The organism is Mycobacterium shinjukuense, from assembly GCF_010730055.1.
Lineage (GTDB): Bacteria > Actinomycetota > Actinomycetes > Mycobacteriales > Mycobacteriaceae > Mycobacterium > Mycobacterium shinjukuense.
Genome location: NZ_AP022575.1, coordinates 519043 through 1441788, shown reverse-complemented (window position 1 = coordinate 1441788; position 922746 = coordinate 519043). Strand labels below are relative to the sequence as shown.

The 922746-nt window shown below is 67.8% G+C and carries 761 protein-coding genes, 12 tRNA genes, 3 rRNA genes, 1 other RNA gene, 54 pseudogenes and 1 riboswitch (2 of these 832 cut by a window edge); of the genes and pseudogenes, 307 read left to right on the top strand and 524 right to left on the bottom strand.

Annotated features, from left to right (window positions below; all coding sequences use genetic code 11):
* From G6N20_RS06445 to G6N20_RS06425, 5 genes are all read right to left on the bottom strand, one after another.
* A protein-coding gene (locus tag G6N20_RS06445) for a macro domain-containing protein (protein ID WP_083049129.1) crosses the window boundary here: on the bottom strand, window positions 1-205 show its 5' portion. Its footprint begins 290 nt before the window's first position; only the first 205 of its 495 coding nucleotides appear in the window; the start codon lies at window positions 203-205; its stop codon lies beyond the left edge, outside the window.
* Between the two features lie 37 nt (window positions 206-242).
* The gene (locus G6N20_RS06440) at window positions 243-611 is read right to left on the bottom strand and encodes a DUF5615 family PIN-like protein (protein ID WP_083049039.1); all 369 of its coding nucleotides are present in this window, start codon (window positions 609-611) and stop codon (window positions 243-245) included.
* Complete coding sequence (locus G6N20_RS06435) at window positions 608-1021, bottom strand: hypothetical protein (protein WP_142272061.1); 414 nt, start codon at window positions 1019-1021, stop codon at window positions 608-610. The genes G6N20_RS06440 and G6N20_RS06435 overlap by 4 nt, the downstream gene beginning before the upstream one ends.
* Window positions 1022-1151: 130 nt before the next feature.
* Window positions 1152-1469, bottom strand: a complete 318-nt coding sequence (locus G6N20_RS06430; protein WP_158084762.1) for a hypothetical protein — start codon at window positions 1467-1469, stop codon at window positions 1152-1154.
* A 53-nt stretch (window positions 1470-1522) separates the two neighbouring features.
* Window positions 1523-2905 carry an adenylate/guanylate cyclase domain-containing protein gene (locus G6N20_RS06425; RefSeq protein WP_083049046.1) on the bottom strand — a complete coding sequence of 461 codons (1383 nt, stop codon included), beginning with the start codon at window positions 2903-2905 and terminating at the stop codon, window positions 1523-1525.
* Window positions 2906-2939: 34 nt separating this feature from the next.
* Here G6N20_RS06425 and G6N20_RS06420 point away from each other — a divergent pair, with 34 nt between their 5' ends.
* Genes G6N20_RS06420 through G6N20_RS06410 form a run of 3 tightly spaced genes read left to right on the top strand, consistent with a single transcriptional unit; the run spans window position 2940 to window position 4944 of the window.
* Window positions 2940-4226, top strand: a complete 1287-nt coding sequence (locus G6N20_RS06420; protein WP_456320131.1) for a competence/damage-inducible protein A — start codon at window positions 2940-2942, stop codon at window positions 4224-4226.
* A 36-nt stretch (window positions 4227-4262) separates the two neighbouring features.
* Window positions 4263-4520 (top strand): ribbon-helix-helix domain-containing protein, encoded by a 258-nt coding sequence (locus G6N20_RS06415; protein ID WP_083049052.1) that lies wholly within the window; start codon window positions 4263-4265, stop codon window positions 4518-4520.
* Window positions 4507-4944, top strand: a complete 438-nt coding sequence (locus G6N20_RS06410; protein WP_083049054.1) for a type II toxin-antitoxin system VapC family toxin — start codon at window positions 4507-4509, stop codon at window positions 4942-4944. Before G6N20_RS06415 ends, G6N20_RS06410 begins: the two co-directional genes overlap by 14 nt.
* A gap of 29 nt (window positions 4945-4973) precedes the next feature.
* Here the strand turns inward: G6N20_RS06410 and G6N20_RS06405 are convergent, their stop codons facing one another.
* Window positions 4974-6236, bottom strand: coding sequence for an MFS transporter (locus G6N20_RS06405; RefSeq protein WP_142272062.1), 1263 nt, complete (start codon window positions 6234-6236; stop codon window positions 4974-4976).
* A gap of 102 nt (window positions 6237-6338) precedes the next feature.
* Between G6N20_RS06405 and G6N20_RS06400 the strand changes: the two genes are divergently transcribed.
* Window positions 6339-6740 carry a phage holin family protein gene (locus G6N20_RS06400; RefSeq protein ID WP_083049057.1) on the top strand — a complete coding sequence of 134 codons (402 nt, stop codon included), beginning with the start codon at window positions 6339-6341 and terminating at the stop codon, window positions 6738-6740.
* A gap of 222 nt (window positions 6741-6962) precedes the next feature.
* Window positions 6963-7391 carry an anti-sigma factor antagonist gene (locus tag G6N20_RS06395; RefSeq protein ID WP_083049059.1) on the top strand — a complete coding sequence of 143 codons (429 nt, stop codon included), beginning with the start codon at window positions 6963-6965 and terminating at the stop codon, window positions 7389-7391.
* 34 nt (window positions 7392-7425) lie between these two features.
* Here the strand turns inward: G6N20_RS06395 and G6N20_RS06390 are convergent, their stop codons facing one another.
* The 7 genes and pseudogenes from G6N20_RS06390 to G6N20_RS06360 all read right to left on the bottom strand — a co-directional run bounded on the left by G6N20_RS06390 (window position 7426) and on the right by G6N20_RS06360 (window position 12717).
* A complete protein-coding gene (locus G6N20_RS06390; protein WP_083049061.1) occupies window positions 7426-8388 on the bottom strand; it encodes an FAD-dependent oxidoreductase in 963 nt (320 codons plus the stop codon).
* Between the two features lie 23 nt (window positions 8389-8411).
* The gene (locus tag G6N20_RS06385; protein WP_083049064.1) at window positions 8412-8888 is read right to left on the bottom strand and encodes a hypothetical protein; all 477 of its coding nucleotides are present in this window, start codon (window positions 8886-8888) and stop codon (window positions 8412-8414) included.
* Between the two features lie 240 nt (window positions 8889-9128).
* On the bottom strand, window positions 9129-9278 hold the full coding sequence (locus tag G6N20_RS06380) for a hypothetical protein (RefSeq protein ID WP_158084763.1): 150 nt from the start codon (window positions 9276-9278) through the stop codon (window positions 9129-9131).
* A 66-nt stretch (window positions 9279-9344) separates the two neighbouring features.
* The gene (gene katG, locus G6N20_RS06375; protein WP_083049066.1) at window positions 9345-11588 is read right to left on the bottom strand and encodes a catalase/peroxidase HPI; all 2244 of its coding nucleotides are present in this window, start codon (window positions 11586-11588) and stop codon (window positions 9345-9347) included.
* A gap of 36 nt (window positions 11589-11624) precedes the next feature.
* A complete protein-coding gene (locus G6N20_RS06370; RefSeq protein ID WP_083049069.1) occupies window positions 11625-12068 on the bottom strand; it encodes a Fur family transcriptional regulator in 444 nt (147 codons plus the stop codon).
* Window positions 12069-12233: 165 nt separating this feature from the next.
* Window positions 12234-12356, bottom strand: a pseudogene (locus G6N20_RS21060) (hypothetical protein); the annotation flags it as partial.
* 91 nt (window positions 12357-12447) lie between these two features.
* Complete coding sequence (locus G6N20_RS06360) at window positions 12448-12717, bottom strand: EF-Tu/IF-2/RF-3 family GTPase (protein WP_083049074.1); 270 nt, start codon at window positions 12715-12717, stop codon at window positions 12448-12450.
* 199 nt (window positions 12718-12916) lie between these two features.
* Between G6N20_RS06360 and G6N20_RS06355 the strand changes: the two genes are divergently transcribed.
* Both G6N20_RS06355 and G6N20_RS06350 read left to right on the top strand, forming a co-directional pair.
* Window positions 12917-13285, top strand: a complete 369-nt coding sequence (locus G6N20_RS06355; RefSeq protein WP_083049077.1) for a hypothetical protein — start codon at window positions 12917-12919, stop codon at window positions 13283-13285.
* On the top strand, window positions 13285-13440 hold the full coding sequence (locus G6N20_RS06350; protein ID WP_158084764.1) for a hypothetical protein: 156 nt from the start codon (window positions 13285-13287) through the stop codon (window positions 13438-13440). Before G6N20_RS06355 ends, G6N20_RS06350 begins: the two co-directional genes overlap by 1 nt.
* Here G6N20_RS06350 and G6N20_RS06345 read toward each other — a convergent pair.
* On the bottom strand, window positions 13424-14437 hold the full coding sequence (locus G6N20_RS06345; RefSeq protein WP_083049135.1) for an NADP-dependent oxidoreductase: 1014 nt from the start codon (window positions 14435-14437) through the stop codon (window positions 13424-13426). The two genes, G6N20_RS06350 and G6N20_RS06345, sit on opposite strands and share 17 nt — an antisense overlap.
* Window positions 14438-14578: 141 nt before the next feature.
* Between G6N20_RS06345 and G6N20_RS06340 the strand changes: the two genes are divergently transcribed.
* Window positions 14579-14785, top strand: a complete 207-nt coding sequence (locus G6N20_RS06340; protein WP_083049079.1) for a hypothetical protein — start codon at window positions 14579-14581, stop codon at window positions 14783-14785.
* A gap of 25 nt (window positions 14786-14810) precedes the next feature.
* Here G6N20_RS06340 and G6N20_RS06335 read toward each other — a convergent pair whose 3' ends face one another.
* Window positions 14811-15635: a glycoside hydrolase family 16 protein gene (locus tag G6N20_RS06335; RefSeq protein ID WP_083049082.1), complete on the bottom strand. Its 825-nt coding sequence runs from the start codon at window positions 15633-15635 to the stop codon at window positions 14811-14813.
* 162 nt (window positions 15636-15797) lie between these two features.
* Window positions 15798-16403 (bottom strand): TetR/AcrR family transcriptional regulator, encoded by a 606-nt coding sequence (locus G6N20_RS06330; protein WP_083049085.1) that lies wholly within the window; start codon window positions 16401-16403, stop codon window positions 15798-15800.
* An 87-nt stretch (window positions 16404-16490) separates the two neighbouring features.
* Between G6N20_RS06330 and G6N20_RS06325 the strand changes: the two genes are divergently transcribed.
* Window positions 16491-17540, top strand: coding sequence for a M48 family metallopeptidase (locus G6N20_RS06325; RefSeq protein ID WP_083049087.1), 1050 nt, complete (start codon window positions 16491-16493; stop codon window positions 17538-17540).
* Here the strand turns inward: G6N20_RS06325 and G6N20_RS06320 are convergent.
* The 4 genes from G6N20_RS06320 to G6N20_RS06305 form a co-directional block, all read right to left on the bottom strand.
* Window positions 17509-18669 (bottom strand): hypothetical protein, encoded by a 1161-nt coding sequence (locus G6N20_RS06320; RefSeq protein WP_083049090.1) that lies wholly within the window; start codon window positions 18667-18669, stop codon window positions 17509-17511. The two genes, G6N20_RS06325 and G6N20_RS06320, sit on opposite strands and share 32 nt — an antisense overlap.
* A 48-nt stretch (window positions 18670-18717) precedes the next feature.
* Complete coding sequence (locus G6N20_RS06315) at window positions 18718-19812, bottom strand: PPE family protein (RefSeq protein WP_269474194.1); 1095 nt, start codon at window positions 19810-19812, stop codon at window positions 18718-18720.
* A 67-nt stretch (window positions 19813-19879) separates the two neighbouring features.
* Window positions 19880-20179 (bottom strand): PE family protein, encoded by a 300-nt coding sequence (locus G6N20_RS06310; protein WP_083049096.1) that lies wholly within the window; start codon window positions 20177-20179, stop codon window positions 19880-19882.
* A 239-nt stretch (window positions 20180-20418) separates the two neighbouring features.
* A complete protein-coding gene (locus G6N20_RS06305) occupies window positions 20419-21114 on the bottom strand; it encodes a cutinase family protein (protein ID WP_232065447.1) in 696 nt (231 codons plus the stop codon).
* A 102-nt stretch (window positions 21115-21216) separates the two neighbouring features.
* On the opposite strand from G6N20_RS06305, the gene mmaA2 reads away from it, so the two are divergent.
* Window positions 21217-22080, top strand: a complete 864-nt coding sequence (gene mmaA2 / locus G6N20_RS06300; RefSeq protein WP_083049100.1) for a cyclopropane mycolic acid synthase MmaA2 — start codon at window positions 21217-21219, stop codon at window positions 22078-22080.
* Here the strand turns inward: mmaA2 and G6N20_RS06295 are convergent.
* Entirely contained in the window at window positions 22044-22385 is a 342-nt protein-coding gene (locus tag G6N20_RS06295) for a hypothetical protein (protein WP_232065446.1), read from the bottom strand. The genes mmaA2 and G6N20_RS06295 overlap by 37 nt on opposite strands.
* Window positions 22386-22405: 20 nt before the next feature.
* Here G6N20_RS06295 and G6N20_RS06290 point away from each other — a divergent pair.
* Window positions 22406-22654 (top strand): annotated as a pseudogene (locus G6N20_RS06290) (SAM-dependent methyltransferase); the annotation flags it as partial.
* A gap of 14 nt (window positions 22655-22668) precedes the next feature.
* Here the strand turns inward: G6N20_RS06290 and G6N20_RS06285 are convergent.
* Entirely contained in the window at window positions 22669-24153 is a 1485-nt protein-coding gene (locus G6N20_RS06285; protein WP_083049104.1) for an APC family permease, read from the bottom strand.
* A gap of 120 nt (window positions 24154-24273) precedes the next feature.
* Here G6N20_RS06285 and G6N20_RS06280 point away from each other — a divergent pair, with 120 nt between their 5' ends.
* Complete coding sequence (locus tag G6N20_RS06280; protein ID WP_083049138.1) at window positions 24274-25077, top strand: enoyl-CoA hydratase-related protein; 804 nt, start codon at window positions 24274-24276, stop codon at window positions 25075-25077.
* Between the two features lie 49 nt (window positions 25078-25126).
* Here the strand turns inward: G6N20_RS06280 and G6N20_RS06275 are convergent, their stop codons facing one another.
* Window positions 25127-25771 (bottom strand): cutinase family protein, encoded by a 645-nt coding sequence (locus G6N20_RS06275; protein ID WP_083049107.1) that lies wholly within the window; start codon window positions 25769-25771, stop codon window positions 25127-25129.
* A gap of 161 nt (window positions 25772-25932) precedes the next feature.
* On the opposite strand from G6N20_RS06275, the gene G6N20_RS06270 reads away from it, so the two are divergent.
* The 6 genes from G6N20_RS06270 (at window position 25933) to G6N20_RS06245 (ending at window position 30870) form a co-directional block, all read left to right on the top strand.
* On the top strand, window positions 25933-27600 hold the full coding sequence (locus tag G6N20_RS06270) for a PecA family PE domain-processing aspartic protease (protein ID WP_163662848.1): 1668 nt from the start codon (window positions 25933-25935) through the stop codon (window positions 27598-27600).
* Window positions 27601-27712: 112 nt separating this feature from the next.
* The gene (locus G6N20_RS06265) at window positions 27713-27961 is read left to right on the top strand and encodes a type II toxin-antitoxin system Phd/YefM family antitoxin (RefSeq protein ID WP_083047821.1); all 249 of its coding nucleotides are present in this window, start codon (window positions 27713-27715) and stop codon (window positions 27959-27961) included.
* Window positions 27962-27964: 3 nt separating this feature from the next.
* Window positions 27965-28360 (top strand): type II toxin-antitoxin system VapC family toxin, encoded by a 396-nt coding sequence (locus G6N20_RS06260; protein ID WP_083047823.1) that lies wholly within the window; start codon window positions 27965-27967, stop codon window positions 28358-28360.
* Window positions 28361-28483: 123 nt separating this feature from the next.
* On the top strand, window positions 28484-28720 hold the full coding sequence (locus G6N20_RS06255) for a type II toxin-antitoxin system Phd/YefM family antitoxin (protein WP_083047825.1): 237 nt from the start codon (window positions 28484-28486) through the stop codon (window positions 28718-28720).
* 20 nt (window positions 28721-28740) lie between these two features.
* Window positions 28741-29130 carry a type II toxin-antitoxin system VapC family toxin gene (locus tag G6N20_RS06250; RefSeq protein WP_232065445.1) on the top strand — a complete coding sequence of 130 codons (390 nt, stop codon included), beginning with the start codon at window positions 28741-28743 and terminating at the stop codon, window positions 29128-29130.
* Window positions 29131-29430: 300 nt separating this feature from the next.
* Window positions 29431-30870 carry an FAD-binding oxidoreductase gene (locus G6N20_RS06245; protein ID WP_083047829.1) on the top strand — a complete coding sequence of 480 codons (1440 nt, stop codon included), beginning with the start codon at window positions 29431-29433 and terminating at the stop codon, window positions 30868-30870.
* 23 nt (window positions 30871-30893) lie between these two features.
* Here G6N20_RS06245 and G6N20_RS06240 read toward each other — a convergent pair whose 3' ends face one another.
* Complete coding sequence (locus G6N20_RS06240; protein WP_083047831.1) at window positions 30894-32618, bottom strand: PPE family protein; 1725 nt, start codon at window positions 32616-32618, stop codon at window positions 30894-30896.
* Window positions 32619-32847: 229 nt separating this feature from the next.
* A riboswitch (cobalamin riboswitch) is annotated at window positions 32848-33065 on the bottom strand.
* 162 nt (window positions 33066-33227) lie between these two features.
* On the opposite strand from G6N20_RS06240, the gene G6N20_RS06235 reads away from it, so the two are divergent.
* Both G6N20_RS06235 and G6N20_RS06230 read left to right on the top strand, forming a co-directional pair.
* A complete protein-coding gene (locus G6N20_RS06235; RefSeq protein ID WP_083047833.1) occupies window positions 33228-34214 on the top strand; it encodes a 1-aminocyclopropane-1-carboxylate deaminase/D-cysteine desulfhydrase in 987 nt (328 codons plus the stop codon).
* A 109-nt stretch (window positions 34215-34323) separates the two neighbouring features.
* On the top strand, window positions 34324-36078 hold the full coding sequence (locus tag G6N20_RS06230) for an adenylate/guanylate cyclase domain-containing protein (protein WP_158084753.1): 1755 nt from the start codon (window positions 34324-34326) through the stop codon (window positions 36076-36078).
* Between the two features lie 59 nt (window positions 36079-36137).
* Here G6N20_RS06230 and G6N20_RS06225 read toward each other — a convergent pair whose 3' ends face one another.
* Together G6N20_RS06225 and G6N20_RS06220 are read right to left on the bottom strand one after the other, a co-directional pair.
* Window positions 36138-36467 (bottom strand): type II toxin-antitoxin system PemK/MazF family toxin, encoded by a 330-nt coding sequence (locus tag G6N20_RS06225; RefSeq protein ID WP_083047838.1) that lies wholly within the window; start codon window positions 36465-36467, stop codon window positions 36138-36140.
* Window positions 36464-36724 (bottom strand): annotated as a pseudogene (locus tag G6N20_RS06220) (type II toxin-antitoxin system antitoxin MazE5); the annotation flags it as partial. The gene G6N20_RS06225 and the pseudogene G6N20_RS06220, both read right to left, overlap by 4 nt.
* Before the next feature lie 74 nt (window positions 36725-36798).
* Between G6N20_RS06220 and G6N20_RS06215 the strand changes: the two are divergent.
* The 3 genes from G6N20_RS06215 (at window position 36799) to G6N20_RS06205 (ending at window position 38161) form a co-directional block, all read left to right on the top strand.
* Window positions 36799-37062, top strand: a complete 264-nt coding sequence (locus G6N20_RS06215; RefSeq protein WP_142272001.1) for a hypothetical protein — start codon at window positions 36799-36801, stop codon at window positions 37060-37062.
* Window positions 37059-37442: a type II toxin-antitoxin system VapC family toxin gene (locus G6N20_RS06210; protein ID WP_232065444.1), complete on the top strand. Its 384-nt coding sequence runs from the start codon at window positions 37059-37061 to the stop codon at window positions 37440-37442. The genes G6N20_RS06215 and G6N20_RS06210 overlap by 4 nt, the downstream gene beginning before the upstream one ends.
* A gap of 290 nt (window positions 37443-37732) precedes the next feature.
* Window positions 37733-38161 (top strand): cellulose-binding domain-containing protein, encoded by a 429-nt coding sequence (locus tag G6N20_RS06205; RefSeq protein WP_083047840.1) that lies wholly within the window; start codon window positions 37733-37735, stop codon window positions 38159-38161.
* Here G6N20_RS06205 and G6N20_RS06200 read toward each other — a convergent pair.
* Window positions 38158-38511, bottom strand: coding sequence for a hypothetical protein (locus G6N20_RS06200; RefSeq protein ID WP_142272002.1), 354 nt, complete (start codon window positions 38509-38511; stop codon window positions 38158-38160). The genes G6N20_RS06205 and G6N20_RS06200 overlap by 4 nt on opposite strands.
* Window positions 38512-39024: 513 nt before the next feature.
* On the opposite strand from G6N20_RS06200, the gene G6N20_RS06195 reads away from it, so the two are divergent.
* Both G6N20_RS06195 and G6N20_RS06190 read left to right on the top strand, forming a co-directional pair.
* Window positions 39025-39231, top strand: a complete 207-nt coding sequence (locus G6N20_RS06195) for a DUF2191 domain-containing protein (protein ID WP_083047844.1) — start codon at window positions 39025-39027, stop codon at window positions 39229-39231.
* Complete coding sequence (locus G6N20_RS06190; protein WP_083047846.1) at window positions 39222-39644, top strand: PIN domain-containing protein; 423 nt, start codon at window positions 39222-39224, stop codon at window positions 39642-39644. Before G6N20_RS06195 ends, G6N20_RS06190 begins: the two co-directional genes overlap by 10 nt.
* 494 nt (window positions 39645-40138) lie before the next feature.
* On the opposite strand, the gene G6N20_RS06185 is transcribed toward G6N20_RS06190, so the two are convergent.
* From G6N20_RS06185 to cmtR, 6 genes are all read right to left on the bottom strand, one after another.
* The gene (locus G6N20_RS06185; protein ID WP_083047848.1) at window positions 40139-40573 is read right to left on the bottom strand and encodes a type II toxin-antitoxin system VapC family toxin; all 435 of its coding nucleotides are present in this window, start codon (window positions 40571-40573) and stop codon (window positions 40139-40141) included.
* Window positions 40574-41106: 533 nt separating this feature from the next.
* Complete coding sequence (locus tag G6N20_RS06175; protein ID WP_083047852.1) at window positions 41107-41505, bottom strand: type II toxin-antitoxin system VapC family toxin; 399 nt, start codon at window positions 41503-41505, stop codon at window positions 41107-41109.
* Window positions 41492-41737 carry a hypothetical protein gene (locus G6N20_RS06170; RefSeq protein ID WP_083047854.1) on the bottom strand — a complete coding sequence of 82 codons (246 nt, stop codon included), beginning with the start codon at window positions 41735-41737 and terminating at the stop codon, window positions 41492-41494. The genes G6N20_RS06175 and G6N20_RS06170 overlap by 14 nt, the downstream gene beginning before the upstream one ends.
* A 247-nt stretch (window positions 41738-41984) precedes the next feature.
* Window positions 41985-44300 (bottom strand): cation-translocating P-type ATPase, encoded by a 2316-nt coding sequence (locus G6N20_RS06165; RefSeq protein WP_083047856.1) that lies wholly within the window; start codon window positions 44298-44300, stop codon window positions 41985-41987.
* Window positions 44287-44577: a DUF1490 family protein gene (locus tag G6N20_RS06160; protein WP_083047858.1), complete on the bottom strand. Its 291-nt coding sequence runs from the start codon at window positions 44575-44577 to the stop codon at window positions 44287-44289. Before G6N20_RS06160 ends, G6N20_RS06165 begins: the two co-directional genes overlap by 14 nt.
* Window positions 44578-44579: 2 nt before the next feature.
* A complete protein-coding gene (gene cmtR, locus G6N20_RS06155) occupies window positions 44580-44948 on the bottom strand; it encodes a Cd(II)/Pb(II)-sensing metalloregulatory transcriptional regulator CmtR (RefSeq protein ID WP_083047860.1) in 369 nt (122 codons plus the stop codon).
* Window positions 44949-45095: 147 nt separating this feature from the next.
* Between cmtR and G6N20_RS06150 the strand changes: the two genes are divergently transcribed.
* The 6 genes from G6N20_RS06150 to mhpA all read left to right on the top strand — a co-directional run bounded on the left by G6N20_RS06150 (window position 45096) and on the right by mhpA (window position 52375).
* On the top strand, window positions 45096-46493 hold the full coding sequence (locus G6N20_RS06150) for an NAD(P)-binding protein (RefSeq protein WP_083047862.1): 1398 nt from the start codon (window positions 45096-45098) through the stop codon (window positions 46491-46493).
* 10 nt (window positions 46494-46503) lie between these two features.
* On the top strand, window positions 46504-47259 hold the full coding sequence (locus G6N20_RS06145) for an acyl-[acyl-carrier-protein] thioesterase (RefSeq protein ID WP_083047865.1): 756 nt from the start codon (window positions 46504-46506) through the stop codon (window positions 47257-47259).
* The gene (locus tag G6N20_RS06140; protein ID WP_083047867.1) at window positions 47259-48593 is read left to right on the top strand and encodes an acyltransferase family protein; all 1335 of its coding nucleotides are present in this window, start codon (window positions 47259-47261) and stop codon (window positions 48591-48593) included. Before G6N20_RS06145 ends, G6N20_RS06140 begins: the two co-directional genes overlap by 1 nt.
* Window positions 48594-48711: 118 nt before the next feature.
* A complete protein-coding gene (locus G6N20_RS06135) occupies window positions 48712-49848 on the top strand; it encodes a VOC family protein (RefSeq protein WP_083047869.1) in 1137 nt (378 codons plus the stop codon).
* Window positions 49845-50795, top strand: a complete 951-nt coding sequence (locus G6N20_RS06130; protein WP_083047871.1) for a fumarylacetoacetate hydrolase family protein — start codon at window positions 49845-49847, stop codon at window positions 50793-50795. Before G6N20_RS06135 ends, G6N20_RS06130 begins: the two co-directional genes overlap by 4 nt.
* A complete protein-coding gene (mhpA, locus tag G6N20_RS06125) occupies window positions 50792-52375 on the top strand; it encodes a bifunctional 3-(3-hydroxy-phenyl)propionate/3-hydroxycinnamic acid hydroxylase MhpA (RefSeq protein WP_232065443.1) in 1584 nt (527 codons plus the stop codon). Before G6N20_RS06130 ends, mhpA begins: the two co-directional genes overlap by 4 nt.
* On the opposite strand, the gene G6N20_RS06120 is transcribed toward mhpA, so the two are convergent.
* From G6N20_RS06120 to G6N20_RS06060, 13 genes are all read right to left on the bottom strand, one after another.
* On the bottom strand, window positions 52294-52710 hold the full coding sequence (locus G6N20_RS06120) for a type II toxin-antitoxin system VapC family toxin (RefSeq protein ID WP_083047873.1): 417 nt from the start codon (window positions 52708-52710) through the stop codon (window positions 52294-52296). The two genes, mhpA and G6N20_RS06120, sit on opposite strands and share 82 nt — an antisense overlap.
* Window positions 52711-52713: 3 nt before the next feature.
* The gene (locus tag G6N20_RS06115) at window positions 52714-52986 is read right to left on the bottom strand and encodes a type II toxin-antitoxin system Phd/YefM family antitoxin (protein WP_083047875.1); all 273 of its coding nucleotides are present in this window, start codon (window positions 52984-52986) and stop codon (window positions 52714-52716) included.
* Between the two features lie 25 nt (window positions 52987-53011).
* A complete protein-coding gene (locus tag G6N20_RS06110; RefSeq protein WP_083047877.1) occupies window positions 53012-53377 on the bottom strand; it encodes a MerR family transcriptional regulator in 366 nt (121 codons plus the stop codon).
* Between the two features lie 176 nt (window positions 53378-53553).
* On the bottom strand, window positions 53554-54453 hold the full coding sequence (locus tag G6N20_RS06105; protein ID WP_083047930.1) for a universal stress protein: 900 nt from the start codon (window positions 54451-54453) through the stop codon (window positions 53554-53556).
* A gap of 103 nt (window positions 54454-54556) precedes the next feature.
* Window positions 54557-55441 (bottom strand): universal stress protein, encoded by an 885-nt coding sequence (locus G6N20_RS06100; protein ID WP_083047879.1) that lies wholly within the window; start codon window positions 55439-55441, stop codon window positions 54557-54559.
* Between the two features lie 57 nt (window positions 55442-55498).
* Entirely contained in the window at window positions 55499-56440 is a 942-nt protein-coding gene (locus G6N20_RS06095) for a formate/nitrite transporter family protein (protein ID WP_083047880.1), read from the bottom strand.
* 40 nt (window positions 56441-56480) lie between these two features.
* Window positions 56481-57026 carry a flavin reductase family protein gene (locus G6N20_RS06090; protein ID WP_083047882.1) on the bottom strand — a complete coding sequence of 182 codons (546 nt, stop codon included), beginning with the start codon at window positions 57024-57026 and terminating at the stop codon, window positions 56481-56483.
* Complete coding sequence (locus G6N20_RS06085; RefSeq protein WP_083047884.1) at window positions 57023-57292, bottom strand: hypothetical protein; 270 nt, start codon at window positions 57290-57292, stop codon at window positions 57023-57025. The genes G6N20_RS06090 and G6N20_RS06085 overlap by 4 nt, the downstream gene beginning before the upstream one ends.
* Window positions 57289-57912 (bottom strand): RNA polymerase sigma factor, encoded by a 624-nt coding sequence (locus G6N20_RS06080; protein ID WP_083047886.1) that lies wholly within the window; start codon window positions 57910-57912, stop codon window positions 57289-57291. The genes G6N20_RS06085 and G6N20_RS06080 overlap by 4 nt, the downstream gene beginning before the upstream one ends.
* 13 nt (window positions 57913-57925) lie before the next feature.
* Window positions 57926-58993 carry an acyl-CoA dehydrogenase family protein gene (locus tag G6N20_RS06075; protein ID WP_083047888.1) on the bottom strand — a complete coding sequence of 356 codons (1068 nt, stop codon included), beginning with the start codon at window positions 58991-58993 and terminating at the stop codon, window positions 57926-57928.
* On the bottom strand, window positions 58990-59460 hold the full coding sequence (gene cynS / locus G6N20_RS06070; RefSeq protein WP_083047890.1) for a cyanase: 471 nt from the start codon (window positions 59458-59460) through the stop codon (window positions 58990-58992). The genes G6N20_RS06075 and cynS overlap by 4 nt, the downstream gene beginning before the upstream one ends.
* A gap of 10 nt (window positions 59461-59470) precedes the next feature.
* Window positions 59471-59995 (bottom strand): OsmC family protein, encoded by a 525-nt coding sequence (locus G6N20_RS06065; protein ID WP_083047892.1) that lies wholly within the window; start codon window positions 59993-59995, stop codon window positions 59471-59473.
* A gap of 170 nt (window positions 59996-60165) precedes the next feature.
* Window positions 60166-61668 (bottom strand): aldehyde dehydrogenase family protein, encoded by a 1503-nt coding sequence (locus G6N20_RS06060; RefSeq protein WP_232065442.1) that lies wholly within the window; start codon window positions 61666-61668, stop codon window positions 60166-60168.
* Window positions 61669-61827: 159 nt separating this feature from the next.
* On the opposite strand from G6N20_RS06060, the gene G6N20_RS06055 reads away from it, so the two are divergent.
* From G6N20_RS06055 to G6N20_RS06040, 4 genes and pseudogenes are all read left to right on the top strand, one after another.
* Window positions 61828-61998 (top strand): hypothetical protein, encoded by a 171-nt coding sequence (locus G6N20_RS06055; RefSeq protein ID WP_163662620.1) that lies wholly within the window; start codon window positions 61828-61830, stop codon window positions 61996-61998.
* Entirely contained in the window at window positions 61973-62296 is a 324-nt protein-coding gene (locus G6N20_RS06050) for an ArsR/SmtB family transcription factor (protein WP_083047898.1), read from the top strand. The genes G6N20_RS06055 and G6N20_RS06050 overlap by 26 nt, the downstream gene beginning before the upstream one ends.
* Window positions 62293-62775 (top strand): annotated as a pseudogene (locus tag G6N20_RS06045) (SRPBCC family protein); the annotation flags it as partial. The gene G6N20_RS06050 and the pseudogene G6N20_RS06045, both read left to right, overlap by 4 nt.
* Window positions 62764-63405, top strand: a complete 642-nt coding sequence (locus G6N20_RS06040) for a maleylpyruvate isomerase family mycothiol-dependent enzyme (protein ID WP_083047932.1) — start codon at window positions 62764-62766, stop codon at window positions 63403-63405. The pseudogene G6N20_RS06045 and the gene G6N20_RS06040, both read left to right, overlap by 12 nt.
* 33 nt (window positions 63406-63438) lie before the next feature.
* Here G6N20_RS06040 and G6N20_RS06035 read toward each other — a convergent pair whose 3' ends face one another.
* The 10 genes from G6N20_RS06035 to G6N20_RS20630 all read right to left on the bottom strand — a co-directional run bounded on the left by G6N20_RS06035 (window position 63439) and on the right by G6N20_RS20630 (window position 86839).
* A complete protein-coding gene (locus G6N20_RS06035) occupies window positions 63439-64509 on the bottom strand; it encodes an ABC transporter ATP-binding protein (RefSeq protein WP_083047900.1) in 1071 nt (356 codons plus the stop codon).
* Between the two features lie 5 nt (window positions 64510-64514).
* On the bottom strand, window positions 64515-65357 hold the full coding sequence (locus G6N20_RS06030; protein WP_083047902.1) for a carbohydrate ABC transporter permease: 843 nt from the start codon (window positions 65355-65357) through the stop codon (window positions 64515-64517).
* Window positions 65344-66270, bottom strand: coding sequence for a carbohydrate ABC transporter permease (locus G6N20_RS06025; RefSeq protein ID WP_142272006.1), 927 nt, complete (start codon window positions 66268-66270; stop codon window positions 65344-65346). The genes G6N20_RS06030 and G6N20_RS06025 overlap by 14 nt, the downstream gene beginning before the upstream one ends.
* An 11-nt stretch (window positions 66271-66281) precedes the next feature.
* Entirely contained in the window at window positions 66282-67598 is a 1317-nt protein-coding gene (locus G6N20_RS06020; RefSeq protein WP_083047906.1) for an ABC transporter substrate-binding protein, read from the bottom strand.
* 419 nt (window positions 67599-68017) lie between these two features.
* Window positions 68018-68815 carry a nuclear transport factor 2 family protein gene (locus tag G6N20_RS06015; RefSeq protein WP_083047908.1) on the bottom strand — a complete coding sequence of 266 codons (798 nt, stop codon included), beginning with the start codon at window positions 68813-68815 and terminating at the stop codon, window positions 68018-68020.
* A complete protein-coding gene (pncA, locus tag G6N20_RS06010; protein WP_269474171.1) occupies window positions 68815-69387 on the bottom strand; it encodes a pyrazinamidase PncA in 573 nt (190 codons plus the stop codon). The genes G6N20_RS06015 and pncA overlap by 1 nt, the downstream gene beginning before the upstream one ends.
* A gap of 39 nt (window positions 69388-69426) precedes the next feature.
* Complete coding sequence (locus tag G6N20_RS06005; RefSeq protein ID WP_083047936.1) at window positions 69427-70932, bottom strand: carboxylesterase/lipase family protein; 1506 nt, start codon at window positions 70930-70932, stop codon at window positions 69427-69429.
* Between the two features lie 110 nt (window positions 70933-71042).
* On the bottom strand, window positions 71043-73694 hold the full coding sequence (locus G6N20_RS06000; protein WP_083047910.1) for a sugar epimerase family protein: 2652 nt from the start codon (window positions 73692-73694) through the stop codon (window positions 71043-71045).
* Window positions 73695-73704: 10 nt separating this feature from the next.
* On the bottom strand, window positions 73705-86166 hold the full coding sequence (locus G6N20_RS05995; RefSeq protein ID WP_163662845.1) for a type I polyketide synthase: 12462 nt from the start codon (window positions 86164-86166) through the stop codon (window positions 73705-73707).
* 322 nt (window positions 86167-86488) lie between these two features.
* Window positions 86489-86839 (bottom strand): hypothetical protein, encoded by a 351-nt coding sequence (locus tag G6N20_RS20630; RefSeq protein ID WP_083047912.1) that lies wholly within the window; start codon window positions 86837-86839, stop codon window positions 86489-86491.
* A 169-nt stretch (window positions 86840-87008) separates the two neighbouring features.
* Here G6N20_RS20630 and rbpA point away from each other — a divergent pair, with 169 nt between their 5' ends.
* A complete protein-coding gene (gene rbpA / locus G6N20_RS05985) occupies window positions 87009-87344 on the top strand; it encodes an RNA polymerase-binding protein RbpA (RefSeq protein WP_015293389.1) in 336 nt (111 codons plus the stop codon).
* A gap of 25 nt (window positions 87345-87369) precedes the next feature.
* Here rbpA and lnt (G6N20_RS05975) read toward each other — a convergent pair.
* The 3 genes and pseudogenes from lnt (G6N20_RS05975) to G6N20_RS05965 form a co-directional block, all read right to left on the bottom strand.
* Window positions 87370-90026: pseudogene (lnt, locus tag G6N20_RS05975) on the bottom strand (apolipoprotein N-acyltransferase).
* On the bottom strand, window positions 90019-91551 hold the full coding sequence (locus G6N20_RS05970; protein ID WP_276003750.1) for an amidohydrolase: 1533 nt from the start codon (window positions 91549-91551) through the stop codon (window positions 90019-90021). Before G6N20_RS05970 ends, lnt (G6N20_RS05975) begins: the two are co-directional and overlap by 8 nt.
* Before the next feature lie 91 nt (window positions 91552-91642).
* Complete coding sequence (locus G6N20_RS05965; protein WP_083047920.1) at window positions 91643-92140, bottom strand: FxsA family protein; 498 nt, start codon at window positions 92138-92140, stop codon at window positions 91643-91645.
* Window positions 92141-92212: 72 nt separating this feature from the next.
* Here G6N20_RS05965 and G6N20_RS05960 point away from each other — a divergent pair, with 72 nt between their 5' ends.
* On the top strand, window positions 92213-92908 hold the full coding sequence (locus G6N20_RS05960) for a dienelactone hydrolase family protein (protein WP_163662842.1): 696 nt from the start codon (window positions 92213-92215) through the stop codon (window positions 92906-92908).
* A 90-nt stretch (window positions 92909-92998) separates the two neighbouring features.
* On the opposite strand, the gene vapC is transcribed toward G6N20_RS05960, so the two are convergent.
* From vapC to G6N20_RS05935, 5 genes are all read right to left on the bottom strand, one after another.
* Window positions 92999-93397, bottom strand: a complete 399-nt coding sequence (vapC, locus tag G6N20_RS05955) for a type II toxin-antitoxin system VapC family toxin (RefSeq protein ID WP_083049904.1) — start codon at window positions 93395-93397, stop codon at window positions 92999-93001.
* Window positions 93394-93591: a type II toxin-antitoxin system VapB family antitoxin gene (locus tag G6N20_RS05950; protein ID WP_083049906.1), complete on the bottom strand. Its 198-nt coding sequence runs from the start codon at window positions 93589-93591 to the stop codon at window positions 93394-93396. Before G6N20_RS05950 ends, vapC begins: the two co-directional genes overlap by 4 nt.
* A 60-nt stretch (window positions 93592-93651) precedes the next feature.
* Window positions 93652-94836, bottom strand: coding sequence for a class I SAM-dependent methyltransferase (locus G6N20_RS05945; RefSeq protein ID WP_232065503.1), 1185 nt, complete (start codon window positions 94834-94836; stop codon window positions 93652-93654).
* A 165-nt stretch (window positions 94837-95001) separates the two neighbouring features.
* Window positions 95002-95850, bottom strand: coding sequence for a class A beta-lactamase (gene bla / locus G6N20_RS05940; protein ID WP_083049968.1), 849 nt, complete (start codon window positions 95848-95850; stop codon window positions 95002-95004).
* A gap of 46 nt (window positions 95851-95896) precedes the next feature.
* A complete protein-coding gene (locus tag G6N20_RS05935; protein WP_142272098.1) occupies window positions 95897-96316 on the bottom strand; it encodes a F420-dependent biliverdin reductase in 420 nt (139 codons plus the stop codon).
* A 29-nt stretch (window positions 96317-96345) separates the two neighbouring features.
* On the opposite strand from G6N20_RS05935, the gene G6N20_RS05930 reads away from it, so the two are divergent.
* Window positions 96346-97095, top strand: coding sequence for an SDR family NAD(P)-dependent oxidoreductase (locus G6N20_RS05930; RefSeq protein WP_083049911.1), 750 nt, complete (start codon window positions 96346-96348; stop codon window positions 97093-97095).
* Between the two features lie 84 nt (window positions 97096-97179).
* Here the strand turns inward: G6N20_RS05930 and sigC are convergent, their stop codons facing one another.
* The gene (gene sigC, locus G6N20_RS21055) at window positions 97180-97734 is read right to left on the bottom strand and encodes an RNA polymerase sigma factor SigC (protein WP_232065502.1); all 555 of its coding nucleotides are present in this window, start codon (window positions 97732-97734) and stop codon (window positions 97180-97182) included.
* A gap of 165 nt (window positions 97735-97899) precedes the next feature.
* Window positions 97900-98535 (bottom strand): annotated as a pseudogene (locus G6N20_RS21050) (DUF2275 domain-containing protein); the annotation flags it as partial.
* Between the two features lie 127 nt (window positions 98536-98662).
* Between G6N20_RS21050 and G6N20_RS05920 the strand changes: the two are divergent.
* Window positions 98663-98818 (top strand): hypothetical protein, encoded by a 156-nt coding sequence (locus G6N20_RS05920; protein ID WP_158084773.1) that lies wholly within the window; start codon window positions 98663-98665, stop codon window positions 98816-98818.
* A gap of 24 nt (window positions 98819-98842) precedes the next feature.
* On the opposite strand, the gene G6N20_RS05915 is transcribed toward G6N20_RS05920, so the two are convergent.
* The 4 genes from G6N20_RS05915 to G6N20_RS21735 form a co-directional block, all read right to left on the bottom strand.
* Window positions 98843-100321, bottom strand: a complete 1479-nt coding sequence (locus G6N20_RS05915) for a hypothetical protein (protein WP_083049915.1) — start codon at window positions 100319-100321, stop codon at window positions 98843-98845.
* Window positions 100322-100646: 325 nt separating this feature from the next.
* Entirely contained in the window at window positions 100647-100823 is a 177-nt protein-coding gene (locus tag G6N20_RS21740; protein ID WP_269474193.1) for an Imm61 family immunity protein, read from the bottom strand.
* Window positions 100769-101167: an Imm61 family immunity protein gene (locus G6N20_RS05910; protein ID WP_269474170.1), complete on the bottom strand. Its 399-nt coding sequence runs from the start codon at window positions 101165-101167 to the stop codon at window positions 100769-100771. Before G6N20_RS05910 ends, G6N20_RS21740 begins: the two co-directional genes overlap by 55 nt.
* Window positions 101164-101505, bottom strand: a complete 342-nt coding sequence (locus tag G6N20_RS21735; protein ID WP_083049974.1) for a glycohydrolase toxin TNT-related protein — start codon at window positions 101503-101505, stop codon at window positions 101164-101166. Before G6N20_RS21735 ends, G6N20_RS05910 begins: the two co-directional genes overlap by 4 nt.
* 426 nt (window positions 101506-101931) lie before the next feature.
* Here G6N20_RS21735 and G6N20_RS05900 point away from each other — a divergent pair.
* From G6N20_RS05900 to G6N20_RS05865, 8 genes and pseudogenes are all read left to right on the top strand, one after another.
* A pseudogene (locus G6N20_RS05900) lies at window positions 101932-102111 on the top strand (DUF5631 domain-containing protein); the annotation flags it as partial.
* 86 nt (window positions 102112-102197) lie between these two features.
* Window positions 102198-102737, top strand: a complete 540-nt coding sequence (locus G6N20_RS05895; RefSeq protein WP_083049917.1) for a hypothetical protein — start codon at window positions 102198-102200, stop codon at window positions 102735-102737.
* Window positions 102727-104883, top strand: coding sequence for a DUF5631 domain-containing protein (locus tag G6N20_RS05890; protein ID WP_083049919.1), 2157 nt, complete (start codon window positions 102727-102729; stop codon window positions 104881-104883). The genes G6N20_RS05895 and G6N20_RS05890 overlap by 11 nt, the downstream gene beginning before the upstream one ends.
* The gene (locus G6N20_RS05885; RefSeq protein WP_083049921.1) at window positions 104880-105842 is read left to right on the top strand and encodes a hypothetical protein; all 963 of its coding nucleotides are present in this window, start codon (window positions 104880-104882) and stop codon (window positions 105840-105842) included. Before G6N20_RS05890 ends, G6N20_RS05885 begins: the two co-directional genes overlap by 4 nt.
* Window positions 105835-106808, top strand: a pseudogene (locus G6N20_RS05880) (hypothetical protein); the annotation flags it as partial. The gene G6N20_RS05885 and the pseudogene G6N20_RS05880, both read left to right, overlap by 8 nt.
* Before the next feature lie 71 nt (window positions 106809-106879).
* Window positions 106880-107194: a DUF2563 family protein gene (locus G6N20_RS05875; protein WP_083049926.1), complete on the top strand. Its 315-nt coding sequence runs from the start codon at window positions 106880-106882 to the stop codon at window positions 107192-107194.
* Window positions 107176-109143, top strand: coding sequence for a putative alpha/beta hydrolase (locus G6N20_RS05870; RefSeq protein ID WP_083049928.1), 1968 nt, complete (start codon window positions 107176-107178; stop codon window positions 109141-109143). Before G6N20_RS05875 ends, G6N20_RS05870 begins: the two co-directional genes overlap by 19 nt.
* Window positions 109124-109681: a hypothetical protein gene (locus G6N20_RS05865; protein WP_083049930.1), complete on the top strand. Its 558-nt coding sequence runs from the start codon at window positions 109124-109126 to the stop codon at window positions 109679-109681. Before G6N20_RS05870 ends, G6N20_RS05865 begins: the two co-directional genes overlap by 20 nt.
* 330 nt (window positions 109682-110011) lie before the next feature.
* Here the strand turns inward: G6N20_RS05865 and G6N20_RS05860 are convergent.
* Window positions 110012-110350, bottom strand: a pseudogene (locus G6N20_RS05860) (IS982 family transposase); the annotation flags it as partial.
* A gap of 324 nt (window positions 110351-110674) precedes the next feature.
* Entirely contained in the window at window positions 110675-111799 is a 1125-nt protein-coding gene (locus G6N20_RS05855) for a M24 family metallopeptidase (protein ID WP_083049935.1), read from the bottom strand.
* 272 nt (window positions 111800-112071) lie between these two features.
* On the opposite strand from G6N20_RS05855, the gene G6N20_RS05850 reads away from it, so the two are divergent.
* The gene (locus G6N20_RS05850; RefSeq protein WP_083049937.1) at window positions 112072-113031 is read left to right on the top strand and encodes a 5'-3' exonuclease; all 960 of its coding nucleotides are present in this window, start codon (window positions 112072-112074) and stop codon (window positions 113029-113031) included.
* Between the two features lie 3 nt (window positions 113032-113034).
* On the opposite strand, the gene G6N20_RS05845 is transcribed toward G6N20_RS05850, so the two are convergent.
* The 7 genes from G6N20_RS05845 to pafA all read right to left on the bottom strand — a co-directional run bounded on the left by G6N20_RS05845 (window position 113035) and on the right by pafA (window position 121230).
* On the bottom strand, window positions 113035-113802 hold the full coding sequence (locus G6N20_RS05845) for a DUF4333 domain-containing protein (protein ID WP_083049939.1): 768 nt from the start codon (window positions 113800-113802) through the stop codon (window positions 113035-113037).
* Between the two features lie 51 nt (window positions 113803-113853).
* Entirely contained in the window at window positions 113854-116565 is a 2712-nt protein-coding gene (locus tag G6N20_RS05840; protein ID WP_083049941.1) for a DEAD/DEAH box helicase, read from the bottom strand.
* Window positions 116566-116589: 24 nt separating this feature from the next.
* The gene (tatC, locus tag G6N20_RS05835; RefSeq protein ID WP_083049976.1) at window positions 116590-117450 is read right to left on the bottom strand and encodes a twin-arginine translocase subunit TatC; all 861 of its coding nucleotides are present in this window, start codon (window positions 117448-117450) and stop codon (window positions 116590-116592) included.
* A 108-nt stretch (window positions 117451-117558) separates the two neighbouring features.
* The gene (gene tatA / locus G6N20_RS05830; protein WP_083049943.1) at window positions 117559-117822 is read right to left on the bottom strand and encodes a Sec-independent protein translocase subunit TatA; all 264 of its coding nucleotides are present in this window, start codon (window positions 117820-117822) and stop codon (window positions 117559-117561) included.
* 67 nt (window positions 117823-117889) lie between these two features.
* On the bottom strand, window positions 117890-118858 hold the full coding sequence (locus G6N20_RS05825; RefSeq protein WP_083049944.1) for a helix-turn-helix transcriptional regulator: 969 nt from the start codon (window positions 118856-118858) through the stop codon (window positions 117890-117892).
* Window positions 118855-119853, bottom strand: coding sequence for a helix-turn-helix transcriptional regulator (locus tag G6N20_RS05820; RefSeq protein ID WP_083049945.1), 999 nt, complete (start codon window positions 119851-119853; stop codon window positions 118855-118857). The genes G6N20_RS05825 and G6N20_RS05820 overlap by 4 nt, the downstream gene beginning before the upstream one ends.
* A gap of 18 nt (window positions 119854-119871) precedes the next feature.
* Window positions 119872-121230 (bottom strand): Pup--protein ligase, encoded by a 1359-nt coding sequence (pafA, locus tag G6N20_RS05815; RefSeq protein ID WP_142272100.1) that lies wholly within the window; start codon window positions 121228-121230, stop codon window positions 119872-119874.
* A 126-nt stretch (window positions 121231-121356) separates the two neighbouring features.
* Between pafA and G6N20_RS05810 the strand changes: the two genes are divergently transcribed.
* Window positions 121357-122901 (top strand): HNH endonuclease signature motif containing protein, encoded by a 1545-nt coding sequence (locus G6N20_RS05810; protein ID WP_083049949.1) that lies wholly within the window; start codon window positions 121357-121359, stop codon window positions 122899-122901.
* A 26-nt stretch (window positions 122902-122927) separates the two neighbouring features.
* On the opposite strand, the gene G6N20_RS05805 is transcribed toward G6N20_RS05810, so the two are convergent.
* The 7 genes from G6N20_RS05805 to dop all read right to left on the bottom strand — a co-directional run bounded on the left by G6N20_RS05805 (window position 122928) and on the right by dop (window position 128907).
* A complete protein-coding gene (locus G6N20_RS05805; protein WP_083049951.1) occupies window positions 122928-123362 on the bottom strand; it encodes a type II toxin-antitoxin system VapC family toxin in 435 nt (144 codons plus the stop codon).
* Window positions 123363-123446: 84 nt separating this feature from the next.
* On the bottom strand, window positions 123447-123701 hold the full coding sequence (locus tag G6N20_RS05800) for an antitoxin (RefSeq protein ID WP_083049978.1): 255 nt from the start codon (window positions 123699-123701) through the stop codon (window positions 123447-123449).
* A 57-nt stretch (window positions 123702-123758) separates the two neighbouring features.
* On the bottom strand, window positions 123759-125288 hold the full coding sequence (locus G6N20_RS05795) for a PE family protein (RefSeq protein WP_083049953.1): 1530 nt from the start codon (window positions 125286-125288) through the stop codon (window positions 123759-123761).
* 143 nt (window positions 125289-125431) lie between these two features.
* On the bottom strand, window positions 125432-126226 hold the full coding sequence (gene prcA / locus G6N20_RS05790; protein WP_083049955.1) for a proteasome subunit alpha: 795 nt from the start codon (window positions 126224-126226) through the stop codon (window positions 125432-125434).
* Complete coding sequence (prcB, locus tag G6N20_RS05785) at window positions 126223-127116, bottom strand: proteasome subunit beta (RefSeq protein ID WP_083049957.1); 894 nt, start codon at window positions 127114-127116, stop codon at window positions 126223-126225. Before prcB ends, prcA begins: the two co-directional genes overlap by 4 nt.
* Window positions 127113-127307 (bottom strand): ubiquitin-like protein Pup, encoded by a 195-nt coding sequence (locus G6N20_RS05780; protein WP_083049979.1) that lies wholly within the window; start codon window positions 127305-127307, stop codon window positions 127113-127115. Before G6N20_RS05780 ends, prcB begins: the two co-directional genes overlap by 4 nt.
* 103 nt (window positions 127308-127410) lie before the next feature.
* On the bottom strand, window positions 127411-128907 hold the full coding sequence (dop, locus tag G6N20_RS05775; RefSeq protein WP_163662839.1) for a pup deamidase/depupylase: 1497 nt from the start codon (window positions 128905-128907) through the stop codon (window positions 127411-127413).
* Window positions 128908-129560: 653 nt separating this feature from the next.
* Between dop and G6N20_RS05770 the strand changes: the two genes are divergently transcribed.
* Both G6N20_RS05770 and G6N20_RS05765 read left to right on the top strand, forming a co-directional pair.
* Window positions 129561-130754: a hypothetical protein gene (locus tag G6N20_RS05770; RefSeq protein ID WP_083049960.1), complete on the top strand. Its 1194-nt coding sequence runs from the start codon at window positions 129561-129563 to the stop codon at window positions 130752-130754.
* Between the two features lie 10 nt (window positions 130755-130764).
* Window positions 130765-131406: a hypothetical protein gene (locus G6N20_RS05765; RefSeq protein ID WP_083049981.1), complete on the top strand. Its 642-nt coding sequence runs from the start codon at window positions 130765-130767 to the stop codon at window positions 131404-131406.
* Window positions 131407-131409: 3 nt separating this feature from the next.
* On the opposite strand, the gene arc is transcribed toward G6N20_RS05765, so the two are convergent.
* The gene (gene arc / locus G6N20_RS05760) at window positions 131410-133239 is read right to left on the bottom strand and encodes a proteasome ATPase (protein ID WP_083049963.1); all 1830 of its coding nucleotides are present in this window, start codon (window positions 133237-133239) and stop codon (window positions 131410-131412) included.
* A gap of 232 nt (window positions 133240-133471) precedes the next feature.
* Here arc and G6N20_RS05755 point away from each other — a divergent pair, with 232 nt between their 5' ends.
* The 3 genes and pseudogenes from G6N20_RS05755 to G6N20_RS22390 all read left to right on the top strand — a co-directional run bounded on the left by G6N20_RS05755 (window position 133472) and on the right by G6N20_RS22390 (window position 135996).
* Window positions 133472-134017: a hypothetical protein gene (locus G6N20_RS05755; RefSeq protein ID WP_083049982.1), complete on the top strand. Its 546-nt coding sequence runs from the start codon at window positions 133472-133474 to the stop codon at window positions 134015-134017.
* A 10-nt stretch (window positions 134018-134027) separates the two neighbouring features.
* Complete coding sequence (locus tag G6N20_RS05750; RefSeq protein WP_083049965.1) at window positions 134028-134321, top strand: DUF503 domain-containing protein; 294 nt, start codon at window positions 134028-134030, stop codon at window positions 134319-134321.
* A 110-nt stretch (window positions 134322-134431) separates the two neighbouring features.
* Window positions 134432-135996 (top strand): annotated as a pseudogene (locus G6N20_RS22390) (PE family protein).
* A 17-nt stretch (window positions 135997-136013) separates the two neighbouring features.
* On the opposite strand, the gene trmI reads toward G6N20_RS22390, so the two are convergent.
* Window positions 136014-136856 (bottom strand): tRNA (adenine(58)-N(1))-methyltransferase TrmI, encoded by an 843-nt coding sequence (trmI, locus tag G6N20_RS05730; protein WP_083046930.1) that lies wholly within the window; start codon window positions 136854-136856, stop codon window positions 136014-136016.
* 73 nt (window positions 136857-136929) lie between these two features.
* Here trmI and G6N20_RS05725 point away from each other — a divergent pair, with 73 nt between their 5' ends.
* Window positions 136930-137775, top strand: a complete 846-nt coding sequence (locus G6N20_RS05725) for a RecB family exonuclease (protein WP_083046914.1) — start codon at window positions 136930-136932, stop codon at window positions 137773-137775.
* Window positions 137776-137811: 36 nt separating this feature from the next.
* Here the strand turns inward: G6N20_RS05725 and G6N20_RS05720 are convergent, their stop codons facing one another.
* From G6N20_RS05720 to metH, 5 genes are all read right to left on the bottom strand, one after another.
* Complete coding sequence (locus G6N20_RS05720) at window positions 137812-139200, bottom strand: FAD-containing oxidoreductase (protein ID WP_083046913.1); 1389 nt, start codon at window positions 139198-139200, stop codon at window positions 137812-137814.
* The gene (locus G6N20_RS05715) at window positions 139197-139679 is read right to left on the bottom strand and encodes a DUF4126 family protein (RefSeq protein ID WP_083046912.1); all 483 of its coding nucleotides are present in this window, start codon (window positions 139677-139679) and stop codon (window positions 139197-139199) included. The genes G6N20_RS05720 and G6N20_RS05715 overlap by 4 nt, the downstream gene beginning before the upstream one ends.
* A 76-nt stretch (window positions 139680-139755) precedes the next feature.
* A complete protein-coding gene (gene hisG / locus G6N20_RS05710) occupies window positions 139756-140610 on the bottom strand; it encodes an ATP phosphoribosyltransferase (RefSeq protein ID WP_083046911.1) in 855 nt (284 codons plus the stop codon).
* Window positions 140611-140612: 2 nt separating this feature from the next.
* Entirely contained in the window at window positions 140613-140894 is a 282-nt protein-coding gene (locus G6N20_RS05705) for a phosphoribosyl-ATP diphosphatase (protein ID WP_083046910.1), read from the bottom strand.
* Window positions 140895-140932: 38 nt separating this feature from the next.
* Complete coding sequence (gene metH, locus G6N20_RS05700) at window positions 140933-144445, bottom strand: methionine synthase (protein ID WP_408632559.1); 3513 nt, start codon at window positions 144443-144445, stop codon at window positions 140933-140935.
* 195 nt (window positions 144446-144640) lie between these two features.
* Between metH and G6N20_RS05695 the strand changes: the two genes are divergently transcribed.
* Window positions 144641-145522, top strand: coding sequence for a PAC2 family protein (locus G6N20_RS05695; RefSeq protein WP_083046908.1), 882 nt, complete (start codon window positions 144641-144643; stop codon window positions 145520-145522).
* A gap of 58 nt (window positions 145523-145580) precedes the next feature.
* Complete coding sequence (locus G6N20_RS05690; RefSeq protein WP_083046907.1) at window positions 145581-145859, top strand: hypothetical protein; 279 nt, start codon at window positions 145581-145583, stop codon at window positions 145857-145859.
* Window positions 145860-146158: 299 nt separating this feature from the next.
* Here the strand turns inward: G6N20_RS05690 and G6N20_RS05685 are convergent, their stop codons facing one another.
* From G6N20_RS05685 to G6N20_RS05670, 4 genes are read right to left on the bottom strand one after another with little or no spacing between them, the layout of a single operon-like run.
* On the bottom strand, window positions 146159-147358 hold the full coding sequence (locus G6N20_RS05685) for an FAD-dependent monooxygenase (RefSeq protein WP_083046906.1): 1200 nt from the start codon (window positions 147356-147358) through the stop codon (window positions 146159-146161).
* A 28-nt stretch (window positions 147359-147386) separates the two neighbouring features.
* Complete coding sequence (locus G6N20_RS05680) at window positions 147387-148268, bottom strand: SDR family oxidoreductase (protein WP_083046905.1); 882 nt, start codon at window positions 148266-148268, stop codon at window positions 147387-147389.
* 24 nt (window positions 148269-148292) lie between these two features.
* On the bottom strand, window positions 148293-149549 hold the full coding sequence (mshC, locus tag G6N20_RS05675) for a cysteine--1-D-myo-inosityl 2-amino-2-deoxy-alpha-D-glucopyranoside ligase (RefSeq protein WP_083046904.1): 1257 nt from the start codon (window positions 149547-149549) through the stop codon (window positions 148293-148295).
* Between the two features lie 49 nt (window positions 149550-149598).
* A complete protein-coding gene (locus G6N20_RS05670; RefSeq protein ID WP_232065441.1) occupies window positions 149599-150387 on the bottom strand; it encodes a 3'(2'),5'-bisphosphate nucleotidase CysQ in 789 nt (262 codons plus the stop codon).
* Window positions 150388-150485: 98 nt separating this feature from the next.
* Here G6N20_RS05670 and G6N20_RS05665 point away from each other — a divergent pair, with 98 nt between their 5' ends.
* Window positions 150486-150716 (top strand): CopG family transcriptional regulator, encoded by a 231-nt coding sequence (locus tag G6N20_RS05665; RefSeq protein ID WP_083046902.1) that lies wholly within the window; start codon window positions 150486-150488, stop codon window positions 150714-150716.
* Window positions 150716-151144: a TA system VapC family ribonuclease toxin gene (locus G6N20_RS05660; protein ID WP_083046901.1), complete on the top strand. Its 429-nt coding sequence runs from the start codon at window positions 150716-150718 to the stop codon at window positions 151142-151144. Before G6N20_RS05665 ends, G6N20_RS05660 begins: the two co-directional genes overlap by 1 nt.
* Before the next feature lie 25 nt (window positions 151145-151169).
* On the opposite strand, the gene G6N20_RS05655 is transcribed toward G6N20_RS05660, so the two are convergent.
* The 5 genes from G6N20_RS05655 to G6N20_RS05635 form a co-directional block, all read right to left on the bottom strand.
* Window positions 151170-151985 (bottom strand): SCO1664 family protein, encoded by an 816-nt coding sequence (locus G6N20_RS05655; RefSeq protein WP_083046900.1) that lies wholly within the window; start codon window positions 151983-151985, stop codon window positions 151170-151172.
* Window positions 151969-152556, bottom strand: coding sequence for a DUF3090 domain-containing protein (locus G6N20_RS05650; protein WP_083046899.1), 588 nt, complete (start codon window positions 152554-152556; stop codon window positions 151969-151971). Before G6N20_RS05650 ends, G6N20_RS05655 begins: the two co-directional genes overlap by 17 nt.
* 75 nt (window positions 152557-152631) lie before the next feature.
* Window positions 152632-153324 carry a histidine phosphatase family protein gene (locus G6N20_RS05645; protein WP_083046898.1) on the bottom strand — a complete coding sequence of 231 codons (693 nt, stop codon included), beginning with the start codon at window positions 153322-153324 and terminating at the stop codon, window positions 152632-152634.
* Window positions 153321-154151, bottom strand: coding sequence for an undecaprenyl-diphosphate phosphatase (locus G6N20_RS05640; RefSeq protein WP_083046897.1), 831 nt, complete (start codon window positions 154149-154151; stop codon window positions 153321-153323). Before G6N20_RS05640 ends, G6N20_RS05645 begins: the two co-directional genes overlap by 4 nt.
* Window positions 154152-154302: 151 nt before the next feature.
* Complete coding sequence (locus G6N20_RS05635; protein ID WP_083046896.1) at window positions 154303-154605, bottom strand: hypothetical protein; 303 nt, start codon at window positions 154603-154605, stop codon at window positions 154303-154305.
* Between the two features lie 171 nt (window positions 154606-154776).
* On the opposite strand from G6N20_RS05635, the gene G6N20_RS05630 reads away from it, so the two are divergent.
* Genes G6N20_RS05630 through G6N20_RS05620 form a run of 3 tightly spaced genes read left to right on the top strand, consistent with a single transcriptional unit; the run spans window position 154777 to window position 157099 of the window.
* Window positions 154777-155742: a YncE family protein gene (locus tag G6N20_RS05630; protein WP_083046895.1), complete on the top strand. Its 966-nt coding sequence runs from the start codon at window positions 154777-154779 to the stop codon at window positions 155740-155742.
* A complete protein-coding gene (locus tag G6N20_RS05625; RefSeq protein ID WP_083046894.1) occupies window positions 155739-156005 on the top strand; it encodes a DUF5703 family protein in 267 nt (88 codons plus the stop codon). Before G6N20_RS05630 ends, G6N20_RS05625 begins: the two co-directional genes overlap by 4 nt.
* 20 nt (window positions 156006-156025) lie before the next feature.
* Window positions 156026-157099 (top strand): quinone-dependent dihydroorotate dehydrogenase, encoded by a 1074-nt coding sequence (locus G6N20_RS05620; RefSeq protein WP_083046929.1) that lies wholly within the window; start codon window positions 156026-156028, stop codon window positions 157097-157099.
* Between the two features lie 13 nt (window positions 157100-157112).
* Here G6N20_RS05620 and G6N20_RS05615 read toward each other — a convergent pair whose 3' ends face one another.
* Window positions 157113-157643 (bottom strand): YbhB/YbcL family Raf kinase inhibitor-like protein, encoded by a 531-nt coding sequence (locus G6N20_RS05615; RefSeq protein ID WP_083046893.1) that lies wholly within the window; start codon window positions 157641-157643, stop codon window positions 157113-157115.
* 54 nt (window positions 157644-157697) lie between these two features.
* Complete coding sequence (locus G6N20_RS05610; protein ID WP_142271941.1) at window positions 157698-159053, bottom strand: M20/M25/M40 family metallo-hydrolase; 1356 nt, start codon at window positions 159051-159053, stop codon at window positions 157698-157700.
* A gap of 114 nt (window positions 159054-159167) precedes the next feature.
* On the opposite strand from G6N20_RS05610, the gene G6N20_RS05605 reads away from it, so the two are divergent.
* Window positions 159168-159253, top strand: a tRNA-Leu gene (locus G6N20_RS05605).
* A gap of 23 nt (window positions 159254-159276) precedes the next feature.
* Here the strand turns inward: G6N20_RS05605 and G6N20_RS05600 are convergent.
* From G6N20_RS05600 to G6N20_RS05530, 15 genes are all read right to left on the bottom strand, one after another.
* Window positions 159277-159606, bottom strand: coding sequence for a hypothetical protein (locus tag G6N20_RS05600; RefSeq protein ID WP_083046891.1), 330 nt, complete (start codon window positions 159604-159606; stop codon window positions 159277-159279).
* 85 nt (window positions 159607-159691) lie between these two features.
* The gene (gene wag31 / locus G6N20_RS05595; RefSeq protein ID WP_083046890.1) at window positions 159692-160459 is read right to left on the bottom strand and encodes a DivIVA-like cell division protein Wag31; all 768 of its coding nucleotides are present in this window, start codon (window positions 160457-160459) and stop codon (window positions 159692-159694) included.
* A 252-nt stretch (window positions 160460-160711) separates the two neighbouring features.
* Window positions 160712-161002 (bottom strand): YggT family protein, encoded by a 291-nt coding sequence (locus G6N20_RS05590; protein WP_083046889.1) that lies wholly within the window; start codon window positions 161000-161002, stop codon window positions 160712-160714.
* 132 nt (window positions 161003-161134) lie between these two features.
* On the bottom strand, window positions 161135-161791 hold the full coding sequence (locus G6N20_RS05585) for a cell division protein SepF (protein WP_083046888.1): 657 nt from the start codon (window positions 161789-161791) through the stop codon (window positions 161135-161137).
* Between the two features lie 65 nt (window positions 161792-161856).
* Window positions 161857-162630 (bottom strand): YggS family pyridoxal phosphate-dependent enzyme, encoded by a 774-nt coding sequence (locus tag G6N20_RS05580; RefSeq protein WP_179961544.1) that lies wholly within the window; start codon window positions 162628-162630, stop codon window positions 161857-161859.
* 17 nt (window positions 162631-162647) lie between these two features.
* Complete coding sequence (gene pgeF / locus G6N20_RS05575) at window positions 162648-163355, bottom strand: peptidoglycan editing factor PgeF (RefSeq protein WP_163662833.1); 708 nt, start codon at window positions 163353-163355, stop codon at window positions 162648-162650.
* 32 nt (window positions 163356-163387) lie between these two features.
* Window positions 163388-164527, bottom strand: a complete 1140-nt coding sequence (gene ftsZ, locus G6N20_RS05570; protein WP_083046926.1) for a cell division protein FtsZ — start codon at window positions 164525-164527, stop codon at window positions 163388-163390.
* Between the two features lie 195 nt (window positions 164528-164722).
* Window positions 164723-165592 carry a cell division protein FtsQ/DivIB gene (locus G6N20_RS05565; RefSeq protein WP_083046887.1) on the bottom strand — a complete coding sequence of 290 codons (870 nt, stop codon included), beginning with the start codon at window positions 165590-165592 and terminating at the stop codon, window positions 164723-164725.
* Window positions 165589-167025 (bottom strand): UDP-N-acetylmuramate--L-alanine ligase, encoded by a 1437-nt coding sequence (gene murC, locus G6N20_RS05560; protein WP_276003763.1) that lies wholly within the window; start codon window positions 167023-167025, stop codon window positions 165589-165591. Before murC ends, G6N20_RS05565 begins: the two co-directional genes overlap by 4 nt.
* A gap of 38 nt (window positions 167026-167063) precedes the next feature.
* A complete protein-coding gene (gene murG / locus G6N20_RS05555; protein ID WP_083046885.1) occupies window positions 167064-168245 on the bottom strand; it encodes an undecaprenyldiphospho-muramoylpentapeptide beta-N-acetylglucosaminyltransferase in 1182 nt (393 codons plus the stop codon).
* Window positions 168242-169771, bottom strand: coding sequence for a putative lipid II flippase FtsW (gene ftsW / locus G6N20_RS05550; RefSeq protein ID WP_083046884.1), 1530 nt, complete (start codon window positions 169769-169771; stop codon window positions 168242-168244). The genes murG and ftsW overlap by 4 nt, the downstream gene beginning before the upstream one ends.
* Window positions 169772-169777: 6 nt before the next feature.
* Window positions 169778-171220 (bottom strand): UDP-N-acetylmuramoyl-L-alanine--D-glutamate ligase, encoded by a 1443-nt coding sequence (gene murD, locus G6N20_RS05545; RefSeq protein WP_083046883.1) that lies wholly within the window; start codon window positions 171218-171220, stop codon window positions 169778-169780.
* Between the two features lies 1 nt (window position 171221).
* Entirely contained in the window at window positions 171222-172301 is a 1080-nt protein-coding gene (mraY, locus tag G6N20_RS05540) for a phospho-N-acetylmuramoyl-pentapeptide-transferase (RefSeq protein WP_083046882.1), read from the bottom strand.
* Entirely contained in the window at window positions 172298-173812 is a 1515-nt protein-coding gene (locus tag G6N20_RS05535; RefSeq protein ID WP_083046881.1) for a UDP-N-acetylmuramoyl-tripeptide--D-alanyl-D-alanine ligase, read from the bottom strand. Before G6N20_RS05535 ends, mraY begins: the two co-directional genes overlap by 4 nt.
* The gene (locus G6N20_RS05530; RefSeq protein WP_142271935.1) at window positions 173809-175392 is read right to left on the bottom strand and encodes a UDP-N-acetylmuramoyl-L-alanyl-D-glutamate--2,6-diaminopimelate ligase; all 1584 of its coding nucleotides are present in this window, start codon (window positions 175390-175392) and stop codon (window positions 173809-173811) included. Before G6N20_RS05530 ends, G6N20_RS05535 begins: the two co-directional genes overlap by 4 nt.
* Window positions 175393-175767: 375 nt before the next feature.
* Here G6N20_RS05530 and G6N20_RS05525 point away from each other — a divergent pair.
* Window positions 175768-176778, top strand: a pseudogene (locus tag G6N20_RS05525) (IS256 family transposase); the annotation flags it as partial.
* Between the two features lie 145 nt (window positions 176779-176923).
* Here G6N20_RS05525 and G6N20_RS05520 read toward each other — a convergent pair.
* From G6N20_RS05520 to G6N20_RS05495, 6 genes and pseudogenes are all read right to left on the bottom strand, one after another.
* Window positions 176924-180190 (bottom strand): annotated as a pseudogene (locus G6N20_RS05520) (helix-turn-helix transcriptional regulator); the annotation flags it as partial.
* Between the two features lie 137 nt (window positions 180191-180327).
* Window positions 180328-182358, bottom strand: coding sequence for a peptidoglycan D,D-transpeptidase FtsI family protein (locus G6N20_RS05515; protein WP_083046924.1), 2031 nt, complete (start codon window positions 182356-182358; stop codon window positions 180328-180330).
* Window positions 182259-183263 (bottom strand): hypothetical protein, encoded by a 1005-nt coding sequence (locus tag G6N20_RS05510; RefSeq protein ID WP_083046878.1) that lies wholly within the window; start codon window positions 183261-183263, stop codon window positions 182259-182261. Before G6N20_RS05510 ends, G6N20_RS05515 begins: the two co-directional genes overlap by 100 nt.
* On the bottom strand, window positions 183263-184402 hold the full coding sequence (rsmH, locus tag G6N20_RS05505) for a 16S rRNA (cytosine(1402)-N(4))-methyltransferase RsmH (RefSeq protein ID WP_142271934.1): 1140 nt from the start codon (window positions 184400-184402) through the stop codon (window positions 183263-183265). Before rsmH ends, G6N20_RS05510 begins: the two co-directional genes overlap by 1 nt.
* A gap of 1 nt (window position 184403) precedes the next feature.
* Complete coding sequence (mraZ, locus tag G6N20_RS05500) at window positions 184404-184835, bottom strand: division/cell wall cluster transcriptional repressor MraZ (RefSeq protein WP_083046876.1); 432 nt, start codon at window positions 184833-184835, stop codon at window positions 184404-184406.
* Between the two features lie 362 nt (window positions 184836-185197).
* On the bottom strand, window positions 185198-185608 hold the full coding sequence (locus tag G6N20_RS05495) for a DUF3040 domain-containing protein (protein WP_083046875.1): 411 nt from the start codon (window positions 185606-185608) through the stop codon (window positions 185198-185200).
* 278 nt (window positions 185609-185886) lie between these two features.
* Here G6N20_RS05495 and G6N20_RS05490 point away from each other — a divergent pair, with 278 nt between their 5' ends.
* Window positions 185887-186531: a GNAT family N-acetyltransferase gene (locus G6N20_RS05490; protein ID WP_083046874.1), complete on the top strand. Its 645-nt coding sequence runs from the start codon at window positions 185887-185889 to the stop codon at window positions 186529-186531.
* A 157-nt stretch (window positions 186532-186688) separates the two neighbouring features.
* Entirely contained in the window at window positions 186689-187336 is a 648-nt protein-coding gene (gene lppM, locus G6N20_RS05485) for a lipoprotein LppM (RefSeq protein ID WP_083046923.1), read from the top strand.
* Here the strand turns inward: lppM and G6N20_RS05480 are convergent.
* Window positions 187333-188238: a mycobacterial-type methylenetetrahydrofolate reductase gene (locus G6N20_RS05480; RefSeq protein ID WP_083046873.1), complete on the bottom strand. Its 906-nt coding sequence runs from the start codon at window positions 188236-188238 to the stop codon at window positions 187333-187335. The genes lppM and G6N20_RS05480 overlap by 4 nt on opposite strands.
* 287 nt (window positions 188239-188525) lie before the next feature.
* Between G6N20_RS05480 and idsA2 the strand changes: the two genes are divergently transcribed.
* Window positions 188526-189596, top strand: coding sequence for a bifunctional (2E,6E)-farnesyl/geranyl diphosphate synthase (idsA2, locus tag G6N20_RS05475; protein ID WP_142271933.1), 1071 nt, complete (start codon window positions 188526-188528; stop codon window positions 189594-189596).
* A gap of 3 nt (window positions 189597-189599) precedes the next feature.
* Entirely contained in the window at window positions 189600-191123 is a 1524-nt protein-coding gene (locus G6N20_RS05470; RefSeq protein WP_083046872.1) for an alpha-(1->6)-mannopyranosyltransferase A, read from the top strand.
* On the opposite strand, the gene G6N20_RS05465 is transcribed toward G6N20_RS05470, so the two are convergent.
* Complete coding sequence (locus tag G6N20_RS05465) at window positions 191110-191514, bottom strand: Rv2175c family DNA-binding protein (protein WP_083046871.1); 405 nt, start codon at window positions 191512-191514, stop codon at window positions 191110-191112. The two genes, G6N20_RS05470 and G6N20_RS05465, sit on opposite strands and share 14 nt — an antisense overlap.
* A gap of 112 nt (window positions 191515-191626) precedes the next feature.
* On the opposite strand from G6N20_RS05465, the gene G6N20_RS05460 reads away from it, so the two are divergent.
* Window positions 191627-192838, top strand: a complete 1212-nt coding sequence (locus G6N20_RS05460) for a protein kinase domain-containing protein (RefSeq protein ID WP_083046870.1) — start codon at window positions 191627-191629, stop codon at window positions 192836-192838.
* Window positions 192839-192854: 16 nt separating this feature from the next.
* On the opposite strand, the gene G6N20_RS05455 is transcribed toward G6N20_RS05460, so the two are convergent.
* The 3 genes from G6N20_RS05455 to G6N20_RS05445 all read right to left on the bottom strand — a co-directional run bounded on the left by G6N20_RS05455 (window position 192855) and on the right by G6N20_RS05445 (window position 195157).
* Complete coding sequence (locus G6N20_RS05455; protein ID WP_083046869.1) at window positions 192855-193145, bottom strand: hypothetical protein; 291 nt, start codon at window positions 193143-193145, stop codon at window positions 192855-192857.
* A 51-nt stretch (window positions 193146-193196) separates the two neighbouring features.
* On the bottom strand, window positions 193197-194585 hold the full coding sequence (locus G6N20_RS05450) for a class II 3-deoxy-7-phosphoheptulonate synthase (protein WP_083046921.1): 1389 nt from the start codon (window positions 194583-194585) through the stop codon (window positions 193197-193199).
* Window positions 194586-194665: 80 nt separating this feature from the next.
* On the bottom strand, window positions 194666-195157 hold the full coding sequence (locus G6N20_RS05445) for a polyadenylate-specific 3'-exoribonuclease AS (RefSeq protein ID WP_083046868.1): 492 nt from the start codon (window positions 195155-195157) through the stop codon (window positions 194666-194668).
* A gap of 85 nt (window positions 195158-195242) precedes the next feature.
* Here G6N20_RS05445 and G6N20_RS05440 point away from each other — a divergent pair, with 85 nt between their 5' ends.
* Window positions 195243-196523 (top strand): glycosyltransferase 87 family protein, encoded by a 1281-nt coding sequence (locus G6N20_RS05440; RefSeq protein WP_083046867.1) that lies wholly within the window; start codon window positions 195243-195245, stop codon window positions 196521-196523.
* On the opposite strand, the gene G6N20_RS05435 is transcribed toward G6N20_RS05440, so the two are convergent.
* The 5 genes from G6N20_RS05435 to G6N20_RS05415 form a co-directional block, all read right to left on the bottom strand.
* Window positions 196520-197263, bottom strand: a complete 744-nt coding sequence (locus tag G6N20_RS05435) for a lysophospholipid acyltransferase family protein (RefSeq protein WP_083046866.1) — start codon at window positions 197261-197263, stop codon at window positions 196520-196522. The genes G6N20_RS05440 and G6N20_RS05435 overlap by 4 nt on opposite strands.
* A gap of 85 nt (window positions 197264-197348) precedes the next feature.
* Window positions 197349-197744: a hypothetical protein gene (locus G6N20_RS05430; protein ID WP_083046920.1), complete on the bottom strand. Its 396-nt coding sequence runs from the start codon at window positions 197742-197744 to the stop codon at window positions 197349-197351.
* The gene (locus G6N20_RS05425) at window positions 197741-199018 is read right to left on the bottom strand and encodes an ArsA family ATPase (protein WP_083046919.1); all 1278 of its coding nucleotides are present in this window, start codon (window positions 199016-199018) and stop codon (window positions 197741-197743) included. The genes G6N20_RS05430 and G6N20_RS05425 overlap by 4 nt, the downstream gene beginning before the upstream one ends.
* Window positions 199015-199449, bottom strand: coding sequence for an SRPBCC family protein (locus G6N20_RS05420; protein ID WP_083046865.1), 435 nt, complete (start codon window positions 199447-199449; stop codon window positions 199015-199017). The genes G6N20_RS05425 and G6N20_RS05420 overlap by 4 nt, the downstream gene beginning before the upstream one ends.
* 104 nt (window positions 199450-199553) lie before the next feature.
* Window positions 199554-199943 carry a polyketide cyclase / dehydrase and lipid transport gene (locus tag G6N20_RS05415; protein WP_083046864.1) on the bottom strand — a complete coding sequence of 130 codons (390 nt, stop codon included), beginning with the start codon at window positions 199941-199943 and terminating at the stop codon, window positions 199554-199556.
* Between the two features lie 185 nt (window positions 199944-200128).
* Here G6N20_RS05415 and G6N20_RS05410 point away from each other — a divergent pair, with 185 nt between their 5' ends.
* On the top strand, window positions 200129-201931 hold the full coding sequence (locus G6N20_RS05410; RefSeq protein WP_083046863.1) for an AMP-dependent synthetase/ligase: 1803 nt from the start codon (window positions 200129-200131) through the stop codon (window positions 201929-201931).
* Window positions 201932-202000: 69 nt separating this feature from the next.
* Here G6N20_RS05410 and pimB read toward each other — a convergent pair whose 3' ends face one another.
* The 4 genes from pimB to G6N20_RS05390 all read right to left on the bottom strand — a co-directional run bounded on the left by pimB (window position 202001) and on the right by G6N20_RS05390 (window position 205622).
* Window positions 202001-203143 carry a GDP-mannose-dependent alpha-(1-6)-phosphatidylinositol monomannoside mannosyltransferase gene (pimB, locus tag G6N20_RS05405; protein ID WP_083046862.1) on the bottom strand — a complete coding sequence of 381 codons (1143 nt, stop codon included), beginning with the start codon at window positions 203141-203143 and terminating at the stop codon, window positions 202001-202003.
* A gap of 43 nt (window positions 203144-203186) precedes the next feature.
* The gene (locus G6N20_RS05400; RefSeq protein ID WP_083046861.1) at window positions 203187-204005 is read right to left on the bottom strand and encodes a hypothetical protein; all 819 of its coding nucleotides are present in this window, start codon (window positions 204003-204005) and stop codon (window positions 203187-203189) included.
* A gap of 49 nt (window positions 204006-204054) precedes the next feature.
* Window positions 204055-205206, bottom strand: coding sequence for a peptidoglycan hydrolase RipC (gene ripC, locus G6N20_RS05395; protein WP_083046860.1), 1152 nt, complete (start codon window positions 205204-205206; stop codon window positions 204055-204057).
* 161 nt (window positions 205207-205367) lie between these two features.
* Window positions 205368-205622 (bottom strand): hypothetical protein, encoded by a 255-nt coding sequence (locus G6N20_RS05390; RefSeq protein ID WP_083046859.1) that lies wholly within the window; start codon window positions 205620-205622, stop codon window positions 205368-205370.
* Window positions 205623-205734: 112 nt separating this feature from the next.
* On the opposite strand from G6N20_RS05390, the pseudogene G6N20_RS05385 reads away from it, so the two are divergent.
* Window positions 205735-207630, top strand: a pseudogene (locus G6N20_RS05385) (DEDD exonuclease domain-containing protein); the annotation flags it as partial.
* Here G6N20_RS05385 and trpD read toward each other — a convergent pair.
* Entirely contained in the window at window positions 207568-208671 is a 1104-nt protein-coding gene (gene trpD / locus G6N20_RS21045) for an anthranilate phosphoribosyltransferase (protein ID WP_158084746.1), read from the bottom strand. The pseudogene G6N20_RS05385 and the gene trpD overlap by 63 nt on opposite strands.
* 162 nt (window positions 208672-208833) lie before the next feature.
* On the opposite strand from trpD, the gene ctaE reads away from it, so the two are divergent.
* Genes ctaE through qcrB form a run of 4 tightly spaced genes read left to right on the top strand, consistent with a single transcriptional unit; the run spans window position 208834 to window position 213201 of the window.
* Window positions 208834-209445: an aa3-type cytochrome oxidase subunit III gene (ctaE, locus tag G6N20_RS05375; RefSeq protein WP_083046857.1), complete on the top strand. Its 612-nt coding sequence runs from the start codon at window positions 208834-208836 to the stop codon at window positions 209443-209445.
* Window positions 209446-209489: 44 nt separating this feature from the next.
* Window positions 209490-210341, top strand: coding sequence for a cytochrome bc1 complex diheme cytochrome c subunit (qcrC, locus tag G6N20_RS05370; protein WP_083046856.1), 852 nt, complete (start codon window positions 209490-209492; stop codon window positions 210339-210341).
* A complete protein-coding gene (qcrA, locus tag G6N20_RS05365; RefSeq protein ID WP_083046917.1) occupies window positions 210338-211537 on the top strand; it encodes a cytochrome bc1 complex Rieske iron-sulfur subunit in 1200 nt (399 codons plus the stop codon). Before qcrC ends, qcrA begins: the two co-directional genes overlap by 4 nt.
* Entirely contained in the window at window positions 211534-213201 is a 1668-nt protein-coding gene (qcrB, locus tag G6N20_RS05360; RefSeq protein ID WP_083046855.1) for a cytochrome bc1 complex cytochrome b subunit, read from the top strand. Before qcrA ends, qcrB begins: the two co-directional genes overlap by 4 nt.
* Here qcrB and G6N20_RS05355 read toward each other — a convergent pair.
* The 4 genes from G6N20_RS05355 to ctaC form a co-directional block, all read right to left on the bottom strand.
* Window positions 213198-213830, bottom strand: a complete 633-nt coding sequence (locus G6N20_RS05355) for a DUF2561 family protein (protein WP_083046854.1) — start codon at window positions 213828-213830, stop codon at window positions 213198-213200. The genes qcrB and G6N20_RS05355 overlap by 4 nt on opposite strands.
* On the bottom strand, window positions 213830-214783 hold the full coding sequence (locus G6N20_RS05350) for an MmpS family transport accessory protein (protein WP_083046853.1): 954 nt from the start codon (window positions 214781-214783) through the stop codon (window positions 213830-213832). Before G6N20_RS05350 ends, G6N20_RS05355 begins: the two co-directional genes overlap by 1 nt.
* Window positions 214784-214960: 177 nt before the next feature.
* A complete protein-coding gene (locus G6N20_RS05345) occupies window positions 214961-215380 on the bottom strand; it encodes a cytochrome c oxidase subunit 4 (protein ID WP_083046852.1) in 420 nt (139 codons plus the stop codon).
* Between the two features lie 14 nt (window positions 215381-215394).
* On the bottom strand, window positions 215395-216510 hold the full coding sequence (gene ctaC, locus G6N20_RS05340) for an aa3-type cytochrome oxidase subunit II (RefSeq protein WP_083046851.1): 1116 nt from the start codon (window positions 216508-216510) through the stop codon (window positions 215395-215397).
* Between the two features lie 143 nt (window positions 216511-216653).
* Between ctaC and asnB the strand changes: the two genes are divergently transcribed.
* Window positions 216654-218645 carry an asparagine synthase (glutamine-hydrolyzing) gene (gene asnB / locus G6N20_RS05335; protein WP_083046850.1) on the top strand — a complete coding sequence of 664 codons (1992 nt, stop codon included), beginning with the start codon at window positions 216654-216656 and terminating at the stop codon, window positions 218643-218645.
* Window positions 218646-218711: 66 nt separating this feature from the next.
* Here the strand turns inward: asnB and G6N20_RS05330 are convergent, their stop codons facing one another.
* The gene (locus tag G6N20_RS05330; protein ID WP_083046849.1) at window positions 218712-219686 is read right to left on the bottom strand and encodes a carbohydrate kinase family protein; all 975 of its coding nucleotides are present in this window, start codon (window positions 219684-219686) and stop codon (window positions 218712-218714) included.
* A 178-nt stretch (window positions 219687-219864) separates the two neighbouring features.
* Between G6N20_RS05330 and G6N20_RS05325 the strand changes: the two genes are divergently transcribed.
* Window positions 219865-220557 carry an Rv0361 family membrane protein gene (locus G6N20_RS05325; protein WP_083046848.1) on the top strand — a complete coding sequence of 231 codons (693 nt, stop codon included), beginning with the start codon at window positions 219865-219867 and terminating at the stop codon, window positions 220555-220557.
* 31 nt (window positions 220558-220588) lie between these two features.
* Here the strand turns inward: G6N20_RS05325 and G6N20_RS05320 are convergent, their stop codons facing one another.
* Together G6N20_RS05320 and G6N20_RS05315 are read right to left on the bottom strand one after the other, a co-directional pair.
* A complete protein-coding gene (locus tag G6N20_RS05320) occupies window positions 220589-220945 on the bottom strand; it encodes a HesB/IscA family protein (RefSeq protein WP_083046847.1) in 357 nt (118 codons plus the stop codon).
* 67 nt (window positions 220946-221012) lie between these two features.
* Window positions 221013-222089 carry a glycerate kinase family protein gene (locus G6N20_RS05315; protein ID WP_142271937.1) on the bottom strand — a complete coding sequence of 359 codons (1077 nt, stop codon included), beginning with the start codon at window positions 222087-222089 and terminating at the stop codon, window positions 221013-221015.
* Between the two features lie 159 nt (window positions 222090-222248).
* Between G6N20_RS05315 and G6N20_RS05310 the strand changes: the two genes are divergently transcribed.
* From G6N20_RS05310 to G6N20_RS05290, 5 genes are all read left to right on the top strand, one after another.
* A complete protein-coding gene (locus G6N20_RS05310; RefSeq protein WP_083046845.1) occupies window positions 222249-222950 on the top strand; it encodes a DUF3043 domain-containing protein in 702 nt (233 codons plus the stop codon).
* A gap of 26 nt (window positions 222951-222976) precedes the next feature.
* On the top strand, window positions 222977-223525 hold the full coding sequence (locus G6N20_RS05305; protein WP_083046916.1) for a bifunctional adenosylcobinamide kinase/adenosylcobinamide-phosphate guanylyltransferase: 549 nt from the start codon (window positions 222977-222979) through the stop codon (window positions 223523-223525).
* The gene (gene cobT, locus G6N20_RS05300; RefSeq protein WP_083046844.1) at window positions 223522-224571 is read left to right on the top strand and encodes a nicotinate-nucleotide--dimethylbenzimidazole phosphoribosyltransferase; all 1050 of its coding nucleotides are present in this window, start codon (window positions 223522-223524) and stop codon (window positions 224569-224571) included. The genes G6N20_RS05305 and cobT overlap by 4 nt, the downstream gene beginning before the upstream one ends.
* Window positions 224568-225317, top strand: coding sequence for an adenosylcobinamide-GDP ribazoletransferase (locus tag G6N20_RS05295; RefSeq protein WP_083046843.1), 750 nt, complete (start codon window positions 224568-224570; stop codon window positions 225315-225317). Before cobT ends, G6N20_RS05295 begins: the two co-directional genes overlap by 4 nt.
* A gap of 109 nt (window positions 225318-225426) precedes the next feature.
* Window positions 225427-226971 (top strand): hypothetical protein, encoded by a 1545-nt coding sequence (locus tag G6N20_RS05290; RefSeq protein ID WP_083046915.1) that lies wholly within the window; start codon window positions 225427-225429, stop codon window positions 226969-226971.
* Here G6N20_RS05290 and G6N20_RS05285 read toward each other — a convergent pair.
* From G6N20_RS05285 to gcvT, 3 genes are all read right to left on the bottom strand, one after another.
* Window positions 226897-228003, bottom strand: coding sequence for a branched-chain amino acid aminotransferase (locus tag G6N20_RS05285; protein ID WP_083046842.1), 1107 nt, complete (start codon window positions 228001-228003; stop codon window positions 226897-226899). The genes G6N20_RS05290 and G6N20_RS05285 overlap by 75 nt on opposite strands.
* A gap of 110 nt (window positions 228004-228113) precedes the next feature.
* A complete protein-coding gene (ltrA, locus tag G6N20_RS05280; protein ID WP_197745493.1) occupies window positions 228114-229280 on the bottom strand; it encodes a group II intron reverse transcriptase/maturase in 1167 nt (388 codons plus the stop codon).
* 765 nt (window positions 229281-230045) lie between these two features.
* The gene (gcvT, locus tag G6N20_RS05275; protein ID WP_083046577.1) at window positions 230046-231149 is read right to left on the bottom strand and encodes a glycine cleavage system aminomethyltransferase GcvT; all 1104 of its coding nucleotides are present in this window, start codon (window positions 231147-231149) and stop codon (window positions 230046-230048) included.
* A 44-nt stretch (window positions 231150-231193) separates the two neighbouring features.
* Here gcvT and G6N20_RS05270 point away from each other — a divergent pair, with 44 nt between their 5' ends.
* Window positions 231194-232294 carry an adenylate/guanylate cyclase domain-containing protein gene (locus G6N20_RS05270; protein WP_083046576.1) on the top strand — a complete coding sequence of 367 codons (1101 nt, stop codon included), beginning with the start codon at window positions 231194-231196 and terminating at the stop codon, window positions 232292-232294.
* Window positions 232295-232305: 11 nt separating this feature from the next.
* Window positions 232306-233853, top strand: a complete 1548-nt coding sequence (locus G6N20_RS05265; protein ID WP_083046575.1) for a leucyl aminopeptidase — start codon at window positions 232306-232308, stop codon at window positions 233851-233853.
* Window positions 233854-233856: 3 nt separating this feature from the next.
* Here the strand turns inward: G6N20_RS05265 and G6N20_RS05260 are convergent, their stop codons facing one another.
* Window positions 233857-235638, bottom strand: a complete 1782-nt coding sequence (locus tag G6N20_RS05260) for an SDR family oxidoreductase (RefSeq protein WP_083046574.1) — start codon at window positions 235636-235638, stop codon at window positions 233857-233859.
* 154 nt (window positions 235639-235792) lie between these two features.
* Between G6N20_RS05260 and sucB the strand changes: the two genes are divergently transcribed.
* The 5 genes from sucB to G6N20_RS05235 all read left to right on the top strand — a co-directional run bounded on the left by sucB (window position 235793) and on the right by G6N20_RS05235 (window position 240985).
* Entirely contained in the window at window positions 235793-237523 is a 1731-nt protein-coding gene (gene sucB, locus G6N20_RS05255) for a 2-oxoglutarate dehydrogenase, E2 component, dihydrolipoamide succinyltransferase (RefSeq protein ID WP_083046573.1), read from the top strand.
* Between the two features lie 4 nt (window positions 237524-237527).
* Window positions 237528-238439, top strand: coding sequence for a TIGR01777 family oxidoreductase (locus G6N20_RS05250; RefSeq protein ID WP_083046572.1), 912 nt, complete (start codon window positions 237528-237530; stop codon window positions 238437-238439).
* Window positions 238440-238520: 81 nt separating this feature from the next.
* The gene (gene lipB / locus G6N20_RS05245) at window positions 238521-239273 is read left to right on the top strand and encodes a lipoyl(octanoyl) transferase LipB (protein ID WP_083046571.1); all 753 of its coding nucleotides are present in this window, start codon (window positions 238521-238523) and stop codon (window positions 239271-239273) included.
* Window positions 239270-240205, top strand: coding sequence for a lipoyl synthase (lipA, locus tag G6N20_RS05240; protein ID WP_083046570.1), 936 nt, complete (start codon window positions 239270-239272; stop codon window positions 240203-240205). Before lipB ends, lipA begins: the two co-directional genes overlap by 4 nt.
* Before the next feature lie 27 nt (window positions 240206-240232).
* Window positions 240233-240985, top strand: coding sequence for a DUF4191 domain-containing protein (locus G6N20_RS05235; protein WP_083046569.1), 753 nt, complete (start codon window positions 240233-240235; stop codon window positions 240983-240985).
* 12 nt (window positions 240986-240997) lie between these two features.
* Here the strand turns inward: G6N20_RS05235 and G6N20_RS05230 are convergent, their stop codons facing one another.
* The gene (locus G6N20_RS05230) at window positions 240998-241420 is read right to left on the bottom strand and encodes an RDD family protein (protein ID WP_083046568.1); all 423 of its coding nucleotides are present in this window, start codon (window positions 241418-241420) and stop codon (window positions 240998-241000) included.
* Window positions 241421-241647: 227 nt separating this feature from the next.
* Between G6N20_RS05230 and glnA the strand changes: the two genes are divergently transcribed.
* Window positions 241648-243084: a type I glutamate--ammonia ligase gene (gene glnA / locus G6N20_RS05225; protein WP_083046567.1), complete on the top strand. Its 1437-nt coding sequence runs from the start codon at window positions 241648-241650 to the stop codon at window positions 243082-243084.
* Window positions 243085-243156: 72 nt separating this feature from the next.
* Here glnA and G6N20_RS05220 read toward each other — a convergent pair whose 3' ends face one another.
* From G6N20_RS05220 to G6N20_RS05190, 7 genes are all read right to left on the bottom strand, one after another.
* A complete protein-coding gene (locus G6N20_RS05220) occupies window positions 243157-244014 on the bottom strand; it encodes a TIGR03619 family F420-dependent LLM class oxidoreductase (protein WP_083046566.1) in 858 nt (285 codons plus the stop codon).
* 64 nt (window positions 244015-244078) lie between these two features.
* On the bottom strand, window positions 244079-247063 hold the full coding sequence (locus tag G6N20_RS05215) for a bifunctional [glutamine synthetase] adenylyltransferase/[glutamine synthetase]-adenylyl-L-tyrosine phosphorylase (protein WP_083046565.1): 2985 nt from the start codon (window positions 247061-247063) through the stop codon (window positions 244079-244081).
* A gap of 35 nt (window positions 247064-247098) precedes the next feature.
* Complete coding sequence (locus G6N20_RS05210; protein ID WP_083046564.1) at window positions 247099-248439, bottom strand: glutamine synthetase family protein; 1341 nt, start codon at window positions 248437-248439, stop codon at window positions 247099-247101.
* A gap of 138 nt (window positions 248440-248577) precedes the next feature.
* On the bottom strand, window positions 248578-250137 hold the full coding sequence (locus G6N20_RS05205) for an alpha/beta hydrolase (protein ID WP_142271885.1): 1560 nt from the start codon (window positions 250135-250137) through the stop codon (window positions 248578-248580).
* Between the two features lie 62 nt (window positions 250138-250199).
* Window positions 250200-251891 (bottom strand): aa3-type cytochrome oxidase subunit I, encoded by a 1692-nt coding sequence (gene ctaD, locus G6N20_RS05200; RefSeq protein ID WP_083046562.1) that lies wholly within the window; start codon window positions 251889-251891, stop codon window positions 250200-250202.
* A 239-nt stretch (window positions 251892-252130) separates the two neighbouring features.
* Window positions 252131-253687, bottom strand: a complete 1557-nt coding sequence (locus tag G6N20_RS05195) for an alpha/beta hydrolase (RefSeq protein ID WP_083046561.1) — start codon at window positions 253685-253687, stop codon at window positions 252131-252133.
* A 37-nt stretch (window positions 253688-253724) separates the two neighbouring features.
* Window positions 253725-254360, bottom strand: coding sequence for a TetR/AcrR family transcriptional regulator (locus G6N20_RS05190; protein ID WP_083046560.1), 636 nt, complete (start codon window positions 254358-254360; stop codon window positions 253725-253727).
* A 128-nt stretch (window positions 254361-254488) separates the two neighbouring features.
* On the opposite strand from G6N20_RS05190, the gene G6N20_RS05185 reads away from it, so the two are divergent.
* Window positions 254489-255547: an alpha/beta fold hydrolase gene (locus G6N20_RS05185; RefSeq protein WP_158084745.1), complete on the top strand. Its 1059-nt coding sequence runs from the start codon at window positions 254489-254491 to the stop codon at window positions 255545-255547.
* Between the two features lie 7 nt (window positions 255548-255554).
* Here the strand turns inward: G6N20_RS05185 and G6N20_RS05180 are convergent, their stop codons facing one another.
* On the bottom strand, window positions 255555-256886 hold the full coding sequence (locus G6N20_RS05180) for a WS/DGAT/MGAT family O-acyltransferase (protein WP_372516266.1): 1332 nt from the start codon (window positions 256884-256886) through the stop codon (window positions 255555-255557).
* A gap of 192 nt (window positions 256887-257078) precedes the next feature.
* Here G6N20_RS05180 and panB point away from each other — a divergent pair, with 192 nt between their 5' ends.
* Window positions 257079-257924, top strand: coding sequence for a 3-methyl-2-oxobutanoate hydroxymethyltransferase (gene panB / locus G6N20_RS05175; protein ID WP_083046557.1), 846 nt, complete (start codon window positions 257079-257081; stop codon window positions 257922-257924).
* 25 nt (window positions 257925-257949) lie between these two features.
* On the opposite strand, the gene G6N20_RS21725 is transcribed toward panB, so the two are convergent.
* Window positions 257950-258081: a hypothetical protein gene (locus G6N20_RS21725; RefSeq protein ID WP_263992171.1), complete on the bottom strand. Its 132-nt coding sequence runs from the start codon at window positions 258079-258081 to the stop codon at window positions 257950-257952.
* 122 nt (window positions 258082-258203) lie between these two features.
* On the opposite strand from G6N20_RS21725, the gene G6N20_RS05170 reads away from it, so the two are divergent.
* Entirely contained in the window at window positions 258204-259733 is a 1530-nt protein-coding gene (locus G6N20_RS05170) for a CYTH and CHAD domain-containing protein (protein WP_083046556.1), read from the top strand.
* 23 nt (window positions 259734-259756) lie between these two features.
* Here the strand turns inward: G6N20_RS05170 and rnpB are convergent.
* An RNA gene (gene rnpB, locus G6N20_RS05165) (RNase P RNA component class A) lies at window positions 259757-260174 on the bottom strand.
* A 97-nt stretch (window positions 260175-260271) separates the two neighbouring features.
* Here rnpB and G6N20_RS05160 point away from each other — a divergent pair.
* Window positions 260272-260982, top strand: coding sequence for a 2OG-Fe(II) oxygenase (locus G6N20_RS05160; RefSeq protein ID WP_083046555.1), 711 nt, complete (start codon window positions 260272-260274; stop codon window positions 260980-260982).
* Window positions 260983-261122: 140 nt separating this feature from the next.
* On the opposite strand, the gene G6N20_RS05155 is transcribed toward G6N20_RS05160, so the two are convergent.
* Genes G6N20_RS05155 through G6N20_RS21720 form a run of 4 tightly spaced genes read right to left on the bottom strand, consistent with a single transcriptional unit; the run spans window position 261123 to window position 264236 of the window.
* Window positions 261123-262232 carry a bifunctional RNase H/acid phosphatase gene (locus tag G6N20_RS05155; RefSeq protein ID WP_083046554.1) on the bottom strand — a complete coding sequence of 370 codons (1110 nt, stop codon included), beginning with the start codon at window positions 262230-262232 and terminating at the stop codon, window positions 261123-261125.
* Window positions 262229-262966: a zinc ribbon domain-containing protein gene (locus G6N20_RS05150; RefSeq protein WP_083046553.1), complete on the bottom strand. Its 738-nt coding sequence runs from the start codon at window positions 262964-262966 to the stop codon at window positions 262229-262231. The genes G6N20_RS05155 and G6N20_RS05150 overlap by 4 nt, the downstream gene beginning before the upstream one ends.
* Complete coding sequence (locus G6N20_RS05145) at window positions 262963-264108, bottom strand: Nif3-like dinuclear metal center hexameric protein (RefSeq protein ID WP_083046552.1); 1146 nt, start codon at window positions 264106-264108, stop codon at window positions 262963-262965. The genes G6N20_RS05150 and G6N20_RS05145 overlap by 4 nt, the downstream gene beginning before the upstream one ends.
* Window positions 264105-264236, bottom strand: a complete 132-nt coding sequence (locus tag G6N20_RS21720) for a hypothetical protein (RefSeq protein ID WP_263992170.1) — start codon at window positions 264234-264236, stop codon at window positions 264105-264107. Before G6N20_RS21720 ends, G6N20_RS05145 begins: the two co-directional genes overlap by 4 nt.
* Window positions 264237-264464: 228 nt before the next feature.
* On the opposite strand from G6N20_RS21720, the gene G6N20_RS21715 reads away from it, so the two are divergent.
* On the top strand, window positions 264465-264587 hold the full coding sequence (locus G6N20_RS21715) for a PIN domain-containing protein (RefSeq protein ID WP_263992169.1): 123 nt from the start codon (window positions 264465-264467) through the stop codon (window positions 264585-264587).
* A gap of 15 nt (window positions 264588-264602) precedes the next feature.
* Here the strand turns inward: G6N20_RS21715 and G6N20_RS05140 are convergent, their stop codons facing one another.
* The 3 genes and pseudogenes from G6N20_RS05140 to G6N20_RS05130 all read right to left on the bottom strand — a co-directional run bounded on the left by G6N20_RS05140 (window position 264603) and on the right by G6N20_RS05130 (window position 266890).
* Complete coding sequence (locus G6N20_RS05140; protein WP_083046550.1) at window positions 264603-264995, bottom strand: type II toxin-antitoxin system VapC family toxin; 393 nt, start codon at window positions 264993-264995, stop codon at window positions 264603-264605.
* A 124-nt stretch (window positions 264996-265119) separates the two neighbouring features.
* Window positions 265120-265222, bottom strand: a pseudogene (locus G6N20_RS21925) (antitoxin); the annotation flags it as partial.
* 45 nt (window positions 265223-265267) lie between these two features.
* Complete coding sequence (locus G6N20_RS05130; protein WP_083046548.1) at window positions 265268-266890, bottom strand: PE family protein; 1623 nt, start codon at window positions 266888-266890, stop codon at window positions 265268-265270.
* Between the two features lie 285 nt (window positions 266891-267175).
* Between G6N20_RS05130 and G6N20_RS05125 the strand changes: the two genes are divergently transcribed.
* The 4 genes from G6N20_RS05125 (at window position 267176) to G6N20_RS05110 (ending at window position 270009) form a co-directional block, all read left to right on the top strand.
* Window positions 267176-267808, top strand: a complete 633-nt coding sequence (locus G6N20_RS05125; protein ID WP_083046547.1) for an HAD-IA family hydrolase — start codon at window positions 267176-267178, stop codon at window positions 267806-267808.
* A gap of 55 nt (window positions 267809-267863) precedes the next feature.
* Window positions 267864-268298 carry a low molecular weight protein-tyrosine-phosphatase gene (locus G6N20_RS05120; protein WP_232065499.1) on the top strand — a complete coding sequence of 145 codons (435 nt, stop codon included), beginning with the start codon at window positions 267864-267866 and terminating at the stop codon, window positions 268296-268298.
* The gene (locus G6N20_RS05115; RefSeq protein ID WP_083046545.1) at window positions 268298-269098 is read left to right on the top strand and encodes an SURF1 family cytochrome oxidase biogenesis protein; all 801 of its coding nucleotides are present in this window, start codon (window positions 268298-268300) and stop codon (window positions 269096-269098) included. The genes G6N20_RS05120 and G6N20_RS05115 overlap by 1 nt, the downstream gene beginning before the upstream one ends.
* Before the next feature lie 95 nt (window positions 269099-269193).
* The gene (locus tag G6N20_RS05110; protein WP_083046544.1) at window positions 269194-270009 is read left to right on the top strand and encodes an oxygenase MpaB family protein; all 816 of its coding nucleotides are present in this window, start codon (window positions 269194-269196) and stop codon (window positions 270007-270009) included.
* A 15-nt stretch (window positions 270010-270024) separates the two neighbouring features.
* Here the strand turns inward: G6N20_RS05110 and G6N20_RS05105 are convergent, their stop codons facing one another.
* The 5 genes from G6N20_RS05105 to G6N20_RS05085 all read right to left on the bottom strand — a co-directional run bounded on the left by G6N20_RS05105 (window position 270025) and on the right by G6N20_RS05085 (window position 271953).
* Complete coding sequence (locus G6N20_RS05105; protein WP_179961543.1) at window positions 270025-270222, bottom strand: hypothetical protein; 198 nt, start codon at window positions 270220-270222, stop codon at window positions 270025-270027.
* A 51-nt stretch (window positions 270223-270273) separates the two neighbouring features.
* Window positions 270274-270345 (bottom strand) — tRNA-Val (locus G6N20_RS05100).
* 52 nt (window positions 270346-270397) lie between these two features.
* Window positions 270398-270859, bottom strand: a complete 462-nt coding sequence (locus tag G6N20_RS05095; RefSeq protein ID WP_083046542.1) for a peroxiredoxin — start codon at window positions 270857-270859, stop codon at window positions 270398-270400.
* Complete coding sequence (locus tag G6N20_RS05090; protein WP_083046541.1) at window positions 270859-271281, bottom strand: DUF3052 domain-containing protein; 423 nt, start codon at window positions 271279-271281, stop codon at window positions 270859-270861. The genes G6N20_RS05095 and G6N20_RS05090 overlap by 1 nt, the downstream gene beginning before the upstream one ends.
* An 81-nt stretch (window positions 271282-271362) precedes the next feature.
* Entirely contained in the window at window positions 271363-271953 is a 591-nt protein-coding gene (locus tag G6N20_RS05085) for a hypothetical protein (RefSeq protein ID WP_083046540.1), read from the bottom strand.
* A 160-nt stretch (window positions 271954-272113) separates the two neighbouring features.
* Between G6N20_RS05085 and aceE the strand changes: the two genes are divergently transcribed.
* From aceE to G6N20_RS05050, 7 genes are all read left to right on the top strand, one after another.
* Window positions 272114-274906, top strand: coding sequence for a pyruvate dehydrogenase (acetyl-transferring), homodimeric type (aceE, locus tag G6N20_RS05080; protein WP_083046539.1), 2793 nt, complete (start codon window positions 272114-272116; stop codon window positions 274904-274906).
* Between the two features lie 53 nt (window positions 274907-274959).
* Window positions 274960-276276 (top strand): PucR family transcriptional regulator, encoded by a 1317-nt coding sequence (locus tag G6N20_RS05075; RefSeq protein WP_083046538.1) that lies wholly within the window; start codon window positions 274960-274962, stop codon window positions 276274-276276.
* Between the two features lie 159 nt (window positions 276277-276435).
* Window positions 276436-277356: an ACP S-malonyltransferase gene (locus G6N20_RS05070; RefSeq protein WP_083046537.1), complete on the top strand. Its 921-nt coding sequence runs from the start codon at window positions 276436-276438 to the stop codon at window positions 277354-277356.
* 68 nt (window positions 277357-277424) lie between these two features.
* Complete coding sequence (gene acpM / locus G6N20_RS05065; protein WP_083046536.1) at window positions 277425-277772, top strand: meromycolate extension acyl carrier protein AcpM; 348 nt, start codon at window positions 277425-277427, stop codon at window positions 277770-277772.
* Window positions 277769-279019 (top strand): 3-oxoacyl-ACP synthase KasA, encoded by a 1251-nt coding sequence (gene kasA, locus G6N20_RS05060; RefSeq protein WP_083046535.1) that lies wholly within the window; start codon window positions 277769-277771, stop codon window positions 279017-279019. Before acpM ends, kasA begins: the two co-directional genes overlap by 4 nt.
* A 93-nt stretch (window positions 279020-279112) precedes the next feature.
* Window positions 279113-280366, top strand: a complete 1254-nt coding sequence (gene kasB / locus G6N20_RS05055) for a 3-oxoacyl-ACP synthase KasB (protein WP_083046534.1) — start codon at window positions 279113-279115, stop codon at window positions 280364-280366.
* A 41-nt stretch (window positions 280367-280407) separates the two neighbouring features.
* Window positions 280408-281829 carry an acyl-CoA carboxylase subunit beta gene (locus tag G6N20_RS05050; protein WP_083046533.1) on the top strand — a complete coding sequence of 474 codons (1422 nt, stop codon included), beginning with the start codon at window positions 280408-280410 and terminating at the stop codon, window positions 281827-281829.
* A 69-nt stretch (window positions 281830-281898) separates the two neighbouring features.
* On the opposite strand, the gene G6N20_RS05045 is transcribed toward G6N20_RS05050, so the two are convergent.
* Window positions 281899-283437, bottom strand: coding sequence for a glycerol-3-phosphate dehydrogenase/oxidase (locus G6N20_RS05045; protein WP_142271879.1), 1539 nt, complete (start codon window positions 283435-283437; stop codon window positions 281899-281901).
* Entirely contained in the window at window positions 283437-284006 is a 570-nt protein-coding gene (locus G6N20_RS05040) for a TetR/AcrR family transcriptional regulator (RefSeq protein ID WP_083046531.1), read from the bottom strand. Before G6N20_RS05040 ends, G6N20_RS05045 begins: the two co-directional genes overlap by 1 nt.
* A 47-nt stretch (window positions 284007-284053) precedes the next feature.
* Between G6N20_RS05040 and G6N20_RS05035 the strand changes: the two genes are divergently transcribed.
* Genes G6N20_RS05035 through G6N20_RS05025 form a run of 3 tightly spaced genes read left to right on the top strand, consistent with a single transcriptional unit; the run spans window position 284054 to window position 287131 of the window.
* Window positions 284054-285643 (top strand): FAD-binding oxidoreductase, encoded by a 1590-nt coding sequence (locus G6N20_RS05035; protein ID WP_083046583.1) that lies wholly within the window; start codon window positions 284054-284056, stop codon window positions 285641-285643.
* A complete protein-coding gene (locus G6N20_RS05030; protein ID WP_083046582.1) occupies window positions 285643-286557 on the top strand; it encodes a diacylglycerol kinase in 915 nt (304 codons plus the stop codon). The genes G6N20_RS05035 and G6N20_RS05030 overlap by 1 nt, the downstream gene beginning before the upstream one ends.
* A gap of 55 nt (window positions 286558-286612) precedes the next feature.
* Window positions 286613-287131, top strand: coding sequence for an Rv2253 family sensor-like surface protein (locus G6N20_RS05025; RefSeq protein WP_083046530.1), 519 nt, complete (start codon window positions 286613-286615; stop codon window positions 287129-287131).
* Between the two features lie 6 nt (window positions 287132-287137).
* On the opposite strand, the gene G6N20_RS05020 is transcribed toward G6N20_RS05025, so the two are convergent.
* The 3 genes from G6N20_RS05020 to G6N20_RS05010 all read right to left on the bottom strand — a co-directional run bounded on the left by G6N20_RS05020 (window position 287138) and on the right by G6N20_RS05010 (window position 289686).
* Window positions 287138-287650, bottom strand: coding sequence for a DUF3145 domain-containing protein (locus G6N20_RS05020; protein ID WP_083046529.1), 513 nt, complete (start codon window positions 287648-287650; stop codon window positions 287138-287140).
* Between the two features lie 143 nt (window positions 287651-287793).
* Window positions 287794-288612 (bottom strand): serine hydrolase domain-containing protein, encoded by an 819-nt coding sequence (locus G6N20_RS05015; protein ID WP_083046528.1) that lies wholly within the window; start codon window positions 288610-288612, stop codon window positions 287794-287796.
* Window positions 288613-288624: 12 nt separating this feature from the next.
* Window positions 288625-289686, bottom strand: coding sequence for a class I SAM-dependent methyltransferase (locus G6N20_RS05010; RefSeq protein ID WP_083046527.1), 1062 nt, complete (start codon window positions 289684-289686; stop codon window positions 288625-288627).
* Window positions 289687-289881: 195 nt separating this feature from the next.
* Between G6N20_RS05010 and G6N20_RS05005 the strand changes: the two genes are divergently transcribed.
* Together G6N20_RS05005 and G6N20_RS05000 are read left to right on the top strand one after the other, a co-directional pair.
* A complete protein-coding gene (locus tag G6N20_RS05005) occupies window positions 289882-290967 on the top strand; it encodes an S-(hydroxymethyl)mycothiol dehydrogenase (protein ID WP_083046526.1) in 1086 nt (361 codons plus the stop codon).
* Complete coding sequence (locus G6N20_RS05000) at window positions 290967-291590, top strand: MBL fold metallo-hydrolase (RefSeq protein ID WP_083046525.1); 624 nt, start codon at window positions 290967-290969, stop codon at window positions 291588-291590. The genes G6N20_RS05005 and G6N20_RS05000 overlap by 1 nt, the downstream gene beginning before the upstream one ends.
* Window positions 291591-291670: 80 nt before the next feature.
* On the opposite strand, the gene G6N20_RS04995 is transcribed toward G6N20_RS05000, so the two are convergent.
* Both G6N20_RS04995 and lnt (G6N20_RS04990) read right to left on the bottom strand, forming a co-directional pair.
* On the bottom strand, window positions 291671-292369 hold the full coding sequence (locus tag G6N20_RS04995; RefSeq protein ID WP_083046524.1) for an SHOCT domain-containing protein: 699 nt from the start codon (window positions 292367-292369) through the stop codon (window positions 291671-291673).
* A complete protein-coding gene (lnt, locus tag G6N20_RS04990) occupies window positions 292362-293870 on the bottom strand; it encodes an apolipoprotein N-acyltransferase (protein WP_372516264.1) in 1509 nt (502 codons plus the stop codon). Before lnt (G6N20_RS04990) ends, G6N20_RS04995 begins: the two co-directional genes overlap by 8 nt.
* 82 nt (window positions 293871-293952) lie before the next feature.
* Between lnt (G6N20_RS04990) and G6N20_RS04985 the strand changes: the two genes are divergently transcribed.
* Window positions 293953-294900, top strand: coding sequence for an SDR family oxidoreductase (locus G6N20_RS04985; protein WP_083046581.1), 948 nt, complete (start codon window positions 293953-293955; stop codon window positions 294898-294900).
* Here the strand turns inward: G6N20_RS04985 and G6N20_RS04980 are convergent.
* Entirely contained in the window at window positions 294888-296792 is a 1905-nt protein-coding gene (locus G6N20_RS04980) for an Hsp70 family protein (protein WP_083046522.1), read from the bottom strand. The genes G6N20_RS04985 and G6N20_RS04980 overlap by 13 nt on opposite strands.
* Window positions 296793-296985: 193 nt before the next feature.
* A pseudogene (locus G6N20_RS04975) lies at window positions 296986-297244 on the bottom strand (hypothetical protein); the annotation flags it as partial.
* Between the two features lie 193 nt (window positions 297245-297437).
* Between G6N20_RS04975 and G6N20_RS04970 the strand changes: the two are divergent.
* Together G6N20_RS04970 and G6N20_RS04965 are read left to right on the top strand one after the other, a co-directional pair.
* Complete coding sequence (locus G6N20_RS04970; RefSeq protein ID WP_083046521.1) at window positions 297438-297776, top strand: MmpS family transport accessory protein; 339 nt, start codon at window positions 297438-297440, stop codon at window positions 297774-297776.
* Between the two features lie 101 nt (window positions 297777-297877).
* Window positions 297878-299182, top strand: coding sequence for a cytochrome P450 (locus tag G6N20_RS04965; protein WP_083046520.1), 1305 nt, complete (start codon window positions 297878-297880; stop codon window positions 299180-299182).
* On the opposite strand, the pseudogene G6N20_RS04960 reads toward G6N20_RS04965, so the two are convergent.
* Window positions 299145-300321, bottom strand: a pseudogene (locus G6N20_RS04960) (sulfotransferase family protein). The gene G6N20_RS04965 and the pseudogene G6N20_RS04960 sit on opposite strands and share 38 nt — an antisense overlap.
* A gap of 17 nt (window positions 300322-300338) precedes the next feature.
* The gene (locus G6N20_RS04955; protein WP_083046519.1) at window positions 300339-301745 is read right to left on the bottom strand and encodes a cytochrome P450; all 1407 of its coding nucleotides are present in this window, start codon (window positions 301743-301745) and stop codon (window positions 300339-300341) included.
* A gap of 417 nt (window positions 301746-302162) precedes the next feature.
* Between G6N20_RS04955 and G6N20_RS21040 the strand changes: the two are divergent.
* The 5 genes and pseudogenes from G6N20_RS21040 to G6N20_RS04930 form a co-directional block, all read left to right on the top strand.
* Window positions 302163-302435, top strand: a pseudogene (locus G6N20_RS21040) (type II toxin-antitoxin system death-on-curing family toxin); the annotation flags it as partial.
* 82 nt (window positions 302436-302517) lie between these two features.
* Window positions 302518-303045 carry a nitroreductase family deazaflavin-dependent oxidoreductase gene (locus G6N20_RS04945; protein ID WP_083046518.1) on the top strand — a complete coding sequence of 176 codons (528 nt, stop codon included), beginning with the start codon at window positions 302518-302520 and terminating at the stop codon, window positions 303043-303045.
* Entirely contained in the window at window positions 303042-306104 is a 3063-nt protein-coding gene (locus G6N20_RS04940; RefSeq protein WP_083046517.1) for an ATP-binding protein, read from the top strand. The genes G6N20_RS04945 and G6N20_RS04940 overlap by 4 nt, the downstream gene beginning before the upstream one ends.
* 81 nt (window positions 306105-306185) lie before the next feature.
* Window positions 306186-306437, top strand: a complete 252-nt coding sequence (locus G6N20_RS21920) for an excalibur calcium-binding domain-containing protein (RefSeq protein WP_083046516.1) — start codon at window positions 306186-306188, stop codon at window positions 306435-306437.
* Between the two features lie 147 nt (window positions 306438-306584).
* A complete protein-coding gene (locus tag G6N20_RS04930; protein WP_083046515.1) occupies window positions 306585-307964 on the top strand; it encodes an FAD-binding oxidoreductase in 1380 nt (459 codons plus the stop codon).
* Window positions 307965-307968: 4 nt separating this feature from the next.
* Here the strand turns inward: G6N20_RS04930 and G6N20_RS04925 are convergent, their stop codons facing one another.
* The 4 genes from G6N20_RS04925 to G6N20_RS04915 are packed head-to-tail and all read right to left on the bottom strand — an operon-like array spanning window position 307969 to window position 309807.
* Complete coding sequence (locus tag G6N20_RS04925; protein WP_232065436.1) at window positions 307969-308448, bottom strand: type II toxin-antitoxin system VapC family toxin; 480 nt, start codon at window positions 308446-308448, stop codon at window positions 307969-307971.
* Window positions 308354-308584: a FitA-like ribbon-helix-helix domain-containing protein gene (locus G6N20_RS22115; protein ID WP_083046513.1), complete on the bottom strand. Its 231-nt coding sequence runs from the start codon at window positions 308582-308584 to the stop codon at window positions 308354-308356. Before G6N20_RS22115 ends, G6N20_RS04925 begins: the two co-directional genes overlap by 95 nt.
* Before the next feature lie 47 nt (window positions 308585-308631).
* Complete coding sequence (locus G6N20_RS04920) at window positions 308632-309321, bottom strand: mycothiol-dependent nitroreductase Rv2466c family protein (RefSeq protein WP_142271883.1); 690 nt, start codon at window positions 309319-309321, stop codon at window positions 308632-308634.
* A gap of 51 nt (window positions 309322-309372) precedes the next feature.
* A complete protein-coding gene (locus G6N20_RS04915) occupies window positions 309373-309807 on the bottom strand; it encodes a protease inhibitor I42 family protein (RefSeq protein WP_083046511.1) in 435 nt (144 codons plus the stop codon).
* Between the two features lie 319 nt (window positions 309808-310126).
* On the opposite strand from G6N20_RS04915, the gene G6N20_RS04910 reads away from it, so the two are divergent.
* Both G6N20_RS04910 and G6N20_RS04905 read left to right on the top strand, forming a co-directional pair.
* Window positions 310127-310975, top strand: a complete 849-nt coding sequence (locus G6N20_RS04910; protein ID WP_083046510.1) for a sulfurtransferase — start codon at window positions 310127-310129, stop codon at window positions 310973-310975.
* A gap of 95 nt (window positions 310976-311070) precedes the next feature.
* Window positions 311071-312225, top strand: coding sequence for a MalY/PatB family protein (locus G6N20_RS04905; RefSeq protein ID WP_083046509.1), 1155 nt, complete (start codon window positions 311071-311073; stop codon window positions 312223-312225).
* A gap of 138 nt (window positions 312226-312363) precedes the next feature.
* Here the strand turns inward: G6N20_RS04905 and G6N20_RS04900 are convergent, their stop codons facing one another.
* Window positions 312364-312525: a hypothetical protein gene (locus G6N20_RS04900; protein WP_158084743.1), complete on the bottom strand. Its 162-nt coding sequence runs from the start codon at window positions 312523-312525 to the stop codon at window positions 312364-312366.
* Between the two features lie 146 nt (window positions 312526-312671).
* Here G6N20_RS04900 and G6N20_RS04895 point away from each other — a divergent pair, with 146 nt between their 5' ends.
* On the top strand, window positions 312672-313121 hold the full coding sequence (locus tag G6N20_RS04895; RefSeq protein ID WP_083046507.1) for a DoxX family protein: 450 nt from the start codon (window positions 312672-312674) through the stop codon (window positions 313119-313121).
* Here the strand turns inward: G6N20_RS04895 and G6N20_RS04890 are convergent.
* From G6N20_RS04890 to G6N20_RS04875, 4 genes are all read right to left on the bottom strand, one after another.
* A complete protein-coding gene (locus G6N20_RS04890; protein WP_083046506.1) occupies window positions 313081-314556 on the bottom strand; it encodes an Ig-like domain-containing protein in 1476 nt (491 codons plus the stop codon). The genes G6N20_RS04895 and G6N20_RS04890 overlap by 41 nt on opposite strands.
* Window positions 314557-315139: 583 nt before the next feature.
* The gene (gene ppsA / locus G6N20_RS04885) at window positions 315140-317416 is read right to left on the bottom strand and encodes a phosphoenolpyruvate synthase (protein ID WP_083046505.1); all 2277 of its coding nucleotides are present in this window, start codon (window positions 317414-317416) and stop codon (window positions 315140-315142) included.
* Between the two features lie 8 nt (window positions 317417-317424).
* Complete coding sequence (locus G6N20_RS04880) at window positions 317425-318933, bottom strand: bifunctional aminoglycoside phosphotransferase/ATP-binding protein (RefSeq protein WP_083046504.1); 1509 nt, start codon at window positions 318931-318933, stop codon at window positions 317425-317427.
* 4 nt (window positions 318934-318937) lie between these two features.
* A complete protein-coding gene (locus tag G6N20_RS04875) occupies window positions 318938-319813 on the bottom strand; it encodes a universal stress protein (RefSeq protein WP_083046503.1) in 876 nt (291 codons plus the stop codon).
* A gap of 153 nt (window positions 319814-319966) precedes the next feature.
* On the opposite strand from G6N20_RS04875, the gene otsB reads away from it, so the two are divergent.
* Entirely contained in the window at window positions 319967-323653 is a 3687-nt protein-coding gene (gene otsB / locus G6N20_RS04870; RefSeq protein ID WP_232065435.1) for a trehalose-phosphatase, read from the top strand.
* 24 nt (window positions 323654-323677) lie between these two features.
* On the opposite strand, the gene G6N20_RS04865 is transcribed toward otsB, so the two are convergent.
* The 7 genes from G6N20_RS04865 to G6N20_RS04835 all read right to left on the bottom strand — a co-directional run bounded on the left by G6N20_RS04865 (window position 323678) and on the right by G6N20_RS04835 (window position 331241).
* On the bottom strand, window positions 323678-325321 hold the full coding sequence (locus G6N20_RS04865; RefSeq protein ID WP_083046579.1) for a sensor histidine kinase: 1644 nt from the start codon (window positions 325319-325321) through the stop codon (window positions 323678-323680).
* Between the two features lie 185 nt (window positions 325322-325506).
* Window positions 325507-326289 carry a universal stress protein gene (locus tag G6N20_RS04860; RefSeq protein WP_083046502.1) on the bottom strand — a complete coding sequence of 261 codons (783 nt, stop codon included), beginning with the start codon at window positions 326287-326289 and terminating at the stop codon, window positions 325507-325509.
* A 68-nt stretch (window positions 326290-326357) separates the two neighbouring features.
* Entirely contained in the window at window positions 326358-327338 is a 981-nt protein-coding gene (locus G6N20_RS04855; protein ID WP_083046501.1) for a 1-phosphofructokinase family hexose kinase, read from the bottom strand.
* A 40-nt stretch (window positions 327339-327378) separates the two neighbouring features.
* Window positions 327379-329415, bottom strand: coding sequence for an erythromycin esterase family protein (locus G6N20_RS04850; protein WP_083046500.1), 2037 nt, complete (start codon window positions 329413-329415; stop codon window positions 327379-327381).
* 25 nt (window positions 329416-329440) lie between these two features.
* A complete protein-coding gene (locus tag G6N20_RS04845; protein ID WP_083046499.1) occupies window positions 329441-329872 on the bottom strand; it encodes an Hsp20/alpha crystallin family protein in 432 nt (143 codons plus the stop codon).
* Window positions 329869-330231: a hypothetical protein gene (locus G6N20_RS22110; RefSeq protein WP_372516263.1), complete on the bottom strand. Its 363-nt coding sequence runs from the start codon at window positions 330229-330231 to the stop codon at window positions 329869-329871. The genes G6N20_RS04845 and G6N20_RS22110 overlap by 4 nt, the downstream gene beginning before the upstream one ends.
* Before the next feature lie 26 nt (window positions 330232-330257).
* Window positions 330258-331241 carry an Acg family FMN-binding oxidoreductase gene (locus G6N20_RS04835; RefSeq protein WP_083046498.1) on the bottom strand — a complete coding sequence of 328 codons (984 nt, stop codon included), beginning with the start codon at window positions 331239-331241 and terminating at the stop codon, window positions 330258-330260.
* Between the two features lie 177 nt (window positions 331242-331418).
* Between G6N20_RS04835 and acsA the strand changes: the two genes are divergently transcribed.
* The 7 genes from acsA (at window position 331419) to G6N20_RS04800 (ending at window position 337531) form a co-directional block, all read left to right on the top strand.
* Window positions 331419-333224, top strand: coding sequence for an acetate--CoA ligase (acsA, locus tag G6N20_RS04830; RefSeq protein WP_083046497.1), 1806 nt, complete (start codon window positions 331419-331421; stop codon window positions 333222-333224).
* 29 nt (window positions 333225-333253) lie between these two features.
* Entirely contained in the window at window positions 333254-334186 is a 933-nt protein-coding gene (pdhA, locus tag G6N20_RS04825) for a pyruvate dehydrogenase (acetyl-transferring) E1 component subunit alpha (protein WP_232065498.1), read from the top strand.
* On the top strand, window positions 334183-335157 hold the full coding sequence (locus tag G6N20_RS04820; protein ID WP_083046495.1) for an alpha-ketoacid dehydrogenase subunit beta: 975 nt from the start codon (window positions 334183-334185) through the stop codon (window positions 335155-335157). Before pdhA ends, G6N20_RS04820 begins: the two co-directional genes overlap by 4 nt.
* Window positions 335157-336269 (top strand): dihydrolipoamide acetyltransferase family protein, encoded by a 1113-nt coding sequence (locus G6N20_RS04815; protein WP_083046494.1) that lies wholly within the window; start codon window positions 335157-335159, stop codon window positions 336267-336269. The genes G6N20_RS04820 and G6N20_RS04815 overlap by 1 nt, the downstream gene beginning before the upstream one ends.
* Before the next feature lie 6 nt (window positions 336270-336275).
* The gene (locus tag G6N20_RS04810) at window positions 336276-336515 is read left to right on the top strand and encodes an acyl carrier protein (protein WP_083046493.1); all 240 of its coding nucleotides are present in this window, start codon (window positions 336276-336278) and stop codon (window positions 336513-336515) included.
* Window positions 336516-336530: 15 nt separating this feature from the next.
* A complete protein-coding gene (locus G6N20_RS04805; protein WP_083046492.1) occupies window positions 336531-336959 on the top strand; it encodes a pyridoxamine 5'-phosphate oxidase family protein in 429 nt (142 codons plus the stop codon).
* Between the two features lie 140 nt (window positions 336960-337099).
* Window positions 337100-337531 (top strand): hypothetical protein, encoded by a 432-nt coding sequence (locus G6N20_RS04800; protein ID WP_179961542.1) that lies wholly within the window; start codon window positions 337100-337102, stop codon window positions 337529-337531.
* A gap of 12 nt (window positions 337532-337543) precedes the next feature.
* On the opposite strand, the gene G6N20_RS04795 is transcribed toward G6N20_RS04800, so the two are convergent.
* The 6 genes from G6N20_RS04795 to G6N20_RS04770 are packed head-to-tail and all read right to left on the bottom strand — an operon-like array spanning window position 337544 to window position 342965.
* A complete protein-coding gene (locus G6N20_RS04795) occupies window positions 337544-337996 on the bottom strand; it encodes a hydrogenase maturation protease (RefSeq protein WP_083046490.1) in 453 nt (150 codons plus the stop codon).
* Window positions 337993-339285 (bottom strand): Ni/Fe hydrogenase subunit alpha, encoded by a 1293-nt coding sequence (locus tag G6N20_RS04790; protein WP_083046489.1) that lies wholly within the window; start codon window positions 339283-339285, stop codon window positions 337993-337995. The genes G6N20_RS04795 and G6N20_RS04790 overlap by 4 nt, the downstream gene beginning before the upstream one ends.
* On the bottom strand, window positions 339282-340040 hold the full coding sequence (locus G6N20_RS04785; RefSeq protein WP_083046488.1) for an NADH-quinone oxidoreductase subunit B family protein: 759 nt from the start codon (window positions 340038-340040) through the stop codon (window positions 339282-339284). The genes G6N20_RS04790 and G6N20_RS04785 overlap by 4 nt, the downstream gene beginning before the upstream one ends.
* Window positions 340041-340886: an FAD/NAD(P)-binding protein gene (locus tag G6N20_RS04780; RefSeq protein WP_083046487.1), complete on the bottom strand. Its 846-nt coding sequence runs from the start codon at window positions 340884-340886 to the stop codon at window positions 340041-340043.
* Window positions 340879-341994, bottom strand: a complete 1116-nt coding sequence (locus G6N20_RS04775) for a 4Fe-4S dicluster domain-containing protein (protein WP_083046486.1) — start codon at window positions 341992-341994, stop codon at window positions 340879-340881. The genes G6N20_RS04780 and G6N20_RS04775 overlap by 8 nt, the downstream gene beginning before the upstream one ends.
* Window positions 341991-342965: an Acg family FMN-binding oxidoreductase gene (locus G6N20_RS04770; protein ID WP_083046485.1), complete on the bottom strand. Its 975-nt coding sequence runs from the start codon at window positions 342963-342965 to the stop codon at window positions 341991-341993. Before G6N20_RS04770 ends, G6N20_RS04775 begins: the two co-directional genes overlap by 4 nt.
* A 148-nt stretch (window positions 342966-343113) precedes the next feature.
* Here G6N20_RS04770 and G6N20_RS04765 point away from each other — a divergent pair, with 148 nt between their 5' ends.
* Window positions 343114-344085 (top strand): aldo/keto reductase, encoded by a 972-nt coding sequence (locus G6N20_RS04765; RefSeq protein ID WP_083046578.1) that lies wholly within the window; start codon window positions 343114-343116, stop codon window positions 344083-344085.
* On the opposite strand, the gene htpG is transcribed toward G6N20_RS04765, so the two are convergent.
* The 10 genes and pseudogenes from htpG to G6N20_RS04715 all read right to left on the bottom strand — a co-directional run bounded on the left by htpG (window position 344072) and on the right by G6N20_RS04715 (window position 356447).
* Window positions 344072-346018 (bottom strand): molecular chaperone HtpG, encoded by a 1947-nt coding sequence (htpG, locus tag G6N20_RS04760; protein ID WP_083046484.1) that lies wholly within the window; start codon window positions 346016-346018, stop codon window positions 344072-344074. The genes G6N20_RS04765 and htpG overlap by 14 nt on opposite strands.
* A gap of 31 nt (window positions 346019-346049) precedes the next feature.
* The gene (locus tag G6N20_RS04755) at window positions 346050-347000 is read right to left on the bottom strand and encodes an amidohydrolase family protein (RefSeq protein WP_083046483.1); all 951 of its coding nucleotides are present in this window, start codon (window positions 346998-347000) and stop codon (window positions 346050-346052) included.
* Window positions 346997-347725 (bottom strand): enoyl-CoA hydratase/isomerase family protein, encoded by a 729-nt coding sequence (locus tag G6N20_RS04750; protein WP_083046482.1) that lies wholly within the window; start codon window positions 347723-347725, stop codon window positions 346997-346999. The genes G6N20_RS04755 and G6N20_RS04750 overlap by 4 nt, the downstream gene beginning before the upstream one ends.
* A gap of 72 nt (window positions 347726-347797) precedes the next feature.
* Window positions 347798-348193, bottom strand: coding sequence for a type II toxin-antitoxin system VapC family toxin (locus G6N20_RS04745; protein WP_083046481.1), 396 nt, complete (start codon window positions 348191-348193; stop codon window positions 347798-347800).
* Window positions 348190-348453 (bottom strand): antitoxin, encoded by a 264-nt coding sequence (locus G6N20_RS04740; RefSeq protein WP_083046480.1) that lies wholly within the window; start codon window positions 348451-348453, stop codon window positions 348190-348192. Before G6N20_RS04740 ends, G6N20_RS04745 begins: the two co-directional genes overlap by 4 nt.
* 35 nt (window positions 348454-348488) lie before the next feature.
* A complete protein-coding gene (locus G6N20_RS04735; protein WP_232065497.1) occupies window positions 348489-349355 on the bottom strand; it encodes an alpha/beta hydrolase in 867 nt (288 codons plus the stop codon).
* Window positions 349307-352057: a DUF4349 domain-containing protein gene (locus G6N20_RS04730; RefSeq protein WP_083046478.1), complete on the bottom strand. Its 2751-nt coding sequence runs from the start codon at window positions 352055-352057 to the stop codon at window positions 349307-349309. Before G6N20_RS04730 ends, G6N20_RS04735 begins: the two co-directional genes overlap by 49 nt.
* Complete coding sequence (locus tag G6N20_RS04725; protein ID WP_083046477.1) at window positions 352054-352707, bottom strand: MerR family transcriptional regulator; 654 nt, start codon at window positions 352705-352707, stop codon at window positions 352054-352056. Before G6N20_RS04725 ends, G6N20_RS04730 begins: the two co-directional genes overlap by 4 nt.
* Before the next feature lie 81 nt (window positions 352708-352788).
* Window positions 352789-354256: pseudogene (locus tag G6N20_RS04720) on the bottom strand (HNH endonuclease signature motif containing protein).
* A gap of 367 nt (window positions 354257-354623) precedes the next feature.
* Entirely contained in the window at window positions 354624-356447 is a 1824-nt protein-coding gene (locus G6N20_RS04715; protein WP_083049544.1) for a hypothetical protein, read from the bottom strand.
* 81 nt (window positions 356448-356528) lie between these two features.
* Here G6N20_RS04715 and G6N20_RS04710 point away from each other — a divergent pair, with 81 nt between their 5' ends.
* Window positions 356529-356666, top strand: coding sequence for a hypothetical protein (locus G6N20_RS04710; protein WP_163662830.1), 138 nt, complete (start codon window positions 356529-356531; stop codon window positions 356664-356666).
* A gap of 40 nt (window positions 356667-356706) precedes the next feature.
* Here G6N20_RS04710 and G6N20_RS04705 read toward each other — a convergent pair.
* The 4 genes and pseudogenes from G6N20_RS04705 to G6N20_RS04690 form a co-directional block, all read right to left on the bottom strand.
* Window positions 356707-356783 (bottom strand) — tRNA-Ile (locus G6N20_RS04705).
* A gap of 5 nt (window positions 356784-356788) precedes the next feature.
* Window positions 356789-357117, bottom strand: a pseudogene (locus G6N20_RS04700) (tyrosine-type recombinase/integrase).
* Between the two features lie 338 nt (window positions 357118-357455).
* On the bottom strand, window positions 357456-358628 hold the full coding sequence (locus G6N20_RS04695) for a Fic family protein (RefSeq protein ID WP_083049540.1): 1173 nt from the start codon (window positions 358626-358628) through the stop codon (window positions 357456-357458).
* Between the two features lie 619 nt (window positions 358629-359247).
* The gene (locus G6N20_RS04690; protein WP_083049535.1) at window positions 359248-359760 is read right to left on the bottom strand and encodes a nitroreductase family deazaflavin-dependent oxidoreductase; all 513 of its coding nucleotides are present in this window, start codon (window positions 359758-359760) and stop codon (window positions 359248-359250) included.
* Window positions 359761-359917: 157 nt separating this feature from the next.
* On the opposite strand from G6N20_RS04690, the gene G6N20_RS04685 reads away from it, so the two are divergent.
* On the top strand, window positions 359918-362551 hold the full coding sequence (locus tag G6N20_RS04685; RefSeq protein WP_083049533.1) for a cation-translocating P-type ATPase: 2634 nt from the start codon (window positions 359918-359920) through the stop codon (window positions 362549-362551).
* A 19-nt stretch (window positions 362552-362570) separates the two neighbouring features.
* Here G6N20_RS04685 and G6N20_RS04680 read toward each other — a convergent pair whose 3' ends face one another.
* Both G6N20_RS04680 and G6N20_RS04675 read right to left on the bottom strand, forming a co-directional pair.
* Window positions 362571-363944 carry a TldD/PmbA family protein gene (locus G6N20_RS04680; protein ID WP_083049530.1) on the bottom strand — a complete coding sequence of 458 codons (1374 nt, stop codon included), beginning with the start codon at window positions 363942-363944 and terminating at the stop codon, window positions 362571-362573.
* Window positions 363941-365458, bottom strand: a complete 1518-nt coding sequence (locus G6N20_RS04675) for a TldD/PmbA family protein (RefSeq protein WP_083049527.1) — start codon at window positions 365456-365458, stop codon at window positions 363941-363943. The genes G6N20_RS04680 and G6N20_RS04675 overlap by 4 nt, the downstream gene beginning before the upstream one ends.
* A 33-nt stretch (window positions 365459-365491) precedes the next feature.
* Here G6N20_RS04675 and G6N20_RS04670 point away from each other — a divergent pair, with 33 nt between their 5' ends.
* From G6N20_RS04670 to G6N20_RS04645, 6 genes are all read left to right on the top strand, one after another.
* On the top strand, window positions 365492-366364 hold the full coding sequence (locus G6N20_RS04670) for a carbohydrate ABC transporter permease (RefSeq protein WP_083049525.1): 873 nt from the start codon (window positions 365492-365494) through the stop codon (window positions 366362-366364).
* Entirely contained in the window at window positions 366351-367172 is an 822-nt protein-coding gene (locus tag G6N20_RS04665) for a carbohydrate ABC transporter permease (RefSeq protein WP_083049522.1), read from the top strand. Before G6N20_RS04670 ends, G6N20_RS04665 begins: the two co-directional genes overlap by 14 nt.
* Window positions 367169-368491 carry an ABC transporter substrate-binding protein gene (locus G6N20_RS04660; RefSeq protein WP_083049519.1) on the top strand — a complete coding sequence of 441 codons (1323 nt, stop codon included), beginning with the start codon at window positions 367169-367171 and terminating at the stop codon, window positions 368489-368491. The genes G6N20_RS04665 and G6N20_RS04660 overlap by 4 nt, the downstream gene beginning before the upstream one ends.
* A gap of 285 nt (window positions 368492-368776) precedes the next feature.
* On the top strand, window positions 368777-369424 hold the full coding sequence (locus tag G6N20_RS22105; protein ID WP_083049516.1) for a PE family protein: 648 nt from the start codon (window positions 368777-368779) through the stop codon (window positions 369422-369424).
* A 129-nt stretch (window positions 369425-369553) separates the two neighbouring features.
* A complete protein-coding gene (locus tag G6N20_RS04650) occupies window positions 369554-369832 on the top strand; it encodes a hypothetical protein (RefSeq protein WP_083049513.1) in 279 nt (92 codons plus the stop codon).
* Between the two features lie 57 nt (window positions 369833-369889).
* The gene (locus G6N20_RS04645) at window positions 369890-370312 is read left to right on the top strand and encodes an NYN domain-containing protein (RefSeq protein WP_083049511.1); all 423 of its coding nucleotides are present in this window, start codon (window positions 369890-369892) and stop codon (window positions 370310-370312) included.
* Here G6N20_RS04645 and G6N20_RS04640 read toward each other — a convergent pair.
* From G6N20_RS04640 to G6N20_RS04585, 12 genes and pseudogenes are all read right to left on the bottom strand, one after another.
* Window positions 370248-370880, bottom strand: a complete 633-nt coding sequence (locus tag G6N20_RS04640; RefSeq protein WP_083049509.1) for a CAP domain-containing protein — start codon at window positions 370878-370880, stop codon at window positions 370248-370250. The genes G6N20_RS04645 and G6N20_RS04640 overlap by 65 nt on opposite strands.
* Before the next feature lie 14 nt (window positions 370881-370894).
* Window positions 370895-371272 carry a DUF732 domain-containing protein gene (locus G6N20_RS04635; RefSeq protein WP_083049552.1) on the bottom strand — a complete coding sequence of 126 codons (378 nt, stop codon included), beginning with the start codon at window positions 371270-371272 and terminating at the stop codon, window positions 370895-370897.
* Window positions 371273-371282: 10 nt separating this feature from the next.
* Window positions 371283-371765, bottom strand: coding sequence for a hypothetical protein (locus G6N20_RS04630; protein WP_083049506.1), 483 nt, complete (start codon window positions 371763-371765; stop codon window positions 371283-371285).
* Window positions 371762-372334 carry a mammalian cell entry protein gene (locus G6N20_RS04625; RefSeq protein ID WP_083049503.1) on the bottom strand — a complete coding sequence of 191 codons (573 nt, stop codon included), beginning with the start codon at window positions 372332-372334 and terminating at the stop codon, window positions 371762-371764. The genes G6N20_RS04630 and G6N20_RS04625 overlap by 4 nt, the downstream gene beginning before the upstream one ends.
* On the bottom strand, window positions 372301-373755 hold the full coding sequence (locus tag G6N20_RS04620; protein WP_083049500.1) for an MCE family protein: 1455 nt from the start codon (window positions 373753-373755) through the stop codon (window positions 372301-372303). Before G6N20_RS04620 ends, G6N20_RS04625 begins: the two co-directional genes overlap by 34 nt.
* Entirely contained in the window at window positions 373756-374895 is a 1140-nt protein-coding gene (locus G6N20_RS04615) for a virulence factor Mce family protein (RefSeq protein WP_083049497.1), read from the bottom strand. It lies immediately after the preceding gene.
* An 11-nt stretch (window positions 374896-374906) separates the two neighbouring features.
* Window positions 374907-376088: pseudogene (locus tag G6N20_RS04610) on the bottom strand (virulence factor Mce family protein); the annotation flags it as partial.
* The gene (locus G6N20_RS04605) at window positions 376085-377317 is read right to left on the bottom strand and encodes an MCE family protein (RefSeq protein WP_083049492.1); all 1233 of its coding nucleotides are present in this window, start codon (window positions 377315-377317) and stop codon (window positions 376085-376087) included. The pseudogene G6N20_RS04610 and the gene G6N20_RS04605, both read right to left, overlap by 4 nt.
* The gene (locus G6N20_RS04600; protein WP_083049549.1) at window positions 377314-378342 is read right to left on the bottom strand and encodes a virulence factor Mce family protein; all 1029 of its coding nucleotides are present in this window, start codon (window positions 378340-378342) and stop codon (window positions 377314-377316) included. Before G6N20_RS04600 ends, G6N20_RS04605 begins: the two co-directional genes overlap by 4 nt.
* Window positions 378339-379607 (bottom strand): MCE family protein, encoded by a 1269-nt coding sequence (locus tag G6N20_RS04595; RefSeq protein WP_083049489.1) that lies wholly within the window; start codon window positions 379605-379607, stop codon window positions 378339-378341. Before G6N20_RS04595 ends, G6N20_RS04600 begins: the two co-directional genes overlap by 4 nt.
* A gap of 4 nt (window positions 379608-379611) precedes the next feature.
* Entirely contained in the window at window positions 379612-380427 is an 816-nt protein-coding gene (locus tag G6N20_RS04590; RefSeq protein WP_083049487.1) for an ABC transporter permease, read from the bottom strand.
* Window positions 380428-380436: 9 nt separating this feature from the next.
* A complete protein-coding gene (locus tag G6N20_RS04585; RefSeq protein ID WP_083049546.1) occupies window positions 380437-381216 on the bottom strand; it encodes an MlaE family ABC transporter permease in 780 nt (259 codons plus the stop codon).
* A gap of 508 nt (window positions 381217-381724) precedes the next feature.
* Between G6N20_RS04585 and G6N20_RS04580 the strand changes: the two genes are divergently transcribed.
* Window positions 381725-382117, top strand: coding sequence for a limonene-1,2-epoxide hydrolase family protein (locus tag G6N20_RS04580; protein WP_083049485.1), 393 nt, complete (start codon window positions 381725-381727; stop codon window positions 382115-382117).
* A 55-nt stretch (window positions 382118-382172) separates the two neighbouring features.
* On the top strand, window positions 382173-383420 hold the full coding sequence (locus G6N20_RS04575) for a TetR/AcrR family transcriptional regulator (RefSeq protein WP_083049482.1): 1248 nt from the start codon (window positions 382173-382175) through the stop codon (window positions 383418-383420).
* A 158-nt stretch (window positions 383421-383578) separates the two neighbouring features.
* Here the strand turns inward: G6N20_RS04575 and G6N20_RS04570 are convergent, their stop codons facing one another.
* From G6N20_RS04570 to G6N20_RS04545, 6 genes are read right to left on the bottom strand one after another with little or no spacing between them, the layout of a single operon-like run.
* Window positions 383579-384349: a glucose 1-dehydrogenase gene (locus G6N20_RS04570; RefSeq protein WP_083049480.1), complete on the bottom strand. Its 771-nt coding sequence runs from the start codon at window positions 384347-384349 to the stop codon at window positions 383579-383581.
* A 3-nt stretch (window positions 384350-384352) separates the two neighbouring features.
* Window positions 384353-385429 (bottom strand): 3,4-dihydroxy-2-butanone-4-phosphate synthase, encoded by a 1077-nt coding sequence (locus G6N20_RS04565; protein WP_083049477.1) that lies wholly within the window; start codon window positions 385427-385429, stop codon window positions 384353-384355.
* The gene (locus tag G6N20_RS04560; protein WP_083049474.1) at window positions 385426-385956 is read right to left on the bottom strand and encodes a flavin reductase family protein; all 531 of its coding nucleotides are present in this window, start codon (window positions 385954-385956) and stop codon (window positions 385426-385428) included. Before G6N20_RS04560 ends, G6N20_RS04565 begins: the two co-directional genes overlap by 4 nt.
* Entirely contained in the window at window positions 385953-387023 is a 1071-nt protein-coding gene (locus tag G6N20_RS04555) for an alpha/beta fold hydrolase (protein WP_083049472.1), read from the bottom strand. The genes G6N20_RS04560 and G6N20_RS04555 overlap by 4 nt, the downstream gene beginning before the upstream one ends.
* A gap of 22 nt (window positions 387024-387045) precedes the next feature.
* Complete coding sequence (locus G6N20_RS04550; protein ID WP_083049469.1) at window positions 387046-389574, bottom strand: FAD-binding oxidoreductase; 2529 nt, start codon at window positions 389572-389574, stop codon at window positions 387046-387048.
* A 2-nt stretch (window positions 389575-389576) separates the two neighbouring features.
* Window positions 389577-390686: an LLM class flavin-dependent oxidoreductase gene (locus tag G6N20_RS04545; protein ID WP_083049466.1), complete on the bottom strand. Its 1110-nt coding sequence runs from the start codon at window positions 390684-390686 to the stop codon at window positions 389577-389579.
* Between the two features lie 224 nt (window positions 390687-390910).
* On the opposite strand from G6N20_RS04545, the gene G6N20_RS04540 reads away from it, so the two are divergent.
* The 4 genes from G6N20_RS04540 (at window position 390911) to G6N20_RS04525 (ending at window position 394765) form a co-directional block, all read left to right on the top strand.
* Window positions 390911-391867, top strand: a complete 957-nt coding sequence (locus G6N20_RS04540; protein ID WP_083049463.1) for an enoyl-CoA hydratase — start codon at window positions 390911-390913, stop codon at window positions 391865-391867.
* Window positions 391868-391883: 16 nt separating this feature from the next.
* Window positions 391884-393113 carry an acyl-CoA dehydrogenase gene (locus tag G6N20_RS04535; RefSeq protein ID WP_083049460.1) on the top strand — a complete coding sequence of 410 codons (1230 nt, stop codon included), beginning with the start codon at window positions 391884-391886 and terminating at the stop codon, window positions 393111-393113.
* A gap of 1 nt (window position 393114) precedes the next feature.
* Window positions 393115-394206 (top strand): acyl-CoA dehydrogenase family protein, encoded by a 1092-nt coding sequence (locus G6N20_RS04530; protein WP_083049457.1) that lies wholly within the window; start codon window positions 393115-393117, stop codon window positions 394204-394206.
* 382 nt (window positions 394207-394588) lie between these two features.
* Window positions 394589-394765 carry a hypothetical protein gene (locus G6N20_RS04525; protein ID WP_158084766.1) on the top strand — a complete coding sequence of 59 codons (177 nt, stop codon included), beginning with the start codon at window positions 394589-394591 and terminating at the stop codon, window positions 394763-394765.
* Window positions 394766-394802: 37 nt separating this feature from the next.
* Here G6N20_RS04525 and tpx read toward each other — a convergent pair whose 3' ends face one another.
* Both tpx and G6N20_RS04515 read right to left on the bottom strand, forming a co-directional pair.
* The gene (gene tpx, locus G6N20_RS04520) at window positions 394803-395300 is read right to left on the bottom strand and encodes a thiol peroxidase (protein ID WP_083049454.1); all 498 of its coding nucleotides are present in this window, start codon (window positions 395298-395300) and stop codon (window positions 394803-394805) included.
* 142 nt (window positions 395301-395442) lie between these two features.
* Entirely contained in the window at window positions 395443-396216 is a 774-nt protein-coding gene (locus G6N20_RS04515) for a YqjF family protein (RefSeq protein ID WP_083049451.1), read from the bottom strand.
* Window positions 396217-396369: 153 nt separating this feature from the next.
* Here G6N20_RS04515 and G6N20_RS04510 point away from each other — a divergent pair, with 153 nt between their 5' ends.
* Window positions 396370-396849, top strand: a complete 480-nt coding sequence (locus tag G6N20_RS04510; protein ID WP_083049448.1) for an MPT63 family protein — start codon at window positions 396370-396372, stop codon at window positions 396847-396849.
* 157 nt (window positions 396850-397006) lie between these two features.
* Here the strand turns inward: G6N20_RS04510 and G6N20_RS04505 are convergent, their stop codons facing one another.
* From G6N20_RS04505 to G6N20_RS04490, 5 genes and pseudogenes are all read right to left on the bottom strand, one after another.
* Window positions 397007-398884: a fatty acyl-AMP ligase gene (locus G6N20_RS04505; protein WP_083049446.1), complete on the bottom strand. Its 1878-nt coding sequence runs from the start codon at window positions 398882-398884 to the stop codon at window positions 397007-397009.
* Between the two features lie 727 nt (window positions 398885-399611).
* On the bottom strand, window positions 399612-400985 hold the full coding sequence (gene ltrA / locus G6N20_RS04500) for a group II intron reverse transcriptase/maturase (protein ID WP_163662827.1): 1374 nt from the start codon (window positions 400983-400985) through the stop codon (window positions 399612-399614).
* Between the two features lie 636 nt (window positions 400986-401621).
* The gene (gene lipD, locus G6N20_RS04495; RefSeq protein WP_083052590.1) at window positions 401622-402905 is read right to left on the bottom strand and encodes a lipase LipD; all 1284 of its coding nucleotides are present in this window, start codon (window positions 402903-402905) and stop codon (window positions 401622-401624) included.
* A 64-nt stretch (window positions 402906-402969) separates the two neighbouring features.
* Window positions 402970-403090: pseudogene (locus G6N20_RS21910) on the bottom strand (serine hydrolase domain-containing protein); the annotation flags it as partial.
* A gap of 351 nt (window positions 403091-403441) precedes the next feature.
* Entirely contained in the window at window positions 403442-404338 is an 897-nt protein-coding gene (locus tag G6N20_RS04490; RefSeq protein WP_083052592.1) for a lysophospholipid acyltransferase family protein, read from the bottom strand.
* A 54-nt stretch (window positions 404339-404392) separates the two neighbouring features.
* Here G6N20_RS04490 and G6N20_RS04485 point away from each other — a divergent pair, with 54 nt between their 5' ends.
* The 4 genes from G6N20_RS04485 to G6N20_RS04470 all read left to right on the top strand — a co-directional run bounded on the left by G6N20_RS04485 (window position 404393) and on the right by G6N20_RS04470 (window position 411454).
* On the top strand, window positions 404393-404860 hold the full coding sequence (locus tag G6N20_RS04485; RefSeq protein ID WP_083052594.1) for an SRPBCC family protein: 468 nt from the start codon (window positions 404393-404395) through the stop codon (window positions 404858-404860).
* 477 nt (window positions 404861-405337) lie between these two features.
* Entirely contained in the window at window positions 405338-410590 is a 5253-nt protein-coding gene (locus G6N20_RS04480) for a PPE family protein (RefSeq protein WP_163662824.1), read from the top strand.
* Window positions 410591-410825: 235 nt separating this feature from the next.
* Complete coding sequence (locus G6N20_RS04475; RefSeq protein ID WP_083052515.1) at window positions 410826-411035, top strand: type II toxin-antitoxin system VapB family antitoxin; 210 nt, start codon at window positions 410826-410828, stop codon at window positions 411033-411035.
* Window positions 411023-411454: a PIN domain nuclease gene (locus G6N20_RS04470; RefSeq protein ID WP_083052516.1), complete on the top strand. Its 432-nt coding sequence runs from the start codon at window positions 411023-411025 to the stop codon at window positions 411452-411454. Before G6N20_RS04475 ends, G6N20_RS04470 begins: the two co-directional genes overlap by 13 nt.
* Before the next feature lie 23 nt (window positions 411455-411477).
* Here the strand turns inward: G6N20_RS04470 and aceA are convergent, their stop codons facing one another.
* Window positions 411478-413778 carry an isocitrate lyase ICL2 gene (aceA, locus tag G6N20_RS04465; protein WP_083052517.1) on the bottom strand — a complete coding sequence of 767 codons (2301 nt, stop codon included), beginning with the start codon at window positions 413776-413778 and terminating at the stop codon, window positions 411478-411480.
* Window positions 413779-414013: 235 nt separating this feature from the next.
* On the opposite strand from aceA, the gene G6N20_RS04460 reads away from it, so the two are divergent.
* Together G6N20_RS04460 and G6N20_RS04455 are read left to right on the top strand one after the other, a co-directional pair.
* Window positions 414014-414223: a hypothetical protein gene (locus tag G6N20_RS04460; protein ID WP_083052518.1), complete on the top strand. Its 210-nt coding sequence runs from the start codon at window positions 414014-414016 to the stop codon at window positions 414221-414223.
* 783 nt (window positions 414224-415006) lie between these two features.
* Window positions 415007-415498: a hypothetical protein gene (locus G6N20_RS04455; RefSeq protein ID WP_083052526.1), complete on the top strand. Its 492-nt coding sequence runs from the start codon at window positions 415007-415009 to the stop codon at window positions 415496-415498.
* Here G6N20_RS04455 and G6N20_RS04450 read toward each other — a convergent pair.
* On the bottom strand, window positions 415444-416811 hold the full coding sequence (locus G6N20_RS04450) for an HNH endonuclease signature motif containing protein (RefSeq protein WP_163662821.1): 1368 nt from the start codon (window positions 416809-416811) through the stop codon (window positions 415444-415446). The two genes, G6N20_RS04455 and G6N20_RS04450, sit on opposite strands and share 55 nt — an antisense overlap.
* 439 nt (window positions 416812-417250) lie before the next feature.
* Between G6N20_RS04450 and G6N20_RS04445 the strand changes: the two genes are divergently transcribed.
* Window positions 417251-418255: a zinc-binding dehydrogenase gene (locus tag G6N20_RS04445; protein WP_083051194.1), complete on the top strand. Its 1005-nt coding sequence runs from the start codon at window positions 417251-417253 to the stop codon at window positions 418253-418255.
* Window positions 418252-418848, top strand: a complete 597-nt coding sequence (locus G6N20_RS04440) for a YbhB/YbcL family Raf kinase inhibitor-like protein (RefSeq protein ID WP_083051197.1) — start codon at window positions 418252-418254, stop codon at window positions 418846-418848. The genes G6N20_RS04445 and G6N20_RS04440 overlap by 4 nt, the downstream gene beginning before the upstream one ends.
* Before the next feature lie 74 nt (window positions 418849-418922).
* Here G6N20_RS04440 and G6N20_RS04435 read toward each other — a convergent pair whose 3' ends face one another.
* The 3 genes and pseudogenes from G6N20_RS04435 to G6N20_RS21025 form a co-directional block, all read right to left on the bottom strand.
* A complete protein-coding gene (locus G6N20_RS04435; protein WP_083051199.1) occupies window positions 418923-419801 on the bottom strand; it encodes a universal stress protein in 879 nt (292 codons plus the stop codon).
* Window positions 419798-421252, bottom strand: a complete 1455-nt coding sequence (locus tag G6N20_RS04430; protein ID WP_083051239.1) for an amino acid permease — start codon at window positions 421250-421252, stop codon at window positions 419798-419800. The genes G6N20_RS04435 and G6N20_RS04430 overlap by 4 nt, the downstream gene beginning before the upstream one ends.
* A 63-nt stretch (window positions 421253-421315) precedes the next feature.
* Window positions 421316-421456 (bottom strand): annotated as a pseudogene (locus tag G6N20_RS21025) (arginine deiminase-related protein); the annotation flags it as partial.
* Window position 421457: 1 nt separating this feature from the next.
* Between G6N20_RS21025 and G6N20_RS04420 the strand changes: the two are divergent.
* Window positions 421458-421685 (top strand): annotated as a pseudogene (locus G6N20_RS04420) (Lrp/AsnC ligand binding domain-containing protein); the annotation flags it as partial.
* Between the two features lie 17 nt (window positions 421686-421702).
* On the opposite strand, the gene G6N20_RS04415 reads toward G6N20_RS04420, so the two are convergent.
* Window positions 421703-422557 (bottom strand): CbiQ family ECF transporter T component, encoded by an 855-nt coding sequence (locus G6N20_RS04415; protein ID WP_372516388.1) that lies wholly within the window; start codon window positions 422555-422557, stop codon window positions 421703-421705.
* Window positions 422524-424485, bottom strand: a complete 1962-nt coding sequence (locus tag G6N20_RS04410; RefSeq protein ID WP_276004139.1) for an ATP-binding cassette domain-containing protein — start codon at window positions 424483-424485, stop codon at window positions 422524-422526. Before G6N20_RS04410 ends, G6N20_RS04415 begins: the two co-directional genes overlap by 34 nt.
* Window positions 424486-424692: 207 nt before the next feature.
* Here G6N20_RS04410 and G6N20_RS04405 point away from each other — a divergent pair, with 207 nt between their 5' ends.
* A complete protein-coding gene (locus G6N20_RS04405; RefSeq protein ID WP_083051208.1) occupies window positions 424693-425175 on the top strand; it encodes a MarR family winged helix-turn-helix transcriptional regulator in 483 nt (160 codons plus the stop codon).
* A 39-nt stretch (window positions 425176-425214) separates the two neighbouring features.
* Here the strand turns inward: G6N20_RS04405 and G6N20_RS04400 are convergent, their stop codons facing one another.
* The 3 genes from G6N20_RS04400 to G6N20_RS04390 form a co-directional block, all read right to left on the bottom strand.
* Complete coding sequence (locus G6N20_RS04400) at window positions 425215-426375, bottom strand: esterase-like activity of phytase family protein (RefSeq protein ID WP_142272170.1); 1161 nt, start codon at window positions 426373-426375, stop codon at window positions 425215-425217.
* A 381-nt stretch (window positions 426376-426756) separates the two neighbouring features.
* Window positions 426757-428262 (bottom strand): nitrate/nitrite transporter, encoded by a 1506-nt coding sequence (locus tag G6N20_RS04395; protein WP_083051212.1) that lies wholly within the window; start codon window positions 428260-428262, stop codon window positions 426757-426759.
* A 212-nt stretch (window positions 428263-428474) separates the two neighbouring features.
* Window positions 428475-428951, bottom strand: coding sequence for an LppP/LprE family lipoprotein (locus tag G6N20_RS04390; RefSeq protein WP_083051215.1), 477 nt, complete (start codon window positions 428949-428951; stop codon window positions 428475-428477).
* 140 nt (window positions 428952-429091) lie between these two features.
* On the opposite strand from G6N20_RS04390, the pseudogene G6N20_RS21020 reads away from it, so the two are divergent.
* The 3 genes and pseudogenes from G6N20_RS21020 to G6N20_RS04380 all read left to right on the top strand — a co-directional run.
* A pseudogene (locus G6N20_RS21020) lies at window positions 429092-429672 on the top strand (molybdopterin-dependent oxidoreductase); the annotation flags it as partial.
* Window positions 429673-429788: 116 nt separating this feature from the next.
* Window positions 429789-430277, top strand: coding sequence for a molybdopterin oxidoreductase family protein (locus G6N20_RS21015; RefSeq protein ID WP_232065429.1), 489 nt, complete (start codon window positions 429789-429791; stop codon window positions 430275-430277).
* A 27-nt stretch (window positions 430278-430304) separates the two neighbouring features.
* The gene (locus G6N20_RS04380; protein WP_083051244.1) at window positions 430305-431945 is read left to right on the top strand and encodes an NAD-dependent malic enzyme; all 1641 of its coding nucleotides are present in this window, start codon (window positions 430305-430307) and stop codon (window positions 431943-431945) included.
* A gap of 34 nt (window positions 431946-431979) precedes the next feature.
* Here G6N20_RS04380 and G6N20_RS04375 read toward each other — a convergent pair whose 3' ends face one another.
* The 3 genes and pseudogenes from G6N20_RS04375 to G6N20_RS21900 all read right to left on the bottom strand — a co-directional run.
* Complete coding sequence (locus tag G6N20_RS04375; protein WP_083051218.1) at window positions 431980-433539, bottom strand: DHA2 family efflux MFS transporter permease subunit; 1560 nt, start codon at window positions 433537-433539, stop codon at window positions 431980-431982.
* 103 nt (window positions 433540-433642) lie between these two features.
* A pseudogene (locus G6N20_RS04370) lies at window positions 433643-434358 on the bottom strand (aminotransferase class V-fold PLP-dependent enzyme); the annotation flags it as partial.
* A gap of 11 nt (window positions 434359-434369) precedes the next feature.
* Window positions 434370-434684 (bottom strand): annotated as a pseudogene (locus tag G6N20_RS21900) (hypothetical protein); the annotation flags it as partial.
* Window positions 434685-434899: 215 nt separating this feature from the next.
* On the opposite strand from G6N20_RS21900, the gene G6N20_RS04360 reads away from it, so the two are divergent.
* The 5 genes from G6N20_RS04360 to G6N20_RS04340 all read left to right on the top strand — a co-directional run bounded on the left by G6N20_RS04360 (window position 434900) and on the right by G6N20_RS04340 (window position 438844).
* Window positions 434900-436111 carry a TQXA domain-containing protein gene (locus G6N20_RS04360; protein WP_083051220.1) on the top strand — a complete coding sequence of 404 codons (1212 nt, stop codon included), beginning with the start codon at window positions 434900-434902 and terminating at the stop codon, window positions 436109-436111.
* The gene (gene cysK, locus G6N20_RS04355; protein WP_083051222.1) at window positions 436108-437040 is read left to right on the top strand and encodes a cysteine synthase A; all 933 of its coding nucleotides are present in this window, start codon (window positions 436108-436110) and stop codon (window positions 437038-437040) included. Before G6N20_RS04360 ends, cysK begins: the two co-directional genes overlap by 4 nt.
* A 2-nt stretch (window positions 437041-437042) precedes the next feature.
* Entirely contained in the window at window positions 437043-437750 is a 708-nt protein-coding gene (gene cysE, locus G6N20_RS04350; RefSeq protein ID WP_083051225.1) for a serine O-acetyltransferase, read from the top strand.
* A 10-nt stretch (window positions 437751-437760) separates the two neighbouring features.
* On the top strand, window positions 437761-438192 hold the full coding sequence (locus tag G6N20_RS04345) for a thioredoxin family protein (RefSeq protein WP_083051247.1): 432 nt from the start codon (window positions 437761-437763) through the stop codon (window positions 438190-438192).
* A gap of 199 nt (window positions 438193-438391) precedes the next feature.
* Window positions 438392-438844, top strand: a complete 453-nt coding sequence (locus tag G6N20_RS04340) for a DUF4395 domain-containing protein (RefSeq protein ID WP_083051227.1) — start codon at window positions 438392-438394, stop codon at window positions 438842-438844.
* Window positions 438845-439009: 165 nt separating this feature from the next.
* On the opposite strand, the gene G6N20_RS04335 is transcribed toward G6N20_RS04340, so the two are convergent.
* Entirely contained in the window at window positions 439010-439336 is a 327-nt protein-coding gene (locus tag G6N20_RS04335) for a DUF732 domain-containing protein (RefSeq protein WP_083051229.1), read from the bottom strand.
* Window positions 439337-439457: 121 nt separating this feature from the next.
* A tRNA-Asn gene (locus tag G6N20_RS04330) sits at window positions 439458-439530 on the bottom strand.
* Window positions 439531-439695: 165 nt separating this feature from the next.
* Between G6N20_RS04330 and G6N20_RS04325 the strand changes: the two genes are divergently transcribed.
* Complete coding sequence (locus G6N20_RS04325) at window positions 439696-439989, top strand: hypothetical protein (RefSeq protein WP_083051232.1); 294 nt, start codon at window positions 439696-439698, stop codon at window positions 439987-439989.
* A gap of 12 nt (window positions 439990-440001) precedes the next feature.
* Here G6N20_RS04325 and dnaG read toward each other — a convergent pair whose 3' ends face one another.
* Window positions 440002-441936, bottom strand: a complete 1935-nt coding sequence (dnaG, locus tag G6N20_RS04320) for a DNA primase (protein ID WP_142272167.1) — start codon at window positions 441934-441936, stop codon at window positions 440002-440004.
* Window positions 441937-441946: 10 nt separating this feature from the next.
* Window positions 441947-443218: a deoxyguanosinetriphosphate triphosphohydrolase gene (locus tag G6N20_RS04315; protein ID WP_083051235.1), complete on the bottom strand. Its 1272-nt coding sequence runs from the start codon at window positions 443216-443218 to the stop codon at window positions 441947-441949.
* Between the two features lie 65 nt (window positions 443219-443283).
* Between G6N20_RS04315 and G6N20_RS04310 the strand changes: the two genes are divergently transcribed.
* Window positions 443284-445290: a TPM domain-containing protein gene (locus G6N20_RS04310; RefSeq protein ID WP_083051237.1), complete on the top strand. Its 2007-nt coding sequence runs from the start codon at window positions 443284-443286 to the stop codon at window positions 445288-445290.
* A 150-nt stretch (window positions 445291-445440) separates the two neighbouring features.
* Here the strand turns inward: G6N20_RS04310 and G6N20_RS04305 are convergent, their stop codons facing one another.
* From G6N20_RS04305 to G6N20_RS04280, 6 genes are all read right to left on the bottom strand, one after another.
* A complete protein-coding gene (locus G6N20_RS04305; RefSeq protein WP_083052703.1) occupies window positions 445441-445725 on the bottom strand; it encodes a WXG100 family type VII secretion target in 285 nt (94 codons plus the stop codon).
* Window positions 445726-445763: 38 nt separating this feature from the next.
* Window positions 445764-446060, bottom strand: a complete 297-nt coding sequence (esxJ, locus tag G6N20_RS04300; RefSeq protein ID WP_163662691.1) for a type VII secretion system ESX-5 protein EsxJ — start codon at window positions 446058-446060, stop codon at window positions 445764-445766.
* A gap of 143 nt (window positions 446061-446203) precedes the next feature.
* Window positions 446204-446536: a hypothetical protein gene (locus G6N20_RS04295; protein ID WP_142272247.1), complete on the bottom strand. Its 333-nt coding sequence runs from the start codon at window positions 446534-446536 to the stop codon at window positions 446204-446206.
* Between the two features lie 237 nt (window positions 446537-446773).
* Complete coding sequence (locus G6N20_RS04290; protein ID WP_083052555.1) at window positions 446774-448300, bottom strand: alkaline phosphatase family protein; 1527 nt, start codon at window positions 448298-448300, stop codon at window positions 446774-446776.
* Window positions 448301-448443: 143 nt separating this feature from the next.
* Window positions 448444-449982: a phospholipase C gene (locus tag G6N20_RS04285; RefSeq protein ID WP_083052554.1), complete on the bottom strand. Its 1539-nt coding sequence runs from the start codon at window positions 449980-449982 to the stop codon at window positions 448444-448446.
* Between the two features lie 233 nt (window positions 449983-450215).
* Window positions 450216-451778, bottom strand: a complete 1563-nt coding sequence (locus G6N20_RS04280; RefSeq protein WP_179961517.1) for a phospholipase C — start codon at window positions 451776-451778, stop codon at window positions 450216-450218.
* Between the two features lie 468 nt (window positions 451779-452246).
* Between G6N20_RS04280 and G6N20_RS04275 the strand changes: the two genes are divergently transcribed.
* Window positions 452247-452969: a GAP family protein gene (locus tag G6N20_RS04275; RefSeq protein WP_179961516.1), complete on the top strand. Its 723-nt coding sequence runs from the start codon at window positions 452247-452249 to the stop codon at window positions 452967-452969.
* 137 nt (window positions 452970-453106) lie between these two features.
* Here the strand turns inward: G6N20_RS04275 and G6N20_RS04270 are convergent, their stop codons facing one another.
* The 7 genes from G6N20_RS04270 to G6N20_RS04240 form a co-directional block, all read right to left on the bottom strand.
* Complete coding sequence (locus G6N20_RS04270; RefSeq protein ID WP_163662818.1) at window positions 453107-454282, bottom strand: PPE family protein; 1176 nt, start codon at window positions 454280-454282, stop codon at window positions 453107-453109.
* Window positions 454283-454570: 288 nt separating this feature from the next.
* The gene (locus G6N20_RS04265; RefSeq protein ID WP_083052694.1) at window positions 454571-454855 is read right to left on the bottom strand and encodes a WXG100 family type VII secretion target; all 285 of its coding nucleotides are present in this window, start codon (window positions 454853-454855) and stop codon (window positions 454571-454573) included.
* A 10-nt stretch (window positions 454856-454865) separates the two neighbouring features.
* On the bottom strand, window positions 454866-455162 hold the full coding sequence (gene esxJ / locus G6N20_RS04260) for a type VII secretion system ESX-5 protein EsxJ (protein WP_083052697.1): 297 nt from the start codon (window positions 455160-455162) through the stop codon (window positions 454866-454868).
* Between the two features lie 102 nt (window positions 455163-455264).
* On the bottom strand, window positions 455265-456467 hold the full coding sequence (locus tag G6N20_RS04255) for a PPE family protein (protein WP_163662815.1): 1203 nt from the start codon (window positions 456465-456467) through the stop codon (window positions 455265-455267).
* Between the two features lie 288 nt (window positions 456468-456755).
* A complete protein-coding gene (locus G6N20_RS04250; protein ID WP_408632557.1) occupies window positions 456756-458636 on the bottom strand; it encodes a PPE family protein in 1881 nt (626 codons plus the stop codon).
* A 185-nt stretch (window positions 458637-458821) separates the two neighbouring features.
* Window positions 458822-460705, bottom strand: a complete 1884-nt coding sequence (locus G6N20_RS04245) for a PPE family protein (protein WP_408632556.1) — start codon at window positions 460703-460705, stop codon at window positions 458822-458824.
* A gap of 205 nt (window positions 460706-460910) precedes the next feature.
* A complete protein-coding gene (locus tag G6N20_RS04240; protein WP_232065428.1) occupies window positions 460911-462290 on the bottom strand; it encodes a glycine--tRNA ligase in 1380 nt (459 codons plus the stop codon).
* 209 nt (window positions 462291-462499) lie between these two features.
* Between G6N20_RS04240 and G6N20_RS04235 the strand changes: the two genes are divergently transcribed.
* On the top strand, window positions 462500-462904 hold the full coding sequence (locus G6N20_RS04235; protein ID WP_142271866.1) for an ArsR/SmtB family transcription factor: 405 nt from the start codon (window positions 462500-462502) through the stop codon (window positions 462902-462904).
* Between the two features lie 85 nt (window positions 462905-462989).
* The gene (locus tag G6N20_RS04230) at window positions 462990-463382 is read left to right on the top strand and encodes a Fur family transcriptional regulator (protein WP_083046341.1); all 393 of its coding nucleotides are present in this window, start codon (window positions 462990-462992) and stop codon (window positions 463380-463382) included.
* A 154-nt stretch (window positions 463383-463536) separates the two neighbouring features.
* Here the strand turns inward: G6N20_RS04230 and G6N20_RS04225 are convergent, their stop codons facing one another.
* From G6N20_RS04225 to recO, 3 genes are read right to left on the bottom strand one after another with little or no spacing between them, the layout of a single operon-like run.
* On the bottom strand, window positions 463537-463983 hold the full coding sequence (locus tag G6N20_RS04225) for a hypothetical protein (RefSeq protein ID WP_083046340.1): 447 nt from the start codon (window positions 463981-463983) through the stop codon (window positions 463537-463539).
* A complete protein-coding gene (locus G6N20_RS04220; RefSeq protein ID WP_083046339.1) occupies window positions 463983-464876 on the bottom strand; it encodes a decaprenyl diphosphate synthase in 894 nt (297 codons plus the stop codon). The genes G6N20_RS04225 and G6N20_RS04220 overlap by 1 nt, the downstream gene beginning before the upstream one ends.
* Before the next feature lie 2 nt (window positions 464877-464878).
* A complete protein-coding gene (recO, locus tag G6N20_RS04215; RefSeq protein ID WP_083046338.1) occupies window positions 464879-465667 on the bottom strand; it encodes a DNA repair protein RecO in 789 nt (262 codons plus the stop codon).
* Between the two features lie 61 nt (window positions 465668-465728).
* Between recO and G6N20_RS04210 the strand changes: the two genes are divergently transcribed.
* On the top strand, window positions 465729-467183 hold the full coding sequence (locus G6N20_RS04210; protein ID WP_083046337.1) for an amidase: 1455 nt from the start codon (window positions 465729-465731) through the stop codon (window positions 467181-467183).
* On the opposite strand, the gene era is transcribed toward G6N20_RS04210, so the two are convergent.
* From era to hrcA, 8 genes are all read right to left on the bottom strand, one after another.
* A complete protein-coding gene (gene era, locus G6N20_RS04205; protein ID WP_083046336.1) occupies window positions 467180-468079 on the bottom strand; it encodes a GTPase Era in 900 nt (299 codons plus the stop codon). The two genes, G6N20_RS04210 and era, sit on opposite strands and share 4 nt — an antisense overlap.
* A 64-nt stretch (window positions 468080-468143) precedes the next feature.
* Entirely contained in the window at window positions 468144-468494 is a 351-nt protein-coding gene (locus tag G6N20_RS04200) for a cytidine deaminase (protein ID WP_083046335.1), read from the bottom strand.
* Window positions 468457-469764 carry a hemolysin family protein gene (locus tag G6N20_RS04195; RefSeq protein ID WP_083046334.1) on the bottom strand — a complete coding sequence of 436 codons (1308 nt, stop codon included), beginning with the start codon at window positions 469762-469764 and terminating at the stop codon, window positions 468457-468459. The genes G6N20_RS04200 and G6N20_RS04195 overlap by 38 nt, the downstream gene beginning before the upstream one ends.
* The gene (ybeY, locus tag G6N20_RS04190) at window positions 469761-470294 is read right to left on the bottom strand and encodes an rRNA maturation RNase YbeY (RefSeq protein ID WP_083046333.1); all 534 of its coding nucleotides are present in this window, start codon (window positions 470292-470294) and stop codon (window positions 469761-469763) included. The genes G6N20_RS04195 and ybeY overlap by 4 nt, the downstream gene beginning before the upstream one ends.
* Window positions 470295-470312: 18 nt before the next feature.
* On the bottom strand, window positions 470313-471359 hold the full coding sequence (locus G6N20_RS04185) for a PhoH family protein (RefSeq protein WP_083046332.1): 1047 nt from the start codon (window positions 471357-471359) through the stop codon (window positions 470313-470315).
* A 114-nt stretch (window positions 471360-471473) separates the two neighbouring features.
* Window positions 471474-472235: a 16S rRNA (uracil(1498)-N(3))-methyltransferase gene (locus tag G6N20_RS04180; RefSeq protein WP_083046331.1), complete on the bottom strand. Its 762-nt coding sequence runs from the start codon at window positions 472233-472235 to the stop codon at window positions 471474-471476.
* A gap of 21 nt (window positions 472236-472256) precedes the next feature.
* Complete coding sequence (gene dnaJ / locus G6N20_RS04175) at window positions 472257-473405, bottom strand: molecular chaperone DnaJ (protein WP_083046330.1); 1149 nt, start codon at window positions 473403-473405, stop codon at window positions 472257-472259.
* Window positions 473406-473477: 72 nt separating this feature from the next.
* Window positions 473478-474509, bottom strand: a complete 1032-nt coding sequence (gene hrcA / locus G6N20_RS04170; RefSeq protein WP_083046356.1) for a heat-inducible transcriptional repressor HrcA — start codon at window positions 474507-474509, stop codon at window positions 473478-473480.
* 178 nt (window positions 474510-474687) lie between these two features.
* On the opposite strand from hrcA, the gene G6N20_RS04165 reads away from it, so the two are divergent.
* A complete protein-coding gene (locus G6N20_RS04165) occupies window positions 474688-475002 on the top strand; it encodes a type II toxin-antitoxin system VapB family antitoxin (RefSeq protein WP_083046329.1) in 315 nt (104 codons plus the stop codon).
* Window positions 475003-475120: 118 nt separating this feature from the next.
* Window positions 475121-476548 (top strand): SagB family peptide dehydrogenase, encoded by a 1428-nt coding sequence (locus tag G6N20_RS04160; protein ID WP_179961515.1) that lies wholly within the window; start codon window positions 475121-475123, stop codon window positions 476546-476548.
* On the opposite strand, the gene G6N20_RS04155 is transcribed toward G6N20_RS04160, so the two are convergent.
* The 4 genes from G6N20_RS04155 to G6N20_RS04140 are packed head-to-tail and all read right to left on the bottom strand — an operon-like array spanning window position 476497 to window position 490579.
* A complete protein-coding gene (locus G6N20_RS04155; RefSeq protein ID WP_179961541.1) occupies window positions 476497-479970 on the bottom strand; it encodes a non-ribosomal peptide synthetase in 3474 nt (1157 codons plus the stop codon). The genes G6N20_RS04160 and G6N20_RS04155 overlap by 52 nt on opposite strands.
* Window positions 479971-480025: 55 nt before the next feature.
* Window positions 480026-484579, bottom strand: coding sequence for a non-ribosomal peptide synthetase (locus G6N20_RS04150; RefSeq protein WP_083046326.1), 4554 nt, complete (start codon window positions 484577-484579; stop codon window positions 480026-480028).
* Window positions 484576-489615 carry a non-ribosomal peptide synthetase gene (locus G6N20_RS04145; protein ID WP_083046325.1) on the bottom strand — a complete coding sequence of 1680 codons (5040 nt, stop codon included), beginning with the start codon at window positions 489613-489615 and terminating at the stop codon, window positions 484576-484578. The genes G6N20_RS04150 and G6N20_RS04145 overlap by 4 nt, the downstream gene beginning before the upstream one ends.
* A 25-nt stretch (window positions 489616-489640) precedes the next feature.
* Entirely contained in the window at window positions 489641-490579 is a 939-nt protein-coding gene (locus G6N20_RS04140; protein WP_083046324.1) for a methionyl-tRNA formyltransferase, read from the bottom strand.
* A gap of 171 nt (window positions 490580-490750) precedes the next feature.
* On the opposite strand from G6N20_RS04140, the gene G6N20_RS04135 reads away from it, so the two are divergent.
* The 3 genes from G6N20_RS04135 (at window position 490751) to nbtC (ending at window position 495906) form a co-directional block, all read left to right on the top strand.
* Complete coding sequence (locus G6N20_RS04135; RefSeq protein ID WP_083046323.1) at window positions 490751-491509, top strand: thioesterase II family protein; 759 nt, start codon at window positions 490751-490753, stop codon at window positions 491507-491509.
* Between the two features lie 2 nt (window positions 491510-491511).
* Window positions 491512-492822: a beta-ketoacyl [acyl carrier protein] synthase domain-containing protein gene (locus G6N20_RS04130; protein ID WP_372516323.1), complete on the top strand. Its 1311-nt coding sequence runs from the start codon at window positions 491512-491514 to the stop codon at window positions 492820-492822.
* Between the two features lie 81 nt (window positions 492823-492903).
* The gene (gene nbtC / locus G6N20_RS04125) at window positions 492904-495906 is read left to right on the top strand and encodes a nocobactin polyketide synthase NbtC (protein ID WP_232065495.1); all 3003 of its coding nucleotides are present in this window, start codon (window positions 492904-492906) and stop codon (window positions 495904-495906) included.
* Between the two features lie 15 nt (window positions 495907-495921).
* Here nbtC and G6N20_RS04120 read toward each other — a convergent pair whose 3' ends face one another.
* Window positions 495922-496137, bottom strand: coding sequence for an MbtH family protein (locus G6N20_RS04120; RefSeq protein WP_083046320.1), 216 nt, complete (start codon window positions 496135-496137; stop codon window positions 495922-495924).
* The gene (mbtG, locus tag G6N20_RS04115) at window positions 496118-497404 is read right to left on the bottom strand and encodes an NADPH-dependent L-lysine N(6)-monooxygenase MbtG (RefSeq protein ID WP_083046319.1); all 1287 of its coding nucleotides are present in this window, start codon (window positions 497402-497404) and stop codon (window positions 496118-496120) included. The genes G6N20_RS04120 and mbtG overlap by 20 nt, the downstream gene beginning before the upstream one ends.
* A gap of 195 nt (window positions 497405-497599) precedes the next feature.
* Between mbtG and G6N20_RS04110 the strand changes: the two genes are divergently transcribed.
* The 4 genes from G6N20_RS04110 (at window position 497600) to G6N20_RS04100 (ending at window position 503393) form a co-directional block, all read left to right on the top strand.
* Window positions 497600-499240: a (2,3-dihydroxybenzoyl)adenylate synthase gene (locus G6N20_RS04110; protein ID WP_232065427.1), complete on the top strand. Its 1641-nt coding sequence runs from the start codon at window positions 497600-497602 to the stop codon at window positions 499238-499240.
* Window positions 499241-499416: 176 nt separating this feature from the next.
* Window positions 499417-499575 carry a hypothetical protein gene (locus G6N20_RS21010; RefSeq protein WP_158084739.1) on the top strand — a complete coding sequence of 53 codons (159 nt, stop codon included), beginning with the start codon at window positions 499417-499419 and terminating at the stop codon, window positions 499573-499575.
* Window positions 499576-499699: 124 nt separating this feature from the next.
* Window positions 499700-501523: a PE family protein gene (locus tag G6N20_RS04105; protein ID WP_163662806.1), complete on the top strand. Its 1824-nt coding sequence runs from the start codon at window positions 499700-499702 to the stop codon at window positions 501521-501523.
* A 298-nt stretch (window positions 501524-501821) separates the two neighbouring features.
* The gene (locus tag G6N20_RS04100) at window positions 501822-503393 is read left to right on the top strand and encodes a PE family protein (protein ID WP_083046354.1); all 1572 of its coding nucleotides are present in this window, start codon (window positions 501822-501824) and stop codon (window positions 503391-503393) included.
* A gap of 200 nt (window positions 503394-503593) precedes the next feature.
* Here G6N20_RS04100 and G6N20_RS04095 read toward each other — a convergent pair whose 3' ends face one another.
* Together G6N20_RS04095 and G6N20_RS04090 are read right to left on the bottom strand one after the other, a co-directional pair.
* Complete coding sequence (locus G6N20_RS04095; RefSeq protein WP_083046317.1) at window positions 503594-504610, bottom strand: acyl-ACP desaturase; 1017 nt, start codon at window positions 504608-504610, stop codon at window positions 503594-503596.
* A 206-nt stretch (window positions 504611-504816) separates the two neighbouring features.
* Window positions 504817-506169, bottom strand: a complete 1353-nt coding sequence (locus G6N20_RS04090) for a salicylate synthase (RefSeq protein WP_083046316.1) — start codon at window positions 506167-506169, stop codon at window positions 504817-504819.
* Window positions 506170-506517: 348 nt separating this feature from the next.
* On the opposite strand from G6N20_RS04090, the gene G6N20_RS04085 reads away from it, so the two are divergent.
* Both G6N20_RS04085 and G6N20_RS04080 read left to right on the top strand, forming a co-directional pair.
* On the top strand, window positions 506518-506742 hold the full coding sequence (locus tag G6N20_RS04085) for a hypothetical protein (RefSeq protein ID WP_083046353.1): 225 nt from the start codon (window positions 506518-506520) through the stop codon (window positions 506740-506742).
* Between the two features lie 254 nt (window positions 506743-506996).
* Complete coding sequence (locus G6N20_RS04080) at window positions 506997-508220, top strand: sodium-dependent bicarbonate transport family permease (protein ID WP_083046352.1); 1224 nt, start codon at window positions 506997-506999, stop codon at window positions 508218-508220.
* Between the two features lie 8 nt (window positions 508221-508228).
* Here the strand turns inward: G6N20_RS04080 and hemW are convergent, their stop codons facing one another.
* A complete protein-coding gene (hemW, locus tag G6N20_RS04075; protein WP_083046315.1) occupies window positions 508229-509401 on the bottom strand; it encodes a radical SAM family heme chaperone HemW in 1173 nt (390 codons plus the stop codon).
* A gap of 348 nt (window positions 509402-509749) precedes the next feature.
* On the opposite strand from hemW, the gene G6N20_RS04070 reads away from it, so the two are divergent.
* From G6N20_RS04070 to G6N20_RS21005, 4 genes are all read left to right on the top strand, one after another.
* The gene (locus G6N20_RS04070) at window positions 509750-511414 is read left to right on the top strand and encodes a nitrite/sulfite reductase (protein ID WP_083046351.1); all 1665 of its coding nucleotides are present in this window, start codon (window positions 509750-509752) and stop codon (window positions 511412-511414) included.
* Window positions 511411-512151, top strand: a complete 741-nt coding sequence (locus G6N20_RS04065; RefSeq protein WP_083046314.1) for a phosphoadenylyl-sulfate reductase — start codon at window positions 511411-511413, stop codon at window positions 512149-512151. The genes G6N20_RS04070 and G6N20_RS04065 overlap by 4 nt, the downstream gene beginning before the upstream one ends.
* Window positions 512148-512885: a sirohydrochlorin chelatase gene (locus tag G6N20_RS04060; RefSeq protein ID WP_083046313.1), complete on the top strand. Its 738-nt coding sequence runs from the start codon at window positions 512148-512150 to the stop codon at window positions 512883-512885. The genes G6N20_RS04065 and G6N20_RS04060 overlap by 4 nt, the downstream gene beginning before the upstream one ends.
* A 311-nt stretch (window positions 512886-513196) precedes the next feature.
* On the top strand, window positions 513197-513601 hold the full coding sequence (locus G6N20_RS21005) for a hypothetical protein (protein ID WP_232065426.1): 405 nt from the start codon (window positions 513197-513199) through the stop codon (window positions 513599-513601).
* Window positions 513602-513651: 50 nt separating this feature from the next.
* On the opposite strand, the gene G6N20_RS04050 is transcribed toward G6N20_RS21005, so the two are convergent.
* From G6N20_RS04050 to G6N20_RS04030, 5 genes are all read right to left on the bottom strand, one after another.
* On the bottom strand, window positions 513652-514728 hold the full coding sequence (locus G6N20_RS04050) for a sulfate/molybdate ABC transporter ATP-binding protein (RefSeq protein ID WP_083046350.1): 1077 nt from the start codon (window positions 514726-514728) through the stop codon (window positions 513652-513654).
* An 11-nt stretch (window positions 514729-514739) separates the two neighbouring features.
* Window positions 514740-515558 carry a sulfate ABC transporter permease subunit CysW gene (gene cysW / locus G6N20_RS04045; RefSeq protein ID WP_083046312.1) on the bottom strand — a complete coding sequence of 273 codons (819 nt, stop codon included), beginning with the start codon at window positions 515556-515558 and terminating at the stop codon, window positions 514740-514742.
* Entirely contained in the window at window positions 515555-516448 is an 894-nt protein-coding gene (gene cysT, locus G6N20_RS04040) for a sulfate ABC transporter permease subunit CysT (protein ID WP_083046311.1), read from the bottom strand. Before cysT ends, cysW begins: the two co-directional genes overlap by 4 nt.
* Window positions 516445-517488, bottom strand: a complete 1044-nt coding sequence (locus G6N20_RS04035; RefSeq protein WP_083046310.1) for a sulfate ABC transporter substrate-binding protein — start codon at window positions 517486-517488, stop codon at window positions 516445-516447. The genes cysT and G6N20_RS04035 overlap by 4 nt, the downstream gene beginning before the upstream one ends.
* A 386-nt stretch (window positions 517489-517874) precedes the next feature.
* Window positions 517875-518078, bottom strand: a complete 204-nt coding sequence (locus tag G6N20_RS04030; RefSeq protein WP_142271860.1) for a hypothetical protein — start codon at window positions 518076-518078, stop codon at window positions 517875-517877.
* Window positions 518079-518224: 146 nt separating this feature from the next.
* Here G6N20_RS04030 and G6N20_RS04025 point away from each other — a divergent pair, with 146 nt between their 5' ends.
* Window positions 518225-520267, top strand: a complete 2043-nt coding sequence (locus G6N20_RS04025; RefSeq protein ID WP_083046308.1) for a glycoside hydrolase family 15 protein — start codon at window positions 518225-518227, stop codon at window positions 520265-520267.
* 79 nt (window positions 520268-520346) lie between these two features.
* Here G6N20_RS04025 and lepA read toward each other — a convergent pair whose 3' ends face one another.
* Window positions 520347-522197, bottom strand: a complete 1851-nt coding sequence (gene lepA / locus G6N20_RS04020) for a translation elongation factor 4 (protein WP_372516351.1) — start codon at window positions 522195-522197, stop codon at window positions 520347-520349.
* 116 nt (window positions 522198-522313) lie between these two features.
* Here lepA and G6N20_RS04015 point away from each other — a divergent pair, with 116 nt between their 5' ends.
* Window positions 522314-522916, top strand: a complete 603-nt coding sequence (locus G6N20_RS04015) for a type II toxin-antitoxin system PemK/MazF family toxin (protein ID WP_083046307.1) — start codon at window positions 522314-522316, stop codon at window positions 522914-522916.
* Between the two features lie 141 nt (window positions 522917-523057).
* On the opposite strand, the gene G6N20_RS04010 is transcribed toward G6N20_RS04015, so the two are convergent.
* Window positions 523058-523486: a CBS domain-containing protein gene (locus tag G6N20_RS04010; RefSeq protein ID WP_083046348.1), complete on the bottom strand. Its 429-nt coding sequence runs from the start codon at window positions 523484-523486 to the stop codon at window positions 523058-523060.
* A 182-nt stretch (window positions 523487-523668) separates the two neighbouring features.
* Between G6N20_RS04010 and G6N20_RS04005 the strand changes: the two genes are divergently transcribed.
* Together G6N20_RS04005 and G6N20_RS04000 are read left to right on the top strand one after the other, a co-directional pair.
* Window positions 523669-524511 (top strand): ribonuclease Z, encoded by an 843-nt coding sequence (locus tag G6N20_RS04005; protein WP_083046306.1) that lies wholly within the window; start codon window positions 523669-523671, stop codon window positions 524509-524511.
* A 237-nt stretch (window positions 524512-524748) separates the two neighbouring features.
* A complete protein-coding gene (locus G6N20_RS04000) occupies window positions 524749-526167 on the top strand; it encodes a PE family protein (protein ID WP_083046305.1) in 1419 nt (472 codons plus the stop codon).
* On the opposite strand, the gene G6N20_RS03995 is transcribed toward G6N20_RS04000, so the two are convergent.
* From G6N20_RS03995 to G6N20_RS03985, 3 genes are read right to left on the bottom strand one after another with little or no spacing between them, the layout of a single operon-like run.
* Window positions 526164-527003, bottom strand: coding sequence for a transglutaminase family protein (locus G6N20_RS03995; protein WP_083046304.1), 840 nt, complete (start codon window positions 527001-527003; stop codon window positions 526164-526166). The two genes, G6N20_RS04000 and G6N20_RS03995, sit on opposite strands and share 4 nt — an antisense overlap.
* On the bottom strand, window positions 527003-527980 hold the full coding sequence (locus tag G6N20_RS03990) for an alpha-E domain-containing protein (protein WP_083046303.1): 978 nt from the start codon (window positions 527978-527980) through the stop codon (window positions 527003-527005). The genes G6N20_RS03995 and G6N20_RS03990 overlap by 1 nt, the downstream gene beginning before the upstream one ends.
* Complete coding sequence (locus tag G6N20_RS03985; RefSeq protein ID WP_083046302.1) at window positions 527980-529650, bottom strand: circularly permuted type 2 ATP-grasp protein; 1671 nt, start codon at window positions 529648-529650, stop codon at window positions 527980-527982. The genes G6N20_RS03990 and G6N20_RS03985 overlap by 1 nt, the downstream gene beginning before the upstream one ends.
* Window positions 529651-529773: 123 nt before the next feature.
* On the opposite strand from G6N20_RS03985, the gene rpsT reads away from it, so the two are divergent.
* A complete protein-coding gene (rpsT, locus tag G6N20_RS03980) occupies window positions 529774-530037 on the top strand; it encodes a 30S ribosomal protein S20 (RefSeq protein ID WP_083046301.1) in 264 nt (87 codons plus the stop codon).
* 4 nt (window positions 530038-530041) lie between these two features.
* Here rpsT and holA read toward each other — a convergent pair whose 3' ends face one another.
* The 4 genes from holA to G6N20_RS03960 form a co-directional block, all read right to left on the bottom strand.
* On the bottom strand, window positions 530042-530995 hold the full coding sequence (gene holA / locus G6N20_RS03975) for a DNA polymerase III subunit delta (protein WP_142271865.1): 954 nt from the start codon (window positions 530993-530995) through the stop codon (window positions 530042-530044).
* A gap of 51 nt (window positions 530996-531046) precedes the next feature.
* Window positions 531047-532561, bottom strand: a complete 1515-nt coding sequence (locus G6N20_RS03970) for a ComEC/Rec2 family competence protein (RefSeq protein ID WP_083046347.1) — start codon at window positions 532559-532561, stop codon at window positions 531047-531049.
* Window positions 532562-532617: 56 nt separating this feature from the next.
* Window positions 532618-533508, bottom strand: coding sequence for a ComEA family DNA-binding protein (locus G6N20_RS03965; protein ID WP_083046299.1), 891 nt, complete (start codon window positions 533506-533508; stop codon window positions 532618-532620).
* Window positions 533509-533831: 323 nt separating this feature from the next.
* Window positions 533832-534962, bottom strand: a complete 1131-nt coding sequence (locus tag G6N20_RS03960) for a GNAT family N-acetyltransferase (RefSeq protein WP_232065494.1) — start codon at window positions 534960-534962, stop codon at window positions 533832-533834.
* A gap of 183 nt (window positions 534963-535145) precedes the next feature.
* Between G6N20_RS03960 and G6N20_RS03955 the strand changes: the two genes are divergently transcribed.
* Window positions 535146-536195 carry an NAD(P)H-dependent amine dehydrogenase family protein gene (locus G6N20_RS03955; protein WP_083046297.1) on the top strand — a complete coding sequence of 350 codons (1050 nt, stop codon included), beginning with the start codon at window positions 535146-535148 and terminating at the stop codon, window positions 536193-536195.
* 192 nt (window positions 536196-536387) lie between these two features.
* Window positions 536388-537911, top strand: a complete 1524-nt coding sequence (locus G6N20_RS03950; RefSeq protein WP_083046296.1) for a PecA family PE domain-processing aspartic protease — start codon at window positions 536388-536390, stop codon at window positions 537909-537911.
* Window positions 537912-537931: 20 nt separating this feature from the next.
* On the opposite strand, the gene G6N20_RS03945 is transcribed toward G6N20_RS03950, so the two are convergent.
* The 5 genes and pseudogenes from G6N20_RS03945 to nadD all read right to left on the bottom strand — a co-directional run bounded on the left by G6N20_RS03945 (window position 537932) and on the right by nadD (window position 541289).
* Window positions 537932-538762, bottom strand: coding sequence for a DegV family protein (locus G6N20_RS03945; protein ID WP_083046295.1), 831 nt, complete (start codon window positions 538760-538762; stop codon window positions 537932-537934).
* Window positions 538763-538854: 92 nt separating this feature from the next.
* Window positions 538855-539595 (bottom strand): annotated as a pseudogene (gene octT, locus G6N20_RS03940) (diglucosylglycerate octanoyltransferase); the annotation flags it as partial.
* Window positions 539585-540280, bottom strand: coding sequence for a glucosyl-3-phosphoglycerate phosphatase (gpgP, locus tag G6N20_RS03935; protein WP_083046294.1), 696 nt, complete (start codon window positions 540278-540280; stop codon window positions 539585-539587). The gene gpgP and the pseudogene octT, both read right to left, overlap by 11 nt.
* Entirely contained in the window at window positions 540277-540657 is a 381-nt protein-coding gene (gene rsfS, locus G6N20_RS03930; protein ID WP_083046293.1) for a ribosome silencing factor, read from the bottom strand. The genes gpgP and rsfS overlap by 4 nt, the downstream gene beginning before the upstream one ends.
* Window positions 540654-541289, bottom strand: a complete 636-nt coding sequence (nadD, locus tag G6N20_RS03925; RefSeq protein WP_232065493.1) for a nicotinate-nucleotide adenylyltransferase — start codon at window positions 541287-541289, stop codon at window positions 540654-540656. The genes rsfS and nadD overlap by 4 nt, the downstream gene beginning before the upstream one ends.
* Before the next feature lie 152 nt (window positions 541290-541441).
* Between nadD and G6N20_RS03920 the strand changes: the two genes are divergently transcribed.
* On the top strand, window positions 541442-542488 hold the full coding sequence (locus G6N20_RS03920) for a class I SAM-dependent methyltransferase (protein WP_083046291.1): 1047 nt from the start codon (window positions 541442-541444) through the stop codon (window positions 542486-542488).
* A gap of 10 nt (window positions 542489-542498) precedes the next feature.
* Here G6N20_RS03920 and G6N20_RS03915 read toward each other — a convergent pair whose 3' ends face one another.
* The 5 genes from G6N20_RS03915 to G6N20_RS03895 all read right to left on the bottom strand — a co-directional run bounded on the left by G6N20_RS03915 (window position 542499) and on the right by G6N20_RS03895 (window position 549844).
* A complete protein-coding gene (locus G6N20_RS03915) occupies window positions 542499-543938 on the bottom strand; it encodes a vWA domain-containing protein (RefSeq protein ID WP_083046290.1) in 1440 nt (479 codons plus the stop codon).
* Between the two features lie 13 nt (window positions 543939-543951).
* Window positions 543952-544827 carry an AAA family ATPase gene (locus tag G6N20_RS03910; protein WP_083046346.1) on the bottom strand — a complete coding sequence of 292 codons (876 nt, stop codon included), beginning with the start codon at window positions 544825-544827 and terminating at the stop codon, window positions 543952-543954.
* An 18-nt stretch (window positions 544828-544845) separates the two neighbouring features.
* Window positions 544846-546117, bottom strand: coding sequence for a glutamate-5-semialdehyde dehydrogenase (locus G6N20_RS03905; RefSeq protein ID WP_083046289.1), 1272 nt, complete (start codon window positions 546115-546117; stop codon window positions 544846-544848).
* Window positions 546118-546371: 254 nt separating this feature from the next.
* Complete coding sequence (locus G6N20_RS03900) at window positions 546372-547775, bottom strand: mechanosensitive ion channel domain-containing protein (RefSeq protein WP_083046288.1); 1404 nt, start codon at window positions 547773-547775, stop codon at window positions 546372-546374.
* Window positions 547772-549844, bottom strand: a complete 2073-nt coding sequence (locus G6N20_RS03895) for an adenylate/guanylate cyclase domain-containing protein (protein WP_232065492.1) — start codon at window positions 549842-549844, stop codon at window positions 547772-547774. The genes G6N20_RS03900 and G6N20_RS03895 overlap by 4 nt, the downstream gene beginning before the upstream one ends.
* Before the next feature lie 675 nt (window positions 549845-550519).
* On the opposite strand from G6N20_RS03895, the gene G6N20_RS03890 reads away from it, so the two are divergent.
* From G6N20_RS03890 to G6N20_RS03880, 3 genes are all read left to right on the top strand, one after another.
* Entirely contained in the window at window positions 550520-551389 is an 870-nt protein-coding gene (locus G6N20_RS03890; protein ID WP_083046286.1) for a ribokinase, read from the top strand.
* Window positions 551389-552009, top strand: a complete 621-nt coding sequence (locus G6N20_RS03885; RefSeq protein ID WP_083046285.1) for a methyltransferase family protein — start codon at window positions 551389-551391, stop codon at window positions 552007-552009. Before G6N20_RS03890 ends, G6N20_RS03885 begins: the two co-directional genes overlap by 1 nt.
* 163 nt (window positions 552010-552172) lie before the next feature.
* The gene (locus G6N20_RS03880) at window positions 552173-552595 is read left to right on the top strand and encodes a DUF6188 family protein (RefSeq protein WP_083046284.1); all 423 of its coding nucleotides are present in this window, start codon (window positions 552173-552175) and stop codon (window positions 552593-552595) included.
* A gap of 40 nt (window positions 552596-552635) precedes the next feature.
* On the opposite strand, the gene G6N20_RS03875 is transcribed toward G6N20_RS03880, so the two are convergent.
* The gene (locus G6N20_RS03875; RefSeq protein ID WP_083046283.1) at window positions 552636-554678 is read right to left on the bottom strand and encodes an NAD(+) synthase; all 2043 of its coding nucleotides are present in this window, start codon (window positions 554676-554678) and stop codon (window positions 552636-552638) included.
* On the opposite strand from G6N20_RS03875, the pseudogene G6N20_RS03870 reads away from it, so the two are divergent.
* Window positions 554678-555054: pseudogene (locus G6N20_RS03870) on the top strand (Sir2 family NAD-dependent protein deacetylase); the annotation flags it as partial. The gene G6N20_RS03875 and the pseudogene G6N20_RS03870 overlap by 1 nt on opposite strands.
* A gap of 143 nt (window positions 555055-555197) precedes the next feature.
* On the opposite strand, the pseudogene proB reads toward G6N20_RS03870, so the two are convergent.
* The 10 genes and pseudogenes from proB to G6N20_RS03820 all read right to left on the bottom strand — a co-directional run.
* Window positions 555198-556316: pseudogene (gene proB, locus G6N20_RS03865) on the bottom strand (glutamate 5-kinase); the annotation flags it as partial.
* On the bottom strand, window positions 556313-557755 hold the full coding sequence (obgE, locus tag G6N20_RS03860) for a GTPase ObgE (protein WP_083046281.1): 1443 nt from the start codon (window positions 557753-557755) through the stop codon (window positions 556313-556315). The pseudogene proB and the gene obgE, both read right to left, overlap by 4 nt.
* Before the next feature lie 102 nt (window positions 557756-557857).
* The gene (gene rpmA / locus G6N20_RS03855) at window positions 557858-558124 is read right to left on the bottom strand and encodes a 50S ribosomal protein L27 (RefSeq protein WP_083046280.1); all 267 of its coding nucleotides are present in this window, start codon (window positions 558122-558124) and stop codon (window positions 557858-557860) included.
* A 14-nt stretch (window positions 558125-558138) separates the two neighbouring features.
* Window positions 558139-558450, bottom strand: a complete 312-nt coding sequence (gene rplU, locus G6N20_RS03850) for a 50S ribosomal protein L21 (protein ID WP_083046279.1) — start codon at window positions 558448-558450, stop codon at window positions 558139-558141.
* Window positions 558451-558658: 208 nt separating this feature from the next.
* A complete protein-coding gene (locus G6N20_RS03845; RefSeq protein WP_083046278.1) occupies window positions 558659-561613 on the bottom strand; it encodes a ribonuclease E/G in 2955 nt (984 codons plus the stop codon).
* A gap of 323 nt (window positions 561614-561936) precedes the next feature.
* A complete protein-coding gene (gene ndk, locus G6N20_RS03840) occupies window positions 561937-562347 on the bottom strand; it encodes a nucleoside-diphosphate kinase (RefSeq protein ID WP_083046277.1) in 411 nt (136 codons plus the stop codon).
* A gap of 279 nt (window positions 562348-562626) precedes the next feature.
* Window positions 562627-563022 (bottom strand): DUF4233 domain-containing protein, encoded by a 396-nt coding sequence (locus tag G6N20_RS03835; protein ID WP_083046276.1) that lies wholly within the window; start codon window positions 563020-563022, stop codon window positions 562627-562629.
* On the bottom strand, window positions 563019-564461 hold the full coding sequence (folC, locus tag G6N20_RS03830; protein WP_083046275.1) for a bifunctional tetrahydrofolate synthase/dihydrofolate synthase: 1443 nt from the start codon (window positions 564459-564461) through the stop codon (window positions 563019-563021). Before folC ends, G6N20_RS03835 begins: the two co-directional genes overlap by 4 nt.
* Window positions 564458-567109, bottom strand: coding sequence for a valine--tRNA ligase (locus G6N20_RS03825; RefSeq protein WP_083046274.1), 2652 nt, complete (start codon window positions 567107-567109; stop codon window positions 564458-564460). Before G6N20_RS03825 ends, folC begins: the two co-directional genes overlap by 4 nt.
* Before the next feature lie 68 nt (window positions 567110-567177).
* Entirely contained in the window at window positions 567178-568437 is a 1260-nt protein-coding gene (locus tag G6N20_RS03820; RefSeq protein WP_083046273.1) for a saccharopine dehydrogenase family protein, read from the bottom strand.
* A 78-nt stretch (window positions 568438-568515) separates the two neighbouring features.
* Here G6N20_RS03820 and G6N20_RS03815 point away from each other — a divergent pair, with 78 nt between their 5' ends.
* Window positions 568516-569679 carry an FAD-dependent oxidoreductase gene (locus tag G6N20_RS03815; RefSeq protein WP_083046272.1) on the top strand — a complete coding sequence of 388 codons (1164 nt, stop codon included), beginning with the start codon at window positions 568516-568518 and terminating at the stop codon, window positions 569677-569679.
* 76 nt (window positions 569680-569755) lie between these two features.
* Here the strand turns inward: G6N20_RS03815 and G6N20_RS21000 are convergent, their stop codons facing one another.
* A complete protein-coding gene (locus G6N20_RS21000) occupies window positions 569756-570307 on the bottom strand; it encodes a transglycosylase family protein (protein WP_142271857.1) in 552 nt (183 codons plus the stop codon).
* 212 nt (window positions 570308-570519) lie between these two features.
* On the opposite strand from G6N20_RS21000, the gene G6N20_RS20620 reads away from it, so the two are divergent.
* A complete protein-coding gene (locus G6N20_RS20620; protein WP_179961514.1) occupies window positions 570520-570975 on the top strand; it encodes a hypothetical protein in 456 nt (151 codons plus the stop codon).
* A 250-nt stretch (window positions 570976-571225) separates the two neighbouring features.
* Here G6N20_RS20620 and mobA read toward each other — a convergent pair whose 3' ends face one another.
* The 5 genes and pseudogenes from mobA to clpX form a co-directional block, all read right to left on the bottom strand.
* Window positions 571226-571831, bottom strand: a complete 606-nt coding sequence (gene mobA / locus G6N20_RS03800; RefSeq protein ID WP_083046270.1) for a molybdenum cofactor guanylyltransferase — start codon at window positions 571829-571831, stop codon at window positions 571226-571228.
* 1 nt (window position 571832) lies between these two features.
* Entirely contained in the window at window positions 571833-572924 is a 1092-nt protein-coding gene (locus G6N20_RS03795; protein WP_083046269.1) for a 2-oxoacid:ferredoxin oxidoreductase subunit beta, read from the bottom strand.
* Window positions 572912-572995, bottom strand: a pseudogene (locus G6N20_RS20995) (hypothetical protein); the annotation flags it as partial. The gene G6N20_RS03795 and the pseudogene G6N20_RS20995, both read right to left, overlap by 13 nt.
* 1 nt (window position 572996) lies before the next feature.
* Window positions 572997-574958, bottom strand: a complete 1962-nt coding sequence (locus G6N20_RS03790) for a 2-oxoacid:acceptor oxidoreductase subunit alpha (RefSeq protein WP_142271864.1) — start codon at window positions 574956-574958, stop codon at window positions 572997-572999.
* Between the two features lie 279 nt (window positions 574959-575237).
* Window positions 575238-576518 (bottom strand): ATP-dependent Clp protease ATP-binding subunit ClpX, encoded by a 1281-nt coding sequence (gene clpX / locus G6N20_RS03785; protein ID WP_083046267.1) that lies wholly within the window; start codon window positions 576516-576518, stop codon window positions 575238-575240.
* A 288-nt stretch (window positions 576519-576806) separates the two neighbouring features.
* Between clpX and mmuM the strand changes: the two genes are divergently transcribed.
* Window positions 576807-577712 (top strand): homocysteine S-methyltransferase, encoded by a 906-nt coding sequence (mmuM, locus tag G6N20_RS03780; protein WP_083046266.1) that lies wholly within the window; start codon window positions 576807-576809, stop codon window positions 577710-577712.
* 20 nt (window positions 577713-577732) lie between these two features.
* Here mmuM and clpP2 read toward each other — a convergent pair whose 3' ends face one another.
* From clpP2 to G6N20_RS03760, 4 genes are all read right to left on the bottom strand, one after another.
* Entirely contained in the window at window positions 577733-578368 is a 636-nt protein-coding gene (gene clpP2, locus G6N20_RS03775) for an ATP-dependent CLP protease proteolytic subunit ClpP2 (protein ID WP_083046265.1), read from the bottom strand.
* Window positions 578365-578949 carry an ATP-dependent CLP protease proteolytic subunit ClpP1 gene (clpP1, locus tag G6N20_RS03770; RefSeq protein WP_142271863.1) on the bottom strand — a complete coding sequence of 195 codons (585 nt, stop codon included), beginning with the start codon at window positions 578947-578949 and terminating at the stop codon, window positions 578365-578367. Before clpP1 ends, clpP2 begins: the two co-directional genes overlap by 4 nt.
* Window positions 578950-579081: 132 nt before the next feature.
* The gene (gene tig / locus G6N20_RS03765; RefSeq protein WP_158084738.1) at window positions 579082-580467 is read right to left on the bottom strand and encodes a trigger factor; all 1386 of its coding nucleotides are present in this window, start codon (window positions 580465-580467) and stop codon (window positions 579082-579084) included.
* A 34-nt stretch (window positions 580468-580501) separates the two neighbouring features.
* Window positions 580502-580578: transfer RNA gene (locus G6N20_RS03760), tRNA-Pro, on the bottom strand.
* A 134-nt stretch (window positions 580579-580712) separates the two neighbouring features.
* Between G6N20_RS03760 and G6N20_RS03755 the strand changes: the two genes are divergently transcribed.
* Together G6N20_RS03755 and G6N20_RS03750 are read left to right on the top strand one after the other, a co-directional pair.
* Window positions 580713-580783: transfer RNA gene (locus G6N20_RS03755), tRNA-Gly, on the top strand.
* Between the two features lie 33 nt (window positions 580784-580816).
* Entirely contained in the window at window positions 580817-582001 is a 1185-nt protein-coding gene (locus tag G6N20_RS03750) for a serine hydrolase domain-containing protein (protein ID WP_083046262.1), read from the top strand.
* A gap of 410 nt (window positions 582002-582411) precedes the next feature.
* Here the strand turns inward: G6N20_RS03750 and G6N20_RS03745 are convergent, their stop codons facing one another.
* Both G6N20_RS03745 and G6N20_RS03740 read right to left on the bottom strand, forming a co-directional pair.
* Window positions 582412-583230, bottom strand: coding sequence for an Fpg/Nei family DNA glycosylase (locus G6N20_RS03745; RefSeq protein ID WP_083046261.1), 819 nt, complete (start codon window positions 583228-583230; stop codon window positions 582412-582414).
* A 9-nt stretch (window positions 583231-583239) separates the two neighbouring features.
* Window positions 583240-583719, bottom strand: a complete 480-nt coding sequence (locus G6N20_RS03740; protein ID WP_083046260.1) for a ribose-5-phosphate isomerase — start codon at window positions 583717-583719, stop codon at window positions 583240-583242.
* Window positions 583720-583846: 127 nt separating this feature from the next.
* Here G6N20_RS03740 and G6N20_RS03735 point away from each other — a divergent pair, with 127 nt between their 5' ends.
* Together G6N20_RS03735 and G6N20_RS21710 are read left to right on the top strand one after the other, a co-directional pair.
* Window positions 583847-584023, top strand: coding sequence for a hypothetical protein (locus G6N20_RS03735; RefSeq protein WP_163662612.1), 177 nt, complete (start codon window positions 583847-583849; stop codon window positions 584021-584023).
* Window positions 584024-584170: 147 nt separating this feature from the next.
* Complete coding sequence (locus G6N20_RS21710; RefSeq protein ID WP_263992226.1) at window positions 584171-584293, top strand: hypothetical protein; 123 nt, start codon at window positions 584171-584173, stop codon at window positions 584291-584293.
* 163 nt (window positions 584294-584456) lie between these two features.
* Here G6N20_RS21710 and G6N20_RS03725 read toward each other — a convergent pair whose 3' ends face one another.
* From G6N20_RS03725 to sepIVA, 11 genes are all read right to left on the bottom strand, one after another.
* Window positions 584457-586931: a [protein-PII] uridylyltransferase gene (locus G6N20_RS03725; RefSeq protein ID WP_083046259.1), complete on the bottom strand. Its 2475-nt coding sequence runs from the start codon at window positions 586929-586931 to the stop codon at window positions 584457-584459.
* A 57-nt stretch (window positions 586932-586988) separates the two neighbouring features.
* On the bottom strand, window positions 586989-587327 hold the full coding sequence (gene glnB, locus G6N20_RS03720) for a nitrogen regulatory protein P-II (RefSeq protein ID WP_012393592.1): 339 nt from the start codon (window positions 587325-587327) through the stop codon (window positions 586989-586991).
* Entirely contained in the window at window positions 587324-588757 is a 1434-nt protein-coding gene (locus tag G6N20_RS03715) for an ammonium transporter (protein WP_142271855.1), read from the bottom strand. Before G6N20_RS03715 ends, glnB begins: the two co-directional genes overlap by 4 nt.
* Window positions 588758-588899: 142 nt before the next feature.
* Window positions 588900-590165, bottom strand: coding sequence for a signal recognition particle-docking protein FtsY (ftsY, locus tag G6N20_RS03710; RefSeq protein WP_083046258.1), 1266 nt, complete (start codon window positions 590163-590165; stop codon window positions 588900-588902).
* Window positions 590166-590198: 33 nt separating this feature from the next.
* Entirely contained in the window at window positions 590199-593810 is a 3612-nt protein-coding gene (gene smc / locus G6N20_RS03705; protein ID WP_083046257.1) for a chromosome segregation protein SMC, read from the bottom strand.
* A gap of 11 nt (window positions 593811-593821) precedes the next feature.
* A complete protein-coding gene (locus G6N20_RS03700; protein WP_083046256.1) occupies window positions 593822-594103 on the bottom strand; it encodes an acylphosphatase in 282 nt (93 codons plus the stop codon).
* Entirely contained in the window at window positions 594090-594503 is a 414-nt protein-coding gene (locus tag G6N20_RS03695) for an OsmC family protein (RefSeq protein WP_083046255.1), read from the bottom strand. Before G6N20_RS03695 ends, G6N20_RS03700 begins: the two co-directional genes overlap by 14 nt.
* 64 nt (window positions 594504-594567) lie before the next feature.
* Entirely contained in the window at window positions 594568-595434 is an 867-nt protein-coding gene (mutM, locus tag G6N20_RS03690) for a DNA-formamidopyrimidine glycosylase (protein WP_083046254.1), read from the bottom strand.
* 339 nt (window positions 595435-595773) lie between these two features.
* Complete coding sequence (rnc, locus tag G6N20_RS03685) at window positions 595774-596490, bottom strand: ribonuclease III (RefSeq protein ID WP_083046253.1); 717 nt, start codon at window positions 596488-596490, stop codon at window positions 595774-595776.
* On the bottom strand, window positions 596487-597092 hold the full coding sequence (locus G6N20_RS03680) for a YceD family protein (protein WP_083046252.1): 606 nt from the start codon (window positions 597090-597092) through the stop codon (window positions 596487-596489). The genes rnc and G6N20_RS03680 overlap by 4 nt, the downstream gene beginning before the upstream one ends.
* A gap of 38 nt (window positions 597093-597130) precedes the next feature.
* Window positions 597131-597868 carry a cell division protein SepIVA gene (sepIVA, locus tag G6N20_RS03675; protein WP_083046343.1) on the bottom strand — a complete coding sequence of 246 codons (738 nt, stop codon included), beginning with the start codon at window positions 597866-597868 and terminating at the stop codon, window positions 597131-597133.
* 180 nt (window positions 597869-598048) lie between these two features.
* Here sepIVA and G6N20_RS03670 point away from each other — a divergent pair.
* The 11 genes and pseudogenes from G6N20_RS03670 to G6N20_RS03620 all read left to right on the top strand — a co-directional run.
* Window positions 598049-598525, top strand: a pseudogene (locus G6N20_RS03670) (thioesterase II family protein); the annotation flags it as partial.
* Between the two features lie 691 nt (window positions 598526-599216).
* Window positions 599217-600968, top strand: a complete 1752-nt coding sequence (gene fadD26, locus G6N20_RS03665; protein WP_083046251.1) for a long-chain-fatty-acid--AMP ligase FAAL26/FadD26 — start codon at window positions 599217-599219, stop codon at window positions 600966-600968.
* Window positions 600965-606525, top strand: a pseudogene (locus G6N20_RS21705) (type I polyketide synthase). Before fadD26 ends, G6N20_RS21705 begins: the two are co-directional and overlap by 4 nt.
* Entirely contained in the window at window positions 606522-611093 is a 4572-nt protein-coding gene (locus tag G6N20_RS03655; RefSeq protein ID WP_163662802.1) for a type I polyketide synthase, read from the top strand. Before G6N20_RS21705 ends, G6N20_RS03655 begins: the two are co-directional and overlap by 4 nt.
* Window positions 611093-617587, top strand: a complete 6495-nt coding sequence (locus tag G6N20_RS03650; protein ID WP_083046832.1) for a type I polyketide synthase — start codon at window positions 611093-611095, stop codon at window positions 617585-617587. The genes G6N20_RS03655 and G6N20_RS03650 overlap by 1 nt, the downstream gene beginning before the upstream one ends.
* Window positions 617584-623010, top strand: a complete 5427-nt coding sequence (locus tag G6N20_RS03645) for a type I polyketide synthase (protein ID WP_083046831.1) — start codon at window positions 617584-617586, stop codon at window positions 623008-623010. Before G6N20_RS03650 ends, G6N20_RS03645 begins: the two co-directional genes overlap by 4 nt.
* A complete protein-coding gene (locus tag G6N20_RS03640) occupies window positions 623007-627407 on the top strand; it encodes a type I polyketide synthase (protein WP_083046830.1) in 4401 nt (1466 codons plus the stop codon). Before G6N20_RS03645 ends, G6N20_RS03640 begins: the two co-directional genes overlap by 4 nt.
* 11 nt (window positions 627408-627418) lie before the next feature.
* Window positions 627419-628408 (top strand): ATP-binding cassette domain-containing protein, encoded by a 990-nt coding sequence (locus G6N20_RS03635; RefSeq protein WP_083046829.1) that lies wholly within the window; start codon window positions 627419-627421, stop codon window positions 628406-628408.
* On the top strand, window positions 628405-629274 hold the full coding sequence (locus G6N20_RS03630) for an ABC-2 transporter permease (protein ID WP_083046828.1): 870 nt from the start codon (window positions 628405-628407) through the stop codon (window positions 629272-629274). Before G6N20_RS03635 ends, G6N20_RS03630 begins: the two co-directional genes overlap by 4 nt.
* Window positions 629271-630101, top strand: coding sequence for an ABC transporter permease (locus tag G6N20_RS03625; protein ID WP_083046827.1), 831 nt, complete (start codon window positions 629271-629273; stop codon window positions 630099-630101). Before G6N20_RS03630 ends, G6N20_RS03625 begins: the two co-directional genes overlap by 4 nt.
* Before the next feature lie 34 nt (window positions 630102-630135).
* Entirely contained in the window at window positions 630136-631380 is a 1245-nt protein-coding gene (locus G6N20_RS03620; RefSeq protein ID WP_083046826.1) for a phthiocerol/phthiodiolone dimycocerosyl transferase, read from the top strand.
* Between the two features lie 16 nt (window positions 631381-631396).
* On the opposite strand, the gene pks2 is transcribed toward G6N20_RS03620, so the two are convergent.
* A complete protein-coding gene (pks2, locus tag G6N20_RS03615) occupies window positions 631397-637687 on the bottom strand; it encodes a sulfolipid-1 biosynthesis phthioceranic/hydroxyphthioceranic acid synthase (protein ID WP_083046825.1) in 6291 nt (2096 codons plus the stop codon).
* Between the two features lie 373 nt (window positions 637688-638060).
* On the opposite strand from pks2, the gene fadD28 reads away from it, so the two are divergent.
* Both fadD28 and G6N20_RS03605 read left to right on the top strand, forming a co-directional pair.
* On the top strand, window positions 638061-639803 hold the full coding sequence (gene fadD28, locus G6N20_RS03610; RefSeq protein WP_083046824.1) for a fatty-acid--AMP ligase FAAL28/FadD28: 1743 nt from the start codon (window positions 638061-638063) through the stop codon (window positions 639801-639803).
* Window positions 639757-642459, top strand: coding sequence for an MMPL family transporter (locus G6N20_RS03605; RefSeq protein ID WP_269474167.1), 2703 nt, complete (start codon window positions 639757-639759; stop codon window positions 642457-642459). The genes fadD28 and G6N20_RS03605 overlap by 47 nt, the downstream gene beginning before the upstream one ends.
* Before the next feature lie 42 nt (window positions 642460-642501).
* On the opposite strand, the gene G6N20_RS03600 is transcribed toward G6N20_RS03605, so the two are convergent.
* The 6 genes from G6N20_RS03600 to G6N20_RS03575 all read right to left on the bottom strand — a co-directional run bounded on the left by G6N20_RS03600 (window position 642502) and on the right by G6N20_RS03575 (window position 656057).
* The gene (locus G6N20_RS03600; protein ID WP_083046823.1) at window positions 642502-643197 is read right to left on the bottom strand and encodes an LppX_LprAFG lipoprotein; all 696 of its coding nucleotides are present in this window, start codon (window positions 643195-643197) and stop codon (window positions 642502-642504) included.
* A complete protein-coding gene (locus G6N20_RS03595) occupies window positions 643194-649574 on the bottom strand; it encodes a type I polyketide synthase (RefSeq protein ID WP_083046822.1) in 6381 nt (2126 codons plus the stop codon). The genes G6N20_RS03600 and G6N20_RS03595 overlap by 4 nt, the downstream gene beginning before the upstream one ends.
* Window positions 649575-649591: 17 nt before the next feature.
* A complete protein-coding gene (locus tag G6N20_RS03590) occupies window positions 649592-651712 on the bottom strand; it encodes a p-hydroxybenzoic acid--AMP ligase FadD22 (RefSeq protein WP_083046821.1) in 2121 nt (706 codons plus the stop codon).
* A gap of 75 nt (window positions 651713-651787) precedes the next feature.
* The gene (locus G6N20_RS03585) at window positions 651788-652426 is read right to left on the bottom strand and encodes a chorismate--pyruvate lyase family protein (protein ID WP_083046820.1); all 639 of its coding nucleotides are present in this window, start codon (window positions 652424-652426) and stop codon (window positions 651788-651790) included.
* A 142-nt stretch (window positions 652427-652568) separates the two neighbouring features.
* Window positions 652569-654296, bottom strand: a complete 1728-nt coding sequence (locus tag G6N20_RS03580) for an AMP-binding protein (protein WP_179961540.1) — start codon at window positions 654294-654296, stop codon at window positions 652569-652571.
* A gap of 612 nt (window positions 654297-654908) precedes the next feature.
* The gene (locus G6N20_RS03575) at window positions 654909-656057 is read right to left on the bottom strand and encodes an LLM class flavin-dependent oxidoreductase (protein WP_083046819.1); all 1149 of its coding nucleotides are present in this window, start codon (window positions 656055-656057) and stop codon (window positions 654909-654911) included.
* Window positions 656058-656171: 114 nt separating this feature from the next.
* On the opposite strand from G6N20_RS03575, the gene G6N20_RS03570 reads away from it, so the two are divergent.
* The gene (locus G6N20_RS03570; RefSeq protein WP_083046839.1) at window positions 656172-656984 is read left to right on the top strand and encodes a phthiotriol/phenolphthiotriol dimycocerosates methyltransferase; all 813 of its coding nucleotides are present in this window, start codon (window positions 656172-656174) and stop codon (window positions 656982-656984) included.
* Between the two features lie 66 nt (window positions 656985-657050).
* Window positions 657051-658307, top strand: a complete 1257-nt coding sequence (locus tag G6N20_RS03565; RefSeq protein ID WP_083046818.1) for a saccharopine dehydrogenase family protein — start codon at window positions 657051-657053, stop codon at window positions 658305-658307.
* A gap of 19 nt (window positions 658308-658326) precedes the next feature.
* On the opposite strand, the gene G6N20_RS03560 is transcribed toward G6N20_RS03565, so the two are convergent.
* Both G6N20_RS03560 and G6N20_RS03555 read right to left on the bottom strand, forming a co-directional pair.
* Window positions 658327-659121, bottom strand: coding sequence for a class I SAM-dependent methyltransferase (locus G6N20_RS03560; RefSeq protein ID WP_083046817.1), 795 nt, complete (start codon window positions 659119-659121; stop codon window positions 658327-658329).
* A 128-nt stretch (window positions 659122-659249) separates the two neighbouring features.
* Window positions 659250-660494: pseudogene (locus tag G6N20_RS03555) on the bottom strand (glycosyltransferase); the annotation flags it as partial.
* A 431-nt stretch (window positions 660495-660925) separates the two neighbouring features.
* Here G6N20_RS03555 and G6N20_RS03550 point away from each other — a divergent pair.
* From G6N20_RS03550 to G6N20_RS03540, 3 genes are all read left to right on the top strand, one after another.
* Complete coding sequence (locus G6N20_RS03550; RefSeq protein ID WP_232065490.1) at window positions 660926-662101, top strand: permease; 1176 nt, start codon at window positions 660926-660928, stop codon at window positions 662099-662101.
* An 81-nt stretch (window positions 662102-662182) separates the two neighbouring features.
* Entirely contained in the window at window positions 662183-663109 is a 927-nt protein-coding gene (purU, locus tag G6N20_RS03545) for a formyltetrahydrofolate deformylase (RefSeq protein WP_142271928.1), read from the top strand.
* A 225-nt stretch (window positions 663110-663334) separates the two neighbouring features.
* Window positions 663335-663520, top strand: a complete 186-nt coding sequence (locus G6N20_RS03540; protein ID WP_083046813.1) for a hypothetical protein — start codon at window positions 663335-663337, stop codon at window positions 663518-663520.
* 266 nt (window positions 663521-663786) lie between these two features.
* On the opposite strand, the gene coaD is transcribed toward G6N20_RS03540, so the two are convergent.
* The 6 genes from coaD to G6N20_RS03510 all read right to left on the bottom strand — a co-directional run bounded on the left by coaD (window position 663787) and on the right by G6N20_RS03510 (window position 670979).
* Window positions 663787-664269 (bottom strand): pantetheine-phosphate adenylyltransferase, encoded by a 483-nt coding sequence (gene coaD / locus G6N20_RS03535; protein WP_083046812.1) that lies wholly within the window; start codon window positions 664267-664269, stop codon window positions 663787-663789.
* Between the two features lie 85 nt (window positions 664270-664354).
* A complete protein-coding gene (rsmD, locus tag G6N20_RS03530; protein ID WP_083046811.1) occupies window positions 664355-664921 on the bottom strand; it encodes a 16S rRNA (guanine(966)-N(2))-methyltransferase RsmD in 567 nt (188 codons plus the stop codon).
* A gap of 72 nt (window positions 664922-664993) precedes the next feature.
* Window positions 664994-668377, bottom strand: a complete 3384-nt coding sequence (locus G6N20_RS03525; protein ID WP_083046810.1) for a pyruvate carboxylase — start codon at window positions 668375-668377, stop codon at window positions 664994-664996.
* A gap of 12 nt (window positions 668378-668389) precedes the next feature.
* Window positions 668390-669016, bottom strand: coding sequence for a vitamin K epoxide reductase family protein (locus tag G6N20_RS03520; protein WP_083046809.1), 627 nt, complete (start codon window positions 669014-669016; stop codon window positions 668390-668392).
* Window positions 669017-669019: 3 nt separating this feature from the next.
* The gene (locus G6N20_RS03515) at window positions 669020-669781 is read right to left on the bottom strand and encodes a DsbA family protein (RefSeq protein WP_083046808.1); all 762 of its coding nucleotides are present in this window, start codon (window positions 669779-669781) and stop codon (window positions 669020-669022) included.
* A 79-nt stretch (window positions 669782-669860) separates the two neighbouring features.
* Window positions 669861-670979, bottom strand: coding sequence for an alpha/beta hydrolase (locus G6N20_RS03510; protein WP_083046807.1), 1119 nt, complete (start codon window positions 670977-670979; stop codon window positions 669861-669863).
* Window positions 670980-671248: 269 nt separating this feature from the next.
* On the opposite strand from G6N20_RS03510, the pseudogene G6N20_RS03505 reads away from it, so the two are divergent.
* Both G6N20_RS03505 and G6N20_RS03500 read left to right on the top strand, forming a co-directional pair.
* Window positions 671249-671446 (top strand): annotated as a pseudogene (locus G6N20_RS03505) (aldo/keto reductase); the annotation flags it as partial.
* Window positions 671447-671451: 5 nt separating this feature from the next.
* Window positions 671452-672297, top strand: coding sequence for an aldo/keto reductase (locus tag G6N20_RS03500; protein ID WP_083046838.1), 846 nt, complete (start codon window positions 671452-671454; stop codon window positions 672295-672297).
* Between the two features lie 14 nt (window positions 672298-672311).
* Here the strand turns inward: G6N20_RS03500 and G6N20_RS03495 are convergent, their stop codons facing one another.
* From G6N20_RS03495 to G6N20_RS03485, 3 genes are read right to left on the bottom strand one after another with little or no spacing between them, the layout of a single operon-like run.
* The gene (locus tag G6N20_RS03495; RefSeq protein WP_083046806.1) at window positions 672312-673025 is read right to left on the bottom strand and encodes an HNH endonuclease family protein; all 714 of its coding nucleotides are present in this window, start codon (window positions 673023-673025) and stop codon (window positions 672312-672314) included.
* The gene (gene recG / locus G6N20_RS03490) at window positions 673022-675241 is read right to left on the bottom strand and encodes an ATP-dependent DNA helicase RecG (protein ID WP_083046805.1); all 2220 of its coding nucleotides are present in this window, start codon (window positions 675239-675241) and stop codon (window positions 673022-673024) included. Before recG ends, G6N20_RS03495 begins: the two co-directional genes overlap by 4 nt.
* 2 nt (window positions 675242-675243) lie before the next feature.
* Window positions 675244-676899 carry a DAK2 domain-containing protein gene (locus G6N20_RS03485; protein ID WP_083046804.1) on the bottom strand — a complete coding sequence of 552 codons (1656 nt, stop codon included), beginning with the start codon at window positions 676897-676899 and terminating at the stop codon, window positions 675244-675246.
* A 304-nt stretch (window positions 676900-677203) separates the two neighbouring features.
* Between G6N20_RS03485 and rpmB the strand changes: the two genes are divergently transcribed.
* On the top strand, window positions 677204-677398 hold the full coding sequence (gene rpmB, locus G6N20_RS03480) for a 50S ribosomal protein L28 (protein ID WP_083046803.1): 195 nt from the start codon (window positions 677204-677206) through the stop codon (window positions 677396-677398).
* A 48-nt stretch (window positions 677399-677446) separates the two neighbouring features.
* Here rpmB and G6N20_RS03475 read toward each other — a convergent pair whose 3' ends face one another.
* Window positions 677447-678130, bottom strand: a complete 684-nt coding sequence (locus G6N20_RS03475) for a uracil-DNA glycosylase (RefSeq protein ID WP_083046837.1) — start codon at window positions 678128-678130, stop codon at window positions 677447-677449.
* A gap of 54 nt (window positions 678131-678184) precedes the next feature.
* Window positions 678185-679153: a thiamine-phosphate kinase gene (locus tag G6N20_RS03470; RefSeq protein ID WP_083046802.1), complete on the bottom strand. Its 969-nt coding sequence runs from the start codon at window positions 679151-679153 to the stop codon at window positions 678185-678187.
* Window positions 679154-679235: 82 nt separating this feature from the next.
* Here G6N20_RS03470 and G6N20_RS03465 point away from each other — a divergent pair, with 82 nt between their 5' ends.
* Window positions 679236-679814 (top strand): DUF3515 domain-containing protein, encoded by a 579-nt coding sequence (locus G6N20_RS03465; RefSeq protein ID WP_179961512.1) that lies wholly within the window; start codon window positions 679236-679238, stop codon window positions 679812-679814.
* 8 nt (window positions 679815-679822) lie between these two features.
* Here G6N20_RS03465 and G6N20_RS03460 read toward each other — a convergent pair whose 3' ends face one another.
* Both G6N20_RS03460 and G6N20_RS03455 read right to left on the bottom strand, forming a co-directional pair.
* Window positions 679823-680944, bottom strand: coding sequence for a D-alanine--D-alanine ligase family protein (locus G6N20_RS03460; RefSeq protein ID WP_083046801.1), 1122 nt, complete (start codon window positions 680942-680944; stop codon window positions 679823-679825).
* Window positions 680945-681021: 77 nt separating this feature from the next.
* The gene (locus G6N20_RS03455; RefSeq protein ID WP_083046800.1) at window positions 681022-682041 is read right to left on the bottom strand and encodes an NAD(P)H-dependent glycerol-3-phosphate dehydrogenase; all 1020 of its coding nucleotides are present in this window, start codon (window positions 682039-682041) and stop codon (window positions 681022-681024) included.
* 136 nt (window positions 682042-682177) lie between these two features.
* On the opposite strand from G6N20_RS03455, the gene cofC reads away from it, so the two are divergent.
* The 3 genes from cofC (at window position 682178) to mutT1 (ending at window position 686181) form a co-directional block, all read left to right on the top strand.
* Complete coding sequence (gene cofC / locus G6N20_RS03450) at window positions 682178-682828, top strand: 2-phospho-L-lactate guanylyltransferase (protein WP_083046799.1); 651 nt, start codon at window positions 682178-682180, stop codon at window positions 682826-682828.
* A 111-nt stretch (window positions 682829-682939) separates the two neighbouring features.
* The gene (locus G6N20_RS03445) at window positions 682940-685144 is read left to right on the top strand and encodes an RNA degradosome polyphosphate kinase (protein ID WP_179961511.1); all 2205 of its coding nucleotides are present in this window, start codon (window positions 682940-682942) and stop codon (window positions 685142-685144) included.
* Window positions 685145-685218: 74 nt separating this feature from the next.
* A complete protein-coding gene (gene mutT1 / locus G6N20_RS03440; RefSeq protein ID WP_083046797.1) occupies window positions 685219-686181 on the top strand; it encodes an 8-oxo-(d)GTP phosphatase MutT1 in 963 nt (320 codons plus the stop codon).
* 70 nt (window positions 686182-686251) lie between these two features.
* On the opposite strand, the gene G6N20_RS03435 is transcribed toward mutT1, so the two are convergent.
* The 3 genes from G6N20_RS03435 to leuC form a co-directional block, all read right to left on the bottom strand.
* Window positions 686252-686911, bottom strand: coding sequence for an HU family DNA-binding protein (locus G6N20_RS03435; protein WP_083046796.1), 660 nt, complete (start codon window positions 686909-686911; stop codon window positions 686252-686254).
* Window positions 686912-687133: 222 nt separating this feature from the next.
* A complete protein-coding gene (gene leuD, locus G6N20_RS03430; protein WP_083046795.1) occupies window positions 687134-687730 on the bottom strand; it encodes a 3-isopropylmalate dehydratase small subunit in 597 nt (198 codons plus the stop codon).
* A 25-nt stretch (window positions 687731-687755) separates the two neighbouring features.
* Window positions 687756-689171 carry a 3-isopropylmalate dehydratase large subunit gene (leuC, locus tag G6N20_RS03425; protein ID WP_083046794.1) on the bottom strand — a complete coding sequence of 472 codons (1416 nt, stop codon included), beginning with the start codon at window positions 689169-689171 and terminating at the stop codon, window positions 687756-687758.
* A 49-nt stretch (window positions 689172-689220) separates the two neighbouring features.
* On the opposite strand from leuC, the gene G6N20_RS03420 reads away from it, so the two are divergent.
* Complete coding sequence (locus G6N20_RS03420) at window positions 689221-689922, top strand: IclR family transcriptional regulator (protein ID WP_083046793.1); 702 nt, start codon at window positions 689221-689223, stop codon at window positions 689920-689922.
* 106 nt (window positions 689923-690028) lie between these two features.
* Window positions 690029-690541: a pyridoxamine 5'-phosphate oxidase family protein gene (locus tag G6N20_RS03415; RefSeq protein WP_083046792.1), complete on the top strand. Its 513-nt coding sequence runs from the start codon at window positions 690029-690031 to the stop codon at window positions 690539-690541.
* 1 nt (window position 690542) lies between these two features.
* Here G6N20_RS03415 and G6N20_RS03410 read toward each other — a convergent pair.
* The 4 genes from G6N20_RS03410 to G6N20_RS03395 form a co-directional block, all read right to left on the bottom strand.
* Window positions 690543-690615 (bottom strand) — tRNA-Glu (locus G6N20_RS03410).
* A gap of 39 nt (window positions 690616-690654) precedes the next feature.
* Window positions 690655-690726, bottom strand: a tRNA-Gln gene (locus G6N20_RS03405).
* 127 nt (window positions 690727-690853) lie between these two features.
* Complete coding sequence (gene gltX, locus G6N20_RS03400; RefSeq protein WP_083046791.1) at window positions 690854-692326, bottom strand: glutamate--tRNA ligase; 1473 nt, start codon at window positions 692324-692326, stop codon at window positions 690854-690856.
* On the bottom strand, window positions 692323-693120 hold the full coding sequence (locus G6N20_RS03395; protein WP_083046835.1) for a fumarylacetoacetate hydrolase family protein: 798 nt from the start codon (window positions 693118-693120) through the stop codon (window positions 692323-692325). Before G6N20_RS03395 ends, gltX begins: the two co-directional genes overlap by 4 nt.
* Here G6N20_RS03395 and G6N20_RS03390 point away from each other — a divergent pair.
* A pseudogene (locus G6N20_RS03390) lies at window positions 693016-694209 on the top strand (MFS transporter); the annotation flags it as partial. The gene G6N20_RS03395 and the pseudogene G6N20_RS03390 overlap by 105 nt on opposite strands.
* A gap of 181 nt (window positions 694210-694390) precedes the next feature.
* Here G6N20_RS03390 and G6N20_RS03385 read toward each other — a convergent pair.
* From G6N20_RS03385 to G6N20_RS03375, 3 genes and pseudogenes are all read right to left on the bottom strand, one after another.
* Complete coding sequence (locus G6N20_RS03385; protein WP_083046790.1) at window positions 694391-695401, bottom strand: 3-isopropylmalate dehydrogenase; 1011 nt, start codon at window positions 695399-695401, stop codon at window positions 694391-694393.
* A 14-nt stretch (window positions 695402-695415) separates the two neighbouring features.
* Window positions 695416-697002 (bottom strand): phosphoglycerate dehydrogenase, encoded by a 1587-nt coding sequence (serA, locus tag G6N20_RS03380; protein ID WP_083046834.1) that lies wholly within the window; start codon window positions 697000-697002, stop codon window positions 695416-695418.
* Window positions 697003-697100: 98 nt separating this feature from the next.
* A pseudogene (locus G6N20_RS03375) lies at window positions 697101-698440 on the bottom strand (HNH endonuclease signature motif containing protein).
* Window positions 698441-698832: 392 nt separating this feature from the next.
* Between G6N20_RS03375 and G6N20_RS03370 the strand changes: the two are divergent.
* Window positions 698833-698946 (top strand): annotated as a pseudogene (locus G6N20_RS03370) (ABC transporter permease); the annotation flags it as partial.
* A gap of 293 nt (window positions 698947-699239) precedes the next feature.
* On the opposite strand, the gene ilvC reads toward G6N20_RS03370, so the two are convergent.
* From ilvC to G6N20_RS03355, 3 genes are read right to left on the bottom strand one after another with little or no spacing between them, the layout of a single operon-like run.
* Window positions 699240-700241 carry a ketol-acid reductoisomerase gene (ilvC, locus tag G6N20_RS03365; protein ID WP_083052044.1) on the bottom strand — a complete coding sequence of 334 codons (1002 nt, stop codon included), beginning with the start codon at window positions 700239-700241 and terminating at the stop codon, window positions 699240-699242.
* A gap of 31 nt (window positions 700242-700272) precedes the next feature.
* Window positions 700273-700779 (bottom strand): acetolactate synthase small subunit, encoded by a 507-nt coding sequence (gene ilvN / locus G6N20_RS03360; protein WP_083052041.1) that lies wholly within the window; start codon window positions 700777-700779, stop codon window positions 700273-700275.
* Entirely contained in the window at window positions 700779-702635 is a 1857-nt protein-coding gene (locus tag G6N20_RS03355) for an acetolactate synthase large subunit (RefSeq protein WP_083052038.1), read from the bottom strand. The genes ilvN and G6N20_RS03355 overlap by 1 nt, the downstream gene beginning before the upstream one ends.
* A 316-nt stretch (window positions 702636-702951) precedes the next feature.
* Here G6N20_RS03355 and G6N20_RS03350 point away from each other — a divergent pair, with 316 nt between their 5' ends.
* The gene (locus G6N20_RS03350; RefSeq protein ID WP_083052050.1) at window positions 702952-703290 is read left to right on the top strand and encodes a PH domain-containing protein; all 339 of its coding nucleotides are present in this window, start codon (window positions 702952-702954) and stop codon (window positions 703288-703290) included.
* Window positions 703291-703740: 450 nt separating this feature from the next.
* Here G6N20_RS03350 and G6N20_RS03340 read toward each other — a convergent pair whose 3' ends face one another.
* Window positions 703741-704583, bottom strand: a complete 843-nt coding sequence (locus G6N20_RS03340) for a DoxX family protein (protein ID WP_083052035.1) — start codon at window positions 704581-704583, stop codon at window positions 703741-703743.
* A 232-nt stretch (window positions 704584-704815) separates the two neighbouring features.
* Here G6N20_RS03340 and G6N20_RS03335 point away from each other — a divergent pair, with 232 nt between their 5' ends.
* Window positions 704816-705937, top strand: coding sequence for a PQQ-dependent sugar dehydrogenase (locus tag G6N20_RS03335; protein WP_083052032.1), 1122 nt, complete (start codon window positions 704816-704818; stop codon window positions 705935-705937).
* Window positions 705938-706064: 127 nt separating this feature from the next.
* On the opposite strand, the gene G6N20_RS03330 is transcribed toward G6N20_RS03335, so the two are convergent.
* Genes G6N20_RS03330 through gatC form a run of 5 tightly spaced genes read right to left on the bottom strand, consistent with a single transcriptional unit; the run spans window position 706065 to window position 711092 of the window.
* Window positions 706065-706664 (bottom strand): flavin reductase family protein, encoded by a 600-nt coding sequence (locus tag G6N20_RS03330; protein ID WP_083052029.1) that lies wholly within the window; start codon window positions 706662-706664, stop codon window positions 706065-706067.
* A gap of 49 nt (window positions 706665-706713) precedes the next feature.
* Entirely contained in the window at window positions 706714-708234 is a 1521-nt protein-coding gene (gene gatB, locus G6N20_RS03325; RefSeq protein WP_083052026.1) for an Asp-tRNA(Asn)/Glu-tRNA(Gln) amidotransferase subunit GatB, read from the bottom strand.
* Between the two features lie 29 nt (window positions 708235-708263).
* On the bottom strand, window positions 708264-709295 hold the full coding sequence (locus G6N20_RS03320; RefSeq protein ID WP_083052023.1) for an ATP-dependent 6-phosphofructokinase: 1032 nt from the start codon (window positions 709293-709295) through the stop codon (window positions 708264-708266).
* A 19-nt stretch (window positions 709296-709314) separates the two neighbouring features.
* Window positions 709315-710796, bottom strand: coding sequence for an Asp-tRNA(Asn)/Glu-tRNA(Gln) amidotransferase subunit GatA (gene gatA, locus G6N20_RS03315; RefSeq protein ID WP_083052020.1), 1482 nt, complete (start codon window positions 710794-710796; stop codon window positions 709315-709317).
* Window positions 710793-711092: an Asp-tRNA(Asn)/Glu-tRNA(Gln) amidotransferase subunit GatC gene (gatC, locus tag G6N20_RS03310; protein ID WP_083052018.1), complete on the bottom strand. Its 300-nt coding sequence runs from the start codon at window positions 711090-711092 to the stop codon at window positions 710793-710795. Before gatC ends, gatA begins: the two co-directional genes overlap by 4 nt.
* A gap of 84 nt (window positions 711093-711176) precedes the next feature.
* Here gatC and G6N20_RS03305 point away from each other — a divergent pair, with 84 nt between their 5' ends.
* Complete coding sequence (locus G6N20_RS03305; RefSeq protein WP_142272205.1) at window positions 711177-711833, top strand: ACT domain-containing protein; 657 nt, start codon at window positions 711177-711179, stop codon at window positions 711831-711833.
* Window positions 711834-711840: 7 nt separating this feature from the next.
* On the opposite strand, the gene G6N20_RS03300 is transcribed toward G6N20_RS03305, so the two are convergent.
* Both G6N20_RS03300 and ligA read right to left on the bottom strand, forming a co-directional pair.
* The gene (locus tag G6N20_RS03300) at window positions 711841-712269 is read right to left on the bottom strand and encodes a tautomerase family protein (RefSeq protein ID WP_083052016.1); all 429 of its coding nucleotides are present in this window, start codon (window positions 712267-712269) and stop codon (window positions 711841-711843) included.
* Window positions 712270-712275: 6 nt separating this feature from the next.
* A complete protein-coding gene (gene ligA / locus G6N20_RS03295) occupies window positions 712276-714366 on the bottom strand; it encodes an NAD-dependent DNA ligase LigA (protein WP_083052014.1) in 2091 nt (696 codons plus the stop codon).
* Between the two features lie 159 nt (window positions 714367-714525).
* On the opposite strand from ligA, the pseudogene G6N20_RS03290 reads away from it, so the two are divergent.
* Window positions 714526-715145: pseudogene (locus tag G6N20_RS03290) on the top strand (PE family protein); the annotation flags it as partial.
* Between the two features lie 8 nt (window positions 715146-715153).
* Here G6N20_RS03290 and G6N20_RS03285 read toward each other — a convergent pair.
* On the bottom strand, window positions 715154-716167 hold the full coding sequence (locus tag G6N20_RS03285) for a uroporphyrinogen decarboxylase/cobalamine-independent methonine synthase family protein (protein WP_083051756.1): 1014 nt from the start codon (window positions 716165-716167) through the stop codon (window positions 715154-715156).
* 93 nt (window positions 716168-716260) lie between these two features.
* Here G6N20_RS03285 and G6N20_RS03280 point away from each other — a divergent pair, with 93 nt between their 5' ends.
* On the top strand, window positions 716261-716893 hold the full coding sequence (locus tag G6N20_RS03280) for a sensor domain-containing protein (RefSeq protein ID WP_083051692.1): 633 nt from the start codon (window positions 716261-716263) through the stop codon (window positions 716891-716893).
* Between the two features lie 277 nt (window positions 716894-717170).
* On the opposite strand, the gene G6N20_RS03275 is transcribed toward G6N20_RS03280, so the two are convergent.
* From G6N20_RS03275 to G6N20_RS03230, 10 genes are all read right to left on the bottom strand, one after another.
* A complete protein-coding gene (locus G6N20_RS03275) occupies window positions 717171-717461 on the bottom strand; it encodes a WXG100 family type VII secretion target (RefSeq protein ID WP_083051695.1) in 291 nt (96 codons plus the stop codon).
* Window positions 717462-717494: 33 nt separating this feature from the next.
* A complete protein-coding gene (locus tag G6N20_RS03270) occupies window positions 717495-717788 on the bottom strand; it encodes a WXG100 family type VII secretion target (RefSeq protein WP_083051698.1) in 294 nt (97 codons plus the stop codon).
* 64 nt (window positions 717789-717852) lie between these two features.
* The gene (locus G6N20_RS03265; protein ID WP_083051701.1) at window positions 717853-719142 is read right to left on the bottom strand and encodes a PPE family protein; all 1290 of its coding nucleotides are present in this window, start codon (window positions 719140-719142) and stop codon (window positions 717853-717855) included.
* Window positions 719139-719453, bottom strand: a complete 315-nt coding sequence (locus G6N20_RS03260) for a PE family protein (RefSeq protein ID WP_083051704.1) — start codon at window positions 719451-719453, stop codon at window positions 719139-719141. The genes G6N20_RS03265 and G6N20_RS03260 overlap by 4 nt, the downstream gene beginning before the upstream one ends.
* A 258-nt stretch (window positions 719454-719711) precedes the next feature.
* Window positions 719712-720815, bottom strand: a complete 1104-nt coding sequence (gene mnmA, locus G6N20_RS03255; protein WP_083051707.1) for a tRNA 2-thiouridine(34) synthase MnmA — start codon at window positions 720813-720815, stop codon at window positions 719712-719714.
* Window positions 720816-721994 carry a cysteine desulfurase family protein gene (locus G6N20_RS03250; protein ID WP_083051710.1) on the bottom strand — a complete coding sequence of 393 codons (1179 nt, stop codon included), beginning with the start codon at window positions 721992-721994 and terminating at the stop codon, window positions 720816-720818.
* Window positions 721995-722070: 76 nt separating this feature from the next.
* On the bottom strand, window positions 722071-722916 hold the full coding sequence (locus tag G6N20_RS03245) for a lysophospholipid acyltransferase family protein (RefSeq protein ID WP_083051713.1): 846 nt from the start codon (window positions 722914-722916) through the stop codon (window positions 722071-722073).
* On the bottom strand, window positions 722913-723776 hold the full coding sequence (locus G6N20_RS03240; RefSeq protein WP_083051716.1) for a GNAT family N-acetyltransferase: 864 nt from the start codon (window positions 723774-723776) through the stop codon (window positions 722913-722915). Before G6N20_RS03240 ends, G6N20_RS03245 begins: the two co-directional genes overlap by 4 nt.
* A gap of 100 nt (window positions 723777-723876) precedes the next feature.
* Window positions 723877-724833 carry an electron transfer flavoprotein subunit alpha/FixB family protein gene (locus G6N20_RS03235; protein WP_083051718.1) on the bottom strand — a complete coding sequence of 319 codons (957 nt, stop codon included), beginning with the start codon at window positions 724831-724833 and terminating at the stop codon, window positions 723877-723879.
* A gap of 75 nt (window positions 724834-724908) precedes the next feature.
* Window positions 724909-725709, bottom strand: a complete 801-nt coding sequence (locus tag G6N20_RS03230; RefSeq protein ID WP_083051721.1) for an electron transfer flavoprotein subunit beta/FixA family protein — start codon at window positions 725707-725709, stop codon at window positions 724909-724911.
* 230 nt (window positions 725710-725939) lie between these two features.
* On the opposite strand from G6N20_RS03230, the gene G6N20_RS03225 reads away from it, so the two are divergent.
* The 4 genes from G6N20_RS03225 (at window position 725940) to G6N20_RS03210 (ending at window position 730398) form a co-directional block, all read left to right on the top strand.
* The gene (locus tag G6N20_RS03225; protein WP_083051724.1) at window positions 725940-726740 is read left to right on the top strand and encodes a class I SAM-dependent methyltransferase; all 801 of its coding nucleotides are present in this window, start codon (window positions 725940-725942) and stop codon (window positions 726738-726740) included.
* Window positions 726737-728314, top strand: coding sequence for a 1,4-alpha-glucan branching protein domain-containing protein (locus G6N20_RS03220; RefSeq protein WP_083051727.1), 1578 nt, complete (start codon window positions 726737-726739; stop codon window positions 728312-728314). Before G6N20_RS03225 ends, G6N20_RS03220 begins: the two co-directional genes overlap by 4 nt.
* 94 nt (window positions 728315-728408) lie before the next feature.
* Window positions 728409-729653, top strand: a complete 1245-nt coding sequence (locus G6N20_RS03215; protein WP_083051730.1) for a glycosyltransferase family 4 protein — start codon at window positions 728409-728411, stop codon at window positions 729651-729653.
* Window positions 729654-729855: 202 nt separating this feature from the next.
* Entirely contained in the window at window positions 729856-730398 is a 543-nt protein-coding gene (locus tag G6N20_RS03210; protein ID WP_083051733.1) for an anti-apoptotic protein, read from the top strand.
* Window positions 730399-730434: 36 nt separating this feature from the next.
* Here the strand turns inward: G6N20_RS03210 and G6N20_RS03205 are convergent, their stop codons facing one another.
* Window positions 730435-731172, bottom strand: coding sequence for an acyltransferase (locus G6N20_RS03205; RefSeq protein WP_083051737.1), 738 nt, complete (start codon window positions 731170-731172; stop codon window positions 730435-730437).
* Window positions 731173-731376: 204 nt separating this feature from the next.
* Between G6N20_RS03205 and G6N20_RS03200 the strand changes: the two genes are divergently transcribed.
* Entirely contained in the window at window positions 731377-732618 is a 1242-nt protein-coding gene (locus G6N20_RS03200; RefSeq protein ID WP_083051759.1) for an outer membrane protein assembly factor BamB family protein, read from the top strand.
* A gap of 41 nt (window positions 732619-732659) precedes the next feature.
* On the opposite strand, the gene G6N20_RS03195 is transcribed toward G6N20_RS03200, so the two are convergent.
* From G6N20_RS03195 to ctaD (G6N20_RS03160), 8 genes are all read right to left on the bottom strand, one after another.
* Complete coding sequence (locus G6N20_RS03195; protein WP_083051740.1) at window positions 732660-733346, bottom strand: esterase; 687 nt, start codon at window positions 733344-733346, stop codon at window positions 732660-732662.
* Window positions 733347-733417: 71 nt separating this feature from the next.
* Entirely contained in the window at window positions 733418-734668 is a 1251-nt protein-coding gene (locus G6N20_RS03190; RefSeq protein ID WP_179961510.1) for a THUMP-like domain-containing protein, read from the bottom strand.
* A complete protein-coding gene (locus G6N20_RS03185) occupies window positions 734602-735585 on the bottom strand; it encodes a class I SAM-dependent methyltransferase (RefSeq protein WP_083051743.1) in 984 nt (327 codons plus the stop codon). The genes G6N20_RS03190 and G6N20_RS03185 overlap by 67 nt, the downstream gene beginning before the upstream one ends.
* Before the next feature lie 10 nt (window positions 735586-735595).
* Window positions 735596-736360: an enoyl-CoA hydratase gene (locus tag G6N20_RS03180; protein ID WP_083051747.1), complete on the bottom strand. Its 765-nt coding sequence runs from the start codon at window positions 736358-736360 to the stop codon at window positions 735596-735598.
* Window positions 736357-737184: an NUDIX hydrolase gene (locus G6N20_RS03175; RefSeq protein WP_083051750.1), complete on the bottom strand. Its 828-nt coding sequence runs from the start codon at window positions 737182-737184 to the stop codon at window positions 736357-736359. The genes G6N20_RS03180 and G6N20_RS03175 overlap by 4 nt, the downstream gene beginning before the upstream one ends.
* Window positions 737181-738044 (bottom strand): ABC transporter ATP-binding protein, encoded by an 864-nt coding sequence (locus G6N20_RS03170; protein WP_083051753.1) that lies wholly within the window; start codon window positions 738042-738044, stop codon window positions 737181-737183. The genes G6N20_RS03175 and G6N20_RS03170 overlap by 4 nt, the downstream gene beginning before the upstream one ends.
* A gap of 70 nt (window positions 738045-738114) precedes the next feature.
* On the bottom strand, window positions 738115-739350 hold the full coding sequence (serB, locus tag G6N20_RS03165) for a phosphoserine phosphatase SerB (protein WP_083049554.1): 1236 nt from the start codon (window positions 739348-739350) through the stop codon (window positions 738115-738117).
* A 53-nt stretch (window positions 739351-739403) separates the two neighbouring features.
* Window positions 739404-741125, bottom strand: a complete 1722-nt coding sequence (ctaD, locus tag G6N20_RS03160; RefSeq protein WP_083049648.1) for an aa3-type cytochrome oxidase subunit I — start codon at window positions 741123-741125, stop codon at window positions 739404-739406.
* Between the two features lie 191 nt (window positions 741126-741316).
* On the opposite strand from ctaD (G6N20_RS03160), the gene G6N20_RS03155 reads away from it, so the two are divergent.
* Both G6N20_RS03155 and G6N20_RS03150 read left to right on the top strand, forming a co-directional pair.
* Window positions 741317-742396, top strand: coding sequence for an iron-siderophore ABC transporter substrate-binding protein (locus G6N20_RS03155; RefSeq protein ID WP_083049557.1), 1080 nt, complete (start codon window positions 741317-741319; stop codon window positions 742394-742396).
* A 90-nt stretch (window positions 742397-742486) separates the two neighbouring features.
* Window positions 742487-743527 carry an NAD(P)-dependent alcohol dehydrogenase gene (locus tag G6N20_RS03150; RefSeq protein ID WP_083049560.1) on the top strand — a complete coding sequence of 347 codons (1041 nt, stop codon included), beginning with the start codon at window positions 742487-742489 and terminating at the stop codon, window positions 743525-743527.
* Here the strand turns inward: G6N20_RS03150 and G6N20_RS03145 are convergent.
* The 7 genes from G6N20_RS03145 to G6N20_RS03115 all read right to left on the bottom strand — a co-directional run bounded on the left by G6N20_RS03145 (window position 743516) and on the right by G6N20_RS03115 (window position 750594).
* Entirely contained in the window at window positions 743516-743890 is a 375-nt protein-coding gene (locus tag G6N20_RS03145; RefSeq protein ID WP_083049563.1) for a DUF3349 domain-containing protein, read from the bottom strand. The genes G6N20_RS03150 and G6N20_RS03145 overlap by 12 nt on opposite strands.
* Window positions 743891-744049: 159 nt before the next feature.
* Complete coding sequence (nrdF, locus tag G6N20_RS03140; protein WP_083049651.1) at window positions 744050-745024, bottom strand: class 1b ribonucleoside-diphosphate reductase subunit beta; 975 nt, start codon at window positions 745022-745024, stop codon at window positions 744050-744052.
* Between the two features lie 173 nt (window positions 745025-745197).
* Window positions 745198-746760, bottom strand: a complete 1563-nt coding sequence (locus G6N20_RS03135; protein ID WP_083049567.1) for a flavin-containing monooxygenase — start codon at window positions 746758-746760, stop codon at window positions 745198-745200.
* Between the two features lie 120 nt (window positions 746761-746880).
* Window positions 746881-747615: a TetR/AcrR family transcriptional regulator gene (locus tag G6N20_RS03130; protein ID WP_142272078.1), complete on the bottom strand. Its 735-nt coding sequence runs from the start codon at window positions 747613-747615 to the stop codon at window positions 746881-746883.
* A 130-nt stretch (window positions 747616-747745) separates the two neighbouring features.
* Complete coding sequence (nrdE, locus tag G6N20_RS03125) at window positions 747746-749908, bottom strand: class 1b ribonucleoside-diphosphate reductase subunit alpha (protein WP_083049572.1); 2163 nt, start codon at window positions 749906-749908, stop codon at window positions 747746-747748.
* Window positions 749878-750336 carry a class Ib ribonucleoside-diphosphate reductase assembly flavoprotein NrdI gene (gene nrdI / locus G6N20_RS03120; RefSeq protein ID WP_083049575.1) on the bottom strand — a complete coding sequence of 153 codons (459 nt, stop codon included), beginning with the start codon at window positions 750334-750336 and terminating at the stop codon, window positions 749878-749880. Before nrdI ends, nrdE begins: the two co-directional genes overlap by 31 nt.
* A gap of 18 nt (window positions 750337-750354) precedes the next feature.
* Window positions 750355-750594: a redoxin NrdH gene (locus G6N20_RS03115; RefSeq protein WP_083049578.1), complete on the bottom strand. Its 240-nt coding sequence runs from the start codon at window positions 750592-750594 to the stop codon at window positions 750355-750357.
* A 482-nt stretch (window positions 750595-751076) separates the two neighbouring features.
* Here G6N20_RS03115 and G6N20_RS03110 point away from each other — a divergent pair, with 482 nt between their 5' ends.
* Window positions 751077-751658 (top strand): diacylglycerol-binding protein, encoded by a 582-nt coding sequence (locus G6N20_RS03110; RefSeq protein ID WP_083049582.1) that lies wholly within the window; start codon window positions 751077-751079, stop codon window positions 751656-751658.
* A gap of 50 nt (window positions 751659-751708) precedes the next feature.
* Here the strand turns inward: G6N20_RS03110 and G6N20_RS03105 are convergent, their stop codons facing one another.
* Complete coding sequence (locus G6N20_RS03105; RefSeq protein WP_232065423.1) at window positions 751709-752278, bottom strand: NAD(P)H-dependent oxidoreductase; 570 nt, start codon at window positions 752276-752278, stop codon at window positions 751709-751711.
* Between the two features lie 89 nt (window positions 752279-752367).
* Here G6N20_RS03105 and G6N20_RS03100 point away from each other — a divergent pair, with 89 nt between their 5' ends.
* Together G6N20_RS03100 and G6N20_RS03095 are read left to right on the top strand one after the other, a co-directional pair.
* Window positions 752368-752982 (top strand): TetR/AcrR family transcriptional regulator, encoded by a 615-nt coding sequence (locus G6N20_RS03100; RefSeq protein WP_083049591.1) that lies wholly within the window; start codon window positions 752368-752370, stop codon window positions 752980-752982.
* Window positions 752946-754043 (top strand): DNA polymerase IV, encoded by a 1098-nt coding sequence (locus tag G6N20_RS03095; protein WP_083049594.1) that lies wholly within the window; start codon window positions 752946-752948, stop codon window positions 754041-754043. Before G6N20_RS03100 ends, G6N20_RS03095 begins: the two co-directional genes overlap by 37 nt.
* Before the next feature lie 59 nt (window positions 754044-754102).
* On the opposite strand, the gene G6N20_RS03090 is transcribed toward G6N20_RS03095, so the two are convergent.
* Window positions 754103-754984 carry an SDR family oxidoreductase gene (locus G6N20_RS03090; protein ID WP_083049654.1) on the bottom strand — a complete coding sequence of 294 codons (882 nt, stop codon included), beginning with the start codon at window positions 754982-754984 and terminating at the stop codon, window positions 754103-754105.
* A 49-nt stretch (window positions 754985-755033) separates the two neighbouring features.
* On the bottom strand, window positions 755034-755684 hold the full coding sequence (locus tag G6N20_RS03085; protein WP_083049657.1) for a TetR/AcrR family transcriptional regulator: 651 nt from the start codon (window positions 755682-755684) through the stop codon (window positions 755034-755036).
* 120 nt (window positions 755685-755804) lie between these two features.
* On the opposite strand from G6N20_RS03085, the gene G6N20_RS03080 reads away from it, so the two are divergent.
* Both G6N20_RS03080 and G6N20_RS03075 read left to right on the top strand, forming a co-directional pair.
* Window positions 755805-757283 carry a cytochrome P450 gene (locus G6N20_RS03080; protein WP_083049598.1) on the top strand — a complete coding sequence of 493 codons (1479 nt, stop codon included), beginning with the start codon at window positions 755805-755807 and terminating at the stop codon, window positions 757281-757283.
* Window positions 757284-757521: 238 nt separating this feature from the next.
* Complete coding sequence (locus G6N20_RS03075) at window positions 757522-757704, top strand: hypothetical protein (protein ID WP_142272080.1); 183 nt, start codon at window positions 757522-757524, stop codon at window positions 757702-757704.
* Between the two features lie 309 nt (window positions 757705-758013).
* Here the strand turns inward: G6N20_RS03075 and G6N20_RS03070 are convergent, their stop codons facing one another.
* Window positions 758014-758985: a sensor histidine kinase gene (locus G6N20_RS03070; protein WP_083049604.1), complete on the bottom strand. Its 972-nt coding sequence runs from the start codon at window positions 758983-758985 to the stop codon at window positions 758014-758016.
* A gap of 429 nt (window positions 758986-759414) precedes the next feature.
* Window positions 759415-761580 (bottom strand): acyl-CoA dehydrogenase, encoded by a 2166-nt coding sequence (locus G6N20_RS03065; RefSeq protein WP_083049610.1) that lies wholly within the window; start codon window positions 761578-761580, stop codon window positions 759415-759417.
* A gap of 139 nt (window positions 761581-761719) precedes the next feature.
* On the opposite strand from G6N20_RS03065, the pseudogene G6N20_RS03060 reads away from it, so the two are divergent.
* Together G6N20_RS03060 and G6N20_RS03055 are read left to right on the top strand one after the other, a co-directional pair.
* Window positions 761720-761978, top strand: a pseudogene (locus tag G6N20_RS03060) (ATP dependent DNA ligase); the annotation flags it as partial.
* 136 nt (window positions 761979-762114) lie between these two features.
* On the top strand, window positions 762115-764403 hold the full coding sequence (locus tag G6N20_RS03055) for a carbon starvation CstA family protein (RefSeq protein ID WP_142272081.1): 2289 nt from the start codon (window positions 762115-762117) through the stop codon (window positions 764401-764403).
* A gap of 283 nt (window positions 764404-764686) precedes the next feature.
* On the opposite strand, the gene G6N20_RS03050 is transcribed toward G6N20_RS03055, so the two are convergent.
* Window positions 764687-765385 (bottom strand): MspA family porin, encoded by a 699-nt coding sequence (locus G6N20_RS03050; RefSeq protein ID WP_083049660.1) that lies wholly within the window; start codon window positions 765383-765385, stop codon window positions 764687-764689.
* 186 nt (window positions 765386-765571) lie between these two features.
* On the opposite strand from G6N20_RS03050, the gene G6N20_RS03045 reads away from it, so the two are divergent.
* From G6N20_RS03045 to G6N20_RS03035, 3 genes are read left to right on the top strand one after another with little or no spacing between them, the layout of a single operon-like run.
* Window positions 765572-765841 carry a hypothetical protein gene (locus G6N20_RS03045; RefSeq protein ID WP_083049615.1) on the top strand — a complete coding sequence of 90 codons (270 nt, stop codon included), beginning with the start codon at window positions 765572-765574 and terminating at the stop codon, window positions 765839-765841.
* 9 nt (window positions 765842-765850) lie between these two features.
* Window positions 765851-766741: an enoyl-CoA hydratase/isomerase family protein gene (locus G6N20_RS03040; protein WP_083049618.1), complete on the top strand. Its 891-nt coding sequence runs from the start codon at window positions 765851-765853 to the stop codon at window positions 766739-766741.
* Window positions 766742-766768: 27 nt separating this feature from the next.
* Window positions 766769-768175 carry an amidase gene (locus G6N20_RS03035; RefSeq protein ID WP_083049620.1) on the top strand — a complete coding sequence of 469 codons (1407 nt, stop codon included), beginning with the start codon at window positions 766769-766771 and terminating at the stop codon, window positions 768173-768175.
* 246 nt (window positions 768176-768421) lie between these two features.
* Here G6N20_RS03035 and G6N20_RS03030 read toward each other — a convergent pair whose 3' ends face one another.
* The 7 genes from G6N20_RS03030 to idsB form a co-directional block, all read right to left on the bottom strand.
* Window positions 768422-769243 carry a hypothetical protein gene (locus tag G6N20_RS03030; RefSeq protein ID WP_083049623.1) on the bottom strand — a complete coding sequence of 274 codons (822 nt, stop codon included), beginning with the start codon at window positions 769241-769243 and terminating at the stop codon, window positions 768422-768424.
* A 753-nt stretch (window positions 769244-769996) separates the two neighbouring features.
* Window positions 769997-770575 (bottom strand): hypothetical protein, encoded by a 579-nt coding sequence (locus tag G6N20_RS03025; protein ID WP_142272082.1) that lies wholly within the window; start codon window positions 770573-770575, stop codon window positions 769997-769999.
* Window positions 770576-770651: 76 nt separating this feature from the next.
* Window positions 770652-772208, bottom strand: coding sequence for a glycosyltransferase family 87 protein (locus G6N20_RS03020; RefSeq protein ID WP_158084769.1), 1557 nt, complete (start codon window positions 772206-772208; stop codon window positions 770652-770654).
* Entirely contained in the window at window positions 772205-773734 is a 1530-nt protein-coding gene (locus G6N20_RS03015; protein WP_142272083.1) for a prenyltransferase/squalene oxidase repeat-containing protein, read from the bottom strand. Before G6N20_RS03015 ends, G6N20_RS03020 begins: the two co-directional genes overlap by 4 nt.
* A 321-nt stretch (window positions 773735-774055) precedes the next feature.
* Entirely contained in the window at window positions 774056-775813 is a 1758-nt protein-coding gene (locus G6N20_RS03010) for a 1-deoxy-D-xylulose-5-phosphate synthase (protein WP_372516326.1), read from the bottom strand.
* A 29-nt stretch (window positions 775814-775842) separates the two neighbouring features.
* Complete coding sequence (gene ispH / locus G6N20_RS03005) at window positions 775843-776832, bottom strand: 4-hydroxy-3-methylbut-2-enyl diphosphate reductase (RefSeq protein WP_083049638.1); 990 nt, start codon at window positions 776830-776832, stop codon at window positions 775843-775845.
* Window positions 776832-777884: a geranylgeranyl diphosphate synthase IdsB gene (gene idsB, locus G6N20_RS03000; protein WP_083049641.1), complete on the bottom strand. Its 1053-nt coding sequence runs from the start codon at window positions 777882-777884 to the stop codon at window positions 776832-776834. The genes ispH and idsB overlap by 1 nt, the downstream gene beginning before the upstream one ends.
* Before the next feature lie 972 nt (window positions 777885-778856).
* Between idsB and G6N20_RS02995 the strand changes: the two genes are divergently transcribed.
* From G6N20_RS02995 to G6N20_RS02985, 3 genes and pseudogenes are all read left to right on the top strand, one after another.
* Window positions 778857-779180 (top strand): DMT family transporter, encoded by a 324-nt coding sequence (locus tag G6N20_RS02995; protein WP_083049663.1) that lies wholly within the window; start codon window positions 778857-778859, stop codon window positions 779178-779180.
* A complete protein-coding gene (locus G6N20_RS02990) occupies window positions 779177-779737 on the top strand; it encodes a TetR/AcrR family transcriptional regulator (protein WP_083049645.1) in 561 nt (186 codons plus the stop codon). Before G6N20_RS02995 ends, G6N20_RS02990 begins: the two co-directional genes overlap by 4 nt.
* Before the next feature lie 705 nt (window positions 779738-780442).
* Window positions 780443-781873: pseudogene (locus tag G6N20_RS02985) on the top strand (IS3 family transposase).
* Between the two features lie 198 nt (window positions 781874-782071).
* On the opposite strand, the gene brnA reads toward G6N20_RS02985, so the two are convergent.
* From brnA to G6N20_RS02965, 4 genes are all read right to left on the bottom strand, one after another.
* Entirely contained in the window at window positions 782072-782308 is a 237-nt protein-coding gene (brnA, locus tag G6N20_RS02980) for a type II toxin-antitoxin system BrnA family antitoxin (protein WP_083051536.1), read from the bottom strand.
* Entirely contained in the window at window positions 782298-782504 is a 207-nt protein-coding gene (locus G6N20_RS22100; protein ID WP_083051539.1) for a BrnT family toxin, read from the bottom strand. The genes brnA and G6N20_RS22100 overlap by 11 nt, the downstream gene beginning before the upstream one ends.
* Before the next feature lie 178 nt (window positions 782505-782682).
* Window positions 782683-782755, bottom strand: a tRNA-Ala gene (locus tag G6N20_RS02970).
* A gap of 610 nt (window positions 782756-783365) precedes the next feature.
* The gene (locus tag G6N20_RS02965) at window positions 783366-784565 is read right to left on the bottom strand and encodes a L,D-transpeptidase (protein WP_083051542.1); all 1200 of its coding nucleotides are present in this window, start codon (window positions 784563-784565) and stop codon (window positions 783366-783368) included.
* Between the two features lie 242 nt (window positions 784566-784807).
* Between G6N20_RS02965 and G6N20_RS02960 the strand changes: the two genes are divergently transcribed.
* Window positions 784808-784883 (top strand) — tRNA-Lys (locus G6N20_RS02960).
* An 83-nt stretch (window positions 784884-784966) separates the two neighbouring features.
* On the opposite strand, the gene G6N20_RS02955 is transcribed toward G6N20_RS02960, so the two are convergent.
* Window positions 784967-785194 (bottom strand): DUF3618 domain-containing protein, encoded by a 228-nt coding sequence (locus tag G6N20_RS02955; RefSeq protein WP_083051545.1) that lies wholly within the window; start codon window positions 785192-785194, stop codon window positions 784967-784969.
* 113 nt (window positions 785195-785307) lie between these two features.
* On the opposite strand from G6N20_RS02955, the gene bcp reads away from it, so the two are divergent.
* Window positions 785308-785781, top strand: coding sequence for a thioredoxin-dependent thiol peroxidase (bcp, locus tag G6N20_RS02950; RefSeq protein ID WP_083051548.1), 474 nt, complete (start codon window positions 785308-785310; stop codon window positions 785779-785781).
* Here bcp and G6N20_RS02945 read toward each other — a convergent pair.
* The 5 genes and pseudogenes from G6N20_RS02945 to G6N20_RS02925 form a co-directional block, all read right to left on the bottom strand.
* A pseudogene (locus G6N20_RS02945) lies at window positions 785759-787107 on the bottom strand (M20/M25/M40 family metallo-hydrolase); the annotation flags it as partial. The gene bcp and the pseudogene G6N20_RS02945 sit on opposite strands and share 23 nt — an antisense overlap.
* Before the next feature lie 763 nt (window positions 787108-787870).
* Window positions 787871-788263 (bottom strand): holo-ACP synthase AcpS, encoded by a 393-nt coding sequence (gene acpS / locus G6N20_RS02940; RefSeq protein ID WP_083051554.1) that lies wholly within the window; start codon window positions 788261-788263, stop codon window positions 787871-787873.
* A 115-nt stretch (window positions 788264-788378) separates the two neighbouring features.
* A complete protein-coding gene (locus tag G6N20_RS02935; RefSeq protein WP_083051557.1) occupies window positions 788379-797660 on the bottom strand; it encodes a type I polyketide synthase in 9282 nt (3093 codons plus the stop codon).
* A gap of 507 nt (window positions 797661-798167) precedes the next feature.
* A complete protein-coding gene (locus G6N20_RS02930; protein WP_083051560.1) occupies window positions 798168-798890 on the bottom strand; it encodes a DUF1906 domain-containing protein in 723 nt (240 codons plus the stop codon).
* A 133-nt stretch (window positions 798891-799023) separates the two neighbouring features.
* Window positions 799024-799449: a nuclear transport factor 2 family protein gene (locus tag G6N20_RS02925; RefSeq protein ID WP_083051563.1), complete on the bottom strand. Its 426-nt coding sequence runs from the start codon at window positions 799447-799449 to the stop codon at window positions 799024-799026.
* 252 nt (window positions 799450-799701) lie between these two features.
* Here G6N20_RS02925 and G6N20_RS02920 point away from each other — a divergent pair, with 252 nt between their 5' ends.
* From G6N20_RS02920 to G6N20_RS02905, 4 genes are all read left to right on the top strand, one after another.
* A complete protein-coding gene (locus tag G6N20_RS02920; protein WP_142272184.1) occupies window positions 799702-800310 on the top strand; it encodes a TetR/AcrR family transcriptional regulator in 609 nt (202 codons plus the stop codon).
* A gap of 179 nt (window positions 800311-800489) precedes the next feature.
* Window positions 800490-800936: an MmpS family transport accessory protein gene (locus G6N20_RS02915; protein ID WP_197745492.1), complete on the top strand. Its 447-nt coding sequence runs from the start codon at window positions 800490-800492 to the stop codon at window positions 800934-800936.
* Complete coding sequence (locus G6N20_RS02910; protein WP_083051572.1) at window positions 800933-803812, top strand: MMPL/RND family transporter; 2880 nt, start codon at window positions 800933-800935, stop codon at window positions 803810-803812. Before G6N20_RS02915 ends, G6N20_RS02910 begins: the two co-directional genes overlap by 4 nt.
* Before the next feature lie 424 nt (window positions 803813-804236).
* Complete coding sequence (locus G6N20_RS02905) at window positions 804237-804464, top strand: ribbon-helix-helix domain-containing protein (protein WP_232065422.1); 228 nt, start codon at window positions 804237-804239, stop codon at window positions 804462-804464.
* Window positions 804465-804818: 354 nt separating this feature from the next.
* On the opposite strand, the pseudogene G6N20_RS02900 reads toward G6N20_RS02905, so the two are convergent.
* Window positions 804819-805094 (bottom strand): annotated as a pseudogene (locus G6N20_RS02900) (type ISP restriction/modification enzyme); the annotation flags it as partial.
* A gap of 382 nt (window positions 805095-805476) precedes the next feature.
* Between G6N20_RS02900 and G6N20_RS02895 the strand changes: the two are divergent.
* A complete protein-coding gene (locus G6N20_RS02895; RefSeq protein WP_232065421.1) occupies window positions 805477-806313 on the top strand; it encodes an IS30 family transposase in 837 nt (278 codons plus the stop codon).
* A gap of 27 nt (window positions 806314-806340) precedes the next feature.
* Here the strand turns inward: G6N20_RS02895 and G6N20_RS02890 are convergent, their stop codons facing one another.
* From G6N20_RS02890 to G6N20_RS02880, 3 genes are all read right to left on the bottom strand, one after another.
* Window positions 806341-807597 carry an HNH endonuclease signature motif containing protein gene (locus tag G6N20_RS02890; RefSeq protein WP_163662793.1) on the bottom strand — a complete coding sequence of 419 codons (1257 nt, stop codon included), beginning with the start codon at window positions 807595-807597 and terminating at the stop codon, window positions 806341-806343.
* Window positions 807598-807943: 346 nt separating this feature from the next.
* Window positions 807944-808180 carry a hypothetical protein gene (locus G6N20_RS02885; RefSeq protein WP_083050670.1) on the bottom strand — a complete coding sequence of 79 codons (237 nt, stop codon included), beginning with the start codon at window positions 808178-808180 and terminating at the stop codon, window positions 807944-807946.
* Window positions 808173-808967 (bottom strand): hypothetical protein, encoded by a 795-nt coding sequence (locus G6N20_RS02880; protein ID WP_083050667.1) that lies wholly within the window; start codon window positions 808965-808967, stop codon window positions 808173-808175. The genes G6N20_RS02885 and G6N20_RS02880 overlap by 8 nt, the downstream gene beginning before the upstream one ends.
* A gap of 123 nt (window positions 808968-809090) precedes the next feature.
* Here G6N20_RS02880 and G6N20_RS02875 point away from each other — a divergent pair, with 123 nt between their 5' ends.
* Window positions 809091-809447, top strand: a complete 357-nt coding sequence (locus tag G6N20_RS02875; RefSeq protein ID WP_083050664.1) for a type II toxin-antitoxin system prevent-host-death family antitoxin — start codon at window positions 809091-809093, stop codon at window positions 809445-809447.
* Between the two features lie 63 nt (window positions 809448-809510).
* Window positions 809511-810074, top strand: a complete 564-nt coding sequence (locus G6N20_RS02870; RefSeq protein ID WP_232065419.1) for a zeta toxin family protein — start codon at window positions 809511-809513, stop codon at window positions 810072-810074.
* 309 nt (window positions 810075-810383) lie between these two features.
* Here G6N20_RS02870 and G6N20_RS20970 read toward each other — a convergent pair whose 3' ends face one another.
* Together G6N20_RS20970 and G6N20_RS22095 are read right to left on the bottom strand one after the other, a co-directional pair.
* A complete protein-coding gene (locus G6N20_RS20970) occupies window positions 810384-810650 on the bottom strand; it encodes a hypothetical protein (RefSeq protein WP_232065418.1) in 267 nt (88 codons plus the stop codon).
* 205 nt (window positions 810651-810855) lie between these two features.
* Window positions 810856-811413 (bottom strand): annotated as a pseudogene (locus G6N20_RS22095) (SNF2-related protein); the annotation flags it as partial.
* A gap of 14 nt (window positions 811414-811427) precedes the next feature.
* Here G6N20_RS22095 and G6N20_RS02860 point away from each other — a divergent pair.
* From G6N20_RS02860 to G6N20_RS20615, 5 genes and pseudogenes are all read left to right on the top strand, one after another.
* Window positions 811428-811814 carry an anti-sigma factor antagonist gene (locus tag G6N20_RS02860; protein ID WP_083050688.1) on the top strand — a complete coding sequence of 129 codons (387 nt, stop codon included), beginning with the start codon at window positions 811428-811430 and terminating at the stop codon, window positions 811812-811814.
* 136 nt (window positions 811815-811950) lie between these two features.
* A complete protein-coding gene (locus G6N20_RS02855) occupies window positions 811951-813915 on the top strand; it encodes a SpoIIE family protein phosphatase (protein ID WP_083050656.1) in 1965 nt (654 codons plus the stop codon).
* Window positions 813916-814316: 401 nt separating this feature from the next.
* Complete coding sequence (locus tag G6N20_RS02850; RefSeq protein ID WP_083050653.1) at window positions 814317-815102, top strand: hypothetical protein; 786 nt, start codon at window positions 814317-814319, stop codon at window positions 815100-815102.
* The gene (locus G6N20_RS02845; protein WP_142272141.1) at window positions 815099-815767 is read left to right on the top strand and encodes a hypothetical protein; all 669 of its coding nucleotides are present in this window, start codon (window positions 815099-815101) and stop codon (window positions 815765-815767) included. The genes G6N20_RS02850 and G6N20_RS02845 overlap by 4 nt, the downstream gene beginning before the upstream one ends.
* A 169-nt stretch (window positions 815768-815936) precedes the next feature.
* Window positions 815937-816041: pseudogene (locus tag G6N20_RS20615) on the top strand (PE domain-containing protein); the annotation flags it as partial.
* 81 nt (window positions 816042-816122) lie between these two features.
* On the opposite strand, the pseudogene G6N20_RS22090 reads toward G6N20_RS20615, so the two are convergent.
* The 5 genes and pseudogenes from G6N20_RS22090 to fabG form a co-directional block, all read right to left on the bottom strand.
* Window positions 816123-816270 (bottom strand): annotated as a pseudogene (locus G6N20_RS22090) (cytochrome P450); the annotation flags it as partial.
* Between the two features lie 91 nt (window positions 816271-816361).
* The gene (locus tag G6N20_RS02835) at window positions 816362-817384 is read right to left on the bottom strand and encodes an LLM class F420-dependent oxidoreductase (protein WP_083050648.1); all 1023 of its coding nucleotides are present in this window, start codon (window positions 817382-817384) and stop codon (window positions 816362-816364) included.
* Between the two features lie 440 nt (window positions 817385-817824).
* Window positions 817825-818190 (bottom strand): hypothetical protein, encoded by a 366-nt coding sequence (locus tag G6N20_RS02830; RefSeq protein ID WP_083050645.1) that lies wholly within the window; start codon window positions 818188-818190, stop codon window positions 817825-817827.
* Between the two features lie 111 nt (window positions 818191-818301).
* Window positions 818302-818559: pseudogene (locus G6N20_RS02825) on the bottom strand (GntR family transcriptional regulator); the annotation flags it as partial.
* 189 nt (window positions 818560-818748) lie between these two features.
* Window positions 818749-819495: a 3-oxoacyl-ACP reductase FabG gene (fabG, locus tag G6N20_RS02820; RefSeq protein WP_083050639.1), complete on the bottom strand. Its 747-nt coding sequence runs from the start codon at window positions 819493-819495 to the stop codon at window positions 818749-818751.
* A gap of 74 nt (window positions 819496-819569) precedes the next feature.
* On the opposite strand from fabG, the pseudogene G6N20_RS02815 reads away from it, so the two are divergent.
* Window positions 819570-819925, top strand: a pseudogene (locus tag G6N20_RS02815) (acyl-CoA dehydrogenase family protein); the annotation flags it as partial.
* Window positions 819926-819928: 3 nt separating this feature from the next.
* Here the strand turns inward: G6N20_RS02815 and G6N20_RS02810 are convergent.
* Window positions 819929-820090: pseudogene (locus G6N20_RS02810) on the bottom strand (aminoglycoside phosphotransferase); the annotation flags it as partial.
* Between the two features lie 38 nt (window positions 820091-820128).
* Window positions 820129-820212, bottom strand: a tRNA-Leu gene (locus tag G6N20_RS02805).
* A 3-nt stretch (window positions 820213-820215) separates the two neighbouring features.
* Between G6N20_RS02805 and G6N20_RS02800 the strand changes: the two genes are divergently transcribed.
* Genes G6N20_RS02800 through G6N20_RS02790 form a run of 3 tightly spaced genes read left to right on the top strand, consistent with a single transcriptional unit; the run spans window position 820216 to window position 821810 of the window.
* Complete coding sequence (locus G6N20_RS02800; RefSeq protein WP_308206055.1) at window positions 820216-821046, top strand: LAGLIDADG family homing endonuclease; 831 nt, start codon at window positions 820216-820218, stop codon at window positions 821044-821046.
* Window positions 821047-821070: 24 nt separating this feature from the next.
* Window positions 821071-821463 carry a hypothetical protein gene (locus tag G6N20_RS02795; RefSeq protein WP_083050633.1) on the top strand — a complete coding sequence of 131 codons (393 nt, stop codon included), beginning with the start codon at window positions 821071-821073 and terminating at the stop codon, window positions 821461-821463.
* A complete protein-coding gene (locus G6N20_RS02790; RefSeq protein ID WP_083050631.1) occupies window positions 821460-821810 on the top strand; it encodes a DUF3817 domain-containing protein in 351 nt (116 codons plus the stop codon). The genes G6N20_RS02795 and G6N20_RS02790 overlap by 4 nt, the downstream gene beginning before the upstream one ends.
* Here the strand turns inward: G6N20_RS02790 and rdgB are convergent.
* The 11 genes from rdgB to clpS form a co-directional block, all read right to left on the bottom strand.
* Entirely contained in the window at window positions 821807-822406 is a 600-nt protein-coding gene (rdgB, locus tag G6N20_RS02785) for an RdgB/HAM1 family non-canonical purine NTP pyrophosphatase (protein WP_083050629.1), read from the bottom strand. The genes G6N20_RS02790 and rdgB overlap by 4 nt on opposite strands.
* On the bottom strand, window positions 822403-823182 hold the full coding sequence (rph, locus tag G6N20_RS02780; RefSeq protein WP_083050626.1) for a ribonuclease PH: 780 nt from the start codon (window positions 823180-823182) through the stop codon (window positions 822403-822405). Before rph ends, rdgB begins: the two co-directional genes overlap by 4 nt.
* A gap of 32 nt (window positions 823183-823214) precedes the next feature.
* Complete coding sequence (locus G6N20_RS02775; protein ID WP_163662790.1) at window positions 823215-823994, bottom strand: cyclic nucleotide-degrading phosphodiesterase; 780 nt, start codon at window positions 823992-823994, stop codon at window positions 823215-823217.
* A gap of 71 nt (window positions 823995-824065) precedes the next feature.
* Window positions 824066-824881, bottom strand: coding sequence for a glutamate racemase (murI, locus tag G6N20_RS02770; protein ID WP_083050620.1), 816 nt, complete (start codon window positions 824879-824881; stop codon window positions 824066-824068).
* On the bottom strand, window positions 824878-825549 hold the full coding sequence (locus G6N20_RS02765) for a rhomboid family intramembrane serine protease (protein ID WP_179961509.1): 672 nt from the start codon (window positions 825547-825549) through the stop codon (window positions 824878-824880). Before G6N20_RS02765 ends, murI begins: the two co-directional genes overlap by 4 nt.
* Entirely contained in the window at window positions 825540-826511 is a 972-nt protein-coding gene (locus G6N20_RS02760; protein WP_083050676.1) for a cysteine synthase, read from the bottom strand. Before G6N20_RS02760 ends, G6N20_RS02765 begins: the two co-directional genes overlap by 10 nt.
* Window positions 826512-826520: 9 nt before the next feature.
* Window positions 826521-826802 (bottom strand): MoaD/ThiS family protein, encoded by a 282-nt coding sequence (locus tag G6N20_RS02755; protein ID WP_083050617.1) that lies wholly within the window; start codon window positions 826800-826802, stop codon window positions 826521-826523.
* A gap of 10 nt (window positions 826803-826812) precedes the next feature.
* Entirely contained in the window at window positions 826813-827268 is a 456-nt protein-coding gene (locus G6N20_RS02750; protein WP_263992205.1) for a M67 family metallopeptidase, read from the bottom strand.
* Complete coding sequence (locus tag G6N20_RS02745) at window positions 827265-828305, bottom strand: P1 family peptidase (RefSeq protein WP_083050614.1); 1041 nt, start codon at window positions 828303-828305, stop codon at window positions 827265-827267. The genes G6N20_RS02750 and G6N20_RS02745 overlap by 4 nt, the downstream gene beginning before the upstream one ends.
* 10 nt (window positions 828306-828315) lie before the next feature.
* Window positions 828316-828903 carry an oxidative stress transcriptional regulator AosR gene (aosR, locus tag G6N20_RS02740; RefSeq protein WP_083050611.1) on the bottom strand — a complete coding sequence of 196 codons (588 nt, stop codon included), beginning with the start codon at window positions 828901-828903 and terminating at the stop codon, window positions 828316-828318.
* Between the two features lie 25 nt (window positions 828904-828928).
* Window positions 828929-829234 carry an ATP-dependent Clp protease adapter ClpS gene (gene clpS / locus G6N20_RS02735; protein WP_083050608.1) on the bottom strand — a complete coding sequence of 102 codons (306 nt, stop codon included), beginning with the start codon at window positions 829232-829234 and terminating at the stop codon, window positions 828929-828931.
* 76 nt (window positions 829235-829310) lie between these two features.
* Here clpS and G6N20_RS02730 point away from each other — a divergent pair, with 76 nt between their 5' ends.
* Window positions 829311-830657, top strand: a complete 1347-nt coding sequence (locus tag G6N20_RS02730; protein WP_142272143.1) for a nicotinate phosphoribosyltransferase — start codon at window positions 829311-829313, stop codon at window positions 830655-830657.
* 40 nt (window positions 830658-830697) lie between these two features.
* A complete protein-coding gene (locus G6N20_RS02725; RefSeq protein ID WP_083050602.1) occupies window positions 830698-832674 on the top strand; it encodes an ATP-dependent DNA helicase in 1977 nt (658 codons plus the stop codon).
* Here G6N20_RS02725 and G6N20_RS02720 read toward each other — a convergent pair.
* Window positions 832661-835246 carry a glycosyltransferase family 1 protein gene (locus G6N20_RS02720; protein ID WP_083050599.1) on the bottom strand — a complete coding sequence of 862 codons (2586 nt, stop codon included), beginning with the start codon at window positions 835244-835246 and terminating at the stop codon, window positions 832661-832663. The genes G6N20_RS02725 and G6N20_RS02720 overlap by 14 nt on opposite strands.
* A 134-nt stretch (window positions 835247-835380) precedes the next feature.
* Between G6N20_RS02720 and G6N20_RS02715 the strand changes: the two genes are divergently transcribed.
* From G6N20_RS02715 to G6N20_RS02705, 3 genes are all read left to right on the top strand, one after another.
* Complete coding sequence (locus tag G6N20_RS02715; RefSeq protein WP_083050597.1) at window positions 835381-837465, top strand: alpha-1,4-glucan--maltose-1-phosphate maltosyltransferase; 2085 nt, start codon at window positions 835381-835383, stop codon at window positions 837463-837465.
* Window positions 837466-837492: 27 nt separating this feature from the next.
* Entirely contained in the window at window positions 837493-839679 is a 2187-nt protein-coding gene (glgB, locus tag G6N20_RS02710; RefSeq protein WP_142272142.1) for a 1,4-alpha-glucan branching protein GlgB, read from the top strand.
* A gap of 155 nt (window positions 839680-839834) precedes the next feature.
* Entirely contained in the window at window positions 839835-841334 is a 1500-nt protein-coding gene (locus G6N20_RS02705) for a PE family protein (protein ID WP_163662787.1), read from the top strand.
* 43 nt (window positions 841335-841377) lie between these two features.
* Here G6N20_RS02705 and G6N20_RS02700 read toward each other — a convergent pair.
* Window positions 841378-842169 (bottom strand): annotated as a pseudogene (locus G6N20_RS02700) (co-chaperone YbbN); the annotation flags it as partial.
* Between G6N20_RS02700 and G6N20_RS21700 the strand changes: the two are divergent.
* Both G6N20_RS21700 and G6N20_RS02695 read left to right on the top strand, forming a co-directional pair.
* Window positions 842147-842269: a hypothetical protein gene (locus tag G6N20_RS21700; RefSeq protein ID WP_263992204.1), complete on the top strand. Its 123-nt coding sequence runs from the start codon at window positions 842147-842149 to the stop codon at window positions 842267-842269. The pseudogene G6N20_RS02700 and the gene G6N20_RS21700 sit on opposite strands and share 23 nt — an antisense overlap.
* 183 nt (window positions 842270-842452) lie before the next feature.
* A complete protein-coding gene (locus G6N20_RS02695) occupies window positions 842453-844264 on the top strand; it encodes a PE family protein (protein WP_163662784.1) in 1812 nt (603 codons plus the stop codon).
* Window positions 844265-844291: 27 nt separating this feature from the next.
* Here the strand turns inward: G6N20_RS02695 and G6N20_RS02690 are convergent, their stop codons facing one another.
* Together G6N20_RS02690 and G6N20_RS02685 are read right to left on the bottom strand one after the other, a co-directional pair.
* Window positions 844292-845206: a thioredoxin family protein gene (locus G6N20_RS02690; protein ID WP_163662781.1), complete on the bottom strand. Its 915-nt coding sequence runs from the start codon at window positions 845204-845206 to the stop codon at window positions 844292-844294.
* Between the two features lie 158 nt (window positions 845207-845364).
* Entirely contained in the window at window positions 845365-846546 is a 1182-nt protein-coding gene (locus G6N20_RS02685) for an acetyl-CoA C-acetyltransferase (protein WP_083047719.1), read from the bottom strand.
* An 81-nt stretch (window positions 846547-846627) separates the two neighbouring features.
* Here G6N20_RS02685 and mce point away from each other — a divergent pair, with 81 nt between their 5' ends.
* Window positions 846628-847083 carry a methylmalonyl-CoA epimerase gene (mce, locus tag G6N20_RS02680; protein ID WP_083047721.1) on the top strand — a complete coding sequence of 152 codons (456 nt, stop codon included), beginning with the start codon at window positions 846628-846630 and terminating at the stop codon, window positions 847081-847083.
* A 9-nt stretch (window positions 847084-847092) separates the two neighbouring features.
* Here the strand turns inward: mce and G6N20_RS02675 are convergent, their stop codons facing one another.
* Entirely contained in the window at window positions 847093-847380 is a 288-nt protein-coding gene (locus G6N20_RS02675; protein WP_083047723.1) for a bifunctional DNA primase/polymerase, read from the bottom strand.
* A 22-nt stretch (window positions 847381-847402) separates the two neighbouring features.
* Window positions 847403-848074, bottom strand: a complete 672-nt coding sequence (gene nucS, locus G6N20_RS02670; protein ID WP_083047725.1) for an endonuclease NucS — start codon at window positions 848072-848074, stop codon at window positions 847403-847405.
* A 44-nt stretch (window positions 848075-848118) separates the two neighbouring features.
* Here nucS and G6N20_RS02665 point away from each other — a divergent pair, with 44 nt between their 5' ends.
* The 3 genes from G6N20_RS02665 (at window position 848119) to G6N20_RS02655 (ending at window position 851845) form a co-directional block, all read left to right on the top strand.
* Window positions 848119-849744: an adenylate/guanylate cyclase domain-containing protein gene (locus G6N20_RS02665; protein WP_083047727.1), complete on the top strand. Its 1626-nt coding sequence runs from the start codon at window positions 848119-848121 to the stop codon at window positions 849742-849744.
* A gap of 98 nt (window positions 849745-849842) precedes the next feature.
* Window positions 849843-851351 carry a DNA-3-methyladenine glycosylase 2 family protein gene (locus G6N20_RS02660; RefSeq protein ID WP_083047729.1) on the top strand — a complete coding sequence of 503 codons (1509 nt, stop codon included), beginning with the start codon at window positions 849843-849845 and terminating at the stop codon, window positions 851349-851351.
* A complete protein-coding gene (locus G6N20_RS02655; protein WP_083047731.1) occupies window positions 851348-851845 on the top strand; it encodes a methylated-DNA--[protein]-cysteine S-methyltransferase in 498 nt (165 codons plus the stop codon). The genes G6N20_RS02660 and G6N20_RS02655 overlap by 4 nt, the downstream gene beginning before the upstream one ends.
* A gap of 42 nt (window positions 851846-851887) precedes the next feature.
* Here the strand turns inward: G6N20_RS02655 and rrf are convergent.
* The 4 genes from rrf to murA form a co-directional block, all read right to left on the bottom strand.
* Window positions 851888-852001: ribosomal RNA gene (gene rrf / locus G6N20_RS02650) — 5S ribosomal RNA — on the bottom strand.
* Window positions 852002-852092: 91 nt separating this feature from the next.
* Window positions 852093-855208, bottom strand: a 23S ribosomal RNA gene (locus tag G6N20_RS02645).
* 288 nt (window positions 855209-855496) lie between these two features.
* Window positions 855497-857029: ribosomal RNA gene (locus tag G6N20_RS02640) — 16S ribosomal RNA — on the bottom strand.
* The 16S, 23S and 5S rRNA genes sit together here, the layout of an rRNA operon.
* Window positions 857030-857300: 271 nt before the next feature.
* Complete coding sequence (gene murA, locus G6N20_RS02635; RefSeq protein ID WP_083047733.1) at window positions 857301-858557, bottom strand: UDP-N-acetylglucosamine 1-carboxyvinyltransferase; 1257 nt, start codon at window positions 858555-858557, stop codon at window positions 857301-857303.
* A 69-nt stretch (window positions 858558-858626) separates the two neighbouring features.
* Between murA and G6N20_RS02630 the strand changes: the two genes are divergently transcribed.
* Window positions 858627-859247 (top strand): cob(I)yrinic acid a,c-diamide adenosyltransferase, encoded by a 621-nt coding sequence (locus G6N20_RS02630; RefSeq protein ID WP_083047735.1) that lies wholly within the window; start codon window positions 858627-858629, stop codon window positions 859245-859247.
* Window positions 859248-859250: 3 nt separating this feature from the next.
* Here the strand turns inward: G6N20_RS02630 and G6N20_RS02625 are convergent, their stop codons facing one another.
* The 22 genes and pseudogenes from G6N20_RS02625 to argS all read right to left on the bottom strand — a co-directional run bounded on the left by G6N20_RS02625 (window position 859251) and on the right by argS (window position 880956).
* Complete coding sequence (locus G6N20_RS02625) at window positions 859251-859694, bottom strand: DUF2550 domain-containing protein (protein ID WP_083047737.1); 444 nt, start codon at window positions 859692-859694, stop codon at window positions 859251-859253.
* A 7-nt stretch (window positions 859695-859701) separates the two neighbouring features.
* Window positions 859702-860067: a F0F1 ATP synthase subunit epsilon gene (locus G6N20_RS02620; protein ID WP_083047739.1), complete on the bottom strand. Its 366-nt coding sequence runs from the start codon at window positions 860065-860067 to the stop codon at window positions 859702-859704.
* Window positions 860068-860098: 31 nt separating this feature from the next.
* Window positions 860099-861553, bottom strand: a complete 1455-nt coding sequence (gene atpD / locus G6N20_RS02615; protein ID WP_083047741.1) for a F0F1 ATP synthase subunit beta — start codon at window positions 861551-861553, stop codon at window positions 860099-860101.
* 29 nt (window positions 861554-861582) lie between these two features.
* Window positions 861583-862494, bottom strand: coding sequence for a F0F1 ATP synthase subunit gamma (locus tag G6N20_RS02610; protein WP_083047743.1), 912 nt, complete (start codon window positions 862492-862494; stop codon window positions 861583-861585).
* 18 nt (window positions 862495-862512) lie between these two features.
* Window positions 862513-864162, bottom strand: coding sequence for a F0F1 ATP synthase subunit alpha (gene atpA, locus G6N20_RS02605; protein ID WP_083047744.1), 1650 nt, complete (start codon window positions 864160-864162; stop codon window positions 862513-862515).
* 46 nt (window positions 864163-864208) lie between these two features.
* Complete coding sequence (locus G6N20_RS02600) at window positions 864209-865549, bottom strand: F0F1 ATP synthase subunit B/delta (protein ID WP_083047746.1); 1341 nt, start codon at window positions 865547-865549, stop codon at window positions 864209-864211.
* A 7-nt stretch (window positions 865550-865556) separates the two neighbouring features.
* Window positions 865557-866081 carry a F0F1 ATP synthase subunit B gene (locus tag G6N20_RS02595; protein WP_083047749.1) on the bottom strand — a complete coding sequence of 175 codons (525 nt, stop codon included), beginning with the start codon at window positions 866079-866081 and terminating at the stop codon, window positions 865557-865559.
* Window positions 866082-866113: 32 nt separating this feature from the next.
* Window positions 866114-866359 carry a F0F1 ATP synthase subunit C gene (locus G6N20_RS02590; RefSeq protein WP_003406686.1) on the bottom strand — a complete coding sequence of 82 codons (246 nt, stop codon included), beginning with the start codon at window positions 866357-866359 and terminating at the stop codon, window positions 866114-866116.
* 50 nt (window positions 866360-866409) lie between these two features.
* Window positions 866410-867162 (bottom strand): F0F1 ATP synthase subunit A, encoded by a 753-nt coding sequence (gene atpB, locus G6N20_RS02585; protein ID WP_083047751.1) that lies wholly within the window; start codon window positions 867160-867162, stop codon window positions 866410-866412.
* On the bottom strand, window positions 867155-867661 hold the full coding sequence (locus G6N20_RS02580; RefSeq protein ID WP_083047753.1) for an ATP synthase subunit I: 507 nt from the start codon (window positions 867659-867661) through the stop codon (window positions 867155-867157). Before G6N20_RS02580 ends, atpB begins: the two co-directional genes overlap by 8 nt.
* A 250-nt stretch (window positions 867662-867911) precedes the next feature.
* Window positions 867912-869105, bottom strand: coding sequence for a UDP-N-acetylglucosamine--decaprenyl-phosphate N-acetylglucosaminephosphotransferase (gene rfe / locus G6N20_RS02575; protein WP_083047755.1), 1194 nt, complete (start codon window positions 869103-869105; stop codon window positions 867912-867914).
* Between the two features lie 100 nt (window positions 869106-869205).
* Window positions 869206-869859 carry an L-threonylcarbamoyladenylate synthase gene (locus tag G6N20_RS02570; protein WP_083047757.1) on the bottom strand — a complete coding sequence of 218 codons (654 nt, stop codon included), beginning with the start codon at window positions 869857-869859 and terminating at the stop codon, window positions 869206-869208.
* Window positions 869856-869954 (bottom strand): annotated as a pseudogene (locus G6N20_RS22085) (hypothetical protein); the annotation flags it as partial. The gene G6N20_RS02570 and the pseudogene G6N20_RS22085, both read right to left, overlap by 4 nt.
* Window positions 869955-869956: 2 nt before the next feature.
* The gene (gene prmC, locus G6N20_RS02565) at window positions 869957-870886 is read right to left on the bottom strand and encodes a peptide chain release factor N(5)-glutamine methyltransferase (RefSeq protein ID WP_083047759.1); all 930 of its coding nucleotides are present in this window, start codon (window positions 870884-870886) and stop codon (window positions 869957-869959) included.
* Entirely contained in the window at window positions 870886-871959 is a 1074-nt protein-coding gene (gene prfA, locus G6N20_RS02560; RefSeq protein ID WP_083047761.1) for a peptide chain release factor 1, read from the bottom strand. Before prfA ends, prmC begins: the two co-directional genes overlap by 1 nt.
* A gap of 98 nt (window positions 871960-872057) precedes the next feature.
* Entirely contained in the window at window positions 872058-872300 is a 243-nt protein-coding gene (rpmE, locus tag G6N20_RS02555) for a 50S ribosomal protein L31 (RefSeq protein WP_083047763.1), read from the bottom strand.
* Window positions 872301-872473: 173 nt separating this feature from the next.
* On the bottom strand, window positions 872474-874267 hold the full coding sequence (gene rho, locus G6N20_RS02550) for a transcription termination factor Rho (protein ID WP_083047765.1): 1794 nt from the start codon (window positions 874265-874267) through the stop codon (window positions 872474-872476).
* Window positions 874268-874527: 260 nt separating this feature from the next.
* Window positions 874528-875475, bottom strand: a complete 948-nt coding sequence (gene thrB, locus G6N20_RS02545; RefSeq protein ID WP_142271998.1) for a homoserine kinase — start codon at window positions 875473-875475, stop codon at window positions 874528-874530.
* Window positions 875476-875480: 5 nt separating this feature from the next.
* Window positions 875481-876563, bottom strand: coding sequence for a threonine synthase (thrC, locus tag G6N20_RS02540; RefSeq protein ID WP_083047767.1), 1083 nt, complete (start codon window positions 876561-876563; stop codon window positions 875481-875483).
* Window positions 876560-877885 (bottom strand): homoserine dehydrogenase, encoded by a 1326-nt coding sequence (locus tag G6N20_RS02535; RefSeq protein WP_083047769.1) that lies wholly within the window; start codon window positions 877883-877885, stop codon window positions 876560-876562. The genes thrC and G6N20_RS02535 overlap by 4 nt, the downstream gene beginning before the upstream one ends.
* A gap of 3 nt (window positions 877886-877888) precedes the next feature.
* Window positions 877889-879307: a diaminopimelate decarboxylase gene (gene lysA / locus G6N20_RS02530; RefSeq protein ID WP_083047771.1), complete on the bottom strand. Its 1419-nt coding sequence runs from the start codon at window positions 879305-879307 to the stop codon at window positions 877889-877891.
* Entirely contained in the window at window positions 879304-880956 is a 1653-nt protein-coding gene (gene argS, locus G6N20_RS02525) for an arginine--tRNA ligase (protein WP_158084752.1), read from the bottom strand. The genes lysA and argS overlap by 4 nt, the downstream gene beginning before the upstream one ends.
* 113 nt (window positions 880957-881069) lie before the next feature.
* Here argS and G6N20_RS02520 point away from each other — a divergent pair.
* Window positions 881070-881142 (top strand) — tRNA-Arg (locus G6N20_RS02520).
* A 237-nt stretch (window positions 881143-881379) separates the two neighbouring features.
* Complete coding sequence (locus G6N20_RS02515) at window positions 881380-884115, top strand: PE family protein (protein WP_083047807.1); 2736 nt, start codon at window positions 881380-881382, stop codon at window positions 884113-884115.
* A 112-nt stretch (window positions 884116-884227) separates the two neighbouring features.
* Here G6N20_RS02515 and G6N20_RS02510 read toward each other — a convergent pair whose 3' ends face one another.
* Window positions 884228-884887, bottom strand: coding sequence for a winged helix-turn-helix transcriptional regulator (locus G6N20_RS02510; RefSeq protein WP_083047775.1), 660 nt, complete (start codon window positions 884885-884887; stop codon window positions 884228-884230).
* 78 nt (window positions 884888-884965) lie between these two features.
* Here G6N20_RS02510 and G6N20_RS02505 point away from each other — a divergent pair, with 78 nt between their 5' ends.
* Both G6N20_RS02505 and G6N20_RS02500 read left to right on the top strand, forming a co-directional pair.
* Entirely contained in the window at window positions 884966-886762 is a 1797-nt protein-coding gene (locus tag G6N20_RS02505) for an MFS transporter (protein ID WP_232065488.1), read from the top strand.
* Between the two features lie 98 nt (window positions 886763-886860).
* A complete protein-coding gene (locus tag G6N20_RS02500) occupies window positions 886861-888297 on the top strand; it encodes a DUF2254 domain-containing protein (protein WP_083047777.1) in 1437 nt (478 codons plus the stop codon).
* A gap of 124 nt (window positions 888298-888421) precedes the next feature.
* Here the strand turns inward: G6N20_RS02500 and G6N20_RS02495 are convergent, their stop codons facing one another.
* Both G6N20_RS02495 and G6N20_RS02490 read right to left on the bottom strand, forming a co-directional pair.
* Window positions 888422-888958: an NUDIX domain-containing protein gene (locus G6N20_RS02495; RefSeq protein WP_083047781.1), complete on the bottom strand. Its 537-nt coding sequence runs from the start codon at window positions 888956-888958 to the stop codon at window positions 888422-888424.
* Window positions 888959-888989: 31 nt separating this feature from the next.
* Window positions 888990-889457, bottom strand: a complete 468-nt coding sequence (locus G6N20_RS02490) for an SRPBCC family protein (protein ID WP_083047784.1) — start codon at window positions 889455-889457, stop codon at window positions 888990-888992.
* 99 nt (window positions 889458-889556) lie between these two features.
* On the opposite strand from G6N20_RS02490, the gene G6N20_RS02485 reads away from it, so the two are divergent.
* Window positions 889557-891350 carry an NAD-binding protein gene (locus G6N20_RS02485; protein WP_232065417.1) on the top strand — a complete coding sequence of 598 codons (1794 nt, stop codon included), beginning with the start codon at window positions 889557-889559 and terminating at the stop codon, window positions 891348-891350.
* A 152-nt stretch (window positions 891351-891502) separates the two neighbouring features.
* Here the strand turns inward: G6N20_RS02485 and G6N20_RS02480 are convergent, their stop codons facing one another.
* The 6 genes and pseudogenes from G6N20_RS02480 to G6N20_RS21895 all read right to left on the bottom strand — a co-directional run bounded on the left by G6N20_RS02480 (window position 891503) and on the right by G6N20_RS21895 (window position 898048).
* Window positions 891503-891985: an Rrf2 family transcriptional regulator gene (locus tag G6N20_RS02480; protein WP_083047788.1), complete on the bottom strand. Its 483-nt coding sequence runs from the start codon at window positions 891983-891985 to the stop codon at window positions 891503-891505.
* A gap of 31 nt (window positions 891986-892016) precedes the next feature.
* Window positions 892017-892745: a 3'(2'),5'-bisphosphate nucleotidase CysQ gene (locus G6N20_RS02475; protein ID WP_083047790.1), complete on the bottom strand. Its 729-nt coding sequence runs from the start codon at window positions 892743-892745 to the stop codon at window positions 892017-892019.
* The gene (gene cysC, locus G6N20_RS02470) at window positions 892742-894595 is read right to left on the bottom strand and encodes an adenylyl-sulfate kinase (RefSeq protein ID WP_083047792.1); all 1854 of its coding nucleotides are present in this window, start codon (window positions 894593-894595) and stop codon (window positions 892742-892744) included. The genes G6N20_RS02475 and cysC overlap by 4 nt, the downstream gene beginning before the upstream one ends.
* Window positions 894595-895573, bottom strand: a pseudogene (gene cysD / locus G6N20_RS02465) (sulfate adenylyltransferase subunit CysD). The gene cysC and the pseudogene cysD overlap by 1 nt, the downstream one beginning before the upstream one ends.
* Before the next feature lie 104 nt (window positions 895574-895677).
* On the bottom strand, window positions 895678-896169 hold the full coding sequence (locus tag G6N20_RS02460; protein WP_083047809.1) for a beta-class carbonic anhydrase: 492 nt from the start codon (window positions 896167-896169) through the stop codon (window positions 895678-895680).
* Between the two features lie 286 nt (window positions 896170-896455).
* Window positions 896456-898048, bottom strand: a complete 1593-nt coding sequence (locus tag G6N20_RS21895) for a PE family protein (protein WP_083047795.1) — start codon at window positions 898046-898048, stop codon at window positions 896456-896458.
* Between the two features lie 343 nt (window positions 898049-898391).
* Between G6N20_RS21895 and G6N20_RS02450 the strand changes: the two genes are divergently transcribed.
* From G6N20_RS02450 to G6N20_RS02435, 4 genes are read left to right on the top strand one after another with little or no spacing between them, the layout of a single operon-like run.
* Entirely contained in the window at window positions 898392-899369 is a 978-nt protein-coding gene (locus G6N20_RS02450; RefSeq protein WP_083047811.1) for an ABC transporter permease, read from the top strand.
* Window positions 899366-900268 carry an ABC transporter permease gene (locus G6N20_RS02445; RefSeq protein WP_083047797.1) on the top strand — a complete coding sequence of 301 codons (903 nt, stop codon included), beginning with the start codon at window positions 899366-899368 and terminating at the stop codon, window positions 900266-900268. Before G6N20_RS02450 ends, G6N20_RS02445 begins: the two co-directional genes overlap by 4 nt.
* The gene (locus G6N20_RS02440; protein WP_083047799.1) at window positions 900265-902130 is read left to right on the top strand and encodes an ABC transporter ATP-binding protein; all 1866 of its coding nucleotides are present in this window, start codon (window positions 900265-900267) and stop codon (window positions 902128-902130) included. The genes G6N20_RS02445 and G6N20_RS02440 overlap by 4 nt, the downstream gene beginning before the upstream one ends.
* Before the next feature lie 7 nt (window positions 902131-902137).
* A complete protein-coding gene (locus G6N20_RS02435) occupies window positions 902138-903814 on the top strand; it encodes an ABC transporter family substrate-binding protein (protein WP_372516321.1) in 1677 nt (558 codons plus the stop codon).
* On the opposite strand, the pseudogene G6N20_RS02430 reads toward G6N20_RS02435, so the two are convergent.
* The 4 genes and pseudogenes from G6N20_RS02430 to G6N20_RS02415 all read right to left on the bottom strand — a co-directional run bounded on the left by G6N20_RS02430 (window position 903784) and on the right by G6N20_RS02415 (window position 910433).
* A pseudogene (locus tag G6N20_RS02430) lies at window positions 903784-905054 on the bottom strand (alpha/beta hydrolase). The gene G6N20_RS02435 and the pseudogene G6N20_RS02430 overlap by 31 nt on opposite strands.
* Window positions 905051-906637 carry a GMC family oxidoreductase gene (locus tag G6N20_RS02425; RefSeq protein ID WP_083047815.1) on the bottom strand — a complete coding sequence of 529 codons (1587 nt, stop codon included), beginning with the start codon at window positions 906635-906637 and terminating at the stop codon, window positions 905051-905053. The pseudogene G6N20_RS02430 and the gene G6N20_RS02425 overlap by 4 nt, the downstream one beginning before the upstream one ends.
* A 20-nt stretch (window positions 906638-906657) precedes the next feature.
* Entirely contained in the window at window positions 906658-909285 is a 2628-nt protein-coding gene (locus G6N20_RS02420) for an AAA family ATPase (RefSeq protein ID WP_163662777.1), read from the bottom strand.
* Complete coding sequence (locus G6N20_RS02415) at window positions 909282-910433, bottom strand: metallophosphoesterase family protein (protein ID WP_083047803.1); 1152 nt, start codon at window positions 910431-910433, stop codon at window positions 909282-909284. The genes G6N20_RS02420 and G6N20_RS02415 overlap by 4 nt, the downstream gene beginning before the upstream one ends.
* 221 nt (window positions 910434-910654) lie before the next feature.
* Between G6N20_RS02415 and G6N20_RS21890 the strand changes: the two genes are divergently transcribed.
* From G6N20_RS21890 to G6N20_RS02405, 4 genes are all read left to right on the top strand, one after another.
* Window positions 910655-910807: a hypothetical protein gene (locus tag G6N20_RS21890; RefSeq protein WP_179961508.1), complete on the top strand. Its 153-nt coding sequence runs from the start codon at window positions 910655-910657 to the stop codon at window positions 910805-910807.
* Entirely contained in the window at window positions 910804-910950 is a 147-nt protein-coding gene (locus tag G6N20_RS21885) for a hypothetical protein (protein ID WP_179961507.1), read from the top strand. Before G6N20_RS21890 ends, G6N20_RS21885 begins: the two co-directional genes overlap by 4 nt.
* A 102-nt stretch (window positions 910951-911052) precedes the next feature.
* Window positions 911053-911166, top strand: a complete 114-nt coding sequence (locus tag G6N20_RS21880) for a hypothetical protein (RefSeq protein WP_308206062.1) — start codon at window positions 911053-911055, stop codon at window positions 911164-911166.
* 66 nt (window positions 911167-911232) lie between these two features.
* Window positions 911233-911715 (top strand): SixA phosphatase family protein, encoded by a 483-nt coding sequence (locus G6N20_RS02405; RefSeq protein ID WP_083047817.1) that lies wholly within the window; start codon window positions 911233-911235, stop codon window positions 911713-911715.
* Window positions 911716-911730: 15 nt separating this feature from the next.
* Here G6N20_RS02405 and G6N20_RS02400 read toward each other — a convergent pair whose 3' ends face one another.
* Window positions 911731-913950, bottom strand: a complete 2220-nt coding sequence (locus G6N20_RS02400) for a PE family protein (RefSeq protein ID WP_163662774.1) — start codon at window positions 913948-913950, stop codon at window positions 911731-911733.
* Between the two features lie 151 nt (window positions 913951-914101).
* Here G6N20_RS02400 and G6N20_RS21690 point away from each other — a divergent pair, with 151 nt between their 5' ends.
* Window positions 914102-914230: a hypothetical protein gene (locus G6N20_RS21690; protein WP_263992203.1), complete on the top strand. Its 129-nt coding sequence runs from the start codon at window positions 914102-914104 to the stop codon at window positions 914228-914230.
* 198 nt (window positions 914231-914428) lie between these two features.
* Here G6N20_RS21690 and G6N20_RS02395 read toward each other — a convergent pair whose 3' ends face one another.
* Window positions 914429-914971, bottom strand: coding sequence for a DUF3558 domain-containing protein (locus G6N20_RS02395; protein WP_083052449.1), 543 nt, complete (start codon window positions 914969-914971; stop codon window positions 914429-914431).
* Window positions 914968-915480 carry a DUF3558 domain-containing protein gene (locus G6N20_RS02390; protein WP_083052460.1) on the bottom strand — a complete coding sequence of 171 codons (513 nt, stop codon included), beginning with the start codon at window positions 915478-915480 and terminating at the stop codon, window positions 914968-914970. The genes G6N20_RS02395 and G6N20_RS02390 overlap by 4 nt, the downstream gene beginning before the upstream one ends.
* Window positions 915481-915682: 202 nt before the next feature.
* Between G6N20_RS02390 and G6N20_RS02385 the strand changes: the two genes are divergently transcribed.
* The 4 genes from G6N20_RS02385 to G6N20_RS20750 all read left to right on the top strand — a co-directional run bounded on the left by G6N20_RS02385 (window position 915683) and on the right by G6N20_RS20750 (window position 920502).
* The gene (locus G6N20_RS02385; RefSeq protein WP_083052450.1) at window positions 915683-917425 is read left to right on the top strand and encodes an ABC transporter ATP-binding protein; all 1743 of its coding nucleotides are present in this window, start codon (window positions 915683-915685) and stop codon (window positions 917423-917425) included.
* Window positions 917422-919329 (top strand): ABC transporter ATP-binding protein, encoded by a 1908-nt coding sequence (locus G6N20_RS02380; protein ID WP_083052451.1) that lies wholly within the window; start codon window positions 917422-917424, stop codon window positions 919327-919329. The genes G6N20_RS02385 and G6N20_RS02380 overlap by 4 nt, the downstream gene beginning before the upstream one ends.
* Before the next feature lie 95 nt (window positions 919330-919424).
* Window positions 919425-919757 carry a DUF732 domain-containing protein gene (locus G6N20_RS02375; RefSeq protein ID WP_083052454.1) on the top strand — a complete coding sequence of 111 codons (333 nt, stop codon included), beginning with the start codon at window positions 919425-919427 and terminating at the stop codon, window positions 919755-919757.
* 367 nt (window positions 919758-920124) lie between these two features.
* Entirely contained in the window at window positions 920125-920502 is a 378-nt protein-coding gene (locus G6N20_RS20750) for a hypothetical protein (protein WP_197745491.1), read from the top strand.
* Here G6N20_RS20750 and G6N20_RS20415 read toward each other — a convergent pair.
* The 3 genes and pseudogenes from G6N20_RS20415 to G6N20_RS22080 form a co-directional block, all read right to left on the bottom strand.
* A complete protein-coding gene (locus tag G6N20_RS20415) occupies window positions 920475-921155 on the bottom strand; it encodes a LamG domain-containing protein (protein ID WP_170300367.1) in 681 nt (226 codons plus the stop codon). The genes G6N20_RS20750 and G6N20_RS20415 overlap by 28 nt on opposite strands.
* 132 nt (window positions 921156-921287) lie before the next feature.
* Window positions 921288-922132 (bottom strand): annotated as a pseudogene (locus G6N20_RS20410) (PE family protein); the annotation flags it as partial.
* A 231-nt stretch (window positions 922133-922363) separates the two neighbouring features.
* Window positions 922364-922746 (bottom strand): annotated as a pseudogene (locus G6N20_RS22080) (glycoside hydrolase family 64 protein) (it continues 1568 nt past the right edge of the window).

The window sequence follows — 922746 nt, the reverse complement described above, 5'->3', positions numbered from 1 at the left end:
GCAGGTCACCGGCCGTGGTCTCGACCGCCTCACCGAGTCCGATCGGCGCCTTCTCGTACGATTCGCGCTGCACGTCCGGGCCGCCCGCGCGAGAAATCGCCGCCGCCACGCCGCCGGCATGCCGAAGCTGGGTATTGGCCGCGTTGGTGATCGCGTCGACCTCAAGCTTGGTCACGTCAGCCTGCAGCACCTCTAACTCGATCATGGCCCCCATTCTCGCGCAGTCGGGGACGTCAGTGGCGCTATGTGCCTGGCAGTGGGCCGACCCAGCGTTCACTCCCAGCGATTCCGTCCGGGTGGGTGCGCAGTATGGCTTCGATCGCGGCGGCCAGGGCGGGCACAGCAGAACGGGTACGTGCGCGCGCCGACGGCAGCAGTATCAAGCCGGGGTGTGTTCGGCCCTGCGCGAGCCGCTCGGCCACCAGCGGGCGAAAATCCTTGATGTTGTTTGTGACCAATGCACGACCTTCGTCGCTGGCAACCTCGAGTACGGTCCGGTCGCTGCATCCGATCAGGTCGTCGCGATCGGCGACGGCGAGTACGCCATAACCGGCTTGGCGCAGCAACGCTGCGATGTGTGGGGAGAGCTGCTCGTCCAGTAGTGCCTTCACCCGCGCAGCGCCCGCTCGCCGGCCGCGATCGCGGCGAGCCCACGCTCATACTCGGCCTCATTGAGCTTGATCTCGGTGTCGATCTCGGCGCGATACTCGCCGTAATAGGCGACTGCCGCCTCCACCAGCCCGGCTGGGATCCGCAGGTACTCGGCGGCCTCGGTGATCGACCCCTCGTTGTCGCGGACCGTGGCGACGACCTCCCAGACGTCTAGCCCGCGTCCGATCAGGCTCGCCCGCCGCCCGCTCGGCCCGTCGAGAAACTGAATCAGCGGATGCGCATCGTGGCGCAGACCTTCCTCAACATAGCGCTGCGCCAGGGTGCGTTCAGGCATGTGAGCGCGACGCGCCCGCTCGCTAAGTCGCTGTCGCATCCCCGGAGCCAGTCGCAAGGTGTAATGATCGGTCACACCGTCACGATACAGCGTGTCACGCTGTGGCACACAATGCCGACGCGCACCGTCGAACCACCGTCGGCGGCTTCAGGTAGCGTGACGTGATCAACGAAAGTTCAGCGGCTCGGGGAGGCAGGCGGATGGCTCAACATCGTGCTCCAGTGCTGGTGCGAGCCGCATGACCGGCGGTGCGGGCGGGCCCGGCGGCCGGGGCGGCGCCGGAGGCCACGGCGGCGCCGGTGGCAAGGGCGGGGCAGGCGGTCGGGGCGGCCGCGGCGGTGACGGTGGCCCGGGTGGTCGCGGTGGGGACGGCGGCCGTGGCGGTGATGGCGGCATGGGTGGGGCGGCTGGCCCCGGCGGTCAGCCCGGCGAGGGTGGCGAGGGTGGCCCCGGCGGCGCACCCGGTCCCGGTGGTCAGCCAGGACAGCCCGGCCAACCCGGTCAACCCGGTCAACCCGGTCAACCCGGCACGCCCGGCACCGACGGCCAGCCCGACAACTAACCTGTCAGGGCCCGTTAGCGGCCCGAGCCGGCGGTCACGTCCGCGCGCTCGAGCGCGTACAGCCGCCAGTGGCCGGGCACCCCTTTGAGTTCGCGCTCGCCGCGGTCGGCGAACCGGTAGCGTGATCCGGCGACGATGTCGCGCACGGTCGAGGACACCAGCACCTCGCTGGGTGCCGCCAGCGCCGCGACGCGGGCGCCGATGTGCACCGTCATGCCGGCGACATCGTCCCCCACGGCGCCGCGTACTTCGACCTCGCCCGCATGGATGCCGACCCGCACCTCGATGCCCAGCACGCTGACCGCGTCGACGATCTCGCCGGCGCACGCGATCGCGGCACTCGGGCTGGTGAACGTGGCGACGAATCCGTCACCGGCGGTGTTGACCTCACGTCCGCCGAAGCGCTGGATTTCGTGGCGCACGATGTTGTCGTGGTTGTCCAGCAGGTCGCGCCACCGGTTGTCACCGAGCTCGGCCGCGCGTGCGGTCGAGCCGACGATGTCGGTGAACACGATCGTGGTCAGGACACGCTCGGTGACGGAGCCACCGCGCACCCCGGTGATGAACTCCTCGATTTCGTCGAGCATCGGCCCGGTGTCGCCGACCCAGTAGAGCACATCGGCGCCCGGTAGCTCGACCAAACGCGATCCCGCGATGTGCTCGGCGAGATAGCGACCGTGTCCGACGGGGATGTAGGTGGAGTCCACCCGGTGCACAATCAACGTCGGCGCTCTAATGCGTCCCAAGCTATCTCGAACATCGGCCTCGGCCACCACCTTTGAGACGGCACGGGCCAAGCTCGGCGGTCCGGCTCGGTTGCCTGCGAGATCCCACCAGGCCCGGAACGCGTTGTCCCGGGAGACGCTGGGAGCCACGAAGGCGAGCACGTCGAACCCCTGCTCGACGGCATCGGGCTCCAGCGCCACCGTCAGGAACGGGTGAGCTTGATGGGCCTTGGCGCCCACCGGGTAGTCGGGGGCCCACAGCGTGCGCGCCGAGCCGTTGATGACCACCAGGCCGCGGACCCGCTCGGGGTAATCGGCCGCAATGACAAGGCCGTTCATGGCGTGGAAGCTCGGCGCAAAGATCGTCGCCTGCTCACAACCGACCGCATCCATCACCGCGATCGCGTCCTCGGCCCAGAACTTGGGGCCCAGCATGGTCATCGCGGCCACCCGGGACGACAAACCGATCCCGCGATGGTCGAACCGAATCACCCTGCTGAACGATGCCAGCCGCCGGTGGAAGCGGTACAGCGACGGCTCATCGTCGATCGAGTCGATCGGCACGAACGGTCCCGGCAACACCAGCAGATCCGTGGGACCGTCACCCAGCACCTGGTAGGCGATGTCGATATCGCCGCACTTGGCGTAGCGAGTGCGCGGAGCGTGCGCCACGGCACCAGGCTAGTTCATGCGTAGGCTCATGGCAGTGAGCGCACGCGCGGGCATCGTGATCACCGGAACCGAAGTCTTGACCGGGCGGGTCCAAGACCGTAACGGTCCCTGGATCGCCGATCGACTCCTGGAGCTCGGTGTCGAGCTGGCGCACATCACCATCTGCGGTGATCGCCCCGCCGACATCGAGGCGCAGCTGCGCTTCATGGCGGAGCAGGGCGTGGACCTGATCATCACCAGCGGCGGCCTCGGGCCGACCGCCGACGACATCACCGTCGAGGTGGTCGCGCGTTTCTGCGGCCGCGACCTGGTGCTGGACGACGCGACCGAGCAGAAGATCGCCGACATCCTGCATTCCCTGATGGCGCGCAATCCCGGCCTCAAAACTGGCGTGGTTCCGGGCAATTTCGAGTCGATCCGCGCTGCCAACCGCAAGCAGGCCATGATCCCGGCCGGATCGCAGGTGATCGACCCGGTCGGCACCGCACCGGGTGTCGTGGTACCCGGAAAACCGGCCGTGATGGTGCTGCCCGGACCGCCGCGCGAGCTGCAACCGATGTGGCGGAAGGCCATTCAGACACCCGCGGTGCAGCGGGCGATCGCCGGCCGAACGATCTACCGGCAGGAGATCGTGCGGATGTTCGGGCTGCCCGAGTCGGGGTTGGCCCAGACACTGCGCGCGGCCGAAGCCGCCATCCCCGGTTTCGACGCGCTCGAGATCACCACCTGCTTGCGCCGCGGCGAGATCGAAATGGTGACCCGCTACGAGCCGGATGCCGCGGACACGTACGCGCGCCTGACCCGGCTGCTGCGCGACCGCCATGGCGAGCAGATCTACTCCGAAGACGGCTCACACGTCGATGATCTGGTCGCCCGATTGCTGGAGGGCCGCCGGATAGCGACCGCGGAATCCTGCACCGCGGGGTTGCTGGCGGCACGGCTAACCGAGCGGCCCGGGTCGTCTAATTACGTCGCGGGCGGTGTGGTGGCCTACTCCAACGAGGCTAAAACGCAGCTGCTCGGCGTCGACCCGGCACTGATCGCGGCGCACGGGGCGGTTTCCGAACCGGTGGCGCAGGCCATGGCTGCCGGCGCGCTGCAACGCTTCGGCGTCGACACCGCCATCGCAATCACCGGCATCGCCGGGCCCGGTGGGGGAACGACGGACAAGCCGGTGGGCACGGTCTGCTTCACGGTGATGCTGGGCGACGGCCGGACGGTCACGCGGACCCTGCGGCTTCCAGGGAACCGATCCGACATCCGGGAGCGCTCGACCACGGTGGCCATGCATCTGCTGCGGCGCGCCCTGAGTAGGCCCTAGCATCTTTATGTCTTTATGTGATGCTATGATGTCACAGTGCGCACGACGATCCGAATCGATGACGAGCTCTACCGCGAAGTGAAGATGCGGGCCGCTCGTTCGGGGCGCACCGTGGCGGCGGTCCTGGAAGACGCGGTGCGCCGTGGTCTCAACCCGTCTGACCAACGTGCTGGAGGTCGCTACACGCTCCGGGCGACCGGTAGCGGAGGGCTTCGACCCGGGGTGGATCTGTCGTCCAACGCCGCAATCGCCGAGGCAATGGACGAAGGCGCACCGGTCGATGCTTTGCGTTGACGTCAACGTTGTCGTGTATGCGCACCGGGCGGACCTTCCCGAACATTCGCACTATCGGCGGCTGCTTGAGCACCTGGCCAATGGCGACCAGCCGCTGGGCCTACCCGACCTGGCACTTGCCGGCTTCGTGCGGGTAATGACCAACCGCCGGATCTTCGCCGCGCCGACGAGCCCGACCGAGGCGTGGCGGGCGGTCGAGGGCTTGCTTGCTGCGCCCGCAGCCATGCAACTTCGGCCAGGACAGCGTCACTGGGGATTGTTTCGGCAGCTAGCTGACGACATCGACGCCCGCGGTAATGACATCGCCGACGCATATTTGGCCGCCTACGCGCTGGAGAACAATGCGACCTGGCTCAGCGCGGACCGCGGCTTCGCACGATTCAACCGACTGCGGTGGAGCCATCCGCTGGACCTCGACATCTGACGCCACGACGGCCACCGACGCCGCCGAGATCACGTCAATTTCCCTGGGAGCAAAGCACTTTCGGCGGTGCCGAAGCGGATTCCGGTGGCGTCCTTGCCAACCGCCGTCAGTGTTGCGACCGCGAGCAGCACCGGCACGGTCGTCGCGGCCAACGCGAAGGGATAGCCTTGGGATTCGGCCAGACGTTCCTGAATGGGCAGGTTGAACGCGGCCAGCAGGTTACCGAGCTGGTAGGTGACGCCGGGGTAGAAGCCGCGGATCGCGTCCGGCGACAGCTCGGTCAGATGCGCCGGGATCACCCCCCACGCGCCCTGCACACAGACCTGCATCAAGAACGAACCTAGGCACAACATCGCGGCGGTGCGGGAGTAGGAGAGCAGCGGCACGATCGGCAGTCCCAAGACCGCGCAAAAGACGATGGTGTAGCGGCGGCTGAAACGCTGTGACAGCGTGCCGAAGACCAGCCCGCCGATGATTGCGCCGACGTTGTAGCCCACCACGATCCATCTGGCGGTCACACTGTGCAGGCCGGCACCGTGGTCACTGGTCGCGGTCAGAAACGTCGGGTAGACATCCTGAGTACCGTGGCTCATCCAGTTGAAGGCGGTCATCAGCAGCATCAGGTAGCAAAACCGGCGGACAATCGCGCCGTCGCGCAACACGTCTCGGATGCTGGTCTTGGTGACCCTCAGGCGATCTTGTGCGGCTTCCCATACCTCGGATTCCTTCACCCGATATCGGATGATCAGGCTGATCACAGCCGGAACGATGGACAAGCCGAACAACCAGCGCCACGACAGGTTCAGCCAGTTCATCACCACCAGCGATGCCACCGTGGCCAGCAAATAGCCGACCGCGTAACCCTCCTGCAACAGCCCGGAGAAAAATCCCCGCCGCCCGCGGGGCACCTTCTCCATGGCCAGCGCGGCACCCAGCCCCCACTCACCGCCCATACCGATGCCGTACAGCAGTCGCAGGATCACCAACACGGTGAAGTTGGGGGCGAACGCACACAGAAACCCGACCGTCGAATAGAACGTCACGTCCACCATCAGCGGGACTCGCCGCCCCACCCGGTCGGCCCACAGCCCGAACAGCAGCGCTCCCACGGGCCGCATCGCCAGGGTAGCGGTGGTCAGGAAGGCGACTTCGGTCTTGGTGTGGTGGAAAGTCTTTGCGATGTCGGCGTAGACCACCACCACGAGGAAGTAGTCGAACGCGTCCATCGTCCAGCCCAAGAACGCCGCGAGGAACGAGTTTTTCTGGTCACTGGTCAACCGCTGTGTTGTCACGTCTGCATCGTGCAGCACGCGGTGGCGCGCCGCGAGGCGGGGCAGTCGGCCTGTCGCGGCGCGTATGCCCAATCAGCGCCACCGTCATGGCAGGATCAGCGCATGGTGGCGTTTTTGGTGCGCGCGGCACTGACCGGCTTCGCGTTGTGGGTGGTCACTCAATTTGTCCACGGGATGCGCTTTGTTGGTGGCGACAACACGGTCCAGCGGATCGGGATAATCTTCGTGGTCGCGCTGCTCTTCGGTGTGGTCAACGCGATCATCAAGCCGATCGTGCAGATTCTGTCGATCCCGCTGTACCTGCTGACCCTCGGCCTGTTCCACATCGTCGTCAACGCGTTCATGCTGTGGATCACCGCTCGCATCACCGAAAACACCACGCACTGGGGGCTGCAGATCGACCATTTCTGGTGGACCGCGATTTGGGCGGCGATCCTGTTGTCGATCGTGAGCTGGCTGCTGTCGCTGCTGATTCGTGACGTCCGGCGACTCACCCGGGAGTGACCAGCGGCCCGGCGGCCGGCCAGCGCCGGCGAAATTTCGCGTGCGACATCCTAGGTTGTCAGCCCATGTTGCACATATGCTTACCAAGACTGCACACCACGGTTGCCCGCTAGCACATGCCCAACGACGACCCGGCTCAACGGTAGGACGACGACACCCCTCTCGCCTTCCCCCATTGGAGGGCATTCCTTGACGGCACACGACGACGGGAAACGGCAGAAGATGAACACAGTCGCGGTCGGATCATTTCCCGGTCCCGCGAGCGCGCGGCTGAGTTCACAGCTTAGCGACCCGCACAGCGGGCTCCGGGCGGTGACCCAATGCACCGGTTCGGCGGTGGTGGTGCAGGTGGGCGGCGACATCGATGCCAGCAACGCGACGATCTGGCAGCGGTTGGTGAGCAGAAGCGCCGCCATCGCCATTGCGCCCGGCCCATTCGTCATCGACGTCCGGGAGATCGATTTCATGGGTTCCTGCGCGTACGCCGTGTTGGCGCAGGAGGCGGTGCGGTGTCGCCGCCGCGGCGTGAGCCTGCGCCTGGTCAGCAGCCAACCGATCGTGGCCCGCACCATCGCCGCGTGCGGACTGCGCCGCCTGATCCCGCTGTACACCACGGTCGAAACCGCGCTGTCGCCGCCGTCCGGCGGGTAGCGCGCGGCCCGGGGCAAGGCGGCGCGCCGACCCCTCAGCCCGCGCTGACAAGGCGAACCACCTCCCGCGCGCAACCCCACGACAAGGTGACGCCATCACCACCGTGGCCGTAGTTGTGCACGCACCGCGCCCGTCCGATCGGCTCGGCTTCCACCCGCACCGATGGCCGTTCCGGACGCAGCCCGGTGATCGTCTCGATCACCGATGCCTCGGCCAGCCGTGGTTGAATCCGGCGGCAGCGTCGCAGGATGCGCTCGGTCACCTCCGGCTCCGGGGTGGTGTCCCACCTGCCCGGGATGCCGATGCCGCCGCAGACCACGCGCCGCGGGTGGGGGAAGTAGCAGACCCATTCCGGGCCGCCGGTGCGGTCCATGAACAGTCGGTCCAGACCGGGATTGGTGAGCACGACGTGTTGGCCGAACCGCGGCCATACCGTGTCGTCCCCGGCCAGCTCGCGTGCGCCCAGGCCAGCGCAGTTGACCACGATCGGGGCGACATCGGCGACCTCCGCCAGCGACCGCACCGGGTGCAGTTCGATGTCACCGCCGGCCGCGGCCAGTCGTTCGGTCAGGTAGTCGAGGTAGCGGGGCATGTCAATCATCGGCATGGTGGCCACAAACCCGGCGTCGAAGCCCTCAGGAATGTCGGCCGCGTCAGCCGGGCGCAGGTCCGGGAGCAACTCCATTCCGGCGGGCGGCGCGCCGTCCTCGGTGCGATCGCCCACGCTCAGCGCCGGTGCCATGCGCACCCCGCTGCCGGGGTCCTTGGCCAGCTCGCGAAACTCGCGCAGTGACCGCTCCGTCCACCCCGGCGTCTTGGCGGCCGGCTCGAGCGGTCGTGGCCCCCAGACCGCACCGGCCACCGCCGAGGTCGTGTGCCGCGGCATCGCGGCCGTCCATACGGTAACCGGGAAACCCGCTTCGGCCAGGCACACGGCCGAGGTCAGCCCACTGACGCCGGCACCAACGACCACGGCCCGTCGCACCCCGATGGTCACAGCTGGACGGTAGCCCAAGCCCGTCAGGGCTGAGGCACTCGCTCGCCGATCGGACCGAGCAATCCGTTGAGGATGTCGAGATTGGTCTGCAGTTGCGCACCTGCCGCGGGTCCGGGCGGCTCAGCGGGTGCGGTGCCGTCACCGCCGGTGTATTGCCAGGGCTGGCAACCGTGCGTCTTGAACGCCTTGTCGCTCGCCTCGATCTGCACCACCTGCGGCTTCTTGCTCATGGCGTTGTCCAGCAGGGCCCCGTCCGGGTTGCCCATCCGCTTCCAGTAGCAGGTGCCGTTGCCGACGGGTCCCGCGGTGCTGTACGTGCCGGGCGCGATGTCGGTCCCGACCGCGTACGTGCCGTCGTGGTCGATGGTGGTCTTCGGTGCGGGCGGTGGCGTCGGCTGCGGATCGGCGCCGGCCGCGCCCGCAAGCCCCACCCAGCCCGTGAGGATCAGCCCGGCGGCGGCACATCGTGCCGCACCACGTGCGGATGGCTGGGAGCGCATAAGCCCGAAGCCTACCGGGACGGGCGGGCCATTTCATGTGCGCAGCCATTCGGCGGCGCGGGAATCGACTCACCCCGCCGCAAAGCGGTGCCTGGTTCCCACCGCGGATTGGCTCACCCGGTCGCCGTAGGCGTCGGCGAGCGCGCGCACCGCGCGCCATCCGGTGCAGTGCCCGGGCAATGATATGGCCGATCCCGAACGGCGCCAGCGCCGCCGCCGTGTCACCGATGATGCGCTCCATCACCCCACCAGGTGCACACCGCCCACGACCACATGGATCGGGATGCCGGGAATGCGGTTGACCACCGGCCAATGTCCGCGCAGCTGGTCGGGGGAGGGGACCTTTTCGGTGGGTATCACCCGCCCGTTCGCCCCGACAACAGCCGGCACCCCGCGAGCGGCGTCGGCTCGCGGAGTGCCGTATGCTGTTGTGGACCAACGGTTTTCAGCGATCGATCACCGGCTGGCCAGATCGAACCGGTCGGCGTTCATCACCTTGTTCCACGCGGCGACGAAGTCCTCGACGAACTTCTGCTGTGCGTCATCGGCGCCGTAGACCTCGGCCAGGGCACGCAACTCCGAGTTCGCCCCGAAAATCAGGTCCACTCGGCTACCGGTCCATTTCACCTCGCCGGTGGCGCGATCCTTGCCGACATAGGTGCCGTCATCGGCGGCCGACGGCTCCCACTCGATGTTCATGTCGAGCAGGTTCACGAAGAAGTCGTTGGTCAACGCGACCCCGCGGGTCGCGGAAGCCTCAGTGAAGACGCCCAGCGGTGACTGCTGGTAGTTCGCGCCCAGCACACGCAGCCCACCAACCAGTACCGTCATCTCCGGCGCGCTGAGCCGCAGCAGGTTGGCCTTGTCGAGCAGCATGTACTCGGCGGGCAACGGGTTGCCCTTTCCGAGGTAGTTGCGGAAGCCGTCGGCCTTGGGCTCGAGCACCGCGAAGGATTCCACGTCGGTTTGCTCCTGCGACGCGTCCGTGCGGCCCGGTGCGAACGGCACCGTGATGTCGTAGCCGGCGTTCTTGGCGGCCTGCTCCACGGCGGCGGCGCCGCCGAGCACGACGAGATCGGCAAACGACACCCTGGTGTTGCCGGTCGCGGCGGAGTTGAACGACTCCTGGATCCCTTCCAGGGTGCGAATCACCCGAGCAAGCTCGTCGGGTTGGTTGACCTCCCACCCAGCTTGCGGCTGCAGCCGGATGCGGCCGCCGTTGGCACCGCCGCGCTTGTCGCTGCCGCGGAACGACGACGCCGCCGCCCACGCGGTCGAAACCAGCTGTGAGACCGTCAAACCCGAAGCCAGGATCTGGCTCTTGAGGGTGGCGATGTCGGCCTCTCCGACCAGATCGTGGGTGACCGGCGGGACCGGGTCCTGCCACGGCATGGTCTCCTTGGGGACCAGCGGTCCGAGGTAGCGGACGATGGGCCCCATGTCGCGGTGGATCAGCTTGTACCAGGCCTTGGCGAACTCGTCGGCCAGTTCCTCGGGATGCTCCAGCCAGCGCCGGGTGATCCGCTCATAGATCGGGTCAACCCGCAGCGACAGGTCGGTGGTCAACATCGTCGGGGCACGCTTCTTCGACGGGTCGAAGGGGTCAGGGATGGTGCCCGCGCCCGCGCCGCCCTTCGCGACGTACTGGTAGGCACCGGCGGGACTCTTCGACAACTCCCACTCATATCCGTACAGGATCTCGAGGAAGCTGTTGTCCCACTTCGTCGGGGTGTTCGTCCAGACGACCTCGAGGCCGCTGGTGATCGCGTCCTTTCCGACTCCGGTGCCATACGAGCTCTTCCAGCCCAGGCCCATCTGCTCGATCGGCGCGGCCTCGGGCTCGGGACCGACCAGATCGGCGGGGCCGGCGCCATGCGTCTTGCCGAAGGTGTGACCACCGACGATCAGCGCCGCCGTTTCGACATCGTTCATCGCCATCCGGCGGAACGTCTCACGGATGTCCACCGCCGCCGCCATGGGATCCGGGTTACCGTTCGGGCCCTCCGGGTTCACGTAGATCAGCCCCATCTGCACCGCGGCCAGCGGGCGCTCCAGATCCCGCTCACCGCTGTAGCGCTCGTCGCCGAGCCAGGTGGTCTCCTTGCCCCAGTAGACCTCGTCGGGCTCCCACTGATCGACTCGGCCGAAGCCGAACCCGAACGTCTTGAAGCCCATCGATTCCAGCGCGCAGTTGCCGGCGAAGACGATCAGGTCGGCCCAGGAGAGCTTCTTGCCGTACTTCTTCTTCACCGGCCACAGCAGCCGGCGCGCCTTGTCCAGGCTGGCGTTGTCGGGCCAGCTGTTGAGCGGCGCGAACCGCTGCATGCCGGCGCCGGCACCGCCGCGGCCGTCGTGGATTCGGTAGGTGCCCGCGGCGTGCCACGCCATCCGGATGAACAACGGCCCGTAGTGGCCGTAGTCGGCGGGCCACCAGGGCTGCGAGGTGGTCATCACCTCTTCGATGTCGCGCTTGAGGGCGTCCACATCGAGCGTCTGGACCTCCGCGGCGTAGTCGTACTCCGGACCCATCGGATCGGCGACCGCCGGGTTCTGGTGCAGGATCTTCAAATTCAGCTTGTTCGGCCACCAGTATTGGTTCGCGTCACCCTCGACGGGGTACTTCATACGACCGACGACGGGGCAACCGCTCGCGGCGGCTTCGGTGTTGGCTTCCGCAATGGGCGGCTGTTGCTCAGGCACGGCATTCCTTCCAGGGGTGGGTGTGTTGGGCTGTGATCACGGGTGTGATCGCGACGTGTCTGGTGTCGAGCAATCGGGGCACAGGCCCCAATAGATGACTTCGGCCTCGTCCAGCACGAAGCCGTTGTGGTCCGAAGCGGTCAAGCAGGGCGCCTCGCCGACCGCGCAGTCGACGTCGGCGATGACACCGCACGACCGGCAGACGACGTGATGGTGGTTGTCGCCGACCCGGGACTCGTAGCGGGCGACCGAACCCAACGGCTGGATCTTGCGCACCAAGCCCGCGGAGGTCAGGGCGTGCAGCACGTCGTAGACGGCCTGCCGGGACACCTCGGGCAGGACGGAGCGAACCGCTGCGAAAATCGTCTCCGTGTCGGCGTGCGGATGCGCGTCCACCGCCTCCAGCACAGCAACGCGCGGACGGGTGACGCGCAGCTCGGCCATCCGCAGCTGCTCGGCGAAATCCGACACCGACGACACCCTTCCACTATGACGCCGTTTTCTGGACTCAGTCAAGTATAGTCGCCGACAGTTTTGCCGCTCGCCCCGGGTGGCGCGACGGGTCCCGGCAGAGATTGCGCCGGTCAGTCAACTCGCCCGACCGCAGCGGGCAACGTCCGCGCCCTCGTCGACCGGCTGGCCCAAGGCACCGATCACCGAGCCACCGGCGTACAGCAGCGGAAGCGACGTCAGCGGCAGGGGAGCCGTCAGCAGCAGGGCGGGCACCGGCACACCGCCGCGGTTGAGTCGTCGAAACACCGCCGGGGCGCTGCGCAACATCCTCGTCGGGGTATTCACGAGGATGCGGCACGGTTTTTGCGCGCCAGCCAGCGGATCGCAAGGCCAGCGGGTCGTTTCCCTATGCCAGAAAATAGCCCGCAGATGTGATCACGTCTCCAGCGGCAAGATCGCCGTTTGTGAGCCTTTTGAAGAGCAGTCCGACATGGTCGCCGGCCTTGGCGGTGTCCAGCTTTTTGCGGAACGCCTCGATAGCGTCCACCCGCACACCGGGTCCATCGTTGATCCTCACCTCGTCGCCGACGCGCAGCTCGCCATATTCCACACGCCCGGTCGCCACCGCACCACGACCGCGGATGACGAACACGTCCTGGACCGTCATGCGAAACATGTCGGCTACGGTACTCGCCCGATCCCCCCCGCGCGCGCATCGCTGCACTGGCCGGCCCCGGCGAGGTGTTGACTCGCCGCAGCGTGCACGCCCTCTCAAGCCGGATCGGGCCTGATGTTCGAAAGCCCTGGCCCGCAACGGCTCAAGGGTCTGCCCGACGAAGTCGACGGCTACCGCGTCGCTCCCGTACGCTCACCCCATGGGCTGGTTCGAGCGAGCGAGGAAAGCCAGTGCGGGCCAGCGGGTCACGCGGGCCGACAAGCGGCGGGCGGTCGAAAGCTTCGCCGAACTCGACGCGCTCAACGCCGAACGAGAGCGGCTGATGCGCGAGGGCCTGGCGGGCGTGGCAACCATTGTCGGCATTCGTCCACAGGTGGGCACCACCGTGCTGGGTTGCTGGCATGAGTTGGTGCTGGAGGTGCGACTGCCGGACCGCGACCCATATCGGGCCACGCGGCGCATTGCGGTCGAGCTGTCGACGGCCCCGCATATCAACATCGGCGCCCAGGTGCCGGTGCGAGTCGATCCCCGGGACGACTCGAAAGTCCTTGTCGTCGACGGGTTGTAGTGCCCGGACTAACCGGTCAGGGTCAGCAGTTCCTGCGCAAGTTGCTCACCGCGGTCTTCCTCGAGGAAATGCCCGGCACCCTCGATCCGTACCTGCTCGCCCGCGGTGCGAATCAGATCGCAAAAGGCTTGCCCCGACCTAGCCAGACGTTTTGACCACGAGCTTGCCGACGTTGGTGCCGTCGAACAGCATGTTGATGGCGGTCGGCAACTGCTCGAAGCCCTCGACCACGGTCTCGAGCGGGGTGAGCCTGCCCGTGGCGATCAGGTTCGCGATCTCGCCGATCGCCTCCGGCGCGCGGTCGAAGTGGTCGAGCACGATGAAGCCCTGCAGCGTGACACGCTGGATGAGCAGGTTGGCGAATGCCCGCGGCCCGGGCGGCGGTTCGGCGGAGTTGTAGCCGGAGATCAGGCCGCAGAGCGCGACACGCGCCCGGACGTTCAGACGCGCGAAGACCGCGTCCATGATGTCGCCGCCGACGTTTTCGAAGTCGACGTCGATGCCGTCCGGCGTGGCCGCGGCGAGCTGGGCGGCCCAGTCGTCGGCGCGGTGGTCGACGGCCGCGTCGAAGCCGAGCCGGTCAACCAGCAGTGCGCACTTCTCGCGGCCGCCGGCGATCCCGACGACGCGGGCGCCGCCGGCCTTGGCCAGCTGGCCGGCGACCGACCCGACCGCGCCGGCCGCGGCGGAGACGACAACCGTCTCGCCAGGCTGTGGCTTGCCGATATCGCGGATCCCCACCCAGGCGGTGAGCCCCGTCATCCCCAACGCTCCGAGATAGACGCTGGGCGAGACACCCTCGGCGACCTCAACCGGGAATAACGGCATCGCGTCCGAGGCGACCGCGTATTCCTGCCAGCCGACCAGACCCTGCACGATCTGCCCGACCGGATAATTCGGGTTCTTCGACTCGACGACCTCGCCGAGCCCGCCCGCCCGCATGACCTCACCGATGCCGACCGGCGGCAGGTACGTCGGTGTTTCGTTGATCCACGCGCGGTTGGTCGGGTCGAGCGAGATCCAGTCGACGCGCACAAGCGCCTCGCCGTCGCCGATTTCGGGGACCGGCGCCTCGGTGAGTTCGAAGGTATCCGGACCGATACGTCCGATGGGGCGTTGGCGGAGGAGATAGCGACGGTTTCGATCGGGCACGAGCGCACCGTACCGGACGCCACGGCGGCCGTGCGCTGACCGCGCGGTCACCGCGATCGCGCACCCGCAGCGCGCATATTCACGGCAAATTCACACCTTAGGACACGGTTTGATCACAGCTTTGCTGGGCATCCTCGTTACGTGGCAAAGGCATCCGAGTCCACCGTGATTGATCTGCAGTCGCATCCGGTGTGGCGGGCAGCCCAGCGGCGTGAACGTCAGCTCCTGGAAGACATGCGGCGCCACCCGGCGTATCAGGGCCGGCTGCGCGCCGCCGCAATGGGTGGCGACCACGCGCTGGGTGCGCGCAACCTCGGTGCCGCCACCAGCCCCGACGCCCCGGCCTGAGGTTCCCCGGAAGGCTTCGCGGCCACTACCAGACACGCACCCAGTCGACGAGCATCTGGGCGGGGTAGGACCCCGGACCGGGGTCGCCCCCGCCGGAACCGGCAACCGCAAGGTTCACCACCGGCGACATGGTGTATCCCGGGTCGTTGAACGGCCAGTCCGGCAGCGAGTTCGCCGCAACCGTGAAGTACGGTTGGGCGCCGTCGACGTAGTCCTGCCAGAACCGGATGCCGGCCTCATCCCATTGGCATCGCCAGGTGTGCCACCCACCGTCCAGCGCGATCCGGTGCGTCTGCCATTCGGAGCCGTTTGATTTCGCATGCACCGTAGTGGCCGAGGGCCAGTTGCCGTTGCCGTACCACTCCAAGATGTCGATTTCGCCGCGGTCCTCGTGGGACAACCACCAGGCGGGCCAGCAACCGGCGGTGAGGCAGTCGAGCTTGATTCGGGCTTCCCAGGTGTGGCCGACGCCGCCGCGCCACAGGCCTTGGAGTTTGCCGCTGTAGTACGTGCCGCCATCCTTGGCGGCCCGGATGACCAGGTTGGACTTGCCATCGAGGAAGACGTTGTGCCGATCGTCGCGATATTGCCCGACATTCTCGGGCCTTTCCCAGTACGTGGGGTCCTTCATCGTTTCGCGGGCGCGCGCCACCGCCCACTTCGACGCATCGGGGGCCGAGCCCGCGGGGCCGTCGAATTCGTCGTGGAACAGGTAAGTCACGGATTGGCCACTGGGCGACGGCGCGGCGGGCGGGCGAAACCGATCCGCCCGGGCTCGCGGCGCCGGGGCCGCGGCTGCCAGCAGGCCGATACCCAACAGCAGCATGCTGCGACGATCCATCTCGGGCATAACCCAGGCACGATAGCAGCCAACGGTGTATCGCGCCGGGTGGTGAATCGGGTCCACCGCCGCCTGGTGGCGGCTGGGACCCGCCGTGGCTACCGCGGCCGGCCGGTCGGCCTGGATCGGCTGCTGGCCGATCTGGCCGCGCGGCTTTCCGGCGCTACCGGGTCATGCACAAGTCATGGGGGGTGGCGCGGCGGCGCCGGGTCGAAGAACCTTGTCGATCATGGTTCGCGTGATCTCCCCGGGGCTGCGACCGCCCAGCGTTTGGGGCATGACCAGCGAGGTGAACAGCACCCCGTGGTAGAACGCGCCGAGCAGCTCCACGTCGTGCCGCGACGGTTCGCCGCCGTTGACACGGTGCGCCTCATGCGTGAGCCTCATGGCGTTTTCGGAAATGCGGTCAAGCTCCCGACGCAATTCGGGCTTTCGGGCGCACTCCAGCGCCAGCTCGAGCATCGCGAGGTAACGCCCGGGAAAGCGCGTCAGGGCGTGCTCGACCACGTCGCCGAGAAAGTCGGCGACGGTGACACCGTTGCCCGCGTGCCGGGTCCGTAGCTCGGCGATCAACGCGAAGTGAAGATCGACGATGCGCGCAACCGTGGCAGCCACCAGCGCTTCGCGGGAACGAAAGTAATTGGACGTGGTGCCCCGCGGTACCACGGCCGCCTCGTCCACCGCACGGTGCGAGAGGCCATGCAGGCCGTGTTCGGCCACGATCTCAATGGCGGCGTCGACAAGCTTGTCGCGCCGTTGCTGATTGCTCGGTGGCACCCTATTACTCCCACCATCGGCGTATCACTACGGGAATAGTAACGCTGGCGTAGTGTAAAGGTTGGCTTCTATCGAGGGGAGCGCGCCATGTCTCAGGTACCCGCCACCGCCCGCACCGTGTTCCCCGGGATCAGCTCGAGCGCGTGGGAGCACCCCGCCGACCGGACCGCCCTATCGGCGTTGCGTCGGCTCAAGGGCTTCGACCAGGTGCTGAAGTTGCTGTCGGGGATGCTGCGGGAGCGCCAGCACCGGCTGCTCTACCTGGCCAGCGCGGCACGCGTCGGACCACGCCAATTCGCCGACCTCGACGAGCTGCTCAACGAGTGCATCGACGTCCTGGACGCGCCGGCGAGACCCGAGCTGTTCGTCACCCAGTCGCCGATCGCGGATGCCTACACGATCGGGATGGACCGGCCGTTCATCGTGGTCACCTCGGGGCTGTATGACCTGATGACACACGACGAGATGCGGTTCGTGGTGGGCCACGAGCTCGGCCACGCCCTGTCCGGTCACGCGGTGTACCGCACGATGATGATGCACTTGCTGCGCGTGGCGCGGTCGTTCGGGTTCATGCCGGTCGGTGGCTGGGCGTTGCGGGCGATCGTGGCGGCATTGCTGGAATGGCACCGCAAGTCGGAACTGTCCGGAGACCGCGCCGGGCTGCTGTGCTGTCAGGATCTGGACACCGCGCTTCGGGTGGCGATGAAGCTCGCCGGCGGCAACCGGCTGAACAAGCTGGACTCGGAAGCGTTTTTGGCCCAAGCCCGGGAATACGAAAAATCGGGCGACATGCGTGACGGGCTGCTCAAGCTGCTCAACCTGGAGTTGCAGACCCACCCGTTTTCGGTGCTGCGGGCCGCCGCGTTGACCACGTGGGTGGATGGCGGCGGCTACGGCCGGGTGATGTCGGGCGATTACCCACGACGAGCCGACGATGACCAGGCCTCCCTCTCCGACGACCTGGGCGCGGCCGCCCGGCACTACAAGGACGGCTTCGACCAATCCAGCGACCCGCTGATCAAAGGCATTCGCGACGGCCTCGGCGGGTTTGTCGACGGCGTGGGGCGGGCCGCCACGAACGCCGCCGACTCGTTGGGGCGCAAGCTCAGCGAATGGCGGCAGCCGGGATCGAGGTAACCTCGGCCGGTTCGCCGACCCACGCGGCAAACACCGGCACGCCCGCCCACGGATCGTCTCGTCGGCGGCCACGCGCCACCGCCACCACCGCATAGGGGTGGCCGAAGCGCAGCGTCGCCGACCGCGACCGCCGCGAGGTCGCCATGGCACTGCGCAGCGCGACCGCGGTGACCGCGGCGGCCTCGAACCCCCACCGGCCGTAGCGGGCCAGCGCGGACTGCCTGGCCGCGATCTCGGGCGGCACCGACGCCGCCATCGCCAGCGCGCGGCCGGCGGCTCCGAAGCCAAGGCCCGCATCGACGGTCAAGTCGTGGTCCGAGGCCGCGTGCCACGCCGGTAACACCACGCGGATGTGATCGCCGCCGGGCCGGCGATCCTCGGTGATCGTCCAAAACTCGCCGTCGCCGAGCGGCATGTCCGACAGTTCACGCCGACGCACCGTGCGGCCGGTGGCAGCACGGCGCGCGATGTCGTGCGCGGCGGCCAGCACCGCCTCAAACCCAGCATCTTTGCTTGCGATCACCGAGGTGACCTGCAGGGCATCGGTGGCGGCCGCGGTGTGCACGGCGACGGTGCCTAATTCCGCGACGTCGGTGAGATAGCCGTCGGCGCCGCTGAGGGTCAGCGCCGCGGTAACCTGCGCGCTCCAGGGGGAGTTCAGCTCAGCGGCATCGGTGACGTCGTAGGGCCGAACCCAGCCGATGCGGGTCGCCAGCGCGCTGGCCAACACTGCCGTCATGCCGGTGACATCGACCGGGAACCGCTCGATCAGGCCGTCGGAGTGAGTGCGCGCCCAGTCGTCGGCGTCGGCCTGGGTGGGGACGGGCCCGGTGTGAACCCCCGCGGGCAGACCACCGGGCCAACTCCCCATGGTTTCCAGGCCCCAGACCGCCAGCGCGCCCCGAATGGCATCGGGTGGGTCGGCGATCAGGTGGTCCAGCGCCCGCCGAGCCCGCCGGGCGTCGGTACCGAGGATCTCCTCGATTTCCGCGCGGACCGCACCTCGGGCCACCGGCGCCACCAGAGCCAGGATCAACCACGCACCCAGCGGCGACGAAACCGAGTGCACGCCCGCGTGCAGCCCAGCGAACCGGTGGGCATAGGGTGTGATCAACGGTCCGACCTCCATGGGCCGCACTGTAGTCAGCACATGGCCGGGCGTCCTGGAATGATGCCGTTATCCGGCGGCGGGCGGTCGGGCCATCACCGCGGGCTTGAACCCGTAGGTCGGGAGATTTCGCCCGCCAAGGCTTCCGAACATCGGCCCAAACGGGGTCATCGGCACGGGGTGGATTCCGTCCGCGGCGGCCGGTGCCGCCGCGGCGCTGGTCAGCGCCGCCAATGCCGGGTTGGTCACGGCGGTCACCGGAGCCCAGCTGGGCGGCACCGACAGTGCCCCCAGCGGAAGCGCGCGCCCCAGGCTCGCCGCCACACCCGCACCCTTGCCGGCAATCCCGGAGGTGGCCGCACCCAGCGCCTGGGCCGCGCCTTCGGCGGCCTTGACCGCGGAGGCGGCCGCCGGAGCCAGGCCCTTCATGAACGCCGCCAGGGCCACGATCGCGTTGGTGCTCTGCGCCGTTGACGTCGCTGCCGGCATGAACGGCGCGCAGTACTTGGTGTACAGCGCGATGAGGTCGTCGATCGGGCTGCTGGAGAAGGGCGCGGCCAGCGTCTTGAGCGCGCCGGTAACCGCCGAGTGCACGCCCGCCGGCAACTCCGGTGCCCCGGTTGGGGCGCAACTAGCCTCGGCGACGGCGACGGCGGCGGCCTGGCCAGCCAGCCCGGCCGGGTTGGTCACCTCCGCCGGCTCCTCGAAATCGGTCAACGTCGCCGCCGCCGCCGACGCGCTCGCATAGCCGTACATCGCCGCCGCGTCCTGAGCCCACATCTCGACGTACTCCGCTTCGGTGGTCGCAATGGCCGCGGTGTTTTGTCCCAAGATGTTCGTCGCGATCAACGACGCCAGCAGGGCGCGGTTTGCCGCGATCACCGGTGGGGGCACCGTCAACGCGAACGCGGCCTCGTGTGCGGCGGCGGCGGCCGCCGCCTGGCTGGCAGCCAACTCGGCCTGCTCCGCGCTGCTGTCCAGCCAGGCCACATACGGTGCCGCGGCGGAAACCAGCGCCGCTGACGCCGGTCCCAGCCACGGACCGCTGGTCAGTCCGGAGATCACCGATCGATAACCCGCCGCGGCGGCGTGCAGATCGGCGGCCAGCCCGGTCCAGGCCGCCGCAGCGGCCAGCAAGGAGCCCGACCCCGGACCCGCATACATGCGCGCGGAGTTGATCTCGGGTGGCAGTACTCCGTAATCCACGTTTGCTACCTATGTGATCAACCTACTAATTTGCCGCCGCTGCGTTTGCCGCCTCGGTGGCGGCGTATGATCCCGCACTGGCCGCCAAGGTGGCCGTCAGCGACTCGTGAATCGCGACCGCACGAGCGCTCAGCGCCTGATACCGCTGGGCATGGGCGGCGAACCGGGCCGCGGTCAGCGCGGAGACCTCGTCGGCGGCCGCCGGAACCACCGAGGTGGTCGGGCCGGCGGCGGTCGCGTTGCCGACGCTCAGCGCGGCGCCGATCGACTGGAGGTTGCTGGCGGCCGCAGACAGTAACTCCGGATACGCAGTGACGAACGACATTGGGGTTTCCTTCGGCGACACGCGGGTCCAGGTCGAACACGTCGATGTGTTCGCGTGTCCGAGACCGTACGAAAGGGGCGTCCACGGCGGCAACAAGCCCGATCCGGCCACGCGGTCCTGAACTTGACGTTTCCCCAATATTCATCTTGATTTTTTGTCACGCGGCCTTGGTGGCGATTACGCCACCTCGGTCGATGCGGCCGGCGCCGACGTCACGGCACCGTTCGCTCAGCGGCGCGTCACAGCTTGCTGGCGACGAAGTCGGCGGCCTGGTTGGCCATGCCCGCCTGGACGTAGGCATTGGCGAGATGTTGTGGCCAATTCTCTTTCCAGGTGTTCGGGTCGGCCGGATTGCAGACGGGATCGGCACCGTGGCACAGCTCGATGGTCCTGTCGTTGTACACCGGGTTGAAGTTCGTAATCGGTCCCACCCACTGGCTGCCGTTGCCGAACAACGCCACGGCCGCGATGTGTTGGTCGGCGCCGGGCGGAAGGGGGCTGTCGAAACCGAACGCCGACATCGGTACCGCGAGGACCACGTCGGTGACCGCGGCACCGAGCGAGTAGCCGCCCAGCACCAAGCGGGTGTCCGGGCAGTTGTTGACCATGTACTGAATGTGGCGGCTCATGTCGTTGGCGCCGAGGTCGATCTCCGAGTCGGCGGGGTACTTCACCGCGTAGCTGCCGAGGCTCTTACCCCCAGCCCTGGCGCCGAGCGCGTTGATGAACGCAGTGCCGAGTATGCCCGGCCCGGGCGATTCGAATCGGCCGCGAGCGAACACGACCTCCACCTGCGGACACCGTGCCGCGGCCGCTGAGCCCGCGGCCCCCGGCGTCCCGGGCGGTAACACGGCGGCAGCGACGGCAAGAGCGGCTGCCACCAAGGCCGCCGCGACACCAACATCAACCGATTTGCGGGTAGGCAAGGCGCGCACGCGATGATGGTAGCCATTGGCGCCGGGTGCGGTCGGGGATATCCTCGGAGCGGTTTGGTGCCCTGGAGCGGTCGTCGGTCCGGAAAGGCAGAACATCAAGTCATGGCCAACGAGCTGACGCCGCATTTCGCGGACGTGCAGGCGCACTACGACTTGTCCGACGACTTCTTCCGGCTGTTCCTGGATCCGAGCCAGACCTACAGTTGCGCCTACTTCGAACGCGAGGACATGACGTTGGAAGAGGCCCAGATCGCCAAGATCGACCTGGCGCTGGGCAAGCTGGGCCTGCAACCGGGCATGACGCTGCTCGACGTCGGCTGCGGCTGGGGCGCCACCATGCGCCGCGCGATCGAAAAATACGACGTCAACGTCATCGGCCTGACGTTGTCGAAGAACCAGGCCGCCCACGTCCAGACGCTGTTACACCAGCTGGACAGTCCACGCACCACAAGGGTGCTGCTCAACGGCTGGGAACAATTCGACGAGCCGGTCGACCGGATCGTGTCGATCGGCGCGTTCGAGCATTTCGGCCACGACCGTCACGCCGACTTCTTCGCGCTGGCCCACAAGATCCTGCCGGCCGACGGCGTGCTGTTGCTGCACACCATCACCGGGTTGACCAGACAGCAGATGATCGACGCCGGCCTGCCGCTTACGTTGTGGCTGGCGCGTTTCCTCAAGTTCATCCAGACCGAGATCTTCCCGGGCGGCCACCCGCCGACGATCGAGATGGTGCAGGAGCAGTCCGCGAAGGCGGGTTTCAAGCTGACCCGCCGCCAGTCGCTGCAGCCGCACTACGCCAAGACGCTCGACTTGTGGGCCGCGGCGCTGCAGGCGCACCAGGAGGAGGCCATCAGGATTCAATCCGAAGAGGTCTACCAGCGCTACCTGAAGTACCTGACCGGCTGCGCCAAGATGTTCCGGGTCGGCTACATCGACGTCAACCAATTCACCCTCGCGAAGTAGCGGTCGGCGGTCTCGATCGGCACGTCAGGGACGTTTGATGATGCGTGCCGCCGCCTCGACCACCGCGGCGCGACGGGTGGCGATGAGGTCCGCGTCGGTGTTGCCGTATCGGGGTCGGGCCCGTGTGCCCAACTCAAGGCGATCGCAAAGAGGAGGACCAGCAGCTGCTGCGGCTCCCATGTGGGGTCGACATGTCCCTCGGCCTGCGCGCGTTCCAGGGCGGCGATGCCCCGATCGGGCGCGCGCTGGCCGTCCACCTCCGGTTGGGCGAGCGGGAAACCCTCCAGTTGTGCCCAGGTGATCATCCGCAGGTGCTCGGGCCGGCGTTTCGTTCATGCTGTCGTCGGCGCTGTTACTACCGGTGCACCTGTTGCTGCTGCCGTGGGCCCCGCTGCGGCCGGGCCTGCACGACGGCTTCGTCAGCGCCTTGCGGGCCTACAGCCCATCGGCGTTCAAAGCCCTTGGCCGCGTTGCCGATCCCGGGATGCGGGTGGAAGTCCTGGCACCACCAACCCGGCTCGGACCGCCGTCGGTCACCGTCTGCTCCCGTCCGGGCGCCGCCGAGCATGTCTGATGGCACAGACCGCGCTAACAAGCCCGCGGCGCGTCGTCCGTACGCCTCAGGATCGTGTAGTAGTGGCGATAGGCGATCGCCGGCACGACGGCAAAGGTGATGACGACCAAGCTAATCGAGTAGTAGTTGGGGTTACCCGCCGACAAGAAAATCGAGCGAAAGTCGAACGACACGGCCAACCCAATCGACACCAAAACACCGACGATCGGTAACACATTGTCGGTAAAGGCATTTCGTTTTACCGCCGCATGCTCGGCAGCCCGGGAGCGCGCCAGCGCCATGAGCGCGATCGGCACGATGATGAACTGAACGAATCGGGCGATCACCGACAGGCCGGTGAGGTTGATGATGTCGAACCGAAGCGACAGCGGAAAGGCGAGCGCCAGGAACGCCGTGATCGCGAAGGCGACCATCGGTACACCGAAACGGTTCTTGCGCGACAACCTGGTCGGCAGAACACGCCTGTCGGCCAGTGCGGTCCAGAGCCGGGGAGCGCCGAACGAGGCGGCCACGTTGATGCCGAACATCGACGCCAAGGCGCCAACCGTGACGATCGTTCGAAAGGTATCGTTTCCGACGGCCGCGGCCAGCTTCACCGTGTCCTGGGAAGCGACGATCTGGTCGGCGCCCAGCAGCATCGCCACCGTCAACGCCGACAGGTAGATGACGCCGACGGCGACGAATGCCAGTGGTATGGCCCGCGGGAGGGTTCGCTCCGGTGCATCCATCTCCTCGGCCGCGTTCGCGATCGACTCGAACCCGGTGAATGCGTACAGCGCGACGATCGTGGCAAGCGCCAGGCTCGAGACGGTGCTTGTGCCACCCTCGACCACACCCAGCAGCCAGTACGGGGTCGGTTCGTACACCGCCTGAGACGTTCCATAGTTGTTCACGTGCCCCACCACGATGATGACCAGCCCGCCGACGACAAAGAACGAGAGCGCAAACACCTTTCCGAGCGTGGACGTTGCGTTCGCCCACTCGATCGCCCGATTGCCAAACAGGTTGATAGCCAACAGCACACCGATAAAGGCAAGAAACGTCAGTGTCTTCGCGCCGAGTAACCGGTCGCTGTCGGCCCAGTCCCTCCCTGGGAAGGCCACCCGCAAAAACGTCGAGACGAACACGGAGGCCAGTACTCCCCAGGCGATGGAGGCCGTAATCGCGTGGGTGACACCGACATAGATGCCGATCCTGGGCCCGAAAGCGGCCGTCGTATACGCATAGGAGGCCCCGTTCGTTGTGACATACCGCGCCGCCGTCGCAAAGACGACCGCCATGAGACCGGCAAACAGACCGGCCAGCGTGTACGCAACCGGTGCGAGCGGTCCGGCGAGTTTGATCACCGCTCCGGGAGTCAGGAAGATGCCCGCTCCGATGATGGCGTTGATCCCGAGCATGACGACGCTCCAGAAGCCGAGCTTGCTGATCGCACATCCTCCCGTCCGCGAACCGAGCGCCGCACCAAGGGTTAAGCACCGAAACAGAAAGCGTGCCATGTGTTGGCCGTGACACGACACGCCCACTCCAGGGGCTATACAAGATACATAAATGTATGCGATACTTCGATGTATAAGATGCCAACGCGACCGTTTCTCCGCTGCGTAAGGATGGTGACGATGCCGTATGTCGACGTCGACGCGCTGACTTCGGTGGCGGGCCTGTCCGTGGGCCTGGCCGGGGGTGTGCTGTCGGTGACCCTTGATCGCCCGGAATCGCTCAACTCGCTGACGGTGCCCCTGCTGACGGCCATCGCGGATGCGCTGGAGGACGCTGCCACCGATCCGCGGGTGAAGGTGGTGCGCCTGGACGGTAAGGGCCGCGGCTTTTGTTCCGGGGCGAGCATGATCGTCGACGACTGGCATGGCGTCGGCCCGGCGATCAACCTCACCGAGCAGGCCAATCGCGCGGTGCGCGCGATTACCATGCTGCCCCAGCCGGTCGTTGCCGTCGTACAGGGGCCAGCAGCCGGCTTGGGTGTCTCGTTGGCCTTGGCATGCGACCTCGTGTTGGCTTCTGAGGACGCGTTTTTCACCCTCGCCGCCACCAAGATGGGGCTAGTGCCCGACGGCGGTTTGTCGGCGACGCTGGCCGCAGCGGCCGGCCGGGCCCGGGCGATGCGGCTGGCGCTGCTCAACGAGCGGCTACCAGCGGCCGAGGCGCTGGCCTGGGGTTTGATCAGCGCGGTTCACCCGCCCGCCGACCTTGAGGGTGAGGTGGACAAGGTGATCCAGGCGTTGCTCAGCGGTCCGGCGGCGGCGTTCGCCAAGGCCAAGTACGCGATCAATGCCGCCACCCTCACTCAGTTGGGGCCAGCGTTCGAACATGAGGTGCAGGAACAGACCGTGTTGCTGCGCTCGGATGACTTCGTCGAGGCAGCAGCGGCATTCCGGCAGCGCCGCCCGGCCGCGTTCAGCTGCTGAGACCGCGCATTTCCGGGGACCACACCCGCCCGATGTCGCGGGCGGTGACCTAGGAGAGCCGGTTGGCCGCGAATGTCGCTGCTTGGCTTGTCATGCCGGACTGTATGTACGAAACGTGCGCCATGATGTTCGCGCCCGGGGAGCAGATCGGATCGTCGGGAGCACACAAATCGATGGTCTTGGGGAGGTACGGCGGGCTGGTCGTCGGCAACGCCCCGCCGCCCCACAACATGCGCGAGAAGCCACTGGACGGCTCGCCGAACAGGGCGACCGCGGCGACATGATCGGCCACCGCGGGCGGCATCGCCGAGGTGGACAAATTGATCACGGTCGCGCCCTGGGAATATCCGCCCAGCACGATCTTGGTGTTCGGGCAGCTGGCGACGATGTCCTGAACGTGCGCGCTCGCGTCGTCGGAGCCGCTGGTCGCGCTCCGGTGGTAGTCGTCGTTGGCGGGGTAATTGACCGCGTAGACCCCGACCGACCGTCCCTTGACCTGCGAGCCAAGCGAGTCAACGAATGCCTGGCCGACATCGCCCAGACCGGGATCCTGGTGGGTGCCGCGAGCGAAAACCACCGCGACGTCAGAACATGGGTCAGCCGACGCGGCGGGACCGTCGATGGGCCCGCTCAGCAGCGCCCCCGTCGTCACCACCACGACACCAACGATGTGAGCAAGGCCGCGTGCAATCATCCTCACATGCTGACATATGGCCGTCGGCGGTGCCGTCCGCGGTCCGGCCCGAGCCGCCGGCGACGACCCGGCGGGGGAGCGGTACGTGAAAACGGAGATGCCGGACCAGGAACTGGATACGCTAATGCACACGGATCGGCGGTTGACGTGAAGGGAGCGGCGTGTCACTTCTAGTCGTGGCTCCCGAGTCGTTGATGTCGGCGGCGACGGCCTTGGCGAACATCGATTCGGCGCTGACCGCGGCCAACGCGGCGGCCGCCGCGCCCACCACCGGGCTCGCGGCGGCCGCCGCCGATGAGGTGTCGGCGGCGGTGGCCGCGCTGTTTGCCGGGTTCGGCAAGGAGTATCAGGCGCTCAGCGCCCAGGCCAGCGCGTTTCATCAACAGTTCGTGCTGGCGTTGAATTCCGGGGCCGAATGGTATGTGGCCACCGAGGCCGCGATCGCGCCGCAGTTGCAGACGGCGCAGCACGATCTGCTGGGCGCGGTGAACACACCCACCCAGGCGTTGTTAGGGCGTCCGCTGATCGGCGACGGCGCACCCGGGACGGCCGCCAGGCCGAACGGCGGGGCCGGCGGGCTGTTGTATGGCAACGGCGGCAACGGCTATTCGTCAATGGTGTCGGGGGTCGGCGGGGGGGCCGGCGGCGCGGCGGGGTTGATCGGCAATGGGGGCGCGGGGGGTGCCGGTGGGCCCAACGCCGCCGGCGGGGCCGGCGGTAACGGTGGCTGGCTGTTCGGCCACGCCGGGCCCGGCGGGGAAGGGGGCGTGTCGACCGTCGCCGGTATGCCCGGTGCGGTCGGCGGACCCGGTGGTGTCGCGGGCCTGTTGGGTGCGGGCGGCAGGGGTGGTGCCGGAGGCCTCGACGACGTGTTGAACCCGTTGAATCGTGGCCCTGGCGGCACTGGAGGTCACGGGGGCTGGTTGTGGGGTCCGCACGGGGTCAGTGGCCCGGGTGGGGACGGCAGAACCGTTGCGATGCCGATCATCAACGGCGCTCATCCGGTGGTCTACACCTCGGTCAACGGCGGACCGAGCACGCCGGTGCTGGTTGATACCGGATCCGCCGGTCTTGTCGTCTTACCCAAAGACGTCGGGGGACTACCGGGAATATTGCGCATGGGCCTGCCCACCGAGCTCAGTGTCAGCGGCTACAGCGGGGGCCTGGTCTATGTCTTCGCCTCCTACACCACCACGGTGGATTTCGGCAACGGCATCGCCACCGGGCCCACCAGTGTGAACGTCGTGCTGTTCTCGTTGCCGACATCGCAGTACGCCGTTTCGGCATATGTCAGGGCGTTTTTCGCCAATCCGACGACGACCCCGTTCGAGGCCTATTTCGATCCCGCCGGTGTGGACGGGGTTTTGGGGATCGGGCCCAACGCGGTGGGCCCGGGGCCCAGCATTCCGACCATGGCGTTGCCGGGCGACCTCGGTGAGGGCGTGCTCATCAACTTCCCCGACCGTGAGCTGCGGTTCGGCCCCAACCCGCTACCTGCCCCCGACGTCGAGATTGTCGGAGCGCCGATTGCCACGCTGTACGTGTCGGTCAATGGCGGTGCTCCCATCCCCGTGCCCTCGATCATCGATTCCGGCGGCGTGACCGGAACCATCCCGTCGTATGTGATCGGGTCCGGAGCCCTGCCGGCGAACACCGACATTTCGGTCTACACCAGTGGCGGTGATCTGCTGTACTCGTTCAACACCAACGATTACCGCCCAACGGTCATCTCCTCGGGCCTGATGAACACCGGGTATCTGCCCTTCGCGGCGCGGCGGGTGTACATCGACTACAGCCCCGCCGGCGTCGGGACGACCATCTTTGATTGACCGGCGCCTTAGCCGGACTCGTAAACCGCCGAAGTTCAATCCTCGACCGCTGCTGGACAAGCGTGCGCCCGGACCTGTAGCACGCAGTAGCATATTTCGCTACACTGGCAGGATGTCTCGAACCATCGCCCAGCGCGAATTGCGCAACGACAACGCCAAGGTGATCGATGCCGTGTCGGCGGGCGAAACATTTGTCGTCACACGCAACGGCGAACCGGTAGCCGAGCTGCGTCCCATCAAAGCCGGCCGGCGCACCTTTGTTTCCCGCGACGAGGTCGCTGCCTCGGCGGGGGCCGGGATACGCATAGATCCTCGGCGCTTCCGCGCTGATCTGGACCGGTCAATCGACCAAAGCCTGTGAAACATGACGGCCGGACTTCTTGACACCTCTGTGGTCGTCGACTGGCATGATCCGGCCGTGGTCGCGGCCCTGCCCGATCAGATGGCGATATCTGCGATCACCGCCGCCGAATTGGCCGCCGGTCCTCATCTCGCTGCAACCCCGCTGGAAGCGGCGAAGCGCCAAGCTCGATTACAGGAAGTGGAATCGATGCTCGAGCCCATCCCGTTCGACACAACCGCGGCCAGAAGCTACGGCCTGGTCGTCGCCGCGATCATCGGGGAAGGCAGGAGGCCGCGGAGCCGGTTCGCCGATCTCCTCATCGCCGCGACGGCACACGCCAACCGCTTGGACCTCTACACCCGAAACGCCGGCGAGTTCTCGGGTTTAGCCGAGCTCGTTCGTGTCATCGCCATCTGAACACAGGCGTCGACCACAACACGCTCGACCGCGGGCATATGACGCCGCCCAGCTGCCCTGCCCGGATCACGTGGCCGAACACCGGCACGCGTGACTTGTCTCACCGGTGATACACTTACGGTCATGGGTTCGGTGACGGTGCGCGAGTTGCGCAACAGCGGGGGAGAGGTCCTCCGCCGCGTCGAGCGCGGCGAGCGCATCGTCGTCACCCGCGACGGCACACCGGTGGCCGAACTGCGCCCACTGCCGCATCCAAGCGTCAGCCCAGCCGAGCTCATTCGTCGCCGTAGGCATCTCCCGAGGGTGAATCCCGACGCGTTGCGCCGCGATATCGACAACCTGATCGATCCGTCGCTGTGAGTGGGCTGCCAACGCGCGGAATGCTGGACACCTCCACGGTGATCCTTCTCGGCCAGATCGCTGACCCGTCAGCCCTTCCCGACGAATCGGTGATCAGTGCGATCACCCTGGCCGAGTTATCCGTCGGCCCGCACGTCGCCCGCGGCGACGAGGAACGCAGCGCACGCCAGCAGCATCTGCAGCAGGCCGAGGCAGACTTTGAGGTTCTTCCTTTCGACGCCGACTGCGCGCGAGCATTCGGTGGGGTCGCCGCGGCGCTGCGGTCATCGGGGAGAAAACCGGCAGCACGCGCTTACGACGCATTGATCGCTGCGAGCGCGATCGCTCACGGCGTCGCGCTCTACACGTGCAACCCACACGACTTTGCAGGGATCCCGCGGTTGGAAATTCGCCCGATCTGGTGGCCATAACCGCGGCTGGCTCCTCGGGCCGCTGTGCCCGCATTGGGTCTCGGAGTTCTGATAGGCGGCTTCAGGCGTCGCAACGTCCTCATCTGCCCCACGTGTACCCGGAACTGACCCACCTACAAAGTGCCCGCCTAGCAGCGACAACCACGGTTGTCGCTGGTAGGCGGGCGCATCGCAGATCCCTACCGTGCCGAAACGCGCGAGGCGGGTGAGACAAGACCCGCGACACGTGATGCGGCACCGCGATTTTTGTCGCCCCGTGGTTGACAATGCCGGAGATGACGCAATCGCGGGAGCCCGACGTTGGCGCATGAGATCTCACGCCAGACGTTCCTGCGCGCTGCCGCCGGCGCGTTGGCCGCCGGCGCGGTATTCGGTCCGGTCCGGGCTACCGCCGATCCGAACACCCCCGACTGGGACGGTCTTTCCGCGGCCATCGGCGGGCGAGTGTTACGGCCGGACGACGGCGCCCAATTCGCAACGGCCAAACAGGTTTTCAACACCAACTACAACGGCTCGACGCCGGCGGCGATCGTCGGCCCGACCTCGGCGGCCGACGTGCAAAAGGCGATGGCATTCGCTGCTGCCCACAACCTCAAGGTCGCTGCCCGCAGCGGCGGACACTCCTATGTGGGCGCGTCCACCGCGGACGGAACCATGGTGCTCGACCTGCGCCAGTTACCCGAGGAGATCAACTATGACAGCGCCAGCGGACAGGTCACGGTGACGCCGGCGACCGGTTTGTATGCGCTGCACCAGGCGCTGGCCGCGGCCGGCCGGGGCATCTCCACGGGCACCTGCCCGACGGTCGGTACCGCGGGACACGCCCTGGGCGGCGGGCTGGGCGCCCAATCCCGGCACGCGGGCCTGATGTGTGACGCACTGACATCGGCGTCGGTGGTGCTGCCCGGCGGCGAGGCGGTCACCGCATCGACCACCAACCACCCCGACCTTTTTTGGGCGCTGCGCGGCGGCGGCGGTGGCAACTTCGGGGTGACAACGTCGCTAACCTTCACCACGTTTCCCACCGCTGAGGTGGACGTGGTCAACCTCAATTTCCCGCCGCAGTCGTTCGCGCAGATCCTGCTCGGTTGGCAGAACTGGCTGCGTACCGCCGACCGAAGCAACTGGGCGTTGGCGGAGGCCACCACCGACGCGCTGGGCACGCACTGTCGCATCATGGCGACCTGCCCGGCCGGGTCGGCTGGCAGCGTGGCCGGCGCCATCATCGCAGCGGTCGGCATGCAGCCGACCGGGACCGAGAATCACACCTTCGATTACCTGGGCTTGGTGAGGTACCTGGCCGTCGGGAACCTCAACCCGTCGCCGCTCGGCTATGTCGGCGGATCCGATGTCTTCACCACGATCACCCCGGCCGTCGCCCAGGGGATCGCCTCGGCGGTCGATGCGTTTCCGCGCCCGGCCGGTCGGATGTTTGCGATCATGCATGCGCTCGACGGCGCCCTCGCCAGCGTGGCACCGGGGGCCACAGCCTTTCCGTATCGGAAGCATTCCGCGCTGGTGCAGTGGTACGTCGAAACCGCCGGTTCGCCGGCGGCCGCGACCAGCTGGCTCGACACGGCGCATCACGCGGTGCAACCGTATTCGGTTGGCGGCTATGTGAACTATCTCGAGGCAAACCAGCCGGCCGCGCGGTACTTCGGCGCCAACCTAGCTCGACTGACCGCCATCCGGCAGAAGTATGATCCGGGCCGGATCATGTACTCGGGGCTGACCTATTGATGCCGGCCGAAGGTGCCCAATCGTCAGCTGTCGTCGGCCGGCGGCGCCGGGTCGGCCTCCCAGGTGCTCGGCGTCAGCGGCACGCGCCGGCCGTCATCGGACGCATCGCCGGCCAGCGTGATCAACCCGGCTGCCGGTGCGGCACCGGCCTTGCCGGCGATGCCGGCAAACCCTAGCCTTCCCCCGCGCTGGTCGGACGCGGCCGCAGCGGTGACCCGCTCCCAGCCCGCCTTCGAGTCGGGCGCGTCCTCTGAGTCCAAATCCATGTACTCGTAGCCGCGGTCCAGTTGCCCGACCTTCTCCCGCCTACGCCGCCGCGGTCGAGCCTGCTGCTGCGGCGTCGGCGCGACGGCCGGGATTTCGGTGCTTTCGGGTTCCGGCGCCTTCTTTCGGGCGCGGGCGCTTGCGGACCTCCTGGCATCCGCGTTCAGGCCACTCACCAGGTAGCCGTAGCTCTCCATCCCCACACCCACACCGGCGCCGGTCACCGACGGCGGTGCGCTGGTCGGTGGCGCCGGCGGCCCGGGAGCCGGGGCCGGCGCGGTCGCCTCCACGGGTGTCGGTGCCGGCGACGGGGGAGAGGTCGGGATGCTCGGGGCCAGGGCCGCGAGCGGCGGCGTGACGGGAGCCGTGACGGCTGGCGCCGGTGGCGGCACGGCCACCAGCGCCGCCAAGCCCTTGGCGCCGATCGGCGCCAGCACAGCGCCGGCGGCCAACGGCGCCAACGGGCTGGTCAGCAGGGGCACGACAACCGTGAGCAGCGCCGCAGTCTGCTCCAGCAGGGTCTTTAGCAACGCGATGGTATCGGTGATGATCGTGCCAATGGCTTCGATGGTGGTGAACAGAATGGTCAGACCGATGGTCGCGGGATTACCCGAAGCGAATGCCGCTGCCAGATCTGCCCCGATAAAGGCGAAGGTTTCTGACAGCAAGGCGACATAGGTACCGATATCCATCGGGTAGCCCAGGGCGAACGCGATGTTGAGCGGGCTGAGATAGGTAAGTGGATTACCGAGAATGAGCAGGTAAGGATCAAATCCGGAAAACAGCGCTTGCAGGAAAGGGATGTTCGCCAGCCAATTTATTAATGGTTGAATGACGTTGTTGTAGAAGTCGATATACCCGATATCCTGCAACCATTGCAGGAACTGGTTTTGTCGGTCGGGCGGTAGCGCCAACGACTCTGCGGTCGCGGCTGCCTGCGCGTCGGCTTTCATGATCTGGGGGGCCGGGATGGCCTGCGGTGTGGAGGCCACCGCCGCGGTCGAGACCGCCTGATAGGTGGTCATCACGGTGGCGGCCTGGATCCACATCCGCACGTAGTCGGCCTCGTTGAGCGCAATCGGGATCGTGTTGACGCCAAAGAAATTGGTTGCCACCAACACCGCGTGCGCGGCGTGATTGGCGGCCAGCTCAGCCAAGGTCGGCATTGCGGCCAGGGCGGCGGTGTAGGCGGCGGCCGCGGTTTCCAGTCGACTGGCTATCGCGGCGCAATCGGCGCTGGCCTGCATCAGCCACGCCAGATACGGCGCGTGGGCAGCCACGTAGGTCACCGAGGTCGGACCTTCCCAGGCTCCGAGTTGCACGCCGCTCAACAGGGCGGACAACTCGTCGGCCGCCTCGGCGTAGGCAACGCTGAGCGAGTTCCACTGGCCCGCAGACGCCAGCAACGGACCGGCTCCCGGGCCGCTGATCAGCAGCGCCGAATGCACCTCCGGTGGCGATGCCAACCAGATCGGGGCGGTCATCGATCACTGCCGGCGAACAGATACCGGCTGACGCGGCGCATGCCCGGGAAGCTCCCGGTGAGGGCTCGATGAGGTGCCATCAACGTCCTCCGATACGACGGGCAATGCCCGGTCGCCCTGGGAGACGTTCAGCCGCTAGAGCCGATCAGCGGCGCCCCCACAGCGGCGCCGCCCTGCTGCTAGCTCATGGCCATCCGCCCAATCCGCGAGGCGACGGGCGCCGGACACACCGCGCCCGGCGCAGCTGGCAGGTCTTCGGACTCACAGGCACACACCGAAACGGCGCTCCTACTGGCCGTCGCTTCCCGGTCCCAGGGCCGTGGACCAGTGCCGATGACGGCGGTCGTTCCTGCATACCGCTGCGGGACAGTCCCGGATTCACACCGGGTTCCCTCTCATGACGAATCTGTCGAACCGCCATTCGATGCCGACGACACTCAATGACGCCAGCAAACCAGCCGCAACCGCTAGATTACTCGACGTGCATGCGTTTGGGCCAATGTCCGCAGGTAAGTCACAGGCGGCCCGCAGGGGACCATCGGCGCTTTTCCCGATGGTGGCCCGATCCCCCGAATCCGGCCGCAACGTGTCCTCGCCAATCCCCACCGCATGACCGGCTACCTCCACGAGCGCTTTCCGGCGTTGCGCGACACACTCGAACGCGTCGCCCTCGGTAGCGGGCCCACGCCCGTGCGTCGACTCGACCACCTGCCCAACTGCGCGTCGGTTTGGGTGAAAGATGACGGTGCCTACGGCAACGGCGGTTGGGGGGGCAACAAAGTCCGCAAGCTGGAATGGCTGCTGCCCGAGGTCAAGCGCCAACGCCGACGCACCATCCTGACCGTCGGCGGGCTGGGCACCAATTGGGGGCTAGCGACCACGCTGTACGCCCGGGAGTTCGGCCTGCACACCGCCCTCGCCCTCATCGACCAACCGGTCGACGAGCACGTCGAGGCCCAGCTCCAACGCCTCCGCGCATCCGGCGCCGACATCTATCTCACTCACAGCACAACGCGCACGGTCGTGGCCGCACCGTACCTATACCTGCGTCACCGCCGGCCCTACCCGCTGCCTGCCGGCGGGTCGTCCCCGCTGGGGGCCCTCGGGTACGTCGAGGCGGCGCTCGAACTCGCCGCACAGATACGGGCCGGCGCCATCCCGGCACCATCGTGCATCGTCACCGCGGTCGGATCGGGCGGCACGGCCGCCGGCCTATACCTGGGCCTTGCGCTTGCCGGACTCACCGACACCCGGGTGATCGGCATCGTCGTCAACGACAAGCTGCGCCTGGATCACCGATCGGTTACCAGTCTCGCCCGTCGGGCGGCACGCCTGCTGCAACGCCGCGGTGCAATCCTGCCGCAAAGCCACCTGCCAGCGGACCGGTTGACCCTGCTGCGCGACTGGCTCGGCGCGGGCTACGGCCACCCGACAAGCCGGGGCGCACGCGCATTGAAACTCGCGCACGACACCGAGCACCTCGACCTCGAGCCCGTCTACACCGCCAAAGCGATGGCCGCGCTCCTCGACCTCGCCGCGAGCGGCCGGCTACCCGACGGACCCACGCTCTACCTCCACACATACGGGCCCCGCTAAACCACCCTGGCGGCGCGACACGTGGCGTTTGCCCACCGGTCTAGAGTTCGAGGCGATGCGTCGCACGTGGACCTGGACATTCGCCCTGCCGCCGGATGAGTTGTGGCCGGTGCTGGCCGATACCAACCGGTTCAACGAGGCGATCGGGCTGCCGCCCTACACACTCGAGGAGACACCGCAAGCCAACGGTACGGTCCTGCGCCGCGGCCGGGGCACGGTGGCGGGGTTCACAGTGGAATGGGAGGAAAAGCCGTATGAGTGGATCTCGGGACGGCATTTCCGCCAGTCGCGGGTGTTTGCCAAGGGCCCGTTCCGCCGCTTCGGCCCGGTGTTCGATCTCGAGCCGGACGGCGAAGGGGGCTCACACGTCACCTACGCCCTCGAATGGGAGCCGCTGAGCTTGGTCGGCCGCCTCTTCGGCGCGCGGCTAGCCACCCGGGCGGGCGAGACGGTGGGAAAGCGCATCGTCGAGGCGGCCGCCTTTGCTCGCGGCCACCGCGCACCCGAGCGCCTGACACCTTTCGTGTTGTCTGAGCCCGAGCTACCCTACGGTGCGCGCCAGCGGGCCGCGGCGATGGCACGCGAAATCGACCGCAGCCCTTACGGTAACGGGCTCGGCGGGTGGCTCGCCAACCTTGTGCTGCGGGGCATGGCGAGCGACCTCACCCGTCTCCGACCCAAGGCGCTGGCCGCCGATTTGGGCCTGCCCGCGCGCGCGGTGACCGAGGCTTGCCTCGCCGGCGTGCGGGCGGGGCTGCTCGGCATGAAGTGGGATGTGCTCTGCCCCAACTGCCGCGGAGCCAAGGTCAGCGTCCCTACGCTCGCCGAGCTGCCCCACGGCGCGCACTGTTCGTCGTGCAACATCGACTACGATCGCGACTTCGAGCGCAACGTCGAGCTGACGTTTGCGCCGGCCCCCATGGTGCGCCCGCTGCCGGGCGGCGGTTTCTGCCTGTCCGGTCCGATGGAGACGCCACATGTGGCGGTACAGGTTCTGCTGAGTCCGGGGGAGCGGCGCACCGTGGCCGCCGACCTTCCCGCAGGCTCCTATCGCCTACGCACACTCCATCCCGGCGGCTTCGTCGACGTCGAGTACGAGTCCGGGGCGTTTCCGGGCCTGCGCATCACCGGGTCGGGCGTCGAGGTGCTCAACGTCGCGGATCGGCAAGACACGCCGGGAGGCGTCACATTCGTCAACGATGCCGATTTCGAGCTGGCGGCCTTGGTCGAGGAGCGAACCTGGGTGCGCGGCGCGCTGACGGCGCCCGAAGCGATCTCGCTGCAGGCCTTTCGCGATTTGTTCGCCGAGGCGACGCTGCGGCCGGGCGACGATGCCGGGGTCAGCCAGGTCGCGCTGCTGTTCACCGACCTGCGGGGGTCGACCGCACTCTACGAACGCGTCGGCGATGCCACCGCCTATAACCTGGTGCGCGAGCATTTCACGCTGCTTGCGGCGATCGTGCGAGACCATGACGGCGCGGTGGTCAAGACCATCGGTGACGCCGTCATGGCCGCATTCACCGATCCGGCGCAAGCGGTCCGCGCGGCGCTCGCCATGCAGGCAGGCATCGCCGCGTCGGCGCATTCCGGAAGCGACCTGGTGCTGAAGGTAGGCGTGCATGCCGGCCCTAGCGTGGTCGTGACGCTGAACGACCGTCTGGACTACTTCGGCTCGACGGTGAACATGGCCGCGCGTCTGCAGGGCCAAAGTGCAGGCGACGACATCGTGCTGTCGCACGCCGTGGCCGCCGATCCCGCGGTCCAGCAGATCGTGGCCGAGGTGCCCCAGCGCCGAGAGACGGTCACGCTCAAGGGCTTCGCCGCACCCGTCGGTTTCGTGCGCCTGTTGACCCCGCGAGGTTGAGTGGCACCGATACGTCGGCGCGACGAATTCGGCCGATGAACTGATCGCGTGCGAGGACCTCAGCCAGTGCAGTCGACTGCAACCGCAAGGGCCGCGCAGATCGCGCGCATCCGGGTGTCGGCGAGGCGACCCAGCCGTCCGACCAACACTGCGATCGAGACACTTTCCACCGAGTCCAGATTCACCGCCGAACGCCGCGGGATCGGATCGACCTCAGGTTCAAGAAGAACCTCGCTTGCCAGCCCTCGGATGGTCGTGGTGCACGGAGCGACGAGCGCGCGTCGTAGCCGAGGGATCGCCGCATCACGCGACAGCACCACAACCGGGCGTCGACCTATCTCGGCAATCTCACACCACCACACCTCTCCGCGTGCCGGCAGTGCGCTCACGAGGCCCCAGCGGCTCGCCGCCACGATGCTAGATCGCCCCACTCATCGGGCTCATCCGCCGGATGCTCGTCGTAGGCGGCGTAGCTCGCGTCCACCTCGGCCGACCGATAACGAGCGAGCAAGGCACCGAGAGCCTCATCGATGAGGGCGGCGTCAGTGATGCCTACCCGCAGGCCGCGCGCACTGCGCAATAGCGTGGCGTCAACCGTGGTGCTCAACCGTATGCGGTTCATGCGGTTCATGCCACAACTATGCCACCGATGTGCCACGCGTACGTGGCCGAGGAAGTAAGTAGGTGTACCACCCGGCGAAAAGTGGTACACTTATGTGGATGCCGACCACCCGTCCCCGCTACCAAGTAACCGAAACCCCAGAGGTAGCTCAGGCGTTGGACCGGGCCGCCAAGCGATGGCCCGGCGAGCCCCGTTCCACGCTATTGCGACGCCTGATCGAGGTGGGCGGCGGCATCCTCGAGCGCGATGAGCGCGCGGAGGACGGGGCACACCGTGCCGCCGTGTTGGCAAGCAGTGGCCGCTACCCTGAGGCGTTTGGGCCTGACTATCTGGCCGAGCTTCGGGCGGACTGGCCCACGTGATCGCGCTGGACGCGAGCGTGCTGATCGCGCATTTGAACCCCGGCGACCCTCATCATGAGGCGGCTACCGCGATTCTGCTTGCCGGCACACCTGGACAGATGCTGGTGCACACCATCACCCTGGCGGAGGTCCTCGTCGGTGGCGTCCGCGTGGGGCAGGGAGCATCGATGCTCCACGATCTGCGTTCCGCCGGCATCGTCGTTGCCCCGCACGACGATGGCGAGCCGCTGCGTCTCGCCGAACTACGCGCCAGCAGCGAGCTAAAGCTGCCTGATTGCTGCGTCCTGGACGTCGCAATTCATTACCAGGCAAGCCTCGCCACCTTTGACGACGCGCTCGCTGTCGCGGCACGCAAACGCAGCGTGCCAGTCCAAACCTGAGTCCCGCCGAACCACGCGAAGAAACGCCGTGTCGGAACATTCGACTCCGGGCGCGGTAGTTGGCGCGGTAGCTGACGAAGGCGTCGTCATTGCAGTCTTTTACTGGTAACCCGCCATATTCGATTCCGCCGGGCTCCCGCCCAACCGGCCGGCCGCGCCAGCCAGGCCGATCCATGGTTCAGGGTGGATCGTGGCCAAAATGTCATGACGGTTTCGGTTGAGCAAAGTTACTGCAGCTTGCTTGCGAAGGGGCGGCCGATAGCGCCCGTGTGGCTTTAGTGTTGGCCACTATGGCCGGACTGAACAATTGCGTGAAGCGCTGGCGGACAGCGCTTCACGCAACCGTGTCGGCATTGCTAGCTGCCATCCTCGGACTCGCCATCACCCCCGTAGCTCATGCGGCTGCGGCCACGGCGACGTTGTCGGTGACATCGACGTGGCAGACCGGTTTCATCGCCCACTTCACCATCACAAACTTGAGCACGGTGCCGCTAACCGACTGGAAGCTTGAATTCGACTTGCCGGTAGGCGAATCCGTCTCGCACACGTGGAACAGCACCCTTGCGCATTCTGGCACGCACTATGTTCTCACCCCCGCGAATTGGAATCGCATCATTGCACCCGGTGGTTCAGCCACGGGCGGCTTCAGGGGCGTGCTGACCGGTTCCTACTCGCCACCCCAGAATTGTCTGCTCAACGGGCAATATTTCTGCACCTAGAGGGCCTCGCTGCCACCGCTGATGACGCTCGTCGAAATTCCCCAGATGTGCTCACCGAAGTTCCCCATCCGAGGGCAGGGATCAGCGTAGCGGTTCTCGGGCGGCTGCTGCGGCGCGGCGGAGGCTGTCAGCGGCGGCTTGGTGGTCACGTAGCCGGTAGGAGTCGCCTTCGAGCTGTAAAGCTCGAGCCCGAGCGAAGCCGCGAGGAATGTGACTGCAGTTAACTGAACGATCAACCCGAGCGCGCGGACCTTCTGGCTCACGTTGGTGCGGACAGCGTGATCGGCCGATTGCGACCACTCCCGGTAATGGGCAACGAGGTACGACGAGACGGAGCCATCCGTTCCCACACGTACCTTATACCCCTCCATCACCAGCCCGCACGCCGGGCACCCCATCCATCATCATCTCGCCGGACCGTCGTCCGTGGACCCAGATAAGGCTGGGCGCCGGCACGCCACGCTTGCTGTCTTCGACCCCTCAGCACTTACGGAGGCGTCACATGATTTGAACCGCAACGTCTTTGCCTCGCTCCGCGCCGACCCAGTATGCGGCGGATCCTCGTCGGCCTCGAGGTCGTTCGTCCTCGCTGCGCTGCGGGCGCTCCACCTCGACCCCGACTGCGGTCCACCGCCCCTCAACACGGAGCGGGGAGCACGGGCCAAACAACAACGACCAACCCGGATCCACCTTTTCGGGGGTCCCCAACACAGATAAGGGGGCCGCCTACCCAAGCGTGCGACACACACCGTATCGGTTGTGAAGACTTGGGCAGTGCTAAATCACACCGGATTTTCCTCGTCCATGAACCTTTGAAGTATATACTGGCTGGGCAATGCATATATACGCAAGATGGGGGCGGCATGCCCAAGAGATTGATCGACCTCGACGATGAGCTCCTGGCAGCCGCGCAGCGAGAACTAAGGACCACTGGAGTATCAGACACCGTGCGGATCGCGCTGCAGCAAGTGGCGGCCAAGTCCGCGCGGGCCCGCCAGATCGACTGGCTTGAACATGGCGGGCTTGAGGGCATGGCCAATCCGGATGAGCGCGGGGAAGTGTGGCGCTGATCGCCCGTTATCTCATCGATACCAGCGCCGCCGCGAGGATGCGCCACCCAGAGGTATCGCGGCGCCTGCGACCACTTATCGAAGGCGGCGTGGTTGCGACAACAGCGTCGCTGGATGCCGAAGCGCTCTACAGCGCCCGCGGCCCGGCCGAATACGAACAGCTCTGGGCGGACCGCCGCGACGCCTACGAGTATCTGCCGACCAATGACGAGCATTGGCAGACCGCACTGGGCGCACAGCGAGCATTGGCGCGAACCGGCCAACATCGAGCCGTCGGCATGGCCGACCTGCTTACCGCCACCCTCGCGGCTGCAGACCAACTCACCGTTGTCCACTATGATGCCGACTTCGAAACGGCGGCGACGGTATTGGCGTTCCAGCACCGCTGGGTGCTAGCACGCGGGAGCATCTAATCAGATGAGCCCTTTGTTCATGGATAATGTCGATTATCCATGAACTGTGCGGGAACTCGCCATGGTTCGAATCCGCCGTATAGTTACGTCCTAGTGGGGTTGACCCGTAATGGTGGACACAGGGTCAGGCGGCTTGTGCCGTCTGAGTGAGTCGGTTTTCGAACTCGACCGGGGAAATCATACCCAGCGGCCGGAGCGCACGCCCGTATCGTCGTCACAGTCGAAGGGCGCGATCTTTATCCAACTTCGCCGTTGTGGGCCCGCAGCAGCTGCCCGAAGTCGAGCCTTCGCGAGTAGTGACGTAGCGGACGGGGGGGCCAACGCCGCCTGACCGGCCAGCACATCCTGGTCCTCGACGGTTACCTGACATAATGTCGCTTATCGGCATTGAGTTGCCGCGGCAGCGGAGGCACGACTCCTTAGCCTGAATCCGTGGATGGTCTCCGTGGCCTTCCTCGACGTATCTTTCGTTCGCTCACTCGTGAGTTTTGCCATTAGCGCGAAATCGGCGATAGCAGTTCGTAGTCGGCACCGAGCAGTCGATATGTCGGTTCGGCCCGTCGGTCGCACGTGACGAGGGGCAGCTTGTGCTTACGAGCAGCCGCACCCACGAGACCGTCGTACAGCGCGCCGCCGGCCAAGCCCGCTTCCGCGAACTCCCGCAATAGACCCTTCGTATCCGCGGCGGACAGGAAGCGAGACTCCGGAAAATTGGTCTCCTCAAGGCGCAGTGCCGCAACCGGACTCAGGCGCTGCGGCGGCCGCAGTCGCGTCAGTACCGACAACAGCTCCACCGCGGCATGCCCCGACAGCCCACGTCGGCATGCGAGCAGCCTTGCTCGAGCGGCAAGGTGAAATGGGTTCTCGCGCTGCACCAGCGCAAGGGCCGCGCTGGTGTCGACTAGGGCATGTTCAGCGCTGGTCGGCAAGCCGTAACTCCCTAACCGCGTCGGCATCAAGCGCTGGCCCGCCACTGGGAAGGAGGAGTAACCCGTCCTCTTCGACAAGGTTGTCGGCTACCACGCTTTCGATCCGGATAGCAGCCCCATCCAGCGATACCTCCACCTCACCCGAGATGATGCCCGACTGTTCGCGTAGTGACTTTGGGATCACCAAACGACCGGCCTTATCGATGGTAGTCCGCACACCATTAAAATACCATAAACTTGGTAACCATGATTTCGCTGGAAACCACCTCCCCGACACGGACTTCGGCGTCCGGCGCCGCTGTTGTCGTTGGCGCCGCCTAGACCACGCCTAGACCAGCACTGCCGGGCTCATCCCCAACTAGCCCGCGATCGCCTTGATCGCCGACCACCGGGTGTCGTAGTCACCGGCGTGCTCGAAGACCAAGTCGCGGGCGATGCAGCAGTGCAGACGTTGGGACGCGACCGAACGCCGCACCTCCTCAGAGGTTCGTCATGGTGACGTTGCGTTGGGGCACCCGTTTGGTCAGCGACGATCACGCGATGCCTAGGACTTCGATCCGGCAGGTGGGCCCGTGCGCGCGGGCCAGTCGTTCGTCCATCGTCAGCAGCGTTGCATCGAATACCTCCGCCAGCGCCACGTAGAACGCATCCCATCCCCGCACCGAGTCTCGCAGCTCCCAGGCCCGCTCCAGCAGCCACCGATGCCCGATACGCTCGCCCGGCCAATCCCGCAAATCGGCGACCGCCTGACTTGCGGCTGTGCCGTCCAGGTGCCCCTTGAGGTACTGGGCGCGGATCACCCCCATCACCTCGACGTCAACCACATGTGGCGCCGCCTGATCGGTATCGGCGGCCAACCGGGTCGCGATCGCACCCGCCCGGGGGGTGTCCGCTACGACCTCGAACAGGCACGAGGCATCAACGACGAGCATCCGGCCACTCGCCACGCCACTCGTCCAAGGTCGCCAGCACCTCGGCCGTGGACACCGCTGAGGGCCGCCGCCCGGTGCGCGCCAGCCACTGCGCCACCGACGGCCGGGCCGCCAATCGGGCCGCCTCACGGCGCAGCAATTCCGGCACCGTGATCCCCTCCTCGCCGGCGCGACGCAGCAGGCCGGCATACACCTCGTCGTCGATGTCGCGAATCTGAACCGTCTTAGGCATATTCGCATATTATCATGCATATTCGCATGTCCTGGTGCCAATAGGTAGCACCAACGGAGAGAATCGGCCAGCCCGCATTTCGTCACTGTGACGTTTTGTGCCGACGCCCGAAAAACTTCCCCGCGCAGCGGATCGACCCCATCGCACACCGGAAAACCGGCCGGTGGAACACGGTTCGGCGCCGCCGGGTGGGCTCGCCACTCAAACCGCGTCGCACCGCGCGCGCCGACAACACCCGGATCCAATGTCACCGTGATGTGTCGCTTCGTTGGCTACGGCACGGGGTCGGCACCAGCGGCGTGATGCGTCCGGCGCGCACGCCGTTGGCGATCACGATCACCTCGGTGAGTTCGTGCACCAGCACGACCGCGGCCAGGCCGAGGGTTCCGAACAACGCCAGCGGCATCAGCACGGTGATGATGGTCAGCGATAGCCCGACGTTTTGCAGCATGATCCGCCGGCAGCGGCGGGCATGGTCCAACGCTTGCGGCAGGTGACGCAGGTCTTGGCCCATCAGGGCAACGTCGGCGGTTTCGATGGCGACGTCGGTTCCCATTGCGCCCATCGCGATGCCCAGGTCGGCGGCGGCCAGGGCCGGAGCGTCGTTGACGCCGTCGCCGACCATCGCGGTGGGTCGTTGGGCGCGCAGCCGGCCGACCAGCTGGGCCTTGTCCTCGGGGCGCAACTCGGCATGGACGTGCTCGATTCCGGCTTGGGCCGCCAGGGCGGCGGCGGTGGCGTGGTTGTCGCCGGTGAGCATCGTCACCCGGTAGCCGGCGGCGCGTAGCCCGGTGATGACTTCGCTGGCTTCGGGACGCAGTTCGTCGCGCACGGCGATGGCGCCCAGCAGCTGATGGTCGCGTTCGACGAGGACCGCTGTGGCCCCAGCGTGTTGCATGCGCGCCACCCGCTCGGCCAGGTCGGCCGGGTCGAGCCAGCCGGGCCGCCCCAGGCGGACGGCATGCCCATCGAGATGCCCGGTCAGTCCGGCCCCGGGGATGGCCTGCACGTCGCTGGCGGCGGCGGTCGGTGCCGGGGTTGCGGCGAGAATGGCGGCGGCCAGCGGGTGTTCGCTTTGGGCCTCCAACGCGGCGGCCACCGCCAGCACCTGCTCGCGGGTGACGCCGTTGGCGGTCGCGACGTCGATGACGGCGGGCCGGTTGGCGGTCAACGTTCCGGTTTTGTCCAGCGCGATGTCGCCCACGGTGCCCAGGCCTTCCAGCGCGGCGCCGCCCTTGATGAGTACGCCGAGTTTGGCGGCGGCGCCGATGGCCGCCACGACCGACACCGGCACCGCGATGGCCAGCGCGCACGGGGAGGCCGCGACCAGCACCACCAGAGCGCGTTCGATCCAGACCAGCGGGTTACCCAACACGCTGCCAGTCGCGGCGATCAGCGTGGCGGCGATCATGATGCCGGGCACCAATGGTCGCGCGATGCGATCGGCCAGCCGCTGACCAGCGCCCTTGCGGGCCTGTTCGGCTTCCACGATGTGCACGATCCGCGCCAGCGAGTTCTCCTCGGCGGTCGCGGTGACCTCCACCTGCAGCACGCCGGCGCCGTTGATCGACCCGGCGAACACTTCGTCACCGGGCCCGGCCTCCACCGGCACCGATTCGCCGGTGATCGCCGAGACGTCCAGCGCGGTGTGCCCGGCACGAATGATGCCGTCGGTGGCGAGGCGTTCCCCGGGCTTGACGATCATCTGCTCGCCGACGCGCAGATCGGCCGTGGCGACGGTGGTTTCGGCGCCCCCCCGCAGCACCGTGGCCCGATCCGGCACCAGTGACAGCAGGGCCCGCAGGCCGCGCCGGGTGCGCGCCACCGCGTATTCCTCCAAGCCCTCGCTGATCGAGAACAGGAATGCCAAGGTGGCCGCCTCACCGACCTGACCCAGTGCGACGGCGCCGGCCGCGGCGATGGTCATCAAGGTGCCCACGCCGATGCGGCCCTCGGCCGCTCGCTGGAGGCTGGCCGGCACGAACGTCGAGGCCCCGACCGCCAAGGCCAGTGCCTTGAGTCCCAGCGCGACCGGCCCGAGCGGACCGGCCCAGGCGGCAATCGCCCCGGCGGTCCACAGCGCCCCGGACACCGCGGCTCGTCGCAGCTTCCAGACGTGCCAGAGCCCCTCGGGTGCACGGTCCTCGTTGTCATCGTGATCGCACCCGCAGGCGTCGCGGCCCGACACGTCGCGGCGCCGACCCGACCGCGTGCGCGCGGTCCAGTCGATAACCTTCCGCACGACACCGACCCGGCGGATATCGGCCGAGTGCGGGGCCCGCGCGGGCACCGTCACCGCGGGAAGCTGGGCGGCATCGGCGATCGCCGCCAGCATCGCGGCGGTGTCGCAGCGCCCCCGCGAATACCAGATCACCACCGACGCCGTTCGCGGATACGCCTGCACGGCCCGCACGCCGGGCAGCCGGCCAATCGTGTCCTCGATGGCGACGGCTCGGACCGCGTCGAACCGAAACCCGGTGGCGTGCACCCGCATCCGCCCGGCCGCGGCGGACACAACGGTCAGCAGGACGTCGGTGTCCGGGCGCGCATCAGCGGTCAACATCGGCTGCCTCGGTGGTCGCGGTCGGGGCCGACTGCCAGGCGTCTTCACCGATGCGTTCGCGAGCCTCGGCAACCACGTCAGCGATTTTCAGCCGGGCCGACTCGGCCGCCACCGCCGCGCCCCGGGTTCCGCGCAGACCCCATTCCGTCGCGGTTACCGCGGCTCGCCGAACGGGAGCCGTGCCGACCGCCGTGCGCAGCGCTTGATAGGCAGTCACCCCGACCAGCCCGGTCGCTACCGTGCCGGCCGCCTTCACCAAAAGCGCATGGGAAACCACTGTCAACTCCTCCTGTTCTGATCGGCTGTGGTCACGAGCGCCTCCGACGTCGCGTGCTCGGTGACGCAGGGTTGGTCGGTATCCACCGCCAAGACGACCTGGACCAACTCCCCCAGGGCACGGGCCAGGTGACTGTCGGCCAGCGCGTACCGGACCTGCCGGCCCTCATAGGTAGCGATCACCAGCCCACAGCCCCGCAGGCAGGACAGGTGGTTGGACACGTTGGAGCGCGTCAACCCGAGGTGGGAAGCCAGCTGGCCCGGATAGCACACCCCATCGAGCAGCGCCACCAGGATCCGGCAGCGCGTCGGATCGGCCAACGCCCGGCCCAGCCGTGCCAGTGCCGATTCCCGGGTCTCACACGTCAGCATAAATAAAACTGTACAGCTGAGACTGATATAACAGCAAGAGCTGAATTGTTTCGCGCCGGACCGCGGACCGGCACGCGCGCCGCCGACCCGGTCAGGCGCTATCGTGGCGCAACAGTCGTTCACCGAAGCGGGTGCACAGGGAGGGCCATGAAAGCCATCGACGCCGACTATCTGGTGGTCGGTGCCGGAGCCATGGGTATGGCGTTTACCGATACGCTCATCACCGAATCCGAGGCGCGTGTGGTGATCGTCGACCGAGCGCACCAGCCGGGTGGACACTGGACCACCGCCTACCCGTTCGTGCGACTCCACCAGCCGTCGGCATACTACGGCGTCAACTCAAGACCGTTGGGCAACAACACCATTGACGCCGTCGGCTGGAATCGCGGACTGAACGAACTCGCTCCCGTCGGGGAGATATGCGCCTATTTCGACGCCGTCATGCAGCAGCAGTTTCTTCCCACCGGGCGGGTGGAGTACTTCCCGATGAGCGAGTATCTCGGCGACGGCCGGTTCCGCACGCTCGGGGGCGCGGACTACGCCGTCACCGTCCAGCGGCGGATCGTCGATGCCACCTATTTGCGCGCCGTCGTGCCGTCCATGCGGCCCGCGCCGTACTCGGTGGCACCGGGCATCGATTGCATCGCGCCCAACGAACTACCGAAGTTCACCACGCGGGACCGGTACGTGGTCGTCGGTGCCGGCAAGACCGGCATGGACGTCTGCCTGTGGTTGCTGCGAAACGGCATTGGCCCGAGGAGGCTGACGTGGATCAGGCCGCGCGATTCCTGGCTGATCGACCGGGCGACGTTGCAGCCCGGGCCGGCGTTCATCAAGCAGTTCCGGGACAGCTACGGTGCCACGCTCGAGGCCATCGACGCCGCAACGTCGATCGACGATCTGTTCGCCCGGCTCGAGGCCGCCGGCACGTTACTGCGCCTGGACCCCGCGATACGTCCGACCATGTATCGCTGCGCGACGGTGTCACAGCCCGAATACGACCAACTGCGCCAAATCGACGATGTGGTGCGGCTTGGGCACGTGCAGCACATCGAGCCCACCACAATCGTGCTCGACGGCGGATCGATCAACTCCTCACCGTCGGCCCTGTACATCGACTGCACCGCCGACGGGGCGCCGCAACGTCCGGCGAAGCCGGTTTTCGACGGCGATCGGCTGACCCTGCAGGCGGTGCGCGGATGCCAACAGGTGTTCAGCGCCGCGTTCATCGCCCACGTCGAACTCGCCTACGACACCGACGGCGTGAAAAACGAACTCTGCACACCGATCCCGCACCCCGACCGCGACCTGGACTGGATGCGACTGACGCACTCCGACCTGTGTAACTTCGCGCGCTGGCTAGCCGATCCCGACCTGACGGACTGGCTCAGCTCGGCGCGGCTGAACCTGCTCGCCGGACTGCTCCCACCGCTGTCCCACAAGCCGCGGGTGCGCGAACGGGTGGTGTCGATGTTCCAATCGAAACTCAATAGCGCCAGCGACAAACTGGAGAAGCTGCTCGGCGATCACCGTGCCGACGGGTAAAGGAGAGGCCGTGCCCCACGACGCCGACGTCGACGTGCCCCTTGCCGAGCCGCCCAGCTCGGGGTACGTCTACCAAACAGGCTGGCGGTTGGCCACAACCGATATCGACGAGCACAAGAGGCTACGCCTGGACGGTGTCGCTCGCTATGTCCAAGAAGTCGGCGCCGAGCACCTCGCCGATGCCGGACTGGCCGAAGTCCATCCCCATTGGATCGTGCTGCGCACCGTGATCGACGTCCTCGAACCCATCGAAATACCCAACGACATCACCTTCCGCCGTTGGTGCGCAGCGCTTTCCACCCGATGGTGCAACATGCGTGTTCAACTGGCGGGTTCGCACGGCGGACGAATCGAAACCGAAGGCTTCTGGATCTGCATGAACAAGGACACCTTGACGCCGTCTCGTCTCACCGACGACTGCATCGCACGTTTCGGCAGCACCACCGACAACCACCGGCTCAGGTGGCGCCCCTGGCTCACCGAGCCGATCACCAATGGCACCGAAACACCATTTCCGCTGCGGCGCACGGATATTGATCATTTTGAGCATGTCAACAACACCATCTACTGGCAAGGCGTGCTCGAGATCCTCAGCCAGATGCCGGCCTTGGCGGCAGCGCCTCATCGCGCCGTACTGGAGTACCGCAGCCCCATCAGGTTTGACGAACCGGTCGTGATTCGTGCCGACCAGCGCGACGACCGCGTCCGGATGCACTTCGTCGTCGGCAACGACGTGCGCGCGGCCGCTTTGGTGCGCAAGATTTGATGCCCGGGGACAAGGCAGGCACCGCTCGACCGGTCCGCGATCTCGCGGTCGACTACTACCGGGTCTCGGGCGTGGTCCTTATTGTGCTGGGGCATTGGCTGGCCGGGTCGGTAACCTATCACGACGGACGGTTCGGCCGGCAAAACCCGCTGGTCGACCAGCCCTGGACGCAATGGCTGACCTGGCCTTTCCAGGCGGTCCCGGTGTTCTTCCTGGTGGCCGGCTACGTCGGGGCGGTGTCGTGGGCACACCGTCACGACGCCGGCGGTGTATCGCGGCAGGCCTGGCTGCGGCATCGACTGGCGCGGGTGCTGGGACCGACGGCGGTGTACGTCGGGCTGATCTCGGCAAGTGTGGTGGCGCTGCGGGCCTGCGGCGTGGCCGGCTCCGTGCTGCAGTATGCCGGGTGGGCGGTGGCGATGCACTTGTGGTTCCTCGCGGTCTACCTCGTGGTGGTCTCTCTGACGCCCATTGCGATTGCCGCGCAACACCATTGGGGACTCGTGGTACCGACGGCGCTGGCGGCCGGAGTAGCGATGGTGGACGCGGCTTCGATCGCGGCCCACATACCGCACCTCGGCTGGCTCAACTACCTGCTGTGCTGGGGGATGCTCCATCAGCTCGGAATCGCCTGGCACGAAGGGTCGTTGGCGGGTCGCAGACCGCTGCTGCTGGCGGCCGGATCGGCGGTCGCGTTGGCGATGCTGATCTGGCTGGGCCCCTACCCGGTCAGCATGATCGGCGTTCCCGGCCACCCGGTGCAGAACACGACACCGCCGTCGTTGGCGATGGTCGCGTTCGGCTGTACGCAGGCCGGGGTCGCGGTGGCGCTCGCACCCACACTCAACCGAGCGCTGCGCTGGCCACGCGTGCGGCGCATGCTGTCCGTCACCAACACCAACGTGATGGCCCTGTACCTATGGCACATGGTTCCCGTCGTGATCGTAGCGGTCGTCGGGTACCCGACCGGGCTGTTGCCGCAACCGGAGCAAGGAACCGCGGCGTGGTGGCTGGCCCGGTTGGAGTGGGAGGTCATCCTGAGCCTGGTGACGGCGGTCGAGCTAGCGTTGTTGTGGTGGCTACGGCGCTTTTTCGTGGCGCCATTGCCCATGATTCGGCTCCCGCTGACAGACCGCTGGGCCGAACCGGTCTTGCTGTTCGGTGCCGCGCTGGCGGCATACTCCCTCTCGTCGATCGCCGGTGCGGGCTTCGCTCCGTCCGGGGATTTCCCGTGGCCGACCGCGCTGCTTTTCGCGGCCGGGCTGGTTCTGGTGGCGTGCCGGCCCACCGAGGCCACCGAGCGGTCGGTCGATTCCACGTCTGGGTTGCGATAAACGTTGCCCGCACATCGCTGGCGTGAGCTGGCTAAAGTCATCACTTCTGAGGATTTCATCAGAAATACTTGACTGAACTATACGTCTTATGTGACGATTTCGTCAGTTAACTGGGGAGATGGTGGTGGACTCGGTGATCGGCACCCACAAGGACCTGCACAGCGAGCGAGGTGCCCGACCGGGCGAACACCCCGGCCGGTCGCGCAACCCGGTGATCAAAGTCGCCGACATTGCCTGGCTGGAGTTCGAGAAGCCGGATCTGACCCGCACCGAGGCGTTTGCCCGGGCCTTCGGTTTCCAGACGGCACACCGCGGTCCCGATGAGCTTCAGTTGCGCGGCACCGATGCCGGAGCGCCCTGTGTCATCGTGCATCGCGGCCCACGCACCCGATTCAGCGCGGTGGCATACCGGGCCTGCGACGAGGTCGACGTGCTGCGACTGGCCGACAAGACCGGCGGTAGCGTGCGCCCGCTGCCGGAGGCCATCGGCGGTGTGTCGGTCGACCTGGTGGACCCCAGCGGCATCCCGGTGCGCGTGGTCGCCGGCATGAACGAGCTGCCGGAGCTGCCGGGGCAACGGCCGCACGCGGTCAACGTCGGACATGACCTGCGGCGCGCCAACGCGACTCAGCGCCCCCCACGGGCACCCGCGCGGGTACAGCGCCTCGGTCACCTGGTGCTGCAGTCGACGAGGTACCAGCAGGCGCTGAACTGGTATCTGGACAACCTCGGGATGATCGTCAGCGACTTCCTGTTCTTTCCCGGCCAGCGCCGACGGGGGCCGACGATGGGTTTCATCCGCTGCGATCGCGGGGCCACCCCCGCCGATCACCACACACTGGCGCTGGCGCTCGGCCCGGCCAACCGCTACGTGCACTCGGCGTACCAGGTCAGCGACCTCGACGCGCTGGCGGCCGGCGGCGAATACCTCAGGGAAAGCGGCTATTTCCGATCCTGGGGAATCGGCCGCCACACTCAGGGCAGCCAGATCTTCGACTACTGGCGCGATCCCGACGGCTTCTTGGTCGAGCACTTCACCGACGGCGACATGTTCGACAACACCCTCGAACCCGGCTGGGCACCGTTGACCGCATCCGGGCTGGCCCAGTGGGGACCGCCGGCAACCACAGACTTTCTCGGTATTGCCCCGAAATCGGCCTGCCGCGAACTGGTTTCGATGATCACCGCGCTGCGCGCCAGCAACGAGTTCGATATCAACCGCCTGATCGGCCTAGTGAAGGTACCCACCCTGTGACAATCTCCATACTGCACACCGCCGAGGGCTGGTGGGTCGAGAACCCCACCGGCGCAGCCAAGATCGCCACCACCGCGACCACCACCGCCCAGTTGCTGGCCGACCGGGCCGCGATCGAGGCCGCCGCGGGCAAGGCCGACACCGGGGCCGGCTCCGTGGCCGTCGAAAGCTTGCGGTTGATCTCGCCGGTCACCCGGCCGTGCCGGGTGGTGGCGCAAATGACCAACTTTCGATCGCATGTCAAGGATGCCGGCATGGACCCGACCTCGGTTCCACTCACCTTCTTCCGCAAGGCGTCCGCGTCGATCGGTGGGCCGTTCGACGACATCGTCAAACCGGCCCATGTCCAACTGCTCGACTATGAGGTCGAAATCGGGTTGGTGATCGGACGCGCAATCCCGGTCGGCACCACCATCTCCGACGCGGACCTTGCCGACGTCATCGCCGGTCTGGTCGTCGCCAACGACGTGTCGGCGCGCGACATCCAGCTCCCCCAAACCCAGTTCTACGAAGCCAAGTCCTACCCGACATTCACCCCTCTCGGGCCGAAGCTGGTGCTGCTCGGAGCCGACGAACTCAAGCGCTTCGGCGATTTGCGACTTCGCCTGAGCGTCAACGACACCGAGCGGCAAAACGCACTGGTCGAGGGCGACATGCTGTATCGGCCGCTACCGGCGCTGCAGGCGCTGACGCAATTTCAGGAGCTCGCCGCCGGTGACCTGGTGCTCACCGGCACGCCGGCCGGCACCGCGCTGAGCGCTCCGCCCAAGGCGCTGGAGCTCATCGGAAACCTGTTGCCGCCAGCCATCAAATGGAAGGCGTACTTCAAACGTCAAGCCGGCAATCCGAAATACCTGCGGCACGGTGACATCGTGCAAGCGTCGGTAGCCACCGACGACGGGGCCATCGACCTGGGAACCCAGCGCACCGCCGTGCGCTACGCGTGAACACCAACCAGATCCCGCAGGTGCCCGTCGTCATCGTCGGCGCCGGGCCGACCGGCATCACCGCGGCCACGCTGCTGGCCCAGTACGGCGTCGGGTGCCTGGTCCTAGACCGCTGGCCCGGGGTGTATCCGCAGCCCCGCGCCGTTCATCTGGACGACGAAATCCACCGCATCATCGCTCGTCTCGGCATCGCCGACGAGTTCGCCGCGATCTCGCGACCCACGCTTGGACTGCGGCTGCTCGACAACCGATCCCACCGATTTCGGGTCCTGGCCGAATTCTACCGGGACCCGGCCCGCAGCATCCACGGCTTCCCGCAGGCAAACATGTTCGACCAGCCGGAACTGGAGGCCCTGCTGCGGACGAACCTCAAGCGCTACCCATTGGCCGAGTTGCGCGGAAACGCCGAGGTTACCAGGATTTCCGAGGACGGGGCGCGGGTGTGCATCACCTTCACCGACAAATCCGACGGCCACGTTCACCACGTCACCGCCGACTACCTGCTGGGGTGCGACGGCGCGAACAGCCTGGTGCGCAACCATATTGGCGCCACCATGCGGGATTTTCACTTCGAACAACGCTGGTTGGTCGTGGACGTGGCCACCGATACCGACCTGCGCCAGTGGGAGGGCGTGCACCAGGTATGCGATCCGGTTCGCGCCGGCACCTACATGCGTATCGGGCGGGCACGCTACCGCTGGGAGTTTCGGTTACTGGCCGGCGAACGTGCCGACGACTTCAGCACGCTGGCCGCGCTGCGACCCCTCATCGCACCGTGGACCGCCGACATCCCCGCCCACGAGCTGACGCTGCTTCGCGTCGCCGAGTACACCTTCCGTGCGCAGATCGCCGACCGGTGGCGCCGCGGCAACATTTTCCTGCTCGGTGACGCGGCGCACCTCACTCCCCCGTTCATCGGTCAGGGCATGGGGGCCGGACTGCGTGATGCGATGAACCTCGCCTGGAAAATCGCCGCGGTCGCCAGCGGCGCCCTGCCGGCGGAGGTGCTCGACAGCTACCAGCGAGAGCGCAAACCGCACACCCGGAAGCTGATCTGGCTGGCGCTCAGCGTCGGTTGGTCGATGACCGGCGGCGGTAGCTTCGGCAACCTCGTGCGACGCGCGGTGCTGCCCCGGCTGCGGCTGATCCCCGGCCTGCGCGACAAGATCGTCGACTCCACCACGCCCGCGCTGCACCGTTCCGCGTTGGTGTGCAGGCCCCGCCGCCCGCGCCAACTGGCCGGCACGCTGTGCCCGAACCCGGTGCTGCCCGGTGGCCAACGACTCGACGACGTGATCGGTGCCGGCTTCGCCGTCATCACCGTCACCGCGCTCAGCGCGGACCAGGAAGCCGCGCTGCGGGAGCGCGGAGTGGCGGTGCTGGTCGTCTCACCCGGCAGTGCGCTCGGGAAGTGGCTGCGCCGCGGCCGTGCCACGGCCGCGCTCATTCGACCGGATCGAACCGTGCTGCGCACCGGACACGACAACACGGCTTTCTTTCACCCGGATGGTGTGTTCGCTCCGGGTGCGACCACGGTCATCCGCAGGGCGGCGGCGGCCTCCCCGAGGCGGCCGTCGTAGGTAACCAACGCGGTCAACGGCGCAACCGATGCGGCGGCTTGCGCAGTGGCCAGGTGTATCGCGTCCAGCGAACGCAGCGTGGGGTCGGGGTAGGCCGCCGCGGTGGCGCGAATGACCGAGTCGACTTCGAATCGGTCCAGCCTGGCCAGCAGGGCGGGCACGGCGGCCAACCCTTCCGGGGCGACCGCCCGGATGGCTCTGGGCAGCTCAACGTCGGCCAAAGCGGATGTTATCCATCGCATGTCGGTGCGTTGATCGAGCCAGTCACCGAGCGCGTCAGACTCGACTTCGATGCGAATCAGCTTGACCAGCGCCGAGGTGTCCAGGTAGATCACGGGCTAATATCGTTCCTCGGCCCGCATGCGCCGCAACAGCGTGCCGGCGTCCAGACCGCCACGCATCGGAATCGTGGGACGAGGCGCCGGGCCATGCACTGTCGCCGGTTGCACCCTGCCGGCACCGATCAGCGCGTCGAGCGGGCCGGCGGAAGCCGGGATTATTCGGGCGATTACCTGGCCGCGCTCGGTAAGGGTGATCTCTTCGCCGCGCTTCACGCGGGCCAAAACCTTGGACGTCTCTTGGTTGAGCATTCGTATGGATATTTCACCCATGCCACCAATGTACTACATATACGTTCTACAAATCCGTGGCCGCTTGGGACCGCGCCGCTTTCGCGGCGTTGCGCAGGCTTCGGTTGGTTGATCGCAGGTCGACATTGGCCGCGGAGAGAGCCGCATTGTCGTCTTCGAGGTCGAGGATGCGCGCGATCCCGGCCAGGTTGACTCCGGCTTCGACCAGCGCGCTGATGCGCCGCAGCCGGGCCAGGTCGTCGGCGCTGTAGCGCCGAGTTCCGCCCGCGCTGCGCGCCGGTTTGACCAGACCGTGGCGTTCGTAGAGGCGAAGCGACTGAACCGCGATGCCGGAGAGTTCGGCGGCCACCGAGATGCCGTACACCCCATGGTTGGGTGCGGGTGCGCCGCTATCGACGGGACGGTCGGTCACCGAGCCATCTCCTTACCGCATGCAGACAAACCTGTCCACCACACCTGAACTGTTATGTCCGACGGCATTCGATTAAAATCGATGTCTATTCACATAATAAATCATTATTCATGAAGAGAGATTAGTCGGAGCGCGGCCCGCCGCTGCTGGGTACCGAGGGGCACACCTGGCCCGGCTTAGGACGGCCGTGCCACGATCACCGGCATCCGGACGGCGTGCACCACGGCGTTGCTCACCGAGCCCAGGAGCATACCGGTAATGCTCCCCCGACCGTGACTGCCGACCACAACGAGCTGCGCCGATTCCGACCTTTCGACCAGCTGCCGCGCCGGGCGATCACACACCACCACCCGGCACACCGTCACATCCGGATAGCGTTCCTGCCAGCCCGCCAGCCGCTCGGCGAGACTGAGCTGGGCTTCCGCCCGCACCGTGTCCCAGTCCAACCCCGGAAGGTCGACGACCTCCAGGTCGCTCCACGCGTGCAGCGCGATCAGCTCGACACCGCGCCGCGACGCCTCGTCAAAGGCCACCGCGGTGGCGAGCTCCGAAGCCGGCGACCCGTCGATGCCCAGCAGCACCGGAGCGCTCTGCGGATGCGGCATCAACGGATCTTCGTCGCGGATGACGGCGACCGGACAACGTGCGCGCCGCAGCACGCTCGAGCTGACCGAACCCAGCAGGACCCGGGCCACCGCTCCCCGGCCCGAGGAACCCACCACCAAGAGCTCCGCCTCACCTGACATTTCGGCTAGCGTCGGCGCGGGGGCGGAGAATACTACCTCACCCTTGACGGTGAGCTTGCGGTCTGTCGGCACGGCTTCCTCGGCGATCTTGACCGCCTCGGCGACGATCCGGCGGCCCTGGTCTTCCAGCCATACCCCCGCGGAATCGGGGTAGGGCAGGTTCGGCCAGGTCGCCACGCCCGTGTTCACCACGTGGACCACGGTCAGTGGAACGTTTCTCAGCACCGCGTCCCGGGCCGCCCAACACACGGCGGCGTTGGATGCGGACGATCCATCGACTCCGACGACAACGCCGAGGGCCTTAAGGGTTGTGGTGTCGGTTGCAGACATTTCGTTCTCCCTCTCTCCTACCCCGACGCTACGAACCGCACGGTCGCCGGCCATGAGGCTTTGGTCCTCGATCACGTGGCCATCAGACCTTCGCCGGTCGGCGTTAGCTGGGGCGGACGACGATCACCGGAACCTTCGCCGAGTGGGCCACCGCGGAGCTGACCGAACCGAGCAGCATGCCGGGAAATCCCCCGCGGCCGCGACTGCCCACCACCACCAGTTGGGCACGCTCGGCCCCCTCGAGCAGCCAGTGGGCCGGCTTGTCGCAGACCAGCGATCGGCGCACGCGCACATCCGGGTACTGCTCCTGCCAGCCGGCCAGCCGTTCGGCCAGGACCTCCTCCCCTTCACGTTCGCGGTCGCGCCAGTCCATCCCGAGGACCGGAAATACCCCGACGTCACTCCAGGCGTGCAACGCCACGAGTTCTACGCCGCGGCGGGAGGCCTCGTCGAACGCCAGTGCCGCCGCGGCATCCGACGCCGGCGATCCGTCGATACCCACCAGCACGGCCGCCTGGGAATCCGCGGCGGTGCCCGCATCGGCATGAATGACCGCGACCGGACAGTGCGCATGGTGCAAGAGCGCGGTGCTGATCGAGCCCAGCAGCAGACGACCCAACGCACCCATACCCTGACTACCCACGACGATCATCCAGGCCTGCTGGGAAGCGTCGATGAGCGTCGGCACCACGTTGGCATAGACCAGCTCGGTCCGCACCTTCGGCGACTCGGCTGCACCCACGCTGGCGGTCAGCGTCTTGCGGGCTTGGTCGATGACCTGGCGCGCCCGGTCTTCCTGCCAGTGCGGCATCTCGGCATAAAGTTGGCCCACCGGCCATCCGACCACCACCGGGGCAACCGCGTGCAACAAGGTGATCGGCGCTCGACGCATGACGGCCTCGCGCGTTGCCCAGACCACCGCCGCGTCGGATTCGGCTGACCCGTCGACCCCCACGAGTATTCCGTATTTCGTTGCACTATCCGACATTTCACGCTCCTTTGCAGCCAGCGAACCGACCCTGAGCGATGGCCGTCGGCCTCTACGCTATAAGACGGCGGTATCGCGGGGCAGGGCCGTTGGACTCCACTTGCCGCCACCGACGTCGGCTATCCCGCGCGGCTGCAACTGGCCGATCAGGAAAAACGGTACCGCCACAAAAAACGTGCCGCCGACGAGATTGCCCGCGCCGGTGACGCAGATATTCGTCAGCAAGCCGTGACTGCCCAACCCCCAACCGATTGCGGTATGCGGTGCCGAGGAATGAAACGCGCTGAGCAACATGGGAAGTCCAAGAAACCCGACGTTGGCGATAACGTGCTGGGTGCCGCCCATCACGAACGCCGACGGTCCGTAAAAGGCAAAACCCATCCGCGCCACGTCGCTGCGGGCTTTGTAGTACAAGCACATCGCGGTTTGCAGAAACCAGGTGCACAACACCGCCAGCAAGAACGCGGTCCAGAAGGGTTGGCCGGTCTTCTCGACGCCCACCGTCGCTGCTCGCCCCGCGAAGGTGCCCAGGTATGGGCCGCCGGCGGCAGCGCACACCGTGACAAACACCAAGGCCCCAACCAGATTGCCGGCCGCGCCGATGACCAGTAGCCGTAGGTAGCCCCGCCAGCTCAGGCGGCGCTGCAGCACCGCGAGGAAGCCGGCGGCCATGTCCGCGGTGATCAGCGACATCCCCGAGACCAGGATGAGCACGAAGGACATGCCGAACGCCAGGCCCATTAGCAGGCTGGCAATGCCCGGCGTGCTCACCCCGGTGCTGACAACCAACGACAGCAGGGTGCCGAACCCCACCATCGCCCCGCCGACCACCGAGCGCATCAGAAATGCCCACGGATGCGCCGATTTCTGCAACGCCATGCTGGCTATTCGGCACACCATGGCCGCGACGCTCAGTGGCTCGAACGGATCCTCGATGGATCGGTCGGTGATCGGCGGTTCGGCCAGGCAAGGGTCGGCCGCCGCGGCGGGCTGGGACATAGGCTCACCCTTTCGTGCGACACCGAAAGCCCTGCGCTACTTACGAAGCCACGGCGTTGACGGCCGTAACCCAGTCGTGCATCCGCCCCGAGTGGTACAGCAGCGGCAAGGCGCCGCTGCGGTGAACGGCACAGGCGCGAATGAGCAGGATGACATGGTCGCCGGCGTCGTATATCCGGTCGATGACACCCGTTACCGAGGCGGCGGCGCCGGCAAGTATCGGGCAGCCTCGCTCGTCGGTGTCGAATTGCACGCCTTCGAAACGGTTCTCGACCTTGCTGGCAAACCGGCGCGCCAGGTGGGCCTGGTCGCGCGCGAGAACGTTGACCGCGACCGCAGTGCCCATGCGGAACGCCGGCAGGCTGCCCGCGCTGCGTGCCACGCACTGCAGCAGCAGCGGCGGGTCGATCGACACCGAGGCGAACGAACTGATCGTCATGCCGACCCGCCGGTCTCCCAAGCGGGTTGTCAGCACGGTGACACCGGACGGAAAGGCGCCCATGGCGTCACGCATCGATGCGGCGTCGACGGGTCCGCCCAGTGTCCATGACTGTTCGAGTGGCGGCAGCGGCGCGTTGGTGTTCATCCGGGTTGGCCTTTCCTGAGGGTGTTGATCGTGCCGAGGACCCCCACAACGTGCTCGTCGGTGAGCTTCTGCCCGTCATAGACATGGTTGAGCAGGATCTTGAGGTCGCGCATTTGCTGCAGATACACCAGGCACGGCGGGCATTCATCGAGGTGTTTGGCCACCACCGCGCCCCACGTCTGCGGGTCGGAGTCGACCAGATCATCGACGAGCCGCACAAAGTCGACGCAATCGATTGCGGGCACTGTGTTGTCGTGGACGGTCATCGTTGATACCGCTTTTCCAATTCGTTTCGAAGGTTTCCTCGGGCTCGATAGAGCAGCGCGCGCTGCGCCGCGGCGGACAGTTCGAGAATGTCGCCGGCCTCCTGCGCGGACGTACCGACGAGGTCTCGGAGGATGACCAGCTGTCGTTGCCGCATCGGCAACGCGTCCAGTGCCTCCCGCACGTGGTCAACGAGTTCCTGGGCCACCGTTTGGTCCTCCGGGAGGAATCGCCGAGACGGTGGAACGCGCCAGTGCCCGGCGTCGGGGTGACCGGCCGGGTGCATGCGGCCGGACAGCGGGTCGGCGTCTTCGGTGGCCAGCAGCTCGTGCGCGCGGATCCGCGTCTCGCGGCGCCGGTGCCGCGCCGCGGTGTTCTTGACGATCCCGAACAACCAGGTGGCCACCGAAGAACGCCCCTCGAACGAGTCCGAAAACTTCAGCACCTGCACCCATGCTTCCTGCACGGCTTCTTCGGCCACCGATGGTGAATTCACCATGGTGCAGGCAAAATTCACCATCGGCCGGTGGTAGTCGCGCACCAGGGCGGTCAGCGGGATCCCGCCGACCTCGGGTTCAGGATCCGTGGGCGGCTGGCACCCGCCGCCCGCCGTCGGAGTCACCGCTGACCGTCACTCAACAGCACCCGCCGAGTTCCCAGCGCAGCTGAGCTTCGGAGGGCGACTGGACGGGAAGGAACGCGGCCTCCCGGTAGCGCCGGCTCGCCGGTGTCCTGCTGGCGTAGCCCTTCCCGCCGGCGGTCCGGATCTCCAAAGCGGCACAGGCGCTGGCGATCTCGGCTGCCGTCAGCCGCAATGCCAGTAGCTCTTTGTTGTTGGGCGGTTGCATTCCGCCGATCGCCGAGGTCAAACTCGCCAACGTCTTCTCGGCCAGGGCCAGCTTTCCCGCGATCAGATCGACATCGGAGCTAAAGACGGAGTTCACTCCGGTCAGGCCAAGCTTGCACTGTGCCATCGCGGTCTTGGCCAGGCCAAGGCACATGGCCGATTGCAGGACCAGGAAGGTGGGGCGGACCGCGTCGAGAAACCCGTCGAAGTCCGTGGACAGCACTTGCTCGGAGGTGATGTAGGCATCGTTGAGCTCCAGATACGACGACGCCGTGCTATCCATTGCCAACAGCTTGAAGCGATTGCCCACCGTGACGCCCGGCGTGGTCAACGGCAGAGCCACGATCAGTTTGTCGCCGCGCTCGGTTCGGGCCGCGGTGACCAACATCGAGTCGTCGTAGAGGTTGCTGGCCCACCTGATGCAACCGCCGAGCTGGTAGCCCCCCGGGGCCGGTGTGGCCGTGAGTTCTAGGCTTCCGCAACCGGCAGCGTCCTTGAAGGCCGCGGCCATGCCGGTCACCCCCAGCGCGGTCCCGGCCAGCAACGGCTTGACCGCGGCCGTGCTGAATAGTGTTCCGGCCGTGAGCAGATACTCCACCACCATCCGGCTGGCCCACACCGCGAACCCGGTGCTCATGCACTCGCCGGAGATCACGCTGATCACCTCGGCCATCTGCGGAAGCCTGCCATCGGCGTTGCCCGGGGCGCCCACCCCGAGCAGACCGGCGGCACCGAGCATCGTGAAACTGCGTCGGGCATTGTCCTGGCCGCGGTCCAACGCGTCGGCGTGGGCACGAATGTCTTCCAGCAGCTCCGAATCGAACAGACCGATCGCGCCATCGATTGTCGCGGTCACGGCAATACCTCCTGTTCGGTGTGATTCCATCGGTAGTCGAGAAATTTGCCGTCGAAAATGACAATGACGCGATCACCCTGCGGATCCGGACGACGTTCGACGCTCATGCGGAAGTTGATCGCGCTCATGATCCCGTCACCGAATTCCTCGGTGATCAGCTCTTTGATCGCCGGCCCGTACACCGACAGCGCCTCATGAAACCGGTGAATCGTCGGATCGGCCGACACCGACGGGTCACTTCCCCGATAGGGCACCATCTGCAAGATGGTGACGGCATCGTCACCGAGGTCAAGCAGCGCTGCCACCGTCGCGGCGTCGGCGCTCGACAGTGGATGCTGGCCGAGCAGGGCTGCCACCGTCCACACCCGATCCTTTCCGATTGCCTCGGCGATCCTGGCCCAGCTCAAGCCCTTGTGCAGGCGCGCCCGCCTGATGACCTCGGCGAGCCGCGTTCTGGTATGGGTCACGTCGGGAGTCCTAGCCGATTGCCAGGGTGGAGTCGACGGTGACTGGACGGCGGAACGTGTTCACCACGGGCGACCACGCGATCGCGTTGTCGTGGATCTCCTTCAGTGTCGCGTCGTCGGCATCGCCGGCCAGGGTTACCGTGCAGCGAACCGCGCTGAAGCCCAGGACTTTGCCCTCCGGGGTGTCACCGACCCCCCAGACGGCGGAGATGTCGATATCACCGGCCATCTCGACCTCGATCTTGGTCAGGGTGACACCACGGTGGGTGGCGTTGGCCAGTAGGCCGACCGAGATGCACGACCCCAGAGCGGCCAGCGTGGTCTCCGAGGGATTGGGCGCCGAATCATCGCCCAGCAGCGCGGGCGGCTCCCCGACCAACATCGGGGCCAGGTCGCGCACATAGGTCATGTTGCGGAATCCGGACTCACACACCGTGCGGGCCGTCAGGGTCTTCTTGCCGGTGCCCGGGTCGGCCTTGGCACGGCACGACAGCCGGTCAAGGCCCTCGGCATCGATGACAAGCGCGTCGGTCATGGACTTTCTCCGTTTCTCCAGCGATGGTCTTCATGGCCTTAGTGCACGGCGCACGCCACAACGTGACGGGCAGCGGAAGTGATTTACGCCATCGAGACGAACGTCACATGGGCGAAACCACGACGGCGGGAGGCGCGGGATGCTGGACGCCGTCGGCCGCTGGCTGGGCGTCAGCCCCGATTCAGCAGGCGCAGCAGTCGGGCGAAAAGCCGGCTGCGCCAGGCGGTGTAGGGGTACATGTGCGGGTCCCAGCCGGGATTGATGCGCGAGATAAACAGCGACTGGTGGCGGCAGTACTTTCGAATTCCGCCGGCGCCGTGTCGATAGCCGATGCCCGAACCCGGCTTGGCCCCGCCCATCGGCAGTTCCAGCGCGGTGTAGTTGAGCAGCGCATCGTTGATCGTGACCGCGCCGGCGTTGATCCGACGCGCCACCGCTTCGGCGCGCGCGGTGTCTCGGGAAAACACCGCCGCGCACAACCCGTACTCCGAGTCGTTGGCCAGCCGGATCGCCTCCTCGGCGTCGGCGACCTTCATGATCGGCAGCGTCGGACCGAAGGTCTCCTCGCGCATGCAGGCCATGTCGTGGTTGACATCGACGAGCACCGTCGGTTCGTACCAGTAGCCGGTGGTTCGCCCGCGCTTTCCCCCGGTGAGGATCTTGGCGCCGCGTGCGCGCGCATCCTCGACGTGGCGTTCCACCGTCTCCACTTGCGGTGGAAAGGTCAGCGATCCGACGTCGACCGTTCCGGGTCCGGTGGGCACACCCTGGCGTATCGCGCGCACCTTGTCGGTGACCCGGGCGACGAATTCGTCATAGACCGGTGCCTCGACATAGCAGCGCTCGATCGAGATGCACGTCTGCCCGCAGTTGAACATCGAGTAGTAGGCCGCGTGGTTGGCCGCGCGTTCGATGTTGGCGTCGGCGAGCACGATCATCGGATCCTTGCCGCCGAGTTCCAGCGATGCCGGGATCAGCCGCTCGGCGGCGCGCATGGCGATCTTGCGGCCGGTGGCGGTCGACCCGGTGAACATGATCATGTCGACCTCGTCGACCACCGCCGCGCCGGTGGCCCCGCGTCCGGTCGCCACCGCGAAGACGTCCGCCGGCAGCCCGCACGCGGCCAGGCCCTTTGCCAGGAAGAGCGATGTCAACGGTGTTATTTCCGAGGGCTTGAGGATGACGCTGTTGCCGGCGGCCAGCGCCGGTATGCAGTCGCCGAACGAGTTGGTCAGGGGGTAGTTCCACGGACCGATAACACCGACCAGCCCGACCGGGCGGTACCGCAGGACCAGCCGTTTGTTCTTGACGAAGATCGATGACGAGTGGATCCGCTCGTCGGCAAGGTAGCGCGGCGCGTGATCCGCCCAGAAGCCGAATGCCGCTGCACCGTAAGATAATTCGGCGATCTGAGCGTCTTCGTAGGCCTTGCCGGTCTCCGAGCAGATGGTGCGGACCAGCTCATCGGCGTTGTCCATGATCCAGCGCTGCATCCGCTTGAGCACCTTTGCCCGCCCGTCGAACCCTAGTGCTTCCCATACCGGTTGGGCGGCGCGGCCGCGCCGGGCCAGCTCGGCGACCTGCTCGGGTGTCATGTCGGGCACGTGCGCGATCACCTCGCCGGTGGCGGGATTCTCCACCGCGATCTGCCGGCTGCCGTTGTGGTCGTCCATCATGCCTCCCTCGGGGTGTTCACTGCGGTGTGTCCTTGGTGCTGGTCGCGGCGCTCGGGCCGTTGGCGGCGCGCGGAACCGAGGAGGCCGACCGTTGGAAGGTTAACCGAGCCGGCCCACACGATCGACGTCTCCGCCCGACCATTTTTTGATCTGGCCATGTCTGATCTGGCCATGTCTGATCCGGCCATGTCTGATCCGGCCATGTCCGATCCGGCCATGTCCGATCCGACCATGGCCGGACCCCGCGCCGACATGGGCGCGGCATTGCCGACCAACATCGGTAAGTATAGACTTACGGTTCGTGACCGCTTACCGATGTACCGGTGAGGCGTGGCAGGCCCTGGCTGACGGGACCCGGCGGGCCATCGTGGAACGCCTGGCGCATGGCCCATTGGCCGTCGGGGAATTGGCCCGCGACCTTCCCGTCAGCCGGCCGGCGGTGTCACAGCACCTCAAGGTGCTCAAGTCGGCCGGGCTGGTGTGCGATCGCGCCAGGGGAACCCGTCGCGTCTACCAGCTGGACCCGGCCGGGCTCGACGCACTGCGCGCCGACCTCGACCGGTTCTGGACCCAGGCCCTGGCCGCCTACGCGCATACCCTCGACATCGAAGGAGATGGCTCATGACACCCCGGCGAACCGCTGTTCATCACCGTGTTGTCGTCAACGCCTCGATCGAGCGCGCGTTCGAGGTGTTCACCGCGCGGTTCGGCGACTTCAAACCCCGCGAGCACAACCTGCTTGCCGTCCCGATCGCCGAGACGGTGTTCGAATGCCATGCGGGAGGCCATATTTACGATCGTGGAGTTGACGGGACCGTGTGCCCATGGGCGCGCGTGCTGGTCTACGAACCACCCACCCGGGTGGTGTTCACCTGGGACATCGATCCGGCCTGGCAACTGCAACGCGACCTATCCAAGACCAGTGAGGTCGAGGTGCGCTTCACCGCCGAGTCCCCGCGGCGAACGCGGGTGGATCTGGTACACCGTCACCTCGACCGCCATGGTCCGGGCTGGGAGTCGATCGCCGACGGCGTGGACAGCGCTGACGGGTGGCCGCGGTACCTGGACCGCTATGCCGGCCTGGTGCGCCACATGACCCGCCCCGGAGATGGCGCACCCGCCGCCCTGATGGACATGGCCCGCGCCGAGCGTGCCGAGCTGGTGGAGTTTTTGGCAACGCTCACACCGCAGCAGTGGGCCACACCCAGCCTGTGCGACGGCTGGAGCGTCAAAGACGTTGTCGCGCATATGTTCAGCTACGAAGATCTCAACGCATTCGGGTTGGTCAAGCGGTTCATCAAGGGCCGGGTGGTGCGCGCCAACGAGGTCGGCGTGCACGAGTTCGCCGCGCGGAGCCCGGATGAGTTGCTCGACTATGCCGGTCAACACCTGCAACCACGCGGGCTGACGGCGGGTTTCGGCGGCATGATCGCTCTGCTGGACGCCATGATCCACCACCAAGACATCCGGCGCGCACTGGGCCGGCCCCGCACCATCCCCGCCGAGCGGCTCACCCGCGTTCTGTGGCTGACGCCGAGGAACCCTCGGCTTGGCGCTCGGCCACGAATCAAGGGATTGCGCCTGCGCGCCACCGATGTCGACTGGGTACACGGCCGCGGGCCCGAGGTAACCGGCCCCGGCGAGGCACTGCTCATGGCGATGGCCGGCCGGCCCGCGGCCCTGGCTGACCTCTCGGGTCCCGGGACGGCAACGCTGGCCCAACGACTGGAGTAGCCGGTGATGGCCGGCCGCCGGCGCCGGATCCGCTCAGCCGAGGCGACGCCCGTCGACACCGAAAAAGTGCAGGTGCCCGGGCTGCGGATGCAGCCGCACGCGGGTGCCCTTGTCGGGCGGATCGCGCCCGTCGGTGCGCGCCACGACGGGTTTGCCGACGACCTTGCCGGATCCGCTGATCCGGCCATACAGGTAGGCGTCCGCCCCGAGCTCTTCGACCACGTCGACGTCCATCTCGACACCCAGACTGCCCAGCTCGAAATGCTCGGGGCGCACCCCGACGACGACCTCGGCCGCCCTGCCGGCGATCTCACGCGGCACGGGGATCAGCCAGTCTCCCAACGAGACCGCGGAATCCACGACGGGGAGGGTGAACAGGTTCATCGCCGGAGATCCGATGAAGCCGGCGACGAACACGTTGCCCGGACTGCGGTACAGCTCGCGCGGCGCGGCGCACTGCTGCAGCACGCCGTCGCGCAACACCGCCACCCGGTCGCCCATGGTCATGGCCTCCACCTGGTCATGGGTGACATAGACCGTGGTGGTGCCGAGTTGGCGCTGCAACGCCGCGATCTGGTTGCGGGTCTGCACGCGCAGTTTGGCGTCCAGATTCGACAGCGGCTCGTCCATCAGGAACACCTGCGGCCGACGCACGATCGCGCGGCCCATCGCCACCCGCTGCCGCTGGCCGCCGGACAGGTCCTTGGGCTTGCGATCCAGATACGGTTGCAGATCCAGCAGTTTCGCCGCGGCCAGCACGCGCTCGCGGATCTCGAACTTCGAAATGTTGGCGACTTTCAACGCGAAACCCATGTTCTGCGCCACCGTCATGTGGGGATACAGGGCATAGTTCTGGAAGACCATCGCCACGTCGCGGTCCTTGGGCTCGACGTTGGTGACGTCGCGGTCGCCGATCCGGATGCTCCCGGAATCCAGCGATTCCAGGCCGGCCACCAGCCGCAGCGAGGTCGTCTTGCCGCATCCGGACGGCCCGACCAGGACCACGAACTCGCCGTCGCCCACCATCAGGTCCAGGCGGTCCAGGGCGGGGCGATCCGTGCCGGGATACCGCCGCGTGGCCCGCTGGAAACTCACCGAAGCCACCGGCGTTACCCGCCCATCCCGGTCACCGCGATCCCGCGGACAAAGGAGCGTTGCGCGGCCGCGTAGAGCACGACCAGGGGCAGCAGGATCAGCATCGAGGCCGCCATCAACACCGGCCAGCGCGCGACGTATTCGCCGCGCAGCCGAACCAGGCCAAGCGTCAGCGTGGCCAGGCTATTGCGCTGGATCATCAACAGCGGCCATAAAAAGTCATTCCACACGGTGACCCAGGTGAGCACGCCCAGCACCATCACCGCGGGTCTGGCGTGGGGCAACAGAATTCGCCAGTAGATCTGCCAGGGCGAGCAACCGTCCAGAATCGCGGCCTCCTCCAGATCGGCGGGCAGGGTGCGGAAGAACTGTCGCATCAGATAGGTGCCGAACGCACCGCCGAACAACCCCGGCACGATCATCGCCCAGGGTGTGTCGACCCATCCCACCGTCCGCATGAGGATGAACTGCGGGATCACCGTGACGGTCAACGGCACCATCAACGTGCCCAGGTACACCACGAACAACGTCTCGCGTCCGCGAAACTCGAGTCGCGCGAACGCGTATCCGGCCAGTGAGCAGAAGAAGACCTGCCCGGCCGTGACGCATCCGGCATACAGCACGGTGTTGAAGAACATCCGCCAGAACGGCATCAGCGCGAACACCGCACGATAGTTGGACCACTGCGGGTGCGACGGGAACAGCGTCGCCTCGCTCACCTCACCGTCGGTCTTCAACGAGCCCGACAGCGCCCACAGGATCGGGAACAGCGCACACCACGCGATCGCGATCAGCGCGGCGTACACCACGATGCCGCGAAAGACGTTGCGCTGGACCACTCGATCAACCCAAACCACGGGAACCCTCCCAGGAACGTCGCCGGGTGATCCGAAACTGCAGCACGGTCAGCACCAACAGGATCGCGAACATCACCCAGGCCAATGCCGAGGCATACCCGAACTCCAGGAACGAAAAGGCGTGCTGGAACAGCATGATGCCCAGCACATACGTCCCGGTTTCCGGTCCGCCGTTGGCGCCGGTGAGGACGTAGACCAGGTCAAACGCCTGGAACGCGTGGATGATCGAGATGACCACCACAAACGAGATCGACCCACGGATCAGCGGCACCGTGATGGACACGAACTGGCGAACCTCGCCGGCGCCGTCGATCTTGGCGGCCTCGTAGACGTTGTCCGGAACTCCCTGCATCGCCGCCAGCAAGACCACGGTGGCGAACGGCACGCTGCGCCACACGCTGACCAGGCAGAGCGCCACCATGGCCCAGTGGGGTTCGACCAGCCACGGGATGGGTCCGATCCCGATCCAGCCGAGCATGATGTTGAGCAGCCCGTCGTCGGTGTTGAAGACGAACTGCCACACCACCGCCATCACCACCGACGAGATCGCCAGCGGCAGAAAGACGATGGTGCGAAAGATGCTGATGCCCTTGACTTTCCGGTTCAGCACCCCGGCGACAAGAAGGCTGATGACGACGGTGGGCAGCACGCTGCCGAGGGTGAAGATCGCCGTATTGCGCACGGCGATGAGAAACAGCGGGTCGGAGGTGAACAGGTTCTCGAAGTTCGCCAGACCCACGAACCGCGGCGGCGTGAACAGGTCCCACCGCTGCAGACTCATGTACAGCGAGAAACCCAGCGGAAACAGCAGGAACACCATCACCGCGGCCAGGTTGGGGGCGACGAACAGCCGACCGGCGCGCGCGCGTCGTCCCGGGCGGCGGGTGCCCTTCGGGGCCCGCGCGGTGGACATGCCGGTCGCGGTCATGGGTTGCGCAGCACCTCGTCGACGGCACGTGCCAGCCCGGTCAGCGACGTCGCCGGCCGGGATCCCCGCAGCACGGGCCCGAAGTTGCGATCCATCAGCGCGTTGATCTTTTCCCACGCCGGGGTGATCGGCATGCCCGCCGAGTGGTCCGGGCCGTCGGTAAGCACGCTGAGGTTGCCGAGCCGCCGGTGCGCGCCGGCGAATCCTGCGGATGTGATCGCAGACCGCAGCACCGGTACGAACAGGCTGGATTCACCGATCAGGGCCTGCCCGACGGGGCCGGTGGCGAACTTCACGAACTCCCAGGCCTGCTCCCTGCGTCGACTGGTCGCCGCGATGGCGAGCCCGGTCACGCCGATATTCGAGCACGCGGCGCTCGCGCGGGGACCCATGGGCAGCGGCGCGACGTCGAAGTCCAGGCCGGCGGCCCGATCGAACGTCGGGTAGCGCCAGTGCCCAGCGAGCGCCATCGCGGCCTTGCCCACCGAAAACAGGTCCGCCGTCGACATCGACTGCTGGTCGGAGATGCTGGGGGCCACCCGGTACTTGTTGATCAGATCGGCGTAGAACTGCACGGCTTCGATGAAGGCGTGGTCGTCAAAGTTGAGGTGGGTCGGGTTGACCCGCGGGGTCGACCACGGCACACCGTTGTTCATGGCGAACAGCCCCGCCGAGTAGACCGCGACCCATGCGTTGACGAAACCCCATCGCGTGACCCGCCCCGACCCCTCGCGCTGGGTCAGTGCCCGGGCGGCGTCCAGGAACTCGGCGAAGCTCCACGAGCGTTCCCAGTCGCCCGGCGGCGGTCGCACCCCCGCCTCGTCGAAGAGCTGTTTGTTGTAGTACAGGTAGTTTCCCGACCATTGCTCCGGAAAAGCGTACTGGCCACCGTTGAACGTGAAGGTGTCGTACAGCGCGGGGATGCCGTCGGCCTTCAGTTCCGCGGCGAACGCGTGGTCGCGCGCCAACAAGGTGTTGAGGTCGAGCAACACCCCCCGGTCGGCCAGCTCGGCGTAGGTCAGTTCCCATGCCATCAGCACGTCGGGGCATTTTCCGCCCGCGCAAAATGTCGACAATTGCTGCATGACGCCCGGTCCCGACAGCAGCGGGCGCACCGTGATGTCGGGGTGACGGCGCTGGAATTCGTTGACGACGCGCATCCGGGGACGGATCTCGTCCGGATTGGCCGCGAAGAAGAAGGTCAGCGCGTCATCGCCGGACCCGCAGCCCGCGGCCCACGGCGCCAGCGCCGCGGCGGTGAGCGCACCCGCGCCGCGCAGCAGGGTCCGCCGCCTCAACGGCTCATCGAACATGACGCTCCCGATTGTGGGCCCCGACCGCGGTGCCGACCAGCGGTCTCGCTCGTAGGTTAGTCAGGGGGTTGGAACCAGCGCCGCCCATGCCGCCGGCGCCGCCACCGCCGAGACCCCACGTGCGCGGCTGTTGGCGACCCGGTGCGCACGGTGCACGTTCCCTGTTGTCACACCTGCCTCACGCGTTTCGGCGCGGTAGGGATATGCGATGCGCCCGCCTAGCAGCGACAACCGTGGCTGTCGCTGGTAGGCGGGCACTGTGTATGTCGGTCAGTTCCAGGTACACGTGGGGCAGATGAGGAAAGTGCAACGCCTGGAGCAGCCTGTCAGAACGCCGAGACCCCCCGACGAACTTACGAACGAGCGAGACCACTGGTCCTTACTACTCGATCCGGGTGTGGTTCGCCCCCCGGGCCCGGTCAGGCCGGAAAGTAACGAATACGGTTGATGTCGTTGCCCCGCCAGGCCAGCTCGGCGAACAAGATGCCCCGCCCGTGATCCGTAGCCAGTGAGACCGTGACCGTGGGCCCGGCCCCGGTCATCTTCGACCACCGCCCCCCGCGGAGCTGTTCGCCGAGTTCGGCCAGGTCGAGCACGTCGTCGTCGCCCAAAGTTATTGCCGCAGAAGGTGACAGCACACGCCGCCCGGCGACGTTGTCGCCCCGCACGACCGCGTCGAGGAAGGTCTCCACCAGCGTCTGGTGCCGCGCACCCGCCCGGCGAAAGCCCGCCATGAAGCCCGCGGTGCCGCGCAGGCCCTGGTTGCCGATCAACCCACGGGAGAGTTTCAGGGCGGGCGCCATCGCCGGCGATCCGCGTCGCAGGAACTGCAGCATCATCGCCGGCAGGTCCCAGTACGCCCGGAGTTCGGCGATCTTCCACTGGCCGTTGACCTCTCGCAGGTCGTATCGCAGGAAGGCGGGAACGAACATCGTGACGCCCGGACCCATCGCCACCTCAAGTTCGACATCGCGCACCACGACCGAGCCGCAGACGATGTCCAGGTCGCGGTGGAACGTGATGTCGCGCGGACCGATGAAGGTGTCGAAGAACAGGCCGATCTGCTCATGCCCCACGTGCGGCCGCGAGCCCACCGGGTCTTCCACCCGGCCGTCGCCGGTGAACAGACCTACCCAGCCGGCCCGGTCGTGCGCCGCGGCCGCCCGTGGCGACCGCTCGACCGCGGCCAGCAGGTCGTCCCGCTTGGGCAGCGTCATCAGCGGCTTCCGACCAACGTGATGCTGGCGGCCCGCATGTCGTGCAGCGCCCGTTCGGTCGTTTCCGCCGACACACCCGCGGTCAGGTCCAGCAGCACCCGGGTGGCAAAGCCGGCCCGGGCCGCGTCTTCGGCGGTGCGACGCACGCAGTGGTCGGTGGCCAGACCAACCACGTCGACCTTATCGACCCCCCGTTTCCGCAGCCACTCCAGCAGCGGTGTCCGGTTATCGTCGACGCCTTCGAAGCCGCTGTAGGCCGCGGAATAGGCACCCTTGCGGAAGACGGCCTCGATGGGGCCGGTGTCGAGGTCGGGGTCGAACTCGGCCCCCGGGCTGCCCGCGCGGCAATGCGGTGGCCATGACGTCGCAAAGTCCGGGTGATCGGAAAAGTGGTCGCCGGGGTCGATATGGAAGTCCTGGGTGGCCACGATGTGCTGGTAGCCGGGCCCGGAAGCGAGATAGTCGTTGATCCTGCGGACCACCGCGTGGGCGCCGCTCACCGGCAGCGAGCCGCCCTCGCAGAAATCGTTTTGGACGTCGACGATGATCAACGCTCGCACGATGTCCACCATATCGCCGTGGTGCCGCCGGACCGTGGGCCCGTCGGCGCGTCAGCGTGCCAGGGTGAAGCCGTCCCAGGCCATCCGGCGATGCCGATGCGGATCAAACTCGATGCGGCATTTGCGGTCGAACACCATGACGGCCCGGTCGGTGTGGGTGTGGGCCGGCCAGTCGTCGCCGGGCACCCCGGTTCGGCTGAACTCCCGCCACCGTCGTTGCACCTCGTTGCTGACGCGCAGCGCGGCACGCCGATCGGCCGCCGCGGTCAGCAGGGCGCCGAACCTGGTGCGGTAGATGTCGAAGACGGCGAACAGCTCGGTGGCATGGGTGGCGCCCAAACCCGACCAGCGCAGTGTCCGCGGTGCGTAGTCATAGCGGTACAGATACGTCGGCGCGTGGACGCCGTGCGCCTCGGCGATCTGCCAGGCGGCCGTGCCGAAGGCGAAATCACCACCGAGCTGGATGCATGCTTGCGGCTTGGGATAGTTCGGGTAGGCGGCGGTAATGCGTTGGCGGGCAGCCGGTTCCACATTGGCCAGCAGCTCTTCGACCATGGCTTCATTGGTCGGCAACATCCCCAGGAAGCGGGTGAACAGCCGGCCCTCTTCGGCGTTGGTTCCCACGATGAGCGGCACTTTGTGCGCCCGTCCGTGTCGCATCGCCTCGACCGGTTCCACGGGCAACACGTCGTCGCCGAACACCGGACCAAGCGGGAAGGCGCCCAGCCGTTTCTTCATGCCCTGCTCGATCAGCCGGTGCTGCGCCGCCACCAGATGTCCAGCCGATGCGGTCATCAGCGCGCCGGCCGCGTCCCGGGTGCGCACGCCGAGCAGACGGACGAAGCGGGCGGCGAATTCGGCGGCGATCTCGCGCGAACGCACCATGCCGGACGCCGGGCTTTCCGAGATCACCCGGGCGAACAGGCCTTGGGCGGCGGGCACCGCCAACAGCGTGGCGGTGATGTGCGCGCCGGCGCTTTCGCCGAAGATGGTGACGTTGTCGGGGTCACCGCCGAATTCGGCGATGTTGTCGCGAACCCAGCGCAGCGCCAGCACCAGATCGCGCAGGTACACGTTGCTCTCGAGGGTGACGTCCGGGGTGGACAGCGACGACAGGTCCAGGCAGCCGAGGGCGCCGACGCGGTAGTTGACCGACACGTACACGCAGCCGCGGCGTGCCAGCGCAGCGCCGTCATACAGCGGGGTGGCCGAGCTGCCCAGGATGTACCCGCCGCCGTGAACGAAGAACATGACCGGCAGCGGTTGGGTGGTCGGTTGCTCGGGTGTGACGACGTTGAGGGTGAGGCAGTCCTCGCTCATGGGCTGGTACTTGCCGATCCCGAGCATGGTGTAGCGACGCCGCTGGGGTGCGCAGTTGGCGAACGCGTGGCAGTGCCGCACACCCGGCCAGGGCTGCGCGGGTTGCGGCGCCCGGAAGCGCAGCGGCCCCACCGGTGGCCGCGCATACGGGATGGAGCGCCAGCGGTTCACGCCGTCGCGCGTGAAGCCTTCCACGATCCCGGTGGCCGTGCGTGCACGGACGGTGCGCTCGTGCATGACCCCGACGGTAGCCGACTCGTCGGGGACCCGACCAAGCCGGCAGCCGTTCGGGTGCCTGCGGTCGGTGCCGCCGCCCGACGGGGTGGGCACGGCGTTTGGCTGCCGACCTACGGGGCGTCCTCGTCGCCGTCATCGCGAAGCCGTATCTCCGGGTCGGACGCCGCGTCGAGCACCCGAATCTCGCCCGTCGTGCCGTCGACCTCGACCAGGGCGCCCGGCGGCAACAACCGGGTGGCCCCGGCCACGTCGACCACACAGGGGAAGCCGAACTCGCGGGCCACCACCGCGGCATGTGACATCGGGCCCCCGAGCTCGGTCACCACGGCCGCCGCATAGCAGAAGGCGGCGGTGTATCCGACATCGGTGACCTGCGCGACCAGGATTTCGCCGGGCCGCAGGTCGTCGAGGGTCTCCGGACGCACGATTCGCACCCGGCCACGCACTTTGCCCCCGCACACCCCGACTCCGCGCAGGGTGTCCCCGCCGGTCAGTGCCGTCGCCGATGCGGCCGACGGCCGCCAGCTCCCGCTGAACACCGTGGGTGGGACCACAGCAACCAGCCTGCGATGTTCGGCCCGCCGCCGCGCCACCAGCGCCGAAACATCGGCCGGGAGCGCATCGAGTTCGTCAACCAACAGGTAGAACACATCGTCGACGGCGTCGACGACACCGGCATCGGCCAGCCGGCGCCCATGCTCGCGCAGCAGGGCGCGCAGCACCCAGATGGCGCGCACCATCTTGTCGCGGCGCACTTCGCGATCGCGCAGTTGCCGCGCGGCCAACAGCGCAACGGGCTTGGCCCGCACCGGAATCACCGGACGGGTGGGCTCGGCGTCGGCCGCCGCGGGTGGGGCGTCCAACGCTTTGGCCACCATCCGGACCAGCAATTCGGGATCATCGCTGTAGCTGGTGGAGAGCATCTCGACCTCCGCCGGCCCGCGGTGCCCGATCAGCGCCAGCTCGGCTCGCACCGCCGCATGAAACTGCGGCGCCTCGACGGCCAGCTTCTTTAGGCGCTGGCCCGGTTCGGCCAGCAGCCGAGTGACGGTCGGGTCGCGCCGCGCGGCCGCCGCCAGCCGCCGCACCGCTGCGACCGACCGCGCACTGGCTAGGTCCGGCCCGGCCGTCGGTGCGGTGTCTTGCCCGCACAGCGCGCGCAACAACACGTTGTACGCGGCGCACAGCATGAACGAGCCCGACGCCAGCAGCCATCCGTGCACCACGTGATCGCGCGCCAACAGGATCAGGCTCCGCAGCCGGCCATCGTCCAATGCGGTCAGCTCGTCACCGGCCAGCCGCTCCAACCGGTTGACATCGGCCAGATAGTCCCGGGTATCGCGGGACGAGCCCGCGCTCAAGCCGATCAGGTTGACGCCGAACACCCCGATGTTGCGGACGGTGCGCACCAGCCTGCGCGCCCGGCGGGATTGCGATGACGGCGGACGCTGGTCGCCGAAGATCGGCAGCGAGGCCATGCTGGGGCCGAAGAACCCGCTATTGCGGACGATCGTGGCGGGTTTGGCGAACGGCACGGTCTCGGCCATGAAATGCGCCGAGGTGATCGCCCCATAGAGCCGGTGGGCGAACACCGCGACGGTGCGCATGGCGATTTCGCGCTGGATCACCCCACCCGGCCGCAGCCGTTCGGCGATGGCGACCCCGCCGGCACGCAGGCCGCGCACGGTGACCGACGCCGACGACGGCGAGAACGGGCCGGGCAGCGCCTCGGACAAATTGGTGGCCAGAAACGTGGGGAATCGCGGATCGATCGGCGTGTCAAACTCGCCGTTATCCCCTTCTGGGCCAGCCAATCTGGGAACAACGCCATCCGCCGACGGGGTGTCGACGGCGGGCAGGTCCGTGACATTGGCCAGCCGCCAGGGCAGCGAAATCGTGCGGCTGCCCACGGCGAGCCGGCCGCGCACCGCCAGTGCGAAGTCCTCAACACATTCGTCGGCGCTGAAGGCCGGCCGGAATCCCCACCGGTCGCGCAGCCGCGTGGTGTCCATCAGCGGCGCGCCCCGCACCAGGTCGGCCAACGACGCGACCCGGCTCCGCAGCGCCGCGGGGCGAATCGGTACGACGGGCCGGCCCAGCGCGGCCGCGATCTCTCGCCACGTCAGCTCGCCGGGGGCCGCGAGATTGACCGGTCCGCTGCCGATGTCGGCGTCGAGGGCGGCACGGGTTAACAGCCGAAGCGCGTCGTCGGTGTGCACCACCTGCAGGACCCGGTCGACGGACCCGGCGGGCAACACCGGCTGGGCAAACAGCTGGCGCACCCAGTTATCGACGTTTCGGCCGACGACGAGTGCGCAGCGGATGGCGACCCAGTGCAGCCCCGAGTCCGCCAGCAGCTGCTCGACGCGGGCCTGGTGCCTGCCTTCGGTGCACACCGGGGCCGGGTCCTCGTGTTCGCCGGCCGGCGCCGCGGTGGCTGCATAGACGTGCGCCGAGGAAGTGAACACGATTCGCCCGGCCCCGGTTTCGGCCATCGCCTGCAGAACGTTGGCGGTACCACCGATATTGACCTGGGCGTCTCCGCCGTGGGCCCACGCGCAGTGCACGACGACATCCGCACCCGCTATCGCCCGCCTGACCGCGACCGAGTCGCGGATGTCGCCGGCGACGAAATCGGCCGAGCTTGGCCAACTTTGCGGTCGATGACGGGCGATGCCGGCGACATCGTGGCCCCGGCTGAGCAGCCGGGCGACGAGGCCGCGACCGAGCACTCCGCTGGCCCCGGTGACCGCGATCCGCACGCCGACGCGCCTACTCGTCGTCGTTCATGAACGCCACGGTGACCAGGTCGTCGAGGTCCATGTCGGCGATGTCCTTCTCGGGGTCCCCCTCCGGGCCGGGTGCCTGACCGTTCCCGTCGGCTTCGTTTGCCAACGCCAACAGCAGGTCCAGCACGCCGGCCTGCCGAAGCCGCTTGACCGGGATGGAGGCCACGATGCGTTGCAAGTCGGCGTCCTCGGGTGCTGGGGCGACGGGCGCGTCGTGCGGTGCCGCGCCGACCAGCTCGCGATGCATATACCCGGCCAGCGCGACGGAATTCGGGTAGTCGAAGATGAGGGTCGGCGAAAGCGACAGGCCGGTGGCGGATTTGAGCCGGTTGCGCATCTCGACCGCGGTCAGCGAATCAAAGCCCAGCTCCTGAAACGCCTTGCCGGGGTCGATTGCTTCGGCGCTGGTGTTGCCCAGCACGGTGGCGATGTGCGAGCGCACCAGGTCCAGCAGGACGGCGTGCTGTTCGTCTTCGGGTAGCCCTTCCAGGCGTTGCAGGAGTGCTGATTTCGACTTGGCGGCGGCCAGCGAGTCGTCCACCTGGCGCCGGGCCGGCGCGTTGATCAGATCGACGAACATGGGCGGCAACGTGCCGCCGTCGAACTTGACCCGCAGCGCGGCGAGGTCGATGTGGGCGGGCAGCATGAACGGTTCGTCGACGATCATGGCGGTGTCGAGCAAGGCGAGGGCTTCGTCGCAGGACATGGCCACGATGCCGTCGCGGGCGAACCGTTTGAAGTCGACGGTCGCCAACCCGCCGGTCATGGCGCTGGCCTGATCCCACAGCCCCCACCCCAGCGAGATCGCCGGCAGCCCGTGGGCCCGCCGGTGCGCGGCCAGCGCGTCCAAGAACGAGTTGGCGGCCGCGTAGTTGGCCTGGCCGGACGATCCCACCAGCCCGGCCATCGACGAAAACATCACGAACGCCGCGACATCCAGATCGCGGGTGAGCTCGTGCAGGTTCCACGCCGCGTCCACCTTGGCCCGCAGCACCGTTTCCATCCGTTCGGGAGTCAGCGAGGTGACCACCGCGTCGTCGAGCACCCCGGCGGCGTGAACCACCGCCGACAAGGGACGCTGCACCGGAATATCGGCGATGACCTTGGCCAACGCCGCCCGATCGGCCGCATCGCACGCCACCGCCTGCGCCTGCGCGCCGGCATCCCGCAACTCGGCCACCAACTCGGCGGCACCCGGCGCATCCGGGCCGCGGCGGCTGACCAGCACCAGCTGACGCACCCCGTGCCGAGTCACCAGATGACGGGCCAACGCCGAACCCGCCATCCCGGTCCCGCCGGTGATCAACACCGTGCCGGCCGCCCACGCGCCGGGCATCCTCATCACGACCTTGCCCACGTGCCGCGCCTGGCTCAGATAGCGCAACGCCGCGGGCGCTCGTCGCACGTCAAACGTCGTCACCGGCAACGGCCGCAGCACGTCCTCACCGAACAGGTTGGCCAGCTCGGCCAGGATCTGCCCGATGCGGTCCGGCCCCGCCTCGAAGAGGTCGAAGGCGCGGTAACGCACACCGGGGTGCTGTTCAGCGACCGTGCCGGGATCGCGGATGTCGGTCTTGCCCATCTCCAAGAACGTCCCGCCGAACGCCACCAGGCCCAGCGACGCGTCCACGAACTCCCCGGACAGCGAGTCCAACACCACGTCCACGCCGCGGCCACCGGTGACCGCCCGGAACTTGTCCGCGAACTCCAGGCTGCGCGAATCAGCGATGTGGTCGTCGTCAAAACCCATGGTCCGCAACGTGTCCCACTTGCCCTTGCTAGCGGTGGCGAACACCTCCAACCCCCAATGACGGGCCAGCTGCACCGCCGCCATGCCCACCCCCCCGGCGGCGGAGTGCACCAGTATCCGCTGCCCCGACCGCACCGACGCCAGGTCGGTCAGTGCGTAGTATGCGGTGGCGAACACCACCGACGCGGTGGCGGCGGAGGTGTAAGACCACCCGCTGGGCACCTTGACCAGCAGCCGGTGGTCGGTGACAGCGATCGTGCCGGTGCCTTCCGGGAACAGGCCCATCACCCGGTCACCGACCGCGAAACAGCCATCCCGCGTGGCCGCTGCCGTGGCTGCCTCGATGACGACGCCGGACCCCTCGACGCCCAGGACCGCGTCCGGGTCCGGGTAGAGCCCCAGCGCGATCATGACGTCGCGGAAGTTGGCGGCAACGGCGGACAGCGCGACCCGGACCTGCCCGGGCCGCAGCGGTGCGTCGGCGTCGGGAATCGGCTCCAGCCGCAGATTCTCGAAGGTGCCGGCGGTGCTCATCGCCAACCGCCACGGCCCGTCACCCGGGGGCACCAGCAGCCCGCCAACCGCGCGGCTGCCGCGCACCCGCGCGGTGTAGACCTGCCCGCCCCGCCACAACACCTGCGGCTCGCCGGCGGCGAGGACCGCGGCCATGGCGGCATCGTCAAGGGCCGCATCGGTGTCGACGAGCACGATCCGCCCGGGATGCTCGGTCTGCGCCGAGCGCACCAATCCCCACACCGCCGCGCCCGCCAGATCGGTGATGTCTTCGCCGGGCTCCCCCGGCAACGCCACCGCGCCGCGCGTCGTCACCAGCAACACCCCCGGCTCATCACCGGCCAGCCACGACCGCAACACCTGCAGCACCGCGGTCGTGGCCGCATACACCCCCGTCACCACGTCGCCGGCGACCGGCACCGACTCGAACACCATCGCCGGCGCCGGCCCCGGCTCCGCCGGGGCCAGCGGTTGCGCCGACCAGACCACCTCGAACAGCCGGTCGGGCGCCGAGCGCGACACCGCGGCCCGCAACTGCCGATCGGTCACCGGCCGGGCCCGCATCGCGGCCACCGACAGCACCGGCAAGCCGAGCGCATCGGCCAACTCGATCGACACCGCCGTGGGGGTGCCGCCCGGGTGCGGGCCAGCACCCACCGGCGCGATCCGCGCCCGCACCGCCGAGGCGCCCGCGGCGTGCAACGACACGCCGTGCCAGGAGAACGGCACCATGACCGAGCCTTCGGGAACCTCGGCGCCGTCGGCGCTCAAGATCACCGCGTGCAACGCCGCGTCCAGCAGCACCGGATGAACCCCGAACCCGGTGACCGACACCGCGGCGTCGGCGGGCAGGCCCACCTCGGCGAACACTTCGTCACCGCGGCGCCACATCGCGGTCAAGCCCCGGAACGCGGGCCCGTACCCGTAGCCGCGCGCGGCCAGCCGCTCGTACCCGTCGGCGACCTGCACCGGCACCGCACCGGCCGGCGGCCACACCGACAGTGCCGCGGCCGGACCCGGTGACCCGGCGCTCAGCGAGCCCTCGGCGTGCAACAGCCAGGGGGCACCGGCCTCGGCGCGCGAATACACCGCCACCGCACGGCCGCCCGATTCCTTGGGACCACCGACGACCACCTGCACCGCGACCGGCCCGCTGGCCGGCAAGACCAGCGGCGCCGCCAACGTCAGCTCGTCGACCACCCCGCAACCCACTTCGTCGCCGGCGCGGATCGCCAATTCCACAAAGCCCGCGCCGGGGAAGATCACCACGCCGCCGACGGCGTGGTCGGCCAGCCAGCCCTGCACGCTGAGCGATAGCCGGCCGGTCAGCACCACCCCACCCGAGGCCGGCAGCTCGATCACCGCGCCCAGCAGCGCGTGCTCGCCGGCCGCCAACCCCAGCCCGGCGGCGTCGGCCACACCACCGTCACCGGATAGCCAGAACCGTCTGCGCTCAAAGGCATACGTGGGCAGCTCCACGAAGTTGGCCGCGCCGATCGTGGCCCGCCAGTTCACCTCCATGCCGGCGACAAACCCCCGTGCGACGGCGTTGAGCAGGGTCTCCGGCTCGGGGCGGTCCTTGCGCAGCGCCGGCATGGTCATCACCTCGGCGTCGGCCAGCGACTCGTCGATCGACGCGGTCAAACCGCCGCTGGGGCCGACTTCGAGGAAACGGCTGGCGCCGGCCGAGTGCGCGCAGCGGACGCTGTCGGCGAATCGCACCGGTTCCCGAACGTGACGCTGCCAGTACGCCGGCGACGCGAAGTCGTCTCCGGCCGGCTGGCCGGTCACATTCGAGATGACCGGGATGGTGGCCGCCCCGATGGTGAGTCCGGAAGCGACCGCGCCGAATTCGTCGAGCATCGGCTCCATCAACGGGGAGTGAAACGCGTGCGAGACGGCCAGTTGGTGCACTCGGCGGCCGTCGGCGCGCAGCCGATCGGCGATGGCGACCACCGCGTGCCGCGCCCCCGAGATCACCACCGAGGCGGGACCGTTGATCGCCGCGATGCCGACCTCGGGGGTCAGCAGCGGTTGCACTTCCTCTTCGGTGGCCGCCACCGCGACCATCGCCCCGCCGGCCGGCAACGCCTGCATGAACCGGCCGCGAGCGGCCACCAGCACCGCGGCGTGCTGCAGCGACAAGACCCCCGCGACGTGAGCGGCCGACAGCTCACCGACCGAGTGGCCCATCACGAAATCGGGTCGTACGCCCCAGGATTCCAGCAGCCGGTACAAAGCGACCTCCACCGCGAACAGCGCGGGTTGGGCGAATTCGGTGGTGTTCAGCAGGTTTTCGTCATGGCCCCACATCACCTCGCGAAGGGGACGCAGCAGATGCTGGTCCAGCTCGCCCACCACCGCGTTGAACGCCTCTGCGAAAACCGGGTACGCGGCGTGCAATCCCATTCCCATGCCCAGGAATTGGGAGCCTTGGCCGGGGAAGACGAAGACGGTCTTGCCCGCGGGCTGGGCGACACCGCGCACCACCGTGGCCCCCTCGGCACCGGCGGCCAGCTCATCCAGGCCCGCCAGCAACCGGTCCCGATCCGCACCCACCACCACGGCCCGATGCGCAAAGACCGAACGCCCCGCCAACGACCAACCCACATCGGCAACATCCAGCGTGTCGTGGCAGCGCACATGCGCCGCCAACCGCGCCGCCTGCGCACCCACCGCCGCCGGCGACTTCGCCGAGACCACCCACGCCACCACCGGCGGCCTAGGCCCAGCCTCCCGCGCCGACACCCCCGGCGCCTCCTCGAGAATCACATGCGCATTGGTGCCGCTGATCCCAAACGACGACACCCCCGCCCGGCGCACCCGACCCGCCGCCGGCCACGGCCGCGGCTGGGTCAACAACGCCACCGACCCCGCCGACCAATCCACATGCGCCGACGGCGCATCCACATGCAACGTCGCCGGCAACAACTCATGGCGCAGCGCCAACACCATCTTGATCACCCCGGCCACCCCCGCCGCCGCCTGGGTGTGACCCATGTTCGACTTGATCGACCCCAACCACAGCGGCTCGCTGCGCCCTTGCCCATAGGTGGCCAACAACGCCTGCGCCTCGATCGGATCCCCCAACGTGGTCCCGGTGCCATGCCCTTCCACCACGTCCACCTCGCCCGCGCTCAACCCCGCATTGGCCAACGCCGCCCGCACCACCCGCTGCTGGGAGGGACCATTGGGCGCGGTCAACCCATTGGAGGCACCATCCTGATTGACCGCCGAACCGGCCACCACCGCCAACACCGGATGCCCCAACCGCCGCGCATCCGAGAGCCGCTGCAGCACCACCATGCCGCCGCCCTCGGAGAATCCGGTGCCGTCGGCGGCCTGCGCGAATGCTTTGCACCGCCCGTCCGGTGACAGGCCGCGCCAGCGGCTGAACTCCACAAAAATGTCGGGTGTGGCGTTGACGGTGACGCCGCCGGCCAGGGCCAGGTCGCACTCGCCCGACCGCAGCGATCCCACCGCCAGGTGCAACGCCACCAACGACGACGAACACGCCGTATCCACCGACACCGCCGGGCCCTCCAACCCCAGCACATAGGCCACCCGGCCCGAGGCCACACTCGCTAGCTGGCCGGTCAGCCGGAAGCCTTCCACCGGCTCGGCGGAGAACATGCCGTAGCCTTGCGTCATCACCCCGGCGAACACACCGGTGGCGCTGCCCCGCAACCCCCCGGGGTCAATCCCGGCCCGCTCCAACGCCTCCCAGGAGAGTTCGAGGAGCATCCGTTGTTGCGGGTCCATCGCCAGCGCCTCGCTCGGACCCACCCCGAAGAAGGCGGGGTCGAAGTCGGCGACACCGTCGACAAAGCCGCCGGTGCGGGTGTAGCAGGCGCCCGGCACGTCGGGATCGGGGCTGTACAACCGGGCCAGGTCCCAGCCGCGATCGCCGGGGAACTCCGTGAGCACGTCGCGACCGTGGATCAGCATGTCCCACAACGCCTCGGGTGAATCGACCCCGCCCGGGTAGCGGCACGCCATTCCCACGATCACGATCGGATCGTCGCCCGCGGCACGCGCCGCGGGCGAGTGTTCGATTTGTTCTGGGACGCCGGCAAGTTCGGTGCGAAGGTATTCGGCCAGCCGGTTGGGGGTCGGGTAGTCGAAGATGAGCGTGGGGGAAAGCGCCAGGCCGGTAGCGGATTTGAGCCGGTTGCGCATCTCCACCGCGGTCAACGAGTCAAAACCCAACTCCTGGAATGCCTTGTCCGGGTCGATGGCCTCGGGCGTGACGGTGCCCAGCACGGTAGCGATGTGGGAACGCACCAGGTCTACCAGGACGGCCTGCTGTTCGGGCTCGGAAAGCCCCTGCAAGCGGTGCGCCAGAGCCGATTTCGATTTCGCCGCCGCCAGTGAGTCGTCAACCTGACGACGCGTGCGCGCAGTGATCAGATCGGTGAACATCGGCGGCACCGCCATCGCGTGGGCTCGCAGTGCGGTCAGGTCGATGCGGGCGGGCGCCAAAAATGGTTGGTCGACGATCAGGGCGGTGTCGAACAGTTCCAGCGCCTCGTCGGTTGACAACGCCAGGATCCCGTCGCGGGCCAACCGGGCCCGGTCGGCGACGTCCAACCCCCCGGTCATCTCGCTGGCCTGATCCCACAGGCCCCAGCCCAGCGACATGGCCGGCAAGCCCTGGGCGCGCCGATGCGTGGCCAACCCGTCCAGGAAGCCGTTGGCCGCCGCATAATTGCCCTGCCCCGAGGACCCCAGCAGCCCGGCCATCGACGAAAACATCACGAACGCCGACAGATTCACGTCCCGGGTCAGCTCGTGCAGGTTCCAGGCCGCGTCGACCTTGGCCCGCAGCACCGCGTCGACCCGCTGCGGCGTCAGCGACGAAATCACCGCGTCGTCGAGCACTCCGGCCGCGTGAACGACCGCCGACAGCGGGTGCTGCGCGGGAATATCGGCGATCACCTCGGCCAACGCCGCCCGATCGGCCACATCACAGGCCACCACCCGCACCCGCGCACCCGCGGCGCCCAGCTCGGCGAGCAACTCGGCGGCCCCCGGCGCGTCCGGGCCACGCCGGCTGAGCAACACCAGCTGCCGCGCCCCGTGCCGGGCCACCACATGGCGGGCCAGCGCGGCGCCCGCCATGCCGGTGCCGCCGGTGATCAGCACGGTGCCGGCCGCCCAGGCGTCCGGCATCGTCATCACCACCTTGCCGACATGGCGCGCCTGACCGAGATACCGCAACGCCGCGGGTGCCCGCCGGATATCGAACGTCGTCACCGGCAACGGCCGCAGCACGCCGGCGTCAAAGAGCTTGGCGAGTTCGAGCAGGTACTCGTGCATGCGGGCACGGCCGGGTTCGAAGAGATCGAAGGCCCGGTAGCGCACCCCCGGGTATTGCTGTGCGATGACGTCGGGGTCGCGGATGTCGGTCTTGCCCATCTCCAAGAACACCCCGCCCGGGGCGACCAGGCGCAGTGAGGCGTCCACGAATTCACCGGCCAGCGAGTCCAACACCACATCCATGCCGCACCCACCGGTGACCGCCCGGAACTTGTCCTCGAACTCCAGGCTGCGTGAGTCGGAGATACGGTCGTCGTCAAAGCCCATGGCCCGCAACGTGTCCCACTTGCCCTTGCTCGCGGTGGCGAACACTTCCAGACCCAGGTGCCGGGCCAGCTGGGTGGCCGCCATGCCCACCCCGCCGGTGGCGGCGTGCACCAACACCCGCTGGCCCGGCTTGACGTCAGCCAGGTGCACGAACGCCAAATACGCGGTGGTGAAAACCGCTGATACGGCGGCGGCTTCGGCGTATGACCAGTCGGCGGGCATCGGAAGCAACAGCCGAACGTCGCCGGCCACCAGCGTGCCGCTGCCGTCGGGGAAGAATCCATAGACCGAGTCGCCCACCGCGAACTCGGTGACTCCCGGGCCAACCTCGACGACCACACCGGCGCCTTCGCCGCCGAGCAGCGCGTCATGGGTGAACATGCCCAGGGTGATCATGATGTCGCGGAAGTTCGCGGCGATGGCGCGCAGCGCCACCCGAACCTGGCCCGGCGTCAACGGTGCGCCGGCGTTGGGAACCGGCTCGAGGCGCAGGTTCTCGAAGGTTCCCGCGCTGCTCAGGCCCAACCGCCACGGCCCGTCACCCGGCGGCGCCAGCAGGCCGTCGACCGCCCGGCTGCGGTGCACCCGCGGGGTGTAGGCCTGCCCACCCCGCAGCACCACCTGCGGCTCGCCCACGGCCAATGCCACCGCCACCGTCGTATCGTCCAGCGGCGCATCGGAATCGACCAGCACGATCCGGCCGGGGTGTTCGGTCTGCGCCGACCGCGCCAGCCCCCATACCGCCGCACCCGCCAGGTCGGTGACGTCCTCGCCCGGCAGCGCCATCGCGCCCCGGGTCGCCACCACCAGCACTCCCGAGTCACGCTCGGCCAGCCAGGACTGCACCGCGGCCAGTGCCCGATGCGTGCGTTGGTATGTTGCGGACACCGGATCTTCCCCGGCGGCAACGGATTCGAAGACTTCGTAAGACGATGTAGCGGCGGCACTGGCGGCCGCGGGTAACCAGACCACCTCGAACAGCCGGTCGGGGCCCGCACCGGACAGCGCGGTGCGCAGTTGCCGCTCGTTCACCGGGCGGACGATCATCGTAGCCACCGACAGCACCGGCAGCCCCAGCCCGTCGGCGAGCTCGATCGACACCGCCGACGGACCCGTCGGCGCGATCCGGGCCCGCACCGCCGACGCACCGGCGGCGTGCAACGACACGCCTTGCCAACAGAACGGCAGGACCAGGTCGGCATCGTGGCCGGCTTGGCCGGCCAGTGCGGCCGCGTGCAGCGCGGCGTCCAGCAGCGCCGGATGCACCCCGAACCCGGCGACCCCGCCGGCCGCCTCCGGAAGCCTCACCTCGGCGAACAGCTCCTCGCCGCGTGCCCACATCGCGGTCAAGCCTCGAAACGCCGGACCATACCCGTACCCGCGCGCCGCCAACCGCTCGTAGCCGCCCGCGACGTCGAGGGCGACGGCCCCCTCCGGCGGCCACACCGACAAGTCCGCGCCGGGCTCGACGTTCCCGGCGCGTAATGTCCCCTCGGCGTGGCACACCCACACCGCGGCCGCGGCGGTGCGCGAGTAGACCGACACACCGCGCCGGCCCGACTCGGCCGCGGCGCCGACCACCACCTGCACCGCAACCGATCCCGACGCCGGCAGGGTCAACGGGGTCCGCAGGGTGAGCTCGTCGACCACCGGGCAGCCGACTTCGTCGCCGGCCCGCACCGCCAATTCCACAAAGCCCGCCCCAGGGAACACCACCATGCCGGACACCGCGTGATCGGCCAACCAGCCCTGCGCGCCGGGTGACAACCGCCCGGTCAACACCACCCCGCCCGAGGCGGGCAGGTCGACCACCGCGCCCAGCAACGCGTGTTCGCTGACACCCAGCCCCAAGCCGGAAGCGTCGGCACCGGTGCCCTCGGCGGAGAGCCAAAACCGATGCTTCTCAAAGGCATACGTCGGCAGCTCGACAAAGCCCGCCCCGCCCAGCATGCCGCGCCAATCCACCGCCACGCCCGCAACGAAGGCGGACGCCGCCGAGAGCAGGAATCGCTGCAGCCCGCCGTCCGCACGGCCCAGCGTGGGGACGACGATGGCCTGGGCGTTACCGCCAGCGCAGTCGGTGACTGTTTCTTCGATGCTGGCGATCAGCGCCGGATGCGGGCTGGATTCGACGAACGTGCGGTAGCCGTGCTCGCAGGCGTCGCGCACCGCCTGGTCGAATCGCACGGTCTGGCGGATGTTGCGATACCAGTAGTCGGCATCTAAACCCGCTGTGTCCAACCGGGTTCCGGTCACCGTGGAGAAAAAGACGGTGCGCGCGGAGCGTGGCTCGATGCCGGACAACGCGGCGATGAGCTGCGCGCGGATCGTCTCGACCTCGACCGAATGCGAGGCATAGTCCACCTCGATCAGGCGGGTGCGCAGCTCGTTGTCGGCGCACAGCCGAATCAGTTCCGCCAGCGCACCCACGTCACCCGACACCACGACCGCCGACGGGCCGTTGACGACGGCGATGCTCAACCGATCACCGAACGGCGCCAACAACTCCCGCGCCCGCTCGGCGCCGCACGCGATGGACACCATGCCGCCCGGGCCGGCCAGTCCGGTGAGCAGCGCGCTGCGCAGCGTCACCACCTTGGCGGCATCCCGCAACGACAGCGCACCGGCAACGTAGGCAGCGGCGATTTCGCCCTGGGAATGGCCGATGACGGCATCAGGACGGACCCCGACCGATTTCCACAGTTCGGCCAGCGACACCATGACCGCGAACAGCACCGGCTGTACCACGTCCACGCGATCCAGTCCCGGCGCGCCCGCAGCGCCACGCAACACGTCGGTCAGCGACCAGTCGACAAACTCCGCGAAGGCCTGAGCGCATGCCTGCATCTGCTGCGCGAATACCGGTGCGGTATCAAGCAATTCGACACCCATGCCGACCCATTGGGAGCCTTGGCCGGGGAAGACGAAGACGGTCTTGCCCGCGGGCTGGGCGATACCGCGCACCACCGTGGCCCCCTCGGCACCGGCGGCCAGCTCATCCAGGCCCGCCAGCAACCGGTCCCGATCCGCACCCACCACCACGGCCCGATGCGCAAAGACCGAACGCCCCGCCAACGACCAACCCACATCGGCAACATCGAGGCTGTCATGGGCCCGCACATGCGCCGCCAACCGCGCCGCCTGCGCACCCACCGCCGCCGGCGACTTCGCCGAGACCACCCACGCCACCACCGGCGGCCTAGGCCCAGCCTCCCGCGCCGGCACCCCCGGCGCCTCCTCGAGAATCACATGCGCATTGGTGCCGCTGATCCCAAACGACGACACCCCCGCCCGGCGCACCCGACCCGCCGCCGGCCACGGCCGCGGCTGGGTCAACAACGCCACCGACCCCGCCGACCAATCCACATGCGCCGACGGCGCATCCACATGCAACGTCGCCGGCAACAGCTCATGGCGCAGCGCCAACACCATCTTGATCACCCCGGCCACCCCCGCCGCCGCCTGGGTGTGACCCATGTTCGACTTGATCGACCCCAACCACAGCGGCTCGCTGCGCCCTTGCCCGTAGGTGGCCAACAACGCCTGCGCCTCGATCGGATCCCCCAACGTGGTCCCGGTGCCATGCCCTTCCACCACGTCCACCTCGCCCGCGCTCAACCCCGCATTGGCCAACGCCGCCCGCACCACCCGCTGCTGGGAGGGACCGTTGGGCGCGGTCAACCCATTGGAGGCACCATCCTGATTGACCGCCGAACCGGCCACCACCGCCAACACCGGATGCCCCAACCGCCGCGCATCCGAGAGCCGCTGCAGCACCACCATGGCCCCGCCCTCGGACCAGCCGACCCCGTCGGCGGCCTGCGCGTAGGGCTTGCACCGGCCGTCGGGGGCCAATCCGCGGTGCCGGCTGAACTCCACGAAGACGGTCGGTGTGGCGTTGACGGTGACGCCGCCGGCCAGGGCCAGGTCGCACTCGCCCGACCGCAGCGATCCCACCGCCAGGTGCAACGCCACCAACGACGACGAACACGCCGTATCCACCGACACCGCCGGGCCCTCCAACCCCAGCACATAGGCCACCCGGCCCGAGGCCACGCTGGAGGTCATGCCGGTCAGCCGGTAGCCCTCGATCTCCTCGGCCAACATGCCGTAGCCACCGACGATGAGTCCGGCGAACACGCCGGTCGCGCTGCCCCGCAACCCCCCGGGGTCAATCCCGGCCCGCTCCAACGCCTCCCACGACAACTCCAGCAACATCCGATGTTGGGGATCCATCGCCAGCGCCTCGCTGGGCGCAATCCCGAAGAAGGCGGCGTCAAAATCCGCCACCCCGTCCACGAAGCCCCCGGTGCGCGCGTAGGTCTTGTGGCGCGCGTCGGGGTCCGGGTCGAACAGCCCGGCCAGGTCCCAGCCGCGGTCGGTGGGAAACTCGGAGATCACGTCGCGACCCTCGGCCAGCATGTGCCACAGGCCCTCGGGCGAATCGATGCCGCCGGGGAAGCGGCACGACATTCCGACGATCGCGATCGGCTCGCTGGATCGCTGCAACAGCGCGCGGTTGGTGCGCTTCAGGCGTTCAACCTGGCCCAGTGCTTTGCGCAACGCTTCGGTCGCATGCTGGAGTTGATCACCCATTACTGACCTCGCCTAACCCTCGCCCGACAGTGGCCGTATCCAACCCCGCACGCGGCTTGCGCCGTGCCCCGGCAGTTTGCTGTACGAAGCGACCTCGTCGTTCGTTTCGACCAGTGTGCTGCGCTTCGACCTAAGGATGTCGCTGGTGAGTATCGCCAACTCCGGCAGGATTTCAAAACGTCCGAAACTTCCAGCTACCCAACGGACGGCTGGCCATCGGTGCGCCCGCGCAAGATCCCGCCGTCCATTGCCGCGACTTTACCGTCTTCCACAAAGCCGGCCGCCATCGGCCCGTTGGGTGCCCAGCGCGCAGGCGACGCGGTCAGACGCCCACTCGACGCCACCCGTCGGCGGCCCTGGCGGCCCGGACCAGCTCGTCGCACAGCTCACGCAGCTCGCCGGCCCCGGCTCCCTCGGCCAGCGCGATGGCGACATCCTCAGCCGCGCACCGCACCTGGTACACGCGATCCGACAGGTCGGCCGCCTCGTCGGCGGACAGCACCACCGCGTCGGCGGGCAGGGCCATCCCCTCCCCGCGGGTCATCATGGCCCGCTGCTCGTACGCCCGCTGCCGGCAAGACTGGCGGCAGTACCGGCGGCGGCGGCCCAGGCCGACGTCGGTCACGTCGCGGCCACACCAGCGGCACGGCTGGGGCCGGGCGCGGCGCGTCATGCCTGCCGACTTTAGTCCGCCACGGCCCCCGATCCCGGTATCATTGAGGGTCGCGTTGCGGCGTGCCGCGCATCGGCCGGGGAACTAGGCGGCACATCGCGACGTTTGCCAAGCGGAGATAGTCAGCACAGGAGCCCAGCAGCTCACCGGATCCAGAGGAGTAGCGGATATGGCTGATCGCGTCCTGAGGGGCAGTCGCCTCGGAGCCGTGAGTTATGAGACCGATCGCAACCACGACCTGGCACCGCGCCAGATCGCTCGGTACCGCACCGAAAACGGCGAGGAGTTCGAGGTTCCGTTCGCCGACGATGCCGAGATTCCCGGCACCTGGCTGTGCCGCAATGGGATGGAGGGCACCCTGATCGAGGGTGACCTGCCCGAGCCGAAGAAGGTCAAGCCGCCGCGCACGCATTGGGACATGCTGCTGGAGCGCCGGTCGATCGAAGAGCTGGAAGAGCTGCTCAAGGAGCGCCTCGAGCTCATCCGGTCACGCCGCCGCGGCTGATCCCCCTGGCGGGCCACCAGCCGGCTTAGGTGCCGTCGTGTGCCCGGCCCGCGCGGGCCCGGTCGCGTCGGCCCCCACGCCTGCCCTGCAGGCCCCACCGAGTGACCTTGACCAGCGCCTCACGGATGTTGGATCCGCTCATCTTCGACACCCCGATCGCACGCTCGGTGAACGTGATCGGCACCTCCACGACGACGTACCCGGCGTTCACCGTGCGCCAGGTCATCTCGATCTGGAAGCAGTAGCCCTTGGAGTCGACGCTGTCCAGATCGATCGTCTCCAGCACTTCGCGCCGGTAGGCCCGATAGCCGGCGGTGATGTCGTGGACACCGATGCCCAGCGCCAGCCGCGAATAGGTGTTGGCCGTCTTGGACAGCGCCAGGCGCCGCCATGGCCAGTTGCGCACCGTGCCCCCGTGCACATAGCGCGAACCGATGGCCAGGTCGGCTCCCGCGTCGACGGCGTCCAACAGGCGGTAGAGCTGCTCGGGCGCGTGGCTGCCGTCCGCGTCCATCTCGACGAGGACCGCGTACCCCCGGCTCAAACCCCAGGCGAATCCTTCCAGGTACGCCGCGCCCAGGCCGGCCTTGGCCGTGCGATGCAACACATGGGTGCGACCCGGATCGGTCCGGGTCAGCTCGTCGGCGAGCTGGCCGGTGCCATCGGGGCTGCTGTCGTCGACAACCAACACGTGCACATCGGGGCAGGCGTCCTTGACCCGCCGATGGATCAGCGGCAGATTCTCCCGCTCGTTGAAGGTGGGAATGATCACCAGGACGCGCTGGCTGGGACGGTCGCGCCCGGCCTGGGACGCAGGCTGGCCAGTGGTCATGTAGCTCCTTTGTCTCGCCCGAGGTCACATCGGTCGCCCTGGTCGGGTACCGGGGTGTCCTCGGATCCGCTCCGGGGCGGATCCGAGTCGTCAGAGTCGCCCGGTGGACTGGACCGCCGACGAGTCGGACGCGGGAACCACCCATTGTGCCGCATCGCGACGAGAATGACCGCTCCGGCCGCGCCGACCAGGATCCACTGCACGGTCGCACCCCAGCGGGTCGCCGGGGTCAACGTCGTCTTGAGGCGCACCTGGATGTCCAGATACGCGGGCTCGAAGAAATCCGTGCGCACCAGCTCGCCGCCGTCGGGCGCGATCACCGCGCTGATCCCGGTGGTGCCGGCCACCACGACGTAGCGATCGTGCTCGACCGCGCGAACCTTGGCGAACGCCAGCTGCTGCTCACTCATCGCCTTGTTGAAGGTGGCGTTGTTGCTGGGCACGGTCAGCAGCTGGGCGCCGCCCAGGATCGACTTTCGCGGCGCGCGGTCGAAGATCACCTCCCAGCAGGTGGCCACGCCGACCGGCACCCCGGCGACCCGCACCACCCCCGAACTCGGCCGTGGGACGAAATAGCCGGCCCGGTCGGCATACCCGGACAAATGCCGAAACAGCCAGCGCATGGGCAGGTACTCGCCGAACGGCTGCACGATCGCCTTGTCGTGGCGCTCGGCCGGTCCGGTGACCGGATACCACACGAGCACCGTGTTGGTGTATTCCGGGGTCTCTTGCAGGGGGCCCGCGGCGTCCAGCACGGTGCCGACCAGGATGGGCGCGCCGATCGCCCCGGCCGCCGCCGAGATCTGCTGCGCGGCGTCGGGATTGGCCAGCGGATCGATGTCCGAGGAGTCCTCGGGCCAGACCACGAGCTGGGGTTGCGGGGCCAGTCCGGCGCGAACGTCCTCGGCCAACCGCAGCGTTTCCCGGACGTGGTTGTCCAGCACCGCTCGGCGCTGCGCGTTGAAGTCAAGACCGAGCCGGGGCACGTTGCCCTGCACGACCGCGACGGTGACCGTGGGCTCGCCGCCCGATCCGGCTCCCGCGTGCCGCACCTGCGGCCAGACGAGGACGGCGGCCAACAACACCAGGCAGATGCCAACGCCCGGCAACAGCACCGCGGGCGGCTCGCCGGCGTCGGTGGCGCCCTGTCCTCCGGTTCGCCACCACCGTGCGATTTCCACCGCGATCGCGGTCAGGCCGCTGCCCACCAGCACGATCGCCGTCGACAGCAGCGCCACACCGCCCAGCTGGACCAACGGCAGCAGCGGGCCCTCGGCTTGGCCGAACGCCAGCGAACCCCAGGGAAATCCGCCGAACGGGCCGATCGACTTCAACCACTCCTGCGCCGCCCACAGCACCGCGAACCAGATCGGCCAGCCGGGCAGCCGGCGCACCACGACGGCGAACAGGCCGAAAAGACCCGGAAACAGTGCACACACGGTCGCCAGCGCCAGCCAGGGCGCGGGGCCCACCAGCTTGCCGATCCACGGCAGCAACGGCCCATAGAACGCCAGACCGAACACCAGGCCGTAGCCCAGCCCACCCACCGGCGTGGTGGCGCGGTGGATCAGCACCCACGCCAGCAGCGCGATGGCCACGATGGCCGCCCACCACCAGTTGGTCGGTGGAAAGCTGGCGTACAGCAGCAATCCGCCCACGACGGCCACCACCAGCCGGGGCAGCCGTGGCCGCAGCGCGGCCCAGGCCGCGGGCAGGCGCGCCACCAGCCCGCCAGCCAACCCCGTCAGGGTCCTCTGCGCCGCCGTGCCCAGCCGAGCCGCCACGCCCGGACCGCTGGGCACGTCTGTGGCCGCGAGGTCGTGCGCGGGGTCCTGCCCTTCGCTAGCCATGGATGACCGCACCTCGATGCACCGTCTGCCGGCAACGCGGCAAGGCATCGGTCGCCTTCAGCGACGGCAGGGCGGGCACTCGGGAACGCGGATCGGTTGACCAGCGCTGGACGCCGTCACGCGGTGCGGCGACGTCAAGCGCTTCGACCTCCCACACGGCATACGAGGCGAGCGCACCCGGCGCCAGGGTCCCGGTCGTTGCGTCGCGGACGCCACCGGCCCGCCAGCCGCCGCGGGTGGCGGCGGCGAACGCGGCCCGTGCCGACAGCGCGCTGCCGGGCGCGTGGTGATTGACCGCCGCGCGCACGCTGGCCCACGGATCGAAATCGGTGACCGGTGCGTCCGAACCAAGGGCGAGGGGCACGCCTTGGGATGCTAACAGCGCCAGCGGGTTGAGCCGGCGGCCACGATCCCGGCCAAGGCGCCGCGCATACATGCCGTCATCACCGCCCCACAGCGCATCAAAATTGGGCTGCACGCTGGCGATGACGCCCCACGCGCCCAGCCTGGCGGCCTGCTCCGCGGTGACCATCTCCAGATGTTCCAGGCGGTGTCCGCAGCCTGCGACGGCGACCACCCCGAGCTTGGTCACGACCCGCTCGAACGCCGCGACCACCGCGGCGACCGCGGCGTCGCCGATGACGTGGAAGCCGGCGGTCACCCCGGCCTCGGTGCACGCCCGCACGTGTGCCTCGATGGCATCGACGTCGAGGTGGCAGGTGCCGACGTGGCCGGGTGCGTCGGCGTATGGCTCGTGCAGCCAGGCGGTGCGCGACCCCAACGCCCCGTCGACGAACAGATCACCGGCCAGCCCGCGGGCACCGGTCTCGGCCACCAGCGCGCGCGCCTGCGCGGGCGTGGTCACCGCCTGGCCCCAGTAGCCGATCACCTCGACGCCGTGGTCGAGGGCCCGCAGCCGCAGCCAGTCGTCCAGGCCGCCGATGTCGGGGCCGGCGCATTCGTGCACCGCGACGATGCCGGCCGCCGCGGCGGCCCGCAGCGCCGCGGCCCGCGCTTCGGCGAGCTGCGCGTCGGTCAGCAGGTCGCGCGCGGCGGCCCGGACCAGGTGGTGCGCGTCGCCGGTCAGCGGCCGCTGGGCGCTGTGCCCGGCCGCCGCGGGGAGCCCGGGAATCAGCCGCCGCAGCCCGGACGAGGCCAGCGCGGAGTGCACGTCGACCCGCGCCAGGTAGGTCGGCCGGTCACCCAGCACCGCGTCCAGCTCCGCCGTGCTGGGCGCGGTGTTCTCCGGCCACGCCGACTCGTCCCAGCCGTGACCCCAGATCGGCTGCCCCGGGTGGGCGGCCGCGTGGTCGGCGACCATCCGCAGGCAGTGCGCGCGTGAGCGCGCCGGCCGCAGATTCAGCCCGGTGAGCGTCAGCCCGGTCGCGGTCAGGTGGATGTGGCTGTCGACGAATCCCGGCGCCACGAAGCCGCCGTCGAGATCCTGCACCTCGGCGTGCGGGAACTGGCCGCGGCCGACGTCGTCGCTGCCCAGCCAGGCGATCACCTCGCCGCGCACCGCCATGGCGGTGGCGTCGGGGTGGGTCGGGCTGTGCACCCGGCCGTTCACCAGCAACGTGGTGGGCGTTTGCGTCACACGGCCAAGCTACGCGTGCCTACTGACGGCGCGCGGAGGCCTCATCGCCAATGGTCGCCGACGGCAGGCTGGGCGGCGCGACGTCGTGGACGTCGATGACCTCGCCGTCGATGTAGTCGCGGCCATCGCCGCCCACCGGTACGTCGGCGGCCGACGGCGCATGGCCCAGCAGACCGCGGGTCGCGGCGGCGGCCAGCCCGGTGCAAGCGACCGCCCGGACCGGCGGCACCAGAAGCAGCAGCCCCAACGCGGTGGTGGCCACACCCGGAACGAGGACCAGAACCGAGGCGACCGAGATCAGAAACCCGTCGCCCAACGCGCTGCGCGGCGCGCCGGATCGCAACCGCAGCAGCCGACGCGCCAGCTGCAACCCGCCCAGTGGGGCCAAGACCGTGACGCCCAGGAGAAAGGTGCCCAGCAGTACCAGCGCGGTCCAGCCGAACCCGATCGTCGCCGCCAGCCCGACCAACACCATGAGCTCGACGACGGCGTAGCCAAGCAGCAGCCGACCCATCATGTGACGCCAACGTCTGCCGGCCACGCCGGAGTTCCTCGGGTGGGAACGTCACGGCTGCAGTTAGATGTCGGTATGACGACGATCGAGATCGACACCCCGGCCGGACCGATTGATGCCCTGCTCGACATCCCGTCGGGTGAGGGCCCGTGGCCGGGAGTGGTGGTGGTCCACGACGCTGTCGGCTACCCGCCCGACAACGAATCGATTTCCCAGCGCATCGCCGCGGCGGGCTACCTGGCGCTCACGCCCAATATGTATGCCCGTGGTGGCCGCGCCCGGTGCATCACCCGAGTGTTTCGCGAGCTGCTGACGAAACGCGGTCGCGCACTCGACGACATTCTGGCCGCCCGCGACCACCTGCTGGGGATGCCCGAATGCTCGGGCCGGGTCGGCATCGCCGGCTTCTGCATGGGCGGTCAGTTCGCGCTCATCATGGCGCCCAAGGGTTTTGGTGCCGCCGCGCCGTTCTACGGCACGCCGCTGCCCCGCCACCTCAGCGAGACGCTGGAGGGGGCGTGCCCGATCGTGGCCAGCTTCGGCAGGCGCGACCCGCTGGGTGTCGGGGCCGCCGACCGACTGCGCGCGGTGACCGACGCCAAGCACATCACCGCCGATATCAAGGCCTACCCGGGCGCCGGGCACAGCTTCGCGAACAAGCTGCCCGGCCAGCCGCTGGTACGCATCGCCGGGTTCGGCTACAACCACGCCGCGACCGAAGATGCGTGGCGGCGAGTTTTCACGTTCTTCGGCGAACACCTGGGCGGTTAGCGTGCGGTCACCCGCCGAGCAGACGCAAAAGTGCCCAAAACCGGCCGGTTTTGGGCACTTTTGCGTCTGCTCGCGCGGGGCGGCGGGCCCTCAACCCGTCCAGATCCGAAGCGGCGTGCAGCTGGCGAGGCGATCGAAATCCTCGTCGGCGTGCAGCAGCGGGGCACCGGTACGCACGCAGGGAGCGGCGATCAAACAGTCCAACGTCTTACGGATGGTCACGCCGGCGCGTCGTGCCGCCCGGTACAGCCTGGCCGAGAGCACGAAATCATCAAGGTCCTGCAGCCGCAGGATCGGGAAGGCGCGCAAATGACGCTCGACCAGCGCCGCCTCCCGATCCGACCGCAGCCCCTGCAGCACCTCGGTCAGGATGACGTCGGTGAGCGCGACAGGTTCGCCCGATCGGATCAGCTCGACACAGCGTTGGGCCTGTGGGGCGGGGGTGCCATTCAGGACGTCAATCCATACGCTCGTGTCGACGACAATCACGACCGGCCACGACGACTCTCAGCCAGGTCTCCGTCCCAATGCACCTTCCCGCGCAGGTCAAGCACGCCGATCTGGCGATGCCGGGCGACCAGTTCACGCAGTGCCAGATTGACGGTATCGCGCTTCGTCCGCGTCCCAACCAGGCGCTGGGCCTCGCGCAAAACGTCGTCGTCGATGTCGATATTCGTCCGCATACACATTAATTTACACCATCTGATGTGTAAGGCCCGACGCGCACGATGAGCCGATCACGTTCACCCCGCGTCGATACCCCGGGTAGCGTTCAGCGCCATCGCGACAAAATCCAGGCGCCACAACGACTGAAACAGCATGCGGCCGAATTCCTCGAGCTCGGCCGTGCTGGCTGCGGGTGAGTCGCCACTCTGCCGTACGCGCTCGACGATCTCCCCGATGGTGCGCCGGCCGTCGACCTGCCGCAGAAACCGCAACTGATCCGGCTTGGGTGTCATACGCCAGCCCGGCCAATACATTTCGGTGCCGGAGACACCGCAACGCGTGCGCATCAGCGGAACATAGTCAAGGCAATCACGTGTCGAAAAGTCAATGGTGTACTGCTCTTTGGGCCGGTCTGGCCGGCACGCCATGAAGAGATGCGAGCCGTTCAGCGTCTCCAGTCGTTCCATCACCGCCCACATCGTGATCTCGGACAACGCGTTCACCGCCGCGTAGAACTCGTTGTCCGGCACGAAAAAGTCGTGCGGGTAGTACGGGGTCTTGTGAAACCATCCCTGGAACACCAGTCCGGCGGAGGTGACCAGATCGACGCACTCGGCCACGGTGTAGCTGCGCTGGCGGCCGTGCAAAAACGTATCGACCAGCGCGGCATCGGAGAGCAAATCCCGCGCCTTCTTCAGATAGCTACGCACCGGATGATACGGCGGCACCACCGAGATCGCCTTCTTCACCAGGGCGATCGACGCCGCGTCTTGCTGAAACCCCATGTCGCGGAAGGCCGATTCCAGCAGTTCGACCCCGACCCGCCCGTACTTGCCGTAAAGCATGGCGGCGATCACGCCGTCTCGCCGCAGGCATTGGGCGAGCGCGTTCATGCCGGCCTGCGGATCTGCCATGTGATGTAGGACGCCGGTGGAGACGATGAGGTCGAAGTCCAGGCCGAGCGTCGGCAGCTCTTCGATGGGCAGTAGCCGCAACTCCAGGTTGGCCAGTCCGTGCTTGTCTTTGAGGTATTGCTGGTGGTCCAGTGACGGCTGGCTGACATCGACCGCCACCACGTTGGCGGCACGGTTGGTGAAGGCAAAGATGGCGGCCTGGTTGGTGCCGCAACCGGCGATCAGAATGTCAAGGTCGGGCCGGTATTCCCGGTCGGGCCAGAGGATCCGGTGCGAATACGCCGGGTCGAACCATTCCCAGTTCGCCGATGTCCACGCCGCCAGATCCGCTATCGGGTGCGGGTACATCCACCGCTGGTACTGGCGGGAGACAACGTCGGCCCGAGGATCCTCGTTCACTTCAGCGCAAACTCCTTCGGTTACCGCCACCGCGGGAAACATCAAGCTTGCCACGGCGATGATCGCCCCAAACCCGCGGCAACGTCCGCGCGGCACCCATGGCCGCGCGAACGCTCAGCCGAGCGCCTCGGCGATGCGCGTTGCCGCTGCGGCGATCAGCGCTTCGCTGGGTTGTGCGTCGTAGCCGCCGGTCACCCGATCGGACATGATGGCCACCACCTGGGCGGCCCCGCCGGGGGACCAGACCACGGCGACGTCGTTGGCGCGTCCGTAGTCGCCTGTTCCGGTCTTGTCGATCACCTTCCAGTCGGCGGGAAATCCGGCGCGGATGCGCTTGGCGCCGGTGGTGCTGCGCGCCAGCCAATCGGTGAGCATGGCCCGCTTGTCGGGGGGTAACGCGTCACCGAGCGCAAGCTGTTGAAAGACAAGGGCGATCGCGCGGGGCGTGGTGGTGTCGCGGTGGTCTTCGGGCGGGTTGCGGTTGAGTTCCGGCTCTTCCTGGTCCAGCCGGCTGGCCTGGTCGCCCAGGCCGCGCAGGTAGCTGGTAAACGCCGCGGTGCCGCCGATATCGGCCAGCAGGAGGTTGGCGGCGGTGCCGTCGCTGTAGCGTATCGCCGCCTCGCACAGCTGCCCGACGGTCATCCCGGTGTCGACGTGCTGTTGGGTGATCGGTGAGGTCGACCGAATGTCGTTGCTGGCGTAGGTGATCACCTTGTCCAGATGGGTGAGCGGAAACTGGTGCAGCACCGCGGCCACCAGCGGGGCCTTGAACGTGGAGCAGAACGCGAATCGCTCATCGGCGCGATAGGCGATGGCGGCGGTTGCCCCGCTGGCGGGCACGTAGACCCCAAGCCGGGCTTGGTATTTCCGCTCGAGTTCGGCAAAGTGGCCCGTCAAATCCGGCATTGGCCGCACCGACGTCGCCGTGGGACGATCACGGCCCGCGCAGCCGATCAACGGCATGAGCAACACCAGCAGCAACTCGCGCCGGGCCAGACCGGTGCCGGGGCTACCCACCGCTGCGATCAAGCAAATCCGCCGACCCCAGCACCCGTTCCACCCGGACTTCGATGACGACGCGTCGCGGGTTGGGCCGTGGCGTGCGGTAGCGCTGCGCGTAGCGCAACTCGGCGTCGCGGACGGCGCCGATGTCGGTGTTCACCGCGGCGCGGCCCTCCAGCGACAACCACCGGGCACCGTCGACCTGGCTGAGCACGGCGATGCCGCCACGATCGGCGTTAACCGCCTTCTGGGAGCCACCGGTGGTGATCACCCGAGCGATATGGGTTTGGGGATCGAAGGTGAAGCCCACCGCCACCACATGCGGTGAATTGTCGGCCCGCAGCGTGGTCAGCATGGCCAGATGGCGTTCGGACAGAAACGCCAGCGCGTCGTCGCTGAGCCGGGTGGTGGTGTTCGCCATCGCCACCCACGCTAGCGCAGGTGATAATCGCAGCCGTGGACGACACGGGCGCGGGTCCGGTGGTAATTTTCGGCGGGCGCAGCCAGATCGGCATCGAACTCGCGCGGCGCCTGGCCCCGGGGGCGACGGTGGTGCTGGCCGCACGTGGCGCCAACCGGCTCGACGCCCAGGCGGCCGCCCTGCGCGAGGCGGGGGCGGCCAGGGTGGACACCAGGGAATTCGACGCCGATGACGTTGCCTCCCACGGTCGGCTGGTCGCCGCGATCGTCGCCGAGCACGGCCCCATCGGCATCGCGGTGCTGGCCTTCGGGATCCTCGGCGACCAGGCCCGCGCCGAGCGCGACGCCGCGCATGCGGTGGCCATCGTGCACACCGACTACGTCGCGCAGGTCAGCCTGCTCACCCAGCTGGCCGCCGCGATGCGCACGGCCGGACGGGGAACCCTGGTGGTGTTCTCCTCGGTGGCCGGGGTGCGGGTGCGTCGCGCCAACTACGTCTACGGGTCGGCCAAGGCCGGGCTGGACGGCTTCGCCAACGGGTTGGCCGACGCGCTGCACGGCACCGGGGTGCGGGTGCTGATCGTGCGGCCCGGGTTCGTCATCGGGCGGATGACGCAGGGCATGACGCCGGCACCACTGTCCAGCACCCCCGAGCGGGTCGCCGCCGCCACCACGCGTGCGCTGGCTAAGGGCAAGCGCGCCGTCTGGGTCCCGGGGGCGCTGCGGCCGGTGTTTTTCGTGCTGAGGCTGCTGCCGGCGTTCGTCTGGCGCAGGATGCCGCGATGATCCGCACAACGCGTGCCGTACCTGGTGCCGGCCCGCCAGCCGCGGGATCCAGCTGCCGCGTCGTCACCGGCTGGTGCTGTCCCGCTAACCGGTCAGGTCGTCGCGGTCGGTGTCGGCGAGCAGCGCGTCGCGGGCGCGGGCCACCCGGGATCGGATGGTGCCCACCGGGCAGCCGCACACCGCGGCGGCGTCGGCGTAGGACAGGCCGAGCAGCTGCGTGAGCAGTAGGGCTTCGCGCTGATCGCTGGTGAGCTGGGCGATCATCGCGGTGACCTCGACGAGGTCTTCGAATCCACGGGAGTGGCGATCGCCGTCGAGCAGGTGTTCGGTGTCGGCCCCGTGGGCGGTACGGGGCCGCGATTGGAGCTGGCGGATGTGGTCGGCGACCACCCGGCGCGCGATGGCCAGCAGCCAGGTCCGGGCGCTGGAGCGCCCGGCGAACCGGTGAATGGCGCCGATCGCCCGCAGGAACGTCTCTTGTGTGAGATCGTCGGCGCTGCCCGCGTCGGACAGATAGGTGACAAAACGCCACACGTCTTGCTGGGTGGCCTTGATAAACGCCTCGAGCGCTTGCGCGTTCCCGTCTGCGGCCGCCAGGGCGAGCGCGGTCACGGCCTCGTCGTCGCTGGACGCGGTCATGGGCATCCACCTTAAACGGGACGGCTCGCGCTGCATACTACGGGTTGTCGTAGCGCGGTTGATCGGCCAGAAATGCCCCCGGTGTCGACCGCGCGTCGCGGCCGGGGATTGGGCAGCGGCGTCGGTTTCGGCGTCGGCCGGCCGCGACCCGGGCGCCCCGCTGCGATCTCGCGCGACCAGCAATGCGAACACCACGCCGACCAGCACGGGCACATGGCTGGCGATGCGCGCGCCGGTGACCTCACCCCGCCACGCGTCAAATGCCACGTAGGCCATGAGCGCCGCGGCATATGCACCGGCGATCGCGGCCACGCCGACCGCCGCGCGAGGCCATATGCCGGCGGCGATCATGGCCACTCCCAGCGCCAGCAGCCAAGCGGTGGATTCGTGCAGCAAATGCGCGCCGGTCATCATCGCGCCATGTCCGTGGTGAGGCATGATGCCGAAGTCGATTCCGCTGATTTGGGCCGCCGCTATCGCCACCTGGAACACGCCGATGCCGATCAAACCCCATCGGGCATGGCCATAGTTGAGCCGAGGCAACCAGCGCCGGTAGGCCGGCACGCGGGCGACGCCGGCGGTTGCCATGATCCTGTCGGCCAGGTCGGGTGCCGGAACCGTGTCCACGGTCGCGAACCGACGGGTCTGCGCGGCCGCACCGATCAGCCAGGTGCGGCAGCGGCGGCACGATTGCAGGTGGGCGTCGACCTGCTGCGCCAGCACTTCTGGACGCTCGCCGTCCAGCCGCGCAGACAACGCTTCACGCGCAACCTCACACCGCACCCCAGCATCGTCGCGCATGGCTGCGCCGTCCGCAAAGAAAGGAGCGGCTGAAACTCTTCATGTCCGGCGACCGAAGGGCAGCCCTATTGATAATGACAATCGTGTTCAGTACGCTCGGCCCGTCACCGACGAAAGGAACACATTGATGGACAGGAAGACCAAGAAGGTTGCGCTCACGGCTCGGGTGCTGGCTGCGGTGGCGGCCGCGACGTTTGCGGCGTCGACACTGTCGGCGTGCGATGCCCTGTACGCCCAGCTGCACGGGATCATCCCGCAGGACCACAGCGGCCACGACCACTGAGTTCGAGAAGAGTCCTGCGCCAGCTCATGACGGCACCACGAAGTTCACCCAGGCGCCACCGGCGGCCCCGGCCACGGAGTGCAGACCCGCGTTCTGGTCCCCCGTTCGAGGCAGGGCGAAGTCCGCGCCGATGGCGGCGCAGGCTGATGCAGCCCCAGCGAACGCCACCAAAGCCGTCACGGGCCAGGTGCCTGTCGCGTCCCGGCAGGCCGCGGGGTGCGCGTCCCCGCACGGCGCGGCGACCCAGCGACCATCGGCTCCCTGCAGGGTGCAGGTTCCGGCACCCGCTCGGGGTTCGTCCGGTGCCCAGCTCCACAGCGACGCCTGGATCCGCCCGTCCTCTGGCAGCAGCTGGTCGAGGCCGAGCAGATTGACACCGCAGTCCGTCATCGCCTGCACCTTCGGCGGTGTGAGCGCCTCGGGGTTGGCGGGTGGCCGGGTCGGGTCGGCCAGGGCCGAGACCAGGGTCGAGTCCTCGTAGTAGCGGACCAGGCGTGCGGCGTAGACGGCGCCGCCATAGGTGGCATCGCACGCCGGGTACGGCTGGTAGCGGGAGGTCGAGCCGCCCTGCACTTCTCGGCCGGCCCAGTCGAAGACGTCGGCCGACCAGCTCGGCACACAGGAGCTGACGCGCACCACCCGTGCGCCGGATGCCCGGACGTCGTCGCGCGACGCGTCGAGCGGGAACTTTACGCAGCCGTTGGCGGCGCGCTGGCCCGGGTCGGGGTGGTAGATGAGGCTCGTTCCGTTCGGACGCCGCAACACATGGTCGAGGGTGGCGACCGCCGACGCGTAGGCCGCGGCGTTCTCCAGCTGGTCCTCGATGAGCAGCAGGATGACCTCGTCGGTGTGCCCGGGTGTGTTCAGCCAGTTCGCAATCTGCGGCAGCACGTTGGCGAACGAGGGTTCGACGGTGCAGCCCAGGTTCGCGTTCTTCGGTCCCAGCCCATGACACACGGTGACGGCAGGGGCCCCGTGGAGCTCTAGCCGTGGGACATAGTGCAGGTCCAGCTCGATGCTGCGGACGTCGATGTCCAGCTGCTGGGTCAACGAGAGCTGCTGGTTTGAGTCGGCGTGCGAGATGGTGAACGAGTCGCTGAGGCTGTTAAACGAGTTATGGGTGCCCAGCCACTGAGCGTCGCGCATAGGCAACGGGTCTTGCAGCGCGTACTGGAACCGCGCCGTTCGGTGCACCCATGACTGCAGGTAGGCGTCCCGCGCCGCTTGGGTCACCCGGTGGGCGAGCGGAAGCCCGCACCGCGTACCGGGTATCCCGACGCGGCGGCACTCCGCGGCGACCGCGTCGGCGAACTTGCCGAGCGCGACACACGGGATGGCGATCGGACTGATGGCGTCGCATGGCGCCGTGGGCGGGGGTCGAGTGCCCACCTCCCCGGCATCGGCGACCACCGGTGCGGCCGTCGTCAACACCACCACGACAGCGCTGACGACGACCGCGCTCTGCACGCTCTGCACGCTCTGCAGCCATCGGGCGCGGGGCATGGGCCACTTTGGCACAGTTCCACGTTGCTGCCGAGAGATGTTGTCGAAGTGATGCAATGCTTTGACCGGTGCGGTGACGGCCGGCCGTGGGGCTGACCGACTCGCGAGGTCGACGGCTGGTGACCGTCATTGGAGGGCCGGGCGGTTCGACGAGAGCGATGGCCCGCGGGCCGAGTCGCGGCATGGCCAGCGCTACCGCAACCCGCGGGCCAATCCGAGCCGGATGGTCATCAACGACCCAGTGGGCGGGTGCCGGGATTCTCGGTTCCGCTTGACCAGGGCGAGTGGTTCTCGCGATCGGTTGGCTTGGTTCGATGTTCCACTGTCATGTTGGTGGCGTGAACAATGGCCCACCGTCGGGATCAAGGAACGAATCCTTTGTGACATCGATGGTAACGTCGATATAGTGCGACAATTCGACTAACCTATCAGCTGCAGCAATTGCCATCACCGTTCCAGTAGCATCCAGAAGAGCATCTCGTTCACGACCAGCAAAAACAATCGTGGCGATACTATAGCCCTCTTGTAATTCGTTGGCAAAAAAAATGGCTTTCGTACGCGTTGGAGGCCATAGATACTTCGAACCGACCCGCCAAACCGCCCGTAGAGGTATCTTTCAAGAATTGCCATCGATACTGTGCCGAAGTGAAAATTCTCGGCATCCATCCGCTGAGACGATGTGATAACATAATAGCCGTCGACGACACTGATAAAGTAGCAGATTTCGCCGCCCTTATTCCAAATAACGGTCCGGCCATCGTCGGTTTTCGATCCTTGGATAATGTCCAAACCGGCGAGCTGGATCCAGTCCTGTAACTCACTTGAAAGATCCACGCTGATGGTCACGGTAGCAACACTCCTGGACCAAGTAGCTCCTCCACACTTCTCGCCTCACCCTGGGCGTCCAAGATCCGCACCTGGAGCGATCCGCCCGGTTGACCAAGCCCGGGTGCGACCTCCGATACTTCGATGCTCCACCCCTCTGGGAGCCGACCCAGGGTATAAGTTCGATAGGGATCGCCGAGCGAATTGACGTGAAGGGCGTGCTCTTCCCATGATGAAGCGTGTCCGTTTTTCATGACAGCTGAGTACGCCCCTTCATCGTCACCGACCCGGTCGAGTAGCGAGCCGTATTCCTGCACAAACTGTCGGGCATCGCTATAAGCGATTCGCGTTCCTGGCATCGCGCCAGACTCGGTCTTGGGTAGCTGCCGGCCGAGGTTTTCCAGCTCTGCGGTCAGGGCCTCGGCTTGTCCGGCTGATATCACCTAACGCACGACCAGCGCCCGCGAGCTCCCCAACCTGGCCGGCGACTCTGCCGCCGCGCCCAACCGCGCCCGCGGCCTCCGCGCGTTCGACAGCCGCCCCGGCGCCACGCGCGCCCGCTGTCACACCCTTGGTGCCGGAGCCGCCGCCCCACCGCCCACAAAGAGTGTTGCGATGTCGAAAAGGTTCCCGCCGGCCCCTAATCGCGGCCGATCCCGACGCCAATCGTCAAGGTGCAACAGCCCCTTAACCATCTGCATATCGGCTTCCGCGGCGTCTTGCGGGTTGACAAAGTGATTGATCAGGCCGGTTCTGGTCATGTCCTGCCAGGTGGCCGCCGCCCCGGGCCCACCCTGGCCGAAGCGGTGCGCCGCCGCGACGGACTGCCCCGCATCGCCCACGCCGTGGCGGTGGCCGCCACCCGCAACTACGGCGTGCCCGACAACGAAGCCGACCTACTCCACCACAAAGCCACCCAGATCCGGCAATCGGTGCTGGCCACCTACCCCAACCACGACGTCGCTGGGCTGGCCACCGCCGGGGTCGCCACCGAACGCGGCTGACGTGCAGTGGAGTGCGCAGACACGGCCGCTGCAATAGCCTTACTCGGGTGACAAGCACCCCCCCACCCACCACAGGACAGTGGACACCGACCCATCCCCCTGCGCCGCCGCGTTCACGCAACAAGCTGGCGGTGGCCTTGGCCGCTGTCGCCGCCTTGCTGGGCACCGCAGCTTTGGTCGTGGCACTGATCGCGTTGACGCGCCCGACGACCAACAGTCCAATTACTGCCCCGGGAACAACGAGTCCGCCGACATACACCGCCGCAGAAACCGCCGCCGCACACCAGAAACTGTGCGAGGTCTACAAGCTAGCGGCGCGTTCAGTCCAGATAGATACCCACAGCGGCAACCAGGCGCTTGCGGGAGTTTCAACAGTGAACGGGGCACTGATGCTGGAGCAGGCAGTGAATGCGGCCCCGGCGCTCGCAGCCGCCGATCGAGCTGCAGCGCTGACGCTGGCTGAGGCGTTCACCAATGCCAATGCAATGGGTAGCTTTGGAACCCGTGACGACCCGGCTTGGCAGGCAGTGGTCGATGATGTCAACGCCAAGGATGCGCGGATGAAAGCCGTGTGCGATGGCGGCTGACCTGCCACCCGGTAGGTGGTCGGCGCTCTTGGTCGGTGCGTGGTGGCCCGCCCGACCCGACGCACCGATGGCAGGCGTTACCTATTGGCGCCAGGCGGGGGAACTCAAGCGCAATGAGGCAAGCGACCTGCAAAACGAACGATCACAGTTGTCGCGCAATCGGGGCCGCACCGCGGACGACTTATTGGAGCGGTATTGGCGCGGCGAGCAGCGGCTGGCCACCATCGCCCACCAGTGCGAGGTGAAAAGCGACCAAAGCGATCGTGTCGCGGACGCGGTGAACTATTTGCGCGATCGACTGACCGAGATCGCACAGTCCGGCAATCAGCAGATCGATCAGATCCTTGCCGGCAAAGGACCGATCGAAGCCAAAGTTGCCGCAGCAAACCTGGTCATCGAGCAGTCGAACGCCATGGCCGACAGTGCAGGAGCGACAGCGATGTCGAACATCATCGACGCGACACAGCGAGTGCTCGATGAGACCATCGGTGGTGGCGCCCGCAGCTGGCTACGTGATCACGGCGTGAACCTCGACAGTCCCCCGCGACCCCGCCCGATCACCGCAGAGGACTTAGATTCCCGGTCGGCAGGGCCACCACCAGAAGCGTCAGCGTTTGGCGGCGATCGGAGTCCTCCGCCTGCACCACCGGCGGCTGACGACGTGCCAGAGATCTCACCGGCAGCATTAACGTACGGCTCAGATCGGAGGCCTCCGCCTGCACCATCGCCGGTTGACGGCGTGCCGGAGATCTCACCGGCAGGATTAGCGTACGGTTCTGATCGGAGGCTGGTGCCGTGGCCATCGCCTTCGCCCGTTTCGCCACCCCTGCCCCCCGGCGCTCCCTCGGTTAGCGTTGGTGGCCCGTCGCTGCCGGCCGGTATGCCCTCAGCGGCGGCGCCGACCGCGCCGATATCCCCGCAGTCGTTGAGTCAGTCGTTTGCTACCGGGATGATGGCGGGCGCACCGGCGGCCGCCGGTGGGGAGTCGTTGTCGGCGGGGGCGGTGCACGCGGCCTCCGAGCCGTTGGCTCCTGCGGTGTCGCCCGCTGCGGCTCCCGTCGTGCCCGCGCCGACGGTCGCAGCCGGTGTGGCCGGTGTGGCGCACATCCCCGACAGCGCCGCGGCTCCCGGCCCGGCGCCGGTGGCGCCACCCACAGCCGACAGCGCCAGCGGCATGACCACGGTCGCGCCAGTAATGACCGGCGGCCCGGCAGGATCGCCGGCCCCGGTGGCCGCCGCCCCCGCGGGGCCGCTGCCCGCCTACGGCTCGGACCTGCGTCCACCGGTCGTGGCGCCCCCGGCCGCACCGCCAGCTCCGGCCGGTCCCGTATCGGGTGCCGCGGTAGCGCCATCGTCGCCTGCGGCGGGCGCTTCGGTGATGTCGCCGGTGGACAGGTCCGCCACGCAGGCCACACCCCCCAGTCCCCCCGCCAGCGGGGCATCGCCAACGGCCAGCGCCGCCGCACCGGCCACCGCCGGAGCCGCGGCCGGTGACACCTCCCGCCGAGCCGCCGAACAACAACGCCTGCGCCGCATCCTCGACGCGGTGGCCCGCCAAGAACCCCGGCTATCGTGGGCCGCCGGGCTGCGCGACGACGGACGCACCACACTGCTGGTCACCGACCTGGCCGGTGGCTGGATCCCCCCGCACGTTCGGCTGCCCACCCATGTGACCCTGCTCGAACCGACAACAAGGCGCCGCGACGCCAACGTCATCGACCTGCTGGGCGCGGTCACCCTAGCGGCGTCCCACCACCCCCACGGCTACCTCGGCGAACCCGACCCCGACACACCGGCGCTGACCGCAGACCGCCGAGCCCGCATCGCGCCCAAAATCGCCGAACTCGGGCCCACCCTGGCCGAAGCAGTGCGCCGCCGCGACGGACTGCCCCGCATCGCCCACGCCGTGGCGGTGGCCGCCACCCGCAACTACGGCGTGCCCGACAACGAAGCCGACCTACTCCACCACAAAGCCACCCAGATCCGGCAATCGGTGCTGACCACCTACCCCAACCACGACGTCACCGCGGTTGCCGATTGGATGCTGCTGGCAGCCATTAACGCCCTGATCGCAGGCGACCAGTCGGGGGCGAACTATCACCTCGCCTGGGCAATCGCCGCCATGTCGACGAGGAGATCCACATGACAATCCAGGTGTTTCCCGAAGACTATGGGGCCGCGGCCGGCAGGCCGGGTCCTGTACCCCTGGCCCCGGGACCCGTTCATCCCGGTGGAACATCGCCTGTCGAGGTCCTGATGTCGCTGTTTGGCTTGTCCACGAACGCCGATCTGGGAGACACGAACGCCGACATCGAGGGCGACGACGCCGATCGTCGAGCGCATGCGGCCGATGCCGCCCGCAAGTTTCCGGCCAACGAGGCCGATGCGGCGCAGCAGATGCAGGGGGTAGGCGCGCAGGGGATGGCGCAGATGATCCCGCAGATGGCATCAGGTATCGGCGGTGCGCTCAGCGGTGCGGCCGGCGGCCTGATGGGACCGCTGACACAGCTTCCGCAGCAGGCGATGCAGGCGGGCCAGGGTGCTATGCAGCCGCTGATGGGTGCGCTGCAACAAGCCCGTGGCGCTGACGGCCTGGAGGCCGCGGACGCGGCGCAGCTTGCGGACAGTGTCGAGCCCGAACCCGGTCTTGGCGGCGGCGCGGCCGGCGGCGCGGGAGGCGGCGGCATCGGCTCCGGCGGCGCAGGCGGCACCGCCCCGACCGGCTATCTGGGTCCGCCACCTGTGCCGATGTCGTCGCCGCCGACGACTCCTGCCGGGGCACCGGCGAGGTCGGCGTCGGTGCCACCGACCGGCGGCGCGCCGCCTGCGTCGGCACCGGCGGGCATGGCCGGTGTGCCGATGGTGCCGCCGGGCGCGATGGGCGCCGGCGGCGAAGGGAGCAAAGACAAGCCGGTCGAGAAGCGCGTGACCGCGCCTGCCGTTCCCAATGGCCAGCCGGTCAAGGGCCGGCTGACGGTGCCCCCGAGCACGCCGGTCACGAAACCAGGGGAGGGCAAACCCGTGGTCCGCAGGCGCATCCTGCTGCCCGAGCACAAGGGCTTCGGACGCATCGCCCCCGACGAGAAGACCGACCGGGGTGAGTGACGATTCGTCGTCGGCGTTCGATCTGATTTGCGCCGAGGTCGAACGCCAGTTGCGCGGCGGCGAGGCGCTCATGGATGCCCCGGCGGCATCCGAGTTACTACGCACCGTGCGGTATCAGCTCGACGCCCAGCCGCGGCCACGCGTCATCGCGCATGGCCCGCTGTATCAGGCCGTCACAGCGGCCCGCGCGCAGGTGTACGGGCGCCTGATGCAGCTGCGGCACACGCGCTGCGAGGTGCTCGATGAGCGATGGCAGCTACGGCCTACGGGTCAGCGCGATGTGCGCGCACTGCTGATCGATGTGCTGAACGTGTTGTTGGCGGCCAGCACCGCCGCAAGCGTGGAACGGGCGTACGCGTGTGCGGAACGGCAGGCGATGGCCGCCGCGGTTGTCGCCGAGATTTGCGGCGACGCGGCGGGGGTCGAGATGCAGCGCCACGCCGTAGACCGAGCCGCCTCCGATGCGATCGACGCGCTGGCGCGCGGCACAGGGGCTACCACGTATGCAGACTGCGTCCCGCCGGTCGATGTGATCCGCGCCGACGTTACCCGCCGCGTGCGTGGGGAGGTGTCGACCGATGTTGTCGCGGCGGGCCACCTGGTGATGGCTGCGCGACACTTGCTGGACCCCATGCCGGCAAGCGAACTCAGTTACGGTCCGCTGCTCGGCGGAGTGCACGCGGCCCGCAAATTGGTCCACGGACGCTTGGTTCAGCTCTGGCGGGCGCGCCGGGCGCTTACCAACGGTGACTGTGACCTGCGCGACGTTCGCACGCTGCTGGTCGATCTGGACAGCATTTTGCTGGAGACGCGTACCGCCGCAGCCATTGAGCAGGCGTACACGCGAACGGAAGGTCGGGCAATGGCCGCGGCGGTCGTCGCCGAGATTCGCTGCGACGCAATGGGTCTCGACGCCCAGCGCGACGTGGTACAGCGCGCCGCCGCCGATGCGCTGCACGCGTTGCAGGCGCTGAGAAAGCTGAATTGATCGGCAGATCAGAGGTAGTAGTCTGACACCAATTCCGAAGGGAGTAGCGGTGTTTGTCGATACCGGTTTGCTGCACTCGGGGGGCGAGGAGTCTCACCGTGCGGGTGAACATGCTCAAGATGGGGTTGATCGGCTGTCGCGGGGGCCATTGCTCTCGGGGATGTTCGGTGAATTTCGCGCGGCCCAGACGTTTCACGACGCGGTCGGTGTGGCCCACGCGCAGCAGGTGAAAGGCTTGCGGGCTCACCGGGAGGCACTGACCGCACTCGGCGGTAAGGCGCACTATGCTGCGGCGGGATTCACCGACATGGATGACCGCAACGCCGCGAACCTGCGGGCGGTGCGATGCGGCTCCGCTACATAAGCGTCCCGGCGCTGATCGCCGAGGCCGGCGGAGATCCCTGGGCGATCAATCACAGCCTGCAAGCCGGTCGCCCCGCCCAGATCGCCGATCTGGCGGAGGCCTTCCGCGCCGCGGGCCGATGCACCGCCGAAGCCAACGCAGCATTCGACCAAGCCCGTCGCCGCTTCGAAGCGGCCTGGAATCGCGAGAACGGCGAGCACCCGATCAACGACTCCGCCGAAGTCCAGCGAGTGACCACGTCACTGGGCGCGCAGTCCCTACAGTTGCCCAAGATCGGAGTCGACCTGGAAAACATCGCGGCGGCCCTGGCCGAGGCGCAACGAAGCGCGGCCGGGCAGATCGCGACCCTAGAGGGTCAGCTGCAGCAGGTCGACGACCGACTCGGCGAAGCGCTGGAATGGGAGGAAGACATCCACCTGACCGCGGTCAACAGATCGGCGCTGGATGCGCTGATCTCCGACCTTGAACAGCACGCCATTGACGACACCGCGTCAGCGCTAGGCCAACTCGAGTCAATACGCACCGGCTACTCGGGTTATTTGCAGAAAGCGCTGGCCACTTTGCGCACCGACGGCTATGACCCGGCAGGTATCCAGGGACTGGACGCGCCCCAATCGCCGGCCAAACCCGCTGAGCCGATACAGATTCCGCCAGCGGGCACCAGTGCGGAGGATGTGCACCGGTGGTGGACGTCGCTGACACCCGAGGAACGGCAACGTCTGGTCGCCGAGCGCCCGGAGCAGATCGGCAATCTCAACGGAGTTCCGGTCAGCGCGCGCAGCGATGCCAATCTCGCGGTCATGACACAAGATCTGAATCGGGTACGCGGCATCGCCAGCCGCTACGGCGTGCCGATGGACGACGTCGTGGGCGATCCGACGAGATACGGCCTGTCGACGAGCGATATCACCCGCTACCGCAACGCCGATCAGACGAAGCAGGGCCTCGACCAGGACGCCGGGGACCCCCTTCGTCCGCACCCCGTATACCTGTTCGCCTACGATCCAATGGCATTCGGCGGTAAGGGACGCGCCGCGATCGCCATCGGCAACCCCGACACCGCGAAAAGCACCGCGGTGATTGTGCCCGGCACCAGCAGCAGCGTGAAAGGCGGCTGGCTGCATGACAATCACAACGACGCGCTGAACCTCTTTGGCCAGGCCAACGCCGCCGACCCGAAAAACCCCACTGCGGTGATCGCGTGGATGGGGTATGACGCCCCGAACGACTTCACCGACCCGCGGATTTCCACGCCGATGCTGGCCCGAATCGGCGCTCACGCACTGGCGCAGGACGTCAACGGTTTGTGGGAAACGCACCTCGGCGGCGGCCAGCATGTCACCGTGCTGGGCCACTCGTACGGCTCGACGACCGTGGCCGACGCTTTCGCCTTGGGCGGGATGCACGCCAATGACGCTGTGCTACTGGGTTGCCCGGGAACCGACCTGGCCCGCAGCGCCGCGAGCTTTCACCTTGACGGCGGCCGGGTGTATGTGGGTGCGGCTTCCACGGATCCGATCAGCATGCTCGGGCAATCGGATGGCCTCAGCAGGTATGTGAACCGGGACAACATCGGCGGTCAGCTGCTCGGTCTAACCGCCGGTCTCGGTACCGACCCCGCTGGCGACGGATTTGGATCGGTGCGGTTTCGCGCCGAGGTGCCCAACTCCGACGGCATCAACCCCCACGACCATTCGCATTACTACCATCCCCGGAGCGAGGCCTTGCACAGCATGGCCGACATCGCCTCTGGCCACGGCGACGCGCTGGCATCCGACGGCATGCTGGCCCAACCACGCCATCAGCCGAGCGTCGCGATCGGCCTTCCAGGCCTGGGTTCGCTGGACGTCGACATACCGGGCACCCCGGCCAGCGTAGACCCGGAATGGAGCCGGCCCCCGGGATCTATTACCGACGATCATGTTTTCGATGCCCAACACCACCACTGATCGACGGCTTCTGCTGGCGCGGCAAGCACTGCGCGCCGCGGCCGCGGTCGTCGTCCTGTTGCTAGGAGGATGTGCGCTGGTGATGCACAAACCACATTCGGCGGGTTCCTCGAATCCATGGGATGATTCCGCCCATCCGCTCACCGACGATCAGACCATGGCCCAAGTCGTCGAGCCAGCCAAACAGATCGTCGCCGCCGCCGACTTACAGGCCGTCAGCGGGGGATTCTCGTTCGCTTCGTGCAACGACCAAGGCGATCCGCCCTATCAGGGCACCGTCAGGATGAGCTTCCTCTTGCGTGGCGACCCGGACGCGTACTTTCAACACGTCCGGGCGGCGATGATCGCTCACGGCTGGAACGACGGCGCCCCGCCGGGACAACACTTCCACGGTACAACCCTGCACAAAGACGGCGTGACCGCGAATATGAGCTTCTTCCCGTCCGACCACAGTTACGGAGAAGTCATCCTGTATGGCGAATGCCGCAATACGACCGACCACCACGGCGATGGTCGCTGGATTGACATCACCAACTGACTAGATGAGTGATTCCCACGCTAAGTGGTCCCGCTCGTAAGTTCGTTGGGGGTCGGAACCAGGGTGGCCCCGTGTGTCGCGGCTTGTGGCGAGCCGGTGGGCAAGGTGGACGTTCCCTGTTGTCTGACCCGCCTCATTGTTTCGGTGCGGCAGGCGTATGCGATGTGCCCGCCGTCGAGCGACAACCGTGGCTGTCGCTTGAAGGCGGGCACGTTGTATGCCGGCGGTACCGGGTACACGTGGGGCAGATGAGGAAGGTGTGTCGCCTGGAGCGGCCTGTCAGAACGCCGAGACGCCCGAGGACCTTATGGGCAAGACCACTTAGCGGAGTCAGTGGTCGTCGGCGATCAGCGATCGTTTCGCGTCTGCGTTGATGGTCCAGTTGCGCCAGATGCCAGCGGCGAGCGCCAGTAAAGGCGCCGCGATGCGGCGGTGGACACCGGTGGCGGTGCGGCCACCGTGACGCTTGAGTCCGAGCTGGTCTTTGCGGGTGTCGTAGACGGCTTGGATCCATTGACCCATGCCGGCGAGGTTGGCACAGCGGCGCTTCTTTTCGTCCTTGCGGTCGGGGCGCACCAGCAGCGGGTTCAGTTCTTCGGCGCAGTAGCGCTGCAACTCGGCGCCGGACGGGCCCTTGTCGGCCAACACGACCATGCCCTCGCGCAGGACACGTTGGGAGCAAGCGCCGCGCAGGACCTGCGCCACGGCCAACCACACCGGTTCGGCGTCGGTGAGCCGCTTCGGTCGGCCGGCACGGCGTCGCTTGGGTTCGACCGAGTGGTCGTCGACCAGCACGTCGAGTTCGGTGAGGAGGGGCATCGAGGTTCGTCGTCACCAGCGTCCATCCATGCCCTCCAGCCACATCCGCCACAAGCCCACACGCCAAGTGGACTCCTACCGTCGGTCCAACAATCGGCAACCGACCCCAAGAGCCCGTCCGGTGCGCCACAGTTGGGAATCACTCATCTCGTCGCCCCATGACAGGCGCTCACCTCAGGCGCGCACCACGAAAAGCTCACGCGGCCGGTTGTTGACCGACACCGCGCCGTCCTCGGTCACGATCACGACGTCCTCGATGCGCGCCCCCCACCGGCCCGGGAAATAGATGCCCGGCTCGATGGAAAACGCCATGCCCGCGGCCAGCGGCAGATGGTTGCCGGCGACGATGTAGGGCTCTTCGTGCACACACAGCCCGATACCGTGTCCGGTGCGGTGCACGAAATAGTCGGCCAGCCCGGCCTGGTCCAGCACGTCACGCGCGGCGGCGTCCACCTGCTCGGCCGTCACACCCGGGCGAACCGCGTCAAAGGCGGCCCGCTGTGCCCGCTGCAGTATCGAATACTGTTGGGCCACATCAGAATCAGGCTCGCCGATGCTGTAGGTGCGGGTACAGTCGGAGTGGTATCCGGGCCCGTAGGTCCCGCCGATGTCGACGACGACGATGTCACCCTCCCGCAACGCACGGTCCGAGCACCTGTGATGCGGATCGGCGCCATGCGGGCCGGAGCCGACGATGACGAATGCCACCTCTGAATGGCCTTCGGCGACAATCGCTTCGGCGATGTCGGCCGCGACGTCGGCTTCGGTGCGGCCCGGCGCCAGAAGCTCCGGCACTCGGGCATGCACCCGGTCGATCGCCGCACCCGCCTTGCGTAGCGCATCAATCTCGGCTTCCTCCTTGACCATCCGCAATTCACGCAACACGTTGGTCGCCAATACCGGCAGCACGCCCAGCATGATGGTCAGCGGCAGCAGGTGCAGCGCGGGTATCGAATCGGTGACGGCGGTCGCGGTGGGTGAGCCGCCCAAAGCCTCGGTGACCAACCGGTACGGATTGTCGCCGTCGACCCAATCCCGAACGCGCAGCCCCAATTCCGCGACAGCGGACTCCTGAAGCGAGGCCAGCTCCAGCCGGGGCACCACGACCGTCGGCTCCCCCGAGGCCGGCAGCACCAGCGCGGTGAGTCGCTCGAACGTGTCCGCGCGCGATCCGATCAGGTAGCGCAGGTCGTAGCCCGGGGTGATGACCAGACCACCCAGGCCGGCCTTGACGGTCGCCGCTCTTGTGGCGGCGAGTCGACGGGCGTACACCCGTGCGTCGAAGCGGCGAGCATCCATTACCGGTCAGGCTAGTGCTCAATTGCCCGGCTCCTCCTCACCCGCTTCGCGGCCGCATCGTCGCCAGGCTAGGCCCGCGCCGGCCTGGCAGGATAATCCGCGTGCCCGCCCCACGAGGTTCGACGAGTGGCGACCCGCTGCACCCGGCTCCGCCGCGTTTGCGATCGCCACGAGGTTCAACGAGTGGCGACCCGCTGCACCCGGCTCCGCCGCGTTTGCGATCGCCACGAGGTTCAACGAGTGGCGACCCGCTGCACCCGGCTCCGCCGCGTTTGCGATCGCCACTGGTGCTCCTTGACGGGGCCAGCATGTGGTTCCGCTCGTTCTTCGGGGTGCCGTCGTCGATCACCGCACCGGACGGTCGCCCGGTCAACGCCGTTCGCGGATTCATCGACTCTCTGGCCGTGGTGATCACCCAACAACGGCCCACCCGGCTGGCGGTGTGTTTGGACCTGGATTGGCGCCCGCAGTTCCGGGTGAACCTCATCTCGTCGTATAAGGCACACCGGGTGGCCGAAGCCGAACCCGCCGACCAGCCCGACATCGAGCAGGTGCCCGACGAGCTGACCCCGCAGGTCGAGATGATCGTGCAGCTGCTGGACGCGTTCGGGATCCCGACGGCGGGGGCCCCGGGTTTCGAGGCCGACGACGTGCTGGGCACGCTGGCAGCAAGGGAACGCGCCGACCCGGTGGTCGTGGTCAGCGGGGACCGCGACCTGCTGCAGGTGGTCGCCGACGATCCGGTCCCGGTGCGGGTGTTCTACCTGGGCCGCGGGCTTTCCAAAGCCAGGCTGTTCGGGCCCGCCGAGGTGGCCGAACGCTTCGGCGTGCCGGTGGAGCGGGCCGGCCCGGCCTACGCCGAACTCGCGCTGTTGCGCGGCGATCCGTCCGACGGTCTGCCCGGCGTGCCGGGCATCGGCGAGAAGACCGCCGCCGCCCTGCTGGCGCACCACGGCTCGCTGGAGCAGATCATGGCTGCCGCCGGCGACCCGAAATCGGCGATGGCCAAGGGATTGCGGACCAAACTGCTTGCCGGGTCGGCCTATATCAAGGCCGCGGACCGGGTGGTACGAGTCGCCACCGACGCGCCGGTCACGCTGTCCACGCCCACCGACAACCTGCCGCTCGTCGCCGCCGACCCCGCGCGCACCGCCGAACTGGCGGGGCACTATGGCGTCACGTCGTCGATCACCCGGCTCCACCGGGCGCTGGACACGCTGCCCACGAAGTAACGGCTACTGCGGCCGTCCGACCTCGTAGGTGCCCTTGTCGTCCTGGAAGGTCACCGTCACGTGCTTGGCGGCGCCGTCGATGCTGACGGTGCACTCGAAGGTGGCGCCCTTCTTGACGGTGGGGTCGGTGCCGTTGTTGCACTTGACGTCCTTGACGTTCTTCGCGCCGTACCCGGTGGTCTCGTCGGTCAGGATCTGCTGCACGCCGGCGTTGGCCTTGTTGACATCCAGCTTGGTGGTGACAAAGAACCCGGGCTCCCAAAAACCGAGCACCCCGATGACGGCGGCGAAAAGCAGCGCGATGGCGCCCACCACGCCGCCGATCAGCGCCATCGAACGCCTGGAAGCCTTGGCCGACTGGTCATAGGGGCCGTATTGCCCGGGGTACTGGCCCGGCTGACCGTACTGGCCGGGCTGACCTGGCTGGCCGTACTGGCCGGGCTGACCTGGCTGGCCGTACTGGACGGGCTGACCGTACTGCCCCGGCTGCGGGTACTGCCCGAACTGACCGGGCGTGCCGATCTGGGTGGCCTGCGTGCTGAAGTCGGACTGCCCATAGCCGGGCGCGGACGGCGGGTACTGCTGCGGATACGCCGGCTCGGCCGGCTGTTGGTAGGGCGGATACCCGGCGGGCGGGTACGCCGGGGCCTGCCAGCTCGCATCCTGGGGCGGCTGCTGCCACGGCGACCCCATCATCGTCGGGTCCGAGGAATGATCGGCGCCCTGGCCGGGCGGTTGCCACGGCTCCCTCGGTCCCTGCGGTCCGCTCATGATTTCTCCTCAGTCCGTTGCTGTCCTGTGTAACCGTAGCTGCGGCCCAGCCTACCCGGCGTCAACTGCGACGACGCCGCGCCGAACGTCATTGATGGCGCGCTTGGCGGTGGCCCGCAGCTCGGGGTCCGGGGCGGCGTTGCGGACCTGGTCCAACAGGTCGAGCACCTGCCGGCACCAGCGGACGAAATCGCCCGCCGACAGTGAGCCACCGCCATTGGCGTCGGCAACGGCCAGCGCGGCGGCCAGGTCACCGGTCCGTGCCCAGCGGTAGATGACGCCGACAAAGCCCTCGTCGGGCTCGCGACTCGGCCCGATCCGGTGTGTGCGCTCGTCGGCGCGCAACGCCGCGCACAGCCGCGCGGTCTGATGCAGCGCCTGCCGCAATCGCGGCGTGGGCGCCTCGGCGGTGACCGGGGCACCCGGGCCGTCCCCGCCGCGCGACTCGTAGAGCACCGCCGAGACCACCGCGGCCAGCTCGGCCGGTTTCAAACCCGCCCACGCGCCGGTGCGCAGGCATTCGGCCACCAGCAGGTCGCTCTCGCTGTAAATCCGCGCCAGCAACCGGCCGTCGTCGGTGACCCTCGGATCACCGGCCGGGCCCGCGATGAACTCCCGCTCGGTGAGCAGCCCGACGATCCGGTCGAACGTCACGGCCAGCGAGTTGGTGGCCGCGGCCACCTTCTTCTGCAGCTGCGCGTTGTCCCGCTCGATGCGCAGATACCGCTCCGCCTGGCGGATTTGGGCCTCCAGTCCTGGGGCGTTGTGCACGGGGTGACGCCGCAACCGCGCCCGCAACACCGCCAGCTGCGGGTCGGCAAACGCGCCGTCGGTGTCGTCGCGGGTGCGACCGGCGGCGGGAATCGCCAGCCGCGCGGCGGCCGAGCGCAGCGCCGAGGCCAGATCGCGGCGGACCCGCGGCTGACGGTGTTCCACCCGCTTGGGCAGCGCCATCGACCCGACCGGCGGCAGAGCGCCGGAATAGTCGGCCGACGAGATCCGCCCCGCCCATCGGTGTTCGGTCAGCACCAGCGGCCGCGGATCGGCGCTGTCGCGGGCGGCTTCCAATACCACCGCCAGCCCGCCGCGACGGCCGTGGGTGATGGTGATGATGTCGCCGCGGCGCAGCGCGGCCAGCGCATCGCTGGCCGCCTGCCGTCGATGCAGCCGAGACGCGCGGGCCCGGGAGCGTTCCAGGTCGGACACCTTGGCGCGCAGCCGGGCGTAGTCGAGGATCGGCGCATCCGGCCCGCCCAACTCGGCGGCGATCTCGTCGAGCATCCTGGTGCCGCGTTCGATTCCGCGGACCAGTCCGACCACGGATCGGTCGGCCTGGTACTGGGCAAACGACTGCTCCAGCAGCCGGTGCGCCTGTTCCGGGCCCATCCGGTGCACCAGGTTGATCGTCATGTTGTACGACGGGGCAAACGAGCTGCGCAGCGGGAAGGTGCGGGTGGAGGCCAGGCCGGCCACCTCGGACGGCTCGCTGCTGCCGTCGGCGGGGTGCCAGATCACCACCGCGTGACCCTCGACGTCGATGCCGCGCCGGCCGGCGCGTCCGGTCAGCTGGGTGTACTCCCCCGCCGTCAGCGGCAGGTGCTGCTCACCGTTGAACTTCACCAGCCGCTCCAGCACCACCGTGCGGGCCGGCATGTTGATGCCCAGCGCCAGGGTTTCGGTGGCGAACACCGCCTTGACCAGGCCGGCGGCGAACAGCTCCTCGACGGTGTGCCGGAATGCCGGCAGCATCCCGGCGTGGTGGGCGGCCAGGCCACGCAACAGCCCTTCTCTCCACTCGTAGTAGCCCAGCACCGCCAGGTCGGAGTCGGCGAGGTCGCCGCAGCGGTGGTCGATCACCTCCGCGATCTGCGCGCGCTCCTCCTCGCTGGTCAGCCGCAGCGGCGACCGCAGGCACTGGTTGACCGCGGCATCACAACCGGCCCGGGAGAAGACAAATGTGATCGCCGGCAACAGCCCTTGGGCATCCAAGGCCGCGATCACCTCTGGCCGCCCTGGTGGCCGGTAGAACCTGGGACGTCCGGAACCGCGACGGCGCGGCTGCCAATCCGCCATCCGGTCGGCCTCGCGGCGGTGCGCGATGTGGCGCAGCAGTTCCGGGTTGACGTGCGACTCGTCGAACAGGTCGAAAAGGCGCTTGCCCACCAAGATGTGTTGCCACAGCGGCACCGGCCGGTGTTCGTCGACCACCACCGTCGTGTCGCCCCGCACGGTCTGGATCCAACCGCCGAACTCCTCGGCGTTGCTCACCGTCGCCGACAGGCTGACCACCCGCACCTCGTCGGGCAGATGCAGGATGACCTCCTCCCACACCGGACCGCGCATCCGGTCGGCCAGGAAATGCACCTCATCCATCACCACATAGGAAAGTCCTTGCAGCGCAGGAGAATCGGCGTAGAGCATGTTGCGCAGCACCTCGGTGGTCATGACCACCACCGGCGCGTTGGCGTTGACCGACAGGTCACCGGTCAGCAGACCGATCCGGTCGCGCCCGTAGCGGGTCGTCAGGTCGGTATGCTTCTGGTTGCTCAGCGCCTTCAGCGGCGTGGTGTAGAAGCACTTGCCGCCGGACGCCAACGCCAGGTGCACGGCGAACTCGCCGACCACCGTCTTGCCGGCCCCGGTGGGCGCGCACACCAGCACCCCATGACCGCGCTCCAGCGCGGCGCACGCCCGCCGCTGAAAGTCGTCGAGCGCGAAGGGCAGTTCGGCGGTGAACCGAGCCAGCTCGGGCAGGTCGGTCACGCCGCCGCCCGGCGACGCTGACGGCTACGTGACGTCGTCATCGGATCCGCCGACGACCGACGGTGCCGGGATCGGCGAGGGCGGGTCGATGACCGACGCTTGGTCATCGGGGATCGCGGCGGCTTCGCGCTTGGCTTTCCGCTTGTCGTGCACCCGGGCGACCTGGATGGCGCACTCCAGCAGCACGGTCAGCGCCAGGCCCAGCGCCGTCATCGAGAACGGGTCGGAGCCGGGTGTGAACACCGCCGCGAACACGAACATCGCGAAGATCAGGCCGCGCCGCCAGGACTTGAGCCGCTGATAGGGCAGCACGCCCACCATGTTGAGCATCACGATCAGCAGCGGAAATTCGAAGCTCACCCCGAAGACCACCAACAGGTTCAGCAGGAACCCGAAGTACCGGTCGCCGGACAGCGCCGTCACCTGCACGTCGCTTCCGACGGTCAGCAGGAAGCCCAGCGCCTTGGACAGCACCAGGTAGGCCAGCACCGCGCCGGCAACGAACAGCACCGCCGCGGGGATCACGAACGCCGCCGCGAAGCGGCGCTCCTTCTTGTACAGACCGGGCGCGATGAACGCCCACAACTGGTAGAACCACACCGGGCAGGCCAGCACGATCCCGGCGGCCATGCCCACCTTGAGCCGCAGCATGAACTGGTCGAACGGCGCGGTGGCCAGCAACCGGCACTGGCCGTCGGCGCTGATATCGGCGCGCGCCGACGGCGGCAGCGCACAGTAGGGGTGGCGCAGCCATTCGCCGAGACTTTCCAGCCCGAAGATCGGATGCGAATACCACACGAAGCCGAAAATCGTGGTGATCAGGATCGCCGCCAGCGAGATCAGCAGCCGGACGCGCAGCTCGGTCAGGTGGTCGACGAGCGACATGGTGGCGTCGGGGTTGACGCGGCTGCGCCTCAGCCGCGGGTTGAGCCGTCTGAGCAGACCGAAGGCGCGTGCCGAGGCCCGGAAACCCACCGCGACGATGGTGCCGGGCTAGGCCGGCCGCGCCTCGGTCGGGCCCGGCTCAGGGGCGGCCGGCGGGTCGACCCGCTGCGACTGCACCGGCGTTGGGGGTGCCGAGGTGGTTTCCAGGGACGCATCGGCCTTGTTCTCGTTCTGCAGCTCACGGACCTCGGACTTGAAGATTCGTAACGACTTGCCCAACGAGCGGGCCGCATCGGGGAGCTTCTTGGCACCGAACAACACGATCACCACGACAGCGAGGATCGCCCAATGCCACGGACTAAGACTGCCCACTGTGATTACCTCCAGACGTTGACCCGATGGTACCGCAGCGGACGCGACCGGCCGCCCGGCCGCGCCGTCACTCCTGGCCGGCGGCCCGATAGGCGTGCAGCGCCGCCGTCGCGGCCGCACGCACCCGCTGCGCGAGCGACTCCGGTGCCAGCACCCGCACAGCCGACCCGAAGCCAAGCAGCTGCCGAGTCATCCAGTCGTCGGAGGCGTAGGTCATGGCCACCTCGCGGGAACCGTCGGGCAGTTCACGCAATTCCCGAATCGGGTAATAGTCGAACATCCACGACGCCGACGGCGCTAGCCGTAGCGTTGCCGACGGCAGGGCGGGATCGCCGTCGAACAACGACGTGTCCGGTGGCGCCTGCAACACCGGTTTCGGCGGCGCGGCCGGCTCCCCCAGTTCGGTGGCGTCGACGATCCGGTCGAAGCGGAACAGTCGCACCCCCTCGGCCTCCCGTGACCAGGCCTCCAGATAGCTGTGTCCGCCGATCACCAGCACCCGGACGGGATCCACCGTCCGGGTGCTCAACGTGTCATGCGACGCGGCGTAGTAGTCGATGGTCAGCGCCCGCTTGTTCCGCACCGCGGCGCGCACCGCCGCGGCGGCCGGGCTTTCGGCACGTGTCGGCTCGGCAACGGCGGCCACCGTGCCGTGCTGTCCGGCTGCGCCGGCCGCGGCCGCGATCTTGGCGATCGCGCTGCGTGCCGCCTGCGGGTCGACCACCCCCGGGACGTCCGCTAGGGCGCGCAGGGCCACCAACAGCCCGGTGGCCTCGGGCGAGGTGAGCTTGAGCGCGCGGTCGATGCCCGCCGAAAACGTCACCTCCACGGTGTCGCCGGCGAACTGGAAATCGATGAGATCACCGGGGCCGTAGCCGGGCAGCCCGCACATCCACAACTGGTTGAGGTCCTCCTCGAGCTGGGTGACGGACACCCCAAGTTCGGCGGCGGCCTCGGCGCGGGTGATCCGCGGGTTGGCCTGGAAATACGGCACCATGTTGAGCAGCCGCACCAGGCGGGCGGACACCGCGCTCACGCCGGTACCCCGGCCTGGGCGCGCAACCGGGCCAGCACGTCCTCGCGCAGCGACTGCGGCTGCAGCGCGATCGCGTCGGCTCCATAACCGGCGACCTCGCGTGCCAACCGGTCGCTGGACCCGATGTCGAGCTCGATCACCTCGCCATCGCGGCCGGCCAGTCGCCGGGGCCCGAGGGACCGTCCGGCGCGCCGCAGCGCGGTGGCTCGCCCGTCGGCGACCCACACCGTGGCCCGCGCACCCGTCGGCGTCTCGCTGACCGTTTCGGCCACGATCTTTCGCAGGTCCACGCCGTCGGGCACGATGACCGCGCCGGCCGGGCCGATCGACGTCACGTCGGCGCCGATCCGCGACAGCCGGAAGGTTCGGGTGGCGCCGCGGTCGCGGTCGTGGCCGACGAGGTACCAGCGGCCCTTCTCGGTGAGCACCCCCCACGGCTCGACGGTGCGACTGGTGTACGGCTCGGCGCGCGACGACCGATGCGGGAACCGCACCGCCTGGCCGGCATCGATGGCCGACAACAGGACTCCCAGAACGCCCTCAGACCCGCGCAGACCGGGCACGCCGGCCGCCGACGCGATGGCCACCGGGGACCCGGCATCCAAGGAATCGACGTCCACCCCGGCGGCCCGCAGCTTGAGCACGGCGCCCTGGGTTGCGGTGATCAGTTCCGGTGACTCCCACAGCTGGGTGGCTACCGCGACCGCGGCCGCCTCGTCCGGGGTGAGCTCCACCGGCGGCAACGCGTAGGCGTCGCGGTTGATGCGGTACCCCTCGCATGCGTCCAGGGTGGATACCCTGCCGACCTCGAGCGGGATGCCGAGGTCACGCAGCTCGGCCTTGTCGCGCTCGAACATCCGGGAGAACGCCTCAGCGGTGGGGCTGTCCGCGTACCCGGCCACGCCGGACCTGATTTTCTCGGCGGTGAGGTAGCCGCGGGTGGATAGCAGCGCAATGACCAGGTTTACCAGCCGTTCGACTTTCGATATGGCCATTCGCGTCAGGATAGGCGCCTACATGCTGGCGATCAGCCGCTTGACTCGCTCGTCGACCGCCCGGAACGGGTCCTTGCACAGCACGGTCCGCTGCGCCTGGTCGTTGAGTTTGAGATGCACCCAGTCGACGGTGAAATCGCGTCCCGCCGCCTGGGCGGCGCTGATGAATTCGCCGCGCAACCTGGCCCGGGTGGTCTGCGGCGGGTTGTCGACGGCGTCGGCGATCTCTTCGTCGGTGGTCACCCGCGCCGCCAGGCCCTTGCGCTGCAGCAGGTCGAAGACGCCGCGACCGCGCTTGATGTCGTGGTAGGCCAGATCCAGCTGGGCGATCTTTGGGTCGGACAGCTCCATGTTGTAGCGGTCCTGGTAGCGCTGGAATAGCTTGCGTTTGATCACCCAGTCGATTTCGGTGTCCACCTTGGCGAAATCCTGGCTCTCGACGGCGTCCAGCTGGCGACCCCATAGGTCGACGATCTGCTCGATCTGCGCGTTGGGTTCGCGGGTCTGCAAATGCTCGACGGCACGGGAGTAGTACTCCCGCTGGATGTCCAACGCGCTGGCCTGACGCCCGCCGGCCAACCGCACCGGCCGTCGGCCGGTGACGTCGTGGCTGACCTCGCGGATGGCGCGGATGGGGTTATCCAGGGAAAAATCACGGAAGGCGACTCCATTTTCGATCATCTCCAGCACGAGCGCGGCGGTACCCACCTTGAGCATGGTGGTGGTCTCGGACATGTTGGAGTCGCCGACGATGACGTGCAGCCGCCGGTACTTCTCGGCGTCGGCGTGCGGCTCGTCGCGGGTGTTGATGATCGGGCGGCTGCGGGTGGTCGCCGAGGAGACGCCCTCCCAGATGTGCTCGGCGCGCTGGCTCAAGCAGAAGGTGGCGGCCTTGGGCGTCTGCAGCACCTTGCCGGCCCCGCAGATCAGCTGGCGGGTGACCAAGAAGGGCAGCAGCACATCGGAGATCCGGGAGAACTCACCGGCCCGCACGATCAGATAGTTCTCATGGCAGCCGTATGAGTTGCCCGCCGAGTCGGTGTTGTTCTTGAACAGGTAGATATCGCCACCGATGCCCTCGTCGGCAAGCCGCTGCTCGGCGTCGATGAGCAGCTCTTCGAGCACCCATTCGCCGGCCCGGTCGTGCGTGACCAGCTGCACCAGGCTGTCACATTCGGCGGTGGCGTATTCCGGATGGCTGCCCACATCGAGGTACAGGCGCGCGCCGTTGCGCAGGAAGACGTTGGAGCTGCGGCCCCAGGACACCACGCGGCGGAACAGGTAGCGGGCCACCTCGTCCGGGGACAGCCGGCGGTGACCGTGGAACGTGCAGGTGACACCGAACTCGGTCTCGATGCCCATGATTCGCCGCTGCACCTTATCGAGGGTACTGGTTGTCTCACCGCGGTGGTGGGCATGCCGCGCCCATTCTGCGACGCCGACCCGCGCTGGGCGGACCCGCGGACGGTCATGTTGTCGGTGCCCCCGGGTAGTCTCGAACGTATGTGCGATACGCTGCTGCCGGACCCCGGGGAGCTGCGCAGTGCCGACGACCCCGCGCTGGTGGCCGCGATCGAGAACTGCGCCCGCGCTGAGGCCGCGGCGAGCGCCCGACGGCTATCGGCGATCGCCGAACTCGTCCGCCGACGCACAGGTGATGACGAGACGGCACACTGGGCCTGCGACTCCTGGGATTCCGCGGCCGCCGAGGTGGCCGCCGCGCTCGGCATCAGCCACGGCAGGGCCTCCGGGCAGATGCATCTCAGCCTCACCCTGAATCGGCTGCCCAAGGTGGCGGCGCTATTTCTGTCCGGACGGCTCAGTTCGCGGCTCATGTCGATCATCGCCTGGCGGACCTACCTGATTCGGGATCAAGAGGCGTTGCGACTGGTCGATGCCGCCCTGGCCGAACGCGCAGCCGAATGGGGACCGTTGTCGGCGTCCAAGCTCGAGCGGGCCATCGACGGGTGGATCGACCGTTATGACCCCGGCGCGCTGCGGCGTAGCCGTGCCACGGCCCGCAGCCGCGACGTGTGCATCGGCGCCCCCGATGACGAGGCCGGCACCGCCGCGTTGTGGGGCCGGCTATATTCCACCGACGCTGCGCTGCTGGACCGCCGGCTAATGCAGATGGCCCACGGCGTGTGCGACGACGACCCGCGCACCATCGCGCAGCGCCGCGCCGATGCACTGGGAGCGCTGGCCGCCGGCGCCGAACGGCTCGCGTGCGGCTGCGGCAATGCCGACTGCCCGTCCGGTACCGACCAGGACGAGCGGGCAACCGGCGTGGTCATCCACGTCGTCGCCGAGGCATCGGCACTGGGTGCTCAACCTGACCCACACCTGTCGGGCGAGGAGCCCCCATCGCGACCAATCACGCCGGACATGACCCTCGCCGAGGCGTTGGCCCCCGACCCCGAACCCGAACCGCCCGCCGGATCGTCGGTCAAACCGCCGGCAGCGCTGATCACCAACGGCGGTGTGGTGCCCGCCCCGTTGCTGGCGGAACTGATCCGCGGCGGCGCCAAAATCCGTCCGGTCCGCGATCCCGCCGACCTGCTAGCGGAGCCCGGGTATCGGCCTTCCACGGCGTTGGCTGAATTCGTCCGCGTCCGCGACATGACCTGCCGGTTCCCCGGTTGCGACCAGCCCGCGGAATTTTGCGACCTCGACCACACGGTGGCGTATCCGTTCGGCCTCACCCACCCTTCCAACCTCAAATGCCTGTGCCGTCTTCATCATTTGATGAAAACCTTTTGGACGGGTTGGCATGACCGGCAATTTGCCGACGGCACGGTCATCTGGACTGCGCCCAACGGCCGCACGTACACCACCCGCCCTGGCAGTCGCCTTTTCTTCCCCGCCTGGCACACGACGACCGCCGCACTACCGGAGACGCCAACAGCCGCGGTCAGTGACGACCGTCGCGGCGTGATGATGCCCCGGAGACGACGGACCCGAGCGGCCGACCTCGCCCACCGCATCAACCGGGAACGCGCCCTCAACGACGCCCATATCGGCGAACGCAACATGCCGCCGCCGTTCTGAGTAACCCGACTCCCCCTCGGACACCGTCACAGCAGCGCCGACGGGTGATCCCAGCGCACGTCGCCGAATCGGCCGAAATCGCTGTCGTAGGACACAATGCTGGCGCGATGCTCGACGGCGAGCGCGGCCAGGTGAGCGTCGTTGACGAGGTTGGCGCCAGCTCCCACCTGTGTCAGCATTCTCGCCAGGATGTCGGCGTGGCGGGCGGTCGGATTCACCAATACCGCGCTCGGTGCGGTCAGCCAGTCGGCAACCTGACCAATCGCGTCCTCCGGAGACAGCGGGCGGGGGAACAACCCCGGCCGGGTCACTAGCCGCACAAACGCCAACAACGGGACCCATGCGAATCCGATGCTGTCGCCACCGGATAGCGCGCCGTCGAGCCAGCGCAGGGACGGACGGTGGTGTTCGCTGGCGGTATTGACCGCATACAGCAGGACATTGGCGTCGACGATTTTCATGAACCGCTCATGACCCACACCGCTGACGATGCAGAGCGAAGCGATGAGGTGGGGGCACCTCCCGCTTGCGGGGGAGAGCGGCGCTCATGACCCGCGCCGCTGACGACGCACGAGTTCCTCGTCCTCGATGTCGGCCGCAAGCTGCAAGGCCCGGTCGAGATTGACCGCGGGGACACCCAAGTCTGCCGTGCGCGTGCTGAACCGGCGTGGCGCGGGCCGGCCGGAGGCGCCGTCTCGAATCGCGTCGTTGAGGGCTTTCTTGAAGGACACCTGCCGCTCGGCCATCCGGCGCCGCACCAACTGCTCGACGTCGTCGTCCAACGTCACCGTCGTCCGCATGTGTGACAGCATAGCATCAAGATCCTTGACAGCATGCTGTCAAGGACGGGGCTTGCCTCAGCCGGGTGGGCCGGGCGCGCCGGGCTGACCCAGCAGCAGCCCGCGGGTGCCGCCGGTACCCCCGAGCCCAGCGAGCCCGATCGACGTGCCGACTCCGCCCGCCGCACCCGCCCCACCGGCCCCACCATTGCCGACCAGAATGGCGTTGCCGCCGCGGCCGCCGGCACCACCGGTGCCACCGGCCCCGGTGGTGCCGGGCCCGCCCTGGCCAGCGGCCCCGCCGGCGCCACCATTGCCGTACAACCAGCCGCCGTTACCGCCGTCGCCGCCGGGGTTGCCGTTGCCGCCGATGCCGCCGCTGCTGACGGAGCCAGGCGCGCCCACCCCGCCGCTGCCGCCATTGCCGCCGTTGCCGATCAGCCGGGCGTCGCCGCCGCGACCGGCGCCAGTCCCGATGAACGGCAGCCCGCCATCACCGCCGTTGCCGCCGTCGCCGCCATCTCCGCACAGCCACCCGCCGGCCCCGCCAGCCCCGCCGTGGCTGCCCGGCGGGAGCAAATGCGGGCCCGCCCCGGCATCGCCGCCGTTGCCACCGTCGCCGCCGGTGCCCAACAGCCCGGCGTCGCCGCCCAGGCCGCCGCTGCCACCATAGCCGCCGAAGCCGTTCACGAAACCGCCGACGCCGAAGCTCCCACCGTCGCCGCCGGCGCCACCGGCCCCGCCATTGCCGTACAGCAGCCCGCCGGCACCGCCGAACTGGCCGAAGCCACCGTTGCCGCCACTGCCACCAACGCTGAGGCCGCCGACGCCGGGCGCACCGGCCCCGCCCTGACCACCGACCCCGCCGGCCCCACCGCTGCCGATCAACCCGGCCGCGGCACCCAAGCCGCCCGCGCCGCCGTGGCCGCCGGCACCACCTCCGGTGCCCGCGTCGGGGCCACCGGTCCCGCCGTTGCCACCGGCCCCGCCGGCCCCGCCGTTGCCATACAGCAGCCCAGCGGCGCCACCGTTGCCGCCACTACCGCCAGCGCCGCCAGCCGCACCAAGTGGGCCGACCGCGCCGGCGGCGCCCTTGCCGCCGTTACCGCCGTTGCCGATCAGCCCCGCCGCCCCGCCGTTGCCGCCGGCCACACCGGGGCTCGTGCTGTCCCCACCGTTGCCACCATTGCCGTACAGGATTCCGCCGGGCCGGCCGGGCTGGCCGACCCCCCCGACGGTTCCGCCGTCGGAGCCGTCGCCGATCAGCGGTCGCCCCAACAGGGCCTGGGTGGGCGCGTTCACCGCATTCAGCAGGCTCTGTTGGACGTTGGCGGCCTCGGCGCTCGCATACGCACCCCCACCGGCGGTCAAGGCCCGCACGAACTGATCATGAAACGCCGCGGCCCGTGCGCTGACGGTTTGATAGCTCAGGGCGTGCGCCCCGAAGATCGCCGCGATGCTCGCCGACACCTCGTCGGCGCCCGCGGCCAGCACACCCGTTGTTGGCAGCGCCACCGCCACATTCGCCGCGTCGATCGCCGACCCAATTCCCGCCAAATCAGCCGCCGCCGCCAGCAACGCCTCCGGCGCCACGATCACAAACGACATCTGGCACCTCCCATCTCATGGCGGAGCCGGTCGCAACAGATGAAGCGGCAGGAGCAAATTTTATCCCGGCCTGGGCGCCACTTCTGGGTATTCCCCAGATCCATGGGCGTCAGCGAAGCCGAACCGGCCGAACGGCTGGCCGTCTAGTCGGACGATTTCGCGTCCGTGGAGTCCTTGGACTCCTTGGCGGCCTTGGTTGTCTTGGATGCCTTGGCGGCCTTGGCGTCCGATTTCTGCAGCAGCGTTTCCAGCGCTGCTCCGGTGATCCGCCGAAACGCCCGCCGCGGCCGGTTGGCGTCGAGGATGGCGACCTCCAAGTTGGACACCCCGAGGCTGGGTTGACCGTTGCCCGAGGCCTCGGCGCTGCCCGCCCGCAGCGCCTTCAACGCGATCCGCAACGCGTCAGGCAGGTCGGCGTTCTCGGTGTAGGACTCCTTGAGCGCGTTGGTGATCGGCTCCGTCGTGCCGCCCATCACCACGAAGTGGGGTTCGTCGGCGATCGACCCGTCGTAGGTGATCCGGTACAGCTCGGGGGGTTTCGTCTCGCCATAGTGCGCGACCTCGGCCACGCACAACTCGACCTCGTACGGCTTGGCCTGCTCGGTGAAGATGGTGCCCAGCGTCTGGGCGTACACGTTGGCCAGCTGCCGGCCCGTGACGTCACGGCGGTCATAGGCATAGCCGCGGGTGTCGGCGAATTGGATCCCGCCGCGGCGCAGGTTGTCGAATTCGTTGAACTTGCCGGCGGCCGCGAAGCCCACCCGGTCGTAGAGTTCGCTGATCTTTTGCAGCGACCGCGACGGGTTCTCCGCGACGAACAGCACCCCGCCGGCGTAGGCCAGCACTACCACGCTGCGGGCCCGGGCGATGCCTTTGCGCGCGAGCTCGCTGCGCTCGCGCATGGCCTGCTCGGGTGAGATGAAATACGGGAAGCTCACTTCTCACCGCCATCGGGGCCGGAAGTGTCAGGGCCGGAAGTGTCGGGGCGCGAACGGCTTTCGATGATCTCGCGGGCCACTTCGGCAATCCGGCTGTCCGGCACGTCGGCGGCCCCGTCGGCGTCGATGGTGACCGCCGTGGGGAAGATGCCGCGGACCAGATCCGGGCCACCGGTGGCGGAGTCGTCGTCGGCGGCGTCGTACAGCGCCTCCACGGCTACCCGCAACGCCGAATCGGCGTCGGTGACCTGCGCATACAACTTCTTCATCGAGGATTTGGCGAACAGCGAGCCCGAGCCCACCGCCTGGTAACCCTCTTCCTCCATGTTCCAGCCGCCGGCGGCGTCGAACGAGACGATGCGCCCCGCGGTTAGTGGGTCGGACGCGTGGATGTCATAGCCGGCCAACAGCGGCAGCGCCACCAGCCCCTGCATCGCGGCCGCCAGATTGCCACGCACCATGATCGCCAGCCGATTGACCTTGCCGGCGAAGGTGAGCGGCACGCCTTCGAGCTTCTCGTAGTGCTCGAGCTCGACGGCGTACAGCCGGGCGAACTCGACGGCGACCGCCGCGGTGCCGGCGATGCCGGTGGCGGTGTAGTCGTCGGTGATGTACACCTTGCGCACGTCGCGACCGGCGATCATGTTGCCCTGGGTCGAGCGCCGGTCCCCGGCGATGACGACACCGCCGGGGAACTTCAGCGCGACGATGGTGGTGCCGTGCGGCAACCGGTCACCGACAGCGGCGGGGTCCGCGCCGCCGCTGATGCTCGCCGGTAGCAATTCCGGCGCCTGGCGGCGCAGGAAATCGGCGAAGGATGACAGGTCTACACCGGGGGTTCGGGAAAGTGCTGGGTTGACGGACAGGCGATCAGGCAACGGCCAGGTCACTGTCCGCCCTTTTGGACGTATGCGCGGACGAAATCTTCGGCGTTCTCCTCGAGGACGTCGTCAATCTCGTCGAGCAAGTCGTCGGTGTCCTCGGTCAGCTTTTCGCGACGCTCCTGGCCCGCAGCGGTGCTGTTGGCGAAGTCGTCGTCATCGCCGCCGCCGCCGCCGCGTTTGGTCTGCTCCTGAGCCATCGCCGCCTCCTGCTTCGTCATGGGGCCGCGGGTGCGCGTCACGCCCCCGCCGGTCTTTCTCTACCCTACCGGTCAACGCCGGTGTTTCCCGGTCTAACGAGCCCTAGCCGGTCAGTTGTTCCACCAGTTCCACGGCGCTGTCCACCGAGTCCAAGAGAGCCCCGACGTGTGCCTTGCTGCCGCGCAGCGGCTCCAGCGTCGGGATCCGCACCAGCGAATCACCACCCAGGTCGAAGATCACCGAGTCCCAGCTGGCCGCGGCGATATCGGCGCCGAACCGGCGCAGGCATTCGCCGCGGAAATACGCGCGGGTGTCGGTGGGCGGGTTGTCCACCGCGTTGAGCACCTGGTGCTCGGAGACCAAGCGTTTCATCGATCCGCGCGCCACCAGGCGGTTGTACAGGCCCTTGTCGAGCCGGACATCGGAATACTGCAGGTCGACCAGGTGCAGCCGGGGGGCCGACCAGTTCAGGTTCTCCCGTTGCCGGAAACCTTCGAGCAACCGCAGCTTGGCCGGCCAGTCCAACAGCTCGGCGCATTCCATCGGGTCACGCTCGAGCAGATCGAGCACGTGCGCCCAGGTTTGCACGATGTCCGCCGCCCGCGGGTCCGGGTCGCGGCTGTCAACCAGCTTGGCCACCCGGTCGAGGTAGATGCGTTGCAGTGCGAGGCCGGTCAGCTCACGACCGTCGACCAGGGCCACGGTCGCCCGCAGCGACGCGTCGCGGCTGATCGCGTGCACCGCGTGCACCGGCCGGGCCAGCACCAGGTCGGTCAGGTCGATGCCTTCCTCGATCAGGTCCAGCACCAGCGCCGTGGTGCCCAGCTTCAGGTAGGTTGACGTCTCGGCCAGGTTGGCGTCGCCGATGATGACATGCAGCCGGCGGTACCGGTCGGCATCGGCGTGCGGTTCGTCCCGGGTGTTGATGATGCCGCGTTTCAGCGTGGTCTCCAGCCCGACCTCGACCTCGATGTAGTCGGCGCGCTGGGACAGCTGGAAGCCGGGCTCGTCACCGGCTGGCCCGATGCCGACCCGACCGGAGCCGGTCACCACCTGCCGGGATACCAGGAATGGGGTCAGCCCGGCGATGATGGCCGAAAACGGCGTCTGCCGCGACATCAGGTAGTTCTCGTGCGCCCCGTAGGAGGCGCCCTTGCCGTCGATGTTGTTCTTGTACAGCTGCAGTTTGGCGGCGCCGGGCACGCTGGCGACGTGCCGGGCGGCGGCCTCCATCACGCGCTCGCCGGCCTTGTCCCAGATCACCGCGTCGAGCGGATCGGTGCATTCGGGCGCCGAATATTCCGGGTGCGCGTGGTCGACGTAGAGTCGCGCGCCGTTGGTCAAGATCATGTTGGCGGCCCCGACCTCGTCGGCGTCGACCACCGGCGGCGGCCCCGCCGAGCGGCTCAGGTCGAAGCCTCGGGCGTCCCGCAGCGGTGATTCCACCTCGTAGTCCCAGCGGGTGCGTTTGGCGCGCTGAATGCCGGCGGCCGCCGCGTAGGCCAGCACCGCCTGCGTCGAGGTGAGGATCGGGTTGGCGGTCGGGTCCGACGGCGACGAAATGCCATACTCGACCTCCGTTCCGATAATCCGTTGCATGCCGTAAAGCCTAGGCCCGGCGACGATGCGGGCCGGGGACGGCCCGCTGAGGAGCCGGGCAATCGGGACGGGCCCGGTGACGATGCGGGCCGGGGACCGGCCCGCTGAGGAGCCGGGCAATCGGGACGGGCCCGGCGACCCAGAACATCGGAGCGGGCCGGGGACCGGAGCGACCCCGCGTGCCGGCGGCCACTGGCGACCCGATGCGCCAGGTGCATGTTCCCTGCTGTCTCATTCACCTCACGCGTTCCGGCACGGCAGGGATGTGCGATGCGCCCGCCTACCAGCGACAACCGTGGCTGTCGCTGGTAGGCGGGCACTTTGTGTGTCGGCAGTACCGGATACACGTGGGGCAGATGAGGAAGGTGCAACGCCTGGAGCGATTCTCGCCCCGGCATTCGACCTTGGGCCTTCGATCGTGCCCGCCACACACGACGGTGCCCTATTGCCGGTCCGGACGGGACGCCATCACGGGGACTGGCCAACAAGCCGTTCGATATCCCCGCCCTGAACCCCGGCCAGAGCGTCGTCGTCGCACAATCCACGGTGTTCGACTACATCCGCAAGCGCACCGGCGGCACAATCGACGGAGATGGACCCGGAAAACTGATCAGCAGCAGGCGAAACGAGCACAACACAAGGGGTAAGCCGGCATGAGCCTTTCCGTCCGTCGCCCCCCGGCGGCCCGAGCATCGGCCATTGTGGAGGCTGAAAGCTGGTTCTTGAAGCGTGGTCTGCCGTCGGTGCTGACCATGCGCGGCCGGTGCCGTCGGCTGTGGCCGCGGTCGGCTCCCATGCTGGCCGCGTGGGCGGTGGTCGAGGGCTGCCTCATGGCGGTCTTCTTCGTCACCGACGGCGGCGAAGTCTTCATCAGCGCGACGCCGACGACAGCGCAATGGGTGATCCTGGCGCTGCTCGCGGTGGCTCTACCGCTGGCCGCCCTCGTCGGCTGGTTGGTGTCGCAGATACCAAGCGGGCGTGGCCAAGCGGCGGTGGCAACCACGGCGGTGGCCTTCGCGGCCACATCCGACGTCATCGAATCCGGCCCGATCCAGCTGTTGCGGACCGCCGTCGTGGTGGGCCTGGTGCTGCTGCAGACCGGCTGCGGCGTCGGGTCGGTGCTTGGCTGGGCGGTGCGGATGACGCTGGAGCACCTGGCGACGGTCGGCACGCTGGCGGTCCGGGCCCTGCCGATCGTGCTGCTGACGGCATTGGTGTTCTTCAACACCTATGTCTGGCTGATGGCCGCCAACATCAACGGCGAGAGGCTGACGTTGGCGATGGTTTTTCTGCTCGCCATCGCCGGGGCGTTCGTCGTGTCCAAGACGGTGGAACGGGTGCGTCCGCTGCTTCGCTCCACGGCGGTGCTGCCCGAAGGCAGCCAAAGCCTGGCCGACACACCCTTCGCGACGATGGGCGACCCCTCTCCCGGCTTCCCACTCACCCGGGCCGAACGCCTCAACGTGGTCTTCCTGCTGGCCGCCTCGCAACTCGTCGAGATCCTGGTGGTGGCATCGGTCGGCGCCACGATATACCTCGTTCTGGGCATGATCATTCTCACTCCGCCGCTGCTTCGGGAGTGGACGCACTACGACTCGATGACCACGACGGTGCTCGGCATGACGTTCCCCGCGCCGGATTCGTTGATTCGGATGTGTCTTTTCCTGGGCGCGCTGACCTTCATGTACATCAGCGCCCGCGCGGTCGACGACGCCGAGTACCGCGCGATGTTCCTCGACCCACTGATCGACGATCTGCACACCGCGTTGGCCGCCCGCAACCGCTACCGCGGCAACATCGTGGCGGCGCCCTGCGCCGGTGTTGACGCCGCCGACCTCGGTGATTAACTTCACCCTGGTGTCAGCCCCCGAAGCCGGAGATGCCGTGCGTGAACAGGTGACCGACATATCCGGCAAACGGTACGGGGAAGTCCTTCTCGTCACGCCCGGAGAGGCCGGTCCCCAGGCCACCGTCTATAACAGCTTCCCGCTCAACGATTGTCCGGAAGAGCTGTGGTCCGCGCTCGATCCGCAGGCCCTCGCCGCCGAACACGGTGCGGCCGCGGCCCTGCTCAACGGTCCGCGCTACTGGCTGATGAACGCCATCGAAAAGGCGCCCCAGGGCCCGCCGGTGACCAAGACGTTCGGCGGGATCGAGATGCTGCGCCAAGCCACGGTCCTGCTGTCGTCGATGAGCCCGGCGCCGTACACCGTCAACCAGGTCAGCCGCAATACGGTCTTCGTATTCCACGCCGGCGAAGAGGTCTACGAACTGCAAGACCCCAGGGGTCAGCGCTGGGTGATGCAGACCTGGAGCCAGGCGGTGGACCCAAACCTGTCCCGAGCCGACCTACCCAAGCTGGGCGAACGGCTCGACCTGCCGACCGGGTGGTCCTACCATCCGCGCGTGCTCACCAGCGAGTTGCGGATCGACACCACAACACGCGCGGCCCGCGTCCTGCAAGACGACCTCAGCAATAGTTATTCGCTGATGGCCTGACCCTCACAGGTACTGGCCGAGGTTGGATTCGGTGTCGATGGCGCGCGACGCGCTCGACGACTTGCCGGTGACCAGGGTGCGGATGTAGACGATCCGCTCACCCTTCTTGCCCGAAATCCGCGCCCAGTCATCCGGGTTGGTGGTGTTGGGCAGGTCCTCGTTCTCGGCGAACTCGTCGACGATCGAGTCGAGCAGATGCTGAATGCGCAGGCCGGGCTGGCCGGTCTCCAGCACCGACTTGATGGCGTTCTTCTTGGCCCGGTCGACGACGTTTTGGATCATGGCCCCGGAGTTGAAGTCCTTGAAGTACATGACCTCCTTGTCACCGTTGGCGTAGGTGACCTCCAGGAACCGGTTGTCGTCGATCTCGGCGTACATCCGGTCGACCACCTTTTCGATCATCGCCTTGATGCACGCCGCGCGGTCACCGTCGAACTCGGCGAGGTCGTCGGCATGCACCGGCAGGTCCTCGGTCAGGTACTTCGAGTAGATGTCCATCGCCGCCTCGGCATCCGGGCGCTCGATCTTGATCTTGACGTCCAGACGCCCGGGCCGCAGGATCGCCGGATCGATCATGTCCTCGCGGTTGGAGGCGCCGATCACGATGACGTTCTCCAGACCCTCCACCCCGTCGATCTCACTGAGCAACTGCGGGACCACGGTGGTCTCGACGTCGGAGGAGACCCCGGTACCGCGGGTGCGGAAGATCGAGTCCATCTCGTCGAAGAACACGATCACCGGCGTACCCTCCGACGCCTTCTCCCGGGCGCGCTGGAAGATCAGCCGGATGTGGCGCTCGGTCTCGCCGACGAACTTGTTCAGCAGCTCGGGGCCCTTGATGTTGAGGAAATACGACTTCGCCTCACGGGAGTCGTCGCCGCGCACCTCGGCCATCTTCTTGGCCAGCGAGTTGGCCACCGCCTTGGCGATCAACGTCTTGCCGCAGCCCGGCGGGCCGTAGAGCAGCACCCCCTTGGGCGGGCGCAGCGCGTACTCGCGGTAGAGCTCCTTGTGCAGGAACGGCAGCTCGACGGCGTCACGGATCTGCTCGATCTGGCGGGTCAGACCCCCGATGTCCTCGTAGCTGACATCGGGCACCTCTTCCAGCACCAGGTCCTCGACCTCGGCCTTGGGGATCCGCTCGAACGCAAGCCCGGCCTTGGTGTCCACCAGCAACGAGTCACCGGGACGCAGCTTGCGGGGCCGGGTGTCGTCGTTCAGGGCGTCCGGGACGCCATCGGGCAGGTCCTCGGCGACCAGCGGATCGGCCAGCCAGACGATGCGTTCCTCGTCGGCGTGGCCGACGACCAGGGCCCGGTGGCCGTCGGCCAGGATCTCGCGCAAGGTCGAGATCTCGCCGACCGCCTCAAAGGAGCCGGCCTCCACGACGGTCAGGGCCTCGTTGAGCCGAACCGTTTGGCCCTTCCGCAGCGACTTGGCGTCAATGTTCGGCGAGCAGGTCAGCCGCATCTTGCGGCCCGAGGTGAACACGTCCACCGTGTCGTCGTCGTGGGTGGCCAACAGCACCCCGTAGCCGCTGGGCGGTTGCCCCAGGCGGTCGACTTCCTCGCGCAGCGCCAGCAGTTGTTGACGGGCTTCTTTAAGAGTTTCCATTAATTTGGAATTGCGGGCCGCAAGCGAGTCGATCCGGGCTTCCAGTTGATGCACATCGCGGGCGGTGCGGGTCGGGCCCTGGTGTCCCACAGCGTTGTCCAGTTGCTCGCGCAGGATCGCGGCTTCACGCCGCAGCTGTTCCAGTTCGGCGGCATCTTCGCTGGCCAGCGGGATATCGCGGGGGGTGCTGAAGGCTTCAGAACGCTCTGAGTCACCCATGTTGCGCTCCTTCCCGCACCAGGGATGCCGTGACGAATACCTCAACGCTACCGGCGATCGGCGCGAAATGTGCGGAGTCAAATGGCCCTGAAGGCCTTTGAAAAGTTACAACTTTGGTCTCGCTGGTAATCTCTGCATCTACTCGGGCTGATTGAAACGATCTCGAAAGGATCGCTGTGTTCGCGAAATCCCTAGCCACGGGGGGTGTGACCGCCACTCCGTGCCGGTGTGGATGCACCGACACGTCCGGGTAGCGCTGAGCGCCCTCACCCTGGTGGCGGCGCTGGGCCTCGCGGGCTGTTCGCTTGGCGCGTCGAATACCTCGTCGTCGGCTGCGCCGTCAACACCGCCCGCCGCCGCGAGCGCGGTGGCGGCGCCGCCCAACACTGCCCTGCCTGCCCCCGAAGCGCTAACCGATGTGCTGTCCCGGCTCGCCGACCCGACCGTGGCGGGTATCAACAAGCTGAACCTCGTCGAGGGCTCAACCCCCGAGACCGCCGACGCGCTGGACAGGTTCACCACCGCCGCGCGCGACGGCGGTTACCTACCGATGACCTTCGCGGCCACCGACGTGGCATGGTCGGATAAGAACCCGTCCGATGTGACCGCCATCGTCGTCGTCACCACCGCCGCGGAGAACAACCGTGCTTTCACGTTCCCGATGGAGTTCGCGCCATTCCACGGGGGCTGGCAGCTGTCCAGGAAAACCGCGGAAATGCTGCTCGCGTTGGGCAATTCGGGCGGTGTGCGCCCGCCGGCGCCGTCTCCGACACCCTGAGCCCACCGGCATGTGGATTGGCTGGCTGGAATTCGACGTGTTGCTGGGCGACGTGCGATCGCTCAAGCAGAAACGGTCGGTGATTCGTCCCGTCGTGGCCGAGCTGCGGCGCAAGTTCAGCGTCTCGGCCGCCGAAATCGGCTCCAACGACCTCTACCGGCGGGCCGGCATCGGGGTGTCCGTGGTGTCCGCCGATCGCGGCCACGCGATCGACGTCCTCGACGCGGCCGAACGCCTGGTCGCCGCGCATCCCGAGTTGGAGTTGCTGTCGGTGCGCCGGGGCCTGCGCCGCAGCGAGGATTAGGCACAGCATCCGGCCAATGCCGAGACGTCCGGCGGGGACCCGGATACGCTGGCGTTAACCCACGATCCGACCGGCCCTCGATACGTGGGAATGGGGTTGGGAGGTGCCGTATGTCGTTTGTGATGGTGGCCCCGGAGACGTTGGTCGCGGCCGCGGCCCAGTTGCAGGGCATTGGGTCGGCGTTGAGTGCGGCAAACGCAGCGGCCGCCGCCCCGATCACCGCGGTGGCGGGCGCCGGAACCGATGAGGTGTCGGCAGCGGTGGCGGCGCTGTTTTCTGCGCAAGGCCAGGCCTATCAAAGGCTTAGCGCCCAGGCGGCGATGTTTCAGGACAGTTTCGTGCGGGCGCTGGCCGCTGGTGCGGGCTCGTATGCGGCGGCTGAGGCCGCCGCCGCTGACCCCTGCAAGACCTGTTGGGCGTGATCAACGCTCCGACCCAGGTGCTCTTGGGGCGCCCGCTGATTGGTGACGGCGCCAATGGCGCGCCCGGCACTGGGCAGGCGGGCGGGGCCGGCGGGCTGTTGTACGGCAACGGCGGGGCCGGTGGGTCGGGTGGGGTGGGCCAGCCCGGCGGGCCCGGCGGCGACGCCGGGCTGATTGGCGCCGGCGGGGCCGGCGGGGCCGGGGGGATCGGTGCGCCCGGCGGTGGCAACGGGGCGCCGGGGGGTCCCGGCGGTCGCGGCGGCTGGCTGTCCGGTCCCGGCGGGCCGGCGGGGGGTGTCGGCAGGGCGGCGGCGGGCAGGGCCGGAGGTGGGCGGGGGACCTGGGAGGCCTGGATGGTGGAAGGGGGGAATGGGGGCGGAAGGCGGTGGTGGCTGTGGGGCGGCAACAGCAGCGGACGGCGGCCGGCGGGACGCCGGGCTGACCGGCGACGGCGGCAGCGGCGGCAGCGGCGGCGACGGCAATACCGGCCTTACCGAGGGCGGCTTCGGTGGGGCCGGCGGGGCCGGTGGTGCCGGCGGCTGGCTGTACGGCAACGGCCGGTCGGGCGGCAACGGCGGCGCCGGCGGATTCAACTTCAACTTCTCCGCGTCCGGTGGGGCCGGCGGGGCCGGTGGCAATGCTGGGTTGCTGATCGGTAGCGGCGGAGCCGGCGGCCTCGGCGGCAGTGCCAACAACAGTAATAACGCCGCCGGGGACGGTGGGGCCGGCGGGGCCGGTGGTGACGGCGCGCTGTTCGGCAACGGCGGGCGGGCGGCAACGGCGGCAACGGTGGCGACGGTGGGCCCGGTGGTGGCGGGGACGGTGGGGCCGGCGGGGTCGGTGGTGGCGGCGGACTGTTGATCGGCACCGGCGGCCAGGGCGGGGCCGGCGGTACCGGCGGGGACGGCCCCTTCGCCGCTCGCGGACCTGGCGGTACGGGCGGCGGCGGCGGGGCCGGCGGCGACGGCGGGCTGCTGTACGGCAACGGCGGTCACGGCGGCGCAGGTGGCGCCGGCGGCACCGGCGGGAATGCCTTCGACGGCAAGGCCGGCGGCAACGGTGGGGCCGGGGGTGCCGGCGGCGACGCCCGGTTGATCGGTGCCGGTGGTGAAGGCGGTGACGGCGGCGCGGGGGGCACCAGCGCGACCGCGGGCGCCGGCGGGTTCGGTGGGCTCGGCGGGGTTGCTGGGGACGGGGGCCGGCTGAGCGGCAACACCGGCGAACCGGGTACACCCGGCGCGGACGGCGGCTGACAGGAAATCTGGGCGGCCTAGCCGTCGCGTCCTTCGCGCTTGCGCCCCAGCCGCGCCGGAGCCACTGCGCCCGGCGCCAGCCGGCGCGTGGTCACTAGGAACGCGGTGTGCCCGCGCATCGCATGCTGCGGGCGAACGGCCAGCCCCACCACGTTCCAGCCCCGCTGCAGGGTCTCCCACGCCCGCGGTTCGGTCCAGCGCTGCTGCGCCCGCAGCGCCTCCACCACCCTGGACAGCTGGGTGACGGTGGCCACGTAGATCACCAGCACACCGCCGGCGATCACCAGCCGCGCCACCGCGTCCAGCACCTCCCACGGCGCCAGCATGTCCAGCACCGCCCGGTCAACGGAGCCGTCGGGCAGCTCGGAGTCCGCGACGTCGCTGATGATCAGCTGCCAGTTGTCGGGCAGCTGGCCGCAGAAGGTTTCCACGTTGCGACGGGCGTGCTCGGCATGATCGGCGCGCTGTTCGTAGGAGATCACCCGTCCCACCGGCCCGACCGCCCGCAGCAGGGACAAGGTCAGCGCGCCGGATCCGGCGCCCGCCTCCAGCACCCGGGCGCCGGGGAAGATGTCGCCCTCGTGCACGATCTGCGCGGCGTCCTTGGGGTAGATCACCTGTGGCCCGCGGGGCATCGACATGACGTAGTCCACCAGCAGCGGGCGCAGCACCAGGAAGCCGGCGCCGCTGCTGGATTTGACCACGCTGCCCTCCACCAGCCCGAGCACGTCGTCGTGGGCGATCGAGCCGCGATGGGTGTGGAACTCGGCACCCGGGGTCAGCGACATCGTGTAGTGACGGCCCTTGGCGTCGGTGAGTTGGACGCGTTCGCCGACGGTGAACGGGCCGGTTGTAGGCACGCCGTCTAGGGTGCCAGCCGGCCCGCCGTCGCCGGTGCTCGGGGTTGTCGGCACCCCGCCCTAGGCTGCGGGCATGAGCGACCAGCCGGCGGCGCCGCGCCGTGCCATCCCCCGGCCGGCGCTGTCACCGTCGCGGGCGGCCGACTTCAAGCAGTGCCCGCTGCTGTACCGGTTCCGCGCGATCGACCGGTTGCCCGAGCCGCCGTCGGCGGCACAGCTTCGGGGGTCGGTGGTGCACGTCGCGCTCGAACAACTCTACGGCCTGCCCGCGGCCCAGCGCGGCCCGGACACCGCCGGCTGGCTCGTGCGGTCCGCCTGGCATCAGGTGATCACCGGGTATCCCGACCTGGGAGGTGGGCTGGACCCCGACCAACGTGCCCGGCTGCTCGACGACGCCCGTGTGTTGCTGTCCGGCTATTACCGGCTGGAAGACCCGACGCGGTTTGACCCGCAATGCCGCGAGCAGCGGGTGGAGGTCGAACTGGCCGACGGCACGCCGCTACGCGGCTATATCGACCGGATCGACGTCGCCGCCACCGGCGAGCTGCGGGTGGTCGACTACAAGACCGGCAAAGCGCCCCCGGCCGCGCGGACGCTGGCCGAGTTCAAGGCAATGTTCCAGCTGAAGTTCTACGCGGTGGCGCTGTTTCGTGCACGCGGCGTCATGCCCGCCCGGTTGCGGCTCATCTACCTTGCCGACCGCCAGGTGCTGGATTATTCGCCGGACCGCGGCGAGCTGCTGCGTTTCGAGAAGACACTGATGGCGATCTGGCGCGCGATCCAAACCGCCGGCGCGACAGGCGATTTCCGTCCCAACCCGTCCCGGCTATGCGAATGGTGCCCCCACCAACAGCGCTGCCCGGCTTTTGGCGGGACGCCCCCGCCCTACCCGGGGTGGCCGACCGAACCGGCGGCATGAACGGTGCTGCTGTCCAGCGCCGCTGCAGCCCGCCGGCTAGTCCAGCGGCGACAGCTCCTGCAGCATGGTGGGAACCAGCTCGCTGACCGTGGGGTGGATGTGCATCGTGCGCGACAGCGTGGTGTATGGCGCCTTGGCCGACATGACGTCCAGGATGGCATGCACGACCTCGTCACCGCCGACGCCCAGGATGGCCGCGCCCAGGATCTGGTGCGTGTCGGCGTCCACGACGATTTTCATAAAGCCTTGCGTCTCACCCTTTTCCACGGCCCTGCCCACCCTGGTCATTGGCCGCATGCCGACCAGCGCCCGACGGCCCGACGCGCGGACCTGGCCGACGGTCATGCCGGCGCGACCCAGCGGCGGATCGATGTAGAGCGCGTAGGTGGGGATGCGGTCACTGACCCGGCGCGGGTCGCCGTCAAGTAGGTTGGCGGCCACGATCTCGTAATCGTTGTACGAGGTGTGGGTGAACGCGCCCTTGCCGTTGCAGTCGCCCATCGCCCAAATGTGCTCGACGCTGGTCTTGAGCTGGTCGTCCACCGCGATGTAGCCGCGGGCGTCGGTCCGCACACCGGCCGCCGGTAGGCCCAGGTCGTCGGTGTTGGGTCGCCGTCCCACCGCCAGCAGCAGATGGCTGCCCGGGATCGGGGCCGCACCGGCGCGCGGTGTCAGTTCAAAACCCTTGTCGCGCTTAGTAACCCGAATATCGTCGGCGCCGACGACGATGTCGACGCCTTCGGCCTGCAGGATCTCGGTGATGGTCGCCGAGACGTCGTCGTCTTCGCGGGGCGCCAGCCGCGGGCCCCGCTGCACGATCGTCACCCGGGCCCCAAAGCGGCGGTACATCTGCGCGAACTCCAACCCGATGTAACTGCCGCCGACGATGACGAGATGCGCGGGCAGCGTGTCGAGTTCCAGGATCGACACGTTGGTGAGGAACTCCACCTCGCAAAGCCCGGGTATGTCGGGCACCACCGCGCGGCCACCCACGTTGAGGAAGATCCGGTCGGCCCGCAACAGCCGATCACCCACGCTGATGGTGTGCGGATCCTCGAAACGGGCGTGTCCGCGAAAGAGGCTGCAGCCGTCCATGCCGTCCAGCCAGGCTTCCACGCCCCGGCGGTCGCCGAGCATGATGCCGTCTTTGCGCGCCTTGACCTTGGCCATGTCGACGCGGATCGGACCGGTCCCGACGCCGTATTCCGCGCCGCGCCGGGCAAGATGGGCGGCGTGGGCGCTGGCCACCAGCGTCTTGGTGGGGATGCATCCGGTGTTGACGCAGGTGCCGCCGACGTGTTTGCGCTCCACCACCGCAACCCGCTGGCCCGCGGCGGTCAGCCGACCCGCCAGCGGTGGCCCCGCCTGGCCGGCACCGACGATGATCGCGTCGAAGGCCTGCGCCCCTGATAAATCCCGTGTCACAGGGCGGCCGCCGTCGCGACGATGGCGAACCCGCCCAGCACCGCGACCGAATCCTCCAGCAGCGCGATCGGCAGGTCGCGGCCACCATTTTTGGCCACCAGCCAGCGACGCGCCTGGTAGCCGCCCACGGTGCCCAGTACCGCGCCGACCACACCGGCGCCCAGCCCGCCCCACGGGTAGCCCCACGCGGTGCCGACGACCGCGCCGGCGAACCCGCCCGTGATGATCCGGAACGCGAATGCCGGTGTCGCGGTGCGTGCCGGTGTCCCGGGCAGCTTGTCGTGGACCAGTTCCGCGACCGCTAGCACGGTGAGGATCCCCACCGCCACCGCGGTGCCCACCCAGGCTGCCCAGGTTCCGTGCAGGTTGATCCAGCCGAGGAAGGCCGCCCAGCAGACCACCGCGGGAGCGGTGACCGAGCGCAGCCCGGCCACCACACCGATCAACAGAGCCAGCAGCAGCACGAGTACGTGGGTCACGGCGATCCCTCCCGAGGCCAAGATGGGGCCAAGATGATGAGCCGGACGCTAGCACAGCGATGCCCCCGCCACCCGATCAGAATCGGCAGAACCTGATGTCTGAAGCCAGAATCGCCTTTGCCCCAATGGCGGCCAGCTCGTCCATGATGCCGTTGACGTCCCGGCGCGGCACCAGTGCGCGGATGGCAACCCAGTTGGGGTCCGCAAGCGGAGCGATCGTCGGGGACTCCAATCCGGGGGTGATCGCCGTGGCTTGCGCCAGCGCCGAGCGCGGGCAGTCGTAATCGAGCATCAGATACTGCTGGCCGAATACCACACCCTGCACCCGGGCTACCAATTGAGCACGCGCCTCACCGTGGTCGCGGCGGTCGGGGTCGGCGCGCTCGATGAGCACCGCCTCCGAATCACACAACGGCTCTCCAAAGGCCACCAGATCGTGCAGGCTCAGGGTCCGTCCGGACCCCACCACGTCGGCGATCGCGTCGGCCACGCCGAGTTGCACCGAAATCTCCACGGCGCCATCGAGTCTGATCACCGTTGCGTCAATTCCCCTGGCGGCCAAATCCTTCCGCACCAGATTTGGGTAGGCGGTGGCGATCCGCTTGCCGGCCAGGTCGGCGATTGTCCAGTCCCGGCCGGCGGGCCCGGCATAACGAAAGCTCGACGACCCGAAACCCAGCGCCAAGCGTTCCCGCACCGGCGCACCGGAATCGCGCACCAGGTCCCGCCCGGTGATCCCGAAGTCGAGTTCGCCGGAACCGACGTAGATGGCTATGTCCTTGGGCCGCAAGAAGAAAAACTCAACGTTGTTGACCGGATCGAGGACGGTCAGGTCTTTGGAATCGGTGCGGCGCCGGTAGCCGGCCTCCGCGAGGATCTCGGTGGCCGGCTCGCTCAGCGCACCCTTGTTGGGCACCGCTACCCGCAACATGCTCACAGCTTCCGATAGACGTCGTCGAGGGACAGTCCGCGGCAGATCATCAGCACCTGCGTCCAGTACAGCAATTGGCCGATCTCCTCGGCCAGCGCATCGTTGGTTTCGTGCTCGGCGGCCAGCCACACCTCGCCGGCCTCCTCCAGAATCTTCTTGCCCAGGGCGTGTACCCCGCTGTCCAGCGCCGCCACCGTGGCGCTGCCGGCCGGCCGGGTGCGGGCACGATCGCCGAGTTCGGCGAACAGATCCTCGAAGGTCTTCACGGCCAGCGATTGTGTCACGTGCCGGCGAGCAAAGTCACGGCGGTTTAGCCGCGCGGTCAGACGTTGAAGTACTTGGCCTGCGGGTGGTGCAGCACAAACGCGTCGGTCGACTGCTCGGGATGCAGTTGCAGCTCCTCGGACAACGTCACGCCGATGCGTTCGGGGCCCAGCAGTTCCATCATCTTGGCGCGGTCCTCAAGGTCCGGGCACGCCCCATAACCGAAGGCGAACCGGGCACCCCGGTAGCCGAGCTTGAAATAGTCCTCGACGGCCTCGGGATCCTCGGCCGCCATCGTGCGGTCGCCGGCGAACGTGAGCTCCTCACGAATCCGCCGGTGCCAGTACTCGGCCAGCGCCTCGGTGAGCTGCACGCCGATACCGTGCACTTCCAGGTAGTCGCGGTAGGCGTTGGACGCGAACAGCTCGTTGGCGACATCGGCGATCGGCTGGCCCATCGTCACCAACTGGAACGGCAGCACATCAACCTCGCCCCGCTCGGCGGCCAGCTCGCGCGACCGGATGAAGTCGGCGATGCACAAGAACCGGCCACGCTGCTGGCGCGGGAATTGAAACCGGAACCGCACCGGGGCGTCGGGTTTGGGCTCGTCGAGCACCACGACGTCGTCGCCCTCGGATACCGCCGGGAAGTAGCCGTACACCACGGCGGCGTGTGCCAGGATGCCGTCGGTGGACAGCCGGTCCAGCCAGTAGCGCAGCCGCGGCCGCCCTTCGGTCTCGACCAGGTCGTCGTAGGACGGCCCGTCACCGCCGCGCTGGCCGCGTAACCCCCACTGGCCCAGGAACAATGCGCGCTCGTCAAGCATGCCGGTGTAGTCGGCCACCGCCAGGCCCTTGACGATCCGCGAACCCCAGAACGGCGGCACCGGAACCTCGATATCGGCCGCGACATCGGAGCGCTCCGGCACCTCAACCGGCTTTTCGGCCGCCTTGCGTTGCGCCGCAATGCGTTTGGAGCGCTCGTGGCGGGCCTTGCGCTCGGCTTCCTTCGCTCGGGCCGCAACCGCTTCGGGGCTGTTCACGTCGGGTGCCTCGCCCCGCTTGGCGCTCATGATGGTGTCCATTAACTTCAGACCCTCGAAAGCGTCTCGCGCGTAGTGCACTTCGCCTTGGTAGATCTCGGCAAGGTCGTTCTCCACATAGCTGCGGGTCAGCGCCGCGCCGCCGAGCAGCACCGGGAACTTTTCGGCGACTCCCCTGGTGTTCATCTCCTCGAGGTTTTCCTTCATCACCACGGTGGATTTCACCAGCAGGCCTGACATCCCGACGACGTCGGCGCTCTTGTCCTCGGCGACTTCGAGAATGGTGGCGATCGGCTGCTTGATGCCGATGTTGACCACCTCGTAGCCGTTGTTGCTCAAGATGATGTCGACCAGGTTCTTGCCGATGTCGTGCACGTCGCCCTTGACGGTGGCCAGCACGATGCGCCCCTTGCCCGAATCGTTCTCGGAGCGCTCCATGTGGGGTTCCAGGTAGGCGACGGCGGCCTTCATCACCTCCGCGGATTGCAGCACGAACGGCAGCTGCATCTGCCCGGAGCCGAACAGCTCACCGACCGTCTTCATGCCGGCCAGCAGGTGTTCGTTGATGATCTCGAGCGGCGGCTTGTGCGTCATGGCCTCGTCGAGATCGGCCTGCAGGCCGTTGCGCTCACCGTCGACGATGCGTTGCGCCAGCCGCTCGAACAGCGGTAGCTTGGCTAACTCGGCCGCCCGGGATTGTTTCGACGACGCCGCCGACACCCCTTCGAACAGGCGCATCAGCTCCTGCAGCGGGTCGTAGCCGTCGCGGCGCCGGTCGTAGATCAGGTCGAGCGCTATGCTGCGTTGCTCTTCGGGGATCCGGTTCATCGGCAGGATCTTCGACGCGTGCACGATCGCCGAATCCAGTCCCGCTTCCTGGCATTCGTGCAGAAACACCGAGTTGAGCACTTGGCGCGCGGCCGGATTGAGGCCGAACGAGATGTTGGACAGGCCCAGCGTGGTCTGCACGTTGGGGTGGAGTCGCTTCAGCTCGCGGATCGCCTCAATGGTCTCGATGCCGTCGCGGCGGGACTCCTCCTGACCGGTGGCGATGGTAAACGTCAAACAGTCGATGAGAATCGAGGACTCGTCGACCCCCCAGTTGCCGGTGATGTCGTCGATCAGCCGTTCGGCGATCGCCACCTTCTTCTCGGCGGTGCGGGCCTGGCCCTCTTCGTCGATGGTGAGCGCGACGACGGCGGCGCCGTGCTCGGCCACCAGCTCCATGGTCTTGGCAAACCGCGACTCCGGGCCGTCGCCGTCCTCGTAGTTGACCGAGTTGATGGCGCAGCGGCCCCCCAGGTGCTCCAAACCCGCCTGCAAGACCGCGGTTTCGGTGGAGTCCAGCATGATCGGCAAGGTCGACGACGTCGCCAGCCGGCTGGCCAACGCCTTCATGTCGGCAACCCCGTCGCGGCCCACGTAGTCGACACACAGGTCCAGCAGGTGCGCCCCGTCGCGGGTCTGGTCCTTGGCGATGTCCAGACACTTCTGGTAGTCCTCGGCGATCATCGCCTCGCGAAAACCCTTGGAGCCGTTAGCATTCGTTCGCTCCCCGATCACCAGCACCGAGGCGTCCTGGGCGAACGGGATGGCGGTGTACAGCGACGACACCGACGGCTCGTAGGTCACCTGACGCTGGCCACGCCGATTGGTTCCGTCGTTGAACTTGGCCACCGCGGCGGCCACCTCGCGGATGTGGGCCGGGGTGGTGCCGCAGCAGCCGCCGACCAGCGACAGCCCGAACTCGGCGATAAAACCGGACAGCGCCTCGGCCAATTCGTCGGGCAGCAGCGGATACTCCGCACCCTTGGCGCCCAGCACCGGCAGCCCGGCGTTGGGCATCACCGACACCGGGATGCGGGCGTGCCGGGACAGATGCCGCAGGTGCTCGCTCATCTCGGCGGGCCCGGTCGCGCAGTTCAACCCGATCATGTCCACGCCGAGCGGCTCGACGGCGGTCAGCGCCGCACCGATCTCGCTGCCCAGCAGCATGGTCCCGGTGGTCTCCACGGTGACGTGGGCAAACACCGGAATGTGCCGGCCGGCCCGGTTCATCGCCCGCCGCGATCCCAAGACCGCGGCCTTGAGCTGCAGCAGGTCCTGGCAGGTCTCCACCAGGATGGCGTCGGCGCCGCCGTCCAGCATGCCCAGGGCGGCCTCGGTGTAGGCGTCACGGATGGCCGCGTACTCGGTGTGGCCCAGGGTCGGCAGCTTGGTGCCCGGTCCCATCGACCCCAGCACGTAGCGCTTGCGCTCCGGGCTGGCCATCTCGTCGGCCACTCGGCGCGCGATCTCGGTGCCCTGCTGTGACAGCTCCCGGATCCGGTCGGCGATGTCGTAATCACCCAGGTTGGACAGGTTGCAGCCGAAGGTGTTGGTCTCCACGGCGTCCGCGCCCGCCTCAAAGTACCCGCGGTGGATCGTTTCCAGCACGTCAGGGCGGGTTTCGTTGAGGATTTCGTTGCAGCCCTCCAGGCCGCGGAAGTCGTCCAGCGTCAGGTCAGCGGCCTGCAACTGGGTGCCCATGGCGCCGTCGCCGACCAGCACACGCTGCGACAATACGTCGAGCAGGTCGGTGTCGTAGCGGCGTGCGTTCCCGGCGGTCACAGGGCAAGGATAGTCGGGCGATATCGATTCATCAGTCGTTGACAGCGCTCTGACAGCTGCCGGCGGCGTGTCCGGCCCGCGTTGTCGCCGGGAATAACGCCGTACGCTGATGCTGTGACCTCCCGAAATGCTGCGCCGGATGGCGGCCCAGCGCTGCCCGCACTGCACAACAGCGTGGTCGTGGCGGCGTTCGAGGGCTGGAACGACGCCGGCGACGCGGCCAGCGACGCGGTCGCCTACCTGGCCACCAGCTGGCAGGCGGCCCCGATCCTGGTGATCGACGACGAAGCCTACTACGACTACCAGGTGAATCGCCCGATCATCCGGCAGATCGACGGGGTGACCCGGGGGCTGGACTGGCCGGCGATGCGGGTGTCGCACTGCCGCCCGCCCGGCAGCGACCGCGACGTCGTGCTGATGTGCGGGGTGGAGCCGAACATGGGTTGGCGCAGGTTCTGCGACGAGCTGCTGGCCGTCATCGACAAACTCGACGTCGCAACCGTGGTGATCCTGGGCGCGCTGCTGGCCGACACCCCGCACACCCGACCGGTGCCGGTGACGGGCGCGGCCTACTCCGCCGAATCGGCCCGCCGGTTCGGCCTTCAGGAAACCCGTTACGAGGGCCCGACCGGCATCGCCGGGGTGTTCCAGTACGCCTGTGTGGGAGCCGGTATCCCGGCGGTGACGTTCTGGGCGGCCGTACCGCACTACGTGTCGCACCCACCGAACCCGAAGGCGACGGTGGCGCTGCTGCGCCGCGTCGAGGACGTGCTCGACGTCGAGGTACCGCTGGGGGACCTGCCGGCGCAAGCCGAGGCTTGGGAGCGCGAGATCACCGAGATGATCGCCGACGACGACGACCTGGCCGAGTACGTGCGGTCGCTGGAAGAGCACGGCGACGCCGCAATCGACATGAAAACCAGCCTCGGCAAGATCGACGGCGACGCGCTAGCCGCCGAATTTGAGCGTTACCTGCGCAGGCGTGGTAATCGGTAGTTCGCCCAATTCACAATCACGTCCGCACAGTGCTCCGACCAGGCTGCGAAGGCTCCCCATGCCCACCATCGAATCCGTCAGCTCCGACACCGTCGACACCCAGTCATATCCAGGCGTCAACGTCTTGTGCATGGTCATCACCGTCATCGCGGGATTCGACCGCATCGTCTACGGATCGGTGGTGCCCCTGCTGCTCACCGACCATACGTTGGGGATCACCGATGGCGAGACCGGCTTGATCGGCGGCCTGGTCTACATTGGCGCGATTGTGGGCGCCGGCCTGGCGCCCGTGGCGGCGGACCGACTGGGACGCAACGTGTATTGTGCGCGGCCATAGCCCTTTTCGCCGTGGGTGCCATCCTCACCGGGGCCTCGGTGAATGTGCTCACGTTGGCCATCGCGCGCTTGATCTCCGGTGTGGGTATCGGGGGATCACTGACGACGGCGATGACGGTCGCGCGCAACAGCTCGGCATCGCGGCGGCTTGGTGGGGTTGCTCATTTCAAACGCAATGCCATTCGTCGGCTCCTTCCTGGGCGCGGTCCTCGGTGGGTCGGCGATCGCCGCCGGCGGCGCGGCCGCGATTTTCACCGCCCGTCGCAATGGCATGCCCATCTGCGCGGCCCGTTTCGAGCGTCAGGAATCCGAGGAATCCTCGCTACCCCTGCGCAGCATGGCGATCACGGCGGTGGGCTCGCCGACCAGGGCGGCGCTCAGGTACCGATTGACCACCGGGAGCCAGGCCAGCCGCAGCGCGGCGCGGCGGATCCACAGCTGCGACGACGATGCCGGCAAGAACCAGTGGGCGGCGTCCCGGCCGCTCTTTTGCTTCTCCTCGGCCACCGGACGCCAGAGCCGCTCGTAGAAGTCCAACGCGCGGTCCACCGACGACGTCCGGCGCAGCTGCTCGGCCAGCACGTACGCGCCGGCCATGGCCAACGAAGCACCCTGGCCGGCCAGCAGGGACACCGCGGAGCAGGCATCGCCGATCAGCACCACCCGACCCTGACGCCAGCGCGGCATCTCGACCTGCGCGACCTGGTCGTAGTAGATGTCCTCCGACCGCGGGCATCGTTCCAGCGCCTCGGCCACCAGCCACCCCATCCCCGCGTAGGTGGTCCGGATGGCCGCGCGGGCGTCGTCCGGCAGCTGTGGATCGGGCGTGCGGTGCACCGCGAACACCGCGACCCGGCCGTCACGTAGCAGGTAGAAGCCCATCTGCCGGTCGATGGTGTCGGTGAGCAGAACCTTCGCGCCGGTCGCCTCGCGGATCCCCGGCGCATCGAAAACGAACGCGGCGGTGTGGAATCCGAGATACCGCAGATACCGTGGCTCCGCGCCGAACACCAACGCCCGCACCGTCGAGTGGATGCCGTCGGCGCCCACCAGCAGATCGGCGTCCAGCTCCTCGCCGTCGTCCAGCCTCACCGTCACCCCGTCGTTTCGGTGCGACACCTGACACACCGAGGCACCGAACCGCAGGTCCACGTTCCGGGGAAGGTTGTCCCGCAAGACTTTTTCCAGGTCGGGCCGCATGACGCTGCACAACCGGCCGTCCAGCGCCTTGGCGATCTGCCCATACGGCAGGCGTGCCCGCCGGTGGCCGTGCTGATCGACCAGGCTGGCTTCGGCGATGTGGTAGGCGACGTCGTGGATCGCAGGCAGGACGCCGATCGCCTCGGCGGCTTCATAGCCGGCACCGAAGAAGTCGATCATGTAGCCCTGCGCCCGGTGACCGCTGGACCGCTCCAGCAGGACAACCTCGGCGCCGAGCGTCGACATCCGCTCCGCGAGCGCAAGCCCGGCGATTCCGGCGCCGCAAATGGCCACCCTCACGGCGTCATCTGTTTCTGCGAGTGCTGGGCTATCGCTTCTCCAGCGCTTGGGTGTAGGCGCTGGTGTGCCGACCGAGGGCGGCCACCTCGGCATCCAGGCGGGGTACCAGCTCCGAGCAGGCCCTGCGGATGGGACGTTCGCCGAGGCGGGTGGACAGCACCGGCTTGAGCCAGCGGAACAGGGCCACCCAGCTCGGGCAGTACACCCGATCCTTACGGGCCTCGATGCCCTTGACGAACGCCGCCGCGCACTTATTGACCGACGTGGTCTTGTTCAACGGCCAGGGCAGCCATGTCAGGAATTCGTCGAACGCGGGCAGGTCGGCCTTGGTATCGCGAACCAGGGCGGTGTCGATCCAGGACATGTGCGCCGAGCCTACGCCGACACCGAGATGGGCAACCTCGAACCGTAGCGCGTTGGCCAAATGCTCGTTGCCGGCCTTCGACATGTCGTACGACGCCATGCCCGGAAGCGCCGCGAACGCCGCCAGCGATGAGACGATTAGCAGGTAGCCGCGGCGGTCGATGAGCGCGGGCAGGGTGGCCCGAACGGTGTAAAAGACGCCGAGCAGGTTGACGTCGAGCACCCGCTTGAACGCCTCCGGGTCGACCTGCCGCGCCGAGCCGTAGCTGGCGATGCCAGCGTTGGCGACCACGACGTCGATGCCGCCGAACTTTTCGACGGCCTGATTGGCCGCGGCCTGCATGGCGGGCAGATCGCGCACGTCGGCAACCACGGTGAGAACCCGGCCGTCGCCGCCGAGTTCGGCGCCGACTCCAGCCAGCTCCGCTTCGCCCAGGTCGGTCAGCACCAGCTTGGCGCCCTTGTTGTGCAGCCGACGGGCCACCTCCGCCCCGATTCCCCGGGCACCACCCGTGATGAAGACGACCTTGTCCTGCACCGATGTCATGATCGAAAACGTACCACCGGGCGCCTACAGGTCCACCCCCAGCAACGCATCGATCGCGGTTGCGACCGTTCGCGGCGCCCCCTCGTCATGGCCGCCGTACTCCAACGCATCGGTGGTCCAACCATCTAGTGCGGCAATCGCTTTGGGTGTGTCGAGATCGTCGGCGAGGTAGCGGCGCACCCGGGCGATGACGTCGGCGGCGTCCGGCCCGGCCGCCAGTGTGGTCGCGGTGCGCCAGCGGTGCAGCCGGGCGGTCGCCTCCTCGACGACGTGTCGGCTCCAGAAGCGGTCCGAACGGTAGTGCCCGGCGAGCAGACCCAGCCTGATGGCCGACGGCTCGACGCCCTGGGCGCGCAGCGCCGACACCAGCACCAGGTTGCCGCGGCTCTTGGACATCTTGTGCCCGTCCCAGCCGATCATCCCGGCGTGCACGTAGTGCCGCGCGAATCGCCGCTCGCCGGTGACGCATTCGGCGTGGGCCGCGGTGAACTCGTGATGCGGAAAGATCAGGTCGCTGCCACCGCCCTGGATGTCCAAGCCGCTGCCGACGCGACTCAGGGCGATCGCCGCGCATTCGACATGCCAGCCCGGCCGGCCGGGCCCAAACGGCGACGGCCAACTGGGCTCGCCGGGTCGCGCGGCCCGCCACAGCACCGCGTCGAGCTGGTCGGCCTTGCCGGACCGGCGGGGGTCGCCCCCGCGCCGCTCGAACAGCCGAAGCATGGTGTCGCGGTCGTAGCCGGACTGGTAGCCGAATTGCCGGGTGGCATCGGCGCGGTAGTAGACGTCGTGATGTTCCCCCATTTCCGGGTCGACGACATACGCAGCCCCGGACGCCAGCAGCTTTTCGATGAGTTCGACGATTTCGGCGATGGCCTCGGTAGCCAGGACGTATTCGTGTGGCGGCAGCACCCGCAGCCACCCCATGTCCTTCCGGAATAGGGCGACCTCGCGCGCGGCGAGGTCGCGCCAGTCGACGCCGTCCCGGTCGGCGCGCTCGAACAACGGATCGTCGACGTCGGTGACGTTCTGCACGTAGTGCACCTGGTAGCCGAGGTCCAGCCACACCCGATGGATCAGGTCGAACGCCAGATAGGTCGCGGCGTGCCCCAGATGGGTGGCGTCGTAGGGCGTGATCCCGCAGACGTACATAGTGGCCTTGGCGCCGGGCCCGGCGGCAGGTGTGACGGGGCGCACCTGACGGTCGGCGGTGTCGTACAGCCGTAGCTCCGGGCCCCGTCCCGGCAACGCCGGAACCGAAACGGACGACCAGGACTGCATGCCCACGACTTTAGGCGCGGCAATCAGGCCCAGCCCGGCGACGGCACACTTAAGCCCCGCAGCCCCGGATCGCACGGAGCAGGATCGGCGCCAACTCGGGGCGACACATCACCAGGTCGGGCAGGTACGGGTCGGCCTGGTTGTACCGCAGCGGCGAGCCGTCCAGCCGCGACGCGTGCAGGCCGGCGGCCAGCACGACCCCGGCCGGTGCTGCCGAATCCCATTCCCATTGGCCACCGGCATGGACATAGGCGTCGACGTCGCCGTCAACGACGGCCATCGCTTTGGCACCCGCAGAACCGATCGCCACGGGTTCGATGGCCAGCGTCTGCCGGATGCGATGCAAGACCGCCGGTGGCCGGGTGGTGCTGACGGCAATACGCAGCGTATCGGGGACGCCGACGTGGGCAGCCCGCGCGGTCACGGTGTCGGTGCGGTAGACCATGTTGCCTCGAGCGGGCAACGCCACCGCGGCGTCGGTGATCTGTGGCCCACCGTCGGTGTTGCGTTGCCACAGCGCGATATGCACCGCCCAGTCGTCGCACCCCCGCGTGCAAAACTCGCGAGTGCCGTCCAACGGGTCGATGATCCACACCCGGTCCGCATTCAGCCGCCCCAGGTCGTCGTGGGCTTCCTCGCTGAGCACCGCGTCACCGGGCCGCTCGGCCCGCAGCCGACTCAGCAGCAGCGAGTTGGCCTCGGTGTCACCGGCCTCGCCGAGCGCCCAGGGCTCCCCGAAACCGATCTCTTCGCGCACCGCCAACAACAACTCCCCCGCCTGCACGGCAAGGTCGGCGGCCAATTGCGCGTCCGTCGATTCGCCTGCGGCCGGGTTCACCGCATCAGTATGGCCGGGCGGGGCGCAGGGGCCGACCCGGGGATCAGGTGCATCATGATGCTCAGATATGCGCATTGCGATGCAGGTAGAATTGCCGGATGCGAACTACCGTCACCCTCGCCGACGACGTTGCCGCTGCCGTGCAGCGCCTGCGGCGCGAACGCGCGATCGGGCTGAGTGAGGCCGTCAACGAGCTGATCCGCATCGGCCTCTCGAAAAGGCAAGCCACCAAACGGTTTCGCCAGCAGACCCACGACATGGGCGTCGGAATCGATTACTCCAATATCGCCGACGCGATCGAAACTCTGGACGGCCCGGCAAGCCGCTGATGCTGATCGATGCCAACCTGCTGCTGTACGCCGTCGACCAACGCGCGGTATGGCACCACGCCGCGGTCGGCTGGCTTTCGGCCCAGCTCAACGGATCCCGTCGGGTCGGCTTGCCCTGGCAGAGCTTGGCCGCTTTCTTGCGCATCGGGACCCATCCGCGCGCCTTCCCGCGACCGCTGACGCCCGCCGCGGCATTCGATATCGTCGACAGCTGGCTATCCGTGCCGGTCGCGTGGGCCCCGGAACCGGGACCGGAATATGCCCGCATCCTCGGTCACCTGATCGTGGCCCACGACGTCAGGGGCAACCTGATTCCCGACGCGATGCTGGCTGCCTTGGCCATCGAGCACGGCTTAACGCTCTACTCCACCGATACCGACTTCGCCCGCTTTAGCGACCTGCGCTGGGAGAATCCCCTGCAACGCTGACTCGTCGCCCGGCAGAACCGCGACCTTAGAACGCCGGCCAGGGAATGGGGCGGTGGCGGTTGGGTCCGGGCATCACGGGATGGTCCAGCAGCGCCTGGGCGCGCCGGCGCAGCGCGGAAATTTCGGCACGGGTGATTTGCCCGGTCAGCCCGTCGGCCAGCGGACCGCCAAGGGCGTCGGTGAGCCCGGCCACCGCCTGCAGGGTGGGGTCGTCGATCGGCGTTCCGGCCCACCCCCACAGCACGGTGCGCAGTTTGTCCTGGACGTGCAGACACAGCCCGTGGTCGACCCCGTACACCTGGCCGTCGAGCCCGCACAGGATGTGGCCGCCCTTGCGGTCGGCATTGTTGATCAGCACGTCGAACACCGCCATCCGCCGCAGCCGGATGTCGTCGGCGTGCATCAGAACGACCTCGGCGCCGGCGTAATCGTAGGCGCGCAGCACCGGTAGGTAACCCGGCTGCGGCTTGCCGGCCGGAAACAGATCGACCAGGTCGGGGCCGGGCCGCGGATCGGAGTCGACCGCGTCACCGGGTTGCTGCACCCACAGCTGCAGCATGCCGGGTCCGGCGGGTCCATCCCGGATCACGGTGTAGGGCACGATGTTCCAACCCAACTGGGTCGACACCAGGTAGGCGCCGAGTTCACGGCCTGCCAGCGTTCCGTCGGGAAAGTCCCACAGCGGCTGCTCACCGGCGACCGGCTTGTAGACACAGTGCACGCTGCGGGAACCCAGCGTCGACTCGCACAGAAAGGTGGCGTTGCTGGCCGAGCGGATGCGTCCGAGGACCGTCAGTTCGCCGTCCCGCAACACCTCACGTTCGTCATGCCTCGGGGTCATCGTGCGAGCCGAGCAGCACGTCGCGCCGATAGCCGTTGGCGCGCGCGCAGATGTGTCCCTCCGGGTCCAGCGGTTCATGGCACAGCGGGCACGGCGGGCGTCCGGCCGCGATCACGCGGTAGGACCGGGTGGCGAACTGTCGCGCCGACTCCGGCGTCAGGAACACCCGCACCGCGTCCGGTCCCTCGTCGGTGTCGTCGAGCACCACCGAGGCGTCGAACTCGGTGTCGGTGACGGCCAGCAATTCGACCACGACGGTCTGCGCCTCGGAATCCCAGCCCAGTCCCATTGTCCCGACCCGGAATTCGGCATCCACCGGCATGATCAGCGGGCTGAGGTCGTCCACCTCGGTGGGCTCCGGGGGTACCGGGGTGCCGAATCTGCGGTGCACCTCCAGCAGCAGCGCCCCGATGCGGTCGGCGAGCACCGCGACCTGCTGCTTTTCCAGCACGACCGACACCACCCGGGAGTCGTGCACCGCCTGGAGGTAGAACGTGCGGTTTCCGGGCTGCCCTACGGTCCCGGCGACGAAGCGGTCGGGTGTTCGGAATACGTGGATTGCGCGGGCCATGGCACCTCCAAAATACCGGCTGTCGGTGGTGCCGTGCGATCCGTTTCCCGCCAGGCGCAGCCGGGGGTGGGGAAATCAGTCGCTGGAGCCGCCGACCACCGCGTCGCCGGGCGGTACCCGGGGCGCGGCCCACAATCCGGCCGACAGGCGCGCACCGGTGTGGTTGACATGCAGCACGAACGGCCGCAGCCGGGTGTAGCGCACCACGCTCACCGACCCGGGGTCGACACTGATCCGCTGAAAGCCGTCCAGATGCATGCCGTACGCGTCGGCGATCACCGCCTTGATGACGTCGCCGTGGGTGCAGGCCAGCCACAGCACGTCGCCGCCGCGCGCACCGCCATACTCCACGGCGAGCCGTCGATCGTGGTCGCGGACGGCGGCAACCGCGCGCGCCTGCACCTGCGCCAAACCCTCCCCGCCGGGAAAGACCGCCGCGCTGGGGTGGGCCTGTACCACCCGCCACAGCGGCTCGTTGACCAGGTCGCCGATCTTGCGGCCGGTCCATTCGCCGTAGTCGACTTCGGTGAGACGGTCTTCGATCACGGGCGGCAGGCACAACGCATCGGCGAGCGCCTCGACGGTGCGACGACATCGCAGCATCGGCGACGACACCACCGCCCGGATCGGCAGCTCACCGATGCGCTCGATCAGCCCGGCGGCCTGCTCCCGGCCGTTGTCGTCGAGGTCGACGCCCGCGCAGCGGCCGGCCAGCACACCGGCGGTGTTCGAGGTGGATCGGGCGTGGCGCAACAGGATGACGGTCATGTCGCCGCTATCGTCCCGGTCGCCAGCAAGACCACCACACCCGCCCCCACCAGCACCCGATACCCGACGAACCAATACATGTTGTGGCGCAGCAGAAACCGCAGAAACCAGGCCACCGCGGCCAGGCCGACGACAAACGCGATCACGGTGGCCACCAGCAGCTGCGCACCGGTGGCAGTCATCCCCACCGTCACCGGGTGGAAGGCGTCCGGCAGCGAGAACAACCCCGAGGCGAACACCGCCGGTATCGCCAGCAGGAAGCCGAATCGGGCGGCCAGCTCGCGGTCGAGTCCCAGAAACAGCCCGGCGCTGATGGTCGCCCCCGATCGGGAGACCCCGGGAACCAGCGCCAGGGTTTGGGCGACACCCACCGCCAGGGCGTCCCGCCAGTTCAGCTGCTCGATGTGCCGGCTCTGACGGCCCAGGCACTCGGCCAGGGCGATCACCCCGGAGAACACCACCAGCGCCATCGCGACCACCCACAGGTTGCGCGCGCCCGAGCGGATCTGGTCCTTGAACAACACCCCCAGGACGCAGATCGGGATGGTCCCGATGATGACGTACCAGCCGAGCCGGTAGTCGGCGGTGCGGTGCGCGGTGACCAGCAGCCCATTGCACCAGGCTTTGAGGATGCGCGCGATATCGCGCGCGAAGTAGACCAGCACGGCGGCTTCGGTGCCCAGCTGAGTGACCGCCGTGAACGAGGCGCCGGCGTCGTCGCTGAAGAAAATCCGCGAGGCGAACGCCAGATGTCCCGAGGACGACACCGGCAGGAACTCGGTCAAGCCTTGCACCACGGCCAACGAGATGACTTGCCACCAGGACATCGCCGCAACCGCAGACACGACGACGACCGTACCTGGTGATGCGAGCCGACACGTCGAACGTGCAACCACGGCGGCCAGTCCCGGCCTGTCCCCGCCACCAGTGCACGCTCGACGCGGCCCGCTGCCCCGGGCAACGCCGCGTGATAGCCAGCTAGCGTGCTACCGGCACGGCATGCGCGACGGAGTCGCGCACCGCGGCGGCCAGGCTACGCTCATCGGTGAGGTCGATGTCGACCAGGCTGCGGACCGCTTTGGCGACGACGTCCTCGGCCTGCGGAACCGGTCCGGCCACCCGTGGCCGGTAGATTTCGACGATGAGCGAGCGGTGCTCGATGTGGAAGGAAAAGCTGCGTCCGTCTCCGACTTGCCCGTACCCGCTGGCGAAGATTCCCGTCCACATATCTTCGATGGCAAACTCGTTGTCTGCGATATGCCGGTCAGCGGTGACGGTCATGGACCGAAGATACCTCCTCCATCCCCCGGTGCGTGGGCAACATGGCGAGATTGGCTGCACCAACGTTAATTAGAATTTCATGTGAAAGTAACCCCATACCAAGGCAAGTAGTTGCTAAAACTGCAGATTCAATTGTTTTACCAGCGTCTTTGGAGATTCGTCGTTTTGCTGATGGTGGTGACGGGGTGTTCGTCGACGCCCTCGACGCCGCCGACGATCGAACCCGCTGGGCCGGCCGTGTCGCCGCCGGTGTCCCGTGACCCGGCCGGCGTGGTGCGACCGCTGGGTGGTCACCCGCAGGCGGCGCTGTTCGACGGCGGCACACGCACGTTGGTGGTGCTGTCCCCCGGCGCCGACCCGTCCGCACCCGCCAGCATCAGCGTGTTCGACGATGCCCGGGCCGCGCCGCGGGTGATCGCCCTGCCGGGACCGGCGTCCGCGATCACCTGCGACGGCCGCGGCACGGCCTACTTGGCCACCCGGGGGGGCTTCTTCACCGTCGACCTGTCCGCCGGCCACATCGCCCGGGTCGACGTCGCCGACGCCGTCGAATACACCGCCATCGCGCGCCGGGCCGACGGCAAGCTGGTGCTGGGTAGCGCCGACGGCGCCGTGTCCACGCTCGCCGCGGACGCCACGATCACCAACCGGATCACGATCTTCGCACGCGTCGATGCCCTGGTCACGCACGGAAATACCGCCGTGGTGCTGGATCGTGGCCAGACGTCGGTGACCACGATCGGCGCCGACGGGGCTGCCCGGCAGGCGCTGCGCGCCGGCCAGGGCGCGACCGCCATGGCCGCCGATCCGCTGGGCCGGGTGCTGGTCGCCGACACCCGCGGCGACCAGCTGCTCGTGTACGGCGTCGACCCGTTGATCCTGCGCCAGGCCTACCCGGTGCGGCAGGCCCCCCACGGGCTGGCCGGATCCCGCGAGTTGGCCTGGGTATCCCAAACCGCGTCCAACGTCGTCATTGGTTACGATCTGTCCACCGGAATACCCGTGGAAAAGGTGCGTTACCCGACCGTGCAGCAACCCAACTCGCTGGCCTTTGACGAAACCTCGGACACCCTGTACGTGGTGTCGGGGTCCGGCGCCGGAGTCCAGGTCATCGAGCACGCGGCGGGTTCGCGTTGACCGCGCCGCGTCGCAGCCGGTTGCCCGCGGGCTGGGACACCGAGATGTCCGACGAGTACGAGTGGGCGCCGCTGCGCCTGCCGCCGGAGGTGACCCGGGTCAGCGCGACCACCCGGTTGTCCATCGAGGCCGAGTACCGCGGCTGGGAGCTGACGCGGGTGCGCCTCTACACCGACGGCAGCAGACGGGTGCTGTTGCGCCGCAAGAAATCTCGTCTAGACAACGCGGACACCAACCGCCGTCCCGACCAGCCGGCGCTGTGACCTTGGGCGACGGTCATCGGATGTATCGCCTGCTGCGCCGGCTGCTGTTTTTGGTTCCGCCCGAACGTGTCCACACGCTGGTTTTCGCGGTGCTGCGCGGCCTGACCGCCATCGCGGCGGCGCGCCGACTGCTGCGAGGGCTGCTGGGCCCCACCGATCCGGTGCTGGCCAGCACGGTGTTCGGGGTGCGCTTCCCGGGACCGCTCGGTCTGGCGGCCGGGTTCGACAAGGACGGCGCCGGCCTGACCACCTGGGGTGCGTTGGGTTTCGGCTACGCCGAGATCGGCACCGTCACCGCGCACCCCCAGCCCGGCAACCCGGCGCCGCGCCTGTTCCGCCTGCCCGGCGACCGCGCGCTGCTGAACCGGATGGGATTCAACAACCACGGCGCCGGCGCGCTGGCGATCCGGCTCGCGCGGCACCGGCCCGACATACCGATCGGGGTGAACATCGGCAAGAGCAAGACCACCCCGGCCGCCGACGCCGTCGACGACTACCGGGCCAGCGCGCGGCTGGTGGCCCCACTGGCGTCGTATCTGGTGGTCAACGTCAGCTCCCCGAACACGCCGGGGCTGCGTGACCTGCAGGCGGTCGAATCGCTGCGGCCCATCCTGTCGGCCGTGCAGGCCGAGGCCTCCAGAACCTCCACGCCGGTGCTGGTGAAGATCGCACCGGACCTCTGCGATTCCGACATCGACGACATCGCCGACCTGGCCGTCGAGCTGGGGCTGGCCGGCGTGGTGGCAACCAACACCACGGTGTCGCGCGCGGGACTGGTCACCCCGGGAGTCGCGGAGCTGGGCGACGGTGGCATCTCCGGACCGCCGTTGGCGCGCCGCGCCATCGAGGTGCTGCGCCGGCTGCATGCCCGCGTCGGCGATCGGCTGGCGCTGATCAGCGTGGGCGGTATCGAGAACGCCGACGACGCCTGGGACCGCATCACCGCGGGCGCGTCGCTGCTGCAGGGCTATACCGGGTTCATCTACGGCGGGGGCTTGTGGGCCAAGCACGTTCACGACGGGATCGCCCGCCGGCTGCATGACGGCGGGTTCGCCTCGCTGGGTCAGGCGGTCGGGTCGGCGGCTCGAACGTGACGCCGCGTGAGCTTTACTTCTGCTGGTAGGTCCCGTGGATCACCGCCCGGGCGATCGCGTGCTGGAACAGGTTGAACCCCAGATACGCGGGGCTGGCGTCGGCGGGGAGGTCGAGCCTGTCCAGCCGCACGGCGTGCACCGCGACGTAGTAGCGGTGCACGCCGTGGCCGGGCGGCGGCGCGGCGCCGACGTAGCGGCGTAGGCCGGCGTCGTTGACCAGCGTCAGCGCGCCGCCGGGCAGCTCCCGGCCGTCGCCCGCACCCTCGGGCAACTCGGTGACCTCGGCGGGCAGGTTGGCCACCGCCCAGTGCCAGAACCCGGACAGGGTCGGGGCGTCCGGGTCGTAGACCGTGACCGCGAAACTGCGCGTCTCCCCGGGAAATCCCGACCAGCTCAGCTGCGGACTGGCATCCCGTCCGCCCGCGCCCATGATTCCGCTGACCTGGGCTGTGGCCAGCGGCTGCCCGTCGGCGATCGAGTCCGAGGTCAGGATGAACGACGGGAGTTTGGGCAGCGCGTCGTAGGGGTCCGGCTTCGATGTCATGGTCAGTCCTCTCGTGTGATGGCGACTCGCCTCAATTTTTCCGACTACCTCGAACTAGCAGTGTGTCAACAGGTGGGTCAGCACCTCGGTGCCGAACCGCAGCGCGCCGACGGGTACCCGTTCGTCGACCCCGTGGAACAGCGAGGCGAAATCCAATTCCGGCGGTAACCGCAGCGGGCTGAAGCCAAAGCAGCGAATCCCCAAGCGCGCGAAGGCCTTCGCATCCGTCCCGCCGGAGAGCATGTAGGGCACGGTCCGGCCGTCGGGATCGACCGCGAGCACCGCGGCGGTCATCGCATCGACCAGATCCCCGTCGAAGCTGGTCTCATAGGACGGCAAGTCCGCGATCCACTCCCGGCTCACGTCGGGGCCGATCAACTCGTCGACCTCGGCTTCGAAAGCCGCCTGCCGGCCGGGCAGCACCCGGCAATCCACCACCGCTTCCGCGGTCGCCGGCACCACGTTGGCCTTGTACCCGGCTTTGAGCATCGTCGGGTTGGCGGTGTCGTGCAGCACGGCCTGCAGCATGCGCGCCATCGGGCCCAGCTTGTCGATCGCCCCCTCCAGGTCGGGCGATTCGGGGTCGAAGGTGAAGCCGGTCTCCTCGCTGACCGCGGCCAGGAACTGGGCGACGGTGTCGGTGCACACCAGCGGAAACCGGTGACGGCCCAGCCGGGCGACCGCTTCGGCGACGGCGGTGACCGCGTTGTGGTCGTGCACCATCGAGCCGTGTCCGGCCCGGCCCCGGGCGGTCAGCCGCATCCACTGGATGCCCTTCTCGGCCGTCTCGATCAGGTAGAGGCGGCGCTCACCGCCGTCGCGTCGGGGAACCGTCAGGGAAAAACCGCCGACCTCGCCGATCGCCTCGGTGACACCGTCGAACAAATCGGGCCGATTGTCGACCAGCCACTGCGAGCCATACCTGCCGCCGTGCTCCTCGTCGGCGAGGAAGGCGAACACCACGTCACGCGGCGGCACGATGCCGGCCTTGCGGAGCCTGCGGGCGACCACGACCATCATGCCGACCATGTCCTTCATGTCGACCGCGCCGCGGCCCCACACGTAGTCGTCTTCGATCGCACCGGAAAACGGGTGCACGCTCCATTCGGCCGGCTCGGCCGGCACCACGTCGAGGTGCCCGTGGACCAGCAGCGCCCCGCGGGAGCCGGCTTCGCCTTGGGCACCCGCCAACCGGGCGAACACGTTGCCCCGGCCGGGCGCACCGGATTCGACATATTCGGTCTGGTAGCCGACCTCGGCGAGCCGCTCGGCGATCCACTGCGCGCACTCGGCCTCGCCCTTGGTCGTCGCGGGTTCGCCGGTGTTGGTGGTGTCGAAGCGGATCAACCGGCTGACAACCTCGACAACATCGTCGCTCGGCTCGGTTGCCGCCGTGGTCTCGACCATCACAGTCACCTTTCCTATCACTCGCGGCGCCGCCCAGCCCCGGCCCATCCATGCCGAGCCCGGTTGGGCTGACGCTAGCCAATCCGATAGCCTTAGCTGCTACCCCGGGTGGGTCTTGTCCGAGTGGCGGAATGGCAGACGCGCTAGCTTGAGGTGCTAGTGCCCTACTCATGGGCGTGGGGGTTCAAGTCCCCCCTCGGACACGCTTTCGGCCCGCCGACGGGCGCTACCTGGTGCCCTCGTCGCCGCTGTGGTCGGCGGACACCGGTGACTCCTCGGTCGCTTCGGAACCGGTGTCGTCGGCGGCGCCAGCCTCCCCGGCGTCGGCCTCGTCCGGGTAATCGACGGCCTCCTCGACCTCCGCGGGCTCGTCGGACTCGGCGTGATCGCCGGCCGCATGGTGCTGACGCTCCCGGATCGCATCGACGATCAGCAGCACCACACCCAGCGCGCTGGCCCCGATGCACACCCAGGCCACCAACTCGTTGCTGGTGACGACCGCGAATACCAACGCGACGAGCCCGATCAGGGCCAGCACGAGCGCAATGATCAGCACGGGTCATCCTCCAGCCGGCGAGCAGCGACTGCCAAACCTACCAGGGCCCTGGAGCCGACCCGGAGTCTGACGCGCGACCGCCGATCTAGTTATTACCCCGATTGAACTGATCGAACCCACCGGCATCCGCGCTGGAATCGACCGGCGCCGCCGAGCCGCGCTGGCCGAGCTCCTCCAGCTGGGATTCCAGGTAGGTCTTGAGCCGGGTGCGGTACTCACGTTCGAACGTGCGCAGTTGCTCGAGACGGCCTTCCAGCACCGTGCGCTGCTGGTTGATGGTCCCCATGATCTCGGAGTGTTTGCGTTCGGCGTCGGCCTGCAGGGCGTCGGCCTTCTCTTGTGCCTGACGCAACTGAGCCTCGGACCGGCTTTGAGCATCGGCCAACATCGCGTCGGCGCGTTGCCGGGCCTCGGCGACCGTGACCTCCGCGGTGTGCCGGGCCTCGCTGAGGATCTGGTCGGCGTTGGCGCGGGCATCGGCCAACATCTTGTCCGACTCGGCCTTGGCCGTGCCGGTGAGCCGGTCAGCGGTGTCTTGCGCCAGGCTCAGGACGCGAGCCGCCTTCAGGGCCTGTTCCTCGGTCGTCCCCACCGCGGCCGGTTTGGCTTCCGGTTCGTAGACCGGAACTGCCTGAGCAACGGTGGGAGCGGCGCCGGGGCCACCGGCCGCGGCCAGCTCCTGGTCTAGCTCATGGATTCGTTGACGCAGATCGGAGTTCTCCTCGATGAGCCGCGTCAACTCGTTTTCCACCAGGTCAAGGAAGGCGTCAACCTCATCTTCGTTGTACCCGCGCTTGCCGATGGGCGGCTTACTGAACGCCACATTGTGGACGTCGGCAGGTGTCAGCGGCATTCTTTGTCCCCTCGAGTTCCTGGACGGTCAAACAATCTGGAAAGTGTAGAACGGTGCGGTAGCCGTCGTGCAACTACCGTCCATCCTGTCACACCAGACTCGGCGGTTGCCGATTGGACGAATAAATAAGGACCAATTTCAATCTCTAAGGCAAATAAATCACATTCCTTAGATTCGAAAATCGCACGCGCCAAACTTGTCGCCGAATCGTGGCCGAACCGTCGCCCAAACCCCAGCCCGGCGGCCTGCGGCTCACGTTGCGGCGCCGAACGCCAGCTGCATGCCGATGAATGCGATCAGCAGCAGCACCATGATGGACAGGTCGAAGCGGACCGCGCCGATGGTGAGTTGCGGGATCAGCCGGCGTAGCAGTTTCACCGGCGGATCGGTGACCGACATGATGAGCTCCAGTATTACCACGGTGATACCGGTGGGCCGCCAGTCACGGCTGAACGAGCGGATGAACTCGACGACCACCCGAGCGATCAGCAGCAGCCAGAAGACGAAGAGCCCAAACCCGAGGATCTGAAAAAACAGCGCCAACGAAAGCCCGACCTTACCGATGAGGATGTCAATATGCCGCCCGTGCGGGCGGCATGGGCAAGCCTACCGACTCACCGGACCAGGTGGACTCGCAACCCGGTGACCGCCGAGACCGCCAACCGGCGGTCGCGGCTATTGGTAAGCGTAGAAGCCGGTTTCGGCGATCCGGCGGCGCTCCTCGGGGGACACGTCGATGTCCGCGGGCGACAGCAGGAATACCTTGGTGGCGACCTTGTCGAACGAGCCGCGCAGCGCGAAGGCCAAGCCGGCCGCAAAGTCGACCAGCCGTTTGGCATCGGCGTTGTCCATCGAGACCAGATCCATGATGACCGGGGTGCCGTCGCGGAACCGCTCGCCGATGGTGCGGGCCTCGCTGTAATCCTTGGGCCGCAGCGTGGTGATCTTCGACAGCGGATGGCCTTCCTCGAACATCATCGCCATCCGGCGCGGGTCCATCGCCAGCGCACCGCGGGTGGAGCCGCGCAACCACGACCCGAACCGGGGCCGGGCCATCTCGGTGCGGTCGAACTCGCGGGGCGCAAAACGGGGTTCGTCGGGGTAGCCGCCGCGATAGCTGCTGGGCGGCGGATAGTCGGCGGGTTCGCGGAGGTCGCCACGCGGGTCCCGGCGGGGATCGTCGTAGTCGCGGCGTTCGTAGCGGCCGTAATCGTCGTCGAATCGGGACCGCGAATAGCCCCGCGAGGGCGCGCGGTCGTCGTAATAGTCGTCGTCGTAGTCCTCCATCGGAGCCATACCGAAGTAAGCCTTGACCTTGTGCAGTGTGCTCATCGTGTGACCCCTTCTAACCCTGGGAGAGTTGTTGCCTGTGATGAAGGTGTGACTACAGTGACTACTTACGGTGACCGTAACCGCCGAGGACCCATGAGTGCGGTACCGACACGCACACACGTCGAACCATGTTTGACGGCGATTTCCAGGTCCCCGGACATGCCGGCGGACAATCCGACCGCCGTCGGGAACGATTCGAGCACCCTGGCGTGCTCGCATTGCAGCCGGTCATAGGCCCGGTCGGGGTCCCAGTCCAGCGGCGGAATGCCCATCAGGCCAACCAGTTCCAGGCTCTGCGACTGCTGGACCTGCGCGCAGATCCGGTCAACGGCGCCAGGCTTGTTTAGGTCCACGCCGCCCCGGGACGGGTCGCCGTCCAGGCTGACCTGGACGTAGACCCGCAGCCGACCGTCGCGCCGACGCTCGGCCTGCGCCGCGGCAACCGCCCTCTCCAGCGCGGTCACTAGCCGCGCGCTGTCCACCGAGTGCGCGGTGTGCGCCCAGCGGGCCAGCGACCGGACCTTGTTCCGCTGAATCCTGCCCACCATGTGCCACTGGATGCCGCCGGAGCCCGCTCGCAGGGGAACCGCACACAGCCGCGCGAGTTCGACAACCTTTGCCGCGGCCTCCTGCTCTCGCGATTCGCCAACGGCCCGACAACCCAGCCGGGACAAAATCGCCACATCGGTTGCTGGAAAGAATTTGGTAATCGGCAGCAGTTGAATTTCTCCCACGTTCCGGCCCGCCGCCTCTGCGGCCGCGACGAGCCGCGATCGCACCGCCGCCAACGCGTGCATCAATTCCGATTGGCGCTCGCCCTCCGTGCCGGCGGCCGGCATCTCCACCACCATCGCGGTCATTCCATCCACACCAACGACGCCAGCCGCCCGGTGGGATTGCTGCGCCGATGACTGAAAAGGGTCGGGTCGGCCACCGTGCAGCGCGGGTCGACCTCGATGGACGTCACACCCAAATCCCTGAGTTGGCAAGCGATTCCGGCGCGAATGTCGAGAGCGGCGGTTCCGGCGGAGGTGGTGGCGCGGCTGCCCGGCAACGCCGCCTCGACGTCGTCGGCCATCTCCGGCGGCACTTCGTAGTTGCGGCCACTGACCGCCGGGCCCAAAAGCGCCGACATGTCGCCGGCGTGTGCACCCAGCTCCAGCATGGCCGCCACCGCCCGGGCCACCACACCGCGCTGCGCGCCCACCCGACCGGCGTGCACCGCCCCCACGACACCGGCGCGCGCGTCGGCCAGCAGAACCGGCACACAGTCCGCGGTCAACACGGCCAGCGCCAGTCGGGGCGTGCCGGTCACCAACGCGTCGGTGTCGCCCACCGCCGCCTCGCGCGGCCCGTCGACCACCGCCACCCGGACGCCGTGCACCTGGTTCATCCACAGCACGCGATCCCCGGTCAGGCCGATGGCCGCGGCCAGCCGGGCGCGGTTGGCCGCCACCGCCGCCGGGTCGTCGCCGACGTGATCGGCCAGGTTGAAGGTGTCGAACGGCGGCACCGACACGCCGCCGGCCCGGGTGGTCACCACCCGGCGGATGCGAACGCTCACCTGTTCAGTATCCGGAGTCCGTGGCCGGCCCCTCAGCGGCGCATGAAGGGTGGCACGTCGACGTCGTCGTCGTCGCCGCCGATGCTCAGGGTGGAGCCGTTGGTGTGGATCGGCACGCTCACCGCGTCGACCGGCTCGAACAGCGTCGAGCTGAGCTTGCCCGCCTTGGCCGACTCGATGCGGTGAGCGCCGCCGGTCTCGCCCAGCAACGGCTTGCGACCCGCGCCGTTGGCGTCGAAGCCGGCCGCGATGACGGTGACCCGCACCTCGTCGCCGAGCGAGTCGTCGATCACGGTCCCGAAGATGATGTTCGCGTCTTGGTGGGCGGCGTCCTGCACCAGCGAGGCCGCCTCGTTGATCTCGAAAAGGCCCAGGTCGCTGCCGCCCGCGATGGACATCAGCACCCCCCGCGCGCCCTCCATCGAGGCCTCCAGCAGCGGCGAGTTGATGGCGATCTCGGCGGCCTTGAGCGACCGGCCCTCTCCGCGGGCCGAACCGATGCCCATCAGCGCGGTGCCGGCACCGGACATGATGCCCTTGACGTCGGCGAAGTCGACGTTGATCAGGCCGGGGGTGGTGATCAGATCGGTGATCCCCTGCACGCCGTTGAGCAGCACCTCGTCGGCGCTGCGGAAGGCGTCCATCAGGGACACCGCGGCGTCGCCCATCTGCAGCAACCGGTCGTTGGGGATCACGATGAGGGTGTCGCAACTCTCGCGCAGCGCCGCGATGCCGGCTTCGGCCTGATTGCCGCGGCGCTTGCCCTCGAACGAGAACGGTCGGGTGACCACCCCGACCGTCAACGCACCCAGCTTGCGGGCGATGCTGGCGACGACGGGCGCCCCGCCGGTGCCGGTGCCGCCGCCTTCACCGGCGGTGACGAACACCATGTCGGCGCCGCGCAGCAGCTCCTCGATCTCGTCCTTGGCGTCCTCGGCGGCCTTGCGTCCGACCTCGGGATCGGCGCCGGCGCCCAGCCCGCGGGTGGAATCGCGGCCGACGTCGAGTTTGACGTCGGCGTCGCTCATCAACAGCGCCTGCGCATCGGTGTTGATCGCGATGAACTCCACACCCTTGAGGCCCTGTTCGATCATCCGGTTGACGGCGTTGACGCCGCCGCCACCGATGCCCACGACCTTGATCACGGCCAGGTAGTTGTGCGGGGGGGTCATCATTCGTCTTCCTCCCTGGTGGGGCGGTTCTCCGGCGGTGTGTCTGCTTGCAAAACTCTCAACCTCAACCATAGAGTTAGAGTTATGTCAAGTAGCTCCGTGTAACCAGAACCGTATGGTGATGACGCGGGCTAGCCGTGCAGGCGCGCCGAGGTGCGGCACGCATTTTTTGTGGGCGCGACCGGCTCTACGGCGCTATTTCACGGTCGGCAGATCGGGGCTGGACACGTCGTAGGTCCGCCCGGGCTGCGTCAACAGCGCCGCCAGCTTCTCGGCCTTTTCCTCGCAGCGATCGGTGGTCCCCCAGATCACCATCCGCCCGTCGGACAGCGTGAGGGTGATCGCGGACACCGACGGGGCCGCGATCCGGCCTACCTGGCCGGCGACCTCCGGACGCAGCAGGCTCAACACCTTGAGTGCGGCCAGGGTGGCCGGATCACTGGGACCGGGATCGGCGACATCGAGGTAGGGCAGCGCCGCGGGTGGCTGATCGGTCGCGAAGTCCACGCCGTCGCGGTCGAACAGGTGGGGGCCGTCGGGATAGTCCTTCACCACCACCGGAAGTCGCTCGACGATCGTGATCCGCAGCGCCGACGGGTACTGGCGCTGGACCCGCGCGCTGGCCACCCGCCGGATCGCGGCCACCCGGTCGGCGACGACGTTCGTGTCGATCTGCAGCAACGGCGTCCCGGGCCGTACCCGCGCCACGTCGATGACCTCCTCCCGGGTCACCGCCCCGGTTCCGGTGACCACGATCTCGCGAGCCGACATCACCGGGGTGAAATACAGCACCAGCGCGAGCGCGATCCCCACGATGACCGCCACCATCGTCGTCAGCAGCATTGTCAACCCGCGAACCACCCCGCGGGCAGCGGGTTTGGGGGGGGTGGGCTCGGTGGCGACCCGCCCGCGGCCTCGCCGCTTGGCCGCGCGACGAGCCTGCTCGATCGCGGCGGCACGAGCCTGGGCTGCGCGGCGCTCCGCCCGTTCGCGACGAGCCCGCCGGCGCGGGCCCTCGAATTCGGAGGAGGGCTCGGTCGGGCAGCCGTCGTCCGGCCCGGTCACCGCAACACCCCCGGCCGGCCGGGCGCGCCGCGATTGGCCCGCGCCCGCAGCGCGGTCAGGATCTCCGGCCCCAGCAAGGTCACGTCTCCGGCGCCCATGGTGACGATCACATCGCCCGGGCCGGCGGCCGCGGCCACCTGCTCGGCGACCGCCGAGAAGTCCGGGACATAGCGCACCGGGACGCCGACGTGCTCGGCGACGCTGGCGCCGCTGACACCGGCCAGCGGCTGCTCTCTGGCGCCGTACACGTCGAGGACGAACACCTGGTCGGCCGCGTCCAGCGCGCGGCCGAACTCGGCAGCGAAAGCCTTTGTCCGCGAATACAAATGGGGCTGGAAGACGACCAGCAGACGACCGCCGTCACTGTGCTCGAGCACGGTACGCACCGCCACCAGCGTCGCGCTGATCTCGGTGGGGTGGTGGGCGTAGTCGTCGAACACCCGCACCGCTGCGTGGCCGTCCCCAACGGCCCCCACCAGGTCGAACCGCCGGCGCACCCCCTCGAAACCGGCCAGGCCGTCGAGCACCACGTCGACCGGGGCGCCCACCTGCATCGCCGCCAGCAGCGCACCCAGCGCGTTGAGCGCCATGTGCCGGCCGGGAACCGAGAGCCGCATCACCCGCGGGTGCGGTTCGCCGGCCAGCTGGATGTGCGCGACCGCGTCGACACCCTGTTGCTCCCAGGACACCAACGTGGCCGCCAAGGTCTCCCCCCCGACCGGCGTGGAGCCGTAGCGCAGCACCCGAATACCCAGCTCGGCGGTGCGCTGGGCCAGCGCGGCTGCGCCGGGATCGTCGGTGCACACCACCAGCGCGCCCCCGGGCGCCAGCCGCTCCACGAACGAGTCGAACACCGCGACATAGGCCTGGGCGCTGCCGTAGAAGTCCAGGTGATCGGACTCGATGTTGGTGACCACCGCGACGTCGGGCGTGTATTCCAACAGCGAGCCGTCGCTTTCGTCGGCTTCGGCGACGAAGCAGTCGCCACTGCCGTGGTGGGCGTTGGTGCCGGCCTCGCCGAGTTCACCGCCGACGGCGAACGACGGGTCCCGCCCACAGTGCTGCAGGGCAACGATGAGCATCGACGTCGTCGTCGTCTTGCCGTGGGTGCCGGTGACCATCAACGCGGTCCGGCCGGCCATCAGCTTGGCAAGCACGACCGGGCGCAACATCACCGGGATGCCGCGGCGGCGGGCCTCGACCAGCTCGGGGTTGGTTTTCGGGATGGCGGCGCGGGTGGTGATGACCGCGGTCGCCCCGCCCGGCAGCAGGTCCAGCGCCGACGGGTCGTGACCGATGCGGATCAGCGCCCCCCGGGCGCGCAGCGCGTGCACCCCCCGCGACTCCTTGGCGTCCGACCCGGACACCAGCGCGCCGCGGTCGAGCAGGATGCGGGCGATGCCGGACATGCCGGCCCCGCCGACGCCGACCATGTGCACCCGCCGCAGCTCGGGCGGCAACGGCCCGCCGGTCACCGCCGTCTCCCGGCGGTGACCTCCCCGGCACGCGACCGCCGGGCCACATCCAGCGCCGCCCGGGCCACCTGGTGGGCGGCGTCGGGATGGCCCACCCGGGCGGCGGCCGCCGTCATGCCGGCCAGCCGCGCCGAGTCGGTGAGCAGCCCGACCACCTCCCGGGCCACCAGTCCCGGCGTCAGGTCGGCATCGGCGACCAGCATCCCGCCGCCGGCGTTGACCACCGGCAGCGCGTTGAGCCGTTGCTCCCCGTTGCCGATCGGCAGCGGCACGTAGATGGCCGGCAAACCGACCGCGGACACCTCCGCCACCGTCATCGCCCCGGACCGACAGATCACCAAGTCCGCGGCGGCGTAGGCCAGATCCATCCGGTCCAGGTAGGGCAACGCCACGTACGGCGGCTCACCCCGGGCAGGCTGGCGCAGCTGCAGGACGTTCTTGGGCCCGTGGGCGTGCAGCACCGAAACACCGGCGGCGGCCAGGTCGGCGGCGGCCGCGCAGACCGCCCGGTTCAGCGAGGCCGCGCCCTGCGAGCCGCCGAACACCAGCAACACCCGCGCGTCGGCGGCGAAGCCGAAGTGGGCCCGCGCCTGGGCCCGCAGCGCCGCGCGGTCCAGCGTGGTGATCGCCGCCCGCACCGGCACGCCGACCACCTCGGCGCGCCGCAGCCCCGAGTCCGGCACCGCGGCCAGCACCCGGTCGGCGGTGCGGGCGCCGACCCGGTTGGCCAGCCCCGCCCTGGCATTGGCCTCGTGGATCACCACCGGGATGCGCCGCCTGCGCCCGGGGATGCCGGGGACACCCCGTGCGGCCAGGTAGGCCGGCAGCGCCACATACCCGCCGAAGCCGACGACGACGTCGGCGTCCACCTGGTCAAGCACCGCCCTGGTCTCCCGGACGGCGCGCCACACCCGCGGTGGCAGCCGGGCCAGGTCGCCGCCGAGCTTACGCGGCAGCGGCACCGCGGTGATCAGCTCGAGGTGATAGCCCCGCTCGGGCACCAACCGCGTCTCCAGCCCCCGCGGGGTGCCCAGCGCGGTGATCCGGACCCGCGCACGCAGGGCGCTCAACGCGTCGGCGACGGCCATCGCGGGCTCCACGTGGCCGGCGGTGCCGCCGCCGGCCAGCACGACCGACAGCGATGGGCCGCCGGCCGGCTCCCTGACCGAGTCGTTCACCCGTAACGCTGACCTTCCAACGCGCGAACGCGCCGTGTATGACGCTGGCCGGCCCCCTGACTGACGCGGTGTCGGCCAGATCCATGATGCTCCCCCGCACGCGGGTGGGGCCCCCAGGCCGGCATCCGGGCGGTCCGGCCAGATCGGCGCGCACCCAAAGCGGCCGCTCGAGGTGCCGACGGCCGCCGGGGCTTGGCGACCGCCGGCCTCGAGTGCGGCCACGTGCGGTCGCGGAACGCCTCCAGCCGGGTCGGCACATACGGTTCCGGTGGCGGCAGCCGCAACAGCCGGTTCACCTTGTCGTCGCGTCCGGCCCGCAGCGCGGCCACCGCCTCCGGCTCGTGGCGGGCCGCGTTGGCGAGGATCCCGATCAGTGAAAGTGTTGCGGCCGTGGAGGTTCCTCCCGCCGAGATCAGCGGCAGCTGCAGGCCGGTGACCGGCAACAGCCCGATCACATAGCCGATGTTGATGAACGCCTGCCCGAGCACCCACAGCGTCGTGGTGGCGGTCAGCAGCCGCAGGAATGGGTCGGCCGATCGACGCGCGATCCGCATGCCGGTGTAGGCGAACAATCCGAACAGCCCCAGCAGCCCGAGCGCACCGACCAGGCCCAGCTCCTCGCCGATGATCGCGAAGATGAAGTCGTTGTGCGCGTTGGGCAGATAGTTCCACTTGGCCACGCCCTGGCCCAGGCCATCGCCGAAGATGCCGCCGTGGGCCAGCGCGAACTTCGCCTGCCGGGCCTGGTAACCGGAGTCCTGCGGGTCGTTGTCGGGGTTCAGCCAGGACCGCACCCGGTCGGACCGGTAACCCGCGGACACCGCCAGGATCGCCGCGGAGATCACGACCGCCGCCAGCGAGCTGAGGAACACCCGCAGCGGCAGTCCGCCGTACCACAGCAAGCCCAACAAGATGATGCCCATCGACACCGTCTGCCCCAGGTCGGGCTGCGCCACGATCAGCGCCAGCGCGACGACGGCCGCCGGCACCAGCGGGATCAGCATCTCGCGCAGCGACGCCCGCTCCATCCGCCGGGCGGCCAGCAGGTGCGCACCCCAGATGGCGAACGCGATCTTGGTCAGCTCGGACGGCTGCATCGACAACCCGGCGAACACGAACCACCCGCGAGAGCCGTTGGCCTCCTTGCCAATTCCGGGAACAAGCACCAGCACCAACAACACGATGGTGATCGCGAAGCCGGCGAACGCGATGCGGCGCATGAACCGCACCGACATCCGCAACGCGACATAGCACCCGAGCAGCCCAACGATGGTCCACAGCAGCTGTTTGCCGAAGATCACCCACGCCGAACCGTCGTCGTCGTAGGAGCGCACCCCCGAAGCCGACAGCACCATGATCAGGCCCAGGCTCGTCAGCAACGCGGCAACGGCGATGATCAGGTGAAACGAGGTCAGGGGTCGACCCAGCCAGGCGCCGAATCGGGTGCGCGGCTCGGCCCCTGGGGGTTGGGAACCGTCGGTGTCGTTGGTGCCCCGGCGCCACGGCCGGGTCAGCGCGCGACCCACACCGGCCTACCGGATCGCCGCGCGCACGGCGGCCGCAAACGCCTCGCCACGCTCGGCGTAGTCGCCGAACTGGTCGAATGACGCGCCGGCGGGCGCCAGCAGCACCGTGTCGCCGGGGGTGGCCATGTCCCGGGCGGCGGCCACGGCCGCGGTCATCACCCGGGCGCCCACGGAATCGCCGGAATCATTAACTTTTGTCACGCAAGCAACATCAGTCCCATACATATCAGCATCCTCGCCTGTCACAACCTGGACGACGGGGACCTTGGGCGCGTGTCGCGATAACGCCTCGGCAACCACCGCGCGATCTCGGCCGATCAGCACCGCACCGACCAGCCGGGACGCCATCCCGGCGACCTCGGCGTCCAGGGACGCGCCCTTGAGCAGACCACCGGCCAGCCACACCACCCGCGGGTAGGCCAGCACCGAAGCCAGCGCGGCGTGCGGGTTGGTGGCCTTGGAGTCGTCGACGTAGGTGATGCCGTCGGCGACGGCCACCACCTCGGACCGATGCCGGCCCACCCGAAACGACGCGATCGCTTCGGCGATCGCACCGGCGGGCACCCCGACCGAGCGGGCCAGCGCCGCCGCGGCCAGCGCATCCAGCACCCCGACCGGGCCCGGCACCGGTATCGACGCGACCGGGGCCAGCGCCAGATCGTCGGCGAACGCCCGGTCCACCAGGTGGCCGTCGCGCACCCCGAGCTCCCCGGCGGCCGGTTGACCCAGCCGGAATCCGACCCGCACCCGCGCCGGCGCGGCGTTCAGCAGGGCGGCCGCCCGGCGGTCGTCCAGCCCGGCCACCGCCACCCGGCCGGTCAGCACCCGGGCCTTGGCCGCGCTGTACTCGGCCATCGTGGGATGCCAGTCCAAATGGTCCTCGGCGATGTTGAGCACCGCGCCCGCCTCCGGGCGCAGCGAGGGCGCCCAGTACAGCTGGAAACTGGACAACTCCACGGCCAGCAGATCGGCGGGCTCATCGAGCATGTCCAGCACCGGACTGCCGATGTTGCCGCACAGCACGCTGCGGCGCCGGTCCGCGGTCAGCATGGCGTGCAGCATCGACGTCGTGGTGGTCTTGCCGTTGGTGCCGGTCACCACCAGCCAGCGCCGCGGCCGCCCGTAGCGGCCCGCCGCGTCCAGCCGCCAGGCCAACTCCACGTCGCCCCAGATGGGCACGCCCGCCGCCGCGGCCGCGGCCAGCACCGGCGCCTCGGGGCGGTATCCGGGACTGGCGACCACCAGGGCATACCGGGCGATCCGCGGGATCGCCTCGGAGGGGTGCGCGGTGGCCACCCCGCGTACGGCGTAGGGCCGCAGCATGGCCGGATCGTCGTCACACACCGTCGGCGTCGCACCCCAGCGCGCCAGCGCGGATTGCACCGCCTGACCGGTCACCCGCCCACCGGCCACCAGCACGGGCGCCCCCGGCGCCAGCGGATCGAGCATGTCAGGCACCGATGCCGGCCAGCCACTCGCCGTAAAACAGGGCCACGCCCAGACCGCAGGTGATCGCGGTGAGCAGCCAGAATCGGATGATCACCGTGGTTTCGGCCCAGCCGAGCAGCTCGAAGTGGTGGTGAAACGGCGCCATGCGGAACACCCGGCGGCCGGTGGTTCGAAAGGCCAGGATCTGCACCACCACCGAGGTGATTTCGGCGACGAACAGCGCGCCCAGCACCACCGCGAGGATCTCGGTCCGGCTGGTGATCGACAACCCGGCGATGACCCCGCCCAGCGCCAGCGACCCGGTGTCGCCCATGAAGATCTTGGCGGGTGCGGCGTTCCACCACAGAAAGCCGATGCAGGCACCGGCGGTCGCGGCCGCGATGAGCGCCAGGTCCAGCGGATCGCGCACGTTGTAACAACCCAGGCCGGGCGCGGTGACGCAGGCGTTGCGGTACTGCCAGAAGGTGATCAGCACGTAGGCGGCGGTGACCATCGCCATGCAGCCCGCGGCCAGCCCGTCCAGGCCGTCGGTGAAGTTGACCGCGTTGGACCAGGCGCTCACCACCACCACGCAGAACAGCACGAACAGCGCCGGAGCCAGCGTGACGGTGGCGATCTCGCGCACGTAGGACAAGTCCGCGCTGCCCGGTGTCAGGCCGGCGGGGTTGCGGAATTGCAACACCAACACCGCGAACAGCACCGCGGAGGTGATCTGCCCGACCGTCTTGGCGGTCTTGTTCAACCCCAGGTTGCGCGACCGGCGGATCTTGATCAGATCGTCGATGACCCCGACGCCGCCCAGCGCGGTGGCCAGGCCCAGCACCAGCAGACCCGACGCGGAGATGCCTTCGCCGTCGAACGCCAGCCCGGCCAGGTGGGTACCGACGTAGCCCGCCCACATGCCGGCCAGGATCGCCACCCCGCCCATCGATGGCGTACCGCGTTTGGTGTGGTGGCTGGGTGGGCCATCGTCGCGGATCTGGTGGCCGAATCCCTGCTTGGTGAACAACCGGATCAGCGCCGGGGTCAGCAGGATGGACACCGTCAACGCGATGGCGACGGCGATGAGGATCTGCCTCATGGACTTGCCGTCCGCTCACCGGCGCCGTCGGCGATCAGCGCGTCGGCCAGCGCCCCGAGCCCGGCCGCGTTGGACGCCTTGACCAGCACCACATCCCCGGGCCGCAGCTCGGCCCGCAGCAGGGTCAGCGCGGCGTCGGCGTCGGCCACGGTGACGGCCCCTCGGTCGGCCCCCCACGAACCCTCCATGACCGCTCCGTGGTGCATGGCGCTCATCGACCTCCCGGTTCCCACGACAACGAGTCGAGACACATCTAAGCGCACCGCGAGCCGGCCGATGCGATCGTGCTCGGTGATCGCGTCGTCGCCGAGCTCGGCCATCTCGCCCAGCACCGCCCAGCTGCGCCGGGCTCCCCGGGCGATCCAGGCCAGGGCCTGCAGCCCGGCCCGCATCGAGTCGGGGTTGGCGTTGTAGGAGTCGTCGATCACCGTCACCCCGTCGCCGCGGGTGAACACCTGCATCCGGTGTCGCGACACCGGCCCGGCGGCGGCAAGCGCGGCCGCCACCTGGTGGAGGCTGGCGCCGCACTCCAGGGCGGCCGCACCCGCGCACAGGGCGTTGGTGACCTGGTGGTCGCCGTATACCGCGAGCCGGACCTGGGCGTGGGCATTGTTGGCGTGCAGCGTGAAGCGCGGCCGGGCCAGCGCATCCAGGGACACCGGGCCGGCCCAGACGTCGGCGCCCCCCGCGCCGGTGCTCGGGGCGCGGCTGACCCGTACCACCCGGGCCGCGGTCACCTCGGCCATCGCCGCCACCGCCGGGTCGTCGACATTGAGGATGACCACACCGGATCGCGGAACCGCTTGCGGCAGTTCGGCTTTGGTTCGTGCGATGACCTCACGGGAGCCGAACTCCCCCAGATGGGCGGTGCCGACGTTGAGCACCACCCCGATCGACGGCGGCGCGATCCGGGCCAGCGCGGCGATGTTGCCGGGATGCCGTGCCGACATCTCCACGACCAGGTAGTCGGTGTCACGGGTGGCGCGCAACACCGTCCACGGATGACCCAGCTCGTTGTTGAAGGATCCGGGCGGGGCCACCACCTCGCCCAGCGGACGCAGCACCGCGGCCACCAGGTCCTTGGTCGACGTCTTGCCCGACGAGCCGGTGATCCCGACGATCCTCAGGCCCCCCGCGGCCAACTCCGCGGCCACCGCCTCGGCCAGCCTGGCCAGCGCGGCTAGCACCGCCGCGCCCGACCCGTCGGCGTCGTGGTCAAGCACCCCGGCCCCCGACCGCACGGCCGCGTCGGGCGGCACCACGATCGCCGGCACCCCGACCGGCCGGGCGGCCAGTACGGCGACCGCCCCGGCCGCGACCGCTGCCGCCGCGTGGTGGTGACCGTCGGTGCGCGCCCCCGGCAGCGCCACGAACAACCCGCCCGGGCCGACGGCGCGCGAGTCGAACTCGACGGTTCCGGTGACGCGCCGGTGCGCCGCGTCCTGGCCGGAGATATCGGCCAGCGTGCCGCCCACGATGTCGGCGATCTGGGCGACGGACAAGTCGATCATGCGCGCGCCTCCAGGGCCCGGGCCAGCTCCACCCGGTCGTCGAACGGGCGGACCCGTCCGCCGCCGTGTTGCCCGGTCTCGTGACCTTTGCCGGCGACGAGCACCACGTCACCGGGTCCGGCCCAGGCGACCGCGTGCCGGATCGCGGCCCGCCGGTCGGCGATCTCGACCAGCTGCGCCGCACCGCCGCCGGCGGCCGCCCCTTCCAGGATGTCGCGGCGGATCGCCGCCGGATCCTCGTCGCGCGGGTTGTCGTCGGTGACGACGACCAAATCGGCCAACCGCGCGGCGATCCGGCCCATGGGCGCCCGCTTACCGGGGTCGCGGTCGCCGCCGGCGCCGAACACCACGGCCAGCCGGCGGTCCGGGTGCCGCAGGGCGGTCAGCACCGCCCGCAGGGCTTCCGGCTTGTGGGCGTAATCGACCAGCGCAACAAAGTCCTGGCCGCGGTCGATTTCCTGCAGGCGCCCCGGTACCCGGGTCTCGCGTAGGCCCGGCGCCGCCTGTTCCGGGCTGACCCCGACCTCGTCCAGAATCGCCAGGGCGACAAGGCAGTTGGTGACGTTGTAGCGGCCCGGTAGCCGGATTCCGATGCGGTGGTGCACGCCGGCGGGGTCGACGGCGGTGAACTCGCCGCCCATGGGCGCCACGTCGCCGACGCGCCAGCGCGCGGGCCGGTCGGCGGCGCTGACGGTGATCGCGTCGCCGGCCCGCGCCGCCATCGCGCGGCCGGCCTCGTCGTCGACGCATACCACGACGGTGCGGGCGCGCAGCGTCGACGCCGGGTCGAACAGCGCCGCCTTGGCTTCGAAGTAGTCGGCCATGCTGGGGTGAAAGTCCAGGTGGTCGCGGGAGAGGTTGGTAAAGCCGGCGACCGCGAACCGGGTGCCGTCCACCCGGCCCAGTGTCAGCGCGTGACTGGACACCTCCATGACGACGGTGTCCACCCCACGTTCGGACATCGCCGCCAGCATCGCCTGCAGCGCGGGCGCCTCCGGCGTGGTCAGGGCGCTGGGAATGTCGACGCCGTCGATGCGAACGCCGATCGTGCCGATCAGCCCGGCGATGCGCCCGGCGGCGCGCAGGCCGGCCTCGACCAGATAGCTGGTGGTGGTCTTGCCCGATGTCCCGGTGATGCCGACGACCGTCATCCGCTGCGACGGATGCCCATAGACCGCGGCGGCCAGGCCGCCGAGCACGCGGCGCGGCGCGGGATGCACCAGCACCGGCACGGCCGCGAGCCGCCCGGCCATCTCGGCGACCCCGGCCGCGTCGGTGAGCACCGCGACCGCGCCGCGTTGGATCGCGTCCCCGGCGTAGCGCGCGCCGTGGGTGGTCGAGCCGGCCAGCGCGGCGAACAGGTCACCGGGCCGCACGTCCTGGGCGCGCAGCGTCACGCCGGTGACCGACACCTCGGGGGCGGTGGCCGGGTGATCGCGGCGATCGGCCGGCGCCGCGCCGGCCTGGGCCGCCAACGCGGCCAGCCGCACGCCGGTGACGGCCTTGGGGCGCAACCCAGTGGGCACCGACTCCACTTCCGACTCCACCTCCATCCATCGCCGAGCGCCGGGACCGGCCATGACACCCTACCTAGACACCGGGCGGGGCTACCGGCGACAACAGCGGCCATCAGCACAACCGCGTAGCACCGGCCGACACACCCTGAGTAGTGTGCGACCCCCACGGCTCAGATATACGTCGTTTGGCCGATGACTCTGGTCGGCGCGCGTCGCAGACTCGAAGCCCAGCGCGTCGTTCAAAGGAAAGCGAGCATTGAACGTCACCGCGGGGCAACGCTGCCTGCGCCGCCACCGTCGGGCAATCCCGTCATGACCACCATCGCGAACGAGGTTGTCCTCGACAGCTCGCCCCGCTAGATCGCAATCGGCTGCCGTTCGCACAGGGTCATCGCGTGATCCGTCGAACACCAGGCAGACCCCAAGGAGTTCTGCGCGATGAACAACCTCCGTCGCAACGCCGTGGAGACGTTGCTGGCCGACCGGCTCGCCATGGCGAGCCCCGACTTGCTGCGCGATCTGCTCTCGACGTTCATCCAAGCGTTGATGAGTGCAGAGGCCGACGCACTCTGCCACGCCGGTTACGGTCAGCGCACCCAGGTGCGCGCCAACAGCCGCAACGGCTATCGGCGTCGCGAGTTCGACACCCGCGTGGGCACGATCGAGCTGGCCATTCCCAAGCTCCGTGTCGGCAGCTATTTCCCGGACTGGCTCCTGGCGCGCCACCGCCGCGCCGAGCGGGCGCTCACCGATGTCGTCGCCGCCTGCTACCTGCTGGGTGTCTCCACCCGGCGGGTGGAGCGGCTGGCCGACGCCCTTGGGGTCATGGGCCTGTCCAGGTCGCAGCTTGCGGCGGTGGCTGCCGAACTCGACGAGACCGTGACGGCGCTGCGTAGCCGCCCGCTCGACCACGGCCGGTACCCGTTCATCGCCGTCGACGCGCTGGGCATCACGGTGCGCAGGCAAACACGCATCTGCGAGGCGCAGTTGTTGCTGGCCACTGGAGTCAACACCGGCGGCCACCGGGAGATGCTGGGCGCGCACCTCTCATCGGCCGACGGCGAGTCCGGTTGGCTAAGCTTGTTCCATGCGCTGATCACCCGCGGCCTGTCCGGGGTGGCCCTGGTGACCGGCGACTCCCATGCCGGCCTGCTGGCCGCTATCGACGCCACAATGCCAGGTGCGGTATGGCAACGCTGCATCACGCACTACACGACCAATCTGGTGTCGATCACCCCAACGTCGTCGCGGCCGTGGGTGCATGCCCTGCTGCACAGCATTTTCGACCAGCCAGACGCTGAATCCGTTGCGGCCCAATATGACCGGGTGATCGATGCGCTGGGCGAAAGGTTACCCGAGGTGGCCGGGCAGCTCACCGCGGCGCGCCCTGAGCTGCTGGCGTACACGGCGTTTCCCCGTGAGCTCTGGCGCCAGATTTGGTCCACCAACGGGTGGGGGGGCCGGACGCTCGAAACCCATCGCACGCCCCGCGGCGTTCGGTCGGCGAACTCAATCAGTGGACACTAGCGGTGCCGACCCCTGTGGCCCCGGCGGCCGCGCCGCAATACACCTCAGGCACGGCGTGCGATATCTCGGTGCGGTTAGCCGCCGCTTGGACGAGCTGGACGCGAGAGCTGAAGCCGAGTTTGGTGTAGATGTGGGTCAGGTGGGTTTGCACCGTCCGAGGTGAGACGAAAAGCCGGGTGGCAATGTCCTTGTTGGCCAATCCTTCCGTCACCAGTCGCACGACGTCGATCTCGGTGGGCGTAAGTGACTCCCAACCGGTGGCCGGCCGTTTTCGCCAGGAGCGGCCACGCTGCGCATACCCGATCGCCTCGTCGGTGGACAACGCCTCACCGGCCGCCCAGCAGCTGTCGAAGTCGCTCGCACCCATCGCATCCCGGAGCGCCGCCACCGACTCCTCATATCCGGCCTGGTGAATCGCGAAGCGGACCAAGCCGAATCGCCGCCGGATGGCCTCGGCCGCGCCGAAAAGCCTGGCCGCTTCCCGGTGATTGCCCGCGTCGCCGGCCAAACCGGCAAGGCATTCGAACACATCCGGCAGATCCACGTGCGCCCCGCTGTCGGCCGCGCAGGCGAGCGCCTTGTGTGCGTCACGTTCCGCTTCTGCCCGCTTGCCTTCGGCGATCGCGATCCTGGCGCGCGCCGTCAACGCCACCGTCAAATGCCGGCCGGTCATCGACTGCACGGCATCGTCGCACCAGCGTCGGGCCGCGACGAGATCCCCGTCGGCCAACGCAACCTCGGCATTGAACGCGCGCTGAGCCGCCGCCGTCTGGGGCATGGCCACGCTCAGGTTCTGCCAGGCCGCCTGGCTGGCATGCTTCGCCGTTTCCACGTCGCCCGACGCCAGCGCGGTGGTGGCCAACGCCGAATAGCCCATGCCCGCGAAGTACTCGCCCAGATCGGCAGCGGTGAGGGCCGCATCCGCTGCCGCCCGAGCCGCACTCGGCTCCCCCCGTAAGGAAAGGGCAAAGGACAGGCCCTGCAGGCTATTCGCCTTGTGCATGACTTCGTGAGCCGCCTCGGCCTCGGCGACGACCTCGCGGAATTGTGCTGCGGCCTGGGCCAGATCCCCCCGCATCAGTTGTGCGAACCCGAGACACCATCGGCACCACAGCGAATCGGATCGATCGCCGATGGCATCCGCCAGTTTGCGTCCCTCCTCGGCGGACGTGCGCGCCGCGATCGGGCAACCGGCCACCACCGCGTCGATTGCCTGAAACGTGAGGATTTGGGCCAGCCGCCACCGATCGTCAAGGGCGCGGGCGAGCTCGATCGCCTCGGCGAAGTACGGTGCGGCCACCTCGGCGCGGGCCACCGCCACGGCGACCAGCCCACAGGCCGTGAGCGTGCGGGACAGCAGCGTCGGGTCGTCGACCTCGCGCGCGATCGCCAGTGCCCGTTGGGCCTGCTCCATGCCCGCGGCGGCGTCGACGAAGATATCCAGCAGCGCCCTGTCGGCAAGCGCCCGCGCGCGCACCGCAGGCGCCACCTCGGTCCGGACGGTGCTCTCGTCGGCTTTCTCGGCGCCGAGGATGGCATCAAACCAGGCCCGCCCCTCCCGGATGCGGCCCCGGGTCATCCACACCGGCAGCAGCGCGGACGCCAGCGCCAAGGCCGGTTCGGCATCGGAATTCTCCCGGCTCCACCCGAAGGCGGCCCGCAGGTTGTCGATCTCGATCTCAGCCTGGTCGAGACGCTGGGCATAGTCCACCCGGCCCGGGTCGTCGAGCAGGGCCGCCAGCGCGGTGTAGTGGTCGCGGTGGCGCGCCCGGACGCCGTCGACCTCGCCGGCCTCATCGAGCCTTTCCAGCGCGTATTCGCGCATCGTCTCCAGCAGCCGGTAGTAGGTTCGCCCGCCCCTTTCCTCGGCCATCACCAGCGACTTATCGACCAGCAGGGTGAGCTCGTCGAGGACCTGATAGCGCTGAACATCACCACAACCGGCGACCGCTTGCGCGTCATCGAGAACAAAGCACCCTGCAAACACCCCTAGCCTGCGGAACAAGACGCGTTCGGGTTCGGTCAACAGCGCATACGACCAATCCACCGAGGCCCACAGCGTCTGATGGCGCCGCGACAAGGTACGCGCACCACCGGTCAACAGCTGAAATCGGTCACGCAGCCCATCGAGGATATCGGGCAGCGACAACGCCCGCACCCGCGCCGCAGCCAGCTCGATCGCCAGCGGCAAACCGTCGAGGCGCTGACAAATCTGGGTCACCAACGCACAGTTGTCATCGGAGAGACGGAAATCAGGCCGAACCCGCCGGGCCCGAAAGCTGAACATCTGGATGGCCTCATCAGCCAGCGACAGCGGCGGCACCCGGTAGCTCACCTCACCCGAAACGCGGATCGGCTCACGACTGGTCGCCAACAGCCGCACCCCCGGACACGCCCCCACCAGGGCCACCACCAAGACCGCGACCGCCTCGATCAGGTGCTCGCAGTTGTCCAGCACCAGCAACGCGCGCCGCCGACCAAGGAATCGCAGCACGGTGTCCGTCGTGGAACGGCCCGGCTGATCGTGCAGGCCCAGCGTGCGCGCCACCGTGATCGGCACCAGATCGGGGTCGGTGATCGGCGCCAGGTCCACGAACCACGCACCGCCAAACTCCCCGGCGACCTGGGCCGCGACCGTGGCCGCCAACCGGGTCTTGCCCACCCCGCCCGGGCCGGTCAGGGTGACCAGCCGGTTGTCGGCCACCAGCTGATGGACCTCACTGATCTGCGCGGTGCGTCCCACGAAACGCGTCAAGTGCACCGGGAGGCCATGAGCCGGCACGTCATCGGTGGCCCGCAACGGCGGAAAATCGACACACAGATCGGGATGGCATAGCTGGACCACCCGCTCCGGCCGCGGCAGATCACCCAGCCGATGAGTCCCCAGGTCAACCAGCCATGCCCCGTCGGGCAGCCGATCGAGGACCAGGCTCTCGGCGGTACCCGACAACACCGTCTGGCCCCCATGCGCCAGATCACGCAGGCGCGCCGTCCGGATCATGGTCGGACCGGCGTAGTTGCCCGGGTCGCGCGGCCGCACCTCTCCGGTGTGAATGCCGATGCGCAATCGAATCGGGGCCAGCGGCGCCCGCTGCAGGTCCACAGCTGCGGCCACCGCATCGGAGACGCGCGTGAACGCGATCACAAAACTGTCACCCGCACCCTGCTCGACCGGCCGTACTCCGTCATACGCGGCGGTCACGCCGGCCAACACTGCATCGAGGCGCTCGACCGCGGCGCTCATCTCCTCGGGGTGGGCATCCCACAGCCCCGTCGACCCCTCCACATCGGCTACCAGCAACGTCACCGTGCCCTGCGGCAGCGATTCACTCACGCCCAACATCGCGCTCCTCGGTCGCCCTAATGCTAGCTACCTCCACCAGGGCGTCGGGAGCCGTTTTGTCGAGTCGGTCGCGGGTGCGGCAGGCCCGACGTGCAGCCAATGACGGCGCACGGCAGGGCGCACCCGGCTCAGCTGGCCTGCAACACCAGCGGCGGTCCCGGGTCGGGTGACAGCGGGACGTTCTCGCGCTGCATCAGCCAGGCCGCGATGTTGTGGAACAGCGGGGCCGCCGAGTGGCCCGGCGAACCGTCGGAGTTGCGCTCCGGGTTGTCCATCATCAGGCCGATCACGTAGCGGGGATTGTCCACGGTGGCCATACCGGCGAAGGTGATCCAGTAGACGTTGTCGAAATAGCAGCCACAGCCGGGGTTGATCTGCTGTGCGGTCCCGGTCTTGCCGGCCATCTGATAGCCGGGAACCGCGGCCGCCGGCCCGGTGCCCTGCTGGTAGCCCATCGGGTCGTGCTGCACGACGGCGCGCAGCATCTGACGCACCGTCTGCGCGGTGTGCGCCGACACCACCCGGACCCCGTCGGGTCGCGGCTCTTCGGTCCGGGTGCCGTCGGGTGCGATGGTGGCCTTGAGGATCCGTGGGGGGATCCGCACCCCGTCGTTGGCGATCGCCTGGTACATGGCCGTCATCTGCAGCAAGGTCATCGAAAGCCCTTGGCCGATAGGCAGGTTCGAGAATGTGCTGCCCGACCACTGGTCGATCGGCGGCACCACTCCCGCGCTCTCACCCGGTAGCCCCACCCCGGTGCGCTGACCCAGCCCGAACCTGCGGACCATGTCGTAATAGCGCTCCGGGCCGACCCGCTGCGCCAGCATCAGCGTGCCGACGTTGGAGGACTTGCCGAACACACCGGTGGTGGTGTACGGCATCACGCCGTGCTCCCAAGCGTCGTGCACGGCGACGCCACCCATCTGGATCGAGCCGGGCACCTGCAGCACCTCGTCGGGGTGGGAGAGCCCGTACTCGATCACCGAGGACGCGGTGATGATCTTGTTCACCGACCCCGGCTCGAACGGCGAAGACACCGCCAAATTGCCCAGCTGCTTGTCGCCCTGCCGCCCGATGTCTTGCGACGGGTCGAACGTGTTGTCGTTGGCCATGGCGAGCACTTCGCCGGTCTTGGCGTCGAGCACGACGGCCGAGACGTTGCGGGCACCCGACAGGTTCTTTGCCTGCTGCACCTGCTGCTGCACATAGAACTGGACGTCGCTGTCGAGGGTGAGCTGGACGGTCGACCCGTGCACCGCCTTGTGCCGATTGCGGTAACTGCCGGGAATGACCACACCGTCTGACCCGCGGTCGTAGGTGACCGAGCCGTCGGTTCCGGCCAGCACGGCATCCAGGGCGTCCTCCAGGCCCAGCAGCCCATGGCCGTCCCAGTCGATGCCGCCAATCACGTTGGCCGCCAGCGAGCCGCCCGGATATTGGCGCAGATCCTGCCGCTCGGAACCGACTTCGGGATACTTCTCGGTTATCGCGGCGGCGATGGCGGGGTCGACGGCACGCGCCAGGTAGACAAAGGACTCGTTGCTGTGCAGCTTCTTCAGCAAGGTCGCGGCGTCGGGCTTGTTGTTCAGCTTTCCGGCGATCTCCTTGGCGATGTCGGTCAGCCGCTGCTGCGGGTCCGGTGCGCGCGCGGATTTCTGCCTGGCCTCCTCCAGTTGCTGGCGGATTCGCTTGGGCTGGAACGTCAATGCGCGTGCCTCGATGGTGAACGCCAGCCGGTCGTTGTGGCGGTCGACGATGGCGCCGCGTACCGCCCGTTCGACGTCGGTGACCTTGAGCTGGCCGGCGGCCTGGGCCCGCAGGTCGGCGGCGTGTGACACCTGCAGGAAGAACAGCTGCGTCGCGGCCACCATCAGCAACACGACAATCACCGCGTTGCCGGCCCGATGCCGGAACACGAACGACGCACCGCGGGTGGCCACGTCCACCGCCTGGCGGGTGCGCCGCTGCCGCGCCGAGCGACCCGCCGGGACCGGTTCGGCGGACCCGCGCGCGGGACGCCTGGACCGCCCCGGACGCGCCCGGCGGGTGTCGCCGCGACTCACCTGGGGATCCCTGGCGCGGTGGTGGCGACCGGGCCGAACTGCTCGCCGTTGACCGGCAGCGGCGCGGGGACCTGGAGCCCGCCCGGGGCCGGAGATGGTTGCGGCGTGGGCACTTCCGCCGGCCCCGGACCGGGGGGCTGCGGCAGCTGAGTCGGCCACGGCGCGGTGCCCAGCGTCGACGCACCGTCTGGAGCGCGCAGCAGGAGCTGCGGGCCGGGCCGCGCCGGCGGCGGGGGGTCACCCGGACCCGGTGACAGCCGGACGGGAACCTCGGGGGGGACGGCCGGCGGCTTGGGGGGCGGCGGCCCCTCGTCGGGCAGCTTGGTGTTCAGCGGCGGCGGCGGAACGCCGTCGGCCGGTTTGGGAGTGCCGACCACCACCCAACCACCGTCGGGGGCCGGCACCAGATGGGCGGTGTCCCTGGTCGGGATCATGCCCTGGTTGCGGGCCGCCTCGGCCAACGCCGGCGCGGATTCTGCCGCACGCACGTCGCGTTCCAGCGCCTCCTTCTGCTGTTGCAGCATCCGGGTCCGTTCCCGGGCGTGGCCCAGCTGGTAGGAGCGCTCGGCGGCGTCGGTGGACAACCACAGCGTCAGACCCAGTCCAACCCCGAGTGAACCGATGACCAGCACGACGAAGGGAACCCTGCTCGCCAACGTGCGCGGTCGCAGGTCGATCGCTGCCAGCCGCGCGGCCCATCGCTCAATCGGCTTGGGCCGGATGACTTTTGGTGCCTTGGCCTGGCGTGCCTTGGCTCGTGCCTTTGCCTGGACGGTGTTCTTGGGCCGGGCCGGCCGCTCGACCGGGCGCGGCAGCGGGCTGGTGTGCGGCCCCGACGTGGGCACCCGCGCCTCTCGATTCGGCGCGGTGGGCTTGCCGGCTCGGGCGCGACGCGATGACGCCGAGTCGGCCGCGGAGCGCCTGCCCGTTCGGACGGCGCCGTCGAGTCGGCTGCGACGATCGCCGTTGCGGCGTCTGGGCGCCTCGCGCTTGGCCTTCATCAACCGCCCTTCCCTATTCGTTGCAGTGCCCGCAACCGCACGGCGGCGCTGCGGGGGTTGCGCTCCACCTCGGCCGCGTCCGCTCGTTCAGCGCCGCGCGTCAGTGACCGGAATCGCGGCCCGTGGCCGGGAAGTTCGACCGGGAGTCCGGGCGGCGTTCGGGAGGCGACCGCCTCGGCGAACACCCGCTTGACCATCCGGTCCTCCAGCGATTGGTAGGCCAGCACCACGATGCGCCCGGCGACGGTAAGGGCCGCCAGCGCCGCGGGCAGGGCGCGGCTCAGCGACTCCAGCTCGTCGTTGACCGCGATGCGCAGCGCCTGGAACGTTCGTTTGGCCGGATGCCCGCCGGTGCGCCGGGCCCCAGCCGGAATCGCCTTGTAGAGCAGGGCAACCAGCTCGGCGGTCGAGGTGAGCGGGGCTCGTGCGCGCTGGCGGACGATCTGGGCGGCAATGCGGTGCGCGAATCGTTCCTCACCGTAGCGGCGCAAAATGTCAGCCAGTTCGGCCTCGTCGTAGGTGTTGACGATGTCGGCCGCCGTCAGCGCTGCGGACGGGTCCATCCGCATGTCCAGCGGCGCGTCCTTGGCGTAGGCGAATCCTCGCTCGGCGCGGTCGAGCTGCATCGACGAGACACCCAGATCGAATAACACGCCATCCACCGATTCCATTGCGCTGTAACCGGATTCGGTCAGCGCCGCGGCGAGGTCGTCATAGCGCGCGTGCACCAGCGTGAGCCGGCCGGCGAAACGCGCCAACCGAGCCCGGGCGATGTCCAAAGCGCTCGGGTCCCGGTCGAGTCCGATCAGCCGCAGGCCCGGCAGGGATGACAGAAACCGCTCCGCGTGCCCGCCCGCGCCCACGGTGGCGTCGACCAGGACCGCCTTCGATCCCGCCGGGTCGTATCGGGTCAGTGCCGGGGTGAGCAACTCGACGCAACGGTGCGCCAGCACCGGCACGTGGCCGAAATCAGCTGACCCGGAGCCAGATTCGTCAGCCATTGGGACACCTCCCCGGGTCTGGCGGTACCTGACGCGTGGCGTCCGTGCACCCTGGTCCCTGTCCGAAGGCACGAACCTGGCGTTGGGGAAGTACGCCAGGGTCGGTTCGGGCAGAGACCACGGTGCAGGGGCATGCACCTCAGAAGATGTCGCCGAGTGCTTCATCGCTGGCCGCGGAGAAGTTCTCTTCATGGATTTGCTGGTAGTTGTGCCAGGCCTGGGCATCCCAGATCTCGAGGTAATCGACCGCGCCGATCACCACGCAATCCTTAGACAGGCCCGCGTAGCGCCGATGGTCGGCCGACAGCGTGATCCGGCCCTGGCCGTCGGGATGTTGTTCGTCGGTGCCCGCTGCGAGGTGACGCAAAAACGCTCGGGCTTCCGGGTTGCTTCGCGGCGCCTTGCTCGCCCGGCGCGCCAGCAGCTCGAACTCCGCACGCGGGTAGACGGCCAGGCTGTGATCTTGGCTCTTGGTGACCATCAACCCCCCTGCCAATGCGTCGCGAAACTTGGCCGGCAACGTCAGCCGACCCTTGTCGTCGAGTTTGGGCGTGTAGGTGCCGAGAAACACCAGGCCACCTCCACCCAGGGTCGCTCCGACCTACCCGAACGCTTCAGCCACCATACCCCACAATCCCCCACTTTGCCCCATTAATGGGGTGTCGTGGCCGTGTTTCGCGGCCGATCCGTCACCCCACATCGGGTGCGGGCCAGTTCCAGCGCCCACCCAACACGCCAGCGATGTCAAGAAAACAGCATTTCAGAAGGCACTGACCGGTAGACGGGGTGGAAGTGGGGCCGAGTGGGGCCAATTTCGGGTGACGGCGCGTCACAACTGCGGCTCAGTACGGTCAACCCGGTGTGACAATGGGGCAGCCCAGACTGGTGACAATGGGGCAGCCTAGGCTGCCCGCCACATCGTGGCGCGTTCGGCTACTCGTCGAAGCGACGCCGGAACCGGTCCTCCATCCGGCTGGTGAACGAGCCACCGGCACCCTTGCCGCGACGTTGGCGCCCTGACCCGGACCCCGATCCCGGTCCGCCGTGGTCCGCCCTACCCGGCAGCCGGGGACCGGTGATGGCAAACACCACACCGGCGAACATCGCCACGAAGCCGAAAACACTGAGAATGGGGAAGCTTCCGATCATCGTGGCCTTGAACGCCACACCGGAAACCAGCATCCCCAGGCCGATGACGAACAACGCCGCGCCCTGCAGACGCCGCCGTGCGGTCGGCGCCCGAAAGCCCCCGCCACGGACCGTCGAGGCGAACTTGGGGTCCTCGGCGTAGAGAGCGCTCTCGATCTGGTCGAGCATCCTCTGCTCATGATCGGAGAGTGGCATACGTCCCTCCTTGCCGACAGACCGTCACGTAACTACCGATAGCATGCCGATGCCCGTTGTGGGGGCAACTAACTCAGATGATACGAGGTCGATCTGCGCCGTACCACTGGTTCGCGGGCGATTCTATCCGTCCGCGCACCGGTGACGCCGCAGGGACGCGTTGGGCCGCAATGGCCCTGCGGCCCCACACAGCGACCGCTCGTCGAGCCGCCCGCGCCACATCCGATACTGGTGGAGACGCACCGCGCCGGGTCAGTGTTTGAGGAGGACACCGCGAGTTGGCGATATTCCTCATCGATCTGGCGCCCAACGATATGGAACGCCGCCTCGGCGACGCGCTGCGTGTGTATGTCGACGCGATGCGCTACCCCAGGGGCACCGAGAACCAGCGCGCCGCCATGTGGCGGGAACATACCCAGCGGCGCGGCTGGCAGGCGGTCGCGGCCGTCGAGATAGCTTGCGACCACGCCACCGACGCGGTCGATCCAACGGCGGCAACGCGAGCCGGCGAGCGCGCCGGTCCCACGCCCGCCGAATTGCGCGGCGCGCCCATGCTCGGCGTTGCCTACGGCTACCCCGGGGCACCGGGTCAGTGGTGGCAACAGCAGGTCATCCTGGGCCTGCAACGCAGCGGCTTCCCACCCCAGGCGATCGACCGGTTGATGTCCAGCTACTTCGAGTTGACCGAATTGCACATTCATCCCCGTGCCCAAGGCCGTGGCCTCGGCGAGGCATTGACCCGCCGACTGCTCGCCGGTCGCCGGGAGCACCACGTCCTGCTCTCCACGCCGGAGACCATCGGTGAAGCCAACCGGGCGTGGCGGTTGTACCGGCGGCTGGGTTTCACCGACGTCATCCGCGGCTACTACTTCTCCGGTGACCCACGGGCGTTCGCGATCCTGGGCCGCGCGCTACCTCTATAACCCCCGCGCTACCGGTAGTACCCGCGTCCGCGACGGCGCGCCGACGCGGCCACACCGGGTCTGGCACGATGACCTGGTGCCTGCCAGCTCTGCCCCAATTCCAGCCCGAGGATCCCGGGCACTCAGTGCCCGGCCGCGCCGGGTGCTGGCCATCGCGATGCTGCTGATGCTGGTACCCCTGGCGACCGGGTGCTTGCGGGTCCGAGCATCGATCACCATCTCGCCCGATGACCTGGTGTCCGGGGAGATCGTCGCCGCGGCCAAACCCAAAACCAGCAAAGACATCGGTCCGCAGCTCGACAGCAACAACGTGGCGTTCGGCCAGAAGGTTGCCGTCTCGAACTACGACAGCGATGGCTACGTGGGGTCGCAGGCGGTGTTTTCCGATCTGACCTTCGCCGAGCTGCCGCAGCTGGCCAACATGAACTCCGACGCCGCCGGAGTCAGTCTGTCGCTGCGCCGAAACGGCAACCTGGTGATCCTGGAGGGCCGGGTCGATCTGACGTCACTGACCGATCCGGACGCCGACGTCGTGTTGACCGTCGCCTTCCCGGGACCGGTGACCTCCACCAACGGTGACCGGATCGAGCCCGAGGTGGTGCAGTGGAAGCTCAAGCCGGGCGTGGTCAGCACCATGACCGCGCAGGCCCGCTACACCGATCCCAACACCCGCTCGTTCACCGGGGCGGGCATCTGGCTGGGAATCGCGTCGTTCACCGCCGCCGGGGTGGTGGCCCTGCTGGCCTGGCTCGGCCGGGACCGCTCCCCCCGGTTCACCGCATCGGGCGACCAGCCGCCCAGCTAGAAATGGCTACCCCCGTTGTCGGGCGCCCAGTAGGCAAGCATCTCCGCGAAGGTCTCGAAAGCCGGACCGGAAACGCCATACGTTGCCTCGAGATGGACGCTGAGCGGAAAGCCCAGGTCGGCCACGCCGTCTATTACGCGCTGGTACAGCTCGACCATCAGCCGGCGCTTCTGAGCGGGTTCGCTAGCCGCCAACTTCTTCACGAATGCCTGCTCATCGGCCACCGCGGCGTTGCCCGGATCCTGGATCAGCCAACGGATCAGGCCGACACGGTCCTCGACCGCAGGCACGAAGCCGAACGACAGCAGGATTTCGGGCCGATGATCGGTGCTCTTGGCGAACTCGGTCAGGAAATCCACGATCGCGTCGGAATACAGCAACTGGGTCATGCCGTAGGTGGCGCCCCGCTGGCACTTGAAATCGAACCGGCCCTGTTCGCCGTCTCGGGTGGGGATCACGATCACGCCGCGGTTGGGCACCAACTCGCGATAGATCGACAAGGCGTCGGTCGGCGCCACGCCGCAGCCCTCGCCGTCGTTCATCGTGCGCGGCACGCCGACGAAGACCACGCCCTCCAGGCCAGCGGCGGACAGGTCGGTGAGTCGCTGGCGCAGGGATGACTCGTCCATGAATGCGGTGACCTGCGTGCACAGGCCGGCCAGGCCCGGCAACTCCGGCTTGATGATGGACCAGAAGTCCAGCACGTCCAGCTTGTGCCGCATCGGGACGGGACGATCGTCGTCCTCGGCGATCATCCCCGGAATCATCACGTGTCGGATCCGGCCGTCCAGGCCGGACTCGGCCGAGTACCGCAGCACTTTGCTTGCATCTTCCAGTGCCCGTTCTTTGCCACCGTCCACATTCGGTGGCACCAGCTCGAGCGCGATGGTGTTCAGCGTCACACGGCTCCTCTTCGTTCGATTCCTCATTCCCCGACCGCGCCACGCCGCGCATACCCTGTGGTGCTGGGCGGGCCAGCCACCCCAGGCCACCACGCCAGCATAGGGGCGCGGGGATACCACCCGCTTGCCGGCGAACAGCAAGTCGGCCTCAACAAAGTCTCGCCCACGTCGGGCACAAGCCGCCACCTAAGCCCAGGCAGAATACACTGTCGGGCCAGAGTAGATGCCGACCGGAAAGGGGCGCCGCGCTGAGCCACAATGCGCCGGCAGCACCGGCAACCGCCGAGTTGGCCAGCGCAATCACCGACCAACTGCGACGTTACCTGCGCGTGCGTCGCAGGGAGGCCGCCTACATTGCCGTTCCGGGGGGCGCCGACTACGACGTCTTGACGGCCTGGCTGGAAAGCTTCGCACTGCGCAGCGGCAAACGGCTGCGGCCGATCTTCGCTTACTGGGGCTGGCGCGCCGTGGCACCCGAGGAGCCCGCTGCCGATGTGCTGCTGCTGTTTTCCGCGCTGGAACTGCTGCACGCCTGGGCGCTGGTGCACGACGACGTCATCGACGCCTCGGCCACCCGCCGCGGCGGGCCGACGGCCCATATGCACTTCGCGTCGCTGCACCGCGAGCGGAACTGGCGAGGCCCGGCCGAGCAGTTCGGGATCTCGGCGGCCATCTTGCTCGGTGGCGTGGCGCAGGCCTGGGCCGATGACATCGTCTCCGAGGTCTGCCAGGCCGCCCTGTCACCCGACGCGGCGCGGCGGGTCCACCGCGTCTGGTCCGACATCCGCACCGAGGTGCTGGGCGGGCAATACCTCGACATCGTCGCCGAGGCCAGCGCGGCCGAGTCGATAGCCTCGGCGATGACCGTGGCCACCTTCAAGACCGCCGGCTACACGGTCTCCCGACCGCTGCAACTCGGGGTGGCGGCCGCCGCCGACCGACCCCACGTGGCGGCCATCTTCGGCCAGTTCGGCAACGACCTCGGGGTGGCCTTCCAGCTGCGCGACGACGTGCTCGGGGTGTTCGGGGATCCGGCGGTGACCGGCAAGCCGTCCGGCGACGACCTGAGGTCCGGAAAGCGCACCGTGCTGCTGGCCGAGGCCGCCGCCTTGGCGGAGGAGTCGGATCCGGCGGCGGCCCAGCTGTTACGGACCTCGATCGGCACGAAGCTGACCGACGCGCAGGTGCGCGAGCTGTGCGCGGTGATCGAGGGCGTGGGCGCACTGGCCGCAGCCGAGAGCCGCATCGCCGCGCTCACCCAACGGGCGCTGACCACGCTGGCGTCGGCACCCATCAACGCGGCAGCCAAGGCCGGGTTGTCCGAGCTGGCCAGGATGGCCACCGACCGGTCCGCTTGAGCGATGATTCCCAGTCCCACCCCGGAAGCCGACACTGCGGCTAAAGTATCTGTTGGTCAACGCCTTTCGCAATTCTGCGGGTTCGCGACGGCCCCGGAGGCCGGGCCGGCGCGGCTGGGTTTGCTGGCAGCGGCGCTGATCACCGCGGGCGGGCTGGGCGCGGGCAGCACCCGCCAGCATGACCCGCTGCTGGAATCGTTTCACCTGTCCTGGCTGCGCTTTGGCCACGGGCTGGTGCTGTCGTCGATGCTGTTGTGGCTGGGTGTGGCGCTCATGCTGATCGCGTGGCTGAGGTTGGGTCAACGTGTTTTGGCCCGGGCGGCCACCGAGTTCACCATGCGGGCCACCACCGCCTTCTGGTTGGCGCCGTTGCTGCTGTCGGTCCCCGTCTTCAGCCGCGACACCTACTCGTACCTGGCCCAGGGGGCGCTGCTGCGCGACGGCCTGGACCCCTACGCCGTCGGTCCGGTGGGTAACCCGAATCCGCTGCTGGACGATGTCAGCCCGATCTGGACGATCACCACCGCGCCCTATGGTCCGGCGTTCATCCTGGTCGCCAAGCTGGTCACGGTGATCACCGGCAACAACGTCGTCGCCGGAACCATGCTGCTGCGGTTGTGCATGCTGCCCGGGCTGGCGCTGCTGATCTGGGCCGCTCCCCGGCTGGCTCGCCAGCTGGGCGCCGACGGCCCCACCGCGCTGTGGATCTGCGTTCTCAACCCCCTGGTGCTCATCCATCTGATGGGCGGGGTGCACAACGAGATGCTCATGGTGGGCCTGATGGCCGCCGGCATCGCGCTGACCCTGCAGCGCCACCATGTCGCGGGCGTCACGCTGCTGACGGTCGCCACCGCGGTCAAAGCCACCGCCGGGCTGGCGTTGCCGTTCCTGTTTTGGGTATGGGCGCGTCATCTGCGCGCCGACCGCGGATACCGGCAGGTCCCGGCGTTCCTGGCGGCCGCCTTGTCATCCCTGGTGATCTGCGCGGTGGTGTTCGCGGTGTTGTCCGCGTTGGCCGGTGTCGGCCTGGGCTGGCTGTCCGCGCTGGCCGGGTCGGTGAAGATCATCAACTGGCTGACCGCGCCGACCGCGGCGGCCAACCTCATCCACGCCTTTGGCAGCGGGTTCTTCGCGGTCGACTTCTACCCGTTGCTGCGGGTCACCCGGCTCATCGGCATCACGATCATCGCGGTGTCGCTGCCGGTGTTGTGGTGGCGGTTCCGACGCGACGACCGGGCCGTGCTGACCGGCATCGTGTGGGCGATGCTGATCGTGGTGTTGTTCGTGCCCGCCGCCTTGCCGTGGTACTACTCCTGGCCGCTGGCGGTGCTGGCTCCGCTGGCCCAGTCACGGCGCTGGATGGCGGCGATCGCCGGGGTCTCGACGTGGGTCATGGTGATCTTCAAACCCGACGGCTCGCACGGCATGTATTCCTGGCTGCACGTCGGCCTGGCGACCGCGTCGGCGCTGCTGGCCTGGTATTCGCTGTACCGGGCACCGGAGCCGCGGGTCGCTAGTATGCCATAGCCTGCGCCCGGCGCACGACCTCGCGGGCCTGGTGGGCGTGCAGCGCATCCACCGGGCGGGCGTTGCTGATGGCGTCGCGCGATCCGTCGCGGGTGATGGTCAGCGACGGATCACGGGTAAACAGCCAGCGCACGATCTCGGTCTCGTGATAACCGCCGTCGTGCAGGATCGTCAGCAGCCCGGGCAGGCTCTTGACCACCTCACCGGAGGGGGTGAAGAACACCTGCGGCACGACCACACCGCCTGCGCGCCGCACCCCGACCAGCTGACCTTCCCGCAGCTGCTGGTGCACCTTGCTGAGCGGTACCCCGAGCAGCTCGGCCACCCGGGCCAAATCGTAGGTTGGTTCGTCGGGGTCGAGAACATCGTCGCCGGCCGGAATGCTGCCCACCGCGTCAGTGTAGAACCTGGTGGGTAGCCAAGTCCCCGATTGAGCCGAGGTTCTCCCCACCTACCATGGCCCAGTGGCTGCAGCAAGGACAGGCGACCCGTTGGTCGGCGCCATGCTGGATGGGCGTTACCTGGTCCAGGCCAGGATCGCCAGTGGCGGCACCTCCACGGTCTATCGGGGCCACGACGTCCGGCTGGACCGCCCCGTCGCGCTGAAGGTGATGGACCCGCGCTACGCCGGCGACCAGCAATTTCTCACCCGCTTCCACCTCGAGGCCCGCACGGTCGCCCGCCTGAAGGATCCCGGGTTGGTCGCGGTCTACGACCAGGGCCAGGATGGCCGACACACGTTTCTGGTGATGGAGCTCATCGACGGTGGCACGCTGCGAGAGCTGTTGGCCGAACGCGGTCCGATGCCCCCGCACGCCGTGGTGGCGGTGCTGCGCCCGGTGCTGGGCGGGCTGGCCGCCGCCCATCGGGCCGGCCTGATCCATCGCGACATCAAACCCGAGAATGTGCTGATCTCCGACGACGGCGACGTCAAACTCGCCGACTTCGGGCTGGTCCGCGCCCTCGCCGCCGCCGGAATCACCTCCACCAGTGTCATTTTGGGTACCGCGGCCTACCTGTCCCCCGAGCAGGTGCGCGACGGCAACGCCGATCCCCGCAGCGATGTCTACTCGACCGGGATTCTCACCTACGAATTGCTGACCGGGCGCACACCGTTCGCCGGCGACTCAGCGCTATCGATCGCCTACCAACGGCTGGATCACGATGTGCCGTGCGCCAGCACTGTCATCGATGGCGTACCAACCCAATTCGATGAATTTGTGGCGTGCGCAACCGCCCGCGACCCCACCGATAGATACGCCGACGCCAGCGAGATGGCCACGGATCTGAACGCCATCGCCGCGGAACTGGGGCTGCCCGACTTCCGGGTGCCCGCGCCGCGCGACTCCGCCCAGCATCGATCGGCGGCGGTGCACCACGGCCAGGTCGGCCAGCACCGGGGTGCCCGGGCGCCAGCCACCGCGCCGGGGCGCCAGCCGACCCGCCAGTTCACCCGCCCACCGGACGACTGGCCCGGGCCGGTCCCATCGGCGCACCCCGCGGTCGAGCCCGGCTCCCCCGACCGACACGGACACGACCGCGCACCGGCGGCAGAACGATTCGCCGGCATCGCCCTAGACGAATTCGTCTGGGCGCGACAGCACGCCCGACGCATGGTGCTGGTCTGGATCGCGGTCGTGCTGGCGCTCACCGGGCTGGTCGCGACCGCGGCATGGTCGATCGGCGGCAACCTCGGCGGCCTGCTCCAACTCTAACCTCGCAACACCGTCTTCAGAAGCGCACTTCGAGGTGGCACGTGACCGTGTAGGGGTAGCCGGCGCGCCCCCTGGTCTCGGTGAGGTCGAGGCGGTAGACGCCGTCGGGGCCCGTCGGGATCCGGCTCACCGACTGGTCGAATCCATCGATGCCCGATGCCGTCGTCTCACCGAGAAGCGCGGGCAGCCCACCGCTGGGGCACGGCCGAACCTGGGGGCGCCGCCACGACGCACCCACCACCTTCAGCTCGAGCGCTTCACCGGTCAGGCTGCCTTCGGCCGCGACGGTGGTCTTGCCGTCCGTCACGGTGTCCAGCGGACGGGACGGCTGGGTCAGCCGTTGGCGCGTCGGGCCGGGTCAGTCGCGCAACATCTCGGCGACCAGGAACGCCAACTCCAGCGACTGTTGGGTGTTCAGTCGCGGGTCGCACGCCGTCTCGTAGCGGCCGGCCAAGTCGTGGTCGGAAATGTCTTGCGCGCCACCGAGGCATTCGGTGACGTTCTCCCCGGTGATCTCGACATGGATGCCGCCCGGGTGGGTTCCCAGGGCTCGATGCACCTCGAAGAAGCCCTGCACCTCGTCGACAATGCGATCGAAGTGCCGGGTCTTGTACCCGGTGGATGATTCGTGGGTGTTGCCGTGCATCGGATCGCACTGCCAGATCACCTGGTGACCGGTGGCCTGCACCTTTTCCACGATGGGCGGCAGCAGATCACGGACTTTGGTGTTGCCCAGCCTGCTGACCAGCGTCAGCCGGCCCGGCTTGCTGTTCGGGTCGAGTCGTTCGACGTACTCGACGGCCAGCTCCGGGGTCATCGTCGGGCCCATTTTGACGCCGATCGGGTTGGCGATCACCTCGGCGAACGCGATGTGCGCACCATCGAGTTGCCGGGTCCGCTCACCGATCCACACGGTGTGCGCCGACAGGTCATACAGTTGCGGTTGCCCGTTTTCATCCTCCGACAGACGCAGCATGGCCCGCTCGTAGTCGAGCACCAACGCCTCATGGCTGGCATAGATCTCGGCGGTTTGCAGATTGCGGTCGGCCACACCGCAAGCGCTCATGAACCGCAACCCCCGATCGATCTCGGTGGCCAGCGCCTCGTAGCGGGCACCGGCCGGCGAGGTACGGACGAACTCCCGGTTCCAGTCGTGGACCAAGTGCAGCGACGCCAGACCCGACGAGGTCAACGCGCGCACCAAGTTCATCGCGGCGCTGGCGTTGGCGTAGGCCCGAACCAGCCGGGACGGATCGTGCTCGCGCGCCGCGGGGTCGGGGGCGAAGCCGTTGATCATGTCACCGCGGTAGGACTTCAGGCCCAACGCGTCGATCTCGGCCGACCGCGGTTTGGCGTACTGGCCGGCGATGCGGGCAACCTTCACCACCGGCAGGCTGGCACCGTAGGTGAGCACCACCGCCATCTGCAACAGGGCGCGGATATTGCCCCGGATGTGGGGTTCGGTGTTGTCGACGAACGTCTCGGCGCAGTCGCCCCCCTGCAGCAAGAACGCCTCACCCTGGGCAACCTGGGCAAGCAGCTCCTGCAGCCGGACGATCTCGGACGGCACCGTCACCGGCGGCACGCTTTCGAGCACCGTGCGCATCGGTATCGCCTGGTCGGCGGGCCAGCTGGGTTGCTGGGCGGCCGGCTTGGCCAGCGCCGCGTCCAACCGGGCCCGCAGGTCGGCGGGCAGCGGCGGCAACGTCGGCAGCTGGTCGATCGGGATGTCGACGGTCCAGTTCATCGGTCCATGGTAACCGTGGCCCGATGCCCGAGGCCGCCGGCTGATCAGCACGAACTCGCCATCAACTCTGGCTCGCACGGTCACCGGCCGCCGCCGGCGGAGGTGATGATTTGGTATCGGCGCAGCTGGTCCCGAGCGTCGACCAGCGCGTCGTGGACATCGCGGGGCCGCGGCGGCAGCGGCGGGCACCCGCGGTCCTCCCACAGCTGCCGCAGTTCCCGGGTGAAGCGGGGCAACGCGCGCGGCAGGCCGGTCATCGAGCCCCACAACTGGCACAGGGCCACGTGGTCGTAGGCCCCCACCCAAGCCCACAACTCGATGGGATCGGCGTCGTGCACGCCGAAGAACTCCTCGAGGTCCTGGCGGATCTGACTGCGCGAACGCCACACCGGCGAGGCCGGTGGCGGCAATTTGGGTAGCACATGGGCGCGCACCCAGCTGCCGGCGCGCTCGGGATCGAATTCGGTGGACACCGCGTAGTATTCGCGGCCATCCTCGGCGACCACCCCGATCGAGATCAGGTCGATGACGCGACCGTCCTCGATGAATTCGGTGTCATAGAAGTACCGCACGCAGGCAACGTAGTCCTCGGCCCCACCCGTGCGTCACGCTGCACGACGCGGCGCGCGCAACGCACCGATTAGGCTGTCGGGCGACATGACGAAATGGCAGGCGCCCGACGGGGGCGGTCGACTGGGGCGAGTCGGGGCGTGGGGCCTACTCGGGCTGGTGGCCGCCGCCGCCCTGGGCCACCTGGCCGGGCGACTGTTTGGGCACACGCCGTACCGCATCGACATCGACATCTATCAGATGGGCGGTCAGGCCTGGCTGGACGGGCGCCCGCTCTACGGCGGCGTGTTGTTCCACACACCCATCGTGGACCTGCCCTTCACCTATCCCCCGCTGGCGGCCATCGCGTTCAGCCCGTTCGCCTGGTTGCGGATGCCGGCCGCCAGCGTCGCGATCACGCTGGTGACGTTGGTTCTGCTGATCGTGTCGACCGTGGTGGTGTTGACCCGCCTCGACGTGTGGACCGCCTCCAAGCTGCTGGCCGGTCCGGCGTGGCTGCGCCGGTTGTGGCTGGCCGTGGTCATCGTGGTGCCGGCGTCGATCTGGCTGGAGCCGATCGACTCGAACTTCGCCTTCGGTCAGATCAATGTCGTGCTGATGACCCTGGTGCTCATCGACTGCTTTCCCCGCCACACGCCCTGGCCGCGCGGGCTGGCGCTCGGGTTGGGGATAGCGCTGAAGCTGACCCCGGCGGTGTTTCTGCTGTACTTCCTGCTGCGTCGGGACCACCGGGCGGCGCTGCGGGCGGTGGCGACGTTCACGGCCGCGACGCTGCTCGGCTTCGTCCTGGCCTGGCGCGATTCCTGGGAGTACTGGACCCGCACGCTGCACCACACCGACCGCATCGGTGAGGCGGCGCTGAACACCGATCAGAACATCGCGGGTGCACTGGCTCGGCTGGGACTCGGGGAGCACGAACGCTTCCCGCTGTGGGCGCTGGCCTGCCTGTTGGTGCTGGCGGCCACCGTTTGGGCGATGCGGCGGGTGCTGCGGGCGGGCGAACCGACGTTGGCCGTGATCTGCGTCGCCTTGTTCGGGTTGGTGGTTTCACCGGTTTCGTGGTCTCACCACTGGGTCTGGATGCTGCCGGCGGTGCTGGTGACGGGTGTGCTGGCCTGGCGGCGGCGAAACGTCGCGCTGGCCGTGGTCACCGCGGCCGGGCTGGCGTTGATGAGGTGGACACCCATCGACCTGCTTCCCAAACACCGCGAAACCACCGCGGCCTGGTGGCGTCAACTGGCCGGGATGTCCTACGTGTGGTGGGCGTTGGCGGTGATCCTGGTCGCCGGACTCACCGTTGCCGCCCGACTGACGACGAAGAGCCCACCGGCGCCCAGGCCGACCCCGGTCCCGGCCGCCAGCTGCTAACCGGCCGCGGTCTCCGGAATCCGCGCGGCCTCCGTGGAACCGGGATTGGCGCCGGCACGGGCCGCGCTGGCGCCGCCTTTGACGCTCGCGGCGTAGATGTCGACGTACTCCTGCCCCGACAACCCCATCAGCTCGTACATCACCTCGTCGGTGACCGCCCGCTCGATGAAGTGGTTACCGGCCAACCCCTCGAACCGGGAGAAGTCCATCGGCTTGCCGAAACGAACGGTGACCCGGCCGAACCGCAGCATCTTGCGACCCGGCGGATTGACGACGTTGGTGCCGATCATCGCCACCGGAATCACCGGAACCCCGGTCTGCAAGGCGAGTCTGGCCAGTCCGGTCTTGCCCTTGTACAGCCGACCGTCGGGCGACCGAGTTCCCTCGGGGTACAGGCCCAACAGCTTGCCCTGACCCAGCAGCCGCTCGGCGGCCTCCAACGCGGCCTGCGCGGAGTCGGCGTTGGTGCGGTCGATGGGGACCTGCCCGGAAACGCTGTAGAACCAGCGGTTGATCCAGCCCTTCAGGCCGGTGCCGGTGAAGTATTCCGCCTTGGCCAAGAACCAGATCCGGCGGCGCACGACCAACGGAAGGTAGAAGCTGTCCGCCACGGCGAGGTGGTTACTGGCGAGGATGGCCGGCCCGGAACTCGGGATGTGTTCCAGTCCTTCGACTTTCGGCCGACCGAGCAGGGTGAAGAGGGGGCCCATGAAAATGTACTTGAACAGGTAGTACCACATGGCCCTCCCTCTCGCCCACACCGGATGGCGTCTGGGCCAACTGTACCCATCCGCGATGGCTGCGACCACCTCGCGAGGTGGCGGCTCACTCGTGGAGGATCACCGGGATCGGCTGGTAACGCGGTTGTGCGGCGCCGTCACCGTTTCTGGTCTCACCGCCCGGGTCGCTGGTGAGACCGCCGCCCGGCGGGCCGTCCGGCGGCGGTTTCGCCGATTTGTCGATGTCGTCGACTATGGCGCGAATCACATCGAGCAAGGCGACACTGTGGTCGGCGATGACGGTCAGCAACGGGTGCTGCTCGCCGTTGACCAACGCGGCCAGCGCGCACACCGGACACCACACCTGCTGGCATTTGCCGGTCCCGACCCCGGCACCCGATGCGATCGTGGCCGCCGCCCGCACCGCCGGGTCGATCCCGTCCAGGATTGCCTGCGCAAGCCGGCGCAGCTCGGGCACGACATCGGTATGAACCCCGCTCATCGTGGCCATACCTCCGGATCCGGTCGAAAACGAACTGTCAGCTCACTGCCCCGCAGATGTGCGTCCAGCACCGTACACCGCCGCAGCACGGACGCCAACCGAATCCGGCGCCGCACACCGCCGGCGCTGATGATCAGGTCATCCTCGGATCGGCCCAGTGTCAGCGATCCGGGGTCGAGCTGGGGCAACGCTAACCGCAGTCGGTACACCGACGCCAGCCCCGACCCGGATTCCAGGTCGACGACGGGACGCAGCGGACCCGGTGGCGCGCCTCCGCGGCGTCGACGCGCGCTGTCGAGCAGTCCGGCCAGCGCCTTGGGGCCGATCGGCTCGCTGGCTACGTGGGGAACCAGCAACAGCGCCACGTCCCCGATGGTGGCGCCGAGTTCGTCAAGCACCCCGCGTTGCTCGGCGATGCGTTCGGCATACCAGTAGAACGCCGGATGATCGGGCAGGCTGCGGTACTCGTAGATCTCGTCTCGCACGAGAACCTGGTTGACCAGCAGCTCCTGGACCCGCACCCCCATCAACGCCAAAGATCCCAGCGTGCGGGCCGCCTCGGCGGCGACCACCCGCTCGGGGGTCAACACCAGGTGCGCACAGACCCGGTCGCCGTCGGTGAGCAACGCGCTGAGCCGCTCGACGCCGGCGCTGGTACGCTCCAGCAGTTCCACGACCGCGGCCGACCGAACGTCGTCGGCCGCGATGGCCAGCCGGCGGTGTCGTGGCCACGCGCGTTCCACGTACAGCGCGAACGCGGCGGGCAGCGTCAGCATCCGCAGCGCGTCCGCGGTCGAGGCGCAGTCGACCACGATCCGATCCCATCGTCCGGCCGCCGCCAGCTCACCCACGGCGTGCAGCCCGAGCACGTCCTGAACACCGGGCAACGCCGAAAGCTCCTCGGGGGCAATGCTGCTCAGCTCGGAGTCGGGAAATCGCCGGTCCAGGGCGTCGACCACGCCACGCCACCGGCCCTCGAGCAGGGCCAAGGTATCCAGTGCCAGCGCATCGAGAAATCCGCCGCCGGCGTCGGGGTCATCGGTGTCGAGATCGGCCACTACCCGCACGGGATCTGCGCGACCGGTCGGCGCCACCTCGATGCCCAGCACGTCGCCCAGCGAGTGGGCTTGATCGGTGGAAACCAGCAGCACCCGCTGACCGGCGCTGGCATCACAGACCGCGGTGGCAGCCGCCAGGGTGGACTTTCCTACCCCGCCTTTGCCGACGAAGAGACTGATCCGGGCCGGGCTGGGCGGCGCAACGGACTCCCTCAGCCCTCGACTCGCTTCTTCAGGTCCTTCAAGGCACCGTCGATCAACCTGCGTTCGGCCTTGCGCTTGAGCATCCCGATCATCGGGACGGCCAGGTCGACCGCGAGCTCGTAGGTCACCTCGGTCCCAGAACCCTTGGGCGCCAGCCGATATGAGCCTTCGAGCGACTTGAGCAGCGAGCTGGATTCCAGTGTCCAGCTCAGCGATTGGCGATCCGCCGGCCACTCGTAGGACATGATCAGGGTGTCTTTGAAGATGGTTGCGTCCATCAGCATCCGCGCCCGCTTGGGGTAGCCCTCGTCGTCAGCCTCCAGGACTTCGACTTCCTTGTACTCCGAAATCCATTCCGGGTAGGCCGCGATGTCGGCGATCGCCTTCATCACCTCGCCCGGACTCGCGTCGATGTAGATGGTCTGCGTCGTCTTGTCCGCCACTGGTTATTCCCTTTCCCCGCCATGCGGGTTGGCCCCCGGCTATCTGCGGGAGAACTGCGCCCTCCCGGCAGAAACGGTACTCTCCTGTGCCAACCCTGACCCGGTTAAACTACCGGAGAAACACCGATTGGGCGTGAGCTCTCCAGTGTCGTCTTCACCTCGAACGCCATTTTCTTGGCGGCTACCCGGCGACGGTGCGTCATTTTGGCCAGGTTCATCCTGGCCAGCTGCCAAGCCGCCACCCCGGACGGCTCGGCGTGCAAGAAGTAGTGCAGCACCACCCCGTCGAACGAGGGCTCCAGCCAGACCTCCATGCTGCCGGTCAGGGCGCCGGTAACGGCCCACCTGATGCCCTTCTCGGCGCGGTCCTCGATGACCTGCAGCCCCAGATCCGGCCACCACCGGCGCCAGCTTTGCCGATCGGCAATCGCGGCGCCCACCCGTGCTCCGTCAGCGGCGACATAGGTGTCGTCGGCGATTTGGATGCTGTACATCCCAACAGCTTCACACATACATTTCGGAGTTCATCGCACACCCCGGGGTAAACCCTCCGGCCCACCGCAACCGGGTCCCGCCCCGAACACGCGTCTTCATCTGAGCGAACCGCCGGATTAGGCTAGGCGACAGCAAGCCGGCCCGAGCAAACGTACGTCACAGCAGGTAAAGCGAGGTAAAAACGGTGCGTAAATTGAGCATTCCTGCGCAATTCTCCGTGGGCGAGCACGACAATGTCGCGGCGGTAGTTTTCCAGCATGAGCGCGATGATCCTGACCATGTCATCTACCAGCGCCTGGTCGACGGCGTCTGGACCGATGTCACCTGCGCTGAGGCGGCCAACCAGATTCGCTCGGCGGCACTGGGTTTGATCGCGCTGGGGGTGCAGGCCGGCGACCGGGTGGTCATCTTCTCGGCCACCCGCTACGAGTGGCCGATCCTCGATTTCGCGATCCTGGCTGTGGGCGCGGTCACCGTACCGATTTACGAGACGTCGTCGGCGGAGCAGGTTCGCTGGGTTCTGCAGGATTCCGAAGCGGTGGTGGCGTTCGCCGAGACCGACGCACACGCGGCAATGGTCACCGAACTCTCCGGCGACGCGCCCGCCCTGCGGGAAGTGTTGCAAATCGCTGGTTCGGGTCCGCACGTGCTCGACCGGCTCGCGGAGGCGGGCGCGTCAGTCGATCCGGCCGAGCTAACCGCCCGACTCGAGGCACTGCGGTCGCAGGATCCGGCGACGCTCATCTACACCTCGGGCACCACCGGACGACCCAAGGGTTGCCAGTTGACCCATTCCAACCTGGTCTACGAGATCAACGGCGCCAAGGCGTACCACCCGACGCTGCTGCGCAAGGGTGAGCGGCTGCTGGTCTTCCTGCCACTGGCCCACGTGCTGGCACGCGCGATCAGCATGGCCGCCTTTCACAGCAAAGTCACCGTGGGATTCACCAGTGACATCAAGAATCTGCTGCCGATGCTGGCCGTGTTCAAGCCGACGGTCGTGGTGTCGGTGCCGAGGGTGTTCGAGAAGGTGTACAACACCGCCGAGCAGAACGCCGCCAACGCCGGCAAGGGGCGGGTCTTCGCGATCGCCGCGCAGACCGCGGTCGACTGGAGTGAGGCATGTGACCGCGGAAGGCCGGGGCTGCTGCTGAGCGCCAAGCATGCGGTGTTCGACCGGCTGGTTTACCGCAAACTGCGCGCCGCACTGGGCGGCGACTGCCGCGCCGCCGTCTCGGGCGGGGCGCCGCTGGGTGCGCGGCTTGGGCACTTCTACCGTGGCGCCGGACTCACCGTCTACGAGGGCTACGGCCTGAGCGAGACCAGTGGGGGCGTCGCCATCAGCCAGTTCAATGATCTGAAGATCGGTACTGTTGGAAAGCCGTTGCCCGGCAACAGTCTTCGCATCGCCGACGACGGCGAGCTGTTGGTCCGCGGCGGCGTGGTGTTCAGCGGTTACTGGCACAACGAGCAGGCCACCGCCGAGGCATTCACCGACGGCTGGTTCAAGACGGGTGATCTTGGGGCCATCGACGAGGATGGCTTCCTCACCATCACCGGCCGCAAGAAGGAGCTCATCGTCACCGCGGGCGGAAAGAATGTCGCCCCGGCGGTGCTGGAGGACCAGCTGCGCGCGCACCCGCTGATCAGCCAGGCGATGGTCGTCGGGGACGCCAAACCCTTTATCGGGGCGCTGATCACCATCGACCCCGAGGCGTTCGTCGGCTGGAAACAGCGCAACAATAAGGCGGCCGACGCGTCGGTGGGCGATCTGGCCACCGACCCCGATCTGGTCGCCGAGGTGGACACGGCGATCAAAAAGGCCAACCTGGCGGTGTCGCACGCCGAGTCGATCCGCAAGTTCCGCATACTGGGGGTCGACTTCACCGAGGCCACGGGTGAGCTGACACCGACACTGAAGGTCAAGCGCAAGGTGGTGGCCGAGAAGTTCGCCGCCGAGATCGAGGCGATCTACGCCAAGGACTGATTGGGTGAGCAGACGCGAAAACCCCCGAAAGTAGGTCATTTCGGGGGCTTTCGCGTCTGCTCGCCATCCTTAGCCGCGTAACAGGCCGGCCAGCCGCTCGGCCAGCGTGTCCCAGCGCCACTGGGCCGTCACCCACCGCCGGCCGGCGGCGCCCATGGCGGCCGCCCGGTCGCGATCGATCAGCAACTCGGTGACGGCGTTGGCCACGGTGTCCACCGAGTTGCCGTCGACCACCAGCCCAGTCTTGTTGTGCTGCACCGTTTCCGGAGCTCCTCCGGAGTCGCCGGCGATCACCGGCACACCGGCCGCCGAGGCCTCGAGGAACACGATACCCAGACCCTCGACGTCCATTCCGGCGCCGCGGGTGCGGCACGGCATCGCGAACACGTCGGCCAGTGCGTGGTGGGCCGGCAGTTCGTCGGCCGGTATCCCGCCGGTGAACGTGACGTGGTCAGCCACCCCGCAGCCCCGGGCCAGCCTGCGCAGGGTGTCCAGGTAGGGGCCGCCCCCGACCACCAGCAACGCCGCCCCGTCGACCCGGTGGCGGATCGCGGGCAGCGCCTTGATCAGCATGTCCTGGCCCTTGCGCGGCACCAGCCGCGACAGGCAGAGCACCGTGGGGCGCTCGCCCAGCCGGTACCGCCGACGCAGCTCGGCCCGCGCGGCCGGATCGGGGCGGAACCGGTCGGTGTCCACGCCGGGAGGCAGGTATTCCAGCGACGCCACGGGCCCGAACGCGGACGCGAATCGGGACCGGGTGTAGCGGCTGACATAGGTGACGACATCGGTGCCCTCGCCGATCCGACGCAGCACCGACCGCGCGACCGGCAGCATCGACCAGCCCACCTCGTGGCCGTGCGTGCTGGCCAACACTCGGGCCACCCCGGCCTGCCGGGCACGCGGCGCCAGCAGCGCCAGCGGCGCTGCCGCGCCGAACCAGACGGTGTCGATGCCGTGCTCGGCGATCAGCCGGCGCATTCGGCTGTCAACCGTCGGGCCGGGCAGCATCAGCGCGCCGGGATGACGCACCACCCGATAGCCGGCGGCGCGGGCGGCGTCGTCGAACGCCTCGGCGCCCTTCCATGTCGGCGCGTACACCGTGACGGTATGCGATCCGGCGGACACCAGCCGCCCGACGAACTCCCCGAGGTAGGACTGGATGCCGCCACGCCGGGGCGGAAAGTCGTTGGTTACCAGCAGCACCCGGCTCACCTGGGTCAGGCTAGCGGGTCTGGGTCGAGCAGCCATGGCGGCTCTAGCGGGTCAGCCACCGCTGCCAGCGCGCCAGCAGGTCGGCCGGGTCGGCGCCGAGCACGCCGCGGAGCGCGGTGGGCAGATCGGGATGCCCGATTCCGCAGCTCGCCAGATAGAGCCGGCGCAACGTCGCGATCCCGTAGGTGTCTGCGACGAACCTGGCGAACAACCACGCTCGATCGTATGCCAGCCAACGCTGCGGCCCCGGGGTGTCAAGGTCGTCGTCCGACGGCAGCGACACCGGCTCGGCCACCGTCTCGGTGGGCACTTCGGTGTGCGGCCGGGCCACGAAATCGGCAACCCCCTCGGTCAGCCAGCGAGGCGCATCCAGGGCTGTGTCGGCCCGGGCCGCATAGTGAAAAAGCTCGTGGGTCAACACTATTCGTAACGCGCCTGCGCTCATGGCGGCCGCGCCGGGTGCTAACACGATGCGTTGATTGACCACCAGCCGACGGTCGGGATCGACGCGGTCGACCACGGTCACCGCCGCGATGTCGGCCCACTGCGACGCCGGGTCGCCGCCGGCGGCGACCCGAAACTGGTCGTCGGAGGCGACCGCCGCCACCGAGATGTCGTGGGACCAATCGTCGCCCCAGAACGCCGCCACCTCGTCGATCGCGACGCCGATGTCGGCCGCAACCCGCGCCAGCAGTCCATCGGTGAGCGGTCCGCCGAGGCCGAGCAACCGAACGGTGCGGCCGCCGACCACCAGCGGCGCCACCGCTCCGCCGTGCGCCGGCGCGACCGCCGGCCCGGCCGGGGGCACGGGTACCGACACACCCGCGATCAGCTCGATGAGAAAGACCCCGGCCAGCAGCATCCGAAACCGCCGGCGCCGCCCGTGCGGCCCGCGGGGACCGCGGGGGCCGTCAATAGCGACGAGCGTCGTAGATCGGGCCCGAGGAGTCCATCGGCACCACCCGCACCGGCTGGCCGAAGGTGGAGGAATGGACCATCAGGCCGTCACCGATGTAAATGCCGGCATGTGACGCGTCGGAGTAGAAGGTCAGCACGTCGCCGGGCTGCAGGTCCGACAGCGCAACCGGCTGCCCGCCGTGGGCCAGCGCCTGGCTGGAGTGCGGCAGCGCGATGCCAGCCTGCTGGAACGCCCACATCACCAACCCGGAACAATCGAACCCGCCCGGCCCGGCGCCACCCCAGGCGTACGGCGCCCCCACCTGTGTCAACGCGGCCTGCACCACGATCGCACGGTCGCCGCCGCCCCCGGGCGCGGCGAAGGGCCATCCGGGCATCATTCCGCTGAACGGTGGCGCCTCACCGGGGGCCGGCGCCCCGGCCGGCACGCCGGGCGCCCCTGCGTCGGGCGCCGGCCCGGGGACACCCGGAAGTCCCGCCGGGATCGGCCCGGGATCGGCCAGCGCCTCCCGCTGCCCAGGGCTCAGCGCCTGGTACTGCGACTTCACCACGGCGATCTGAACCTGCAGCTGACTCTGCTTGTGCTGCAGGCTCGCCCGCACCGCGGCGGCCTGTTCGGCGGCGGACATGGCATCGGCGGCCGACTTGGCGGACGCTCGCTCGGCCTTGGCGGCCTGCTCTCCGGCGGCCCGGAAACTCGCCATCTGGGTGGACATTTGATGCGCCATCACGCGCTGCACGGTGAGCCTGTCGATGAGCAGCTGCGGCGACTCGGCCGTCAAGATGGCGTCCATGCCGTCGGTGCGACCACCCATGTACATCGCGGCCGCGATCTTGTTGACCGAGGTCTGGAATGCGGCCAGGCGCGCCTTGGCGGCATCCAGCGCGGCTTGATCGTCGGCGTGCTTTTTCTCCGCGGCCTGCAACGCGGTCAACTTGGCGTTGAGGTCGAGCTCGGCGCTGTGCATCGCCTCGGTGGTCTGCTCGGCCTGCCGCGACAGCTCGTTGAGCTTGGCTAGCGCGTCATCGGCCGGATCGGCCATCGCGGCGGCGGCCCACACGCCGGACCAGACGGTGAAGCTCGCTAACGAACCGATGGTGCACCGCTTGATGGCGCGCGCGATCCAATGGCTGCAGAGCCTCAAGATTTGCTTCCTTAAACGGCCGTTCGACGCCTCGACGCCGAGCTGGGTTTAGGTCTCAAACAGGTTACGAAACGATATCGACGTTTGTCCAAAGGGGGGAGTTAAGAAAATGGCAAGATTTCTGTGATTATCTTGTGAACTTGGTTGGGCACGCCGCCACGCTAGGCGGCCCCGGACCCGCGGTCGCGGCGGATCGGCACCAGACGCAACCTGGGGGCCAATCCGGCCTCGGCCAGCACCTTCAGCGCCGCGTGCTCGTCGTGCGACAGGGTTTCCGGCGCCCCCAGCAGCACGCTGACCACGCAGTCGCGGCAGGCGGGCCCGCGCGCCGCGCACTCGTCGCAGTCGATAACCACGGGCGCCTCCGCATCGGGCGACGTGCCGCCCTGGCTCGCCGAACGGCTGCTCGCTGCCATCTGTCGGTCCTCTCGGTTTGGGGTCGGGCTTCGGTCGGGTCATCCGAACGCTAACCACCGGCACCGACACACCGCGCCCAGGCGGCGTGGCAACGCCCGACTGTCGGTGGGCATGCCTAACGTCGCGGCCATGGGTGCAACCGGCGCGACTCAGCTGAGCTTCGCCGAGCTGGCGGAGGCCCGGTCGGCGGCCTGGGATCCCGCCGACGAGATCCCGTTGCGCGAGACCACGTTCGTGGTGGTCGACCTGGAAACCACCGGTGGACGCGCGAGGGGCAGCACGGCAACTCCCCCCGACGCCATCACCGAGATCGGGGCGGTCAAGGTGCGCGGCGGCGCCGTTCTCGGTGAATTCGCCACCCTGGTCGACCCGCAGCGCGCCATCCCCGCCCCGGTGGTGCAGCTGACCGGCATCACCACGTCGATGGTGCGTGACGCCCCGACCATCGACGCGGTGCTGCCGATGTTTTTCGAGTTCGCCGGTGGCGCGGTGCTCGTCGCCCACAACGCCAGGTTCGACATCGGGTTCCTGCGTGCCGCGGCGCAGCACTGCGGTATCCCATGGCCGCGGCCCACGGTGCTGTGCACGGTCCGATTGGCGCGGCGGGTGCTCAGCCGAGAGGAGGCCCCCAGCGTGCGGCTGGCCGCGTTGGCACGCCTGTTCGCCCTCGCCGGCCAGCCCACCCACCGTGCCCTCGACGATGCCCGCGCCACCGTCGACGTGCTGCACGCCCTGATCGAGCGGGTGGGCAACCAGGGCGTGCACACCCTGGCCGATCTGCGCGGGTATCGGTCCGAGGTCACCGCGGCGCAGCGCCGCAAGCGGGTGCTGGCCGACGGCCTGCCGCACCGGCCGGGGATCTACCTCTTCCGCGGACCCTCGGGTGAGGTGCTCTACGTGGGCACCGCGGTCGACCTGCGGCGCCGGGTCGGCCAGTACTTCACCGGGGCCGACCCGCGTGGCCGGATGAGGGAGATGGTCGCCCTGGCCGATGCGGTCGACCACGTCGAGTGCGCGCATCCCCTGGAAGCCGGCGTCCGTGAGCTGCGGATGCTGGCCGCGCACGCCCCGCCGTACAACCGCCGGTCGAGGTTCCCGCACCGGTGGTGGTGGGTGCAGCTCACCGAGGAAGCGTTCCCCCGGCTGGCGGTGGTCCGTGCCCCGCGACACGACCGCGTCGTCGGCCCTTTTCGGTCCCGCGCGGACGCGGCCGAAACGGCGGACCTGCTGGCCCGGTTCAGCGGGCTCCGAACTTGCACCCAGCGGCTGGCACGCTCGGCCCTGCACGGGCCGGCGTGCCCCGAGTCGGACGTGGCGCCCTGCCCCGCCGGCCGTAACGTCACCGCCGAGCGGTACGCCGAGGCCACCAAGCGCGCGGCCGACTTGATCGACGGGCGCGACGACGACGCGCTGGCCGCGGCCGTGGACCAGATCACCGCGCTCGCCGAACGCCGGCGCTACGAGAGCGCCGCACGACTGCGTGACCGGGTCGCCGCCGCCGTCGAGGCGCTGTGGCGTGCCCAGCGGTTGCGTGCGCTGGCCGCCGTGGCCGAGCTGATCGCCGCCGCGCCCGACGGCCCCAATGCCCAGGGCGGCTGGCAGCTCGTGGTCATCCGCCACGGCCGGCTCGCCGCGGCCGGTAACGCCCCACGGGGGGTGCCGCCCATGCCGGTGGTCGAGGCCATCCGGGCCGGCGCACAGGCGGTGCTGCCGGCGGCTGGTCCACTCGGTGGCGCGCTGGTCGAGGAGACCGCGCTGATCGCCCGGTGGCTGGCCGCGCCGGGGGTGCGCCTGGTGCGGGTCACCGGCGCCAGTGGTGCCGAAGCCGACGCGGGGTGGGCCTCGCCCGTGCGCTCGGCGGGGGCCTGGGCGCGGTGGGCGGCGTCGGCGCGGTCGGCGCGGCTGGCCGCCGAACAGACCGGGGCGGGCTGCCATCGCTGGCGCTCAGACCTGCTGGCTGAACCGCACCCACCGCGCGAGCAGCTGTTCGGCCGCCCCGCTGTCGATCGCGGCGCCGGCCCGGCGCAAGCCGTCCTCCCAGGCCGGCAGCCACTCAGCGCGGCTGGATAGCCCGGCATGGGCCACCAGTGCACCGGCGGCGTTGAGCACCACGGCGTCGCGCACCGGCCCGCTGGCGCCGGCCAGCACGGCGCGCACTTGGGCGGCGTTGGTGTGCGCGTCGCCACCCCGCAGCTCGTCGAGCCCGGCGCGGGCGAACCCGAATCCCGCGGGATCCAATGTCAGCTTGTCCACGCTGCCCGCCTGCACCCGCCAGATCGTGCTCGTGGTGGTGGTGGTCAACTCGTCGAGCCCGTCGTCGCCGTGCACCACCAACACGCTGGACCGGCGCGCAGCGAACACGCCGGCCATCACCTCGGCGAGCTTGGCGAACGCGCAGCCGATCAAGCCGGCCCGCGGCTGGGCCGGATTGGTCAACGGCCCAAGCAGATTGAACACGGTGGGCACCCCGATCTCGCGGCGCACCGCCGACGCGTGCCGGTAGGAAGGATGAAACCGCGGGGCGAAGCAGAACCCGATCCCGACTTCGGCGAGGCTGCGGGCGACCTGGTCGGGTCCCATGTCGATGCGCACCCCGAGCGCCTCCAGCGTGTCGGCTCCCCCGGACAACGACGACGCCGCCCGGTTGCCGTGTTTGATCACCGGGACACCCGCGGCCGCCACCACGATCGCCGCCATCGTGGACAGGTTGGCCGTGTTGGCACCGTCGCCACCGGTACCCACCACGTCGACGGCGTCGTCGGGAACCGCTTCGACCGGCATCGGGCGCGCGTGGCCGAGCATGACGCCGGCTAGCTCACCGACCTCGTCGGCGGTGGGAACCTTCATCTTCATCGCCACGGCGAAGGCGGCGATTTGGCTGGGTCGGGCGTTGCCGGCCATGATCTGCTCCATCGCCCAGCCGGCCTGCCCGCGCGCCAGGTCTCGACCATCGGTCAACCGACGCAGGATCAGCGGCCACGACGGCACCGACTCGGCCGCCGCGCCGGGGGCCCGCCGGGACGCGGCGGCCTCGGATGACAGAGCCACCCGCCGATGGTCCCACGCGGACCGACCGTCTCCCAACCGCCGTTCGGCGGCCCGGCGGCGGCGACCCGGGAACCCCGCGAACACAACGGCGGGCACGACTCGCCGAACCGAATTACGGCCCCGGGTAGAGTTCGACAACTACAAAGCGTCATACTTGCGGATGTGACCAGCGCTGTGGGGACCTCGGGTACTGCGATCACGGCACGAATACATTCGCTGAATCGGCCCAACATGGTCAGTGTGGGCACCATAGTCTGGCTTTCCAGCGAGCTGATGTTCTTTGCTGGCCTGTTCGCGTTCTACTTCTCGGCGCGCGCCCAGGCCGGTGGCAACTGGCCGCCGCCGCCCACCGAGCTGAACCTGTACCAGGCCGTGCCGGTGACGCTGGTGCTGATCGCCTCGTCGTTCACCTGCCAGATGGGGGTGTTCGCGGCCGAGCGCGGCGACATTTTCGGGCTGCGCCGGTGGTATGTGATCACGTTCCTGATGGGCCTGTTCTTCATCCTCGGCCAGGCCTACGAGTACGTCCACCTGACGACTCACGGCACCACCATCCCCGGCAGCGCCTACGGCACCGTCTTCTACCTGGCCACCGGCTTCCACGGGTTACACGTCACCGGCGGCCTGATCGCGTTCATTTTCCTGCTGGTCCGCACCACGATGAGCAAGTTCACCCCGGCGCAGGCCACCGCCAGCATCGTTGTCTCGTACTACTGGCATTTCGTCGACATCGTCTGGATCGCGCTGTTCACCGTGATCTATTTCATTCGATGAAAGCCGGCGCCCGCCAAACGGTCCCGAGAATTAGGAGTGCTCGGTTGAACAAACTGAGGTTCGCCCGATCCGGTGACAGCACGTGGTCTGACCGTGCCCGGTCGCGCCGGCGTCTTCGTCGCCGGCTGTCGGGTGGACTGCTGCTGCTGATAGCACTGACCATCGCCGGCGGCCTGGCGGCCGTGCTGACCCCGACGCCGCAGGTGGCGGTCGCCGACGAGTCGACCTCGGCGCTGTTGCGTACCGGCAAGCAGCTGTTCGACACCTCCTGCGTGTCCTGCCACGGCGCCAACCTGCAGGGCGTGCCCGACCACGGGCCAAGTCTGATCGGCGTCGGTGAGGCGGCCGTCTACTTCCAGGTGTCCACCGGGCGGATGCCGGCCATGCGGGGTGAGGCGCAGGCGGCCCGCAAGGAGCCGATCTTCGATGAGGCCCAGATCGATGCGATCGGCGCCTACGTGCAAGCCAATGGCGGTGGCCCCACCGTGGTGCGCAATCCCGACGGCAGCATCGCGATGCGCTCGTTGCGCGGCGAGGATCTGGGTCGCGGCGGCGATTTGTTCCGCCTCAACTGCGCCTCGTGCCACAACTTCACCGGCAAGGGCGGGGCGCTGTCGTCGGGCAAGTTCGCGCCCGACCTGGGCCCCGCCAACGAGCAGCAAATCCTCACCGCGATGCTGACCGGTCCGCAGAACATGCCGAAGTTCTCCGATCGTCAGCTCTCCTTCGATGCAAAGAAGGACATCATCGCCTACGTGCGGACCGCCGCCGAGGAACGTTCCCCGGGTGGTTATGGGCTCGGTGGATTCGGCCCCGCCCCCGAGGGCATGGCGATGTGGATCATCGGGATGGTCGCCGCCATCGGGCTGGCACTGTGGATTGGGGCGCGGTCATGAGCGACGGTTCAATCGCGAAAGACATTGACCAGACCGGTGGTTCCGGCGAACCCGATGAGGGTGCGCTGGCCGCGATGTCGCATCAGGAGCTGCTGGAGCTGGGCGGCAAGCTGGACGGCGTCAAGATCGCCTACAAGGAAGCTCGCTGGCCGGTCGAGGGCACCAAGGCCGAGAAACGCGCCGCGCGGGGAGTGGCGCTGTGGCTTGTGCTAGGCGGCGTGTTCGGGCTGGCCCTGCTGCTGGTTTTTGTGTTCTGGCCGTGGGAGTACAAACCCAAGGACGCCGCGGGGAGCTTCGTGTACTCGCTGGCCACCCCGCTGTACGGGGTGACCTTCGGGCTGTCCATCCTGTCGATCGCCATCGGCGCGGTGCTATTCCAGAAACGGTTTATCCCAGAAGAGATTTCGATTCAGGAGCGCCATGACGGCGCGTCTCGCGAGATCGACCGCAAGACCGTGGTCGCGAACCTGACCGACGCCTTCGAAGGCTCGACGATCAAACGCCGCAAGCTGATCGGGCTGTCCTTCGGGCTGGGCCTGGGCGCGTTCGGCCTGGGCACGCTGGTCGCGTTCATCGGTGGCCTCATCAAGAACCCCTGGAAGCCGGTGGTGCCCACGGCCGAGGGGAAGAAGGCCGTGCTGTGGACGTCTGGCTGGACCCCGCGCTACCCCGGCGAAACCATCTACCTGGCGCGGGCCACCGGCGCGCACGGCGGACCACCGTTCGTCAAAATGCGCCCCGAAGACGTCGACGCCGGCGGCATGGAGACCGTCTTCCCGTGGCGGGAATCCGACGGCGACGGCACCACCGTGGAATCCCACGAAAGGCTCACCGCGATCTCGTTGGGCATCCGCAACCCGGTGATGCTCATCCGCATCAAACCCACCGATATGGGCCGCGTGGTCAAACGCCAGGGTCAGGAGAGCTTCAACTTCGGCGAGTTCTTCGCGTTCACCAAGGTTTGCTCGCATCTGGGTTGCCCTTCCTCGCTGTACGAGCAACAGACCTACCGGATCCTGTGCCCGTGTCACCAGTCGCAGTTCGACGCGTTGCACTTCGCCAAGCCGATCTTCGGCCCGGCGGCCCGCGCGTTGGCGCAACTGCCCATCACGATCGACGCCGACGGGTATCTGGTCGCCAACGGCGACTTCATCGAGCCCGTGGGACCGGCATTTTGGGAGCGCACCACAACATGAGTCCGAAACTGAGTCCTCCACTGAGTAACATTCCCCGGGTCGGCGATGTCTTGGCCCGGCAGGCCGAGGACGTCGACACCCGATACCACCCGTCGGCGGCGTTACGGCGTCAGCTCAACAAGGTATTCCCGACCCACTGGTCGTTCCTGCTCGGCGAGATCGCGCTGTACAGCTTCGTCATTCTGCTGATCACCGGCGTGTACCTGACGCTGTTCTTCGACCCGTCCATGGTCGATGTCACCTACAACGGCGTCTACCAACCCCTACGCGGGGTCGAGATGTCACGCGCCTACCAGTCGGCGCTGGAAATCTCGTTCGAGGTCCGCGGCGGCCTGTTCGTCCGCCAGATCCACCACTGGGCGGCGTTGATGTTCGCCGCGGCGATCATGGTGCACCTGGCGCGCATCTTCTTCACCGGGGCGTTTCGGCGGCCCCGGGAGGCCAACTGGGTGATCGGTTCACTGCTGCTGATCCTGGCCATGTTCGAGGGTTACTTCGGCTACTCGTTGCCCGACGACCTGCTGTCGGGTCTGGGCCTGCGCGCCGCGCTGTCGTCGATCACGCTGGGCATACCGGTGATCGGTACGTGGATGCACTGGGCGCTGTTCGGCGGCGACTTCCCCGGCAACATCTTGATCCCGCGCCTGTACGCGCTGCACATTCTGCTGCTGCCGGGGATCATCCTGGCGCTGATCGGGCTGCACCTGGCGTTGGTGTGGTTTCAGAAGCACACCCAGTTCCCCGGCCCGGGCCGTACCGAGCACAACGTCATCGGCGTGCGGGTGATGCCGGTGTTCGCGTTCAAGTCCGGCGCGTTTTTCGCCGCCATCGCCGGCGTGCTGGGCCTGATGGGCGGCCTGCTGCAGATCAACCCGATCTGGAACCTGGGGCCCTACAAGCCGTCACAGGTGTCGGCCGGCTCGCAGCCAGACTTCTACATGATGTGGACCGAGGGCCTGGCCCGGATTTGGCCGCCATGGGAGTTCTACTTCTGGCATCACACCATCCCGGCCCCGGTCTGGGTCGCGGTGATCATGGGCGTGGTGTTCATCCTGCTGATCGTCTACCCCTTCCTGGAGAAGCGGTTCACCGGCGACTACGCGCACCACAACCTGCTGCAGCGGCCCCGCGACGTGCCGGTGCGCACCGCGGTCGGTGCCATGGCGATCAGCTTCTACATGGTGCTCACGCTGGCGGCGATGAACGACATCATCGCGTTCAAGTTCCACATCTCGCTCAACGCGACCACGTGGATCGGGCGCATCGGCATGGTGGTCCTTCCGCCGTTGGTCTACTTCATCACCTACCGGTGGTGCATCGGGCTGCAGCGCAGCGACCGGGCGGTGCTCGAGCACGGCGTCGAGACCGGCATCATCAAGCGCCTGCCACACGGCGCCTACATCGAGCTGCACCAGCCGCTCGGCCCGGTCGATGACCACGGCCACCCGATACCGCTGGAGTACCAGGGCGCGCCCCTGCCCAAGCGGATGAACAAGCTGGGGTCGGCCGGGTCGCCGGGCAGCGGCAGCTTCCTGTTCGCCGATCCGATATCCGAGGATGCGGCGCTGCGTGCGGCGGCGCATGCCGCCGAACAACGTGCCCTGACCGCATTGCGCGAGCACCAGGACAGCATCCTCGGTTCACCCGACGGCGAGCACGGCTAACCCGATGTTGCCAACAGGCGGCGCAGCTGCCGAACGTGAAGCCACTCGAGCACCGGCAGTCCCGCGGTGATGACCCCGGCCAGCCCGTAGCTGACCCAAGACGCGCCGTCGTGACCGACGGCCATCAGATAGCTCGCCGCGGCCACTGCGATCAGAGCGGCACCGATGGTGCCCGTCAGCGCGACCGTCCCGCGTAACCAGACCCGGTCCACCGCCTCGCCGGACCACTCGGCGGCCGCCCCGTACGGGTTGACCGCGGCCGGCCGGGCCGGCCCGGCCGCGGTGCGCGGGGCGGGCCGGCCCGCCCCGCGGGACGCCACGACCGCCGTCCGGGCGACCGGCTCGGCCTCCCGGGCCATGCGGCGCGCCCGCAGCAACATTGGGATGGCGCCGGCGATGATCAGCGCGGAAACTCCGATGACGGCGTACAAGATCCAGGTGGTATGCGAGTTCCTGGCCATGCCGTGGAAACCCCGCCCCAGGTCCGCCAGGGCGACGGCGGCGGCCACGCTGACGCCCACCAAAAGCAGCCAAACCGCGGCGCAGGCCCCGATCAGGATGCGGTCGATGACGTCCGGCGGGACGATCGGGTCCGGCCCCCGCCGGTATGCGGAATACCTGCCGACCATCAGCAGCTCGTCTGCGGTGCGTCGTTGGTGTTCGACGACAGCACCGTTCCGTCGCTTGTGATGATGGAGCAGTTGAGCCTGCTGACCCGGAAGAGGCTGGACGCCTCCACCGAGCCCACCTCGGACTGCGAGATCGGTGTGACGGTCATCGACCACGGGATGTAGACGTTGTGCTGCGTTCGCCGCCGACCGGAGGCGTCGACGTAGGTCACCGAGATGATGTCACCCGGCGCCTTGGTGCCCGTGACCGAGTAGGTGACCTGCCGGGGACCGGCCAGCGTCGTGGTGGTGGCCGGTGGCGCAGCCGCCGGTGTCGTTGCGGTGCCGGTCACCGGCGGCGGCGCCGTCGTGGTGGCGGCGGTTGTTGGCGGGGGTGGCGGCGGGGGCGTCACGGTCACCGTCTGCGTCTCCGTCGCGGTCGGGATCTCGCTGGTCGGCGGTGGCGGGGGCACAGGTGAGGGCGGAGGTGGCGATGGCTTGGTGGTGATGATCTCGTCCTGCAAGGGCGGCGCCGACGAGGTGGTCATCGTGGTCGGACTGGCCAGCTTGCCGGAGCCGGTCCGGGTGACCAGTAGAGAGACCGAAACCACCAGCGCGACCGCGGCCAGGATGGCCGCCACTCCGACCACCCAGGGCCAGCGCGGAACGGTGGGCTCGTCATCGTCATCGGAGCCGTGGTAGCCGTCGTAGTCATAGAGCCCGAGATCGACCGGCACGTACGGGGCGCTGATGAATTGCTCGGACTCCGGCGCCGAGTAGGCGCGCGAATATGCGCCGGTCTCTCCGGGGACCGCGTCGGCGCTGTCGCCAAGGGGTACCAGCTCCGCGGCGTGCTCCGAGCCGTCCTCCCGGCCGGGCCGGTGGTCGTCACCGATGGCGTCCGGGTCGGCGCCGCGCCCACCGGCGGAGTCGAGTTCGTCCGGTTCCGGTTCTGGAGGTTTCGGCCCACTCATGTTCGCCTGCCCTGTCCAACTGCCTCAGCAGCGCGCGAAGCCCCGCGGCTGCATCCTTGCGCGCTCGGTGGATTCTCATGTGCCTGAAAAACCCTACCCAACCGGACGGGCCAGAGAAATCTCGGCAAACTGGCCACCGATCAACTGATGCCCCGATTGTGACCTTGTCGGGTCCGATCAGTGCTTCTCGGGGCCAACGTAGTATTCGAAGACCAGTCCGGCCGCCGAGGCGAGGATGAACACGACGCCGGCAACGATCAGCCACGGCAGCCATAACGCGATACCCGTCGCCGCCACCGAACCGGACAAGGCGACCAGGATCGGCCACCAACTGTGCGGGCTGAAGAACCCCAATTCGCCTGCGCCATCACTGATCTCAGCGCCTTCATAGTCCTCGGGACGGATATCCAGCCGGCGAGCCACGAACCGGAAGAAGGTCGCCACGATCAGCGCCATGCCGCCCGTCAGCGCCAGCGCGGTGGTGCCGGCCCACTCCACACCGCCGGTGGCGAACATCGAAGTCAGCACCCCGTACAACACCGCCGTCAAGACGAAGAAGACGGCGATAAACTCAAATAGTCTGGCCTCGATATGCATTCCGGTGTCCTAACCTATTGGCTCGGCGCTAATTCACCGCGGCGGGTGTCGAACGGATGGGTGGTCACCGCGAAGGGTGCCTGGTTGATCGCCTGCAGGGCCTCGGCGTTGGTCTTGCCGTCGATGCGTTGCTGCAGGAAAGCCTTGAAGTCGTTGGGGGACACCACCCGAACCTCGAAGTTCATCATGGAGTGATAGGTGCCGCACAGCTCGGCGCAGTGCCCGACGAACGCCCCGGTCTTGGTGATCTCTTCGATCTGGAAAACGTTGACGGAGTGGTTCGCTTCCGGGTTGGGCATCACGTCGCGCTTGAACAAGAACTCCGGCACCCAAAACGCGTGGATCACATCGGCGGAGGCCATCTGGAACTCGATGCGTTTGCCGGCGGGAAGTACCAGAACCGGGATCTCGGTGCTGGTTCCCAGGATCTCGACCTTGTCGAAGTTCAGGTACGTCCGGTCCTCGGTGTTGAGCCCGCGGACCGGCCCGACGCGTTCCTCACCGTGCTCGTCCTTGCCCTCCGGCTTGGATTCCATGGCACGTTTGCGGGTCTCATCGGCGCCGTCGTAGGTCAGGGTGCCGTCTTTGAAGTTCACCCTCTGATAGCCAAACTTCCAATTCCATTGGAAGGACGTAATGTCGATCACCACCTCGGGGTCCTTGGCCAGGTGCAGCATCTTCTCCTGCACCACCACGGTGAAATAGAACAACACCGAAATGACGAGAAACGGTATGACGGTGAGCACCAGCTCCAGCGGCATGTTGTAGCCGAATTGGCGGGGCAACTCGGTGTCGGATCTTTTCTTCCGGTGAAAGGCTGCGGACCAGAAGATGAGACCCCACACGATGAACCCGACGACCAGGGAGGCGATCACCGCCCCGATCCACAGTTCCCGGTTGATAGTTGCCTCCGGGGTGATGCCCTTCGGCCAGCCCAGGGCGAAAACCTCCGACCAGCTGCAGCCGCTCAGGGTGACGGCCAGCGCACCCAGCGTCCCGGCCAGCGCCACCAGGCGAAGTCGACGGGGCAGACGGCGGCCGGCCCGCACGCCGGGCGCGGGGCCGGCGGAACCGCGCTGAGACCTGCACTGCGACAAGCGTTGCGAACGACCTGGCTGGCGAGGTGTCACGTTGGCGCCTCCTGCTCGGATGTCGAATACTACGCAGCGTAGACCACGCCGATCCCGCGGGCGACGAGGCGGGCCCCAACGGGCCCGGTATTGGGGGCACCGGCATCCCACCAGCACCGCCGGGTGCGGCATACTGGGGCGCCGTGTGTGGTCTGCTGGCCTTCGTCGCGGCCCCGGCCGACGCTGCCGAGACCGACGGCCCCGATGCTGCCGGCCAGGTCGCCCTGGTGGCCCGAGCCGACGACGCGATCGCCCGCTCGTCGCACCTGATGCGCCACCGCGGCCCCGACGAGTCCGGCACGTGGACCGACCCGGGGGCCGCCGGCTCCCGGGGGGGCGCAGTGTTCGGGTTCAACCGGTTGTCCATCATCGACATCGCGCATTCGCATCAGCCGCTGCGGTGGGGACCGCCGGAGGCGCCCGACCGCTACGTGCTGGTGTTCAACGGCGAGATCTACAACTACCTGGAGCTGCGCGAGGAGCTCAGCGGCCGCCACGGCGCGGTGTTCGCCACCGACGGTGACGGTGAGGCGATCGTCGCCGGCTACCACTACTGGGGCGCCGACGCGTTGCATCGACTGCGCGGCATGTTCGCGTTCGCGTTGTGGGACACCGTCACCCGCGAACTGTTCTGCGCGCGCGACCCCTTCGGCATCAAGCCGCTGTTCATGGCCACCGGCGCCGGCGGCACCGCGGTGGCCAGCGAGAAAAAATGCCTGCTGGATCTGGCCGAGCTGGTGGGGTTGGACACGTCCCTCGATCACCGCGCGCTGCAGCACTACATCGTGCTGCAGTACGTGCCCGAGCCCGAGACGCTGCACCGTGGCGTGCGCCGGTTGGAATCGGGCTGCTATGCCCGCATCCGTCCCGGAGCGGCCCCGGAGGTCATCCGGTACTTCGTGCCCCGCTTTGCCGCCACTGCGATCACCGGCGACACCGAGCAAGCCCGCTACGACGAGATCACCGCGGTGCTGCAGGACTCGGTGGCCAAACACATGCGCGCCGACGTCACCGTCGGCGCGTTCTTATCGGGTGGCATCGACTCCACCGCCATCGCGGCGCTGGCCATCCGGCACAACCCGCGTCTGATCACGTTCACCACCGGTTTCGAGCGCGAGGGGTTCTCCGAGATCGACGTCGCGGTGGCCTCGGCCGAGGCCATCGGGGCGCGCCACATCGCCAAGGTGGTCAGCGCCGACGAGTTCGTCGGCGCCCTGCCCGAGATCGTCTGGTACCTCGACGAACCGGTCGCCGACCCGGCGCTGGTGCCGCTGTTCTTCGTCGCCCGTGAGGCCCGAAAGCACGTCAAGGTGGTGCTCTCCGGCGAAGGCGCGGACGAATTGTTCGGCGGCTACACGATCTACCGGGAGCCGCTCTCGCTCAAGCCGTTCGACTACCTGCCCGGCCCGCTTCGGCGGTCGATGGGCAAGGTGTCCAAGCCGTTGCCGGAGGGCATGCGCGGCAAGAGTCTGCTGCACCGCGGATCCCTGACCCTGGAGGAGCGTTACTACGGCAATGCGCGCAGTTTCTCCGACGCGCAGCTGCGCGATGTGCTGCCGGGGTTTCGGGCCGACTGGACGCACACCGACGTGACGGCGCCGGTGTATGCCGAATCGGTCGGCTGGGACCCGGTCGCCCGGATGCAGCACGTCGACCTGTTCACCTGGCTGCGCGGCGACATTCTGGTCAAGGCCGACAAGATGACGATGGCCAACTCGCTAGAGCTTCGGGTGCCGTTCCTGGACCCTCAGGTGTTCGCCGTCGCCTCCCGGTTGCCGCTGGGCGCCAAGATCACCCGCACCACCACCAAGTACGCGCTGCGCCGCGCGCTGGAGCCCATCGTGCCTTCCCATGTGCTGCACCGGCCCAAGCTGGGGTTCCCGGTGCCGATTCGGCATTGGCTACGCGCCGGCGAGCTGCTGGAGTGGGCGTATTCCCTCGTGGGCTTGTCGCAGGCCGGCGACCTCGTCGACTTAGCCGCCATACGACGCATGCTCGACGAGCACCGCACCGGCGCCAGCGATCACAGTCGCCGGCTCTGGACCATGCTGATCTTCATGCTGTGGCACGCGATCTTCGTCGAGGGCAGCGTGGTGCCGCAGATCAGCGAGCCCGAGTATCCGGTCCAGTTATGACCGCGAGCAGACGTAAAAGCCCCGAAAACCGTGGTTTTCGGGGGCTTTTACGTCTGCTCGGCAGCACTAGCCGAGCACGGCAGCGATCTCGGCGGCCGCGTCCTCACCGTAGGCGCCGGCCAACCGGGCCGACGCGACCTGACGGTCCCACTGCCACTGCTGGGTTCCGGTGGACTCCAGCACCAGCACCGCGACCAGTGAGCCCAGCTGAGCCGAGCGCTCCAGGCTCAGACCCGCGCTGCGCCCGGTCAGGAAACCGGCCCGGAAGGCGTCTCCGACGCCGGTCGGGTCGGTCTGGCTAAGCTCAGGCACCACACCGACGTGGATGGTGGTGCCGTCGGGCTCGACGATGTCCACGCCCTTGGGACCCAGCGTGGTCACCCGCAGCTGGATCTGCGACCTCACGTCGGCCTCCGACCAGCCGGTCTTGGACAGCAGCAGGTCCCACTCGTAGTCGTTGGTGAACAGGTAGGTGGCACCGTCGACAAGCTTGCGGATCTCCTCGCCGGACAGCCGGGCCAACTGCTGGGAGGGATCGGCGGCGAACGGCAGCCCGAGGTCGCGGCACTCCTCGGTGTGCACCAGCATCGCGGTCGGATCGTTGGGCGCGACGATCACCATTTCCGGTGTTCCGATCGCCGACACCACCTCGGCCAGCGAGATGTTGCGCGCCTCCGACATCGCGCCGGGGTAGAACGACGCGATCTGGGCCATCTCGGTATCGGTGGTGCAGACGAAACGCGCGGTGTGCGCGGTTTTTGAGATCAGCACGTGGTCGCAGTTGACCCCGTGGGATTGCAGCCAGGTGCGATAGTCGGCGAAGTCGGCACCGGCCGCACCGATCAACGCGACCTCACCGCCCAGCACACCGATGGCGAAGGCCATATTCCCGGCCACGCCGCCGCGGTGCACCACCAGGTCGTCGACTAGGAAGCTCAGCGACACCTTGTGCAGATGATCGGCCAGCAACTGCTCGGAGAACCGGCCAGGAAACCGCATCAGATGATCTGTCGCAATAGAACCCGTCACCGCGATGGTCACAAGTACTTCCGCCCTTCGTTCGTAAGGTCGTCTAGCCTACCCAGGGATCTCGGCCTGGCGCGCGGCACGGGCGCATCCGCGGCCGCCTCCAGCCGTTGCGCTAGCCTGCCTAGGGAGCTGACCCGGGTGCCGGCAGCCCCCGCTCGTCGTCTTGAGCCCACAACCGTAGGAGAAAACGATGGCCGGTCCGAACCCGCCGAACCACGTTGTCGGCGCCGACGGACCTCGCGAGATGCCGCCCTACCCCAAGTCCGAACCCTACCAGCCTCAGGCCCTGGAATTCCCGGACGAGCCGGGCGGCGACGCGGCCGCACCCCCGGCCGGCGGCTCGGCGCCGCCGCCCGCCAACTATCCCGGCCGGCTGCCACCGATGGCACGGCCCAGGCGGCGGCCCAAGCAGCTGTTGATCGGCATCCTGGCGGCCATCACACTGGTGGCCGGGCTCACCGCGGCGATCGTCTACGGGGTGCGCACCAACGGGGCCAACACCGGAGGCACGTTCTCGGAAGGCGCGGCCAAAACCGCGATTCAGGGTTACCTGAACGCGCTGGTGCGCCGGGATGTGGACGTCATTGTCCGCAACGCACTGTGCGGCATCTACGACGGCGTGAAAGACAAGCGGTCCGACCAAGCCTTGGCCAAGCTCAGCAGCGACGCGTTCCGCAAGCAGTTCTCCCAGGCCAACGTGACCTCGATCGATAAAATCGTCTACTGGTCGCAATATCAGGCCCAGGTGCTGTTCAGTATGCAGGTGACGCCGGCCACCGGCGGCCCGCCCAAAGGTGAGGTGCAGGGCGTGGCGCAGCTGCTTTTCCAGCGGGGCCAGATCCTGGTGTGCTCGTATGTGCTGCGCACCGCGGGACAGTACTGACCCGGCCGGCCCACGCGGCGCGGCTACCTGGTCAGTTGAAGGAATCCCCGCAGGCGCAGGAGCCGGTGGCGTTGGGGTTGTCGATGGTAAAGCCCTGCTTCTCGATGGTGTCCACGAAATCGATGGACGCGCCTTCCAGGTAGGGGGCGCTCATGCGGTCCACCGTCAATGTCACGCCACCGAATTCCGCGGTCAGGTCACCGTCGAGCGTGCGGTCGTCGAAGAAGAGGTTGTAGCGTAGCCCCGCACAGCCGCCCGGCTGGACCGCGATCCGCAGCATCAGATCGTCGCGTCCCTCCTGGTCCAGCAGGGACTTCGCCTTGGCGGCGGCGGCCTGGGTCAGGATCACGCCGTGGGTCTTGGCGTCTGACTCGTTCTGCACCGTCATTGCTTCTCCTACATGCCTCATCGTTTGGGGTGGGCCCGACCGTCGGGAATCCGGTCTGCCGGTGCTATCAACGGTACCCTGCGGAGCCGGGATTCCCGAGTCGCGCGGCAACCTCAGACGCCAAACCCATCAGCTGATTGGCCGCGTCGGCCAGCGCTAACCGCACCGAGCCCGCGTAATCGGCGATGGACAGCGCAGACATGATGCCCGATGACCGTATCGCGGACTTGTCCAGGTCCACCTGCCCGGCCAGCACAATCACCGGAATTCCCAACGGGCGGGCCCGCGCGGCGATCTCACCGACCACCTTTCCGTGCAGTGACTGCTCGTCGAAGCGGCCCTCCCCGGTGACGATCATGTCGGCTTCGGCCAAATCGTCGGCAAAACGGGTGTGCTCGGCGATGATCGCCGCGCCAGACTGGCATCGGCCACCGAGCGCCAGCAGACCGGCGCCGATGCCACCGGCCGCACCCGCACCCGGCTCGGCGCTGACATCCCGGCCGGCGGCCGCGTCCAGTTCCAGCGCCCACGCCTCGAGGCGGACTTCCAGTCTCGCCACGGTGGCCGTGTCGGCGCCCTTCTGCGGCGCGAACACCCTGGCCGCCCCCCATGGCCCGAGCAGCGGGTACTCGACGTCCGACGCGGCGATCAGCTCGACACCGGCCAACCGTCGACGAGCGGCGTCCAGGCCGCCGAGCTCGGCGATCATCCCCTGCCCGCCGTCGGTGCACGCGCTGCCTCCCAGCCCCACCACGATGCGCCGGGCCCCTTCCCGCAGCGCCGCGGCGATGAGCTGGCCCACACCCCTGCTGTGGGCCGCCAGCGCGGTCTCCGGCGTTGGCGGGCCGCCCAACAGCGACAGCCCGCACGCCTGCGCACATTCCAGGTAGGCCGTCGCCGAGACCGGGTCGTACACCCACTGGGCGGTCACCTCGGCGTCCAGCGGCCCGCACACCCGCAGCCGCCGCAATCCCCCTATCCGGCTGGCCAGCACCTCGACGAAACCGGGGCCGCCGTCGGACTGCGGGGCGACGATGAACGTGTCGCCCGGGCGTGACCGGGTCCAGCCGGTCGCGATGACCGCGGCGGCGTCCACCGCGGACAGGCTGTCGCCGTAGCAATCCGGGGCCACCAGGACCCGCATCGCGGGCAGCTGAAGCCGGCCGGGCGCGAGGCCGTCGGCAGCAGCATCCGAGACCAGCGAGCCGTCCATTACCAGCAAGAGTAGGACCAATGCGCCTGCGACGTTGCGGAACACCGGCACAATTCCGGGCGCGGGCCACCCGCGAAGTAACCTGGCCGTGTGAAGCTGCTGGGCCGCAAGAAGGGTCATCAACGAGGTGCCGGCGCACCCACCCAAGCCGGCGACGGTTCCAGTCCGGAGCCGGGGTCAGGGGTCGCGCGCGAGACACCCCGCGGATCGCGGACGACGGGCCCCAAGGGACGGCCGACACCCAAACGCAGCGAAGCCCAGCGCAGCGCGAGAAAGGGCCCGGTGGCGCCGGCGCCGATGACCGCCGCCGAGGCCCGGGCGCGGCGCAAGGCGCTGGCCGGTCCCAAACTCAGCCGCGCAGAACGCCGGGCCGAGCGGGCCGCGAGCCGGGCCCGGATGGCGCAGCGACGGGAACGCATGATGGCCGGCGAGGAGGCCTATCTGCTGCCGCGCGACCAGGGCCCGATCCGGCGTTACGTCCGCGACGTGGTGGATTCCCGGCGCAACCTGCTCGGCCTGTTCATGCCGTCGGCGTTGGCGCTGCTGTTCGTCATGTTCGCGGTCCCTCAGCTGCAGTACTACATGTCGCCGGCGATGCTGGTGCTGATGGCTCTGATGACGATCGACGGGATCATCTTGGGCCGCAAGGTCGCCACGCTGGTCGACGCGAAGTTCCCGAGCAACACCGAAAGCCGCTGGAAGCTGGGGCTTTACGCCGCCGGCCGGGCTTCGCAGGTGCGTCGGATGCGGGTGCCTCGCCCCCAAGTCGAGCGCGGCAGCCGTGTCGGTTGATGGTCGTCGGGAAGCCGCCTGACCCGGTGCGCACGCTGGTGCTCGGCGGAATCCGGTCGGGGAAGTCCCGGTGGGCGGAGCGGGCCGTCGCCGCGTCACTGCCGCCCGGCCAGCCGGTCCGCTATCTGGCGGCCGGGCCGGCCAGCCAGGACGACACGGAGTGGGCGCGACGGGTTGCCGGGCACCGCAACCGCCGGCCCGGGCACTGGTTGACCGTCGAAACCGACGACATCGTCACCCAATTGCGGGAGTCACCGCACACCCCGACGCTGGTTGACGACCTGGGCGCCTGGCTGACCCGCACGCTGGACCGCCACCACGCCTGGGACCACGGATCGCAGGACGTTGTCATCCAGCACACGATCGAGGACATGCTCGACGCGGTCGGCGGGTTTGCGGCAACCCTGGTGCTGGTCAGCCCGGAGGTCGGGCTGACCGTGGTCCCGGCCACCGCGTCCGGGCGCCGATTCGCCGACCAGCTCGGCGGCCTCAACCAGCGACTGGCCGCGCTGTGTGACCGGGTGGTGCTGGTGGTGGCCGGGCAGGCCGTACCGATCAAGCCGGCGTCGCCATGATCGGATTCGCACCGGTGTCACCGCCGGATCCGGCCGCCGAGGCCGCCGCCCGCGCCCGTCAGGACGCCCTGACCAAACCGCGGGGTGCGCTGGGTCGCCTCGAAGACCTGTCGGTCTGGATAGCGGCCTGCCAGGGTCGGTGTCCGCCGCGCCAGTTCGAGCGCGCCCGGGTGGTGGTGTTCGCCGGCGACCATGGCGTCGCCCGCTGCGGGGTGTCGGCCTACCCGCCCGAGGTGACCGCCCAGATGGTGGCCAACATCGACGCCGGCGGGGCGGCGATCAACGCGCTGGCCGGTGTCGCCGGGGCGACGGTGCGGGTCGCCGACCTGGCCGTGGACGCCGCTGCGCTGTCGGAGCGGATCGGCGCGCACAAGGTGCGCCGCGGCAGCGGCGATATCAGCGCAACCGACGCGTTGACCGACGAGGAGACCGCCCGCGCGATCGCGGCCGGCCAGCAGATCGCCGACGAAGAGGTCGACGCCGGCGCCGATCTGCTCATCGCCGGCGACATGGGCATCGGAAACACCACCGCGGCCGCGGTCTTGGTGGCGGCGTTGACGGACGCCGAGCCGGTGGCGGTGGTCGGATACGGCACCGGCATCGACGACGCCGGCTGGGCACGCAAGACGGCCGCGGTGCGCGATGCGCTGTTTCGGGTGCGGCCGGTGCTGCCCGATCCGGTTGCGTTGCTGCGCTGCTGCGGCGGTGCGGACCTGGCGGCGATCGCGGGCTTTTGCGCACAGGCCGCCGTTCGGCGCACCCCGCTGCTGCTCGATGGCCTGGCGGTGACGGCCGCGGCCCTGGTCGCCGAACGCCTCGCCCCCGGCTGCCGGCTGTGGTGGCGGGCCGGTCACCGATCCACCGAACCGGGTCATGGGCTGGCATTGTCGGCGTTGCGGCTGGAACCGATTCTGGACCTGCGGATGCGGCTGGGCGAAGGCACCGGCGCCACCGCGGCCCTGCCGTTGCTGCGCGCCGCGGTGGCGGCGCTGTCGACGATGGCGACCTTCGCCGAGGCCGGCGTCTCGACCCCTTCGCCCTCGTGATCCGTTCGCTGGCGGCCGCTTTCGCGTTCGCGACGGTGATGCCGGTGCCCGCGCGGTGGGCCATGGCGATGGGCCGTGGCCCCATGACCGCGTTGCCGGTGGTCGGCGCCGCCCTGGGCGCCCTGGCCGCGGCCGTCACCTGGGCCGGGGCCTGGGCGTTCGGCCCATCCAGCCCGCTGCCGGGCCTGCTCGCGGTGGCGGTCCTGCTGGTCGTCACCCGCGGCCTGCACATCGACGGCCTCGCCGATACGGCCGACGGGCTGGGTTGCTACGGGCCACCGCGGCGTGGGCTGGCGGTGATGCGTTCCGGGTCGACCGGGCCGTTCGGGGTGGCGGCCGTCGTCGTGGTCATCACGCTGCAGGGTCTGGCCTTCTCGGCGTTGAGCGCGGCCGGCAGCCTCGGAATCCTCGTGGCCGTCCTTGCCGGGCGGGTCGGCGCGGTGCTGGCCTGTCGCCGGTCGGTGCCGGCGGCCGAGGGCAGCGCCCTGGGCGCCCGGGTGGCCGGTACCCAGCCCGCGCCGGTGCTGGTGGGCTGGCTGGCGGTGCTGGTTGTGGTGTCGCTGCTGGCAGGTCCCCGGCCCTGGCACGGACCGGTGGCGGTCCTGGTGGCGGTGTCGTGCGGGGCTGCCCTGGCGGGGCACTGCGTACGCCGGTTCGGCGGCCTCACCGGTGACGTGCTGGGCGGCGTGATCGAGTTGACCACGACGGTCAGCGCCGTGACGTTTGCTGGCGTGGCTCGGTTTTAGCCGGCGGGTAGGCCGGGTGGGTGTCCCCCGATCGGGGGACAGACGAGTCGACGTTTGATGTCCGATTGGGGGATGGTTGTGGCCGCACAACACCGATAGCGTCTTCGCCATGCCCGCATCATGGCTGGTCAGGCAGGTATCCGCCGGCTCTGGCCCGCGCAACCCGTTTGGGCGGCTGGTTACCCAGGGGAGCTTCTACACCGCCGGGATGCAGCTGGGCAGCGGTGCCGTGGTGCTGCCGGTCATCTGCGCACATCAGGGCCTCAGCTGGGTGGCTGGGCTGTTGTTCCCGGCGTTCAGCATCGGCGCGATTCTCGGAAATTCGGTGTCACCGCTGGTGCTGCAGCGCGCCGGCCGGCTCCGGCACCTGCTCTTATCGGTGTTGACGGCGGCGGCGGCGGCCTTGGTTCTGCTGAACGCCGCGGTTCCCTGGAGTGGCGCGGTCGTCGCGGCGGTTTTCCTGGTGACGGCATCGGTCAGTGGCGCGCTGAGCGGGGTGTCCGGTGTCGCGTACACCGACATGATCTCCAGCAAGCTGTCCGCGTTGCGGCGGGGCGAGCTGCTGCTGACCCAGGGGGCCATTGGGTCGGTGTTGGCCACCGCCGTCACGCTGGTCATCGTGCCGATGCTGGCCCGTGGCGACGATATGGCGCGTTACCACGACCTGCTCCGGCTGGGCGCCGCCGGCCTGGGTTGCGCCGCCGTCGCGGCGCTGTTCGTTGGCCCGATGCGGCAGGCGTCGCCCACCGCCGCCCGCAGGCCGCTGCGAGACGTTTACCGTCAAGGCGTCGCGATAGCCCGCACGCAGCCGTGGTTTCGCCGGTATGTGATCACCTACCTGTTGTTCGCTCCGATCACCCTGGGCACCACGTTTTACAGCCTGCGCGCCGCGCAGACGAGCGGCAGCCTGCATGTGCTGGTGGTGCTGTCCAGCATCGGCTTGGTGGTCGGCTCGCAGGTGTGGCGGCAGGTGTACCGGGTGTTCGGCGTGCGCGGCATGCTGCTGGGCAGCGCGCTGCTCAGCATGGCCTCCGCGCTGCTGTGCATCGTGGCCGAGTGCTGCGGTCAATGGCACCACATGTGGGCCTACGGCACGGCGTTCCTGCTGGCGACGGTTGCCGCGCAAACGGTGGTTGCCGCGTCGATATCGTGGATCAGCGTGTTCGCCGCCGAGCGGCATCGCGCGACGCTGATCTGCTTCGGGTCGACGTTGGTCGCCGTCGAATCCACGGTGCTGGGAGCCGTACTCGGCGAGATCGCGCAGAAGCACACGACGATCTGGCCGGCTGTCGTCGTACTCACCCTGGCCGTCGTTGCCGCCGCCGCGGCTTGGCACGCACCGGCCCGAGGCGAGGTGCCGGCGCGCACCAGTCCGCCGGCCGCTATCGGGCAACCGCGTCATCCAAGCCGATCCCGGGTCGGCGAACACCGCATAGCCGGCTTCGCCGGCGTCGGGCATCGCGCTCACCGCAAGAACTTCCGCCGGGCATGCCAATGCCGCCGGCCCACGCCCTGCCCCACCGGGCCATGCTGCCGCTCAACCGCCCGCCGTCCAGACCCCGGCAAGCGCATCAGCGCGCTAGCCCAGCCGCGACATCCAGCCGTGGGTGTCAGCGAACGTTCCGTGCTGGATCCCGGTGAGCGTGTCGCGTAAGGCCATCGTCACTTCACCGGGTTGACCGTCGGCGATGGTGAACTCGCTGTCGCCGTACTTCACCCGTGCGACCGGGGTGATGACGGCGGCGGTGCCGCAGGCGAACACCTCGGTGATCTCGCCGGCGGCGGCTTTCTTCTGCCACTCGGCGAGGTCGATCTTGCGCTCCTCGACCGCGAACCCGGCGTCACTGGCCAACTGCAGCAAGGAATCCCGGGTGATACCGGGCAGCAGTGAGCCGGACAGCTCCGGGGTGACCAGGCGCGCCGAGCCGCCACTGCCGAGCACGAAGAAGATGTTCATGCCGCCCATCTCTTCGACGTAGCGGCGTTCGACGGCGTCCAGCCACACCACCTGATCGCAACCGTTCTGGGCGGCCTCGGCCTGCGCCAGTAGCGAGGCGGCGTAGTTGCCGCCGAACTTAGCCGCACCGGTGCCGCCCGGGCAGGCCCGCACATACTCGGTCGACACCCAGACGCTGACCGGCGTGATGCCGCCCTTGAAGTACGCACCGGCCGGCGAGGCGATCAACAGGTAGCGGTACTCCTTGGCCGGGCGCACCCCAAGACCGGGCTCGGTGGCGAAGATGAACGGCCGCAAATACAACGCCTCTTCACCGCCGGCGCGCGGCACCCAGGCGTTGTCGACGGCGATCAGCTGGCGCAGGGATTCGATGAACAGCTCGCTGGGCATTTCGGGAATGGCCAGCCGCCGAGCCGACGAGCGTAACCTGGCGGCGTTGGCCTCGGCGCGAAACGACACGATCGACCCGTCCGCCCAGCGGTAAGCCTTGAGCCCCTCAAACACCTGTTGGGCGTAGTGCAGCACGATCGCGGACGGATCCAGCTCGATCGGGCCGTAGCCGATGACCCGCGCGTGGTGCCAACCGGTGCCATCGGCGTAGTCGATCGACACCATGTGGTCGGTGTGGTATTTGCCGAAGCCAGGGTCGGCCAAGATGGCCGCACGCTCGGCCTCGGTCGCCGGGTGCTCCGCGCGGGAAACCGTGAACTCGAGGCAGCCGCTGGCCATTGGTAGTCAGGGGCGCGGTGTCCGCAAAGCGGATCCGTTTCCCCATCCCCCTTTCAATCCGTGCGTGCGGTTTTCCCGCACACGGCTTACCGATGATCTTCTGAACATGGTTACGCTGCCTTCGGGTAGCGGATGGTGCCACGCAAGCGGTGCAGGCCGTGCCCGTTGAACCACGCTTCGGTCCACTGATCGGCTTGTCCAGCACACAGATTGCGGCCCCGCTTCTTGACCATCAAGCGGAACAGCCGCCGCACCACGTACCGGTCGATCTGGCCGAATTTCTGGGCGGCGTTGCCGGTGCGAAAGTAGTTACCCCAGCCGCGCAGGATCGGATTCAATTCCGCAATCACGTCACGGATATCCAGCCCAACCCGATTGCGGCCGGTGCGATCACCCACCTTGGCCCGTAATCGGACCATCGCGCGCTGCGAGGGCCAGCGCTGCAGGTAGTAGCGCACAATACGGCGCTGCTCCCACAGCCGTCCCGACATGCGAGCCCGGAAGTGACAGCCCAGAAAATCCAGACCGTCGCGACCCTCCCTCAGATCGACCACCTTCGTCTTATCCGGATGCAGCCGCAACCCCAACGACGCCAGGATTTCCCCGACCGCCGCCAAGGCGTGCTCGGCTTGCGCCGCGCTGCGGCACAACACCACCCCGTCATCGGCGTAGCGCACCAACTCACCCACCCCACGGGCGGCCAGTTCGGTGTCGAGCAGATGCAGATAGATGTTGGCCAACAGCGGCGAGATCACCCCGCCCTGCGGTGTGCCCGCGACCGTCCGCTGGATCACCCCTTCGACCATCACTCCTGCCTGCAGCCACAAGCGCAGCAGTTTGAGCACCCGCCGATCCGAGACCCGCCTACCCACCTCAGCAAGTAGACGCTCATGGTCGATCTCGCCGAAGAAATTAGCGATATCGAACTCGACCACGAACTGGTAACCCTCGATGAACCCGGTCCGCAAGCGTTCCTTGGCCATCGTCGCCGACCTCCTCGGCCGAAACCCATACGAGCACGACAAAAAATCCGCCTCGAAAATCGGTTCCAACACAATCTTGGCCGCCGCCTGGACCACCCGGTCTCGCACCGTGGGAATCCCCAACGGCCGCAAACCACCCTGTGGTTTCGGGATCTCCACCCGACGCGCCGGCGCCGGACGGTAACGACCCGTGCGAAGGTCACAGCGCAACTCACGCAACATGCGGTCCACGCCGTAGTCCTCCACCGCAACCAGGGTGATCCGATCCACCCCGGCGCCTTTGTTGTTGCGCACCCGTTCCCACGCCTCCCACAGGACGTCACCCTGTAGATACGGTCATATAGGGCATGGAAACGCCGACCCTCAGACTGCTTGGCCGCAGCCCATAGCGCCCGTTGCAGTTGTCGCACTTTCACCGGCGAGACCACCAACGGCTCCTCGTCGGCTACGGCAAGCGATGGCTTGCCGGGGGAATTGGACCGAGCAAACCCGGTCATGCCCTTGCGCTTACCCGCTCCGCGCGCGTGATCAAAGCAGGGGCCCTTCCCTCCCGACGTGTCTCTCACGCCGATCAGCGGTACTACGACCCCCTCGGACTCCCGCTGCTCTCCAAGGGATTTCACCATCGGCTTATACCCCTGGTCTTTGCCCGACGCAGGCTGAGCAGACGGGCCTCTCCTGTTCCCGACTGAACTGTGTGCACGTGCCGCCCCGTACCCGGAAGGACCCGCCGAGCTAACCCCGGACCAGGGCTCGACGAACATAGGCCTTCGCCGTGACATGAGCGGCTCGGCTCCTCCGTTGTAAATCTGACGAGGCTGCAGGACTCGCACCTAACGGCACTACGGCCCGCGCACTTGCTCCCTCCAAAGAGGCTCTTGACACCCCGCTTAGCCCGCCGCCTCTCAACGACGAACCGGGGCCTGCTACCCGGCGCTCCGGTGCCTACCGGGACGGGACTCACACCCGCTAGTTCAGTCCAACTTGCAGGACGCAACATGGGCCGATTCTATCGGTGTGCGAACCGGATTTTGCTACCGCAGCCACCCGGCTGTCCTGCTAGCGGGTTTTCACCTCAACAAACGGGGGACGCACCACGTCGCAGTCGACCGCGCGGCCGCGCACGTCGACGGTGACGTGCTGTCCGTCCTGCACACCGGCATCGGTGTCGATCAGCGCCAGCGCGATGCCGCGCTGCAACGTCGGCGAGAACGTGCCCGAGGTGGTGACCCCGACGGCACGGTCCCCGTCCAGCACCGTGAGCCCAGGCCGCAACACACCCCGGCCGACCGTACGCAGCCCCCGCAGCAGTCGCCGTGGCCCCACCTCCTTCTCCGCGAGCAGCGCGTTGCGGCCGAAGAACGCATCCTTCTGCCAGCCGATCGCCCAGCCGCATCGGGCCTGCAGCGGGGAGATGTCCAGCGAAAGCTCGTGCCCGTGCAACGGGTAGCCCATCTCGGTGCGCAGCGTGTCGCGAGCACCCAGGCCGGCGGGCTCGCCGCCGGCCTGAAACACCGCCGCCACCAGCGCGTCGAACACCGCCGGGGCCGACTCCCAGGGGGGCAGCAGTTCGTACCCGTACTCGCCGGTGTAGCCGGTGCGGCAAACACGCACCGGAACCCCCGAGCACACCGAATCGGCGTAGCCCATGTAATCCATGTCGGTGGGCAGTCCCAGTGCGGCAAGCACCCGGTTGGATCGCGGCCCCTGCACCGCCAGCACCGCATAGTCGCGGTGCAGGTTGGTGATCGTCACCTCAGCCGGCGCGGCGGCCCGCAGCGCGTCGACCACGGCGGCGGTGTTGGCGGCGTTGGGCACCAGAAAAATCTCGTCGTCAGCGACGTAGTAGGCGATCAAGTCGTCGATGACACCGCCGGATTCGGTGCAGCACAACGTGTATTGCGCCTTGCCCGGTCCGATGCGACGCAGGTCGTTGGTGAGCGCGGAGTTGACGAACCGGGCCGCGCCGGGTCCCCGAACCAGCGCTTTGCCCAGGTGGCTGACGTCGAACAGGCCGACGGCGTTGCGGGTGGCGTTGTGTTCGCTGACGGTTCCGGCATACGACACGGGCATCAACCAGCCGCCGAACTCCGCGAAACTCGCGCCCAGCGCACGGTGGCGGTCTTCCAACGGTCCATGCTGCAATTCCGGCGCATCGGTCACGGCGTCCCACCCTAGTCAGCACGGCTGCTGGCACACTGGGGCAGGTGTCCGATTCCCTCGACTTCGACGCCCTGGCGGCTGCCGGGATCGCCAATCCGCGTGACCGGGCCGACCTGATCAAGTATCTGGACGAGCTTGGCTTCACGGTTGACGAGATGGTTGAAGCCGAGCGCCGCGGCCGGCTCTTCGGGCTGGCCGGTGACGTCTTGCAGTGGTCGGGACGCCCGATCTACACCCTGGTGACCGCGGCCGAACGGCTCGGGTTGTCCGCCGACGAAGTGGCACACGCCTGGGCGCTGCTGGGCCTGACCGTCGCCGGCCCGGATGTTCCCGCGCTGAGCCAGGCCGACGTCGACGCCCTGCAGACGTGGGTCGCGCTCAAGGCGGTGGTGGGTGAGGACGGCGCGTATGGCCTGTTGCGGGTGCTCGGCGCCGCCATGGCCCGACTTGCCGAGGCCGAGTCAACCATCATCCGCGCCGGGATGCCGGACATCCAGATGACCCATACCCACGATGAGCTCGCCACGGCGCAGGCCTACCGCGCGGCCGCCGAGTTCGTCCCGCGGATGGGGGCACTGATCGACACCGTCCACCGCCACCATCTGACCAGCGCCCGCACCTATTTTGAGGATGTCATCCAAGACACCTCGGCGAGCGTGACGTGCGGTGTCGGTTTCGCCGATCTGTCCGGATTCACCGCGTTGACCCAGACGCTCACGCCCGCACAGCTGTCGGAGTTGCTCAACGAGTTCGGCGCCACCGTGACAGATGTGGTGCACACCGACGGCGGCAGGGTGGTGAAGTTCATCGGCGATGCGGTGATGTGGGTAAGTCCGCAGCCCGAGCGGCTGGTGCAGGCCGCCGTGGATCTTGTCGGCCACCCCAAGGCGCGTGCGGCTCACCTGCAGGTCCGCGCCGGTCTTGCCTACGGCACGGTGCTGGCCATCAACGGGGACTACTTCGGCAACCCGGTAAACCTGGCCGCCCGACTGGTGGCGGTCGCGGCGCCGGGGCAGATCCTGGCCGCACCGGCCCTGCGGGACAAGCTGCCGGGCTGGCCCGCGATCGCCCGTGACCCGTTGACGCTGAAGGGTTTTGACGACCCGGTGACCGCCTTCGAATTGCGCGCATCGTCGCCCGACTAGGGTGGTTGGCCGTGGCCACCGCATTGGGTTACCAATCCCCCGCTGTCAACATCGCCACATCGCTGCCGAAACGCGGTGTGAGTTCTTCGGTATTGCTGGTGCCGGTCGTTTCGACCGGCGAAGAAGATCAGCCGGGCGCGGCCGTTGTGTCGGCCGAGCCGTTCCTGTCCGCGGACTCGGTGGCCGACATCGAGGCCGGTCTGCGGGCGCTGGAGGCCACCGGCGCCAGTGAGCAGGTGCACCGGCTGGTGGTGTCGTCGCTGCCGGTGGCCAGCGTGCTGACGGTTGGCCTGGGCAAACCCCGGCAGCAATGGCCGACCGATGCGATCCGGCGGGCCGCCGGTGTGGCGGCCCGGGCCCTTGGCAGTTCCGGTGCGGTGATCACCACGCTGGCCGAGCTGCCCGGCGACGGCTGCTGCTCGGCCGTCGTCGAGGGGCTCATCCTGGGCAGCTACCGGTTCAGCGCCTTCCGCAGCGCCAAGACCGCGCCCAAAGACGCCGGGCTGCGCAAGATCACCGTGCTATCCACCGCGCGAGACGCCAAGCCGCAGGGCGCGCACGCCGTGGCCGTCGCGACCGCGGTCGGCACCGCCCGCGACCTGGTCAACACCCCGCCCAGCCATTTGTTTCCCGCCGAATTCGCTAGGCGTGCACGAGAATTGGGAGAATCCGCGGGTCTGGAGGTGGAGCTGCTCGACGACAAGGCGCTGCGCAGGGCCGGCTACGGCGGGGTGATCGGTGTCGGCCAGGGCTCGTCGCGACCGCCGCGGCTGGTGCGGTTGACCCATCGGGGATCGCAGCTGGCCAAGAACCCGAAGCTAGCCAAGAGGGTGGCCCTGGTCGGCAAGGGCATCACCTTCGACACCGGCGGGATCTCGATCAAACCCGCCGCATCCATGCACCACATGACCTCGGACATGGGCGGGGCCGCCGCGGTGATCGCGACCATCACGCTGGCCGCCCGGCAGCGGCTGCCGATCGACGTGATCGCCACCGTGCCGATGGCCGAGAACATGCCGTCGGCCACGGCGCAACGCCCCGGGGACGTGCTGACCCAGTACGGCGGGACCACGGTCGAGGTGCTCAACACCGACGCGGAGGGCCGGCTCATCCTGGCCGACGCCATCGTTCGCGCCTGCGAGGACAACCCGGACTACCTGATCGAAACGTCCACCCTGACCGGCGCGCAAACGGTGGCACTGGGTGCCCGCATCCCCGGCGTCATGGGCAGCGACGAGTTCCGTGACCGGGTCGCCGCGATCTCGCAGCGGGTGGGCGAGAACGGTTGGCCGATGCCGCTGCCCGACGAACTCAAGGACGACCTGAAGTCCACGGTGGCCGACCTGGCCAATGTCAGTGGGCAACGGTTCGCCGGCATGCTGGTGGCCGGGGTGTTCCTGCGGGAATTCGTTTCCGATTCGGTGGATTGGGCGCACATCGACGTGGCCGGCCCGGCCTACAACACCGGCAACGCGTGGGGCTACACGCCCAAGGGGGCCACCGGTGTGCCGACCCGGACCATGTTTGCGGTGCTCGAGGACATCGCCGACAACGGGTAGCGGTCAGATGACCCGCAGGCGCGCGGTGCTGCGCAGCGCCTGCGGCAGCACCCGCGAAAGGCCGTAGAGCGCATAGGCTTCGGGCGCGACCGGCCGGATCGGCTTGTTCTTCTTGACCGCGGACACGATGGCGTTGGCGACCTTGTCCGGACCGTAGCGGCGCAGCGCGAACATCGTGTCGATCCGCCCCTGCCGGTCGGACACGCGCTCGCCGTCGCCGGCCGGCGCGTCGAACCGGGTGGCCCGGACGATGTTGGTGTTGATGACGCCGGGGCAGATGGTGGTCAAACCGACACCGGCGGCGTCGAGTTCGGCCCGCAGGCAGTCGGAGAACATGTTGGTCGCCGCCTTGGAGGTGCAGTAGGCGCTCAACGACTGGTTCGGGGCATAGGCGGCCATCGACGACACGTTGACGATGTGGCCGCCGGTGCCGCGCTCGACCAGGCGCCGGCCAAACGCCCGGCAGCCGTTGACCACGCCACCGAGGTTGACGGCCAGCACCCGGTCGAACTGTTCGGCCGGGGTGTCCAGGAAGCCCCCCGCCTGCCCGATACCGGCGTTGTTGACCACGATGTCGGGCACGCCGTGCTCGGCGCTGACCCGCTCGGCGAAGGCCTCGACCGCGTCGGCGTCGGACACGTCGACCACGTAGGCGTGCGCGACGCCGCCGCGCGCGGCGATTTCAGCGGCCGTCTCCTTGACGGTGGCCTCGTCGACGTCGCTGACCACCACCTCGGCGCCCTCCCGGGCGAAGGCGAGCGCGGTCTCCCGACCGATCCCGCTGCCGGCCCCGGTGACCGAGACCAAGGTGTCGCCGAAGCTCGCGCGCGCACGCCCGACCTGCGCGCGCAGCAGCGCGCGGCTGGGTGGTTTGCCTTCGACCAGGTCGGCGAGGTCAGCCACCGCGGCCGCCATCACCTGCGGGTGCGACATCGGCGAGAAGTGACCGGCTTTGATGTCGCGCCGCCACAGCCGTGGCACAAAGCGGGCCGTTTCGTCGTACCCGTGGGGCCGCACGTACGGATCGTTCGTGTTGACGATCAGCTGCACCGGAACGTCCACGACCGGAATGGCACGGGCGCGGCGGCTACCGGAAAACGCGCGAAAGTAGTTGGCGGGGTAGGTTTTCACCGAGCGAGCCGCGTCGCGGGCCAGCGTGGCGGAGTGGTGGATACGGTCGGCGGGGATGTTGTCGACCATATTGCGCCGGATGGCCGCGCTCGACAACGCCACCCGAAGCAGCAGCGGCGCCAGCACGGGCACCGAAAACAGCGCCATGTAGCTTAGGCGCAGCAACTGGCTCAGCGCCCGAAAGAAGGTCCGCGGGCGCCAGGGCCGGCGCAGACCGCCCACCAGGTAGCTGACCAGATGGTCCTGGCTGGGACCGGACACCGAGGTGAACGAGGCGACCCGATCCCGCGACCCCGGCCTGCCCAGGTACTCCCAGACGCCCACCGAACCCCAGTCGTGGGCCAGCACGTGCACCGGCTGGCCCGGGCTCAGCGCGGCGACGACCGCGGCGAAGTCGTCGGCGAAACGGGCCATGGTGTAGCCGGCCACGGGTTTGGGCGCCGACGACAACCCCACCCCGCGGTTGTCGTAACGGATGATGCGGAACCGCTTTGCCAGCAGCGGAACAACCCCGTCCCACAGCACGTGCGAGTCCGGGAAGCCATGCACCAGCACGGCCGTGGGACCCTGGGGGTTGCCGTCCTCGTACACCGCGATGCGGACCCCGTCCGCGCTGTCCACGAATCGTTGGGGGGCCTGTGAAATTGCTGGCATCGGACCTCCGTAACAAGGATGTTCGACGCGCCGCGCGGTCGAAGTCCCCTGGCTGTGTGCCTCATCCGGCACAGTGACAGGATAGTTTCGACATCCAGTTGGGTTTCCTACCCAGGTCGACCTGCGACCGACGACGATCGAGGAGTCAACAGCAATGGCGTTCTCAGTCCAGATGCCGGCACTTGGTGAGAGCGTTACCGAAGGGACGGTCACCCGTTGGCTCAAGCAAGAGGGCGACACGGTCGAACTGGACGAGCCGATCGTCGAGGTGTCCACCGACAAGGTCGACACCGAAATCCCGGCACCGGCCGCTGGTGTGCTGACCAAGATCATCGCCCAGGAGGACGACACCGTCGAGGTGGGCGGTGAACTGGCCATCATCGGCGGCCCCGACGAAGCCGCCGCGGAGGAAGAAGCGCCGCCCACACCCCGGCCCACGGTCGAGGCGGCACCCGCGGCCCAACCGCAACCGGAGGCCCGGCCCGAACCTGAACCCGAAGCGGCGCCGGCCCAGGCGGCCCCGCCGGCCCGCGGCGACGCGCGGCCGGTGCTGATGCCCGAACTCGGCGAATCGGTGACCGAGGGCACGGTGACCCGCTGGCTGAAGAAGGTCGGCGATTCGGTTCAGGTCGACGAGCCGCTGGTGGAGGTGTCCACCGACAAGGTCGACACCGAGATCCCATCGCCGGTGGCCGGCGTCCTCGTCAGCATCACCGCGCACGAGGACGACACCGTGCAGGTGGGCGGCGAGTTGGCGTGGATCGGAACCGCTGTGGGCAGCGTTATCGCGCCCGCGCCGGTTGCCGAGCCCGCGCTCGCGCCCGCGCCCGCGCCGGCGCCCGCGCCCGCGCCGGTTGCCGAGCCCGCGCCCGCGCCCGCGCCGGTTGCCGCGCCGGTACAGCCGCCACCGGTTGCCCGGCCGGAAGGCGGCGCCGAGGGTGCGCCGTATGTGACCCCGCTCGTGCGAAAACTGGCCGCCGAGAACAACATCGACCTCGCCACCGTGACCGGCACCGGCGTGGGCGGGCGGATCCGCAAGCAGGACGTGCTGGCCGCGGTTGAGCGGACAAAGGAAGCCGCCAAGGCACCCGCGGCCGCCCCGGCCGCACCCTCGGCGCCGGCGGCGAAAGCGGCGCCGGGGCCGGCACCAGCGCTGGCGCATCTGCGCGGCACCACACAGAAGGCCAGCCGCATCCGCCAGATCACCGCCAACAAGACCCGCGAATCCCTGCAAGCCACCGCCCAGCTCACCCAAACCCACGAAGTCGACATGACCAAGATCGTGGGGTTGCGCGCCCGGGCCAAGGCCGCGTTCGCCGAGCGTGAGGGGGTGAACCTGACGTACCTGCCGTTCATTGCCAAGGCGGTGATCGACGCCCTCAAGATTCATCCCAACATCAACGCCAGCTACAACGAGGACACCAAGGAGATCACCTACTACGACGCCGAACACCTCGGCTTCGCCGTCGACACCGAGCAGGGTCTGCTGTCCCCGGTCATTCACAATGCCGGCGACTTGTCACTGGCCGGCCTGGCCCGAGCGATCGCCGACATCGCTGCCCGCGCGCGCTCGGGCAACTTGAAGCCCGACGAGTTGTCCGGCGGCACCTTCACCATCACCAACATCGGCAGCCAGGGCGCCTTGTTCGACACCCCGATCCTGGTCCCGCCGCAGGCCGCCATGCTCGGCACCGGGGCCATTGTCAAACGACCGCGGGTGATCGTCGACAGCTTCGGCAACGAGTCGATCGGCATCCGTTCAATCTGCTATCTGCCGCTGACCTATGACCACCGGCTGATCGACGGCGCCGATGCCGGACGGTTCCTCACCACGATCAAGCACCGGCTCGAAGAGGCAGCGTTCGAGGCCGATCTGGGGCTGTGAGAACGTGGCCAAAGCCGTTGTCGCGATAGCGGGTTCGTCTGGCCTGATCGGCTCGGCGCTGACCGCGGCGCTGCGCGCAGCCGACCACCCGGTGCTTCGCATCGTGCGCCGGACGCCAGCGAATTCCGAAGAGCTGCACTGGAATCCGGAGAGCGGCGAGTTCGACGCCGACGCGCTCGCCGATGTCGACGTGGTGGTCAACCTGTGCGGGGTCAACATCGGTGCGCGCCGGTGGTCGGGGGCGTTCAAACAGAGCCTGCGCGACAGCCGGATCACCCCGACCGAGGTGCTGTCCGCCGCGGTCGCCGACGCCGGCGTGGGCACCCTGATCAACGCTAGCGCGGTGGGCTACTACGGAAACACCAGGGACCGGGTAGTCGACGAAAATGCCCCAGCGGGAACGGGTTTCTTGGCCCGGCTGTGTGTGGACTGGGAAGCCGCGACGCTGCCCGCCCAATACGCCGGCACCCGGGTGGTGCTGGCCCGCACCGGCCTGGTGCTGGCCCCGGCCGGCGGTGCGCTGCGGATGATGCGGCCGCTGTTCTCGGTGGGTCTGGGCGCCCGGCTGGGCAGCGGCCGGCAATACATGTCATGGATCAGCCTGGAGGATGAGGTGCGCGCGCTGCTGTTTGCCATCTCGCACCCCACGCTGTCCGGGCCGGTGAACATGACCGGGCCGGCGCCGGTCACCAACGCCGAGTTCACCACCGCATTCGGCCGCGCGCTCAACCGCCCGACCCCGTTGATGCTGCCCGGTTTCGCGGTGCGCGCCGCGCTTGGCGAATTCGCCGATGAAGGGCTGCTGATCGGCCAGCGCGTCATCCCCAGCGCGCTCGAGCAGGCCGGTTTTCGGTTCCACCACAACACGATTGGGGAGGCACTGAGCTACGCCATGGCGCGCCGTGACCCGGACTAGCAGGGACTAGCACCGCTGATCAGCGGGCCGGCCGCCGACTTCACCGCACCTGGCCCGCCGATCCCGGGTAGCCTCGTCGTTGTGACTGGCTCCATCCGGTCCAGCTCGGACGCGATCGACGTTCGCCAGCTCGGCACCGTCGACTACCGGGTCGCCTGGCAGCTGCAGCGCGACCTGGCCGACGCCCGGGTCGCGGGCGGCCCCGACACGCTGCTGCTGCTGGAGCACCCCGCGGTGTACACCGCCGGACGACGCACCCAGCCACACGAGCGGCCCGTCGACGGCACGCCCGGCATCGATGTCGTAGACACCGATCGTGGCGGCAAGATTACCTGGCACGGTCCGGGACAACTGGTCGGCTATCCGATCATCGGGCTGGCCGAACCGCTCGATGTGGTCGATTACGTTCGGCGCCTTGAGGAATCGCTGATCAAGGTGTGCGGCGATCTGGGTCTGGACGCGGTCCGGGTCGACGGGCGCTCCGGGGTGTGGCTACCGGGGCGCCCCGCTCGCAAGGTCGCCGCCATCGGCGTGCGGGTGTCGCGCGCGACGACACTGCACGGGTTTGCGCTCAACTGTGATTGCGACTTGGCCGCGTTTGCCACCATTGTGCCGTGCGGCATTACCGATGCGGGCGTGACGTCGTTGTCGGTCGAGCTTGGACACCGGGTCGGTGTCGACGAGGTTCGGTCGACGGTCGCCGACGCGGTTTGTGACGCCCTGGACGGCGTGCTGCCGGTCCGAGACCACGTGCCCGGCTCCTCAGCCCGCCGTTCCGGCGCGCATCGTCGTCAGGCGGGCCACATCGGCGCCCGCGTACCATCGGCGATGTGACTGTCACTCCGGACGGCCGCCGATTGTTGCGGCTGGAGGTGCGCAACGCCGCCACCCCGATCGAGCGCAAGCCGCCGTGGATCAAGACACGCGCCCGGATGGGACCGGAGTATGCCGCGCTGAAAAGCCTGGTCCGGCGCGAGGGCCTGCACACGGTCTGCGAGGAGGCCGGCTGCCCCAACATCTTCGAATGCTGGGAGGACCGGGAAGCCACCTTCCTGATCGGCGGTGACCAGTGCACCCGCCGGTGCGACTTCTGCCAGATCGACACCGGAAAGCCGGCCGCGCTGGACCGCGACGAGCCGCGACGGGTCGCCGAGAGTGTGCACGCGATGGGGCTGCGCTACGCCACCGTGACCGGTGTGGCCCGCGACGACCTGCCCGACGGCGGGGCCTGGCTGTATGCGGCCACGGTGCGTGCCATCAAAGAGCGCAACCCGCAGACCGGGGTGGAACTGCTGATCCCCGACTTCAACGGCGAGTCCCACCGGCTTGCGGAGGTCTTCGACTCCCGACCGGAAGTGTTGGCGCACAACGTGGAAACCGTGCCCCGCCTCTTCAAACGGATCCGGCCCGCGTTCAGCTACCGGCGCAGCCTGGACGTGCTGACCGCGGCGCGCGACGTCGGGCTGGTCACCAAGAGCAATCTCATCCTCGGCCTGGGCGAAAGCCCCGACGAGGTGCGCACCGCGCTGGCCGATCTGCGGGACGCCGGCTGCGACATCGTCACCATCACCCAGTACCTGCGCCCCTCGGCCCGCCACCACCCGGTCGAGCGCTGGGTCACACCGGACGAATTCAACGAGTTCGCACGCTTCGCGCAGGGGCTGGGCTTCGCCGGGGTGCTGGCCGGGCCGCTGGTGCGATCGTCATACCGGGCGGGCCGGCTCTACCGGCAGGCACTGGGCGCCGGACTCACCGCATCCGGTTGACCCGGTGGTTACGTATTCTTGATGACTATGGCCAAACCCCGAAACGCCGCGGAAAACAAGGCCGCCAAGGCCGCGGCAAAGGCCGCCCGCAAGGCCGCCGCTCGGCAGCGCCGCAGCCAGCTGTGGCAGGCGTTCACCATGCAGCGCAAGGAGGACCAGCGCCTGCTGCCGTACATGATCGGCGCCTTCCTGCTGATCGTGGGCGCGTCGGTGGCGGTCGGGGTGTGGGCCGGCGGCTTCACCATGTTCACGTTGATCCCGCTCGGGGTGCTGCTGGGCGCGCTGGTCGCGTTCATCATTTTCGGGCGCCGAGCCCAGCGAACGGTCTACCGCAAAGCCGAGGGTCAAACCGGCGCGGCGGCCTGGGCGCTGGAAAACCTGCGCGGCAAGTGGCGGGTGACCCCCGGCGTGGCGGCCACCGGCCACTTCGACGCCGTCCACCGGGTGATCGGCCGGCCCGGCGTCATCTTCGTCGGCGAGGGCTCGGCGGCCCGGGTCAAACCGCTGCTGGCCCAGGAAAAGAAACGCACCGCGCGGCTGGTCGGTAACGTGCCGATCTACGACGTCATCGTCGGGAACGGCGACGGAGAGGTTCCGCTGGCCAAGTTAGAGCGTCACCTGACCCGCCTGCCGGCCAACATCACCGTCAAGCAAATCGACACGCTGGAGTCGCGACTCGTCGCGCTGGGGTCGCGGACCGGCGCCGCGGTCCTGCCGAAGGGACCACTGCCCAGCACCGGCAGGATGCGCAACGTCGCGCGCACCGTGCGCCGCAAGTAGGCCGCGCCCGACTCAGCGCCGCACCACCGCCGTGCCGGTCAACCGGTCGTGTAACCCCCGCCCGTCCGCATCGGTGAACAACGGCGGAATCACCAACCCGATCAGCAGTCCTCGCGCGGCGAGCCGGCCCACCCCGACGGGCAGCCGGCCGTCCACCGACACCACCTGAAGGCCCAGCGTCAACTGCCCCGGGGTGAACCCGAACAGCCGCACGGCCAGCACGCCGAGGGCGAGCCAGACGAGCAGGATTCCCGTCGGCAGCATGGCCCGGGCGACCACGCCGACGCCGATCGCGAGCAATACCAGGCCGTAGGCGATCAGCCAGTCGATCAGCAGCGCCGCCAGCCGGCGACCCGTTGGGGCCAGTGAACCCGGCCCGGCCTGCGGCAAGCCGAGCGTCTGGCCCGGGTATCCGCCGGGCGATCGCGACGTCATCGACCCGGTCCGGTGAGCGGGGACCCCCGGTGCCGGTACGGCCCGCGCGCCCCGCGGAACGGACCAGATACGATCTTGCCGGCCATGGCTTCACAATAGGTCCCGGGGGCAGCCCGAGTTCTACCGTGGGCGCCGTGGTCAGTAACGTCTGCGCAACACGGGGTTGACTGGCGGGCAATATCGGCTCCATAGCGTCGGCCGCGGATTACCAAGTAAAGGAGCATTCTGTGACGGAAAAGACGCCCGACGACGTCTTCAAACTCGCCAAGGACGAGAAGGTCGAATACGTCGACGTCCGGTTCTGCGACCTCCCCGGAGTGATGCAGCATTTCACGATTCCGGCTTCGGCGTTCGACGAGAGCCTGTTCGAGAACGGCGTGGCCTTCGACGGCTCGTCGATTCGCGGCTTCCAGGCCATTCACGAGTCCGACATGCTGCTGCTGCCCGACCCGGAAACCGCGCGCATCGACCCGTTCCGCGAGGCCAAGACGCTCAACCTCAACTTCTTCGTGCACGACCCGTTCACCCTGGAGCCCTACTCGCGCGATCCGCGCAACATCGCCCGCAAGGCCGAGAGCTACCTGGCCAGCACCGGCATCGCCGACACCGCATATTTCGGCGCCGAGGCCGAGTTCTACATCTTCGACTCGGTCAGCTTCGACTCCCGCGTCAACGGCGCGTTCTACGAGGTGGACGCGATCTCGGGGTGGTGGAACACCGGCAACGCGACCGAGACCGACGGCAGCCCCAACCGCGGCTACAAGGTCCGCCCCAAGGGCGGCTATTTCCCGGTGGCGCCCAACGACCAGTACGTCGACCTGCGCGACAAGATGCTGACCAACCTGATCAACGCCGGCTTCATCTTGGAGAAGGGCCACCACGAGGTGGGTAGCGGCGGGCAGGCCGAGATCAACTATCGGTTCAACTCGCTGCTGCATGCCGCCGACGACATGCAGCTGTACAAGTACATCATCAAAAACACCGCGTGGCAGGCCGGCAAGACCGTGACGTTCATGCCCAAGCCACTCTTCGGCGACAACGGCTCCGGCATGCACACCCACCAGTCGTTGTGGAAGGACGGCAGCCCGCTGATGTACGACGAGACCGGGTATGCCGGTCTGTCGGACACCGCCCGGTACTACATCGGCGGCCTGCTGCACCACGCGCCGTCGCTGCTGGCGTTCACCAACCCGACGGTCAACTCCTATAAGCGGCTGGTTCCCGGCTACGAGGCCCCGATCAACCTGGTCTACAGTCAGCGGAATCGGAGCGCATGCGTCCGTATTCCAATCACCGGCAGCAACCCGAAGGCCAAGCGGCTGGAGTTCCGCAGCCCCGACTCCTCGGGCAACCCGTATCTGGCGTTCTCGGCCATGCTGATGGCCGGCCTGGACGGCATCAAGAACAAGATCGAGCCGCAGGCGCCGGTCGACAAGGACCTCTACGAGCTGCCGCCGGAAGAGGCCGCCAGCATCCCGCAGACCCCGACCCAACTGTCCGACGTGATCGATCGGCTCGAGGAAGACCACGAATACCTCACCGAGGGCGGCGTGTTCACGCCCGACCTGATCGAGACGTGGATCGCCTTCAAGCGGGAGAACGAGATCGAGCCGGTCAACATTCGCCCGCACCCCTACGAGTTCGCCCTCTACTTCGACGTGTAGGCCACCGACCGCGAGCAGACGCACAAGCCCCTACTTCGACCCCGAAATAGGGGCTTGTGCGTCCTGCTCGCGCTAGTCCAGCGCCAGCTCCTGGCGGAACCGCCGCATGCCGTCGATCTTTTCGGTCAGGCTGGCACCCGGCCCGGCGTAGAACATCCACGGCATGGTGATGACGCCGGTGATGCCACCATCTTCGGCCCGCCGATAGTCGGCCGCGGTGACGGCATCGGTGAGCGGCGTCAAAATGGTGAAATCGTCGAGTGGCAAACCATTTTCGCTGCGCAGTTGCCGCAGTCGGCCCGCCGCCTCGAGGGCGCGGTCGGTTTTGATCAGATCCCCGATCCAGCCGTCGTGGCGGGCGGCACGGCGCAACGCGGCCCCACTGAGCCCGCCGACGTAGATCGGTATCGGCGGTGGGGTCGGGCACATCTCCAGCCGCGGCGCCCGGTAGAACTGGCCGTCGAATTCGGTCCAGCCCGGCTTCCACAGCTCGCGCATCAGCTCGAGCATTTCGTCGGTGCGTTGGCCGCGACCCGCGAAGGGCTCGCCCATCAAGGTAAACTCCTCCTCGCACCAGCCCACCCCGATGCCCAGCTCCACTCGTCCGGACGCCAAAAGCGCTGCGGTGCCAATGGCTTTGGCGGCCGAGTAGGGATTGCGCATCGCCGGAATGTAGACCGTGGTGACGAACTTCAGCCGGGTGGTGAGCTGTGCAAGCGCGCCGACCAGCACCCAGGGATCGGGCCAGTCGGTGAACGGCTGCCACCGTCGCTGCCCGTCTTTGGTGTACGGGTACGGGGTGGCCAGCGTTTCCAGGTTGATGACATGATCCGGGATACCGATGCCGTGGTAGCCGAGTTCGTCGGCGGCCTTGGCGATCTCGACGATCTCCGCGGTGTTCAGAAAGGCGCTGCTGATATAGAACTTCATTCAGTTTCCCTGGCCCAGGCGGCGACTTCGAACGTCACGTCCAACTCCGACCAGCCTCCCCGGCTCAGCTTCCGAACACCTTGCGCACGACCGCTTTTGCGCGCCGCGTCACCCGCAGATAGTTGTCCAGGAACTCCCCGCCGTCGTCGTTGCGCCAGCCCGCGGCGACCGCGACCGCATTGAGCTGGCGTCCCGGTCCCGGCAGCTGATCGGTGGGCTTGCCGCGAACCAGCACCAGGGCGTTGCGGGCCCGGGTGGCGGTCAGCCAGGCCTGCCGCAACAGCGCCACCTCCTCGGCGGGGACCAGGCCAGCCGTGGCGATCACATCCAGGGACTCCAGCGTGGAGGTGTTGTGCAGGGCCGGGACCTGGTGGGCGTGCCGCAGCTGCAGCAACTGCACGGTCCATTCGATATCGGCCAGTCCCCCGCGCCCCAGCTTGGTGTGCGTGTTCGGGTCGGCGCCGCGCGGCAACCGCTCCGACTCGACGCGGGCCTTGATCCGGCGGATCTCGCGGACCGCCTCGGCTGACACGCCGTCAGGCGGATAGCGCGTCTTGTCGGCCATCAGCAGGAAGCGTTGGCCCAACTCCGCGTCCCCGGCGATCGCGTGCGCGCGCAGCAGCGCCTGGATCTCCCAGGGCCGCGCCCACTGGGTGTAGTAGGCCTCGTAGGAGGCCAGCGTGCGCACCAGCGGACCGTTGCGGCCCTCCGGACGCAGGTTGGCGTCGACCTCAAGCGGCGGGTCCACGCTGGGCGTCCCCAGCCCGGCACGGACCTGCTCGGCGATCGACGTCGACCACTTCACCGCCTGCGCGTCGGTGAAACCGTTGGCCGGCTCACAGACATACATGACGTCGGCATCCGACCCGTAGCCCAGTTCGGCCCCGCCCAGCCGTCCCATGCCGATCACCGCGATGGTCGCCGGGGCGCGGCCGTCCTCGGTCAGGTTGGCCCGGATCACCGCGTCCAGCGCGGCCTGCAGCACGGCCACCCACACCGAGGTGAGCGCGCGGCACACGTCGATGACGTCAAGCATGCCGAGCAGATCCGCCGAACCGATCCGGGCCAGCTCGCGACGCCGCAGGGAGCGCGCGGCCGCGATCGCCCGTGTCGGGTCGGGATGACGGCCCGCCGAGGCGATCAGCGCGCGAGCAACCGCGGCGGGCTCGGTCTCGAGCAGCTTGGGTCCGGACGGACCGTCGCCGTAGCTTTGGATCACCTCGGGGGCTCGCATCAGAAGATCCGGCACGTAGGTCGACGTGCCCAGAATGTGCATGAGCCGCTTGCCCACCGTGGGCTTGTCGCGCAACGTCGCCAGGTACCAACTCTGGGTGGCCAGCGCCTCACTGAGCCGCCGATAGGCCAGCAGCCCGCCGTCTGGGTCCGGGGCATACGACAGCCAGTCCAGCAGCCTGGGCAGCAGCACCGACTGCACCCGACCGCGCCGGCCGCTCTGATTGACCAGGGCCGACATGTGCTTCAACGCGGTCTGCGGGCCCTCGTAGCCCAGCGCCGCCAGCTGCCGCTCGGCGGCCTCCGAGGTCATGCCGCGGCCGGCGATTTCCAGGCCGGCCGGCCCGATCGACTCCAGCAGCGGCCGATAGAACAGCTTGGCGTGCAGCCGAGACACCCGCACGTTGTGGTGCTTGAGCTCCTCGCGCAGCACCCCCGCCGCGTCGTGCCGGCCGTCGGGGCGGATGTGCGCCGCCCGCGCCAGCCAGCGCATCGCCTCTTCGTCGTCGGCTTCGGGCAGCAGATGGGTGCGCTTGAGTCGCTGCAGCTGCAGTCGATGCTCGAGCAACCGCAGGAATTCGTAGGAGGCGATCATGTTCGCCGCGTCCTCGCGGCCGATGTAGCCGCCGGCACCCAACGCCGACAACGCATCCACCGTGGAGGCGACGTGCAGCGACTCGTCGCTGCGACCGTGCACCAGCTGCAGCAGCTGCGCGGTGAACTCCACGTCCCGCAATCCGCCACTGCCGAGTTTGAGCTCGCGGCCCCGGATTTCGGCGGGCACCAGCTGCTCCACCCGGCGCCGCATGGCCTGCACCTCGGCCACGAAGTCGTCCCGCTCACACGCCGTCCACACCATCGGCATCAACGCGTGCCGGTAGCGCTCGCCGAGTTCGGCGTCACCGGCCGCCGGGCGGGCCTTCAGCAACGCCTGGAACTCCCAGGTCTTGGCCCAACGCCGATAGTAGGCGGTGTGCGATTCGACGGTGCGGACCAGCTCCCCGCTGCGGCCCTCCGGGCGCAGCCCGGCATCCACAGCAAAAAACGTCGCCGACGCCAGCCGCATCATCTCGCCGGCCACCCGTGTGCTGACCGGGTCGGCGCGCTCGGCGACGAAGATGACGTCGACGTCGCTGACGTAGTTCAGTTCGCGGGCACCGCATTTGCCCATCGCGATCACCGCCAGCCGCGGCGGCGTGCGGTCGCCGCACACCTTCAGCTCGGCCAACCGCAACGCCGCCGCCAGCGCGGCGTCCGCGATGTCGGCCAGGTGGGCGGCCACCACGGTGAACGGCAGCACCGGTTCGTCCTCGACCGTCGCCGCCAGATCCAGTGCGGCCAGCACCAGCAGGTGGTGGCGGTACAGGGCGCGCAAGCGGTGCCCAACCAAGCCCGGCGCACCCGAGGCCTCCTCGACGCAGTCGTGAAACGCTTGGCGCATCCGGTCGGCCGACGGCAGTCCGATCTTGCCCCGCAACAGCTTCCAAGCCCGCGGGTGGGCGATCAGGTGATCGCCCAATGCCAGCGACGCACCCAGCACGGCGAACAACCGCCCGCGCAGGCTGCGGTCGGCCAGCAGCGCGTCGTTCAGCTCGTCCCAGTCACTGTCCGGGCTCTCGGACAACCGGACGAGCGCTCGAAGCGCCACGTCGGCATCCGGTGCGCGCGACAGCGCCCACAGCAGATCGATGTGTGCTCGGTCGTCGCGATCCCACCGCAGCTGCGCCAGGCGGGCGCCCGCGCGGGGGTCGACCAATCCGAGCCGGCCAACACTGGGCAGCCGCGGTCGCTGCGTCGCAGGCTTGGTCACGACCACGACGGTAGCGCACGACGCTGCCGCCCCGATGTGGGTTACAGCGACAGGTACGTCTTCAGTTCGTACGGCGTGACATGGCTGCGGTAGGTGGCCCATTCGGTGCGCTTGTTGCGCAGGAAGAAGTCAAAAACGTGCTCCCCCAAGGTCTCTGCGACCAGCTCGGATGCCTCCATCGCTTGCAGCGCGCTGTCCAGACTGGACGGCAACTCGCGGTAGCCCATCGCGCGACGCTCCTCGGGTGTCAGATCCCACACGTTGTCCTCGGCCTGCGGGCCCAGCACATAGCCCTTCTCCACGCCGCGCAGTCCGGCGGCCAGCAGCACCGCGAACGTCAGGTAGGGGTTGCACGCCGAGTCGGGGCTGCGAACCTCGATCCGCCGTGACGAGGTCTTGTGCGGCGTGTACATCGGAACCCGCACCAGCGCCGACCGGTTGGCCGCCCCCCACGAGGCGGCCGTGGGCGCCTCACCACCGTGCACCAGCCGCTTGTAGGAGTTGACCCACTGATTGGTCACGGCGCTGATCTCCGAGGCGTGCTCGAGGATGCCGGCGATGAACGACTTGCCCACATCCGAGAGCTGCAGCGGGTCGTCGTCGCTGTGGAAGGCGTTCACGTCGCCCTCGAACAGGCTCATGTGGGTGTGCATCGCCGAGCCGGGGTGCTGCCCGAACGGCTTGGGCATGAACGAGGCCCGCGCGCCCTCCTCCAGCGCGACTTCCTTGATGACGTAACGGAAGGTCATCACGTTGTCGGCCATCGACAGCGCGTCGGCGAAGCGCAGGTCGATCTCCTGCTGGCCGGGCGCGCCCTCATGGTGGCTGAACTCCACCGAGATGCCCATGAATTCCAGCGCCTCGATCGCGTGCCGGCGAAAGTTCAGGGCGGAATCGTGCACCGCTTGGTCGAAGTAGCCCGCGGTGTCGACCGGCACCGGCACCGAGCCGTCCTCCGGGCCGGGCTTGAGCAGAAAGAACTCGATTTCGGGATGCACGTAGCAGGAGAAGCCAAGCTCGTTGGCCTTGGTCAGCTGCCGGCGCAGCACGTGCCGGGGGTCGGCCCACGACGGCGAACCGTCCGGCATGGTGATGTCGCAGAAAATCCGTGCCGAGTGGTGGTGGCCGGAGCTGGTGGTCCAGGGCAGCACCTGAAAGGTCGACGGGTCGGGGTGGGCCACGGTGTCGGATTCCGAGACCCGCGCGAAACCCTCGATCGAGGATCCGTCGAAGCCGATGCCTTCCTCGAAGGCGCCTTCGAGCTCGGCTGGGGCGATCGCGACCGACTTGAGGAAACCGAGCACGTCTGTGAACCAGAGCCGGACGAAGCGGATGTCACGTTCTTCCAGGGTGCGGAGAACGAATTCCTTCTGTCGATCCATACCTCGAACACTATGCACGTTCTGTTAATTCCGTGTTACCGGTGCCCGGCCAGACACGTTGCGTGACCCGCCGCCAACGGGTGCCCGAGCTGACGATTTGGCCGTCAGCGGCGTTCGCCAGGCTCGCGGCGAGCGGTGTCAACACCGCAGGTTCGCCGGTGGCGCGGTCAGATCCAGGAAGTACCGCAGCGCCGCGGTGTCCACGCAGTCGTTGCCGGCGAACACCGCGGTGTGCTGGGTTCCGTCGAAGGTGATCAGCGGGGCGCCCAGTTGACGGGCCAGGTCCACCCCGGCCTGATAAGGCGTGGCCGGGTCGTGGGTGGTGGAGACGACGACGACCTTGCCCGGTGGGGCCGGCGGGGCGGGGTGCGGGGTCGAGGTTGCCGGCACCGGCCAGAGCGCGCACAGATCGCGAGGGGCGTTGCCGGTGAACTGCCCGTAGCTCAGGAACGCAGCGACCTCGCGGATCTTGCGATCGGCGGCCACCCAGGGCGCCGGATCCGTCGGCGTCGGCGTGTCGACGCAGCGGATCGCGTGGAACGCGTCCTGGTCGTTGTCGTAGTGCCCGTCGCGGTGGCGGCCTTCGTAGTCGTCGGCCAGCAACAGCAGGTCGCCGGCGTCGGTGCCGCGCTGCAACCCGAGCAGGCCGCTGGTCAAGTACTTCCAGTGTTGCGGGGTGTAGAGCGCGTTGATGGTGCCCGTGATCGCGTCGGCGTAGCTCAGGCCACGCGGGTCCGAGGTCGTGCCCGGCTTGGCGACCAGCGGATCGACCAGCGCGTGGTAGCGGTTGACCCACTGGGCCGGGTCGGTGCCCAGCGGGCAGGCGGCCGAGCGAGCGCAATCGGCCGCGTAGTCGTTGAAAGCGGTCTGGAATCCGGCCATTTGGTTGATGGTTTCCTCGATCGGGCCGATGGTCGGGTCGATCGCCCCGTCCAGCACCATCGCCCGCACATGGGTGCCGAACCGCTCCAGGTAGGCGGTGCCCAGCTCGGTGCCGTAGCTGTACCCGAGGTAGCTGATCTGCTCGTCGCCCAGCGCCTTGCGGACCATGTCCATATCGCCCGCGGCCGACGCGGTGCCGACGTTTGCCAGGAATTCCTGGCCCATCCGCTCGACACAGTGTTGGGCCAGCTCGCGGTAGACCTGCTCGATGTGGGCCACACCGGGCGGGCTGTAATCGACCATCGGGTCCTGCCGGAAGGCGTCGAACTCGGCGTCGGTGCGGCAGCGCAGTGCGGGGGTGGAGTGGCCCACTCCTTTAGGGTCAAAACCCACCAGGTCGAAGTGCCGGGCGATCTCGGTGTCCTTCAGTTCGGGTGCCAGTCCGGCGACCATGTCCACCGCGGACGCCCCCGGCCCCCCCGGGTTGACCAACAGCGATCCGATCCGCCGGCCGGTCGCCGGAATGCGGATCACCGCCAGCTTGGCTTGTGTCCCAGTGGGTTTGGCGTAGTCGACGGGCACGGGCACCGTCGTGCATTGCGCGCTGGGGATGTCGGTGGTGTCGCCGATCACCCCTCGGCACGATCCCCAGTTCTGTTGGGGTGCCGCGAGCGGCACCCCCTGGCCCTGGGTCTGACCGGTGTCGGGTTCCGGCGTCGCGCCGGCCAACGGCACCGCCGGCGGTGACCCGCCGAGCAGCAGTCCGAACGACAGCAGCGCCAAGCTCATCGGTCTCAGGCGCCACATGGCCGTCAATCGTCGCACCCACGAATACCTGTGACGCTGCGAAATGGTCACGCCTTGATCTCGTACCCCCACTAATGGCGGCCAACGTGGGCTTCGGCGCGCATCCGCGGCACCATGTGCGGATAGTGCAGTTCGAACGCCGGCCGCTCGGAACGGATGCGGGGCAGTTCGGTGAAGTTGTGCCGTGGCGGCGGGCAGCTCGTGGCCCATTCCAGCGAGTTGCCGTGGCCCCAGGGATCGTCGACCAGCACGGGTTCGCCGAAGCGCCAGCTCTTGAACACGTTCCACACGAAGGGCAGCACCGAGACGCCCAGGATGAATGCCCCCACCGTGGAGATGACATTCAGCGTTTGGTAGCCATCGGTGGGCAGGTAGTCCGCGTAGCGACGCGGCATTCCCGAATCACCCAGCCAATGCTGGACAAGAAACGTGGTGTGGAAGCCGACGAGGGTCAGCCAGAAATGCAGCTTGGCCAGCCGCTCGTCGAGCAGGCGTCCGGTCATCTTCGGAAACCAGAAGTAGACCCCCGCGTAGGTGGCGAACACGATGGTGCCGAACAGCGTGTAATGGAAGTGCGCCACGACGAAATAGGTATCGCTGATGTGAAAGTCCAGCGGCGGGCTGGCCAGCAGTACGCCCGACAGGCCGCCGAGTAGGAAGGTGACGAGGAAACCGATCGAGAACAGCATCGGCGACTCGAACGTTAACTGGCCCCGCCACATCGTGCCGATCCAGTTGAAGAATTTCAGCCCGGTCGGCACCGCGATCAAAAACGTCATGAACGAGAAGAACGGCAACAGCACGGCACCGGTGGCGTACATGTGGTGGGCCCACACCGCCACCGACAGCGCGGCGATCGACAGCGTCGCATACACCAGCGTGGTGTAGCCGAAGATGGGCTTACGGGAAAACACCGGGAAGATTTCGGACACGATGCCAAAGAACGGCAGGGCGATGACGTACACCTCGGGGTGTCCGAAGAACCAGAACAGATGTTGGAACAGGATCGCCCCGCCATTAGCAGGGTCATAGACATGTGCCCCGAGGTGGCGGTCGGCGGCCAAGCCGAACAGGGCCGCAGTCAGCAGCGGAAAGATCAGCAGCACAAGCACACTGGTGACCATGATGTTCCACGTGAAGATCGGCATGCGGAACATGGTCATCCCTGGGGCCCGCAGGCACACCACGGTGGTGAGCATGTTCACCGCCCCCAGGATGGTGCCCAGACCACCGACACCGAGGCCCAGAATCCACAGGTCTCCTCCCGCGCCGGGAGTGTGGGCCGCGTTCGATAACGGGGTGTAGGCGGTCCACCCGAAGTCTGCCGCCCCGCCCGGCATGATGAAGCCGCTCAAGGCGATCAACGCACCGAAGACGAACAGCCAAAACGACAGCGCGTTCAGGCGCGGGAACGCCACATCCGGCGCGCCGATCTGTAGCGGCAGCACCAGGTTGGCGAACCCGAAAACGACTGGGGTGGCGTAAAACAGCAGCATGGCGGTGCCATGCATGGTGAACATCTGGTTGTACTGCTCGTTGGACAGGAATTGCAATCCCGGCGCCGCGAGTTCGGCGCGGATGAACAACGCCATCAGCCCGCCGATGAAGAAGAAAACGTAGCAGGCGACCATGTACATCATGCCGATCATCTTGTGGTCGGTCGTGCTGATGATCTGGTAAATGAGATTGCCCTTCGGGCCGACCCGGGCCGGAAAGGGCCGCCGGGCCTGTAGGTCTGTGACGGACGGCGCTTCAGCGGTCATGGGTGAACTCCTAGGGGATCCGACGAGCGCCCTAGTATTTCCAGTCGGCGCCGCACGTACCTAGGGCCAAAGGTCCCCAAGAATCAGCGGTCCGACGGTCACTGCCGCGGACCTCGGATCCTCGGTCGGGTGCTAACAGGCCGCCCAGGGCGACCGCATGCTCTCACCAAACGTGTTGTCCGGGCGCTAAACCCGCCGAAATTTCGCCCTGCCGTCACGCTCGGCGAGGGTTCGCCGGGTCAGCACGTCGCGCCGGGCGGCGGCGTCGTGCCGGTGATCAAATACGCCGTCGCGTAGTCGTCGACGCAGGATTCGCCCTGAAACACCACGGTGTGCTGGGTTCCATTGAAGGTCAGCAACGCGGCGTGCAGCTGGTTGGCCAGGTCGACCCCGGCCTGGTACGGCGTCGCCGGATCGTGGGTGGTGGAAACCACCACGGTCGACACCAGCCCGGGCGCCGAGACCACATGCGGCCTGCTGGTCGGCGGTACCGGCCAGAACGCGCAGGTGCCCAGCGGCGCGTAGCCGGTGAACTTCCCGTAGCTCATGAACGGGGCGATTTCGCGTGAGCGGCGGTCTTCGTCAACGACTTTGGCACGGTCGGTAACCGGCGGCTGGTCAACACAATTGATCGCCACCCGGGCGTCGGTGGAATTGTTGTAGTGGCCGTGCGAGTCGCGACGCATGTACATGTCGGCCAGGGTCAGCATGGTGTCTCCGCGATGGTCGGCCAGCTCCGAGAGCCCGTCGGTGAGGTGATCCCACAGGTTCGGCGAGTACAGCGCCATGATGGTGCCCACGATGGCGTCGCTGTAGCTCAGCCCGCGCGGGTCGTTGGTTTTCGCCGGTCGGCTCACCGCGAGGTCGTTGGGGTCGACCAACGGATCGACCAGGCTGTGGTAGACCTCGACGGCTTTGGCCGGGTCCGTGCCCAACGGGCAGTTGGCTTCCTTGGCGCAGTCGGCGGCATAGTCGTCGAACGCGTCCTGGAAGCCCTTGGCCTGTCGCAAGTCGGCCTCGACGGGATCGGCGTTGGGGTCGACGGCACCGTCGAGGATCATCGCCCGCACCCGCTGCGGGTAGGCCTCGGCGTAGGCGGAGCCGATCCGGGTGCCGTACGAGTAGCCTAGGTAGCTCAGTTTGTCGTCGCCCAGGGCCGCGCGGATGGCGTCGAGATCCTTGGCGACGTTGACCGTGCCGACATTGGCCAGGAACGTCGTGCCCATCTTGTCAACGCAGCGACCGACGAACTGCTTGGTCTCGTTCTCCATGCGCGCCACGCCCGCCTGGCTGTAGTCCACCTGCGGCTCGGCCCGCAGCCGGTCGTTGTCCGCATCGGAGTTGCACCAGATCGCCGGCCGCGAGGACGCCACGCCACGCGGGTCGAAGCCAACCAGGTCGAACCGTTCGTGGACGCGCTTCGGCAACGTCTGGAACAGGCCCAACGCGGCCTCGATGCCGGATTCGCCGGGGCCACCGGGGTTGATCACCAGCGAACCGATCTTGTCCCCGGTCGCCGGGAAGCGAATCATCGCCAGCGTCACCACGTCGCCGTCGGGATGGTCGTAGTCGACGGGCACGGCGAGCTTGCCACACAGCGCGTTGCCGGGGATCTTCACCCCCGGCTTAGAGGAACGGCACAAGGTCCACTCCACCGGCTGGCCCAGCCCCGGCTCGGCCATCCGGGCACGCCCGCCGACCACCCGGACGCAGCCCGCAACCACCAGGGCCACGGCGAACAGCGCGGTCCCGAGCAGCAGCGTGCGCGCGAGTTGGCCGCGGCAACACAGGCACATGGCACCCTATGGTGCCAGAGCAGACCGCAGATCCTGGTCAGCGGCCGTCGGCGGGATCGGGCAGCGGCTTGCGGCACAGCTGGCGGGCCTCTTCGGCGGGCAACCCGAACATCGTCAACAAGTCCTCGGCGACTCGGTCGGTGGTTTGCGCCTCGTCCCGTTCCGGTTGTTGGTGCAGCAGCTGGCCGAGGCCTAGCAGCGCGCCCCCGGCGACCGCCATCGCCAGTTCCGGGTCCGCCACCTGGAATCTGCCGGCCGCGGCTGCCGCGGCGATGTCGCGTTGGGCGCGCGGCGCCAACCCGCGGTCGGCGGTGATCATGCCCAGCCCGTGACGGAGCACGACAAGGCTGTCAGGCCGGCGGAGCATCCGCCCGGTCAGCCGGAAGCTGAGGGCGAACGCTTCCGCCGGATCGTCGAGCGGCTCCGTCAGCGCGTCCAGCAGCGCGCCGTGGGCGTCCAGGGCTTCGTTGATGGCCGCCTCGAAGAGCTGTTCCTTGCTGTCGAAGTGGTTGTAGAAGGAGCCGACACCGACATCGGCGGCTTGGCTGATGTCTTGCACCGGTGCGTTGAACTTGCCGGCCACGATGAAGCTCTGCGCGGCCTTGATCAGGGCGGCGCGGGTGCGCTGCTTGCGCCGTTCGAGCCGGTTGAGCGGCTGGTCCCGGTCGTCCACGGGCGGCCTCCTCGGTCTGCGACGAACCTGATCGAGGATACCTCAATTATGAACGTTTCTTCAGAACTTATTGACTGACGATATCGTCGAGAGTGATGATATCTTCACTAGACCACGGAGGAGTGCCCATGACAACGCCGGTTGACCTGTCCTACACCGAACCGCCGCGACGGGCGATCGAACAGTTCGAGGTGGGGCTGGCGCAGGCCCTGCGATCCGCCGAGCAACTCATCGCCGCCCTCGGCGACGCCGCACCCGCCCAACCCAATCACGACGGTGATACCGAGCGGCTCGGCTCGGTCACCGCCGTCCATCGGTTCGTCGACGCGCCGGGCGACAGCGAAACCGTCCAATGGCATGTCGTGGAATCCGGCGCCCCCGCCAACCACACCGTGGTGTTCCTGCATGGGGTGCCGGACTCGTGGTGGCAGTGGCACTACGCCCTGGAAGGCCTCGGCCAGCGCTACCACTGCGTGGCGATCGATCTGAAAGGTTATGGTCAGTCCGACAAACGCAGCGGCGACTATCGCCAGGCCGGGGTCGCCGAACAGCTCGGCGCCCTGCTCGACGAGCTGGGGATCGGCGAATTCACGCTCGTCACCCACGATCGCGGCAGCCCGGTCGGTGACCACCTGGTCGCGGCGATGGGTGACCGGGTCCGCGGGTATGGCCGTGGCCAGCAACATCTTTGGCATCTGCACCCCCGCCTGCACCCGCAGGAGCAGCTGATGCAGGCCGCGGAGGCGCCCGCCATGCTGGGCGACGCCCGGCGGTTCGTCGCCACCGCCTACGCATGGCTCACCGAACGACCCGTCGCCCGGCACGACCTGCTGCGCACCATCGAGGAGTTCAGCCACCCCGGGATTGCCACCGCGGTGCCGCGCTACTTCCACTCCTCATCGTTTCGGCAGGAGTGGGTGGACCGTCGGACGCGACTCGTCCGATCCTGGACGGCTCCGGTGCTGCTGCTGCAGGGCGCCCACGACCCGCTGCAGCCGCGTGAGTTCTACGAGGATCCGGAGCTGGTGGCCATGCTGCCGCCGGGAAGCGACGTGCATCTGTTCGACACCGGTCACTTCTGGCCGTTCGAGGCGCCGCAGGCGACGGTCACCGTGCTGGCCGACTTCTGTGATCGCGTGACCAAGTCGTCACCGCGCGAGACGACGGTCGCCAGGCGCCACGAGTAGCCTTTCGCTATTTCGCGGCCGCGAGCAGTTCTTCCATCCCGACGGGGAATTCATCGGCCATCTCCCACAGGTCCGCAAGCAGATCCGGGCAGGAGATCAGCCCGACGTGCAGCTTGCCGTTCAACGACAGCACGGTGATGTTCAGACCCGAGCCGTGAAAGATCGGCCCCAGCGGATACATCGCCTTGACCTCACAGCCCAGCATGTACAGCGGTATCTGTGGACCCGGCACATTGGAGACCACCAGGTTGTGCACCGGCAAGCTCTCGGTCAGCCGGGTCCTGGCATAAACCCGCATGGCGACACCGAACACCGCCGGCGCGGCGAACTGTGACCAATCCTGCAATAGCGTGGCGCCGATGGCCGAACTGTGTTGTTTGGCAATCGAATTCGCGTCCGCGATGGCCCGCAGGCGCTCCGCCGGGTCGGCGATGTGGGTATGCAGGCTGGCGAACATGGCCGTGACTTGGTTGCGGCCGGGCCGATCGGATCTGCCGCGCACCGAGACCGGCACCGAGGCCACCAGCGAGGATTCCGGCAAGGCGTTTCGCTCCGCCAGGTATTGCCGAAGCACCCCGGCCACCAGCGCCATCACCACGTCGTTGACCTTGACACCGAAGCCGTCCTTGACCGTCTTGACGTCCTCGAGGTCCAGCTGGGCATAGGCGATGTTGCGCCGGCAGCTGATGCTGGCGTTGAACACCGTCCGCGGTGCCGCGAACGGACGCGCCATGGTCAGGCCTTCCCGGGCCCGCAGCACGGTCGAGACGACCGACGCCATGGTCTCGGGCACCATGTTGACCAGCTGAAGCGGCCGGGTGGCGAACCTGATCAGGCCGCCCGCGGCGATCTGCCAGCCACTGCCGCCGCCGACGCCGCGCACCGGATCCGGCGGCGGCGCGTCCGCTTCGGTGGTGCACAGCTGCGACAGCAGGTTGGCGCCGGTCACGCCGTCCACGCCGGCATGGTGCACCTTGGTCATCACCCCCAGTCGGCCCCGACGGTGGCAATCGGTGCCGGCCACGCCTTCGATGACCCACATCTCCCACAGCGGCCGCCTGCGATCCAACGGCAATGACGCGATGTGGCCGCAGACTTCCGATACTTCCGCCCGACCGCCCGGTGCGGGCAACCCGATGCGATGCACGTGGCGATCGATGTGGAAGTTCTCGTCTTCCACCCAGACCGGGTGGTCGAGGTTCAGCGGGGTGTTGGCAAGCTTCTCGCGGAACTGCGGCATGGCCCTGATCCGCAGCGACAACGCCTCGCGCAGCCTGTCGAACGTGTAGCCGCCCGGCATGGTCGCGGTGTCCAGCTCCATGATCGAGCAAACATGCATGGGTTGGGAGGAGGTTTCCAGGTACAGAAAGCTGGCATCGAGTCCACTGAGCCGCTGCATCCGCAGATGGTATGTCGATTGGGGGGGCCGGCGCTGCATCGGAACGCACCGGATGGCAGACTGTCAGGGTCAGACGAACCCGGGGACCCAGCGGGGCCACGAGGATCGACCCGACCACCACTAGGGACAGCAATGTCTGAACAGAACATCTATGGGGCCAACGCCTCCGACGCCGCCGCGCCTTCGACCAAGATCCGGATCCACCACCTGCAGAGATGGAAGGCCGAGGGGCACAAGTGGGCCATGCTCACGGCCTACGACTACTCGACCGCACGAGTCTTCGACGAGGCCGGCATCCCCGTGCTGCTGGTCGGCGACTCGGCCGCCAACGTCGTGTACGGCTACGACACCACGGTGCCGGTCTCCATCGACGAGCTGATTCCGCTGGTCCGGGGCGTGGCGCGGGGCGCCCGACACGCGTTGGTCGTCGCCGACCTGCCGTTCGGCAGCTACGAGGCGGGCCCCCCCGCGGCGCTGGCCGCCGCCACGCGTTTCATGAAGGAGGGCGGCGCGCACGCCGTGAAGCTGGAGGGCGGTGAGCGGGTCAGCGGGCAGATCGCATGCCTGACCGCCGCGGGCATACCGGTGATGGCCCACGTCGGATTCACCCCACAGAGCGTCAACACCCTCGGCGGCTTCCGCGTACAGGGCCGCGGCGACGCCGCCGAGCAGACCGTCGCCGACGCGATCGCCGTCGCCGAAGCCGGCGCGTTTGCCGTTGTGCTGGAGATGGTGCCCGCCGAGTTGGCCACCCTGATCACCGGCAAGCTCACCATTCCGACCGTCGGGATCGGGGCGGGTCCCAATTGCGACGGCCAGGTTCTGGTTTGGCAGGACATGGCCGGGATGAGCGGCGGCAAGACCGCCCGCTTCGTCAAACGCTATGCCGACGTCGGCGGCGAATTACGCCGAGCGGCCAGGCAATACGCCGAGGAGGTGGCCGGCGGGATGTTCCCGGCGCAGGAGCACTGCTTCTAGAGCTGGCATCGCTCCCGGAAGTCGGTCAGCCGCCGGCGACCACGCCAGCCGGGGCACGCTCGAAAACCAACATCGACCGCTCCTTTGCCAAGTACTCGAACAGCCATACCCGAAGCCGTCGCCCGCGCACACGATAGGCGGTTGAGGTGAACCGCATCGACTCAACATGCCACGAAGCCGCCCGGCCGGCCGGCAACCCCGATGTGGCAGTCTATGGGGGCCTGGCCATGCATATCGAGGATCCACGACCGCGGTGACGCGCTCTTACCGGAGGCGAAAATGCCTGCACAAGCGCCAAAGCCGGCGCGCCAACTGGAGGTCGAGCGCAAGTTCGACGTCGTCGACTCGACGGTGTCTCCATCGTTCGAGGGCATCGCGGCGGTGGCGCGCGTCGAAAGGTCGCCGGCCCAACGGCTGGACGCGGTGTACTTCGACACCCCAACCCAGGACCTGGCAGGCCATCGGATCACCCTGCGGCGGCGCACCGGCGGCCCGGACGCCGGCTGGCACCTGAAGTTGCCGGCCGGACCCGACGCCCGCACCGAGATCCGCGCGCCGATCGCCACCCCCGGGGGCGCCACCGCAGACGCCGCGCCCGCCGAGTTGCTGGACGTGGTGTTGGCGATCGTTCGCGACCGCCCGCTCGGCCCGGTGGCACGGATCACCACCCAACGGGAGAGCCAGATCCTGTACAGCGCCGAAGGTGTCGCGCTTGCGGAGTTCTGCGATGACCAGGTCACCGCGTGGTCGGCCGGAGCGTCCGACCGCCCCGACGCCGCCCTCGCCGAACAACGGTGGCGCGAGTGGGAACTGGAGCTGCTCGCCGCGAATGGGACCGCCGACCGGGACCTGTTGACCCGGCTGAGCAACCGGCTGCAGGATGCCGGCGCCGTGCCCGCCGGCCACAGCTCCAAGCTGGCGCGGGTGCTGGGCGCGACGTCGCCGAAAGCCGACACCCCACCGACCGACCCGGTGCATCGCGCCGTGGCCCAGCACGTCGAGGAGCTGCTGGTGTGGGATCGTGCCGTGCGTGCCGATGTACCCGACGCCGTGCACCAGATGCGGGTGACCACCCGCAAGATCCGCAGCCTGCTGCGCGAACCCGTGAATTCGTTGGGGATGTCCGACCGCGCGTGGGTTCTCGATGAACTGCGTGAGCTCGCCGCCGTGTTGGGGGTGGCGCGGGACGCCGAGGTGCTCGGCGAGCGCTACCGGCGCGAGCTGGACCGGCTGGCGCCCGAGCTGGTGCGTGGACCCGTTCGCGAACGCCTCATCGACGGCGCGCGGCGTCGTTACCAAACCGGGTTGCGGCGGTCGCTGATCGCCATGCGGTCGACGCGATATTTCCGTCTGCTCGACGCCCTCGACGCGATGGTGACCGAAAATCCGGTCGCCACGGTCGGCCAGAACCCGGCACCGGTGACCATCGACGCGGCTTACAAACGCGTCCGCAAGGCCGCCCAGGCCGCAACCGAGGGCGATCACGAGAGCGCACCCACCCCCGATGAGGCGCTGCACCGGATCCGCAAGCGCGCCAAGCGATTGCGCTACACCGCGGCGGCCACCGGCGCCGACGACGTGTCGCAGCAGGCCAAGGCCATCCAGACGTTGCTCGGTGATCATCAAGACAGCGTGGTCAGCCGGGAACATCTGCTGCGTCAGGCCCAAGCCGCGCACTCCGCGGGCGAGGACACCTTCACCTACGGTGTGCTCTATCAGCGGGAGGCCGAGCTAGCCGAAAGTTGTCGCCGGCGGCTCGGTTCCGCGTTGCGCATGCTCGACAGATCGGTTCGCAAAGCCCGGCGCTGAGCAAGCGGGCCATCCGGCGGTGGCGGACGAGTTGGCCTGTAAGCCGGATTCTGTTCCGCGCCGCCGCTGCTCGAGCAACGGCGGCGCGGCGGCGACCATCCATCTGGACACACCGTCACCGGGTGCCTCAAGCGGCCTACCCGCAGACTCGGGCGAGCAACCCTCGAACGTCTGCGCGACCGCACTGTTGATGCGGTCTTCTTGGCCTTGCTTCGGGTGGGGTTTGCCGAGCCATTCCGGTCACCCGGGATGCTGGTGCGCTCTTACCGCACCGTTTCACCCTTACCACCACGAGGGCGGCGGTTTGTTTTCTGTGGCACTTTCCCGCGAGTCACCTCGGATTGCCGTTAGCAATCACCCTGCTCTGTGAAGTCCGGACTTTCCTCGACCCGGCGCAGGCCCTCACGGGCCAACCCGGGCCGCGGCCGCCCGGCCAACTCGTCCGCCAGGAACACGGTACTCGCTGTGCGCCGTCGCGGCCAGCGGTCACCGCGGACCCTATCGTGGACACAGCGACGACAGGAAGTGAGGTCTGCCCATGCCCCGGTGGGAACGGCGGGTCGACTCCGCCGATTGGGACGAGATCACCGCCCGGGTCAACGAGTACGGCGGCGCGCTGTTGCCGCAACTGGTCACGCCCATCGAGGCGGCGCGGCTGCGCAAGCTCTACTCCGACGACAGCCTGTTCCGCTCGACCATCGACATGGCGCCCAAACGATACGGCGCGGGCCAGTACCGCTACTTCCACGCGCCCTATCCCGAGCCGATCGAGCGGCTCAAGCAGGCGCTCTACCCCAGGCTGCTGCCGATCGCCCGCGACTGGTGGGCCAAGCTGGGCCGGGCCACCCCCTGGCCGGACAGCCTGGACGAGTGGTTGGCCGCCTGCCACGCCGCCGGCCAGACCAGATCCACCGCCCTGCTGTTGAAGTACGGCGCCAACGACTGGAATGCGCTGCACCAGGACCTCTACGGGGAGTTGGTGTTTCCGCTGCAGGTGGTGATCAACCTGAGCGATCCCCACGCTGACTACACCGGCGGCGAGTTTCTGCTCGTCGAGCAGCGTCCGCGGGCGCAATCCCGGGGTACCGCAACACAATTGCCTCAGGGGCATGGCTATGTGTTCACCACCCGTGATCGCCCGGTGGCCTCGACGCGCGGTTGGACGGCCGTACCGGTGCGTCACGGTCTGTCGACCGTTCGTTCCGGAGAACGCTACGCGATGGGACTGATCTTTCACGACGCGGCGTAAACGGTACCGCGGGGGCGTTGCCCGGGCCGCCGGGTGCCCTACCCGCAGATGATGCCCAGCCAGGAAACCACGCCCGCCCGCGGCATTCCCAGCGGCGTCTGCTGATGTCGCGAAACTGCTTGTCCCGCATCGTCGCTGGGTCACAGATAGCCGGTTTGGTTGACCAGCCGCACCGACGAGCCGCCATCGGAATAGAACTCGGCGATGCTCAATGACGCCAGATCAAGATGCAGCCGGTACAGCACGCCCGCCCCGGCGTCCAACGCCAGTCGCAGCAGCATCTTGATCGGGGTGACATGGGAGACCACCAGCACCGTCCGGCCTTGATGCCCGGCGATGATCCGGTCGCGTCCCCGGCGAACCCGCCGCAGCACCTCGTCGAAGCTTTCACCGCCGGGGGGCTTTGCGCTGCTGTCGCGCAACCATCGCCGATGGAGCTCGGGATCGCGTGCGGAGGCCTCACCGAAGGTCAACCCCTCCCAGGCACCGAAATCGGTTTCGATCACGTCTTCATCGACGGTCACGTCCAGACCCAGAGCCCGGGCGGCGGTGGCGGCGGTGTCGTAGGCGCGTTGCAGTGGCGAGGAGATTATCGCCGAGATCCCGCCGCGCTGCGCCAGATAGCGTGCCGCCAAACCAGCCTGACGCCAACCGACTTCGTTCAGCGCCGGGTTGCCGCGTCCGGAATAGCGGCGTTGCGCCGACAGCTCGGTCTGCCCGTGCCGCAGCAGCAGCAGCCGGGTGGGCGCGTCACGGACGCCGGTCCATCCCGGTGCCGTCGGGGGTTCGGCGGTCTTGGGGGATTCGGCGACCGCTACCACCGATTTCTCGCCCCTGCGATCGGCGCGAGCCGCGGCGTCCATCGCCTCATTGGCCAACCGGTCGGCATAGGTGTTGCGGTCCCGCGGAACCCAGACATAGGTGATCCGGTGAAACCGCGACGCGAGCGCCTGAGCCTGGGCGTACAACTCCACCAGGTCGGGGTGTTTGACTTTCCACCGCCCCGCCATCTGCTCCACCACGAGCTTGGAGTCCATCACCACCGTCGCGTCGGTGGCGCCCATCTTGACGGCATCGTCCAAACCGGCGATCAGGCCCCGGTACTCGGCGACGTTGTTGGTCGCCCGGCCGATCGCCTGCTTGCTCTCGGCCAGCACCGTGGAGTGGTCGGCGGTCCATACCACCGCGCCGTATCCGGCCGGTCCGGGGTTCCCGCGCGACCCACCGTCGGCTTCGATGACCACCTTCACCGCTCAAATCCTTTGACCCGCAGCAAGATAGCGCCACACTCCGGGCAGCGGACCACGTCGTCCTCGGCGGCCGCCGAGATGCGGGCCAACTCGCCGCGGCCGATCTCGATGCGGCAGGCGCCGCACCGATGTCCCTGCAACGCTGCAGCGCCCGGCCCTCCCCCGGCACGCTGTCGTTCGTAGAGCGTCGACAGGTCGGGATCCAGCGCGGCGGCCAGCGCGTCACGTCGCGACGAACGCTCGTCCTTGGCCTGGTCGATCTCGGCGAGCGCGGCATCCAGGGCCTGCCCGGCGCTGCCCAGGTCGGTCTGCAACCTCTCGATGGTCGCCGACTCCGCGGTCTGCCGGGCCGCCAGCTCCTCGCGGCGCTCCATCACGTCCAGCAGCGAATCCTCCAAGCTGGCCTGACGACGGTGCAGGGTTTCGATCTCGTGTTGCAGGTCGGCCAATTGCTTGGCGTCAATCGCCCCCGCCGTCAGCAACGACCGGTCCCGGTCGGCGCGCCGGCACACCGCGTCGATTTCGGACTCAAAGCGCGACACCTGGGCGTCCAAGTCCTCCAACGCGATTCGTATGGCCGCCAGCCGGTCACTGGCTGCGGCGTGTTCGGCGAGCACCCGCTCGTAGGCCTCCCGCTGGGGCAGATGGGCGGCCCGGTGGGCAATCTGGGATAGCTCAGCATCCAGTTTCGCCAACTCCAGCAGCGAACGTTGCTGTGCTACTTCGGCTTTCATGAGTGATCACTCCCGGTCTCAGTGGCCGGGTGCACATTCCACGGGTCGGTGCAGATGGTGCACACCCGCACCGGCAACGATGCGCCGAAGTGGGACCGCAGCACCTCGGCCGCCTGGCCGCACCAGGGGAATTCGCTGGCCCAATGCGCGACGTCGATCAAGGACACCCGGGAGGCGCGGCGATGCTCGTCGGCGGGATGGTGGCGCAAGTCGGCGGTGACATAGGCGTGCACGTCCGCGGCCGCGGCGGCGCCCAGCAACGAGTCCCCGGCGCCCCCACAGACGGCAACCCGCGACACCGGCCCATCGGGATCGCCCGCGGCGCGCACTCCCCACGACGTCGGCGGCAACCCGGCCTGCACGCGAGAGACGAAGGCGCGCAACGGTTCAGGATGCGCCAGCGTGCCGATGCGACCAAACCCGGTGCCGGTCGGTGGTGGCACCAGCGCGAAGATGTCGAACGCCGGCTCCTCGTAAGGGTGCGCGGCGCGCATCGCCGCGAACACCTGCGCCCGCGTCCGCGCGGGCGCCACCACCTCGACCCGGTCCTCGGGCACCCGTTCGACGGCGCCGATGCCGCCGATGGCGGGTGATGCCCCGTCGTGGGCCAGGAACTGTCCGGTACCGGTGACGCTCCAGCTGCAGTGCGAATAGTCACCGATGTTCCCGGCGCCGGCCGCAAACACCGCCGCCCGTACCGCTTCTGAGTTCTCGGTGGGCACGTAGATCACCCACTTGTCTAGGCCGGCCGCGGCGGGCATCGGGTCGAGCACCGCTTCGACGCGCAGGCCAAGGGCGTCTGCCAGCGCGTCGGAAACGCCGGGCGCCGCCGCGTCGGCGTTGGTGTGCGCGGTGAACAGGGCACGCCCGGTTCGGATCATGCGGTGCACCAGCGCGCCCTTGGGCGTGCTGGCCGCGACCGTGTCCACCCCGCGCAACAGCAGCGGATGATGGGCCAGCAGCAGGCCCGCCTCGGGGACCTGGTCCACCACCGCGGGGGTGGCGTCCACCGCGACGGTCACCGAGTGCACCGCCTGCTCCGGGTCGCCGCACACCAGGCCCACCGAATCCCACTCCTGGGCCAGCCGCGGCGGGTAGGCCTGGTCCAGCACGTCGATGACGTCGCGCAGCCGCACACTCACCACAGCGCCTCGGCGATCGTCTCCGCTAGCCGCGGCGCCTGCGCCCGCACCGCCGCCGGCTGCCGGCGGCCCACCGGCCAGTGCGGGCGCCGCGCCGCCCGAAGCGGGCTCATGTCCAGAGTCGCCACAGCGTCAAACAGTAGTGGGCCGGTTCGCTGGCCAGGAATCCAGAGCACCGCCGCCGGCATCGCCCGGTGGGCCGTCTCGATCGGAATTCAGCGTAACCGCGACGCGCTCGCGATGCCGCCGGCCTTGGGGCGCTCCGAGCAAATCCTCACCACCGCCCTGGTTGCCGTCGAAACCTGGACGTTTTTGCCCCGCAAGACGGCCACCGCACGGCGCGGCACGACGAGCGGGTGTACTCCGTTGTCGACGCGACGAGTCTGCGGGTGCTGCGCGAGGGGCGCCTGCACGCGGCTTTGGCGCTCGACCGGGACTTCGCGGCGGCCGGGTTCGCGGAGGTCCGGACCAGCCGGTAGACCGGGCCGCGTTGTCTAGGCGGCGACGACCGCGACATCGTAGGCAGATAACTGGTCGTCCGCGCTGATGATCGTCAGATCCAGCAGCTGCGCCTGAGCGATGAGGACACGGTCGAACGGATCCCGATGGTGATCGGGAAGCTCGGCGGTGCGCAGCGCGTGCGCATGGTCGACCGGCAGCGGGGACGTGCCGGAGCGGCGCATTCGATCGGGCACGTAGCAGCCCGGTGGTTCGGGTAACGGGAGCTTGCCGAGGCGATACTTGATCGCGATCTCCCAGGCGCTGGCAGCCGACAGCAGAATGTTGTTGCGGGTGTCCGCAACGATTGCTCGTGTCCGGTCGCACAACCGGTTTGGGTCTGACTGCATCCATAGCCAAACATGGGTGTCGATGAGGTAGCGCTTCACCGATGAAAGCTTTCCACAACATCGTCTGGCAACGGAGCGTCGAAATCATCGGGGACGGTATACACGCCGTGATCGATGCCTAAGCGGCGAGTCTGTTGGGGATGGAACGGCACAAGCTTTGCCACCGGTACACCGCCGCGGGCAATCTCAACCTCTTGTCCGCCGTCGACCAGCCGCAGCAGCTCCGACAGGCGTGTCTTGGCCTCGTGAACGCCGACCCTGAGCGCAGTGGACTTAGTCATGAACTAAGTTTACCGGCAGGCAGACCGGTGTCAGGAAATGAGGCCCTCGATGTCGCTGATATTCGCTGCCAACGCCCGCCCGATGGCCAGCCCGCCCAGGACGCCTGCCATCGGCAGCAACGTCACGGTAGCGGTGAACGGATACCCGATCGCGTTAACCAGGCTGCCCTCCGCAAGCCCGCGCGCGAACTGGGTGGCGTCATATGCGGGCAAACCGACGACGGCCGACAAGGCCAGATCCGCCATCGGAAGCAGCAAGGCGTAGTCGGTCGAGACGATCGACGCAACCGCACCGGCTACGTCGTTGGGCGTCGGGACGACCAGACCCGTCGCCGGCGACGTCACACCCGGTGTCGACAAGGGCGGCACGGAGATCGGCGCCGAGGAAAGCTGCTGCAGGTCAGCCGCGAAGTCCCGGATGCCTTGTTGGCTGCCCGCCGCCAGCGCATCCACCACGGTGTCGAGGCTGACCGGCGGAAACAGCCCAAACGGTGTGGGCACATTCGCCGGGCCGGTCGAATAGCCATAGGCCGGGTCGCCGTAGCCCAAATTGACGATGACCCTCAGGTCCGGCTCGATCAGGCTCGCCAACGGCTTTCCCAGGATGGGGATCGCGCGCAGGGGAGCCAGCAACGGCAGATCCTCGGTGGGAATCATCTTGTAGGTGGTCATCGTCGGCCCCTGCGTCGGCAGGGTGACAGCCGAATCGATCTGCTCGGGCGTGAGCTGCGCATATCCGAAGTGCACGAAGCCGACACCCGCGTAAGCGTTGAGGACGGAGACGAAGTTCAGTGGGTACTGCGGGAAATCCGCGAAGCCATCGTATTCGCGGGTATAGATCGTCGTCGGGTACAGGTTATCCGGGGTCGCCCCGGCGAACGTCAGACCCAACGCCGGGAACGTCAACCCGGCGAAGCGTTGGAAGATGCCGCCGTTCGGGTTCATCAGATTACCGATCAGCACAAAATCGAGCTCTGCAGGGCTCGGAGCGTTGGGACCCAAGGCGGCAAGTTGCCGCATCTCCAGAGAGGCTATGACGGCGCTTTGGGAGTAGCCGAAGACGGTGACGTGGTTGCCGGCGGCGAGTTGCGCGTTGATCGCGGTGTCGAGAACGCTGACGCCATTCCGCACCGACATGTCGAAAACCAAATCCCTGACACCGGTCACCGGGTACAGCGCTGCCGGCGTGGCGAGGGCTTGCGGAATGGCGCCGGGCGCGCTGCGTTGGATGAACAGCGAGTTGACCGCGTCGACGTAGGCGGTTGTGGGCGTCGGGTTTGCGGTCCCACCCATGGCCAGCGCCACCAGCGGCTGGGCCGCTGCCGGCGACGTCACCGCGCTCACGGCGCCGCCGGCGTTCACCGCCCCCACGTTTGCCACCTCCGCCGCCAGGTAGGCACCCTGGGTGGCCAGCAGTGCGCGGGCGAACTCGCGATGAAAATCCGCCGCCTGCGCCAGCACCACCTGACACTCCCGGGCAAAGGTGTTGAACAGCCTTGCGGTGGCCGCGGACACGTCATCGGCGGCGGCCGCCGCCACACCGGTGGTCGTGCTGGCCGCGGCCGCGGTGGCCTCGTCGATCGCCGAACCGATGCCCGCGACCTCCGCGGCCGCCGCAGCCATCAGGTGCGGTTGCGCGCTCAGATACGTCATCGGCGGATCCCTTCGTCGGCCGGGCCATCGGGTGATGGCTCGCCGGCCGAGGTCGGCGGCGACTCGCTGACCACGAAAATACCTGGTGCGGGCCGCGGGTCAGCGCAGTTCGCCGCGATTGGCCGGTGGGCCGACAGGTACCCGTCGCCTGGGAGTTCGCACCAGCGCCGCATCAACGACAATGGCATCGTGACCGACACGACCGAGCACGCAGCCGATTGCCCTCGCCCTCCCGACGCGCGGGGGCGGGCGGCATCGGGTGCCGCCGATCGCCCGCCTCAGCTGGTGATTTTCGATCTCGACGGCACCCTCACGGATTCGGCCGACGGGATCGTCGCCAGCTTCTGCCACGCACTTGGCCGCATCGGGGTGCCCGTGCCCGACGGTGACCTGGCCGCACAGATCGTCGGCCCGCCGATGGACGAAACATTCCATGCGCTGCGGCTCGGCGAGCACACCGACGCCGCGATCGCGGCCTTCCGCGCCGACTACGGCACCCGGGGCTGGGCGATGAACAGCCTGTACGACGGGATCGGGCCACTGCTGGATGATCTGCGAGCGGCCGGCGTCCGGCTGGCGGTGGCGACCTCCAAGCTAGAGCCGACCGCACGGCGCATCCTCGCCCACTTCGGCCTGGAGCAGCATTTCGACGTCATCGCCGGGGCCGCCCCCGACGGCTCACGGCACAGCAAGACCGACGTGCTGGCCCACGCGCTCGCGCAGCTGCAGCCGCTGCCCGAGCGCGTGCTGATGGTCGGTGACCGCAGCCACGACGTCGACGGCGCGGCCGCGCACGGCATCGACGCGGTCGTCGTCGGCTGGGGCTACGGGCAGGCCGACTTTACCGGCTCGGGTCACGTCAGCGGCGTGACGCATGTCGCGACGGTCGATGAGCTGCGGAGGGCACTGGGTGTGTAGCTCGAAAACGCTGCATGTCACGTTCGTCTGCACCGGCAACATCTGTCGCTCGCCGATGGCCGAGAAGATGTTCGCCGACCAGCTGCGCCGGCGTGGTCTGTCCGACCGGGTGCGGGTGAGCAGTGCGGGCACCGGCAACTGGCATGTGGGCAACGGCGCCGACCCGCGGGCTACCCGGGTGCTGCGCGCCCACGGCTACCCCACCGAGCACCGGGCCGCACAGCTGGCCGCCGATCACCTGACGGCCGATCTGGTGGTGGCGCTGGGCCGCAACCATGTGTGGATGTTGCGCCAGCTCGGGGTCGAGGACGCCCGGATCCGGATGCTGCGCTCCTTCGATCCGCGTTGCGGTGCGCATCCCCTCGACGTCGCGGATCCCTATGACGGCGATCACGAGGACTTCGAGGAGGTTTTCGCCGTCATCGAGGCCGCCCTGCCCGGCCTACACGACTGGGTCGACCAACAACTGGCGCGAAGCGGCGACGGCTGATGCGTCGGCTGGGATTTTTGCTGCGGCCGGGCTGGCTGGCGCTGGGCCTGGTCGTCGTCGCGTTCAGCTACCTGTGCCTCACGGTGCTGGCGCCGTGGCAGCTGGGAAAGAGCACCAAGACCTCGCGGGAGAACCAGCAGATCCAACAGTCGCTCAACAGCCCGCCGGTGCCGCTGACAACACTGTTGCCGCAACAGGATTCGTCCGCTCCCCAGGCGCAGTGGCGCAGGGTCACCGCTACCGGGCGCTACCTGCCGGACGTGCAGGTGCTGGCCCGGCTGCGCGTCGTCGAGGGCGAGCAGGCGTTCGAGGTGCTGGCACCATTCGTCGTCGACGACGGACCCACCGTGCTGGTCGACCGCGGCTACCTGCGCCCGGAGCCGGGCTCGCGGGTACCGCCGATCCCCCGCCCGCCGGATCAGACCGTGACCATCACGGCGCGGCTCCGCGACTCCGAACCCGGGGGCAAGCAATCATTCTCCAGGGACGGCGTCCAGCAGGTCTATTCGATCAACACCGGACAGATCGCGGCGTTGATGCGCGTCCCGCTGGCCGGCTCCTACCTGCAATTGGTCGAAGGCCAACCCGGGGGGCTGCGACCGATCGGCCTGCCGCACCTGGATGCCGGGCCGTTTCTGTCCTACGGCATCCAGTGGATCTCGTTCGGCATCCTGGCGCCGATCGGATTGGCCTATTTCGGCTATTCCGAGCTGCGTGTACGCCGCCGGCACAGGCCGGCGCCGCAGCAGCCGATGACCGTCGAAGAAAGGCTCGCCGACCGCTACGGCCGCCGGCGGTAACGGCCAGCCCAACCGGCAGGGGCCGCCGTGTCGACGCAAACACCCCGGCAGCGTCTCAAACGTGGTGTACTCGAACCCGTGGGGCAGGATCCGCGATGAAGCGGCCCGCAACCCGGGTCGTCGACTTGGTGAACCCGGCCGGGTTGTTGTTGCCGGCCGCGAACGTGATCATGCAGCTGTCGCTGCCCGGCGTCGGCTATGGCGTGCTGGAAAGCCCGGTGGACAGCGGCAACGTCTACCGGCATCCGTTCAAACGGGCCCGCACCACCGGCACCTACCTGGCGGCGGCGACCATCGGGACGGCGACCGATCGCTCGCTGATCCGCGGCGCCGTCGACCTGGTGCACCGGCAAGTTCGGTCGACCCCGTCAAGCCCGGTGTCCTACAACGCGTTTGATCCCAAGCTGCAACTGTGGGTGGCCGCCTGTCTGTACCGCTACTTCGTGGAGCAGCACGAGTTCCTGTATGGCCCACTCGACGACGCCAGCGCCGACGCGGTCTACCGGGACGCCAGACGGTTGGGCACCACGCTGCAGGTGCCGGAGCGGATGTGGCCGCCGGATCGGGTCGCCTTCGACGACTACTGGAAGCGTTCGCTTGATGAGCTGCGGATCGACCCGCCGGTGCGCGAGCATCTTCGCGGGGTCGCCTCGGTGGCGTTTCTGCCGTGGCCGTTGCGGGCGCTGGCCGGGCCATTCAACCTGTTCGCGACGACGGGGTTCCTGGCACCGGAGTTCCGCGCGATGATGCGGCTGGACTGGTCGCGGACCCAGCAGCGCCGGTTCGACCGGCTGCTGGCGGTGTTGCGGCTGGCCGACCGGCTGATTCCGCACGGGGCGTGGATCCTCACCTACCGACTGTACTTGTGGGACATGCGGTTTCGCGCGCGACGGGGCTGGCGGATCGTCTAGGCCGCGGGCGCCAGCCTACTTCTGGGTCGCCTCCTGGATCAGCGCGCTGATCTTCTCGAGTAGTTCACGCATGTCGGCGCGCATCGCATCCACCGCGGCATACAGGTCCGCCTTGGTCGCTGGCTGCTGGTCCGACGACAGTGGCCGCACCGGCGGTGCCGACCGTCCCGCCGCGCTCTCGCTCTGAAAGCCGGGTACCTCGCCCACGCCCACGACACTGCCATATCCGCTCGTCACCGACAAAGCGGGCGCCCGCATAGCCGGTGGGCGCGGACGGGATCGAACCGCCGACCGCTGGTGTGTAAGACCAGAGCTCTACCACTGAGCTACGCGCCCCATGCCCGCCGCAGGCTACACGCCCGCGGACCAAGCACCCAAACGGGCCCGCTCAGCCTCTCAGGGCCGCCAACGCGTCCGTCCACAGCCGCTGATCTCGGGCCTCACCCGGCTGCTTCATTTCGGCGAACCTGATGATCCCCGAACGATCGACCACGAAGGTCCCGCGGTTGGAATAGCCCGCCTGGTCGTTGAACACGCCGTAGGCCTGGCTGACCGCGCCGTGCGGCCAGAAGTCCGATAACACCGGAAACAGGAACCCGCTCTGGGTCGCCCAGATCTTGTGGGTCGGCGGCGGGCCCACCGAAATGGCCAACACCGCGCTGTCGTCGTTGTCGAACTCGGGCAGGTGATCGCGCACCCGGTCCAACTCGCCCTGGCAGATCCCGGTGAACGCCAGCGGAAAAAACACCAGCAGCACGTTTTTGGCACCGCGGTAGCCGCGCAGCGTGATGGGCTGCTGATTCTGGTCGCGCAGCGTGAAGTCGGGAGCGACCGCTCCGACGTCCAGCATCAGCGCTTCCCGGCTCGAGACTTCGGCTGCACCAACCGACTGGCGCTCCAGTCGCCGAGGTTGACCGAGGAGGTCGGCATCAGGCCAGCGGTCGGGGCCGCCTCGGCGATCTCGGCGGGCAGCACGTGGCCTGGCCGGCCGGTCTTGGGCGTCAGCACCCAGATCACACCGTCTTCGGCGAGCGGGCCGATCGCGTCCATCAGGGTGTCCACCAGGTCCCCGTCGCCGTCACGCCACCACAGCAGCACGACGTCGATGACCTCGTCGGCGTCTTCGTCGAGCAGTTCGCCGCCGCAGGCTTCCTCCACGGATGCGCGGATGTCGTCGTCGGTGTCCTCGTCCCAGCCCCACTCCTGGACAACTTGGTCTCGTTGGATGCCCAGCTTGCGCGCGTAGCTGGGGCCGTGATCCGCCGCGACCACCGTTGAACCTCCCTTACGCAACCACACGACGTGCGATGGCAATTATCGTCGCACAACCACAACCGGGCCCGTCGCGCCGGCTCAGTAGTAGGGCATGCACAGTTTCAGCGCTTTTGTCTTGGTGTCGTTGAGCCGATCGACCCGCCTGTTGAACTCCCCGGTCGACGCGTGCGTGCCGATGGCGTTGGCCACCGCGCGGGCCGCGTCGGTGTACGCGTTGAGCGCGTCGCGCAACGGTGCCGATAGCGCTTCGTTGAGGCTGCCGGCAACCGCCGACGCGCTGTTGGTGAGCGCCTCGATGGCCGGGCCTTCGGTCGGGCCGGTGTTACGGCCCGCGTTGAACGCCGCGACGAAGGTGTTCACCTTGTCGATGGCGTCCTTGCTGGTGGTGGCAAGCGAGTCACAGGAGCCGCGAATCGCCTTGGTGGTCAGCGATTGTTGCCGCTGGGACTCCCGGACGCGCGACGTCGCCGACGAAGCCGACACCGACGCCGACACCGACGACCGGTAGGCGGGGGCGACGTTGGTGTCCGGCGTGGCCGTGCCTTCGGTGACGGCGGTGCACCCCACGATCACCATGAACAGCACCGCACTACAGCCCAGCGCCAGGGCACCTCGCCTGGGGAACTCCCCCCCGTGCCGGCGAGCGACGGCGCGCCATCCGATGAGCACGGCTCATGACGTTACCGGGTCGCGGCACCGATTTCGGCGGGCGGTCCGGACCCGCGAACGTCGGTAGCGACCGGACGGCGGCTATCCGCCCGGGTCATCGGTGCGGCACGATAGGAGACGACCACCCGCCGGATCGCCCGCCAACTACAGGAGCAGTGCGTTGACCACCCAGTTCGCGCGCCAGAGTCAGGCCAAAAACCCAAGCAGCGCAAGCGAACCCGACCGTGTTCGGGTGATCCGCGAAGGTGTGGCGTCCTATTTGCCCGACATCGATCCCGAGGAGACGTCGGAGTGGCTGGAGTCGTTTGACGAGCTGCTGGCGCGCTCCGGGCCGTCGCGCGCGCGCTACCTGATGCTGCGGCTGCTGGAACGCGCGGGCGAGCAGCGGGTGGCGCTGCCGGCGCTGACCTCGACCGACTACGTCAACACCATCCCGACCGAGCTGGAGCCCTGGTTCCCCGGCGACGAGGAAGTCGAACGTCGCTTCCGGACGTGGATCAGGTGGAACGCGGCGATCATGGTGCACCGCGCGCAACGACCGGGTGCCGGCGTGGGTGGCCATATTTCCACCTACGCATCGTCTGCGGCGCTCTACGAGGTCGGTTTCAACCACTTCTTCCGCGGCAAGTCGCATCCGGGCGGCGGCGATCAGGTGTTCATTCAGGGCCACGCCTCACCGGGGATCTACGCCCGCGCCTTTCTCGAGGGCCGGCTCACCGCCGACCAACTCGACGGCTTCCGCCAAGAACGCAGCCACGCCGGCGGCGGGTTGCCGTCCTATCCGCACCCGCGGCTGATGCCCGACTTCTGGGAATTCCCCACCGTGTCGATGGGTTTGGGCCCGATGAACGCCATCTACCAGGCGCGGTTCAACCACTACCTGCATGACCGCGGTATCAAGGACACCTCCGACCAACACGTGTGGTGTTTCCTGGGCGACGGCGAGATGGACGAGCCGGAGAGCCGCGGCCTGGCGCACATCGGGGCACTCGAGGGCCTGGACAACCTGACCTTCGTGGTCAACTGCAACCTGCAGCGCCTGGACGGCCCGGTGCGCGGCAACGGCAAGATCATCCAGGAGCTGGAGTCGTTCTTCCGCGGCGCCGGCTGGAACGTCATCAAGGTGGTGTGGGGCCGTGAATGGGACGCGCTGCTGCACGCCGATCGGGACGGCGCGCTGGTGAACCTGATGAACACCACGCCCGACGGTGATTACCAGACCTACAAGGCCAACGACGGCGCCTATGTGCGCAACCACTTCTTTGGGCGCGACCCGCGCACCAAGGCGCTGGTGGCCAACATGACCGACCAGGAGATCTGGAACCTCAAGCGCGGCGGCCACGACTACCGCAAGGTCTATGCCGCCTACCGCGCGGCCGTCGAGCACAAGGGACAGCCAACGGTGATCCTGGCCAAGACCATCAAGGGCTATTCGCTGGGCGCGCACTTCCAGGGCCGTAACGCCACCCACCAGATGAAGAAGCTTGCGCTCGAAGACCTCAAGTATTTCCGGGACGCCATGCGGATTCCGATCAGCGACGCCGCGCTGGAGGAAGACCCCTACCTGCCGCCCTACTACCACCCCGGCCCGGACGCCCCGGAGATTCGGTATCTGCTCGACCGTCGCCGCGCCCTCGGCGGCTTCGTGCCCGAGCGCCGGACCAAGGCCAAGGCGCTGACCCTGCCCGGGCGCAGCGTCTATGCCCCGCTGAAGAAGGGATCCGGACACCAGGAGGTGGCCACCACCATGGCGGTGGTCCGCACCTTCAAAGAATTGTTGCGGGACAAGGAGATTGGTCACCGAATTGTTCCCATCATTCCCGACGAGGCCCGCACCTTCGGGATGGACTCGTGGTTTCCGTCGTTGAAGATCTACAACCGTTTGGGCCAGCTGTACACCGCCGTCGACGCCGACCTGATGTTGGCGTACAAGGAAAGCGAGACCGGACAAATCCTGCACGAGGGCATCAACGAGGCAGGCTCGACGGCGTCGTTCACCGCGGTCGGCACCTCCTATGCCACGCACAACGAGCCGATGATCCCGGTCTACATCTTCTATTCGATGTTCGGGTTCCAGCGCACCGGCGACAGCCTTTGGGCCGCGGCCGATCAGATGGCGCGCGGGTTCGTGCTCGGGGCCACCGCGGGCCGGACCACGCTGACCGGCGAGGGTCTGCAACACGCCGACGGCCACTCACTGCTGTTGGCCGCCACCAATCCGGCGGTGGTGTCCTATGACCCCGCGTTCGCCTACGAGATCGCCTACATCATCGAAAGCGGGCTCGCCCGGATGTTCGGGCCGAACCCGGAGAACGTGTTCTTCTACATCACCGTCTACAACGAGCCGTACGCGCAGCCGCCCGAGCCGGAGAACTTCGATCCCGAGGGCGTGCTGCGCGGCATCTACCGCTACCACGCGGCCACGGAGCAGCGCGCCAACGCCGCGCAGATCCTGGCCTCCGGGGTGGCGATGCCCGAGGCGCTGCGGGCGGCGCAGATGCTGGCCGCCGACTGGGACGTGGCCGCCGACGTGTGGTCGGTGACCAGTTGGGGCGAGTTGAACCGCGACGGCGTGGCCATCGAGACCGACAGGCTGCGCCACCCCGACCGGCCGGCTCGCGTTCCCTACCTGACGACCGCGCTGCAGCACGCGCGCGGCCCGGTGATCGCCGTATCGGACTGGATGCGCGCGGTCCCCGAGCAGATCCGGCCGTGGGTGCCCGGCACCTATCTGACCCTGGGCACCGACGGGTTCGGCTTCTCCGACACCCGGCCCGCGGCCCGGCGCTACTTCAACACCGACGCCGAGTCGCAGGTGGTCGCGGTGTTGCAGGCGCTGGCCCGCGACGGCGCGATCGACCCGTCGGTGCCGGTCGCCGCCGCTCGGCACTACCGGATCGACGACGTGCGGGCCGCGCGGAAGCAATCCTCCGATCCCGGCGCCGGGGCGTAGCGCGCTCGGCTCGCTTAGTAGGAACTTCCAGAAATCGCGCGTAGCTTTTAGGCGTGACCAACAACCAATTCGCCCCGCTCGGGTCGCCGCTGGAACTGCTCGACACCGTGCCCGATTCCCTGCTGCGACGGTTAAAGCAGTATTCGGGCCGGCTGGCCACCGAGGCGGTCTCGGCCATGCAGGAACGATTGCCGTTCTTCGCCGAGCTGGAAGCCTCCCAGCGCGCCAGCGTCGCGCTGGTGGTGCAGACGGCGGTGGTGAACTTCGTGGAGTGGATGCGTGACCCGCACAGCAACGTCAGCTACACCGCGCAGGCGTTCGAACTGGTGCCCCAGGACCTGACCCGGCGGATCGCGCTGCGCCAAACGGTGGACATGGTGCGGGTCACCATGGAGTTCTTCGAAGAGGTGGTGCCCTTGCTGGCCCGCTCCGAGGAACAGCTGACCGCGCTCACGGTGGGCATCTTGAAGTACAGCCGCGACCTGGCATTCACCGCCGCCACCGCCTATGCCGATGCGGCCGAGGCGCGCGGCACCTGGGACAGCCGGATGGAGGCCAGCGTCGTCGATGCGGTGGTGCGCGGCGACACCGGCCCCGAGCTGCTGTCCCGGGCGGCCGCGTTGAACTGGGACACGACCGCCCCGGCGACGGTGGTGGTGGGCATCCCGGCGCCCGGGCGTGACAGCTCCAACGGCCCGGTTGTCAGCAGCGAACGCGCCAGCCAGGTGGTCCGCGACATCGCCGCTCGCCATGGCCGCGCGGCCCTCACCGACGTGCACGGCACCTGGTTGGTGGCGATCGTGTCCGGCCAGTTGTCGCCGACCGAGAAGTTCTCCAAGGACCTGCTGGATGCCTTCTCCGACGGCCCGGTGGTGATCGGGCCGACGGCGCCCATGCTCACCGCGGCCTACCACAGCGCCAGTGAGGCGATTTCCGGGATGAACGCCGTCGCCGGCTGGCGCGCCGCGCCGCGGCCGGTGCTGGCCCGCGAACTGCTGCCGGAACGCGCCCTGATGGGGGACGCATCGGCGATCGTGGCGCTGCACACCGACGTCATGCGTCCGCTGGCCGATGCCGGGCCCACGCTCATCGAGACACTGGATGCGTACTTGGATTGTGGCGGTGCGATTGAGGCCTGTGCCAGGAAGTTGTTCGTTCATCCAAACACCGTCCGCTACCGACTCAAACGCATCACCGACTTCACCGGCCGCGATCCCACCCAGCCGCGGGACGCCTACGTCCTGCGGGTGGCGGCGACCGTGGGCCAACTCAACTATCCGACGCATCATCCAACGCATCATGTGGACGTCGGAAACAGCGCGCCGCCCCAGCGTCCGCTCCCACTCAGCGGGGCTCCAGGCGGCTGGTAGCGACCCTACGAGCGGATAGTGATCGAGATGACAGGTCGCGGACCGATCTCAAACACGTAGCTTAGGGGGATGTTTTGTGGGGTGTATACAAAAACCTAAGACGAGGTTCATAATCTGTTAGACCGCGCAAAACCGTTTCCACAGTGTTCTCTTAGACACGTGATTGCGTTGCTCGCGCCCGGACAGGGTTCGCAAACCGAGGGAATGCTGGCGCCGTGGCTGGATCTGCCCGGCGCGGCGGCCCGGGTCGCGGCGTGGTCGCAGGCCTGTGGCCTGGATCTGGCACGGCTGGGCACCACCGCGTCGACCGAGGAGATCACCGACACCGCGATTGCGCAGCCCTTGATCGTCGCGACCACGCTGCTGGCCCACCACGAGCTGACCAGGCGAGGCGCGCTCGACGGCACAAACGTCGCTGCAAAGATGATCGTGGCCGGCCACTCCGTCGGTGAAATCGCGGCCTACGCGATCGCCGGTGTGCTGGCCGCCGACGACGCGGTCACGCTGGCCGCCGCCCGGGGCGCCGAGATGGCCAAGGCGTGCGCCACCGAGCCGACCGGGATGTCCGCGGTGCTCGGCGGTGACGAGACCGAGGTGCTGAGCCGCCTCGAGCAGCTCGACCTGGTTGCGGCCAACCGCAACGCCGCCGGCCAGATCGTCGCCGCCGGCCGGCTCACGTCATTGGAGAAGCTCGCCGAAGACCCCCCGGCCAAGGCCCGGGTGCGCGCGTTGGGTGTCGCTGGCGCGTTCCACACCGAGTTCATGGCTTCGGCCCTCGAAGGCTTCGCGGCTGCAGCGGCCAACGTGGCGACCGCCGAGCCCACCGCCACGCTGCTGTCCAACCGCGACGGAAAGCCGGTCCCGTCCGCGGCGGCGGCGATTACGACGCTGGTCTCTCAGCTCACCCAGCCGGTGCGCTGGGACCTGTGCACCGCAACGCTGCGGGAGCACAATGTCACGGCGATCGTGGAGTTCCCCCCCGCGGGCACCCTCAGCGGCATCGCCAAACGCGAACTTCGGGGGGTTCCGACGCACGCCGTCAAGTCACCCGCAGATCTGGACGAGTTGGCAAACCTGTAATCGCCGGCTTGCCCAGAAGCACCAAGGCACGTCAGTTCGATTTGCACACAACACGAAGGGAAGCAACTGTGGCCGTCACTCAGGAAGAAATCATCGCCGGTATCGCCGAAATCATCGAAGAAGTCACCGGCATCGAGCCGTCCGAGATCACCCCGGAGAAGTCGTTCGTCGACGACCTGGACATCGACTCGCTGTCGATGGTCGAGATCGCCGTGCAGACCGAGGACAAGTACGGCGTCAAGATTCCCGACGAGGATCTGGCCGGGTTGCGCACCGTCGGTGACGTGGTGGCCTACATCCAGAAGCTCGAGGAAGAGAACCCCGAGGCCGCCGAGGCGCTGCGCGCCAAGCTCGAGTCGGAGAACCCCGAGGCCGTTGCCAACGTCAAGGCGAGGCTGGAAGCAGAAAGCAAGTGACCAAACCTTCCACTGCCAATGGTGGTTACCCCAGCGTCGTGGTAACCGCCGTCACCGCGACGACGTCGATCTCGCCGGACATCGAGAGCACGTGGAAGGGACTTTTGGCCGGCGAGAGCGGCATCCGCGTCCTTGAAGACGAGTTCGTCGCCAAGTGGGACCTGCCCGTCAAAATCGGTGGGCACCTCAAGGATCCGATCGACAACCACATGGGCCGCCTTGACATGCGCCGCATGTCCTACGTCCAGCGGATGGGCAAATTGCTCAGCGGTCAGCTGTGGCAGGCAGCCGGCACCCCGGAGGTCGATCCGGATCGGTTCACCGTCGTCGTCGGCACCGGTCTGGGCGGCGCCGAGCGGATCGTCGAAAGCTACGAGCTGATGAACGCGGGCGGGCCGCGCAAGGTGTCCCCGCTGGCCGTGCAGATGATCATGCCCAACGGCGCCGCGGCCGTGGTGGGTCTGCAGCTCGGGGCCCGCGCCGGGGTGATCACCCCGGTGTCGGCCTGTTCGTCGGGCGCGGAGGCGATCGCGCACGCGTGGCGCCAGATCGTCATGGGCGATGCGGATGTCGCGGTCTGCGGCGGTGTGGAGGGTCCCATCGAGGCGCTGCCCATCGCGGCGTTCTCCATGATGCGAGCCATGTCGACCCGCAACGACGATCCCGAGGGCGCGTCCCGCCCGTTCGACAAGGACCGCGACGGCTTCGTGTTCGGCGAGGCCGGGGCGCTCATGCTGATCGAGACCGAGGAGCACGCCAAGGCCCGCGGCGCCAAGCCGCTGGCCCGGTTGCTGGGTGCCGGCATCACCTCGGACGCATTCCACATGGTGGCGCCCGCGGCCGACGGTGTGCGCGCCGGCAGGGCGATGGCGCGGTCGCTGGAACTGGCCGGCTTGTCGCCGGCGGACGTCGACCACGTCAACGCGCACGGGACGGCGACGCCGATCGGCGACTCCGCGGAGGCCAACGCCATCCGGGTCGCCGGGTGCGAGCGGGCCGCGGTGTATGCGCCGAAGTCGGCGCTGGGCCACTCGATCGGCGCCGTCGGCGCGCTCGAGGCGGTGCTCACGGTGCTGACCCTGCGCGACGGGGTCATCCCACCCACCCTGAACTACCAAACCCCGGATCCCGAGATCGACCTGGACATCGTCGCGGGCGAACCCCGCTACGGCGATTTCCGTTACGCGATCAACAACTCGTTCGGTTTCGGCGGCCACAATGTGGCGCTCGCGTTCGGGCGTTACTAAAGCACGACATCGCGGGCAGCGCGGCCCGAGGTGGGCGTCCCCCCGCTTGCGGGGGCGAGCCGGACAAGCACGGAAGGAACGTTGACAACACCGATGACGGAGCTGGTTACCGGGAAAGCCTTTCCCGATGTCGTTGTCACCGGCGTTGCCATGACGACGGCATTGGCAACCGACGCGGAGACCACGTGGAAGTTGTTGCTGGACTGCCAGAGCGGGATCCGTACCCTCGACGACCCGTTCGTGGAGCAGTTCGACCTGCCGGTGCGCATCGGCGGCCATCTGTTGGAGGAATTCGATCACCAGCTGACGCGGATCGAATTGCGCCGGATGGGCTATCTGCAGCGGATGTCCACCGTGCTGAGCCGGCGCCTCTGGGAGAACGCCGGCTCGCCCGAGATCGACACCAACCGATTGATGGTGTCGATCGGCACCGGGCTGGGCTCGGCCGAGGAACTGGTCTTTAGCTACGACGACATGCGTGCTCGCGGTATGAAGGCGGTGTCGCCGCTGGCCGTGCAGAAGTACATGCCCAACGGCGCGGCCGCCGCGGTGGGACTCGAGCGGCACGCCAAGGCGGGGGTGATGACGCCGGTGTCGGCCTGCGCATCCGGTTCGGAAGCCGTCGCCCGCGCCTGGCAACAGATCGTTCTCGGTGAGGCCGACGCCGCCATCTGCGGTGGCGTGGAGACCAGGATCGAGGCGGTGCCGATTGCTGGGTTCGCCCAGATGCGCATCGTGATGTCCACCAACAACGACAACCCCGCCGGCGCCTGCCGGCCATTCGACCGAGACCGCGACGGCTTCGTGTTCGGCGAGGCCGGCGCCCTGCTGCTGATCGAGACCGAGGAGAGCGCCAAGGCGCGCGGCGCCAACATCCTGGCGCGCATCATGGGCGCCAGCATCACCTCCGACGGCTACCACATGGTGGCGCCCGACCCCAACGGCGAACGCGCCGGGCACGCGATGACGCGGGCGATCCAGCTCGCGGGCCTCACCCCGGGCGACATCGACCACGTCAACGCGCATGCCACCGGCACCCAGGTCGGCGACCTGGCCGAGGGCAGGGCCATCAACCTCGCCCTGGCCGGCCACAGGCCGGCGGTGTATGCGCCCAAGTCCGCCCTCGGCCACTCCGTGGGAGCGGTCGGGGCGGTCGAATCGATCCTTACCGTGCTCGCGTTGCGGGATCAGGTGATCCCCCCGACACTGAATCTGGAAAACCTCGACCCGGAGATCGATTTGGACGTGGTGGCGGGTAAGCCGCGGCCCGGTGATTACCGGTACGCGATCAACAACTCGTTCGGATTCGGCGGCCACAATGTGGCGATTGCCTTTGGGCGGTACTAGCGCCACCACCCCCGCGGCACCACCGGAACAGGAGACCTGCGATGACACTCATGGCCCCCGAGGCGGTTGGCGAATCGCTCGACCCCCGCGACCCACTGCTGCGGCTGAGCAATTTCTTCGACGACGGCAGCGTGCAGCTGCTGCATGAGCGTGACCGCTCCGGGGTGCTGGCGGCGGCCGGCACCGTCAACGGTGTGCGCACCATCGGGTTCTGCACGGACGGCACCGTGATGGGTGGTGCCATGGGTGTCGAGGGCTGCGCGCACATCGTCGACGCCTACGACACCGCCATCGAGGAGCAGAGCCCGATCGTGGGCATCTGGCACTCGGGGGGCGCGCGGCTGGCCGAAGGCGTGCGGGCATTGCATGCGGTCGGGCAGGTTTTCGAGGCCATGATCCGCGCCTCCGGCTACATTCCGCAGATCTCGGTGGTCGTGGGCTTCGCCGCCGGCGGCGCCGCATACGGACCGGCGCTGACCGACGTCGTCGTGATGGCGCCGGAAAGCCGGGTGTTCGTCACCGGGCCCGACGTGGTGCGCAGCGTCACCGGCGAGGACGTGGACATGGCGTCGCTCGGTGGTCCAGAGACCCACCACAAGAAGTCCGGGGTGTGCCACATCGTCGCCGACGACGAGCTCGACGCCTACCAGCGCGGTCGCCGGCTGGTCGGATTGTTCTGCCAGCAAGGGCATTTCGACCGCAGCAAGGCCGAGGCCGGTGACACCGACATTCACGCGTTGCTGCCCGAGTCGTCGCGGCGAGCCTACGACGTGCGTCCGATCGTGACCGCGATCCTCGACCAGGACGTGCCTTTCGACGAGTTCCAGGCCAATTGGGCGCCGTCGATGGTGGTCGGGCTAGGCCGGCTGTCGGGTCGCACGGTCGGTGTGCTGGCCAATAACCCGCTGCGGCTGGGCGGCTGCCTGAACTCCGAAAGCGCAGAGAAGGCAGCGCGTTTCGTGCGGCTGTGCGACGCGTTCGGGATCCCGCTGGTGGTGGTTGTCGATGTCCCCGGCTATCTGCCCGGGGTCGACCAGGAGTGGGGTGGCGTGGTGCGCCGCGGCGCCAAACTGCTGCACGCGTTCGGCGAGTGCACCGTTCCGCGGGTCACACTGGTCACCCGAAAGACCTACGGCGGGGCCTACATTGCGATGAACTCCCGCTCGCTCAACGCGACCAAGGTGTTCGCCTGGCCGGACGCCGAGGTTGCGGTGATGGGCGCCAAGGCAGCCGTCGGCATTTTGCACAAGAAGAAGCTGGCCGCGGCACCCGATCACGAGCGCGAAGCGCTGCATGACGCGCTGGCCGCCGAGCACGAGCGCATCGCCGGTGGCGTGGACAGCGCGATCGACATCGGTGTGGTCGACGAGAAGATCGACCCGGCGCACACGCGCAGCAAGCTCACCGAGGCGCTGGCCCAGGCGCCGGCACGCCGCGGCCGGCACAAGAACATTCCCCTGTAGCGCACCACCCCTCGCGAGCAGACGCAAAAGCCCCCGAAAACCGGTGTTTTCGGGGGCTTTTGCGTCTGCTCACCCAACCTCGGCGAGGAACTCCTCGGCGACGTTGACCACCCGCTCGCGATCGCGCGGCACCAGACCGATCCGGGTCCGGCGATCGAGGATGTCGTCGACATCCAACGCGCCCTCGTGGGTCACGGCGTACTCGAACTCCGCCCGGGTCACGTCGATGCCGTCGGCGACCGGCTCGACGGGACGCGCACAGCTTGCCGTGGCAACGACATTGGCCGCCTCGGCCCCGTAGCGCGCCACCAGCGATTCGGGCAGGCCCGCATGCCCGCCGGCGGCCGGCCCGGGGTTGGCGGGCGCGCCGATCAGCGGCAGGTTGCGAGTGCGGCAAGCCGCGGCCGGCAGCCGCCGCAGGCCGATCGCGCGATTCAGCACATCCTCGGCCATGTAACGGTATTCGGTCAGCTTGCCGCCGACCACGCTGATGACCCCGGACGGCGACTCGACGACGGCGTGGTCGCGGGACACGTCGGCGGTGCGGCCTTCACCGGTGTCGATCAGCGGCCGCAGGCCGGCGTAGGCTCCGACGACGTCGGACGCCGCCACCGGGCTTTGCAACGCGGTGTTCACCGTGTCCAGCAGGAACCCGATTTCCTCCGGCGACGGTTGTGGCACATCGGGAATCGGGCCCGGAGCATCTTCGTCGGTCAGCCCGAGGTAGACCCGGCCCAGCTGCTCGGGCATGGCGAACACGAAGCGGTTGAGTTCACCGGGAATCGGAATGGTCAGCGCCGCAGTCGGATTGCCGAAAGCGCCGGCATCGAAGACCAGGTGGGTTCCGCGGCTGGGCCGCAGCCTCAGCGTGGGATCGATGTGCCCGCCCCACACTCCCGCGGCGTTGATGACCGCGCGGGCCGATACGTCGAACGCCTGCCCGGTGCGCCGGTCGGTCAACCGCACCGAGGTGGCGGTGGCCTGTGACGCCGCCACCTGGGTGAGGATCCGGGCGCCGTACTGTGCGGCGGTACGCGCGACCGCGATGACCAGCCTGGCGTCGTCGATCAGCTGGCCGTCGTAGGCGAGCAGCCCGCCGTCCAGGCCCGCACGCGCCACCGTAGGAGCCATCTGCACGACGCGCCGGGCCGTAATTCGGCGCGACCGGGGCAGCGTCGACGACGGCGTACCCGCCAGCATCCGCAACGCGTCGCCCGCGAGAAACCCGGTGCGCACCAACGCACGCTTGGTGCGACCCATCGACGGCAGCAGCGGTACCAGCTGCGGCATCGCGCGCACGAGATGAGGAGCGTTGCGCGTCATCAGGATTCCGCGTTCGATGGCGCTGCGCCGGGCGATGCCCACGTTGCCGCTCGCCAGATAGCGCAGGCCGCCGTGCACCAGCTTCGAACTCCACCGGCTGGTGCCGAACGCCAGATCGTGCTTTTCCACTAGGGCCACCCGCAGGCCGCGAGAGGCGGCGTCCAGGGCGATGCCCGCGCCGGTGATGCCGCCGCCGATGACGACGAGGTCGAGCGGCGCGCCGTCGGCCAGTGCCATCAGGTCGGCGAGACGGCGCGCGGCGTTGAGTGCGGTCGAGTTGGGCATCAGGACAGGTATCCGTTCAGGGTGTAGCTGAGTTCGGCGGCCAGGGCTTCGGAGTCGAGGACCGGCTTGACGATGTCGGCGGATTGAATGGTCGACTGGACGATCAGCAGCACCATGGTCGCCAGTTGGCGGGGGTCACCGGCGCGAACGCTGCCCGCTCGCTGTGCCACCTTCAGCCGGGCCACCAGCCCCTCGATCAGGAACTGCTGGCTGGCTCCGAGGCGCTCGGTGATGTACACCCTGGCCAGCTCCGAGTGCATGACCGACATGATCAGCTCGTCACGACGCAGCCGGTCGGCCACCGCGACCACCTGCTTGACCAACGCCTCCCGGTCGTCCCCGTCGACCGGCACGTCTTTCAGCGCGTCGGTGATATGCCGGGTGAGCAGCGTCGACATGATCGACCGGGTGTCCGGCCAGCGGCGGTAGACGGTCGGGCGGCTCACGCCCGCGCGCCGGGCGATCTCGGCGAGCGTCACCCGGTCGACGCCAAAATCGAGCGCACAGCTCGCCGCTGCCGCAAGGATGCGCTCGCCCGCATCCGAGGGAGCATTACTGATTGACAGCATATGTAATACTGTAACGCATGACGCACCTCGAGGAACTCGTTCCGCCGATGAAATGGAACGCGTGGGGAGATCCCGCCGCGGCCAAGCCCCTTTCCGAGGGCATCCGGTCGTTGCTGAAACAAGTTGTGGGCCTGGCCGACTCCGCTGACGTCGAGCTTGCGCCCGACCAGGTGAAGTTACGCCCGTGCGCCCTGTCGCCGGCGGATCAAGACGGGCTGGCCAACATCGTCGGCGCCGAGTACTTCCGCACCGCCGACCGTGACCGGTTGCTGCACGCCGGCGGCAAGTCCACCCCAGACATATTGCGCCGCAAGGACACCGGTATCCAGGACGCGCCCGACGCGGTGTTGCTGCCCGGCGACCCGGGCGGCGAGGACACCGTCGCCGACATCCTGCGCTACTGCTCCGAACACGGCATTGCCGTCGTCCCGTTCGGCGGCGGCACCAACGTCGTCGGCGGGCTTGACCCGGTCCGCGGTGACTTCGGCGCGGTGATCTCGCTGGACTTGCGGCGCTTCAACCGGCTGCACTGGATCGACGAGGTGTCCGGTGAGGCCGAATTGGGGGCCGGCGTCACCGGCCCGCAGGCCGAACGCCTGCTCGGCGAACACGGCTTCTCGCTGGGGCACTTCCCGCAGAGCTTCCAGTACGCCACCATCGGAGGTTTCGCGGCCACGCGCTCGTCCGGCCAGGGCTCGGCGGGCTACGGCCGATTCAACGACATGGTTCTGGGGCTGCGCATGATCACTCCGGCCGGGGTGCTGGATCTCGGTCGAGCGCCGGCGTCGGCCGCCGGCCCGGACCTGCGCCAGCTGGTGATCGGGTCGGAAGGGGTGTTCGGCGTGATCACCCGAGTTCGGTTGCGGGTGCACCGGATACCGGAGACCACCCGGTACGAGGCGTGGTCGTTTCCCGACTTCGCGACCGGGGTCGCGGCGCTGCGGGCCATCACCCAAACCGGCACCGGACCCACCGTCATCCGGCTTTCCGACGAGGCCGAGACCGGCGTCAACCTGGCCACCACCGAGTCCATCGGCGAAGCCCAGATCACCGGCGGCTGCCTGGGACTCACCGTGTTCGAGGGCACCACCGAACACGCCGAAAGCCGGCACGCCGAGACCCGCGCGGTGCTGGCAGCCCACGGCGGAACATCGCTGGGTGAGGGGCCGGCGCGGGCCTGGGAGCGCGGCCGGTTCGCCGCGCCGTATCTGCGCGACTCGCTGCTGGCCGCCGGCGCTTTGTGCGAGACGCTCGAGACCGCAACCACGTGGTCCAACATTGCCGCGCTGAAGGCAGCGGTCACCGACGCGCTCACCGGCTCGCTGGCCGAATCGGGCACCCCGGCACTGGTGATGTGCCACGTCTCGCACGTGTATCCCACCGGCGCATCGCTGTACTTCACCGTCGTCGCCGCACAGCGGGGCAATCCGATCGAGCAATGGCTGGCCGCCAAGAAGGCCGCGTCGGATGCCATCATGGCCACCGGCGGAACCATCACCCATCACCATGCGGTGGGCGCCGACCACCGCCCGTGGATGCGCCAGGAGGTGGGCGATCTGGGCGTGCGGCTGCTGTGCGCGATCAAGGCGACGCTGGATCCAGCCGGAATTCTCAACCCCGGCAAGCTGATTCCGTGATGCTGAGCCGGCGCGAGATCGGCAAGGTGACCGCGCTGACCAACCCCCTGTCCGGGCACGGTGCCGCGGTGCACGCCGCGCGGCTCGCGATAGCCCGGCTGCGGCACCGCGGCGTGGACGTCATCGAGATCGTGGGTGAAAACGCCAAGGATGCGCGCTATCTCGTCGCCGCGGCAATCGAGAAGGGCACCGACGCCGTGGTGGTCACCGGCGGCGACGGCGTCATCTCCAACGCGCTGCAAGTGCTGGCCGGCACTGATGTTCCGCTGGGAATCATTCCGGCGGGCACCGGCAACGACCACGCACGCGAATTCGGAATTCCCACAAAGGATCCCGAGGCCGCCGCCGATATCGTCGTGGATGGCTGGACGGAAACCACTGACCTGGGCCGAATTTGCGACCGAAACGGCGCGCACAAGTGGTTTGGCACCGTGGCGGCAACCGGGTTCGACTCCCTGGTCACCGATCGGGCCAACCGGATGAGCTGGCCGCACGGCCGGCTGCGTTACTACATCGCAATGCTGGCCGAACTGTCGCAGCTGCGGCCGCTGCCGTTCCGGTTGGTGCTCGACGGAACCACGGAGATCGAGTCCGATCTGACGCTGGCGGCCTTCGGCAATACCCGCAGCTACGGCGGCGGGTTGTTGATCTGCCCGGGTGCCGACCACCGCGACGGCCTGCTCGACATCACCATGGTGGCTTCGGAATCGCGCACCAGGCTGGTGCGCTTCTTCCCGACCGCGATCAAGGGCACCCACGTCATGCTAGACGAGGTGACCACCGCACGGGCCCAGACCATCGCCGTCGAGTGCCCCGGTATCAACGTCTACGCCGACGGCGACTACGCCTGCCCATTGCCGGCCGAGATCTCCGCGGTGCCCGCCGCGCTGCCGGTGCTGCGGCCCACCGGGTAACGATCGGGTCGCCGAACGCGACATCCTTGCCAAACCCGCTGACCAGGGAGGAACGATGTCGGGGTTTCGCAAGGGCGCGCACGTTGCGGTGGCGGCCGGGTCCCTCAGCGCCGCGCTGTGGCTGGCTCCGTCGGCGCACGCGGGTGAAGTCGCGTCATGGGATGGGCAGTACATTCTGACCCTCTCCGCCAACGCGAAGACCGGCACCTCCATGGCGGCCGGTCAACCCGAATATGCCCACCGGACCAGCGTCTCCATCAGCTCCAGCTGCTCGGCGGGCGTCTGTGTCGCCAGGGTGACTGACCCTCCCCCACCGAAAAATGAATCCATGCCGCGATCCATCGAATTCACCTGGAATGGTTCCCAATGGGTGCGCGAGATGAGCTGGCAATGGGACTGCCTGCTCCCCGACGGCACCATCGAATACGACCCGGCGAAATCCATCACGGTCTACACACCCGGCCAATACGGAATCCTCACCGGCGTCTTCCACACCGATATCGCCAGCGGCGCATGCAAGGGCAATGTCGACATGCCGGTGTCGGCAAAGCCGGTCTCGGTGCCGGTGAGCTAGGAGCCCTCAGCCCACCCCGCGGCTGAGCCAGGTCACCTCGCCGGCGTCACCGCCGTCGCGGTAGGCCTCGAGCGCCTCGTCCCACGCCGTCCCCAGCACCGAATCCAGCTCGGCGGCAAGGGTGTCCGCGCCATGGGCCATCATCGCCCGCAGCCTCATCTCGCCGACCATGATGTCGCCGTTGGCGCTCATCGATCCGCTCCACAAGCCCAGCTGCGGGGTGTGGCTGAACCGCTGGCCGTCGACTCCGGGGCTGGGATCCTCGGTGACCTCGAACCGCAGCACCGACCAGGAACGCAGCGCGTTGGCCAGCCGGGCGCCGGTCCCCACTGGTCCGACCCAGTTGGTGACGGCACGCAGCTGTCCGGGCATGGCCGGCTGCGGTGTCCAGGCCAGGTTCGCCGTGGCCTGCAGGGTCGACGACAACGCCCACTCGACATGCGGGCACACCGCCGCCGGTGACGCGTGGATGTACACCACGCCCGTCGTCACGTCGGCGAATTGGTTCGACGCGCGCATCTTGCTGCTCCTTCGGTTCCACGAGGGACGTCTTCCCCAACGACCTGGTGAACCCGACGAGCAGGATGCCGCCATGAAATTCTTGTGTCGTGCGTGTCTATTGTGCCTTGTGAGGCCCATGTTGCGCTAGTGTGCATTTCCTGTCAGTGGTACTCGGCCAGCACACGGTCGGAAATCGCCGGCCAGCGATCCAGTGCCCACTGGCCGAAATCGCGGTCGGTCAAGACCACCAGCGCCCGGTCCGCGTCGGGATCCGCCCAGATAAAGCCGCCCGATTGGCCGAAGTGGCCGTAGCTGCGCGCCGAGTTGCGGCTGCCCGTCCAGTGCGGCGATTTGGAGTCCTTGATCTCGAAACCCAGCCCCCAGTCGTTGGGCCGCTGGATGCCGTATCCGGGCAACACCCCGTCCAAGCCGGGGAACTGCACCGCGATCGCGTCGGCGTGCATCTGCGTCGAGACCGTCGACGGGCGCAGCAGGTCAGCGGCGAAGGCCGCGAGGTCGGCGACCGTCGAGGTGGCCCCGAACCCGGCGACCGCGGGCCCACCGTCGAGCCGGGTGGTTGCCATGCCCAGGGGTTCGCATACCGCCTCGGCCAGATAGCGGTCGAACGTGATGCCCGATTCCCGCTGCACCGTCTCGGCCAGCACGGTAAAGCCGTAGTTGGAATAGATCCGGCGGGTTCCGGGCCGCGCCAGCGCCTGCCCGGAGTGCATCGCCAGCCCGGAGGCGTGGGCCAGCAGGTGGCGGATCGTGGAGCCGGGCGGGCCGGCTGCAGTGTCGAGGTCGACGACACCTTCTTCGACGGCGATTTGCACGGCGCGGGCCACCAGCGGCTTGGTCACCGACGCCAACGCGAATACGCGCGCGGTGTCGCCGTGGGTGGCCAGCACCCCGCCGGGTCCGACCACCGCGGCGGCGGCGGCACGGACCGGCCAGTCGTCGAGAGCCTTCAGGGCAGCCATCGGCTGGGCGGGTCACTTCCGGGCGATGTAGTAGTTGTTCAGCACGTCCGACTCGATCTCGGCGACAGTGACCTCGTCAAAGCCGGCGTCGGCAAGCATCGAGGTGGCCCGCTGCCTGCCCCACACCGTCCCCAATCCCGCCCCGTCGAGAGCCAATGACACCGTCATGCAGTGCATCATCGAGGTGGTGTAGAGGTAGGTGCTCAGCGGCACACCGACATTGTCTTCCAGCCGGCTGGAAGCCTTGATGTCGACCATCAGCAGCACACCGTTGGGCCGCAGGGCGCGATAGACGTTTTTCAGCACCCGGGCCGGCTGCGCCTGGTCGTGAATCGCGTCGAAAGCGGTGATGAGGTCGTAGGTTTCGGCTTTGTCCAGCTCGGCGAGATCGTGGTTTTCGAAGGTCGCATTTTCCAGGCCGAGCCGGGCCGCTTCGTCGGTCCCGGTAGCAACGGCCTCGGCCGAAAAGTCGATGCCGGTGAACCGGCTCGCGGGGAACTCCCGCGCCATCAAGTTGACCGCGTGACCACTGCCGCAGCCGAAATCGGCCACGTCGGCTCCGGACCGCAACCGTTCCGGAAGGCCATCCACCAGCGGGAGCACCACATCGATCAGCGCGTGATCGAACACTTCACCGCTCACCTCGGCCATCAGCTTGTGGAAGCGTGGATACTCGCTGTACGGCACACCACCGCCCTCGCGAAAGCAGCGGATGACCTGTTGTTCGACCTCGCCGAGCAGCGAAACGAACTGGGTGATCACGGCGAGGTTGTCGGGCCCGGCCGCACGGGTCAACACGCCGGCGCGGTGGGCGGGCAACGTGTAGGTCGCGGTCTGGGCGTCGTAGTCGATGATCCGCCCGGTGGTCATGCCGCCCAGCCACTCCCGGACGTAGCGCTCATGCAGTCCCGCCGCCTCGGCGATCTGGTTGCTGGTGGACGGCGGAAGCCCGGCCATGGTGTCCAGCAACCCGGTCTGATGCCCAACGCTGACCAGGATCGCCAAGCCGGCGCTGTCGATGACCCCAATCATCCGGCTGCCGAAATCCTCGGCGGTCTCGGTCTCTTCGGTCATGTGCCGCCGCTCTCCCCCGCAAGCGGGTGGGGGTACCTCCCACTTGTGGGGGCGTGCCCCCACCTCATCGCTTCGCTCCGCATCGTCACCGGCGCGCATGTTCAGCGACGCTACACCGGGCCCGGCAGCGGCCCGCCGGCCCCGCCCGCGCCGAACACCGGACCGTGTGTTGTTCCGCGCATTAAGTTAGAGCGCATGACCCAGACAGTGCGCGGTGTGATTTCCCGCAACAAGGGCGAGCCCGTCGAGCTGGTGGACATCGTCGTCCCGGACCCCGGGCCCGGCGAGGCCATTGTCGACATCATCGCCTGCGGCGTTTGCCACACCGACCTGACCTACCGCGAAGGTGGCATCAACGACGAGTACCCGTTCCTGCTCGGCCACGAGGCCGCGGGCACGGTCGAAGCGGTCGGGCCGGGGGTGACCACCGTCGAGCCGGGCGATTTCGTGATCCTGAACTGGCGCGCCGTCTGCGGCCAGTGCCGCGCCTGCAAACGTGGCCGGCCCCGGTACTGCTTCGACACCTTCAACGCCGAACAGAAAATGACGCTGACCGACGGCACCGAACTCACCCCGGCGCTGGGCATCGGGGCATTTGCCGACAAGACGCTGGTGCATTCCGGCCAGTGCACCAAGGTGGATCCCGCCGCCGACCCCGCGGCCGCGGGGCTGCTCGGTTGCGGGGTCATGGCCGGCCTGGGCGCCGCGGTCAACACCGGCGCGGTCAGCCGCGACGACACCGTCGCGGTGATCGGCTGCGGAGGTGTGGGCGATGCCGCGATCGCCGGTGCCGCACTGGTCGGAGCCAAGCGGATCATCGCGGTCGACACCGATGACACCAAGCTGGACTGGGCCCGCAGCTTCGGCGCCACCCACACCGTCAACGCCCGCGAACTCAACGTCGTGGAGACCATTCGAGACCTCACGGGGGGTTTTGGCGCCGACGTGGTGATCGACGCCGTCGGCCGACCCGAAACCTGGAAGCAGGCCTTTTACGCCCGCGACCTCGCGGGCACCGTCGTGCTGGTGGGTGTCCCCACTCCCGATATGCGCCTGGAGATGCCGCTGCTGGATTTCTTCTCCCACGGCGGCGCGCTGAAGTCGTCGTGGTACGGCGATTGCCTGCCCGAACGTGACTTCCCCACCCTCATCGACCTGTACCTGCAGGGCCGGCTTCCGCTCGAGCGGTTCGTTTCCGAACGGATCGGGCTCGGCGACATCGAGCAAGCGTTCCACAAGATGCATGACGGCAAGGTGCTGCGCTCGGTGGTGGTGTTGTAGTGGCTTGCATTGAACGCGTCGTTACCCACGGAACCTTCGAACTCGACGGCGGCAGTTGGGAAGTCGACAACAACATCTGGCTGGTCGGCGACGACTCCGATGTCGTGGTTTTCGACGCCGCCCACGACGCGGCACCGATCATCGACGCCGTCGGTGGCCGCAATGTGGTGGCGGTGGTGTGCACGCACGGCCATAACGATCACGTGACGGTGGCTCCCGAACTGGCTGCGGCGCTCGACGCGCCCGTCCTGCTGCACCCCGGCGATGCCGTGCTGTGGCGGATGACGCACCCGGACAAGGACTTTCGTGCCGTCACCGACGGGGAGACGTTACTCGTTACCGGAACCGAATTACGCGCGCTGCACACCCCGGGCCACTCCCCGGGATCGGTGTGCTGGTATGCCCCTGAGCTGGACGTGGTGTTCAGCGGCGACACCCTGTTCTCCGGCGGGCCGGGTGCGACCGGCCGCTCGTTCTCGGATTTCCCGACGATTCTGCGGTCGATATCCGAACGCCTTGGCACATTGCCCGGTGACACCGTCGTGCATACCGGCCATGGTCACAGCACCACCGTCGGCGACGAGATCGTCCACTACGAAGAGTGGGTGGCCCGGGGCCACTAAACCTGGATCCGTGAGCGCGCGCAAAATGCCGGCTGCAGCGGCGTGTCGGCGTACAAACACGCGCACTCGCGGTGGTTGGGCTAGTACCCGTCGAGGATCCGTCGTTTCTCGGCCTCGAACTCCTCGTGGGTCAGCGCACCAGAATCACGCAGCGCTGCAATGGTTTTGAGTCGCTCGATGCTGACTCCATCATCGGTGGGTTCGTAGGCCGACATCGAGACGACGGGGGTGGCGACCCTGTGCCGGGTGCGAGCCAGCCAGATCACCGACAGCGTCAGATCGATCAAGCCGACGACGAACACGGCAACGAACACCCACACCAGATAGCCGTAGGAACTCCGGTGACCGAAGGCCAACCGCGGATTGATGTATCCGCCGACTTGGCCGTCGGTGGTGATGGTGTAGGTGCCCTCGACCGGAACCTGAGCCAGCCACACTCGCACATGCGCGTCGTTGTTGATTGTCGTTGTGCTGCCGATGCTTTCGGTCACCACGGGTTGCGGGACACCCTCGGGCGGGTTGATCGTGACGCCCAGCGGCGGCACCGGCAGGCCACCGCCACCGGTACTGCCGATAACCAGGGTGTGCAGGCTGACGGTGACCTCCCCGGCGGGCAACCGCAGGCTGCCCGAGCCCGGGATCGACACCTCGCCGTACGCGTTGTACTTGTCCAGAAAGAACGCGTTGAGCACCAAGGAGACGATGACGCCGGCCACCGCCACCATCACCATCAGCACCGCGGCGGCCAACGAAACCTTGGCGACCCGTCTGCTATTCATCCACGCAGTCTGTCACGGACGCGCGCATTCGACGACGCCCAAGCAGGCCATAGCTGAAAAACCCCGCAAGCACCACAACCGACGTCAGCGGCACCCAGTCCCCCAAGCGTTGGTACAACGTGGCAGTCGATCCCAACGGAACGCTGACCACGACGACACCCCTGAAGTCCGACGGGCACCACGCCAGCCGGCGCCCCCGCGGATCGAAGGCCGAGCTGTCGCCGGACAACCCGACATGCACCGCCGGGCGACCCACCTCGACGGCACGCACCGCGGGTTGACCGGCCAGCTGCGGTTGAGCCCAACTGCCCTGAAACGTCGAGGTGGAGCTCTGGTACACCAGTAGCTCGGCACCGAGCAGTGCGTCGCGGCGGGCCAGATCGGAGAACGTCGTCTCGTAGCTGATCAGTGGTCCGATGGCGAGGTGACCAGCGTGCAGCACCACCGGCCCGGGACCGCGCCGTCGGTCCACCGCAGCGGCCTTGCTGTGCCGGGTGATCCCGCCGAGAATCGGCCTCAGCGGTACGTATTCACCGAACGGCACCAGGCGGGTTTTGCGGTAACTGCCCTGTGCTCCGTGTTCGCCGACGAGCACCGCCGCCTTGTAGATGCCGCCCCCGGGTGCCGGCGCGTCGACGTTGACCAGAAGATCCGCACCCACCCGCCTAGACAGCTCCACCAGGCGGGCCAGGACCTCGGGGTGTGTGGTCAGATCCTGCCCCACGCTGCTTTCGCCCCAGACCACCAAGTCCGGCCGCTGGCCCGCGACGGTTGCGGTGATCACCTCACCGGCCGCCTCACGGGCGGCCGCATCGTCAATCACACCGGTCTGCACCAGCGCCACCCGGATCGGCGGACCGGCGGTGGGCGCCGGGCCCAGCAAGTACCACACCGGGCCGAGTCCCGCACACGCCACCGCACCACCCAGCGCGACGAATCGTGCCGGCCCTCGCGCCACGAGCGCGCTGGCGACGGCGGTATTGACAGCGACCACCAGAAGGCTGGTCAGCCACACTCCGCCCAAGGACGCCGATGCCAGGGTGACGGGCTGGTTCCACTGCGACCCGCCCAGCAGCGCCCAGGGACCGCCCAACGAGGGCCAGGACCGCACCGCTTCGGCGGCCACCCACACGCTGGGCACCACGACCAGCGCGGCGGCCGTGCGGCCGAAGGTCATCGGCCCCGACAACAGCCGGTGCACGACGCACCCCCACGGCAGCCACAGCGCCCCGAGTCCCACGGCCAGCAGCACCAGCAGCGGACCGACGCTGCTTATCAGCCAGTACTGGCTGGTCGCGATGAATCCCCCAAGACCCCACCAACCCCGCACCGCACCCGCCCACGGCGTCGGCGCGGCCCGCACCACCAAGAGCAGCGGAACGACACCGACCCACGCCAGCCACCACCACGCCGGCGCGGGAAACGCCAGCGCCGGTAGCGTCCCAGAGATCAACCCCGCCACCCAGCCAGGGACGCGCTGTCGAACCCAGTTGACGCCCATGACGATCAGCATGCCGCTCGGATTCGCTGACGGCGAGAAACGGAGCACACTGGACGGGCGCCACCGGAAAGGATTCATAAGCATGGCCAACGATCTGGTCGCCGCCGTGCCCGATCTGTGCGGGAAGCTGGCCGTCGTCACCGGGGCCAACAGCGGTCTGGGGTTCGGGCTGGCCCGCCGGCTGTCGGCGGCCGGCGCCGAGGTGGTGATGGCGATCCGCAACCGCGCCAAGGGTGAGGCGGCCATCGAGCAGATCCGCGTCACGGTTCCTGACGCCAAGCTGACCATCAAAGCCCTCGACCTGTCGTCGCTGGCCTCCGTCGCCGCCTTGGGTGAACAACTCAACTCCGAGGGCCGCCCGATCGACATCCTGATCAACAATGCCGGCGTGATGACGCCGCCGGAACGCGACACGACCGCCGACGGCTTCGAATTGCAGTTCGGCAGCAACCATCTCGGACACTTCGCGCTCACCGCGCACGTGCTGCCGCTGTTGCGCGCGGCGCAAGGCGCACGCGTGGTCTCGGTGAGCAGCCTGGCGGCCCGGCGTGCCCGCATCCACTTCGACGACGTGCAGTTTGAGAAGTCGTACGCGCCGATGGCGGCGTACGGCCAGTCGAAGCTGGCGGTCTTGATGTTCGCCCGCCAGCTGGACCGCCGCAGCCGTGCCGCCGGCTGGGGCATCACGTCCAATGCCGCGCACCCCGGGTTGACCAAGACCAACCTGCAGATCAGCGGGCCATCGCATGGCCGCGACAAGCCGTCGCTGATGGCGCGGTTGCACAAGACGTCATGGCGTTTTGCTCCGTTCCTGTGGCAGGAGATCGACGAAGGGATCCTGCCCGCGCTCTATGCGGCCGCCACGCCGCGGGCCGAAGGCGGGGCGTTCTACGGACCCACCGGGATTTACGAGGCCGCCGCTGGCGGCGTCCGGGAGGCCAAGGTGTCCGCGCGTGCCCGTAATGATGTTGACAGCCAACGACTTTGGGAGCTTTCCGAACGACTCACCGGTGTCACCTACCCCCAGTGACCGCGCGCTGCCGGGCGCGGCGTTAAGAGGCCGATCCCCGGCACCTGGGTGATCCCGGGAAGGCTAATTCCGGGGATGTGCGGAATGTCCGGAATCGGCGGGATCGGCGGAATCGGCGGCGGACTGGGCAGCGTCGGGGCCTGTGTCGTTCCGGGCTGTGTGGTCGCCGGTGGCTGTGTGGTCGCTGGCGGCTGTGTGGTCGCTGGTGGCGTGGTGGTCACCGGCGGCGTTGTCGTCACCGGCGGCGTGCTCGTCGTCGAGGGCGGGGCCGTGGTTTCAGTGGTCGGTGGCGGAGTCTCGGTCGACTGGGGTGGTGCCGCGGGTGCCTGCTGGGTAGGCGGTGGGGGTTGTTGGCTGCTTGGCGCCGGAGGCGGCGACGCCGGCTCGGGGGTTCGACCACCCGGCACAGCCGAAGCGGGCGCGGGTGAAGCCGGCACGGACGACGTCGGTGCGGGGGCCGTACTCACCCCCGGCGACCGCGTCGCTGGCTGGTCGCCGGAGCTCAACCCGATCGCCACCGCGGCACCCACCAGCAGCACCGCCACCGCCGAGCCGACGACGATCACCGCGGGCAGGCGATACCAGGGCATCACCGGGGGCGCGGACTCCGGCTCCGCGCGGGCGTCGCGGTCGAACATCAACTGCGGACGGGCGCCGGTGAACCGGGAACCACCGGCCCCGGTGCCAACCGTCAAGACGCGGGAGTCATCATCGGCCTCAGACCACGCCAGCGCGGGCTGCCCGGTCGAGACCGGCTCTGGGACCGATTCCGGCACCGGTGGCACCAGCGCCGGCGCGGTCGCCGACGCCGCCGGGTTCAGCACGGTCGCGCTGGTGTCTTCGGGCCCGCGCGCGGCCCGTAACGCGCCGCCGATCGCGGCCGTCAGCTGCGGACGTGGCGTGGTGATCACCGGAACACCGAAGTGTCCCGACAGCGTCGTGGTGACCGCCGGGATGTTGGCTCCACCACCGACGGAAACGATCGCCGCAAGATTCGCCGCGTGGATTCCGCTGCGCCCCAAGGCTCGTTCCAGGGCCGCGACGACCCCGTCCAGGGAACCGCGGATGGTGCCCTCGAGTTCGTTTCTGGTGAGCCGGATCTCCCCGAGCATCCCCGGCAGCCCGTCGACCAGGGTCGTCACCGTGCTCGACGACAGCTGCTCTTTAGCTTTTCGGCACGCGATCCGCAGCCGGGTCAGCGAGCCGATGGCCGGGGTACTGGACGGGTCGAACGAACCTGTGGCGGGCATGTGGGACATCACATAGGTCAGCAGCGATTGGTCGATCACATCGCCGGAGAAGTCGTGATGGCGCACGGTAGGGGCCACCGGCTGATACTCGCCGGCGGCATCGACCAGGGTGATGCTTGTGCCGCTGCCACCGAAGTCACACACCGCGACGATCCCGCGTGCCGGCATGCCCGGGTCGACCCGCACCGCAAACAGCGCCGCGGCGACATCCGGGATCACGGACAGCCGATGCGCCCCCTGCGACCACTCCGACACCCGGGTCAACGCCGCACCCAGCGCGTCCACCGCGGCGGACCCCCAGTGGGCGGGATGGGTCACCGCGACGCTGTCGGGCAGGGCGCGGCCGCCGGTGGCGGCATAGGCAAGTGCCCGCAACCCGTCGGCGACCAAGGCCTCGCTGCGGTGCGTCGAGCCGTCGGCAGCCACGATGCCGACCGGATCCCCCACCCGGTCCACGAAGTCGGAGATCACCAGGCCGGGCTCATCCAGCCGCGGGTTCTCCGACGGTACGCCGACCTCGGGCGGGCGCTGCCGATACAGCGTCAGCACGGGCGTGCGGGTGATGGCGTGGTCGGCAGTCACGGCCGCCAGGTTGGTGGCACCGATCGAAAGACCCAGCGCGGGCCGAGCTCCTTCTGCCATATGGTCCAATCCCCGTGTTCGGCGGCAATGCCCGAACGATCCCGCCGACCGCCAATCTATTCGGTTATACCTATAGCCAGTCTCTGCCTCGGCTATTCGTGAGCGCGACAACGACCCGGTCGGGGCCGTCCGGGCTGTTCAGGGCTGGTACCCGTACCGGGAATCAGCGGCAGCTCCAGCGCGGTGATCCAGCGCCGGCCCGTAGCAAGCGCGTGACCCAGAGAGATGTTCGCCTTGGCGTGCATCGCCGTGGGCCCGCAGTGCACCAGCGCGTCGGGTTTGAGCGCGATCAGGGCGTCGACGTCGTCGGTGGCGGTGATGCCCACCGGCGCTAGCCCGCGGATATCGCCGACGCCGCGACCGACCTTGTCGGGGTTGCTGACGCCAACCCCCTTCGATTCCGACATAGGTGCGTGGTGACATCGCATGTGACATCGCTTTTTTGGCAGCATGTCATGACCGGCTGCCGGTGCTGGTGTGACGGCTGGAACGCCGCGTGACCCCCGGCGCTAGGCCTGTGCTAGACCACGTCGAACCGCCCCCAAATACACCCGGCGGCAGCGGTATGCAACCCCTGGTGCGCCGTCTTCGGTGGTGACACGATGGGACACCATGACCAGTCGACTCGGAGCCAAGCTACCCCAGATGACGCGTCTTAGTGGGCCCTCGATCCTGTTGGCTATGGGTATGGGCCTCGCGGCCACGTGTGGTGTTGCAACCGCGGACGATCTCCCGCGGGTCCGCTACGAGGTGAGCGGCACCGGCATCGCCGAATTCATCTCGTACCAAACCGCCACCGGTCAGCAGCGAGCGACAAACGTGCCGCTGCCCTGGTCGACGGAGTTCACCGCGTTCGGTGGTCAGGTGTTCGTGCTCAGCGCGCAGGGGCCGGGCACCATAGCCTGCAGAATCCTGCTCGACGGCAACGTGGTGAATGACGCGAAGTCGACCGGACTTCCCGGAAGGGCCGTCTGCTCGCACTGACCAAAGCGCCGGCTCGCTGCGCGTCCGGAAAGACTGGCGGGCGGTCTAAGCTCGCCTGTGATGGGCGCTTCATCGGCGAAGCGGTAGCGAGGAGGATCGCGATGGGCCTCAAGACCGGCCCCACGGGCATTGCCACTCGGGTGAACGGGGCCGCACCGCCGAAGATTCCGATCAGCGACATTGATCTGGGGTCGCTGGACTTCTGGGAACTCGACGACGACATTCGCGACGGCGCCTTCGCCACCTTGCGGCGCCAGGCGCCGATTTCGTTCTGGCCCGCGCTCGAGCTGCCGGGGCTCGCCGGGGGCGCGGGGCACTGGGCGCTCACCCGCTACGACGACGTCTTCTACGCCAGCCGTCATCCGGACATCTTCAGCTCCAGCCCCAACATCACGATCAACGACCAGACACCGGAGGTATCCGAGTATTTCGGCTCGATGATCGTGCTCGACGATCCGCGACACCAGCGGCTGCGCTCGATCGTCAGCAGGGCGTTCACGCCGAAGGTGGTGGCCCGCATCGAGGCCTCGGTGCGGGATCGGGCCCACCGGCTGGTCGCGGCGATGATCGCCAATCACCCCGACGGCCAAGCCGATCTGGTCAACGAGCTCGCCGGGCCGCTGCCGTTGCAGATCATCTGCGACATGATGGGCATTCCCGAGGAGGACCATCAGCGGATATTCCATTGGACCAACGTGATTCTCGGCTACGGGGATCCCGATCTGGCCACCGATTTCGACGAGTTCGTCCAGGTTTCGATGGACATCGGCAGCTACGCCACCGCGCTGGCGGAAGACCGCCGCGTCGATCACCACGACGATCTGACCAGCAGCCTGGTGGAGGCCGAGGTCGACGGCGAGCGGCTGTCGTCGTCGGAGATCGCGTCGTTTTTCATTCTGCTGGTGGTGGCCGGAAACGAGACGACCCGCAACGCGATCAGCCACGGCGTGCTCGCGCTGTCTCGCTACCCGGAGGAACGGCACAAGTGGTGGTCGGACTTCGACCGGCTGGCGCCCACCGCGGTCGAGGAGATCGTGCGGTGGTCCTCGCCGGTGGTCTACATGCGACGCACCCTGACCCACGACGTTGCGCTGCGCGGCACCACGATGGCGGCCGGCGACAAGGTCTCGCTGTGGTATTGCTCGGCCAACCGGGACGAGTCACGGTTCGCCGATCCGTGGACCTTCGACGTGGCCCGCAACCCCAATCCGCACCTCGGCTTCGGTGGCGGGGGCGCCCACTTCTGCCTGGGCGCCAACCTGGCCCGGCGCGAGATCAGGGTCGTGTTCGACGAGTTGTGCCGCGAAATGCCCGACATCGTCGCGATCGAGGAGCCCGCGCGGCTGCTGTCACAGTTCATTCACGGCATCAAGAGGCTGCCCGTCGCCTGGACTCCGCCGGCCTGACACGACGAGGTGCCGGTTTACCGATACCCGTAGCGGTCGATGATCTCGCCCCAGCGCTCCTCGATGAGCGCACGCTGCTCGGCCGTCAGCCGGTAGCTGTTGGTTTGGTAATCCTGATGGTCGGCAAGGTATTGCCGCAACCGGGGCCGGTATCGCTCGAAGTCGCCCAATCCCAGGTGCTCGTAGAGCTGCCTCAGCTGTCCTTCGGGATCACTGATCAGATCCTCGTAGCGCAATTCGTAGAAGCGTGACGGATCAACGAGTTCTCGCCCTTCGTCCAACTTGCGATACAGGTCGACGTATGTGGCCATCACCTTGTCATCCAATCCCTGGAACGTCGGTCGTTGCAGGCCGTGCGTGCGGTACAGCGACTTGTGCAGGTGAATGGTTGAGGGAAAGACGACATGGGGATCGCGGACGATGTGGATGAACTTCGCGTGCGGAAACATGTCCAACAGCACCTTGATCCGGAAACTGTGCGTTGGGTTTTTCAGGATCACCGTCTTGCGACGGCGGAAATACACCTGCTGAATAAACCGGAAGAGCGTCCGTTTCCATTCTTCGAGCTCTCGCCGGGTCAACCGCTCCAAATCCAGATACCGCTCACACTGCGGCGGCCGGTTCGGGAACGCGATGGTCAGGTACGGCGACGGTTGCCCCTGCATGCACCACACGAACTCGTCTTCCTGCGGGTGACGCAAGCTCAGGTCCATGTTGTCCATGGCCCGATGCTTCGATACCAGGAATTCGGCGCACGGTGCGAACCACTCGGTCAGTAGAAAGTGGTGCGGCGCAAGGCATTCGTAACCCGTAGGACCGGTGTGGCGATCGTCGAGGACCAACAGTTCGTGCAGCAAGGTGGTGCCGGTGCGCCAGTGCCCGACGATGAAGATCGGCGGATCGGCGATCACCGTCTCGGCCACCCGCTTGTCGAACACGGCTTTCTGAACCCAACCCAGCAATGAATTGACGATGCTGAGAAACGTATAGAGGACGGCGAAGTGCCAGCGGCTCCAATGCACGGCGAATCGGTTACGGATCAGCAGGCGCATCCAGGCCGAGAAGTTGCAGCCGATCCACAGCGGTGCCGCCCACTCGTGCCACCAGGAAAATCGGCGCGCCGAGCGCGGCGCCTGCAGCGTGCGGGAGATCAGCATCATGGGGTTGCGCGGGGCGTCACGGCCACCCGTAGCCGGGTCAGCCCGCGAAGGTTGGCGTTGGTCGTCCAGGCCGGTGGCTCGACCACCGTTATCCGGTCGATGTTGGTGACGATCTCGCGCAGCACGGCTTGGCCCTCCATGCGCGCCAGCTGGGTACCGGGACACAGGTGAATCCCCGAGCCGAACGCGAGATGTCCGGTCGGGTTGCGGTCGGCACGAAACACATCCGGGTTGTCGTACTGGCGTGGGTCACGATTGGCCGCACCCCACGCCAGCAGCACCAGTGATCCCGCCGGAATGACGGCCTTTCCGACCGGATAATCGACCCGCGTTGTGCGGCAGATGTTTTGGATCGGCGATACAAATCGCAATTGCTCCTCGACCGCCGACGGGATCAGATCTGGCCGCTGCGCAAGCAGCCTGAGCTGATCGGGATAGTCGGCGAGGGTGAGAAACAGGGTGCTGATCATGTTCGCCGTGGTCTCATAGCCGGCAACCAGCAGCAGCACCGCAAAGAAGAACAATTCGTCGTCGCTGAGCCGACCATGCTCGGCATGCGCGGCAAGCTGGCCGAGAACGGTGCACTCCCGAAGCAGCCCGTTGTCACGCCGGTGAGCGAAGAACGCACGCAATCGCCGAAATCCGGTGAAGCCGTGCAGCAGCGAAACCAGCCCCGACACTGACAGGTTGACGTCGGTGATCCGAACCGCCTGATTGGACAGGCGGCAGAAGGCCGCCTCGTCCGATGCCGCCACACCCAGAACGTTGGTGATGGTGCGCATCGGCATCGGTGCGGCCACGGTGGCGACGACGTCCGCGGGCGTCTGGGTCAACAGCGCGCCGATCAACTCGCGGGCGGTCTGGTCGACCATCGGGCGCCATTTCTCCAGGGCACGACGCGCCATCGCCGGAGCCAGTTGCTTACGCATCCGGGTGTGCGCCGGTGGATCGGACGTGGGCAGGAACGGCAGCCGTCCCTGCGAAAAGGTGACGCCGCGGGCGCTGGACAACGCATCGTGGTTACGTGCGGCCTGGCGGACATCGGCGTATCGACTCAGGATGTAGACGTCCCGCTTGGGGTTGTACTGCACCCGCTCGCCGGCCAAAAGCTCGCGGTAATGCGGGTAAGGATCGGCGGCCGTCGCGGGATCAAACGGATCGAAGTCGGTGAGCTGCACATCCTTTCGGCCGCGGCTACCGACCAGCCGGGACCGGGCCTTGGCTGCGGCCCGGGCTGCGAGCGCCTTGGCGACGTCGGGGCCATAGGTTCGCACGATCCGCGCGTCCCGCCATGCCGCCGAGACGGTCATGTCCGGACCGGTCGGCCGGTCCGGCATGCCCTGCGCAACCGGGCATCGCCCCCCGCCCACCGCAACCTCGGAGGTGAACCGCGTCGCCGTCATCTCCCCCCCATTCCAGGCAGCAAGCGTTCTTAAACACCTGTAGGGTAATGGCGGCCGGGGTGTCAAGCAGACAGTTCGGCAACGCGGTTTGCAAACAGCGCGTAACGTTCGCCACGCCAGCAAGGGGCATTGACGTGCCGTCTGGCGGCTGTCAACCTGGCCTACCGGAGCGCGGACGGCGCTGGCCGGGCATCTTGGGCCGATGGGTTGTGGACCAACGAGGTGTCGACGCGCAAGTGCGGACGATCCAGCAACTCGACGGAGCCGGTCAAGTTTCTCCACGACAGCCGGCGGTCGATGCCCGTCGCGCACCCCCGACCGGGCGAACCTGCGAGCGCCACGTCCGCTACGTCCTCAGCGGACGCTATGGTGCCAACGACCGCACGACATCGGTCACCGGCGGTGAACGGTCATCTCCGCACGTCGGTATTCGATCGGGACGCCTGCCCAAGCCTGCACCTCAAGGCCGCCGCGCTCATGCACTCTTTGGCGCGGAATCACGTGCCGTCGACATGGAAACGAGCGACTCGCATGGACAGCCTGCCGGACATTCCTGGCGATCGACGGGCGTGGATCCGCGCTCCGCAGGACGACCGTTTCGAATTCGTCATCCAGGTCGCCGCGGGTATGATGCCCGATCTCGAGAAGATCGCCGAGCGACTATCCGCATGGAGCTACCCGGAGGGCTGAGTCGGGCGCCAGGGCTGGCCCTGTTGGCCGCGCGATGACAATTGACGCAGGCCCGCTGGCGTGGCAGGGGTAGGCTCAGCGGATGAGCAGGCGAGGATGGGCAGGCGTCCTACTCGCCGTCTTCGCCGGTGGTGTGGCGCCGATATGGTTGACGTTGTTGCTCAGGATCTTCCGACGAAACCGGGACCAGCTGCTCCGGTGTGGCACGTTTCGGACGTTCCTGAAGGGCTGCAACGACATGACCCGCAGCATCTCAGGGACCCGGCGGTCGTCGTTGGGGCTGCTCACCCACGTGGGGCGCCGCAGCGGGCGCAGCTACCAGACGTCGCTGGGCACGAACACCTTCGGTGACGGCTTCCTGGTGCCGTTGACGTACGGCGCGAGCACCGACTGGTACCGAAACCTGGTGGCCGCCGGAGTGGGCACGCTCACCTGGAAAGGTCGCAGCTATCGGGTAGAGCGGCCCGAGGTCATGTCCGGATCCACGCCGATGCGGGCGTGGCCGATGAGGTCGCGGATCATGTTGCAACTAGCCGGAATTCACGACTTCGTCTGGCTGCACCAAAGCCCGGTAAATGAGCGAATGCCGCACCGAGTGAGTCGGGTTTGACCGAGTTGCTGCCCACCGGAACGGTGACGCTGCTGTTGGCCGACGTCGAGGGCTCGACGCGGCTATGGGAAACGCTGCCCGAGCAGATGGCCGCCGCGCTCGCCCGGCTCAACCAGACGGTGACCGAGACCATCGAAGCCCACCATGGCGTGCGCCCGCTGGAACAGGGCGAGGGCGACAGCTTCGTGGCCGCGTTCGCCCGCGCCAGCGACGCGGTGGCCTGCGCCTTGGCGTTACAGCGCGCCTCTCCGGCACCGATCCGGCTGCGCATCGGGGTGCACACCGGCGAGATCCAGCTGCGCGACGAGGCCAACTACGCCGGTCCCACGATCAACCGCGCCGCACGGCTCCGCGACCTGGCCCATGGCGGCCAGACCGTGCTGTCGGGGGTCACCGAACTGCTGGTCATCGACCACCTACCCGACGGTGTGTGGCTGACCGAACTGGGCAGCTATCCGCTGCGTGATCTGCCGCGGCCCGAACGGGTGGTGCAGTTGTGCCATCCCGCCCTGCGCAACGAGTTCCCGCCGCTGCGCGTTCGCAATACGGTTGTCCTACATAATCTTCCGGCTCAACTGACCAGTTTCGTCGGGCGACGATCCGAACTGGCCCAGCTGCGTCGCATCGCCACCAGCAACCGGCTGGTCACCCTGACCGGGACCGGCGGCGCCGGCAAGACGCGGCTTTCCGTCGAGGTCGCCGCTGCGCTCAACACCGAGTTCGCCGACGGGGTGTGGTTTATCGGACTGGCTCCGATCACCGATCCCGTTGCGGTAACGGTCACCGTCGCACGCGCCCTGGACCTGCCCGATCAGCCCGGCCGCTCCCCCATGGACACCCTGCGGCATTTCATCGGCGAGAAGAGGATCCTGCTGCTGCTCAACAACTGCGAGCACCTGCTGGATGCGTGCCGGAGCCTGGTCGTCGAGCTGCTCAAAGCCTGCCCGCGGTTGACGATTCTGGCCACCAGCCGGGAACCACTCGGGGTGCCCGGCGAGCTGACCTGGCGGGTGCCATCGCTGTCGATCACCGACGAGGCCGTCGAGCTGTTCGCCGAACGCGCCCGCCATGTTCGTCCTGAATTCGTTGTGGACGAAGACAATATCGCGCTGGTGGAGGAGATCTGCCAGCGCCTCGACGGCATGCCGTTGGCGATCGAGCTGGCCGCAGCACGGGTTCGGGCGCTGTCGTTGCCCCAGATCGTCGATAGCCTGCATGACAGGTTTCACCTGTTGACCGGGGGTGCGCGGACGGCGGTGCCTCGACAGCAGACGCTGCGGGCTTCGATGGATTGGTCGCATGCGCTGCTCACCGAGCCCGAGCAAGTGTTGTTCCGCCGACTGGCGGTGTTTGCCGGCGGATTCGACCTGGATGCCGCCCAAACCGTGGGCGCCGCCAATGACGTGCAGCGCTACCAGCTACTCGACCAACTGAGCCTGTTGGTCGACAAATCATTGGTGGCCGCCGACGACACCGGCCAGGGAATGCGATACCGAATGCTAGAGACGGTACGCCAGTACGCCCAGGAAAGGCTGGACGAGTCGGGTGAGGCCGACCAGGTTCGCGCCCGCCACCGTGACCACTTCGCGGCCGCGGCCGCAGAGTTGGCGTCACGCGGCCACGCTTATGACGAGCAGCTGCTGGCCTGGGCGCGAGCCGAGATCGACAACCTGCGCGCCGCGTTCGCGTGGAGTAGAGCGAACTTCGACTTCGAGACGTCCCTGCGGCTCGTTTTGTCATTGCGCCCGTTGTGGTTACGGGGCGGTCGCGCCCTGGAGGCGCTGGCCGAGTTGGACGCCGGCCTGGCCGACGAGCGTAGCCCGAAGATGGCGCCGGCACTGTGGGCGCGCGCGGTGGCCCAGCGCAGCATCCTCGCCGCGTGGGTGGGAGTTCCGACGGACCTGGGGAAGACGCAGGAGGCCTTGGACATCGCGCGTGGGCTCGACGACCCAGCACTGCTCGCCCGAGCCCTGATCGCTCGCGGGATGCTTGCGCTCTACGGCACCGAGCCGTCGCGGCCGTACTTCGCCGAAGCGATCGATCTGGTCCGCACCGACGGCGACCAATGGGCCCTGTGTCAAATCTTCAGCTATCAGGCGACCGCGGGCTGTGTCGCCGGTGAACCGATCGCGGGTGGGGCGGCCGCCGGCGAAGGACTCGCCCTCGCCGACGCGATCGGTGACCGGTTCTTCTCGCGGGATTGCCGCGCGTGGCTGGGGTCCGCGCTGATGATGCGGGGAGAGCTCGCACAGGCCAGCCGGATCCTCGACACCGTGACCGACGAGGCCGAAGCGGCCGCGGACCACACCATGATGGTGTTCGGCCATGTTAGCCAAGCCGCGGTGCTCGCCTACCAGGGGCGCGCGGACGCCGCGCACACCGCGGCGCGATCCGCCCTGGCGGCCTCGGAGGCTATGGGCGGGTTCTCGGCGGACTCGGTGAATGCCGCGCTCGCTCAAGCCGCCTTGGCCTGCGGCGACGCCGTGTCCGCCCGACGGGCGTGCGAAATGGCCTGGCAGCACACCAATCCGCTGCGCGAAGCCTTCACCAGAAGCATCACTCCCATGGCCGAGGCGGTAGTGGCCTGCGGCGATCCGGCGACGGCGCGCCGCTGGGCAGACGACACCGTCGCGGTGGTCCAGGGCTGGCACAAGATGGTGGCGCTGACGGTACGGGCCGTTGCCGAGATCGCCCAGGGTGAGCAGGAACAGGCCGAGCACGACGCCCACGAGGCCCTGGCGATCGCTGCCCGCACCCAGGGGTATCTGCGGGTGGCCGACACCCTCGAGTGCCTCGGCCACCTGGCGTTCGACCGCGGTGCCCACTCGCACGCGGCGGGATTGTTGGGCGCGGCCCAAGCCATCCGACAGCGCATGGGGCATGCGCGCTTCCCGATGTATCAAGCCGGCCACGACGCCGTGCTGGCGTCTGTTCGGGAGGCATTGGGACAGAAGGACTTTGACCGCGCTTGGGCCACAGGTGCCGACCTATCCACCGAGGACGCGATCGCCTTCGCGCAACGCGGCCACGGCGAACTCGAGCGCAGCGGTTTTCGGTAGCTGTTCGGCGATTGTGTGCCCACCAATCCCCGCGTACGCTCCCAGACGTACGGTCAGGCATCCTTCACACGGAGCGGATCCATGACGGTTCGTACGCTTTGTGCGGCCGCAGCTATCGCGGCCGCCGCCTGCGGTGTGGCCGCAGGCGCCGCGCCGGCCGGCCGGGCGGAACCGGCCGACACAAGCTGCACCGAGATGAGCGCACACGGGACCTGTGTCTACCGGAATTGCACCGACGCGAAGGCGAACGGCAGATGCAACATTTCCCGCGATGACCCGGCCTATTGCCCCAAGCAGGACCGGGACAACGACGGCCTGGCCTGCGAGTGTTGAGCGGCGCGTTGTCGCGCCACGCAACGCGACCTCCCGCCGCACCCGACGTGGCCATACCAGCCGCACAGCTACCTACCGACCCCCCTGTGCCAGCTATAGAGTGAGTCGCTGTCGGCAGCTACCCAGCGCGAGAAGGTGAGGTCTTCGATGAGCGACATGGCGGCGCGGTTCGCGGAGATTGTCGGGAGCAACAACCTGCTGACCGGCGATGCGATCCCCGAGGACTATGCACACGACGAGGAGTTGACGAAGCCGCCGCAAAAGCCGGCCTACCTTGCCAGGCCGGCGAGCGCGGAAGAGGTTTCGAAGCTGCTGCAGGCCGCCTCGGAACGCGGCGTTCCAGTGACCGCCCGCGGGTCCGGGTGCGGCTTGTCGGGGGCGGCGCGGCCGCTGCCGGGTGGGCTGTTGATCGCTTTCGACCGAATGAATAAGGTCCTGGAGGTCGACGTGGTCAACCAGGTGGCCGTGGTCCAGCCTGGGGTGACGCTGACCGATCTGGACGCCGCAACCGTCGACCACGGGCTGGGCTACATGGTGTACCCGGGCGAGCTGTCCTCGAGTGTCGGCGGGAATGTCGGCACCAACGCCGGCGGGATGCGCGCAGTCAAGTACGGGATAGCCCGTCACAACGTGCTCGGGTTGCAGGCGGTGCTGCCAACCGGCGAGATCATCCGAACCGGCGGCAAAATCGCGAAGGTGTCCACCGGCTACGACCTCACCCAGCTGATTATCGGCTCGGAGGGAACCCTGGCCTTGGTCACCGAGGTGATCGTCAAGTTGCACCCGCGCCTCGAGCACAGCGCCAGCGTGCTCGCCCCGTTCGTCGACTTCGACCAGGTCATGGCGGCGGTGCCCAAGATCCTCGCCAGCGGGCTGGCGCCTGCCATCCTGGAGTACATCGACAACACGACCATGGCCTCACTCGTCTCGACCCAGAACCTGGAGCTGGGTGTTCCCGACAACATCCGTGACAGCTGCGAAGCGTATCTCCTTGTGGCGCTTGAGAACCGCTCCGCGGATCGGCTGTTCGAGGACATTGAGACCACGGGTGAGATGCTCGCGGAGTTGGGTGCGGTCGACGCCTACGTGCTCGAAGGAGGCTCGGCCCGTAAGCTGATCGAGGCGCGCGAGAAGGCGTTCTGGGCGGCGAAGGCGCTCGGCGCCGACGACATCATCGACACCGTCGTCCCGCGCGCGTCGATGCCGAAGTTCCTGTCCACCGCGCGCGGTCTGGCGGCCGCCGCCGGCGGCGCCGCCGTCGGTTGCGGGCACGCCGGTGATGGCAACGTGCACATGGCCATCGCGTGCAAGGATCCGGCGAAAAAGAAGAAGCTCATGACCGACATCTTCGCGCTCGCAATGGAGTTGGGTGGCGCGATCTCCGGCGAGCACGGCATCGGCCGCGCCAAGGTCCCCTACTTCCTCGAGCTCGAAGACCCGGCCAAGATCAGCCTGATGCGGCGAATCAAGCAGGGCTTCGACCCGGCGGGCATCCTCAACCCCGGCGTTGTCTTCGGCGACGCCTGAGCAGCTACCTGCCGCCGATGGCCGCGATCTCGCAGTGGACACCCGAAGCGCGTGACAGACGCGCGTCGGCGGTAACCAGCACGACCTGAAAAGCCTCAGCCAACGCAATGTATGCGGCATCGTACGGCGTAACGGTGTGCCGCAATTGCCATATTCGGTGGAGCAGCGGCCGATGCGAGAACCGACGCAACGGCAGATCCGCCAGATCGGCGACCGCACTGGCCGCCCGTCGAGCGGGCATCAGCCTCGCCGCAACCTGGCGGCACCACACCGAGACCACCTCGAGGTCGACGAGTTCGGGAGCCACCAGCGTTTCGCCCGCCAAGCGTTCCCGGGCATGTCGGCCGTCAGCCCGATCATCGCCCAACGCCACGGCCAATACGCTCGCGTCAACGACGATCACGTTCCGCCCGAACGTGATCAGCGGCGGCGTTAAACGACACCCGACCGCCACGGCGTGCGCCGAAGCGGTCGAAAACCTCATCCAGCGTGGGTTGATTCGCCTCGGCGATCAGCCGACTCCGAAGGTATTCCTGTAGTGATTGATGCGCGCGTGCGGCTCGCTCCCGGAGGACTCGGTGGGTGTCTTCGGGAACGTCCTTGATCTGTACGCTCGGCATGGCGCCATTTTGGCGCCGATAGCGCCACAATACAAGTGCGTTCGCCTCTAGCCTCCGGCGAGGCGGTCGATGTCGACGACCTCACCGCGATTGATGCTGACCCAATCGCGGCCGTCGAGATAGGGGCGCAGAGTCTGGGCGATCAGCTGAGCATCGGCCGATGACTTCGGCCGCTGAAGTTCGTATACGTGCGGCAGCCCGGCCATGCCGGTGACCACGTTCCATAGCTTCAGGGCGTCCTCGCCGGTCGGCGGATCCACCAGCACCGGGCCGAACAGGCACTGCCCGTTCATGAACAGCGTCGGCACGCCGAATCCGCCCGCGTCGACAACCCGCTGGTGTTCGGCACGGATCTCGTCGTGGGTGCTCGGATCCGCCAGCGCCGCGTCGAGAATCGTTGCTTCACAGCCGATTTCGCTCAGCAGACGTCGGGCGACCTCGGGGTCGTGCGGTTTGCCGCCCAGTGCGTGCAGCTGGTAACCGATAGCGGCGTACCACCGGTCGAGCAACGACATCTCCATTCGGCGTAGCAGCGCGCCGATCCGCATCAATGACCAGCCGTAAGACCAGTCGCGCTCCCACGGGTGTTTCTTGCCCTCGACGCGGTTGATCTCCTCCAGGCTGAAGAATCGCCAATTGACGGTGATGCCCAATCGGGTACGCACGTCGCGGATCCACACCGAGGTCTGGTAGGCGAACGGGCACATCGGGTCGAAGTGAAAATCCACCTCGGTGATCATCGGCTGACTCCTCTCCTACGCCCGAGGACGCACACCGCAGGCCGGTCGCTACTGCACTGTCACGTTCGCCGTGAAGGTGCATGTCGGCGAGGTATCGCCGCCGACGACGCTGGCATAACCGGCGACGATCGTGGTCTTTCCCGCCTTCAAAGCCGTGAACGTCCACACCTCGTTGCCCGGCGCTCCGACCCGATCGGTGTGTTGGCGCAGATACTCGTGGCCGGTTTGCTTCAGGATCGCGGAATCACCGATCTTCGGGTCGGCCGTCCACCGGTACGGGGTGCTGCGATTGGCCCCCAACATTACCTTCAGCGTGTCGCCCACCGACAACGTGACATCGCGGGTGATGGCGCTTTGCCGCAACACATCGTCCATCGAGACCTCGATGGTCTTGGTGGCTCCCTGGCTCGTGGTAGCGCAACCCGACCCCAACACCAGCGCTGCCGCAAGCACGGCGATGAGCACCGTCAGCCTGGTCTTCATCGGAACCACCCTTCGGATCGGTCCGCCTCTGCACAATAGTGCTGAGCCGAGCCCACGTCTGCCCGTGGTCCGGTAGCTTCGACGCCCATCCGCTCGACGCGGTCGAGGACTACGGGCACCGGCGGCGAGCTATGCTCGGCCCGGCCGACATCGACTGACGCGACACCGACCTGGCGCGCACGCCGCCACCTCCGCCGGCCGGTAGCACCATTCCGTGAGGTTCCCCGGCCGGGCCCGGGGTGGGACGGCCGGTCAGCGGAGGTGGGGCGGCGCGCGCGGTGACCGGCCGAATGGCTTAGCCTTCGATAGGCTCATTCGTGTGGGGGCACGCAATCAGGTCCTGATCAGCGCCGCAGAGCTGGCCGATTATATCCAATCCGGCAAACCGGTAACCATATTGGATGTGCGTTGGCGGCTCGACGAACCGGATGGGCGTCCGGCTTACCTGCAGGGTCACATCCCGGGCGCGGTGTATGTGTCCTTGGAGGACGAACTTAGCGATCACACGGTTTGCGGTCGTGGCCGACACCCGCTGCCGTCGGGGCGCAGCCTGCAGGCCGCCGCGCGTCGATGGGGCATTCGACGAGATCACCTGGTGGTGCCGTACGACGACTGGAATCGGGCCGGTTCGGCGCGCGCGTGGTGGGTGTTAACCGCGGCCGGGCTCGCCGACGTGCGCATCCTGGATGGTGGCCTGGCCGCGTGGCGGTCCGCCGGCGAGCGGTTGCAGACCGGCCCGGTAACACCCGAGCCCGGGAATGTGACTGTGCTGCACCATGATTTGTATGCCGGAGGCCGACCTACGTTGACGGCCGAACGATCCGGCAGCGTGACGCTGCTCGATGCGCGCGCGCCGGAACGTTTCCGCGGCGACGTCGAGCCCGTCGACAAGGTTGCCGGTCACATCCCCGGCGCGCGGAACCTGCCGAGCGGTGCGGTGTTGGCTTGCGACGGAACCTTTCTCGACGACGACGCGCTTGATCGCCTGCTGTCCAACCGCGGCATCGACCACGCCGACCCCGTGGGCGTCTATTGCGGCTCGGGTGTCACCGCCGCGATCACCGTCGCGGCGCTCGCGGCGGTGGGCCGTCAGGCAGCGCTGTATCCCGGCTCGTGGTCCGAGTGGAGTTCGGACCCAACCCGGCCCATCGCCCGCGGTGCTCGATAGCCGGGTTCGGCTGACTACCGTGGTTGTTCGTGAGCCCGATCCCTAATCCACTCGAAGAGCTAACACTGCAGCAGCTGCGAGCCCAGCGCACGAGCATGAAGTGGCGCGCGTACTCGGCCGACGTCTTGCCGCTGTGGGTCGCCGAGATGGATGTGAACCTGGCGCCGACGGTGGCCGAGGCCATCCATCGAGCCGTCGACAACGGCGACACCGGCTATCCGTATGGGACGGCGTATGCCGACGCGGTTGGCGAATTCGCTGCGCGGCGTTGGCAATGGAACGGGCTGGAGGTCAGCCGCACGGCCGTGGTCCCCGACGTCATGCTTGGCGTCGTCGAGATGCTCCGTCTGATCACCGACCGCGGTGACAGCGTCGTGGTGAACTCACCGGTCTACGCCCCGTTCTACGCCTTCGTGTCACATGACGGACGCCGCGTGGTCGAAGCGCCGTTGGCGAGCGACGGCCGCATTGATTTGGACGTGCTGGCACAAGCGTTTTCACACGCCCGCGGCTGCAGCGGCCGGGTCGCCTACTTGTTGTGCAATCCGCACAACCCAACCGGCTCGGTACACACCGCCGAGGAGCTGCGCGGGGTCGCCGAATGTGCCCGACGGTTCGGAGTCCGAGTGGTGTCGGACGAGATCCATGCTCCGCTCGTGCTGTCCGGGGCGCGATTCACCCCGTACCTGAGCGTCCCCGGCGCGGAAAACGCTTTCACCCTGATGTCGGCTTCCAAGGCGTGGAATCTGTGCGGACTCAAGGCGGCTCTGGCCATCGCCGGCCCCGAGGCGGCCGCCGACCTGCGCCGGATGCCCGAAGAAGTCGGTCACGGGCCCAGCCACCTGGGTGTCATCGCGCACACCGAGGCGTTCCGGACCGGCGGCGACTGGCTGGACGCGCTGCTGCGGGGTCTCGACGCGAACCGACGGTTGCTCGGCGATCTGGTCGCCCAGTACCTTCCCGGGGTGAAGTACCAATGGCCACAAGGCACGTACCTCGCCTGGCTGGATTGCCGAGGCCTCGGTTTCGACGACCCGGTCCCCGAGGGCCCGGCGGTGGTGTCCGATCTGTCCGGACCGGCCCGCTGGTTTCGTCACCACGCCCGGGTGGCACTCAGTTCCGGCCACGTCTTCGGAACCGGCGGCGCCGGGCACGTGCGCATGAACTTCGCGACCTCCCAAGCCATTTTGACCGAGGCCATATCACGGATGAGTCGGTCGCTGCGCGACCTTGCTGGCCAACGAGGTTAAACAAAGCGCGCTATCGACACGTGTCAGTATCGACACGTCAATGACGGAATATATCGATTGCGGTGCCACAGCCGCCCGACGCGCCTGGCCCACGGCGATTCCGTGCGGCCGCCCTCGATTCTGCAGATGGTCGCATGGCTACCGACGTTCGTCGTCGTCACCGGAATCGCGGGTCTGGTCACCGATTCCCTCGACGCCGTCCTCGGTGTCGTGCTGATCGTGGCCGGCAGCGTGGCCTCGGGGGTCATGGCGAAGGGACGATCCGACGCCGACCGGGTCGTCGACATCTACCAGCACCACGCCGCCAGCCAACGTAACGACCCGATGCGCGGGCACCCGCCCGGTCGATCACGTTTTCGCGGACTTGGCGCCCGGTCGCGCGCCGCCGAGAATGGCCGAAGCGTTTCGCCTCGGACGGCAACGTCGGCAGGCGACACAATGTCACCATGACCACCACACCGACAGTTGAGCGCGACCCCATCCAGCGGACCGCATACCGAATCGCGGCGCTGCTGATCGGCGTTGGCACCACCCACTTTGTGGTACCCAAGCCGTTCGACGAGATCATCCCCGCCGAGCTGCCCGGAGACCCGCGGTTGTACACCTACGCATCGGGAGCCGCCGAAGTATCCATCGGGACGCTGCTGTTGATGCGACGCACCCGGCGATTCGGCGCGCTGGCGGCCGCCGCGCTGTTCATCGCGGTCTTCCCGGCGAACATCAACATGGTCCGACTGTGGTGGCACAAGCCCTGGCCGATGCGCATCATCGCGTTGGCCCGGCTGCCGCTACAGACGCCGATGATCACCGCCGCGCTCAGGGTCTGGCGCAACAGCGCCGGTGCGGCGCCGTTCGTTACGGACCGGCCACGTTGTCGACGGTGTACTGGAAGGTGACCATCGGTGGGCTGTGATCCGATAGCGGCTCCCCTTGGGAATTGAAGAACTTCGGCGCCTCGTTGGCGTAGGCGGTGGCGTTCAGCGTCACTCCCTGGCCGCTCCGATAGAAGATCTTGTCGAGCAGCTCGCATTGGTTGCCGACCATGCACACGGGCGCGTTGGTCGGCGTGATGCCGCCGTACTCCAACTGCACCCAGGCGTCGGTGAGTCCATTGGCATTGGCAAAGGCGGTCACGATGCCTCCGGGCTCGGAGTACCGGGCGTTGAAGTCGCCGGTGACGATGACCGCGCGGCCCGCCGAGTTCTGCTGGATGTAATTGCTGATCTGGTTGAGGTTGTCGGCGGTGAACACCCCACCGCCGGTGTTGGTGTGCAGGTTGTAGAGGTCGATCGTTTCGCCGCCCGGCATTTGCAGCTGGCTGTAGCTGAAGCCCTTTGCGGTCAGGCAGTTGTCGGCGCTGCACTGCCACCACGTCTGCCGGTCAAGCCTCTTCACCTTGAACTGCGCGAGGGTGTTGAGCCCATCGGAGAAGGGCACACCGATGGGCCACAGCAAGGTCGGCGGGCTGGGCGGTGTTTGGCTGGCCATCGTGGACTTCTTGATCAGGAAATCGTGATAGGCGAAGTCCTCCTGGACGTTGGCGACATAGTAGGCGTTGAGCCGCTGGCCAATCTCTTTGGTGTACAAGAAGCGCGGCAGAATTGCGCTGGACAGCGGGAAGGGCAGCCCCGCGATGTTGTAGGTCAAGATGCTGAAGTCACCGCTGATGGTCGTGGTCGGGGTCGCGCCCACAAAGACGGTCACGGTGGCGACGTCGTCGTGCCCGTGAAAGGGACCCAGATACCCGGCGATACCATGCACGTGCAGGCTGGTGTCATCGCTGACGGCGACGGTGAAGGTGTCGCTGCCAACAAACGTCGGATCGGCGGTATAGGTGAAGCTGGCGGTTTGCTGGTCGATGGACACGATGCCGTGCTGCGGTCCACCGGGGGTGCCGCGCGGGTTCACCGAGAAGGTCATCCGGTTGCCGTCGGGGTCGTAGGCCTGAAACGCGACCGGCCCGGTGCTGCCGCCCATGGGGATGCTGACTTGTTGCGGGGTAGCGACGGGAGTGCGGTTGAAGATGACGGGCACAACTCCGTTACGCACCGCGGCCAGAAAGTCGATCACCGCATTGAGCAGATCGTCGGGGATGTTGGCGGGGTCGACCTGGTGCACGCTGGCCCCCGGCAGGCTGGCGCCGGGGATCGCAGCCCATGCGGTGTATGACCCACCCGAGGGTGCGGCCATCTCCGCCCACGAATCGCTGCCCGAGGAACCCGAATCCGTTGGGGCGCCATGACCGATCGCCGGGCAGGTCGCCACCGCCACCCCTACCCCGAGCACGCCCGCCAACGCCCCAACCCGGCCGATACCCCTGGCGAAACCCATGGATTCTCCTCGTGTGTCCACTGGTGAAGGCGTTGATCGGGTGAACGGTTGATGATTGTCGTGCCGGTAACGTGCAGCGAAGTGTGCAGCGTCGCCAAAGCGATTGTCAACACTGCCCTTTGGGCTCTCGCTGCCCTTCGACCCATGTTGCGGAATCATTCAGCACGTGACCCCACCCGCCGAAGTGACTCGCCGGCCGCAGCCGGCTCGCCCGCCGCGGCGTTTCCCGCAACCCTTGCACCCGGATCTCGGCCCGGCATTGAAATTCCAATGATTACAACACGATCCGAAGTCTCGGGATCCCCAGACGGACGATCGCCGCGCACCCAGGGTGCTCGCTTCCCGCGGGGAGGCTTGGGAGGCCCCTGACCGATGGGAGTCACCGCGCGCGGTGACGTTGGCTCGCCAGCCGATTCGGCACGACCTGCGTCGTGACCGAAGGTTGGCGAGATCGTAAGGCGGCCGCGCTCGTGTCGTGACGCCACAGTGGTTGTGCCGTGACCGAAATGCGGTCGAGCCGTGATGAATAGCCGAGGTTTGCTGCAAATGCGATCCAGCCCACCGACAACCGCTGACGTGGCGGTTACCCCCCAGCGCGCGCCGATTCCAGCAGCACCCGGCGCTCGGCGGCGGCCACCGCCCGCCGGGTGGCGGCGACCGCGTCCGGGTTGACCGACACCGAGGTGATGCCCATGCGCACCAGATGTTCGGCAAACGCCGGGTTCGTCGACGGCGCCTGACCGCACAACGACGAGGTGATGCCGTGCTTGCGCGCGGTCGCCACGATGCGGCCGATGGCATCGAGCACCGCGCCATCGGCCTCGTCGAACAGCTCGGCGCACATATCGGAATCGCGGTCGACCCCCAGGATCAGTTGGGTGAGGTCGTTGCTGCCGATCGACACCCCGTCCACACCCATCCCGATGTACTGCGGAAGCCAGTAGGTCACCGAGGGCACCTCGGCCATCACCCAGCGATGCAGGCCGCGTTGAGCGCCCAGCGGACTGGCATCGACCAGGGCAAGGCAGGCCTCCAATTCCCATCGCGTCCGCACGAACGGGATCATCAGATGCACGTTGGGGTTCTGCTCGCGCACCCGAGCCAACGCCTGCAGTTCCAGCGCGAACAGGTCGGGCTCCTTGACGTAGCGGTAGCACCCGCGATACCCGATCATCGGGTTGTGCTCGACCGGCTCGTAGGCTTCCCCACCGCGCAAGCCCCGGAACTCGTTGCTGCGGAAATCGGTGGCCCGGTAGATGACCGGCCGGGTGCCGAAGGCCGCGGCGATCCGACCGATGGAGGCCACCATGGCGTCGACCATCGTGTCCTGCTCGCCACGGGCCATCAGGTCGCGCGGATGTCGCCCGGAAAGCGCTTCGGTGAGGAGGAATTCGGCGCGCAGCAAACCCACACCGTCGGCGTCCTGCGCGGCGACGGCTTCGGCCGTGTCGGGCATGGCCAGGTTGACATAAATCTTGGTGCCGGTCGGTTCGCCGACGAGCGCGCTGGCGGGCGGTGCGGGCGGGGCGACCCGTGCCTGCGGGCCTGCGCTGCCGGCGCCGACGTAGCCACGGGAGCCGTTCACGGTGACCGTCTGCCCGTCATGCAGCACCGTCGTCGCGCCCCGCGCACCCACCACGCAGGGAACCCCGAGCTCGCGCGCGACGATGGCGGCGTGGCAGGTCATGCCGCCGGTCTCGGTCACCAGCGCGGCCGCCCGGCGGATGGCCGGCAGCCAGTCCGGATTCGTCATCGGGGCGACCAGAATTTCGTTGTCCTGCAACCGGTTGCCCTCCTGCGGGGTGTGCAGCACCCGCACCCGACCAGACGCCGAACCGGGCGCCGCGGGCAGTCCGCGGACCAGCACACCGCCGAATCCGTTGGTGCCCACCGTGGTAATGGGTCTTGCTTGCACCAGCCAGGTCTTGCCGGAGGCGATCGCCCATTCCACGTCTTGCGGGCAGCCATGGTGGGCTTCGGCGGCGATCACCAGTTCGGCGACCCGGCGCAACGCGTCGTCGTCCAGGACGCGCGCTTCGGCTTGTGCGGCACCCAATTCGACGATGGCGTCGTGGCCGTCGGGACCGCGCTCGATCTTGAAGGCCTGGTGGCCGATCTTGGCGTCGAGCACACGCAGCGTCTTCTTGTCGACGACATAGGTGTCGGGCTGGACCTTTCCGGACACCACAACTTCGCCCAAACCCACCGCGGCCTCGATGACGATATGGTCCCGCTCGCCGGTGCTGGGATCGATGCTGAACGCCACGCCGGCCCGTTCGGAGGCGACCATCCGTTGGACGACAACGGCCATCGCCGGATCGGCGACGAACCCGCGGCTGGCTCGGTAGCTGATGACCCGCGGGGTGAACAGCGAAGCCCAGCATCGCTTGACCGCTTCGACCAGGGCGTCCTCACCCGTCACGTTCGTCAGCGTTTGGTTCATCCCGGCAAAGGATGCGTCGCGACCATCCTCACCGGTGGCCGACGAGCGCACCGCCACCGCGCAATCGGGCCCCAGCGCCCGGTAGGACGCGAGCAGCTGGTCACGCACCTGGTCACTCAAACCGGCCTTGGTCACCAGGTTCTGCATGCGCTGACAAAGCTCCGCCAGCCGCGCGCCCGTGTCGACCTGCGCCAGTGCCTCGCGATGCAGGGCGGCAAGCTCCGCGGCGACTCCGCCGGCTTGCATCGAGGACAGGTAGCCGCTGCGCAGCACGACGAAGCCCGGCGGTACCGGAAGGCCGGCCGCGACCAGCTCGCCCAGGTTGGCCCCCTTACCCCCGGCCTCCTCGGCATCCTCGCGCAGACGCAACGCCGAGATGTCGGCGACATGGCTGGTGGCTAAGGTGTTCGCTGACATGGCTCCTCCTAAACGGCTTGACGCCAGAAATCGTGGGCCTCGCGCACCGAGTGGTCCAGCGGCCGCGCGGTGTCCATCCGGTGTGCGCTGTCCCAGCCGTGATAGTGCGCCGCTAACGCCGCGGCGATCTGCGGGGTCGCATCGGAACTGCCGGGCTGCCGGGTGGTGACCCGGCCGGCTGCGGTGTCGACCGCCGCGGTGCACCACAGTTCCAGCACCGCCGAATGCGTCTGGGCGGCAAGGCGATGAGCCTGCGCGCGAGTTCGCCGATCGCGCCAGCTGCCGTCCAGGATCACCGAGTGCCCATTGCCCAACCAGCCACCCGCGCGGCGCAACGCTTCCTGGTAGACGGTTGCGACGTTGTCCGGGCTGTACAACCCGGCGTTCAAGACCCCGGGATCCCCGGCAATGGTGCCCGATTCCCGTAGTTCCCGGCGTACGTCGTCGGTTGAGATAACCTGCGCGCCAACGTTTTCGGCAAGGGCGCGGGACAGGGTCGACTTGCCGGTGCCCGGGGCGCCGCCGATGAGCGCCAACCGGATGGCGCCGTCGCACAGGTGTTGGGTCGCCATGGCGAGATGCCGTGCGGCGTCCGCCGCGGCCTCCGGCTTGCCCTGCGACAGTCGCACACAGTCCACCTTCGCCCGCACCACCGCACGGTAGGCGATGTAGAAATCCCGCAGCGACGACGGCGCCCGGTCGCCCGAGTGCGCGAGGTAGCGCTCCAGGAAGTAGTCGCCAAGGTCTTTGCGGCCCAAGAACTCCAGGTCCATCGCCAGGAACGCGGCGTCATCGACGCGGTCGACGTGGCGCAGCGCGTCGTCGAACTCCAGGCAGTCCAGCAGCGCCGGCCGCGGGTGCACGCAGAAAATGTCATCGGCCAGCAGGTCGCCGTGGCCGTCGACGATGCAGCCTTCGTCGATGCGGCGGGTGAAAAGCGGGGCGCGGCCGGAGACGAATTCGGCGGCCAGGTGCGCGATGCGCTCGATCGACTCGTGCCAGCCTCCCGGGACCGTCACCTGCGGGTAACCGCGCAGCGCCGACAGGTTCTCCCGCCAGCGTTGGCCGATCGCGCGCCCCTCACCCTGGGCGCTGATCGCCGGCCCGCGGTCGGCGCGCTCGTGGAAGCGCGCCAGCACACCGGCGATGCCGTCCAGGACAGGCTGGACGGGCTGTCCGCGGCTGACCATGGACGCCAACCGCTCGTCGTCGCGATAGCGCCGCATGACGACGATCGGTTCCGCGGGACCCCCGCCGGGGTCGCTGAGATGGGCGACGCCCAGATAACTCGCGGCAGACAACCGGCTGTTCAACTCGACTTCCCGGAGACACGCGCGCTCGCGCCGCTGCGGTGTGCGGAAATCGAGGAAGTCGGTCACCACCGGCTTCTTCGCCTTGTACGCGCGATCGCCGACCAGCACCACCACACCCGTGTGGGTTTCGTGGACATCGATGTAGGGCACCGCGGCCGTGTTCGGTGACTCGGCGGGCCTTTCGGCGGTAATCGCGGCCTCCATTGCTCTAGGACGGCCGCGCAACGATGACCGGCGTGCGGACCGAGTGAACGACGGCATTGCTGACCGAGCCCAGCAGCATACCGCTCAGCCCGCCTCGGCCGTGGCTGCCCACCACGACAAGCTGAGCGGATTCCGACTCCTCGATCAGCTCGCGACCCGGGTGATCGAAGACGACGAGGCGGCGCACCTCGACATCCGGGTAACGCTCTTGCCAGCCCGCCAGATACTCCGACAGGCTCCGTTGTGCTTCCGATTTCCAATCCAGCCAAGGGCGTTCGAACACCGCGACGTCGCTCCAGGCGTGCAGTGCGGTGAGCCCGACGCGGCGGCGCGACGCTTCGTCGAACGCGATGGCGGCCGCGCGCTGCGACGCCGGCGAGCAATCGATGCCCACCAGCACGGGAGCCAGCTCGGGATGGGCCATCGACGGTTGCTCGTCGCGAATCACCGCGACCGGACAACTCGCAGTGCGCACCACCCCGGAACTGACCGAACCCAGCAGAACCCGGCCGACGGCGCCGCGCCCGGTGCAGCCCACCACCACCAGCTCTGCCTGCCGGGAAAGCTCGGCCAGTGTCGGCACCGGTGGTGAATACCTCAGCTCGCTGCCGATGGCGATCGGCCGGTCGGTCGCCACCACGTCTTCGGCGAGCTTGACCGCGTGCTGCAGCGCCTGTCGGCCGTCCTGCTCCTGCCATGCCGCCATGTCCGCCGACGCCATGTCCGGGCGCATCGGCACGGCCGCGTTCACCGCATGGACCACGGTCAGCGGGACATGCCGCAGCGCCGCCTCCCGCGCCGCCCAACAGACGGCGGCGTTGGACGCGGCCGACCCGTCGACGCCGACGACGATGCCATGACGTTTCAGGGGTGTGGACATTTCCGTTCTCCCTCGGTCTGCGCCCGCCATAGCAAACGCTATTTTCCAAATCGGCGCCGGTCGTGAGACTTTAGTCCCCAACCCCGTGGTCATCAGGCCTTCGTTGGTTCACTCGGTGTCGATCGGGGCCCGCGCTGTGGCATCGTCACAGGGGTGACCGACTGGCCCGCCGCCATCGACAGACGCCACCACGACGCGGTGATCTTCGGACTGGACGTGCTGGTCACCGACACCGCCTCGGGCGGTGTTCGGGTCTTCGACTCGACCGTCCCGGTGCTGCGCCGGCTGCGAGATGCCGGCGTCGCCACCGCGGTCTGCTCGCCCACCGGCAACACCGCGGCGGTGCTGCGCGCCGCGGGCGTCGACGAGTTCATCGGCCTGGCCGTCGGCGAAGTCGGCACCGAACCGGCGGTCCTGATCGACACCGCAACCCGCCTGGGGGTCCGGCCCGGTCGCTGCGTGCTGATCGCGCACGACCAAGCCGCCGTCCGGGCCGCCAGTGACGGCGGATTCGGCCTGGTTATCGCTCTTGACGGGCACCCCGACGAACTGCTGCCCCAGGGGGCCGACGCCGTGATCGCCGACCTCGCCGAGATCTCGGTGCGAAGCGGGGACGCGGCCCTGTCGACCATCCCCGACGCGCTGGGCGTGTACAGCCAATTGAAAGAGCTGGTGACCGCTCGCCGCCCCGCGGTGTTCCTCGACTTTGACGGCACGCTCTCCGACATCGTCGAGCACCCCGGGTCGGCGGTGCTGGTCGACGGCGCCGCCGATGCGGTGCGGGCGTTGGCCGCGCAGTGCCCGGTAGCCGTGATCAGCGGCCGTGACCTGGCCGACGTGCGCGCCCGAGTCGACGTCGACGGGCTGTGGTTTGCGGGCAGCCACGGTTTCGAACTGGTGGCCCCGGACGGCAGCCACCACCAGAACGCCGCCGCCGCCGCGGCGATCGACGCGTTGGCGCTGGCGGCCAACCGATTGGCAGCCGAACTCACCGATTTCCCGGGAACGGTGGTGGAGCACAAACGCTTTGCCGTCGCCGTGCACTACCGCGGTGTCGATCCGGACCACGTGGACGCGGTGATCGCGGCGACGCGTCGACTCGGACGATCCGCAGGCCTGCGAGCAACCACCGGCCGCCAGGTCATCGAGCTGCGGCCGAACATCGCCTGGGACAAGGGCCGCACGCTGCACTGGATGATCGACCATATGAGCCGCAGCGCGGGCGCCGCGGAGACCGTGTTGCCGATCTATATCGGCGACGACATCACCGACGAGGACGCGTTCGACGCCGTCCGCTTCGACGGCGTGGGAATTGTCGTGCGCCACGACGAGAACCGTGATCGACCCTCGGCGGCCTCGTTCAGCCTGGAAAACCCTTCCGCGGTCCGCGATTTCATCCAACGACTGGCGGCGGATCTAGGGAATGCGGCAGCCAGTCCGAGCGATCCGTGGCAGCTGGTCTACCAGGGCTACGACCCGGGCGACGAGCGGCTGCGCGAAGCGTTGTGCACCGTCGGCAACGGCTACGTCGCGACCCGCGGTTGCGCGCCGGAGTCCTCGGCATGCCAGGCGCATTACCCGGGCACCTATGTCACCGGGGTGTACAACACGCTGGCCGACCGGGTCGCCGGCCGGACCGTCGAGAACGAGAGCCTGGTCAACCTGCCCAACTGGCTGTCACTGACGTTTCGCATCGACGGTGGTCCCTGGTTTGACGTTGACGACGCCGAGTTGCTGTGCTACCGACAGACATTCGACCTGCGCCAGGCGACACTGACCCGCAGCCTGCGGTTCCGGGACCGCGCCGGCCGGATCACGGCGGTGGACCAGCAGCGGTTCGCGGCGATGCACGAACCCCATGTGCTCGCCATGAAAACCACGATCCGCGCCGAGAATTGGTCGGGCACCGTCGAGTTCAGATCCCTGCTGGACGCGGCCGTGCGCAATACCATGGTTGACCGCTATCGTTCGCTGTCCAGCACTCACCTCACGGCATCGGTGATCGACGAAATATCGCCCGGCTCGGTGCTCTTGCGAACCGAAACCTCGCAGTCACGCATCGCGATCGCGGTCGCCGCCCGCAGCACCGTGTGGCGCGACGATGCCCCAGCGGACGCACACTACGCGATCGTCCGCGAGCCCGGCCGCGGCGGTCACGATATCCGGGTCGCACTGGCCGCGGGGCGGTCGGTCACCTGCGAAAAAGTCGCGACCATCTTCACCGGCCGGGACACCGCCATCTCCGAACCGGCCAGCACCGCGCAACAGTGCCTGCACGGCGCCGGTCGATACGCCGATCTGCATCGTCAGCATGCCCGGGCCTGGGCCCGGCTGTGGGAGCAATGCAACATCGGCCTTGCCGACGGCACGGGAGCACTGGGGGTCCTCCGCCTGCATCTGGTGCACCTGCTGCAGACCGTTTCGCCGCACACCGCCGACCTCGACGCCGGCGTCCCGGCGCGGGGACTGCACGGCGAGGCCTACCGCGGCCACGTCTTCTGGGACGAGCTGTTCGTCTGCCCGGTGTTGAACCTGCGCCTGCCGAACGTGTCGCGGTCACTGCTGCGCTATCGATATCGGCGGCTTCCCGAGGCCCGCCGCGCGGCCCGCCGAGCGGGCTACCTCGGCGCGATGTACCCCTGGCAGTCGGGCAGCGACGGGCGTGAGGTGAGCCAGCAACTGCACCTCAACCCGCGGTCGGGCCGGTGGAATCCGGATCCCAGTGCGCGCGCTCATCACGTCGGCCTTGCCGTTGCCTACAACACCTGGCAGCACTACCAGGTGACCGGTGACCGGCAGTTTCTGGTCGATTACGGGGCCGAGATGTTGGTCGAGATCGCACGTTTCTGGGTGGGCCTGGCCAACTTTGACGACGGTCGCGGCCGCTACACCATCCGGGGAATCCTCGGCCCGGACGAGTTCCATTCCGGCTATCCGGGCAAGGAATACGACGGGATCGACAACAACGCGTACACCAATGTGATGGCGGTGTGGGCGATCTTGCGCGCGATGGATGCGCTGGCTCTGCTGCCGCTGCGGGATCGGCTCGAACTTGTCGGGAAGCTCGGTCTGACAACGCAGGAGCGTGACCGATGGGATCACGTGAGCCGGCGCATGTTTGTTCCGTTCCACGACAACGTGATCAGTCAATTCGAAGGCTATTCGGAACTGGCAGAACTGGATTGGTGCCACTACCGGCAGCGATACGGAAACATCCAGCGACTCGATCGCATCCTGGAGGCCGAGAACGACAGCGTGAACAACTACAAGGCCTCCAAGCAGGCCGACGCGCTGATGCTGTTCTACCTGCTGTCGTCGGAAGAGTTGCTGGGCTTGTTCGGCAGACTGGGCTACCATTTCGCCCCCGAGCAGATCCCGAAGACCATCGACTACTACCTGGCCCGCACCTCGCACGGGTCGACGTTGAGCGGTGTGGTGCATTCGTGGGTGCTGGCTCGGGCCAACCGCAACAACGCCATGGAGTACTTCCAGCAGGTGCTCGATTCCGACGTCGCCGATATCCAGGGCGGCACCACGGCCGAGGGAATCCACCTAGCGGCCATGGCCGGCAGTGTCGATCTGCTGCAACGGTGTTTCACTGGGCTGGAAACCCGCGACGACCGCCTGGTGCTGGGTCCCCAGTGGCCGGCAACTCTCGGTCCGGAATCGCTCGGCCCGATCGAGTTCCCGTTCGTGTATCGCGGCCATCGCCTGCACCTGCGGATCAGCGGTCGAACCGCGACCTTGACGGCGGAATCCGGATCCACCGGGCCCATCGACGTTGAATGCCGGGGTCGCGTCCACCGTCTGCTTCCGGGGCACACCATCGAGGTCGGCTGATCGGTGCCCGCGCGCGACCTCGGGTCAGGGGTCGGTAAGCGGAGCGGTCCAGTGCACCCGGGTGCCGCCCTCGGCGGGGCCGGTGATCTCGCAGCTGCCACCAAGTTGTTCAGCCCGATACGCCATGTTCGCCAGGCCGCTGCGGCGGGAATTGTCGACGGGCACGCCGCGGCCGTTGTCGATGATGTCGAGGGTGAGCAGGTCAGCAACATCGACCTCGACGGTCAGCCGGGAGGCGCCGGAGTGACGCAAAACGTTGCTGATGGCCTCGACCAGGACCGCTTCGGCCTGCTCGGCCAGTTCGCTGCCGACGGCCGTCATCGGCCCATGTAGGCGCACCGTAGTGACGATGTCCTGGTTCTCGGTCAGCTCGGCAACCACGCGCGCGATCCGGTCCCGAAAGCCGCCGTCGTGTCCCAGCGGGGAGCTCAATCGGAAGACGGCGGCACGGATCTCCTCGATGATGGCCTGCAGATCGTCGATCGTGCGGGTGAGCCGGTCGGTGACCTCCGGGGAACGTGCCCGGGCCAGCGTGCCCTGCAGATCCATTCCCGCGGCGAACAGCCGTTGGATGACATGGTCATGCAAGTCACGCGCGATGCGCTCCCGCTCGGCCAGGATGGTCAGCTGCCGCGCCTGCTCCTGGCCCGATGCGAGCACGAGCGCTATCGCGGCGTGGGTGGCGAAATCGCTCACCAGGTCGAGAAAGCCGCCGTCGAAGGGTGGCTGATTGGCGCCCCGGGCAATGGCGATCACCCCGACCACTTCCGCACGTGCGCGCAGCGGCATGATAATCGCGGGGCGCTGGGCGACATCGGTGAATTCCTGGCTGGGGTAGCTCAACGCCTCGGTGATCAGCGGCTCCCCGGACCGGAAAACGGCGCCGGAGGGCGAGCCGTTCACCCCAATCCGCTGACCGATCACCTCCTCGGCCTGCGGGCCCACCGCGGCGGACACGACCAGCGTGTCGACGTCGTCGGCGGGCAGGTCGGCGTCGACCGGAAGAAGCACAACCGCCTGCTCGGCATCGGTCAGGGCGCATGCGCGTTCAGCGATCAATTGCAGCGGCCGCGGCTGGTCGCTGGACAGCAGCGCGGTGGTGATCTCGCGGCTGGCCTTCATCCACTTCACCGCCGTGCGCTCGCGCTCGAACACTTGCGCATTGTCGACGGCCACCGCGGCCGCAAACGCCAGCGCGCGCGCGGCGAACTCGTCGGATGCCGAAAACACCACTCCCGGATCGACGTGGGCCAGATACAGGCTGCCGAACACCGCGCCGCGGATCGTGATCGGCACCCCGAGAAAGGCACGCATCGGAGGGTGGTGCTCGGGGAACCCGCAGGCGGCCGGGTGCGTGGTCAGATCGTCGAGCCGCAGCGCCGGGGTTTCGACCAGCGAGACACCCAGGATTCCCTTGCCCACCGGCAGCCGCCCGATTCGCGCGACGGTGTCGTCGTCCACCCCCGAGTGGACGAACGAGACCAACGTGCCCTCGGGGTCACGCACGGCCAGCGCTCCGTAGGGGGCCGCGGTCAATTCCCTGGCCGCGTGGACTATCCGACGCAGGGTTGCGTCCAGGTCAAGATCCGATCCGATCTCGACGATCACCCGCAGCAGTTGCTCCATCTGGTTACGCGCCGCCAGCAACTCGTCGAGCTCCGCGTGCATCTTGCGCACCAAACCGGGCTGGCCCAGACCGGCAAAGGCCGACCCGGGTACGTTGTTGGCCACCGCCGGGAACCTCCACGACACCCTTCGGCACGAGTTGACGCTGCGAGCAACGCCACAATGCCAGTGGCCAGCTTAATCAGGTTGGTGCCACCTGGCCATGGCCCGTCGCCGAACCTTCAGCGTCAGTGACGGACCAGCAGCACCGAGCAGTCGGGGTAGCCCAGAATCGGATGGCAATTCGGGGTGACGAGCCCCGGCAGCTGATCGGCGTCGGCCTCGCCCACCACGGCCAGATCGATTGCTCCGCTGTGACTCTCCGCGGCTCGGGCGCCGGTGCCGGAGGCCACGACCTGGACCGGGACGTCGGGGTACCGCCGCACCCAGCTGTCCAGCCGGCGATCGATCTGCCGCACGGTGGCGTGCCGGCGGCGGGCTTCCTCCATCGCCAGCCGCACGACTTCGTCATTGTCGGGTTCGTCGTTGAGCACGACGGCGATCACCCCGAGCTGGGTCGGCGATCCGTCGGGATTGGTGCGGATGATCGCCACCGGGCAGTGTGCCTGGGTCACCAGCGCGGCGGCGGTGGGGCCCAACGACCCGTCGGTCGCCCATCCCCGCCTGGAGGTGCCCACGCACACCAGGGCGGCGTGCTGCGACTCGGTGGTCAACACCGGCGCGGGATCCCCGGAGAGTATCGCCGTTTCGACCTCGACGGGTTTGCCCGCGCCGCGGGCGGCGCTCTGCACCGCGCACTCCGCCTCGGCCAGCACCGTTTCACCACGTTCGAGGTCCCACTCGGATGCGCCCGACCACCCGGTCTCCGGCCGCGTGCCCGGGATGACGTAGACCAGACGAAGGGGCAGATGCCGGCCATACGCCTCATCGATCGCCCACTTGGCGGCGTTTACCGCGGCTTGCGACCCGTTGACGCCCACGACCACCGACTTCGCGTCCAGCTGGTTCATGTTGGCTCCCTAGGCATTCGTTGTTCAGGCTAGTGCGGCGTGGCTCGTGACGGAGGGGTCGTTAGGCCTTAGTTGGGTTGCCGTTCGTCCTGGGGCTCGGCGGCCAGCTCGAACAACCTTTCCACATCCGCGCGTTCGCACACCGCGGTGCCAGGTGTCAGCAGCATGGCCGCACCCGCCGCAATTCCCAACCGAACCGACTTGACCAACGGCCATCCGCGGCACAACCCGACCGTGATCGCGGCCACCATCGCGTCCCCGGCCCCCACCCCGCTGCCCCCGCGCATCGGAACGGCCGGAAAACGCTGGCTGGTATGACGTGTCGCCAGCAGCGCGCCCTGAGATCCCAACGAGACCACCACGACCTGCGCGCGACCGCTTTCGATGAGTTCGTGTGCGGCGCGGAATCGGTCGGCCTCGGCGCGAAGTTCGCGTCCCACGCACTCGCGCAGTTCGCGCACGCTGGCCTTGAGGAGAAACACCCCCGAGGCGATGTGCCGCAGGCCGCCACCGGAGGTGTCCAGGATCAGGCGCACGCCCACCTCCCGGCACACCTCGGCGACCCGCTGATAGAAGTCGGCCGGCACGCCCGGCGGCAGGCTCCCGCTGGCCACCACGAATTCGGCCGACCGGGCCGCCATCCGCAGTTCCCGAAGGCATCGGTGTTGCTCCGGCACCGTCAGCGCAGGACCCGGAAGGACGAATCGGTACTGCTGACCCGTGCTGGTCTCGTTGACGGTGAAACTCTCCCGGGTTGCCCCAACGATCGGGATTTCGGCAAACGGCACCCCCGCATCGCCGAGCAGCCTGGTGATCAGGCCGCCGTGCGACCCGCCCGACGGAAACACCGCGAACACCGACGCGCCCAGGACCTGCGCGACCCGAGCCACGTTGATGCCGCCACCACCCGGGTCGTAACGCGTCGTCGAGCAGCGCAACTTCTCGGTCGGGCGCACGGTGTCGACGCTGGTGGTGACGTCGAGCGCGGGATTCATGGTCAACGTGACGATCCGCGGTCGCCTGGTGGCCGGGTCGGCCGTCGTCGTCATGTCCGTTGACTCCGCTCGTGGTTGGGACTCGGCGTGCGGGCTACAGGCCGCTGGGGTAGGTTTCCGGGGTCTCGCCGACGATCCACCGGCTGGTGGCCTCGAGGGGTTCGAGCGCCCGGGTCTTGTCGATGTGAATCATCGCGTCGAACTGATCGGCGGGGCGGACGTGGAAGTAGTGGCTTTGCCGTTCCGTCGCCGGCAGGTAGATCACCCCGATGGCCCGCCCCAACCGAACCACCGACAGCGGCTCCGCGGCCCGCTCGCTGAGCAACGACGACACCAGAAAAGCCTCCCGGCCGGTTTCGTGGAACAGCTCCTCGACGCTGCCGTCCAGCGCCGGTCGAACGGTCTTTCGTTCGGCGACGCCGCCCCACTCGCTGGCGGCGGTGACCGTGCCGGAGTAGGTGCTCAACCCGATCAGCCGGCACTGGTCGCCGTATCGTTGACGAACCAGCTGCCCGAGGGTGAGCTGTCCGTCGGCCCACACCTCCGTGGCCGTCGCGTCCCCGACGTGAGAATTGTGCGCCCACACCACGATTCGCGCCGACGGCACGTCACTGTGGCGGTCCAGGTGGGTCAGCAGCGCCTGCAGGGTCTGCGCCATGTGCTGATCGCGCAGGTTCCACGAGGTGACCCGCCCGCTGAACATCGCCCGGTAGTACACCTCGGCGTTGCGCACCGTTTGCGCATTCTGCTGGGCGTAGAACAGCTCGTCTTCGGCGAGCAGTCCGTCCCTGCGCAGATAGGCCAGCGCGTTGCGCTGCAGCTCGACCAATTGCTCGATGGCCTCACGTTCACACTTCGGACCGGCGCCGAACGCCGCCGAAAATCCATAGGCCTGACCGTCATCGGCCGACGTGTGGTCGAAGCAGGCGTAGCGGGCCCGCGCCCGGGCCGCCGCCGCCGGGTCGACCTTGTCGAGATAGCCGATCACCTCGTGCATCGACCGGTGAAGGCTGTACAGATCCAGCCCGTAGAACCCGGCCTGCCGCGCACCGTTGGACCGGTGGCGGTGGTTGTGGGCACACAGCCAGTCGACAAAATCCCGGACGACGGTGTTACGCCACATCCAGGCCGGGAACCGCTCGAACCCGCGCAGCGCCTCCTCGGCACTGGTGTCGGTGCCCTGGCCGCGAACGTAGCGGTTCACCCGGTAGGCGTCGGGCCAGTCGGCCTCCGCGGCAACCGCGCAGAAGCCCTTCTGCTGGATCAGCCATTTCGTGATCGCGGCCCGAGCCTCGTAGAACTCGTGCGTGCCATGCGAGCTCTCGCCGATCAGGACGATCCGCGCGTCACCGACCAGCCTTTCCAGCGCGTCGCGCGGCGGAACGCCGCCCGGGGCGTCGATGGCCACGCCGCCGATCACCTCGGCCGCCGTCGGCGCGGCGGGTCTGCCGGCCGAGGCCCCGGTCGTCGGGGTGGCCAGCAGGGCACGAACCTCCTCGTCGGTGACCTGGCGAAAGTCCCAGAACGACTCCCCGACCGCGAAAAACGGGGTGGGCATGGACGCGCAGACGACGTCGTCGACCAGCCCGGCGAACTCCCGGCAGGTGGATTCCGGGGCCGCCGGCACCGCAATCACCAGGTGCGCCGGCTCGGCGTCGCGCAATGCCTGCACCGCCGCGAACATGCTTGCGCCGGTGGCCAAACCGTCGTCGACGAGGATCACCGTCTTGCCGGCTACCGCGGCGGGCGGGCGCCCGCCGCGGTAGGCCGCCTCGCGCCGGACCAGCTCCGGGCCTTCCCGCTCGGCGATGTCGCGCAATTGCTGCGGCGTGATCCGCAATCCTCGCACCACGTCGTCGTTGACGACGACACGACCGCCGCTGGCCAACGCTCCGACGGCGAACTCTTCATGTCCGGGGGCGCCGAGCTTGCGGACGATGAAGGCATCCAGCGGAGCGTGCAACGCGGCGGCGACCTCCCATGCCACCGGGATGCCGCCGCGGGCCAAGCCCAGGACGATCACGTCGGGTCGATCGCGGTAGGCACTCAGCAGGGTCGCCAACACCTGGCCGGCCTCGCGGCGGTCACGAAATACCCGCCGCGAGCGCCGGACCTCGGCTGCCTTGGTCATGGCCGCCGCTCTTCCCCGCAAATCGTCAGTTCACGGAGTGCACCTGCACGTGCCGCTCGGCCGGCTTGGGCTCCGCAACGGCGACCGCGACGGTGAGGATGCCCTGGTCGTAGGTGGCTTCGATGGTGTCTTCGTCGGCGCCGGCCGGCAGCGACACGGTGCGGACGAATGTGCCGTAGGTGAATTCCGATCGCCCGTCGAATTCCTTCTTCTCGCTGCGTTCGGCTTTGATGGTCAGCTGCCCGTCGCGCACGGTGATGTCGATGTCTTTGGTCGGGTCGACACCCGGGATTTCCGCCCGTACCAGGTAGCGGCCCTCCTTCATCTCGTCCTCCAGCCGCATGATGCGGGTATCGAAGGCCGGCCGGATGCCGGCAAACGACGGGAAAGCCGCGAACAGCTCGGAAAACTCTGGGAAGAGCGACCTCATCTGACGCTGAACCGGAAGGGTTGTCATGGTTGTCTCCTCGATCTCGAAATCGTCGTAGTGACAATGTTCATCCGACCAGTCGGACCCGGTCGGCGATAGGGGCGGAAGTCCCCGGCTGACGGGCCGTTCGTCGGCGGTGCCGCGGCGCTCACCCCGGTCGCTTGGCCGATATGGGCCATGACACGGTCGAGGATGAGGCCGTAGGCATCGCCGTCTTCAGCAAGACGGACAAGTCCTCGACGGCGCAAAAAGCCCTCGATGCGCCGATCCAGCGACCAATCGCAATACACCGTCGTGTCGGCGTAGCCAGAGTCCAGGAATTGCGACGCGAGCATGTCAGCGTCGGAGTCGGTCAATAACGGCGGATCGCCCAGCGTAGAAGCCATTTCACCTCCTCTCGATGTGGGGCGGATCAGCGACGTATCTGCAGCACATCGCCGAGCGGCCGCCGTGGCGTCGGTTCCGGGACCGGGCCCGACGGCGCGATGCCGACCCGGATCAACACCTGGGGCACCGCTGCCCGGCCGTCGGTGAGGCCGCGAATGATGTCCCGACCGGCCGCCAGCTCCGTGATGTGGGTGACCGGGCACGTTGCCAGTCCTGCCAGGGTGCATTCCAGCAGCACGGCCGAGAGCGCCTGGCCGCACATGAGCGCGTCTGCGCGGGTGTTCCCGGCCGTGGACAGCAGCACGATCTTCGCGTGATCCGGCCTGCTCGCGGAGCTCCGCTCGGCCTGCCAGGAGGTGGGGAACAGACGGTTCACGTCGACCTCGTGGGCCACCGACCGCGATACCAGCGCGCTTTCGGGTATGCCTTCCGACTCCCGCAAAGGCGCTGTCCACCAACTCAGTTCGTGATGGTAGCTGTCGTCGTAGCGACGCAAGGACTCGGTCAGCCGAGCCGCTTGGGCCAACTGCGGTCGCACCTCGTCGCGCAACACCTCGAACGCGACCAGATCCGTGTCGAACGAGCCGCGCAGCAGGGGTTCCAGCGACGCCCAGTCCTTGGGTGCCCGGAACGGACGCCGATCGGTTCGGCGGTGCGTTATCGCGTCGGCGCGGTCGCGCCGGGCCTGGGCGACGTAGTCCATCGGGGCGAAGTCGATCGAAGCCAGGTGGTCGAGATTGTTCGGGTTGGGAAACCGGTCGACGTGGGTGTCCCGACCGATGGCGGCCATCGCGACCCGGAAGTGATCCAGCACGGCGCCGCAGCTGATGATCGCTTCCCGACCCGAGCTGTCCGCCGAGGCCACGACGCGGCGCGGATCGACGAACAGATCGACATTCGTACTGCTGGCCAGCCATCGCCACGGCTGGCTGTTGTGCAGCGAAGGCGCCCGGCACGCCAACTCGATCCGTTGGGCGATCACCTCGGTGTCGACCATCGTGGGGGTCATTGCGTTCACCTGCCTTCTGTCTGACTTCGACGCTGCGGCAGCGAACCTGGCCGCACCAGGGTCCTTGGTCCCCATCCTGAGGTCGTTGGACCCCGCGTCGATTGATGACTTTCGTCTCTGTTGCCGTCAACCGTGCCCGGAAAACGATGAAGACACCCGCACCGTTAGGACCCGTTCATGGATGTCATCCGCAAGACACCCCACGACCACCGTGTGCAGCCCAACCTCACCGACTACGCGCGCACGCGAGCACGGTTCCGCTGGTCGGATGTGCCGGCGCTGTGCGACGGCATGGCCGGCGGCGGATGCAACATCGCCTATGCCGCCCTGGACAGGCACGTCCGGCAGATCGGCCCGGTCGCGAACCGCACGGCGTTTCGGTTTGTCAGCGACACGGGTTGGGACGGCGCGATGTCCACCCGCGATCTCAGCTATGCGGAGCTGAGCCGGCTGGTGACGCGCTTCACCGGGGTGCTGCGCGCGCTCGGCATCGGCAAGGGCGACCGCGTGTTCACGGTCATGGGTCGCGTGCCCGAGCTGTACATCACCGTGCTGGGCGCGCTCCGCAACGGCAACGTCGTCTCACCGTTGTTCTCGGCGTTCGGGCCGGAGCCCATCGCCACCAGGGTAGCCATCGGACAAGCCGACGTGCTGGTCACCACCGGCGCGATCTACCGGCGCAAGATCGCCAAGATCCACCGCCGGTTGACGTCCGTGCGGCACGTGCTGGTCGCCGACGACGGCACACACGGCGACCCGCCGCCTGCGACGCTCGACTTCTGGCGCTGCATGGCCTCCGCCGACGAGACCGCGCCGGTGGCGTCCACGACCGCCGAGGACCCGGCGCTGCTGCACTTCACCAGCGGCACCACCGGCACCCCGAAAGGCGCCCTGCACGTGCACGGCGCGGTGACCATGCACTATGTCACCGGGTTGTATGCGCTCGACCTTCATCCCGACGACATCTATTGGTGCACCGCGGATCCCGGCTGGGTCACCGGGACCTCTTATGGCATTATCAGCCCACTGCTGCACGGGGTCACGTCGATTGTCGACCAGGCCGAGTTCGACGCCGAGCGGTGGTACCGGATCCTGCAGGACCAGGCTGTGTCGGTGTGGTACACGGCGCCTACCGGCATCAGGATGTTGATCAAGGCGGGCCCCGAGCTGCCGGCGCGGTTTCGTTTCCCGCGGCTGCGTTTCATCGCCAGTGTGGGCGAACCACTTAACCCCGAAGCGGTGTGGTGGGGAAAGCGGGTGCTGGGCTTGCCGATTCACGACAACTGGTGGCAGACGGAGACCGGTGGCATCATGATCGCCAACACACCGGCCTTCGACGTCAAGCCCGGCTCGATGGGCCGACCGCTGCCCGGCGTGGACGCATCCATCGTGCGCCACAACGACGACGGCACCACCTCGATCGTCGACGAACCAGACGTCGAAGGCGAACTCGCCCTCAAACCCGGGTGGCCGTCGATGTTCCGCGGTTATCTGCACGCCGAGGACCGCTATCGGCAGTGCTTCAGCGACGGGCTCTACCTCACCGGGGATCTGGCCAAGAAGGACGCCGACGGCTACTTCTGGTTCGTCGGGCGCAAGGACGACGTGATCAAATCCGCCGGACACCTGATCGGCCCGTTCGAGGTGGAAAGCGCGCTCACCGATCATCCGGCGGTGGCCGAGGCGGCGGTCATCGGCAAGCCCGATCCGACCGTCGGCGCGGTCATCAAAGCCTTTGTCACACTGAAAGACGGCTATGTCGGCGACGAGGATCTGCGGCTGGAACTGCTGGGTCACGCGCGCAGGCGGCTGGGAGCTGCCGTGGCACCCAAGGAGATCGAGTTCGCCGATTCGTTGCCGCACACCAGCAGCGGCAAGATCCTGCGGCGGCTGCTCAAGGCCCGAGAACTCGGCCTGCCGCAGGGCGATACGTCCACCGTCGAGCGGCCGACCGATCGTCAAGCTCAGGGGGTGTCGCCGTGATCGAGCTGGCGCGGGAACTGTTGTCGGACATGGTCCGCGTGCGCCGGATGGAGGAAAAGTGCGCGGAACTCTACGGCGCGGCCAAGATTCGCGGGTTCCTGCATCTCTACGTTGGCCAGGAGGCCGTGGCCGCCGGATCGCTGCGCGCACTGACCGACGACGACGCGGTGGTGGCCACCTACCGTGAGCATGCCCACGCGCTGCTGCGCGGCATCCCGATGACCTCGATCATGGCCGAGATGTTCGGCAAGCGGGAGGGCTGCTCGCGGGGCCGCGGCGGGTCGATGCACCTGTTCGACGCGTCCCGGCGCTTCTACGGGGGCCACGCGATCGTCGCCGGCGGCCTGCCGCTGGCGGTGGGCCTCGCGCTCGCCGACGCGATGCTGACGCGAAACCGGGTGACCGCGTGTTATTTCGGTGACGGGGCCGTGGCCGAGGGGGCGTTTCACGAGTCCTTGAACATGGCCGCGCTGTGGAACCTGCCGGTGTTGTTCTGCTGCGAGAACAACCTGTATGCGATGGGCACCGCGCTGCAGCGGGCGCAGTCGCAGACCGACCTTACCGTCAAGGCGGCGTCGTATCGCGTCCCGACGCTGGCCGTGGACGGCATGGATGTCCAGGCGTGCCATAGCGCCGCGCGGCAAGGCGCCGACCACGTCCGCGACACCGGTGGCCCGTTCTTCATCGAGTTCCGCACCTACCGGTTCCGGGCGCATTCCATGTTCGACCCGGAACTGTACCGGGACAAGGCGGAAGTCGAGCAATGGCGTCAGCGCGACCCGATCCGGCTGTTCACCGAGCGGTGCCTGCGCGACGGCGCGCTCACCGACGACGACGTGCGTGCGATCGAGGACTCGGCGGCCGCCGAGATCGAGGCCGCGGTCGCGTTCGCCGAGGCCGGAACATGGGAAGACGTAACGGATCTGGAACGCGACGTGCTGACACCGGAGCTGGCGCAATGAAAACGACCTACCGCACCGCCGTTCACGACGCGCTGCGCGATGCGTTGGCCGCCGACCCGCGGGTGGTGCTGATGGGCGAAGACGTCGGCCGCTACGGCGGAACCTACGCCGCGTCCAAGGGCCTGCTGGCCGAGTTCGGCCCGGACCGGGTGCGGGACACCCCGCTGTCCGAGCTGGGCTTCGTCGGTGTCGGAATCGGCATGGCGCTGGGCGGGTTACGCCCGATCGTCGAAGTGATGACGGTGAACTTCAGCCTGTTAGCGCTGGATCAGATCGTCAACACCGCCGCGGCGCTGCGGCACATGTCGGGCGGGCAGTTCTCGGTGCCGATCGTGGTGCGGATGGCAACCGGGGCCGGGCGCCAACTTGCCGCTCAGCACTCGCACAGCCTCGAGCCGTGGTACGCCCACATCCCGGGCATCAAGGTGGTGGCACCGGCCACCATCGAGGACGCCTACGGCATGCTCGCGCCCGCCCTCGCCGACCCGGATCCGGTGATCATCTTCGAGCATGTCCAGCTCTACAACACCTCGTCCGATATCGACGCGCTGCAGCCGACCGACATCGGCCGGGCGGCGGTGCGCCGCGACGGCGCGGACGTCACCGTGATTGCCTACGGCGGCTCGCTGCCCAAGGCGCTGGACGCCGCCAACGAGTTGGCACTGACCGGAATCGACTGCGAAGTCATCGATCTGCGGGTGCTGCGACCACTCGACGCCGACACCATCGCAGAATCGGTGCGAAAGACACACCGCGCGGTCGTGGTCGACGAGGCTTGGCGCACTGGCAGTTTGGCGGCGGAGATCTCCGCGCGAATCATGGAGGGCGCGTTCTACGACCTGGATGCGCCGGTTGCCCGGGTGTGCAGCGCAGAGGTTCCCATTCCGTACGCGAAACACCTGGAACAGGCGGCCCTGCCACAGCCCGCCACGATCGTCGCCGCCGTACGCGATTTGTTCGGAGAGCGGTGATGATCGAGTTCACGATGCCCGCTCTGGGCTCGGACATGGACGAGGGCACGCTCACCGAATGGCTGGTCAAACCCGGCGACCGGATCAGCCGCGGACAAGTGGTGGCGATCGTTGAAACCACTAAGGCCGCAGTGGAAATCGAGTGCTGGCAGGAGGGCACGGTCAACGAACTGGTCGTTGCGGCCGGAGAAACAGTGCAAGTGGGAACGGTATTGGCCACCCTGCTGGAACCCGGTGAGCGGGTGGCCGCGACACCGCCGACGACGCCGCACCGGCGCCGCTGGGTCTCACCCGCCGCGCGGCGCCTGGCCCGGTCGCTGAACGTCGACATCGACAACGTGCGCGGCACCGGTCCGCAAGGCGCGGTCACCCTCGGCGACGTCGAGCACGCCGCCAAGGAAGCCGCCACGAAGCCGGCAACCGAGACGACAGCGGCCGACCGCGCCGCCGCAATGCGAAGGTCCATCGCGGTCGCGATGAGCCGGTCCAAGCGCGAGATTCCGCACTACTACCTGGCCGACGAGATCCCGATGGAAACCTCGCTGACCTGGCTGAGCGCGCGCAATGCGCAGCGATCCATCACCGAGCGCGTGCTGCCGGCCGTCCTGCAATTAAAGGCGGTCGCCCGTGCCGCACGGCGATTCGGCGAGTTCAACGGATTCTGGCGCGACGGCGGGTTCCAGCCCGCCACCGCGGTTCATATCGGCGTCGCCATCTCGCTGCGCGGTGGTGGCCTGGTCGCGCCGGCCATCCACGACGTCGCCGACAAAAAGCTCGACGAGTTGATGGCCGACCTCACCGACCTGGTGGCCCGGGCACGCGCCGGCTCCCTGCGGAGCTCGGAGATGTCGGACCCCACCATCACCGTCACCAACCTTGGCGACCAGGGCGTCGACACCGTCTTCGGCGTGATCTACCCGCCCCAGGTGGCCCTGGTCGGTTTCGGCAAGCCGACGCAGCGGGTGTGCGTCATCGACGGCGGAATTCGGGTCGTCACCGCCGTGCGGGGCACCCTGGCCGCCGACCACCGGGCCAGCGACGGTCACCGCGGCGCGCTATTCCTGGCCGCGATCAACGAGCTGCTGCAGCAGCCCGACCTGCTGGAGAAGTGACGTGCCATGACAACAGACACTCGCACCGTGGTGCTGTCCGTGCTGACCACCATTGCCCCCGAGGTCGATGCCGACGAGATTCGCGACGACCTGCTGCTGCGCGATCAGGTCGACCTGGACTCGATGGACTGGCTGAACTTTTTGCTCGGCATCCACAAGCGGCTGCACGTCGACATCCCAGAGTCCGACTACGCGTCGCTGCGCACGCTCGACGATGTGGTTCGCTATGTCGAGAAGCACGCGTAAGAAAGGGGTGGGCCGATGTCGGCGGCCGGCGAAGGGGTCACCATCCTGCCAGAGCACGAATGCTGGGATCTGCTGAAAAGCGTGCCGATCGGGCGGCTGGTCACCAGCGTCGACAACAGGCCGGAGATCTTTCCGGTCAACTTCGCCGTCCAGCGCCGCACGATTCTGTTCCGCACCGCGGAGGGCACCAAGTTGACCAGCACCGCGATCAACAACCACGTGGTGTTCGAGGCGGACGACCATGGCGCCAGCGAGGGCTGGAGCGTGATCGTCAAGGGCGTGGCGCGCTCACTGCGCACCGATGAGGAGCTCGCGGAGGCCGGGCGGGCCCAGCTGCTGCCCTGGACGGCGCCGGCGAAAACGCACTACGTGCGGGTGCTGCCCGAGATGGTCACCGGCCGCCGGTTCCGGTTCGACGTGCCGGGGCGGGGCGAGCCGGGTTGACGAATGTCCCGAAGGCGCGGGACTTCGGGCCCTGATGCGAGGCCGTGATCACGTGCTCAGATTGCGGTAGGGGACGCAAAGCGTCTCCAATGTCGGGAGGTAAGACAATGAGCACCACACAATTGCAGCCCAGGACGCGGATGTTCGCTCGCGTGCTCGGCCCGTTCTCGGTCATCGTCTCGGTGACGGCGGTGGCCCGCGCGTCGACCATGCGAACACTGCTTTCGGAGTTCGAGGCGAGTTCCGTGTGGGCGTGGGTGACGGGCGCCTTTGTGCTGCTGGCCGGGCTGGTGGTGATCGCGCTGCACCAGTACTGGCGAGGCCTGGCGGCGATCATCGTGTCGCTGATGGGTTGGCTTTTCGCGCTGCGCGGACTGCTGCTGCTGGCGTTTCCGAACGCGGTCATGTCGATTGCCGACGCGACGATTGGCTTGACGGCCCTGTGGGTCAGCCTCAGCATCGTGTTCGCACTGGTCGGGGTGTACCTGACCTATGTCGGCTGGAGGCCCGCACCGGATCAGTCGCCACCGAAGGCGGACGCCGCGACCCGCGATCTGCCGCGCGCCGCGTGAACGCGCGATGCGCTACCCGTGGACGCGATGGATTTCGTCCACCACCACTCGGACCACTTCCAGCACGGCACCGGCCACGTGCGGTGTCAGGCCGACGCCCTGGCCGGTGTCGGCCACGTCGACGGTGAACACCACCAGCGCGCCGGGCACCCGGCCAAGCGCCCGAGCTAACGCGTAGGTCCGGGCGATGTCGATGCCGTGTGTGCTCAGCCCCTCGCATGCGGCCACGTCGCTCACGTCGCAGCGACGCACCCGGCCCGGCGTTGACCGGGTCACGACCGCCGCGTCGATCACCACCGCCAGCCCGGCGCCCGACCAGGCCTCGATCAGGCTCACCGGCTCCGCGATGTCGGTCACCACGCGAACGTCGGCCAGCGCCAATTCGTTGAGCGCCTCGGCGGCGACCACGCCCACCCCGTCATCGCGCCGGTAGCGATTGCCCAGGCCGACCACAACGGTGTTCACCCGCGCTGCACCGTCAGCGTCAGGAAGTGCGCGGAGCAGGAGATGCAGGGGTCGTAGTTGCGAATCACCCGCTCGCACAACGTGGTCAGCGCGGCGTCGTCGAGCTCCAGGTTGTCCGAGACCGCGCCGGCCAGGTCGGCTTCGATGGCCGCCTGGTTCTGCGAGGTGGGCGGGATGATCGTGGCCGCCGAAACCAACCCGTCGGTGTCGATCCGGTAGCGGTGATACAGCAGACCCCGGGGCGCCTCGCTGACACCGTGTCCCACGCCGGGCCGCGGCGGCACCTCGACGAACGGGCGCGCGGGCCGCTGGTAGTCATCGATGAGCCGCAGCGCCTCCTCGATCGCATACACCACTTCGACAGCGCGGACGATGATGCTGCGGAAGGGATTACGGCATTGTGCCGACAGCCCGGCCCGGGCGGCGGCCTGGGCGGCGATCGGTGTGAGCGCCGACGAGTTCAGCGAATACCGCGCCAGCGGCCCGGTCAGGTACCGGCCGCCGTCGAGGGTGGCGTGCAGGCCCGTGGAATGGGGCACCTGCGACTCGATCACGTGGTCGGTGAATTCGGCGACCGGAAACGACGGGCCGGCGCTGCGCGCGACGGCGCCATTCTCGATCGGGTACCGATCCGCCGCCGTAAGTGCCAAAAACTCGTGCTCGAGCTCCAAATCGGGAAACTCGAACCCGGACACCCAGTCGACCGTGGCCACCGCGTCGTCCAGCGCCCGGCGCAGCTGCTCGGCGATCGGCTGAAACTCGGAACGGGTTGGCACCGAATAGAATCCGCCCAACCGCAGGTTGACCGGGTGGATCGCCCGCCCGCCGATGAACTCCATCAGCCGGGTGCCCGCCTTCTTCAGCGCCAGCCCGCGTTCGACGGTGTCACGCTGGTCTCGGGCCAACGCGATCGCATCGGGGTAGCCCAGGAAGTCCGGCGCGTGCAACAGGTAGATGTGCAGCACATGGCTGTGGACCCATTCGCCGCAGTACAGCAACCGCCGCAACGCCACCAGGTCAGCGTCCACCTCGACGCCGCAGGCGTTTTCGATCGCATTGCAGGCGCTGACCTGGTAGGCGACCGGGCAGATTCCGCAGACCCGAGCCGTCAGGTCCGGCGGCTCGGTGTGGGCACGTCCCCGCAGGAACGCTTCGAAAAACCGTGGCGGCTCGTAGATGTTGAGCTCGACGCGTTCCAGCACCCCGTCCTTGAGCGTGACGTGCAGCGCCCCTTCGCCTTCCACCCGGGTCAGGGTGCCGACGTGCAGCGTGCGGGTGGACGGGGTCACGGGGTGCTCCGCTCGGCGGCGAAGCGGGCGACGTTGAATGTGGAGAACACCCGCTCGACATCGTCATCGGACATGCCGTCGCGGCGCAACAACGGAATCAGGGTCGCCATGTGCGGCGCCGCGGACGGGCCGAAGCAGCCGTAACAACCGCGCCGATGCCGCGGGCACAGCGCGCCGCAGCCGGCGTGGGTGACCGGGCCCAGACAGGGGGTGCCGTCGGCCACCAGAACGCACGTCACGCCACGCATTTTGCACTCGGTGCACACCGTCTTGGCCGGCAGCCGCGGTTTGCGTCCGATCAGCAACGCCGCCAGGGTGTCCAGCAACTGCCCGCGGTCGATGGGACAGCCCTGCAGCTGGTAGTCGACCTTGACGTGCGCCGACGCCGGCGTGGAGGTGGCCAGCGTGTCGATGTATTCGGGGTTGGCGTAAACCACCGAGGTGAACTCGGCGACGTCGGCGAAGTTGCGCAGGGCCTGCACTCCCCCGGCCGTCGCACACGCACCGATGGTGACCAACACCTTCGACTGCTCCCGGATCTCGCGGATGCGCAGCTCGTCGCGCCGGGTGGTGATCGACCCCTCGACCAGCGACACGTCATAGGGCCCGCCGACCATGGCGCTGGAAGCCTCGGCGAACATGGCGATCCGTACTTGTTCGGCGATCGTCAGCAGCTCGTCCTCGCAGTCCAGCAGCGTCAGTTGGCAACCGTCGCAGGAGGCGAACTTCCACACGGCCAACGTGGTTGGGCTCATCTACAGCTCCTTCACCCGCAGCAGCGGGCCGGCGATGTCGTAGCCGACGACGGGCCCGTCGCGGCACAGCAGCAATGGTCCCAGCTGACAGTGACCGCACCAGCCCACACCGCATTGCATGTTGCGTTCCAGTGAGACCCGAATGTCGTGGGCTGCCACGCCTTTGGCCATCAGCGCCTCGGCGCCTGACCGCAGCATCGGCTCCGGGCCGCACAGGAACGCCGTGGTGCGCTCGGGGTGCAAGGTCAGCCGACGCAGCGGGTCGGTGACCAGCCCGACGTCACCGCCCCAGCCCGGGGTCGGGGCGTCCACGATCCGATGGAGTTCGATCTGCGGGTCGCTGGCCCAGGTGTCGAGTTGGGCGGCGAACACGAAGTCCGAGCGTGACCGGGCACCCACGATCAGCATCACCGTGCCGTAGCGCGCCCGGCTCGCCAACGCACCCAGCACCGCCGGACGCAGCGGGCACAGCCCCACGCCGCCGGCGACCATCACCAAATCCCGGCCGGTGGCCTCGGCCAGCCCCCAGGCGGTGCCGAACGGCCCCCGCACCCCGACGACGGTGCCCGGCTGAGCGTCGTGCAGGGCACGGCTGACCGCTCCGACCGCGCGGATGGTGTGGGTGATCGAGCCGTCGGTGACGGTCGGGTCGCCGCTGATCGAGATCGCCGCCTCGCCGACCCCGAACGCGTAGAGCATCATGAACTCGCCCGGCTCCGGCGACCGCAGTGCCTCACCGACCGGCTCCAGGCACAACGTCGCCGAATCCGGGCTCTCCACAACGCGACTGCGCACCCGGTACGGCACGGGCGCCATGGCCGAGACGCCGGTCGCCCCGTCAGCCATCGCCGGCCATCTTGTTCATCTCCTCGGTGATGTCGATGCCGGTGGGGCACCAGGCGATGCACCGTCCGCAGCCCACGCAGCCCGACATGCCGAACTGGTCATGCCAGGTACCCAATTTGTGGGTCAACCAATGCCGGTAACGCGATGCGCCGGACCGGCGGACGCTGCCGGCGCCGTGGATGTAGGTGAAGTCGAACTCGAAACACGACGCCCACTGGCGCCAACGCTCGGCGTGCTCGCCGGTGAGGTCGCTGACGTCCTCGGTGCTGGTGCAAAAGCAGGTGGGGCACACCATGGTGCAGTTGCCACAGGTCAGGCAGCGACTGGCCACCTCGTCCCACTGCGGCGACTCCCGCGACCTGATCAACAGATCCCGCAGATCCGCCCGCGGCATCCGGCGGCCCATGTGCTGCGCCGCGGCTTCGACTTGGCAGCGCGCACCACGAACGTCGTCACCGCCGGCCGCCCGATGCGGTAGTGCGGCCAGCACCTCGGCGCCTTCCGGGGTACCGACGTCGACCAGGTAGCTCGGGGCCTGGCGGCCGTCCAGGCGTTCGGTGAGCGCAAGGTCATAGCCCGGCCCGACCGCCGGTCCGGTGCCCATCGACGCACAGAAGCACAGCCCACCCGGTTCCGTGCAGTTCACCGCGACCACGAAGAGCCGTCGTCGACGGCCGACAAACGAGTGGTCCGGGTATTCGCCACGGCCCAGCACCCGGTCCAGGGTCGCGATCGCGGCCAGGTCGCAGCCACGCACCCCGAGGAAGGCGTACCGCGGCGCTTCGGCGTCGGGCTCGGAATCGCCGACCCCGTCCCGAGTGCCGGCCCACAGCCGCTGCCGCGGAGGATGCAGGAACTGTTTCCACGACTGCGGCCCGGCCGAATGACCGAACGCCGCATCGTCGCCTCGACGACGGACCCGGTAGTGCCCCGGACCCACGTCAACGCCCCACCCACGCGGAAGGTCGTGCGCGGACTCGAGCTCGGCGAGCACGATCGCGTCATCGCGCAGCGTCGGACCGATCACCCGATAGCCCTGCTCGATCAGCAGCTCGACCAGTCGGTGCAGCCCGGCCGTGTCCAACAACGCGGTGGCGTCGCCGCTCATCGACACATCATCCGCCCATCGCGATCGGCCAGCCAGTCGACAAAGTCAGAAAGCTCGCGGCGAGGTGTCGACGGCAACGGGTCGGCGTTGATCGGGGCCCAGCCCACCCGAAGCAGCATCTGCGGATGGCCGGTGGCGCCGAAGACGTCACGGCGCACCGCTTCGCGTGTCTCGGCGACCTCCAATGGTTCGGTGACCGGGCAGCTGGCCAGTCCCAGCGCGGTCGCGGACAGCAGCACGACGCTGGTGGCCTCGCCCGCGCGCAGCCATGCCAACCTGTCGTCGGTCGGCGTTCCGAGCGCCAGAATCGCGGCGTTGTCGTCCTCGGGTGACGACCCGGACGGCATAGCCAGCGCGGGACCGGCAAAGAGCCGACCGGGCATCGCCGCGGCGGGGTCCCGGGCCGGCGTGCTGCGGGCCGCAACACCGACCACGCACGCCTGATACTCGGGGTTGCTCTCGTGGTTCCAGACGGATTCCGCGACAATCCTCTTCAGCTTGTCGGTGGCGTCGACTTGACGCAGCGCCACCCCGTTGCGCGCCGCGCGGGCGGCCATCAGTGCGATATCGCCCACCGACACCGGCCAGAAGCTGTAGTGCCGCCGATCGGTTCGCCGCCGCGGTATCGCCGCGGCCAGGATGATGTCGAGCCGATCGGCGGTGTGCGGACACACTTCGATCGCGGCAAGGTGACCGGGCTCGGCCGGATTGGGCAGCCGAGCCACCTTGGCTTGCCACCCGACCGCGGCCAGGGCCAACACGCAATGATTCAGCGTCGCACCGCAACTCACGATCAAATCCCGGCCGTCCGGGTCGGTGGTGGGCAGCCGCACGCTGGGGTCGAAGTACAGGTGCAGGCTCGTTTCGCCCACCTGCCACCGCCACGGCTGCGTGTTGTGCACCGACGGCGCCCGAGCGGCCAGCCGCAGCACCGTCCGGACCGTGCCGGCATCCGGAAAATGCGCGTTCATGGCCGTCGCTCCCGTTCCGTTAGTGGTGATGTCAACGATGGCGCGATCACGCCGGCAATACGAGAGCAGGGCGTCCCTAGTGGCTGATGACTTTGTGCCATTACGCGGCTATAGGGGCGAGCGCGCGTGGGCCGGTACGGTGGGCAACATGAAATATCTGGACGTCGACGGTATCGGCAAGGTGAGCCGGATCGGGTTGGGCACCTGGCAGTTCGGCTCACGCGAGTGGGGCTACGGGGACCGCTACGCCTCCGGCGCCGCCCGCGACATCGTGCGGCGTGCCCTGGCCCTGGGTGTCACGCTGTTCGATACCGCCGAGGTGTACGGCCTGGGCAAGAGCGAGCGGATCCTGGGCGAGGCGCTCGGCGACGAGCGCGACAAGGTCGCGGTGGCCAGCAAGGTCTTCCCGGTCGCGCCCTTTCCCGCGGTGATCAAGCAGCGCGCGCGAGCCAGCGCTCGGCGGCTGCGGCTCGACCGCATCCCGCTCTACCAGATCCACCAGCCCAACCCGGTGGTGCCCGATTCGGTGATCATGCCGGGCATGCGCGAGCTGCTCGACGGCGGCGCCATCGGTGCGGCCGGGGTGTCGAACTATTCGCTGGCCCGATGGCGAAAGGCCGACGCCGCGCTGCAACGCCCGGTCGTCAGCAACCAGGTGCACTTCTCGCTGGCCCACCCCGGCGCGCTCGACGACCTGGTGCCGTTCGCCGAACGGGAAAACCGCGTGGTGATCGCCTACAGTCCGCTGGCCCAAGGGCTGCTGGGCGGCAAATACGGTGTCGACAACCGGCCCGGCGGCGTGCGCGCGGTCAACCCGCTGTTCGGCCCGGAGAACCTGCGCCGGATCGAGCCGCTGCTGGCCACGTTGCGGTCGGTCGCCGCCGACGTCGGCGCCAAGCCGGCGCAGGTGGCGCTGGCCTGGTTGATCGGCCTGCCGGGCGTGGTCGCGATACCCGGGGCATCCAGCGTCGAGCAACTCGAGTTCAACGTGGCCGCCGCCGACATCGAGCTGACCGCGGATTCCCGGGATGCGCTCACCGACGCGGCCCGGGCGTTTCACCCGGTCTCGACGCGGCGCTTCCTCACCGACATGGTGCGCGAGAAGCTCAACCGTCGCTGAGTTGCAGCGTGCGCGCGAGCCGGTCGGCGAGCAGCTCGGCGAACCTGGCCGGGTCCTCGGGTGCGCCACCCTCGGCGAGCAGCGCCGTGCCGTACAGCAATTCCGCGGTCTCCGCGACGGCGGGATCGTCACCGCGGTCCTGGTGCGCTTGCCGCAGGGCGGTGATGAGCGGATGGGTCGGGTTGAGCTCAAGGATCCGCTTGCCAACCGGAACCTCCTGCCCGGAAGCCCGGTAGATGCGCGCCAACGCGGGTGTGATGCCAAAGGCGTCGGTGATCAGACACGCCGGTGACTCGGTCAGCCGGGTGGACAGCCGCACCTCCTTGACGTGCTCACCCAGCGTCTCCTGCAGCCAGGTCAGCAGGTCGGCGAAATCCTTCTGCCGCTCCTCGCGCTCGGCCTCGCTCTTCTCGTCGGCGGAGTCCAGGTCCAGCTCACCCTTGGCCACCGACTGCAGCGGTTTGCCGTCGAATTCCGGCACCATTCCCACCCACACCTCGTCGACCGGGTCGGTGAGCAGCAGGACTTCGTACCCCTTGGCCTTGAACGCCTCCAGGTGCGGCGACTTCAGGATCTGTTGACGCGTCTCGCCGGTGGCGTAGAAAATCTGCTTCTGGCCCTCCTTCATGCGCTGCACATACTCGGCCAGCGTGGTGGCCTGCTCCTCGCTGTGTGTGGAGGCGAACGAGGAGATCTGCAGCAGGGTTTCCCGGTTGTCGAAATCCGAGAGCAGGCCCTCCTTGACGACCCGGCCGAACTGGGTCCAGAAGGTGCGGTAGTCGTCGGGCCGCTCGGACTGCAGCTCCTTGAGCGTGGACAGCACCTTCTTGGTCAACCGGCGACGGATCGCCCTGATCTGGCGATCCCGCTGCAGCATTTCCCGGGAGACATTGAGCGACATGTCCTGCGCGTCGACCACACCCTTGACGAAACGCAGGTACTCGGGCATCAGCTGGTCGCAGTCGCCCATGATGAACACCCGCTTGACGTAGAGCTGGATCCCGACGTGCGCCTCCCGGTTGAACAGGTCGAACGGGGCGTGTGACGGGATGAACAGCAGGGCCTGGTACTCGAAGGTGCCCTCGGCCTTCATCGCGATGACCTCGAGCGGGTCGTCCCACGCGTGCGCGACGTGCTTGTAGAACTCCTTGTACTCCTCCTCGGAGACCTCGTCTTTGGGCCTGGCCCACAGCGCCTTCATCGAGTTGAGGGTCTCGGTTTCGACGGTGACGACCTCCTCGCCACCTTCCTCCGCAGCAGGGGTACGCCGCTCCACCTCCATCCGGATGGGCCAGGCGATGAAGTCGGAGTACTTCTTGACCAGGCTCTTGATCTTCCACGGCGCGGTGTAGTCGTGCAGCTCGTCCTCGGTGTCTTCGGGCTTGAGGTGCAGCGTGACCGACGTGCCCTGGGGAGCCTCGCCGCCGTCAACGGATTCGATGGTGTAGGTGCCCTCGCCGCTGGACTCCCACCTGGTGGCCTCGCTCTCGCCGGCCTTGCGGGTGAGCAGCTCAACCTTGTCGGCGACCATGAAGGACGAATAGAAACCGATGCCGAACTGGCCGATCAGCTCCTCCGAGGCCGCCGCGTTCTTGGCCTCACGCAATTGCTGACGCAGCTCGGCGGTGCCTGACTTGGCCAGTGTGCCAATCAGATCCACCACCTCGGCGCGCGTCATGCCGATGCCGTTGTCTCGGATGGTCAGCGTCCGTGCCGCCTTGTCCACCTCGATCTCAATGTGCAGATCGGAGGTGTCGACGTTGAGGTCCTTGTTCCGAAGCGCCTCCAGCCGCAGTTTGTCCAGTGCGTCGGATGCGTTCGAGATCAACTCCCGCAGAAACGAATCCTTGTTGGAGTAGACCGAGTGGACCATCAAATCCAGCAGTTGCCGAGCCTCAGCCTGAAACTCCAACTGCTCGACATGAGCGTTCATAGTTTCCTCCCGACGACATTGCGACTCGAATTTAGCGAGCTGCGATTCGGCGATGAGCCGGGGGGTCGAGCCGCAGCAGGCGAGCCGCGTTTCGCCAGAGCCAGTCCTCGAGGACGTCCCGCGGGACCGGCAGCGCGCGCATCTCGTCGCACAGTTGCCGATAGGGGCGGTTGATGAGAAAGCCGCCGGTGCCGTAGATCACCTTGTGTCGGATGGTCGTCTGCCCGAACCGCATCAGCGGTTCCCACCCGGCGCCCGGCGACGCGAAGTACTTGGGACGGTGCGCGGCCAGTTCCAGGTAGACGTTGGGGTGTTTCCATGCGATCAGGCATGCCTGCAGCACCCACGGGTAGCCGCCGTGGCTCATCAGGATGGCCAGCTCGGGGAAGCGGCAGGCAACGTCGTCGATGTGCCGGGGATGGCCGAGGTCGCTGGGCCGGCTCCGAGTCCAATTGGCGGACGTATGGATGGACAGCGGAACACCGAGTTCCACGCATTTGGCGTACCAGGGGAAGTAGGCGGGGTCGGATGCCGGGCGTCCAATCATGAACGGACGCAGGCTCAGTCCGCGGAAGCCACGTTCGACGACCCAACGCTCGAAGTCGTCCAGCGCTGTGGCTCCGGCCATGATGTCCGCGCCGGCGAACGGCAGGAACCGGTCGGGATGGCGGGCCGCCAGTGCGGCCACCGAGTCGTTGTGCACGAAAGTGACACCGCAGGTGGATTTCTCGTCGAATCCGGTGATCAGACTGCCGGTGATGCCGGCGGCGTCCAGGGAGTCCAGTATCTCGTCGTCGCTGCGGCGCAGGGATTCCGCGTATTCGCCGAATTGTTCGGCGGTGACCGTCGTCTTGGTGAACACCTCGAGGTACGACAGCAGTTCGGCGGGAAATCCGGCCCGCAGGTCATCGACGATCTCGGCGGACGGAACGAACGGTGCCCACATGTCGATGACGGGCACCGGAGGTTCCGGCGGGGTCACGGGGTGCTCCTCGGGCCCACCGCACCCCGCAAGAAGTCCTCGAAGACCGCGTCGTGCTCCACGGCGAAGGTCCGCTCGAACGTCGCGCCGGGACTGCTGATCAGGTAGCGCTTGGTGTACTCCAGCGCGGCCTGGGGGGCCTCGATGATGGCGCGTGCCACCGCCACAGCGTCGTCGAGCAGGCGCGCGGGTTCGCTGATGCTGTTGACCAGGCCGATACGCAGTGCCTCGTGGGCATCGATGCGCCGTCCGGTGAGGCACAGCTCGCGGGCGACGCCCATACCGACGATCCACTGCAGCGGCGTAAACAACGGCGGCGCACCGAATTTGATCTCGGGATGCCCGAACACCGCCGTGGCCGAGGCGATTCGAATGTCGCACAGCACGCAAAGGTCCATGCCGCCGGCCACCGCGGGACCGTTGACGGCGGCCACCAGCGGCTTGGGGAACTGCCACACCGCGAGGTGGTAGCGGCGCGAGCTGTCCCGGATGCTGGTCGCAAGATCGGCTTGCGCGAACTCGTCAAGATCGAAGCCGGCGCAAAACGTCGACCCGGCCCCGGTGAGCACGACCGCGCGGATCGCTGGATCCGATGCCCAGCCGTCGAGCTGTTCGGTGAGCTCGTCGCGCAGTTCGATCGAGAGCGCGTTACGCCGCTCCGGCCGGGACAGGGTGAGGGTCGCGACGCCGTCGTCGGCGACCTGGGTGGCAATATCCCGGCTCATCGCTCCTCCGAATCTGGTGGCTGATGAGGTGACCATACGTCGGGGGCACAACATGGTTGACACGTGATCGCTTCAGCCGAGGCGCGTGATCCCTGGGTAGGCGTCGAAGCCGCGGTCGAAGCTCATCAGCCGCCCAATGTCATAGCGCGCCATAACGGCCAGGTGCAGCGCCTCTCTGGCTGACAGGCTTTGGTAGCGCAACACGGTGTCCCTTGCGTTCTCGACGTCGGCTCGCTCGATCGGCAACACCTCGTCGACCACACCGAGGATGGCATCGAAGGCCGGCTGAATGGCCTGGCGTCGATCGATGGCCACGTAGCGATGGCAGATTTCCTGTAGCACCTCCGCGTCGGTGACCATTCGTTCGCCCGCGGACAGGGCCGACTCCAACAGCCGCTGAGCGTCGAGCTTGTGGGAGTGGGCGACACCCACCAGATACATCGGGATGTTGGAGTCGACCAGGATCACGGCGTGGTTCCGGGTAACGCCTCGCGTCCGCGGTCGATTTCCTCGAGCATCTCCTCGATGTCGGCGGTGGGGAACTCGTGACGTGCGGCCGCGCGGATGGCACGCAGTTTGGCGTCCAAGTCACCAGCCGGCTCGCGGTCCCGCGCCTCGCGCAGGGTGCGCCGAACCCACTCCGAGACCGTCGTGCGGTGCCGGCGGGCGATCTGTTGGAGCTGCTCCCACTCGTCTGCGTCCAGCAGAACCTGCAGCCGCTTACTCATATGATGAGTATAAATGTCGCATTGCTGACTCAGGTTCACCGTCCGAGCACCGGCGTCTCCACCAAGAAACCCCGGATCGCATCAAGCACCACACCCCCATCGAGCAGTTCGGGGTCGTTGTGACCCACACCGGGAACCATGACATAGCGCTTGGGCTCGGCGGCGGCTTCGACGAGCCGCTCGCTGAGCGCAGCGGGCACAATGTCGTCACGACCGCCGGCGATGACCAGGACCGGCGCGTGCACCGAGGCGATCCGCTCGACCGATGGGTAGCGGTCCAGCAGCAGCCAGCGCAGCGGCAGCCATGGGTAGTGCACCGCGCCGACCTCGGCCAGCGACGTGAACGGAGATCGCAGCACGAGTGCCGCCGGTGGCCGCTGCACCGCCAGCCCGACCGCCACCGCAGCGCCGAGGGATTCGCCGAAATAGGCGATTCGCTCCGGGTCGACATCGGCCCGGCCGGCCAGCCACTCTTGCGCGGCCTTGGCGTCGGCGGCCAACCCCTCCTCAGACGGCCGACCCGGGTTACCGCCGTAACCGCGGTAGTCGAACAGCAACACCGATAGGCCCATCCGATTCAGCGCGACCGCGAGCCCCGCACGCATCGACCGGTCGCCGGCGTTGCCGTTGCACACCAGCACCGCGGGCCCACGACCTCCCGAACCATGCGGGAAATACCAGGCGCCCAACCGCATTCCGTCCGGTGTTTCGACCACGACATCGCGGCCGGCGGGCAGCACGGAGGAAGCGGATGGCACCGGACCCGGCGACGGGAAGTAGATCAACCGACGCTGCTGCGACCAGATGAGCCCGATCACGCCCGACGCCACCAGCGCGACGATAGCAACAATCGTCAACGCCGAGCGCGGGCCCGCAGGAAAGACATGCGGCGCACCACCCAGACGACAACCCCCACCAGCACGGCCAGCAGCGGTATCCATGGCAGCAGGAATCCAACCGTCAGCAGGACGCCGTCGGCGGTGGCGAGCAGCGACCGCCACCCGCGTTCGAGCGCCCCAAGGAAACCTCGCTGCGGCACCGTCGGTTCGGCCGACAGGCGGACGTTGATCGTCGCGTAGGCAATCTCGTCGCCGAGCGCGGCCCGCTGTGCCCTCAGCGAGTCCAGTTCGGCCTGCCGTTGGGTCAGCGTCGACTCCGCGGCGAGCAGGTCGGCGGTGGTGCCCGCGCGACGCATCAGTTCCAGCAGTCGATCGACCGACGTCTGCAGCGCCTTGATGCGGGCATCGAGGTCGACGCGCTGGGCGGTGACGTCGGTGTGGCCGATCGACATCGACTCAACGGCCCCGAGTTTCTTGGCGTCGGCCAAGACCCCGTCGAGCCTGTCCGCCGGAATGCGCAACACGAGGTCAACCGCCGGCGACGACGACCCGGAGCGCTCCGATCGCGAGTCCGCTCGCCCGCCGGCGTCGGTGACCGCGGAGACCAGCCGGTCGGCCGCCTGGGTGGGCGCGGCGACGACCACCCGCAGCGATCCGGTGGTGACGATGTCGCGTTTGTAGGTGCCGCCTGGAGGGACCTGTGGTGGCGCGGGAGCCTCGGGCACGGTGACCGTACTCCCAGCAACGCCGGCCTTCGTCGCCGGAGCGCGGGCGACATCGGATTTGTCTTGATGCTCGCCGGCCACTACTTCATTGCGCGTTGTTGCGGAGGAGCCGTCCCGACTGAGCGACCAGGCCCAGCCGAGGCCGACCAGCACTACGCTAACCACCGCCATCGCCACCGCATGGCGCAGTTTGACCGTTCGTGCCTTCGGCCGTTTGCTGGCCGGAGCCGGCGCCTCGACGGGTTGCAGCACGCGGTGCAGCAGCGCACCCTCGGCAACTACTGGGCCGTGAGCGGCGACGTATGCCGTGAACCTGCACAGCACGCCAAACCGTATCGACGTGTCGATGATCCGCTTCGCCAAGTCCGCCGTTGCAGCCCAGGCGTAGCGGTCCTCGAGGTCGCGCAGGTGGGCCCGCGCCCACCGCGCGGTCACCGCCGGGGCGTTGCGTCGCTGTCCGGCGACGGTGGCCGACCAGTTCCCACCCTCGGGGGTGGTGCCGGTAAGGGCGAGCGAGCCGGCCGTGCTTCCCCGATAACGTCCCGTCATCACCAGCGGCACCCCCGGGAACAGGTCGGGCAGCCGAGCCGGGCTCGCGGTGTCGTCGATGATCTCCAGTCCCTCGCCGTGCGCCGCCAGCGAATAGGCGAGCGGCGTGCCGATGCGACGCATGATGGCCTGCATCGCCTCGTCGAGGCGGTCCTCGCTGTCCACCAGCTCGCAACGCCCCCCGCCTACGCTGGCCAGGCGTCGTAGGAATCCGGCGTTGACGGCCTGGTCGATGCCAATCGCGTGCACCCGCACCCGGTCACCGGACAGCTCACGCAGCAACTGGTCCTCGTTGCCCACCCGCCCGTCGGTGATGAGGACAACGACGGCGTCGCGGCCCTGCGCCCCCCGCACCAGGGCGAGAGCCTGCCGCAACGGCGCCAGCAGCTCGGTGTCGCCCCGCGCATCCACCCGGGCCAGGTGCTCGACCGCCCGATAGCGGTGCCGCTCACTGGCCTCGACCAACCCATCGGGCAAACCGGCGGGGCGATCAACCCGGTCGGCGAAGGTCAGCACCGCGAACCGGTCCGCGTCGGTGAGCGTGTCCACGATGCGGGCCGCGGCGCGGCGGGCGGCCATCATCGTCCAGCCGGCCATGCTGGCGGAGCGGTCCAGCACCAGCACCAGGTCTCGAGGGCGCGGCGGCGCCGTTGACGTCGGCGGCAGCACGGTGAGTTGATAGGTTCCCTCGTCGCCGTCCGCATCGGGAACCAGCACCAGCGAGGTGGTGACGTCGTCGGCGCCGTAGCGCAGCCGCAGGAGGAAATCCCGATTGGCCCGCTGTCCGGGTGCGACCCGGATTCGGCCGTCACCGGTGGACACCACGGGCAGGTTCGACCGCACCTCCGACAGCACACCGGGGGGGTCGACGCCGACGTCGATGGTCACCGGAACCGGATGCGGGTAACCGGGCAACAGCACGGGCGGGGTGATGCGCGACGCGTCGGGGACCGCGTCCGTGTCGTCGGCGTGGCCGTCGCCGACCGCGATACCGGTAACAGGGTCGCCCGGGATGTACCGCGGCGCAACCACAAGCGGGAAGCGAAACGTTGCCTCGCCATCCTCGTAGGCCAGGGGGTTGACCAGCGTGAGCGCGACGCTGACCCGTTGACCAGGCAAGATGTTGCCAACCCGGATGGTGAAAACCTCCGGCCGCTCCTCCTCGGCGATGGTGGCTCGCCGGCCCGACGTGATGGCGGCGTCGTAGGCTTGGCGGGCCGCCTCCCGCTCGCGCAGCCCGGCCTCCACCACCCGCCCGTCGGCGATCATCCGCATCCGGGTGACCGCGGCCCGATCGGGCAAGGGAAACACGTAGCTGGCTTCCAGGGGGACGTCAAAGGCGTTGACGAAGTCCTGCGTCAGCTCGACCAGGCTGGTGAGCCCGGTGATGTCCGCCCGCACGTCGATGCGCTCGAGCGGCAGGTTGCCCCGCTCGGTGCGCACAGCGCCCATCGTCTCGGCGTCGGTCATCGGCGTGCTGCGGACGGTCATGATGGGCTCCGTTCATCTTCATCGAGGGATAGCAGGCCCGACAGCAAGCCACGGTCGGCCAGCAGGTCCAGCAGTGGCCGAGCGGCCGCTCGGATCGCGTCGGCGTCGTGGTCGTCGGGTGGGCCGGCGCGATTGGCCGGCAACAGCAGCAGTGCCCCGCCCGGCAGGGCCACGGCGGAGAGCGCGGTAACGGTGTCAGCGCCGCCGCCGTTAGCGTTAGCCGACGGTTCGACGGCAGCGGGCGGATCGGCCCAGAAGCGGCTCCGGCGGCCCGGGCGTGTCGCCGGCGGCGGGCCCTGAGATGGGACCGACTCCGGTGTGATCTGGTCGTCGGGAATCGCGGCGACCCGACGCAGCGTGTCGTCGGTCGCCCCAGCCAGCTCGGCCTGGATCTCGGCGAGCGAGCGGCCCTCGGCCTGGCGGCGTTTGACGGCGACCACCTGCAGCAGGTGCCGGGTGCCGTAGCGCGCTGTGCGCCCCTGCATGGCTGGCCGGTCGACGAGTCCGGTCGTCGTGTACCAGCGCACCGCTCGCCGATCGGGCAGCTCCCGGACTCGGCCGTTGGGTGCTCCCGGGTAGGCGGGATCGGCCAGCGCGGCGGCGACCCGTCGCACCAGCTCGTCCAGCGTCCACCACGCCTGCTCGGCCATGCCTCGATACTGACACTGTCATAGTGACACTGTCAATGTTGGTCCGTGGCTCCCGCCGGGGGCCGACACGATCGGTACCGATCAAAACGGCGGGGGTTCGTCCTCGCGGGCGAGGCGCTCGGCGAGGAGGAAGTTCTTGCGGGCGATGCGGGCGGCGTTGCGTTTGCGCTCACCGGCGATGCGAGCGGCCCGGTCCTGGGCGCGGGTGCGGGTGCGGGTGGGCATCATCAGCCCACGCTGCGCGCCCGGCGCGCGGGTGGGCTCGGGGATGACCAACCGCCCGGTCGGCGTGCCCAGCGCCGGGAAGAACAACGCCCCGGCGGGTGTGGTGGTATAGGTGTGGCCGGTGGGCGCGGTGACAATGACGGTGCCGTCGGGCAATTGGCGATCCGCCCAGCCGCCCGCCCCGGCGTAGAAGGTTTTCAGCAGGTGATGCGCCGGGCAGTAAAGCTTGAGGTTCGACGGGTGGGTGGGCCCCACCGGGTACGCGATGGTGTGGTCGATCTGGCAGGCCGCGGCGGGTTGATCACAACCCGGAAACCGGCAGGTGAGATCGCGCCAGCGGATGAACTCGGCCAGCGCGGCCGAGGGCCGATACCCCGGCTCGGCCACCGGCGCCGGGATGCGCAGCGGCTTGCACTTGGCGCTCCCGGCGCAGCAGCGGCGCGGGCACCGCACCCAACCCGGGCAGATACCCCGGCGCCGTCGACGCACCGTCCACGGTGGCCTGCTCGGCCAGCACATGGATCACCACCTGGGCAAGGGGCGCCTGCTCGGCGCCCGCGGCCGGGCAGTGCTCGGCCCCGCACCCACAGACCAGCCGCGACTGCCCGCCGGCCAGCGCCAGCAGCGCATCGGCACGGCGGTGCGCGGCGGTGCGCGGATCATCGCGACACACCGTGGCCGCCAGCTGATCGAGCCGGCGATCCAGGGCCGCACCCTCGGTGATCTCCAGCTGACCCCAGATCCCAGCCATCCCCGCACCGGTGGGCCCGATGTCCACATAGCGGTCCTCGCGCGGCGCACGCGGCTCCCGCACCCCTGCGGGATCGAACTTCTCCACCCACATGTCGATGCGCTCGGTGAGCTTGGGCCCCGACATGCGCATCCAGCTGGGCGCGTGCCTAGCGAACGCCGCATCCAGCTTGCCGATCGCCTCGTCGTCAACGATGTCGCTGCGCGCCACCAGGGCGGCCATCATCCGAAAATCAATCGCCCCAGCACCAAACACCTCGGCCACCGTGGGCAACCGCTCCCGCAACGCGATGGCATAACGCAGCTGGGCCCCGGCGCGGCCCCGGCTGATCCTCAGCGCCGCCGAGATCTCGGCCACCACGTTGGCATGCCCATCGATGGCCCAATTGCTGCGCTCGGCATCATCTTCGGGGGCGCGACGGACATAAAGCTCACCCATCCAGGCCAACCGGCGCGCCGCCGCGCCGTTCTCCGCACGCGCGGCCGCCCCCAGCGCATCGACCACCGCGGCATCATCTAGCCCGGCGGCATCATCGAGGCCAACGCCGTCCTCGACCGGGCCCGGCCCCGCCACCTGCGACGACCCCTCCTGATCGAACATAGTTTCGATTCTACACGCCACCCCCGACAACCGAATCGGCTATCCACAGCCCGCCGCAGGGGACGACGAGGGATGGGGTCGGTCGGCGCGCCCTCGACACGCCATCCGGCGACGCGTGACACCGCCCCATTCACACCAGAGCGATGTGGCTGAGCATCGGACCACGCAGGCCGAGTCGGTGGCCCGAAAGCGTGAGACAACCCGCCACCCCCAGGCCGGGACCCCGGACACGATCCGCACGTCGACCCGGGGCGAAGACCGCGGAACGTTGTGCGACCCAACACCGTTCAGGGCCGCCCACCGAGCAACACAGTTTGGCTCAGCGTTGAGAATCGGTTCGTCACGGCGATGTCGGCGGCGCGACGACACCCCGGACATTGACGTCCCGCCAGATCGCAATCTCGCCGACCCTGTCGGGCGGCCGGCCGAACAGGTCGGTGAAGAACGCAATCATCGCCTGCCATGCCGGCATGGGCCCGACAATCACGTGGCGCACCCCGGTAAACCGGAGGGTGGCGGCGACCTGTGCGCGAGCTTCTCCCCGTGCCACGAGCGAGGTCTCGCCCTGCTGGATGGCCAGCATGATCTTGGACAGCCGCGTTGCCGGCGGTCCCGAATTCGTGCCACCGTCCGGCTGGGGCATGTACGCGTAGGCCTGGGGCATCCGCAGCCCATAATCGGCTTGGGCCGCCCACAACATCGGCGCGGCCTGGCCCCCGTTGAGGATATACGGTGCGACCAGGACTGTCTCGTCGGGCCCGATGTTGTGGCTGGCCCACGTGCGGAAGAAGGCGGGCGTGTAGGACGGCTGCCGTTGCAGCGGGGCGGGAAGGATCAGGACGAGCGTCGCGACCACGGTAAGCAGCCACCGCGCCGCGGATCGCGGAGCCAGGCGAGTCGCCCGGGCGGTGACGATCGCGACGATGACCGCGACGGCCAGCCAGGCGAACAGCGTGAAGCGGCCCGGCAGCACATGTTGGAGCAGCGGCAGCTTCCCGAAGGGCAGCCACGGCAGCGGTACGGGCAGAGCCTTATTGCCGATGTGCAGCCATGGCCCGAGCGAGAGCACGAAGAGCAACGCCCCGGTGATGCTCGCGACGCGGACCCGGAGGTCGTCCCAGCGGCGAACGGCCACGACCACCAGCAGGACGAGGAGCGGCGGGCCCAGGTAGCCCGTCGCCTCGTGATAGAGGCCGCTGAACTCACGGGACACGCGTGTCGCCGCGTCGGGGGCGAGAAGCTGGTATGGCGTCGGAAGGACGAGGTTCAGGAGGTCGGTCGAATACGTCTTGGGATCCTGGACAGGCCCGTTGATCCGTTGCGGTCCGAAGAACTGGACGGCCAGTGGCCAGGCCGCGAGCACGAGGAACGTCATCGTGGCGACCGCGAGCGCCGGGAAGAGCCGGGCCACTCCTCGGCGGCACCGCGCGCGGACCCGCCCGTCACGTCGCGCGACGGCCAGGACACAGACCAGTACCACGGCCGCCACCACGCTGGTGGCCAGTGTCTCCTCATTGATCAGGAGCTGCGTGGCGCCCAGGACTCCGAGCGCAACCCCCGCTTGCCACGGCGGCCTGCGCCGGGTCACCAGGAGCTCGTCGATGACGAGCAGGAACAGCGGCGGAACCCAGGCCGTGGCAAGGTTCAGGTGCAGCGCCGCGTGGGAGGCGATGTAGGGCGAGAAGGCATAAACCGCGCCACCGACCATCGGGCCGAGTCCGTCACCGGTCCAGCGGCGGATCGCGAGCCAAGCGGTGAATCCGCTGACGGCGATGCCGACGACCATGAGGACGTTGAACCCAAAGATTGGGCCACCGATCTTTGCCGGGAGCCAGCCCAGGAGCCCGAGGAGCGTCATCGGGGTGTTCCACATGAGGTTCACACCGTCGGGCGCACCGATCTGGGTGGTGAAGAACGGATTGAGCCCGTTGGCGAGCGCGTGGGGTGTCCAGCCCAGGTACCAGATCGCCTGCTGCTGGTCGCAGCAGTTGCCGGCCCAACCCGACCTTGGGTCGCTCCAGGCGCCGATGGTGAGGATGACGGCTCCGAGGAGGTAGACCAGGAACGCCGTGAGCCCCCCGAGGCGACCGCTGGTCCACCGCCGGAGCCGGGTAAGCGCATCGGCGTCCGCGCGCTCGAGCTCGATGGCGCGCGTTTCCCCCATCGCCGAGCGCGGCGGCGGTCTGTGTGGCCGTGTTGGCACGAGGCCCCCTTCCGGGAGAGCGCGATGTGCCCTATCGCGTCGATGGTGATCATCCTTGGCTTAGCGCAACAACACCCTTCAGCGGCAGCGTCGATTCAAGAACGCAAGATGGCGGATGGCATTGACCTCAACGACTTCTTCGCCGAGGCCAAGCGGTTCTTTGCCTACGCGCCGTCGTAGCCCACGCGCGCCTGTCCTGCCTTTGACCTGCAAGGCTGCTTGGTGGGGCGGGCGGGGCTCGAACCCGCGACCAACGGATTATGAGTCCGCGGCTCTGACCAACTGAGCTACCGCCCCTTGCGCTAACTAGCCGCGGATATGTTCTCCACCGCACTCTTGATGGCCCGCCCGAGCGCGTCTGCCACGCCCGCCAGGTCGTCGCTGAGGTGGCCGTAACGGTCCAAGGTCATGGCCGCCGTGGCGTGTCCGAGAAGCCTCTGCACGACCTTGACATTAGCGCCCCGCCGATCGCGAGCGATGCCGTGGTGTGCCTCAGCCCGTTCGGGACCAAGTCGGCTTCGACAAGGCCTGCACGGCGGTCGGCATGGCGCTCCCATACCGGCTCGGGGACAGGCACGTGACGCACCCGGTTGGTCTTCGTCGCCGTCTCGACGATCCCGGCCCCGGTCACAGACGTAGCCGATGAGCGAGTCAACTCCCGGTCCCCCACGTTCTCGCGACGCAGGGCCGCTGTCTCACCGAAGCGGAGTCCGCAGTGGCCGAGAACGAGGGTCAGCGTCTCGAATCGCTCCGTCGCCCTGGCGAGCTCAAGAAACTCGGCGGGGGTCAAGTAGCGTCGCTCCCGCTCGGTCGCTGTCGGCAGATCTTCGGTCCACGCACCTTACCTGACTCGCTGCTGACACTGAAGTGGAGCCAGATCATTCGCGATTCGACATGAAGAGGGCGATCATGCTTCGACGTCCGGGCAATAGTGTTGGATCGCAACGCAATGGATTTTTCACACGGCGGTCAGCCCCGCCGTCCGGCCCGTTCGGCGAACGCGTCGAGCGCGGCGAGCACTTCAGGAGAACGCCACACGCGGTTGCGGGGCCCGCTGGTCGTCTCGACGAGGATTCCCGCCTCGGTGAGCGGGTTGAGGTAGCGGTGAGCGTTGGTGGACTCGATGCCCAGCTCCTGCGCGAGTAGCGCAGCGTTGACGACCGGACGTCGGGTCAACAGATCAGCGACCTTCCACACCGCCGAGTCGGACCGCGCGGTGATCACGTCGTTCCAATTCTCCCGGATACCACGAATATCGGCGACCAGCTGACGCCCGTTCGCGATAGCCAGGACGCTGGCCTGTGAGAAGCGCTCGACAATCGGCGCGGCGTCACCGTCGCGGTAAGCAGTCAGCGCGGCGAAGTATGCGCCCGTGTCGGTCAGCAGCCCGGCCGAGACCGGCACCGTCACCTGGCGGGTCAAGCCTTTGTTGCGCAGCATGGCTTGCACCAGTGTGCGGCCCGCGCGTCCATTCCCGTCGGTGAAAGGGTGAATGGTCTCGAACTGTGCATGGGCCACCGCGATCTGCGGCAGTGCGGGAACGTCGGCGCGCTGCGCGAAGGCGATCAAGTCGTCAATCGCGCCGGGGACCAGCTCGTGGCGCGGCCCGACGAATGTCGCGCCGATGGGGGTGGAGCCACCGCCGATCCACACTGGCTCGGTACGGAATTCGCCTGGCGTATGGCGTGGCTCGTTGGCCATCAACGCGCGGTGCATCGCCAGGATGGCGTCGGCGTCAACAGTGTCGGACAGGGCGACCGCTGCTTGCATCGCAGCAGTGTTGGCGACGATCATCTCAGCGTTGCGCTTGGCCCTGCCACCAGGCAGCTCGGCCTCGGCGATAGCGCGGGCTGATGCGGTCAGGTTCTCGATCTGCGAGCTGGCGGCGGACTCTGACCGTAGCAACACAGCGGCAAACGGTGTGATTTCGCCTCCGAGTTCGACGTCGAAGCGCGTGATCTCGTGGCTGGCGGATTCGGCTTCTGCGAGCACGGACGGCGGCAGGTCCAAGACCAGCTCGGCAATGTCGACCGGCACGGCGGGGTGGTAGGTGCCGTACTTCGGCAGCACGGGGCTCGCGTACCGCATCCCCTGTGGTTCCCAACGTGCATCCTCGTAGGTGATGGGGCGAAGTGAAGTCATTGCTCCATTTTAACCTCATTTATCAGACTAAGTGAAGTTAATAACGTCAGTTGACTTCACTTAGTGCAGCCGTGCCTGTGCCGGACGCCGCGAGATCGCCGCATCTACCGCCTGGGTAGCGCGAAGGTCGCCCTCGACAACGACCGCCAGGCGGTTGCAGTGGCTAATCCGTCAGCGATCATCTTGGCCAGCTCGCCGGCCCGGGCGCCCCGGGCGCCGGTCAGCGCCGCGGCAGTGCTGGCGTCGAGACGCAACTCCTTCAGTCCGTCGCGACAGGAGCGCAGCGCGTTCAGGGCGGCAGCGGTGCTGACTATGGTGCCGCTGTTGCGTATCGAGAGCTGTCCAGCCGATACCGCAGTCGATACCGCAGTGCTTCCAGACCCGTCCAGCTCAGCCCAACGCGACAAGCCCATCGCCGCAGCTAGAAGCCGGTATATCCCGAACCCACCAACTCCAGCCAACGCAGCAAACGCCCAGGAACACCGATTATGAGTCCGCGGCTCTGACCAACTGAGCTACCGCCGCTAGGGCTATCCCGCTGTGCGCACAACCATCGACCCTAGCGCGCCAGCCGGCGCCGACAGACCCCAAACCGACGCGTCCGCGCCGCTCGAGACATTCAGCCGTCAACCGGCCGAAGCCGAAACACCCGGATCTCGCGGGGCGAGCAATTGGCCCGGTAGTTCTCGTAACCGTTGTAGAAGTCGACGGCGGTGGCCCACGCCGCCGCGCGGGCATCTCCGGTCAAAAGCTCGGCCCGGTACCGTCGGGGCGGGCCCTTGAACTCGACCGTGCAGTCGGGGTGTGCCAGCAGGTTGGCGCTCCAGGCCGGATGCGTGGCCCGGCCGTAGTTGGATCCGATGGCCAGCAGCCCGTCGGAGTCCGCGATCAACGTCAGCGGATGCGTGCGCGGCCGGCCGGATTTGGCCCCGGTCGACGTCAGCAGCCCGACCTTGTCGAACCCCATCGAGCTCACCCGGCCCTTGGTCCGAGGGATCAGCACCTTGTCGATGCGTGGCATCACGTGCAGACCGAATAGGTTGCCGGCCCGACTCATGGCGAAGCGCTCCATCAGCGCCTCATCGAGCCGTAACCGCCGACCGCGAAGCGGACTTTCCCGCCGAAACGCCATGGGTTGACGGTACCTGCCGCTGGCCCTTGGCGACGATGCGTGGTGCCGGGTTCGACGAGCGGACAATCCGGTGCGCCGCGGCACGCGTCACGCGCAACCGCCTCGGCGATAGCATTTCGGTCGCGCTGGTCGTCGAGAGCACGCATCGGGAGAAATCATGGCCGCTGTCACGGCGCCCGGGCTGACCACGGCGGAGGCCACCGCCCGGCGCAAGCGCGGCGGTGCCAACAGGCTTCCGGTGGCAAGCAGGCCCTCGATCGCGCGCCGCCTGCTCGACGAGCTGACGCACTTTTTCGCCCTGCTGCTGTGGGCGGCCGCGGCGCTCGCCTTCCTCGCGAAGCTCCCGCAACTCAGCGCCGCCATCATCGCGGTGATCGTGCTGAACGGCGTCTTCGCCTTGATCCAGCAAGCTCGGGCCGACCGGGCCGCCGATCGGCTCCAGGAGATGCTGCCCACCCGAGTCACGGTCTGGCGTGACGGTCGTCGGCAGCTGATCGAGGCCGAGGACGTGGTGGTCGACGACGTGCTGCTGCTGGAAAGCGGCGACCGGGTGCCGGCCGACGCCGTGGTCCTTGCCGAGAACCGGTTGCTCGTCGACTCGTCCATGCTCACCGGCGAGAGTGCGGCCGGTGCCGTGGCCGAGGGCGAAACCCTCTTCGCCGGCACGTTCGTCGTCGAAGGCGACTCGCGAGCCCGGGTCACCGCGATCGGCCCGCACACCCGCCTGGCCGGGATCGCCCGGCTGACGACATCCACCTCGAAACCCGACACCCCACTGACCCGCGGCCTGCAGGGCGTCGTGCGGCTCACGGCCGCGATCGCGGTCAGCGTGGGCGCGCTGTTCCTGCTGGTTTCGGTGCTCGTCGGCAACCCGATCCAGCAGGCCTTCGTGTTCGCGATCGGCGTCACCGTCGCGCTGGTCCCGGAGGCGCTGCTGCCCACGGTGACGCTGTCGCTGGCCTGGGGTTCGGAGCAGATGGCCAAACGGCAGATCCTCGTCCGCGACCTCGAGGCCGTCGAGACGCTGGGCTCCACGACGTTCATCTGCACCGACAAGACGGGAACGCTCACCCAAAACCAGATGACCGTGGTCGAGGCCTGGACGCCCGCCGGGTCGCTGACCGTCGAGGGCCCCGGCTACGCTCCGACGGCCGGATTGACGTGGTCCTCGGCCACCGCGGCGGACCGGGTCCGCGCGCTGGCCCTGGCCGGCGAACGCTGCTCCACCGGGTACGCCGACGAGGTGGCCGGGCGGTGGCGGGCCCACGGGGACCCCATGGAGGCGGCCCTGGACACCCTGGCCCGGCGCCTGGGCATCGACACCGTCGAGGACCGTCGCGCCGGTTCGGCCGAGCTGCGGTTCCCCTTCGACCCCCGGCTGCGCCGGATGGCCGTGGTGCTGGCCGACGAGATCGTGGTGAAGGGCGCGCCGGACGCCGTGCTCCCGCTCTGCGGCGACGACCCCGCGGCCCACCGGGCGATGGACACGCTCACCGCCCGTGGGCTGCGGGTGCTCGCCATCGCCGCCGGGCCGAGAAACGGCCATACTCCCCGGGATCTGAAGGACTGCGACCGGGGGTTGCGCCTGCTGGGCCTGGTGGCACTGGAGGATCCGCCGCGGGGCGAGGTCTGCGAGTCGCTGCAAGCCTGCCGAAGGGCGGGAGTGCGGGTGGCGATGGTGACCGGTGACCATCCGGCCACCGCGACGGCCATCGCCGACGAGGTGGGGCTGCGCCGCCGCGACTCACCGGTGCTCCTGGGCACCGACCTTCCCGAAGACGAGCAGCATCTGGCCGCGCTGCTCGACCACGACGGGGTGGTGGTCGCCCGGGTCTCCCCGGAGGACAAACTCCGCATCGCCCGCGCGCTGCGCTCGCGGGGGCACGTGGTGGCCATGACCGGGGACGGTGTCAATGACGCCCCGGCGCTGCACGAGGCCGACATCGGGGTGGCCATGGGCCGGTCGGGCACCGATGTCGCCCGTGAGGCGGCCGACCTGGTCCTGCTCGACGACTCCTTCGCCGGCATCGTGGCCGGCATCGAGCAGGGCCGTGCGACCTTCGTCAACGTCCGCCGGTTTCTCACCTACCACGTGACCGACAACGTCGCCGAGCTCGCGCCGTTTCTGGTCTGGGCGCTCTCGGGCGGCCTGTTCCCGCTCGCGCTCGGCGTGCTGCAGATCATCGCGCTCGACCTGGGCACCGACACCCTGTCGGCGGTCGCGCTTGGCGCCGAGCCGCCCGCCAAGCACCTGCTCGAAGACCCCCCGGTGGGCGGGCGGCTGATGAACCCCACCGTGCTGCGCCGGGCCTTCGGGGTGCTGGGGCCACTCGAGGCCGTCCTTTCGCTGGCCGCCTTCGTGGTGTCCCTGTTGGCGCTCGGTTGGCGTCCGGGAAATCCGTTTCCCACCGGGCAGCCGCTGGCGGCGGCCTCCGGCGCGGCGTTCATGACGGTCGTCTTTGCGCAGACGGCGAACGTCTTTGCCTGCCGATCCTCCTCGCGTTGGCCCGGAGCGCTGGGCTGGTTCACCAACCGGCTCCTGCTGCCGGCGGTGCTCATCGAGCTGGCCTTCTCCCTCGTCGTACTGTGGGTGCCGCCCATCGCGAGGCTGCTGGGCCAGTGGAACCCGCCGCTGTGGGGCTGGGTCGCCGCGCTGGCGTCGATGCCGGTCCTGCTGGCCGTCGACGCGCTGGACAAGCACCTGCGGTCGCGAAGAATCGGGTGCGCACCTCGGCGACGTCGTCGGCGACGAGGTGCGCCGGGGTCCAAATTAACGCATCCGTATATCTGACGGCGGCTGTTCGGCCGCATTACTGCGCCTGGCTGACCGAGGACATGTGAAAGTCCGGTATCCGCAGCGACGGCATCGCCGCCCGTGTCGCCCAATCCCCCCATTCCCGCGGCAGGGTCGTCTCGCTGACACCGGCCTCGGTGGCCCGCCGCAGCAGATCCAGCGGGCTCTCGTTGAACCGGAAGTTGTTGACGGCCGCGGTCACCTCGCCGTCTTCGATGAGGTAGACGCCGTCGCGGGTCAGCCCGGTGAGCAGCAGCGTGGTGGGGTCGACCTCGCGGATGTACCACAGCGTGGTCAGCAACAACCCGCGCTCGGTGGCCGCGATCATGTCGGCCAGCTCGGTCGACCCGCCCGTCATCACCAGGTTGTCGGCGGCGACCGCGACCGGGGCGTCGAATTTGGCGGCCGTGGCCCGCGGATAGGCCAGCGCGTTGATCACCCCGTCGCGGATCCACTCCACGTGGGCGATCTCCATCCCGTTGTCGAACACCGACTGTGTCTCCGAGGAGTTGCTCACCGCCACGAACGGCGTACACGCCAGGCCGGGCGCCATCGGATCGGAGAACAGCGTCAGCGGCAAGTCGGTGAGCCGCTCGCCCACCCGGGTTCCGCCGCCGGGCGCCGAGAACGCGGTCCGGCCCTCCTGCGCCCCCCGGCCGGCCATCGACCAGCCCAGGGAGATCATCAGGTCGGCCACCGTCGACGGCGGCATGATCGTCTCGTACCGTCCCGCCGGCAACTCGACGGTGCGCTCCGCCCACCCCAGCTTCATCGACAGCTCGCCGAGCAGCGAATCGGTTGGCACGTCGACGAAATCGGGCGTGCCCACGCCCGTCCATACGCTGGCGTCGCCGCGTTTGGCGTTGATCTCGATGGCGCCGGCGGGCTGGGTGTAGCGCCGGCGCAGCCCCGTCGAGGACGCCAGGAACGTCGTCGCGACGCTGTGGTGCGCATAGCCGAACAGCCGGTCGGGGCCGCGGAACGCCCGGTTCAGCCTGCCGACGACACCGTTGAAAACCTCCGGCCCGGTGCCGGGTATCGGCGCATCCCAGTCGGCCGGCTCCCCGCCGTCGCCGATCAACGGCGCGGCGTCGCCGGCTTCCGGCGCGCAGCGGGCCGCCTGCTGCGACGCCGCCACCAGTCCGGGGATCACCGCCGGGTCCACTTCGGCGGAGACCACCGAGCCGACGAACGCGCTATCACCCTGGCGGACAATAGAAATCACCGTCAGACCACGACTCACCGCGATGCCGTTGGTGGTCATCGTGTTGCCCGCCCAGCGCAGCGTGGCCTGCATCCGGTCGGTGACCAGCACCATGGTCTCGTCGGCCCGGCCCGCTTTTGCCGCCTCCTGCAGGACGAGGTTCACCAGGTGCTGCGGGGTGATCATCGGCCGCCCTCGGTACGGGTGTTGAGCACGTTGACGCCGCGGAACAGCGCCGACGGACAGCCGTGGCTGACGGCGGCCACCTGGCCGGGTTGGGCCTTGCCGCAGTTCATCGCGCCACCCAGCCGGAAGGTGGACGGGCCGCCGACGGCTTCCATGGAATTCCAGAAATCGGTGGTGGTGGCCTGATACGCGACGTCGCGCAACTGGCCGTACAGCTGCCCGTCGCGGATCCGGAAGAACCGCTGCCCGGTGAACTGGAAGTTGTAGCGCTGCATGTCGATCGACCACGACTTGTCCCCGACGACGTAGATGCCGTCGTCGACCCTGCCGATCAGGTCCGCCGTGGTGAGGTCGTCGGTGCCGGGTTGCAGCGAAACGTTGGCCATCCGCTGGATCGGGACATGGTGCGGCGAGTCGGCGTAGGAGCAGCCGTTGGAGCGCTGCTGCCCGAGCCGCAAGGCGAACACCCGGTCGAGTTGATAGCCCACGAACACCCCGTCACGCACCAGGTCCCAGCTTTGCGCGGCCACTCCCTCGTCGTCGTAACCGACTGTAGCCAAACCGAATTCGACGGTACGGTCGGCGGTCACGTTCATCACCGGGGAGCCGTAGCGCAAGCTGCCGAGTTTGTCCGGAGTGGCGAACGACGTTCCCGCGTAGGCCGCTTCGTATCCGATCGCGCGGTCGTATTCGGTTGCGTGGCCAATGGATTCGTGGATGGTCAGCCACAGGTTGGTCGGGTCGATCACCAGGTCGGTGGGCCCGGGCATCACGCTGGGCGCCCTGACCTTCTCGGCCAGCAGCGACGGCAGCTCGGCGAGCTCATCGGTCCAGTTCCACACCTCGTCGCCGGCCACCGCTTCCCATCCTCGCGCGGTCGGCGGGGCCAGGGTGCGCATCGAGTCGAAGCTGCCCGCCTGGGCGTCGACGGTCACCGCCTCCAGGGAGGGCATCACCCGCACCCGCTGCTGGGTAATCGAGGATCCGAAGGTATCGGCGTAGAACGTCTGCTCCTTCACCGACGTCAAACCGGCCGACACATGGTCGACGCCGTCGGCGTCCAGCAGCCGGGCGGAGTAGTCGCCGAGGACGGCGATCTTGTCGGCCGCGGGGATGTCGAACGGGTCGATCCGGTAGTTCGACACCCAGGTGGCATCGGTGTACACCGGCTCCGGCGCCAGCGTGATGCGCTCCTTGTTCAGCGGCGCCAGCACGGTGGCCACGTGCACCGCGCGGCGTGCGGTGGCCGCTGCGGCGTGCGGCGACAGTTCGGCGTGCGAGGCGAATCCCCACGTGCCGGCGACGATCACCCGGACCGCCAGACCGAGCTCGCGGCTGAGCACCGCGGTCTCCAGCTCACCGTCGCGCAGCTGGATGATCTCGCTGCTGATGCGGTGAATCCGCACGTCGGCGTGGCTGGCCCCGGCCGCGCTGGCCGCCGACAGCGCGGCGTCGGCCAACTGGTGGCGCGGCAGGTCCAGGAAGTCGGCATCGATCCCCCGCTTCGGTGTCACGGCTACACCGTAACGACCCGCTTTAATACATCCATGAGCGACGCGCCACGCCGAACCACCGCTCTGGCCTACGCCCTGCTCGCTCCCAGCCTGTTCGGCGTGGTCACCTTCTTGGTGCTGCCGATACTCGTGGTGGTCTGGCTCAGCCTGTACCGCTGGGACCTGCTGGGCCCGCTGCGCTACGTCGGGCTGGCCAACTGGCGATCGGTGCTGGCCGACTCCGGCTTCGGCGACTCGCTGGTGGTGACCGCGGTCTTCGTGGCGATCGTGGTTCCCGCGCAGACGATGCTCGGGCTGGGCGCCGCGCTGCTGTTGACCCGCGGGCTGCCGGGCACCACCTTCTTCCGCACGCTCTACGTCCTGCCGTGGATCTGCGCCCCGCTGGCGATCGCGGTGATGTGGCGCTGGATCCTGGCGCCCACCGACGGCGCCATCAGCGCGCTGCTGGGGCGTCGCATCGAATGGCTGACCAATCCCGACCTGGCCCTGCCGGTGGTTGCCGCCGTCGTCGTGTGGACCAACGTCGGATATGTCTCGTTGTCGTTCCTGGCGGGCCTGCTGGCCATCCCCGACGACATCCACGCCGCCGCCCGCACCGACGGCGCCAACGCTTGGCAGCGGTTCTGGCGCATCACCCTGCCGATGCTGCGGCCGACGACGTTCTTCGTGCTGGTCACCGGGATCGTCAGTGCCGCACAAATTTTCGACATCGTCTACGCGCTGACCGGCGGCGGGCCTCAGGGCCGCACCGACCTGGTGGCGCACCGCATCTACGCCGAGGCGTTCGGTTCGGCGGCCATCGGGCGCGCGTCGGTGATGGCGGTGGTGCTGTTCGTCATCCTCGTCGGCGTCACCATTGTCCAGCACGTGTATTTCCGCCGGCGGATCAGCTATGAGCTCACGTAGCGTGTCCAACCCGGTCATCTACGCCTGCCTGTTGCTGGGCGCGGTGATCACCTTGCTGCCGTTCGTGCTCGGCTTGCTGACCTCGTTCACGTCCGCGCACCAGTTCGCGACGGGCACCCCGCTGCAGTTGCCGCGGCCGCCCACCTTGGACAACTACACCGACCTGGCCGGCGCCGGCTTTGGCCGGGCGGCGGCGGTGACGGCGCTGATGACGGCGGTGATTCTGCTGGGCCAGCTGACGTTTTCGGTGCTTTCCGGCTACGCGTTCGCCCGGTTGCGGTTTCCCGGACGCGACGCGTTGTTCTGGGTCTACATTGCGACGTTGATGGTGCCGGCGACGGTCACGGTGGTGCCGCTGTATCTGATGATGGCGCAGCTGGGTCTGCGCAACACGTTCTGGGCCCTGGTGCTGCCCTTCATGTTTGGTTCCCCCTATGCGATCTTCTTGTTGCGCGAGCACTTTCGACTGATCCCGAACGACTTGATCAACGCCGCACGCCTGGACGGCGCCAACACCCTGGACGTGCTCGTGCACGTGGTGATCCCGTCCAGCCGCCCGGTGCTGGCCACGCTGACGCTGATCACCGTGGTCTCGCAGTGGAACAACTTCATGTGGCCGCTGGTGATCACCAGCGGCCGCAAGTGGCGGGTGCTGACGGTGGCCACCGCCGACCTGCAGTCGCGGTTCAACGCCCAGTGGACGCTGGTGATGGCCGCGACCACGGTCGCGATCGTGCCGCTGATCGTGCTCTTCGTCGCCGCCCAGCGGCACATCGTCTCCTCGATCGTCGTGTCGGGGCTCAAATGAGCCGCCCCCGCTTTTCCACGCTGGTCGCCGGGGCGCTTGTGCTGGTCTCGATGCTGTTGGCGGCGACGGCGGTGGTGTTGAACCGCGCGGGCGAGTCCAGCGGCGGCACGACCGTGGTGACGGTGCGGCTGTGGGCGCCGGTGATCGCGTCGGCCTACCGGCAATCGTTCGACGCCTTCAGCCGGTCGCATCCCCACATCGAGGTGCGCATCAACCTGGTCGCCTATTCCACCTACTTCGACACCCTGCGCACCGACGTGGCCGGAGGCAGCGCGGACGACATCTTCTGGCTGTCCAACGCCTACCTCGCCGCCTACGCCGATGGCGGCCGGTTGATGCGCATCGACGCCGACACCTGCGACTGGGAACCGGCGGTGGTCGATCAGTTCAGCCGAGGCGGCGTGTTGTGGGGGGTGCCGCAGCTGACCGACGCCGGGATCGCGGTGTTCTACAACGCGGACCTGCTGGCCGCCGCCGGCGTGGACCCTGCCGAGCTGGACGACCTGCGATGGAGCCCCGACGGCGACGACACGCTGCGCCCCCTGCTGGCCCGGCTCACCGTCGACGCCGACGGACACCCTGCGGGCACAGCGGGTTTCGACGAAAGACGGGTCCGCCAGTGGGGATACAACGCGGCCAACGACCCGCAGGGCATCTACCTCAACTACATCGGCTCGGCCGGCGGCGTGTTCCAGCGTCACGACGAATTCGCGTTCGACAACCCCGAGGCGGTCGACGCGTTCCGTTATCTGGTCGGCCTGATCAACGACGATCATGTCGCGCCGCCGGCCTCCGACACCAACGACAACGGCGATTTCTCCCGCAACCAGTTCCTGGCCGGCAAGATGGCGCTATTCCAGTCCGGCACATACAATCTCGCGGCGGTGGCCCGGGATGCGACCTTCCGTTGGGGAGTGGCGATGATGCCCGCCGGCCCCAAAGGCCGGGTGAGTGTCACCAACGGCATTGCGGCAGCAGGTAATTCGGCGTCCAAGCACCCCGACGCGGTGCGTCAGGTACTGGCTTGGATGGGCAGCAGCGCGGGCAACGCATATCTGGGCCGCCACGGCGCGGCCATCCCCGCGGTGCTGTCGGCCCAGCCGGTGTACTTCGACTACTGGAAAGCCAACGGCGTCGACGTCACACCGTTCTTTGCGGTGCTCAACGGACCCCGCATGCCGGCCCCGGGCGGTGCCGGCTTTGCGGCCGGCAACGAGGCTCTGCAGCCGTATTTCGACGAAATGTTCCTCGGCCGCGGCGATGTCGCGACGCTGCTCCGGCGGGCTCAGGCCGCGGCCAACGCCGCCGCGCGGCGTTAGACGATATGAAGGGCAGTTCATCCATCGAGCGCATCCCGAGGAGTTTGCCGGGCGGCTGTTGACGCATCTGTGAGGTGTCGGCCAAGCCGAGTGACTCAAGTGACTTCTGAGGCTCGTGAGGCGGATATTAGCGGGTTGGCTAACTTGATAGCGGGGCTAGAATTGTCTCATCGTCCAGCGCGCCCGGATCGGAGTTTGCGGCGGTTGTCGCGTCGCGGGCGTTTGGTTGGTACCGGTCATGACCAAGGGTTGTGTCCGCGCACAAAGACACAGGAGCAGCACGCCATGGATTCCATGTCACACGACCCGGCGGCCGCCGACATTGGTTCACAGTTAATCGACATCGGTAGCCAGGGCCTCAGCGCCGGTGCGACGGCGGCGGTGTCGGTGTTGACCGGCCTGGTCCCCGCGGGCGGTGAAGAGGTCTCGGCGCAGGCAGTCATGGCGTTCGCGCAAGAAGCCGCCTCGATGCTGGCGTCCAACACGGCGGCCCAGGAGGAACTCATGCGGGCGGGCGCGGCGCTGACCGACATCGCCCGGATGTACGGGGACGCCGACGACAACGCCGCCGGCGCGTTGACGTTCAGCGGTGCGGCGATTTCCCGTTCGACGGCCGGCGGAGCGGGCGTGAGCACCGGCGCTGGGCTGCTGCGCGCGGGATCGCTGCCCGGCGAAGCCGGCGCGGCGGCGCGCACGCCGTTGATGTCGCAGCTGATCGAGGCGCCCTCATCGCCGACCGCGTCGGCCGCCGCCAGCGCCGGATCGTCGGCGATGAGTGGCGCCGCGCCCTTGGGCAGCGGGATGGGTGCCGCGGGCGCCCCCGCCGGCGGTGCCGCCAAGCCGGGGTTGGCCTCGGCCACCGGCCCCGCGGACGAGGACGAAGGCGAACGCGACGGCCGCGTCGAGCTGCAACCCGGTGAGCGCCTGACGTAGCGGTATCGCGGGCCGGACGCTGTTTGTCGGCCGCCGGTCGGCGGCGACGATGTTGTCGTAATTCTCCTGCACGGTGGTGGGCAGGCGCGGTCTCCTACGCTTGTTGGGCAATCGTGAAGGAGGGATGTTGTGAACAACCCCGACATGGCCACCATCTTGCGGGAAATCAAGGTCCCGGAGCAGATGAAGGGCAGCCAGGCGCTCCGTGACTTTTTGCTCATCCATGTCGGCGACGAAGAATCGCTGGCCAGCCCGGAACGCCTCAAGCAGTTGAACGGGCTGCTCATCCTCTCCCACCTCGAAGTGGTCAACGCCCTCGGCGCGTTGGAAGAAAGAGCCGCACAGCGACACTACGAGAGCTTTCGCAAGGACATCACCAAGAGATCCGGGTGGCGTCGCTGGTTCTAAGTGTGCCGGCGCGCGGCTGACAGCCCGCACCGAGGCGACATCGTCGTACCGTGAGGTGTGCGCTGGATCGTCGACGCCATGAACGTGATCGGCAGTCGCCCGGACGGTTGGTGGCAGGATCGGCACGGCGCGATGGTCGCGCTGGTGCAGCGGCTGGACCGGTGGGCCACCGTCAAGGGTGACAAGGTGACCGTCGTGTTCGAGCGGCCACCGTCAACCGCGATCCGCTCGACGGTGATCGAGGTGGCCCATGCGCCCGAGGCTGCCGCCAACTCCGCCGACGATGAGATCATCCGGCTGGTGGCGGCCGACCCGCAACCGCATGACATTCGGGTCGTGACGTCGGACAGGGTATTGGCCGAGCGGGTGCGAAGCCTGGGCGCATCCGTCTGCCGGGCGGAGGGGTTCCGCGATCTCATCGACCCGGCGGCATCGCGGGCGGGGGGTACACCCCACGCAGGATCCACGGGAGCCAGCTGATGCCATATTCGATCTCGTCGCTGGCGTCGTAGTCGGGGCTCGGGTCGATCGGAACGTTTTCCCGCGAGGCAACCGGATCCGGTGGTCGGTCGGGCTGCCCGTAGACGGCCACCACGACGGTGCGATCCGGGCTGTTTTCCGACCACACCCCGATTTGGCTGTTGGCGCAATTGGACATGATCGCGAAATACGAAGGGTTGTAATACCACTGGTTGATCAACTCGATGCCGCTGATCGCCAGGGCGGGATTGATCGCCACCGTTTCGGCCACCTTGCCGTGGAAGCCGGCGGCGGTTGCGCGGTCTTGCGGGGTGGACCCGTCAGAACCGATGTCGTCGTTGAGGTTTCGGTTGTGCAGCACATCGAGGGCGTGCCATTGCGCGGCCAGTTGCAGCCGCGGGTTGATCTTGACGTCGTTGGTGCAGCCGGCCTGATGTTGCACGGTGTAGACGTTGGCGACCACGCCGTCGTTGAGCCGCTTGTTGTCGGCCCGCGCGGCGGGTGCAGCCCACACGGCGCCGGCGGCGATGGCCAACAAGGCAGACAGGGCCGATGCTCGACGCGACATATCAGTCCCTTTCTTCAGGGCCGTGGCCGATAGTGGGCCGCGGAGTTTCGCAGCTGCCAGATCAACGCGGGGCAGAGTTCGTTGACGGCCTGGCCGAGCAGATAGGAGGCCTGGTAGTCGTCGACGGTGTTGAAGTCGGCTTTGATCTCGCCGATGACCTGTGCATAGGTGCATCCCCGAGATACCTTGTCGCAGAGGCCATGTCCGTAGGTCAAGGCGGCATCGGCGTTGGCGAAGTCGTAGCCGGGACGCACCGTCACGTTGACCAGATAGGCCACCACGTCCGCGCGCGCACGCGGTGTCACCGCCGTCGTCAGCACACCGCATAACAGCGCACCCGCGAAAACCCCAGCCGCCAGAGGCTGGATGCGGTGAGACGACCGGCGGTGCATCATGGTGAGCTCACACCGGGTCGAATCGTGCGATCAGCCAACGCCCGTCGACCTTGTCGAGGGTGACCCGAACGCTGGATGCGGTGGTGCTCGGCGCGTCCTGGCCGACGGTGATGGTCTGGTTGACGAACAGCAGCACGACGGCGTGTTTTGCGGAAGCCGATACCGACGCCGCGGCCGAAACGGTGGCCGCGGCAGAGATCTGCTTTTGCTGCGCTCCGGGGATCACCACGTCGTGGGTCAGCTGCGTGTAGGCGTTCAGGAACGTACCGGTCAGCCCGCCCCGCGCGGCCTCCAGGTCGCGCTGCACGGTGTCGGGTCGGTAGGACAGCAGCGCGATGGTGCCGTCGGTCGCGGCCTGCACCGATTCCGCGCGGGCAACCGCGGCGTCGCGGACGGCGCCGTCTTGCCACTTCAGCACGCCCGCGGCAGATGCCAGCGCCAACGCCAGCCCGGGCAGTAGCCCGTAGGCGATCACCCGCGACCAGCTCATGGGACGAATCCGACATCGGACACCTTGACCTGGTCGCCGACCCGCTGCACGGTGATGCGCATTCGCCACGCTCGTGGAACCGGGTCGGCTTCGCCGGCGGTGGAGGTTTGCACGGACACCGCCACCAGCGCCTGGGCCGTGTCGGCGGTCTGCGTCTGCAGCCCGGCCTCGGTAATCGTGCCGACGGTGGTGGCCTGGGCTTGCTGAAGCACGTCGATGAAGGGCTGTGACCGCTTGGCGAAGTCGTTGTAGAACTCGCCGGTGGCGCCGTCTAGAATGCGGCGCACATCGGCCTCGGCGTGCCGCCAGTCGATCGTTGTCAGGTTCAGCGCGCCCTGGCGGGCCACTTGCAAAAACTGACTGCGCTGGGCCTGCGCCTGGCGTGCCTGCTGGACGCGAAATCCGCACCAGCACAACAGCATCGCCAACGCGACGACAACGGCCAAGCCGAACAGCAGCGCGCGCCGCGGTGCCGACATGGGTTTGGCTCGGGCCGGCGGCACGCCAGCCGCGTCGGCGGCCTCATCCGTCACCGTCAGCTGCCCGGCGGCAGCAGCATCGTTTGCCATGTCTTGTCCTTCGGCGCGGTTTGAGCCAGGTCGGATCGGGTGTACCGATGCCCATCGGGTCCGATGTAGGTGCCGGTGGCCGGGTCGTACTCGGCGGCGGCAAGGGGCAGCGGCGGTACCGACGGGGGCGGACCCGCAGCCGGACCCGGCGGCGACTGCGGGATGTCCTGACCGGACAACGTGGCGTTGGGGTCGCCCTTCCAGTTGTAGCCGTCGTTCAGCGGCACGTACGGTTCATTGCTCTCGCACAACTTCACCGTGGGTGCGCGCTTGCCCGGCACCGTCTCACAGGGGATGTTGCGGGCGCCGCGCACGTTGAGCGGCGAATCCTGCGGCACCCGGCAGTACAGATCGCCGGCCGGGCGGTCCGGGTAATCCTCGAACGTGGGGATGCGCTGCTGCTGGGCCGGCAGGAACCCGGTGGTGCACGGCGGTGGCAGGTTGAGGTTGAGGTTGAAGCTCAGATACTGACCCCGGTAGGCCTGCTTGGTGTTCAGGTTGGCCAGGATGCCGGCCTGTTCGGCGGCGATGGCCATGGGGAACACCACCAGCAGCTGTTCGATGTCGTTGTGGTAGGTGAGCGCCACCTGGCCCACGCTGACGAGGTTGGCCAGCAGGATCGGCAGGGTGGGTTGCAGGCGCTCGAGCAGTTGACGCATCTGCCCCAACGCCGGGCCGCCCCGGTCGATGAGATCGCCGACGGCCGCGTCGTGCGTGTGCAATTCCGTGGTGACGGTGGCCAGGTGTGCTGCCCAGGCCGTGATCGCATCCGAGGTGTGGGTCTGTGAGTCGAGCACCGGCTGGGCCCGATCGATCAGCGCCACCAGCGGTTCGAGATTCTGGCGCGCGTCGATCGCCAGCTTCGACGTTCCCGTGACCAGCCGGGATAGCTCGGGGCCGAGCCCGGCCACCGCGGTGTACGACTCGTCGATGACGGTCTTGAGGTTGTCTCGAGGTATCGCCGCCAGGGCGGTGTTCACCGCGCTGAGCAGAGCATTGATGTCCGGCGGCACCGAGGTGTCGGCCAGCGGGATGACGTCGCCGTCGGTCAGCGGAGGCGAGGTGGTGTTGCGGGGCAGCAACTCGACATAGGTTTCGCCGATCGCGGTGTGGCTGTGCACCTCGGCCTTGAGGTCCGACGGGATGTCAATGCCCGATTTCAGGGCCAGCACCGCTTGCACCCCGGTGTCGGTCAGCCGCACCGATCGCACCCGGCCCACCTCGAAGCCGCGGTAGGTGACGTTTGCGCTGTCATACAGTCCGGCGGCTTCCGGCAGCTCCATCGTCACCGTGTAGCGGCCGACACCGAACAGCATGGCCGGCAGCTTGACGAAGTGCAGAAACGTGACGGCCAGCACCGCCACCGAGATCACGGTGAAGACGGTCAGCTGAACGATGACCCGGCGCGGTAGATGCAGCATCTAGGGCCCCTGGTCCCCGTGGTAGGCGATTGTCAGCGGGTTGCCGGGGGTGCCCCGGTAGCCCGCGGTGCACGGGCTGGGGAACTGGCCGATGGTGCGCCCCCACTGCAGCTCGAGCTGGGTCAGGTGACACTCCCACCGGGTGCCGGTCAGCAGGCCCTGGTCGATTCGGCTCAGGGTGAGGTCGACGATCGCGGTCAGGTTTGCGTAGTCGCCGCGCTGGAAATTCTGGAAGGTCTCGTTCGGGAACGGGAAGGTGGCCAGCAGGGACAGTGATCGGGTCAGGGCCGGGCCGGCGTTGGCCAGCGACTCCAACACCGGTCCGACTTGCCGGAGTTCGGTGACCAGGTTCGCCTTGGTTTTGTTGACCGAGTCGACGGTCAGGGCGCTGAATTTGCTCAGTTGGTCGGCCGCCTCGACGAGCTTGTCCCGCTCATCGCTCAGCACCGCGAGCGCGTCGGGGATGGTCGTCAGGGCCCGGTCCAAGACGGGTTGCTGGGCGGCGAACCTGCCGACCAGGCGGTTCAGGCTGTCGGTGGCCGCGATGATGTCACCGGACTGGTCGTTGAGGTATGCGGTGAAGGTGTCCAGCTGCCCGATCAGGCCGCGCAGATCGGCTTGGCGGCCGCGGAACGCGGTGCTCAACGCCTCGGTGATGTCCTGTATCTGGCCCAGTCCGCCGCCGTTGAGCACCAGCGACAGCGCCGCCAACGTCTGCTCGGTGCTCGGATAGGCGCCGCCGTGCGACAGCGGAATGACCGAGCCGCCGCGCAGCTTGCCTTGCGGCGCTTCGCCTTTCGGTGGCGCCAGCTCGATATGATAAGAGCCCAGCAGGCTGGTCGTGCCGATCTTGGCGGTCGCGTTGGCGGGCAAGTCGACGTCGCCATCCAGGCGCATGGTCACCAGCGCGTGCCAGCCCTGCCGCTCGATGGCGGTGACGTGACCCACCGTCACGTCGGCGACCCGGACCCGCGAGTTCGGCTGGATGTTGTTGACATCGGGCAGCTGCGCCTGAATCACATAGGACCCCGGACCGTTGCCCTGGGTGCCGGGCAGCGGCAGCGAATTCAGCCCGCGCCAGCCGCAGCCCGATACCCCGGCCACGACCAGAACCATCACCAGGGTCCGGCTGGTTCTCATGAGCCGCCTCCCGGCGGAAGGTAATCGGGCCGCATCCAGTCCTCGCTGTAGGTGACCTCGTTGGGCCTGGCCTGTGCCCCGACGAACAGGTTCTCCCCCAGCGGCGGGAAGTTGTACTGGCGGTTCTTCACGATCGGCGCCAGGTATTGCACGCACAGTTTCGCCGCTTGCTCGCCGCCCAGCCGGGAGGCGGCCTGGATCGCGCCGCACAGGAAGGCGATCGGGTTGGCCATGTTGGTACCCGCCAGGGCACCGGTCAGCGCACCGTTGGCCGGTTCGAAGATGTTGTTGAAGTTCTGCAACACCGTCGGGCTGATGTGCAGCGTCTGCTTGATGTCATCGAGGCTGGCGACCAGCGCCGTGGTGATCGACGTCAGCTTGTCCGATGCGGTGCCGATCGCCTCGCGGTGCTCGGCGGCGAAGCTCGCCACCTCGGCCACGACCGCGTCGAGGTCTTCGGTCGCCGCTGCGATCTTGGTCGGGTCGTCGGCCAGCAGCGAGGACACCGCGGCCAGGTTGCGGTTGAGCTGCTCGAGCAGATCCGCGCTGTCGTGCAGTGCCGTCACCAGCGTCGACAGGTTCTTCACGCTGGCGAAGATGTCGCTGCTGTGGTCGCCGAGAGCGGACACCGCCTGGGACAGTTTGATGATGGTGTCGCGGATGGTGGCGCCTTGCCCACGTAGGTTGTCAGCGGCGGTGTTGATCAGCGCACCCAGCGTGCTCACGCCGCCCGGCTGGGTGGGCTTCAGCAGTTCGGTGAGCCGCTGAAGTTGCGCCCGCAGGTCGTCCCACTCGACCGGCACCGCGGTGCGGTCCTGCGGGATGACCGCGCCGTCGGCCAGGGTGGGCCCGCCGGTGTAGGGCGGCGTCAGCTGGATGGCCCGGCCCGTCACCAGTTGCGGTGACAGGATCGCCGCGGCGGCATTGGCGGGGACCTTGTGTTTGCGGTCGAACCAGAACGAAATCTTGGCGCGCAACGGTTGCGGTTCGATGCTGAGGATCTTGCCCACCGGCACCCCGCGAATGAGCACGTCGTCACCGGCGAACACGCCGTTGCTGTTGTCGAAGTAGGCGACCACGATGGTTCGGGCGGCGCCGTCGGCGGTGCGCATCGCGACGATGACGCCCGCGACGAGCACCAGAACGAGCGCGGTCGCCAGCACCGAGCGGGCATGTCGCAGCCTGATCGTCACGGCTGACCTCCGGGTGGCTGCGCGGGCGGCCCGGGCGGTGGGCCGCCCGGCGGCGGGGCCGGCGGCTCGGGCCGGACCGGATAGCGGGGATCGTCGGGATTGCCGGTGATCGCGTCGGGCAGGGTCAACCGCGGCTCGCCGCCCTGGCCGGTCCGCGGGTAAGGGATCGGCAACGGCGGGGTCCCGGGTTGACCGGTGGGCGGATCGGTCAGCTGCGAGGGCAGCAACGTGGCCGGGTCGAGCCCCAGATCGGAGAATGCGGCGCTGATGAACGGCTGCACGAACTGACCCGGCAGCAGGTTCACCACGTACGCCTTGAAGAACGGCCCCGACGACAGCGACTCGCCGAGCGACATGACATAGGTGTTGATCAGCGGGATGGCCCGCTGCAGCCGCTCCTTGCGGTTTTCCACGATCGCCAGCACCCCGTTGAGCTTGTCCAGCGCCGGCCGCAGCTGCTGGCGGTTCTCGGCGATGAAGCCCCGCAATTGTCGCGACACCGCGGAGATGTTCGCCCAGATTCGGTCCAGAGCGGCACTTTGGGTGCGCAGCTGCGCCAGCAGCGCGGTGGTGTCGCGCACCAGGCCGACGATGTGGTCGGTGCGCTTGGCCAGCACCCCCGTCGCCTTGGCCGCGTTGGTGAGCAGGCCGCGCAGTTGGGCGTCGCGCTCGTCGAGTGTCTGCGCGAGCCGGGCCACCCCCTGCATTGCGTCGCGGAATTCCGCCGGTGTATCGGCAAAGGTTTGCGCCAGGGTGGCCAACGAGTCGGACAGCTGGGTGGTGTTCAGGCCGCTGATCGTGGTGGCCAGCTCGCCAAGGGCGTCGGGCAGCTGGTAGGGCGATCGCGTCCGCTCGATCGGGATGGGTCCGTCGAGCTGGCCCGCTCCCCGGGGTGTGACGTCGAGGAACTTGCTGCCCAATAGGCCCTTGGTTTTGATCGCCGCCTCGGTGCGGTTTCCGAGCCGAACGTTGGTGTCCACGGTGAACGTGACCAGCACGCCGGGCCCGTCGAGTGAGATGCTGGCCACCTTGCCCACCGGATAGCCGGAGACCTCGACGGTGTTGCCGGTGCGCAGCCCCCCGGCGTCGGCGAAATATGCGGAGACGCTTGTGCCCCGGTGGAAAATCGGCAGGTGCTGATACTGCAGGGCGGCCAGCACCACTCCGGCAACGGCGACGATGCCGACGGTGCCGATGGCCAGCCGGTTGCGTTCGGCGAAGGATTTCATTTCGGCGCACACCGCCCGGTGACCTGACCGGCCAGCTTGATGTACACGGGCTGGCCGCCCTTGCCGTTGACCTTGAGCACGACATCGCACAGATAGAAGGCGAAGAAGTCGCCGTACATGCCCTGGCGGACCAGCGCCTGGTACTTGTCGGGCAGCGTGTTGAGCAGGTTGTCCAGGTAGTCGTGGTCAGCGAGCGCGATGCTTGCCACCCGGTCGGTCTCGCGAACCACCGTCGACAGCGGCGCGCGGGCTTGCGACAGTAAATCGGCGACCGATCCGGCGGCGGCGTTGGTGTGGGCCACCGCATTGGAGATGTCGGTCCGGCGTTCGGCGAGCCCGTGCACCAGCTGCGACAGCGACGTCACCGCCCGGTCCAGCCGGTCGCTTTGACCCCCCAGCGAGCCCAGCACCACGTTGAGGTTGTCGACGACCTGCCCGATGAGCCGATCCCGGTCGGCCAACGTGTTGGTCACCGCGGCGGCCTGCTCCAGAAAGGACGCGATCGTGGGGCCCTGTCCCTGAAACGCCTGCAACAGCTGTCCGCTCAGCGCGTTGACCTGCTCGGGGTTCAGCGCGCGAAACAGCGGCTTGAAGCCGCCGATCAGGGCATCCAGATCCAGCGCCGGCTGGGTGCGGGCCAGCGGAATCGTTTGGCCGGGGCTGAGAACGGCGAATCCGCCGGCCCCTTCCTCCAGTGCCAGGTAGCGGTCGCCGAACAGGTTGTCGTAGCGGATCACCGCCCGGGTTGCCTGGGTGAGGGTGACCGTGTCGTCCGCGGTGAACTCCACCCGCACGGTGGCGTCGGGGTTGATGGAGATCTTGGTGACCTTGCCGACCTCCACCCCGGCGATGCGGACCAGCTTGCCCTCCCGCAGATTGGACACGTTGGTGAACTCGGCGTAGTAGGTCTTGCCGTGACCGAAGCGCACCTCCCCGAAGACGGCGACCAGCAGGAACGCGGTCAGCAGGCACACCGCAAAAAAGACGCCTAGGCGCGCCACGACGCCCCGCAGGTTCTCCCTCATGGCGGCCCCCCGGCCACTGGGTCGGGCCCGATCGCCGGTCCGGGGATGCACTGACGGATCGACGGCGGCTCGGGCACCGCGCGGGTCACCGGGAAGTAGTCGGCCCAGCAGGGATGCCCGATGCCGGGGTTGGGTCGAATGTCGAGCCCGGTCCCCCAGCCGGTGTTGGTGACGAGCTGGCGCACCGGGAAGTTCGTGGTGGCATCGGGCAGTGATCCACACCCGGGCCGCCCGCCGGGACCACCCTTGGCCGCGACCAGCGGCAGGTTGTCGGGATAGACATAAGGGTCGTTGCCGAACAGCAGCGCGACGTCGAGTTGCAGCGTGCGGCCGTCGGCGCCGCCCCACGCCGCGTAGCCGCCGTTGTCGAGATACCACGTGGCGCCCTGCAGGAAGCAGGTGTACTCGGGGTTGTATTTGAGCAGCAGGTTCGTGGTCGGCTCGAGGATGTCGACCGCGCCGACGAGATTGTCCCGGCTGTGACCGAGCAGGTTGGTCCCGGCGTTGGCTAGGCCAATGACGTTGAGCAGCAAGGCATCCAGCTGTGTCGAATGGTTGACGACGGTGGCGCTGGTGGTGCTGGCGGCGTTGAGGATTGTCAGGATGTCCTGGGCGGCCGCGTCGTAGGTGTCTGCGAAGTTCTTCAGCGAACGCCAGTTGCCGCGGATGGTGTCGCTGCGCGCGTTGAGCGCTGCCAGCACCTGGTTGAGGTCGGTGGTGGCCTGGCCTATCCGCTCACCCTGTCCGCGCACGGCGTCGGCGACCGCGGTCAGCACCGCGTTCAGCTTGAGCGGATCGATCATGGTGAGCAGGTCGACGACGTTTTCGAAGACGGTGTTGATTTCGGTGCTGACGTTCTTCGAATGCAGGACCGCCCCAGCGGACAGCCGGGCACGACTCGGGGTCTGCGGCATCACCAGGTCGACGAACTTGGCGCCGAACGCGGTGGTGGCACTGATCCGCACCTCGACATTGGCCGGGATGTGGCGGATCTGATCGGGGTCGATCTCCAGTTCGAGGCTGGTCCCAGGGGTGTCGCCGCCGATGTGGCTGACCCGGCCGACCTGAACACCGCGCATCATGACCTTGGCGCCGGTGTCCATCACCAGCCCGGAGCGGTCGGCCGTCAGCGTTACCGGCACCGACGAGCGGAAGGTGCCGTTGAAGGACACCGCCGTCACCAGGACGGTCACCCCGATCGCCGCCAACAGGATCAGCGTCCACCACGCGTCGTGCAGACGGTGTCGACCCGGCCCGTGACCCATGGCACTAGCTCGCCAGGTGAAAGTTGGGCGACTGACCGTAGATGGCCAGCGTCATGATCACGATCGCGATCGACGCCACGACCATCGAGGCCCGCACGGCGCGGCCAACGGCCTCGCCAACCCCGGCCGGCCCACCGCGCGCGGTGTACCCGTAGTAGGTGCACACCAGCATGATCATGAGCGCGACCACGATCACCTCGAACGAGGACCAGAGCACGTCCGACGGGCGCAGGAACGTGTTGAAGTAGTGGTCGTACACCCCCGACCCCTGCCCATAGATGGCGGTGGTGCCGACGCGAGCGGCCAGATACGCGGTCATGAGCCCCACGCAGAACAGCGGGACGGCGACGGTCACTCCGGCCAGCACCCGGGTGCTGGCCAGGTAGCTGACGCTGCGGATACCGATCACCTCGAGCGCGTCGATTTCCTCGTTGATCCGCATCGCCCCCAGCTGAGCGGTGGCGCCGGCCCCGACGGTGGCCGCCAGCGCGACCATCACGGTTCCCGGCTGAATTTCGCGGGTGTTGAAAAAGGCGGACGCGAAGCCGGTCAGCGCCTCCACACCCACGGAGGCGAACTGGTTATAGCCCTGCACCGCCACGATCGCACCGGTGGTCATCGCCAAGAACCCGACGATGACGACCGTTCCGCCGATCACCGCCAAAACCCCAGTCCCCAAACCCATTTGGGCGATCACCCGCAGCAATTCGCCGCGGTAGCGCATGACGGCGTCGGGAATCCCGGCCAGCGTGCTGACATAGAACCGCATCTGCGAGCCCATCCGATTCCACTCACCCACAAACGTTTTCGTCAGCGTCATGGGTTCACCTCAGGACACCATGAACGGGATGCCGACGGCGGTGACGATGATGTTGATCACGAACAAGACGATGAAGGCGAACACCACGGTTTCGTTCACCGCCCTGCCGACGCCGGCCGGGCCACCGCCGACCGACATGCCCTGGTAGCAGGCGATCAGTCCCGCCATCAACCCGAACAACGTCGCCTTGATCATCGAAATGATGACGTCGACCGTGTGGGTCAGCGTGGTCAGACCGGTCACCCAGGCACCCGCGGAGACGTGCATGAGAAACACCGAGCACAAGAACGCGCCGATCAGACCCGTGGCCGTCACCACCGAACTGAGGGCCAGCGACACCGTGGTGGCCGCCAGCACACGGGGAACCGCCAGCGCCTGGATCGGGTTGATGCCCATGACCCGCAGCGCGTCGAGTTCCTCACGGATGGTGCGCGCACCCAGGTCGGCACACATGGCGGTGGCCCCCGCGCCCGCGACCACCAAGACGGTGACGATCGGGGCGCTCTGGTCCACCGTGAAGATCGCGCAGCCGGTGCCGGAAAAATCCGCGGCACCGATGTCGGTGAGCAGGACGTTGAAGAGGAACCCGGAGATCACCGCCCACGGGATCGTCATCAGCACGCCAGGCAGCGTCGACACCCGCGCCACGAACCAGCACTGCAGCAGGTATTCGCGCCACGCGAAAGGCGTCCGGAACATCAGCACGAATGTGTCCAGCGTCATCGCGAAGAAGTCGCCCATCGCGCTGACCGGCCTGGTGACCGCCGCTTCGTTGACCGCGATCACCATGGCGTCGCGCACCCCCGGACAGGTCGAAGTAGATCACAGACATTGCTGAGCGTACGCGGTCCGAGGCACAGATGTCCATAGCCGATACGCAGATTTGCCAGCAGTTCTGTAGTAAACTACGACGCAGAATGCTATAGCTGCTCCATGATGTATTTTGCTGGTATCTCAAAGTGTGCTCGCTGGCCGGGCAGAACCTCGCAGATCTCGGGGTTGGTCCGACCCCCGCCACCACCTCGCCCTCTCTGCAGCCGAGCCGTCGAGCGGCCGTGAGACCAGGTCGTTGAGTCAGCGGGGTTCTGAGGCCTCCGCACCGAGCGCCACGGTGGCGCGCGGGAGCGCTCCCCAAAGGCGGGCAGTGCAGTGCCGAAGATTCCGTCGGTCAATATGTCAATAGACGATACGGATGCTTGATAGCCGTTTGACCGATAAATCCCCAGGTAATAGCATATGGATGCTAAACGATGTATCTTGATAGTTCGATCATGATCACACCCGAGGAGATGTTTGCATGGCCGATACCCGGGCAGCCTGCGAGAAACTCGTCCGCGACTTTCTCGGGTCCTGGCAGGAGCGCCGCCTCGAATCGATCTGCAGCGGCTTTGCCGATGACGCGGTCTACCATAACGTGCCGGTCGAACCGATCGAAGGTATAGCCGCCATCCGCGCGATTTTCCAGACGTTCCTGGACGCGTTCTCCGATGCCAAACTCGAGATCCGGACGCTGGCGGCGGAACCCGGACTGGTGCTCGTCGAGCGTGTCGACCACTTCACCATGAACGATGGCCGCACCGTGGCGCTCCCGGTGACCGGCGTATTCGAGATAAAGAACGGCAAGATCACCCGCTTCAGCGACTATTTCGACCTTGCCGACTTCGAGCGGCAGAGCGGGATGAAGCTGTAGGCGATGCGGTTGGCAGGATTTCTGGCTCCGGCGCAAAAGAAGGGGGTTCGAGTCGATGACATCCGTCGCCCCACCCGTTAGGCGCCGCCCCAAGGACCGCAAGAAGCAGATTCTGGAGCAGGCCGTTGGGCTCTTCATCGACCGCGGCTTCCATTCGGTCAAGTTGGAGGACATCGCCGAGGCCGCGGGTGTCACCGCGCGCGCGTTGTACCGCCACTACGACAACAAGCAGGCGTTGCTCGCCGAGGCGATCCGAACCGGCCAGGATCAGTACCAGAGCGCGCGTCGCTTGACTGACGGCCAGCTGGAGCCGACCCCGCGGCCGCTGAACGTCGATCTGCCGGACCTGATCGCGGCGGCCGTCGCCTCCCGGGCCCTGACGGTGTTGTGGCAGCGCGAGGCCCGATACCTCAACGATGACGACCGTGCGGAGGTTCGCCGCCGCATCAATGCGATCGTCGCCGGCATCCGCGCCAACGTCCTGCTGGAGGTGCCTGACCTGAGCCCGCCGCATTCGGAGCTGCGTGCCTGGGCGGTGTCGAGCACGCTGACCAGCCTGGGCCGGCACAATCTGAGCCTGCCGGGCGAAGAACTGAAAGCACTGTGGCACCAAGCCTGCATGGCGGCCGCCCGGACCCCGGTTAGCTGTGTGCTGCAGCCACTCGACGCCGCTGCTGGCGCGCAGCACGACGACGATGCCGAATATTCGCGCTACGAGACTCTGTTGGCCGCGGGTGCACGACTGTTCCGGAAGAAGGGATATCCCGCGGTCAGCACCAGCGAAATCGGGAAGGGGGCCGGAATCGCCGGCCCGGGGTTGTATCGCTCCTTTTCGTCCAAGCAGGCCATCTTGGATGCCCTCATCCGTCGCCTCGACGAGTGGCGAAGCCTCGAGAGCATCCGTGCATTGCGCGCGAATTCCGAAGCGGCGCAACGGCTACGCGGGCTTGTCCAAGGCCATGTCCGGATCAGCCTGGACGCCCCCGACCTCGTCGCTGTCGCCGTCACCGAGCTGTCGCATGCCTCCAGCGAGGTGCGCGACGGCTACACCCGGAACCAGGCCGACCGCGAGGCGGTATGGATCGATCTCGTCCGCAAGCTGGTCCCCGAGACGACCGTCGCCGAGGCCCGACTGTTGGTCGCCGCGGCCATCAGCTTCATCGAGGATGTCGCTCGCACATGGCATCTCACGCGCTATGCCGGAATTGCCGACGAGATGACCGCCATCGCGTTGTCCATCCTGACCAGCCGGTCACCCCAACGTCAACCGGGTTCGTCGTCGTCTTCGGTCTCCCCGGCCTGAGCGCCAAGCTGATTGACCAACGCGTGCTGCGGGGCGCAGCAGCCGGCGCGCCGCGCGTTCCAGACGCTGCAAGGCCCGCAGTCGTTCGGGGGTGAAGACCTCGACGATCTCTTCGCGGCCGCTCGAAACTCGTGATAACGCGGGCGATGTCAGCGCGCTCACCACAACGCGGCGATGCTACCGCCGTCTGCGATCTGGGTGGTTCCGGTGATCATCGACGCCTCATCGGACAGCAGAAACGCCACGATGCCGGCCATCTCCTCGGGGGTGGCCATGCGGCCCTGCAAGCGAGCGATCATCGCACGGGCACCCCCCTCGCCGAGCGCGTCGTCGAACATTGCCATGGCGGTCTGCTGCATCGGGGTGTCGACGAATGCGGGCAGCAGGGCGTTGGAGCGAATGCCCGACGAGCGCAGTTCGGCGGCGGTGACGCGGCTGAGATGGCTGATGCCGGCCTTGGACATGCCATATGCCCCGGAGCCGCCCACCGCGACGTGGCCGGCCAGCGAAGACACGTTGACGATGGCTCCCCCGCCGCGCTCGATCATCTTCGGCGCCGCATGCTTGGTGCACAGCCATGCGCCGCGCAGGTTGATCCCGATGACACGATCGAAGTCCTCGACGGTGGTGTCGATGAGCGAAGCCAGATGAACGACACCGGCATTGGCGACCAGCTTGTCGACGCCGCCGAAGGCGGCGGTGCAGGCCTCGACCATGCCGACGACCTGCTCCTCGCGACTGACGTCAACCCGGTAACCCACGGCGCCAGAACCGATTTCGGCCGCAGCGGTGTCGGCGGCAGCTCCGTCGATGTCGGCGCACACCACCTGGCAGCCCTCGGTGGCCAGCCGCCGTGCGACCGCCAGACCGATCCCGGCGCCCGCGCCGGTCACGATCGCGGCCTTTCCGGCCAGGTCGGGATAGCTCATGGATCAACCCGCGGCCACCCATGTCCGGGCCGTTATGCCGCGCTCGCGGATGGCACCGAACATCACCAGGCCAAATCCTGGCATGTCGTCGGAGAGTCGCAGCGCATACACCCCCAGATCGCGCAGGATCCACGTCAGGGTGTCCGACATGAGATCACCGTGCGCCCGGTCGCCGCCGGCGAACAGACCGCAGGCCCGTGGCGGACCGGAGGGCCGCAGGTACACGACCACACCGCCGCCGTGGGCTGACATGCTCGCCATCGCGCCGCGGAGCTCCCCGCCGCATCGGCATTCCCGCGAGCCGAACACGTCGCCCGTCAGACACTCGATGTGCACGTGCAGCGGCACGGGCACACCGGCACTCACCAAACCCACGATCACTGCCAAATGCTCGCCGCCGCCGTACACATCACGAAAGCCGATCACGCGCGAGTCGCCAGCCCAGGTGGGCAGCGTCGCTTCGGTCAACCGGACCACCTGGGGCTCGATCCGCCGGCGATACGCCGCCAGCTCGCCGATCGAGACCACCGCCAGCCCATGCTCGACGGCGAATTCGACCAACTCAGCGCCCCGGGCCATCAGGGCGGGACGGCGCGGCGACACGATCTCGCACAGCGCCGCGACGCGTCTCCGTCCCGCGAGGCCGGCCAGGTCGACGGCCGCCTCCGCGGCCCCCCACCGACCCAGCACCCCGTGCACCCCGGTCCGCACGGGGACCACGTGGCCCGGACGAAGAAAATCCGAGGCGTTCGACTCGGCCGATGCCAGGGCGGCGATGGTGCGGGCACGATCGCTCGCCGAAATCCCCGTGCCGGTCCCGCGAACGTCGACCGACACGCAGTATGGGGTGTCGCGGTGGCACATGGGTGGCAGGTTCAGCCGCTCACAGTCGGCGCCGGGCAAGGCGACGCGGACATACCCCGCGGTGTGTCGGACGGTGAAGGCAACCAGCCGCGGCGTCGCGGCCTGGGCGGCGAAGACGAGATAGCCGTCACCATCGATGTCGCCGGTGAGGACGACGGGCCGCCCGGCCGCCACCGCGGTGATCGCGCGGCGCACCCGCACATCGGTGGTTCTCATCGGCGCTCCGGGGTGGGCGCGGCCAGACGGCGGAACCGGCTGGCGTAGAAGACGAGCGGCGGCGTGTCCGGATCGGCCCGCAGCGCACAGATCTCGAGCAGGGCGATCAGGTGATCCCCCGCCGGGATCTCGGCGTGCGGGCGGCAATCCAGCCAGGCGCCGGCCCCGTGGATGACCACGCCCCCGGTTGGCAACTCGCTCCAGAACACCTCGGCGAACCGGTCACCTTCCTTGCGCGACAGGCTCATACAGGCTTGGTCGTGGCCTTCGGCGAGCACGCTCACCCCCAGGTGTGGCCGGTGGCGCAGCCTCGGCCACGTCGTCGAAGAGTTCTGCACACAGATCGACACCAGCGGCGGGGCAACCGAAACCGACGTGAACGAGCTGGCCGCCATGCCGACCGGCTGGTCATCGACCATCGCGCAGACGGCGATCACGCCGCAGGGAAAACAGCCGAAGGCCCGCCGCAGCGCGACCTCGTCGAGATGATCGACGGTCTCCGGGACCATGTCGAAGGCGCAGCTCACGGCCGCAGCCCCGCCAGGAACTCGAGCAACAATCGGTTGGTCTCCTCCGGCGCCTCCTGCTGAATCCAGTGCCCAACGCCCGCGATCATGTGGGTGCCGCGGTAGTTCGGCATGACCTCGTGCGCACGCTCGAGGGCCTCCGCGCCCCAGATGGTGCCGACGTCATACTCTCCGCCGATGAACAGCGCGGGCGGGGTGAGCGGCTTGCCTTGCTGGTCGGCCAGGTCGTGCCAGTCGTTGTCGATGTTGTGGTAGAAGCTCAACGGCCCGCCGAAGCCGGAACGCTCGAATTCGCCGGTGTAGAAATCCAGATCGGCGGCGGTGAACCAGGCCGGCATGGTCTCCGGATAGACGAACGCGTCCTTGAGCCGGGCACCTTGGGCCATGCAGAGCGGGCCGGCGCGGATCACCTCGATCGGGTCCATGGACTCCAGGTCGACACCCGCGTCGACGGCCGCCTTGGTCGCCGCCATCATCCCCTCACCCGAAACCGTGTAGGTCAGCCCGAGCAGCCAGCCCCGCAGGTCTTCCTCGATCTCGGTGATGATGCCGTCCTGGGCCGCGAAATAGTCCTGATACCAGACCCTTCCGGGTCCGGCCAGCTCGAGGTGGTAGTCGTTGGGACGGCGCTCGCCGAACGGGCTGCCCGGCAGGCCGATCACGCCGCGACCGGCGAACGGAACGCTGACCCCGACCACGCCGGCACACCTGTCGGGGTGCAGCCAGGCGAAGGTCCAGGCCACCGGCGCACCCCAGTCGTGGCCGACCACAAAGGCCTTTTGCAGGGCCTGGTCCGCGCCGTAGCAGTCGATGACACCGAGGACGTCGCCGACCAATTCCTTGATGCGGTAGGCGGAATTCACGCGGTACTTCGACGAGCGTCCGTACCCACGCTGGTCGATGGCCACCACGTGGTAGCCGGCGGCCGCCAGCGCCGGAATCTGATGGCGCCACGAGTACCAGGACTCCGGAAACCCGTGGATGAGCACCACCAACGGTCCCTCGCCGTCCTCCACGGCATGTATCCGGGTGCCCCGGCAGCTCAAGATCCGATGAGCCTGCGACATCTTCGTCTTCCTTACCTCTCCCCTACCTCGAATCTCCGGCTCCCACAAGTTGATCCACGGGCTTTGGCGGCGTGCGATTTTCGTAGTTGCGGGCGATCAGCGTCTGCTGCCCCGACAAGCGAGTCCTCGCCCACTTGCCGAGCACGCGGCTGGCGATCCCGGGTCGCATCAGCGCCGACGGCGGCTTGACGAGGTGGACGACGGCCAAGAACTCGCGGTAGGCGTCGAGATCGTCGTGCACCAACTCCAGCACACGGTCCATGTACCAGGTGAGCACGCGGAAATAGAACGGGCGCTTCTTGTCCACGTCCTTCATCCAGTCGAAGCGCAGGTTTTGCTCTCGGATCACGAACCAGGCCGTGTCGGCCATCTTGGCGATCGCCCGGTAGTACCGGCGCGGCAGATCCGGATGGCCGGCGCCGTATTTGGCCAGCAGCAGCTGCATCTCCCGAACTTCCTTGAGCGCCAGGCTCATACCCAGACCCGACACCGGGTCGGCGCTGGTGTAGGCATCGCCCACCGCCAGCAAAGCCCGCGGCAGGTTGCGCTTCTTCTCGTAGCGCAGCCGCAGCATGTTGGGATAGCGGAAGTTGTAGATGGGCGAGGCCGGCTCCAGCCCGTCGATGTTCTCCCCGATGACCGGGGACGGCATCAGGTCGGCGAACGCGCGGAATTCCCGCGCGGTGCGCGGCGGCGAGTAGCAGTTGTACGCCACCAGGGACGTGGACAGGATGGTGCGCGAGCTGTCCGTGTAGTACTGCGCGGCGTAGGTGTCCTCGTAGGGCCGGTACGCGTAACAGATCACCATCACCTTGTCCTGCCACCGCCGCTCCGGCGGAACCCGGTGCTGCATCGTGGAGTAGAAGCAGTTGATGATGTCCTGCTCGGCCTCGGGAGCGCCAATGCCGATGCGGTCCAAGAACTCCGGCACGTGGGTGTTCTTGCCCGACGCGTCCACGACGAACTCGGCGGGCACCACCTGCAAACCGTCGCCTCCGTCGGCGTCGCCCCGGTCGACGGCGACGCCGACGACGGCGTTGTTGTCGCGGTCGAAGACGAGGTCGGCCACCTCCGATTCGTACCGGAATTCGATGCGAGGTTCGTCGTCGAGCCGGCGGCGCACACACCATTCGAGCAGCGGTCTTCCGGCGCAGACGATCTCGATGTCGCTGGTGCCGGGCTTCTTCCAGGTGCCGCCGAGCCGGATGCGGTACTGGGCCGCCATGTCGACCTTGAACGCGCCCTCGCGCACCATGTCGTCGACGATGCCGGGGAAGATGCGCTCCAGCTCGATCTGCCCGGCGGTCAGCAGGTGGTGCAGGTGCCAACCCTGTGCCGCGCCCGGCCTGCCCTCGCGGCGACGGTGCGGGCCGTCCTTCTCCAGCACGATGACGCGATCGAAGGTGTTGCTGAGCATCTTTGCCGCGGCGATGCCCGCGATGCTGCCGCCGATGACCACCGCGGTGCCGCGGCCGCGGCGGCGCACTTGGGCAATGTCCACGCCCGCGTAGTCCAGCCGCGCCGGGGCGCGCCGCCGCGCCGCCCCGCTGGCCACGAATTTCTCGTAGTACAACCCGACGCGGTGAAAGCCCTTGTGGTCCAGCCAGGTTCGGGCCGCGTCGACCATGGCGACCGGACCGCACAGATATACGTCGGCGTCTCCGCCGGCCAGCATCCGCGGGTCGAGCAGGTCGGTGACCAGTCCGGTGCGCCCATCCCAGCCGGCGTCCGGGTGCGCGACGATGACGTGCACCTCCAGGCCGGGAACGCGGCGCCGTAGCTCGGTGAGTTCGTCGAGCTTGCACAGGTCTTCGGTACGGTCGACCCCGTAGAGCAGGTAGACCGGGTGGGCGATGTCGGCATCCAGGCTCTGGGCCATCGCCAGGATCGCCGACAGACCCGTGCCGCCGGCGACCAGGATCACCGGCCGCGCGACGGGGCGCAGGTAGAAGTTGCCCTTGCTGCACCGCAGCGCGATGTGGTCGCCCGGTTGGGCGCGGTCGCGAAGATAGTTCGACATCACGCCGTCCGGCAGCAGCCGAATGATGAACTCGCACTCACCGCGGCCGTCGGCCGGATGGGCGTAGGAGTAGTTGCGCCAGGTGTCGGTGCCCGGGACCCGCAACTGGGCGAACTGGCCGGCCCGGTATCGCAGGGCTGCAGCCATGCCGGAGGCATCCACCCGCAGGATGGCGGTGCTGGGCGACACCAACTCGACCCCGGTCACCACACCGTCACCGGTGACCAGCAGGGCGGCGTTGTCGTCGACCGGATACTGCAGTTCGATGCGGCAATCAGAGGTGGCAAACGTCTGGCAGGTGAGGATCTTTCGCGCCGCCCGCTCCACATCGGACAGGCCCTCGGTGCGTCCCATCTGGTAGCGGCCGGCGGTGCAGGTGGCCACGCACGTGCCACATATCCCGCTTTGGCATTCGTTGACGATGGCCACGCCGTGTTCCTCGGCGGCATCCAGGATCGTCTGGTCGCACCGCACCGGCATCGTCTTGTGCGTGCCGTCCGAATAGCCGACGGTGACCTGACGAACCGCCATGGCTACACCACCGCGGTGGCCGGCTTGGTGGCGAGGCGGGCGTTGAGTCTGGGCATGACCTCGTGGGCCAGCAGCCGCAACGACTCCTTCCACGGGCCCGGGTTGTCGCTGTAGTCGAACCCGAGGATCAGCAAGTGGCCGAACCCACCGACCTGGTCGTAGGTGGCCTCGAGCTTGTCGACCACCGTCTGCACCGAGCCGACCACGAAGGTGTTCTCGGCGAGGTACTCCGGTGTCACCTCGTCATCGGGCACCGACGGATTGTGTTTGTAGAACTTGGTCATGCCGAACATCCGAAACGTCGGCAGCACATACTCACGCATGGCGCGTCCCATCGTGCCGTCCACGGCATACCGGAACGCCTGCTCGTCGGTCTCGGCCACCAGCACCTCGCGTACCAGCCGCCAATCGCGGCGATCCGGGGTTCGCCCGCTGCGCAGCGCGCCTTCCTCCACCGCGTCCCAGTGGGTGGCGACGTATTCGGTGTTGAGGTCCAGACTCATGGGGATGTAACCCCGTTCGCCGGCGAGCTTGAGGGTCTCCGAGCCGGCGCTGAACCCGGTGACGCCGATGGGCGGGTGGGGCTGCTGGTACGGCTTGATGTGGCGCCTCATCAGACCCTCGAACATCGGCGCGATTCCGTTGGCGTTCCAGTACTTTCCGCGATGCTCCCAGGGCTCGTCCTCGGTCCAGATGCGCAGCATGATCTCCAGCGCTTCCCGGGTCATTTCGCGATGCTCGCCGTTCTTGCCGTCCACGTCATACAGCGCCCAGTCACCGGGGATGCCGCTGGCGCCCACGCCGAGCATGAACCGACCCTGGGCGAGGTGGTCGAAATAGGCCACCCGGTGGGCCAACTCGACCGGATGATGGTAGGGCAACAAGTGCGCACCCGGGGCGAGCTTGATCTGTTGGGTGCGCAGCAGCGCCTGCGCCAACAGCAGATCGGGGGCGCAGATCGGCTCCCACGGCACGGTGAAGTGTTCGCCGACCCAGGCCTCCACGTAGCCGAGTTGATCGGCCAGCTCGATGACGTCCAGATCCCACCGGGTGGCGTCGTAGAGGGTGCGCTCCGGTGGATGGGCCGGCATGAGGAATATTCCGATCTCCATCGTCAACCCTTCCTGGTTGTACCGGTCGGATGCCCGGCGCGCTGCGGTGGCGCCCTTTGCGTATATCACAGTACTACCAAGATACTTCGTTGTACACAAGTGCTTCTTTGCATGGGAATTTGTCTATATTGATCGCTCTCATGTGCGTATTGGCTATGGACATGTTGGCTAAGGGGCGGGTAACCTCGCACAGGTCAGCCGTTCACGTCCAGTAAGGAGCGGACATGTTCGTCGGCGGGGTCGGTCCGGTCGATCGCCGGTCGGACGGGGAACGCTCCCGACGGCCCCGGGAGTTCGAATACATCCGCTACGAAACCATCGACGATGGGCGCATCGCCGCGATCACCCTGGACCGCCCGAAACAACGCAACGCCCAGACCCGCGGCATGCTGGTCGAGCTGGGCGCCGCCTTCGAACTTGCCGAGGCGGACGACACCGTCCGGGTGGTGATCCTGCGGGCCGCCGGCCCCGCCTTCTCCGCCGGTCACGACCTCGGATCCACTGACGATATCCGGGAACGCTCGCCGGGGCCGGACCAGCACCCCAGCTACCGGTGCAACGGGGCGACCTTCGGCGGGGTCGAGTCACGCAACCGCCAGGAGTGGCACTACTACTTCGAAAACACCAAGCGGTGGCGCAACCTGCGCAAGATCACCATCGCCCAGGTGCACGGGGCCGTGCTGTCGGCGGGGTTGATGCTGGCCTGGTGCTGCGATCTGATCGTCGCCAGCGAGGACACCGTGTTCGCCGATGTGGTCGGCACCCGGCTGGGCATGTGCGGGGTCGAGTACTTCGGACATCCGTGGGAGTTCGGGCCGCGCAAGACCAAGGAACTGCTGCTCACCGGCGACTGCATAGGCGCCGACGAGGCCCACGCGCTGGGGATGGTCAGCAAGGTGTTTCCCGCTGACGAACTCGCGACCAGCACAATCGAATTCGCGCGTCGGATCGCGAAGGTGCCGACGATGGCGGCACTGCTGATCAAGGAATCGGTGAACCAAACCGTCGATGCCATGGGGTTTTCCGCCGCGCTGGACGGTTGCTTCAAGATCCACCAGCTCAATCACGCGCACTGGGGCGAAGTCACCGGCGGCAAGCTGTCCTACGGAACGGTCGAGTACGGCCTGGAGGACTGGCGCGCCGCACCGCAGATCCGGCCGGCGTGCAAGCAACGGCCCTGACGCCTGGACGCGCGCAGTGGACGTCAGCTACCCACCCGAAGCGGAAGCGTTCCGCGACCGGATCCGGGAGTTTGTGGCCGAGCACCTGCCGCCCGGGTGGCCCGGACCCGGGGCGCTGCCGCCCCACGAGCGGGAAGAGTTCGCCCGGCACTGGCGGCGGGCCCTGGCCGGCGCTGGCCTGGTCGCGGTGTCCTGGCCGACGGAATACGGCGGCGGCGGCCTGTCCCCGATGGAACAGGTGGTGCTCGCCGAGGAATTCGCCCGCGCCGGCGCGCCCGAACGCGCGGAAAACGACCTGCTCGGAATCGACCTGCTGGGCAACACCCTGATCGCCCTGGGTTCCGAGGCGCAGAAGCGGCATTTCCTGCCGCGCATCCTCAGCGGCGAGCACCGGTGGTGCCAGGGCTTCTCCGAGCCCGAGGCCGGCTCCGACCTGGCCTCGGTGCGCACCAGGGGGGTGCTCGACGGTGACGAATGGGTGATCAACGGCCACAAAATCTGGACGTCGGCCGGCACCACCGCAAACTGGATCTTCCTGCTGGCTCGGACCGATCCCAGCGCTCCGAAACACCGGGGCCTGTCGTTTCTGCTGGTGCCCATGGACCAGCCCGGCGTCGTGGTCCGGCCGATCGTCAACGCGGCCGGGCACTCCTCGTTCAGCGAGGTCTTCCTGACCGATGCCCGCACCAGCGCCGGCAATGTCGTCGGCCGGGTCGGCGACGGCTGGTCGACCGCCATGACGCTGCTCGGCTTCGAACGCGGATCGCACATCGCCACCGCCGCCATCGATTTCGGCCGGGACCTGCAGCGGTTGCGCGAACTGGCCCGCGAGCGCGGCGTCCTCGTCGACCCGCGTATCCGGGATGGGTTGGCGTGGTGCTTCTCCCGGGTTCAGATCATGCGGTACCGGGGTTACCGTGGCCTCACCCGGGCCCTCAACGGGCAGTTGCCCGGCGCCGAGGCCGCGATCACGAAGGTCATCTGGAGCGAATACTTCCGCCGCTACACCGAGCTCGCCGTGGACATCCTCGGGCTCGATGCGCTGGGCCCGCAGGGACCGGGAAACGGCGGAGCACGGCTGGTCCCGGAGGCGGGCACGCCGAACTCCCCGGCCTGCTGGATGGACGAGCTGCTCTACGCGCGTGCCGCGACGATCTATGCCGGCAGTTCGCAGATCCAGCGCAACGTGATCGGCGAGCAGCTGCTGGGGCTCCCCCGGGAACCACGCCCGGAAGTGGTCGGCTGACGTGGACTTCCAGTACAGCACCGAACAAGACGCTTTCCGTGCGTCGCTGCGCGGCTTCCTTCATGATCAGGCCCCGCCCGCGCGGGTGCGGGAGATGGCCGGCGCGGGCGGACCCGACCGCAGGCTGTGGCAACGGATCTGCACCGAGCTCGAGCTGCCGGCGCTGCACGTCCCGCCGGAGCGCGGCGGAGTGGGTGCCACCCTGGTCGAGACCGCGATCGCGTTCAGCGAACTCGGCCGGGCGCTCACCCCAATTCCCTTTGCGGCCACGGTTTTTGCGATCGAAGCTATTCTGCGCATGGGCGACGACGAGCAGAGCAAGAGCCTGCTTGCCGGTCTGCTTACCGGCGAGCAGATCGGAACGCTCGCCGTCAGTGGCCACGACGTCGCGTCGGCCACCTCCGTTCGGGCCGTGCGGCGCGACGGTCGGCCGGCACTCACCGGCGAGTGCACCCCGGTGCTGCACGGTCACCTCGCCGACCTGTTCGTGGTGCCGGCGGTGGTCGACGGATCGATCGTCCCGCACGTCGTGGCGGCCGACGCGCCAGGGGTCACCGTCCGCCGGTTGCCCTCGTTCGACCTCACCCGGCCCGTCGCCACGCTACAGCTGGCGCGGTCCCCCGCCGAGGCGCTGACCGCCGGGACGCCCGACGATATGGAGCGGGTGCTCGACGTGGCCCGGGTGCTGTTGGCCGCCGAGATGCTGGGCGGCGCCGAGGCCTGCCTCGACCTGGCGGTGCAATACGCCGGGCGGCGAACTCAATTCGATCGACCGATCGGTTCCTTCCAGGCGGTCAAGCACGCCTGCGCCGACATGATGATCGAGATCGATGCGACCCAGGCGACGGTGATGTTCGCCGCGATGAGCGCAGCCGACGACGACGAGCTGGCGATTACCGCACCATTGGCGAAGGCGCAGGCAGCAGACACCTTCACGCTGTGCGCCGGCTCCGCCATCCAGGTCCACGGCGGCATCGCCTTCGCCTGGGAGCACGACCTGCACCTGTATTACCGCCGGGCCAAGACCTCCGAAGCACTCTTCGGCAGCAGCGCGCGACATCGTGCGCTGCTCGCCGATCGCGCCGGACTGTAGCCCCCACCGCAGGGCGATGACGCGGTCCGGTGGACGCACCGCCGCCGGCTGAAATGGTCCGACGGCTTGGGTGATGAGAAGTGCTTGTCTTTGTCAAGATATTTTACGCGCCAGTGTCAAATACTTTGACATACTTCAGGGCGCGGCAGCAATGGCGCATCGCTGACCTGGCAATTGAATTTTCCAAGTCCCGCCAACGATCCGAGGCCTTCGAAACTGCTTGTGTAACAAGACTATTCGATATCAGATCGAGACCGATGCCACCGCCGACCAGCTCGCTCCAGCGGTTTTGATTTTACCCAAAAGCCATTTTCAACGGATGGCGCCGATGATAGCTTGGAATTGCGCGCCGTGGTGCAACGGCGACCGAAAGGAACGCTCTATGAATGCGAGGAACAACATGACGAAGTTGGCAATGCGGGTGCTCGGCGGGGTGTTGGCGGTACTGGCTGCGTCGCTGATTGCGGGCTGCGCGGACTATCACCCGCTCCCAGACGGCAGAACTCCCCTCGGTATGGGCACAGCGGCGGTGGCGCCGCCAGAATTCGCCAACGAGTAGGCCCCACGTGGGCGGGACATCGAGTCGGCGTAGCAGCCTACTCGCGCAGTGCCGCCAGCGCGGCCTCGTAGTTGGGCTCTTGCCCGATTTCTGGCACCAATTCGGTGTAGGCGACGTTGCCGTCGGCGCCGATCACCACGATGGCCCGGGCAAGCAGCCCGGCCATCGGGCCATCGGCGATGGTGACCCCGTAGTCCTCGCCAAAGCCGCTCCGGAACGCCGAGGCCACCGTCACGTTGTCGGTGGCCTCGGCGCCGCAGAAACGCTTCTGGGCGAACGGAAGATCCTTGGACACGCACAGCACGGTGGCACCACTCGCGGCGGCGCGTTGATCGAAGGTCCGCACGCTCGTCGCGCACACCGGGGTGTCCACCGAGGGAAAGATGTTCAGCAACACGGGCTTACCCCGGAATTGGTCGCGGCTGATCGCCCCGAGGTCACCCCCGGTCAGTGTGAAGTCCGGGGCCGGTGACCCGACAGCGGGTAGCTCACCAACGGTATTGATCGCATTTCCACGCAGGGTTATCTGTGCCATGCGCACAGTCTGCCAAGGCCGCCAAGCCGGCGGTCGGTCGGGCTCGGTTGACCGTGCCTGTCCTCATCTGTGGGCCACATGACGTAGCCGACATGGCCGTGGATGTCTGTGAATGCCCGCAACGGCCCGTCCACGTGCGGTCCTACCGGACCGGGCAGGGGCGGCCGAAACGCGTGCGCACGCCGGGGGAAAACAGCGCACGCAGGCGGTCGCCCGCCGGTTGCACCCCGCTGGCGCCCAGCAGTTCGTCGTCCAGTTCGACGATCTCCGCCAAACGCATGGGCCAGGTTTCGTGCTCGTTGGGTATCCACCATGTCCGGCCGGCCTTGCGGGTGTGCGCGCCCCAGCGGGCGGTGAGCCACACCTCCAGCGGCGTGGGTTCAACCGCGTCGCCGACGCTGATCGTCAGTCGGCTGCGCAGTCCGCGTCGCGGCCAGCGCCGCACACTGTGATACGTGATCTGTTCGCCGGATTGCGTCATGCGCATCTTCGCCCACGTGTAGGGAACGCCCAGGCCGATCCGGGTAACGGGGACCACCGCCAGCCGCGCCGTTTCCAGCGACCGGAAGACGACCCCGTGTCGGCCGGCATCATCGATGGAGTACAGCCGGATGTTGGTCTCCAGGAAGCTGCCGAAATACGGAAGCGGCAGCGAGGTGCCCAATTTAGTCCTGTGCATGGCAAACGGCACCAGCCCGACGTAGGTCATGCCGTCGGCGAACACGTCGGGACGCGTCCCGGGTGGATACATGCCCTCGATTCGTTCGGGCCGCACCGGCCAATGCACGAAGGTCAGGTCACGCCAGCACTGATCGAAGGTCACCGGGCGGGGTAGCGGCGGCGCCGTTACCGGGTAACCCGCCAGGGCCGAGATATCGCCGGGTTCGGTGGGCGACGTGCCCGAAATAGCGGTCATCGCACCATCGTGGCACGCCCCGCAGGTGTTCGACAGCGCACGCGGGGATGAAGAAATGGCCATTGCCGGCTTAAAGTTGAGGGATTACATCGACGGATTCGATAACACGGATTCGGTAACGATGTAATCGCCCTAACGAGTAGTGGAGGACCAATGAAGATCACCACGACGATAAAGACGGCGGTAGCGGTCGGGGCCATGGCATCGGCGGCCGCCATTGCAGCGCCGATCGCATTCGCCGGCTATCCCATTGCCGGCAAACTCGGCAGTGAGTTGACCATGACCGACAGCGTTGGCCAAGTTGTCCTTTCCTGGAAGGTCAGTGACCTCAAATCCAGCACCGACACGATCCCGGGCTACCCGGTGGCCGGCCAGGTCTGGGAGGCCACCGCCACCGTCAATGCGATCCGGGGTGCGGTCACCCCCGCCATCTCGCAATTCAATGCACGTACCGACAGCGGCATCAATTACCGAGTGCTGTGGCAAGCCGCGACCGTGGACGGCATCAGCGGGGCCACCATCCCGCAGGGTGCCCAGTCGAGCGGCAAAATCTACTTCGATGTCACCGGTCCAGCGCCGACCATCGTTGCGATGAACAACGGGATGGAGGATCTGTTGATCTGGGGTCCCTAGGCCGGGGGAATGATGCCCATCGTGATCTGGTGGGCACATATCAGCTCCCGCAACGCATCCCAGAGAGATACGGCTCCACAGGCGCGGGCGGGTGGCGATGGTCGGCTTGACCGGGGTGGAATCGGCCCCCGATGGATTGATCACGCAGGTGAACCGGTCATGTCCGCGTGGTAGGTCGATCATCCTGCCGTCCGGTATGTCCCCACGCCCCATCGAGATATTGGGCGCGGCAGGCCAGCCGGGCCAGCTTGCCGCTGGTGGTCCGCGGGATGGCGCCCGCCGGTAGCAGGCGCACGTCGGCAACGTGCAACCCGTGCCGGTTCCAGATCGCCGCCTGTATCGCCGCGATCACCGGCTGCGGGTCGGCGCGACTGGTGCCCGCTGCGCGTTCGGCGATGATGACCAATTGTTGGCTACCGCCCCCAGCTGCCGGTACCGCGAAAGCCGTGACATATCCCCGTCGTACGGTCGGTGAAGCCTCTGCCGCGGTGGCCTCGATGTCCTGCGGATAGTGGTTGCGGCCGTCGATGGTCACCAGATCCGCGATGCGGCCGGTGATGTAGAGCTCGCCGTCGAGGTAGACCCCCAGATCCCCGGTCCGCAGCCAGGTGCCGTCGATCGTCGCGCCGTCGGCATGGCTGCCCTCGGCAAGCAGCGACCGTAACCTGGCCCCGAAGGTCCGCCGGGTTTGGTCGGGCCGTCCCCAGTAGCCTCGGCCGACGTTGTCGCCCTGCAACCAGACTTCGCCGACCTCACCGTCGCGCAGTTCCGTGCCCGCATCGGGGTCGACGATCACCGCCCACAAGCTGCGAGCCACCTGGCCACACGACACCTGCAGGACGGCGTTGGGGTCATCCGCCGCGACCCGCACGGCCCGACCGGCGCCCAGCCGCTCGCGGTCAAGATAGGCGACCGTCGGTTCGGCGGCGTGGTCAATGGTTGCGACCATCAGCGTCGCCTCGGCGATGCCATACGACGGTTTGAACGCGGTGCGCGGCAGGCCGTGGGGCGCGAACGCTTTGTTGAATGTCGTTATCGCATCGATGCTTACCGGTTCGGAACCGATGATCAGCACGACATTACTGAGGTCGATATCGTCGCCGTGGCTGGGCAGTCCGCGTTGGGCGGCCCACTCGTAGGCGAAGTTCGGTGCCGCGGTGACGACGCGGCCGGTCCGTGACCCGGCGGACAGCGCCTGGATCCACCGCAACGGCCGGCGCACGAACGCCGTTGGCGACATCAGGGTGGAGTGCCCGCCGTACACCGCTGGAAAGCCGATCATTGACAGGCCCATGTCGTGATACAGCGGTAACCAGCTGACGCCGTGGGTGTTTCGGTTCAGCAGGTCGATCGACAGGATCATCTGCACCAGGTTGGTACCCACCGCCCGGTGGGTGATCTCCACGCCGACGGGGGGCCGGGTCGCGCCCGAGGTGTACTGCAAGTGGCATACCGCGTCCAGGTCCAGCTCCACCGGGGCGAACAGTTCGGCCGCCGTGTCGGGTATCTGATCGATCACCAGGACTCGCGTCCCGTGCAGGTCGGCACGATGGTGCAAGAAAGCCTCGACGGCGTCTTGCGCCGCCGTCGTCGTCAGGACGACGGCGGGTTTGGAATCGCGCAGCGCGGTGTCCAGACGTTCGGCGTGGCCCGGCAGCTCCGGGGCAAACAACGGCACCGCGATGGTGCCGGCCTTGATGGCGGCGTAGTGGCCGGCGACGTAGTCGATGCCCTGCGGCGCGAGGATGGCAACCCGGTCACCGGGGCCGGCGAACCGTTGCACGTGTGCCCCGATGGCCCGCAGTCGGACACCGAATTGGGACCAGGTCACTTCCAGGGCATGTCCGTCGGCCGAACGGGTGTGGTCGAGGTAACGGTAGGCCACCGAATCGCCGACGTTGGCGACGTTGCGCTCGATGAGCGAGATCAGCGTGGCGTCCGGCGGCAACGCGATACCGCCGTCGGCATCCAGGCAGTCCTCGATCTCGAGCAGGCCTTGTGGCGCCGCGGAGTCCCGCCGGGAACCGTAATCCATTGGCCGGTCAGGGGCGCGGTGTCCACAGTGCGGACCCGTTCCCCCATCCCCCTTTCGATCCGTGCGTGCGGCTGTCCCGCACACGGCTTACCGATGATCTGCTGGACATGGTTACGCGAGCCGGGGCCTACCCGGCGCCCCGGTGCCTAGCGGGACGGGACTGCAGCCCGCTGGTCCAGTCCAACTTTCAGGACGCAACATAGCCGCAGTCTATAAACCCGCTGGCGCCACGAACCCGCACGCACAGTCTGGCGCGCGCTGACATCTGGGTCCGCAGCGTTCACCGATTTCCCTGATTGCTCGCCGTGATTTGCCGGACGGGGTCAGCGCCGCCCACAGCGCCACCAGATGCCGCGGCCGCCGCTGCACATTCGCTCCTTCGGAGCTGTCTGCCTGGCTGAGGCGTGCTGCAGTGCCGGGGCACTCGACGCCATGCCCACCATCCCGGACGGGGCCGTTTGCCGCGGGCTCGGCAGGGTGTGCGTCGCGGCAGCCGTTACAACGATCACGGACGCCAGCGCGGCCGCACCAACGGACACCCGCGGCCACCGACACGGTGACGGGGACCGGGTGGGCCCGGGAAATATCGGCGACGTCAGCCCTGCCGACGATCCCATTGGTAGTCAGGGGCGCGGTGTCCGCAAAGCGGATCCGTTTCCCCATCCCCCTTTCAATCCGTGCGTGCGGTTTTCCCGCACACGGCTTACCGATGATCTTCTGAACATGGTTACGCTGCCTTCGGGTAGCGGATGGTGCCACGCAAGCGGTGCAGGCCGTGCCCGTTGAACCACGCTTCGGTCCACTGATCGGCTTGTCCAGCACACAGATTGCGGCCCCGCTTCTTGACCATCAAGCGGAACAGCCGCCGCACCACGTACCGGTCGATCTGGCCGAATTTCTGGGCGGCGTTGCCGGTGCGAAAGTAGTTACCCCAGCCGCGCAAGATCGGATTCAATTCCGCAATCACGTCACGGATATCCAGCCCAACCCGATTGCGGCCGGTGCGATCACCCACCTTGGCCCGTAATCGGACCATCGCGCGCTGCGAGAGCCAGCGCTGCAGGTAGTAGCGCACAATACGGCGCTGCTCCCACAGCCGTCCCGACATGCGAGCCCGGAAGTGACAGCCCAGAAAATCCAGACCGTCGCGACCCTCCCTCAGATCGACCACCTTCGTCTTATCCGGATGCAGCCGCAACCCCAACGACGCCAGGATTTCCCCGACCGCCGCCAAGGCGTGCTCGGCTTGCGCCGCGCTGCGGCACAACACCACCCCGTCATCGGCGTAGCGCACCAACTCACCCACCCCACGAGCGGCCAGTGCGGTGTCGAGCAGATGCAGATAGATGTTGGCCAACAGCGGCGAGATCACCCCGCCCTGCGGTGTGCCCGCGACCGTCCGCTGGATCACCCCTTCGACCATCACTCCTGCCTGCAGCCACAAGCGCAGCAGTTTGAGCACCCGCCGATCCGAGACCCGCCTACCCACCTCAGCAAGTAGACGCTCATGGTCGATCTCGCCGAAGAAATTAGCGATATCGAACTCGACCACGAACTGGTAACCCTCGATGAACCCGGTCCGCAAGCGTTCCTTGGCCATCGTCGCCGACCTCCTCGGCCGAAACCCATACGAGCACGACAAAAAATCCGCCTCGAAAATCGGTTCCAACACAATCTTGGCCGCCGCCTGGACCACCCGGTCTCGCACCGTGGGAATCCCCAACGGCCGCAAACCACCCTGTGGTTTCGGGATCTCCACCCGACGCGCCGGCGCCGGACGGTAACGACCCGTGCGAAGGTCACAGCGCAACTCACACAACATGCGGTCCACGCCGTAGTCCTCCACCGCAACCAGGGTGATCCGATCCACCCCGGCCGCACCCTTGTTCTTACGCACCCGTTCCCACGCCTCCCACAGGACGTCACCCCTGCAGATACGGTCATATAGGGCATGGAAACGCCGACCCTCAGACTGCTTGGCCGCAGCCCATAGCGCCCGTTGCAGTTGTCGCACTTTCACCGGCGAGACCACCAACGGCTCCTCGTCGGCTACGGCAAGCGATGGCTTGCCGGGGGAATTGGACCGAGCAAACCCGGTCATGCCCTTGCGCTTACCCGCTCCGCGCGCGTGATCAAAGCAGGGGCCCTTCCCTCCCGACGTGTCTCTCACGCCGATCAGCGGTACTACGACCCCCTCGGACTCCCGCTGCCCTCCAAGGGATTTCACCATCGGCTTATACCCCTGGTCTTTGCCCGACGCAGGCTGAGCAGACGGGCCTCTCCTGTTCCCGACTGAACTGTGTGCACGTGCCGCTCCCCGTACCCCGGAAGGACCCGCCGAGCTAACCCCGGACCAGGGCTCGACGAACATAGGCCTTCGCCGTGACATCAGCGGCTCGGCTCCTCCGTTGTAAATCTGACGAGGCTGCAGGACTCGCACCTAACGGCACTACGGCCCGCGCACTTGCTCCCTCCAAAGAGGCTCTTGACACCCCGCTTAGCCCGCCGCCTCTCAACGACGAACCGGGGCCTGCTACCCGGCGCTCCGGTGCCTACCGGGACGGGACTCACACCCGCTAGTTCAGTCCAACTTGCAGGACGCAACATGTGCTCGATCGTAGTGACCTGCCGCCGCCCGCGAGCAGCCACGTTTGTCGCGCTGGCCTGGTGGCCACGCAGTGGGTCACGGTTCCGGGCTGCTCGCTAGATGCTTTACCATGCTGCGCCACAGCATATTTCAGGTCGCTTGGGCGGAAGCCGTCCGCCGTTGGCCAGGTTCGTAGTAGGGTGCGCCGAAATGCGGCACCTCGAGCGGATCAGCTTTGCGCGCGGCCACCACGGCACCGGTCAGCAACGGTGCGAGTCCCGCGAACGAGCCGACGTCGAACAACAGCAGCGTCAACAGGCGGTTGTGCACATAGCCGAATGCGCTGCCAGTCTCCGGATCGGCCCACCCAATCGTTCCACCGAGACCGATGTGGCCGTATCCCTCCAGCAACCCCGGGACGGGAGACGATTGGTAACCCTGGTGGTAGGTGAACGGCAGACCGAGGTTGAGATCCGGCCAGAGCTCGGACTTGCCCATCAGTCCCCGCACCGCCCCCGACGACAGCAACCGAGTTCCGTCGATGACCCCGTCGTTGGCGAGCGCCGCATACACCTTGGCCAGGGCGCGCGCGGTCACGACGCCGTTGACCGCGGGAATCTCACCGTCCAGAAACGGCATATCCCCTTGCAGCATTGACATGATGCCGGGGAAATAGACCGCGCCGAGCAATCCGGAAAACGACAACCCGGCCACTTTGGGGGCGATGAAATCCAGCAGCGGAGTGGGAATCTTGGTTTGGGGCAAAAGTGTTTGAGCCACCTTGGTGGGCGCGTCGGCCGGTGGACGGCCCAGGTGCAGGCCGTCGGTGTCGAGCGGGCGCGCCAGCTCGTCGCGGAACAGTTGGCGCATACCTTTTCCGGTGACCGCGCGGGCCAGCCCGGACAATAGCCATCCGTAGGTCACCGCGTGATAGGCCATCTGTCCGTGTGTACGGTCCAGCGGTGCGGCCGCCAGCTTCTCCTCCATCAGCAGGTGATCCATCACCTCCTTTTTGCCGACGCCCTTCAGATGGGAGAGCCCGGATCGATGGCGCAGCACGTCGCTGACGGTGATCTCGGACTTGCCGTTGGCGCCGAACGCGGGCCAGTAGTCGGCGACCGGCGCGTCGTACGACAGCAGGCCGCGGTCAACCAGCCGGTGAATGACGGTGGCCGCCAATCCCTTGGTCGCGGAGAACACCATCGCGCCGGTATCGGCCGTCCACGGCACCGTGCCCCGCCGATCGGACCAACCCGTCCACACGTCAACGACCTGCCGGCCGTCGATGTACACCGCCAGCGCGCCACCGCCGAACATCCGCCCGGGGTACAGCCCGGCGAAGGCTCGGATGACTCCGGCAAATCGTGAATCGCAGGCGCCCTGCACTCCGGGCGGTAGGCCATGGTCGGCGGTGAGGACGGACGGTCTCGCCATACCGTGAATGATTGCAGCCCGGGCAGGTCTTACCTAGCGCAGTCGCGGTTTCCTCCATCCTGGGCCGTCCCAGCACGTCGGCCTTGGCCTCCGGGATCCTGCTTGTCGACGTTGCAGGCGCCGGCCACCGACGTCCGTCGGTGGCCGCTGACGCCAAAAGCCGTGACCCATCCGGCCCAGGCACCGTCGGGAATCGGCGACCAGGTTGCGCCGAGCCCCGGTGGACGATTTCGCCGGGCAGCAGGTGTTGGCAGTGGAGTGCTCGTATCGGGTGCCGGGCTCGACGGCGCGCTCGGGTGAATTGTTTGGACACCGAGGCGATATCGAACACCGCGTCCGCCGTGATCTTGACGCCGGTCGCCGGCAGCCCGACACATCGGCCTTGATCGCCTCGTCCAGCACGGCCTGGCCGCCGCGGGCGGTGACGGTATTCGTGGTGGTGGTTGGGGCGGTCGGTGCGCCGGACCGGCCGCTGTCAAGAGCCCAGCAACAGCGCGATAGCGAGAAGGCTCAGAGCGCGCGCACCGGCTGCGCCGTCAGGCATCCGGGCGCAACAGCCGACCGACCACCGATCGATTCGGGTCGGCGTCACGCTCGGCCAGCATCAGCTGGATGCCCTCTTCGATCGCGGCCGCGGCACGCTCGCGCACCTTGCGTGCGGCGTTGTCGTCGTCGTCCCGTCCGGTGAACTCCGTGGTGCCGATCGGTTCGCCGAACCAGTAGTACTGCCGCTCGGGACGCGGCACCGGGGTCAGGCCGATACCCCGAACCAGCGGCGGCCCATCGGGTGTGCCGAGCAGCTTCTCTGCCAAGAACTGCACCGGCGCCATCAGCGGGGACTCGTTGTCGAGCAGAATGTCGATGCCGTGTTCGGCGCCCACCGAGGCGAACGGCACGATCGGATACCCGTGCTTGATCGCCAAGCGGGCGAACCCCAGCCGGTTCTTCCACACCAGTTTGTAGCGCTCGTTCTTGCGTTTGTTCACCTCACGACCGCCGCCGGGAAACACCATCACGAGCTCACCGCGCCGCATCAATTCGGAGGCGATCTCCCGGGTGCCCTCGACGACACCCAGTTGTGTCAGCGCGTCACGCCACCCCGGAATCTTGAAATGGGCGTGGTCGCCGAGGGATCGGACCATTCGCCCCCGCTCCCAGAGCTCGGCGGCCAGCAGTGGCGCGTCGACCAGGCCAAGCGTGTTGTGGTTGCCGACCAGCAACGCGCGTTTGGTCGGCACGTTGTCGATGCCATAGACCTTGGGTTTGATCAGCTTTCGCAGCGGCTTCATGACGCGCAGCGCCGCGGCGACGTCGGCCTGGGTGGGCGTAGGGGGAACTGAAGCGGGATCGGCGTTGGGCACATCGTGAGTATGCCCTCGGCGGCGCCCGCACGGGGTTGCTTTCACTGGCGCGCCGGACCGCGCGGTGCGCATCGTCGCGGTAGGGTACCCGGCAGCACGACGACGGGTGATCACAGGGAGTCAGGCATGTCGGGTCGCACATTTTCGTTCCAGGTAACCAGGACTTCCACCGCGCCGGCCGCCACGTTGTTCCGGCTCGTGACCGACGGTGGCCGCTGGTCGGAATGGGCCAAGCCGCTTGTCGTGCAATCGGGTTGGGTACGGCAAGGTGATCCGGCACCCGGCGGTGTCGGCGCGATCCGAAAGTTAGGGATGTGGCCGGTGTTTGTCCGGGAGGAGACCGTGGAATACGAGCAAGATCGTCGCCACGTCTACAAGCTGGTGGGCCCGCCGACGCCGGCCAGGGACTACACCGGCGAGGTGGTGCTGACGCCGAACGCGGCGGGCGGCACCGAGCTACGCTGGACCGGCTCGTTCATCGAGGGCACACGCGGGACTGGCCCGGTGATGAGGGCCGCCCTGGGTGGCGCCGTCCGGCTCTTCGCGAGTCGGCTGGTCAAGGCGGCCGAGCGGGAATCGGGTGGCGGGCGATAGCCTGCCGGCTCAACGGCTGCTGGGCCGCTATCGGCTGCTGGGCCGGGAAGTTGGCGACCTTGGACGTACCGGAACCATGGTTCGGCGCGAATTTCGCGTCCGCGTGGGCGCGGGCAGGGAAATTGCCCTGGCCGGTCGTGGAATCATTCGTTAGCGACACTAATATCACGCCTGCCTACGCGCAGAATCCCGCTGCTGTCCCGGAAAGTGTCCTCGTCGGCCGGAGTGCTCGATTTACATGGACGGGCGGAACTGCCGCCCTTCGGGCCCAATGTAAAATAATTTGGCAGTACGCCCGATAATCATCACGTTTAGGTAACGTTTTGCTCTCATTTTGATCAATTTCAAAAGGTGTATTTGATCGACACGTAGCGTAGCTCCCCTGCGAGATCATTTTGATGACCGAAGGTTTGGGGCCGGTATCTCGGTGGTCTTGAGCTGACGTTAGCACGATGCCACCCGAGGGAGGTTGCGGCGATGAACTTTTCGGTGTTGCCGCCGGAGATCAACTCGGCCCTGATATTCGCCGGTGCGGGGTCGGAACCGATGTTGGCGGCGGCGGCCGGCTGGGACGCGTTGGCGGAGGAATTGGCCTCGGCCGCAGCCTCTTTCGGCTCGATCACATCGGGTCTGGTCGGCGGCGCGTGGCAGGGTGCCTCCTCGGTGGCGATGGCGGCGATGGCGGGTCCGTATGCGGGGTGGCTGAGCGCGGCGGCGACCCAGGCCCAGCGGGCGGCCACCCAAGCCGGCGCCATGGTGGCCGAGTTTGAGGCGGTCCGGTTGGCGATGGTGCAACCGGCGCTGGTGGCGGCCAACCGTTCTGATTTGGTGTCGCTGGTGATTTCGAACCTTTTCGGGCAAAACGCTCCGGCGATCGCGGCGATCGAGGCCGCCTATGAGCAGATGTGGGCCCTCGATGTGGCCGCCATGTCTGCCTATCATGCCGGGGCTTCGGCGGTGGTTGCCGCGCTGACGCCGTTCACCCAGCCGCTGCAGGGTCTGGCGGGCCTGCCGGCCCAGCTGGCAGCGGCGCCTGCGGCCATAGCGGCCACCGTCCAAGCGGCCGTCGCGAGCGCCCCGACCATGAGCAACTTCAACGTCGGCTTCGCCAACGCGGGCTTTGGAAACGTGGGCAACGGCAACCTCGGCAGTTTCAGCCTGGGCGGCGGAAACGTCGGCAACTACAACATCGGGAGCGGAAACCTCGGCAGCTTCAACATTGGCAGCGGAAACCTCGGCGGCAATAACGTCGGCTTTGGAAACCTCGGCAGCAATAACGTCGGCTTCGGAAACGTCGGGCCCGGACTGACGGCAGCCCTCAGCAACTTCGGCTTCGGCAACACCGGCAGCAACAACATTGGTTTCGGGAACTCTGGTAACGGAAACATCGGCTTCGGCAACACCGGCAACGGAAACATCGGCATCGGGCTCACCGGCAACAACCAGCAGGGGCTCGGCGGCCTGAACTCGGGCACCGGCAATATCGGTTTGTTCAACTCCGGCACCGGAAATATCGGAATCGGCAACTCGGGCACCGGAAACTTCGGCATCGGAAACTCGGGCACCAGCTACAACACGGGAATCGGCAACTCGGGCGAGGCAAACACCGGATTGTTTAATGTTGGCATTGCCAACACGGGCATCGGCAACACCGGCAATTACAACACCGGCAACTTCAACCAGGGCAGCTTCAACACGGGTAGTTGGAACACTGGCAGCTCCAACACCGGCGGCTTCAACCCCGGCAACCTCAACACCGGCTGGGGAAACACCGGCACCGTGAACACCGGGGCATTCAACACCGGGAACTACAGCAACGGCTTCTTCTGGCGAGGCGACTACCAGGGCTTGATCGGCTTCGCCGGAACCATCACTATTCCCGCAGCCGGCCTGGACCTCGACGGCACCGGTCTCATCGGTCCGATCACCGTGCCACCGATCCATCTTCCCCCCATCGGCTTGGGTCTTAACAGCAATGGCGCTGTGGTCGGTCCGATCACCGTGCCGCCCATCCAAATTCCCCCGATCAACTTGGGTCTTAACAGCAATGGCGCTGTGGTCGGTCCGATCACCGTGCCGCCCATCCAAATTCCCCCGATCAACTTGGGTCTTAACAGCAATGGCGCTGTGGTCGGTCCGATCACCGTGCCGCCCATCCAAATTCCCCCGATCAACTTGGGTCTTAACAGCAATGGCGCTGTGGTTGGTCCGATCGCCGTGCCGCCCATCCAAATTCCCCCGATCAACTTGGGTCTTAACAGCAATGGCGCTGTGGTTGGTCCGATCGCCGTGCCGCCCATCCAAATTCCCCCGATCAGCTTGGGTCTCAACAGTTCCGGTGCCGGCGTCGGACCCATCACCATCCAGCCAATCAGCGTTAATCCGATTGGATTATCGCTGACGAGCAGCTCCCTAATCATCCCGATTGGCATTCCGCAATCCCCCTTTACATTCGGAATTTTCCCCTTCCCACCCTCCGAAGGCACCATTGGCCCATCCCAGATCGATCTGACGGTAGGCGGCATCACGGTAGGCGGTACCATCGGCGGCTTCAGCACCCCACCCATCATGGTTCCCGGAATCCCGTTGGGCATCAACGTGGGCGGCATCATCGGTGATCCGGTCAATGGCATCACCTTATTCCCGAACGGTTACACCCTTCCCGGAATCCCGTTGAGCATCAACGTGGGCGGCATCATCGGTGATCCGGTCAATGGCATCACCTTATTCCCGAACGGTTACACCCTTCCCGGAATCCCGTTGAGCATCAACGTGGGCGGCATCATCGGTGATCCGGTCAATGGCATCACCCTGTTCCCGAACGGTTACACTTTTCCCGGAATCCCGTTGAGCATCAACGTGGGCGGCATCATCGGTGATCCGGTCAATGGCATCACCCTGTTCCCGAACGGTTACACCCTTCCCGGAATCCCGTTGAGCATCAACGTGGGCGGCATCATCGGTGATCCGGTCAATGGCATCACCCTGTTCCCGAACGGTTACACCCTTCCCGGAATCCCGTTGAGCATCAACGTGGGCGGCATCATCGGTGATCCCGTTAACGGCATCACCCTGTTCCCGAACGGTTACACCCTTCCCGCGATCCCGTTGAGCCTGCACGTAACCGGCCCCATCGGCCCGATCAACATCCCAATCGATATCGCGGGAACCCCGGGCTTCGGCAACTCGACCAGCACGCCGTCTTCGGGCTTCTTCAACAGCGGCGCCGGCAGCGCATCGGGCTTCGGAAACGTGGGGTCGGGAACTTCGGGCTTCTGGAATGTTGCCGGGATCCTGGGGAATTCGGGTTCCCTCAACGTCGGGCCGCTGACATCGGGCATTTCGAACCTCGGCAACACCGTCTCAGGCCTCTACAACACAAGCACGCTGGGCCCGGCGACACCCGGCTTTGTCTCGGGCGTCGGCAACGTAGGCAGCCACCTGGCCGGATTCGTGCGCGACGGCGTGGCCGGGACGACCTTAAACTTCGGCGTCGCAAATCATGGCAGCCTCAACCTGGGTAGCGCAAACCTCGGTGACTACAACATCGGCAGCGGCAACGTCGGTAGCTACAACTTCGGCTTGGGCAACGCCGGCGGCAATAACTTCGGCTTCGGCAACCTCGGCGACAATAACTTCGGCTTCGGCAACGCCGGTAGCAACAACTTCGGGTTTGCAAACACCGGTCCGGGATTGACGGCGGCCTTGCAGAACATCGGCTTTGGCAATATTGGCAGCAATAACATTGGCTTCGGCAACAGCGGTAACGACAACTTCGGCTTCGGCAACACGGGCAATGGAAACGTCGGTGTCGGGCTGACCGGCAACAACCAGGTCGGGTTCGGCGGCCTGAACTCGGGCAGCGGAAACATCGGCTTCGGTAATTCGGGGACCGGAAACATTGGCTTCTTCAACTCGGGCACCGGAAACTTCGGCATCGGCAACTCCGGCAGCCACAACACGGGGCTGGGCAACGCGGGCAACGCCAACACGGGTTTCTTTAACGTTGGCAGCGTCAACACCGGCATTGCCAACACGGGCGGCTACAACACGGGCAATTTCAACACGGGCAGCATCAACACGGGGGACTTGAACCCGGGCAACACAAACACCGGGTACTTGAACCCTGGTGATTTGAACACCGGCTGGGGCAACGCGGGCGATGTCAACACCGGTGCCTTGATCTCGGGCAACTTTAGCAATGGCTTGTTGTGGCGGGGCGATTACCAGGGCTTACCTGGCTTCTCGGGCACAATCACCATTCCCCCAATCCCGCTGGGCGTCCATGTGACCGGTGGTGTCGGCCCCATTACCGTGCCTAACATTGATGTGCCTGCAATCCCGCTGAATATTAGCGCGTCGGGTACCGTCGGCGGGATCGGCGTGAATCCTGTTGTTATTCCTAACATTCCACTGGGTATTAGTGCGTCGGGCACCGTCGGCGCGATCGGCGTGAATCCTGTTGCTATTCCTAACATTCCACTGGGTATTAGTGCGTCGGGCACCGTCGGCGCGATCGGCGTGAATCCTGTTGCTATTCCTAACATTCCACTGGGTATTAGTGCGTCGGGCACCGTCGGCGCGATCGGCGTGAATCCTGTTGCTATTCCTAACATTCCACTGGGTATTAGTGCGTCGGGCACCGTCGGCGCGATCGGCGTGAATCCTGTTGTTATTCCTAATATTCCACTGGGTATTAGTGCGTCGGGCACCGTCGGCGCGATCAGCGTGGGTACAATCAATATTTCCGGAATTCCCGTGAGTATCGGTGTGACGGTACCCGTCGACGTCACTATTCGAGCAATTCCGTATAACGTCGCCCTGGTCGTTTCGGGCACCATCGGCCCCATCACGCTAACTCACTTTAACATTGGTCCCACGTTGACCGGCGGCACCGGCCCGATCGTCATCAACGGTGTCAATATTCCTCAGTTTGGCCTAAGTATTCCGCTGAGCGGCCAGGTCAATGGGTTTACGATTCCTGGATTCAATATTGCTCAGTTCGGTTTGAGTATTCCGCTGAGCGGCCAGGTCAATGGGTTTACGATTCCTGGATTCAATATTGCTCAGTTCGGTTTGAGTATTCCGCTGAGCGGCCAGGTCAATGGGTTCACGATTCCTGGATTCAATATTCCTCAGTTTGGCCTAAGTATTCCGCTGAGCGGCCAGGTCAATGGGTTCACGATTCCTGGATTCAATATTGCTCAGTTCGGTTTGAATGTTCCGCTGAGCGGCCAGGTCAATGGGTTCACGATTCCTGGGTTCAATATTGCTCAGTTCGGTTTGAGTGTTCCGTTGAGTGGGCAGGTCAATGGGTTCACCATCCCGGGAATCACCATTGGCGGGTTCCCCTTGAACGTTGACCTCAGCGGCGGCTTGGGGCCGATCAACATCCCGATCAACATCGGGGGCACCCCAGGCTTCGGCAACTCGACCAGCACGCCGTCTTCGGGCTTCTTCAACAGCGGTGGTGGCGGCGCATCGGGCTTCGGAAACGTCGGGGCCGGCATCTCGGGCTTCTGGAACCAGGTGCCAAACTCGTTGCCGGGAGGAGTCTCGGGTTTCTACAACGTCGGGCAACTGGCATCGGGTGTGGCGAACCTGGGCAACACCATCTCCGGTCTGTACAACACGAGCACGGTTGGCCTCGTGACGTCGGCGGTAACCTCGGGTATGAGGAACGTCGGCGAAAAGCTAGCGGGCTTCTTCCGCACCGGCACCGGGCCGTAATTTGGGGTGTGGCTCAGACATGGGATTCCGGTCGGCGAGCTTTCTCCACTGCCTTGGCATCGATTCGTGGGTCGCGACGCGGGCTGTGGCGGCGTTCAGCGGCGGGCCGCGGCTGGAATTCGACCGGTTTCGAGCCGACCTCAATCGGGCCGCCAGCGAGGACTGCTGACCGGACACCGCAGATATCACAGATGGTAACCTCCGGATATCTAGCGGTTGGACGCGGAGGTGACCAGTGACCCGTACCCTGATCGACACCAACGACGAACTTCTTAAACGCGCGCAAGCAGTGCTGGGCACCGTTACGAAAAAGGACACCGTCAACGCCGCGCTCGCGCAAGTGGTCGCCCTAGCCGCACGCCGGCAGTTCCTCGACGATGCGCGGCGCGGCGAGTTGGCCGACGCGGTCGACGAGGTCATGACGGATCGGGCGTGGCGGCGGTAGCCCGGTACCTGGCCGACACCAGCGCATTGGCGCGGCTGAACCGCCCCGCCGTGGACGCCGCGCTCTCCCCGCTCATCGAGACGGGCCAGGTCGCCACGTGCGGAATGGTCGAGTTGGAAGTGCTGTACTCCGCGCGCAATCCCGCCGACTATGCGCGCCGCCAGCAGCAGTTACGCGACGGGTTCGAGCGTTTGGCCATGCCAGACGAGGTGTGGCAGCGTGCGCTTGAGGTCCAGGCCGCACTCGCTCGGAAAAGTGCCCATCGCGGCGCCGCTCTCCCCGACCTGCTGATCGCAGCGACCGCCGAACGGCACGGCGTGACCGTGCTGCATTATGACCACGAGTACGAGCTGATCGCCGCGGTGACCGAGCAGTCGGTGCGCTGGATCGTCCCCAGCGGCACCGCAGACGGCACCTAAATGAGGCAGGTGGAAGCGCCCGCTTACCCTTCCTTGGCGATCAGCTTCCGCAGCGCGACGCGATCGGGCGTCAGCAGCTCGGCGATGCGCGGGTGGTTCACCTCGGCGACGATGATCTCGCCCACCTCCTGATTGACCTCGCTGAAGATGCCGTGGGATTTCATCTTCGAGGTCTGGTACAGGTTGTCGGCGGTGGGCGTGACGTAGTGCACCGCGTCGGCCTTGAAGCGGTGCACCAACCACAGGTGAATCAACGTCATCAACCGCTTCTGCCGAAGCTCCTCGCCGAACGTGTTCTGGTCGCGCACCAACAGGATGGTGCGGCCCCGTCGGTCCTGAATTGGTTGGAAGATCACGTTGGCCAGCTTCTGCTCGCCGTCACCATAGATGCCGAGCTCGAGCACCTCGGAGCCGGCGCGCTGTGGCCGAAGCTGTACGCGCAGTTTGTCTTTGAGCTGATAGTGGCCGCTCCACATGGCCAGCCACTCCTCCAGCAGCTTGCGCGGCACCTCGGTCTGGACCAGGTGCTGGTGCTGGGTCGATCCCTTGCCCATGGCCTTGGTGGTCGCCGTGCGTCCCGAGGAGGCGGCCAGCGCCGCGTCACTGCGCGGCCCGCCGACCAGGGTCTGCGGCGTGCGGTAGGGCGACTCGACCAGGCGCATCTTGCGTTGCAAGCGAGCCAGCGCCAGCATGCCGTCCTGTCGCAGCGCGGTGGCGAACTCCTCGGCGGCCACGCCGTCGATCTGGTGCCCGCCGTAGGTGATGAAGTTGAAGACGAAGCCCATCTTGCCCAGTTCCTCGGGGAAGTGCCGCATCTCCTCATCGGTCATGCCGGTGGTGTCCCAGTTGAACGACGGCGAGAGGTTGTACGCCAGCATCTGGTCGGGGAACTCGGCATGGATCGCCTCGGCGAACTGCCGGGCATCGGCGAGGTCGGCGGTCTTGGTCTCCATCCACAGGATGTCGGCAAACGGTGCCGCGGCCAGCGACTTGGCGATCGCATACGGTATGCCGCCGCGGATCTGGTAATAGCCTTCGGGGGTCTTCGCCAGCTCGCAGTCCCACGGCGGGTCCACGCCCAACTCCTTGGCTTTGGCCCGCGCGGCGTAGAGCGACGCGCTGGCCGCGAACGCCCGCCACTCCTCGGGGCGCATGCCGACGGGTTCGCCCTCGCTCTCACCGAATTCCAGGACGTCGGCCACGGCCTCGCCGTAGGTCATCAGCCCGGCGTCGTCCTCCCAGGCGGCCACGAACCGCGACTCCACCTGGTCGAAGAGATCGTCGATCGAGCGTTGACCGTTGTCCCGCCAGGCAGTGACGGTCTCGGAGACCAGGCCCATGATTCCTTGGCGCTCGAGCCAGGCGTTGGCCATCGCGTACTCGTCGTCGCCCAGCGCGTAGAGCAGGTGGCCGTTGAGCTCCTTGACGCCCAGCTCGTCGAAGCGCCGCAGCATCGCCAGGAAGCAGGACTTGTAGGACGGAACGTTGAGGTTGGTGGCGCCGAGGAGGAACGGCTGGTCACGCTCGTCGGCGCGGCTGTCGATCAGGTTGGCGGCCTCGGCGTCGGTGCGCGCGACGATGATGCCGGGCACTCGCATGATGTCGAGCTGGAACCGGGCGGCGTTGAGGCGCTTGATCTGCTCGTCCGACGGCACCAGCACCTTGCCGCCCTGATGGCCACACTTCTTGGTGCCCGGGCGCTGGTCCTCGATGTGATATCCCGGCACGCCGACCTCAACGAAGCGGCGAATCAGATTGCGCACGTGCGGATCTCCGCCGTGGCCGGTGTCGGCGTCGGCGATGATGAACGGGCGGAAGTCGTAGGCCGGGGTGGCGGCACGCTGCCGCTCGCTCATGCGCAGCCGCAGGTACTCCTGATTGCGGTCGGCGGTGAGCAGGGCGCGCACCAGCACCGCGGCATCGTCGGGCACCTGGCTCAACGGGTAGCTGGCGAGGTCGGGTCCCGGATCCTCGGTGGTGGAACCCTTCGCCGAGGTTGCCCAACCGCCCAGATAGATGGCCTCGATGCCCATCCGCTTCATGCTCACGGCCTGCCCCGGCGAGTAGGGCCCAAACGTCGTGATGCTCTTGCGCGCGGCGAAGAGTTCCCGCAGGCGCTGGTAGAAGGCCGTGGCCGCGTCGCGTGCCACGGTGTAGTCGGTGGGGATCGTGCCGCGTTGCTCCACCACCTGGCGGGCCGTGTAGAGCCGGGTGATCCCGGAAAAGCGTGGGCTGTCGAAGTAGTGCTGCGTTGCGGCGACGGCCTTCTCAAAGTCGTGCTCGAACGGCGCGCTGACCCCGGTGTCCGTTTCGGCGATGGCCATGGCCTTGTGCTCCTGTTCAGCCCCGATGCCCCTGACGGAGTGAGTCTATCCCCGCGCAGGTGAGCCAGATCATCGGCCAACAGCGCCCCAATTTGAGTCACACCGCGCGGCCGTTTCGGGATTAACGTCAGTTCATGGCACCACGACGGTCGCGGCGAGTGATCCGGACACCAGATCGGGGACTCAACCCGGTGATCGATCGACTCGGCCCCGGCTGCGTGCCGAGTTCGAGGAGTTGGCCAAATCGGAGCGCAAAATCCTTGCCGCCCTGGCAAAGCCGGATGCGGCGCGGCGGTTTGCCGCCGACCCCTTCGCCACGTTGACCGGGTTGCGGATCGAGGTGCCGCCGATCATCAAGCAGCGGCTCAAGGCGGCGTCGTTGACCGGTGACGCCCCGACCTGCATCGGCCGCGGTCCTTCCGGCTGCCGAACGGCCAAGTGGTGACCGCCACCGTGAACATCCGGTTCACCCGCGGGCCAGGGGGCGGGGTGAGCGATGCTCGGTGAGCAGACCACGGGTACGACCTGGTCATTGAATTCGCCGAGCAGGCGTATCAGCAGTTGCTCAGCGTCGTCTTCGACACCGGCGGCTTTCTGCTGGGCACCGTTCTGGGCGGTCTCGACATCCAGCTCGACCCCGCCACCCCGCTTTCGGTGACGGTTCCTTCGACCGGCCGAGCGGCCTTCCGGCCGCTGCCACCGACGTCGTCGACATCCGGGTGCTGCTCGGTGATGCCGGCGCACTCGGCTCCCCTCGCATCGTCGCCAGCCTCGACGTGGACACCAGCACCCCCGGCATCGACCTCGCCCGAATCGACCTGGCGCAGAAGCTGTAGCTGACCGAGATTGCGGTGGCGGGGTTTCCGATCCCCGGTCTGGATGGGCGGTTTCGCGCCACCTCTGACCGACAATCCGTTCAGGGAGTCGCTGCGCATCTACAGCGTGCGCGCCAACGAAGGCCGTTGGGCGGCCGTGCAGGCCATCGAGGTCACGTTCGACCACATCCGGTTCCGCTACATCACCTGGGAGAAACCGCTGGCGGCGATCCAGATCGTGGGTGGCTTTACCTGTCCGCCAAGCGTTTTCGGCACATTTGGTGAGGTCGCCAAGCCCGGCTCGGCGGTGTTCGTGCGCTCGCCCGCGTTGCGGGTTGACCTCGGGGACGGCACACCCGGCGCGCCCGTCCCAGCCGATCCGTGCGGGCAGTTGCGCGACGCGGCGGGCAGCATTGACCGCGTTCGAGAAGATTCGGACGCTGTCGCCGCTGGATCGGCGCATCGGCACGTTCGTCGGTACCGTGGTGCACCCGATGCGCCGGCAGGGCCGATTCGATGCCGGCACCAGCGGTCAACAGGGCCTGGGCGGAGGCGCGGTCGCGCACTACCAGATCACCGGAACCAGCCTGCTGCTGACGATCGACGCCACCGGACCCGTCGAAATGCTGCTGTCGGTCACCGTCGTCGACGAGGCAGCACATGCCGCTTCGGCCCAGCGCTGTGTGCACTACGAGCCGCCATGCTCCCGCCACGGCCGGCTGACGCCGACCCTGGTCGGACTACCGCAGCGCCTGGTTGACGAACTTCGATGTCGTCGAGGTCGCGACGCCCGCACCCGTCATCAGGTGAACGGCTGTCAATCAATGTCGGGCCGCAGTTCGGGCGACTTCTACGGACCGTCCTCGTCTTCTTCGTCGTGCAGGAGTTTTTCGGGGTGGAAGTAGTTATTGGTTCTGGGTTGTGCGTGGTCGAGGTGGGCGGGGGGAAGCCATTCGGTGGTGCCGTCGCGGTGTTTGCGGGTGGCCCATCCGCCGGTGGTGGCCAGTTGGTGATGCGGGCCGCAGGCCTGGGTGAGGTTGTTGATGTCGGTCTCTCGGCACTCGGAATAATCGGTGACATGGTGCACCTCGGTGAGGTAGCCCGGCACATCGCAATTGGGAAACGAGCAGCCGCGATCCTTGGCGTACAAGACTATTCGCTGGGCAGGGGAGGCCAGCCGCTTGGTGTGATACAGCGCCAGCTCGCGGCCGTGGTCGAAGATGCGCAGGTAGTGGTGGGCGTGGGCGGCCAGCCGGATCACCTCGCTCATCGGCAGCAGGCTGCCACCGCCGGTAAGCGCGTGCCCGGCAGCCGATTGCAACTCGGCCAGGCTGGTGGACACGATGATCGCCGCGGGCAGCCCGTTGTGTTGGCCCAGCTCCCCCGAGCACAGCAGCGCCCGCAGCCCGGCCTGCAACCCGTCGTGGTTGCGCTGGGCGGCGCTGCGGGTGTCGGCCTCGATCGCGGCCTGTGACGGGGTGCCACTCACACACGGGGTGGGGTCGGCGGGGTTGGCCATGCCGGGGGCGGCCAGCTTGGCCAACACGGCATCGAGGGTGGCGCGGGCTTCGGGGGTCAGGTAGCCGGTGATCGCCGACATGCCGTCGGCGCCCTGCTTGCCGAGGATGATGCCGCGGCGGCGGGCCCGGTCGGTGTCGCGGTAATTGCCGTCGGGGTTGAGGCAGTCGGCGAGTTTGGCGGCCAGCTTGTGCAGCTGATCGGGCCGAAACCGGCCACCCAACTGAGCCAGTTCGGCTTCGGCCTTCTCCCGGGTGGGCAGATCCACCCCGCTGGGCAGCTGATGCAGAAAGGCGCGGATGATCCGCACATGGTCGGGTCCGAGACGCCCGGCGCGTTGGGCTTCGGCGGTGGCGGGCAGCAGCGGCGGCAGGGGTTGGCCGGTCAGCGCCCGCCGCGGCCCCAGCTCGGCGGCCTCGCCGATGCGCCGGGCTGCCTCACCGCGGGTGATGCGCAACCGCTCGGCCAACGCGAAGGGGAGTTTGCCGCCCAGTTCGCTCGGGTCGGCCTGGTCGGCGAGCCTGTTGATGAACGGGTGCTCGACGGCGGGCAGGCGGCGGCGCAGCGTTTCGCAGCGTTCCAGCATGGCCAGGCACTCGCCGGTGGTCAACACCTCGATCGACAACTCCAGCGCCCGACCCAGGGCGGTGTCGAGGGCGTCGAACACCGCGACAACCTCCTCCCGGCTACTCGAATGCATGTTCGAATGCTATCACGGTTCGCCGACACACACCAGGGTTATCCACAGGCAAACGTGCCGTTGCGCAAGCGGTTTCAGTGGCCAGTGGGATCGTCGTGTTTGGAGTCCGCCGACCCCTGCATCGACGTCGATTCCGGGTGGTGGTGCCCGCCAGCGACGACAGCCCAGTCGGTGCATCGCCCAGGCATGTCAGCGTTCGTCCGCCGCCAGCGAGAGTGGTTGAGAACGCGTGCGGGCTCGCGGCCCCGCTGACGCCCGCGAGGTCGGTCGGATGGCACCGGCCCGGAGCGCCGGAGTCAATCACGTGAGACACGCTCGTAAACTCCGGGGTGGCACGCCATTGCTTTCCCCACGTTGGTGAGGCACTTTCAGAGTCGGGGTGCACAACCGACAGCGGACAGGCCTCGCTGACACAGCGTTCCCCGGCAAGGAGGAAACCATGCGCGCGGTCGTCATCACCAAACATGGCGACTCATCGGTCCTACAGGTGCAGCAGCGGCCCGACCCGCCGCCACCGGGCCCCGGTCAGCTGCGGGTCGTCGTTCACGCTGCGGGAGTCAATTTCGCTGACCACCTCGCCCGCGTCGGGTTGTATCCCGACGCGCCGAAACTTCCCGCGGTGGTCGGCTACGAAGTCGCCGGAACGGTCGAAGCCGTCGGCGACAGTGTGGATCCCAATCGGGTCGGCCAACGCGTCCTGGCTGGAACGCGCTTTGGTGGCTACTCCGAAATGGTCAACGTGGCCGCCACCGACGCGGCGGTGCTGCCCGATACGATGAGCTTCGAACAGGGCGCCGCAGTCCCGGTCAACTACGCGACCGCGTGGGCGGCACTGCACGGCTACGGGTCGCTGCGCACCGGCGAACGGGTGCTGGTGCACGCCGCCGCCGGCGGCGTCGGCATTGCGGCGATCCAATTCGCCAAGGCCGCCGGGGCCGAAGTGCACGGCACCGCATCGCCGGGCAAGCACCAGAGGCTGGCCGAGTTGGGTGTTGATCGCGCAATCGACTACCGCCGTGACGGCTGGTGGCAGGGTTTGGGCCGGTACGATCTGGTGCTCGACCCACTCGGCGGCACCTCTTTGCGACGGTCCTATCACCTGCTGCGCCCGGGCGGAAGACTTGTCGGCTACGGGATTTCGAACATGCAGCAGGGCGAGCGCCGATCTTTGCGCCGCGTGGCTCCGCACGCGTTGTTCATGGTGCGCGGCTTCAACCTGATGAAACAACTCGAGGAGTCGAAGGCGGTGATCGGCCTGAACATGCTGCGGTTGTGGGATGACCGGGGCACGCTCGAGCCGTGGATCACGCCGCTGACCCAGGCACTCGACGACGGGACGATCTCGCCGATCGTTCATGCGGCCGTGCCCTTCGCCGACGCTCCTAGGGCTCACCAGATTCTGGCGGGGCGAGAGAACTTCGGAAAGGTCGTGTTGGTGCCGTGATCCTTCACAGCAACATCGTGGCCGTTGCCGGGCTGGCATTCTTGGCAGCTCTGGCCGGCTGCGGTGGCGATGGTGGCGGTCCGGAGCGGTTGCCGTACGGGCCGAAAGCGACGACCGTCAGAGGGACTACGCCTGCGCCCGCCACCGAGTCATTGACGATCAGCAGTCCCGCGTTCTCTGACGGCGCGCCGATCCCGGCGCAATACAGCTGCAAGGGGGCCAATGTCGCGCCGCCTTTGACATGGACGGCCCCTTCGGGCGCGGCCGAACTCGCACTGGTCGTCGATGATCCGGACGCGGTCGGTGGCCTGTACGTGCACTGGATCGTGACCGGGATCGCCCCTGGCCCGGGTGCCACGGCGGACGGCCAGACTCCGGATGGCGGTCACAGCCTGCCGAATTCGGGCGGTCGGCAAGGATACTTCGGCCCGTGCCCACCGGAGGGCACGGGCACACATCACTACCGGTTTACCCTCTACCAGCTGCCTGCGGCGTTCCGATTGCCGCCAGGATCGACGGGAGTGCAGGCGGCGCAGGCGATCGCAGAGGCCGCCACCACGCAGGCTCGGCTCACCGGGACGTTCGCCGGCTGACGCCGCGGCATGCCCGGAATCCCCAGATGCCGAACCGGGTCACAGCCGGCCCCAGCCCAACCGACACCCAAGCCTTAGCCGGGCAGGACCAGCACCGGCACCGGGCTGTGGCGGATGATCTTGCCACTGTGCGAGCCGAGGAAGACCCGGGCGATATCGCCGCGGGCTGACGTGCCCAACGCCAGGATCTCGCCGTCCTCCCAGTCCGTCGTGTCAAGCGCCTGCTGCCAGCCGTTTCCGGTGACCACTTGCAGCACGACGTCGTCGCTAACCACACCGTCGGTTCTGAGTCTGTCCAGCATTTCCCAGGCCTGCGCCGCCCACGACTCCAACACCCACGACTCGGCGTGTAGCCCCACCTCCGGCGGATACATCGTGCGGCCCCGGGCCGCGAAGGTGATCACCCGCAACGGCACCCCGAACCGGTTGGCCAACTCAGAGCATCGCCGCACCACGTCAACGGCCTGCGAGGTCGCCGAATAGCCGCACGTCAGTCTGGTCAGCCGGGTGGCGTGCGAGCGGTACTGGCGAGGGCTGACGGCCACCGGCACCGGCGACGAATGCAACAGCCAGTCGGCGGTCGAGCCGATCAGCACCCGAGCCCGGCGACCGCCGGGGAATGATCCCAGCACCAGCATGTCGGCGTTGACCTCCGAAACCAGTTCGATCAGTCCGCCCGACACCGACCGGTGGGCGCTGTGGTGGTAGCTGACCTCGACCCCGTCGGCCAGTGTCTGCAGGTAACGCTGGGCCTCGTCGGCCGAGTCGGCGGCCAGCCGATCCGCCCATTGCTGGTATTCGGCGTCCACCCGGGCCATCGACGGCGTCGGCCACGCCTTCGGCACGATGGTCGCCACGATCAGCGCGGTCTTGAGCGTCCGGGCCGCACGGACTCCCAGGTGCAGCGCCGACGGGCCGACGCGACCGGCCAGGTAGCCCACCACGACGGTCACGGCATGTCCTCATGCGCTACCTCGTTGAGCGCGCTGTGGCGCCGACCCCACACCAGGTAGTAGGTCAATGCCACGGCCACCCATCCGGCGAACGCGACCCAGGTATACCAGTGCAGGCTGCCCAGCAGGTAGCCGCAGGCCAGCACCGACAGCACGGGGGTGACGGGGTAACCGGGCACGCGGAACCCGCGCGGCAGATCGGGCCGACGCACCCGCAGGATGATCACCCCGACCGACACCACGATGAACGCCGTCAGGGTGCCGATGGACACCATGTCTGCCAGGTGGCCCAGCGGTACGAATGCGGCCAGGATCGAGGCGACGAGCGCCACGATCACCGTGTTGTTCACCGGGGTCAGCGTGCGCGGATTCACCGCCGCGAACGGCGCTGGCAGCAGCCCGTCGCGACCCATCGCGAACAGGATGCGGGTCTGCCCGTACAGGGTGACCAGGGTGACCGTGAAGATCGAGATCACCGCGCCCGCCGCCAAAACGGTGCTCGCCCAGCGCCCGTGCGTGACGTTGTCGAGGATGGTGGCCAGCCCGGCCTCCTCCTGACCGGCGAAATCCTGCCACGGCTGGGTGCCCAACGCGGCGAACGCGACCAGCACATAGACCCCGGTGACGACGAACAGCGCCGCAATCAGTGCCCGCGGCAAGGTCTGTTGCGGGTTCTTGACCTCCTCCCCCGCGGTCGACACGGCATCCAAGCCGATGAACGAGAAGAAGATCGTCCCGGCCGCCGCACCGATGCCGGTGCCGCCGAAGGGGGCAAAGTCCTTGAAATGATCGCCCTGATAGGCGCTGAGCGCGATGAGCACGAACATGCCCAGCACGGCGAGCTTGATCAGCACCATGACCGTGTTCACCGTCGCCGACTCGCTGACCCCCCGGATCAGCAGCAGCGCGCACAGTCCGATCAGGACGACCGCCGGCAGGTTCACATAGCCGTGCTGTTGCCCCGGCTCCCAGTCCCACGGCGCGACCGACAACGCCTGCGGCAACTGGAATCCGAACACGTTGGTCAGCAGCTTATTGACGTAGCCGCTCCAGCCCACCGCGACCGCCGCGGTGGCCACCCCGTATTCCAGCAGCAGGCATGCGGCCACACACATCGCCACCGCCTCACCGAGCGTGGCGTACGCGTAGGAGTACGACGAGCCCGAAACGGGTACCGCCGAAGCCAATTCGGCGTAGCAGATGGCCGCGAGCCCGGCCGCCAAGCCAGCGATGACGAACGAGACGATCACCCCGGGGCCGGCCTCCGGCACCGCCTCCGCCAGCACGAAGAAGATCCCGGTACCGATCGTCGAGCCAACCCCGAACATGGTCAGCTGAAACGTGCCGAAACTGCGCTTGAGGCTGCCCGCACCCCCGGGCACGAGATGAGCGCCGTCCACCGGACGGCGCCGCAGCAGTTGCTCCTTGAGGCTGGTCGAAGTTGCCGGCACTTGCGCCTCCTGTCGCTGGATCAGCTGATTGTGACGTATCCGCGGCAACCCGGCAGCGAATCGTCATGGGTGGAGCTCCAGCGTGCAGCACTTTACCGATCCGCCGCCCTTGAGCAGCTCAGACAGATCCACGCCGACCGGCTGGAAACCCGCCTCGCGCAACTGTGCGGCGAAACCCGTTGCGGCACAGGGAAGCACAACGTGTTGCCACGGCAGGATCGCCCCCGATCAGCTGCGGGCGGCGTGGGTGGACATCCCCGAGGTGATCAGCGCGGCGACGGTGACCGGCGCCTCCGACGCGATCCTGCACGTGCTCGCCCGCGACATGCGCCACCTGGAGGCGGCCCTAGAGCGCATCCGGTCAAGCGCTGACGTCGAACGCAGCGAAAGCATCGTCGTGGTGTCCAACCTCATCGACCGCAGCCGGCCCTGACCGGCCCGCCGCGCGCCCTACGTGAGGTGGCAGATCAACTCGATTGCCACCGCCGCGCCGCCGGCCACCGCGGTGACCCCCAGGGTCACCCAGTCCGCGATCCTCGGCCGCACCGGCCGCGCGGACAGCTGACCGGTGCCGCCGCGGGCGGTGATCGCGTCGCCCATCTCGTCCGCCCGCCGCAACGTCACCGTCATCGCGGCCGCCAGCAGGTCGATCAGCTCGCGCGCGTGCCGCTGGCGACGAGCCTTGCGGCTTCGGGGTATCCGTTTGGGGCGCAGCCGGCGCGCGGCGTAGAGCACCTGGAATTCGTCGATCAACATCGGGAAGGCGCGCAGCGCCAGCGCCAGCGCCACCGCCCACTCGTCGACCGGGATCCGAAACACCCGCAACGGCCGGCCCAACGTCGCCACCGCAGGCCCGATTTCGGCGACGTTGGTGGTCCAGGACACCAACGCTCCCAGCGCGAGCAGCACGATCGACAACGCGGTGATCCGCAGAAAGTGCAACGCGCCGCCGAGTCCAAACTCGACCCCGGCCACCGATATCAGCGGAGCGCCGCCGGCCAGCGCGGCCGTCACACCGCCAATGCCGAGCACGATCCACAGCCAGCGAGGAACCGACGGCAGCGCACCACGCGGAATGTGTGCGATCCACGCGGCCGTCGCCACCAGGGCCGCCGCCATCCCGATCGTCACCCATCCCGGATAGAACGTCAGCAGCACCGAAATGCCGAATACCACAAGCAGTTTGGTGCCGGCCCACAGGTCGTGGATGGCCGACCCGCCCGGCACCGGCAGCAGCAGCACGACCGGGCGCGGGGGCCGGCGGGTGCCCGTCACGGCACGCCCCCCGTCGCCGGCGACGCGGATGCCAGCGCCCCGTCGCGCAGATGCAGGGTGCGCGGGCACAGCTCGTCCATCCCGGCGAAGTCGTGGGAGATGACCACCACCGTCAAACCCCGTTGCCGGCGCAGGTCGGCCAGCAGCCGCAACAGGCCGCGCTGACTGCCGGCGTCCAGCCCCGCCAGCGGCTCGTCGAGGATCAACGCCCGGGGCGACCGGGCCAACAATCCGGCCAGCACCACCCGGCGCATCTGGCCCCCGCTGAGCTGGTCGATGCGCCGCGTGCCCAGCGTGGGATCCAGCCCCACCACGCCCAGGGCCGCGGCCACCCGGTCTTCGTCCCGCGGCGAAAAACCTGCCGCGGAGGCAACTTCCAGGTCGACGCGGCTGCGCAGCAACTGCAGCCGGGCCGCCTGGAACGACAACGCGACCGCGCCGACCTGCTCGTGGGTGGGCCGCCCGTCAAGGAGGCAGGCGCCGGTCGTGGGAATCGTCAGCCCGGCCATGATCCAGGCCAGCGTCGACTTGCCCGACCCATTGCCACCATGGATCAGCACCCCGTCGCCCTGCTGCACCACGAAGTCGATATCGCGCAACGCGGTCTTGGCCCACGGGGTGCCGCTGCCGTATTCGTGGCCAACGCCGACGACTTCCAGCACCGGCTGATGCTCGCGGTGATCCTCCGCTGGCCGCGACGCGGTCACCGTCTCGACCGTGTCGGTGTTGTCCGGCGAATCGCTGAGGTTGATGGTGCGATCCGCGGATTCGGCCTCGCTGTTGTAGTGCGTGATGTGCACCAGCGCAGTGCGGTGCCGCTTCGTCAGGCCCGACAGCACACCCAGCAGCGCATCCCGGCCCCGCTGGTCGACCATGGTGGTGACCTCGTCGGCGATGAGCAGCGCCGGCTCCCGGGCCAAGGCCGCTGCCAGCGCAAGACGCTGCAGCTCACCGCCGGACAGGCTTCCGGTGTCGCGTTCGGCCAGTGCCTGCAGGCCGACCTCGCGCAGCAAGCGGTCGACATCGATCGTGGTGCCCGGCGGCAGCCCCCACACCACGTCGTCGGCAACCCGAGTGCCCAAGACCTGGCTTTCGGGATGCTGCAGAACAATCGCCGTGCCGCCCAGCCGGCCCAAACCCACCGCGCCCGGACGGTCCACGGTGCCCGACGTCGGTTCCCGACCGGCCAGGATCAGCATCAACGTGGTCTTGCCGGACCCGTTCGCGCCGGTGATCGCCACGTGTTCGCCGACCCGGACGTCCAGGCTGACCTCGCGCAACGCGTCTTGGCCGGCGCCGGGGTACCGGAACCGCACCCGGCCCAACCGCACCGGCACCGGACCGATCGGGGCACCCGGTTGCTCGCCGGCCGGGGCGTCCAGCATGTGCACGTCGGGGATGCCGCGCATGCGCTCCAACAAGCGCGACAACGCCCACCACCCGATCAGCGACACGATCATGATCCAGATGGCGAAATAGCCGAGCACCACCCACGGCCAGTGGTGCAGCGCCCCGGCGAAACACCGCCGCAAGCCGTCGGCGGCATCGGGCTGGCGCAGCCGGACCAGCGTGGCGGCGATCCCGTTCACATTCGCGGTCAGTACCTCGAAAATCAGGTGCCGCAACCTCGCCATGACGACCAACAAGCCGACCATGGCGGCGCCGAACGCCAGGCCGGCGATCAAAGACGAGGCGATCACCACGGGCGTGCCCCGGCGCTGGCGTTTGACGATGCCGGTCAACCCACCGCTGTAGGCACTGTGGGCGACCGCCATGAAACCGCCCAGCCCGGCGATCAGGAAGGAAATGACCCCGGCGGCGACCGTCGCGGCCACCAGCACGCGCGGCCGGTAGCGAAAGGCCAGCAACCCCATCGGGACGGTGCCCAGCAACGCCAATCCGGCGGCGAACGGGACGACGACGGAGATGATCGCGGTCACCGCGCACAGCGCCGCCATCACCGACGCTTGCGCCAATTCGCCCGGCCGCAGTGACCCGCCCCGGCGGCACGAACTGAGCGGGTCCGGAGCGGTCACTTCACCGATTGTGCCAGGCCCAGGCCCTAAACCGGCGCAGCACATCCGCCGGCCCGGGTAGCCGGGCAACGTGGTTGGTCTCGGCTAGCCCGAAGTTAATGGCTAGCAAAGCTCTGCAACGATGGGCGCATGAGTTCACCCGCCGACGCCAATCACGGCGAGGCCGTCGGACCTCAGCCGGGCCTGGGTGCTGACCTGCTGGCCGTGGTCGCGCGGCTCAACCGGCTGGCCACGCAGCGCATCCAGATGCCGTTGCCCGCGGCCCAGGCCCGGCTGTTGGCCACCATCGAGGCCCAGGGCGAGGCCCGGATCGGTGACCTGGCGGCCGTCGATCACTGTTCGCAGCCGACGATGACCACCCAGGTGCGCCGACTCGAGCACGCCGGACTGGTTTCGCGAACCGCCGATCCCGGCGATGCCCGGGCGGTCCGCATCCGCATCACACCCGAGGGCCTACGCACGCTCAACGCGGTGCGGGCAGACCGGGCCGCCGCGATCGAACCCCAGCTCGCCCGGCTCGAGCCGGCCGAGCGCCAGGTGTTGGCGGATGCGGTCGAGGTGCTGCGCCGCCTGCTCGACAACGCCGCCGCCACCGGCCGCACCACGCTGTGAACCGGGTTTGTCCGGTTCCGGCGGCGAACGGCGCAACGGTCACGACATCGCGTACAGCAGGAACTGGCTGGCCCGGCCGGGTGCGAAGTCGTTGTCGGCGACCAGCACCACCGATTGACGGCCATCGGGCAATGTGGGTCCCAAGGTGATGCCTTCGATGTTCGGCGCTGGCGACGACCCCGAAGTCGCCGACAGGTCGGCGGCCAGCGTCTTGCTCATCGGGGTCAGCGCGGCGCCCTGCATCGAGGGCATGGCCAAGACATCGGTGGCGGCGCCGACCTCGGCGCGGAACACCCGGACGACCGGGGGCACGGCTTTGGACCGTTCCACCACCAGAAACGTCGTGTCCGACAGCGCGACCAGATCGGAGACACCGTTGCGCTCGGCGGACCCGGCGGCCGGCTCCGTCGGGTAGGCGTATTGCGCGGAGGGCGCGGCGGTGGCGACGTCGAATTTGGTGATCCGGGTCAGCGCCCCGCGGTCGCCGGCGGCGACGGGCCCGTCGTTGTAACCCGGGGCCTCCATCGCGGCGAACAGCGACCGGCCGTCGGGTGTCAGCGCCAGCCCCTCCAGCGCCTGGTTGCGGCGCGGCCCGGTGGACTGGGCAGACATCGCCAGGTTGGGCGGCAAGGCGAACTCGCCCAGATAGCCCCCGTCCGTCCCGGCGATCCGAACCCAGGGGTCCGCCAGCACCGGTTCCCGATCGGTGAGCCGCTCACCCTCGGAGCTCCAATACAGCCGCTGCCGGGCGGCGTCGAACGCGATGCCCTCGGGGTCGGGCGGTACCACCGGCTCCACAAACGGCGTTGTGCCGTCCAGCTTCAGCGGCCTGAACGACTGACCGGACCGGTCCAGCAACGGGTGCATTCCGGTGATGGCGATGTCGTCGATCCCCTTGTCCGACAATGAAAGCCGCACCGTGAAAAACCTTGCGGGGCCCGTCTTGGAGCGGTCGTCGGAGAGCACGTAATAGATCTGGCGGCCGGCGTCGTAACTGATCCCGGACAAGCCGCCGATGGCCGCGCCGGCCACGGAGGCGTCGAACGGAACCTGAGCCTGCCCGAGGTAGCTCAGCATCGGCCGCGGGCCGCTGGCCGGGGCACCCGGATGCGCCGGTACGCATCCGGCCACGGCCACCGACGGTCCCAGACAGCACAGGGCAAGCAACGGGCCCAGCAATCGGCGCACGACAGCGGTCAGGCCGCCACCGTCGATCTGGTTGCTGGGTGTCAAGGTCGTTAGCCCTCGGTTGGCGATTTTCGGGACGCCGGCAACAGGTTACGGTCGGGTATGGCACCAGACACGATAGGCACCGCCGAACACCTGCGCAACGCGCTGGACGGGCGGTGGCGCGACGTGAACACGGTGATCGCCCGCGCCAAGGTGGCCGAGCAGATGCAGATCATGGCGGCCGCGGGGCGCGCACCGGTACCTGTCCACCGAGCGGGCCAAGGCCATCACCCGCGGCATCAACGATCGGTGCCGGGTGCTGCGCCCGCACGTCAGGACGCTGGTGGACGGGTTCGGCATCCCCGAGCCGCTGCGTCCCGCCGAGATGCTGCACCCGGCGAACCCGACCGGCTAAGCCGGCGCCGCAACGCGGACGAACGGTCGTCGCACATACACCTTCCAGGTCAGCACGGCGGCGGCGGCGTAGAACACCATGAAAATCCAGAACGCCGAGGTGGCGTTGCCGGTGCTGAGATAGGACTGGCGCAACGCCAGGTTGATCGCCACCCCGCCGAGCGCTCCGAATGCCGCCACCAGCCCGATGACCACGCCCGAGATGACCCGAGACCAATCACGGCGTTCGGCGTCATTGAGATCCAGTGAACGGCTGCACGACTCGAAAATCGTCGGGATCATCTTGTACACCGACCCGTTGCCCAACCCGGACAACACGAACAGCGCGAGGAAGCAGGCGCAGTAGCCGGCCATGGTGGCCCCGCCCGCCAGGCCGGCGTGCGGGCCCAGCAGGCGGTGCGGGTGCCGGTCTTCGACGGTGCCCGCGATGATCAGCAGGCCGGCCGTGAAGGCCATGGCAACAAACACCGCCAGGGTGAGCCGAGTCCCGCCGATGCGGTCGGCCAGGCGGCCACCGTAAACCCGGGCCAGGGCCGCCAGCAACGGTCCGACGAACGCGAGCTCGGCGGCGTGCAGCGCGCCGTGCGCCGCGGTTTGCCCGGAGGCCATCAGGTTCGTCTGCAACACCTGGCCAAACGCGAACGAGAATCCGATGAACGAGCCGAAGGTGCCGAGATAGAGCAGCGAGAGCAACCAGGTGTCGCGCGTCGACAGCACCGCCGAGATGATCGGCCGAAGCCGATCTGGCTTGACCCGGTGTTGCTCGACGTTGTTCATGAACAGCGCGGCTCCGACCGCGGCGATCGCCAGCAACACCGCGTAGGGTCCGCAGACCAGGTAGGGCTTGCCGTCGCCCACGGTGGCGATGACCAGCAGCCCAATCAACTGGATGGTCGGCACCCCGAGATTGCCTATCCCACCAGCGATTCCCAGCGCCGATCCTTTCAGCCTGTGCGGGTAGAAGGCGTTGGCGTTGCTCATCGACGCCGCGAAATTGCCGCCGCCCAAGCCGGTCAATGCCGCGCACACCAGATACGGCCACAGCGGCAGACCCGGATGGGCCAGCAACGCCATCGTGCCGATCAGGGGAATCAGCAGCACGCTTGCCGAGAACATCGCCCAGTTGCGACCGCCGAAGAGCGCGGTGGCCATTGAATACGGCATCCGCATGGCCGCCCCGACCAGGGTGGCGGTGGTGCCCAGCAGAAACTTGTCACCCGTGGTGAAGCCGTAGACATCTTGTGGCATGAACAACTCCATCACCGGCCACAGCGTCCACACCGAGTAACCCAAGTGCACGGTCACCACCGACCACAGCAGATTGCGCCGGGCGATGGTCTTGTTGCCGGCCTCCCACGCCACCGGATCCTCGGGGTCCCAACGGGATATGTGACGTGAGCCACCCCTGCGCCTGGCCGGCCCGGTGACAGCCGACCTGGGTTGCGTGGCAGCACCGTCAGTCCAGGGCGACTCCTCGCGCTTCGGCAATGTCAGCTGGTCCATCACCCTCCTTTGCAACCGGCGTCGTGCGTCCAGGCACGGGACTTCCAGCCTGCCAGGCTTTCGGCCGCTGGGCATTTCACGCACAGCCTGAACCTGCTGTAGAAGTCCTGAAGAACTCCTGAAGATCGGCCCCGCCCGGTTGCCTCGGCGCGGCGTGCAACGGCGCGCCGAGGCGCCGGACCATCGGCCCCGAAAGTCATTGCGCGCGACGGCTACTGATGCGGTATCGGCCCGAGCGCCTGCAGTTTGCCGTCCGAGCCGATCTGGAACGCCACGGTGCCGCTTCCGCTCGGACAGCACTCCTGATCGCCGCCGATGCGCCATTGGTAACGCACCGTCACGGTATCGTCGCCGGGGGGTAGCACGGTGATGTACGGCTTCGGGTTTGGGGTGGGTGAGCCCAGCGGGGTGTTGTGGTCGAAGAACAACAGCTGCTGAGGGGTGGACTCGGAGGCAATGGTTGGGACGATCTGCACCCAATGCAAGCGGCATTTCCTGGTATGCCCCCGGCCGATTTCGACCCAGGTAGATCGCGGTACCAGGATCGGAACCGCGGCGATGGCCTGTCGCACCGTTTCGGCGCTGGGCCCGTCGGAGTCCTGGCAGCTATCCCGCGGTGTAGCCACCGGCGGCGGCCGCTTCGCGGCGCAGCCAACGACCGCCGGGCCCGAAACCAGGCCCACAACCATCAGGGCAGCGCACAGCCGACGACGCACGTCGCGAGCCTAGCGAAGACTGTGAATGTCCCCCCGGTTTCGTCAAAACCCCAGGTGCGAGGCCTGGAACGGGCGGTCCACGGGTAACCTGGGCGCCGATCGGCTGGTCGACGATGACCCGGAGAGGATCGGAAGCCGGTCGAAGTTCTCTCGCTGATTCCACCGTCGGCGCCGAGCCCGTTGCGCGAGCAACCGATCCGCGAAGCGGGCGTCGTCACATCGCCAAATCAATAGGGCAGAACAACCATCCGGCCAATTTCGGCCGGTTGTGCACCAAGGGCACGACCACCGCAGAGATGCTTGCCGCACCCGGCCGGATGGAGTCGGCCTACCTGCGGGCAAACCGCGCCGAACCCTTTCAAGGCATTCGGTTGGACGACGCCATCACCCAGTGCGCCAACCGGTTACGGGCCATCATCGACGAGCACGGCCCGGATGCCGTCGCCGTCTATGTGTCGGGGCAGATGTCCATCGAGGCCCAGTACCTGGCGAACAAACTGACCAAGGGGTTCATCGACACCAACCAGATCGAGTCGAACTCACGACTGTGCATGGCCGGCGCCGTTCGGGCTACACCTTGTCACTGGGTGACGACGGCCCACCGGGCTCATATGAAGACTTCGACCACGCCGACGTCTATTTCGTCATCGGGGACAATATGGCTGACTGCCATCCGATCCTGTTCCTACGCATGATGGAGCGCGTCAAGGCCGGCGCCCAACTGATCGTCGTCGACCCGCGCCGCACCGCTACCGCAACGACGGTGTCAGCCAGACGCGGCTGGTTCGCGCGGACGGCCACCTGCCGCGCTTGGCGTTTCCGACCGCGAACGGTCGTGCGCTGTTCTTCGCCCGCCCCTACCTGCCGCCCGCGGAAATGCCGGACGCCGGCTACCCGTTCCTGCTCAACACCGGGCGCCTGCCGCATCATTGGCACACGCTGACCAAGACCGGCATGGTCGCCAAGTTCAACAGGCTCAACCCGGGCCCGTTTGTGCAGATCCATCCCGACGATGCCAACCGGCTTCAGATCCGCGACGGCGACGCGGTCGAAATCGCATCCCGGCGTGGCCGCGCGGTGCCGCCGGCGGTGGTCACCGACCGGGTGCGGCCAGGCGACTGTTTTGCACCCTTCCACTGGAACGACGCCTTCGGCGAATACCTGGCGATCAACGCCGTCACCAACGACGCCGTCGACGCGATATCGCGCCAGCCGGAATACCAGGCGTGCGCGGTCAGCCTCGCCAAGGTCACCCAACCGGGGCAGAAAGCCGCGAGCGCCTCGGTTACCGTGACGTGACGCGTCATGTCGGCGACGGAGGTTGCGATGAGCCAGGCCCGCGTGCCACGGATCCCGCCCGCGCTGGCCGCCCCCAGCCTCAATCGGGGGGTCGGCTTCACCCACGAACAGCGCCGACGGCTGGGGCTGACCGGACGGCTGCCGTCCGCGGTGCTCACGCTCGACCAGCAGGCCGAACGGGTGTGGCTCCAGTTGCAGAGCCTGGCCACGGATCTGGGCCGCAATCTGCTTCTCGAACAGCTGCACTACCGCCACGAGGTGTTGTACTTCAAGGTCTTGGTCGACCATCTGCCCGAGCTGATGCCGGTGGTCTACACACCCACGGTCGGCGAGGCGATCCAGCGCTTCTCCGACGAATACCGTGGCCAGCGCGGACTGTTTCTCAGCATCGACGAACCGGACGAGATCGCGAAAGCCTTCGAAACACTGGGGCTGGGACCCGACGACGTCGACCTGATCGTGTGCACCGACGCCGAGGCCATCCTGGGCATCGGTGACTGGGGTGTCGGTGGCATCCAGATCGCGGTGGGCAAGTTGGCGCTCTACACCGCCGGCGGTGGCATCGATCCGCGCCGCTGCCTGGCCGTGTCCCTGGACGTCGGCACCGACAACGAGCAGCTGCTACGGGATCCGTTCTATCTGGGCAATCGGCACGCGCGACGCCGCGGCCCGGAATATGACGAGTTCATCAAGCGCTACATCGAGACCGCTCACCGGCTGTTCCCGCGGGCGATGCTGCATTTCGAGGATTTCGGTCCGGCGAACGCTCGGATGATTCTGGCGACCTATGGTGCGGACTACTGCGTGTTCAACGACGACGTGCAGGGCACCGGCGCGGTGGTGGTGGCGGCCATCGACGGCGGTTCGCATATCACCGGCGTCCCGGTGCGGGATCAGACGGTGATCGTCTTCGGCGCGGGAACCGCCGGCATGGGGGTGGCCGATCAGATCCGTGACGCGATGGTCGCCGACGGCGCCACCGGCGAGCAGGCCACCTCGCGGATCTGGCCGATCGACAAGCACGGCCTGCTCTTCGACGACATGGCGGACCTGCGCGATTTCCAGGCGCCCTACGCCAAGAATCGCCATCGGTTGGGCGCCGGGGATCGGGTCGGGCTGCTTGACGCGATCAAGTTGGCCGCCCCCACGATCCTGCTCGGCTGCTCGGCGGTCTCCGGCGCGTTCACCCGGGAGGTCGTCGAGGCGATGACGGCAGCCTGCGAACGGCCGATGATCTTTCCGTTGTCCAACCCGACCTCGCGCATGGAAGCCATGCCGGCCGACATCCTGGCCTGGTCGAACGGCAAGGCCCTGATTGCCACCGGCAGCCCGGTCGCGCCCGTCGACCACGGCGGCGCCAGCTACACCATCGGCCAGGCCAACAATGTGCTGGTGTTCCCCGGCATCGGACTGGGCGTGATCGTCGCCGGGGCCCGGCTGCTCACCCAGGGCATGCTGCAAGCGGCAGCGAAATCCATTGCTCGCCAAGCTAATCCGGCCATGCCCGGGGATTCCCTGTTGCCTGATGTACAAGACTTGTGCGCGGTCTCGACGAGCGTCGCCGAGGCCGTCTATCGGGCCGCCGTCGCCGACGGGGTGGCCACCAAGACCCATGACGATGTCGGCCAAGCCATCCGCGACACCATCTGGCGGCCGGTGTACGACTAACCCGCCGGCGGGCCACCCCCGTCGATTCCGGGATTCAGCGATCGGCGGTGCCTGCAGTCGCGCGCTCGGCATCGCTGTCCGGGGTACGGACACCACGCGGAAACCAGCGCCAGCCGGCCAGGAACACGAAGACCAGCGATACGGTGGCGATGAGGAACGCCACCCGAATGCCGTCGAGGAAGTCATCTTCCGCAATCGCGACGGGGTCACGGTGTGCGATCTGCCGCGCCGGCACAATCGCGCCCACATGCGCTCGCGGGTTGGCGCTGTCGATGATGACCTCGGCGACGACGTGCCGCTGGACGGGATCGGGCACCGCGGGCACCAGATGGGGTTCGAGGGTGGCCGCGAGCCAAGCCGCCAGGAAAGAGCCCATGACCGCGAACCCGATCGTCGAGCCGATCGCCCGCTGGGCATTCATGATGCCGGCCGCCATCCCCGCGCGGTCCTGGGGCACCGCGGTCATGGCGATCGTGGTGATCGACGTCAGGCACAGCGCAAGGCCGGTGCCGCACAGGCCCAGTCCGGCCAGCACCAGGGACCAGCTCCGGTGCTCGCTGGCGATCAGCGTGAGCAGACCCAGCATCAACAGGCAGAGCCCCACGAGGATCGGGACCCGCGCGCCGATCCGGGCAACCAGTTGCCCCACCAGCGGCGACACGATGGCCAGGGCCAAGCCAAATGGGAGGATCAACACTCCGGTCACACTCGGGGTATAGCCACGCACATTCTGCAGGAACTGTGTGGTGAGCAGCAGCATCCCGTAGACAGCGAAGAACACCGTGCACATGGTTGCGATGGACACCGCGTACGAGGCGTCGCGGAACAAGGTCAGATCCATCATCGGATCCGATGACCTGCGCTCGCACCACAAGAAGAGAAACCAGCCGACGGTGGCCGTCGAGAACAGCGCGAGGATCCGCGGCGACGTCCAGCCGACCTGGGGGCCTTCGATGATCGCGCACACAAAGGTGCCCGTGGTAACGATGAACAACGTCTGCCCGGATAGATCGAAGCGCCGCGCCCGCCTGTTGCGTGACTCCTGGACGAAGCCCAGAGTCAGCAGGATGACGAGCGCGCCCACGGGAGCGTTGACGTAAAAGACGCTGCGCCACCCCCATTGGTCCACCAGCAGACCGCCGAGTGTCGGGCCCACCGTCACGCCGACACTGGCCAGGGCGGTCCAGATCCCGATCGCTCGCGCCTTCTGCGTCGGTTCCGGAAAGGCCGCGCTGACCAGAGCGAGCGAGGTCACGCTGACGATCGCCGCACCCAAACCCTGGACGCCCCGCGCGGTGGCTAGCACCGCGAGGGAGGGCGCCAACCCGCAAACGATGGACCCCGCCGTGAACAGGAAAACACCCGCCACGTACCAACGACGGCGGCCGTAGAGATCGGCGAGTGTTGCCGACGACATGATGAAGACCGCCATGCTGAGGCTATAGGCCGCCACCACCCACTGCAGTCCGTCCTCGCCCACAGCGAAGCGTTCCTGGATCTTGGGCAGTGCCACGTTCACGATCAGCGCGTCGAGGAAGATCATGAACAGGCCAAGACCCGTGGCGACCAGGGTGAGGAGCTGTGTGCGGTTCATGCGGTGCCCCAGTTCGCGGATTACTCGGTGGCGATCTGGAGATGAACTTTAGGCGGCGGCGCCTGCCGGGTCAGCTCGTTGTGCGGATTCGGTGCGCGGCGCTTCAGCCCAGGCTGGTGCCGCCCTCGGCGATGCGGCGCACCGCGTTGAGGAAGACGTCGATCTCCCGGTGGGTGTTGTAGAACGCAAACGACGGGCGAACCGTGGCTTCCAGCCCGAGCCGACGCAGGATCGGCTGGGCGCAGTGATGGCCGGCACGCACCGCGATGCCTTCGGCGTTGAGCGCCTTGCCGACCTCGAGCGGATCGCGTCCGGCCACAACGAACGACAACACGCTGGCCTTCTCGGTGGCGGTGCCCACCAGCCGCACACCGGGGATGTCGGCCAGGCGTGGGGTGGCGTACTCCAGCAACGCGTGCTCGTAGGCGGCGATGCGCTCGATGCCCACCCGCTCGACGTAACGCAGCGCCTCCCCCAACCCGACCGCATCGGCGATGTTGCCGGTGCCGGCCTCGAACTTGCTGGGCGGCCCCTGATACAGCGACCGTTCCAGGGTGACGTCGGCGATCATGTTTCCCCCGCCCTGCCACGGCGGGGTCTCGGCGAGCGCATCCTCGCGCCCGTAGAGCACGCCGATCCCGGTGGGGCCATAGATCTTGTGTCCGGAGAACGCAAAGAAGTCGACGCCGAGCTCGGCGACGTTGACCGGCAGATGCTGAATCGACTGGGCGCCGTTGATCGGGCGCCGTAGCGGTGACCCAACTCGACGATCTTGGCCACCGGCGTCGCGGTGCCCAGCGCGTTGGACACGGGCGTCGAAATCGTCCGCAGGTGTACTCGCGCGGGCTGGTCTCATAGTCGACGTAGGTCTCCGGCAGTGGTGCCTCGGTGCCGGCACCCGCTTCGGCCTTGACCGCGACCCGCTCCGGGTTGACCACCCGGTTCACCCGATAGATGCCGGCTTCCACCGGCACCCAGCCGAGCAGATGCAGCGACCGGCGCGGGGTGATCGTCGAAAGCTGCGGAACGGTCTTCGTAGCGTTGGCAAGCTATCTGGCGGCGAGATCGCCGAGCGCCTGAGACTCGTTTTGAGCCTCGTCGGGGGCGTTGGCGGTCCCCAGAACACCTTCAACCAGGGGAAACATCCGAAACCGCGGTCGATGCCCTATAGTGTGGGCCATGCAACAGGCCGTCCAGCTGCGATTGGTTCCCACGCGCTGCCTCGCCGTGCGCTGTTGTTGTTGTTGATTTTCTGACGCGCTAGCAATCGTCGCGCTCGTCCGGTTTGCGGGCGGTGCTCCGGTCCGCCCTCGACACGGCCCCGACGCGCGCACCACGTCTTCAGAAAGATCAACCACCCATGACCGTGTTATCCACACCGCGTCGCACGCGCGCGCCGGTGGCGACTTCTCGGCGGATTCTGGCCCGGCCCGTCACCGAACTCACCCGCATGACCCGCTACCAGGGCGGCACCTACTCGCACACGGTCGACCGGATCGTGTTCGCCGACGGCAGCTCGGCGCACACCGACCTGATCAAACTCAACCCGAACCTGCAGGCCTACTCGCTGGATTTCCATGGCACCGCACCCGACCAGCCATCGCTGCGCCACTCTTTCCCCACGCGTTCAACCGCGCAACTGAGCCAACAATTGCGCGACGCCGGCTACCCCCTGGGGCCGGCCAACATCAGCGAACACGAAGCGATCGCCGGAACCCAGGCGGCGATCTGGTATCTCACCAACGGCCTGGCCCTCGACACCCAACCGCTGAACGTGCCGGTCGGCATGCGCCGTTCGCACGGGGCAGCGATCACCTTCGAATTCGACGGCCACCCACAACTGGGCGGCTACTCGTTGCAGACCCAATCCATCACCGCCGTCGACGTAAAGTTACAGAAGTCGGTGGATGGCCTTGGTTGGCAAGACATTTCCGGCTCACAGTTGACCACGCGACCGGGTCGGGGCCGGTACCGACGCACCCTGGGCGTCGGCAGCACCCTGTCGGCCAGCAGCCACGGCAACCGAGGGCGCGGCTACCGCTACTATCGGCTGATCGCGACGACACCAGATGGCAGCACGCCCACCATCGACGATGTAGGTTTCTGGCTGACCGGTAGCCGCCACTATCGCAACGCCGACCGCGTCGTGCACCTCTACAACTACCTGCTGGCGGGGGCGGAGCAGGCCGTTCGGAAAACCGAGGAACCCCGACTCATCCCGACCGACGCGACCGCCGAATCCGATCTCATCGGCCCGTTCCGGGTGCGCATCCCGCTGCGGCTGAGTGCCGGCGCCGGCCACGCCATCGTTGACGTCGACGGCCGCGCGATCGACAGCACCGTCCACCCGGGCATCGACTTCTACCTGCGTCGCGCTCCCGGCACGTCGGCAATAACATTGACCGCGACCACCCCACGCCCCATCGGCGGGCGGGTGCTCACCGGGGTGGCGTCAGACGGCTCACCGCACCGGTTCACCCCGGTTGCCCTGACCGTACCCACGGACGTGATCATCGAATTCGACATCAGCTGGGACGAGGCCTGGTCCGACATTCTGAGAGAAGGCAGATGAGCATCGCGGAGAACATCACCCAACTAATCGGGAACACGCCGCTGGTCCGGCTTCAACGGGTCACCGAGGGCGCCGTGGCCGACGTCGTCGCCAAGCTGGAATCCTTCAACCCGGCCGGCAGCGTCAAGGACCGCATCGGGGTGGCCATGATCGATGCGGCCGAGCAGGCGGGGCTGATCAGGCCGGACACCATCATCCTGGAGCCGACCAGCGGCAACACCGGCATCGCGCTGGCGATGGTGGCGGCCGCACGCGGCTACAAGTGCGTGCTGACCATGCCGGAAACGATGAGCATCGAGCGTCGGATGCTGCTGCGCGCCTACGGCGCCGAGCTCATCCTCACCCCGGGCGCCGACGGCATGGCCGGGGCCATCGCCAAGGCCGAGGAGCTGGCCAAGACCGACGACCGATATTTCATACCTCAGCAATTCGAAAACCCGGCGAACCCGGCCATCCACGCGGTCACCACCGCGGAAGAGGTGTGGAAGGACACCGACGGCAAGGTCGACATCTTCGTATCCGGGATCGGCACGGGCGGCACCATCACCGGGGTGGCCCAGGTGATCAAGGAACGCCGGCCCTCGGCGCGGTTCGTCGCCGTGGAGCCCGCCGCGTCACCGGTGCTGTCCGGTGGACAGAAGGGTCCCCACCCCATCCAGGGCATCGGCGCCGGCTTTGTCCCGCCGGTGCTGGACCTGGGACTGGTCGACGAGATCCTCACCGTCGGCAACGACGACGCGCTCGACCTGGCGCGGCGGCTGGCCCGGGAAGAGGGATTGCTGGTCGGCATCTCCTCGGGTGCGGCCGCGTGGGCGGCGCTCGAGGTGGCCCGCCGGCCGGAGAACGCCGGCAAGCTGATCGTCGTGGTGCTGCCCGACTTTGGCGAGCGCTATCTGAGCACCGCGCTGTTCGCCGACTTGGGTGACTAGCGATGCTGGACGCGATACGGCGTGACATCCGGGTGGCCCGGGAGCGTGATCCGGCCAGGCCCACCGCGCTGGAGGTCATCTTCTGCTACCCGGGCGTGCACGCGGTGTGGGGCCATCGGATCAGCCACTGGCTGTGGGGTCGCGGGGCCCGGCTGGCCGCACGGGCGTTCGCGGAGCTCACCCGCATCCTGACGGGCGTGGACATCCATCCCGGCGCCGTGCTGGGCCACGGCCTGTTCATCGACCACGCGACCGGCGTGGTGATCGGAGAAACCGCGGAGGTGGGCGACGACGTCACCCTCTTTCACGGCGTCACCCTCGGCGGCACCGGCCGGGAAACCGGCAAACGCCACCCCACCATCGGCGACCGGGTGATCGTCGGCGCGGGCGCCAAGATCCTCGGCCCGATCAAGATCGGCGATGACAGCCGGATCGGCGCCAACGCCGTCGTGGTCAAGGAGGTCCCCTGCAGCGCCGTGGTCGTCGGGGTTCCCGGGCAGATCGTCAGCAGTCCCGGCCCCGCCAGCGCGGACGACTCGGTGCTGCCCGATCTGGTGGGGGTGGGCCTGCGGTCCCTGCTGATCCGGGTGGCCCGGCTGGAGGCCCGGGGCAACGGAAAGCAACCCGGCGCCCAGGCCGGCCCGCCGCCCGAACGCGTCATCCGGCCGCCGGAGGCCGGGGTGTGGCACGGCGAAGACTTTTCCATCTGAGGTGACCGATGTGAGCAGTGTTGTGCTCGCCGCGACCGCCACCCTGGCGGCATTGTCCAGCGCCACCGTGATCGGCGCGGTGGCCAATCACCGCTCGGGCGTTCTGCGGGCGGTCAGCCCCGGCACCGTCGCCGGGTCCGATCGGGACACATCGGACCTTGGCCTATCCACCACGGGGCCGACCGTCGTGCACTTCAGCGCCCACTGGTGCGGGCCGTGCGCCGCGGTGCGTCGCGTGATCGACCAGGTGTGCGCCGACCTGCCCGGGGTGGCACACGTGGAGTTCGACATCGACGCCAACCCGGTCGCCGCCCAGCGGTTATCGGTGCTCTCGCTGCCCTCCACGTTCATCTTCGACGTCGACGGGCGGCAGCGATACCGCACCGCGGGTGTGCCGAAGGCGGCCGATCTGCGGGCGGCGCTGCGTCCGCTGTTGGCTTGAGCGGCCAGTTACTGGGTAGCATCGCCACCATGTCCGCCCGTATGCAGCCGCGACTCAGCAAGCGCTGCCCGGTGGAGCTGTGCCGCGCCGCGGGTTGTTGGTGTCGCCGCATTAGCCGCTGAGCCGGCCGCGCCCACTCGTCGGCGCAACCGATCGTTTCAGTTCGTTGGCTGGTCCGACCCCGCGACAGGAGCGTGTGATGACGTCCGATACCGACCAAGTAGACGTGCGGGGGCCGCGGTTCGCCGCGTGGATTACCACCGCCATTCTGGTGGTGGCGCTGGCCGTGTCAGCGTTCAGCCAACCGGCCGCGGCGGTGATCCTGAGCGCCCAGGCCGCCGTGTTCGCGATCGGCGCGGCGCGGGGGCCGCGCCGGAGCCCCTACGGGCTGCTGTTCGCCAGGCTGGTGGCGCCCCGGCTGGGACCGGTCAGCGAACGTGAGCCGGTGCCACCGCTGAAGTTCGCCCAGCTGGTCGGGCTGGTCTTCGCGGTCATCGGGGTGGTCGGCTTTGCGGCGGCCGTCCCGGTGCTGGGCATGGTCGCGACCGCGTCCGCGCTGTTCGCCGCCTTCCTCAACGCCGCGTTCGGCATCTGCCTTGGCTGCCAGCTATACCCGGTCGTCACCCGGCTTCGCCGCCCGTCGGCGGCGTAGCGTCGAACGGGGGTCGGCCGGAGACGACCGCGACCGTCGGCTCCCCCGGAAGGACTCGAACCTTCAACCCTTCGATCACAGGTCAGCAGCGTAACAGAGTTATGTTCCGCTCCAACATGATTCAGATTAGGCGGGAAATGGCAACGGAGAATGGATTTTTCGTGATCATCGCGGGCCATGCTCGGGGCAGTAGATCGCGGTAGCGGCACCGGCGAAATGAGCAGCATCGTCGATGGTGTAATCGGGATTGTACTTGAGGATTTCGATCGCGCCACGCTCAAAAAAGGCATCGTTGACCGCATAAAACAGGCAAAGCGCCTTGGCCTGCTGGATCGCTTGCGCCGTACCCGGGTAGGGTACCTTGAACCAGTCGAGGGTAGTGATAAACGCCACGTCGTCGGAGCTGTCCGCTCGGGCCGACGCGATCGTTGCTGGACTCAGCGCGATCAGTGCTGCTGATGCTGCTGCGATGCATGCCAGCATGCAGGCCATGACATCGAGTTTAACGCGGTCCGCTGAAATTACACGCCTGTAATCTGCTGATTAGAGGTCTCTGGGGAGATCGTGAGAAAACCCGCCGAACAGCGTCGTCGGGCCGCACCACCCGGTACCGCTCCCCCGGAAGGACTCGAACCTTCAACCCTTCGGTTAACAGCCGAACGCTCTGCCAATTGAGCTACAGGGGATCAGCGGGCCCCGGCGAAGGCTGGCGCAGATCGCGGGACGACTCTAGCGTACTGGCATGCTCGCGCCCAACTAGCGGGATTGCGCGGGCCTCCCGGCAAGATGCGGCGCGCCCGCGCTCGGGGGCATGAGGCAGGATAGACGCAACATACGTCGGAGGGACCGCTTTGATCGGGTATGTCGCCGTGCTGGGACTGGGTTACGTGCTGGGCGCAAAGGCCGGGCGCCGCCGTTACGAGCAGCTGGTGGGCACGTATCGCGCGCTCACCGGCAGCCCCCTCGCCAGGTCGCTGATCGACGGGGGGCGTCGCAAGATCGCCAATCGGATCTCACCCGATACCGGATTGGTGACCCTGGCCGAGATCGACGATCGGACGGCCGTTCTCACCAGGCCAGCCGACCGGCCGGTGGAGCGCCCCGGCGACCACAGGGTCGAGCCGCAGGTGCACAGCGCGCGCTGAGGCGAACCCGCCTCAGGCGGTCAGATCGTCGCCGCTGGCCTGCTGCAGCAGGCTGCGCCGGTAGGCCTCCATGGCGACCAGGTCGCCGAACAGCGCGTGATACTCGTCGCCGTGTTCGATCGGCGACATGCGCTGCAACTTCGACTTCACCTCGGCGATCTGCCGGCCCACCCACACCTCCTGCAGGCGGGCCAGCACCCCGGCGATGTAGCGCGGCAGCTTGTCGTCCTCGACCCGGATCGCCTCCACCCCCAGCTCGGTGATCAGGCCCGCGGTCAGCGCCGACGTGGTCTGCCGGCGCACCGCGTCGAGCCATGGCGCCCCGGAGATGCCGGTCGCCGTGCCACCGGCGGCATCGATGGCGGCGCGAACGGCCGCATATCCGGGATGGGTGAAGCTTTCGACGGCCAAGCCGTCGAACACCGGGCCGGCCAACGCCGGGTACTGCAACGCCGATTTGAGTGCCTCACGCTGCGGCCACAGCGTCGGGTCGCGCGGGTCGGGACGAGCGGCAGCGGCCTCGGCGGCGGGCTGGTCGGCGGGCTCCGGCCCGGCCCGGCGGGCGGCCTTCGATCCCGGCCCACCCCGGCGGGAGCTCGTGGACGTCTTGGCTTCGCGTCGTACCCGGTCGACGACCTGCGCGACATCGGCCCAGCCCACCCAGCCGGCGAGCTGGCGGGCGTACTCGTCGCGCAGCGTGGGGTCCTTGATCTGGCCCACCATCGGCACGCAGCGGCGTAACGCGGCCACCCTGCCCTCGGCGCTGTCCAGGTCCATTTCGGCGAGCGCGGAACGAATCGCGAACTCGAACAACGGGGTTCGCCGCGCGACCAGGTCGCGCAGCGCGCCGTCACCGAGGGCCAGCCGCAGATCGCAGGGGTCCATGCCGTCTGGGGCCACCGCGACGAAGGATTGACCCGCCAAATTCTGCTCACCCGCAAACGCCTTGAGCGCGGCCGCGCGGCCGGCCTCGTCGCCGTCGAACACATAGATCAGTTCGCCGCGAAAAAAGCTGTCGTCCATCATCAGCCTGCGCAGCATCGCCAGGTGCTCGTCACCGAATGCGGTGCCGCAGGAGGCGACCGCGGTGGTGACCCCGGCCAGGTGCATGGCCATCACGTCGGTGTAGCCCTCCACCACAACGGCCTGATGTCCCTTGGCGATGTCGCGCTTGGCCAGGTCGATGCCGAACATCACCGACGACTTCTTGTACAACACCGTCTCCGGTGTGTTGACGTACTTGGCCTCCATCGGGTCGTCGTCGAACAGCCGCCGGGCCCCGAACCCGATCACTTCACCGGCCGAGGTGCGGATGGGCCACAGCAGCCGACGGTGAAACCGGTCGATCGGACCGTTCCGACCTTGCCGGGACAGGCCCGCGGCTTCCAGCTCCTTGAACTCAAAACCCATGCGCTGCAAATGCTTTGTCAGCGAGTCCCAGCCCGAGGGGGCAAATCCGCAGCCAAAGCGGCGGGCGGCCGCGGCGTCGAAGCTGCGCTCGGTGAGGTATTGCCGCGCCGGTGCCGCCTCGTCGGATTCGAGCGCCTGCGCGTAGAACGCCGCCGCGGCGGCGTTGGCGGCGATCAGCCTGCTGCGGCTGCCGCGGTCACGCCGCACGCTGGTGGCCGCGCCGGTGTAGCTGATGGTGTGGCCGATCCGGTCGGCGAGCAGTTCGACCGCCTCGACGAAGCTGACGTGTTCGATCTTCTGGATGAACGCGTACACGTCGCCCCCTTCGCCGCAGCCGAAGCAGTGGAAGTGGCCGTGATTGGGCCGCACGTGAAAGGACGGCGACTTCTCGTGGTGGAACGGACACAGGCCCTTGAGCGAGTCGGCGCCGGCGCGGCGCAGCTGAACGTAGTCACCGACCACATCCTCGATGCGGGCACCTTCGCGGATTGCGGCGATGTCGCGATCGGAGATCCTGGACCGACCTGGACTCGACACGGGGCTCAGTCTAAGCGTTGTGGCCGAGCTGACCGGCGTCGATGCGTTCCAGCCGACCCTCGGTGTAGGAGGCGATCTGATCGACGATGACCCGTAACCGGGCACCGTCGTCGGCGGCGGTGTTGAACGCGGCGGCAAACACCGGGTCGAGCGTCTGCGGTGCCCCGGAATAGAGCCAGTGGGCCACCCAGTGGATGCGTTCTCGCTGCCGGGCCTGTGCTTCCAGGTGCCGTGGGTCGCTCATGATGAACTGCAGCGCCAAGATTTTCAGCACCGCAACCTCGGCACGCACCAGGTCGGGCACCTGCAGGTCGGCCCGGAAACGCGCCAGCGGCCCCGGACCGGCCGCGGCGCGGGTGGTCGCGATCGCGGCCGACGCGAACCGGCCCACCAGCTCGCTGGTCAACCGTTTGAGCGCGACCGCCGCCGACAAGGTGGCGTCGTATTTGCCGACCGCGGCAACCACCGGCAACCTCGACAGCCGCCGGGCCGCTGCCATCAAGTCGTCGGCGCTCAGCCGGGCGAATTCGCTTTCCCCCAGCTTGGCCAGCGACGCGGCGTCGTCCTCGTCGGCGAGCACGCGCAGGTCGATGCGTTCGGAAACGACCCCGTCCTCGACGTCGTGCACCGAGTACGCCACGTCGTCGGCCCAGTCCATCACCTGTGCTTCCAGGCAGGTCCGATCCCTGGGCGCGCCGCGGCGGACCCAGGCCGCGGCCTCGCGGTCGTCCTCGTAGAACCCGAACTTGCGAGGCCCTGGTTCGGTCCGCGTCCACGGATATTTGGTGACCGCGTCCAACGATGCCCGGGTCAGGTTGAGACCCGCGCTAAATCCTCGTGCATCAAGAACTTTGGGCTCAAGGCTGGTCAGGATGCGGAAGTTCTGGGCGTTGCCCTCGAAACCGCCGCAATCGGCGGCGACTTCATCGAGCGCCCGTTCCCCGTTGTGCCCGTACGGCGGGTGCCCAATATCGTGTGCCAGACCGGCCAACTCGACCAGATCCAGATCGCAGCCCAGGCCGACCGCCATTCCCCGCCCGATCTGGGCCACTTCCAGCGAGTGGGTCAACCGGGTGCGCGGAGTATCGCCTTCGCGGGGCCCGACGACCTGTGTCTTGTCGGCGAGCCTGCGCAGCGCGGCGCTGTGCAGCACGCGGGCTCGGTCGCGGGCGAAGGCGGTGCGGTGCTGGCCCTCGGTCCCCGGCAACGCCGCGGTCTTCGGCGCCTCCCGCACCCGTCGCTGACGGTCGAAGTCGTCGTAGGGGTCTTGCTGATTCGTCATCACCGAGGCACAGTCTGCCAGGCAGATCGGATATGGGGACCGGGGCGCCGGGCTAGATTGGCCGTATGCGCATCGCTCGCCTGCTCGGCGTCATCCTGACGATCGTGGGCCTCACCGGAGGGGTGCTGCCGGCGCCACCGGCCGGCGCGCAACCACCATTCCGGCTGCCGGGCTACCTCACCGACGACGCGGGCGTGCTGACGGCTACCGGTCGCGCCGCGGTGACCTCAGCCATCGACAATCTTTACGCCGACCGGCACATCCGGCTCTGGGTGGTCTACGTCGACACCTTCTCCGACCAGGCCGCGGTGAGCTGGGCACAGCGCACGATGCAGACCAGCGAGCTGGGCAACGACGACGTGCTGCTGGCCGTGGCCACCACCAGCCGGGCGTATGCCTTCCTGGTGCCGTCCACGGTGCCCGGCGTCGGCCCAAGCCAGGTCGACAACCTGCGCCGCAATCACATCGAACCGGCGCTGCGCACCGGCGACTTCAGCGGTGCGGCGGTGGCCGCAGCCAACGGCCTCAACAAATCACCCAGTTCGGCGGGCCGGGTGACGCTGCTGATCGCGCTGGGCGTCATCGTCGTCGCCGTGGCCGTTCTGCTGATGGTGATGCGCCGCCGCGCCCGACGGCGGCGCGCCGACGCGTTGGCCGCGGCGCGGCGCGTCGACGCCACCAACCCGATGGCGCTGGCCGCCGTGCCGCTGGATACCCTTGACGACCTGTCTCGGGCGATGGTGGTCGATGTCGACAACGCGTTGCGCACCAGCGCCAACGAGCTCGCCCTGGCCATCGACGAGTTCGGCGACCAGCGAACGGCACCGTTCACCCAGGCGGTGAACAACGCCAAAGCGGCCCTTTCCCAGGCGTTCACCATTCGCCAGCAACTCGACGACGGCATCCCGGAAACGCCGGTCCAGCGGCGTGAGTTGCTCACCCGGGTGATCGTGTCGGCGGCGCAGGCCGACCGCGAACTCGAGTCACAGACCGAGGCCTTCGAGCGACTGCGCGATTTGGTGATCACCGCCCCGTCCCGGCTCGATCTGCTGACCCAGCAGTACGTCGAACTCACCACCCGCATCGCCCCCACCGAACAACGGCTCGCCGAGCTGCACAACGAATTCGGTTCCGCGGCACTGACGTCGGTCGCGGGCAACGTCAGCACCGCCCAGGAACGGCTGGCGTTCGCCGACCGCGCCATCGGCTCGGCGCGCGAACTGGCAACCCGCGCGGTCAGCGGACAGCAGACCGTCTTGGTCGATTCCGTGCGGGCCGCCGAGTCCGCTCTGGGGCAGGCCCGGGCGCTACTGGATGCGGTGGACCGCGCGGCCGGCGACATCCGCCACGCCGTGGCCGCGCTGCCGTCGGCGCTGGCCGACATCCAGGCCAGCATCCAGCACGCCAACGAGCAACTGCAGCGTGCGCATGGCACCGTGTCCGCGCACACCGGTGACCTGATCGCGGCGCGCGATGCGGCGGCCAGGGCGCTGGACGGTGCCCGCGGCGCTGGGCCCGACGATCCGCTGGGCGCGTTTGCCCGGCTGACCAAGGCCGACGCGGACCTCGGCCGGCAGCTGGCCGCGCTGGCCCAAGAGCGGGCCAACGCCGATCGGCTCAACCGGTCGTTCGAGCAGGCGTTGTTCACCGCTCAGTCGCGGGTGCGCGCGGTGTCCGACTACATCGACACTCGGCGCGGCAGCATCGGGCCCGAAGCCCGAACCCGGCTCGCCGAGGCAAAACGGCAGCTGCGGGCCGCCCGGGACACCCAGCCGACCAACCTGGCTGAGGCGATCAACTACGCCAATGCGGCGTCGACGCTGGCCGCCGACGCGCAGTCGCTGGCCAACGCCGACGTGCGATCGGCTCAGCGCGCCTACACCCGTGGCGGCGGCAGCGACGTCGGCGCGATCCTGGGCGGCATCATCATCGGTGACCTGCTCAGCGGGGGCCTGCGGGGTGGATTCGGCGGCTGGAGCCCCACCTCGTTCGGCGGCTCGGCGAACGCACCGGGCGGCTCGAGCTGGGGCCCATCTGACGGCGGCTTCATGGGTGGCGGTGGGCGGTTCTGACCCCAACCGGGCCACACCAGCCATCAAACCGCGCCCGCACGCGCAGGGGGCCAGTGGCCACCCGTGCGTGTGCGTGCGCGGTCAACCGGTACGGCTGGCGGACCGGCTAGCCACCGGTGCGCGCCCGCCGCGAACCACAGGTGCTCGGCCTTAGGCCCAGCTGGAGCCGACGGCGCTGTCGGTTTGCGCCATGTTGCTGCCGGCGGTCTGGATCTTTTGGCCGTGGGCGTTGGCCTGCTCGTAGATCACCTGGAAGTTGCGCCCCAACTGGGTGATGAACTCCTGGCAGGCCACCGACCCGGCGCCGCCCCAAAAGTCCCCGGCGGCCAGCACATCGCGCACGATCGCCTGGTGCTCGGCCTCCAGCGACGCCGCCTGCGCGCGAATGGTGGCGCCGTGGGCGTCCACATCGCCGAACTGGTAGTTGATGGTCATAGCTGATGTCCTCCTGAATCGAAGCCGACGGTCCGGTGCTAGCTGCTAAGGATCTGCTGCGAGGCCTGCTCTTGCTGCTCGTAGTTGTTGGCGTCGCGAATCAACCCGTCGCGCACCCCGTGCAGCATGTTCACGATGTTGCGAAACGCCTGATTCATCTGGGTCATGGTGTCCAACGAGGTCGCCTCGGCCAGACCGCTCCAGCCCGCACCGGAAATGTTTTGCGCCGACGCCCACATCCGCCGGGCCTCGTCCTCGACCGTCTGGGCGTGCACCTCAAACCGGCCCGCCATGTCCCGCATCGCGTGCGGGTCGGTCATAAAACGCGTTGCCATGTTGCTTGTCTCCTTGTTGCTACCTGAATTTACCTGGGACTACTCGTGCAGATTGATGTGCAGATTGACTGTTGCGATCGCCGACCGCGGGAACCTAAGTCGCCGATCACCGTAACCAACGACTGTCCTCTTCCCCCTCTCTCTCAACCGGCTGCCGGAGAGTGAGGTATCACGCTGGCGCTGCTGCGTGGCACTTCAAAGCGCGGTTCGGCGTTTTCGGCTTCCCACTCGCGCCACGCAGCCCAGCCCTCCCACTCGTCCTCCATGCCGGCGGCGACGGGCTCCGGATCCACCGCGCCGGGCACGAGGTCGGCGCCGGCGCCCTCCTTGGACTCCGACGCCCAGTGGTCATAATCGTCGGGTGGTACCGCCACGCCCCAACTCAGCGGAACTGACAAACCCCCGAGCAAGCCCGACTCACCCCGTTTCGCCGCCACCGCATCGGGCGGCAAGGGCGGGCCAAGAGGCAATAGCACGCCGTCCCCTTCCACTGCCATCCGAAACACAATCACCCGATGGCCACGCCGCACCACCGAGCACTCAGCATCGTAAGGCAATTTCGGCGAAATAATCCGAATTTCACCGAATTCTCTGCCGGGACACCCCGCGGGTTTGGACGGCACGCCTACCCACCCACGTCCGCGTGCCGCCGGGGGACGACAACTTCACGTCGACGGCATCATCCGGCCGGGCTGGTGGGCACCGTCGAGCGGCTAGCAGATGCCGCTGGGCAGGCCGCGGGCGGGTCCGGATTCCTGGCTCGGCATCGACTGCGGATACGGCACCCGATAGGGCAGCCCTTCGTTCACCAGTCCCAGCACCAGATTGGGCACACACGTGGCGACCTTCGGCAGCTGACGCACCGGGCGGTCCAGGTTTGGCGGCGACGGGTTTGGCGGTACGGCGAAATTGAATGCCGACGTCATATCGCCGGTCACGCTGGCCCGCCAGGCGGTCAAGTTGGGAACCGGCACCCCAAACCGCTTGCCGATCAATTGCAGCTGTGAGGTGTGGTCGAACCGGTCGTGGACCATCAAGCCACCCCGGCTGTAGGGCGAGATCACAAAACACGGGACCCGAAAGCCCAAACCGATGGGCCCGCGGATGCCGCCGGAGCCGTCGACCTTGTCGATGTCAACACTGTTGGGGATCCATTCGCCGGGCGTGCCCGCCGGCGCCGTGGGCGGTGTGACGTGGTCGAAGAAGCCACCGTGCTCGTCATAGGCGATGATCAGCGCGGTTTTCTCCCAGACCGCCGGATTACGGAGCAATGCTCGGATCAGATTCACGATCGTCCAGGCCCCCACCGCCACCGGGAACGAGGGGTGTTCGGACTCGACGGTGAGCGGGACGACCCAGGAGACCTGGGGGAGCCTGTTGTTGATGATGTCGCGGACAAAGTCGCCGGGGTAGCTCGGCGCGATGCCGTAGCGGGCCAGGTCGGACCTGGGGTCTGCCGCCTGCTTGAAACTGCCCACATAGCCGTTTCGGCTCAGCGTCGTGTCGTTGAGCCCGCCCAACAGCTTGCTGTTGTAGACCTTCCAGCTGATGCCGGCGTCGCTGAGGTTCTGCGGCATGATGCGCCAGGTGAAGGTCAACTTCGGCTGGATGGCGGGCTCGACGATCTGCGGCCCGCCTCGATCGCCGTCGGGGTTGACGGTGGCGCTGATCCAGTAGAGCCGGTTGGGCATGGTCCCGCCCAGAAGCGAGGAGAAGTACCGGTCGCAGATCGTGAACGTGTCCGCCAGCAGGTAGTGGATCGGTATGTCCGCACGCGCGTAGTAGCCCATCACCACCGGGGTGTTGGCCACCGACCGGGTTCTGGCTTGTGCCGCCAGCCAGCCATCGTTGGCGCCGCCGTTCCAGGACAAGTGTGCGGCAATCCACTGGTGGTCGGGGTCGTTGACGCATTCACCAACGCCGTTGGGCCCCCTGGTGGTATCGATGCGGTAGGGCAGGGTAATGCCGGCGGGGTCAAGCGACTGGGTCTGCGGATTCCAGCCGTGCTGCGCAAACAGCGGCGTCGGGGTGTCGAATCCGTCGACGGCGGAGAGCGTGCCGAAGTAGTGGTCGAACGACCGATTCTCCTGCAGGCACAACACGATATGCTCGATGTCGGTCAAATGGCCGGGACAGGGGCCGGCACCGTAAGCCTTTTCGATGACCGGGGCGGCCCAGTCCGTCAGAAACGCCGCGGCACCGGCACCGGTGGCCTTTGCCAGGAATTCCCGACGCGACATTGAAGCGAATGGGCTTCGACGCACCTCGCCCGTCCTCCTTCGTAACGCTAAACGGCGTACCGGATGCGAATTTCACGTACCGGCAATGATGTCGTTCAACGTCGCGCTACCCATCGAATTCGCTGCCATTGGAGAATCTTTACTCAGCACGGGCCGCTGGGAATTCCGCGGACGGGCGTGGTTTCCTGGGAGGGCATGGCTTGCGGGAATGGCACACGATAGGGAATGGATGTCTTCGTCGTCGTGCCCAACACCGCGTTGGGAACGCACTGCGGCAGCTTCGGAAGCGCCTGCAGCCGCGGGTGGTCCAGGTTGGGTTTCGAGGAGTTTGGCGGGACGGCGAAGTTGAACGCCGAGGTCATATCGCCGACGGTGGCGTTCCGCCAGGCACTGATGTTGGGCACCGGCACACCGAACCGCGCGCTGATGAACTTCAGGGTCGATGTGTGGTCGAAGGTGTCGTGGACCATCAGGGGGCCGCGGCTGAAGGGCGAAATGACGATGCAGGGCACCCGGAAACCCAGACCGATCGGGCCACGGATGCCACCGGATCCCGGCACCGAGTTGATGTCGGGGACGGTGACGAATTCGCCGGCCGTCCCCGGCGGCGGCGTCGGTGGCACCACGTGGTCGAAGAAGCCACCGTTCTCGTCATAGTTGACGATCAGCGCGGTTCGCTCCCACACCGCCGGGTTGGACAGCAAGATCCGAAGGACGTCGACGATCGCAACGGCGCCCACGTTCACCGGGAATGCCGGATGCTCCGACAGCAGGAACCCCGGCAGCACCCAGGAGACCTTGGGCAGCCGGTTGTTCTTGACGTCGGCGGCGAAGTCCACCGGGTAGGTCGGGGCGATGCCGAAGCGGGCCAGGTTCGACCGCGGGTCCGCGGCCTGCCTGAAATCATTGACCAGCCCGTTGTAGCCAACGACCGTATTGTTGAGTGCCCCCAGCAGCTTGTTCTGGTAGACCTTCCAGCTGATGGCGGCGTCTTCGAGGTTTTCCGGCATGATGCGCCAGCTGTAGTGCTGCAGCGGTTGGATGTTGGGCTCGACCAGCACCGGCCCGCCGTCTGTGCCGTCGGGGTCGATCCAGGCGCTCATCCAGTACAGCCTGTTGGGCGTGGTCCCGCCCAGCAGCGAACAGTGGTAGCCGTCGCAGACCGTGAAGGTGTCGGCCAGCAGGTAGTGGATGGGCAGGTCTTGGCGCGTGTAGTAGCCCATCGTCACGGGCACATTGCCCGGCAGCGCGCTGAACTGCGCCTGCGTCGGCAGCCAGCGGTCGTTGGCGCCGCCGTTCAGACACTCGTGCTGGGAAATCCAGCCATGGTCGGGGTCGTTGACACACTCGCCGGCGACCAGCGGACCCCGGGTGGTGTCGAAGCGGAACGGCAGCGTGGTGCCGGCGGGATCGACCGCCTGCGTCGCCGGGTTCCAACCCGTTTGCGCGAAAACCACCGGCGGGGTGAGGTCATCGAACCCGCGGACGCCAGATAGCGTGCCGAAGTAGTGATCGAATGACCGGTTCTCCTGCATCAACAACACAATGTGTTCGATATCGGTTAAATGACCCGGGCACGGCCCCGCACCGTAGGCTTTTTCGATTATCGGACCGGCCAATGACATCAAAGCCCCGGCCGTGGTGGCGGCGGCAGCCTTCGTAAAGAATTGCCGACGAGTCATTCCGTCGACCGGGTGCTCGCTCCCCACACGCCCTCCTTGCCCGCCGCCGCTTGCTGATCACGGTATAGTTACGATGACGGTCCGGACCGATACGCCGACCGGCGTGTCGGGCACGGCTTGTGTGTATTGCCAGCCAAGCCGCGCGCCGTTGTCGCGATCGTCGAGAGGTTTGCTCCCACAATTAACGCAAACGCGCGCCGACGGGTTCAGCAGAAACTAGGCGCGGTTTCCATTTAGCTGCAGAGCCCGCTGGGAATCCCGCGTACCGGCGTGGTTTCCTGGTTTGGCATGGACTGCGGAAAGGGCACCCGATAAGGAATGCTCGGTAGTACGCCGTCGGTGCTCCCCAGCACGACGTTGGGCACGCACTGAGGCAGTTTCGGCACGGCGGCCAGCAGCGGGTGACTCAGGTGGGGCTTGCCCGGGTTGGGCGGGCTGGCGAAGTTGAACGCCGAGGTCAAGTCGCCGACCACGCCGTCTCGCCAGGTGGTCAAGTTGGGGACCGGCACGCCGAAGCGTGCGCGAATCAATTTCAGCTGCGAGGTGTGGTCGAACGTGTCGTGGACCATCAGGCCGCCGCGACTGAACGGCGAAATGACGATGCAGGGGACGCGAAAGCCCAAGCCGAGCGGTCCGCGGATGCCACCGGACCCGGGAACCGCGTCGATGTCGGGGACCGTGACATATTCGCCGGGAGTCCCCGGTGGTGCGGTGGGGGGCGTGACGTGGTCGAAGAAGCCACCGTTTTCGTCGTAGCTGATAATCAGCGCGGTCTTTTCCCACACCGCGGGGTTGGAGAGCAAAATCCTCAGTGCCGTCACCATGGACACAGCGCCGAGGGCTACCGGCAGCGCGGGGTGTTCGGACTGGATGAACGGCGGAACCAACCAGGACACCTTCGGCAGCCGGTTGCCCTTGACGTCGGCGGCGAAGTCCACGGGGTAGCTCGGTGCGATGCCGAAACGGGCCAGGTTTGACCTCGGATCCGCGGACTGCTTGAAAGCCTGGACCAGCCCGTTGTTGCTGATGGGTGTGTTGATGAACCGTCCGGCGTCTTTGGCCTGGTAAACCTTCCAACTCACGCCGGCCTCTTCCAGGTTCTCCGGCATGATTCGCCAGCTGTACTGCTGCAGCGGCAGGAAGCCCGGTTCCACGAGCTGCGGTCCACCGTTGGTGCCCGCCGGGTCGATGTGGGCGCTGAGCCAGTACAGCCGGTTGGGCAGGGTGCCGGTCAAGAGCGAGCAATGGTAGCCGTCGCAAATTGTGAACGTGTCGGCCAGCAAATAGTGGATCGGGATGTCTTGGCGCGTGTAATAACCCATGGTCATGGGGACGTAAGGTCCCGCCCGGGTCACCGCCTGCGCCGGAAGCCAGTTGTCGTTGGCGCCGCCGTTCCATGCACGGTGCATCGCGGCCCACTGGTGCTCGGGGTCGTTGACGCATTCACCGTCCAGGAAGGGGCCTCGGGTGGTGTCCAGGCGAAACGGGATGGTGGTCCCTGCGGGATCCAGCGCCTGCGTCATCGGGTTCCAGCCCTTCTGCGCGAACGCCGGCGACGGGTCGTTGAAACCGCGGGTGCTCGAGAGCGTGCCGAAGTAGTGGTCAAAGGACCGGTTCTCTTGCATCAACAACACGATGTGCTCGATGTCGGTCAAATGACCGGGGCACGGCCCGGCGCCGTAGGCCTTGTCGATCACCGGGCCGGCATAGTCCGTCAGCAGCGCCGCGGCGCCCGCGCCGGTAAGCTTTGCCAAGAACTCTCGTCGTGACATTCCCACAAATGGGTTTGCGCTCACTGGACCTGCCTCCCTGCCCGCATGTGGAAATCACGGTATAGATGCGACGGTGGGCAATCGCGATACGACAGGCGGCGTGTCGCGCGCGGCCTGTCTGGCGACAGCAGATGCGAGCGCGTCGCCAGCAGGAGATCTGTGACCCCACCCGGCCGACGCCCTGGGTGCTATCGGCCGTCAACGGTTGCAGCACAACGCCATACGAAGGACGTTCCAAAAAATTTATCCAATCCTTTGTTCCTGATCGAACCCTCATAGAACCATTTCTCCGCCCGACTTCCGCACCCGCATTGGGGGCATTCTTCGAGGTCAGCGACCGGTCATCCGCTTTCGACGAGAGGGCATGTCACTTCGAGCCGTCTTACTTTGCCGCCAGACAAAATCCCGGGCTCGAGTAATTCGGTCGTGATCGGAAAATCGATGCCTAAAACGGGTTTCGCGACCCGCGGCGTCGCTGTAGCGTCCGGTGCCATGTGGGGCACGGTGCTGGTGTTGGCTCTGGTGGCGACCGCGGACCCGGTGCGAATCGGGATCAGTGTTCTGTTATCGTCGCGGCCTCGTGCCGCCGGTCAGCTGGTCGCGTTCTGGCTCGGCGGCATCGCAATCAGCGTGGTTCTGGCCGTGGGTGTGTTATTCGGGCTGCGCGACTACGCGCTCGCAGCCATGCACCGGGTGCAAAGCGCCGCCGCTGGCTCCACCGCCGGACACATTCAGATCGCGATGGGTGTGCTGGCCTTGCTCATCGCCGGACTCGCGGCTGGCGTCTTGCCACGTCACCGAGCGCGGCTGGGCGTGACCGGCGGCACCACATCTGCGCTGCGGGTGCTGACGTCGACCGCGGTCGCCAGATTGTCGCTGCGCGCGAGGGAGGCGTTGCAGGCCAGGCCGTTGCGGGTGGCGTTCATCCTCGGAATCGGGATGCTGGTGGACTTCAGGTTCCTGGCGGCGCTGACCGCCATTGTGGGCTCGGGAGCCGCTGTGGGCAGTCAGATCACTGCGGCCGGGGTGTACACCCTGGTGGCCTTGGCGTTCGTCGAGGTCCCGCTCGCCAGCCGGCTGGCGGCGCCGGGGAAGGCCGACCAGATCATGTCCACGGTGCAGGGTTGGGTCAAAGCTCGCCGACAACAGCTGTGCGCGGTGATCATCGCGCTGCTCGGGGTTCTGCTGATGACCAGCGGAATGGGGCATATCTGAGTCAGGTTCAGATCCGTTCTGGCTCGTGGGCATCGGCGTCGACAGGCAGCCCGTCCGCATACCGATCACCGAAGCGAAGCATTGGCGGCCAGCAGCCGCTACCACACGGTCGCCGGAGAACCTCCAACCGGTCGGCGCTATCCGACGCCGGTCCGCGGGATCACGCTGGGGCGCGACTGCACCACATGCGCACCCGCGCCACCGCGGCCCATCATGCCCGGGGGCATACCGGCCCCCGCGCCGCCCATACCCATCGGCATCGGCATCATTCCCATGCCACCGGTTCCGGCGGCCCCCGCCTGCGCCAACTCAGCCGGCAGCGCGCCCAGCCCCGACATCGCCGAGCTGGCCATCGCCTTGGGCACCGACCCCTGCCACGTCGGCGGCACCGACATCGACCCCACCAACCGCGCCTTACCGAGCTCGCCCGCCGCGCCCGCACCCAGACCCGCACCACCCAGACCCTTCGGGGTGGTGTCCCCGACAAACTTGGGCGTCTCAGCACCCAGCCCGGCCGCCGCCGCATTCGCCAACCCGGCCGAGCCCGCGTTCGCCGACTGCGCCGCATTCATCAGCGGCCCCAACATCATGCTGGCCGGATACATCGCCATCTGCGCCGCCGACAGCATCGACTGCACCGGCATGCCCGCCACCGCAGATTGCGCGGCCGTCACCATGGCCGGGGCCGCCAGCAGCGCACCCTCGGCCACCGGAGACACCGCCGCCGTCGCCGCCGCCGCCATCCCGGCAACCTGCGCATTGACCTGACTGGCCAACCCGGCCAGTTCCAGCGGCGGCACGCTAAACGGCGTCAACATCGAGGCCACCGACACCGCCCCGGCCTGATACCCCACCATCGCGGCCACATCCTGGGCCCACATCTCCACATAATCGAACTCGGTGGCGGCAATCGCCGGAGTGTTCTGACCCAACAGGTTGGTCGCCACCAACAGCCCCAACAACACCCGATTGGCCGTCACCGCCGCCGGATGCACCGTGGCCAACAACGCCGTCTCAAAGGCCGTCGCCGCCGCCCGCGCCTGGCTGGCCGCCAACTCCGACTGCCCAGCCGCCGCGCTCAACCAGCCCACATACGGCGCGGCCGCCGCCGCCATCGCCACCGACGTCGGACCCGCCCACGGCCCACTGGTCAACCCGGCTACCACCGAATCAAACGACGCCGCCGACGCCCGCAAATCCGACGCCAGCCCCTCCCATGCCGCAGCCGCCGACAACAACGGACCCGGCCCGGCACCGGCAAAGATTCGTGCCGAGTTAATCTCCGGCGGCAACCAGGCGAATTCCGCAATCATCGCAACCCCACATCTGTCAGCCGCATCACCGGCTCCGACGAATACTGACAACGACCGTACATGGGCGCAAACCCACCGACGGATCGTAAAACAATCCGCACCAAAAGTCCGCGCTTTTCCCAAGATCCTGACACCAGGTTGCCATGATCCTGGCGTTAGGCATTCGGTTCGGGAATCAGTTTGGTGACGTTGCCCGGCGGAAATGGGTGTCTCTCAGCGCGCGCACCCGTTCCCCGGTGTCATCCGCTCCCGCGGATTGTCGGCCATGCCTCGCGACGCCAAGGAAGATCAGGCCCAGCTCGAACCCACCGCGGAGTCGGTTTGCGCCATGTTGCTGCCGGCGGTCTGCACCTTCTGCCCGTGCGCGTTGGCCTGTTCGTAAATGACCTGGAAATTGCGGCCCAATTGGGTGATGAACTCCTGGCAGGCCACCGACCCGGCACCGCCCCAGAAGTCCCCGGCCGCCAGCACATCGCGCACGATCGCCTGGTGCTCGGCCTCCAACGCCGCCGCCTGCGCCCGGATCGTGGCGCCGTGGGCGTCCACGTCGCCGAACTGGTAATTGATCGTCATAGCTGATGTCCTAACTGCTCAAGATCTGCTGGGATGCCTGCTCTTGCTGCTCGTAGTTGTTGGCGTCCCGGATCAGCCCGTCGCGCACCCCGTGCAGCATGTTCACGATGTTGCGAAACGCCTGATTCATCTGGCCCATGGTGTCCAGCGAGGTCGCCTCGGCCAGACCGCTCCAGCCGGCACCGGAAATGTTTTGCGCCGACGCCCACATCCGCCGGGCCTCGTCCTCGACCGTCTGGGCGTGCACCTCAAACCGGCCCGCCATGTCCCGCATCGCGTGCGGATCCGTCATAAACCGAGTAGCCACCACACCCGTCCTTTCCCAATCCGTTCACAATCAACCACATGCGGCGCCACCAACGTGGCGCATCAGGGCCCAACACACAGGCCCCGACCAATCACCCCCGCCCTATCCGATGCCGGTCCGCGGGATCACGCTGGGGCGCGACTGCACCACATGCGCACCCGCGCCACCGCGGCCCATCATGCCCGGGGGCATGCCGGCCCCCGCGCCGCCCATACCCATCGGGAAAGGCATCATTCCCATAGGCGCACCGACGGCCCCCGCCTGCGCCATCTCAGCCGGCAGCGCGCCCAGCCCCGACATCGCCGAGCTGGCCATCGCCTTGGGCACCGACCCCTGCCACGTCGGCGGCACCGACATCGACCCCACCAACCGCGCCTTACCGAGCTCGCCCGCCGCGCCCGCACCCAGACCCGCACCACCCAGACCCTTCGGGGTGGTGTCCCCGACAAACTTGGGCATCTCAGCGCCCAGCCCGGCCGCCGCCGCATTCGCCAACCCGGCCGAGCCCGCGTTCGCCGACTGCGCCGCATTCATCAGCGGCCCCAACATCATGCTGAGCGGATACAGCGCCGTCGGCGCCGCCGACAGCACCGACTGCACCGGCACCGCTGACGCCATCGATTGCGCCGCCGTCGCCACGGCGGGGACCGCAGTTGTGGCCCCGGCCAACAGGGTCGGAACGCCCTGCACCGCCCCCTGGGCCCCCAGGACCACGGATTTGCCCAGCGCCGCACCGGTCCCGAGAACGGTACCCACCTGGGAGGCGAATCCCACCAGATCGAACGGCGGCACGCTGAACGGCGTCAACGTCTCAGCCACCGACACCGCCCCGGCCTGATACCCCACCATCGCGGCCACATCCTGGGCCCACATCTCCACATAATCGAACTCGGTGGCGGCAATCGCCGGAGTGTTCTGACCCAACAGGTTGGTCGCCACCAACAGCCCCAACAACACCCGATTGGCCGTCACCGCCGCCGGATGCACCGTGGCCGACAACGCCGTCTCAAAGGCCGTCGCCGCCGCCCGCGCCTGGCTGGCCGCCAACTCCGACTGCCCAGCCGCCGCGCTCAACCAGCCCACATACGGCGCGGCCGCCGCCGCCATCGCCACCGACGACGGACCCGCCCACGGCCCACTGGTCAACCCGGCTATCACCGAATCAAACGACGCCGCCGACGCCCGCAAATCCGACGCCAGCCCCTCCCATGCCGCAGCCGCCGACAACAACGGACCCGGCCCGGCACCGGCAAAGATTCGTGCCGAGTTAATCTCCGGCGGCAACCAGGCGAACTCCGGAATCATCGCAACCCCACATCACTCACCGACTACGGTCACGCACGGACGCGAGCCCATCGCTGAATTGTAAGACAACCCACACCAAAAGTACCCGCCTTCGCCGAATCCGCCATAGCCCACTACTGACCATCGTTAACCACTGTCTGCCCACCGAGAATGAGACCCCACGCAAGCCCATCACCGGTCGATGCCGCCGCATGTGCGCACGTCAGACCTCACCGATCGGGCACCGGCGGACACCGGAACGACCCCTTCGGACGTTCACCTGCGGTTGATGCGACAACCCCCATCGCGCTACAGGAAATTCTTGAAGAAGCCCGAGAGCCCATTTCCGATGACCAGCAGACCCGAGCTGCCGGTTCCGGAGTTCAAAATGCCCGAAGTCATGACGCCCGCAATGGCGAAGCCCGCGTTCTGGACAGCCGCATTGTAGAAGCCCGCGTTCCCATAACCCGTGTTCAGAATGCCTGAGTTGCCACCGAACAATAGGGTGGTGCTGGTATTGACGTAGCCCGAGTTACCGAAACCCGAGTTCTGGATGCCCGAGTTGCCGCTGCCAGACGGGTCGTTCTGGCCAAAACCTGAGTTGCCGGTGCCGACGTTGAAGAAGCCCGAGTTGGGGCCGACCTGGGTCGCCGCGCTGAAGAATCCGGTGTTGAGGGTGCCGCCGTTCAGCCCACCCGTGTTGGTGTTGCCCGCGTTTCCGAAACCGGTGTTGACATGGCCGGCATTTGCGAAGCCGGAGTTGATGTTCCCGGCGTTAAGGAAGCCACTATTGACGTTGCCCGCATTCCCAAAGCTCGTGTTTGAGTTGCCCGCGTTAAAGCTGCCCGCGTTGAAGTTGCCGGAATCGAAAAAGCCGAAGTTGCCCGCCCCGGCGTTTGCGGCGCCGGTATTGGTATTACCGCCATTCCAGAAGCCGGTGTTGGTGCTACCCGCGTTTCCGAAACCGGTGTTTCCAATACCGGAGTTCCCGAATCCGACGTTGCCGGAGCCGGAGTTGAAGAAACCGATGTTCCCGGTGCCGGAGTTACCGAGGCCGATGTTTCCGCTGCCAGAGTTCAGGGCGCCGATCCCGATCTGACCATTGCCGGTGAGACCAAAGCCGATATTGTTGTTCCCGGTATTCCCGAATCCGAAGTTGCCGCTTCCAGTGTTGCCGAAGCCGACGTTGTTACTACCGACGTTCCCGCTGCCGAAGTTGAGATTTCCGTTGTTGCCGTTCCCGAAGTTCGTGTCGCCAATATTACCGTTGCCGACATTAGTATTACCAATGTTTCCGCTGCCCAGGTTGTGGCTGCCAATATTGCCGCTGCCCAGGTTTTGGCTACCGAAGTTGCCGCCGCCGAAGTTGAAGTTGCCGATGTTGCCGCTACCCAGATTGACGTCACCCTGATTGCCGCTGCCCAGGTTCGTGCTGCCGATATTGCCGCTGCCCAGGTTTTGGCTGCCGATATTGCCGCTGCCGAAATTCGTGTCACCGATGTTTCCGCTGCCTATGTTGAGGGAGCCGATGTTTCCCAGGCCGACATTGATGCCCTGCAGCGGAGCCGCCACGGCGGGTCCGGCCGCCTCGGCGGGGGCCGCTTGGATGCCGAGCTGTGCCCCGGCCAGCGGTGTGCTCGACCCGAACAATCCCGACGGGCCCGCCAAACCCGACAAGGCACCCGGCCAGGCAGCCAACCGCGCCGCGGCCGCCGACGCCCCCGCGTGATACCCCACCATCGCGGCCACATCGGCGGCCCACATCTGCTCATACAGCGCCTCAGCGGCCGCAATCGCCGGCGCGTTCTGCCCAAACAGGTTCGTCAACACCAACCGCACCACCGCATTCCGATTGGCCGCCACCACCACCGGCGGAACCGTCGCCGCCCGCGCCGCCTCAAACGCACCCACCACCACCTTGGCCTGCACCGCCGCCCCCGCCGCCCGCGCCGCCGCCGCACTCAACCACCCCGCATACGGCGCCGCCGCCGCCGCCATCGCCACCGCCGCCGGCCCCTGCCACGCCTGACCGGCCAACCCCGAGGTCACCGACGCAAACGAATCCGCCGCCGACCCCAACTCCGCGGCCAGCCCCTCCCAGGCCGCCGCCGCCGCCAACATCGGCGCCGACCCCGCACCAGAAAACATCCGCAGCGAATTGACCTCGGGCGGCAACACCGAAAAGTTCATCAACCCACCCCTCCTCTACACGTATTCTCAACCGCACACCCGCGCGTTACCGAGACCGACACGCAACACCTCCCACCCCATGTCCCCCACCCCCAACACCACCGGCCGCGGCCAACCCACCGCAGGTAGCCCTAGCCACTCGAGTCGCCAACGAATAGGGGAATACCGATACTTGGTTGCGGCGGCTACCTGAAGAAGCCAGACAGTCCGACGCCCGAGTTGAAGCCACCGGAGTTCTGATCGCCCGAATTTAGGACGCCCGAGCTGTCGTCACCCGAGTTGGAGATGCCCGCGAGGTTGTTACCTGAGTTTGCAATCCCCGCATTGAACGTGCCAACGTTTGCGAACCCAGAGTTGAAGCCAAGGAGGGAAGACGGCCCGGCGTTTGAGAAGCCCGAGTTTCCGGTGCCGATGTTGAAGAAGCCGGAGTTGCCGGACCCCAAGGGGTCGCTATTTCCCCAGCCGGAGTTGCCGGTGCCCAGGTTCCCAAAGCCCGAGTTTGCGCTTGCTTGAGTAAGCGCGCTACCGAAGCCGGTGTTGAGGTCGCCACCATTGAATCCACCGGTGTTGACATTTCCCGCGTTAAAGAACCCGGTGTTGACATTACCGGCGTTCAAGAAGCCGGTATTCGAGTCACCCGCATTCATGAAACCGGTATTCCCCGCGCCCGAATTCCCCGAGCCGGTATTCTGCCAGCCCACGTTGAAGCTGCCCACGTTTGTGTCTCCGGCATTGAAGATTCCGAAGTTTCCGTTACCCGCGCTTCCGAAGCCAGTATTTGAATTGCCCGCGTGCCAGAAGCCCGTATTGAAGTTGCCCGCGTTCCCGAAACCCGTGTTCCCGTTGCCAGAGTTCGCCCAGCCGATGTTGTTATTTCCCGAATTGAAGAAACCGATATTGTTATTTCCCGAGTTGAACAAGCCGATATTTCCGGTACCGGAGTTCAGAGCGCCGAAGCCAATCTGACCATTACCGGTAAGCCCGAAGCCGATGTTGTTGTTGCCCTTGTTCCCGAACCCGATATTTCCGGTACCGAGGTTTCCGAACCCGATGTTGTTATCACCGTTATTCCCGCTGCCGAGGATAAAGTCTCCGATGTTTCCACTGCCGATGGCCACATCGCCATTATTCCCGCTGCCGACGTTGAGGGTGCCGAAGTTTCCGCTGCCCAAATTGAGGCTGCCGATATTGCCACTGCCGAGGTTTCCGCTACCGAAGTTTCCGCTGCCGGGGTTGTAGTCACCGGCGTTCCCGCTGCCAGTGTTTCCGGTCCCCGTGTTTCCGCTGCCCCAGTTCAGGCCGCCGTAGTTGCCACTTCCTAGGTTTTGGCTGCCGATGTTGCCGCTGCCGAGGTTGACGCCACCGATGTTGCCGCTACCCAGGTTGAAGGAACCGATGTTGCCAAACCCCAGGTTCACGACGAAGTCGCTCAGCCCCTGGGAAGCGGCGGCCGGGCCGGCCACCGCTTCGGCGGCGAACGCTTGGATGCCGAGCTGTGCCCCGGCCAGCGGTGTGCTCGACCCGAACAATCCCGACGGGCCCGCCAAACCCGACAAGGCACCCGGCCAGGCAGCCAACCGCGCCGCGGCCGCCGACGCCCCCGCGTGATACCCCACCATCGCGGCCACATCGGCGGCCCACATCTGCTCATACAGCGCCTCAGCGGCCGCAATCGCCGGCGCGTTCTGCCCAAACAGGTTCGTCAACACCAACCGCACCACCGCATTCCGATTGGCCGCCACCACCACCGGCGGAACCGTCGCCGCCCGCGCCGCCTCAAACGCACCCACCACCACCTTGGCCTGCACCGCCGCCCCCGCCGCCCGCGCCGCCGCCGCACTCAACCACCCCGCATACGGCGCCGCCGCCGCCGCCATCGCCACCGCCGCCGGCCCCTGCCACGCCTGACCGGCCAACCCCGAGGTCACCGACGCAAACGAATCCGCCGCCGACCCCAACTCCGCGGCCAGCCCCTCCCAGGCCGCCGCCGCCGCCAACATCGGCGCCGACCCCGCACCAGAAAACATCCGCAGCGAATTGACCTCGGGCGGCAACACCGAAAAGTTCATCAACCCACCCCTCCTCTACACGTATTCTCAACCGCACACCCGCGCGTTACCGAGACCGACACGCAACACCTCCCACCCCATGTCCCCCACCCCCAACACCACCGGCCGCGGCCAACCCACCGCAGGTAGCCCGGTGTCGCTGCGGCGCCGCCCCGCCATCGGCGGTGCCCCACCTTTCCAGCAAACAAATGCGGGGTGGGCCGCGCTAGCTGCCCTTGAGCCGGACCGCCAGATAATCGGCGACGTTGTTCATCGCGATGCGGTCCTGGGTCATGGCGTCGCGTGCGCGCACGGTGACGGCGTTGTCGTCGAGCGTGTCGAAGTCGACCGTCACGCAAAACGGGGTGCCGATCTCGTCCTGGCGCCGGTAACGCCGCCCGATGGCGCCCGCGTCGTCGAAGTCGACATTCCAACATTTCCGCAGTTCGGCGGCCAAGTCACGGGCCTTGGGGCTCAGGTCGGCGTGCCGCGAGAGCGGTAGCACCGCGGCCTTGACCGGCGCCAGCCGAGGGTCCAGCCGGAGCACCACGCGCTTGTCCATCCCGCCCTTGGTGTTGGGGGCCTCGTCCTCGGCATACGCGTCAATCAGAAATGCCATGAATGACCGGGTCAGGCCGGCTGCCGGTTCGATCACGTACGGCGTGTACCGAGTGTCGGTGACCTGGTCATAAAACGATAGGTCGACACCGGAATGTTTGCTGTGCGTGGACAAGTCGAAGTCGGTGCGGTTGGCCACACCTTCCAGCTCGCCCCACGGATTGCCGAGGAAGCCGAACTTGTACTCGATGTCGACGGTGCGGTCGGAGTAGTGCGACAGCTTGTCTTTGGGGTGCTCCCACAATCGCAGGTGCTCCGGATCGATCCCGAGGTCGACATACCATTGCAGCCGGGTGTCGATCCAATATTGATGCCATTCCCTGGCGGTCGCGGGCTCGACGAAGAACTCCATCTCCATCTGCTCGAATTCGCGGGTGCGGAAGATGAAGTTGCCGGGCGTGATCTCGTTGCGGAAGCTCTTGCCGATCTGGCCGATGCCGAAGGGCGGCTTGCGGCGCGCGGTTGTCACCACGTTGGCGAAGTTGACGAAGATGCCCTGCGCGGTCTCTGGGCGCAGATAGTGCAAGCCCTCCTCGGTTTCGATGGGTCCGAGGTAGGTCTTGAGCATCATGTTGAATTCGCGCGGCTCGGTCCACTGGCCGGGCTCGCCAGTTTCCGGATCGCGAATATCGGCCAGCCCGTTGGGCGGTGGGTGCCCGTGTTTGGCTTCGTAGGCCTCGATAAGATGGTCGGCCCGGTAGCGCTTGTGGGTAATCAGCGACTCGACCAGCGGGTCGTGGAAAACGTCGACGTGGCCGGAGGCCACCCACACCTCCCGCGGCAGAATTATCGACGTGTCGATCCCCACGACGTCCTCGCGACCGGTGACCACCGATCTCCACCACTGCCGTTTGATGTTCTCCTTGAGTTCCACCCCCAGCGGACCGTAGTCCCAGGCCGACTTGGTGCCCCCGTAGATCTCGCCCGACGGATAGACGAAGCCGCGCCGCTTGGCCAGGTTGACTACGGTGTCGATGACGGACGCCACGGGGTGGTGTGCTCCCTTCGACGGGTCGGGCGGACGCCCGCAACGGTGAACCAGTGCACGCAAAGCATCAGTCATGGTAGCGAGCAACGTCCCGGTCTTTGACATGCATCATCACGCATGTGACAGTGGAGGTCAGCCGCACGCCGATTTCCAACCAGATTTCCAGAGCGGTCCGAATGCCCGGCACTTCTCGAGGTGGTGACTCCGACATGGTGACGCCTCCCGCCACGCCTACCACCACCCAGCGGCATTCGGGTGCTGACCTGGCTGGCGGTCAGGACAACCGTATCGGTCTCACCGCAGACGCCACGACACCCACGGCACCGCCACGCGGGATTCTCGAAGCCGCCGGCGAGCTGTTACGCGCGCTGGCAGCACCCGTGCGGATCGCGATCGTGTTGCAGTTACGCGAATCCCAGCGCTGCGTGCACGAATTGGTCGACGCGCTGGGCGTCCCCCAGCCGCTGGTCAGCCAACATCTGAAGATTCTCAAGGCGGCCGGCGTGGTCGCCGGGGAGCGGTCCGGCCGCGAAGTGCTGTACCGGCTTGCCGATCATCACCTGGCGCACATCGTTGTCGACGCGGTGGCCCACGCAAGCGAGGACGCACCGTGACCCGCACCGGCCACCATGCAGTGGGGGTACCGCCCGCTTGCGGGGGCGTGGGGGCACCACCCGCTTATGGGGGAGCGGGGCGCCAATGACGGGAGCCGGCGTCCGTGCCACCCGGCAGCGGGCGGCCATCTCGGGGCTGTTGGACACGCTCGATGAGTTTCGTTCGGCCCAGGAACTGCACGACGAGCTGCGCCGTCGCGGCGAGACCATCGGCCTGACCACGGTCTACCGCACGCTGCAGTCGATGGCCGCGGCGGGATTGGTCGACACGCTGCGCAACGACGCGGGGGAATCGGTCTACCGCAGGTGTTCGGAGCACCATCACCACCATCTGGTGTGCCGCGGCTGCGGCACCACCATCGAGGTGGCCGACCACGAAGTCGAGGCGTGGGCGGCCGAGGTAGCGGCCAAACATCGATTCTCCGATGTCAGCCACACCATCGAGATCTTCGGCACCTGCCCAGATTGCCGGCACTAGTGGCGATCGCAAGCGCGGCAACGCCGGGCGCTGGGGGTACCTCCCGCTTCCGGGCGCAGCGGGTCGCCACCATCAGACCCAGTGGCGATCGCAAGCGCGGCAGCGCCGGGCGCTGGGGGTACCTCCCGCTTCCGGGCGCAGCGGGTCGCCACCATCAGACCAAGCCGACGAGCACGCTACGTATCTGGGCGCCGGTGTCCAGCACTAGCAGGATCAGGGTACGCAGCGCGCCGTCGGTCAAACCGGCACCGGGAAAGTTGTACCGCAGCATCACGTCCGCGGTCTTGGGCGCCCCCTTGCCGAAGTTGCGCCGCGCGGTCTTCTCCGCGACCTTCTCGACGCCCTTCTCCAACAGGGTCACCGAACCGAAGTTGAGGTCACGCGCCTGCTGGGCCACCTGATCGCGCACCCTTTTGGTCAACGGCAAATCCCACGCCAACACCTGGGTAAGCGACACCAGGTCGAGGCCGTCCACGATGCTCACCACCCGTAACGAGGCGAACGTGCCGCCGTGTCGGATCGTCAGCCCGCCGTCGGGTTCCTGCTCGACGGGGATGACGTCGCGCAGTATCAATGCCAACCTCTCCTGCAGGGATGGCACTATGCGCTCCCGAATCGTCGATTGCGGGACGCGTATTCCTCGCAGGCCGCCCACAGGTCACGGCGGTCGTAGTCTGGCCAAAGCTTGTCCTGGAAGATGAACTCGGCATACGCCGCCTGCCAGAGCATGAAATTGCTGGACCGCTGCTCGCCCGAGGTCCGCAGGAAGAGGTCGACGTCGGGAATGTCGGGTCGCTGCAAGTGGCGGGCGATCGTGGATTCGGTGATCCGCTCCGGGTTCAGCCTGCCCGAGGCGACTTCACGAGCGATTTGGCGGGTGGCTTCGGTGATTTCGGCGCGACCACCGTAGTTGACGCAGTAATTGATGGTGATGACGTCATTGTTCCTCGTCATCTGCTCGGCGGTCTCGAGTTCTTTGATGACGCTGCGCCACAAACGTGGCCGTGAACCCAGCCACCGGACCCGTGCCCCCATCGCGTTGAGGTTGTCGCGGCGCAGGCGCACCACCTCTCGGTTGAAACCCATCAGAAAGCGGACTTCCTCGGGGGAACGCTTCCAGTTCTCGGTAGAGAAAGCGTAGAGGCTGAGCCATTTGATGCCGAGTTCAATGGCGCCGCAGGCGACATCCATCACCACCGGCTCGCCCATCTTGTGGCCCTCGGTGCGCGGCAGGCCGCGTTGGGTGGCCCAGCGGCCGTTGCCATCCATCACGATGGCGACATGTATCGGCATCCGATCGGCGGGGATCCGGGGTGCGGTCGCTTTCGAAACGTGCTGCGGCGGACGGGGCGGGCCCCCGTCGGGCGACGGGGGGAGATCCGGGAAGACAACCGGCCACGTCGATTTGTCGGGAAAGGTCGGGTAGTCGTCCGGCGCCGGGGGCAGCTGCGGGAAGTCGGTGGACGTCAGCTCTCGCTGCGCGTTCTTAGCCACACTCAGCTATCCTGCCTGATCAGCGTGGCACGACGGTCGGCTATTGTGCGATCAACCCGATAGGTCCGCTCCACCAGCGGCAACGTTTTCAGCTGCCGTTCCAGATGCCATTGCAGGTGTGCGGCCACCAGTCCGCTGGCATAGCTGCGGTGGGATGGCGGCGCAGCCTCGGCGGCCTCCCAATCGCCGTCGCGCAACGCGGACATCAGCTCGAGCACGCCCGGCGGCGGTGTGGTCGAGCCGGTCGGGCGGCAGTGCGCACAGACACTGCCCCCGGCGGCGATGTGAAACGCCCGATGCGGACCGGGTGTGGCGCAACGGGCGCACTCGGTCAACGCCGGCGCCCAGCCGGCGATACCCATGGCACGCAGCAGATAGGCATCCAACAGCAGATCGCGTGGCCGGCGCCCGTCGGCCACCGCGCGCAGCGCGCCGACCGTGAGCCGATGCAGAGCCGGTGCGGGCGCCCGCTCCTCACCGGCAAGGCGTTCAGCGGTTTCCAGCATCGCGCAGCCGCAGGTGTACCGGCCGTAGTCGCTGACGATGTCGGTGGCGAACGCGTCGATCGAGACGACCTGGGTGACGATGTCAAGGTTGCGGCCGGGAAGCAACTGCGCGTCGATATGCGCGAACGGCTCCAGCCGCGCGCCGAATTTGCTGCGGGTGCGGCGCACCCCCTTGGCCACCGCACGAACCAGCCCGTGATCGCGCGTCAACAAGGTGACGATGCGGTCGGCTTCGCCGAGCTTGTGCTGGCGCAACACAACAGCCCGGTCCCGATACAGCCGCATCACAATAGTTTTGCACCCCACCGCGACGTCGCGGGTATCCGCGCCGATAGTCTCGTACCCCGTGGTTGGCGCATCTGGGTCGGATTCCGGGGCCGCGTCTGACGTCGTCGGCCAGCGCCTGCCCACCCTCACCGACCTGCTCTATCAGCTGGCCAGCCGGCAAGTAACCTCCGATGAGCTGGTACGCCGCTCCCTGCAGGCGATCGATCAGAGCCAATCCACCTTGAACGCGTTCCGGGTCGTTCTCACCGAGTCGGCGCTGGCCGACGCGGCGGCGGCCGACCGGCGTCGAGCCGCCGGCGACACCGCGCCGCTGCTGGGCATCCCGATCGCGGTCAAAGACGACGTCGACGTTGCTGGGGTGCCGACCGCATACGGCACCGACGGGTCCGTGCGGCCGGCCACCCACGACTCCGAGGTGGTTCGGCGCCTCAAGGCTGCGGGCGCGGTGATCGTCGGCAAGACCAACACCTGTGAACTGGGCCAATGGCCGTTCACCAGCGGGCCCGGGTTTGGCCATACCCGCAACCCCTGGTCGCGTCGGCACACCCCGGGCGGTTCGTCGGGTGGCAGCGCGGCCGCGGTGGCCGCGGGCCTGGTCACCGCGGCCATCGGCTCCGACGGCGCTGGCAGTGTGCGCATCCCCGCGGCGTGGACCCACCTGGTGGGCATCAAACCGCAACGCGGCCGCATCTCCACCTGGCCGTTGCCGGAGGCGTTCAACGGCATCACCGTCAACGGCGTGCTAGCCCGCACGGTGGCCGACGCGGCGCTGGTGCTCGACGCGGCGTCCGGCAACGTCGACGGCGACCTGCACCGGCCGCCCCCCCTGACGGCGTCCGACTACGTCGGCCTCGCGCCCGGGCCGCTGAAGATCGCGCTGTCAACGGGGTTCCCGTACACCTTTTTTCGGGCCAAGTTGCATCCGGAGATCCTGACCGCCACGCAACGGGTGGGCGAACAACTCGAGCTGCTCGGCCACACCGTGGTGAACGGCAATCCGGATTACGGCCTGCGGTTGTCGTGGAACTTTCTCGCCCGATCCACCGCCGGGCTGCGGGACTGGGAGGAGCGGCTGGGCGACGGTGTCGTCTGGGATCGCCGCACGCTGTCCAACCTGCGTATGGGCCACCTGCTGGGAGAGGCGATTCTGCGCAGCGCACGCCGCCACGAGGCCGCCGACCAGCGGCGGGTGGGCTCGATTTTCGACATCGTCGACGTGGTGCTGGCGCCGACGACCGCGCAGCCGCCGCCGCTGGCGCGCGCATTCGATCGGTTGAATGGCCTGGCCACCGACCGGGCCATGATCGCCGCGTGCCCGCTGGCATGGCCGTGGAACGTGCTGGGCTGGCCAGCCATCAACGTGCCGGCGGGGTTCACCTCCGACGGTTTGCCGATCGGTGTGCAGCTGATGGGACCGGCCAACAGCGAGGGCATGCTGATCTCGCTGGCCGCCGAGTTGGAGGCCGTCAGCGGGTGGGCAAGCAAGCAGCCGCCGGTGTGGTGGACGAACTAAAAGCCCAGTCGGCCAAGCTGTTTGGGATCGCGTTGCCAGTTCTTGGCGACCTTGACCCGCAGGTCGAGGTAAATCTTGGTCCCGAGCAGCCTTTCGATCTGGGTGCGCGCGGCGGTACCCACCTGGCGCAGCCGGGCGCCGCCCTTGCCGATGACGATGCCTTTCTGGCTATCCCGTTCCACGTAGAGCACCGCGTGCACGTCGATCAGGTCGTTCCGCCCCTGCCGCGGGGTGACCTCGTCGATCACCACCGCCAACGAATGCGGCAATTCGTCGCACACCCCCTCCAGCGCCGCCTCGCGGATGAGCTCGGCCATCAGCACCTCCTCGGGTTCATCGGTCAGTGCACCATCGGGGTAGTACGCGGGGCCCGGGGGCAACGCAGCGGCCAGCACGTCGATCAGCACGTCAATGTGTTCCCCGGACACCGCGGAGACCGGGACGATCTCGGCAGCGGTGTCGACCGCCTCGCTGACCGCGACCAGTTGGGCGGCCAACCGGTCTTTCGGCACCTTGTCGATCTTGGTGACGATGACGACCAGGGCGGTGTTCGGGGCGCTCGAGCGGATCTGGTCGACGATCCACCGGTCCCCCGGGCCTATCGCCTCGTCGGCCGGAATGCACAACCCGATAACGTCGACCTCGGTGTAGGTGTCGCGCACCAAGTCGTTGAGCCGCCTGCCGAGCAGGGTACGCGGCCGGTGCAGGCCCGGGGTGTCGACGAGAACGATCTGAAAGTCCTCCCGGTGAATGACGCCGCGAATGGTGTGCCGGGTGGTCTGCGGCCGCGTCGAGGTGATCGCCACCTTCGCACCGACCAACGCATTGGTCAGCGTCGACTTGCCGGTGTTCGGTCTGCCGACCAAACACACAAAGCCGGAACGAAATTCGGTCATGTCGCCGAGCGTGCACACAGGGCGACTTTTCCCGCTATTTTCCGCCGTGAATGCACGTTCGGCGTCATAGCGGGTTGCCTGCCCGGTCGGTGATGATGATCGCCGCCGTCGGTGCGAGTTCCCACACCGCGGCAATACCGGGGTCATCACCGGATCCGGCCACCAGCGCGGCCGCTTCCAGCCCGGTGGCCCCACTGGACACCGCCGCGGCGACCGCCGCTTGCAGGCCGGTCAGCTGCAACGCCGACAACCTGACCGGCGCGGCGGCATACGTGCGGCCGTCGACGTCACGCACCGCGGCGCCGCTGCCGGCTCCGGCCCGTGCCATGGCCGCCCGCGCTAGCACCACCAACGTGGCGTCCTCGGCGGCTAGCTGCTCAGAAATGGCGATCGGCCTCCTTGCCGGCGGGACCATCGGAATCGGCCGGGCTCAGCAGCACGGTGCCGACCCGTATCCGGCCCCGATGATCGGGGCCGCCCTCGGCGCGCAACCGCAGGCCATGGGAGACCACTTCGGAGCCCGGCAGCGGAACCCGGCCGAGTTGCAAAGCCAACAGGCCACCCACCGTGTCGACATCGAGATCATCGTCGAACGTCACGCCGTACAACTCGCCCACGTCTTCGATCGGCAGCCGGGCCGACACCCGAAAACGGTTGTCGCCCAGGTCTTGCACCGGCGCTGTCTCGGCCTCGTCGTACTCGTCGGCGATCTCACCGACGATTTCTTCGAGCACGTCTTCGATGCTCACCAGGCCGGCTATGGCGCCGTACTCGTCGACCAGCAGGGCCATGTGGTTGCGGTCGCGCTGCATTTCGCGCAGCAACGCGTCCAACGGCTTGGAGTCCGGCACGAACACCGCGGGGCGCATCACGGTTGCCACGGTGGCCTCCCCACCACCGTCATCCGGACAAAATGTTTGCCGCACAAGGTCTTTCAGATACACAACGCCGACGATGTCATCGACGTTGTCACCGATCACCGGAATGCGGGAATGGCCGCTGCGCACCGCCAGGGTCATCGCTTGTGCGGCGGATTTGTCGCTTTCGATCCAGACCATCTCGGTGCGCGGCACCATCACCTCGCGCGCCGGGGTGTCGCCGAGCTCGAACACCGACTCGATCATCCGACGCTCGTCGGCGGCGACCACACCGCGTTGCTGGGCCAGGTCGACCACTTCGCGCAGCTCGATCTCGGATGCGAACGGCCCGTTTCGAAAGCCACGGCCCGGCGTGAGCGCGTTGCCCAAGACCACCAGCAACCGGCTGATCGGCATCAACAGCCACGAAATCACCCGCAGCGGCAGGGCTGCCGTCAACGAGATGGAGTAGGCGTGCTGGCGGCCCACGGTGCGCGGGCCGACGCCGATGACCACGAAACTGGTCAACACCATGATGGTCGCGCCACCGTACAGCCCCCAGTCCAGGCCGAAATTGTCGTAGAGGAACACCACCAGCAGCACGGTCGCGGTGATCTCGCAGACGTTGCGCAGCAACACCACCAGGTTGATGTATCGCGGCCGATCGGCCATCACCTTCAGCAGCGAGACCGCGCCGGGCCGCTCGTCTCGCACCAACTCGTGCACCCGGGCCAGCGACACCGTGCTGACGGCGGCGTCGATCGCCGCGAACAGCCCACCCAGACCGACCAGCGCGATCGCGCCGAGCAGCTGATACAGACCGCTCAACGGTCGAAATACCTCGACTTGTCCAGCAAGCGGCGGTCACGTTCCTGCTGCCGGTCGTGCTGGTAGGCCTCGACCTGGTCGGCCACCCATTCTTCAAGCAGCCGTTCCTGCAGGGCGAACATCTCCTTCGCCTCCTCCGGCTCGCCGTGGTCGTAGCCGAGCAGATGCAGCACCCCGTGGATGGTCAACAGCGCCAGCTCGTGGCCAAGGCTGTGGCCGGCCGCGGCCGCCTGCTCGGCGGCGAATTCCGGGCACAGCACGATGTCGCCCAGCATGGCCGGTCCCGGTTCGGGGGCATCGGGCCGGCCTCCCGGCTCGAGCTCGTCCATCGGGAAGCTCATCACGTCGGTGGGCCCGGGCAGATCCATCCAACGCATGTGCAGATCGGCCATCGCCGCGGTGTCAAGCAGCACCATCGAGAGTTCGGCGGCTGGATTGACATCCATCTGGGTGATGACAAACCGCGCGACGCTGACCAGTTCCGTTTCGCAGACGTCGATGCCCGACTCGTTGGATACCTCGATGCTCATAAGATGCTCACGCACTCATCATCGGCGACTGCGCACGCCCGACGCGCGCCGGGCGGCGCGGTTCATCCCCGAGCCAGGCTCCTCGTAGCGCGCGTAGGCGTCGACGATCTCGGAGACAAGTCGATGGCGGACCACATCCGCACTGGTCAGCTCCGCGATGTGGATGTCATCGATGTCCTCGAGGATGTCGACCGCCGCCCGCAGGCCTGACCTGGCACCGCCCGGCAGGTCGATCTGGGTGACATCGCCGGTGACGACGACCTTGGACCCGAATCCCAGGCGGGTGAGAAACATCTTCATCTGCTCGGCGGTGGTGTTCTGCGCCTCGTCGAGGACGATGAAGGCGTCGTTGAGGGTTCTACCACGCATATACGCCAACGGCGCCACCTCGATGACACCCGCGGACATCAGTTTGGGGATCGATTCCGGGTCCATCATGTCGTAGAGCGCGTCATAGAGCGGGCGTAGGTACGGATCGATCTTTTCGCTCAACGTACCCGGCAGAAAGCCAAGGCGCTCACCGGCTTCCACCGCGGGGCGGGTCAAGATGATGCGGGTTACCTGCTTGGTCTGCAGCGCGTGCACCGCCTTGGCCATGGCGAGATACGTCTTACCGGTGCCGGCCGGGCCGATGCCGAAGACGATGGTGTTGGCGTCGATCGCGTCGACGTAGCGCTTTTGGTTGAGTGTCTTGGGCCGGATCGTCTTACCCCGACGCGACAGGATGTCCAGGGTGAGAACCTCGGCGGGCGACTCGTTGCCGGTACCGACCAGCATGGCGACGCTGTGCCGTACCGCCTCGGGAGTCAACGGCTGGCCTCGGGCGGCAATCGCGATCAGCTCCGAGATAGCCCGTTCGGCCAGCGCCACGTCGGCCGGCTCGCCGGAGATGGTGACGGTGTTGCCGCGCACGTGTAGGTCGGCACCGAGGCTGAGTTCGAGGGCGCGCAGGTTTTCGTCGGCCGAGCCAAGCAAGCCCACGACCAGGTCGGGCGGAACGTCGATGCTGCTGCGAACCGGGGTGGAGGCCGATGCGTCGGCGGCGCGGGTCTCGCGGGGCGTCACGTGGCTTCGGGTGCCTGCTTTCTGGAGTTTTCGGGTGAGAGTCGTGGATTTTTAGTCTACCGCCGGTCAATACCGCGTCCCAGTGATTCACGCGGCCGGTAGCCCGCTCAACGCTTACCGACTTGCGGGGCCATCCCATCGAGAGGTGAGCACACCCAACGCGCCCAGCGCCACCGCGGCCGCGGTCGACGTCCGTAGCACGGTCGGACCCAGCCGGACCGCGACAGCACCGGCGTCGGTCAACGCGGCGATCTCGTCCGGCGTGATACCCCCCTCGGGGCCGATGATGAGCATCAGTGAGCTCGCGTGCGTCGCGTCGACAGCGGCGAGCCGATCCGTCGCCGACTCGTGTAAGGCCAGCACCGCGGCGCCGGCGGCCACCTCGTCACCGACCCGTTGGATCAGCCCGGCGGTCGACAGCACGCCGTCGACCGGGGGGATATGCGCCCGGCGCGATTGCCGTGCGGCCGAGCGGGCGACCGCTCGCCACCGGCGCAGCCCCTTGTCGGCGCGGGCACCGTCCCAGCTGGCCACGCAGCGGGCCGCCTGCCAAGCCAGAAAGGCATCGGCGCCGGCCTCGGTGGCCAATTCGATGGCCAATTCCGAACGGTCGGATTTGGGCAGCGCCTGCACCACGGTGACCCGCGGACACCCCGGGGCGACGCTCCAGCGTTTCAACACCCGGGCACCGAGCCCATCCCGCCCAGCGTGCTCCACCAGACAGCGGGCCAGGCCACCGGCCCCATCGCCAAGCACCACCTGCTCGCCGGGACGGATCCGGCGCACCATGGCGGCGTGAAACCCTTCGTCCCCGCCCACGACCGCCAGCGCGCCGGGGGCGGGCAGGGCGTCAACGTAGAACAGCGTCGCCACCATGTGCGACCTCCGGGAGTGCGGCTAACGCCCGGTGAAGGTCTCGCGCAGCCGGCTGAACAACCCGCCGCCGGCAGCCTGCGTCGGGCGCACCTCGGCGATGTCGCGGCCGCGGCGGCTCTTCAGCTCACGCAGCAGTTCGGTGTCCCGGTGATCCAACCGGGTGGGGACCACCACCTCGACGTGAACGTGCAGGTCACCCCGGGCGTTGGAGCGCAGATGCGGCATCCCGCGCCCCCGCAGGGTGATCACCGAACCCGGCTGGGTGCCGGGAGGTATGACGATCTCGCTCATGCCGTCCAGGATGGCGTCCACGGTGACCGTGACACCCAGCGCCGCGTCGACCATCGGCACCGAAACGGTGCAGTGCAGGTCGTCGCCCTGGCGCAGGAAGATGTCATGGGGTTGCTCGTGAACCTCGACGTACAGGTCACCCGCCGGTCCCCCCCCGGGCCCAACCTCGCCCTGGGCGGCAAGCCGAACCCGCATGCCGTCGCCGACACCGGCCGGGATCTTGACGCTGATCTCCCGGCGCGCCCGCACCCGGCCGTCGCCGAAGCATTGGTGGCACGGGTCGGGGATCACCACTCCCACGCCGCGGCAGGTGGGACACGGTCTCGACGTCATCACCTGACCCAGCAGGGAGCGCTGAACGGTCTGCACCTCCCCGCGACCGCCGCAGGTGTCGCAGGGCACCGGCGCGGAATCACCGTTGGTGCCCCTGCCCTGGCACCGGTCGCACAGCACCGCGGTGTCCACGGTGACCTGCTTGGTGACCCCCGTCGCACACTCGTCAAGGTCCAGCCGCATCCGCAGCAGCGAGTCCGAACCCGGACGAACCCGGCCGGTCGGTCCGCGTGCGGCCGAGGAGCCGCCGAAGCCGCCCCCGAAGAAGGCCTCGAACACATCGCCTAGACCCCCGAAACCGGCGAAGCCGCCGGCGGCCGCGCCCGCGCTTTCCAGCGGATCCCCGCCCATGTCGACGATGCGGCGCTTCTCCGGGTCACTCAACACCTCGTAGGCAACGCTGATTTCCTTGAACTTCGCCTGCGCCGCCTCATCGGGATTGACGTCGGGATGCAGTTCGCGCGCCAGCCGACGATACGCGCGCTTGATGTCCGCATCGCTGGCGCCCCTTCCGACGCCGAGCAGCCCGTAGTAATCGCGTGCCACGATTAACTCTCCTATGCCGCGCCTCCAGCCGCGCTTATGCGGCTGTCCACAAGTCCTGCAGCGGGTGCACGGTCATCGAGCACCCAGTACTTCGCCGATATACAGGGCAACCGCGGCAACACTGGCCATAGTTCCCGGATAGTCCATGCGGGTGGGCCCGAGCACTCCCATGCCGCCGTAGACCGTGTCGGCGGTCCCATAGGCGGTGGACACCATCGAGGTCCCCGCCATCTGTTCGGCTTCGGTTTCGTGGCCGATGCGCACCGTCACCTTGCCGGCTTCCTGCTGAGCGGCCAGCAGTCGCAACACCACGACCTGCTCCTCGAGGGCTTCCAGGATGGAGCGCAGCGACCCGCCGAAGTCGGCGGCGTTGCGGGTCAGGTTGGCGGTGCCGCCCAGCAGCAGGCGCTCCTCGGCGTGCTCCACCAACGACTCCAGCAAAACCGTCGCCGCCCGCCCGACCGCGTTGCTCAAGCCACCGGCGCCGCGCAGCTTGCCGGCCAGGTCGGCGACCGCGACCGAGGCCGCCGAGAGCTTCTTGCCTTCCAAGGCCTGGCCGAGTATCTCGCGGAGCTGGGACAGCTGGTGGTCATCGATGACGTCACCGAGCTCGACGATGCGCTGATCCACCCGGCCGGAGTCGGTGATAACCACCATCAGCAGCCGGGCCGGGGTGAGCGCGATCACTTCCAGGTGGCGAACGGTCGAGCTCGACAGCGTCGGGTACTGAACCACGGCCACCTGACGCGTCAGCTGGGCGAGCAGCCGCACCGCCCGGCGCAGCACGTCGTCGAGGTCGACGGCGCGCTCCAGGAAGCTTTGGATCGCCCGCCGCTCGGGCGCCGACAGGGGTTTGACGTCGTCGAGCCGGTCGACGAACTCGCGGTACCCCTTCTCCGTGGGCACCCTCCCAGAGCTGGTGTGCGGCTGGGTGATGTATCCCTCGGCCTCCAGCACCGCCATGTCGTTGCGGATGGTCGCGCTGGAGACACCCAGGTTGTGCCGTTCCACCAAGGATTTCGAGCCGATCGGTTCCTGGGTGGCGACGAAGTCGGCGACAATGGCGCGTAACACCTCGAAGCGACGCTCCTCCGCGCTTGACATCGACCTCACCTCCTCGTTGCCGTTTGCCACCCGATCGGCCGGCTTCAGTTTACGGTCTCACCAGCAAGCTGGCCGTCACGCTGCACGCATCGCTGAATGCTTGCCGGCGAGATTTTCCGACTAGCCTGTCCAGCATGATCTCGTCGGATCCAGGCGACGCGGCAGAAGCGATCAGCACATGATCTTCAAGGGTGTGCGGGACGGCAAGCCGTATCCCGACCATGGGCTGTCCTATAGGGACTGGTCGCAGATACCTCCACAACAGATCCGGCTCGACGAACTGGTCACCACCACGACGGTCCTCGCGCTGGACCGGCTGCTTTCGGAGGACTCCACCTTCTACGGCGACCTTTTCCCGCACGCCGTGAAGTGGAAAGGGACCACCTATCTGGAGGACGGCCTGCACCGGGCGGTGCGCGCGGCCCTGCGTAACCGCACCGTGCTGCACGCGCGGGTGTTCGACATGGACATGGTGCGGGGCGAGCCACGGTAGGCGCACCCGTCGGTCGGGTGGATCAGCCGGCGGCCACTCCTGGCGGGCAGGTGTTTCGCCTGGCCTACGCTGAGGAACGCGGCACGAAGATTCGCAGTCAACACCGAAGGGTTGGCAATTGCCCGGCCTCAGCTACCCCGACCAAACGAGATTTGCGTTCCGTTCCGGCGTCACCTGCCTGACCACCCCCGCTGGAGCCGTGCTGCTGAGCCCGCCGCGTAGCGAGAGGCTGACCCGACTGTCCGCCGGTCAGCTACGGGCACTCAAGGCATTGAATCGGGGCCCGGCAACGGTTTCGGGGATGTCCGCACCCTCGGACCGAAGCGATGTCGGCGCCCTGATAGAGCGCATGGCCGCGAGCGGCTGGCTGACGATCACGGTGTGTGACGGTGAGGATCGCTACTCCATCGTGCCGTTCGGACAACCCCATCCGCGACCGGTGTCACCGTCGTCGGGATCGGCTGTGCTATCGAAATTCGCTGTGCTGCATCGGGACTCAGCGGGTTTGCTCCTCGAGCATCCGCTGGCATGGTGTGATGTGCGCATCCATGACGCACGCCTGCTCGTTCTGCTCGACGAGCCCGCAGCGGTCGACGTAGACCTGCCGACCGCCCTCGCCTCGCGGTTCATCGAGGACCTGCGCTGGGGTGGCATCCTGGTCTCCGCCGGCGACGAGGACCACAGCTTTGAGGCGCTGAGCTGGAGCGCACCGGATCTGTGGTTTCACCGGCGCAGCAGCCTTGGTGAGCGCACGATCACCTGGGAGCATTTCGGCCCGACCGGGTGGGCGAGGGGCCGCTTCCCCCAGCCTCCGGCACGCAGGACACGTTATCCCGGTGATCCGATCGCCCTTCCCGTCCCCGACCTGGCGGCCAACCGGGCACGCGACCCGACCCTGACGGCCGTCCTGGAGGATCGGGTTTCGACACGAACATTCGACGACGCCCACCCGATCAGCATCGACCAGCTGGCGGAGCTGCTGTACCGCACCGCGCGGACGCGCGGAACCCAGCCGGTCGGTGCGGACGAGGAACTGCTGTCGCGGCCATACCCTTCCGCTGGCGGCCTCTATGAACTCGAGCTGTACCCCGTGGCGCGTATTGTTGCCGGACTCGAGCCGGGCATCTATCACTACGACTCATTCGACCACGTGCTGCGCCCGGTGGCCGCCGCGGATTCGACGGCGATGGCCCGGCTGATAAAGCCGGCGGCGGCGACGCTGGCCGCGGGTGCCGAGCCGCAAGTGCTCATCGTTATGGCCGCACGGTGTGGTCGCATCACGTGGACCTACGAGCAGATCGGCTACGCCACCATCCTCAAGGATGTCGGTGTCCTCATGCAGACGATCTACCTGGCCGCGACCGCGATGGGCCTCGGCGCGTGTGCGCAAGCCTTTAGTGACACCGCCGCTTTCGTCTCGGCCACCGGGGTCGACGAACTGCAGGAGTGCAGCGTCGGCAGTATCGTCATCGGCTCGCCCGCCCCGAGCCAGCCCTACCCTTCGGCCAGTACCTCCTCGTCGGTTAAGGCCGCGACCTCGAGGTAGTGACGTGCGATCACGGCCAGTCGTTGCGGCGCACCGCGTTGGGCTTCACGGCTGTTGAGCCGCTCGGCGAAACCGGCCACGGTGCGGGTGGCAAACAGGTCGGAGACCACCGCGTGATCGATGTCCAGCCAGTCACGCACCCGGGCAATGACGGTGGTGGCCAACACCGAATCGCCGCCCAGCGCAAAGAAATCGTCGTGCACACCGACCGAAGCCGGGCCGGTGAGCCCCAGCACCTCGGCGACGATGTCGGCGAGCGCGGCCTCGACGTCGGTGCGCGGGCTGGCGTCTTCGGTTTCGGACGCGTCCGGTTCGAGCAGCGCGGTCACGGCCCGGCGGTCCAGTTTGCCGTTGGAGGTCAGCGGAATCTGCTCGAGAACGACGACCCGGGTGGGAACCATGTAGCTGGGTAGCAGCTCCGCCACCGCAGCGATGATGTCGCCGACGCCGCCGGGATCACCGGCGACGGCCGCCACCAGCTTGGGTGCGTTGGCACCGACCACGGCCGCGACGGCATGGCGCACCCCGGGGACCGTGCGAAGCGCGCTCTCCACGTCACCGAGCTCGACCCGGTAGCCGCGAATTTGCACCTGATGGTCGGCCCGGCCGAGGAATTCGATGGTGCCGTCGGGCCAGTATCTGGCCATGTCGCCGGTCCGGTACCAACGAACACCGTCGTAGTCGACGAATCGCAACGCGGTGCGTTCCGGGTCGTTGCGGTAGCCCGCGGCGACATTCGCGCCGCCGACCCATAACTCCCCGGGTACCCAGTCGGGGCAATCGCGGCCCGACGGCGCAACCACCCGACACCGCACGTTGCGTAGCGGAATCCCGAACGGCACGGTCGCCCAGTGCGCCGGCGGTTCGCCGGCCACCTCGCAGATGGTGCTGTGAATGGCCGTCTCGGTCGCACCGCCCAGGCCGGCGAACCGGCAGCCCGGCACCTGCGTGGCCAGCCTGCGGGCCAGATCAGCGCCCACCCAGTCACCGCCGACGATGACGGCACGCAACGATTCGCCCAGCCGGTCGCCGCCGAGCTGAAGGATCATATCGAGCATGCTCGGCACGCAGTTGAGGATCGAAACCCGGTGGTGGCGAAGCAATTCCACCCACGAGGTGGCGGCGGACTGCCGCTCGGAATCGACCATCACCACCGAGCCACCCACCGAGAGCAAGCCGAAGATGTCGTAGACCGACAGGTCGAATTCGAGTGCGGACAGCGCAAGCGCTCGATCGGTGCCGCCGACCGCGAACCACTCGTTGACGGCGTCGATGGTGTTCATCGCCGCGCGGTGGGATACCTCGACGCCCTTGGGCTGGCCCGTGGAGCCGGACGTGAAGATCACGTAGGCGATCTCGCCGGTATCGGAAATCTCCGGGGCCGGCAGCGGCTGCCGATGGTCGCGCGCCGCGTCGATGGACACGCACGGGATCGGGACCCCAATGTCTGCGCCGTCCACCGTCAGCGCCGCAACAACATCGGCGGTCTGCAAGATCTTGGCGCGGCGCCGGTCTGGCTGGTCGAATCCGATGGGCACGTACGTGCCGCCGGCGGCGAGTATGCCCAACACCGCCAAGACTTGCTCGCGACCCTTGGGTAGCTGGACGGCGACCGCGTCGCCCCGCCGCACGCCGTGAGCGCGCAGCGCGCCCGCGACGGCCAGCGAACTCTCGGCCAGCTCCCGGTAGCGCCACACGCCCGCGCTGTCCCCCACGCCCCATACCACGGCCGGGGCATCCGGGCTGGCCGCGGCGTGTTCGAAAAAGCCTTGATGCAGGCACCGTCGGCTGGCCGGTCCGCCGGTGGCGTTGATCGCCGCGCGCACCGCCGCCTGGGCGGCCGGCAGCTCGACCGCGGCCCGGGCGTCCCAGCCCGCATCGCCGTCGGCGAGCCGGTCGACGGCCTCGGTGAACCGGGTGAACATGGCATCGATCAGGCCGTGCGGGAACGCCGACTCGCGGACGTCCCAGTTCACCAGCAAGCCGCCGCGCAGCTCGGTGACCTGGGCATCCAGCAGCACCTGCGGCCCCTGCGAGACGATCCACACCGGCTCGCCAAAGGTCTGGATGACGTTGTCGGCAAACAGCTCACCCAAATCGAGGGCACTGGTGAAAACGACCGGGGCCAGCACCGGCTCGCCCCGGTATCTGCCCAAATCCCGCAGCACCTCTAATCCGGAATAGGCGGCGTGTGAACCACTTTCGTACATGCTGCGCTGAATCGCGCGGGCCCGGTCGGCCACCGACACATTTTCGGTGACATCGACCTCCAGCATGACCGACGTGGTGAAGTCTCCGATCACCCGGTCGATGTCCGGGTGCACCGGTTCACGGTGAAACAGCGGCACATTCAACAGAAAGCGGCCTTGGGCCGACCATCCGCCGATGGTGTCGGCGAAGATCGCCGCCAACGCCATGGCCGGCGTGACCCCACGCGCATGTGCCCCGGCGATCAGCGTCCGCTTGCCACCCGGCGCCAACCAGTGGTGGTAGCGCACGGTGCGATGAGGCGCCCGACGATCCCCGACCGGGACGGTCGGCAGTTCGGGCGCGCCGGGCATCTCCGGCAACCGCTGCCGCCACCACTGCCGGTCCCGGTCATGCGCGAGGCTATCCGGTTGGCGTTCGGTACGATAACGCCGGTAGCTGTAGCCGGGGGCCGCAGGCGTCGCCCCTTGGTACAGCTCGGCCAGATCCGAGACCAGCACGCGATAGCTCATCGCGTCGCCCGCCAGCATGTCGATGTCCAGGTGCAGCCGGTTGCGGTCGTCACAGCGGGTCAGCGTGATCTCGATGACCTGGCCGTCTTCAATTCTGAGGCGCTGGTGGGTTTTACGGTCACGCAGTTCGGCCAACGCAGCGTCCACGGTCTCGGGACTGCGTCCACGCAGATCGACCACGCTGAACACCGGCCCACCCGGTCCGGGCATGGTTTGCTGAGTCCCGTCCGGCAGGAATCGGGTGCGCAGCATCGGATGCATCGCGATGAGATCGGACACCGCACGTTCCAGGCGCCCGGGATCTACCTGCCTACCGTCGAATTCGACGTACAGGTGGGCGGCGACCCCGCCCAGCTCTTGCTCGTCGGAGCGGCCAATCCAGTACGCGTGCTGCATGGTCGCCAATGGGAAAGGGGTTTGGTCGGCCGCAGCATCAACGGGTCCGGCCACCGTCGGCTGTGCCGGGGCGGCACCCGCATCCCCGCTGAGCAGGCCGTACCACGACGCAACCGTCGGGCTGGCCGCAAGTTCTGCGAACGTGACGTGGGCGCCACGCTGGCGCCAGCCCCCGGCCAGCGCCATCATGCGGATCGAGTTCAGGCCCAGCCGAATGAGATCGTCGTGGTCGGCGACGTCTTGTGCGGCGCAACCGAGTTCGGCCGCAACCGTAGCCCTGATCTGGTCCTTGCTGATCCACTCGATATCCCGCGGCTCCATTCATGTCCCTTTCATGCCACCTGGTCCGGCCCGCCTAGCTCTAGCCGGGGTTGCGGTCCACGCCAGCCGCCAGCGCGGCGATTCCCCGCTGCCAGAATTGCGTCATGCGGTCGATGTCCGACGATGTGAACAGGGCAGCACACCAGCGCCAGTTGCTGATCAGTTGTGTTCCGTCGGGGGTGCTGGCGACAAATGCGCTGAGGTTCAAGGCGAACCGCAGCGGCAGCTCGGGCTCGGGATCGTCCGGGAGAGCATCGAGATAGGGACCGGCCAATGGCGACCAGGGCTGGTCGGTCACACCGAGGTCCAGACGCCCCAGATAGCTGAACTGAATCTGTGGTTCGGCGGTCTCCCGCAACTCGGGGACCTCGGCCACATAGCGCAGCAGGCCGTAATCCAAACCGTCGTTGGGGATCGCGCCAAGGTGGCAGACCACCGACTCCAGCAGGGCCCGAGCCGCCCCCGAATCCCGTTCGGCCCGCTCGATATCGACCGCCGCCGCACCGGCTCCGAGCCGCACCGGGAACGCGCTGGTGAACCATCCGACGGTGTTGGTGGTGTCGGTGTTCATGACGGCATCGGCGCGACCATGGCCCTCCAAGGCCACCAGGGTGCCCGACGCCGGATCCTGCGCACGTTCGCGCCGCCAGCTTGCAATGGTCATCGTGGCCGCGGCCAACAAGAATTCACGCACACCTTCCTCGCGGGTGATCGTGGAAAGCATGCGCTCGGTGACGTCGACCGGGGTGACCACCCGGGTGACTCGCAGTGTGGACCAGGTATCGCGTGTCGGGTCCGGGCGCCGCGCTCCCAACACGGGATCGGGTTCGCCGACCTGCCCGGCCCAGTACTGGCGTTGGGCATGCACCTCTGGGGCAGCGGCCCGTTGCCACATCAGCGCACACCATCGACGGTACGACGTGAACTCCGACAGCATCTTGGGCGCCGTGCCGGCCGTCACGCAGCGCCATGCTTCCGCGAGATCGCCCAGCATGATGTGCCAGGACACCACGTCCACCGTCAGGTGGTGAGCGGTGAGCAGCAGCACCTCGCCGTGCTCGGCACCGGAGAACCAAACCGATCGCACCATCGCACCGGCGCGCGGATCGATCTGATCCAACACACCGCGAGCGGTGCGGCTAATGGCCGAGATCAGTTCGTCGTCAGTGGGTTTCGCCAGTTCTACCCGGGTAAGCAGGTCGGCGGCACGGACCACGCCGGGTTCGCGGGTGACCAGACGCGGGCCCGCCGGGGTGTCGATCAAAATGGATCGCAGGGTGTCGTGACCATCGAGCAGCAGCTGCAGCATCGACTCGATGGACGAGTGGTCGATGCCGGTGGGCAGCCGAAGCAATACGGTATGGGTGAAACGTCGATAGTTGCCGTGCTCGTACAGCCAGGACACCATCGGTAACGGCAGCACCTCACCCTGGTCGGGGTCCGTAACGGCCGCATCCGAACCGGCCGCCGCGTCGATGGCGGCCGCGAGCTGGCGAATGGTCGGAGCGCCCAGCACCGTCCGCGGACTCAACGCCAGACCCCGTCGTCTCGCCTTGTGCACCAACGAGATCGCCACAATGCTGTCCAACCCGAACAGGAAGAAGTCGTCGTCGAGGTGTGGCACCACCCCGTTGAACTGCTCGGCGAACAGTTCGCACAGCGATCGCTCGGTGGCGGTGCACGCCGACCCTGCCTCACCCACGGGGACCGTCGACAGCGCGTCCTCGGCCAACCGGTCCAGGGCATGGCCGTCCAGTTTGCCGTTGGCGTTCACCGGCAGCGCAGGCAGCGCCACGATCCTGGCCGGAACCATGTAGGACGGCAGGCGTTTGGCGAGCGCGGCGCGCAGCCCAGCCAGGTCACCCTCGACGTTGTCTTGCCACACCACAAAACCCACCAGGATGGTGCCGGTTTCGCGGGACAAGACCGACACCGCCGCGTCGTGTACCTGGGTCTGGCCACGCAACGCGGCCTCGATCTCACCGAGCTCGACCCGGTGGCCCCGAATCTTCACCTGGGTGTCGCCACGGCCCAGATAGGCGTAGCCACCGTGCGGCAGCCGCCGCACCACATCGCCGGTGCGGTACATGCGTTGGCCCGGGCGGAACGGGTCGGCCACAAAACGGGCCGCGGTCAGTCCAGACCCGCCGATGTAGCCACGAGCCAGCTGCGCGCCGGAGAGATACAGCTCACCCACCACACCGTTGGGCACCATCCGCAGCGCCGAGTCCAACACGTAGCCGAACGTTCCGGCGTTCACCGTGCCGATCGTCGGCGTCGGATGCTCGTCGACCCGGGCCACCACCGCTTCGACCGTCATCTCGGTCGGGCCGTAACAGTTGTACACCGCGGTGGGCGACAGCCCGCGCAACTGCTCCCACAGCGAGCGGTCGATGGCTTCGCCACCCAGGGCGAGCACCGCGAGGTTGTGATCCGCCAGTCCCGCGGCTCGAAGCTGCCCGAACATCGACGGGGTGGTGTCGATCATGTCGATCCGGTGGGCGGCCATGCCCAGCACCAGCCGATCGGCGTCGCGCATTTCCTCGGGGTCGAACAGATGCAGCCAATGACCGTCGAGCAGGCCGACCATCGGCTGCCATGAGGCGTCAAAGCCCAGCGACCAGGCATGCGCGATCCGCATCGGGCGGCCCAGGCGCCCCGACGCCGCCCGATACACCCGCTCGCGATGGTCGGCGTAATAGCTCAGCAGCGCGGCATGGGTGCCGATGACGCCCTTGGGTTCACCGGTCGAGCCGGAGGTGAAGATGACATAGGCGCTGTGGCTGGGATGACGGGAAACTGTCGGGGCAGCGGCTGCACGTCGCGAAATGCGCTCCGAGACACCGGGATCGTCGATGATCAGGGTGGGGATACCCGCCGTGACCAGTTCCGAGCAGCCGGCTTCGGTGACGGCAAGCAACGGATTGGCCTGCCGGAAAATGGATTCGATGCGAGCGGCCGGCAGCGTGATGTCGACGGGCAGATAGGCGCCACCGGCGGCCAGCACGCCGAGAATGGCGACGATGGACCGAGACGAGCGTGGCAGCACCAGGGCGACAACGGCTTCCGGGCCTACCCCGCGTTCGGCCAGCTCGCCCGCCAGCCGGGCGGCGTCATCGTACAGTTCGGCATAGGTATAGCGCTCACCACCGCCGGTGCTCAGGGCGACCGCATCCGGCGTGGCGGCGACCTGCCGCTCGAAGGCCTGCCACACCGTGTCATCCGGGGTGGGCGCCGAACGGGCCGCGAGGTCATCGCATGCGGCGCGCTCGGCCGCGATGAGAACGTCGAGCGCGTCGGGGGTTTGGTCGCCAACTTCGGGCAGCTGGTCCAGCACACCGACCAAACGCTGGCAGATCTCGGCGGCCGGAAGGTGCGGCAGCGCCTCGCGGATCGCCTCGACAACCACCACCAGCGCGTCGTCTCTGGTGTGCGCGACCACGGTCACCGGGTAGTGAGTCAGGCTCTCGCCCTTGACCGGGCGGAATCGGACGCCGTCGGGTGTGGTCACCGGGCGAATGGCGTCCTCGATCGGGGCGTTCTCGAACACGAACAGGCTGTCGAACAAGGCTCCGTGGCCGTGAGCGCGCTGGAGTTCCGACAGGCTGAGATAGCCGACGTCCCGCATCGCCGATGTCTCGCGCTGCAACCGCGCACATTGCTCGACCACCGCGGCGGTGCCGCTGAGGTGGTGCACCACCGGCACCGTGTTGACGAACAACCCCACCATGGTCTCCACGCCGGGCAAGTGCTCCGGGCGGCCGGAGACCACGGTGCCCACGACGACGTCGCGACGGTCGGTGAGCCTGCCGAGCAGCACGATCCAGGCGAACAACACCGCGGTGTTGAGCGTGAGCCCGTTGTCGCCGGCCCAACGCCGTAGCCGGGCCGTACCGTCGGCGGGCAGCAGCGATTCCGACGTCTCCGGTACGTCACCACCCGCACCGACCGGGCCCATCGCTGGGCCGTTCGCCACCATCAGCGGCCCGGACACCCCCCGCAGATAGTGGGTCCACTTGGCGATCGCGGCCTCCCTGTCCTGCCCCGCCAGCCAGGCGATGTAGTCCCGGTAGGGACGCGGGGTGGGCAACCCGTCGGCCGATCCCCCCGCCCGGTACACGGCGAGCATCTCGGTGAAGAACACACCGAGCCCCCAGCCGTCCATCAGAATGTGGTGCGCGGTGAAAATCAGCCGGTACCGCCGCTCACCGGGCACTGCGAGCAGCACCACGCGCAATGCCGGGCCGCGGCTCAAATCAAACGGCCGGCGCCGCTCCGATCGCGCAATGGACTCGAATTCCGTTGGTATGGCGACGCGTTGGGACCACGGCAGCTCCGCGTGGGCCGGCACGATCTGCACCGGCTTGGGCACATCGCGATCCCAGAACGCCGCGCGCAGATTCGGGTGCCGGTCCAGCATGGCCTGAGCGCTGCGGCGGAGCAGCTCGACGTCAAGCGGTCCGTCGATATCGGCCACGAACTGCATGGTGTAGACGTCGATGCCGTCCTCGGCCAGCCGGGATAACGCGAACAGCCCTTCCTGCAGGGGGCTGAGGGCGAGAACGTCCTCGATCCGCGGCGGTGAGCTGGTCACGAGTGTCGCTGCCAGGACGCCGTGAGCTCGGCCAACGCCTCGGCGCTCAGACCCGAGGCGCTCATCGGCGCGCTCCGGCTTTCGGGTGTCGAATCGGCCTCGGCCGCAGGCCGATCGGCGGCCGCGTCGACCGCCGCGGCCAGCTCGGCGATGGTCATGTGCTCGAACACCATCGCCGGGGTCAACGGCAAGCCCTGGGCGGCGGCGCGAGCCGACCATTGCACGGACACGATGCTGTCACCGCCGAGCGCGAAAAAGTTGTCGTCGCGATCGACGCCGGTGATCTCGAGCAACTCCTCAAGCAGGCCAATGAGGGCTTGTTCGGTTTCCACGCTGCCGCCGATCCTCGGCCGGGACCATTGCGGCTCGGCCGGGGTCGGCGCGGTACGCAGCCGGTGCAGGTCGGCCGCCGACAGCAACTCCAGCGTGGACACCGCGGAGTCCGGGGTCGTCGCGAACGCGTCCAGTGCGGCGTCGAGGGCATCGGCAATCAGCGCAACGGTCTGGGGTTGGTAGAGATCCGCGTTGCCGACCACCCGCACGTCCAGGTCGGCGTCCGGTGTCACGTTCAGGGCCACGTTCAGATCCAGCAGGGAGATCTCGAAGTCCATCGGCACCGGTGCGACCGTGGTTTCGCCGGTCCCGGTGAGATCACGTGGCAGCAGTGCCCAGTCCTCGCCACGGAAGTGGATCGAGGTCTGGAACAGCGGATGGTTGCGCGACGGCGACCGCGGCGGGTTGATCGCCTCCACCAAGCGCTCGATGGGAAGCTCCTGGTGTGCCAGCGCATCGAGCACCACCTCGCGGCTGCGCGCCAGGATGGCGCGCAGGCTGGGGTCGCCGGACAGGTCGGTGCGCAGCACCACCACGTTGGCGCACGGGCCGGTCAGTTCTGCGGTGGTGACGTCGACCCGGGACGCCACCGGGCTGCCGATGGCGATGTCGGTGCCACCGCCCAGCTGGTGTAACACGACCGCGAGAGCCGCCTGGTAAACCGTGAACTCGGTGGTGCCGGATTGCTCGGCCAGCCGGACCAGGGCGGCCCGGCGGGCCGCGGAGACCGGGAAATTCACCACTTCCCCCCGCCTGCCCAGGACCGGCGGGCGCGGGTGGTCGGCGGCTACCGAGATGTCGGCGGGCATTCCGGCCAAGGCCGCACGCCAGTACGCCAGCTCAGCCTGCGCCCATTCGCCCGGTGCGTCGAAGGTATTTCGTTGCCACACAGCGTAATCGGCGAACTGAAGTGGCTTCGTGGCCCACCGCGGCGCGGCGCCGGCCAACCGCGCGCGGTAGGCGGTGATGAGGTCTTCGAAGACGACGCCCAGTGAGCTGTGATCGGTGACGATGTGATGGACGAGCAAGAGCAGCAGGCGCGAATCCGGGGCAAGCACCAGCAGGGTTGGCCTGATCAGGGGTTCGGACTCCAGGGCGAACACATAGCGACGCAGCTCGGCGATGGTCGCGTCGAGCCGGTCGGCGGTGGTCTCGACGACGGCTAGCCGCACCTGCAAACTGGGGTGCACATGTTGATACGGGACGCCTTGGCGTTCGACGAAGTTCGTGCGCAGCACCTCGTGACGGGCCACCACGTCGTTGACCGCCTCGGCAAGCACCGCGGTGTCCAGCGGACCGTTGAAGCGAAGCGCGAGAGCCATGTTGAAGACGTCGTTGGCGCCCCTCAACCGGTACTGGAACCACATGGCCAGCTGCGAGTAGGACAACGGGGGCCATGGGGGCCGAACGCGGTCGACGAGTTCCGGGCGAGACGACCGAGCAGCTGACCGCGGCACCGTGTCGTCACCGGTTTCCTCGGATTCCGTCGCGTCCAGCTCGATATCGAACTCGGCGCGAAACCGCTCGACCAGCCGCGCCGCCAAGCCGGCCGGGGTTGGGGTATCGAACACCGCGCGCACGCTGAGCTCCGTGCCGAACTCGGCGCGGATCTGCGCGACCAGCCGGGCCGCCAGCAGGGAATGGCCGCCCAGGCCGAATAAGGAGTCGTCGGCGCCGACCTGCTGCCAGCCGAACAACCGCGCGAAGATGGCGCACATCCGGCGCTCGGTGGCCGTCGCCGGCTCGCGGTAGCGGCGTGCCGCGACCGGGGTGGGCGCGGGCAGTGCCCGCCGGTCCAGCTTGCCGCTCACGGTCAGCGGGATCTCGGGGATCACCGCAAACGCGTTGGGCACCATGTATTCCGGCAACAGCGACCCGGCATGTGTCCGTATCTCGTCGAGATCCACGTGCGCGGAATGGCTTTCGTCGGCCATCGGAACCAGGTATGCGGCCAGGATCGGTCCGGCCTCGGTGTCTTCGGCCACGACCAGGCAGTGTCGCACCGCCGGATGTGTGGCGATCACGGACTCGACCTCGCCAAGTTCGATGCGGAAACCACGAACCTTGACCTGCTCGTCGGCCCGGCCGACGAATTCCAGCTCGCCAGCGATGTTGCGGCGAACCAGATCTCCCGTTCGATACATCCGCATGCCCGGGTTGTAGGGGTCGGCGACGAATCGCTCCGCGGTCATCCCGGGACGACCCAGATAGCCACGCGCCAACTGGACACCACCGAGGTAGAGCTCACCGATCACCTCGACGGGCACCGGCTGCAACTCCTCGTCCAAGACATAGGCGTAGACGTTGCGGTTGGGCACGCCGATCGGGACCACCCGCGCGCCATAGGAGCCCCTGACCCGCATGTGCGTCGCGCAGACGACGGCCTCGGTCGGGCCGTAGTGATTGCGTAACTCCGCGTCGAAGTAGCGGGCGAACTTGTCGGCCACTTCACCGGCAAGCGCCTCGCCACCCACCGGCACGTGACGCAGCTGCCGCCACTGGTTCACCTGCGGCAGCAGCAGCACGGTGCTCAGTACCGACGGCACCATGTGCAGCACGGTGACGCCGTGGCGACCAATCAGATCGGCCACATAGCCGATGTCGGTGAACGCGTCGGGCTTGGGCACGATCAGCCGTGCGCCGAGCGACAACGTGACCAAGATGTCCAGCAGCGACGCGTCAAAGCTCACCGACGACGACTGCAATAGCCGGTCTTCGGCGGTCATGCTCCACTCGGCGATGAAGCCATCCACGTGCTCGGCGATGGCGTGATGCGCAACCGCCACCCCCTTGGGCTGGCCGGTGGAGCCGGAGGTGTAGATGACGTAGGCCAAGTGCTCGGGATGCAGCGGACGGATACGCTCGGCGTCGATGAGCGCGCCGTCGGGCAGCCCGGCGGCGGCCCGCTCGGCGGCCTCCAGGTCGTCCCGCCCGAGGACAGTCCGCGGGCGGGCGTCGGTGACCAGGTAGTCGATGCGATCCGGCGGGTAGGCCGGGTCGATCGGCAGATAGGCCGCGCCGGATTTGAGCACCGCGAGCATCGCGACGATGAACTCGATCGACGTGGTCAAGCGTAGGCCAATGATGTCGTCGGCGCCGAATCCCTGTCCGATGAGCCAGCGCGCCAGCCGATTCGCCCGGCGGTGCAATTCGGCGTAGGTCAGCTCAGCGGTGTCGGAAGCCAGCGCGACCGTATCGGGTCGGGCGTTGGCAGCGGTTTCGAGCATCGCCACCATGGTGGTGGCGGGCGTGGCCACCAGTTCGCCGTGGGACAGCGCCAGGACGGCAGCCCGCTCGCCGGGGCCAAGCATGTCCAGGCTGACCAGCCGCCGCCCGGGCTCGGCCAGCGCACGGTCCAACAGCTGCAGGTAGTGCGCCAGCATCTGATCGACCAGGGCCGCGTCCAGCACATCGACCTGGTACTCCAACTCGACGATCGCCGGGTCGAGGACCACCGCGACAGAAAGCGGCAGGTGGGCCGTCACGGCGCCCAGCTCGTCGAGTTGGCGCACCGTGACGCCGTCCAACCTGAAATCGCTCACGCTCTTGCGCATGGAAAAGCCCAGCCGCACCAGCCGGTCCATGCCGTCGTGTCCCATCCGCTCCGGGTTGACTTCGCGCACCACCCGGTCGATGCCGACGGACCGGTGGGCAAAGCCGTCCAGGCAGGTCTGGCGCACGGCGTCGACGAACGAGGCGAAGGTGTCCTGCGACCGGGGGGTGAGCCGCAGCAACAGCGTGTTGCCGAAATACCCGATGGCACCGGCCGCCGCGGCCTTACGCTCGGTTACCGGCACGGAGACCAGGAAATCCGGCGCCCCGGTGTAGCGGCGCACCAGCACGCCGAAGGCCGCCAACAGCACCACGAACGGCGACGCGGAGCGCTTCCGGGCAAAGTCCTCAACCCTGCCGAGCAGCTGGGCAGGCAGCGCCCGGGTTCGACGTTGCGCCTGCCGGGACGGGCGGGCGGCCGCCGAGCCGGGCAGCGCCAGCGGTTCGGGTGGCGGCCGCAGCGTGTCGGCCCAGTAGCCGACGTCGGCCACGGTGGGCTCACCCGAGTTGTCCAGCACTTCGACCGCGACGAACTGCGGCGGCCGACCGCCGAGTTGATGCCCGTGGTACGCGGCGCTCAGCTCGTCGAAGAAGACCGCCCAGCAGTCGTCGTCCCAGCAGATGTGATGCACGACCAGCAGCACCACGAACTCGTGTGTACCGGTGCGCATTAGGGTTATCCGCAGCGGCAATTCGTCGGTGAGGTCGAATGGTCGGCCAAACTCGTCGTGTGCGCGGGCCTCGATCCGCCGGTCCCTGCCCTCCTCCGGGATGTAAGTCAAATCTTCTGTCCGCCAACCGATCTCGACGTCATCGAAGAATATCTGGTATGGCTCCCCCTCGGTGTCCACACGAAAGCAGGTGCGCAGGATGGCGTGGCGTGCAACGACGGCACGAAAGGCCGCCGACAACCGCTGCTCGTCTAGCGCGCCGGTCAGCCGATAGGCCACGCAGATGTTCAATGTGGTGTCACCGGGGTCCATCGACTGCAGAAACCACATCCGGCGCTGACCGCTCGACAGCGGGTAACGCTGGCCCGCGCACACCGCCGCATCGTCCACCGGTTGCGCTGCCGCCACACCGCTGTCGGCGATGCGTCTGCGCAGCAGTTCGCGACGACGTTCCCGCACTGACCTGGCATCGTCTGCCATAGCTCGCCCCACTCCCTCGCCGGAATTACGTCTGGCTACCCAGGTAGCCGCCGCGCACAAAGAACTCATCCCCGCGGTGCTCGGCTGTGTCCGCGGTGCGAACGCGGGTGATCACCAGCCCGCGGTTGCCGCCCCGATAGGCGCTCGGCCCGCACACCACCGCACCGCCCCCCTCCTGCACGACCACCCGCCCGGGCGTGCCCCCGAAACGGGCCTGCGACACCCGCGCCTGCAGCACCTCGATCCGCACGCCCCGGTAGTAGGTGAACGCGCGCGGATAGGGGTCGGACAACGCTCGGACGAACCGTTCGAGATCCTCGGCCGGCCAGCTCCAGTCGATCAAACTGTCGCGCTGCGACCGCTTGTGGAAATAGGTCCGTTCGGCCTTGTTCTGCGGCCGCCACACCGCGGTGCCGGACTGCAGCGCACGCAGCGCATCGGCCAGCGCACCCGGAATCAACTCCATCGCCCGCATCACCAGCTCGGTGCCGGTGTCGGTGGGACCGATGGGCAGCGAGCGCTGGATCAGGATGTCGCCGGTGTCCAGGCCGTCGTCCATCCGGTGCACCGTCAACCCGACCTCGGACTCGCCGCTGATCAACGCCCACAGCACGGGGGAAAACCCGGTGAACTTCGGCAGCAGCGAATCGTGCAGGTTCAGCGTCCCGTGCGGCGGCAGGTTGTACAGCTCGGCCGGCATCCTGGTGTACCAGCTGTTGACGACGATGACCTCGGGTTCGGCGCGTTTGACCAGGTCTATGGTGTCGGCGTCAACCCGCTCGGCCAGGTGCACCGGGATGCCGTGGGCGCGGGCAAGGTCCTCGACCGAGTCCGAGAAGATCGCCTTGTACGGCTGCTGGCTGGCCGGGTGGGTGACCGCGAGCACGACGTCGTGATCCAGATCGATCAGCGCCTGCAGCGTCTTGCGCCCCCAGGTCTGGAAGCCGAACGACACGACGCGCATCGGTACCAATCCCCTCAACTGTGCAACCGTCGGCCAGCGCTGGACGTCGTGCTGGAGCCCACCGCCGCAACCACCCAACCACAAGCTCAGCAGCTTATGTTAGCCTTCGCTAAGTTATATGGCTCGTGCGGTTGCCGCGAAACCATCGCGGGCCACGAAAGGCGGGAGTGCATGCCACGCAAACTTGGGTGGATCAGGCAATTCCACACACCGGATTCACCCGAGAGCCTTCCGCTGCTGATCTTTCCGCACGCCGGCGCCGGCGCCTCGGCCTACCGCGAATTCTCGAAGGCATGCAGCACGAGGTTCGACGTCATCGTCTTCCAATACCCCGGACGCCAGGACCGCGCCGCCGAAGCATTGTTGGGCTCGCTGCCCGAGATCGCCGCGGGAGCGTTCGCCGAATTCTGCGCGTCGGATCGCAATCGCGGCGTCCCGATCGTCACCTTCGGTCACAGCATGGGGGCGCTCGTCGCCTTCGAGTTCGTCCGGATCGCGGAGGCTTCGGGGATCGACGTCAGGCAGCTCAACGTGTCCGCCGCGGTTGCCCCCTGCAACGCCGCGGCCATGCCGGCGCATCCCCGGACCGACGAGGAGCTGCTCGCGCACCTGACGGCCCTCGAGGGAACCGACCCGGGTGTCTTCGCCAACAACGACGTCATGAGGCTGGCGCTACCCGTGGTGCGCGCCGACTTTGCCGCCTTCGACTCCTACCGCTGCGCCGACCACGTCCAGGTCACCGCCCCGATTCACGCGATGGGCGGTGATCAGGACCCGTATGTCAGGCTGGGGGATCTCCACGCTTGGGGTAAACACACCGGCAGCGTCGCGGTCACGATGTTCGCCGGCGGGCATTTTTACCTGCACGAGCACATCGAGGCGATCGCCGACCTGGTGGCCTCCGGCGCCTACTGTGAGCAGCGCGCGTGAGCATCGACGGGGGCACACCGGCGCCGTCAACCGACCCGATCGTCATCGCCGGGCTGGCCGTGGAGGCGCCCGGCGGAATCGACAGTCCCGGTGCCTTGTGGTCAGCGCTTGCCGAGTCCCGGGAGTTGATCGGGCCGTTTCCGCGCGATCGTGGCTGGCCCCTCGACGATCTGCTGTCGCTGTCCCGACTCGAGGGCTGGGGGCAGGTGTGCGACGCCGGCGGATTCATGGACAGTGCAACAACATTCGACCCGCCCTTCTTCGGCATCACCCATCGCGAGGCCATTGCGATGCACCCGCAGCAGCGGGTGGCGATGCGGGTGGCGTGGAAGGCGTTGGAGAATTCCGGGATCAATCCCGCCTCGGTCGAGGGCGAGTTCGGCGGCTGCTTCGTCGGGATGTCGATGACCGAATACGGTTCGCGCACGGCGGTGGCCGATGCCTACACCGGTCACCGGACTGTCGGTATGGGACAGCTAGGGGGTGCCGCCCGGATCTCGCATTGCCTGGGACTGACCGGGCCCTCCATCAGTCTCGATTCGGCCTGTGGATCGTCGTTGACCGCGGTGCAGCTGGCCGCCAACGCGGTGTTGACCGACGAGTGCGAGTGGGCGCTTGCCGGCGCGGTCTGCGTGCTGGGGGCGCCGACGGCGTTCTACGAGTTCGCCAAGCTCAACGCCCTGTCCAAGGACGGGCATTGCCGGGCATACTCCGACGATGCCTCGGGAACCGTCTGGGGCGAGGGCGCGGGAATGGTTCTCGTGGAACGCCAATCACGGGCCCGGCAACTGGGACACCGAATCTACGGACACATTCTGGCCGTCCGTACCAATCACAACGGCAAGGGCAAGCCGATCCTGATCCCCCGGGTGCCCGCGCAGGAACAGCTGATTCGTAAGACGATCGACGCCGCCGGAATCGATCCGGCCGACGTCGGCATGATCGAAGGTCACGGCACCGCAACCCTGGCCGGCGACCCCGTCGAATTGCTGGCCCTTTTCCAGACCTACGGCGCGGCGGGCAGCCAGGCGCTGTTGGGCTCGATCAAATCCAACGCCGGGCATGCGCAAGCGGCGGCCGGCATCCTCGGATTGATCAAACTGCTGCTCGCGGGCCAGCACGGCGTCATTCCGCCCACCCTGTTCGCGGACAATCCGACCCAGCGGCTGCCCTGGGACTCCACAGGCCTGCGCCTGGCCACCACGCTGCAGGAATGGCGGCCAAAAGACGGCTTCCGCTACGGGGCCGCATCGTCGTTCGGCGCCGGCGGCGCCAATGCGCACGCGATCATCGCCATGCCCGCGAGAGCGTGAGAGGGTGCGACGGTGACACCGCCTAGCTACCGGCTTCCCAACGGCACCATTCCCGTCCTGCTGTCGTCGGATGCCCCCGAGCTGCTGCCCGACGAAGCCGCCGCCCTGCTGTGCTATGCCGCGGATCATCCCGACGTGACCCCGCAGGCCATCGCCGACATGCTGTTTCGCACCCGGATCGCCCGCCGGCACCGGATCCTGGCCATGGTGGGCGACCGCGAGCAGTTGGTCGGCGCCCTGCAAGCGGTTGTCGACGGGCGTGAACATCCGTGCCTGGTGCGGGCGAACACGCCGGCCACCGCGCGTCGGCTCGGCTACGTCTTTCCCGGGCAGGGGGTGCAGCGCCCGGGCATGGGACGGCTCTTCTACCAGTCGGTCCCCGCGTTCCGGGCCGAGGCGGATCGCTGCGCCGAGGCCTTCCAGGCGCTGTTGGGCTCATCACCGCTGGATTACCTTCTCGACGAACAGCTTCCGGCGCGAGACCGCGCGGGCACCGTCCAGCCCGCGTTGTTCACCCAGATGGCCGGGCTGGCCGCGATGTGGCGCTCGTTCGGCGTTGCGCCGGCGGTCACCATCGGCCACAGCCAGGGTGAAATCGCAGCGGCCTACGTATCCGGCATGATCACGTTGGCGGACGCCGTCCGCGTCGTCGGAATCCGCGCCCGCGTCGCCGACGAATTCGCTTGCGGTGACTACGCAATGGCAGTGGTGGCCGCCGACCGCGACACCTGCGAGGAGCTGATCGCGCGCTGCCCGGGGTGGGCGCAGCTGTCGGTGGTCAATTCGCCGAGCATGGTGGGCATCTCCGGTGATCGAGACACGATCGAGGCAATCGTGGGCACGCTGACCCAGCGCGGCACGTTCGCGAGGGTCATTCCTGTGCACTATCCCGCGCACACCAGCGTGATGCATGGGCTCGGCGAGAAGCTGCGCGCCAGCACGCGGCGCGACCTGCAGCATCCGACGTTCCTCGACACCGGTGTCGACTGTCTGGGCGCCACCCTCGGCGGTCCCATCACGTCGGACCTCCCGGTTGACCAGTATTGGTTCTGGAACCTGCGCAACACCGTTCGATTCGATAAGGCGGTCGCGGCCGCGGTGCGGCGCGGCCTCGACACGTTCGTCGAACTGGCCGACCATCCGACGCTGCAGCTGGCGATTCAGGACAATCTCGCCAGTCTTGCTGCCCTGCACGGGGACACCGGCGATCGCAACGCCATGGTGGTCGGCACATCGAACCGCACGGCCACCGATCTCGACGAATTCACCCGCAACCTGGCGCTGCTGGCCGTGCATCACGTGGATTACCCCTGGGAGTGCTTGCGCACCGCGTGCGATGGGCCCATCCGGTTGCCGTTGCTCGATTTCCCCAATACCCGGATGAACGAGACCCGGCTGTGGCTGCCCTATGACCAGCCCTATGACCAGGGTGTGGGCCAGCACACCGCCGCGACGTCCGCCGTCGAATCGGTGGCGTCCCCCCGGGTGTCCCCTCGCCTGCTCGCCGAAACGTGGGTTCGGCTGGCACATCGGTCACTGGTGCCACCGCGCGCCATCGGCATCGTCGACGACGGGGGAGCCTGCGCGCGGCTGGCCACCGCCCTCTGCGCGGCGGCCGCCGGCGTGGGCGCCACGGCCCGCGTGATCGACGGACTCGACCGCGCAACCGCGGCCGACGTGGACACCTGTGTGATCCTCGTTCCGCCGTCACCGAAACTGGACGACCGCGCCGCCGCGGGTGAAGTCGCGACGTTCTTCTCGCACCGCGGCTGGTGGCCGGGGGTGAGCGACACGGTTTGCGACTGCTGGCTGGTGACGGTGGGCGGGGAGACGGTGGTCGCTGACGACGGGCCGCCGGATCCGGTGCACGCGGCGGCGAGCGCGGGCTTTCGCTGCATCGGCGCCGAACACCCGGGGGTGCGGTTTTGCCATCTCGACCTGCCCGCCGGCGCCACCTCGTCGGACGCGACGGTCCCGATCCTGACCGCGCTGCACACCCGGGACGAATCCGAGCTCGCACTGCGCGGCGGGGGCCTGTACGCCAAACGCATCGTCGACGGCGCCGCGGTCGCCGGACCCCAGATCACATCCCCCGACCATGTGCTCATCGTCGGCGGGACGGGAAGCGTCGGACTTGAGTTCTGCGATCACTTCGCGCGTCGCGGCGCGCGGCGCATCACCCTGGTCAGCCGGTCGGGCGAGACCGACGCCGTGGCCGATCGACTACGTCGCATCCGATCGGCCGCCGCCGCGCAGATCCAGGTCACCCGCTGCGACGTGGGTGACCCCGTGGCGGTGTCGGCACTGGCGCAACAACATCGGGAAGCACCCGCGGACGTGATCATCCATGCCGCCGTGCGGTATTCGGGCAACGAGCTGGCCGACCTCACCACCGAGCGGATCGAGCAGGCGTTGCGGGCCAAGGTGGTCGGTATCTGCCGGGTGCTGGAATCGTTTCCGCGAACGGCTGACTGTCGCCTGGTCCTGTGTTCCTCGATCGCGGCGACCGTCGGCGGCCGAGGGCTGATTGCCTACGCCGCGGCCAATCGGATGCTCGACGCCATGGCCCACCGGCTCCGGGCCGAAGGGCTGGACTGCGTATCGGTGCAGTGGGGGCAATGGTCGGTCACCTTCGATCCCGACGCCGCCGGTACGTCGCGGCTGTCCGTGACGGGATTGCTGCCCATGTCTTCCAATGATGCGCTCGCGCTGGGCATGCGCCGGATGGGTGGAAACGCCATTGTCGCCGCGTTCGAATTGAGTCGCGCTCGGTCGGCGCTGGAAACGTGCGGGCGCGGCTCGTTGCTGTCGCAGCTGGCCGACAGCGACATCGGCGAAACCACAGCCCCCGCGGGCGATCCCGGCCTGCCGGAACGATTGCTGAAGCTGGTGGCCGGGACCATTGGCGTCGATCGCGCCGAAACGATCGACACCGAAGCCCCGTTGGTCGCGATCGGCCTGGATTCGTTGCAGGCCTTGGAGTTACGCCGTCGCGTCAAGACCGAACTTGATCACGATCTGGACGTTTCTACGCTGCTGGGCGGGGCATCTGTTGCGGACGTGCTCGCGCAGCTAGCCGAATAACCCCGCTGGGCGGATCTACTCGCGGGCCATCGCCTCGCGCAAGCTCCTGGGGCGGATATCGGTCCAGTTCTCCTCCACGTAGGCAAGGCAATTCGCCCGGCTATCGGCGCCGAACACCACCCGCCAACCCGCCGGCACGTCGGCGAACGCCGGCCACAGGCTGTGCTGTTCCTCGCCGTTGACCAGCACGTAGAATGTACCGGCCTCATCGTCAAACGGATTGGTACTCATCGCTTCTCCCTCGCGGCGGATCGGTGGCCCGCACCTCGGCGCCAAGCACCCGGTCGGCTAACAGCCCCAGGCAGCTCAGATTCGGAAATCCCGGGCCCTCATTGATGCCGGACAGATTGGGCAGCACCAGTTTCGGAGTCACCCCGACGACGGCCAAGTCGTGGCCGATCGAATCCTCCAAACCCTCGCAGGTCAACGGCCCGCCCAGCGCCAGCTCCAGCAGGTCAACGGCGCCCGGAGACAACAGCGGTAGGAACCACAGCGGGTCGGCCCCGGATCCGTCGATGACGAGGTCGAAGCTATGCAACGTCTCGCGGGGCTCGCCGCGGGTGTCGGTGCACACCGTGATCCAGATTCGGTTGTCGCGATCGACCGCACGAACGACGCGCCCGCGCAGATGCCTGATCCTCTCGTCGGCGAGCAGCGATTCTTGAACCCGTGCCGAGAAGACCCCGCGGTCGGTGCGGGCGATGCAATCGCGCCGTTCGGCCTGGGTCAGGCTGCGCCATCCGGTGGGATCGGAAAACAGCGAGTTCTCAAAGAAGCCCTCACCGCGGGTGAATAGGGTTGCCTGCGGTGAGATCGCCGTGATCGTGGACACCCGGTGGTGAAACAGCTCGTTGAGCATCGACGCGGCTGTCTCGCCGCCACCGATGACCGCGACATTTTCGGCGACAATCCGGTCGTGGCACGCGGCTCGCTGCCAGAACTGCGCGATGGATAACATCCGCGGGTCACCCGCAAGCATGGACCGCTCGGGCTGACCCGGGCCGGTAATCATCACACTGTCGGCGGGCACACGCGACTCGCGGGTGTGCAGCACCCAGCGCGACCCGGCCACCGACAGTTGAACCACTTCGCCGCGAACGACCTTCAAGCCCACCTCATCGGCAACCCACCGCAAATAACCGGCCCAGGTGTCGTGCGTGGGCGCCGGCCTGCCCCGGTCGATCCAGCCCACGAACTGGTCGGTGGCAACCAGGTACGACTGCCAGCTGAACCGCATCATCCGCTCGTCGAGCTCGTCGTTGCGGCCGGGCAGCAGCGTCGACCGGTAGGGGAAGCCGACGTCCTTCTCGGGGCTGGTGCCCAACCGCTGCCGACCGTCGGTCCAGCCGCCATCGGCCCGCCAGTTGGCCGCCACACCGGAGCGTTCGACGGCAACCACGTCGGCCACCTCGACCCCCATCTCGCGCAGCATCGCCGCTTTCGCGGCCACCGCAACCGCCTTGGCGCCCGCGCCGACGATCGCGAGCGTGCCGCTCATGGCACCCCCGCCGGCCGCGACCGATCGTGCGGACACACGGCGGGGCGATGGCGGCATTCCCGGTTCACCAGCACACCCGCGGATGCTGCGCCGCCCACAACCCCCACCTCCGTTGCTTAGCCCAGGCTGTCCTAACTTCGTGTACGTTACCCTATGGCGGGCAGGACACGCCCACCCCCAGGGAGGAGTTGCCGAGTGCCGGTGGACCCTTCGCGGCCAGCGCAAACCGCGGCACTGGACGGGTTCATCCCGTTTGCGTCCGAGCGGGCGGCTCGCTACCGTGCGGCCGGCTACTGGACCGGTCGCACGGTTGACTCCCTGTTGCGCCGCGCGGCGACGACCTGGCCGGACCAGGTGGCTGTGGTGGATTCGCTCGCCCGCCACACCTATTCCGACCTCGACGAGTTGGTGGACCGAGCCGCCGCCGGGTTCGCCCACCTCGGCATCGCGCCCGGTGATCGCGTGCTGCTGCAGCTGCCCAACTCGTGCCGGTTCGCCGTCGCGCTGTTCGGCCTGCTGCGCGCCGGGGCCATCCCGGTGATGTGCCTGCCGGGGCATCGGTTGGCCGAACTGGGTTGCTTCGCGGAGGCCAGCGGCGCGGTCGGGTTGGTCGTCGCGCAGACGGCGGGCGGCTTCGACTACCGGCCGATGGCCGAGCAACTGGTTGCGGCGCATCCAGCGCTGCGCCACGTCGTCGTCGACGGGGACCCGGGCCCCTTCACGCCGTGGTCGGGGCTGCCCGGCGGCCACCCGCCCGCGATTGCCGGCGACAGCACGTCCCCGGCGCTGCTGCTGGTCTCGGGCGGCACCACCGGCACACCAAAGCTGATCCCGCGCACCCATGATGACTATGTCTACAACGCCACCGCCAGCGCCCAGCTGTGCCGGCTGACCAGTGATGACGTGTATCTGGTAGCGCTGCCGGCGGCGCACAACTTCGCGCTGGCCTGCCCCGGCATCCTCGGGGCGATGTCCGTCGGCGCTGCCATCGTGTTCACCGCCGATCCCAGCCCCGAGACCGCGTTCGCCACCATCGAACGCCATGGCGTCACCGTCACCGCGCTGGTGCCGGCGCTGGCCAAACTGTGGGCACAAGCCTGTGATTGGGAGCCGGTGACACCAAAGTCACTGCGGCTCTTGCAGGTTGGCGGTTCCAAGCTGGAACCCGAGGATGCCCGCCGGGTACGCGCCGCGTTGACCCCGGGCCTGCAGCAGGTATTCGGGATGGCCGAGGGCCTGCTGAGCTTCACCCGGATAGGCGATCCACCGGAATTGGTCGAGCACACCCAGGGCCGCCCGTTGTGCCCGGACGACGAACTGCGCGTGGTGGACGCCGCGGGCAATCCGGTGGCGCCCGGCGACGAAGGCGAACTGCTGGCGCGCGGCCCGTACACGATCAACGGGTACTTTCGCGCCGGGCGAGACAACGCGAGCTGCTTTGCTGCCGACGGCTTCTACCGCAGCGGCGACCTCGTCCGGCTCCGCGACGACGGTTACCTGGTGGTCACCGGGCGGGTCAAGGATGTCATCTGCCGGTGCGGTGAAACCATAGCCGCCCAGGACATCGAAGAGCAGCTGCTGAGCCACCCGTCGATCTGGTCGGCCGCGGCGGTTGGCCTGCCTGACCCAGATCTGGGGGAAAAGGTATGCGCCGCAGTCGTTTTCACTGGACCCCCGGTGACGCTGGGCGAGCTGAACGCATACCTCGACCGGCGCGGTGCGGCCACGCACGCCCGGCCCGACATGCTGGTCGCGATGGCGTCGCTACCCACCACGCCGGTCGGCAAGATCGACAAGAGGGCGATCGTGCGCCACGTCGGTGCGCGGCGGCGCTAACTACCGCCCCGCAACCTCGGCGCGACCGGCGGGAACGTTGGGCAGTCCGCCGCGGGTGAGTCGCCCGCGAGCCCGCACCGCCCAGGTGGCGCCGTCACCAGCGCATTTCATGATTTGCCAACGCTTGCCGAAAGCGGGGTCGGCAGGCTGAGCTACGTCACCAACGTGCCGGCGTCGTGGCGATCATCGGCAAACGCATCAACAAGCTGGGATTCGTCATGCACGATGGGCTGATCCGCCCCCGACGCCGTACGGCGAAAAGCCGCGGCCGACGACGGGCCCCGTTGGCTGGACGGCTTCGCCTGGTCGGCCAACGTCGCATCGACGCCGCATGAGTGTGGCACCGGCTCGGGGTGTCCACAGGCTCACCGGGACGGGCGAGGGACGAAGGTTTCGAGCGCATCCCGCCGACGTGCGGGGTGCGGCGTGGTTAGCTGTCGGATGCATGGGAGGATGCCGATGTCATATGTGCTGGTGGCCCCGCAGCTGGTGGAGGAGGCGGCATCGCAGTTGGCAAGCATCCGCTGGGCGGTCAGCGCGGCCAACGCGGCTGCCGCGGCGCCGACGACGGCGGTGTTGGCCGCCGGGGCCGATGAGGTGTCAGCGGCGGTGGCGGCGCTGTTTAGCGCACACGCCCAGAGCTATCAGGCCCTCAGCGCCCAGGCGGCGGCGTTTCACGACCAATTCGCGACCGCCCTGACCGCCGCCGCCGGCTCGTACGCCACCGCCGAGGCCGCCAACGTCGAGCAGAGTCTGCTGGCCGCGGTCAATGCGCCCACCCAAGCGCTGACCGGGCGCCCGTTGATCGGCCACGGCGCCGACGCCACGGCCCCTGGCCAAGCCGGTGGTGATGGCGGCTGGCTCTGGGGCAACGGCGGCAACGGCGCCCAGGGCGCCGACGGTCAGCTCGGTGGTCGCGGCGGCAACGCGGGCTTGATCGGCAACGGCGGAACCGGTGGAGCCGGCGGGGCCAACGCCTCCGGCGGGGCCGGCGGTCACGGCGGTTGGCTCTACGGCAATGGTGGTGATGGTGGTGCCGGTGGGGCCGCCACCATGCCCGGCGGCAACGGCGGCAACGGCGGCAACGGCGGAAACGGCGGATGGCTGGTCGGCAACGGCGGCAAGGGCGGACCCGGCGGGGCCGGCGCCCACGGCGCCGATGGTGTCAATCCCACCCCGCTTCCCCCGACAACAGACCTGCCACTGCCAGCGGCCGGGACGGCCGGGCAGGACGGTTCACCTGCCGGCGGCGATGGCGGCGCCGGGGCCGCCGGCACCGCCCCTGACATGCAGGGCGGCACCGGCGGTAGAGGCGGCCACGGCACCGGAACCGCCGACGCCGACGGTACCGGAGGTGCCGGCGGGCCGGGCGGCGCCGGCGGCGCCAGGTCCACCGGAGGAAGAGGCGGCATCGGCGGGGTCGGATACGGAGCCGACGCCAGCGCCGACACCCTCGGCAACGGCGGCGACGGCGTCGGCGGCGATGGCGGCGTCGGCGGGGTCGGCGGCGCGGGCGCGCCCGGCGGCAAAGGCGGCCAGGGCGGCCTCGGCCTCGGCGGTGCCGGCGGATTCAACGAGGACTTGCCCGGCTTGGGCGGTGCCGGCGTCGGCGGCAACGGAGGCGAAGGCGGCCAGGGCGGCCCCGGCGGCGGCGCCGGTGGCGAGGGCGGCCTGGGCGGCCTGGGTGTCGGCGGCAACAGCCACGACGCGACCGGGGGTGGCGCCGGCGGTGTCGGTGGCCGGGGTGGCACCGGCGGTGTCGGTACTGCGGGCAGCGCGGGCGGCCACGGCGGCAACGGTGGGAGCGGTGGTCGCGGCGGACTGCTAGTCGGTGTCGGCGGAGACGGCGGCCTAGGTGGCGCCGGTGGATTCGGCGGCAACGGCGATGTGGGGGGCCCCGGCGGCAACGGTGGCCGTGGCGGCCACGCATTGGTGCACCCAGTCACCAACGGCAGCGGCACCGGCGACGCCTACGGCGGCGACGGCGGACAGGGCGGCGACGGCGGACAGGGCGGCGCCGGCGGACAGGGCGGCTCCGGCGGCTCCGGCGGCGCCGCCGGAGCGGGCGGGCTGTTCGGCCACGCCGGCAACCCCGGCGGCGGCGGAACCGGAGGCGAAGGCGGGTCCGGCGGAGCGGGAGGCAACCCCGGCGTCGGTGGCGAGGGCGGCACCGGCGACAGCTCCGACGGTGCCAAGGGCTTCGACGGCCAACGCGGTGCCCACGGCAGATCCGGCGACCGCGGGGCCGACGGCGCATCCGGTGAGCCCGCCAGCTGGTGGTGAGGCTCAAACGATCGCCACCACAACCGATTCCGGGGCGACCTCCGCCTAGTCCTCGCCCATGCTCTCAAGACCGTGCCCCATCCTGACCCCGAAACCCAACTTTCTTTGCTCCCAATCGCGTCATGCAGTCCCGGTGCTAAGCCTGGTCAATGGACCAGCGCAACCGATCGCACCGAGCAGGCGCGACCGGCGCATTTCATGATCTGCCAATGCTTGCCGAACGGCGGCTGGCAGGCTCGGGCTGCACATTCAGGCACGTCACCGGACGGTCGTGCGCTGGATGCATGGGAGGATGCCGATGTCATATGTGCTGGTGGCCCCGCAGCTGGTGGAGGAGGCGGCATCGCAGTTGGCAAGCATCCGCTGGGCGGTCAGCGCGGCCAACGCGGCTGCCGCGGCGCCGACGACGGCGGTGTTGGCCGCCGGGGCCGATGAGGTGTCAGCGGCGGTGGCGGCGCTGTTTAGCGCACACGCCCAGAGCTATCAGGCCCTCAGCGCCCAGGCGGCGGCGTTTCACGACCAATTCGCGACCGCCCTGACCGCCGCCGCCGGCTCGTACGCCACCGCCGAGGCCGCCAACGTCGAGCAGAGTCTGCTGGCCGCGGTCAATGCGCCCACCCAAGCGCTGACCGGGCGCCCGTTGATCGGCCACGGCGCCGACGCCACGGCCCCTGGCCAAGCCGGTGGTGATGGCGGCTGGCTCTGGGGCAACGGCGGCAACGGCGCCCAGGGCGCCGACGGTCAGCTCGGTGGTCGCGGCGGCAACGCGGGCTTGATCGGCAACGGCGGAACCGGTGGAGCCGGCGGGGCCAACGCCTCCGGCGGGGCCGGCGGTCACGGCGGTTGGCTCTACGGCAATGGTGGTGATGGTGGTGCCGGTGGGGCCGCCACCATGCCCGGCGGCAACGGCGGCAACGGCGGCAACGGCGGAAACGGCGGATGGCTGGTCGGCAACGGCGGCAAGGGCGGACCCGGCGGGGCCGGCGCCCACGGCGCCGATGGTGTCAACACACCCACCGGCAAGGCCGGACATGCTGGGGAGGATGGCCTGCTCGACTCGGGCCACGGCGGCGACGGCGGCGACGGCGGCGACGGCGGCGACGGTGCGGCCGGCGGTCCTGGCGGCCAAGGCGGCGACGGCTACGGCGGGAACGTCGCAGACGGCACGTTCGGCGTCGGGACGGGCGGCGACGGCGGCGACGGCGGCGACGGCGGTGTCGGCGGCGGCCACGGCGGCCGTGGCGGCGAAGGCGGCAAAGGCGTCGCCGGTTTCCCCAGCACCGACCCCTATATCACCGACCCTCCGAAGGGCGTCGGTGGCGCCGGCGGCAAGGGCGGCACCGGTGGGGTCGGCACGGCGGGTAGTGCGGCCGGCCACGGCGGTCAGGGTGGACACGGCGGTCGTGCCGGGCTGCTGGTCGGAATCGGCGGTGACGGCGGCCTCGGCGGCACCGGTGGGGTGGGTGGTGCCGGGGCCGTCGGCGGCCACGGCGGTGTGGGCGGGGACGGCGGTAGTGGCGTGCGGCGCGTTCTCGCGGACGACAGCATCGTGGGCGAGGGCTACGGCGGCGCAGGGGGACACGGCGGTGATGGCGGACGTGGCGGCGCCGGAGGAGCCGGTGGTGCCGGCGGTGACGGTGGCAACGCCGGAGCCGGCGGGCTGTTCGGCCACGCGGGCAACCCCGGCGCTGGGGGAACCGGAGGGGAAGGTGGGGCCGGCGGGGCGGGAGGCGAACGCGGCGGCGGTGGGAAGGGCGGCTACGGCGACCACGCATGGGGCACCGCCGGCAAAGCCGGTCACGATGGCGTCGATGGGGCCTCCGGAGGCGCCGGCGCCGACGGCTCGACGGGTCGGCCCGCCGGCGGCTGACCGGTCACCTTTCGCCTGACCCGTGTTCTGGCTGGCGCCCCCACCGCTTCCCCGCCGGCGCCAACTGGGAGCTCGGATTGGTTAGCTCTAGCTGGTCCGTCGGAAACAGTCGCGAGCTACGGATCTGCCGGTGCGTTCTCGGCCTGGGCCGCCTGCGTGCCGACCGCGATGACGAACGCCCGCGAAGACCTCAGCCGCGATTAGTGTCCGCTGAGCGTCAGCGTCCCTTTGGTTTTCAGCACCTTACTGGCCGTGATCCGCTCGGTGTTGCGGGCTTGCCGCTCCAGGTAGCGCTGCTTGGACTCGTCGAACTTGTCGCTGGCTTGCTCGAGCTCCTTGATCAGCACGGCGAGATCGTCGCGCATCCGCGCGGCCTCGCCGGTAAAGTCTTCGCGCTCGAAAATCCGCCACTTGCGCAACACCGGCATGACCACCTCGTTGAGGTGGATCCGCGGGTCATAGACACCGCCGACGGCGATGATCACGGCCTTGCGCCGGAACTCCGGCACCGTGAAGCCGGGCATCTTGAAGTTGCGCAGAATCCGGTGCAGCGACTTCATCGCCTGGTTGGGCGCGATGTCCAGGCCCGCCGCGCTGACGTCCCGATAGAAGATCATGTGCAGGTTTTCATCCGCCGACACCCTGGCGAGCAGCTGGTCGGCGATGGTGTCGTCGCAGGCCTTTCCGGTGTTGCGGTGCGAGACGCGCGTGGCCAATTCCTGGAAAGAGACATACATCACGGAGTCGAACAGACTGTCAGCAAACATATCGCCCTGGTGGTTCTGGCCCGGGCTGAATCCCCTGGTTATTTGCTCAAGGCGTAGCATCTCCAACTCAACGGGATCGACCGCGCGGGTCACCACCAGATAGTCGCGCAGCGCGGTGCTGTGCCTGTTCTCCTCGGCGGTCCACCGATTGACCCACTGCCCCCACGGGCCGTCCATGCTGAAATTCATCGCGATCTCACGGTGATACGACGGCAAGTTGTCCTCTGTCAGCAGGTTTTGCACCATCGCAACCTGAGCCACATCGGAGAGCTGGCTCTGACCGGGCTCCCAGTCCTGCCCATCCAGGGCGTAGTAATTCTTACCATCCGACCACGGAATGTAGTCGTGTGGATTCCATTCCTTGAACATCGACAGGTGGCGGTTGAGCAGTCGCTCGACCACAGGCTCAAGCTCGTGAAGTAGCTGTAGGTTGGTCAAGCCCTTGGACATGGAATCTCCCAGTTATCTGTAAATATCAGTAACGGTCAAGTTACTGTAAACACTGGTTACATTCAAGTCAGCCATGCTGAAACCGGCCAAACTAGGGACTAAAGTCCCTCCGCCGGATGTGCGTTGGTCACAACCCGGGGACGCGTTCGGCCACGCCGGACAGCACGTCGAAGCGCGTGCGCCTGGCGCGCCAGCGAAATCGGGCGCTACTGACGTTCGACCAGATACGGCGCCAACGTGGAGAGCTTCTCGCAGGTCTCTTCGAACTCGCGCTCGGGCTCCGACGCCTCGATGATGCCGGCGCCGGCCCGCAGCCAGGTCCGCCCGTCGCGTTCGTAGGCCGCCCGCAAGATGAGCGCGGCATCGAGTCCACCGTCTGCCGAAAACATCACGACCGCACCGGAATACAGTCCGCGCGGGCGTTCGTCGAGACGCAAGATCGCTTCCACGCCGGCCGCTTTGGGGATTCCGGACGCGGTGACCGCGGGGAAGAGCACCTCCAGAGCCTCCATCCGGTCAGTGGACGGGTCCAGGCGCCCGCTGATCGTCGAACCCAGGTGCTGCACACTGCCGCGCTCACGCACCGCCATGAAGTCGGTGACGGCCGCGGTACCCGGTTCGGCGATCTCGGCAATCTCCTGAAGCGAGGTACGCACCGAGATAGCATGCTCGACAATCTCTTTGGAGTTGGATTCCAAATCGTCACGGGCCTGTCGGTCATGCGCCGGACCGCGGCCCAGCGCGCGGGTGCCGGCCAACGGCTCGGTGATCACCGCCCTGTCGGGATGGACGGCCGCGACTAGCTCAGGGCTGTAACCCAATGCACGAATTCCACCGAGCCGCAATAAAAACGACCTCACCGGGGTGTTGTGCCGCCGACCCAGTCGATAAGTCGACGGGAAGTCGAGCGCGAAAGGCACTTCGACACAACGGGATAGGATCACCTTGTGGTAACCGCCGGCGATGATCTCTGCGACGGCTGCCGCCACCCGATCGCGGTAGCCGGATGGATCGGCGGATAGGTCGAGCGCCCGGGGCCGCGCCAGGTCGGGCACCCCGGAAGCCAGTAACCGGTCTATCACTTCGCGGTGACGAGTCCCGGCGCCCCACAGGCGAATATCTCGCTGGGTCACCACGATGCGGGTAGCGGGCCAGAAAACCCGCGCCAGTGGGGTGCGCGGCGCCAACCGCTGCTGCAGCCCGTATCGATAGACGCCGAATTCGAAGGCGACCCAGCCGAGGGCTTGCTCAGTCTCCAACAGCAGCCGGTCGATGGCTTCACCCAGGACCGATCCGGGCCGTCCGGACCACTGCTGGCGCCGAGTCACACCGTCGCGGATGACACGCAGTTCGTCGCTGTCCAGCTCTACCCTCGCCCGCACACCCGCGGCCAGAACCCAGTGGCCGTCGTACTCGTAGAGCAGGTAGTCCTCGCCGGCGGGCTCGGAAAGCGCAGCGGCGAGCTCGGCGGCCAGGTCGGCTGGGTTGATGTCGGCGGGCAATGGAACGGACAGTGACGCGGTGCCGACAGAACTCGTCTGCGCGCTGGCCTCCGTCACAGTTAGTAAATGTAGCCTAACCTATTTAGCGACGTGCCATCGTCCCCCACGTGGACGTCCCACGAGCTCACGCCGCCGGCAACAACCACTCCCTGGCCCGGTTCAGCACACTCAGGTTTCTCATACCGACCTTAAACGTTTGCCTACCCTTAACCGGCAGGCAGCGCAGTCGTTTGTCGTGATCCGGGGAATTCTCCTACCATCTCGGCTAGCCCGCACGGGCCCGCCGGTCGCTGGGTGCAGCTCTCGCACGCGAAAGGAGCCGGCGGGTGAGTGCCCCAACGCCGACGATGCAGCCCCGCAGTGCCCGATCGCGACCCGGCGCCCATCAACGGAGAGGACCACCACATGTTCGTCATCAAGCTCAACGACGGAGAAGAAGTCAAAGGCGATTGCGACGAACTCTCGATCAACCAAACCACCGGAGTTGTCACCGTCTGCCGGGTCGACGGCTTCGAGGAAATCACCACCCACTACTCGCCCGCCGCATGGCGGTGGGTGACGCACCGCAAGCGCGACATCGCCGTCCAGCCGTCGCTGGCTCCTCCCCCGCGCCGAGACGCTCAACCCTGAAGCAAACTGACAGCACATCCACACCAAACTCGCACCAACCGCATGGCCTGCGCGGATGTGACCGCCGCAGGTGTGTGGGTGCCGGGGAAGGCCGCCGTGCCAGGACATACCCGATAAATCCTGGTAGTTCGGCATGCGTCGAGGGTGGCGGTTTGACCATAGCCTCGCTAAATTCTCAGCGTTGCCTGGGAGGTTCGTGGTCGCTGCCGACGGTCGGTGCTTCCTTGCTGGTCGCATGAACTCGGGAGGTGCCGATGCTGCAGGAGTTCTGGGTGAACTTCACCCACAACCTGTTCAAGCCGCTGCTGCTGTTCTTCTACTTCGGGTTCCTCATCCCGATCCTGAAGGTACGGTTCGAGTTCCCGTATGTGATCTATCAGGGCCTCACCATGTACCTGCTGTTGGCCATCGGCTGGCACGGGGGTGAGGAACTCGCCACGATCAAGCCGTCCAGCATTGGCGCCATCGTCGGGTTCATGGTCGTGGGCTTCGTCCTGAACTTCGTGATCGGCCTGGTGGCCTACCTCCTGCTGAGTCGCCTGACCGCCATGCGGCGCGTCGACCGGGCGACCGTCGCCGGATATTACGGGTCGGACTCGGCGGGAACCTTCGCCACCTGCGTGGCCGTCCTCACCAGCGTCGGCATCGCGTTCAACGCCTTCATGCCGGTGATGCTCGCCGTCATGGAGATTCCCGGCTGCCTGGTGGCGCTGTACCTGGTAGCGCGGCTGCGGCAACGCGGGATGGATGAGGCGGGGTTCATGCCCGACGAGCCCGGCTACACCCCGCCCGCGAAGGTCGGACCCGGCACGGCCGCCCGGCCGGCTGTGGGGCGAAGCCTGCAGACCGAACGTCAGGTCGAGCAGGAACTGGAGCTCGCGTTGGAAAAGCAGGAGCACCCGGAGCCGGAGGAGGATCTGGCCAACAAGACCGGAAAGCCGTCGCTGTTTTCCCGGGAGCTGCTGCAGGAGGTATTCCTCAATCCGGGACTCGTTCTGCTCCTGGGCGGCATCGTCATCGGCCTCATCAGCGGGTTGCAGGGGCAAAAGGTGCTGCACGACGACGACGCATTCTTCGTGGCTGCATTCCAGGGCGTGCTCTGCCTGTTCCTGCTGGAGATGGGGATGACCGCCGCCCGCAAGTTGAAAGACCTGAGATCGGCCGGCCGCGGGTTCATCTTGTTCGGTCTGCTCGCACCGAACGTCTTTGCCACGCTTGGGATCATCGTCGCCCACAGCTACGCCTACCTCACCAACACCGACTTCAAGCTGGGTAGCTACGTGCTGTTCGCGGTGCTCTGCGGCGCGGCGTCCTACATCGCCGTCCCGGCCGTGCAGCGGCTCGCGATCCCCGAGGCCAGTCCGACCCTGCCGTTGGCCGCGTCACTGGGGTTGACATTCGCCTACAACGTCACGGTCGGGATCCCGCTCTACATCGAGATCGCCCGCATCGTCGGGCAGTGGTTCCATACCGCCTGAGCCCGGGGTCAGCCCAGCAGCGTTCGCACCACCGCGTCGGCCAGCAACCGTCCCCGGTCGGTGAGAACCAGTCGATCGCCGTCGGCGACCAGCAAGCCGTCTGCGACCAGGGTCCGGGCCCGCTCGCGTTCGGCGACATCCAGTTGCTCCAGTGAAAGCCCTTGGCGCAGGCGGATTCTCAACATCACGTCTTCGGTGTGCAGCGCTTCGGCGTCCAGCCGCTCGAAGCCGGCTACCGGCAGCGTTCCGCCGGCCAGCAGCTGCGCATAGGCGTTGGGGTGCTTGACGTTCCACCAGCGGGTCGCGCCGACATGACTGTGCGCACCCGGCCCGGCGCCCCACCACTGACCGCGGTCCCAATAGCCGAGGTTATGCCGGCACTGCCCGCCCGGTCGTGACCAGTTGGACACCTCGTACCAGGTCAGCCCGGCCGCCGACAGCCGCGCGTCGGCCAACTCGTAGCGATGCGCCAGCACATCGTCGTCGGGCGCGGCCAGCTCGCCGCGCCGGACCCGCCGGGCCAACGCGGTACCGCCCTCGACCACCAGGGCATACACCGAGACATGGTCAACACCGGCCTCGATCGCCGCGTCCACGGAGCGCAGCAGGTCGTCGTCGGACTCCCCCGGGGTGCCGTAGATGAGGTCGAGGTTGACGTGTTCGAACCCGGCGGCCATCGCCTCGCGGGCCGCGGCCGCCGCCCGGCCCGGCGAGTGCACCCGGTCCAGGGTGGCCAGCACCCGCGGCGCCACCGACTGCATGCCCAGCGACACCCGGGTGTAACCGGCCGCACGGATGGCTCCGAAGAACTCCGGCCAGGTCGACTCCGGGTTGGCCTCGGTGGTCACCTCGGCGTCGGGGGCCAGGGCGAAGTGCTCCCGAACCATGCCCAGCAGCGTGGCCAGCCGCTCACCGCCGAGCAGCGACGGCGTCCCACCGCCGACGAACACCGTGCTGACCGTCGGCGCGTCCAGCCGTGCGGCGGCCAACTCGAGCTCTGCCCGCAACGCCTGCAGCCAGGCGTCCGGATTGGCGCCGCCCAGCTCGGCCGGGGTGTAGGTGTTGAAGTCGCAGTACCCGCAGCGAGTCACACAGAACGGGACATGCACGTAGAGCCCAAAGGGGCGCCCCGGACTTGCCTGCATGCCGGGCAGATCCACCGGTGCCTCACCTGGGGTCATGCCAAATCTTCGCACGGCACTCCCAGGTTATTCCTGGTTTTGTTTGCCCAACCACCCAGGATTGCTCGGTAGTTTTAATCACCATGAGCAGAAATTTGACCTGGTCGCCCCGCCGATTGTGATTCATGGCAGAATGACCCCCGTGACCGTCGCCAACTCGGCTCTGCGCATCGCGCTCGTGGCGCGGCGGTATATCGACCTCAAGCGTGTCTGCAGCTGTAGCTGTCTGTCTTGATGTCGTAGACCCAGCCCATCAGTACCTCCGCCTGGCCCCGGATCTGCGCCGCCGGAAGAACCGGTGTTCTGCGCGGGCCAGGGCCGACGATGTTCGTGAAGGAGAACCGTCGAATGACCACGGCACGTCCCGCCAAGGCGCCGCGCAACGAGGGCCAGTGGGCGCTGGGAAATCGCGAAGCGCTGAACGCCAACGAGGAGATGAAGAAGGCCGGCAACCCGCTCGACGTGCGCGAACGCATCGAGAACATTTACGCCAAGGCCGGGTTCGACAGCATCGACAAGACCGACCTGCGCGGGCGGTTTCGGTGGTGGGGCCTCTACACCCAGCGCGAGCAGGGTTATGACGGCTCCTGGACCGGTGACGAGCACATCGACACGATCGAAGCCAAATACTTCATGATGCGGGTGCGCTGCGACGGCGGCGCACTGTCGGCTTCCGGGTTGCGCACCCTGGGCCAGATCTCGACCGAGTTCGCCAGGGATACCGCCGACATCTCCGACCGGCAGAACCTGCAGCTGCACTGGATCGAGGTGGAGAACGTCCCGGAAATCTGGCGGCGGCTCGACGCCGTGGGACTGCAGACCACCGAGGCGTGCGGCGACTGCCCCCGCGTCCTGCTCGGCTCACCGCTGGCGGGCGAGTCCCTCGACGAGGTGATCGACCCGACCTGGGCGATCGAGGAGATCGTGCGCCGCTACATCGGCAAGCCCGACTTCGCCGACCTGCCGCGCAAGTACAAGACCGCCATCTCCGGCCTGCAGGACGTCGCTCACGAGATCAACGACGTCGCGTTCATCGGCGTCAACCACCCCGAGCACGGGCCGGGTCTGGATCTCTGGGTCGGCGGCGGCCTGTCGACCAACCCGATGCTGGCCCAGCGGGTGGGCGCCTGGGTGCCGCTGGCCGAGGTGCCCGAGGTGTGGGCGGCGGTGACGTCGGTGTTTCGTGACTATGGCTACCGGCGCCTGCGGTCCAAGGCGCGGCTGAAGTTCCTGATCAAGGATTGGGGCATCGACAGGTTCCGCGAGGTTCTCGAGACCGAGTACCTGCATCGGCCGCTGATCGACGGGCCGGCCCCCGAGCCGGTCAAGCATCCGATCGACCACGTGGGGGTGCAGCGGTTGAAGAACGGGCGCAACGCCGTCGGGGTCTCCCCGATCGCCGGGCGGGTGTCCGGCACCATCCTGACCGCGGTGGCCGATCTGGCCGAGCGTGCCGGTTCGGACCGGATCCGGTTCACCCCCTATCAAAAGCTGGTGATCCTCGACATACCCGACGACCAGTTGGACGAGGCACTTGCCGGTCTGGACGCGCTGGGCCTGCAATGGCGGCCATCACATTGGCGCCGGAACCTGATGGCGTGCAGCGGGATTGAGTTCTGCAAGTTGTCATTCGCCGAAACCCGGGTCCGGGCACAGTCTTTGGTGCCCGAGCTGGAGCGCCGACTCGAAGACCTCGAGCTTGACGTGCCGATCACCATCAACATCAACGGCTGCCCGAACTCGTGCGCGCGAATTCAGATCGCCGACATCGGATTCAAGGGCCAGATGGTGGACGACGGTAGCGGCGGCTCGGTCGAAGGCTTCCAGGTGCATCTGGGCGGCGGCCTCGGCCTAGACAGCGGGTTCGGCCGCAAATTGCGCCAGCACAAGGTGTTCAGCCACGAGTTGGGCGACTACATCGAACGGGTGGTGCGCAACTTCGTCAAACACCGGGCCGACGGTGAACGCTTCGCGCAGTGGGTCATTCGGGCCGACGAGGACGACCTACGATGAGCGAGACGGCCAGGCCGACCGAACTGGAGCTGCGCGAGCTGGCTGCCCGCGGCGCGGCCGATCTCGACGGAGCCAGCGCCATCGAACTGCTGCAGTGGACCGAAGAAAACTTCGGCGGTGTCAACGGACCCCGCGGCTGGGCGACCTGCAACTACGTGGTGGCCTCCAACATGGCCGATGCCGTGCTGGTGGATTTGGCCGCCAAGGTGCGCCCGGGCGTGCCGGTGATCTTTCTGGACACCGGCTACCACTTCGTGGAAACCATCGGCACCCGCGACGCGATCGAATCCGTGTATGACGTACGGGTGCTCAACATCACTCCGGAGCACACGGTGGCCGAGCAGGATGACCTGCTGGGCAAGGACCTGTTCGCTCGTGACCCCGGCGAATGCTGCCGGCTGCGCAAGGTCGTCCCACTGGGCAAGGCGCTGCGTGGTTACTCGGCCTGGGTGACCGGGCTGCGCCGGGTCGAGGCGCCGACCCGCGCCAACGCCCCGCTGATCAGCTTCGACGAGACATTCAAGCTGGTGAAGGTCAACCCGCTGGCGGCGTGGACCGACCAGGACATGGACGACTACATCGCCGAGCACGACGTGCTGGTCAATCCCCTTGTCCACGAAGGCTATCCGTCGATCGGCTGCGCGCCGTGCACGGCCAAACCCGCACCGGGCGCCGACCCGCGCAGCGGACGCTGGCAGGGGCTGGCCAAGACCGAATGCGGGCTACACGCCTCATGACCCCCGCTGGCGACGCCGCGCTCGTGCTGACCGCACACGGAAGCGCCGATCCCCGGTCGGCGGCCAATGCCCGGGCCGTCGCGGGCCGGCTGGCGCGCATGCGGCCCCACATCGACGTGCGAGTTGCCTTCTGCGAGCACAATTCTCCACAGCTGGTCGACGTGTTGAACGGGTGCCCCGGCAAGGCCGTCGTTACTCCCTTGCTGCTGGCCGACGCCTACCATGCCCGCGTCGACATCCCCCGCCAGATCGCCGGCTGCGAAGCCGCTGATCGCGTGCGACAGGCCGATGTGCTCGGTGAGGACGATCGGTTGGTGTCGGTGCTGCGGCAGCGGGTGACCGAGTTGGGGGTTTCCCGGCTCGACGACGCGCTCGGCGTGCTCGTCGTCGCGATCGGCTCGTCGAGCCCCGCGGCCAACGCTCGCACCGCCGAGGTGGCGACCAAGCTGATGGCGGAAACACGGTGGGCGGCTGCGACAACGGCGTTTGCGACCCTGGCGCATCCCTCAATGGCCGAAGCCGTCACCCGGCTGCGGCGACGCGGCGCCCGCCGGGTGGTCATCGCGCCGTGGTTCCTGGCGCCCGGCCGTGTGCCGGACCGAGTGCAGCGCTTCGCCGACGACGCCCACATCGCCATGGCGGCACCGCTGGGCGCCCATCCGCTGGTGGCTGACGTGCTGCTGGATCGCTTCGATCGGGCCGTGGCCGAGCGGGCCGACCAGACCGCGGCCTGAATGTCCGCACGTTAAATCACTCGCGCTGCTGATGTTTCGGCCGCTCGCAGGCCGAGCGGTCTGACGGTCTGCCGGCATCGTATTCGAGCAGGTTTTCGGTGGCCGATGAGTGGCTTAGCTGAGACGAGACAACGAAGCCCTCGCCGACCCCGCCAGCACGTTCGGCGTCACCGCCCGCACCATCGGCTACTCGCCCAGCTGCGGCGACATCCTCGCTGTCCGGACCGTCGAGGAAGACGGAGTCGTGTACGGCCTCAATGGCTGGAAGGCCAACCGACCGACCGCCGTCGATACCAAGAGAGGAATTCGTGATGAGCAAGAAGCTGAGCCACAGGCTAGAGCGAGCGCTCGCCGAGGACGACGACATCGAGGCCGCCGAGCACACCACCGACCCTGACGCGCCGCAGCCCGGCCATGTCAAGGTCACCCGGCCCGGCCGCGCCCGCAGCAAGGTGCTGCAGGTCCGGCATAACCCGGAGGAGATGGCCGCGCTCGAAGCGATCGCCGAGCGGCGCGAGTTGCCGGTGTCGACCGTGGCCCGCGAGCAGCTGCTGCGGCTGCTGGCCGAAGACGAGGGCGACTTGAGCCCATTGGGTCATCTGCTCGATGCGGCCCGAGCGGGTCAACGTCATCGCCCACGAAGTGCGGCGACGCTTAGGGCCTGCAGTTCATGCTCAGATGGACGGCTCATGAGCATGGTCGCCGATGTCACCTGAGACGACCAAAAGCCGCCGGCGGGACGGGCGGGGCCGGCAAGCCCGCCGGATCACGTCGATGTCAGTGTGGCTCGGTCCGTATCAGCGTCGTCGGCGCCGTCATGGGGCGGGCCCGATACGCCACCGACGATCGGCGGCACCCGAGTGGCGCGCACGTAGACGGTGTCGCCCTCCCGCAGGGCCAGCGCCTCGGCGTCGCCGCGGGTGATCTGCGCGGTGAACGGGCCTCCGGTGGCCGCGCTGGTCAATTCCACGCGCACCTCGAAACCCAGCGTCACCACCCGGTCCACGGTGGCGCGCGTGACACCGGTGGAGTGCGCGGTGCCGTCGGCGGCCGCGACCGCCATCTCGGGAGTACGGCCCACCCGAATGTCGTGCGGGCGGACTAGGGTGCCGTTCAGTGCTGACACCGCGCCCAAAAAAGACATCACGAACGCGTTGGCCGGGGCATCGTACACCTCGGTCGGGGATCCGACTTGCTCGATGCGGCCCTTGTGCAGCACCGCGATCCGGTCGGCCACATCCAACGCCTCGGCCTGGTCGTGGGTCACCAGCACCGTGGTGACGTGCACCTCGTCATGCAGTCGGCGCAGCCAGCCGCGCAGATCCTCGCGGACCTTGGCGTCCAGCGCGCCGAACGGCTCGTCGAGCAGCAGCACCTCCGGGTCCACCGCCAGCGCCCGCGCCAACGCCATCCGCTGACGCTGACCTCCGGACAGCTGATTGGGATAGCGGCCCTGAAATCCGCTCAGCCCCACCACCTCCAGCAGGCGGTCGACCTTCTGTGTGATCTCGGACTTGGGCCGCTTGCGGATCTTCAACCCGTAGGCCACGTTGTCGCGCACGGTCAAGTGTTTGAAGGCGGCATAGTGCTGGAAGACGAACCCGATCCCCCGCCGCTGCGGCGGCACCCGGGTGACGTCACGACCGTTAATGGTGATGGTTCCGCTGTCGGGCTGATCGAGGCCGGCGATGGTGCGCAACAGGGTCGACTTGCCCGAACCGCTGGGACCCAGCAGCGCCGTCAACGAACCGGCGGGTACCGCGAAGTCCACGTGATCCAGTGCGACGAAGTCGCCATAGCGTTTGTTGGCGTCCCGCACGATGATGGCGTGGGTCGTGTTCATCGCCTCCATCGTCACGCCTGCCTGGCCGCTCGTGCCCGGCGGACGTCCAGAACCACCTGGACGATCAGAACCACCACCGCGACCCCCATCAGCAGCGTCGACAGCGCATAGGCCCCGTACTCGGCCCCGCGGTGGTAGCGGTCCGAGACCAGCAGCGTCAGCGTTTGCGATGTCCCCGGGAGGTTGGACGACACGATGATCACCGCGCCGTATTCACCGAGGGTGCGCGCGATGGTCAGCACGACGCCGTACGTCAGGCCCCACCGGATGGAGGGCAGCGTGATCCGCCAGAACGTCTGCCACCAACCCGAACCCAGGGTCGCCGCCGCCTGCTCCTGGTCGGTGCCCAATTCGTGCAACACGGGTTCGACCTCGCGCACCACGAACGGCAGGGTGACGAAGATGCTGGCCAGCACGATGCCCGGCAGCCCGAAAATGATCTTGAAGCCGAGGTCTTTCTCGACGAAGCCGAATGCGCCGCCCGATCCCCAGAGCAGGATCAACGCGACGCCCACGATGACGGGTGAGACCGCAAACGGCAGATCGATGATCGCCTGCAGCACTCCCTTGCCACGGAATCGGTTGCGGGCCAAGACCAATGCGGTCGGGATGCCGAAGGCCACGTTCAGCGGCACCACGATGGCCACCACCAGCAGCGACAGGTTCAGCGCCGATATCGCCGCCGGTGTGCTGATCCAGGCGTAAAACTGACCGAATCCGGGTTGGAAGGTCCGCCACAGGATCAACGCCACCGGGACGACGAGCAGCACGCCGATGTACGCCAGCGCGAGCGAGCGGGTGAGGTAGCGAACAGCCGGCGAGGGCGTCATGCGACCAGCACCTCACGCCTGGCCGCACGCGCGCCGACGACACGCAAGATGAGCAGCACGACGAACGAAATCGAAAGCAGCACAATTGATATCGCGGCCGCACCGGTCCGGTCGTCGTTCTCGATCAGGGTGCGGATCCACTGCGACGACACCTCGGTCTTGCCGGGCACAGCGCCACCGATCAGCACCACCGAGCCGAACTCGCCGATGGCCCGCGAAAACGCTAGGCCGGCACCGGATGACAGCGCCGGGGTAAGCGACGGTAACACCACGGAGGTGAAAATTTTCCCGTCGCTGGCGCCCAGCGACGCCGCCGCCTCCTCGGTCTCGCGGTCGATTTCCAAAAGCACCGGTTGCACGGCGCGCACCACGAACGGCAACGTGACGAACGCCAACGCGACCCCCACGCCCCAGGCGGTGTGTTGCAGATGCAGACCCACCGGGCTGTTGTTCCCGTAGAGGGCCAGCATGACCAGGCTGGCGACGATGGTGGGCAGCGCGAACGGGAGATCGATGATCGCGTCGACCAGCCATTTGCCCACGAATGTGTCGCGCACCAGCACCCAGGCGATCAGCAGGCCGAACACCGTGTTGACCGCGGTTACCGCGACCGAGATCGTCACCGTCACCCGCAGCGACTCCACCGCCGCATGCGACGTGACCGACAGCCAGAAGGCATGCGGGCCGCCGCCCGCGGCCTGCCAGGCGATGGCTGCCAGCGGGAACAGCACGATCACCGAAAGCCACACCACCACCACACCGACCCGCAGGGACGTGCCGCCGCACCGCCCCGAAAGGCCCCCGCGTGACAACCCCCTTGGCGTGTCATCCCGGGATCGCCCGCATTCGGGCCGGATGGCCTGGGGGTCAGGTGTGATCGCCCTAGTCATCCGGTGACCTGCACATAGATTTTGGTAATGCTGCCGGTGCCCTTGTCGAACAGCTGCGGATCCACCGTGCTCCAGCCCCCGAGGTCGGCGATCGTCCACAGTTTCACCGGGACGGGGAACTGAGCCCGGAACTCGGCGGCCACCGCCGGATCGACCGGCCGGAATCCGGCCTGCGCCCACAGCGTCTGCGCCTGGCCGGTGTACTGGAAATTTCTGAACACGGTCGCGGCACGCAGATGTGGGCTGGTGGTGACCACCGCCAGCGGGTTCTCGATCTTGAACGTCTGCGGCGGGTTGACGTGTTCGACCGGCTTGCCCGCCCGCTCGGCGGCGATGGCCTCGTTCTCGTAGCTGATCAACACGTCACCGCTGCCCTGGACAAAGACATCGGTGGCTTCCCGTCCGGACGCCGGGCGCAGTTTGACATGTTCCCGCACCAGCCGGCCGACAAAATCAATTCCGGCCTGGGTATTCCTGCCGCCCTCACTTTTGGCCGCGTACGGGGCGAGCAGATTCCATTTGGCCGAACCCGAACTCAGCGGGCTAGGCGTGATGACCTCGATCCCCGGCCGCACCAGGTCGTCCCAGTCTCTGATGTTCTTGGGATTGCCCGCGCGCACCACGAAGGTCACCACCGACCCGAACGGGATGCCCTTGGTGGCGTCGGTGTCCCACTCCTTGGAGACCTTGCCGGCCTTCACCAACCGCGTGATGTCCGGTTCGACCGAGAAATTCACCAGATCGGCCGGTTTGCCCTCGGCGACGCCGCGAGACTGGTCGCCGGAGGCCCCGTACGAGGCGATGACCTGAATGCCCTTACCCTCCTCGGAGGCGTTGAACGCCGGAATCACCTTGCTCCAACCCGGTTCTGGCGCCGAATAGGCGACCAGCGTGATGCTGGTAGGTGCGTTCGTGGGGCCCCGGCCGCCCACGACGTCGCTGGGACCACCGTGACAGGCCGCGACGACACCGAGCCCGAGCGCGACCGCAACCGCGACGAGGTGCCGCCAGCGCGGCAGGCTCCCGGTGTCGTTGAGCATTGACGGCCTTCCAGTGCGGGACTTTGTTTTGACGATCCCATGGCGGCGGAAAGGCGATCGCTGATGGGCCAGGGTTGTCGGGAACCCCATACCAAACCGCGCGCACGGGTTGGGACTCAGCGACAACAGTGCAGGTCGGCCACGGCGCAGGCGACGTTCGCTGCATCCGAGGCCCGACTCACGCAGCGGGGCGCCCCCTCGAAGCGGCCCGGGGCATCGGCTGCTGCGTGCATGCCGCGAAGCCTAACAGAATTGGCCGGGCTGTCATCTCCGAGCGTGCCCGGGCCCAGCTGCGGATTCAGCCGCGGTGGGTGAGCAACCACGTGACGATCACCAGCGCGATGAGGATGACGAGGACCAGGGTGACGTGGGATCGCGGCATCCGGCTACCTGGGCGCCTTGTCGGAGTGGCGGACCCGGCGCATCACCCGGATTCCCCTACCGAGCAAGGTGTCCAGCGCTACCGCCGTGAGGTAGGCCACCGCCAGCACGACCGGCATCACCGCCAGGGTCTGCAGCACGAAGGGTAACCCGGAAAGCCACAGTTCAACGCCATCCCACCAGTTGAGGAACCCGTTCACCGGACTCACCCTATGCGGCCCCGCGGCCGAAACCAACGCGCAGGGATCGGCCGGTGCCCCCGGCTACCCGATGAACCACCGTCGTCGGGGGCGGACCGGCGGCACGGTAACCGAGGTGGTGGACGCGGGACAGGTCGACAGCCGATGATGGCGGCATGGTCCTGCACGCCGAACCCGCTGACGAGGCCCCGGTGACCGTCGCAGACGCTGAAGCCACCGACGCCACCGCGATTCGCGCGTTCGAGGCAGCCGCGTCGGTGAGCTTCCGCGCGCCCACAGCGTCCAGCTCCCCGCTGCGCAACCCCTTTCCGCCGATCGCCGACTACGCGTTCTTGTCCGATTGGGAGACGACCTGCCTGATCTCCCCAGCCGGGTCGGTGGAGTGGCTGTGCGTGCCACGGCCGGACTCCCCGAGCGTGTTCGGCGCGATCTTGGACCGTAGCGCGGGCCATTTCCGGTTGGGCCCCTACGGCGTTTCGGTGCCCTCCGCGCGGCGCTACCTTCCCGGCAGCCTGATCATGGAGACCACGTGGCAGACCCACACCGGGTGGCTGATCGTGCGCGACGCGCTGGTGATGGGGCCATGGCACGACATCGAGCGGCGGTCGCACACCCACCGTCGCACCCCGATGGACTGGGACGCCGAACACATCCTGCTGCGCACGGTGCGCTGTGTCAGCGGCACCGTCGAGCTGATGATGAGCTGCGAGCCGGCGTTCGACTACCACCGCGTCGGCACCACCTGGGAATACTCCGCCAACGCCTACGGCGAGGCCGTCGCCCGCGCCAGCAAGCACCCCGACAACCACCCAACGCTGCGGTTGACCACCAACCTGCGCATCGGGCTGGAGGGCCGCGAGGCGCGGGCACGCACCCGGATGAAAGAGGGTGACGACGTGTTCGTCGCGCTGAGCTGGACCAAGCACCCGGCGCCGCAGACCTACAAAGAGGCCGCCGACAAGATGTGGCAAACCACCGAGTGCTGGCGGCAGTGGATCAACATCGGCAACTTCCCCGATCACCCGTGGCGGGCATACCTGCAGCGCAGCGCGCTCACACTGAAGGGGTTGACCTACTCGCCCACCGGCGCGCTGCTGGCGGCCAGCACCACGTCGCTTCCCGAAACGCCGCGCGGTGAACGCAATTGGGACTATCGCTACGCCTGGATCCGCGACTCGACGTTCGCGTTGTGGGGCCTTTACACCCTGGGGCTGGACCGGGAAGCCGACGACTTCTTTGCGTTCATCGCCGACGTGTCCGGCGCCAACAACGATGAGCGCCATCCGCTGCAGGTGATGTACGGCGTCGGTGGTGAGCGCAGCCTGGTCGAAGCGGAGCTGCGCCATTTGTCCGGCTATGACCACGCGCGCCCGGTACGCATCGGCAACGGCGCCTACAACCAGGACCAACACGACATTTGGGGTTCGATCCTGGACTCGTTCTACCTGCATGCCAAATCCCGCGAGCAAGTCCCGGAGAACCTGTGGCCGGTGCTGAAGCGGCAGGTGGAAGAGGCGATCAAGCACTGGCGTGAGCCCGACCGGGGAATCTGGGAGGTGCGCGGTGAGCCGCAACACTTCACGTCGTCGAAGGTGATGTGCTGGGTGGCCCTGGACCGGGGGGCCAAGCTAGCCGAGCGTCAGGGCGAGAAGAGCTACGCCCAGCAGTGGCGGGCGATCGCCGAGGAGATCAAGGCCGACATCCTCGAGCACGGGGTGGACTCGCGCGGCGTGTTCACCCAGCGCTACGGCGATGAAGCGCTGGACGCGTCGCTGCTGCTGGTGGTGCTGACCCGGTTTCTACCGCCCGACGACCCGCGGGTGCGCAACACCGTGCTGGCCATCGCCGACGAGCTCACCGAGGACGGCCTGGTGTTGCGGTACCGGGTACATGAGACCGACGACGGGCTGACCGGGGAGGAAGGCACGTTCACCATCTGCTCGTTCTGGCTGGTGTCAGCGCTGGTCGAGATCGGTGAACTGGGCCGCGCCAAGCGGCTGTGCGAGCGGCTGCTGTCCTTCGCCAGTCCGCTGCTGCTGTACGCGGAGGAGATCGAGCCGAAGACCGGGCGTCACCTGGGCAACTTCCCGCAGGCGTTCACCCACCTGGCGCTGATCAACGCCGTGGTGCACGTGATTCGTGCCGAGGAGGAAGCCGACAGCTCCGGGGTGTTCCAGCCCGCCAACGCACCCATGTAGCTGATCCGCTGCCGAGCAAACGCAAGCTCGCACGAACCGGCACCGCCCGGTGCGATTCTGCGGCTGCTCGCGCGGCTAGCTAGCCCTTCCTGCCCTTGTCGCCGGCGGCTTCGGTGGACAACGCGGCGACGAAGGCCTCCTGCGGCACGTCGACCCGACCGATCGTCTTCATCCGCTTCTTGCCTTCCTTCTGCTTCTCCAGCAGCTTGCGTTTCCGGGTGATGTCACCGCCGTAGCATTTGGACAGCACGTCCTTGCGGATGGCCCGGATATTCTCGCGGGCAATGATTTTCGACCCGATGGCGGCCTGCACCGGCACCTCGAACTGTTGGCGCGGGATCAGCTCTTTGAGCTTGCTGGCCATCCTGCTGCCGTAAGCGAACGCCGCGTCCTTGTGCACGATGGCACTGAACGCGTCCACGGCCTCGCCCTGCAACAGGATGTCGACCTTGACCAGCTGGGCCTCCTGCTCGCCGGCCTCCTCGTAGTCGAGGCTGGCGTAACCACGGGTGCGTGACTTGAGTGCGTCGAAGAAGTCGAAGATGATCTCCCCCAACGGCATCGTGTAGCGCAGTTCGACCCGCTCCGGCGACAGGTAGTCCATGCCGCCGAGCTCGCCGCGGCGCGATTGGCACAGTTCCATGATCGTGCCGATGTACTCGCTAGGCGCGATGATGGTGGTCGTGACGACGGGTTCGTAGACCGTGCGAATCTTGCCCTCCGGCCAGTCCGACGGGTTGGTCACCCGGATTTCGGTGCCGTCGTCTTTGTGCACCCGGTACACCACATTGGGGGAGGTCGAGATCAGGTCCAGGTCGAACTCGCGCTCCAGGCGCTCACGGGTGATCTCCATGTGCAGCAGCCCGAGAAAACCACACCGGAACCCAAAGCCCAACGCCACCGAGGTTTCCGGCTCATAGGTCAGGGCGGCGTCATTGAGCTGCAGCTTGTCCAGGGCATCGCGCAGGTTCGGATAGTCCGAGCCGTCGACCGGATACAGGCCCGAGTAGACCATCGGCTTGGGCTCACGGTAGCCCGTCAGCGCTTCCGTGGCGCCGTTGCGCGCCGTCGTCACGGTGTCACCCACCTTGGACTGGCGGACATCCTTGACGCCGGTGATCAAGTAGCCCACCTCCCCGACCCCCAGGCCCTCGCTGGCCTTCGGTTCGGGTGAGACGATGCCGACCTCGAGCAGCTCGTGGGTCGCCCCGGTGGACATCATCGCGATGCGCTCGCGGGGGCTGATCTTGCCGTCGACCACGCGGACGTAGGTCACCACGCCGCGGTAGACGTCATAGACGGAGTCGAAGATCATCGCGCGGGTGGGTGCGTCGGCGTCACCTTGCGGGGGCGGCACCTCGCGTACCACGTGGTCGAGCAGGTCGGCGACGCCCTCCCCGGTCTTGCCGGACACGCGCAGCACGTCGCCGGGTTGGCAGCCGATGATGTGCGCGATCTCGGCGGCATAGCGATCGGGGTCCGCCGCGGGCAGGTCGATCTTGTTGAGCACCGGAATGATGTGCAAATCGCGGTCCAGCGCCAGGTAGAGGTTCGCCAGCGTCTGAGCCTCGATGCCTTGGGCGGCGTCGACCAGCAACACCGCACCCTCGCAGGCCGCGAGCGCGCGCGACACTTCGTAGGTGAAGTCGACGTGTCCCGGCGTGTCGATCAGGTGCAACACGTAATCGGTGTGCTCGACCCGCCAGGGCAGCCGCACATTCTGAGCCTTGATGGTGATGCCACGTTCGCGTTCGATGTCCATCCGGTCGAGGTACTGGGCACGCATCGAGCGCTCGTCGACGACCCCGGTCAGCTGCAGCATTCGATCGGCCAGCGTCGACTTGCCGTGGTCGATGTGAGCGATGATGCAGAAATTCCGAATCTGCGCCGGCGGGGTGAAGGTTTTGTCGGCGAAACTGCTGATGGGAATCTCCTGGGCCGAGGATTCTTGCGGGTGGTTGAGCCTGGTTGACCGGCGGTTCGTGGCATGTCCAGCGTATCCGTGCAGGGCAGCCGGGACACGCTTTGCGCGTCTATGCTGCGAACATGGCGTCCACCCGGAAGTCACAGTGGAAGACGTTCCAGCGCTTCGCGGAGAACCTGGTGGTCCATGGGGCTCCGAAGGTCGTCCGTCAGCTGCAGAACTCGCAAACCGTGCTGCGGGAACTGCAGCACGCCGTGAAGATCACCGCGAACATCATGGCGATGGGTTTGCCGTCACCACCGGCCGAGATCGCCGCGGGCCGGCCGGTGACGAACACCAGCTTTCCGACCGCGCAGCGGGCCCGCAAGGTGGCCTACGCCCCCAACCTGGACGGCCGCGCCGATTGCGGAGAGATCGTGTGGACGTGGGTGGTCTACCCGGACGACCCCACCCGCGGTGAGGACCGACCGGTGCTCGTCGTGGGGCGTGACCGCGACGTCCTGCTGGGGTTGATGGTGTCCAGCCAGCAGCGGCACGCCACCGATCCGGATTGGGTCGGGATCGGTACCGGTGATTGGGATGACGAAGGCCGGCAGTGCTGGGTCCGGTTGGATCGGGTGCTTGACGTGCCCGAGGGGAGCATCCGCCGTGAGGGCGCGGTTGTGCATCGTGAGGCCTTTGACGTGGTGGCGGCCCGGCTACGTGCCGACTACTCGTGGCGATAGCGGCGGGCCGCTGAGGAGCCGGGCCAATCAGCCCGCCCGGCGACGATGCGGGCCGCGCGGCGGGCCGCTGAGGAGCCGGGCCAATCAGCCCGCCCGGCGACGATGCGGGCCGCGCGGCGGGCCGCTGAGGAGCCGGGCCAATCAGCCCTGCGTGATGTAGGACTGCAGCTGCTGCTGCTCGGCTTCGAGTTCGCCCATCCGCGTCTTGACCACGTCGCCGATGCTGACGATGCCGATCAGGTTCTTGCCGTCGAGCACCGGCACGTGACGCACCCGGTTTTGGGTCATCAGCACGCTGATCTTGTCGACCGTGTCCGATTTGGTACAGGTGGCTACGTCGGTCGTCATGATCTTGGAGACCGGGCGCGACAACACGCTGGCACCGTGAATGTGCAGCTGGCGCACCACATCTCGTTCCGAGACGATGCCGACCACACCTCCTTCACCGACCACCACCATGGCGCCGATGTTCTGCTCGGCAAGGCCGGCGAGCAGTTCGCGGACCGTCGCGTCCGGGTTGATCGTCACCACCGCCGCCCCCTTGTTCCGCAAGACGTCCGCGATGCGCATCAAGCCCTCCCGCCGGTCCGTGATCCGATTCACAACCAGGCTACGGCCAACTCGCGCAGCGGCAAAGCCAATACGGCAACACAGATAACAACCGAGCCGACGGTCGGTGCGGGCAGCGAGCCCGCCAGCCGTCTCGGTGGCGGGGGTCGCCCTGCGCCCGTTCGCGTTGCAAGGATGGGGCCATGATCGAGATCACCTTGCTCGGAACCGGAAGCCCCATCCCCGACCCGAATCGCGCGGGTCCGGCCACCCTGGTGCGAGCGCGCGGACAGGTGTTCTTGGTGGACTGCGGGCGCGGCGTGTTGCAGCGCGCCACGGCTGTCGGCGTGGGCGCGGCCGGGTTATCGGCCGTCTTGCTCACCCACCTACACAGTGACCACATCGCCGACCTTGGTGACGTGCTGATCACCGGTTGGGTGACCAACTTTGCCCCGGACCCGGCGCCGCTGCCGGTCATCGGACCGCCGGGCACCGCGGACGTGGTGGCGGCGACGCTGACCGCGTTCGGCCACGACATCGGATACCGCATCGCCCATCACGCCGACCTGAACACACCACCACCGATGGAAGTCCACGAATACACCCACGGCGCGGTGTGGCACCGCGACGGTGTGACCATCCGAGTGGCCCCCACCGACCACCGGCCGGTGGCGCCGACCATCGGATTCCGGATCGAGGCCGATGGCGCGTCGGTGGTGCTGGCCGGCGACACGGTGCCCTGCGCCGGCCTGGACGAACTGGCCGCCGGTGCCGGGGCGTTGGTCCACACGGTGATCCGCAAGGACATCGTCGCGCACCTCCCGCAGCAGCGGATACGGGACATTTGCGACTACCACTCGTCGGTGCAGGAGGCGGCGGCCACCGCGCAGCGTGCCGGCGTGGGATCGTTGGTCATGACGCACTACGTGCCGGCGCTGGTGCCAGGGCAAGAGGAGCAGTGGCGGGCCCTGGCCGCGACCGAGTTCAGCGGGCAGGTCGAGCTCGGCGACGACCTACACCGCGTTGCGGTGACCGCGCGGCGGTAGCGCGCCCCGGCACCCCCGGCTCAGGTGGCACGGCCTCGACCTGCTGCCGCCTGTTGGTAGATCTCTCATACACCCATGCTGCCCACCGGCTGACGCGGCGGCGCGGGACAGCGCGCAACACGTGACCGCTGTTTCGCGGAAATACCCGTTGCCGGCAGCGCGAGCTATACGATTCGCCGTGGTGGCGCAGCGACGATGACCAGGTGATGGCCGGGCGTCGTGAGGGGAGGTGACCCAGTGTCGTTTGTGGTGGCGGGGCCGGAGGCGATGCTGGCGAAGGCCGCCGAATTGGCCGCCGTCGGTTCGCTGATCACGGAGGCCAACACTCTCGCGGCGGCCCACACGGTCGGCTTGCGGGCGCCCGCCGCCGACCAGGTGTCCGTGGCCGTCACCGCGCTGTTCGGCGCGCATGCCCGGGATTATCAGTCCATCGGCACCCGGATGACGGCGTTGCATGACCGGTTGGTGCACATCCTGATTGCCAATGGCAACGCGTACGCCGGCGCGGAGGCCGCCAACGTCCAGCAGGCCCTACTCGACGCGATCAATGCGCCCACCCAGGCGTTGCTGGGCCGTCCACTGATCGGCAACGGCGCCGACGGCACCACCGTCGGAGGCGTGGGACAACCCGGCGGACCGGGCGGGCTGCTGTACGGCAATGGCGGACGGGGCGGCGACAGCACGCTCGCCGGAGTCGCCGGCGGTAACGGCGGCCCGGCCGGGCTGATCGGCAATGGCGGCGCCGGCGGCACCGGTGGAGATGGCGGTGCCGGCGGGTTCGGTGGCAACGCCTGGCTGCTGGGCAACGGCGGGGCCGGCGGCACCGGGGGCATCGCCACCGTCGTCACCGGTGTGGCCGGTGCCGGCGGCAACGGTGGCCTCGGGGGTCTGCTGTTCGGCAACGGCGGGGACGGCGGAACCGGCGGTGCGGGCGGGCCGGTCACCGCCACCGGCGGTGCCGGCGGGTTCGGTGGCGACGCGTGGCTGTTCGGCACCGGCGGCGCCGGCGGCCACGGCGGCAACAACACCGCCAACCCCGCCGGCCTGGGCGGTTTGGGCGGTGACGGCGGCAGCGGCGGAGCGCTGTTCGGCAACGGCGGGACCGGCGGTGGTGGTGGCATTGGCGGCGCCTCCGGCGGAGCGGGCGGGCGCGGCGGCGCGGCCGGCTATGTGATCGGCAGCGGCGGTGCCGGCGGTGTCGGCGGCGACGGAAGCACCGTTTTCGGCGGCGAAGGCGGGGACGGCGGCCGCGCGGCGGTGATCTACGGGTTCGGCGGCGCCGGCGGCAACGGCGGCACCGGACATTACGCCTCGTTCCCCTCCGGCGGCACCGGCGGGGACGGCGGTGACGCCGGGCTGTTCGGCTTCGGCGGGGTCGGCGGAAACGGCGGATCCGGTGGCGGCTTTGGGGGCAACGGCGGGCTGGGCGCGGTCATCATGGGCAGCGGCGGGGACGGCGGAGCAGGTGGCTTCGGCAACGCCATGAGCATGACCGGTGGCAACGGCGGCAGCGGCGGGGACGCCCGGTTCATCGGCAACGGCGGCGATGGTGGTGCCGGCGGGCGTGGCTTCGGGGTTGCCCCGGGTGGCACCGGCGGGAGCGGTGGAGCCGCCGGGGTGATTGGCCAGCCCGGGCGCCCCGGCGCTAACGCCTAAGCCAATCGGGTGACCTCCACGACCACGTCCAGGTCGGTGGCCCCCTGCCCGGAATAGATGCCTTTCAGCGGCGCCACGTCGGTGTAGTCACGACCAACGCCCACGCTCACGTATTGCTCGCTGATCTCGGTGTCGTTGGTGGGGTCATAGTTCCACCAACCCCCGGTCCAGGCCTGAATCCACGCGTGGCTGCGTCCGTCCACGGTTTTCCCGACCGCGGCATGGCGATGCGGGTGCAGGTACCCGGACACATAGCGCCCGGGAATTCCCATGCTGCGCAACAACATCAGCGTCAAATGCACGAAATCCTGGCAGACACCCTTGCCTTGCTCCAACGCGTCCAGCCCGGACGAATACACCCCGGTGGTGCCCGGAAGGTATTCCAGTTCGCTGCGGGCCCACCGTGCCGCGGCGACCACCGCGTCGCTGGGCTCGTGGGTTTTCATGATCCGCTTGCCCACGGCGGCAACGCGTTTGCTTGTGGGCGTGCGCGGTGTGGGGCGCAGCACTTCGTCGAATCGATCGATCACCGCGTCCGACGCCAAGTCTGTCCAGGTGGCCTTGTCCGCGGGCGGCTCCGGGCGTTCGGTCTCGACGACCGACGCGGAGGTCACCGTCAGTTCGGTGTGCGGCGCATGCAGGTCGAACGCCGTCACCGCGGTACCCCAATAGTCGATGTAACGATACGACCGAGTGGCCGGGATTGTTTCGACCCGGTTGAGGATGACGTTTTGCCGGGTGTTGGACCGCGGCGTCAGCCGGGCTTCGTTGTAGGATGCGGTCACCGGCGACTGGTATGCATACCCGGTGGAGTGCACCACCCGCATGCGCCACATCAGGATTCGCCTTGTTCGGTGACCAGTTGGCAGCGCTGGCCGGCGTCCGACCACGCGACCCAGGGAGCTGCGTGGAAGTACTGCAGCGCCAACGCATCTCCGACGTCACGACAGGTTCTCTGCAAACCCGCCAAGCGGCTCTCCAGCGACTCGAGCAGGACACCGGGTTGCACGAACTCCAGCTGGCTGCGTGCCTGTCCCAACAACCGCTGCGCTTCGGTGGTGGACCCGATGCGGCTCTGCCGATTGTGCAGCAGCTCATCGAGGTTGTGTTCGGCCAGCTTCAGCGAGTAATACACCGAGCGCGGGAAGAGCCGGTCGAGCATCATGAACTCGACCACACGGCTCGCGTCCAGCACACCACGGTAGGTGCGCAAATAGGTGTCGTGCGCGCCCGCCGAGCGCAGCAACGTCACCCACGCCGGCGACGACGCGCTGTCTCCCACCCGGGACAGCAACAGCCGCACCGTCATGTCGACTCGCTCGATCGCCCGGCCCAGCACCATGAATCGGTATCCGTCGTCACGGGAGAGTGTGGAATCCGCCAAGCCCGCGAACATCGCCGCCCGACCTTCGATGAACGACAAAAATTCATGTGGCCCAAGGCGTTTGGCGGCACGTTCGCGTTCCGGTAGGCCGTGGTAGGTGGTGTTGATGCACTCCCAGGTCTCGCTGGAGATGACTTCGCGTGCCGACCTTGCGTTTTCCCGCGCCGCCGAGATCGCGTCCACGATCGAACACCCGCCCTCGGCGTTGGTGCGAAACGCCACCAGGTCCGTCAAGGACCAGACATCCAGCCGGTGGTTGGGTGGCTCGATGCCGAGCACCCGCAACAGCAGCCTGGAGGCCTGGTCGGGATCGACGCTGGAATCCTCGAGCAGCTGGTGCACCGCGACGTCGAGGATGCGCGCGGTGTCGTCGGCCCGCTCGACGTAGCGACCGATCCAATACAGCGCTTCGGCATTGCGGGCGAGCATCAGTGGATCGCCTTCGGTCGCTGCTGCTGTTGCTGCTGCTGTTGCTGCTGAGGTTGCTCGTCTTGTTGATGGATCGGCCGCGACGCGTCGAGTTCTTGCTCCAGCACTGGCTTCGGCAGGGAACGCATGACCCGTGCGGCGCCCAGCTCTCGTTGGGCCACCGAAGCGCGCGGCGCCAGCACCCAGGTGTCCTTGGAGCCGCCGCCCTGGCTGGAGTTGACCACTCGCGAACCCTCGACCAGGGCCACCCGGGTCAGCCCGCCCGGCAGCACCCACACCTCGTCGCCGTCGTTGACCGCGAACGGCCTCAGGTCGACGTAGCGGGGCGCCAGCGACCCTTCGACCCGGGTCGGCACGGTCGACAGTTCCATCATCGGCTGCGCGATCCAGCTTCGCGGGTCGTCGCGGATCTTCTTGCTGACGGCGGCCAGTTCTTTCTCGGAGGCTTCCGGGCCGAACACGATGCCGTAGCCGCCGGACCCTTCGACCGGCTTGAGGACGAGTTCGTGGATGCGGTCCAGCACCTGTTCGCGCTCGTCGTCCAGCCAGCACCGCAGGGTCTCCACATTGGCCAGCAGCGGTTTCTCGCGGAGGTAGTACTCGATCATGGTGGGCACGTAGGTGTAGACGAGCTTGTCATCGCCTACCCCGTTGCCGATCGCGCTGGAGAGGACCACGTTGCCGGCGCGGGCGGCGTTGACCAGGCCGGCCACCCCGAGCATCGAGTCGGCCCGAAACTGCAACGGGTCGAGGAACGTGTCGTCGATGCGCCGATAGATCACATCGACCTGGCGCTCCCCTTCGGTGGTACGCATGTACACCTGGTTGTCGCGGCAGAATAGGTCACGGCCCTCGACCAGTTCGACGCCCATTTGCCGGGCCAACAGCGAATGCTCGAAGTAGGCCGAGTTGTACACCCCGGGGGTCAGCACGACCACGGTCGGGTCGGCCTCGTTGGTGGCCGCCGAGTTGCGCAGCGCCCGCAGCAGGTGCGCCGAGTAGTCGTCGACGGTGCGCACCCGATGGGTGGCGAACAAGTTCGGGAAGACGCGCGCCATCGTGCGCCGGTTCTCCATGACGTAGGACACCCCCGAGGGTGAGCGCAGGTTGTCCTCGAGCACCCGGAAGTCGCCGCGATCGTCGCGGATCAGGTCGATACCGGCAACATGGATGCGCACACCGTTAGGCGGGACGATCCCCACGGCCTGCCGGTGAAAGTGCTCACAGGAGGTCACCAACCGGCGCGGGATGACGCCGTCGCGCAAGATCTCCTGATCGCCGTAGATGTCGTCGAGGTACATCTCCAGCGCCTTGACACGTTGGATGATGCCGCGCTCCAGCCGGGCCCACTCGGCGGCCGAGATCACCCGCGGCACCAGGTCCAAGGGAAACGGTCGCTCCTGGCCCGACAGCGAGAACGTGATGCCCTGGTCGATGAACGCACGACCCAACGCGTCGGCCCGGGCCTTGAGCTCTGAGGCGTCCGAGGGTGCCAGCTCGGCGTAGATACCCTTGTACGGGCCGCGGACGTTGCCCTGCGCATCGAACATTTCGTCGAAAGCCTTCGAGTAGGCATCCGAGGTGTTGTAGCCGTCGAAGATGCGCTCGGATCGAGCGGGCGACCGCCGCCTGTTTGCCGCCACCGGGTTCGGAAGACTCACCTGTGTCATGCTGCCTCACATTGGACATCCCGGCAGGCCAGGGATTCCGCTTTTGGGCGAAAACGTAACCGACTGCTAACCTGGGCAGTCGCCGTCAGCCAAACAACCACCGAGACGCAAAGGGACACACGCGTGGCCAACATCAAGTCGCAGCGGAAGCGCAATCGCACCAACGAGCGCGCCCGGCTGCGCAACAAGTCGGTGAAGTCCTCGCTGCGTACCGCGGTCCGCGCGTTCCGCGAGGCGGTCCATTCCGGGGACCAGCAAAAGGCCGCCGAATTGCTGGCGTCGACCAGCCGCAAACTGGACAAGGCGGCCAGCAAAGGCGTGATTCACAAGAACCAGGCCGCCAACAAGAAGTCGGCGCTGGCGCGCACGCTCAACAAGCTCGGCTGACCCCTCAGGCGCGCTCGGCCGCCAGCTCGGCGACCTTCCTGACCGCGGATTCCAGCGCGTAGTCGGCGTCCGCGGCCGCACCCTTGACGTTGGCGTTGAGCGCCGCCACCAGCTTCATGGCGGTGGCCACCGAGTCGCGCGACCAGCGCCGGGCCTGTTTCTGGGCCTTCTGCACCCGCCAGGGCGGCATCCCCAGTTGCGCGGCCAGCCGGTACGGATCCCCGGACAGCGGCCCGACCCGCCCGATGGTGTGGATGGCTTCGGCCAGCGCATCGGCCAACACCACGAGCGGCTCGCCGCGCATCATCGCCCATCGCAGCGCCTCGACGGCCCCTGACACATCGCCGGCCACGGCCTTGTCGGCGATATCAAAGCCGCGCACCTCGGCCTTGCCGCTGTGATAACGCCGGACCGCGGCGGCATCGACGGCGCCGGCGGTGTCGGCGACCAACTGGGAACATGCCGACGCGAGCTCGCGGATGTCGGAGCCAACCGCGTCGAGCAGGGCGGTCACCGTTTGCTCGTCGACGCTGACCCGCAACGATCGAAATTCCTCCCGCACGAAGTCGGCGCGTTCGCTGGCCTTGGTGATCTTCGCGCAGGGATGCACCTGTGCGCCCAGCGACCGCAGCTCGCCGGCCAGCGCTTTGGCCCGCCCTGCGCCCGAGTGCACCACCACCAACACCGTGCCCGCGGGAATGTCGGCGGCCATGGCAGCGATCACCGCGGCCGCGTCCTTGCCCGCCTCGGCGGCGGCCTCGAGCACGACCATCCGCTCCTCGGCGAACAATGACGGGCTGAGCAGTTCGGCGAGCTCATGGGTGCTGACGTCGCCTGCCCGCATGCGGTTCACCGGGACGTCATCGGCGCCGGCTCCTGCCCGCTGGCGAACCGACCGCAGGATCTGCGCCACAGCCCGCTCGATCAGCAGTTCTTCATCCCCCAATACCAAGTGCAACGGTGACAGCTCGCTCACCCCATGATGGTGTCACGGAAGCCCGACGTGGGCTTAGGGCCCGACCAGTCCCGACAGCGACCAGGCCAGCAGGCAAGCGGCGGCGAGCAGGATCACGAAGAACAGCCACGCGCGACACCACCGCCAGCGACACAGCGCAACGACAAACCCCAGACCGCAACCGACGACCAGCGCCCCGGCAAACCCCGTCGGAACGGACACGGTCGCCCCGGGCACGGCGGCGGCCCAGTGCGCCACGCGCAGCACCCACCACACCTCGGGCCCGGTGAAACGGATGAGCAGCTGTGCGCCGGCCGGCCACCCGACGGCCAGTACCGCCGCCGCGCTGCCCAGCACTGTGATCGGCGTTATCACCGCCACCACCGCGAGATTGGCGGCCGCGCCGACCAGGCTGACCCGCCCCGACATGCCGGCGACCAGCGGAGCCGTCGCTACCTGGGCGGCCCCCGCGACCGCGAGCGCGTCCGCCAGCCGTCGCGGGCAGCCGCGCACGACCAGCCACTGTGACCACACCGGGGCGATGACCACCAGCGCGGCGGTAGCGGCCACCGACAACGCGAAGCCCATGTCCACGGCCAGGTGCGGGGCCATCGCCAGCAATAGCAACACCGTGGCCGACAGCGCCGGAATCGCCCGCCGTCGCCGCGAGGACAGCATTCCCACCAGCGCGATAGCGCCCATCACCCCCGCCCGCAACACGCTGGCCGTCGGCTGCACCACGATGACGAACGCCATCAGCGCGAGCGCGGCGAGCGTCACGGCCGCACGCGGCCCGATCAACCGGGCTGAGAACAGCACCGACGCGCACACGATCGTGACGTTGGCCCCCGACACCGCCGTCAGGTGCGTCATCCCCGCCGCGCGGAACTCGCGGCTGGTCTCGGTGGTGACCGACGTGGTGTCACCGAGAACCAGGGCGGGCAACATCGCGGCCTCATCGGCGGGCAACGCCCGGCGAACCGCCGCGGCGAACCGGCTGCGCACGGTGTGCGCGGCCCGCTGCACCACACCGGCCTGGCCCATGCTCGGCCGGCCTGTCGCGTTGAGCACCGCGACGCTCAGGTCATGGCGGACCGGGCGAGTGATGCGTGCGGTGAAGGCCACCGGCTGGCCCACCATCAACTCGCCGAAGTCCACAGCACGCGCGAAAACCACGACCCGGCCCGAGATCTCGTCGTCGCGCAGACGCTGGATCGTCGCCCGGAACATCAGCCTGCCCCGACCCAACGACAGCGGGCTTTCGCTGGGCGTGACGGTCACCGGGGCGGAGGTGCCAAACGCCGCGGTAATCGGGTGGCGACCGACCGCGTCGGCGCGCAACGCGATCGCCAGACCGTAGCCCGCGCCCACGACTGCGATCGCCATCAGGCCCGCGCTCACCGCCCGCAGCCGTGCGGCCCGGTCCGCTGGGTGCGGCGCCCACCGCCACAGCACTACCGACGCGGCCGCCGGCACCGTGCAGCACGCGGCCAATGCGCTGCCGATCGGCCACACGATGCCGACCGCGGTCACCAACCAGCTGGTCACCGCGGCCGGAACCAGGCGCACGTCCAGGCGCCCCGGCTGGCCGGCAACATGGCCGCCATCGGCGTGGCGCACCGGCGTCAGACACGGACCTGGGAACGCAGCTTGTCCAGCCGGGCCGGGCCGATGCCGTCCACGTCGGCGAGCTGGTCGACGCTGGTGAACTTGCCGTTGGCCTGCCGCCACGCCACGATCGCGGCGGCGGTGACCGGTCCGATGCCGGGCAGGGTGTCCAGCTGTTCCACGGTTGCGGTGTTGAGGTCGAGCACCTCGGTCTTCGGAGCGGTCTTCGGCCTGCCGGAAGTTCCGGGGGCCGATGGCGGTCCGGGCGCCGGCCCGGTGGCGCTGCCCGGGCTGACGGAGCTGCCCAGCGCCGGCGGCTTCCCGGCGACCGGAGCCAACCCGACCACGATCTGCTCGCCGTCGCCAAGCTGGCGGGCCATGTTCAGCCCGATGGTGTCCGCCCCGGCGAGGGCGCCGCCGGCGGCCTGCAACGCATCGGCGATGCGCGCGCCCGGCGCCAGGGTGACCAATCCGGGGGTGTGCACCAGGCCGACCACGCTGACCACCACCGGTCGGTCGGCGCCGGCCGGGGGACCAGGGCTTGCCGATGATCTGGGGGTGGTCGACGAAACCCGTTCTACCGGAGGGAGTTTAGCCGACATCACCGGAGCGGGCCGGTCGCGCACCAAGGTGAATACCGTGACCAGCACCGCCAGCGTGGCGATCACCGCCAGCGCGATGGCACCGGCTCGGCCCGGATCGGCGCGCATCAGATCCACCCAGCGCCGACCGGGCGAAGGGTCCGGAAGCCAACGCGGCAGCAGCGAATTCGGGTCGTCATCGGGATCCCGGTTCGCGTCTGGGTCCGGCTGGTCGGATTCGGCGACATCCCCGTCGTGTTGGGTGTCGGGTTCCGGGTCGGCACCCAGCCGGCGGTGCAGCCGCTGGGCGGTGAGTTCGGTTCGCATGTGTCGACCGTAGGTGCGGCGACCGCCACCCCCGGCCGCCCGCACCGGCGTCACGACGTCCGCCTGTGGATGAACCCGTGGCTGTGGACCGGCGCTGGGTCATAGACGGAACCAGCGCGTGGACCGGCGTCAGGCTCCGACGGTCTCCACAACCACCCAGATCCCGGCCGACATCCGCGAGCGGGTGCGCCAGGGCGAACCGCTGAACCGGCCGCGGTGTCGATCACCGTCGGCCACTTCGACCCGGTAATCGCCTCCCGCGCGACCACCAGCACATCCTGGTCGACCGCCTCGGCGACCAGATGTGGCCGGCCGTAAGCGGCTCAGAACTCGAAGGCGGTTTCAGCCGGGACTCCGCTGGCAAACGCGGCGTCGAACCGACGTATCACGTCAGCATCCTTGGCGCACAACCGATTCGCGGCAGCCAGCGTAACGGCCCGGTGCACACCCAGGTACAGACTGCCCAGCACGTCGCGCCCCATCTCGATGTCGGCCGGAGCATCCGTGGGTGCGCAACGCGCGCGGCCGTCGCGAATCTGCAGCGAGAATCGGCCGACGTCGGATATGCCGATCACCGTGGAGAGTTCGCCGGCGTAGTCGCGCGCCTCCAGCGCGGCCGGCACGTCCACGATTCGTAGCCACAGACCGTCCTGGCACCAGGTGGTGCGAGCCAGTCGGGGGTCGGTGAGCAGGAACGGCAACGAGTCGTCCGGGTGGCTGACGATGCTGACCCGCTCCATCGGGTCGAGCCCAAGCAATGCCCGCCACAGCGCGGCATGCGCATCGGCGGTTACCGCTTTGAGTTCACTGACCCGTGCCAGCTTCAGGTCGCTGGCGTCCACCCGGTACAGCGCGTAGCCGTCGCGATGCAGCATCGCGAACAGGTCGCGGGCCGCACACCCCGACGGCTCCGGTTCGGTCAGCAGCTGCTCCCACAGCACCTTTGGGCGCAGCAGTGCGCCCGGTACCTGGCGGCGCCAGCGGTCATAGATCGCCTCCAACTCGCCGCGATGCTCGTCGGGCCTGACCAACCGAACCTCCCCGCCAGCGGGCATGTCGGCGTGGCAGCGGGCGAAACGGCGATCCACCGTCAACTCCTGCAGGATGGTTGCCGGACCGTAGCCGAACCGGCCGTAGATCCCGCCCTCGCTGGCATGCAAGGCCGCCACTGGATACCCGGAATCGGCTATGCGGCGGTGCAGTTCGGCGCACATCGCACGCAGCACCCCGCGTCGGCGATGCGTGGGGGCTACCGCGACGAAGCTGAGGCCGGCGGTGGGTAGCACCTCGCCACCGGGCACCGTCATCCGCAGGTCGAAGTACAGCGCCATGCCGACGACGTCGCTCCCATCGCGGACCACCACCGCGCCCTCGGCAGGCACCAGGGTCCGCCACGGATTCGCCGACTCGGGGCCGACGAAGTCGGTGAAGCTGGCCGCCGCCAACAGGTACATTCCCGGCCAGTCGTGCTCGGTCGGGGTATGCAGGGTCAGCCCGGACGGGAGTCCGGCACGCACAGTCACAGGTTTCGACTGTGGCACACACGGACCGCTGCGCGCACCCAAATTTTGCGGGGCCCGCACGCCCGGCGGCCGGCCCGAACATAATGGGTCCGACCGCCGGCGAAGGAGCGTTCGATGATCACCGACCATCCATTGCGTGTGATCCAGTGGACCACCGGTAACGTTGGCCGGCGATCATTGCACGCGATCATCGGCAGGCCCGACATGGAACTCGTCGGCGTGTACGCGCACGGACCCGAAAAGGTCGGTGTCGACGCCGCCGACTTGGCCGGCTGGCCGGAGCCGACCGGCGTGCGGGCCACCAACGACGTCGACGCGCTGCTCGCGCTGGGCGCCGACGCGTGCTGCTATAACCCGTTGTGGCCCAACATCGACGAGCTGGTGCGCTTGCTGGAATCGGGGGTCAACGTGTGCACCAGCGCGGCCTGGATCACCGGTGGCAAGCAGACACCGCAGAATCGCCAACGCATCGTCGACGCGTGCGAGCGCGGCGGGTCGACCATCTTGGGCAGCGGCGCGCACCCCGGGATGACGAACATGGTCGGCATGGTGCTCAGCGCCGCCTGTGAACGTGTCGACGAGATCCGCATCACCGAGTCGGTCGACTGCTCGACCTATGAATCGGCGGAAACCCAGACGGCGATGGGATTTTCCCAAGATCCCGACACCCCAGGGCTGACGGAGAGCGTGCGCGCCGAAAGCGAGGTGTTCGCGGAGTCGGCGGCGATGATGGCCGACGCGATCGGGGCACGCCTGGACAAGATGACCTTCGACGTCACTTTCACCGCGGCCACCGCGGATACCGAGCTGGGCTTCATGAGGATCCCCGCCGGAACCGTCGGCGGCGTCTATGGTTACCACCGCGGCTGGGTGGGTGATCGAAACGTCGTCAGCGTCGGATTCAACTGGACGATGGGTGACCACGTCGTCCCGCCGAAACCCGTGGAACACGGCCACGTCATCCAAGTCTTTGGAGTGCCCAACATGCGCACCGTGATTCACTGTCTGCCGCCGAAGGATTGGGCCGAGCCCGGGTTCATGGGGCTGGGCATGATCTACACCGCTATGCCGGTCACCAACGCGGTTCCCGCGGTGGTGGCCGCCAAATCCGGGATCGTCACGCTGGCCGATCTGGCGCCGATTACCGGGCGGGTAGCCCGCTAGACGCATCTCGTTCGCCACATCAGCCAAGCTAAACTCGCGCGTCAGCCACGCCAAAACTGTCCAGCCACACCGGAATCCCGGCACCAGATCGGCGGTGTCCCAACGTGCGGATATCCGTATAATTTCATTACTGCTTCATCGCCGCTGCATAGATCGGAACGGCACCATCGTCGAGCTGGCGGGAGGTATGACATGTCGTTGGTGAGCATTGCGCCGGAAGTGGTGCTCTCGGCGGCGACGGAGCTGACCGGTATCGGCTCAACAATCAGCGCCGCTAACGCCGCCGCCGCAGCCCCGACGGTTGGGCTGCCGGCTATGGGCGCCGATGAAGTCTCAGCGGCGGTGGCCACGCTCTTTGCCCGGTATGGTCAGCAATATCAGGCGCTGGCCGGCCAGGTCGCGACGTCCTACGACCAATTCACCCGCAACGTGGTGTCCAGCGTGAATGCGTACACCGCCGTCGAGACCGCCAACATCAGGTGGCTTTTGTCCAGCGGCGTCAACGCGGTCAACCAGCCTTTCTTGGAGCACACCGGCCGCCCGCTGTTCGGCGATGGCGCCAACGGCTACACCGACGCTCAAGGCGTGGGGACCAACGGCAAGCCCGGCGGCTGGTTGTTCGGCAACGGCGGTACCGGTGGCACCAGCACGCGCGCAGGAGTGCCCGGCGGTGCCGGCGGGCCCGCCGGTCTGATCGGCAACGGCGGCACGGGCGGCAGCAGCGTCTACGGCGGAGCGCCCGGGGGAGCCGGCGGCCCGGCCGGTCTGATCGGCAACGGCGGCACCGGTGGGGCCAGCGGCCCTGGCGGCCTTGGCGGCCCCGGCGGCCGTGCCGGGTTGCTGTTGGGACTACCCGGCACCGGGGGAATCAGCACCCTGCTCTCGCCGAACCAAACGCTCATACATATCGATCAATTCGGCAACCCGCTGCTCAACATCTCGGTGGGCGGCGGACCAAGCCTGCCCGTCATCGTCGACTCCGGCGCCACCGGCCTTGTGGTGCCACCGCAATTCGTCACCGGGGTGGATCTCGGCGCACCCACCGGGAATGGTTCCGTCAGTTACGGCCTGGGCAGCACCGGTCGCCTGTACGTCAACTACCAGACCTATCAAACGACCGTGAATTTCGGGAACGGAATCGTCACCGGGTCAACCACCGTCGGCGTCGCCACCTCGGCATATCTGGGAAACCCGACCAACCAGATCGACGTTTCGTTGTTGCCTGCCTATCTGGGCGTGGGCCCCAACAACGGGTTTCCGTTCGCCACCCCCACGAACGCAACTTTACCGACCAACATGAACCAGGGTGTGCTTTTCAACATGCCTCGCGGTTTGTTGGAGTTCGGCCCCAATTCGCTGCCACCCATCATCGACCTCGATGGAGCGCCGGGGACCGTCGTGCAGGTACAGATCAACAACGAATTGCCGCAGACCGTCACCGCATACATCGATTCCGGCGGCGTCACCGGCGCCGTTCCACAATCGCTGGTGCCAGGCCTTGCGGTCGGTAACCGCCTTCCAGAAGGAACAACCATCACGGTCTACACGATCAACGGTCTGAAGCTGTACTCGCAGACCGTCACGGCGGCCAGCGCCCCGGTCGTTGTGTCGGCGGGCAACCCGTTCAATACCGGGAATTACCCCTTCCTGGTTGGACCGATCTATATCTGGAACAACGACGCCATAGGAACGACGGTCTTTGACCGACTGATCTGACCGGCCCGTCTCGCCGGTAGTCATTCTGCACACTGCAGACAGACCGCCAGCGCCCCGGCTCCGACGTGCACCGCGAGCACCGGACCCAACGGTGTAACGATCGCGGGTTCACATGCCGGCAACCGATCGGCCAGCGCGGCCGCCACGTTATGCGCACCGTCGGGGTTGGCGACGTGTTGCACCGCCAGCGCGGCGGGGCGCTCTCCCACTACCTGGCAAACTCGGTCGATCATCGCCGCCACCGCGTTCCTGACGGTTCGAACCCGTTGGGCCAGAACCAGTTTGCCGTCATCGATGCACAGCAGCGGCTTGAGCGCCAACGCGGTGCCCAACCACGCTTTGGCGCCGCCGATGCGCCCGCTGCGGCGCAGGTTGTCCAACCGGTGCACGACCATGAGCGCGTGGGTGCGTCGCGCCGCGGCGGCCCCAGCGCGCGCCACCGTGTCCAGATCACCCCCGGCGGCCGCCGCGCGGGCGGCGGCCAGCGTCACGAAACCGGTACCCATCGCAGCCGATTTCGAATCGATGACCCGCACGGCCTGCCCAAGCTCGACCGCGGTCAGCTCGGCGGCGCGAAAGGTTCCCGACAGCGCCGACGAGATATGCGCCGCCACGACCCCGTCGCCGCCGCTGTCGGCCAAGGCCCGTTGGTAGGCGGCGCACAGCTCTGCCGGGGTGGCCGCGGCCGTGGTGGCGTGGCGCTTGTAGATGTCATCGGGAATCTCGTCGACGCCGTCGCGCAGGTCGACACCATCCAGCAGGATGTGCAGCGGGACCTCGCGTATCGCCCACCTTTCACGCAGGTCGACCGGAAGACCCGACGAGGTATCGGTGATCACCACGACGGTCACGGGCGCCGCTCTCCCCCGCAAGCGGGTGGGGGTACCTCCCACTTGTGGGGCCATGCCCCCGCTGCGTCGTCGCCGCCACGGGTCACGGTTTCGCCACGCGGTTTCTGGTTCGGAACGCCGGCTTCGGCCAGCGCCTTGAGCATCAGCTCCGCGACCGCCTGATGGGCTTCGAAATTCCAGTGAATGCCGTCGGGATTGCCATGGCCACTCATAACGTGTTCGGCGACAGCGGCTTTGAGATCCACCAATGGAACATTGTGGCGTTGCGCCCATTCCGCGATCGCCGCCGCGGTGCGCGCCCGGCCGTGATGCGCCCTGCCGTAGGTCTTTGCGATGTGCACCGACGGCAGCGACGCCACGATCGGGATGCCCGGGCGATTGAAATCGATGGCGCCACGGGTCTGTTCAAGGTATGCAACGGTCAGGTGCGGCGGCAGCGCCGACCTGGCCACCGGTGACAGCTTCGGTTGCACCCAGGCATAGCCGTTGCGAACCCAGCGCCGCAGCCACGGTGGGCGGACATAGCGGATGAGCTCACGTAGCGCCGTCGGCAACACCGACGGCAGCGAATCCATCCCGCTGGTGGCAAAGACCACCGCTGCGGCCTTGGGCAGCGCTGCCCAGGACCGCGGATCCTGGGTTGCCGCCCACCAGACGTCGCGGCAGGTCCAGCCGATACGACCGATCAGTTCCAGATCCCAACCCAATTGGGACGCAACGATATTGGGCCAGATGCGGGGATCGTCGGCGGGCAGGCCGCCGGTCGGCCCATAATAGGCCAGCGAATCGGCGAAGACCAGAAGCACCGGCCTAGGCCCGCGCTCAGAAAACATCGTTGGAAACCTGCGCTGAGGCGTTCCACACGTCGAGGCGCCACCTGATGCTGTCAAAGTCCGCCTCGACGTCGCCGCCGGAGTCGGCCACGCCGTCGCAATGCCCGCTGAGCTGCACCCAGCTGGCGTTGCCCATGCGGCCCAAAACCGGCCAGCTGGCAACCGGCAGCTTCAACAGCGCGGCCGACAGGGCGGCGATCAGCCCGCCGTGGGCCACCAAGATCACCGGTCGGTCCGGCGCGGCCGCGCCGCCCCATTCCGGGGCATCGGCGACCAGCTCGGCGATCAACGGCAGGCTGCGGGCGGCCACGTCGACCCGGCTTTCCCCGCCGTGGGGAGCCCATGTCGCGTCCTCGCGCCACGCCAGCCGGGCGCCCGGCGCCTCGGCGTCGATCTGGGTGTGGGTCATGCCCTGCCAGTCGCCGAGATGAGTCTCCCGCAGCCGGTTGTCGACCCGCACCCGCAGCCCGGTGCGCTCCCCCAACTTGACCGCGGTGTCGTAGGCGCGCCGCAGATCCGAGGACACGATCAGCAGCGGCTGCAGCTTGCCGAGCACCTCAGCGGCGGCGACCGCCTGGGTGCGGCCCAGCTCGCTCAGCTCGGTGTCCAACTGACCCTGCATCCGGCTACCAACGTTGTAGTCGGTCTGCCCGTGCCGCAGCATCACCAACCGGCGGGTCCTCATGTGGCGGCCGCCGAGTTCGCCGACAAGTCCACCGGCACCACCGGGCAGTCACCCCAGAGCCGGTCCAGGGCGTAGTAGTCGCGGTCGTCCTGATGTTGGATGTGCACGACGATGTCGAGGTAATCCAGCAGCGTCCAGCGGCCTTCGCGAGCGCCCTCGCGGCGCGCGGGCCGATAGCCCGCCCTGCGCATCTTCTCCTCGACCTCGTCCACGATGGCGTTGACCTGTCGCTCGTTGGACGCCGAGGCGATGACGAAGCAGTCGGTGATGACCAGCTGGCCGGAGACGTCGATGACCACGACGTCGTTGGCGAGCTTGGCGGCGGCCGCGCCGGCGGCCACCGTGGCCATCTCGATGGCTTCCTGGGTTGCCGTCATGCGGTGTTCCCGGCGCCCCGGCCCGCGGTCGTTGCGCTCGCGCTGCCCTCGGGTTTGCGGTAGAGCCTGCGTTTGGACACGTATTGCACGACGCCGTCGGGCATCAGGTACCACAGTGGGCGCCGCTGCTCGGCGCGCTGACGGCAGTCGGTCGAGGAAATCGCCAGCGCGGGGATTTCGACCAGGGTCAGCGCGTTTTCGGCCAGCTCACCCAGGACGCCGGTGATGTGGTCGCGGCGCAACTCGTACCCGGGCCGGCTGACCCCGACGAAACGCGCCAACTCGAACAGCTCCTCCCAGCCTTGCCAGGTCAGGATGGTGGCCAGCGCGTCGGCACCGGTGATGAAGTACAGCTCGCAGTCCGGGTTGAGGGCGTGCAGATCGCGCAACGTGTCCCTTGTGAAGGTCGGACCGCCGCGGTCGATGTCGACCCGGCTCACCGAGAAGCGGGGATTGGAGGCGGTGGCGATCACCGTCATCAGGTACCGGTCCTCGGCGGCGGAAACGTGCCGGCCCTTTTGCCAGGGCTGGCCACTGGGCACGAACACGACCTCGTCGAGGCCGAACAGGGCGGCCACCTCACTGGCGGCAACCAGGTGCCCGTAATGGATGGGATCGAACGTCCCGCCCATCACTCCCAGCCGGCGAAGGTGCGTTTGCACGGTTTGCCAGCTTACTTGAGCACATACCACGGCTCAGATCGCGCGGGCCACCGGACATGCATACCCGCACGTATCGATCCAATGACCCGCCAACCTGGCGCGTGGTCGTGTAGAAGAGGTCTGTGGACAATCTGCCGCTCAGATCGGACGATCCCACGCAGCTGGCGAAGGAGGCCATGCTCCGGCGGTTTTACAGCCGGACACAGGTCACGGGCGAGATCACGCTGCCGGCCGTCCCGGGCATGATCGACGAGTACGTGAAGATGTGTGATGTCCTGTTCGCGGGTGTGGGTAGGAAGTTCTCCGACGACGAACTGGCTCATCTCAGGGCGGTGCTCGAGGGACAGTTGGCCGAGGCCTACTCGGCCTCCCAACGGTCGAGCATCGTGATCTCCTATAACGCGCCGATCGGCCCGACCCTGCACTACCAGGTCAGGGCCCAATGGCGAACCGTGGCCCAGGAATACGAGAACTGGATCAGCACCCGCGAGCCCCCGCTCTTCGGCACCGAACCCGACGCTCGGGTGTGGGCGCTGGCCACCGAAGCAACCGACCCCACGACGCATCCGATACTCGAAATCGGGGCCGGAACCGGCCGCAACGCGCTCGCGTTGGCACGGCGTGGGCACCCGGTCGACGTGGTGGAGATGACCCCGAAATTCGCCGATATCATCCGCGCGGACGCCGAGCGGGAATCCCTCGACGTGCGCGTCATCGTGCGCGACGTCTTCGCGACCATGGAGGATCTGCGGCGCGACTATCAACTGATCGTGCTCTCCGAGGTGGTGCCTGATTTCCGGACGACACAGCAGCTGCGCGCCTTGTTCGAATTGGCCGCCCAGTGCCTGGCTCCCGGTGCCCGCCTGGTGTTCAACGCGTTCCTGCCGAACGGGGACTACACCCCCGACCGGGCCGCTCGTGAGTTCGGTCAGCAGGTGTACACCGGCATCTTCACCCGACACGAGATGGCGGCCGCGACGGCCGGACTTCCTCTTGAGCTCGTCGCCGATGATTCGGTATACGAGTACGAGAAAACGCACCTACCCGAAGGCGCCTGGCCACCCACGAGCTGGTACGCCGATTGGGTCAGCGGCCTCGACGTGTTCACCATCCAGCGGGAGCTGTGCCCCATCGAGATGCGCTGGCTGGTGTTTCAGAAGACCCGCTGAACTCCGCGGCCTACACCGGCAGCAGTTGATCGATCACCGCGGCCAGCTGTTTGGCAGACCGGCATTCGTGCATCGTGATCACCTCCTGGTACCGCGGAACCGCGGAATCGCCACTGCCCCACAGATGTTTGGGCTCCGGGTTGAGCCAGTGCGCGTGCCGGCTCGCGGTCACCATGTCCGCCAGCACGTCGATGGCCGGATTCCGGTAGTTGGTTCGGCCGTCGCCGAGCACCAGCAAAGAGCTGCGTGGCGACAACACGTTCGGGTAGGCCTGCAGGAACGAGACGAAGGCGTTGCCGTAGTCGGAGTGACCATCGCGGTGGTAGACACCCGCCTCCCGGGTGATCCGCTGGATCGCGACGGCCAGATCGGCCTCGGGCCCGAACATGTGGGTCACCTCATCGGTGGTGTCGATGAAGGCGAACACCCGAACCCGCGAAAACTGTTGGCGCAGAGCGTGTACCAACAACAGGGTAAAGTGGCTGAACCCGGCGACCGAACCGGACACGTCGCACAGCACCACCAATTCCGGTCGCGCGGGGCGCGGCTTGTGCAGCACCACATCGATCGGCACGCCACCGGTGGACATCGACGTGCGCAGCGTCTTGCGCAAATCGATCGACCCGGCGCGGGCGCGACGCCGACGGGCCGCCAGCCGGGTCGCCAGGGTGCGGGCCAGCGGAGCCACCACCCGGCGCATCTGGCGTAGCTGCTCCCCAGAGGCGCGCAGGAACTCGACGTTCTCGGAAAGCTGCGGGATGCCGTACATCTGCACATGCTCGCGGCCAAGCTGCTCGGCTGTGCGTCGCTTGGTCTCCGCGTCCACCATCTTGCGCAGCTGGGCGATCCTCTGTGCGGCAAGCGCTTTGGCGATCTGCTCCTGGGTGGGCGTGAGCTGATCACCGTAGGGGGCGAGCAGACCCGCCAGCAGCTTGCCCTCCAGCTCGTCCAGCGCCATCGCCTTGAGCGCCTGATACGACGAAAACGACGGTCCTCGACTGGAACTGTACTTGCCGTAGGCCTCCACGATCCGGGCGATCATCGCCACCAACCGCTCGTCCATGTCGGCCAGATCTGCGTTGTCGATCAGCAGATCCAGCAGCATCTGCCGCACCGCCTCGACGTCGTCCGGCGGCAGGGAAGCGCAGGTTTCCCCATCCTCGTCCGCGACGACGGCCCGCGCACCCATTGCCGGCGGAAACCACAGGTCAAACAGGGCGTCGTAGGTGTCGCGGTGATCGGGCCGACGCAGCACCGCGCAGGCGATGCCCTCGCGCAGCACCTCACGATCGCCCAGGCCGAGCGTGGCCATCACCCTGCCGGCGTCCACCGTCTCCGACGGACCCACCGAAATCCCGCTCGCCCGAAGCGCTTCCACGAACCCCACCAAATGGCCGGGCAGCCCGTGCGGGGCGAGCGGCCGGGTGGGGCGGATGCGGCGGAGGGCCATCAGGGCAGCCCCATCAGTTGAGCCTGAGTTCTCCGCTGGCGCGCAGCTGATCGGATTGGTGCTTGAGGACCACGCCCAGGGTGGCGGCGACCACCGCGTCGTCGATGGTGTCCAGGCCGAGCGCCAGCAGCGTGCGGCCCCAGTCGATGGTTTCGGCGATCGAGGGCACCTTCTTGAGCTGCATGCCGCGCAGCACACCGATGATGCGCACCAGCTCCTCGGCGAGGTGCTCGGGCAGATCGGGGACCCGGGACAATAGGATGCGGCGTTCCAGGTCGGGGGTGGGGAAGTCGATGTGCAGGAACAGGCAGCGTCGCTTGAGCGCCTCGGACAGCTCACGCGTGGCGTTGGAGGTCAGCACCACGAACGGCGCCCGCACCGCGGTCATGGTGCCCAGTTCGGGAACGGTGACCGCGAAGTCGGACAGCACCTCCAGCAGCAGGCCCTCCATTTCGATGTCGGCCTTGTCGGTCTCGTCGATCAGCAGCACGGTCGGCTCGGTGCGCCGGATAGCGGTCAGCAACGGACGCTGCAGCAGGAACTCCTCACTGAACACGTCGGTCTTGGTGGTCTCCCAGTCTCCGGAGCCGGCCTGGATGCGCAGGATCTGCTTGGCGTGGTTCCACTCGTAGAGGGCACGAGCCTCGTCGACGCCCTCGTAGCACTGCAACCGCACCAGCCCGGATCCGGTGGCCTCGGCGACCGCGCGGGCCAGCTCGGTCTTGCCGACACCGGCGGGACCTTCCACCAGCAGCGGCTTGCCAAGCCGGTCGGCGAGAAACACCGCCGTCGCGGTGGCGGTGTCGGGCAGGTAGCCGGTCTCGGCCAGCCGTCGTGAGACGTCGGCGATGTCGGCGAACAGCGGCACGGGCCGCGCTGGCACGCTCACCATGGGGTTCTCCTAGGGTCAGGCCGGACGGGTGTGGCCATCGCCCCATACGATCCACTTGGTGGAGGTCAGTTCCGGCAGTCCCATCGGGCCGCGGGCATGCAGCTTCTGGGTGGAGATGCCGATTTCGGCGCCGAAGCCGAACTGTTCGCCGTCGGTGAATGCCGTCGACGCGTTGACCATCACCGCCGCGGCATCAACCTGCTCGGTGAACCGTTGGGCGGCAGCAAGATTGGTGGTCACGATGGCCTCGGTGTGCCCGGTGCCGTACTCGTTGATGTGGGCGATGGCGGCGTCGACGCCGTCGACCACGGCCACCGCGATCTCCATCGCCAGGTATTCGCGGCGCAGGTCGGCCTCACCCGCGTCCAGGTGCACCGTGACGCCCGCGTCCTGCAGCGCGGCCAGCAGCCGGGGCATCGCCTGCCCGGCGATCGCGGCGTCGACCAGCAGCGTCTCGGCCGCGTTGCAAACGCTGGGCCGACGGGTCTTGGAGTTCAACAGGACCCGCTCGGCGATGTCCAGGTCGGCGGATTCATGCACGTAGACGTGACAGTTGCCGACACCGGTCTCGATGGTGGGCACCTGCGCATCGCGCACCACCGCGTCGATCAACCCGGCCCCCCCGCGTGGAATCGCCACGTCGACCAGCCCGCGGGCCTGGATCAAATGGGTGACCGTGGACCGGTCCGCGCTGGACAGCAGCTGGACCGCGTCGGCGGGCAGGTGTTGGCCCACCAGCGCGGCGCGCAGCACCGTGACCAGGGCTTCGTTGGACTTGGCGGCCGAAGAGCTGCCGCGCAGCAGTGCGGCGTTGCCTGACTTGAGGGTGAGCCCGAAGGCGTCGACGGTGACGTTGGGACGGCCCTCGTAGATCATGCCGACCACACCGAGCGGCACGCGCTGCTGGCGAAGCTGCAGACCGTTGGGCAGGGTGTAGCCGCGCAGCACTTCGCCGATCGGGTCCGGCAGCCCCGCCACCTGCCGCAGGCCGGCGGCGATGCCGTCGATGCGCTGCGGGTCCAGCGCCAGCCGGTCGAGCATCGCGGCCGGGGTGCCGGCGTCACGCGCCGCGATCAGGTCTTCGGCGTTGGCGGCCAAGATCTGGTTGGAGTGAGCCAACAACTCGTCGGCGGCGGCGTGTAACGCGCGGTCTTTGACCGCGGTGGGCACCGTGGCCAGCCTGCGAGCGGCCACCCGCGCGCGGCGTGCGGCGTCGTGCACCTCGTGGCGCAAGTCGGGCTCCCGCTGTTGGGCCGTCCCGCTCGGGGATGGTGCCTGCACACTCATTGCCCCAGCGTATCGGGCTCAAGCCGGCTGGGTAAGACGGCCTGGCCGCACAATCGGTTTGAACGGCCCTCATCGCGCACCGCCCGATCGATGGCTACCCAGGTCGCAACGAGCAGCGTGGTCACCAGCCCTCCCTGGCGGGCGGGCCTTCGGACTTCGAGGATAATGAAATGGCTGGTCGGGCCAGGTCTGCGGGGCGTGACGGCGCAGGCCCAGGCTCTGGGTGCCGTCGGCTTCCGGGTTGGCTGCGCGGCCTAACCAACCCGCTCGCGATGAGTTGCCCGCTGCGCCTTGGTTTGGCGCTCGTCGATGAGCCGACCCAGCTCTTGCAGCAGCATTGGTTTGCTCATGACCACCGGCTCCAGATGGTCACGATCGATCTCGAGCACGGTCACCTCTTCCAGCGCCACCGCCCTGGCGGGGTTGGGTTGACGTGTCAGTGCCGTCATACCCAAAAACGCGCCCTCGCCCAGCGTGCTGATCGCGACGGCGAAGCCGTCCTCGGTGGTCGCCGTCAGCCGAACACTGCCAGCGATGATGAAACTCATCCCCCTCGGCACCACGCCCTGGTCCTGCACGATCTCGTCGATGCCGTACCGCACCACCCTCGCGTAGGGAACCAGTGCCTGCTGCTCCACCAGACTGAGCCGCAGCTCGGGCCCCACCACCGTGCGCAAGGCCTGCTGCACGCGTTCGGCCGTTGAGAATTCGTCATCGGCCTCGTCGAGGTGAAGCCCTTCGCGCCGTGCCGCGTACCACACCCACGGCAGAAATGTTGCTTGCGCCGCGCCGTCGTCCGCCGGCGACTTCAGTCCGACCGTGGTGCGGTACTCGCCGCCGCCCAGGGCAACCGTGGTGGGCATCACCGCGGGTTTGAGATGCGGTAGCCCGCTGGCAACCCTGGTCAGCATCGCGCATACCTGATTCGGCGGATCGGTGACGGCGAATTTGGTTGTAATCGTGCATTTGTGGGAGCCTCCCGGCCGGCTGAGGTTTGTGAAGGAGGTGGTCGCCAGCATCGAGTTGGGCGTGATTCGCAGCCCGGCTCCGGTCTCGATATGGACGGCGCGCCAGTTCACTTCGACGACTCGTCCGCGCGCGGTGGGGGTGTCCAACCAATCATCGATGCGGAAGGGCTGCTCGAACAACATGAACAAGCCCGAAACGATCTGGCCCACGGAGTTCTGCAGCATCAGGCCGATCACCACCGACGTCACCCCGAGCGCGGTGAATAGGCCACCGACCCGCACGCCCCAGATGTAGGACAGGATCATCGCCAGGCCAACGCCGATCAACGCGAACCGGGCGACGTCCAAGAAGATCGTGGGCAGCCGCTTGCGCCAGCTGTTTTCGGGCGCCCCCTGGAAAACGGTGGCGTTGAGCCCGGACAACAGCAGCACCAGCACCAAGAAGCCGAACACGGTGGTGAGGATTCGCACCATGGGGTCACCGGCCGGGATCTGCGCGGCCTTGACGAGCAGCAGCAGCAACGCGCCGAGCGGCACGAGATAGTTACGCAGCAGGCTCACCTGTCTAGCCAGATGGCTGCCTCTGCGAGCAAGTGCGCGATGTAGCTCGGTAAGGACGATCAGCCCAACGGGCAATCCGATCGCGATGCCGACGGCCCAGTAAAACCACGACGCGCCAAATACGTTCATGACCGCTCCACCAATCTGTAGATCGGCTCGTCTGTTCCGTCGACCGAGATGGTGCCGGCCGCGGTGAACTGCCGCACATCCCTTAACGTCTGGTACACATGCGAGGTCACGTAGATTCCGGGTTGCGGTGAGCCACTGTGCATTTGGTAAGCCAGGCTGACCGCGGTACCCCACATGTCATAGACAACGCTCGACCGGCCCACCAGCCCGCTGATGACGTCGCCGGTGTTGATTCCCACTCGCAAACTCAGCTCATGGCCGGTCTGGCGGTTGAACCGTTCAATGATGCGGCACATTTCGAGGGCGAAATCGACCGTTCGGGCGACGTTGTCCAGTCGCGGCGTGGTGATCCCGCAACTCGCCAGATAGCCATTGTGCAGCGTGCGAATCCGTTCTACACCAAGGGATTCAGCGGCCGAGTCGAACTGCCGTACCAATTCGTCGACGATCCCCACCAACTCGTTACCGGATAGGTCGCTGGAAATCTCGTCCAGTCCCAGGATGTCGGCGAACAAAACCGTGACGTCCTGGTGCTCCTGCGCGATCGTTTTCTCGCCATCGCGATAACGCTGCACCACCGGCTCGGGCATCATCGACAGCAGCAGTCGGTCGTTTTCCCTGCGCTGCTCGTTGAGCAGCTCTTCCTTGATCTCCAGGTTCCGGCTCATCTCGTTGAAAGCCGCTGTGAGATCACCAATTTCGTCACGCGACGTTACCGGAATCGTGACGTCATACTCGCCGGCGCTGATCCGTTGGGTGCCGGCCTGCAGCCGCCGGATCGGCCGCACCATTGCCTGGGCGATCAGCATTGAGGCCACACAGATGACGAAGACCATCGCCACCGTGACCAACACCAGGGCCCGGCTGAACGCGGCCGCGGCCGCAAATGCCTCGGAGTGGTCCCGGGTCGCCAGGATCGACCAGTGCAGATCGGAGTTCGGCACGTTCAACGGCGCGTAGGCCTCCAGCTCCCTGTTGCCCGTGTAGTCGGTATCGGAGACCGTCCCGGTCTGTCCGCGTTGCGCGGCACGCAACCCTTCGCTGACCACGGGCTGCAGCAGTGTTGTGCCCCCGATCTGGATGGCACGGTTCGCCACGTCGATTGGGGTGCCCGCGGCGACCACCTGTCGCTGGAATTCCTTGGGATCTTGCAGGAAGAGCCGAGAATCCGAGCGCATCAGGCTGTCTGGGCCGGCCAGAAACGTCTCCGTCCCATGCCCCATGCCGGCGGCTTGCCACTGCTTGTTGGCGGTCATGATCTTGTTGATCTTGGCGATCGGCAGCGGCAACGCCAAAACGCCCTCGGTCCGAGCGCCCGCCTGCACCGGCGCCACCAGCCATGCGGTCGGCACGTCGAGTTGTGGCTGATAGGGCTTGAAGTCGGTGATCCAGGTGAAGTCGACGGCGTTGGCGCCCAACGCCTTGAGGTAGGCGTCACGCAGGTTGGTTTCGCGGTACGGGCCGGTCAAAATGTTGGTGCCCAGGTCGGGGTCCTTGCTCAGGCTGTAGACGATGTTGCCCCGGGTGTCCAGCAGCACGGCGTCGTCGTAATCGAACCGGGTGACGATTTCCCGGAAGTAGCCGTTGAACCGGGCATTGGCCGCCGACCACGCGCTGCCGTCCCCGGCGTCGTCCAGCCGCATCGAATCGCTGTCGGATTTGAACGGCGCGGTGTAGTACGCCTGTAGGTACCGCTGCGCCGGGCTGGTCGGCAGCAGCGCGGTGATGTCGAGCCGTTCACCCGTCGCACGTTCCACCGGGTTGATAAGTTGGTTGTTGTAATAGTCGACGATCGCCTGTTGCTGCGCCGGGTTGATCGTCGCGTCGGCCAGTTGATCGAAGGCGGCGGTGAACTGTGCGACCGCGTCGATCACGGTCAACCCGCGGGCGTAAATGACCAGCGAATTCGTCAGGTCGGCAAACAGCGTCTCCACCGCCCGCTTCTGCGACTCGCGCAACTCGGTCAACCGCTCGTACGCCGCCGCTTGTAGCGAGCTGCGACCGGACTGATAGCCGACGACGACAATCGCCGCCACCGACAGCATGCTGCACAGCAGCAGCAGCACCATCAGCTTGGATTGGATGCTCGCCCGGAAGTGCGGCCAACGCCGGCGCTTGCCCGCCTGGCTCCGCTGCGCCGCGGCGGTTTCGACCGCCGGCGCTGGGTCTGTTGGCTCGGCCGAGGTCAATCGCATTCCTTCCGGTCGATGGGTTGTTCCGACGCACCGAGCAGACTAACGCGCGGACCTTAGGATAATCGCGTTTGGCGTACAGCCACCCGCTGCGATGAGGCTGCGGCACAGCGCGCTGCCCAGCTCGGTCTCGCTGGCCTACGCGGCGAGCTGATCGATCGACGCGTGCTGGGCCACCGGCAACCGGCGCGCCAGGCACTCCAGCCGCTGCAGGGCCCGCAATCGTTCGGGGGCGGTGAACGCGTCAAAGGACTACTCGCACAAGCGGTCCAGGTCGGCATCGAGCGGATCGAAGACCTCGACGACCTGTTCGCGGGTACTCCATCACAAGGGATTACAAAGACCGGCGGCCGACGTCGAGGTCGTGCTGGCCGCCGGACTCGGGCACCTGGCCAGGCGTCACGTAACAGGAAGCGCCGCAGCGGAGGCGGCGCGGCAAACCCGACCACGCCCCCGGAACCCCTCGTCACCAACTCCCCCGAAGTCTCAAAGCCGCCCAACAACCGTCGATGACCGTCAACCAGACGATGACGGGCCACTACCCTCGGTGGAATGGCAACGCGCGTCTGCGTGGTGGGCAGCGTGAACATGGACCTGACATTCCAGGTGCCCAACCTGCCGCGCCCGGGCGAGACCGTACTGGCGTCGTCATCGAGCTGCGCGCCCGGCGGCAAGGGCGGCAATCAGGCGGTGGCCGCCGCTCGGGCGGGTGCGTGGGTGCAGTTCGTCGGCGCGTTCGGCAACGACCCTGCCGCCGACCAATTGCGGGCGCACCTGCAAACTAATGGCGTCGGGCTGGACGGGGCCATCACCGTGCCCGGACCGAGTGGGACGGCGATCATCATGGTCGATGCCGGCGCCGAAAACTGCATCATTGTGGCACCGGGCGCCAACGCGGGACTGACGATGCCACCGGCGCTGGTCGCCGGCTGCGACGTGTTGCTGACCCAGCTCGAAATTCCGCTGGCAACGGTCTTGACGGCGGCACGAGCGGCTCGTGCGGCCGGTGCGGTCGTCATGGTCAACGCGTCCCCGGCCGGCCACGATACGAAGCAACTGGCGCAACTGGCGGCCGTCACCGACGTGGTGATCGCAAACGAGCCCGAGGCGAGCGAATGGTCCTGGCGGCCAACCCACTTCGTGGTTACTCAGGGCGCGCGCGGCGTCCGCTATGTCGGTGCTGATGGCGAGTTCGAGCTGCCTACGCCCGCAGTGACGGCGGTCGATACCACTGGGGCCGGCGACGTGTTCGCTGGAGTATTGGCCGCGAATTGGCCGCGGGACCCTGCTTCCGCGGCCGAACGACGGCGCGCATTGCGGCTAGCCTGCGCGGCAGGCGCGTTGGCGACGCTAGTGCCCGGCGCAGGTGACTGCGCACCCGATGCCGAAGCGATCAACGCACTTGATGACGGGAGAAGCTGATGCCGGCGACCACCGCGGCCAGCATCGCCATCGCGTTGCTGGCGATTTTCATTGTGCTCGGATTCGGTTGGCGCAGCTGGCTGCAATACCACCGCACCGGATCGAGCGGCTTTCGTCGCGTCAGCGCTCGGATCGGTTCCCCGGAATGGTTTGGCGCGGTGGGATTCGTAGTGGCGCTGTTGGTAGCAGCCAGCGCGCCGATCCTACAGTGGGCCCATGTTGTTGAACCGCTTGCGATCATGCGCGCGACCTGGATCCAAGTCGCCGGAATAATGGTTGCCTCAGTCGGTATCGCGGCGACGGTCTACGCGCAGCTCGCGCTGGGCGATTCGTGGCGGATCGGCGTAGACGAGCAGGAAACCACCACCCTGGTGACCACCGGACCGTTCGGGTGGGTTCGCAATCCCATCTACACCGCCATGTTCACGTTTGCTCTGGGGATCGCGCTGGTGACACCGAATCTCGTTGCTTGGGCCGGGTTTGTCGTGCTCATTGCCGCGATCGAGGTGCATGTTCGCCGTGTGGAGGAACCCTACCTACTACGGACACACGGCGATGCCTACCGCACCTACTGCACCACAGTGGGCCGGTTCATTCCGGGTGTCGGGTTGATACGCTAACGAGCGTGCCCGCACGCCGTGGGCGAACGTCCATCCGTCGACGCTTTCCAGCTCGTCGGCCGACTGCGTCAGCAACACCTGACTGCGGCCCGACCCGCCTCACCTTGGCGAACTGCGGCTTTCGGCACTTGTGCGGATGACAAATCGCGACCACAGTGAACATATGGCCCAACAGATCAAGCGGTGGCTGGAGGGCTGCGCGCTACAGCGGATCATGTTCCGCGACGGGCTGGTGCTGAATTTCGAGGATTACAACGAGCTTGTCATTGCGGCGCCGATACGCCTGACCCTGCCGGCCGTCAAAACCTTGCCCACCGAGGTCGTCGAGATCGACCCGAACGACCCCGCCGACCAGGAACGTCCGCTGTTCGATTTCGCCGGGACAACGTGCACCGGCGCTGTCTGGTACGACACCGGACATCTCCACCTCGAATTCTCCGATGGCCACCGGATCGACGTGCGCCCGGACGACCGCATCACCGCGTGGGAGCTGTATGGCAAATACCACGGGTACGCTGCCTGCCTGGCGCATGGCAAGGTGCGGGTGGTCCGGCATGACATGCCCGAAGTCAACCGCGACGGGTGAGCCGGCGGCGGGGGGAGCGGGCCAGCCCGTGCGCTGACAGCTAGCGCCCCGGCACCTCGCGCTCGATCTCGTCGAGCCAGGTTCGTGCCGACATATCCGACGGGGCGCGCCAGTCCCCCCGCGGCGACAACGAGCCACCGTGGGAGACCTTGGGGCCGTTGGGCAATGCCGAACGCTTGAACTGGCTGAACGAGTAGAACCGCTGGACGAAAATCTGCAGCCAACGCCGGATCTCGGCCAGCGAATAGGACGGGCGTTTGGTCTCGGGGAAACCGGGCGGCCACACGCCGCGGCCAGGATCACTCCACGCGTGCCAGGCCAGGAACGCGATCTTGGACGGCCGGAATCCGTAGCGCAGCACCCAAAACAGCGAGAAGTCCTGCAGCGCAAACGGTCCTATCTTCGCCTCGCTGCTTTGCAGTTCCTCTTCCTCACCGGTGGGTATCAGTTCGGGGGTGATCTCGGTGTCAAGCACCGACTGCAGCACCTCGCCCACCTGCTCGTCGAATTCGCCCGCCGATATGACCCAGCGGATCAGGTGCTGGATCAGCGTTTTGGGCACCCCGGCGTTGACGTTGTAGTGCGACATCTGGTCGCCGACGCCGTACGTCGACCAGCCCAGCGCCAGCTCCGACAGGTCGCCGGTGCCCAGCACGATGCCGCCGCGCTGGTTCGCCAACCGGAACAGGTAGTCGGTGCGCAGGCCGGCCTGGACGTTCTCGAAGGTGACGTCGTAGACCTCCTCACCACGTGCGAACGGATGGCCGATCTCGTCGAGCATCAGCCGGGCCGTCTGGCGGATGTCGATTTCCTCGAACGTGACGCCCAACGCACGGGCCAGCCTGACCGCGTTGTTCTTGGTGTGCTCCCCGGTGGCAAACCCGGGCAGCGTGAACGCCAGAATGTCGCTGCGCGGACGATTTTCGCGATCCATGGCCCGGGCCGCCACGATCAGTGCGTGGGTCGAGTCCAGCCCCCCGGAAACACCGATCACCACCTTCGGGTAGTCCAGCGCCCGTAGTCGTTGTTCCAGGCCGGACACCTGGATGTTGTACGCCTCGTAGCAATCCTGTTGCAGCCGGCGCGAATCGGCCGGCACGAACGGAAACCGCTCAACCGCCCGCAGCAGTCCGATGTCGTGCTCGGGCGGGTCTAGCCGAAACTCGATGCGGCGGAACGCCTCCGCCAATGCCCGGTGGTGGCGCCGGTTGTCGTCGAAGGTGCCCATCCGCAGCCGCTCCGAGCGAAGCAACTCGGTGTCGACGTCGGCCACGCTGCGACGCTCCCCGCGGGGAAACCGCTCGGACTGCGCGAGCAGCGCCCCGTTCTCCCAGATCATCGTCTGGCCGTCCCAGGCCAGGTCCGTCGTCGACTCGCCCTCGCCCGCGGCGGCATAGACATAGGCGGCCAGGCAGCGCGCCGACGCCGAGCGCGCCAGCAGGCGGCGATCCTCGGCGCGGCCGATGGTGATCGGGCTGCCGGACAGGTTGGCCAACACGGTCGCACCCGCCAGCGCCGCCTCGGCGCTGGGAGGCACCGGCACGAACATGTCCTCACAGATTTCGACGTGCAGCACGAACCCGGGGACGTCGGACGCCGCGAAGAGCAGGTCCGGGCCGAACGGCGCCTCGGTAGCGCCGATGCGAATGGTGCCGCGCTCGCCGTCGCCGGGTGCGACCTGGCGTCGCTCGTAGAACTCGCGGTAGGTGGGCAGATACGACTTCGGGGACACACCGAGCACGGTGCCGCGGTGGATGACGACCGCGGTGTTGTAGATGCGATGCCGGTGCCGCAGCGGCGCACCGACCACCATAACCGGCAACAGCTGCGCGGAGGCCGCGACGATGTCGAGCAGGGCGTCCTCGACGGCGGCCAGCAGGGCGTCCTGCAGCAACACGTCCTCGATGGAGTAACCCGACAGCGTCAGCTCGGGAAAGACCGCCAGCGCCGCTCCGTCGTCGTGGCAGGCGCGCGCCAACCCGAGGATGGAAACGGCGTTGGCCGCCGGGTCGCCGATCGTGGTGTGGTGCGTGCACGCGGCCACCCGCACGAACCCATGTCGGTAGGCGGAATAAAAGTTCATTGCCCCCTATTGTCGCGTCCCGACGGTCAAGATCGGGTGCCGGGGGGTGCACGAATGCCTACGCTCGGTTGCGTGGCGTCCCCCGCCCAGCAACCCCATGACAATCCGCCAGTTCACGTCGGACCCGCTGTTCCGGCAGCGGTACCGGGCGCGCAACCACGTCGGCTGGCGGCACATGGCCGACACGGTTCCCAACGCCGGACACCGGGCGCTGACCGAGCTGGAGCGCGCCGGCGTGGTCACCGGCGTGATCACCCAGAGCGTCGACCTGCTGCACACCAAGGCCGGCAGCCGAAACGTGGTCAACCTGCACGGCACGTATGCGCACGTGACCTGCCTAGGCTGCGGCTACCTCACCAGCCGCGCCGCGCTGGCCCCTGGACATCCCGGTGGCGATCATCAACCGGGCTCCGACCCGCGGCGACCACCTGGCCAGCGTCCAGGTCGACGGTGGCTGCTCAGACTTGTTGGCGCGGCTGGCTGGCGAACTGACGAAGCGCCGGGTCCGCTGACCGGCCACCTCGCCGACACCGCAACCAGGTCGTCGGCGTGCACCGCGGGCCTGCGCAGCTCGCCGGGCAGCTCCGAGGTCGACCGGCCGATCATGGTGGCGAGTTCGGCGGCGTCGTAGGCGACCACGCCACGGGCCACCAGGGCCGAGTCGGGTCCCCAGAGTTCGACGACATCGCCGCCGAAAAACTTGCCCGACACCGCCGTGATGCCGGCCGGCAGCAACGACCGGCGGTGGCGCACCACGGCGCGCACCGCACCCTCGTCCAAAGTCAACGAACCGGCGGACTCGGCGGCATGGCGCACCCAAAACCGGCGCGCCGACATGCGTTGGGGCCGTGCGGCAAACACCGTGCCCACCGAGGCGTCGGTGAGGGCCGTCGCCGCGTCGGCCGCGGGGGCAACCAACACGGGCACCCCCGCGTCGGCGGCCAGCAACGCCGACGACACCTTGGACGCCATTCCCCCGCTGCCCAGGTGGCTACTTCGGCCGGCAACCACACCCTCGAGGTCGGCGAGCCCCGTCACCTCGGCGATGAACCTGGGAGGCACCGAGCCCTTCTTGCGTGGGTCGGCCTGGTAGAGACCGTCGATATCGGACAGCAAGACCAAAGCGTCCGCGCCCACCAAGTGGGCCACCAGCGCCGACAGTCGATCGTTGTCACCGAACCGAATCTCGTTGGTGGCCACGGTATCGTTCTCGTTGACGATCGCCACCGCATGCAGCGCCCGCAACCGGTCCAGGGTGCGCTGGGCATTGGTGTGCTGCACCCGCATCGAAACATCGTGCGCGCTCAGCAGCACCTGCCCTACCGTGCGGCCATAGCGCGCGAAAGCCGCGCTCCACGCATTCACCAACGCGACCTGCCCAACGCTGGCCGCCGCCTGTTTGGTCGCCAAATCCCTTGGGCGCCGCGACAACCCGAGCGGCTCGAGGCCGGCGGCGATGGCGCCCGAAGACACGATGACGACGTCCGATCCGGCCTTCATCCGCCCCTCGATCGCGTCGGCGAGGTCGGCTAGCCGGCCGGCGTCGAACAGCCCCGACGGCGTGGTCAGCGCGGTGGTCCCGACCTTGACGACGAGGCTGCGTGCCGTCCGGATGGCTTCTCGGTGCCGGCTGATCATCGGTCGTCGCCACGCTCACGACGCTGACCGCGGGCGGCCTTGCGTTCACCGGCCCTGACCCGCTCGGTACGGCCCAACCGCGCATCGGTGCCCCGGCCAGACGTCGGGACCTGATCGCCGGCAGGGGTCTGCGGCTCCCAATCGAACGTCATCTCGCCGATGGTCACCGCGCACCCCGGTCGGGCGCCAAGCCGCACTAGCTCGTCCTCGACACCCAGGCGCGCCAGTCGATCGGCGAGATAGCCGACGGCCTCGTCATTGTCGAAGTCGGTCTGCCCGACCCAGCGCTCGGGCCGGGCTCCGGTGACGACAAAGCCGCCCTGCCGGTCGGGCTCGACCGTGAAGCCGCGGTCGTCCACCGGAACCGGACGGATCACCGGCCGGCGCGCCACTGGTTTCGGTCGCGCCGCGTGGTGCTCCGCGATCATCTGCCACAGCCCAAAGGTCAACGGCTGCAGGTTTTCCCGGGTGACCGTCGACACGCAGTACACCGGCCAGCCGCGCCGCTCGATCTCGTCGCGGACGAATTCGGCCAGCTCGCGAGCCGATGGGACGTCGATCTTGTTGAGCACCACCGCCCGGGGCCGCTCGGTGAGGTCGCTGAGCGCGGCGTCGCCCTGCAGGGTGGGTGTGTAGGCGGCCAGCTCGGCTTCCAGCGCGTCGATATCGGAGATGGGGTCGCGGCCGGGTTCAGCGGTCGCGCAATCCACCACATGCACCAGCACCGCGCAGCGCTCAACGTGCCGCAGGAAGTCCAGGCCCAGACCGCGGCCCTCGGATGCGCCCGGGATCAAACCGGGCACATCGGCCACGGTGAACGCATGCTCGCCGGCGGCGACCACGCCCAGGTTGGGCACCAGGGTGGTGAACGGATAGTCGGCGATCTTGGGTTTGGCCGCCGAGATGGCCGAGACCAGCGACGACTTTCCGGCCGACGGGAATCCGATCAGCCCGACGTCGGCGACCGTCTTGAGCTCCAGGGTGAGGTCGCGGGACTGGCCCGGCTCGCCGAGCAAGGCGAAACCGGGGGCCTTGCGGGCGCGCGACGCCAGCGCCGCATTGCCCAGGCCGCCGCGGCCGCCGCGGGCGGCTTCAAAACGGGCGCCAGCGCCCACCAGGTCGGCCAGCAACCTGCCGTTTTCGTCCAGCACCACGGTGCCGTCGGGAACCTTGACCTCCAGGTCCGCGCCCGCGGCGCCGTCGCGATGGTTGCCCATCCCCTGTTTGCCTGACGGCGCGGTGATATGCGGATGGAAGTGGAAATCAAGCAGCGTGTGCACCTGCGGGTCCACCACAAAGACGACGCTGCCGCCGCGGCCGCCGTTGCCGCCGTCGGGGCCGCCCAGCGGCTTGAATTTCTCCCGACGGACCGACGCGCAGCCGTTACCGCCGGAACCCGCTCGGGTGTGGATGACGACTCGATCGACGAATCGAGGCATCGAGGTTCCTTGCCTTACCCTTCCACGACGAAACCCACGTTGGCAGACCGTGAGCGAGCGACCGGCCGCAAAACGTCGCTCTCAACCCGAAGATAGCCGCGACTAGGCACCCCGAGCGGACGGCGCGACGATGCTCACCGTCTTGCGTCCGCGCTTGACGCCGAACTCGACCGCCCCGGCGGCCTTGGCGAACAACGTGTCGTCGCCGCCGCGCCCCACGCCCGCGCCCGGATGGAATTTGGTGCCGCGCTGGCGAACCAGGATCTCACCGGCCTTGACGACCTGCCCCCCGAACCGCTTGACGCCCAGCCGCTGGGCGGCGGAGTCGCGGCCGTTGCGCGAGCTGGAAGCGCCCTTCTTGTGTGCCATGTCTGTCGCCTCCGCTATGTGATGCCGGTGACCTTCAGCACCGTCAGCTGCTGGCGGTGCCCCTGCCGCTTGTGGTAGCGGGTCTTGTTCTTGAACTTGTGGATACGGATCTTGGGGCCCTTGGTGTGCTCGAGTACCTCGCCGGTGACCGCGACCTTGGCCAGGGCCTTGGCATCGGTGGTGACGCTGGCACCGTCCACGACCAGGACCACCGGCAGCGACACCTTCGCCCCGGGCTCGGAGTCGATCTTCTCGACCTTGACCACGTCTCCGACGGCGACTTTGTACTGCTTGCCGCCGGTCTTGGCGACTGCGTAGCTCGCCATCGGTGCTCCTGCCTCTTCCTCGGTCTTCTGCCTTCTGCGTGCGTCGCGCTTCGCGCGCGTGCCACCGGCGGTGCGCGGATGGGCGTTGGGGCGCGGGCCTGTGTGTCCCGCTGCCACCGGCCAGAACCCAATCTGTCCAGCCTGACGACAACTGCCCCAGGGTACGTGACCAGCGGCTACAGGGTCAAACCGGCGCCACTGTGTGGGTTCAGTCCAGGTGGATCGGCGGGCCGGCCGGCCGACCGGCCGCGCGCCGCCGCGGTCGCCCGACGGTCGACACGACCTGAATCGGGGCGGCTGGGGTGACCGGGACGCCGGTGCCGTCCCCCACGTCGGCGCCTGCCCCCCCGCCGTCGGAGTCGTCCTCGGGGTCGTCCTCGGTGTCCTCGTCAATGTCCTCGTCGGCTTCCTCGTCGGACACGTCCAGATCGTCGTCGAGGTCCTCATCGTCGTCAACGAGGTCCTCGTCGAGCTCGTCGTCGTCGAGGTCCACATCGTCGACGAGCTCCACGTCGACTTCGTCGGTGTCTTCGGTGTCCGCGAAGTCGGTGTCTTCGAAGTCGGCCGGCACTTGGTCTTCGGTCTGCTCGTCGATCTCGGCGGCGAGCTCCGCGCCGGGCTCTCCCGATTCGCCGTCACCGCGTTCGGCCGCCGCGGACAAGCCCGCGGCCATCGCCTTGAACAACGGATGCTCACCCGGCGTGTGCGCGGGGACCTTGGCCACCGTGGGCTCCTCGGATCGGCTCTTCTTCGATCGCCTGCCCCGCCGACCGCCGGACTCAGGCTTGCGTCCGGTCGCCGCCGCATCGACCGGGTCGGCGTGCAACAGGATCCCGCGGCCCCCGCAGTTAGGACACGAGGTGGAAAACGCCTCGATCAACCCGGTTCCCAGCCGCTTGCGGGTCACCTGCACCAGGCCCAGCGACGTCACCTCTGACACCTGATGGCGGGTGCGGTCGCGGGCCAGCGCCTCGGTCAGTCGACGCAACACCAGGTCGCGGTTGGATTCCAGCACCATGTCGATGAAGTCGATGACCACAATGCCGCCGATATCGCGCAGCCGCAGCTGGCGCACGATCTCCTCGGCGGCTTCGAGGTTGTTCTTGGTGACAGTCTGCTCGAGGTTTCCCCCCGAACCGGTGAACTTGCCGGTGTTGACGTCGATCACCGTCATCGCTTCGGTCCGGTCGATCACCAACGTGCCGCCCGACGGCAGCCACACCTTGCGGTCCATCGCCTTGGCCAACTGCTCGTCGATGCGATGCACCGCGAACACGTCCGGGCCGGACTGCCCGTCCGGCCCGGCAGCGGCTTCGTACTTGGTCAGCTTCGGAATTAATTCGGGCGCAACTGAATTCACGTAATCGTTGATCGTTGTCCAGGCTTCCTCTCCGGAGACGATGAGCCCGGAGAAATCCTCGTTGAACAAGTCACGAATCACCTTGACCAGCACGCCCGGTTCCTCGTAGAGCGCGACGGCGGCACCGGCGGCCTTCTCCTTGATCTCGGTTGCCTTGGCCTGGATCTGATTCCAGCGCTCCTGCAGTCGGGCGACGTCCGCGCGGATGTCCTCCTCTTTGACCCCCTCGGACGCGGTACGGATGATCACGCCCGCGTCGGACGGCACCACCTCGCGCAGGATCTCCTTGAGCCGCTGACGTTCGGTGTCGGGCAGCTTGCGGCTGATCCCCGTCGACGAGGCACCGGGCACGTAAACGAGGTAACGGCCGGCCAGCGACACCTGGGTGGTCAGCCGCGCGCCCTTGTGCCCGACCGGATCCTTGCTGACCTGCACCACCACGTAGTCGCCAGGTGTGAGGGCCTGTTCGATCCTGCGGTCGGCCCCGCCCAACCCGGCGGCCTCCCAGTTGACTTCGCCGGCGTAGAGCACGCCGTTGCGGCCACGACCGATGTCGACGAAGGCCGCCTCCATCGAGGGCAGCACGTTCTGCACGATCCCCAGGTAGATGTTGCCCACCAGCGAGGCAGAGGCCGCAGACGTGACGTAATGCTCCACCACGATGCCGTCTTCGAGCACCGCGATCTGGGTGTACCGGGCGCCCGCGTGCGGCGGCTCGGTGCGCACCCGGTCGCGGACGACCATGACCCGCTCGACAGCCTCGCGGCGAGCCAAGAATTCGGCCTCGGTCAACACCGGCGGGCGGCGCCGTCCCGCGTCCCGCCCGTCGCGGCGGCGCTGACGCTTGGCCTCCAGCCGAGTCGAGCCGTCGATGCCCTTGATCTCGGCGGCACCGTCGTCGTCGGCGACATCCGAGCCGGGCTTGGCCCCCGCGCGCGGCGCACGTTCGTGCACGACGGTGTTGGGCGGATCGTCGGGTGCTGGACCCTCGTCGCTATCCTCACCCGCACCCGACTTGCGCCGCCGTCGGCGGCGCCGGCGACGGGTGCCGGCCTCCGGCGAACCGTTGTCCGCCTCGCCGGTCTCGGTGTCGTCGGCGTCCTCGGCCGCTGGGCCGGCGATGTCCTCGGAGCCGGTGGCCTCCACGTTTGGGGCGCCCGGCTGGGCCCATTGCTCGGCTTCCCGATCGGCCGGGCCATTGGCGTCGTCGCCGGCGCGGCCGTCTGCTGGGCCGTCGGATCCGTTCTGCTCCCCGCGTCCGCGACCACGTCCGCGCCGGCCACGACGGCGGCGCCGGCTCGCGGGCCGTCCGGTTTGCTCGTCGTCGTCCTCCGGGCCGTAGCCATCGGCGTCGTCGGTGTCGTCGGCATAGTCATCGCCCGCGTCGTCGTCGAGCTCGATGGGTTGCGGCGCGACAAACAGCGGCATGTAGTGCGGCCGCTCGACATCCGTCTGCGGGCCCGGCGGGGTCTCCGGGGTCTGCAGCATCAGCCTGGATTCGGGTTCGCCGGGCGTGGGGAGGTCGGGGGCCGGTGGCGCATCGGTGGCGCCCGGCACACCCGTGGTGGCGGGTGCGTCCGGGGCTTGGGCAGCCAGCAGATCGCGCACCCGAACCGCATCGACGTGATCCACGGTGGAATGAGCGCTGCGGATCCGTCCGTCGAGCGAGGTCAACGCGTCCAGCACCCGCTGGCTGGTGGTTCCCAACGTTCGCGCCAGGGAATGGACTCGAAGGCGGTCCGGTAACTCCTCACGCTCGATCGGCTGGTTTGTTGATTCTGACGATGGGGCACCCTCTACCACGTATTCTCCTCAAGCCCCCGGGCGCGTCCTATCGAACGCGGCCACGCGAGGGCTTCGCTATCGGCCCGGCCCACTACTCCCGGGCTTGTGATGGTCTTGCCCCGAGCGGCTCACGGTGAGCCCGCTCGGCGCCGTGCTGAATGACGGCTCGACACGCCGCGCCGCATCACGGAATGGCGATGGTCGCGCTTGTCCAAGTCTTCATCCGGGTGTCTGCCACCGGTACGACGACGTTCACCCGACATCAGTATCCCACATCGTTTGGCGGGGTCACGCCCCGCTGAGCCGGGTGATCTGCAACCCGCTCAGCGCCCGCTGTGGCGTTAGACGCCGGGAAACCAGAGCGCGATCTCGCGCCGAGCCGACTCGGCCGAGTCCGAACCATGCACCAAGTTGAACTGCGTTTCCAGGCCAAAGTCACCGCGGATGGTGCCCGGCGCGGCCTGTGCCACCGGGTCGGTGCCGCCGGCAAGCTGGCGAAACGCCTCGATCGCGCGCGGGCCAACCACGATCGCGGCCACCACCGGTCCGGAGGTAATGAACTCCAGCAACGATCCGAAAAATGGCTTGCCTTCGTGTTCGGCGTAATGACGGCTGGCCAGCTCCTCGCTGACGGTCCTGAGCTCTAGGGCCGCGATGGTGAGGCCTTTGCGCTCGATGCGGCTGATGACCTCACCTATCAACTGGCGTTCTATGGCGTCCGGCTTGATCAATACGAGGGTCCGTTCGGTCACGGTGCCCAACAGTAGGTGACCGCCGAGGGATGCCCAAACCTGGATGCCGACACGTCGCCGATCCCAATCTTGAGCCAGCGACCGCCACGATCACACACGGCATCGGCGACCTCCAGATGCATCCTGCAAGCAAAGAACTAACCGTCGGAAACCTCCCCAGAGGCCGGTTGGAAGCTTATCCATCGACTCGTCGCTGAACATGTGGACCGGCGAGCGGGTGGTCGGCAAGCCCCGGCAAATCGTGAAATACGCCGACTCATAGGCCGCGCCTGGCGGGACTCACCTGCCCGCGGCCGACGATCCGCGTTCCTGCCGGCCTCGGACCTCCGCGCGCAAGTAGGCGATCAGGATCCACAATGCGGCAAACAGCACACCGATGAAACCCACGCCGGGGTATACCACGAAGCCGGCGATGGGGATCGTCTGCACGCCCAAATTCACCCAGATAGCCCAAGGTTTGCGCTGCAGACCGGCCAGCAGGATCAGCAATGCGGCCAACCCGATCAGGTAGACCAGCGACACCGCAGTCAGACCGCCGCCGACCGCACCCACCACCGGCAAGCCCAGCAGCACCACGATCGCCTCCAGGATCAGCGTCGCGGCCATCACCGCCCCGAAACTCCGCCACGGGTCCGCCCGCGGTGTCGGGGCCTGATCCTCGGGGAGCTCAGTCATTCGGGATCACGACCGAACAAGGTGCGCGCGGCCCCGGCGGTGACCACCGAGCCGGTAATCACGATTCCGGCGCCCGAGCACGCGTCACCTGCTGCCGCGGCGTCGTCGACCAGCGCGGTCGCCGCGTCGATAGCGTCGCGCAGGTTCGCTGCGGTGGTCACCCGGTCGGGTCCGAACCGCTCCCGTGCCGCCAACGCCAGCGATTCCGCGTCCAGCGCCCGCGCCGACCCATTGTGGGTCACCACGACGGAATCGAACACCGGCTCGAGCGCGGCGAGGATGCCGTCGACGTCCTTGTCGGCCATCACGCTAAGGACACCGACCAGCATCCGGAAGTCGAACTCGGCGGCCAGCGTCTGGGCCAGTGCCGCCGCCCCGGCCGGATTGTGCGCGGCATCGATGAACACCGTTGGCGCGCTGCGCATGCGCTCCAGCCGCCCGGGGCTGGTGACGGCGGCGAAACCGGCCCGGACCGCCTCGACATCAAGTTGACGCTGCGCGCCGGCGCCGAAAAACCCCTCGACGGCGGCAAGGGCCACCGCCGCGTTGTGCGCCTGGTGTTCACCGTGCAGCGGCAGGTAGATGTCGGAGTACACCCCGCCCAGACCCTGCAGTCGCAGCACCTGCCCGCCGACCGCGACCCGTCTGCCCAGCACCGCGAATTCGGAATCCTCCCGGGCCACCGCGGCGTCGGCGGCGACCGCCTGGGCCAGCAGGACCGCCATCACCTCCGGTGTCTGACGCCCGATGACGGCGACGGTGTCTGGCGAACCCTCGGCCGCCCGGGTGACGATGCCCGCCTTCTCGCCGGCGATCGCGGTGATGTCCTGCCCCAGGTAGTCGACGTGGTCGACGCTGATTGGGGTGATGACCGCCACCGGCGCGTTGATCACATTGGTGGCATCCCAACGTCCGCCCAGACCGACCTCGACCACGGCGACGTCAACGGGTGCGTCCGCGAACGCCGCGAACGCCATCGCGGTGACGACCTCGAACTTGCTCATGGCCGGCCCACCGGCGGCCGATGACTGCTGGTCGATCATCTGGACGAACGGCTCGATCTCCCGGTACGTCGCCACATACTGGGCCGGGCTGATCGGCAGGCCGTCGATGCTGATGCGTTCCACCGCCGACTGCAGGTGTGGGCTGGTGGTTCGGCCGGTGCGTTGCTGTAGCGCGGTCACCAACGCGTCGACCATCCGCGCAACCGAGGTCTTGCCGTTGGTGCCCGCGATGTGGATCGACGGGTAGTTCAATTGCGGTGAGCCCAGCAGGTCCATGAGTGCGGCGATGCGGGTCAAGCTGGGCTCGATGCGGGTCTCGGGCCAGCGCTGGTCGAGTAGATGCTCGACTTGCAGCAGAGAGGCAATCTCGTCCGGCGTCGGCCCCGTATTGCTAGCCGGACGGTGCTTCCACCAGGCCGGCGATCCGGAATTCATTGCAGCGCAGCCAACCTGGCCGCGATCCGGTCGGCTTCCTGTTGTGCTAGCCTCCGGCGGTCGCGGATCTTGTCGACGACGGCTTCCGGTGCCTTGGCCAGAAAGTCCGCGTTGGCCAATTTGGCGCCCGTCGATGCCAGCTCCTTTTGCGCTGTGGCCAGGTCCTTTTCGAGGCGGCGGCGCTCGGCGGCGACATCAATGGTGCCTGAGGTGTCGAGTTGGACGATGACCGTACCTCCGCGCAGCCGTACTTCCAGCGACACCGACGGCCGGAAGTCCGGACCGGCTGCGGTGAGCCACGCCAGCGACGAGATGGCGGCAACCTGGCCATCCAGATCCGAGCTCTGCACCCCGGACAGCCGTGCCGGTACCTTCTGCCGGTCCGCCAACCCCTGATCGCTGCGGAACCGTCTCACCTCGGTAACCAGCTTCTGCAGGTCGTTAATCCGTTGCACAACAACATGATCCAGTTCGGTGGCCGAAGATTGCGGCCAGTCGGCGATAACCAGAGACTCCTGGCCTGTCAGCGCTTGCCACAGCGACTCGGTAATGAACGGGATCACCGGGTGCAGCAACCGCAGCAGCGTGTCCAACACGGTGGCGAGCACTGCGGTGGTATGCGTGATGCCCTCGGCCAACTGGGTCTTGGCCAGTTCGACATACCAGTCGCAGAATTCGTCCCAGGTGAAGTGGTAAAGCGCCTCGCAGGCGCGGCTGAACTCGTAGCCATCGAAAGCCGAATCAACTTCGGCCCGGACCTCTTCCAACCGTCCGAGAATCCAGCGATCGGCGTCGGTCAGCTCGTCAAGCGCCGGCAAGGGGGCCACCGCCGCGCCGTTGAGCAGTGCATACCGGGTGGCGTTGAACAGCTTGGTACAGAAATTGCGCGACGCCCGCACGGCATCCTCGCTGACGGCCAAGTCGCCGCCGGGACTGGCGCCGCGCGCCAGTGTGAACCGCAGCGCGTCGGCACCGAACTTCTCAATCCAGTCCAGCGGGTCGACGATGTTGCCCTTGGATTTGCTCATCTTGCGACCAAACTCGTCGCGGATCAGCCCATGCAAGAACACGTCGGTGAACGGCACCTGGGGGCCGCGGCGGCCGTCGAGCGTGATGGCATCGTCGCCCCCGACGAAGGTGCCGAACATCATCATCCGGGCGACCCAGAAGAACAAGATGTCGTAGCCGGTCACCAGAACGCTTGTCGGATAGAACTTCTCCAGCTCCGGAGTCTTGTCCGGCCAACCCAACGTGGAGAACGGCCACAGCGCGGACGAGAACCAAGTATCCAGCACGTCGGGGTCCTGCTCCCACCCCTCAGGGGGCGTTTCGTCCGGGCCCACACACACCTGTTCTCCGTTGGGTCCGTACCAGATCGGGATACGGTGGCCCCACCACAGCTGCCGGGAGATGCACCAGTCGTGCATATCGTCGACCCAGGAGAACCAGCGCGGCTCGAGGCTGGTTGGATGAATCACGGTGTTCCCGTTGCGAACCGCATCACCGGCGGCCTTGGCCAACGACTCCACCCGCACCCACCACTGCAGCGACAGCCGAGGCTCGATGGGCTCGCCGCTGCGCTCGGAGTGCCCGACGCTATGCAGATAGGGGCGCTTCTCTTCGACGATCCGGCCCTGCGCGGCAAGCGCCTCGCGCACCGCGACCCGGGCCTGGAAGCGGTCCATGCCGTCGAATTGCGTTCCGGTGTCGACGATTCGGCCCTTGGTATCCAGGATCGAAGGCATCGGCAACTGATGCCGCAACCCGATTTCGAAGTCGTTGGGGTCGTGAGCAGGTGTGACCTTGACCGCGCCGGTGCCGAATTCGGGGTCCACGTGCTCGTCGGCGACGATGATCAGCGATCGGTCTACGAAGGGGTGCGGCAGCCTGGTTCCGACCAGGTGACGGTAACGTTCGTCGTCTGGGTGGACCGCAATCGCGGTGTCGCCCAGCATGGTCTCCACTCGGGTGGTGGCCACCACGATGTGGGGCTGCGAGTCCTCGAGCGAGCCGTACCGAAACGACACCAGCTCGCCCTCGATGTCGAGGTAGTTGACCTCGAGGTCGGAGATCGCGGTTTGCAGCACCGGCGACCAATTGACCAGCCGCTCGGCCCGATAGATCAGCCCGGCGTCGTAGAGCCTCTTGAAGATCGTGCGCACCGCTCGCGACAGGCCCTCGTCCATGGTGAACCGGTCCCGGCTCCAGTCCACGCCGTCACCAAGACGCCGCATCTGGCCACCGATGGCACCGCCCGACTCGCGCTTCCAGTCCCAGACCAAGGCGGCGAACAGCTCCCTGCCGAAGTCCTCCTTGGTCTTGCCATCCGCGGCCAGCTGATTTTCCACCACGCTCTGGGTGGCGATTCCGGCATGGTCGGTGCCCGGCTGCCACAGCACCTCGTAACCCTGCATACGCTTGCGGCGCGTCAACGCGTCCATCATGGTGTGTTCCAGCGCGTGGCCCATGTGCAGGCTACCGGTCACGTTGGGCGGCGGCAGCACGATCGAATAGGCCGGCTTGGTGCTGGTGGGGTCGGCGGTGAAGTAGCCAGCGTCCAGCCACTTCTGATAGATCGCGCTCTCCATCGCGGCCGGATCCCACGACTTAGGCAGCTGATCGGCGACGGGGCGGGAGCTGGCGGTCACCGGTCAATTCTAGGTAGCGTCTCCCCGCGGCCTGACAGCGCCCGAATCCGCAGGTGAAATCGCATCGCTCAGCCCGCTAACCGCTCCGTTTGCAGGGTCACACCCGCAGCCGGCAACCGCGCCAGCAGGGCGTCTCCCATCGCGGCCGCGGGGGTCAGCACACCACGCAGTTCGGAGAGCGTGTCGCGGTCCAACGCCAGCGCAAGACCACACTCCCCCAACAACACCGAGGTGGCCTGGTAGCCGGGGTCGCCCCGCTGCTGCATGCGCGCAACATAGCGCGCACCGCCGGTCGTGGTGGTGTACGTCTCGACGCGGTAGTAGCCGCGTTCCCGGGCCGCCGCGCTGGGGCCAGTGCCGGGTTTGGGGACAACATGATTCACCAGCCCACGCGGCAGCAGCCGAAAATAACGGCTGCCGAACCCGAACGTCGCATTGACGGCCCCGGTCACGACGGCCGCCCCCAGTGGCGCCAGGGGCGACGACCCCAGGCTCATGGTTTCGCTGTAGCGGAACCGCGGGCCGTACGCCCAGTCCAGTAACGCGTTGGTACGTCGCACGATCCGGGTGTTGTAGGGCGCCATCACGAAGCCCGCCGTCCACAAACCCGCCAGTTCCGGCGCGATCTGGCGACCGCGCCGCAACGGCAGATCCGGTTGCGAACCGAGCTCGGGCTCCGCGGCTCGGTCAGGGGTCAGGGTATACGGGTCGAAGAGCTGACGGCGCACGTCGGGGTCGCTGGAGGCGGTGCGCAGAATCTCCAGCATGGAGGCGAGGGTGCCGCCGGAAACCCCGCCCCGGAAGGACCGCACCACAAAGTTGGTGTCGGTCAGCTCGCCGGCGGCGTCCTCCCGCGCCGCCCGGTACAGCGCGTAGACACTCAGATCCGACGGCACCGAGTCGAAGCCACAGCCGTGCACGATGCGGGCGCCGGTGTCGGCGGCTTGCTTGTGGCACAGATCGATGCTGTCGCGGACGAAGTTCGCCTCGCCGGTCAGGTCGGCATAATCGGTGCCCGCGGCCGCACATGCGGACACCAGCGGCAGCCCGTAGCGGGTGTACGGCCCCACCGTGGTGATGACGACCTGGGTGCGAGCGGCCATCTCATTCAGAGTCGATGGCGACCCGGCGTCGGCGGCCACAACCGGCCAGGACCCGGCGGATTCGCCCAGGGTGTCGCGAACCGCGAACAGACGGTCGGTCGACCTGCCGGCCAGTGCGATCCGCGCATCTCCCCCAGCCCGGGCCAGATACTCGGCGGTCAGCTTCCCCACAAATCCCGTCGCGCCGTACAAGATGATGTCAAATTCGCGTGCTGTCGCGGTCATCGCCCCGACGCTACCAACGGCCCCGCTCCTCCACAGCGGCAGTCCCGGCTGCATCGTCGCGGCGCTTAGGTTGGCCGCATGGGACCGCGAATTGTCGTCATCGGAGCGGGTATCGCCGGCCTCGCGACCGCCGTCGCGCTGCGGCAGCGGGGTTGCGACGTCAGCATCATCGAAGAGCGCACCGACACCTCGCCCGGTGCCGCCATAAGTATCTGGCCCAACGCGCTGGCAGCACTGGACAGCCTCGGCTTGGGTGACGCCGTCCGGGCGGCGGGCGGCCGGGTGACAGTGGGTGCGCTCCGCTGGCGGGACGGCTCATGGCTGCGCCGCGCCGCGGCCGAGACGTTGGTCGCCGCGCTCGGCGAGCCACTGGTCGTGGTGCAGCGCTCGACGCTGCGCGACATCCTCACCGCAGCGGTGGGCCGCGGCACCATCGAATACGGGCTGGCGGCCCACGGACTCGCTGCCACCGGCGACGGGATGCAGATCAGGTTGTCCGACGAGACGTTCCGTCACGCGGACGCGGCGATCGGGGCCGACGGGATCGGCTCGATGGTGGCGCGCTATCTCAACGGCCCAGCGACCCGCCGCTACGCCGGCTATACCGCGTGGCGCGGCATCGCCACCTGTGCCATGGACCCTGAACTGGCCGGAGCGACGCTGGGACCCGGAGTGGAAACCGGCCATGTCCCGATGGGGCCGGACCGTACATATTGGTACACCACCGAACGCGCGCCCCAAGGGCGGCTGGCGGCCGAAGGAGAGCTGGCATATTTGCGCACCAAACTGGCCGCATGGCCAGAACCGATCCCGAACCTGCTGGCTGCCACGGCGCCGACCGACGTATTGCGCAACGACCTCTACGACCGCGGCCCCGCCCGGCACTGGGCACGCGGAGCGGTGGTGCTAGTTGGCGATGCGGCCCACCCAATGCGCCCACATCTGGGCCAGGGCGGCTGTCAAGGCATCGAGGACGCGGCGATCCTGGGGGCCTTCCTGGATCGGACCGCCGACTTGGCGACCGCGTTCGCGCGGTTCGCCGCATTCCGCCGGCCGCGGGTCACCTCACTGGTGCGCGAATCGGCGTTGATCGGCCGGGTCATCAACGTGCGTCCAGCGTTTCTCGGTGCGGCCGCCATCCGCGCCACCGGACTGGTGCCGGAGGCCTTGTTCACCCGACATCTGGCAACGGTGGCGGCGCGTTCGGCGTTCGTGTTACCCGCCGACGGTGATACCAGGTAGACCAACGAACGACGAGGTGCCGGGCCCAACGGCCCGGCACCTCCGGTACGTTACGGCTCAGCCGTCGCGCTGTGGGTCAGCCGCGCCGGCCGCAGACCGGCCAGGCGCCGATGCCCTGCGAACGCAGCACATTCTCCGCCACCCGGATCTGCTCCTCACGGCTAGCGTTAGCAGCCGATCCCGAGCCACCGTTGGCACGCCAGGTGCTGGCTGTGAATTGGAGGCCGCCGGAGTAGCCGTTGCCGGTGTTGATCGACCAGTTCCCACCGGATTCGCACTGAGCGATCGCGTCCCAGTTCACGCTGTATGCCTTGACGGGCGCGGGGGACGCGTCGGCGGGCGACAGCTCGCCGTCCGGCGCCGGCGGCTGGGGATGGACATCCTCTGGTCCCGGATCGGGCGCCGGGGGCAAGTCGACGGGCGCGATCGCGGCATCCGGAGCCGCCGGCCCGTCCGGGTCGAATCCGACGAGCTCGGGCGCGGCCGACACGTTGGGATCGAAGCCCGCAGCCTCCGCGCTGGGCGCCGCGTTCGGGTCCACATCATCTGCATTGGCGATACCGGATGACACAGCCACGAGAGTCCCGGTGATCGCGGCGACGGCAAGCGTCTTACGGACGGTCGTCAACTTTGTTCCTTTCGCGGTGCGCGCGCGCCAAAGCCAGCCCACAGGTATGGGTTGGGTGCCTGGTCCGTCGACATTGCTGCTTTAGGACGTGCCGTCTCGTTCCGGCACGACAGCGGAGGACGTGATATGTCCGGTGCGGCTACTAGCCACCGCCCACGGGGGCGGTCAGCCAAACTCCGGCGCCGTCCCCGGCTCCGCTCACACGCGGGTCCGTGGATTCAGTTATTACTAATTGCCCGTTTTCGGACTATCAGGACCGTACGATAACGATTTGGATTCGTCATCCCGACAGAAACAGATATCAGTCCAATAACGGGTCGATCACGGCGCGGGCCGCAGGAATATTTATGCAGGTCAAGCTGGTATTTTTGGTGGATATCGAACAAGGGGGCCAGCGGTACGATCGTGAGCCGAATCACGCCAATATTGTGAGCTGGAACACTAATTTGCCGAAGCGATCACTTGTCGGCCCGGGCGGAACGCCGCACAGCGTCGTGATCCTGGTCATAGGCCCACTCGCCCCCGAAGTTTTGCGCACCGCTGCGCCATTTACCGGCGGCACCGGTCCGCACGCACTGGCCCAAGTCGGCGGCAGAGCAACCACACGATCGACGAACACCGATAGCTACCAACAATTTTCGTGCCGACCACCCTGGCTCGCCGGGTGATCATCCTACCGGTGCCGACACCATCGCCCCGAGGTTCACGCAACGGCGTTTGCTGTTGGCGGAATTTCGCCGAGTCCGGCGCGGATGTCGCGTTACCCAGCTTTGCTATGGCTCAACGGAATACGCACCCGCCTCGACCCAAAGGATGCGGCGGCCTGCACAGGGAAATTAATACTTATAACAAGATCGAAATAAGGAAGACGCCGAAGCGCTCAGAATATACATGACTTACCGACAGGTTGCGCAGGAATTAACGTCCAGACCGCGACGGCGCGGGCAGGTCCCCGGCGGAATTCACGTTGGTCAGCGGCCGGGAATCGGGCAGCACGATGTGCTGAGCGTCCGAAGCCGCGACCAGCTCGCTCATCTTGCGCTGGCCGGCGGCCACCAACGCATCGACCCGGTCGGCCAGGTCGGTCCGGTATACCGCTGCCAGGTAGTGGCTGCGACCGTCCCACGGCAGCACCACTTCAGCGTTGGTCTCCGCAGCCAGGCGGACTAGCTCATCGATCAATTGCACCGTGAGATAAGGCATGTCGACGGCACAGACGAACGCGAACCGGGCACCGGCGTCCGCGGCGGCACGCAGTCCACGCCCGGTCGCCGGCAACGGCCCCAGCCCCGGCAGCTCATCGCGGAGTACGGGCACCGGCAGCGTGGGCAACGGCTGGCCCGGGGCGGCCATCACGAACACATGCGCGCAGCGCTGGGCGAGAAGGCCGACCATATGCTCAACCAACGTCGTGGTCCCCCCCGGAACCGGCAGGGTCGCCTTGTCACGGCCCATCCGCCGGGATTCGCCTCCTGCCAACACGACCCCAGCCAGAGAAGCATGGTCAGGCACGGATGCGGTCATCTCAGTCGACGGTCCAGGTATCGCGCCCACGCAGCAGCGATTGCAGCGCCGCGGCGTCGGACGCGGCCGCACCCGCGGCCGTCGCGACCTGCGAGCGGGCCGCGTCATCGTAGGTGGGCCGGTTGACGTGCCGGAAGATCCCTAGCACGGTGTGCTCCAGGTTCTGGTCGGACAGCCGTGACAGTGCGAACGCATAGGCCGCGTCGTCGGCGTGCGCGTCGTGCACCACAATCTCCTCGACGGCCACGTCGGCCGTCTTGGCGACGTCGAGACCGAACCCGGACTTCACCACACAGTATTCGCCATTGGCGCCGAACCTAATGGGCTCGCCGTGGCGGACATTGATCACCCGCTCTTCTGCGCCCTCCTTGCGCAGCGCGTCGAATGAGCCGTCGTTGAAGATCGGGCAGTCTTGCAGGATCTCGACCAGGGCTGCGCCGCGATGCTGGGCCGCCGCGCGCAGCACTTCCGACAGGCCGGCGCGGTCTGAGTCCAGTGCCCGGCCAACGAAGGTCGCCTCGGCGCCCAGCGCCAATGACACCGGGTTGAAGGGGTGATCCAGCGAACCCATCGGTGTCGACTTAGTGATCTTGCCGACCTCCGACGTCGGCGAGTACTGGCCCTTGGTCAGCCCGTAGATCCGGTTGTTGAACAACAGCACCGTGATGTTGACGTTGCGGCGCATCGCGTGGATCAGGTGGTTGCCCCCGATCGACAACGCATCGCCGTCGCCAGTGACCACCCAGATCGACAGGTCCTCGCGGGCCAGCGCTAAACCGGTCGCGATCGCCGGTGCGCGGCCGTGGATCGAATGAAACCCGTAGGTCTCCAGGTAGTACGGGAACCGGCTGGAACATCCGATGCCGCTGATGAACACGATGTTTTCGCGACGCAACCCGAGTTCGGGCAGGAAGTTCCGGATGGTGTTGAGGATGACGTAGTCACCACAGCCCGGGCACCAGCGCACCTCCTGATCGCTGGTGAAGTCCTTGGGCTTCTGCGGCTGGTCGGTCGTCGGCACCCCATCGTGTTTGGTCGACCTCGGAGCCACACCGAGGTCGATGCCCGCTAGATTGCCGGTCACGCTAGACATGCGCGCCGCTCCTCCTCATCGCTGCGTCCCCGGCAAGCGGGTAGTACCCCCACTGCATCGTCGCCGGCGCGGTCACGCGTTTGCCCCCGCTCCCACCGTAGCCGCTCCCAGTCTGGCAACCATCGTCTTGTCCTGCTCGATCTCGGCCAGCCGCCCACCCAGCGCGGCGCGAATGACACGGCCTATCTCGTCGGCAAGGAACGAAAGACCCTGAACCTTGGTGACCGATTGCACGTCGACCAGGTACTTGCCGCGCAGCAGTAGCGCCAGCTGACCCAAGTTCATCTCCGGCACCACCACTTGCGGGTAACGCCGCAGCACATCGCCCAGGTTCGCCGGGAACGGGTTCAAATACCGCAGATGAGCGTGCGCGACCTTGATGCCCCGGCGCCGCGCACGCCGGCACGCTTCACCGATCGGACCGTAGGAACTGCCCCACCCAATCAGCAACAGCTCAGCGTCTCCTGTCGGATCGTCGACCTCGAGATCTGGGACGCGGATACCGTCGATCTTGGCCTGGCGCAACCGCACCATCAGGTCATGGTTGACGGGCTCGTAGGAGATGTCGCCGGAGCCGTTGGCGGCCTCCAGCCCGCCGATGCGGTGTTCGAGACCAGGAGTGCCGGGAACGGCGAACTGACGGGCCAAGGTCTCCGGGTCGCGAGCATAGGGCTGGAAGGGTTCGTCCGGTCTGGCGTATTTGTGCTGGATGGGATCGAGCGCGCTGACATCCGGGATTCGCCACGGCTCCGAGCCGTTGGCGATGGCGCCGTCGGACAGCACAATCACCGGGGTGTGGTAGGACACGGCGATGCGCACCGCCTCGAGAGCGGTCGCGAAACAGTCCGACGGCGACCGCGGCGCCAGCACCGCCACCGGAGACTCTCCGTTGCGGCCGTATAGCGCCTGCAACAGGTCAGCCTGCTCGGTCTTGGTGGGTAGACCGGTCGACGGCCCACCTCGTTGAACGTCAATGACCAGCAGCGGCAGCTCGGTCATCACTCCCAGGCCGAGCGCCTCGGACTTCAGCGAAATGCCCGGACCCGACGTGCTGGTGACCCCCAAGGCACCACCGTAGGCGGCGCCCAACGCCGCGCAGATGCCGCCGATCTCGTCTTCGGCCTGGAAGGTGATGACATTGAAGTTCTTGTGTTTGGACAGCTCGTGCAGGATGTCGGACGCCGGCGTAATCGGATAACTGCCCAGCACCACCGGGATGTTGGCCAGTTGACCCGCCACGATGATGCCGTAGGCCAGCGCGGTGTTGCCCGAGATCTGCCGGTACTCACCGGGCGGCAGTGTCGCCGGAGGCACCTCGTAGGTGGCGCCGAAGGCCTCGGTGGTTTCGCCGTAGTTCCAACCCGCCTTCAGCGCCAGCACGTTGGCCTCGGCGACGTCGGGCTTGCGGGCGAATTTCTCCCTGATGAAGTTCTCGCTGTGTTCCAGCTCCCGCCCGTACATCCACGACAACAAGCCCAGCGCGAACATGTTCTTGGCGCGCTGGCCGTCCTTCTTCGACGCACCGATCGCCTCGACAGCCCGCAGCGTCAGCGAGGTCATCGCAACCGGGTGCACGACGTAGTCGTCCAGCTCGTCGGACTCTAGCGGGTTGGTCACGTAACCCACCTTGGTCAGGTTGCGCTTGGTGAACTCGTCAGAATTCGCAATCACCATTCCACCGCGGGGCAGGTCGCCGATATTGGCCTTCAGCGCCGCCGGGTTCATCGCCACCAGCACGTCGGGCCGGTCACCGGCGGTCAAGATGTCGTAGTCGGCGATTTGAATCTGGAAAGACGAAACTCCGGGCAAGGTGCCCGCGGGTGCCCTGATCTCGGCGGGGTAATTCGGCTGAGTCGCCAGGTCGTTGCCGAAAAGCGCTGCCTCCGAGGTGAATCGGTCGCCGGTGAGCTGCATGCCGTCGCCGGAGTCCCCGGCGAAACGGATGACGACGTTTTCCAGACGCTGCCGTACCGGTGCGGGACGGGCAGCCGCGGCATGAGCCTCCGGCGCGGCTCCGCTGCCGTTCGGATCCACGTCTCCGCCCTCCATCTGTTAACCGGACAGGCACTCCGCTGCAGTTTCAGACTATGCGACGTCGGAGCGACTCCCCCGCCCTCACGATTTATGTCACTGGCGGTACCGATTATGACACTTCTTGTTGGGTGTATTGCCAGGTCCAACGCCCTATTACCGGCGAGTGCGCGACCAAAAGCCGAAGTCAGCGCCGGAGCTGCGGTGAGGACAAACCAAACTGTGGTATTCGTCACTTTTCAGGGAATCCGATCCGCCGGCGCTCCCGCTTCAGACGCCACCTTAGGCACTCTTGTCGCGACGCTCGCTGCGCGACGGCTTGCGCGGCACGATCGTCGGCAACACGTTGTCCTGCACGGTTTCCTTGGTCACCACCACCTTGGCGACGTCGTCACGGCTCGGGATGTCATACATCACGGGCAGCAGGACCTCTTCCATGATGGCCCGCAACCCACGGGCGCCGGTGCCGCGGTGAATCGCTTGGTCGGCGATCGCTTCGAGCGCGTCGTCGGTGAACTCCAGCTCCACGCCGTCCATTTCGAACAGCCGGGTGTACTGCTTGACCAGGGCGTTCTTCGGCTCGGACAGGATCCGAACCAAGGATTCCTTGTCCAGGTTGGTGACCGAGGCAACCACCGGGAGGCGGCCAATGAATTCGGGGATCAACCCGAACTTGATCAGGTCTTCGGGCATCACGTCGGCGAAGTGGTCGGTGGTGTCGATCTCGGCCTTGGACCGGACCTCGGCACCGAAGCCCAACCCACGCTTGCCGACGCGCTCGTAGATGATCTTCTCCAGCCCGGCGAACGCGCCCGCGACGATGAACAGCACATTGGTGGTGTCGATCTGGATGAACTCTTGGTGCGGGTGCTTGCGCCCGCCCTGCGGCGGAACCGATGCCTGGGTGCCCTCCAGAATTTTCAGCAGCGCCTGTTGAACGCCCTCACCGGAGACGTCACGGGTAATCGACGGGTTCTCGCTCTTGCGGGCGATCTTGTCTACCTCGTCGATGTAGATGATGCCCGTCTCGGCGCGCTTGACGTCGTAGTCGGCGGCCTGGATCAGTTTGAGCAAGATGTTCTCGACGTCCTCACCGACGTAGCCGGCCTCGGTCAGCGCGGTGGCGTCGGCGATGGCGAACGGCACGTTGAGCATCTTGGCCAACGTCTGAGCCAGGTAGGTCTTGCCGCAGCCGGTAGGTCCGAGCATCAGGATGTTGGACTTGGTCAACTCAACCGGCTCGTGGCGGGAGTCGCGGCTCTTCTCGCCGGCCTGGATCCGCTTGTAGTGGTTGTAGACGGCCACCGCCAGCGTGCGCTTGGCGGTGTCCTGCCCGATGACGTAGCCCTCGAGGAACTCCCTGATCTCGGCGGGCTTGGGCAGCTCATCGAGTTTCACATCGTCGGCGTCGGCGAGTTCCTCTTCGATGATCTCGTTGCACAGGTCGATGCACTCGTCGCAGATATACACACCGGGGCCCGCAATGAGCTTCTTGACCTGTTTTTGGCTCTTCCCGCAGAACGAGCACTTCAGCAGGTCACCGCCGTCTCCGATGCGCGCCATGATGCTGATGGCCTACTTCCTGGTCGCCGTTCGTCTTGCTCTGTCGCGTGTAATCACCGACGCTACCCGCTTTCTCCGGCCCACCGCGACCGTTAGCGCCGAATAGCGTCAGTGGTATTCACGCCCCTCGTCCGAATGAAACATATAGCCCGATGGGGTCCACCACTCGCCGAGACGCGCAATCCGTGTCTCTGGCGTGTCGCGGTCGTTACGTCACCGAGGCCGCTGAACTAACGGACCCCGCGCGACGGTGGGCGGATCCCCAGCTGCTCACCTTACAGTGACCATGTGGAATTGGTCGGCGATTCCGTGCTGATCAGTGATGGCGGCCTGGCCACCGAACTCGAGGCGCGCGGCAACGACCTGTCCGACCCGCTATGGTCGGCGAAGCTGCTGCTAGACGCTCCACAGGAAATCAGCGCCGTGCATACGGCGTACTTTCGCGCCGGCGCCAAGATCGCCACGACCGCCAGTTACCAAGCCTCGTTCGAGGGTTTTGCGGCGCGCGGCATCGATCGTGACCATGCCGTCGGGCTGTTGCGGCGCAGCGTCCGTCTCGCCATCGCCGCGCGCGAGGACGTCGGCGCCGATGATCTCTGGGTCGCCGCCTCGGTCGGGCCGTACGGCGCCGCGCTCGCCGACGGGTCCGAGTATCGCGGACGTTACGGCCTGTCCGTCGCGGCTTTGACCGGGTGGCATCGGCCGCGGCTGGAGGCGTTGGCCGCGGCCGGGGCGGACGTGCTGGCCCTGGAAACCATTCCCGATACCGACGAAGCCGAGGCCCTCGTCAACCTGGTGCACCAGCTCGGCGTGCCGGCCTGGCTCAGCTACACGATCGACGGAGCGCGGACACGTGCTGGGCAGCCACTGGCCGACGCGTTCGCGGTGGCCGCGGGCGTGCCCGAGATCGTGGCGATCGGCGTCAACTGCTGCTCACCCGACGACGTGCTACCGGCGATCGCACTCGCGGACGTCGGTAAGCCGGTGATCGTCTACCCCAACAGCGGTGAGCGTTGGGATGTCCGGCGCGGCGCCTGGGTGGGTCCGCGGCGGTTCTCGGGGCGGCTCGCCTCTCGGTGGGTTGCGGCCGGGGCACGCATCATCGGCGGCTGTTGCCGAGTACGGCCGAGCGACATCGCCGAAATCTGCCGAACGTGCACACAGGGCGGAAATTCGGCCGAAAACCCGCCCTGATTACACGTTCGGCGAAAACGCTAGGCGGTCTGCGCCGACAGCTTCCGGTATTCGAGGACCGTGTCGATGATGCCGTAGTCCTTGGCCTCTTCGGCGGTCAGGATCTTGTCCCGGTCGGTGTCCTTGCGGATCACCGCGGCGTCCTTGCCGGTGTGACGGGCCAGTGTGGCTTCCATCAGCGTGCGCATCCGCTCGATCTCGGCGGCCTGGATCTCCAAATCGGAAAACTGCCCCTGGATCACGCCCGACAAGGACGGCTGGTGGATCAGCACCCGTGCGTTGGGCAGCGCCATCCGCTTGCCCGGAGTTCCGGCGGCCAGCAGCACCGCGGCCGCGGACGCGGCCTGACCGAGGCACACCGTCTGGATGTCGGCTCGCACGTATTGCATGGTGTCGTAGATGGCCATCAGCGAGGTGAACCCGCCGCCCGGCGAGTTGATGTACATGGTGATGTCACGGTCGGGATCCTGCGACTCCAGCACGAGCAACTGCGCCATGATGTCGTTGGCGGACGCGTCGTCGACCTGGACGCCGAGGAAAATGATGCGTTCCTCGAACAGCTTGTTGTAGGGGTTGGACTCCTTGATCCCGAAGCTGGAGTGCTCGATGAAGGACGGCAGGATGTAGCGCGCCGAAGGTGAGATCTGAGGATTCATCGCGATGCTCCGTTGACGTGGGCGCGGGTGATGATGTGGTCGACAAAACCGTATTCCAGGGCTTCCTGGGCGGTGAACCAGCGGTCGCGGTCCGAATCCGCCTCAATGCGTTCGATCGGCTGACCGGTGAATTCGGCGTTGAGGCGGAACATCTCTTTCTTGATGACGGCGAACTGCTCGGCCTGGATGGCGATATCGGCGGCGCTGCCGGTCACTCCGCCCAGCGGCTGGTGCATCAGGACGCGCGCGTGCGGCAGCGCGTAGCGCTTGCCCTTGGTGCCTGCCGCTAAGAGGAACTCGCCCATCGAGGCGGCCATGCCCATGGCGTAGGTGGCGATGTCGCAGGGCGCCAGGACCATGGTGTCGTAGATCGCCATGCCGGCGCTGATCGATCCGCCGGGGGAATTGATATATAGCGAGATGTCTTTGCTGGCGTCCTCGGCGGCGAGCAGCAGAATCTGTGCACACAACCGGTTGGCGATCTCGTCGTTCACCTCCGAACCCAGGAAGATGATGCGCTCGGAGAGCAACCGCTCATAGACCGAGTCGGTGAGGCTGAGGCCCTGCGAGTTCAAACGCATGTCAGTCACGACTGGGGTACCTGCTTTCTCGAAGTTCTCCTATGCACCGACCCTAACCAACCGGGCACGGTGTTTGGCGATCACGCACCCTGCGAAGCGGGCGCGTTCGCTCACAGCGTCATCGCCCGACCGCTAGCCGGACCCAGCGGCCTCCTGGGCGTCGACCTCGTCGGTCCCGTCGGGTGCGTCCACCTGGGGGCGCTTGCCGAACACCTCGCCGGTGTCGATCGTGTTGCCGTCGGTGTCGGTGACCGTCGCGGCCTGGGCCACGGCCCTGATGGCCAGCTCGCGCCGCACGTCGGCGAACATCGACGGCAGCTGGTTGTGCTCTTGCAGGTAGGCGAACAGCTGTTGCGGCTCGATCCCGTATTGCCGAGACGTCGTAAGCAGCCGCTCGCTGAGGTCATCCTGGCCGACCTGGACCTGCAGGTCATCGGCCAAAGCATCCAACAGCAGCTGTCTCTTGACGTCCTTCTCCGAGGCGCTGCGCGCCTCGGCGTCGAACGCCTCGCGCGACGAACCCTGCTCCACCAGCAATTCGTTGAACCTGCCCTCGTCGTGGTTGAGGCCGCGGAGCGCGCTGTGTATCACGCTGTCGTACTGGGCCTGGACATACGACTCCGGCAGTGGCACGTCGACCTGCTCGAGCAGAGCGTCGATCGTGGCGTTGCGAATCTGCTCCGCCTGGCGGGCGCGCTTGGCCGCGAGCACCTGTTCGCCGAGGTTGGCCCGCAGCTCCTCGATGGTGTCGAACTCGCTGGCCAATTGCGCGAATTCATCGTCGGGTGCCGGCAGTTCGCGTTCTTTGATCGACCGGACGGTGACGGTGACCTGCGCGTCCTTTCCGGCGTGTTCGCCCTTGGCCAGCTTGGCGGTGAACACCCGGGACTCGTCGACGGACAATCCGACAACGGCATCGTCGAGACCCGCGATCAGCCGGCCGGAACCGACCTCATGGGACAATCCTTCGGCGGCGGCGTTGGGGACGTCCTCGCCGTCCACGGTGGCTCTCAGGTCGATCGTGACAGAGTCGCCGACGGCCACGGGCCGGTCTACCGCGGTCAGGGTGCCGAACCGGGCGCGCAGCGACTGCAGTTCGGCGTCGACGTCGTCGTCGCTGACTTCGATCGCATCGACCGTGACCTGCAGCGCGCTCAGATCCGGGAGGGTGATCTTGGGGCGGACGTCGACCTCGGCGGTAAAGGTCAGGTCCTGGCCGTATTCCTTTCTGGTGACCTCGATGTTGGGCCGGCCCAGCGGCTGGATTTCCGACTCGGCCAGCGCCTGCCCGTACCGGCTGGGCAGTGCCTCGTTGACGATTTGATCGAGCATCTGCTCCCGGCCGAACCGCGCCTCGAGGAGCCTGATCGGGGCCTTCCCGGGCCGGAAGCCGGGCAACCGCACCTGTTTGGCCAGCTCCTTGTAAGCCCGCTGGAAATCGGGCTCGAGCTCGGCGAAAGGCACCTCCACATTGATGCGAACCCGGGTGGGGCTCAACTGCTCGACGGTGCTCTTCACGGCTGTGCTCCTTGTTGTCGTTCCAGCGATCGACTGGTCGGGGTGACAGGATTTGAACCTGCGGCCTTCCGCTCCCAAAGCGGATGCGCTACCAAGCTGCGCTACACCCCGCGCTGACCTCGCGATCCTACGGCCCGGCAGCCCCAGCTCCGCAGCGGCCTCGCAGACCTCACAGAGCGGTCACGTAACCGCGTCGATTAGATTTGATCTCCACCACCACGTACAGTCTCGCTCGACTAATACACGCGGGCGTAGCTCAATGGTAGAGCCCTAGTCTTCCAAACTAGCGACGCGGGTTCGATTCCCGTCGCCCGCTCGGGGTTAAGCATCTGCTGAACAGAAAGGCGCCATGAGCGACGTCGAGATCAACGGCTCGTGCGCGCCGGAATTCATCAGGGTACGCGACGCGTTCGTGGGCAACTTTGCGCTGCGTGACGAGATCGGCGCGGCGGTCGCGGTGTGGGTGGACGGAGACCTCGTCGTCAACCTCTGGGGAGGTTGGGCCGACGCCGCCAGAACGCGGCCCTGGCAGCACAACACCCTGGGCACCGTGCTGTCCGGCACCAAGGCCTTGACCGCCACCTGCGTCCACCAGCTCGCCGACCGCGGTGAGCTCGACCTGCACGCGCCGGTGGCCCGCTATTGGCCCGAGTTCGGCCAGTCCGGCAAGGAAGCCATCACCGTTGCCATGGTGCTGAGCCACCGCTCCGGCGTCATCGGACCCAACACAAGGCTGAGCTGGCAGCAGGTCGCCGATTGGGACTTCGTCTGTGAGCGATTGGCCGTCGCTAGGCCGTGGTGGGAGCCCGGCACCGCCCAGGGCTACCACATGACCACCTTTGGCTTCATCCTCGGCGAGGTGTTCCGTCGCGTCACGGGTCGCACGGTCGGTCAATACCTGCGCGCCGAGATCGCCGAGCCGATCGGCGCCGACGTCCACATCGGCTTGTCCCCGGCCGAACAACGCCGCTGCGCTGATCGGGTGAACAAGCCGCACGCCCGAGACCTGCTGGCCGACGTGCAGGCCCCCGGCTACCCGACCAGCCTGGACGAACACCCCAAGGCAGCGCTGTCGATATCGATGGGTTTCGCCCCCGACGACGAACTGGGCTCCAACGACCTGCAGCTGTGGCGCCAGCTCGAGTTTCCCGGCACCAACGGGCAGGTGTCCGCGCTGGGATTGGCGACCTTCTACAACGCGCTCGCCCAGGAGAAGCTGCTCAGCCGCGCGCACATGGACCTGGTCCGGGTGTCGCAGGGTGGCTTCGACACCGATCTGGTGCTGGGCCCGCGGGTCGCCGACCACGGCTGGGGTCTGGGTTACATGCTCAACCAGCGTGGCATCAACGGGCCCAACCGGCGCATCTTTGGCCACGGCGGGCTGGGTGGCTCGTTCGGGTTTGTCGACCTCGAGCACCGGATCGGCTACGCGTATGTGATGAACCGGTTCGACGCCAGCAAGGCCAACGCCGACCCGCGCAGCGTCGCGCTCAGCAACGAGGTCTACGCCGCGCTCGGGGTCACCGTGGGCTGATGCATGCTCGGCGCCCTCACCGGTCGCCGCTGAAGCCGTGGGCCTACCGAGGTCCGCCTGGCCCGCCTGGCCCTGGAGCACCCTGTCCGGGCGTAGGCCCACCGACTCCCGGCGGCCCGTAGCCGGGCCCGGGGTGGGTGTTAGGTCCGGGCCCGCGCCAGTTGTCGTGACACGATCCGGTGTCCCAGTTATCGCCCCAGCCGGGATCCCAAAATTCACCAGGGCACCATTGCGGGAGGGGCGTTAGCCGCGCCGGGGCTTGGGTCGCGGCCCCCAAGCCAACCGGCCCCAAAGCAGCCGTCATCGCGAAAGTCGTTGCAGCCAAACGCCAAGAAGTTTTCATGGAGTCTATACGTACCCCAAAAACCTGGAGCACACCTGAAGATACGCTGGATACGGCCGGAGGGTCGTCACCGCTGGCACATCGGGCACCAGAACACATTCCGGCCCTCCAGCACGGCCGTGCGGATCGTGGCCCCGCACACCCGGCACTGCTCGCCGGCGCGGCGGTACACGTACGTGCGGGGGCGCTCGGGCCGATACGACGGCGCACCGTGGTCGTGTTCGGGGCGCACGACGATGATCTTGCCGCGCCGCAAGCCCACCTTCATCAACGCCACCAGGTCGGTCCAGGCCGCGTCGAATTCGGCCTCCGAAATCCGCTGACCGGTCCGGTACGGGTCGATGTGGTGCCGAAATAGCAGCTCGTTGCGGTAGACGTTGCCCACCCCGGCGATCACCGTCTGGTCCATCAAGAGCGCACCGATGGGCCTGCGCGACTTCGTGATCCGGTTCCACGCCCACGCCGGGTCGGCGTCGCTGCGCAACGGATCGGGCCCCAGCCGGCCCACCACGTCGCCGAGTAGGCCGTCGTCGATCAGCTCGCATACCGTGGGGCCGCGCAGGTCGGTGCCGTATTCTGCGCCGACCATCCGCATGCGCACCTGCCCGACCGGGTCCGGAAGAGGCACGCCTGAGGGCCGTGCCCATTCGGTGAAGGTGCCGTACAGCCCGAGGTGCACGTGCACGACCGGGCCCCCGGACGAGCCACCGTCGTAGTGGTGGAAAAGGTGCTTGCCCCACACGCTGGCGCGCCGCAACACCCGACCGTCCACCGCGGCGGCCGAGGCGGCGAATCGGCCCTGCGGGCTGGACACGGCCACCGGCGCGCCGGCGAACCGGCGCTGGTGCAGCCGGGCCAGCCGATGCAGGGTATGTCCTTCAGGCACGGGCGTCCGCTAGCCCATCGTGCCCGGCACCGGGGGCGCGTCGTGGGTCCGCTCATACTCGGCGAGAATGTCGATCCTCCGTTGGTGGCGTTCGGCGTTCGACCATGGTGTGGACACGAAGGCGTCGACGATGGCCAGCGCCTCGGCGAGCGTGTGCATGCGGCCGCCGATGCCGATCAACTGCGCGTTGTTGTGTTCCCGGGCCAGCGCGGCGGTCTGCGCGCTCCACGCCAGCGCGCAGCGCGCGCCCGGCACCTTGTTGGCCGCGATCTGTTCACCGTTGCCCGATCCGCCCAGCACGATGCCCAGGCTGCCGGGGTCGGCCACGGTGCGCGTCGCCGCGGCGATGCAAAACGCCGGGTAGTCGTCGTCCGCGTCGTAGCTGAAGGCGCCGCAGTCGATCGGCTCGTGCCCGGTTTCCTTCAGGTGCTCGATGATCTGCTGCTTGAGCTCGAATCCCGCATGGTCGGCTCCCAGGTACACGCGCATGCCCGACATCCTTACCTGCCGGCCGGGAACCTCGCGACGCGCCCCCCAGTTGTCGACTGGGCTCAGAGGTGACACTGATTGCCCGCGGACCTTGAGGTTCCAGAGTCCGGCGACGATGTGGCGGCTAATGGTTGACGGCTTCGCCGTGGCGTCGGCATTGTCGCAGGATTTGCCGGTCCTTGATCCTGGCGATGACGTGGTCAACGCGGGCTGTGATCCGGCGGTGCGCCCGGTAGCTGTCGTCGCGGATGATGCGTGCGTCGGGTCGGCGGCGGGGCTGGTGATCGACGCGGAACCGCGGTAGCCGCGATGTCCCAGCACCCCCCGTGTGGGACACGTGTGGCGACAACCTTGACCCTGCGCACCCACGACTGCGACCGGTGTGGGCTGCGCGGTGACCGCGACATCGTCTCCGCGGCGCTGGCGGCCTGCGCCGAGTTCGCCAACCCCGATGACCCCGCGCACCGCGACCGTCGACTACCAGCTTGCCCACGCGCTGCGCGATGGGCTGGCCTTCCAGCACGAGTGGGAGGGTTCAGTCACCGGCGCCTGCCACCAACACCACCCGGTGTGAGACCGGCCAGGACCGGCAGCCACCACCGGCCGGTGGCCGCTGCTGAACAAGCGGCACCCGGCCCACCCCCAACACACCACGCCAGCGTGGACATTGCGGGACCAGCCGACACCAACCAGCACCCCAGCTGATTGGCGCCGCATAACCCCTTACGGGTCACCTCTCAGTCGCCGACGGGTTCGTCGACCAGCACGTCCGCGGGGGCGCCCAGCACCGCCGCCAGGTGGCGCTCCACCACGGGTCGCACGATGGACTCCGCGGGCACCGACACGCAGAACACATCGGCCGCCGTCGAACCGAACGTGTTGACCTTCGCCCAGACGATGTCCGCCCCGGCGCGCTCCAGCGCCCGGGCCAGCAGCGCGAGCAGGCCGATCCGATCCATGGCCCGGACTTCCAGGAGCAGCTGGCCCGGCATGTGGGTATCGAGCCACAGGATGCGCGGCGGGGCGGTCGAACGCGTGACCGGCACCCCCACCTGCACCTCTCCGGCCCGCGCGGACGCCGAGCTGGCGGCGTGACAATCGCGCTGCTCCAGCGTGCCGAGAACGTCGACGTCACCATGAAGGGCGCCGACGAACTGCTGACGCAGCAGATCCGCTGCGGGCGGCGAACCGAAAAGTGGTGACAGCACGAACTCGGTGATCGCGACCCCCTCGTGGACGTTGACCGAAGCCGAGTGGACGCGCAGCGAGTTCAGCGCCAGCACGGCCGCGGCCTTGGACACCAATCCCGGCTCGTCCGGCGCCACCATCACGGCGTGAACCCGTCCGCTGTCGCCCGGGTTGATCTCCACATGCACCCCGTGGTCGGCCGCCAGCGAAAGATAGCGGGGCGCGGTCGGTTCGGCCTGCGGGAGGGGCTCACCGGCCATCACCATCCGGCAGCGACGCACCAGATCGTCGATCAGTGACGCCTTCCAGTCGCTCCACACGCCGGGCCCGGTGGCCTTCGAGTCGGCCTCGGTCAGCGCGTGCAGCACTTCCAGCAATTGCGGGTCCCCGCCCAGAGCCTCCGACACCGCCTGGATGGTGGTGGGGTCGTTGAGGTCTCTTCGGGTGGCGGTAATGGGCAACAGCAGGTGATGACGCACCAGCTTGGCGAGCATCTCCACGTCCGGGGGCGACAACCCCATCCGCTTGCCGATCGCAACGACCAATTCGGCCCCGACGACACAGTGATCGCTGCCGCGGCCCTTGCCGATGTCATGCAGCAGCGCGCCCAGCGCCAGCAGGTCCGGTCGCGCCACCTGAGTCGCCAGCGGCGCCGCGTGGACGGTGGTCTCGACCATGTGACGGTCCACGGTCCACTTGTGCGCAACGTCGCGAGGCGGAAGGTCGCGGATCGACTTCCACTCCGGCAACAGCGTGGCCCACAGCCCGGTGCGGTCGAGCGCTTCGACGGTCGGCACCGCGGTGGGGCCGGCCGACAGCACCACCAATAGGTTGTCCAAGGCCTCCCGCGGCCACGGCTCAGGCAACTGCGGAGAGCTATCGGCCAGCCGGCTCAGGGTGGCGGCCCCGATGGGCACTCCGGTATCGGCCGACGCGGCGGCCACCCGCAGCACCAGGCCGGGGTCGTGTTCGGGCTGGGCGTCGCGGGCGAGCACGATTTCTCCGGCATACTCCACGACGCCCTCGTCCAGCGGTCGCCGCTTCGGTCGCCGCACCAAGGCCGAGATGCCGCGCCGAGGCAAAGCGTTGGCGGCCGTGCGCAGCCCGGTGACGGTGTGGTAGCCGATGGTGCGGCCGGCGTTGGACAGCATGCGCGCCAGGTCGAATCGGTCACCGACGCCCAGGGCGGCGCTGATCTCGTCGGCGAACTGCGCCAGCAACTGATCGCGACCGCGGCCCGACACCCGGTGCAGTTCGGTGCGCACATCGAGCAGCGTGCGGTAGGCGGCACCGAGTGAACCGGCCGGCATGTCCGGATTGTCCATGCCATGGCGGTCGATCAGCTGAGCGAGCGCCAGCGCGTTGAGCAACTGCGCGTCGCGCAGGCCCCCCCGTCCGGATTTGAGGTCGGGCTCGGCGCGCTGGGCGATCCGGCCTAACCGCAGCCAGCGGGCATGCGTCATGTCGACGAGTTCGTCCATTCGGGATCGAATTCCGCTGCGCCACTGCCGCCGCACCCCATCGATCAGTTCGGTCGAGAGCCGCTCGTCACCGGCGATGTGGCGCGCCTCCAACATGCCCAGCGCGGCCGTCAAGTCCGAATTGGCGGTGGCCAGCGCCTCACCGACGGTGCGAACGCTGTGGTCAAGGCGGATGTTGGCGTCCCACAACGGGTACCACAGGCGGTCGGCGACCGGCCCCAGCGCGTCGGCGGGCTTGCCGTCGTGCACCAGCAGCAGGTCCAGGTCCGAGTGGGGCAGCAACTCGCGACGGCCCAGACCACCGACCCCGACGATCGCGAAGCCGCTGGCATCGGTGATTCCGATCTCGGCCGCCCTGGCCCGCAGCCAGGACTCGTGCAGATCCAGCACGGTCCGCCGCAGTTCGGCGGGAGCCATTCCGCGATCTCCACGAGCCAGCAGCGTACGCCGCGCAGCGGTCAAATCGACTGCTGAGCAACCGTTTTCCGTCTGCGCGGCCTCGGAAAGAGCTGCCCTGGACGGGTTCGGCTGGGGCGGTTTCATACCCGGTTCCGCATCCGGCCGGCCCGTCTGGGCCGGGTCAGCAATGCGCGGCTATGGTCATAGCGCGTCGGGTCCGCGTTCACCGGTACGTACCCGCACGATGGTGTCCACCGGGCTGACCCACACCTTGCCGTCGCCGATCTTGCCGGTACGCGCCGCCCGCACGATGCTGTCCACCACCTTGTCGACGATGGAGTCGTCGACGACGACCTCGATCCGAACCTTCGGCACGAAATCGACGGAGTATTCGGCGCCCCGGTAAACCTCGGTGTGCCCCTTCTGCCGCCCATACCCCTGGATTTCGCTGACCGTCATCCCCAAGACCCCGGCCTCTTCGAGGCTGGTTTTGACGTCATCGAGGGTGAACGGCTTCACGATCGCGGTGATCAGCTTCATTTCTGTTCGGCCTCCACTTTCTCGCCCACTCGCTCCTCCTGGCCGTTGCGGCTGTCCTCCAAGGCGACCCGCGGAGGCAGAACCGAACCGCTGGCGACTGCGAAGTCGTAGCCGCTCTCGGCGTGCTCGGCCTCGTCGATGCCCGAGCTTTCCTGCTCGGCGTCCAGCCTGAGCCCGAGGGTGTATTTCAGGATCAAAGCCAAGATCAGGGTGACGATGCCAGAATAGATGAGCACGCTGAAGGCTCCGATCGCTTGCCGTTCCAGCTGGGCGAAACCGCCGCCGTAGAACAACCCCTTGGACACTCCCGCGACGCCGTTGATGGCCGGGGCCTCCGGGGCCGCCAGCAGACCCACCAACAGGGTGCCCACCAGACCACCGACCAGGTGCACCCCGACCACGTCGAGCGAGTCGTCGAAGCCGAGCCGGAACTTCAGCCCAACCGCGAGCGCGCACAGCACGCCGGCGGACGCGCCAACCACCAACGCGCCCAGCACGTTGACCGACGAACACGATGGCGTGATGGCAACCAGTCCGGCGACAATGCCCGAGGCCGCGCCCAACGTCGTGGCCTTGCCGTCGCGGATGCGCTCGGTGAGCATCCAGCCGAGCATGGCCGCGGCCGTGGCGACCGTGGTGGTGATGAAGGTCGACCCGGCAACCCCGTTGGCGCTGGTCGCCGATCCGGCGTTGAACCCGTACCAGCCGAACCACAGCAGCCCGGCGCCGAGCATCACAAACGGCAGGTTGTGCGGGCGGAACAGGGTCGCCGGCCAGCCATGGCGCTTGCCGAGCACGATCGCCAGCATCAGCCCGGCGATACCGGCGTTGATGTGGACCGCGGTGCCGCCGGCGAAGTCGATCGCGTGCAGCTTGTTGGCGATCCAGCCGCCGTGCTCGGAGGCAAACTTGTCAAACGCGAAGACCCAGTGCGCAACCGGGAAGTAGACGAATGTCGCCCACAGCCCGGCGAACAGCAGCCAGGCGCCGAACTTCAGCCGGTCGGCCACGGCGCCGGAGATCAGCGCGACCGTGATGATCGCGAACATCAGCTGGAACGCCGCGAAGACGGTGGCGGGCAGCGTGCCGGCCAGCGGGATGTTCACCGCCGCGGTCCCGGTGGCCGGATCCGCGGCGACGGCGTTGACGCCGATGAGCCCCTTGAGACCCCAGTAGTTGGTCGGGTTGCCGGCGATGTTGCCCACGTCGTCGCCGAATGCCAGCGAATAGCCGTAGAGCACCCACAGCACGGTCACGACGCCCATCGCGCTGATGCTCATCATGATCATGTTGAGCACGCTCTTGGCACGCACCATGCCGCCGTAGAAGAATGCCAGGCCCGGCGTCATCAACAGCACGAGCGCGGAACTGGCCAGCATCCAGGCGGTATCGCCGGTGTCGGGCACGCCCAGTATCGGGAAGTCACTCACTCGCTATCACCTCCAGTCAGCGTTGGGTGGGCCCCAGGTGGATGGCTGGCGACCTGATCCAGAACCATGCGCAGTGGTTGTTGCCGCTGTGGGGCCGCCGTGTTTCATCAGGATTAACGTCAAGCTTGCTGTGTAAGAGCTTTTAACCGAGTAGGGCGTCGACGAAGGCGCCGGGCTCGAACGGCGCCAAATCGTCGGGGCCTTCGCCGAGTCCCACCAGCTTCACCGGCACCCCGAGTTCCTGCTGGACGCGGAAAACGATGCCGCCCTTGGCCGTTCCGTCCAGTTTGGTCAGCACCGCGCCGGTGATGTCGACGACCTCGGCGAACACCCTGGCCTGTGCCAGCCCGTTCTGCCCGATCGTGGCGTCGAGCACCAGGAGCACCTCGTCGACGGCCGCGCGCCGGGTCACCACGCGTTTGACCTTGCCGAGCTCGTCCATCAGGCCGACCTTGGTGTGCAGCCGCCCGGCGGTGTCGATGACCACGACGTCGGCGCCGGTCGCGATGCCCTTGTCGACGGCGTCGAACGCCACCGACGCCGGGTCGGCGCCTTCGGCGCCACGCACCACGTCCGCGCCCACCCGTGCGGCCCAGGTTTGCAGCTGGTCGGCCGCCGCCGCCCGGAAGGTGTCGGCCGCGCCCAGGACGACACGCCGCCCGTCGGCCACCAGCACTCGCGCCAACTTGCCGACGGTGGTGGTTTTCCCGGTGCCGTTGACCCCCACGACCAGCAGCACCGCCGGATTGCCGTCGTGCGGCAGGGCGCGAATCGAGCGGTCCATGCCGGGGTGCAGCTCGTTGATCAGCACGTCGCGCAGCACGGCCCGCGCGTCGGCCTCGGTACGCACGTTGGCGCTGGCCAGCCGGCCGCGCAGCTGCGACACCACCGCCGCGGTGGCCATCGGGCCCAGGTCGGCGACCAGCAGGGTGTCCTCGACCTGTTGCCAGGAGTCCTCGTCCAGGTCGCCGCCGCCGATCAAACCGAGCATGCTGCGCCCGAGTGCATGCTGCGATCGGGCCAGCCGTCCGCGCAAGCGTTCCAGTCGCCCTTCGGGCGGTGCGATCTCTTCGATCGCGGGCGCCCGCGGCGCCGCCGGTGCGGTCTCGGGTCCCAGCTCGAACTCGGGAAGTTGGACGTCGGAGATGGTGCGCCTGGGCGCATCGCGGGGGACGGTCGCGTCGTCGCCGACGCCGGGCAACCCGGTGGTGTCGATCCGTTCGGGTGTCTGGCTGAAGGTGATCCCCGACGAGGCGGTGTACCCACCGGAGCGGTCGATCGCGTCGGGCTGTGGCCGCGACGACAGGCTGATCCGGCGCCGGCGATACAGCACCAGGCCGAGGGTCAGCGCGGCGATGACGACCAGGGCGGCGATGACCGCGATGGCGATCCAGAGACCTTCCGACACGCTGACAATCCTGCCAAGCGCCCGGGGGCAATCCTACGAGGAGGTGGCGACCAGCCGATCCACTCGGTGGCCGCGGATTCGCTGCGAGATGACCGCGGTGATGCCGTCGTCCTGCATGGTCACTCCGTAGAGCGCGTCGGCGACTTCCATCGTGGGCTTCTGGTGGGTGATGATGATCAGCTGCGCCCGGTCCCGCAGCTGTTCGAACAGGCCCAGCAGACGACCGAGGTTCACGTCGTCCAGCGCGGCCTCCACCTCATCCATGATGTAGAACGGCGACGGACGGGCCCGGAAGATGGCCACCAGCATCGCCACCGCGGTCAGCGCCTTCTCTCCCCCCGACAGCAGCGACAGCCGGGTAATCTTCTTGCCCGGTGGACGTACCTCTACCTCGATGCCGGTGGTGAGCATGTCGTCGGGCTCGGTCAGCCGCAGCCGCCCTTCGCCGCCGGGGAACAGCGCTGCGAACACGTCGCGGAACTCGCGCTGCACGTCGACGAACGCGTCGCTGAACACCTGAAGGATGCGTGCGTCGACGTCGGCGACGACCTCCAGCAGGTCTTTGCGGGCGGCCTTGACATCCTCGAGCTGGGTGGACAGGAAGTTGTAACGCTCCTCCAGAGCGGCGAACTCCTCTAGCGCCAGCGGGTTGACCCTGCCCAGCTCGGCCAGCTCCCGCTCGGCCCGTTTGGCCCGGCGTTCTTGGGTAGCGCGGTCGAACGGCATCGGGGCGGGCGCGACCACCTGCTCGCCGCGCTCGCGGGCCTGCCGGAACTCCGCCATCTCCAGCTCGGTCGGCGGCAGCGCCACCTGCGGCCCGTATTCGGTGATCAGGTCGGCCGGCGCCATTCCGAACTGTTCCAGCACCATCTGCTCGAGCTGCTCGATTCGCAACGCCGCCTGGGCGTTTGCTACCTCGTCGCGGTGCAGCGAATCGGTGAGTGCGGCCACTCGGGCGGTCAGCGTGTTCGCCTCCTCGCGGACCGCCGCGATCGCCGCCGACCGTTGCTGGCGTTCGGCGGCCAGCCGGTCGCGCAGTTGTGCCGCCGCATCGACCACCCGGTCCAGCCGCCCCGCCAACAGTCGCCCGGCATCGGCCACCGCCGCGGCCACGGCGGCTGCACGCTGCCGGGCGGCGCGCGCTTGCTCGGCCCGCGCCCGGGCCGCACGTTCGGCCACGGCGGCGCGGCGCAGCGAATCGGCGCGGCCACGAACGGCGTGGGCGCGTTCCTCGGCGGTCCGCACCGCCAGCCGGGCCTCCACTTCGACGCCGCGGGCGGCTTCCGCGGCCGCGGCGATCGCTTGCCGGGCGACTACCGGATTGGAGTCGCCCTCGTCCACCTGCTGGGTCTGTTGGGCATTGCGCAGCCGGGTCTCGAGTTCGACCACCTCCGCGAGGGCCTGCGCACGCCCGGCTTCTAATTCCTCACGCTGGCGCAGCAACCTGCTCCACTCGTCTTCGGCCGCACGCGCCTCCTGGCCCAGCCGCCCCAGCCGCTCATACATCGCCGAGATTGCGGTGTCGGATTCGTTGAGCGCGGCCAATGCCTGGTCGGCGGCGTCCTGGCGGGCGGTCTGCTCGGCGAGCGCGCCGGACAGCGCCGCGCTCAACTGAGCCACCTGCGCTTCGGCGCCGGCCAGCTCGCCGCTGGCCTTGTCGATCTCCGAGGTGATCTCCAGGGTGGACAGCTTGCGGTCCGACCCACCGTTCACCCAGCCGGCACCCACCACATCCCCGTCCCGGGTGACCGCCCGCAGCCTGGGCCGGACCACCACCAGATCCAGCGCTTCGGCCAGGTCCTCGACCACCGCGACACCCGCCAGCATGGCGGCCATCGCGCCCCGCAGCCGCGGGGGCGCGTCGATCAGGTCCAGCGCCCACCGCGCGCCGCCGGGCAGCGCCGGCGCCGGCTCAGCGGCGTCCGGGGTTGGCCAGTCACTCAATACCAGGGCGGCGCGGCCGCCGTCGGCTTGTTTGAGCGCGGTGACCGCGCGATGTGCCGCGTCCAAGCCGTCGGCGGCCAGCGCGTCCGCCGCGGAGCCGAGTGCGGCGGCCACCGCCGCCTCATAGCCCGAGCGCACCTTGACCAGCTGCGCAACCGAGCCCAAAAGCCCGGCACCACTGTGATTTCGGGCAAGCCACCCGGCCCCGTCCTTGCGTTCCAGACTCACCGATAGTGCGTCGATGCGTGCCCGCAGCGAGGCCACCTGGCGTTCGGCGTCGCGTTCGGCGGACCGCAGCTGCCCGACCCGCTCGTCGGCCAGCCGCAACGCGGCCACCGTCCGCTCATGGTGTTCATCCAGGCCGACCTCGCCCTGATCCAGTTCACTGACCCGGCCCTGCACGCTTCCGAACTCCGCACGCGTCTGCGCAGCGCGCACCGCGGCCTGCTCGATCCGCTCCGACAACCGCGCAACGCTGTCATCGATCGATTCGACCCGGGCCCGCATGGTCTCCACCCGACCGGCCAGCCGCGCCAGACCCTCGCGGCGGTCCGCCTCGGCCCGAACCGCCGCCAGATGGGCCCGGTCGGCCTCGGCGGCGCGGCGCTCGCGCTCGGCGAGTTCCGCGCGGGCGGCATCCAACCGGCTGCGCGCCGCGGCCAGCTCCGCCAGCAACTGCTGCTCGGTGAGGGCAACCCGCTGGGCCTCGGCTTCCAGGGCGTCGGGGTCGGTGTCGCCCATCGCCGGCGGCTCGACGTCGAGATGGTGAGCGCGTTCGCTGGCGATGCGGACCGTGGCGGCCACACGTTCGGCCAGGGCAGACAGCCCGAACCAGGTGTGCTGCACCGACTCGGCCCGTACCGAGAGCTCAGCCAGCGCCGCCTCGTGCGCGGCCAGCTCCTCGGACGCCAGCGACAGCCGAGCGGCGGCCTCGTCATGGTCGCGGCGCATCTTGGCCTCGGCCTCGACGATCGCTTCTTGCTCGGCGCGCCGGCTGACCAGCTCGTCGGCCGCCAGCCGCAGCCGGGCGTCGCGCAGATCCGCCTGGATGCCTTGCGCGCGCCGGGCCACCTCGGCTTGCCGGCCCAACGGTTTGAGCTGGCGGCGCAGTTCGGTGGTCAGGTCGGTGAGTCGGGCCAAATTCGCCGACATGGCGTCGAGTTTGCGGAGGGCCTTTTCCTTGCGCTTGCGATGCTTGAGCACGCCCGCGGCCTCTTCGATGAGCGCCCGGCGATCCTCGGGCCGCGACTGCAGGATCTCTTCCAGCTTGCCCTGACCCACGACCACATGCATCTCACGGCCGATGCCGGAGTCGCTCAGCAACTCCTGGACATCCATCAAACGGCAACTGCTGCCGTTGATTTCGTATTCGCTGGCACCGTCGCGGAACATCCGGCGAGTGATCGACACCTCGGCGTACTCGATGGGCAGCGCGCTGTCGGAGTTGTCGATGGTGACCGTGACTTCGGCACGGCCCAGCGGCGCCCGCGACGAGGTGCCGGCGAAGATGACGTCTTCCATCTTGCCGCCGCGCAGCGTCTTTGCTCCCTGCTCCCCCATCACCCACGCCAACGCGTCCACCACGTTGGATTTGCCGGAGCCGTTCGGCCCGACGACCGCGGTGATTCCCGGCTCAAACCGCAGAGTCGTGGGCGCGGCAAAGGACTTGAAGCCCTTCAGCGTCAAGCTCTTGAGGTACACGACCCGCCAGACTACCGCTCGCCGAACCCGGTGATCTGCTCCGTCGGCTGCGACCAGTCGGCGACGACCTTGGTGACGCGGCCCGGCGTCGCGCCGCCCTGCAACAGCTGCAGGAGTTCCTCACCGCGTTCGCGCGGCCCTTGGGCGACCACCAGCACGCGGCCGTCGGGGTAGTTGACCGCGTACCCGGTGAGCCCAAGCTCCAACGCGCGACATCGAGTCCACCAGCGGAAACCGACTCCCTGCACCCACCCGTGCACCCAGGCGGTCAGCCGCATGTCAGGATCCGACATCGACCACCTCGAAGTTGACGGTGGTACCCGAGCGCAGGGTGCGCCCCACCGTGCACACCTGGTCGACGGCCCGGTGGACGACCATCAGCAGCCGCTCCTTTTCGTCTGCGGACAATCCGGCCAGGTCCAGCTCGAGGGACTCCTCGAGCAGCGGATAGCGCTCCCGGTCCCGGTCGGCGGCGCCGGACACCTTCACCACCGCCCGGTAGTCGTCGCCGAGCCGACGCGCGAGCGGCTGGTCGCTGGCCATTCCGCTGCACGCGGCGAGCGCGATCTTGAGCAGCTCGCCGGGCGTGAACACACCGTCGACCTCTTCGGAGCCCACCAGGACCCGCGCGCCGCGCGTGCTGTATCCGGTGTAGCGGCGCGATCCGGTGCGTTCCACCCACAGTTGCGTCATGGCTTCTTTCTACGTGACGGCCACCCTCGAGCGTGCTCACAGGGCGGCAGCGCTCGGCGTGTCGTCACCGGCAGCGCACGCCCGGTGCTCGCGGCCGGGGCTGGCACCGCGGGCAGTAGAACGACGAGCGGTTCATGAACCTTTCCCGGCGGATCACCGCGCCGCAGCGCCGGCAGTTTTCGCCCGCGCGGCCATAGGCGTCCAGTGAGCGGTCAAAGTACCCCGACTCGCCGTTGACGTTGACGTAGAGCGCGTCGAACGACGTGCCACCGGCCGCCAGCGCGTCGCGCAAAACGCCGGCGGCGGCATCCAGCACGGCGCCGAGCTGCCGGCGGGTCAGCAAGGCGGCGATCCGCGCGCCGTTGACCCGGGCCCGCCACAGCGCCTCATCGGCATAGATATTGCCGATCCCCGACACCACCCGCTGGTCCAGGAGCTGACGCTTGATCGCGGAATGCTTGCCCCGCAACACTTTCACCACCGCGTCGGCATCGAACCGCGGGTCCAGTGGGTCGCGGGCCAGGTGGGCGACCGGCGCCGGCACCACGCTGCCGTGCACACTCACCAAGTCGGCCAGCAGCCATCCCCCGAAGGTCCGCTGGTCGGCGAAGCTCAACACGGTCCCGTCGTCGAGCAACGCGGAAATTCGCACATGGTCGGGGCGCGGGACACTGCCGAGCAACATCTGCCCGCTCATGCCCAGGTGCACCACCAGCGCGGTGCCCGGGTCCAGCGTCAGCCACAGGTACTTTCCCCGCCGGCCGGTCCCAGTGATCGTCGCGCCCCGCAGCCGCGCCGTCAGGTCGGCGGGTCCGGCCAGATGGCGGCGCACCGCACGGGGGTGGTGCACGCGAACCGTCGCGATCGTCCTGCCCACCACGTGGTCCTGCAAGCCGCGCCGCACCACCTCGACTTCGGGGAGTTCGGGCACCCCGTGATGATCGCAAGCGCGGCGCAGCCGGGCGAAGCGGGTCATCACCGTCGACCCCGTGATCGCAAGCGCGGCGCAGCCGGGCGAAGCGGGTCATCACCGTCGACCCCGTGATCGCAAGCGCGGCGCAGCCGGGCGAAGCGGGTCATCACCGTCGACCCCGTGATCGCAAGCGCGGCGCAGCCGGGCGAAGCGGGTCATCACCGTCGACCCCGTGATCGCAAGCGCGGCGCAGCCGGGCGAAGCGGGTCATCACCGTCGACCCCGTGATCGCAAGCGCGGCGCAGCCGGGCGCTGGGGGCACCTCCCGCTTGCGGGGGACGGGTCATCACCGTTGATCTAGGCAGAGGTTTTGTCGGCGCGATCCAGCGCTTCCAGTGCCTTCCACGCGGCGGCCGCCGCCTTTTGTTCGGCTTCCTTTTTGGACCGACCCACGCCCGACCCGTATTCGGTGTCCACCACCACGACCACCGCGGTGAACTCCTTGTCGTGGTCCGGGCCGGTGGCGGTGACCACATACGACGGCGCGCCCAGCCCGCGCGCGGCGGTCAGCTCCTGCAGACTGGTCTTCCAGTCCAGCCCGGCGCCCAGCGTGGCCGCGGCGTCCAGCAGTGGCCCGAACAGCCGCAGGATCACTTCCCGGGCCGTCTCCATGCCGTGTTGCAGATAGATCGCGCCCAGCAGCGATTCCATGCCGTCGGCCAGAATGCTGGACTTGTCGGCTCCGCCGGTGTTGACCTCGCCACGCCCCAACAGCACGTGCCCACCCAGGCCCTCTTCGCACAGGTTGCGTGCGACGTCGGCGAGCGCCTGGGTGTTGACCACGCTGGCCCGCAGCTTGGCCAGGTCCCCCTCGGAACGCTCAGGATGGCGGTGAAAGAGCTCGTCGGTGATGGTCAGCCCCAACACGGCGTCGCCGAGGAACTCCAGGCGCTCGTTGGTGGGTAGCCCGCCGTTCTCGTAGGCGTAGCTGCGGTGCGTCAAGGCCAGCGACAGCAGCTCGTCGGGCAGGTCGACACCGAGCGCGTCGAGCAGAGATTGCCGTGACCGGGTCACCGCTCACCCCGCTGTGCGGCATCCGGGCCTTCCGACGCCAGCATCCGGGCCAACGTGGCCCACCTCGGGTCGATCTGTTCGTGGCGGTGGCCGGGTTCGGTGTCCAGCGGAACGCCGCATTGCGGGCATAGCCCCGGGCAATCCGGCCGGCACACCGGTGAAAACGGCAGCTCCAGGCCGACGGCGTCGATGATCGCCTGCTCAAGATCGATGGTCTCGCCGACGACGTGTCCAACCTCGTCGTCCTCGGTGGTCGCCTCGGTGGCACTGTCCGGATACGCAAACAATTCGGTCAGGTCGACGTGCACGCGCCCACCAATGGCGGTCAGGCAGCGGGCGCATTCACCGGTGGTGGGCGCGGCCACCGTCCCGGTCACCAAAACCCCCTCGGATACCGACTCCACCCGCAGATCCAGTTCTAGCGGGGCACCCCGCTCGATCGCAATCAGCTCCAACCCGATGCGTGAGGGACTGTCCACGGTGTCGCGCACCGTGAACATGGCACCCGGGCGCCGCCCCAGCCGCGCGATGTCAACGGTCAACGACTCGGTCACATGTGCGCTCACATGCCGTGGTGTTGCCTGGGCGTGCAGCCTTGCCATAGCAGAAATCCTACGGCGCACGCCGCGTAGATCCGAGGTCAGCGCGTCGCGTAGTCGTGCGTGCCGGCCGCGGTCCGAAGTTGGTGGCGACCCCGGCCGACGGAGCGAAGCGTGCCGTTGAGGAATTCTTCGAACTCGGCGAGCTTGTTGTCGACATAGATGTCGCATTCGCCGCGCAGCCGGTCGGCCTCGGCATGCGCGGTGTCGATCAGCCGGGTGGATTCGGCGCGGGCGGCCTGGACGACCTCGTTCTGCGACACCAACCGCTGTTGTTCCTTGATGCCCTCTTGCACGGCCTTCTCGTAGGAGATGTTGCCGTTTTCGATCAGCCGGTCGCATTCCGACTGGGCGCGGCTGATGCTGGCCTCGTACTCGCGTTTGGCCGAGGCGGCGATGCGCATCGCCTCCTCGCGAGCCTCACTGACCATAAGCTCGCTGTGTTGGCGCGCCTCACTGACCATCCGGTCGGCCTGGGCCTTGGCGTCCGACAGGATCCGGTCTGCCTCCGCGCGGGCGTGGTTGAGCATCGAGTCCGATTCGGTGGTGGCCGAGGAGACCATCGAGTCGGCCTGCGCCTTGGCGTCGTGCAGCATCGAATCGCGCGCGTCAAGCACGTCCTGGGCGTCATCCAGCTCGGCGGGGATGGCGTCTTTGATGTCGTCGATCAGCTCCAGCACGTCACCGCGGGGCACGACACAGCCCGCGGTCATCGGCACACCGCGGGCTTCCTCGACAATCGCGCTCAATTCGTCCAGCGCTTCAAAGACTCGGTACACGGCCATACATCGGTTACCACTGGTGCTGTGGCATGACCCCCGGCACCCGCGAGCCCAAGCCGCCACAGCAGTCGCCCGGCCGTCCACTCTCCCATCCGGCGATGGCGCCACGGCAGCGCGGCTTCGGCCCAACGCCGAGCCCACGATGTTGCCGGCGGCTACCGCACGACCGACGATCGATCAGGCGGGCGACCGCTGGCGCAAGCAGCCGCGCTGCGATTCCAGTCGGCAGGACAAAACGTCATCGCGTTATTTTTGTCGTCCTGCTCGGCGCCGGGCCACATCAGATATAAGCAGATCCAGGGTTTTTCAGATAGCGACCTTTTGAACTTGGTCGCCCAAGTGACCGGGACTAATGCGGATTTTCTTGCCGATGACGAATTTCGCGTAGGCGTGCTGCCGACATTGCGAGCGGTACGGGCCATTGCCGGCTATGACCGTCCGCCGGAGGTGACGGTTTCATGCCCCATTTATGCGTTCCTCGGGGACAAAGATTGGATTGTGACCGAAGAAGACATGGGGCCGTGGCGCGCACGAACGACCGCGGAATTCTCTCTCCGGGTATTTCCGGGGGACCATTTTTATCTCAACAACAATTTGTCAGAACTTGTCGGAGACATAGAAGACCGAACGCTTCAATGGTCTGGTCGAATTTAGCTGCACTGCACACGCAAGCGACTGGAAGATGGGTGGTCGCCGACCTGGAAAGATTCGGCTCCAAGTTTGCTGCAATGCACGCAACCCGGGACCAGGCGGACGCCGCGCGGAGCGCAGGACCGGGCCGGCGGGGCCGTTGCACCGAGCGGGCCGCTCCCCCATCCTCCCCGGCGCAGCCCCATCCCCCCGATACAGCCACGGGACATGATAGCCTCCGGACAACGGGACGCTGGTCCCAAAACCGGTCGGCCTCCCTGCCCAGACAACTATGACTCAAATCTCACTCTACTAACAGCCGTCACCAATGCATCATTGGCCACATCAACCACAGCGGACGGCCCCGGTGGGGAGCACCAACCCGGCTGAAACCACCGCGTCACCAGCCAATGATCGACCCGTCGCGGCGCAAAGGGTCCGTGATTTCCCGAATACCGCCCGCGCTCGTCCCAAGAGGTGCTTACCTTACATACAAGGACTAGTTAACTGGGGACAACGGGTAGTCTAGGGGGCGATCATCTGGTGCTCGCAGACGTGCCCTGATAGGGGGGCTGCACCATCGTCGGAGCGGCGTGGTCAGCGCAGACCACAGGTTGCACAACGCTGGGGGACTTCGGCTGTGCAATCTATCAGGGACATTCACGGGGCGCGTAACACATAATGAACGCAAACAGTCGAATGGGAGTGTAGTGCGATGGCGGTCACCGACCCTTCCCTCCCCGCGTTGCTAAAGGAGCGAGCGGATCAACAGGACGGCACCACCGCATACACCTACATCGACTACGGATTGGACCCAAAAGGGTTTGCTGAGAGCTTGACCTGGTCGCAGGTTTACCGGAGTGCTTACATCATCGCTGAAGAACTCAAACTGTGCGGCTTACCCGGGGATCGCGTGGCGATTTTAGCGCCACAGGGGCTAGAATACGTCGTAGCTTTTCTTGGGGCGCTACAGGCCGGGTTCATCGCGGTTCCGCTGTCCACCCCGCAGTACGGCATTCACGACGATCGCGTTTCCGCAGTGCTGCGAGACTCCGCGCCCGTCGCCATTCTCACGACGTCGTCCGTGGTTGGCGACGTGACGAAATACGCAAGCGGACAGGACGGGCAGCCAGCCCCGTTCGTCATCGAAGTCGACCTGCTCGACCTGGATTCGCCACGTGAGCTGCGACCCGCTCAGCAATACACTTCGGGCGCCGCCTACCTCCAATACACGTCCGGCTCGACGCGCACGCCGGCCGGTGTCATTGTGTCGCACAAGAACGTCATCGCCAACGTGACGCAAAGCCTCTACGGCTATTTTGGAGATCCCGCAAAGACACCGACCGGCACCGTGGTGTCCTGGCTACCGTTGTTTCACGATATGGGCCTGATTCTCGGAATTTGCGCGCCATTGGTGGCCGGCCGCAGCGCGGTGTTGCTGAGCCCGATGTCTTTTCTGCGGCGCCCGGCCTGCTGGATGCAACTGCTCGCCACCACCAGGCGGTGCTTTTCCGCGGCACCGAATTTCGCCTTCGAACTGGCCGTGCGCAGAACATCCGACGACGATATGGCCGGGCTCGACCTGGGCGACGTGGCCGGAATCGTCAGCGGCAGTGAACGCATCCACGTCGCGACCGTGAAGCGTTTCACCGAACGTTTCGCTCGGTTCAACCTGAGCCCCACGGCGGTGCGACCCTCTTACGGACTCGCCGAAGCAACGCTGTACGTGGCGGCCCCGGAAGCCGGTACCGCACCCAAGACGGTCCGTTTCGACTACGAGCATTTGACCGCCGGACGGGCCAGGCCCTGCGGCACCGAGGGCTCGCTCGGTACCGAGTTGATCAGTTACGGGTCACCGGACCCGTCGGCCGTGCGAATCGTCAACCCGGACACCATGATCGAGAATCCGCCGGGAAACGTCGGTGAGATCTGGGTGCACGGCGAACATGTGGCCCTGGGGTATTGGCAAAAGCCCGAGCAGTCCGCACGCACGTTCAACGCCACCATCGTCAACCCCGCACCGGGGACCCCGGAGGGGCCGTGGCTGCGCACCGGCGACCTTGGCGTCATGTTCGACGGCGAACTGTTCATCATGGGCCGCATCAAAGACCTGCTCATCGTCGATGGCCGCAACCACTACCCCGACGACATCGAGGCGACGATCCGGGAGATCACCGGCGGCCGGGTGGCGGCGATCGCGGTGCCGGATGACATCACCGAACAGCTGGTGGCGATCGTCGAATTGAAACGACGGGGGGCGTCGGCCGAGGAGGCCATGCGCAAGCTGCGTTCGGTGAAGCGTGAGGTCACTTCCGCGGTATCGAAGTCACACAGCCTGCGGGTGGCCGATCTCGTGCTGGTGTCACCTGGCTCGATCCCGATCACCACGAGCGGCAAGATCCGGCGTTCAGCCTGCGTCGAGCGTTACCGCAGCGACGGCTTCAAACGGCTGGACGTGACCGTATGACGGCGAGCATCGGTGGCGAAGCGGACCTTCGCCACTGGCTTGTCGACTACTTGGTGACCAACATCGGCTGCAGACCCGACGAGGTTGACCCCGATCTGTCGCTCGCCGACCTCGGCGTCAGTTCCCGTGACGCGGTCGTACTGTCGGGGGAATTGACCGAGTTGTTGGGCAAGAGCGTATCCCCGATCGACTTCTGGGAACACCCCACCATCAACGCACTGGCCGCATATCTCACCGCGCCCGAACCCAACGCCGAATCGGATGCGGCGCTCAAGCGGGCGGCTCGCGGATCGCTGGAGGAGCCGATCGCCGTCATCGGCATGGGGTGTCGCTTCCCAGGGGGAGTATCCGGGCCAGAAGCGTTGTGGCAGTTCCTCTGTGACCGCCGTTCCGCGATCGGTCAGGTTCCCGACGAGCGGTGGGAGCTCTTCGACGACGGCTCCCCCGAAGTCAAGGCACTGCTTGCCCGCACCACGCGTTGGGGCTCATTTCTGCCCGACATCGACGCCTTCGACGCGGAATTCTTCGAGATCTCCCCAAGCGAAGCCGACAAGATGGACCCCCAGCAACGCCTGCTGCTGGAAGTGGCGTGGGAAGCGTTGGAGGACGCCGGAATCCCGCCCAGCTCGCTGCGCCGCTCGCAGACCGGCGTGTTCGCCGGGTCATGCCTGAGCGAGTACGGCGCCATTGCCTCCACCGAGCTGTCCCAGGTCGATGGGTGGAGCAACACCGGTGGCGCGATGAGCATCATCGCCAACCGGCTGTCGTATTTCCTTGACCTGCGCGGCCCCTCGGTGGTGGTGGATACCGCATGCTCGTCGTCGTTGGTGGCAATCCATTTGGCCTGCCAGAGCCTTCGGACCCAGGACTGTCACCTGGCAATCGCGGCCGGCGTGAATGTGTTGTTGTCCCCGGCCGTATTCCGCGGTTTCGACCAACTCGGCGCGTTGTCGCCGACCGGTAATTGCCGTGCGTTCGATGCCGCCGCCGACGGGTTTGTGCGCGGCGAAGGCGCCGGGGTGGTGCTGCTCAAGCGGTTGACCGACGCGCAGCGCGACGGCAATCGCGTGCTCGCGGTCATCTGCGGCTCGGCGGTCAACCAGGACGGCCGCTCCAACGGCCTGATGGCCCCCAACCCGGCCTCCCAAATGGCGGTGCTGCGCGCGGCCTACGCAAACGCCGGGATGCAGCCCAACGAGGTCGACTATGTCGAAACTCACGGGACCGGAACACTGTTGGGCGATCCCATCGAAGCGCGCGCGCTCGGCACGGTGCTGGGTCGGGGGCGTCCCGAGGATGCACCGCTGCTGATCGGTGCCGTCAAGACCAACCTCGGTCACACTGAGGCGGCGGCCGGGATCGCGGGCTTCATCAAGACGGTGCTGGCGGTGCAGCGTGGCCAGATTCCGCCGAACCAACGGTTCGAAAGCCCTAACCCACACATCCCCTTCGCCGATTTGCGATTGAAAGTCGTTGACACCCAGACTGAGTGGCCAGACGCCGGGCATCCGCGGCGGGCCGGCGTGTCGTCATTCGGGTTCGGCGGCACCAACGCGCACGTCATCATCGAGCAGGGTCAGGAGGCGGTGGCGGCGGCCGAGCGCGCCGCCGACCCGGCCGTGTCGACGTTGGTGGTGGCCGGTAAGACGGCGCGGCGGGTGGCCGCCACGGCGGGGGTGCTGGCCGAGTGGATGGCGGGCCCGGGTGCCGGCGTGGCCTTGGCCGATGTGGCCCATACCCTCAACCATCACCGCGCCCGGCAGACCACGTTCGGCACCGTGGTCGCCCGCGACCACGCCGCGGCGATCGCCGGGTTACGCGCACTGGCCGCCGGCCGGCAGGCGCCGGGGGTGGTGGGCCCCCCACGACGGCGCGCCCGGCCCGGGCACGGTGTTCGTCTACTCCGGGCGCGGCTCGCAATGGGCCGGGATGGGCCGCCAACTGCTGGCCGACGAGCCGGGGTTCGCCGCGGCGGTGGCCGAGCTGGAGCCGGTGTTTATCGAGCAGGCCGGGTTCTCGCTGCACGAACTGATCGCCGGCGGCAAGGAATTGGTCGGCATCGAGCAGATCCAGCTGGGCCTGATCGGCATGCAGCTGGCGCTGACACAGCTATGGCGCTGCTACGGGGTGACCCCCGATCTGGTGATCGGGCACTCCATGGGTGAGGTGGCCGCCGCGGTCGTCGCCGGAGCGCTCACCCCCGCCGAGGGGGTACGGGTGACCGCCACCCGGTCGCGGCTGATGGCGCCGCTGTCGGGTCAGGGCGCCATGGCACTTGTGGAACTGGACGCCGCGGCCACCGAGGCGCTCATCGCCGACCACCCGCAGGTGACGTTGGGAATCTACAACTCGCCGCGCCAAACCGTGATCTCCGGGCCCGCCGGCCAGATCGAGGCGCTGATCACCCGGGTGCGCGCGCAGAACCGGTTCGCCAGCCGGGTCAATATCGAAGTGGCCCCGCACAACCCGGCCATGGACGCGCTGCAGCCGGCGATGCGCGCGCAGCTGGCCGATTTGGCCCCGCGCACCCCGACGATCCCCATCATCTCCACCACCTACCCCGACCTCGACACCCGCCCGCTGTTCGACGCCGAGCACTGGGCCACCAACATGCGCAACCCGGTGCATTTCCAGCAGGCCATCACCCGCCGGCAGCGGCCCCGGATCCGCCCACCACACCTTCATCGAGATCAGCGCCCACCCGCTGCTGACCCAGGCCATCATCGACACCCTGCACGCCGCCCAGCACGGCACCCGCTACACCAGCGTCGGAACCCTGCACCGCGACACCGACGACACCATCACCTTCCACACCAACCTCAACGCCGTCCACACCACCCACCCACCCCACACCCCCCACCCACCCGAACCCCACCCAACCCTGCCCACCACCCCCTGGCAGCACACCCACCACTGGATCACCGCGAAACCGCCCGCGGCTGGATCGGCACCCCTGGCGGGCACGCTGCTGGGTCGACACACCAAGGTCTTGTCCACGCCGCCCTCCCACCTGTGGCAAGCGCGGCTGGCACCGGACGCCAAGCCGTACCCGGGCCGGTATCGATTTCACCGGGTCGAGATCGTCCCGGCGTCTATCGTGCTGCACACGATCCTTTCCGCCGCAGCGGAATTGGGCCACTCCGTGGTATCCGGGGTCCGATTCGAGCAACCGATCTTCCTCGACCGGCCGCGCCTGATCCAGGTCGTTGCCGATACCCACTCGATCAGCCTGGCCTCCAGTCCGGCCACCGAACCGGCGGCAGACCGTTGGACGCGGCATGCGACCGCGCGCCTGGGGCCCTCGCCGTCGGCGCCTGCCGCGGGTTCGAACGACCCCGTCAACGGGCTCCAACACACCACCAGTCACCGGCACACGGTTCCCGACGTCGCGGAGCTGCTGGCGTTGCGTGGCGTCGACGGCCTGCCCTTCGCGTGGTCGGTGGACGCCTGGACACCGGCGCCGACCGGCCTCACGGCCACGGTGGCTCTCCCCGACGCAATGCCCGGCGGCTCGACCGCCCCGCTGCTGGACGCCGCGATCCACGTCGCCGCCCTTGCCGACGTCGCCGATCCGCGGCTCTACGCGCCGGCCAGCATCGAGCAGGTGTGCCTCGGCGACCCCGGTAGCGACCCGCGTGGCCGGGTGACGCTAAAGCGCACCGTTCGTGACGACGACGGGATCACCGTCGATGTCACGGTGTCGGCCCGCGGCGTGCCCCATCTGTCGATGCGGTCGCTTCGCTACCGGGCACTCGACGTTGTCGACACGTCGCCGGCCGGACGGGTCGAATCCCAGGCCGATGCCAGGACGTTCGTGCACACGATCGACTGGCAACCGCGGACCGACCGGGACGGCGCCGGGGCCGGGCGGGTGACCGGTCGGGGGCCGGTCGCGCTGATCGGCGACGACGCCGTCCCGCTTCGGAGGCCCCTCGAGGCGGCGGGCTACCCGCTGGGCGGGGTGTCCGAGGCCCGGCACGTGCTCTACGTCGCGGAGTGCCGGCCGGCGAGCAGCGCCGAGACCGATGTCGACTTCGCCGTTCGGGTTTCCGCCGAGGTCAGCGGGCTGGTACGGACCCTGGCGCGGCGAGGAGCGAACAAACCCGCGGCGCTGTGGATCGTCACGCGTGGGGTGCACGAAGCGGTGGCCCCGTCCGCGTTGCGTCAGAGCTTCTTGTGGGGCTTCGCGGGCGTCGTCGCCGCGGAACATCCCGGGCTGTGGGGCGGGCTGGTCGATCTCGCGACCGACGACGACCTCGACGACGCCGGGCCGACACTTGGCGATCTGCTGCAGGCGCCGAGCAAATCGATTCTGGTGCTGCGTGACGGCAAAGTGCTCGCCCCCAGGCTGACGCCGGTCCGGGGCGCGCCGGCACGAAAGTCTCTGCGATGCAAGCCCGACGCGGCCTATCTGATCACCGGCGGCATGGGCGCACTGGGCCTGTTGATGGCCGAATGGCTCGCCGACCGCGGGGCTCGTCGATTGGTGCTGACCGGCCGTACGCCGTTGCCGCCCAGGCGAGACTGGGAACTGGACAGCCTCGACGCCGACGTGCGCGACAAGATCGCCGCGATCCGCGCCCTGGAATTGCGGGGAGTGACCGTCGAGGCCGTCGCCGCCGACATCGGATGCCGCGACGACGTGCAGGCCCTGCTGGCCAAGCGGGATCGAGACGGGGCCGCACCCATTCGCGGCATCATCCACGCGGCCGGCGTGACGAACGATCAACTGGTGACGAACATGACCGAGGATGCGGTGCGCCAGGTTGTGTGGTCCAAGATCGCCGGCAGCCAGGTGCTGCACCAGGCGTTCCCCCCCGGCAGTGTGGACTTCTTCTTCTTAACCGCCTCGGCCGCAGGGATTTTCGGCATGCCCGGGCAGGGGTCCTACGCCGCCGCCAACTCGTACCTGGACGCGTTGGCGCGGGCACGTCACCGCCAGGGCTGCCACACCATGAGCCTCGACTGGGTCGCGTGGCGGGGGTTGGGATTGGCGGCCGACGCCCAGATCGTCAGTGAAGAGCTGCAGCGCATGGGTTCGCGTGACATCACACCGTCGGAGGCGTTCACCGCCTGGGAGTACGTCGACGGCTACGACCTCGCGCAAGCGGTTGTGGTGCCGGTACCCTCGCCGGGCGGAGCGGACGGATCGACCGCTGACAACAACGCGGGACCGGACTGGTCGCAGATGTCGGCCACGGATGCGCGAGATCGACTTGAAAATGGTTTGCGAACCATCGTCGCCGCCGAGCTCCGGCTGCCCGAAGCGGAGCTGGACCGTAATCGCCCGTTCGTCGAGTTCGGCCTCAACTCCCTGATGGCGATGGCAATTCGGCGCGAAGCCGAGCGGTTCGTCGGGATTGAGCTGTCGGCGACCATGCTGATCAATCACCCAACCCTGGCATCACTGGCCGAGTATCTGACGAAAATTCTTCTGCCACAGGACGATTCGGAAACCAACGAGATGGCAGCGCTCTCCGCGTCGGCGGGAAGCGTATTGGATAGCCTGTTCGACCGCATCGAATCGACATCGACCGAGGCCGAAAGGCCTGCGTGATGCGAACGGCCTTCAGCCGGATTTCCGGAATGACCGCGCAGCAACGCGCCGCCCTTGCCGACGAATTCGACAAGGTCTCGCGGATCACGGCCGCGCAGCCGGTTGCCGTGGTAGGAATTGGTTGCCGGTTCCCGGGGGATGTTGTTGGGCCGGAGAGCTTCTGGGACTTGCTGGTCGAGGGCCGCAGCGCGATTTCGACGGTACCGGTCGACCGGTGGGACGCGGAAGCGTTCTACCACCCCGATCCGTTGACGCCGGGACGGATGACGACGAAGTGGGGCGGTTTCATCCCCGACATCGCGGGCTTCGACGCCGAATTTTTCGGTATCACCCCGCGGGAAGCCGCGGCGATGGACCCGCAGCAGCGAATGCTGCTCGAGGTTTCCTGGGAAGCCCTCGAACATGCGGGCATACCAACCGATTCCCTCACTGGTACCCGAACCGGCGTCATGATGGGGGTCTATTTCAACGAATATCAGTCCATGCTGGCCGCGAGTCCGGACAGGGTAGACGCCTACACCGGAACCGGAAATGCGCACAGCATCACGGTGGGTCGCATTTCGTACCTGTTGGGGCTGCGCGGCCCGGCGGTGGCGGTGGACACCGCGTGTTCGTCGTCGCTGGTGGCAGTGCACCTGGCCTGCCAGAGCCTGCGGCTGCGGGAAGTTGACCTGGCTCTGGCCGGTGGAGTGAGCATCACGCTCCGCCCGGAGACCCAAATCGCCATTTCGGCATGGGGATTGTTGTCCCCGCAGGGTCGCTGCGCCGCCTTCGATGCGGCCGCCGACGGGTTTGTGCGCGGCGAAGGTGCCGGGGTGGTGGTGCTCAAGCGGTTGACCGACGCGGTGCGTGACGGTGACCGGGTGCTGGCGGTGGTCCGCGGTTCGGCGGTCAATCAGGACGGCCGGTCCAACGGTGTCACCGCGCCGAATACCGCCGCGCAGTGCGACGTGATCGCCGACGCCCTGCGATCGGCTGACCTCGCACCCGAGAGCGTGCACTACGTCGAAGCCCACGGAACCGGCACCGTGTTGGGCGATCCGATCGAGTTCGAGGCGCTGGCGGCCACCTACGGCCGCGGCGAGGGGCAGTGCGCACTCGGGGCCGTCAAGACCAATATCGGCCATACCGAGGCGGCGGCCGGGATCGCGGGCTTCATCAAGACGGTGCTGGCGGTGCAGCGTGGCCAGATTCCGCCGAATCTGCATTTCTCACAATGGAATCCAGCCATTGATGCCGCGTCGACCAGGTTCTTCGTTCCCATCGAGAGCGTCCCGTGGCCGACCGCTGAGGGGCCGCGGCGTGCGGCGGTGTCGTCGTTTGGATTGGGCGGCACCAACGCGCACGTCATCATCGAGCAGGGTCAGGAGGCGGTGGCGGCGGCCGAGCGCGCCGCCGACCCGGCCGTGTCGACGTTGGTGGTGGCCGGTAAGACGGCGCGGCGGGTGGCCGCCACGGCGGGGGTGCTGGCCGAGTGGATGGCGGGCCCGGGTGCCGGCGTGGCCTTGGCCGATGTGGCCCATACCCTCAACCATCACCGCGCCCGGCAGACCACGTTCGGCACCGTGGTCGCCCGCGACCACGCCGCGGCGATCGCCGGGTTACGCGCACTGGCCGCCGGCCGGCAGGCGCCGGGGGTGGTGGGCCCCCACGACGGCGCGCCCGGCCCGGGCACGGTGTTCGTCTACTCCGGGCGCGGCTCGCAATGGGCCGGGATGGGCCGCCAACTGCTGGCCGACGAGCCGGGGTTCGCCGCGGCGGTGGCCGAGCTGGAGCCGGTGTTTGTCGAGCAGGCCGGGTTCTCGCTGCACGAACTGATCGCCGGCGGCAAGGAATTGGTCGGCATCGAGCAGATCCAGCTGGGCCTGATCGGCATGCAGCTGGCGCTGACACAGCTATGGCGCTGCTACGGGGTGACCCCCGATCTGGTGATCGGGCACTCCATGGGTGAGGTGGCCGCCGCGGTCGTCGCCGGAGCGCTCACCCCCGCCGAGGGGGTACGGGTGACCGCCACCCGGTCGCGGCTGATGGCGCCGCTGTCGGGTCAGGGCGCCATGGCACTTGTGGAACTGGACGCCGCGGCCACCGAGGCGCTCATCGCCGACCACCCGCAGGTGACGTTGGGAATCTACAACTCGCCGCGCCAAACCGTGATCTCCGGGCCCGCCGGCCAGATCGAGGCGCTGATCACCCGAGTGCGCGCGCAGAACCGGTTCGCCAGCCGGGTCAATATCGAAGTGGCCCCGCACAACCCGGCCATGGACGCGCTGCAGCCGGCGATGCGCGCGCAGCTGGCCGATTTGGCCCCGCGCACCCCGACGATCCCCATCATCTCCACCACCTACCCCGACCTCGACACCCGCCCGCTGTTCGACGCCGAGCACTGGGCCACCAACATGCGCAACCCGGTGCATTTCCAGCAGGCCATCACCCGCGCCGGCAGCGGCCCCGGATCCGCCCACCACACCTTCATCGAGATCAGCGCCCACCCGCTGCTGACCCAGGCCATCATCGACACCCTGCACGCCGCCCAGCACGGCACCCGCTACACCAGCGTCGGAACCCTGCACCGCGACACCGACGACACCATCACCTTCCACACCAACCTCTCGTCGATCGGCAGCAAACCACCGGCCATCCCCGGCGCCCGCCTGACCGACCTGCCCACCACCCCCTGGCAGCACACCCACCACTGGATCACCGCCCCGGACGCCGGCGCGGCGGCACCGGCCCGTCCGGGCCGCAACGGGGTCGCGGTGAACGGACAGTCGAGTTCCGACAACCCGGCGCTCGACGACTGGTGTTACCAGCTGACCTGGCCGGTCCGGCCGGCACCCAGCGCCGAAACCCCGTGCGCCGCCGCGTGGCTGGCGGTGGCGGACACGGGCCTGTCCGCGCAGCTGGCCCGGCTCGCGGGTTGTCGGGTAGACCTGCTTGCGCCCTCGGCGCTGGCGGACGAGGACGATCCCAGCGCACTGCTCGACGCGCTGCGCGGTGTGCACAGCGTGCTGTACGCCCCGCCCGTCTCCGGCGACCCACTCGACGTGGGGGCGGCCTACCGGGTGGTCCACACGGCCCGAAGGCTGGCCGCTGCGATGGTCGCGAGCGGCTCGCGGCCGAAATTGGTCATCGTTACCCGCAACGCCCAGCCCGTCTCGGAGGGCGATCGAGCCAACCCCGGCCATGCGGTGCTCTGGGGCCTGGGTCGCTCGCTGGCGCTCGAACATCCGGAAATCTGGGGCGGTGTGCTCGATCTCGACGAGTCGGTGCCCGACGAGCTGGCCGCCCGGTACGTGCTGGACGAAGCCGCCAACGGCGACGGGGAGGACCAGGTCGTCTACCGCGCCGGGGTGCGCCGAGCGCCCCGGCTGCGGCGACGAACCGCGCCCGCGACGTCGCCGGTCACGCTCAGCGGCGACACCAGCCACGTGGTCATCGGGGCCACCGGCAACATCGGACCGCATCTCATCCGGCAGCTCGCGGCGATGGGCGCCACAACGGTGGTCGCGGTGGCGCGGAAACCGGGCTCGCTACCGGAGTTGGCGCAAAGCCTGGCGGCCACCGGGACGCAACTCGTCGAAGTGGCCGCCGACGCGACCGACGCCGCCGCGATGCAAGCCCTGTTCGACCGCTTCGGGACGGAGTTGCCGCCGCTCGAGGGAATCTACTTGGCGGCCTTCGCGGGCCGGCCGGTGTTGCTTGCCGAGATGACCGACGACGACGTGGCCACCATGTTTCGTCCCAAGCTGGACGCCGCCGTCCTATTACACCGGTTGTCGCTGAAAACGTCCCCACGGCACTTCGTTGTGTTCTCGTCCATCTCGGGCATCCTCGGTTCCCGGTGGCTCGCCCACTACACCGCGACCAGCGCCTTCTTGGACACCTTCGCCCACGCGCGTCGGGTCATGGGGCTACCGGCCACGGTGGTCGCTTGGGGATTGTGGCAATCCCTGGCCGACGCGCAGCAAGAGGCCGGTCGGCTCAGCACCGAATCCGGATTGCAACCCATGGCCGACGAGATCGCCATCGGCGCGCTGCCGCTGGTGATGAGCCCAGATGCGGGCGTGCGGACCGCGGTGGTCGCCGCGAACTGGCCCCGGCTGGCGGCCGCGTATCGGACGAGAGGATCGCTTCGTGTCATCGACGACCTGGTGCCCGCCCCCGACGAGGTGGGCGACAGCGAGTTCCGCACGGCGCTGCGCAACTGCCCGGTGGAACGGCGTGCCGACATGCTGCTCGACCATGTCGGCACGTTGGCCGCCATGGTGATGGGAATTCCTGCCACCGAGCGGCTGGATCCCTCGACCGGCTTTTTCCAACTCGGCATGGACTCGCTGATGAGCGTCACCCTGCAGCGGGCATTGTCCGACAGCCTTGGCGAGGTTCTTCCAGCGTCGGTCGTCTTCGACTACCCCACCGTGTACAGCCTCACCGATTATCTGGCCACCGTGTTGCCCGAGCTCATCGAAACAGCCGCCGCCAGCGGCCAACCGACCGCCGATGTCTACGATGAGTTCACCGAAGACGAGTTGTTACAACAGCTTTCGGAAAGATTACGAGGATCGTGATGGCCACCCCGACATCTGATCGCCGGGCGATCATCACCGAGGCGCTGCGCAAGATCGACGATCTGAGCGCCCGCCTGGACATCGCCGAGAGGGCCAGCACCGAACCGATCGCGGTCATCGGCATGGGCTGCCGGTTCCCGGGCGGGGTGAACAACCCGGACCAGTTCTGGGAGTTGTTGCAAGCCGGCCGCAGCGGCATCGTCCGAGTGCCCGCCGAACGCTGGGATGCCGACGCCTTCTACACCGACGATCACACCGTGCCGGGCACGATATGCAGCCGGGAGGGCGGCTTCCTCACCGGCTGGAAGCCCGATGAGTTCGACGCGGAATTCTTTGCGATCTCCCCGCGGGAGGCCGCGGCGATGGACCCGCAGCAGCGACTGTTGCTCGAAGTTGCCTGGGAGGCATTGGAGAACGCCGGCCTGCCGCCGCAGGCCATCCGCGGCACGCAAACCTCGGTCTTCGTGGGCGTCACCGCGTATGACTACATGCTCACGCTGGCGGGCCGGATGCGGCCCGAAGATCTCGACGCCTACATCCCCACCGGGAACTCGGCGAACTTCGCCGCCGGGCGGCTGGCGTATTTCCTCGGGATTCGGGGGCCCGCGCTGGTCATCGACACCGCCTGCTCGTCGTCGCTGGTGGCCGTGCACCTGGCATGTCAGAGCCTGCGCTGGCGGGAAAGCGACACCGCGCTGGTCGGTGGCACCAACCTGGTGCTCAGCCCGGGACCCAGCATCGCGTGTTCCCGGTGGGGAATGTTGTCTCCCGAGGGGCGGTGCAAGACCTTCGACGCGGCCGCCGACGGGTATGTGCGCGGCGAGGGTGCCGGCGTGGTGGTGCTCAAGCGGCTAGACGACGCGCTGCGGGACGGCAACCGCATCCTGGCCGTGGTGCGCGGTTCGGCGGTCAACCAGGACGGCGCCAGCAGCGGAGTGACCGTTCCGAACGGGCCGGCGCAGCAGGCGTTGCTGCGCCAGGCTTTGACGGCCGCCAAGTTGAAACCCGCCGACATCGACTACGTCGAGGCACACGGCACCGGCACCCCGCTCGGCGACCCGATCGAACTCGACTCGCTGAGCAAGGTTTTCAGCGATCGGGAAGGCCGCCAGCCGCTGGTGCTGGGATCGGTGAAAACCAATCTCGGCCATCTCGAGGCCGCCGCGGGCATCGCCGGATTCATCAAGGCCGTGCTGGCCATCGGACACCGGCACATCCCGCGGCACCTGAACTTCCGGCAGCTCACACCGCACGCCGGCGAGGGCGTCCGCAAGCTGCGCATCGCCTCGCAAGGAATGGAATGGCCCGACACCGACCGGCCCCGCCGGGCGGGGGTGTCGTCGTTCGGGGTCAGTGGCACCAACGCGCACGTGGTGATCGAGCAGGGCCCGGATCCGGCGCCGGTGTCACCGCAGCCGCCCGCGCGGCACGCGGTATCCACGCTGGTGGTGTCGGGCAAGACGGCGCAGCGAATCGCCGCGACCGCGTCGGCGCTGGCCGATTGGATGGACGGGCCCGGCGCCCACGTCGCGCTGGCCGATGTCGCGCACACGCTCAACCACCACCGGGCCCAGCACCCCAGATTCGCCACCGTGGTCGCCCGGCAACGCGCCGACGCAATCGCCGGGCTGCGCGCGCTGGCCACCGGCCAGCCCGCCCCCGGCGTGGTGGCCCCCCGCGAGGGCCCGGTCGGAGCGGGCACGGTTTTCGTCTACTCCGGACGCGGATCGCAATGGGCCGGGATGGGTCACCGGCTGCTGGCCGACGAGCCGGCATTCGCCGAGGCGGTCGCCGCATTGGAACCGGATTTCGTTGCGCACGCAGGGTTTTCACTGCACAATGTGATCGCCAACCGCCGTGAGCTGGTCGGCATCGAGCAGATCCAGCTCGGACTGATCGGGATGCAGTTGGCACTCACCGCGTTGTGGCGCTCCTATGGGGTGCAACCCGATGTGGTGATCGGCCACTCCCTGGGCGAGGTTGCCGCCGCGGTGGTGTCCGGGGCACTCACCCCGGCGGAGGGCCTGCGAGTCACCGCGGTTCGGGCGCGGCTGATGGCCCCGCTGTCCGGACAGGGCGCCATGGCGTTGCTCGAACTCGACGCCACCACAACCGAGGCATTGATCGCCGGCTACCCGCTGGTGAGCGTGGGCATCTACGCCTCGCCGCGCCAAACCGTGATTTCCGGACCGCCACTCCAGGTCGACGCGCTCATCGACGCGGTGCGCCAACGGAATTGCTTTGCCAGCCGAATCAACATCGAAGTGGCCCCGCACAGCCCGGCGATGGACGCGCTGCAACCGGCGATGCGTTCGCAATTGGCCGATCTCACCCCGCGGCCACCGAGCATCCCGATCATTTCAACGACCTATGCCGACCTGGATACCAGCCCGGTGTTCGACGCCGAGCATTGGGCGACCAACATGCGCAACCCGGTGCGGTTTCAGCAGGCCATCACTCGGGCCGGGGGCGAGCAGCACACCTTTATCGAAATCAGCGCACACCCGCTGTTGACCCACTCCATCACCGACACCCTCGACGCCACCAACTATGTGAGCATCGGCACGCTGCACCGCGACACCGACGACACCCTGACCTTCCACACCAACCTCAATACCGCCCACACCACTCGCCCCCCCCGAACTCCGCACCCGCCCGAACCACACCCCGTGTTGCCCACCACTGTCTGGCAGCACACCCACCACTGGGTCGACACCACGTCCGCCGCCCGCCACACCGCGGACACTCATCCGCTGCTCGGCATCGGTGTCACCGACCCCACCAATGGCACCCGGGTGTGGGAAAACGCGCTGGACCCGGATCTGTTGTGGCTCAACGACCATGTCATCGACGAGCTGTGCGTTCTGCCCGGAGCGGCCTACGCCGAGGTAGCGCTGGCGGCAGCCAGGGAAGCGTTCGCTGACGAACGGGATCGGCCCTGGATGATCCGCGAACTCAGCCTCCATCAGGTGCTACACGTGACCCGCGACACCGTGTTCGTCACCACACTCACCGGCGACGACCAGACGTGCCGGGTCGAAATGCGCACCCGCAGCGGTGTTTCGGGGTGGACCAAACACGCCACCGCCACGGTTGTGCGCACCACCACGACACCGGATCGCCGGGAACCGCCATCGGTGACCGGCGATTTCACCGACGACCTGGACCCCGACGACCTGTATCAGCGGCTGCGCAGCGCCGGCCAGCAGCACGGTCCGGCTTTTCGCGGCATCGTCGGGCTCACCGTCTCGCCTTCCGGTGCGGCCCGCGCGCGGGTGCGGCTGCCCGCCGAGGCCAAGGCGGGGTCGCGCAATTTCGCGCTGCACCCGGTGATGATGGATATCGCGCTGCAGACCCTGGGTGCCACCCGGATGGCGACCGACCTGGCCAGCGGGCGGCACGGGCGGCAGGCGCTCGTGCTGCCGGTGCGATTCACCGGCATCCAGGTGTACGGCGATATCACCGACGGGGTCTACGCGGTTGGCTCACTGGCCGCAGCCGACGGCTCGGATCGGCTGGTGGGCAACGTGGTCCTCACCGACGCGAACCACCGGCCACTGCTGGTCATCGACGAAGTCGAGATGACGGTGCTCGGTTCGACCAGCGGCGCACCCGACGTCACCAATCGCCTGTTCACCCTGGAATGGGAGCCCGCACCCCTGAACGAGTCGGCCCAAAACGTGGCCAGCCTGTTGCTGATCGGCGATCCGACCGCCGACGACCCGCTGCTGACCGCGTTGCCGTCAGCGCTGCGGGACCGGGTCGGGCACGTCGAGCTGGTGTCGGCAAGTGACGAGGCGAAGCTGCACGCCGCGATCGGGACACGCGATACCGGCTGGGACGGCATCGTCGTGGTCTGCCCGCCGCGAGCCGTCGACGAGGCGTTGCCGGACCAGCTCCAGTTGGAGCTTGCCCAGTCACGCACGCTGTTGATCGCCAGCGTGGTCCGCGCGGTGACTCGGCTGGGGGTGCGGACCAGCCCGCGGCTGTGGATCGTCACCCGCGGCGCCGCTCAGCTCGCACCCAATAGCCCAGTCACGCTGGCGCAGAGCCAGATTCGCGGCATCGCACGAGTGCTGACCTTCGAACATCCCGAACTGAAGGCCACGGTCGTCGACCTCGACGCCGACGGTGCCGGCTCGCTGGCCGCCCTGACCGAGGAGCTGCTCGCCGGCTCCGACCACGATGAGATCGCCTTGCGCGCCGGCGAACGCCACGTTAACCGGCTGGTGCCCGCACCCGCCACCGCGACCGGTGCGCTGGCCGGCGAATCGCGCCGCACGGTCGTGGACCTGGATCGCGGCGGCGCGGTCCGGTTGCAGATCGATCAGCCCGGCCGGCTGGACGCGCTGAACCTGCACGAAGTGAAGCGCCACACGCCGCGGGCCGACCAGGTCGAGGTTCGTGTGGTGGCCGCGGGCCTTAACTTCAGCGATGTGCTCAAGGCGATGGGCGTGTATCCCGGGCTCGACGGTGCCGCGCCGGTGATCGGCGGCGAGTGTGTGGGCTATGTGACCGCCGTCGGCGACGATGTCGACTCCGTCGAGATCGGGCAGCGGGTGATCGCTTTCGGTCCCGGAACGTTCGGAACACACCTGGGGACGATTGCCGATCTGGTCGTCCCCATCCCCGACGCGCTGCCCGATCACGAGGCGGCCACGTTCGGTGTGGCGTACCTGACCGCCTGGCACTCGCTGTGCGAGGTGGGCAGGCTCTCCCCCGGTGAACGCGTGCTGATCCATTCCGCCACCGGCGGTGTCGGCCTGGCGGCGGTGTCAATCGCGAAGATGCGTGGCGCCCGCGTCTACACGACGGCCGGCTCGGATGCCAAACGCGAAATGCTCTGCGGGCTGGGTGTCGAGTACGTCGGCGACTCGCGAAGCGTGGACTTCGCCGATGAGATTCTCGCCCTCACCGACGGCTACGGTGTGGACGTCATCCTCAATTCCCTGGCGGGCGAAGCGATTCAGCGTGGTGTGCAGATCCTTGCTCCCGGCGGCCGGTTCATCGAACTAGGCAAGAAGGACGTCTACGCCGACGCCAGCCTGGGATTGGCCGCGCTGGCGAAAAGCGCCTCGTTCTCGGTGGTGGACCTCGACCTGAATCTGAAGCTGCAGCCGGCACGGTATCGCCAACTGCTGCAACACATCCTGCAGCACGTGGCGGAGGGCACGCTGCCGGTGCTGCCGGTCACCGAATTCGGTCTGCGGCACGCCGGCGACGCGTTTGGGCTGATGGCCTCGGGCAAGCACACCGGCAAGATCGTCATCTCGATACCGCAGGGCGGACGCCTCGAAGCGATCGCGTCCCCGCCCCCACTTCCGCTGGTCAGCCCCGACGGTGGCTACCTCATCGTCGGCGGCATGGGCGGTCTCGGTTTCGTCGTCGCCCGATGGCTGGCCGAGCAAGGCGCGGGATTGGTTGTCCTCAACGGACGTTCGGCTCCCAGCGACGATGTGGCGGCGGCCATCGCGGACCTCAACGACGCGGGTCACCGGATCGAGGTCATCACCGGCGACATCGCCGAACCCGGCACGGCCGAGGCGCTGGTGCACGCGGTCGACAACGCCGGGTTCCGGCTGGCCGGGGTGCTGCACAGCGCGATGGTGCTCGCCGACGAGATCGTGCTGAACATGACGGACTCCGCGGCCCGGCGGGTGTTCGCTCCCAAGGTGACCGGCGGCTGGCGGCTGCATCGGGCCACCGCTGCCCGAGACCTCGACTGGTGGCTGGTCTTCTCCTCGGCTGCCGCGATGCTCGGCACCCCCGGGCAGGGGGCGTACGCCGCGGCGAACTCGTGGGTCGACGGCCTGGTCGCGCATCGACGCTCGCTCGGGCTGCCCGCCGTCGGGATCAACTGGGGCCCATGGGCGCAGGTCGGGCGCGCCCAATTCTTCGCCGATCTCGGCGTCTCGATGCTCACCGCCGAGCAGGGGCTGGCCGCGATGCAGACGGTGCTGGCCGCCGATCGGGCACGCACCGGCGTGTTCAGCCTGGACGCGCGGCAGTGGTTCCAATCCTTCCCCGCGGCGGCGGGCTCGTCGCTGTTCGCGAAGTTGCACGACTCGGCCGCCGTCCGGCGAGGCGGCGGGGGCAAGATTCGGGCCCAACTGGACGCCCTCGACCCGGCCGAACGCCCTGGCCGGCTGGCCGCCGCGATCGCCGACGAGATCCGCGGGGTGCTGCGCTCCCGCGATCCCATCGACCACGACCGGCCACTGGAGACACTTGGCCTGGATTCGCTGATGGCCCTGGAACTGCGCAACCGGTTGGAGGCAATCCTGGGCATCACGTTGCCGGTGGCGCTGGTGTGGGCGTATCCAACGATCACCGACCTCGCGGCCGCGCTGTGCGAACGGATGGACTATGCACAGCCGCCCGCCGCGCCGAAGACGGGCGGCGCCGAAGCCGAATTGTCGGCCGAGGAAATGGACTTGCTGTCCGATCTGGTCGACGCCAGCGAACTCGAAGCCGCCACCCGAGGCGAGTCATGACGACCCTGGCGGACAAGGCGGCCCAACTGTCGCCGAACGCGCGGGCGGCGCTGGCACGCGAGCTCGTCCGTGCCGGAACGGCCTTCCCGACCGACCTCGCCGAGCCGGTGGCGGTGGTCGGCATCGGGTGTCGATTCCCGGGGAATGTGACTGGGCCGGATAGCTTTTGGCGGCTGTTGGTCAACGGTGTCGACGCGATCGGGGAGGTGCCGCCGAACCGGTGGGACGCCGACGCGTTCTACGACCCCGACCCGTCGGCGCCGGGGCGGATGACGACGAAATGGGGCGGTTTCGTCTCCGACATCGACGCTTTCGACGCCGACTTCTTCGGCATCACTCCTCGCGAAGCGGTGGCGATGGACCCGCAGCATCGGATGCTGCTCGAGGTCGCCTGGGAAGCGCTCGAACATGCCGGCATCCCGCCGGATTCGCTGACCGGCAGCCAAACCGGTGTGATGATGGGGTTGTCGTCGTGGGACTACACGATCGTCAACATCGAGCGTCGAGCCGACATCGACGCGTACCTGAGCACTGGGACCCCGCACTGCGCGGCGGTGGGGCGGATCGCCTATCTGTTGGGGCTGCGTGGTCCGGCCGTCGCGGTGGATACCGCGTGTTCGTCGTCGTTGGTGGCGATCCACTTGGCCTGTCAGAGCCTACGGCTGCGAGAAACCGACCTGGCGCTGGCCGGCGGGGTGCAGCTCACGTTGTCACCGTTCACCGCCATCGCGTTGTCCAAGTGGTCGGCGCTGTCGCCGACCGGACGATGCAACAGCTTCGACGCCAACGCCGATGGCTTCGTGCGCGGCGAGGGCTGCGGCGTGGTGGTGCTCAAACGGCTGGCCGACGCGGTGGCCGACCGGGATCGGGTGCTGGCGGTGGTCCGTGGTTCGGCCACCAACTCCGACGGTCGCTCCAACGGCATGACGGCACCCAACGCGCTGGCGCAGCGCGAGGTGATCACCTCCGCCCTGCGGCTCGCCGACGTCACCGCCGACAGCGTGCACTATGTGGAAACCCACGGCACCGGAACGGTGCTCGGGGACCCCATCGAGTTCGAGTCGCTCGCGGCCACCTATGGTCTTGCTCACGGCCAGGGCCAGGGAGCGTGCGCCTTGGGGTCGGTCAAGACCAACGTCGGCCACCTGGAGGCGGCCGCCGGTGTGGCCGGGTTCATCAAGGCGGTGCTGACGGTGGCGCACGGATACATTCCGCCCAATTTGCACTTCACCCGGTGGAACCCGGCCATCGACGCGTCACCGACCCGGCTGTTCGTGCCCACCAAGGGGACACCGTGGCCCAGCACCGCCAGCATCCGCAGGGCGGCGGTGTCGTCGTTCGGGCTGAGCGGGACCAATGCGCATGTGGTCATCGAGCAGGGCCCGGACCCGGCAGCACCGTCCGCGCTTGGGGCGCAACATGTTTCGGAGCTGGTGGTGTCGGGCAAGACGGCGGCGCGGGTGGCGTCCATGGCCGCGGCGCTGGCCGACTGGATGTCCGGGCCGGGCGCGGACGCACCCCTGGCCGATGTCGCGCACACGCTGCGACATCACCGGGCGCGGCACGCCAAGATCGCCACCGTGGTCGCGCGTGACCGCGCGGAGGCCGTCGCGGGGTTGCGGGCGCTGGCGGCGGGCCAACCCCGCGTGGGGGTGGTGGGTTGTGATCAACATGCCGGCGGGCCGGGCCGGGTGTTCGTCTACTCCGGTCAGGGCTCGCAGTGGGCCGGAATGGGCCGGCAGTTGCTGGCCGACGAGCCGGCGTTCGCCCAAGCGGTAGCCGAGCTGGAGCCGATATTCGTTGCCCAGGTTGGCTTTTCGCTTCAGCAGGCTCTGCTCGACGGCGACCGGGTGGTGGGCATCGAACGCATCCAGCCCACGCTGGTGGGGATGCAGTTGGCGCTGACCGCGCTGTGGCGGTGCTACGGCGTCGCACCGGATGCGGTGATCGGGCATTCCATGGGGGAGGTGTCCGCGGCGGTGGTGGCCGGCGCGTTGACCCCCGAGCAGGGCTTGCGGGTGATCGCCACCCGGTCGCGGTTGATGGCGCGGCTGTCGGGGCAGGGGGCGATGGCGCTGCTGGAACTCGACGCCGACGCCGCCGAGTCGCTGATCGCCGACCAGTCACAGGTGACGCTGGCGGTGTACGCCTCGCCGCGTCAGTCGGTGATCGCCGGACCGCCGGAGGCGGTGGACGCGCTGGTGGCCGCGGTCGCGGCGCGGAACCGGTTGGCCCGCCGCATCGACGTCGAGGTGGCCTCCCATCACCCGATCGTCGACCCGATACTGCCCGAATTGCGCAGTGCGCTGGCGGATCTGGCTCCGCAGCGGCCCAGCATCCCGATCATCACCACCACCACCGAGGGCCCCCTGCCGGCGATGGATGCCGACTATTGGTCGGCCAACCTGCGCAACCCGGTGCGCTTCCGGCAAGCCGTCGCCGCCGCCGGCGCCTACCACACCTTCGTCGAGATCAGCCCCCACCCGGTGCTCACCCACGCCATCACCGAAACCGTGGACGAGACCGGCGGCCACACCGTCACGGCGACGCTGAGCCGCGACCACGACCAGACCCTGTTCTTTCACAGCCAACTCGCCGTCGTCGGGGCGAGCGCCTCGGACACCGCCGACGGTCGCCTCGTGGACCTGCCCGCTACGCCGTGGCACCACCGCCGCTTCTGGGTCGCGGATCGGTCGGCGATGTCGGAGCTGGCCAGCGGCCACCCACTGCTTGGCGCTCACATCGAGATACCCGGCGGCGCAAACCATGTCTGGCAGGCCGACGTCGGAACCGACGTGTGTCCGTGGCTGGGCGACCACAAGGTGTTCGGCCAACCCATCATGCCGGCCGCGGCGTTCGCCGAGATTACGCTGGCGGCGGCGAGCGAGGCCCTGGGTGCGCCGGCAGAGGCCATTGTGGTCAGGCAGCTCGAGGTGGAGCGGATGCTTTCCCTGGACGGCCACACCCAGCTGACGACGCAGTTGATTCGCAACGGGGACGGCAAGATCCGCGTCGAGGTCCATTCTCGCTCGCCGGGCGGCGAGTTCTGCCGGCACGCCACCGCCAGGGTCGAGGAGCTCCCGCGGGATGCTGCGCGTGCTCACCAGCAACCGCACGGTTTCCAGAACGGCACGACCGTGTCGCCGGCCGATTTCTACGCCGTGCTGCGCCAGACCGGTCAACACCACGGGCCCGCGTTCGCGGCATTGAGCAGGATCACCCGGCTGCCCGACGGTTCCGCGGAGACCGCGATCACCGTTCCCGACGAAGCTCCCCGGCATCCCGGATACCGATTTCACCCCGTCGTGCTGGATGCGGCGCTGCAGAGCGTCGGGGCGGCGATCCCCGAGGGCGCGGCCTCGGCCGAGGTCAGCTACCTGCCGGTGTCCTTCGAAACGGTCCGGGTGTACGGCAACGTCGGACGGCACGCCCGGTGTCGCGCGCAGCTGAGCAACCTCGATGACGCCGGCAAGGTGGGCAGGATCGTGCTGACCGACGACGCCGGGTACGTCACCGCCGAAGTGGACGGCATCTACCTGCGACGCGTCGAACGCCGTGCGGTGCCATTGCCGTTGCCGCAGAAGATCTTCGATGCCGAATGGCTGCAAAGCCCCATCACCGACGCGGTGCAGTCTTCCCAGTCGGCTCCCGGAAGTTGGCTCGTGGTCGTTGATCCGACCCTGGAAGGGCAAGCCGTGGCCGACGAGTTCATCGCGGGCTGGCCCGCCCCGACGCGTCGGGTGCGCACCGCCAACCTCGACGACGAATCGGCGGTGCTGGCCGCGTTCGCGGAGACGGCGGGCGATCCCGAGCACCCGCCCGTCGGGGTGGTCGTCTTCGTCGGCGGTGCCGCGACCGGACCGGACGACGGGCTGGCGCGGGCGCGGGACGCGGTGTGGTCGATCGCGACCGTCGTCCGTGCGATCGTCGGCGGGTGGCACGGCCGCTTGCCACGGCTGTGGCTGGTCACCGGCGGCGGGCTGGCCGTGCACGACGACGAGCCGGGGGCCCCCGCCACCGCCGCGCTGACGGGTCTGGTGCGCGTGCTCACCTACGAACATCCGGACCTGCGCACCACCCTGATCGATCTGGATCTCACCCGGGACCCGGTCGCGGCGCTGACCACGGAACTGCACACCTGCGGCGGCGACGACGTGATCGCGTGGCGGGGTGGGCGCAGATTCGTTCAAAAACTGTCGCGCGCGACTCTCGGTGCGCGCCGCCGGGATCCGGTCATCCGCCGGGGCGCGTCCTACGTCGTCACCGGTGGTCTGGGCGGCCTGGGCCTGGTGGTGGCCCGATGGCTGGTGGACGGGGGCGCCGGCCGGCTGGTCCTCAACGGACGCAGCGATCCCACCGACGAGCAGCGTACGACGCTGGCCGACCTGCAAACCCGGGCCGAGGTCGTGGTGATCACCGGCGATGTGTCCTCGCCGGGCGTGGCCGAAAGCCTCGTCGAGGCGGCCGAGCGCGCGGGCGGGCAGCTGCGCGGCGTCGTGCATGCGGCGGCGGTGATCGAAGACGGCCTGCTGTTCTCCATGACCAAGGAAAGCCTGCACCGGGTGTGGGCCCCCAAGGCCGGTGGAGCGCTGCGGATGCACCAGGTCACCGCTGGCAGGGAGCTGGACTGGTGGCTCGGGTTCTCCTCCGCGGCGTCGCTATTGGGCTCTCCGGGGCAGTCGGCGTACGCGTGCGCGAGCGCCTGGCTGGACGCGCTGGTCAGCTGGCGCAGGGCGGCCGGGCTGCCGGCGGCGGTGATCAACTGGGGGCCGTGGTCACAGGTGGGCGTCGCCCAGGCCCTGCTCGGCAACGCGCTCGACACGATCACCGTCGCGGAGGGCCTCGAGGCCCTCGAGGCGTTGCTGGCCGCCGACCGACCCCACACCGGCGTCGCCCGGCTGCGCGCCGATCGGACGCTGGCGGCGTTCCCGGAGATCCGCGGCATCGGCTACTTCACCAGGGTGGTCGAGGAGCTGGACGCGGCCGGCGACCTGGGCGACTGGGGCGGGCCCGACGCGCTTCGCGGGCTGGACGCCGCCGAGGCCGAACGCATCGTCACGGAGCGGATGCGCGCCCGCATCGCGGCGGTGATGGGCTACGCGGACCGCTCGGCGGTCGATGCCGGGGTGCCCCTGGACAAGCCGCTGACCGAGCTGGGGCTGGATTCGCTGATGGCGGTGCGGATCCGCAACACCGCGCGGGCGGACTTCGGCGTGGAGCCCCCGGTGGCCCTGATCCTGCAAGGCGCGTCCGTGCACGACCTGACGGCCGACGTGATGCGCCAGCTGGGGCTGGTCGGCCAGCAGCGGGCGCCCGAACACGTTGACACGGTGCGCGACCGGGCGCAGCTGCGCGCCGCGGCGCGTCACGAAGCCGCGATGCGGCGGCGAACCAAACCTGGAGCACCGGGAGGACACCTGTGAACATCCCCGACAACGCGATCGCGGTGGTCGGCATGGCCGGCATGTTTCCGGGCGCCAACAACGTTTCGGCGTTCTGGGACAATCTCCGCCGCGGCCGGGAGTCCATCGTCACCCTGTCCGAACAGGAGCTGCGTGACGGCGGGGTCAGCGAGCAGACGCTGGCCAATCCGGCGTATGTGCGGCGGGCACCGCTGCTTGACGGGATCGACGAGTTCGACGCCGACTTCTTCGGCTTCCCGCCGCAGGCGGCAAGCGTGCTGGATCCGCAGCATCGGTTGTTCCTGCAGTGCGCGTGGCATGCGCTCGAGGACGCGGCCTGCGACCCCGCGCGGTTCGACGGCTCGATCGGCGTGTACGGAACCAGCTCTCCCAGTGGCTATCTGCTGCACAACCTGCTGTCGCATCGCGACCCGAACGCCGTGTTGGCCGAGGGACTCAACTTCGATCAGTTCAGCCTGTTCCTGCAGAACGACAAGGATTTCCTGGCGACCCGGGTATCGCACCAGTTCAACCTGCGGGGCCCGAGCATCGCGGTGCAAACGGCGTGCTCGTCGTCGCTGGTCGCGGTTCACCTGGCCTGCCTGAGCCTGCTGTCCGGCGAATGCGACCTGGCCTTGGCCGGCGGGGTGTCGCTGTGCATCCCCCACCGGGTGGGTTACTGGCACTCGCCAGGGTCGATGGTGTCGGCCGTCGGCCACTGCCGGCCCTTTGACGTGCGGGCCGACGGCACCGTCTTCGGCAGCGGTGTCGGGATCGTGGCCCTCAAACCGTTGCGGGCCGCCGTCGACGCCGGGGACCGCGTGCACGCCATCATCCGCGGATCGGCGATCAACAACGACGGATCGGCGAAGATGGGGTACGCCGCACCCAACCCGGCCGCGCAGGCCGATGTCATCGCCGAAGCCCACGCGGTGGCCGGCGTGGACGCGTCCACCGTGAGCTATGTCGAGACCCACGGAACCGGCACCCCGCTGGGTGATCCGATCGAAATCCAGGGCCTCCGAACGGCATTCGAGGTGTCTCGGACAACCCGGGCGGCTCCTTGCGTGCTCGGATCGGTCAAGTCGAACATCGGCCACCTGGAGGTCGCGGCCGGAATCGCGGGCCTGATCAAGACGATCCTGTGCCTGAAGAACACCGCCATTCCCGCAACGCTGCACTTCAGCAGCCCCAACCCGGAACTGCGGCTGGACCAGAGTCCGTTCCTCGTGCAGAGCACATACGGCCCCTGGGAATGCGACGGCCCGCGCCGGGCCGGGGTCAGCTCGTTCGGGGTAGGCGGGACCAACGCCCACGTCGTGCTCGAGGAGGCGCCGCAGGTTCCGGAACGCGCCGAGCCGTCCGGCCCGCAGGTGCTGCTGCTGTCGGCGCACACCTCCGCCGCGCTTGGCCAGTCGCGGACCGCCCTGGCCACCGCGTTGGCCGGGCCAGACTCCCCGAACCTTGCCGATGTCGCCCACACGCTGGCGGGGCGGCGCAAGCACAACGTCACAATGGCCGCCGTCGTTCACGACCGCGAGCACGCGGTAACGGTGCTGCGGGCCGTCGAGCACGACAACGTCTTTGTCGGTGAATCTGCAGACAGCGGCGAAAAGGCCCAACCATCTTCGCAGCGAGTCGTTTTCCTGTTTCCCGGACAGGGCGCTCAACATGTCGGGATGGCCAAGGGGCTGTACGATACCGAGCCCGTTTTCGCCGAACACTTCGACGCCTGCGCCGCCGGATTCCGCGCCGAACTGGACCTGGATCTGTATTCCCAGATATTCGATGGCACCGCAACGGATCTGGAACGTATTGACCGTTCGCAGCCGGCGCTGTTCACGGTGGAATACGCGCTGGCGAAGTTGGTCGAGACGTTCGGCGTGCACGCCGGGGCTTATGTCGGATACAGCACCGGCGAATACATCGCGGCCACCCTGGCCGGGATATTCGATCTCGACACGGCGATCAAGACGGTGTCGTTGCGCGCCCGGCTGATGCACCAGTCGCCGCCCGGCGCCATGGTCGCGGTGGCGCTGAGCCAAGACGAGGTCGCCGAGCACCTCTCCCCCGGGGTCGAACTGTCGGCGGTGAATGATCCCGGCAACTGCGTCATCGCCGGGCCCACGGATCAGATTCGCGCGTTCACCAAGCGCCTGGGTGAGCGTGGAATACCCGCTCGGCGGGTACGCGCAACCCACGCGTTTCATTCCAGCGCAATGGATCCCATGCTGGCTGAATTCCAGGAGTTCTTGTCCCGTCAGCGGCTGCACGCTCCGCGCACGCCGGTGCTGTCCAACCTCACCGGAACCTGGATGTCGGCCGAGCAGGCCACCGATCCGGCCATCTGGGCGCGCCAGATCAGTTCCACCATCAGGTTTGCCGACGAACTCGATGCGGTGCTCAGCGATCCGGCGCGGATCCTGGTCGAGGTGGGACCGGGTGGCAGCCTGACCGGGTCGGCGATCCGACACCCGAAATGGTCGACCGGGCACCGCGCCGTCCGGCTCATGCGCCACCCCATCCAGAACACCGACGACCGGGACACCTTCCTGCGGGCCCTCGGCGAGCTCTGGTCGGCCGGCGTCGAGGTCGACTGGTCTCCGCTGCGCCCGGCGCACCCGCGCGTCGTTTCGCTACCCGGTTATCCGTTTGCCCGCCAACGGCATTGGGTGGATCCCAAGCCCACCGTGCGGACGAACGTTTCGGCAGCCGGCAACGGCGCGCCCGCCGGCGCCACCGCCGATGCCGCCACCGGCGGTGTGGCAGGCAACGGGGCGTCGCAGACCGAGGCCACGTTACAGCGCATCTGGTCGCAGTGCCTGGGCGTCAGCTCGGTCGATCGAAACGCCAATTTCTTTGATCTGGGCGGCGATTCCCTGATGGCGATCAGCATCGCCATGAGCGCCGCCAACGAAGATCTGACCATCACGCCGCAGGACCTGTACGAATACCCAACCCTGGCGGCGCTGACCGCCGCGGTGGACGCCTCGTTTGCGGCCAGCGGGTTAGCCAAACCCCCGCAAGCGGAGGCGAATCCGGCGGTTCCGCCGAACATGGCGTACTTCCTCGACCGGGGCCTGCGCGACACCGGCCGCTGGCGCGTGCCGCTGATCCTGCGGCTGGACCCCAAGGTGGATCCGGAAGACATCCGTGCGGTGCTGACCGCGGTGGTCAACCATCACGATGCGCTGCGCCTGCGGCTGGTCAACCGGGACGGAGGTTGGCAGCAACAGATAGCACCGCCGGCCGAATTCACCCGACTGATAACCCGATCGCTGCCCGAGGATGTGGCCGCCGAAAGCGCCGAGGAGCGCGCCGCGGTGTCCGGCATCCTGGCCGAACTGATTGCCCACCAAGACATGTCGAACGCGCTGGTCGCCGCGCATATTATCGGTGCACACGGCGGTCCGCACTACCTGGGCCTGGCCATCCACCGGCTGGTCGCCGACGACGCGTCGCGCCAAATCCTGGAGACCGACATCCTCACCGCGTTTGGGCAACGGCTGGCAGGCCAGCAGATCACGCTGCAGCCGGTCGGCACCGGGTGGTGGGAGTGGTCGGTGCGCTGCGCGGCCCTCGCGACGCATCCGGCGGCGCTGGACACCTGCTCCTTCTGGATCGAGAATGCCCGCAAGGTGACGTTGTGGCTGGCCGATCCGATGACGGCCCCCGGCGTCGACGATCTGACCACGTTGTCGTGCACGTTAACCGTCGAGCAGACATTCGAACTCGACGATGCTCGGCGCAGGTTCCGACGATCGATCCAGGAGATCGTGCTGGCCGGGCTTGGCCGAACGATAGCGCAGACGGTCGGTGAGGGTGTGGTCGCCGTGGAGCTCGAGGGCGAGGGCCGCTCGGTGCTGCGGCCGGATGTCGACCTGCGTAGAACGGTCGGCTGGTTCACGACGTGCTATCCCATTGCGCTGGCATGCGCGAACGGCCAGGGCGCCGCGGCGATTCAGCAGCTCGACGCCGTTCACGACACCCTGAAATCCGTTCCGCACTACGGAATTGGCTACGGCTTGCTGCGGTATCTGTACGCACCGACCGGACGGATCCTGGGCGCGCAGCGCACCCCGGACATCCACTTCCGGTACGCCGGCGTGATCCCCGAGTTGCCTGCCGTCGACGCTCCCGCGCGGTTCGACTCCGACATACTGCCGGTGCGCGAGACGGTCGCCGGACTGGGCCACGCCATCGAACTTCGCGCGTATCGCTGCGCCGGCTCGCTGCATCTGGATTGGTGGTACGACACCCGCCGGATCCCAACGGCAACCGCGGAAGCGCTGATGCGGACCTTCCCGATCGCGCTCAGCGAGCTGATCCAAGAGGCCGTCGCCGCGGAACAAGAACGAGGCGACGCTGTCGGAGCCACCGAAGCCGGTGCGCTGGTGGACCTGTCGAGCCTCGACTGAGGAGAATTCAGATGCCCAATAGAGATAAGGCCGTGGCGGTTCGCGGGATTCGCAAGACATACGGCAAGGTGGTGGCGCTGGATGACGTCAGTTTCGACGTGGGCCGCGGTGAGGTGATTGGTCTGCTTGGCCCCAACGGGGCGGGCAAGACGACCATGGTGGACATCTTGTCGACGCTGACGCGGCCGGATCGAGGCTCGGCGACCGTCGCCGGCTACGACGTCGCATCCGACCCGGCCAGCGTGCGGCGCTCGATCATGGTCACCGGACAGCAGGTGGCCGTCGACGACGCGCTTTCCGGTGAGCAGAACCTGGTGCTGTTCGGTCGTCTGTACGGGTTGAGCAAGTCCGCGGCGCGCCAACGGGCGCGGGAACTGCTCGGGCAATTCGGCCTCGTGCATGCCAGGAAGCGGCCGGTGAGCACGTACTCTGGCGGGATGCGTCGACGGATCGACATCGCGTGCGGACTGGTGGTCCGACCCCAAGTGGCGTTCCTAGACGAGCCCACCACCGGGCTGGATCCGAGGAGCCGGCAAGCTATTTGGGATCTGGTGGCCAGCTTCAAGAAGCTCGGCATCGCCACGTTGTTGACCACGCAGTATCTCGAGGAGGCGGATGCGCTCTGTGACCGCATCGTGTTGATCGATCACGGCACGGTCATCGCCGACGGCACCGCAACTGAGCTCAAGCACCGCGCCGGCGACACCTTCTGCGAAATAGTGCCGCGGGATCTCAAGGATCTGGACGCTATCGTCGCAGCGCTCGGTCCGCTGCTGCCCGAGCACAGCACGGCCATGCTGACACCCGAATCAGACCGGATTGCGATTCCGGCGCCACGCGGGACCAGCACGCTCATCGAGGCCGCGCGCCGACTCGACGAGGCGAATATCGAGTTGGCCGAAATCGCGCTACGCCGGCCGTCGCTCGACGACGTATTCCTGTCCCTGACATCAGATCCCAGCGAGTCTCTAAGCCATCTTGCGTCCGGGGCCATGCGGTGAGCGCCCCGGCCTTCGATCCGATTCCGGCCTCGACCTTCACGGGGCCACGCCCAAGCATGGGGGAACCACGCCTGTCGACGATCCGGCAGTGGTGGGTACTGTTTCTGCGCTTCATCGCGCCGGGCCTGCGCAACGCTGAAGAAGTCACCACGATTGGTGCGCCGGTGGTTTTCACGGTGGGCTTCTACATACCGTTCGCCATACCGTGGAACCATTACGTGGGTGGTGGCAGCCCAGGCGTCGCCAGTAACTTGGGGCAATACATCGCCCCGCTGATCGTGCTGCAGTCCATTGCGTTCGCCGCCATTTCCTCGGCCTTCCGGGCGGCAACCGATTCTCTGCTGGGCATCAATCGACGGTTCAGGTCCATGCCGATCGCTCCGTTGATGCCGGTGCTGACGCGGGTGTCAGTCGCCGTGTACCGCTGCTGCTGGGGTTTGGCGGTATCGCTGATCTGCGGCTACGCGATCGGGTTCCGCTTCCATCGTGGCCCCCTGGCTATCATCGGCTTTTGCGTATTGGCGATCGTGATCGGGACCCTGCTGTCATTTGCCGCTGACCTGATCGGCACCGCGACCCGCAACCCCGACGCCATGCTGCCGCTGCTGACATTGCCCATTTTGATCTTCGGCCTGCTGTCGATCGGTCTCATGCCCATCAAGCTGTTTCCTCACTGGATACATCCGTTTGTCCGTAACCAACCGATCTCCCAGTTCGTGGCGGCGCTGCGCGCCCTGGCCGGGGATACCATCAAGACAGCGATACCGGTGGCGTGGCCTGTCATGGTGCCGACGTTGGCGTGGCTGCTCGGTTTTATGGTGCTCCTGGTGCCCTTATCCATCTTCGTGTTGTCCAGACGGCCATGATTTCTATGACAAGTCAACAAGTCGGGTTTGCACCCGTGCGCTCGCAGTACCCGGAAAACTCTGTCAGGCAGCTCGTTTCGCATACTGTGGTGCAGACCAAGCGGATACTCAGTCGGTGGTCGCGTGACTACCTGACCGCCGTCGAAGCGCTGGTGTTACCGATTCTGTTCATGCTGGTGTTGAAGGTCGTGCTCGGTAATCTGATTTACGCCGTAACCCACGACAACGCGATGTACAGCATCGTTCCGCTCATCGCGATCGGCGCCGCGATCACTGGATCATCGTTCGTCGCAATCGACCTGATGCGCGAGCGCTCCATCGGGCTGCTTTCCCGGTTGTGGGTGCTGCCTGTGCACCGGGCATCGGGCCTGCTCTCTCGAATCCTCGGAGACGCGGTTCGGATTCTGTTCACCACCGTCGTGATGCTGAGTGTGGGCGTCATGTTGGGCTTCCGGTTTCGGCAGGGCGCAATAGCGAGCCTCACCTGGCTTAGTGTTCCGGTGATACTGGGTATCGCATTCGCCGTTACCGTCACGACCGTGGCCTTCTACGCCACCCAAGCTTTCGTTGTGGAAGCGGTTGAGCTGGTGCAAGCGATCGCGATCTTCTTCTCCACGGGTCTGGTGCCGCTGGACCAATACCCACGTTGGATCCAGCCGGTGGTCGCGCATCAGCCGGTGAGCTACGCCGTCGCGGCGATGCGCGGATTGTCGGCGGGCGGTCCGGTGCTGGCTCCGATGATCGCCACGCTGCTGTGGGCCGTGGGCATTTGCGCCGCGTGCGCACTGCCGCTGGCAGTCGGGTATCGACGGGCCAGCACGCATTGACCCGGCATGCCGCGACCAGTTGGGAGTCTTTGAGGTGTTTGGCGGATCGGTGATCCGAAAGCTGTCACACAGCGAGGAAGTCTTCGCGAAATACGAGGTTTTCACGTCGATGACGGTGCGGCTGCACGGTGGTGTCGACGTCGATGCGCTATCGGATGCGTTCGACGCCCTGGTGGCGGCCCACCCGGTGTTGGCCAGTCACCTGGAGCCAAGCCCCGATGGCGGTTGGTTTCTCGTCGCCGACGACCTGCTGCATTCCGGGATATGTGTCGTCGACGGCAACAACGCGACGCCGGCCGGAATCCGGCTCGATCAAACCGCGTCCCTGTTGAATCTTCGGCTGACGCTCGGCGAGCAAACATCGGCGCTGACGGTGTATCTGCACCACAGCATCGCCGACGGTCACCATGGGGCCGGCCTTCTCGAAGAGCTGTTCACCCGGTACACCGCTGTGGTAACTACCGGCGACCCCGGTCCGGTGATCCCGGAGCCGGCTCCGGCGCCACTCGAGGTCGTGCTGCAACAGCGGGGCGTCAAAAGGCTCGGGGTGTCGGGCGTCGAGCGTTTCATGCCGGTGATGTTCGCCTACGACCTACCCGCCTCCGTCAAGCCGACCCTGGTTGCCACTCCCGGATCGCCGCAGGCCGTTCCGGTCACCAGGGTCCGGCTCACCGAGCAGCAGACGGCCGACCTGGTGGAGTTCAGCCGGGAGAATCGGGTCAGCGTCAACACCGTGGTGGCCGCGGCCATCCTGCTGACCGAGTGGCGGATGCGGGAAACCCCGCACGTCCCGATCCCCTACGCGTATCCGGTCGACCTGCGATACTTCCTCACCCCGCCGGTAAGGCCGACCGAGAGTACCAACCTGGTCGGGGTGGCAACCTACCTCGCGGAGATCGGGCCGAACACCGACATCGTGGACCTGGCGACCGACATCGGCGCCACCTTTCGGGCGGACCTGGCCGACGGCCTGATTCAGCAGTCGGCCCTGAACTTTGGCGTGGCATTCGAAGGAACTCCACCGGGGCTGCCGCCGCTGGTGTTCTGCACCGATGTCAGCGCGCTCCCCGTCCCCACCCCCGAGGGCTTGGAGCTGGGCGAATTTCAGGGCCAATTCTTTTGTTCCATCACCGTCCCCCTCGATTTCTACGGCTGCGGGGTTCACGGCGGGCAAATGGTGATCGAGCATCACGGACACATCGAGGCCCAACAGACCCTCGAGGCGATCCGCGCCCTGCTGTGCACGGTGCCCGCGGAGTACGGCTGGGTGATGGAGTGACCCCACGGTGCGCGAGCTACTTATCGGCGTCCTCCGCGAGCAGCGTGTCCGCCAGGTGCTGGGCCAGTGCGCGCGCGGTGTTGTGGGTGGCGATCACCTTGGGGGACAGCCGTATCCCGGTCTCGGTTTCAATGTGGGTGCGCATCTCGAGCATGCCCAGCGAGTCCAGCCCGTACTCAACGAACGGCCGGTCGGCGTCGACCGTGCGGCGCAGGATCAGGCTCGCCTGCTCGACGATCAGCCGCCGCAGCCGGGCGGGCCATTCGTCGTGCGGCAGCGAACTCAGCTCGGTGCGGAATTTGCTTGGCCCCCTTGCGCTTTGCCCGGTGGAGGCGAACATCTCCCCCCATGGGCTGCGGCGCACGAGGTCGGGCAGCCAAGGTGCCCCGATGATCGGAATGTAGCCGGTGTAGGTGCGGTCGTGGCGCAGCAGCGTCTCGAAGGCATACGCACCCTCCTCGGGGGTGATCATGATTTCGCCGCCTTCGGCCAGGAAGGTGGCGCGGCCGACCTCCGCCCACGCACCCCAGGCGATCGCGCTGGCCGGCGTGCCCCGCGCACGGCGCCACTGCGCGAACGCGTCGACCCAGCTGTTGGCCGCGGCGTAGGCGCCCTGCCCCGGCGAGCCCAGCAGGGCCGCTCCGGACGAGAACAGGCAGAACCAGTCCAGCGGCTGCCCGCTGGTGGCGCGGTGCAGGTTCCAGGACCCGTACACCTTGGGCGCCCAGTCGCGGTCGATGAGCTCGTCGGTGATGTTGGTCAGCGTGGCGTCCTCGACCACCGCCGCCGCGTGCAGCACACCACGCACCGGAAGCCCGGTGGCGGTGGCCGCGCTCACCAGGCGGTCGGCGGTGTCGGGTTCGGCGATATTGCCGCACTCGACCACGATGTCGGCCCCGCCCTTGCGCAAGCGCTCGATTGTCTGCCGGGCTCTGGGGTTGGGCTGGTTGCGCGCGGTCAGCACGATGCGGCCGCAGCCCGCCCCGGCCATCTTCGAGGCGAAGTAAAGGCCGAGGCCGCCCAGGCCACCGGTGATGATGTAGGCGCCGTCGCGGCGAAACACCGGAACCCGCTCCGGCGGCACCACCACGCTGCTGCGCCCGCCGCGGGGCATGTCGAGCAGAAGTTTGCCGGTGTGTTCGGCATTGCTCATCGCCCGGATGGCGCTGGCCGCATCCGCCAGCGGGTAATGCGTGCACTGCGGTGCCGCCAGCACACCGTCGGCGGTGAGCTGGTACACCGTGGTGAGCAACTCGCGGACCCGGCCGGGCTGGAGGATCGACATCAGCGCCAGATCCAGGTAGTAGAACGTCAGGCCGCGTCGGAACGGGTACAGCCCCAGCCGGGTGTTGCCATACACGTCGCGTTTGCCGATCTCGACGAACCGTCCACCGAAGGCCAACAGCTCCAACCCGGCGCGCTGCGCCGCACCGGTCAGCGAGTTCAGCACGATATCCACGCCGTAGCCGTCGGTGTCGCGTCGGATCTGCTCGGCGAACTCGACGCTGCGTGAGTCGTAGACGTGCTCGATGCCCCAGTGCTGCAACAGTTTCCGACGCTCGGGGCTGCCGGCGGTGGCGAAAATCTGGGCCCCCGCATGGCGCGCGATCGCGATCGCCGCCTGCCCCACACCACCGGTCGCCGAGTGAATCAACACCTTGTCACCGGCCTTGATCCCGGCCAGGTCGTGCAGCCCGTACCAGGCGGTGGCGTGCGCGGTGGCGGCCGCCGCCGCCTGTTCATCGGTCAGGCCGGGTGGCAGGGTGGCGGCAAGGGTGGCGTCGCAGGTGAGGAACGTCCGCCAACAGCCGCCTTCGGAAAACCCGCCGACCCGGTCGCCGACCTGGTGATCGGTGACGCCCTCCCCGACCGCGGTCACCACACCGACGAAGTCCATCCCCAATTGCGGTTGGCGGTCATCGATGACCGGGAATTGCCCGAAGGCGATGAGAACATCGGCGAAGTTGACGGTGGACATGCTGACCGCGACCTCGATCTGCCCGGGCCCGGGCGAAACCCGCTCGCAGGCGGCCAGTTCCAGCGTCTGCAGATCACCCGGGGTACGGATCTGCAGCCGCATGCCGTCGCGTTCGTGATCCACCATGGCGGTGTGCCGCTCGTCGTGGCTCAGCGGAGCGGGGCACAACCGCGCCACATACCACTCGCCATGGCGCCAGGCGGTCTCGTCCTCGTCGGATCCGCCCAGCAGTTGGTGGGCCACGTGTTCGGCGTCGGTGTGGTCGTCCACGTCGATCTGGGTGGTGCGCAGCAGCGGATGTTCGCTGCTGATCACCCGGAGCAGGCCACGCAGCCCGGCCTGGTCCAGGTTGAGCTGATCTTGCGGCCGAACGATCTGCGCCTGCCTGGTCACCACGAACAGACGAGGCAGCTCGCCCTCCAATTCGGCCAGCTCCCGGGTGATCCGGACCAGCTGCCGCACCTGCTCACGACCGGCCAGCAGTCTTGCCTCATCGGGGTCGCCGACCCCGGACCCACACAGCACCACCACGCCATCGACCAGGCGGGCGCGCAGGTGACTTGTCAGCCGTTCCCGGCCGGTCGCCGGATCCGCCTCCCGCGACCAGGGGAGGTTGACGCATTCGGTGCCCTGGGGACCGTGGGATTTCAACGCGTCCGCCAGCCTGGCGGCCAGCATGTCCACGGCGTCGGAGGTGTCGATCAGCAGCCATGACCTCGCCTCGTCGGGCGCGGCCTCGGGCAGCGTTCGTTGCTGCCACGCAAGGGTCAGCAGCCGCTCGTTGAGCAGCCGATCGCGCTCGCCGGTTTCGGTGGTCCCGGTTCCCATGCGCAGCCCGACCACGGTCAACAGGACGTTGCCGTGCTCGTCCAGCAGGTCGAGGTCGGCCTCCCCTCCGGTCGCGTCGGCCTTGGTCACCCGCGTGTAGCAGTAGTGGACGTTGCGGGTGGATCCGTAGGCGCGCAGCCGGCGCACACCCAACGGCAGCAGCAGGCCACCACCGGCGGTGGCCTGCACGCCGGCGGCGACGGACTGGAAACAGGCATCCAACAGCGCCGGGTGCACGCGGTAGGCGCCCTGCTGGAAGCGGATCGACGCGGGCAGCCCGACCTCGGCCAGCACGGTGGGGCCGCCCGCCTCGGCGGTGCGCGCGCTGGCCAGACCACTGAACGCGGGACCATGCGCAACCCCGCGCTCGACGAACGATGCCCGTAATTCGGTCCCGCTCACGCTGCACGGATGCGCCGCCAGCAGGGCAGCGACGTCGTAGGCGGGTGGCGCGGGGTCATCCTCGGTGGGGCGCAGCGTCGCCGTGGCGTGCCGGGCTTTTTCCCCGTCCTGGTTGGTCTCCACCACGAAGCTGACCGCACCCGGCGCGTCCACCGTGGCCACCGCATCGATGGGCGTCTGGTCGTCCAGCAGCAGCATCTGCTCGAAGGCGATGTCGCGGACCTCCCAGGATCGTGCGGTCGCCTCGCCGAGCACCTCGGCGGCGGCCAGCGCCATCTCGCAGTAGCCGGCCCCGGGAAAGGCGGCCACGTTGTGCACCTGATGATCGCCCAGCCAGGACAGCGTGGCGGTGCCGACGTCGGCCTGCCAGACGTGGCGTTCCGGCTCCTCGAGCAGCCGCACATGCGCGCCCAGCAGCGGATGAACGGCGACGGTGCAGGCGCCCTGCGCCTGCCGTTCTGGCCCGTCGCCGTCGATGAGCAAACGCGGGTGCGTCCACGCCGGCAGCGGCGCATCCACCAACCGCCCCGCGGGGTAGAGCACGGAAAAGTCCACGGCGGCGCCCGCGCTGTGCAGGTCGGTAAGCAAGCCGCGCAGCCCCAGCGGCAGCGGCTGCTCCCGCCGCATGCTGGCCAGAGCGGCCGCCGACATGTCCAGACTCCGGGCGGTCTGCTCGACGGCGTGGGTCAGCAGCGGGTGCGGTGACAGCTCGGCGAACACCCGGTAGCCGTCCTCCAACGCGGCCTGCACGGCCGCGGCGAACTGCACCGTGTTGCGCAGATTGTCCACCCAGTACCGGCCGTCGCACGTCGGGCGCTCGCGGGGGTCGAACAGGGTAGCCGAGTAGTACGCAACCTTGGGTGCCGTCGGCTTGAGCTCCGCCAGCGCGGCGGCCAACTCGTTGAGGATCGAGTCGACTTGCGGCGAGTGCGACGCCACGTCAACGGCCACCTCGCGGGCCATCACGTCACGCTGCTCCCACCGGGCGACCAGGTCGCGCACCGTCTCGGCGGCGCCGCCGATCACCGTCGAGGCCGGGGAGGCCACCACCGAGATCGCGACATCGTCGATGCCGCGGGCCATGAGCTCCGAATTCACCTGTTTGGCAGGCAGTTCCACCGATGCCATGGCGCCGGCGCCGGCAATGCGGGACATCAACCGGGAGCGCCGACAGATGACGCGCGCCCCGTCTTCCAGCGACAGTGCCCCCGCGACGACGGCCGCGGCAACTTCGCCCAGCGAGTGTCCGATGACCGCGCCCGGTCGCACCCCGTAGCACGTCTCCATGGTGGCGGCCAGCGCGACCTGCATGGCGAACAGGGTCGGCTGCACCCGGTCGATCCCGGTGACGGTCTGCGGGGCCGTCATCGCCTCGGTCACCGAGAAGCCCGATTCCGCGGCGATCACCGGCTCCAGCGCTGCGACGGTCGTGGCGAACACCGGCTCACGCGCGAGCAGGTCAGCGCCCATGCCGGCCCACTGGGATCCCTGCCCGGAGAACACCCACACCGGTCCGCGGTCGCCGTGTCCCACCGCGGGCTCATACCGGCGGTCACCGTCGGCCACCGCCCGCAGGCCCTGCGCGAGTTCCGGCAGCGTTGCGGCCACCACCGCGGTGCGCACCGGCCGATGCCCGCGCCGCCGCGCCAGCGTGTAGGCCAAGTCCGCGGGCGTCAGGGAGTCGGGGCGTTCCTCCACCCACTCGGCGAGCCGGCGCGCGGTCTGCCGCAACGCGTCGGTGGACGTGGCGGACAACGCGAATAGCTGCGGGCCCACGGACTCCGCCGAGGTGTCATCGTGGGCGGTCTCCGGTGCTTGTTCGACGATGGCGTGCACGTTTGTTCCCGACATCCCGAACGAGGACACCGCGACCCGCTTCGGCGCCTGCTCGTCACCGATCGGCCATGGCGTAACCGCCTGCGGCACAAAAAGTCCCGTCTCGATCTCGGCCAGTTCCTCGGGCAGCCGGTTGAAGTGCAGCAGCGGCGGTATGACCCCGTGCCGCAGCGACAGAATCGCCTTGATCAGGCCCACCGCCCCGGCCGCGGATTCGTTGTGGCCGATGTTGCTCTTGGCCGATCCGAGCGCGCAGCGGTTGCCGACGCCGTACACCCGCGCCAGGCTGCGGTACTCAATCGGGTCACCGATCGGGGTTCCGGTGCCGTGCGCCTCCACCGCGCCGACCGTGTCGGGTTGCACTCCCGCCGCCGCCAACGCCGCGCGATACACGGCGACCTGCGCGTCCTCCGACGGCATCGTCAGCGTTTCCGTGCGACCGTCCTGGTTAGCGGCGGTACCGCGCACCACGGCCAGGATCCGGTTACCGTCGCGCAGCGCATCGGGCAATCGCTTGAGCAACACCACGGCACAGCCCTCGGAGCGCACGAAACCATCCGCCCCGACATCGAAGGCATGGCAGCGACCGGTCGGCGAAAGCATGCCCTGCCCGGACGACGCCACACTTCCGTCCGGCTCCAGCAGCACCGCGCAGCCGCCGGCCAACGCGAGATCGCTCTCGCCCTGGCCCAGGCTACGGCAGGCCAGGTGCACCGCCATCAGGCCCGAAGAACACGCCGTATCGAACGTCATCGCGGGGCCGTGCAGGCCCAACGCGTGGGCGATCCGCCCGGAGGCCACGCTGTTGTTCAGGCCGGTAACCACATACGGGCTGGCCAAACCGCCGGCACCCTTGGTGAGCACCAGGTAGTCCTCGTGCGTCAGCCCGGTGAACACGGCCGTCGCGGACCCGGCCAGCGACGCCGGATCCAGTCCGGCATGCTCGACCGCCTCCCACGCGGTTTCCAGCAACAATCGGTGCTGCGGATCGATCGAGATCGCCTCCCGCTCGCTGATCCCGAAGAACTCGGCATCGAAGCCGGCGACGTCGTCGAGAAACCCGCCCCACCGCGACACCGTCCGACCGGGAACCCCCGGCTCAGGGTCGTAATAGTCGTCGGCGTCCCAGCGGTCAGGCGGAATCTCGGTGATCAGGTCGTCCCCGCGCACCAAGGACTCCCACAGCATGTCGGGCGAGTCGATTCCCCCGGGAAGTCGACATGCCATCCCGATGACCGCAATGGGAGTGACACGTGTTTCCATCGCTCTTTATCCTCGTCTCAGCTCAACCGGTGTTACCCGACGACACGATTTTCGGTACGGGCACGCCGACGGCGCAGCGCCGCTCTCACCACCCCCGACCCGAGCTAACCCGGATGTCGACACCATAGCCGGAAGCCCCAAGCTTAGACCGCCCAGCGGGAAGCGGAGCCCAAACGGCGCGAATTCCCGTGGTAGGCCCGCCGGACCCGCCGCCACCGCACGGTCACGTTCGGCGCGCGGCCAGCCGCGCGGCGGGTGCCGCAGCCGGCCCCCGCTGACCTGGCGAAATGCGACTCTGCCGACACCGGGGGCCGCCGCTACCATTCGACGAACGCCGGGACAACCCCGAAACGGGGCCGGTAACGTGATGCCCATGACAGTGCGTTCCCTTCCTGCCGTGCTGCGCGCGTGGGCCCGTCTGCAGCCCAACGAGACGGCGTTCACGTTCATCGACTACGAGCAGGACTGGGATGGGGTTGCGGAAAGCCTGACGTGGGCGCAGCTATATCGGCGAACCCGCAACGTCGCACGCGAGCTGAGGCGTTGCGGTTCGACGGGTGAGCGCGCGGCCATCGTGGCTCCGCAGGGACTCGACTACATCGTCGGCTTCCTCGGCGCACTGCAGGCCGGGCTTGTCGCGGTTCCGCTGTCGGTTCCGCAGGGCGGCGCCAGCGATGACCGCGTCGATGCGGTGCTGCGCGACGCGTCGCCCGTTGCCGTTCTCACGACATCCTCGGTCATAGACGATGTCGCCCAGCATGTTACGCGGCAGCCCGGTGAATCCGCCGCTTCGATCATCGAGGTTGATTCGCTCGATCTGGACTCTCCGAACGGGTCTGACGCCGGTGACGAAAATTACCCGGCCACCGCGTATTTGCAATATACGTCGGGGTCCACCCGGACACCGGCCGGCGTGATGATGTCCCATCAGAACCTTCGCAGCAACTTCGAACAGCTGATGTCCGGCTACTTCGCGGACTCCGACGGGATCGCACCGCCGGACGCGACGCTGGTGTCGTGGCTGCCGTTCTACCACGACATGGGTTTGGTGCTGGGAATTTGCGCACCGATTCTGGGGGGATATCGGGCGGCGCTCACCAGCCCGGTGGCGTTCCTGCAGCGTCCGGCCCGGTGGATGCACCTGCTGGCCGGCCATTCTCACCCCTTTTCGGCGGCGCCGAATTTCGCCTTCGAACTGGCGGCCAAGAAAATTACCGACGACGACATGGCCGGGCACGATCTCGGCGCTGTGCTGACCATCCTCAGCGGTAGCGAGCGGGTGCAGCCGGCGACGCTCCAGCGGTTCGCCGACCGCTTCGCCCGCTTCAATCTTCAGGAAAAGGTGCTGCGCCCCTCCTATGGGCTGGCAGAAGCGACGGTGTACGTGGCGACCAGCAGGCCGGGCCAACCACCCACACTGGTCGACTTCGAGACCGAAAAACTCTCCGCCGGCCATGCGCAACGGTGCGCAACCGGACGCGGTACCCGGTTGGTCAGCTACCTGGTGCCGCAATCACCGATCGTGCGGATCGTTGACCCCGAGACCCGTACCGAACGACCGCAGGGCATGGTCGGGGAGATCTGGGTGCACGGCGACAACGTCGCCACCGGCTATTGGCGGCGACCCGAAGAGACTAAGCGCACCTTCGGCGCGACGATCGTCGCACCGTCGGCGGGCACACCCGAAGGTCCGTGGCTGCGGACGGGAGACTCGGGTTTCGTCGACGACGGCGAGTTGTTCATCATCGGCCGGATCAAAGATCTGCTGATCGTGTACGGGCGCAACCATTCTCCCGACGACATCGAGGCGACGATCCAGGAGATCACCCGAGGCCGCTGCGCGGCAATCTCGGTTCCCGGCGATCGCAGCACCGAAAGACTGGTGGCCATCATCGAACTCAAAAAGCGCGGCGACTCGGACGAGGCCGCGACCGAAAGGTTGAGCGCCATCAAACGCGAAGTCACCTCGGCGCTGGCCAGCTCGCACGGCCTCAGCGTCGCGGACCTGGTGTTGGTACCGCCAGGCTCGATCCCGATCACCACAAGCGGCAAGGTCAGACGAGGGGCGTGTGTCGAGCAGTATCGGCAGGATCAGTTCGCCCGCCTGGACGCCTAGCGTGTCGGCCGACCGGTCGCGGCTCGCCAAGCTCCTGACGGTCACCGCCTGGATCGCGGTGGCGGTGATCGCGAATTTGACCCTCGCGCTGACACCACCGAAATCCGGCGACACCGGCTCGGCGCTGCTGCCCCACGATGCCACGAGATCCGCCGCCGCCAGCCGGATCGCGGCGGCCTTCCCGGGCACCGGCAGCAACGCCCTCGCCTACCTGGTGCTGGAAGGCCGTGACCCGCTGGGGCCGGCGGACCAGCGGTACTACGACGCCGCCGTGAGCGCCCTGCGCGCCGACACCCGCCACGTGGGATCCGTGCTCGACTGGTGGTCCGATCCGCTCACCGCCCCGGTGGCGACCAGCGCAGACGGCCGCTGCGGCAGCGCGCTGGTGTGGCTGGTGGGCCAGGCGGGGACCGCCCAAGCGCGGGAATCGCTCGACGCCGCACGATCGGTGCTGCGCGCGCTGCCGCCGGGTGCGGGGCTTCGCGCCCGCATCGTGGTCCCAGCGACCACCGCCGCCACGCCCATGCGGATGACCTGGTGGCAGGGCGCGGCGATCGTGATCGCCGCGGCGCTGATCGCCGTTCTGCTGCTGCTGCGCGCGCGGCGGTCCAGGAAGGCGGCCGGGATCGCGCTGCTGACCGCAGGGCTGTCGCTCGCGGTGGCGTGGCCGTTGGCCGCGGTGGTGTCGGGACCGCGCGGGGGCACCGGGTCGGGGCTGTCGACGTTCTCCGCGACCCTGGCCGCGGTCCTGATGATCGCCGCCATCACCACGTCCGCCGTGCTGGTCGGGCGGCCGAGGCCCGACGCCAGCGCTGGCACCGCCGGCCGCCGCGCATACCGCAACAACCTGCCCGGGTTGGCCCTGCCCGGGGCGGGCCTCGCGCTGCTCACCGGCCCGCTGCTGTTTGCCCGGACCCCGGCGCTGCACGCCGTGGGCATGGCCACACCGGGGGTGGCCGTGGCAGTTGCCGCGTGCCTGACGCTCTTGCCCAGCCTGATCGGGCTCGCGGGGCCGTGGGGGCAGTCACCGTCGCCGACCGTGGGTGCCGTCTGGACACCCGCGCTGTCGATACCCGGCCTCGCTCATCCCGCCGTCGTCACCGCGGTGGTGTTGGCGATCTGCGCGCTACCGGTGATCGGGATGCGCTGGGGTCTGGCCGAAAGCCCCACCGAGACACGTCACGCACAGTCACTCGCGGGCAGTCCGGTGCCCGACGTGGTGGTGATCCAGTCCGCACACGACCTTCGCGACCCGGCGGGGCTGATCGCCATCGATCGGGTCAGCCGCCGTCTGATGGAGCTTCCCGGGGTCCGCAAGGTGCAGTCGGCGGCATGGCCGGGCGGTGTCCCGTGGACGGAGGCCACCCTGACCTCCGCCGCGGGACGGCTCGCCGACCAGCTGGACCGGCAGGCCGCGACGTTTGTGCCGCAGGTCAACGCGATCAAGACCCTTCAGTCGGTGGTCGATCAGGTGAGCGGCGCGGTCAACGAGCTAGAGCACAGCGTGACCGCCGGTGTCGCCGGGCTGACCGAAATGCAGCAGGACATCGACCAGGTGATCTCCGGCACCCGCAACATCAAGGCCACCACCGAACAGGTGTCGGGATACCTCGACCCGGTGCGCGGCTGGATGGGCGGCATCGAAAACTGTCCCGCAGACGCGCTGTGCTCGGCCGCGCGCAAGGTGGTCGATCCCTTCGACAGGGTGGTCGCCGATGTGGCGGTGCTGTCCGACGGCGCCGACCAGATCGCCGCGGTGTCGGCCAGAACGGTGAGCGCGTTGGCCTCCACACCGCGCGTGGTGGCACAGATGCGTTCGGCGCTGGGGCAGCTGCGCTCCTTTGTGCCTGCCCTGAAAACCACCGTTGAGGACACCATCCCGCAGGTCGTGCAGCTGTCGGCGTTCCTGAGAAAACTCAGCATCGATTTCGCCGATACCGGCGAGGGCGGCTTCTACCTCTCCACCAAGGCGCTGGCGGACCCGTCGTACCGGAACGTCCGCCAGTGGATGTTCTCGACGGACGGAACGGCGACCCGCCTGTTCGTCTATTCCGAGGGAGACGCGCTGGACCTGGATGCGGGGAGGCGGGCGCACCAGCTCGAAACCGTCGCGCGCACCAACTACGGAAGCCTGGTCGACAGCCAGATCACGGTGAGCGGGGCCGCGCAGGTGGCCGCGACCGTCCGCGGCGCCCTCACCCACGATGCCGTGCTGCTGGCGGTCACGATGTTGGCGGTGGTGGCCCTGGTCGGCATGTGGCGCGGCGCCGTCGGTGGTCTGGTGACCGGCCTCGGGGTGCTGGCCTGCCACCTCGCGGCGCTGGGGACCTCGGTGGCGCTGTGGCAACACCTGCTGGGTCGCGAGCTACAGGCCTCGGTGCCGCTGGTGTCGTTCGCCCTGCTCGCGGCGTGCGGCGTGCCGTATCTCGTCGCCACCCTCATCGATGCCGGGCCACGGCCTGCGGGCACCGGGTCGCTGGGGCGCGCCGTCGCGCCGATCATGGTGCTCGGTGCGGTGTTCGGGTTGGGGCTGGTGCTGGTGTCCGGCGGGGCCGTCGGCGCCCTCGGTCAGGTCGGCACCATTGTCCTGGTTGGAGTGGGCGCCCTGACCGCGGTGGCGCGCACGTGGCTTCCCCGCGCACCCGTGCGGCCTTGACGCGGCCCCTTCCAGATGGCCTCCGACGCGTGGCGTCAACGCTCAGTCGACGTCGCCCGGCTCGTTCCACTTCGACAGCGTGACCTGGACAGACCCGGACCCCAGGTCCACGCTTGCCCGGACCAGGCGGTGCGAACCGTCCGCGGCAATCCACACGGTCGCCGGCCTCGACTTCCTGGCACCGGGATCGAGGATCTTGACGGCCTCCGTCGGGATGGTCCCGGTGATCTTGGTGGTGGGAACCCCGTCGATCACCTCCGAGCTTTGCGATTGCAGATTGGTGACACCCGAAAGCATCTTCGCCACACCGTCGGTGGGGTCGACCAGGCGTGAGGCCGCCAGGTCGGAGACGTTGCCGAGATTGGTCCAGTCGTCGAACAGCTTCACCGCGATGACGTCGTCCTTGATCCGGAACGGGACGTCGGCCTGGCCGTTATAGGTGCACACGCCCTTTGCGGCGAGCGGCTTGGCCCGAACATCGACGTCGGCGCTGGTGATGCCGAGCATGCTGTCGACTTGCCCGGTCGTCCGGACCGCCAGGTGCACGCCGGTCAAAGCCTTGGTCGCATCCGCTACCTGCCGGATCTCGGCCACCAAAGCGGGGTCGGCCGTCGCGGTGACCGCACCGTGATCCTCGGAATCGGGTGTGGCGGTTGAGCATCCCGATAGCCACAGCGCCAGGCTGGCCCCCAGCACGGCCAGGACGGCCACCGTCGCCGCCGGTTTGCGATCATTCATCGCTTACCACCTTGATGATGTTCGCCCATACCGCGTGCATCACGGGCCGCCGCGCTGTGCGACGAATGCACCGGCACCTTGGCGTCGGGTTCGGCCGGCCGCGCACGGCCGGATTCGGGGCGGTCGCTGTCCAGGATTTGCCGACCCACATGGTCGGCGACTGCGGTGGGGGTTGGATGGTCGAAGATCAGGGTGGGGGGCAGGGTCAGCCCGGTGGCGGTCTTCAGCCGGTTGCGCAGTTCGACCGCGGTCAGCGAGTCGAAGCCGAGGTCTTGGAATCGGGCCTCGGGGTCGATGTCCCCGGGGGCGGGCCGGCCCAGCACCGCGGCGGCCTGCGCACGCACCAGCCCCACCAGCAGATCCCGTTGTTCGCCCGCGGGCAACCCGTGGAGGCGTTGGGCCAGCGCCGACTTCGATTGGGCGGCATCACCGGTGTCGTCGATGTGGCGTCGCCGTGGGCGCCGGACCAGACCGCTCAACAACGGCGGCAACCCGCCGCCTCGGGCCCGGGCATCCAACGCGGCCCGGTCCAGGCGGGTGGCCACCATGACGGGATGGTTGATCGCCAGCGCGGCGTCCAGCAAGTCCAGCGCCTGCCCGGGGTTCATCGGGGCCAGCCCGCTGCGGCTCATCCGGGCCCGATCGCGGCTGCTCACATGCGCGGCCATGCCGCTGGGCTGTTCCCAGAGCCCCCACGCCAGCGATACCCCGGCTAGCCCCGCCGCCTGCCGGTGCGCGGCCAACCCGTCGAGAAACGCGTTTGCCGCCGAGTAGTTACCCTGCCCGGGTGAGCCCACCGTGGCCGCGACCGAGGAACACAGCACAAACATCGCCAGATCCAGATCGCGGGTGGCCTCGTGCAGGTTCCACGCCCCGTCGACCTTGGCCCGCAACACCGTATCGATGCGGTCCGGTGTCAACGACGTGATCACCGCGTCATCGAGCACCCCGGCGGCGTGAATCACCCCGCGCACCGGCGGATACTCCCGCGACAGCTGGGCAAACAACCCCGCTACCGCGTCGCGATCGGCCACGTCACAAGCCACCACCCGCACCGTGGCGCCGTCCTGCGCCAACTCGGCGGCCAGCTCGGCCGCACCCTCGGCGCGATCACCCCGCCGACTGGCCAACACCAGATGGCGCACACCGACGGCGCTGACCAGGTGGCGGGCCAGCACACCACCGACCGCCCCGGTGGCTCCGGTGATCAGCACCGTGCCGTCGGCAAGCCGATCGGGCAGCGCCGAGGGCATGGTCAGCACCACCTTGCCGATGTGGCGGGCCTGGCTCATGAACCGGAAGGCCGCCGGCGCGCAGCGCACATCCCAGGTGGTGACCGGCAGCCGATGCAGCACCTGGGCGTCCAGTAGGTCGCGCACCTCGCCCAGCATCTGCTGCATGCGCACCGGACCGGCCTCCGACAGATCAAACGCCCGATATCGCACGCCGGGATAGTTGGCGGCGATCTGCTGCGCATCGCGGATGTCGGTCTTGCCCATCTCCAGGAAACGCCCGCCGCGGACCAGCAGGCGCAGCGAAGCATCCACGAAGTCACCGGCCAGCGAGTCGAGCACCACATCAACCCCGCGGCCCTGGGTCACCTCGAGGAACTTCGCCTCGAACTCCAGCGTTCGCGAATCACCGATATGGTCGTCGTCAAATCCCATGGCGCGCAGCGTGTCCCACTTGCCGCGGCTGGCGGTGACGAAGACTTCGACGCCCCAGTGCCGGGCCAGCTGCACCGCCGCCATGCCCACGCCGCCGGTGCCGGCATGGATGAGCACCGATTCCCCCGCTCGGATGCCGGCCAGGTCCGCCAACCCGTACCAGGCGGTCAAGAACACCACCGGCACGGCGGCGGCCTGGGCAAACGACCAGCCCCGCGGCACCCGGGTAATCAGTTGCTGGTCCACCACCGCCAGCGGACCCGCCCCGCCGAAAAACCCCATCACCGCGTCACCGACGGCCACGGCGGCCACCTCGGGACCGGTCTCGATCACCACCCCGGCGCCTTCCGCGCCCAGCGGTGGGGCCTGGCCGGGATACATCCCCAATGCGGCCACCACATCGCGGAAGTTGACCCCGACCGCGGCCACCGCCACCCGCACCTGCCCCGCCCGCAGCGGCGCCTGCGCCTCCGGGCAGGGCTGGATCACCAGATCCTCCAACGTGCCGCCACCGCCGGCTGCCAACCGCCACGCCGATTCCCCGGCCGGCAACGTCAGCAGCTGCGGGCCCGGGGACAGCCGGGCGGCATGCACGGTGCCGGCGCGCACCACCAGTTGGGGTTCCCCGGTTCCGGCCAGCACCGCCGCATCCACCGCCGCGTCGGTGTCGATCAACACGATCCGGCCGGGGTTTTCGGCCTGCGCCGAACGCACCAGACCCCACACCGCCGCGGCGGCCAGGTCACTGACGTCCTCACCGGCCAACCCCACCCCACCGCGGGTCAACACCACCAACGTGCCCGCCCGATCCCCGCCGAGCCAGGACTGCAGCACCTCCAGCGCAGCGTGGGTGGCCGCATGGACCGAGCCCACCACGTCCTCGCCGGCAGACCCGCATTCCCACACCACCACCCCGGCATCGCTTTCATCGCCGGCACAAAAGTCCGCCCACGACACCACGGCAGGCCGATCGGAACTGTCACCGTCGTTGTGGCTCACCGACATTGGCGACCACGCCACTTCCAGCGGGCCCTGGTCGAGCGCACCGCCGGCCGCGGTCACAGCGGCCCGCAGTTGCTCGGCGGTCATCGGTCGGGTGACCAGCGAGCCCACCGTCAGCACCGGTAACCCCGCGGCGTCGGCCACCTCCACCGAGATCGCATCCGCCCCCGCCGAGGTGAAACGGGCCCGCACCCGCCCGGCACCCCCGGCGTGTAGCGACACCCCGCGCCAGCAAAACGGCAGCCTGGTCTCGGTGGTCTCGGGGCCGGTTCCCAGGGCCAGCCCCAGGGCATGCAGCACCGCATCCAACACCGCCGGATGTATGCCCATCCCGTCGACCGCCACCCCTGCCCCGGCGGGGGCGGCCACCTCGGCGAAGAGCTCCGATTCGCGCCGCCAGATCGCCACCAACCCCTGAAACGCGGGGCCGTAGGCGTAACCGCGCGCGGCCAGTCGCGCGTAGGCGTCCGAAATGTCCACGCTCTCCGCGCCCGCCGGCGGCCACTCCGACAGATCCGCCGCGGGGTCCGCGGCGTGCTCCCCCAGCGTGCCCTCGGCGTGGAGCCGCCAACCCTCGGATTGATCAGCCCGGGAATACACCGACACCGCCCGGTGCCCCGCCTCTCCGGTGGGCCCCACGACCACCTGCACCTGCACCCCCACACCCGGGCGCATCACCAGCGGCGCGGTCAGCACCAACTCCTCGATGACCGCACAGCCCACCTCGTCGCCGGCGCGGATGACCAATTCCACAAAACCCGCCCCCGGAAACAGCACCACCCCGCCGATCACGTGATCGGCCAACCACGGCTGATTCGCCAGCGACAACCGGCCGGTCAACACCACCCCGCCGGAATCGGGCCGCTCGACCACGGCACCCAGCAACGCATGCTCGGCCCCACCCAGACCCAAACCGGCCGCATCGGCGGGCCCGTCCGCGCCCGGCGTCTCCCAAAATCGCCGTCGCTGAAATGCATACGTGGGCAACCCCACCCGCCGCCCACCCGAGCCGGCGAACACCGCACGCCAATCCACCGGCACGCCAGTGGTGAACAGCTGACCGGCCGCACCCAGCACCGAGGCCAGCTCGGGCCGGTCCTTGCCCAGCATCGACACCACCACCGCCTCGGCCGGCGCCAGCGACTGCTCGATGGAGCCGGTCAAACCACTACCGGGACCGGCCTCGGCGAAGTGGGTCACCTCAAGTGACTGCAAACGACGCGCGCCGTCGGCAAAACGCACCGGCCGGCGAACATGCTCCACCCAGTACTGGGCCGACCCGTATTGGGCCGACCCGAAATCACCATCGGCGCAGGCCAATTCGCCCGTCACGTTGGACACCAGCCCGATCTGCGGCTCGCGCGCCGCAACCCGGGCTGCGACGCGCGCGAACTCCTCGAGCATCGGTTCCATCAACGGCGAATGAAACGCATGCGAGACCGCCAACCGGTGCACCCGCCGGCCCCGCGCGGCAAATCGATCCGCGATCGCGCTCACCGCGGCCCGCGCACCGGAGATCACCACCGAGTTGGGCGCGTTGAGCGCGGCGATCCCCACCCGCTCAGCCAGCAGCGGCGTCACCTGGTCTGCCACCTCGTCTTCTGAGGCGGCCACCGCCACCATCGCCCCACCCTGCGGCAGCGCCTGCATCAATCGGCCCCGCGCCGCCACCAGCATCGCCGCGTCCGCCAGCGTCAACACCCCGGCCACGTACGCCGCCGACAGCTCCCCCACGGAGTGACCCATCACAAAGTCCGGATGCACACCCCAGCGACGCAACACCGCGAACGACGCCACCTCCACCGCGAACAACGCCGGCTGAGCAAATTCGGTACTATCGAGCAAATTCTCATCACTACCCCAAACAACCTTGCGCAGAGGTAATCTCAGATGCCGATCCAACTCATCGGCCACCGTATCGAACGTCTCAGCAAACACCGACAACTGGTCGTACAATTCCCGGCCCATCCCGAGGCGCTGCGAACCCTGCCCCGGAAACACGACCGCCGTCTTGCCCACCGACCCCGCCTGACCCATCACCACACCCGCACCCGGCTCGCCGCCGGCCACCCCGGCCAACCCCATCAGCAACGCCGGTCGATCGGAACCCACCACCACCGCTCGATGCTCAAACACCGACCGACCCGCCAACGAGCAGCCCACGTCAACCGGATCCACCCCCGGGTCAGCCTGCACATGGGCCAACAACCGGCCGGCCTGCGCCGTCAACGCCTCGACCGATCTCCCCGAAACCACCCAGGGCACCACCGGCAGCCGCCGGCCGCGCTGGGCGCTTTCACCCACCTCAACCGGGGCCTCCTCCAAGATCACGTGCGCATTGGTGCCGCTGATGCCGAACGAGGACACCCCCGCCCGTCGCGGACGCCCGTCAACCGGCCAATCCCGGGCCTCGGTCAACACCGACACCGCTCCGCTGGCCCAATTCACCCGCGGGGAAGGGGCATCGACATGCAGCGTCGCCGGCATCACCCGATGACGCATCGCCTGCACCATCTTGATCACCCCGGCCACCCCCGCCGCGGCCTGCGTGTGACCCATATTCGACTTGATCGAGCCCACCCACAGCGGCCGCCCCGGCGGACGGCCCTGTCCATAGGTGGCCAGCAACGCCTCCGCCTCGATCGGATCACCCAGCGTGGTGGCCGTCCCGTGCGCCTCCACCACATCCACGTCGGCCGCGGTCAACCCCGCACTGGCCAGCGCCGCCCGAATGACCCGCTGCTGGGCGAGCCCATTGGGCGCGGTCAACCCATTGGAGGCGCCGTCCTGATTGACCGCGCTGCCACGCACCACCGCCAGCACCGAATGCCCCAGCCGCCGCGCATCCGACAGCCGCTCGAGCACAACCACCCCGGCACCCTCACCCCACCCCGTCCCGTCGGCCGCTTCGGCAAACGCCTTGCAACGCCCATCGGCGGCCAACCCGCGCTGCCGAGAAAACCCCACGAAGATCGACGGCAACCCCATCACCGTCACCCCACCGGCCAACGCCAAATCGCACTCCCCCGCGCGCAATGACGCCATCGCCCAATGGATCGCCACCAACGACGACGAACACGCGGTATCCACCGACACCGCCGGGCCCTGCAGCCCCAACACATAGGACACCCGTCCGGAGGCCACACTCACCGCCGTGCCGGTCAACCCGTACCCTTGCAGGCCTCCGGTCTCCCTGCTGCCATAACTCGGCGCGAAAATCCCGGTAAACACCCCGGTCGCCGACCCGCGCAACGACAACGGGTCAATTCCCGCGTGCTCCAACGCCTCCCAGGACACCTCCAACATCAACCGCTGCTGCGGATCCATTGCCAACACCTCACCCGGGGCGATGCCGAAGAACCCGGCGTCGAAACCCGCCGCATCCTCGAGAAACCCACCCCACCGGGTATAGGTCTTGCCCTCCGCATCCGGATCCGGGTCGAACAACCCGTCCACATCCCAGCCCCGGTCCGTCGGAAACTCCGACACCACGTCGCGACCCTCGGAAACGACGTCCCAGAGCGCCTCCGGACCATCCACCCCGCCCGGAAACCGGCAGCCGATGCCCACCACCGCCACCGGCTCGGTCGCCCGGTGCTCATGGTCCCGCAGCCGCGCGCGTGCTTCGTCGAGTTCGACAACAACCCTTTTCAGATAGCGAAAGAGCATTTCGCTCTGCTGATCGGCGCCTTCAACGCTGGTGCTCATTGCTCGGTTGCTCCTCGTCATGACTGGCCAAACGCAGCATCAATCAGCCGGAAAACCTCGTCAGGGGTCGAGGCCGCCCGGATCCGCGTGCCCAAGTGATCCGGGCCGTCGGTGATCGTACCGAGGAGGTCACGCAACCGATCGGCCACACGCTGCCGCTCGCCGTCCCCGATCCCCGCGACCAGCTCCTCGAGCTTTTGCAACTCCTCGTCGATCGGTGAGCCGCCCTGGACGCCGATCTTCGTCGACCGGGGCAACGCCACCCGGGTGTCCCATCCGGACAGCTCGGCCTCCAAATACTGGGCCAACCCCGATATTGAGCAGTAATGCCAGCCGACCGTCTCGGGCAGCCGCAGGCCGGTAACGGCTGCCAGCCGACGACAAAGCTCGACCGTCATCTGCGAGTCGAAACCCAGTTCCGAAAAGGCCAGATCTCGATTGATCGAGCGCGGATCCGACTCGCCCAACATCGTGGCGGCCTCGGTACATACCGCCTCCACGACCAGCCGGCGGCGTTCCTGCTGCAAAACGGCCAGCCGCTCGTTCAGCGTCACTTCGCCGGCGTTTCCGACGGCAACCTGCCGGTCCCATGCCGGTCGGTTGTCAAGCCGCGCGGCCGCGTCACGATGTGGCTCACTCGACGAGAGTTCCCAAATCGGTTTGGCGGGACTGGCCGCGCGCAGCGCGCCCCGCAATAGTTTCCCGTTCGCGGTTCGGGGGAGTCGCTCAACGCTGGCAAATCTGTGCGGCACCTTGAATGCCGACAGTCGGGCAACCAAACCTCGGTGGACGTCTCGCATCACCGCTTCGTCGATGACCGCACCGTTGGTCGGCACCAGAAATGCCTGCAGCGCCGACGCACCGGTGAACTCCCTTACCCCGACCACCGCGGCCTCGGCTACCGCGTCGTGCTCAACAATGAGTCGCTCGACCTCCCGCGGATTGACGTTGACCCCTCCGACGATTTCCGTATCATCTGCCCGGCAGCGGTAGGTAACCCAACCGTCCGCGTCGATACACACCCGATCCCGCGTATCCAGCCAACCCCCCTTCCCCGCGGGCGGATCTGCACCATTCCAATAGCACGCCGCGATCGACGATCCGCGGACCCAGAGGTTCCCCTCGACCCCTGGTCCGGCGGGTGCGCCGTCCGGGTTTACAACGCGAATCTCATAGGGTGGCAGAACCTTTCCCAAAGTCCCCAGCCGCCATTCGTCGACGCTATTGGATACAAATGTCTGCCCGACCTCTGTAGATCCAATTCCGTCAAGAATGGGGATACCGTCAAAGAATTCCAGGAGCCGCTCGGCGAGACCCATCTCAAGCGCCTCGCCCGCTGAGACCACACACCGAAGTGAACGGAAGGAATCGGGAGAACACGTGTCGACGACTCTGGCAAAAAAATTTGGCACACCATAAAGCACCGAGGGCGCAAATCTCGCACTGAGCGTTGCCGCCGCTTCCGCGCTTATCGGCAGCGGATTGATGACCGCCGAACCACCGGTCGCGAGCGGAAACCAGACCGAATTGCCCAGACCGTAGGCAAAATACATGCGCGCGCTACTTAGCCCGATATCGTGGGGGCTGAGCCGCAAGGCCTTACCGCACATCGCCTCGACAAACGCGAACACGTCGGCGTGCCGGTGGATCGCCGCTTTCGGCGGCCCGGTGGTGCCGGACGTGTACGTCGCGTAGGCAAGCGCGTCGCCACCTAACGGTTCGTAGTCGCCCGGGGCCACCGCGGCCGCATCCGACAACAGCTCTTCGGCCTGCACGACGGCCGACGGCCGAAACCGATCGCGGAGCGGACCACCGGTCACGACCAGCGCGGGTTCGGTGTCACACTCGGCAAACGCATGGTCGTCGCGATGCAGCTCCGGGTTCACCAGGAACGCCACAATCCCACGGGCCAGGCAGCCGAGCAGGAGCTGCACCAGGTCGGGCGAGTCCGGAAGGCACAACAGAACGCGATCTCCTCGGCTAAGGCCCCGGCCTCTCAGGACGTCCCCCACACGCGCGGCCCCGTCATGAAGTTGGCCATGCGTCACGACGTCGGGCGCATAGTAGGCCGGCTTGTCATACCATCCGGCCCGCGATGCCCGCTGCGCGAGCAGGCCTGCCAGATTCCCGTTCCCCATCAGTGGATGACCACCGTAGTGGAGACCAACGCGATTTCGGTCCACGCGGTCTGCGGCCCGGCATGGTCAGCGCGGTCAGCGCGCGAGGCTCCTGGGGATACGATCACTGGGTACAAATCGATCTCCATTCCCGGTCTCGATGTCGTTTGGATGCTGGCAATCATCGGGTCCCTCGCGCACGGCGCCGTGGAATATACTTCGAAGAAAATATTCGGTAATAATAATGGCGGGCTGGCCTCCGACGATAACGCGATACCGGCGAGCGACGGTTTTCGCTGGCGAATCCCGATACCCGTGAGGCGCGAGCCAATCCGGCAACTCCGCTCTCCAGATCTTGGCCTCTTCTTTAAAGCTCTCAATGCGACTGGCCGCCATGACCTCGCCAATAGGACGCGCCGTCTCCGTCAGGTTGGCGGTGACGGCGGGGGGTAACAGGTCGACGGCAATCAGGGACTCCGCAGCGACGAACGGGTTTCCGGAGGTCCGGCCCTTCAGTACGATATCGCGCTGCAGAACCCGGCCAACCGCTGGGTCCTCCAATTGGGGTATTTTGGACGCGGAGTCGTGAATCTGCTGCTTGATAATCTGTACGACAATCTCATCGTTGGCGATAACGTTGAGAATCCGAGTGAGGGTGCCGTTGGTTGCGATAAGTATTTGAAGATCACGATTGAGCTTTCGGATTTCGTGAGCAGAAAGAATGCACTCGGTCATATTTCATTTCTCGGGTAAGTACACCAGCCCAGTCGGACGCGGGCGAGGTTGGCCATTCTAGCCGCCACGCGTCGACATGGGAACGTCGCGTTCGACGCCGCGGCCGAGAACGCCCACCTGGCCACGGGGTGTCGGCCCGCCGTCATCCCGGCACGTCCCAGCGGGCGAATTCGTGGTTGAGGTAGCGCTGCACACAGGCTGAACGTCGAACCTTGCCGCTGGTGGTCACCGGAATCGAGCCCAGCGCCACCAGCACGACATCGGCGACCCGCACGCGATGTGCCCTGGAAACCGCGGAGGTGACCGCACGTTTGACGGCGCGGACGGTGTTGCCCCGCGTTGCGAGTTCGACGATGACGACAAGCCGCTCGGTGCGATCGTCCGGCACGGCTATCGCGACCACCCGACCGCCGGTGACTTCCTGGATCGTCTCTTCGATGTCGTCCGGATAGTGATTGGAGCCATCCACGACCAGCAGGTCCTTGATCCGGCCGGTGATGAACAGCTCGCCTTCGAAAATGACGCCGAGGTCACCGGTGCGGAGCCACGGACCCACCGGTGTGCCGGGCGAGGGATTGACCAGCATGGCGCCAAACGTGCGCTCGGTGTGTTGTGGGTTCCGCCAATAGCCCATGGCGACGTTATCGCCCTGCACCCAGATTTCACCGACCGTTCCCGCCGGCCGCTCCACCCTGGTGTCGGGGTCGACGATCCGCACGGTCGAGGCCCGCGGCGCTCCGTAGCTGACCAACTTGGCGCCGTCGCTCGCTGCGCCCGCGCAGCGCTTCGCCCGACCGGCCGACAACTGCTGGTAGTCAAAACAGACGGTTTTCGGCGGGCGTCCCGGTCCCGCGGTGGCCACGTACACCGTCGCCTCCGCCAGCCCGTATGACGGCCGGATTGCCGTCTCGCTGAGGTTGAACCTGGCGAAGCGGTCGATGAAACGCTTGACCGTCGCGGGGTTTACCCGCTCGGCGCCCGTGGCGATCGCCCGCACATGCCCGAGATCAAGCCCGGCCATGTCGTCGTCCGATGTTCGGCGCACCGCCAATTCGAGACCGAAATTCGGTGCACTGGAAATCTGTCCACGATGTTTGCCCAGCAATTGCATCCAGCGTGCTGGCCGTTGCAAAAATGCCATTGGGCTCAGCAACACCGCGGTGTCTTGATTGATCATCGGCAGCAGGACTCCCAACATCAACCCCATGTCGTGATAGAACGGCAGCCACGACACCGCAGTTGACGGAACCTTTTCCGAATCCCCGAGATAATCGGACATCAGCTGTACGCAATTGGTGATGACGTTTTTGTGCGAGATGACGACACCGGCCGGCGAGCGGGTCGACCCGGACGTGTATTGCAGGTACGCGGTGCTCGGGCGCGCGGCCGGAGTCGCGTCGAGTTCGCGCGGGGAGTCCAGATCCAGCGAGTCCACGGCGATGACGACCGGCGCGGGGCCCTGCGCGGCGCGCCCGCGTGGCGCATATTGAGTGACCTCGTCAATGACCGACGAGGTCGTGAGAATGACGCTCGGCAAGCAATCTCGCAATGCTGAGGAAATTCGCTCGTCGTGAATGCCGAACTGCGGCACGGGAAGAGGAACAGCGATCAGCCCGGCCTGCAGTGCGCCCAGAAAGGCGATGATGTATTCCAGCCCCTGAGGGGCCAAGATCGCGACCCGATCGCCGCTCGACGCACAGATCTCGAGCTCCGCTGCGACGATCATCGCTCGCCGGTAGACCTGCCACCAGGTCAGGGTTTCGACAAACCCGGTCGGATCCACCTCGTAGTCGATGTACTTGTACGCCGCACGATTGGGGTACTGGTTGGCCGCCCTGTGCAGCAGATCGGTAAGCGACGACTCGCTCATCGCGAATCGCGCTGCGATCCCGTTCGACGGTTGTGCCGCTTGCCCATCGGTGCCCGCTGCCGGTTGCGTCGCCACCACGCCGCCAGCGTGCGTTGACACAGCGTTCGTTTCCATGATCATCCTTCGGCTCTTGACGCAAGTAGAGTACGGGCGTTTCGCTGCCCTGTCACACCGACCCGAATCAGCGCCAAACGGGCCGCACCCTGCCGAGGCCCGCGACCCGAAATCGATGAGGGCCCACGGCGATAGCAGGTGCCGAGCGCAGCCGCCCGCAGCCGTAATTAACCTGTTCGTCATCCACGAATTCAGGTGCTGCCAATCGGCGCCTGGCTCGGTCGCGATGACGGGCTTCGACCCGCGCGACCGGGAGCTGCCGATTAGCAGCCTGCCCACACGCACACTGACTTTGAAGTGCCGTAACGACTTTGAGGGATCAAACTCCGACTCTATACCCATCGGTATTCAATCGCTTTGAATCAGTCCCGAATTCCGGCGGCGGGATCGTCGGCAAGCGGAATGGCCTGCTGCTCGCCGCTGTTGGCGTGCCGGCCGCTAGGCATCTGTGGCGACTGCAACACTTGACAGCCGTTTCCCAGGCGGGCCAGAGGTAAGTCACAGCTTCCTGAGCCCGCGAAGAACCTTGGCGTGCGGCAGGCCCGCCGCGACGGTCTTGCGCACGCTCGGGTTCACCAAGCTGCCGTTGATGACGAGTAGGTATCGAAGGCCGTGATCGCGCCATTCCGCCACCTGATCGATGACTTCGTCCGGTGTCCCACTGAAAACGACTTCTTTCACAAGTGCGGGCGGGACTTTCGCGGTGTAGGACAAGACCGTCTGCTCGTCCATGGTTTGTGGGATCAAATCCTGGACGCCGGAAAAGTCGGCTCCCATGGGATGCTCGACGCCGTGGCGCGCCCAGGCTTCGCCGGGCACACCGAGCGCGGTCATTTTCACGATGACGGAATCCAGCGCCTCCTCCACGTCGTCGCGACTGTGTCCGGTGATCACACCGCGCACCGCCGCAGGAGTAATCGACATTGGGTCACGACCGGCGTCGGACGCCGCGACGCGTACGGCTTCGAGTGCGCGGCCGTAGTCGGTGGGACGAACCAGGACGATGGGCACCCAGGCGTCGGCGTAGCGGCCGGTGGCCCGCAGCATCCGCGGCCCATGGGCCGCCACCCAGATCTCGGGCCACTTCCCACGGTATGGCGGCAGGTCGAACGCCGCGTCACGAAGCGGAAAATATGGCGATTCACGCGAGACAAGCTTCCCGTGCGAATCCCACAACGCGCGAATCGTGGCGATGGCTTCTTCGAACCGTGCCACCGGTTTGGTCCACTCCACGCCGTAGGGCTCGTTGCCCTCACGTTCCCCGACACCGATGCCGAGGATGGCCCGGCCTCGGGTCAACAGATGCAGCGTCGCGGCGGCCTGCGCCGTGACCGCTGGGTTGCGACGACCCGCGTCGGTCACGCACACACCGAGACGCAGCCGGCTGACCCGGTTCCCGGCGGCCAGGTTTCCCAGCATCGTCCACGGTTCGAAGTTGGCGTCGATCCTGGGTACCAGCTTCGCGGCAACTCCGAGATATTCGGGCGTCGCGACCGACCGCGGCACCAGCGCGTTGAGATGATCACCGACCCAATACGAGTCGGCGCCCAGCGCGGCGGCAGCCAGGGAACTCGCGCGCGGCAACAGGCTCGGCGGAAAGCGCGAGTGCACCAGCGCATCGACGAAGCCGAAACGAAACCCACCCATCCTCAGTGCCCGCATGCCGCGCTGGCGATCACCGTCATTCCGGCCACGCTACCTCAGGCGGCCACGTCCCACGGTCGGGTGTGCGGCGGCGCCGTTCTGACATACTTTGTGCCCATGGGCTTCCGTCCTGCCCACCGCCTGCTCGCCCGCGTGGGAAGCACGGCCGCCTACAAGAGGGTCTGGCGGTATTGGTACCCGCTGATGACGCGCGGGCTCGGTTCCGACGAACTCGAGTTCATCAACTGGGCCTACGAGGAGGATCCCCCGATGGCCCTGCCGCTGGCAGCCTCCGACGAGCCCAACCGGGCCCACATCAACCTGTACCACCGCACGGCGACCCAGGCGGATCTCACCGGCAAACGGGTCCTGGAGGTCAGCTGCGGCCACGGCGGCGGAGCCTCATACCTCATGCGCACCGTGGCGCCGGCCTCCTACACCGGGCTGGACCTGAACCCGGCCGGCATCAGGTTTTGCCAACAACGACACCGCCTGCCCGGTTTGGACTTCGTGCGAGGTGACGCCGAGAAGCTGCCCTTCGACGACGAATCCTTCGACGTGGTGCTCAATGTCGAGGCCTCGCACTGCTACCCGCACTTTCGGCGTTTCCTGGCCGAGGTGGTGCGGGTGCTACGCCCCGGAGGCTACTTCCCATACGCCGACCTGCGCCCCGACAATGAGATCGCCGAATGGGAGGCCGACCTGGCCGACACCGGGCTGCGGCAACTTTCCCAAAGGGAGATCAACGCCGAGGTGCTGCGCGGCATCGAGATCAATTCGCACAAGTCACAGGCGCTGGTCGATCGCCATCTGCCGACCTTCCTGCGCTTCGCGGGCCGCGAATACATCGGCGTGCAGGGCACGCAGCTGTATCGCTACCTGCAAAGCGGGGATATCTCATACCGGATGTACTGCTTCACCAAGGACTGAGGCGGCGTCCCGGCCCGCGATCGGCACGCGGCGCCGCCGCACCGTGGGTCCGGTAGTGTCGCCCGGATGAGCCCACTCGAGCGCGAGTTCGACATCGTCTTGTATGGCGCCACCGGCTTCTCCGGCACGTTGACCGCCGACTACCTCGCCCACAGCGGGTCACCGGTGCGCATCGCGCTGGCGGGCCGCTCGACCGAACGGCTGCGGGCCGTGCGGGAGAACCTGGGCGCGGCCGCGCAGGATTGGCCGCTGATCCTGGCCGACGCCGCACAACCGTCGACGCTCGAGGCGATGGCCACGCGGGCCCAGGTGGTGCTGACGACCGTCGGACCCTACACCCGCTACGGCCTGCCGCTGGTGGCGGCCTGCGCCACGGCAGGAACCGACTATGCGGACCTGACCGGTGAGTTGATGTTCGGCCGAATCAGCATCGACCTGTACCACAAGCAAGCCGCCGACACCGGTGCCCGGATCGTGCTCTCGTGCGGATTCGATTCGATTCCTTCGGATCTGAACGTCTATCAGCTGTACCGCCGGGCGATCGAGGACGGCACCGGTGAACTCTGCGACACCAACCTTGTGCTCCGCTCGTTCTCCCAGCGCTGGGTCTCCGGCGGCTCGGTTGCGACGTATTCCGAAGCGATGCGCACCGCATCCAGCGACCCTGACGCCCGCCGGATGGTCAACGACCCGTACACGCTGACCACGGACCGAGGAGCCGAGCCCGAACTGGGTCCGCAGCCGGATTTTCCCTGGCGACGCGGACGCGACCTGGCGCCCGAGCTTGCGGGCTTCTGGACCGGAGGATTCGTTCAAGGGCCATACAACACTCGAATTGTCCGGCGTAGCAATGCATTACAGGACTGGGCCTATGGCCGACGATTCCGTTACTCGGAGACGATGAGTCTGGGAAGGTCGGTGGCCGCACCGGTCGCCTCCGCCGCCGTCACCGGCGCTATCGCGGGTGCCATCGGTGTGGGCAACAGATACTTCAGCCGGTTGCCCCGACGACTGGTGGAGCGCATCACGCCCAGACCAGGCACCGGCCCGAGCCGGAAAACCCGTGAACGCGGCCATTATCGGTTCGAGACCTACACCACCACCACGACCGGTGCCCGCTACCGGGCGACTTTCGCGCACCACGTCGACGCTTACGCCTCGACGGCGGTGCTGCTCGCTGAGAGCGGTCTGGCGCTGGCGCTGGATCGCGACCGGCTTTCCGAGCTGCGCGGTGTGCTGACTCCCGCCGCGGCGATGGGCGACGTGCTGCTGAGGCGGCTTCCCCGCGCCGGCCTGTCCATGGGGACCGCCCGGCTGAACTGATTCAGCACAATCGAGCCATTCATCGGCGGATTCGGCGCTCTGACCCGAGAAATTCGTTCAGGTACCCGGCGGGCTTCAGGTTGAGCAGGCGTTCGCGGTCGGCGGCGAGATCGGCGTAATCGAGCGCCTCGATCTGCGCCGCCGAGTAGGGCAATGGCGATTCCGCCGATCCCTTTCGTATGATCCCGACGCCAAAATCACAGTCCAGCACCGCGATTCGCAGGTCATTGCGGGTGCTGCGCAGATGGACGATCGCCTTCCAAACATCGCCGCTCCAAAAGAAGTTCCGCCAATGGTTGTGCGCGCGGAAGTCGGCATAGGACGTGGCCGGGTAGGCGATCGAGGCGTGCGCGGGGTTGCAGTCGTGCAGCACAATGACGCCGTCGCTCCGCAGATGCCGCAGGGTGTTCTCGACGTCACGCACGACCTGTCGATAGGTGTGCAGCCCGTCGATCAGGGCGACGTCGATGCCGCGCTGCTCGAGCAAGGCCGTCTCGTTCGCGAAGAAGGCGTCGCTGGTCGTCTCGAAGTAGTGGGTGGCGCGCGCCTTGGCGGCAGCGAGTCTGCGAGAGCGCCCCGAGAGCTTGAACGCCGGGTCGACGGCGATCTTCTCGTCGGCGGCAATGCGCCGGAACGCAAATCCGTGCGAAACTCCGATCTCGAGGTATACCCGCGTCACCCGTCCGTCGAGCGCTTGCTGCACGGCCCTGATCCGGTTCGTGCGCCGATCCGCCCCGAGATGGAACTGGCCGTAGTTCCAGGTCTCTTCGGCGATGCGCCACATCAGCGCCTTGGAGAATTCGGTTGCTCCCACCTCGGGATCCTTTCGCCGCGAGGGATAACCCTATCCCTTGACGCGGCGTCGGTATCAAGTCGGCGATTAGGCCGTTGGCGTGCACGCGCCACCCGGTTGCGGGCTGCCACCGCGGCCGGGCGATCCGCGGGCACCGTCTCCAACAATGGGCGCAACCCACTCTCCACCTGCTGTGGGAATCGAGCCAAGCTTCGACTAAAGGCTTCGGCGAGTCGCCCGGCGGCGTGCCGGTGCTGGGAGCCAGTGAGCGCCTGCTGTACGGCTTCGGCCACACGCCGACTGGTGAGCCGCTCGGTTCGCAGCAGCACACCCGCGCCGGCCCGCTCGATGGCTTCCATGTTGAGGTGTTGGTCCAAGTTACTGGCGATCCCGATCACCGGCACCCCGGCCACCAAGGCCTGCTGAGTCGTCATGCTGCCGCCGTTGCAGATCACCACGGCCGAACGGGCCGCGGCGGCCTCGCCCGGCAGGTAGTCCGCCACGAAGGCGTTGGCCGGCACGTTCGTCAGGTCGCTGCGGCCCGCGGTGGCCGCGATCACCGTCACCGGCAGTTCAGCCAGGGCGGTCAACACCACCTGCAACAGGTTCCTCCCGCCGGAACTGCCAAGGGTCGCGTAGACGATCGGCCGGTCCGTCGGCAGCGACTCCCACCACGCCGGCGGCGCCACGTCGGGCGACCAGAGGACCGGGCCGAGATACCGATGGTTGGCCGGCAGGTTGTCGGTGGGCACCAGCTCCGGCAGGTCGGCGTAGAGCGTGTGGTCCCCGTCGGTGAAAATGCGGCAAAGATTCCAGCCCAGACTCGGCAACCCGTGCTCGCGGCGGACCCGGTTGAGCGGCACGCATTGCATGGCGAAGAACACCGGACGTTCCAGGCGGTACAGCAGCTTGACCAGCTGGACGCCGAGCAGGTGGGTCCACAGCACGTCCGGCAGCGGAAAGCGGCGCCGGGCGTAGGGGCTCCAATAGGCGTTCGCGATGGCGACGTAGGGGATGCCGGCCAGGCGGGCGCTGACCGAGAGCGAAATGCGAAGGTCGCCGACCACCAGGTCGGGTGCGACCGCGGCCAGCACCCTGCTGTCCTCCTCGACGTACCTGCGCAACGTCCGGCCGGTGTAGAACCGGCCCTGGGCCACGTTGCCCAGAAACCGCTCGCTGGGAATGGTGCCGATCGGATGGTGGGGGAAGGGAAGCGTGCCCAGGAGCTTGTTGTATCGCGGGTCGCAGGCGAAGTGGACCTCGTACCGGCTCGGGTCCAGCGACCGGGCCAGGACAAGCGGCCGGACGACGTGGGCCAGGGTCACCGCTTCCGCGATAAACAGGATGCGCCGCCTGCGGGTGGAGGGCTCAGCTGCGTTCGGTGCGGTGCCCATGCCCGCGTCCCTTCTCCCGTCGCTGGCGACCGTTGTTCGTCACGCCCCGCCCCGACGCCGTAGCGTACCCGCACCCCGGCGGTGAGAAGGCCGGATGCCAGGCCGATCTGGCCGATCGCCGTCTGCCGGCCTCCTGCGCTTCACCGGCGGCGACACCACCGCGGGCGCGTCCGACCCCAGCTTCTCAGCCGTCGGTGTCTCGGTCGCCGGGTGCGCGCGCCGCAGCGACGCCCCGATGGGCCCGCCACGACCCCTGGCGTGACCAGGATCTCAACGTTGAGGCCATATACCCCTGGGTGGTATATGGTGGTGGGACGGGCGGTGCCCGGAACCGGCGGTGATAATCGCCGGAACAGCTAACCGCAGCGGAGGTCCGCGTGAGGGGCAATGTGCTAGGTGCCATCGGGCACGCGTTGGCGCTGGCTGGGTCGATGACCTGGGAAATCCTGTGGGCGCTGATCCTGGGCTTCGCACTTTCGGCTGTGGTGCAGGCCGTGGTGCGCCGCTCGGCGATCGTGGCCTTGATGGGCGACGACCGGCCGCGCACCCTGGCCGTCGCGACCGCACTGGGAGCGGCATCCTCGTCATGCTCCTATGCCGCGGTGGCGTTGGCGCGATCACTGTTCCGCAAGGGTGCCAACTTCACCGCCGCCATGGCGTTCGAGATCGGCTCCACCAACCTCGTGGTGGAGTTGGGCATCATCCTGGCCCTGCTGATGGGCTGGCAGTTCACCGCCGCGGAGTTCATCGGCGGCCCGCTGATGATCGTCGTGCTGGCGCTGTTGTTCCGACTGTTCGTGCGCGACCGGCTCCTCGAGGCCGCGCGCGAACAGGCCGAGCGGGGAATCGCCGGATCGATGGAAGGCCACGCGGCCATGGACATGTCCATCCGGGGGGAGGGCGCATTTTGGGGCCGGCTGCTTTCCCCGCAGGGATTCACCTCCGTCTCGCATGTGTTCGTGATGGAGTGGCTGGCGATCCTGCGCGACCTTGTTCTGGGGCTGCTCATCGCCGGCGCCATGGCCGCATGGGTCCCCGAAAGCTTTTGGCAGAACTTCTTTTTGGTTGACCATCCGGGCTGGTCTGCGCTGTGGGGACCAATCGTCGGACCGTTCGTGGCCATCGTTTCGTTCGTCTGCTCGATCGGCAACGTGCCACTTGCCGCGGTGCTGTGGAACGGTGGCATCAGCTTCGGCGGCGTCATCGCGTTCATCTTTGCCGACCTGCTCATCCTGCCGATTCTGACCATCTACCGTAAGTACTACGGCACCAAAATGATGCTGACCCTGCTGGGCAGCTTTTACGCGGCGATGGTCGCCGCTGGCTATCTGATCGAAATACTTTTCGGCACAGCCAATCTCATTCCAAGCCAGCGCAACGCGACGGTCATGACCGCCGAGTTTGCCTGGAATTACACCACCTGGCTCAACATCGCCTTCCTGGCGATCGCCGCGGTGCTGGTCATCCGCTTTGTCACTTCCGGCGGAATCCCGATGCTGCGCATGATGGGCGGCTCACCGGACACGCCACATCACCGCCAGTGCAACGGGGAGCACGACGGGCGTCACGACCACCAGAGCCACGGCCATTACCGCCACGGCCATTAGGGACGCGGCCGCGCGCGGTCCCCGGATTTACTGACAGGTATCCTGGCCTGCGGAATTTCCGAACTCCGGGCAAGGAGGCCGATCATCGCGCACTCCGCGTCGCCAACGCCGAACGAGCCTAGCTACCCACCGTCGCCAACCGGTTCACCGCCGCCGGCCGATATCGGTCGGCTGCTGCTTCGTTGCCACGACCGCCCGGGCATCATCGCCGCGGTCAGCACCTTCCTGGCCCGGGCCGGCGCCAACATCATTTCCCTGGACCAGCACTCCACCGCACCGGAAGGTGGAACATTCTTGCAGCGCGCCATCTTTCACCTCCCCGGACTGACCGCTGCCATCGACGAGCTGCAACGCGACTTCGGCAGCACGGTCGCCGAAAAGTTCGGCATCGACTACCGGTTCACCGAGGCGGCCAAGCCCAAACGGGTCGCCATCATGGCATCCAAAGAGGACCACTGCTTGCTGGATTTGTTGTGGCGCAACCGCCGCGGCGAGCTTGACATGTCCGTTGTCATGGTGATCGCGAACCACCCCGAACTGGCCGAGCATGTCCGACCCTTCGGTGTGCCGTTCATCCACATTCCCGCCACCCGGGACACTCGCCCGGAGGCCGAACAGCGTCAGCTTCAGTTGCTCAGCGGCAACGTTGATTTGGTGGTACTTGCCCGCTACATGCAGATACTGAGCGCGGAGTTCCTGGACGCCATCGGCTGCCCGCTGATCAACATTCATCATTCGTTCCTTCCCGCCTTCACCGGCGCGGCCCCCTACCAGCGGGCACGCGAACGCGGCGTCAAGCTGATCGGCGCCACCGCCCACTACGTGACCGAAGTTCTCGACGAGGGGCCGATCATCGAACAAGACGTTGTCCGCGTCGACCACACGCACACCGTTGACGATCTGGTGCGTGTCGGCGCCGACGTCGAACGCGCCGTGCTGTCCCGCGCCGTGCTCTGGCACTGCCAAGACCGTGTCATCGTGCACCACAACCAGACCATCGTGTTCTGACACGTCGGCATCGGAGAAGCGCCGGCGCCCCGCGTCCCCACGCGAGTCGTTCGACAGCGCACGAGACCGGACGCGATGGTTGCCGGCGGCATCGGCGCGGAGCGCTGCAAACGTCGCGGACTTCGTGCGCCAAGAATGTCCCAAGGCTTTGCCAAGTGGCCGCCGTCAACCTGTGGTCAACGGCAACCGCCGCCACCCGAAGCAACGATGCAAAGAGAGGTTCCCATGTTCACCACCCGGATCCGCGCCCTCGCCGGCATGTCTCTGCTGGCCTCGGCGATCGGCCTGACCGCCCTCGGCGCCTCCGTGGGCACCGCCAACGCGGCCCCGGCGCACCAGCCCGAGTACGGCACCTACACCTGCTACGACTACGCCACGCAGACGTTCTACGAGTGCTTTGACCCGAGCTAGCCGGTCTCGCTGGCAAGTTCGTCGTGAGTGGGTACGCGAGTGACCCCGCGTGCGGCCGCTGCTGGCGACCCGGTGCGCACGGTGCATGTTCCCTGTTGTCTCATTCGCCTCGCGCGTGTCGGCACGGCAGGGATGCACGTGGGGCAGATGAGGAAGGTGCAACGCCTCGGGCATGCTGCCGCAACACCCAGACCCGACGAACCCACCGGCGAGATTAGTCGCAGTGGCCGGCAATCAACGTACCTCCATGCTGGAACTCGGTTCGTTCACGTTCGGCGGGTAAGCCGGTCACGCAACCGCCGGTTCACCGGTTCGGGCAGCAGATCCGACACGTCCCCGCCCAGCGTCGCGACCTCTTTGGCCAGCGACGACGACACGAACGAATAGCGCGGCGTGGTCGCCACAAAAAAGGTGTCCACGCCGGCGATGTGCTTGTTCATCTGCGCCATCTGCAGCTCGTATTCGAAGTCGGTGCCGGTGCGCAAACCCTTGATGATCGCGGTCATCCCGCGGGACCTGACGAAGTCGACCACCAGCCCCTGCCCGGCCTCCACCCGCAGGTTGGGCAGATGCGTGGTCGACTCCTCGATCATCGCGATCCGCTCGTCGAGATCAAACATGCCCTTCTTGGCGGGGTTGACCAGGACCGCGACCACCACCTCGTCGAACTGAGCTGCGGCGCGTTCGAAAACGTCGACGTGGCCCAACGTCACCGGGTCGAACGATCCCGGGCACACCGCGCCGCTCATGCTCGCCGCTCCTCCCCATCGCTTCGTCCCCCGCAAGCGGGCGGTACCCCATCTGCATCGTCGCCGGCGGTCATCAGCGATGACGCTACACGGTGTTTCCGAGCCGTTCAGCCAGCTCCAGGCGGGTGTCGCCGTAGCCGCGCACGGGCCACACCGACCAGCCGGACGGCCACATCAATCGCGCAGCGCCCGCGGCCCGCTCCACGACCGCGACGGTGCCCTCCCGTGCCCAGCCGTGGATGCTCAGCGCGGCCAGCAAGGCCTCGATTTCGGCCGCGCCGACGTCATAGGGCGGGTCGGCCAGCACCAGGTCGACCGGCCCCGGGGCACCTGCGGCCACCACGGCTGCCACCGCACCCCGCCGCACCGTCGCACCTGCCAGACCCAGGGCCCGCAGGTTACGTGCGATCACCGCCGCGGCCCGTGGATCGGATTCCACGAACAACGCCGACGCGGCTCCGCGCGACAGCGCCTCCAGCCCCAGCGCACCCGACCCGGCGTAGAGATCCAGCACCGCCAGGCCGGTCAGATCGCGCCGGGCGGTCACGATGTTGAACAGCGACTCGCGCACCCGATCCGTGGTCGGCCTGGTCCCCCGCGGCGGCACGGCGATGCGCCGGCCCCCAGCGACGCCGCCGATGATCCTGGTCATCTGCGCTCCTCTCCCCCGCAGGCGGGTGGTGCCCCCACATCGCTTTTGTGCTCTGCATCGTCGCCGGCGCGGTCAGCTCACCACCAGCAGCAGGTCTCCGCCCTCCACCTGGGCGGTGTCGGACACCGCCACCCGCGCCACGGTGCCGTCGGTGGGGGCGGTGATCGGGGCCTCCATCTTCATCGCCTCGATGGTGGCGATGGTCTGGCCGGCGCTGACCTGATCACCGGCGGACACGCTCACGGTGACCACCCCGGCGAAGGGCGCGGCGATGTGCCCGGGATTGCCGCGGTCGGCCTTCTCGGCGGCCGGAACCGCGCTGGCGATGCTGCGGTCGCGCACCAGCACCGGCCGCAGCTGGCCGTTGATGATGCACATCACCGTCCGCATGCCCCGTTCGTCGGGTTCGGAGATGGCCTCCAGCCCGATCAACAGCTCCACCCCGCGCTCCAGCTTCACCCGGTGCTCCTCACCCTGCCGCAGGCCGTAGAAGAACTGGTTGGCCGACAATTGCGAGGTGTCGCCGTAGATCTCCCGGTGCTCTTCGAATTCCTTTGTGGCGCCGGGGAATAACAAGCGGTTCAGGGTGGCTTGGCGTTTCGGCCCGGGTGCGGCCAGGGCCGCCTGGTCGTCCTGGCTCAGCCGTGGAGCGGGCCTGGCCGGGGGGCGGCCGGCCAGCGCCGCGCCGCGCAGCGGCTCGGGCCACCCGCCGGGCGGGTCACCCAACTCCCCGCGCAGGAACCCCAGCACCGATTCCGGGATATCGAATCGCGCTGGGTCGGAGGCGAACTCGTCTGCGCTCACACCCGCACCGACCAGCGCTAGCGCCAGATCCCCGACCACCTTCGACGACGGGGTGACCTTGATCAGCCGGCCCAGCACCCGGTCGGCACCGGCGTAGGCCTCTTCGATCTCCTCGAACCGGTCCCCCAGCCCCAGCGCGATTGCCTGCTGGCGCAGATTCGACAGTTGACCACCGGGAATCTCATGGCGATAGACCCGCCCCGTCGGCCCTGGCAGGCCAGATTCGAAGGGCGCGTAGACCTTTCGCAGCGCCTCCCAGTAGGGCTCCAGCGCGCATACCGCCGACAGCGACAAGCCGGTGTCGAACTCGGTGTGCGCGGCGGCGGCCACGATCGAACTCAGCGCGGGCTGGCTGGTGGTTCCGGCCATCGGCGCGGCGGCGCCATCGACGGCGTCGGCGCCGGCCTGCCACGCGGCCACGTAGCTGGCCAGCTGACCACCCGGTGTGTCGTGGGTGTGCACGTGCACGGGCAGGTCGAAACGACTGCGCAACGCGGTGACCAGCGCGTGTGCGGCCGGTGGCCGCAACAGTCCGGCCATGTCCTTGATCGCCAACACATGCGCGCCGGCGTCCACAATCCGCTCGGCCAGCTGCAGGTAGTAGTCCAGCGTGTACAAACGCTCACCCGGGTCGGACAGGTCGCCGGTGTAGCACATCGCGACTTCGGCTATCGCGCAACCCGTTTCACGTACCGCGTCGATCGCCGGGCGCATGGAGTCAAGGTTGTTCAGCGCGTCGAAGATTCGGAAGATGTCGATGCCGGTGGCCGTCGCCTCTTCGACGAACGCCGAGGTGACCACCTCGGGATACGGCGTGTAGCCCACGGTGTTTCGGCCCCGCAGCAGCATTTGCAGGCAGACATTGGGCATCGCTTCTCGCAGCGCGGCCAGCCGCTCCCAGGGATCCTCCTTGAGGAAGCGCAGCGCCACGTCGTAGGTCGCACCGCCCCAGCACTCCACCGAGAGCAGCTGCGGTGTGGTCCGGGCCAGGTACGGCGCCACCATCAACAACCCGCTGGTGCGCACTCGGGTGGCCAGCAGCGACTGGTGCGCGTCCCGAAACGTCGTGTCGGTGACGCCGACCCCAGTCGACTCGCGCAACCAACGCGCGAAACCCTCCGGCCCCAACGCGGTCAGCCGTTGCTTGGACCCCGGCGGCGGCGGGGCGCCCAGATCGACGTCGGGCAGCTTGTCCTGCGGGTACACCCTCGACGGCCGGGTGCCGTGCGGTTTGTTGACGGTGACATCGGCCAGGTAGTTGAGGATCTTGGTGCCGCGGTCGGCCGAGGTTCGTGCGGTCAGCAGCTGGGGCCGCTCGTCGATGAACGACGTGGTGACGCGGCCGGCCCGAAAGTCCGGATCGTCCAAAACCGCTTGCAGGAAGGGAATATTCGTCGACACCCCGCGAATCCGGAACTCCGCGATCGCCCGGCGGGCCCGGCCCACCGCGGTAGCCAAGTCACGGCCCCGACAGGTCAGCTTGACCAGCATGGAATCGAAGTGCGCGCTGACCTCCGCGCCCAGGTTCGTGCTGCCGTCCAGGCGGATGCCCGCGCCTCCGGGGCTGCGGTAAGCGCTGATCCGGCCGGTGTCGGGCCGGAAGCCATTGGCCGGATCCTCGGTGGTGATCCGGCACTGCAGCGCGGCGCCGTGCGGCACGACGGCATCCTGCGTCAGACCCAGATCGTCGAGTGTCTCTCCGGCGGCGATGCGCAGCTGGCTGGCCACCAGGTCGATGTCGGTGATCTCCTCGGTCACCGTGTGTTCCACCTGAATCCGCGGGTTCATCTCGATGAAGACGTACTCCCCGTTGGCGTCCAATAGGAACTCGACGGTGCCGGCGCAGCTGTACCCGATGTGGCGGGCGAAGGCGACCGCGTCGGCGCAGATCCGGCTGCGCAGCTCGGCGGGCAGGTTGGGTGCCGGCGCCAGTTCGATGACCTTCTGGTGGCGACGCTGCACGCTGCAGTCGCGCTCGTAGAGGTGGATCACGTTGCCGTGGGTGTCGGCCAGAATCTGCACCTCGATGTGGCGTGGCCGCTGCACGGCCTGTTCGAGGTAGACGTTGGGGTCCCCGAACGCGGACGCGGCCTCCCGGCTGGCGGCTTCGACCGCGTCGGGCAGCGCGGCGAGGTCGCTGACACGGCGCATGCCGCGGCCCCCGCCGCCGGCGACGGCCTTGACGAACAGCGGAAATCGCAGGTCCGACGCGGCCGCCAGCAGTTCTTCGGCCGAGGCCGACGGCGGTGACGATAGCAGCACGGGCAAGCCGGCGTCGCGGGCGGCGGCAACGGCCCGGGACTTATTGCCGGTCAGCTCAAGCACTTCGGCGCTGGGGCCGACAAAGGTGATGCCCGCCGCCGCGCAGGCCGCGGCCAAATCCGGGTTCTCCGACAAGAACCCGTAACCGGGGTAGATGGCGTCCGCGCCCGCGCGGCGAGCCGTTTCGACGATCTCGTCGACACCGAGGTACGCGCGCACCGGGTGACCGATCTCGCCGATCTGGTAAGACTCGTCGGCCTTGAGGCGATGCTGCGAATTGCGGTCCTCGTAGGGGTAGACGGCCACCGTGCCCACACCCAGTTCGTAGGCGGCGCGAAACGCCCGGATCGCGATTTCCCCGCGATTGGCCACCAATACCTTGGAGATCACTCTTGAGCCCTCTCAAACAAGTGTCGACCAATAGTCCCAGAAGCGGACCATGATCAGCAGAAACACCGCGGTGAACCAGAACGTGGCGATCGACCATCGCCATTGGTGGACCAGCCGCCCCGCGGCCTTATCCGGCGCGGGGTGAAACGCGATGGAGGCGACCACCACCAGCAGCGAGATGGTCGCCACCCACACCACCATGCAGTATGGGCACAGCGCGCCGATGCGGTAGAGGCTCTGGAAGATCAGCCAGTGCACGAACGCCGCACCCGCCACGATCCCCAATGTCAGGCCGATCCAATACCACCGCGGCAGAGCAACTTTCGTCACCGCCAACACGCCCGTTACCACCACCACGGTGAACCCCGCGATGCCGATAACCGGATTGGGGAAACCCAGCAGCGACGCCTGCGGGGTCATCATCACCGAGCCGCACGACAGGATGGGGTTGATGTTGCACGTCGGCACATACGACGAGTCGAGCAGCAGCTCGATCTTCTCCACCGTCAATGTCACCGAGGCAAGCAGGCCGATCACACCGGCGATCAGCACCCACCACGCGCTGGGCGCGGGCACCCGCAGGTCATCAGCCACCGCCGGTGCCGGGTCTCCGGGGTGCCCTGCGGGTTGAGCCGACACGGGTCAGGATGTCGCGGAGACCGCGGCCGAGTCAATGCCCGCCACAGTGCCGACGATCTCTTTGATCTTGGCGACCAGCGCCTCCGGCGTCGACCACTCGTATTCGACACCGTTGATCTTGATCGTCGGGGTGGCATGCACATTGGCGGCCGCGGCCAACCCGTCGACCATCGCGATGTGCTTCCCGCTGTTGATGCAGTCCGGCACGGTGCCCACCACGCCCGCTTCGCGCGCGATTTCGATCAACCGCGCGTTGTCCGGGAAGGAGGTGCCGGTCTCGGCGGGTTGGATGCCCGGGCTGTACAAGGCGCCGTGAAACCGGCGGAACGCGTCGATCGACTCGTCGGCGACGCAATAGGCCGCCGCGGCGGCTCGCGACGAATAGTTCTGATTCCGTGGGCTGTCGAGAATGGCCACCATCGAGTAATCGGCCGCGATGGCGCCGATGTCGATGAGCTTGGACACGGTCGGCCCGAAACCGCGCTCAAAATTGCCGCACGCCGGGCACAGGAAGTCCTCGTATAGGGACACCACCGCCTTGGGGTTGCTGGTTCCGGGTTGGGTGACCAGGTTGCTCGAGGTCACCCGGATCGCCTCGCCCCGCCCCGGGGCGCCGCCCTTCTTGTGGTGCGACGTCACGATGTAGAAGACCAGCGCGACGGCGAACAGCACGACGACCGCGGTGCCACCGATCTGCAGCAGCCGGCCGAAGTTGCCATCGGCGGACTTCAGGTTGATCCGTGGGGGTTTGGGTTTGTCGGCCACGCTGTTCCTCGCATCGCTCGATTTGTCATCCGCAATCAGATAACAGCGCCTAGAGTACCGGCGGGTGGCCGGGCCCAGCTCAGACCCGGCTCAGGTGGGCACGCAGCGCCGAAATCAGCTCGTAGGTGGCCGCCGCGCAGCCGCCCCCCAGCGCAAACAGGTTGAGGAATCCATGCGTGAGCGAACCCAGGTAGCGCAGGTCAACCGCCGTTCCGGCGGCGCGCAGCGCCGTCGCGTACTGCTGACCCTCGTCGCGCAACGGGTCGAACCCGGCGACGGCGACCAGCGCCGGCGCCAGACCGGTGAACGACGCGGCCAGCAACGGCGACACCCGCGAATCGGTGGGCTCGATGCCCGAACCCTTCAGGTACTGCCCATGGAACCAGTCGATGTCCCGTCTGGTCAGCAGGAAACCCCGGGCGAACAGGCTGAGCGAGCGGGTCTGCGCGGTGAAGTCGGTCCGCGGGTAGATCAGCCACTGCAGCACCGGGGCCGGGCCGCCTTTGTCGCGGGCCAATTGGGACACGACCGCCGCCAGGTTGCCACCGGCACTGTCGCCGCCGACCGCCACCTTCCCGGGGATCGCACCCAGTTCGGCGGCGTGCGCATGGGCCCACTCAAAGGCCGCCACGGCGTCGTCGATCGCGGCCGGGGCCCGATGCTCGGGCGCCAGCCGGTAGTCGATCGACACCACGTGGATGCCGGCGTCGCGGCAGGTCAACCGGCACACCGCGTCGTGGGTGTCCAGGTCGCCGATCACCCAGCCACCCCCGTGGTAGAAGACCAGCAACGGCGCGGCCGCGTCGCCGGGCGGGCGGTAGTGCCGGGCCGGGATCTCGCCGCCCGGTCCGGGTATCGATAGGTCGCTCACCTCCACGTGAATCTGCGGACCCGGCAACCGCAGGCACGTCTCGCGCATCTGGGCGCGGGAGGCGGTCGGGTCGTCGTCGATGACCAGTCCGTCGATGCCGACGGCCCGCATACCCAACAGCATCAGCTGCAGCGTGGGGTCAAGCGTATTGCCGTCGATGATGACCCGGCGACCGCGGGTGATGACCCGCTTGGCGGCGTCCGGAATCCGTGGAATGACTTTGACGCCAACGGCGGCAACGCCGTTGTGGATGCTCCTCGTCCAGCCGATCGGTAGCCGGGTTACTCCGAGGTGGAGATCCGGCGGGCCTGGCGGGCTCTTGGCCATGGGCAACTCCTAAAGAAAAGCTCGGTCACGTTAGCGAAATTCGATCCCCGCGGGCTCGGACTCTATCCGGATCGAGCCGGCCGATACCGAGCAGGCCGCAGCTACCGCGCCGCGCGTCGGTTACCGGCCGACCGACACCGCCGCCGCCCACGCGAGACCGGGCGAGCGGTAGCCGCTGCGACGTCCCCGCGACCAACGGTGCGCGGTGGCCTCATCGACCAATCCCGACCGGGGTGACGGCGCCGCGAACGAGGCCGCGCTCGGCAAAGGCACACGGTCGCGGTCGGACACCTGCCCAGGTGTTGACCGGTTCGCATGGTCAACTCGGTAATATCGTGATCCCCAAGTCGGTGAACCCCACACGGATTGCGAGCAAACTTCGACGTGTTCGACTTCGAACTCAACGCTCGGATGACGGAACCCGGCTTGGTCCAAATCCGAGAACCTTCAGTTTCACAGGCAGGTGAAAACGATGCCGGGCGCCCCTAGCCCCTCAATACCTTCGATAGCCCTCAACGACGAGAACACGATGCCCGTGCTCGGCCTCGGCGTCGCCGAACTGTCGGACGACGAGACCGAACGTGCGGTTTCGGCCGCGCTCGAGATGGGCTGCCGGCTCATCGACACCGCCGCGGCCTACGGCAACGAGGCCGCCGTGGGGCGCGCGATTGCGGCCTCCGGCATACCCCGCGCCGAGCTCTTCGTGACCACCAAGCTGGCCACCCCGGACCACGGTTTCAGCAGGGCGCAGGTGGCCTGTCAGGAGAGCTTGCAGCGGCTGGGCCTGGATTACGTCGACCTCTACCTCATTCACTGGCCGGCCCCGACGGTGGGCAAATACGTGGACGCCTGGGGCGGAATGATCCAATCCCGCGGCGAAGGACATGCCCGTTCGATCGGCGTGTCCAATTTCACCGAAGAGCACCTGTCGATGGTCATCGACCTCACCTTCGTCACACCGGCGGTCAATCAGATCGAACTGCACCCGCTGCTCAACCAGGACGAGATGCGCAAAGCCAACGCACGCCACAGCGTCATCACGCAGGCCTACACCCCGCTCGTTCTCGGCAAGCTGATGGACAACCCCACGGTGACCTCGGTCGCCGCCGAATACGGCAAGACACCCGCGCAGGTCCTGCTGCGCTGGAACCTGCAACTGGGCAACGCGGTCGTCTTCCGCTCGGCCAAGGCCGAGCACATCGCCAGCAACCTCGACGTGTTCGGTTTCGAGCTGGCCGCCGAGCACATGGCGGCGATCAACGCGCTCAACGACGGCACCCGGGTGCGCGAAGACCCGCTGACCTACGCGGGGACGTAGGTTCGTCCGGGCACCTACCCGGTCGGGCAGCTGGCCGCGGCCTGACGCAGCGCGCCAGCCGACGCCTGGTCCACCGGCAACGCGTAACCGCGCACCACGGCGATGAACGCCATGGCGTATTGACACGCAAACGCGGCGTTCGGCGGCATCCAGTCGGCCGGCGGCGAATCACCCTTGTCCTGGTTGGCCTGCCCCTGCACGGCCAGCAGGTTGGCCGGGTCGTTGGCGAACCGCAGCCGCTGGGAGTCCGGCCAGCCGTAGGCACCCATGTCCCAGGCATAGGACAGCGCGACGATGTGGTCGATCTGCACCGACTGGCCGACCTGGGCGCCACGCTGAAAGACGACGATGGCGTTGGTGTACGGGTCGTGCAGCGTGCCGCTGGCCACCGCATTCGGACACCGCTTGGTCGCGACGTAGGTCTTGTTGACGAGGTCGCGGTTGAGGATGTCGTCGCGCGTGTCGCACCCGTTGTGCCCGCCCGGCGCGTCGTTGTTGTCGTCCCACGGTTCGCCGAACGCCGACCTGCGGTAGTCGTAGCGGTGGATGCGCGCCGGCAGCACCGCGATGCCCGCCAACACGTCGGCACCGGGCTGCACCGTCGGCACATCGGCCCGGGCGGCCAGACGGTCGCCGCGGCGGCCCGGCGAGGACCCCCACGTCTGATAGGCGACCACCACCGCCAGCACCGCGGCAGCGGCCAGCCACAGCAGCGTCGCGCGTCTCACAGCTTGTCCAGGTAGTCGATGCGGTCGGTGTCGATGAACCGCGCCGCCAACACCCCCAGCACCGGGTGCGCGGGTGCGTCCAGGTAGGCGCGGGTGCAGAAGTCCCGGGCGGCCTCGATGAACACCTGGTGCTCGGCCAGCGATAGCAGGCGCAGGGTGACCGCCTTGCCGGACTGGTTGCGGCCCAACACATCTCCCTCCCGGCGCTCCTTGAGGTCCAGGTCGGCCAGCGCAAACCCGTCCATGGTCTGGGCCACCGCGCACAGCCGTCGGCCGGCCGGTGACCCCGGCGGCACCCAGCTGGCCAGCAGGCACAGGCTCGGATGCTCGCCGCGCCCGATGCGCCCACGCAGCTGATGCAACTGGCTGATGCCGAACCGGTCGGCGTCCATCACCAACATGATGGTGGCATTGGGAACGTCGACGCCCACCTCGATGACGGTGGTGCACACCAGCACATCGACCGCACCGGCCCGGAACGCCGCCATCGCGGCCTCCTTCTGGTCGGTCGACAGCCGGCCGTGCATGAGCCCCAGCCGCAGCTTGGCCAGCTCGCCGGAGCGCAAGCGGGCGAACAGGCCCTCGGCCGTCTCTGCCGGCCTGGCCCCGGTCGGACCTGCTCCCGGGTCATCGGTCTCGTCGATCCGGGGCGCCACCACATAGGCCTGACGACCGGCGGCGACCTCCTCGATGATGCGCTGCCAGGCACGGTCGAGCCAGCTGGGCTTGTCCTTGACGAAGATGACGTTGGTGGTGATCGGCTGGCGTCCGCACGGGAGTTCGCGCAGCGTCGAGGTCTCCAGGTCGCCGTAGACGGTGAGCGCCACGGTGCGCGGTATCGGGGTCGCGGTCATCACCAGCAGGTGCGGCGTGATGCCGGCACCAGCCTTGGCGCGCAATTGATCTCGTTGCTCGACACCGAACCGGTGCTGCTCGTCGACCACCACCATGCCCAGGTTGTGAAACTCCACCGCATCCTGCAGCAGCGCGTGGGTGCCGATGACGATGCCGGCCTGACCGTCGGCGATCTCGGCGCGGGCCTGCTTCTTTTGCGCCGCCGTCATCGACCCGGTCAGCAGCGCCACCCGGGTGGCATCGTCGGCCCCGCCCAGCTGTCCACCCATCCCCAACGGGCCCAGCACGTCGCGGATCGATAGCAGATGTTGGGCGGCAAGGACTTCCGTCGGCGCCAGCAGCGCGCACTGATAGCCGGCGTCCACCATCTGCAGCATGGCCAGCACCGCCACGATCGTCTTGCCCGACCCCACCTCGCCTTGCAGCAGGCGGTTCATCGGGCGGGTGGCCGCGATCCCATCGGACAGCACGCCAAGCACCTCGCGCTGGCCCGCCGTCAGCTCGAACGGCAACCGCCGCAGCAGCGTGGCCGCCAGACCATCCGACCGCGGCGGCGCCGGTGGCCCCGATTCCGACAGCTCGCTGTGCCGGCGGGCCACCAGCGCCCACTGCAGGCCGACGGCTTCGTCGAATGTCAGCCTCCGGCGGGCACGCTCACGTTCGGACTCGGTTTCGGCGAGGTGGATGGCGCGCAGTGCGGCGTCTTCGGAGATCAGGCCGAGTTCGTCGCGTAACTGCGCCGGCACCGGATCATCCACCGGGTCAAGGACGTCGAGCACCTGGCGAACGCAGGCGAAGATGTCCCAGCTCTGCATCTTCGTGCTGGCCGGATAGATTGGGAAGAACCGCCGTTCGAACTCCGACAGCAACACCTCACCGCTGGTGGCCTGGGAGGCTTCGGCGATGCGTTTCAGCGACCTGGTGCCGCGGTTCCTGCCGTCCGGCGAGTCGAGGATGAGAAACGCCGGATGCGTCAGATGCAGCCTCTCCCGGAAGTATTCGACCTCCCCGGAAAGCATCACCCTGGTGCCGGTGGTGAGGTCTTTCTTGATGAAGTTCGCGTTGAAGAACGTCGCGGTCACCCGGCTGCGGCCGGAGCCGACGGTGAGCAGCAGGTATTCCTTCTTGGTGTCCTTCTTCATCGGTTTGGCCAGCGCACCGGTGATCCTGTCGACGACGGTGATGTGCTCACCGGCGGGGGGCCGCTCGCCGTCGTCGCCGCGCACCGCCGCGCCCTCGGTGTAGTCACGCGGGTAGTGCCGCAGCAGGTCATCCACCGTTTTGATGCCGAAGATCTCGTCGAGGTTGCGGGCGGCCTTGGCACCGAGGATGTCATCGAGCCGATCGCTGAGCGACACCACGGCTACTCGACCCCGATCAGCAGCGCGTCGCCACGGTGTCCGGTGCGGTAGGTGACCAGCTCGGTTCCCGGATGACGGTCGTGCACGTGCATTTCCAGGACTTCGGCGATGTCGTCGGTGACGCCGGCGCCCACCAGCACCGTCACCAGGTCGCCGCCGGAGGCCAGCAGCCGATCCAACAGGCCGATCGCCGCCGCGGCCACCCCGGCAGCCACGATCAGGACCTCGTCGCCGGCGATGCCCAGGCCGTCGCCCGGCTCACAGGCGCCGGCCCAGGTCAATGCCTTTTCGGTGGCGATGCGCACCGATCCGTGCCGGGTGGCGCCGGCGGCGCGGGCCATGGTGTAGCCGTCGTCGACGGCCTGCCGGTCGGGATCGTGCACCGCCAGCGCGGCCAACCCCTGAACCATCGACCCGGTCGGAACGGGCACCACCTCGACTCCCCACCCGATGGCCGCGGTGCACCCGGCCACCAGCTCCTCGGCGGCCACGTACCCGTTGGGCAGCACCATCACCTGCGCGGCGCCGGTGTCGACCACCGCCCGCACCAGTTGATGGGCGCCGATATCGGCCGCCGGTGCCGCCGCGTCCGGGCTGGGCCGCAGCACGCACGCGCCCTCCCCCGCGAACAGCTCGGCGGCGCCGTCGCCGTCGACGACGGCCAGCACGGCACGTTCCCGAGTCCAGCCGCCCGCGGGCAGCCCACCGCCAGCGGAGTTCAGCGCGGAGATGACGATCCGGCTCGGGCGCCCCGCCGCCAATCCAGCCTCCACGGCGGCGCCGGCGTCGTCGGTATGCACGTGCACCGAGTAGCTGTGCGACGCGGCCGCCGCGATGGCCACCGAATCCCCTAACTCACCGAGCCGATCGCGCAGCCTGCCGGCCGCTGCCGCGTCGCAGCCGGCCAGCAGGTACATCACCTCGAATTGCGGGGTGGGGCGTTGGGTGGCCACGGTCGCCGGTGACCCGCGCGGCGACGGTTCGTAGACCGTCCGGGCGGGTACCTGTCCGGTGATCGTCGAGCGCAGCGCGTCCAGCAGCACCAGCAGGCCCCGTCCGCCGGCGTCGACGGCGCCGGCGTCGGCGAGCACGTCGAGTTGCTCGGGAGTCTTCTCCAGCGCGACCACGGCCGCGTCCCCGGCGGCGGTGATCGCCCCGGCCAGCCCCTCGCCGCCGGTGGCGCACTGCTCGACGGCGCCGGCGGCGGCCCGCAGCACCGACACGATGGTTCCCGGGATCTCTTCGCCGCCCATCGAGGTGATGACCAAATCGACGCCGCGCCACAACGCGGCCCCCAGCACGGCGGCGTCGATGGTGGGAAGGACACCGCCCGCGTCGGCCGCCGCGCTCGCGGTCACGTCGGAGATGCCTCGCAGGATCTGGGACAGGATCACGCCGGAGTTGCCGCGGGCCCCGTTGAGGGCGCCGGCTGACAACGCGGCCGCGACCCCGGCGACATCGTCCGGCCAGTCCCCCGAGTTGGCCTCGGCCAAGGCGGAGCGCATGGTGAACAGCATGTTGGCGCCGGTGTCGGCGTCGGCGACCGGGAACACGTTGAGCCGGTTGATCTCGTCGACGTGCACGATCAGGTCGCTGACGACGGCGTGTGCCCAGTCCCGCAGGGCCGGGGCGTCCAGCTCACGTTCCGGCGTGCTCACCCCACCTCCTCTGCGTGGAATCGGTGCCGGCGGTTGAACTAGTCCGGTCGACAGTGATGACCCGCTGCGCCCGGCTTCGCCGCGCTTGCGATCATCACAGAGCCGACGATGATGACCCGCTGCGCCCGGCTTCGCCGCGCTTGCGATCATCACAGAGCCTAGCCAGCCGGGCCGACAGCGCGCGTCAGGGCGCGTCCGGGAGCGGTTGTTCGTTTTGGTGCTCGCCGCCACGGCGGTTATCCTGGGCTGTCGCGGCCGGCCAGGTCGCCGGACCCCAGCACAAGACTTTCGAGGAGTTTCACCGATGGCCGCTGTGTGCGATATCTGCGGGAAGGGCCCCGGCTTCGGCAAGTCGGTGTCGCATTCCCACCGGCGCACCAGCCGCCGGTGGGACCCCAACATCCAAACCGTGCACGCCGTGACCCGTCCCGGCGGCAACAAGAAGCGCCTCAACGTCTGCACGTCGTGCATCAAGGCCGGCAAGGTCACCCGCGGCTAACTCCTGCCGGCGCGCGAAGTCGCGCGCCACATCGGTCGGCTGGCCAGGTCAGGGCAACCGCCAATCGATCGGCTCGGCGCCCAGTCCCGCGAGCAGTTCGTTGGCCCGGCTGAACGGCCGAGAGCCGAAGAACCCGCGAGCCGCCGACAGCGGCGAAGGGTGCGGCGACTCGATGGCGACGCAGTTGCCGGCGGCCAGCATCGGCTTGAGCGTCGACGCGTCGCGGCCCCACAGAATCGCCACCAGCGGCGCCGAGCGCGCGACCAGAGCGCGGATCGCGCACTCGGTGACCGCCTCCCAGCCTTTGCCCCGATGCGACGCCGGGTTGTTGGGGCGCACCGTAAGCACCCGGTTCAGCAGCAGCACGCCCCGGTGCGCCCAGGGCGTCAGATCACCGCATGACGGCTGCGGATAGCCGAGGTCGGCGCTGTACTCGTCGAAGATGTTGGCCAGGCTGCGCGGCAGCGGGCTCACCTCGGGGGCAACCGAGAAGCTCAGGCCCACGGCATGTCCGGGCGTTGGGTAGGGGTCTTGCCCCACGATCAGCACCCTCACCTGGTCGAACGGGAAAGTGAAGGCGCGCAACACATTCGGCCCGGCGGGCAGGTATCTGCGGCCGGCCGCGAGCTCGGCGCGCAGGAACTGTCCCATCCGGGCGACGTGCTCGGCCACCGGCGCCAGCGCGGACGCCCAACCCTGCTCGACGAGTTCACTGAGCGGGCGTGCGCTCACCACGGCCCTGTCACCACCAGCGTTCCGGTGCGCGTCGACGGTCACCGCGCCACCCTACCTCCCGAAGGACTGCCAGCCCGCATAGCCAGACCACTCCGCACCGTCGACAAGCACCCTGGCCGGCCCGTCGAGCACCCGCCCGACAACCCGCCACCCAACTGGAGCCGGACCGGCGAAACAGGCGGCCAGGGCATGATCTTCACCGCCGGTCAACACCCACGGCCACGGATCGGCCCGCACCGCGGCGGCGGCCGCGGTCAACGCCTCGACGTCCGCGGCCAGCGCCGCGGTGGACAGGTCGATACCGACCCCCGATGCCCGCGCAACGTGGCGCAGATCGGCGATCAGGCCGTCGGAGACGTCGATCATCGCCTGGGCCCCAGCGACCGCTGCCGCCACGCCCTGACCGTAGGGTGGCTCGGGCACCAGGTGACGGCGGCGCAACTCGTCAAACCCGTCAACCCCGTTGTGCCACAACGCATAACCGGCGGCAGAGCGGCCCAGTTCGCCGATCACGGCGAGCACCGACCCGGCTTGGGCCCCGGACCGCGACACCGGCGGGCGGCCGTCCAGCTCTCCGAGCACCGTCACCGACACCACCCACTGCGGGCAGCTGACCAGGTCGCCGCCGGCGATGCCGGCCCCGATGCGCTCCGCCTCGTCCCACAGCCCGTCAACGAGCGCGCTCACCCGGGCTGCCCGGGTATCGCCGGGCGCCGCGAACCCCACCACGAACGCCATGGGCCGCGCGCCCACCGCCTCGATGTCGGCCGCGTTCTGGGCGATGGCCTTGCGGCCGACATCGTGCGGTGTCGACCAATCCAGCCGAAAGTGCCGATCCTGCACCAACATGTCGGTCGACATCACGGCACGGCCACCACCGACGGCCACCACCGCCGCGTCGTCACCGGGCCCGACCAGCACCGCGGCGGGCTGGCGTCGTCCCCGCACCAACCGGTCGATCACGGCGAACTCACCGAGCTGGTCCAGGCTGGCAGACTCCGCCGCCGTGTCGTCGCGCACGTCACCTCCCTCGACCCGTCTCGGCCAACCGATGGCCGCACGGCCTGCGGTAACTTGAGTCCCTGCCCGCCCGCGTCAGTGTATGAGATCGGAGGTGGCCAGCCAGGTGACAGGCGACTCGGACGCCGACTCCGACGGACCGCCGCGCGTCGTGATGATCGCCGCGGTGGCCCTGGCCGTGGCGGCGGTTGGGGGGATCCTGGTCCTCGCGGCAACCCGCCACCGGACGCCGCAACCGGTCGCCATTCCCGCGGTGGCCGCCCCGCAGGCCGCCGCTCCCGCCTGCCAGGCGCTGCTGGCGGCGCTGCCCGGCCACCTTGGCGACTACCAGCGGGTGCCGGTCGCCCCGCCGGCGCCCGACGGCGCGGCCGCCTGGCGGGCCGGGCGCGAGGGCGAGCCGGTGATCATGCGCTGCGGACTCGACCGCCCGGCCGAGTTCGTGGCGGGCTCGGCGATCCAGTTCGTCGACCGGGTGCAGTGGTTTGAGGTGGCCGCCCAGTCGGCCGGCGAGCGCCGCTCCACCTGGTACACCGTGGACCGTCCGGTCTATGTGGCACTGACGCTCCCGGCGGGCTCGGGACCCACCCCCATCCAGCAGCTGTCCGAGGTGATCGACCGCACCCTGGCCCAGGTGCCGATCAACCCGGCGCCGGCTGGTTAGCCGGAGCGTCAGCGCAGCCCGACCCCGTGGGCCAACGCGGTGTCCACCATGGTCGCCAGCAGGGTGGGATAGTCCACGCCACTGGCCGCCCACATCCGCGGGAACATCGAGATCGTGGTGAATCCCGGCATCGTGTTGATCTCGTTGACCACCGGACCGTCGTCGGTGAGGAAAAAGTCCACCCGGGCCAGGCCCTGACAGTCGATGGCCCTAAACGCCCGGATCGCCAACTGCCGCACCGCGTCGGCGACGTCGTCGTCGACCTTGGCCGGAACGTCCAATTCGGCTGCCTCGTCGAGGTATTTGGTCGCGAAGTCGTAGAAGGCGTCCTCCCGTCCGCGCACCCCGGCGACCCGGATCTCCCCCAGCGTGCTGGCCTCCACTGTGCCGTCGGGCTTTTCGAGGACGCCGCATTCCAGCTCGCGGCCGTTGATCGCCGACTCCACGATCACCTTCGGATCGTGGTGGCGGGCCGCCGTGACCGCGGCGGCCAGCTGGTCCCAGCTCGACACCCGGCTGACGCCGATCGACGAGCCGCCCCGCGCGGGTTTGACGAACACCGGCAAACCCAGCCGCTCGCGCTCCCGCCGGTGCAACGTCGGCCGCGACGGGCGTAGCACCGCGTAGGCGCCCACCGGAAGTCCCTCGGCGCTGAGCAGCTTCTTGGCGAATTCCTTGTCCATGCCCACGGCGCTGGCCAGCACCCCGGCGCCCACGTAGGGCACACCGGCAAGTTCGAGCAACCCCTGGATGGTGCCGTCCTCGCCATACGGGCCGTGCAGCACCGGGAACACCACGTCGACCGCGCCCAACACCTCGCCAGCACCCGGCGGCAGCGACACCAACTGCCCGCCCCGGCGCGGATCGGCGGGCAACACCAGCTCGGTCCCCGATCCGGGGCGCACCGTGGGCAGTTGCCGATCGGTGATCGCCAGCGCATCGGGGTCGCCGTCGGTGAGCACCCACGAGCCGTCGCGGGTGATGCCGATGGCGAGCACGTCGAACCGCTGCGGGTCGAGGTTGCGCAGGATGCTGCCGGCGGACACACACGAGATGGCGTGTTCGTTGCTGCGCCCGCCGAACACGACGGCGACGCGCACCCGCTGGTCACGGCGGTCGCTGGCACCCACAACCTTCAGAGGCTACCGGCTACCGCGCTGCCGGGTCGGGGCTGGCACCCCGAGCTGCGGTTTTGAGGTGCGGAGGCTCATTCGGGCTTGGTGCTGCGACCCAACAGCAGAGCGATCGCCTCGGTCACCGACAACCCCTTGTGACAGACCCGGTGCACGGCGTCGGTGAGCGGCATTTCGACGTCGTAGCTGGACGCCAGCGCGAGCACCGACTCACATGACGTCACCCCTTCGACGACGGGACCGTCTCCGCCATTGGGGGAGCCGTGCAACGCCGACGGCATGGTCTCGCCCCGGCCCAGCCGCTCACCCAACGACCGGTTACGCGAGTGCGGTGAGGTGCAGGTAGCCACCAGGTCACCCACCCCGGCCAGCCCGGCCAGCGTCGCGCCCTGGGCGCCGAGCGCGATCCCCAGCCGCATGATCTCCGCCAGGCCTCGGGTGATGATCGCCGCCGTGGTGTTTTCGCCCAGGCCAACCCCGGCCGCCATCCCACAGGCGAGCGCGATGACGTTCTTGCAGGCCCCACCGATCTCGGTGCCGACGACATCGGAGTTGGTGTAGGGGCGAAAGTACCCGCTGTTCAGGAAGCGTTGCAGCGTTACCGCCCGACCGGAGTCGCTGCACGCGATCACGGTGGCGGCGGGCTGGCATTGCGCGATCTCACTGGCCAGGTTGGGTCCCGAAATCACCGCGACCTGTGCCGGGTCCACCCCGGTCACCGAGACGATCACCTGGCTCATCCGCATCAGCGTGCCCAGCTCGATGCCCTTGGCCAGGCTGACCAGCGTCGCGCCGTCGCGAAACAGCGGCGCCCAGCGCTCCAGATTGGCCCGCATGGTCTGCGCCGGCACCCCCAGCAGCACGGTCGTCGCACCGCCGAGCGCTTCCCCGGCGTCGGCGGTGGCGTGGATGCCCGGCGGCAGCAGCGTGCCGGGCAGATACTCGGGGTTGTAGCGGGTCGCGTTGATCTGCTCGGCGATCTCGGCGCGCCGCGCCCACAGCGTGACCTCTTTACCGGCGTCGGCGAGCACCTTGGCCAGCACGGTGCCCCACGCGCCGGCACCCATCACCGCGATGGTTGACGTGCTGGCCATCGACCATCCTTTCGTGGAGCGCTCCTGCGTCGAAGCTCACTTCAGCCGATACACCCTACTCCGCAGCCAATCGCCGGCAGTGCTGCAGACGCCACCACGCCCAGGACGGCAATCCCACCGAAAATAGGATGACCGCATGGGCGGCACGCGGGCCGACGGCACCGGCGATATCGGCTTGATCGTCGCCGTTAAGCGGTTGGCCGCCGCCAAGACCAGGCTGGCCCCGGTGTTCTCGGCACAAACCCGCGAGAACGTGGTGCTGGCCATGCTGGTGGACACCTTGACCGCGGCCACCCGGGTCAGCGCCGTGCGCTCGATCGCCGTCATCACGCCCGACGAGGCCGCCGCGGCCGCGGCCGCCGGGCTTGGCGTGCGGGTACTCGCCGACCCCACGCCGCACGACGATCCCGACCCGCTCAACAGCGCCATCACCGCAGCCGAACGTGTGATGGCCGGCTCATTCGCCAATATCGTTGTGCTGCAGGGTGATTTGCCCGCATTACAGGCCCAGGAACTCGCCGAGGCCATCGCGGCGGCACGCCAGCACCCACGCAGTTTCGTCGCCGACCGGCTGGGGACCGGGACGGCCGCGCTGTGCGCCTTCGGTGCCGCGCTCGACCCGCAGTTCGGGGCGGATTCGTCCGCGCGGCACCGCCGTTCGGGCGCCATCGAGCTGACCGGCGCGTGGCCCGGCCTGCGCTGCGATGTCGACACCCCGGCCGACCTTGCCGCCGCCCGCCGGCTCGGCGTGGGGCCCGCGACCGCGCGCGCCGTTGCCCATCGCTAGCCGAGATGGCCACGCCGCGCGGTCGACCGACCTATCGTTGATGTCGAAGGGGTGAACAGCACATCAACGGCCAATGGGATGGCTGCCGGGTGCTGGCAGCGATACCCGGAAATGAGCAATGATCGCAGGGTGACCGAAACCGAAGCGCAGGCCCGGCCCCAGGAGAATGCCTGGGATCTCGTCGACTCCGCCACGGCGGCGCCGCCCGCGGCGACCGCCGCCGAGTTCCGCCTTGCGATCGATGAACAACTGCCCGCGGACCGCTATCTGAACCGGGAACTGAGTTGGCTGGATTTCAACGACCGCGTGCTCGCCCTGGCCGCCGATAACTCACTGCCCTTGCTGGAGCGAGCCAAATTCCTGGCGATCTTCGCGTCCAACCTCGACGAGTTTTACATGGTGCGGGTGGCCGGCCTCAAACGCCGTGACGAGATGGGGCTGTCGGCCCTGTCCGCCGACGGGTTGACCCCCCGAGAGCAGCTGCGCCGCATCGGCGAGAAGACCCAGCAGATCGCCAGCCGGCATGCGCGTGTGTTCCTCGACGCGGTGCGGCCCGCGCTCGCCGAGGAAGGCATCCACATCGTCACCTGGGCTGACCTGGATGAGGCCGAGCGCGACCAGTTGTCCACGTATTTCAACGAACAGGTCTTCCCCGTGTTGACGCCGCTGGCCGTCGATCCCGCCCACCCGTTCCCGTTCGTCAGCGGGTTGAGCCTGAACCTGGCGGTCACGGTGCGCCAACCCGAGGACGGCACCCAGCATTTCGCCCGGGTCAAGGTGCCCGACAACGTCGATCGCTTCGTCGAACTCAGCGCCTGCCACGGTGACGGCGAATCGGCCGACCAGCAGGTCGTGCGGTTCCTGCCGATGGAGGAGTTGATCGCCGCCTTCCTGCCGGTGCTGTTCCCCGGCATGGAAATCGTCGAGCATCACGCGTTCCGCATCACCCGCAACGCCGACTTCGAGGTTGAAGAGGACCGCGACGAAGACCTCCTGCAAGCGCTGGAACGGGAACTGGCTCGCCGACGGTTCGGTTCGCCGGTGCGACTCGAGGTCGCCGACGACATGACCGAGAGCATGTTGGAGTTGTTGCTGCGTGAACTCGACGTGCATCCCGGTGATGTCATCGAGGTGCCGGGGCTGCTCGACCTGTCGTCGTTGTGGCAGATCTACGGCGTGGAACGGCCGGCGCTCAAGGACCGGACATTTGTTCCGGCCACCCATCCCGCGTTCGCCGAGCGCGAGACACCCAAGAGCATCTTCGCGACGCTGCGCGAAGGCGACGTGCTGGTGCACCATCCCTACGACTCGTTCTCCACCAGTGTGCAGCGATTCATCGAGCAGGCCGCCGCCGACCCCAACGTGCTGGCGATCAAACAAACCCTGTACCGCACATCCGGTGATTCGCCGATCGTGCGAGCGCTGATCGACGCCGCCGAGGCCGGCAAGCAAGTGGTGGCACTGGTGGAGATCAAGGCGCGCTTCGACGAACAGGCCAACATCCGATGGGCGCGTGCCCTGGAACAAGCGGGCGTGCATGTGGCCTACGGGCTCGTTGGACTCAAGACGCACTGCAAGACATCGCTGGTGGTGCGCCGGGAAGGTCCCGTCATCCGGCGCTACTGCCACATCGGCACCGGCAACTACAACAGCAAGACCGCGCGGCTCTACGAGGACGTCGGATTGCTGACGGCCGCACCCGATATCGGCGCCGACCTGACCGACTTGTTCAACTCATTGACCGGCTACTCCCGCAAACTGTCCTACCGCAACCTGTTGGTGGCCCCGCATGGAATTCGCACCGGCATCATCGAACGCGTCGAGCGCGAGGTCGCGGCTCACCGCACCACCGGTGGCGGCCACATCCGGCTGAAAATGAACGCGCTGGTCGACGAACAGGTCATCGACGCGCTGTATCGCGCGTCGCAGGAGGGCGTGCGGGTGGAGGTGGTGGTGCGCGGCATCTGCGCGCTGCGCCCCGGCGCGCCAGGCTATTCCCAAAACATTGTCGTTCGCTCGATTCTCGGTCGTTTCCTGGAACACTCGCGAATCCTGCATTTCCGCGCCATCGACGAGTTCTGGATCGGCAGCGCCGACATGATGCACCGCAACCTCGACCGCCGCGTCGAGGTGATGGTTGCGGTCAAGGATCCGAGACTGACCGCCCAGCTGGACGAATTGTTCGAGTCCGCACTGGATCCGTCCACACGGTGCTGGGAGCTCGGGCCCGACGGTCAGTGGACCGCGTCGCCCCAGGACGGCGAGAATGTCCGCGACCACCAGGTGTCCCTGATGGAACGCCACCGCAGCCCCTGAACCTATCCCGGTTAGCCCGAGTCCACGTCCGCCACCGCGACCGGCCCTGGCCGAATTGACCTGCAGGAGTTGAGGTGTCGAACCAGAACTCGTCGGCCCAACAATGCGCGGGAGGCCGCGTCGTGTATGCCGCCGGCGCGGTGCTGTGGCGACGTGGCAAGGCCAACTCCGCCAAGACAGCCAACTCCGCCAACACCGTTGAGGTCGCGCTGATCCATCGTCCCCGGTACAACGACTGGTCGCTGCCCAAGGGCAAGGTGAACCCGGGCGAGACGGCGCCGGCGGGCGCCGTGCGGGAGGTATTCGAGGAGACCGGGCACCACGCATACCTTGGCAGACGACTCGCCATGATCAGTTACCCGATCGAGCAAGGCGTCAAGAAAGTCCACTACTGGGCAGCGCGCGCCACCGGCGGTGAATTCGTCCCGGGAACCGAGGTCGATGACCTGGTGTGGCTGCCCGTTGCCGACGCGGTGCGAAGACTCGACTATCCGCCTGATCGAAAGGTCTTGCGCCGGTTCGCTAAACACCCTGCGGACACCAAGACGGTGCTGGTGGTGCGGCACGGCACCGCCGGCAGAAAGTCACGCTTCTCCGGCGACGACACCAAGCGGCCGTTGGACAAGAAGGGACGCGCGCAAGCGGAGGCTTTGGTGGCCCAGCTGCTCGCCTTCGGGGCCACCGACGTGCACGCCGCCGACCGGGTGCGCTGCCATCAGACGGTGGAACCGATCGCCGCGGAGCTTGGCGTTGCGATCCGCAACGAGCCCACCCTGACCGAGGAGGCCTACGCCAAGGATCCGAAACGAGGCCGGCGCCGGGTTCTGCAGATCGCGGCGCGGTCGGGCACACCGGTGATCTGCACGCAGGGCAAAGTGATTCCGGACCTGATCGCCTGGTGGTGCGAGCGTGACGGCGTGCGCCCGGACAAGGCGCGCAACCACAAAGGCAGTACCTGGGTGCTGTCGCTGTCGGCCGGCCGGCTGGTGGCTGCCGACCACATCGGCGGCGCGCTGGCCGGCAACGTTCGGGCCTAACAGCCGGCCCAACACGCGGATACCCTTCGGGGGGCATCGCTGCCCGCCGAAGGGTATCCGCATGGGTAACCTACTTGCGGCCCCGCTTGGCAGCGGCCTTCTTGGCAGGAGCCTTGTTGGCCGGCCGCTTCACCGCCGCCTTCTTGGCCGGTGCCTTGGTCGCGGCCTTGCGCACCGTGGCCTTGGCGGCGGTCTTCTTCACCGCCGCTTTGGTCACCTTCTTGGCCGGGGCCTTGGCCACCGCCTTTTTCGCAGCCGCCTTGGTGACCGCCTTCTTGGCAGCCGCCTTGGTGACCGCCTTCTTGGCGGGGGCCTTAGTGGCCGCCTTCTTGGCGGGGGCCTTGGTGGCCGCCTTCTTGGCGGGTGCCTTGGTGGCCGCCTTCTTGGCCGCCTTCCTGGCTGTGGCCGTCCCCACACCACGCTTCACGGCGGGCCCTTCCGCCGGGAGACGCTGTGCGCCAGAGACAACCGCTTTGAATTGCGCGCCCGGACGGAACGCTGGGACGGACGTCGGCTTCACCCTCACGGTCTCTCCGGTACGCGGATTGCGGGCCACGCGAGCCGCACGGCGCCGCTGCTCGAACACACCGAACCCGGTAATGGTGACGCTGTCACCCCTGTGGACCGCACGCACAATCGTGTCGACGACATTCTCGACGGCGGCGGTCGCCTGCTTACGGTCCGAGCCCAATTTCTGTGTGAGCACGTCAATGAGCTCTGCTTTGTTCATCCAACCCTCCAAGCTAGCGGTCCTCGTTTTGGAACCGACTAGTGGACACGGTAAACCTTCACCTGGCTGATTTCCAAGAGCCACGCGCAATTTCACCGAACCGATTGCCCGGCATTTCGCAATCCGATTGCCGCCCTTGACCGGTGGCGTGGTCTGGAAATGGGTCCGGCCATCCGGCTCCGCAGGGGTTACCCGGGGGCGTACATCCCGCCCCGGAGCCCGTCAAGGGGTGGGCAGAGTGCGCGGTTTCCAGTCCGGGTACGCCGCCTCAAACGATTCGATCTCGTCGAGTTTCCGCAGCGTAAGGGCTATATCGTCGAGTCCTTCGAGCAGTCGCCACGCGGTGTGGTCGTCAATCTTGAACGGCACCACCACCGTTGCAGCGGTGATATTTCGATCTTGAAGATTGGCAGTGATTTCCAGACCCGGACTCTGCTCGATCAGCTTCCAAAGAAGTTCCACATCGTCTTGGGCGACTTCGGCCGCCAGCAGCCCCGCCTTGCCCGCGTTGCCGCGAAAAATGTCACCGAATCGAGACGAGATAACCACCCGGAATCCGTAGTCCAGGAGCGCCCAGACGGCATGCTCCCGGGAAGACCCCGTGCCGAAATCGGGTCCGGCGACCAGGACGGAACCCCGGTCAAAGGGGCTGAGGTTGAGCACGAATGACGGATCCGAGCGCCAGCTCGCAAACAAGCCGTCTTCGAATCCGGTTCGGGTGACGCGCTTCAGAAAGACCGCGGGAATGATCTGGTCGGTGTCGACATTCGACCGCCGCAGCGGCACGCCGATGCCGGTGTGGGTGTGAAAGGCTTCCATGCTGAGTCCCTTGATTCGCGTGAGTTCAATTCAAATCGCCCGGGGCGGACAGTGTGCCGCGAACCGCGGTCGCGGCGGCCACCGCCGGGGAAACCAAATGCGTGCGGCCGCCCTTGCCCTGCCGCCCTTCGAAGTTGCGGTTGGACGTGGCGGCACACCGTTCCCCGGGCGCCAGCTGATCGGGATTCATGCCCAGGCACATGGAACATCCCGCCTGGCGCCACTGCGCGCCCGCGGCGGTGAAGATCTCACCGAGCCCTTCGGCTTCGGCCTGCGCGCGTACTCGCATCGAGCCCGGCACGATCAGCATCCGCACACCCCGAGCCACCTTTCGGCCACGCAGCACGTCGGCCACCACCCGAAGATCCTCGATGCGCCCGTTGGTGCACGACCCGACGAACACGGCGTCGACCGCTATATCGCGCATCGCGATTCCGGGCCGAAGGTCCATGTATGCCAACGCTTTCTCGGCGGCCAGCCGCTCGGCCTCATCGGTCATCAGCGCGGGATCCGGCACCGCTGCAGCCAACGGCACTCCCTGGCCGGGGTTGGTTCCCCAGGTGACGAACGGGCTCAACGAGGCGGCGTCGAGATGCACCTCGGTGTCGAAAACGGCGCCGGCATCGGTGCGCAGGCGCCGCCAGTATGCGAGCGCGGCATCCCAGCGAGCACCGGTCGGGGCGTGCGGGCGGCCCCGCAAGTACTCGTAGGTAACGTCGTCGGGAGCCACCATGCCGGCTCGGGCGCCGGCCTCGATGCTCATGTTGCAGATCGTCATCCGGCCCTCCATGGACAGCGATTCGATGGCGCTGCCGCGATATTCGATGACGTGACCCTGCCCTCCGCCGGTGCCGATCGTGGCGATCAACGCCAGGATGATGTCTTTGGCCGACACGCCCGCGGGCAACCGCCCATCGACGTTGACCGCCATGGTCTTGAACGGACGCAACGGCAGCGTCTGAGTGGCCAGCACATGCTCGACCTCGGACGTGCCGATGCCCATCGCCAACGCGCCGAACGCACCGTGGGTAGAGGTGTGGCTGTCGCCGCAGACGATCGTCATTCCCGGTTGGGTGAGGCCCAATTGCGGTCCGACGACGTGCACGATGCCCTGCTCGATGTCGCCCATCGGATGCAGCCGGATACCGAATTCCGCGCAGTTTCGGCGCAACGTTTCCACCTGGGTGCGCGACACCGGGTCGGCGATCGGCTCGTCGACGTCGACGGTGGGCACGTTGTGATCCTCGGTGGCCAGCGTCAGGTCCGGCCGGCGCACCCGACGTCCGGAGAGCCGCAGGCCGTCGAAGGCCTGCGGGCTGGTGACCTCGTGTACCAGATGCAGGTCGATGTAGATCAAGTCGGGCGCGCCCACGTCGGCACCGGATGCCACCACGTGGTCGTCCCAAACCTTCTGCGCCATGGTGCGAGGTTTCGACGTCATGTTCTCTCAATTCGCTTGATCTCAGAATGCGAGACGCTAGTATCTTTATGTGGGACAGCATAGCGGCATCGGCGTGCTTGACAAAGCCGTGGGCGTGCTGCGGGTGATCGCGGAATCTCCGTGCGGGCTGGCCGAACTCTGTGACCGCACCGGCCTGCCCCGGGCCACCACGTACCGGCTGGCGGCCGCGCTGGAGGTGCATCGCCTGCTGCGACGCGACCAGGAGGGCCACTGGCTGCTGGGGCCGGCGATCACCGAGCTGGCAGCCCTGGTCGACGATCCGCTGCTGGCCGCCAGCGCGGCGGTGCTGCCCCGGCTGCGCGAGACCACCGGCGAAAGCGTGCAGGTGTACCGCCGCGAGGGCACGTCCCGGGTCTGCGTGGCCGCAGCGGAACCGCCTGCAGGCCTTCGCGATACGGTTCCGGTCGGGGCGCGGCTGCCGATGACCGCGGGCTCGGGGGCCAAAGTGCTGCTGGCGCACAGCGACGCCGCCACCCAAGCCGCCGTGCTGCCTTCTGCGGTGTTCACCGATCGGGCGCTGGCCGAGGTGCGCCGGCGCGGTTGGGCGCAAAGCGTGGCCGAGCGGGAGCCCGGAGTAGCCAGCGTGTCGGCGCCGGTGCGCGACGGCCGCGGCGTGGTGATCGCCGCCATATCGGTGTCCGGCCCGATCGACCGGATGGGCCGGCGCCCGGGTGCTCGCTGGGCCGCCGACCTGCTGTCCGCGGCCGACGCGCTGACCCGCCGGCTGTAGGACTCGCGTGCCCCGGTTGTGAATTGCGCGACGGCAGCGCGGCGTGTCACGTCGCGGATTTCACACTGGCGTCCGGTGGCTCGCGTCGGCCTGACAGACTGACGCCGTGGGAACCAATCAGCGCGCCGACATCGTCATGTCCCCGGCTGAAATCGCCGACTTCGTCACCAACAGCCGCACCGGCACCCTGGCCACCCTCGGTCCCGACGGGCAGCCGCACCTGACGGCGATGTGGTACGCCGTGGTCGACGGCGAGATCTGGCTGGAGACCAAGGCCAAGTCGCAAAAGGCCGTCAACCTCAGGCGAGATCCGCGGGTGAGTTTCCTGATCGAAGACGGCGACACCTATGACACCCTGCGCGGGGTGTCCTTCGAGGGTGTTGCCGAAATCGCCGACGATCCGGACACCCTGCACCGGATCGGGGTCAGCGTGTGGGAACGCTACACCGGCCCCTACAGCGACGACGTGAAGCCGTTCGTCGACCAGATGATGAACAAACGCATCGGGGTACGCATCGTCACCCGGCGCGCGCGCTCATGGGATCACCGCAAGCTGGGGCTGGCCCACATGCCGGTAGCCGGATCGACGGCACCGGCGGCGCGCCGAATCCACCGATGAGTAGCCCCGATGGGATTCGAACCCACGCTACCGCCGTGAGAGGGCGGCGTCCTAGGCCGCTAGACGACGGGGCCGGAGCCGATCCGAGCAGTCAGCATAGCTCACGCCTTTTGCTGGGGTACCAGGACTCGAACCTAGAATGGCTGAACCAGAATCAGCTGTGTTGCCAATTACACCATACCCCATCGGCTGGCTAAGACCGCTGGTCAGGGCCCATTCTGCGAATCATAGCCCGCGCCCTGGGAAACGCTGCCGCCAGCCGTCGTCGGCCGACGTGCAGACTACCAAAAACTCGCCCCGCCGCGCGCCCACCTACCCCGAGCGGACGTGCTCGCGCGCGGCGCGCAGCCGCCTTAGGCTGCGGTCGCGGCCGAGCAGCTGCAGCGATTCGAACAACGGCGGGCTGATCGTCGTCCCGGTGGCAGCGACCCGGATCGGGCCGAACGCCGTGCGCGGTTTGAGGGCCAAGCCCTCGATCAGTGCGGCCTTCAGGGCGTCCTCGATGCGCGCCGTGGTCCAGTCCGTCACGTCCGACAACGCGGCCACGGCCGCGTCCAGGACCGGACCCGCGTCGGCAACCAGCTCCTTGGCCGCGGCCTTGGGGTCGATCGCGTAGTGGCTGTCGTTGAGGAATTTCAGCAAGTCCCACGCATCACCAAGCACGACGATGCGGGTCTGCACCAGCTCGGCGGCCTGGGCGAAGCCGGCTTCGTCCAACCCGACGTGCTGGCCGTGCGAGTCCATGTAGCGGCGCAGCCGGGCGGTGAAGTCGTGCACGTCGAGCATCCGGATGTGCTCGGCGTTGAGCGCGTCGGCCTTCTTCTGGTCGAACCGGGCCGGGTTGGAGTTGACGTCGGCAACGTCGAACGCGGCCACCATCTCGTCGAGGCTGAACAGGTCGCGGTCGTCGGCAATCGACCAGCCGAGCAACGCAAGATAATTCAGCAGGCCTTCGGGGATGAAGCCACGGTCGCGGTGGGCGAACAAATTCGACTGCGGGTCGCGCTTGGAGAGCTTCTTGGTTCCCTCCCCCAATACCGTTGGAAGGTGGGCGAATTCCGGAATCCGCTCGGCGACCCCGATGCGAATCAGCGCCTGATACAAGGCGAGCTGGCGTGGGGTCGACGGCAGCAGGTCCTCGCCGCGCAGCACGTGGGTGATCTTCATCAGCGCGTCGTCACAGGGGTTAACCAAGGTGTACAACGGATCTCCGTTGGCCCGGGTCAGCGCGAAGTCGGGCACCGAGCCCTCCGCGAACGTCGTGGGCCCGCGCACCAGGTCGTTCCAGCCGAGATCCTCGTCGGGCATCCGCAGCCGCACCACCGGCTTACGGCCCTCCGCCCGGTACGCCGCGCGCTGCGCGTCGGTCAGCTGGCGGTCGAAGTTGTCATAGCCCAGCTTGGGGTTGCGGCCGGCGGCGATGTGGCGGGCCTCGACCTCCTCCGGCGTGGAGAACGCGTGGTAGGCCTCGCCCGCCGCGAGCAGCCGGGCCAGCACGTCGCGGTAGATTTCGGTGCGCTGCGACTGCCGGTACGGGCCGTACGGCCCGCCCACCTCGGGCCCCTCGTCCCAATTCAGACCCAGCCACCGCAGCGCGTCCAGCAGCGCCAGATAGCTTTCCTCGCTGTCGCGTTGGGCGTCGGTGTCCTCGATGCGAAAAACGAAGGTGCCCCCGGTGTGCCGGGCGTAGGCCCAGTTGAACAACGCGGTGCGCACCATCCCCACGTGCGGTGTGCCGGTGGGCGACGGGCAGAAGCGGACCCGGACGGTTTCTGCTTCGGTCACGACTTTCCTTTGCGGACTACGGGATTGGTGAGGGTACCGATTCCCTCGATGGTGATGGACACGGTGTCACCGTCCTCGATGGGACCGACGCCCGCGGGTGTTCCGGTGAGGATGAGATCACCGGGCAGCAAGGTCATTATCGCCGAGATCCATTCCACGATGGCGCCGACGTCGTGGATCATCAGCGAGGTGCGGGCGTGCTGCTTGACGTCACCGTTGACGGCGGTGCGCAGTTCGAGATCGGCCGGGTCTAGCGGATCTAGGTCGGTGACGATCCACGGCCCGAGCGGGCAGAAGGTGTCGTGTCCCTTGGCCCGCGTCCACTGGCCGTCGGCCTGCTGCTGATCCCGGGCCGACACATCGTTGCCGATGGTGTAGCCGAGAATGTTGTCGGCGGCCTCGCCGGCCGGGACGTCCTTGCACGGCCGGCCGATCACGATCGCCAGCTCGCCCTCGAAGTGCACCGGCGATGCGTTGGCGGGCAATCGAATCGGCGCATTGGGTCCGATGATCGCGGTGTTGGGCTTGAGGAAGATCACCGGGTCAGCCGGCGGCCGGCCACCCATCTCGGCGATATGGCCGGTGTAGTTCTTGCCGACGCCGACCACCTTGCTGGCCAGTATCGGAGCCAGCAGCCGAACATCGGCCAACGGCCAGGACCTGCCGGTGAACGTCGGGGTGCCGAAGGGATGCTCGGCGATTTCGTGTGCGGTCATGCCGGCGGGGTCGTCCGGTTCGCCGTCGATGCCGACGAAGGCGACGCCGTCTGGGCTGGCGATTCGACCAAGACGCATTCGGATGAGCCTAATCAGCCCCGGCAGCGCCAGGACGGCCGAGGCGGCCGCACCGGTGGGTGCCTGTGCGAACATGAGCAGATGTCGCGCGATCCGACCAGCGTGGGCGTGCGTTGGGCGATCATGTTCATCTCGCTGGGGGTGACGGCGAGCTCATTTCTATTCATCAACGGTGTCGCGTTCTTGATCCCGCGTCTGGAAACGGCGGGTGGAGTCCCGTTGGCCCAGGCAGGTCTGGTGGCGTCGATGCCCAGTTGGGGCATGGTGGTCACCATGGTCGCCTGGGGCTACCTGCTGGATCACGCCGGCGAACGGATCGTGATGACGGTGGGCTCGGCGCTTACCGCCGCGGCCGCCTATGCTGCGGCATCGGTGCATTCGCTGCTGTGGGTCGAGGTCTTCTTGTTCCTCGGCGGCATGGCCGCCGGCGGCTGCAACAGCGCCGGCGGCCGGCTGGTGTCGGGCTGGTTCCCGCCGCAGCAACGCGGTCTGGCCATGGGAATCCGCCAGACCGCACAACCGTTGGGGATCGCCTCGGGCGCGCTGGTGATACCCGAGCTGGCCGAACGCGGCACCCACGCGGGGCTGATGTTTCCCGCGATCGCATGCACGGTGGCCGCGGTGGCCAGCCTCCTCGGCGTCGCCGACCCCCCGCGACAATCCCGTCGGAAAGCCTCCGAGGCGGAGCTGGCCAACCCGTATCGCGGATCGTCGGTTTTGTGGCGGATACACGCGGCCTCGGCGTTGCTGATGATGCCGCAGACGGTGACGGTGACGTTCATGCTGGTCTGGCTGATGAACCACCACGGCTGGTCGGTGGCCGAGGCCGGTGTCTTGGTGACCATCTCGCAGCTGCTCGGGGCGCTGGGCCGGATCGCGGTCGGCCGCTGGTCCGACCATGTCGGGTCACGAATGCGGCCGGTCCGCATGATCGCCGCCGCCAGCGCACTGGCCCTGTTCCTGCTCGCACTCGTCGACAACCAGGGCTCCAGGTATGACGTGATGCTGATGATCACCATCTCGGTGCTTGCGGTCCTCGACAACGGTTTGGAGGCCACCGCGATCACCGAGTACGCCGGGCCGTACTGGAGTGGGCGGGCGCTGGGCACGCAGAACACCACCCAGCGGCTGATGGCGGCCGCCGGACCCCCGCTGTTCGGGGCGCTGATCACCGCGTCGGCCTACCCGACGGCGTGGGCGCTGTGCGGTTTGTTCCCGCTGGCGGCCGTGCCGCTGGTGCCGGTCCGCCTGCTGCCGCCGGGCCTGGAAACTAGAGCGCGGCGACTATCCGTTCGCCGACATCGCTGGTGGCAAGCCGTTCGCGTCCGCGAGTTGCCAGGTGGGCCTCGACGGCCCGGTCCACCCGGGCAGCGGCGTCGTGCTCGCCAAGGTGGGACAGCAACAGCGCCACCGACATGATCGCCGCGGTCGGATCGGCGATACCCTGGCCGGCGATGTCTGGCGCGCTGCCATGCACCGGCTCGAACATCGACGGATTGGTCCGGGTGGCGTCGATATTCCCGCTGGCCGCCAGGCCGATGCCGCCGCATACCGCCGCGGCCAGGTCGGTGATGATGTCACCGAACAGGTTGTCGGTGACGATCACGTCGAACCGACCCGGGTCGGTGACCATGTGGATGGTGGCCGCGTCGACGTGCTGATAGGCCACCTCGACGTCGGGGTAGCGTTCGCCGATCTGCTGCACGGTTCGCGACCACAGTCCGCCGGCGAAGGTCAGCACGTTCGTCTTGTGCACCAGCGTCAGGTGTTTGCGACGCTGCCGGGCCCGTCCGAACGCGTCGGCGACCACGCGCCGCACCCCGAACGCGGTGTTGAGACTGACCTCGGTGGCCACCTCGTTGGGCGTGCCGACGCGAATCGCCCCGCCGGTTCCGGTGTAGGGTCCCTCGGTGCCCTCGCGCACCACCACGAAATCGATCTCGCGGTTACCGGAGAGCGGACTGGCCACCCCCGGATACAGCCGGGCCGGCCGCAGGTTGATGTGGTGATCCAGCTCGAACCGCAGCCGCAGCAACAGCCCTCGCTCCAGCACGCCGCTGGGGACCGACGGGTCACCGATCGCCCCCAGCAGGATGGCGTCGTGCTCGCGCAGCTCGGCCACCACCGAGTCCGGGAGCACTTCGCCGGTGGCCTGAAAGCGCCGCGCACCCAGGTCATAACTGGTCTTCTGAACACCCGGCAGGACCGCGTCGAGGACTTTGACCGCCTCGGCGGTTACCTCGGGCCCGATCCCGTCGCCGGCGATGATCGCGAGTTTCATCGGCGTGGAGGGGCTCACGACAGATCAACAACCTCGAGCTTGTAGGCGTCCACCGCCGCCGCGATCGCCGACCGCACGTCGCCGGGAACGTCTTGGTCCAGCCGCAGCAGAATCGTGGCGCCCGGACCTTCGGCATCTTCGGAGAGCTGCGCGGCCTGGATGTTCACCCCGGCCGCACCCAGCAACGTGCCGATCTTGCCCAACGCTCCTGGCCGGTCGACATAGTGGATGACCAGGTTGATCCCTTGGGCACGCAGGTCAAAGTGGCGGCCGTTGATCTGCACGATCTTCTGCGACAGTTGCGGGCCGTACAGCGTGCCGGAGACGTTGACCACCGAGCCGTCCGGAGCAACCGCACGAACGTCGACGACGCTGCGATGGTTCGGACTTTCCGAGGCCTTAGAGATTTCGGCGGTGACCCCACGCTCGGCCGCCAGCGCCGGCGCATTGACGAACGTCACCGCGTCCTCGATCACCGCCGAAAACAGACCGCGCAACGCCGAGAGCTTCAGCACTTCAACCTCTTCGGTGGCCAGCTCGCCGCGAACCTGCACCGATAACGACACGGGCAGTTCATCCGACAACACACCTGCCAGCACGCCGAGCTTGCGCACCAGATCCAACCAGGGCGCCACTTCCTCGCTGACCACGCCGCCGCCGACGTTGACCGCGTCGGGAACGAACTCTCCGGCCAAGGCCAATCGAACGCTCTCGGCGACGTCGGTGCCGGCCCGATCCTGGGCTTCCGCGGTCGATGCCCCCAGATGCGGTGTGACGACCACCTGCGGAAGCTCGAACAGCGGGCTGTCGGTGCACGGTTCGGTGGCGAACACGTCAAGCCCGGCCGCACGGACGTGGCCGCTGATGATCGCCTCGGCCAGCGCCGCCTCGTCCACCAGGCCGCCGCGCGCGGCGTTGACGATGATGACGCCGGGCTTGGTCTTCGCCAGGGCCTCCTTGTCGATCAGTCCCGCGGTCTCGGGCGTCTTCGGCAGGTGCACCGAGATGAAGTCGGAGCGGGCCAGCAGCTCGTCCAGGGACACCAGCTCGATGCCCAGCTGTGCGGCACGGGCCGGCGAAACGTACGGGTCATAGGCGACGACGTGGGCGCCGAACGCGGCGATCCGCTGGGCGACCAGTTGGCCGATCCGGCCCAGGCCCACCACGCCGACGGTTTTGCCGAAAATCTCGGTGCCGGAGAACGACGAACGCTTCCAGGTGTGCTCGCGCAGCGAAGCATCGGCCGCCGGGATCTGCCGCGACGCGGCCAGCAGCAGCGCCAGGGCATGCTCCGCGGCGCTGTGGATGTTCGATGTGGGGGCATTGACCACCAGCACGCCGCGGGCGGTGGCGGCTTCCACGTCGACGTTGTCCAGCCCGACGCCGGCGCGCGCGACGATCTTCAGCTTGGGCGCGGCGGCCAGCACCTCGGCGTCCACGGTGGTGGCCGACCGCACCAGCAGCGCGTCGGCTTCGCCCACGGCGGCCAGCAGCTTCTCCCGGTCAGGACCGTCTACCCAGCGCACCTCGACCTGATCTCCCAGGGCGGCAACGGTGGATTGGGCGAGTTTGTCGGCGATCAACACAACAGGCAAGTTCACGCCGCCAGCGTAGCGGTGATCGCCAGCGCGGCGGAGCTGGGCGCTGGGGTGCGCCCCGGGCTCGCCGTCGGCGTAATCGGTGCCCGCGCGGGTGTGCATCAAAACGGCGGGGGTTCGTCCTCGCGGGCGAGGCGCTCGGCGAGGAGGAAGTTCTTGCGGGCGATGCGGGCGGCGTTGCGTTTGCGCTCACCGGCGATGCGAGCGGCCCGGTCCTGGGCGCGGGTGCGGGTGCGGGTGGGCATCATCAGCCCACGCTGCGCGCCCGGCGCGCGGGTGGGCTCGGGGATGACCAACCGCCCGGTCGGCGTGCCCAGCGCCGGGAAGAACAACGCCCCGGCGGGTGTGGTGGTATAGGTGTGGCCGGTGGGCGCGGTGACAATGACGGTGCCGTCGGGCAATTGGCGATCCGCCCAGCCGCCCGCCCCGGCGTAGAAGGTTTTCAGCAGGTGATGCGCCGGGCAGTAAAGCTTGAGGTTCGACGGGTGGGTGGGCCCCACCGGGTACGCGATGGTGTGGTCGATCTGGCAGGCCGCGGCGGGTTGATCACAACCCGGAAACCGGCAGGTGAGATCGCGCCAGCGGATGAACTCGGCCAGCGCGGCCGAGGGCCGATACCCCGGCTCGGCCACCGGCGCCGGGATGCGCAGCGGCTTGCACTTGGCGCTCCCGGCCAGCTCGCGCAGCAGCGGCGCGGGCACCGCACCCAACCCGGGCAGATACCCCGGCGCCGTCGACGCACCGTCCACGGTGGCCTGCTCGGCCAGCACATGGATCACCACCTGGGCAAGGGGCGCCTGCTCGGCGCCCGCGGCCGGGCAGTGCTCGGCCCCGCACCCACAGACCAGCCGCGACTGCCCGCCGGCCAGCGCCAGCAGCGCATCGGCACGGCGGTGCGCGGCGGTGCGCGGATCATCGCGACACACCGTGGCCGCCAGCTGATCGAGCCGGCGATCCAGGGCCGCACCCTCGGTGATCTCCAGCTGACCCCAGATCCCAGCCATCCCCGCACCGGTGGGCCCGATGTCCACATAGCGGTCCTCGCGCGGCGCACGCGGCTCCCGCACCCCTGCGGGATCGAACTTCTCCACCACATGTCGATGCGCTCGGTGAGCTTGGGCCCCGACATGCGCATCCAGCTGGGCGCGTGCCTAGCGAACGCCGCATCCAGCTTGCCGATCGCCTCGTCGTCAACGATGTCGCTGCGCGCCACCAGGGCGGCCATCATCCGAAAATCAATCGCCCCAGCACCAAACACCTCGGCCACCGTGGGCAACCGCTCCCGCAACGCGATGGCATAACGCAGCTGGGCCCCGGCGCGGCCCCGGCTGATCCTCAGCGCCGCCGAGATCTCGGCCACCACGTTGGCATGCCCATCGATGGCCCAATTGCTGCGCTCGGCATCATCTTCGGGGGCGCGACGGACATAAAGCTCACCCATCCAGGCCAACCGGCGCGCCGCCGCGCCGTTCTCCGCACGCGCGGCCGCCCCCAGCGCATCGACCACCGCGGCATCATCCAGCCCGGCGGCATCATCGAGGCCAATGCCGTCCTCGACCGGGCCCGGCCCCGCCACCTGCGACGACCCCTCCTGATCGAACATAGTTTCGATTCTAGCGGGAACCGCTGACACCTCGCGCACGTTATCCACAGCCCCCGCACCCAAGCATGGCCGACGCCACTGTTCCGGGTGCACCCGAAAAGCCCATCGCGCCGCCGCCGCGGCGCGGGCGTGCCGCGGGCCCGACGTGCTGCGACCGCCGGTGTGGCCGCCGGCACCGCGGTGCCCCGACCACACGAGGAAGCCCACGCTGCGCGCGTCCGGCCATTGACGCGCGTCTTTGTCTCGGCCAGTCCGCACGCGAAGCGTTCTTGCCGCACCAACGATCCGCCTTGCGCACTGCGCCGACACCCGCGACCGACTCCACGAAAGTCGTTGGGCTGATCCCGCACCGACTCATCGCGCATGAGTTCGCCACTCGATCGCCGCCAACCGCCGCTGTGCCATGTGACCGTCGTCAGTCGCTATCCAGGGCCTCCGTGCCCAGGAAAATGGAAGCCCTGAGCCAGGTGTACTTCCACCTGAGTGCCACGGGTTTGGTGACGAGCACCCCGTAATAGGCCGTCCCCCTCGTTGGTTTCCTGTTCGACCTTCCCGGCTTTGCCGGGTGCGACCCGCACCGCTGCGGCACTGGCCGCACCGATGCCGGTCGGCGGCCCCGGTGTTCATGGACGAATAGCTAGATGGTCTCGGTGATCGGCCGGTCGACCCAGCTCATCAGGTCGCGCAGCTTCTTGCCGACGACCTCGATGGGATGCTCGGCGTTTTGCCGGCGCAACTCTTCGAGCTGTTTGTTACCGCCCTCGACATCGGCGACCAGCTTCTTGACGAAGGTGCCGTCCTGGATCTCCCGCAGAATCGCGCGCATCCGCTCCTTGGTGCCGGCATCGATGACTCGTGGACCCGACAGGTAGCCGCCGAACTCCGCGGTGTCCGACACCGAGTAGTACATCCGCGAAATGCCGCCCTCGTACATCAGGTCGACGATCAGCTTGAGCTCGTGCAGCACCTCGAAGTACGCCATCTCCGGCGGATAGCCCGCCTCGACCATCACGTCGAAGGCGGCCTTGACCAATTCCTCGGTGCCGCCGCACAATACGGCCTGCTCCCCAAACAGGTCGGTTTCGGTTTCGTCCTTGAAGGTGGTCTTGATGACGCCGGCGCGGGTGCCGCCGATGGCCCGGGCGTAGGACAGCGCCAGCGCCAAGCCGTCACCAAACGGATCTTGAGCCACCGCCACCAGACACGGCACGCCCTTGCCGTCGACGAACTGCCGGCGCACCAGGTGCCCAGGCCCCTTCGGGGCGACCATCGCGACGGTGACCTCGGCCGGCGGCTTGATCAGGTCATAGTGGATGTTGAGCCCGTGACCGAAAAACAACGCATCACCGGATTCGAGGTGGGGCTCGATGTCGTTGGTGAAGATGTCGGCCTGTGCGGTGTCGGGGGCCAGCAGCATGATCACGTCCGCCCACTCGGCCACGTTGGCGGGCGTGTCGACGGGCAGGCCCTGCTCCTCGACCTTGGCCCGCGACTGAGAGCCCTCCTTCAGCCCGACGCGCACCGGAACGCCGGAGTCGCGCAGGCTCAGCGAATGCGCATGCCCCTGGCTGCCGTAGCCGATCACGGCGACCTTGCGGCCCTGGATCTTCGACAGGTCTGCGTCGTCGTCGTAGTACATCTCTAATGCCACTGTTGCGTTTCTCCTTGTCTTACTTGGCCGTGCCGATGCCGCGTGGGCCGCGGGACAATGACACCATGCCCGATTGGGCGATCTCGCGGATGCCGAACGGCTCCAGCACGCGCAGCAGGGCTTCCAGCTTGCCGCGGTTGCCGGTGGCCTCAACGGTCAGCGATTCCGGGGATACGTCGATCACGTTGGCGCGGAACAGATTAACCGCTTCGATCACCTGGCTGCGGGTGCCGGCGTCGGCGCGCACCTTGATCAGCGCCAATTCCCGGGCGACCGAGTGTTCGTCGTCCTGCTCGACGATCTTGATGACGTTGATCAGCTTGTTGAGCTGCTTGGTGATCTGCTCGAGCGGGGTGTCCTCGGCGGAGACCACGATCGTCATCCGCGACATGTTCTTGCACTCGGTGGCGCCAACCGCCAACGATTCGATGTTGAATCCCCGCCGCGAAAACAGCGCCGCCACTCGGGCCAGCACACCGGGCTTGTCTTCGACCAGCACCGACAGGGTGTGCGTCTTTGGGCTCATCAGGCGTGCCCTTCGGTGATGTCGTCGAACAGCGGGCGAATGCCGCGGGCGGCCTGGATCTCGTCATTGCTGGTCCCGGCGGCCACCATGGGCCACACTTGCGCGTCGGCGCCGACGATGAAGTCGATCACCACCGGGCAGTCGTTGATCGCCCGCGCCTGGTTGATGACGTCGACGACGTCCTCTGCACGTTCGCACCGCAACCCGACACACCCCAGAGCCTCGGCCAGTTTCACGAAGTCGGGGATGCGGTGCGAGTGGGTGGCCAGGTCGGTCTGCGAGTACCGCTCCTGGTAGAACAGGCTCTGCCACTGGCGCACCATGCCCAGGTTGCCGTTGTTGATCAGCGCCACCTTGATCGGTATGCCCTCGACCGCGCAAGTGGCCAGCTCCTGGTTGGTCATCTGGAAGCAGCCGTCGCCGTCGATCGCCCAGACCTCGGTGCCGGGAAGGGCGATCTTGGCGCCCATGGCCGCCGGGACGGCAAACCCCATGGTGCCCAGCCCGCCGGAGTTCAGCCAGGTGCGCGGCTTCTCGTATTTGATGAACTGCGCCGCCCACATCTGGTGCTGGCCGACACCGGCGACGTAGATAGCGTCCGGACCGGCGATCTGCCCCAGCCGCTCGATCACGTACTCGGGGCTCAGGCTGCCGTCGCTCTGCGGCCCGTAGCTCAGCGGATAGGTGTTTCGCACGCCAGCCAGATAGGCCCACCAGGCGGTCATGTCGATGGTGCCGGGAATCTCGTAGTGGCGCAGCATCGCGACGAGGTCGGTGATGACGGCCTTGACGTCGCCCACGATCGGCACGTCGGCGTGCCGGTTCTTGCCGATCTCGGCCGGGTCGATGTCGGCGTGGATGACCTTGGCCTCGGGAGCGAACGAATCGAGTTTTCCGGTGACCCGGTCGTCGAAGCGGGTGCCCAGCGCGATCAGCAGGTCGCTGCGCTGCAGCGCGGCCACCGCGGCCACCGTGCCGTGCATGCCCGGCATGCCTAGGTTCTGCCGATGGCTGTCCGGAAACGCCCCGCGGGCCATCAGCGTGGTGACCACCGGGATGCCGGTCAGCTCGGCCAATTCCTTGAGCTCCTCGGTCGCCTCGCCGCGGATGACCCCGCCGCCAACGTACAGCACCGGCTTGCGCGCGGCCGCGATCAGCCTGGCGGCCTCCCGGACCTGCCGACTGTGCGGCTTGGTGTTCGGCTTGTAGCCCGGTAGATCCATCCGTGGCGGCCAGCTGAACGTGCACTGGCCCTGCAGCACGTCCTTGGGGATATCCACCAGCACCGCACCCGGGCGGCCCGTGGCCGCGATGTGGAAGGCCTCGGCCAGAACCCGCGGAATGTCGTCACCGGAACGGACCAGAAAATTGTGCTTGGTGATCGGCATGGTGATGCCGGAGATGTCGGCCTCCTGGAAGGCGTCGGTGCCGATCAGCCCGCGCCCCACCTGCCCGGTGATGGCAACCACCGGTATGGAATCCATCTGCGCGTCGGCCAGCGGGGTTACCAGGTTGGTCGCCCCGGGGCCCGAGGTGGCCATGCACACCCCGACCCGGCCGGTGGCATGGGCGTAGCCGCTGGCGGCGTGACCAGCGCCCTGCTCGTGGCGGACCAGCACGTGGCGCAGCTTTTTCGAGTCGAACAGCGGGTCATACACCGGCAGCACGGCACCGCCCGGAATCCCGAAGATGACATCGACGTCGAGTTCCTCCAGCGACCGGATGACCGCCTGGGCGCCGGTAAGTTGCTGCGGTGCAACACGTTTCGGATGGGTGGTGGGAGGTTTGGCACCGATTGCGTGATGTTGCCGCTCCGGCGCCGATGTCGGTGCGTGTGGCTTGGTAGGTGCGCTCACTGTCCTCTTCGTTCTCTAGTGCGGTGGAAGTCCCGGGAAGTCTCGTCGGTGGGCAAGAAAAAACCCCCGTCAGCTCAGCTGCTGCACGAGGGTCGCGTTGGTGCTCGATCGGGCTAGTCAGGCACCAACGCGCCTACCGATTACTACGAGCATTCCGGGGAGCATTCCGGGCCTTCCGGCGTTGTCCATAGCGTCCGACGGTAGCCTTCGCACAGCTCAGCAGTCAAATCCGGGGCCCGGGCGGCTCGCCCGGTGACATGATGCTCGGGTGGCTACCGAATCGCCGGCACCGCCGGTGGTGATCAAGGTGTCGCCGATGGCGCACTTGGCTGTCGGGTTCTTGACCCTGGGCCTGCTGGTGCCGGTGCTGACCTGGCCGGTGACCGCCCCGCTGCTGATCGTTCCGATCGTGTTGTCCGCGTTGATCGTCCGGCTGCGCACCGTCGCCGACGGGCGGGGAGTGACCGTGCGGACGCTGGTGGGTAGCCAGACGGTGCGCTGGGACGACATCGACGGGCTGCGCTTCCACCGAGGCTCCTGGGCGCGCGCACGGCTGAAGAACGGCGCCGAGCTGCGATTGCCCGCGGTGACCTTCGCGACGCTGCCGCAGCTGACCAAAGCCAGCTCGGGGCGGGTTCCCAACCCCTACCGCTAGTGGCGATCGCAAGCGCGGCGTAGCCGGGCGCTGCGGGTCGCCACCATTGGACCCAGTGGCGATCGCAAGCGCGGCGTAGCCGGGCGCTGCGGGTCGCCACCATTGGACCCAGTGGCGATCGCAAGCGCGGCGTAGCCGGGCGCTGCGGGTCGCCACCATTGGACCCAGTGGCGATCGCAAGCGCGGCGTAGCCGGGCGCTGCGGGTCGCCACCATTGGACCCAGTGGCGATCGCAAGCGCGGCGTAGCCGGGCGCTGCGGGTCGCCACCATTGGACCCAGTGGCGATCGCAAGCGCGGCGTAGCCGGGCGCTGCGGGTCGCCACCATTGGACCCAGTGGCGATCGCAAGCGCGGCGTAGCCGGGCGCTGCGTCGCCACCATTGGACCTAGTGGCGATCGCAAGCGCGGCGTAGCCGGGCGCTGCGGGTCGCCACCATTGGACCCAGTGGTTTAGGCCAGCGGATTAACGCCGTTGAGCAGCACCCACACCGCGATGCCGGCGGCGACGCCGATGAGCAGCGCGACGAATGACCCGATGAAGGGCCGATGGGCCCAGCCCCGGCCGGCGTCCAGCCCGTACCGGCCGGGACCGCTCAAGATGATGGCCACGGCCATGACCACCAGGGTGATCTGGTACTCGTGCCCGTCGGGCATGAAGTAGGTGAAGTGCGCATGCGGCCGCGCTGAGACGGTGGCGAGCAAACCATTGATCAGAAAGGCCAGCGCGCCCGCCGCGGCCAGCGGGGTGAACAGGCCCAGCACCAACAGCACTCCCGCGACGATCTCACCACCGGCACCCACATACGCCAAGACGTCGGCGTGCTGATAGCCGACGTCGGACAGCGAGTGCTGGAATCCGACCACCCCAGAGCCGCCCCACCAGCCGAACAGCTTCTGCAGCCCGTGCGCGATCAGCACCGCGCCCAGCCCGACCCGCAGGATCAGCAGGCCCAGATTCTGCGTGCCGCGCCGACCGGCGGCGCGTACCCGTTCGTCGTCCCCGTCGATATCGATCGCGGCGGGCACAGCCGAGATCTGCCGCCCGGGTTGCTGTGGCTGGACGTAGGGCAACGGCTCCTGCGCGTCGATCGGGTGATACCCCACGACACCGGAGTTGGCCGGGTCGTAGGGCGGAATGATGCTGGTGGTCCCGGTGTTTGCAAAGTCGCCCGAATACCGGGCGGGGGTCAAGTCGTCTTCGGGGTCGACCAGGCTTGCTGAGACGGTGCGTCCCGGAGTTGGCCCGGGGGAATCGTCGGGCCGCTGCCAAGGTGAGTCATTCGAACTGGTCACGCGTGCCAGGGTAAGGGCATTTGGCCCTGAATTGGGGATTTGAGCGGCGCTGTGGCCCGATAAATCCGCATTTTCGTCGGCCACCGGCCCACCATACGGCCGAAATTGCGCCGGATAGCAACCGGATAGCACCACACCGGGGCTTTGCCGCGGTACCTGACACGGGACTCGCCGTCGGGCCCCGCGCGGGGCAGGTGGCGGCGGTGCCCGCAGGGTCCGTAGCCTGTCGGTCATGCGGATACGACGGTCGCTGCGATGCGGGCTCGCCGCGTTGTGTGCGGTCGTGCTGGCGTCGAGCGGCTGCGCACGGTTCAACGACGCCCAGTCACAGCCCTTTACCACCAACCCCGAGCTGCGGCCGCTGCCCAGCTCGACGCCGCCCCCGCCACCGCCCCTGCCGCCGACCCCCTTCCCCAAGGCATGTCCGGCGCCGGGGGTGATGCAGGGCTGCTTGGAGAGCACCAGCGGCCTCATCATGGGCATCGACAGCAAAACGGCATTGGTCGCCGAGCGCACCACCGGCGTCGTCAAGGCGATCTCCATCAGCGCGGAGCCAAAGGTGAAGATGGTCATCCCGGTCGACCCGAGCGGTGACGGCGGTCTGATGGATATCGTCTTGTCGCCCACCTACTCGCAGGACCGGCTGATGTACGCCTACATCAGCACGCCCACCGACAACCGGGTCATCCGCATCGCCGAAGGCGACGTCCCCAAGGACATCCTGACCGGAATCCCCAAGGGCGCCACCGGCAACACCGGAGCGTTGATCTTCACCAGCCCCACCACGCTGGTCGTGCTGACCGGTGATGCGGGTGACCCGGCGTTGGCCGCCGATCCCAGATCGTTAGCCGGCAAGGTGCTACGGATCGAGCAGCCCACCACCATCGGGCAGGCGCCGCCGACGACGGCGCTAACCGGCGTGGGGTCCGGTGGCGGGCTGTGCATCGACCCCATCGACGGCTCGCTGTATGTGGCCGACCGGACTCCCACCGCGGACCGGTTGCAGCGCATCACCAAGAAATCGGAGGTCTCCACGGTGTGGACCTGGCCGGACAAGCCCGGGGTGGCCGGGTGCGCGGCCATGGACGGCACCGTGCTGGTGAACTTGATCAACACCAAGTTGACGGTGGCGGTCCGGCTGGCGCCGTCGACCGGCGCGGTCACCGGTGAACCCGACGTCGTCCGCAAGGACACCCATGCGCACGCCTGGGCGTTGCGGATGTCGCCGGACGGCAACGTCTGGGGCGCCACGGTCAACAAGACCGCCGGTGACGCCGAGAAGCTGGACGACGTGGTGTTCCCGTTGTTCCCGCAGGGCGGCGGCTTCCCGCGCAACAACGACGACAAGACGTAGCGGTCCGGGGCCCGGACGTCGGGCGGGTGCTGGGTTGGGGCCAGGGATGTCATGGCCGCTCGCCGGTGTAGGTGTGACGGCTAGGACGCCGCGTAATTGCGGGTCAGCAGTCGCCGGCTGGTTACGGCTAGGGCACGTCGAGGGTGAACCTTAGGCCGTAACGGCGCGACGCCTCACCCGGTTCATAGAGGGCAACCCGCTGTGGCGGCTCGTGTCCGGGATCGAGGTCGTCGAGATCGGACAGGTACAGCAGTTCTTCGGAGCAGTCGGGAGCCCAGACGGCGACGGGCTCCAGCAGGTAGGCCACGTGATCCCCGACCTGGCTTCGACTCGCCGTCCTGCCGACGAACCACGCGACCGCATCATCGAGAATCGGCATCCCATAGGGACCGGCGCGCCACGCGCAGCGCTCGAATTGGTTAATCTGATCCCCCGCCTGGCGGCCGAACAGTTCGGCCAGAGCGCGCTGGCGCCGCGCCAGCACGTGCACCACCAGGTGATTGGACCGGCTCGCCACCTCGGCGGTGTGGTCTCCTACGGGCATACCGACCATAAAACTTGGCGGCTGCACGCTCGTCTGGGTGGCGAAACTGACCAGACAACCCGCCGGGTGACCATCGGCCTGCGTGGTCACCACGAGCACCGGGTAGTCCAGCATCGCCATCAGATCGTCGAACGATTCCTCGATCACACCACCATCATGAATCGGTACGACGTCTTCTGACAGCCCTTCCGGGCGATCAGTCGGCCAGATCCGGGAGGTGTCGGGGCGCCGGCTAGCCCTGCCCGCAAGCCGCCAGCACGAGTTCGCGCACCCGGGCAGCGTCAGCCTGCCCGCCGGTCGCCTTCATCACCGCGCCCACGATCGCGCCCGCGGCCGCCACCTTGCCTCCGCGAATCTTTTCCGCCACATCGGGATTGGCGGCCAGGGCGTCGTCTACCGCGGCCCGGGTCAACGCATCGTCGCGGACCAGCGCCAAGCCACGTGCGGTCATCACCTGCTCGGGCTCACCCTCACCGGCGAGCACGCCTTCGACAACCTGGCGGGCCAGCTTGTTGGACAGCTTTCCCTCGTCGACCAATGCCACCACCGCGGCAACCTGGGCGGGGGTGATGGGCAACTCGTCGAGTTGCACCCCGGCTTCATTGGCCTTCTGAACCAAGAAGTTCCCCCACCAGGCGCGCGCCTGCTCGGCCGCGGCGCCGTGCTCGACGGTGGCGCTGACCAACTCGACCGCCCCGGCGTTGACGAGGTCTCGCATCACCTCGTCGGAAACACCCCACTCCTGCTGAATTCTCTTGCGGCGCAACCACGGAAGCTCTGGAATCGTCTGCCGCAGTTGCTCGACCAGTTCGCGGCTGGGCGCGACGGGCTCCAGGTCCGGCTCGGGGAAGTACCGGTAGTCCTGGGCGGTCTCCTTCACCCGACCGGGGCTGGTATAGCCGGCCTCGTGAAAGTGCCTGGTTTCCTGGGTGATCCGGCCACCGGCAACCAAAATAGCACCCTGACGCTGCATTTCGTAACGGACGGCGACTTCGACACTTTTCAACGAGTTGACGTTCTTGGTCTCCGTTCGGGTGCCGAATTCGGTTGTTCCGATTGGCCTTAGCGACACGTTGGCATCGCAACGCATCGAGCCCTGGTCCATCCGGACATCGGATACATCCAATGCGCGCAACAGGTCTCGCAAGGCCGTCACATAGGCCCGGGCGATCTGCGGCGCCCGCGCGCCAGCGCCCACGATCGGTTTGGTGACGATCTCGATCAGCGGTACGCCGGCGCGGTTGTAGTCGATCAGCGAGGTCGTTGCGCCGTGGATGCGGCCCGTCTCGCTGCCGATGTGGGTGAGCTTGCCGGTGTCTTCCTCCATGTGCGCCCGCTCGATCTCCACCCGAAAGGTGCTGCCGTCCTCCAGCGGCGCGTCGAGGTATCCGTTGATGGCGATCGGCTCGTCGTACTGCGAGATCTGGTAGTTCTTGGGCATGTCCGGGTAGAAGTAGTTCTTCCGGGCGAAGCGACACCAGGGCACGATCTCACAGTTGAGCGCCAGTCCGATGCGGATCGCCGACTCCACGGCCGCCGCGTTGAGCACCGGCAGCGAACCGGGCAGGCCCAGGCACACCGGGCACACCTGGGTGTTGGGTTCGCCGCCGAATCTGGTGGTGCAACCGCAGAACATCTTGGTCACCGTGGACAGCTCCACGTGCACCTCAAGGCCCAGCACCGGCTCGAAGCGTGCGACGACGTCGTCGTAATCCAGCAGGTCGGTCCCGGAAGCCCGGGCGGCAGCGGTCATGAGCCCGATCCTAGTTCGAGCACCGCAGGTCACCCGAAGAAGGCGGCGGCGTCGTCGTAGCGGCTCTGCGGCACCAGTTTGAGTTGGCGCACCGCGTCGGCCAGCGGCACCCGGCCGATGTCCTGCCCACGCAGCGACACCATCTGGCCGTACTCGCCTGCGTGCGCGGCGTCGGCGGCGTTGACCCCGAACCGGGTGGCCAGCACCCGGTCGTAGGCCGTCGGGGTTCCCCCTCGCTGAACGTGGCCCAGCACGGTGACCCGGACGTCCTTGTTGATGCGCTTTTCCACCTCGGCGCCCAGCTGCGCTGCCACGCCGGTAAAACGCTCATGGCCGAACTCGTCAAGCCCGCCCTCGCGCAACTGCATCGACCCCGGAATCGGCTTGGCGCCCTCGGCCACCACGCAGATGAAGTGCGAGTCGCCACGCTGGAAGCGCCGTTTGACCAGCCGGCACACCTCTTCGACGTCGAAGGGCTGTTCGGGGATCAGCGTCATGTGAGCGCCGGACGCCAGCCCGGCGTTGAGCGCAATCCAGCCGGCGTGCCGGCCCATCACCTCCACCAGCATCACCCGTTGGTGCGATTCGGCGGTGCTGTGCAACCGGTCGATGGCCTCGGTGGCCACCGTCAGCGCGGTGTCGTGGCCGAAAGTCACGTCGGTGCAGTCGATGTCGTTGTCGATGGTCTTGGGCACACCGACCACCGGGACGTTCTCCTCCGACAGCCAGTGCGCGGCGGTCAGCGTGCCCTCACCGCCGATCGGGATGAGCACGTCGATGCCGTTGTCGTCGAGGGTCTGCATGATCTGGTGCAGACCGGCCCGCAGCTTGTCCGGGTGCACCCGGGCGGTGCCCAGCATCGTTCCGCCCTTGGCCAACAGCCGGTCGTTGCGGTCGTCGTTGCGCAGTTGCATGCGCCGGTTCTCCAGCAGCCCGCGCCACCCGTCCTGGAATCCGACCACCGACGAGCCGTACCGGGCGTCGCAGGTTCGCACCACTGCCCGGATGACGGCGTTGAGGCCGGGACAGTCACCACCTCCGGTGAGAATTCCGATCCGCATGCTCTCATCTTGCCTCGCGTTAGATCGGCGACGGCAGCGGGCCGCGGGCGGCCTCGTAAGCCGCGCCCACCCGGTAGAGCCGGTCGTCGGCCAACGCCGGGGCCATGATCTGCAGGCCGACCGGCAACCCGTCGTCCGGGGACAGCCCCGACGGCACCGACATGCCGCAGTGGCCGGCCAGGTTCAGCGGCAGCGTGCACAGGTCGAACAAATACATCGCCAACGGGTCGTCGACCTTCTCGCCCAGCCGGAACGCGGTGGTCGGGGTCGCGGGCGACACCAGCACGTCCACGGTCCGGTAGGCCGCGTCGAGGTCGCGGGCGATCAGCGTGCGCACCTTCTGCGCCTGGTTGTAGTAGGCGTCGTAGTAGCCGGCCGACAACGCGTAGGTGCCGATCATGATGCGCCGCTTGACCTCGGGCCCAAAGCCGGCGGCCCGGGTCAGGGCCATGACTTCCTCGGCGCTGTGGGAGCCGTCATCGCCGACCCGCAGCCCGTAGCGCATGGCGTCGAAGCGCGCCAGGTTGCTCGACACCTCCGACGGCAGGATCAGGTAGTAGGCGGCCAGCGCGTAGTCGAAGTGCGGGCAGTCGACCTCGCTGACCCGCGCGCCCAGCGCGGTCAACCGCTCGACGGCGCCCTCGAACGACGCCAGCACCCCTGGCTGGCAGCCCTCACCACGCAGCTGCTTGACCACGCCGACCCGCACACCGCGCAGATCCCCGGCCGCTCCGGCCCTGGCGGCGCCCACCACGTCGGGCACCTCGGCGTCGATCGACGTGGAGTCGCGCGGGTCGTGCCCGGCGATCACCCGGTGCAGCAGCGCGGTGTCCAGCACGGTGCGCGCGCACGGGCCGCCCTGATCCAGCGACGACGCGCAGGCCACCAGGCCGTAGCGGGACACCGTGCCGTAGGTGGGTTTGACGCCGACGGTCGCGGTCAGCGCCGCCGGTTGACGGATGGAGCCCCCGGTGTCGGATCCGATGGCCAGCGGCGCCTGGAACGCGGCCAACGCCGCCGCGCTGCCGCCACCCGAGCCGCCCGGGACCCGGTCGAGATCCCACGGGTTGCGGGTGGGACCGTAGGCGGAATTCTCCGTCGACGAGCCCATCGCGAACTCGTCCATGTTGGTTTTGCCCAGGATCGGGATCCCGGCCGCGCGCAGCCGCACGGTCAGCGTGGCGTCGTAGGGGGATCGCCAGCCCTGCAGGATCTTGGACCCGCAGGTGGTGGGCATGTCGATGGTGGTGAACACGTCCTTGAGCGCCAGCGGCACCCCGGCCAGGGCCGAGGGCAGGGGCTGGCCGGCGGCCACCGCCGCATCAACGGTGGCCGCCGCCGCCAGCGCCTGGTCGGCCGCCACATGCAAGAAGGCGTGGTACCTCTCGTCGGTGGCCGCGATCTGGTCCAGGCAGGCCTGGGTGATCTCGGTGGACGACAGTTCCCCGTCGGCGATCTTGGCGGCCAGCGTCGCGGCGTCGGACCGGATGATGTCCGTCACTGCTCGTCCCCCAAGATCTGCGGGACCGCGAAGCGGCCGTCGACGGCCTCGGGCGCCTGGTCGAGCGCCTGCCGCTGGGTCAGGGACGGCACGCTCTCGTCCGGGCGGGTGACGTTGACGTCGGTGAGCGGATTGTCGGTGGCCTCCACGCCAGTGACGTCGACGGCCTGGATCTGGCTGACGTGGGTCAGGATGGCGTCGAGTTGGCCGGCGAAGCTGTCCAGCTCGGTCTCGGTCAACGCCAGCCGGGCAAGCCGGGCGAGGTGGGCCACCTCGTCGCGGGAGATCTGGGACACGAGCGAAAAGCCTAACGGGTGGCCGCACCGCCGACGCCGGCCGCCGAAATGCCGTGCGGGCAGCGCTGTGCAACAGTGTTGGCCGTGGCGTCGTATTTGTTGCGCATCGAGCTCGTCGACCGACCGGGCAGCCTGGGGTCGTTGGCGGTCGCGCTCGGTTCGGTGGGCGCCGACATCCTGTCGCTCGACGTGGTCGAGCGCAGCAACGGCTACGCGATCGACGACCTGGTGGTCGAACTGCCCCCAGGCGCGATGCCCGACACCCTGATCACCGCCGCGGAGTCACTGCACGGTGTCCGGGTGGACAGCCTGCGCCCGCACACCGGGCTGCTGGAAGCACACCGCGAGCTGGAACTTCTCGACCATGTGGCCGCGGCCGGCGACAGCGAGTCCAGGCTGCGGGTGTTGGTCAACGAGGCGCCCCGGGTGCTGCGGGTGAGCTGGTGCACGGTGTTGCGCAGTTCGCGGGGACGGCTGCACCGCCTGGCGGGCAGCCCGGGTGCGCCGGAAACCCGAGCGGCCACCGCGCCCTGGCTGCCGATCGAGCGGGCGGTGCCGCTTGACGGGGACGCCGAGTGGGTGCCGAAGGCCTGGCGCGACATGGACACCACCATGGTGGCGGCTCCGTTGGGTGACCCGCACACCGCGGTGGTGTTGGGCCGGCCGGGCCCGGAATTCCGGCCGTCGGAGGTGGCTCGGCTGGGCTACCTGGCCGGCATTGTGGCGACGATGTTGCGCTGAACCGCGGCTACCGGCTGGACAGCAGCTCGCCGAGCACGTGCTGGTTTTTCTCGAGCCAGTCGGCCTCTTCACCGGGTGCCGGCATGATCAGCCCGGCTTCCATCACCGAGGTGGGGTCGAGCTCGTTGAGGCCGATCAGCAGTGAGCGGGGATCCTGGCCGGTGATCGCCACCCAGGATCGCGATAGCTCGGTGAGCAGTCGCGCCCGCGTCTGGCGATCCCGGCCGGCGCGGATGTTCCCACTGATCACCGAACAGGAGTTGGGTTTACCCGCGGTGAAGTACGTCGACGGGTCGTACTCCACGAACACAACGTTGACGAATCCGCGCGGCGCACCCGTGACGGTGCAGTGAATTTCGGTGATCGCTTCGGCCAGCGTGGCGCGGGTTTCGACGCTCAGCGAACCCGCCGGGACAAGGCATTGATATAACGGCATCCCCCACTATGGCACCGCGTCGGCGTCGCCGGTGTCCGGGGGGCCGCCGGCCAACAGTTTTCGAAACCCGTCCTCGTCGAGAATGGGCACCCCCAGCTCCACCGCCTTGTCGTATTTGGAGCCAGGCGAGTCGCCGACCACGACATAGGAGGTCTTCCTCGACACCGACCCGGCGGCCTTGCCGCCGCGGGCCACGATCGCTTCCTTGGCGTCGTCGCGGGAGAAACCCGTCAACGAGCCGGTGACCACGATGGTCAGCCCGGCCAGGGTGCGTGGCACACTCTCGTCACGCTCGTCGGCCATCCGCACCCCGGCCGCCCGCCACTTGGCGACGATCTCGCGGTGCCAGTCGAGGGTGAACCACTCGGCGACCGCGTCGGCAATGGTCGGCCCCACCCCCTCGACGGCGGCCAGCTGCTCGGTGGACGCGGCGGCAATGGCGTCGAGGCTGCCGAACTCGGTGGCCAGGGCCCGTGCCGCGGTCGGGCCGACATGGCGGATCGACAGCGCCACCAGCACCCGCCACAGCGGTGCGGCCTTGGCCTTGTCGAGGTTGGCCAGCAGCCGCCGGCCGTTGGCCGATAATTCGCCGGCCTTGGTGCGGAACAGGTCGGTGCGCAGCAAGTCCTGCTCGGTCAGCGCGAACAGGTCGCCCTCGTCGGCGATCACCTTCGCCTGCAAGAGCGCCACACCCGCCTCGTAGCCCAGCACCTCGATATCCAAGGCGCTGCGGCTGGCGACGTGAAAAACTCGCTCCCGCAGTTGCCCCGGGCAGCCGCGGGCGTTGGGGCAACGGATGTCGACGTCGCCCTCCTTCTCCGGCGCCAACGCGGTACCACACTCCGGGCACGTGGTGGGCATGACGAATTCGCGTTCGGATCCGTCGCGCAGGTCGACCACGGGTCCTAGCACCTCGGGGATCACGTCGCCGGCCTTGCGGATCACCACGGTGTCGCCGATCAGCACGCCCTTGCGCTTGACCTCCGAGGCGTTGTGCAACGTGGCCTGCGCCACCGTCGACCCGGCCACCTTGACCGGTGTCATGAACGCGAACGGTGTGATCCGCCCGGTGCGGCCCACGTTCACCCGGATGTCGAGCAGCTTGGTCTGGGCCTCCTCGGGTGGGTATTTGTAGGCGATGGCCCAGCGCGGGGCCCGCGAGGTGGAACCCAGCCGCCGCTGCAGCGCCACCTCGTCGACCTTGACGACCACGCCGTCGATTTCGTAGCCCACCTCGTGACGGTGCTCGCCCCAGTAGTCGATCCGCTCGCGCACACCGGCCAGGTCGTCCACCAGCGTGGTGTGCTCGGAAACCGGCAGCCCCCAGTCCCGCAGCGCCCGGTAGCCGTCGTGCAGGGTGGCCGGTCGAAAGCCTTCGGTGTGGCCCAGCCCGTGGCAGATCATCCGCAGCCGGCGGCGCGCGGTGACCGCCGGATCTTTCTGGCGCAGCGACCCCGCCGCGCTGTTGCGGGGGTTGGCGAACGGCGCCTTGCCCTCCTCGATCAGGCTGGTGTTGAGCGCCTGGAAGTCGGCCACCCGAAAGAACACCTCGCCGCGGACCTCGAGGACCTCGGGCACCGGGTAGGCGTCGCTGGCGGTGAGCCGCTCGGGGACGTCGGCGATGGTGCGAGCGTTGAGGGTGACATCCTCGCCGGTGCGACCGTCCCCCCGGGTGGAGGCCCGGGTCAGCCGTCCGCCGCGGTAGACCAGGGACAGCGCGACGCCGTCGATCTTGAGCTCACACAGATAGTGGGCGTCGTCGCCGACCTCGGCGTGGACGCGACCGGCCCAGGCGGTGAGTTCGTCGGCGCTGAACGCGTTGTCCAGGCTCAGCATCCGTTCCAGGTGCTCGACGGGCTCGAATTCCGTGGCGAACCCGGCGCCGCCGACCAGCTGGGTGGGCGAGTCGGGGGTGCGCAGCTCCGGATACCGCTCCTCGAGGGCCTCCAGGCGGCGCAGCAGCGTGTCGAACTCCGCGTCGGAGATGGTGGGCGCGTTACGCACGTAGTAGCGGAACTGGTGTTCGCGCACCTCCTCGGCCAGTTCCCGCCACTGCCGCAACACATCCGGCGGTGTGGGTTCTTCAGCCGCGCTCACCCTGGCAGGCTAACCGAGCAGGCTGACACGCGGAGTTGCGGCGTTGACCGTGACAACACTTCGGCCCCATCTCAGTGGCGCATTCGCGCGATTCCGGGATGCCTTGCCGGGCAGCGCGATATCATCGGCCGCGTTAATTACTCGGTGATGGGGTGCGCCATGTCGTTTCTGATCGCGGCTCCCGAAGCACTAGCGGCGGCGGCCACGGACTTGGCCGGATCGGCTCGACGATCAACGCGGCCAGTGTGGCAGCTGCGGCCCAGACGACGAGGGTGGCGGCGGACGCCGCGGACGAGGTTTCGGTGGCCATCGCGGCGCTGTTCGGGGCGCACGCCCGGGCGTATCAGGCGGCCGCGGGGCAGGCGGCGGCCTTTCATGACCAATTCACCCGCGCCCTGGCCGCCGGCGTGGATCGGTATGTGGCCGCCGAGGCCGCCAACGCGACGCTGGAACAACAGCTGCTCAACACCGTGACCACACCCACCCAGGCGCTGTTGGGGCGTCCGCTGATCGGCAACGGCACCGACGGCGCGCCGGGGCAGCCCGGCGGACCCGGCGGGCTGTTGGACGGCAACGGCGGCAACGGCGGGGCCGGCGGGCCCGGGCAGGCCGGCGGGGCCGGCGGCAGCGCCGGGCTGATCGGCAACGGCGGGATGGGCGGGGCCGGCGGGGCCGGCGGTCAGGGCGGGGTCGGCGGAAAGGGGTCTATCCCGGGCGTCACCGGCAACACCGGCGATCAGGGTGCCACCGGGGCGCTCGGCGAGTCCGGGCGTCCGGGCTGACACGGTCAGCCAAAGTCCGGGTCGGCCGCCAACGCCTCGGCGGCCCGCCGGGCAAGTCCGATCGCGGTCCGCGCCCACTGCGGGGTTGCCTCGGCCAGGCCGCATACCGGGGTGATGCCGACGCGATCGGACAGCACCGACCGGCCGAAGCCGAGCCGATCGGTGACCGCCACCACCGCGGCGGCCACCTCTTCCACCGCCGGCCGCCGCTCCGGTTCGGTGGCGGCCACCACGCCCAGCACGAGGGTGCCGCCCGACTCGACGAATGCCGACATGTTGTCCAGGTCCGCCGCCCGCACCGTGCCGGCATTCACCGATATGGCGCTAAACCCGCTGCGCTGCAACAGATTCCACGGCAGTCCCGGCGCGCAGCTGTGCAGCAGCACATCCGCGCCGGCCGCCCGCACGCAGGTCTGCAGCTGTGCACCGGCCACCGCCTCGTCGAGCGGGGCAACCGGGCTCAACGCGGTCACCCCGGTCAGCCGCCCGCCCAGCGCCGCCGGCAGTGACGGTTCGTCGAACTGCACCACCACCGGCGTGTCGAGGCGACGGGCCAGCACCGCTCGGTGGGCGGCGACGCCTTCGGCCAGTGACGCGGCCAGGTCGCGCACCGCGCCCGGGTCGGTGATCGCCCGGTGGCCGTTGGCCAGCTCCAACCCCGCCGCCAGCGTGATCGGCCCGGGAGCCTGCAGCTTGACCGCCCGCCCGCCACCTCGCAGGCCGGCCATCTCCCAGGCCTCTTCCAGGGCGTCGACGTCCTCATCGAGCAAGCTGACCGCCCTGCGCGTCACCGCGCCGGGACGCGCGACGACCCGATAGCCGCGCGGCACCGTGTCGATGGCCACGTCGACCAGCAGCGCGCCGGCTCGCCCCAGCAGGTCGGCGCCCACTCCCCGGGCCGGCAGTTCGACAAGGTGAGCCAACGCGCCCGCCAACTCACCCACAACGACCTCGGCGGCCGGCCGCGCGGCGGTGCCGGGCCAGGACCCGATGCCGCTGGCCGTCGCGAAAACACTCACCCGGCAACCGTATTCGACATCACCACCATCGGCGGTCACCAGGGGTGTGTACTGCCGGACCGCGCGGGTAGGTTCGACGCGGAAGGGTTACCGATGGCTAGCTTGACACGGCCGCTGCTGTGGGTGTCCGCGATCGCGCTGACGGCGGCGTGCACACGGGTGGTGGGCGGCACGCCGATGCCCGGCTTCGGCGCCTCCCCACCGGGTGAGCTCGACGTCGACACGCTGCTGTTGGACCAATCCCGGATGCGCGCAATCACCGGGGCCGGCGAGGACCTGACGATCATCCCCTCCATGGACGGCAAGCATCCGGTGGACATCGACGCCCTCGCCGAGACGGCACCGCGGGAATGCCGGTTCATCTACGCCGAAACGGCGACCTTTGGGCCCGAGGTCGAAGCCTTCCACAAGACCACCTTCCAAGACCCGCCGGATCACGGTCTGATTTCCGAGGCGGTCGCGGCCTACCGCGACGCCGATACAGCGCGGCGTGCCTTCGACCAGTTGGTGGCCTCCGTCGCCAACTGCGCGACGACGTCGAGCGGCCAGCTGTTCGTCGGCAGATGGCAGACCGACGGGGACTCGCTGCACATCCGGCCCGGCGACTGCGGCCGCGACTATCGGGTGCTTTCGGTAACCCTGTTGGAAGTCACCTTCTGCGGCTTTCCGGAGTCGGTGTCCGACATCGTGATGACCAACATGGCCGCCAACGTGCCGGCACGTTAGGCTCTGGGGCCGCGGTCCGGACGACCGGGCCGCGAAACCCACACGCGGTCGACCGCACCGGACGCACCGACCAGAACGCGGCCCCCGGTGGTGTCGATGCCCATCCGGTGGTTGCGGTCTGGCCGTCGCGGTGGCAGGCGTGCACGGCGACAGATTGAACTCGGCGCGCCGGGCCGGCGCCGGTTCCCCAAGGGATCGGAACCAGTACCTACGCTCGGTTGGGAATCCCGCTAGCCCACCGGCCATTTCGGCCGAGGTCGACCCCGTCGTCGCCGCGCTAGCCGCCCCACTTGGCGGCTTCGGCGGTGTCCCGGGCCAGCATGGCCATGGTGTTGGATTCGTGCGTGCTAGCCATCGACTGATAGGCCTGCACCAGCTCCTCCAGGGCCTGGTTCCACTGGGCCTGCCAGCCCTGATAGGTCATCCCGGTATCACCCTGCCAGGCATTCGACAGCGCGGCCTGCTCACTGGCGATATCCACACCCAGGCTGTGCAACGCGCCGGCATAGCCCGACATGTTGCCGGCATGCGCCGTCATCGCCGGGTAGTTGTACATGATCTGCGACATCACAAGTCCTTTCAGAGGTCGGAAGCGGGCATCTTAGAAGCCGGTGTAGCTGGACGCGGCGGCGGCATCGACGGCCACATAGGTGCCCGCGGCCTCGCCCAAGTTGGCTTGCGCGATATCCAGCAAGGTATTGATCTTGCCGGCAGCCTCCATGAACCGAGCGTGCGCGCCCTGAAACGCCACCGCGGACTCTCCTTGGTGAAACGCTTGCGCCGACAGCGCCGACTGCTCGGCCTCACCGATCGTGTGCCACATCAAAGCCGCCTTAGCGGCAAACGCCGACTGCGACGCGACCAACTGCGGAATATGGGCATCCAACAGACTCATAATGATCCTCTCGATTCGAATTTCCCTTTGCTAGGCCATCACATTGTTACGCTCACATACCCCCTTAACCGACCGCGCCGACCAAATCCGCGTCCCAGGCAGCCGGCAGCATCGGCACCCGCGGACCACCACCACCAAACTCATCACCCCCCAACACCATCAACCCGCCAGGCTGCGCGACGGTCTCCTTCGTGGCGGTCCCGGCGAACCCCAACGCCCCGGCTCCCCGGTCGGAAGCTGCCACCGACCCCGACGAGCCCACCGAACTCGGCTCCACCGCCGACACCAACCGCGCCCGCGCCGATAACGTTTCCGCGCCCGGCAACGGCTGCACGGCCGCGACAGTCACGGCCGCCGGCGCGGCAGCCACCCCCGCGACTGGCGCGGCCACCACACCCGCCGCCGGCACAGCGGCCAATCCCGTCACGCCGGCTACCCCCGGAACAACGGCCGCAGCCAAAACCGGAACAACACCAAACAAATTCCCAATAACCCAGTCATAAATGATTTCTATTACGCCGGCGGCGGCATACAATAATCCGTACGTGACAAAAGCCAGATTATAAGCGAACGTCATCAACAGCTGAGCGTTGGTAATCAATTCGATAACGAATGCAATGGGGTTCAAACCCAAGATATCCGCAGCGAGATTCAACACGACTACGGTGACGGCAGGGAGCTCGGAAAGCAACGCGTACAGATATACCTGGTACTGTGCGAAAACTTGTTGTAAAAACGCCACAATCTCTTCCCATGGGAATGGCGTGAGAGTTTGTCCGGCGGTGGCCGCGATGTCGCCGGCGGTACCGGCGCCAGGTTTGACGATGACCGGTGCCGGCGGGGTGTGGGGGGTGGCCATCAGCGCCGCACCCGCAACGGCGTCATAGACGCTCATCGTGGTGGCGGCCTGGATCCACATCCGCACGTAGTCGGCCTCGTTGAGCGCGATCGGGATCGTGTTGATCCCAAAGAAATTGGTTGCCACCAACACCGCATGCGTCATGTGGTTGGCAGCCAACTCCGCCAATGTCGGCATCGCCGCCAGCGCGCTGACATAGGCCGCCGCCGCGGCCTCATGCTGGCCGGCCGTTGCCGCGCTGTCGACGCTGGCCTGCAGCAACCAGGTCACATACGGCACGTTCGCGGCCACATACAGCTCGGCGCTCGGACCCTGCCATGCTCCAGCCTGCACCGCGGCCAGTATGGCGGTGAGTTCTTCTGCCGCCGAGGCGTATTCGGAGCTCAGCGACGTCCACGCCGCAGCGGCCCCCTGCAGCGACCCAGGCCCCGGACCGGCACTGAGCAAGGCGGAATGCACCTCCGGAGGCGACGCAAGCCAGATCGGCGCCGTCATCCCAAGCCACCCGAGATCAAGTACGTCGATGCCGCCACGGCATCACCGACGGCATAACTGATACCGGACTCACCGACACCGACCCCGCAACGGCCAAGCTCTTCAACACCTTCAGCGGCCACCGCGGCGTGCTCGCTGCCCTGGGCGCTAAACCCAGCCGCGGTCTGCAACGACACCGGATCCGCCGCCGGCGGCACCACCGCGCTAATTAGCGGCGCCGCACCAGCATGCGCGGCCGCCAACTGAGCGGTCAGCGCTTCCACCGCGGCACTAGCGGCCGCCAAACCTGCAGGCACCACGCGCAACATCACTGCCTATGCTCCTTCCAAAGCGTCTGGCCGGCCGGTACCGCCAAAACGCAGGTCGACCAATGGGTTAACCAACCGCATGTGTCCATGAGTACCGCAGTTTATTTCTTTGCGCAATAGTTGCATATAGCTACGGTTACGTAGGTGAAAGCGACGGTTCCGTAGGTTGCTGACCAAGCGCGCAGGTTGAATGTGTCAGAGCCACAGCTACATTCAGCAGCTTCTGGCTAGCTCTGTTGTTGACCGCGACCTAGTCGCGAGTCACGCACCAGGCTGGCGGGGCGTCGGCAACCCCGCCGTGCCGGCGATGGTGGCACTGCCCAGCACCTCATCACCATCAGGATCCGGGCGGTAGAGCACCAGCGTCTGACCACGCGCCACCCCACGCAGCGGGGTCCGCAACCGTGCAAAAAGCTCACCATCAGCCAATTCAGCTACTGCACTTACGGTTTCACCGTGTGCACGCACCTGAACCAGACATTCGATGGGCCCTGACGGCGCGGCCCCCGCGGTGAAGACGGGCTCCCGCCCAATCAGCTCATGCACATCAAGGTCACTCACGTCGCCGACATGAACGGTCGCGGTCTCGGCGTCAATCGCCGTCACATACCGCGGGCGACCATCCCGGCCCGGCCCGACAATGCCCAACCCCTTGCGCTGGCCAATCGTAAAACCATGCACCCCATCATGTTCCGCCAGCACCGCGCCGTCGGCGCCGACCACGGTCCCACGGCGAACACCGATGCGCGCACCCAGAAACGCCCGGGTGTTCCCCGATGGGATAAAGCAGATGTCGTGACTGTCCGGCTTGTCAGCGACCGCCAGGCCGCGACGGGCGGCTTCCGCCCGGATTTGCGGTTTGGGGGTGTCTCCGATGGGGAACACGGCGTGGCGCAACTGCTCGGCGGTCAGCACGGCCAGCACATAGGACTGGTCCTTGTCCCGGTCGACGGCGCGGCGCAGCCGGCCATTTGCCAGCCGGGCATAGTGGCCGGTAGCGACCGCGTCGAAGCCGAGCGCCAACGCTCTGGTGGCCAGAGCCGAGAACTTGATCGCCTGATTGCACCGCACGCAGGGGTTGGGGGTTTCCCCGCGAGCGTAGGACGCCACGAAATCATCGATCACCTCGTGTTGGAATTTCTCCGCGAAATCCCACACATAGAACGGGATTCCGAGCACATCGGCCACACGACGAGCATCCGAGGCGTCTTCCTTAGAGCAGCAGCCGCGCGATCCGGTGCGCAAGGTGCCGGGCGCGGTCGATAGCGCCAGGTGCACACCGACCACCTCATGCCCGGCATCGACCATGCGAGCGGCGGCAACCGACGAATCGACACCACCGCTCATCGCGGCGAGAACCTTCACTTAGGAAGCCCCCGCGGCGGCCAGGGCGGCCCCCCGCGCGCGCGCCACTGCCCCGGGCAGCACCTGCAACACCGCATCGACATCAGCATCGACACTGTTGTGTCCCAACGAAAGTCGCAGCGACCCGCGTGCGCTGGCGGCGTCCGCACCCATCGCCATCAGCACGTGTGACGGCTGTGCGACACCTGCGGTACAGGCCGATCCGGTTGAGCACTCAATTCCGTTGGCATCCAACAGCATCAACAGCGCATCACCTTCACAGCCGCCGAAAGTGAAGTGCGCGTTGCCCGGAAGGCGAAGCGGGTCGCGGGCGCCATTGAGCCGGACGTCGTCGATCTCCGCCAGCACCCCACCAACCAGACGGTCCCGCAATGCCTTTAGCCGAGCGCTAGTTGCCTGCAGTCCGTCCACCGCGATCCGTGCCGCCACGGCCATTCCTACGGTGCTGGCGACATCGGATGTGCCGGAACGAATATCGCGTTCCTGCCCGCCGCCGTGCAGCAGTGGCACACAGCCGACGTCACGGCGCAATAGCAACGCCCCCACACCCGGTGGACCGCCGAACTTGTGCGCGGCCACGCTCATCGCCGACAGCCCACTGGCGCCGAAGTCGACCGGCAGCTGGCCCACCGCCTGAACGGCGTCGCTGTGCATGGGAACGCCGAACTCGGCGGCCACGGCGGCCAGTTCGGCGGCCGGCATGATCGTGCCCACCTCGTTGTTGGCCCACATCACCGACACCAGCGCGACGTCGTCATGGGTTCGTAGCGCCGCACGCAACGCGGTCACCGACACCGAGCCGTCCGCGGCGGTGGGCAGCCAGGTGACCTCGGCGCCCTCGTGCTCGACGAGCCAGTTCACCGCGTCCAGTACCGCGTGGTGCTCCACCTGGGATGTGACGATGCGCCGGCGGCTCGGCTGCGCGTCACGGCGCGCCCAATAGATCCCCTTGACGGCCAGGTTGTCGCTCTCGGTGCCGCCCGCGGTGAAGATCACCTCCGACGGGCGCGCGCCCAGCTTGTCGGCGATCAGCTCGCGGGATTCCTCGATCCGCCGGCGCGCCGCACGGCCGGCGGTGTGCAGCGACGAGGCGTTGCCGACGGTGCCGAGCACGGCCGTCATCGCCTCGATGGCGGCGGGGTGCATCGGGGTCGTCGCGGCGTGATCCAGGTAGACCATGACTCGCCCAGGATACTGGTCGAGCCGGCGAGCTGGGCAATTCAGCACGGCGGCGACCAGCGCGCCGTGACCACCTTTAGGAAACCAGCTCGTGCCGGTGACCCTGCTGCCGCGGCGGCTCGGACACCCGCACCGCCGACTGGCACCGGCTGGCCAGGGCTCGCCGATCGGTGCCCGGCAATTGCAGGGATTCGACACGCACCCACGCCACCGTGCGGCGCACGCGAAGCATCCGGCCCACCGACCGCACCAGCGTGTCCTCACCGACGTAGGCCGGAGCGGTTGACACGCTGCCGTCGGCGTGGTGATAAGTCAGCCGCAGCGGCTGCACCGGGCGGCGAGCATCGATCGCGGCCTGGAACATGGCCGGATAGAACGGACCGAACGCTCGGCCACACCAGGTGGTGCCCTCCGGGAACGCCACCACCGTCTGGCCGGCGCGCAGCCGACGGGCGACGGCGGCCACCACCTCCGGCAGCCGACGAAGGCTGGCCCGCTCGATCGGGATGACCTTCAGGACGCGAGCCACGAACCCGGACGCGGGCCCGGTGAACATATCGGCGCGGGCGACGAACGATCCCGGCAACACCGCGCCGATGGCGAAGACGTCCAGCCAGGATATGTGGCTGCTCACCACCAGCACGCCGCGCAGGTTGCGAATCGGATTGCCCGACACCATAATCCGGACACCGAAGCAGCGCAGCACCAGCCGGCAGTAGGCACGTTGCAGGTGCGTGCGGCCGGGCAGCGGCACCCCGAGCAGCGGCACTCCCGGGGCCAGCAGCAGCGCCGCGGCGACGCGAACCGCCACCCGCAGCGCCACCACCAGCCACGGCGAGGTCACCGGATCCCCCGCGCTGACACAACCGGCGTCGCACGATGCCCGGGGCAGCCATGCGTGCCCGGCGGCCGCAGTGGTCATCGAGCCGGCCCGCCCGCCATTCTGGCCGCCGCCGACACCGACCGCAGTCGCCGCACATAGCGGGCATCGGCGTGCTGCTTGTCCAACAGCATGCAGAAGTCACCCACACCGAATGCCGGGTCATGCGCCGGTTCCCCGCACGCCCGTGCCCCCAGCCGCAGATAGCCGCGCATCAGCGGCGGCACCGCCGGCCGTCGCGGTGGGGCAATGTCGTCTAGGCCCCGGCCGTCCACCCGCACCGGCCGGTAGGGACGCACCCGATAGCGCGAGGCGTGCCGGTTGAGCAGGAAGTCGCGCACGCCGCGGATCTGGCTGCCCGGCACTGCGACCCGCGGGCTTGGCGAGCCGTCGATCGGCACCGACACGCAGCCGGTCACATACTCGTAGCCGCAGCGGTCCAGATACGCCAGGATGCCCGCCCACATCAGCAGCACCACGGCACCGTTGCGGTGACCTTCACGCACCACGGCGCGGCCCATCTCCACCAACGACGGCCGCAGCGGGTCGAACGCGCTCACGTCGAATTCCGTTGCGGTATAAAGCCCTCCGGCGGCTATGGCACCCGCCGGCGCCAGCATTCGATAGCAGCCCACCAGTTCACCGGTGTCGTCGTCGCGGACCAGCAGGTGGTCGCAGTACTCGTCGAACCGGTCCCGATCAAGACCGTCCGGCAACCCCGCGCCCGATGCGGGTAGCACGAACCCGGGTGTGCTGCTGAACACGTCGTACCGCAGCCGCTGCGCGGCCTCGATCAGGCGAGGGTCGGTGGACAGCAACAGCGAATAGCGCGGCCCCGACGACGACCTTGTCGCCGCGCCCCGGGGTTTGTCGCTGGGTATCAGCACAGAAGCGATGCTCATGGCACCAACGTGGCGCAGCCGATCAGCTAATCGGCGTCGGCGCTGTGACGTGTCGGTGCACGTCAGATGACGAGTTGGGCGAGCAGACGCAAAAGCAAACTCAGCCCTTGCGGGCCTTGATCGCCTCGGTCAGCTGCGGGGCAACCTTGAACAGGTCGCCGACCACGCCGTAGTCGGCGATCTCGAAGATGGGTGCCTCTTCGTCCTTGTTGACCGCGACGATGGTCTTCGAGGTCTGCATGCCCGCGCGGTGCTGGATCGCCCCGGAGATGCCCAGCGCGATGTAGAGCTGGGGCGACACCGTCTTGCCGGTCTGGCCGACCTGGAATTGGCCCGGGTAGTAGCCGGAGTCGACCGCGGCCCGCGACGCACCGACCGCCGCACCCAGCGAGTCGGCCAACGCCTCGACCACGCTGAAATTCTCCGCGCTGCCGACGCCACGGCCACCGGCCACCACGACGCTGGCTTCGGTGAGCTCCGGTCGGTCCCCGGCGACCGCCGGCTGGCGGGCGGTGATCCTGGTGGCGTTCTCGGCGGGCGCCGGAACCTGCACGCTGACCTGCTCACCGGCGCCCTCGGCCGGCTGCGCCTCCACTGCCCCGGCACGCACCGTGATCACCGGTGTGTCGCCGTTGACCTGCGACTCGACGGTGAACGCACCGCCGAAGATGGAGTGCACGCCCTTTCCGCCCGCCTTGACCTCGACCACATCGACCAGCAGACCGGAGCCGATCCGGGCCGCGAGCCGGCCGGCGATCTCCTTGCCGTCGGCGGTGGCGGCGATCAACACGCCGGCCGGGGCCGACGATTCGGCCAGCCCGGCCAGCACATCGACGTACGGGGTGACCAGGTACTGGTCGACGACGTCGGACTCGGCGACGTAGATCTTGCCGGCACCCGCCGCCTTCAGCCCGTCTACCAGCGGCGCGGCCGTCCCCGGCGCGCCGACCACGACGGCTGCCGGCTCGCCCAGCGCGCGGGCGGCGGTGATCAATTCGGCGGTGACCTTCTTCAGTGCGCCTTCGCTGTGCTCCACGAGCACCAATACTTCGGCCATGGGTATATCGCTCTTCTCGTGTCTGTGTCTGGGTGTGTTCTTGGGGTCTGTCTGTGTTCTTGGGGTTGCGCTCGGCTAGATGATCTTCTGGGCGACCAGGTACTGGGCGATCTGGTTGCCGCCTTCGCCCTCGTCGATGACCTTCTCGCCGGCGGTCTTGGGCGGCTTCGGCGTCGACGCCAGCACGGTGGACCCGGCGTTGGCCAGCCCGACCTCGTCGGCCTCGACACCGATCTCGGCCAGGGTCAGCACGGTGACTTCCTTCTTCTTGGCGGCCATGATGCCCTTGAACGACGGGAACCGCGGCTCGTTGATCTTCTCGTTGACGCTGACCACCGCGGGCAGATTGGCCTCCAGGGTGAATACGCCCTCGTCGGTCTCGCGTTCGCCGGTGATCCTGCCCCCCTCGACCGACACCTTGCGCAGGTGGGTGAGCTGCGGCAGGCCCAGGTATTCGGCGATGATGGCCGGCACCGCGCCGCCCACACCGTCGGTGGATTCATTGCCGGCGATCACCAGCTCGGTGCCCTCGATGGTGCCCAGCGCGCGAGCCAACGCCCAGCCGGTCTGGATGACGTCCGAGCCGTGCATGCCGTCGTCCTTGAGGTGGACGGCCTTGTCGGCGCCCATCGACAGGGCTTTGCGGATCGCCTCGGTGGCGCGCTCCGGGCCGGCGGTCAGCACGGTCACCGATCCCTCGATGCCGGCGGCGGCCTCCCGCTCGCGGATCTGCAGGGCTTCTTCCACGGCGCGCTCGTTGATCTCGTCGAGCACCGCGTCGGCGGCCTCGCGGTCCAACGTGAAATCTCCGTCGGTCAGTTTGCGCTCCGACCAGGTGTCTGGGACCTGCTTGATCAGGACCACAATGTTCGTCATGGGTGTGGCTCGTCCTCCTCAACGGCGCCCCGCAGCGATCGACTGCGAGACTTCGGTCACGCGTTTCGCGACCCACCGGCACGTTACTAGCCGGTAAGTTCTTGCGGTCTGCCCTCACACCATAGCGGGTCAGGCTGGCCCGATTGCCTGGCTGTGCCTCCCCCGCAAGCGGGCGCTACCCCCGGTGCCCGATTCGCGGATCCAGCGCTACGGGTTAGCCTGCCTTAGCAATGAGCGCTTTCGTCCCCGATGTTCGCCCCGCCGACCGCCCGGCAGCGGTCGATCCGGTGTTGCCGCTGACCGGTGAACGCACCATCCCCGACCTGGACGTCGAAAACTACTGGTTTCGCCGCCACCAAGTGGTGTATGAGCGGCTGGCGCCCCGCTGCGCGGGCCGCGACGCGCTCGAAGCCGGCTGCGGCGAGGGCTACGGCGCCGACCTGATCGCCGGCGTCGCGCGCCGGGTGATCGCGGTGGACTACGACCAGGCCGCGGTGGCCCACGTCCGCCGCCGCTATCCCCGGGTGCAGGTGCTGCGGGCAAACCTGGCCGAGCTGCCGCTGCCCGAGGCGTCGGTGGACGTGGTGGTCACCTTCCAGGTCATCGAGCATCTGTGGGACCAGGGTCGATTCCTCCGCGAGTGCGCCCGGGTGCTGCGGCCCTCGGGGCTGGTGATGGTGTCCACCCCGAACCGGATCACCTTCTCTCCGGGCCGCGACACCCCGATCAACCCGTTCCACACCCGCGAGCTCAACGCCGACGAGCTCACCGAGTTGCTGGTTGACGCGGGCTTTGCCGACGTATCGATGAGTGGCCTGTTTCACGGGCCACGGCTGCGGGAGATGGATGCCCGCCACGGCGGCTCGATCATCGACGCGCAGATCGCGCTCGCCGTGGCCGACGCGCCGTGGCCGCCCGAGCTGGCCGCCGACGTCGCGGCGGTCACCACCGCCGACTTCGACATGGTCGGGCGCGGCAGCCGGGACATCGATGACAGCCTCGACCTGATCGCGATCGCGGTGCGGCCGTGAACCCCCCTGGCGACCGGGTGCCGGGCCTGTTCAGCCTGGTGCTGCATACCCACCTGCCGTGGCTGGCCCACCACGGGCGCTGGCCGGTCGGCGAGGAATGGCTCTATCAGTCGTGGTCGGCGGCCTATCTGCCGTTGTTCCGGGTGCTGCAGACGCTGGCCGACGAGGATCGGCAAGGAGTGCTCACCCTCGGCATGACCCCGGTGGTCACCGCCCAGCTCGACGACCCGTATTGCCTCGACGGCATGCATCATTGGCTGGCCAACTGGCGGCTGCGCGCGGCGGAGGCCGCCAGCGTGCGGATTGCGCCCCGATCACGATCGGCCGCCTATTCCTCGTGCACGCCGGAGGCCTTGCGGCCCTTCGGGATTCGCGAATGCGCCGCGGCCGACCAAGCCCTCGACGAATTCGCCGTGCGATGGCGGCACGGCGGCAGCCCGGTGCTGCGCGCCCTGGTCGACGCCGGCACCGTGGAGCTGCTCGGCGGTCCGCTGGCTCACCCGTTTCAGCCGCTGCTGGCCCCGCGGCTGCGCGAGTTCGCGCTGCGCGAAGGCCTGGCCGACGCGGGGCACCGGCTGGGGCACCGCCCGACCGGGATCTGGGCGCCCGAATGCGCCTACGCCCCGGGCATGGAACACGACTACGCCGCCGCGGGCGTCGGTCACTTCATGGTCGACGGCCCGTCGCTGCACGGCGACACCGCGCTGGGCCGGCCGGTGGGCGACACCGACGTCATCGCCTTCGGGCGTGACCTGCAGGTCAGCTACCGGGTGTGGTCGCCGAAGTCCGGCTATCCGGGGCATGCCGCGTACCGCGATTTCCACACCTACGACCACCTGACCGGTCTCAAGCCGGCCCGCGTCACCGGCCGAAACGTGGCCGCGGAGGCCAAGGCGCCGTATGACCCCGAGCGCGCCGACCGGGCCGTCGAGGTGCACGTCGCCGACTTCGTCGAGGTGGTGCGCAACCGGCTGCTGGCCGAATCCGAACGCATCGGGCGACCGGCCCACGTGGTGGCCGCCTTCGACACGGAATTGTTCGGCCACTGGTGGTACGAAGGCCCGACCTGGTTGCGGCGCGTGCTGCAGGCCCTGCCCGCCGCCGGGGTGCGGGTGGGGACGCTGCGCGACGCGATCAACGACGGGTTCGTGGGCAGCCCCGTCGAGCTGCCACCCGGCTCGTGGGGCTCCGGCAAGGACTGGCAGGTGTGGAACGGTGACAAGGTGGCCGATCTGGTCCAGCTCAACGCCGAGGTGGTCGACACCGCGCTGACCACCGTCGATAAGGCGTTGGCGCAGACGGCGTCCCTGGACGGACCTATCCCACGCGATCGGGTCGCCGATCAGATTCTGCGCGAGACGCTGCTCACGGTGTCCAGCGACTGGCCGTTCATGGTCAGCAAGGACTCCGCCGCCGACTACGCCCGCTATCGCGCTCACCTGCACGCCCACGCCACCCGGGAGATCGCCGGGGCATTGGCGTCCGGCCGGCGCGACAGCGCACAGCGGCTTGCCGAGGGGTGGAACCGTGCCGACGGTCTGTTCGGCGCCCTGGACGCGAGAAGGCTGCCATGAACTTTGTTGCCCGCGAGCGACCGTGTTTGTACGGCGACACGCCGCTGCGGACGGCAATCTGCGGACCCTCGCGGCGGCGGAACGGGCAACACCCATGAAAATCCTCATGGTGTCGTGGGAGTACCCGCCGGTGGTGGTCGGTGGGCTCGGCCGGCACGTGCATCAGCTGTCGACCGCGCTGGCCGCCGCCGGCCACGACGTCGTGGTGCTGTCTCGGCGTCCCACCGGCACCGATCCCAGCACGCACCCGTCGTCCGACGAGGTCAGCCAGGGGGTTCGGGTGATCGCGGCCGCGCAAGACCCACACGAGTTCACCTTCGGCGACGACATGATGGCCTGGACGCTGGCGATGGGTCATGCGATGATCCGCGCGGGCCTGTCGCTCAAGAGGCACGGCACCGACCGGCCCTGGCGCCCCGACGTGGTACATGCGCACGACTGGCTGGTGGCCCACCCGGCCATAGCGCTCGCCCAGTTCTACGACGTGCCAATGGTTTCCACGATTCATGCGACCGAAGCCGGGCGGCATTCCGGCTGGGTTTCCGGACCCCTCAGCCGTCAGGTGCACGCGGTCGAATCCTGGCTTGTGCGCGAATCCGATTCGCTCATCACCTGTTCGGCGTCGATGCGCGACGAGATCACCGAACTGTTCGGTCCCGGCCTGGCCGAAACCACGGTGATCCCCAACGGTATCGACGCCAAGCGCTGGCCGTACGCGCCCCGCCGCCCACGCACCGGGCCGGCCGAGCTGCTCTATGTCGGGCGCCTCGAGTACGAGAAGGGTGTGCACGACGCCATCGCGGCGCTGCCGAGGATCCGCCGCACCCACCCGGGCGCCACGCTGACCATCGCCGGCGAAGGCACCCAGCAGGCCTGGCTCGTCGAGCAGGCCCGTAAACACAAGGTGCTCAAGGCAACCAGGTTCGTCGGACATCTCGACCACGACGCACTGCTGGCGGTGCTGCATCGGGCCGACGCCGCGGTGCTGCCCAGCCATTACGAGCCGTTCGGGCTGGCCGCCCTGGAGGCCGCCGCGGCCGGCACGCCACTGGTCACGTCCAACATCGGCGGCCTGGGCGAAGCGGTGATCGACGGACGGACCGGGGTGTCCTGCCCCCCGCGTGACGTGTCGCGTCTGGCCAAAGCGGTGCGTTACGTGCTTGACGACCCGGCCGCCGCGCAGCGCCGCGCCCGGGCCGCGCGCGACCGGCTCACGGCCGACTTCGACTGGCAGACCGTGGCCGAGTCGACCGCGCAGGTGTATCTGGCGGCCAAACGCCGCGAGCGGCAGCCACAGCCCCGGCTACCCATCGTCGAGCACGCGTTGCCCGACCGTTAGATCCGAAGGGCTGGTCGCGGCGCTCATCAGCGGCCGATAGGACCAGGCGCCGACGCGCCGCTGTCGCGCAGCGGCCGGCGATGCGATAGCGAAACCCGTTAGTTTTTCCGGTTTTTCGCGGATTCACTTTTCAGCAGCCGGTTGGCATGTCATGATCAGCCGATTCACGGTTGTCCCAATTTCACCTAGCCAGGGAGGCGAGATGGCTCGTTCGATCGTTCGGACATTGTTGGTCTCAGGTGCCGCCGTCAGCCTCATGGCCAGCGCCGGATCCTGTTCGTTTTCGGTCGGATCGTCGCGCACCGTGAGCAAGGCCGACGTGGCCAACCAGATCAGCGCCAAAATGACCGACGCCCAAGGCAACAAGCCGGACTCGGTGAACTGTCCCAGCGACCTGCTGGCAAAGGTCGGGGCGCAGCTCAACTGCGAGATGCGAGTCAACGACACGATCTACAACGTCAACGTCACGGTGACCAGCGTCGAGGGCAAAGACGTCAAGTTCGACATGGTGGAGACCGTTGACAAAAACCGGGTCGCCAGGATCATCAGCGACAAGCTGTATCAACAGGTGGGCCAGCGACCCGACTCGGTGACCTGCCCCGACAACTTGAAAGGCGTCGAGGGCGCGACGCTACGGTGTCAGCTCACCGACGGCAACTCGAAGTACGGCATCAACGTGACCGTCACCAGCGTCGACGGCGGCGATGTCAACTTCGATTTCAAGGTCGACGACCACCCGGAATAGCCCGTCAGCCGGTGGTCGCGGTGATGCCCGCCGCAGTTAGTGGGCCGCCTTCTTGCGTTCGATATCGGCTAGCGCCGCAGCCAATTCGGCCCGCTGTGCGGCCGATGACTCCCAGGACACCTGCCTGTTCTTGACCACCGTGGCCGGCGCGCCGACCGCGATCGAATAGTCCGGGATGTCACCGCGCACCACCGCGTGTGAGCCCAGCACGCAACCCCGTCCGATCGAGGTCCCTCGCAGCACGGTCACCTTCACGCCGATCCAGGTGTCCGGCCCGATCCGCACCGGGCTTTTGATGATGCCCTGGTCCTTGATCGGCATCGTGATGTCGTCCATCCGATGGTCGAAATCACAGATGTAACACCAGTCGGCCATCAGCGCCGACTCCCCGATCTCGATGTCCAGATAGCAGTTGATGACGTTGTCGCGGCCCAGCACCACCTTGTCGCCGAAGCGCAGCGAACCCTCGTGCGCGCGGATGGTGTTTTTGTCCCCGATGTGCACCCACCGACCGATCTCCAGCTGCGCCAGCTCGGGTGTGCAGTGGATCTCGACGCCCTTCCCGAGAAACACCATGCCGCGGGTGATGATGTGCGGGTTGGCCAGCTTGAACTTCAGCAGCCGCCAATAGCGGACCAGGTACCACGGCGTGTACGCCCGGTTGGCAAGCACCCATTTCAGCGAGGCCAGCGTCAGATACCTGGCCTGACGCGGATCCCGCAGCCGCGATCCACGCCAGCGGCGGTGCAGCGGAGCCCCCCACATGGTCGTCATGGGCCGAAAGCCTAACGGGAATCGATCGGCGCGCCGCGAAGGAGTCGGGCAATCGGCCACCCGGGGGCGGCCACCGGTTACCCTCACGTGTACTCGATCGCCGCTCATGGCCGAACCCGCGTCGCGGAAGGATTTGGGACCCTGCGAAAGGACAAGGTGCGAGCCCGACGTCTCCGGGCGACCGTGCTCGCGGCGGCGCTCGCGATGGGACTCGGCGGCTGCGGCAACACCGACTCGTGGGTCGACGCGGCACCCGCGCTGGGCTGGCCCGCGCAGTACGGCGACGCCGCCAACAGCAGCTACACCCCGACCGCCGGTGCCAGCACGCTCGCGCTGCGCTGGACACGGTCGGTCAAAGGGAGCCTGGGGGCCGCGCCCGCGCTGAGCGCACGCGGTTATCTTGCGCTCAACGCGCAGACCCCGGCCGGGTGTTCGCTGATGGAGTGGGAGAACCACAGCGGCCGGCAACGCTGGTGTGTCCGGCTGGTCCAGGGCGGCGGCTTCGGGGGCCCGCTGCTGGACATCTTCGACAACCTCTACGTCGGACAGCCCGGGGCGATCGTCGCTTTCCCGGTCACCCAGTGGACGCGCTGGCGACAGCCGGTGATCGGGATGCCGTCCACCCCGCGGTTCCTGGGCCACGGTCACCTGCTGGTGAGCACCCACCTGGGACAGCTGGTGGTGTTCGACGCCCACCGCGGCCGGGTGGTCGGCAGCCCGCTGGATCTGGTGGACGGCGTCGACCCCACCGACGCGACCCGTGGGCTGGCCGATTGCGCCCCGGCCCGGCCGGGCTGCCCGGTCCCGGCCGCGCCCGCGTTCTCGGCGGTCAACGGGATGGTGGTGCTCGGCGTCTGGCAACCGGGAGCGCCGGCGGCCGGGCTGGTCGGCCTGAAATACCACGGGCAGCAGCTCGCCCGCGAGTGGACCAGCGACGCCGTCGACGCCGGGGTCATCGCCAGCCCGGTGCTGTCCGCCGACGGATCGACGGTCTACGTCAACGGCCGCGACGAACGGCTGTGGGCGCTGCACGCGATCGACGGCACGGTGAAGTGGTCGGCGCCGCTGGGGTTCCTGGCGCAGACGCCGCCCGCGGTCACCCCACAGGGGCTGATCGTGTCCGGCGGCGGCCCCGACACCCGGCTGGTGGCGTTGCGGGACGCCGGCGATCACGCCGAGGAGACCTGGCGACGCGACGACGTCATTCCGTTGTCGACGTCGAGCCTCGCCGGCGCCGCCGTCGGCTACACGGTGGTCAGCGGTCCACCACCGGACGGCGGCGCCGGTTTGTCGTTGTTGATCTTCGATCCGGCCAACGGCCACACGATCAACAGCTATCCGCTGCCTGGAGCCAGCGGCTATCCGGTCGGGGTCGCCGTGGGCACCGACCGCCGGGTGGTGACCGCCACCGGCGACGGCCAGGTCTACAGCTTCGCTCCGGTCTAGCCCAGGTCTAGCCCAGGTCTAGCCCACCACCGACCGCGGTGTTAGATGGCCAGCGGCGGGAGGGCACTGCGCGGCACCTGGGCCGAAACGGCGCCGGCAAACGACGGCAGCAATTCACCCTGGCCGAAGTAGAAGATCAGCTGATCGTCGGTGATGGCGAAGTTCTGATAGTTCGCCGAATCCCGACCGGCGCCCGGCGAGATCGCCGCGGCCAGCGCGGTCTGCCGCTCCAGGTCACGCTGGACGATCGGGAAGATGGTGTCCAGCGGCGGGGTGGTGCCGGGCGCGAACAGGGTGTCGAAGGTGATGGGTTGTTTGCTGCCGAGGTTGTAGTTGAAGGCCTTGTACCAGGTGGACGGGTGGGCGCCGCCGAGGTCTTGAAAGAACTTGAGCACCACGCTACGGGTATGGTGGGGGGGCTGGCCCGCGCTGTGTTGTTCGGTGGTGGCGTCCATCTGGTACGGGTGGTCGCGCCCCCCGGAGCTCTGCGCCACGTTGACGAACCCGTCCCGAGTGCGCGTGATGTAGTCGGTCAGCGCCTGTTGGTCGGGATAGTCGACGGGAAACGTCAGGTCGAGGGTGTATTTGGAACCCGAGGCGCGCACATGGCAGAGCTGTCCGGCCTCGACGGTGCCGCCCAGGCTGGCGCAGGATGGCGGCGCCGCGGTGGCGGGCCAACCCGCCCAGACCGCGGCGGCCAGGACCGCGGCAGCTATCAGATAACGCATCGTCGAACTGTCCTCGCAGAACAAGGGGCGCTCGCGCCGCACAACGTGATCGCCGTCAGCGTACCCGCGCCCTAACGGGAGGGACAGCAAACGTATGCCAGCGCATGCCCGGTGGGCCCGGAGCCCATCCGGGTGATGACCACCGACAGCGGCCGGCTGCCGCGCAACCGAAGCCGCCCGCGCAGGGCGTCGGGGTCCACCCGAACACCCCGGGCCAGGATCTCCACCGCCCCGCAGTCCAGCCCCGACAGCGCCTGCCGCAGCCGGCGCTCGTCGAACGCCAGGTGATCGAGCACCTCCAAGCCGCGCACCGACGGCGGCAGCCGGTCACCAGACAGGTACGCCACGTGGGGATCGAGCTGCCACAGCCCGTGCCGGGCCCCGTACTGGCGCACCAGGCCGGCCCGGATCACGGCGCCGTCGGGATCGACGATCCATCGGCCGGCGGGCCGCACACCGCAGTCATCGGGCTCGGTGTCGGTGATCTGCTCACCGCGGTCGAGGATGCTGGCTCGCCGGCGCACGCCGCGCCCGGCCAACCCGGCCGACCACAGGCAGGCCTCCCGGACCGATCCGCGATATGACGTCACCTCGATCTCGCCATCGAAACCGAGCCGCCGTACCCGCTCGAAATCTATTCCGGGAGCACACTTTACGACCATGTCCCGCGCGCGGTAACAGTCCAGCAGGTGGTCTAGCCGGGGCCGATGGTCGGTCGGATCGAAACGCCGTCGGCCGCCGCTTCGCCGCGCCGGGTCGACGATGACGACCGCGCCGCGGCTGATCGGGCGCAGCGCGTCGGCCCGGCACAGGTCGGCGGCATCACCGAGGTTGTGACGCGCCATCGCCAGCCGCACCGGGTCGATGTCGCTGCCGATCGTCCGGGCCGCCGAGCCGCGCAGCGCGGCCATCTCGGTGCCGATGGAGCATGTCGCGTCGTGCACCACCTGCCCGGCCAGCCGCCGGGCGCGATGCCGCGCCACCGCCGCCGCGGTGGCCTGTTGCAGCGCCTCGGCGGTGAACAGCCACCGCGACACATCGCACAGCTCGCCGAGCTTGTCGGCGGCTTTGCGGCGCAGCAATGTCGTTTCCACCAGGATCGGTGCCCGCTCGCCGAACCGGGCGTGCACCGCGGCGGTGTCGGCGACCCTGGTCGGGCCGGTCAGCGAGAGGTCGGCAACCGCACACAGGGCGGCGGCCCCCGATGCCGACCGCAGGTAAGCGACGTCGTCGAGGCCGAAGGTGAGACCGGCGCTCAGGACGGCTTGATCCCGGTGACGATCACGTTGTAAAACCAGCCCTTCGGGGTGATCCGACGCCACACGTTGGCGTCCAGCCAGCTCAGCGTCTTCCAGCTGGTGAACGCGAACTTCGCCCATCCCCAACCCAGGCGCCCCGGAGGCACCGCGCATTCGAACGTGCGCAGCGGCCAGCCCAGCATTGCGGCGGTGAACTCCTCGGTGGTGGTCTGAACCTCAACCGCGCCGGCGCTGGTGGCCATCCGCTCCAGGTCGGCCGGTGCGAAGGTGTGCAGGTCTACGAGGGCCTCCAGCGCAGCGGCCCGCGAGGACTCGTCAAGATCGGCCTGGGGGCGACGCCACCCACGCAGACCGGGCAATGTGGTGGCGTTGGTGACCACCCGCCAGGTCAGGGTGGACAGCGCGCGGGCGTAGCCGTCGCCGACGGTGGTCGGCTCACCGGCGAACACGAACCGGCCGCCCGGCTTGAGCACCCGGATCGTTTCCCGCAGGGACAGCTCCACATCGGGAATGTGGTGCAGCACGGCATGCCCGACCACCAGATCGAAGGTGTCGTCGTCATACGGGATGCCCTCGGCGTCGGCCACCCGGCCGTCGATGTCCAGCCCCAGCGACCGCCCGTTGCGGGTGGCGACCTTGACCATGCCGGGTGAGAGATCGGTGACCGACCCGCGTCGGGCGACGCCCGCCTGGATCAGGTTGAGCAGAAAGAACCCCGTCCCACAGCCCAGTTCCAGGGCCCGGTCGAAGGGTAACCGCGCGATGACCTCCGCGGGCACCGCGGCGTCGAACCGGCCTCGCGCGTAGTCGACGCAGCGTTGGTCATAGGAGATCGACCACTTCTCGTCGTAGCTCTCGGCTTCCCAATCGTGGTAGAGCACCTGGGCAAGCTTGCTGTCCTGCCGCGCGGCCGCCACCTGTTCGGCGGTGGGACGGGGGTTGGGCACGGCGTCGGCGGGGATTTCCGAAGTCCTCGTCATGAAGGGGAGCCTAACGGCCGTCGGAGTCACCCCGTGCGTCAGCTCGGTAGGCGGCGGCGAACACCTCGACGTAACGACGGCGTTCGGCGGCCGGCAGCTCCGCCGAGGCCAGCTCGAAGACCTCGTCGATGCCGGCCTTCGCGGCGGCCAGCGCCCGCGGCGGCCCGTCCAGAAAGCGCCGCGCCCACGCCGCGGCGGCGGTATACACGTCGTCGGGGGCCACCTTGTCGTCGATCAGGCCCAGCGCCAATGCCTCCTCGGCGTCGAAGAAACGCCCACTAAACACCAGCTCCTTGGCCCGGCTGGGCCCCACTGCCCGGGTCAGCCGGGCCAGCCCGCCGCCACTGGGCACGAGGTTGGCCAGGATCTCCGTCGCGCCGAACCTCGCGTTGTCACCGCTGACTCGCCAGTCGGCGGCCAGCGCCAGCGTGAGGCCGGCGCCCAACGCGTATCCGGTGATGGCGGCCACGGTCGGTTTCGGGATCGCCGCCACCGCGTCCACGGCCGCGCGCCGCACCCGCGCCGCGGTATCGGCCTCGGCCGGTGTCAGCCGCCGCAGCTCGGACATATCGTCACCGGCGGAGAAGATCTCGTGGCCACCGAACAGGATCACCGCGGCCACGTCGTCGCGGCGCCCCAGTTCGGCGGCCCCGGCGATGATTTCCCGGTAGACCTGACGCGTCAGCGCGTTGGTGGGCGGTCGCGACAGCAACAACATGGCCAGGCCGGCGTCCTGCGAGCCGTCGCTGACCACGACCCTGACGAATTCACTCATAACGGCCACCCGGACCCGCCCGCGATGCGCGCCCGGTGGTAGCGGTCGGAGTCGAAGAACTCGATCTCCCAGTTGTCGCCCTGCTGCACCAGGTGCGGCTGCACCGGGACGATCCGGCGCTCGACGGCCAGCACCTCGGCGACGGTGCGGCCGGTCAGCGAGTCCAGCTGCGTCCAGGTCGGCGGCAGCAGGAAGTTGCGCCCGGCCGCGAAGTCGTCGATGGCGTCGGCCGGCAATGTCCAGCCGGCGCGATCGGATTCGGTGTTCTCGCCGTCGGCGCGCTGCCCCTGCGGCAGCGCGGCGACAAAGAAGTAGGTGTCGTAGCGGCGGGTCAGTTCGGCCTCCGGGGTGACCCAGTTCGCCCAGGGCCGCAGCAGATCGGAGCGCAGCACCAGGTTCTCCCGGCGCAGGAAGTCGGCGAACGACAGCGTGCGGTCGGCCAGCGCGCGCCGGGCGTCGCCGTACGCCGAGGCGTCACCGACGATGCCGTGCGGGTCGTCGGCCGGCCCGGCGAACAGCACGCCCGATTCCTCGAAGGTCTCCCGCGCCGCGGCGCACACCAACGCCTCGGCTAGGTCGGCCTCGATGCCGAACCGCTGCGCCCACCAGTGCGGTGGCGGGCCGGCCCAGGCCCCTAGCCGGCGCAAGTCGGTGTTGCGGTCGCGGTCGTCGACACCGCCGCCGGGGAACACCATCACCCCGGCGGCGAAATCCATCGCGGAGTGTCGGCGCATCAGGAAGACGGCGAGGCCGGCGGGCGTGTCTCGGACCAGCATGACCGTCGCCGCCGGCCTGGGCACCAATGGCTCGCGTGGTGGTGTCATGGCCGTCTCCGGTGAGCCGCGCGGGTTCGAACGCGACGGGCGAAGTATCGCCCGTCGACGAAGTCCACGGCGATCGACTGGCCGAAGGCCGCGGACAGGTTCTCGGCGGTCAACACGTCGGGCAGGAGTCCCGAGGCGACCACCTTGGCCTCCGACAGCAGCAGGCAGTGGCTGAACCCCGGCGGAACCTCCTCCACGTGATGGGTGACCAGCACCAGCACGGGCGCGTCGGGGTCGGCGGCCAGGTCGCCCAGCCGCGCCACCAATTCCTCCCGGCCGCCCAGGTCCAGGCCCGCGGCGGGCTCGTCGAGCAGCAGCAGCTCCGGGTCGGTCATCAAGGCGCGGGCGATCAGCACGCGCTTGCGCTCACCTTCGGAGAGGGTTCCGTAGGTGCGATCGGCCAGGTGCTCGGCGCCCAGGCTCTCCAGCATGTCGATCGCGCGGCGATAGTCGACGTCCTCGTAGCGCTCCCGCCACCGGCCCAGCACCGCGTAGCCGGCGGAGACCACGAGGTCACGCACCACTTCGTCATCGGGCACCCGCTGCGCCAGGGCCGCCGAGCTCAGCCCGATCCGGGCTCGCAATTCCGAAACGTCGACCCGGCCCAGCCGTTCACCGAGCACGAACGCAACACCCGACGACGGGTGCTCGGAGGCCGCGGCGATGCGCAGCAGCGATGTCTTGCCGGCACCGTTGGGACCGATGATCACCCATCGCTCGTCGAGTTCGACGGCCCAATCCACCGGCCCCACCAGTACTCGGCCGTTGCGGCGCAGGCACACGTTGCGGAAGTCGATCAGCAGGTCGGGGTCGGCCGCATCGGGGCTGCCGTTTTCGAGCACCCGACCATCGTGCCGCATGCGCCGTGAGCAGACGCAAAAGCCCCCAATTCGGGCCCGAATTGGGGGCTTTTGCGTCTGCTCACGCCGCCTAATCCGCGGGGATGTCGACGCGGCGCACGACGCCGTCGACCGCGTCGGCGGCCTCAATCTCACCGCGCGTCACGCCCAGCAAAAACAGCACCGTGTCCAGGTACGGATGGCTCAACGAGGCGTCGGCCACCTCGCGCAGCGCGGGCTTGGCGTTGAACGCCACCCCCAGACCCGCCGCGACCAGCATGTCAATGTCGTTGGCCCCGTCGCCGACCGCGACGGTCTGTTCCATGGGCACGCCGTACTGCTCGGCGAAGGCGCGCAGCGCCGTGGCCTTGCCGGGCCGGTCCACGATCGGTCCGACAACCCGGCCGGTGAGTATGCCGTCGACGATTTCCAGCTCGTTGGAGGCGACGAAGTCCAGCTTCAGTTCCTTGGCAAGCGGTTCGATGATCCGCCGGAAGCCGCCGGAGACCACTCCGCAGCGAAAACCCAACCGCTGCAGCGTGCGCAGCGTGGTCCGAGCGCCGGGCATCAGCTCCAGCTGGTCGGCGACCTCGTCGATCACCGTGGCCGGCAGGCCCGCCAGGGTGGCCACCCGCTGCTGCAGCGACTCCGCGAAATCCAGTTCGCCGCGCATCGCCGCCTCGGTGATCGCCGCGACCCTGCCCTGGGCGCCGGCCCGGGCGGCCAGCATCTCGATGACCTCGCCCTGCACCAGGGTGGAATCCACGTCGAAGACGATGAGCCGCTTGGTCCGCCAGGCCAGGCCGTAGTCCTCGACGGCCACGTCGATGTGTTCCTCGATGGCCACCTTCGTCAGGGCGGTTTGCAACGCGCCCGCGATCCCCGGTGGCGCCGAGACCCGCAACTCCAGGCCGGTGACCGGATAGTCGGAGATGCCGCGGATGAAGTCGATGTTGACGCCCAGCGCGGCCACCTCCCGGGCCACCGCGCCAAACGCCCCGGCGGTGATCGGCCGACCGAGCACGAAAATGATGTGGGTCGACGGTTCCCGAATCACCGGCAGGTCGTCGTTGCGCTCGATGGCGACCTCCAGGCCCAGCCCGTGAATGGCGGCCTGGACGTCGTGCCGCAACGCGGCGCCGTCGGCGAGCTCCGGCGCGCAGGACACCAGCACGCCCAGCGTCAGCCGGCCCCTGATCACCACCTGCTCGACGTTGAGCAGCTCGACTCCGTGCCGCCCGAGCACCTCGAAGAGTGCCGACGTCACACCCGGCTGATCCACGCCGGTGACCGTGATCAGCACCGACACCTTCGCCGACGCGCCCACCCCCGACTACTCGCCCAGCCGCGCCGAACCCCGGCACCGGCGATCGGGTCTCATCAGCTGGAGGCCACCTTGGCCAGCTCGTCGTGATGACGTCCGACGTGGGCTTCGGCGCGAAGCCGTTCCACCATGTGCGGATAATGCAACTCGAACGCCGGACGCTCGGAGCGGATGCGGGGCAGCTCGGTGAAGTTGTGCCGCGGCGGTGGGCAACTGGTCGCCCACTCCAGCGAATTGCCGTACCCCCAGGGATCGTCGACGGTCACCACTTCGCCGTAGCGCCAGCTCTTGAAGACGTTCCAGACAAACGGCAGCATCGACACCCCCAGAATGAATGCCCCGATCGTCGAGACGACATTCAGGCCCTGGAAGCCGTCGGTGGACAGGTAGTCGGCGTACCGGCGCGGCATGCCCATGTCGCCCAGCCAGTGCTGCACCAAAAACGTGGTGTGAAAACCGATGAACGTCAACCAGAAGTGCAGCTTGCCCAACCGCTCGTCGAGCAGCCGGCCGGTCATTTTCGGGAACCAGAAGTAGATGCCGGCGAACGTGGAGAACACGATGGTGCCGAACAGCACATAGTGGAAGTGTGCGACGACGAAGTAGCTGTCGGTCACATGGAAGTCCAGCGGCGGGCTGGCCAGCAGCACACCGGTCAGACCACCGAGCAGGAAGGTGACCGCGAAGCCGACCGAAAACAGCATCGGCGTCTCAAACGTCAACTGTCCCCGCCACATCGTGCCGATCCAGTTGAAGAATTTGATCCCCGTGGGCACCGCGATCAGATACGTCATGAACGAAAAGAACGGCAGCAGCACCGCACCCGTGGCGAACATGTGGTGCGCCCACACCGCGACCGACAGCGCGGCGATCGACAGGGTCGCGTAGACCAGGGTGGTGTAACCGAAGATCGGCTTGCGGGAGAACACCGGGAAGATCTCGGACACGATGCCGAAGAACGGCAGCGCGATGATGTAGACCTCGGGGTGACCGAAGAACCAGAACAGGTGCTGCCACAACAGGACTCCGCCGTTGGCCGGGTCGTAGACATGGGCTCCCAGGTGGCGGTCGGCGGCCAACCCGAACAACGCCGCGGTCAGCAGCGGGAACGCGATCAACACCAGGATCGAGGTCACCATGATGTTCCAGGTGAAGATCGGCATCCGGAACATCGTCATCCCGGGGGCGCGCATGCAGACCACGGTGGTGATCATGTTGACCGCGCCGAGGATGGTGCCCAGGCCGGCGACGATCAGACCCATGATCCACAGGTCGCCGCCGACGCCGGGTGAGTGGATGGCGTCGGTCAGCGGGGTGTAGGCGGTCCAGCCGAAGTCGGCGGCCCCGCCCGGCGTGATGAAGCCGGCCGCCCCGAGCGTGGCGCCGAACAAGAACAGCCAGAACGAGAAGGCATTGAGCCGCGGGAACGCCACGTCGGGCGCGCCGATCTGCAACGGCAGCACCAGATTGGCGAAGCCGAACACGATCGGGGTGGCATAAAACAGCAGCATGATCGTGCCGTGCATGGTGAACAGCTGATTGAACTGCTCATTGGACAAGAACTGCAGTCCGGGCGCCGCCAGCTCGGTCCGCATCAACAGCGCCAGCAGGCCGCCGACGAAGAAGAAGATGAAGCAGGCGACGCAGTACATGATGCCGATCATCTTGTGATCGGTGGTGCTGATCAGCCGGTAGACCAGGTTCCCCTTGGGACCGGTCCGGGCCGGGTACGGGCGACTGGCCTCGAGTTCTCCCAACGGTGGCGCTTCGGCTGTCAACAGCTCCTCCAAACATCCAGTCAGCACAGGTCCGGGTACCCAGTGATGACTGGAATCTTAGCCCGCGATCGGCCTGGCGGTAGGTCTGGTCCTACAAACTGTCGTAACTGCCGCGGCGCTCCCGCCCGCATCGTCGACGGGCGGCGCTTGATGGCCCGGATGTTAGCGTCGGACGCGTGCTAGTCGGCGCGATGCGACCCACTGTTGCCGCCGTGGCGGCAGCAGCACTGATCGTGCCGTGCAGCGGCTGCGGCGCCGATCGGCCCGCCACCACAGCCTCGAGGTCGGTGATCACCCCCACCACTCAGATCGCCGGAGCCGGGGTGCTGGGCAACGACCGCAAGCCGGACGAGTCCTGCCCCCGGGAGGCGGCCGCGGCAGATCCGGGGCCGCCCACCCGGCCGGCGCGCAACGCGGCGGGCGTCAGCCCAGACGTGGTCCAGGTGCCCGCCGACCCGCAGCGCATCGTGGTGCTCTCCGGTGACCAGCTCGACGGGCTCTGTGCGCTGGGCCTGCAATCCCGGGTGGTCGCCGCGGCGTGGCCGGAGGGTTCCTCCAGTCAACCCGCCTACCTCGGCAGCGCGGTGCGCCGCCTGCCCGGTGTGGGAACCCGTAGCAACCCTGACCTGAAGGCCATCGCGGCGGCTCACCCAGACCTGATCCTGGGCTCGGCGGCGTTGACGCCGACGCTGTACCCGCGGCTGGCGGCGATCGCGCCGACGGTGTTCACCGGGGCGCCGGGCGCGGCGTGGATGGACAACCTGCGGGGCGTCGGGGCCGCGACCGCCCGGATCGCCGCGGTGGACGGGCTGATCAATGGCTTCACCCAACGCGCAGCGGACGTCGGGACCAAGCGTGACGCAACCCATTTCCAGGCGTCGATCGTCCAGCTAACCACCAACACCCTGCGGGTGTACGGCGCCAACAACTTTCCGGCCAGCGTGCTGACCGCCGTCGGTGTGGATCGGCCCGCGTCGCAACGGTTCACCGACAAGGCCTACCTCGAGTTCGGCACCACCGATGCCGATCTGGCCAAGGCGCCGGACTTCTCCGCGGCCGACGCCGACATCGTCTACGTGTCGTGTGTGTCCCCGGCGGCCGCCGAGCGCGCGGCCGCGGTCTTCGACAGTGACCCCTGGCGAAGGCTCTCCGCCTATCGAGACAATCGGGTCTTTGTCGTCAACAACGAGATCTGGCAGACCGGCGAGGGCGTGATCGCGGCCCGCGGCATCGTCGACGACCTGCGCTGGATCAACGCCCCGATCAACTAGCCCGGGGCGGAGATAGGCTGTCGGGGTACCCGTGGCCGGGGTACCCGTCGCTATCGATTCGCGCGCCGCAATGCCAGAAAAGGGGGTGCCATGAGCGCGGTTTCCGCATACGCAGCCACCTCGGCGACCGAACCGCTGACCAGGACCACCATCACCCGCCGCGACCCGGGCCCGCGCGACGTGGTGATCGACATCAGGTTCGCCGGCATCTGCCACTCGGACATCCACACCGTGAAAGCCGAGTGGGGCCAACCGATTTACCCGGTGGTGCCCGGCCACGAGATCGCCGGCGTGGTCAGCGCGGTGGGCCCCGAGGTGACCAAGCACAACGTGGGAGACCGCGTGGGCGTGGGTTGTTTCGTGGACTCCTGCCGCGAATGCAGCAGCTGTCTGCGCGGGATCGAGCAGTACTGCAAACCCGGCGCCAACTTCACCTACAACTCGATCGGCAAAGACGGCCAGCCAACCCAGGGCGGCTACAGCGAAGCGATCGTCGTCGACGAAAACTACGTGTTGCGCATACCGGATGCGCTGCCCCTGGACGTGGCCGCGCCGCTCATGTGCGCCGGCATCACGCTGTACTCGCCGCTGCGACACTGGAACGCCGGGCCGGACACGCGGGTGGCGATCATCGGCTTAGGCGGGCTGGGTCACATGGGTGTCAAGCTGGGCGCGGCGATGGGCGCCGACGTTACCGTGCTGTCGCAGTCGCTGAAGAAGATGGAGGATGGCCTGCGCCTGGGCGCCAGCCACTACTACGCCACCTCCGACCCGGACACCTTCAGCAAGCTGCGCGGTAGCTTCGACTTGATCCTGAACACCGTCTCGGCGAACCTCGATCTCGGCCGGTACCTCAACCTGCTGGACGTCGACGGCACCCTCGTGGAGCTCGGCATTCCCGAGCACCCCATGGAGGTTCACGCGTTCGCACTGGCATTGATGCGGCGCAGCCTGGCGGGGTCGAACATCGGTGGGATCGCCGAAACCCAGGAGATGTTGGATTTCTGCGCCGAGCACGGCGTCACACCCGACATCGAAATCATCGAACCCGATTACATCAACGAGGCCTACCAGCGCGTGCTGGCCAGCGACGTGCGCTACCGCTTCGTCATCGACATATCACGCCTGTGAGGCCGCTGCCTGAGCACCTTCGGATTCGGCCTCGTTGACTTCCACGCCGGCCAACGGCCACCCCGCGGCGGCCAGCACCCCCGCCACCCGTTGGATGTTCTCCGGACCGGCGTCGTGGTGGGTCACGCCGGAGATGAAGTCGCCGATCTCGTCACGGTGGATCACGCCGTCGGCGATGGCCGGCGATCCCTTGCTGGTGAGGTGCCGCACCACCTCCCTGACCTGTTCCTCGGTCAACGGGGTGCTGCGCAACAGCGCCAGCAGCGCCACTCGGTCCGGACCTGGGACGCCCTCGGGGTAGCCGACCTGCAGCCAGCGGATCACCGACCGGAGAAAGTGCGGGTGCGAGAAGGTTTTCGTCACCCCACCAGTTTCACGGCAGGTGCCGCACCGACGCCACCATCGCGCCCGACCATGCTTACATTTCACTGATCGTTCACGGCCCGCACATGCGGCTGTGGCCTGGCGTACCGTGCGCAGCCTATTCGGTCACCAGCGGGTGCGACCGAATGAGGGGCGGTTTTAGAAGTCCCAGTCGGTATCCTCGGTGACGACGGCCTTGCCGATCACATACGACGACCCCGAGCCGGAGAAGAAGTCGTGGTTCTCGTCGGCGTTGGGGGACAGCGCCGACAGAATCGCCGGGTTCACCTCGGTTTCATCGCGCGGGAACAGCGCCTCGTAGCCGAGGTTCATCAACGCCTTGTTGGCGTTGTAGCGCAAGAACTTCTTGACGTCTTCGGTCAGCCCAACCTCGTCGTAGAGATCCTGGGTGTACTCGACCTCGTTGTCGTACAGCTCGAAGAGCAGCTCGTAGGTGTAGTCCTTGAGCTCGGCGCGCTTGGCGTCGTCGACCAGCGCCAAGCCGCGCTGGAACTTGTAGCCGATGTAGTAACCGTGCACCGCCTCGTCGCGGATGATCAGCCGGATCATGTCGGCGGTGTTGGTCAACTTGGCCCGGCTCGACCAGAACATCGGCAAATAGAAGCCCGAATAGAACAGGAAGCTTTCCAGCAGCGTGGAGGCCACCTTGCGTTTGAGCGGTTCGTCGCCACGGTAGTACTGCAGCACGATCGCGGCCTTGCGCTGCAGGTTGGGGTTCTCCTCCGACCAGCGGAAGGCCTCGTCGATCTCGGCCGTCGAGCACAGTGTGGAGAAGATCTGGCTGTAGCTCTTGGCGTGCACCGACTCCATGAACGCGATGTTGGTCAACACCGCCTCCTCGTGCGGGGTCAGCGCGTCGGGGATCAAGCTGATCGCGCCCACGGTGCTCTGGATGGTGTCCAACATCGTCAGGCCCGTAAAGACCCGCATGGTCAGTTGTTTCTCACCGGCGGTCAGCGTGCCCCACGACGGGATGTCGTTGGACACCGGCACCTTCTCGGGCAGCCAGAAATTTCCGGTCAGCCGGTCCCAGACCTCGGCGTCCTTCTCGTCTTGGAGCCGGTTCCAGTTGATCGCTGAGACCCGATCGACCAGCTTCGTATTTTCGGTCACCAGAACCACCTCACACGCTCGATTTGGCTGCCGGATTGACTGCGGTACTGCTACTTCAAACACTACCCCTGGGGGCCGACAAGCCGGCGCAACACAAGAAGTTGTGTTTGCGTGTCGCCGTCTAATCTCGCCGAGCGTGAACTGAGGGCGGGATTTTTCCCGAAATCCCGCCCTCAGTTCACGCTCGGCGAAGCTGTCGGTCCACCGTGCACCTTGCCGACCCCGAAGAACTGGTACTCGGCGGGTTTGACCGAGCGGGTGGTCAGCCAGTACTGCCAGGTGTAGCCGCCCCACAGCACCGTGTTCTTGCCGTGTTCGTCCAGGTACCAGCTGGCGCAACCGCCGGTGTTCCACACCGAATGGGCCAGCTTGCGTTGCAGTTCCTCGTTGAACCGATCTTGCGCGTCGCGGGTGGGAGCCAACGCCTGCGCGCCCAACCGGTCGCACGTGGCGATCGCGTCGGCCACGTAATGGATCTGGGATTCGATCATGAACACCACCGAGTTGTGCCCCAGCCCGGTGTTGGGTCCGAGCAGGAAGAACAGGTTGGGCATGTCGGCGACGGTGATCCCGCGATGAGCGCCGATGCCCTCGCGGTTCCACCGGTCGACCAGGTCCTCGCCGTGCCGGCCCTTGATCTGCACGTAGGTGTAGGAGTCGGTGACGTGGAAGCCGGTGGCGTATACGATCACGTCGACCGGGCGCCGCATGCCGTCGGCGGTGACGATCCCATCGCGGGTGATCCGGGTGATGCGGTCGGTGATCAGCTCGGTCTTCGGGTCCGCCACCGCAGGGTAATAGGTGGAGGAGTTCAGGATTCGCTTGCAGCCGATGCGGTACCGCGGGGTCAGCCTGTGCCGTAGCTCGCGGTCCTTCACCGAGCGGCGAATGTTGTACTTGGCGTAGGCCTCGATGATCTTCAGGGTGTTGGGCCGCTTGGTCATCCCGTAGGCCAGTGCCTCCTGCGCCCAGTAGATCCCCAGGCGCAGCAGCGCCCGCAGCCCCGGAACGTTGCGCAGGGCCCGGCGCAGCGCCAGCGGGAGTTCCTCGTTGGTGCGCGGCACCACCCACGGCGGGGTGCGCTGGTAGAGCTGAAGCTGGGCGACCTGCCCGACGATCTCGGGCACGATCTGGATGGCGCTGGCACCGGTCCCGATGATCGCCACCCGCTTGCCGGTCAGGTCGACGCTGTGCTCCCACTGCGCGGAATGGAAAGCGGGACCGGCGAATTCGTCACGGCCGTCGATCTCGGGGAAGGACGGGATGTGCAACGCGCCGGCCCCCGAGATCAGGAACTGGGCTATATATTCGCGCCCGTCGACGGTGAACACGTGCCACCGGTGCTCGTCGTCGTCCCAGTAGCCGCGGTCGACCAGGGAGTTGAACGCGATGTAGCGGCGCAGCCCGTATTTCTCGGTGACCCCTTTGAGGTAGTCCAAGATCTCGTCCCAGTAGGAAAACAGGTGCTTCCAGTCCGGCTTGGGCTCGAAGGAGAACGAGTACAGGTGCGACGGGATGTCGCAGGCGCAGCCCGGGTAGGTGTTGTCCCGCCAGGTGCCGCCGACGTCGTCGGCCTTCTCCAAGACCACGAAGTCCACACCTTGCTGTTGCAGCTTGATGGCCATACCCAAACCGGAGAATCCGGTTCCGATGATGACGGCACGGGTGTGTATCGGTGGCTGGTTGGACTGCGGTTTCTCGGCTGCTGTGGTAGCCGGTGCGCCGACGTCGGTCATGGTCGATCTTTCTTGTTGGGGCTGCCTGAGCCCACTGCGCCGCAAATACCCAGTACCCAGGGTATCGGATATATAACGAGTGTCATCGATCAGTGCGGCGATGTCAACGCCGCCGGCGGCTCACGCCAGCGCCGCGGGCACCGCGTCGTGGATCGGCTTGTCGGGGTCCATCGCGATGCCGAGCGTCTCGGCGGTGCCGACGATGACGCCCATCATGATCGTCGTCAGGTGCGCGACGAACTGCTCCCGCGGCATGCGTCGCGGGCTGTCCGGGTCGGGACCCAACCACCATTCGGTGGCCGACGCGGCCGACCCGAAGGCGGCGAAGGCAGCCAGTTCGAGCGCCGCACGGTCCAGGTGCATCTCGCGCAGCTCGTTGTTGAACAACTCGGCGAAGGTCAAGGTGATCTCCCGGCCTTCGTTGAGGGTCCGGACCGCTACCTCCGACTGCTTGGCGGAACGGCCCTGGATGAATACCCGCAGCACGTTGGGGTGCTTGTCGACGAGGTTGACGTACTCCTCGACGCTGCGCCGGATGACCTCGCGGGCCGAGTCGGTAGACAGGTTGATCGACGGGAAGATCGCCGCCCACAGCATGTCGCGCAGGCGTTCCCCGATCGCCACGAACAGGTCGGACTTATCGGTGAAATGTCGGTAGATCTTCGGCTTGGCGGTGCCGGCCTCTTCGGCGATTTCCCGCACGCTGAGTTCGGGCCCCAGCCGGTCGATGGCGCGAAACGCCGCTTCCACGATCTCGCCGCGGACCTTTTTGCGATGCTCGCGCCACCGTTCGCTGCGCGCATCGACCTTCACCCCCGGCTTCGGGCCGGGGTGGGGTCGACTCATTCTTCGCACGTCAAGCACCTTACCGCGTCGCAGCCGCCGACCTGGGCAGACCGGGCTCCGCCCCTCCTGCCGAGTGTGAATGTCGCGACGCGACACGCCGTGATGCCGTCGCCGGATTCACGTTCGGCCCGCGCGTGTCCTACAGCATGCAGGACACGCAGCCCGCCACCTCGGTGCCCTCCAGCGCCATCTGCCGCAACCGGATGTAGTACAGCGTCTTGATCCCCTTGCGCCAGGCGTAGATCTGCGCCTTGTTCACGTCGCGGGTGGTGGCGGTGTCCTTGAAGAACAACGTCAGCGAAAGCCCTTGATCCACATGCTGGGTGGCCGCCGCGTAGGTGTCGATGATCTTCTCGTAGCCGATCTCGTAGGCGTCCTGGTAGTACTCCAGGTTGTCGTTGGTCATATATGGCGCCGGGTAGTACACCCGCCCGATCTTGCCTTCCTTGCGGATCTCGATCTTCGACACGATCGGGTGGATCGACGACGTCGAATGGTTGATGTAGGAGATCGACCCGGTCGGCGGCACCGCCTGCAGGTTCTGGTTGTAGATGCCGTGCGCGACCACCGACTCCCTGAGCCGCCGCCAGTCGTCCTGCGTCGGGATGCGGATTCCGGCATCGGCGAAGAGCTGGCGCACCTTCTCGGTCTTCGGCTCCCATATCTGATCGGTGTACTTGTCGAAGAACTCCCCCGTCGCATACGTGGAGCGCTCGAAACCCTTGAAGTACGTACCGCGTTCGATCGCAATACGGTTTGACGCCCGAAGTGCGTGGTAGAGCACCGTATAGAAGTAGATATTGGTGAAGTCGATGCCTTCCTCGGAGCCATAGAAGATGCCCTCACGGGCCAGGTAGCCGTGCAGGTTCATCTGACCCAGCCCGATCGCGTGGGATTCGTTGTTGCCCCGCTCGATTGACGGCACCGACCTGATATGCGTCTGGTCGCTCACCGAGGTCAGCGCGCGGATTGCCACCTCGATCGTCTGAGCGAAGTCCGGCGAGTCCATCGTCTTGGCGATGTTCAGCGACCCCAGATTGCACGAAATGTCTTTGCCTACTTTGGCATACGACAAGTCATCGTTGAACAGCGACGGCGTGGACACCTGCAGGATCTCCGAGCACAGGTTGGAGTGGGTGATCTTGCCCTCAATAGGATTGGCCCGGTTCACCGTGTCCTCGAACATGATGTACGGGTAGCCGGACTCGAATTGCAGCTCGGCCAGCGTCTGGAAGAACTCCCGCGCCTTGATCTTACTCTTGCGGATGCGCGCGTCGTCGACCATCTCGTAGTACTTCTCGGTCACCGAGATGTCGGCGAACGGCACGCCGTAGACCCGTTCGACGTCGTAGGGCGAGAACAGGTACATGTCGTCGTTGCGCTTGGCCAATTCGAAGGTGATGTCGGGGATCACCACCCCCAGGCTTAGCGTCTTGATCCGGATCTTCTCGTCGGCGTTCTCCCGCTTGGTGTCCAGGAAGCGGTAGATGTCGGGGTGATGGGCGTGCAGGTACACCGCTCCGGCACCCTGGCGGGCCCCCAGCTGGTTGGCGTAAGAGAACGAATCCTCCAGCAGCTTCATGATCGGGATGACACCCGAGGACTGGTTCTCGATGTTCTTGATCGGTGCGCCGTGCTCGCGAATGTTGGTCAGCAGCAAGGCAACTCCCCCGCCACGCTTGGACAGCTGCAGCGCGGAGTTGATCGATCGCCCGATCGACTCCATGTTGTCCTCGATGCGCAGGAGGAAACAGCTCACCGGCTCGCCGCGCTGCTTCTTGCCGGAGTTCAAAAACGTCGGGGTGGCCGGCTGGAACCGGCCGTCCATGATCTCATCGACCAGCTTTTCGGCCAACGTGGTGTCCCCGGCGGCCAGCGTCAGCGCCACCATGACCACCCGATCCTCGAAACGCTCCAGATACCGCTTCCCGTCGAAGGTTTTCAGGGTGTAGGAGGTGTAGTACTTGAACGCCCCCAGAAACGTGGGGAACCGGAACTTCTTGGCGTATGCGCGGTCCAGCAGCGTCTTGACGAAGTTGCGCGAGTACTGGTCGAGAACCTCACGCTCGTAGTAATTCTCGCGGATCAGGTAGTCGAGCTTCTCGTCCTGATTGTGGAAGAACACCGTGTTCTGGTTGACGTGCTGCAGGAAGTACTGGTGGGCGGCTTCGCGGTCCTTGTCGAACTGGATCTTGCCGTCCGCGTCGTACAGGTTCAGCATCGCGTTCAGCGCGTGGTAGTCCGTTTCGCCGGGCAACGCGTGCGTGCTGGTTACCGGCTCTGCAATGACGGTTGGTGACACCTCTGTTCCTTCCAGAATTCAGCCCAAAAGTTAGTTAGGCCCTCGCGGACGGCGGCGACGTCATCCGCGGTACCCATCATTTCGAAGCGGTAGAGGTACGGGACGCCGCACTTGCGGGCGACGACGTCGCCGGCATAACAGAACTCCGCACCGAAGTTGGTGTTGCCGGCCGCGATCACACCGCGCAGCAGCGCTCGATTGTGTTCGTTGTTCAAAAAGGCGATGACCTGTTTGGGGACATACCGCCCGGAGTTGAGGTCCGGGTTGACCCGGCCGCCGCCGTAGGTGGGCAACAGCAGCACATACGGTTGGTCGACCTCGATACGGCCATGCAGCGGTATCCGGGTGGCGGGAATGCCCAGCTTCTGCACGAAGCGGTGGGTGTTCTCCGACACGGAAGAGAAATAGACCAGGTTGCGTGACGACACCGCAACCTCCTTACCTGTCTAGGCGCTCAGCGCGGCCCGGGCCAGTGCCTTGATGCGATCGGGCCGAAAGCCCGACCAGTGCTCGTTGCCCGCCACCACGACCGGCGCCTGCAGATAGCCCAGCGCCATCACGTAGTCGCGCGCCTCGGAATCCAGGCTGATGTCGACCTTCTCGTAGGCGATGCCCTGCCTGTCCAACGCCTTGGAAGTGGCGCTGCACTGCACACACGCGGGCTTGGTGTAGACGGTGATGCTCATGGGTGTACCGCTCCTTTGCGGGAACTCGACTTGGGTCTCGACAAGGCTGGCAACTACTCGGGTGGTACATCGGCGCTGGAATCAGCGGGCCGTCAAACCCCCAAGTTCCCGTCGTGCGGCTGCCGGGCCGACCGACCGTGGGTGCCGACTCCGGGACGCTCACCAGGCCTGGCTGACTCGGTGAACCGGGGATCTGCCGGTGCCTGAAACACTACACCTAGTGGGTGACAAGAAGAAGAGGTACAAGATGTTCTGAATAACATTTCTGAAATTCCCTGGTCGTAAGCACGTCCCGGAGGGCGCGTCGGCGTGTCGCAGATCACACCATCGGCCACACACGCCCGCCGACACCGGTCTCTCACCGGCCACCGAGACCGCCGGCGCCGCAGTCCGGCTCGGCCGGCCGCCAGCAAACCGATCGCCAGCGGCGGGGTTGATGTCCGCCCGCGGGGACTTGCCGTGCGTCAAGTAGCGTACGCGTCATGAAGCTGCGGGTGCCCGACGTCGTGTTCCTGTTCGGGCTGGGAGCGCTGGCGGCACTGATCGGCGATCACGGTCATGTGGTCACCGGGACCACCGAGTACCTCGTCACTGCGGTTCCGTTCGTGTGGAGCAGCCCAATCTGGTTCCCGTTGCTCGTCGGGTCCGCAACCGTCGCGCTGGCCGAGCTGCGGCTGCACCTGCCGACACCGCGGTCCACGGTCGGGGTCCGCCAGGGACTCGCCGGCGTGCTGGCCGTGATCGCCATCTACGTCGTCACCGCCTTGGTGCACGCGGCGCCCGCGGTACCGGCGAGCGTGCTGATCTATGCACTGGCGATCATCACCTGGTGCGTCCTGGGTGACGGCCCCGGCGCGGTGTGCGGAATGCTGGCCGCGATCGGCGGTCCAGCGTTGGAGGCCGTTCTCGCCCAGACCCGGGTGATCAGCTACGCCGCCGATTCCAACGCGCTGTGTGGGGTCGCGCCGTGGCTGCCGGCGCTGTACTTCGCGTTCGGGGTGGTGGCGGCGCTGCTCGCCGAAATCGCCGCCGCCCGGCGCCGGCCCACCGTCGAGGCCCGGTGAGCGGCCCCGCGCGAGCGTCCGGTACGCGCCCACCAGACTCCGGCGCCGGCTCAGTTGACCTCGGCGGCGAGCTTGCCGACGACGTCACGCACATTGGCCGACAGCTCGGCGTCGTCGGCGGGCGGCCTGCCTTCCAGGGTTTGCAGCGGCACCGAGAGTTTGATCCCGTCGACGACGCGTGTTCCGGCGATCCCGAACGATTTGCGGGTCTCGTCGTGGGCCCATACGCCGCCGAAGCGGCCCATGGCGCCGCCGATCACCGCCAGCGGCTTGTCTTTGAGCGCGCCGTTACCGAAGGGCCGCGACAGCCAGTCGATGGCGTTCTTGAGCACGGCCGGAATGGTGCCGTTGTACTCGGGGGTGACTACCAGGGCGGCATGCGCGTCGGCCGCGGCCGCGCGCAGTCTGGTCACCGCCGCCGGGACCGCGGCCGGGGTGTCGATGTCCTCGTTGTAGAACGGCAGGTCGCCGAGCCCCTCGAACACGGTGACGGCGACGCCGTCCGGGGCGACGTCCACCGCGAGCTCGGCGATCTGACGGTTGACCGACGCCGCACGCAGGCTGCCCACCAACGCCAGGACTTTGATGTCGGGCTTGCCCTCCGGCCGGGTAGCTGGCACGTCCTGTTCCCTTCGGTCCTTGGTCTCCATCCTTGCACGGGCAAACCGGACCACGGTCCAATTTATTCCGACCGCGCTACAGTGCTGGTGTGAGCGGTGCCGAGCGGCCGGGCGCGGTGCCCGTCTCCGCTGCTCAACAGCCCCCATCCGAGCGAGGCGACGCGGCGCGCAACCGCGCGTTGTTGCTGGCCGCGGCGCGCCGCCTGATCGCCCAGCGCGGCGCGGGCGCCGTCACCATGGACGATGTCGCCGCCGCCGCCGGCGTCGGCAAGGGCACGCTGTTTCGCCGGTTCGGCAGCCGGGCCGGCCTGATGATGGTGCTGCTCGACGAGGACGAACGAGCCAGCCAGCAGGCCTTTCTGTTCGGCCCGCCGCCGTTGGGACCCGACGCGCCGCCGCTGGATCGGCTGGTCGCGTTCGGCCGAGAGCGGATGCGCTTCGTGCACGCCCACCACCAACTGTTGTCGGCGGCCAACCGCGATCCGCGCACCCGACGCGGCGCGCCCGCCGCGGTGCAGCGCACCCACGTGCGGGTGCTGCTGGCCGCGGCGCGGACCACCGGTGATCTGGATGTCCAGACCGACGCGCTGCTGGCGCTGCTCGATGCCGACTACGTCGAGCATCAACTCACCGACGCCGGCCATACCCTGCAAACATTGGGGGACGCATGGGAAAGCCTGGCGCGCAAGCTGTGCGGACGGTGAACACCGGAGTGACCGCGCCAACACCGACGTGGATCCTGCACGTCGACCTCGACCAGTTCCTGGCCTCGGTCGAACTGCGCCGCCACCCCGAGCTGGCCGGCCTGCCCGTCATCGTCGGCGGCAACGGTGATCCGCGCGAACCACGCAAGGTCGTCACCTGCGCCTCCTATGAGGCCCGCGAATACGGTGTGCGCGCGGGCATGCCGCTACGAACCGCGGCCCGACGCTGCCCCGAGGCCACCTTCCTGCCGTCGGATCCGGCCGCCTACGACGCGGCATCCAACCAGGTGATGACGTTGCTGCGCGATCTGGGTTATCGGGTCGAGGTGTGGGGCTGGGACGAGGCTTATTTGGCCGTGCCGTCCGGTGCTCCCGACGATCCGATCGATCCCACCGAGGTCGCCGACCAGATCCGAAACCTCGTCGTGGCCCAGACCGGGCTGTCGTGCTCGATCGGCATCAGCGACAACAAGCAACGCGCCAAGGTCGCCACCGGCTTCGCGAAGCCGGCTGGCAGCTACCAGCTCACCGACGCCAACTGGATGGCCGTGATGGGCGACCGGGCCGTCGACGCCCTGTGGAGCGTGGGGCCAAAGACCGCGAAAAAGCTTGCCGGTCTTGGGATCCACACCGTTTCTCAACTGGCGCACAGCGATTCGGAGTTGTTGACGCCGACGTTTGGGCCGCGAACCACGGTATGGCTGTTGCTGCTGGCCAATGGCGGCGGTGATGCCGAAGTCAGCGCCGAGCCCTGGGTTCCGCGGTCGCGCAGCCACGTCGTCACCTATCCGCGCGACCTCACCTCCCGAGCCGAGATGGACGCGGCGGTAACGGAATTGGCGCAACGAACGCTGGACGACGTGGTGGCTTCGTCGCGAATCGTCACCCGGGTGGCGGTAACCGTGCGTACCGCAACGTTTTTCACCCGCACCAAGATCCGCAAGCTGGACGCGCCCAGCACCGATCCCGACGTCATCACCGCGGCCGCCCTGCGCGTGTTGGACCTGTTCGAGCTGGACCGGCCGGTGCGGCTGCTCGGGGTGCGGCTTGAACTGGCCTAAGCTTAGGCTGCCCACGGGCTTCGGCTACACCGTCGGCGGTGCGGCGGCCTCATCTTGATTCACGCGCCACCGGGGCGTAACGGCTCGGGCCGAAGCGCGTGCGTGAAAAAGACGTTGACCCGGCGCATCACCAGGCTGTACGGCCACCAGGCCAAACGCTTGAACGCATACAGCGCCCGGATATCGGCCGAGGTGTAGATCAGGTATCTATTCTTGGCGACCCCGGCCAGGATCTTTTCGGCGGCTGTTTCCGGCGACACGGCATGGCCGCTGAACCGGTCGATCCAACGACTCACCTTGGGGTGGTCACGGTCGACGCCGGCGATCTGCACGGTGTTGACCAGCGGGGTCTTCACCGCGCCCGGCACCACCACCGACACCCCGATGCGGTGCCGATCCAGGTCGAAGCGCAACACCTCGGACAACCCGCGCAACCCGTACTTGCTGGCGCTGTAGGCCGCATGCCAGGGCAGAGCAACGAGCCCGGCCGCCGAGGACACATTGACCAGATGCCCACCCCGGCCGGCCGCCACCATTGGCGGGACGAACGTCTCGATGACGTGGATCGGACCCATCAGATTGATCGCGACGGTGCTGCTCCACTGCTCGTGGGTGAGCCGGTCGACGGTTCCCCACGCGGCAACGCCGGCGATGTTCATCACCACGTCCATGCTGGGATGGCGGCTGTGAATGTCGGCCGCGAACGCCGCCACCTGGTCGTAGTCGGAGATGTCCAACGCCCGATGCTCCGCCACCCGGGCGCCGAGCGCGCCGGCGTCGGCCACGGTGAGCGCCAACCCCTCGGCGTCGCGATCGGTCAGGTAGAGCTCGGCCCCCCGCGCGGCCAGCCGCAACGCGGTGGCCCGGCCGATCCCGCTGGCCGCTCCGGTGACCAAGCACCGCTTACCCGCGAAATACCGTCGCGACCCCATCCGCGCCATGTCCGTGACGATACCGGCGGTAACGCCTTGGCCGGAGCGGCCCCAAACCTCAGGCCCCGCCCCGGCCACCCCACAGGGCGGCTAGCCACAGCCGTTCGAGCACCCGCACCCGGCGCTCGGGGTCACCGTCCCGGCCGACGAACAGCGGGTCGCCGGTCAGCACCAGCGCGGTGGTGGCCGCCAGGGTGCGGATCAGCGTGGGGAGATCGTCGCTGATGGGGTGCGCGGTCCCGGCCCTCCTCTCGGCGTCGACGACGGCGACGAGCTGACGCAGCACCCCCTCGAACTGCCGCTCGAGGATGTCGCGGATCTCGATGTCGGTGTGGCGGGCCGCGTTGCAGGCCGTCATCACCGGGTCGTTGTGTGTGTAGACGGCGGCGGCGCTGCCGACCATCCGCTTGGCGAACTCCTCGGGCGACTCGCCCGGTCGCCGGGGCGCGAAAAAATGCGTGAGTTCTTCGAGCTCTTCGGTGGCCTCGGCCAGGATCTGGGCGAGCACCGAGTATTTGGAATCGAAGTAGAAGTAGAAGCCCGAGCGGGCGATACCGGCCCGCAGGCTGATGGCGCTCACCGACAGCTCCGCGAACGGTCTTTCCTGCAGCAGCTCACGCACCGCCCGCACGATCGCTTGCCGATGCTTGTCACCGCGCCGCCGCAATGCCGGCGCGGTCCGCTCGTCGTTGGCGGCGTGGCCGTTCACCGTGTGATCACACCCCGAACCTTGCACCAAGCCGCTCCAAAACGAAACTTGACAGTCGTCAACTCGGTCCGAAGGATAATGGCTAGTGGCGGCCGCCACCACCGGTAAGGAGCCCCGTCGATGGCGACGATCAGCACTCCCGCATACCTTCTTGACCGGGCCAAGCGCCGGTTCACCCCGTCGTTCAATAACTTCCCCGGCCTGGGTTGGCTGGAACACCGGCTGCTGAACACCAAGTTCCCGGAGAAAAAGCTCGCCGAGCCGCCCCCGGGCAGCGGGCTCAAGCCGGTGGTGGGCGACGCCGGGCTGCCGATCCTCGGGCACATGATCGAGATGCTGCGCGGCGGACCGGATTATCTGCTCTTCCTGTACCACACCCAGGGGCCGCTGATCTTCGGGGACTCGCCGGTGCTGCCCGCCGTCGCTGCGCTGGGCCCGGACGCCGCGCAGGTCATCTACTCCAACCGCAACAAGGACTACTCGCAGCAGGGCTGGGTCCCGGTGATCGGGCCGTTCTTTCGCCGCGGGCTGATGCTGCTCGACTTCGACGAGCACCTGTTTCATCGGCGGATCATGCAAGAGGCGTTCGTCCGGTCCCGGTTGATCGGCTACGTCGAACACATGGACCACGTCGTCTCGCAGGTGATCAGCTCCGACTGGGTGGCCAACGACGCGCGCTTCCTGCTGTATCCGGCGATGAAGAAGCTCACGCTGAACATCGCCTCGATGGTGTTCATGGGCCATGAACCCGGCACCGACCATGAGCTGGTCACCAGGGTGAACAAAGCCTTCACCACCACGACCCGCGCCGGCAACGCGGTGATACGCACCAGCGTGCCGCCGTTGACCTGGTGGCGCGGGCTGCGGGCGCGCGCGCTGCTGGAGCACTACTTCGAGCAACGCGTCCAGGAGCGCCGTGGCAAGGACGGCAACGATCTGCTGACGGTGTTGTGCCAGACCGAGGACGAGGACGGCAACCGGTTCTCCGACGAAGACATCGTCAACCACATGATCTTTTTGATGATGGCCGCCCACGACACCTCGACGTCGACGGCCACCACCATGGCCTACCACCTGGCCGCCCACCCGGAGTGGCAGCAACGCTGCCGTGACGAATCGGATCGCCTGGGCGACGGGCCGGTCGACATCGAATCGCTGGAGAAGCTGGAGTCGCTGGAGCTGGTGATGAACGAGTCGATCCGGTTGGTGACGCCCGTCCAATGGGCGATGCGGCAGACCGTCCGCGACACCGAGCTGTTGGGCTACTACCTGCCCAAGGGCACCAACGTCATCGCCTATCCCGGGATGAACCATCGGCTGCCGGAAATCTGGACGGACCCGATGGAATTCGACCCGGAACGGTTCACCGAGCCACGCAACGAACACAAGCGGCACCGCTATGCGTTCACACCGTTCGGCGGCGGCGCGCACAAGTGCATTGGGATGGTGTTCGGCCAGTTGGAGATCAAGACGATCCTGCACCGGCTGCTGCGCCGTTACCGGCTGGAACTCCCCCGGCCGGATTACCACGCGCGCTGGGACTACGGCGGAATGCCCGTGCCGATGGACGGCATGCCGATCGTCCTGCGCCCGCTGTGATCGCCATTTCGCCCGCTTGGTCGAAGTGCCGGTCTTCTTTAGTCAGCAGGGGCGACCGACGCACGAGCGGTGAAATTGGACTCCTTGCGACGGCAACGCAAGCTCAGTTCGGCACCTGGGATCGCAATACTGGCGCAAGCGTCAAAACGACCCGGCGTCCCAGACAGTGGCGATAGCATGTGTGCGCGGTGGAAATCGCCGACGAGGAATGTGGTCCAGCAATCGAAAGGCGCAATCGATGAGCGCAAGGAAAACGAGCAGGACGATACAGGCTATTCGGACGGTGGTCGTGGTGCTGGCTGCGATCTTCGCGGTGTTGGCCGCGGGCTGCGCGACCCAACGCGTGCCCGGCGGAGGTGAAGTCCCCGCCATGCCAGCACCGGGAGTCACCAGCGTGGCGCCCCTGCACACCGGTGCCTAGCCAGGCCGTCGCGCTGAAAACTCATACACACCTGGCATCGCAGCCGGGCTGCTTAATTGGTGACCACACATAGATACCGCACAGAAAGGCACGACGAACCATGAGCGCGAAGAGCAAGACATTTCGGTTGGTGGCAGCTGCGCTGGTAGCCGCGTTTGCAGTGTTCGCAGCGGGCTGCACAATCCCGGGAACTCCGACACCCGGCCCTGGGCAGGAGGTGGGACGGTAGCTGCCGTGGGCGAGGCGCCGTCCGGGCCGGTGATGTACCGCTCAATGGCCCGCTAGGCGCACTTCACCCCGCTCCAGCCGTCACCCGGTCTGGCCCCGCGACGGATCGAGCCGAAGGTAGGCCTGGATGGTTGTGCCGTCCGCCGTGGTGTGGGTGCGGACCAAATCCGCCATGGCGTTGACCAGAAACAGTCCGCGGCTCGCGGTGGCGCTGACGCCCGGCTGTTGACGTCCGGCCAGCGGATCATCGAGCCGTCCGTTGTCGCGTGCCTCGCAGACCAGATGCTCATCGTGCCGCCAGAAGGCCAACCGGCAGGCGCCACCGGCGTACCGCAGGCTATTGGTGGCCAGTTCGCTGGCGATGAATTGCAGATCGCCGATACCATCCGGCGACAGCCCAACCCAGCCCGCGTAATCGACGGCGAACGAGCGGGCCGGACGCAGATCCGTGCTGGCGCGCACCACATAAGTGACGGCCCCCGGATTGGCCGGGAGCGGCTGGTTGCAGCGCGCCAACGCCTCATCCGGCGCATACTCGGCACTGTGTCGAGCCGATCCGCATTTCCACAACAACGGATGGGTGGCGCGAGCCTCCGCCAGCGCCTGCTCCTCCAGCCGTTCGGCGTCGTAGAGACACAGCCCCGTCACGTTCATGGTCTCCAACGCCCCGTTGACCAATGCTTCATGCTGGACGCAGGCCAGACACTCGGCCGGGCTGCGGCCCGGCCAGACGAGCTGACTGACAATCCGCACCCGCCCGTGAGAGTATTTCGCGGCGAAGGCGGCTTCCATGGCCAGGAACCTGCTCGGATTGCGGGCAACCTCGGTGATGTCGACCATCCGCAATTCTGCGGTGGATCCCGCACGCACGGCCGACAACTCGGGGCGCAGCAACGCCAACCGATCGCCGGGTACCGCCACCAGGGCCGGCTCGTCCACCGCCATGCCATCGGCGACGAAGCTCGCCACCGAGTTCAGGTATTCCCGCTGGGAATGGTAGAAGAGCGCGGAATGGACGAAGCCTCGTCGCTTGGCGTCGGTGCTCGTGGTCATGTCGGCGCTCCCGCTGGGGTCACGATGCCGGCACCCCGGTGGACCGGCCATCGCTATGGATATCGACATACCCCAGATCGGCCTTCACTATGCGCATGCACAATATTCGGGCGCGTCGGTTTAGGACCACCAGGAGGCGGCGACGTCGAGCTGGCGACGGATGCGATAACGGACCCAAGCTATCGTTCGCCCTCGCGTCCAGGATCCGCACGTGAGCGTGTTCGACGGCGACGATGTCGCGGCGGGTGAGCCGCCGCCGCCCAGTGACCGACCACTGCCGGCGGGCCAGTTCACGATAATCTCCGGCTCGGCGTTGGATGACGCCGGCCACGCGGTCTCGATGGCATGCCGGACGCAGCGGAGGTCTGCGCGGCTCGGCTCGCGGTACTGCAGGTAGAGCGCGATGGTGTCGTCGGCCGGCGCCGGGCCTTAATTCAGCAGCGGGTCGCGCGGCATACCGAGAATGCGCTCGGCGATCTGATTGCGGGTCACCTCCGACGTGCCGCCCGCTATCGCCATGCCACGAGCCCCCATGACCATCCGGCCGGCCATCGCGCCGGGGCCGTCGACCAGCGCCACCTCGGGCCCCAACAGGGCCGCCGCGATGGCCGCGCCCTCCACCATGTGCTCGGCCAGCTTCAGCTTGGTGACGTTGCCCTCCGGTCCCGGGCCCGCGCCTTCGACGCTGCGGGCGGCGCGGCGCAGGTTCAGCAGCCGCAGCGCGTTTTCCTCCGCGAGATAGGTTCCGACCCGGATTCGCGCGCCCGCCAACTGATCTGCGCGCTGTTGGGTCAGCTGCACCAGATGTGCTGCCAGACCTTGGTAGAGCGAACCGCTGCCGCCGATGCTGACCCGCTCGTTGCCCAGCGTCGCCCGCGCGACCGTCCACCCGGAGTTGGGCGCCCCGACGACGTCCTCGTCGGGAACGAAGACGTCGTTGAAGAACACCTCGTTGAATTCCGAGCCACCGGTGATCTGGCGCAGTGGCCGGACCTCGACCCCGGGTGCCTTCATGTCGATGATCACCGTGGTGATGCCGGCGTGCTTGGGGGCATCCGGGTCGGTGCGCACGGTGGCTAGGCCACGCGCACAGTACTGCGCCCCGCTGGTCCACACCTTCTGCCCGTTGATCTTCCAGCCACCGTCGACCCTGGTGGCGCGGGTCTTGACCGAGGCCGCATCCGATCCGGCCTCGGGTTCGGAGAACAGCTGGCACCAGATTTCCTCCTGGCGCAGCGCCTTCGCTACGAATCGCTCAACTTGCCAAGGAGTTCCGTGCTGGATCAGGGTCAGGATCACCCAACCGGTGATCGAGTAGTCCGGGCGCTTGACGCCCGCCTCCCGGAACTCTTCGTCGATCACCAACTGCTCGACCGCGTTTGCGGCCCGGCCCCACGGTTTGGGCCAGTGCGGCATCACGTAGCCCGTTTCGATCAGCTTGTCGAGCTGTGCCTTGGGGTCTAGGTGGGCGATCTCGGCGGCGTCGGCACGGATCTGGGTGCGCAGCTCTTCGGCCTCGGCCGGCAGGTCCAGGCTGTTTTCCCGGGTAACCCCGGCGGCGGTGAGCTCGAAGACGTCGTCGGCCGGCGCGTCACCGCCGAGCAGCGCCGCGCTCACCAGCGCCCGGCGCAGATGCAGGTGCGCGTCGTGCTCCCAGGTAAAGCCGATGCCGCCGTGCACCTGAATGTTGAGTTCGGCGTTGCGGGTGTACGCCGGGAACGCCAACGCCGCCGCCACCGCCGCGGCCAGCCTGAACTGCTGTTCGTCCGCACCGACCGCGCGCGCAGCGTCCCACACCGCGGCGATCGCCGACTCGGCGGCCACCAACATGTTCGCACAATGGTGTTTCACCGCTTGGAAAGTGGCGATGGTGCGGCCGAACTGCTGACGCACCTTGGCGTAGGCGACGGCGGCGTCGACGCAGTCGGCCGCGCCACCGACCGCCTCCGCCGCCAGCAGTGTGCGCGCGCGGGCCAGGGCCGAATCCCGTGCCCTGGGCAGGATGTCGTCGGCGGTGACAGCCACGTCGCACAGGTGGACGCGTCCGCAACGGCGGGTCGGATCGAGATTCTTGGGTACCTCGACGGATACGCCAGCTCGCTCGCGTGGCAGCACCAGCACATCGTCCCCTGCGCTGACCAGCAGCAGCTCAGCCAGCCCGGCCCCCAGCACGATCCCGGCGTCGCCATCGGCGACGCCGTCGGCGACCCGCACGCTGCCGTCAAGGCCAACACCCGCGCTTACGGTCCCGTCGATCAGCCCCGGCAGCAGCCGCGCCTTCTGCTCGGTGGTGCCCTCCCTGGCGATCACCGCCGACGCGATCACCGTCGGCACGAAGGGACCGGGCGCCAGCGCGCGACCGAGCTCTTCGATCACCACCACCAGTTCGGGCAACCCATAGCCGGAGCCGCCGTGCTCCTCGTCAATGTGCAGACCCAACCAACCGAGTTCGACCATGTTCTGCCAGAAGGGCGGCCGTGTCTCCACCGTCGCGTCAAGTAGTGACCGCGCCGCCCAGCGCGCCTTCTGCGAGGTCAAGAACGCGCGGGCCACCTCGGCGAGTTCGCGATGGTCGTCGGTCAATGCGATACCCATCAGGGCCTCCTCGCGGCGCTAGCCGGCCCGCATCGTCGCCGGGCTCGGTTGGCAAAGAGCGTACTTAATCGCCCCGGTGCTGGCCGATGGGGTTGTTCATTTGGGCGCGAACCGCTGTCCGGCGTCCCGGCGCCGGCACCGGCGCGGAAAGCTGTCCACCATCCACCTGGGCGCGCGTGATCCCGCGACCAGCGGATTTGTGCCATCGGCCCCATCAACGGGCACGTGGTGCAGCTGCGCCCCGAACAGGTGGTCGAGGTGGCGTTCGACGGGGTGCAGGCGTCGTCGCGCTACCCCCCGGCGGGCTGGCGTTGCGGTTTGCCCGGGTGGTGCGCTACCGCCACGACAAGGGCCCGGCCGCTGCCGACACGATCGATGCGGTTCGCGCGCTGTCCTGACCGCACCGCGAGAGTGAATCCTGCGACGGGACACGCCGCCGGTTCGGCGTCGGCAGATGCACACTCGCCGCCCAGGCGGGCTAGCTGCAAGGATCACCGGGAACACATCGCACGGTTGATCACGGGAGGAGTGACGGTGGCAGCACCGGATCGGATCGTAGAACGCTGCGGGGACGTCAGCTACATCCGCACCGACGCCGACCTGCCGCCGGTCGCGATCGTCGACCGCTCCCCTGTCGGCCTGCGACACCGGATCTTCTTCGGCGTGATCGCGGTGATCGGCGCGGTCGCCTGGGCCATCATTGCGCTCGTTCGTGGGGAAACGGTAAACGCGGTGTGGCTGGTGGTCGCGGCGGGCTGTACCTATATCATTGGATTCCGGTTTTACGCGCGGCTGATCGAAGCGAAGGTCGTCCGGCCCCGCGACGACCATGCCACCCCCGCCGAATTCCTCGACGACGGTACCGATTACGTGCCGACGGACCGTCGGGTGGTATTCGGCCACCACTTCGCCGCGATCGCCGGGGCCGGGCCGCTGGTGGGTCCGGTGTTGGCCGCCCAGATGGGCTATCTGCCCTGCACCATCTGGATCGTGGTCGGCGCGGTGCTCGCCGGATGTGTGCAGGACTACCTGGTGTTGTGGATCTCCACCCGGCGCCGTGGCCGTTCCCTGGGTCAGATGGTTCGCGACGAGCTCGGCGGCGCGGCCGGGGTGGCCGCGCTCGTCGGCATCCCGGTCATCATCACGATCGTGATCGCGGTGCTGGCGCTGGTGGTGGTGCGGGCACTGGCCAAAAGCCCGTGGGGGGTGTTCTCGATCGCCATGACCATTCCCATCGCCTTATTCATGGGCTGGTATCTGCGATTCCTGCGCCCGGGACGGGTGATCGAGGTCTCGCTGATCGGGGTCGGACTGCTGTTGCTTGCCGTGATATCGGGCAATGGTGTGGCCCATACGAGTTGGGGTGCAACAGTATTCAGTTTGTCACCGGTCACGCTGGGCTGGCTGCTCATCGTCTACGGCTTTGCGGCGTCGGTGCTGCCGGTGTGGCTGCTGCTCGCGCCACGCGACTACCTGTCCACGTTCATGAAGGTCGGCACCATCGTTCTGCTCGCGATCGGCGTGTTGATAGCCCGTCCGGTGATCACCGCGCCCGCGGTCTCGCGGTTCGCCACCGAGGGCACCGGGCCGGTCTTCGCCGGCGCGCTGTTTCCCTTCCTGTTCATCACGATCGCATGTGGCGCGCTGTCCGGATTCCACGCGCTGATCTCCTCCGGAACGACACCGAAAATGCTGGAGAAAGAAGGCCAGATGCGCCTGATCGGGTATGGCGGCATGATCACCGAGTCGTTCGTCGCGGTCGTGGCACTGATTACCGCAACCATCCTCGATCAGCATCTGTATTTCACTCTCAATGCGCCGTCCGCACTGACTCACGACAGCGCTGCCACCGCAGCGCAGTACGTCAACGGGCTTGGCCTGTCGGGCGCTCCGGTGACCGCGGACCAGATCGACCGGGCCGCTGCCAGTGTGGGCGAACAGACGATCGTGTCGCGGACCGGTGGGGCACCCACACTGGCGTTCGGCATGTCCGAAATGTTGCAACGGGCATTCGGCGGTGCGGCTCTCAAGGCGTTCTGGTATCACTTCGCGATCATGTTCGAAGCGCTGTTCATCCTGACCACCGTCGACGCCGGCACCCGCGCAGCGCGTTTCATGGTCTCCGACGCCTTGGGCAACCTGGGCGGCCCGATGCGCAAGCTGCAAAATCCGAGCTGGCGTCCCGGCGTCTGGTTGTGCAGCCTGACCGTGGTCGCGGCCTGGGGCAGCATTCTGCTGCTCGGCGTGACCGATCCGTTGGGCGGTATCAACACCCTATTTCCGCTGTTCGGGATCGCCAACCAGCTGCTGGCGGCGATCTCGCTGACGGTCATCACCGTCATCGTCGTCAAGAAAGGGCGCCTGAAGTGGGCCTGGATACCCGGTGTTCCGCTGCTGTGGGATCTTGCCGTCACGCTGACCGCGTCATGGCAGAAGATCTTCTCCGCCGATCCAGCCATCGGCTACTGGGCTCAGCACTACCGTTACCTGGCGGCCAAACAAGCGGGCAAGACCACGTTCGGTTCGGCCGCCGACGCCCATGAACTCGACAACGTCATCAGAAACACGTTCATTCAGGGCACCCTGTCGATCGTCTTCGCGCTCGCTGTGGTCATCGTGTTCGTCGCCGGAGTAATCGTGGTAATCAACACAATTCGCGGTGCGGGGCGGCCGTTGACCGAAGACGACCCGGTGCCGTCGATGTTGTTCGCGCCATCGGGTCTGATGCCCACCGCAGCGGAGCGAGAGCTGCAACGACGCTGGGGGCGGTACACCGGCGGTCGGTGCCGCCGCCCATCGATACCGCAGCACCACCGCACGTGAGTAGGCCTCGTCGACGGCCTGGACAAAGGCACGTTCGACGCCGCGCTGCTGAAAATGACTCGAACGCTTCCGCGGTGGCGACTTCGACCACACCACAGTGCAACCCGTGAACGCCGGGTCGAAGCTGGCTGCGCAGCGGGTAGGGAGGCCGTCGCGCCACTTGTGAAAGCGGCTATCGTCCTGGCTGTTTCGGCGCAGTTGAGCCTCGTCGCCGCGCGGACCAGGAGCTAGGCCGGCGGCGCATCGATCCACCGATCATGGGTCGCGCATCGGCCGGGTGATGTCAGACGGCCTTCGTAGAGCCGACGTAGGACAGCACCACGTCGGATTCATCGGTTATGCGGGTCAGGGTCGCATAGGAGCGGATGAACGACTGGCCCACACATCCGTCGAGCTTGATGTGGAACTCGTTGATCATGATCCAGGGATTTGGACCCTTGAACTCCTTCCTGACTACCGGCACCACGACGACAAACCCGGGCTTGAGCCCCACACTGACCACGGCGTTGTACGGCGCAGTAATCAGCGGTAGCAGGACCGGTGGCTGGCCGGGCCCTAGGGGTAGCTCCGCGCCGATAGTTGGAGCGACACCGCCGCCATTTGCCGTGACCACGCCGTTGGACGTGCTCATGTCAATGCCGCAGCCGATCTCGTAACCGACCTCGAGGACGCCTCGGGGGGGCTCCGGCCCGGTGAGCGATGCGCCGAATATTCCGCTGGAGAGATATTCGCGAGACGACAACGCGGTGGTCAGCGGTGCCACAGGCACGTGTCGCTCGTCCCTGGCGCCGAGGGCAAGGACCCAGCCGTCAGGGGTGTTCACCCGGGCCGGCGTGCCGGGGGGTACGGCTCCGTCGGACGGTGGCAGCGCACCGGGAGGGGGCTGCGGCTCGGGCTCAGCACCTGCCGAAGGCGCAGAAGCCAATACCACCAGGGACACGGCGAGGACCGCAGCACGACGAACGACCGCGGACACCGGCATCACGGCCCATACGGTATGCACCGCCCGCCGCGTTCACGGGGTACGCTGATCGGCCAGCTCACAGTTGTTGCCGGTTTGTGGCTGGTTTGCGACGAAGACAAGGCATGCTGGGCAACCGCTCACACTTCCATTGGGGAGTAAACTCGACAGCCCATGATTCCAAACGGCAGGCAGAGAGGGCGACCAGTGAGCCTTCGCAAATTTGCTTTGGGGCTTTCCGCCGGTCTGATCGGGATCACGGCTCTCGTGGGCGGCACCGGCGTCGCTCACGCAGACCCGGAGAATGATGCGACGCCTGAGATCATCGAGGACTTGATCGCCGTCATCCCGCCATTGACGCAGGATGCGCGGGTGCTCACCCCCGGCGATGAAAACAATCTCGGATTGCGCGACTGGACTGGTAGCGGAATGTACTGTCAGAACAGAAATGCCAACTGCAAGAAGATGGGGTTCTGAAGGCGCGCAATGACGAGGGTGGACGATGCCACCCGTCCGTGCGGCGGGGACATTGAAGCTGAGCTATACCGCTTGATGCGCGAGCAACCCCCTGCCGGAGCGGTCATCGATCGCGTTGCGCTGCAACGCCATAGCAATATCGCGTTGATCACGTTGAGTCATCCGGTGGCGCAGAACGCACTCAACCTGGCGAGCTGGCGTCGGCTGAAGCGGCTACTGGACGATCTCGCCGGCGAATCGGGGCTGCGGGCGGTGGTGTTTCGCGGCGCCGGTGACAACGCGTTCGGCGCGGGTGCCGACATCAAGGAGTTTCCGCACACCCGCATGAGCGCCGCGGCCGCCACCGAGTACAACGAGAGCCTGGCTGGCTGTCTGAGGGCGGTGACCGCGATGCCGATTCCGGTCATCGCGGCGGTCCGGGGGCTTGCCGTCGGCGGTGGCTGTGAGCTGGCCGCCGCTTGCGATGTGTGCATCGCCACCGAGGATGCGCGCTTTGGCATCCCCCTCGGCAAGCTGGGCGTCACAGTGGGCTTCACCGAGGCCGACACCGTTGCGCGCCTCATCGGCCCGGCGGCGCTGAAGTATCTGCTGTTCAGTGGCGAACTGATCGGCGTCGACGACGCTGCCCGCTGGGGATTGGTGCAAAAGGTCGTCGCACCAGGGGATTTGGCGGCCGCGACAGCCAAACTGGTCGGCCAGATCTGTCGGCAATCGGCGGTGACCATGCGCGCGGCGAAGGTCGTCGCCAACATGCACGGCCGCGCGCTGACCGGCGCCGACACCGACGCGCTGATCCGGTTCGGTGTCCAAGCCTACGAGGGGGCGGATCTACGCGAAGGGGTGGCGGCCTTCAGCCAGGGACGCCCGCCCAAATTCGCCAACCTCGATGAGCGTCCCTAGCGCTGCCGCAGCGATGGTTGCTCAACAATGCCAGCCCAACTCGACGAGCACGAGATCTCGAAGCTGGAGCTGACCGAGGTCGCCGACCTGATCCGCACCCGGCAACTGACGTCGGAAGAGCTGACCGAGTCGACCTTGCGGCGGATTGACCGGCTCGACCCGCGGCTGAAGAGTTTCGCCTTCGTCATGGCGGACACCGCGCTAGCGGCCGCACGCGCCGCCGACGCCGACATCGGGCGCGGCTGCTACAAGGGCGTCGTACACGGTGTACCGATCGGTGTGAAAGATCTGTGCTACACGGTCGACGCCCCGACCGCGGCCGGCACCACCATCTTTCGTGCGTTTCGCCCGTCGTACGACGCGACGGTGGTCGCGAGGTTGCGCGCGGCCGGCGCGGTGATCATCGGCAAGCTGGCCATGACGGAGGCGGCGTATCTCGGCTATCACCCCAGTCTGCCGGCACCGGTCAATCCGTGGGACCCGGCAACCTGGGCGGGCGTATCCTCAAGCGGGTGCGGCGTGGCCACCGCGGCGGGATTGTGCTTCGGCTCCATCGGGTCGGACACCGGTGGGTCGATCCGCTTTCCGGCAAGCATGTGCGGCGTGACCGGGATCAAGCCGACGTGGGGGCGGGTGAGCCGGCACGGCGTCGTCGAGCTCGCGGCCAGCTATGACCACATCGGGCCGATCGCCCGAAGCGCGCGCGACGCGGGGGTTTTGCTCGGCGTCATAGCGGGCTCCGATATCCACGATCCCACGTCGTCGGCGCGGGAGGTTCCGGACTATGCCGCTGACCTCGCCGTGACGCAGGCTCCCCGGGTCGGGGTGGACTGGTCGCAGACGACGTCGTTCGACGAGGACACCACGGCGATGCTGGCCGATGTCGTCAAGACGCTCGAAGGCGTCGGCTGGCCCGTCGTCGAGGTCAAGTTGCCCGCACTGGCTGCAATGGCGGCAGCGTTCGGAAGGATGCGCGCGGTCGAAACGGCGATCGCACATGCCGACACCTATCCGGCGCGCGCCGACGAGTACGGTCCGATCTTGCGCGCAATGATCGACGCCGGACACACGCTGAGCGCGGTGGAATATCAGACGCTGGTCAAGCGACGCCTCGAATTCACCGGGTCGCTGCGTCGCGCGTTCCACGACGTGGACATCCTGCTGCTGCCCAGCTCCGGGATCGCTTCGCCCAGGCTGGAAGCCATGCGCGGGCTGGGACAAGACCCAGAACTGACCACCAGATTGGCGACGCCGACGGCGCCGTTCAACGTCAGCGGCAATCCGGCGATCTGCCTGCCGGCGGGGATGACGGTCCGCGGGACGCCGCTCGGGATCCAGTTCATCGGCCGCGAGTTCGACGAACGACTACTCGTCCAGGCCGGCCACGCATTCCAGCAGGTCACCGGGTTTCATCGCCGACGCCCGCCGGTATGAAAACCCCAGGGCCGCACCAACTTTGCAAACCTCGCAGAACCCCATCACAGGTCATAGGTAGACGTGGAGCAGGCCGCATTGATGACGAGCGCGACTTACCGTGGTGCGCATGGGAACTGGTGGATTTCCCGGTCGGCACGGGGCACGGCCATACAGGACCGAATATGGGGGCGCCGAGGCACATCCGCTTGGAGTGCTACCAGGCTGAGCCGAGTTACTTCCAGCGGCCGCTCGTTGGACGGCGCATCAGCTTGCTACCCAACCACGCCGAGTATTCTTGCCGAGCCCCAAGATAGCGCAGTTTTCCCAGCTTCGGGGGTCTAGAATTTCTTGTATCTCGTCATCATTTCGACGTTCAAAAAGATGATCATAAAGGATTTTCCGCAGCCCTTCGTCGGTAAGGCAAAATGTGGGTGCCTGCAGAAAATAGAGATTGGCTTTATTGATATCGAGCATGGGAATATCCCAGATCGCTGGCTGGCCAGATCCGATTATTAGGTCCACCGCCCCCATGTCGGCGCCGTAGTACAAGCGCAGGAGCTGCTGGCCGTCATCGACTCCCTGTGACAGGCGCGCAATTCTATCCATTCCCTCGTCAGCAAATAGACCGATGAACAACCGGTGCGTGGAAAATCCCTGCGTCTCCTCCATGACCTCAGAAAGCCGCGCTGCCGTTGCGACGTAGCCTCTTTCCTGCATCGCCCCACGCCAGTTACCATAGAAATAGACGCGTATTTGATTCTTCACAAACCAGGAGAAGTAATCTTCGTCCGCCAACGACTCCAGGTATTTCATTGTGGTATCAAAATAATCCTGCCCCCTCGACAACAGATCATAACCGATGAAAGGTTGGATTAAGGTATTGATTCCGTAGCTATAGCAGAGCTGACTAACCTCGCGGTGAGCCGCTCCCGCAATTGACCAGTAAAGTCGCCAGTCCTGCCTTTGGCTTTGAAACCATCGGCGCGTCGCATTGAGATAGAGAACCACGGTGACGACACGTTCGCCCGAAATTCTGCAAATTTCATCTTTGCCGAGATCCAGCCAGTCCTCCAACGAATAATTCATGCCTCCCTCTTTCTGGCCTATCGGCACGCCGCAATGGCGTGAACTTGACCTCGCTCGATGGACGTAGCGGCCAGGCGGCTCGTGCCGTCGGAATGGGTTTGTCTTCGACAATCGACCGCGGTCATAGTAGCGGCCATTCGAGTTCGTGTGGGCAAGACGCCCGTTGACCTTGGCCGGTCAGTCGTGCGGCCGAGAGCCCGGGGAACAGCTCTGATGGCTCGCGAACGCCGGGTCGGTTGGCACACCCCCGGGCGACCATCGTCGACCTGGGCCTGAGCGTCGGTCTTCCAGTGGTACTCGCCGCAATCGTGCCGTCTCCCTCTGAGAGGGGTACGCAGGAAACCAATCCCGCGAAGGTTCACCGACGTCGGCTCCCCACTCGCCTCACCACGACAGTCAGGATGGTTGGCCGCCTGTGCACCAGGCAATCCGGAACAAGCCGCACCGGATCTGCGAGGCCACCGAAGACCGACTCCAAGTCCTCGCCGGCACCGGGCCGTCCGCACGGCGCGGCACCACACCATCGCCATGTCGCGCCCCGTACCAACGCCCACAACACGAGCGCGGCAATCAGCACTGTGGCCACAGCTGGATTGCGTAATTCGAAGCCGCTTACAACAAAGCTTCCGGGTGACTGAATGGACGGCGAATCCCCCTGTCCGGTCCGCTCCACAGTAATATGTTCCGATTCTAGATGCGCCCTTTGCCGACATGGCCTCGTGCCCTAGAACTTCGCCATTGCGGACAGCCACATCATTGTGGCGCCAAGTCGGCAATCGAGTTCATCCAACTTTCCGAGATGATGGCGGTGAGGAGGTAGATTAGGCTTAAAGTCGGCGCATCGAACGTGACGTGAGAGGGGTGATAAGGCAATATTGTGGGTATCCAGCGTTTGGACTGCATCATCGGCATGACGAACGCAGCGCCACAACCCAACACCGTCACCAGGTAGCTTTCGGTCGCACCGATGCACAACATCGACAGGAGGATAGCCAGAATGTATCCGGCGGAAGCCGAGCTGGCTACCCCATAGGCCAGCATGCTCGCAAAAATCACGACCACAACGGCGACAACGAGCATCCAGGCTCCCACCAGCGGCCGCCCGCGCAGCTCCATCCCTACGCAGGCCAGCAGGAAAAGACCGATACCCATGGCGACGAGAATCGTCTTGCCGCTTTCGAGACTTTTTGTCAGGATCCAATAACCAATCAGCAATATCATGGAGACCCCGATTGCCAGGCAGGATGTGATCACAGTCGTGGCAAGAGCATGATCAGGAGCTGAATAGGATGGCGGCAGAATATCTCTTATGAACTCATCGAGAAACATCACCTGACCTCGTTGTACTCGTTGTCGCACTACTACCTACGCTCCTCAACGCATAAACACGGTGCAGAGACGTTAGCAATCATCTGGTCCACGATCTTTCACCCAAGCCAGTAAGAGTATTCGAGGTTCCGGTATTCCGGGGCGTAGACATTTGCGGCGACGATGTGGTCGGGCGCCGCGAGACCTCGCCCCCTGGCGAGCGGGCCGACACGACCAGCCCCAGCGACTTGCCGGCTGCGGCCGTACCGTCGTCAGCGGCGTCGCCGAGATTGTCGGCGTACGTGTGGCTCTGAGGCGGATCCTCTCGGCAGGGTGGCAGCGCCCACAGGCGCCGAAGCAATAGAACATAAAAGCTTACGATTACGATCATCGTGAGTGGGATGTATAGTGCAGGATCGCTACGGACATAGTTGGGGGGCGTTATTATGTCCGCCCCGAATACACCAAAAGAAATTAGCCGCCAGATATCGAGCAAGGCAGTGATTCCAAAACTACCGCATATCCAGATCCTGATCGTTTTCGACAGCGGTATTGCCAGGAGGTAGGCGAAGATGACGATGCCCAGGAAAATTTCCCACACCACATCCAACCAGATGAAAGTCAACAGATACAAAGCGAAGAAGACATCCAGCGCGGGCAAAAGATTTCCCCGCGAAATATGCGGGCCCAACCGTCGACGTCTAAAAATTTCCACTCCGGGCAGCGGCACAAGCAATAGCACTTTTATTACCGTGGAAAGCAGCATTGCGGCCGGAGTTGCGCCGGCTAAAAATACCGTGACTTGCTTAATGGAGTGATTATAGCCCAGGAATCCCTGATCCCGAGTTCGCCACAGGGAATTCTGATACAACAGCTTTTCCAGGAGCTCAACATATTGACTGTATTGTTCCCAGCCGTATACGGGTCCGACAAACAGCATCGTGACACCCGATATGGCGGCATAACCTGCGATGGTTAGAACTGCAAGTTTCAAAAAGAACCGCCAATGTCCAAGCAGCAGCGGGACCAAAACGACAAAACCCCAGTGGGGTTTGATCTGAAGTAGCACCACTAGCCACAAAGCCGCCCATCCTAGCCGTGCGCCCAGGATGGCTTCGATGGCAAACGTCGCGAGCAGAGATGTCAGCACATATACATTCAATAAATCCAGATCGCTCCAGAACTGTTCAAATACCAGCCAGAGCGGCAGGAGCCGGGCCAGCATCTCCACTCCCCTGGAAAATCCAAGACAGCAGAAAATCTTTGTCCATCTGCTATATAGCAGCATATACGTCAGGAGGTGCGCTAAGGCGCCGATGATCGGCACGAGGGTGGGGGGCAGCCACAGAACGGGAGCACACACCAAGGCAAAAAATGGTGGGTATTGATATTCGTAAAGCCGAGGGATTTCCGGATATAAGTCTTCGCGACCTAGCAGGCGGCGGGAGGCGTCCAGGTACAATGACAGATCTTGCCACACCAATTCGCCTTCCGGTAGCGGCAGCGTTCCGGTGTGTAGCATGACGAAAATTGTCAAGCGCAACACCGCATAGGCGATAGCTCCCGTGAGCAGGATCCGGTATATACGGGAACGTGTCCACATTTGACGGATACTTGCCGCGTTGAACGATTCACATAGATTCTGACTTTGCTTCACTGTCGGCTAATCCACCGGCTAGATTCGAGGTCGTCTTTAGCTGCCGCCCCGCTGATCGATATCGCGGCCAGAACGGCTGCTTCAACAACCAAAGACGGTGTATACAGTGACCTGCCAATCCAGAGCTCGGGGAAATTCCGCGATTCGGCGTGTTGCCGCAGGTAGTCGAACGCACGCCGGTAGCTGTCGGCAGGGGGCTCGCCAAAGAAAGGCTCGAGAGCGTTGAGCGCTAGAACAGCGTATGCCGTTTCCTCTGCCAAACCCCCTGCCATTCCCCATGATCCATCCGCATGCTGAGTGTTCAGCAACCATTTCCACGTCTCGCCGAGGCGACCCGGGGTGACACCGACTAGCCCACAAACGACCGTAAACGTGGCGTAGTACGGCGACAAATGCCACTTGTCGATCCACCAGGCGCCCTCGTGGCGGGTGTCTTCCAGGAACGCGACTATTTTGGCGATCTGATGAGCATAGCGATTCGGTTCTCGCGCAAATGCCTCGAGCACACGTCCGTTGGCGGTCACAGCTGCGCGTCGCTCACCTTGCATGAATCCAAGAAAGTGCTGGTCGGTTTCGAACGACAACAGCTGCTTGGTCAGCGAGGCCACGTCGTAGCCGTATGCGTGGAGGGCATTCGCCACCATCGAGGTGCAGTCGGAGTCTGCCAGCTCGACGTGCTCGGTCCAGGTGAGCCCGCCGCGTGCAGGCGCCACCGTGCGCGCCAATCGGAACAACCGGTCGCCGGCCGCAGTGGCTACGCGTGGTTTGATGCCGGCCCTACTGAGTAGGTAAAGCGCCCACGCGGGTTCGAAGATATCGATAATTAGTTCTGGCATTCCGCCGTCGCCGCTGAATTCATGCGCCCGCTGCAAAAACCGCAAGGCCGCATCGTTTCCGGTTGCGGCCCACACCGCACCCGTCCCGGCAGTGCTGGTGAAAAATCCACCCCGGGCGCTCATGAACTTCGCGGCCTCTCCGGCACTGACGTACGGCTCCAATACCTCTAAGTGGTAGAGGTGCGAGGTGGGCCGTTCCAGCAGCGAGGTGCCAGCGAAACACAAGAGCCTTTCCGCCCGCAGTTCTTGGAGGCCGTCCAAACACCGGGCTGGCAAAAGACCCGCAGCTTGAGCGTGTCCCAACAAGCAGGGTGCGACTACATCGAATCCCAGCGTCTGACCGTAGCTATGTCGCCAAGCGTCGGTGTGTCTCAGAAGGTAGTCGCAGCCGGCCTGGGTGGCAATCTTCGCCCACGACTCGTCTATGTCCTTCGTTGCCAGCACTGCCGCCAATGTCGATACCAGGCGGTCGTGCGGGCTCTCGACAATTCCACCCCAGGATCCATCGTCGTGCTGATGACAACGCAACCAGTCGCGCGCTTCTGGGAATAACGGTCCGGTGTCCATGGCCCACCGCGCCGCCCACGCTGTCGAGTACGCCGATGATGCCACTCTCCCGTCGCCGAGCTTACCGATGAGACGCTCGACGGCGCCCATTAGCGAGAAGGCTTGGCCGGCAGCTTTTCCCATTCTCGAACCTCCACATAAGACTCTCTGACAACGGGCGCCAGCGGACCATCTAGCAGCTGGTGCCTGTGGGACCCGCCAGCACAGCTAGCGCTTTGCAATCGTCGTGGCCCTTCGATTGCCGGTGCGACATGATCGATCTCCACATTCGAGTTGGAACCAGCGGCGGGTGCCGTCGAAGGGTAGGACGCAGACTTGTGGCCCGTGGTGTTGGACGGTTTGGGCGACGGTGTTCAGGGGGAGGTTGAGGAATTCTCTTTCGGTTGGTGTGTGCACGCTGGTTCTCCGTGGCCGGTGGGCGGATCGGGGTTGAGGTGGGTGTGGTCAGAGCTTGTTGAGCAGTGCCTTGCATCGTGTGCTGATTGCGGGGCCGGTGAGTTGGTGGCTGGAAAGGATCTGGTCGCGGCTGGCGTGGGGGATGTAGGCCAGTGGCAGTCCCAGTGTGTAGGTGCGTGTTTGCGGGTGTATGCGCCCGATGTGATGGCTGAGGTGCACGCCGATGCCGGCGTCGGCGATCGCTTCTTCGACACACACGGTGATCCGGTGGCGGCTAGCGAGCTCGGTGAGTGCCGGGTTGAGCGGCCAGACCCATTGTGGGTCAACGACTGTGACCCCGATCCGTTGGTCGCTGAGGAATCCGGCGGCGTCCATGCAAGGCCGACTCATGGCGCCCACTGCGACCAAGAGCACCTCGGGTCGCCGATCGGGTTGTGGTGTGTGCAAGATCTCGAGGCCGCCGATTGTGTGTTCTGCGGTGATCGGTTGACCTGCGGCGCCTTTGGGGAAACGCACGGCGGTGGGGCCAGCGGTTGCGATCGCGGTGCGTAGTTGTTGTCGCAGTCGCGGCGCGTCGCGTGGACAGGCGATCTGCAACCCGGGCACGCAGGCCAGGAGGGCAAGATCCCACAATCCGTGATGGCTGGGTCCGTCGGGCCCGGTGACTCCAGCCCGGTCCAGCACCAGCGTCACGGGTAGGCGGTGCAGCCCGATGTCAAGTAGCAGTTGGTCGAAGGCGCGGTGCAAAAACGTGGAGTACACCGCGACAACGGGATGGGTTCCCGCAGCGGCGAGCCCGGCCGCGCAGGCCAGTAGGTGTTGTTCGGCGATGCCCGAGTCGAACACCCGGTGCGGGTATCGTCTGGACAGCGCGCCTAGACCGGTGGGCAGGCGCATCGCCGCGGTCAGCCCGACGACGTCGGATCGGTCCTCAGCGATGCGCACGATTTCGTCCTCGAACACATCGGTCCAACTCTGGCGACTGGGTGCGGTCGGGCGCCCGGTGGCGATGTCGACCACCCCGCAGGCGTGCATCCGGTCGCTTTCGTCGGCTTCGGCCGGAGGGTAACCCCGGCCCTTACTGGTCACCGCGTGTACCACAACGGGCCTTGCTGCCCCCGCCGCGTGTCGTAGCGCCGCGCACGTGTCGGCGATGTTGTGCCCATCGACCGGACCGACATAGGTAAATCCCATGTTCTCAAAGAGGTTCGGGCCGCGGGCTGTGCCAAGGCGAAGTTCGTGCAGGTGCGTGGCAATGGCCCCGGCGGTCGGGTCATAGGAGCGGCTGTTGTCATTGAGCACGACGATGACCGGCCGGGTCGCGGCACCGACGTTGTTCAGACCTTCCCATGCCACACCCCCGGTTAGGGCACCGTCGCCGATCACCGCAATGACACGTCGGTCGTGGTGGCCCCGCAGGGCCAAGGCTTTGGCGATGCCGTCCACCCACGCCAAGCTGACCGATGCATGGGAATTCTCGACCCAGTCATGCGGTGACTCGTTGCGATTGGGATACCCCGATAGGCCATCGGCCTGGCGCAACGTCGCGAAGTCGTTCCAGCGGCCGGTGAGCAGCTTATGCGGATAGGTCTGATGCCCGGTGTCGAACACCACGATGTCATGCGGCGAGGTGAACACCCGATGTACAGCAATGGTCAGCTCCACCATGCCAAGTGCCGCACCGAGATGGCCGCCGGTAGCTGTCACCGTTTCTATGAGTCGCCGACGCATCCGCTCGGCCAGCACCGGCAGCTGGCCTTCGGGGAGTGCCTGCACATCGCATGGACCACCGATGGCGCTAATCAAGTCTACGTGTCCGTCGCGAACCGCGGTTGTCATTGCGCGCGAACCCGTTTGGGCAGGGCGAATCGCACCGTCTCGGTCGCAATCGAGCGTTCCACCACAGTGATCGAGGCGTATGCGCGAAGAGCATCGATGACCTGTCCTACCAGTCGTGGCGGCGCGGATGCTCCCGCAGTGACACCGATGGTCGAGACCGAGAGCAGCCATTCGGGCTCAATGTCAGCAGGACCATCGATCAAGTACGCGGGCGTACCGCGTCGCTGCGCGAGCTCGACCAGACGCCGCGAATTCGACGAATTACGCGAGCCGATCACCAGAATGACGTCACACTCACCAACGATCGATTGCAGCGCACGCTGTCTGTTGGTGGTGGCATAGCAGATGTCTTCTGAGGGTGGTTGGCCCAACGCGGGAAACCTCGCGCGCAGCGCGTCGATGACATCGGCGGTTTCATCAAGCGCCAGGGTTGTCTGGGTCAGATACGACACCTGGGTACCCTCGGGCAGATCCAACGCCGCCACATCGGCGGGTGTTTGGACCAAGAGTGTTGACCCCGGAGCGACCCCAAGGGTGCCTTCGGTCTCCTCATGTCCGGCGTGCCCGATCAAGACCACCGTGTCACCGCGCGCGGCAAACCGTGCGGCTTCAGCGTGGACCTTCGCAACAAGTGGGCAGGTCGCGTCGATGACCTGCAGCCCCCGCTCATCAGCGCCCGCACGCACCGCCGGGGAAACCCCATGCGCGGAGAACACCACCACCGCGCCCGGCGGCGCCGGATCGGGAATCTCATCGAGATCCTCGACGAAAATCGCGCCTCGTTGCCGCAATTCGGCGACCACAACGGCGTTATGCACGATCTGCTTGCGCACATACACCGGACCTTCGGCCACATCAAGCACCCGCTTGACCGTTTCGATAGCACGCTCAACACCCGCACAAAACGAACGCGGCGAAGCCAACAGCACCCTGACTTCACCAGAAGTGCATCCCTGCGCGATCGGTCCGACCAACGCCCCGACCATCAACGTTCCCGGCGGCAAATCAATTGCGACAACGCGATCAGATCCGGGGATCTCAGCGCATCAGGCAGTGCCGCAATAGCGGCCCGCATGCGTTCATCAGCGCATCGCTGAGCGACACGCCGGCCCCCCGCGACCTCGACAAGCGCGGCGGCCCGTTCGACATCGCAAGCTGTCATCGCGACAGTCGCTTGATAGAGGGCCGCCAACTCAGCGGCCGCGTCGGATCGCGAGTTCAGTGCGGCAACTACCGGCAAGGTCGCCTTGCGCCGCGCAATATCGTTGCCCACAGGCTTTCCCGTCACACCAGGATCACCCCAGATACCGATCAGATCATCCACACACTGAAACGCAAGACCCAACTCACGGCCAAACCCTTCCAACGCAGCAATCGTCTCGCCGTCGGCGTTGGCGGCCAAAGCTCCTAACGCGCAACAACAACCTGTCAGAGCAGCCGTCTTGCCCGCAGCCATCCGCAAATAATCATCGACCGTAACGTCCAAACGCCCCTGCAAAGAACAATCCGCAAACTGGCCGCCACACAACTCCAAACAGGACTTCTGCAACCGCGCGATCGCCCTGATCGCCACACACTCATCGCTCAACTCACTCAAAATCCCAACCGCCGCAGCGTGCAACGCATCGCCCAACAGGATCGCGCCATCGACACCCCACACACTCCACACCGTCGGCCGGCCCCTGCGAGTCGCATCCCCATCCATCACATCGTCATGCACCAACGTGAAGTTATGCACCAACTCCACGGCCGCGGCCACCAACACGGCATCACCGACATCACCGCCGCACGCCCCGGCCGCGGCAAACACAAGAGCGGCACGCAAAAACTTGCCCGACGATCCCCCCCCTTTGGAGCCATCGGCGTTCCACCAGCCAAGGTGATAACCCGCCATCGTCGCCATCGGCTCATCCATAGACTCAACAGCCCGACGCAACACCGGACCACAATCAAAACGAGCGCGCTCCAACAACGCCTGCCCAAGCCCAGCAGGCACAACTTCCGGATACACCGCACCCAGTGTCAATACGCCTCCCATTCTTAAACCAAAGCAACCGCGAGCCGCTATCCTCAGCGAACGAGCAATCAGCGATATTGCTTCACTCCTGCGATGCCCATGAATATTTCAAATGTCAACGCAGGATGACCTGTGCCCGCTGACGGACACGACCGTGTGGGGTTGTTAGCGATGATCCGAGAATTCGAGTTTGCCCAGACGCCTTAAAGCCATCGACTGCGAAAAGACACCCATATTTGTCTGGCCTTTCTCAGACTATCTTGCGGACATGACAACTCACACATCGGCGGGGCGTCGAACTCACGCCACAGAGCAGAATACTCAGATTTCAGCAACATCGGATATGCATAATTGGAACCACAGCATTCTCATAAACGGTGTCCAGCCGATTTACATCCGATATACGCTGGCGTATGCCTAGGCATGACATGCGATCAACGTAAATGTCCTTTGGGCGCGCCGCTTCTCGGTCAGATGCGAGCGGGATCAGCGAATAGAGGCCCTCACGAATCCGGCACCGTTGACATCGGAACTACGCCGCGGGAGCTAGCTGCAATCGTCGACTGTCATGAAGACCTCTGGCAACCCCGGTGGTGGCGGGTCTCCGATGCGCGTGAAGTGAAACGCATGAAGGCGCATCTGCTGTTCAGGTGTTGCCCGGCAGTCAAAATGAGTATGAGAGCGTCACTTTCGGTGAGCACGAACAACCGTGGTGGGTGTGCGTGCTGACGCGACGGTGTTCACGTTGACGGGATCAGGCCGATCGCCGGTGTTCATCGTGACTGGCGAAGCTGGCCACAGGTGCCGCGGGTCCGGCGGTGAGCCGCCGGCGTTGGCAGACGCGTTGAACTGCCTCGAGCCGGACCAGCTGCTGCGCGCCGGTCGAGCAACTGCGTCGGTGCTTTCGCCGCGGCATCCATCACCTTGACTATCGGGAACCTGGGTAGTGTAGTGTACATTTGTACATTTACATTCGTACGCATGGAGCGCACCTTGACTTACCTATTTCTTCTCTGCGCGATCGCCGCGGAGGTGGTGGCGACCAGCCTGCTCAAGAGCACGCAGGGCTTTGCTCGGCCATGGCCTACCGCCATCTGCCTGGCCGGTTACGCCGTCTCCTTCGCACTCTTGGCGCTGTCGATCTCGCGCGGCGTGCCGACGGACGTCGCCTACGCGCTGTGGTCGGCGATCGGCACCGCCGCCATCGTGGTCATTGCCGTGGCGTTCCTCGGCTCACCGCTGACCATGACCAAGGTCGCCGGCGTCGGGCTGATCGTCGTCGGCGTGCTCACGTTGAACCTGGCCGGTGCCCATTGACCCCGATGTCCGACCGCCGTCCGCGTGACCCCGCCGGCCGCCGGCAGGCGATCGTCGAAGCGGCCGGGCGGGTGATCGCCCGCGAAGGCCTCGGCAAGCTGACTCACCGCCGGGTGGCCGCGGAGGCGAATGTTCCCGTCGGGTCGACGACCTACTATTTCAACGACCTCGGCGCGCTGCGCGAAGCCGCACTCGCGCAGGCGGCAACCGCTTCGGCCGGCTACTTGGAGCGGTGGCGTCTCGATCTTGACGAGGCCGCCGACCTGCCGGCAACCCTCGCTCGGCTCAGCGCCGACTACCTCGGCGACCCCGGCCGAAACCGCACGCTCAACGAGTTGTACCTCGCGGCGACCCATCGACCGGAGTTGCAGCCGCTGGCCCGACTGTGGCCGGACGGTCTGGCGGCGCTGCTGGCACCGCGCGTCGGCCGGCGAGCCGCCGAGGCGGTCACGGTGTTTCTCGACGGCGCCATGCTGCACGCGCTGATCACCGGTACCCCGCTGGGTGCCGATGCGCTTGCCGACGCGATCGGCAGGCTGGTTGGCTCGCGGAGCTGACCGAGAGTACCCGTTCTCGACTGGACCACTTCAGGCGCGACGGCACGTGGGCGTCCCAGCCGGGCCGCTGGGAGAAGCTGGAACCCGCATGTGAGCCCGGGAGGCACACCGGAATACCACGACCGGCCAGCAAGCGAGCGATTGGCAGTGAACCGACCCTGACGTGGCCGCCGCGGTCGACAGGTTCCGCGCGATCCGGTCCCAGGTCGTTACGGACCTTGACGAACTGGTGAGGCAAGCCCCGAATGGGACATCGACGACGGCCGCGCCGACATCGACCTCACTGACTACGGGTGCGGAAACACGACCTCGATGCGTGGGCCCTCAGTCGACCAGAAGAACTGCGTACGGTCGGATGGCCGGGAACCGGCAGCCGCATGCGGACGCCGTCCTTGGTGGTGATCGCCGTCGACAGCGCCTGCGCCTGCCCGGGCATGCGGAAGATCAGCTCACAGGCGTCGAGAACCGCGTTGTATAACTCGAGATCGACCCCACGGCGATGTGCAGGCACGCGCGAGCAGATCCTGCAACTCGGGGTCGCAGTCGTATTCGTGCGGCGCCTCGGTGACAACCCAGTCGCTGGACGCCGCGGTGATTCTGCGCCAACTCGGCCGCCGCGAGGCCCTGTGTGCCAGGGTTAGGTGAGACAGCGGCAGTAGCCGATCATCGCTGCAGGGCGAGACAGGATCACTATTCCACGTGACTATGACGATCGCATCTTTGGACAGTCGCGCCGATACTGGCGTGGTGGAGGGCACGCGGGATCCGGGCGCCCGGGCACGGCGGCGCACGTTCACCGCCGAGTACAAGGCCCGCATTCTCGACGAGTACGACGCGTTACCGGCTGGCTCGGAGCGGCGCGGCGCGTTGCTGCGGCGAGAGGGCCTGTACAGCTCGCACATCGCCGAATGGCGCAAGGCCCGCGACGCCGGCGCCCGGAAAGGCCTGGCGCCCAGAGGGAAGAAACCGAAACGCACGGCCGAACAGATCGAGTTGGAGAAGCTGCGGCGGCGCAACGAGCTGCTCGAAGCCGAGCTGGAACGCACCAAGTTGGCCTTGGAGATCACGGGAAAGCGCACGCGCTCTGGAGATGCTCCGAGAGCGCGGACTCGATCCGAAGTCCAAGCCGTGATCGACGAGCACCTGCCCAATCTGGCGGCGGCGACCAGCACGAAGCGGGCGTGTGCGCTGCTCGGCGCGTCGCGGGCCACCGTGTACCGCCGCCGCAATCCCAAGCCCCGTCCAGCTGCGCCGCCGCGACCGGAACCGGCGAACAAGTTATCCGAGGCCGAACGCCAACACGTGCTGTCGGTGCTGCGCTCGCCCGAGTACTGCGACCTGGCGCCGGCGCAGGTGTGGCGCGGCTGCTCGACGACGGCATCTACTTGTGCTCGATCCGCACGATGTACCGGCTGCTGGCGATCGCCGGGGAGAACCGCGAGCGGCGCCGCCAACGCACCCACCCGGCGAAGAAGAAACCCGAGCTGATCGCCACCGCACCGAACCAAGTGTGGTCGTGGGACATCACCAAACTACAAGGGCCGCAACGTGGTATCTACTACCAGCTGTACGTGATCATCGACATCTACTCGCTATGTCGTCGGCTGGACCGTCACCGCCACCGAGACCGGCGAACTCGCCAAGGAGTTCATCGACGCCACACTGGCCACCCACGACATCGAACCCGACCAGCTGACCCTGCACGCCGACCGGGGCACCTCGATGACCTCCAAGCCGGTCGCCCAACTGCTGGTCGACCTGGGCGTGGACCGCAGCCACTCCCGCCCGCACGTGTCCAACGACAACCCCTACTCGGAGGCCAACTTCAAGACCCTCAAATACTGCCCCGCCTTCCCCGGCCGGTTCGGCTCCATCGAAGACGCCCGCGCCTTCTGTACCGTGTTCTTCGACTACTACAACCACGTGCATCGCCATTCCGGGATCGGCCTGCACACGGCCGCGTCAGTGCACTACGGCACCGCCACCGAGATCCAGGCCCAACGCGCCGCCACGCTGGACGCCGCCTACGCCGCCAACCCCGCCAGATTCCGGCACCAGCGGCCCACCCCACCGAAACTGCCTACCGTTGCCTGGATCAACCAACCAACCCCCGAAGCACTCATCAAATCCGCGTAAGAAACTGTCTCACCGGCCTTGACATGTTCCGAGGCCGAAACCGCGGTCCTGGAACGGTATCTACTTCACTTCCCCGAGGGATCGCAGCCGGATGACAAGGTGACCAAACGGCTCACGACGCCACCAGGACACGCCGAACGGACGTTGGGATAGGCCATGGTCACAGGTTCCTGTCGTCGAAATTGTCGTCAGGTCAGCTCAAGCGGCGGGGTGACTGCCTTGGTCGAGTTTCTCGGCGGTCCAGACCTTGATGAGTGACTGGCGAGTGACTCCGAGGCGGGTTGCCTCGCGGTCGAGTTCGGCGATCATCCAAGCCGGGAAGTCACCGTTCACCCGACGGTGTTCCTCGCCGGGGCGGCGCGCCCGCGCCGTATCCAAAGCGGCCGCCATGTCCTCACCGGCGTCGAACCTCCCGTCGAATTCCTTAGCCTTCATAAAGTGCCACCTCGCGCTCTCGGGACGGGCGTACCGCGATGATCCGGACGTGTTCGTCACGATAGGTCCCCGCCGCCGACCAAACCCGGCCGCCGATCTCACCGATCACCATCCACCTCGGCTCAGCTGTCGTCCGTGCCGGGACCTCGATCCGATGCGTATCCCGCCACAGTATCTGCGCCTCGGTGACGTCGATGCCGTGCTTGACAAGGTTTGCCGCGCTCTTCGCGGGATCAAACTCGAACTCAAAGCATCAGCCACCTGAACACCGCACCCCCATGCGGGACCCGATGTCAGCGTGAGAGCCGCACCACGGCGTAAAAACTGTCGCCGGACGGCTGCGAGTAGCCTGTTAGGCACCGCGTCTTCCCCGGTGGAGCTAAGGGGACTCGAACCCCTGACCCCCACACTGCCAGTGTGGTGCGCTACCAGCTGCGCCATAGCCCCGAGATGTCGTGCCCATCGAAGCTACACCACCGCCCGGAAGCGTTCAAAGTCCGCGGCGTGCCTCACCTACTTTGAGCGCGTGGCCGGTGGTGGTAGGCAATCCATCCCCTGTAACCGTAGAGACTTGATTGTAGGGATTTGATCTTGATCGGAGCCGGGCGCCGTGGCGCGGTCTGGCGGGCAGGGGCCGTTGCTCCTGCCCCCGTGCCGCTGTGCGGGAAGGGGCCGTAGCGGCTCCGGGTCAAGGGCGGGCCGTAGGCCCGTCGTGTAGCGATCGCGGTAGCGACCCTTGAGGCCGGAGGGGCGGCCCGGTAGCCTGCCGGGGCGCTCGGCGGGCAGGACAGCGGCGGCGAAGCCGCCTCCTTTTTCGTAGTCGACGGGCCTGAGCATGCCGTTCGTGGAATGGCGTGTGTGGAAGTGGTTGTTGCGCAACAATTCCCATTCCAGAGTCGAGTTGACCGGTTCCGCGGCCGCGTTGTCGAGAGCCGACCCGGTACGCCCCATCGATTGAGTGACCCAAGCGGATCGGCAAGCGATGGCGAACAGTTCGCCGGTTAACCGCTCCCCCGCAGCGCCCGGCGACGGTTGTTTGGCGTTCCCGGCAGCGCGCTCACGCGTTGGCGTTACCGGCGCGCCACTGGTCCCACGGGATGTTCCAGTCACCCAGCCCGTCTGTCCCGGGCAGCGTGCCGCCCACCGTGTTGATGACCTCGACGATGTCGCCGCGCTTGACGTGGTCGTAGAACCACTGCGCGTTGCTCGGGCTGACATTGAGGCAACCGTGGCTGGTGTTGGTGTGGCCCTGGGCGCCCACCGACCAGGGCGCCGAGTGCACGAAGACGCCGCTGTAGGAGATCTGTGTGGCCCAATCCACATCGGTGCGATATCCGTTGGGCGAGTTGACGGGTACGCCATAGGTGGACGAGTCCATGATGATGTGCTTGAACCGGGAGCCGACGATGTAGATGCCGTTGGCCGTCGGGGTGCTGTCCTTGCCCATGGACGTCGGCATGGTCTTGACGACTTCACCGTTAACGCGCACGGTCAGCATCTTGGTGTTGTCGTCGGCGGTGGCGATCACCTCGTCACCGATGGTGAAATGCGTCTGCACGTTGTCCTCGCCGAACATGCCTTCGCCAAGGTCAACGCCGTAGGTGTTCACCGCCACATCCACGGCCGTGCCGGGCTTCCAGAAATGTTCAGGGCGCCAACGGACTTCACGACTGTTCAGCCAGTAGAACGCGCCCTCCACGGGCGGGTTGGTGGTGATGACGATGGCCTTCTCGGCGGCCGCGCGGTTGGCGATGTTCTCGTCGAACCGAATCGCCACCGGCTCGCCGACACCCACCACCTCGCCATCGCCGGGCATGACGTAGGGCATCGTCAGATGCGCCGGCGAGCTGGTCTGAAAAGTCATCTGGCGGGTCGCCGCGCCACCGAGTCCGAGCGCCTTCACGTTCAGCGTGTAGCGCCTGTTGTAGCCCAGCTGCTCGGTGGTCGACCAGTGCAGACCGTCCGGGCTGAGCTGCCCGGCGACCGCCCTGCCGTTGTCGTTGACCATGGTGACCGCCGCCAGCACGCCGTCGGCAACGCCCACGGTCACCGGGGCATCCACGGTGACACCGACGGCGCCGTCGGTGACCGAGGCGGTGAGCTTCGGCACCAACAGATCGGCGAACGGCGTGCCCTTGTTGACGATGACCTTCGGCGGGGCGGGCAGCCCGCCGCCGCTGCTGCAGGCAACGGCCAACACAGCAACCGGCACCATGACCGCAGCCAGCCATGATCGACGTCTGTGCAAAGGCGTCATCAAGTGACCTTCCAGATCAAGTCGCTAGCTTTGGTCACCGCTGACCCTGGATTGTTTCCCGTATTGTAGTGCCTCGCCCGCCTCCGCCACGGAAAAGGTGGGGAGTTGGGCGCTCCCCGTGCCGCAGCTCACCCGGAGCCAGTACATTCCGCCAGGACGGCTCAAAATGTCCTAGGGTTGGGGATTTCGCGCCGCGACCGGTTGCCTGTTATTGTCGCAAACAGGGTCGTTGGCCTTGCTCAGCGCCGTTAGCTCAGTTGGTAGAGCAGCTGACTCTTAATCAGCGGGTCCGGGGTTCGAAACCCTGACGGCGCACCATTGCCCAGCCACTCCCACCTCGCGGCGGTTCCGCCACTCCGCGCCAGCATCGGTCAGCCGCGACACCGGAACAGGGCCACAGATCACCGGGTCCTGATCCGGTGGATCACGACGACGACGACCACCGAACCGATCCCGACCAGTGACACCGTCACGATGGGCTTGTTGAGGAATGCGATCACCCGGGCCTTGACGTCGTCGGCGAGACGGCGCGGGTTGGCACGCTCGGCAAGGGAATCGATGGTCGCCGCCAGTTGGTCGCGGGCTTGGTCGATCTCCTGCTTGATGGTGTCGGGATCGCGGTCCACCACGTGCTGTCCTCCAAGTCCTCCAGTCGCCCACTCGCTGGCCGATGCAGCCGCCCGAACTACCCTAGATCAGCCGGCACCGACCCCGGTGCTCCGGTGATCAGAAAGGACATGCGTTGACCGAGACCACGCGGCTGGCCCCCGGCGACAAAGCCCCCGCGTTCCGCCTGCCCGACGCCGACGGCAACGAGGTATCACTGGCCGACTACCAGGGGCGCCGCGTCGTGGTGTACTTCTACCCGGCGGCTTCGACGCCCGGATGTACCAAGCAGGCCTGCGACTTTCGGGACAACCTGCACGACCTCAACGCGGCCGGCTTCGATGTCGTGGGCATCTCTCCCGACCCGCCGGCGAAGCTGGCCAAGTTCCGCGACGCCGAGGGCCTGACGTTCCCGCTGCTGTCCGACCCCGACCGCACAGTGCTGACAGCCTGGGGCGCCTACGGCGAGAAGCAGATGTACGGCAAGACCGTTCAGGGAGTGATCCGGTCCACCTTCGTCGTCGACGAAAAGGGCAACATCGCCGTCGCCCAGTACAACGTCCGGGCGACCGGCCACGTCGCCAAACTTCGCCGCGACCTGTCGGCGTGATCAGGCCAGATTCGCCAGCAGCAGCGCCTCGGCGGCCGCGGCCCGTTCCAGCACCCCCAGATGCAGGCTCTCGTTGATGCTGTGCGCTTGGGTCGCGGGATCCTCCACCCCGGTGACCAGGATCGTGGCCGTGGGGAACGCGGCGGCGAACTCGGCGATGAACGGAATCGATCCACCCATGCCCATGTCGATCGGCTCCGCGCCCCACGCGCAGCGAAACGCCGCCCGTGCGGCGTCATAGACCGGGCCGCTTGCCTCGATGGCGTAGGGCTGACCGACCTCGCCGCGGGTGACAGTGACCTGGGCGCCCCACGGGACGTGCCGCCGCAGATGGGCTTCCAGCGCGTCCAGGTGGGCCACCGCGTCGCCGCCGGGCGCCACCCGGATACTGATCTTGGCCCGGGCCCGTGGGATCAGCGTGTTCGACGCCGCCGCAACCGATGTGGTGTCGATGCCGATCACGGTGATGGCCGGTTTGGCCCATAGCCGCTGCGGCACCGAGCCCGAGCCGATCTCCGACACCCCGTCGAGCAGGCCGGAGTCGGCGCGCACCCGTTCGGGAGGGTAATCCACGGGCGCTGCGGTACTTTCGTGCAGGCCGGGCACCGCTACGTTGCCGTCGTCGTCGTGCAAACTGGCCAGCAGCCGCACCAGCGCGCTCAAGGCGTCGGGAACAACACCGCCCCACAAACCGGAGTGCAGCCCGTGGTCGAGGGTGGCGACCTCGACCACGCAGTCGGCCATTCCGCGTAGCGACACCGTCAACGCCGGGATGTCGGTGCTCCAATTGTCCGAATCGGCGATGACGATCACGTCGGCGGCCAGCGCATCGCGATGGGCGGCAAGTATTCGGCCCAGCGACGGTGATCCGGATTCTTCTTCGCCCTCGACGAAAACCGTCACGCCCACCGGCGGCCGGCCGCCGTGTGCCCGGAATGCCGCCAGATGGGTTGCGATGCCGGCCTTGTCGTCGGCGGTGCCGCGCCCGTAGAGTCGGCCGTCGCGCTCCGTCGGCTCGAAAGGCGGCGACACCCACTGCCCGCGGTCTCCTTCGGGCTGGACGTCGTGGTGGGCGTACAGCAGCACGGTGGGTGCTCCCGGGGGCGCCGGGTAGCGCGCGATGACCGCCGGCGCACCGCCCTCGCTGACGATCCGTACGTCGTCAAAACCGGCCCGCGACAACAGCTCCGCGACGGCCCGTGCGCTGTGGTGGACCTCGCCGCGACGAGCCGGGTCGGCCCATACCGATTCGATCCGCACCAGATCCTCCAGATCACGCCGAACCGACGGCAACACCTCGCGCACCCGCTCAACGAGATCTGTCATTGGTAGTCGGGGTGCAGTGCTCGTTGAGCCTGTTTCCCCTTCCCCCTTTCAATCCGTGCGTGCGGTTGCCGCACACGGCTTTCCGATGATCTTCTTGGCATGGTTACACAGCCTCCCGGTAGCGGATTGGTGCCTCGCAGGCGATGCAGGCCATGATCGTTGAATCACTGCTCCGTCCGCTGATCGGCCTGGCCGGGGCGCAGGTTGCGTCCCCGCTTCTGGATTGGACCGAGCAGGCCCTCTCATGCCCTCGTACTCACCCACTTCGCGCCCGCGATCAAGGTCGGGCCCTTCCCTCCTGGCGTGTCTGTCACGCCGATCAGCGGTACTACGCGACCCCGTCGGACTCCCACTGCGCTCCAAGGGCTTTCCCTGTCGTCTCAGCGACCTCACGCGTTGCGGCACGGCAGGGAGGTGCGACGTGCCCGGCTTCGCGCGACAACCGCGGTTGTCGCTGGTAGGTGGGCGCGTTGTATGTCGGCAGTACCGGATACGCCTGGGGCAGATGAGGAAGGTGCAACGACTGGAGCGGCCCATCAGAGATCCGACGACGGCGCTCTGGCACGCACGGGTCGTCGGGTGTCCGCGGCCGGCCAGGAGCGCCTGGGCGCCTCGAAGTCCGTTGTGGGACGGTCGATGTCGCCGGACCGGCGACCCCCAGACTTCCCGAGCGCGCGACCGAAATGTAGGTGGCAAACGTCCGCCACACCGATTGACGAGAAGCCCTCGAGTCACGTCTGCCGGCGAGGCAAGGGCGCGCGGATCAGGGGCTTTCGAGAATGGCCACCGCGGCCGCGGTATCCCCTTCATGGGTCAGCGACACATGGATCGTCACGTCGGCCAAATAGTCGGCGATGGCGCCGGTCAGCCGGACCCGTGGTCGCCCCCACATATCGGTCACCACCTCGATGTCACGGTGAATGTCCTCCGGCAACACGGGCCGCTGAGCGAACCGCGACCCGGACCACGCCTTGATCACCGCCTCCTTGGCGGCCCAGCGGGCCGCCAAGTGTCGGGCCGCCGACGAACTCTTGTCGGAGGCGTCACGCCGCTCACCGGGGGTGAACGTCTCGGCGAACACCGTGCCCGGCTGGTCGACCTGCTCGGCGAAATCAGGGATGGAGACCAGGTCGATCCCCACTCCGACGATACCCATGGCTGGCCACGTTAACGGATGGCCCGGCCCGGCGACGATGCGGACCGAGGTGAGGTACCCCAGCCGGGCAGCGGCGAACGGGCGAGCCGGGCAATCCGATCCCCAGCAGCCGAAGTCATCCGATGTAGGCCTCGCCGTCACCGAGCCGAGCCGCCGGATTCAGCAGCATCGCGGCCTCCTGCGGCTTCTCCGGCGCGTGCTCGTCGAAACGACGGTCCCCGGGCCGCTGGTACATTGGCGGACCGCCGGCCATGGCCGACGCCAGGCGGCGCTGGCCGGCCAACAAACGTGCGTTCGCGCGCCGCTGGTAGTCCGCACGCTGGCTGGGGTCCAGCGCGGCGATGAACGCCTGCGGGTGCACCAGTGCCACCAGACCGGACACATGGCCAAACCCGAGACTGGTCAACATCGCGGCCTTGAGCGGGAACTTCCCGCCGAGCCGCAGCGTGTCGCGCACCCACACGAAGTGCGCCGAGCCGGCCAGTTCATCGTCGACGCAGTCTAGGCTGCGGTTGGGTGGGATGACACCGTCCCGCAGAATCTGACACAACCCCATCATTTGGAAGACCGCCGCGCCGCCCTTGGCGTGCCCGGTCAGGCTCTTCTGGGACACCACGAACAGCGGCGCACCCTCGGAGCGGCCCAGCGCGTCCGCGAGCCGCTCATGCAACTCGGTCTCGTTGGGATCGTTGGCCAGCGTCGATGTGTCGTGCTTGGAGATGACCGCGATATCGTCGGCACCCACGCCCAGCTTGGCCAGCGAGCGCGCCAGCACCGAGTCCCGGCCGCCGCGACCCGCGCCCAGCGCACCCAGGCCGGGCGCCGGGATCGAGGTGTGCACACCGTCGCCGAACGACTGCGCGAACGCCACCACCGCCAGTACCGGTAGCCCCATCCGCAGCGCCAGATCGCCGCGAGCCAGCAAGATCGTCCCCCCGCCCTGTGCCTCCACGAAACCCAGGCGCCGCCGGTCGTTGGGACGCGAGAACTTCGAGTCGTGAATTCCCCGGGCACGCATCATGCCGGTGTCGGCGGTGGCCGCCATGTCACCGAAGCCGATGATGCCCTCCAGCGTCAGGTCGTCCAGTCCACCGGCCACCACCAGGTGGGCCTTGCCCAGCCGGATCTTGTCGACGCCTTCCTCGACCGACACCGCGGCCGTGGCGCAGGCGGCAACCGGGTGGATCATCGCGCCGTAGCTGCCGACGTAGGACTGAACCACGTGGGCGGCAATGATGTTCGGCAGGACTTCCTGGAAAATGTCGTTCGGCTTGCTACGGCCCAACAGGTTTCCGTGGTACATCGTCTGCATCGAGGTGCCGCCGCCCATGCCGGTGCCCTGGGTGTTGGCCACCATCGTCGGGTGCACGTAGCGCATGACCTCGGCCGGGCTGAAACCGGCGGTCAGGAATGCGTCGACGGTGGCCACGATGTTCCACACCGCCAGCCGGTCGATGGAACTGGCCATGTCGGCGCTGATGCCCCACACCGTCGGGTCGAACCCGGTCGGGATCTGACCGCCGACGACACGCGACAGCTTGGTCTTGCGCGGCACCCGGATCTCGGTGCCCGCCTTGCGGGTGACTTGCCAGTCACTGGAATCGGGCAGCGGCCGGATGACGGTGTGCTCGGGGTCGAACTCGACGAACGCGCGCGCGTCGGCCTCCGACGAAACCACGAAAGAGAAGTCCTTGTCGAGGAATACCGACACCAGCAGCGGAGAGCCCTGTTTGGGGTCGACCGCGCCGTCATCAACGAACTCGCGAATGCCGACGCGCTCCACCACGGCATCGTGGTAACGCTCGACCAGCTCGGCCTCGTCGACCAGCTCACCGGATTGCGTGTCGTACCACCCTGGTTGCGGGTCGTCCTCCCAGCGCACCAGCCCGGTGGTCCAGGCCAGCTCCAGCACGCCGGCCGCCGACAGTTCGTTGTCGACCTCCATCTCGAACCGGGTGCGCGACGAACCGTACGGGCCGAGCTCGGCGCCACCGACGACCACCACCAACTCGGAGGGGTCGGCGTCGAGGTCATCCCATTCCGGCGGCGGTGCCGGGGTGCAGCCGCGCGGCGGCGACGGGAGTGCCGCAATGATGCCGGGGGTGCCTTCGGCCGACGCCTCCTCCTCGGCCTGTTGAGAAGCGGCCGCCTCGGCCGACATCTCCCGGCGGGCTTTGGCCGCCAGTTCGGCCATGTCGAGTCGGGCGTCGGCCAGACCGCCGGTCAGGTCGGCCCTGATCGGCGAGCTGGCCGCGGCCACCTTGGATTCCACGTCGCACAGGTCGAGCAGCATCGCCGCCATCTCATCGGTCGAGTAGGTGGTGACACCGGCTTCTTCGACGGCGGCGACGATGGCGTCGTTGTGACCCATCAACCCGGTGCCGCGGGTCCAGCCGATCAGCGCATGCGCCAGGCTGACCCGTTCCGCCCACGAAGACTCGGCGTGCCAGCGGCTCACCACCGCGTCCAGCGCGGACTTGGCTTCACCGTAAGCGCCGTCACCGCCGAACATTCCGCGGTTGGGCGAGCCGGGCAGCACCACGTGCAGCCGCGAGGCGATGTCGCGTTCGGCGCCGATCTTCGACAGTCCACCGATCAGCCGCTGCACGGCCCACAGCAACACCTTCATTTCCATCTCGGCGCGGGAACCGGCTTCCGACAGGTCGCCGACCACGCGCGGCGCCGCGAACGGGAACAGCAGGGTCGGGGTCTGCGCGTCCTTGATGTGAATCGACTGTGGCCCAAGGCTTTCGGTCTGCTCGTTGCCGACCCACTCGACCAGGGCGTCAATGTCGGTGTAGGCGGCCATGTTGGCCGCGACCACCCACAACACCGCGCCGTAGCGGGCGTGGTCGCGATACAGCGTGCGGTAGAACGCCAGCCGTTCGTCGTCGAGCTTGGACGTGGTCGCGATGACCGTGGCGCCGCCGTCGAGCAGGCGGGCCACCACCGACGCGGCGATCGAGCCCTTGGACGCGCCGGTCACCACCGCCACTTCGCTGCTGTAGCGACCGGGGTCGGGGTTCTCCGCGCCGGCCGCGATCCGGCCATACAGCGAGGCGTGGATCTGACGGCCCGCGGCCAGCGACTTGCCCTGCCACCAGGTCGCTTGGGTCGCGACGACATGGCCGGTGCCCTCGAATCGTTGCGAGAGCCGCGCCCAGTCGGCGTCAATGTCGCCCTCGTCGGTCAGCCACAGCTTCACCAGGTCCTCGCGGGCACTGGCCCAGCGGTCGTCGAACACGACGGCTTTCTTCGCGTCGAACACCGGCGCCACCAGACGCGGCCAGTCCGCGCCCAGTTCGGCCCCGACCAGGTCGATGAGCTCGGCGTCGGTGGCCGACGGCATGGCGCTGACCGGGTCGTCCAGCCCCAGCTGGTTCAGCACCAGGCGGGCCGCGGAGGCCAGCACGCCGTCGCGGCCGGTGATTCGGTCGGTGAATTCGCTGAGCACGGCCGCGTCGATGGTGGCACCGCCGCCACCCCCGGCCGACGGCAGCGCCACGGTAACGCCACGGCGAGCGGCTACCGAGGCCACCGCGGCGTCGACGACCTTGTCGACGGAGGCGGCGTCGGCCAAGGCACCCTCGTGCAGGTGGCCCAGGGCGCCCCCACGGACGCTGGTGCCTTCACGGGTGCCCAGCGCGACCTCGACGGTGACGTGCTTGGCCCAGCCGTCACCGAGCTCCCAGGCCTTCTTCACCCGCTCCGCGATGGCGCCGGGGCGCTTGCCCGACGGTCCGAGCACGGTGCGCAACTGGTCGTTGATGGCGTCGGAAAGCACTGGCCCGTAAGGCTTGTAGGTGCGCGCCAGCTTGGTGACCTGGGAGCGCAGCCCGGCCAGGTCGGCCTCCGCGGCGCCGTCGATGGCACCCAGGTTCAGCTCCGATCCAAGATCGACCAGCAGCTGGTTGCGTCGCGACGATGCGCCGTCGGTGATGGACTCGATGGAGTCCAGCTCCTCGATCTGGTCGATGCGCATCTTGGCCGAGATGGCGATCAGCGCCAAGGTGGCATCGGCGGCGTCGAAGGCGATGTCGTCCGGGCGGGCGGTGCCCGACGGTACGGTCGGCGCCCCCGCCGGCACCGCAGGGACCACGTCCGGCGCGGCCGACTCGGCGACCGGCTCGTCCGCCTCCGGCTCCGGCTCAGGGTCGGTGTCGGTGGCGAACAGCACGGCGGCGTCGCGCTCGGCGTTGAGCACTTCCACCGTGCTGTGCGCATATTCGGGCCGCTTGAGGGTGTTGGCGGCAAGGCCCGCGACAGTCGGTGAGGTCTTCACGCCGATCTCGACGAACCGCTCCACCCCCAGGCCACCGGCGGCCTCCTCGATGAACAGCAGATCCTGGGTCTCGATCCAGCGCACCGGGCTGGCGAACTGCCACGCCAGCAGCTCGATGAACACGGTGCGCGCCATCTCCCGTGGCCGCTCGCGAAGCCAGGTGTCGTAGTCGGCGAGGATCTCGTCGAGCGGCTCGGCGGGCACCAGGTCCCGGATTTCCTGGATGAAATCCCGGTCCAGGGTGAACAACTGCGGCACCAGGTTCGGGATGTAGCGCCCGATGATCAGATTGGGGTCCGCGTCACGCGGCAGGACCCGGTCCAGTGAGCGACGGAATTCCGCCACGCCCACCCGCAACACCCGCGAGTGGAACGGAACATCGATGCCGGGCACCAGGATGAACGAGCGCCGACCACCGGTGAGCTCGCGGCGCCGCTCCACCTCGGCCTCCAGCGCCTGCAAGCCGCGCACCGTGCCGGCGATGGCGTACTGCGAGCCGCGCAGGTTGTAGTTCACGATCTCCAGAAACTCACCGGTACTCTCGGCGATCCCGGCCACGAACGCGGGCACGTCGGCGTCGTCGAGGTCGATCTGGGACGGCCGGATCGCCGCCAACCGGTAGTTGGAGCGACCCAGCTCGTCCCGCGGCACGATGTCGTGCATCTTCGACCCGCGGTGAAACACCATCTCCAGCAAGGCTTCCAGCTCGTAGATGCCGGTCACGCAGGCCAGCGCGGTGTATTCGCCGACGGAGTGGCCACAGGCGATCGCCCCCTCGACGAAGGCCCCCCGTTCCCGCATCTCGGCCACCTGCGCGGCCGCCACCGTGGCCATCGCGACCTGGGTGAACTGCGTCAGGTACAGCACGCCGTCGGGGTGGTGGTAGTGCACACCGCTGGCGATGATGCTGGTCGGGTTGTCCCGAACCACGTGCAGCACCGAAAAACCTAAGGTCTCGCGGGTGAACTTGTCCGCGGCGTCCCACAACTTGCGCGCCGCCTTGGAGCGAGCGCGGACCTCCATGCCCATGCCTTTGTGCTGAATGCCCTGCCCGGGGAAGGCATACACCGTCTTCGGCGCGGCCAGCCGCGCGGTCGCCGACATCACCAGATCCGAGCCCACCCGCGCGCCGACCTCCAGGACCTCTGCGCCCTGGTCGATTCCGACACGCTCGACGCGGAAGTCCACCTGGTCGCCGGGACGCACCATGCCGAGGAAGCGCGCCGTCCAGCCGACCAGCCGAGCCGGTGGGCGGGCCTTGCCGTCGGTGGCGGTCACCGCGTGCTGCGCGGCGGCCGACAACCACATGCCGTGCACGATCGGCCCGCCCTCACCGTCAGGCCCCGCCAGGCCCGCAAGCAGCGCGGCAGCCCGGTCGGTGTGGATGGGGTTATGGTCGCCGGACACCACCGCGAATGGACGCATATCGACCGGCGCCGTTACCGTGACATCGCGGCGCCGCCGACGTGGGGTGTCGGTGGCGTTCTCCGATACCGCACCGCCGGCGCGCACCGGGTCGGTGAGTTCGGCGAAACCGGTGCGGCCGAGGATCGCGAATCGCTCCTCAAGGGTGGCGATTACGGCGCCGTCGGCGTCGGCAACGGTAACCGAGACCGGCACAACCCGGCCCGTGTCCGTGTCGGTCGCGTTGGAAGCCATTGCGGTAATGCACAGTTGGGTCGACGAGGTCGGCAGCTGGCCAACCACGCGGACGGCATGGTCCAGGTGCACCAGGCTCAGCAGGCCCTCCACCACCGGCACGCCAGCGTCGGTAACCGCTGATCCGATCGCCGCGAAAATCGCTGGCCAGCAACGGCCTACCAGCGCGTCGGGGACGGTGGTGAGGCCGGGCGCCAACGGCTCGCCGAAGGTGGCGGTGACCCCGGTGTGATCGGCCACCCGCTCGGGGTCCCAGTTGACCGTCACGGTGGCCGTGCCGTCGATCACCGGGGGCAGCAACTCCGGGCCGTCGACACCGGCGGCGATCGCCAGCACCGCACGCATTGCGGTAGCGGCGTCCTCGGTGGAGACCACGGGCATGCCGCCGTCGATCGTGTTCGCCGGCAGGGTGAACCGGATGTCGACCCAAGTGCCTGACACCGGGACGCTTAAAACGACATCGCCGGCCCCGGTTTCGCCGGTCTGTAGCCGCGCCCCGGTGGATGTGTGGGTGGCGGTATGGTTTTCACGTACTTGCCAGTCGCCCGGCTGGCCGATCCGATGAACCGGGTTGGTGGCGGTGCGGCCGGCCCACAGCACGTCGGGTGCGTCCAGCACGACGGCCAGCGGTCCGCGCACGTCGGGGCGGCCCAACCGGCGCGACGTGACATCCTTGGGTTGCACACCGGCGCCGAGCAGTTCGTCGATGGCGGCCTGTTCGAAGCGGTCCAGCAACTCCCCGACGGGTTCGTCCATCCGGGTGATCCCGGCCACCGACACGGTGCCCGGAATGATGCATACCTGGTCGGCGTCGTAGCGGGCATCGTGCGCCTGCCACAGCGAGTCGCTGCGCCACCAACGCCGGACGTCCTTGTCGATGACCGGCACAAAGTTGACCGGCTTGCCCAGCGTCTTGCACAGCGTCACGAAGAAGGGCACGTCCGCGGGATGCAGCTGGACGGTTTCGGCGTCCGGGTAGTGCGCTAACAGCGTGGCGATCGCCTGCCGCGGGTTGTCCAGCAGCGCCAGCCCGGTGGGACCGGAAAAAATAGTCTCGATCGGACCGAAATCCTTTGGGTGCAAACGGGCTTCGGTGCGTTTCAACATCTGCTCGAACCGGTCGCGCCAGGTGTCGGCCAGCCAGGGGCTGCCCGGTGCGGCGGTGTCGGCCGTCGAGTTGCCCTCGCCGACGGTCAGCTCGACGTACCGCCGCAGCCATTGCGCGTAGGTCATCTCCCCGACGTCGCCGAAGTACGGCTTGGCGGTGTTGGCCATCGCCGCGATGATCTCGTCGCGCCGCCGCGCGACCGCATCCGCGTCGCCAGCGACCTCGTCGAGCAACCGGCCGCAGCGGGAGGCGGTGTTGTCGATCTCGTGGATGTCGGCACCCAGCTGGCTGCGGCTGGAAGCCATGCCGCCCTGAGCTTTTCCGGCGCTGATCCACTGATCGGTGCCCTGGGTCGCCACCAACATCCGCTTGACCGAGGGCGACGTCGTGGACTCCTTGGTGGCCATCGCCGCGGTGCCGACCAGGATCCCGTCGACCGGCATCAACGGGAACCCATACGCCTGCGCCCACCGCCCGGACAGGTATTCGGCCGCCCGCTCCGGGGTGCCGATGCCGCCCCCGACGCACACGGTGATGTTGGCGCGCGAACGCAGCTCCGAGTAGGTGGCCAGCAGCAGGTCGTCGAGGTCTTCCCAGGAATGGTGGCCGCCGGCACGCCCGCCCTCGACGTGCATGATCACCGGTTTGGTGGGCACCTCGGTGGCGATGCGGATCACCGAGCGGATCTGCTCGATCGTCCCGGGCTTGAACACGACGTGGCTGATGCCGACGTCGCCCAGTTCGTCGATCAGCTCGACGGCTTCCTCGAGATCGGGGATGCCGGCGCTGATCACCACACCGTCGATCGGCGCGCCGGACTGACGGGCCTTCTGCACCAACCGCTTTCCGCCGACCTGCAGCTTCCACAGATACGGGTCCAGGAACAGCGCATTGAACTGGTAGGTACGGCCCGGTTCGAGCAGGTCCGACATCTCCTTGATGCGGTTACCGAAAATCTCCTCGGTGACCTGCCCGCCGCCGGCCAACTCGGCCCAGTGGCCGGCGTTGGCCGCCGCGGCGACGATCTTGGCGTCCACGGTGGTCGGGGTCATGCCGGCCAACAGGATGGGCGACCGGCCGGTCAACCGGGTGAATTTCGTCGAGAGCTTGACCCTGCCGTCGGGCAGGCGAACCACCGTCGGCGCATAACTCGACCAGGCCCGGGCCACCTCGGGGGTGGCCCCGACGGTGAAGAGGTTGCGCTGGCCGCCGCGGGTGGCCGCGGGCACGATGCCCACGCCCAGGCCGCGGATCACCGGCGCGGTCAGCCGCGTCAGGATGTCGCCGGGACCCAGGTCGAGGATCCAACGAGCGCCGGCCCGGTGGACGCGGGTGATCTCGTCAACCCAGTCGACTCGGTCGACCAAGATGGCGCCAGCCAACTGCCGTGCCAAAGCGACGTCCAGGCCAACCGTCTGCGCCCAGCCGCCGACGATGTCGATTCCGTCGGCCAGCCGCGGGGTGTGAAAGCCCACCTCCACCTGCACCGGCTCGAAGACCGGGGCGAACACGTCGCCACCGCGGATCTTGTTCTTGCGATCGGCTTCCTCCTTTTCGGAGATCTGGCGGCAATAAAGTTCGAAGCGCGAGAGCTCGTCCGGCGTTCCGGTGATGACGACCGCGCGCCGGCCGTTGCGGATGGACAGCACCGGTGGCAGCACGGTACGCACGTTCTGGGCGAAGTCGTCCAACAACCGCTTGATGCGCTCCGGGTCAGCGTTGGTGACCGATACCATCGGCGGACGATCGCCGAGGACGGAGATCCCGCGCCGGCGGGCCACCAGCGTTCCGGCGGCACCGATCAGCTGGGCCGTGGCAAACAGCTCCGCATCGCGCGTCCCCGCGGACTTGAGCGCCTCCACCGCCAGCACACCTTGTGAGTGCCCCGCCATGGCCACCGGCGGGGTGACCGTCAGGTCCATGCCCTGGCGGGCCAGGGCGCGGATGGCCGCGATCTGGGTGAGCAGCACGCCGGGCACCGACACCGCAGCGGAGGTCAAATGCTTGTCCGACGGAACCGGATCCTCGGCCGCCAGCGCACGCACCCACCGCAACGGCTCGAAGCCGATCGGACGCACCACGATCAGCTCTCGCGCGATCGGCTCCAGCAGCAGCTCCACCTCACCGACCAGTGTGGCCAGCTCGGATTCGATCCCGGCCCCGGAAACCAGCTCTTCGAGAGTCTCCAGCCAGGCGCTGCCTTGGCCGCCGAATGCGACAGCGTACGGCTCGCCGGCCGTCAGACGATCGACCAGAGCATGGGTGTCCCCCGCAAGCGGGTGCTGCCTCCGGTGCGGGTCCTCCCCGTCGTGGCCAGCGGACACCTGGTCGTGCTCGTGGATCGTCACGTCTGTATCTCCCTGTATGCGTCTGTCTGCGTCTGTGCGGGGCGGTTCGTTCGGCCGTTCCGGACGCGCGTCGCGGAGACCTCGTCGAGTCCGGTCGATTCCGCATCGGTTCGCAACCGAAATGGACTGACCGCTGTGTTGTCGGGTACCGGCTCGTGGGTCAAGCGGCGCCGCGGACTCGCCGGCCATATAAGAGTGTCATAAGGATCGGTCCAGTTTTTTTACGTCGATCGGTTACTGGCGAGTTCTACGGTCGGGTAACCGTGTCGTGGATAACACCGGCTTGAACGGCGGACGCGGGTGTGGTGGACAAACGTCCTGCGTGTTGGCGGTTACGCTGGAGTAGCAACAACAGCGCTGATCAAGGCAGTATTGTTACCAAATCGTTATACCAAAATTTTGGCCTGCCGCGAGAACGTGAGCCGCAATCGCCGACGACGCCGGGGCCGCGCGTCGAGCGGACGAGGGTTTGCTGGATGGCGCGCCACAGCGCTGGGCAGCGGAACCTTAGGCCCACTGCCCGAATTGGGGCTTGAGGATTTCGTTGATGTCCACCCCGACCCCACCGACCTTGCGTTTGTCGATCTCCACCTGGTGCAGATTCGCGGCCGGATGGGTGTACCCCTTGGGCGATCCCCAGTTGTGCTGCCAGAAATAAGACCCCAAGCCGTCGTTCACCGCCCAGTCGATCGTCTTCGAGTTGGCGTATACGCCGGTCCGCTGGTGGCCGAGCACCGCCTCCCAGGACCGCAGATACGGCACGATCTGGTTCTTGTACTGGTCATATGTCGGGTTGTCGTCGATCGAGGCGTAGATGGGGGCGCTGGCCGGACCGCCGGCCGCGGCATGCAGCTCCAATCCCCGCTTGGCATGCTGCACGCCGGAGTCGGCACCGCCCAGCCAGTCGGCGGTGCTGCCCTTGCCGTACTGATAGCAGGAAACGATCTTGAGCCCGTTGGCATGTAGGTCACGCGCCTCGCTGAGCTGGATCGGCTTGCCGAGCATCCAGGCGCCGCCCGGCCGCCGATCGGATACGTAGCGGATCGCGCCCACGGCGCCGGCCGCCCTGATCTGGCCGGCCGGGATGACTCCGGCGGCATAGTCCAGCAGGGTGCCCAGCGAACCCGCCGATACCGGTGCGGCACGCCATGAGGCGGCCGCGACGCCAGCACCGAGCAGGCCCGGAGTCGCCGCCGCCAGTTTGAGCACGTCACGCCGCGAGACCGACACATGCCACAGAGTACGACAAAAACACCAAATGACACACTGGCATCAGCAGTCACAGATGTATCACGTCGCGGCAACGACCTGCCCCGTTTCGACGAGCCACCCGGTCACCGTTGCCGTGGCATGTCGGCGCCGGTCACATGACGAGCGGGTGACGGCCGGGCACCGAATCCCATTCGAGAGCGCGGGAAGTGAAGTACCAGCCGCCGCGCTCGTAGATCAGCCGATCCTGGAATGTCCCGGTGGCGCGCACCGTGGTGTCGCCACGTATGGCGGCACAAAGCAGCACGACACAGCGCTGGGTGGCGTTGGTGCCGTCGACGTGGACCTCGTGGTCGAGGCTGACCAAACGCTGCCCATCGCCGCCGTCGAAGGCCGAACGCACGTCGGTGAACGTCTCACCGCCGCGGCTGTAGCTGGCGCCGGAATCACGGAAGGTGGCCACCCAGGCGTCACGGTCACCATCGGAGTAGGCCCGATTGTGGCGAGCGGTCAGGTCCAGGATGGCTGCGCGGGCGGTTGCGGCGTGCAGCATGTGTCGTTCCTGCCGGGTCATGGTCATGGTCCGGTCATCCTTTCCCCTCCAGTCGCCCCCGCAACCGGGGAAACATTAGCTCACCGGCTCACCAGGTATCCGCGGCTTTCACGACCCCCGCGGCTGCCGGCGGTCAGATCACGACGTCATCGGCACCGAATTCGCCACGGTACCGATCGGAATTTGGCTGCACCCATGGGCTGCGCCACCCGTGTCGAGGTGGCCGAACAGCGGCATTCTTGTCGGTACGGTACTGGCCGGTACTAGCGGATCGGTTCTATCGTTGGCGCTGTGACCCAGATTGCCAATCGCGCCGGGCAGTCCTCACCGTGGTCGCCACGCGAGGCGGAGTTGCTCGACGTCACGTTACGGTTGCTGCAGCAACATGGGTATGACGGGTTGACGGTGGACGCGGTCGCCACGACCGCCAAGGCCAGCAAGGCCACGGTGTACCGGCGCTGGCCGTCGAAAGCCGAACTGGTGTTGGCCGCGTTCATCGAGGGCATTCGCCAGGTCGCGGTGCCGCCCGAAACCGGCTCACTCCGCGGCGATTTGCTGCGCCTGGGGGAGCTGGTATGCGCCCAGGCCCGCCAGCATGCCAGCACCATGCGCGCGGTGCTTGTCGAGGTGTCCCGCAACCCCGCGCTCGACGACGTCATGCAGCACCAGTTCGTCGAACAACGGAAAGCCGTGATCCAGCACATCCTGCGGCAGGCCGTTGACCGCGGTGAGATCGCCGACGGCGCGATCAGCGATGAACTGTGGGATCTGCTGCCCGGCTACCTGCTTTTCCGGTCCGTGATGGCCAACCGGCCCCCAACCGAGCACACGGTGCGTGCCCTCGTCGACGACGTCCTCATTCCCAGCCTCAGCCGACCGATCGGCTAGGGCGGCCTCGGTCACCGAGTCACCGACCGGGCGGCTGAGCAGGAGCGCACGGCAACGCCAATGTGTACCCACGTCGTCTGTTGTGCTGTCCGGTCCGGTACCGTACTGTCGTAGCTGTCAATTTCGAAGCGCATGACCGGTGCCCGCGAACGCGTCACCGGTTATCGAAAGGCTAACGGGTGAAAGGGATTTCAATTGCCCGCCTGGCCAGGCGGTGGTGGATGCTGGTGGTCGCGGTGGTCGTCGTCGCCGCCGCGGGGTTCGGCGTCTATCGGCTGCATGGAATCTTCGGCTCGCACAGCACCGCTTCGGCCAGCGGCGCCATCGCGAATGAGATCGTCCCGTTCAACCCCAAACAGGTGGTTCTGGAAGTCTTTGGCGCTCCGGGCAGCGTGGCAACGATCAACTACCTGGACATCAAGGCCCAGCCGCAGCAAGTGCTCGACGCCACCCTGCCCTGGTCGCTGACGATGACGACGACGCTGCCCGGGGTCTTCGCCAACCTCGTGGCACAAGGCAACGGCGATTTCATCGGCTGCCGCATCACCATCAATGGAGTTGTCAAAGACGAAAGGTCGGTCAACGAAGTGAATGCCTACACCTTCTGCCTGGACAAGTCCGGATGAGCAACCATCAGCCCTCGCGACTTTCCTGGCCGGGGACCATCCGCCGGCTTTCGGTGCCGATCGTGCTGTTCTGGGTGGGCCTTGCGGCCATCACGAATGGTGCGGTCCCGCAGTTGGAAGAGGTCGGGAAGGCGCACAACGTGGCGCAGAGCCCCAAGGATGCGCCGTCGCTGCAGGCGATGAAACGCATGGGCCAGGTCTTCCACGAGTTCGATTCCGACAGTGTGGCGATGATCGTGCTGGAAGGCGAGAAGCCCCTGGGCGCCGATGCCCACCGGTTTTACGACGCACTGATCCAGCGGCTCGCGCAGGACACCAAGCATGTCGAGCACGTACAGGACTTCTGGGGGGATCCGCTGACGGCGGCGGGCGCACAAAGCAACGACGGCAAAGCCGCGTATGTTCAGGTGTATCTCGCCGGTAATCAAGGCGAGGCCCGATCGATCGAGTCCGTCAACGCTGTCCGCGACATCGTGTCACATCTGCCCGCACCGCCCGGTATCAAGGCCTATGTCACCGGCGCGGCGCCGCTGATGACCGATCAGTTCGAGGTGGGCAGCAAAGGTACGGCGAAGGTCACCGCGCTCACGGTCCTGGTGATCGCGATCATGCTGTTGTTCGTCTACCGCTCGTTCGTCACGATGATCTTGGTGCTGCTCACGGTCATGGTTGAATTGGCCGCGGCGCGTGGGGTCGTCGCCTTTCTCGGAAACTCCGGGATCATCGGACTGTCGACGTACTCGACCAATCTGCTGACATTGCTGGTCATCGCCGCTGGCACGGATTACGCGATATTTTTCCTGGGCCGTTATCACGAGGGGCGATTGGCCGCCCAGGATCGGGCCACCTCGTTTGACAACATGTATCACGGGACCGCGCACGTCGTGCTGGGCTCGGGGCTGACCGTGGCCGGCGCGGTGTATTGCCTGAGCTTCACCCGACTACCTTATTTCCAAAGCCTGGGCATTCCCGCCGCCATAGGAATCCTCATCGCGCTGGTCGCCGCGCTGACCCTGGCCCCGGCCGTGCTCGCCGTGGGCAGCCATTTCGGCCTTTGCGAACCGAAGCGCAAGATGAGGACCCGGGGATGGCGGCGGATCGGTACGGCGATCGTCCGCTGGCCCGGGCCCATTCTTGCGGTGACCTGCGCGGTGGCCATTGTCGGTCTGGCCGCCCTGCCCGGATACAAGACGAGCTACGACGCGCGGCACTACATGCCCGGCACCGCGCCGGCCAACGTTGGATACGCCGCAGCCGAGCGGCATTTCTCCCAGGCCCGGCTCAATCCCGAGCTGCTGATGATCGAGACCGATCACGACATGCGCAACCCGGCCGACATGCTGATCTTGGACCGGGTGGCCAAAGGTGTCTTCCACCTTCGGGGTATCGCCCTGGTGCAAGCCATGACCAGACCCTTGGGAACCCCGATCGACCACAGCACAATACCGTTCCAGATCAGCATGCAAAGCGTCGGCCAGACCCAAAACCTGAAATTCCAGCAAGACCGTGCGCACGACTTGCTGAAGCAGGCCGAGGAGATCAGGAAAACGATTCACATCTTGCGGCAGCAGTACGCCCTTCAGCAGGAGCTCGCCGCCGCCACGCACGACCAGGCCCAAAGCTTTCACGACACGTTGGTTTTGATGAACGATCTGCGGGACAAGATCGCGAACTTCGACGACTTCTTCAGGCCGATTCGCAGTTATTTCTATTGGGAGAAGCACTGCTACGACATCCCGATCTGCTTTGCGCTCAGGTCCATCTATGACGCCACCGACGGCATCGACCAGCTCAGCGAACAGTTCCAGAACCTGACGGCATCGCTGGACAAACTGGATGCGACCCAGCCGCAACTGGTGGCGCTGATAACGGCTCAGATCGCCAGCCAGGAGGCCAATCTGGAATTGGTGTTGTCCAACTATGCCACCAACTCCGGGATCACCGCCCAGCAGCAGGCATTGACCGACAACGCGACCGCCATGGGTCAGGCCTTTGATGCCGCCAAGAACGACGATTCGTTTTATCTGCCGCCGGAGGCTTTCAACAACCCCGACTTCAAGCGGGGCCTGAAAATGTTTCTCTCGCCGGACGGCAAGGCCGCTCGCATGATCATCTCCCATGAAGGCGATCCGGCGACGCCCGAAGGCATCTCGCATGTGGACGCCATCAAGGTCGCGGCACATGAGGCGGTGAAGGGCACCCCGCTGGCGGGCGCCAACATCTATCTCGCCGGCACCGCCGCGACGTTCAAGGACATTCAGGACGGCGCAAAGTACGACCTGATGATCGCGGCGATCGCCGCGCTGAGCCTGATCTTGCTGATCATGATGATCATCACGCGAAGTCTGGTCGCCGCACTCGTCATCGTGGGCACGGTGGCGCTGTCGTTGGGCGCCTCCTTTGGGCTCTCCGTGCTGGTCTGGCAGGACATTCTGGGTATCCAGCTGTATTGGATCGTGCTGGCGCTGGCCGTCATCCTGCTGCTGGCGGTGGGATCGGACTACAACCTGCTGCTGATCTCGCGGTTCAAGGAGGAAGTCGGCGCCGGATTAAACACCGGGATCATCCGCGCGATGGCCGGCTCCGGCTCCGTGGTGACCTCGGCCGGCCTGGTGTTCGCCGCCACCATGTCCTCCTTTGTGTTCAGCGATTTGCGTGTTCTGGGTCAGATCGGCACCACCATCGGCCTGGGTCTGCTGTTTGACACGCTGATCGTGCGCTCGTTCATGACGCCGTCCATCGCCGCGCTGCTGGGACGGTGGTTCTGGTGGCCGCAATCGGTGCGGCCCCGCCCCGCCAGCAGGATGCTGCGGCCCTACGGTCCACGCCGAGTGGTTCGTCAACTGCTGCTCAGGGAATCGGAGCGCGCTGGGTGACTCTCGAATTGCACTCACACTCTTGCTAATTCGTTGCACCAGCGAGTTCGGTCCCAGGGCCGGGCGGTCCGCGCAGGTGATGGCGCGATCGCGGTCATCATCAGCGATCGCGCCTCGACGATCTCCTCCCGGCTACCCGAATATATGTATGTTCGAGTGGTATTCGGGGTTGGCCGGCGCGCGCCACCTCGTGCACAGGGATAATCCGATGGTGCGCAAGTGAATTCAGTGACTGCAGAAAGCGCGGATTGGGGCCTGACGACTCGGTGCCACTGGGCGTCCAGCAACATGGCAGCCGGCATCGCCAAGCCCCACCGAGCTCCACACAATCGGCCTTCCGCTGACCATTCAGCCCGGCTGCTGCTCGGCTGTCGCGGGTGAGCTCCGGGGCGTTTTGGTGGATGCCCCGGATATGCTGGCATACATGCGCCGCACCACGGTCAAGATCTCCGACGCTCTCGATGCGCGTCTGCGGCATGAGGCCCGGCGCCGGAATCTGACCATTTCGGAGATCACCCGGGAAGCTCTCGAGGCTTATCTCGGTCAATCCACTGGGCGCCGTCGCCTTCAGGCCGCGGGCGCTGGCAGCGGTGGCCGTACCGACATCTCCGAGCGCATCGAGGAGATCCTTGCCGGCGAGGTCGGGCGATAGCCGCCATTCTCGTCGACGCTGGCCCCCGCTATGCCTATGTGGACGCCGATGACGTCCACCATGCGTCGTCGCTGACACTGCTCGAAACGCATCCCGGCCAGCTGATCGTCCCGACGCTCGTCTCACCGAGGTGGTCTACCTGCTGGGCACTCGCCTCGGTGGCGAACCAGAGGTGCGATTCCTCGGCGACCTCGCTGACGGCGCGTTCAGTGTCGAGCCTGTAGCCGCCGACGACTGGTTGCGCATCGCTGAGCTCGTCGCACGGTATCGAAACCTACCGCTGGGCAGCGTCGACGCCTCCATGGTGGCCGCGGCGGAGCGCTTGGGAGATCCCAACTTTCGACCGCCGCCACTTCAGCGTCGTGCATCCCAACCATGTCGGGGCGTCCACGGTGATTCCTTGATGGCCTGCTGGCGCGAACAGCCGGCGAGGCTGTCAACGATCTTTATGGTCTCGACGCTGACGGTGGTGACCTTCTTGATGAGATCGACAATGTAGGTGGGATCGTCGCGCTCGTCGCAGCAGTCGTTGGGATCGCTGACGATTCCGGACGCTTTGTCGCTGGTGACGCGGTCGCGGTCGACGATCCAGCCCAGCGCCGAGCGTGAACCGAGCAGATAGCGCTCGGCCCCCTTGGTGCGCATCGTCAGCGCGAATCTTGAGGGGGGCGTGCGGAGGTCGTCGGGTAGCGGGTCGGCGGCGGTGCGGGTTTGGTTGTCGCCCCTGATTTTTCAGGATGCGGCATCAGCGGGTAGTACGAACCAAATTCTTGATGTCCCAACCTGTTTGAGCATCAACACGGTGCTGGTAGTTGTCGACGGCGTGAAAACTGGCCTCCTGACGGCACTCGGGTTCAACAGTTCGTCGCAACACTGCTGGTAGAAGAACGGATGTGTTGATGACGAGCCGAGTGCGCAAGGGCCGCTTGAGTGTGGAGTCGCAGTATTGGGAGTTGATCCTCGCCGCCGTCGGTCCGGTCGCCTGCTGATCGACGCGGAGTTACGGGCGGTAGTGGCCGGCAAGCTCGAGAAGGGCGGGAGCCCGGAGCAGATCAGCTCCTGGCTGCGCAGGACCTACCCGCAACGGCCGGGCTGGCATGTCACCCACGAGACGATCTACCGTGGCCTCTACAACGCCGAAAAGTCCGGCCTGGCACGAACATTGACAAACAAGCTACGCACTGCGCGGCCGATGCGGAAACGCCGCCGCCGCCCCGACACCCGCGAGGTGCGGTACGTGATCCCTGCCAAGCCGATCGACCAGCGACCACCGATTGTCGAGTTGCGGCAGCGTATCGGCGACGGGGAAGGCGACACGATCGTCGGCCGCCACACCCGCTCGGCGATCGGCACCATCGTGGAACGCCGCAGCCGACTCGTGCGCCTGGTACACCTCCCGGCCGGGCATACCGGCGAGGCGTTCGCCGCCGCGGCCACTCACCTGCTCACCTCGATCCCGGACGCTGCACGGCTGACGCTCACCTGGGACCAGGGCGCGCAGATGGCGCGCCACGATCTGCTGGCCGAGTTGTTCGCCGAGGGGATTTACTTCGCCCCGCCGGCGTCGCCGTGGCTGCGCACGGCTGCGCGGAACCAACGAGAACGCCAACGGTCTGCTCCGCCAGTGTTTCCCCAAGGGCAGCGACCCGTCCGTGCATGGCCCCGACGAGGTGCGCCGCGTCGAGCAACTGCTCAACACCCGCCCGCGGAAGATCCTCGGCTGGCGCACCCCGGCCGAGGTCTTCGAATCCGAACTGGCACCATGAAATTCGTCCTGTGTTGCGACGACCGCGCGAATCCGCGGTTGAACCCGAGTGCCGCGCCGGGGTCAGTTTTCGGGTGCCGTTGACAGTAGTGACCGGCCCCGGTGACCTGCCTAGTTGTTTGTCGGGGGTGGTTGCGGCTGGAATGGTTCATACCACCACCAGTCGGCGCGCTCGCCGGTGGGTCCGGGGCAGGGCGCTACGGCGGGCGGGGGTTTCTTCGGTGGGCGGGCTAGCGATCCTGCGCTCAGTGGCCGGCCCACGCTGTCGGTGATGGTGAGGTTGGGTGCGGGTCCGGTGATGGTGATGATGCCTCGATGGTGCAGCCGGTGGTGATAGGGGCAGACCAGCACCAGGTTGGCCAGCTCGGTGGCCCCACCGTCTTCCCAGTGCCGGATGTGATGGGCGTGCAGGCCCCGGGTGGCGCCGCAGCCTGGAACCGCGCACGTGGGGTGGCGGTGCTCTAGCGCACGGCGAAGCCGGCGGTTGATCTGGCGGGTCGCTCGGCCGGAGCCGATGACCTCACCGTCACGTTCGAACCAGACCTCATAGGTGGCATCACACATCAGGTACCGGCGTTCAGACTCCGATAGCAGCGGACCCAGGTGCAGCGCAGCGGCGCGCTCCTGCACGTCCAGATGCATCACCACGGTGGTGTGCTGGCCGTGCGGCCGGCGGGCCACCTCGGCGTCCCACCCCGCCTCGACCAGGCGCATAAACGCCTCGACATTGCCCGGCAACGGGGGCCGTTGATCTGACGGGCGGTCGCGATTGTCGTGATCGTGGCGCCACTCGGCGATCAGCGCATCAAGATGAGACCGCAGTGCCGCGTCGAACTTCGCCGCGTCCAGGTGGGGAAGTTTGATCCGCCAGCAACTGAACTCCTCATCGGTGCTCTTGGTGATCGAGGGCTGCGGTTGCGGCCGAGAATCGGGTGCGGGTTCGGGTCGCGGTTCCAGCTTGAGCGCGGTGCGCAGCTGGCTGACCGTGGCGACCCCGGCCAGCTCCGCATAATGCTCATCGGATCCCTCGCCCGCCCGCGCCGCGATGACGCCGACCTGATCCAGCGACAACCGGCCCTCCCGCATGCCCTGGGCGCAGCGCGGAAACTCCCGCAGCCGACGCGCCACGGCGGCGATCGTGTGAGCGTTCCCCGACGACGAGCCCATCTTCCAAGCCACCAACGCCGCCACCGACCGCGCCCCCGTAGCACCCCACAGCTCGTCGCGATCCAGCTCGGCCACGATCTCCACGATGCGCCCATCAATCGCGTTGCGCTGACCGGCCAACTCCGCCAACTCCTCGAACAACACCTCCAGGCGCTGGGCAGGGCTCACTGCCGTAGCACCGGGCGATGCGGTCAAGGACATGACCTCATCATCGCAGCCCGGTCTGACAAGTCTGGGCAGCCGATCCGCGCCGGGACAATGCCGTCATCACCCGCGAAGAATCCCTGTGTGCCAGGGTTAGCTGAGACGGCGGCTGTAGCCGCTCATCGCTACGGGGCGAGACAGGATCACCATTCCATGTGACCATGACGATCGCATCTTTGGACAATCGCGCCGATACTGGCGTGGTGGGCCCATTAAGCGGGAACTACGCCGCGAATGTCGAGAACACCAACAAACGTCGGCAGCTGGCACCATTACCCGGTTACCGGATCTGGCTGCCGCACGCCGACCGTCCCCGACAAACTCGCGGAAGCTCAAACAGGATCTACCGCGCGCCGTTTCCGACGTTCAGCTCGTCACCCGCGAAGTACCGCGAATGGGTTTGCTTCAGGGTGTCCAGTGACGTACTAACGAGCGCAACGACTTCGACGTTCCGGTCGGTGCGCTCGGCTTCCAGCTTCAGCCGGTGCTCCATCGCCGCACGCGGGGTGGCGAACTCGGTGATGCGACGCGCGTGGGTGCGCCGGTCGTACTCGACGACATAACCGGCCACGTCACCCACCTTCGATTTCTGACTCGGCCTGATCGATGGCCCCTTCCAGCCTCGACTTGATCGTGGCCAGCACCGTCGCCCGCTGACCGGGATCTTCGATCTCAGCGCACTGCTGCCACTCGGCCTCATGCATCGCCAGTTTCGCCGACGCGTCTTGCATAACCCGTACCGGCTCCGGAAGCTGCGCCGGGCCAACGCCAGAAGTTGCCAACCGCTCGATCGGTTCGCCATAGAGGATGCCGCGGCCGTACGCGTCAGCGAGACGCTCGTAGCAGTTGGCCCACAAGCTCTGCAAGATGGTCCGAATCTGTATCTCGACACGACCCGCAGGCAACCGAAGCCAGACATGGACGGCCCGGTAACCGGCGTGCGGGTGATCACGCAGATCATGAATCGCCGACTCGTCGGCACCGAAGTGATTGGCGACCTCACGGGCAAGTCTCGTCTGCTCGCCCAACAGTAAGTCGGCATCGATGCGGACACCGGCGAGGTCTTGGATGGTGTTCAGTTGCAGGTTGGGCTGGCGCCGCAACTTTGCTACCAGGGTGTCTTGGGTCTTGGCTCGCGAGGTGACCAGTAGCTCCGACGCAATCGACCAGCTCCCGCCCTCAACCTGGGCCTGCACCTCGGCGGCCAAGTCTGCATGCCACACCATCACCTCGGCGTATGACGGACGGTCGATCGGCGGATCGACTCCGTCGCGCAGTGCCGCGCCGAGACGACGCACCGCGTTGTTCGACCACGGTGGTCGCGAAGCCAGATCCACAATTTCCGAGCCTACGAGTGCTACCCCCACCGGATCGAGTCGGAGGCGCTCCCTCAGGTCGGCGCCGGCGGCTCATGACCCCGATTACCCCAGGCCAAAAATAGCCGAATTAGTCAATATAGCAATTCTAGCTGCTCTGGCTATACTGGCGGTGTGCCCACGCTGACCTACCGCAACCGGGATGGGGAGCTCGTTGACGTGCCGACCGTGGCCGCCACGCGCGTCAAGAACCAGTTCGGCGCGGTCCTCGAACAGGCCACCGCCGACGGCGCCGTCGCCATCACCAAGCACAACACGCCGAAGGCGGTGCTGTTGTCCTACGCCGAGTTCCAAGCGCTCACCCGCGCGGCTACCCCCGCGCTGGACGAGTTGACCGAGGAGTTCGACCGGCTGCTGGAACAGCTGCAGACGCCAAAGTCCAAGGCCGCGATGGCCTCCGCCTTCGACGCCAGCCCACAACGGCTGGGACTGGCCGCGGTGAGGGCGGCCCGCGCGAACCGGCGGCGCTGACTGAGCCGGCTGTACGTCCTTGCCGGCGTCAACGGCGCGGGCAAGAGCAGCATCGGCGGCGCCATGTTCCGCGCGGCCGGCGCCGACTACTACAACCCCGACGAGGCCGCGCGGAGATTGATCGCGGCGAATCCGAGGCTGGATCAGACCTTGGCGAACGCGGCGGCGTGGCGTCAGGGCAAGCGGCTGCTGGAACGGGCGATCGACGAAGGCCTGGACTTCGCGTTCGAAACCACGCTCGGCGGAAGCACCATGACCCGGCTGATTTCCGAGGCGGCATCAGACGGCATCGAGGTGCGGATCTGGTATGTCGGCTTGGCCAGCCTGGAAGCCCACATCGAACGCGTGCGGCGCCGGGTCGACTCGGGTGGCCATGACATTCCCGAAGCCGACATCCGGCGTCGGTGGCGGCACAGCAGATTGAATTTGGTGCGGCTGCTGCCGGTGCTGACCGAGCTGCGCGTGTACGACAACTCGCACGACGCCGACCCGATCGAAGGCAAGGCGCCGCGGCCCGGGCTGGTGCTGCATGTTGTCCGGGGAGAGGTCGTGGGTCCGCGGGATCTATCGTCGACGCCCGGGTGGGCCAAGCCGATCGTCGCCGCGGCGCTTGAGCTCCACGGTTGATGACGGCCTACCCGTCGGGATCGGCGCGACCGTGGCTCTGCGGGTAGTCGTGGGTGGGCGTTGCCTCGCTGGTCCCGGGCATGTCAGGGTTGGTGATCTGCCCTTCGAGCGACAACCATGGCGGTCGCTCGAAGGCGGGCACTTTGTACATCGGTCAGCGCCGGGTACTCGTGGGGCAGATGAGGAATCTGCGCCGCTTGTACGCGACAGGCCAATCCCCCAGCCCCCAACGAGCTTTCGATCGCGACCACTTGCTCTTATCGGCCTCCGGCCTCCACGTCATCGGCCGCACGGCCCGAAACTGCATGACTACCACCACATGTCCGGGCCGAGCCGGAGGCGCCTCTGCAGGTCGACCTCGGCGGCGCGCACCGCGGCTTCCTGCACGCGATAGGCGGCAGCGATGTCTGGGCCTGTTGTCAGGTTGGCTTGGTGGCAGACCATTCGTTCGATTCCGGCCGCCACCGCCGCGGGGCCATGCGAATCGAGCAAGGCGTCTTCGTCGGGGAGCCGCCATAGCGCGGCGAGGCAGCGCAGAACGGCGGGCAGGCCAAACGGGGAACCACGCGCCGCCACAGCAGTTCGCCGACGGGTCCGAGCGGGACGTGGGGTTGCGACGGCGCGTGCATGGCCGCCAGGCCGGGTCCATGGGCCCATCGGCGCAGGTGCGCCGGCTCGAACGGCCGGTCGTAGGGCAAGATTTCGTCGATGTGTCCGGTGCCCCCGGCGCCTGCCACCGAAGCAGGAACGGGAAGCGACGCAGCTCCTCGAGGTTGCGCGGTCTCGAATCAACCAACCCGGCACCATGTTTGGCGCGGAACTGGTCAGGTGTGCCCAACAGCCCGGGTGCGACGAGGCTGACCAGCTGGTATAGGTCCGACAGCCTGTTCTCCACCGGCGTTGCGGTCAGCACCAACAGATACCGGGCGCGCAGGCTGCGGGCGAGCTTGCCCGACGCGCTTCGGGGGTTGCGAAGCCGGTGCGCCTCATCGAAGATCACCAGGTCCCAGTTGGTGCCGGTGAGCCTGCCCAGCAGCGGATCGCGGCGAGCGGCGGCGAGCGACGCGATGATGATCGGCCGGTCCACGCCAAGAGCGCGGGCGGGTGTCGATGCACCAACCCGGCCTCGATCGACTTGCCACGCCGCCGTATGACAAATGAGGTGGATGCGATTCTCACCGACGCGCCGCTCGGGTGCGAAGGGCCCTACGCTTCGGACCCGCGACCCACCGGCGCCGTTTTGCCGCTGCCAATAGACGGAACCGGCCGGACTTGCTATACAAAAGGCAACAGCTTGTCGACGGGCGGGGGACCATGAACCGGGGTCCAGCGGAATCATTCACCGCTCGGGTGATGTTGAGCACCCGGCTGACGGCCGAGCTGGGTGAACCACGCAGCACGCTTCGGGCCATCACCCAGCGCAACGGCTCGGCGGTGGTCATCCGCGCCGGCGGTGAGCTCGACGCATCCAACGTGCGCACCTGGCACCATCTGGTGACCGAGGCGGCCGCGGTCGCCACCGCTCCGGGCCCCTTCGTCGTCGACTTGACCGCCGTTGATTTCATCGGCTGCTGCGCGTTCGCCGTCCTCGCCGAGGAAGCGCAGCGATGCCGCCGGCGCGGCATCGAACTGCGCCTGGTGAGCCTCGAGCCTGGCCTCACCCGCATCGTCGACGCGTGTGGGCTGGGCGGCCAACTACCCGTCTACCCGACCACGGAGTGCGCGCTCTCGGCGGCGTAGCCCACGCCTCGTCGCGCTACCGCGCGATTTTGGTGCGCTCGGCCGGTTCCGCACGTTGATAACCTGGATGTTGTCGCTGGGCGCAGGTGTCAGCACACGACCCGTTTGCTAATCGGTCCGTAGGAGGGACGGCCACATGGCGGCCGAAATGGACTGGGACAAAACGGTCGGCACTGCTGAAGACGTGCGACGGATCTTCGAGAACATCCCCGCCAAGCTGGTTGGCCTGCAAGGCCCCGAGCATCGCTTCGTCGCGGTCAACGCGGCCTTTCGCGCCTTCAGTCCGGTGACCAACACCGTGGGCAAGACCGCTCGCGAGGTATATCCCGAACTGGAAAGTCAACGGATCTACCAGATGTTCGATCGGGTATACCAAACCGGCGAGCCGCAATCCGGGACCGAGTGGCGGCTGCAAGCCGACTATGACGGTTCCGGAGTCGAGGAACGATTCTTCGACTTCGTGGTTACCCCCCGACACCGAGCGGACGGATCGATCGAGGGAGTTCAACTCGTCTTCGACGACGTCACCGATCGGGTGCGGGCACGGCTGGCCGCCGAGGCGCGCATGCAGGAACTCTCCGAGCGGTACCGCCACGTCCGGGATTCGGCCACCGTGATGCAGCAGGCCTTACTGGCCCCGTCGGTGCCTATCGTTCCCGGCGCCGATATCGCCGCGGAATACCTCGTCGCCGCGCAGGACACCGCGGCCGGCGGCGACTGGTTCGACGCGCTGGCCCTCGGCGACCGGCTCGTGCTGATCGTCGGTGACGTCGTCGGCCATGGTGTCGAGGCCGCGGCGGTCATGTCGCAATTGCGCACCGCGCTGCGGATGCAGATCTCGGCCGGGCACACGATCGTCGACGCGCTCGAGGCGGTGGATCGCTTCCACGAACAGGTGCCCGGATCAAAATCGGCCACCATGTGTGTCGGCTCGCTCGAATTCACCACGGGCGAATTCCAGTACTGCACCGCCGGGCATCCGCCACCGCTGCTGGTGACGGCCGACGCCAGCTCGCGGTATCTGGAACCATCCGGCGCGGGTCCGCTGGGCAGCGGGGCCGGGTTTCCTGTGCGCACCGAGCTGCTCGACGTGGGCGACGCGGTCTTGCTGTACACCGACGGCCTGATCGAGCGCCCGGGCCGGCCGTTGGAAGCCAGCACCGCGGAATTCGCCGACCTGGCGGCCAGCATCGCGGCCGGCGCTGGCGGCTTTGTCCTCGATGCCCCGGCCCGGCCCATCGACCGGCTGTGCTCGGAAACGCTCGAATTGCTGCTGCGATCCACCGGCTACAACGACGACGTCACCCTGCTTGCGGCACAACGCCGGACGCCGCCACCGCCGCTGCACGTGACGGCGGATGCGACGATCCATGCCGGGCGCACAGTTCGGGCGCGCCTGCGTGACTGGCTTTCGGAGATTGGCGCCGATTCCACCGATGTCTCCGATGTCGTGCACGCGATGTCCGAATTCGTGGAGAACGCGGTCGAACACGGTTACACCACAGAGGTTTCCGATGGCATCGTGGTCGAGGCGGAGCTGGGCGGCGACGGCAACCTGCGGGCATCGGTGGTTGACCGGGGCACGTGGAAGGATTACCGCGAGGGCGACCAAGGCCGGGGTCGCGGGCTGGCGATGGCCGAGGCCCTGGTCTCCGAGTCACACGTCACCCATGACGCCGGCGGGACGACCGCCACACTCACCCACCGCCTGTCGCGACCCGCCCGGTTTGTCACCGACACCGCGGTCAGCCGGGCGACATACCACCGCAGCGTCGACACCGAATTCGTCTGTCTAGTCGCCGACACCGGCCGCATCGTCGTCCGCGGCGACGTCGACTCGAACGCCGCGCCCACCCTGGATCGCCAGATCGCCGTCGAAAGCCGTTCCGGCGTAGCGTCTGTGACGATCGACCTGAGCGCCGTCACTCACCTGGGATCGGCGGGCGTCAGCGCACTGGCCGCCGCCCGCGACCGGGCACGCAAGCAGGGCGGGGACTGCGTGCTGGTGGCGCCGCCCGGCAGCCCGGCGCACCACGTGTTGTCCCTGGTCCAGATGCCGGTGTTCAGCGGCGATATCGAGAATGTCTTCGTCGAAGACTAATCCGGGCTCAGGACCTTGATCACCGCGCCGAACACCTCGATGAGAACCTTCGCCTGACGGGTGTCGACGTGTTTGGCGAACCGGCGCTGCATGCCGCCGGCCAACTCCTGCAGAACGAGCGGGCCCGAACACTCGAGCGCGCGGCCGTCGGGCGCCGCCGGGCCGGGTCGACGGACACACCCGTGGCAAGCGACTCGCGGACATGGCGCAGCGTTGCCTCTGTGTGCAGAAATGCTGGGGCGGTGGAGGTGAAGAGTATCTTTTCGGGAGAGTCGACAGCGGTCATGATGGGCGACGATCGGTCGCCCACACGTGGAGTTCGCCGACGACTCTGATGGTCGCAACCAGCAATACAGTAGGAGATGACGGAGTTCAGTCGATGATGACGAGTTGTAACCACGATGGCTGAGACCAACGAACCGCCGACGGAATCGGTGAAATCGCGGGCCGACGCGATGGCGTTGGCCGAGCAAGCCGAAGCAGAAGCCGCCGAAGCCGAAGCGCTCGCCGCCGCGGCGCGGGCTCGAGCACGGGCCGCGCGGCTGCGGCACGTCGCGCTGATGGCCGGCGACGACGCCGAGGACGCCGGCGAGGGAGCCTTCGTTGAAGGCGAGGAGTACGAGGAGTACGAAGAAGCCGAGGAAACCGAGGCCACTCCGCAGTCGCGCTCGTGGCGGGGCCAGATTCGGCGGTGGGCGCGGATCCCGCGGCCATCCACGATCGCCAAAGCGGTCGCGATCCTCATCGTCTGCGGCTTCGCCATGGCCAGCGGAATCATGATGTGGCTGCACCATCAAGCCACTCAGCGCGAGCAGCGCGCCGCGGCGTTCGTGGCCGGGGCCAGGCAAGGCGTCATCAACATGACTTCCCTGGATTTCAACAAAGCCAAGGAAGACGTCCAGCGGGTTATCGATAGTTCCACCGGTGAATTCCGGGCTGACTTCCAGCAGCGCGCAGCCGATTTCACCAAGGTGGTCGAGCAGTCCAAGGTGGTCACCGAGGGAACGGTGAACGCCGCCGCCGTCGAGTCCATGAGCGGGAATACCGCCCTGGTTCTGGTCTCAGCGACATCACGTGTCACCAATTCCTCAGGGGCCAAAGACGAACCGCGGCCGTGGCGATTGCGGGTGACCGTGACCGAAGAGGGCGGGCAATACAAGATGTCGAAAGTTGAGTTCGTACCGTGACCGATGATGTACGCGACGTCGACTCCACCGAAGCCTTGGCAGACGCCGCAGACCCCGAGATCGACGCGGAAACAGGCGAACTCGACGATTCGGTGGACGAGGACGCCGATGCGGCCATCTCAGACGACGAATCCCCCGCCGGGACCCGTCGCTGGCGCCGTGACCTGTGGCGCGTGCAGGTCACCTTGAAACCTGTTCCGGTGATCCTGTTCCTGCTCGTGGTCCTCTCCGCCGCCGCGGCGACATGGTTGTACTTCAAGCAGTTCCGACCCGACCAGCAGACCGACTCCAGCGCCGCGCGTGCCGCGGTCACCGCGGCATCGGAAGGGACCGTCGCGCTGCTGTCGTACGCTCCGGACACCCTCGACAAGGACTTCGCCACCGCGAGGTCGCACCTGGGAGGGGACTTTCTGTCCTACTACGACCAGTTCACGCGGCAGATCGTGGCTCCGGCAGCCAAGCAGAAATCGCTGAGAACCACCGCGCAGGTGATGGGTGCCGCGGTCTCGGAGCTGCACCCGGATTCGGCGGTCGTGCTGGTCTTCGTCGACCAGAGCACCACCAGCAAAGACAACCCGGATCCGTCGATGGCGGCCAGCAGTGTGCTGGTGACCTTGGCCCGGGTTGACGGCACGTGGCTGATCACCAAGTTCACCCCGGTTTAGGGTTGGCCAGGCTGTTACCGTGCGGCCTAACCCGCCGCGAGTTCGGGCGGCTCGCCGCCGAGCCGGGCGTCGGGGCGTGAGTGGAACGCTGGCAGGATGTGGCCGGCCCTTAACAGCGTCGCCCTCCGAGCCGGCCGAGCCGGTCACCCGCCCTCCGACGAGAATTCAGATGTCCTTTGTGATGGCGAGGCCGGAGACGGTGGCCACGGCGGCAACGGATTTGGCGATCATCGGTTCGACGATCAACGCGGCCAACCTGGCTGCGGCGTTTCCGACGACCGGCATATCGGCGGCAGGCGCCGATGAGGTGTCGGCCAGCATCGCGGCATGCGTCAAAGGTTCCCCGCCGTTCGGCTCACGCGAACCGGCAGGTCGAGGCTATGAATTCCGGATCACCGCTCAGTCCAACGGATTTCAATCGGGCCAGCAGTTCGGTGAAGATGTTGTTGACGTCCATGCCCACAGAGGCGCACGCCGTAGCCGAAGCCCGGATGCGTGTTGGGGCTCGCGCAACCGTGTCGATCTCCGCCGTCGTCGCTGCCCACCAACTCCTGAGTCGGCATGACCACGCAGAACGGGTGCCATCGCCATCGCTCATCGGCGAAACTCCCTCAGCGCAGCGCCCTTGCAGTCCTGCGAGGCTTTCAAGAAGATCGGCAGCACGCGATCCGCCATGCCCGCACAGCGACGCGCTAGCGCGGCGCCGACCTGATCGACCGGGCCGACCACCGCGAACGCGGCGAGCATCTCGTCGTCGACGAGCGATCCCATGGCGTCCCACTCGCCTTGTTTGGACAGGCGGTGCAATTCGCTGTGGAGATCGCCCCAGCCATGCAGTTCAAGCACCTTGCGGTATGCCGGGGTGGAGCCGTAGAACGCGATCTGCTCGCGGGTGGCGGCGATGGCGGCTTCCAGCTCGGCGTCATTCTCACCGGTGGCCACCATCACCTCGCAGGACACCTCGAAATCGGCGCGATCACGCCCGCGCCGCGCCATGCCGCGCAGCAGCGCCGGCATGGTCACCTCGGTGAGGTACCGCTGGGAGACCATCGGGTGACCGAGGTGGCCGTCGGCGACCTCGCCGCACATCTCGGTCATCGTTTCACCGACGGCGGCCAGAAAGACCTTCGGCGCGGGATAGGGTTGCGGCTCGGGCGTGAACATCGGGGTCATGATCTTGTGGGTGTAGAACTCGCCCTCGAAACGCAGCTTGCTGCCGTCTCGCCAGGCCGACCAGATCGCATTCAGCGCGGCGACGAATTCGCGCATGCGAGCCACCGGGTGACTCCAGGGCATGCTGAACCGCTTCTCGATATGGGGCTGGATCTGGGTGCCCAAGCCAAGGATGAACCGGCCCTTCGAGTGGGCCTGCAGATCCCAGCCCAGGTTGGCGACGATCATCGGATTGCGCGCGAACGCCACGGCGATGTTGGTGCCGAGGTCGATGCGCGACGTGTGCTCGGCGGCCAGCAGCAGCGGCATGAACGGGTCATGACTGGTTTCAGCGGTCCAGCCGCCGTCGTACCCCTGTTGTTCCAGGGCCCTGGCGCCCTCGGCGGCACGCGCGAGTTGATTCGGAATGCCCCCGTCGATCTTGAGGCGGGCGGCGCTACCCACGTGGGCGAATTTACCGCAATCGATCCAGTGTGGACCGCAGACGCGTGCGCCGCCCCGGTTGCGAGCGCGCGTGTCGGTACGGCGACAGGCCGCATAACGCGGCATTAAACGGACCCTCGCGCCCAGGCGACAACCCCGCGATGTAGCAGCGACCCCGAGGCGGGCGCTCGAGGTGTCCGATTTGATCACCGGTGACCTGACCCCCATCCTGGACGCACAGCGCTCAGATCGGTGATCTGCCCCGACACTTCCGCCATGGTGAAACTGGTTGCCGCAGAGCCAGAGTCAGGCGCGGCGGGCCAAGCCCAGGACTCCCATTCGGCCGACATTGCCGACGTGACGCCTCAAGGGGTCGGTCGCCAAGCGGGGCCGGGTGCTGAGCGCCTTCCAGGCGCCGACGGCAGGGCGCGGCGGCGCGGCCGCACAACGGCGAGCCCGCCCTATGAAACCCGTATCCAGACCTTGCAGTTCATCGTCTGGAAGGCGGCTACCGTCGGTGGGATCACCACCGACATCGGGCCCATCGAGGTATTGGTGTCGACGATGTCGCCGGGGCTCGCCGCGGGCGTGCGGTATGTCGTCCACGAGCAGGTTGACAGTTCGGACACCCTGCCGAACACCAGGATGAGGGGATTCGACGGCCCCTCGGTGCGGTAGGTGCCTGGCAGGATGTCCGTTCCCACCAGAAAGAGCCCGTCCCCGGGAATCTGGTCGCCCGGTTCGGCGCGGGCCGGCGATGCGAACGCGGTCGCGGCCACACAGGCAACGACCGCGGCCGATGCGCGAAATACCAACAGCGGGGACATCGTTCTGCTCGCTATCTATTATCCACCCCAGCGACAACATTGCGAAACCGAACTCTCGGCCGCGGCTGCCGCGCCACCACCCGGTTAGCCCCTGGACGAGCCGAGCGGCTTCGCGACGTCGGCGAGGTCTTGCCCCGTGACCGGCAACACCACGAAGCCTCGGCGGGGCTGCTGGGCGATCAGGCCTTCGGCGCGCAGCGCATCCGGCGCTTCCCGCACCGGTGTGACGCTGATTCCCAACTCCGCGGCCATTTGATCCAGCCGCAGATACTGATCCGCCGCGTAGCCGCCCTCGAAGATCCTCTTGCGGACAACGTGCGCAACGTTCTCGGAAAGTTGCGGTGGTGCCGCGAAATCGGGGACAGTCATCGCCTCACACCCGATGCTTCTCGAGCAATGGTCCCCTCACCGATGAGCGGGAACCAGCGGGAAGCCGACGCCGCGTTCACGGCGTAATCCACCCCCGGTTGAGCTTCACGACGACGCTCGTCGTTCGAATGCCGCTGCAGGCCCTGGCCAGTGACGGCACACGGTGCACGCTTCCCCTGCTCACCTCGCTCAGATGAACCGGCCACCGGTGACGTCGATGACGGTGCCGGTCAGGTACGAGGACATGTCGGAGGCCAGAAACAAAGCCACGCTTGCGACTTCGCTGGGCTCACCGGCCCTGCCCATGGGCACCTCGGCCAGCTTCTGCTCCCAAATGCGTTGCGGCATGGCTTCGGTCATCGCCGACCGAATCAGCCCAGGGGCGATCGCGTTGACCCGAACACCAAGGTGGGCCAGCTCTTTGGCGGCCGCCTTGGTCATCCCCACGATTCCGGCCTTGGCCGCCGAGTAGTTGGTCTGGCCTACCATGCCGACCTTGCCCGATACCGAAGACATGTTCACGATCGCGCCCCGCTTGTTCTCCCGCATCACCGCTGCGGCCAGGCGGGTTCCGTTCCACGTCCCCTTCAGATGCACGTCGATGACCTCGTCGAACTGCTCTTCGGTCATCGTGCGCATCGTCGCATCGCGGGTGATTCCGGCGTTGTTGACCATGATGTCCAGGCCGCCGAAACGCTTCAATGCGGTATGGATCAGCGCCTCGACCTGATCCACTCTGGTCACGTCGCAGCGCACTGCCACCGCGACGTCGTCGCCGCCCAATCGTTGGGCCGCGGCCTGGCCCGCCTCGACGTTGACATCACCGAGCAGGACGCGGGCACCCTCGGCGACGAATCGCTCCGCGATTGCCAAGCCCAGCCCTTGCGCTCCACCCGTTATCACCGCGGTTTGACCGCCCAACAACACCTGGACCACCCTTGTCAAAGATTCGGCTCCAGGTCAAATATCATATTTCATATAGGATCTCGCTCCGAAGGGAGCGCCCGCCAATGACCGCCGGCCAAGTCTCAGACGGTGGTTTCCAGCAGATTCCTGGGCCAGACCCGTCACTTCGTCCGCACCGGTGTGATCCCGCGCGAGCAGGAGATCCTGGACAACGACCGGGTGCCCAACGACCTGCGCGACCAGGCCAAGCGGATGGGGTTATTCGGATACGCGATTCCGCAGGAGTGGGGCGGGCTCGGCCTGAACCTGGTGCAAGACGTCGAGATGGCGACGCTGGTTGGCGCCGATGGCAACTGGCGACGTCGTCGCCTCCTTCGCACTGACCGAGCCGGGAGCCGGATCGAACCCGGCCGGGCTGCGCACCAAAGCCGTTCGGGACAAAGATGATTGGGTGATCACCTGGTCAGCCGATCAGCTCCAGTGTCCCCAGCTCACGGATCGCCTGACAGCCCTGGCAAAGCCTGGTCAGCATCATGTCGTCGCCACACCCGGTGGCGGTGGCGAAAGCAAAGCCCAGCACGGAAATGAGTAGGGCCTGCGGCATTCCGAGACGGCAATCGCGCCAAGGTTGGTGGCCACGGCCACCAACGGTGATCACGAGGGTGCGGGCGGAGGGACTCGAACCCTCAAGCTCTTACGAGCAACGGCACCTAAAGCCGTCATGTTTGCCAGTTTCATCACGCCCGCAGCGTGCCGATCGTACCGCTCGGCTCACCCACCAATCTGTCGGTGGCGCGCCTTACCTTGGATTCAACACGGCGGCGAGGGGGCGCACAGGTGCGATCGGCGGAGGAGTTCGAAGTCGTGCAGCGCCTCATCGCAACCGGTATGAACGATTGTGCGATCGCACGGCAGACAGGGATACCGCGCAAGACGGTGTGGGAATGGCGCCATTGCAGGTCGCCGATTTGCCCAAGGCGTGCGAGTGCATCCTCAGCCTGCGGCATTGATCATGACTTCACCGCGCTTCCCCCAGCTGCGTACACCTATCTGCTCGGCCTCTATCTCGGCGATGGCTGCATCTCACGGAACGGGCGCGTCTGGCGGCTAAGGATCACCCTCGATGACAAGTACCTGGGGATCATCGACCGTTGCCGCCAGGCGATCGACATCCTGATGCCGGAGCAGCGCGCGGCGACGCTACGACGTCCGAGCAATTGCACCGAGGTATCGCTGTACTCAAAACACTGGCCGTGTCTGTTTACCCAGCACGGTCCCGGCAGGAAACACCTAAGGCCAATCCGGCTGGAGCCCTGGCAGGAGGTGCTCGTCAAAGAGGCCACAGAGGAATTCATCCGCGGTCTCATCGACAGCGACGGGTGCCGCGTGGTGGCCAACGACCGAGGCGTCCGAAGCGTCCGCTATCACTTCTCCAACAGATCCGAAGACATCCTCGGGTTGTTCAGCTGGGCTCTCGATTTACTCGGAATTCCGTGGACTCGGCCGAGCAGATATTGCATTGCCGTGTACCACAAGGCGGCGACGGCACGCCTCGACGAATTCGTCGGGCCCAAGTCATGAGCCGGCGCGCGGTACCGTCGAGGGGTGTCCACCGAGGCTCACCGCAGACGTCGCCGTCGGCCCGCGCTGATCGCTTTGGTGATCATCGCGGCCTGCGGCTGCCTGGCCTTGGGCTGGTGGCAGTGGACCAGGTTTCAGTCGGCGTCGGGTTCCTTCCAGAACCTGGGCTATGCACTACAGTGGCCGCTGTTCGCCTGGTTCTGCGTCTACGCCTATCGCAAGTTCGTGCGCTTGGAAGAGACGCCGCCGGCGCCCCGGAACACCAGCGCGATGACCGAGATACCTGCCGGACTGCTGCCCGAGCGGCCGAAGCCGGCGCAGCCCCCGGCCGACGACCCCGCACTGCGGGAGTACAACGCCTACCTTGCCGAACTAGCCAAACACGATGCCGAGAAGCAGAACAGGACCACCGCATGACCACACCGGAGACACCGCAGCGGAGCGCACCCGCGTTTCCCGTCGAGAAAATCCGCACCGCGCTCCTCGGCTACCGCGTGATGGCGTGGACGACGGGTGTTTGGCTCATCGCGCTGTGCTACGAGATCGTCTCGCACCTGGTCTACCACCACGAAATCCGCTGGATCGAGGTCGTCCACGGCTGGGTGTACTTCGTCTATGTGCTGGCCGCATTCAACCTCGCGATCAAGGCCCGCTGGCCGATCGTCAAAACCGTCGGGGTCCTGCTCGCCGGCACCATCCCGGCGCTGGGCATCATCGTCGAGCACTTCCAGACCAAGGACATCAAGGCGCGCTTCGGCTTTTAAGTCAGCTCCCGCAGCGCCGGCAGTAACAGCGCCAGCGCGCGACCACGATGCGAGACCGCGTCCTTCTCCGCGGGGCTCAGCTGCGCCGCGGTGCGATCGTCACCGTCGGGAATGAAGACTGGGTCGTAGCCAAACCCGCCGTCACCACGCGGCTCCCGCGCAATCGTGCCGGGCCACTCGCCGCGCACGACAACCTCGCCGGACCCCCAGACCAGCGCGCAGGCCGAGACGAATGCCGCTCGGCGCCGCTCGTCGGGCACATCCCGCAACTGTGCCAGCAGCAGGGCGGTGTTGCCAGCGTCGTCGCCGTGCCGACCGCACCATCGGGCCGACAGCACGCCCGGCATGCCGCCCAGCGCGGCCACCGCCAAACCGGAGTCGTCGGCGACGCTGGCCAGGCCGGTCGCGGCGAACGCGCGGCGGGCCTTGGCCAGCGCGTTGTCCTCGAACGTCGCGCCGGTTTCCGGCGCTTCGTCAAAGGGCGCCACATCGTCGAGCGACAGCAGCGTCAACCCGGACACCCCGGCGCCGTCCAGCACCCGGCGCAGTTCGGCCAGCTTCTTGCGGTTGCGGCTGGCGACCAGCAGCCGGGTCAGCTTCCGAACGCCTTCGGCGGGGGTGGTCCTTCGGGCAGCACGCCGGGGTACGGCAGCGCCAACGCGTCGCGCTGCGCGGCGAACAACTTGTCACAGGCACCCAGCGCCGCGTCCAGCAGCTTGTCCAACGTCGACCGCGGAAAGGTGGCACCCTCGCCGGTGCCCTGCACCTCCACCAGGGTCCCGGTGTCGGTCGCGACGACGTTCATGTCCACTTCGGCCCGCGCGTCCTCCTCGTAAGGCAGGTCCACCCGGATTCTGCCGTCAACCACCCCGACGCTGATCGCGGCGATGGCGCACGACAACGGCCTGGGATCCGACAGCTTGCCGGCGGCCGACAGATAGGTCACCGCGTCGGCCAACGCCACGTAGGCGCCGGTGATTGCCGCGGTACGCGTCCCACCATCGGCCTGCAGCACGTCGCAGTCGATGGCGATGGTGTTCTCCCCCAGCGCCGCCAGGTCGATGCAGGCCCGCAGCGAGCGGCCAACCAGCCGGCTGATTTCCTGGGTGCGCCCGCTGACGCGACCCTTCACCGATTCCCGGTCGGAGCGAGTGTGGGTGGCCGACGGCAGCATGGCGTACTCGGCGGTGAGCCACCCCTCACCCAAGCCCTTGCGCCACCGGGGCACCCCCTCGGTGATGCTGGCGGTGCACAGGACCTTGGTGCGACCGAATTCGATCAGCACCGAACCCGCGGGGTTCTCGGTGAAACCGCGGGTGATGACCACCGGGCGAAGCTCGTCGTCGAGGCGGCCGTCTTCTCGCTTGGACACGACGCCAACCCTAGACGGTCCGGCCCGAACTCTTACCCAGCCCGGCGGACTTCGAACGTCTCGTCGCAGACCACCGCGTGCACGGGCCCATCGAACTCGGCCTTGGCCTCGCTGATGACGTCCTCACGCGAGGTCCACGGCGGGATGTGCGTCAGCAGCAGCTCCCGAACCCCGGCCAGCGCCGCAGCCCTGCCAGCCTCGGTGCCCGACAGATGCAGATCCGGTGGGTGATGTGGCGAGTGTGTCCAGGAGGCCTCGCAGAGGAAGACGTCGACGCCGCGAGCCAGCTCGACAAGCTGGTCACAAATCCCGGTGTCACCGCTGTAAGCCAGCGACGCTCCGCTGGGATCGGTGATCCGCAGGCCGAACGACTCGGTCGGGTGGGCAACCACGCGTGGCACCACCGTCAGCGCGCCCAACCGCACCGGCTCACCGTCGACCCAGTGGCGAACGTCGAAGATGTCCGAGCAGTCGTCAATCTCCCCGCCGTACGGCGACGACGCCGCCCCCAACCGCGACCAGGTGTCGCTCGGGCCATACAACAGCGCCTTGCCGGTGGGACGCGCGGTCGGGTGGTAGCGGCGCCACACGAACAACCCGGGCAGATCCAAGCAATGATCCGCGTGCAGATGCGACAACAGCACATGCACCGACCCGGGGTCCATGTGCCGTTGCAACGCACCGAGCACGCCCCCGCCGAAGTCGATGACGAGCGGCGGAGTATCCGGAGCCCGGAGCAGGTAGCCCGACGCCGGCGAATCCGGACCTACGACGCTCCCGGAGCATCCGAGCACGGTTACTCGCACGGACACTACTGTGCCATGCCCGCCACCACGATGACGAAAACATCGCCGCTTTTGGTGGCCAGAATCTCTGCGGACGCTTAGCGGATCTGGAAGTGGTGCACAGGCAGCACACCGGTCACTGCGGGACCAAGAAACCGGGCCGCCAGTTTCGTGAATGCCTCAGGGTCGCCGGTGGCCTCGAACACCCTGGTGGCCGGTGGCGCATCATGCGGACGCAGCAGGTCCAACTCGGTCAGCACCCGGACCAGTTCCTTGGCGGTTTCCTCGGCGCTGGAGACCAACGTGACGTTCTCGCCCATCGCCAGTTGAATCAGGCCCGACAGCAACGGGTAGTGCGTACAACCAAGCACCAGCGTGTCGACCCCGGCGCGTTGCAGCGGCTCCAGGTAGCCCTCCGCCAAACCAAGGACCTGACGGCCGCTGGTGACGCCGCGCTCGACGAAATCCACAAAACGCGGGCAAGCCACCGCGGTGATCTCGGTATCGCGGGCGGCGGCGAAAGCGTCCTGGTAGGCGTGCGAGCTGATGGTTGCCCGGGTGCCGATCACGCCGATGCGGCCGTTGCGGGTGGCGGCCACCGCGCGGCGCACCGCCGGCAGGATCACTTCGACGACGGGCACATCGTAGCGTTCACGCGCATCCCGCAGGCATGCCGACGACGCCGAGTTGCAGGCGATCACGAGTGCCTTGACGCCGCGGTCGACCAGGTCGTCACCGATGGCCAACGCATGCGCGCGGATCTCCGGGATGGCCAGCGGACCGTACGGACCGTTGCCGGTATCACCGACGTAGACGATGTCCTCGTCCGGCAGCTGGTCGATGATCGCCCGGGCCACCGTCAGCCCGCCGACGCCGGAGTCGAAGACCCCGACGGGCGCCAGCGGCGACCTCATGTCTTCGGGTGCGGCGCGCGGAGGGCCCTCTTTCGCGCGCGGGCCCTCCGTTCCGGAGCCGACAGCAGGTACGCCGCCGCGACCCCGGCGAGCGCGCCACACAGATGGCCCTGCCACGACACGCCCCCGCATCGGCCGAGCACCGGCATGGCGCCGAGCAGGATGCCGCCGTACGCGAACAGCACCACCAGCCCGATGACGATGTCGGTCACCTTGCGGACGAAAAGCCCGAACACCAAAAGGAAGGCCAACCAGCCGAAGATCAGGCCGGAGGCGCCGATGTGGTCGGTGGGGCCGCAGCTGCTGCCCATGTTGCCGATCAGCCAGGTACCGAAGCCACCCAGGATCCACACGATCGCGGTGGCCCAGACGAACCGGGACAATCCGGCCAGCGTCATCAGGAATCCCAGCACCAGCAGTGGGACCGTGTTGGCCATCAGGTGCGCCCAGTTGGCGTGCAGCAGCGGAGCGAAGATGATCCCCCACAGCCCGTCGGTTTCCAGCGGCCTGATGCCGTTGACGTCGAGCCGGTTCCCGCTCAGCTGGTCGATCAGCTCGATCAGATACAGCAGCACAACGAAGGTGAGGATCGTCGCCCCTCCGACCATCCAGCGCGGCCGCGCCTTCGTCGGTGTCGCGGGTGTGCGCGGATGGCGGGTCATGCCCATAGCTGGCCTTCCATAGCGTTCTCGGCATCACCGAGGCTACCGGTGTAGGCGCCGGTGGACAGATACTTCCAACCGGCGTCGGCGACCACAAAGGCAATATCGGCGCGTTCACCGGCCTTGACGGCACCAGCCGCCACTCCCAGTGCGGCATGCAGCACCGCACCCGTCGAGATACCGGCGAAGATGCCCTCAGCGTCCACCAGCTCGCGAGTGCGGCGCACCGCGTCCGCCGCGCCGATCGAGTACCGCATGGTCAGCACCTCGGGGTCATACAGTTCGGGCACAAACCCCTCGTCGATGTTGCGCAGCGCGTACACCCCCTCGCCGTAGCGGGGTTCGGCCGCCACGATCTTGATGTCGGGAACGCGCTCACGCAGAAACCGGCCCGCGCCCATCAACGTGCCGGCGGTTCCGAGGCCGGCGACGAAGTGGGTGATCTCGGGGAGGTCGGCGAGCACCTCGGGGCCGGTGCCGCAGTAGTGCGAGTCGGTGTTGGCGGGGTTGCCGTACTGATACAGCATCACCCAGGTCGGGTTGGCCGCGACGAGTTCCTTGGCGGTGGCCACCGCGGTGTTGGACCCGCCCTCGGCCGGCGAGAAGATGATCCGCGCGCCATAGAGTTCGAGCAGCTGACGGCGTTCCACCGAGGTGTTCTCCGGCATCACGCAGATCAGCCGGTAACCCTTCAACCGGGCCGCCATCGCCAGCGAGATGCCAGTGTTGCCGCTGGTGGGCTCGAGGATCGTGGCACCCGGGGTCAAAAGCCCATCCCGTTCTGCCTGTTCGATCATCCGCAGCGCCGGGCGGTCCTTGATCGACCCGGTGGGGTTGCGGTCCTCGAGCTTGGCCCACAGCCGCGCATGTGGCCCGTCGGGCCCATCCTCCCAACGCGGCGACAACCTCTGCAGGCCAACCAACGGGGTATTGCCCAAGGCCTGCAGCAGCGAGTCGTATCGCGTCATGCGCTCCACTCACCCGCCCGCCACGGCAGGCAGGATGGTGACCAAGTCGCCGTCGGCGACCGCGGTGTCCAGGCCGCCGGAAAACCGCACATCTTCGTCGTTGACATAGACGTTCACGAAGCGGTGCAGCTTGTCCGGGGACGACGGGTCGATCAACCGCTCGGAAATGCCCGCGTAGTGGGCCTCGAGGTCGCTGATGACCGCGCCCAGCGTGTCTCCGCTCGCCGAGACGCGCTTCTGGCCACCGGTGTGGGCTCGCAGGATGGTCGGGATGGACACGGTGACGTTCATGCGGGCCTCTCTAGGACGTTCCGTACCGCTCGACGATATCGACGGGCTCCTCGGTAACGGAACCGTCCACGATGCGATAACTGCGCAGCTCGTGCCGGTCCGGGTCGCGGGTCGACACCAAGACGTAGTGCGCGTCCGGTTCGGCGGCCAGGTTCACGTCCGTGCGGCTGGGGTAGGCCTCCGTGGCGGTGTGCGAGTGATAGATGACCACCGGGGCCTCGCCCGCGCCCTCCATGGCCCGCCACACCTCGAGCTGCTCGTGGGCATCGAAACGGTAGAAGGTCGGCGAGCGCTCGGCATTGATCATCGGGATATGCCGCTCGGGACGGTCGGATCCTTCCGGCCCGGCAAGCACCCCGCAGGCCTCGTCAGGGTGGTCGCGTCGCGCGTGGGCGACCATCGCATCGACCAGGTCGGCGCGAATCACCAGCACGTTGGCGGTTCCCTCACTGTGATGTCCCCTCACTGTGATGTCCGGCGTCCGAACGCTCCGGGCAACGTGTCACGGTAGGTCGGTATTCCGGCCACCGACTCGGCGCCGAGCACGGCGACCAGCACCGCGCGGGCCAGGCAATCGGCCGCGGCCGCACCCACCGCGGTGACCAACCCGGTCTCCGGGGACAACGCGGCCGGCACGGCGGCCGCCGGGGGCACCTCGACCGCCCCGGTGGCCAGGACGAACACGGTGTCGCCGTCGAGCGGGGTGTGTGCGGGCCGGATCGCGCGGGCCAGTCCGTCGTGGGCGGCGATCGCCACACGCCGGCACGCCGCCGGGCTCAGCGCCGCGTCGCACGCAACCACCGCGAGCGTCGTGTTCAGTGAGCTCAACGGCGACGGAAGTTGCGCCAACGCCTCGATCTGCTCGGCCGGCGGCGCCTGAAGCGCGAACTCGTCGACCAAATCCGCCATCCACGGCAGGCCGGTGGCCGGATCCACGACGCTGCCAGCGGAGTTCACCACGACCACCGCGCCGACGGTCACCCCGCACCGCAAGCTGACAGCCGCTGTCCCGACGCCTCCCTTGAGTACGCCCGCGCGCGCCCCCACCCCGGCGCCGACCGTGCCAATGGCCCCGGCCGCGCCGCCGCCGGCCGCGCCACAGGCCAGATAGCCGAACTCGGCCGTGGGCCGGCGATCCCAGCCGCCCACCGGCAGGTCGAAAATCGCCGCGGCCGGCACGATGGGTACCACACCGGCGCCCATCGCGACGCCGCGCTGGTGTTCCTCCAACCAACCCATGACGCCGTCGGCAGCGGCCAGGCCGTAGGCGCTGCCGCCGGCGAGCAGCACGGCATCGACGAATCGGACGCTGTTGGCCGGGTCCAGCAGATCGGTCTCCCGGGTTCCGGGCGCGCCGCCCCGGCAGTCGACCGCGCCGACGGTCCCCGGTGGCGGCAGCACCACCGTGACGCCGCAGGCCCACCCGGCGCCCAGGGACGCGTCGACGTCCAGCTTGTGGTAGTGGCCGACCCGGATCCCCCCGACGTCGGTGAGGGAGCTCATCGGGCCGCCATCAGGATCCTCGGGGCCCCGTCAACACCAGCACCAGGTACTCCTGCAGGACGGTCAGCCACTGGTAGACGTCGAGGTGCGCGGCGAGCGGATGGCCGGCCGGCAGACGTTCCGGCCCTTGTGGGCCGATGTCGAGCAGGACACCAAGTGCCAACCGAAGGTCGTTGACCGCCGCGATCCAGGCGTTGGCGGCCTCTTCGGTCAGCTCGAAACGGCCACCGTTGTTTGGCACGGTGTCCAACAACTGTTGTGCGGCAACACGTTTGGCGTTAATGATCTCCGGCTCGTGCAGGCTGCGAAGAGCGGAGTTGAGGGTCTCGGACGCATCGAGGGTCAACGGGTCGTCTGCGTCGCGCCGGTAGAAATCCGGCAGCAGCCGCGTCAGCGTCGGATCGCTCGGGCGGTCGGCATGGCCGGTTTTGATCCCGGTGATCTCTTCGAGCTCGTCGGACGGCGCGGAGGATTCGCGGTCGTCGAGCAAACCGATCATCGCCCCTACCAGGTTTTGCAGCAGGGCCGCCTCGTGCGGGGCCAACGACGAGCGAAACCGGGGCCCATCACGGGTCTCGACGCGCTTCCATTTGCGCACGATGGGTCCCGGATACCGTCGAGTCTCACCGATCCTGCTGCATCGTCGCCCACAGACCGGCGGCGTGCAGCCTGGATACATCCGATTCCATCGACTCCCGGCTGCCGCTCGACACAACCGCCTTCCCCTCGTTGTGCACCTGCAGCATCAGCTTGGTGGCATGCGGCTCGCTGTAACCGAACAACTTCTGGAACACATAGGTCACGTAGGACATCAGGTTCACGGGGTCGTCCCACACGATGGTCACCCACGGACTGGCCGCCAGGTCGACCTGAGCGGACTCCAGTTGCCCGCTGGAACCCGGTTTGGCGGGCGCTGAGGCAACAACCATGCCCTTAGAATACCGAGCCCGTGATGCGAACCGATACGGTTGCGGTGTGAACGACTCGGTCGTGGCTGGGCCCGCTGTGGGCGCACCCCTAGCCGCGAAGCGGCGAGGAGGAGAGCCCAGCACTCAAGACCACGCTGGGCTGCTGACCGACAAGTACGAGTTGACCATGCTGGCCGCGGCGCTACGCGACGGCACTGCCCATCGCCGGACCACGTTCGAAGTGTTCGCCCGGCGATTGCCCGCGGGTCGCCGGTACGGGGTGGTTGCCGGAACCGGCCGGCTGCTGGAAGCCTTGCTGCAGTTCAGGTTCGACGACGACGCGTGCGAGCTGCTGGCCCGCTTCCTCGACCCCGCCACCGTGGGCTATCTGCGCGATTTCCGGTTCGCCGGCGACATCGACGGCTACGCCGAGGGCGAACTCTACTTCCCCGGCTCCCCGGTGCTCTCGGTTCACGGCACTTTCGCCGAATGCGTAGTGATCGAAACGCTGGTGCTGTCGATCCTCAACCACGACACCGCGATCGCCTCCGCGGCCGCACGCATGGTCAGCGCCGCCGGGGGTCGCCCGCTGATCGAGATGGGCTCACGACGGACCCACGAACACGCCGCCGTCGCCGCGGCCCGGGCGGCCTATATCGCCGGCTTTGCCGCCTCGTCCAACCTGGAGGCCCAGCGACGATACGGAGTGCCCGCCGAGGGCACCGCCGCCCACGCGTTCACCATGCTGCACGCCCAGCAGGACCGCCCCAACGAACTGGCCGAACTGGCCGCATTCCGCGCCCAGGTCGATGCGCTGGGCGCCGGCACCACGCTGTTGGTGGACACCTATGACGTCACGACCGGTGTGGCCAACGCGGTGGCCGCCGCCGGAACGACGCTGGGCGCGGTCCGCATCGACTCCGGCGAGCTGGGGGTGCTGGCCCGCCAGGCACGTGAGCAGCTCGACCGGCTGGGCGCCACCCAGACGCGCATCGTGGTGTCCGGCGACCTTGACGAGTTCAGCATCGCCGCGCTGCGCGCCGAGCCGGTGGACAGCTACGGCGTGGGCACCTCGCTGGTGACCGGCTCGGGGGCGCCGAGCGCGAACCTGGTCTACAAACTCGTCGAGGTCGACGGCGTTCCGGTGCAAAAACGCAGCAGCCACAAGGAATCCCGCGGCGGCCGCAAAATGGCACTGCGACGCTCGCGCGCGACGGGCACCATCACCGAGGAGATCGTGCATCCGGCGGACCGTCCAGCACCCGATGGTGGGCCACACCGGGTCTTGACGATCCCGCTGGTCCGCGCCGGACGGGTGGTGGCCGACACCGGATTGGCCGCGGCCCGCCACCTGGTGGCGTCCGGGTTGCGCAGCCTGCCGTGGGAAGGGCTGACATTGGCGCCGGGCGAGCCGGCGGTTCCCACGCAGATAATCCTGGCCTGAGCGCACGGGAGCAGCCACGTCCGAGTCGGTGTCCAGGTCGGTGCCTGAGCTGTTGGCGATCGCGGTGGCCGCGCTCGGTGGCAGCCGGCGCCGCGGCCAGCTGGAGATGGCCGCCGCGGTAGCGCGGGCCTTTGAATCCGGGGAGCACCTGGTTGTGCAGGCCGGCACCGGCACCGGCAAGTCGCTGGCGTACCTGGTCCCGGCGGTCGTGCGCGCGCTCGGCGACAACATGCCGGTCGTGGTGTCGACGGCGACGATCGCCCTGCAGCGTCAACTCGTCGATCGTGATCTGCCCCGGCTGGTCGACGCGCTCGCCAACGCGTTGCCCCGCCGGCCGCGGTTTGCGTTGCTCAAAGGCAGGCGAAACTACCTGTGCCTGAACAAAATCCACGGCTCGGGCGCAGACGCCGACGACGAGCAGTCGCAGCAGGAACTCTTCGACACGACGGCGATCGCGGCCCTGGGCCGCGACGTGGCGCGGCTCACCGCCTGGGCGTCGACGACCGACTCCGGTGACCGCGACGACCTCAAACCCGGTGTGCCGGACCGATCGTGGTCTCGGGTCAGCGTGTCGGCGCGGGAGTGTATCGGCGTGGCCCGCTGCCCGTTTGGCGCACAGTGCTTCTCCGAACGGGCGCGTGCCCGCGCCGGCCACGCCGATATCGTCGTCACCAACCACGCGCTGCTGGCCATCGATGCCGTCGCCGAATCGGCGGTGCTGCCAGAACACACGCTGCTGGTGATCGACGAAGCACACGAGTTGGTGGACCGGGTGACCTCGGTGGCCGCCGCGGAGCTCACGTCGGCCAGCGTCGGCGTCGCCGCGCGGCGGATCACCCGGTTGGTCGACCCGGACCTGGCCCAGCGGCTGGAGGCGTCGTCGGCCACCTTCGCCTCGGCGATCCAGGACGCCGCTCCGGGGCGCATCGATTACCTCGACGACGAGTTGGCGACCTACCTGAGCGCGCTGCGCGACGCGGCCAGCGCGGCCCGCTCGGCGATCGAGGCCACCAGCGACCCGCAGGCTGCGGCGGCCCGGTCCGAAGCGGCCGCGGCGCTGGCCGAGATCTCCGATGCCGCGTCGCGGATCCTGGCGTCGTTTTCCCCCGCCATCCCCGACCGCACCGACGTGGTCTGGCTGGACCACGAAAACACCCGCGGTTCGCCACGGGCGGTGCTGCGGGTGGCTCCGCTGTCGGTGGCCGACCTGCTGGCCACCCAGGTGTTCTCCCGTGCCACGACGGTGTTGACCTCGGCGACGCTGACCATCGGCGGGTCATTTGACGCGATGGCCACCGCGTGGGGCCTGACCGCGGACACGCCGTGGCGTGGCCTGGATGTGGGCTCACCGTTCCAACACGCCAAGTCGGGAATCCTCTACGTGGCCGCCCATCTCCCGCCGCCGGCCCGCGACGGCACTGGCTCGGCCGAGCAACTCACCGAGATCGCCGACCTGATCACCGCCGCCGAGGGCCGCACCTTGGGGTTGTTCTCGTCGATGCGGGCGGCCCAGGCCGCCGCCGAGGCCATGCGCGAACGACTGTCCACGCCGGTGTTGTGCCAGGGCGAGGACAGCACCTCCGCGCTGGTCGAGCAGTTCACCGCCGACGCCGCGACCTCCCTGTTCGGCACGCTGTCGCTGTGGCAGGGCGTCGACGTTCCGGGGCCGTCGCTGTCGCTGGTGGTGATCGACCGCATCCCTTTTCCCCGGCCGGATGACCCGCTGCTCAGCGCCCGACAGCGCGCGGTGACGGCCCGCGGCGGCAACGGGTTCATGGCCATCGCCGCCAGCCACGCCGCGCTGTTGCTGGCCCAGGGGTCGGGCCGGCTGCTGCGCCGTATCAGCGATCGGGGCGTGGTCGCGGTGCTGGACTCGCGCCTGGCCACCGCCCGCTACGGCGAGTATCTGCGCGCCTCACTGCCACCGTTTTGGTACACCACCGACGGCGCACAGGTGCGCGCCGCGCTGCAGCGGCTGGCGCGAGCAGACGGCCCGCCGCCCGTCAGGCCAGGGTGACCAACCCGAATTCGCTGCCGGCGGCCAGCAGCGGATGCCGCGGCAGCACCCGCACCGTGTAGCCCAGCGCCCCCGCCAGCGGCAGCGGGGTCGTCGTCGAGAAGACGTGGTTGCCGCCCTCGGCGCCACCGGCATACGACATTTCGATGGTCACCGGATCCAGCAGCACGTCGCCGGCGTCGACCCTGCCCAGCACCGCTTCCACGGTCACGTCGTCGGGCGCCAACCCGGCCAGCGATACGGTCGCGGTCAGGGTCAGCTTCGACCCGAGCAGCGGAGTGTCCGGCAGGCCGGTGCTGTCGACGTCGGTGATTTCGATCTGCGGCCACCCCTCTTCGGCGCGCCGGCGGTAGGCCGCCAGCTCCCGGGCCGCGGCGAACGGGGAACCGTCGTCACCGGCCTCGACGATCGTGCGCAGCGACCGCGCGGCGGGCGTGTAGTACTGCTCGACGTAGTCCCGCACCATGCGCGAGGCCAGCACCTTGGGGCCAAGCGTCTGCAAGGTGTGCCGCACCATTTCGATCCAGCGCGGCGGCACCCCGTGTTCGTCGCGCTCGTAGAACTTCGGCGCCACCGCCCGCTCCAGCAGGTCATACAGCGCGCCGGCCTCCAGGTCATCGCGCCGCCCCTCGTCGGCGACGCCGTCGGCAGACGGTATCTCCCAACCGTTTTCGCCGTCGTACCACTCGTCCCACCAACCGTCGCGGATCGACAGGTTCAGCCCGCCATTGAGCGCGCTCTTCATCCCCGAAGTGCCGCACGCCTCCAACGGCCGCAGCGGGTTGTTCAGCCAGACGTCGCAGCCCCAGTACAACAGCCGGGCCATCGACATGTCGTAGTTGGGCAAAAAGGCGATGCGGTGCCGCACCTCCGGCCTGTCGGCGAACCGCACCACCTGCTGGATCAGCGCCTTGCCGCCGTCGTCGGCCGGGTGCGACTTGCCGGCGACGACCAGCTGAATCGGCCTATCCGGATCGAGCAGCAGCCGTTCCAGCCGATCCGGATCGCGCAGCATCAGCGTCAACCGCTTGTACGTCGGGACCCGGCGGGCGAACCCGACGGTCAGCACATTCGGGTCGAATGCCGTTGCAATCCAGCCCAATTCGGCTTCTGACGCGCCACGTTCCAGCCACGACTGACGCAACCGCGCCCGAACGTCGTCGACCAGCAGCGATCGCAGCTGCGAGCGGATCCCCCACAGCTGCCCGGGATCGACCCGCTGCAGCCGCAGCCATACGGCGGGTTCGCGGAACGAGTCCGACCCGGCCAGCTCGCGCCCCAGCTGCAGCCACTGCGGCGCGGCCCAGGTGCGCGCGTGCACGCCGTTGGTGATCGACCCGATCGGCACCTCGCCCGGGTCGAATCCGGGCCACAGCCCGTTGAACATGGCCCGGCTCACCTGGCCGTGCAGCAGCGAGACACCATTGGACCGTTGCGCCAGCCGCAGGCCCAGGTGCGCCATGTTGAACTTGGCCGGATCGTCCTCGGCGCCCAGCGCGAGGATCCGCTCGACGGGCACACCGGGCAGCAGCGTGGGCTCGCCGTCGGCGACGTAGCGCCGCACCATGTCCACCGGGAACCGGTCGATGCCGGCGGGCACCGGCGTGTGCGTGGTGAACACGGTGCTGGCGCGCACCACCGTCAACGCGGTGTCGAAATCCAACCCCGCGTCGGTGATCAGCTCACGGATGCGTTCGATGCCGAGGAATCCGGCGTGGCCCTCGTTCATGTGGAACACCTCCGGCGCGGGCAGCCCTTCGATGGCGGTGAACGCGCGGATCGCCCGCACCCCGCCGATCCCGGCCAGGATCTCTTGCTTGATGCGATGTTCTTGATCGCCGCCGTACAGCCGGTCGGTGACGCCGCGCAGGTCGTGCTCGTTCTCCGGGACGTCGGAATCCAGCAATAGCAGCGGGACCCGACCGACCTGCGCGACCCAGATGCGCGCCCTCAGCCGCGCGGAATCCGGCAGCGCCAGTTCCACCAGCGCCGGATTCCCGGCCGCGTCGACCAGCAGGCGCAGCGGCAGCCCCTGCGGATCCAGCGACGGATAGGTCTCCTGCTGCCAACCGTCGGCGGTCAGCGACTGCCGAAAGTACCCGGAGCGGTAGTACAGGCCCACCGCGATCAGCGGCAACCCCAGATCCGACGCGGACTTGAGATGGTCGCCGGCCAGGATGCCGAGGCCACCGGAGTAGTTGGGCAACACCTCGGCGACGCCGAACTCCATGGAGAAGTACGCGATGCCGCTCGGCAGCGCCGCACCCGCCGCCGCCTGCTGCTGATACCACAGCGGACGGGTCAGGTAATCGTTCAGGTCGGCCGCCAGCTCGTCGAGCCGGGCCAGGAACTCTTCATCCAGCGCGAGCTCGTCGAGCCGGGCCGGACTCACCGCACCCAGCAGCGCCACCGGATCGTGGCCGCACTGCGCCCACAGCCGCGCATCGACGATGGCGAACAGGTCCTGGGTCGGCTTATCCCAGGACCACCGCAGGTTGGTCGACAGCTGGTCGAGCGCGGCCAGCCGCTCGGGTAGGTGAGCACGGACGGTGAACCGGCGCAGAGCTTTCACGCGTCCTTACCTTACTGGGGATTTCGCCGTGCGCAGGGCGACGCGGAGCCGGCCTTGCGAGAGCGGCTTTGGTCCCGCGGGTGCGGCCGGACACTAGGGTGAGAGCGGTGACGAGCCCAGGAATGGAGTGATCGGTGCCCGGTCGTGTCGAGATCGACAACGTCGCGCCCGTCGTCTCATGCGGCACATACCCCGCCAAAGCGGTGGTCGGTGAGGTAGTTCCGGTCAGCGCCACGGTCTGGCGCGAGGGCCACGACGCGGTCGCGGCCACCCTGGTGGTGCGCTACCTCGGCCCGCGTTACCCGCAAGTCAGCGACGTACGCCGGATCACGGCGGTGCTGGCGCCCGACGTGAGGCCGACCTCCGGGTCGGCCGAGCATCGCGTCAAGCCGCTGCTGATTCCGATGACGATGGGCCGGGAGCCGTTCGTCTTCCACGGTCAGTTCACCCCCGACAGCGTCGGGTTGTGGACCTTCCGGGTCGACGGCTGGGGTGATCCGATTCGCACCTGGCGGCACGATGTGGTGGCCAAACTCGACGCCGGCCAGGGCGAAACGGAGCTGGGCAACGACCTGTTGGTCGGCGCCGCGCTGTTCGAGCGGGCCGCCACCGGGGTGCCACGCGCGCAGCGGGGACCGCTCATCGCGGCCGCCGCGGCGCTGCGCACCCCCGGCGACCCGCTGACCCGCACCGCTTTGGCCCTGACGGCCGACATCGACGAACTGCTCACCCGCTTTCCGCTGCGGGACCTGGTAACCCGCGGCGAGCAGTTCGGGGTCTGGGTGGATCGGCCGGCGGCCCGATTCGGCGCGTGGTACGAGATGTTTCCGCGCTCGACCGGCGGCTGGGACGCCGACGGCAACCCGGTGCATGGCACCTTCGCCACCGCCGCGGCTGCGCTGCCGCGCATCGCCAAGATGGGCTTCGACGTCGTCTACCTGCCGCCGATCCATCCGATCGGCAGGGTGCACCGCAAGGGCCGCAACAACAACCCCACCGCCGCACCCGGCGATGTGGGATCGCCGTGGGCGATCGGCAGCGACGAGGGCGGCCACGATGCCGTTCATCCCAGCCTGGGCACCATCGACGACTTCGACGACTTCGTCGCCGCGGCCCGCAACCTGGGCATGGAGGTCGCCCTGGACTTGGCGCTGCAATGCGCACCCGATCATCCGTGGGCCCGCGAACACCGCAACTGGTTCACCGAATTACCGGACGGCACCATCGCCTATGCGGAGAATCCGCCGAAGAAGTACCAAGACATCTATCCGCTCAACTTCGACAACGATCCCGCAGGACTCTACGACGAGGTGCTGCGCGTGGTGCGGCATTGGATTGATCACGGCGTCAAGTTCTTTCGGGTTGACAATCCGCACACCAAGCCACCCAACTTCTGGGCCTGGCTGATCGCCGAGGTGAAGAACGTGGACCCCGACGTGCTGTTCCTCTCCGAGGCTTTCACCCCGCCGGCCCGCCAATTTGGGCTGGCCAAGCTCGGCTTCACGCAGTCCTACAGCTACTTCACCTGGCGCACCGGCAAGTGGGAGCTGACCGAATTCGGCAACGAGATAGCCGAACTCGCCGACTACCGCCGGCCCAACCTGTTCGTCAACACCCCAGATATCCTGCACGCGGTGCTGCAGCACAACGGTCCGGGCATGTTCGCCATCCGCGCGGTGCTGGCGGCCACCATGAGTCCGGCCTGGGGGATGTATTCCGGTTACGAACTGTTCGAACATCGCGCGGTGCGGGAGGGCAGCGAGGAATACCTGGACTCCGAGAAGTACCAATTGCGTCCCCGCGACTTCGCCGGCGCGCTCGCGCAGGGCCGATCACTCGAGCCGTTCATCGCCCGGCTCAACACCATTCGCCGGCTGCACCCTGCCCTGCAGCAGTTGCGCACCATCCATTTCCACCACGTGGACAACGATGCGTTGCTGGCCTACAGCAAGTTCGACCCCGCCACCGGCGACTGCGTGTTGACGGTGGTCACGCTCAACGCGTTCGGGCCTGAGGAAGCGACGCTGTGGTTAGACACGGCGGCATTGGGTATGGAGCCCTACGAACGGTTTTGGGTGCGCGATGAAATATCCGGCGAGGAATACCATTGGGGACAAGCCAATTACATTCGCTTGGATCCCGAGCGGGCTGTTGCCCACATCGTCAACATGCCGCTCATACCGCAGGCATCCCGAAGCATGCTGCTGCACAGGAGATGACGGGCCTTGAGTCGAACCGGGAAACGAATCGGCCAATTCGCCGGGACGCACCTGGCGCCCGGGCCCACCGAGCTGGCCCGCCTGGTGACGGGTGCGCATCACAACCCGCACGGCATCCTCGGCGCCCACGAATACGGCGACCACACCGTCATCCGGACCCTGCGCCCGCACGCGGTCAGCGTCGTCGCGCTCGTCGGTGACGATCGCTTCCCCTTGCAGCACATCGATTCTGGCCTGTTCGCCGGGTCGTTGCCATTCGTCGATCTCATCGACTACCGCCTGCAGGTGAGCTACGCCGGTTCCGAACCGCGCGTCGTCGCCGACGCCTACCGCTTCTTGCCCACCCTGGGCGAGGTCGACCTGCACCTGTTCGCCGAGGGCCGTCACGAACGACTGTGGGAGGTACTCGGTGCCCACCCCCGCTCCTTCACCACACCCGACGGTGTGGTGCGTGGCGTGTCGTTTGCGGTGTGGGCACCCAACGCCAAGGGTGTCAGCCTGATCGGCGAGTTCAACGGTTGGAACGGCAACGATGCCCCGATGCGGATGCTGGGCTCTTCCGGAGTGTGGGAATTGTTCTGGCCCGGCTTTCCCACCGACGGCCTGTACAAGTTCCGGGTACATGGTGCCGACGGTGTGGTCACCGATCGGGCCGATCCGTTCGCCTTCAGCACCGAGGTGCCGCCGCAGACCGCCTCGCGGGTAACGGTCAGCAATTACACCTGGGGCGACGGCGACTGGATGGCGGGGCGCGCACACCGCAATCCGGTATTCGAGCCGATGAGCATCTACGAAGTCCACCTCGGCTCCTGGCGTCCCGGACTAAGCTACCGCCAGCTTGCCGGAGAGTTAACGGATTATGTTGTGCAACAGCGGTTTACCCATGTGGAGCTGCTGCCCATCGCGGAACACCCGTTCGCCGGATCGTGGGGATATCAGGTCACCTCCTACTATGCGCCCACCTCCCGCTTCGGCACACCCGACGACTTCCGCGCCCTGGTCGACGCCCTGCACCAGGCCGGCATCGGCGTCATCGTGGACTGGGTGCCGGCGCACTTTCCGAAGGACTCATGGGCGCTGGGACGGTTTGACGGCACACCTCTCTACGAACATTCCGATCCCAAACGCGGTGAGCAACTGGATTGGGGCACCTACGTTTTCGACTTTGGCCGCCCGGAGGTGCGTAACTTCTTGGTGGCGAACGCGCTGTATTGGCTCGAAGAGTTCCACGTCGACGGTCTGCGGGTAGACGCGGTGGCATCGATGCTCTACCTGGACTACTCGCGCCCGGACGGCGGCTGGACCCCCAACATCTACGGCGGGCGGGAAAACCTGGAAGCCGTGCAGTTCCTGCAGGAGATGAACGCCACGGCGCACAAGGCCGCGCCGGGCGTCGTCACCATCGCCGAGGAGTCGACGTCTTGGCCCGGTGTGACCCGCCCGACCAACCTTGGCGGGCTGGGGTTTTCGATGAAGTGGAACATGGGCTGGATGCACGACACCCTGGGCTACCTCGGCCGGGACCCGGTGTACCGCAGCTACCATCACCACGAGATGACGTTCTCGATGCTGTACGCGTTCAGCGAGAATTACGTGCTGCCGCTCAGCCACGACGAGGTGGTGCACGGCAAGGGGACGCTGTGGAGTCGGATGCCGGGCAACAATCATGCCAAGGCCGCCGGGCTGCGGAGCCTACTCGCCTACCAGTGGGCACATCCCGGCAAGCAACTGTTGTTCATGGGTCAGGAATTCGGCCAGCGCGCCGAATGGTCCGAGCAGCGCGGCTTGGACTGGTTCCAGCTCGATGAAAAGGGTTTCTCCAACGGGATTCTGCGGCTGGTGCGCGACATCAACGAGATCTACCGCAGCCGCCCGGCGCTGTGGAGTCGAGACACCACCCCCGAGGGTTATTCGTGGATCGACGCCAATGACTCGGCCAACAACGTATTGAGCTTCCTGCGTTACGGCAGCGACGGCTCGGTGATGGCCTGTGTGTTCAATTTCGCGGGTACAGAACACAGCGGCTACCGACTTGGCCTGCCGCGCGCCGGCCGCTGGCGGGAGGTGCTCAACACCGACGCGACGGCGTACCACGGCACCGGAGCCGGCAACCTCGGTGGTGTGGACGCCACCGACGATCCGTGGCACGGCCGGCCGGCGTCAGCGGTGCTCGTCTTGCCGGCCATGTCCGCACTGTGGCTGGAGCCGGACTAACCATCAGCTGCCGGCGATCGATGGTCGGAACTCGACCAAACTCGGGATATCTCGCCGCGCACACGATACGCTCTCACGCGTTAGTTGTGGTGACCGAGCGACCTCCGGCCCGTCGATCACCAATGGTCTGGTCGCGATGTGGTGGGAGGCGTGCGATGTCGTATGTGTTCGCGGTGCCGGAGGCGGTTGTCGCAGCGGCGGCGGATTTGTCGAGTATCGGCTCAGCGATCAGCGCGGCCAACGGTGCGGCGGCGGCCTCGACCACAGAGGTGCTGGCCGCTGGTGCCGATGAGGTGTCGGCGGCCATCGCGGCGCTGTTCTCCACGCACGCCCAGGCCTACCAGGCGCTCAGCGCTCAGGCGGCGGGGTTTCATAGCCGGTTCGTGCAAGCACTGACCGCGGGTGCCAACTCGTATGCCAGCGCCGAGGCAGCCGCCGCGGGGCCGCTGGACGGCCTGCTGAACGTGATAAACATGCCCACCCAGCTGTTGCTGGGGCGCCCATTGATCGGCAACGGCGCCGACGGAGCGCCGGGTACCGGACAAGCCGGCGGGGCCGGCGGGATATTGATCGGCAACGGCGGGGCCGGCGGGTCCGGCGCTCCCGGCCAAACCGGTGGGGCCGGCGGCGCGGCAGGCCTGTTCGGCAACGGGGGAGCCGGCGGCGCCGGCGGCGCGGCCACCACCCCGACCGGCAATGGCGGGGCCGGCGGCGCTGGCGGGACGGGTGGTTTGCTGTTCGGCGCCGGTGGCCCAGGCGGAACCGGCGGCATAGGCACCGACACCGGCGGTATCGGTGGCGCTGGCGGAGCCACCGGGCTGTTCGGCGTCGGTGGAGCCGGCGGCAGCGGCGGACCGGGGCTCCAGGGTGGAACCGGCGGAGTCGGAGGGGCCGGAGGCCTATTCGGCTCAGGAGGGGTTGGCGGTAACGGAGGCTTCGGCGGTACCGCCGGCGGTGGGACAGGCGGGGCGGGCGGTAATGGCGGCCTGCTTGCCGGGACTGGCGGCGCGGGCGGCGCCGGCGGCTTCGGGCAAGACGGGGACGGTGGGATAGGCGGGGCGGGGGGCGATGCCGGCCTGTTTTCCGGCTCCGGCGGTTCCGGCGGCAGCGGCGGAACCAGCGTCAAAAACGCCGCCGGGGCCGGCGGCCGGGGCGGTGGCGGCGGGCTATTCGGCCCTGGGGGCTCGGGCGGCGCCGGCGGGGTTGGCATCGATACTGGTGGGCTCGGAGGGGCCGGTGGAGCCGGCGGCAACGGCGGCGTGCTTTCCGGCGACGGCGGCTCCGGCGGCACCGGCGGCGGCGGCAACTCCGGTGCGGGAGCCGGTGGTGTCGGCGGTAACGCCGGGCTGCTGTACGGCAACGGTGGGATTGGCGGCGCCGGCGGGATTAACTTGACCGGCGACGGCGGAGCCGGTGGAGCGGGCGGCAAAGCCGGGTTGGTCGGCAACGGTGGCGCTGGCGGCGTCGGCGGCGCCGGCATAACGGCAACGGGCGGTGTCGGCGGCCTCGGCGGCAACGCCACCCTGATCGGCAACGGTGGCAACGGCGGGAGCGGCGGAGCTGGCAGTGCGCCGGGTAAGGGTGGCGCCGGTGGCGCCGGCGGTTCCGGCGGGCTCATCGGCCTGGCCGGGGTCGACGGGTCATCGGGTGGTTGACGAGGCTGGTTTAGGGCGATGCGGCGTCGGCTCGCCACACACCTCAATACAGCGCGTTGGCCAGGTTGCGCCGGCCGGCGACGACCTCGGGATCGGCGGGATCGAACAGCTCGAACAGCTCGACCAGCCGGGTGCGCACCCGGGTGCGCTCGTCTCCAGATGTCCGCCGCACCAACGCGATCAGGCGCTCGAAGGCCGCGCTCACATCCTGGTTGAGGACTTGCACGTCGGCGGCGGCCAAAGCGGCCTCGATGTCATTCGGTGCCGCGTCGGCAACCCAAACCGCGTCCGGCCGCCGTGCCGTTGCCCGGGTGAGGAAATCGATCTGCCGGATGGCCGCCTTCGCCTCCACACTGCCCGGATTGGCATCCAGGATCGCCTCATATGATTTGCGGGCAGCAACGAAGTCGCCGGCCTCAAGCTCCTTGCGCGCCTGCGCCACGGCCGGATCGACCTCCGCGACGCGCTCGGAACTCCTTGGGCCCTTGAGCTTTCCGGCCGTCGCCGAAACCAAGGAATCCACCCAGCGCCGCAGCTGGTCGGCGGGCTGCAGGCCCTAGAAGCTGGAGATCGGCTGCCCCGCAGCCAAAGCCACCACGGTCGGCACCGCTTGCACGCCGAAAATCCGGGCGACGTTCGGCGCGGCATCGACATTGACCGTCGCCAGCGACCACGTGCCCCGGTCGGCGGCGACCAGCCCGGACAGCGTGTCGAGCAGCTCGACACACACGTCACTGCGCGGTGACCACAGCACAACGACCACCGGCACCTCGTCGGACCGGACGATCACCTGATCTTCGAAATTGGCCTCGGTGATCTCCGTGGTGCCACCCGGCTCCGTCGGAACCCCGCCCGCCGACGTCTTCTACGGCCGGTCGGCGCCAACGGTACTGGTGTTGCCGGCCATGTCGGCACTGTGGCTGGGGCCGGATTAACGGTTGTCAAGCTGCCTTACGCGGCGGATTCCTGCTAGGCAAAGTGCACAAATCCAATTGTGTATCAGATGCACTATGCCCTCCGCAAGCGCGGGGTGTTGCCGGCACCATGGCGATAACCATCTGCTGGCTCTGAGGGATATCCCCCGATCCTGACCTTTGATTGGAGGAAGTGCGGAAGTGATGTCGTTTGTTGTTGCCGCGCCGGAGGCGGTGATGGCAGCCGCGGCGGAGTTGGCGGGCATCGGGTCGGCGCTGGAGGCAGCCAACGCCGCGGCGTTGGCACCGACGACGGAGGTGCTGGCCGCCGGTGCCGATGAGGTGTCGGCGGCCATCGCGGCGCTGTTCTCCACGCACGCCCAGGCCTACCAGGCGCTCAGCGCCCAGGCGACGGGGTTTCACAGCCAGTTCGTGCAAACCCTGACCGGGAGCGCCAACGCATACGCGAGCGCGGAGGCCGCCGCCGCATCGCCGCTGGAAGGCGTGCTCAACGTGGTGAACACGCCCACCCAGGTGTTGTTGGGGCGTCCGCTGATCGGCAACGGCGCCAACGGAGCGCCGGGGACGGGGCAACCCGGGGGGGCCGGCGGGCTGCTGTACGGCAACGGCGGGGCCGGCGGGTCCGGGGCACCCGGCCAGCCCGGCGGTCCAGGCGGATCCGCAGGGCTGTTCGGCAACGGCGGAGCGGGCGGGGCCGGCGGAGACGGCCCGGGCAATGGCGCGGCTGGCGGGGCCGGCGGGGCCGGCGGGCTGCTGTTCGGCTCCGGCGGCGCCGGTGGGCCCGGCGGAGTCGGGAAAACCGGCACAGGCGGGCTCGGCGGCGACGGCGGGGCGGCCGGGCTGTTCGGCGCCGGTGGCATCGGGGGCGCCGGCGGGCCAGGCTTCAACGGTGGCACCGGCGGGGCCGGCGGTCGCAGCGGGCTGTTCGAGGTGTTGGCCGCCGGCGGTGCCGGCGGCACCGGCGGGTTGAGCGTCAACGGGGGCACCGGCGGCACCGGCGGCACCGGCGGGGGCGGCGGGCTGTTCTCCAATGGCGGTGCCGGCGGCGCCGGCGGGTTCGGAGTCTCCGGCTCGGCCGGCGGGAACGGCGGCACCGGAGGCGACGGCGGCATCTTCTCCGGCAACGGCGGGGCCGGCGGCACCGGCGGAACTGGCACCGGTAACCAACTCGTGGGCGGTGAGGGTGGGGCCGGTGGGGCGGGCGGCAACGCCGGCATCCTCTTCGGCGCTGGCGGCGTCGGCGGCACCGGCGGAACCGGTCTCGGCGCGCCCGACCCCGGCGGCACCGGCGGCAAAGGAGGCGTCGGCGGCATCGGCGGTGCCGGCGCACTGTTCGGCCCCGGCGGCGCCGGGGGCACCGGAGGGTTCGGCGCCTCCAGCGCGGACCAAATGGCCGGCGGTATCGGCGGGTCCGGTGGCAACGGCGGGGCCGCCAAGCTGATCGGCGACGGCGGCGCCGGCGGTACCGGCGGCGACAGCGTCCGGGGCGCGGCCGGTAGCGGCGGCACCGGCGGCACCGGCGGGTTGATCGGTGACGGCGGCGCTGGTGGCGCCGGCGGGACTGGCATCGAAGTCGGGTCGGTCGGGGGGGCCGGCGGGGCCGGCGGCAACGCCGCCGGGCTCTCGGGTGCGGGCGGGGCCGGCGGAGCCGGCGGGTTCGGCGAGACCGCCGGCGACGGTGGGGCCGGCGGCAACGCCGGCCTGCTCAACGGCGATGGCGGCGCCGGCGGCGCCGGCGGACTCGGCATCGCTGGCGACGGGGGGAACGGCGGCAAGGGTGGCAAGGCCGGGTTGGTCGGCAGCGGCGGCGACGGCGGCGCCGGCGGAGCGAGCGTGGTGGCAAACGGCGGTGTCGGCGGCTCCGGCGGCAACGCCACGCTGCTCGGCAATGGAGGCAACGGCGGAAACGGCGGGCTTGGCGTTGCGCCCGGCGCGGGCGGCACCGGCGGCGCCGGTGGACTGCTCGGCCTGAACGGATCGGCCGGGCTGTCGTAACGCCCGCGGCGCGCTCGTCAGTAGGTCTCAGTACAGCGCGTTGGCCAGGTTGCGCCGACCGGCGACGACCTCGGGATCGGCGGGATCGAACAGCTCGAACAGCTCGACCAGCCGGGTGCGCACCCGGGTGCGCTCGTCTCCAGATGTCCGCCGCACCAACGCGATCAGGCGCTCGAAGGCCGCGCTCACATCCTGGTTGAGGACTTGCACGTCGGCGGCGGCCAAAGCGGCCTCGATGTCATTCGGCGCCGCGTCGGCAACCCAAACCGCGTCCGGCCGCCGTGCCGTTGCCCGGGTGAGGAAATCGATCTGCCGGATGGCCGCCTTCGCCTCCACACTGCCCGGATTGGCATCCAGGATCGCCTCATATGATTTGCGGGCAGCAACGAAGTCGCCGGCCTCAAGCTCCTTGCGCGCCTGGGCCACGGCCGGATCGACCTCCGCGACGCGCTCGGAACTCCTTGGGCCCTTGAGCTTTCCGGCCGTCGCCGAAACCAAGGAATCCACCCAGCGCCGCAGCTGGTCGGCGGGCTGCAGGCCCTGGAAGCTGGAGATCGGCTGCCCCGCAGCCAAAGCCACCACGGTCGGCACCGCTTGCACGCCGAAAATCCGGGCGACATTCGGCGCGGCATCGACATTGACCGTCGCCAGCGACCACGTGCCCCGGTCGGCGGCGGCCAGCCCGGACAGCGTGTCGAGCAGCTCGACACACACGTCACTGCGCGGTGACCACAGCACAACGACCACCGGCACCTCGTCGGACCGGACGATCACCTGGTCTTCGAAATTGGCCTCGGTGATCTCCGTGGTGCCCTCATCGGCAGACCGCGCCTCGCCCCCAGTCTGGCCCGCCGAAGCCTGCTGCTGAGCCCGCTGCTTGAGGGCGGACAGGTCAACCGCACCGGCCAAGGCGGGCCCGATCGGGGGTCGCGGACGCGTCACGTCGTCAAGTGTGTCACGCCGGTGCCGTCAGCGATTCACCCGGTGGCACCGACCCACGGGTGAGCGCTAAATCGGGTCGAAATCCCCGATCCCGGGGCCGAGATCGGCAGGTATGACCAATCTCACAGTGATGTCCCGCCGATAACTCTCCAGCAACGCTATCCGGCCCGCAGGATCAGCGCGTCGCCCTGGCCGCCGGCCCCGCACAGCGCGGCGACTCCGTAGCCCGAGCCACGGCGCGCCAACTCCAACGCGACATGCAGCGTAATTCGCGCGCCGGACATGCCGATTGGATGCCCGACGGCAATCGCGCCGCCGTTGACGTTGACGATCTCGGGGCTCACCCCGAGTTCCCTCGTCGAGGCCAGCGCGACCGCGGCAAACGCTTCGTTGATCTCCACAACATCGAGCTGGTCCACCGAGATGCCTTCGCGGTCAAGCGCCTTCTTGATCGCGTTGGCCGGTTGCGACTGCAGTGTCGAATCCGGTCCGGCCACCACACCGTGGGCGCCGATCTCGGCCAGCCACTTCAGCCCCAACTCCTGGGCCTTGTCCTTGTTCATCACCACCACCGCAGCCGCCCCGTCGGAGATTTGCGATGCCGAACCGGCGGTGATGGTGCCGTCCTTGCGAAACGCCGGCCTGAGCCCGGCCAGTGAGTCGGCGGTGGTATCACCGCGGATCCCCTCGTCTTCGCTGAATTGCAGCGGATCGCCCTTGCGCTGCGGGATGTTCACCGGGACCACTTCATCGGCGAAGACGCCGTCTTTCCAGGCCGCGGCTGCCTTTTGATGCGACCGCGCCGCGTACTCGTCCTGTTCCTGGCGCGTGAACCGGTCGACGTCGTTGCGCTGCTCAGTGAGCGCGCCCATCGGCTGGTCGGTGAACACGTCGTGCAGGCCGTCGTAGGCCATGTGGTCCAAAACCGTGACGTCGCCATACTTGTAGCCGGAGCGGCTGTCCATCAGCAGATGGGGCGCCTTCGTCATGGACTCCTGCCCGCCGGCCACCACCACGTCGAATTCCCCGGCCCGAATGAGCTGGTCGGCCAGCCCGATGGCATCGATGCCGGACAGGCACATCTTGTTGATGGTCAGCGCCGGCACGTCCCAGCCAATTCCGGCCGCCACCGCGGCCTGGCGCGCGGGCAGCTGTCCGGCCCCCGCGGTCAACACCTGACCCATGATCACGTACTCCACCGCAGACGCCGCCACGTTGGCCTTCTCCAAAGCGCCCCGAATGGCAATGGCGCCCAGGTCGCTACCGCTGAAGTCCTTCAGAGAGCCCATCAACTTGCCGATGGGTGTCCGCGCCCCAGCAACGATCACCGACGTCGTCATGACTACCTCCTACGGGCAGGGAGCGGCCGATCCGGGGATACCGGGGAAGCGGATCCTTTCCCATGAGGTTACCGTTATGTAATGACGACCGATCAAGTTGACGCCCGTCGCGTGCTGGCCACCTCCTTGGTAACCGGGCTCGACCACGTCGGCATTGCCGTCGCCGACCTGGACACCGCGATCGAGTGGTACCACGATCACCTCGGCCTGATCCTGGTGCACGAGGAAGTCAACGACGACCAGGGGATCCGCGAGGCGATGCTGGCCGCGCCGGGCTGCCCCGCGCAGATCCAATTGATGGCCCCGCTTGACGAGTCGTCGGTAATCGCGAAGTTTCTGGACAAGCGCGGACCGGGCGTCCAACAGCTGGCCTGCCGGGTCAGCGATCTCGATGCTTTGTGCCGCCGGCTGCGCGCCCAGGGCGTCCGCCTGGTCTACGACGCTCCCCGGCGTGGTACCGCAAACTCACGGATCAACTTCATCCACCCCAAAGACGCCGGCGGGGTGCTGATCGAGTTGGTCGAACCCGTCTGCTGAGCCGGCCGGCTAGGACCATTTCCGCGTTGGACCGCGAGTGGCGCGGTTGGTCCAGCAGGGCGTGTGCCAATGCCGCCGTTCTTCCACCGCTCCTGGTGATTCAGTCGGCCATACGACCACATGCGCTGTGCCGGAACGAATTTCGTGATCACATCCGGGACAGCGGTAGGTCTTGACAGCGCGGGCCGCGGCGATCGGACGCACCTCGTACTGGTAGCCATCCGGGCCCGTTTCCACCCGGCGTGGCAACGGCGGTAGTGCTAGCCGCTGCCGTGGCGGTTTACCGCGCCGACCCATGTCGCCAGCTTAGCCGCACAATTCAGAACAGCCGGTATTCGTCGCTGTCCATCCCGCGCATGCGGTCGTAATCCAGTGTCACGCAACGTATTCCACGATCAGCGGCCAGCGTGCGGGCCTGCGGCCTAATCTGTTGTGCGGCCAACACCCCCTTGACGGGAGCAAGAACGCTGTCCCGATTGAGCAACTCGAGATAGCGGGTGAGCTGCTCGACGCCGTCAATCTCGCCGCGCCGCTTGACTTCCACCGCAACAGAGCCGCCCCGTTCATCGCGACACAACAGGTCGACGGGTCCGATCGCGGTCATGTATTCGCGGCGAACCAGGGTGTACCCCTCACCCAGCAGGTGGACATGTTCGGCAAGCAACGCCTGCAGGTGGGCCTCCACACCGTCTTTGACCAATCCTGGATCCACGCCCAAATCGTGGCTGGAGTCGTGCTCGATCTCCTCGACGGTGATGCGCAGTTGTTCGCCGGCTTTGTTCTCCACCACCCACACCGGGGCCCGGCCACCGGGTTCTTCGGTCAACCAGCACGGCGGGCTCATCCAGTTCAACGGCTTGTAGGCGCGGTCGTCGGCGTGCACACTGACCGATCCGTCGGCCTTGAACAGCAGCAGCCTGCGCGCGGACGGCAGCTGCGCGGTGAGCCGGCCGACGTACTCGACGGTGCACCGGGCGATCACTAGACGCACCCGACTCACCTTAGAGCGTGTCCGACACATAGGCTGACGCCACCATGTCGCCCAACAAGACCATGGCGCAACGGCTGGGCCGGGTGCTCGAGACGGTGACCCGGCAGAGCGGCCGGCTGTCAGAGACCCCCGCGTACGGCTCCTGGTTGCTGGGGCGAGTCTCGGAGAGCCAGCACCGTCGTCGTGTCCGCATCCAGGTCATCTTGACCGCGATGGTCGTGGGTGCCAACCTGATCGGGATCGGTGTCGTCTTGCTGCTGGTAACGGTGGCCATACCGGCACCCAGCGTGTTTGACGACGCGCTGCTGTGGGTCACCTTCGGCGTCACACCCGCCTACATCGCGCTCGCACTGGTAGTAGGCACCTACTGGATCACCCGGCGGACCGTGCTGGCGCTGCGTTGGGCCATCGAGGAACGCGCCCCGACCCCCGAGGACGAGCGCAACACCTTTCTCGCCCCTTGGCGAGTCGCGATCGTCGACCTCGTGCTCTGGGAGATCGGCGCGGGGCTGTTGACGATCCTGTATGGGATGGCCGACCACCTACTCATCCCGCGGTTTCTGTTCGGGGTGAGCTTTTGCGGCGTCCTGGTCGCTACCGGCAGCTACCTGCTGACCGAGTTCGCGCTGCGTCCGGTGGCCGCCCAGGCACTCGGGGCGGGACCACCGCCCCGGCGGCTCGCGCCGGGCATCATGGGCCGAACCCTGATGGTGTGGCTGCTCGGTTCGGCCGTGCCCGTCATCGGCATTGGACTGGTGGCATTCTTCCAGCTCTTGTTGCGGAACCTGACCGAGACCGAGTTCGCGGTCGCGGTGATGATTATCTGCGCGGCGACGGTGATCTTCGGCTTTATCCTGATGTGGATCCTGGCCTGGCTGACGGCGACACCGGTAAGGGTGGTACGTGCGGCCCTCAAGCGCGTCGAGCGGGGCGACCTGCGCGGCGACCTCGTGGTCTTCGACGGGACCGAACTCGGTGAGCTGCAGCGCGGTTTCAACGCGATGGTCGCCGGCCTGCGGGAGCGCGAACGGATCCGTGACCTTTTCGGCCGCCACGTCGGGCGCGAAGTCGCGGCGGCCGCCGAGCGGGAGCGACCGACACTGGGCGGTGAGGAACGCCACGTTGCCGTCGTCTTCATCGACATCGTTGGCTCCACCCAGCTGGTGACCAGCCGTCCGCCGGCCGACGTCGTCAGCCTGCTCAACCGGTTTTTCGCTATCGTCGTCGAGGCGGTCGACCACCACCACGGCCTGGTCAACAAGTTCGAGGGCGACGCATCGCTGGCCATCTTCGGAGCCCCGAATCGGCTCGCCTGTCCCGAAGACCAGGCACTGACCGCCGCGCGAGCCATGGCCGCGCGGCTTGCCAAGGAAATGCCGGAGTGCCAAGCCGGCATCGGCGTGGCGGCCGGGCAGGTCATCGCCGGCAATGTGGGCGCCAAGCAGCGCTTCGAATACACCGTGATCGGCGAGCCCGTCAACGAAGCGGCGCGACTGTGCGAACTTGCAAAGTCACACCCCGGTAGGTTGCTGGCGTCCGGGGAGACGCTGAACGGTGCAAGCGAAAAGGTGCGCGTCCTTTGGTCTTTGGGCGAGACGGTGACGCTGCGCGGACACGACCAACCCACCCGGCTGGCCAGGCCGATCGAGCCGGCCAGCCGGCTCGGGTAAAGCCGGAGCCGCGACGCACCCGCCGCCGGGCCACAGTGGGTCACAGTGATGTCGTTTTCCGCCAGTCATGACGGCCGGGCAGGTGTAATGGTCGAATCGTGCATGCAGACTTCGAACGCTGCTACCGGGCCGTCCAGTCCAGGGACGCCCGGTTCGACGGCTGGTTCGTCATCGCGGTGCTGACCACCGGCATCTACTGCCGGCCCAGTTGCCCCGTTCGGCCCCCGTTCGCCCGCAACGTGCGGTTCCTGCCAACCGCGGCGGCCGCTCAACGAGCGGGCTTCCGGGCCTGCAAGCGATGTCGTCCCGACGCGTCTCCGGGCTCTCCCGAATGGAACGTGCGCGGCGACGTTGTCGCGCGTGCGATGCGGCTGATCGCCGACGGCACGGTGGACCGGGACGGCGTCACCGGCCTGGCGGCCCGGCTCGGTTACACCACTCGTCAGCTGGAGCGGCTGTTGCAGGCCGAAGTGGGCGCCGGACCACTCGCGCTGGCACGCGCGCAACGAATGCAGACCGCGCGGGTGCTGATCGAGACCACCGACCTGCCCTTCGGCGATGTCGCGTTTGCCGCCGGATTTTCCAGCATCCGTCAGTTCAACGACACCGTACGCCTGGTGTGCGACAGCACGCCGACGGTGCTGCGCAGGCGCGCGGCCGCCCGGTTCGGGTCGCCGGCAGTTGGAGCCGCCACACCCGGGACCGTGTCCCTGCGGCTAGCCGTCCGGACACCCTTCGCCTACCAGGGCGTATTCGGTCATCTGGCCGCCGGTGCGGTGCCGGGTTGTGAAGAGGTCCGCGATGGCGCGTACCGGCGCACGCTGCGGCTCCGGTCGGGCAATGGCCTGGTCACCCTGACGCCGGCCGCCGACCACGTGCGCTGCGTGCTGGTGCTCGACGACTTCCGCGACCTCACGACCGCCACCGCGCGGTGCCGTCGCCTGTTGGATCTGGATGCCGATCCCGAGGCGGTGATCGAAGCGCTCAGCGGGGATCCGGACCTGCGGCCGGTGGTGTCCCAGGCACCCGGACAGCGGATTCCGCGCACCGTCGACGAGGCCGAGCTGGCGGTCCGTGCGGTCCTGGGCCAACAGGTATCGACCAAGGCCGCACGGACCCAGGCCGCCAGGCTGGTCGCCGCCTACGGCCACCCGGTGCACGATCCCGAGGGCAGTCTGACGCGCACCTTCCCGTCCGTCGAGCAGCTCGCCGCGATCGATCCCGCCCATCTGGCCGTGCCGAAGACACGCCGACGCGCGGTCAGCGCGCTCGTCGCCGCGCTTGCCGAGGGCACCGTCGCCCTGGACGCGGGATGCGACTGGCAACGCGCACGCAGTCAGCTGCGGGCGTTGCCCGGGGTCGGACCCTGGACCGCGGAGGTGATCGCGATGCGGGGCCTTGGCGACCCGGACGCCTTTCCGGTCACCGACCTCGGCCTCAGGCTGGCCGCCGAACGGCTGGGCCTGCCCACCCACCGACGCACGCTGCTGGGGCGCAGCGCTCGCTGGCGCCCCTGGCGTTCGTATGCCACCCAGCACCTGTGGACCACCCTCGCGCATCCGGTAAACCAATGGCCGCCCCGACAGGCCCCGAAGGAGATCGCATGATCCGCTACCGCACCATCGACAGCCCGATAGGGCCGTTGACGCTGGCCGGGCGTGGCTCCGCGTTGACGAACCTACGAATGGTCGACCAGACCCACGAACCCAGCCGTGCCGGTTGGACGCTCGATCACACGGTATTTGCCGACGCCGTCGACCAACTCAACGCCTATTTCGCCGGCCAGCTCACCGACTTCGACATTGAGCTCGACCTGTGGGGTACCGAGTTTCAGCTGAAGGTATGGCAGGCGCTCCGGACAATTCCCTATGGGGAAACACGGTCCTACGGACAAATTGCCGACCAGATCGGTGCGCCGGGTGCCGCACGCGCCGTGGGATTGGCCAACGGCCGCAATCCCATCGCCATCGTCGTCCCGTGCCATCGTGTCATCGGCGCCAGCGGAAAGCTCACCGGCTACGGCGGCGGACTGGACCGCAAACAAGCCCTGCTCGAATTAGAGAAAAAGCGGGCATCCGTGAATTTGACGTTGTTCGATTAACATGCAAAAACACCCCCAATGGTTGGGGGTGTTTTTGTGTGTGTTCGGCGGTGTCCTACTTTTCCACCCGGATTGGGCAGTATCATCGGCGCTGACAGGCTTAGCTTCCGGGTTCGGGATGGGACCGGGCGTTTCCCTGTCGCTATGGCCGCCGTAACTCTATTCAACTTTATTCTTTTGAGTGTACTGGTGGGGGGTGTGGACCCACGCCTGGCGGCGTGAGTGGAAAGTGGTTGCGATGTTTTGTGTTGGTAAGTTTTCGGCCGGTTAGCCCCAGTCCCCTGCACCCATTGCTGAGCTTCCAGGTCTGGCCTATTGAACCCGTGTTCTGCGGGGGGCCTTATCCCTCTAATAGGGTGAGAAGCCTCATCTTGGAGAAGGTTTCCCGCTTAGATGCTTTCAGCGGTTATCCTGTCCGAACGTAGCTATCCAGCGGTGCCCCTGGCGGGACAACTGGTGCACCAGAGGTTCGTCCGTCCCGGTCCTCTCGTACTAGGGACAGGTTTCCTCAAGCTTCTGACGCGCGCGGCGGATAGAGACCGAACTGTCTCACGACGTTCTAAACCCAGCTCGCGTGCCGCTTTAATGGGCGAACAGCCCAACCCTTGGGACCTGCTCCAGCCCCAGGATGCGACGAGCCGACATCGAGGTGCCAAACCATCCCGTCGATATGGACTCTTGGGGAAGATCAGCCTGTTATCCCCGGGGTACCTTTTATCCGTTGAGCGACACCCCTTCCACTCGGGGGTGCCGGATCACTAATCCCGACTTTCGTCCCTGCTTGACTTGTAGGTCTCGCAGTCAAGCTCCCTTGTGCATTTACACTCGCCACCTGATTGCCGTCCAGGTTGAGGGAACCTTTGGGCGCCTCCGTTACATTTTAGGAGGCAACCGCCCCAGTTAAACTACCCGCCAGGCACTGTCCGTGAACCCGATTCAGGGTTCGACGTTAGATGCCCAATACGATCAGAGTGGTATTTCAACAACGACTCCACCTCAACTGGCGTCGAGGTTTCACAGTCTCCCACCTATCCTACACAAACCGTACCGAACATCAATACCAAGTTGTAGTGAAGGTCCCGGGGTCTTTTCGTCCTGCCGCGCGTAACGAGCATCTTTACTCGTAGTGCAATTTCGCCGAGTCTATGGTTGAGACAGTTGAGAAGTCGTTACGCCATTCGTGCAGGTCGGAACTTACCCGACAAGGAATTTCGCTACCTTAGGATGGTTATAGTTACCACCGCCGTTTACTGGGGCTTAAATTCTCCGCTTCACCCTTGCGGGTTAACGGGTCCTCTTAACCTTCCAGCACCGGGCAGGCGTCAGTCCGTATACATCGTCTTGCGACTTCGCACGGACCTGTGTTTTTAGTAAACAGTCGCTCCTCACTGGTTTCTGCGACCGGATCCCGCTCCCACCGCGAGGGTGTTCACGATATTCCGGTCCCCCTTCTCCCGAAGTTACGGGGGCATTTTGCCGAGTTCCTTAACCATAGTTATCTCGTACGCCTTGGTATTCTCTACCTGACCACCTGTGTCGGTTTGGGGTACGGGCCGTGTATGTGCTCGCTAGAGGCTTTTCTTGGCAGCAGAGGATCACCGAATTCGCCTCAATCGGCTATGCATCACCTCTCAGGATTAGTGAGCGACGGATTTGCCTATCGCTCTCCCTACGGGCTTGCCCCAGTGTTACCACTGACTGGTACGGCTGCCTTCCTGCGTCACCCCATCGCTTGACTACTACCAGCGAAGGTCCCACGCAGCCCCGGACCTCCACGCCCCCGAAGGGGAATGATCGATCCGGTTTTGGGCGGTTAGTACCGCTGATTCGTCACGGGCGCTCACACACGGGTACGGGAATATCAACCCGTTGTCCATCGACTACGCCTGTCGGCCTCGCCTTAGGTCCCGACTCACCCTGGGCGGACTGGCCTGGCCCAGGAACCCTTGGTCTTTCGGCGGGCAAGGTTCTCACTTGCCTTGTCGCTACTCATGCCTGCATTCTCACTCCCCCACCCTCCACCGCCGGTCACCCGGCGGCTTCCCTGAATGGGGGACGCTCCCCTACCCAACCTCGCGGTTGTCGCGGCTTCGGCGGTGTGCTTGAGCCCCGCTACATTATCGGCGCACAATCACTTGACCAGTGAGCTATTACGCACTCTTTCAAGGGTGGCTGCTTCTAAGCCAACCTCCTGGTTGTCTTTGCGACTGCACATCCTTTCCCACTTAGCACACGCTTGGGGGCCTTAGCCGGCGATCTGGGCTGTTTCCCTTTCGACGTACGGAGCTTATCCCCCGCCGTCTCACTGCCACGCTTTACACCACGGCATTCGGAGTTTGGCTGACGTCAGTAACCTAGTGGGGCCCATCGGCCATCCAGTAGCTCTACCTCCGCGGTGAACCACGCAACGCTGCACCTAAATGCATTTCGGGGAGAACCAGCTATCACGGAGTTTGATTGGCCTTTCACCCCTACCCACAGCTCATCCCCTCAGTCTTCAACCTAAGTGGGTTCGGGCCTCCACGCGGTCTTACCCGCGCTTCACCCTGGCCATGGGTAGATCACTCCGCTTCGGGTCCAGAACACGCCACTATTCACACGCGCGTATGCGCGTGTGGGTCGCCCTATTCAGACTCGCTTTCGCTGCGGCTACCCCACACGGGTTAACCTTGCGACATGTCCCTGACTCGCAGGCTCATTCTTCAAAAGGCACGCCATCACCTCACGAGGAGGCTCTGACGGATTGTAGGCACACGGTTTCAGGTACTCTTTCACTCCCCTCCCGGGGTACTTTTCACCATTCCCTCACGGTACTAATCCGCTATCGGTCATCGAGTAGTATTTAGGCTTACCGGGTGGTCCCGGCGGATTCACAGCGGATTCCACGGGCCCGCTGCTACTCGGGAAATTGATACTGGGCAGGTGCCGGGTTTTCGCGTACCGGGCTCTCACCGTCTACGGCAGACCATTCCAGGCCACTTCCGCTAACCGCGACACTTTCTGACTGCCCCTCAGCCGGGTAGAGCTGAGACGTATCATTCCCACAACCCCGCACGCACAACCCCTACCCGGTTACCCATGCGTGCGGTTTAGCCGTGTTCCGCGTTCGCTCGCCACTACTTGCGGAATCACAATTGTTTTCTTCTCCTACGGGTACTGAGATGTTTCACTTCCCCGCGTTCCCTCCCGCACCCTATATATTCAGGTACGGGTAACACGACATCACTCGTGCTGGGTTTCCCCATTCGGAAATCCTCGGATCCACGCTCGGTTGACAGCTCCCCGAGGCTTATCGCAGCCTCCCACGTCCTTCATCGGCTCTCGATGCCAAGGCATTCACCATGCGCCCTTAGACACTTACGAACACAAAAACCAAAGAATTAAAATTGCACAAAAGAATGCGTCTACCTTTACGGACAACTCCGCTAGGGGCAACGCATCCATTTGATGCTCGCAACCACTATCCAATACTCAAGCACCACACCCCACCACCAAGACGGGGCGACAACACGCGAGGGTGTTGCCTCAGGACCCAACAGTGTGTCTGGCGTTTCGTTTGCTGTCATGCACCCGGCCCCCGCCCACTACAGGCGAGAACCCCTCACGGCTCAACACCCCACCAGTTGGAGTGCTTTTCGTGGTGCTCCTTAGAAAGGAGGTGATCCAGCCGCACCTTCCGGTACGGCTACCTTGTTACGACTTCGTCCCAATCGCCGATCCCACCTTCGACAGCTCCCTCCCTTGCGGGTTAGGCCACTGGCTTCGGGTGTTACCGACTTTCATGACGTGACGGGCGGTGTGTACAAGGCCCGGGAACGTATTCACCGCAGCGTTGCTGATCTGCGATTACTAGCGACTCCGACTTCACGGGGTCGAGTTGCAGACCCCGATCCGAACTGAGACCGGCTTTAGAAGGATTCGCTTAACCTTGCGGCATCGCAGCCCTTTGTACCGGCCATTGTAGCATGTGTGAAGCCCTGGACATAAGGGGCATGATGACTTGACGTCATCCCCACCTTCCTCCGAGTTGACCCCGGCAGTCTCTCACGAGTCCCCACCATGACGTGCTGGCAACATGAGACAAGGGTTGCGCTCGTTGCGGGACTTAACCCAACATCTCACGACACGAGCTGACGACAGCCATGCACCACCTGCACACAGGCCACAAGGGAACGCCTATCTCTAGACGCGTCCTGTGCATGTCAAACCCAGGTAAGGTTCTTCGCGTTGCATCGAATTAATCCACATGCTCCGCCGCTTGTGCGGGCCCCCGTCAATTCCTTTGAGTTTTAGCCTTGCGGCCGTACTCCCCAGGCGGGGTACTTAATGCGTTAGCTACGGCACGGATCCTTAAGGAAAGAACCCACACCTAGTACCCACCGTTTACGGCGTGGACTACCAGGGTATCTAATCCTGTTCGCTCCCCACGCTTTCGCTCCTCAGCGTCAGTTACTGCCCAGAGACCCGCCTTCGCCACCGGTGTTCCTCCTGATATCTGCGCATTCCACCGCTACACCAGGAATTCCAGTCTCCCCTGCAGTACTCTAGTCTGCCCGTATCGCCCGCACGCTCACAGTTAAGCCGTGAGATTTCACGAACAACGCGACAAACCACCTACGAGCTCTTTACGCCCAGTAATTCCGGACAACGCTCGCACCCTACGTATTACCGCGGCTGCTGGCACGTAGTTGGCCGGTGCTTCTTCTCCACCTACCGTCAGCCCGAGAAAACCCGGACCTTCGTCGATGGTGAAAGAGGTTTACAACCCGAAGGCCGTCATCCCCCACGCGGCGTCGCTGCATCAGGCTTGCGCCCATTGTGCAATATTCCCCACTGCTGCCTCCCGTAGGAGTCTGGGCCGTATCTCAGTCCCAGTGTGGCCGGACACCCTCTCAGGCCGGCTACCCGTCGTCGCCTTGGTAGGCCATCACCCCACCAACAAGCTGATAGGCCGCGGGCTCATCCCACACCGCAAAAGCTTTCCACCACAAGACATGCATCCCGTGGTCCTATCCGGTATTAGACCCAGTTTCCCAGGCTTATCCCGGTGTGCAGGGCAGATCACCCACGTGTTACTCACCCGTTCGCCACTCGAGTGTCTCCGAAGAGACCTTTCCGTTCGACTTGCATGTGTTAAGCACGCCGCCAGCGTTCGTCCTGAGCCAGGATCAAACTCTCCAAACAAAAACCCCTCGCTAACGAGGCGAATTTCTTATCAGAGATACCTGACAAAGACGCCAAAAACTGGCATCTATTCATTGCGACCACACCCGCACACGGGGAGTGCTAGGGTGCGGTCAAAAAACAACAACAAACAAAAACACCAAACACACTATTGAGTTCTCAAACAACACACTCGCTTGGTGATGCCCACTTCGGGGCAACCCTGCCAGCTTAATACAACTTCGGCAGGGTCGTCAAGGTCGGTTTCGGCCATCCAGATGCGCGACCGCCGCTAAGAGCATACCCGCTCGACCTCGGCCCCGAGGCTGACGAGGTTCTCCACGAACAACGGATAACCACGATCGATATGGAACACGTCGTGCACCTCGGTGTCGCCGTCGGCGACCAAGCCCGCGAGCACCAGGCCGGCCCCGGCGCGGATGTCCGAACACCAGACCGGCGCGCTGGAGAGTTGCGGCAAACCTCGCACGACGGCGTGGTGGCCGTCGGTGCGGGCATCGGCGCCCAACCGGATCATTTCTTCGACGAACCGAAACCGCGCCTCGAAAACGTTCTCGGTGATCATCGAAGTGCCGTCGGCGATCGACGCCAGGGCGATGGCCATCGGCTGCAGATCGGTCGGAAAGCCGGGGAACGGCAGCGTCGCCACGTTGACGGCCTTGGGGCGCTCGTACTGGACGACGCGGAAACTGTCGTCGGTCTGGGTGACGGTGGCGCCCGCGTCGTGCAGCTTGTGCAGCACCAACTGCAGGTGCGCCGGGTCGACGCCCGTCACCGTGATGTCGCCGCGGGTCATGGCGGCAGCGATGCCCCACGTCGCGGCCACGATGCGGTCTCCGATGACGCGGTGCTCCGTCGGATGCAGCCGCGGGACCCCGGTGATGGTCATCGTCGGCGAACCCGCGCCCTCGACCTGTGCGCCCATCTGGTTCAGCATCGTGCATAGGTCGACGACGTCGGGTTCACGCGCGGCATTGTGAATCGTGGTGACGCCGTCGGCGACCACGGCGGCCATCAGGATGTTCTCGGTGGCTCCCACCGAGGGGAACTCCAACTGAATCTCCGCGCCGCGCAAGGTATCCGCCTGGGCCACCACGCACCCGTGCTCGATGTTGCAGTGCGCACCCAGTTGCCGCAGACCCGCCTGGTGCATATCCAACGGACGCGAACCGATCGCGTCTCCGCCCGGGAGCGCCACCCGGGCCCGTTTGCAGCGGCCGACCAGCGGCCCCAGCACACAGACCGAGGCCCGGAATTGCCGCACCGCGGCGAAGTCGGCGTCATACTTCGGTTCGTCGGGTGAGGTGATCCGAGCCACGTCACCATCGAGCTCGACGGTGGCGCCCAGGCCCCGCAGGACCTCCGCCATCAGCGGCACATCGAGGATGTCGGGACAGTTGGTGATGGTGCTGGTGCCTTCGGCCAGCAAGGTCGCGGCCATCAGCTTGAGCACGCTGTTCTTGGCGCCCCCGACGGCGACTTCGCCTGCCAACCGGCTACCACCAGTCACGACGAAACGCTCGGCCACCCGGGTCAGTGTAGTGAAGCGGTATCGGCTTGTCAGTCAACCGAGTCAGTCGGCCGGTACGGTTTCTTTATGGCCATACACCTGACCCGCATCTACACTCGGACGGGCGACGACGGAACCACCGGGTTGAGCGACTTCTCCCGGGTCTCCAAGAACGATGCCCGGCTGGTGGCCTACGCCGATTGCGACGAGGCCAACTCCGCGATCGGCGTCGCGGTGGCCCTGGGCAACCCGGACGAACACATCACGAGCGTCCTGCGCCAGATCCAAAACGACCTGTTCGACGCCGGTGCGGATCTGTCGACCCCCGTGGTGGAGAACCCCCAACATCCTCCGTTGCGAATCACCCAGTCGTATATCGATCGGGTCGAAAGATGGTGTGACGCTTATAACGCCGACCTGCCGACGCTGAACTCCTTTGTGCTACCCGGTGGTTCACCGCTATCGGCACTGTTGCACGTGGCCCGAACGGTGGTACGCCGGGCGGAGCGCTCGGCGTGGGCGGCGGTCGCGGCGCACCCGGACGGGGTCAGCGTCTTACCGGCAAAGTACCTCAACCGGCTGTCGGATCTGCTCTTCATTCTGTCGCGGGTCGCCAATCCCGACGGTGATGTGCTGTGGCAACCCGGCGGTGGCGGGACGGCGAGCAGTCCCCCGCAAGCGGGCGGTCCGGCCAGCTCGCCAGCATAGTCGTCACACACTGCGGCGGCGTGCGCGTGGGGAAGGGCGGGACTCCAGCCACGACAAGAACGCGGTCAATGCACCCTGATCCAGTGCGAGTTCATATCCTTGCCTGCGGTCCTGGGTGGCATCCCGCAACTCCAGCACGACGATCTCGTCGGTCATGATGTCAAACTCGTCGCCACGTGGCGCGCGCCGGGCCACGATCTCCACGCCTCGCCGGCTGAGCCGGCGATCCGGCCACAGACGCAGGCTGGACAGCCGGTAGAACGCGGCTTCGCCGCCGTGGTACCGGATCACGCCATGGCGCCAACCGTGACCGCCGACCGCGGGGATGTCCCGCATGATGCCCGCCGTTCCGCCCTGACGCAGTTTCCACAACCGATAGCTCAGCGCGAGCACCGCGGCCCCCAACACGACAACGAGCACGGCCATGCCGATCATGGGCGCGCTCATCGAGGTGCTAGTCGATCGCGCCGATGGCGCGCAATCTGGCGCGACCGCGGGCGGCGATACGGGGATCGTCGGACTCGGAATCGTGTTTGGCGGCCGCCTCGTCGATCTCCGACTCGAACTCCGCGGATTCGGCGAGAATGCTGACACCCTCTTCGGTCACCGACATGAACCCGCCATCGACCGCGATCCGCAGGTCCTTGTCGCCATCCCGCTCCACGCGCACCATCGCGTCTTCAACCAGCTGGGCCACCAACGGGATGTGGTGGGGCAGGATTCCGATCTCACCGACGGTGGTGCGGGTGAAAAGAAACGTGCCCTTGCCCGACCAGATCTTCCGGTCCACAGCAACGATCTCAACGTTCAATTCAGCCATGCCACACTACCTTTCGACTCGACCCCAACGCTTACAGCTGGGCGCCGAGGCTCTCGGCCTTCTTGGCCAGGTCGTCCAGGCCGCCGATCAGGAAGAACGCCTGCTCGGGCACGTGGTCGAACTCTCCCTTGCACAGCCGGTCGAACGCCTCGATGGTTTCCTTCACCGGGACCGTCGAACCCGGCTGCCCGGTGAACTGTTCGGCGGCCATCATGTTCTGCGAGAGGAATCGCTCGATGCGGCGAGCGCGGCCCACCAACTGCTTGTCCTCTTCGGACAGCTCGTCGATGCCCAGAATGGCGATGATGTCCTGAAGGTCCTTGTAGCGCTGAAGAATCCGGATGACCTCTTGCGCCACCCGGTAGTGCTCGTCGCCGACGACCGTGGGGTCCAGGATGGTCGAGCTGGAGGCCAGCGGGTCCACGGCGGGGAAGATGCCCTTGGAGAACACCGCCCGGGAAAGCTCGGTGGTGGCGTCCAGGTGGGCGAACGTCGTCGCCGGCGCCGGGTCGGTGTAGTCGTCGGCGGGCACGTAGACGGCCTGCATCGAGGTGATGGAGCGTCCCCGAGTCGAGGTGATGCGCTCCTGCAGCTCACCCATCTCATCGGCCAGGGTGGGCTGATATCCCACCGCCGAGGGCATCCGACCCAGCAGCGTTGACACTTCCGACCCGGCCTGGGTGAACCGGAAGATGTTGTCGATGAACAGCAGCACGTCCTGGCCGGCCTCGTCGCGGAACCATTCGGCCATCGTCAGCGCCGACAGCGCCACCCGCATACGGGTGCCCGGTGGCTCGTCCATCTGACCGAATACCAATGCGGTGTCCTTGAGCACGTTGGCTTCGGCAAGCTCGACCCATAAGTCGTTGCCCTCACGGGTGCGCTCACCCACTCCGGCGAAGACCGAAGTGCCACCGAAGTTTCGGGCGATGCGGTTGATCATCTCCTGGATCAACACCGTCTTGCCCACACCGGCACCGCCGAACAGGGCGATTTTTCCGCCACGCACATAGGGGGTCAGCAGGTCTACCACCTTCAGGCCGGTCTCGAGCATCTCGGTGCGCGGCTCCAGGTCCTCGAAGGCCGGTGGCTTGCGGTGAATCGACCAGTGCTCGAAGCCTGCCCCGTACCCGGGCTCATCGAGGCAGTCGCCCAGCGCATTGAAGACGTGGCCCTTGACGCCCTCACCGACCGGCACCGAAATCGAACTGCCGGTGTCGGTGACCTCGACGCCGCGCACCAGGCCATCGGTGGGCTGCAACGAAATGGTGCGCACTAGGTTGTCGCCCAGATGCTGCGCCACCTCCAACGTCAGAGTCTTGGCCAGAGACTCGAATTCGATCTTGGCGTGCAGCGCGTTGAATAGCTCCGGAATGGAACCACGCGGGAACTCCACGTCGACCACGGGCCCGGTGACCCGCACCACGCGCCCGCTGGTGTCCGAACCCGTCGTAGCGGTCTGTGCGTTGGTTGTAGTAGCGGTCATATCTTCTTCACTTCCTCGTGGGGCCTGTGTTAGCGAGCCTCGGCGAGCGCGTTTGCGCCACCGACGATTTCGCTAATCTCTTGGGTGATCTGGGCCTGCCGCTCGCGGTTTGCCATCAGCGTCAGGGCCTTGATGAGGTCGTCGGCGTTGTCGGTAGCCGATTTCATCGCACGCTGGCGCGAGGCCAGCTCCGACGCGGCGGACTCCAGCAGCGCCGCATACACCCGGGTGGTCAGGTACCGCGGCAGCAGCGACTCGAACAATGTCGTGGCATCCGGCTCGAACGAGTACAGCGTGCGCGGCAGCCGCTCCTCCTCGACGTATTCGACCACCATCGGCGCTATCCGGTGGGCCTCCGCGGATTGCGACAGCATCGACTTGAACTCGGTGTAGACGATGTGCAACTCGTCGACGCCCTGGCCGGTGTCGGACTGTTGGTCTTCGACGCTGCCCAGCATGAACGCGTCCACCAGGGTCGAGGCGATCTCGGCGGCATGCTCGTATTTGGGTTGCTCGGAGAAACCGGCCCACGACCCGGTGATGTTCCAGTGGCGGAAGGTGAAGTAGTTCAGCGCTTTACGGCCCACCACGTACAGCACCGGTTGTTTGCCTTCCTCCCGTAACAAGGAGAACAGCTCCTCGGAGCGGCGGAAGATGTTGGCGTTGTAAGCACCGCACAAACCGCGGTCGGACGACACCACCAAAACGCCGGCCCGCTTTGGCTCGGAACGCTCAACCAGCAACGGGTGGTCCAGCGCCGCATCGGCGGCCAACGTGGTCAGCATCCGGGTGATTTCGACGGCATAGGGCCGGGCGGATTCGAGCCGGGCCTGCGCCCTGGCGATGCGCGACGTCGCGATCAACTCCTGAGCTTTGGTGATCTTCTTGATCGACCCTGCCGAGCGGATCCGTCCGCGCAGTTCGCGAAGTGTGGCAGCCATGTCATCTACCTGCGTGTGCTATTTCTTCTTCTTCGGCGCGGGTTTTTTGACTTTCACCGATTCCTTGGCAAGCTTCTCCTCGTCGAGTGCCTCCACGTGTTCATCGGGTACCACCGAGACGCCACCGGTGGCGGCGAAGCCCTTTTTGAAGTTCTTGATGACCTCGGTGAGCGCCGTTTCGGTCTCCTCGGTGAGCTTCTGGGTGTCGCGAATCGTGCTCAGCAGTTTCTCTTCCGAGGCCCGCATGTGGTCGAGTAGTTCGGTTTCGAATCGCCGGATGTCCTCGATGGGTACCGAGTCCAGATGACCGCCGGTGCCCAGGAAGATCGAAACCACTTGCTGCTCAACGGGCATGGGCTGGGCTTGCGGCTGCTTGAGCAGCTCGACCAGCCGGGCGCCGCGCTCCAACTGCGCCTTGGATGCGGCGTCCAAATCGGATGCAAAAGCGGCGAAGGCTTCCAGCTCGCGGTACTGCGACAGATCCAGCCGCAACGAGCCGGCCACCTCCTTCATCGCCTTGATCTGCGCCGCGCCGCCCACCCGGGACACCGAGACCCCGACGTTGATGGCCGGCCGGACACCCTGGTTGAACAGGTCGGTCTCCAGGAAGCACTGCCCGTCGGTGATCGAGATGACGTTGGTCGGGATGTAGGCCGAGATGTCGTTGGCCTTGGTCTCGATGATCGGCAGACCGGTCAGCGAGCCGCCGCCGAGGTCGTCGGACAACTTGGCGCAGCGCTCCAACAGCCGCGAGTGCAGATAGAACACGTCGCCGGGGTAGGCCTCGCGGCCGGGTGGACGCCGCAGCAGCAGCGAAATCGCACGGTATGCCTCGGCCTGCTTGGTGAGGTCGTCGAAGATGATCAGCACATGCTTGCCGTCGTACATCCAGTGCTGAGCTATCGCCGAACCGGTGTAGGGCGCAAGCCATTTGAAACCGGCGGATTCCGACGCCGCCGCCGCGACGATGGTCGTGTAGTCCATCGCGCCGCCCTCTTCCAGGGTGCGGCGCACGGCGGCGATCGTGGTGCCCTTCTGCCCGATGGCCACATACACGCAGCGCACCTGCTTCTTCGGATCGCCGGACTCCCAGTTTTGCCGCTGGTTGAGGATGGTGTCCACACACACCGCGGTCTTCCCGGTCTTGCGGTCGCCGATGATCAGCTGACGCTGGCCGCGCCCGATCGGGGTCATGGCGTCGATGGCCTTGATCCCGGTCTGCAACGGCTCCTTCACGCCTTGCCGCTGCACCACCGACGGCGCCTGCAGCTCCAGCGCCCGCCGCATGTCGGCCTCGATGTCGCCGCGCCCGTCGATCGGCTGGCCCAGCGGGTTGACCACGCGGCCCAGGAACCCGTCGCCAACCGGAACCGACAGCACTTCGCCGGTGCGCTTGACCTGCTGGCCTTCCTCGATGGTCTCGAAGTCACCGAGGATCACCGCGCCGACGCTGTGCTCGTCCAGGTTGAGGGCAACACCGAGGACTCCGCCAGGAAACTCCAGCAGCTCCTGGGTCATCACCGACGGCAGACCTTCGACGTGGGCGATGCCGTCTCCGGCGTCGACCACGGTACCGACCTCCTCCCGCGCGGTCTCGGAGGTGAAGGAGCCTACGTATTCGTCGATCGCGCTCTGAATGTCATCAGCGGAGATTGTCAACTCGGCCATGGCTTTTCGTCTTCCTACTTGCGGTTGTGCTGACCAGTTCGGGTTTTCAGTCGGGCAGGTGAGCCTCGGCGGCGGCCAAACGCGACGCGAGCGTACCGTCAATCACTTCATCACCTACCGCGATGGAAAGGCCTCCCAGCAACGCGGGGTCGATATGCAGCTGCACGGCCACGGGGTGGCCGTAGATGCGGCTCAGCACGTCGGTCAGACGGGTCCGCTGGGCATCGCTGAGTGCCGCCGCGGCACCGACCTGCGCGACAACTTCGCCGCGGCGGGCCACCGCCACTTCGGCCAACAACAGCACGGCCTCCTCGGCCGGCTGGCCTCGCAACAGTTCGACCGTGTGAGACAGCAGGGAGACCACGATCGGATTGACTCCGCCACTCGCGCCGGCGAGCACGTTGCGCAACAATCGGATACGCCCCTCGACCGGAACGCTATAGTCGCCCAACAAGATTGACAGTCGCGGCTGCGCGTCGAGAATTCGGGAGAACCGGAACAACTGGTCTTCGACCTCGTCGACCCGCCCCTCACGTTCGGCCACTGCCAGCAGGGCTTGCCGCGACACATGTTCGATGGCGTCCACCAGATCGGAGTTGGCCGACCAACGCTCGGAGACGGCCATCCGCAGCACGTCGAGCGCCGGATCGCCGACCTTGCCCGACACCAACCGTTCCAGCAGCCGGACCCGGGGGGTCGCGTCTTCGGCGGGCACCGTGAGGTAGCGCGTGACGACGATTTCGCGGTCCAGCATCTTGGCCACCGACACCAAGTCGTCGGCCAAGGTGGTCAACGCGTGATTGTCGAGGCTCTTGGCAGCGGTGCCGAACTTCTCGACCAGGCTACTCAGGGCTCGCCGGCTGGCCGGGCGCATCTTGGCCGACACCGGGTGCTCGACTTCCGCTGCCGCGGGCGCCATCGCGTCGAGCTCGTCCAGGAAGCGGTCCACCGTGGCCGACTGCCGTGCCGGGTCGGCAACATGGTTGCGCACCAATTCGCCTGCCTGACGCACGGATTCGAGGCCGAGCTGCAGGCGCAGCTGCCGGGTCAGCCGGCCCCGCAACAACTCGACCTGACGAGCACCTTGCACCTCGATGCGTTCGGCCTCAACCCCGGCCTGGGCCTGCATCTGCTCGGCGATGCGTTCGGCGTCCACCTTGGCCTCTTCAACGACGCGCTGGGCCTCCGAGTTGGCGGCTTCCACGGCCTTGCTATGCGCGGACTTCGACTCCGTCAGCCGCTCGGCGGCGGCCGCCGCGTCGGCCAACTGCTGGCGCACCGTGTCCTGTCGAGCCGTCATCAGGCGCCGCACCAGCGGCACGACGTATCGCCACACCAAGAACACGATGGCCGCAAACCCGATCAGCTGTCCGATAAACGTCGACATCAGCCGGTTACCTCGTCACGGCCGAGGTGGTCACTTCGACACCGAGAATTCGGCTGGCCAGCGTGGCCGACACGGCCCCCACGTTGGCGCGCAGATCCAGTTCCACGGCGTCCCGCTCCCGCTTCAGTTCCTCGTTGGCCGCGTGCAACGTCGCTGCCACCCGCTGCTCGGCACGAGTGCGCGCGTCTTCGATGACCTTACGGCCCGCGGCCCGTGCATTGTCGCGGAAGGCCGACGCCTGGACTCGGGCTTGCGCCATGACGTCGTCGTAGTCGGCCTGGGCGGCAGCGAACTGCTCGGCCGCCTTCTTGTTGTCGGCCAGCGTCTTGGCGACCATGGCGTCGCGTTCCCGCAGTACCTTCAGGATCGGCGGCACGACGAAGGTGCCGATGACGCCGAGCACCACCAAAAAGATGGCCAGCACGAAGAAAAAGGTGCCGTTGGGCACGAGGAAGTTGTTGGTCTTGCCGCCTTCCTCTGCTGCCTGTGTTGCCTGGCTGGCGGCCAGAACAATCGAGCTCACTTCACCCATTGCAACCCATCACAACCGACATCACAGTCGAATTACTTGACGGGGGTGGCGAAGACGAACAGCGCCATGAAGGCCAGGTTGATAAAGTAGGCGGCCTCGACCAAACCCACGGTGATGAAGAACGGTGTGAACAGCCGTCCCTGGGCCTCGGGCTGCCGGGCGACGCCGGAGATCAGCGCATTACCGGCGACACCGTCACCGATACCGGCGCCGATGGCGCCGCCGGCCATGATCAGTCCACCGCCGATGAGGGCACCGGCAGCGATGGTGGGGTCCATTTCTCTTATCCTCCTTGATAACTCTGGCAGCGGTTTACCAGGATTCGGTACTAGTGGTGGTCCTCTTCGAGCTCCATGGCTTGGCTGAAGTACAAGATCGTCAGCAGCGCGAAAATGAACGCCTGGATTGCGCCAACGAACAAGTCAAACGATTTCCAGATCGCGTTCGGCGCCCACATGATGTACGGCGGGAACAGCGCGATCAGCGCGACCAAGATGCCGCCGGCGAAGATGTTGCCGAAAAGCCGGAGCGACAACGAGATCGGCTTGGCGATTTCTTCGACGACGTTGATCGGCGCCAGTATTGCCACGTGCCCCTTGAGGAGCTTGACCGGGTGCCCGATGATGCCGCGACGCCAAATCCCGGCCGTGTGGTAGCAGACGAAGACAAACAGCGCCAGCGCCAGCACGTAATTGATATCCGCGGCCGCCGGCTTGAGCAACTCGGTGGTCTGCCCGTGCTCGTCGGTGTACTGCACGGGGAGGACCGCCAGCCAGTTCGAGATCAGGATAAACACGAAAATGGTCACCGCCAGCGGCAACACGAAGGGCGCGATCCGCATCCCGATGGCGCTTTCGACCTGGTTGCGCATCTGTATGGTGATCGCCTCGAAGAACAGCTGCACGCCGCCCGGCACGGCCGTCGAGGTGACCTTGGCACGCAGGAAGAACGCCAGCGCGATCACAATGAGCGCGGCGATCGCGGTCGACAGCACCGTGTCGGTGTTCACGGTCATCCCGAGCCAGGTGGCCGTGTGGTGCTCGCCGACCTCGATCTCGGCGGCCAGGATCGACTCAGTCATCGCTGGTGCTCCTCCCTTCGGTCCCACCCGCTCCGGTCGGTACCCCGCCGTCGCAGCCCTGAGGCCGGCTAGCGGTGGCAGCGGACGGATCCCCGGTACGCAGCTTCTTCCAGACGGGCACCGCGGTCGAGACCACCAGCAGCACCTGGAACAGCGCCAGCCCGAACACCACGCCCAGGCCAGAAGGCCGGAAAAGGTAGGCGATGACCAGGGCGAGGATGGTGATCACCGCCACCCGCGACGCCGAGTTGAGGGCCATCGACCGCTTCAGCGGATTCGCCCGTGAGGTGATCACCTCCACCGAACGCCGCACCAGGAGGGCATTGAGCAAACCCAGCAGCAGGCCGATCCCCATGAACGCCCCAACCATTAGCTGTCCGGCGACGCCGGCGATCAGCATGGCCACCGCCGTCAGGCAGGCGCTGATGGCGAGGAGGCGAACGGGGCGGAAAGCCACAGCGGGAAACACCAACGGAACGTCCTGCGCTGGTGTCGTCACTGCAGCACCTCAATCCCGGGTAGACGGAGCGGGAACCACCCGTTTTTCAGAGCGGTGGCCCGCAGAGCGTATCGCAAGGGTCACGCTGGAATCACCCAAGGGGTAGCTCCCTGTGTCGGTCATCAATCGGCACCACCGGATATGCATCCGGCGTACCGGGTAGCGGGCAACTCGCGAGCTTGGTTTCGGGGTCCTACCTGCACCGTACCACAAGGTCAAGGGCACTACTACCGCTCGTCGTAGACTGGGCCTAGTCACTGTCGTAGTAGTCGTCGTCGCGGCGGCGCAACAGCGGGATCGCCGTCGCTATGCCGGCGACAAGAAGCGCGCTCAGCATCACCGCCGCGGTATGGCGCGGGTCGAAGAAGATGGTGCTCGCCGCGCCGAACGCGACGATGCCCACCCACAGGTAGATCAACAACACCACCCGGCGATGCGAATGGCCGATCTGCAGCAGTCGGTGGTGCAGGTGCATCTTGTCGGGGCTAAAGGCGCTGCGGCCGGCGCGGGTGCGCCGCACGATCGCCAGCAGCAGGTCGAGCATCGGCACGAACATCACGGCCACCACCAACAAGAACGGTGACAGCAAAGCAAACACGTCGCGCGCGCCGTAGGCGTTCTGCGAGATCGGCCCGGCGGCGGTCGTGGAAGCAGCGGCCAGCATCAAGCCGATCAGCATCGAACCCGAATCACCCATGAAGATCTTGGCCCGGTGGAAGTTGTGCGGCAAAAAGCCCAAACACGCTCCCGCGAGCACCACCGAGATCACGGCCGGCGGGTAATACAACACGTCCCCACCGTGGTCACGCAACAGGCCGACCGAGAACATGCAGATCGCCAGCGCGGTGATGAGGCCCAACCCGGCGGCCAATCCGTCAAGACCATCGACGAAGTTCATGGCATTGACGATCGACACGGTCAGCGCCAGCGTGAGCAAGATCGACGAAGCCTGATCCAGCACGATGGTTCCGACACCGCCCACCGGGATGTACAGCACACTCCACGCCACCCCCATGGTGACCAACACGCTGGCCGCGGTGATTTGGCCGGCGAATTTCGTCAGGGCATCCAGGCCCCAACGGTCGTCGATCAACCCGATGCCCATGATCACCGCGCCCGCCACCAACACCGCGGGCATGCCGTTGGAGTACACGAACCCGCGGGTCAGCGCCGGAAGCTGGGAGGCAAGAAAGACCGCGGCGACCACACCCAGAAACATCGCCAGCCCACCCATTCGAGGGGTCGGGTTCACGTGCACATCCCGTTCCCGGGGATAGGCCACCGCCCCCAAGCGGGTAGCCAACACTCGCACCGGCCCGGTTGCGAAGTAGGTGATGATCGCCGCGGTCAGACCGACCAGTGCGAGCTCGCGCAGCGGGACACCGGCGCCGCGGTCCGACAGCGCGAGCAAACCACCGGCAAGGCTGGCCACATCGTTGGACACCTCGAGACCTTACCAACCTGAGAGACTGGACCCACTACACCGATTGTGAATCTCACGACGCGACACGCCGGAAGACCGACGCGAGATTCACACTCGGCGGCTATGTGGTCAAACTTGCCGGGTCCAGCCCGAGCACCTCGGCGATCCGCTCGGCACTGACCGGTCCGGGACGCAGGATGCGCGGGGCGGCTCCGGTCAGGTCGACGATGGTCGAGGCGACCTGCTGGGCGGAGGGACCGGCATCGAGATACACCTCGACGAGGTCGCCCAACTGGCTGCGCGCCTGGTCGGCATGGACCGCGGGCCGCTGGCCGGAGATATTGGCGCTGGACACCGCCATGGGCCCCACCTCCCGCAACACCTCGATGGCGACCGGATGCAACGGCATTCGCAACATCACGGTGCCGTGCGCATCGCCAAGATTCCACTGCAAAGACGGCGCTTGCACCACCACCAGGCTCAGCGCGCCGGGCCAGAATGCGCGCACCAGTTCGCGTGCCCCGTCGGGCATCGAATAGACCAGACCCTCGATGGTGTGCCAGGAGCCCACCAGAACACCCACCGGCATATCGGGCCCACGCCCCTTGGCCGACATCAGCGCGGCCACCGCGGTGCTGTCAAAGGCGTCGGCGCCGATGCCGTAGACCGTGTCCGTCGGCATCACGACCAGGCGACCGGCCTTGAGCGCCGCTACCGCGGCGGCGATTCCGCGCGAACGCTGGTCCGGATCAGCGCAGTCGAACACGTCGGTCACAGGCGCCGCTCTCCCCCGCAAGCGGGTGGTGCCCCCACCTCATCGCTTCGTCCCCCGCAAGCGGGTGGTGCCCCCACTGCATCGTCGCCGGCGCGGGTCACGGCCGCCGCTCCTTCCTCCTGCGGGCCGTCACGAACCTTGGCCGCCCGGCCAGATCTTGTCGGGCCACTATCTCGTCGAAAAATCCTGTGTTGTCGATGAGTTCGACGGTCAGCGCCGATGTCGTGTCGTCATGTTCGACGGCGAACACTCCGCCAGGACGCAGCCATCGGCCGGCAAGCCCGACAACAACGGCTATCAGCGCCATTCCGTCCGGTCCGCCGAACAATGCGTGATGTGGATCATGTTGCGCCACTTCAGGTTCCAGGACGGTACCGTCGGGAATGTAGGGCGGGTTGGCGACCAGGAGGTCGACCCGTCCGACCAGTTCGGGCAGCAGGCCCTCCGTGGTGACGTCGGCTCGGACGAGTTCCACGGCGGTGCCCTCGACGTTACCGCGCGCGTAGCCCAGCGCCACCTCGGAGTCATCGATGCCAACGATACGGGCGCTGGGCCAATGCCGGGCCAGCGCGACCGCCAATGCCCCGGATCCGGTGCACACATCGACGATCACCGGGCGGGCCGGCAGCGGCTGCGCGGTGGCCCAGGCCAACATCGCCTCGGTCTCCGGACGCGGTATGAACACACCCGGTCCGACGCGCAGCAACACCGGTCCGAACGACGCCGTGCCGGTGAGATGCTGCAGCGGAACCCGCCGCGAGCGCGCGGTGACCGCGTCGTCGTATTGCTCGAAGAACTCCTCGCCCAGCGTCTGCAGCAGGGGCAGCCGTCCGCGGTCCGTGCCCGCCAGGTGGGCGGCCAAGTGCTCGGCGTCGCAGCGCGCGGAGTCAATCCCGGCGCGCGCGAGTCGCGCCGCCGCGGAGTCGATCGCCCGCCACAAGCTGTGCTGGACGGTGGCGCTGTCCCCCGCAAGCGGGTGGTACCCCCCCGCGGGGCCCGCGGAGCCGGATCGCGGCCGGACCGTCATCATGACCGTTGCAGCCGAGCCTGCCTGTCGGCGGCACTCAACGCATCGAAGAGCGCATCGAGGTCGCCGTCCAGCACCTGATCGAGATTGTGTGCCTTGTAACCGATCCGGTGATCGGTGATCCGGTTCTCCGGGAAGTTGTAGGTGCGGATGCGTTCGCTGCGGTCCACGGTTCGGATTTGGCTGGCCCGGTCCGCCGAGGCTTCGGCCAGCGCCTGTTCCTCGGCCATGGCCTGCAGGCGAGCCGCCAACACCTGCAACGCTCGGGTCTTATTCTGCAGCTGCGACCGCTCGTTTTGACAGGTGACAACGATTCCGGTGGGCAGGTGGGTGATCCGCACCGCGGAGTCGGTGGTGTTGACGCCCTGTCCGCCCTTGCCGGACGAGCGGAAGACGTCGACGCGCAGGTCCGACTCGTCGATCTGCACCTCGCCGACCTCCTCCGGTTCCGGATAGACCAGCACACCAGCCGCCGAAGTATGCACGCGCCCTTGGGATTCCGTCACCGGAACGCGTTGCACCCGGTGCACCCCGCCCTCGAACTTCATTCGCGACCACACCCCGTCGGGCGTGTCGCCCTTGCTCGCGATCGCCAGCGTCGCGTCCTTGTATCCGCCGAGATCCGAGGTGGTTTCGTCCAGCACAGTCACCGTCCAGCCGTGCCTCTCGGCGTAGCGGATATACATCCTGGCCAGGTCGGCGGCGAATAGTGCCGATTCCTCGCCCCCCTCACCGGATTTGACTTCGAGCACGATGTCGTCGCCGTCATGCGGGTCACGCGGGGCCAACATGTCGGTGAGTTGGATGTCCAGTTCGGCTACCCGCGACTCCAGTTCGGCAACCTCGTCGGCGAAGGACTGGTCGTGTGTGGCCAATTCGCGTGCGATCTCGAGGTCTTCGCGCGCAGACATCAGCTTGCGATGGGTCGCGACGATCGGCGCCAAGCGGGCAAACCGGCGTCCGACCTTGCGCGCCTCATCGGGCTTGCCGTGCAGTTCGGGATCTGCCAGCGCACGCTCGAGCTGCGCGTGTTCGGCGAGCACGACGTCAATCGCCTGCACCGGCTGCGTCATGTCACACCTCCTGCCCCGTTCTGCAATGTCGCTACCGCAAACGCAAACCGACGCCCGGCCTGTGCAGCTCGTGCACAGTTCGGGCGTCGGTAAGCCAGCTACTTGTGGGGCGACTCGGCCTTGTCGGCGCCGACCATGCGCTTGCCGTACCGCCTCTCGAAACGGGCCACCCGGCCGCCGCTGTCGAGGATCTTCTGCTTGCCGGTGTAGAAAGGATGGCACTGGGAGCAAACCTCGACCACGATACGGCCGCCCGGCTTGGTGCTGCGCGTCTGGAAGGTGTTCCCGCATCCGCAGACCACGGTGGTCTCCTCGTAGGCGGGATGAATGTCGGTCTTCATGGTGTCCTCTTCGATCGTTGGCCGCTCGTGCTCCCGGCGTTCAATCCGGCGGTCAGGCCCGCAGTCGCGGGTCGATTATGCCAGGTCAACTGCCACCACCCCAAACAGCGGGATGGGCGCGGGCATTCCCGGGCATGCGTGCGTGGTTGCGGTGTCGCGGTATCCCAACCGCCCTAGTCGTTATCCAGGGACCCCGGTGTCGTCTTGGACACCTGCACGAGGAATTCGTAATTGTTCTTCGTCTTCCGCAGCTGCGACATCAAAAGGTCGATGGCCTGGTGGGAATCCAACCCTGACAGCAACCGGCGCAGCTTGTGCACGATCGCGAACTCGTCGGGCGAGAGCAACAGCTCGTCCTTGCGGGTGCCCGACGGGTTGACGTCGACCGCGGGGAACACCCGCCGTTCGGCGATCTTGCGGTCCAGCTTGAGCTCGGCGTTGCCGGTGCCCTTGAACTCCTCGAAGATAACCGTGTCGCCGGTGGATCCGGTCTCCACCATCGCCGTGGCGATGACGGTCAGCGATCCCCCTTCCTCGATGTTGCGCGCCGCGCCGAGGAAACGCTTGGGCGGGTACAACGCGGTGGAGTCCACACCACCGGACAAGATCCGCCCCGAGGCCGGCGACGCGTTGTTGTAGGCGCGCCCCAGCCGGGTGATCGAGTCGAGCAGCACGACCACGTCCTTGCCTTGCTCCACGAGCCGCTTGGCCCGCTCGATCGCCAGCTCGGCGACCGAGGTGTGGTCCGACGGCGGCCGGTCGAACGTGGAGGCGATGACCTCCCCCTTGACCGAGCGCTGCATGTCGGTGACCTCCTCCGGCCGCTCGTCGACGAGCACGACCATCAGGTGGCATTCCGGGTTGTTCTTGGTGATCGCGTTGGCGATGTCCTTGAGGATCGTCGTCTTACCCGCCTTGGGTGGGGACACGATCAGCGCGCGCTGGCCCTTGCCGATCGGCATGATGAGGTCGATGACCCGGGTGGTCAGCCGCTCCGGGGTGGTTTCCAGACGAAGCCGCTTGTTGGGGTACAACGGGGTCAGTTTGCCGAACTCGGGGCGCTTTTTGGCGTCCTCGACCGATCCGCCGTTGATGCTGTCCAGGCGCACCAGCGGGTTGAACTTTTGCCGCTGGTTGAGTTGCTCGCCTTCGCGGGGCACCCGAACCGCACCGGTCACCGCATCGCCACGACGCAAACCGTTCTTGCGCACCATGTTCATCGACACATAGACGTCGTGCGGACCGGCCAAATAGCCCGAGGTGCGCACGAACGCGTAATTGTCGAGGACGTCGAGGATGCCGGCCACCGGCTGGACGACGTCGTCCTCACGCAGTTCAGCCTCGGCGCCGTCGCCCGACCGCTCACGACGGCGGCGATCACGGAATCGACGCCCCCGGCGCCCCTGACGGCCCTCGCCGTCCTCATCGCCGCGAGGCTGCTGACCGGCCAACCCCTGCTGGTCACCGCTCGGCTCTTGGTCAGCACCCGTGTCTGGTCCGCGCTCGTCCGTCTTGGCGCCCTCGGGGCCCGCCCGGCGGCCGTCAGCCTCGTCGGCCGCCGCGTCCGCTTCGGTGGTCGTGCCCTCGCGGACGGACGATCCCACGTCACCCGGGACGCTCCGTCGGTCCCGGCGCGGTGCTTGACCCGGCGTCTCGTGCTGCCCTTCCCCGCCGGGCGGTTCCTCGGTGAGAGTCGTCACGTCGCCTCCCGCGGAGGCTCCCGGCGAAGCGCCGTTGGCCTTTCCCCTGATTTCCTGGATCGCCGCAATCAGTTCGCTCTTTCGCATGCCCGACGTCCCCTTGACACCGGCTTGATTGGCCAATGCGCGCAGTTCGGGCAGCACCATGGTGGACAGCGCGCCGGCCGGCGCGTTGGTTTGGACGTCCGGCGTGTCTGCGGTCGCAGAACCCGGCTGCTTGTCGACGTCGGCGCTTTCGCCAGCCGTGATGAGGTCCGTATCGGTCACGGATTTCCTTTCTTTCCCCCCGCCGATCACTTCGAGGGAGGGTTCGTTGCATTCGGCTCGATTGCCGCGTGCACAAGTCGACTCTGTAACGGTGATCGCCAAGTCGGCGGCTAGAACGGCGAACCTCGTCCACAAGAAGAATTGGTGGTTGTCCTAGCGGCAAGGCAGTATGGATGCAGATGCAGATGCTGCGATTGCTGGACGGCTCCGAGGATAACCCGCTTCCTGGCCGGAAGCAAGCAAACCCGCGGCGATGTGGATCACCCGGGGACTGTGACTCCGGGGCTCCAGCGAACGCCGTCGCCGGCGGTCATCGCCGTCAGCGTAAAGCCGTTGGCGGCCCCGTACCGGATCGCCTCGGCGGGCAACTCGGGCACCGTGGTCAGCGCGATCACGGCAGGGCCCGCCCCGGACAGAGTCGCCGCCACATCATGACGCCGCAACAGGCGTAAATATTCCGCCGAGGCCGGCATCGCCGGGGCGCGTTGCGGCTGATGAAGCACGTCCTCGGTGGCCGCCATCAACAGATCCGGCCGCTCGGTGAGCGCCACCACCAGCAACGCGGCACGACTGACGTTGAACCGGGCGTCGTGGTGGCTGACCTGGGCGGGCAGCAGCACCCGGGTCTCCGCGGTCGACGAACGCTCCTCGGGAACCGCGGCGAACAGGTGGATATCGGGATGAAGCCGCAGCGGTACCGCCCGGTAGTCGGGCCGACCCTTGGTCCGGTCGGTCCAAGAAACCACCGCGCCACCCAATACGGCCGCCGCGGCGTTGTCGGGATGACCCTCGAACTCCGAGGACAGCTGGATCAGCCGGGTCTCGCTCAGCGCTGTCGAACCGGTCTGTGCGACAAGCCCGTTGACCGCCGCGAGGCCCCCTACCACGGCCGCAGCCGAGGAGCCGAGCCCTCGCGAATGCGGGATGGCGTTGCGGCAGCGCACCACCAGACCGGCGGCGCCGAGACCCACCGCATCGAGCCCACACCGGACGGCACGCACCACCAGATGTTCGGGGCCCAGTGGCACCTGCTCGGCACCCTCTCCCTCGACCACCACCGCCAGGCCGGAATCTGTTGTCTCGACAATGATCTCGTCGTAAAGACTCAATGCCAGCCCGAGGCTGTCGAAACCCGGGCCGAGGTTAGCGCTCGACGCCGCCACGGTGGCGCTTGCCACCAGGCCGGCGGGCAGCATCGGGGTCACCAAGGCCACTAAGCCAGCCCGAGCTTCTCGATGACCGCGACGGGGTCGACCGGCACCGGGGAGACGCTTGGCATGTCCTTGAGGGCGGTGTCGGGATCCTTAAGACCGTTGCCGGTGACCGTGCACACCGCCGTCGACCCGCGAGCCACCCAGCCGTCGTCGATGGCCTTGAGCAACCCAGCGATGCTGGCCGCGGACGCGGGCTCGACGAAGACGCCTTCGACGCGGGCCACCAGATGATAGGCCGCCAGGATCTCCTCGTCGGTCGCGGCCAGGAAGCGCCCCTTGGACTGCTGCTGCGCCTCCACCGCCGACGTCCACGACGCCGGCGCGCCGATGCGGATCGCGGTGGCGATGGTCTCCGGATGGCTCACCGGTTCGCCCAGCACCAAGGGCGCCGCGCCCGCCGCCTGGGTGCCCAGCATGCGGGGTAGCTTGTCGATCACGCCCTCCGCGTGATACTCGGTGTACCCCTTCCAGTACGCGCTGATGTTGCCCGCGTTGCCCACCGGAAGGGCGTGGACGTCGGGCGCGGTGCCCAGCGCGTCGACGATCTCGAAGGCCGCCGTCTTCTGCCCCTGGATGCGCATCGGGTTGACCGAGTTGACCAACGAGATCGTCGGAAAGTCGGCGGCCATCTTGCGAGCCAACTCCAGGCAGTCGTCGAAGTTGCCGTCGATCTGAATGATCTTGGCGCCGTGCATCACCGCCTGCGCCAGCTTGCCCATCGCGATCTTGCCCTGCGGGATCAGCACCGCGCAGGTAATGCCGGCGCGTGCGGCGTAGGCCGCCGCCGACGCGGAGGTGTTTCCGGTCGATGCGCACAACACCGCCCGCTGCCCGCGGGCCAGCGCATCGGTGACCGCCATCGTCATGCCCCGGTCCTTGAAGGAGCCGGTGGGGTTGAGGCCCTCGACCTTGAGGTAGACCGTGCACCCGGTCTGACTGGAGAGTCTGGTGGCCGCGATCAGCGGGGTGCCGCCCTCGAACAGCGTGACCGGGGTCCAGTCGTCAGCGACCGGAAGCCGTTCCCGGTACGCGGCGATCACACCCGGCCAGGGCTGGAAAGTGGCCGTGTGCGGGGCTCTCATAAGCTGTTTCCTTCCAGTCGCAGCACGCTGGTGACACCTTGCACGACGTCCAAGCCGGCTAGCGCATCGACGGTTTCCGAGAGTGCGGCGTCGGTGGCTTGGTGGGTGACGACCACGATGCGCGCTCCGACCCGTCGGCCACCCTCGCCCACCACGCCCTCCTGGCGCACCTCGGCGATGCTCACCTCACGCTTGGCGAATTCCGCTGCTACCGCTGACAATACGCCCGGCCTGTCGGCGACGTTCATGCTGACGTAGTAACGAGTCGAGATGAAACCCATTGGCGCCACCGGTAGTTGAGCGTACTTGGATTCCCGCGGCCCGCGGCTGCCCAGCACCCGGTTGCGTGCCGCCATCACCAGATCACCCGTTACCGCCGACGCGGTGGGCGCCCCGCCCGCGCCCTGGCCGTAGAACATCAACCGCCCGGCCGCCTCGGCTTCGACCACCACGGCGTTGAACGCACCGTTGACCGCGGCCAGCGGATGCGACAGCGGCACCAACGCCGGGTAGACCCTGGCCGAAACCCGTTGCTGCCCTTCATCAGTGGTGATGCGCTCGCAAATGGACAACAGCTTGATGGTGCAGCCCAGAGCTCGGGCGGAGGTGAAGTCGGCCGGAGTGATCTTGGTGATGCCCTCCCGATACACGTCATCGGCGGTCACCCGGGTGTGGAACGCGATGGATGCCAGGATCGCGGCCTTGGCCGCCGCGTCGTAGCCTTCGACGTCAGCGGTGGGATCGGCCTCGGCGTAGCCCAGCGCGCTGGCGTCGGCCAGAGCTTGGGCGTAGTCCGCGCCGGTGCTGTCCATTTCGGAGAGGATGTAGTTGGTGGTGCCGTTGACGATGCCGGCCACCCGCAGCACGGTGTCCCCTGCCAGCGACTGGGTCAGCGGCCGAATGACCGGGATGGCCCCGGCGACGGCGGCCTCGAAATACAGGTCGACATGGGCGCTTTCGGCGGCTTGCGCCAATTCGCCGGTGGACGTGGACAACAACGCCTTGTTCGCCGTCACCACTGACTTGCCGCGCTCCAGGGCGGCCAGGATGGCCTTGCGAGACGGCTCCACCGGCCCCATCACCTCGACGACGATGTCGACGTCCTCGCGCGAGACGAGTTCGTCGATGTTGTCGGTGAGCAGGTCGATCGGGACACCACGGTCGGCGGCCACCCGGCGCACGCCGACGCCGCGCAGCACCAGTGGGGCGCCGACGCGGGCCGCGAGATCGTCGGCGCTCTCCTCGATGATCCGGACAACCTCGCTGCCGACGTTGCCCAATCCGAGTACCGCCACGCCGACCGGCCTTTCGTCACCGGCCACGAATCACCTCACCTCCAGACTCAGCAGATCCTCGACCGTCTCCCGACGCAGGAGCAGGCGCGCATTCCGCGCGCGCACCGCCACCACGGCGGGACGGCCGACCATGTTGTACCGACTCGACAGCGAATAGCAGTAGGCGCCCGTGGCGGCCACCGCCACCAGATCTCCGGGCTGGATATCGTCGGGCACCCAGGTATCGCGCACGATGATATCGCCGCTTTCGCAGTGCTTTCCGACGAGACGGGCCGGCGCCGCCGGCGCCGCACTGGCCCGCGAAACCAACCGAACGTCATACTGGGCGTCATAGAGCGCGGTGCGGATGTTGTCGCTCATGCCACCGTCGACGCTGACATAACGCCGGTACGCGGTGGTGCTGATGTCGACGTCCTTGACGGTGCCCACCCGATACAGCGTGACGGTGCCCGGCCCGGCGATGGCGCGTCCGGGCTCGACCACCAGCCTGGGCGCGGGTAGGCCGACGGCCTTCGACTCGTTGCTCACGATGGCGCTCAGCTTGGCCGCCAGCTCGCCGATCGGTGGCGGGTCGTCGGCCGGCAGGTACGCAATGCCCAGACCGCCGCCCAGATCGACGGTCGACAGCTGTGCCGTTTTCGTGGGACCGAACTCGCGGACTATGTCGCGCAGCAGGCCGATGACCCGGTGTGCGGCCAGCTCGAAGCCGTCCACATCGAAGATCTGCGAACCGATGTGGCTGTGCAGCCCGACCAGCCGCAGATGGTCGGTGGCCAATACCCGGCGCACCGCCGCCATCGCCGCCCCGCTGGCCACCGACAGCCCGAACTTCTGGTCTTCGTGTGCGGTGGAGATGAACTCGTGGGTGTGCGCCTCGACGCCGACGGTGAGACGAACGAGGACGTCCGCGACGATGCCGGCCTCGCCGGCGATGGCGTCCAGCCGCTCGATTTCGGTCATCGAGTCCACAACGATTTGGCCGACACCGGCTTTCACCGCGGCGGTCAGCTCCGCGACCGATTTGTTGTTGCCGTGCAGGGTGATCCGCTCTGGGGGAAAGTTGGCGTGGAGTGCCACGGCCAGTTCCCCGCCGGTGCACACGTCGAGCGACAGGCCTTCTTCGTCGATCCATCGCGCTATTTCGCTGCACAGGAACGCCTTGGCGGCGTAGTGCACATTGGCCCCGCCGCCGAACGCCGCGGCGGTCTCCTTGCACCGCGAGCGGAAGTCGTCCTCGTCGATGACGAAGAGTGGGGTCCCGTACCGCTGGGCGAGCTCGGTCAGTGCGATCCCGGCGATGCGGACCACCCCGGTCTGGTCGCGGGTGGTGTTGCGCGGCCAGACATTCGGCGCCAGCCACAGCAACTCATCGGTTGACCGGGGGCGCGGCGGGCCGGTTGCGAGTCGGGTCTCTTCGGCGTGCCGGGGGCCGGCGGGATGGACGTTCACATCCGCTCCGGGGCAGTGACTCCGAGTATGGCCAGGCCGTTGGCGATGACCTGGCGGGTCGCCTGGCATAGTGCCAGGCGCGCGGTGTGCAGATCGGTGGGCGGCTCGTCGCCCTGGGGCAGCACCCGGCACGAGTCGTAGAACCGGTGGTAGTCGCCGGCGAGGTCTTCCAGGTAGCGGCAGACCCGGTGCGGTTCGCGCAACGAGGCCGCGGTTTCCAGCACCCGGGGGAACTCACCGAGGGTGCGCAGCAGGGTGCCCTCTTTGCCGTGGCTGAGCAGCTCGAGGTGCGTGGTGTCGGGGATCAGCCCGAGTTCGGCGGCGTTGCGGGCCAGCGCGCAGAGTCGGGCGTGCGCGTATTGCACGTAGTAGACCGGGTTTTCATTCGACGCCGAGGACCACAGTGCCAGGTCGATGTCGATCGCGGTGTCCACCGAGGAGCGGATCAGGCTGTAGCGTGCGGCGTCCACGCCGAGCGCCTCGACCAGGTCGTCGAGCGTGATCACGGTGCCCGCCCGCTTGCTCATCCGGATCGGCTGGCCGTCGCGGACCAGGTTAACCATCTGCCCGATGAGCACCTCGACGGTGGCCGGGTCCTCACCGAATGCGGCTGCGGCGGCCTTGAGCCGGGCGATGTATCCGTGGTGGTCGGCCCCGAGCATGTAGATGCACAGGTTGAAGCCGCGCTGCCGCTTGTCCAGGTAGTAGGCGAGATCGCCGGCGATGTAGGCCGGTGTGCCGTCGCTCTTGATCACGACGCGGTCCTTGTCGTCACCAAAAGCGCTGGTACGCAACCACGTTGCGCCGTCTTTTTGGTAGACATTGCCGGCTTCGCGAAGCCTCGCGATGGCCTGATCGACTCGGCCGCTGGTGTGCATGGAGTCTTCGTGGGTGTAGACGTCGAAGTCGGTGCCGAACTCGTGCAGCGACTCCTTGATGTGGGCGAACATCAGGTCGACACCGATTTCGCGGAAGGTTTCGCGCATCTCGGTGTCGGGCAGGCCCAGCGCGTCGGGCGCCTTCTGCAGCACCCGCTCGGCGATGTCGGTGATGTAGCTGCCCGCGTAGCCGCCGGCGGGCGTTGGCTTGCCCTGGGCGGCGGCGATCAGCGAGTTGACGAACCGGTCGATCTGGGCGCCGTGGTCGTTGAAGTAGTACTCGCGCACCACCTCGGCGCCCTGGGTGGTCAGCAGCCGGCCCAGCGCGTCACCGACCGCGGCCCAGCGGGTGCCGCCGATGTGGATGGGTCCGGTCGGGTTGGCCGAGACGAATTCCAGGTTGATGTTGTGTCCGGCCAGCAGCTGCGAATGACCGTAGCTCTCGCCGGCGTCGATGACGTTGGTGACGACCTTGGCCTGGGCGGAGGTTTTCAGCCGCATGTTGATAAAGCCCGGCCCGGCGACCTCCGCTGAGGCGATACCGTCGGCCCTTGTCAGTGCCCCGGCGAGCCATCCTGCCAGCTCACGGGGGCCGGTGCCGACCTTCTTGGCGAGCTGCATCGCCAGGTTGCTGGCATAGTCGCCGTGCTCGGGATTGCGTGGCCGCTCCACGGTGACCGTCTGCGGCAACGCGGATGCGTCCAGGCCACGCTCGGCCAGAACCGCGGCGGCGGTGGCTTTGAGCAGCTCAGCCAGGTCGGCGGGGGTCACGAACGTCCATCCTATGAGCTGGGGTGGTTGTGCCTCGAATCCGCGGCGGTGGCCGGGCGGACGCCGGGGTGCGCTAGTCTGGCGGGGCCCCATGGCGCAGCGTGTCGTCGTGCGCCCCCGTAGCTCAGGGGATAGAGCGTCTGCCTCCGGAGCAGAAGGTCGCAGGTTCGAATCCTGTCGGGGGCACCCACCGGCTACGCCGAACGTGCACTGGTGGCGGCGACACGCCGGGCGATGCCGCCGTGGTTGCACGCTCGGCGGGTATGGCCGGCAGGCGGGCGGCAATGGTAGGCCGTCAAACTTTCATCGATGAAAACGGCCGTTTTCCCCCACGTGACCTGCGACATAGTTAGTCTCGTTTTTCCATGACACATGTCAACTACCTGCGCTGCTGCAGTGGTTCGGTCGAAGGGGGAAATGGCCATGACGTTCTTTCTCGTGCAGCCAGACGTGGTGGCGTCGGCGGCGGGCAACCTGGTCCGGATCCGCTCGGCACTGAACGAGGCCGCTGCCGCCGCATCGACCCCCACGACCGGGCTGGCGGCGGCCGCCGCCGATGAGGTGTCGGCCGCGATCTCACGCCTGTTCGGCGCGTACGGCCAGGAATTTCAGGTGCTCAACGCCCAGGCGACGGCATTTCATGCCGAGTTCGTGCGCTTGTTGAACGGCGGCGCGGCCGCCTATGCGGCCGCCGAGGCCGCCAACGCGTCGCCGATGCAGGCGCTGCTCGACGCGGTGAATGCGCCCACCCAGACGCTGCTGGGGCGCCCGCTGATCGGCGACGGCGCCGATGGAGCGGCGGGGGTCGGGTCCGGGGCCGGCGGCAACGGGGGACCCGGTGGTTTGTTGTACGGCAATGGCGGCAACGGCGGGGTCGGCGGGCCCGACGGCGGGGCCGGCGGTAACGGCGGAGCCGCCGGATTGATCGGCAACGGCGGGGCCGGCGGCGCCGGCGGCACAAACGGCGCCGGAATCGGCGGGGCCGGCGGGATCGGCGGTGCCGGCGGACTGCTGTACGGCAATGGCGGAGCCGGCGGTGCCGGCGGCGTCGGCTCAACGGGTGTCGGCGCCGGCGGTGCCGGCGGTAACGCCCTGTTCTTCGGCAACGGCGGCAACGGCGGGAGCGGGCCTTCCGGCGGCTCCGCCGGCCACGCCGGGCTGGTTTACGGCAACGGGGGCAATGCGGGAGCAGGCTCCGGGCTGGCCGGCGCGGACGGCGGATTGATCGGCAACGGCGGTGCCGGTGGTTCCAGCGACTCGAAGGCTGGCGGTGCCGGTGGGAATGCCCTCTTCGGCAACGGTGGAGACGGCGGATCGAGCACCGCCGGTGCCGGCGGCAGCGGCGGGAACACCCTGGTCGGCAACGGCGGCGCCGGCGGTGCCGGCGGTGCCAACAGTCTTACCGGGACCGGCGAGTCCGGCGGTGCCGGTGGCAACGTCGGGCTGTGGGGCTTCGGCGGGGCCGGCGGGGCCGGCGGCAACGGCGCGTCACTGCTGGGCGTCGGCCAGAACGGCGGGGCCGGCGGCGCCGGCGGCAACGCCGGGCTGCTGTACGGCAACGGCGGGGCCGGCGGGACCGGCGGCAACGGAGGGGACACGTCAGTATCCGTAGTTGCCTCCGGTAGTGGCGGTAACGGGGGTGCCGGCGGCAATGCCAGCCTGTTCGGCAACGGCGGGGCCGGTGGAGCCGGTGGTAATGGTGGGGCAAATACCGCCACCTTCTTCGCCGGTGGCACCGGCGCCGGCGGCGCTGGCGGCCACGGTGGTGTCGCCGGGCTGCTCAACGGCAACGGCGGAGACGGCGGCAACGGTGGCACCGGCGGGACCACCGCTGCTACCGGCATCGCGGGCGGTACCGGCGGGGCCGGTGGAAACGCCGGCAACGGCTTCATCTTCGGTAACGGCGGCTCCGGTGGGGACGGTGGCGCCGGTGGGGCTCACACCGGCAAGGGTGATGGCGGTCTCGGCGGGGCCAGCGGCAACGGCGGCAACGGCGGACTGCTGTACGGAAACGGCGGAAACGGCGGGGTCGGTGGCGCCGGTGGCGCCGGCAGCGGTGCCACCGGTGCTGGGGGGGACGGTACCGACGGTGGTAGTGGGGGTAATGCCAGCTTGATCGGTAACGGTGGTAACGGTGGAGCCGGCGGCGCCGCCGGCCCCGGCACTCCGCCCGGCGCCGGCGGGAAGGGCGGTATGGCGGGCGCCGGCGGGTTGTTGTTCGGCCAGAGTGGAACTCCCGGTCTGCCCGGCGCGGCCGCGCTGGCCTTCCCCAGCCTGAGCGGCAGCGTTCCCATCCTCGGGCCGTATGAAAACCTCATCAACAACACGGTCACCAACCTGCAGAGCATCGGCACCAACTGGCTTGCTGACCCGGCGCCTTTCCTGCAACAGTTCCTCGCCAACCAGTTCGGCTACGGGCAGCTGACTTTGACCGCGCTCACGGATGCCACCAGGGACTTCGCTATCGGGTTGGCTGGCATACCGCCGAGCCTGCAAGCGGCCCTCCAAGCCCTGGCAGCGGGCGACGTCAGCGGGGCGGTGAGCGATGTAGCGGGGGCCGCGATAAGGCTGTTCGTCAGCGGCCTTGACGCAACCGACTTGTCCAACATTCAGCTGCTCGGTCCCGTTGGCGACCTGCTACCCATCTTGAGCATCCCCGGATCCGTGGCGCAGAACGCCACCAACGTGCTCATGACGCTCACGGACACAAACATCGCGTTTGATATTCCAACCTTGTCGATGACCTTTGGGTTGCCGCTGGTGATGGCCCTTAATGCCTTGGGTGCGCCCATCACCACGGCGATTGCGCTGGCAGATAGCACGACCGCAGTCATCAGCGCCGTGCAGGCCGGAAACGTGGAGGCGGCCTTAGCCGCGATGGTTGGTGCTCCCGCCAACATCGCCAACGGCTTCCTCAATGGCGAGGCCACGCTGCCGCTGCCGCTGCCGCCGTCCCTGGCGCCGATTCCGGGAGTGACGTCGCTGACGGCCAATGTTCCGATCGGAGGCATTCTCTCGCCCCTGCGGGCCTTTACGGCCACGGCAGTGGTCGGTGGTACGCCGATTACGCTTCCACTCGGCGGTACGCCCGCCGGTGGCATCGTTCCCGCCCTGCTGAACTACGCGCCCGCAGAGCTCGCCAAGGCAATCGGCGCCTAGTCATTCGCCTAGGCGCCGCGTGGCCGGCGCTCGATGCGGCATCGCGCCGACCGCCTGAGCGGGACCATCTGGATCGCCTGTAATGCGTCGTGCCACATAGCTATTGCAGCAGTCAGACACCGGCCAGGCCCGGATCCCCCGACAGCCGGAACGCCGCGCGCATCTCGGCGACCGCAGCCGCATCGCCGTCGAACTTCACCCGCCGCAACGCGGCCTTGCGCTCGGCGGCGGTCTCGGCCAGCCGGGCGGCGAGGAGATCCGCGGCGGGCGCGGTCACCGTCACGTCGGGCGAGCCGTGCGCGGCGGTCAGGCCGCCGTCGCGCACCGCGAATTCGAAGCGGCGGCCGTCGATGTCGACACGGTACGACGCGTTGAGCCGCGCGCCGCGATCGAACGCCAGCAAGACGCCGGCGAGGAAGCCGTTCAGCGGCGTCATCGCGGTCTCGTCGGGGTCGACCAGGTCCAACCCAAACGCGGCGATCGCCTGGATGACCGGCGGAACCTTGCGCCAGCCGGTCGCACTGAGGGTGTACACGGTGCGTGCGATCGGCGGCGGCAGCTCGGTGCGGTCGACGAGCCCGGCGTCTTCCAGCTCACGCAGCCGGTCGGCCAGCAGGTTGGTGGCGATCCCCGGCAGCGCCGCGCGCAGGTCGGCGTAGCGGCGGGCACCGCCGAGCAACTCACGCAGGATCAGCAACGTCCACCGCTCCCCGAGCACGTCGAGCCCACGTGCGATCGGGCAGTTCTGCTGGTAGTTCCTCCGGGCCGGCACACCAGAAACTATACCATAAAGACACGAATCAGGAATATCTACTTGATATTCTTGTCTGTAAGATTTATGTTTCTATCCATGCGCACACCAGTCGTCAAGGGCCACCCGATCGCCGCGCTTGTCGTCATCAGCCTCAGCGTCTTTGTCATCAGCGTCGACGCCACCATCGTCAACGTGGCGCTGCCGACGTTGTCTCGCGAGCTCAACGCCGACACCGCCCAGCTGCAGTGGATCGTCGACGCATACACCCTCGTCATGTCCGGTCTGCTGCTATCGGCCGGCAGTCTGAGCGACCGATACGGCCGCCGCGGCTGGCTCAGCGGCGGTCTCGCCCTGTTCGCGATCACATCTGCCGTTGCGGCGCAACTGAACTCGGCGAACGCGCTGATCGCCGGGCGCGCCGCGATGGGGGTCGGCGCCGCCGTGATCTTCCCGACCACGCTGGGCCTGATCACCAACATCTTCACCGACCCGGTCAACCGGGCCAAGGCGATCGGCGTGTGGGCCGGCATGGTCGGCGTCGGTGTGGCCGCCGGGCCGATGGCCGGCGGCTGGCTGCTCGAGCACTACCGGTGGGGCTCGATCTTCCTGGTCAACGTCCCCGTTGCCGCGGTGGCGATCATCGGCGGCGTCCTGGTCGTGCCTACCTCGCGCGACCCGGCCGCCCCACCCGTCGACGTGCCCGGGTTGCTGCTGTCCGCGATCGGGGTGACCGCGGTGGTGCACACGGTCATCGAGGCCCCGAACTGGGGCTGGACCAGTACCCGGACCGCGGCGGGCTTTGCCGCCGGCGCCGTCGTGCTCACCGGGTTCGCGCTGTGGGAACGGCGCGTTAACCACCCGATGCTGCACGTGTCGGTGTTCGCCAACCGTCGCTTCTCCGGCGGCAGCTTGGCCGTCACCGCGGGCTTTTTGACGCTGTTCGGCTTCATCTTCGTCATCACCCAGTACTTCCAATTCATCAAGGCTTACAGCGCATTCGAGACCGGCGTGCGGCTGCTACCGGTGGCCGCAGCGATCGCCGTCGGCAGCGTCCTGGGACCCCGGCTAGTCGAGAAGATTGGCAGCACAACGGTGGTCGCGGGCGGGCTGGCCATCTTCGCGATGGGCCTGAGCTGGGCGTCCACCGCCGACGCCGGAACCCCATATCTGCAGATCGCGATGCAGATGCTGCTCCTCGGCGGCGGTCTAGGGTTCACGTTTTCACCGGCTACCGAGGCGATCATGGGCTCGCTCGGCGCCGACCAGGCCGGCGTCGGCTCCGCCGTCAACGACACCACCCGAGAACTGGGCGGTGCCCTCGGCGTCGCGATCGTGGGCAGCGTCTTCGCTTCGGTGTATGCCGCGCGGCTCGCCTCGAGCCCGGTGATCTCGGCATTGCCGGCCCAATCGCGATCCACGATGCAGGGCTCCATGGCCGCGGCCGAACAGGTGATCAAGCAGCTGCCCACCGGCCTGGCCGCTACCGTTCGCAGCACCGTCACCGCCGCATTCCTGGACGGTCTGCAGGTCGGATCGCTGGTCTGCGCCGGCCTCGCGCTGGGCGCGGCCGCCGTCGTCGCGGTGCTGCTTCCCCCGCGGGCACGCCAAACGGCAACCGTCACAAGCGTCGACAAACCAGAGGAGGTCCGCGCATCAGCTACACCCAATCGTGGAGCAGCGGCCACGAAAGGTCGAATTCTTCACCCGAGAGGATGGGTCGCGCCTGCGCTACCACGCCGCGGGCACCGGCCCGGCGTTGGTGCTGACGCACACCGTGCCGGGACGTGCATGCCCCGGCGCCCGGCGTCGTCGATTTCACCGGCAAGCTCGTGTAGCAACGCGCGGACCACCCGATCGGGTGTCGCCCCCATCCGGCGACGGTTGTATCCCTGAGCGGCAGCGCACGCACCGTCGTCGCTGGCCACTGCACCCCCGCACCGGCCGCGGCTCGGCCCGGCGCGCGACACCGCTGCCGCTACCCCCGGCCCGCGGTGCATGCTTATTCGGTGACCGCAACCAGCCTGCTGAGCCGCCGCCGCGCCGTAGGGGATTACCTGCAGGGCGCGGTCTGGGTGCTGCCGACACTTGGCGTCGCCATCGGCCTGGGATCGGGGGCACTGCTGTCGGTGATCCCCGTGAGATCCGGCTCGCTCGTCGACAAGGTGATGTTTCAGGGCACCGCGGGCGACGCCCGCGGGGTGCTGATCGTGGTGTCGGCGACGATGATCACCACGATCGGCATCGTGTTCTCGCTGACCGTGCTGTCCCTACAAATCGCCTCGACCCAGTTCTCGGTGCGGTTGTTGCGGACGTTCCTGCGCGATGTGCCCAACCAGGTGGTGCTGGCGATCTTCGCCTGCACCTTCGCGTACAGCACCGGTGGGCTACACACCGTCGGCGAACACGTTGGCGGAGGCACGTTCGTTCCCAAGGTCGCGGTCAGCGGGTCGCTTGCGCTGGCGTTCGTCAGCATCGGGGCGCTGATCTACTTCCTGCACCACCTCATGCACTCGATCCAGCTCGACACGATCATGGAGAAGGTGCGCCAGCGCACCCTGGGGCTGATCGACGAGCTGTATCCGGAACCCGATGCGCCGGACCGGCCGGCAGACCGGCCGCCCAACCCGCCGGCCGAGGCGGTGCCGTTGGTGGCACCGCAATCGGGCTATCTACAAACCGTCGACGTCGACGACATCGCCGAGCTGGCGGCGGTGGGTGGGCACACGGTGCAGCTGGTCACCTTCGTCGGCGACTACGTCACCTCCGGGGGCTTGCTCGGCTGGTGCTGGCGCCGGGGCGCCCCACCGAGCGCACCGGGCGCCGACGTTGCCCAGCGCTACCTGCGGCATGTGCACATCGGCTACGAGCGCACCCTGCAACAGGACGTCCGGTTCGGGTTGCGGCAGCTGGTCGACGTCGCCCTACGGGCGCTCTCGCCGGCGCTCAACGATCCGTACACGGCAATCCAAGTCGTGCACCATCTTTCGGCCGTCGAGTCGGTGCTGGCCGCACGGGCGCTGCCCGACGAGGTGCGCCGCAACGGTGCCGGGGAACCCCTCGTCTGGATTCCGCACCCCGGCTTTGCCACCTACCTGCACGTCGGTTGTGCGCAGATTCGCCGCTACGGAACTCGGGAACCGCTGGTGTTGACCGCGCTGCTGCAGCTGCTGAGCGCGGTTGCCCAAAACTGCGTCGACCCGTCGCGGCGCGCGGCCGTGCGAACCCAGATCGCCCTGGTGGTCCAGGCCGCACAGCGTGAACTCGCCGACGAATCCGACCGGGCGACGGTGATCGGTGCCGCCGCACGGGCCCGCGAGGTCGTTGAGCGGCCCGGGACTTTGGCGCCACCGGCATCCGCGTTCGGTCAGCTGGCCGCCGCGAAGGCGGCGGCTGCGACGATCGCGGCCGCCGACGGCGCCGTGGGCTGACGTCGCGGGCGGGCGCCGAACGGTTCCGCCGTGCCCGGCGCGTACGCGTCGACGGTTTCATCCGTCGAGATCGCCGCATCGCGATCGCCGCATCGAGCAATCCCGGGCGCGGACTTCATCGCGCTCATCGCCCGCGCAGCAGCAACAGTCCGTAGGCGGCGATCGACTGCGCGTCGGCGATCACCCCCGAGCGGATCATCCGCTCGACGTCGTCGCGTGAGAACCAGTCACTGTGCATGTCCTGCTCCTCGTGCTCGCGATCGGCTGCTCCCTCGACGATTCCGGTGGCCAAAAACACCCATCCGCGCTGACTCGTCATCCCCGGAGCGGTGTCGAGCTGGCCGAGCGGCTCGAACGACGTTGCGCGCAAACCGGTTTCCTCCCGCAGCTCACGCTCGGCCAGCTCGGACGGTGCGACGTCGACCAGGTCCGGGGCGGTGCCCTGCGGAAACTCCCAACGCCGGGCGCCCAGCGGATACCGGAACTGCTCGACCAGCCGGAAACGGTGGCCGTCGTAGGGCATCACCAGCGCGTAGGTCGGCTTGTCCACCACGGCGTAGACACCGGGGCTGCCGTCGGGGCGGCGGATGGCGTCCTCGCGGAGCACCATCCACGGGCTTCGATAGATCTCCCGGGACGCGACACGTTCGATGAATGGCACGCCGCCAGTATCACTGACCGCGGGCGCGGCATCAGGCCGGTGTCTCGGCGGCCTGCTTGATGCGCCGCAGCGTTTCCTCGATGCCCCGGTTCACCTGTCGCCCGCGCGGGATCAACGCCTCGGCCAGCCGGTTGGGCACCGAGCACCAGAGGAACTCGAACGACTCGGTGAGCAGCGTTCCCGCCGGCGACGGCTCCATCGTGTAACGCCAACGCGTTTCCTCACGACCGGCACGATCGTTGACCGTCGTGAAGGCGAACACGCGGCCCCGCTCCGCGGTGTCGATCACCACCGTTCGTGCCCAGCGCAGCCGGCCGAGCCGGTTGTACCCGCGAAACCGCGCGCCCGGCACCGCGGCCGTCGCTCCGTCCAGCCACTCACAGCGATAGCACTCCGGGCTCCACTCGCCCATCCGCGTGACGTCGGTGATCAGGTCGTACACGACGTCGGGCGGTGCGGCGATGTCGATGCTGCCGCGGCCGCGCCGAGCTGTGGGCATGGCAGCAGTATTTCATCTCGGGCAGGTGGTGCAAATCGCCCGCGGTGCCCGATAGTCATAGACGCGAACACACACCACTGCGCGCAGAAACGGATGTGTATGCCCGACGACGCACGACCGGCCCAGGCCATGACCACGACTTCGATTTCTTCCGCGATTTCTTCCGGGCCCAGCGGACATCGGACGGCATCCGAGGGCGCGCATCACATCATCGTCAGCGGTGACGACGCGCTGGCCACCACGATCATCGAGGAGCTGAACAGCGTTGGCGCGAGCATCGTCAAGCTCGCCGGCGACAAACTTCTCGACGACGACCTCGCCGGCGCCAGCGCGGTCATCTGCGCCGGGGATGACGACGCGAAGAATCTCGAAATCGCGCTGCTGGCAAGGAAGGCCAATCCGCATGTGCGGGTGGTGGCGCGGCTGGCCAACGACGTCCTGCGCGAAGCCATGGCCGCCGACAACGGCCCCGGCGCGATCCTCGACGTCGCCGACCTCGCGGCCCCGTCGGTCGTGGAGGCATGTCTGGCGCGCACCGCGCACCCGTTCGAGGCGGCCGGCATCGGCTTCGTCGTGTGGCGCGCCGAGGCACCGCGGGAAGCGACGCTGCGCGAAATCTACGGGGACCTGGCGCCGGTGGCGGTGATCCGCGGCAAAAACTCCGCCACCCCCGGTGAGGTGGTGACGTGTCCCGGACGGGACCTGCGGGTGCACGCCGGCGACTGGACCGCGATGATCGGCACCGCCGACGAGTTGGCCGCCCGCGGCGTCAAGGTCCCCCGACCAGCCCCCACCCGCTCGCGTCGGACCTGGCTGCGCAGGCTGTCCGATGCGGCACGCACGCTGCGCAACGACATCAACCCGATGTTCTACCGGGCGTTGGCCGCCATGCTGATCCTGCTGATCGGGTCGACGGTGGTGTTGCGGTTCTCCTACCGCCGCCCGCCCGGGATGACGTGGCTGGACGCGTTGTACTTCAGCACCGAAACGATCGCGACGGTGGGCTACGGCGACTTCAGCTTCGCCCACCAGCCCACATGGCTGCGCGTGTTCAGCATCATGTTGATGTTCGCCGGGGTGACCACCACCGCGCTGCTGGTGGCGTTCATCGCCGACCTGCTGCTGTCGCGCCGTTTCACCCACTCGGCGGGACGGCTGCGCGTGCGTCATCTGCGCAATCACATCGTCGTCGTCGGGCTCGGCTCGTTCGGCATTCGGGTGATCGGCGATCTGACCGCCGCCGGGTACGACGTCGCGGTGATCGAACGGGACGAGGGCAGCCGCTTCGTGTCCTCGGCGGCCGAACTCGACGTCCCGGTGATCTTCGGGGACGCGACGCTGCGCCAGACGCTGGAATCGGCTTGCGTCGACCATGCCCGCGCGGTGGCGGTGCTGACCCAGGACGACATGGTCAACATCGAGGCCGGCATCGTGCTGCGGGAAATGTTGGGCGCCCGGGTGACCCACCAGGCCAAGCGGCGCACCGTTCCGCTGGTGCTGCGCGTTTACGATCGCGCGCTGGGCAGCGCGGTGGCGCAGCGGTTCGGTTTCGAAAGCGTGCGTTCGACGGTCGAGCTGGCGGCGCCGTGGTTCATCGGCGCCGCGATGGGTCTGCAGGTGCTGGGAACGTTCTCGATCGGGCAACGCTCCTTCATGGTCGGGGAAATGTATGTGGCGGCCGGCAGCGAACTCGACGGGCTGCCCATGCATCAACTGTCCACCGAGACCCGGGTCATCGCGATCACCCGGCCGGACGCGCCGGTTCAGGTGCACCCGCGCCGCGACGCCCGGCTGCTGGCCGGCGACACGGTCTATCTGGTCGGTCCGAACCGCGAGCTGCTGGCGACGCTGCGCAAGGGGCAGCCGCCCCGTGCGACGACGCTTCAGAAGTGAGGGCGAGCGTCCGCGAGATGACGGCCTAACCGGCGTGTCGGTGTACCCACACGCGCGCTCGTCCGACGATCAGACACCGGTCGCGGCGGGCATTTTCCCGATGCCGTCGGGTATTCGATGGAGATCCGCACCCGACCCGACGGCTCTCGCGGCTAAACGGTGCGTTGGGCGCCGTGCCGCTTGCTCTCCTGTTCCCGGTAGTCATCGGCGAGTTGCGCGACGTGCCTGGGCAGGGCGCCGGTGGCCACGTCGGCCAGGGTGGTTTCTTCCAGCACCGACCGCATGCTGGCCCGCAGGGCCCGCCAGACGTCGGTCAGCGCCGCGGTCGGGCCGGAGTACGGCAGGTCACCGAGTCCGATATCGCGGACGCTGGCCAACGGTCCGTCGATGCAGCGCAGCACGTCGGCGATGCTGATCTGGGTTCCCGGGCGGGCTAGTTCGTAGCCGCCCTCGCGGCCGCGGTGGCTGCGCACCAGCCGATCGGTGCGCAGGTTGGTCAGGATGTCGACCAGAAACTGCGGCGGTATGCCCTGCGCCTGCGCCAAATCCTCGGTCTTGACCAGCGTGCCGTCGTCCACCGCGGCGAGCTGGATCATCGCCCGAACCGCGTACTCCGCCTTGGCCGACATCCGCATGCTTCAGGATTGTGCCACTGGCAATGGCACGTCAGCCGGTCACGCTCACCACCGCGTCGGCGTACTCCGGCCGACACACCACCACATCGGGCAGCAGCGGGTCGGGCTGGTTGTACCGCAGCGGGGAACCGTCGATCCGCGAGGTGTGCAAACCGGCCGCGCGCGCCACCGCCACCGGCGCCGCCGAATCCCATTCGTACTGACCGCCGGCGTGCACATACACGTCGGCCGCTCCCCGCACGACCGCCGAGACCTTGGCCCCTGCCGATCCCATCGCTACCAAGGTGCCACCGAGACGTTCGCAAACTTGCAGCGCGATCGCCGGCGGACGGGTGCGCGACACCACGATCCGCGGCGGGTCCGGATTTTTGGCCGGCGCCGCGACATCGGGTGTGGCCAGTGTGACGCCCTGCGCGGGAAGCGCGACCGCTCCGGCGACCAGTTCGCCGGTCTCCCATAGCGCCACGTGTACGGCCCAATCCTGACGATCGGCTTCGGAGAATTCGCGGGTGCCGTCCAGCGGGTCGACGATCCACACCCGCGGCGAGCGCAACCGCACCGGGTTGTCGGCGCCCTCTTCGGACAGCACCGCGTCAGCCGGCCGAAACCGGGCCAGCGCCGCCACCAGGAAGTCATGTGAGCGCTTGTCCCCCACAGCTTTTCGTTCGGACTCGGTGGCTTCCGCTAACTCGTCGCGCACCCCCAGCAGCACGGCGCCGGCCCGGGTAGCCAGCCAGGCGGCCAGCTCGTGATCGTTCACGTTCGCGAGCCGAGAAGGTCGATGATGGCCCGCGCCTGCTCGTCGAGGGTCAGCTGCGGGGTAAGGCGCAGGTCGGGATTTCTCGGCCGTTGGTACGGGCTGTCGATCCCGGTGAAATGAGTGATCTCACCCGCTCGCGCCTTGGCGTAAAGCCCCTTGGGATCCCGCCGTTCGCACTCGGCCAGCGGCGTGTCGCAAAACACCTCGAAAAACTCGAATCCGGCTTCGGCGTGGATTTTACGAGCCAGCTCGCGATGCTCGGCCAACGGGCTGATCGCCGGCACCAGGACGACTTGGCCGGAGTCGGCCAGCAGCGTCGCCACATGCGCCAGCCGGCGCAGGTTCTCCGCCCGGTCGGCCATGGAAAAGCCCAAATCGGCGTTCAGCCCATGCCGTAGATTGTCGCCGTCGAGAACGTAAGCGGGGACACCCTTTTCGAGCAACTTCTGTTCCACCCGCATGGCCACCGACGACTTGCCCGCGCCCGACAGGCCGGTCAACCACACCGTGCTGCCCCGGGCCGCCCGATCTGCGGCGGTGACCAGCGACTTGTGCCGCACCGTGTTCGGGCTCGCCTGGTGTGCCGAGGCGTCGCGCAGCACCATCCCGGCGGCCACCGTGCCGTTGGTGTCGGGGTCGATGAGGATGAACGACCCGGTGCTGGCGTTGCGGGTGTACTCGTCGAGCAGCAGCGGCGTGCGCGTGCGCACTGAGACACGGCCAAGTTCGTTGAGCGTCAACGCCGTTGCGGTCTTGTCGCGATGCAGGGTGTTGACGTCGAGCCGGTAGTCCAGCCCGGTTATCCGCGCGCGGGTGGTCCGGGTGGTGTGCTTGATGAGGTAGTCGCGGCCGGGCTGCAACGCCGACGCATCGGCCATCCAGCACACCGTTGCGTCGAATTCCTGGGTGACCCTCGGCTGGTTGTTGGTGCGCGCGATCATGTCGCCCCGCGAGATGTCGATGTCGTCGGCCAGGCTGAGCGACACGGCCATCGGCGGAAAGGCTTCTGCCACCGAGCCGGTGGGGCCGTCGATCGCGGTGATCCGGGTGGTCTTGCCGATCGGCAGCACGATCACTTCGTCGCCCGGACGCATCACCCCGCTGGCTACCGTGCCGGCGTAGCTGCGGTGGTCGTGATGGTCGAGGGTGTGTGGCCGGATCACGTACTGCACCGGGAACCGCACGTCGACCAGGTTGCGGTCACCGGCGATGTAGACCTCCTCGAGATGAGCCAGCAGCGCCGGCCCCTCATACCACTCTGTCTTCTCCGATTTGGTCACCACGTTGTCGCCGTACAGGGCGGAGATCGGGATGGACGTGACGTCTTGCACGTCCAAGCGGGCCGCGAAGGCATGGAACTCGTCGCGAATGGCCTCGAATTTCTCTTTGTCCCAGCCGATCAGGTCCATCTTATTGACCGCGAGCACCAGGTGGCGGATGCCCAGCAGCGACGCCAGGAAGGCGTGCCGGCGGGACTGCTCGAGCAGACCGTGCCGGGCATCGACCAGCACGATCACCAGGTGCGCGGTGGACGCGCCGGTCACCATGTTGCGGGTGTACTGGATGTGCCCCGGGGTGTCGGCGATGATGAATTTCCGCTTGGGGGTGGCGAAATAGCGGTAGGCGACGTCGATGGTGATGCCCTGTTCGCGCTCGGCGCGCAGACCGTCGGTGACCAGAGCCAGGTTGGTGTATTCATGGCCGCGTTCCTTGGACGTCTGCTCCACCGACGCCCATTGGTCTTCCATCACGGCCTTGGAGTCATAGAGCAGGCGCCCGATCAGGGTGGACTTGCCGTCGTCGACGGAGCCGGCGGTCGCCAGCCGCAGCAGCGTGGTGGGCCCGGCCATCAGAAGTACCCCTGGCGCTTGCGGTCTTCCATCCCGGCCTCCGAAATCCGGTCGTCGGCCCGGGTTGCCCCCCGCTCGGTCAGCCGCGACACCGCGGTCTCGGCGATGACCTCCGCCACGGTGGCCGCCGCCGATTCCACGCATCCCGTACAGGTCACGTCCCCGACGGTGCGGAATCGCACGGTCGCCTCGAACACCGTTTCGTCGGCGCGCGGCTGCATGTGCCGGTGCACCGCCAACAGCATCCCGTCGCGTTGAAAAACCTTGCGCCGGTGCGCGAAATAGATCGACGGCAGCCTGACCTGCTCGGCCCCGATGTAGGACCAGACGTCAAACTCGGTCCAGTTGGACAGCGGGAACACCCGGATGTGCTCGCCCTTGTGATGTCGCCCGTTGTAGAGGTTCCACAGCTCGGGCCGCTGAGCCCTGGGGTCCCACTGCCCGAACTCGTCGCGAAAGCTGAACACCCGCTCCTTGGCGCGCGCCTTCTCCTCATCGCGCCGGGCACCCCCGAACGCCGCGTCAAACCTGTTCTCCCGGATGGCCCGCAGCAATGTCACCGTCTGTAGCGGGTTTCGCGACGGGATCGTCTCGACCACCCGGCCGGCGTCGATATCGTCCTGCACCGACGCCACCAGCAGGCGCACCCCGGCGGCCGCGACCAGCTCGTCGCGGGTGGCGATGACCTCGTCGAAGTTGTGGCCGGTGTCCACGTGCATCACCGGGAAGGGCAGCCGACCGGGACGGAACGCCTTGAGCGCCAGGTGCAGCATCACGATGGAGTCCTTGCCGCCGGAGAACAGCAGCACCGGCCGCTCGAATTCGGCGGCCACCTCCCGGATGATGTGGATCGCCTCGGCCTCCAGCGAGCGCAGATGACTCAGCTCGTACTGCCCGGCCGCGGGGCCTGCCGTGACGGTCATGCGGTCCTCCCCTATTCCTGATAAATCTGGTTGGCTTGACCAAATTTACGGTCATTGTTCACCATGCAACCAGCCTCCCCCGCCGCTGTCAATGAGGGCGAGCAGACGCAAAAGCCCCTATTTCGCGATCGAAATAGGGGCTTTTGCGTCTGCTCGCCGTTAGGGCGTCACCTCGTTGAGCTTGCCGGTCGCAACGTCGAAGACGAACCCGCGCAGCGACACATGCTTGGTGACGAACGGACTGTTTTCGATGCGCCGCAACGACTGCCGGACATCTTCGGCGGGATCGGGGAAAGCCTCGGCCGCCCACGGCGGTTTGACCCCGGTCTCTTCCTGGATGGCGCGCTTGAAGTCGTCGTCGGTGAAGGTGAGCATCCCGCAATCGGTGTGGTGAATCAGGATGATCTCCCGGGTCCCCAGCAACCGCTGGCTGATGGCCAACGAGCGGATGGCGTCGTCGGTGACGACCCCGCCGGCGTTGCGGATGACGTGGGCCTCGCCTTCGTTGATACCGAGCATGCGGTAGACGTCGAGCCGGGCATCCATGCAGGCGACGATCGCCACGTGTTTGCTGGGCGGCATCGGTAGCGGCCCCGTGAAGGTGCTCGCGTACTTGGCGTTGTTGGCCAGGTAATCGTCGGTGACCGTCACACAAGTCTCCTCGGGCAACGCGGAGTGGACTTTGCTACCTAGATCGATGCCGCGGTGCATATTAACAACCGACGACCCGGATGTCACCGGTGAGAATCAGGCCGATCGGAATGACCACACCGTCGGCAACCGGGCGATCCCCGCCATCCACCCCGGGCACCTGGTACGCCGCAGGATGCAACTCATGGGTCGCTTGGCCAGCGACGTCACCAGCCGCGCTGCCCGCGTGCCAAAGGTGCCAGGACCCGGCCCGCCGGCATGCGCGACGGGACTTGGGTGATCCGTTCTACGCGCTGGCGCCGCCGCCGCCACCCCCGCCGCGTCCGCCCACCGGACCGCCGTCTCCCAGAGCCCTGCCGTCTCCAGGGAGCAGAGGCGGACCTTCACCGGCTTCACCCACCTCACCAAGTTTTAGGACCACCGGCTTAGGCCCGAGGACCTTCAGGGCCTCGACAAACCCAATGGGGTCGCGGGACTGCGCGGCCTGCGCGACCCGAGCTACCGCCGAGCCCACGTGGTCCGCATCGGGCGCACCGGCCGCGCCGTACAGATTGCCGCCGGCACCCCCGCCGCCGCCTACACCACCGGTTGCGGGTTGTGCACCGGAAAGGGTGCTGGTGCCGGCATTCCCGCCGTTCCCGCCGTCACCGCCATCACCGGCGCTGTGCTGCAGAAAGGCGGTCAGGACGTTGCCCAATCCGCCGTTACCGGGGGCGATCCCGCCCGCACCGCCGCCGCCACCGTTGCCGCCGTCGCCACCGCCGCCATTGCGCCCCACGCTCCCGGTCACCGGATCCACCTGTGCGTCTCCACCGACCCCGCCGTCGCCGCCGTCGCCGCCATCCCCGCCGGGGCCGATGAGCCCGGTGTCCCCGCCAACCCCTCCGTTGCCGCCGCGACCACCACCGCCGCCATCAACGCCACTACCACCGCGGCCGCCGACCCCGCCCATGCCGCCGTCCCCGCCAGCACCGATCAACCCGCCCCGGCCACCATCACCGCCGTCGCCGCCGTCTCCACCGGTACCCGCGCCAGTGCCCAAGACACCGGCTCCTCCAACTCCGCCGTTCCCGCCGTTCCCGCCGGTCCCACCGTGTCCGTACAGCCAGGCATTGCCGCCGGCCCCGCCGGCCCCACCTTTGTGGCCCGGTCCTGGTGCAAAGTTGACGTCAACAAGTGGACCTGACCCGCCAGCCCCACCACCTCCGCCATTGCCGATGAGGCCAGCGTCACCGCCGCGACCGCCCGCCGCGAAAGGTCCACCCGCCCCGCCGTCGCCGCCGTTGCCGAACAGCCACGCCCGACCGCCGGCCCCGCCGACCCCGCCAACGCTGGCCTCCGCTGAGGCAAGAAGCCCGCCGCCGGCCCCGCCGTGTCCGCCGCTGCCGATCAACCCGGCGTTACCGCCGCGGCCGCCGTCCTGACCAGCCGCACCGGCCGCACCATTGCCGCCGTTACCCCACAACCACCCGCCGTCACTGCCGGCCTGACCGGGAGCCGTCCCATCAGCGCCGTTGCCAATCAGCGGGCGACCCGTCAGCAGCTGCGACGGCGTGTTGACCGCATTGAGAACGTGCTGTTCGACCGTCCCGACGACGTTGGCCGCCTCGGTGTTGGCATACGCACCCACGCTGGCCTGCAGATTGCGTACGAATTGGTCGTGGAACAGCGCCGCCTGAGCGCTGATCGCTTGATACTCCTGAGCATGCGCCATGAACAACGCCGAAACCGCTGCCGACACCTCATCGGCACCCGCAGCCGCCACGGCCGTGGTCGGGAACGCGGCCGCCGCATTGGCCTGGACGATCACCGAGCCGACGCTCGACAATTCCGCCGCCGCCGCCTGGACGAACTCGGGTGCCACGAACACGAATGACATCGGTATCCTCCACTGCGTCCTCGTGGGCCGACCGGACGACCTCGGCGGCGCCAAATGACCTTGTGCAACGCTTGCCGGCGGACGTTCGCCAGGATTTCGGGATTTGTGAAACTCGCTGGTGTCAGCCGGTGTGCGCGCGGCCAATCGCGACGCCGGTGGACGCGGGTGCGGGGCGCGGCACGTGGCCTGCTGGCTCGAGTGTGTGAGCGGGATTCGGTGCACCGTCGGAAGTCGGGAAATGCGCTGGTCGCGGCCGATCGGTGGCGCACCAATCGTTGAAGGGCGCCAACTCGTGCGGGGCTCGCTACCCTGTGCCCATGCGACACTGGCCGGCTGGTTGGGCATGACACGCTTTCTGGCGCGCCGGTTACTCAACTACCTCGCGCTGCTCGCGCTGGCCTCGTTTTTGACCTACTGCCTGACCTCGCTGTCGTTCTCGCCGCTGGAAAGCCTGATGCAGCGCAGTCCACGACCACCCCAAGAGGTCATCGATGCCAAGGCCCATGACCTCGGCCTGGATAAGCCCATACCGATCCGCTATGCCAACTGGGTTTCGCATGCGGTTCGCGGCGATTTCGGGACCACGATCACCGGCCAGCCGGTCGCCGACGAACTGGGCCGCCGCATCGGCGTCAGCCTGCGGCTGCTGGTGGTTGGCTCGGTGGTGGGCACCGTGCTGGGCGTGGTGATCGGGGCATGGGGCGCCATCCGCCAGTACCGGCTCAGCGACCGCCTGGTCACCATGCTGGCGCTGCTGATACTGAGCGCACCGACGTTCGTCATCGCCAACCTGTTGATCCTGGGCGCACTGCGGGTCAACTGGGCGCTGGGCATTCAGCTCTTCGACTACACCGGGGAGACCTCACCGGGGGTGACCGGCGGGGTGTGGGCAAACCTCGGCGACCGCGTGCAGCACCTGGTCCTGCCGTCGCTCACGCTGGCGCTGGTCGCTGCCGCCGGCTACAGCCGCTACCAACGCAACGCGATGCTCGACGTGCTCGGGCAGGATTTCATTCGCACCGCGCGCGCCAAGGGGTTGACCCGCCGACGCGCGCTGGTCAAACACGGGCTGCGCACCGCGCTGATACCGATGGCCACGCTGTTCGCCTACAGCGTGGCGGGCCTGGTCACCGGGGCCGTTTTCGTCGAAAAGATCTTCGGCTGGCACGGCATGGGCGAATGGGCGATCCGGGGCATCTCGACCCAGGACACCAACATCGTCGCGGCCATCACGGTGTTCTCCGGCGCGGTGGTGTTGCTGGCCGGGCTGCTCTCCGACGTCATCTACGCCGCCCTGGACCCCAGGGTGCGGGTGTCATGACCGCCCCGGCCGAGGCAGCCGAGGCGGCCGAATTCACCTCGCGGCGCACCCTGGTGCTCCGCCGCTTCCTGCGCAACCGAGCCGCGGTGGCCTCGCTGGGGGCACTGGTGCTGCTGTTCATCGGCTGCTATGCGCTGCCCGCGCTGCTGCCCTACTCCTATGAAGACCTCGATTTTGACGCGCTGCTGCAGCCACCGAATGCCCGTCACTGGATGGGCACCAACGCGCTGGGCCAAGACCTGCTGGCCCAGACGTTGCGGGGCATGCAGAAGTCGATGCTGATCGGTGTCTGTGTCGCGGTGATATCCACCGGCATCGCTGCTACCGTCGGGGCCGTCTCGGGATACTTCGGGGCCTGGCGGGACCGGGCGCTGATGTGGGTGGTCGACCTGCTGCTGGTGGTGCCCAGCTTCATCCTGATCGCCATCGTCACGCCACGAACCAAGCATTCGGCCAACATCATCTTCCTGGTCTTGCTGCTGGCCGGTTTCGGTTGGATGATCAGTTCCCGGATGGTGCGCGGCATGACGATGAGCTTGCGTGAACGCGAATTCATCAGGGCCGCACGGTATATGGGCGTCTCCAGCCGACGGATCATCGTCGGCCACGTGGTGCCGAATGTGGCGTCCATCCTGATCATCGATGCCGCCCTCAACGTCGCCTCGGCCATCCTGGCCGAAACCGGTTTGAGCTTCCTTGGTTTCGGCGTTCAGCCGCCGGATGTGTCGCTGGGCACCCTGATCGCCGACGGGACCGGATCCGCGACCACCTTCGGTTGGGTGTTCTTGTTTCCCGCCGGGGTCTTGGTGCTGATCCTGGTGTGCGCCAACCTGACCGGCGACGGCCTGCGCGACGCGCTGGACCCCGGCAGCAGAACCCTGCGGCGCGGCGGCCCATGAGCCCGCTGCTGGAAGTCGCCGACCTGGCCGTCACCTTCGGAACCGATGGCGATCCGGTGACCGCGGTTTGCGGCATCAGCTACCGCGTCGACCCCGGCGAAGTGGTGGCGATGGTCGGTGAATCCGGATCGGGCAAGTCCGCTGCGGCGATGGCGGTGGTGGGCCTGCTGCCGGACTACGCCACCGTCAGCGGCTCGGTACGGCTGCGGGGCACCGAACTTCTGGGGCTCGCCGATGACGCGATGTCACGGTTTCGTGGCAAGGCCATCGGCACGGTGTTCCAGGATCCGATGTCCGCGCTGACCCCCGTCTACACCGTCGGTGACCAGATCGCCGAGGCGATCCAGGTGCACCAACCCCGCGTCGGCAAGCGGGCCGCCCGCCGGCGTGCGGTGGAATTGCTTGACCTGGTGGGGATCTCACAACCTCAGCGGCGCGCCCGCGCGTTTCCGCACGAACTTTCCGGCGGAGAACGCCAGCGGGTGGTGATCGCCATCGCGATCGCCAACGATCCGGACCTGTTGATCTGCGACGAGCCCACCACCGCGCTGGACGTCACCGTGCAGGCGCAGATCCTCGAGGTGCTCAAGACGGCGCGCGACGTCACCGGCGCCGGAGTGTTGATCATCACCCACGACCTCGGGGTGGTCGCCGAGTTCGCCGACCGGGCGCTGGTGATGTATGCCGGCCGGGTCGTCGAGTCGGCCCCCGTGGATAGCCTCTACGACGATCGCCAGATGCCCTACACCGTTGGGCTTTTGGGTTCGGTTCCGCGGTTGGATGCCGCGCAGGGCACCCGGCTGGTCCCCATTCCCGGGGCGCCCCCGTCGCTGGCGGGCCTGGATCCGGGGTGCCCGTTCGCGCCGCGCTGCCCGCTGGTGATCGATGAATGCCGGGTGGCGGAACCCGAATTGGTCGAGGTGGCGGCCGATCACCGGGTGGCCTGCATCCGCACCGGCGAAGTCGCCGGGCGCAGCGCCGCCGACATCTACGGGGTCAACATCGAGGCCGGCGCGCCGGCACCCGGTGACTCTCCGGTCGTCGTACGGGTGCGTGATCTGGTCAAGACCTACCCGCTGACCAAGGGCGTGGTGCTGCGCCGCGCCATCGGTGAAGTCCGTGCGGTGGACGGCGTCAGTTTCGAACTGCGGCAGGGCCACACGCTGGGCATCGTCGGTGAATCCGGCTCGGGCAAGTCGACCACGTTACACGAGATCTTGGAACTGGATGCGCCACAATCGGGCTCGATCGAAGTGCTGGGCGCCGACGTCGCTGCGCTGACCCCGTCGAGCCGGCGAGCGTTGCGACGCGACATTCAGGTTGTCTTTCAGGATCCGGTGGCGTCGTTGGATCCTCGCCTGCCAGTCTTCGACCTGATTGCTGAACCGTTGCAAGCCAACGGCTTCAGCAGAAACGACACGCACGCGCGGGTCGCCGAGCTACTGGACATCGTGGGACTGCGCCGCGCCGACGCCAGTCGCTACCCCGCCGAGTTCTCCGGTGGGCAGAAACAGCGCATCGGTATCGCGCGGGCGCTGGCGCTGCGGCCCAAGATCTTGGCCCTCGACGAACCGGTGTCGGCACTGGACGTCTCGATCCAGGCGGGGATCATCAACCTGTTGCTCGACCTGCAGGATCGCTTCGGTTTGTCGTATCTGTTTGTGTCGCACGATCTTTCGGTGGTCAGGCACCTCGCCCACCAGGTTGCGGTGATGTTCAAAGGCGCCATTGTCGAGCAGGGCGACAGTCAGGAGGTGTTCGGCAATCCGAAACACGAGTACACCCAGCGACTGCTGGGCGCGGTGCCGCGACCGGAGCCGGGCCATCGTGGCCAGCAGGGCCATCGGAGCAATCGTGGCTAGCCGGCTCGTGGAGCGCTGGGCCCGCCGTGTCGCGGCGGTGGTGTTCGTCTCCGCTGTGGCGGTATCCGGGTGCTCGGCGGGCGGCCAGCTGACTCCCGCACCCGCCGGCAACACCACATTGGGCACCACCAGCGATATCAACCCGCGCGACCCCGCTACCCTGCAAGACGGCGGCAACCTACGGCTATCGCTCAGCGATTTCCCACCCAACTTCAACATCCTGCATATCGACGGAAATTCGGCCGAGGTAGCAGGGATGCTGAAAGCCACCCTGCCCAGCGCGTTCGTCATCGGGCCGGACGGCTCCGCGACGGTCAACACCGACTACTTCACCAGCGTCGAACTGACCCGCACCGCGCCACAAATCATCACCTACACCATCAATCCCAAGGCGGTCTGGTCCGACGGTACGCCGATCACGTGGCGGGACATCGCCAGCCAAATCCATGCCACCAGTGGCGTGGACAAGCGGTTCGAGATCGCGTCCCCCAACGGCGCCGATCGCGTCGCCTCGGTCACCCGGGGTGTCGACGACCGGCAAGCCATCGTGACCTTTGCCAAGCCCTACGCCGAGTGGCGCGGCATGTTCGCCGGCAACGGCATGCTGCTGCCCGCCAGCGTGACGGCGACGCCGGAGGTGTTCAACAAGGGCCAACTGGACGCGCCGGGCCCGTCCGCCGGCCCGTTCATCGTGTCCACCCTGGACCGGGCCACGCAGCGAATCACGTTGACCCGCAACCCCAAATGGTGGGGGAACCGCCCGCGCCTGGACACCATCACCTATCTGGTACTCGATGACGCGGCGCGGCTGCCCGCGCTGCAGAACAAGACCATCGACGCGACCGGAATCGGCTCGCTGGACCAGCTCACCATCGCCGAGCGCACCAGGGGCATCGCCATCCGGCGGGCGCCGGCCCCCAGCTGGAGCCACTTCACCTTCAACGGCGCACCGGGGTCGATCCTGGCCGACACGGCGCTGCGGCTGGCCGTCTGCCGGGGAATCGACCGGCGGACCATCGCCAAGGTGGCCCTGTATGGGCTGTCCAGTGATCCGGCGCCGTTGAACAACCACATCTTCGTCGCCGGGCAGGAGGGCTATCAGGACAACAGCGGCGTCGTCGCATACGACCCGGACCGGGCGAAGCGGGAACTGGACGCCCTGGGCTGGAGGCTCAACGGCAAATTCCGGGAGAAGGGCGGCCGCCGGCTGGTCGTGCGGATGTTGTTCTACGACGCGCAGGGCAGCAGGCAATTCGCGCAGATCGCGCAGCACAGCCTCGCGCAGGTCGGTGTCCAGCTTGAACTGCAATCCAGGTCCGGCAGTGGCTTTTTCAGCAACTACATCAACGTCGGAGCCTTCGATATCGCGCTGTTCGGCTGGGTCGGCGACGCGTTTCCGCTGTCGGCGCTCACCCAGATTTACGCCTCCGACGGCGAGAGCAACTTCGGCAAGATCGGCAGCCCCCAGATCGACGCCGCCATCCAGCAGACGCTCGAAGAACTCGATCCCGGCAAGGCCCGCGTGTTGGCCAACGAGGTCGACAAGCTCATCTGGGCCGAAGGATTCAGCCTGACGCTGACCCAATCTCCAGGCACCGTCGCGGTTCGCAGCACGCTGGCCAATTTCGGTGCGCGCGGCCTGGCCGATCTGGACTACACCGCCATCGGGTTTATCCGGAGCTGAACGTGGCGCAGCGGCTTGGGTATCGCCGGCAGCGCGCCCTCGGCCCCGGCCGCCACCGCGACGGCCTTCCACAGCAAGCGCAGTGGCGCACGCGGCGCCAGCGCGTCCAATCTGTGCGCCCGGGCGGCAAGCCCGCCAAATTCGCCACGCCGCACCGCCCCAGCGGCGATGTCCAGGGCGGCGGGCTCACGAGAGTCCAACGCGCTGTGCCCCATCATCGGGAGCGTCACCAGCACGGCATTCGGCAGCAGCGACACCGCCCGCTGCGCCACCGCCGGCGGCGTGACGAGATCGCGGCCACCGGAAACCACCACCGTCGGCCAGCCGAATCTCGGCATCTCGGACCACAAGTCATAGGGCTCGGCCTCGAAAGCCACGGTATCGGCGAGAATTTCACGTATCGCGACGGCAGGGTCCAGCGGCAGGCCGTCGGGCTCGGCCGCATAGTCGAGTTCCCGGCAAGCGATGCGAGCCACCAGATCCACTTCGTAGCGATACGGAACCTTACGGTCCGCTGTGTTCGCCAGTCGAAACAGCTAGCGCCACAGCATCGTTCGTCCGGCATGCAACAGATCGAGCTGACGGTCGAGCACCGCGGGCCCGCAGTGGCCATACACGGTCGCGGCGACCTGCCCCGCCGAGGCGGTCATCACCCCGGCGTCGACGAGCCGGCGCACCTTTGCCGCCAGGGCCGTGGTCTTTGGACGCTCACCCATCAGCAGCAGCCGGCGAATGGCGTCGCGGATCAGTGCAATGTCGTGGTGGGACAGCACCGGTGAATCGAGGATCATCGCCCGCACCCGGCCCGGATGGCGCACGCCCACCCCCGCCGCAACATAGCTGCCGTACGACGTGCCATAGACGACGGCGGACCCGACGCGAGCGTCGTCGAGCACCGCGGCCACATCGTCGACCACCTGAGTGACCGTGAGCGCGGGGGCGGCAGGACGGCGCCGAAGGCGTCGTGACGCGACATCCCGACGCCCCGGTGCTCGATCATGATGACGTCCAGACCCGCGGCGGCGGCGCGCCTCCGTAACCCTTGGTACATCCGCACGGACGCCACTCCGGGGCCACCGGGGATGATCACCAGCGGATGTGCGGACATGCGGCCGGTGCGTACGTAGTACAGGTCGAACTCTGTGGTGTCCCCCGGCGACATCGGCCGACGCACCGGCCGCACGCCGGGCAGCGCCGCCAGTTTGTCGTGGACCCGGCGCCGTTTCGCGTTCATGGTCAGCCGCGGATCAGGTCGGCGGCCTTCTCCCCGATCAGCACCGACGGCGCATGGGTGTGGCCACGAATCGTGCTGGGGATCACCGAGGCGTCGGCGACCCTGAGCCGGTCGACACCGCGAACCCGCAGCGCCGGATCCACCACGCTGGCTGGGTCACTGCCCATCCGGCAGGTGCCCATCGGGTGATACAGGGTGTGCGAGCACGTGTTGAGCGCCAACTCCAGGGTGGCCTCGTCCAACTCGGCGCACTGACGCGGCCGCGCGATGGACCCGAGCAGGCCTTTGAGCGCGGGGGCCTGGGCGATCCGGGCGCACATCCGAAGGCCCGCCATCATCGCGGCACGGTCCACGCCGGCGGGGTCGGACAGGTAACGCGGTTGGATCACCGGCTTGGCATGTGGGTCGGCCGACCGCAGTGTGATCTGGCCGCGGCTGTGCGGAGCGACCAGGATCGGCCCGAACACCACGCCGTGACAGGACGGCCCCACCAGCGCCTCGTCATAGAACGGCGCCGGGGCAAAGATCAGCTCGAGGTCGGGCAGCTCGAGTTCCGGTCTGCTGCGGACGAATCCGTATGCCTCGCCAACATTGGAGGTGAGCATGCCGCGGCGGCGCAGCAGATAGTTGACCAACTGCTTGGGCTTCTCGGCGGCGAACAAGCTGCCGTCTTCGACGTCGAAGCCGAGCGGGGTGACCAGATGGTCGAGCAGGTTTTGCCCTACTTCCGGCGCGTGGTAGACGGTGTCGATGCCGTGCTCGCCGAGCTGGTCGCGATCACCGACGCCGGAGAGCATCAGCAGCTGCGGGCTGTTGACGGCGCCGCCGCAGAGCACCACCTCGCGCCGGGCATAGGCGACGGCGGTTTGGCCGGCGCACCGGTATTCCACGCCGACCGCCCGGTTCCGGTCGATGACGATGCGGGTCGCGGTCGCGCCGGTGAGCACGGTGAGGTTGGTGCGCCGCATTGCCGGTTTCAGATAGGCGTCGGCGGCACTGCACCGGGCTCCTCGCCGCTGGGTTACCACGGTCTCGCAGAAGCCTTCCGGGACAGCGGAATTCGGTTGCACCGAGGCGAATCCACACTCGCGTGTGGCCGCCAGCCAGGCGGCGGTCAAGCGGCTGGGGCTGCGCTGACGGGAAATGCGCACCGGGCCACTCACCCCACTGTTATCGCCGCTGACGAAGTGCCAGGCGGCGGTGACGTTCTCGATGCGGCGGAAGTAACCGAGCGCCTCGGCGTAGCACCACCCGGGACCGGCTCGGGAGGCCCACTCGTCGTAGTCGGCGCCAAATCCGCGGACCCACATCATCGCGTTCATCGACGAGGAGCCTCCGAGCACCTTGCCACGGGGCCAATAGATCTCGCGTCCGCCCAGCGCTGGCTGCGGTTCGGTCAGGTAATCCCAGTCGATTTCGCTGCGGAACAGCTTGGAAAAGGCGGCCGGGATGGAGATGAATTTGTTCGTGTCGCGCGGCCCGGCTTCCAGGGCCAGCACCGAGGTCGCCGGGTCAGCGCTGAGCCGATTGGCGAGGACCGCCCCGGCTGAGCCGGTCCCGACGACCACGTAGTCGCGCTGAATGTCCATCATGCATCCCCGTTTCGGGCTCAGTGTATGACGTCGAGATCGATGCGGTGCGCGCCCGTGACCCCGTCGTAGCGGTCGGGGCTACAGGTCAGCACGATCACCTGCGCGTGGGCGCCCACGGCGTCGAACACCTCGCCCATCCTGGCCAGCCGGTTCGGATCGGTGAACCCCAGCGCGTCGTCGACCACCACCGGCACGGTGTCCTCCTTGGCGACCAGGGCCGCGCCGGCAAACCGCGCCAGCATGCCGAGCTGCTCCTTGGCCCCGCCCGACAAGGATTCATAGGGCACCGTGGCGTTATCCAGCGTGCGGCTGCGGATCCGCAGGTCGCTGTCGACGTCGACCTCGAAGGTGGGCCCAAACACCGGCCGGCCGAGCCGCTGTAGTTCGGCACGGTAGGGCTCGACATAGCGCAACCGGGTGGCATCGCGGTGCCGTGTCATCACCGACCGCAGCAACTGCGCCGCCCGGGCCCGGCGCCGGACCCGGGTATGTTCGCTGGCGGCGTGCTCGAGCTCGGTCCGGGCGGCGTCGAGCTTGCCCTTGCGACCCTCGCTGCCGAACACCGACAGCTCGATGCTGACCTCGCGCAATTCGTGGACGGTGTCGTCGTGGCGTCGGCGCAGCGTTTCCGACCATTCGGTGGCCTCGGCCAGTTCGGCCGCCACCGCGTCGGGCGCGGTGGCGGCCAGGGCGTCGGCCAGTTCGGCCACTCGCCGATCGGCGTTCTGCAGGGCGCGCAACTCCCCCGCTGCCGCGGCGGCCAGGTCGTCGTCGCTGACCGCCGCCCGTTGCTGGGCCAGCCGGGCGGTAACCGCGTCGAGCTCGGCGCGCTGGGCCGCCACGTTGTTCTGCAAAACCGTTACCCGCGTGCATGTCTCGGCGAGCCGACGGCTGGCGTCGGCCGCGCTGCGGCGCCGGCTCTCGTACTCCGCCTGCGCGGCCACACAAGCCGCCTCGGCCGCGTCCAGTTCGGCGCGTGCGGCGGCCGAGTCCGTCTCGAACGGCTCGGGTGCCGCCGGTTGAGCGGCGTGCAGCCGTGCCAGCCTCGCGCGGAGCTGGTCCACGTCGTCGTCGCCGCGCAGGCCGGCCAGCGTTGCGGTCAGCCGGTCGCGGCGGCCCTGCAGGTCGCGCCGCCGCTGGTCGGCGGATCGTGCCGCGGCCACGTCGGCAACCTCACCGGCGGCCAGCGCGGCGGCGAGTTCTTGTTGTGCGGCAACATACTCGGCCCGAATGTCGAGCGCGGTCGCACCCGGGGTGACCCGCGCGGTCAGCACGCCGGGAACCTCCAGCTCGGTGGGGCCGGTGGCGGTGAGCGACCAGCGTTGGCCCGCGGCCAGCGAGACCCGCTGGTCACCGACGGCGAGCTCGATGTCGGCCGCGGCGGTGAATTCCACGACGGCCGAGAGCAATGCCAGCTGCCCACCGCTGCGATCGACAGCGGCCACGGCGTTCTCGATGCGACGCAGCAGCTCCTCGGTCAGGGCGATGGCGGACAGCTCCGCGCAGACCCGGTCACGGTCACGCTGGATATCGTCGATCTTGGTCAGCAGGGCACGCAATCGGTCCGCCTCCACCCGCTCGGCGATCCGGTCGAGGGCGCGCCGGGCGAACTCGGCACGTCGTTGGGCGGCCGTCACGGCTTCGGCGGCCCGCTCGGCCGCGGCCTCGGCGGCCTCGGCGTCCGCGGTCGCCACCACCTGCTGGCCGGCCGCCTCGTGGGCTTCGGCCTCCAGTTCGGCGACAGCGGCCGTGCGAGTGGCGACCTCGGCGACCAACCCCAGCCGTCCGGTGTGCGAGGCGGCGGCCGTGGCACTGGTCGCGGCCGCGGCCGCGGCGACCAGTTCGGCTTCGCGCAGTTGGGCCGTGAGGGCGGCGAGCGCGTCGGCGGCGGCCTGCGCGGCCCGCAGCCGAGGGCCCGCCGCAAGCCGTTGCTCGGCCAGCTCGGCCGCCCGCTGTGTCAGTTCGGCGTGCCGCCGGACCCGGTCGTCGACCTCGGCCATGGCCGCCGCGCACCTCGCGACCGCGGCCTCGGCATCGGCCAGCCGGGAGATCGCGGCGGCCCACTCCCCGGTCGGACGCCCGGTGGGCGTGAAGTAGCGGGCGTGCTCGGCGTCGATTCGCTCGATGAGCACCGGCTCGGTGCCCGACAACGCGGCATCGTCGCCGGCGGCGACATCGAGCGCGCGCGACAACGCATCGCAGCCGGACAGATCCACCGCCTCGGTCGAGGCGGCCTGCACCACCCGCTGGGCACGCCACAGCTCGGTGTCCACCGTCTCGGCCAGCATCGCGCGGACCCGTTCGTGCGCTTCGTCGCCGGTCAGCTGTTCGCGGCGCGGCGCCAACACGGTCAACTGCGTCTCAGGTTTCTTGTGAAATCGCTTGCGGTAAACGAAACGATAAGGGCCGCTGCTGATCTCGGCAGTGACCTCGGAGCCGACGTCGGCGTGCGTCGGCTTGACCTGCCTGACTTCCTTCTTTGTGGAGCGGTCCTTGAACTCCAGCAGAAGGTCCAATGCCTCGACCATCGAGGTTTTGCCGATCTCGTTGGCGCCGCACACCACCACGACGCCACGGTCGGGGAACTCGATCTCCCGGTGGGCGACACCGCGGTAATTCGTCAACACCAGCCGGTGTAGCTTCATGCCGCACCCCGGTTGGTGAGCCTAAGCAACAGCGCCAGCGCCGCTTGAGCGTCGGCCGCAGACTCGTCGTCGCCCGCGCGCGCCGTGGCGACGAGTTCGTCGACGGCCGCCGCCGCGAACCCCCCGATGCCGAGGTCGCTGAACTCGCCATCCGCGGGTATCACTGCCAGGTCGGTGTGCCGCTCCCACAGGCCCAGCCAGGCGAACAACCGCGCATATTTGTCCAGACAGGCATCCAGTGCCGCCCGGTCGGTGACCGTCAGCGAACCGGTCAGTGCCAGCCGCACGACGGTGCGGTCCTTGTCTCGCAGCTGATCCAAATTGAGGTCCAGGTCGGCGATTTCACGGTTACTGTCCACCTGGTGATGCAGCGTGACGAACCGCCACCGGCCGACCTGCCGGGCTTCGACCGCGACGTGGCGTTGCGGATCGCTTTCGTCGACGTCGACGACCAGCACATGACCGGGGTCGGCCTCGACATCGTCGAAGTTGGTGACCTCCGGTGATCCGGCGTACCACACCCGGCCGCTGCCGCCGACCTGGGTGAGCGAATGCCGATCGCCGAGGGCCGCATAGTGAATCGTCCCGCGGGATATCGCGTCATCGAGCTCGGCGAGCCGAATCAGCGAGGGTTTGTCACGGTCGGGATCCAGCACGTCGACGCCGCCATGGGCGACGAGCACGCGGCTGACGTCGGCCGGCGGCAGGCCGTCCAGGACCTCGGCGACCAGGTCGGTGGTGGGCGCCTTGGACCGCCACGGCGCCGCGACGATCTCCACCCCGGGCCGGACCTCATGGACACCGGCTCGGTCGAGCACGACGACGTTGTCTGGGCGTTCGGCGGTGAACAGCGCGCCGGTGTACACCGAGGACGCGTCCAGTGGATCGTGATTGCCCGGCAGCAGGTAAACCGGAATGCCGATGGCGCGCATGGCCTCCAAGGACTGACCGATGACCCGTGGGGCGATCTGATTGTGTTCGAAGACGTCACCGGCGACCACCACGAATTCGGCGTTCACCTCGGCGGCCAGCGCGCCGAGCCCGGCCACCGCGTCGCGGCGGGCCGCCGAATAGCGTGGCTGGGCGTCGCCGGCAAGGAAGTGACGGGTCATGCCCAGCTGCCAATCCGCGGTGTGCAGGAATCGCATTCCGTCTCTCCTGAGAGGTGGCTGTCAAGGCAAGGCGAGTCTAGGTCTGGGTACCGACAAGTCGCGGGACCTCGCCCGGCAGGTCCGAGCTGCGATCCGGGACGGGGGTTTCTGGACCGCGCCGCGCGTGTCGTCGTGTTCACTGGATTCTCTTGTGTCACTGTGGTTTCAGCCGTCTCCGGGCGGGGTATCTTGTCGGTGCCCGCCGCTAGTTTGGGCGTATGGATCGGCAGGTGATCACCGCGGCCTTTGATGGGCTCGATGCCGCGGTGGATGCGGTGTTGGGGTTGGATGTTGAGGTGTTGAGCACCCGGGAGCGGCTGGTGTTGCTGGAACGGGTGGAGCGGGTGCGCCGCCGGCCGAGCATTCATTGATCAACGAGCTGGCCCGCCCGGCCAGCGCCGAGGGGTTGGGCGGCGACCTGGCGCAAGCGATCGCCGAGTGGACGCTGATCAGCCGTCCCAAGGCCGCCCGCCGCATCGCCGAGGCCGCCGAGTTGGGCCGCGGCGCGCGCTGACCGGCCAGCCGCTGGCGCCGGTGTTGGCGGCCAGCGCGGCCGCCCAACGCGCCGGGCGGCTGGGGGGTCGATGCGCCCACCCCCGACTGCGCGGAGGCCACGCTGGCCAAGGAAGACACCCGGTTTCGGCCCGAACAGCCGGCCGGGCTTGCCGACAAACTCGCCGACTGCCGCAACCCCGACGGCACCTACGAGGACGACGACGACCCGGCGTAGTGATCCCGGGTTCGTCGCTGCATTAGCGTGAGCCCGGTGAGTGAGCAACACCTCCATCTCGTGCTGATGCGACACGCGAAGTCGGCGTACCCAAACGGCGTCGCCGACCACGACCGACCACTGGCGCCACGCGGCGTACGGGAGGCCAGGCTCGCCGGTGATTGGCTGCGCGCCAACCTGCCGCCAATCGACGGCGTGCTGTGCTCCGCGGCGGCGCGCGCCCGGCAGACCTTGGCGCACACCGGCATCGATGCCCCGGTGCGTTACACGCAGCGCCTCTACGGTGCCGCCCCCGGCACCGTGATCCAGGAGATCAACCAGGTTTCCGACGAGGTCAAGACCCTGCTCGTAGTTGGGCACGAGCCGACGACGTCGGCCGTGGCGATCATGCTCGCCGGCGCCGGCGGCACCGACACAACGGCGGCACAACAGATCTCACAGAAGTTCCCGACGTCGGGCATCGCCGTGCTGCACGTCGCAGGTCGCTGGGAAGATCTCGAACCCGGCGGCGCCGCGCTGGTCGGCTTCCACGTGCCGCGCCCGACGTGACGGCTCCACTCGCTATCAGCCGTGTGCACCGGACGTTCCGGGGCTGCCGAAAAGCGCTCCGCCGCTGCCGCCGGGCCCGCCGTCCGCACCGGTCCCGGGGACGGCGCCGACGCCACCGGCCCCGCCGGCGCCGCCGTCTCCACCGTTGCCGATCTGCCTGGCGTTGCCGCCCGCTCCCCCGCCCCCGCCGTCGCCACCAGAAGACCCGAGCGTGCCGGCGCCGCCGGCGCCACCCGCCCCACCAATCCCACCGTTGCCGTACCACCATCCGCCGGCGCCACCGGCCCCCCCGGCACCACCATCGCCAGCGCTGGAGCCGATAGGCCCAGTGCCCTGGCTTTCCCCGCCGGCCCCTCCGGCCCCGCCGGCGCCGCCGTCGCCAATCTGCCCCGCGCCACCGCCGAATCCGCCGGCGCCACCGTCCCCGCCGGAAGCCCCTGACGTGCCGTTGCCGCCGGCGCCGCCGGCACCGCCAGTCCCGCCGCTGCCGTACAGCCACCCGCCAGCGCCGCCGTGACCGCCAAGCCCACCATTGCCACCGGACCTGCCTACGCTCTCGCCGGCGCCGCCGGCGCCACCGGCCCCGCCGGCCCCGCCGGCGCCGATCAGCCCAGCGGCGCCGCCCCTACCGCCATCCCCGCCGAGCCCACCGTTGATCGCGCCAGCTTCGCCGGACCCGCCAGCCCCGCCGGACCCGCCGGCCCCGCCGGTGCCGTACAGCCACCCGCCGGCACCGCCCGAGCCACCCACGCCACCCTTGGCGCCCATTCCCCCGAATTGCGGGTCATCCCCACCGGCTCCGCCGGCCCCGCCGGTCCCGCCGGCGCCTAGCAGTCCGGCGGCACCGCCGTTTCCGCCGTCTCCACCGGGCCCGCCCTGCACCGCACCCGGCTCGCCGTCCCCGCCGGCCCCGCCGTTTCCCCCGGCCCCGCCGGCGCCATACAGCCACCCCCCGGTACCGCCGTCGCCGCCTCTCCCACCAGACTCACCGAAAACACCTAGGCCGGCACCACCGGCGCCGCCGGATCCGCCGACCCCGATCAGCCCGGCTGCGCCCCCGGCTCCGCCCAACCCGCCGGACTGCGCCGAGCCGGCTCCGCTCATCCCGCCGGCCCCGCCGGCCCCGCCGTTGCCGAACAACAGCCCGCCGGTGCCGCCGATGCCGCCATTCCCACCGAACCCGGAGGAGATAACGGGGCCGTCCCCACCGGCCCCGCCGGCCCCGCCGGCCCCGATCAGCCCAGCGGCACCGCCGGCCCCACCATGGCCGCCGGCGCCGACGCCGCGGAAGGTGAACCCGCCGTCACCACCGGTGCCGCCATCGCCGTACAACCAGCCACCACGACCACCGGCCCCACCGTCACCACCGGCGCCGGCGGCTCCAAAGCTGGTGGAGTTGCCGCCGTGACCGCCGGCCCCGCCCGCACCCAGCAGCCCGGCCAGACCGCCGGCCCCGCCGAAGCCGCCGGCGCCACCGGCGGTGGTACCCCCGCCGGCCCCACCAGCCGCCGCGTTACCCCACAACCACCCCCCGTTGCCGCCGACCCCGCCGGCCCCACCGGCCAAGCCCCCGGTACCGATCCCACCGGCCCCACCGGCCCCGCCATGACCGATCAAACCCGCATTGCCCCCCGCACCGCCGGGCAAGCCCAGCCCGCCCGAGGTTCCGGCCGCTCCGCCGGACCCACCGTTGCCGTACAGCCACCCGCCCTGACCGCCGGCGCCGCCGGCCAAACCCGGGGCCAGCCCGCTGCCGCCGGCCCCGCCATGGCCGATCAACCCCGCATCACCCCCAGCACCGCCGGGCCCACCGTTCCCTCCGTTGCCATACAACAACCCCCCCGGCCCCCCGGCTTGGCCCGGCGCCGTCCCATTGGCGCCATCCCCGATCAGCGGGCGCCCCAACAACGCCTGGGTGGGCGCATTGATGTAGGCCAGCAGCGTCTGCTGGGCATTGGCGGCCTCGGCGCCCCCATACGCGCCACCCGCGCTGTTGAGCGCCTGCACGAACTGCGCATAAAAACCCGCCGCCTCCGCACTGACCACCTGATAGGCCTGGGCGTGACCGGAAAACAACGCCGCAACCGCCGCCGACACCTCATCCGCGCCAGCCGCCAACAGCCCGGTGGTCGGGGCCGCCGCGGCCGCATTGGCCGCACTTAGCGCCGAACCAATCCGCGCCAACTCCCCAGCCGCCGCCGACAGCGCCTCCGGCGCCACACCCACAAACGACATCACGTCGCCTCCCACCATCCAAGACGACACCAAGGACTCACCTTGGGATCCCTGACAGAAAGAAACCAACGCATTGTCGAAGCAAGCCGCCCACGACGCCAGAGCAAACTCCACACACCCGGACAATCCGAGTGTGCAACGTGCACAACACGTGTCGTCCCTGACCGACATCGTGGGCGCCAAGACTCATCGCAGCACGATGGTCGGCGCCCGCGACCAGCACACCGTGTCACAACGCGTCGCGGCGGCGAAGGACCCACCCGCGCACCGGCACCGCTAAATCCGTTGCCGCGAAGCCAACGTGACCCACAGATGACACCCCCGTGTCGTCACGATCGCCCGGCAGCAGCCGGTGCTCGTTTCGACCTGACAGCGGCCGCCACACCGACTATCACGAAACTCGTTGGACTGCAGAATCATCGGATCGTGCGGTCGGACCGCCTATAGGGGGTGAGTGATGCACCCGGGCGCTACGGGCTTAGGCGTTGGTGGCCAGCGTCAGCTCCATCAGTTTGATCGCCTGCCCACAGGCGTCGATACCGGGCGCCTGCGGGTTGACCCACCAGCCGACCACCCCGGCCGCGTCGCTGGCGACTCCGCATGCCCCGTTGGGATCACCCGTGCGCATCACGATCGAGTCGATGCCCTGGATCGTGCGGTTCTCGATCTGGTATCTCAGGCCCTCGGCGACCTTGCGCTCGTTGCTCAGGCTGCCCTGCTCGAACCAGAACCGGGTGATGTCGATCAGACCGGCCGGGTTGGCCGCCTGCCATCGGCAGATCGCGCCCACGAATGTGCTTTGAATGTCGAGCGGATCGGCGCCCACGGTCTTGGCCAGGATGTCGGTGGTTAGGATCTCGCATTCCTTGAGCAGGTTCGGATACTGCTTTTCGGAGTTGTCGTTGCGCGGCACACCACCCGCGCCCGCCTTAACGGCCGTGCCGGTAACCGACTTCGTGCAACCGGTCATGACCAGCAAGGCGGTGAGCAAGCCAACCACAACGACCAGCACACGCCTCATTTCGCGGCCGCAATCGATTGGCGGGTCAGCTCTTTGGCGATGTCGCAGGGCGGCGGGAACGGCTTCTGGTTGAAGCTCACCGACCACTCGATGAAGTCGTCGTTGAACTGGATTCCGACTTCACACAACGAGTCACCCAGGCTGGGCTCGTTGCCGATGGCGATGAAACCGTTATGGCCGTCGATGTTGATGTCCTCGACGCTGGCGCGCGACAACTCCTCGGTCTTGCGTTCCCGCCCGATCGGGCTGCCGCGGTACCAGGAGAACGAGAAATGCGGGCCCATGATGCCGCCACCGGCCAGCCATTGGCAGCCCACCGAATTCTTGGCGGTGTTGACCAGCCCGGCCACCCTGGTGAGCTCGGCCACCGTCTGATCGCTGACGCCACCACACTGTGGGAAGAAGGGGCCGTGGCGGCCCTCCCCGCCGCTCGGCGTCGACACGATCGTCGCCCCCGGTTTGTTCTCGCCGGAACTCGAGCACCCCGCAACCACCGGGCTCAACGCCATCAGGGCCGACACCGCCAGGGTCAGCGTCGTCGCTTTAGGCCGCACCGCTACCTACTCTGTTGGGTCTGCTGCTGCTCCACAGCATGCACTGTAGCCGCAGCCCCGCGGGTCAACCACCGACACGCCACCTGATCAGGCATTTCATCCGCGACCGTGCGCCGGGTGCCCGCACCGGGCCGGCGCGGTATGCGACAGTTACCCAATGCTCCTGGCCTTGCTGCGCCAGTACCTGCAGCCGTACCGGCGGCCGGTTGCGGCGCTGATGATGCTGCAGCTCATCAGCACCCTGGCGTCGCTATACCTTCCGACGATCAACGCCACGATCATCGACGACGGCATCGCCAAGGGTGACACCGCCACGATCATCCGGCTGGGCATGGTGATGCTCGGGGTCACCGGGTTGCAGGTGCTGTGCGCGGTGGCCGCGGTCTACCTCGGCTCACGGACCGGGACGGGTTTCGGCCGGGATCTGCGCTCGGCAATGTTCGAGCACATCATCACCTTCTCGGAACCGGAGAGAGCCCGATTCGGTGCGCCGACGCTGCTGACCCGCAGCACCAACGACGTCCGGCAGATCGTGTTCCTGGTCCAGATGACGGCCACCGTCCTGGTCACCGCGCCGATCATGTGCATCGGCGGGGTCATCATGGCCGTCCACCAAGAGGCCGCGCTGACGTGGCTGCTGCTGGTCAGCGTGCCCGTCCTGGCGGTGGCCAATTATCTGATCATGGCGCGCATGCTGCCCTTGTTCCGGCGCATGCAATCCCTGATCGACGGGATCAACCGGGTGCTGCGCGACCAACTGTCCGGTGTGCGCGTGGTTCGCGCGTTCACCCGCGAGCAATTCGAATGTGACCGGTTCGCCCAGGCCAACGCCGCGCTGTCGGAAACCGCGCTGGGCGCGGGTAACTGGCAGGCGCTGATGCTGCCGGTGACCACCCTGACCATCAACGTGTCCAGCGTCGCGGTGATCTGGTTCGGTGGGCTGCGCATCGACCGGGGCCAAATGCAGGTCGGCTCGCTGAGCGCCTTCCTGTCGTATTTCGCCCAGATCCTGATGGCGGTGTTGATGGCGACCATGACGCTGGTGGTGCTGCCGCGAGCGTCGGTGTGCGCCGAACGCATCACCGAGGTGCTGTCCACCTCCCCCGCCGTCACCAACCCGCGACACCCCAAATACCCAACCGACGGGGTCATCGGCGTGGTCCGCCTACGCGGCGCATCGTTTACCTACCCTGGAGCGGGCCGCCCTGTGCTGCAGGATATATCGTTCACCGCTCGGCCCGGCACCAGCACCGCAATCGTGGGTAGCACCGGATCCGGCAAGTCGACTCTGGTGTCGCTGATCTGCCGGCTCTACGACGTCACCGACGGCGCCGTCCTCGTCGACGGTGTCGACGTGCGCGACTACCACACCGAGCGACTCTGGGCGGCGATCGGTCTGGTGCCTCAGCGTGGCTACTTGTTCTCCGGCACCGTGGCCGACAACCTGCGCTACGGCGCGGCCCCACAACAGGTCGTGACCGAACCGGAGATGTGGGAGGCGCTGCGGGTCGCGGCCGCCGACGATTTCGTACACGGGCTGGGAATGCGCGTCGCCCAAGGTGGCATCAACTTCTCCGGTGGGCAGCGGCAACGGCTGGCCATCGCCCGGGCGGTCATCCGCCGTCCCGCCATCTACCTGTTCGATGACGCCTTCTCCGCGCTGGACGTGCACACCGACGCCAAAGTCCGCGCGGCCTTGCGTGAGACGGCCAGTGGAGCAACGATCATCGTTGTCACACAACGGATTTCGACCGCAGCCCAAGCCGACCAGGTGATCGTCGTCGATAACGGCACGATTGTTGGCGCCGGGACCCACGAATCGTTGCTGGCCGACTGTGCCAGCTATGCGGAGTTCGCCGCCTCGCAGTCGGTGAGCGCCGGGGTCGGGGGCCCGCGGTGAGCGCACCCATCGGCGCGCGGCCCCGCGCCGCGGCCCCGGCCCCCACCCGGTCGCGGGATTTCTGGGGGTCGGCCGCGCGGCTGGTGAAACGCCTTGCGCCGCAGCGCCGGCGCGCCATTGCGGTGATCACGCTGGGCGTCACCGGCACCGCGATCGGGGTGGTCGTTCCGCGGATCCTCGGCCACGCCACCGACCTGCTGTTCAACGGCGTGATCGGGCGCGGGTTACCGGCCGGACTCACCAAGGCGCAGGCCGTCGCCGCGGCCCGGGCGCGCGGTGAGGACACCTTCGCCGACCTGTTGTCCGGGATGAACGTGGTGCCCGGACACGGTGTGGACCTGGGCGCGGTGGCGCGCACCCTGGCGCTCGCGCTGGCCCTGTATGTGGTTGCCGCACTGTTGATTTGGGCGCAGGCCAGAATGCTCAACGTCACCGTGCAGCGCACCATCACGGCGTTGCGCCGCGACGTCGAGGACAAGGTGCACCGGTTACCCCTGAGCTACTTCGACCGCTGCCAACGCGGGGAGTTGCTGAGCCGGGTCACCAATGACGTCGACAACATCCAGTCGTCGCTGTCGATGACGATCAGCCAGCTGGTGACGTCGATGCTGACCGTGCTGGGAGTGCTGGCGATGATGGTGTCGATCTCGCCGCTGCTGGCGCTGATCACGCTGCTGACCGTGCCGCTGTCGCTGCTGGCGACGCGCGCGATCGCGCGACGTTCACAGCGGCTGTTCGTGGCGCACTGGACCAGCACCGGCCGGCTCAACGCCCACATCGAAGAGACCTACAGCGGGTTCACGGTGGTCACGACGTTCGGCCACCGGGCCGCGGCACGCGAACAGTTCCACCGGCTCAACGACGACGTCTACCGGGCCAGTTTCGGAGCGCAGTTCCTCTCCGGTTTGGTGCAACCGGCGACGACCTTCATCGGCAACCTGGGCTACGTTGCGGTCGCCGTGGTGGGTGGCCTGCAGGTGGCCACCGGGCAGATCACGCTGGGCAGCATCCAGGCGTTCATCCAATACGTTCGGCAGTTCAACACCCCGATTGGCCAGGTGGCCGGGATGTACAACACGCTGCAGTCCGGGATGGCCAGCGCCGAGCGGGTGTTCGACCTGCTCGACGAGCCCGAGGAATCACCGGAGCCCCGCCCGGCGCCGCGCCGGCCGGTCGGCCGGGTGCCGACCGGGCGCGTCGAGTTTGCGCACGTGAATTTCGGCTACCGCCCGGGTCACCCGGTCATTCATGACCTGTCGCTGCTGGCCGAGCCGGGCAGCACGGTGGCCATCGTCGGGCCGACCGGAGCGGGCAAAACCACGTTGGTGAACCTGTTGATGCGGTTCTACGAGGTCGATTCCGGCACGATCCTGATCGACGGGGTCGATATCGCCTCGATGAGCAGGCAGGCGCTGCGATCACGAATCGGCATGGTGCTGCAAGACACCTGGCTCTTCGACGGCACGATCGCGGAGAACATCGCCTACGGACGGCCGCAGGCCAGCATGGACGAGATCGTCCAGGCCGCCAAGGCGGCCTACGTCGACCGGTTTGTCCATACCCTGCCGGCCGGTTATCAGACCCGGATCAGCGGCGACGGGGGCACCGTGAGCGCCGGTGAGAAACAACTGATCACCATCGCGCGTGCTTTTCTGGCTCGCCCGCAGCTGCTGATCCTGGACGAGGCCACCAGCTCGGTCGATACCCGAACCGAGGTGCTGATCGCGCGAGCGACCAGTGAACTTCGCCGGGATAGAACGAGTTTCATTATCGCCCACCGTCTTTCGACGATCCGCGATGCCGACCGCATCGTGGTGGTGCAGGCGGGCAGGATCGTTGAACAAGGCAAGCACGCCGAACTGCTGGCCCGCCGCGGCGCCTACTACCGGATGACCCAGGCCTGACCGAGCTCTCAAGAAGTTGTCCAGGATCCGCCAAGCGGCGGGCCGGAAGCTGAGGTCACCAAGCCGGAAAACCTACCCAGCAAAGGACCTCAGCAATGTTCTCACCACGCATTACCGCAGCGCTGACCACCGCGGTCGGGGCCGTCGCCGTCGGGCTTGCCGTCGCCACCGCCGGCACCGCCTCGGCCAGCACCGCCGACGTCGCCTTCATCGAGCAGATGGAGTCGGTGGGTGTCACCTTCCCCTCGCCCCAGTCGGCCGTGCAACAAGGCCACCAGGTGTGCGCGGAGCTGGCCGCCGGCGAGACGGGCAGCCAGATCGCCAGCGAAATCCTCAGCCAAACCAACCTGACCGCCAAGCAGGCCGCGTACTTCGTCGTCTACGCCACCAAGGCCTACTGCCCGCAATACGCCAGCCAGCTCACCTAGCCGGCCCGTCATGCGGGGATCCCGACAACCGGGATCCCCGCATGTGTTGCATTCTCGGAGAGGCCGGCTTGGGGCTCGATCGTCAGTTCGTCGGGGGTCTCGGCGTTCTGACCGGCTGCTCCAGGCGTCGCATCTGGCTCATCTGCCCCATGTGTACCCGGTACTGCCGACATGCAAAGTGCCCGCCTTCAAGCGACAGCCACGGTTGTCGCTCGAAGGCGGGCACATCGCATATCCCTACCGTGCCGGAACGCGTGAGGCGGGTGAGACAAGAGGGAACGTGCACCTTGCGCACCGGATAGCTAAGCTAACTGGTCCCGCCGTTAAATTAGTTCGTCGGGGTTGGAACCAGGGTGACCCCGCGTGCGTGGCTGCCCTCTACGCCACCAGGTCGGTGGAAATCGACGTTCTACCGATCGCCGACGACACCGGCGAAATCGCCCGTATCGCAGACGAAATCGAAGGAGCCGCAGGCGAGTTCTCCCAGTTCGCGCAACTTCACGGCTTCAGTATTGATGGCGTGGACCTGCAGACCTCAGCACTCCCCGACGAATGGCGCGATCGACTGGTCAAAGTCCAAAACGAGAACACAGCCGCCCCATCGGGCCAGACACCACGCGTGACACGCCGAACGTGCAACCATGGCGGCCTTGCCCGGCGTGTCCCCGCCACCAGTGCACACTCGACGCAGTCAGTGCACCGAGAATCGGTCATCAATCAGCCCTTGGTGGACACCGAGACGTAATCGACGAGCATCGGCTGCCCGGAAACCGTTGCGGCGGTTGGGCCACCGCCGAACGCCGCCGGGAAGGCTCCGCCGATCGCCACGTTCAAGATGACGAAGAACCCGTGGTGGGTGGCGTTGCTCCAATCGGTCGCGGGGACCTGATCGGAGTTGATGGTGAAAAAGTTGTTGCCGTCCAGGTACCAGCGCAACTGCTCAACGCTCGTGCTGCGGTCGAATTCAACAGCGTAGGTGTGGAAACTGGTTCCGGCGCCCGGGACAGGGTGTTCGCCGGAGCTGATTCCAATGGGCTCGTTGAAGGGCGGACCGCCGCCCCAGACGCCGCCGTGCATAGTGGCCCACACCGAGCCGCGGCCATTGATGGCCTCCATGATGTCCAGCTCGCCGATGGTGGGCCAGTTGGTGGCGCCGACGGGCCGCGCCGCATCGCCGAGCGCCCAGAAGGCCGACCAGTAGCCCAGCCCGTTGGTGGTGTCGACGTCGGGCTGCCGAATCGACCCCTCGATGCGCAGCACGCCGCCGGTTGGCGCCGCAAAGTCTGTGCGCTGCGTCTCGATCCGGCCCGACGTCCAGTTGCCGGAGGCGTCCCTGATGGGCCTGATCGCCAGGTGGCCGTTACCGTCGAGGTAGACGTTATTGGTGCTGTTGGTCATCGTCTCGACCTCCCCGGTGCCCCAGTTGGGCGCTCCGCCGGGATAACTCGTGCCCAGATCGTAGAGCCAGTTCGCGCCGTTGACGCTCGAACCCGCGGGGCCGGTGAAGTCGTCGCGGAAAATTTCGGTGAAGCCGGCGCCACCGATGCCGCCGGCAGCGCCGTCGGCGCCGGTGCCGCCGTTGACGCCCGGTTGACCGGGGCTGCCAAACAATCCGGCCGCGCCTCCCGCGCCTCCGACGCCGCCGGCGCCGCCCTTGCCGCCGGCACCAACCACGCCGGAGGCGTCGGCTGGCCCCCAACCCCACCAGTGCCCCCAACCCCGCCGGCACCGCCGGTCCCACCATTGCCGAACAACAGCCCGCCATGACCACCGACCCCGCCCGCCCCGCCGGTGCCGCCGGCACCGCCCATCTGACCCGCGGCGCCGGTCGCGCCGGTAACCCCTGGTCCGCCGGCCCCACCGGTTCCGCCGTGACCGAACAAGCCCGCCGGCCCGCCGGCACCGCCGGCTTGTCCGGGCGCCCCGGATCCGCCATGACCGCCGCTCCCCCACAAGATCCCGCCCGGCCCCGGTTCGGCCGGTCCCAGGGCCCCGTCGGCGCCGTTGCCGATCAGCGGGCGCCCCAACAACGCGTTGGTGGGCGCATTGATCACGCCCAGGACGCGCTGCTCGAGGGTCTGCAACGACGAGGCATCGGCCGCCTCCGCGGCCGCATAGGCGACCGCCCCCGCGTCGAGGGCTCGCACAAACTGCTGGTGAAACGCCGCGGCCTCCGCGCTGACCACCTGATAGGCCTGCCCATGCTCGCCCAACAACGCCGCAATCGCCGCCGACACCTCATCCGCCCCCGCGGCCAACAGCTGCGTCGTCGACACCCGCGCCGCCGCATTGGCCGCATCAATCGCCGATGCCAACCTGACCAAATCCCCCGCCGCCGCCCCCACCCGCTCGAACCCCACCACCACATGCGCCATCAGACGGCTCCCCTCAGCTTCGGACCACTCACCCACACCGCAACATCGGCGCCGCCATCGCCGGCAAGACAGAGCGCGCTTGGTGTTCGACTCACCACCCGCGGCGCGTCGGCGACACTCGTGCAGGCACGGGCATAGGTCCTCTCTTCGATGACTTGGTCTTCGATGACGTGGTAGGTCTCGACGCAGAACCTATGTCCGGGTCCCATTTCCACCGGCTTTCAGGACGCATCACCACCGGAGGTCGAACGACAGCTGAGTCGGCGGCTGAGAGTTGCTGAGGATCAGCACCGAGCTCTGGTTGTTCACGTCGTCGTAGGGGAAGCCGTAGGCGAGGTTGTCGATGCTGTTGGCGTGGAAGAACTGTGCCCAGTTGTTCCACCGCCCTCCCGTTGGATAGTAGGCGGCGACGTTAGCCCATTCATCTGGTGAGGTCGCCACACCTCGGTTGAATGCCGCGTTGAGTTCGGCGAGGAACGCCCCCTGTTGGGCGGTGCCGACGAATGGTCCATTGGCGGCGAAGGTTTGCGCCGTCGTGGGCTTCGTCATCGCGTACATCGAGGTGCTGCCCCCGGTGGGGGTCACGCTGTACACGAACTGGCCGCTGGCGTCGA

Coding starts and splice junctions, on each gene's coding strand:
- G6N20_RS06410 (WP_083049054.1), top strand. CDS start 4,507: ATGCTTTGCGTTGACGTCAACGTTGTCGTGTATGCGCACCGGGCGGAC.
- G6N20_RS06400 (WP_083049057.1), top strand. CDS start 6,339: ATGGTGGCGTTTTTGGTGCGCGCGGCACTGACCGGCTTCGCGTTGTGG.
- G6N20_RS06395 (WP_083049059.1), top strand. CDS start 6,963: ATGAACACAGTCGCGGTCGGATCATTTCCCGGTCCCGCGAGCGCGCGG.
- G6N20_RS06385 (WP_083049064.1), bottom strand. CDS start 8,888: ATGCGCTCCCAGCCATCCGCACGTGGTGCGGCACGATGTGCCGCCGCC.
- G6N20_RS06360 (WP_083049074.1), bottom strand. CDS start 12,717: ATGTTTCGCATGACGGTCCAGGACGTGTTCGTCATCCGCGGTCGTGGT.
- G6N20_RS06355 (WP_083049077.1), top strand. CDS start 12,917: ATGGGCTGGTTCGAGCGAGCGAGGAAAGCCAGTGCGGGCCAGCGGGTC.
- G6N20_RS06335 (WP_083049082.1), bottom strand. CDS start 15,635: ATGCCCGAGATGGATCGTCGCAGCATGCTGCTGTTGGGTATCGGCCTG.
- G6N20_RS06325 (WP_083049087.1), top strand. CDS start 16,491: ATGTCTCAGGTACCCGCCACCGCCCGCACCGTGTTCCCCGGGATCAGC.
- G6N20_RS06320 (WP_083049090.1), bottom strand. CDS start 18,669: ATGGAGGTCGGACCGTTGATCACACCCTATGCCCACCGGTTCGCTGGG.
- G6N20_RS06315 (WP_269474194.1), bottom strand. CDS start 19,812: ATGTATGCGGGTCCGGGGTCGGGCTCCTTGCTGGCCGCTGCGGCGGCC.
- G6N20_RS06310 (WP_083049096.1), bottom strand. CDS start 20,179: ATGTCGTTCGTCACTGCGTATCCGGAGTTACTGTCTGCGGCCGCCAGC.
- mmaA2 (WP_083049100.1), top strand. CDS start 21,217: ATGGCCAACGAGCTGACGCCGCATTTCGCGGACGTGCAGGCGCACTAC.
- G6N20_RS06295 (WP_232065446.1), bottom strand. CDS start 22,385: ATGATCACCTGGGCACAACTGGAGGGTTTCCCGCTCGCCCAACCGGAG.
- G6N20_RS06285 (WP_083049104.1), bottom strand. CDS start 24,153: ATGGCACGCTTTCTGTTTCGGTGCTTAACCCTTGGTGCGGCGCTCGGT.
- G6N20_RS06280 (WP_083049138.1), top strand. CDS start 24,274: ATGCCGTATGTCGACGTCGACGCGCTGACTTCGGTGGCGGGCCTGTCC.
- G6N20_RS06275 (WP_083049107.1), bottom strand. CDS start 25,771: ATGATTGCACGCGGCCTTGCTCACATCGTTGGTGTCGTGGTGGTGACG.
- G6N20_RS06265 (WP_083047821.1), top strand. CDS start 27,713: ATGTCTCGAACCATCGCCCAGCGCGAATTGCGCAACGACAACGCCAAG.
- G6N20_RS06260 (WP_083047823.1), top strand. CDS start 27,965: ATGACGGCCGGACTTCTTGACACCTCTGTGGTCGTCGACTGGCATGAT.
- G6N20_RS06255 (WP_083047825.1), top strand. CDS start 28,484: ATGGGTTCGGTGACGGTGCGCGAGTTGCGCAACAGCGGGGGAGAGGTC.
- G6N20_RS06250 (WP_232065445.1), top strand. CDS start 28,741: ATGCTGGACACCTCCACGGTGATCCTTCTCGGCCAGATCGCTGACCCG.
- G6N20_RS06240 (WP_083047831.1), bottom strand. CDS start 32,618: ATGACCGCCCCGATCTGGTTGGCATCGCCACCGGAGGTGCATTCGGCG.
- G6N20_RS06235 (WP_083047833.1), top strand. CDS start 33,228: ATGACCGGCTACCTCCACGAGCGCTTTCCGGCGTTGCGCGACACACTC.
- G6N20_RS06215 (WP_142272001.1), top strand. CDS start 36,799: ATGCCGACCACCCGTCCCCGCTACCAAGTAACCGAAACCCCAGAGGTA.
- G6N20_RS06205 (WP_083047840.1), top strand. CDS start 37,733: ATGGCCGGACTGAACAATTGCGTGAAGCGCTGGCGGACAGCGCTTCAC.
- G6N20_RS06195 (WP_083047844.1), top strand. CDS start 39,025: ATGCCCAAGAGATTGATCGACCTCGACGATGAGCTCCTGGCAGCCGCG.
- G6N20_RS06175 (WP_083047852.1), bottom strand. CDS start 41,505: ATGCTCGTCGTTGATGCCTCGTGCCTGTTCGAGGTCGTAGCGGACACC.
- G6N20_RS06170 (WP_083047854.1), bottom strand. CDS start 41,737: ATGCCTAAGACGGTTCAGATTCGCGACATCGACGACGAGGTGTATGCC.
- G6N20_RS06165 (WP_083047856.1), bottom strand. CDS start 44,300: ATGTTGACCGCTGATGCGCGCCCGGACACCGACGTCCTGCTGACCGTT.
- cmtR (WP_083047860.1), bottom strand. CDS start 44,948: ATGCTGACGTGTGAGACCCGGGAATCGGCACTGGCACGGCTGGGCCGG.
- G6N20_RS06150 (WP_083047862.1), top strand. CDS start 45,096: ATGAAAGCCATCGACGCCGACTATCTGGTGGTCGGTGCCGGAGCCATG.
- G6N20_RS06140 (WP_083047867.1), top strand. CDS start 47,259: ATGCCCGGGGACAAGGCAGGCACCGCTCGACCGGTCCGCGATCTCGCG.
- G6N20_RS06135 (WP_083047869.1), top strand. CDS start 48,712: ATGGTGGTGGACTCGGTGATCGGCACCCACAAGGACCTGCACAGCGAG.
- G6N20_RS06115 (WP_083047875.1), bottom strand. CDS start 52,986: ATGGGTGAAATATCCATACGAATGCTCAACCAAGAGACGTCCAAGGTT.
- G6N20_RS06105 (WP_083047930.1), bottom strand. CDS start 54,453: ATGTCTGCAACCGACACCACAACCCTTAAGGCCCTCGGCGTTGTCGTC.
- G6N20_RS06100 (WP_083047879.1), bottom strand. CDS start 55,441: ATGTCGGATAGTGCAACGAAATACGGAATACTCGTGGGGGTCGACGGG.
- G6N20_RS06095 (WP_083047880.1), bottom strand. CDS start 56,440: ATGTCCCAGCCCGCCGCGGCGGCCGACCCTTGCCTGGCCGAACCGCCG.
- G6N20_RS06090 (WP_083047882.1), bottom strand. CDS start 57,026: ATGAACACCAACGCGCCGCTGCCGCCACTCGAACAGTCATGGACACTG.
- G6N20_RS06085 (WP_083047884.1), bottom strand. CDS start 57,292: ATGACCGTCCACGACAACACAGTGCCCGCAATCGATTGCGTCGACTTT.
- G6N20_RS06065 (WP_083047892.1), bottom strand. CDS start 59,995: ATGACCGACGCGCTTGTCATCGATGCCGAGGGCCTTGACCGGCTGTCG.
- G6N20_RS06060 (WP_232065442.1), bottom strand. CDS start 61,668: ATGGACGACCACAACGGCAGCCGGCAGATCGCGGTGGAGAATCCCGCC.
- G6N20_RS06055 (WP_163662620.1), top strand. CDS start 61,828: ATGTCTGATCTGGCCATGTCTGATCCGGCCATGTCTGATCCGGCCATG.
- G6N20_RS06040 (WP_083047932.1), top strand. CDS start 62,764: ATGACCCGCCCCGGAGATGGCGCACCCGCCGCCCTGATGGACATGGCC.
- G6N20_RS06025 (WP_142272006.1), bottom strand. CDS start 66,270: ATGTCCACCGCGCGGGCCCCGAAGGGCACCCGCCGCCCGGGACGACGC.
- G6N20_RS06020 (WP_083047906.1), bottom strand. CDS start 67,598: ATGTTCGATGAGCCGTTGAGGCGGCGGACCCTGCTGCGCGGCGCGGGT.
- G6N20_RS06015 (WP_083047908.1), bottom strand. CDS start 68,815: ATGACGCTGCCCAAGCGGGACGACCTGCTGGCCGCGGTCGAGCGGTCG.
- pncA (WP_269474171.1), bottom strand. CDS start 69,387: ATGGTGGACATCGTGCGAGCGTTGATCATCGTCGACGTCCAAAACGAT.
- G6N20_RS06005 (WP_083047936.1), bottom strand. CDS start 70,932: ATGCACGAGCGCACCGTCCGTGCACGCACGGCCACCGGGATCGTGGAA.
- G6N20_RS05995 (WP_163662845.1), bottom strand. CDS start 86,166: ATGGGTGATCAACTCCAGCATGCGACCGAAGCGTTGCGCAAAGCACTG.
- G6N20_RS20630 (WP_083047912.1), bottom strand. CDS start 86,839: ATGACGCGCCGCGCCCGGCCCCAGCCGTGCCGCTGGTGTGGCCGCGAC.
- rbpA (WP_015293389.1), top strand. CDS start 87,009: ATGGCTGATCGCGTCCTGAGGGGCAGTCGCCTCGGAGCCGTGAGTTAT.
- G6N20_RS05970 (WP_276003750.1), bottom strand. CDS start 91,551: ATGGCGGTGCGCGGCGAGGTGATCGCCTGGCTGGGCAGCGACGACGTC.
- G6N20_RS05965 (WP_083047920.1), bottom strand. CDS start 92,140: ATGATGGGTCGGCTGCTGCTTGGCTACGCCGTCGTCGAGCTCATGGTG.
- G6N20_RS05960 (WP_163662842.1), top strand. CDS start 92,213: ATGACGACGATCGAGATCGACACCCCGGCCGGACCGATTGATGCCCTG.
- G6N20_RS05950 (WP_083049906.1), bottom strand. CDS start 93,591: ATGCGGACGAATATCGACATCGACGACGACGTTTTGCGCGAGGCCCAG.
- G6N20_RS05945 (WP_232065503.1), bottom strand. CDS start 94,836: ATGTACCCGCACCCGATAGCGGATCTGGCGGCGTGGACATCGGCGAAC.
- bla (WP_083049968.1), bottom strand. CDS start 95,850: ATGCCGTTGATCGGCTGCGCGGGCCGTGATCGTCCCACGGCGACGTCG.
- sigC (WP_232065502.1), bottom strand. CDS start 97,734: ATGACCGCGTCCAGCGACGACGAGGCCGTGACCGCGCTCGCCCTGGCG.
- G6N20_RS05920 (WP_158084773.1), top strand. CDS start 98,663: ATGGACAGGAAGACCAAGAAGGTTGCGCTCACGGCTCGGGTGCTGGCT.
- G6N20_RS05915 (WP_083049915.1), bottom strand. CDS start 100,321: ATGCCCCGCGCCCGATGGCTGCAGAGCGTGCAGAGCGTGCAGAGCGCG.
- G6N20_RS21735 (WP_083049974.1), bottom strand. CDS start 101,505: ATGCCAGGAACGCGAATCGCTTATAGCGATGCCCGACAGTTTGTGCAG.
- G6N20_RS05890 (WP_083049919.1), top strand. CDS start 102,727: ATGGCGGCTGACCTGCCACCCGGTAGGTGGTCGGCGCTCTTGGTCGGT.
- G6N20_RS05885 (WP_083049921.1), top strand. CDS start 104,880: ATGACAATCCAGGTGTTTCCCGAAGACTATGGGGCCGCGGCCGGCAGG.
- G6N20_RS05870 (WP_083049928.1), top strand. CDS start 107,176: ATGCGGCTCCGCTACATAAGCGTCCCGGCGCTGATCGCCGAGGCCGGC.
- G6N20_RS05865 (WP_083049930.1), top strand. CDS start 109,124: ATGCCCAACACCACCACTGATCGACGGCTTCTGCTGGCGCGGCAAGCA.
- G6N20_RS05855 (WP_083049935.1), bottom strand. CDS start 111,799: ATGGATGCTCGCCGCTTCGACGCACGGGTGTACGCCCGTCGACTCGCC.
- G6N20_RS05845 (WP_083049939.1), bottom strand. CDS start 113,802: ATGAGCGGACCGCAGGGACCGAGGGAGCCGTGGCAACCGCCCGGCCAG.
- tatC (WP_083049976.1), bottom strand. CDS start 117,450: ATGTCGCTCGTCGACCACCTGACCGAGCTGCGCGTCCGGCTGCTGATC.
- G6N20_RS05820 (WP_083049945.1), bottom strand. CDS start 119,853: ATGGCCATATCGAAAGTCGAACGGCTGGTAAACCTGGTCATTGCGCTG.
- G6N20_RS05810 (WP_083049949.1), top strand. CDS start 121,357: ATGTGCGATACGCTGCTGCCGGACCCCGGGGAGCTGCGCAGTGCCGAC.
- G6N20_RS05805 (WP_083049951.1), bottom strand. CDS start 123,362: ATGAAAATCGTCGACGCCAATGTCCTGCTGTATGCGGTCAATACCGCC.
- G6N20_RS05800 (WP_083049978.1), bottom strand. CDS start 123,701: ATGCGGACGACGGTGACGTTGGACGACGACGTCGAGCAGTTGGTGCGG.
- G6N20_RS05795 (WP_083049953.1), bottom strand. CDS start 125,288: ATGTCGTTTGTGATCGTGGCGCCGGAGGCGTTGCTGGCGGCGGCGGCT.
- G6N20_RS05780 (WP_083049979.1), bottom strand. CDS start 127,307: ATGGCTCAGGAGCAGACCAAACGCGGCGGCGGCGGCGGCGATGACGAC.
- dop (WP_163662839.1), bottom strand. CDS start 128,907: ATGCAACGGATTATCGGAACGGAGGTCGAGTATGGCATTTCGTCGCCG.
- G6N20_RS05770 (WP_083049960.1), top strand. CDS start 129,561: ATGAGCCTTTCCGTCCGTCGCCCCCCGGCGGCCCGAGCATCGGCCATT.
- arc (WP_083049963.1), bottom strand. CDS start 133,239: ATGGGTGACTCAGAGCGTTCTGAAGCCTTCAGCACCCCCCGCGATATC.
- G6N20_RS05755 (WP_083049982.1), top strand. CDS start 133,472: ATGCACCGACACGTCCGGGTAGCGCTGAGCGCCCTCACCCTGGTGGCG.
- G6N20_RS05750 (WP_083049965.1), top strand. CDS start 134,028: ATGTGGATTGGCTGGCTGGAATTCGACGTGTTGCTGGGCGACGTGCGA.
- G6N20_RS05725 (WP_083046914.1), top strand. CDS start 136,930: ATGAGCGACCAGCCGGCGGCGCCGCGCCGTGCCATCCCCCGGCCGGCG.
- hisG (WP_083046911.1), bottom strand. CDS start 140,610: ATGTTGCGGGTAGCGGTGCCCAACAAGGGTGCGCTGAGCGAGCCGGCC.
- metH (WP_408632559.1), bottom strand. CDS start 144,445: ATGGGCACCCAGTTGCAGGCCGCTGACCTGACGCTGGACGACTTCCGC.
- G6N20_RS05690 (WP_083046907.1), top strand. CDS start 145,581: ATGCCCACCATCGAATCCGTCAGCTCCGACACCGTCGACACCCAGTCA.
- G6N20_RS05680 (WP_083046905.1), bottom strand. CDS start 148,268: ATGACATCGGTGCAGGACAAGGTCGTCTTCATCACGGGTGGTGCCCGG.
- mshC (WP_083046904.1), bottom strand. CDS start 149,549: ATGCAGTCCTGGTCGTCCGTTTCGGTTCCGGCGTTGCCGGGACGGGGC.
- G6N20_RS05665 (WP_083046902.1), top strand. CDS start 150,486: ATGCGAACTACCGTCACCCTCGCCGACGACGTTGCCGCTGCCGTGCAG.
- G6N20_RS05660 (WP_083046901.1), top strand. CDS start 150,716: ATGCTGATCGATGCCAACCTGCTGCTGTACGCCGTCGACCAACGCGCG.
- G6N20_RS05655 (WP_083046900.1), bottom strand. CDS start 151,985: ATGACCCCGAGGCATGACGAACGTGAGGTGTTGCGGGACGGCGAACTG.
- G6N20_RS05650 (WP_083046899.1), bottom strand. CDS start 152,556: ATGGCCCGCGCAATCCACGTATTCCGAACACCCGACCGCTTCGTCGCC.
- G6N20_RS05645 (WP_083046898.1), bottom strand. CDS start 153,324: ATGACCGTCATCCTGTTGCGCCACGCCCGATCCACCTCGAACACCGCC.
- G6N20_RS05640 (WP_083046897.1), bottom strand. CDS start 154,151: ATGTCCTGGTGGCAAGTCATCTCGTTGGCCGTGGTGCAAGGCTTGACC.
- G6N20_RS05635 (WP_083046896.1), bottom strand. CDS start 154,605: ATGACCGTCACCGCTGACCGGCATATCGCAGACAACGAGTTTGCCATC.
- G6N20_RS05630 (WP_083046895.1), top strand. CDS start 154,777: ATGGTGGTGACGGGGTGTTCGTCGACGCCCTCGACGCCGCCGACGATC.
- G6N20_RS05620 (WP_083046929.1), top strand. CDS start 156,026: ATGTATCGCCTGCTGCGCCGGCTGCTGTTTTTGGTTCCGCCCGAACGT.
- G6N20_RS05615 (WP_083046893.1), bottom strand. CDS start 157,643: ATGACATCGAAGCCGGACCCCTACGACGCGCTGCCCAAACTCCCGTCG.
- wag31 (WP_083046890.1), bottom strand. CDS start 160,459: ATGCCGCTGACACCTGCCGACGTCCACAATGTGGCGTTCAGTAAGCCG.
- G6N20_RS05585 (WP_083046888.1), bottom strand. CDS start 161,791: ATGAGCACACTGCACAAGGTCAAGGCTTACTTCGGTATGGCTCCGATG.
- G6N20_RS05580 (WP_179961544.1), bottom strand. CDS start 162,630: ATGCCGGCCGCCGGCACGGAGGGCGAGCGCCAATCGGAATTGATGCAC.
- ftsZ (WP_083046926.1), bottom strand. CDS start 164,527: ATGACCCCCCCGCACAACTACCTGGCCGTGATCAAGGTCGTGGGCATC.
- murC (WP_276003763.1), bottom strand. CDS start 167,025: ATGGTCGGCGTCGGCGGGGCCGGCATGTCCGGCATCGCCCGCATCCTG.
- murD (WP_083046883.1), bottom strand. CDS start 171,220: ATGCTCGATCCGCTGGCGCCGGGGGCGCCCGTGCTGGTGGCCGGTGGG.
- mraY (WP_083046882.1), bottom strand. CDS start 172,301: ATGAGGCAGATCCTCATCGCCGTCGCCATCGCGTTGACGGTGTCCATC.
- G6N20_RS05535 (WP_083046881.1), bottom strand. CDS start 173,812: ATGATCGACTTGTCCGTCGCCCAGATCGCCGACATCGTGGGCGGCACG.
- G6N20_RS05530 (WP_142271935.1), bottom strand. CDS start 175,392: ATGGCCGGTCCCGGCGCTCGGCGATGGATGGAGGTGGAGTCGGAAGTG.
- G6N20_RS05510 (WP_083046878.1), bottom strand. CDS start 183,263: ATGAAGGCCAAGCGCGAGGCGCCCAGACGCCGCAACGGCGATCGTCGC.
- G6N20_RS05495 (WP_083046875.1), bottom strand. CDS start 185,608: ATGCCACTCTCCGATCATGAGCAGAGGATGCTCGACCAGATCGAGAGC.
- lppM (WP_083046923.1), top strand. CDS start 186,689: ATGCTGCTGATGCTGGTACCCCTGGCGACCGGGTGCTTGCGGGTCCGA.
- G6N20_RS05470 (WP_083046872.1), top strand. CDS start 189,600: ATGATTCCCAGTCCCACCCCGGAAGCCGACACTGCGGCTAAAGTATCT.
- G6N20_RS05460 (WP_083046870.1), top strand. CDS start 191,627: ATGCTGGATGGGCGTTACCTGGTCCAGGCCAGGATCGCCAGTGGCGGC.
- G6N20_RS05450 (WP_083046921.1), bottom strand. CDS start 194,585: ATGAACTGGACCGTCGACATCCCGATCGACCAGCTGCCGACGTTGCCG.
- G6N20_RS05440 (WP_083046867.1), top strand. CDS start 195,243: ATGACGAAATGGCAGGCGCCCGACGGGGGCGGTCGACTGGGGCGAGTC.
- G6N20_RS05435 (WP_083046866.1), bottom strand. CDS start 197,263: ATGTGGTACTACCTGTTCAAGTACATTTTCATGGGCCCCCTCTTCACC.
- G6N20_RS05430 (WP_083046920.1), bottom strand. CDS start 197,744: ATGAGCGGGGTTCATACCGATGTCGTGCCCGAGCTGCGCCGGCTTGCG.
- G6N20_RS05415 (WP_083046864.1), bottom strand. CDS start 199,943: ATGTACAGCATCCAAATCGCCGACGACACCTATGTCGCCGCTGACGGA.
- G6N20_RS05400 (WP_083046861.1), bottom strand. CDS start 204,005: ATGCTGCTGGCCGGGGTCTTTCTCATCGAGCTGATCGCGGGTGTGTCG.
- G6N20_RS05390 (WP_083046859.1), bottom strand. CDS start 205,622: ATGGCAGCGAGCAGCCGTTCGGCGAGCCAGGGCGGCACGTCGCCCGAT.
- qcrA (WP_083046917.1), top strand. CDS start 210,338: ATGAGCGACGGTTCAATCGCGAAAGACATTGACCAGACCGGTGGTTCC.
- qcrB (WP_083046855.1), top strand. CDS start 211,534: ATGAGTCCGAAACTGAGTCCTCCACTGAGTAACATTCCCCGGGTCGGC.
- G6N20_RS05355 (WP_083046854.1), bottom strand. CDS start 213,830: ATGGTCGGCAGGTATTCCGCATACCGGCGGGGGCCGGACCCGATCGTC.
- G6N20_RS05350 (WP_083046853.1), bottom strand. CDS start 214,783: ATGAGTGGGCCGAAACCTCCAGAACCGGAACCGGACGAACTCGACTCC.
- G6N20_RS05345 (WP_083046852.1), bottom strand. CDS start 215,380: ATGCATATCGAGGCCAGACTATTTGAGTTTATCGCCGTCTTCTTCGTC.
- G6N20_RS05325 (WP_083046848.1), top strand. CDS start 219,865: ATGGCCGGTCCGAACCCGCCGAACCACGTTGTCGGCGCCGACGGACCT.
- G6N20_RS05320 (WP_083046847.1), bottom strand. CDS start 220,945: ATGACGGTGCAGAACGAGTCAGACGCCAAGACCCACGGCGTGATCCTG.
- G6N20_RS05315 (WP_142271937.1), bottom strand. CDS start 222,089: ATGCGGGTCCTGGTGGCCCCGGATTGCTACGGCGACAGCCTGTCCGCG.
- cobT (WP_083046844.1), top strand. CDS start 223,522: ATGATCGGATTCGCACCGGTGTCACCGCCGGATCCGGCCGCCGAGGCC.
- G6N20_RS05290 (WP_083046915.1), top strand. CDS start 225,427: ATGCCCGCATCATGGCTGGTCAGGCAGGTATCCGCCGGCTCTGGCCCG.
- G6N20_RS05285 (WP_083046842.1), bottom strand. CDS start 228,003: ATGGCCAGCGGCTGCCTCGAGTTCACGGTTTCCCGCGCGGAGCACCCG.
- G6N20_RS05260 (WP_083046574.1), bottom strand. CDS start 235,638: ATGCCAGCAATTTCACAGGCCCCCCAACGATTCGTGGACAGCGCGGAC.
- sucB (WP_083046573.1), top strand. CDS start 235,793: ATGGCGTTCTCAGTCCAGATGCCGGCACTTGGTGAGAGCGTTACCGAA.
- G6N20_RS05235 (WP_083046569.1), top strand. CDS start 240,233: ATGGCCAAACCCCGAAACGCCGCGGAAAACAAGGCCGCCAAGGCCGCG.
- G6N20_RS05230 (WP_083046568.1), bottom strand. CDS start 241,420: ATGACGTCGCGATCGCCCGGCGGATACCCGGGCCAGACGCTCGGCTTG.
- G6N20_RS05220 (WP_083046566.1), bottom strand. CDS start 244,014: ATGAAGTTCTATATCAGCAGCGCCTTTCTGAACACCGCGGAGATCGTC.
- G6N20_RS05210 (WP_083046564.1), bottom strand. CDS start 248,439: ATGGATCGACAGAAGGAATTCGTTCTCCGCACCCTGGAAGAACGTGAC.
- ctaD (WP_083046562.1), bottom strand. CDS start 251,891: ATGACCGCTGAAGCGCCGTCCGTCACAGACCTACAGGCCCGGCGGCCC.
- G6N20_RS05195 (WP_083046561.1), bottom strand. CDS start 253,687: ATGTGCCTGTGTTGCCGCGGCCAACTCGCGCGCACGCTGCTGCTCGGG.
- G6N20_RS05185 (WP_158084745.1), top strand. CDS start 254,489: ATGACAACGCCGGTTGACCTGTCCTACACCGAACCGCCGCGACGGGCG.
- G6N20_RS05180 (WP_372516266.1), bottom strand. CDS start 256,886: ATGCATGTTTGCTCGATCATGGAGCTGGACACCGCGACCATGCCGGGC.
- panB (WP_083046557.1), top strand. CDS start 257,079: ATGTCTGAACAGAACATCTATGGGGCCAACGCCTCCGACGCCGCCGCG.
- G6N20_RS21725 (WP_263992171.1), bottom strand. CDS start 258,081: ATGCGGTTCACCTCAACCGCCTATCGTGTGCGCGGGCGACGGCTTCGG.
- G6N20_RS05170 (WP_083046556.1), top strand. CDS start 258,204: ATGCCTGCACAAGCGCCAAAGCCGGCGCGCCAACTGGAGGTCGAGCGC.
- G6N20_RS05160 (WP_083046555.1), top strand. CDS start 260,272: ATGCCCCGGTGGGAACGGCGGGTCGACTCCGCCGATTGGGACGAGATC.
- G6N20_RS05150 (WP_083046553.1), bottom strand. CDS start 262,966: ATGAAAGCCGAAGTAGCACAGCAACGTTCGCTGCTGGAGTTGGCGAAA.
- G6N20_RS05130 (WP_083046548.1), bottom strand. CDS start 266,890: ATGACGTATCTGAGCGCGCAACCGCACCTGATGGCTGCGGCGGCCGCG.
- G6N20_RS05120 (WP_232065499.1), top strand. CDS start 267,864: ATGGCCGAGAAGATGTTCGCCGACCAGCTGCGCCGGCGTGGTCTGTCC.
- G6N20_RS05115 (WP_083046545.1), top strand. CDS start 268,298: ATGCGTCGGCTGGGATTTTTGCTGCGGCCGGGCTGGCTGGCGCTGGGC.
- G6N20_RS05110 (WP_083046544.1), top strand. CDS start 269,194: ATGAAGCGGCCCGCAACCCGGGTCGTCGACTTGGTGAACCCGGCCGGG.
- G6N20_RS05095 (WP_083046542.1), bottom strand. CDS start 270,859: ATGCTGGACGTCGGAGCGGTCGCTCCCGACTTCACGCTGCGCGACCAG.
- kasB (WP_083046534.1), top strand. CDS start 279,113: ATGACGGAGCTGGTTACCGGGAAAGCCTTTCCCGATGTCGTTGTCACC.
- G6N20_RS05050 (WP_083046533.1), top strand. CDS start 280,408: ATGACACTCATGGCCCCCGAGGCGGTTGGCGAATCGCTCGACCCCCGC.
- G6N20_RS05045 (WP_142271879.1), bottom strand. CDS start 283,437: ATGCCCAACTCGACCGCACTCAACGCCGCGCGCCGTCTCGCCGACCTG.
- G6N20_RS05040 (WP_083046531.1), bottom strand. CDS start 284,006: ATGCTGTCAATCAGTAATGCTCCCTCGGATGCGGGCGAGCGCATCCTT.
- G6N20_RS05035 (WP_083046583.1), top strand. CDS start 284,054: ATGAAATGGAACGCGTGGGGAGATCCCGCCGCGGCCAAGCCCCTTTCC.
- G6N20_RS05030 (WP_083046582.1), top strand. CDS start 285,643: ATGCTGAGCCGGCGCGAGATCGGCAAGGTGACCGCGCTGACCAACCCC.
- G6N20_RS05025 (WP_083046530.1), top strand. CDS start 286,613: ATGTCGGGGTTTCGCAAGGGCGCGCACGTTGCGGTGGCGGCCGGGTCC.
- G6N20_RS05020 (WP_083046529.1), bottom strand. CDS start 287,650: ATGCGCGCGTCGAACCAATTCGCCGACGTGACGACGGGCGTGGTGTAC.
- G6N20_RS05015 (WP_083046528.1), bottom strand. CDS start 288,612: ATGGCTGCCCTGAAGGCTCTCGACGACTGGCCGGTCCGTGCCGCCGCC.
- G6N20_RS05010 (WP_083046527.1), bottom strand. CDS start 289,686: ATGACCGAAGAGACCGAGACCGCCGAGGATTTCGGCAGCCGGATGATT.
- G6N20_RS05005 (WP_083046526.1), top strand. CDS start 289,882: ATGACCCAGACAGTGCGCGGTGTGATTTCCCGCAACAAGGGCGAGCCC.
- G6N20_RS04995 (WP_083046524.1), bottom strand. CDS start 292,369: ATGAATAGCAGACGGGTCGCCAAGGTTTCGTTGGCCGCCGCGGTGCTG.
- lnt (WP_372516264.1), bottom strand. CDS start 293,870: ATGGGCGTCAACTGGGTTCGACAGCGCGTCCCTGGCTGGGTGGCGGGG.
- G6N20_RS04985 (WP_083046581.1), top strand. CDS start 293,953: ATGGCCAACGATCTGGTCGCCGCCGTGCCCGATCTGTGCGGGAAGCTG.
- G6N20_RS04980 (WP_083046522.1), bottom strand. CDS start 296,792: ATGGCAGAAGGAGCTCGGCCCGCGCTGGGTCTTTCGATCGGTGCCACC.
- G6N20_RS04970 (WP_083046521.1), top strand. CDS start 297,438: ATGACGCGTCTTAGTGGGCCCTCGATCCTGTTGGCTATGGGTATGGGC.
- G6N20_RS04965 (WP_083046520.1), top strand. CDS start 297,878: ATGGGCCTCAAGACCGGCCCCACGGGCATTGCCACTCGGGTGAACGGG.
- G6N20_RS04955 (WP_083046519.1), bottom strand. CDS start 301,745: ATGACGGCGACGCGGTTCACCTCCGAGGTTGCGGTGGGCGGGGGGCGA.
- G6N20_RS04945 (WP_083046518.1), top strand. CDS start 302,518: ATGAGCAGGCGAGGATGGGCAGGCGTCCTACTCGCCGTCTTCGCCGGT.
- G6N20_RS21920 (WP_083046516.1), top strand. CDS start 306,186: ATGACGGTTCGTACGCTTTGTGCGGCCGCAGCTATCGCGGCCGCCGCC.
- G6N20_RS04930 (WP_083046515.1), top strand. CDS start 306,585: ATGAGCGACATGGCGGCGCGGTTCGCGGAGATTGTCGGGAGCAACAAC.
- G6N20_RS04925 (WP_232065436.1), bottom strand. CDS start 308,448: ATGAGGTTTTCGACCGCTTCGGCGCACGCCGTGGCGGTCGGGTGTCGT.
- G6N20_RS22115 (WP_083046513.1), bottom strand. CDS start 308,584: ATGCCGAGCGTACAGATCAAGGACGTTCCCGAAGACACCCACCGAGTC.
- G6N20_RS04915 (WP_083046511.1), bottom strand. CDS start 309,807: ATGAAGACCAGGCTGACGGTGCTCATCGCCGTGCTTGCGGCAGCGCTG.
- G6N20_RS04905 (WP_083046509.1), top strand. CDS start 311,071: ATGAAGTGGCGCGCGTACTCGGCCGACGTCTTGCCGCTGTGGGTCGCC.
- G6N20_RS04895 (WP_083046507.1), top strand. CDS start 312,672: ATGACCACCACACCGACAGTTGAGCGCGACCCCATCCAGCGGACCGCA.
- G6N20_RS04890 (WP_083046506.1), bottom strand. CDS start 314,556: ATGGGTTTCGCCAGGGGTATCGGCCGGGTTGGGGCGTTGGCGGGCGTG.
- ppsA (WP_083046505.1), bottom strand. CDS start 317,416: ATGTCAGCGAACACCTTAGCCACCAGCCATGTCGCCGACATCTCGGCG.
- G6N20_RS04880 (WP_083046504.1), bottom strand. CDS start 318,933: ATGGAGGCCGCGATTACCGCCGAAAGGCCCGCCGAGTCACCGAACACG.
- G6N20_RS04875 (WP_083046503.1), bottom strand. CDS start 319,813: ATGTCCACACCCCTGAAACGTCATGGCATCGTCGTCGGCGTCGACGGG.
- G6N20_RS04865 (WP_083046579.1), bottom strand. CDS start 325,321: ATGCACGCGGAGCTCGACGAGTTGCTGGCGGCGCGTAACCAGATGGAG.
- G6N20_RS04860 (WP_083046502.1), bottom strand. CDS start 326,289: ATGAACCAGCTGGACGCGAAGTCGGTGGTCGTGGGCGTCAACGGGTCG.
- G6N20_RS04855 (WP_083046501.1), bottom strand. CDS start 327,338: ATGACGACGACGGCCGACCCGGCCACCAGGCGACCGCGGATCGTCACG.
- G6N20_RS04850 (WP_083046500.1), bottom strand. CDS start 329,415: ATGACCAAGGCAGCCGAGGTCCGGCGCTCGCGGCGGGTATTTCGTGAC.
- G6N20_RS04845 (WP_083046499.1), bottom strand. CDS start 329,872: ATGACAACCCTTCCGGTTCAGCGTCAGATGAGGTCGCTCTTCCCAGAG.
- G6N20_RS22110 (WP_372516263.1), bottom strand. CDS start 330,231: ATGGCTTCTACGCTGGGCGATCCGCCGTTATTGACCGACTCCGACGCT.
- G6N20_RS04835 (WP_083046498.1), bottom strand. CDS start 331,241: ATGACCCCCACGATGGTCGACACCGAGGTGATCGCCCAACGGATCGAG.
- acsA (WP_083046497.1), top strand. CDS start 331,419: ATGGATGTCATCCGCAAGACACCCCACGACCACCGTGTGCAGCCCAAC.
- pdhA (WP_232065498.1), top strand. CDS start 333,254: ATGGTCCGCGTGCGCCGGATGGAGGAAAAGTGCGCGGAACTCTACGGC.
- G6N20_RS04820 (WP_083046495.1), top strand. CDS start 334,183: ATGAAAACGACCTACCGCACCGCCGTTCACGACGCGCTGCGCGATGCG.
- G6N20_RS04815 (WP_083046494.1), top strand. CDS start 335,157: ATGATCGAGTTCACGATGCCCGCTCTGGGCTCGGACATGGACGAGGGC.
- G6N20_RS04810 (WP_083046493.1), top strand. CDS start 336,276: ATGACAACAGACACTCGCACCGTGGTGCTGTCCGTGCTGACCACCATT.
- G6N20_RS04805 (WP_083046492.1), top strand. CDS start 336,531: ATGTCGGCGGCCGGCGAAGGGGTCACCATCCTGCCAGAGCACGAATGC.
- G6N20_RS04800 (WP_179961542.1), top strand. CDS start 337,100: ATGTTCGCTCGCGTGCTCGGCCCGTTCTCGGTCATCGTCTCGGTGACG.
- G6N20_RS04785 (WP_083046488.1), bottom strand. CDS start 340,040: ATGAGCCCAACCACGTTGGCCGTGTGGAAGTTCGCCTCCTGCGACGGT.
- G6N20_RS04780 (WP_083046487.1), bottom strand. CDS start 340,886: ATGGCTGACGGGGCGACCGGCGTCTCGGCCATGGCGCCCGTGCCGTAC.
- G6N20_RS04775 (WP_083046486.1), bottom strand. CDS start 341,994: ATGAGCGGCGACGCCACCGCGTTGTTGGACACGGCCGGGCTGCACCGA.
- G6N20_RS04770 (WP_083046485.1), bottom strand. CDS start 342,965: ATGAACGCGCATTTTCCGGATGCCGGCACGGTCCGGACGGTGCTGCGG.
- G6N20_RS04765 (WP_083046578.1), top strand. CDS start 343,114: ATGAAATATCTGGACGTCGACGGTATCGGCAAGGTGAGCCGGATCGGG.
- htpG (WP_083046484.1), bottom strand. CDS start 346,018: ATGAACGCTCATGTCGAGCAGTTGGAGTTTCAGGCTGAGGCTCGGCAA.
- G6N20_RS04750 (WP_083046482.1), bottom strand. CDS start 347,725: ATGAGCCGGGATATTGCCACCCAGGTCGCCGACGACGGCGTCGCGACC.
- G6N20_RS04740 (WP_083046480.1), bottom strand. CDS start 348,453: ATGAGTAAGCGGCTGCAGGTTCTGCTGGACGCAGACGAGTGGGAGCAG.
- G6N20_RS04730 (WP_083046478.1), bottom strand. CDS start 352,057: ATGACCGTCCGCAGCACGCCGATGACCGACGCCGAGACGATGGGCGCT.
- G6N20_RS04725 (WP_083046477.1), bottom strand. CDS start 352,707: ATGGCCGAGCAGGCGTGGTGGACGCTGGACGAGCTGGTGCGACGGGTC.
- G6N20_RS04715 (WP_083049544.1), bottom strand. CDS start 356,447: ATGGGGGAAACGCGCGCCATCGAGCTCGAGCGCGCGGACGCCGATGCG.
- G6N20_RS04710 (WP_163662830.1), top strand. CDS start 356,529: ATGGTGATCATCCTTGGCTTAGCGCAACAACACCCTTCAGCGGCAGCG.
- G6N20_RS04695 (WP_083049540.1), bottom strand. CDS start 358,628: ATGACTTCACTTCGCCCCATCACCTACGAGGATGCACGTTGGGAACCA.
- G6N20_RS04690 (WP_083049535.1), bottom strand. CDS start 359,760: ATGGCGTTTCGGCGGGAAAGTCCGCTTCGCGGTCGGCGGTTACGGCTC.
- G6N20_RS04685 (WP_083049533.1), top strand. CDS start 359,918: ATGGCCGCTGTCACGGCGCCCGGGCTGACCACGGCGGAGGCCACCGCC.
- G6N20_RS04680 (WP_083049530.1), bottom strand. CDS start 363,944: ATGATCACCCCGCAGCACCTGGTGAACCTCGTCCTGCAGGAGGCGGCA.
- G6N20_RS04670 (WP_083049525.1), top strand. CDS start 365,492: ATGAGCGACGCGCCACGCCGAACCACCGCTCTGGCCTACGCCCTGCTC.
- G6N20_RS04665 (WP_083049522.1), top strand. CDS start 366,351: ATGAGCTCACGTAGCGTGTCCAACCCGGTCATCTACGCCTGCCTGTTG.
- G6N20_RS04660 (WP_083049519.1), top strand. CDS start 367,169: ATGAGCCGCCCCCGCTTTTCCACGCTGGTCGCCGGGGCGCTTGTGCTG.
- G6N20_RS22105 (WP_083049516.1), top strand. CDS start 368,777: ATGGATTCCATGTCACACGACCCGGCGGCCGCCGACATTGGTTCACAG.
- G6N20_RS04640 (WP_083049509.1), bottom strand. CDS start 370,880: ATGTCGCGTCGAGCATCGGCCCTGTCTGCCTTGTTGGCCATCGCCGCC.
- G6N20_RS04635 (WP_083049552.1), bottom strand. CDS start 371,272: ATGCACCGCCGGTCGTCTCACCGCATCCAGCCTCTGGCGGCTGGGGTT.
- G6N20_RS04630 (WP_083049506.1), bottom strand. CDS start 371,765: ATGAGCTGGTCGCGGGTGATCGCCTACGGGCTACTGCCCGGGCTGGCG.
- G6N20_RS04625 (WP_083049503.1), bottom strand. CDS start 372,334: ATGGCAAACGATGCTGCTGCCGCCGGGCAGCTGACGGTGACGGATGAG.
- G6N20_RS04620 (WP_083049500.1), bottom strand. CDS start 373,755: ATGCTGCATCTACCGCGCCGGGTCATCGTTCAGCTGACCGTCTTCACC.
- G6N20_RS04615 (WP_083049497.1), bottom strand. CDS start 374,895: ATGAGAACCAGCCGGACCCTGGTGATGGTTCTGGTCGTGGCCGGGGTA.
- G6N20_RS04605 (WP_083049492.1), bottom strand. CDS start 377,317: ATGAAATCCTTCGCCGAACGCAACCGGCTGGCCATCGGCACCGTCGGC.
- G6N20_RS04600 (WP_083049549.1), bottom strand. CDS start 378,342: ATGAGGGAGAACCTGCGGGGCGTCGTGGCGCGCCTAGGCGTCTTTTTT.
- G6N20_RS04595 (WP_083049489.1), bottom strand. CDS start 379,607: ATGGGTCACGGGCCGGGTCGACACCGTCTGCACGACGCGTGGTGGACG.
- G6N20_RS04590 (WP_083049487.1), bottom strand. CDS start 380,427: ATGACGCTGACGAAAACGTTTGTGGGTGAGTGGAATCGGATGGGCTCG.
- G6N20_RS04585 (WP_083049546.1), bottom strand. CDS start 381,216: ATGGTGATCGCGGTCAACGAAGCGGCGGTCACCAGGCCGGTCAGCGCG.
- G6N20_RS04580 (WP_083049485.1), top strand. CDS start 381,725: ATGGCCGATACCCGGGCAGCCTGCGAGAAACTCGTCCGCGACTTTCTC.
- G6N20_RS04575 (WP_083049482.1), top strand. CDS start 382,173: ATGACATCCGTCGCCCCACCCGTTAGGCGCCGCCCCAAGGACCGCAAG.
- G6N20_RS04570 (WP_083049480.1), bottom strand. CDS start 384,349: ATGAGCTATCCCGACCTGGCCGGAAAGGCCGCGATCGTGACCGGCGCG.
- G6N20_RS04565 (WP_083049477.1), bottom strand. CDS start 385,429: ATGAGAACCACCGATGTGCGGGTGCGCCGCGCGATCACCGCGGTGGCG.
- G6N20_RS04555 (WP_083049472.1), bottom strand. CDS start 387,023: ATGTCGCAGGCTCATCGGATCTTGAGCTGCCGGGGCACCCGGATACAT.
- G6N20_RS04550 (WP_083049469.1), bottom strand. CDS start 389,574: ATGGCGGTTCGTCAGGTCACCGTCGGCTATTCGGACGGCACGCACAAG.
- G6N20_RS04545 (WP_083049466.1), bottom strand. CDS start 390,686: ATGGAGATCGGAATATTCCTCATGCCGGCCCATCCACCGGAGCGCACC.
- G6N20_RS04540 (WP_083049463.1), top strand. CDS start 390,911: ATGTTCGTCGGCGGGGTCGGTCCGGTCGATCGCCGGTCGGACGGGGAA.
- G6N20_RS04525 (WP_158084766.1), top strand. CDS start 394,589: ATGAATGCGAGGAACAACATGACGAAGTTGGCAATGCGGGTGCTCGGC.
- tpx (WP_083049454.1), bottom strand. CDS start 395,300: ATGGCACAGATAACCCTGCGTGGAAATGCGATCAATACCGTTGGTGAG.
- G6N20_RS04515 (WP_083049451.1), bottom strand. CDS start 396,216: ATGACCGCTATTTCGGGCACGTCGCCCACCGAACCCGGCGATATCTCG.
- G6N20_RS04510 (WP_083049448.1), top strand. CDS start 396,370: ATGAAGATCACCACGACGATAAAGACGGCGGTAGCGGTCGGGGCCATG.
- G6N20_RS04505 (WP_083049446.1), bottom strand. CDS start 398,884: ATGGATTACGGTTCCCGGCGGGACTCCGCGGCGCCACAAGGCCTGCTC.
- ltrA (WP_163662827.1), bottom strand. CDS start 400,985: ATGACCGGGTTTGCTCGGTCCAATTCCCCCGGCAAGCCATCGCTTGCC.
- lipD (WP_083052590.1), bottom strand. CDS start 402,905: ATGGCGAGACCGTCCGTCCTCACCGCCGACCATGGCCTACCGCCCGGA.
- G6N20_RS04490 (WP_083052592.1), bottom strand. CDS start 404,338: ATGCGCACCGCGCGGTCCGGCGCGCCAGTGAAAGCAACCCCGTGCGGG.
- G6N20_RS04485 (WP_083052594.1), top strand. CDS start 404,393: ATGTCGGGTCGCACATTTTCGTTCCAGGTAACCAGGACTTCCACCGCG.
- G6N20_RS04480 (WP_163662824.1), top strand. CDS start 405,338: ATGAACTTTTCGGTGTTGCCGCCGGAGATCAACTCGGCCCTGATATTC.
- aceA (WP_083052517.1), bottom strand. CDS start 413,778: ATGGCCATCGCCGAAACGGACACCGGGGTCAGCGCGCCGTTCGAGCAC.
- G6N20_RS04450 (WP_163662821.1), bottom strand. CDS start 416,811: ATGCATTCGAGTAGCCGGGAGGAGGTTGTCGCGGTGTTCGACGCCCTC.
- G6N20_RS04445 (WP_083051194.1), top strand. CDS start 417,251: ATGCGCGCGGTCGTCATCACCAAACATGGCGACTCATCGGTCCTACAG.
- G6N20_RS04410 (WP_276004139.1), bottom strand. CDS start 424,485: ATGGCGGCGCTGTGCGCGGTGACCGCGATCATCTCCGTCGTCGTCCCG.
- G6N20_RS04405 (WP_083051208.1), top strand. CDS start 424,693: ATGAGTTCACCCGCCGACGCCAATCACGGCGAGGCCGTCGGACCTCAG.
- G6N20_RS04395 (WP_083051212.1), bottom strand. CDS start 428,262: ATGGACCAGCTGACATTGCCGAAGCGCGAGGAGTCGCCCTGGACTGAC.
- G6N20_RS04390 (WP_083051215.1), bottom strand. CDS start 428,951: ATGGTTGTGGGCCTGGTTTCGGGCCCGGCGGTCGTTGGCTGCGCCGCG.
- G6N20_RS04380 (WP_083051244.1), top strand. CDS start 430,305: ATGAGCCAGGCCCGCGTGCCACGGATCCCGCCCGCGCTGGCCGCCCCC.
- G6N20_RS04375 (WP_083051218.1), bottom strand. CDS start 433,539: ATGAACCGCACACAGCTCCTCACCCTGGTCGCCACGGGTCTTGGCCTG.
- G6N20_RS04360 (WP_083051220.1), top strand. CDS start 434,900: ATGACCGTGTTATCCACACCGCGTCGCACGCGCGCGCCGGTGGCGACT.
- cysK (WP_083051222.1), top strand. CDS start 436,108: ATGAGCATCGCGGAGAACATCACCCAACTAATCGGGAACACGCCGCTG.
- cysE (WP_083051225.1), top strand. CDS start 437,043: ATGCTGGACGCGATACGGCGTGACATCCGGGTGGCCCGGGAGCGTGAT.
- G6N20_RS04340 (WP_083051227.1), top strand. CDS start 438,392: ATGACGTCCGATACCGACCAAGTAGACGTGCGGGGGCCGCGGTTCGCC.
- G6N20_RS04335 (WP_083051229.1), bottom strand. CDS start 439,336: ATGGCCTGCATGCTGGCATGCATCGCAGCAGCATCAGCAGCACTGATC.
- G6N20_RS04315 (WP_083051235.1), bottom strand. CDS start 443,218: ATGACGAATCAGCAAGACCCCTACGACGACTTCGACCGTCAGCGACGG.
- G6N20_RS04310 (WP_083051237.1), top strand. CDS start 443,284: ATGCGCATCGCTCGCCTGCTCGGCGTCATCCTGACGATCGTGGGCCTC.
- G6N20_RS04305 (WP_083052703.1), bottom strand. CDS start 445,725: ATGACCATCAACTACCAGTTCGGCGATGTGGACGCCCACGGCGCCACC.
- esxJ (WP_163662691.1), bottom strand. CDS start 446,060: ATGGCAACGCGTTTTATGACCGACCCGCACGCGATGCGGGACATGGCG.
- G6N20_RS04290 (WP_083052555.1), bottom strand. CDS start 448,300: ATGTCGCGTCGGGAATTCCTGGCAAAGGCCACCGGTGCCGGTGCCGCG.
- G6N20_RS04285 (WP_083052554.1), bottom strand. CDS start 449,982: ATGACTCGTCGGCAATTCTTTACGAAGGCTGCCGCCGCCACCACGGCC.
- G6N20_RS04275 (WP_179961516.1), top strand. CDS start 452,247: ATGTGGGGCACGGTGCTGGTGTTGGCTCTGGTGGCGACCGCGGACCCG.
- G6N20_RS04270 (WP_163662818.1), bottom strand. CDS start 454,282: ATGATTGCGGAATTCGCCTGGTTGCCGCCGGAGATTAACTCGGCACGA.
- G6N20_RS04265 (WP_083052694.1), bottom strand. CDS start 454,855: ATGACGATCAATTACCAGTTCGGCGACGTGGACGCCCACGGCGCCACG.
- G6N20_RS04255 (WP_163662815.1), bottom strand. CDS start 456,467: ATGATTCCGGAGTTCGCCTGGTTGCCGCCGGAGATTAACTCGGCACGA.
- G6N20_RS04250 (WP_408632557.1), bottom strand. CDS start 458,636: ATGAACTTTTCGGTGTTGCCGCCCGAGGTCAATTCGCTGCGGATGTTT.
- G6N20_RS04245 (WP_408632556.1), bottom strand. CDS start 460,705: ATGAACTTTTCGGTGTTGCCGCCCGAGGTCAATTCGCTGCGGATGTTT.
- G6N20_RS04235 (WP_142271866.1), top strand. CDS start 462,500: ATGGTGACGCCTCCCGCCACGCCTACCACCACCCAGCGGCATTCGGGT.
- G6N20_RS04230 (WP_083046341.1), top strand. CDS start 462,990: ATGACGGGAGCCGGCGTCCGTGCCACCCGGCAGCGGGCGGCCATCTCG.
- recO (WP_083046338.1), bottom strand. CDS start 465,667: ATGCGGCTGTATCGGGACCGGGCTGTTGTGTTGCGCCAGCACAAGCTC.
- era (WP_083046336.1), bottom strand. CDS start 468,079: ATGACCGAATTTCGTTCCGGCTTTGTGTGTTTGGTCGGCAGACCGAAC.
- G6N20_RS04200 (WP_083046335.1), bottom strand. CDS start 468,494: ATGGTCCCGCCGGCAAGGAGGCCGATCGCCATTTCTGAGCAGCTAGCC.
- ybeY (WP_083046333.1), bottom strand. CDS start 470,294: ATGAGCATCGAGGTATCCAACGAGTCGGGCATCGACGTCTGCGAAACG.
- G6N20_RS04180 (WP_083046331.1), bottom strand. CDS start 472,235: ATGGTGGCGACGCTGTTCTACGTTGACGCCCTGCCCGCCCCCGGCGCG.
- hrcA (WP_083046356.1), bottom strand. CDS start 474,509: ATGTCAAGCGCGGAGGAGCGTCGCTTCGAGGTGTTACGCGCCATTGTC.
- G6N20_RS04165 (WP_083046329.1), top strand. CDS start 474,688: ATGATCTTCAAGGGTGTGCGGGACGGCAAGCCGTATCCCGACCATGGG.
- G6N20_RS04145 (WP_083046325.1), bottom strand. CDS start 489,615: ATGGCAGACGATGCCAGGTCAGTGCGGGAACGTCGTCGCGAACTGCTG.
- G6N20_RS04140 (WP_083046324.1), bottom strand. CDS start 490,579: ATGCGCGTCGTGTCGTTCGGCTTCCAGACCTGGGGGCGCAAGACGCTG.
- G6N20_RS04135 (WP_083046323.1), top strand. CDS start 490,751: ATGCCACGCAAACTTGGGTGGATCAGGCAATTCCACACACCGGATTCA.
- G6N20_RS04120 (WP_083046320.1), bottom strand. CDS start 496,137: ATGAGTACCAATCCGTTTGACGATGAGGCCGGTACATTCTACGTGCTG.
- mbtG (WP_083046319.1), bottom strand. CDS start 497,404: ATGAGCGGCACGCTCGCGATCGTCGGCGCGGGCGCCAAGGCGGTTGCG.
- G6N20_RS04105 (WP_163662806.1), top strand. CDS start 499,700: ATGTCATATGTGCTGGTGGCCCCGCAGCTGGTGGAGGAGGCGGCATCG.
- G6N20_RS04100 (WP_083046354.1), top strand. CDS start 501,822: ATGTCATATGTGCTGGTGGCCCCGCAGCTGGTGGAGGAGGCGGCATCG.
- G6N20_RS04095 (WP_083046317.1), bottom strand. CDS start 504,610: ATGTCCAAGGGCTTGACCAACCTACAGCTACTTCACGAGCTTGAGCCT.
- G6N20_RS04085 (WP_083046353.1), top strand. CDS start 506,518: ATGTTCGTCATCAAGCTCAACGACGGAGAAGAAGTCAAAGGCGATTGC.
- G6N20_RS04080 (WP_083046352.1), top strand. CDS start 506,997: ATGCTGCAGGAGTTCTGGGTGAACTTCACCCACAACCTGTTCAAGCCG.
- hemW (WP_083046315.1), bottom strand. CDS start 509,401: ATGACCCCAGGTGAGGCACCGGTGGATCTGCCCGGCATGCAGGCAAGT.
- G6N20_RS04070 (WP_083046351.1), top strand. CDS start 509,750: ATGACCACGGCACGTCCCGCCAAGGCGCCGCGCAACGAGGGCCAGTGG.
- G6N20_RS04065 (WP_083046314.1), top strand. CDS start 511,411: ATGAGCGAGACGGCCAGGCCGACCGAACTGGAGCTGCGCGAGCTGGCT.
- G6N20_RS04060 (WP_083046313.1), top strand. CDS start 512,148: ATGACCCCCGCTGGCGACGCCGCGCTCGTGCTGACCGCACACGGAAGC.
- G6N20_RS21005 (WP_232065426.1), top strand. CDS start 513,197: ATGAGCAAGAAGCTGAGCCACAGGCTAGAGCGAGCGCTCGCCGAGGAC.
- G6N20_RS04050 (WP_083046350.1), bottom strand. CDS start 514,728: ATGAACACGACCCACGCCATCATCGTGCGGGACGCCAACAAACGCTAT.
- cysW (WP_083046312.1), bottom strand. CDS start 515,558: ATGACGCCCTCGCCGGCTGTTCGCTACCTCACCCGCTCGCTCGCGCTG.
- cysT (WP_083046311.1), bottom strand. CDS start 516,448: ATGACTAGGGCGATCACACCTGACCCCCAGGCCATCCGGCCCGAATGC.
- G6N20_RS04035 (WP_083046310.1), bottom strand. CDS start 517,488: ATGCTCAACGACACCGGGAGCCTGCCGCGCTGGCGGCACCTCGTCGCG.
- G6N20_RS04025 (WP_083046308.1), top strand. CDS start 518,225: ATGGTCCTGCACGCCGAACCCGCTGACGAGGCCCCGGTGACCGTCGCA.
- G6N20_RS04015 (WP_083046307.1), top strand. CDS start 522,314: ATGGCGTCCACCCGGAAGTCACAGTGGAAGACGTTCCAGCGCTTCGCG.
- G6N20_RS04010 (WP_083046348.1), bottom strand. CDS start 523,486: ATGCGCATCGCGGACGTCTTGCGGAACAAGGGGGCGGCGGTGGTGACG.
- G6N20_RS04005 (WP_083046306.1), top strand. CDS start 523,669: ATGATCGAGATCACCTTGCTCGGAACCGGAAGCCCCATCCCCGACCCG.
- G6N20_RS03995 (WP_083046304.1), bottom strand. CDS start 527,003: ATGTGGCGCATGCGGGTGGTGCACTCCACCGGGTATGCATACCAGTCG.
- G6N20_RS03990 (WP_083046303.1), bottom strand. CDS start 527,980: ATGCTCGCCCGCAATGCCGAAGCGCTGTATTGGATCGGTCGCTACGTC.
- G6N20_RS03985 (WP_083046302.1), bottom strand. CDS start 529,650: ATGACACAGGTGAGTCTTCCGAACCCGGTGGCGGCAAACAGGCGGCGG.
- G6N20_RS03965 (WP_083046299.1), bottom strand. CDS start 533,508: ATGCGAACCGAACTCACCGCCCAGCGGCTGCACCGCCGGCTGGGTGCC.
- G6N20_RS03960 (WP_232065494.1), bottom strand. CDS start 534,962: ATGTACCTGTTGGCGGCGGCCAGCTTCACCGACTTCGTCGGCCCCGAG.
- G6N20_RS03955 (WP_083046297.1), top strand. CDS start 535,146: ATGATCACCGACCATCCATTGCGTGTGATCCAGTGGACCACCGGTAAC.
- G6N20_RS03950 (WP_083046296.1), top strand. CDS start 536,388: ATGTCGTTGGTGAGCATTGCGCCGGAAGTGGTGCTCTCGGCGGCGACG.
- gpgP (WP_083046294.1), bottom strand. CDS start 540,280: ATGAGGACCCGCCGGTTGGTGATGCTGCGGCACGGGCAGACCGACTAC.
- rsfS (WP_083046293.1), bottom strand. CDS start 540,657: ATGACGGCAACCCAGGAAGCCATCGAGATGGCCACGGTGGCCGCCGGC.
- nadD (WP_232065493.1), bottom strand. CDS start 541,289: ATGGGCGGGACGTTCGATCCCATCCATTACGGGCACCTGGTTGCCGCC.
- G6N20_RS03915 (WP_083046290.1), bottom strand. CDS start 543,938: ATGGCCCTCCGCCGCATCCGCCCCACCCGGCCGCTCGCCCCGCACGGG.
- G6N20_RS03905 (WP_083046289.1), bottom strand. CDS start 546,117: ATGAGTGTGCAGGCACCATCCCCGAGCGGGACGGCCCAACAGCGGGAG.
- G6N20_RS03900 (WP_083046288.1), bottom strand. CDS start 547,775: ATGAACGTATTTGGCGCGTCGTGGTTTTACTGGGCCGTCGGCATCGCG.
- G6N20_RS03895 (WP_232065492.1), bottom strand. CDS start 549,844: ATGGTGCTGCTGCTGCTGTGCAGCATGCTGTCGGTGGCGGCGATTGTC.
- G6N20_RS03890 (WP_083046286.1), top strand. CDS start 550,520: ATGGCAACGCGCGTCTGCGTGGTGGGCAGCGTGAACATGGACCTGACA.
- G6N20_RS03885 (WP_083046285.1), top strand. CDS start 551,389: ATGCCGGCGACCACCGCGGCCAGCATCGCCATCGCGTTGCTGGCGATT.
- G6N20_RS03880 (WP_083046284.1), top strand. CDS start 552,173: ATGGCCCAACAGATCAAGCGGTGGCTGGAGGGCTGCGCGCTACAGCGG.
- G6N20_RS03875 (WP_083046283.1), bottom strand. CDS start 554,678: ATGAACTTTTATTCCGCCTACCGACATGGGTTCGTGCGGGTGGCCGCG.
- obgE (WP_083046281.1), bottom strand. CDS start 557,755: ATGCCTCGATTCGTCGATCGAGTCGTCATCCACACCCGAGCGGGTTCC.
- rpmA (WP_083046280.1), bottom strand. CDS start 558,124: ATGGCACACAAGAAGGGCGCTTCCAGCTCGCGCAACGGCCGCGACTCC.
- rplU (WP_083046279.1), bottom strand. CDS start 558,450: ATGGCGAGCTACGCAGTCGCCAAGACCGGCGGCAAGCAGTACAAAGTC.
- G6N20_RS03835 (WP_083046276.1), bottom strand. CDS start 563,022: ATGACTGAGCTCCCCGAGGATCAGGCCCCGACACCGCGGGCGGACCCG.
- folC (WP_083046275.1), bottom strand. CDS start 564,461: ATGAATTCCGGATCGCCGGCCTGGTGGAAGCACCGTCCGGCTAGCAAT.
- G6N20_RS03820 (WP_083046273.1), bottom strand. CDS start 568,437: ATGACCGCGACAGCACGCGAATTTGACATCATCTTGTACGGCGCGACG.
- G6N20_RS03815 (WP_083046272.1), top strand. CDS start 568,516: ATGGGACCGCGAATTGTCGTCATCGGAGCGGGTATCGCCGGCCTCGCG.
- mobA (WP_083046270.1), bottom strand. CDS start 571,831: ATGACCGCATCCGTGCCTGACCATGCTTCTCTGGCTGGGGTCGTGTTG.
- G6N20_RS03795 (WP_083046269.1), bottom strand. CDS start 572,924: ATGTCTAGCGTGACCGGCAATCTAGCGGGCATCGACCTCGGTGTGGCT.
- clpX (WP_083046267.1), bottom strand. CDS start 576,518: ATGGCGCGCATCGGAGACGGCGGTGACCTGCTGAAGTGCTCGTTCTGC.
- clpP2 (WP_083046265.1), bottom strand. CDS start 578,368: ATGAATCCTCAGATCTCACCTTCGGCGCGCTACATCCTGCCGTCCTTC.
- clpP1 (WP_142271863.1), bottom strand. CDS start 578,949: ATGCGTTTGAACTCGCAGGGCCTCAGCCTCACCGACTCGGTCTATGAG.
- G6N20_RS03750 (WP_083046262.1), top strand. CDS start 580,817: ATGAGCGACGTCGAGATCAACGGCTCGTGCGCGCCGGAATTCATCAGG.
- G6N20_RS03740 (WP_083046260.1), bottom strand. CDS start 583,719: ATGCGCGTGTACCTGGGAGCCGACCATGCGGGATTCGAGCTCAAGCAG.
- G6N20_RS03735 (WP_163662612.1), top strand. CDS start 583,847: ATGGTTGACGGCTTCGCCGTGGCGTCGGCATTGTCGCAGGATTTGCCG.
- G6N20_RS21710 (WP_263992226.1), top strand. CDS start 584,171: ATGACCCCGCGCACCGCGACCGTCGACTACCAGCTTGCCCACGCGCTG.
- G6N20_RS03725 (WP_083046259.1), bottom strand. CDS start 586,931: ATGAAACCGCCCCAGCCGAACCCGTCCAGGGCAGCTCTTTCCGAGGCC.
- glnB (WP_012393592.1), bottom strand. CDS start 587,327: ATGAAGCTGATCACCGCGATCGTGAAGCCGTTCACCCTCGATGACGTC.
- G6N20_RS03700 (WP_083046256.1), bottom strand. CDS start 594,103: ATGTCGGATCCTGACATGCGGCTGACCGCCTGGGTGCACGGGTGGGTG.
- G6N20_RS03695 (WP_083046255.1), bottom strand. CDS start 594,503: ATGACGCAACTGTGGGTGGAACGCACCGGATCGCGCCGCTACACCGGA.
- G6N20_RS03680 (WP_083046252.1), bottom strand. CDS start 597,092: ATGGCAAGGCTGCACGCCCAGGCAACACCACGGCATGTGAGCGCACAT.
- fadD26 (WP_083046251.1), top strand. CDS start 599,217: ATGGCGGTCACCGACCCTTCCCTCCCCGCGTTGCTAAAGGAGCGAGCG.
- G6N20_RS03650 (WP_083046832.1), top strand. CDS start 611,093: ATGGCCACCCCGACATCTGATCGCCGGGCGATCATCACCGAGGCGCTG.
- G6N20_RS03645 (WP_083046831.1), top strand. CDS start 617,584: ATGACGACCCTGGCGGACAAGGCGGCCCAACTGTCGCCGAACGCGCGG.
- G6N20_RS03635 (WP_083046829.1), top strand. CDS start 627,419: ATGCCCAATAGAGATAAGGCCGTGGCGGTTCGCGGGATTCGCAAGACA.
- G6N20_RS03625 (WP_083046827.1), top strand. CDS start 629,271: ATGATTTCTATGACAAGTCAACAAGTCGGGTTTGCACCCGTGCGCTCG.
- pks2 (WP_083046825.1), bottom strand. CDS start 637,687: ATGGAAACACGTGTCACTCCCATTGCGGTCATCGGGATGGCATGTCGA.
- fadD28 (WP_083046824.1), top strand. CDS start 638,061: ATGACAGTGCGTTCCCTTCCTGCCGTGCTGCGCGCGTGGGCCCGTCTG.
- G6N20_RS03600 (WP_083046823.1), bottom strand. CDS start 643,197: ATGAATGATCGCAAACCGGCGGCGACGGTGGCCGTCCTGGCCGTGCTG.
- G6N20_RS03595 (WP_083046822.1), bottom strand. CDS start 649,574: ATGAGCACCAGCGTTGAAGGCGCCGATCAGCAGAGCGAAATGCTCTTT.
- G6N20_RS03590 (WP_083046821.1), bottom strand. CDS start 651,712: ATGGGGAACGGGAATCTGGCAGGCCTGCTCGCGCAGCGGGCATCGCGG.
- G6N20_RS03585 (WP_083046820.1), bottom strand. CDS start 652,426: ATGACCGAGTGCATTCTTTCTGCTCACGAAATCCGAAAGCTCAATCGT.
- G6N20_RS03580 (WP_179961540.1), bottom strand. CDS start 654,296: ATGAGCGAGTCGTCGCTTACCGATCTGCTGCACAGGGCGGCCAACCAG.
- G6N20_RS03575 (WP_083046819.1), bottom strand. CDS start 656,057: ATGGGTGGGTTTCGTTTCGGCTTCGTCGATGCGCTGGTGCACTCGCGC.
- G6N20_RS03570 (WP_083046839.1), top strand. CDS start 656,172: ATGGGCTTCCGTCCTGCCCACCGCCTGCTCGCCCGCGTGGGAAGCACG.
- G6N20_RS03565 (WP_083046818.1), top strand. CDS start 657,051: ATGAGCCCACTCGAGCGCGAGTTCGACATCGTCTTGTATGGCGCCACC.
- G6N20_RS03550 (WP_232065490.1), top strand. CDS start 660,926: ATGACCTGGGAAATCCTGTGGGCGCTGATCCTGGGCTTCGCACTTTCG.
- G6N20_RS03540 (WP_083046813.1), top strand. CDS start 663,335: ATGTTCACCACCCGGATCCGCGCCCTCGCCGGCATGTCTCTGCTGGCC.
- coaD (WP_083046812.1), bottom strand. CDS start 664,269: ATGAGCGGCGCGGTGTGCCCGGGATCGTTCGACCCGGTGACGTTGGGC.
- rsmD (WP_083046811.1), bottom strand. CDS start 664,921: ATGACCAGGATCATCGGCGGCGTCGCTGGGGGCCGGCGCATCGCCGTG.
- G6N20_RS03510 (WP_083046807.1), bottom strand. CDS start 670,979: ATGGCCAAGAGCCCGCCAGGCCCGCCGGATCTCCACCTCGGAGTAACC.
- G6N20_RS03500 (WP_083046838.1), top strand. CDS start 671,452: ATGCCGGGCGCCCCTAGCCCCTCAATACCTTCGATAGCCCTCAACGAC.
- rpmB (WP_083046803.1), top strand. CDS start 677,204: ATGGCCGCTGTGTGCGATATCTGCGGGAAGGGCCCCGGCTTCGGCAAG.
- G6N20_RS03465 (WP_179961512.1), top strand. CDS start 679,236: ATGAGATCGGAGGTGGCCAGCCAGGTGACAGGCGACTCGGACGCCGAC.
- G6N20_RS03455 (WP_083046800.1), bottom strand. CDS start 682,041: ATGGCCAGCACGTCAACCATCGCGGTGATGGGTGCCGGCGCGTGGGGC.
- cofC (WP_083046799.1), top strand. CDS start 682,178: ATGGGCGGCACGCGGGCCGACGGCACCGGCGATATCGGCTTGATCGTC.
- G6N20_RS03445 (WP_179961511.1), top strand. CDS start 682,940: ATGAGCAATGATCGCAGGGTGACCGAAACCGAAGCGCAGGCCCGGCCC.
- G6N20_RS03435 (WP_083046796.1), bottom strand. CDS start 686,911: ATGAACAAAGCAGAGCTCATTGACGTGCTCACACAGAAATTGGGCTCG.
- leuD (WP_083046795.1), bottom strand. CDS start 687,730: ATGGAAGCCTTTCACACCCACACCGGCATCGGCGTGCCGCTGCGGCGG.
- leuC (WP_083046794.1), bottom strand. CDS start 689,171: ATGACGTCGAAACCTCGCACCATGGCGCAGAAGGTTTGGGACGACCAC.
- G6N20_RS03395 (WP_083046835.1), bottom strand. CDS start 693,120: ATGCGTCTTGGTCGAATCGCCAGCCCAGACGGCGTCGCCTTCGTCGGC.
- G6N20_RS03385 (WP_083046790.1), bottom strand. CDS start 695,401: ATGAAACTCGCGATCATCGCCGGCGACGGGATCGGGCCCGAGGTAACC.
- ilvC (WP_083052044.1), bottom strand. CDS start 700,241: ATGTACTACGACGACGACGCAGACCTGTCGAAGATCCAGGGCCGCAAG.
- ilvN (WP_083052041.1), bottom strand. CDS start 700,779: ATGAGCCCAAAGACGCACACCCTGTCGGTGCTGGTCGAAGACAAGCCC.
- G6N20_RS03350 (WP_083052050.1), top strand. CDS start 702,952: ATGGCGCACTTGGCTGTCGGGTTCTTGACCCTGGGCCTGCTGGTGCCG.
- G6N20_RS03335 (WP_083052032.1), top strand. CDS start 704,816: ATGCGGATACGACGGTCGCTGCGATGCGGGCTCGCCGCGTTGTGTGCG.
- gatB (WP_083052026.1), bottom strand. CDS start 708,234: ATGACCGCTGCCGCCCGGGCTTCCGGGACCGACCTGCTGGATTACGAC.
- G6N20_RS03320 (WP_083052023.1), bottom strand. CDS start 709,295: ATGCGGATCGGAATTCTCACCGGAGGTGGTGACTGTCCCGGCCTCAAC.
- G6N20_RS03300 (WP_083052016.1), bottom strand. CDS start 712,269: ATGCCGTTATATCAATGCCTTGTCCCGGCGGGTTCGCTGAGCGTCGAA.
- G6N20_RS03280 (WP_083051692.1), top strand. CDS start 716,261: ATGGCTAGCTTGACACGGCCGCTGCTGTGGGTGTCCGCGATCGCGCTG.
- G6N20_RS03275 (WP_083051695.1), bottom strand. CDS start 717,461: ATGTCGCAGATCATGTACAACTACCCGGCGATGACGGCGCATGCCGGC.
- G6N20_RS03270 (WP_083051698.1), bottom strand. CDS start 717,788: ATGAGTCTGTTGGATGCCCATATTCCGCAGTTGGTCGCGTCGCAGTCG.
- G6N20_RS03265 (WP_083051701.1), bottom strand. CDS start 719,142: ATGACGGCGCCGATCTGGCTTGCGTCGCCTCCGGAGGTGCATTCCGCC.
- G6N20_RS03250 (WP_083051710.1), bottom strand. CDS start 721,994: ATGGTCTACCTGGATCACGCCGCGACGACCCCGATGCACCCCGCCGCC.
- G6N20_RS03245 (WP_083051713.1), bottom strand. CDS start 722,916: ATGACCACTGCGGCCGCCGGGCACGCATGGCTGCCCCGGGCATCGTGC.
- G6N20_RS03240 (WP_083051716.1), bottom strand. CDS start 723,776: ATGAGCATCGCTTCTGTGCTGATACCCAGCGACAAACCCCGGGGCGCG.
- G6N20_RS03235 (WP_083051718.1), bottom strand. CDS start 724,833: ATGGCCGAAGTATTGGTGCTCGTGGAGCACAGCGAAGGCGCACTGAAG.
- G6N20_RS03230 (WP_083051721.1), bottom strand. CDS start 725,709: ATGACGAACATTGTGGTCCTGATCAAGCAGGTCCCAGACACCTGGTCG.
- G6N20_RS03225 (WP_083051724.1), top strand. CDS start 725,940: ATGAGCGCTTTCGTCCCCGATGTTCGCCCCGCCGACCGCCCGGCAGCG.
- G6N20_RS03215 (WP_083051730.1), top strand. CDS start 728,409: ATGAAAATCCTCATGGTGTCGTGGGAGTACCCGCCGGTGGTGGTCGGT.
- G6N20_RS03210 (WP_083051733.1), top strand. CDS start 729,856: ATGGCTCGTTCGATCGTTCGGACATTGTTGGTCTCAGGTGCCGCCGTC.
- G6N20_RS03205 (WP_083051737.1), bottom strand. CDS start 731,172: ATGACGACCATGTGGGGGGCTCCGCTGCACCGCCGCTGGCGTGGATCG.
- G6N20_RS03200 (WP_083051759.1), top strand. CDS start 731,377: ATGGGACTCGGCGGCTGCGGCAACACCGACTCGTGGGTCGACGCGGCA.
- G6N20_RS03195 (WP_083051740.1), bottom strand. CDS start 733,346: ATGCGTTATCTGATAGCTGCCGCGGTCCTGGCCGCCGCGGTCTGGGCG.
- G6N20_RS03185 (WP_083051743.1), bottom strand. CDS start 735,585: ATGACGAGGACTTCGGAAATCCCCGCCGACGCCGTGCCCAACCCCCGT.
- G6N20_RS03180 (WP_083051747.1), bottom strand. CDS start 736,360: ATGAGTGAATTCGTCAGGGTCGTGGTCAGCGACGGCTCGCAGGACGCC.
- G6N20_RS03175 (WP_083051750.1), bottom strand. CDS start 737,184: ATGACACCACCACGCGAGCCATTGGTGCCCAGGCCGGCGGCGACGGTC.
- G6N20_RS03170 (WP_083051753.1), bottom strand. CDS start 738,044: ATGCGGCACGATGGTCGGGTGCTCGAAAACGGCAGCCCCGATGCGGCC.
- G6N20_RS03155 (WP_083049557.1), top strand. CDS start 741,317: ATGCGACCCACTGTTGCCGCCGTGGCGGCAGCAGCACTGATCGTGCCG.
- G6N20_RS03150 (WP_083049560.1), top strand. CDS start 742,487: ATGAGCGCGGTTTCCGCATACGCAGCCACCTCGGCGACCGAACCGCTG.
- G6N20_RS03135 (WP_083049567.1), bottom strand. CDS start 746,760: ATGACCGACGTCGGCGCACCGGCTACCACAGCAGCCGAGAAACCGCAG.
- G6N20_RS03115 (WP_083049578.1), bottom strand. CDS start 750,594: ATGAGCATCACCGTCTACACCAAGCCCGCGTGTGTGCAGTGCAGCGCC.
- G6N20_RS03110 (WP_083049582.1), top strand. CDS start 751,077: ATGAAGCTGCGGGTGCCCGACGTCGTGTTCCTGTTCGGGCTGGGAGCG.
- G6N20_RS03095 (WP_083049594.1), top strand. CDS start 752,946: ATGGGAAAGCCTGGCGCGCAAGCTGTGCGGACGGTGAACACCGGAGTG.
- G6N20_RS03090 (WP_083049654.1), bottom strand. CDS start 754,984: ATGGCGCGGATGGGGTCGCGACGGTATTTCGCGGGTAAGCGGTGCTTG.
- G6N20_RS03080 (WP_083049598.1), top strand. CDS start 755,805: ATGGCGACGATCAGCACTCCCGCATACCTTCTTGACCGGGCCAAGCGC.
- G6N20_RS03075 (WP_142272080.1), top strand. CDS start 757,522: ATGAGCGCAAGGAAAACGAGCAGGACGATACAGGCTATTCGGACGGTG.
- G6N20_RS03070 (WP_083049604.1), bottom strand. CDS start 758,985: ATGACCACGAGCACCGACGCCAAGCGACGAGGCTTCGTCCATTCCGCG.
- G6N20_RS03065 (WP_083049610.1), bottom strand. CDS start 761,580: ATGGGTATCGCATTGACCGACGACCATCGCGAACTCGCCGAGGTGGCC.
- G6N20_RS03050 (WP_083049660.1), bottom strand. CDS start 765,385: ATGCCGGTGTCCGCGGTCGTTCGTCGTGCTGCGGTCCTCGCCGTGTCC.
- G6N20_RS03040 (WP_083049618.1), top strand. CDS start 765,851: ATGACGAGGGTGGACGATGCCACCCGTCCGTGCGGCGGGGACATTGAA.
- G6N20_RS03035 (WP_083049620.1), top strand. CDS start 766,769: ATGCCAGCCCAACTCGACGAGCACGAGATCTCGAAGCTGGAGCTGACC.
- G6N20_RS03030 (WP_083049623.1), bottom strand. CDS start 769,243: ATGAATTATTCGTTGGAGGACTGGCTGGATCTCGGCAAAGATGAAATT.
- G6N20_RS03015 (WP_142272083.1), bottom strand. CDS start 773,734: ATGGGAAAAGCTGCCGGCCAAGCCTTCTCGCTAATGGGCGCCGTCGAG.
- ispH (WP_083049638.1), bottom strand. CDS start 776,832: ATGGTCGGGGCGTTGGTCGGACCGATCGCGCAGGGATGCACTTCTGGT.
- idsB (WP_083049641.1), bottom strand. CDS start 777,884: ATGGGAGGCGTATTGACACTGGGTGCGGTGTATCCGGAAGTTGTGCCT.
- brnA (WP_083051536.1), bottom strand. CDS start 782,308: ATGAAGGCTAAGGAATTCGACGGGAGGTTCGACGCCGGTGAGGACATG.
- G6N20_RS02965 (WP_083051542.1), bottom strand. CDS start 784,565: ATGACGCCTTTGCACAGACGTCGATCATGGCTGGCTGCGGTCATGGTG.
- acpS (WP_083051554.1), bottom strand. CDS start 788,263: ATGGGTATCGTCGGAGTGGGGATCGACCTGGTCTCCATCCCTGATTTC.
- G6N20_RS02925 (WP_083051563.1), bottom strand. CDS start 799,449: ATGACCATGACCCGGCAGGAACGACACATGCTGCACGCCGCAACCGCC.
- G6N20_RS02910 (WP_083051572.1), top strand. CDS start 800,933: ATGAGCAACCATCAGCCCTCGCGACTTTCCTGGCCGGGGACCATCCGC.
- G6N20_RS02905 (WP_232065422.1), top strand. CDS start 804,237: ATGCGCCGCACCACGGTCAAGATCTCCGACGCTCTCGATGCGCGTCTG.
- G6N20_RS02890 (WP_163662793.1), bottom strand. CDS start 807,597: ATGTCCTTGACCGCATCGCCCGGTGCTACGGCAGTGAGCCCTGCCCAG.
- G6N20_RS02870 (WP_232065419.1), top strand. CDS start 809,511: ATGTTCCGCGCGGCCGGCGCCGACTACTACAACCCCGACGAGGCCGCG.
- G6N20_RS02860 (WP_083050688.1), top strand. CDS start 811,428: ATGTTGAGCACCCGGCTGACGGCCGAGCTGGGTGAACCACGCAGCACG.
- G6N20_RS02855 (WP_083050656.1), top strand. CDS start 811,951: ATGGCGGCCGAAATGGACTGGGACAAAACGGTCGGCACTGCTGAAGAC.
- G6N20_RS02850 (WP_083050653.1), top strand. CDS start 814,317: ATGGCTGAGACCAACGAACCGCCGACGGAATCGGTGAAATCGCGGGCC.
- G6N20_RS02830 (WP_083050645.1), bottom strand. CDS start 818,190: ATGTCCCCGCTGTTGGTATTTCGCGCATCGGCCGCGGTCGTTGCCTGT.
- G6N20_RS02790 (WP_083050631.1), top strand. CDS start 821,460: ATGACCACACCGGAGACACCGCAGCGGAGCGCACCCGCGTTTCCCGTC.
- murI (WP_083050620.1), bottom strand. CDS start 824,881: ATGAGGTCGCCGCTGGCGCCCGTCGGGGTCTTCGACTCCGGCGTCGGC.
- G6N20_RS02765 (WP_179961509.1), bottom strand. CDS start 825,549: ATGGGCATGACCCGCCATCCGCGCACACCCGCGACACCGACGAAGGCG.
- G6N20_RS02760 (WP_083050676.1), bottom strand. CDS start 826,511: ATGACGCGATACGACTCGCTGCTGCAGGCCTTGGGCAATACCCCGTTG.
- G6N20_RS02755 (WP_083050617.1), bottom strand. CDS start 826,802: ATGAACGTCACCGTGTCCATCCCGACCATCCTGCGAGCCCACACCGGT.
- G6N20_RS02745 (WP_083050614.1), bottom strand. CDS start 828,305: ATGAGCTCCCTCACCGACGTCGGGGGGATCCGGGTCGGCCACTACCAC.
- clpS (WP_083050608.1), bottom strand. CDS start 829,234: ATGGTTGTTGCCTCAGCGCCCGCCAAACCGGGTTCCAGCGGGCAACTG.
- G6N20_RS02705 (WP_163662787.1), top strand. CDS start 839,835: ATGTCGTATGTGTTCGCGGTGCCGGAGGCGGTTGTCGCAGCGGCGGCG.
- G6N20_RS02695 (WP_163662784.1), top strand. CDS start 842,453: ATGTCGTTTGTTGTTGCCGCGCCGGAGGCGGTGATGGCAGCCGCGGCG.
- G6N20_RS02685 (WP_083047719.1), bottom strand. CDS start 846,546: ATGACGACGTCGGTGATCGTTGCTGGGGCGCGGACACCCATCGGCAAG.
- mce (WP_083047721.1), top strand. CDS start 846,628: ATGACGACCGATCAAGTTGACGCCCGTCGCGTGCTGGCCACCTCCTTG.
- G6N20_RS02675 (WP_083047723.1), bottom strand. CDS start 847,380: ATGGGTCGGCGCGGTAAACCGCCACGGCAGCGGCTAGCACTACCGCCG.
- G6N20_RS02665 (WP_083047727.1), top strand. CDS start 848,119: ATGTCGCCCAACAAGACCATGGCGCAACGGCTGGGCCGGGTGCTCGAG.
- G6N20_RS02655 (WP_083047731.1), top strand. CDS start 851,348: ATGATCCGCTACCGCACCATCGACAGCCCGATAGGGCCGTTGACGCTG.
- G6N20_RS02630 (WP_083047735.1), top strand. CDS start 858,627: ATGGCCATACACCTGACCCGCATCTACACTCGGACGGGCGACGACGGA.
- G6N20_RS02625 (WP_083047737.1), bottom strand. CDS start 859,694: ATGAGCGCGCCCATGATCGGCATGGCCGTGCTCGTTGTCGTGTTGGGG.
- G6N20_RS02620 (WP_083047739.1), bottom strand. CDS start 860,067: ATGGCTGAATTGAACGTTGAGATCGTTGCTGTGGACCGGAAGATCTGG.
- atpD (WP_083047741.1), bottom strand. CDS start 861,553: ATGACCGCTACTACAACCAACGCACAGACCGCTACGACGGGTTCGGAC.
- G6N20_RS02610 (WP_083047743.1), bottom strand. CDS start 862,494: ATGGCTGCCACACTTCGCGAACTGCGCGGACGGATCCGCTCGGCAGGG.
- atpA (WP_083047744.1), bottom strand. CDS start 864,162: ATGGCCGAGTTGACAATCTCCGCTGATGACATTCAGAGCGCGATCGAC.
- G6N20_RS02600 (WP_083047746.1), bottom strand. CDS start 865,549: ATGTCGACGTTTATCGGACAGCTGATCGGGTTTGCGGCCATCGTGTTC.
- G6N20_RS02595 (WP_083047749.1), bottom strand. CDS start 866,081: ATGGGTGAAGTGAGCTCGATTGTTCTGGCCGCCAGCCAGGCAACACAG.
- G6N20_RS02590 (WP_003406686.1), bottom strand. CDS start 866,359: ATGGACCCCACCATCGCTGCCGGTGCCCTCATCGGCGGTGGACTGATC.
- atpB (WP_083047751.1), bottom strand. CDS start 867,162: ATGACTGAGTCGATCCTGGCCGCCGAGATCGAGGTCGGCGAGCACCAC.
- prmC (WP_083047759.1), bottom strand. CDS start 870,886: ATGACGGTCCGGCCGCGATCCGGCTCCGCGGGCCCCGCGGGGGGGTAC.
- prfA (WP_083047761.1), bottom strand. CDS start 871,959: ATGACGCAGCCGGTGCAGGCGATTGACGTCGTGCTCGCCGAACACGCG.
- rpmE (WP_083047763.1), bottom strand. CDS start 872,300: ATGAAGACCGACATTCATCCCGCCTACGAGGAGACCACCGTGGTCTGC.
- thrC (WP_083047767.1), bottom strand. CDS start 876,563: ATGAGAGCCCCGCACACGGCCACTTTCCAGCCCTGGCCGGGTGTGATC.
- G6N20_RS02515 (WP_083047807.1), top strand. CDS start 881,380: ATGACGTTCTTTCTCGTGCAGCCAGACGTGGTGGCGTCGGCGGCGGGC.
- G6N20_RS02505 (WP_232065488.1), top strand. CDS start 884,966: ATGCGCACACCAGTCGTCAAGGGCCACCCGATCGCCGCGCTTGTCGTC.
- G6N20_RS02490 (WP_083047784.1), bottom strand. CDS start 889,457: ATGCCCACAGCTCGGCGCGGCCGCGGCAGCATCGACATCGCCGCACCG.
- G6N20_RS02485 (WP_232065417.1), top strand. CDS start 889,557: ATGCCCGACGACGCACGACCGGCCCAGGCCATGACCACGACTTCGATT.
- G6N20_RS02480 (WP_083047788.1), bottom strand. CDS start 891,985: ATGCGGATGTCGGCCAAGGCGGAGTACGCGGTTCGGGCGATGATCCAG.
- cysC (WP_083047792.1), bottom strand. CDS start 894,595: ATGGCCGGGCCCACCACGCTGCTGCGGCTGGCGACCGCCGGCTCCGTC.
- G6N20_RS21895 (WP_083047795.1), bottom strand. CDS start 898,048: ATGTCATTCGTGTTCGTGGCACCCGAGTTCGTCCAGGCGGCGGCGGCG.
- G6N20_RS02450 (WP_083047811.1), top strand. CDS start 898,392: ATGACACGCTTTCTGGCGCGCCGGTTACTCAACTACCTCGCGCTGCTC.
- G6N20_RS02445 (WP_083047797.1), top strand. CDS start 899,366: ATGACCGCCCCGGCCGAGGCAGCCGAGGCGGCCGAATTCACCTCGCGG.
- G6N20_RS02440 (WP_083047799.1), top strand. CDS start 900,265: ATGAGCCCGCTGCTGGAAGTCGCCGACCTGGCCGTCACCTTCGGAACC.
- G6N20_RS02425 (WP_083047815.1), bottom strand. CDS start 906,637: ATGGACATTCAGCGCGACTACGTGGTCGTCGGGACCGGCTCAGCCGGG.
- G6N20_RS02420 (WP_163662777.1), bottom strand. CDS start 909,285: ATGAAGCTACACCGGCTGGTGTTGACGAATTACCGCGGTGTCGCCCAC.
- G6N20_RS02415 (WP_083047803.1), bottom strand. CDS start 910,433: ATGCGATTCCTGCACACCGCGGATTGGCAGCTGGGCATGACCCGTCAC.
- G6N20_RS21890 (WP_179961508.1), top strand. CDS start 910,655: ATGGATCGGCAGGTGATCACCGCGGCCTTTGATGGGCTCGATGCCGCG.
- G6N20_RS02405 (WP_083047817.1), top strand. CDS start 911,233: ATGCGACACGCGAAGTCGGCGTACCCAAACGGCGTCGCCGACCACGAC.
- G6N20_RS02400 (WP_163662774.1), bottom strand. CDS start 913,950: ATGTCGTTTGTGGGTGTGGCGCCGGAGGCGCTGTCGGCGGCGGCTGGG.
- G6N20_RS02395 (WP_083052449.1), bottom strand. CDS start 914,971: ATGAGGCGTGTGCTGGTCGTTGTGGTTGGCTTGCTCACCGCCTTGCTG.
- G6N20_RS02390 (WP_083052460.1), bottom strand. CDS start 915,480: ATGGCGTTGAGCCCGGTGGTTGCGGGGTGCTCGAGTTCCGGCGAGAAC.
- G6N20_RS02385 (WP_083052450.1), top strand. CDS start 915,683: ATGCTCCTGGCCTTGCTGCGCCAGTACCTGCAGCCGTACCGGCGGCCG.
- G6N20_RS02375 (WP_083052454.1), top strand. CDS start 919,425: ATGTTCTCACCACGCATTACCGCAGCGCTGACCACCGCGGTCGGGGCC.
- G6N20_RS20415 (WP_170300367.1), bottom strand. CDS start 921,155: ATGACCAACAGCACCAATAACGTCTACCTCGACGGTAACGGCCACCTG.